This window comes from Streptomyces sp. MGP-BFMKR1 (assembly GCF_057766585.1).
This window is the reverse complement of the sequence record NZ_CM173408.1, coordinates 2,065,001-2,987,746: the sequence shown is the minus strand read 5'-3', so window position 1 is coordinate 2,987,746 and position 922,746 is coordinate 2,065,001. Positions and strand designations below refer to the sequence as shown.

The 922,746-nt window shown below is 73.1% G+C and carries 674 protein-coding genes, 8 tRNA genes, 19 pseudogenes and 3 riboswitches (2 of these 704 only partly in view); of the genes and pseudogenes, 433 read left to right on the top strand and 268 right to left on the bottom strand.

The window, feature by feature from the left end; genetic code table 11:
* The 3 genes from AC3CHW_RS11105 to AC3CHW_RS11095 form a co-directional block, all read left to right on the top strand.
* Window positions 1-1,151, top strand: the 3' portion of a protein-coding gene (locus tag AC3CHW_RS11105; RefSeq protein ID WP_488470324.1) for an RNA polymerase sigma factor. The gene continues 88 nt to the left of window position 1, outside the view; only the last 1,151 of its 1,239 coding nucleotides appear in the window; its start codon lies beyond the left edge, outside the window; it ends in the stop codon at window positions 1,149-1,151.
* 229 nt (window positions 1,152-1,380) lie between these two features.
* Window positions 1,381-1,785: a DUF8189 domain-containing protein gene (locus AC3CHW_RS11100; RefSeq protein ID WP_398611683.1), complete on the top strand. Its 405-nt coding sequence runs from the start codon at window positions 1,381-1,383 to the stop codon at window positions 1,783-1,785.
* A gap of 240 nt (window positions 1,786-2,025) precedes the next feature.
* Complete coding sequence (locus AC3CHW_RS11095) at window positions 2,026-2,532, top strand: carboxymuconolactone decarboxylase family protein (protein WP_488470323.1); 507 nt, start codon at window positions 2,026-2,028, stop codon at window positions 2,530-2,532.
* Between the two features lie 293 nt (window positions 2,533-2,825).
* Here AC3CHW_RS11095 and ispG (AC3CHW_RS11090) read toward each other — a convergent pair whose 3' ends face one another.
* Both ispG (AC3CHW_RS11090) and dxs read right to left on the bottom strand, forming a co-directional pair.
* Window positions 2,826-3,983: a flavodoxin-dependent (E)-4-hydroxy-3-methylbut-2-enyl-diphosphate synthase gene (ispG, locus tag AC3CHW_RS11090; protein ID WP_488470322.1), complete on the bottom strand. Its 1,158-nt coding sequence runs from the start codon at window positions 3,981-3,983 to the stop codon at window positions 2,826-2,828.
* The gene (gene dxs / locus AC3CHW_RS11085; RefSeq protein WP_488470321.1) at window positions 3,980-5,899 is read right to left on the bottom strand and encodes a 1-deoxy-D-xylulose-5-phosphate synthase; all 1,920 of its coding nucleotides are present in this window, start codon (window positions 5,897-5,899) and stop codon (window positions 3,980-3,982) included. Before dxs ends, ispG (AC3CHW_RS11090) begins: the two co-directional genes overlap by 4 nt.
* Window positions 5,900-6,250: 351 nt before the next feature.
* Between dxs and AC3CHW_RS11080 the strand changes: the two genes are divergently transcribed.
* From AC3CHW_RS11080 to AC3CHW_RS11055, 6 genes are all read left to right on the top strand, one after another.
* Complete coding sequence (locus tag AC3CHW_RS11080; protein WP_459249618.1) at window positions 6,251-7,204, top strand: UbiA family prenyltransferase; 954 nt, start codon at window positions 6,251-6,253, stop codon at window positions 7,202-7,204.
* Between the two features lie 269 nt (window positions 7,205-7,473).
* Window positions 7,474-8,469 (top strand): 4-hydroxy-3-methylbut-2-enyl diphosphate reductase, encoded by a 996-nt coding sequence (locus AC3CHW_RS11075; RefSeq protein ID WP_359321895.1) that lies wholly within the window; start codon window positions 7,474-7,476, stop codon window positions 8,467-8,469.
* A 66-nt stretch (window positions 8,470-8,535) separates the two neighbouring features.
* Entirely contained in the window at window positions 8,536-9,618 is a 1,083-nt protein-coding gene (locus AC3CHW_RS11070; protein WP_398609398.1) for a polyprenyl synthetase family protein, read from the top strand.
* Window positions 9,619-9,727: 109 nt separating this feature from the next.
* Window positions 9,728-10,294, top strand: a complete 567-nt coding sequence (locus AC3CHW_RS11065) for a dienelactone hydrolase family protein (protein ID WP_398609397.1) — start codon at window positions 9,728-9,730, stop codon at window positions 10,292-10,294.
* 229 nt (window positions 10,295-10,523) lie between these two features.
* Window positions 10,524-11,276: a GntR family transcriptional regulator gene (locus AC3CHW_RS11060; RefSeq protein ID WP_176163851.1), complete on the top strand. Its 753-nt coding sequence runs from the start codon at window positions 10,524-10,526 to the stop codon at window positions 11,274-11,276.
* A gap of 317 nt (window positions 11,277-11,593) precedes the next feature.
* Entirely contained in the window at window positions 11,594-11,785 is a 192-nt protein-coding gene (locus tag AC3CHW_RS11055; RefSeq protein WP_176163852.1) for an SPOR domain-containing protein, read from the top strand.
* A gap of 335 nt (window positions 11,786-12,120) precedes the next feature.
* On the opposite strand, the gene AC3CHW_RS11050 is transcribed toward AC3CHW_RS11055, so the two are convergent.
* Window positions 12,121-13,548 carry an MATE family efflux transporter gene (locus AC3CHW_RS11050; RefSeq protein ID WP_488470320.1) on the bottom strand — a complete coding sequence of 476 codons (1,428 nt, stop codon included), beginning with the start codon at window positions 13,546-13,548 and terminating at the stop codon, window positions 12,121-12,123.
* Between the two features lie 107 nt (window positions 13,549-13,655).
* Here AC3CHW_RS11050 and AC3CHW_RS11045 point away from each other — a divergent pair, with 107 nt between their 5' ends.
* The 4 genes from AC3CHW_RS11045 to AC3CHW_RS11030 all read left to right on the top strand — a co-directional run bounded on the left by AC3CHW_RS11045 (window position 13,656) and on the right by AC3CHW_RS11030 (window position 19,003).
* On the top strand, window positions 13,656-14,180 hold the full coding sequence (locus AC3CHW_RS11045) for a PadR family transcriptional regulator (RefSeq protein WP_488471019.1): 525 nt from the start codon (window positions 13,656-13,658) through the stop codon (window positions 14,178-14,180).
* Between the two features lie 75 nt (window positions 14,181-14,255).
* Window positions 14,256-14,660, top strand: coding sequence for an NUDIX hydrolase (locus AC3CHW_RS11040; protein ID WP_187059813.1), 405 nt, complete (start codon window positions 14,256-14,258; stop codon window positions 14,658-14,660).
* Window positions 14,661-14,904: 244 nt separating this feature from the next.
* Entirely contained in the window at window positions 14,905-15,345 is a 441-nt protein-coding gene (locus tag AC3CHW_RS11035; RefSeq protein ID WP_398609395.1) for an ATP-binding protein, read from the top strand.
* Between the two features lie 478 nt (window positions 15,346-15,823).
* Window positions 15,824-19,003, top strand: coding sequence for a SpoIIE family protein phosphatase (locus AC3CHW_RS11030; protein WP_488471018.1), 3,180 nt, complete (start codon window positions 15,824-15,826; stop codon window positions 19,001-19,003).
* A gap of 233 nt (window positions 19,004-19,236) precedes the next feature.
* Here AC3CHW_RS11030 and AC3CHW_RS11025 read toward each other — a convergent pair whose 3' ends face one another.
* The 4 genes from AC3CHW_RS11025 to AC3CHW_RS11010 all read right to left on the bottom strand — a co-directional run bounded on the left by AC3CHW_RS11025 (window position 19,237) and on the right by AC3CHW_RS11010 (window position 23,825).
* Window positions 19,237-20,004: a succinate dehydrogenase/fumarate reductase iron-sulfur subunit gene (locus AC3CHW_RS11025; protein WP_488470319.1), complete on the bottom strand. Its 768-nt coding sequence runs from the start codon at window positions 20,002-20,004 to the stop codon at window positions 19,237-19,239.
* Entirely contained in the window at window positions 20,001-22,088 is a 2,088-nt protein-coding gene (locus AC3CHW_RS11020; protein ID WP_488470318.1) for a fumarate reductase/succinate dehydrogenase flavoprotein subunit, read from the bottom strand. Before AC3CHW_RS11020 ends, AC3CHW_RS11025 begins: the two co-directional genes overlap by 4 nt.
* 99 nt (window positions 22,089-22,187) lie before the next feature.
* The gene (locus tag AC3CHW_RS11015) at window positions 22,188-23,015 is read right to left on the bottom strand and encodes a hypothetical protein (RefSeq protein WP_488470317.1); all 828 of its coding nucleotides are present in this window, start codon (window positions 23,013-23,015) and stop codon (window positions 22,188-22,190) included.
* Window positions 23,016-23,540: 525 nt separating this feature from the next.
* The gene (locus tag AC3CHW_RS11010) at window positions 23,541-23,825 is read right to left on the bottom strand and encodes a hypothetical protein (protein ID WP_398609391.1); all 285 of its coding nucleotides are present in this window, start codon (window positions 23,823-23,825) and stop codon (window positions 23,541-23,543) included.
* Window positions 23,826-24,173: 348 nt separating this feature from the next.
* Between AC3CHW_RS11010 and AC3CHW_RS11005 the strand changes: the two genes are divergently transcribed.
* The 7 genes and pseudogenes from AC3CHW_RS11005 to AC3CHW_RS10975 all read left to right on the top strand — a co-directional run bounded on the left by AC3CHW_RS11005 (window position 24,174) and on the right by AC3CHW_RS10975 (window position 35,972).
* Window positions 24,174-26,849, top strand: coding sequence for an ABC transporter substrate-binding protein (locus tag AC3CHW_RS11005; RefSeq protein ID WP_488470316.1), 2,676 nt, complete (start codon window positions 24,174-24,176; stop codon window positions 26,847-26,849).
* A 279-nt stretch (window positions 26,850-27,128) separates the two neighbouring features.
* Window positions 27,129-29,033: a translational GTPase TypA gene (gene typA / locus AC3CHW_RS11000; RefSeq protein WP_398609389.1), complete on the top strand. Its 1,905-nt coding sequence runs from the start codon at window positions 27,129-27,131 to the stop codon at window positions 29,031-29,033.
* Window positions 29,034-30,069: 1,036 nt separating this feature from the next.
* Window positions 30,070-31,701: a peptide ABC transporter substrate-binding protein gene (locus tag AC3CHW_RS10995; RefSeq protein WP_398609388.1), complete on the top strand. Its 1,632-nt coding sequence runs from the start codon at window positions 30,070-30,072 to the stop codon at window positions 31,699-31,701.
* A 116-nt stretch (window positions 31,702-31,817) separates the two neighbouring features.
* The gene (locus AC3CHW_RS10990) at window positions 31,818-32,744 is read left to right on the top strand and encodes an ABC transporter permease (protein WP_187063731.1); all 927 of its coding nucleotides are present in this window, start codon (window positions 31,818-31,820) and stop codon (window positions 32,742-32,744) included.
* Window positions 32,737-33,744, top strand: coding sequence for an ABC transporter permease (locus AC3CHW_RS10985; RefSeq protein ID WP_187063730.1), 1,008 nt, complete (start codon window positions 32,737-32,739; stop codon window positions 33,742-33,744). The genes AC3CHW_RS10990 and AC3CHW_RS10985 overlap by 8 nt, the downstream gene beginning before the upstream one ends.
* 11 nt (window positions 33,745-33,755) lie before the next feature.
* Window positions 33,756-34,813, top strand: a pseudogene (locus AC3CHW_RS10980) (ABC transporter ATP-binding protein).
* The gene (locus AC3CHW_RS10975) at window positions 34,806-35,972 is read left to right on the top strand and encodes an ABC transporter ATP-binding protein (RefSeq protein WP_398609386.1); all 1,167 of its coding nucleotides are present in this window, start codon (window positions 34,806-34,808) and stop codon (window positions 35,970-35,972) included. The pseudogene AC3CHW_RS10980 and the gene AC3CHW_RS10975 overlap by 8 nt, the downstream one beginning before the upstream one ends.
* A gap of 208 nt (window positions 35,973-36,180) precedes the next feature.
* Here the strand turns inward: AC3CHW_RS10975 and AC3CHW_RS10970 are convergent, their stop codons facing one another.
* From AC3CHW_RS10970 to AC3CHW_RS10950, 5 genes are all read right to left on the bottom strand, one after another.
* Window positions 36,181-36,492 carry a hypothetical protein gene (locus AC3CHW_RS10970; protein ID WP_488470315.1) on the bottom strand — a complete coding sequence of 104 codons (312 nt, stop codon included), beginning with the start codon at window positions 36,490-36,492 and terminating at the stop codon, window positions 36,181-36,183.
* A 97-nt stretch (window positions 36,493-36,589) separates the two neighbouring features.
* Window positions 36,590-37,678 (bottom strand): hypothetical protein, encoded by a 1,089-nt coding sequence (locus AC3CHW_RS10965; RefSeq protein WP_488470314.1) that lies wholly within the window; start codon window positions 37,676-37,678, stop codon window positions 36,590-36,592.
* Window positions 37,679-37,755: 77 nt separating this feature from the next.
* Window positions 37,756-38,586 (bottom strand): DUF1206 domain-containing protein, encoded by an 831-nt coding sequence (locus AC3CHW_RS10960; protein ID WP_488470313.1) that lies wholly within the window; start codon window positions 38,584-38,586, stop codon window positions 37,756-37,758.
* A 128-nt stretch (window positions 38,587-38,714) separates the two neighbouring features.
* A complete protein-coding gene (locus AC3CHW_RS10955) occupies window positions 38,715-38,954 on the bottom strand; it encodes a hypothetical protein (protein ID WP_398609383.1) in 240 nt (79 codons plus the stop codon).
* Window positions 38,951-39,343, bottom strand: coding sequence for an ATP-binding protein (locus AC3CHW_RS10950; protein WP_398609382.1), 393 nt, complete (start codon window positions 39,341-39,343; stop codon window positions 38,951-38,953). The genes AC3CHW_RS10955 and AC3CHW_RS10950 overlap by 4 nt, the downstream gene beginning before the upstream one ends.
* 108 nt (window positions 39,344-39,451) lie before the next feature.
* Between AC3CHW_RS10950 and AC3CHW_RS10945 the strand changes: the two genes are divergently transcribed.
* From AC3CHW_RS10945 to AC3CHW_RS10935, 3 genes are read left to right on the top strand one after another with little or no spacing between them, the layout of a single operon-like run.
* Window positions 39,452-40,336 carry a helix-turn-helix domain-containing protein gene (locus AC3CHW_RS10945; protein WP_468064346.1) on the top strand — a complete coding sequence of 295 codons (885 nt, stop codon included), beginning with the start codon at window positions 39,452-39,454 and terminating at the stop codon, window positions 40,334-40,336.
* Between the two features lie 10 nt (window positions 40,337-40,346).
* A complete protein-coding gene (locus AC3CHW_RS10940) occupies window positions 40,347-40,547 on the top strand; it encodes a DUF397 domain-containing protein (protein ID WP_488470312.1) in 201 nt (66 codons plus the stop codon).
* A 58-nt stretch (window positions 40,548-40,605) separates the two neighbouring features.
* Complete coding sequence (locus AC3CHW_RS10935; RefSeq protein ID WP_488470311.1) at window positions 40,606-40,806, top strand: DUF397 domain-containing protein; 201 nt, start codon at window positions 40,606-40,608, stop codon at window positions 40,804-40,806.
* A 31-nt stretch (window positions 40,807-40,837) separates the two neighbouring features.
* Here AC3CHW_RS10935 and AC3CHW_RS10930 read toward each other — a convergent pair whose 3' ends face one another.
* Window positions 40,838-41,674 carry an SDR family NAD(P)-dependent oxidoreductase gene (locus tag AC3CHW_RS10930; protein WP_488470310.1) on the bottom strand — a complete coding sequence of 279 codons (837 nt, stop codon included), beginning with the start codon at window positions 41,672-41,674 and terminating at the stop codon, window positions 40,838-40,840.
* 210 nt (window positions 41,675-41,884) lie between these two features.
* Between AC3CHW_RS10930 and AC3CHW_RS10925 the strand changes: the two genes are divergently transcribed.
* The gene (locus tag AC3CHW_RS10925; protein ID WP_488470309.1) at window positions 41,885-42,529 is read left to right on the top strand and encodes a TetR/AcrR family transcriptional regulator; all 645 of its coding nucleotides are present in this window, start codon (window positions 41,885-41,887) and stop codon (window positions 42,527-42,529) included.
* Between the two features lie 79 nt (window positions 42,530-42,608).
* Here AC3CHW_RS10925 and AC3CHW_RS10920 read toward each other — a convergent pair whose 3' ends face one another.
* From AC3CHW_RS10920 to AC3CHW_RS10910, 3 genes are all read right to left on the bottom strand, one after another.
* The gene (locus AC3CHW_RS10920) at window positions 42,609-43,178 is read right to left on the bottom strand and encodes a GNAT family N-acetyltransferase (protein ID WP_488470308.1); all 570 of its coding nucleotides are present in this window, start codon (window positions 43,176-43,178) and stop codon (window positions 42,609-42,611) included.
* A 200-nt stretch (window positions 43,179-43,378) separates the two neighbouring features.
* A complete protein-coding gene (locus AC3CHW_RS10915) occupies window positions 43,379-43,948 on the bottom strand; it encodes a GNAT family N-acetyltransferase (RefSeq protein ID WP_488470307.1) in 570 nt (189 codons plus the stop codon).
* Between the two features lie 230 nt (window positions 43,949-44,178).
* Complete coding sequence (locus AC3CHW_RS10910) at window positions 44,179-44,916, bottom strand: DUF6082 family protein (RefSeq protein WP_488470306.1); 738 nt, start codon at window positions 44,914-44,916, stop codon at window positions 44,179-44,181.
* Window positions 44,917-45,152: 236 nt separating this feature from the next.
* Between AC3CHW_RS10910 and AC3CHW_RS10905 the strand changes: the two genes are divergently transcribed.
* The 4 genes from AC3CHW_RS10905 to AC3CHW_RS10890 all read left to right on the top strand — a co-directional run bounded on the left by AC3CHW_RS10905 (window position 45,153) and on the right by AC3CHW_RS10890 (window position 47,012).
* Window positions 45,153-45,536: a VOC family protein gene (locus tag AC3CHW_RS10905; protein ID WP_488470305.1), complete on the top strand. Its 384-nt coding sequence runs from the start codon at window positions 45,153-45,155 to the stop codon at window positions 45,534-45,536.
* A gap of 135 nt (window positions 45,537-45,671) precedes the next feature.
* Entirely contained in the window at window positions 45,672-45,935 is a 264-nt protein-coding gene (locus AC3CHW_RS10900; RefSeq protein ID WP_488470304.1) for a hypothetical protein, read from the top strand.
* Window positions 45,916-46,434, top strand: coding sequence for a DUF6879 family protein (locus tag AC3CHW_RS10895; protein WP_488470303.1), 519 nt, complete (start codon window positions 45,916-45,918; stop codon window positions 46,432-46,434). Before AC3CHW_RS10900 ends, AC3CHW_RS10895 begins: the two co-directional genes overlap by 20 nt.
* Before the next feature lie 386 nt (window positions 46,435-46,820).
* Window positions 46,821-47,012 carry a hypothetical protein gene (locus AC3CHW_RS10890; RefSeq protein WP_488470302.1) on the top strand — a complete coding sequence of 64 codons (192 nt, stop codon included), beginning with the start codon at window positions 46,821-46,823 and terminating at the stop codon, window positions 47,010-47,012.
* Window positions 47,013-47,108: 96 nt separating this feature from the next.
* Here AC3CHW_RS10890 and AC3CHW_RS10885 read toward each other — a convergent pair whose 3' ends face one another.
* Both AC3CHW_RS10885 and AC3CHW_RS10880 read right to left on the bottom strand, forming a co-directional pair.
* Window positions 47,109-47,378, bottom strand: coding sequence for a DUF5133 domain-containing protein (locus tag AC3CHW_RS10885; RefSeq protein ID WP_187063733.1), 270 nt, complete (start codon window positions 47,376-47,378; stop codon window positions 47,109-47,111).
* Window positions 47,379-47,634: 256 nt separating this feature from the next.
* Window positions 47,635-49,914, bottom strand: coding sequence for a catalase (locus tag AC3CHW_RS10880; RefSeq protein ID WP_398609416.1), 2,280 nt, complete (start codon window positions 49,912-49,914; stop codon window positions 47,635-47,637).
* A gap of 747 nt (window positions 49,915-50,661) precedes the next feature.
* Here AC3CHW_RS10880 and AC3CHW_RS10875 point away from each other — a divergent pair.
* A complete protein-coding gene (locus AC3CHW_RS10875; protein WP_488470301.1) occupies window positions 50,662-51,534 on the top strand; it encodes an alpha/beta fold hydrolase in 873 nt (290 codons plus the stop codon).
* Between the two features lie 149 nt (window positions 51,535-51,683).
* Here AC3CHW_RS10875 and AC3CHW_RS10870 read toward each other — a convergent pair whose 3' ends face one another.
* Window positions 51,684-52,874: a Cmx/CmrA family chloramphenicol efflux MFS transporter gene (locus AC3CHW_RS10870; RefSeq protein ID WP_488470300.1), complete on the bottom strand. Its 1,191-nt coding sequence runs from the start codon at window positions 52,872-52,874 to the stop codon at window positions 51,684-51,686.
* Window positions 52,875-53,552: 678 nt separating this feature from the next.
* Here AC3CHW_RS10870 and AC3CHW_RS10865 point away from each other — a divergent pair.
* The 5 genes from AC3CHW_RS10865 (at window position 53,553) to AC3CHW_RS10845 (ending at window position 59,511) form a co-directional block, all read left to right on the top strand.
* The gene (locus AC3CHW_RS10865) at window positions 53,553-55,190 is read left to right on the top strand and encodes a peptide ABC transporter substrate-binding protein (RefSeq protein ID WP_488470299.1); all 1,638 of its coding nucleotides are present in this window, start codon (window positions 53,553-53,555) and stop codon (window positions 55,188-55,190) included.
* Window positions 55,191-55,300: 110 nt separating this feature from the next.
* Window positions 55,301-56,224 carry an ABC transporter permease gene (locus tag AC3CHW_RS10860; RefSeq protein ID WP_398609368.1) on the top strand — a complete coding sequence of 308 codons (924 nt, stop codon included), beginning with the start codon at window positions 55,301-55,303 and terminating at the stop codon, window positions 56,222-56,224.
* A complete protein-coding gene (locus tag AC3CHW_RS10855) occupies window positions 56,217-57,227 on the top strand; it encodes an ABC transporter permease (RefSeq protein WP_387600583.1) in 1,011 nt (336 codons plus the stop codon). The genes AC3CHW_RS10860 and AC3CHW_RS10855 overlap by 8 nt, the downstream gene beginning before the upstream one ends.
* A 12-nt stretch (window positions 57,228-57,239) precedes the next feature.
* The gene (locus tag AC3CHW_RS10850) at window positions 57,240-58,325 is read left to right on the top strand and encodes an ABC transporter ATP-binding protein (RefSeq protein ID WP_488470298.1); all 1,086 of its coding nucleotides are present in this window, start codon (window positions 57,240-57,242) and stop codon (window positions 58,323-58,325) included.
* Complete coding sequence (locus tag AC3CHW_RS10845) at window positions 58,315-59,511, top strand: ABC transporter ATP-binding protein (protein ID WP_488470297.1); 1,197 nt, start codon at window positions 58,315-58,317, stop codon at window positions 59,509-59,511. Before AC3CHW_RS10850 ends, AC3CHW_RS10845 begins: the two co-directional genes overlap by 11 nt.
* Before the next feature lie 61 nt (window positions 59,512-59,572).
* Here the strand turns inward: AC3CHW_RS10845 and AC3CHW_RS10840 are convergent, their stop codons facing one another.
* Together AC3CHW_RS10840 and AC3CHW_RS10835 are read right to left on the bottom strand one after the other, a co-directional pair.
* The gene (locus AC3CHW_RS10840) at window positions 59,573-60,748 is read right to left on the bottom strand and encodes a methyltransferase domain-containing protein (protein ID WP_488470296.1); all 1,176 of its coding nucleotides are present in this window, start codon (window positions 60,746-60,748) and stop codon (window positions 59,573-59,575) included.
* The gene (locus tag AC3CHW_RS10835; RefSeq protein ID WP_488470295.1) at window positions 60,745-60,891 is read right to left on the bottom strand and encodes a hypothetical protein; all 147 of its coding nucleotides are present in this window, start codon (window positions 60,889-60,891) and stop codon (window positions 60,745-60,747) included. The genes AC3CHW_RS10840 and AC3CHW_RS10835 overlap by 4 nt, the downstream gene beginning before the upstream one ends.
* A gap of 164 nt (window positions 60,892-61,055) precedes the next feature.
* On the opposite strand from AC3CHW_RS10835, the gene AC3CHW_RS10830 reads away from it, so the two are divergent.
* From AC3CHW_RS10830 to AC3CHW_RS10820, 3 genes are all read left to right on the top strand, one after another.
* Complete coding sequence (locus tag AC3CHW_RS10830) at window positions 61,056-61,631, top strand: hypothetical protein (protein WP_488470294.1); 576 nt, start codon at window positions 61,056-61,058, stop codon at window positions 61,629-61,631.
* A 127-nt stretch (window positions 61,632-61,758) separates the two neighbouring features.
* Window positions 61,759-62,730, top strand: a complete 972-nt coding sequence (locus tag AC3CHW_RS10825) for a helix-turn-helix domain-containing protein (RefSeq protein WP_488470293.1) — start codon at window positions 61,759-61,761, stop codon at window positions 62,728-62,730.
* Between the two features lie 83 nt (window positions 62,731-62,813).
* Window positions 62,814-63,767, top strand: a complete 954-nt coding sequence (locus AC3CHW_RS10820) for a LysR family transcriptional regulator (RefSeq protein ID WP_398609360.1) — start codon at window positions 62,814-62,816, stop codon at window positions 63,765-63,767.
* A 60-nt stretch (window positions 63,768-63,827) separates the two neighbouring features.
* On the opposite strand, the gene AC3CHW_RS10815 is transcribed toward AC3CHW_RS10820, so the two are convergent.
* Both AC3CHW_RS10815 and AC3CHW_RS10810 read right to left on the bottom strand, forming a co-directional pair.
* A complete protein-coding gene (locus AC3CHW_RS10815; RefSeq protein WP_488470292.1) occupies window positions 63,828-64,334 on the bottom strand; it encodes a hypothetical protein in 507 nt (168 codons plus the stop codon).
* Between the two features lie 181 nt (window positions 64,335-64,515).
* Window positions 64,516-64,764: a hypothetical protein gene (locus AC3CHW_RS10810; RefSeq protein ID WP_488470291.1), complete on the bottom strand. Its 249-nt coding sequence runs from the start codon at window positions 64,762-64,764 to the stop codon at window positions 64,516-64,518.
* 122 nt (window positions 64,765-64,886) lie between these two features.
* On the opposite strand from AC3CHW_RS10810, the gene AC3CHW_RS10805 reads away from it, so the two are divergent.
* From AC3CHW_RS10805 to AC3CHW_RS10795, 3 genes are all read left to right on the top strand, one after another.
* Window positions 64,887-65,726, top strand: a complete 840-nt coding sequence (locus AC3CHW_RS10805; protein WP_488470290.1) for a helix-turn-helix domain-containing protein — start codon at window positions 64,887-64,889, stop codon at window positions 65,724-65,726.
* A complete protein-coding gene (locus AC3CHW_RS10800) occupies window positions 65,716-65,925 on the top strand; it encodes a DUF397 domain-containing protein (RefSeq protein WP_488470289.1) in 210 nt (69 codons plus the stop codon). Before AC3CHW_RS10805 ends, AC3CHW_RS10800 begins: the two co-directional genes overlap by 11 nt.
* Window positions 65,926-66,201: 276 nt before the next feature.
* Window positions 66,202-66,402, top strand: coding sequence for a DUF397 domain-containing protein (locus AC3CHW_RS10795; RefSeq protein WP_488470288.1), 201 nt, complete (start codon window positions 66,202-66,204; stop codon window positions 66,400-66,402).
* 186 nt (window positions 66,403-66,588) lie between these two features.
* Here AC3CHW_RS10795 and AC3CHW_RS10790 read toward each other — a convergent pair whose 3' ends face one another.
* Complete coding sequence (locus AC3CHW_RS10790; RefSeq protein WP_488470287.1) at window positions 66,589-67,998, bottom strand: hypothetical protein; 1,410 nt, start codon at window positions 67,996-67,998, stop codon at window positions 66,589-66,591.
* Between the two features lie 349 nt (window positions 67,999-68,347).
* A pseudogene (locus AC3CHW_RS10785) lies at window positions 68,348-68,638 on the bottom strand (ATP-grasp peptide maturase system methyltransferase); the annotation flags it as partial.
* A 148-nt stretch (window positions 68,639-68,786) separates the two neighbouring features.
* Between AC3CHW_RS10785 and AC3CHW_RS10780 the strand changes: the two are divergent.
* From AC3CHW_RS10780 to AC3CHW_RS10770, 3 genes are all read left to right on the top strand, one after another.
* Window positions 68,787-69,248, top strand: coding sequence for a hypothetical protein (locus tag AC3CHW_RS10780; protein WP_488470286.1), 462 nt, complete (start codon window positions 68,787-68,789; stop codon window positions 69,246-69,248).
* A gap of 10 nt (window positions 69,249-69,258) precedes the next feature.
* Window positions 69,259-71,121, top strand: coding sequence for an alpha/beta hydrolase (locus tag AC3CHW_RS10775; RefSeq protein ID WP_488470285.1), 1,863 nt, complete (start codon window positions 69,259-69,261; stop codon window positions 71,119-71,121).
* Window positions 71,122-71,414: 293 nt separating this feature from the next.
* Window positions 71,415-71,678, top strand: a complete 264-nt coding sequence (locus AC3CHW_RS10770; protein ID WP_488470284.1) for a hypothetical protein — start codon at window positions 71,415-71,417, stop codon at window positions 71,676-71,678.
* A 112-nt stretch (window positions 71,679-71,790) separates the two neighbouring features.
* Here AC3CHW_RS10770 and tgmC read toward each other — a convergent pair whose 3' ends face one another.
* The 6 genes from tgmC to AC3CHW_RS10740 form a co-directional block, all read right to left on the bottom strand.
* Window positions 71,791-72,933 carry an ATP-grasp peptide maturase system methyltransferase gene (gene tgmC, locus AC3CHW_RS10765; RefSeq protein ID WP_488470283.1) on the bottom strand — a complete coding sequence of 381 codons (1,143 nt, stop codon included), beginning with the start codon at window positions 72,931-72,933 and terminating at the stop codon, window positions 71,791-71,793.
* 114 nt (window positions 72,934-73,047) lie between these two features.
* Window positions 73,048-74,280: an ABC transporter ATP-binding protein gene (locus AC3CHW_RS10760; RefSeq protein WP_488470282.1), complete on the bottom strand. Its 1,233-nt coding sequence runs from the start codon at window positions 74,278-74,280 to the stop codon at window positions 73,048-73,050.
* Window positions 74,277-75,512 carry an ABC transporter ATP-binding protein gene (locus tag AC3CHW_RS10755; RefSeq protein ID WP_488470281.1) on the bottom strand — a complete coding sequence of 412 codons (1,236 nt, stop codon included), beginning with the start codon at window positions 75,510-75,512 and terminating at the stop codon, window positions 74,277-74,279. The genes AC3CHW_RS10760 and AC3CHW_RS10755 overlap by 4 nt, the downstream gene beginning before the upstream one ends.
* 13 nt (window positions 75,513-75,525) lie before the next feature.
* On the bottom strand, window positions 75,526-76,503 hold the full coding sequence (locus AC3CHW_RS10750; protein ID WP_488470280.1) for an ABC transporter permease: 978 nt from the start codon (window positions 76,501-76,503) through the stop codon (window positions 75,526-75,528).
* Between the two features lie 128 nt (window positions 76,504-76,631).
* Window positions 76,632-78,419: an ABC transporter substrate-binding protein gene (locus AC3CHW_RS10745; protein WP_488470279.1), complete on the bottom strand. Its 1,788-nt coding sequence runs from the start codon at window positions 78,417-78,419 to the stop codon at window positions 76,632-76,634.
* A gap of 161 nt (window positions 78,420-78,580) precedes the next feature.
* Window positions 78,581-79,642 carry an ABC transporter permease gene (locus tag AC3CHW_RS10740; protein ID WP_488470278.1) on the bottom strand — a complete coding sequence of 354 codons (1,062 nt, stop codon included), beginning with the start codon at window positions 79,640-79,642 and terminating at the stop codon, window positions 78,581-78,583.
* 473 nt (window positions 79,643-80,115) lie between these two features.
* Between AC3CHW_RS10740 and AC3CHW_RS10735 the strand changes: the two genes are divergently transcribed.
* On the top strand, window positions 80,116-81,393 hold the full coding sequence (locus tag AC3CHW_RS10735) for a hypothetical protein (protein WP_488470277.1): 1,278 nt from the start codon (window positions 80,116-80,118) through the stop codon (window positions 81,391-81,393).
* Window positions 81,394-81,464: 71 nt separating this feature from the next.
* On the opposite strand, the gene AC3CHW_RS10730 is transcribed toward AC3CHW_RS10735, so the two are convergent.
* Window positions 81,465-83,723, bottom strand: coding sequence for a prolyl oligopeptidase family serine peptidase (locus AC3CHW_RS10730; protein WP_488470276.1), 2,259 nt, complete (start codon window positions 83,721-83,723; stop codon window positions 81,465-81,467).
* Window positions 83,724-84,366: 643 nt separating this feature from the next.
* Here AC3CHW_RS10730 and AC3CHW_RS10725 point away from each other — a divergent pair.
* The 4 genes from AC3CHW_RS10725 to AC3CHW_RS10710 all read left to right on the top strand — a co-directional run bounded on the left by AC3CHW_RS10725 (window position 84,367) and on the right by AC3CHW_RS10710 (window position 89,630).
* A complete protein-coding gene (locus tag AC3CHW_RS10725) occupies window positions 84,367-84,561 on the top strand; it encodes a hypothetical protein (protein ID WP_176163905.1) in 195 nt (64 codons plus the stop codon).
* Between the two features lie 294 nt (window positions 84,562-84,855).
* Complete coding sequence (mshB, locus tag AC3CHW_RS10720) at window positions 84,856-85,815, top strand: N-acetyl-1-D-myo-inositol-2-amino-2-deoxy-alpha-D-glucopyranoside deacetylase (protein WP_488470275.1); 960 nt, start codon at window positions 84,856-84,858, stop codon at window positions 85,813-85,815.
* A 299-nt stretch (window positions 85,816-86,114) separates the two neighbouring features.
* Complete coding sequence (locus tag AC3CHW_RS10715; protein ID WP_176166385.1) at window positions 86,115-86,483, top strand: DUF6113 family protein; 369 nt, start codon at window positions 86,115-86,117, stop codon at window positions 86,481-86,483.
* A 198-nt stretch (window positions 86,484-86,681) separates the two neighbouring features.
* On the top strand, window positions 86,682-89,630 hold the full coding sequence (locus tag AC3CHW_RS10710; RefSeq protein WP_488470274.1) for a peptidoglycan binding domain-containing protein: 2,949 nt from the start codon (window positions 86,682-86,684) through the stop codon (window positions 89,628-89,630).
* A 149-nt stretch (window positions 89,631-89,779) separates the two neighbouring features.
* Here AC3CHW_RS10710 and AC3CHW_RS10705 read toward each other — a convergent pair whose 3' ends face one another.
* Together AC3CHW_RS10705 and AC3CHW_RS10700 are read right to left on the bottom strand one after the other, a co-directional pair.
* Window positions 89,780-90,610, bottom strand: coding sequence for a transglutaminase family protein (locus AC3CHW_RS10705; protein WP_488470273.1), 831 nt, complete (start codon window positions 90,608-90,610; stop codon window positions 89,780-89,782).
* A gap of 29 nt (window positions 90,611-90,639) precedes the next feature.
* Complete coding sequence (locus tag AC3CHW_RS10700) at window positions 90,640-91,770, bottom strand: GNAT family N-acetyltransferase (RefSeq protein ID WP_488470272.1); 1,131 nt, start codon at window positions 91,768-91,770, stop codon at window positions 90,640-90,642.
* A 144-nt stretch (window positions 91,771-91,914) separates the two neighbouring features.
* Between AC3CHW_RS10700 and fdxA the strand changes: the two genes are divergently transcribed.
* On the top strand, window positions 91,915-92,241 hold the full coding sequence (gene fdxA / locus AC3CHW_RS10695) for a ferredoxin (protein WP_176163910.1): 327 nt from the start codon (window positions 91,915-91,917) through the stop codon (window positions 92,239-92,241).
* Window positions 92,242-92,504: 263 nt separating this feature from the next.
* A complete protein-coding gene (gene dapC, locus AC3CHW_RS10690; RefSeq protein ID WP_488470271.1) occupies window positions 92,505-93,626 on the top strand; it encodes a succinyldiaminopimelate transaminase in 1,122 nt (373 codons plus the stop codon).
* A 209-nt stretch (window positions 93,627-93,835) separates the two neighbouring features.
* Here the strand turns inward: dapC and AC3CHW_RS10685 are convergent, their stop codons facing one another.
* Window positions 93,836-94,243 carry an ATP-binding protein gene (locus tag AC3CHW_RS10685; RefSeq protein WP_488470270.1) on the bottom strand — a complete coding sequence of 136 codons (408 nt, stop codon included), beginning with the start codon at window positions 94,241-94,243 and terminating at the stop codon, window positions 93,836-93,838.
* Window positions 94,244-94,707: 464 nt separating this feature from the next.
* Window positions 94,708-95,793 carry a VldE C-terminal domain-containing protein gene (locus AC3CHW_RS10680; protein ID WP_398609338.1) on the bottom strand — a complete coding sequence of 362 codons (1,086 nt, stop codon included), beginning with the start codon at window positions 95,791-95,793 and terminating at the stop codon, window positions 94,708-94,710.
* A gap of 178 nt (window positions 95,794-95,971) precedes the next feature.
* Between AC3CHW_RS10680 and dapE the strand changes: the two genes are divergently transcribed.
* Together dapE and AC3CHW_RS10670 are read left to right on the top strand one after the other, a co-directional pair.
* Window positions 95,972-97,060 (top strand): succinyl-diaminopimelate desuccinylase, encoded by a 1,089-nt coding sequence (dapE, locus tag AC3CHW_RS10675; protein ID WP_187062103.1) that lies wholly within the window; start codon window positions 95,972-95,974, stop codon window positions 97,058-97,060.
* A gap of 214 nt (window positions 97,061-97,274) precedes the next feature.
* Entirely contained in the window at window positions 97,275-98,063 is a 789-nt protein-coding gene (locus AC3CHW_RS10670; RefSeq protein WP_398609337.1) for an LOG family protein, read from the top strand.
* Between the two features lie 93 nt (window positions 98,064-98,156).
* Here AC3CHW_RS10670 and folP read toward each other — a convergent pair whose 3' ends face one another.
* Window positions 98,157-99,017: a dihydropteroate synthase gene (gene folP / locus AC3CHW_RS10665; RefSeq protein WP_398609336.1), complete on the bottom strand. Its 861-nt coding sequence runs from the start codon at window positions 99,015-99,017 to the stop codon at window positions 98,157-98,159.
* Window positions 99,018-99,139: 122 nt separating this feature from the next.
* Here folP and AC3CHW_RS10660 point away from each other — a divergent pair, with 122 nt between their 5' ends.
* On the top strand, window positions 99,140-99,820 hold the full coding sequence (locus AC3CHW_RS10660; RefSeq protein WP_488470269.1) for a DivIVA domain-containing protein: 681 nt from the start codon (window positions 99,140-99,142) through the stop codon (window positions 99,818-99,820).
* A complete protein-coding gene (locus tag AC3CHW_RS10655) occupies window positions 99,817-100,434 on the top strand; it encodes a DNA-3-methyladenine glycosylase I (RefSeq protein ID WP_387600494.1) in 618 nt (205 codons plus the stop codon). Before AC3CHW_RS10660 ends, AC3CHW_RS10655 begins: the two co-directional genes overlap by 4 nt.
* A 171-nt stretch (window positions 100,435-100,605) precedes the next feature.
* On the opposite strand, the gene chcB is transcribed toward AC3CHW_RS10655, so the two are convergent.
* Window positions 100,606-101,406: a 2-cyclohexenylcarbonyl CoA isomerase gene (gene chcB / locus AC3CHW_RS10650; RefSeq protein ID WP_488470268.1), complete on the bottom strand. Its 801-nt coding sequence runs from the start codon at window positions 101,404-101,406 to the stop codon at window positions 100,606-100,608.
* Window positions 101,407-101,976: 570 nt separating this feature from the next.
* Here chcB and AC3CHW_RS10645 point away from each other — a divergent pair.
* A complete protein-coding gene (locus AC3CHW_RS10645) occupies window positions 101,977-102,144 on the top strand; it encodes a DUF3117 domain-containing protein (RefSeq protein ID WP_003966491.1) in 168 nt (55 codons plus the stop codon).
* Window positions 102,145-102,749: 605 nt separating this feature from the next.
* Here AC3CHW_RS10645 and AC3CHW_RS10640 read toward each other — a convergent pair.
* Complete coding sequence (locus AC3CHW_RS10640; protein WP_176163919.1) at window positions 102,750-103,424, bottom strand: O-methyltransferase; 675 nt, start codon at window positions 103,422-103,424, stop codon at window positions 102,750-102,752.
* A gap of 141 nt (window positions 103,425-103,565) precedes the next feature.
* Between AC3CHW_RS10640 and sigE the strand changes: the two genes are divergently transcribed.
* From sigE to AC3CHW_RS10615, 5 genes are all read left to right on the top strand, one after another.
* Entirely contained in the window at window positions 103,566-104,342 is a 777-nt protein-coding gene (gene sigE, locus AC3CHW_RS10635; RefSeq protein ID WP_176166386.1) for an RNA polymerase sigma factor SigE, read from the top strand.
* Entirely contained in the window at window positions 104,339-105,262 is a 924-nt protein-coding gene (locus AC3CHW_RS10630; RefSeq protein WP_488470267.1) for an anti-sigma factor family protein, read from the top strand. Before sigE ends, AC3CHW_RS10630 begins: the two co-directional genes overlap by 4 nt.
* A gap of 208 nt (window positions 105,263-105,470) precedes the next feature.
* A complete protein-coding gene (locus tag AC3CHW_RS10625) occupies window positions 105,471-107,633 on the top strand; it encodes a S1C family serine protease (RefSeq protein WP_488470266.1) in 2,163 nt (720 codons plus the stop codon).
* 348 nt (window positions 107,634-107,981) lie between these two features.
* Window positions 107,982-108,419 (top strand): sec-independent translocase, encoded by a 438-nt coding sequence (locus AC3CHW_RS10620; RefSeq protein WP_488470265.1) that lies wholly within the window; start codon window positions 107,982-107,984, stop codon window positions 108,417-108,419.
* Window positions 108,420-108,524: 105 nt separating this feature from the next.
* A complete protein-coding gene (locus tag AC3CHW_RS10615) occupies window positions 108,525-109,223 on the top strand; it encodes a hypothetical protein (protein WP_187060807.1) in 699 nt (232 codons plus the stop codon).
* Between the two features lie 354 nt (window positions 109,224-109,577).
* Here AC3CHW_RS10615 and AC3CHW_RS10610 read toward each other — a convergent pair whose 3' ends face one another.
* The 3 genes and pseudogenes from AC3CHW_RS10610 to AC3CHW_RS10600 form a co-directional block, all read right to left on the bottom strand.
* Window positions 109,578-110,744 carry an Mrp/NBP35 family ATP-binding protein gene (locus tag AC3CHW_RS10610; protein ID WP_398609329.1) on the bottom strand — a complete coding sequence of 389 codons (1,167 nt, stop codon included), beginning with the start codon at window positions 110,742-110,744 and terminating at the stop codon, window positions 109,578-109,580.
* A gap of 343 nt (window positions 110,745-111,087) precedes the next feature.
* A pseudogene (locus tag AC3CHW_RS10605) lies at window positions 111,088-111,603 on the bottom strand (DUF1003 domain-containing protein); the annotation flags it as partial.
* Window positions 111,593-112,906 (bottom strand): magnesium transporter MgtE N-terminal domain-containing protein, encoded by a 1,314-nt coding sequence (locus AC3CHW_RS10600; protein ID WP_398609328.1) that lies wholly within the window; start codon window positions 112,904-112,906, stop codon window positions 111,593-111,595. The gene AC3CHW_RS10600 and the pseudogene AC3CHW_RS10605, both read right to left, overlap by 11 nt.
* A gap of 334 nt (window positions 112,907-113,240) precedes the next feature.
* Between AC3CHW_RS10600 and AC3CHW_RS10595 the strand changes: the two genes are divergently transcribed.
* The gene (locus tag AC3CHW_RS10595) at window positions 113,241-114,026 is read left to right on the top strand and encodes a hypothetical protein (protein WP_398609327.1); all 786 of its coding nucleotides are present in this window, start codon (window positions 113,241-113,243) and stop codon (window positions 114,024-114,026) included.
* Between the two features lie 135 nt (window positions 114,027-114,161).
* Window positions 114,162-114,998, top strand: a complete 837-nt coding sequence (locus AC3CHW_RS10590; RefSeq protein ID WP_488470264.1) for an SDR family NAD(P)-dependent oxidoreductase — start codon at window positions 114,162-114,164, stop codon at window positions 114,996-114,998.
* Window positions 114,999-115,062: 64 nt separating this feature from the next.
* Here AC3CHW_RS10590 and AC3CHW_RS10585 read toward each other — a convergent pair whose 3' ends face one another.
* Window positions 115,063-115,683 carry a hypothetical protein gene (locus AC3CHW_RS10585; RefSeq protein ID WP_187087038.1) on the bottom strand — a complete coding sequence of 207 codons (621 nt, stop codon included), beginning with the start codon at window positions 115,681-115,683 and terminating at the stop codon, window positions 115,063-115,065.
* Window positions 115,684-115,898: 215 nt separating this feature from the next.
* Here AC3CHW_RS10585 and AC3CHW_RS10580 point away from each other — a divergent pair, with 215 nt between their 5' ends.
* Window positions 115,899-116,849, top strand: a complete 951-nt coding sequence (locus AC3CHW_RS10580; protein WP_398609324.1) for a DMT family transporter — start codon at window positions 115,899-115,901, stop codon at window positions 116,847-116,849.
* 131 nt (window positions 116,850-116,980) lie between these two features.
* Here the strand turns inward: AC3CHW_RS10580 and AC3CHW_RS10575 are convergent, their stop codons facing one another.
* Window positions 116,981-118,105 carry a magnesium and cobalt transport protein CorA gene (locus AC3CHW_RS10575; protein ID WP_176163931.1) on the bottom strand — a complete coding sequence of 375 codons (1,125 nt, stop codon included), beginning with the start codon at window positions 118,103-118,105 and terminating at the stop codon, window positions 116,981-116,983.
* A gap of 486 nt (window positions 118,106-118,591) precedes the next feature.
* Between AC3CHW_RS10575 and AC3CHW_RS10570 the strand changes: the two genes are divergently transcribed.
* Window positions 118,592-119,203, top strand: a complete 612-nt coding sequence (locus AC3CHW_RS10570; protein ID WP_187060951.1) for a suppressor of fused domain protein — start codon at window positions 118,592-118,594, stop codon at window positions 119,201-119,203.
* A 140-nt stretch (window positions 119,204-119,343) separates the two neighbouring features.
* On the opposite strand, the gene AC3CHW_RS10565 is transcribed toward AC3CHW_RS10570, so the two are convergent.
* A complete protein-coding gene (locus AC3CHW_RS10565) occupies window positions 119,344-120,669 on the bottom strand; it encodes an MFS transporter (RefSeq protein ID WP_488470263.1) in 1,326 nt (441 codons plus the stop codon).
* A gap of 164 nt (window positions 120,670-120,833) precedes the next feature.
* Between AC3CHW_RS10565 and AC3CHW_RS10560 the strand changes: the two genes are divergently transcribed.
* The 3 genes from AC3CHW_RS10560 (at window position 120,834) to AC3CHW_RS10550 (ending at window position 123,597) form a co-directional block, all read left to right on the top strand.
* On the top strand, window positions 120,834-121,472 hold the full coding sequence (locus tag AC3CHW_RS10560; RefSeq protein WP_488470262.1) for a DUF6758 family protein: 639 nt from the start codon (window positions 120,834-120,836) through the stop codon (window positions 121,470-121,472).
* 256 nt (window positions 121,473-121,728) lie between these two features.
* Entirely contained in the window at window positions 121,729-122,622 is an 894-nt protein-coding gene (locus tag AC3CHW_RS10555; RefSeq protein ID WP_187060948.1) for a PHP domain-containing protein, read from the top strand.
* Between the two features lie 369 nt (window positions 122,623-122,991).
* Complete coding sequence (locus AC3CHW_RS10550) at window positions 122,992-123,597, top strand: MarC family protein (protein WP_176163935.1); 606 nt, start codon at window positions 122,992-122,994, stop codon at window positions 123,595-123,597.
* Between the two features lie 283 nt (window positions 123,598-123,880).
* Here AC3CHW_RS10550 and AC3CHW_RS10545 read toward each other — a convergent pair whose 3' ends face one another.
* The gene (locus AC3CHW_RS10545) at window positions 123,881-124,033 is read right to left on the bottom strand and encodes a hypothetical protein (protein WP_176163936.1); all 153 of its coding nucleotides are present in this window, start codon (window positions 124,031-124,033) and stop codon (window positions 123,881-123,883) included.
* A gap of 198 nt (window positions 124,034-124,231) precedes the next feature.
* Here AC3CHW_RS10545 and AC3CHW_RS10540 point away from each other — a divergent pair, with 198 nt between their 5' ends.
* Window positions 124,232-125,158 (top strand): NYN domain-containing protein, encoded by a 927-nt coding sequence (locus AC3CHW_RS10540; RefSeq protein ID WP_398609322.1) that lies wholly within the window; start codon window positions 124,232-124,234, stop codon window positions 125,156-125,158.
* Between the two features lie 89 nt (window positions 125,159-125,247).
* On the opposite strand, the gene AC3CHW_RS10535 is transcribed toward AC3CHW_RS10540, so the two are convergent.
* From AC3CHW_RS10535 to AC3CHW_RS10525, 3 genes are all read right to left on the bottom strand, one after another.
* Window positions 125,248-126,285 (bottom strand): alcohol dehydrogenase catalytic domain-containing protein, encoded by a 1,038-nt coding sequence (locus tag AC3CHW_RS10535; RefSeq protein ID WP_488470261.1) that lies wholly within the window; start codon window positions 126,283-126,285, stop codon window positions 125,248-125,250.
* 188 nt (window positions 126,286-126,473) lie between these two features.
* A complete protein-coding gene (locus tag AC3CHW_RS10530; RefSeq protein ID WP_398609320.1) occupies window positions 126,474-127,394 on the bottom strand; it encodes an alpha/beta fold hydrolase in 921 nt (306 codons plus the stop codon).
* 239 nt (window positions 127,395-127,633) lie between these two features.
* Window positions 127,634-129,352 (bottom strand): DEAD/DEAH box helicase, encoded by a 1,719-nt coding sequence (locus AC3CHW_RS10525; protein ID WP_488470260.1) that lies wholly within the window; start codon window positions 129,350-129,352, stop codon window positions 127,634-127,636.
* Between the two features lie 483 nt (window positions 129,353-129,835).
* Between AC3CHW_RS10525 and AC3CHW_RS10520 the strand changes: the two genes are divergently transcribed.
* Window positions 129,836-130,582 (top strand): ferritin-like fold-containing protein, encoded by a 747-nt coding sequence (locus tag AC3CHW_RS10520; RefSeq protein ID WP_398609318.1) that lies wholly within the window; start codon window positions 129,836-129,838, stop codon window positions 130,580-130,582.
* Between the two features lie 112 nt (window positions 130,583-130,694).
* Here the strand turns inward: AC3CHW_RS10520 and AC3CHW_RS10515 are convergent, their stop codons facing one another.
* The 4 genes from AC3CHW_RS10515 to AC3CHW_RS10500 form a co-directional block, all read right to left on the bottom strand.
* A complete protein-coding gene (locus AC3CHW_RS10515) occupies window positions 130,695-130,964 on the bottom strand; it encodes a hypothetical protein (RefSeq protein WP_398609317.1) in 270 nt (89 codons plus the stop codon).
* 175 nt (window positions 130,965-131,139) lie between these two features.
* Window positions 131,140-131,367 (bottom strand): DUF3107 domain-containing protein, encoded by a 228-nt coding sequence (locus AC3CHW_RS10510; protein ID WP_187060744.1) that lies wholly within the window; start codon window positions 131,365-131,367, stop codon window positions 131,140-131,142.
* Between the two features lie 263 nt (window positions 131,368-131,630).
* The gene (locus tag AC3CHW_RS10505) at window positions 131,631-132,284 is read right to left on the bottom strand and encodes a TetR/AcrR family transcriptional regulator (protein WP_176163944.1); all 654 of its coding nucleotides are present in this window, start codon (window positions 132,282-132,284) and stop codon (window positions 131,631-131,633) included.
* 137 nt (window positions 132,285-132,421) lie between these two features.
* Window positions 132,422-132,688, bottom strand: a complete 267-nt coding sequence (locus AC3CHW_RS10500; RefSeq protein WP_187060741.1) for a hypothetical protein — start codon at window positions 132,686-132,688, stop codon at window positions 132,422-132,424.
* 305 nt (window positions 132,689-132,993) lie between these two features.
* Between AC3CHW_RS10500 and AC3CHW_RS10495 the strand changes: the two genes are divergently transcribed.
* The 13 genes and pseudogenes from AC3CHW_RS10495 to AC3CHW_RS10435 all read left to right on the top strand — a co-directional run bounded on the left by AC3CHW_RS10495 (window position 132,994) and on the right by AC3CHW_RS10435 (window position 153,216).
* On the top strand, window positions 132,994-134,064 hold the full coding sequence (locus AC3CHW_RS10495; RefSeq protein ID WP_488470259.1) for an alpha/beta fold hydrolase: 1,071 nt from the start codon (window positions 132,994-132,996) through the stop codon (window positions 134,062-134,064).
* The gene (locus tag AC3CHW_RS10490; RefSeq protein ID WP_488470258.1) at window positions 134,057-135,688 is read left to right on the top strand and encodes a DUF3152 domain-containing protein; all 1,632 of its coding nucleotides are present in this window, start codon (window positions 134,057-134,059) and stop codon (window positions 135,686-135,688) included. The genes AC3CHW_RS10495 and AC3CHW_RS10490 overlap by 8 nt, the downstream gene beginning before the upstream one ends.
* A gap of 379 nt (window positions 135,689-136,067) precedes the next feature.
* On the top strand, window positions 136,068-136,187 hold the full coding sequence (locus tag AC3CHW_RS10485) for an Ms4533A family Cys-rich leader peptide (protein WP_372454648.1): 120 nt from the start codon (window positions 136,068-136,070) through the stop codon (window positions 136,185-136,187).
* 173 nt (window positions 136,188-136,360) lie between these two features.
* Window positions 136,361-138,082 carry an ABC transporter substrate-binding protein gene (locus AC3CHW_RS10480; protein ID WP_398609314.1) on the top strand — a complete coding sequence of 574 codons (1,722 nt, stop codon included), beginning with the start codon at window positions 136,361-136,363 and terminating at the stop codon, window positions 138,080-138,082.
* Window positions 138,083-138,140: 58 nt separating this feature from the next.
* The gene (locus AC3CHW_RS10475; protein WP_488470257.1) at window positions 138,141-139,253 is read left to right on the top strand and encodes an ABC transporter permease; all 1,113 of its coding nucleotides are present in this window, start codon (window positions 138,141-138,143) and stop codon (window positions 139,251-139,253) included.
* Window positions 139,250-140,239 carry an ABC transporter permease gene (locus AC3CHW_RS10470; protein ID WP_398609312.1) on the top strand — a complete coding sequence of 330 codons (990 nt, stop codon included), beginning with the start codon at window positions 139,250-139,252 and terminating at the stop codon, window positions 140,237-140,239. Before AC3CHW_RS10475 ends, AC3CHW_RS10470 begins: the two co-directional genes overlap by 4 nt.
* Window positions 140,236-142,251, top strand: a complete 2,016-nt coding sequence (locus AC3CHW_RS10465) for a dipeptide ABC transporter ATP-binding protein (protein WP_488470256.1) — start codon at window positions 140,236-140,238, stop codon at window positions 142,249-142,251. The genes AC3CHW_RS10470 and AC3CHW_RS10465 overlap by 4 nt, the downstream gene beginning before the upstream one ends.
* A gap of 152 nt (window positions 142,252-142,403) precedes the next feature.
* A complete protein-coding gene (locus AC3CHW_RS10460) occupies window positions 142,404-145,139 on the top strand; it encodes a DUF3492 domain-containing protein (protein ID WP_488470255.1) in 2,736 nt (911 codons plus the stop codon).
* Between the two features lie 449 nt (window positions 145,140-145,588).
* Window positions 145,589-145,879: pseudogene (locus AC3CHW_RS10455) on the top strand (hypothetical protein); the annotation flags it as partial.
* Window positions 145,880-147,603: 1,724 nt separating this feature from the next.
* A complete protein-coding gene (locus tag AC3CHW_RS10450) occupies window positions 147,604-148,668 on the top strand; it encodes an SDR family oxidoreductase (RefSeq protein ID WP_187062923.1) in 1,065 nt (354 codons plus the stop codon).
* Window positions 148,656-149,405, top strand: a complete 750-nt coding sequence (locus AC3CHW_RS10445; protein ID WP_398609308.1) for a spherulation-specific family 4 protein — start codon at window positions 148,656-148,658, stop codon at window positions 149,403-149,405. The genes AC3CHW_RS10450 and AC3CHW_RS10445 overlap by 13 nt, the downstream gene beginning before the upstream one ends.
* A 61-nt stretch (window positions 149,406-149,466) precedes the next feature.
* Entirely contained in the window at window positions 149,467-150,645 is a 1,179-nt protein-coding gene (moeZ, locus tag AC3CHW_RS10440; protein WP_176163952.1) for an adenylyltransferase/sulfurtransferase MoeZ, read from the top strand.
* Window positions 150,646-150,993: 348 nt separating this feature from the next.
* Window positions 150,994-153,216 carry a HelD family protein gene (locus AC3CHW_RS10435; protein ID WP_488471017.1) on the top strand — a complete coding sequence of 741 codons (2,223 nt, stop codon included), beginning with the start codon at window positions 150,994-150,996 and terminating at the stop codon, window positions 153,214-153,216.
* Here AC3CHW_RS10435 and AC3CHW_RS10430 read toward each other — a convergent pair.
* From AC3CHW_RS10430 to AC3CHW_RS10420, 3 genes are all read right to left on the bottom strand, one after another.
* Entirely contained in the window at window positions 153,213-154,817 is a 1,605-nt protein-coding gene (locus tag AC3CHW_RS10430) for an alpha/beta hydrolase (RefSeq protein WP_488470254.1), read from the bottom strand. The two genes, AC3CHW_RS10435 and AC3CHW_RS10430, sit on opposite strands and share 4 nt — an antisense overlap.
* Before the next feature lie 69 nt (window positions 154,818-154,886).
* The gene (locus tag AC3CHW_RS10425; protein ID WP_488470253.1) at window positions 154,887-156,419 is read right to left on the bottom strand and encodes an alpha/beta hydrolase; all 1,533 of its coding nucleotides are present in this window, start codon (window positions 156,417-156,419) and stop codon (window positions 154,887-154,889) included.
* Window positions 156,420-156,749: 330 nt separating this feature from the next.
* Complete coding sequence (locus AC3CHW_RS10420) at window positions 156,750-157,310, bottom strand: TetR/AcrR family transcriptional regulator (protein WP_488470252.1); 561 nt, start codon at window positions 157,308-157,310, stop codon at window positions 156,750-156,752.
* Window positions 157,311-157,412: 102 nt separating this feature from the next.
* Here AC3CHW_RS10420 and AC3CHW_RS10415 point away from each other — a divergent pair, with 102 nt between their 5' ends.
* Window positions 157,413-158,321, top strand: coding sequence for an NmrA family NAD(P)-binding protein (locus tag AC3CHW_RS10415; protein ID WP_488470251.1), 909 nt, complete (start codon window positions 157,413-157,415; stop codon window positions 158,319-158,321).
* Between the two features lie 55 nt (window positions 158,322-158,376).
* Here AC3CHW_RS10415 and AC3CHW_RS10410 read toward each other — a convergent pair whose 3' ends face one another.
* Window positions 158,377-161,196, bottom strand: a complete 2,820-nt coding sequence (locus AC3CHW_RS10410; protein ID WP_488470250.1) for a lysylphosphatidylglycerol synthase transmembrane domain-containing protein — start codon at window positions 161,194-161,196, stop codon at window positions 158,377-158,379.
* Between the two features lie 191 nt (window positions 161,197-161,387).
* Between AC3CHW_RS10410 and AC3CHW_RS10405 the strand changes: the two genes are divergently transcribed.
* The 5 genes from AC3CHW_RS10405 to nudC all read left to right on the top strand — a co-directional run bounded on the left by AC3CHW_RS10405 (window position 161,388) and on the right by nudC (window position 173,470).
* The gene (locus AC3CHW_RS10405; RefSeq protein WP_488470249.1) at window positions 161,388-161,897 is read left to right on the top strand and encodes an MGMT family protein; all 510 of its coding nucleotides are present in this window, start codon (window positions 161,388-161,390) and stop codon (window positions 161,895-161,897) included.
* Between the two features lie 773 nt (window positions 161,898-162,670).
* On the top strand, window positions 162,671-166,417 hold the full coding sequence (locus AC3CHW_RS10400) for an ATP-dependent helicase (RefSeq protein ID WP_488470248.1): 3,747 nt from the start codon (window positions 162,671-162,673) through the stop codon (window positions 166,415-166,417).
* Between the two features lie 350 nt (window positions 166,418-166,767).
* A complete protein-coding gene (locus AC3CHW_RS10395) occupies window positions 166,768-170,709 on the top strand; it encodes an ATP-dependent helicase (protein ID WP_488470247.1) in 3,942 nt (1,313 codons plus the stop codon).
* Between the two features lie 164 nt (window positions 170,710-170,873).
* Complete coding sequence (locus AC3CHW_RS10390) at window positions 170,874-172,283, top strand: dipeptidase (RefSeq protein WP_488470246.1); 1,410 nt, start codon at window positions 170,874-170,876, stop codon at window positions 172,281-172,283.
* Between the two features lie 254 nt (window positions 172,284-172,537).
* Window positions 172,538-173,470, top strand: coding sequence for an NAD(+) diphosphatase (gene nudC / locus AC3CHW_RS10385; RefSeq protein ID WP_459250232.1), 933 nt, complete (start codon window positions 172,538-172,540; stop codon window positions 173,468-173,470).
* A 159-nt stretch (window positions 173,471-173,629) separates the two neighbouring features.
* On the opposite strand, the gene AC3CHW_RS10380 is transcribed toward nudC, so the two are convergent.
* Entirely contained in the window at window positions 173,630-173,872 is a 243-nt protein-coding gene (locus tag AC3CHW_RS10380; RefSeq protein WP_176163963.1) for a mycoredoxin, read from the bottom strand.
* A gap of 407 nt (window positions 173,873-174,279) precedes the next feature.
* Here AC3CHW_RS10380 and AC3CHW_RS10375 point away from each other — a divergent pair, with 407 nt between their 5' ends.
* From AC3CHW_RS10375 to AC3CHW_RS10360, 4 genes are all read left to right on the top strand, one after another.
* A complete protein-coding gene (locus tag AC3CHW_RS10375; protein ID WP_398609412.1) occupies window positions 174,280-176,427 on the top strand; it encodes an ATP-dependent DNA helicase UvrD2 in 2,148 nt (715 codons plus the stop codon).
* A gap of 145 nt (window positions 176,428-176,572) precedes the next feature.
* Entirely contained in the window at window positions 176,573-176,905 is a 333-nt protein-coding gene (locus tag AC3CHW_RS10370) for a hypothetical protein (RefSeq protein WP_488470245.1), read from the top strand.
* A gap of 143 nt (window positions 176,906-177,048) precedes the next feature.
* Window positions 177,049-177,417 carry a WhiB family transcriptional regulator gene (locus AC3CHW_RS10365; RefSeq protein WP_176163965.1) on the top strand — a complete coding sequence of 123 codons (369 nt, stop codon included), beginning with the start codon at window positions 177,049-177,051 and terminating at the stop codon, window positions 177,415-177,417.
* Complete coding sequence (locus AC3CHW_RS10360; RefSeq protein ID WP_187062641.1) at window positions 177,414-177,734, top strand: hypothetical protein; 321 nt, start codon at window positions 177,414-177,416, stop codon at window positions 177,732-177,734. The genes AC3CHW_RS10365 and AC3CHW_RS10360 overlap by 4 nt, the downstream gene beginning before the upstream one ends.
* Window positions 177,735-178,622: 888 nt before the next feature.
* Here the strand turns inward: AC3CHW_RS10360 and AC3CHW_RS10355 are convergent.
* Together AC3CHW_RS10355 and AC3CHW_RS10350 are read right to left on the bottom strand one after the other, a co-directional pair.
* Window positions 178,623-180,053 (bottom strand): ABC1 kinase family protein, encoded by a 1,431-nt coding sequence (locus AC3CHW_RS10355; protein WP_398609299.1) that lies wholly within the window; start codon window positions 180,051-180,053, stop codon window positions 178,623-178,625.
* A gap of 74 nt (window positions 180,054-180,127) precedes the next feature.
* The gene (locus tag AC3CHW_RS10350) at window positions 180,128-181,291 is read right to left on the bottom strand and encodes a TOMM precursor leader peptide-binding protein (RefSeq protein ID WP_488470244.1); all 1,164 of its coding nucleotides are present in this window, start codon (window positions 181,289-181,291) and stop codon (window positions 180,128-180,130) included.
* A 411-nt stretch (window positions 181,292-181,702) separates the two neighbouring features.
* Between AC3CHW_RS10350 and AC3CHW_RS10345 the strand changes: the two genes are divergently transcribed.
* From AC3CHW_RS10345 to AC3CHW_RS10330, 4 genes are all read left to right on the top strand, one after another.
* Entirely contained in the window at window positions 181,703-182,380 is a 678-nt protein-coding gene (locus tag AC3CHW_RS10345; RefSeq protein WP_398609297.1) for a M48 metallopeptidase family protein, read from the top strand.
* Between the two features lie 409 nt (window positions 182,381-182,789).
* Entirely contained in the window at window positions 182,790-184,544 is a 1,755-nt protein-coding gene (locus AC3CHW_RS10340) for a TerD family protein (protein ID WP_488470243.1), read from the top strand.
* Window positions 184,545-184,555: 11 nt separating this feature from the next.
* Window positions 184,556-185,239, top strand: coding sequence for an AIM24 family protein (locus AC3CHW_RS10335; RefSeq protein WP_381162336.1), 684 nt, complete (start codon window positions 184,556-184,558; stop codon window positions 185,237-185,239).
* Between the two features lie 13 nt (window positions 185,240-185,252).
* Entirely contained in the window at window positions 185,253-186,017 is a 765-nt protein-coding gene (locus tag AC3CHW_RS10330) for an AIM24 family protein (protein ID WP_488470242.1), read from the top strand.
* A gap of 223 nt (window positions 186,018-186,240) precedes the next feature.
* Here the strand turns inward: AC3CHW_RS10330 and AC3CHW_RS10325 are convergent, their stop codons facing one another.
* Both AC3CHW_RS10325 and AC3CHW_RS10320 read right to left on the bottom strand, forming a co-directional pair.
* Window positions 186,241-186,780 carry an NUDIX hydrolase gene (locus tag AC3CHW_RS10325; protein WP_488470241.1) on the bottom strand — a complete coding sequence of 180 codons (540 nt, stop codon included), beginning with the start codon at window positions 186,778-186,780 and terminating at the stop codon, window positions 186,241-186,243.
* A complete protein-coding gene (locus tag AC3CHW_RS10320; RefSeq protein ID WP_488470240.1) occupies window positions 186,777-188,261 on the bottom strand; it encodes a zinc-dependent metalloprotease in 1,485 nt (494 codons plus the stop codon). The genes AC3CHW_RS10325 and AC3CHW_RS10320 overlap by 4 nt, the downstream gene beginning before the upstream one ends.
* A 191-nt stretch (window positions 188,262-188,452) precedes the next feature.
* Between AC3CHW_RS10320 and AC3CHW_RS10315 the strand changes: the two genes are divergently transcribed.
* The 4 genes from AC3CHW_RS10315 (at window position 188,453) to AC3CHW_RS10300 (ending at window position 191,840) form a co-directional block, all read left to right on the top strand.
* The gene (locus AC3CHW_RS10315; RefSeq protein ID WP_176163974.1) at window positions 188,453-189,595 is read left to right on the top strand and encodes an SDR family oxidoreductase; all 1,143 of its coding nucleotides are present in this window, start codon (window positions 188,453-188,455) and stop codon (window positions 189,593-189,595) included.
* A gap of 91 nt (window positions 189,596-189,686) precedes the next feature.
* Window positions 189,687-190,163, top strand: coding sequence for a molybdenum cofactor biosynthesis protein MoaE (locus AC3CHW_RS10310; protein ID WP_398609292.1), 477 nt, complete (start codon window positions 189,687-189,689; stop codon window positions 190,161-190,163).
* Window positions 190,164-190,339: 176 nt separating this feature from the next.
* Window positions 190,340-190,510: a hypothetical protein gene (locus tag AC3CHW_RS10305; protein WP_176163976.1), complete on the top strand. Its 171-nt coding sequence runs from the start codon at window positions 190,340-190,342 to the stop codon at window positions 190,508-190,510.
* Window positions 190,511-190,733: 223 nt separating this feature from the next.
* Window positions 190,734-191,840 carry a YlbL family protein gene (locus AC3CHW_RS10300; protein ID WP_488470239.1) on the top strand — a complete coding sequence of 369 codons (1,107 nt, stop codon included), beginning with the start codon at window positions 190,734-190,736 and terminating at the stop codon, window positions 191,838-191,840.
* A 178-nt stretch (window positions 191,841-192,018) separates the two neighbouring features.
* Here the strand turns inward: AC3CHW_RS10300 and AC3CHW_RS10295 are convergent, their stop codons facing one another.
* Entirely contained in the window at window positions 192,019-192,585 is a 567-nt protein-coding gene (locus AC3CHW_RS10295; protein ID WP_176163978.1) for a PPA1309 family protein, read from the bottom strand.
* A 144-nt stretch (window positions 192,586-192,729) separates the two neighbouring features.
* Between AC3CHW_RS10295 and AC3CHW_RS10290 the strand changes: the two genes are divergently transcribed.
* The 5 genes and pseudogenes from AC3CHW_RS10290 to AC3CHW_RS10270 all read left to right on the top strand — a co-directional run.
* Entirely contained in the window at window positions 192,730-195,747 is a 3,018-nt protein-coding gene (locus AC3CHW_RS10290; protein WP_488471016.1) for a UPF0182 family membrane protein, read from the top strand.
* Between the two features lie 41 nt (window positions 195,748-195,788).
* Window positions 195,789-195,862, top strand: a tRNA-Met gene (locus AC3CHW_RS10285).
* Between the two features lie 299 nt (window positions 195,863-196,161).
* Window positions 196,162-198,063: a tetratricopeptide repeat protein gene (locus AC3CHW_RS10280; protein ID WP_488470238.1), complete on the top strand. Its 1,902-nt coding sequence runs from the start codon at window positions 196,162-196,164 to the stop codon at window positions 198,061-198,063.
* A 155-nt stretch (window positions 198,064-198,218) separates the two neighbouring features.
* Window positions 198,219-198,292, top strand: a tRNA-Met gene (locus tag AC3CHW_RS10275).
* Window positions 198,293-198,311: 19 nt separating this feature from the next.
* Window positions 198,312-198,449 (top strand): annotated as a pseudogene (locus tag AC3CHW_RS10270) (Rieske 2Fe-2S domain-containing protein); the annotation flags it as partial.
* Window positions 198,450-198,677: 228 nt separating this feature from the next.
* Here AC3CHW_RS10270 and AC3CHW_RS10265 read toward each other — a convergent pair.
* The gene (locus AC3CHW_RS10265; protein WP_176163981.1) at window positions 198,678-199,094 is read right to left on the bottom strand and encodes a Fur family transcriptional regulator; all 417 of its coding nucleotides are present in this window, start codon (window positions 199,092-199,094) and stop codon (window positions 198,678-198,680) included.
* A gap of 157 nt (window positions 199,095-199,251) precedes the next feature.
* Between AC3CHW_RS10265 and AC3CHW_RS10260 the strand changes: the two genes are divergently transcribed.
* Window positions 199,252-200,727: a catalase gene (locus AC3CHW_RS10260; protein ID WP_459250245.1), complete on the top strand. Its 1,476-nt coding sequence runs from the start codon at window positions 199,252-199,254 to the stop codon at window positions 200,725-200,727.
* Window positions 200,728-200,983: 256 nt separating this feature from the next.
* Here AC3CHW_RS10260 and AC3CHW_RS10255 read toward each other — a convergent pair whose 3' ends face one another.
* Both AC3CHW_RS10255 and hisN read right to left on the bottom strand, forming a co-directional pair.
* Entirely contained in the window at window positions 200,984-201,391 is a 408-nt protein-coding gene (locus tag AC3CHW_RS10255; protein ID WP_398609288.1) for a CBS domain-containing protein, read from the bottom strand.
* Between the two features lie 194 nt (window positions 201,392-201,585).
* Entirely contained in the window at window positions 201,586-202,377 is a 792-nt protein-coding gene (gene hisN / locus AC3CHW_RS10250; RefSeq protein WP_398609287.1) for a histidinol-phosphatase, read from the bottom strand.
* 126 nt (window positions 202,378-202,503) lie between these two features.
* Here hisN and AC3CHW_RS10245 point away from each other — a divergent pair, with 126 nt between their 5' ends.
* Entirely contained in the window at window positions 202,504-203,349 is an 846-nt protein-coding gene (locus tag AC3CHW_RS10245) for a TetR/AcrR family transcriptional regulator (protein ID WP_488470237.1), read from the top strand.
* Between the two features lie 119 nt (window positions 203,350-203,468).
* Here the strand turns inward: AC3CHW_RS10245 and AC3CHW_RS10240 are convergent, their stop codons facing one another.
* The 4 genes from AC3CHW_RS10240 to AC3CHW_RS10225 form a co-directional block, all read right to left on the bottom strand.
* Window positions 203,469-203,792 carry a DMT family transporter gene (locus AC3CHW_RS10240; RefSeq protein WP_176163986.1) on the bottom strand — a complete coding sequence of 108 codons (324 nt, stop codon included), beginning with the start codon at window positions 203,790-203,792 and terminating at the stop codon, window positions 203,469-203,471.
* Window positions 203,793-204,021: 229 nt separating this feature from the next.
* Window positions 204,022-205,029: a ribosome small subunit-dependent GTPase A gene (gene rsgA / locus AC3CHW_RS10235; RefSeq protein ID WP_488470236.1), complete on the bottom strand. Its 1,008-nt coding sequence runs from the start codon at window positions 205,027-205,029 to the stop codon at window positions 204,022-204,024.
* 10 nt (window positions 205,030-205,039) lie between these two features.
* On the bottom strand, window positions 205,040-206,440 hold the full coding sequence (gene aroA, locus AC3CHW_RS10230; RefSeq protein ID WP_488470235.1) for a 3-phosphoshikimate 1-carboxyvinyltransferase: 1,401 nt from the start codon (window positions 206,438-206,440) through the stop codon (window positions 205,040-205,042).
* Between the two features lie 102 nt (window positions 206,441-206,542).
* A complete protein-coding gene (locus AC3CHW_RS10225) occupies window positions 206,543-207,256 on the bottom strand; it encodes a M50 family metallopeptidase (RefSeq protein WP_488470234.1) in 714 nt (237 codons plus the stop codon).
* A gap of 452 nt (window positions 207,257-207,708) precedes the next feature.
* Here AC3CHW_RS10225 and AC3CHW_RS10220 point away from each other — a divergent pair, with 452 nt between their 5' ends.
* From AC3CHW_RS10220 to def, 8 genes and pseudogenes are all read left to right on the top strand, one after another.
* Window positions 207,709-208,530: an SOS response-associated peptidase gene (locus AC3CHW_RS10220; protein WP_398609282.1), complete on the top strand. Its 822-nt coding sequence runs from the start codon at window positions 207,709-207,711 to the stop codon at window positions 208,528-208,530.
* Window positions 208,531-208,672: 142 nt separating this feature from the next.
* Window positions 208,673-209,344, top strand: coding sequence for an alpha/beta hydrolase family protein (locus AC3CHW_RS10215; RefSeq protein WP_488470233.1), 672 nt, complete (start codon window positions 208,673-208,675; stop codon window positions 209,342-209,344).
* Between the two features lie 255 nt (window positions 209,345-209,599).
* Window positions 209,600-210,385, top strand: coding sequence for a sigma-70 family RNA polymerase sigma factor (locus tag AC3CHW_RS10210; protein ID WP_398609280.1), 786 nt, complete (start codon window positions 209,600-209,602; stop codon window positions 210,383-210,385).
* Window positions 210,382-210,678 (top strand): annotated as a pseudogene (gene rsrA / locus AC3CHW_RS10205) (mycothiol system anti-sigma-R factor); the annotation flags it as partial. The gene AC3CHW_RS10210 and the pseudogene rsrA, both read left to right, overlap by 4 nt.
* Window positions 210,679-211,395: 717 nt before the next feature.
* The gene (locus AC3CHW_RS10200; protein WP_488470232.1) at window positions 211,396-213,399 is read left to right on the top strand and encodes an HD-GYP domain-containing protein; all 2,004 of its coding nucleotides are present in this window, start codon (window positions 211,396-211,398) and stop codon (window positions 213,397-213,399) included.
* Window positions 213,386-214,903 carry an HD-GYP domain-containing protein gene (locus AC3CHW_RS10195; protein ID WP_488470231.1) on the top strand — a complete coding sequence of 506 codons (1,518 nt, stop codon included), beginning with the start codon at window positions 213,386-213,388 and terminating at the stop codon, window positions 214,901-214,903. The genes AC3CHW_RS10200 and AC3CHW_RS10195 overlap by 14 nt, the downstream gene beginning before the upstream one ends.
* A 328-nt stretch (window positions 214,904-215,231) precedes the next feature.
* A complete protein-coding gene (locus AC3CHW_RS10190; RefSeq protein ID WP_176163993.1) occupies window positions 215,232-216,230 on the top strand; it encodes a tetratricopeptide repeat protein in 999 nt (332 codons plus the stop codon).
* Between the two features lie 158 nt (window positions 216,231-216,388).
* Window positions 216,389-217,045, top strand: a complete 657-nt coding sequence (gene def, locus AC3CHW_RS10185) for a peptide deformylase (RefSeq protein WP_398609277.1) — start codon at window positions 216,389-216,391, stop codon at window positions 217,043-217,045.
* A 162-nt stretch (window positions 217,046-217,207) separates the two neighbouring features.
* Here def and AC3CHW_RS10180 read toward each other — a convergent pair whose 3' ends face one another.
* From AC3CHW_RS10180 to AC3CHW_RS10160, 5 genes are all read right to left on the bottom strand, one after another.
* Window positions 217,208-217,687 (bottom strand): hypothetical protein, encoded by a 480-nt coding sequence (locus AC3CHW_RS10180; RefSeq protein WP_488470230.1) that lies wholly within the window; start codon window positions 217,685-217,687, stop codon window positions 217,208-217,210.
* A 188-nt stretch (window positions 217,688-217,875) separates the two neighbouring features.
* Window positions 217,876-218,832 (bottom strand): ribonucleotide-diphosphate reductase subunit beta, encoded by a 957-nt coding sequence (locus tag AC3CHW_RS10175; RefSeq protein WP_232544660.1) that lies wholly within the window; start codon window positions 218,830-218,832, stop codon window positions 217,876-217,878.
* 110 nt (window positions 218,833-218,942) lie between these two features.
* Window positions 218,943-221,426, bottom strand: a complete 2,484-nt coding sequence (locus AC3CHW_RS10170) for a ribonucleoside-diphosphate reductase subunit alpha (RefSeq protein ID WP_488470229.1) — start codon at window positions 221,424-221,426, stop codon at window positions 218,943-218,945.
* A gap of 157 nt (window positions 221,427-221,583) precedes the next feature.
* A riboswitch (cobalamin riboswitch) is annotated at window positions 221,584-221,705 on the bottom strand.
* A 534-nt stretch (window positions 221,706-222,239) separates the two neighbouring features.
* Complete coding sequence (locus AC3CHW_RS10165) at window positions 222,240-222,452, bottom strand: YbdD/YjiX family protein (protein ID WP_488470228.1); 213 nt, start codon at window positions 222,450-222,452, stop codon at window positions 222,240-222,242.
* A 254-nt stretch (window positions 222,453-222,706) separates the two neighbouring features.
* Window positions 222,707-224,893, bottom strand: a complete 2,187-nt coding sequence (locus tag AC3CHW_RS10160) for a carbon starvation CstA family protein (protein ID WP_488470227.1) — start codon at window positions 224,891-224,893, stop codon at window positions 222,707-222,709.
* Window positions 224,894-225,836: 943 nt separating this feature from the next.
* On the opposite strand from AC3CHW_RS10160, the gene AC3CHW_RS10155 reads away from it, so the two are divergent.
* Window positions 225,837-226,631: a PIG-L deacetylase family protein gene (locus tag AC3CHW_RS10155; protein WP_488470226.1), complete on the top strand. Its 795-nt coding sequence runs from the start codon at window positions 225,837-225,839 to the stop codon at window positions 226,629-226,631.
* A gap of 112 nt (window positions 226,632-226,743) precedes the next feature.
* Here the strand turns inward: AC3CHW_RS10155 and AC3CHW_RS10150 are convergent, their stop codons facing one another.
* Window positions 226,744-227,538 carry a GntR family transcriptional regulator gene (locus tag AC3CHW_RS10150; RefSeq protein WP_488470225.1) on the bottom strand — a complete coding sequence of 265 codons (795 nt, stop codon included), beginning with the start codon at window positions 227,536-227,538 and terminating at the stop codon, window positions 226,744-226,746.
* Window positions 227,539-227,820: 282 nt separating this feature from the next.
* Between AC3CHW_RS10150 and AC3CHW_RS10145 the strand changes: the two genes are divergently transcribed.
* The 4 genes from AC3CHW_RS10145 (at window position 227,821) to AC3CHW_RS10130 (ending at window position 232,600) form a co-directional block, all read left to right on the top strand.
* Entirely contained in the window at window positions 227,821-229,092 is a 1,272-nt protein-coding gene (locus AC3CHW_RS10145; RefSeq protein ID WP_398612371.1) for an extracellular solute-binding protein, read from the top strand.
* A gap of 92 nt (window positions 229,093-229,184) precedes the next feature.
* The gene (locus AC3CHW_RS10140; RefSeq protein ID WP_398609269.1) at window positions 229,185-230,174 is read left to right on the top strand and encodes a carbohydrate ABC transporter permease; all 990 of its coding nucleotides are present in this window, start codon (window positions 229,185-229,187) and stop codon (window positions 230,172-230,174) included.
* A complete protein-coding gene (locus tag AC3CHW_RS10135) occupies window positions 230,171-231,001 on the top strand; it encodes a carbohydrate ABC transporter permease (RefSeq protein WP_387600274.1) in 831 nt (276 codons plus the stop codon). Before AC3CHW_RS10140 ends, AC3CHW_RS10135 begins: the two co-directional genes overlap by 4 nt.
* A gap of 39 nt (window positions 231,002-231,040) precedes the next feature.
* The gene (locus AC3CHW_RS10130; RefSeq protein WP_488470224.1) at window positions 231,041-232,600 is read left to right on the top strand and encodes a glycoside hydrolase family 3 protein; all 1,560 of its coding nucleotides are present in this window, start codon (window positions 231,041-231,043) and stop codon (window positions 232,598-232,600) included.
* Between the two features lie 976 nt (window positions 232,601-233,576).
* On the opposite strand, the gene AC3CHW_RS10125 is transcribed toward AC3CHW_RS10130, so the two are convergent.
* Complete coding sequence (locus tag AC3CHW_RS10125; protein ID WP_398609409.1) at window positions 233,577-234,332, bottom strand: SDR family oxidoreductase; 756 nt, start codon at window positions 234,330-234,332, stop codon at window positions 233,577-233,579.
* A gap of 80 nt (window positions 234,333-234,412) precedes the next feature.
* Here AC3CHW_RS10125 and AC3CHW_RS10120 point away from each other — a divergent pair, with 80 nt between their 5' ends.
* Window positions 234,413-235,057 carry a TetR/AcrR family transcriptional regulator gene (locus AC3CHW_RS10120; RefSeq protein ID WP_488470223.1) on the top strand — a complete coding sequence of 215 codons (645 nt, stop codon included), beginning with the start codon at window positions 234,413-234,415 and terminating at the stop codon, window positions 235,055-235,057.
* A 372-nt stretch (window positions 235,058-235,429) separates the two neighbouring features.
* The gene (locus AC3CHW_RS10115) at window positions 235,430-236,899 is read left to right on the top strand and encodes a sensor histidine kinase (protein ID WP_398609266.1); all 1,470 of its coding nucleotides are present in this window, start codon (window positions 235,430-235,432) and stop codon (window positions 236,897-236,899) included.
* Between the two features lie 711 nt (window positions 236,900-237,610).
* Here AC3CHW_RS10115 and AC3CHW_RS10110 read toward each other — a convergent pair.
* The gene (locus tag AC3CHW_RS10110; RefSeq protein WP_003953983.1) at window positions 237,611-237,868 is read right to left on the bottom strand and encodes a WhiB family transcriptional regulator; all 258 of its coding nucleotides are present in this window, start codon (window positions 237,866-237,868) and stop codon (window positions 237,611-237,613) included.
* Window positions 237,869-238,184: 316 nt separating this feature from the next.
* Window positions 238,185-239,153: a diacylglycerol/lipid kinase family protein gene (locus AC3CHW_RS10105; RefSeq protein ID WP_387600263.1), complete on the bottom strand. Its 969-nt coding sequence runs from the start codon at window positions 239,151-239,153 to the stop codon at window positions 238,185-238,187.
* Between the two features lie 128 nt (window positions 239,154-239,281).
* Between AC3CHW_RS10105 and AC3CHW_RS10100 the strand changes: the two genes are divergently transcribed.
* Window positions 239,282-239,920: a hypothetical protein gene (locus tag AC3CHW_RS10100; RefSeq protein ID WP_488470222.1), complete on the top strand. Its 639-nt coding sequence runs from the start codon at window positions 239,282-239,284 to the stop codon at window positions 239,918-239,920.
* A gap of 117 nt (window positions 239,921-240,037) precedes the next feature.
* Here the strand turns inward: AC3CHW_RS10100 and AC3CHW_RS10095 are convergent, their stop codons facing one another.
* The 4 genes from AC3CHW_RS10095 to AC3CHW_RS10080 form a co-directional block, all read right to left on the bottom strand.
* Entirely contained in the window at window positions 240,038-240,919 is an 882-nt protein-coding gene (locus AC3CHW_RS10095; RefSeq protein ID WP_176166399.1) for an RNA polymerase sigma factor SigF, read from the bottom strand.
* Window positions 240,920-240,959: 40 nt separating this feature from the next.
* Complete coding sequence (locus tag AC3CHW_RS10090; protein ID WP_176164006.1) at window positions 240,960-241,373, bottom strand: ATP-binding protein; 414 nt, start codon at window positions 241,371-241,373, stop codon at window positions 240,960-240,962.
* A gap of 337 nt (window positions 241,374-241,710) precedes the next feature.
* A complete protein-coding gene (locus AC3CHW_RS10085; protein WP_488470221.1) occupies window positions 241,711-242,232 on the bottom strand; it encodes a GNAT family N-acetyltransferase in 522 nt (173 codons plus the stop codon).
* A gap of 113 nt (window positions 242,233-242,345) precedes the next feature.
* Window positions 242,346-242,606, bottom strand: a complete 261-nt coding sequence (locus AC3CHW_RS10080) for a UBP-type zinc finger domain-containing protein (RefSeq protein WP_187089232.1) — start codon at window positions 242,604-242,606, stop codon at window positions 242,346-242,348.
* A gap of 333 nt (window positions 242,607-242,939) precedes the next feature.
* Here AC3CHW_RS10080 and AC3CHW_RS10075 point away from each other — a divergent pair, with 333 nt between their 5' ends.
* A complete protein-coding gene (locus tag AC3CHW_RS10075; RefSeq protein WP_488470220.1) occupies window positions 242,940-244,541 on the top strand; it encodes a Na+/H+ antiporter in 1,602 nt (533 codons plus the stop codon).
* Between the two features lie 29 nt (window positions 244,542-244,570).
* On the opposite strand, the gene AC3CHW_RS10070 is transcribed toward AC3CHW_RS10075, so the two are convergent.
* Together AC3CHW_RS10070 and AC3CHW_RS10065 are read right to left on the bottom strand one after the other, a co-directional pair.
* Window positions 244,571-245,626: a 1-aminocyclopropane-1-carboxylate deaminase/D-cysteine desulfhydrase gene (locus AC3CHW_RS10070; RefSeq protein ID WP_488471015.1), complete on the bottom strand. Its 1,056-nt coding sequence runs from the start codon at window positions 245,624-245,626 to the stop codon at window positions 244,571-244,573.
* 285 nt (window positions 245,627-245,911) lie between these two features.
* Window positions 245,912-246,502 (bottom strand): N-acetylmuramoyl-L-alanine amidase, encoded by a 591-nt coding sequence (locus tag AC3CHW_RS10065; RefSeq protein ID WP_398609261.1) that lies wholly within the window; start codon window positions 246,500-246,502, stop codon window positions 245,912-245,914.
* A 347-nt stretch (window positions 246,503-246,849) separates the two neighbouring features.
* On the opposite strand from AC3CHW_RS10065, the gene AC3CHW_RS10060 reads away from it, so the two are divergent.
* Window positions 246,850-247,761, top strand: a complete 912-nt coding sequence (locus tag AC3CHW_RS10060; protein ID WP_381162263.1) for a glutaminase — start codon at window positions 246,850-246,852, stop codon at window positions 247,759-247,761.
* A gap of 201 nt (window positions 247,762-247,962) precedes the next feature.
* Here AC3CHW_RS10060 and AC3CHW_RS10055 read toward each other — a convergent pair whose 3' ends face one another.
* From AC3CHW_RS10055 to AC3CHW_RS10045, 3 genes are all read right to left on the bottom strand, one after another.
* Window positions 247,963-248,901: a beta-ketoacyl-ACP synthase III gene (locus AC3CHW_RS10055; RefSeq protein ID WP_187087750.1), complete on the bottom strand. Its 939-nt coding sequence runs from the start codon at window positions 248,899-248,901 to the stop codon at window positions 247,963-247,965.
* A 267-nt stretch (window positions 248,902-249,168) separates the two neighbouring features.
* Window positions 249,169-249,465, bottom strand: coding sequence for a hypothetical protein (locus AC3CHW_RS10050; protein WP_398609260.1), 297 nt, complete (start codon window positions 249,463-249,465; stop codon window positions 249,169-249,171).
* A gap of 247 nt (window positions 249,466-249,712) precedes the next feature.
* The gene (locus AC3CHW_RS10045; protein ID WP_488470219.1) at window positions 249,713-250,981 is read right to left on the bottom strand and encodes a magnesium and cobalt transport protein CorA; all 1,269 of its coding nucleotides are present in this window, start codon (window positions 250,979-250,981) and stop codon (window positions 249,713-249,715) included.
* 360 nt (window positions 250,982-251,341) lie between these two features.
* Between AC3CHW_RS10045 and AC3CHW_RS10040 the strand changes: the two genes are divergently transcribed.
* Window positions 251,342-251,710 carry a hypothetical protein gene (locus AC3CHW_RS10040; protein ID WP_488470218.1) on the top strand — a complete coding sequence of 123 codons (369 nt, stop codon included), beginning with the start codon at window positions 251,342-251,344 and terminating at the stop codon, window positions 251,708-251,710.
* Between the two features lie 209 nt (window positions 251,711-251,919).
* A complete protein-coding gene (locus AC3CHW_RS10035; protein WP_488470217.1) occupies window positions 251,920-252,387 on the top strand; it encodes a hypothetical protein in 468 nt (155 codons plus the stop codon).
* 125 nt (window positions 252,388-252,512) lie between these two features.
* Here AC3CHW_RS10035 and sodN read toward each other — a convergent pair whose 3' ends face one another.
* A complete protein-coding gene (gene sodN, locus AC3CHW_RS10030; protein ID WP_176164017.1) occupies window positions 252,513-252,908 on the bottom strand; it encodes a superoxide dismutase, Ni in 396 nt (131 codons plus the stop codon).
* Between the two features lie 143 nt (window positions 252,909-253,051).
* On the opposite strand from sodN, the pseudogene sodX reads away from it, so the two are divergent.
* A pseudogene (gene sodX, locus AC3CHW_RS10025) lies at window positions 253,052-253,375 on the top strand (nickel-type superoxide dismutase maturation protease); the annotation flags it as partial.
* A gap of 44 nt (window positions 253,376-253,419) precedes the next feature.
* Here sodX and AC3CHW_RS10020 read toward each other — a convergent pair.
* The gene (locus tag AC3CHW_RS10020; protein ID WP_332840269.1) at window positions 253,420-254,112 is read right to left on the bottom strand and encodes a CGNR zinc finger domain-containing protein; all 693 of its coding nucleotides are present in this window, start codon (window positions 254,110-254,112) and stop codon (window positions 253,420-253,422) included.
* A gap of 98 nt (window positions 254,113-254,210) precedes the next feature.
* Here AC3CHW_RS10020 and AC3CHW_RS10015 point away from each other — a divergent pair, with 98 nt between their 5' ends.
* Window positions 254,211-254,996 carry a class I SAM-dependent methyltransferase gene (locus AC3CHW_RS10015; protein ID WP_187087737.1) on the top strand — a complete coding sequence of 262 codons (786 nt, stop codon included), beginning with the start codon at window positions 254,211-254,213 and terminating at the stop codon, window positions 254,994-254,996.
* 271 nt (window positions 254,997-255,267) lie between these two features.
* Here AC3CHW_RS10015 and AC3CHW_RS10010 read toward each other — a convergent pair whose 3' ends face one another.
* The 3 genes from AC3CHW_RS10010 to AC3CHW_RS10000 are packed head-to-tail and all read right to left on the bottom strand — an operon-like array spanning window position 255,268 to window position 257,970.
* On the bottom strand, window positions 255,268-256,020 hold the full coding sequence (locus tag AC3CHW_RS10010) for an amino acid ABC transporter ATP-binding protein (protein WP_398609407.1): 753 nt from the start codon (window positions 256,018-256,020) through the stop codon (window positions 255,268-255,270).
* Between the two features lie 5 nt (window positions 256,021-256,025).
* Window positions 256,026-256,973 (bottom strand): amino acid ABC transporter permease, encoded by a 948-nt coding sequence (locus AC3CHW_RS10005; RefSeq protein WP_187063605.1) that lies wholly within the window; start codon window positions 256,971-256,973, stop codon window positions 256,026-256,028.
* A 40-nt stretch (window positions 256,974-257,013) separates the two neighbouring features.
* Complete coding sequence (locus tag AC3CHW_RS10000; RefSeq protein WP_488470216.1) at window positions 257,014-257,970, bottom strand: ABC transporter substrate-binding protein; 957 nt, start codon at window positions 257,968-257,970, stop codon at window positions 257,014-257,016.
* 527 nt (window positions 257,971-258,497) lie between these two features.
* Here AC3CHW_RS10000 and AC3CHW_RS09995 point away from each other — a divergent pair.
* Both AC3CHW_RS09995 and AC3CHW_RS09990 read left to right on the top strand, forming a co-directional pair.
* Window positions 258,498-259,706, top strand: a complete 1,209-nt coding sequence (locus tag AC3CHW_RS09995; RefSeq protein WP_398609246.1) for an NAD(P)-dependent malic enzyme — start codon at window positions 258,498-258,500, stop codon at window positions 259,704-259,706.
* Window positions 259,707-260,030: 324 nt separating this feature from the next.
* Entirely contained in the window at window positions 260,031-260,993 is a 963-nt protein-coding gene (locus AC3CHW_RS09990) for a zinc-binding dehydrogenase (RefSeq protein ID WP_488470215.1), read from the top strand.
* 228 nt (window positions 260,994-261,221) lie between these two features.
* Here the strand turns inward: AC3CHW_RS09990 and AC3CHW_RS09985 are convergent, their stop codons facing one another.
* Together AC3CHW_RS09985 and AC3CHW_RS09980 are read right to left on the bottom strand one after the other, a co-directional pair.
* A complete protein-coding gene (locus tag AC3CHW_RS09985; protein WP_488470214.1) occupies window positions 261,222-262,355 on the bottom strand; it encodes a hypothetical protein in 1,134 nt (377 codons plus the stop codon).
* Window positions 262,356-262,872: 517 nt separating this feature from the next.
* A complete protein-coding gene (locus tag AC3CHW_RS09980; protein WP_488470213.1) occupies window positions 262,873-263,583 on the bottom strand; it encodes a CGNR zinc finger domain-containing protein in 711 nt (236 codons plus the stop codon).
* Between the two features lie 266 nt (window positions 263,584-263,849).
* Between AC3CHW_RS09980 and AC3CHW_RS09975 the strand changes: the two genes are divergently transcribed.
* On the top strand, window positions 263,850-265,307 hold the full coding sequence (locus AC3CHW_RS09975) for an MFS transporter (RefSeq protein ID WP_488470212.1): 1,458 nt from the start codon (window positions 263,850-263,852) through the stop codon (window positions 265,305-265,307).
* 180 nt (window positions 265,308-265,487) lie between these two features.
* Complete coding sequence (locus AC3CHW_RS09970; RefSeq protein WP_488470211.1) at window positions 265,488-265,985, top strand: hypothetical protein; 498 nt, start codon at window positions 265,488-265,490, stop codon at window positions 265,983-265,985.
* A 42-nt stretch (window positions 265,986-266,027) separates the two neighbouring features.
* Here the strand turns inward: AC3CHW_RS09970 and AC3CHW_RS09965 are convergent, their stop codons facing one another.
* The 4 genes from AC3CHW_RS09965 to AC3CHW_RS09950 all read right to left on the bottom strand — a co-directional run bounded on the left by AC3CHW_RS09965 (window position 266,028) and on the right by AC3CHW_RS09950 (window position 270,090).
* On the bottom strand, window positions 266,028-266,741 hold the full coding sequence (locus AC3CHW_RS09965; protein ID WP_488470210.1) for an antibiotic biosynthesis monooxygenase family protein: 714 nt from the start codon (window positions 266,739-266,741) through the stop codon (window positions 266,028-266,030).
* 171 nt (window positions 266,742-266,912) lie between these two features.
* Window positions 266,913-267,626 (bottom strand): antibiotic biosynthesis monooxygenase, encoded by a 714-nt coding sequence (locus AC3CHW_RS09960; RefSeq protein ID WP_488470209.1) that lies wholly within the window; start codon window positions 267,624-267,626, stop codon window positions 266,913-266,915.
* A 209-nt stretch (window positions 267,627-267,835) separates the two neighbouring features.
* Window positions 267,836-269,104, bottom strand: coding sequence for a PadR family transcriptional regulator (locus AC3CHW_RS09955; protein ID WP_488470208.1), 1,269 nt, complete (start codon window positions 269,102-269,104; stop codon window positions 267,836-267,838).
* A complete protein-coding gene (locus tag AC3CHW_RS09950; protein WP_488470207.1) occupies window positions 269,104-270,090 on the bottom strand; it encodes a DUF4097 family beta strand repeat-containing protein in 987 nt (328 codons plus the stop codon). The genes AC3CHW_RS09955 and AC3CHW_RS09950 overlap by 1 nt, the downstream gene beginning before the upstream one ends.
* Window positions 270,091-270,482: 392 nt before the next feature.
* On the opposite strand from AC3CHW_RS09950, the gene AC3CHW_RS09945 reads away from it, so the two are divergent.
* From AC3CHW_RS09945 to AC3CHW_RS09935, 3 genes are all read left to right on the top strand, one after another.
* Window positions 270,483-273,536 (top strand): AMP-binding protein, encoded by a 3,054-nt coding sequence (locus AC3CHW_RS09945; protein ID WP_488470206.1) that lies wholly within the window; start codon window positions 270,483-270,485, stop codon window positions 273,534-273,536.
* A 91-nt stretch (window positions 273,537-273,627) separates the two neighbouring features.
* On the top strand, window positions 273,628-274,563 hold the full coding sequence (locus AC3CHW_RS09940; RefSeq protein WP_488470205.1) for an NAD-dependent epimerase/dehydratase family protein: 936 nt from the start codon (window positions 273,628-273,630) through the stop codon (window positions 274,561-274,563).
* A 194-nt stretch (window positions 274,564-274,757) separates the two neighbouring features.
* Complete coding sequence (locus AC3CHW_RS09935) at window positions 274,758-275,156, top strand: nuclear transport factor 2 family protein (protein ID WP_187061235.1); 399 nt, start codon at window positions 274,758-274,760, stop codon at window positions 275,154-275,156.
* A gap of 150 nt (window positions 275,157-275,306) precedes the next feature.
* On the opposite strand, the gene AC3CHW_RS09930 is transcribed toward AC3CHW_RS09935, so the two are convergent.
* Complete coding sequence (locus AC3CHW_RS09930; RefSeq protein ID WP_488470204.1) at window positions 275,307-275,927, bottom strand: malonic semialdehyde reductase; 621 nt, start codon at window positions 275,925-275,927, stop codon at window positions 275,307-275,309.
* Between the two features lie 327 nt (window positions 275,928-276,254).
* On the opposite strand from AC3CHW_RS09930, the gene AC3CHW_RS09925 reads away from it, so the two are divergent.
* Both AC3CHW_RS09925 and AC3CHW_RS09920 read left to right on the top strand, forming a co-directional pair.
* A complete protein-coding gene (locus tag AC3CHW_RS09925) occupies window positions 276,255-277,013 on the top strand; it encodes a TetR/AcrR family transcriptional regulator (RefSeq protein WP_488470203.1) in 759 nt (252 codons plus the stop codon).
* Between the two features lie 137 nt (window positions 277,014-277,150).
* Entirely contained in the window at window positions 277,151-278,215 is a 1,065-nt protein-coding gene (locus AC3CHW_RS09920) for a hypothetical protein (protein ID WP_488470202.1), read from the top strand.
* Between the two features lie 139 nt (window positions 278,216-278,354).
* On the opposite strand, the gene AC3CHW_RS09915 is transcribed toward AC3CHW_RS09920, so the two are convergent.
* Together AC3CHW_RS09915 and AC3CHW_RS09910 are read right to left on the bottom strand one after the other, a co-directional pair.
* A complete protein-coding gene (locus AC3CHW_RS09915) occupies window positions 278,355-279,293 on the bottom strand; it encodes a serine hydrolase (protein ID WP_187061231.1) in 939 nt (312 codons plus the stop codon).
* Between the two features lie 273 nt (window positions 279,294-279,566).
* Window positions 279,567-279,746: a DUF6104 family protein gene (locus tag AC3CHW_RS09910; RefSeq protein ID WP_176164035.1), complete on the bottom strand. Its 180-nt coding sequence runs from the start codon at window positions 279,744-279,746 to the stop codon at window positions 279,567-279,569.
* A gap of 427 nt (window positions 279,747-280,173) precedes the next feature.
* Between AC3CHW_RS09910 and AC3CHW_RS09905 the strand changes: the two genes are divergently transcribed.
* The 10 genes from AC3CHW_RS09905 to AC3CHW_RS09860 all read left to right on the top strand — a co-directional run bounded on the left by AC3CHW_RS09905 (window position 280,174) and on the right by AC3CHW_RS09860 (window position 295,798).
* On the top strand, window positions 280,174-280,533 hold the full coding sequence (locus AC3CHW_RS09905; RefSeq protein ID WP_222624649.1) for a CU044_2847 family protein: 360 nt from the start codon (window positions 280,174-280,176) through the stop codon (window positions 280,531-280,533).
* 5 nt (window positions 280,534-280,538) lie between these two features.
* Complete coding sequence (locus AC3CHW_RS09900; RefSeq protein ID WP_488470201.1) at window positions 280,539-282,701, top strand: VMAP-C domain-containing protein; 2,163 nt, start codon at window positions 280,539-280,541, stop codon at window positions 282,699-282,701.
* A 213-nt stretch (window positions 282,702-282,914) separates the two neighbouring features.
* Entirely contained in the window at window positions 282,915-283,919 is a 1,005-nt protein-coding gene (locus tag AC3CHW_RS09895) for an AAA family ATPase (RefSeq protein WP_222624650.1), read from the top strand.
* 4 nt (window positions 283,920-283,923) lie between these two features.
* Window positions 283,924-287,292, top strand: a complete 3,369-nt coding sequence (locus AC3CHW_RS09890) for an SAV_2336 N-terminal domain-related protein (protein ID WP_488470200.1) — start codon at window positions 283,924-283,926, stop codon at window positions 287,290-287,292.
* 86 nt (window positions 287,293-287,378) lie between these two features.
* Window positions 287,379-287,615 carry an FxSxx-COOH cyclophane-containing RiPP peptide gene (fxsA, locus tag AC3CHW_RS09885; RefSeq protein ID WP_488470199.1) on the top strand — a complete coding sequence of 79 codons (237 nt, stop codon included), beginning with the start codon at window positions 287,379-287,381 and terminating at the stop codon, window positions 287,613-287,615.
* A 579-nt stretch (window positions 287,616-288,194) separates the two neighbouring features.
* Window positions 288,195-289,451: an FxsB family cyclophane-forming radical SAM/SPASM peptide maturase gene (locus tag AC3CHW_RS09880; protein WP_488470198.1), complete on the top strand. Its 1,257-nt coding sequence runs from the start codon at window positions 288,195-288,197 to the stop codon at window positions 289,449-289,451.
* On the top strand, window positions 289,448-290,977 hold the full coding sequence (locus AC3CHW_RS09875) for an aKG-HExxH-type peptide beta-hydroxylase (protein WP_488470197.1): 1,530 nt from the start codon (window positions 289,448-289,450) through the stop codon (window positions 290,975-290,977). The genes AC3CHW_RS09880 and AC3CHW_RS09875 overlap by 4 nt, the downstream gene beginning before the upstream one ends.
* A 111-nt stretch (window positions 290,978-291,088) precedes the next feature.
* A complete protein-coding gene (fxsT, locus tag AC3CHW_RS09870; RefSeq protein ID WP_398609225.1) occupies window positions 291,089-294,088 on the top strand; it encodes an FxSxx-COOH system tetratricopeptide repeat protein in 3,000 nt (999 codons plus the stop codon).
* A gap of 250 nt (window positions 294,089-294,338) precedes the next feature.
* Complete coding sequence (locus AC3CHW_RS09865) at window positions 294,339-294,890, top strand: cysteine hydrolase family protein (protein ID WP_488470196.1); 552 nt, start codon at window positions 294,339-294,341, stop codon at window positions 294,888-294,890.
* Window positions 294,887-295,798 (top strand): GlxA family transcriptional regulator, encoded by a 912-nt coding sequence (locus AC3CHW_RS09860; RefSeq protein ID WP_488470195.1) that lies wholly within the window; start codon window positions 294,887-294,889, stop codon window positions 295,796-295,798. The genes AC3CHW_RS09865 and AC3CHW_RS09860 overlap by 4 nt, the downstream gene beginning before the upstream one ends.
* Window positions 295,799-296,013: 215 nt before the next feature.
* On the opposite strand, the gene AC3CHW_RS09855 is transcribed toward AC3CHW_RS09860, so the two are convergent.
* A complete protein-coding gene (locus AC3CHW_RS09855) occupies window positions 296,014-299,862 on the bottom strand; it encodes a multifunctional oxoglutarate decarboxylase/oxoglutarate dehydrogenase thiamine pyrophosphate-binding subunit/dihydrolipoyllysine-residue succinyltransferase subunit (RefSeq protein ID WP_488470194.1) in 3,849 nt (1,282 codons plus the stop codon).
* Window positions 299,863-300,101: 239 nt separating this feature from the next.
* Window positions 300,102-301,283 carry a HAMP domain-containing sensor histidine kinase gene (locus tag AC3CHW_RS09850; RefSeq protein ID WP_398609406.1) on the bottom strand — a complete coding sequence of 394 codons (1,182 nt, stop codon included), beginning with the start codon at window positions 301,281-301,283 and terminating at the stop codon, window positions 300,102-300,104.
* Between the two features lie 249 nt (window positions 301,284-301,532).
* On the opposite strand from AC3CHW_RS09850, the gene AC3CHW_RS09845 reads away from it, so the two are divergent.
* The gene (locus AC3CHW_RS09845) at window positions 301,533-301,937 is read left to right on the top strand and encodes a hypothetical protein (RefSeq protein WP_488470193.1); all 405 of its coding nucleotides are present in this window, start codon (window positions 301,533-301,535) and stop codon (window positions 301,935-301,937) included.
* A 1,514-nt stretch (window positions 301,938-303,451) separates the two neighbouring features.
* Here the strand turns inward: AC3CHW_RS09845 and AC3CHW_RS09840 are convergent.
* The 4 genes and pseudogenes from AC3CHW_RS09840 to AC3CHW_RS09825 all read right to left on the bottom strand — a co-directional run.
* Window positions 303,452-304,201, bottom strand: a complete 750-nt coding sequence (locus AC3CHW_RS09840) for a response regulator transcription factor (protein WP_176164046.1) — start codon at window positions 304,199-304,201, stop codon at window positions 303,452-303,454.
* A 108-nt stretch (window positions 304,202-304,309) separates the two neighbouring features.
* Window positions 304,310-304,585 (bottom strand): annotated as a pseudogene (locus AC3CHW_RS09835) (spermidine synthase); the annotation flags it as partial.
* Between the two features lie 198 nt (window positions 304,586-304,783).
* Window positions 304,784-304,987: pseudogene (locus AC3CHW_RS09830) on the bottom strand (spermidine synthase); the annotation flags it as partial.
* A 363-nt stretch (window positions 304,988-305,350) separates the two neighbouring features.
* Window positions 305,351-305,581, bottom strand: a pseudogene (locus tag AC3CHW_RS09825) (hypothetical protein); the annotation flags it as partial.
* Window positions 305,582-306,888: 1,307 nt separating this feature from the next.
* Between AC3CHW_RS09825 and AC3CHW_RS09820 the strand changes: the two are divergent.
* The gene (locus AC3CHW_RS09820) at window positions 306,889-307,506 is read left to right on the top strand and encodes a rhomboid-like protein (protein ID WP_488471014.1); all 618 of its coding nucleotides are present in this window, start codon (window positions 306,889-306,891) and stop codon (window positions 307,504-307,506) included.
* 128 nt (window positions 307,507-307,634) lie between these two features.
* Here AC3CHW_RS09820 and AC3CHW_RS09815 read toward each other — a convergent pair whose 3' ends face one another.
* Window positions 307,635-308,309 carry a winged helix-turn-helix transcriptional regulator gene (locus tag AC3CHW_RS09815; RefSeq protein ID WP_187086365.1) on the bottom strand — a complete coding sequence of 225 codons (675 nt, stop codon included), beginning with the start codon at window positions 308,307-308,309 and terminating at the stop codon, window positions 307,635-307,637.
* Window positions 308,310-308,480: 171 nt separating this feature from the next.
* On the opposite strand from AC3CHW_RS09815, the gene AC3CHW_RS09810 reads away from it, so the two are divergent.
* Complete coding sequence (locus tag AC3CHW_RS09810) at window positions 308,481-308,870, top strand: VOC family protein (protein WP_187060898.1); 390 nt, start codon at window positions 308,481-308,483, stop codon at window positions 308,868-308,870.
* Window positions 308,871-309,151: 281 nt separating this feature from the next.
* On the opposite strand, the gene AC3CHW_RS09805 is transcribed toward AC3CHW_RS09810, so the two are convergent.
* The 3 genes from AC3CHW_RS09805 to AC3CHW_RS09795 all read right to left on the bottom strand — a co-directional run bounded on the left by AC3CHW_RS09805 (window position 309,152) and on the right by AC3CHW_RS09795 (window position 313,412).
* Complete coding sequence (locus AC3CHW_RS09805) at window positions 309,152-309,832, bottom strand: response regulator (protein WP_398609219.1); 681 nt, start codon at window positions 309,830-309,832, stop codon at window positions 309,152-309,154.
* Window positions 309,829-311,082: a sensor histidine kinase gene (locus AC3CHW_RS09800; protein ID WP_398609218.1), complete on the bottom strand. Its 1,254-nt coding sequence runs from the start codon at window positions 311,080-311,082 to the stop codon at window positions 309,829-309,831. Before AC3CHW_RS09800 ends, AC3CHW_RS09805 begins: the two co-directional genes overlap by 4 nt.
* 107 nt (window positions 311,083-311,189) lie before the next feature.
* Window positions 311,190-313,412, bottom strand: coding sequence for an MMPL family transporter (locus tag AC3CHW_RS09795; RefSeq protein WP_488470192.1), 2,223 nt, complete (start codon window positions 313,410-313,412; stop codon window positions 311,190-311,192).
* Between the two features lie 663 nt (window positions 313,413-314,075).
* Between AC3CHW_RS09795 and lon the strand changes: the two genes are divergently transcribed.
* Window positions 314,076-316,529 (top strand): endopeptidase La, encoded by a 2,454-nt coding sequence (lon, locus tag AC3CHW_RS09790; RefSeq protein ID WP_488470191.1) that lies wholly within the window; start codon window positions 314,076-314,078, stop codon window positions 316,527-316,529.
* Between the two features lie 439 nt (window positions 316,530-316,968).
* Entirely contained in the window at window positions 316,969-317,565 is a 597-nt protein-coding gene (locus AC3CHW_RS09785) for an NAD(P)H-dependent oxidoreductase (protein ID WP_232544289.1), read from the top strand.
* Between the two features lie 146 nt (window positions 317,566-317,711).
* Here AC3CHW_RS09785 and AC3CHW_RS09780 read toward each other — a convergent pair whose 3' ends face one another.
* A complete protein-coding gene (locus AC3CHW_RS09780; protein ID WP_488470190.1) occupies window positions 317,712-318,611 on the bottom strand; it encodes a M56 family metallopeptidase in 900 nt (299 codons plus the stop codon).
* Window positions 318,608-319,012 carry a BlaI/MecI/CopY family transcriptional regulator gene (locus tag AC3CHW_RS09775; protein ID WP_488470189.1) on the bottom strand — a complete coding sequence of 135 codons (405 nt, stop codon included), beginning with the start codon at window positions 319,010-319,012 and terminating at the stop codon, window positions 318,608-318,610. Before AC3CHW_RS09775 ends, AC3CHW_RS09780 begins: the two co-directional genes overlap by 4 nt.
* 176 nt (window positions 319,013-319,188) lie before the next feature.
* Between AC3CHW_RS09775 and AC3CHW_RS09770 the strand changes: the two genes are divergently transcribed.
* Window positions 319,189-321,303, top strand: coding sequence for an MMPL family transporter (locus AC3CHW_RS09770; RefSeq protein WP_488470188.1), 2,115 nt, complete (start codon window positions 319,189-319,191; stop codon window positions 321,301-321,303).
* A 76-nt stretch (window positions 321,304-321,379) separates the two neighbouring features.
* Here AC3CHW_RS09770 and AC3CHW_RS09765 read toward each other — a convergent pair whose 3' ends face one another.
* Entirely contained in the window at window positions 321,380-321,964 is a 585-nt protein-coding gene (locus AC3CHW_RS09765; protein ID WP_217196178.1) for a TetR/AcrR family transcriptional regulator, read from the bottom strand.
* 368 nt (window positions 321,965-322,332) lie between these two features.
* Complete coding sequence (locus tag AC3CHW_RS09760; protein ID WP_488470187.1) at window positions 322,333-323,175, bottom strand: lysozyme; 843 nt, start codon at window positions 323,173-323,175, stop codon at window positions 322,333-322,335.
* A 209-nt stretch (window positions 323,176-323,384) separates the two neighbouring features.
* Between AC3CHW_RS09760 and AC3CHW_RS09755 the strand changes: the two genes are divergently transcribed.
* Window positions 323,385-323,933, top strand: a complete 549-nt coding sequence (locus AC3CHW_RS09755) for a MarR family winged helix-turn-helix transcriptional regulator (RefSeq protein ID WP_488470186.1) — start codon at window positions 323,385-323,387, stop codon at window positions 323,931-323,933.
* A gap of 237 nt (window positions 323,934-324,170) precedes the next feature.
* Here AC3CHW_RS09755 and AC3CHW_RS09750 read toward each other — a convergent pair whose 3' ends face one another.
* Window positions 324,171-325,016 (bottom strand): hypothetical protein, encoded by an 846-nt coding sequence (locus AC3CHW_RS09750; protein ID WP_459249047.1) that lies wholly within the window; start codon window positions 325,014-325,016, stop codon window positions 324,171-324,173.
* Window positions 325,017-325,533: 517 nt separating this feature from the next.
* Here AC3CHW_RS09750 and AC3CHW_RS09745 point away from each other — a divergent pair.
* From AC3CHW_RS09745 to AC3CHW_RS09725, 5 genes are all read left to right on the top strand, one after another.
* The gene (locus tag AC3CHW_RS09745) at window positions 325,534-329,262 is read left to right on the top strand and encodes a sensor histidine kinase (RefSeq protein ID WP_488470185.1); all 3,729 of its coding nucleotides are present in this window, start codon (window positions 325,534-325,536) and stop codon (window positions 329,260-329,262) included.
* Window positions 329,263-329,267: 5 nt separating this feature from the next.
* Window positions 329,268-329,801: a roadblock/LC7 domain-containing protein gene (locus AC3CHW_RS09740; protein ID WP_398609404.1), complete on the top strand. Its 534-nt coding sequence runs from the start codon at window positions 329,268-329,270 to the stop codon at window positions 329,799-329,801.
* Window positions 329,798-330,187: a DUF742 domain-containing protein gene (locus AC3CHW_RS09735; protein WP_381162171.1), complete on the top strand. Its 390-nt coding sequence runs from the start codon at window positions 329,798-329,800 to the stop codon at window positions 330,185-330,187. The genes AC3CHW_RS09740 and AC3CHW_RS09735 overlap by 4 nt, the downstream gene beginning before the upstream one ends.
* Window positions 330,188-330,452: 265 nt before the next feature.
* Window positions 330,453-331,058 (top strand): GTP-binding protein, encoded by a 606-nt coding sequence (locus AC3CHW_RS09730; protein ID WP_398609403.1) that lies wholly within the window; start codon window positions 330,453-330,455, stop codon window positions 331,056-331,058.
* A 197-nt stretch (window positions 331,059-331,255) separates the two neighbouring features.
* Window positions 331,256-332,527: a styrene monooxygenase/indole monooxygenase family protein gene (locus tag AC3CHW_RS09725; protein ID WP_488470184.1), complete on the top strand. Its 1,272-nt coding sequence runs from the start codon at window positions 331,256-331,258 to the stop codon at window positions 332,525-332,527.
* 37 nt (window positions 332,528-332,564) lie between these two features.
* Here the strand turns inward: AC3CHW_RS09725 and AC3CHW_RS09720 are convergent, their stop codons facing one another.
* From AC3CHW_RS09720 to AC3CHW_RS09700, 5 genes and pseudogenes are all read right to left on the bottom strand, one after another.
* Window positions 332,565-333,500 (bottom strand): coiled-coil domain-containing protein, encoded by a 936-nt coding sequence (locus tag AC3CHW_RS09720; protein WP_488470183.1) that lies wholly within the window; start codon window positions 333,498-333,500, stop codon window positions 332,565-332,567.
* 295 nt (window positions 333,501-333,795) lie between these two features.
* Window positions 333,796-334,815: pseudogene (locus tag AC3CHW_RS09715) on the bottom strand (chitinase); the annotation flags it as partial.
* Between the two features lie 522 nt (window positions 334,816-335,337).
* The gene (locus AC3CHW_RS09710; RefSeq protein ID WP_187060167.1) at window positions 335,338-335,607 is read right to left on the bottom strand and encodes a hypothetical protein; all 270 of its coding nucleotides are present in this window, start codon (window positions 335,605-335,607) and stop codon (window positions 335,338-335,340) included.
* A 95-nt stretch (window positions 335,608-335,702) separates the two neighbouring features.
* Complete coding sequence (locus AC3CHW_RS09705; protein WP_398609205.1) at window positions 335,703-336,458, bottom strand: TetR/AcrR family transcriptional regulator; 756 nt, start codon at window positions 336,456-336,458, stop codon at window positions 335,703-335,705.
* A 122-nt stretch (window positions 336,459-336,580) separates the two neighbouring features.
* Entirely contained in the window at window positions 336,581-337,513 is a 933-nt protein-coding gene (locus tag AC3CHW_RS09700) for an AurF N-oxygenase family protein (RefSeq protein WP_187060165.1), read from the bottom strand.
* A gap of 357 nt (window positions 337,514-337,870) precedes the next feature.
* Here AC3CHW_RS09700 and AC3CHW_RS09695 point away from each other — a divergent pair, with 357 nt between their 5' ends.
* Entirely contained in the window at window positions 337,871-338,350 is a 480-nt protein-coding gene (locus AC3CHW_RS09695) for a DinB family protein (RefSeq protein ID WP_488471013.1), read from the top strand.
* A 95-nt stretch (window positions 338,351-338,445) separates the two neighbouring features.
* On the opposite strand, the gene AC3CHW_RS09690 is transcribed toward AC3CHW_RS09695, so the two are convergent.
* Window positions 338,446-339,228, bottom strand: coding sequence for an SDR family NAD(P)-dependent oxidoreductase (locus AC3CHW_RS09690; protein WP_398609204.1), 783 nt, complete (start codon window positions 339,226-339,228; stop codon window positions 338,446-338,448).
* A gap of 388 nt (window positions 339,229-339,616) precedes the next feature.
* Between AC3CHW_RS09690 and AC3CHW_RS09685 the strand changes: the two genes are divergently transcribed.
* From AC3CHW_RS09685 to AC3CHW_RS09655, 7 genes are all read left to right on the top strand, one after another.
* A complete protein-coding gene (locus tag AC3CHW_RS09685; RefSeq protein WP_488470182.1) occupies window positions 339,617-340,612 on the top strand; it encodes a phosphotransferase in 996 nt (331 codons plus the stop codon).
* Between the two features lie 255 nt (window positions 340,613-340,867).
* A complete protein-coding gene (locus AC3CHW_RS09680) occupies window positions 340,868-341,968 on the top strand; it encodes a Rieske 2Fe-2S domain-containing protein (protein WP_488470181.1) in 1,101 nt (366 codons plus the stop codon).
* Window positions 341,969-342,080: 112 nt separating this feature from the next.
* A complete protein-coding gene (locus AC3CHW_RS09675; protein ID WP_488470180.1) occupies window positions 342,081-343,142 on the top strand; it encodes a Rieske 2Fe-2S domain-containing protein in 1,062 nt (353 codons plus the stop codon).
* Window positions 343,143-343,235: 93 nt separating this feature from the next.
* Entirely contained in the window at window positions 343,236-343,745 is a 510-nt protein-coding gene (locus AC3CHW_RS09670; RefSeq protein ID WP_488470179.1) for a GNAT family N-acetyltransferase, read from the top strand.
* 193 nt (window positions 343,746-343,938) lie between these two features.
* Window positions 343,939-344,610, top strand: coding sequence for a TetR-like C-terminal domain-containing protein (locus tag AC3CHW_RS09665; RefSeq protein ID WP_398609199.1), 672 nt, complete (start codon window positions 343,939-343,941; stop codon window positions 344,608-344,610).
* Between the two features lie 256 nt (window positions 344,611-344,866).
* The gene (locus tag AC3CHW_RS09660) at window positions 344,867-345,490 is read left to right on the top strand and encodes a TetR-like C-terminal domain-containing protein (RefSeq protein WP_176164073.1); all 624 of its coding nucleotides are present in this window, start codon (window positions 344,867-344,869) and stop codon (window positions 345,488-345,490) included.
* Between the two features lie 406 nt (window positions 345,491-345,896).
* Entirely contained in the window at window positions 345,897-348,146 is a 2,250-nt protein-coding gene (locus AC3CHW_RS09655) for a winged helix-turn-helix domain-containing protein (protein WP_488470178.1), read from the top strand.
* Between the two features lie 242 nt (window positions 348,147-348,388).
* Here AC3CHW_RS09655 and AC3CHW_RS09650 read toward each other — a convergent pair whose 3' ends face one another.
* The 3 genes from AC3CHW_RS09650 to AC3CHW_RS09640 form a co-directional block, all read right to left on the bottom strand.
* Window positions 348,389-349,489, bottom strand: a complete 1,101-nt coding sequence (locus AC3CHW_RS09650; RefSeq protein ID WP_232109764.1) for a polyprenyl synthetase family protein — start codon at window positions 349,487-349,489, stop codon at window positions 348,389-348,391.
* 616 nt (window positions 349,490-350,105) lie between these two features.
* Complete coding sequence (locus AC3CHW_RS09645) at window positions 350,106-351,569, bottom strand: nitrosuccinate lyase (RefSeq protein WP_488470177.1); 1,464 nt, start codon at window positions 351,567-351,569, stop codon at window positions 350,106-350,108.
* Window positions 351,566-353,830: an FAD/NAD(P)-binding protein gene (locus AC3CHW_RS09640; protein WP_488470176.1), complete on the bottom strand. Its 2,265-nt coding sequence runs from the start codon at window positions 353,828-353,830 to the stop codon at window positions 351,566-351,568. Before AC3CHW_RS09640 ends, AC3CHW_RS09645 begins: the two co-directional genes overlap by 4 nt.
* Before the next feature lie 292 nt (window positions 353,831-354,122).
* On the opposite strand from AC3CHW_RS09640, the gene AC3CHW_RS09635 reads away from it, so the two are divergent.
* On the top strand, window positions 354,123-355,742 hold the full coding sequence (locus tag AC3CHW_RS09635) for an AMP-binding protein (RefSeq protein WP_488470175.1): 1,620 nt from the start codon (window positions 354,123-354,125) through the stop codon (window positions 355,740-355,742).
* Window positions 355,743-355,994: 252 nt separating this feature from the next.
* Complete coding sequence (locus AC3CHW_RS09630) at window positions 355,995-357,335, top strand: protoporphyrinogen/coproporphyrinogen oxidase (RefSeq protein WP_398608452.1); 1,341 nt, start codon at window positions 355,995-355,997, stop codon at window positions 357,333-357,335.
* A 125-nt stretch (window positions 357,336-357,460) separates the two neighbouring features.
* On the opposite strand, the gene AC3CHW_RS09625 is transcribed toward AC3CHW_RS09630, so the two are convergent.
* A complete protein-coding gene (locus tag AC3CHW_RS09625; RefSeq protein WP_488470174.1) occupies window positions 357,461-358,309 on the bottom strand; it encodes an NmrA family NAD(P)-binding protein in 849 nt (282 codons plus the stop codon).
* A gap of 166 nt (window positions 358,310-358,475) precedes the next feature.
* Here AC3CHW_RS09625 and AC3CHW_RS09620 point away from each other — a divergent pair, with 166 nt between their 5' ends.
* On the top strand, window positions 358,476-360,521 hold the full coding sequence (locus AC3CHW_RS09620; protein WP_488470173.1) for an acyl-CoA dehydrogenase family protein: 2,046 nt from the start codon (window positions 358,476-358,478) through the stop codon (window positions 360,519-360,521).
* A gap of 233 nt (window positions 360,522-360,754) precedes the next feature.
* On the opposite strand, the gene AC3CHW_RS09615 is transcribed toward AC3CHW_RS09620, so the two are convergent.
* The 3 genes from AC3CHW_RS09615 to AC3CHW_RS09605 all read right to left on the bottom strand — a co-directional run bounded on the left by AC3CHW_RS09615 (window position 360,755) and on the right by AC3CHW_RS09605 (window position 365,809).
* Entirely contained in the window at window positions 360,755-363,025 is a 2,271-nt protein-coding gene (locus AC3CHW_RS09615; protein ID WP_488470172.1) for an MMPL family transporter, read from the bottom strand.
* Between the two features lie 549 nt (window positions 363,026-363,574).
* Complete coding sequence (locus AC3CHW_RS09610; RefSeq protein ID WP_398608456.1) at window positions 363,575-364,522, bottom strand: UbiA family prenyltransferase; 948 nt, start codon at window positions 364,520-364,522, stop codon at window positions 363,575-363,577.
* Window positions 364,523-364,978: 456 nt separating this feature from the next.
* Window positions 364,979-365,809: a class I SAM-dependent methyltransferase gene (locus AC3CHW_RS09605; protein WP_232109762.1), complete on the bottom strand. Its 831-nt coding sequence runs from the start codon at window positions 365,807-365,809 to the stop codon at window positions 364,979-364,981.
* Window positions 365,810-366,038: 229 nt separating this feature from the next.
* Between AC3CHW_RS09605 and AC3CHW_RS09600 the strand changes: the two genes are divergently transcribed.
* Genes AC3CHW_RS09600 through AC3CHW_RS09570 form a run of 7 tightly spaced genes read left to right on the top strand, consistent with a single transcriptional unit; the run spans window position 366,039 to window position 373,916 of the window.
* On the top strand, window positions 366,039-367,172 hold the full coding sequence (locus tag AC3CHW_RS09600) for a Gfo/Idh/MocA family oxidoreductase (RefSeq protein ID WP_488470171.1): 1,134 nt from the start codon (window positions 366,039-366,041) through the stop codon (window positions 367,170-367,172).
* Entirely contained in the window at window positions 367,162-368,055 is an 894-nt protein-coding gene (locus AC3CHW_RS09595) for a sugar phosphate isomerase/epimerase family protein (RefSeq protein ID WP_187061959.1), read from the top strand. The genes AC3CHW_RS09600 and AC3CHW_RS09595 overlap by 11 nt, the downstream gene beginning before the upstream one ends.
* A complete protein-coding gene (locus AC3CHW_RS09590; protein ID WP_488470170.1) occupies window positions 368,052-369,497 on the top strand; it encodes a M20/M25/M40 family metallo-hydrolase in 1,446 nt (481 codons plus the stop codon). Before AC3CHW_RS09595 ends, AC3CHW_RS09590 begins: the two co-directional genes overlap by 4 nt.
* Window positions 369,498-369,513: 16 nt before the next feature.
* The gene (locus AC3CHW_RS09585) at window positions 369,514-370,650 is read left to right on the top strand and encodes an Ldh family oxidoreductase (protein WP_488470169.1); all 1,137 of its coding nucleotides are present in this window, start codon (window positions 369,514-369,516) and stop codon (window positions 370,648-370,650) included.
* Window positions 370,647-371,609, top strand: a complete 963-nt coding sequence (locus AC3CHW_RS09580; RefSeq protein ID WP_488470168.1) for a Gfo/Idh/MocA family protein — start codon at window positions 370,647-370,649, stop codon at window positions 371,607-371,609. The genes AC3CHW_RS09585 and AC3CHW_RS09580 overlap by 4 nt, the downstream gene beginning before the upstream one ends.
* Entirely contained in the window at window positions 371,606-372,013 is a 408-nt protein-coding gene (locus AC3CHW_RS09575) for a DUF6917 domain-containing protein (protein ID WP_176164086.1), read from the top strand. The genes AC3CHW_RS09580 and AC3CHW_RS09575 overlap by 4 nt, the downstream gene beginning before the upstream one ends.
* On the top strand, window positions 371,997-373,916 hold the full coding sequence (locus AC3CHW_RS09570) for a 1-deoxy-D-xylulose-5-phosphate synthase N-terminal domain-containing protein (RefSeq protein WP_488470167.1): 1,920 nt from the start codon (window positions 371,997-371,999) through the stop codon (window positions 373,914-373,916). The genes AC3CHW_RS09575 and AC3CHW_RS09570 overlap by 17 nt, the downstream gene beginning before the upstream one ends.
* A gap of 85 nt (window positions 373,917-374,001) precedes the next feature.
* Here the strand turns inward: AC3CHW_RS09570 and AC3CHW_RS09565 are convergent, their stop codons facing one another.
* Window positions 374,002-375,288 carry an erythromycin esterase family protein gene (locus tag AC3CHW_RS09565; RefSeq protein ID WP_488470166.1) on the bottom strand — a complete coding sequence of 429 codons (1,287 nt, stop codon included), beginning with the start codon at window positions 375,286-375,288 and terminating at the stop codon, window positions 374,002-374,004.
* Between the two features lie 481 nt (window positions 375,289-375,769).
* Between AC3CHW_RS09565 and AC3CHW_RS09560 the strand changes: the two genes are divergently transcribed.
* The 5 genes from AC3CHW_RS09560 to AC3CHW_RS09540 all read left to right on the top strand — a co-directional run bounded on the left by AC3CHW_RS09560 (window position 375,770) and on the right by AC3CHW_RS09540 (window position 382,464).
* A complete protein-coding gene (locus AC3CHW_RS09560; protein WP_398608463.1) occupies window positions 375,770-376,960 on the top strand; it encodes a DegT/DnrJ/EryC1/StrS family aminotransferase in 1,191 nt (396 codons plus the stop codon).
* Between the two features lies 1 nt (window position 376,961).
* On the top strand, window positions 376,962-378,080 hold the full coding sequence (locus AC3CHW_RS09555; protein WP_398608464.1) for a DegT/DnrJ/EryC1/StrS family aminotransferase: 1,119 nt from the start codon (window positions 376,962-376,964) through the stop codon (window positions 378,078-378,080).
* Window positions 378,081-378,090: 10 nt separating this feature from the next.
* Window positions 378,091-379,353 carry a nucleotide sugar dehydrogenase gene (locus AC3CHW_RS09550; RefSeq protein ID WP_398608465.1) on the top strand — a complete coding sequence of 421 codons (1,263 nt, stop codon included), beginning with the start codon at window positions 378,091-378,093 and terminating at the stop codon, window positions 379,351-379,353.
* Window positions 379,350-381,305 carry a 2-oxoacid:acceptor oxidoreductase subunit alpha gene (locus tag AC3CHW_RS09545; RefSeq protein WP_488470165.1) on the top strand — a complete coding sequence of 652 codons (1,956 nt, stop codon included), beginning with the start codon at window positions 379,350-379,352 and terminating at the stop codon, window positions 381,303-381,305. The genes AC3CHW_RS09550 and AC3CHW_RS09545 overlap by 4 nt, the downstream gene beginning before the upstream one ends.
* Window positions 381,306-381,447: 142 nt before the next feature.
* Window positions 381,448-382,464 carry a 2-oxoacid:ferredoxin oxidoreductase subunit beta gene (locus tag AC3CHW_RS09540; RefSeq protein ID WP_232109820.1) on the top strand — a complete coding sequence of 339 codons (1,017 nt, stop codon included), beginning with the start codon at window positions 381,448-381,450 and terminating at the stop codon, window positions 382,462-382,464.
* A 224-nt stretch (window positions 382,465-382,688) separates the two neighbouring features.
* On the opposite strand, the gene AC3CHW_RS09535 is transcribed toward AC3CHW_RS09540, so the two are convergent.
* The 3 genes from AC3CHW_RS09535 to AC3CHW_RS09525 form a co-directional block, all read right to left on the bottom strand.
* Complete coding sequence (locus tag AC3CHW_RS09535) at window positions 382,689-383,609, bottom strand: AfsR/SARP family transcriptional regulator (protein ID WP_398608938.1); 921 nt, start codon at window positions 383,607-383,609, stop codon at window positions 382,689-382,691.
* 668 nt (window positions 383,610-384,277) lie between these two features.
* Window positions 384,278-384,949: a hemerythrin domain-containing protein gene (locus tag AC3CHW_RS09530; protein ID WP_176164090.1), complete on the bottom strand. Its 672-nt coding sequence runs from the start codon at window positions 384,947-384,949 to the stop codon at window positions 384,278-384,280.
* Window positions 384,950-385,399: 450 nt separating this feature from the next.
* A complete protein-coding gene (locus AC3CHW_RS09525) occupies window positions 385,400-386,308 on the bottom strand; it encodes a LysR family transcriptional regulator (protein ID WP_488470164.1) in 909 nt (302 codons plus the stop codon).
* 174 nt (window positions 386,309-386,482) lie between these two features.
* Here AC3CHW_RS09525 and AC3CHW_RS09520 point away from each other — a divergent pair, with 174 nt between their 5' ends.
* On the top strand, window positions 386,483-387,760 hold the full coding sequence (locus AC3CHW_RS09520; protein ID WP_488470163.1) for an MFS transporter: 1,278 nt from the start codon (window positions 386,483-386,485) through the stop codon (window positions 387,758-387,760).
* Between the two features lie 150 nt (window positions 387,761-387,910).
* Here AC3CHW_RS09520 and AC3CHW_RS09515 read toward each other — a convergent pair whose 3' ends face one another.
* From AC3CHW_RS09515 to AC3CHW_RS09505, 3 genes are all read right to left on the bottom strand, one after another.
* The gene (locus AC3CHW_RS09515; RefSeq protein ID WP_488470162.1) at window positions 387,911-388,822 is read right to left on the bottom strand and encodes a polysaccharide lyase family protein; all 912 of its coding nucleotides are present in this window, start codon (window positions 388,820-388,822) and stop codon (window positions 387,911-387,913) included.
* 2 nt (window positions 388,823-388,824) lie between these two features.
* A complete protein-coding gene (locus AC3CHW_RS09510; RefSeq protein ID WP_488470161.1) occupies window positions 388,825-390,390 on the bottom strand; it encodes an alkaline phosphatase D family protein in 1,566 nt (521 codons plus the stop codon).
* A 196-nt stretch (window positions 390,391-390,586) separates the two neighbouring features.
* Window positions 390,587-391,423 (bottom strand): arylamine N-acetyltransferase family protein, encoded by an 837-nt coding sequence (locus AC3CHW_RS09505; protein ID WP_488470160.1) that lies wholly within the window; start codon window positions 391,421-391,423, stop codon window positions 390,587-390,589.
* A gap of 641 nt (window positions 391,424-392,064) precedes the next feature.
* On the opposite strand from AC3CHW_RS09505, the gene AC3CHW_RS09500 reads away from it, so the two are divergent.
* The 10 genes from AC3CHW_RS09500 (at window position 392,065) to AC3CHW_RS09455 (ending at window position 457,233) form a co-directional block, all read left to right on the top strand.
* On the top strand, window positions 392,065-394,926 hold the full coding sequence (locus AC3CHW_RS09500; RefSeq protein WP_488470159.1) for a helix-turn-helix transcriptional regulator: 2,862 nt from the start codon (window positions 392,065-392,067) through the stop codon (window positions 394,924-394,926).
* Window positions 394,927-395,521: 595 nt separating this feature from the next.
* On the top strand, window positions 395,522-395,923 hold the full coding sequence (locus tag AC3CHW_RS09495) for a nuclear transport factor 2 family protein (protein WP_398608930.1): 402 nt from the start codon (window positions 395,522-395,524) through the stop codon (window positions 395,921-395,923).
* 322 nt (window positions 395,924-396,245) lie between these two features.
* The gene (locus tag AC3CHW_RS09490; protein ID WP_488470158.1) at window positions 396,246-399,722 is read left to right on the top strand and encodes a type I polyketide synthase; all 3,477 of its coding nucleotides are present in this window, start codon (window positions 396,246-396,248) and stop codon (window positions 399,720-399,722) included.
* A 42-nt stretch (window positions 399,723-399,764) separates the two neighbouring features.
* Window positions 399,765-415,886, top strand: coding sequence for a type I polyketide synthase (locus AC3CHW_RS09485; RefSeq protein WP_488471012.1), 16,122 nt, complete (start codon window positions 399,765-399,767; stop codon window positions 415,884-415,886).
* Window positions 415,883-422,533, top strand: a complete 6,651-nt coding sequence (locus AC3CHW_RS09480; protein WP_488470157.1) for a type I polyketide synthase — start codon at window positions 415,883-415,885, stop codon at window positions 422,531-422,533. The genes AC3CHW_RS09485 and AC3CHW_RS09480 overlap by 4 nt, the downstream gene beginning before the upstream one ends.
* Before the next feature lie 36 nt (window positions 422,534-422,569).
* Complete coding sequence (locus AC3CHW_RS09475; RefSeq protein WP_488470156.1) at window positions 422,570-432,604, top strand: type I polyketide synthase; 10,035 nt, start codon at window positions 422,570-422,572, stop codon at window positions 432,602-432,604.
* A gap of 72 nt (window positions 432,605-432,676) precedes the next feature.
* Window positions 432,677-437,848 (top strand): type I polyketide synthase, encoded by a 5,172-nt coding sequence (locus tag AC3CHW_RS09470; RefSeq protein WP_488470155.1) that lies wholly within the window; start codon window positions 432,677-432,679, stop codon window positions 437,846-437,848.
* Window positions 437,849-438,189: 341 nt separating this feature from the next.
* On the top strand, window positions 438,190-449,529 hold the full coding sequence (locus tag AC3CHW_RS09465; protein WP_488470154.1) for a type I polyketide synthase: 11,340 nt from the start codon (window positions 438,190-438,192) through the stop codon (window positions 449,527-449,529).
* A gap of 25 nt (window positions 449,530-449,554) precedes the next feature.
* Entirely contained in the window at window positions 449,555-456,937 is a 7,383-nt protein-coding gene (locus AC3CHW_RS09460; protein WP_488470153.1) for a type I polyketide synthase, read from the top strand.
* A gap of 53 nt (window positions 456,938-456,990) precedes the next feature.
* Window positions 456,991-457,233, top strand: a complete 243-nt coding sequence (locus tag AC3CHW_RS09455; protein WP_254393902.1) for a DUF5988 family protein — start codon at window positions 456,991-456,993, stop codon at window positions 457,231-457,233.
* A gap of 66 nt (window positions 457,234-457,299) precedes the next feature.
* Here the strand turns inward: AC3CHW_RS09455 and AC3CHW_RS09450 are convergent, their stop codons facing one another.
* A complete protein-coding gene (locus AC3CHW_RS09450; protein WP_488470152.1) occupies window positions 457,300-458,175 on the bottom strand; it encodes a phosphotransferase family protein in 876 nt (291 codons plus the stop codon).
* 198 nt (window positions 458,176-458,373) lie between these two features.
* A complete protein-coding gene (locus AC3CHW_RS09445; protein WP_488470151.1) occupies window positions 458,374-460,614 on the bottom strand; it encodes an MMPL family transporter in 2,241 nt (746 codons plus the stop codon).
* Between the two features lie 112 nt (window positions 460,615-460,726).
* Here AC3CHW_RS09445 and AC3CHW_RS09440 point away from each other — a divergent pair, with 112 nt between their 5' ends.
* Window positions 460,727-461,434 carry a TetR family transcriptional regulator gene (locus AC3CHW_RS09440; RefSeq protein WP_488470150.1) on the top strand — a complete coding sequence of 236 codons (708 nt, stop codon included), beginning with the start codon at window positions 460,727-460,729 and terminating at the stop codon, window positions 461,432-461,434.
* 276 nt (window positions 461,435-461,710) lie between these two features.
* Here AC3CHW_RS09440 and AC3CHW_RS09435 read toward each other — a convergent pair whose 3' ends face one another.
* The gene (locus tag AC3CHW_RS09435; protein WP_488470149.1) at window positions 461,711-462,919 is read right to left on the bottom strand and encodes a serine hydrolase domain-containing protein; all 1,209 of its coding nucleotides are present in this window, start codon (window positions 462,917-462,919) and stop codon (window positions 461,711-461,713) included.
* A gap of 110 nt (window positions 462,920-463,029) precedes the next feature.
* Here AC3CHW_RS09435 and AC3CHW_RS09430 point away from each other — a divergent pair, with 110 nt between their 5' ends.
* Entirely contained in the window at window positions 463,030-463,311 is a 282-nt protein-coding gene (locus AC3CHW_RS09430; RefSeq protein ID WP_488470148.1) for a DUF6087 family protein, read from the top strand.
* A 346-nt stretch (window positions 463,312-463,657) separates the two neighbouring features.
* On the opposite strand, the gene AC3CHW_RS09425 is transcribed toward AC3CHW_RS09430, so the two are convergent.
* Together AC3CHW_RS09425 and AC3CHW_RS09420 are read right to left on the bottom strand one after the other, a co-directional pair.
* Window positions 463,658-463,993 (bottom strand): EthD domain-containing protein, encoded by a 336-nt coding sequence (locus AC3CHW_RS09425; RefSeq protein WP_488470147.1) that lies wholly within the window; start codon window positions 463,991-463,993, stop codon window positions 463,658-463,660.
* Window positions 463,994-464,166: 173 nt separating this feature from the next.
* Window positions 464,167-465,165, bottom strand: a complete 999-nt coding sequence (locus AC3CHW_RS09420) for an ArsR/SmtB family transcription factor (RefSeq protein WP_488470146.1) — start codon at window positions 465,163-465,165, stop codon at window positions 464,167-464,169.
* 67 nt (window positions 465,166-465,232) lie between these two features.
* Here AC3CHW_RS09420 and AC3CHW_RS09415 point away from each other — a divergent pair, with 67 nt between their 5' ends.
* Window positions 465,233-466,141 carry an aldo/keto reductase gene (locus AC3CHW_RS09415; RefSeq protein WP_488470145.1) on the top strand — a complete coding sequence of 303 codons (909 nt, stop codon included), beginning with the start codon at window positions 465,233-465,235 and terminating at the stop codon, window positions 466,139-466,141.
* A 36-nt stretch (window positions 466,142-466,177) separates the two neighbouring features.
* Here the strand turns inward: AC3CHW_RS09415 and AC3CHW_RS09410 are convergent, their stop codons facing one another.
* Complete coding sequence (locus AC3CHW_RS09410; RefSeq protein ID WP_488470144.1) at window positions 466,178-466,378, bottom strand: DUF397 domain-containing protein; 201 nt, start codon at window positions 466,376-466,378, stop codon at window positions 466,178-466,180.
* A 114-nt stretch (window positions 466,379-466,492) separates the two neighbouring features.
* Window positions 466,493-466,804: a winged helix-turn-helix transcriptional regulator gene (locus AC3CHW_RS09405; protein WP_488470143.1), complete on the bottom strand. Its 312-nt coding sequence runs from the start codon at window positions 466,802-466,804 to the stop codon at window positions 466,493-466,495.
* Window positions 466,805-467,045: 241 nt separating this feature from the next.
* On the opposite strand from AC3CHW_RS09405, the gene AC3CHW_RS09400 reads away from it, so the two are divergent.
* A complete protein-coding gene (locus AC3CHW_RS09400) occupies window positions 467,046-467,825 on the top strand; it encodes an MBL fold metallo-hydrolase (protein ID WP_488470142.1) in 780 nt (259 codons plus the stop codon).
* Between the two features lie 88 nt (window positions 467,826-467,913).
* On the opposite strand, the gene AC3CHW_RS09395 is transcribed toward AC3CHW_RS09400, so the two are convergent.
* The 3 genes from AC3CHW_RS09395 to AC3CHW_RS09385 form a co-directional block, all read right to left on the bottom strand.
* Window positions 467,914-468,090, bottom strand: coding sequence for a DUF397 domain-containing protein (locus AC3CHW_RS09395; RefSeq protein WP_488470141.1), 177 nt, complete (start codon window positions 468,088-468,090; stop codon window positions 467,914-467,916).
* A 170-nt stretch (window positions 468,091-468,260) separates the two neighbouring features.
* Window positions 468,261-468,470, bottom strand: coding sequence for a DUF397 domain-containing protein (locus tag AC3CHW_RS09390; protein ID WP_398608913.1), 210 nt, complete (start codon window positions 468,468-468,470; stop codon window positions 468,261-468,263).
* Window positions 468,467-469,312, bottom strand: a complete 846-nt coding sequence (locus AC3CHW_RS09385; RefSeq protein WP_488470140.1) for a helix-turn-helix domain-containing protein — start codon at window positions 469,310-469,312, stop codon at window positions 468,467-468,469. Before AC3CHW_RS09385 ends, AC3CHW_RS09390 begins: the two co-directional genes overlap by 4 nt.
* Window positions 469,313-469,513: 201 nt before the next feature.
* Here AC3CHW_RS09385 and AC3CHW_RS09380 point away from each other — a divergent pair, with 201 nt between their 5' ends.
* Genes AC3CHW_RS09380 through AC3CHW_RS09370 form a run of 3 tightly spaced genes read left to right on the top strand, consistent with a single transcriptional unit; the run spans window position 469,514 to window position 470,534 of the window.
* Window positions 469,514-469,756: a hypothetical protein gene (locus AC3CHW_RS09380; protein ID WP_488470139.1), complete on the top strand. Its 243-nt coding sequence runs from the start codon at window positions 469,514-469,516 to the stop codon at window positions 469,754-469,756.
* Window positions 469,753-470,061 (top strand): hypothetical protein, encoded by a 309-nt coding sequence (locus AC3CHW_RS09375; RefSeq protein WP_488470138.1) that lies wholly within the window; start codon window positions 469,753-469,755, stop codon window positions 470,059-470,061. Before AC3CHW_RS09380 ends, AC3CHW_RS09375 begins: the two co-directional genes overlap by 4 nt.
* Window positions 470,058-470,534, top strand: coding sequence for a hypothetical protein (locus AC3CHW_RS09370; protein ID WP_488470137.1), 477 nt, complete (start codon window positions 470,058-470,060; stop codon window positions 470,532-470,534). Before AC3CHW_RS09375 ends, AC3CHW_RS09370 begins: the two co-directional genes overlap by 4 nt.
* A 64-nt stretch (window positions 470,535-470,598) precedes the next feature.
* Here AC3CHW_RS09370 and AC3CHW_RS09365 read toward each other — a convergent pair whose 3' ends face one another.
* The 4 genes from AC3CHW_RS09365 to AC3CHW_RS09350 form a co-directional block, all read right to left on the bottom strand.
* The gene (locus tag AC3CHW_RS09365) at window positions 470,599-471,666 is read right to left on the bottom strand and encodes a tetratricopeptide repeat protein (RefSeq protein WP_488470136.1); all 1,068 of its coding nucleotides are present in this window, start codon (window positions 471,664-471,666) and stop codon (window positions 470,599-470,601) included.
* Complete coding sequence (locus AC3CHW_RS09360; protein ID WP_488470135.1) at window positions 471,663-473,132, bottom strand: ATP-binding protein; 1,470 nt, start codon at window positions 473,130-473,132, stop codon at window positions 471,663-471,665. The genes AC3CHW_RS09365 and AC3CHW_RS09360 overlap by 4 nt, the downstream gene beginning before the upstream one ends.
* A gap of 152 nt (window positions 473,133-473,284) precedes the next feature.
* Window positions 473,285-474,124, bottom strand: a complete 840-nt coding sequence (locus AC3CHW_RS09355) for an SDR family NAD(P)-dependent oxidoreductase (RefSeq protein WP_488470134.1) — start codon at window positions 474,122-474,124, stop codon at window positions 473,285-473,287.
* Between the two features lie 34 nt (window positions 474,125-474,158).
* Window positions 474,159-475,661 carry an MFS transporter gene (locus tag AC3CHW_RS09350; protein ID WP_488470133.1) on the bottom strand — a complete coding sequence of 501 codons (1,503 nt, stop codon included), beginning with the start codon at window positions 475,659-475,661 and terminating at the stop codon, window positions 474,159-474,161.
* 296 nt (window positions 475,662-475,957) lie between these two features.
* On the opposite strand from AC3CHW_RS09350, the gene AC3CHW_RS09345 reads away from it, so the two are divergent.
* From AC3CHW_RS09345 to AC3CHW_RS09335, 3 genes are all read left to right on the top strand, one after another.
* Window positions 475,958-476,467, top strand: a complete 510-nt coding sequence (locus AC3CHW_RS09345; RefSeq protein ID WP_488470132.1) for a MarR family winged helix-turn-helix transcriptional regulator — start codon at window positions 475,958-475,960, stop codon at window positions 476,465-476,467.
* A 242-nt stretch (window positions 476,468-476,709) separates the two neighbouring features.
* On the top strand, window positions 476,710-477,810 hold the full coding sequence (locus AC3CHW_RS09340; RefSeq protein ID WP_488470131.1) for a hypothetical protein: 1,101 nt from the start codon (window positions 476,710-476,712) through the stop codon (window positions 477,808-477,810).
* Window positions 477,811-477,951: 141 nt separating this feature from the next.
* Window positions 477,952-479,817 carry a DNA/RNA helicase domain-containing protein gene (locus AC3CHW_RS09335; protein WP_488470130.1) on the top strand — a complete coding sequence of 622 codons (1,866 nt, stop codon included), beginning with the start codon at window positions 477,952-477,954 and terminating at the stop codon, window positions 479,815-479,817.
* A 116-nt stretch (window positions 479,818-479,933) separates the two neighbouring features.
* On the opposite strand, the gene AC3CHW_RS09330 is transcribed toward AC3CHW_RS09335, so the two are convergent.
* The 3 genes from AC3CHW_RS09330 to AC3CHW_RS09320 form a co-directional block, all read right to left on the bottom strand.
* Window positions 479,934-481,814 carry a DNA/RNA helicase domain-containing protein gene (locus AC3CHW_RS09330; RefSeq protein ID WP_488470129.1) on the bottom strand — a complete coding sequence of 627 codons (1,881 nt, stop codon included), beginning with the start codon at window positions 481,812-481,814 and terminating at the stop codon, window positions 479,934-479,936.
* A gap of 838 nt (window positions 481,815-482,652) precedes the next feature.
* Window positions 482,653-483,591, bottom strand: a complete 939-nt coding sequence (locus AC3CHW_RS09325) for a DUF3800 domain-containing protein (RefSeq protein ID WP_488470128.1) — start codon at window positions 483,589-483,591, stop codon at window positions 482,653-482,655.
* Between the two features lie 464 nt (window positions 483,592-484,055).
* Window positions 484,056-484,127, bottom strand: a tRNA-Arg gene (locus AC3CHW_RS09320).
* A gap of 301 nt (window positions 484,128-484,428) precedes the next feature.
* On the opposite strand from AC3CHW_RS09320, the gene AC3CHW_RS09315 reads away from it, so the two are divergent.
* The 25 genes from AC3CHW_RS09315 (at window position 484,429) to AC3CHW_RS09195 (ending at window position 511,780) form a co-directional block, all read left to right on the top strand.
* Complete coding sequence (locus tag AC3CHW_RS09315; RefSeq protein ID WP_387594384.1) at window positions 484,429-484,899, top strand: response regulator; 471 nt, start codon at window positions 484,429-484,431, stop codon at window positions 484,897-484,899.
* A gap of 216 nt (window positions 484,900-485,115) precedes the next feature.
* Window positions 485,116-486,285, top strand: coding sequence for an ArgS-related anticodon-binding protein NrtL (gene nrtL / locus AC3CHW_RS09310; RefSeq protein WP_488470127.1), 1,170 nt, complete (start codon window positions 485,116-485,118; stop codon window positions 486,283-486,285).
* 33 nt (window positions 486,286-486,318) lie between these two features.
* The gene (lysA, locus tag AC3CHW_RS09305; RefSeq protein ID WP_488470126.1) at window positions 486,319-487,710 is read left to right on the top strand and encodes a diaminopimelate decarboxylase; all 1,392 of its coding nucleotides are present in this window, start codon (window positions 486,319-486,321) and stop codon (window positions 487,708-487,710) included.
* A gap of 160 nt (window positions 487,711-487,870) precedes the next feature.
* Window positions 487,871-489,163: a homoserine dehydrogenase gene (locus tag AC3CHW_RS09300; protein WP_176164135.1), complete on the top strand. Its 1,293-nt coding sequence runs from the start codon at window positions 487,871-487,873 to the stop codon at window positions 489,161-489,163.
* 8 nt (window positions 489,164-489,171) lie between these two features.
* Window positions 489,172-490,275, top strand: coding sequence for a threonine synthase (gene thrC, locus AC3CHW_RS09295; protein WP_398608893.1), 1,104 nt, complete (start codon window positions 489,172-489,174; stop codon window positions 490,273-490,275).
* Window positions 490,276-490,653: 378 nt separating this feature from the next.
* Window positions 490,654-491,568 carry a homoserine kinase gene (thrB, locus tag AC3CHW_RS09290; RefSeq protein ID WP_176164137.1) on the top strand — a complete coding sequence of 305 codons (915 nt, stop codon included), beginning with the start codon at window positions 490,654-490,656 and terminating at the stop codon, window positions 491,566-491,568.
* Window positions 491,569-491,975: 407 nt separating this feature from the next.
* Complete coding sequence (rho, locus tag AC3CHW_RS09285) at window positions 491,976-494,084, top strand: transcription termination factor Rho (protein ID WP_488470125.1); 2,109 nt, start codon at window positions 491,976-491,978, stop codon at window positions 494,082-494,084.
* A gap of 502 nt (window positions 494,085-494,586) precedes the next feature.
* A complete protein-coding gene (locus AC3CHW_RS09280; protein WP_488470124.1) occupies window positions 494,587-495,798 on the top strand; it encodes an LCP family protein in 1,212 nt (403 codons plus the stop codon).
* A 290-nt stretch (window positions 495,799-496,088) separates the two neighbouring features.
* Entirely contained in the window at window positions 496,089-496,313 is a 225-nt protein-coding gene (rpmE, locus tag AC3CHW_RS09275) for a 50S ribosomal protein L31 (protein WP_176164140.1), read from the top strand.
* Window positions 496,314-496,466: 153 nt separating this feature from the next.
* Window positions 496,467-497,546 (top strand): peptide chain release factor 1, encoded by a 1,080-nt coding sequence (gene prfA, locus AC3CHW_RS09270; protein WP_176164141.1) that lies wholly within the window; start codon window positions 496,467-496,469, stop codon window positions 497,544-497,546.
* An 8-nt stretch (window positions 497,547-497,554) separates the two neighbouring features.
* Window positions 497,555-498,436 (top strand): peptide chain release factor N(5)-glutamine methyltransferase, encoded by an 882-nt coding sequence (gene prmC / locus AC3CHW_RS09265; protein WP_277319909.1) that lies wholly within the window; start codon window positions 497,555-497,557, stop codon window positions 498,434-498,436.
* Window positions 498,437-498,531: 95 nt separating this feature from the next.
* Complete coding sequence (locus tag AC3CHW_RS09260) at window positions 498,532-499,179, top strand: L-threonylcarbamoyladenylate synthase (RefSeq protein ID WP_187063128.1); 648 nt, start codon at window positions 498,532-498,534, stop codon at window positions 499,177-499,179.
* Entirely contained in the window at window positions 499,176-499,853 is a 678-nt protein-coding gene (locus tag AC3CHW_RS09255) for an arsenate reductase/protein-tyrosine-phosphatase family protein (protein WP_387594401.1), read from the top strand. The genes AC3CHW_RS09260 and AC3CHW_RS09255 overlap by 4 nt, the downstream gene beginning before the upstream one ends.
* A gap of 349 nt (window positions 499,854-500,202) precedes the next feature.
* On the top strand, window positions 500,203-501,504 hold the full coding sequence (locus AC3CHW_RS09250) for a serine hydroxymethyltransferase (protein ID WP_488470123.1): 1,302 nt from the start codon (window positions 500,203-500,205) through the stop codon (window positions 501,502-501,504).
* Window positions 501,505-501,599: 95 nt separating this feature from the next.
* Window positions 501,600-502,946: an MraY family glycosyltransferase gene (locus tag AC3CHW_RS09245; protein WP_488470122.1), complete on the top strand. Its 1,347-nt coding sequence runs from the start codon at window positions 501,600-501,602 to the stop codon at window positions 502,944-502,946.
* A gap of 383 nt (window positions 502,947-503,329) precedes the next feature.
* The gene (locus AC3CHW_RS09240) at window positions 503,330-503,767 is read left to right on the top strand and encodes a Cg1360 family ATP-synthase-associated protein (protein ID WP_187063125.1); all 438 of its coding nucleotides are present in this window, start codon (window positions 503,330-503,332) and stop codon (window positions 503,765-503,767) included.
* 279 nt (window positions 503,768-504,046) lie between these two features.
* Window positions 504,047-504,847, top strand: a complete 801-nt coding sequence (gene atpB, locus AC3CHW_RS09235) for a F0F1 ATP synthase subunit A (protein ID WP_187063133.1) — start codon at window positions 504,047-504,049, stop codon at window positions 504,845-504,847.
* A gap of 76 nt (window positions 504,848-504,923) precedes the next feature.
* On the top strand, window positions 504,924-505,172 hold the full coding sequence (locus AC3CHW_RS09230) for an ATP synthase subunit c family protein (RefSeq protein WP_176164149.1): 249 nt from the start codon (window positions 504,924-504,926) through the stop codon (window positions 505,170-505,172).
* 41 nt (window positions 505,173-505,213) lie between these two features.
* Complete coding sequence (locus AC3CHW_RS09225; RefSeq protein WP_176164150.1) at window positions 505,214-505,768, top strand: F0F1 ATP synthase subunit B; 555 nt, start codon at window positions 505,214-505,216, stop codon at window positions 505,766-505,768.
* Complete coding sequence (locus AC3CHW_RS09220) at window positions 505,765-506,589, top strand: F0F1 ATP synthase subunit delta (protein ID WP_398608888.1); 825 nt, start codon at window positions 505,765-505,767, stop codon at window positions 506,587-506,589. Before AC3CHW_RS09225 ends, AC3CHW_RS09220 begins: the two co-directional genes overlap by 4 nt.
* Window positions 506,590-506,711: 122 nt before the next feature.
* The gene (gene atpA, locus AC3CHW_RS09215; RefSeq protein WP_176164152.1) at window positions 506,712-508,283 is read left to right on the top strand and encodes a F0F1 ATP synthase subunit alpha; all 1,572 of its coding nucleotides are present in this window, start codon (window positions 506,712-506,714) and stop codon (window positions 508,281-508,283) included.
* Between the two features lie 2 nt (window positions 508,284-508,285).
* Window positions 508,286-509,212 carry a F0F1 ATP synthase subunit gamma gene (locus AC3CHW_RS09210; protein ID WP_488470121.1) on the top strand — a complete coding sequence of 309 codons (927 nt, stop codon included), beginning with the start codon at window positions 508,286-508,288 and terminating at the stop codon, window positions 509,210-509,212.
* Window position 509,213: 1 nt separating this feature from the next.
* Entirely contained in the window at window positions 509,214-510,668 is a 1,455-nt protein-coding gene (gene atpD, locus AC3CHW_RS09205; RefSeq protein WP_359325141.1) for a F0F1 ATP synthase subunit beta, read from the top strand.
* Window positions 510,669-510,777: 109 nt separating this feature from the next.
* On the top strand, window positions 510,778-511,155 hold the full coding sequence (locus AC3CHW_RS09200; protein ID WP_176164156.1) for a F0F1 ATP synthase subunit epsilon: 378 nt from the start codon (window positions 510,778-510,780) through the stop codon (window positions 511,153-511,155).
* Between the two features lie 118 nt (window positions 511,156-511,273).
* On the top strand, window positions 511,274-511,780 hold the full coding sequence (locus AC3CHW_RS09195; RefSeq protein ID WP_187063118.1) for a DUF2550 domain-containing protein: 507 nt from the start codon (window positions 511,274-511,276) through the stop codon (window positions 511,778-511,780).
* A 103-nt stretch (window positions 511,781-511,883) separates the two neighbouring features.
* Here AC3CHW_RS09195 and AC3CHW_RS09190 read toward each other — a convergent pair whose 3' ends face one another.
* The 4 genes from AC3CHW_RS09190 to AC3CHW_RS09175 all read right to left on the bottom strand — a co-directional run bounded on the left by AC3CHW_RS09190 (window position 511,884) and on the right by AC3CHW_RS09175 (window position 517,183).
* Entirely contained in the window at window positions 511,884-512,573 is a 690-nt protein-coding gene (locus AC3CHW_RS09190; RefSeq protein ID WP_488470120.1) for a haloacid dehalogenase type II, read from the bottom strand.
* 249 nt (window positions 512,574-512,822) lie between these two features.
* The gene (locus AC3CHW_RS09185; protein ID WP_187086425.1) at window positions 512,823-514,673 is read right to left on the bottom strand and encodes a glycosyl hydrolase family 18 protein; all 1,851 of its coding nucleotides are present in this window, start codon (window positions 514,671-514,673) and stop codon (window positions 512,823-512,825) included.
* Window positions 514,674-514,865: 192 nt separating this feature from the next.
* Window positions 514,866-515,525 carry a response regulator gene (locus AC3CHW_RS09180; protein ID WP_488471011.1) on the bottom strand — a complete coding sequence of 220 codons (660 nt, stop codon included), beginning with the start codon at window positions 515,523-515,525 and terminating at the stop codon, window positions 514,866-514,868.
* A 239-nt stretch (window positions 515,526-515,764) separates the two neighbouring features.
* Window positions 515,765-517,183, bottom strand: a complete 1,419-nt coding sequence (locus AC3CHW_RS09175) for a sensor histidine kinase (protein ID WP_488470119.1) — start codon at window positions 517,181-517,183, stop codon at window positions 515,765-515,767.
* A gap of 195 nt (window positions 517,184-517,378) precedes the next feature.
* Here AC3CHW_RS09175 and AC3CHW_RS09170 point away from each other — a divergent pair, with 195 nt between their 5' ends.
* Window positions 517,379-518,038: a hypothetical protein gene (locus AC3CHW_RS09170; RefSeq protein ID WP_488470118.1), complete on the top strand. Its 660-nt coding sequence runs from the start codon at window positions 517,379-517,381 to the stop codon at window positions 518,036-518,038.
* A 118-nt stretch (window positions 518,039-518,156) separates the two neighbouring features.
* Here AC3CHW_RS09170 and AC3CHW_RS09165 read toward each other — a convergent pair whose 3' ends face one another.
* The 3 genes from AC3CHW_RS09165 to AC3CHW_RS09155 all read right to left on the bottom strand — a co-directional run bounded on the left by AC3CHW_RS09165 (window position 518,157) and on the right by AC3CHW_RS09155 (window position 520,643).
* Entirely contained in the window at window positions 518,157-518,744 is a 588-nt protein-coding gene (locus AC3CHW_RS09165; protein WP_176164164.1) for a cob(I)yrinic acid a,c-diamide adenosyltransferase, read from the bottom strand.
* Window positions 518,745-518,764: 20 nt separating this feature from the next.
* Window positions 518,765-519,535 (bottom strand): ABC transporter permease, encoded by a 771-nt coding sequence (locus tag AC3CHW_RS09160; protein ID WP_488470117.1) that lies wholly within the window; start codon window positions 519,533-519,535, stop codon window positions 518,765-518,767.
* Window positions 519,536-519,824: 289 nt separating this feature from the next.
* On the bottom strand, window positions 519,825-520,643 hold the full coding sequence (locus AC3CHW_RS09155; protein ID WP_488470116.1) for an ABC transporter ATP-binding protein: 819 nt from the start codon (window positions 520,641-520,643) through the stop codon (window positions 519,825-519,827).
* Between the two features lie 80 nt (window positions 520,644-520,723).
* Here AC3CHW_RS09155 and AC3CHW_RS09150 point away from each other — a divergent pair, with 80 nt between their 5' ends.
* The 4 genes from AC3CHW_RS09150 (at window position 520,724) to AC3CHW_RS09135 (ending at window position 525,986) form a co-directional block, all read left to right on the top strand.
* Entirely contained in the window at window positions 520,724-521,365 is a 642-nt protein-coding gene (locus AC3CHW_RS09150) for a TetR/AcrR family transcriptional regulator (RefSeq protein WP_187062124.1), read from the top strand.
* A 148-nt stretch (window positions 521,366-521,513) separates the two neighbouring features.
* Complete coding sequence (locus AC3CHW_RS09145) at window positions 521,514-522,365, top strand: 3-hydroxyacyl-CoA dehydrogenase family protein (protein ID WP_488470115.1); 852 nt, start codon at window positions 521,514-521,516, stop codon at window positions 522,363-522,365.
* Between the two features lie 272 nt (window positions 522,366-522,637).
* Window positions 522,638-522,961, top strand: a complete 324-nt coding sequence (locus AC3CHW_RS09140; protein ID WP_488470114.1) for an STAS domain-containing protein — start codon at window positions 522,638-522,640, stop codon at window positions 522,959-522,961.
* A 271-nt stretch (window positions 522,962-523,232) separates the two neighbouring features.
* Window positions 523,233-525,986: an ATP-binding protein gene (locus AC3CHW_RS09135; protein ID WP_488470113.1), complete on the top strand. Its 2,754-nt coding sequence runs from the start codon at window positions 523,233-523,235 to the stop codon at window positions 525,984-525,986.
* A 103-nt stretch (window positions 525,987-526,089) separates the two neighbouring features.
* On the opposite strand, the gene nucS is transcribed toward AC3CHW_RS09135, so the two are convergent.
* Complete coding sequence (gene nucS, locus AC3CHW_RS09130) at window positions 526,090-526,752, bottom strand: endonuclease NucS (protein WP_359325112.1); 663 nt, start codon at window positions 526,750-526,752, stop codon at window positions 526,090-526,092.
* Between the two features lie 211 nt (window positions 526,753-526,963).
* On the opposite strand from nucS, the gene AC3CHW_RS09125 reads away from it, so the two are divergent.
* Window positions 526,964-527,356 (top strand): SCO5389 family protein, encoded by a 393-nt coding sequence (locus AC3CHW_RS09125; protein ID WP_176164175.1) that lies wholly within the window; start codon window positions 526,964-526,966, stop codon window positions 527,354-527,356.
* A gap of 85 nt (window positions 527,357-527,441) precedes the next feature.
* Here the strand turns inward: AC3CHW_RS09125 and AC3CHW_RS09120 are convergent, their stop codons facing one another.
* Window positions 527,442-528,476 carry an LLM class flavin-dependent oxidoreductase gene (locus AC3CHW_RS09120; RefSeq protein WP_176164176.1) on the bottom strand — a complete coding sequence of 345 codons (1,035 nt, stop codon included), beginning with the start codon at window positions 528,474-528,476 and terminating at the stop codon, window positions 527,442-527,444.
* 209 nt (window positions 528,477-528,685) lie between these two features.
* On the opposite strand from AC3CHW_RS09120, the gene AC3CHW_RS09115 reads away from it, so the two are divergent.
* Complete coding sequence (locus AC3CHW_RS09115; protein ID WP_488470112.1) at window positions 528,686-529,003, top strand: ATP/GTP-binding protein; 318 nt, start codon at window positions 528,686-528,688, stop codon at window positions 529,001-529,003.
* A gap of 57 nt (window positions 529,004-529,060) precedes the next feature.
* Here the strand turns inward: AC3CHW_RS09115 and AC3CHW_RS09110 are convergent, their stop codons facing one another.
* From AC3CHW_RS09110 to mce, 7 genes and pseudogenes are all read right to left on the bottom strand, one after another.
* Entirely contained in the window at window positions 529,061-530,002 is a 942-nt protein-coding gene (locus AC3CHW_RS09110) for a DUF2705 family protein (protein WP_488470111.1), read from the bottom strand.
* Window positions 529,999-531,309: an ABC transporter ATP-binding protein gene (locus AC3CHW_RS09105; RefSeq protein WP_398608876.1), complete on the bottom strand. Its 1,311-nt coding sequence runs from the start codon at window positions 531,307-531,309 to the stop codon at window positions 529,999-530,001. The genes AC3CHW_RS09110 and AC3CHW_RS09105 overlap by 4 nt, the downstream gene beginning before the upstream one ends.
* A 297-nt stretch (window positions 531,310-531,606) precedes the next feature.
* Window positions 531,607-532,383, bottom strand: coding sequence for an ABC transporter permease (locus AC3CHW_RS09100; protein WP_176166425.1), 777 nt, complete (start codon window positions 532,381-532,383; stop codon window positions 531,607-531,609).
* 224 nt (window positions 532,384-532,607) lie between these two features.
* Window positions 532,608-533,621, bottom strand: a pseudogene (locus AC3CHW_RS09095) (ATP-binding cassette domain-containing protein); the annotation flags it as partial.
* Window positions 533,622-533,903: 282 nt separating this feature from the next.
* On the bottom strand, window positions 533,904-534,839 hold the full coding sequence (locus AC3CHW_RS09090; RefSeq protein ID WP_187062182.1) for a coiled-coil domain-containing protein: 936 nt from the start codon (window positions 534,837-534,839) through the stop codon (window positions 533,904-533,906).
* A gap of 115 nt (window positions 534,840-534,954) precedes the next feature.
* Window positions 534,955-538,989, bottom strand: a complete 4,035-nt coding sequence (gene scy, locus AC3CHW_RS09085; protein ID WP_488470110.1) for a polarized growth protein Scy — start codon at window positions 538,987-538,989, stop codon at window positions 534,955-534,957.
* Window positions 538,990-539,166: 177 nt separating this feature from the next.
* Entirely contained in the window at window positions 539,167-539,607 is a 441-nt protein-coding gene (mce, locus tag AC3CHW_RS09080; protein WP_176164185.1) for a methylmalonyl-CoA epimerase, read from the bottom strand.
* Window positions 539,608-539,748: 141 nt separating this feature from the next.
* On the opposite strand from mce, the gene AC3CHW_RS09075 reads away from it, so the two are divergent.
* Complete coding sequence (locus AC3CHW_RS09075) at window positions 539,749-540,951, top strand: acetyl-CoA C-acetyltransferase (protein WP_176164186.1); 1,203 nt, start codon at window positions 539,749-539,751, stop codon at window positions 540,949-540,951.
* A 91-nt stretch (window positions 540,952-541,042) separates the two neighbouring features.
* Window positions 541,043-542,002, top strand: a complete 960-nt coding sequence (gene meaB, locus AC3CHW_RS09070) for a methylmalonyl Co-A mutase-associated GTPase MeaB (RefSeq protein ID WP_488470109.1) — start codon at window positions 541,043-541,045, stop codon at window positions 542,000-542,002.
* A gap of 307 nt (window positions 542,003-542,309) precedes the next feature.
* Here meaB and AC3CHW_RS09065 read toward each other — a convergent pair whose 3' ends face one another.
* The gene (locus AC3CHW_RS09065; protein WP_488470108.1) at window positions 542,310-543,191 is read right to left on the bottom strand and encodes a PepSY domain-containing protein; all 882 of its coding nucleotides are present in this window, start codon (window positions 543,189-543,191) and stop codon (window positions 542,310-542,312) included.
* A gap of 122 nt (window positions 543,192-543,313) precedes the next feature.
* Here AC3CHW_RS09065 and AC3CHW_RS09060 point away from each other — a divergent pair, with 122 nt between their 5' ends.
* The 4 genes and pseudogenes from AC3CHW_RS09060 to AC3CHW_RS09045 all read left to right on the top strand — a co-directional run bounded on the left by AC3CHW_RS09060 (window position 543,314) and on the right by AC3CHW_RS09045 (window position 546,703).
* Entirely contained in the window at window positions 543,314-543,976 is a 663-nt protein-coding gene (locus AC3CHW_RS09060) for a response regulator transcription factor (protein WP_381162610.1), read from the top strand.
* Window positions 543,977-544,733: 757 nt separating this feature from the next.
* Window positions 544,734-545,132, top strand: a pseudogene (locus AC3CHW_RS09055) (histidine kinase dimerization/phospho-acceptor domain-containing protein); the annotation flags it as partial.
* A gap of 21 nt (window positions 545,133-545,153) precedes the next feature.
* On the top strand, window positions 545,154-545,651 hold the full coding sequence (locus AC3CHW_RS09050) for a sensor histidine kinase (protein WP_488471010.1): 498 nt from the start codon (window positions 545,154-545,156) through the stop codon (window positions 545,649-545,651).
* A gap of 197 nt (window positions 545,652-545,848) precedes the next feature.
* Window positions 545,849-546,703 (top strand): nucleotidyltransferase domain-containing protein, encoded by an 855-nt coding sequence (locus tag AC3CHW_RS09045; RefSeq protein WP_488470107.1) that lies wholly within the window; start codon window positions 545,849-545,851, stop codon window positions 546,701-546,703.
* Window positions 546,704-546,752: 49 nt separating this feature from the next.
* Here the strand turns inward: AC3CHW_RS09045 and AC3CHW_RS09040 are convergent, their stop codons facing one another.
* From AC3CHW_RS09040 to AC3CHW_RS09025, 4 genes are all read right to left on the bottom strand, one after another.
* The gene (locus AC3CHW_RS09040; protein ID WP_176164191.1) at window positions 546,753-547,229 is read right to left on the bottom strand and encodes a MarR family winged helix-turn-helix transcriptional regulator; all 477 of its coding nucleotides are present in this window, start codon (window positions 547,227-547,229) and stop codon (window positions 546,753-546,755) included.
* A gap of 90 nt (window positions 547,230-547,319) precedes the next feature.
* Window positions 547,320-548,018: an AIM24 family protein gene (locus AC3CHW_RS09035; protein WP_381162606.1), complete on the bottom strand. Its 699-nt coding sequence runs from the start codon at window positions 548,016-548,018 to the stop codon at window positions 547,320-547,322.
* Window positions 548,015-548,665 carry an AIM24 family protein gene (locus AC3CHW_RS09030; protein ID WP_488470106.1) on the bottom strand — a complete coding sequence of 217 codons (651 nt, stop codon included), beginning with the start codon at window positions 548,663-548,665 and terminating at the stop codon, window positions 548,015-548,017. The genes AC3CHW_RS09035 and AC3CHW_RS09030 overlap by 4 nt, the downstream gene beginning before the upstream one ends.
* Window positions 548,665-549,303: an AIM24 family protein gene (locus AC3CHW_RS09025; RefSeq protein WP_398608871.1), complete on the bottom strand. Its 639-nt coding sequence runs from the start codon at window positions 549,301-549,303 to the stop codon at window positions 548,665-548,667. Before AC3CHW_RS09025 ends, AC3CHW_RS09030 begins: the two co-directional genes overlap by 1 nt.
* A 186-nt stretch (window positions 549,304-549,489) precedes the next feature.
* On the opposite strand from AC3CHW_RS09025, the gene AC3CHW_RS09020 reads away from it, so the two are divergent.
* From AC3CHW_RS09020 to icmA, 6 genes and pseudogenes are all read left to right on the top strand, one after another.
* A complete protein-coding gene (locus tag AC3CHW_RS09020; RefSeq protein WP_176164194.1) occupies window positions 549,490-549,834 on the top strand; it encodes a DUF3817 domain-containing protein in 345 nt (114 codons plus the stop codon).
* Window positions 549,831-550,127, top strand: coding sequence for an MTH1187 family thiamine-binding protein (locus AC3CHW_RS09015; protein ID WP_488470105.1), 297 nt, complete (start codon window positions 549,831-549,833; stop codon window positions 550,125-550,127). The genes AC3CHW_RS09020 and AC3CHW_RS09015 overlap by 4 nt, the downstream gene beginning before the upstream one ends.
* A 90-nt stretch (window positions 550,128-550,217) precedes the next feature.
* Entirely contained in the window at window positions 550,218-551,474 is a 1,257-nt protein-coding gene (locus tag AC3CHW_RS09010) for an alpha/beta hydrolase family protein (RefSeq protein ID WP_488470104.1), read from the top strand.
* Between the two features lie 139 nt (window positions 551,475-551,613).
* Window positions 551,614-552,120, top strand: a pseudogene (locus tag AC3CHW_RS09005) (MarR family winged helix-turn-helix transcriptional regulator); the annotation flags it as partial.
* A 214-nt stretch (window positions 552,121-552,334) separates the two neighbouring features.
* A complete protein-coding gene (locus AC3CHW_RS09000; protein WP_176164198.1) occupies window positions 552,335-552,667 on the top strand; it encodes a DUF3817 domain-containing protein in 333 nt (110 codons plus the stop codon).
* Window positions 552,668-552,901: 234 nt separating this feature from the next.
* A complete protein-coding gene (gene icmA, locus AC3CHW_RS08995; protein ID WP_176164199.1) occupies window positions 552,902-554,602 on the top strand; it encodes a coenzyme B12-dependent isobutyryl-CoA mutase large subunit in 1,701 nt (566 codons plus the stop codon).
* A gap of 96 nt (window positions 554,603-554,698) precedes the next feature.
* On the opposite strand, the gene AC3CHW_RS08990 is transcribed toward icmA, so the two are convergent.
* From AC3CHW_RS08990 to AC3CHW_RS08980, 3 genes are all read right to left on the bottom strand, one after another.
* Window positions 554,699-555,967 (bottom strand): alpha/beta fold hydrolase, encoded by a 1,269-nt coding sequence (locus tag AC3CHW_RS08990; protein WP_488470103.1) that lies wholly within the window; start codon window positions 555,965-555,967, stop codon window positions 554,699-554,701.
* Between the two features lie 117 nt (window positions 555,968-556,084).
* Window positions 556,085-557,410 carry an alpha/beta hydrolase gene (locus AC3CHW_RS08985; RefSeq protein WP_488470102.1) on the bottom strand — a complete coding sequence of 442 codons (1,326 nt, stop codon included), beginning with the start codon at window positions 557,408-557,410 and terminating at the stop codon, window positions 556,085-556,087.
* 58 nt (window positions 557,411-557,468) lie between these two features.
* Window positions 557,469-558,200, bottom strand: coding sequence for a TetR/AcrR family transcriptional regulator (locus tag AC3CHW_RS08980; protein ID WP_488470101.1), 732 nt, complete (start codon window positions 558,198-558,200; stop codon window positions 557,469-557,471).
* A 318-nt stretch (window positions 558,201-558,518) separates the two neighbouring features.
* Between AC3CHW_RS08980 and AC3CHW_RS08975 the strand changes: the two genes are divergently transcribed.
* The 4 genes from AC3CHW_RS08975 to AC3CHW_RS08960 all read left to right on the top strand — a co-directional run bounded on the left by AC3CHW_RS08975 (window position 558,519) and on the right by AC3CHW_RS08960 (window position 562,944).
* Window positions 558,519-559,484, top strand: a complete 966-nt coding sequence (locus tag AC3CHW_RS08975; RefSeq protein ID WP_488470100.1) for a tetratricopeptide repeat protein — start codon at window positions 558,519-558,521, stop codon at window positions 559,482-559,484.
* Between the two features lie 592 nt (window positions 559,485-560,076).
* Window positions 560,077-560,697: a DUF6230 family protein gene (locus AC3CHW_RS08970; protein ID WP_187062418.1), complete on the top strand. Its 621-nt coding sequence runs from the start codon at window positions 560,077-560,079 to the stop codon at window positions 560,695-560,697.
* A 128-nt stretch (window positions 560,698-560,825) separates the two neighbouring features.
* On the top strand, window positions 560,826-561,359 hold the full coding sequence (locus AC3CHW_RS08965; protein WP_176166427.1) for a DUF6114 domain-containing protein: 534 nt from the start codon (window positions 560,826-560,828) through the stop codon (window positions 561,357-561,359).
* Between the two features lie 91 nt (window positions 561,360-561,450).
* Complete coding sequence (locus AC3CHW_RS08960; RefSeq protein WP_488470099.1) at window positions 561,451-562,944, top strand: hypothetical protein; 1,494 nt, start codon at window positions 561,451-561,453, stop codon at window positions 562,942-562,944.
* Window positions 562,945-563,109: 165 nt separating this feature from the next.
* Here AC3CHW_RS08960 and pyk read toward each other — a convergent pair whose 3' ends face one another.
* Genes pyk through pta form a run of 3 tightly spaced genes read right to left on the bottom strand, consistent with a single transcriptional unit; the run spans window position 563,110 to window position 567,870 of the window.
* Window positions 563,110-564,531, bottom strand: coding sequence for a pyruvate kinase (pyk, locus tag AC3CHW_RS08955; protein ID WP_459248100.1), 1,422 nt, complete (start codon window positions 564,529-564,531; stop codon window positions 563,110-563,112).
* 49 nt (window positions 564,532-564,580) lie between these two features.
* The gene (locus AC3CHW_RS08950; RefSeq protein WP_459248101.1) at window positions 564,581-565,762 is read right to left on the bottom strand and encodes an acetate kinase; all 1,182 of its coding nucleotides are present in this window, start codon (window positions 565,760-565,762) and stop codon (window positions 564,581-564,583) included.
* Window positions 565,759-567,870: a phosphate acetyltransferase gene (gene pta / locus AC3CHW_RS08945; protein WP_176164208.1), complete on the bottom strand. Its 2,112-nt coding sequence runs from the start codon at window positions 567,868-567,870 to the stop codon at window positions 565,759-565,761. The genes AC3CHW_RS08950 and pta overlap by 4 nt, the downstream gene beginning before the upstream one ends.
* Window positions 567,871-568,266: 396 nt before the next feature.
* Between pta and AC3CHW_RS08940 the strand changes: the two genes are divergently transcribed.
* Window positions 568,267-569,292 (top strand): ATP-dependent 6-phosphofructokinase, encoded by a 1,026-nt coding sequence (locus AC3CHW_RS08940; RefSeq protein WP_176164209.1) that lies wholly within the window; start codon window positions 568,267-568,269, stop codon window positions 569,290-569,292.
* A gap of 333 nt (window positions 569,293-569,625) precedes the next feature.
* On the opposite strand, the gene AC3CHW_RS08935 is transcribed toward AC3CHW_RS08940, so the two are convergent.
* Window positions 569,626-570,432 carry a S1 family peptidase gene (locus AC3CHW_RS08935; protein ID WP_187086552.1) on the bottom strand — a complete coding sequence of 269 codons (807 nt, stop codon included), beginning with the start codon at window positions 570,430-570,432 and terminating at the stop codon, window positions 569,626-569,628.
* Window positions 570,433-570,852: 420 nt separating this feature from the next.
* Here AC3CHW_RS08935 and AC3CHW_RS08930 point away from each other — a divergent pair, with 420 nt between their 5' ends.
* The 3 genes from AC3CHW_RS08930 (at window position 570,853) to AC3CHW_RS08920 (ending at window position 573,236) form a co-directional block, all read left to right on the top strand.
* On the top strand, window positions 570,853-571,341 hold the full coding sequence (locus AC3CHW_RS08930; protein WP_488470098.1) for a MarR family winged helix-turn-helix transcriptional regulator: 489 nt from the start codon (window positions 570,853-570,855) through the stop codon (window positions 571,339-571,341).
* A complete protein-coding gene (locus AC3CHW_RS08925; protein ID WP_488470097.1) occupies window positions 571,338-572,636 on the top strand; it encodes an MFS transporter in 1,299 nt (432 codons plus the stop codon). The genes AC3CHW_RS08930 and AC3CHW_RS08925 overlap by 4 nt, the downstream gene beginning before the upstream one ends.
* A 258-nt stretch (window positions 572,637-572,894) precedes the next feature.
* Window positions 572,895-573,236 carry a hypothetical protein gene (locus tag AC3CHW_RS08920; protein WP_488470096.1) on the top strand — a complete coding sequence of 114 codons (342 nt, stop codon included), beginning with the start codon at window positions 572,895-572,897 and terminating at the stop codon, window positions 573,234-573,236.
* A gap of 26 nt (window positions 573,237-573,262) precedes the next feature.
* Here AC3CHW_RS08920 and AC3CHW_RS08915 read toward each other — a convergent pair whose 3' ends face one another.
* Window positions 573,263-573,904 (bottom strand): GNAT family N-acetyltransferase, encoded by a 642-nt coding sequence (locus AC3CHW_RS08915; protein ID WP_488470095.1) that lies wholly within the window; start codon window positions 573,902-573,904, stop codon window positions 573,263-573,265.
* 230 nt (window positions 573,905-574,134) lie between these two features.
* Window positions 574,135-574,950 (bottom strand): NmrA family NAD(P)-binding protein, encoded by an 816-nt coding sequence (locus tag AC3CHW_RS08910; RefSeq protein WP_488470094.1) that lies wholly within the window; start codon window positions 574,948-574,950, stop codon window positions 574,135-574,137.
* Window positions 574,951-575,110: 160 nt separating this feature from the next.
* Between AC3CHW_RS08910 and AC3CHW_RS08905 the strand changes: the two genes are divergently transcribed.
* Entirely contained in the window at window positions 575,111-575,470 is a 360-nt protein-coding gene (locus tag AC3CHW_RS08905; protein ID WP_488470093.1) for a DUF6204 family protein, read from the top strand.
* Between the two features lie 93 nt (window positions 575,471-575,563).
* Here AC3CHW_RS08905 and AC3CHW_RS08900 read toward each other — a convergent pair whose 3' ends face one another.
* From AC3CHW_RS08900 to AC3CHW_RS08875, 6 genes are all read right to left on the bottom strand, one after another.
* Window positions 575,564-576,496, bottom strand: a complete 933-nt coding sequence (locus AC3CHW_RS08900; protein WP_488470092.1) for a carbohydrate ABC transporter permease — start codon at window positions 576,494-576,496, stop codon at window positions 575,564-575,566.
* Window positions 576,493-577,413, bottom strand: a complete 921-nt coding sequence (locus AC3CHW_RS08895; protein ID WP_488470091.1) for a carbohydrate ABC transporter permease — start codon at window positions 577,411-577,413, stop codon at window positions 576,493-576,495. Before AC3CHW_RS08895 ends, AC3CHW_RS08900 begins: the two co-directional genes overlap by 4 nt.
* Window positions 577,410-578,771 (bottom strand): extracellular solute-binding protein, encoded by a 1,362-nt coding sequence (locus AC3CHW_RS08890; RefSeq protein WP_488470090.1) that lies wholly within the window; start codon window positions 578,769-578,771, stop codon window positions 577,410-577,412. Before AC3CHW_RS08890 ends, AC3CHW_RS08895 begins: the two co-directional genes overlap by 4 nt.
* Before the next feature lie 226 nt (window positions 578,772-578,997).
* Window positions 578,998-580,311, bottom strand: a complete 1,314-nt coding sequence (locus AC3CHW_RS08885) for a family 8 glycosyl hydrolase (RefSeq protein WP_488471009.1) — start codon at window positions 580,309-580,311, stop codon at window positions 578,998-579,000.
* Between the two features lie 268 nt (window positions 580,312-580,579).
* Window positions 580,580-581,296, bottom strand: a complete 717-nt coding sequence (locus tag AC3CHW_RS08880; protein ID WP_398608947.1) for a response regulator — start codon at window positions 581,294-581,296, stop codon at window positions 580,580-580,582.
* 5 nt (window positions 581,297-581,301) lie between these two features.
* Window positions 581,302-583,209: a sensor histidine kinase gene (locus AC3CHW_RS08875; protein ID WP_488470089.1), complete on the bottom strand. Its 1,908-nt coding sequence runs from the start codon at window positions 583,207-583,209 to the stop codon at window positions 581,302-581,304.
* 394 nt (window positions 583,210-583,603) lie between these two features.
* On the opposite strand from AC3CHW_RS08875, the gene AC3CHW_RS08870 reads away from it, so the two are divergent.
* Entirely contained in the window at window positions 583,604-584,971 is a 1,368-nt protein-coding gene (locus AC3CHW_RS08870; RefSeq protein WP_488471008.1) for a cation:dicarboxylate symporter family transporter, read from the top strand.
* Window positions 584,972-585,238: 267 nt separating this feature from the next.
* On the opposite strand, the gene glgB is transcribed toward AC3CHW_RS08870, so the two are convergent.
* The 5 genes from glgB to AC3CHW_RS08845 form a co-directional block, all read right to left on the bottom strand.
* Complete coding sequence (glgB, locus tag AC3CHW_RS08865) at window positions 585,239-587,476, bottom strand: 1,4-alpha-glucan branching enzyme (RefSeq protein WP_488471007.1); 2,238 nt, start codon at window positions 587,474-587,476, stop codon at window positions 585,239-585,241.
* Window positions 587,477-587,717: 241 nt separating this feature from the next.
* A complete protein-coding gene (locus AC3CHW_RS08860) occupies window positions 587,718-589,616 on the bottom strand; it encodes a maltokinase N-terminal cap-like domain-containing protein (RefSeq protein ID WP_488470088.1) in 1,899 nt (632 codons plus the stop codon).
* Window positions 589,617-590,014: 398 nt separating this feature from the next.
* Complete coding sequence (treS, locus tag AC3CHW_RS08855; protein WP_176164221.1) at window positions 590,015-591,763, bottom strand: maltose alpha-D-glucosyltransferase; 1,749 nt, start codon at window positions 591,761-591,763, stop codon at window positions 590,015-590,017.
* Window positions 591,760-593,853, bottom strand: coding sequence for an alpha-1,4-glucan--maltose-1-phosphate maltosyltransferase (locus tag AC3CHW_RS08850; RefSeq protein WP_488470087.1), 2,094 nt, complete (start codon window positions 593,851-593,853; stop codon window positions 591,760-591,762). The genes treS and AC3CHW_RS08850 overlap by 4 nt, the downstream gene beginning before the upstream one ends.
* Window positions 593,854-594,041: 188 nt before the next feature.
* A complete protein-coding gene (locus tag AC3CHW_RS08845; protein ID WP_488470086.1) occupies window positions 594,042-594,440 on the bottom strand; it encodes a winged helix-turn-helix transcriptional regulator in 399 nt (132 codons plus the stop codon).
* Between the two features lie 182 nt (window positions 594,441-594,622).
* Here AC3CHW_RS08845 and AC3CHW_RS08840 point away from each other — a divergent pair, with 182 nt between their 5' ends.
* Window positions 594,623-595,348 (top strand): alpha/beta hydrolase, encoded by a 726-nt coding sequence (locus tag AC3CHW_RS08840; protein WP_398608849.1) that lies wholly within the window; start codon window positions 594,623-594,625, stop codon window positions 595,346-595,348.
* A 53-nt stretch (window positions 595,349-595,401) separates the two neighbouring features.
* Here the strand turns inward: AC3CHW_RS08840 and AC3CHW_RS08835 are convergent, their stop codons facing one another.
* The gene (locus AC3CHW_RS08835) at window positions 595,402-596,124 is read right to left on the bottom strand and encodes a GbsR/MarR family transcriptional regulator (protein WP_488470085.1); all 723 of its coding nucleotides are present in this window, start codon (window positions 596,122-596,124) and stop codon (window positions 595,402-595,404) included.
* Between the two features lie 200 nt (window positions 596,125-596,324).
* On the opposite strand from AC3CHW_RS08835, the gene AC3CHW_RS08830 reads away from it, so the two are divergent.
* Window positions 596,325-597,461, top strand: a complete 1,137-nt coding sequence (locus AC3CHW_RS08830; protein WP_488470084.1) for a serine hydrolase domain-containing protein — start codon at window positions 596,325-596,327, stop codon at window positions 597,459-597,461.
* Window positions 597,462-597,519: 58 nt separating this feature from the next.
* On the opposite strand, the gene AC3CHW_RS08825 is transcribed toward AC3CHW_RS08830, so the two are convergent.
* Entirely contained in the window at window positions 597,520-598,515 is a 996-nt protein-coding gene (locus AC3CHW_RS08825; RefSeq protein ID WP_488470083.1) for a helix-turn-helix domain-containing protein, read from the bottom strand.
* 237 nt (window positions 598,516-598,752) lie between these two features.
* Between AC3CHW_RS08825 and glgP the strand changes: the two genes are divergently transcribed.
* Entirely contained in the window at window positions 598,753-601,524 is a 2,772-nt protein-coding gene (gene glgP, locus AC3CHW_RS08820; protein WP_488470082.1) for an alpha-glucan family phosphorylase, read from the top strand.
* A gap of 120 nt (window positions 601,525-601,644) precedes the next feature.
* On the opposite strand, the gene AC3CHW_RS08815 is transcribed toward glgP, so the two are convergent.
* On the bottom strand, window positions 601,645-603,300 hold the full coding sequence (locus AC3CHW_RS08815; RefSeq protein WP_488470081.1) for a M4 family metallopeptidase: 1,656 nt from the start codon (window positions 603,298-603,300) through the stop codon (window positions 601,645-601,647).
* Between the two features lie 297 nt (window positions 603,301-603,597).
* Window positions 603,598-605,892, bottom strand: a complete 2,295-nt coding sequence (locus tag AC3CHW_RS08810) for a M4 family metallopeptidase (RefSeq protein ID WP_488470080.1) — start codon at window positions 605,890-605,892, stop codon at window positions 603,598-603,600.
* Between the two features lie 747 nt (window positions 605,893-606,639).
* Here AC3CHW_RS08810 and AC3CHW_RS08805 point away from each other — a divergent pair.
* Window positions 606,640-607,170, top strand: coding sequence for a DinB family protein (locus AC3CHW_RS08805; protein WP_459248119.1), 531 nt, complete (start codon window positions 606,640-606,642; stop codon window positions 607,168-607,170).
* A 291-nt stretch (window positions 607,171-607,461) separates the two neighbouring features.
* Here AC3CHW_RS08805 and AC3CHW_RS08800 read toward each other — a convergent pair whose 3' ends face one another.
* Together AC3CHW_RS08800 and AC3CHW_RS08795 are read right to left on the bottom strand one after the other, a co-directional pair.
* On the bottom strand, window positions 607,462-608,208 hold the full coding sequence (locus AC3CHW_RS08800) for a DUF4232 domain-containing protein (RefSeq protein ID WP_488470079.1): 747 nt from the start codon (window positions 608,206-608,208) through the stop codon (window positions 607,462-607,464).
* A gap of 189 nt (window positions 608,209-608,397) precedes the next feature.
* Entirely contained in the window at window positions 608,398-609,012 is a 615-nt protein-coding gene (locus tag AC3CHW_RS08795; protein ID WP_488470078.1) for a TetR/AcrR family transcriptional regulator, read from the bottom strand.
* A 190-nt stretch (window positions 609,013-609,202) separates the two neighbouring features.
* Here AC3CHW_RS08795 and AC3CHW_RS08790 point away from each other — a divergent pair, with 190 nt between their 5' ends.
* Window positions 609,203-610,246, top strand: coding sequence for an oxidoreductase (locus tag AC3CHW_RS08790; protein WP_488470077.1), 1,044 nt, complete (start codon window positions 609,203-609,205; stop codon window positions 610,244-610,246).
* 50 nt (window positions 610,247-610,296) lie between these two features.
* Here the strand turns inward: AC3CHW_RS08790 and AC3CHW_RS08785 are convergent, their stop codons facing one another.
* From AC3CHW_RS08785 to AC3CHW_RS08775, 3 genes are all read right to left on the bottom strand, one after another.
* Entirely contained in the window at window positions 610,297-613,017 is a 2,721-nt protein-coding gene (locus tag AC3CHW_RS08785; RefSeq protein WP_488470076.1) for an AfsR/SARP family transcriptional regulator, read from the bottom strand.
* Window positions 613,018-613,109: 92 nt separating this feature from the next.
* On the bottom strand, window positions 613,110-615,131 hold the full coding sequence (locus AC3CHW_RS08780; RefSeq protein WP_488470075.1) for an ABC transporter ATP-binding protein: 2,022 nt from the start codon (window positions 615,129-615,131) through the stop codon (window positions 613,110-613,112).
* A complete protein-coding gene (locus AC3CHW_RS08775) occupies window positions 615,128-617,071 on the bottom strand; it encodes an ABC transporter ATP-binding protein (protein WP_488470074.1) in 1,944 nt (647 codons plus the stop codon). Before AC3CHW_RS08775 ends, AC3CHW_RS08780 begins: the two co-directional genes overlap by 4 nt.
* Window positions 617,072-617,569: 498 nt before the next feature.
* Here AC3CHW_RS08775 and AC3CHW_RS08770 point away from each other — a divergent pair, with 498 nt between their 5' ends.
* From AC3CHW_RS08770 to AC3CHW_RS08745, 6 genes are all read left to right on the top strand, one after another.
* Window positions 617,570-617,791, top strand: a complete 222-nt coding sequence (locus AC3CHW_RS08770; RefSeq protein ID WP_381162524.1) for a hypothetical protein — start codon at window positions 617,570-617,572, stop codon at window positions 617,789-617,791.
* 944 nt (window positions 617,792-618,735) lie between these two features.
* Complete coding sequence (locus tag AC3CHW_RS08765; protein WP_488471006.1) at window positions 618,736-619,914, top strand: L,D-transpeptidase; 1,179 nt, start codon at window positions 618,736-618,738, stop codon at window positions 619,912-619,914.
* 105 nt (window positions 619,915-620,019) lie between these two features.
* Window positions 620,020-620,793, top strand: a complete 774-nt coding sequence (locus AC3CHW_RS08760; protein ID WP_176164235.1) for an enoyl-CoA hydratase/isomerase family protein — start codon at window positions 620,020-620,022, stop codon at window positions 620,791-620,793.
* Between the two features lie 280 nt (window positions 620,794-621,073).
* Window positions 621,074-621,577: an ATP-binding protein gene (locus AC3CHW_RS08755; RefSeq protein WP_176164236.1), complete on the top strand. Its 504-nt coding sequence runs from the start codon at window positions 621,074-621,076 to the stop codon at window positions 621,575-621,577.
* Between the two features lie 623 nt (window positions 621,578-622,200).
* Window positions 622,201-622,824 (top strand): N-acetylmuramoyl-L-alanine amidase, encoded by a 624-nt coding sequence (locus AC3CHW_RS08750; RefSeq protein WP_187064483.1) that lies wholly within the window; start codon window positions 622,201-622,203, stop codon window positions 622,822-622,824.
* Between the two features lie 85 nt (window positions 622,825-622,909).
* Window positions 622,910-623,122: an EF-hand domain-containing protein gene (locus AC3CHW_RS08745; RefSeq protein WP_176164238.1), complete on the top strand. Its 213-nt coding sequence runs from the start codon at window positions 622,910-622,912 to the stop codon at window positions 623,120-623,122.
* Window positions 623,123-623,260: 138 nt separating this feature from the next.
* Here AC3CHW_RS08745 and AC3CHW_RS08740 read toward each other — a convergent pair whose 3' ends face one another.
* The 4 genes from AC3CHW_RS08740 to AC3CHW_RS08725 form a co-directional block, all read right to left on the bottom strand.
* A complete protein-coding gene (locus tag AC3CHW_RS08740) occupies window positions 623,261-623,569 on the bottom strand; it encodes a hypothetical protein (protein WP_176164239.1) in 309 nt (102 codons plus the stop codon).
* Window positions 623,570-623,713: 144 nt separating this feature from the next.
* The gene (locus AC3CHW_RS08735) at window positions 623,714-624,268 is read right to left on the bottom strand and encodes a glycoside hydrolase family 25 protein (RefSeq protein ID WP_488470073.1); all 555 of its coding nucleotides are present in this window, start codon (window positions 624,266-624,268) and stop codon (window positions 623,714-623,716) included.
* A 145-nt stretch (window positions 624,269-624,413) separates the two neighbouring features.
* Window positions 624,414-625,334 carry a LysR family transcriptional regulator gene (locus tag AC3CHW_RS08730; RefSeq protein ID WP_488470072.1) on the bottom strand — a complete coding sequence of 307 codons (921 nt, stop codon included), beginning with the start codon at window positions 625,332-625,334 and terminating at the stop codon, window positions 624,414-624,416.
* Window positions 625,315-626,343 carry a LysR family transcriptional regulator gene (locus AC3CHW_RS08725; RefSeq protein ID WP_488470071.1) on the bottom strand — a complete coding sequence of 343 codons (1,029 nt, stop codon included), beginning with the start codon at window positions 626,341-626,343 and terminating at the stop codon, window positions 625,315-625,317. The genes AC3CHW_RS08730 and AC3CHW_RS08725 overlap by 20 nt, the downstream gene beginning before the upstream one ends.
* A 357-nt stretch (window positions 626,344-626,700) precedes the next feature.
* Here AC3CHW_RS08725 and AC3CHW_RS08720 point away from each other — a divergent pair, with 357 nt between their 5' ends.
* From AC3CHW_RS08720 to AC3CHW_RS08690, 7 genes are all read left to right on the top strand, one after another.
* Window positions 626,701-627,411 carry a tRNA-dependent cyclodipeptide synthase gene (locus tag AC3CHW_RS08720; protein ID WP_176164243.1) on the top strand — a complete coding sequence of 237 codons (711 nt, stop codon included), beginning with the start codon at window positions 626,701-626,703 and terminating at the stop codon, window positions 627,409-627,411.
* Entirely contained in the window at window positions 627,411-628,757 is a 1,347-nt protein-coding gene (locus AC3CHW_RS08715) for a purine-cytosine permease family protein (protein ID WP_187061317.1), read from the top strand. The genes AC3CHW_RS08720 and AC3CHW_RS08715 overlap by 1 nt, the downstream gene beginning before the upstream one ends.
* 1 nt (window position 628,758) lies before the next feature.
* On the top strand, window positions 628,759-629,112 hold the full coding sequence (locus AC3CHW_RS08710) for a rhodanese-like domain-containing protein (RefSeq protein ID WP_176164245.1): 354 nt from the start codon (window positions 628,759-628,761) through the stop codon (window positions 629,110-629,112).
* A gap of 210 nt (window positions 629,113-629,322) precedes the next feature.
* On the top strand, window positions 629,323-629,763 hold the full coding sequence (locus AC3CHW_RS08705) for a thioredoxin family protein (protein WP_176164246.1): 441 nt from the start codon (window positions 629,323-629,325) through the stop codon (window positions 629,761-629,763).
* A 279-nt stretch (window positions 629,764-630,042) separates the two neighbouring features.
* Window positions 630,043-631,338 carry a S8 family peptidase gene (locus AC3CHW_RS08700; protein WP_488470070.1) on the top strand — a complete coding sequence of 432 codons (1,296 nt, stop codon included), beginning with the start codon at window positions 630,043-630,045 and terminating at the stop codon, window positions 631,336-631,338.
* Window positions 631,338-632,354: a thioredoxin-disulfide reductase gene (gene trxB / locus AC3CHW_RS08695; protein ID WP_488470069.1), complete on the top strand. Its 1,017-nt coding sequence runs from the start codon at window positions 631,338-631,340 to the stop codon at window positions 632,352-632,354. The genes AC3CHW_RS08700 and trxB overlap by 1 nt, the downstream gene beginning before the upstream one ends.
* Window positions 632,355-632,712: 358 nt before the next feature.
* The gene (locus AC3CHW_RS08690; RefSeq protein ID WP_488470068.1) at window positions 632,713-633,876 is read left to right on the top strand and encodes a LysR family transcriptional regulator; all 1,164 of its coding nucleotides are present in this window, start codon (window positions 632,713-632,715) and stop codon (window positions 633,874-633,876) included.
* Here AC3CHW_RS08690 and AC3CHW_RS08685 read toward each other — a convergent pair.
* The 3 genes from AC3CHW_RS08685 to AC3CHW_RS08675 all read right to left on the bottom strand — a co-directional run bounded on the left by AC3CHW_RS08685 (window position 633,798) and on the right by AC3CHW_RS08675 (window position 637,596).
* Window positions 633,798-634,787 (bottom strand): LysR family transcriptional regulator, encoded by a 990-nt coding sequence (locus AC3CHW_RS08685; RefSeq protein ID WP_381166407.1) that lies wholly within the window; start codon window positions 634,785-634,787, stop codon window positions 633,798-633,800. The two genes, AC3CHW_RS08690 and AC3CHW_RS08685, sit on opposite strands and share 79 nt — an antisense overlap.
* Window positions 634,788-634,914: 127 nt before the next feature.
* Window positions 634,915-636,939, bottom strand: a complete 2,025-nt coding sequence (locus AC3CHW_RS08680; protein WP_488470067.1) for a sugar-binding protein — start codon at window positions 636,937-636,939, stop codon at window positions 634,915-634,917.
* 156 nt (window positions 636,940-637,095) lie between these two features.
* The gene (locus tag AC3CHW_RS08675; RefSeq protein WP_488470066.1) at window positions 637,096-637,596 is read right to left on the bottom strand and encodes a cytidine/deoxycytidylate deaminase family protein; all 501 of its coding nucleotides are present in this window, start codon (window positions 637,594-637,596) and stop codon (window positions 637,096-637,098) included.
* 350 nt (window positions 637,597-637,946) lie between these two features.
* Between AC3CHW_RS08675 and AC3CHW_RS08670 the strand changes: the two genes are divergently transcribed.
* On the top strand, window positions 637,947-638,456 hold the full coding sequence (locus AC3CHW_RS08670) for a hypothetical protein (protein WP_488470065.1): 510 nt from the start codon (window positions 637,947-637,949) through the stop codon (window positions 638,454-638,456).
* 225 nt (window positions 638,457-638,681) lie between these two features.
* Here AC3CHW_RS08670 and AC3CHW_RS08665 read toward each other — a convergent pair whose 3' ends face one another.
* From AC3CHW_RS08665 to AC3CHW_RS08650, 4 genes are all read right to left on the bottom strand, one after another.
* Complete coding sequence (locus AC3CHW_RS08665) at window positions 638,682-639,605, bottom strand: aromatic prenyltransferase (protein ID WP_459248134.1); 924 nt, start codon at window positions 639,603-639,605, stop codon at window positions 638,682-638,684.
* Between the two features lie 100 nt (window positions 639,606-639,705).
* The gene (locus AC3CHW_RS08660; RefSeq protein WP_459248135.1) at window positions 639,706-640,644 is read right to left on the bottom strand and encodes a TauD/TfdA dioxygenase family protein; all 939 of its coding nucleotides are present in this window, start codon (window positions 640,642-640,644) and stop codon (window positions 639,706-639,708) included.
* A 1,601-nt stretch (window positions 640,645-642,245) separates the two neighbouring features.
* Window positions 642,246-643,505 carry an MFS transporter gene (locus tag AC3CHW_RS08655; RefSeq protein WP_488470064.1) on the bottom strand — a complete coding sequence of 420 codons (1,260 nt, stop codon included), beginning with the start codon at window positions 643,503-643,505 and terminating at the stop codon, window positions 642,246-642,248.
* Window positions 643,506-643,725: 220 nt separating this feature from the next.
* Window positions 643,726-644,331 (bottom strand): SDR family oxidoreductase, encoded by a 606-nt coding sequence (locus AC3CHW_RS08650; RefSeq protein WP_488470063.1) that lies wholly within the window; start codon window positions 644,329-644,331, stop codon window positions 643,726-643,728.
* A gap of 328 nt (window positions 644,332-644,659) precedes the next feature.
* Here AC3CHW_RS08650 and AC3CHW_RS08645 point away from each other — a divergent pair, with 328 nt between their 5' ends.
* Window positions 644,660-648,094 (top strand): AfsR/SARP family transcriptional regulator, encoded by a 3,435-nt coding sequence (locus AC3CHW_RS08645; protein ID WP_488470062.1) that lies wholly within the window; start codon window positions 644,660-644,662, stop codon window positions 648,092-648,094.
* A 4-nt stretch (window positions 648,095-648,098) separates the two neighbouring features.
* Here the strand turns inward: AC3CHW_RS08645 and AC3CHW_RS08640 are convergent, their stop codons facing one another.
* Together AC3CHW_RS08640 and AC3CHW_RS08635 are read right to left on the bottom strand one after the other, a co-directional pair.
* The gene (locus AC3CHW_RS08640; protein ID WP_488470061.1) at window positions 648,099-649,433 is read right to left on the bottom strand and encodes an RNA polymerase sigma factor; all 1,335 of its coding nucleotides are present in this window, start codon (window positions 649,431-649,433) and stop codon (window positions 648,099-648,101) included.
* Window positions 649,434-649,503: 70 nt separating this feature from the next.
* Window positions 649,504-649,875, bottom strand: a complete 372-nt coding sequence (locus tag AC3CHW_RS08635) for a YciI family protein (protein WP_176164258.1) — start codon at window positions 649,873-649,875, stop codon at window positions 649,504-649,506.
* Between the two features lie 217 nt (window positions 649,876-650,092).
* Between AC3CHW_RS08635 and AC3CHW_RS08630 the strand changes: the two genes are divergently transcribed.
* The gene (locus tag AC3CHW_RS08630) at window positions 650,093-650,596 is read left to right on the top strand and encodes a hypothetical protein (RefSeq protein ID WP_488470060.1); all 504 of its coding nucleotides are present in this window, start codon (window positions 650,093-650,095) and stop codon (window positions 650,594-650,596) included.
* Between the two features lie 36 nt (window positions 650,597-650,632).
* On the opposite strand, the gene AC3CHW_RS08625 is transcribed toward AC3CHW_RS08630, so the two are convergent.
* From AC3CHW_RS08625 to gcvT, 5 genes are all read right to left on the bottom strand, one after another.
* A complete protein-coding gene (locus tag AC3CHW_RS08625) occupies window positions 650,633-650,926 on the bottom strand; it encodes a PIN domain-containing protein (RefSeq protein WP_488471005.1) in 294 nt (97 codons plus the stop codon).
* A gap of 231 nt (window positions 650,927-651,157) precedes the next feature.
* Window positions 651,158-652,555: an L-serine ammonia-lyase gene (locus AC3CHW_RS08620; protein ID WP_488470059.1), complete on the bottom strand. Its 1,398-nt coding sequence runs from the start codon at window positions 652,553-652,555 to the stop codon at window positions 651,158-651,160.
* A 351-nt stretch (window positions 652,556-652,906) separates the two neighbouring features.
* Window positions 652,907-654,166: a serine hydroxymethyltransferase gene (gene glyA, locus AC3CHW_RS08615; RefSeq protein WP_176166440.1), complete on the bottom strand. Its 1,260-nt coding sequence runs from the start codon at window positions 654,164-654,166 to the stop codon at window positions 652,907-652,909.
* A 47-nt stretch (window positions 654,167-654,213) separates the two neighbouring features.
* On the bottom strand, window positions 654,214-654,591 hold the full coding sequence (gene gcvH / locus AC3CHW_RS08610; protein WP_176164260.1) for a glycine cleavage system protein GcvH: 378 nt from the start codon (window positions 654,589-654,591) through the stop codon (window positions 654,214-654,216).
* A gap of 154 nt (window positions 654,592-654,745) precedes the next feature.
* Window positions 654,746-655,882 carry a glycine cleavage system aminomethyltransferase GcvT gene (gene gcvT / locus AC3CHW_RS08605; protein ID WP_488470058.1) on the bottom strand — a complete coding sequence of 379 codons (1,137 nt, stop codon included), beginning with the start codon at window positions 655,880-655,882 and terminating at the stop codon, window positions 654,746-654,748.
* Window positions 655,883-656,033: 151 nt separating this feature from the next.
* A riboswitch (glycine riboswitch) is annotated at window positions 656,034-656,149 on the bottom strand.
* A gap of 324 nt (window positions 656,150-656,473) precedes the next feature.
* Between gcvT and AC3CHW_RS08600 the strand changes: the two genes are divergently transcribed.
* The 15 genes and pseudogenes from AC3CHW_RS08600 (at window position 656,474) to AC3CHW_RS08530 (ending at window position 679,893) form a co-directional block, all read left to right on the top strand.
* Window positions 656,474-657,454, top strand: a complete 981-nt coding sequence (locus AC3CHW_RS08600; RefSeq protein ID WP_488470057.1) for an AAA family ATPase — start codon at window positions 656,474-656,476, stop codon at window positions 657,452-657,454.
* Between the two features lie 390 nt (window positions 657,455-657,844).
* Entirely contained in the window at window positions 657,845-658,636 is a 792-nt protein-coding gene (locus tag AC3CHW_RS08595; RefSeq protein ID WP_459248143.1) for an enhanced serine sensitivity protein SseB, read from the top strand.
* 175 nt (window positions 658,637-658,811) lie between these two features.
* Window positions 658,812-659,579, top strand: a complete 768-nt coding sequence (locus tag AC3CHW_RS08590) for an enhanced serine sensitivity protein SseB C-terminal domain-containing protein (RefSeq protein ID WP_488471004.1) — start codon at window positions 658,812-658,814, stop codon at window positions 659,577-659,579.
* 863 nt (window positions 659,580-660,442) lie between these two features.
* A complete protein-coding gene (locus AC3CHW_RS08585; RefSeq protein ID WP_398608812.1) occupies window positions 660,443-661,450 on the top strand; it encodes an ABC transporter permease in 1,008 nt (335 codons plus the stop codon).
* Window positions 661,451-661,539: 89 nt separating this feature from the next.
* On the top strand, window positions 661,540-663,309 hold the full coding sequence (locus AC3CHW_RS08580; RefSeq protein WP_398608811.1) for an ABC transporter substrate-binding protein: 1,770 nt from the start codon (window positions 661,540-661,542) through the stop codon (window positions 663,307-663,309).
* Window positions 663,310-663,462: 153 nt separating this feature from the next.
* The gene (locus tag AC3CHW_RS08575) at window positions 663,463-664,461 is read left to right on the top strand and encodes an ABC transporter permease (protein WP_398608810.1); all 999 of its coding nucleotides are present in this window, start codon (window positions 663,463-663,465) and stop codon (window positions 664,459-664,461) included.
* On the top strand, window positions 664,458-665,642 hold the full coding sequence (locus tag AC3CHW_RS08570) for an ABC transporter ATP-binding protein (RefSeq protein WP_488470056.1): 1,185 nt from the start codon (window positions 664,458-664,460) through the stop codon (window positions 665,640-665,642). Before AC3CHW_RS08575 ends, AC3CHW_RS08570 begins: the two co-directional genes overlap by 4 nt.
* 11 nt (window positions 665,643-665,653) lie before the next feature.
* The gene (locus tag AC3CHW_RS08565) at window positions 665,654-667,000 is read left to right on the top strand and encodes an ABC transporter ATP-binding protein (RefSeq protein WP_488470055.1); all 1,347 of its coding nucleotides are present in this window, start codon (window positions 665,654-665,656) and stop codon (window positions 666,998-667,000) included.
* Window positions 667,001-667,211: 211 nt separating this feature from the next.
* Window positions 667,212-667,880 carry a trimeric intracellular cation channel family protein gene (locus AC3CHW_RS08560; RefSeq protein WP_398608807.1) on the top strand — a complete coding sequence of 223 codons (669 nt, stop codon included), beginning with the start codon at window positions 667,212-667,214 and terminating at the stop codon, window positions 667,878-667,880.
* Between the two features lie 359 nt (window positions 667,881-668,239).
* Window positions 668,240-669,133, top strand: a complete 894-nt coding sequence (locus AC3CHW_RS08555) for a thioesterase family protein (RefSeq protein WP_488470054.1) — start codon at window positions 668,240-668,242, stop codon at window positions 669,131-669,133.
* A 219-nt stretch (window positions 669,134-669,352) separates the two neighbouring features.
* The gene (locus AC3CHW_RS08550; RefSeq protein ID WP_488470053.1) at window positions 669,353-669,868 is read left to right on the top strand and encodes a CU044_2847 family protein; all 516 of its coding nucleotides are present in this window, start codon (window positions 669,353-669,355) and stop codon (window positions 669,866-669,868) included.
* A 15-nt stretch (window positions 669,869-669,883) separates the two neighbouring features.
* A complete protein-coding gene (locus tag AC3CHW_RS08545; RefSeq protein WP_488470052.1) occupies window positions 669,884-672,097 on the top strand; it encodes a VMAP-C domain-containing protein in 2,214 nt (737 codons plus the stop codon).
* A gap of 496 nt (window positions 672,098-672,593) precedes the next feature.
* Window positions 672,594-673,561 (top strand): annotated as a pseudogene (locus AC3CHW_RS08540) (AAA family ATPase).
* The gene (locus AC3CHW_RS08535) at window positions 673,558-679,152 is read left to right on the top strand and encodes an AfsR/SARP family transcriptional regulator (protein ID WP_488470051.1); all 5,595 of its coding nucleotides are present in this window, start codon (window positions 673,558-673,560) and stop codon (window positions 679,150-679,152) included. The pseudogene AC3CHW_RS08540 and the gene AC3CHW_RS08535 overlap by 4 nt, the downstream one beginning before the upstream one ends.
* A 129-nt stretch (window positions 679,153-679,281) precedes the next feature.
* Window positions 679,282-679,893: a hypothetical protein gene (locus tag AC3CHW_RS08530; RefSeq protein ID WP_459248150.1), complete on the top strand. Its 612-nt coding sequence runs from the start codon at window positions 679,282-679,284 to the stop codon at window positions 679,891-679,893.
* Window positions 679,894-680,075: 182 nt separating this feature from the next.
* On the opposite strand, the gene AC3CHW_RS08525 is transcribed toward AC3CHW_RS08530, so the two are convergent.
* Window positions 680,076-680,951, bottom strand: coding sequence for an alpha/beta fold hydrolase (locus AC3CHW_RS08525; protein WP_488470050.1), 876 nt, complete (start codon window positions 680,949-680,951; stop codon window positions 680,076-680,078).
* 261 nt (window positions 680,952-681,212) lie between these two features.
* On the opposite strand from AC3CHW_RS08525, the gene AC3CHW_RS08520 reads away from it, so the two are divergent.
* The 7 genes from AC3CHW_RS08520 to AC3CHW_RS08490 all read left to right on the top strand — a co-directional run bounded on the left by AC3CHW_RS08520 (window position 681,213) and on the right by AC3CHW_RS08490 (window position 691,367).
* On the top strand, window positions 681,213-682,382 hold the full coding sequence (locus AC3CHW_RS08520; RefSeq protein WP_488470049.1) for a cysteine desulfurase family protein: 1,170 nt from the start codon (window positions 681,213-681,215) through the stop codon (window positions 682,380-682,382).
* 236 nt (window positions 682,383-682,618) lie between these two features.
* Window positions 682,619-683,794 carry a tRNA 2-thiouridine(34) synthase MnmA gene (gene mnmA, locus AC3CHW_RS08515; protein ID WP_398608800.1) on the top strand — a complete coding sequence of 392 codons (1,176 nt, stop codon included), beginning with the start codon at window positions 682,619-682,621 and terminating at the stop codon, window positions 683,792-683,794.
* 216 nt (window positions 683,795-684,010) lie between these two features.
* Window positions 684,011-684,553: an LOG family protein gene (locus tag AC3CHW_RS08510; RefSeq protein ID WP_277319783.1), complete on the top strand. Its 543-nt coding sequence runs from the start codon at window positions 684,011-684,013 to the stop codon at window positions 684,551-684,553.
* Window positions 684,554-684,626: 73 nt separating this feature from the next.
* On the top strand, window positions 684,627-685,316 hold the full coding sequence (locus tag AC3CHW_RS08505; protein WP_398608799.1) for an SDR family oxidoreductase: 690 nt from the start codon (window positions 684,627-684,629) through the stop codon (window positions 685,314-685,316).
* A 359-nt stretch (window positions 685,317-685,675) separates the two neighbouring features.
* The gene (locus tag AC3CHW_RS08500) at window positions 685,676-686,677 is read left to right on the top strand and encodes a methionine synthase (protein WP_488471003.1); all 1,002 of its coding nucleotides are present in this window, start codon (window positions 685,676-685,678) and stop codon (window positions 686,675-686,677) included.
* Between the two features lie 136 nt (window positions 686,678-686,813).
* Window positions 686,814-689,012, top strand: a complete 2,199-nt coding sequence (gene ligA / locus AC3CHW_RS08495) for an NAD-dependent DNA ligase LigA (protein WP_488471002.1) — start codon at window positions 686,814-686,816, stop codon at window positions 689,010-689,012.
* Between the two features lie 195 nt (window positions 689,013-689,207).
* Window positions 689,208-691,367, top strand: a complete 2,160-nt coding sequence (locus tag AC3CHW_RS08490; RefSeq protein WP_398608798.1) for a putative bifunctional diguanylate cyclase/phosphodiesterase — start codon at window positions 689,208-689,210, stop codon at window positions 691,365-691,367.
* Window positions 691,368-691,564: 197 nt separating this feature from the next.
* Here AC3CHW_RS08490 and AC3CHW_RS08485 read toward each other — a convergent pair whose 3' ends face one another.
* Window positions 691,565-691,942: a VOC family protein gene (locus tag AC3CHW_RS08485; protein ID WP_398608797.1), complete on the bottom strand. Its 378-nt coding sequence runs from the start codon at window positions 691,940-691,942 to the stop codon at window positions 691,565-691,567.
* 685 nt (window positions 691,943-692,627) lie between these two features.
* Here AC3CHW_RS08485 and gatC point away from each other — a divergent pair.
* The 4 genes from gatC to gatB all read left to right on the top strand — a co-directional run bounded on the left by gatC (window position 692,628) and on the right by gatB (window position 696,302).
* Complete coding sequence (gene gatC / locus AC3CHW_RS08480) at window positions 692,628-692,924, top strand: Asp-tRNA(Asn)/Glu-tRNA(Gln) amidotransferase subunit GatC (RefSeq protein ID WP_176164282.1); 297 nt, start codon at window positions 692,628-692,630, stop codon at window positions 692,922-692,924.
* A 5-nt stretch (window positions 692,925-692,929) separates the two neighbouring features.
* A complete protein-coding gene (gene gatA / locus AC3CHW_RS08475; protein WP_398608796.1) occupies window positions 692,930-694,432 on the top strand; it encodes an Asp-tRNA(Asn)/Glu-tRNA(Gln) amidotransferase subunit GatA in 1,503 nt (500 codons plus the stop codon).
* A gap of 103 nt (window positions 694,433-694,535) precedes the next feature.
* A complete protein-coding gene (locus tag AC3CHW_RS08470; RefSeq protein ID WP_187060757.1) occupies window positions 694,536-694,778 on the top strand; it encodes a hypothetical protein in 243 nt (80 codons plus the stop codon).
* A gap of 15 nt (window positions 694,779-694,793) precedes the next feature.
* A complete protein-coding gene (gene gatB / locus AC3CHW_RS08465) occupies window positions 694,794-696,302 on the top strand; it encodes an Asp-tRNA(Asn)/Glu-tRNA(Gln) amidotransferase subunit GatB (RefSeq protein ID WP_176164284.1) in 1,509 nt (502 codons plus the stop codon).
* Window positions 696,303-696,573: 271 nt separating this feature from the next.
* On the opposite strand, the gene AC3CHW_RS08460 is transcribed toward gatB, so the two are convergent.
* Window positions 696,574-697,872, bottom strand: a complete 1,299-nt coding sequence (locus AC3CHW_RS08460) for a hypothetical protein (RefSeq protein ID WP_488470048.1) — start codon at window positions 697,870-697,872, stop codon at window positions 696,574-696,576.
* Between the two features lie 601 nt (window positions 697,873-698,473).
* Between AC3CHW_RS08460 and AC3CHW_RS08455 the strand changes: the two genes are divergently transcribed.
* A complete protein-coding gene (locus AC3CHW_RS08455) occupies window positions 698,474-698,950 on the top strand; it encodes a MerR family transcriptional regulator (RefSeq protein WP_488470047.1) in 477 nt (158 codons plus the stop codon).
* The gene (locus AC3CHW_RS08450; RefSeq protein ID WP_488470046.1) at window positions 698,950-700,188 is read left to right on the top strand and encodes an MFS transporter; all 1,239 of its coding nucleotides are present in this window, start codon (window positions 698,950-698,952) and stop codon (window positions 700,186-700,188) included. The genes AC3CHW_RS08455 and AC3CHW_RS08450 overlap by 1 nt, the downstream gene beginning before the upstream one ends.
* A gap of 217 nt (window positions 700,189-700,405) precedes the next feature.
* Here the strand turns inward: AC3CHW_RS08450 and AC3CHW_RS08445 are convergent, their stop codons facing one another.
* Window positions 700,406-701,122, bottom strand: coding sequence for an SDR family NAD(P)-dependent oxidoreductase (locus tag AC3CHW_RS08445; protein ID WP_488470045.1), 717 nt, complete (start codon window positions 701,120-701,122; stop codon window positions 700,406-700,408).
* Window positions 701,123-701,579: 457 nt separating this feature from the next.
* Here AC3CHW_RS08445 and AC3CHW_RS08440 point away from each other — a divergent pair, with 457 nt between their 5' ends.
* From AC3CHW_RS08440 to AC3CHW_RS08420, 5 genes are all read left to right on the top strand, one after another.
* Window positions 701,580-703,817, top strand: coding sequence for a phosphocholine-specific phospholipase C (locus tag AC3CHW_RS08440; protein WP_488470044.1), 2,238 nt, complete (start codon window positions 701,580-701,582; stop codon window positions 703,815-703,817).
* Window positions 703,818-704,080: 263 nt separating this feature from the next.
* Window positions 704,081-706,444, top strand: a complete 2,364-nt coding sequence (locus tag AC3CHW_RS08435; protein WP_488471001.1) for an MMPL family transporter — start codon at window positions 704,081-704,083, stop codon at window positions 706,442-706,444.
* A 487-nt stretch (window positions 706,445-706,931) separates the two neighbouring features.
* Window positions 706,932-707,996: an HD domain-containing protein gene (locus AC3CHW_RS08430; protein WP_488470043.1), complete on the top strand. Its 1,065-nt coding sequence runs from the start codon at window positions 706,932-706,934 to the stop codon at window positions 707,994-707,996.
* 431 nt (window positions 707,997-708,427) lie between these two features.
* Complete coding sequence (locus AC3CHW_RS08425) at window positions 708,428-708,613, top strand: hypothetical protein (protein ID WP_398608788.1); 186 nt, start codon at window positions 708,428-708,430, stop codon at window positions 708,611-708,613.
* Window positions 708,614-709,155: 542 nt separating this feature from the next.
* Window positions 709,156-712,443: a helix-turn-helix transcriptional regulator gene (locus AC3CHW_RS08420; RefSeq protein WP_488470042.1), complete on the top strand. Its 3,288-nt coding sequence runs from the start codon at window positions 709,156-709,158 to the stop codon at window positions 712,441-712,443.
* A gap of 51 nt (window positions 712,444-712,494) precedes the next feature.
* Here AC3CHW_RS08420 and AC3CHW_RS08415 read toward each other — a convergent pair whose 3' ends face one another.
* A complete protein-coding gene (locus AC3CHW_RS08415; RefSeq protein ID WP_488470041.1) occupies window positions 712,495-713,682 on the bottom strand; it encodes a PQQ-dependent sugar dehydrogenase in 1,188 nt (395 codons plus the stop codon).
* Between the two features lie 221 nt (window positions 713,683-713,903).
* On the opposite strand from AC3CHW_RS08415, the gene AC3CHW_RS08410 reads away from it, so the two are divergent.
* Window positions 713,904-714,362: a hypothetical protein gene (locus tag AC3CHW_RS08410; protein ID WP_488470040.1), complete on the top strand. Its 459-nt coding sequence runs from the start codon at window positions 713,904-713,906 to the stop codon at window positions 714,360-714,362.
* Between the two features lie 216 nt (window positions 714,363-714,578).
* Here AC3CHW_RS08410 and AC3CHW_RS08405 read toward each other — a convergent pair whose 3' ends face one another.
* A complete protein-coding gene (locus AC3CHW_RS08405; protein ID WP_398608785.1) occupies window positions 714,579-715,598 on the bottom strand; it encodes an aldo/keto reductase in 1,020 nt (339 codons plus the stop codon).
* Window positions 715,599-715,671: 73 nt separating this feature from the next.
* Here AC3CHW_RS08405 and AC3CHW_RS08400 point away from each other — a divergent pair, with 73 nt between their 5' ends.
* The 10 genes from AC3CHW_RS08400 to AC3CHW_RS08355 all read left to right on the top strand — a co-directional run bounded on the left by AC3CHW_RS08400 (window position 715,672) and on the right by AC3CHW_RS08355 (window position 731,214).
* Window positions 715,672-716,634, top strand: a complete 963-nt coding sequence (locus AC3CHW_RS08400; protein ID WP_398608784.1) for a 2-hydroxyacid dehydrogenase — start codon at window positions 715,672-715,674, stop codon at window positions 716,632-716,634.
* Between the two features lie 314 nt (window positions 716,635-716,948).
* The gene (locus tag AC3CHW_RS08395; protein WP_488470039.1) at window positions 716,949-719,903 is read left to right on the top strand and encodes a putative bifunctional diguanylate cyclase/phosphodiesterase; all 2,955 of its coding nucleotides are present in this window, start codon (window positions 716,949-716,951) and stop codon (window positions 719,901-719,903) included.
* A 203-nt stretch (window positions 719,904-720,106) separates the two neighbouring features.
* Entirely contained in the window at window positions 720,107-721,969 is a 1,863-nt protein-coding gene (locus AC3CHW_RS08390) for an acetolactate synthase large subunit (RefSeq protein WP_398608782.1), read from the top strand.
* Between the two features lie 37 nt (window positions 721,970-722,006).
* Window positions 722,007-722,531, top strand: coding sequence for an acetolactate synthase small subunit (ilvN, locus tag AC3CHW_RS08385; protein ID WP_176164298.1), 525 nt, complete (start codon window positions 722,007-722,009; stop codon window positions 722,529-722,531).
* A gap of 233 nt (window positions 722,532-722,764) precedes the next feature.
* Window positions 722,765-723,763, top strand: a complete 999-nt coding sequence (gene ilvC, locus AC3CHW_RS08380; RefSeq protein ID WP_176164299.1) for a ketol-acid reductoisomerase — start codon at window positions 722,765-722,767, stop codon at window positions 723,761-723,763.
* A gap of 437 nt (window positions 723,764-724,200) precedes the next feature.
* Window positions 724,201-725,805 (top strand): phosphoglycerate dehydrogenase, encoded by a 1,605-nt coding sequence (serA, locus tag AC3CHW_RS08375; RefSeq protein ID WP_176164300.1) that lies wholly within the window; start codon window positions 724,201-724,203, stop codon window positions 725,803-725,805.
* A 385-nt stretch (window positions 725,806-726,190) separates the two neighbouring features.
* Window positions 726,191-726,895 carry a TetR/AcrR family transcriptional regulator gene (locus AC3CHW_RS08370; RefSeq protein WP_488470038.1) on the top strand — a complete coding sequence of 235 codons (705 nt, stop codon included), beginning with the start codon at window positions 726,191-726,193 and terminating at the stop codon, window positions 726,893-726,895.
* Window positions 726,896-726,935: 40 nt separating this feature from the next.
* Window positions 726,936-728,507, top strand: a complete 1,572-nt coding sequence (locus AC3CHW_RS08365; protein WP_488470037.1) for an MFS transporter — start codon at window positions 726,936-726,938, stop codon at window positions 728,505-728,507.
* Between the two features lie 415 nt (window positions 728,508-728,922).
* Window positions 728,923-729,849, top strand: a complete 927-nt coding sequence (locus AC3CHW_RS08360; protein ID WP_488470036.1) for an SAM-dependent methyltransferase — start codon at window positions 728,923-728,925, stop codon at window positions 729,847-729,849.
* Between the two features lie 120 nt (window positions 729,850-729,969).
* Window positions 729,970-731,214: a serine hydrolase domain-containing protein gene (locus AC3CHW_RS08355; RefSeq protein ID WP_488470035.1), complete on the top strand. Its 1,245-nt coding sequence runs from the start codon at window positions 729,970-729,972 to the stop codon at window positions 731,212-731,214.
* Between the two features lie 217 nt (window positions 731,215-731,431).
* Here AC3CHW_RS08355 and AC3CHW_RS08350 read toward each other — a convergent pair whose 3' ends face one another.
* Entirely contained in the window at window positions 731,432-732,904 is a 1,473-nt protein-coding gene (locus AC3CHW_RS08350) for a PucR family transcriptional regulator (RefSeq protein WP_488470034.1), read from the bottom strand.
* Window positions 732,905-733,957: 1,053 nt separating this feature from the next.
* Between AC3CHW_RS08350 and AC3CHW_RS08345 the strand changes: the two genes are divergently transcribed.
* From AC3CHW_RS08345 to AC3CHW_RS08335, 3 genes are all read left to right on the top strand, one after another.
* A complete protein-coding gene (locus tag AC3CHW_RS08345; protein ID WP_187063759.1) occupies window positions 733,958-734,884 on the top strand; it encodes a proline dehydrogenase family protein in 927 nt (308 codons plus the stop codon).
* A gap of 366 nt (window positions 734,885-735,250) precedes the next feature.
* Window positions 735,251-736,882: an L-glutamate gamma-semialdehyde dehydrogenase gene (pruA, locus tag AC3CHW_RS08340; RefSeq protein WP_398608776.1), complete on the top strand. Its 1,632-nt coding sequence runs from the start codon at window positions 735,251-735,253 to the stop codon at window positions 736,880-736,882.
* 543 nt (window positions 736,883-737,425) lie between these two features.
* Complete coding sequence (locus AC3CHW_RS08335) at window positions 737,426-737,554, top strand: hypothetical protein (RefSeq protein WP_261905843.1); 129 nt, start codon at window positions 737,426-737,428, stop codon at window positions 737,552-737,554.
* Window positions 737,555-737,706: 152 nt separating this feature from the next.
* On the opposite strand, the gene AC3CHW_RS08330 is transcribed toward AC3CHW_RS08335, so the two are convergent.
* A complete protein-coding gene (locus AC3CHW_RS08330; RefSeq protein WP_488470033.1) occupies window positions 737,707-739,371 on the bottom strand; it encodes a purple acid phosphatase family protein in 1,665 nt (554 codons plus the stop codon).
* 139 nt (window positions 739,372-739,510) lie between these two features.
* On the opposite strand from AC3CHW_RS08330, the gene AC3CHW_RS08325 reads away from it, so the two are divergent.
* From AC3CHW_RS08325 to cimA, 3 genes are all read left to right on the top strand, one after another.
* Entirely contained in the window at window positions 739,511-740,551 is a 1,041-nt protein-coding gene (locus AC3CHW_RS08325; protein ID WP_187063756.1) for a 3-isopropylmalate dehydrogenase, read from the top strand.
* A 639-nt stretch (window positions 740,552-741,190) separates the two neighbouring features.
* A complete protein-coding gene (locus AC3CHW_RS08320; protein ID WP_187060304.1) occupies window positions 741,191-742,288 on the top strand; it encodes a branched-chain amino acid aminotransferase in 1,098 nt (365 codons plus the stop codon).
* Between the two features lie 750 nt (window positions 742,289-743,038).
* Window positions 743,039-744,637 carry a citramalate synthase gene (gene cimA, locus AC3CHW_RS08315; protein WP_488470032.1) on the top strand — a complete coding sequence of 533 codons (1,599 nt, stop codon included), beginning with the start codon at window positions 743,039-743,041 and terminating at the stop codon, window positions 744,635-744,637.
* 237 nt (window positions 744,638-744,874) lie between these two features.
* On the opposite strand, the gene AC3CHW_RS08310 is transcribed toward cimA, so the two are convergent.
* Entirely contained in the window at window positions 744,875-745,525 is a 651-nt protein-coding gene (locus AC3CHW_RS08310) for a YceI family protein (RefSeq protein ID WP_488470031.1), read from the bottom strand.
* Between the two features lie 545 nt (window positions 745,526-746,070).
* On the opposite strand from AC3CHW_RS08310, the gene AC3CHW_RS08305 reads away from it, so the two are divergent.
* The 3 genes from AC3CHW_RS08305 to AC3CHW_RS08295 all read left to right on the top strand — a co-directional run bounded on the left by AC3CHW_RS08305 (window position 746,071) and on the right by AC3CHW_RS08295 (window position 748,707).
* The gene (locus AC3CHW_RS08305; RefSeq protein ID WP_187062365.1) at window positions 746,071-746,601 is read left to right on the top strand and encodes a hypothetical protein; all 531 of its coding nucleotides are present in this window, start codon (window positions 746,071-746,073) and stop codon (window positions 746,599-746,601) included.
* Between the two features lie 263 nt (window positions 746,602-746,864).
* Window positions 746,865-748,448 (top strand): acyl-CoA carboxylase subunit beta, encoded by a 1,584-nt coding sequence (locus AC3CHW_RS08300; protein ID WP_488470030.1) that lies wholly within the window; start codon window positions 746,865-746,867, stop codon window positions 748,446-748,448.
* 28 nt (window positions 748,449-748,476) lie between these two features.
* A complete protein-coding gene (locus tag AC3CHW_RS08295) occupies window positions 748,477-748,707 on the top strand; it encodes an acyl-CoA carboxylase subunit epsilon (protein ID WP_176164312.1) in 231 nt (76 codons plus the stop codon).
* A gap of 169 nt (window positions 748,708-748,876) precedes the next feature.
* On the opposite strand, the gene AC3CHW_RS08290 is transcribed toward AC3CHW_RS08295, so the two are convergent.
* The 8 genes from AC3CHW_RS08290 to AC3CHW_RS08255 all read right to left on the bottom strand — a co-directional run bounded on the left by AC3CHW_RS08290 (window position 748,877) and on the right by AC3CHW_RS08255 (window position 760,253).
* The gene (locus tag AC3CHW_RS08290; protein ID WP_176164313.1) at window positions 748,877-749,455 is read right to left on the bottom strand and encodes a GTP-binding protein; all 579 of its coding nucleotides are present in this window, start codon (window positions 749,453-749,455) and stop codon (window positions 748,877-748,879) included.
* A complete protein-coding gene (locus tag AC3CHW_RS08285; protein ID WP_459250761.1) occupies window positions 749,436-750,281 on the bottom strand; it encodes a DUF742 domain-containing protein in 846 nt (281 codons plus the stop codon). Before AC3CHW_RS08285 ends, AC3CHW_RS08290 begins: the two co-directional genes overlap by 20 nt.
* 81 nt (window positions 750,282-750,362) lie before the next feature.
* Complete coding sequence (locus AC3CHW_RS08280; protein WP_176164315.1) at window positions 750,363-750,785, bottom strand: roadblock/LC7 domain-containing protein; 423 nt, start codon at window positions 750,783-750,785, stop codon at window positions 750,363-750,365.
* Window position 750,786: 1 nt separating this feature from the next.
* Entirely contained in the window at window positions 750,787-754,176 is a 3,390-nt protein-coding gene (locus AC3CHW_RS08275) for a sensor histidine kinase (RefSeq protein ID WP_488470029.1), read from the bottom strand.
* 324 nt (window positions 754,177-754,500) lie between these two features.
* On the bottom strand, window positions 754,501-755,079 hold the full coding sequence (locus AC3CHW_RS08270; protein WP_176164317.1) for a GTP-binding protein: 579 nt from the start codon (window positions 755,077-755,079) through the stop codon (window positions 754,501-754,503).
* A complete protein-coding gene (locus tag AC3CHW_RS08265) occupies window positions 755,060-755,467 on the bottom strand; it encodes a DUF742 domain-containing protein (RefSeq protein WP_176164318.1) in 408 nt (135 codons plus the stop codon). The genes AC3CHW_RS08270 and AC3CHW_RS08265 overlap by 20 nt, the downstream gene beginning before the upstream one ends.
* A 97-nt stretch (window positions 755,468-755,564) precedes the next feature.
* The gene (locus AC3CHW_RS08260) at window positions 755,565-755,978 is read right to left on the bottom strand and encodes a roadblock/LC7 domain-containing protein (RefSeq protein WP_176166450.1); all 414 of its coding nucleotides are present in this window, start codon (window positions 755,976-755,978) and stop codon (window positions 755,565-755,567) included.
* Window positions 755,979-756,371: 393 nt separating this feature from the next.
* Complete coding sequence (locus AC3CHW_RS08255; RefSeq protein ID WP_488470028.1) at window positions 756,372-760,253, bottom strand: sensor histidine kinase; 3,882 nt, start codon at window positions 760,251-760,253, stop codon at window positions 756,372-756,374.
* Between the two features lie 532 nt (window positions 760,254-760,785).
* Between AC3CHW_RS08255 and AC3CHW_RS08250 the strand changes: the two genes are divergently transcribed.
* The 8 genes from AC3CHW_RS08250 (at window position 760,786) to AC3CHW_RS08215 (ending at window position 765,238) form a co-directional block, all read left to right on the top strand.
* Window positions 760,786-760,965, top strand: coding sequence for a hypothetical protein (locus tag AC3CHW_RS08250; protein WP_488470027.1), 180 nt, complete (start codon window positions 760,786-760,788; stop codon window positions 760,963-760,965).
* Window positions 760,966-761,828: 863 nt separating this feature from the next.
* Window positions 761,829-762,611: a fumarylacetoacetate hydrolase family protein gene (locus AC3CHW_RS08245; RefSeq protein ID WP_488470026.1), complete on the top strand. Its 783-nt coding sequence runs from the start codon at window positions 761,829-761,831 to the stop codon at window positions 762,609-762,611.
* Window positions 762,604-764,070 (top strand): glutamate--tRNA ligase, encoded by a 1,467-nt coding sequence (gene gltX, locus AC3CHW_RS08240; RefSeq protein ID WP_488470025.1) that lies wholly within the window; start codon window positions 762,604-762,606, stop codon window positions 764,068-764,070. The genes AC3CHW_RS08245 and gltX overlap by 8 nt, the downstream gene beginning before the upstream one ends.
* A gap of 676 nt (window positions 764,071-764,746) precedes the next feature.
* Window positions 764,747-764,818: transfer RNA gene (locus AC3CHW_RS08235), tRNA-Gln, on the top strand.
* 41 nt (window positions 764,819-764,859) lie between these two features.
* Window positions 764,860-764,932 (top strand) — tRNA-Glu (locus AC3CHW_RS08230).
* 62 nt (window positions 764,933-764,994) lie between these two features.
* Window positions 764,995-765,067 (top strand) — tRNA-Glu (locus tag AC3CHW_RS08225).
* A gap of 13 nt (window positions 765,068-765,080) precedes the next feature.
* Window positions 765,081-765,152, top strand: a tRNA-Gln gene (locus tag AC3CHW_RS08220).
* Between the two features lie 13 nt (window positions 765,153-765,165).
* Window positions 765,166-765,238: transfer RNA gene (locus AC3CHW_RS08215), tRNA-Glu, on the top strand.
* A 502-nt stretch (window positions 765,239-765,740) separates the two neighbouring features.
* Here AC3CHW_RS08215 and ndgR read toward each other — a convergent pair.
* Complete coding sequence (gene ndgR, locus AC3CHW_RS08210; protein WP_176164323.1) at window positions 765,741-766,457, bottom strand: IclR family transcriptional regulator NdgR; 717 nt, start codon at window positions 766,455-766,457, stop codon at window positions 765,741-765,743.
* Between the two features lie 146 nt (window positions 766,458-766,603).
* On the opposite strand from ndgR, the gene leuC reads away from it, so the two are divergent.
* The 4 genes from leuC (at window position 766,604) to AC3CHW_RS08190 (ending at window position 769,818) form a co-directional block, all read left to right on the top strand.
* Complete coding sequence (gene leuC, locus AC3CHW_RS08205; RefSeq protein ID WP_459250764.1) at window positions 766,604-768,028, top strand: 3-isopropylmalate dehydratase large subunit; 1,425 nt, start codon at window positions 766,604-766,606, stop codon at window positions 768,026-768,028.
* 6 nt (window positions 768,029-768,034) lie between these two features.
* Window positions 768,035-768,628: a 3-isopropylmalate dehydratase small subunit gene (leuD, locus tag AC3CHW_RS08200; protein ID WP_398608763.1), complete on the top strand. Its 594-nt coding sequence runs from the start codon at window positions 768,035-768,037 to the stop codon at window positions 768,626-768,628.
* A gap of 126 nt (window positions 768,629-768,754) precedes the next feature.
* Window positions 768,755-769,000: an SCO5555 family protein gene (locus AC3CHW_RS08195; protein WP_176164326.1), complete on the top strand. Its 246-nt coding sequence runs from the start codon at window positions 768,755-768,757 to the stop codon at window positions 768,998-769,000.
* Window positions 769,001-769,125: 125 nt separating this feature from the next.
* Window positions 769,126-769,818: an HU family DNA-binding protein gene (locus AC3CHW_RS08190; RefSeq protein WP_459250765.1), complete on the top strand. Its 693-nt coding sequence runs from the start codon at window positions 769,126-769,128 to the stop codon at window positions 769,816-769,818.
* Window positions 769,819-770,278: 460 nt separating this feature from the next.
* On the opposite strand, the gene AC3CHW_RS08185 is transcribed toward AC3CHW_RS08190, so the two are convergent.
* Together AC3CHW_RS08185 and cofC are read right to left on the bottom strand one after the other, a co-directional pair.
* Window positions 770,279-770,482, bottom strand: a complete 204-nt coding sequence (locus AC3CHW_RS08185; protein ID WP_187060093.1) for a hypothetical protein — start codon at window positions 770,480-770,482, stop codon at window positions 770,279-770,281.
* Between the two features lie 285 nt (window positions 770,483-770,767).
* Window positions 770,768-771,448: a 2-phospho-L-lactate guanylyltransferase gene (gene cofC / locus AC3CHW_RS08180; RefSeq protein ID WP_488471000.1), complete on the bottom strand. Its 681-nt coding sequence runs from the start codon at window positions 771,446-771,448 to the stop codon at window positions 770,768-770,770.
* 179 nt (window positions 771,449-771,627) lie between these two features.
* Here cofC and AC3CHW_RS08175 point away from each other — a divergent pair, with 179 nt between their 5' ends.
* From AC3CHW_RS08175 to AC3CHW_RS08165, 3 genes are all read left to right on the top strand, one after another.
* Entirely contained in the window at window positions 771,628-772,485 is an 858-nt protein-coding gene (locus AC3CHW_RS08175; protein ID WP_187060092.1) for a lysophospholipid acyltransferase family protein, read from the top strand.
* A complete protein-coding gene (locus AC3CHW_RS08170; RefSeq protein WP_398608759.1) occupies window positions 772,482-773,483 on the top strand; it encodes an NAD(P)H-dependent glycerol-3-phosphate dehydrogenase in 1,002 nt (333 codons plus the stop codon). Before AC3CHW_RS08175 ends, AC3CHW_RS08170 begins: the two co-directional genes overlap by 4 nt.
* 648 nt (window positions 773,484-774,131) lie before the next feature.
* Window positions 774,132-775,322, top strand: a complete 1,191-nt coding sequence (locus AC3CHW_RS08165; RefSeq protein WP_488470024.1) for a D-alanine--D-alanine ligase family protein — start codon at window positions 774,132-774,134, stop codon at window positions 775,320-775,322.
* A 705-nt stretch (window positions 775,323-776,027) separates the two neighbouring features.
* On the opposite strand, the gene AC3CHW_RS08160 is transcribed toward AC3CHW_RS08165, so the two are convergent.
* The gene (locus AC3CHW_RS08160; protein WP_398612214.1) at window positions 776,028-776,516 is read right to left on the bottom strand and encodes a DUF3515 domain-containing protein; all 489 of its coding nucleotides are present in this window, start codon (window positions 776,514-776,516) and stop codon (window positions 776,028-776,030) included.
* A gap of 20 nt (window positions 776,517-776,536) precedes the next feature.
* On the bottom strand, window positions 776,537-776,770 hold the full coding sequence (locus tag AC3CHW_RS08155; protein WP_176164332.1) for an Lrp/AsnC family transcriptional regulator: 234 nt from the start codon (window positions 776,768-776,770) through the stop codon (window positions 776,537-776,539).
* A 161-nt stretch (window positions 776,771-776,931) separates the two neighbouring features.
* Between AC3CHW_RS08155 and AC3CHW_RS08150 the strand changes: the two genes are divergently transcribed.
* A complete protein-coding gene (locus tag AC3CHW_RS08150) occupies window positions 776,932-777,906 on the top strand; it encodes a thiamine-phosphate kinase (protein WP_176164333.1) in 975 nt (324 codons plus the stop codon).
* A gap of 505 nt (window positions 777,907-778,411) precedes the next feature.
* Window positions 778,412-779,236: a bifunctional hydroxymethylpyrimidine kinase/phosphomethylpyrimidine kinase gene (gene thiD / locus AC3CHW_RS08145; protein ID WP_488470023.1), complete on the top strand. Its 825-nt coding sequence runs from the start codon at window positions 778,412-778,414 to the stop codon at window positions 779,234-779,236.
* A gap of 413 nt (window positions 779,237-779,649) precedes the next feature.
* On the opposite strand, the gene rpmB is transcribed toward thiD, so the two are convergent.
* On the bottom strand, window positions 779,650-779,835 hold the full coding sequence (rpmB, locus tag AC3CHW_RS08140) for a 50S ribosomal protein L28 (protein ID WP_014628431.1): 186 nt from the start codon (window positions 779,833-779,835) through the stop codon (window positions 779,650-779,652).
* Between the two features lie 245 nt (window positions 779,836-780,080).
* On the opposite strand from rpmB, the gene AC3CHW_RS08135 reads away from it, so the two are divergent.
* The 13 genes from AC3CHW_RS08135 to AC3CHW_RS08075 all read left to right on the top strand — a co-directional run bounded on the left by AC3CHW_RS08135 (window position 780,081) and on the right by AC3CHW_RS08075 (window position 798,337).
* The gene (locus AC3CHW_RS08135; protein ID WP_488470022.1) at window positions 780,081-782,186 is read left to right on the top strand and encodes a DAK2 domain-containing protein; all 2,106 of its coding nucleotides are present in this window, start codon (window positions 780,081-780,083) and stop codon (window positions 782,184-782,186) included.
* A 351-nt stretch (window positions 782,187-782,537) separates the two neighbouring features.
* On the top strand, window positions 782,538-784,835 hold the full coding sequence (gene recG, locus AC3CHW_RS08130) for an ATP-dependent DNA helicase RecG (RefSeq protein WP_488470021.1): 2,298 nt from the start codon (window positions 782,538-782,540) through the stop codon (window positions 784,833-784,835).
* 580 nt (window positions 784,836-785,415) lie between these two features.
* On the top strand, window positions 785,416-786,018 hold the full coding sequence (rsmD, locus tag AC3CHW_RS08125; protein WP_488470020.1) for a 16S rRNA (guanine(966)-N(2))-methyltransferase RsmD: 603 nt from the start codon (window positions 785,416-785,418) through the stop codon (window positions 786,016-786,018).
* The gene (gene coaD / locus AC3CHW_RS08120; RefSeq protein WP_187063303.1) at window positions 786,015-786,524 is read left to right on the top strand and encodes a pantetheine-phosphate adenylyltransferase; all 510 of its coding nucleotides are present in this window, start codon (window positions 786,015-786,017) and stop codon (window positions 786,522-786,524) included. The genes rsmD and coaD overlap by 4 nt, the downstream gene beginning before the upstream one ends.
* 98 nt (window positions 786,525-786,622) lie before the next feature.
* Complete coding sequence (locus AC3CHW_RS08115) at window positions 786,623-787,825, top strand: DivIVA domain-containing protein (protein ID WP_488470999.1); 1,203 nt, start codon at window positions 786,623-786,625, stop codon at window positions 787,823-787,825.
* Window positions 787,826-788,495: 670 nt separating this feature from the next.
* Window positions 788,496-789,089 carry a YceD family protein gene (locus tag AC3CHW_RS08110; RefSeq protein ID WP_232110265.1) on the top strand — a complete coding sequence of 198 codons (594 nt, stop codon included), beginning with the start codon at window positions 788,496-788,498 and terminating at the stop codon, window positions 789,087-789,089.
* 2 nt (window positions 789,090-789,091) lie between these two features.
* Complete coding sequence (rpmF, locus tag AC3CHW_RS08105; RefSeq protein WP_065965136.1) at window positions 789,092-789,265, top strand: 50S ribosomal protein L32; 174 nt, start codon at window positions 789,092-789,094, stop codon at window positions 789,263-789,265.
* Between the two features lie 19 nt (window positions 789,266-789,284).
* On the top strand, window positions 789,285-790,178 hold the full coding sequence (gene rnc / locus AC3CHW_RS08100; protein ID WP_488470019.1) for a ribonuclease III: 894 nt from the start codon (window positions 789,285-789,287) through the stop codon (window positions 790,176-790,178).
* Between the two features lie 192 nt (window positions 790,179-790,370).
* Window positions 790,371-791,459, top strand: a complete 1,089-nt coding sequence (gene mutM, locus AC3CHW_RS08095) for a bifunctional DNA-formamidopyrimidine glycosylase/DNA-(apurinic or apyrimidinic site) lyase (RefSeq protein WP_488470018.1) — start codon at window positions 790,371-790,373, stop codon at window positions 791,457-791,459.
* A gap of 357 nt (window positions 791,460-791,816) precedes the next feature.
* Window positions 791,817-792,098, top strand: coding sequence for an acylphosphatase (locus tag AC3CHW_RS08090; RefSeq protein WP_176164341.1), 282 nt, complete (start codon window positions 791,817-791,819; stop codon window positions 792,096-792,098).
* 360 nt (window positions 792,099-792,458) lie between these two features.
* On the top strand, window positions 792,459-792,665 hold the full coding sequence (locus AC3CHW_RS08085; RefSeq protein ID WP_176164342.1) for a hypothetical protein: 207 nt from the start codon (window positions 792,459-792,461) through the stop codon (window positions 792,663-792,665).
* Between the two features lie 241 nt (window positions 792,666-792,906).
* Window positions 792,907-796,677, top strand: a complete 3,771-nt coding sequence (locus AC3CHW_RS08080) for an AAA family ATPase (protein ID WP_488470017.1) — start codon at window positions 792,907-792,909, stop codon at window positions 796,675-796,677.
* 232 nt (window positions 796,678-796,909) lie between these two features.
* The gene (locus AC3CHW_RS08075) at window positions 796,910-798,337 is read left to right on the top strand and encodes a sugar porter family MFS transporter (RefSeq protein WP_488470016.1); all 1,428 of its coding nucleotides are present in this window, start codon (window positions 796,910-796,912) and stop codon (window positions 798,335-798,337) included.
* Between the two features lie 80 nt (window positions 798,338-798,417).
* Here AC3CHW_RS08075 and AC3CHW_RS08070 read toward each other — a convergent pair whose 3' ends face one another.
* Together AC3CHW_RS08070 and AC3CHW_RS08065 are read right to left on the bottom strand one after the other, a co-directional pair.
* Window positions 798,418-799,449 carry an LLM class flavin-dependent oxidoreductase gene (locus AC3CHW_RS08070; RefSeq protein WP_488470015.1) on the bottom strand — a complete coding sequence of 344 codons (1,032 nt, stop codon included), beginning with the start codon at window positions 799,447-799,449 and terminating at the stop codon, window positions 798,418-798,420.
* Between the two features lie 82 nt (window positions 799,450-799,531).
* Complete coding sequence (locus tag AC3CHW_RS08065) at window positions 799,532-801,046, bottom strand: purine-cytosine permease family protein (RefSeq protein WP_217198550.1); 1,515 nt, start codon at window positions 801,044-801,046, stop codon at window positions 799,532-799,534.
* Window positions 801,047-801,235: 189 nt separating this feature from the next.
* On the opposite strand from AC3CHW_RS08065, the gene ftsY reads away from it, so the two are divergent.
* A complete protein-coding gene (gene ftsY, locus AC3CHW_RS08060; RefSeq protein WP_398612204.1) occupies window positions 801,236-802,450 on the top strand; it encodes a signal recognition particle-docking protein FtsY in 1,215 nt (404 codons plus the stop codon).
* 675 nt (window positions 802,451-803,125) lie between these two features.
* Here the strand turns inward: ftsY and AC3CHW_RS08055 are convergent.
* On the bottom strand, window positions 803,126-803,794 hold the full coding sequence (locus tag AC3CHW_RS08055) for a bifunctional DNA primase/polymerase (RefSeq protein ID WP_488470014.1): 669 nt from the start codon (window positions 803,792-803,794) through the stop codon (window positions 803,126-803,128).
* Between the two features lie 570 nt (window positions 803,795-804,364).
* On the opposite strand from AC3CHW_RS08055, the gene nsdA reads away from it, so the two are divergent.
* From nsdA to AC3CHW_RS07940, 23 genes and pseudogenes are all read left to right on the top strand, one after another.
* A complete protein-coding gene (gene nsdA / locus AC3CHW_RS08050) occupies window positions 804,365-805,864 on the top strand; it encodes a transcriptional repressor NsdA (protein ID WP_488470013.1) in 1,500 nt (499 codons plus the stop codon).
* A 768-nt stretch (window positions 805,865-806,632) separates the two neighbouring features.
* Window positions 806,633-807,937, top strand: coding sequence for an ammonium transporter (locus tag AC3CHW_RS08045; RefSeq protein ID WP_488470012.1), 1,305 nt, complete (start codon window positions 806,633-806,635; stop codon window positions 807,935-807,937).
* Entirely contained in the window at window positions 807,934-808,272 is a 339-nt protein-coding gene (locus AC3CHW_RS08040) for a P-II family nitrogen regulator (protein WP_488470011.1), read from the top strand. The genes AC3CHW_RS08045 and AC3CHW_RS08040 overlap by 4 nt, the downstream gene beginning before the upstream one ends.
* A gap of 867 nt (window positions 808,273-809,139) precedes the next feature.
* On the top strand, window positions 809,140-811,758 hold the full coding sequence (locus tag AC3CHW_RS08035) for a [protein-PII] uridylyltransferase (RefSeq protein ID WP_488470998.1): 2,619 nt from the start codon (window positions 809,140-809,142) through the stop codon (window positions 811,756-811,758).
* 580 nt (window positions 811,759-812,338) lie between these two features.
* Window positions 812,339-813,916: a signal recognition particle protein gene (gene ffh / locus AC3CHW_RS08030; protein ID WP_381164397.1), complete on the top strand. Its 1,578-nt coding sequence runs from the start codon at window positions 812,339-812,341 to the stop codon at window positions 813,914-813,916.
* 307 nt (window positions 813,917-814,223) lie between these two features.
* A complete protein-coding gene (proS, locus tag AC3CHW_RS08025) occupies window positions 814,224-815,636 on the top strand; it encodes a proline--tRNA ligase (protein ID WP_398612053.1) in 1,413 nt (470 codons plus the stop codon).
* Between the two features lie 401 nt (window positions 815,637-816,037).
* Complete coding sequence (locus tag AC3CHW_RS08020) at window positions 816,038-816,628, top strand: hypothetical protein (protein ID WP_176164354.1); 591 nt, start codon at window positions 816,038-816,040, stop codon at window positions 816,626-816,628.
* Window positions 816,629-816,782: 154 nt separating this feature from the next.
* Complete coding sequence (rpsP, locus tag AC3CHW_RS08015) at window positions 816,783-817,226, top strand: 30S ribosomal protein S16 (RefSeq protein WP_176164355.1); 444 nt, start codon at window positions 816,783-816,785, stop codon at window positions 817,224-817,226.
* A 2-nt stretch (window positions 817,227-817,228) separates the two neighbouring features.
* Complete coding sequence (locus AC3CHW_RS08010) at window positions 817,229-817,468, top strand: RNA-binding protein (protein WP_176164356.1); 240 nt, start codon at window positions 817,229-817,231, stop codon at window positions 817,466-817,468.
* A gap of 289 nt (window positions 817,469-817,757) precedes the next feature.
* Window positions 817,758-818,303 carry a ribosome maturation factor RimM gene (gene rimM / locus AC3CHW_RS08005; protein ID WP_381164400.1) on the top strand — a complete coding sequence of 182 codons (546 nt, stop codon included), beginning with the start codon at window positions 817,758-817,760 and terminating at the stop codon, window positions 818,301-818,303.
* The gene (trmD, locus tag AC3CHW_RS08000) at window positions 818,303-819,124 is read left to right on the top strand and encodes a tRNA (guanosine(37)-N1)-methyltransferase TrmD (protein ID WP_488470010.1); all 822 of its coding nucleotides are present in this window, start codon (window positions 818,303-818,305) and stop codon (window positions 819,122-819,124) included. The genes rimM and trmD overlap by 1 nt, the downstream gene beginning before the upstream one ends.
* Before the next feature lie 132 nt (window positions 819,125-819,256).
* On the top strand, window positions 819,257-819,604 hold the full coding sequence (rplS, locus tag AC3CHW_RS07995) for a 50S ribosomal protein L19 (RefSeq protein ID WP_176164359.1): 348 nt from the start codon (window positions 819,257-819,259) through the stop codon (window positions 819,602-819,604).
* A gap of 51 nt (window positions 819,605-819,655) precedes the next feature.
* Window positions 819,656-820,441, top strand: a complete 786-nt coding sequence (gene lepB / locus AC3CHW_RS07990) for a signal peptidase I (RefSeq protein WP_488470009.1) — start codon at window positions 819,656-819,658, stop codon at window positions 820,439-820,441.
* 589 nt (window positions 820,442-821,030) lie between these two features.
* A complete protein-coding gene (gene lepB, locus AC3CHW_RS07985) occupies window positions 821,031-822,056 on the top strand; it encodes a signal peptidase I (protein ID WP_488470997.1) in 1,026 nt (341 codons plus the stop codon).
* Entirely contained in the window at window positions 821,986-823,095 is a 1,110-nt protein-coding gene (gene lepB, locus AC3CHW_RS07980; RefSeq protein WP_488470008.1) for a signal peptidase I, read from the top strand. Before lepB (AC3CHW_RS07985) ends, lepB (AC3CHW_RS07980) begins: the two co-directional genes overlap by 71 nt.
* Before the next feature lie 162 nt (window positions 823,096-823,257).
* A pseudogene (lepB, locus tag AC3CHW_RS07975) lies at window positions 823,258-823,992 on the top strand (signal peptidase I); the annotation flags it as partial.
* Window positions 823,993-824,212: 220 nt separating this feature from the next.
* Window positions 824,213-824,728, top strand: coding sequence for an NUDIX hydrolase (locus AC3CHW_RS07970; protein WP_398612058.1), 516 nt, complete (start codon window positions 824,213-824,215; stop codon window positions 824,726-824,728).
* A gap of 39 nt (window positions 824,729-824,767) precedes the next feature.
* The gene (locus AC3CHW_RS07965; RefSeq protein ID WP_176164363.1) at window positions 824,768-825,094 is read left to right on the top strand and encodes a DUF2469 domain-containing protein; all 327 of its coding nucleotides are present in this window, start codon (window positions 824,768-824,770) and stop codon (window positions 825,092-825,094) included.
* A 281-nt stretch (window positions 825,095-825,375) separates the two neighbouring features.
* Window positions 825,376-825,732 (top strand): annotated as a pseudogene (locus AC3CHW_RS07960) (YraN family protein); the annotation flags it as partial.
* Window positions 825,732-827,351 carry a YifB family Mg chelatase-like AAA ATPase gene (locus AC3CHW_RS07955; protein WP_488470007.1) on the top strand — a complete coding sequence of 540 codons (1,620 nt, stop codon included), beginning with the start codon at window positions 825,732-825,734 and terminating at the stop codon, window positions 827,349-827,351. The pseudogene AC3CHW_RS07960 and the gene AC3CHW_RS07955, both read left to right, overlap by 1 nt.
* The gene (gene dprA / locus AC3CHW_RS07950; RefSeq protein ID WP_488470006.1) at window positions 827,351-828,580 is read left to right on the top strand and encodes a DNA-processing protein DprA; all 1,230 of its coding nucleotides are present in this window, start codon (window positions 827,351-827,353) and stop codon (window positions 828,578-828,580) included. Before AC3CHW_RS07955 ends, dprA begins: the two co-directional genes overlap by 1 nt.
* 242 nt (window positions 828,581-828,822) lie before the next feature.
* On the top strand, window positions 828,823-829,659 hold the full coding sequence (whiG, locus tag AC3CHW_RS07945) for an RNA polymerase sigma factor WhiG (protein ID WP_187062482.1): 837 nt from the start codon (window positions 828,823-828,825) through the stop codon (window positions 829,657-829,659).
* Between the two features lie 74 nt (window positions 829,660-829,733).
* Window positions 829,734-830,291: a TetR/AcrR family transcriptional regulator gene (locus AC3CHW_RS07940; protein ID WP_176166462.1), complete on the top strand. Its 558-nt coding sequence runs from the start codon at window positions 829,734-829,736 to the stop codon at window positions 830,289-830,291.
* Between the two features lie 269 nt (window positions 830,292-830,560).
* Here AC3CHW_RS07940 and AC3CHW_RS07935 read toward each other — a convergent pair.
* Window positions 830,561-831,304: pseudogene (locus AC3CHW_RS07935) on the bottom strand (M23 family metallopeptidase); the annotation flags it as partial.
* 659 nt (window positions 831,305-831,963) lie between these two features.
* Between AC3CHW_RS07935 and rpsB the strand changes: the two are divergent.
* The 9 genes from rpsB (at window position 831,964) to AC3CHW_RS07890 (ending at window position 843,089) form a co-directional block, all read left to right on the top strand.
* Window positions 831,964-832,863 (top strand): 30S ribosomal protein S2, encoded by a 900-nt coding sequence (rpsB, locus tag AC3CHW_RS07930; RefSeq protein ID WP_459250670.1) that lies wholly within the window; start codon window positions 831,964-831,966, stop codon window positions 832,861-832,863.
* Between the two features lie 154 nt (window positions 832,864-833,017).
* Entirely contained in the window at window positions 833,018-833,854 is an 837-nt protein-coding gene (gene tsf / locus AC3CHW_RS07925) for a translation elongation factor Ts (protein ID WP_176164386.1), read from the top strand.
* 190 nt (window positions 833,855-834,044) lie between these two features.
* The gene (gene pyrH / locus AC3CHW_RS07920) at window positions 834,045-834,809 is read left to right on the top strand and encodes a UMP kinase (RefSeq protein WP_398612062.1); all 765 of its coding nucleotides are present in this window, start codon (window positions 834,045-834,047) and stop codon (window positions 834,807-834,809) included.
* Window positions 834,810-834,979: 170 nt separating this feature from the next.
* The gene (frr, locus tag AC3CHW_RS07915) at window positions 834,980-835,537 is read left to right on the top strand and encodes a ribosome recycling factor (protein ID WP_176164388.1); all 558 of its coding nucleotides are present in this window, start codon (window positions 834,980-834,982) and stop codon (window positions 835,535-835,537) included.
* Window positions 835,537-836,700: a phosphatidate cytidylyltransferase gene (locus AC3CHW_RS07910; RefSeq protein WP_398612063.1), complete on the top strand. Its 1,164-nt coding sequence runs from the start codon at window positions 835,537-835,539 to the stop codon at window positions 836,698-836,700. The genes frr and AC3CHW_RS07910 overlap by 1 nt, the downstream gene beginning before the upstream one ends.
* Window positions 836,701-837,385: 685 nt before the next feature.
* Entirely contained in the window at window positions 837,386-838,492 is a 1,107-nt protein-coding gene (gene rlmN / locus AC3CHW_RS07905) for a dual-specificity RNA methyltransferase RlmN (protein ID WP_398612064.1), read from the top strand.
* A gap of 239 nt (window positions 838,493-838,731) precedes the next feature.
* Window positions 838,732-838,840, top strand: a riboswitch (TPP riboswitch).
* Window positions 838,837-839,913, top strand: coding sequence for a thiamine ABC transporter substrate-binding protein (locus AC3CHW_RS07900; protein ID WP_488470005.1), 1,077 nt, complete (start codon window positions 838,837-838,839; stop codon window positions 839,911-839,913). (Overlaps the previous riboswitch by 4 nt.)
* Before the next feature lie 221 nt (window positions 839,914-840,134).
* A complete protein-coding gene (locus tag AC3CHW_RS07895; protein WP_488470996.1) occupies window positions 840,135-841,775 on the top strand; it encodes an ABC transporter permease in 1,641 nt (546 codons plus the stop codon).
* Window positions 841,776-842,060: 285 nt separating this feature from the next.
* Window positions 842,061-843,089, top strand: coding sequence for an ABC transporter ATP-binding protein (locus tag AC3CHW_RS07890; RefSeq protein ID WP_488470004.1), 1,029 nt, complete (start codon window positions 842,061-842,063; stop codon window positions 843,087-843,089).
* Between the two features lie 310 nt (window positions 843,090-843,399).
* On the opposite strand, the gene AC3CHW_RS07885 is transcribed toward AC3CHW_RS07890, so the two are convergent.
* The 4 genes from AC3CHW_RS07885 to AC3CHW_RS07870 all read right to left on the bottom strand — a co-directional run bounded on the left by AC3CHW_RS07885 (window position 843,400) and on the right by AC3CHW_RS07870 (window position 848,140).
* Complete coding sequence (locus AC3CHW_RS07885; RefSeq protein ID WP_488470003.1) at window positions 843,400-844,500, bottom strand: hypothetical protein; 1,101 nt, start codon at window positions 844,498-844,500, stop codon at window positions 843,400-843,402.
* Between the two features lie 308 nt (window positions 844,501-844,808).
* Window positions 844,809-845,537, bottom strand: coding sequence for an ABC transporter ATP-binding protein (locus AC3CHW_RS07880; RefSeq protein WP_187060884.1), 729 nt, complete (start codon window positions 845,535-845,537; stop codon window positions 844,809-844,811).
* A 729-nt stretch (window positions 845,538-846,266) separates the two neighbouring features.
* Complete coding sequence (locus AC3CHW_RS07875; protein WP_488470995.1) at window positions 846,267-847,673, bottom strand: aspartate aminotransferase family protein; 1,407 nt, start codon at window positions 847,671-847,673, stop codon at window positions 846,267-846,269.
* Window positions 847,658-848,140, bottom strand: coding sequence for an Lrp/AsnC family transcriptional regulator (locus AC3CHW_RS07870; protein WP_372455956.1), 483 nt, complete (start codon window positions 848,138-848,140; stop codon window positions 847,658-847,660). The genes AC3CHW_RS07875 and AC3CHW_RS07870 overlap by 16 nt, the downstream gene beginning before the upstream one ends.
* A gap of 170 nt (window positions 848,141-848,310) precedes the next feature.
* On the opposite strand from AC3CHW_RS07870, the gene AC3CHW_RS07865 reads away from it, so the two are divergent.
* Window positions 848,311-849,765, top strand: a complete 1,455-nt coding sequence (locus AC3CHW_RS07865; protein ID WP_187060046.1) for a gamma-aminobutyraldehyde dehydrogenase — start codon at window positions 848,311-848,313, stop codon at window positions 849,763-849,765.
* 867 nt (window positions 849,766-850,632) lie between these two features.
* Here the strand turns inward: AC3CHW_RS07865 and AC3CHW_RS07860 are convergent.
* Window positions 850,633-851,361, bottom strand: a complete 729-nt coding sequence (locus AC3CHW_RS07860) for a glycerophosphodiester phosphodiesterase (protein ID WP_488470002.1) — start codon at window positions 851,359-851,361, stop codon at window positions 850,633-850,635.
* Window positions 851,362-851,684: 323 nt separating this feature from the next.
* Window positions 851,685-852,710, bottom strand: a complete 1,026-nt coding sequence (locus AC3CHW_RS07855) for an adenosine deaminase (protein WP_488470001.1) — start codon at window positions 852,708-852,710, stop codon at window positions 851,685-851,687.
* 634 nt (window positions 852,711-853,344) lie between these two features.
* Between AC3CHW_RS07855 and AC3CHW_RS07850 the strand changes: the two genes are divergently transcribed.
* Window positions 853,345-853,692 carry a DUF4190 domain-containing protein gene (locus AC3CHW_RS07850; protein WP_488470000.1) on the top strand — a complete coding sequence of 116 codons (348 nt, stop codon included), beginning with the start codon at window positions 853,345-853,347 and terminating at the stop codon, window positions 853,690-853,692.
* A gap of 239 nt (window positions 853,693-853,931) precedes the next feature.
* Here the strand turns inward: AC3CHW_RS07850 and ybiA are convergent, their stop codons facing one another.
* Window positions 853,932-854,522 (bottom strand): riboflavin biosynthesis intermediates N-glycosidase, encoded by a 591-nt coding sequence (gene ybiA / locus AC3CHW_RS07845; protein ID WP_488469999.1) that lies wholly within the window; start codon window positions 854,520-854,522, stop codon window positions 853,932-853,934.
* Window positions 854,523-855,037: 515 nt separating this feature from the next.
* Between ybiA and AC3CHW_RS07840 the strand changes: the two genes are divergently transcribed.
* Entirely contained in the window at window positions 855,038-855,508 is a 471-nt protein-coding gene (locus tag AC3CHW_RS07840; RefSeq protein WP_488469998.1) for a hypothetical protein, read from the top strand.
* On the opposite strand, the gene AC3CHW_RS07835 is transcribed toward AC3CHW_RS07840, so the two are convergent.
* Both AC3CHW_RS07835 and gabT read right to left on the bottom strand, forming a co-directional pair.
* Window positions 855,423-856,226 (bottom strand): phosphatase PAP2 family protein, encoded by an 804-nt coding sequence (locus AC3CHW_RS07835; protein WP_488469997.1) that lies wholly within the window; start codon window positions 856,224-856,226, stop codon window positions 855,423-855,425. The genes AC3CHW_RS07840 and AC3CHW_RS07835 overlap by 86 nt on opposite strands.
* 691 nt (window positions 856,227-856,917) lie before the next feature.
* Window positions 856,918-858,267 (bottom strand): 4-aminobutyrate--2-oxoglutarate transaminase, encoded by a 1,350-nt coding sequence (gabT, locus tag AC3CHW_RS07830; protein ID WP_488469996.1) that lies wholly within the window; start codon window positions 858,265-858,267, stop codon window positions 856,918-856,920.
* A gap of 1,327 nt (window positions 858,268-859,594) precedes the next feature.
* Between gabT and AC3CHW_RS07825 the strand changes: the two genes are divergently transcribed.
* From AC3CHW_RS07825 to AC3CHW_RS07780, 10 genes are all read left to right on the top strand, one after another.
* Window positions 859,595-861,487: a type IV secretory system conjugative DNA transfer family protein gene (locus AC3CHW_RS07825; protein WP_488469995.1), complete on the top strand. Its 1,893-nt coding sequence runs from the start codon at window positions 859,595-859,597 to the stop codon at window positions 861,485-861,487.
* 183 nt (window positions 861,488-861,670) lie between these two features.
* Window positions 861,671-863,554, top strand: a complete 1,884-nt coding sequence (locus AC3CHW_RS07820) for a PucR family transcriptional regulator (protein ID WP_488469994.1) — start codon at window positions 861,671-861,673, stop codon at window positions 863,552-863,554.
* 781 nt (window positions 863,555-864,335) lie between these two features.
* The gene (locus AC3CHW_RS07815) at window positions 864,336-865,796 is read left to right on the top strand and encodes an aldehyde dehydrogenase family protein (protein WP_488469993.1); all 1,461 of its coding nucleotides are present in this window, start codon (window positions 864,336-864,338) and stop codon (window positions 865,794-865,796) included.
* Window positions 865,797-866,461: 665 nt separating this feature from the next.
* The gene (locus AC3CHW_RS07810; protein WP_488469992.1) at window positions 866,462-868,423 is read left to right on the top strand and encodes an acyl-CoA dehydrogenase family protein; all 1,962 of its coding nucleotides are present in this window, start codon (window positions 866,462-866,464) and stop codon (window positions 868,421-868,423) included.
* A gap of 550 nt (window positions 868,424-868,973) precedes the next feature.
* Window positions 868,974-870,263 carry a 1-deoxy-D-xylulose-5-phosphate reductoisomerase gene (gene dxr / locus AC3CHW_RS07805; RefSeq protein WP_398612078.1) on the top strand — a complete coding sequence of 430 codons (1,290 nt, stop codon included), beginning with the start codon at window positions 868,974-868,976 and terminating at the stop codon, window positions 870,261-870,263.
* Window positions 870,260-871,561, top strand: coding sequence for a M50 family metallopeptidase (locus AC3CHW_RS07800; RefSeq protein WP_459250856.1), 1,302 nt, complete (start codon window positions 870,260-870,262; stop codon window positions 871,559-871,561). Before dxr ends, AC3CHW_RS07800 begins: the two co-directional genes overlap by 4 nt.
* A gap of 685 nt (window positions 871,562-872,246) precedes the next feature.
* Window positions 872,247-873,401 (top strand): flavodoxin-dependent (E)-4-hydroxy-3-methylbut-2-enyl-diphosphate synthase, encoded by a 1,155-nt coding sequence (ispG, locus tag AC3CHW_RS07795; RefSeq protein ID WP_466298153.1) that lies wholly within the window; start codon window positions 872,247-872,249, stop codon window positions 873,399-873,401.
* Between the two features lie 119 nt (window positions 873,402-873,520).
* Window positions 873,521-874,366, top strand: a complete 846-nt coding sequence (locus tag AC3CHW_RS07790; protein ID WP_398612328.1) for a GNAT family N-acetyltransferase — start codon at window positions 873,521-873,523, stop codon at window positions 874,364-874,366.
* 32 nt (window positions 874,367-874,398) lie between these two features.
* On the top strand, window positions 874,399-874,968 hold the full coding sequence (locus AC3CHW_RS07785) for a GNAT family N-acetyltransferase (protein WP_459251163.1): 570 nt from the start codon (window positions 874,399-874,401) through the stop codon (window positions 874,966-874,968).
* A gap of 351 nt (window positions 874,969-875,319) precedes the next feature.
* The gene (locus tag AC3CHW_RS07780) at window positions 875,320-877,032 is read left to right on the top strand and encodes a proline--tRNA ligase (protein ID WP_488469991.1); all 1,713 of its coding nucleotides are present in this window, start codon (window positions 875,320-875,322) and stop codon (window positions 877,030-877,032) included.
* A gap of 168 nt (window positions 877,033-877,200) precedes the next feature.
* Here the strand turns inward: AC3CHW_RS07780 and AC3CHW_RS07775 are convergent, their stop codons facing one another.
* The 3 genes from AC3CHW_RS07775 to AC3CHW_RS07765 all read right to left on the bottom strand — a co-directional run bounded on the left by AC3CHW_RS07775 (window position 877,201) and on the right by AC3CHW_RS07765 (window position 880,009).
* Window positions 877,201-878,151 (bottom strand): aminoglycoside phosphotransferase family protein, encoded by a 951-nt coding sequence (locus AC3CHW_RS07775; protein WP_488469990.1) that lies wholly within the window; start codon window positions 878,149-878,151, stop codon window positions 877,201-877,203.
* 430 nt (window positions 878,152-878,581) lie between these two features.
* Window positions 878,582-879,145, bottom strand: a complete 564-nt coding sequence (locus tag AC3CHW_RS07770) for a ferritin-like domain-containing protein (protein ID WP_488469989.1) — start codon at window positions 879,143-879,145, stop codon at window positions 878,582-878,584.
* Between the two features lie 303 nt (window positions 879,146-879,448).
* Window positions 879,449-880,009, bottom strand: coding sequence for a hypothetical protein (locus AC3CHW_RS07765; protein ID WP_488469988.1), 561 nt, complete (start codon window positions 880,007-880,009; stop codon window positions 879,449-879,451).
* A 207-nt stretch (window positions 880,010-880,216) separates the two neighbouring features.
* On the opposite strand from AC3CHW_RS07765, the gene rimP reads away from it, so the two are divergent.
* From rimP to AC3CHW_RS07725, 8 genes are all read left to right on the top strand, one after another.
* Complete coding sequence (rimP, locus tag AC3CHW_RS07760) at window positions 880,217-880,732, top strand: ribosome maturation factor RimP (RefSeq protein ID WP_187059889.1); 516 nt, start codon at window positions 880,217-880,219, stop codon at window positions 880,730-880,732.
* 2 nt (window positions 880,733-880,734) lie between these two features.
* Window positions 880,735-881,739, top strand: a complete 1,005-nt coding sequence (nusA, locus tag AC3CHW_RS07755) for a transcription termination factor NusA (RefSeq protein WP_176164419.1) — start codon at window positions 880,735-880,737, stop codon at window positions 881,737-881,739.
* 911 nt (window positions 881,740-882,650) lie between these two features.
* A complete protein-coding gene (locus AC3CHW_RS07750; RefSeq protein WP_387604835.1) occupies window positions 882,651-882,929 on the top strand; it encodes a YlxR family protein in 279 nt (92 codons plus the stop codon).
* Window positions 882,930-883,082: 153 nt separating this feature from the next.
* On the top strand, window positions 883,083-886,199 hold the full coding sequence (gene infB / locus AC3CHW_RS07745) for a translation initiation factor IF-2 (protein ID WP_488469987.1): 3,117 nt from the start codon (window positions 883,083-883,085) through the stop codon (window positions 886,197-886,199).
* Window positions 886,200-886,373: 174 nt separating this feature from the next.
* Window positions 886,374-886,667 carry a DUF503 domain-containing protein gene (locus AC3CHW_RS07740; RefSeq protein WP_176164422.1) on the top strand — a complete coding sequence of 98 codons (294 nt, stop codon included), beginning with the start codon at window positions 886,374-886,376 and terminating at the stop codon, window positions 886,665-886,667.
* A gap of 152 nt (window positions 886,668-886,819) precedes the next feature.
* A complete protein-coding gene (gene rbfA, locus AC3CHW_RS07735) occupies window positions 886,820-887,293 on the top strand; it encodes a 30S ribosome-binding factor RbfA (RefSeq protein ID WP_398612163.1) in 474 nt (157 codons plus the stop codon).
* Window positions 887,290-888,192, top strand: coding sequence for a tRNA pseudouridine(55) synthase TruB (truB, locus tag AC3CHW_RS07730; protein WP_488469986.1), 903 nt, complete (start codon window positions 887,290-887,292; stop codon window positions 888,190-888,192). The genes rbfA and truB overlap by 4 nt, the downstream gene beginning before the upstream one ends.
* Window positions 888,193-888,793: 601 nt before the next feature.
* Window positions 888,794-889,771 (top strand): bifunctional riboflavin kinase/FAD synthetase, encoded by a 978-nt coding sequence (locus tag AC3CHW_RS07725; RefSeq protein WP_488469985.1) that lies wholly within the window; start codon window positions 888,794-888,796, stop codon window positions 889,769-889,771.
* A 271-nt stretch (window positions 889,772-890,042) separates the two neighbouring features.
* Here AC3CHW_RS07725 and AC3CHW_RS07720 read toward each other — a convergent pair whose 3' ends face one another.
* Complete coding sequence (locus AC3CHW_RS07720) at window positions 890,043-893,135, bottom strand: nucleotide-binding protein (RefSeq protein ID WP_488470994.1); 3,093 nt, start codon at window positions 893,133-893,135, stop codon at window positions 890,043-890,045.
* A gap of 286 nt (window positions 893,136-893,421) precedes the next feature.
* Between AC3CHW_RS07720 and AC3CHW_RS07715 the strand changes: the two genes are divergently transcribed.
* Window positions 893,422-893,562 (top strand): hypothetical protein, encoded by a 141-nt coding sequence (locus AC3CHW_RS07715; RefSeq protein ID WP_449658150.1) that lies wholly within the window; start codon window positions 893,422-893,424, stop codon window positions 893,560-893,562.
* A 23-nt stretch (window positions 893,563-893,585) separates the two neighbouring features.
* Here the strand turns inward: AC3CHW_RS07715 and AC3CHW_RS07710 are convergent.
* The 3 genes and pseudogenes from AC3CHW_RS07710 to eccE all read right to left on the bottom strand — a co-directional run.
* A pseudogene (locus AC3CHW_RS07710) lies at window positions 893,586-893,747 on the bottom strand (hypothetical protein); the annotation flags it as partial.
* A 237-nt stretch (window positions 893,748-893,984) separates the two neighbouring features.
* Complete coding sequence (locus tag AC3CHW_RS07705) at window positions 893,985-894,797, bottom strand: hypothetical protein (RefSeq protein WP_488470993.1); 813 nt, start codon at window positions 894,795-894,797, stop codon at window positions 893,985-893,987.
* Between the two features lie 317 nt (window positions 894,798-895,114).
* Window positions 895,115-896,440, bottom strand: a complete 1,326-nt coding sequence (eccE, locus tag AC3CHW_RS07700; protein WP_488469984.1) for a type VII secretion protein EccE — start codon at window positions 896,438-896,440, stop codon at window positions 895,115-895,117.
* 475 nt (window positions 896,441-896,915) lie between these two features.
* On the opposite strand from eccE, the gene eccB reads away from it, so the two are divergent.
* From eccB to AC3CHW_RS07665, 7 genes are all read left to right on the top strand, one after another.
* Window positions 896,916-898,490, top strand: coding sequence for a type VII secretion protein EccB (gene eccB / locus AC3CHW_RS07695; protein ID WP_488469983.1), 1,575 nt, complete (start codon window positions 896,916-896,918; stop codon window positions 898,488-898,490).
* 272 nt (window positions 898,491-898,762) lie between these two features.
* Window positions 898,763-900,070, top strand: a complete 1,308-nt coding sequence (gene mycP / locus AC3CHW_RS07690) for a type VII secretion-associated serine protease mycosin (RefSeq protein ID WP_488469982.1) — start codon at window positions 898,763-898,765, stop codon at window positions 900,068-900,070.
* A gap of 563 nt (window positions 900,071-900,633) precedes the next feature.
* Window positions 900,634-902,076 carry an outer membrane protein assembly factor BamB family protein gene (locus AC3CHW_RS07685; protein WP_488469981.1) on the top strand — a complete coding sequence of 481 codons (1,443 nt, stop codon included), beginning with the start codon at window positions 900,634-900,636 and terminating at the stop codon, window positions 902,074-902,076.
* Window positions 902,077-902,417: 341 nt separating this feature from the next.
* Window positions 902,418-902,903 (top strand): DUF2563 family protein, encoded by a 486-nt coding sequence (locus AC3CHW_RS07680; RefSeq protein ID WP_488469980.1) that lies wholly within the window; start codon window positions 902,418-902,420, stop codon window positions 902,901-902,903.
* A gap of 1,689 nt (window positions 902,904-904,592) precedes the next feature.
* Window positions 904,593-905,717 (top strand): S8 family serine peptidase, encoded by a 1,125-nt coding sequence (locus tag AC3CHW_RS07675; protein WP_488469979.1) that lies wholly within the window; start codon window positions 904,593-904,595, stop codon window positions 905,715-905,717.
* A 45-nt stretch (window positions 905,718-905,762) separates the two neighbouring features.
* On the top strand, window positions 905,763-906,104 hold the full coding sequence (locus AC3CHW_RS07670) for a WXG100 family type VII secretion target (protein ID WP_176164433.1): 342 nt from the start codon (window positions 905,763-905,765) through the stop codon (window positions 906,102-906,104).
* A 37-nt stretch (window positions 906,105-906,141) separates the two neighbouring features.
* Window positions 906,142-906,429, top strand: coding sequence for a WXG100 family type VII secretion target (locus AC3CHW_RS07665; RefSeq protein WP_176164434.1), 288 nt, complete (start codon window positions 906,142-906,144; stop codon window positions 906,427-906,429).
* A gap of 281 nt (window positions 906,430-906,710) precedes the next feature.
* On the opposite strand, the gene eccCa is transcribed toward AC3CHW_RS07665, so the two are convergent.
* Window positions 906,711-910,691 (bottom strand): type VII secretion protein EccCa, encoded by a 3,981-nt coding sequence (gene eccCa / locus AC3CHW_RS07660; RefSeq protein ID WP_488469978.1) that lies wholly within the window; start codon window positions 910,689-910,691, stop codon window positions 906,711-906,713.
* A 175-nt stretch (window positions 910,692-910,866) separates the two neighbouring features.
* Between eccCa and eccD the strand changes: the two genes are divergently transcribed.
* The 6 genes from eccD to AC3CHW_RS07630 all read left to right on the top strand — a co-directional run bounded on the left by eccD (window position 910,867) and on the right by AC3CHW_RS07630 (window position 918,975).
* Window positions 910,867-912,336, top strand: coding sequence for a type VII secretion integral membrane protein EccD (eccD, locus tag AC3CHW_RS07655; protein ID WP_488469977.1), 1,470 nt, complete (start codon window positions 910,867-910,869; stop codon window positions 912,334-912,336).
* A 573-nt stretch (window positions 912,337-912,909) separates the two neighbouring features.
* Window positions 912,910-913,197: a 30S ribosomal protein S15 gene (gene rpsO / locus AC3CHW_RS07650; RefSeq protein WP_176164437.1), complete on the top strand. Its 288-nt coding sequence runs from the start codon at window positions 912,910-912,912 to the stop codon at window positions 913,195-913,197.
* 682 nt (window positions 913,198-913,879) lie between these two features.
* Entirely contained in the window at window positions 913,880-916,096 is a 2,217-nt protein-coding gene (locus tag AC3CHW_RS07645) for a polyribonucleotide nucleotidyltransferase (RefSeq protein WP_217199431.1), read from the top strand.
* Window positions 916,096-917,499 (top strand): M16 family metallopeptidase, encoded by a 1,404-nt coding sequence (locus AC3CHW_RS07640; protein ID WP_187064001.1) that lies wholly within the window; start codon window positions 916,096-916,098, stop codon window positions 917,497-917,499. The genes AC3CHW_RS07645 and AC3CHW_RS07640 overlap by 1 nt, the downstream gene beginning before the upstream one ends.
* Before the next feature lie 265 nt (window positions 917,500-917,764).
* Entirely contained in the window at window positions 917,765-918,517 is a 753-nt protein-coding gene (gene dapB, locus AC3CHW_RS07635; RefSeq protein ID WP_488469976.1) for a 4-hydroxy-tetrahydrodipicolinate reductase, read from the top strand.
* 5 nt (window positions 918,518-918,522) lie between these two features.
* Entirely contained in the window at window positions 918,523-918,975 is a 453-nt protein-coding gene (locus AC3CHW_RS07630) for a tetratricopeptide repeat protein (RefSeq protein WP_176164441.1), read from the top strand.
* A 167-nt stretch (window positions 918,976-919,142) separates the two neighbouring features.
* Here AC3CHW_RS07630 and AC3CHW_RS07625 read toward each other — a convergent pair whose 3' ends face one another.
* Entirely contained in the window at window positions 919,143-919,703 is a 561-nt protein-coding gene (locus AC3CHW_RS07625) for a hypothetical protein (RefSeq protein WP_398612175.1), read from the bottom strand.
* A gap of 52 nt (window positions 919,704-919,755) precedes the next feature.
* Window positions 919,756-919,998 (bottom strand): hypothetical protein, encoded by a 243-nt coding sequence (locus tag AC3CHW_RS07620; protein ID WP_176164443.1) that lies wholly within the window; start codon window positions 919,996-919,998, stop codon window positions 919,756-919,758.
* A gap of 259 nt (window positions 919,999-920,257) precedes the next feature.
* On the opposite strand from AC3CHW_RS07620, the gene thyX reads away from it, so the two are divergent.
* From thyX to AC3CHW_RS07605, 3 genes are all read left to right on the top strand, one after another.
* On the top strand, window positions 920,258-921,019 hold the full coding sequence (gene thyX, locus AC3CHW_RS07615) for an FAD-dependent thymidylate synthase (RefSeq protein ID WP_398612176.1): 762 nt from the start codon (window positions 920,258-920,260) through the stop codon (window positions 921,017-921,019).
* Between the two features lie 286 nt (window positions 921,020-921,305).
* A complete protein-coding gene (gene dapA / locus AC3CHW_RS07610; RefSeq protein WP_187086954.1) occupies window positions 921,306-922,205 on the top strand; it encodes a 4-hydroxy-tetrahydrodipicolinate synthase in 900 nt (299 codons plus the stop codon).
* A 124-nt stretch (window positions 922,206-922,329) separates the two neighbouring features.
* Window positions 922,330-922,746 carry the 5' end (the start) of a ribonuclease J gene (locus AC3CHW_RS07605; protein WP_398612177.1) on the top strand. Its footprint extends 1,269 nt past the window's final position, so only the first 417 of its 1,686 coding nucleotides appear in the window; its start codon is at window positions 922,330-922,332; its stop codon lies off the right edge, out of view.

The following is a 922,746-nucleotide window of genomic DNA, read 5'->3' as shown; positions in this document are numbered from 1 at the left end:
ACTGTGAGGACGCGGTGCAGGAGGCGGTCATCGCCGCCGCCGTGCAGTGGCCGACCGAGGGCGTGCCGGACAACCCCCGCGGCTGGCTGGTGACGGTCGCCTCCCGCCGGCTCATCGACCGGATACGCAGCGACCACGCCCGCCGTGAACGGGAGGCCGCGCTGGCCAACGAGGTCGCGCCCGCCGAGCCGCCGGACACCGACGACACGCTGGTCCTGTTGTTCCTGTGCTGCCATCCGACGCTGACCCCCGCCTCCCAGACGGCGCTGACCCTGCGCGCGGTCGGCGGCCTGACCACCGCCGAGATCGCCCGCGCGTTCCTGGTGCCGGAGGCCACGATGGGGGCCAGGATCAGCCGGGCCAAGCAGCGGATCAGGGCGGCCGGCAGCTCGTTCGCCCTGCCGCGCGGTGCGGAGCTTCGGGAGCGGCTGCGGGTCGTCCTGCACGTTCTGTACCTGATCTTCAACGAGGGGTACACCGCCTCCTCCGGCAGCAGGCTCCACCGCCCCGACCTCGCGCACGAGGCGATCCGGCTGACCCGGATGGCGCACGCGCGGCTACCCGAGGACGGCGAGGTGACCGGGCTGCTCGCGCTGATGCTGCTGACCCACGCCCGCCGCGACGCCCGCACCACGGCGGCCGGCGACCTGGTGCCGCTGGACGAGCAGGACCGTACGGTGTGGGACCGCGCGCTGATCGACGAGGGCACCGCACTGGTCAAGGCGGCGCTGGCCGGTCCGGCGCTTGGCCCGTACGCGTTGCAGGCCGCCATCGCCGCCACGCACGCCGACGCGGCCACGGCCAAGGAGACCGACTGGGCACAGGTGCACGCCCTCTACCTGATCCTGGAACGCGTCGCGCCCAACCCGATGGTCACCCTCAACCGGGCGATCGCGCTCGCCGAGACCGAGGGCCCGGCGGCCGGCCTGTCCCTGCTCGCCACCCTGGACGGCGACGACCGGATGGCCGGGCACCACCGACTGCTCTCCGTACGGGCCCACCTGCTGGAGCGGACCGGCGACACGGCCGGCGCGTACGCGCACTACCGACGCGCCGCGAAGGCCACCGCCAGCCTCGCCGAACAGCGCTACCTGGAGCTTCGGGCCAGCCGGGTGAGGCCGCCGAGGGGGCATCGGGATGAGGTGTCGTGAAGGGGCGTCAGGCTGCGGGCGCGCCGTCGCGACGTGCCGGACCGTTCAGGCCCGCCACCGGGGGCCGGCCGTGCTCCCCGCTCCGGCAGCGTCGCGTTAGCAAAGCGTGAGCGCTCGCTGGCAGCCTCGGCGTGCAAGGGGGCCGGCCCTCGGGAGGGGCCGGCCGATGCTCGCGTACGGGTGCGCCTCCGGTGGTGCGCCGGCGCACCACCGGAGGAAGCGAACAGGTATGAAGCTCAGGAGAACGAAGGCCGTACTCGTCACCGCTGCGGCCGTGGCCGGCCTGGCCGTGGCGGCGTCGCCCGCGCAGGCGGACGTGTGCAACGTGGGCGGTGGCCGCGTCATCTGCGAGTACGGCGTCGCCAAGTACACCTTCGACAACGGGGTCAAGCAGGAGTTCGCGATCGGCACGGACTACGCCGTGTGGACGCGCTGGACCGACACCTCCGGCAAGTGGAACTCCTGGTCCTCCATGGGCGGGGCCGCCCGCAGCGGGGTCGAGATCTGCCGCCTGCCGCACGACACGTTCTTCATCTCGGTCACCGGCACCGACGGCAAGCTGTGGGAGCGCGTGCGCTACAGCTACCCGGCGGGTGACTGGTCCGGGTGGGAGCGCGGCTCCGGCTGCAACTGACCCACACGCCGGCGCACGCCGGACGAAGCACCGCAAGGGCGCGCGCGGCCGGACCCCCGGCCGCGCGCGCCCGCGTGCCATCACGCCCTGATGGTCGCCGCGCCGACCACCGGTACCGGCGAGGTGGTCAGCACCCCGGTCAGACTGCTCCGTCAAAAAATCCGCGCCAGGCTGTCACACGCGGCTGTCGCGATCCGTCAGGTCGGTGAAGGCAACAAGCCAGCACCGAAGGAGACGACGATGAACGCACGCTTGATCACGGCAGAGGTTCCGATGGCCCCGCGGATGACCGAGGACCCCTCGGAGCTGGTCCCCGAGCTGGCGGAGGTGTCGGCGGCGCTGTTCAAGGTCGTCGGCAACGGCTCGGTCCCGCGCTCCACGATCAGCCTGGTGCATCTCCGCGCGGGTCAGATCGTGGGCAGCAGCTATCTGACCGTTCTGCACACGGGTTTCCTGCGCAAGGCGGGGGTGTCGGAGGAGCGGATCACGTCGGTGGCGTCCTGGCAGGACTCGCCGTACTTCTCCGCCGCCGAGCGGGCCGCGCTGGCCCTCGTGGAGGCCGTGCTCCGGCCGGCCGCGGCGGGCGAGCGGGTCCCGGACGAGCTGTACGCGCAGGTGGCCGAGTACTACGAGCCCAAGGCGCTGGCCACCCTGATGTTCGCGATCGGCCAGGTCAGCTTCTTCATCTCGGTCGCGCTGGTCGCCAAGCCGGTCCCCGGCCGGTCCTTCACCGACCCCTGGAAGTGAGGCCACCCGGGCGGGGCCCGAGCCGGGGCCCGAGCCGGGCACGGCTCGGGCCGGGCTCGGCCCCGCCCGCTCCGTACGCGAGGCCATGGGCCTACCGGAGGTTGTGCACGTCCGCGAGGTCATGGGCGTACGCGAGGCCATGGGCGTACGCGTACGCGCGGCCGTACGCGCCCACGACCGCCGGCGCGCCCCCGCCCACCGCACGGGCTCGGCCCCGCCCACCGCACGGGGCCGCCCCCGCACACGCGAAGGGCGGTCACGCCGCAGCGTGACCGCCCCTCCGCCCGGGGCGCTTAGCCCGCCACGCTGATCTGCGGTTCGCCGGAGGCGACGCCGGCCTTCTCCATCTCTTCGGCGATCTTCATGGCCTCGTCGATCAGGGTCTCCACGATCTTCGACTCCGGCACGGTCTTGATGACCTCACCCTTCACGAAGATCTGCCCCTTCCCGTTCCCCGAAGCCACACCCAGATCCGCCTCACGCGCCTCACCAGGACCATTGACCACACACCCCATCACCGCCACCCGCAGCGGCACCTCCATCCCCTCAAGCCCAGCCGTCACCTCATCAGCCAGCTTGTACACATCCACCTGCGCCCGCCCACACGACGGACACGACACGATCTCCAACCGACGCGGCTTCAAGTTCAACGACTCCAGAATCTGGAGACCGACCTTGACCTCCTCCGCCGGCGGCGCCGACAACGACACCCGGATCGTGTCCCCGATCCCCTCCGCCAACAACGCACCAAACGCCACAGCCGACTTGATCGTCCCCTGGAACGCCGGACCCGCCTCCGTCACACCCAGATGCAACGGATAGTCACACCGCGCCGCCAACTGGCGGTAGGCGTTGACCATCACCACCGGGTCGTTGTGCTTCACCGAGATCTTGATGTCCCGAAACCCGTGCTCCTCGAACAACGAGCACTCCCACAACGCCGACTCCACCAACGCCTCCGGCGTGGCCTTGCCGTACTTCGCCAACAACCGCTTGTCCAACGACCCCGCGTTGACCCCGATCCGAATCGGCACCCCCGCATCCGAGGCCGCCTTCGCGATCTCCTTCACCTTGTCATCGAACTGCCGGATGTTCCCCGGATTCACCCGCACCGCCGCACACCCGGCATCAATCGCCGCGAACACGTACTTCGGCTGGAAGTGAATATCAGCGATCACCGGGATCTGCGACTTCTTCGCGATCGCCGGCAACGCCTCCGCGTCATCCTGCGACGGACACGCCACCCGCACGATCTGGCAACCCGACGCCGTCAACTCCGCGATCTGCTGCAACGTCGCGTTCACATCCGCGGTCAACGTCGTCGTCATCGACTGCACGGACACCGGGGCATCACCCCCGACAGGCACCGAGCCCACCTGGATCTGGCGGCTCACCCTACGGTCAGCAAGCTTGGTCGGAACGGACGGCAGGCCAAGGGATACAGCGGTCATGAGACATCCTGAAGATGGTGGGCGCCGGCCGCGGCCAGCGATTCGTGGACTGTCTGGGCGATGTTGTCGGCGGTCAGGCCGGCCTCGTCCAGCAACTCGTTCCTACTGCCATGCTCGAAGAACTTCTGGGTCAGGGCGAACTCGCGTACCGGGGTCGTCACCCGGGCGTCGCGGAGGGCTTGGGTGATGGCGGAGCCGACGCCGCCGACGCGGCCGTTGTCCTCCACCGTGGCCACCAGCTCGTGCTCGGCCGCCAACCCCACCAACGCCGAGTTCACCGGCTTCACCCACCGCGGGTCGACCACCGTCACCCCCACCCCACGCTCCGCCAACAACGCCGCCGCCTCCAACGACACCTGGGCCATCGCCCCCACCGACACCAACAACACCCGCGACACACCCCGCGCCCGCGTCAGCACATCCAACCCACCCACCGACGCCACCGGCTCGATGTCCGCACCCACCGCACCCTTGGGATAACGCACCACCGTCGGCGCGTCCTCCACCTCCACCGCCTCCCGCAACAACGCCCGCAACCGCGCCCCGTCCCGCGGCGCCGCCACCCGCAACCCCGGCACCACCTGCAAGATCGACATGTCCCACATGCCGTTGTGCGACGGCCCGTCGTTGCCCGTCGCACCCGCGCGGTCCAACGCGAACGTCACCCCACACCCATGCAGGGCGACGTCCATCAGCACCTGGTCGAAGGCCCGGTTCAGGAACGTCGCGTAGACGGCCACCACCGGGTGCACCCCGCCAAGGGCCAGCCCGGCGGCCGACGTCACCGCGTGCTGCTCCGCGATCCCGACGTCGAAGACCCGCTTCGGGTACGCCTTGGCGAACGCCTCCAGCCCCACCGGTTGCAGCATCGCGGCCGTGATGCCGACGATGTCCTCCCGCTCACCACCGAGCCTGACCATCTCCTCCGAGAACACCGACGTCCACGAAGGACCGGACGGCTTCTTCTTGGCGGAGACCGCGCCGATGGCGTGGAACTGGTCCAGCTCGTGCTGTTCGGCCGGGGCGTGGCCCTTGCCCTTCTGGGTGATGCAGTGCACGATCACCGGTCCGCCGAAGGTGCGGGCCCGGCGCAGCGCCGACTCGACCTGCGCGGTGTCGTGGCCGTCGACCGGGCCGACGTACTTGAGGCCGAGATCCTCGAAGAGGCCCTGCGGGGCGACGACGTCCTTGAGGCCCTTCTTGGCTCCGTGCAGGGTGTCGAGCAGCGGGCCGCCGATGACGGGCGTGCCGCGCAGCCGGTCCTTGCCCCACTCCAGGAAGCGCTCGTAACCCTGGGTGGTGCGCAGCGTCGTCAGGTGCTCGGCGAGGCCGCCGCGGGTGGGCGCGTAGGAGCGGCCGTTGTCGTTGACGACGATGACCAGCGGCAGGTCCTTGGTGGCGGAGATGTTGTTGAGCGCCTCCCAGGCCATGCCGCCGGTGAGCGCCCCGTCCCCGATGATCGCGACCACGTGCCGGTCGGTCAGCCCGCGCAGTTGGTGCGCCTTGGCGAAGCCGTCCGCGTAGGAGAGGGCGGTCGAGGCGTGCGAGTTCTCGATGATGTCGTGGTCGGACTCCTCCTGCGAGGGGTAGCCGGAGAGGCCGCCGCGGCTGCGCAGTCGCTCGAAGTCCTTGCGGCCGGTGAGCAGTTTGTGCACGTACGCCTGGTGGCCGGTGTCCCAGAGCAGCCGGTCGCGGGGCGAGTCGAAGACCCGGTGCAGGGCGATGGTCAGCTCGACCACGCCCAGGTTGGGCCCGAGGTGGCCGCCGGTCCTGGACACGGCCTCCACCAGGAACTCCCTGATCTCGCTGGCCAGGGCGGGCAGCTGGTGCGCGGCGAGGCCGCGGACGTCCGCGGGGCCGCTGATCCGGTCGAGGAGCGGCGTGCCGCTTGCCCCGGTCTGCGAGCGAGAACTCAAAATGCACCTCCATTACTGGCGCGTGGGCGACGCTGCCCGCGCGAAATTCCGTGGAACGGCGACCACGGTCAGGGAGTTCGTCGAGGCTGAGGAGGAGAGGGTACGGTGAGACCCTGGTGCGGCGCCCACGCTACGGCCGGCGGGGGACGTATGCGTATGGCAATTGATTGCCTGTGGCGCCACTCAGCGCGCACTGAATTGCTATGGCCAGCAGGTTCCTGTACTTCCTAGCGTGACAATCCCTTGGAATCTGGACGAGCGGCCGTGGCCGCGACGGAACCCAGAAGGTGCGCGCCGCCAGGTCGGCCATGGGAGAGAGCCCCCGCATCTTCGAACGGGGGGACACTTCTGATGGCGGTAGACACCACTAATCCGGTACGGCGGAGCGGGCGTTTTAACGCCTACGTCAAACTGGGTAAGTTCGCTTTTTTCGACTATGACCTGTGCGTGCTGATCGTCTGGTGCGCGCTGCCGGGCCCGCTGCTGTGGGAGGCGTCGACGGGGGCGACCCTGCTGTTCTTCCTCATAGGCCAGGTGGCGATCTTCGCCGCGACGGTCACCTTCGACGACCTGACCGGGCTGCGCGACGGCAGCGACGCCGAGAACTACACGCCCGAGACCGGGCAACTCCGTGACCTGGCCCGCAAGCCCCTGCTGTCCGGCGCCCTCACGGTGCGCCAGGCCCAGGTCTTCGGCTGGGGCTCGGTCCTGGTGGGCGCCGCCTGCTGGGCCGCCGCGGCGGCGGTCGCGCCGCACAAGCCCGGGTGGCTCCTGGTGCTGCTGCTGGTGGTCGCCGCCAGCGCGGTGCAGTACTCGTACGGCCTCAAGCTCAGCTACCGCGGCGGCCAGGAGGTGCTGATGATCGGCACCACCGGCATGGTGGTGCTGATGCCCTACGCGCTGCTGACCGGTGAGGTCAGTGGGTTGATCGTGTTGGAGACCATTCTGTTCGGCGCGTGGGCGCTCCAGGTCGCCGCGTACTCGAACATGAACGACCTGGAGGGGGACCGCAAGGTCGGCCGGGTCAACGTGGCCACCATGACCAGCGCGGCCGGCTACCACGCCTTCCTCGTCGCGGTCGCCTCGATCGGTCTGGTCTCCACGGTCGTGGCCATCGCCGTGGACGCCGTGCCCGTGTGGTTCCTGTTGCTGCTCGCGCCGGTCTTCGTGCTGCGCGGGGCGCAGTTGCGCGCCGGCGTGGTGCGCGGCAACCCGCTGGCTGCCCGCATGCTGGGCATTCAGATCCACCGGCTGGGCGCGGTGCTGCTATGTGTAGGCAATCTGCTGTACGTCCACGCGGGCTGAACCGCGCGGCGCGCGGCGGAGTGCTCGCGCCGTCGGCGCGCGGGCCGGGCCCAGGACGGGGCCGGCCCGCGCGCCGACGCACCCCGCCGTGGGGGCGCGGCGGCCGTGTGGTCGGCGTTCACAAAGGCCGCCTGACCTGCGCGGCAATTGTTCGTGACAGGAGTCTGCTATATCGCTCACACACGTCGGAGACCAAGAATTGAGAGCGTCAGGCTTTTCAAGTCGTGCGCTACCCGTTCGATGTCCTCGATGCCTGCAGGGAGCAGTCGATGCCTTCGGTAAGTGACACCACGCTCACATCCCCGCAGCAGCGGCGGAAGCGAATCATCATGGCCGAGCCGCGAGGATTCTGCGCCGGCGTGGAACGCGCGATCGGCATGGTGGAGAAGGCCCTGGAACTGTATGGGGCCCCCGTTTACGTACGTAAGCAGATCGTGCACAACCAGCATGTCGTAAGTGAACTCGAGAAGCAGGGCGCGATTTTCGTCGATTCCGAAGACGAGGTTCCGGAAGGCTCGATCTGTGTGTTTTCCGCGCACGGCGTGTCGCCGGCGGTCCGCGGAAACGCGGTCGACCGTGAACTCAAGGTGATCGACGCGACCTGCCCGCTGGTGTCCAAGGTCCACCAGGCGGCCATCCGCTCGTCGGGCGCCGGCAACAAGATCCTGCTGATCGGCCACGCCAACCACGAGGAGGTCGAGGGCACGGTCGGCGAGGCGCCCGAGGACACGATCGTGGTGGAGACCGTGGAGGACGCGCGGCGCCTGGAGTTCGAGCCCGGCACCAACCTGTCCTACCTCACCCAGACCACGCTCTCGCTGGACGAGACCAAGGACATCATCGACGAGCTGACCCGCCGCTTCCCCGACATCAAGGGCCCCGGCAGCGACGACATCTGCTACGCGAGCCAGAACCGGCAGAACGCGGTCAAGGACATCGCGGCCCAGTCCGACCTGGTCCTCGTCGTCGGCTCCGACAACTCCAGCAACTCGGTGCGCATGGTCGAGGTCGCCATCCGCCAGGGCACCCGGTCCTACCTGGTCAACGACGTCTCCAAGCTGGACGAGCGGTGGCTTGAGGGCGTGGAATCCGTGGGCGTCACCGCCGGGGCCAGCGCCCCCGAGGTGCTGGTGCAGGAACTGGTGACACGCCTGACGGAGTTGGGCTACGGGGACATCGGCAGCGTGACCACGACCACCGAGGACGTGGTGTTCTCGATCCCCGGCAGTCTGTTCGCACACGCCGGCACCAAGCCCGCGCGGTAGGACGCCGCCAGGTCGCCGTACCGCCCGACGAACCCACCCCGTTCGCCCCGTTAGCAGGGAGACGCCGTGACCGGAACCGTGTCGAAGACCCCCGTGGCCACGGCCGATGACCCGACCGCAGAGCGCGCCGAACTGGGGCGGCTGCTGGGCGGGGTGCAGGGCCGGCTGGAGGACCTGCTCGCCGCCGAGCGCCGCGAGTGGCACGCCGCCAACCCCGACTCGGTCGCCCTGGTGGACGCCATCGCCGAGGTGGTCTTCAGCGGCGGCAAGCGGCTGCGGCCCGCCTTCTGCGCGGCCGGCTACCTGGCCGCCGGCGGCGACCCGGCCGCGCCCGAGGTCGTGGACGTGGCCGCGGCCCTGGAGGCGCTGCACACCTTCGCGCTGCTGCACGACGACGTGATGGACGCGTCCGAGCTGCGTCGCAACAAGCCCACCGCGCACGTGGCCCATGCCGAACTGCACCGGCGCGAGGGCTGGCGCGGCGAGCCGCGGCGCTACGGCGAGGGCGTCGCCGTGCTCGCCGGCGACCTGGCCCTGACGTACGCCAACCGGCTCGCGGCCGGGGCGCCACCGCGGGTGCGCGGCGTGTGGGGCGAGCTGTGCACGGAGCTGATGGCGGGGCAGTACCTGGACATCAGGGCAGCGGCCCGGTTCAGCCCCGACCCCGAACTGGCCCGCCACATCGCCCTGTTCAAGTCCGGCCGGTACACCATCTCGCGACCCCTGTCCCTCGGCGGGTTGCTCGCCGGTGGCAGCGAGGGGACGCTGGCCGCGTTCGAGGAGTACGGCCTCGCGGTTGGCGAGGCGTTCCAGTTCCGCGACGACCTGCTGGACGCCTTCGGCGACACCGACGCCACCGGCAAGCCCAGCCAACTCGACTTCCGCCAGCACAAGATGACGCTGCTGATGTCCTTCGCGCTGCGCGACGAGCCCGCGGTCAGCGACCTGGTCGGCGACGACCTGGCGGGCACCGACCCGGACGAGCTGTACGCGACGCTGGTCGCGACGGGCATCCGGGACCGGGTCGAGGCCGTCATCGAGGAACGCGTCAAGGTGGCCTGCGAGGCGGTACGGGCCGCGGACATCAGCCCGGAGTGGGCGGCGGAACTGTCCACCATGGCCCACCAGGCCGCCTACCGCGACCACTGAGGTCGCCGAGGCCCGAGGCCACCGAGATCGCTGAGGTCGCTTGAGCCCGACCCCCGGCTCCGACCCCCGGGCCCCGTCCCCAGCCCCCGATCGCGGAGCATGATGTCCCATGGCCACCATCGCGCTGTTCCACTCCGTGCTCGGTCTACGCCCCGTCGAACTCGGCGCCGCCGAGCGGCTTCGCCGGGCCGGGCACGAGGTCGTCGCGCCGGACCTGTACGCCGGCGCGGTGGCCACCACCCTCGACGAGGGGTTCGGGCTGCTCGACCGGGTCGGCTGGGACGCGGTGGTCGAGCGGGCGCGGCGGGCCCTGGTGGGGCTGCCGGAGGAGACGGTGCTGGCCGGCGTGTCCATGGGCACCGGCGTCGTCGGCGACCTCTGGCCCGAGCGCCCCGCCACGGCGGGCGTGCTGCTTCTGCACGCCGCCGCCGAGCTGCCCGCCGCCGCCCGCCCCGGGCTGCGGGCGCAGTTGCACGCCGCGGACCCGGACGCGTTCGCGCCGCCGGAGCGCGTGACGGCCCTGCGCCACGCGGCGCACGCGGCCGGCGTCGCGCTGGAGGTCTTCCGCTACCCGGGCGCCGGCCACTTCTACACCGACCCCGACCTCCCCGACCACGACCCCGAGGCGACCGAGCTGACCTGGCGCCGGGTGCTGGACTTCCTCGCGTCGCTGTAGCGGGCGGCGAACGGGGAGGGCGGCAGGGCGGTGAGCGGCCGGGCCGGGCCGCGCGTACGGAGGGCGCCCCGAGCCCGTAACTAGCGGAAACGCACGGGAATAGTCCATTCCTGACCAGCAATGCATCACATCGGGTGATTCGCAGCCCAAAGGTTGCCCGTGTTCTCGCACGGTTGCCAAGCTGATGCGGTCCGTTAACCCGCTGGGACCTGTTGAATCTGGAGGGGCCGTGGCCTTTGGCGAGCAGCCCGCTTATCTCCGCGTGGCCGGTGAGCTCCGGCAGAAGATCGTCACCGGTGATCTGCCGCCGCGCACCCGCCTGCCCTCGCAGGCCCGCATCCGCGAGGAGTACGGGGTCTCCGACACGGTCGCCCTGGAGGCGCGCAAGGTGCTGATGGCCGAGGGCCTGGTCGAGGGCCGCTCCGGCTCCGGCACGTACGTCCGTGAGCGCCCCGTTCCGCGCCGCCTGATCCGCACCGGGTACCGCACGGTGGCCGACTGCACACCCTTCCGCCAGGAGCAGGCCGACGAGACCGTGCCCGGCACCTGGGACGCGAGCAGCATGCAGGAGGAGGCCACCTCGGACATCGCCGCCCGGCTGCTCATCGAGCCCGGCGAGCGCGTGATGCGCACGCGCTACGTGTTCCGCGCCTTCAACGAGCCCGCCATGCTCTCCACGTCCTGGGAGCCGCTGTCCATCACGGGCCGCACACCGGTGCTGCTGCCCGAGGAGGGCCCGCTGGCCGGGCGCGGCGTGGTGGACCGGATGGCGGCCATCGACCTGGTGGTGGACAACGTCGTGGAGGAGGTCTCCGCGCGCCCCGGCCTCGCCGAGGAGACGCACGCCCTCGGCGGCGTCCCCGGCCACGCGGTTCTGGTCATCTCGCGTACGTACTACGCGGGGGGCCGGCCCGTCGAGACCGCCGACGTGGTGACCTCCGCCGACCGTTACCGCGTCGCCTACCACCTGCCGGTCCGCTGACCGGCCGTCCGCCCCGACACCCGCCGCCCCCGCGCCCCGGCACCGCCCACCACCGTCCCACCCCGCCGGCACGGCCCCGGGCCCCGCTCGCTATCGCATCGGATGTGCCGATGTGTGCCGGCTGGTCCGGGGCCGTTCGCCGCGCCCGCGCGCCCGTGGCGCGGGCTCGGGGTGGCCGGATGCGTACCTCTTGGTGAGAACCCGTATCCGCTGCGTAAGGGTCGGGCGTAGGCTCGGGCATATGCGGATCGTGGTTTCCCAGAACGAATGTCGAGGGCGTACGCCGGGGGATGACCGGCCGAGCGAGGGGGTGCGGGATGACTGACAGCGGCCCCGAGCCGACGCTGCCGTGGTTGGTCGTCCGCCAGGACGACAACGGCAACCGCTACCGCGTCGGGCGGTACGCCACCAAGACGGAGGCCGAGCAGGTGGCCGACCGCCTCCACGCGCGCGGCGCCTGCCAGCTCTACGTGGTCGAGCGCTCCACCGCGCCACGACGCACCGCCTGACCCACCCCGCACACCCGGTTCCACGGCACACCCCGTTCCACGGCACATCCCCCCGTACCGCGCGACTCCCCGAGCGCGCAGGCCAGTAACGGGACCTCACCCTCACCCTCACCCCACGCCTCACCGAGCCGCCGCCCCCTGCCGGCGACCGGGCAACCCGGCACCTCCGCGACCGGGCGACCCCGGCGACCTGGGCCCACCGGTCGCGCCGGCGCGACCCGAGGCCGGCTGCGCGCCGCGAAGCGCGGCCGGCGGGTGGGTGCGCCGCGCGACCCAGCCATCGCGGACCATCGGACCGAGCGGAGCGGGTCGGCGACGTGGGGCCGATCCGGGGGTCAGGGCGTGGTTCGCCCGTCGGGCGTGCTGTCCTCGGCCACCGTGGCGGGGGTTTTCGGACGTCTACGGCGACGGCGCGCGAACGCCGGGCGTTCCGTACGCCGATATCTCCCGGCGACGGCCACGCACTGCACTGCCATGGACGCCGCCATGGCGCAACAGACCCCGGGCAACCCAGCCCCCGACAGGCCGTACGCGAGCCCCAGTTGGAGCGTCACCCCGACGGCGGTGACGCGCGCGAGCGCGGAGCTGCCGCCGCTGCCTTCGAAGACGCCACCCAGCGCGATGTAGCAGGCCAGCAGCGTGAGGTAGGGGCCGAGCCAACGTAGACAGAGCGCTCCCGCCGCGGCGACCACGCCCTCGGCGCCGAACGCCCGCATGATCCAGGGGGCGGCGACGAGCAGTGTCAACGAGGCCGCCGCTCCCAACGCCCCGGCCAGCAGCAGCGCCTGCCGCCCGATGGCCCGGCGCTCGTCGAGGCCCGCCCCGAGCAGGCGGGCGGTGTGAATGGCGGCGCTCTGGCGCACCGCGTAGAACGCCATGGTCGCGACGTACGTCGCCTTGGTGGCGATCCCGTACCCGGCGGCCTCGGCGACGCCGAGCCGGGCGACGACGGCCACGAGGGCCAACGCGCCCGTCATCCGCAGGACGAAGTCGACGGACATGGGCAGCCCGACCGCAGCCGTTCGGCGGGCGTCGCGACCAAGGGAACGAGCCCGGCGCCGTAGTGACCCGGCGCCGTGGGTGGGCGTCCCTCTCCCGTGCGCGTCGGCTGCCCACCGGAGCGTGCCGCTGCGGCGCAGGACAACGCAGCCGCAGATGAGCGCCGCTGTGCGGCCGAGCACCGTGGCGATCGCGGCCCCCCGCACCCCGAGGTCGCAGCCGAGGATGAACCAGGGGTCCAGCGCGAGGATCAGCCCGTTCGCGAGCAGTGCGAGCCGCATCGGGGTGCGGGTGTCGCCGGTGCCTTTGAGGATGCCGTCGACGACGTTGGTCGCGAAGAACACCGCGATGCCGGGCAGCGCGATCGAGAAGTAGTCGGTGGCGAGGGCCAACGCGTCACTGTCGGCACCGCCGAGCACCAGTTGGGCGAGCGGCTCGCGGCACAGGTATCCGCCAGCGGCGACGACCGGCGTGATGAGTGCCCACAGGGCCCAGCCGCCGCGTACCGCGGCACGCAGCCCCGCGGGATCGCCCGCCCCGCTGGCGCGGGCGACCAGCACGGTCGTGCCCGATCCGGCGGCGAGGGCCACCCCGAGCAGCAGGTTCTCGACGTTGGTCGCGACGGCCACCGCGGCGACGGCCGCCCCGCCCAGTCGCGCCACCCAGACCATGTTGATGATCCCGGCCACGACGCCCGAAAGGAGTTCGCAGTAGATCGGATACGCCACTGACACCAGCGTGCGCCGGTGTTCGGCTGCCTTCATCGCCGCCCCTCTTTTCGCTGTACCTCGAATCGAGGTACAGCGAAAAGAGTTAGCATGCTCCTTCGAGGCGTGCAAGGTTCGGATGGGTGCGGGAAGGGGTGCGGCGCGTGCTGGAGCTGTCGATGTTGGGGTTCCTCTACGAAGAACCCCTGCACGGGTACGAGCTGAAGGCCCGCATCCGTGGCCTCAGCGGCCACCTGCGCCCGGTCAGCGACGGAGCGCTCTACCCGGCCATCGCCCGACTGGTGAAGGCGGGGCTGGTCGAGCAACGTACGGAGCCCGGCAGCGGCGCCGCGCCGCGCCGCATCCTGTCCCTCACCGAAGCGGGACGGGCGGAACTGCGGGCCCGGCTCCGGCATCCCAAGGACGTCGACATCACCGATGGCCAGCGCTTCTTCACGCTGCTCGCGTTCCTGCGCCACCTTCCGGATCGGGCGGAGCAGGTCGCGGTCCTCCGTCGCCGGCAGGACTTCCTCGATACCCCGGCGAGCTTCTTCTACCGCGACGGTGAGCCGGTGAGTGCCGAGGACGCGCCGGACCTCTTCCGTCAGGGCATGCTCCGCGTCGCCCGCGCCACCAGCGAGGCCGAGCGGGCGTGGCTGGCCGAGGCGATCGCGTCCCTGACGGACTGAGCGCGGCCCGCCCCCGCCCCCGCTCGTTAGGGTCCAGGCTGACGCGGGACGGATGCCGATGGCGGAGGCGCAGTGATGGCGGCGGAACTGATCGACACGGTGGCGTGGGTGCGGGTGGAGGGCGGCAGGATTCTCTGTGCCCGGCCCCGGGGCAAGGACGTCTTCTACATCCCCGGTGGCAAGCGGGAGGGGGCGGAGAGCGACCTGGAGACCCTGCTGCGGGAGATCGAGGAAGAGTTGACCGTGGTGCTGGACGCGGCCAGCGCGCGGCACGTGGCCACGTACGAGGCCGAGGCGTCCGGGGTGCCGGGCGGTGCCGTGGTGCGGATGAGCTGCTACACGGCGGAGTACCGGGGGACGTTGTCGGCGAGCAGCGAGATCGCGGAGCTGGCCTGGTTCTCGTACGCGCACCGTCCGCTGGTTCCGCCGGTCGACCAACTTCTCTTCGACGATCTCCGGGCCGGCGGCGAGTTGACGTAGGGCCGCGCCCGACTCGGGCCCCCCGCCTTAGCCGGGTCTCGGCCGGGCGCCGGCCGGGCCTCGCCGTACGGGTTCGGGCGCCCGGGCGGTCACCTCTGGAGCAACCCGCCGGGGCGGGCCCCGGTAGGCCGAATGTGGCACCGTGCTGCCGCTCGGACGATAGGCCTACCCGAATATCGGGTATGTGCTGATTAACCCCGTCTAACGTGGACAATTCGATGGGGCTCGTCGGCGTTCAGGGGAAGTGGTGGGCGTGAACGACAGCGCAGGAGCCGTGGCGTCCACGCCCGGCTTCGCCGAGTGGAGCTTTCCCGCGGCGCCCGACTCCGTGCGCCAGGCCCGGGAGCTGGTGCGGGACGCGCTGGCGGACTGGGGCCTGAAGGCGATGAGCGATGTGACGGTCTTGCTGGTCAGCGAGCTGGTCACCAACTCGCTGCGGTACGCGAGCGGCCCGATCGGCGTGCGCATGTACTTCCGGCCGCTGCCCGACGCCGGCGGGCGGGCGCTGTTGGTTGAGGTGTCGGACCCGGTGGAGGACCCGCCTCGGGAGCGCGCCGCCGCTCCCGAGGACGAGGGCGGGCGCGGGCTCCAGTTGGTGGCCTGCGCGTCCCGGCGCTGGGGGACGCGGCGGGGCACGGTGGGCAAGACCGTCTGGTTCGAACTCACCATCGCCGCCGCCGAGTGAGCCCACCGGAAGCGGGCCGAAGAGGGCCGGCGCGTCAAGACCGGGGGCATGGGCGCTGGAGTAACGCGTGGGGCGCGTGCGCCGGGAGATGAGCCCACCGGGCTGGCCTCGCCCCTGAACTGTCTGGTTAGAGTCGGGCTTGCCTGGTGAGGAGTCAGGCAGCAGCGGTCTGCGAAAGCGGCCTGGCCTGCCGCGATGAGCGGCCGGCGAGACCCTTCGCGGCGACGGGGGCCTGGCCGACACGCCATGGCCCCTCGGGGGCTGATGTGGGTCCGATGGGGGGCCGCTGAAGCCCGAACGGGTTCGTGCTGGACCCGGGGGCGGCTTGTCGAGCGTTCGCGATCGCCACGTCGCACGAGAGTGCGTCGAGACCGTGCTGTGATCGTGAAGGCCGTGCAGGGATTGGCTGGAGTGCTGGATACTCGGCCTTCTGGGCCGGTCCTAGCACCTGAGCCGGAGGAGACGGGCAGTGAGCGACATGCCAGCGGGAGCGGGGACGCCCGACGGGACGGAGACCGCGCCGATGTCGGCACCGATGTGGCAGGGCAGTCCGCCGGGCTCCATCTACGACTACGTCCAGGTGGCCTCCTTCTCGCTGGGCCCGGACGGGCGCGTGGACCAGTGGAGCGAGCGCGCGGCCGAACTCCTCGGCGTGCCGGCGCACGAGGCGATAGGCCGCGACCCGGTGGAGGTCTTCGTCCCGCACGAGCTGCGCGAGCAGGGCCACCGCAAGGTCGCCGAGCTGCTCGACGGCCGGGAGTGGACCGGCCTCGTACCGTACCTGCGCCCCAAGCCCGCCCCCGCCGACCAGCACACCAGCACCCCTCCCGGCACCGCCCCGACCGCTCAGCGAACCCCCACCACCCCGCCGGACGGCCCGGCCCCCGCGCCCGGCGGCCCCGGCTCCGGCGGCCCGATATCCGACGCCCCGGCCCCGGCCCCGGCCCCGCACGCCGCCCCCGAGCCGCGTTCCGCCCCCGGCCCGTACGGCGCCCCCGAGGCGCCCCCCGTGCCCGGCCAGCGCGGTGCGGGCGGCGCCGACGAGTGCCCGGACCCGCCCGTGGCGCGCGGCGCGGGCCGCACCTGGGTGGGCGGCCGTGACCCGCGCGACGAGCTCGGCGACGGGCCGTACGGGCTCGCTGAGATCTATCTGATGCCCACCCGGAACGACATGGGCGAGCGCTCCGCGCTGTGCATCGCGGTGGACGTCAGCGCGCTGCGCCAGATCGAGACCGACCTCGCGGCCTCGCAGGCCGTTTTCGGTCAATCTCCGCTGGGCTTCTTCTTCGCGGACAAGAATTTGCGCCTGATGCGGGTCAACGAGTGCTTCGCCCGCGCGTTCGGCCGCCCCGTCGACTGGCACCGCGGGCGCACCCCGTACGACTTCCTGCCGCGCGCCGAGGCCGACCGGTTCAGCGCCTCGCTGCGCCGGGTGATCGAGACCGGGACGCCGGTCACCGGGATGCAGATCGTCGGCTCGCGGTACGGCGAGACCGAGCGACACCGCTGGCAGGTCTCGTTCTACCGGCTGCACGGCGGCTCCGGGCGGCCGATCGGCGTCGCCGGGCTGGTCATCGACATCACCGGGCGGCGCCGCGCCGAGCAGGAGGCCGCCGGCGTGCGGCGCAACCTCGCCCTGCTGAACGAGGCCGGGGCCCGCATCGGGACCTCGCTCGACCTGGAGACCACCGCCCGCGAACTCCTGGCCGTCGCCGTGCCGCAGTTCTGCGACCTGGCCTCGGTCGACCTCTACCAGGGCCTGCTCGCCGGCGACGAGGCGGTCCCGGAGCTGCGGGCCGCCACCCGCCCCTCAAGGCCGGGGCGCGGGCGGACCGGCGAGCCGGCCAAGGGCAGCGCGCCACTGCGCCGGGTCGCCTTCGCCAGCGCCGTCTCCGACGGCCCGGTGGCGCTCTCCGGCTACCCGGAGGCCGAGCCCGACGACCTGGCGGGCCCCATCGGCCTCGGCATACCCGGCGCCGCGAGCCACGCCGGCGCGCCCGGCCCGGCCGGCTCGGGCGGCGCCACCTCCTTCGGCGACCGGGCGCGGCGCGCGGCGGGCCGGCGGCCGGTGCAGGTCGGCGAGGCGCACCGGTACCCGCCGCACTCGCCCTGCGCCACCGCCCTGAGCACCGGGCAGGTACGCGTCATCCCCGGCCGGGACAGCGGCGCCGACCCGGACGCCGGTCCCGAACTCGGGGCGGTCGTCCAGTCCACGCTCGCGGTGCCGATGGTGGCCCGGGACACCGTGGTGGGCCTGGTCCAGTTCTCCCGCGCCAAGGGCAGCGAGCCGTTTGGCGAGCGCGACACCGCGCTCGCCGTCGAACTCGCCGCCCGCGCCGCCGTCTGCATCGACAACGCCCGCCTCTACCGCCGCGAGCACGAGCGCGCGCTGATCCTCCAGCGCAGCCTGCTGCCGCCGGGCGACCCGGAGGCGGCCGGGCTCGACATCGCCTGCCGCTACCTGCCCGGCAGCGAGGCCACCGAGGTGGGCGGCGACTGGTACGACGTCATAGAGCTGCCCGGGCACCGCACCGCGCTGGTCGTCGGCGACGTGATGGGGCGCGGCCTGCGCGCGGCCGTTGCCATGGGCGAACTGCGCACCGCCGTGCGCACGCTGGCCATGCTCGACCTGGAGCCGGCCGAGGTGATGACCGCCCTGGACGAGATCGCGCACGGCCTCGGCGCGCCCGGCACCACCCGCGCCTCCACCCGCACGGCGGGCCGCCAGGGCCCGGCCCGTGGTGGCAGGTCGGCCGGGGCCCGTGGCGTGGCCGGCGACTCCGACCTGTCCGAGATCTACCTCGCGACCTGCGTGTACGCCGTCTACGACCCGGTCACCCGGCGCTGCACCATCGCGAACGCCGGGCACCTGCCGCCGGTCCTCGTCCCGCAGGGCGGTCAGCCGCGACTGGTGGAGCTGCCGCCGGGGATGCCGCTCGGCGTGGGCGGCGAACCCTTCGAGGAGATGGAGTTCGAGCTGCCGGACGGGGCACTGCTCGCGCTGTACACGGACGGGCTCGTCGAGTCGCGGGACCACTCCCTGGACGTGGGCATCGAGGCGCTGCGCGCCGCGCTGACCGACCCGCCCGTCGCCGCGGACGACGCCAGCCCGCTGGAGGGCATCTGCGACCACGTCCTGAACGCCCTCGACACGCACCACGGCGAGGACGACACGGCCCTGCTGATGGCGCGGATGCAGGGGTTGCCCGCGCACGCGGTCGGCGACTGGCGGCTGCCGCGCGAGCCGCGGTCGGTGGGTCGGGCCCGCGAACTGGCCTGTCAGCAGTTGCGCGAGTGGGGCCTTGAGGCCCTGGTGGACACGACCGAGCTGCTGGTCAGCGAGCTGGTGACGAACGCCCTGCGGTACGGCGAGCTGGGCGTGCCGCCGGCGAAGCAGGGCGGCGAGATACGCGTGCGGCTGCTGCTCGACCGGGGCCTGGTGTGCGAGGTGTGGGACGGCGGCCTGGTGCAGCCGCGCCGCCGCCGGGCCCGCGACACGGACGAGGGCGGGCGCGGCCTGCAGTTGGTCGGGCTGCTCAGCGCGGCCTGGGGCAGCCGGCGCACGCCCCGTGGCAAGACCGTCTGGTTCGAACTGGCCCTGCCGAGCGGCGAGACGAGCGCCGTGGACCCCACCGAGGCCCTGCTGAGCATGTACTGAGGCCGCGCCACGCGGCCATGTCGGCCCGTACGGGCGGGAGTTGGGCGCTCGTACGAGCGGGAGTTCAGCGCTCGTACGGGCGCGGGCCGAGCCGTCGTGTCGGTGGGTTGAGCGCTCGTACGGGCACGAGTCGAGCGGTCGTACGGCATGGGCGGTGGCCCCCGTCGGGCTCGGGGCGGATTCCGGCGCGGCCCGGCGCACGGCGCGGGGGGCGGCCCCGCGCCGTGTCCGGGTCACTGCCCGCGGCGCCTGATCTTGTTGCCCAGCCACACCAGCGGGTCGTACTTGCGGTCCACCGCGCGCTCCTTCAGCGGGATCAGCGCGTTGTCGGTGATCCGGATGCCCTCCGGGCACACCTCGGTGCAGCACTTGGTGATGTTGCAGTAGCCGAGGCCGTGTTCCTCCTGGGCGGTGCGCTTGCGGTCGATGCCGGCCTCGTCGGCGGCGTCCAGCGGGTGCATGTCGAGTTCGGCGACGCGCATCAGGAAGCGCGGCCCGGCGAACGCGGCCTTGTTCTCCTCGAAGTCCCGCACCACGTGACACGTGTCCTGGCACAGGAAGCACTCGATGCACTTGCGGAACTCCTGCGAGCGCTCCACGTCCCGCTGGGCCATCCGGTACTCGCCGGGACCCAGCTCGGCCGGTGGCACGAACGCGGGGATCTCGCGGGCCTTGGCGTAGTTGAACGAGACGTCCGTGACCAGGTCCCGCATCACCGGGAACGCCCGCATCGGCGTCACCGTGATGGTCTCGCTCTCCTCGAAGACCGACATCCGCGTCATGCACAGCAGCCGTGGCCGGCCGTTGATCTCGGCGCTGCACGAGCCGCACTTGCCGGCCTTGCAGTTCCAGCGCACCGCCAGGTCGGGGGCCTGGGTGGCCTGGAGCCGGTGGATGATGTCGAGCACCACCTCGCCCTCGTTGACCTCGACGGTGAAGTCGCGCAGCCCGCCGCCCTCGGCGTCGCCGCGCCACACCTTGAAGTGCGCCTGGTAGCTCACCGGCTCAGCTCCTCATCCGTCAGATACTTCACCAGTTCGTCCCTCTCGAAGAGCTGGAGCAGGTCCGGCCTGATCGGCGGCGTCGCCGCGCGGGCCAGCGCGATCTGCCCGGACTGGTCGCTGACCAGGCCGCCGAGCCCGGGCTCGGCGACGGGCTCGACCCCGGTGGCCGCGCCACCCGCGAGGCCCGCGTCACCCGCGCCACCCGCGAGGCCCGCGCCCACCGGCCCGTTCGCCGCGCCGCCCACCGGCTGTGCCGCCTGCGCTTCCTCGGTCGCCAGCCGGCACTGGAGGTTGACCGTGCGCCAGGCCCGGTCCATCGCGGGATGGTCGTCGCGGGTGTGCCCGCCACGGCTCTCCGTACGCTCCAGCGCCGCCCGCGCGACGCACTCGCTGACCAGCAGCATGTTGCGCAGGTCGAGCGCCAGGTGCCAGCCCGGGTTGAACTGCCGGTGCCCCTCGACGCCGGCCCGCCTGGCCCGCGCCCGCAGCCCGGCCAGCCGGTGCAGCGCCTCGGCCATCTCCTCGTGCCGCCGGATGATGCCCACCAGGTCGTTCATCGCCTGCTGGAGTTCCTGGTGCAGCGTGTACGGGTTCTCCACCGGCCCGCCGGTCGGGCTCGCGCTCGCCTCCTCGGCGCTGAACGGGCGTAGCGCCTCCGCCTCGGCCGCCGCGGCGTCGGCCGCCGCGACCACCGGCCGGTCGGCGCCGACGTCGGCGGCGTGGCGCGCCGCGTACAGGCCGGCCCTACGGCCGAAGACCAGCAGGTCGGAGAGCGAGTTGCCGCCCAGCCGGTTGGAGCCGTGCATGCCGCCGGCGACCTCGCCCGCGGCGAACAGGCCCGGCACGCCGGTGGCCGCCGCCGTGTCCGGGTCCACCTCGACGCCGCCCATGACGTAGTGGCAGGTCGGGCCGACCTCCATCGGCTCGGCCGTGATGTCCACGTCCGCCAGCTCCTTGAACTGGTGGTGCATGGACGGCAGCCGCCGCTTGATGGTCTCGGCCGGCATCCGGGTGGACACGTCGAGGAAGACGCCGCCGTGCGGGGAGCCGCGGCCGGCCTTCACCTCGGCGTTGATGGCGCGGGCCACCTCGTCGCGGGGCAGCAGCTCGGGCGGGCGGCGGTTGTTGTCCGGGTCCTCGTACCAGCGGTCGCCCTCCTCCTCGGTGAGGGCGTACTTGTCCTTGAAGACCTCCGGGATGTAGTCGAACATGAACCGCTTGCCCTCGCTGTTGCGTAGCACCCCGCCGTCGCCCCGCACCGACTCGGTGACCAGGATGCCCTTGACCGACGGCGGCCAGACCATGCCCGTCGGGTGGAACTGCACGAACTCCATGTTGATCAGCGGGGCGCCGGCCAGCAGCGCCAGCGCGTGCCCGTCGCCGGTGTACTCCCAGGAGTTGGAGGTCACCTTGAAGGACTTGCCGATGCCGCCGGTGGCCAGCACCACCGACGGCGCCTCGATGACGAAGAAGCGGCCCGACTCGCGCTCGTAGCCGAAGACGCCGGCCACCCGCGCCCCGGCCCCGCCCGCGGGCCCCGCCTCCTTGAGCACGCGGGTGACGGTGCACTCCTGGAACACCTTGAGCCGCGCCTCGTGGTCGCCGAACTCCCGCTCGTCCTCCTGTTGCAGCGAGACGATCTTCTGCTGGAGGGTGCGGATCAGTTCGAGCCCGGTGCGGTCGCCGACGTGGGCCAGGCGCGGGTACTCGTGGCCGCCGAAGTTGCGCTGCGAGATCCGGCCGTCGGCCGTACGGTCGAACAGCGCGCCCCAGGTCTCCAACTCCCAGACCCGGTCGGGGGCCTCGCGCGCGTGCAGCTCGGCCATCCGCCAGTGGTTCAGGAACTTCCCGCCGCGCATCGTGTCGCGGAAGTGCACCTGCCAGTTGTCGCCCTCGTTGACGTTGCCCATGCTGGCCGCGATGCCGCCCTCGGCCATCACCGTGTGGGCCTTGCCGAACAGGGACTTGCAGATGACGGCCGTGCGCATGCCCTGCTCGCGCGCCGCGATGGCGGCCCGGAGCCCCGCCCCGCCCGCGCCGACCACGACGACGTCCCACGCCTGCCGCTCGACTTGCGTCATGTCTCTTGTTTCCCTCTCGCAGCCTTGGAGTTGCCCGGGCCCCGGGGGCGGCTCGCCGCCCGCGCCGCGGGCGCGTTGTCACCGCTCCCGTGGGCGGTGTCAGAAGATGGTCGGGTCGTCGAAGGCTCCGATCGCCAGCAGGTACACGTACAGGTCCGCGAGCGCCACGCTGATCAGCGAGTACCAGGCGAGCCTGGCGTGCCGGGCGTTGAGCTTGCCGACCCAGCCCCACAGCCGGTAGCGCACCGGGTGCTTGGAGAAGTGCTTGAGCCGCCCGCCGACGATGTGCCGGCAGGAGTGGCAGGAGAGCGTGTACATCCACAGCAGTACGGCGTTGGCCGCGAAGACGACCGTGCCGAGGCCCATGTGGCCCCACTCGTAGTGCTCGTCGCGGAAGGTGAGCACGGTGTCGTACGTCAGGATGCTGGCGACGAGCAGCGCGGCGTAGAAGAAGTACCGGTGGATGTTCTGCATGATCAGCGGGAAGCGGGTCTCACCGGTGTACTTCTGCCGGGGCTCGGGCACCGCGCACGCCGGGGGCGAGGCCCAGAAGCCGCGGTAGTACGCCTTGCGGTAGTAGTAGCAGGTCAGCCGGAAGCCCAGCGGCAGGATCAGGATCAGGATCGAGGGGGACAGGCCCCACCAGGTGCCGAACAGGGCCCAGTTGGGGCCGTCGCGCATCGGCTCGCAGTTCTCGGCCAGGCACGGCGAGTAGAACGGCGAGACGTAGGGCGCGTCGTAGTAGTCGGCGTTGGAGAACGCCCGCCAGGTCGAGTAGACGACGAAGGCGAGCAGTCCGGCCGCGGTCGCGGCGGGCGGCAGCCACCAGCGGTCGGTGCGCAGGTGGCGTTCCGGGATGGCGGCGCGCAGCGTGCCGTGCACGCCGCGCGCTCCCGTCCGGACGTGGGGGTCGGTGCCTGTGGCCAAGGGAGACTCCGCGGTGGCGTGGTAGCGGCTCGGATCTGCGGGCGGATGGGCGGATGGGCGGATGAGTGGATGGGCGGGGTGGCGGACGGGTGGGGCGGTGAGCGGTGTGGTGCGGGTGCCATGCGGCGGGGTGCGCGGTGCGGGTGTGGCGTGGTGCGGTGCGGGCCGGCGCGGCGGGTGGGTGCGGCGCCCGGGCGGCCGGCGGCGTACGGGCGGCGCGCGGGTGCGTGAGCGCGGGCCGGCGCGCGGACCGGGCGTGCGCGCGGGGGTGCGGCTGGTGGTGCGGGGTGGGACGTGGTGCGGTGGGCGTCGGCCGGGCCGTACGGCCCTGACCCGCGGCGACCGGCCGGTCGCGGGGCGCCGGCGCACCGCACGCGCCGGGCGGACGCCGGGCCCGCCGTACGCCCCGGCGTGGTGCCGCTCCGAGGGCGCCCGGCCGGGGGAGTGGCGCGGCCCGGGCGGCCACGCGCCGTGCGGCGCGCGCCGGCGCCCGGGCCCCGGCTAGCCCACGGTGGAGCGGCTTCACTAGGGGGCGCGGCCCTCCCGGGAGCCGAGGCCCTCGTCCTCGGCGTCCGCCCACAGCGTGCGGTCGTAGGGGGTGTCGGGGATGGGCACCCGCTCCGTCCGGACCGTTTCCGAGGGGGACGCCGCGCGCAACAGCGCGACGCTCTCGCGGAGATGGTCCGCGTCGGTACGCACCCTGCGGACGTCCAGACTGTCGGACCCGACCTGTTTCTCCAGGCGCCCGACGGAGCGGACCAGGTCGTCGAGACTTCGCTGAACGGCCGTCAAATCGTCGTGCACGGACATGACTTGTCCTCACTTCCGCGGTTGCGGACGGCGACACTCATGCGACAGCGAGTGTCGCGCGCCGCGCCCGCTGTTGGGAAGAGATCTGCCGGGATTCTGGGCGCACACCGGTCATATCGCGCCCCTCCCGCCTCAAGACTAGACCCGCGCGCGGGCCTGATTCGGCACCGCTAGGCCGTCCGGGTGGCGTGCCTTCGCGACCACGACGCCGCTGGTCAGAATGGGCTAGGCCGGCCGGGTGGCGTTGAGTTGTGACCCGCCGTGTCGGCGTGGCGTGCCCCGTGTCGTCGCCTTCAGTGAGTGATCAGTCCATCCGATAAGCGGCGAAGTCACCCGGAGGTACCAGCCATGCCCGTCGACGGCGTCACGAGGGGCCCGGCGACCCGTACCCGCCGCTGCGCCGCGCTGTTCGCGGCCGGAGTGCTGTTGCCGCTTCCGCTGCTGGCCGGGTGTGGTTCCGGGGGCGAGGACGCGGCGGCGGCGCCGGTCTCGCACGACGTCGCCGACGCCGCCCGCGCCGAGTTGTCCGGGCGCGGCACCGTGCGCTGGGCCGTGGACGCCAGGCCCGCCACCCTCAACGCCTTCCACGCGAAGGCCGACGCCGGCACCGACCGGGTGGCCGGCGCGGTGCTGCCCATGCTGTTCACCCTCGACGCGCGGGGCCGCGCCGTCCGCAACCCCGACTACCTGGAGTCGGCCGAGGTCGCCGACCGCGAGCCGCGACAGGTGGTGCGCTACCGGCTCAACCCCGAGGCCGCCTGGAGCGACGGCCGGGCGCTGGGCGTGGCCGACTTCCGGGCCCAGTGGCGGGCCCTGCGCGGCAAGGACCGGGCGTACTGGACGGCCCGCAACGCCGGTTACGAACGCATCGAGCGCATCGCGCCGGGCCGCGAACCCGGCGAGGTGGAGGTCACGTTCCGCCGCCCGTACGCGGACTGGCGGGCCCTGTTCACGCCGCTGTACCCGAAGAGCGTGATGGGCGACCCGAAGGCGTTCAACGAGGGCGCCAGCCACCAACTCCCCGCCAGCGCGGGCCCGTTCATGCCGGCCCGACAGGACGCGGACCGCTCCGAGCAGGACGAGCGGGACGAGCAGGCCGACCAGGACAGGCCGACCGACCAGGACGAGCGGGCCGACCAAGACGAGCAGGACAAGCAGGCCGACCAGGGCCAACGGGACGACCAGGACCAGCGGGCCGAGCAGGCCGAGCGTGGGTCGGGCACGTCGGGCACGTCGGGCGACGAGGCGGGCGCGGACGAAGGCGACGAGGCGGCCGAGGCGCGGGGCGCGGAGCGGGGCCCGCGTGACGGGCGGCGCGAGGGCCGGGGCCGGCACGGGCGCGCGGCGGATGCCGAGGCCCCGCTGACGCTGGTGCGCAACCCGCGCTGGTGGGGCGATCCCGCTCGGCTCGACAAGCTGGTGCTGACACCGGTGCCGCGCGCCGAGCGGGCCGCCGCGCTGGCCTCCGGCCGGCTCGACGTGGCCGAGGTGGACGCCGCCACCGCCGACCGCGTCGCGGCGGCGGGCGGCACCGGCGAGGCGTCCGGAGTGGTGGGCGCCGAGCGACCGGCCGGCGGGGCGCCGGCCGGGGCCGGCCCGAACGTGGCCGGCGGCACGACGCCCGAGCTCGGGGCCGGGCGGGCGGCCATGGTCAGCGCGGCCGGCGCGCTGCGCTCCTGGGTGATCGAGTACGGCCCGCGGCGGGAGCGCGCCGCCGCCGTACGGGCGGTGGCCGACGAGCGCGCGGCGGCGGCCCGGCGCGCGGCCGAGACCAGGGCGCTCGGCGCGTTCACCGTCCGCAGGTCCCTCGCACCCGCCTACACCCAGCTCGCCCTGAACGGCACGGCCGGGCCGCTCGCCGACGAGCGGGTGCGCCGGGCCGTCGCCCGGGCCATCGACCGCCAGGAGCTGACCGACGCGGTCTTCGAACCGCTCGGCCTGTCGGCGAAGCCGCTCGGCAGCCACCTGACCATGGCGGGCCAGCACGGATACCGGGACAACAGCGGCGCCCTCGGCGGCCGGGACGCCGCCGCGGCCCGCTCGCTGCTCGCCGACGCGGGCTGGCAACAGGGCGACGGCCCCCTGCCACGCCAGTCGGCGGACGCCAAGCGGGACGCCGACGAGAACGGGGAGGCGGACCCGGGCACCGGCACCGGCACCGACGCCCGCCCGAACACCGGCGTGCGCACCGGCGCACCGGCCGACATCGACGCCGACGCGGACTCCGACGCCGCGACCGACACGGACCCGGCCGCCGACACCCCCGCCCTCGACGCCGACGCCGACGCGGCGGAGCAGGCGGGTGCCGCGGGCGCGGCCGGCACGGTGGCCCGCGCCCCGGGCCGGGACCAGCCGGAACGCGACCGCCCGCAGGGCCGGGGCCCGGCGGGCGACGGAGGCGACCGGCGGGGCGCCGACCGGGCCGGGGACGCCGGGCCCCGGGCGCTGCCCGGTGGCGCGCCGGTGCGGGTCAAGGACGGCCGGCCGCTGCTGCTCCGGTTCGTGCTGCCCAGCGGCCCGGGGACCGAGCAGGTACGCGAGGTCGGGAAGCGCGTCGTGGCGATGCTCGGGAAGATCGGCATCCAGACCGACGTCGTACGCGTCCCCGACGACCAGTACTTCCGTACCTACGTCGCCAAGGGCGACTTCGACCTGGCCCTCTACTCCTGGCCGGCCACGGCCTTCCCGGCCACCGACGCCCGCCCGATCTTCGCCAAGCCGCGCCCGGCGGCCGACGGCTCGCTGCTGGTGGAGCAGAACTACACCCGGGTCGGCACCCACCAGATCGACCAGCTCTTCGAGCAGGCGTCCACCGAGCTGGACGAGTCCGCGGCGCGCAAGCTGCTCCAGCGGGCCGACGCCCGTATCTGGGCCGCCGCCGGCTCCCTGCCCCTCTTCCAGCGCCCGCAACTGATCGCGGCCCGCTCCAGCCTGGCCAACGTGGGCGCCTTCGGCCTGGCCACCCCGCGCTACCAGGACATCGGCTACGCGAAGTCCGAGGACGCCAAGGCGGAGCGGCGGTAGACCAGCGGCCGCGGTGGACGAGCGGCCCCGGCAGGGCGCCCGGGGCCCAGGCGGGGCCCGCCCGCACGCGAAGGATGGGGAAAGGGCAGGTAAAGCCGGGGTTGGTGGAGCGGCCCTGAGCTGGGAACCACCGGTGTCGGGCGGGGGTGGGGGCCGGGCTGGGGCGGCCGTTGCCGCCCTTGCCCCGTACCATGGGGTAAGGCCGAGGCTTTAGGTTTGCCCGGCAGCGCGCGTACCGGACCGTACGTCGCGATCCACAATTCCGGGAGAAGCGCCGCAGTGCCCACGCGCCACGATATTCGTAACGTAGCCATCGTCGCCCACGTCGACCACGGCAAGACGACCCTCGTCGACGCCATGCTCAAGCAGGCGGGTGCCTTCGCGGCGCACGCGGCCGAGAAGCTTGACGACCGGATGATGGACTCCAACGACCTGGAGCGTGAGAAGGGCATCACGATCCTGGCGAAGAACACCGCCGTCAAGTACCACCCCAAGGACGGTGGTGACCCGATCACCATCAACATCATCGACACCCCTGGCCACGCCGACTTCGGTGGCGAGGTCGAGCGCGGTCTGTCGATGGTGGACGCGGTCGTGCTCCTGGTGGACGCCTCCGAGGGTCCGCTGCCGCAGACCCGCTTCGTGCTTCGCAAGGCGCTCGCGGCCCGGATGCCGGTCATCCTGTGCATCAACAAGACCGACCGCCCCGACGCGCGCATCGACGAGGTCGTCAACGAGACGTACGACCTCTTCCTGGACCTGGACGCCGACGAGGAGCAGATCGAGTTCCCGATCGTCTACGCCTGCGCCCGCGACGGCGTCGCCTCGCTGACCAAGCCGGAGGACGGCACCGTCCCGACCGACAGCGAGAACCTGGAGCCGTTCTTCACCACGCTCCTGTCGCACGTGCCGGCCCCCGAGTACGAGGAGGGCGGCTCGCTCCAGGCGCACGTGACCAACCTGGACGCGGACAACTTCCTCGGCCGCATCGCGCTGCTCCGCGTCGAGCAGGGCGAGCTGAAGAAGGGCCAGACCGTCGCGTGGATCAAGCGCGACGGCACGGTGTCCAGCGTGCGCATCAGCGAGCTGATGATGACCGAGGCGCTGACCCGCAAGCCGGCCGAGAAGGCGGGCCCGGGCGACATCTGCGCCGTCGCCGGTATCCCGGACATCATGATCGGCGAGACGCTGGCCGACCCGGAGAACCCGGTGGCGCTGCCGCTGATCACCGTGGACGAGCCCGCGATCTCCATGACGATCGGCACCAACACCTCGCCGCTGGTCGGCCGGGGTGGCACCGGCAAGGGCGCGGAGGCCAAGGCCGCCGTCAAGGACCGCAAGGTCACCGCCCGCCAGGTCAAGGACCGGCTGGACCGCGAGCTGATCGGTAACGTCTCGCTGCGCGTGCTCGACACCGAGCGCCCGGACGCGTGGGAGGTGCAGGGCCGCGGCGAGCTGGCGCTGGCCATCCTGGTCGAGACGATGCGCCGGGAGGGCTTCGAGCTGACCATCGGCAAGCCGCAGGTGGTCACCAAGGAGATCGACGGCAAGCTGCACGAGCCGATCGAGCGCATCACCATCGACGTGCCCGAGGAGCACATGGGCGCGGTCACCCAGCTCATGGGCACCCGCAAGGGCCGGATGGACAACATGTCCAACCACGGCTCTGGCTGGGTGCGGATGGAGTTCATCGTCCCCTCGCGTGGCCTGATCGGGTTCCGTACGGAGTTCCTGACCAACACCCGTGGCACGGGCATCGCGCACTCCATCCACGAGGGCCACGAGCCGTGGTTCGGCGAGCTGGTCACCCGTAACAACGGCTCCCTGGTCGCCGACCGCGCGGGCTCGGTCACCGCGTTCGCGATGACCAACCTCCAGGAGCGCGGCGTGCTGTTCACCGAGCCCGGCACCGAGGTGTACGAGGGCATGATCGTCGGCGAGAACTCGCGCTCCGACGACATGGACGTGAACATCACCAAGGAGAAGAAGCTCACCAACATGCGCTCGGCCTCGGCCGACTCCTTCGAGGCGATCGTCCCGCCGCGCAAGCTCTCGCTTGAGCAGTCCCTCGAGTTCTGCCGCGACGACGAGTGCGTCGAGGTGACGCCGGAGGCGGTCCGCATCCGCAAGGTCGTCCTCGACCAGAAGGAGCGCGGCCGGGCGGCCTCGCGCGCCAAGCGCTGAGCACCGCGCGCCAAGCGCCGAGCACCACTCCCCGCGCGCGGGCCTCGCCGCCCGCGCGCCGGGTGAGGTTCCCGGGCGACGGCCCCGGCACGGATCGCTCCGTGCCGGGGCCGTCGCCGTATCCGGCGCCGGCGCGCCCGGCCCCCGGCGGCAGGGCCTCGTCCGGCGCCCCAGGGCCCGCCACGGCGCCCGCTGGGCCAGGCACGGCGCCCGCTGGGCCAGGCACGGTCACACCGGACAGACCCGCCGCCACCGGGACGTACGCGGGCGAGCAGGCGGTACGCGGCGAGCCGGGCGCCCGGCGAGATCGGGCCACCGGGTCGAAGAGGGCCGGCCTGGTGCGCCATCACGTTGCGTCAGCGCGCGGGTGGCCTGGCGGCGCGCGCCGGCTCGCGGAGCAGGCGCGGGGGCGCCGACCGGACCCCCGGTGCTCACCGTCGCGCGGGCGCGAGGCAGAATCTTGGCCTGTTCTTCGAACCGCCCCGCATCGACGGGGGGTTGACGCGGCGCCGGCGTACGTCTTGACTCACGGCTCCGCGTACGTCGCCGCGCACGTCACCGCCGAGTGCGGTGCGTGACCGCGCCACCGGCCGCGCCGGGTCGCGCCCTCACGCTGCGTCGCGCGCCGGGCGCGCGGAGTCCGCTCCGCCGCCGCCGGCCACCCGATCTGAGGGTGGGACAGGGCGAGGCCAGTCAACAAGTTTTCCCTCAACGGGCGTTCGGATATCGGTGAAGCCGTTCCGGATGTTGTATTAACAGTCCGTTTCGGGGGTGTCTGTCTGTGATGCCTTTGTCCGGATTTCGGTACTCCGTCCTCGGGCGATGTGACCAAAGCGAGACCCTTTAAGTGTGGTTTACGGGCCAGGCGTGCTCAATCATGGGGTCCATTGAGCTCGGGTCAATGGGTCACGCGCTGTGGGGAGCGCCGACCTACGAGCACACTCGGGGTGCCGGGTCTTATGTCGCTGTCAGGGGTGTCAGCGCGTATCCGGTGCCCTCTCTCGTAGTGACAGTGGACTCCTGAGGAGGCAATCCCATGCGCGGTGCCAGTAGCGCCAAGTGGGTCGCGATGGCGGCGGTCGTGGCGCTGGCCGCGACGGCTTGCGGCGGCGGCAACAGTGACAGCGACAGCGGCAACGACGGCCCGGTCGACAAGAGTGGCAAGGTCGTCTTCGACAACGGTGAGCCGCAGAAGCCGCTGCAGCCGGCGAACACGATGGAGTCGTACGGCAGCGCCGTCATCCGGTCGCTGTTCCAGGGCCTCGTTGACTACGAGCCGGGCACCGGCAAGATCGTCAAGGAGAACGCCGAGTCCGTCACCACGAAGGACAGCAAGCTCTGGACGATCAAGCTCAAGAAGGGCTGGAAGTTCCACAACGGCGAGGCGGTCACGTCGAAGTCGTACGTGGACGCCTGGAACTGGGCCGCTGCCACGAAGAACAACCAGCAGAACAGCTCCTGGTTCGCCGACATCAAGGGCTACGAGGACGTCCACCCGGAGAAGGGTGACGCCAAGACCGACAAGATGTCGGGCCTGAAGGTCGTCGACGACACCACCTTCACCATCGAGCTGGTCTCGCCGGTCCCGTACTTCGAGTACAAGCTGGGCTACGAGGTCTTCTCGCCGCTCCCCTCGGGCTTCTTCCAGGACCCCAAGGGCTACGGCCAGAAGCCGGTCGGCAACGGCCCGTACAAGTTCGTGAAGTGGGATCACAACAAGCAGATCGAGGTCGAGACGTACCCTGAGTACCAGGGTTCGAACAAGGCCAAGAACGGCGGCGTGATCTTCAAGAACTACTCGCAGCCCGAGGCGGCCTACAAGGACCTCGTCTCCGACAACGTCGACGTGATCCGCCAGGTCCCGCCGAACGACCTGCCGAACTACAAGAGCGACCTCGGCAACCGCGCGATCGACCAGGACTACTCGGCGATCCAGACGATCAACCCGGCGTTCTACAACACGCAGTTCAAGGACATCGACGTCAAGGTCGTCCAGGGCCTGTCGATGGCGATCGACCGCGAGACGATCACCAAGACGGTGCTCCAGGGCACCCGCGTCCCCGCCACCGGCTGGGTCGCCAAGGGCGTGCTCGGCTACCAGGCCGACGCCTGTGGCGAGTTCTGCAAGTTCGACCCCGCCAAGGCCAAGGACCTGATCAAGCAGGGCGGTGGCGTCCCGAAGAACGCCATCAAGATCCAGTACAACGCCGACGGCGGCCACAAGGAGTGGGTCGACGCGGTGTGCGGCTCGATCCGCAAGTCCGTGGGCGTCGAGTGCGTGGGTGACTCCAAGGCCGACTTCCAGGCCGACCTGGAGGCCCGCGACAACAAGCAGGTCAAGTCGATGTACCGGTCCGGCTGGGTGCTGGACTACCCGTTCAACGGCAACTTCCTCCGGGACCTGTACGGCACCGGCGTCGCCGGCAACAAGGGCGCCTTCTCGGACAAGAAGTTCGATGACCTGGTGAAGAAGGCGGACAACGCCAAGACGCTGGAGGAGTCGGCCAAGGAGTACAACCTGGCCGAGCAGCAGCTCAAGAACACCTTCCCGGCCATCCCGCTCTGGTACTACAAGGTCAACGCTGGTTACTCGAAGAACGTTTCGAACGTGAAGTTCAACCAGAAGGGCGACCCGATCCTCACCGACATCACGGTGAAGCAGAAGTAGTCGTCGGACGTTGATGCCGAGGGGCGCCCCGAACCGGGCGCCCCTCGGGCCACGGGGGCAGCCGGTTCCTTACCTGGAGCGCGGCTGCCTTCGGCCGACCCCAGAACGGAGGCACGATGGGGCGATACGTCGCGCGGCGACTGCTCCAGATGATCCCGGTCTTCATCGGGACAACCTTTCTCATCTTCGTCATGGTGCGTACCCTGCCCGGCGACCCCATCCGGGCGCTGTGGGGTGACAAGGCGCCAGACCCCACCCAGCTCGCCGCGCTCCGTCATGAGTACGGGCTCGACGACCCGCTGTGGCAGCAGTACCTGGACTACATGAAGGGCCTGTTCCAGGCGGACTTCGGCAAGACCGTCGGCGGACGGCCGGTCTCCGAGATCCTGACGGACGCCTTCCCGGTCACCATCCGGCTCGCCATCATCGCGCTCCTCTTCGAGATGATCCTCGGCCTCGTCCTCGGTGTCTTCGCCGGCATGAAGCGGGGCAAGATCGTGGACCGCGGCGTGCTGATCCTCACCCTGCTGGTCATCTCGATCCCGGTCTTCGTTCTGGCCTATATCTTCCAGACGGTGTTCGGCACGGAACTGGGGTGGACCACACCAACGGTCCAGGACTCCATGAACATGCAGGAGTTGGTGCTACCAGGCATCGTGCTCGGCTCCCTCTCGCTGGCCTACGTGGCGCGGTTGACGCGTACCACCGTCGCGGAGAACCTGCGGGCCGACTACATGCGCACCGCGCTCGCCAAGGGCCTGCCCAAGCGGCGCATCGTCGTCAACCACCTGCTGCGCAACTCGCTGATCCCCGTCGTCACCTTCCTCGGCACCGACCTGGGCGCGCTGATGGGCGGCGCCATCGTCACCGAGGGCATCTTCAACGTCCAGGGCGTGGGCGGCGCTCTGTACCAGGGGCTGGTCCGACGCGAGGGAAGCACCGTGGTGGGCATCGTGACCTGCCTGGTCTTCGTCTACCTCGCCATGTCCCTGATCATCGACCTGCTGTACGCGGTCCTGGACCCGAGGATTCGCTATGCCTGAGATCTACGACAATCCGCAGTCCGGCCCCGGGACCCGCGCCGGCAACGCGGCGGTCGCCGCAGATCGAGGCGCGACCCCGACCAGCCCGAAGGCACCGGCCGCCGGCCCGTCGCTCGAGGACAAGGTGCGCGAGGAGAAGGCCCGCAGCCTGTGGGGCGACGCCTGGCGCGACCTGCGGCGCAACCCGTACTTCATCATCTCCAGCTTCCTCGTGGTGCTGCTGGTCTTCATCGCGCTCTTCCCGGGCTGGTTCACCAGCGCCGACCCGCGCGACGCGGACCTGACCAACCACTTCCTCAAGAAGCCGGAGCTGGGCAGCTTCTTCACGGCGGACTGGTTCGGCTACGACAACCAGGGCCGCAGCATCTACGCCCGGGTCATCTACGGCACCCGCGCCTCCATCCAGGTCGGCGTCGGCGTCACGGTCATCGTGACCATCGTCGGCGGCCTGATGGGCATGCTCGCCGGCTACTTCGGCGGCTGGCTGGACGCCCTGCTCTCGCGCATCACCGACGTGTTCTTCGGCATCCCGTTCCTGCTCGGCGCGCTCGTCGTGCTGAACGCGTTCACCGACCGCTCGGTGCCCGTCGTCATCGGCGCGCTGGCCTTCCTCGGCTGGACGCAGATAGCCCGCGTCATGCGTGGCTCGGTCATCACGACCAAGCAGGCGGACTACGTGGTGGCGGCCAAGGCACTGGGTGCCGGCACCAGCCGCATCCTGATCAAGCACATCCTGCCGAACGCCATGGCACCGGTGATCGTTGTCGCGACCATCGCGCTCGGCGGCTACATCTCGGCCGAGGCCACCCTGTCCTACCTGGGCATGGGACTCGCGGAGCCGACGGTTTCCTGGGGCATCGACATCTCGTCCGCGTCCAAGGTGGTGCGGAACAACCCGCACGCCCTGTTCTTCCCGGCCGGCATGCTGACCCTGACCGTCTTCGCGTTCATCATGCTCGGCGACGCGGTGCGCGACGCCCTCGACCCCAAGCTGCGCTGAGGGAGGCGTACGTGACCACTATGGACAAGACCGCGAGCGCCCCCAGTCGGCGCATCGAAGACGACGGCACCACCCCGCTCCTCGAAGTCCGGGACCTGCACGTCGAGTTCAAGACCCGGGACAGCCTGGTCAAGGCCGTCAACGGGGTGAACTACAGCGTCCGCGCCGGCGAGACGCTGGCCGTGCTCGGCGAGTCCGGGTCCGGCAAGTCCGTGACGGCCCAGGCCGTCATGGGCATCCTCGACATGCCGCCGGGCCGTATCCCGCAGGGCGAGATCCGGTTCCGTGGCGAGGACATGCTGACCATGTCCAACGAGGAGCGCCGGCAGATCCGCGGCCGCAAGATCGCGATGATCTTCCAGGACGCGCTGTCCTCGCTGAACCCGGTGCTCTCCGTGGGCTACCAGCTCGGCGAGATGTTCCGGGTGCACCAGGGGATGTCCCGCAAGGCCGCCAAGGCCAAGTCCATCGAGCTGATGGACCGGGTCCGCATCCCCGCCGCCAAGGACCGGGTGAACGACTACCCGCACCAGTTCTCCGGCGGTATGCGCCAGCGCATCATGATCGCCATGGCGATGGCGCTGGAGCCCGACCTGATCATCGCGGACGAGCCGACCACCGCGCTCGACGTGACCGTGCAGGCCCAGGTCATGGACCTGCTCGCGGAGTTGCAGGCCGAGTACAACATGGGCCTCATCCTGATCACCCACGACCTCGGCGTGGTCGCCGACGTCGCGGACAAGATCGCGGTGATGTACGCGGGCCGCATCGTGGAGACCGCGCCCGTGCACGAGCTGTACAAGCGCCCCGCGCACCCGTACACCCGTGGCCTGCTCGACTCGATCCCGCGCCTGGACCAGAAGGGCCAGGAGCTGTACGCGATCAAGGGCCTGCCGCCCAACCTGACGCGGATTCCCCGGGCTGCGCGTTCAACCCGCGCTGCCCCAAGGCGCAGGACATCTGCCGCAGCGAGGTGCCGATCCTGCACCCCGTGACCGAGCGGGACGGCACCGACCTGCCGGGCCGCGGCAGCGCGTGCCACTTCTGGAAGGAGACGATCCATGGCTGACCCCACCAAGAAGGACGAGGCGGCCGACCAGAAGGGCGCGCCCCGGGACACCACCCCGAACGTGACCGAGGTGGACGTGGTCGAGGCCGCGTCCGTCGAGGAGGTGGAGGCCGTACTCGACGCACCCGTCGAGCGCGGCGAGCCGATCCTCCAGGTGCGCAACCTGGTCAAGCACTTCCCGCTGACCCAGGGCATCCTCTTCAAGCGCCAGATCGGCGCGGTCAAGGCCGTGGACGGCATCTCGTTCGACCTCTACCAGGGCGAGACGCTGGGCATCGTCGGCGAGTCCGGCTGTGGCAAGTCCACGGTCGCCAAGCTGCTGATGACGCTGGAGCAGGCGACCGCGGGCGAGGTCTTCTACAAGGGCCAGGACATCACCAAGCTGTCCGGGCGCGCGCTGAAGGCCGTACGCCGCAACATCCAGATGGTCTTCCAGGACCCCTACACGTCGCTGAACCCGCGCATGACGGTCGGCGACATCATCGGGGAGCCCTTCGAGATCCACCCGGAGGTCGCGCCCAAGGGCGACCGGCGCCGCAAGGTGCAGGACCTGCTCGACGTGGTGGGCCTGAACCCGGAGTACATCAACCGGTACCCGCACCAGTTCTCCGGCGGTCAGCGCCAGCGCATCGGCATCGCCCGCGGCCTCGCGCTCAACCCGGAGATCATCATCTGCGACGAGCCGGTCTCGGCGCTGGACGTGTCGGTGCAGGCGCAGGTCATCAACCTGATGGAGAAGCTCCAGGACGAGTTCAACCTGTCCTACATCTTCATCGCGCACGACCTGTCCATCGTCCGGCACATCTCCGACCGGGTCGGCGTGATGTACCTGGGCAAGATGGCCGAGATCGGCACGGACGAGGAGATCTACGACCACCCGACGCACCCCTACACCCAGGCGCTGCTGTCGGCGGTCCCCGTCCCCGACCCGGAGGCCCGCGACGGCCGCGAGCGGATCATCCTCTCCGGAGACGTCCCCTCGCCGGCCAACCCGCCCTCCGGCTGCCGCTTCCGCACCCGCTGCTGGAAGGCGGAGGACAAGTGCGCCAAGGAGGTGCCGCTGCTCGCGATCCCGGAACGGTTCGTCGGCCAGAACACCCCCGCGGCACACGAGTCGGCGTGCCACTTCGCGGAGGAGAAGGACGTCGTCCACGCGTGACGCTCGCCGCTGAGGCGAGGGTGGGTTCTCTCGCCGCTGCGGCGAGGGCTCCACGGGCTGTTCCTGACGAGAGCGCCCGGACCGGAATGCCGGCCCGGGCGCTCTCGGGTTTTTCGGGGTCAGGAACCCCGGTGGGGTCACGAGCCGGCGGTGGCCAGCCTGCCCACCACGTGCTCCGCGTCCGGCGGGTACTCCCACGTCCAGTCACTCACGCGGCAACCTCGCGGTACGCCTGGTCGAGCAGTACGCCGATCCGCGCCGAGGCTCGACGGGCATCCTCGACGTTGTCCGCCGCGGCCACCGCGTGCTCCAACTCATCGAGCCGTCGTGCGCGCTCCGGGTAGCGCCGGAGGGCTACGAAGACCGCCCAGCGACGCAGGAACGTGTGCATCGGCACGGTGCTGTCGGTCTGCACCGCTTCCTGCCACGCGTCGTGGAACTCCGCCTCGAAGCGCACCGACGCCCCCAGATCCAGGGTGCGAACGGCCACCCTGAGCGCCTGCTCCGTGAGCGGAGGCATCGGAATCAGCGGCTCGTCATCGCCAGGGGCTCTATGGGCTGAGTGCTCATCGTGCTGTTCCTCCGCGTGTCCTCCGTCGTGCCGTACGCAGCTCGTCTCACCTCCCCGCCGAACCGCCGCGTGCCCACCGCGCCGCCCGGACCGTGCCCTCCTGGATTTCCTGTTGAGGCAAGGTGAGGCCCAAGGAGGTCTCCAGGGCATGGAAGTAGAGCTCGAATTCGTTGGTCAGCTCGGGGTGGTCCAGTTCGGCGCGGCGTAGGGCCTGGTTGAGAAAGTCGAGTGGACCACCCCGGTGGTAGGGGGCGCGGCCCCGGTCGTACCAGATGAGCTCCCCCACACCTCCGTCGTCAACGTGCTGGCCATCGCACATGTAGGTGAGGGTGTAGATGGCCTTTGCGGAGGTCGCGCTCAGATCCACGGTCTCGGTGACCCCGAGGCGGGCGAGGTCGGCGAGGTCGAAGGGGAAGCCGGGTGCCGTCTCGTGGTACAGGAGGAACGCCCAGTCGCCCGCCTGCCCGAAGCAGTAGCTCTCCCAGGCGATCTCCCAGGCCATATCCCGAGCAATATCCCAGTGGTCGTGGCTGGTGCCGTCCATGCTGTGCAGGTCCGCCAGGCGCGTGCCGTTCGCGACCTGTTCCGGGTCAGCCCCGTGGAGTACGGCGATCTCCTCGGCGCTGATGCCCTCGCCGCGGAAGAAGGCGAGGTGGGTGTAGGGCTCCTGCTCGCGCCAGCCGGCGGCGATCCAAGCCAGGCCCTGCCACGGGTCGCGCCCGCACGGCGGGGGCACCTGCGTGTCGTCCGGGCCCCCGCTGCGGTACCTGCGCCCCCACGCCGGGCTGATCCGGTCCATCAGCTCCGCCTGCCCGGTGACGAGGTTGGCGACCGGACCCTGGCCGGGGGAGTGCGCCACGATGTGGTCGGCGAGCTGGCGGACGGCCTCCTCCGCGACGAAGTACAGCACGTCGTCAAGGTCGCGGGCGAGAAAGGTCTGGTGGTAAGGGCCGTCATAGCCACACACGGTGCCATCTCCGGGCAAGACGAGGAAAAGGCCATCGCGCGTGGCCACCCGCTGTTCGTACTGCTCGGGCATCGTGCCGATGGGCGGGAACATGGCGGCGTCGAGCAGGTCAGAACCCGCGGTCAACTGGCCCCAGGACCGCCTGAGTAAGTCCTCTGTGATCTGCATGGGCGCCAGTATGCGGCGGGGCACTGACAGTGCGGGTCCTCGGCCGCCCCGTCCGGCTCAAGGGGTGTGGACGCCCCTCACACCCGTCGCCACCGCGCAAGCGCCAGCGAGAAGACGCCGAACAGCACCAGGCCCACGGCGATCGCCGCGAGCAGCCACGGGCCGGCCGGGGTGTCGGCGAAGCTGCGCAGGGTGTCGTCCATCCCCTTGGCCTGGCTCGCGTCGTAGTCGAGCGCGGCCTGTACGGCGAAGACGCCGGCCACGGCGAACAGCGCGCCGCGCGCCACCCCGCCGACCACGCCCAGGACGTCGATCACCTTCCGGGTGCGCCGCGACATCTGGGCGTGCTTGAGGTGCTTGTGGAACGAGCGGCGCGCGGCCTGGACGACGATCCAGACGCCGGCACCCGCGATCACGAGCCCGGCGATGCCCACCAGCCACTGTCCGGCCGGCCAGCCCAGGGCGTCGGCCGTCACGTCGCGGGACTTCTTGTCGCTGGAACCGCTGCCCTGGTCCTTGATGGCGAAGGAGATCATGGAGTACGCCATGAACCCGTAGAACACGGCGCGCGCGGCGGACATCGCCCGCTTACGGGCCTTGCGGCCGTCCGGCCCGGCCGCGCCGAACAGTGCCTCCGACAGCCGCCACAGGGCCAGCCCCGCGATGCCGATGCCGACGGCCCAGATCAGGAAGGCGCCGAAGGGCTGTCTGCCCAGCTCGCGTAGCGCGCCCCCGTTGTCGGCCTGTTCGCCGCTACCGAAGGCGAGCCGCAGCGCGAGCAGCCCGACCAGGACGTAGAGCACGCCACGGGCGGCCAGCCCCCAGCGCGCGGCGGCGTCCATGGCCGAACTGTTCGCCGCCTTGCGGGCCGCGCCTCGGCCACCTCGTACCGCAGCCATCGTTCCCATGCCGCACCTCCAGGGCCTCGTGAATCGGGGGAGAACCCTTCCCGGATGCCCCGGAGTGGGGCTGGCTAACGGCAGGCTCGGGCCGCCCGGGCCCGTGGGGCTGGCTCGGGCGGCCCGCGCCGGTCACGTCACCGGCCGACGACCTCCCGATGCGCCGCGTCCAGCAACACGCCGACCTGCACCGCGGCCCATCTGGCGTTCTCGACGCAGTCGGCCTCGGCGAAGACCTGTCGCAGGTGCTCCAGCCGCCGCGCCCGCTCCGGATCGCTGACCAGCGTGGCGTAGATCGCGCGACGGTAGGTGTCCAGCCAGTCCGGGTCGCCGTCGTAGACGCGGGACACCCGCTGGGTGGGGCCGCCGGGGTTCATCCGCTGTGCGGGGGCTTGAGCGAGAACCAGACGGCCTTGCCGCCGTCGTGCCGCTCCACGCCCCAGTCGTCGGAGCCCGCCTCCACGATGGCCAGCCCGCGCCCGCACTCGTCACCGACCGCCGCCGCGCGCGGCACGGGCAGCCTGGCCCCCGTGTCCCAGACGGTCAGCCGGAAGTCACCCGGCTGCCAGTCCATGCTGACGAACGCGTCGGCGTGCGCGTTGCGGTACGCGTTGGTCACCAGCTCCGAGGCGAGCAACTCGGCTTTGTCGGTCAGCGAGTTGAGCCCCCCGGCCCGCAGCACGCTGCGCACCGTGGCCCGTACGACGCCGACCGCTCGCGGATCGTGGGGGATGAACAGGCCGTAGGACCAGGGTTGTTCAGGCATGCGCATATGGCAGCCTCCAGTTGAGTGCCTGCTGTGACTGGCGCCATACTCAAGGTAGCGAGTAGCGTGACATGTGTACAACCCGACTGAGCGATCGAGGTGGAAATCGTGGGACTCAGGAGCAACCCCAGCTATCGGCAACGCCGGTTCGGGGCGGAGGTCCGTAAGCTCCGTGAGCGTGCAGGTCTGTCGGTCACGGAAGCGGCTGAGCTGGTGGGTACTCGCCAGTCGCATTTGAGTAACGCGGAAGCTGGGCGGACTAGCTTGTCGCAGGAACGGCTCCGTCGACTTGCTGACACCGTGACAGGGATAGGTGACACGTATATTGAGGCGCTGGTCGAGTTGGACCAGGGTGCGGGCGGAGGGTGGTGGGACTCCTACCGGAACCGCGTCCGATCGTCGCTTCTGGACATCGCCGACTTGGAGTCCAGAGCTGAGCGCCTGCTGATCTACGAGCCCATGTTCATTCCGGTGCATCTCCAGACGGCGGCGTACGCCACGGCGGGCTTCAGGGGAGGCTACGCCCGCGTCTCGCCGCAGGAGCAGGACCTTGATATTGAGTTCCGTATGCGGCGTCGGCAGGTGATGGAGAGCGGTACGCCTGCACACTTCCACGCGGTCATCCACGAGGCTGCGCTTCACGCGACCTTCGGTGATCGCTCGATCATGAGAGAGCAGTTGGCCTTCCTGATCGAAGGCTCACGGCGCCCCAACGTGACGATTCAAATCCTGCCGTTCGATGGCCCAGTGGCTTTCGGTACAGGCTTCACTCTTGCTGTGCCTGCAGAGGCCGAGCTGAGCACGGTTGTCGTTGGGCACGTCGAGAAGTCGCTGTACCTAGGAGATAGTGACTCGCTTTCCAGGTACAACCAGTGGTTCGCTAGCCTGAGCGACAGAGCGCTGCCTCCCGTGGACGCATCGGTGCAGCCGGAGGCACACCGCGTGAAGGACTCGCTGGGGCTGATCCAGCGAATCTTGTACTCCTTGCTTTAGGAAGGCATGGATGAATCAGTTGCGTTGGCGCAAGTCGAGCTTCAGCGAGCCGGGCTCGGACACATGCGTAGAGATAGCCAGCAGTTCCACCAGCGCCCCGCGCCTGCGCGAAAGCGCCGACCCCGCCACGGTGATCACCACCACCGGCCCGGCGCTCCGCGCGCTGCTCGCGTCGGTCAAGGCTGGCCAACTGGACGGCTTGGCAGGCTGAGAAGCGGGCGCAGGTCGGCGTCACCTCTCACGTTGCGCATCGGCCAGGGAAGGCAAATATGTCGTCGCTTGCATGGCGGAAGTCCAGCTTCAGTGAGCCAGGGTCCGATAACTGCGTCGAGCTAGCCACTGACCCCGTCGGCGCCCCGCACCTGCGCGAAAGCACCGACCCCGCCACGGTGATCACCACCACCCGCCCCGCGCTCCGCGCGCTGCTCGCGTCGGTGAAGGCCGGCCGCCTCGACGGCGTACAGGGCTGACGGCCACGCGCGACCCGCGGGTCCCGCGCGGCTAACCCGCCCCGATCAACTCGCGCGTCACCTCGTGCAGGCGCGCCGCCGCCGCCTCGTCGAACGCGCGGCCCGTCACGGCGAGTCGGCGCTTCCTCTGGTACGCCGAGAACGCGTCGGCCGGCGGCTCGTCCAGGAGGTGGGTCATCGGGGCGACGGCTTTCGGGACCGACGTGGCCAGCACGGCGAACGTCGCCCTGGTCAGGGCGCGCCACGGCGGGGGGAGGTGGTGCGGCATGCCGGTCGACACCACGCCGGGGTGGTAGCCGACGTAGCGGATCGGGGTGTCGGGGTAGCGGGACGGGTACGCCGCGCCGAGTAGGTCGTTGGCGCGGAACGCCTGCAACGTGGCCTTGAAACCGCCGTAGCGGCGCTCCAGTTGGAGGTCGTCCCAGCGCAGGCGGCCCAGGGGGACGCCGGGTGTGCCGACGTTCAGGATGACCGGACGCGGCGCGGCCTCCAGTGCTGTGCGCAGGCCGTGACTGAGCACGTAGCGACTGAGGTAACCGAGCGCGAAGGCGTGCTCGAAGCCCTCGGGGGTGACGGAGCGGGGGCCGAAGAGCCGGTACCGCTGCGCGCAGAGGACGAGCTGGTCCACCGTGGGGCTCGTGGACTGGATGCGGGTGACGAGTTCCCTGGTGGCGGCCACCGAGGTCAGGTCGGCCTGGAGGAAGGTGGCGCGGTCGGCCGCCGACTCGGCCGCCGCCTCCGCGAGGAGGGCCGCGCCCTTGGCTGGCGTGCTGCCCACGGCGATGACCCGTGCTCCGTGGCGTAGGTAGTGCAGTGCGAGCCCCTTACCGAGCCCGTCCGTTCCCCCGGTGATGACCACCGTCCGCATCGCGGTTCCCCTTCCCCTGGCCTGTGGTGCCCCGTCGACCGTGCGTGCGGCGTGCGGCATGCGGTGTGCGTCGTACGGCATGCGCGGGTGCCGTGTGGCGCGGCTCGTGGACACTATGCGGATAGCTCGTATCCGCTTCGTCGGGACCGTACCACGAAGCGGATATGCTCTATCCAGTTGATGGGGTGTGCGCCGGCGGAGGGATGGCTCATGGGTGGTCGTGGTCGGGACAGTGGTGGCGGGGCGGCGGCGGCCGGGGCGCGTCCGTTGCGGCGGGACGCCGAGCTGAACCGGCAGCGCATCGTGCGGGCCGGACGCGAGGTCTTCGCCGTGCGGGGGTTGCAGGCAACGCTCAACGACGTGGCGCACCACGCGGGGCTCGGGGTCGGCACGGTCTATCGGAAGTTCGCCGACAAGCGGGCGCTCGCGGAGGCCGTGTTCGCCGAGGAGTTGGCCGAGATCGCGGCCTGGGCGCGGGACGCGCTGGTCGAGGAGGAGGCGTTTGACGCCCTGGCCGACTTTCTGGCCCGGGCCCTGGAGCGGGCCGCGCACAACAGGGGGCTGCGCGAGTTGATGCGGCAGGGCGCCCTGGAGGACTCCGGCCTCGACCGGGTCCGGGCGGAGATCGGTCAGCACTGCGAGGCGCTACTGGCGCGGGCGGGGGCGCGGGGCGCGCTGCGCGAGGGCGTCACGGGGGCGGACCTCGCGCCGATCGCCGCGATGATCGACGCCGTCATGGCGTTGCCGGGGGAGCGCCCGTCCGACCTGTGGCGGCGCTACCTGGCCATCGTGCTGGACGGGCTCCGCGCCCATCCGGGCCAGGCGCCGCTGCCGGGGGCGGGCGACGGCGGCTGACGCCTCAAGGTGTGAACAGGTCTGCGGTCGGCGGGGGTTGGGAGGCGTGGGGTCGATCCGACGCGTCGGCGGTGTCGGTTCAGCCGCGCGTCCGCGCGGCGCGGCGCTCGCGCCATTCGGGGGCGAGCACCGACCACACCTCGACGTCGCGGCGGCCACCGCCGCGCGCGAAGCTGCCCCGCAACACCCCGTCGCGCACGAAGCCGAGCCGCTGCGCGGCCTTGAGGCTGGCCGCGTTGGCGGCGTCCGCCTGCCATTCGACGCGGTGGATGCCGCGTACGTCCACCGCCCAGTCGATGAGGACGGTGATGGCGCGGGTGACCAGGCCACGCCCGGTGGCGGTCTCCTCCAGCCAGCAGCCCACCTCGCAGGTGCCCTCCCGCGCGTCGAAGACGCGGAACAGGACGCCGCCGACCAGCGTGCCGTCCAGCCATATCCCGTAGATGCGACCGCCGTCGGCCGCCGTCTTGTCGGCGTACGACTGGAGGAAGGCGCGGGCCGAGTCCGGGTCGGCGGCGGCGTCGGCGAGGCCGATGTAGCGGCCGATGAACTCGCGGGAGCGGTCGATGTGGGTGAAGTACTCCTCGGCGTGCCACGGTTCCAGCGGGCGCAGCTCCGCGCCGTCGTCCCCCAGCGATTTCGCGAACATCGCGCCCCCTGCCGTATCGACCGTGCTGTGTTGTGGCGTCCTGCCAACCAGCGGCCCGCCCGCCCGGCGGACCACCGGTCAGCGTCTCGCGCGAACCCGATGTGGATCAAGCGAAATACGGGTGCGCGGGCGCGTACCCCGCCGGCCCCGGCCCCGGCTCGGCCCGTGGCCGGCGGCTCGCGGGGCGGCGGGGTCAGGGCTCAGCGGCGCGTCAGCGTGTCGCGGTGCTCGCGCCATTCCGGGGCGAGCACCGACCACACCTCCATGTCCAGGCGCTCGCCGCGGTGCGGGAAGCTGCCGCGAAGTACCCCTTCGCGCGTCATGCCCAGCCGCTTGGCCACGGCGATGCTGGCCGTGTTGGGGGTGGCCGCCTGCCACTCGACGCGGTGGATGCCGCGCTCGTCCACGGCCCAGTCGATGAGGTGCCGCATGGCACGGGTGATCAGACCGCGCCCGACGGCCGCCTCCTCCAGCCAGCAGCCGACCTCGCAGGTGCCCATCTTCGCGTCAAGGGCGACGAAGAGGACGCCGCCGACCAGCGTGCCCTGCGACCAGATGCCGAAGAAGCCCCCGTGGCCGGCCGCCGCGTTGTCCGCGCGCGCCTGGAGGAACGTGCGCGCCGTCTCCACGTCGGTGGCCCGGTCGGGCATGGGGACGTAGCGGGTGACGTACTCGCGGCACCGTTCCATGTGCGCGAAGTACTCCTCCGCGTTCCACGGTTCCAGCGGGCGCAGCTCCGCGCCGTCGTCCCCCAGTGATATCGCGAACATCGCTCTCCTTCACCGCGCACGCGACTGCCCGCGTACGCCTCCCCCGGGTAGCTCACCCACCCACTGACCAGCGCTTACCGTCTCCCATGCGGTGCGCTGAGACAAGTGGGAATCTGTCGGGGGCGGCTCCGGGGCGGTTCCGGGATGGCTCAGGGGTGGCTCCGGGGTGGCTCCGGGATGGTCGGCGTGCCAGGCGGGCCGTGGTCGTCGCCCCCGTGGCCCGCCGGCGTTCAGCGTCGGCTGCGACCGCGCAGGATCGATCCCAGCGCCAGGCCCGTACCCAGGCCGACCAGGGTGCCGATCGCCGCCTGCCATGCGGAGGGCGTTCCGGCGGGAGGCACGTCCGGTGGGTCCGGGGGAGCGGGGGAGCGTACGGGAGGCCCGGAGGCGACAGCGCGGGCGTGTTCCTCGCCCACGATGACCAGGAAGCGGCGACCGACGCGGCTCCCGGACGCACTGGCGGCCCACGAGGCGTGGGCCCTTTCCCAGTAGTGTCGCCCCGCCTCTCCGGTGAACATCCCGGCCAGCATGTCGCGCAGCAGCGGTTCGGGGATGGTCCCGACCTCGTAACCCATCCACGCGTAGTTCATCATCAGGTCGGCGTAGACATGGCGCTTGCGCTGGTGAACCTCGGCGATGTCCGTGTCACCCCAGACAGGCTGGTAGAGCGCCATGTCGTCAAGCTCCAGGCGGGCCAGCTCCAGGTAGTACCCGCGGATTCCGTGGATCTGCTCGGCCCTGGCCTGCCGGTTCTGCGTGATCAGCGAGGCGGCGACGCCGGCCAACGCGAGCGCCGAGACGACGGCCGACGTGAACCCGTACGCGGCGCCGACCTGGCTCAGCCTGTTCCAGTCGGTGTCCCTGGCGTCGGAGACACCCTCCAGCACGAACGGCGACAGCAGGAGCGCCGCGAGCACGGCCGCCGTGGCGGCGACCCATGCCAGACCCCTGGCGGTCCGGCGAGCCACCGAGGGTGGGTTCGCCGGACGATGACGAGCAGCTATCAGGTGAACGCACCCCCCACGCGCGCCCGCCCCCTCGGCGGGCTGAACCAGGGCGCAGCCTACGTGCAGCCGCCGAGTCGGTGTGCGTGGCCCTGACCACCGGTAGGGAGCGGGCGGACGCGAGTCGACGGGGTGGGTGAACGACTGGTCCGTCGTATTCCGGTGGCGGCCCCCGGTGCCCCTCGGACAGGATCGCGCACATGATCTCGACGGTAACGACCATTTCGATCGACTGCGCGGACGCCTACCAACTGGCCCGCTTCTGGAGTGATGTGACCGGTAACCCGCTCGACCCCGAAGACCAACCGGGTGAGGACGAGGCTGAGATCATGTTGCCCGGCGGACCGGCCTTGCATTTCAACGAGGTGCCGGAGCCGAAGTCAGTGAAGAACAGAGTCCACCTGTGCCTACGCCCGGACACCTCGCGGGACGCGGAGGTCGAACGGCTTCGAGGGCTGGGCGCCTCCCTGGTCGCCGATCGCCGCAAGCCCGACGGCTGGGGCTGGGTCGTTCTCGCCGATCCGGAAGGCAACGAGTTCTGTGTATTGCTAGCCGAATCCGAGCGGGCGGCATTGTCCTCGTAACCCCAGCCCGGTCGCCACGGGTACGTCCGTCGCCGGGCAGACCGCGAGATAGTCGACCTCGCCGCGCCGCACGCGCTCCAAGTGCCCATCTCTTACAAGCAAGCGCAATCGGATCGATGGCGGAAGAGGGTAGACATGAAGCTACGGTTCCTCGGCATCATCCCGAACACGCCCGTTGACGAGTCGCCCACCCTCTGGCTGGATGAGGAAACGGGAGACTTGCTGATCCAGTCCTACCGAGCCACCGAGGAAGAGGTGAAGGCGTGCCAGGAGATCGGCTCTATCCCCGGACACAGCACGGACGTCCCGGAGAACGAGACGATCATCAGGCTGCCTGCCGTGATGCTGAAGTTCATCCCCCGACTGGAGGACGGCGACGGTGAAGCACCCCGTACGTGAGGGGATCTCCAGGGCCCGTAAGTCCGCCGTTCACCTGGAGATGCGTGACAGCTACACCCCAGCCGACCCGGAGTTCGCTCGCTGGCGTGCTGGCCACCGGTACGACGGGGACCCGGCGAGACTGCCGGACTGGTGGGGAACATGGCGTGACGTGGTGGAGGAGGCGACGGCGCGCGGGGTCGTCATGCGGCGAGCCCGCATCGTCTCGGAACCGGTCACGGAATACATCAGGTATGAGCACGACATAACGTTCGCCAATGTCGCGGCGGGGGAGCTGGTCCGCTGGCTACCCCGGCGGAAGGCCGCCGACATTCCGTTGCCCGGCACCGACCTGTGGATGTTCGACGGCGAGTCGGTGCTGTTCACGTACTTCTCCGGCGTCGGGGAAGTCGTGGACCGGGAGTGGCGGACGGAGCCGGAGGTCGTACGACTGGTCTCGTCCGCCTTCGAGTTGGTGTGGGATCGGGCCACGCCGCACGAGGAGTACAAGCCGGTCTAACGCACCATGCCCCAGTCAGCGTCGTCAAGTGTTCAGCAAGCCCGGCAACTCCTTGCCGATCGCCCCAGCCCAGCGAAGTGGCCATGTACGCCGAGACGTTCGCCGAGCTGGCGGGCCATGCTGTCTACGGGGCTCGGGTGCGGGTACTGATCGCCTCCGCCATGGACTCACTCGGATGACAGCGCCGCAATCACTCGCAATCGGCTGGGAGTCGCGCGCCGAGCACCCCTAACGTCGTCAACAGGAAGGCCCCGCCCCGGCGGTGGAGCCCTGGACAGGTCGAGCGCCGGAGCGGGGGACCCGCCACAGGGAAGCCCCTGTGGCCCGACGGGCCATGCCATCGACGGTACGGCGGCGTGGTCGCTGGCGAAAGAGGAGGTTGGTGGATGAGCGGTGCGACCGTCGAGACGTACGAGAACCGCACACCCGATGCGGAAGGGTGGCGCGGGGTCCCCTTCCGGCACCCCAGGGACCTGGGGGCCGTCGCCCAGGGCGACGGGGGCAAGCACGACGGCGGGCCCATGCCGCCTGAGGCTCCCCGGGAGCCGCAGCCGGGCGGGGGCGACGAGGACGCGTAGCCCCCTGCCCAAGCACGCCCCGTGAGCCGATGAAACAACCCAGCGCCCGCGTGCCGTGGCACGCGGGCGCTGGGGTTACCGAGGGTGCGGCGGCCGTTACACGCCGCCCGGGACCGGCTGTGCCGGTTCCGCGTCGCCGTCGCTGGCGAGCAGGGAGTCGTCCTGCACGCGGGCGCCGGGGAGCTGGTAGCGGGCGGTGATCAGCGCGGTGTCCACGTCGCGGGTGCCGGTCGAGACACACAGCGTGTAGGCCACATCGTCCATGCGCTGTCGGGCTGCCTCGTCTCCAGCCTCCGCGTGGAGGGTGCGCAGTGCCTCGTACTGCTCGACGAGCCGTTGCAGGACCGCGGGGTGGGCCATCAACACGTGCGTCTCCTTTCGCTTGGGGACGATCGACGTCCGCTCCTCGGGTACCCGGGGCACCCACGGCGTACTCCTTTCGATATCGCGGCCCAACGATCTCGTGTCGGGAGTGGCACCGGCTGCCGGGAACGGCACAACGCGACGCGGCACGGCACGGCGCGACACGGCACGGCGCGACACGGCACGGCGCGGCACGGCACAGCAAGGCACGGGGCCCGGGCCGGGTCGGCCGCGGGCCCCGTGTCGTGGGCGGAGGGGATCAGATCGCGGGGGCGAACCGCTCCCAGACCCGGTGGTTGCGCAGCAACTCCGTGAGGCGGTCGAGGGCGGCGTCGCCGGACTCGGCCACGATGACGCCCGGCGCGTCGGCCGGGATGCCGGCCGCGGCCAGCACCGTGTCGGCGTCGGCCCAGCCGCCGATCGCCTTCCCGTGCCGGTACGCCTCGGAGAGCATCAGCAGCACCCGCGGGTCGGTCGCGGCGGCGGCGCGCGCCGACTCGTCGCCGGCCTTGGCGTCCCGCGCCCCGTACGCGTCCGCGCCCGGGCCGGGCACGCCGGCCAGCAGGAGGGCGTCGAACTCGATGGAGCGGGCGGTGGCGAACGAGCGCTGGATGGTGATCGGGTCGGCGTCCGGGCCGAGCTGGCCGCCCGACGGCGCCACGACCAGCGGCACCATGCCCGCGTCCAGCACCGCCTGGCGTACCGCGCGCACCCCGTCCAGGTCGCCGCCGCCACCCGTGACGATGCCGATGATCCGGCCGTCCAGCGGCCAGCTCTGGCCCAGTTGGGACAGGGCCGGGCTCGGCCGGACCGGGGTGGGTTCCACGGTGGGCTCGGGCACCGGCAGGCCGAGGCCGGTGGCGACCTGTTCGCACAGCTCCGGGTCGATGTTGGCCAGCACCTTGAGCTGCCGTTCCTTGACCGCGTTCTCGTAGCACTTGCCCAGTTCGAAGGTGTACGCGGCAATGATGTGCTCGCGCTCCACGTCCGTCATGCTCTGCCAGAACAGCCTCGGCTGGCTGAAGTGGTCCTCGAAGGTGGCCGGCGATTCCCGTACCTTGCGGGCCGCCGGTACCTCGACCGGCACCTCGACGTACGCGCCGGTGTCCGCGCCGGCCAGGAACGGGCAGCCGCCGTCGAGCGAGTTGGGCCGGTACGGGGCGACGCCTCGGTGCACCGCGTCCTGGTGGAAGCCGTCCCGCAGCATGTCGTTGACCGGCGCGTGCGTGCGGTTGATCGGGATCTGACCGAAGTTGGGGCCGGCGAGCCGGGTGATCTGGGTGTCCAGGTACGAGAACAGTCGCCCGGCGAGCAGCGGGTCGTCCGTGATGTCGATGCCGGGCACCAGGTGCCCGGGGTGGAAGGCGACCTGTTCGGTCTCGGCGAAGAAGTTGGTCGGGTTGGCGTTCAGCGTCAGCAGCCCGATCGGCTGCACGGGCGCGATCTCCTCCGGGACGATCTTGGTCGGGTCGAGCAGGTCGATGCCCTCGTACATCTGCTCCGGAGTGTCGGGGAAGGTCTGGATGCCCAGTTCCCACTGCGGGTACGCGCCCGCCTCGATCGCGTCGGCGAGGTCGCGGCGGTGGAAGTCGGGGTCGACGCCGTTCGCGATCTGCGCCTCCTCCCAGACCATGGAGTGGACGCCCAGCTTCGGCTTCCAGTGGAACTTGACCAGCGTCGTCTTCCCCTCGGCGTTGACCAGCCGGAAGGTGTGGACGCCGAACCCCTCCATCATGCGGTAGGAGCGCGGGATGCCACGGTCGGACATGTTCCACAGGGCGTGGAAAGTGGCCTCGGTGTGCAGCGAGACGAAGTCCCAGAACGTGTCGTGCGCGCTCTGCGCCTGCGGGATCTCCCGGTCCGGGTGCGGCTTGCCGGCGTGGATGATGTCGGGGAACTTGATCGCGTCCTGGATGAAGAACACCGGGATGTTGTTGCCGACCAGGTCCCACACACCCTCGGTGGTGTAGAACTTCGTGGCGAAGCCGCGGGTGTCGCGCACGGTGTCGGCCGAGCCGCGCGAGCCCAGCACGGTGGAGAAGCGCACGAACACCGGCGTCGCCACGTCCTTGGCCAGGAACGCGGCCTTGGTCACCTGGCTGGCCGTGCCGTAGCCGTGGAAGACGCCGTGCGCCGCCGCGCCACGCGCGTGCACCACGCGCTCCGGGATGCGCTCGTGGTCGAAGTGGGTGATCTTCTCGCGCAGGTGGTGGTCCTGGAGCAGCACCGGGCCGCGCGGGCCGGCCTTCAGCGACTTGTCCGTCTCGTACAGCCGCGTGCCCTGCGCGGTCGTCAGGTACGAACCGGCCTGCGCCATGTCCCCGGGGTCGGCGCCGGTCGGCTGCCCGGTGGGGGAGACGGTGGCGGGGGAGCCCTGGTCGGGCTTGGGCGGCAGCGGGTCGCGGGGCTCGGTCGGCTCGTCGACCGGCGGCGTCTCGGGCCCCGGCTTGCCCGGGATGCCGTCGGCCGGGCCGGGGACGTCGCGCAGCGCGTCGGCCAGCTTCTCGGCCGCTGCCTTGATCGGATTGGACTTGCCCATCATTCCTCCGTGCCTGGGGGACGGTGTCGTGCGGTACCGAGAGCGGCAACGTCACAGCCTTGACCGTGGGGACCGGTCGACAAACGAGAGCGCCCGGCGAGTTCAGCCAGGCGGCGCGCGCCCGGACGAGCGTGTGGCCCCCGCCGGCTGCGGGAGCGCGGACCCGACGCGGGCCCGGCGCTCTCGCCCGGTGGTGTGCCCGAGCCCGACTGGCGGGTGCGTCGCGGTGGACGCGCCGGAGCCGGACAGGGCCGTGGCGTGGCCGGTCGGTGGGTGGTCGCGGGCGCCGGACCGGGCGGGCGCCGGATGCGTGCGGAGTCACCCGACCGGCAGCGCGGTGGACCCGCGCGGCGGTCGGGGGTGGGAGCGAGGTCGAAGCGGAACACGGCGGCCCGGGTACCCGGCCGCACGCGAACCACGCGTGCAGCGGTGAGACGAACCCGGGCCGAGCGGGTGGGCGGGCCCCGTTTCCCGCCGGCAGGTGACGGCCTCGGTGGCCTCCGGCGTCGCGCCGCGACGAGGCGGGTGTGTCCACGGCGCCGTCGGGGGCAGGAGGGAGGCTGTGTCGGTCCAGCACCCGCCGACGAGGAGGCCGGCCCAGGCTGTCGGTGGTCCCGGTAGTCCCGGTGATCCCGGTGATCCCGGTGATCCCGGTGGCCCCGATGGTCCCGGTGGTCCCCGTGGCGGGGTCGCTTCCGGCCGACAGCGGCGGCGAACGGTGGGGCAACGAGGGCGGAGGTGTGAGCCTTGTTCGAGGACTTCGAGGCCAGGCGGATCCGGGTCGGCGAAGCGTCGATCTTCGTGCGGTACGGCGGCCAGGGGCCGCCGGTGGTACTGCTGCACGGCCACCCACGGACCTCCGCGACCTGGCACCGGGTCGCCCCGCTCCTCGTCCAGGCCGGCTTCACCGTGGTCTGCCCCGACCTCCGGGGTTATGGCCGGTCCACCGGCCCGGCGCCCACCCCGGACCACACCGGGTATTCCAAGCGGGCCGTCGCCGGTGACGTGGTCGAGGTGATGCGCTCCCTGGGCCACACCCGGTTCGCGCTCGCCGGACACGACCGCGGGGGCGCTGTCGCGCTGCGCCTCGCGCTCGACCATCCCGACACGGTCTCGCGGGTGGCGCTGATCGACTGTCTTCCCGTCAGCGAGCACCTGTCCCGCATCACGGCCGAGTTCGCCACGCAGTGGTGGCACTGGTTCTTCTTCGCCCAGCCGGACATCCCCGAGCGGGTCATCAACGCCGACCCGGACCGCTGGTACCACGGCGATCCGCACAGCATGGGCCAGGAGAACCACGACGAGTGGCGCGCGGCCACGCGGAACCCCGACGTGGTGCGGGCCATGCTGGAGGACTACCGGGCCGGCCTCACCGTCGACCGGCGACACGAGGAGGAGGACCGCGCCGCCGGGAGGCGCATCCGGTGCCCGGCACTGGCCCTGTGGTCGCTGCGGGACGACCTGGAGGACCTGTACGGGGACCCGTTGCGGATCTGGAGGCAATGGGCACCGGACGTACGGGGCCACGGCATCGACTCCGGGCACCACGTGGCCGAGGAGGCGCCGTGGGCCCTCGCCTCCTCCCTCACGGACTTCCTCGCCGCGCCGCCCGAGCGGTGAACCAGCCCCCGGGCCGCCCCCGGCCCGTTCTCCGGGAACGCGGACGCATCCGGTGACTGACGGCGGCGTGGTCGGCCGGCGGCGACGCGCAGCACATCGCGCCGGCCCACGGGCGGCCGTCCCGACCGGGGACGACCGCCTCCTCGGGCTCACGCGGTCGGCGCCGGTGCCTCCTCACCGCGCTCGCCCGCCGAGCGGCGGCTTACGGCCGTGGCCACGCCGGCCACGGCGAACGCGAGGGTGACGAGCAGGGCGCTGACCCACAGGGGCGCGCGGTAGCCGGCGCCCGCGCCGATGGCCAGGGCGCCGGCCGCGGGGCCGACCGCGGCGCCCACGTTGAACGCGGCCGTGGCGAAGCTGCCCCCGAGGGTGGGGGCCGCGCCCGCCGCGTACAGCGCCCGCGCGATCAGCGTGGAGCCGACGGCGAACGACAGCGTGCCCTGGACCAGCACGAACGTGACGGTGGCCACCGCGTTGCCGGCCGTCAGCGCGAACGTGGCCCAGCCGACGAGCAGCGCCGCGCCACCGGCCAGCAGGAGCGGCACCGGGTGGCTGTCGGCCACCCGGCCGCTGAGGGTCACGCCGAGGAACGAGCCCACGCCGAACAGCGCGAGCAGCACCGGCAACCACCCCTCGCCGAGGCCGGTGACCTCGGTGGCCACCGAGGCGAGGTAGGTCAGCGCGCAGAACGTCGCCCCGTTGACCAACGCGCCGAGCAGCAGGAGGACGGAGAGCCGCGGCGCGCGCAGGGCACGCAGTTCCCGGCGCGCGCTGACCGGGCCCGCCGCCGCGCCCGCCGTCGCGGGCACGGCCCGCACGATGGCGAACACGGCCGGCGCCGAGACCGCGGCCACGGCCCAGAACGCGGCCCGCCAGCCCCAGAGTTGGCCGAGCAGCGCGCCGCCGGGCACGCCCGCGACGCAGGCCACGGTGACCCCGCCGAGCAGCACGGAGGTGGCGCGGGCCTTGGCGTTCGGCGGGGCCAGGCTGGTCGCGGTGGCCAGCGCCACCGCGAGGAAGCCGGCGTTGGCCAGCGCCGCGAGCACCCGGGTGCCGAGCAGCACCGGGAAGCTCGTGGTCACGGCGCCGATCACGTGCAGGACCAGGAACGCGCTCAGGAACACCAACAGCGCGCGCCGGCGCGACCAGCGCATGCTGGCCAGCGCCATCAACGGCGCGCCGATCATCATTCCCACGGCGAACGCCGAGGTCAGCGCCCCCGCGGTGGAGACGGACACGTCGAGGTCACGGGCGATGTCCGGCAACAGGCCGGACAACATGAACTCAGAGGTTCCCTGGGCGAATACCGCGAGGCCCAGCATGTAGAGCGAAAAGGGCACGGCGAGACTCCGAAGCATCGATCGGATCGGAGCCGTCGGAAGGCCGGTGCCGGTGGCGGCGGCGGTCGGCGGCACGGCGGCGGGCCGCGGCGCCGCCACGGCAGGGCGCGAGCGCATCGGCTCGACGACCCGACCGGGAGGCGCGCGGCTACCGCGCGAACGACCCACCGCCGTGGGCACCGGACGTGCCGACGGCTGGGGTGAGGGGAAACAGCCCGTAACGCGGTGATCCGATGGCGTGCCGTGCGCGACGCCGCGTACGAGGAGGCAGCCCGCTACGGCGAGCGCGGCCCGGCCTCGCACGCGCGGGGCGGGTGACGCGTCCACCACGGCCGACGGAGCCCGGGCCCGGTCAGGGCGGGGCTACGGTGCGGCAACGCGGGAAGCCACCGGATGACCGGTGGCTAGCGTCTGGACGCCTCGGGGCTGGACATGGTGCCGCAGCGTAACGGGACGGCGGTCGCGCCGTCCACGCGTTTACGTGGCCGCCCCGCGCGGCAGCGCACCCCGCACCCCGACCTCCGCGCGGCAGCGCACTCCCACTCCGCCCCCCCCGCGCGGCAGCGCACCCCCACCCGGCCCAGTCCGCGACCCGGATAGCCGCGCTCGGCGTGCGGGGCAAGATCGCGCGGGGTGATATCGGGTCCTAAGTGTGCTTCGGGACCTTGAGGAGGCTCCATGCGCGGAGTCAGGCGCGCCAAGTGGGCCGTCTGTGGGCTGGCCGCCGCGATGGTGGCCGCCGGCTGTGGCGGCGGAGGCGGGGACAGCGGCGGCGGAGGCGGCGACGGGACGGGCACCGTGCGGTCCTCGTGGGGGGACCCGCAGAACCCGCTGGAGCCCGCGAACACCAACGAGGTGCAGGGCGGCAAGGTCCTGGACATGATCTTCCGCGGGCTCAAGCGGTACGACCCGAAGACCGGCAAGGCCCAGGACATGCTGGCCCAGAAGATCGAGACCAGGGACTCGCAGAACTACACCGTCACCATCAAGAAGGGGTGGACCTTCCAGAACGGCGAGAAGGTCACCGCCAAGTCCTTCGTGGACGCCTGGAACTACGGCGCGCTGCTCGACAACAAGCAGAAGAACGCCTACTTCTTCGAGTACATCAAGGGGTACGACAAGGTCCACCCCACCTCGGGCAAGGCCAGCGCCAAGACGCTGTCCGGGCTCCGGGTGAAGAACGACACCACCTTCACCGTCCAGCTCACCCAGAAGTTCTCGACCTGGCCCGAGACGCTGGGTTACGCCGCGTTCGCGCCGCTGCCCCGGGCCTTCTTCGAGAACCACGACGCCTGGGTGAGCAAGCCCGTCGGCAACGGCCCGTACCGCGTGGACTCGTACAAGAAGGGCACGTCCATGCGGCTCAAGAAGTGGGAGAAGTACGGCGGGCCGGACAAGGCCCAGAACGGGGGCGTGGAGCTGCGGGTCTACACCGACGTCGGCACCGCGTACACCGACCTGCAGGGCGGCAACCTCGACCTGGCCGACGACATCCCCGCCGCGCAGCTCAAGAACGTGAAGCAGGACCTGGGCGACCGGTACATCAACCAGCCGGCCGGCATCATCCAGACCCTCACCTTCCCGATGTACGACAAGCGGTGGAACACGGCGGACTCCGAGAAGGTGCGGCGCGGCCTGTCGATGGCCATCGACCGCGAGCAGATCACCGAGCGGATCTTCGAGAAGACCCGCACCCCGGCCACCGACTGGACCTCACCGGTGCTCGGCGCCGACGGCGGCTACAAGGCGGGGCTGTGCGGTGACGCGTGCGAGTACGACCCGAAGAAGGCCAAGCAGCTCATCGAGGAGGGCGGCGGCCTGCCCGGCGGCAAGATGACGATCACGTACAACGCCGACACCGGCTCCCACAAGGACTGGGTGGACGCGGTGTGCAACAGCATCAACAACGCGCTGGACAAGGAGAACGCCTGCGTCGGCGCCTCCATCGGCACCTTCGCCGACTTCCGCAACAAGATCACCGACCGGCAGATGCGCGGCCCGTTCCGCGCCGGCTGGCAGATGGACTACCCGCTGATCCAGAACTTCCTGCAGCCGATGTTCTACACCAACGCCTCGTCCAACGACGGCGGGTACAGCAGCGACGAGTTCGACGGCCTGGTGGACCGGGCCAACGCCGAGTCGGACAGCGCCAAGGCCGTCAGCCTCTTCCAGGACGCCGAGAAGGTGCTGGCCAGGGACATGCCCGGCATCCCGCTCTGGTACCAGAACGGCAACGCGGGCTACTCGGACCGGCTCAGCGACGTACGCCTGAACGCGTTCAGCGTGCCGGTCTACAACGAGATCAAGGTCGGCTAGCGCCCGGCTCGGCGCGCCCACGCCCCGGCCGGAGCGCCCGGGCCCGCGCGCCGGGCCGCCGCCCGCCCGGCCCCCGGCCCCACCCGCCGCACCAACCCCCCGGAGCCCCCATGGGACGCTATGTGATCCGGCGGCTGCTCCAGATGATCCCGGTGTTCATCGGCAGCACGTTCCTGATCTTCTTCATGGTGTACGCGCTCGGCGACCCGGTGGCCGCGCTCTTCGGCGACCGGGCGCCCGACCCCGCCACCGCCGCGCAGATCCGCAAGGACCTCTACCTCGATGAACCGCTGTGGAAGCAGTACCTGCACTACATGGGGCAGATCTTCCAGGGTGACTTCGGCACCGCCTTCAACGGCCAGCCCGTCACCGAACTCATGGCGGACGCCTGGCCGGTGACGGTGCGCCTGACGCTGGTGGCCATCGCCTTCGAGATCCTCATCGGCATCACCCTCGGCGTCCTCAGCGGCCTGCGCCGCGGCCGGGCCATCGACACCACCGTGCTGCTGCTGAGCCTCATCGTCATCTCCATCCCGACGTTCGTCAGCGGCTACGTCCTCCAGTACCTGTGCGGCATCAAGTGGAACACCGTCAGCCCCACCGTCTCGCCCGACGCCCCACTGAACGAACTCCTGCTGCCCGGCGTCGTCGTCGGCCTGGTCTCGCTCGCCTACGTCACCCGCCTGACCCGCACCTCGATCGCCGAGAACGTGCGCGCCGACTACGTGCGCACCGCCCTGGCCAAGGGCCTGCCACGGCGCCGCATCATCACCCGGCACCTGCTGCGCAACTCGCTGATCCCGGTGGTCACCTTCATCGGCACCGACATCGGCGGCCTGATGGGCGGCGCCCTGGTCACCGAGCGGATCTTCAACATCCACGGCGTCGGCTACCAGCTCTACCAGGGCGTCCTGCGGCAGAACTCGCCCACCGTCGTCGGCTTCGTCACCGTCCTCGTGCTGGTCTTCCTGGTCGCCAACCTGCTCGTCGACCTCCTCTACGCCGTGCTCGACCCGAGGATTCGCTATGCCTGAACCCCCGCACGGGCCGGGCCAGGGCCCCGCCCACGGCCTGCCGCCCGACCCGCACACCGCCGTCGCCCCCACCGGCGGACCCGCCCTCGACCTGGCCAGCAGCGAGGCCCAGACCCTGGAGGGCGGACAGCCACCGGGCGGGCCAGGACCCGAGGCCCGGGTGGGCAGCCTGTGGTCGGACGCCTGGCGCGACCTGCGGCGCAACCCGGTCTTCATCATCTCCGCGCTGATCATCCTGTTCCTGATCGTCATCGCGATCTGGCCCTCGCTCATCGCCAGCGGCAGCCCGTACAAGGCCGACCTGGCCAAGGCCCAGGAGGGCGCCGAGCCGGGGCACCCGTTCGGCTACGACGTGCAGGGCCGCGACCTGTACACCCGGGTCGTCTACGGGGCCCGCGCCTCCATCGTCGTCGGCGTGTGCGCCACCGCCGGCGCGGCCCTGCTCGGCAGCCTGCTCGGCGGGCTCGCCGGGTTCTTCGGCGGCTGGGGGGACGCGGTGCTCTCCCGGGTCGCCGACATCTTCTTCGGCATCCCGATCGTCCTCGGCGGCCTGGTCTTCCTGTCCGTGATCACCAGCGGCTCGGTGTGGCCGGTGGTCGGCTTCATCGTGCTGCTCGGCTGGCCCCAGATCTCCCGCATCGCGCGCGGCTCGGTCGTCACCGTCAAGCAGAACGACTACGTCCAGGCCGCCCGGGCGCTCGGCGCCAGCAACGGGCGGCTGCTGCTGCGCCACATCGCGCCCAACGCGGTGGCCCCGGTCATCGTCGTGGCCACCATCGCGCTCGGCACCTACATCTCCCTGGAGGCCACGCTCTCCTACCTCGGCGTGGGCCTCAAACCCCCCACCGTCTCCTGGGGGATCGACATCTCGGCCGCCTCCACGCACATCCGCAACGCCCCGCACATGCTGCTGTGGCCGGCCGGCGCGCTCAGCATCACCGTGCTGGCCTTCATCATGCTCGGCGACGCGGTGCGCGACGCCCTCGACCCCAAGCTGCGCTGAGGAGCCCCGCAGGTGACCGTCGTCAACGAGCCCAGCCCCAGGACCGCCACCGAAGCACCCGCCGAACCCCTGCTCGACGTACGCGACCTACACGTCGAGTTCCGGCTGCGGGACGGCGTCTCGCAGGCCGTCAACGGCGTCAGCTACGCCGTCCGGGCCGGCGAGACGCTCGCTGTGCTCGGCGAGTCGGGCTCGGGCAAGTCGGTCACGGCCCAGGCCATCATGGGCATCCTCGACTCGCCGCCCGGCTACGTCACCGCCGGCCAGGTCCGCTTCCAGGGTCGCGACCTGCTCGCCCTCGGCCGCGAGGAGCGGCGCAGGGTGCGCGGCGCGCAGATGGCGATGATCTTCCAGGACGCGCTGTCCGCGCTCAACCCGGTCGTCTCGGTCGGCGCCCAACTCGGCGAGATGTTCGAGGTGCACCGGGGCCTGTCCCGCAAGGCGGCCCGCCAGCGCGCGATCGAGCTGATGGACCGGGTACGCATCCCGGCCGCCGCGCAGCGCGTGGGCGACTACCCGCACCAGTTCTCCGGCGGCATGCGCCAACGCATCATGATCGCCATGGCGATGGCCCTCGAACCCGCCCTGATCATCGCGGACGAGCCCACCACCGCGCTCGACGTGACCGTGCAGGCCCAGGTCATGGAGTTGCTCGCGGAACTGCGCCGCGAACTGGACATGGGCCTGATCCTCATCACCCACGACCTGGGCGTGGTCGCCGACGTCGCCGACACCATCGCGGTGATGTACGCCGGCCGCATCGTGGAGAACGCGCCCGTCCACGACCTCTACCGCGCCCCGGCCCACCCGTACACCCGCGGCCTGCTCGACTCCATCCCGCGCCTGGACCAGAAGGGTCAGGAGCTGTACGCCATCAAGGGCCTGCCACCCAACCTCATGCACATCCCACCCGGCTGCCCCTTCCACCCGCGCTGCCCGCGCGCGCGGGACGTGTGCCGCGTGGACCGCCCACCGCTGTACGAGGTGGCCGACCCGGGCAGCGCGACCGACGCGGATGGCGCCGGCGCGGGCACCGTCGGCGGGGGCGGCCGGACCAGCGCGTGCCACTTCTGGGAGGAGACGTTGAATGACGAGTGAGCCGATCCTGGAGGTACGCGACCTCGTCAAGCACTACCCGCTCACCCAGGGCATCGTCATCAAGCGGCAGATCGGCGCGGTCAAGGCGGTCGACGGGGTCAGCTTCGACCTCGCCCCCGGCGAGACGCTGGGCATCGTCGGCGAGTCGGGCTGCGGCAAGTCCACCGTCGCCAAACTCCTGGTCCACCTCGAACGCCCCACCCGGGGCAGGATCTTCTACCGCGGCGAGGACATCAGCCGCCTGTCGGGCCGCGCCCTGAAGGCCGTACGCCGCAACATCCAGATGGTCTTCCAGGACCCGTACACCTCGCTCAACCCGCGCATGACGGTCGGCGACATCATCGGCGAGCCGTACGACATCCACCCCGAGGTCGCGCCCAAGGGCGAACGCCGGCGCAAGGTCCAGGAGTTGCTGGACGTCGTCGGCCTCAACCCGGAGTACATCAACCGCTACCCGCACCAGTTCTCCGGCGGCCAGCGCCAGCGCATCGGCATCGCCCGCGGCCTCGCCCTGCGCCCGGAGATCATCGTCGCCGACGAACCCGTCTCGGCCCTCGACGTCTCGGTCCAGGCCCAGGTCGTCAACCTGCTGGAGAAGCTCCAGGCGGAGTTCGACCTCAGCTACGTCTTCATCGCGCACGACCTGTCGGTGGTCCGGCACATCTCCGACCGGGTCGCGGTGATGTACCTCGGCCGACTGGTCGAGGTCGGCACCGAGACCGAGATCTACGACCACCCCACCCACCCGTACACCCAGGCCCTGCTCTCCGCCGTCCCCGTCCCCAACCCCGAGGCCCGCGAACACCGCACCCGCATCCTGCTCACCGGCGAGGTCCCGTCCCCGGCCAACCCACCCTCCGGCTGCCGCTTCCGCACCCGCTGCTGGAAGGCCCGGGAACGCTGCGCCCTGGAAGTCCCCCTGCTCGCCGTCCCCGCCGAGTTCCGCGACCTCCCAGGCCCGGTGGCCCACGACTCGGCCTGCCACTTCGCGGAGGAACGCGACGTGATCCCGAGCGCGGGGCCCACGCGGCCGGCGGGGTCGGGGGAGCCGGGTGAGCCGGGTGAGCCGGGTGAGCCGGCCGGGCCGGGCGGGTCGGGTGACTCGGGCGAGGTGCCCGGGCCGCAGCCGCCCGAGCCGGGGGCGGGGACGGGGGAGGCGCCACCCGAGCGGGGGGCGGGGGCGTAGCTTCGGCCGCCTGGGTGCGGGCGCCGGGACCGGAGGCGGGGCGACCTCGGCGCCTTTGGACTCACACGGGCCAGGAGCGGTCCGGGGCGTCCAGCCAGGCGGCCTGCCCGTCCGCCGTGACGGTCAGCCCGAACCGCTCGTGCCCCGGCCCGCCCTCGCCCTCCCACCACCGGTAGGCGGCCTCGACCTCGTCCCAGAGCCGGCGCGGCCCCGACTGCCAGACCCGGGCGCTGGCACCGTCCCGGAACAGCACGCACGCCCACGAGCGATCGTCGAGCCCGTAGAACCACACCGGCCGCGACCCGTCCCGCCGCTCCGCGACGACGTGATGACAGCGCGGCACCCTCAGCCCGACGGCGAACCGCTGCGGCGCGAACCGCTCCCCGAGCAACGCGTCCTCCGTCAACTCCGTGGCCGAGGCGTCCCGTTCCTCCGGTCCGCCCGTCACGTAGTCGCCGTGCACGACGGGCGCCAGCCGCTGGGCCCGGAGCTTCATGAACTCCACGGGCCCGGTGAAGAACCCCGCCGCGCTCCGCCCGTCCCGCGCGACCGTGAGGCGGGCGATCCCGTCACCGTTGCCGTAGTCGGTCCCCCAGGGGAGGACGACCAGCCCGCCCGGCCGGGTCTGCCGCACCCATGCGAACGGGACCCGCCGCACCCCGGCGGTGACGATGACCCGGTCGTACGGCGCGCCCTCGCGATGCCCCTCGTAGCCGTCCCCGTGCACCACCCGCACCCCCGCCCCGAACCGTTCCAGGGCGCCCCGCGCCCGCGCGGCCACCGCGCCGTCCACCTCCACGCTGACGACGTTCCCCGCGCCGGCCCGGTGCGCGAGCAGCGCCGCGTTCCACCCGGTCCCGGTGCCGACCTCCAACACCCGGTCGCCCGGGCGTACGTCCAGGTCCGCCAGCATCCGGAAGACCACGCTCGGCATCGACGCCGACGACGTGGACACCCGCCCGGGCTCCCGGCCGCTGTGCGCCCCGTCGTCCCACTGGGTGACCACGGGCACGTCCGCGTCCGCGTACGCCTGCCAGGCATCCGGATCGTCCGCCCGGGAGACGGCCACGCTGGTGCCCGCCGCCATGTCGAAGGGCCACATCACCTCGGGTAGAAACGCCGCCCGGGGCACGGCCGCGAAGGCGGGAGCCCAGTCCGGGGCAAGGACACCCGCCGCGGCCAGGCGGCGTCCGAGTTCGGCGTGGCCGGAACGCTCGCGATGGGTGTGCGCGGTCACGGCGTGTCCGCCGCCTTCTTGGGGGGATTGGGGACGCCGGGCCCGCCGTCCGGCGTGGGCGGGGCGGGCGGACCGGGCCACGGCTGCCCCGGCAGACCGTCGCCTCCGTCGCCGCCACCGTTGTGTGAGGTGCTGTGGTCCATGGCCAACTCCTCGCGTGAGTCCTGCGGTTCGGCTGTCGGCGGGACAGCGGCCGTGTGACCGAGCATGTCAGTCGACGGGCTGGTAGCAGGGCACCTTGTGCTGCCGGAACCCAGGAACGGGCTCGGTGACGCGCTGTCGGTGGCTGCTCCTACTGTGGTGCCCCATGGGGAACTACTTTCAGACCGTCGTCGACCTCGACGCCACGCACGCGGACGCCCACACCCTGGCGGCCAGCGGACTCGACTGGCTGGTCAGGGAGGGGATAGTCCGGGCCGAGCTGACCGACTGTGTGCTCGGGGCGCCGTTGGGGCATGCGCCCGGCCCCTCCTGGGCCAAGGCGGTCGCCCAGGAGGACTGGGAGCCCAGCGACGGACTCCGGATCGAGACCAGCCGCACGGTCTTCAACTGCGGTCAGGGCGAACCCAGGTTCGCGGTGTGCCCTCACTGTGCCGGGCGGGCGGATTTCTCCACCGACCGGCTGGAGGAGATCGAGGGCGCGTGGGAACCCTTCGGTGAGGCCATCAGCGACTGGAGCGACACAGGCAGCGCGGCAGTCGCCTGCCCGCGTTGCCAACGCCCCGCTGACCTGACCGCGTGGACCTGGTCGGACGGCTACTTCGCCTTCGGGTATCTCGGTTTCGAGTTCTGGGACTGGCCCGACTTCAACCCCGGGTTCCTCGAAGGGCTCTCCCGCGCGCTCGGGGGACATCGCACGGTTCTCGTGGAAGGCAAACTCTGAGGGAGCCGGAGTTCGTACGTCCTCCCCTCCTCCCCCTCCTCCCGCTCAACGGGCCGTACGCCACGCGGCAGTTGAACAACGGTGACTACGCTTGGACCACCGGTCACCCTCCCCATGATGAGGCACGATGCGTGACGACTTCGCTGATCTCGCCCGCCGCCTTCTCCACGACAACGGCTACTCGATAAAGGCCGCCGCCCGCGCCACCCACTACGACCCGTCCTATCTGTCCCGCGTCCTCGGCGGGAAGCAGCGGCCGTCGCGCAAGCTCGCCGAAGCGCTGGACGATCTCCTGTCGACCGGTGGGGCGCTGGCGGACACGTTGCTGGACCCTGACGGCGACTCCCGGGCGTCTCGCGGCCTGGCGAACCCCTCGCGGCTGGACGCCGGGACGGTGGAGGCGCTGGCCGGGGTGCTCGCCGCCTACCGACGGCTTGACGACGCGATGCGCCCCGAGTCGATCATCCCGGCAACCCTGGTGCGGATACGGGTGGTCACCCGCACGCTCAAGGGCGCCCGGGGCCCGCACCGCGACCGGCTCACGGCAGTGGCGTCGGAGTTCGTCCAGTTCGGCGGGTGGGTGCTCGCCCAGGACCGGCAGGACGCCCGCGCGATCAGGTTCCTCACCACGGCGGTGGAGTTGGCGGACGAGATCGGAGACGGGACCCTGGCCGCGCAAGCCCTCAACTTCAGGGGCTACCTGGCCCGCCAGCAAGGCCGGCCCGACGGTGTCGCCCGCTGGTACGCCGCCGCGGCACACACGCCGGGCGCCCACCCCGCCCAGCGGCTCGGTGACATGTTGCAGGCCGCCGCCGGAATGGCGGAGCTGGGTGAGCGCGACGACGCCCTGCGGATGGTCGAGAACGCGGAACGGCTGACGGATGCCGCAGCCGCCCTCCCCCCACCGGCAACGGCCTACTGGCTCACCCCGGAGTTCAACCGCCTCAACATGGGCCTCGCGCATCTGGGGCTGGGCCGTCACGCGGACGCGGTGGACCACATCACGGCAGGGCTCGCCGGGCTGCCTCCGGAGCTGCGGGACGCGCCCTGGACGTGGGAACACCGGGAGGCGTTACGGCGCGCCCTGGCTGCCTGCTGAGCGGGCCTGGCCGGCGACTTGGAACGGCCGGGCGCCTCCGGTCACGCACCCGGGTTCGTCTGGCGATTCAGTAGTTTTCCCCCATGACCGCAGACGACGACAGGGACCTCCCTCTCCAGCGCACGGTGAAAGGGGCATCGGACCCGAGCGTCCATCAACTCCGGCTGTTCCTGGTGCTGGCGGAGGAACTGCACTTCGGCCGCGCCGCCGCCAGGCTCTTCATGTCGCAGCCGGCGTTCAGCAAGCAGATCCGCGCGCTGGAGGAGCGGTTGGGGCTCCAGTTGGTCGACCGCACCAGTCGGGTCGTGGACCTGACCTCGTCCGGGCGGGCCCTGTTGCCCGAGGCGCGGGCCGTGGCGGAGGCCATGGCAAGCCTGCGGCAGGTGGCGCGGTCGCGGTCGCGGGAGACAGCCGGGCGGGTCGTCATCGGTACGGTCAGCGCCGAGCCCGCCATGCCGCACACCAACGCCATCCTCGACGAACTCCACAAGCGCCACCCCGAACTCGTCATCGAGATGCGCAGCCTCAACTTCATCAACCAGTACCAGGCGCTTTCCTGCGGCGACGTGGACGTGGCCTTTCTCCGCCCGCCCGCGCCCGATCACATCCAGAGCCTGCACCTGATGGAGGAGCCCCGGGTCGTCTGCCTCCCGGCCAACGACCCGCTGGCCGCCGAGGACACCCTCACCCTCGCGCACCTCTCGGACCGCACCATGGTGACCATGTCGCCGGAATCACCGCAGGTCTGGCGCGACTTCTGGACCGCCAGCCCGCGCCCCGACAACGTGCCCGTGAAGTACGGGCCGCTCACCTTCGACGTCGAGGGTGTGCTGCACGCCATCGCCCGTGGGCAGGCGATCGGCTTCCTGCCCGCCTCCGCCCGCGACTTCTATCCGCGCCCGGGCGTCGTCTACCGCGACGTGGTGGACCTGTCGCCGTGCAGCATGGCCCTCACCTGGTTCGCCGCGAACCGCGACCGCCCCATCGTGAGCGAGATCCGACAGATCGCCCGGACCGTCCTGCGCAGCCAGAACTGAGCCCTTCCCCCAGGTCGGGCTCGTGTGGCCGCCCCTGCCGTCCGGGCGTACGGCCGCCGCTCACCGCGCGCCGCCGGTGCCCTGGTGGCTCCCACGGGCGGCGGGTAGCCCCTGCCACAGCACGGCGGGCCGTACGTCCAGCAGGAGCGTACGCAGCGCGTGGACCAGCGCCACGCGGCCCAGCTCGCCCACGGGCGTCCACACCAGTTCGTGGGCGCCCTCGCAGTCACACGAGGGGATGGCGTCGGCGGCCAGACGGCCACCGTCGAGCACCAGGCCGAGCTGTTCGAGGGAGCCGGGCTCGGCGGGCTGTTGGTCCACGGCGAGCAGCCGGAGCGGCGGGGGCGGGAGCGTGAGGCCCAGCGCGCCGGCGACCCGCTCGGCGGCGTGCTGCACCGACTCCCCGGGCCGGAGTACGACCCCGGGCGGCCCCGCCTCGTCACCCCGCGCGACCTGGAGGACGCGCGGCCACAACTGATCCTCCTCGCGCGGGTTGGAGGTGTCGGCGGGACACCAGACGAGCAGGTGCACCCACGTCTGCCGAGGCGTCAGAAGCGCGTCGATCACACCGCACCACCCGGGTGCCGTGGGGGAGCGTGACGCTCCCTGACGTGCTGGTCGAGTTCGGCACTCGCCTGCACGTACGCGTCGTCGTCACGGCGAGCGCGGGCGCGCTGTCGACGCACCATGAGTTCACGGCAGACCTGGCAACGGGATGCTTGGCGCGGGCGCCAGTCGCGGGGACGGATCACGGGGTCACCTCCGGGAGCAGGGGCGCCGCTTGCGCGTGCTGGGGAGCCGCCTCCACGCGGCGGGGCACCGCCCCGGCGCGGTGGAGCGGGCAGCGGCACGGGGGCCAGGCGGCGGTGGCGGCGTACGCGAAGTCGTCCCGGACGACGGCGTCGGAGTCGACGGTGACGACAGACGGCGGACCGTCGGGGGCGGACTCTTCCCCGCCGCGCGCTCGGTAGACCCGCAAGGTCATCTTGTGTTCCAAGGTCGAATTCCCTGTAGAGCTGGCGATCACCGGTTGTGATCGATTGCCTACACGGTTGCCCGTATCTTGAGCTGATGCGAGGAGGTTGGGCTCTCCAAGGGGCGTTGTAGAGAGGGGTTCGCGTGAGCTCAGCGATGGTGGCGGCGGCCGATGAGGGGCTATCTCCGCAGGAGTTCTACGGTAGGGAGTTGGCTCGACGTCGCGAGGCGAAAGGGCTCACGCAGGAGAAGCTGGCGGGCCGCCTCCTCATCTCGCCGCAGATGGTCGCCCATTGGGAGGCAGGGCGACGACGCCCGCGAGCGGTTGATGCGCGGCGCCTGGATGAGGTGCTGGGAACTGACGGACTCTTCTTCCGCATGCGTCGCGATCTGGTTGAGGCGCGTTTCGCGGACCACTTCAACGCGGCGGCCGAGCTGGAAGCCGAAGCCAGCGTTATCAGGCTCCACGGTGTGACGCTAGTGCCCGGGCTGCTCCAAACGCCGAAGTACGCCCGTGCAGTGTTTCGTGCAGGACGTGCCAACCCCGACGATCAGGAGATCGAACAACTCGTGGACGAACGGATAAAGCGTGCCAACCTGATCAGTGGGGCAGATGGGCCGGTGGTATGGGCCATCCTGGATGAGGCCGTGATCCGTCGACGAGTCGGGGGCGGAGCAGTTATGGCGGAACAGCTCCGGCATGTCTCGGGCTTAGGGCGACGCGGACGCGTACGGGTTCACGTGCTCCCCTTCGACCGAGGCGCGCACGCATTGCTCGAAAGCATGGTGGTTCTCATGGACTTCCCAGATGACCCCGGTGTCGCGTACGTCGAAGGTCTACGGACGGGACGGTTGCTGGACGAGCCGGCCATGGTCGATGACTGTCAGGCCGCATATGCTCTGGCCTTGGGGGATGCCCTATCGGCAGAAGAGTCTCTCGTCATGCTTGAGCGAGTAGCGGAGGAGTTCAGCGATGAAGGATGAAGACCTGCGCGTGGTGAGTTGGCGGAAGTCCAGTTACAGCGGTGCGAGCAACGGTGACTGCGTTGAGGTCGGCACCGGCGTGCCGAACGCCGTCCCAGTCCGTGACAGTAAGGACCCGTACGGCCCGGCTCTGGCCTTCGAGCCGGCGGCGTGGGACGCGTTCGTCGCGGGCGTCAAGGCTGGCGACTTCGGCGCGTAATCGGAGATGTGCTCGCTGCCGCTCGACGGGGGAGCCCCTGGCCGGAAGGTCGGGGGGCTCTTCTGCTGTTGGCACAAGGCCCGGTGGCGTGCCCTTCGGTCCACCGTCGTTGCGAAGGGCTTCATGGCGTGAATGCGGGTCGGCTGCTCGGGGATACACCTTCGTAGAGCTGAATGGTGTCGGAATGACATCGCCCGTGTGACCTGATCAAGGTTCTGCCCGGCTCGCCCGTCACCGGAGGTGAGCTGACCACTTAACCCTTCGAGGTGGCGACACATGACCGAGAACTGGATCAAGTCCAGCTACAGCGCATCGAACGGCGGCGAATGCATCGAGTGGGCCCCCGCGCACGCGGCCACAACCGGCGTCGTCCCCGTACGCGACAGCAAGGACCCGCAGGGCCCGGCCCTGGCCTTCGAGCCGGCCGCGTGGAGCGCCTTCGTGGCGGGCGTGAAGGTGGGCGACTTCGGCGCGTAGCCCGTTACCCGCCGACACCCGAAGAACCCCCAACCAGACGGTTGGGGGTTCTTCCATGACCAGGCCGGTGGAATGGCCGTCACGCCGTACGAGGTTGGCTGCTCGCTGAGACCACCCCGGCCCTCAGGCCGCCGCGGGGCCCGTTCCCAGCCGCCGGTCCGCCGGTCCGCCGGTCCGCCGGTCTCGTCAGGGCGTAGCGGTCTTGGTCAGGACGACCGGGTAGCCGATGCGTCCGGTGCCGTCCGAGGGCGGGCGGTGTCCCAGCACGTCGATGGTCTTGCCTGAGGCCAGTACGTCAAAGCCGTTCAGCGGCGGCGCGGCGGCGTCGGCCAGGCCGAGCGAGGTCCAGCGGGTGCCCGCGGCGTTGCCCTGCACCACGTCGGTCCGCTCCTCGCCCACGACGACCACGAACACCGGCGCGTCCCCGTTGACGGTGACCGCGGACACCGGCGCTGTGCCGGCCGGCAGCGGCTTGCGGGTCCAGGTGCCGTTCGCGTACCGCAGGGCGAAACCGCCCCGGGTGCCGTCCGCCGCCTTGGTCGTACCGCCGGCCCACACCACGCCGCCCGGGCCGGGCGCGAGCGCGTCGAACTGGGCCTGTACGTCGCCGAGGTCCGGCACCCGCACCTCGCTCCAGCTCTTGCCGTCGAAGTGCAGGAGGAGCGGCCGGGTGCCCGCGTCGCCGTACACCGAGCCCGCCGCCCACACGTCGTTGGCGGCCAGCGCGGTCACCGTGACCAGGTGCCAGCCGTCCCGGTCACCGCCGATGGCGGGCAGCTTCGCCGCGGTCCAGCGGGTGCCGTTCCAGTGGCTGAGCAGGCCCACGTTCCTGCTGTCGTTCGAGTCGCTGGTGGGAACCTGGACCCAGCCCGTCGCCCAGGCGTCGGTCGCGGTGCGCGCGTCGACGGCCAGGAAGCCCGCACCGATCGTGTCCTTCGGTACCGGGGCCACCGAGTTCTTCCACGCCCGGCCGTTCCAGCTCTGGTTGACCACGCCGCCGGACGGCTCGTGGTAGTCGCCGACCAGCACCGCACTGCGGCTGGACGAGGCGTCCACGTCGTTCCACCGCTCGTTGTACCCGTTCGGCCCGGGTATGGTCGCCCGCTCCTTCCACCCGGTGCCCTTGCGGTCGTCGCGCTCCCACAGCGTGGGTACGAAGGCGAAGTTGTCCCCGTACCAGTCGAAGCGCATCCCCGACGCCCACGTGACGTGCGCGTCCACGCGCGTCAGGCGGATGCCCGTGGCATCCGGCTCGGCCACCGTTCTCTCCTGCCAGCCGGCGACGCGCGACGCCGGGCCGGCGGACGGGTGGGCGGGGGCGGCGTGCGGGGTCCCGGCGGGGCGGCCGGCGCGCCCGGGCTCGAACGCGTGGTGGCCGGTCGCGGTGCGGCTGATCGGGCCGGCGCCGAGCGTGGCCGACGGGTGGGCAAGCCCTTCCTGGGCCGCCGCCCGGCCCTCGGCCGAGCCCCCGCCCGGGGAGGCCGCGACCGCTGGTGCCGCGGTGGCCGTGACTGCTGTGACGGCCAGGGCCGCGCTGACGACCAGGCCGGCCCGCAATCGGCCGGCGGCACCAGAATCCGTGCTGAGCAAACTCACCGTACGTCCTCTCGACGAGCATCTCGCCCGGGCTGCCCGCCACACCGCACACGGCGCGACCCGGTCGAAGGGGCCCGGCGGCCCCTCACTCCTTTCCATGGCTGCGCAGCGGTCGGAGTTCCCGATTCCGCCGCCTGATCTGCATCAAATGCGGTAGCACACCGTCCAGTTATGGTGGTGAGGCGGGGTGAGCACCGCGCCTGACGGTGGCGAGGGTTGTCGAATTACGCCGTGACCAACGTCCCCGGCTGTTCGGCCATTTCGCGGGCGGGATTCCGGGGCGCCGTCGTGGCGGGCGCCTGCGTACCGCCTGTGGGGGTTGCCAGGGGTGGCCCGGGCCGGGAGCGCGTCACATCGGCAGGTCCCACCCGGGGCCGGCTTCGGTGCCGAGCCACACCCGCTGACCGGCGGGCGAGATCGTGATGCCGAACCCTTCTTGGTGCGGTTCGCCGGCGGCCTGCCACTGCTGTACGGCCCGCTCGACCTGGTCCCACAGGCGGACGGGGCCGCGCTGCACGACGGTCCAGCCGCCGTCGGGGCTGGGAGCTGTCCGGGCCTGTGAGCCGGTGGACACGTCCCAGAGGATCTTTTGCGTGCCCGTCCCCAGGCGTTCGGCGGAGGGTGCCGCGAGCTGCGCGACCCGACGAACGGGACACCGAGGCCGCTCCGTTGACGCCAGGGCGCTCGCGGCGGTGTCTGAGTATGACTACTCATGCACACCGCGCGGGCAACCTCCGTAGAGTGATCGCTATCGCGTAAGTGGCCACCGAGGGGCGGGGAACACACGGGTGAGTACGTTTGACGAGGAGTGGGCCAGCATCCGGCGGGGGCCGTCGGCGGGTGCGGCGGATATGCGACTGGCCAGTGCCGAGGCGTCGGACGAGTGGAGCGGCGGTGGCCAGGACGGCGTGAAGTCGGACCGCGCTGCCTGGAACGCGGCAGGCGGCAGCGTCGGGGCTCTGCGGTCCAACGTCGCGAAGGCCCTGACGGCGCTGGAGCACGGACAAGGCGGCGCGCAGCGCTCCGGCGCGCACGGCGTGGCAAGCGCACAGGCCCAGCACGAGGCATACGTCTCCTGGCAGCGGTACCTCAAGGCCGTGGGCGAGCGTTGCGAGGCTGTGCAGAGCCAGCTGAAGAAGGCGGGTGCCGTCCAGCACGCGAACGACCGTGCCACGCGAGGCGCGTTCGATGGCATGAATGACCAGTACGTGGACACCCCGACCGTGGGCGGCCAGGGTCGGGGGCGGTGAGCCGCGCGCCATGGACTTCGCGACACTCAAGACTCTGCGCCCCGCCGACTTCGAGGACGCGGCGGACGGCTACCGGGCTAGCCGCGACATGGCCAGCACGGCTAAGGACACCCTGAACGGCCAGGTCCCGGGCGGAATGCGGACCGCGCTGCGCGGTGAAGCCGTCGAAGCGGCCGTGAAGCAACTCCAGAAACTCTCCGAGAGCTTTCACTATGTGCAGGTCGAATGCGGGCTGATGGTCACGTCTCTGACCACGCTCGCAGGCGAGCTGCGTGCTGCGCAGAAGAAGCTGGCTGCGGCTCTGGAGGCGGCTAGGGCCGGTGGCTGCTCGGTCAACCCCGACGGCTCGGTGCGCTACCCACCGGGCGGCGACAAGGTGGACGCCGAGATTCCGGCGGGCGGCACGGTGCGCGGCAGCGCGTCGGCCCAGGGTTCTTCGGCGCCGATCGACCTCGCAGACGACACGAACGACACCGCCAGCGCCCTGCGTGACCAGGCGGCGAACCAGCACCCGAACCCGTACTACGGCCGCGCGCAGGAGTACGCGGACCGTATCGCCCAAGCGGTCGCCGATGCCACCGAGGCCGACGAGCGGTGGGCCCCACAGATCAGGCGTCTCAAGGCCGATGACGACCTGCACGTCTCGCATGCGGACTGGGCCGATGCCGGACGGGATAGAGAAGGCGCCCAGGGGGCGGCCACGGAATACGTCCAGGGGATCGACGCCCCGCCCAAGAACGGGGACCCGGAGGGAAACGCCGAGTGGTGGAAGGGGCTTTCGCGCGATGAGAAAGCGGCCTATGTCGCCCTGAACCCCGCCAGCGTAGGAGCCTTGGACGGCCTCCCCGCCGAGGTCCGTGACGAGGCCAACCGGGCGGTGTTGGTCGAAACGCGGGGCCGATACGAGACGGAGTTGCAGGCGATTCCAGCCCGGCCGGCCGGGGGTGACGAGCGGAAGGACTGGGACGACAAGCACGAGAAGCGGTACGAGCACCTCAAGGGACGACTGGACGGTATGGCGACAATCCAGAGTCGATTCGACCGGGTTGGCCAGGACGGGTTACCCGAGGCGTACCTGCTCGGTTTCGACGCGGAGGCCAACAAGGACGGCCGGGTCATCATCGCGAACGGAAATCCGGACACGGCCGATCACACAGCCATCTACGTACCGGGTACGAAGACCGACCTGGAAAGCATCGAGGACGAGACCTCGAAGGGGGAGGCGCTCTGGCGGGAGAGCTCCAGTCTGGCTCCGAGCCAGTCCGTTTCCACCATCACCTGGTTCGACTACGATGCGCCGCGGACGGCGAAGCCCTTCGTTGAAGGGGACATTTTGCCCGAAGCCCAGTCCGATGACTACGCGAGGCGGGGCGCGCCTCAACTGCGAAGCTTTCTCGATGGCAGTGAAGCGGCTCACCGGATCGCCACCGGCGAAAGCGCGCACGCGACTCTCATCGGGCACAGCTACGGCAGCACTCTCATCGGTGACACGGCGAAGCACACCAGTGAGTACCGACCCTTCTCCATCAGCGATCCGCTACCGGTCGATGACGTCGTGGCCGTTGGCAGCCCGGGTATGCAGGCCAGGCACGCGGCCGACCTCGGCTTCGAGTTCGGGCACATGTGGGCCATGGGAGGCGGGGGCGACGACAAGTGGGTGCGTGAGGGCGGTAGATATGCGGGTCTCGGCGGTGACGGCGTCATTCCCACCGACCCCGAATTCGGGGCCAACATCATGGAGAGTGATGCCGAGGGGCACGGAGAATTCTGGGACGAGGAGGACGGCGTGGCTTCGCTGAGTCTCAGGAACCAGGCGAACGTGATTGTCGGAAGGTACGGGGACGTCGCGTTGAAGCGGGAAGCAAGTTGGTGAACTGGCGTCGTCGCGAGGGTGCCCGGTGGGGAGTTGGCCTCTGTCTGGCGCTCTTGTTGGTCACGGGATGCTCCCACGCGCGAGATAAGGCGAGTGATGTGGACTACCAACCGAGAGATCGACGGAGCGCGGAAGTGGAGGGCGAGGTCGGTTCCCTATCCAGTGAACTCCTCGATGTCCTCCGGGTCAGGGGGAAGGTCACGAAGCCCGGACCCATGGCGAGCCCGTGTCGGGTGGAGGGAGGCGGGGCCGACTCGTATCGGAGCGTTCGGCATCCCTGGTCGCTCTACGGCGTGGACAACAAGGTCCTGGAACGAGCCATGCGCGATCTCGCGGACGGGCTTCCGAAGCGTGGATGGAAGATCGTCAAGCAGGGAACCGACTCCAGCCGGAACCGCAATCTGGAGATCCTCGCCGTACACCTCGAAAGTCGTACCCAGGCGGAGATCACCTGGCGCAAGGGTCTGGACGGTCACGAGCCCCTGATTTCCTTCGCGGTCTACTCCCGCTGTTTCCGCGACCCTGATTTCTCCGCCACACCCACCTCCGACGGCTGAGCGAGGTGACTCTGCTAGGGCAGCCGGGTGGCGGCTCCGGTCCGGCGGCGTCGCCGGGGACGGTCGTAACCTGTGCTTGTTGACGTTGCCGTGGGCCCGGGTCGGGAGCGCGTCACATCGGCAGGTCCCACCCGGGGCCGGCCTCGGTGCCGAGCCACACCCGCTGACCGACGGGCGAGATCGTGATGCCGAACCCTTCTTGGTGCGGTTCGCCGGCGGCCTGCCACTGCCGTACGGCCCGCTCGACCTGGTCCCACAGGCGGACGGGGCCGCGCTGCACGACGGTCCAGCCGCCGCCGGGGCTGGGAGCTGTCCGGGCCTGTGAGCCGGTGGACACGTCCCAGAGGATCTGTTGCGTGCCCGTCCCCAGGCGTTCGGCGGAGGGTGCCGCGAGCTGCGCGACCCAGCCACCGGTCCAGCCATCGAGCTTCGTCGGGTCGATCTCGCTCGGGCGCTCGTCTCCCGGCAGCAGCGCCAGCGCCGGTCGGGGCGGGCGGTCGTGCGGCCGGGCGATCATGAAGCTGGTGTAGCCGGGCAGGAACCGACCGGTTGCCTCCCCGGGGCCGGTCACATCCAGCAAGGCGAGGGCGTTGGCGAGACTCCAACCAGAGAGAGTGACGAGGATCTTCCCGCTCGGCCGGACCTGGTGCAGCCACGGCAGCGGAACGTACCGGACCGAACACGTGGCGATCAGTCGGTCGTACGGGCCTCCGTCCGGATCGCCGCGCAGCCCGTCACCGATGATCAGCCGTGGCGCGAAGCCGGCCGCTTTGAGCGCCACAGCGGCGGCACCGCCGACCACAGGGTCGTATTCGATGCTGGTGATATTGGCGTCCCCGAGGTGGTGCGCGCCGAGAGCGGTCGAGTATCCGGTGCCGGTGCCGATCTCCAACACCCGGTGACCGGCTTCGACGCCGAGCTGTTGCCACATGCGCAGCACCAGAGACGGCAGGGTGGACGAGGAGGAGGGGGAGCCGGTCGCGGTCCCCTCCGCCACATCGTTGGGCCGGGTCCGCCCGTCCAGTTGGGTGATCAGCGTCGCGTCGGAGTAGATCCCCTCCAGCCACCCGGGATCGCCCTCGCGGACAGGCCGATAGCTGGTCGGTACGGTGCCCGGCATCGGCCTGAAGTAGGCCCCCGCGAACAACTCACGCGGCACCGCCCTGACGGCGCTCCGCCACTCGGGGTCCGTGAGGGCGCCCGTCTCGGTGAGGCTGTCCGCCAACGTCTCGCGGAGCTGGGTCGAAGTGCTCACGTACCGGGGCCTTTCGCTAGCCGTGCGGTTGACGGTGAGGTTGAACGCACCGTAGAGCGAACGACCTTCCGCACGGCAGGTGCGGGTCGGGCGGGCGATGGCGACAGAATTTCCTCACCCCTCCACACCACGAGCCTTCGCCACATCCCCACCCCGCAACGCCGGGTCCAGGATCACCTCCTCGCCGCGCTCGGTCGTCGGGTCCTCCGGGAAGTGGCAGGCCGTGAGGTGGCCCGGCCGGTTGCCCGGGATGTGGGTCAGGGGTGGTTCCTCCGACGCGCAGCGGTCGCGCGCCTTCCAGCAGCGGGTGCGGAAGCGGCAGCCCGATGGCGGGCGGATGGGTGAGGGGACGTCGCCGGCGAGGCGGATGCGTCCGCCGCCTGCGGGGCGGGCCGGGCGGGCAGAGCCGTGCGAGGGGTCGTCGGCGGGGGAGTCCGCCGCCGGTCGGCTCTCCGCGAGGAACCCCGTCGCCGGTCCGCTCTCCGCGAGGAACTCCGTCGCGTCCGGGACCGCCGACAGCAGGGCGTGGGTGTACGGGTGGCGGGGGTGGGCGTAGATGGACTCGCGGTCGCCCACCTCGACGATCTTGCCGAGGTACATCACCGCCACCCGCTGCGAGAAGTGCCGGACCACCGCCAGGTCGTGGGCAATGAAGACGAAGGCGATGCCGAGTTCGGCGCGCAGGCGCTGGAGCAGGTTGATGACCTGGGCCTGGATGGAGACGTCGAGGGCGGAGACGGGCTCGTCGGCGACGATGAGGCGGGGATTGAGGGCGAGGGCGCGGGCCACGCCGATGCGTTGGCGTTGGCCGCCGGAGAACTCGTGCGGGAAGCGGTTGTAGTGCTCGGGGCTGAGGCCCACCGTCTCCAGGAGTTCGCGCACCCGGGCCTCCCGGCCGCCGGGTGGGCGGATGCGGTTGATCTCCATCGGGCCGGAGATGATCGCGCCGACCGTCTGGCGGGGGTTGAGGGACGAGTACGGGTCCTGGAAGATCATCTGGATCTCGGAGCGGATCGGGGCGAGGGCCTTGCGGTCGGCGTGCGTGATGTCCTGGCCTCGGTAGCTGATGCGGCCGGCCGTCGGTTCGAGCAGGCGGGTCAGCAGCCGTCCGGTGGTGGACTTGCCGCACCCCGACTCGCCGACCAGGCCGAAGCTCTCGCCCGCGTGCACCGCCAGGTCGACGCCGTCCACCGCCTGCACGGCGCCGACCTTCCGCTGGAACGGGAAGCCGCCCATGATCGGGAAGTGCTTGGTCAGCCGCTCGGCCACGAGCAGCGGTTCCCCGGGCGCGGGCTCGTTCCCCGCGCTCTGCTCCACGGTCCACCCCGTGGCCGTGTCCCGCGTCATCGGTCCCCTCCCTGGCCCGGGACGCCACCCGGCTCCTTGTTGACCGGGCCTCCGCCGGCCGGATCGTCCGCAGGCGCCGGACCGTTCGTAGGCGCCGGATCGTCCGTAGGCGCCGGACCGTCGTCCGTACGTGTCGCCCCCGCCGGGCCGGCGCCCGCGGTCCCGCCGCCACCTCGCCGGACGGCGCCCGGCCCACCCCGCCGCACGGCGCCCGCGCGCTCCGCGCCCAGGTGGCACGCGGCCCCGCGCCCCGCCGGCAGCGCCGGGCGCTCCGTCGCGCAGCGGTCGCCGCCCACCACGGCGGCGTATGCGCAGCGCGGGTGGAAGGGGCAGCCGGAGGGTGGGGCGAGCAGGCTGGGTGGGGCGCCGGGGATGGGGGTCAGTGGGGCGTCCACGGAACCGGCCAGGGTGGGCATGGAGTCCAACAGGCCCCACGTGTACGGGTGTTGGGGCGCGGACAGGACCTCGCGTACGGTTCCGCGTTCCACCGCGCGGCCCGCGTACATCACCAGCAGGTCGTCGGCCGCGTTGGCCACCACGCCCAGGTCGTGGGTGATCAGGATGATCGCCGAGCCGAACTCCTGCTGGAGGTCGCCGAGCAGGTCGAGGATCTGGGCCTGGACGGTGACGTCGAGGGCGGTGGTCGGCTCGTCGGCGATCAGGAGGTCGGGGTCGCAGATCAGCGCCATGGCGATCATCGCGCGCTGGCGCATGCCGCCGGAGAACTGGTGCGGGTAGTCGTCCACGCGCCGCCGCGCGTGCGGGATGCCGACCTTGGCCAGCATCTCGATGGCGCGCTGCCGCGCCGCTCGCTTGGTGGCGCCGGTGTGCTTGCGGTACGGCTCGGCGATCTGCCGGCCGACCGTGTAGTACGGGGAGAGCGCGGTCAGCGGGTCCTGGAAGATCATCGCCATCTTGTTGCCGCGCAGGCGTTCCAGCGCGCGTTCGCCGGCGCCGGTCAACTCCTGGCCGTCCAGCAGGATCTGGCCCTCCACGGTGGTGGTGCGCGGGTCGTGCAGGCCGAGCACGGTGAGGTTGGTGACGGACTTGCCCGAGCCGGACTCGCCGACGATGCCGAGCGTGCGGCCCCGCTCCAGGTCGAAGGAGAGCCCGTCCACGGCCCTGACGGTGCCGTCCTCGGTAGCGAAGCGCACCCGGAGGTCGCGTACGGACAGGTAGCCGCCGGCCGCGCCCGGCGCGGGCGCCGGCGCGCCGTGGGTGGCGGTGGTCATCTGCTCAGCCCTCCTAGGCGAGGCGCACGCGCGGGTCGATGACGGCGTACAGGGCGTCCACGACGATGGTGAACACGACGATCGCCGCCGAGCTGATCAGCATCACGCCCATCAGCATGGGCAGGTCCGTGAGGCGGACCGAGTCCACCGCCAGCCGGCCGACGCCGTGCAGCGTGAACGTGTACTCGGTGATCATGGCGCCGCCGAGCAGCGAGCCCAGGTCCATGCCGAAGATGGTCACGATGGGCGCGATCGCCCCGCGCCAGGCGTACCGGAAGAAGACCGTGCGCCCGGACAGGCCCTTGGCGCGGGCGGTGCGCACGTGGTCCTCGTGTAACTGCTCGACCAACTGCGAGCGGGTCATCCGGCTGTAGTTGGCCATGAAGATCAGCGAAAGCACCAGCCAGGGCAGCAGCATGCCGCTGAACCACCTGGCGGGATTCTCGGTGATCGGGTGGTACGCCGGCTGCTCCACGATCGACAGCCCGCTGACGAACCAGGCCAGGCACAGCACGCCCACGAAGTAGACCTGGAGGGACTGGCCGAGCAGCGAGAGCGAGCTGAAGAACTTGTCGACCCAGGTGCCGCGCCGCCACGCGGCGATCATGCCGAGTCCCACGCCCGCCACCAGGAAGACCACGGCCGCGCCGAGCGCCAGCGAGAGCGTGGTGGGGAAGCGGTCCACGATGGTAGGCCACACCGGCTCCTGGTTGACGAAGGAGTAGCCGAAGCACGGCGCGTCGCAGTGCCCGACGGGGAAGTCCCGGCCCGCGACGATGCCGACCATGAACTCCCCGTACTGGACGGGGATCGGCTTGTCGAGGCCGAGGTTCTCGTTGATGAGGGCGAGGGACGCCGGGTCGCAGTTCTTCCCGCAGGCCAGCCTGGCGGGGTCGGCGGGCAGCGCGAAGAAGAGGAAGAACGTGATCGCGCTGATCAGGACGAGGATCACGACCGCGCCGAGGGAGCGGCGGATGAGGAATCTCAGCATGGCATCGCGGGTCTCCGGGTCGGGGGCGCGGGCCCCGGGCGTGCGCGGTCAGTACACGGTCACGTTGCCCGCTCGCGGTGGACGGCCGACGCTGCGCGAGTGCGGCCGTCCCCCGCGCGCGGGGGCCGTCACTTCACGAACACGGCCGTCGGGTCGACCGCGCCGTACGGCTCGTGGAACTTGACCCCGCCGATACCCGAACCCCACAGCGTGAACAGCCGGTTGTAGAAGACCGGGACCTGCGGGATCTCCTCGGTCAGCACGCGTTCGGCCAGCTTGACCCACTCGGGGGCGGCCTTGTTCAGGTCCTCGATCCGCTCGATCCGCTCGATCTCCTTGTTGATCGTGGGGGAGTTGAGGTGGGAGTAGTTGGGCGAGCTGTCGTAGACGTTCTTGCCGCTGTAGACCGGCGGGACGACCGTCGAGCCCGAGGGCCAGTCGGCGCTCCACGAGGACCGGTACAGGTCGTAGGTGTTGTTCACCCTGCCGATCTGCGTGTAGTACGTGCCGCGGTCCAGCTCCTTCTTCTCCACCGTGAAGCCGGCCGCCTCCAGGGCCCGTTCCACGACGACCGACGCGTCCTGCGCGGGCTTGTCGTTGCCGTACGCGTAGACGATTCGGTAGCCCTCCTCGCCCGCCTCCTTCAGCAACTCCTTCGCCTTCTTGATGTTGCCGCCGGGGTACTTCCGCTTCTGGAACGGGTCGAAGTCGCGGTTGTGGCCCTTGAGGGTGGGCCCGACCAGCGATCCGGCGATCTCGCCGGCCTTGGGCCCGCCGTACTGCTGGAGGTACTGGCCGCCCGGGAACGCCCAGGCCAGCGCCTCGCGGACCTTCTTGTTCTTCACCCGGCTGGTGTTGATGCTGACGACGTCCACGTACGGCTGGGTGCGGGTCAGCGAGCGCGCCATCGCCTCCCGGTCCTTCAACACGGTGGAGATCTGCGCCGGGTCCACCGCGTTGTTCCAGGTCATGGCCCGCTTGTCGGCGCCCTGGTCGGCGAGGAGGCGGCGCGTGGAGTCCATCCACTGGTGGCCGAAGGACACCTCGAAGCGGTCCACGTACTGGTGCCGGATCGGGTCGGTCTTCGGGTCCCAGTGCTCGTTGCGTACGAACGTGATGCCCTTGCCCGGCTTGAAGTCGGCGACCTTGTACGGGCCCGAGGCGACCGGCGCCTTGTTGTACCCCTCCTTCTTGTCCTTGCCCGGCGGCACCGCGCCGATGTTCGGCATGGCCACCGCGAACGGCACCTCGGCGCGCGGCTGGTCGAAGTGGAAGACGATGGTCTTGTCGTCCGGCGTGTCGAGCACCGACGCCGGCAGGTGGTCCCCGCCGTACGGGCCGTCCGGCAGCGCCTCGCGGAAGGTCTGCCCCTCGCCCGAGAGCCACTGCTGGAGGTAGAGGGGCCCGTTGGTCTGGTACTTCGCGTACAGCCGCTCGATGGAGTGCCGCACGTCCCGCGAGGTGATGGGCGTGCCGTCCTCGAACTTCAGCCCGTCCTTGAGCGTGTACGTCCAGGTCCGGCCGCCGTCCGACGACCTGCCGATGTCGGTCGCGAGGTCGCCGACCAGCTTCGTCTTCCCCGTCTTGTCGTCCACCTGGTAGTTGGTCAGCGTCCGGTTGTAGACGGTCTGCATGATCAACTCGTCGGTGACGTAGATCTGCCCGGGGTCCAGGTACTCGTACGCGTCACGTTGCAGGACCCGTACCGTGCCGCCCTTCTTCGCGCCGGGCACCTCCTTCGCGGGGCCGGTGGAGTCGGCCGCGCTGCCCAGGGTGATGCCGTGGGCCTCCATCGTCGGCTCCGTCGAGCGGTCGCTGCCGGACCCGCCGCCCTCGCTGCACGCCGTGAGCACCAGGACCCCGGTGGCCAGCGCGATCGCGCGGGTTCTGACTTTCGATGTGCGGTTGACCGTCATGGCTGTGCATCCACCTGCCTCGTCGGACGAACACTGCTGCGCACTGTCTGCCTGGTGTTGCCTGGTACCGCCGGTCACCGTCGGGCGCTGGCTGGCACCGCCGGGCTACGGGGCCGAGCGGGCCGGTCCGCGGCTTCCTCGGCGTCGCTCCGGCGGCCGGCTCATCGGGTGGTCTTCGGGTCCATGGCGTCCCGGACGGAGTCCCCGAGCAGGTTGAAGGCCACGACGAAGACCACCATCGCGACGCCGGGGAAGAACATGTAGGTGATGTCGCCCTCGTAGAACTCGGCCCCCTTGGCGAACATCCGGCCCCAGTCCGGGGTCGGCTCCACGACCCCGACGCCGAGGAAGGAGAGGCCGGCCTCGGCGGTCACGAACATGGGGAGCATCAGCGTGGACTGCACCAGGATCGGCGTGCCCAGATTGGGCAACAACTCCCTGCGGATGATCCGCCACGGGGACGCCCCGGTGACCCGGGCCGCCTCGATGAACTCCCGCTCCCGCAGCGAGAGCACCTGCCCGCGCAGCAGCCGGGCCAACTGCATCCAGCCGAGCAACCACAACACCAGGACCAGCGCCGTCACCCGTAAATAGGTGGGAGTTTCCTTCTCGGGGCTCACGAAAAGCGCGGTGACCACCGGCATGAAGGCCACGAAGAACAACTGCTGCGGAAAGGAGAGCAGCAGATCGATGAGCCGGCCCAGGAAGTAGTCGGTGCGCCCGCCGAGATATCCGGCGGCCACTCCGATGACGATGCCGGTGATCGTGGAGAGCACGGTGGCGGCGAGACCGATGAGCAACGAGGTGCGAATGCCGTAGACGAGCTGCATCAGCACGTCGCGGCCGAGTTTCGGTTCAATTCCGAACCAGAACTCGCCATCGATCCCACCGTTGGGTTTCATCGGATAGCCGCTGACCGGGTCGAGGAGTTCCGGCCGGTCCAGGCCGTAGGTGGTGTACGCGTCCTTTCCGTACAGCCACGAGATCACCGGCGCCAACAGCGCGACGGCGAAGAAGAACAACACCACCAGGGCGGCGACCACGCCCGCCCGGTCGCGCCGGAAGCGGCGCCACATCAACTGCCGGGGCGAGCGGCCGACCAACTCCGCGGCCACCAGCGGCTCGCTCGGACCGCTCGCTTTCGTCACCCGTCCCGGGCCCGGCGGCACGCCGCCTGCGGCGGGTTCGGCCCCTGCGGCAGCGGCCTGGAATGGACTCGTCATCGCGTAGCGCCCCCGCACTTCTCACTGGGTGTGCCGTGCTCGTGGACTCCCCGCGGACGCCACCACGCGCCGCCGGATGAGCGGGACTGTCGCAATGAATTCCCAGCTCGGTCAAGGGGGCGTGGAACGGATACCGCGCGGGTGCGACCTTCTTGAGCGAAGGTTGTGCAGATTGAGGTGGGCGCGTGCTTGACAGGCCGCGCGGAAAGGCGACAGACGCCCCTAAAATCTCTTTAAACCCGTTGATTATCGGGCCGTTTCGCCGCCAGTACGCGCCATCGCACGCGATCACGGCGAAATGGGAGCGCATCACCGCCAGGAGCGTACGGCCACGGAAAGCGGGAGATCCCGGGGCCGGCGACGATTTTTCTGACCTCGTCGCCGCCGGCGCACTTGACCGCGCGCACGCTGGGTAGACCTGTCGTGCCGGGCGGTGTCGCTGCCCGAGCGGGGCAGTCAGGGGGGCGGCCAACGTGAGCGAGCAACAGACCATCGGGCGTGAGGTACGGATCTTCGGCGCGCTGTACTGCGCCGCGTTCGCGGCCATCTCGCTGGCCTGGATCATCCGGGACCTGAACGACGTCGACACACCGTCCTCGGTGTGGTGGTCCTGGGTGGGCCTGGCGGGTGATCCGTACGACAGCGGCCTGGTCGTCTCCTCCTACTACGACCTGGTCCTGCTCGTGCTCTACGTCGCGACCGGCCTGATCGTCATGCGCTCCGCGGTCGCCGGCAGTGCCCTGGTCGCCGTCGCGGTGACCACCATCGCGCTGCGGTTGCCCAGCCTGTGGAACCTGCACGCCGACTGGATGGACGGCATGTCCAGCGGCATGGCCACCCGCGCTCAACTCACCTGCTGGTCTGCGGTGTTGCTCAGCGCGGCGGTGCTGATGGCGGTCGCCGCAGCGCGCTCCGCGGCCCGGCAGCGACCCCCGGCGAACGACCAGCAGCGGTACGGTGCGGCCCCGCCCGCGCGGCTCACCGAGCCCACGCCCGGCGGGGCGGGGGCGGCCTTCGCCTTTCTGGGCGGCATCGGCCTGGTGCTGATCTCCTGGCAGTTCTACTTCGCCCAGGAGCGGGGCTGGGAGGTCTACAAGCGGCAACTCACCGGGGAGCGCTACCTGCTGACGCTCCTCGGCCAACCCGGCGCCTGGGTCGCCTGGTTCGTCGCGCTCCTCGCGGTCGTGGCCGGCGCCCTCGCGCTGCGCCAGACCCCGTACGTCCGGCCGCTCGGCATGGTCGCCGCCCTCCTGGTGGTCGCCTACTCGGCCAGCGACGTGTCGGCCATCCTCAAGCTCGAACTCTTCGACCACATGGACGACCTGCCCACCAGCGGCAAGCTGTTCGTGTGGTCGTCCTTCGTACAGATCGTCGCCGGCCTGGTGGCCATCCTCGCGCTCGCTCCGCGAGGACCCGAGCACGTCACGGGCCCGCCGCCCGGCTGGGGCCCCCAGCCCACACCGGGCTACGGCGGCGACGGCTACGCCACCCCCGACGGCTACGGCCCGGGCCCCACACCCCGCAACTACCCGCCGGCCGGCGGCTACCAGGGCGGCGGCTACCAGGACGGCTATCCGGGCGGCCAGCAGGGCGGCGGCTATCAGGGTGGCTACCAGGGCGGTTACCAGGGTGACCAACAAGGGGGCTACCAGGGCGGTTACGGCGCCCCGCCCCCGCCTCCGGCGAGCCCGCCGCCCCTGCCTCCGCCCCCGGCGGGTCCACCGCCCGCGAATCCGCCCGGCTCCTGGTAGGCGGGCGGCCCGACTGATCGCGCGGCGGGCGCGCGCCGCCCGCGCGGTGGCTCGGGCGGCGCGCCAGGCGGCTAGGCCGCGCCGCCCGCCGCGCCGTCCGCCGCGTCGGCTTCGCCGCCGGGCAGCCCCAGCGAGCGGCGCAGGAAGTCCACCTGGAGCAGCAGCAGGTTCTCCGCCACCTGTTCCTGCGGCGTCATGTGGGTGACCCCGGACAGCGGCACCACCTCGTGCGGGCGGCCGGCCGCGAGCAGGGCGGAGGACAGTCGCAGCGTGTGGGCCACCACCACGTTGTCGTCCGCGAGGCCGTGGATGATCATCATCGGGCGGGCCGGCTCCGCCGCCTCGACCAGGCCCTCGTCGGTGACCAGCGAGTTGCGCGCGTACACCGCGGGCTGCTCGTCCGGGTGGCCCAGGTAGCGCTCCGTGTAGTGCGTGTCGTACAGCCGCTGGTCGGTGACCGGAGCGCCGACGATCGCCGCGTGGAAGACGTCCGGGCGGCGCAGCCCGGCCAGGCCGGCGAGCAGTCCGCCGTACGACCAGCCACGGATGGCGACCCGCCCGAGGTCGAGCGGGAACCGGTCGGCGAGCCCGTGCAGCGCGTCCACCTGGTCCTGCAACGTCACCGCCGCCACCTCGTGCCGGATCGCCTTCTCCCAGCCGGGGGAGCGGCCCGGGGTGCCCCGGCCGTCCGCCACGATCACCGCGAAGCCCTGGTCGGCGAACCACTGCGAGGTCAGGTACGCGTTGTGCGCCGCGAGCACCCGCTGCCCGTGCGGCCCGCCGTACGGGTCCATCAGGACCGGCAGCGGGCCGTCCCCGGTCGCGTACCCGGTGGGCAGCAGCACGGCGCAGGGGATGTTCCGCTCGCCGGCGAAGACCAGGCGCGGGGCGGCGGTCAGCACCGGGCGTTCCGCGTGGCTGGCGATCTCGGTCAGGCGCTCCCAGTCGGCCGGCGCCCGCTCGTCGTCGGCCCGTACGACCGCGACCCGCACGCCCGGTTCGGCCAGCCCCAGCGAGGGCAGCACCAGCACGTCGCCGCCGCGCACCGCGGAGGTCACGGCGGGGTCGGGGGAGAGCGCGATCGGCTCGCAGCCGCCGGGCACGTTGGGCAGCGGGCCGGCGCCGCCGGGCCCGTCGCCGCCGGCGCGGAACCAGGCCCGGTAGACGCCGATCTCGCCGGGCACCCGCGGCAGGCCGGCGCCCTCGCCGGGCGCGGCGGAGAACAGCACGTCCCGTTCGCCGATCCCGAGCACCGCCCTGACGTGCAGGGAGTCCGAGGTGAGCCGCTGGTCACCGACCATCAGCACGCGCGCGCCGGCCTCGTCGGCGATCCGTACCAACTGCCCGTCCGGGGTCCAGGCGGGCACCCCGGGGAAGAGGTCGAGCCACGCGTCGTCCTCGTCCGCGTGCACGGTGCGCGTCTCGCCGGTGGCGGTGTCGACCGTCAGGTAGCGCTGGGTGCGCTGGTCGCGCGCCTGCACCAGGAGCAGCGGCGGGCCGTCGGCCGACCAGTGCACCCGGGCCAGGTACGGGAACCGCCCGTGGTCCCAGGTCACCTCGGTGCGCGTGCCGTCCAGGCCGATCAGGGCGAGCGTCACGACGGCGTTGGGAGTGCCGGCCGCCGGGTAGGCCACCTCGGTCGGCTCCCGGTCCGGGTTGGCCGGGTCGGCGATCCACCAGCGCCGCACGGGCGACTCGTCCACCCGCGCGACCAGCAGCGCGTCGCTGTTCGGCGACCACCAGAAGCCGCGCGAGCGGTCCATCTCCTCGGCCGCGATGAACTCCGCGAGGCCGTACGTGACGTCCCGGCCCTCCGGCTCGGCCAGCGCCCGGTCGGCCTCGCCGTCGCTGCCGATCACGTACAGCGCGCCGCCCGCCGCGTAGGCCACGTGCCGCCCGTCGGGGGACGGACGCGGGTCCACCACCGGCCCGTGCCCGGCGGCCGGCGACAACTCCCGCGTGGTGCCCGCGCGCAACTCGGCGACGAAGAGTCGGCCCGACAGGGCGAAGGCCGCCAACTCGACGGCCCCGTCGGTCGCGTAGCCGACGACGCCGGCCGCGCCCTCGCGGCTGCGCTCGCGCCGCGCCCGCTCCTCGGCCGACAACTCCTCGCCGGCGCCGCCGAGCAGCGCGGCCGGATCGGCGGCCGGGTACTCCCGTCCCTGCGCCACGTCCAGCACCCAGAGCAGGTTCGCCCGGTCGGTGCCGTGCCGCGAGCGCAGGAAGACGACGCGTGCGCCGTCCGGCGACACGCTGAACGCGCGCGGCGCCCCGAGGGTGAAGCGCTGCGTCCGCGCGTGCTGTCGAGGAAACGAGAGGTGTCCGGTCATGGGGCCGAGCCTACGGGCCACCCCCGCGCCGGGGCGGCCCGCTGCCCGGGGTCGCGTCCGAATGCCGGGTGGGCGACGGGGAGCGGCCGTCGCGCGCCGGAGTACGCCGGGGTCTCACCCCACCGTGTAGGGGTGCGGGCGGGTCGGCCGGGCCGCGGCGCGCCGAGGTGGTGCGATGGGGCGCGTGGACGGGGTGGCGGGCGGCTCGGTGCGGGGCCGTTCCCGTCCGATGGCTGGACGGCACCGGTGAGGTGGCACATGCGAACAAGCATGCGCCCCTGTCATGCCCCCACACACCGTGATGTGCGGGTCGGTGGAAAGTTATGATCCCGACCGCATGGTGGGTAGGACTCAAGTTGGTCCGCGGGCCCCGGTGTTGTGGGGACCCGTGGTGCCGGGTGGCCCGCGGCGGTGGTGTTGGCCGTGGGGAGCGTGGAGCGGTGGTGGCGTGGATGAACGGGTGGGGAGCGGGGTAGCTCCTGGTGCGGTGCAGCGCACGGAGCGTAGGAGGGGCGGGCGTTCGCCGGGTCGCGCGCGGGGTAACGCGGGGCGCGGCGGAGGTTCGGCCGCGAGGTCCTTGTCGGGAAACACTAGGGAACGGCGGCCAGTAGTCGTCGACGGATGAATCTGGAGGTGAGCCGCCGTGGTGCTGTCAGTTTCGGCGGTGCTGCTGCTCGGCGTCATCACGGTCCTGCTGGTCAAGAAGAACGGCCTCAAAGCGGGACACGCCGTGGTCTGCGTGATGCTGGGCTTCTATCTCGCCGGCTCGTCCATGGCGCCCACGATCGACGAACTCGGCACCAGCGTCGCCGACGTCATCGGCGACATCAGGTTCTAGCCGCGGGTTCCAGCGGATTCTCACCGTCAGGGCCGACCGCCCTCGTACGCGCCCTGACCGGGCCACCGCTCCGGCGGAGCCACCCCGCTCCGGCGGAGCACCGGTCGCTCGGGTCCCACCGTCCCGCGCGGCATCGCGTCCCGCGCGGCATCGCGGTCCGGGTGCCGCTCGGAGCGGGCTCGGCGCAGCCGCGCGCCGTCGCGCGCTCGGGCGCGGGCCGGGGGCGGACATCGGGGCGCGTCCCCGGGGGCCGCCGGGGGCCCGTGCCGGGAGGCGGACTCGTAGGCTGTTCCCATGACCGTCCTTCCCGCTCGTCGTCTGCTCCTGGTGCACGCGCACCCGGACGACGAGTCGATCAACAACGGCGCCACGATGGCCGCGTACGCGTCCGCTGGCGCGCACGTGACGCTGGTGACCTGCACCCTCGGCGAGGAGGGCGAGGTCATCCCCGCCGACCTGGCCCACCTCGCCGCCGACCCGGCCTCCGTCGACGCGCGGGACCCCAGACCCGCCAGCGCGCTCGGCGCCCACCGGGCGGGCGAGCTGACCGCGGCGATGGCCGCGCTCGGGGTCAGCGACCACCGACTGCTCGGCGGCGCCGGCCGGTACCGCGACTCGGGAATGATGGGCATGCCGCACAACCGGCTCCCCGGAGCGTTCTGGCAGGCCGACACGGACGAGGCGGCAGCCCACCTGGTCGAGGTCGTCCGCGAGGTCAGGCCGCAGGTGCTCGTCACCTACGACCCGCACGGCGGCTACGGCCACCCCGACCACATCAAGGCGCACCGGGTGGCGATGCGCGCCGCGGAGCTGGCCGCGGAGCGCGGGTACCGCCGCGACCTGGGCGATCCGCACGAGATCGGCAAGATCTACTGGAACTGCGTCCCCCGCTCGGTGGCCGAACTGGGCCTGCTGCGCGCGCACAAGCTGGCCGACACGCCGGGCGGCGCCCCGTTCGCCGGCACCGCCGCGCTGGCCGACCTGCCGGGCGTGGTCGAGGACGACGAGGTGACGACGGTGATCGACGGATCGGCCCACGCGGCGGCCAAGGCGGCGGCGATGCGGGCCCACGCCACGCAGATCACCGTGCGCGGCGACTTCTTCGCCCTCTCGAACGACCTCGGCCAGCCGCTGCTGACCACGGAGTTCTACCGCCTCGTCCAGGGACGACGCGGCCCGGGCCGCGCCGTCGCGGACGGCGACACCGCGTGGCCGGGCCGCGAGGACGACCTGTTCGCGGGGGTGGCCACATGAGCGCGGGCGCGGGAGCGAGCGCGGGCAAGGGCGCGAGCGTGGCGAAGGGCGCGGCCAAGGGCTCGACCAACCCAACCAAGGGGACGGCCAAGGGCGCGGCCAAGGGAACAGCCAAGGGCGGCAGCCCGGCCAGGGGAACGTCTCAGGGCGCGGCCAAGGGGTCGGCGAACGGGACCGGTGCGGGCGGTGGCGCCGGTCGTACGCCCGCGCGCAGCGCTGTCCGGGCGGGCGCGGGCTCCGGCGCGGGGGCGGGCGTCGGGGGCGGGGCGAGCGGTGGCGGCGCCTGGCTGGCCAAGCCGCTGCGCCCGCTGCGGATCGCGGCGTACGCCCTGCTGGTCGTCGTCGGCGCGGTCGTCGGCATCGCCGGCGCGCTGGTCCAATCGGCGTGGTTCCCGGGCGGGTTGCTGCTGGCCCTGCTCGGTCTCGCGGCGCTTTGCTACGGCGGTCTGTACGCCACCCGGGCACGCGCCGGCGCGTGGTCGCCCGCCGGTGGTTGGCTGATGGTGGTGCTGTTCCTGACCGCGACCCGGCCCGAGGGTGACTTCGTGTTCGGGTCGGGCGTCGGCTCGTATCTCTTCCTGCTGGGTGGGATGTTCGCGGGTGTGATGTGTGCCACGGTGCCGAAGGTTCCGCAACCGCCGGCCTCGGCGACCCGACTTGGGAAATGACGTCACCTTTTGGGTGTGACGTACAGATGACGCTGGGCGCGCCGCCGCGAACCCGCTGGAGTGGGGAAACGGCGGCCGACAGGTGTCGGTCGGCCGTGCCCAGTATGGTGGTGCGCGCCGCCGAGCCTCCCCTGGCCTACGGCATGGGGAACCCCAGCGCGAGATGGGGGGCGGCGGAGCTAACTGGGAGAACCTGCTTTGAGCCGTGAATCTGACAGTTCGTCCTCCGGGCCCCAGGGGCGCGGCGACGCCGCGTACCCCTCGGGTACCCCGCCGTACGGATCGCGCCAGTATCCGTCGCCGCACCCGACCCAGGAGGCCCCGTACGACAACGCCGACGCGGACGGCCCCCGGCCGCCGCGCGCGCCCGAGGAGCCGAAGACCGAGACGACGCTGACCACCCGCATCCGGATCAACATCCCGGGTTCGCGGCCGATCCCCCCGGTCGTGGTGCGGAAGCCGGTCGGCGACGACGACTCGGCGGGCTCCGGCAGCGGCTCCGCTTCCGGCGCGGCGCGCGAGTCCGATCGCGGTGGGCAGCGCCCGGGCGGCGCGAAGGCCGGCGGATCGGGCGGCGCGCGCCCCGGCGGCCAGGCGCGCGGCGCCGGTCGCCCCGGCGGTTCCGCTCCCGGCTCCGGTTCGGCTCCCTCCCCGGCGTCTCCCGGCTCCCCCGCGTCGCCCGTGGGCCCGACCGGCGGCACCGCCTCCGGCTCCGGCTCCCTCGCCGGCCCGGGCGACCCGGCCCCGGGTGAGGGCGAGCGCAGGACGAGCGAGCGGACCAGCGACTGGTTCGCCCCCAGGAAGCCCAAGAACTCGCAGGCCGGGGCCTCGCCCCCGGCGCCGGCCGCGCCGAGCGCCCCGACGCCGGAGACCACCCAGGAGACCACGCAGCCCTTCCCCGCCTTCGGCGCGGACGGCCTGCCGGGCGACGGCGCGTACGACGACGGGTACGCGGGGCACACCGGCCCGAAGGACCCCGCCGGCCAGGGCGGCTACCCGGACCAGGCCGCCCCCGGCGGGCACGCCGACTTCGCGGGGTCCGACCCGTTCGGCGCGGGCGGGCCCGGCCCGGGCGGCGGGCAGCCGTACTACCCGGACTACGCCGACGGCCAGCACGGCGCGGGCCCCGGCGGTCCCGGCGGCGGGCAGGGCGACCCGCTCACCGACCCGCTGCCGGACCCCCTCACCGACCCGCTGCCCGATCCGCTCACCGACCCGCTGGGCACCTTCCCCGGCTCCGAGCCCGAGCCCGGTGGCGTCGACGGCGCTGACGCGGGCCCCCTGCGGCCTCGCGACCGCAGCGACCTCCCGTACGACGACTGGCCGGTGCGCACCGACACGCCGGCGGACGGCTTCGCCAGCCCCTGGCTCGGCGGCCAGGACGCCGCTGACCAGGCCGGCCCCGCCGGCGTGACCGGTGGGCCCACCACCGGCGACATGCCCGTCTCGCCGCCCGACTTCGCGTCCGGGCCCGGCCCGTCCACGGGTGTGGCACCCGGCCCCGACGCGCCGGGAGCGTCCTTCGACGCGCCGCCCGGCGCCCCGGGCGGCGACGCCCTCGGCCCCTTCGACGGGCCCGGCCGCTACGACGAGTCCGGCCGCTACGACGGCTTCGGCACGCCAGGCGGACCGCCCGGCCCGCCCCCGGCCGGTGGCGGCCCCTTCGACGCGCCCGGCACGCTGGGGAGCGGCCCCGGCGGACCTGCCGGGCCCGGCTTCGACACGCCCGGCGGACCGTTCGACGGCCCGGGCGGTTCCGGCGGGCCGAGCCAGCACGACGTCGAGCGGCCCGCGGCGGGTGGCGCGGCCGGCGACACGACCCGCCTCACGCCGCAGCAGCCCCGCACGAAGGCGAAGAAGGCACCGGCCGCGCCCACCACGGGCGCCGGCGCGCCCCCCGGCCCGGGCGCCGGCGCGTCCGGCGGCCTGGGCGCGACCACGCGCGGCGGGCAGGCCGCGAACCGGCTGCCCGGCGAGCCCGAGCTGACCGAGAGCGAGCGCGAGGCCAAGGCGGCGCTGGACGCGCTCGCCGCGGGCAAGCGCCCGAGCGGCCCGCCGGTCTCCGGGAACACGGTGGTCAGCGGCGTGCCCGCGACGGCGCCCGGCGGCGCGAGCGAGCCGCCCGCGAGCCAGGAGCCCCCGAAGCCGCCCGCCCCGGCTCCCGCCCCCAGCGGCGGCGGGAGCAAGCCCAAGAAGAAGGGCCGGTCCAAGCTGGTCATGGCGGGCGTGGGCATCGTCGGCGTGGTGTGCGTGGCGTACGGGGCGGGGCTGGTGCTCGGCCACGCGGACGTGCCCAACGGGACCACCGTGCTCGGCATCGACATCGGCGGGACCTCGAAGGAGGAGGCGGTCGAGAAGCTGGACACCCAGCTCGGCAACCGCACCACCGCGCCGATGAAGGTCTCCGTTGACGGCGAGCAACTGGAGCTCAAGCCGTCCGTCGCGGGCCTGTCGATCGACACCGAGGCCACCGTGCGGGACACCGCCGGCCGCGACTACAACCCGGTCACCGTCATCGGTTCGCTCTTCGGCGGCACCCGGGAGGCGGAGGCCAAGGTCAAGGTCGACGAGGAGAAGCTGCGGGACGCCCTCGGGCGGCTCGCGGGCGAGGGCTCGGGTTCGGCGCGCGAGGGCACCATCACCTTCGAGCCCGGCCGGGCGGTGCCGGTCTACGGCAAGGCCGGCAAGGGCCTCGACGCCGACAAGTCGGTGGACGCGGTGGCCCAGGCGTACCGGGAGCGGGCCGAGTCCGGCGAGAACCGGGCGGTGGCGCTGCCGAGCACGACCAGGCAGCCCAAGGTCTCCAACGCCGAGGTCGACCGCAAGATGAAGACGTTCGCCGAGCCCGCGATGTCGGGCCTGATCACCGTTCAGGCGGGCGGCCAGGAGATCCAGTTCGGCCCGGACCGCTCGCTGCCGCAGATCCTGTCCATGCGGGTGGTCGACGGCAAGCTGGTCGAGCACTACGACCTGGACGCCATAAAGCAGCTCTACGGCAGCACCTTCGACGGCGTGCTGGTCGAGCGGGGTGACGGTTCCAAGACCCCGGTCAGCCCGACGGACGTGGCGGGCGCCATGGGTCGGGCGCTCACCGGCAAGACGGTGACCGAGCGCACGGTGGCCATCCCGAACACGACCCTGGGCTGACGCGCCGTCTCCTGACGCGCCGGCCCAGTCGACGGGGCCCCGGGCCGGTTGCCCGGGGCCCCGTCGACGTGTGCGCGGCGTCGCTGACCGAGCCGCTGGGGCCGCTGGGCGGGCCGCGTCGGGCCGCCGGCCGGGGCGGGGCGGGGCCGCTAGTTGAGCAGGGCCCGGGCCGCGCGGGCCTGGCGGCGTACCGTCTCGGCGGAGCTGGGCTCCATGGCCGCGACGACGTCCGCGTACCGCTCCATCTCCGCGGCCCCGCCCCGGAAGTCGCCGCGCTGGACCAGGAGCTGGCCCCGTTCGTAACGCAGTCGCGCCGGATGGCTCGGCAGCAGCAGGGACAGCTCGACCGCCCAGAGCTGGACGTCGGTGCGCTCGGGGCGGGCGGCGGCCCAGGCGCGGATGTTGTTCAGCACCCGCAGGACGATCTCCAGCGGCTCGGCCGGGGCGAGCAGCGCGGGCGACAGCGGCGCACCCGTGGCGCCCGCCACCAGCAGCCCCGCGTCCTCGTCCGTCAGCGGTCGGCCGCCGTCGAACGGGTCCACCAGCGCGTGCGCCCCGGCCGGGTCGCCGAACCCGACCACGAAGTGGCCCGGCAGGGCGACCCCGTACACCGGCGCACCCGCCCGCCTGGCCACCTCAAGCCAGACCACGGACAGCAGGATGGGCAGCCCCCGGCGGCGGCGCAGCACCTCGTGCAGGAGCGAGGAGTCCAGGCGCCGGTAGTCGGCCGGGGTGCCGTGGAAGCCGCACTCCTCGCCCAGCAGGGCGGCGGTGGCGCTGGCCCACGCCTGCGGGCCGCCCGGCGCGAAGGGCAGCAGCCCGGCCAGCCGGTCCAGCTCGATCTGGGCCGCGTCCACGCCCGCCTCGCCCAGCTCCGCGTCGGCCTCCGTGCCCACCAGGAGGCACAGCAGCGCGAGGTCGGGACGCTCCTCGCGCGCCGCTTCGGCGAATCGTCGCCGTCGGTCCGTGGTGTCGTACATACGTGCCTCGTACCCTGCCGCGTACCCGCTCAGCGGGCGTCGTCCCGTGGGGCGCGGAAGTAGTGGTAGGGGTGGTGTGGGCGGAAGCCGAGCCCGTCGTAGAGCGCGTGGGCGCGCGCGTTGTCCGTCTCGACCTGGAGGTAGGCCGCCGAGGCGCCCTCGGCCAGCGCCGTGCGGGACAGGGCGGCCATCACGGCGGTGGCCAGGCCCCGGCGCCGGTACGCCGGCGCCACCTCGACCGCGGCGAACCCGGCCCAGCGCCCGTCCACCACGCACCGCCCGATCGCCGCGGCCTCCTGACCGGCCCAGACGGTGGCGAACCACACCGAGGGGCCGCCCGAGAGCACCGCGAGGCTCTCCGGCGCGGGCGTCCCGAACCGCTGGTAGCGGGCCAGCCAGGCGTCGCTGAGCGTGCGCGACAGCTCGCCCCGCAACTCCGGCGCGCTCGACCCGCTCTCGACCTGGTGGCCCGGCGTGTCGCCGCCCGGGAACGGCGCCGGGTCCCGGTCGGCCAGCGGTGCCAGGGCCGAGGTCCACACCTCGGCCGTGCCCTCGTTCGTCCAGCCGCGCCGGGCCAGCTCGGTCACCAGCGCGTCCTGCTCGGCCGTGGCGCCCTCGCTGACGTGGATGTACGCGGGGAGTCCGCGCTCGGCGTACCATGCCCGCACCCGGCGCAACGCCTCGTCGAGCGGCAGCCCGGGGTCGCTCAGCGGGAACACGGAGTTGGCGCGCCGGGTGAAGCCACCGGCCGCGCGCAGCTCCCAGCCCGAGCCCGAGGCCAGCCCCGCGTCGGGGTCGGCGCCGGCGGGCGCCAGCCGGGCCCGCTCGGCCGGGGGCCAGGAGCGGGCGGCGATCCGGTCGATCTCCAAGGCGTCGGCGGCCGGGCCGCGCCGGCGGGCGGGCGGTGCACCGGGGCGGGCGCCGGGCAGGGACGGGATGACCTTGCCCGCCACGAGCGTGTTTTCCGCGATGCGGACAACCTCGCCGGTCTTGCGCGTGATCCGCACCACACCCCCAGTCCAGGATGCAAGGACCCCTACCGTGTCAGTGAACTTCTGAGGCCCACCCCCCGGATCGTTCAGGCGCCGCACCGACACGCGTTTTCCCACGTCAGCGGGGGAAATTCGGACTTCAAGTCGTCCGCCCGTGGTGAACTCCACAGCTCTGTCCGCCCCTCATGTTCGTCTCCTGCCCCGGAACGGAGATACTAGGTGTGGGCATCGACGACGCCGCGCTCCCGCGCGCCACGCGGCGGGGCCACACAAACACCGGTCCCGCCAGCCCTACCGAGGAGGAACGACAGCGTGACCTACGTCATCGCGGAGCCTTGTGTTGACCTGAAGGACAAGGCCTGCATCGAGGAATGCCCCGTCGACTGCATTTACGAGGGCTCGCGGTCCTTGTACATCCATCCTGACGAATGCGTCGACTGCGGTGCGTGTGAGCCGGTCTGCCCGGTCGAGGCCATCTTCTACGAGGATGACACTCCCGAGGAGTGGAAGGACTACTACAAGGCGAACGTGGAGTTCTTCGACGAGCTCGGCTCGCCCGGTGGGGCCTCGAAGCTCGGCCTGATCGAGCGGGACCACCCCTTCATCGCAGCGCTCCCGCCGCAGAGCCACGACGAGTGATCCGCGGCCGGACGAGTGACCGCTGACCTCGTCCGGTCCCGCCAGGCTCCGCGCGACGAGCGCGGTCTCGGTCCCGTACGGCCCTCCCCGCCCCCGTGGCGCGCGCGACGGGCCGCACGGGGCCGAGACGTTTTCCGGGCCGCCGCGCACGGCCCGGCCGTAGGGACCGCGTGACCGGCGCGGTCCGCGCCACGGACGCGGCCCGCGACAGCGCGTCACACAGGCACCACAGACATCACAGGCACCACAGGAAACGAGGCACCGTGTCCCCCGTCACCGACCGCCTTCCCGTCTTCCCCTGGGACCGGCTCGAGCCGTACAAGGCCACCGCGACCAGCCACCCGGACGGCATCGTGGACCTCTCGGTCGGTACCCCGGTGGACCCGGTCCCCGCCGCGATCCAGCGCGCCCTGACCGACGCGGCCGACAGCCCCGGCTACCCCACCGTGTGGGGGACCGTCGCGCTCCGCGACGCCATCGCCGGCTGGGTCGAGCGCCGGCTCGGCGCCCGCGAGGTGGCCCACGCGCAGGTGCTGCCGGTCGTCGGGTCGAAGGAACTGGTGGCCGCCCTGCCGACGCAGCTCGGGCTCGGCCCCGGCGACCGGGTCGCCTTCCCCCGCCTGGCCTACCCGACGTACGAGGTCGGCGCGCGGCTCGCGCGGGCCGAACCCGTCGCGTACGACGAGGACCTCTTCGCCGACGACGCCAAGCTGGCCGCGTTCGACCCGGCCGGGCTGAGGCTGCTGTGGCTGAACTCGCCGTCCAACCCGACCGGCCGCGTCATGAGCGCCGACGAGCTGCGCCGGGCCGTCGCGTGGGCCAGGCGGCACGGGGTGCTGCTGGTCAGCGACGAGTGCTACCTGGAGCTCGGCTGGGACGCCGAGCCGGTCTCGGTGCTGCGCGAGGACGTGTGCGGCGGCTCCTTCGACGGCCTCGTCGCCGTCCACTCGCTCTCCAAGCGCTCCAACCTGGCTGGCTACCGCGCGGCCTTCCTCGCCGGCGACGCGGCCGTGCTCGGCGAACTCCTCGTGATCCGCAAGCACAGCGGGCTGATGACGCCCGCGCCGGTGCAGGCGGCCACCGTCGTGGCGCTGGGCGACGACACGCACGTCGCCGAGCAGCGGGAGCGGTACGCCCGCCGGCGCGCGGCGCTGCGCGGCGCGCTGGAGGCGTACGGCTTCCGCATCGAGCACAGCGAGGCGTCGCTCTACCTGTGGGCCACGCGCGACGAGCCGTGCTGGGAGACCGTGGGCGACCTGGCCGGGCGCGGCATCCTGGTGGCCCCGGGTGACTTCTACGGGCCGGCGGGGGAGCGCTTCGTACGGGTCGCCGTGACGGCGACGGACGAGCGGGTCGCGGCGGCGGTCGCCCGCCTCAAGGACTGACGCCCGCCGGTCAGCACGGAACGCCGGGGCCGGGCCCTGGCGAGCCCCGCCGAGAACCACCGGCGCCCGGCGCCGCGCCGATGTACGGGCACGTGAAACGGGCCCGGCGAGCGCTCCACCAGGGAGGCGCTCGCCGGGCCCGTCGCCCGCGCCGGGAGCCGTCGCGGGCCCCGCCATAAGAGGGGCGCCCGCGACGGCGGCGCGTGGTGTCAGCCGATCGGCAGGTCGGTGCCGGTGAGGTTGTCGGGCGAGAACCCACCGTCCAGCAGACCGCCCATGGGCGACGGACCGCTCTGCTGGTACGGGGCCTGGGGGAGCGCCTTGCTCGCGAGCTGTTGCGCCTCCTCGGCCGGCCGGACCGCCTTCTTGCCGAGCGGGCCCACGACCCTGCCCGCCGCGGGCCCGGCCTTCTCGACGAGTCCGCCGCCGACCTCGCCCGCGGTTCGCGTGGTCTCCCGCGAGACGTCGTCCACCGCCTGGCCCAGCGGGGGGCCGGTCATTTCGTTCGGGGACGGCGCGGGGGCCGCCTGCGCCACCCCGGCGCCGACCAGGGGAGCCGCGCCCGCGGCGACCAACAGCGCGGCCCGGGCGATCCGACGCTTTAGGGGGAGGGACATAGTGCTCCTTCGACGGTGTCATGCGAAAACGTCTGGTGCGCGACATCGGAATGTGCGACGCCTGATGTGGATGTCCAGCGCGTGGACGTAGTGACTACCGCGTGAGGACTCGGAAAGTTGCGGTTCCGCAAGGTAATGAATTGTTAATGTGTCGCATTATCGCGCCAGTTGGAGCACGCCAATTACCGGTGCCCCACCCGCAAAGGCCCCACGGCACGTGCCGACGGGCTTCGTGATGCCCGGCCCCGACGCGGGAGGGCTCCGCGTGACGGCGTACCGGGGTCGGGCGGTGAGTGGCGCCAAGGGGCGGTCGTCGCCGAACGGGAGGGTGGGCGCGCGGTCCTCCGTGGGCGTCCGGCGCGCCGCGCCCGCCCGGGCCCTCGGAGGGAACGGTCGCTGAGCGGGGGGGGCGAGAGCGGGGAGCGGCTCGCGAAGGATCGTCGAAATCACCGCGCGGGCCGGATTCACCGGGCGAGTTCGATGCGTACCTCCGTCCGGGAATTCCCCGCGACCGAATCCCCGGAATGGGCGCCCTTTCGGGAAACCGTTCGCCAACCCTTTTCCGACGCGCTCGCCGACCATTCCCGGCCGTCGAAGGAGATGCGCGCGATGCGCAGTTCGCCGGCGTGCGCCAGCGCCCAGTGCGCCAACTCCCAGCCGCGCTGCCGCGGATCGCCGCCCGGCGCCGTCGCCCGCACCGGGACGCGTACCTCAAAACCGCCCGCGTCCCCCTCGTCCGTGCCCGGCCGCGCGCTCGGTCCCGGCGGGCCCGCCGCGCCCTCGGCCGGCGTGGGGGAGGCACCGCCGTCGGCCGACTCCTCGCGGGCGGCGCCGGTGTCCGGCTCGCCGATGCCGCCCAGCTCGGTGGCGGCGTTCCCGCCGCGCCGCGCCTCGTCGCCGCCGCCCGGCCCGCCCACCACCGGCCCGAACTCCCGCGCGACCAGCGCCCGCAGCCGACGCGGGTCGCCGGGCTCCCCGTCGTCCGGCAGCGCCGGGCAGCGGAAGGAGGCCGCGAGGTGGCCGGTCAGCGACGCGGTCAGCAGCCGGGCCTTCGCCTCGTGCTTCGCGTACGCCTGCGGGAAGCCGCTGAACTGCACGCGCTGCGCCGCGACGGTCAGCGGCAGCCGCGAGTAGCCGGGCACCTTCACCAGGTCGTCGAAGAACTTGCCCGACGCGTAGACCGGGTCGAGGATCTGCCGCGTGGTGCCCCAGCCCTGCGAGGGGCGCTGCTGGAAGAGGCCCAGCGAATCGCGGTCGCCGCGGCGGATGTTGTGCAGCCCCGACTCCTGCATGGCGGTGGCGAGCGCGATGGTCACCGCCCGGTCGGGCAGACCGCGCGACGCGGCGACGGCCGCGATGGTGGCCGCGTGGCGCGACTGCTCCGGATCGAGTTCGAGCCGCTGGCCGTCGGCCCGTACGACGCAGCGGGGTGGGCCGCCGCCACCGGTCAGCACGTGCGCCGTCGCGTACCCGACCAGCGCGAGGAGGACCGCGCACGCCACCCCGGCGCGCGCCCGCCGGGCGCGGTTGCGGAGGAAGGGGAGGGACACGCGTCACACCGTACTGGAGTGCGTGCGCCCGCCACGGGAGGGGCCACGGGCCCGGCAGACCGCCGGCCGCTCCCCGTTTCCCCCTGTCGCGCACGGGCGCGCGCACGCGAGCGGGGGCCGGATCGCGGGGCATGGGCGCGCTGGGCCGGCCGGCGCGGCACCCCGTAGGGTCACACTCATGGAGCATGAGCACCCCGTACTTGACCTGTCCGTGGACGCCGCCGAGCTGACCGCCCGCCTCGTCGACTTCGCCTCGGTGAGCGGCGAGGAGAAGCCGCTGGCCGACGCCATCGAGCGCGCGCTGCGCGACCTGCCGCACCTGCGGGTGGACCGGGACGGGAACGCCATGGTCGCGCGGACCGACCTCGGCCGCGCCGAGCGCGTCGTGCTCGCCGGCCACATCGACACCGTGCCGATCGCCGACAACGTGCCCTCGCGCCTGACCGAGACCGCCGACGGCGAGAAGCTGCTCTGGGGCTGCGGCAGCTCCGACATGAAGTCGGGCGTGGCCGTGCAGTTGCGGATCGCGGCCACGGTGCCCGAGCCCAACCGCGACCTGACGTTCGTCTTCTACGACAACGAGGAGGTCGCCGCCGAGCTGAACGGCCTGCGGCGGCTGGCCGAGCGGCACCGGGACTGGCTGGCGGGCGACTTCGCGGTGCTGCTCGAAGGCACCGAGGGCCAGGTCGAGGGCGGTTGCCAGGGCACGCTGCGGGTGCGCGTCGAGACGACCGGCAGGCGCGCCCACTCGGCGCGGAGCTGGCTCGGCGACAATGCCATCCACCACGCGGCGCCGATCCTGGACCGGCTGTCCCGGTACGAGCCGCGCAGCGTGGCCATCGACGGACTCACCTACCGCGAGGGCCTGAACGCGGTACGGATCGAGGGCGGCCACGCCGGCAACGTGATCCCCGACGCGTGCGCCGTGACCGTCAACTTCCGCTTCGCCCCGGACCGCTCGGAGGAGGAGGCCCTCGCGCACGTGCGCGAGGTCTTCGACGGGTACGACGTGGTCCTCACCGACAGCTCGCCCGGCGCGCTGCCGGGCCTGGAGCACCCGGCCGCCGCCGCGTTCGTCGCCGCGGTCGGCGCCGAGGTCGGCCCCAAGTACGGCTGGACCGACGTCGCCCGCTTCTCCGCGCTCGGGGTGCCCGCGGTCAACTACGGCCCGGGCGACCCGAAGCTGGCCCACACCCGCGAGGAGCACGTTTCGGTCAGCGCCATCCTGCGCGCCGAGGAGCGGCTGCGCGCCTGGCTGACCGCCTGAGCCGGCCGTTCGACCCGCGCCACCGGCGTGCCGACCGGGGCGCGGGTGGCCGCGTGGTTGGCCTGAACACGCGGTGGCTGGTGCCCGTCCCGTACGCGTACCGCTGGCCTTGCTCGTGTGAAACCCCGCTGGTCGGCCGTGCCGGAGGCATACGCTGAAGCGCACAGGTCCTCCCCCCGCCCCGCGGGGGGAGGTGCACGCGAAGGGAGCGCATATGGCCAATGCCGAGGACGGGCGTACGCCTGCCGAGACCGGACGTACGCCGGGGGAGCAGGCCCCGCAGCGGGAGCAGCGACTTGGGCCAGTGGTGCGCCGCCGGGGCCAGATGCAGTCGGGTACGACGGACCAACACCTCCTCGACACCCACGGCGGCAGCGGCTGGGTGCACGAGGACCCGTTCCGAGTGCTGCGCATCCAGTCGGAGTTCGTGGAGGGCTTCGGTGCCCTGGCCGAACTCGGCCCGGCGGTCAGCGTGTTCGGTTCGGCGCGCACGTCCCCGGACTCGCCCGAGTACGAGTCGGGGGTGCGGATCGGGCGGGCGCTCGTGGACGCGGGCTTCGCGGTGATCACCGGCGGCGGCCCCGGCGCGATGGAGGCCGCGAACCGGGGGGCGTACGAGGCCGGTGGCGTCTCGGTCGGACTCGGCATCGAGCTGCCGTTTGAGCAGGGCCTGAACCGTTACGTCGACATCGGGGTGAACTTCCGGTACTTCTTCGTCCGCAAGACGATGTTCGTGAAGTACGCGCAGGGCTTCGTGGTGCTGCCGGGCGGGCTCGGCACGCTGGACGAGCTGTTCGAGGCGCTCACCCTGGTCCAGACCCGCAAGGTGACCCGCTTCCCGATCGTCCTGTTCGGCTCCGCCTACTGGGAGGGGCTGGTGGACTGGATGAAGAACACGCTGATCGCCCAGGGCAAGGCGTCCCCCAGGGACCTGGACCTGTTCCACGTCTCGGACGACGTGGACGAGGCGGTCGCGCTGGTCAGCAAGGAGACGGGCGTCTGAGCGCCCGCTGACCGCCCCTGCCGGCGGCTCCGCGCCCCGGGCGGGCGGCGAGCCGCGCGGCGGGGCGCGGAGCCGGTCGCGGCGGGCGGCTCGTCAGGCCAGGCCGCGACGGGCCACGGCCGGGGCCCGGTGGCCCGCGATGGTGGCCACCATGTCCAGCACCTGCCGGGTCTCGGCCACCTCGTGCACCCGGTAGACCCGCGCGCCGAGCCAGGCCGAGACGGCCGTGGTGGCCAGGGTGCCGATGACCCGCTCCCTGACCGGCTTGTCGAGCGTCTCGCCGACGAAGTCCTTGTTGGAGAGCGAGACGAGCACCGGCCAGCCGGTCGCGGTCATCTCGTCCAGCCGGCGGGTGGCCTCCAGCGAGTGCCGGGTGTTCTTGCCGAAGTCGTGCCCGGGGTCGATCAGGATGGCGTCGCGGCGCACGCCGAGCGCTGCGGCGCGCTCGGCGAGGCCGAGCGTGACCCGCAGGATGTCGGCCATCACGTCGTCGTAGGCGATCCGGTGCGGCCGGGTCCTGGGCTCGGCGCCGCCGGCGTGCGTGCACACCAGGCCCACGTCGTACCGGGCGGCGACCTCGGCCAGCTTCGGGTCGACGCCGCCCCACGCGTCGTTGAGCAGGTCGGCGCCGGCCTCGCAGACCGCCTCGCCCACCTCGTGCCGCCAGGTGTCGACGCTGATCACCACGTCGGGGTGGCGCCGGCGCACCTCGGCGACGAACCCGACCGTGCGCCGCACCTCCTCCGCCGCGCTCACCTCCTCGCCGGGGCCCGCCTTGACCCCACCGATGTCGATGATGGCGGCCCCCTCCGACACCGCCTGCTCGACACGGTCCAGCGCGGGCTCGTCCCGGAAGGTCGCCCCCTGGTCGTAGAAGGAGTCCGGCGTACGGTTCACGATCGCCATGATCACCGACTCGTGCGTGTCGAACTGGCGCCGTCCCAGCCGCAACATTGCCTCACTCCCTCGTCCGTGGTCCGGCAGCGACCCTAACCGCTGCGGCGTACGGAGACGGTGTCAGTGGGGCATGGCACGATCGAGGCTGTTGAATCGCGGATGCACCTCGGGGAGTCGTCGTGTTCTGGTTCTTGCTCATCGCGCTCGTCGCGGTCGTCGGGGCGGTGACGCTCGTCGTGGTCGGCGGTGGCGACGGCGCCGCGCTGCCCGAGGCCCAGCCGGATCGGCTCCTCGACCCGCTGCCCGAAGACCGGCCGGTGGACCGCGCGGACATCGATGCGCTGCGGCTGCCGCTGGCCCTGCGGGGATACCGGATGGCGGAGGTGGACGACGCCCTCGGCCGGCTCGGCGCCGAACTCGCCGAGCGGGACGCCCGGATCGCCGAGTTGGAGGCCGTCGTCGCCGGCACCGAGGCCGGGGCGTACGGGGGCCCCGGGCTGATAGGCGACCTGGGCGCCGCGCGCGCCGGCGAAGCCCCCGGGCCGGGCGCCGGCGGCGCCAGCGTGGTGGCCGGTGGCGCCAGCGTGGTGGCCGGCGGAGGCAGCGGCGCGGGGAGTGCGCCGCCCGCTCCCGCCGAGAGCGCGCCGGCCGTGGCGGACCGGGCCGACCCTGCGGGGGACGCTGCCGCGCCCGAGGGGGACGTTGCCGCGCCCGCCGGGGGCGACGAGCCCGACGGGGGAGCCGAGCCCGAGGAGGAAGCCGAGTCCGCCGCGGGCGACGGTGGCGAGCCCGGGCGTCGGGCGGCCGAGCCCGGGTCTGGCCGCGCGGGCCGGGGCGAGGAAGAGGAGGAGCGGTCGTGAGCGAGACGGAGACCTCGGTGGGGGCCGAGGCGGGGCCCGACGGCCTGCTGCGGTGTGCGTGGGGACTCCAGGCGGAGTCGATGGCGGACTACCGCGCCTACCACGACCACGAGTGGGGCCGCCCGGTGCACGGGGACGACGCGCTCTACGAGCGGCTGAGCCTGGAAGCCTTCCAGTCCGGCCTGTCGTGGATCACCGTCCTGCGCCGGCGCGAGGGCTTCCGGGCGGCGTTCGCGGGCTTCCGGATCAAGGCGGTGGCGCAGTTCACGGACGAGGACGTGCGGCGGCTCCTCGCCGACCCCGGCATCATCCGCAACCGATCCAAGATCACGGCGGTCATCCACAACGCCACGGTCGCCGCCGAACTGGCCGAGGGCGAACTGGACGAGCTGATCTGGTCGTACGCGCCGGACCACGCCGACCGCCCGGCGCCGCGCACCGCGCAGGAGGTGCCCCCGATAACGCCGGAGTCCACCGCCCTCGCCCGCGACCTGAAGAAGCGCGGCTTCCGCTTCGTCGGCCCGACCACGGCCTACGCCCTCATGCAGGCGTGCGGCCTGGTCAACGACCACCTGGCCGACTGCCACGTGCGGCGGGCCGGCCAGGGCGGTTAGCACACCGCGCCCGCCCCACGGGCCGCTTGGGGCGGACGCGGGACGGGCGCGGTGTGTCGCCGGGCGCGGGGCGCGCCGTGCTCAGCGGGGGCCGTGCTCAGGGCGCCGCCGCGCTCCGGGCGTGTGCGGGGCCCGGGCAGCCACGGGGGCGTGGGCGGCGCGAGCGCGGGGTCAGCGGCCCAGGAAGGTCGGCTTCTCCTTCTTCACGAAGGCGTCCACGGCGATCCGGTGGTCCTCCGACGCGCCCGCCCTGGCCTGGAGTTCGTCCTCCTTGGCCAGCGTGTCGAGCAGCCCGTGGCCGGCCGCGTAGGCGAGTGACTCCTTGATCGCGGCGTAGGCGACGGTGGGTCCTTCGGCGAGCCGGCGGGCGATCTTCGTGGCCTCGGCGGCGAGTTCGGCGGCCGGGACCACCGTGTTGGCGATGCCGAGGCCGGCGGCCTCCTCGGCCTTGACGGAGCGGGGGAAGAGCATGAGTTCGGCCGCCCTGCCGTGGCCGATGAGCCGGGGCAGCGTCCAGGAGACGCCCGAGTCCGCGCTGAGGGCGACCCCGGCGAAGGAGGTGTTGAAGGAGGCGGTGTCGGCGACGACGCGGTAGTCCGCGGCGAAGGCGAAGCCCGCGCCGGCGCCCGCCGCGACGCCGTTGACCCCGGCGACGACCGGCTTCGGCATCTCGGCGATGGCCGCGACGATGGGGTTGTAGTGCTCCTTGACGGTGTCCATGGTGGCGCCCGAGGCGCGCACCGTGTCGTCGTGCAGCCGCTCGATGTGCTCCTTGAGGTCCTGTCCGACGCAGAAGGCGCGCCCGCTGCCGGTCAGCAGCACGGCGCGTACGGCCGGGTCGTCCGCGGCCTGCCGAAGGGTGTCGCGCAGCGCCACCTTCAGCTCGGTGTTGAGCGCGTTCATGGCGTCGGGACGGTTGAGGGTGATCGTCGCGAGTCCCTCGGTCACGTCGTAGAGCACGGTGTCGGCCATGGGTGGGTCCCCTCCGTATGGGTCCGTGGGTCCGTCGCGCCCGCGGTCCGCGGGCCCGCGGGACGTGCGGGCGGCGTCGTCCGGGGCCACGGTGCGCCGCGCCGCGGCCCGCCCCGGTCGGGGACGCCGCGCGGGGACCACGGTGCCACGCGGCGGGGTGCCGTACGGCCCGCGCGGCCCGTACGGAGCCGCCACGGCCGGCCACGACCACCGCCGCGGCCCGGCCGCGGACCGCCGCGTTCCGATCAGCCCGTGGATATGCCGGCCGGTCCGGGCGCGGAGGTCGGTGTACGCTCCCGCGGTCCGCGATCAGCATGCCGGAGATCCGCGCGCCCGTCATGTGACCTGCGTCAAAGAACCGACCTACCGTTCGGGCCGAGCCGTCGTGCGGGATCGCGGCCCGATCGCCGAATTGAGTGGTTTTGGGGGAGTCGGGTGTGGAGGCGATGACCGCCGCCGTTGGTCATCGGGTCATGGCATGCGGGATAATGGCGGGGAAGCAATGTGTTCGATGCCGGTGACGCCTAGGTTGTCGGCTGCGATGAGCTGGTTTCAGGAAGGGGAACGAGCATGGCGGCCATGAAGCCGCGGACGGGCGACGGCCCGCTCGAGGTGACCAAGGAGGGGCGGGGCATCGTCATGCGCGTTCCGCTCGAAGGCGGCGGTCGACTCGTCGTCGAGCTGACACCGGACGAGGCCGACGCGCTGGGCGACGCACTGAAGAAGGTCGTCGGCTAGCAGCGGGCCACAGGAATCATGCGCACTGCCCCGGTCACTGGTGAGAACCAGGAGCCGGGGCAGCGGCGTTCCCGCCGCCTGCCGGGGCCCACTCCCCGCCTCGGCCCACGCCGGCCCCGGCCCATGCCGGCTCCGACCCGCCCCGACCCGCGCCCGGCCCCGACCCACGCCCGCCCCGAGCCCGTCGCGCCGCGCTCACGCCCGCCGCGTCCGACCCCGCCCGCCGCCGGGACCGCGCCGGGTCGCGGGACCGGTACGCGCCGCCTTCCGCTTTCCCTGCCCCAGGCCGCCGTCCGCGCCCGTTCCGGGCCCGCCGCGACGCCGGAGGGCCGCCACGCGGCGTGACCTTCGTCTCTGCCGGCGAGGCGGGGGATTCGCGTGGCTTGAGCGGATTCGAGCCGGCCGCTCCGGCCGCTGTCACCGTGCCCCGATGGCTGATTGCGCGGCCCGGAAGTTCCGGCACCGGGGCGCTTCCGCGCCATTCGCGGCGCGGGGAGCGAGCGGAGCGCCGGCACGGTTTCGCGCGGCGTACGGGCAGGCGCGCGCCCCGTGGCGGTCGGCATGGGAAGGCGCGGAGAGAGCCCCCTATAGAGGGGGGTGACCGGTCAGCCGCGCTTGACCGCGCACAGCAGGCCGTCGCCCACCGGGAGCAGGGACGGCTGGAGCACCGTCGACTCGCGCACGGCGCGCAGCAGCTCGCGCAGCCGCAGCACCTCCGTCGGCTGGGCGGCCGACTCCACCGTGCGGCCGTCGGCGAACACGCCCTCGAAGCAGACCAGCCCGCCGGGGCGCAGCAGGCGCAACGATTCGGCGAGGTAGTCGAGGCACTCGGCGCGATCCGCGTCACAGAAGACGAGGTCGTACCCGCCGTCGGCGAGCCGGGGCAGCACGTCGAGCGCGCGGCCGGGGATGAAGCGGGCCCGGTTCCCGGCGAAGCCCGCCGCGCGGAACGCCTGCCGGGCGAACTGCTGCCGCTCGGGCTCCAGGTCCACCGTCGTCAGGACGCCGTCGGGCCGCATGCCGTGCAGGAGGTGGATGCCGGAGACGCCGGTGCCGGTGCCGATCTCGGCCACGGCCTTGGCGTCGGCGGTGGCGGCGAGCAGGCGCAGCGCGGCGCCCGTGCCCGAGGACACCGAACGCAGCCCCGCCTCCCGGGCCCGCTCACGAGCCCAGCGCAGCGCTGTGTCGTCGATGTGCTCGACGCCGTACGCCTCGGCGAACGCCCAGCTCGTCTGCCGGTTGCCGGTAATGGCCCTCTCCTGTCCCCGTAGTTGACGCAACGGTGACTGTATCCGCTGCGCTCGGGAACCCGCAGATGGGACCGGGCGTTGAAAGGGGGCGGACAGACCGCGCGAGCACCGAGCGATCAAGTCCAAATGCAGGTCAATATTGCTTATCCGGAGCTAACGGGCGAGGTGGATATGGTAGGGGCTCTACTGGAGACCACCAGAGCCGACAGGGGAGGTGCGGCTGCGACCGGTGGCCGAAGAGTGCTGCGGCGCTTTCGCGGGCCGACGGACGAGCCGAAATCCGTGACAAACACTGCTGACCGTTTCCGCACTACCGAATCCGCAGCTACCGCGACTTTCGCCACCGATGCGGATTCGCAGGCGTGGACCCCTCCCACCTGGGAGGAGATCGTCAGCACCCACAGCGCACGGGTCTATCGCCTCGCTTACCGTCTCACTGGTAACCAGCACGACGCCGAAGACCTGACCCAGGAAGTGTTCGTCCGGGTTTTCCGTTCCCTGTCGACGTACACGCCGGGCACCTTCGAGGGCTGGCTGCACCGCATTACGACCAATCTCTTCCTGGACATGGTCCGCCGCCGGCAGCGCATCCGCTTCGACGCGCTCGGCGACGACGCGGCCGAGCGGCTCCCCAGCCGCGAGCCGTCCCCGCAGCAGCACTTCAACGACACCCACTTCGACGCCGACGTCCAGCAGGCGCTGGACACCCTCGCGCCGGAGTTCCGGGCCGCCGTGGTGCTCTGCGACATCGAGGGCCTTTCGTACGAGGAGATCGCCGCGACGCTCGGCGTGAAGCTCGGCACGGTGCGCAGCCGCATTCACCGCGGCCGGTCGCACCTGCGCAAGGCCCTCCAGCACCGCTCCCCATCGGCCCGCGCCGAGCAGCGCGCGGTCGCCTCGGTGTCCCCGGCCGCGCCGGGGCTCAGCGGGGAGGTAGGGATCGCGTGACCGGATCAGGCGGTCAGTCCCCCGCCGAGCAGCACCTCGGCGACCGCCTCGCGGCTCTGGTCGACGGCGAGTTGGGACATGATGCGCGCGAGCGGGTGCTCGCGCACCTGGCGACGTGTCCTCGCTGCAAGGCAGAGGCTGACGAACAGCGACGACTGAAGAACGTGTTCGCCCAGGCGGCGCCGCCCCCTCCGTCGGAGGGGTTCCTCGCGCGGCTCCAGAACCTGCCCGCTGGCGCGCTCACCGGCGACGACGAGCGTTCCCCGCTCGACGGCCCGGCGCGCGACCGGGACCCTTTTGACCTGCGCGAGGAAACGTTCGCGTTCCTGCCAGCGGGCGCCTCGGCCCCCCGTGAGCGCGGCTTCCGGATACACGAGGTGGACCGCGCGCTGCCCCGCAGCAGGCGGTTCGCCTTCGCCGCGGCCGGCGCCGTGTCGCTGGCCGCCGTCGCGCTCGGTGGCGCGCTGCCCCTGGACGCCGCGGTGGATTCGCCCGGTGGCCGGGGGGAGGGCAACGGCACCGCGACCACGCCACTGCGTACGGACGGCGGGGACCGCACCTGGGCCGGGGCGCAGGAGAACGCCCGCCGGTCGATGGGGTTCTTCTCGGTCAGCGGTGAGCGCTCGGCGCAGCTCGACCCGCGGACCGGCATGCCGCTCACGCAGCCACCCACCGCGACCACCCACCCCGGCGTGCGACCGCGCTCGCACGAGGCGCCGTTGCACTCGATGGGCAGCGCGCTGCCGCCGCTGCTCCACCCGGTGCTGTCGGTGGCGGCCCGGTCGCCGGGCGGCCAGCCCGAGGCGCGCGAGCGGCAGGCGGCCCCGGCGCCCACCCAGATGGACGTCCCCTCGCACCCGGCCAGCCAGCCGACGCCGCTGACCGGCGCCGGGGCGGACCTGGGCGGCAGCCCCCGCTGACCGCCGACGAGGACGGGCGCGAGAGCACGACGCGCCGCGGGTCGGTCCCGCCGGTCGGGGCCGACCCGCGGCGCGGCCTGACCGGCCCACTGCGCGGGTTCGGGCAGACCTGATTGAATCGCCAGTGGGTCGCGCCGAGCGGGTGTGGTGAAGCACGCCCGCCGGGAGCGCGGCCCGCGCCGGACCGCGGGCGAACTGTGGGGAGAGCATGAACGACGGGAAGACCCCGAGGCCGAAGCCGAAGTGGTGGAGCCGTCCGCACATGGGCTTCGCGGGACAGCCGCACGCGGCGGACCAAGCGCCACACGCGGCGGACGAGGCCACGCCCGAGCAGCCCGCGGACCAGGCCCCGCCGCGTACCGAGGCGGCCGACGCCGCCGTGGGGCCTGACGCGGCCGGCCCCGAGGCGGCCGACGCGCGGGACGCCACGGCCGGCGCCGCGCCCGCGGCGCCCGACGCCCCGGGCACCGACTTCGTGCTGGCCAAGGCGGCGCCGAGCGACGCCCCCCGACCGGCGGACCAGACCCCTGAGCCGGACGTACGCCCAGCGTCCGCGACCTCCGACGGCGCCGCCACCGGCGACGCGGCCACGGACGGTACCCCTGCTGGCGACGCGGCCGTTGCCGGCGACGCGACCTCCGACGGCCCTGGCGGCCGGGGCGGTGACGCGATGTCGGACGGTCCTGCCGGTTCTAGCGGTGACGCCGTCCCCGGTGGCGCTGACGCTGGTGCCGCGGCCTCCGGTGCCGCGACGGCCGGGGACGCCGTGGAAGGCGCCGGCGTACGCCCGGCGGAAGCGTCGGCCACCGGGGGCGCCGAGCCCGCCGCCGGGGCGGCGGACGAGGGCGCGTCGGCGGAGCGGCCCCGGCCCCGGCACGAGCCCGATCCGTACAGCACGCCGCCCTACGGCGAGCCGGGCCCGTGGGCTCCGGCGCCGCCCGTGCAGCACCCGGTGGCCACGCCGGCGCACGGCACCCACGTACCCCCGCACCACGCGAACCCGCCGCACCCCGGGATGACGCCCGCGCACGGCACCACGATGCCGGCGCACCCGACGCCCGGCCCCCAGCCGTACCCCGCGCACCAGCACCCCCAGCCCGCTGCCGGGCAGCCGGCCCCGTCGCAGGCGCCGGGGGTGTACGCCGCGCAGGCCGGGCGCGAGAACCAGCCCGGCGCGCAGTGGCAGCACTACGACCCGTGGCGCGCGCCGGTGGCCGGCGCCGGGCAGCCCGGTCCGGCGCGCGCGGCGCGGCGGCGCGGCCCGCTGGTGGTCGGCGCGCTGGTGCTCGCGCTGCTGGCCGGTGGCATCGGCGGGGGCATCGGGGTCTACCTGGAGCGGGAGACCGGCGACACCGAGCAGATCCACCTGCCGCAGGCGCCGTCCGACACCCAGCAGGCCAGGGACCCGGACAGCATCGCGGGCATCGCGGCCCGGGCGTTGCCCAGCGTGGTGACCATCCACGTCAAGGGCGCCGGCGAGCGGGGCACGGGGACCGGCTTCGTGCTCGACAAGCGCGGCAACATCCTGACCAACAACCACGTCGTGGAGCCGGCCGACCAGGGCGACTCGGACGCGGCCATATCGGTGACGTTCAACGGCGGCCAGACCGCGCGGGCCAAGATCGTCGGTCGGGACGCCGGGTACGACCTGGCGGTCATTCGCGTCCAGGGCGTCACCGGGCTCAAGCCGCTGGCCCTTGGCAACTCCGACTCCGTGCGGGTCGGCGACCCGGTGGTGGCCATCGGCGCCCCGTACGACCTGGCGGGCACGGTCACCTCCGGGATCATCAGCGCCAAGGGGCGCCCGATCACGGCGGGCGGCGAGAAGGTCGACGGCAGCGACATCTCGTACGTGGACGCGTTGCAGACCGACGCGCCGATCAACCCCGGCAACTCCGGTGGTCCGCTGGTGAACGCCGACGCGCAGGTGATCGGCATCAACAGCGTGATCCGCGCCGCGAACGACGGTGGGCTCGGCGGCGGTCAGGGCGGCAGCATCGGCCTGGGCTTCGCGATCCCGATCAACCAGGGCAAGCGGGTCGCGGAGGAGCTGATCAACACCGGCAAGGCGACGCACCCGGTGATCGGCGTCACGCTCGACATGAAGTTCCGGGGCGAGGGCGCCCGGGTCGCCGAGTCCGGCAGCGACGGTCCCGCGGTGACCGAGGGCGGGCCCGGCGACAAGGCGGGCATCCGGTCGGGCGACGTGATCACCAAGGTGGACGGCGTGCCGGTGCAGAGCGGCCAGGAACTGATCGTCAAGATCCGCAGCCACCGCCCCGGCGACCGGCTGAAGCTGACCCTGGAGCGGGACGGCGACGAGCGCACCGTCGAACTGGAACTGGGCTCCGCGAGCGACATGGACCGCTGACCGACGGGGCGACTCCCCGCGCCGCGCGGTGGCGGGTGTGGCGTCTGTGACAGCGCGGTGGCGACAGAGGCGGGGTTGTGCGCCGGACGTCACCCGGAGTTTGCTGTGCGGGAGAAGAACGGCCCGGCGGCGCACGGCGTGCGCCGGGGGCGCCGGGGCGGTGATTCCGGGGTCGCGGGGCGGCGGGAGGCGGGGAGCGCGCCGCGCGAGGGGCCGGTTCGGCCGGCTTCGGCGGTGCGCGGCGCGTGGTCTGATGTTGGTCTGGCCGTCTCCCGTACCACACCGTGAGGCAGGTACCGTGTTGGATGGCCTGGACCGTTGGCCACGGACGCATCAAGGAGCTGCAAGGTGTTCTTCGACATAGGACCCCTAGAGCTGATCGCTCTCATCATCCTTGCGGTGCTCATCTTCGGCCCGGACAAGCTGCCCAAGGTGATCCAGGATGCCGCCCGTTTCATCCGTAAGGTCCGGGAGTTCTCGGACAGCGCGAAGGAAGACATCCGGACAGAGTTGGGTCCGGACTTCAAGGACTTCGAGTTCGAGGACCTGAATCCCAAGACGTTCGCGCGCAAGCACCTGCTCGACAAGGACGAGCTCGGCCTGAAGGAGATCCGCAACGGATTCGACTTCAGCAAGGAGATGGCCGAGGTCGGCGACGTGACGCAGGCGCGCGACACCACTGGCGGAGTCGACTCCGCCCCCTCCTCCAGCGGCTCCGACCTGCTGCGCAAGCGCGACAAGCCGGAGCGCGACGACCGGCCACCCTTCGACTCGGACGCCACCTGATCCCATTCGGGCCGACCTGTATGGCTATCCTCCCTGTGTCCAGGTGAGGTCGCCTGAAGGGGGGCGGGCCGCCACGACGTAGGGCAACGAGGAGGCTCCGCGCAGATGGAGACGACGAGTCGGGCAGACGTGCAGGACGCGGCGGCGACTCCGGGCGTGCCCGGGGAGGACGTCGCGGCGGCCGGGCAGGGCATGCCGGCAGCGGTGCGCAGGACGGTCGACGGCTACCTCATGGCCGCCTTCCCCTGGTACGGCCTCGACGAGGCGTTCGCCGGGCCCCGCTGGTTGATGCAGGTGGGCGCGGCGGCCGACGGCACCGTGGAGCACGGCGCGACCGGGCACGGCGAGGAGCCCTCGCTGAAGGTGGAGACCACCGCGGAGAGCCGGGCCAAGCAGCGCTTCGCCGTCGTCGTGACGGTGGCCAGCCGTCCGGTGCGGCGCAGCGCCGACGGCACCGGGATGTTGGAGGCGACCTCCGTGTCGTCGGCCGCCTGGCTGGCGGGCTCCGGGTTGCTCTCGTGCACCTGGCCGTCCCAGATGGAGCGGGCGCTGCGGCAGGACTGGCTCGACCAGCAGACCGCGATCGCCTGGGAGCTGGCGGACGACCTCGGCGGCTCCGCGTGGTCGCAGCTCACGCTGCCCGTGGACGGCGTGCCGACCGACTTCCACTACCGCGAGTCCGAGTACGGCTGGGTCCTCGCCGGCTCGGCCCGCGAGGGCGTCCACGTCGGCGCGTACGGGCGCGGGATGAGCGCCTACGGGCTCGGGTTCTCCGTGGTCAAGGACATCACGACGTACGCGTAGGGCCCTCGCCCCGGCCACGGGAACGCGGTCATCACGCCCGGCTCCGACGTGGTTCCGTGCCGGCCCGCTGCCGCCCCGCCCCGACACGCCGGTACCGGACGCGGCTCCGCGCGCGCCGAGGGCGCGGACTCGGGCAGGGCTGGGCCGGGCGGACTGGACGGGCTGCGTGAGCCCGGCCGCGCCGGCCGGCGGTGGCTACGTGCCCGTGGGAATCGCTCCGGCACACGGCGTACGGCGCCTACGCGTTCCGAGGGAACGGCTGGCCCGTCGTCGGTGTGATCCGGGGGCGGGCGGGGCCGGACGCGGCGGCTGCTCCGGGGCGGGGTGCGCCCGGGGCAGCCGCCCCCGTACGAACTAGAACTTGTTGCGCGGGGTGATGCCCAGCGACAGGCCGGCCAGGCCGCGCTGGCGGCCACCGAGCTTGCCCGCGATGGAGCGCAGCGCGGCGCCCGCCGGGGACTCGGGGTCGGTCAGGACGACGGGCTTGCCCTCGTCGCCGCCCTCGCGCAGCCGCACGTCGATGGGGATGGCGCCGAGCACCGGCACCGTCGCGCCGGTCGTGCGGGTCAGGCCGTCGGCGACGGTCTGACCGCCGCCCGTGCCGAAGACGTCGACCATCTCGTCGCAGTGCGGGCACGGCAGCCCGGACATGTTCTCGACCACGCCGACGATCTTCTGGTGGGTCTGCACGGCGATGGACCCGGCGCGCTCGGCGACCTCGGCCGCGGCCTGCTGCGGCGTCGTGACCACCAGGATCTCCGCGTTGGGCACCAACTGGGCCACCGAGATGGCGATGTCGCCGGTGCCCGGCGGCAGGTCGAGCAGCAGCACGTCCAGGTCGCCCCAGAAGACGTCCGCGAGGAACTGCTGGAGTGCTCGGTGCAGCATCGGCCCGCGCCATACCACCGGGGCGTTGCCCGGCGTGAACATGCCGATGGAGATGACCTTCACGCCGTGCGCCGACGGCGGCATGATCATGTTCTCGACCTGGGTCGGCCGGCCGGAGGCGCCGAGCATGCGGGGCACCGAGTGGCCGTAGATGTCCGCGTCCACGACGCCGACCTTCAGGCCGTCAGCGGCCATCGCCGCCGCCAGGTTGACCGTCACGGACGACTTGCCGACGCCGCCCTTGCCGGAGGCCACCGCGTACACCCGGGTCAGCGAGCCCGGCTTGGCGAACGGCACCTCGCGCTCGGTCTGTCCGCCGCGCAGCGAGCTGGCCAGCTCCTTGCGCTGTTCGTCGCTCATCACGTCCAGCTCGACGCTGACGTCGGTCACGCCGGGAACCCGGGCCACCGCCTCGCGCACCGAACTGGTGATGGTGTCCCGCATCGGGCAGCCGGCGACCGTGAGATAGACCGCGACCGCCACCGCCCCGTCCGGGGCGATCTCCACCGATTTGACCATCCCGAGTTCGGTGATCGGGCGGTGGATCTCCGGGTCGTTCACCGTCGCGAGCGCGTCGCGGACCGCCTCTTCGGCGGGAGCGGCGCCGTGCGGGCCGGTCGTTTCGGTAGCCATGCCCCGATGGTACGGCGCGCGCCCGGTGCGCGGGAAAGCCTGTGGACGGTCGCTTTCCTCACGCCCGCGGGCGTCGTCTGCCGGGAATAGCCGGGCTGCCCCGCGGATGTCCCGCCCGAGCGCCCGGCGCCGGCTCAGCCCCCGGGGGTCCGCTTCAGCCCCGTGGGCCGGCTCAGCGCCCGGCGCCGCCGGGCCCCCGTGGCCCGCCCGACTCGCGCGGTGGGCCCTCGCGCGGCGGCCTGCCCCGGCCGCGGGCCGCGCCGCCCCGGGGTGCCTGCTCGTGGGTCGCGTCGGCGGCGTTCGGGCCGTGCTCGGTGGCCCGTTCGTCGGCCCGGGCGTGCTCGCGGTGGCCGCCGTGCCGCTGCGCCGGGTGGTCCGCGGTGGCGGTGCGCTGCCGTTCCAGCTCCCGCACCAGGTCCTCGAACTCCGAGCGGATCCAGTCCCGGGTCGCCACCTCGCCGAGGCCCAGCCGCAGCGCGGCGATCTCCCGGGTCAGGTACTCGGTGTCGGCGATGCTGCGTTCGTTCTGCTTGCGGTCCTGTTCGAGGTTGACCCGGTCCCGGTCGTCCTGCCGGTTCTGCGCGAGCAGGATCAGCGGGGCCGCGTACGACGCCTGGAGGGAGAGCGCGAGGGTCAGGAAGATGAAGGGGTAGTTGTCGAAGCGCAGGTCGGCCGGGGCGCTGGTATTCCACACCACCCACAGCACGATGACCACCGACATCCAGACGATGAACCGGCCGGTGCCCAGGAAGCGCGCCGTGCGCTCGGAGACGCGGCCGAACGCCTCCGGGTCCCAGCGCGGCAGCAGGCTGCGCCGTGGCTCGCGGGGTTGGTCCAGGCGGATGCGCTCACCGGCCATCGGCCACCTCCGGCAGGTCGGGGACGCTCGCGCCGTGCAGTTCGCGCTCGCGCCAGTCGTCGGGCAGCAGGTGGTCGAGGACGTCGTCCACGGTCACCGCGCCGAGCAGCGCCCCGCTGGCGTCCACGACGGGCGCGGCGACCATGTTGTACGCGGCGAGGTAGCTGGTCACCTCCGGCAGCCCGGTGTCCGGCGGCAGCGGGTTCAGGTCGCTGTCCACGAGCGAGCTGACCAGCGTGAACGGCGGGTCCCGCAGCAGCCGCTGGAAGTGCACCGTGCCCAGGTACTTGCCGGTGGGCGTCTCGTCCGGCGCCCGGCACACGTACACCTGCGCGGCCAGCGCGGGGGACAGGTCCGGGTTGCGGACCCGGGCCAGCGCGTCGGCCACCGTCGCGTCCGGCAGCAGCACGATCGGTTCGGTGGTCATGAGCCCGCCCGCCGTGCGCTCCTCGTACGACAGCAGCCGGCGCATGTCCGCGGCGTCCCGTGGGCGCATCAGCGTGAGCAGCCGCTCCTTGTCGTCCTCGGGAAGCTCGGAGAGCAGGTCGGCGGCGTCGTCGGGGTCCATCGCCTCCAGCACGTCGGCCGCGCGCTCCTCCTGGAGCTTGCCCAGGATCTCCACCTTGTCGTCGTCGGGCAGCTCCTCCAGGACGTCCGCGAGCCGGTCGTCGTCGAGCGCGGCGGCCACCTCGGCCCGCCGCTTGGCCGTCAGGTGGTGCAGCACGCTGGCCAGGTCGGCGGGGCGCAACTGCTCGAAGGTGGCCAGCAGGCTCTCGGCGCCCTGCCCCGGCTCCTCCAGCGAGAAGCCCGTCACCGCCGACCACTCGACGGTCAGCGCCTCCCCGGACCGCCGGCCGCCCCCGGGCCACCTGTCGCGCAGCGTGGGGGCCTTGCCGCGTCGTACGAAGACCTTGTCGATCTCCCAGTCGCGGCGCGCCGGCAACTGGGCCACGGCCACGTCGAGGACGGTCACCTCCTCGCCGGTCTCCACCAGCGTGACCCTGCGGTCGAGCAGTTCGCCGAGGACCAGGGTCTCGGTGGGGCGCTGCTCGAAGCGGCGCATGTTGACCACGCCCGTGGTGATCACCTGGCCCGACTCCACGCCGGTGACCCGGGTCATCGGCAGGAAGATCCGGCGCCGGCTGACCACCTCGACGACCAGGCCGAGGACGCGCGGCGGCCGGCCGCTCAACCCCAGCATCGCCACCAGGTCCCGCACCCGGCCCACCGGGTCCCCGTTCGGGTCGAACACGGCGACACCGGCCAGGTGCGAGACGAACACGCGCGGGGCTGCCGCTCCCATGCCACGCGCCTCCTTTCACGGACGGACCCGAGGTGGCCGTCACCTGTCGACGGCGCGGGGTCCGGCCTCCTCGGGTACCTCTGTATACCTCCTTGTATCCAGGAATCCACGAATATCAGTTGATAGCCCGTAGCGCCTTACGCGGTGGCCCGGGCGGGCCCGGGCGATCGCGGTCGATATCTGATATGTGACGGAACTTCCGTTTCGCTCTGGCGTGCGGCACTTCGAGCGACCGGGTTCCCGAAAGCCCCACCTTCCCTCACGGTGCGCTGTCATCGTGCTCACACGGCACCGGTACGCTGCCCGTGCACCGGCATCAGGAGGCAGAGCGGACGTGCGCACCTGGAAGACGGCTCTCGCTGCGGCGACCTGCGCGGGACTGGCCGTCGCGACGCTCGCCGGCTGCGGCGGCGACGGCGAGAAGAAGGACCCCGACGCGGGCACCAACGGCGTCGGCAAGCTTCCCGCCGACAAGATCGAGGCCAGGGCACGCCAGGCCGCCGAGCGCGCCGGCGCGGTCCACCTGACCGGCAACGTCGTCAGCAAGGGCCGTACGTACACCCTCGACATGCGACTCAAGGGCGACGGCGGCACCGGCCAGGTCTCCACCAAGGGCAGCACCTTCCAACTGCTGCGCATCGACAAGGAGCTCTACCTCAAGGCCGGCGCCGACTTCTGGGTCCACGAGCAGGGCGGCGACGCGACCCCCACGGCCGGCTCCGGCAAGGACGGCGGCTCGGCGGCGGACCGGGCGGCGGCCAGGAAGCTGGACGGCAAGTACGTGAAGGTCCCGGCCGGCGACCCCGCGTACGAGCAGCTCAGCGGCTTCACCGACAAGGCCATGCTGCTCGACGGGCTGCTCGGGCTGCACGGCGAGATCACCAGCGGCGAGCGGGCCAACGTGGCCGGCGTGCCCACCATCCGGGTCACCGGCGACCGGGGCAACGGCGGCACGCTGGACGTCTCGCTGCGCGGCACCCCCTACCCGCTGCGCCTCCAGCGCGCGGGCGGCGCGGGCGTCATCCAGCTCGCCGACTGGAACAAGGACTTCCCCCTCACCGCGCCCGCGAAGGGCGAACTGGTCGACTACGGCCAGCAGTTGCCGCAGAGCGACGGCTGACCGCACGCGGCACCCGACGGGCGGCGACTGTGGCCAACTCTCGTCCGTCCGCGCACCCGGTGTGCGGTCTTTTAGGGGTTCGTCAGGTCGGCGGCGCCCTGGTTGGGAGTGGCCGATTTACATAGCCTTGCCACCATGAACACCACAGCCACCGCACCCATCACGTCCACCACCTCCGCCACGACCGCCCCGCTGCGCCGGGAGCAGAAGCCCGCGGACCTGCTGGCCGACAAGGTCGCGTTAGTCATCGGCGCGGGCCGCGGCATCGGCGCCGCCGCGGCACGCCTGTTCGCCCGCGAGGGCGCCCACGTCCTGCTCGCGTCCCGGGCGCAGCACGAACTCAAGACGGTGACCGAGGACATCAGATCCGCCGGCGGCATCGCCGAGTACACGCCATGCGACCTGGCCGACGGCGACAGCGTGCACACCGCCGTGGAACGCGCCGTCGAGCTGTACGGCCGGCTCGACGTGGCCTTCAACAACGGCGCCACAGGCGCCCCGCCCGGCCCACTGGACCAGGTGCCCGTGGCCGAACTCGACCGCGTCTACGCCGTCAACCTCAAGGGCACCTGGCAGGCCATGGCCGCCGAGGTCGCCGCGATCCGGGCCACCTCGGGATCGGGCGCCATCGTCAACACCTCCAGCGTCGGCAGCCTGATGGGCAACCCCGAACTGGCCGCCTACGCCGCGATGAAGCGGGCCGTCAACAGCCTCACCGAATCCGCCGCCATCACCTACGGCCCCGAGGGCATCCGCGTCAACGCCATCGCCCCGGGCACCACGCTGACCGAGATGATGTACGACTGGGACGTCGCGTCCCCCGGCACCATCGAACGCCTCAACGCCCAGACCCCGCTGCGCCGCGCGGCCGACCCCGTCGAGATCGCCGAGGCCGCCGCCTGGCTGCTCAGCGACCGCTCCTCGTACGTGACCGGGACGGTGCTCCGGGTCGACGGCGGCCTACGTTCCTGACCCCGACCTCGACCCCGGCTCCGACCCTGACCTCGACCCGACCGCGCCCGCGGGGGCGCACCGCTCAGCGCGGGTTCTCGCGGGCGCTCTTGCGGGCGCGGCGGCGCAGCAACCTGGGCAGCGCCTCGGGCATCGGCTTGCGGGTGGTGGCCGGGGTGGGCGCCGGGGTCGCGGCCAGCGCGCCGTCCGGCAGCGCGGCCAGCGGGGCCGGGGCCGGCTCCAGGCGCAGCACCCGGCACTCGCGCGCCCAGCGCTCGACGACCCGCGCCGAGTCCGGGGCGTTGAGCCGCTTCGGCTTGAGCTCGGCCACGGCGGCCTCCCACGCCTCGCTGCGCGGCGCGAGCTCCACCACCCGGGCCGTCCAGCCCACCAGGCGCCCGCCCTTGTCCTTGCTCCGTACCGTCACCGCCGCGGTGCCGCCGTCGGCCAGCCCGAGGCCGTCCAGCGGCTGCTCCATGAGCCCCATGCCGCGCGACGGGGCGCCGTCGCGCGCGTCGGCGGAGCCGGCGTCGGGGCCGCGCGAGCCGACGAGCGTGGCGGCGCCCTCGTGCCACACGTGCCACAGCGCGCGCGGCGCGCTCCGGGTGGCACCGGCGTCGCCCAGCACCCAGATCAGGCCGGACTTCTTCGTCGCCTCTTCGATCAGCGCCCGATCCGTGAGGGCCTGCTCCACGCTGTGCGTCATGAACCCAGCTTATGGGGTGCCCACGGCGGTGCCAGCGGGCCGTACGCCCGCCGTACGCCGCCTGCCCGGCCCCCACCAGGGCTTCCGTACCGCGCCCGGCCACCCTCCGGACCCACGCGCCGCACGGGCCGGGCCACGGGGCGCGGGCCGGAACCGGTCGCACGCGCGAGGCGGTGCCAGTACCGTCCCACCCCGGCACGCCTTACTCTGTGGCCGTGCGCCTTCGATCGGCCAAACCAGGCGGCCTCGCCCCGCGCTCCGCGACCGGTGCCGCCGCCGGCACGGGCGGCGGACCGGTGTCGCTGGACCTCACCCTGCTCGGCGTCGCCATCGCCGGCATCTCGCTGTCGGCCCCGCTCATCGCGGCGACCGCGGCCCCCGCGCTGGCCGTCGCGCTGTGGCGGAACGTGCTGGCCGTGGGCGTGCTGACGCCGGTCGCGCTGCTGCGCCACCGCGCCGAGCTGCGCGCGACGGGCGCGCGCGAGGTGGGCCTGTCGGCCGCCGCGGGCGTGCTGCTGGCCCTGCACTTCGGGCTCTGGCTGCCGAGCCTGCACATGACGTCGGTCTCCTCCTCGATCGCCCTGGCCACCACCACGCCGATCTGGACCACCGTGCTGCTCCGGCTGCGCGGCCACCGCTCGTCGGGCCTGGTGTGGGCCGGCATCACGGTCGCCTTCCTCGGCGTGCTCCTGCTCACCGGCGTGGACCTCTCGCTGTCGCCGCGCGCCCTCGCGGGCGACGCCCTGGCCCTGGCCGGCGGCATGGCAGGCGCCGGCTACATGCTGGTCGGCTCCGAGGTCCGGCGGACGGTGAGCACCACCGCGTACACCTGCGTCTGTTACGCCACCGCCGCCGCCGCGCTCCTGGTGGTGTGCCTCATCGCCGGCGTGCGGCTCGGCGGCTACAGCGGGGAGACCTGGCTGAAGCTGGCCGTGTTGACGCTGACCGCCCAGTTGCTCGGCCACTCGCTGTTGAACCGCGTGGTGCAGGGCCTGGGCCCGGCCGTCACCTCGACCGGCATCCTCCTGGAGACGCCGGGCGCGGCGCTGATCGCGGCCCTGTGGCTCGGCCAGCACCCGCCGGCCGCCGCCTACCCCGCGCTCGGCATCATCCTGCTCGGCCTGGCCCTGGTCGTCCTGGACGGCCGCGGCAGACGCGGCGGCTGAGCCCGGCCGGCCCACCGCCGAGGTCCGCGTGGGCCGGCCCGCCGGAGCGAGCCGGCGGGGCGGTGGCCCGGGCCGACCCACCCTCTCGCCGGCCGGCCCGCGCGGGCCCCGGGCCGGCCGGTACGCGACGGCTACAGCCAGCCGTTGCGCTTGAAGCCGCGGTGGATGGTGAAACAGATGCCGGCGATGAGGGTGAGCACCGCCGGGTAGCCGTACTTCCAGCGCAGCTCCGGCATGTGGTCGAAGTTCATGCCGTACACGCCGCAGATCATCGTGGGCACGGCGATGATGGCCGCCCACGCGGTGATCTTGCGCATGTCCTCGTTCTGCGCGACGGTCGCCTGCGCCAGGTTGGCCTGCAGGATCGAGTTGAGCAGGTCGTCGAAGGAGAGCACCTGCTCGTTGACCCGGGCCAGGTGGTCGGCCACGTCCCGGAAGTACTTCTGGATGTCCGGGTCCACCAGCCGCATCGGGCGCTCGCTCAGCAACTGCATCGGCCGCAGCAGCGGTGAGACGGCCCGCTTGAACTCCAGCACCTCGCGCTTGAGCTGGTAGATCCGGCCGGCGTCGCCTCCGCGCGCGGAGGCACGACCGCCCTTGGTGGCGCCGTTCGTGGCGGAGAAGACGTCGATCTCCACCTCGTCGATGTCGTCCTGCACGGCGTCGGCCACCGCGATGTACCCGTCCACCACCTGGTCGGCGATGGCGTGCAGCACCGCCGACGGGCCCTTGGCCAGCAGGTCGGGGTCGTCCTGGAGGCGGTGGCGCAGGGCGCGCAGCGAGCCCTGGCCGCCGTGTCGGACGGTGACGATGAAGTCCCGGCCGGTGAAGCACATCACCTCACCGGTCTCGACGATCTCGCTGGTGGCGGTGAGTTCCGCGTGCTCGACGTAGTGGATGGTCTTGAAGACGGTGAACAACGTGTCGTCGTACCGCTCCAGCTTGGGCCGCTGGTGGGCGTGGACGGCGTCCTCGACGGCCAGCGGGTGCAGCCCGAACTCCTGCGCGATGCCGGAGAATTCGCGCTCGGTGGGCTCGTGCAGCCCGATCCAGGCGAAGCCGCCGTCGGCGCGCACCCGGGCCATCGCCTCGGTCGGACTGACGTGGTCGCTGACCCGCCGGCCGTCGCGGTAGACGCCGCAGTCCACGACGGCGCTGGTGACGGACGGATCGCGGGTGGCGTCGTACTCGTTTACGGAATGCCCTCGCCGAAGGGCGGGGCGGACGGCTGCGCGCAGGTCACGAATCATCGACATACGGACTCCTCAGCGGGCCGGTCGTCAGCGGCAGAGCGCGGGGCGCAGCGCGATCCGGAAGGTGGACGTACGGTGCGTCATCGAGCCGTACGTCCGCAAAGCGGATGGCACTCCATGAGCTGGGCGCTGACGTGTTCCACGGGTGGCGGAACACGGAAAGACGGAATGAAGCGGTAGGGCATGCTCTTCCGTGCGAAAGGCGCGGGCGCGAAAGACTCCTCAACTTCCTTGCCGGCGCGGGGTTTCACCCCGTGGCAGCCGGGTACGGAAGGCAGCAGATCACCGAGAGAAGGGGCGCGTCCCGAGCGAGAGGACGGGAGAACAGTCGGTACTGCACGGTCGACTAGGATCCACCGCAGCCCCACCTCCTCCGGCCGGTCCCCCGTAGGGGACGACGTAAGTCCCTGATCAGGCGCCAAGGCTACCAGGGGTGCATGGCCCCGGCGTGCCGCTTTGCCGCTTCGATACGGGTTCTATGCTCGCCGCATGGCGAATGTTCTTGAGCTGGTAGAAGCCCGGTTGCGGATGGCGCTGGGCGAGCCGGACGCCCGCGCCGCCATCACCTTCGTCGGCACCGACCGCATCGAGGTGCTGCGCTTCACGGGTGACGCCGCCGGCGACCGTGGCGGGGCCGACGTCGTGCGCTACGCCACCCTCGGCATGTCGGCCCAGCCCATGGCGGACCCCGCGGACCCGCTCGCCGACCCGGTGCGCGGGCCCCGCGCCGAGCTGCTGCTCACCGTGCGGGCGCGGCGGGCCGACACCGACAAGGCGCTTCGCCCGCTGGCCGTACTGGCCGCGTCGCCGCAGGTCGAGGGCGTGATCGTGGCGCCGGGCGGCTCGCTGGAGGTGGGGGAGCCGCTGTGGCCGGGGGCGCCGTTCAGCTCCGTCCTGGTGGCCGAGCCCGGCGGCCTGGTGGAGGACCTGGAGCTGCCGGCGCCCATGGACCCGGTGCGCTTCCTGCCGCTGTTGCCGATGACGGCGAACGAGGCGGCGTGGAAGCGGGTGCACGGCGCGGGCGCCCTGGAGGCCCGCTGGCTGGCGCGCGGCACCGACCTGCGCGACCCGCTGCGCCGCTCGGTCTCGCTGGAGGACTGACGGCGGGTCAACTTCCCCGTACCGGCAGCGCCGTCGCCCCGGCGCGGGGCGCGCGATGGTGAGCAAGCACACGCCGGGCGTCGGCGCGGCGGCCGGCCCGCAGGGCCCAACGGGAGCCCCGGCGAAGCTCGGTTGGAGTGTTACTCGGCCGCCGGCGCCGGGTGCGGCGGCTGCTCGGCGAACACGCCGACGCCGTCCCGCGTCGCGTGCGCCGGTTCGAGCTCCTCTGCGCGCAGCGTGAGGGCCGAGCGGCGGGCCGCCACGATGCCGGCGCCGACCAGGGCCGCCGCGGCGGCGACCACGAACGGCGTGTGCGGGTCGCTCCACTCCTCGATCTTGGGCGCCAGGTAGGGCGCCGCCGCGGCGGCGAACCAGCGGACGAAGTTGTAACCCGCGCTGGCCACCGGGCGTGGCGCGTCCGACACGCCGAGCGCGAGTTCCGTGTAGACCGTGTTGTTGACGCCGATGAACGCGCCCGACGCGATGGTGCAGACGACGGCGGTGGTGTGATCGCCGTAGCCGAGCACCACCAGGTCGGCACCCATCAGCACCAGCGAGGCCGCGAGCACCCGCAGCGAGCCGTACCGCTCCTGGAGCCGGGGCGCGACCAGCACCGAGAAGACGGCGAGCAGCGCGCCCCAGGCGAAGAACACCGCGCCCGAGCGGTACGGCGACATGTCCAGCACGAACGGCGTGAAGGCCAGCACGGTGAAGAACGCGTAGTTGTAGAAGAAGGCCGAGGCGGCGGCCGAGGCGAGCCCGCCGTGCCCGAGCGCCCGCAAGGGGTCGAGCAGCGCTGTCTTGCGGGCCGGCACGGGCTGTTCGCGCAGGAAGACGCTGATGGCCAGGAAGCCGACCGCCATCAACACGGCGGTGCCGAAGAACGGGTAGCGCCACTTCATGTCGCCGAGGACCGCGCCGAGCAGCGGCCCGCACGCCATGCCGAGCCCGAGCGCCGACTCGTACAGCAGGATCGCCGTCGCGCTGCCGCTGGCCTGCTTCCCGTCCGCGCCGCGCGGGCCCACGGGGTGCGCCGCGCCCACGATGACGGCGAGCGCCGTGGAGACGAAGAGCGCGTTGCCCAGGCCCCAGCCGGCGCGGAAGCCGACGAGTTGGTCCACCGAGGTCGCGGTGCCCGAGAGCGCCGCGAAGACGACCACCAGCGCGAGCCCGACGAGCAGCGTCCTGCGGCCCCCGATGCGGCTGGAGACGTAGCCGGTGACCAGCATCGCCACGGCGGTGATCAGGAAGTACGAGGTGAACAGCAGGGACACCTGGCTCGGCGAGGCGTTCAGGCCGCCCGCGATCGACGGCAGGATCGGATCGACCAGGCCGATGCCCATGAAGGCCACGACCGAGGCGCCGGCGGTGGCCCAGACCGCCATCGGCTGGCGCAGGACGCCCCGGCCCCGGCCGCTGCCGGCGTCGAAGGGGTCCTCGTCGGCGTCGTCACGCGCGCTGTGCATGCCCTTCTCCTTGGGTCTCGCGTCGAACAGGGATCGTTGGTAATTACACATATTAAGTTAGCCGTGCTAACTAGTGCAAGCTGCACCTAGTTTTCCCTGATGAGTCGCGCCGGACGGGTGATCGTCCTTGACGCGGCGGCGAGGGGGGAGGACCGTTGACGACTATGAGGGGCGAACCCAGTTGCCCGAAGTGCGGTGGCCGGGTGCGGGCGCCCGGTCTGTTCGCCGACTCCTGGCAGTGCGGTGTGCACGGAACCGTGCACCCCCTCCAGCCGGTCGTGCCGCCGAGCGTCGAGGCGCTCGCCGTCGTGGTCAACCGCGCCCAGGTGCCGGTCTGGATGCCGTGGCCGCTGCCGGTCGGCTGGCTGTTCACCGGCGTCGTCTCCGCCGGCGACGACCGCAGCGGCGGCCGGGCCACCGCCGTGGCCTGCTCGGGCCCGGGCCCACTGGGCGGCGCGGGCGAGATGCTGCTGGTCGCGGAGGAACTCGGGGTCGGCCTCGGCGCCCGGTACGCGGGGATCGACGGCCTCGACCCGGGCCCCCTGATGTGCGTCGACAAACCCCCGCACACCAAGGTGCACGCCGCCGGCCGGCCCACCCCGCTGTGGCACGTGAGCGGCACGCCCGACGACCGCGCCGTCTTCGCCGGCGAGGCCCGCGGCCTGTGGCTGTGGGTGGTCGTCTGGCCCGAGCAGGCCGGCGTGCTGCTCTACGACGAGTTCGTCCTCACCGACCTGCGGGACGCCGGCGCCGAGGTGGACCTGCTGCCGTGCGGCGCGCTGTCGCCGCGCCTGCTGTCCTGAACGAGCCCTCCGGAACGCTCGGCCGGGGCCCGACGGGAAGCGCCTGGCGCGCCCTGGGCCCCTGTGACGGGGAGCCGACAGCGCGTCGGCCCCGAGGGCGTGGCGGGTGCGCGGCCCGTACGCGTCGTGCGCCCGTGGGGCGGGCCGCGGGCGCGAATGCTCGTCTCGTACGACTGTGTGGGCGGAGGCGCCGCTATGCCCCGGTACAGTGAAGACGTCCCCGTCGTCCCCCCGAGACCGCCCTGGAGTCCGCGTCGTGCGCATCGACCTGCACACCCACTCCACCGCGTCCGACGGCACGGACACCCCCGCTGAGCTGGTACGCAACGCCGCGGCCAGCGGTCTTGACGTCGTCGCGCTGACCGACCACGACACCGTGGCCGGGTACGCCGAGGCGCGACAGGCGCTGCCGGCCGGGCTCACCCTGGTCACCGGCGCCGAACTCTCCTGCCGGCTGCGGCTGCCCGGGCCCGCCGCGGACGGCGGCGACGCGCCCGACAGCGTCAGCCTGCACCTGCTGGCCTACCTCTTCGACCCGCACGAGCCCGAGCTGGCCCGCGAGCGCGAGCTGGTCCGCGACGACCGGGTGCCGCGCGCCCGAGCCATGGTGGACAAGCTGCGCGCCCTCGGTGCGCCCGTGACCTGGGAGCAGGTCGCCCGGATCGCCGGCGACGGCGCGGTCGGCCGGCCGCACGTGGCCGCGGCCATGGTCGAGCTGGGCATCGTGCCCAGCGTCTCCGACGCCTTCACCCCGCAGTGGCTCGCCAACGACGGGCGGGCGTACGTCGAGAAGCACGAGCTGGACCCCTTCGACGCGATCCGCCTGGTCAAGGCCGCCGGCGGGGTCACCGTCTGCGCCCATCCGCTGGCGCTCAAGCGGGGCCAGTGCGTGCCCGAGAGCGCGATAGCCGAGCTGGCATCGGCGGGCCTGGACGGCATCGAGGTCGACCACATGGACCACGACGAGCCGACCCGGGCCCAGTTGCGCGGCCTCGCCGCCGACCTCGGGCTGCTCGCCACCGGCTCCAGCGACTACCACGGCAGCCGCAAGACCTGTCGCCTCGGCGAGTACACCACCGACCCGGAGGTCTACGGCGAGATCATCCGCCGTGCGACCGGCGCCTTCCCGGTGCCGGGCACCGGTGGCTGAGCCCGTCCGCGCCCCGTAGCCGCCGCTCGGCACCCGCGCTTCGGCCGGGTGCGTCCCCGCCTTCCCGGCCGGCCCAGGCCGCCGCACGCCCCCTGACGCGCCTCCCGCGCCACGTCACGCCCCCGCTCGACCGCGTGCGGTCCGGTGCGCGCCGTGGAGCCGGGTGCGGTCGCGTCCGCCGGCGTGTGCGGGGCCGCGCCCCCGCCGGCGGCGCGCTACGGCCGCCGCCGGGCGCCTCTTCCGCCGCTCCCCGCCCCCACTTCCTCCCTGCGCTCGTCCCCCTGCCGTTCGCTTCGTCCGGCCCCCTGTCCCATCCGCTCCGCCCCCTGGCCTGTCCCAGGCCCCGGCTCTCTCCTCGCAAGGCACATCGTGTTCGACTTCGCCCTCTTCGGCTCCCTCTTCCTCACCCTCTTCGTCATCATGGACCCCCCTGGCATCACGCCGATCTTCCTCGGGCTGACCTCCGGGCGCCCCCTGAAGGTGCAGCGCAAGATGGCGTGGCAGGCGGCGACCGTGGCGTTCAGCGTCATCACCCTCTTCGGCATCTGCGGCCAGCAGATCCTGGACTACCTGCACGTGTCGGTGCCGGCGCTGATGGTCGCGGGCGGGCTGCTCCTGCTGCTCATCGCCCTCGACCTGCTGACCGGCAAGTCCGAGGAGCCGACCCAGACCAAGGACGTCAACGTGGCGCTCGTGCCGCTGGGCATGCCGCTGCTCGCCGGGCCGGGCGCGATCGTCTCGGTGATCCTGGCGGTGCAGCACGCCGACGGGTTCGGCGGCCAGCTCTCGGTGTGGTCCGCGATCGTGGCCATGCACGTGGTGCTCTGGCTGGTCATGCGCTATTCGCTGCTGATCATCCGGGTCATCAAGGACGGCGGCGTGGTGCTGGTGACCCGGCTGGCCGGAATGATGCTCTCGGCCATCGCCGTCCAGCAGATCGCGAACGGGATCACCCAGTTCATCCAGGCGGCCTGACGCCCACGGCCCGCCGCCGTACCGCCGCGCCCCGATCCCGTGTCCCCGGGGTCGGGGCGCGGTCGTCGTTCGGACGGGGGTTCGCAGGGGCCGAGCGCCCGCCCCGCGCCTCGATGCGCGGGCGTACGCGCCGGGGGAGCGCAGGCACGCGCCGGATGCGGGGGAGTGGCGGGGGAGCCGTGTGTGACGGCTGGCGTACGACGACGCGAGGCGCCCCCGTACCGTGTGGTGGTACGGGGGCGCCTCGGGTATGGGCTGCGTCGTCGCGCGGCGACCGGTCGTGTTACCGGGCGGCGGAGTCGGCTGGACGGATGTAGATGCGCTGGCCGACAGAGGCGGCCTGCTGCACGATCCGGTTGACGGAGGCGGCGTCCACGACAGTGCTCTCCACGGCGGTGCCGTCGATGTCGTCAAGGCGCATGATCTCGAAGCGCAAGGCTTCTCCCTTCGTCTGATCCTCCTGAGGAGAACTGTGAGTAGTCGAACGCCTCGCCACCCTGCGAGGCGTTCTATGGGAACAACGAGTTGCCCCGAGCAAACATTCCCTACGCTAAGGAAATTTTTCGACATGCTAATTACTGGCACGTAACAGGAGTGGTTGTGTTTGCTGCGTCATGGCCCGGAAGGGGCCGCCATGCATGACGTCGAGCCCCCGGGCGGGGCCGACCTGGCTGCGATCGCCGCGGGGATCGAGCGCACCAACGAACTGCTCCAGCGGGTGCTGGCCGAGGTCGCCACGACACCCTCCACCCACGCGATCTTCGTGGACGCCGGGTACGTGTACGCGGCGGCCGGCCGGCTGGTCACCGGCACCGAGGACCGCAGGGCCTTCGAGCTGGACACCGAGGGGCTGATCGAGGCGTACATCGACCGGGCCCGCACGATCTTCCCGGACAGCCGGCTGCTGCGGGTGTACTGGTACGACGGGGCGCGCCGGCGCATCCACACCACCGAGCAGCAGCGCATCGCCGAGCTGCCCGACGTCAAGGTCAGGCTCGGCAACCTCAACGCCAACAACCAGCAGAAGGGCGTCGACTCGCTGATCCGCACCGACCTGGAGTCCCTCGCCCGACACCGGGCGATCGGCGACGCCGTGCTCGTCGGCGGCGACGAGGACCTGGTCTCGGCGGTGGAGGCGGCCCAGGGCTACGGGGCGCGCGTCCACCTGTGGGGCATCGAGGCGGCCACCGGCCGCAACCAGGCCGAACCGCTGCTCTGGGAGGTCGACAGCCAGCGCACCTTCGACCTGGAGTTCTGCAAGCCGTACGTGATGCGTCGGGCCGTGGTCACGGACCTTACCGGCGAGGCGGGGCCCGGCCACCTGCCCAGCCGCGAGGACGTGCGCTTCGTCGGGGCGCAGGTGGCCGCGCAGTGGCTGGCCAGCCGTGGCCGGGGCGCCCTCGCCGACCTGCTGCCCGGCCACCCCTACCTGCCGGGCGCGGTCGACCAGGAACTGCTCATCGAGGCCGAGGCGCTGCTCCAGCTCTCGCTGCGGGCCCATGCCGACCTGCGCCGGGCGGTACGGGACGGGTTCTGGGACCACCTCCAGGCGCAGTACTGACCCGCTGGACGGGCGCCGCGCGTGCGGCGCCCGTCGCCGCGCGCGGTGGGCACGGCGGGCCGCCGCGCGCCGGCGCCCGCGCCGGTGGCTCACAGGGTGATCATGACCTTCAGCGCCTCGCGCCGATCCATCGCCCGGTACCCCTCGGGGGTCTCCTCAAGCGACAGGGTGCGGTCGAAGACGCGGCCGGGGTCGACCGTGCCGTCCAGCACGCCCGGCAGCAGCGCGTCGATGTAGGCGCGCACCGGCGCCGGCCCGCCGGTCAGCGTGACGTTCGCGCCGAACAGGCTGCCGAAGCCGATCGGCGCCTGCTCGTACTGCGGCACGCCGACCCGGCTGATCACGCCGCCGGCGCGCACGGCGCCGACGGCCATCTCGTACGCCGGCAGGTGTCCGACGGCCTCCAGGACGGCGCGCGTCCCGTGGCCGCCGGTCAGCTCGCGGACCGTGGCGATGCCCTCCTCGCCGCGCTCGGGGACGACGTCGGTGGCGCCGAAGAGGCGGCCGATGTCGGTGCGGTCCTTGTGGCGGCCCATCAGGATGATCCGCTCCGCGCCGAGTTGTCTGGCCGACAGGACGGCGAGCAGGCCGACCGCGCCGTCGCCGATCACCGTGACCGCGTCGCCGGGGCGCACGCCGGCCTGCTTGGCGGCGTGGTAGCCGGTGCCGTACACGTCGGCGAGGGTGAGCAGCGACGAGAGCAGCGCGTCGTCCGCGTCGGCCGGCAGCCTCACCAGCGTGCCCTGGGCCTGCGGGACGCGCACGGCCTCGGCCTGGGCGCCGCCCATGCCGTCCGCGCTGTACCAGCCGCCGTTCGGGCAGGCGGTGTGCAGGCCGGCGCGGCAGTACGCGCAGGTGTTGTCGGCGAAGAAGAACGGGGAGACCACCAGGTCGCCGCGGCGGAAGCCGGAGACCTCGGAGCCGAGTTCCTCGACGACGCCGATGAACTCGTGACCCATCGCCCGGGGCGCCTCGTCGGTGGTCATGGAGTGGTAGGGGTGCAGGTCGGTGCCGCACACGCAGGAGCGCAGGATGCGCACGACCGCGTCGGTCGGCTGCTCGATCACCGGGTCCGGCGCGTCCAGGACACGCAGGTCTCCGGCCTCGTACATGAACGCTGCCCGCATCGGGACCTCTCGCTTTCTACCGGGTCATCGGGGACGACGAGTCCTGTAACCCCGCGGTACACGGAGCGTCATGAAGCGTGACCTGCCGGGACCGCCGTCCGCAACCGTCGCGGTCAGGCCCTGGTGGCGACGGATTTCCGCTGGTCAGAGTGGGAATATTGGCGGATTGGCAGTCGGGGCGCGGGCGCTCAGGGCGCGGGCGTGCGCGGGTTCGGACGGGCGGCGCCCGGCGCGCGGTCGCCGGGGCGCGGGCCCGCCGCGCGCCAGAAGGCGATCAGGGCGCGGGCCGTCTCGGCCGGCCGGTCCACCGCGGGGGAGTGCTCCGCGCCGGCGATCACGGTGCGGTGGGCGCCGAGCCTGGCCGCCATCGCGTCCATCCGCGGCACGGGCCAGACGTGGTCGACGGCACCGGACAGCACGTGCATCGGCAACGCCACCTCGGCCAGCTCCGCCACGCGGTCCTCCTCGGTCATCAACTGCCGTGCGGTGCACGTCAGTTGCTCCCGGCACGTGGCCAGCCAGCGGCGCTGGAGGAACTCCCGTACGACCGGCGGCTCGCTCGCGTCGGCGGCCTCCGGCGGGTCGAGCTGCCGCATCGCCCGCCACACCTCGGGCATCTCCCACGCCGCCAGCGCCTCGGTCAGCAGTCGCAACCTGGCCTGCTGGCTCTCGGCCACCGCGCCGGGGCCCGCGCTCATCAGCGTGAGCGAGGCGAACGCGGCCGGTTCGCGCAGCACCGCGGAGCGGGCGATGAGGCCGCCCAGCGAGTGTCCGAGCAGGTGTACGGGGCGGCCGTCGCCGACCGCCGCGGCCTGCGCGAGGACGTCCCGGACCAACTCCGCGCGCGCGTACGCCGACTCGTCGGCCGGGCCGTCGCTCTCGTGCTGCCCGCGGCCGTCCACGGCCACCACCCGGAACCCGGCCTCGCTCAGCGGCGCGAGCAGCGTGATGAAGTCCTCCTTGCTGCCGGTGAAGCCCGGCAACAGCAGCGCGGTCCCGACCGTGGCCCCCTCGGGGAGCGCGTCGTGCACGGCGAAGGCGCCCCGCTCGGTGGAGAGGGCGTACGCCTGGGCGCGTGGCGGGAGGTCGAGGTGGGGCGGCCTGCTCATGCGGTCGAGGCTAACCCGAGGCGGCGACGTCGGCCGGCCGGCAACGGGCTCGTCGCCAGGCGTTCGACCCGCCGCGGGCGCCCCGGCGCCCGCCGTTCCCCGCGCGCCCGGGGCGCGGCGCCGGGGCGGGACGGCCGGCCGGGCGTGGGTGGGCGCGCGGGCAGCGCGAAGGCCGAGGGCCCGAGACGCTGGATGCGTCGTCGGGCCCTCGGCCTCGGTGCCGTGCTGGGCGGCGCGGGTCAGCTCTCCTGAGTGGCCTCGGAGCCGGCCGCGGCGCGGCTGCGGGTACGGCGGCGGCGCGGCTTGGCCGGGGCCTCGCCGGCCTCGGCGCCACCCGCCTCGTGCGCGCCGGCCTCGCCGGTGGCGACCGCGGCGGTACGGGTCGCGGCGGTCTTACGTGCCGGGCGCGACCGCTTCGCCGGGGCGCTGGCCTCGGCGTCAGCGGCGCTGGCGGGCGCGCCGGCCTCGGACGCGACGTCCGTCACCGGCTTGGCCTCGGCGGCCCCGGAGCGGGTACGCCGGCGGCGGCGCGGCTGGCGCGCGACGCCCGGCTCGGCGGTGGCGGCGGTGCCGTCGGCCGCGTCCAGCGCGTCACTGGCCTTGGCCGTGGTCGTGGCCTCGGTGGTGGTCGTCGTGGCGTCGGCCGTGCCGTCCAGGTCCTGACCGCCACGGGTGCGCCGGCGCTGGCGCGGCGGGCGGGTGCGCGCCGGGCGCTCGCGCTCCACCGGGGCGGCGGCGGGCTTGCGACCCCGCGCGGCCCGGCCGCCGGTCTCGCCGAGGTCCTCGACCTCCTCGGCGGCAAGGCCGGCCCTGGTGCGCTCGGCTCGCGGCAGTATGCCCTTGGTACCGGCCGGGATGGACAGCAGCTCGTAGAGGTGCTCCGAGGTGGAGTACGTCTCCTCGGGCTCGTCGAACGGCAGGTCGAGCGCCTTGTTGATCAGCTTCCAGCGGGGGATGTCGTCCCAGTCCACCAGGGTGATCGCGATGCCCGAGTTGCCCGCGCGGCCGGTGCGGCCGATGCGGTGCAGGTAGGTCTTCTCGTCCTCGGGGGACTGGTAGTTGATGACGTGGGTCACGCCCTCGACGTCGATGCCGCGGGCCGCGACGTCGGTGCAGACCAGGACGTCGACCTTGCCGTTGCGGAAGGCGCGCAGCGCCTGCTCGCGCGCGCCCTGGCCGAGGTCGCCGTGGACGGCGCCGGAGGCGAAGCCCCGGCGCGCGAGCTGGTCGGCGATGTCGGCGGCGGTGCGCTTGGTACGGCAGAAGATCATCGCCAGGCCGCGGCCGTCGGCCTGCAGGATGCGCGAGACCAGCTCCGGCTTGTCCATGGAGTGGGCGCGGAAGACGTGCTGGGTGATGTTGGCGACGGTCTGGCCCGCGTCGTCCGGCGAGGTGGCGCTGATGTGCGTGGGCTGCGACATGTAACGGCGCGCGAGCGAGATGACCGCGCCCGGCATGGTCGCCGAGAACAGCATGGTCTGCCGGCGTGCCGGCAGGAACTGGATGATCTTCTCCACGTCGGGCAGGAAGCCCAGGTCCAGCATCTCGTCGGCCTCGTCGAGGACCAGGCCGCGGATCTTGGAGAGATCCAGCTTCTTCTGGCCCGCGAGGTCGAGCAGGCGGCCCGGGGTGCCGACGATCACGTCGACGCCCTTCCTGAGCGCCTCGACCTGGGGCTCGTAGGCCCGGCCGCCGTAGATCGACAGGACGCGCACGTTCCGTACCTTGCCGGCGGTCAGCAGGTCGTTGGTGACCTGCTGGCACAGCTCGCGGGTGGGGACGACCACGAGCGCCTGCGGGGCGTCGGAGAGCTGGTCGGGCGTGGCCCGGCCGGCCTCGACGTCGGCGGGCACGGTGACCCGCTCCAACAGGGGGAGACCGAAGCCGAGCGTCTTGCCGGTGCCGGTCTTGGCCTGGCCGATGACGTCGGAGCCGCTGAGGGCCACCGGGAGCGTCATCTCCTGGATGGGGAAGGGGGACGTGATGCCGACGGCCTCAAGGGCCTCGGCGGTCTCGGGGAGAATCCCGAGTTCTCTAAACGTAGACAGGATGCTTGCCTCTTCTGTGAGACGCGGCGCGAGGCGGCGAAGGGGGTCGTACCGCACCGGGTACTTGGCCGACCGGGGACGGGCCGGATGGCGCGGGACCACTGCCTCCGCTCAGGCGCGCACACCGCGAGCGGTTCCCTCTCGCCGTACGTATGTCTCATACGCGCCGCGTGGAGGGCGGTCGATTTGGAGCCGATCGGGCCACCGACCGGGCATCCGCATGCGTGGAACGACCCGCCGATAATGGGCGGGCTCCTTACCACTGTACCCCGGATACGGCGCTCCATCCGGAGGCTTGTTTGAGTGCGACGATGAACACACTCGGGACCGCCCGGGACCGCCGGGGCTGACCAGGGGCTTCCGCGTGCCCCCAGGCGGACTATTGTGCGCGTCATGGAGACGCCCAACGCCGCTGACAGCACGCCCGACGACGCCCCCGAGAACACCGGAATCGCCGCCCAGGACTGGGCGCAGGCGTCCGCTGAGCCGCAGTACCGGGCCGCGGTCATCGACCTGCTCGGCGCCCTCGCCTACGGCGAGCTGGCCGCCTTCGAACGGCTCGCGGAGGACGCCAAGCTCGCGCCGACCATCGACGACAAGGCGGAGCTGGCGAAGATGGCGTCGGCCGAGTTCCACCACTTCGAGCGGTTGCGGAACCGGATCTCGGCGATCGAGGCGGAGCCGAACGAGGCCATGGAGCCCTTCGCCGCCGCGCTGGACGAGTTCCACCGCCAGACGGCGCCCTCGGACTGGCTCGAGGGCCTGGTCAAGGCGTACGTCGGCGACTCGATCGCCAGCGACTTCTACCGCGAGGTGGCCACCCGCCTCGACACCGACACCCGCGACCTGGTGCTCCAGGTGTTGGACGACACCGGGCACGCCTCCTTCGCGGTGGAGAAGGTGCGCGCCGCCATCAAGGCCGACCCGCGGGTCGGCGGGCGGCTGGCGCTGTGGGCGCGGCGGCTGATGGGCGAGGCGCTCTCGCAGGCGCAGCGGGTGGTCGCCGACCGGGACGCGCTGTCCACGATGCTGGTGGGCGGCGTGGCCGACGGCTTCGACCTGGCCGAGGTCGGCCGGATGTTCTCGCGGATCACCGAGGCGCACACCAAGCGGATGGCCGCGCTCGGCCTCTCCGCCTGAGGCGGCCCGACCGCACGCGGCGGCGCGCCCCGGCCGTGGGGCCGGGGCGCGCGACGTGGGTGTCGGGTCGGGGCGGCGGGCTGGCCCGTCGGGCTCTGGCGCCGCCGGCTCCTCAGGCCGCCGCGGAGCGGTGCAGCCGCCTGCGGGGGCGGCGGACGAGGAGCGACAGCAGGGCGACGGCCATGATCAGTGAGGTCGTCAGGGTCGCCGTGGGGTGACCGTCGCCGAGCACCGAGTGTCCGAGCAGGGCGCCGAACAGCGCGGCGCCGGGACCGGTGGACAGGACCAGCGGGGTCGCCGGCAGTTGTCGCGGCAACCAGCGGAGCGCCGCGACGGCGACGGCGAGGCCGATCAGTACCGAACCGAGCGCTTCCAGGATCATGTGCTTTTCCTCCCGCGCGTGCCGTAGAGCAGTCGCAAATCGGTCCTAGCCGTACTACCCTGCGCGCGCCGGCGACAATCTTTGTCGACACATCGACGGCGGGGTCGGTGGACTGATCCACCGACCCCGCCGTCGTCTGCCGCGGCCCGAAGGCCGGAAGAGCAGAGCCCGAGTCTCAGAGCGCGCTGAAACCGACCTTGCGGGTCGACTGCTCACCGATCTCCACGTAGGCGAGCCGGTCGGCCGGAACCAGGACCTTGCGGCCGTGCTCGTCCACCAGGCTCAGCAACTGCGCCTTGCCACCGAGCGCGTCCGCAACGGCGCGCTCCACCTCCTCGGCAGACTGCTCGCTCTCCAAGACGATCTCGCGAGGCGCGTGCTGCACGCCGATCTTGACCTCCACGGCCATGTCCCTCCGACGGTCCGGGTTACCCCTGGCCACCGGCCAGGGGAGGTGCGCGGTTCCCGCGCCGTACGGACACATTAGCCGCAACGCGCGGCGGGTCCGGGGGTCCGTGGACGATCACCGTCGCGCGCGGGCGCGCGGGCGGCCCGGCGCGTGCGCGACGCCCGCCCGGCCGCCGGTGACGGCGGGCCGGGCGGGCGTCTGGCGCGACGGTGAGGCAGGCCCACCGGCCGGGCCGGCGGGCCCGCGGGACGGTGGGGCTAGTCCGCTTCCGGGCCCTGGCCGTCCGCGCCGTGCAGCGGGAAGCCCGCGATGCCCCGCCAGGCCAGCGAGGTCACGAGCTGCACCGCGGTGTCGCGCGGGATGTCGCTCTCGCTGGAGAGCCAGTAGCGCGCGACGACCTGCGAGACGCCGCCGAGCGCGACGGCCAGCAGCATGGACTGCTCGGACGGCAGCCCGGTGTCCTCGGCGATCACCTCGGAGATCGCCTCGGCGCACTGGAGCGAGACCCGGTCCACGCGCTCGCGCACCGCGGGCTCGTTGGTCAGGTCGGACTCGAAGACGAGGCGGAAGGCGCCGCCCTCGGCCTCGACGTAGGCGAAGTACGCGTCCATCGTCGCCGTGACGCGCAGCTTGTTGTCGGTCGTCGAGGCCAGCGCGGTGCGCACCGCCTGCAGCAGCGCCTCACAGTGCTGGTCCAGCAGGGCCAGGTAGAGGTCGAGCTTGCCAGGGAAGTGCTGGTAGAGCACCGGCTTGCTGACCCCGGCGCGCTCGGCGATGTCGTCCATCGCCGCGGCGTGGTAGCCCTGCGCGACGAAGACCTCCTGGGCGGCGCCCAGGAGCTGATGACGTCGGGCTCGGCGCGGCAGGCGCGTGCCTCGTGGGCGCGCCTCGGTCTGCTCGATGGCTGTCACGCCGCCTCCCAGGTGGGTCGTTCCGTGCACGGTGTTCACCGCGCCCGCCATCGTACTTTTGGGTAACCGAGGCGCGCGCGGCCCGTGCGGAGAATTTCACGGACCGGGCACCGGGGGAAGCCGACAAAAGGGATGGATCATCGGTAGTCCTCTTCGTCGGTCTCCACGATCCGGTGCTGCTCGGCGACGTCGGCGGGGTTCGCCGTCGTCGGGTCGAGGTCGATGGGCTGCTCGTCCCGGTCGGGTGCGAGGGCGGCGCGCTGCTCCGCGCTGTCCGCCTCGGGTGCCTCGACGCTGCGGTCGCCGTCGGTGTCCGTGGTGGGCTCCTCGTCGGGAAAGTGCTCCGGATCGGTGGGATCGATGGGCTCGGTCAGATCGGTCGGATCAATGGGCTCGATGGGCATATGGCTCCCCTTTCCAGGGCGAGCGCCCTCTATACGAGCCTACGAGGGGTCGCTGCCGCGCGCTATGCGCCGCGACCGCGCACGCGGCCCGGCGCACTCCCACGGCGAAGCTCCCGGATCGCGGCGCCCGCACGGGGTGCGGAGCGGTACGGGAGGGGCGTGCGGGACGGGTCAGGCGGATGGGGCCGGAGAAGGAGATAGGCCGGAGTAAGGGGAAGTAAGGGAAATGGCGGATGACGCGGTCGTTCGTACCCGTGATGGCGAACACACGAACGTGCCACGTGATCGTCTCGTAACATTGCTCCATGTCTTCCACCGACTCGCCAAGGCCGTGCAGTGTGCCCGCGTCGGTGCCGGGCGAGCCGGCCCGTGCCGGAGAGCGGCTGCGCGAGGTGCGGCTGGCCGGGTACACGCTGGCGGTGCGCTCCCGGGCGCCCGACCGCGCGGACCTGCCGCCGGCCCTGTTCGTGCACGGCCTCGGCGGCTCCTCCGACAACTGGTCGCTGCTGATGGCCCAGTTGACGGACCTGGTGGACGGCGAGGCCGTGGACCTGCCCGGGTTCGGCTTCTCGCCGCCACCCGAGGACGGCGCGTACTCGCTGGCGAGCCACGCCCGGGCCGTGGTCCGCCTCATCGAGGCGGGCGGGCGCGGTCCGGTGCACCTGTTCGGCAACTCGATGGGCGGCGCGGTCGTCACCCGGGTCGCCGCCGCGCGGCCCGACCTGGTGCGCACGGTCACCCTCGTCTCGCCCGCGCTGCCCGAGGTGCCGCCGCAGCGCACGGCGCTGCCCACCGCGCTGCTCGCGGTGCCGGGCGTCACCCGCCTCTTCCGCCGCCTGACCAGGGACTGGACGGCCGAGCGGCGCACCCACGAGCTGTTGGCGCTGTGTTACGGCGATCCCACGCGGGTGGACCCGCAACACCTGGCCGCCGCCGTCGCCGAGTTCGAGCGGCGGCTGGCCCTGCCGTACTTCTGGGACGTGCTGGCGCGCTCCGCGCGGGGCGTGGTCGACTCGTACACCCTGGGTGGCCAGCACTCGCTGTGGCGGCAGGCGGAGCGGGTACTCGCGCCGACGCTGCTGGTGTACGGCATGCGGGACCAGCTCATCTCGCTGCGGATGGCCCGGCGCGCGCAGGCCGCCTTCCGGGACGCCCGGCTGCTGACCCTCCTCGACGCGGGGCACGTCGCGATGATGGAGTACCCCGAAACGGTGGCGCGAGCCTTCCGTGAACTGCTGAACGACCTCGAACTGCGCGCAAAGGTGGAGCCCGTGGAGTCTGACGAAGCCGAGGGTGCCCCGGGCCGGCGCCCGGCGCGGCCCACCGGGCCCGCCGCGGAGCAGGGCGCGAGCAGGGGCGCTGCGGCGCGTGGGTAGGCACAGCGCACGCGGCCCGCGCCCCCGCGACGGGCGCTCCGGCGGCAGCGGCACCGGCGAACCCGGCCCGCGCCCGGCCGCGCCCGGGGGGTACGGAGAGACGTTCCCGCGGGCCGCCGTGGCCCCCGCGACCGGCGAGGGCGCGCCGCGCAGCGCGCCGGCCCCCGCGGACACCCCGGCGCACGGCGTCCCGTACGTCGACGGCACGCCGGCCCACGGCACCCCGTTCGGCGACGGCACCCCGGCCCGTGGCGTGCCGCGCGTCGGCGCTCCTGGCCCGCAGGGCCCGGGCCAGCCGGCCGCCACCCCGCCGCACGGCACCCCGCAGCACGAGGGTGCCCCGGTCGGCGGTGGTCCCGGTGGCCATCCCGAGCAGCGCGAGCCCGGTGGCGGCTGGGGCGCGCTGGGCGGCTCTGCTCGGCGGCGGGCCGGGCGCGGCGCTGACGGTCGGAGCGCGGCCGGTCGCGGGGCGGCCGGCGCCGACCCGGCGGGCACGGGGCGCGCGCCGGTGCGCGGCGGCATTCCCGGGCCGCGCCGGGAGTACCTGGAGGCGTTCGACGGGCCCGGCGCCGGCGAGGCCGGTGACGCGGGAGCGGCGCGGCGCCGGCGCGGTCCGGCCGCGGCCGTGCCCTCGGCCAGACAGGCCGTGCCTCCGGCCGGGGACGGCCAGGAGGCGGGCGCGCCGGCCCGCGCACGAGACGACGAGGCGAGTACGGAGCCGGCCGCCGGCGGTTCGGCGGGCCGTGGCGACGACACGGGGCGGCCCGGCCGTGGACGGGCCGGGCGCGCCGCGCCGCCGGCCGGTGGCAAGGGCCGCACGTTCACCGGGATCGCCGCCGCGGCGGTGACCACCGTGCTCGCGGTGGTGGTGGCCGGCCAGGTGACCGCCGACTCGCAGGACAGCGACGCGACCCAGCCCAGCGGCGCCACGGAGCGCGCCGAGAGCGGCGAGGCGTCACGCTCGGACGGGCGCCCCACGCCGGCCCCGCCGCCGCCCCCGCCCTCGTACGAGGAGAAGTTGGCGACCAAGTACCCGTTGGACCCGAAGCTGAAGGGGCCCGGCAAGTTCACCACCGTGCCGGGGCGTGACAAGGCGCCGGGCCGGGGTGAGGTGGTGCGCTACCGGGTGGACGTGGAGGGCGAACTGCCGCTGGACGCCGAGCTGTTCGCGAAGGCCGTACACAAGACGCTGAACGACGAGCGCAGTTGGGGCCGAGGTGGTCAGCGCACCTTCGAGCGGGTCTCCTCCGGGTCGGCGCGCTTCGTGATCAGCCTGGCCAGCCCCGGGACGACGGCCACCTGGTGCGCCAAGTCCGGCCTGGACATCACACAGGACAACGTCTCGTGTGACTCGGCGGCCACCGAACGCATCATGATCAACGCCTACCGGTGGGCCCAGGGCGCGAAGACGTTCCGCGACGACCAGACGACGATCTACCGGCAGATGCTCATCAACCACGAGGTGGGGCACCGGCTCGGCCGGGACCACGAGGGCTGCCCGAGCGACGGGGCGCTGGCGCCGGTGATGATGCAGCAGACCAAGCTGCTGCACACGGGCGACGCCACCTGTCGGGTGAACGCCTGGCCGTATCCGGACGGCGCGAAGGACGAGCGCGGCCGGTAGGGGGGCGCGGCGCTCGCCGCGCGGAGGCGCCGTGCCCGGGGCGTCGCGGAGGCGCCGTGCCCGGGGCGCTACGGGGGAGGCGGCGGATCATGCTTCCGGCCGCCGAACCGGGCCGGCCAACCGGCCGCCGAACCGGGCCGGCGGGTCGCGCCGCGAGCGCTCGGCGTGGCGCGGCGGAACGGCCTCCGTCGGCCGTGCCCGGCGTCGGGGAAGCCGCCGCCACGCCCGTCACCAGGGGTTTCGCTCGCCGACGCGTCGCGTTGCGCGGGAGGTGGGGCGGCGTTGGCCGGGCGGGTGAGCGTCCCGTATGGCGATACTCATCGTCTCCTTATATGAGACATCTTTGCCAGGGGGCGAAAAATCGTTCAGTCTTCTGCGCATGTCGCGTCGTCCTGCCATCGAGATCGCCAGCTTCGAGCTGGCGCTCATTGGCGTGACCGGACACGCCGTCGCCGACATCCACTGTCGCCAGGGCCAGCGTCACCTGACCTCCGCCTGACGCGGACTCAGGACCGGCCCGCCCCGCCCGCGCACCGCATCGCGCGTCTCACGGCCTCACCGCCGTCTCCCTCATTCCGCATCCGCCCGGTGGCGGTCCTGCCCGTCGACTGACGGGCCTGCCTCCGCCCGCCGCGCACCGGATGCCTCCTGCTGCGAAAGGCGTACTTCGTCATGCGTCAACTGCCCCTCATATCCCGCCGCGTGGCCGCGGCGGCCGTCAGCGTCGTTCTGCTCGGCGGCGTGGCCGCCTGCGGACCCGAGGACAGTGACAGCAAGGGCGCGGGGGGCGGGAGCGACGCGCCACGGAAGGGCGGCACGCTCACCATCCTCAACTCCCAGCCGCAGTCGGACTTCGACCCGGCCCGGCTCTACACCTCGGGCGGCGGCAACATCCCCGGGCTCGTCTTCCGCACCCTGACCACCCGCAACCGCGAGGACGGCGCGGCCGGCGCCAAGGTCGTGCCCGACCTGGCCACCGACACCGGCAGGCCGAGCAAGAACGCCACCGTGTGGACGTACACGCTCAAGGACGACCTCACGTACGAGGACGGCAGCAAGATCACCACGGCGGACATCAAGTACGGCATCGAGCGCTCGTTCGCGGCCGAGCTGTCCGGCGGCGCGCCCTACCTGCGCGACTGGCTGATCGGCGGCGACACCTACCAGGGCCCGTACAAGGACAAGAAGGGGCTCGACTCGATCGAGACGCCCGACGAGAAGACCATCGTCTTCCACCTGCGCAAGCCCGAGGGCGACTTCCCGTTCGTGGCGACGCAGACCCAGTTCGCGCCGGTGCCGCGGGACAAGGACAAGGGCACCGCGTACGAGAACCACCCGATCTCCTCCGGCCCGTACAAGGTCGTCAAGAACGTCGGCGACGGCGAGCGGATGACGCTGGAGCGCAACCCGCACTGGTCGGAGAAGACCGACGCGGAGCGGCACGCCTACCCGGACAGGGTGGAGATCACGGCCGGGCTCGACTCGGCCGTCATCAACCAGCGGCTGTCCACCGGCTCCGGGGCCGACGCCGCCGCGGTGACCACCGACACCAACCTGGGCCCGGCCGAGCTGGCGCAGGTCAGCGGCGACAAGGAACTGGCGGGCCGGGTCGGCACCGGGCACTTCGGGTACACCAACTACCTGGCGTTCAACCCGAAGGTCAAGCCGTTCGACAACCCCAAGGTGCGACAGGCCATCAGCCACGCCATCAACCGCACCAGCGTGGTCAACGCCGCGGGCGGCTCCTCGCTCGCCGAGCCGGCCACCACCTTCCTGCCCGAGCGCGAGTTCTTCGGCCACACCCCCTACGACCACTTCCCCGCGGGCGCCACCGGCGACCCGGCCAAGGCGAGGAAGCTGCTGGCCGAGGCGGGTTACGAGGACGGGCTGACGATCACCCTCACCCACTCCACCGTCAAGGACTTCGCGACCAGCCCCGAGGTGGCCACCGCCGTACAGGAGGGGCTGAAGAAGGCCGGCATCACGGTCAAGCTCCAGGGCCTGGAGGACAACGACTACAGCGAGAAGACCAAGAGCGTGAAGGACGCGCCCGGCTTCTTCCTCTCCGCCTGGGGCGCCGACTGGCCCGCCGGCGGCCCGTTCCTGGCGCCGATCTACGACGGCCGCCAGATCGTCAGGGACGGCTCCAACTACAACCACGCGCAGCTCGACGACAAGGCCGTCAACGCCGAGATCGACGCCATCAACAAGCTGACCGACCTGAAGGCCGCGGCCAAGCGGTGGGGCGCGCTGGACAAGAAGATCGGCGAGCAGGCGCTGTCCGTGCCGCTGTTCCACCCGGTCTACAAGCGGCTCTACGGCAAGGACGTCAAGAACATCGTGATCAGCGACTGGACCGGCGTGCTCGACGTCTCGCAGGTCGCGGTCCGGTGATCCGGGTGCGCACGACCATCGCCTGGGCCGCGCCCCGCGCGGCCCGCGAGGAGACCCCGTGACCAGCGAGGTGTTGGCCACGACCCAGGCGGGGGCCCCGGCCCCCGCCTCGGGGGCCCGCCAGGTGTGGCGGCGGCTGCGGGCGCGCAAGGCCGCCGTGGTGGCCGGCGCCGGGCTGACCCTGCTCGTCCTGCTCGCCCTGGCCGCGCCGCTGCTGTCGGCGCTCACCGGCCAGGACCCCAACACGTACCACGACGACCTGGTGGACTCGGCCCGTGGCGGCGTGCCCACCGGCACCTGGGGCGGCATCAGCGCCGAACACTGGCTCGGCGTCGAGCCGGGCACCGGGCGCGACCTGTTCATCCGCCTCGTCCACGGGGCCCGTATCTCGCTCGTGGTGGCCGTCGGCGCCACCCTGCTCCAGGTGCTGATCGGTGTGATCGTCGGCATCGCGGCCGGGTTCGGCAGCCGGTTCGTGGACGGGCTGCTCAGCCACGTCAGCGACGTGTTCATCGCGCTGCCCATGCTGGCGTTCGTGATCGCGCTGACGGCCGTGGTGCCCGCGGACTTCCCGCGCCCGCTGCTGCTCGTCCTGGTCATCGCGCTGTTCGGCTGGGCCGGCACGGCCCGCGTGGTGCGGGCCCAGACACTGTCGCTCAAGAAGCTCGACTTCGTCGCCGCGGCGCGGCTCGGCGGCTCGGGGCCCTTCCGGGTCGCCCGCCGCGAACTGCTGCCCTCGCTCGCCGCGCCCGTCATCACCTACTCGGCGATCCTGCTGCCGAGCAACATCGTGGCCGAGGCCGCGCTGTCCTTCCTCGGCGTCGGCATCCGGCCGCCCACGCCGTCCTGGGGGCAGATGCTCTCGACGGCGACGACCTGGTTCCGGGCCGACCCGGCCTACGTGCTGCTCCCGGCCGGCCTGCTGTTCCTCACCGTGCTCGCGTTCACGGTGCTCGGCGACGCCCTGCGGGTGGCGCTCGACCCGCGCGAGGCGTCCCGGCTCGGCGTCGGCAGGCGGCGTACCCGTAAAGCCGACAACGCCGACAACGCTGACAAGGCCGGCAAGACTGACAAGGCCGACGGGACGAGCGGGTCCGGCCAGGTCAGCGGGGCCGGCGCCGCCGGCACGCCTGACGCGGCCAGCACGACCCAGAAGGGAGGCCCGGCATGATCCCGTATCTGCTGCGCCGGGTGGCCGGCGCCGTCCTGGTGCTGTTCGTGCTGTCGATCGTCGTGTACGCGATGTTCTACGCCGTGCCCGGCGACCCGGCCAAGCTGGCCTGCGGCCCGCGCTGCAACCCGGAGCAACTGGCCCAGGTCCGCGACCAACTCCGCCTCGACGACCCGCTTCCGGTGCGCTACTGGCACTTCCTCCAGGGCCTCTTCGTCGGGCAGGACTTCTCCACCGGCACCGCGGTCCTGCACTGCGACGCCCCCTGCTTCGGCCTCTCGTACCAGAACGACCAGCAGGTCACCGAGCTGATCTCGCAGCGGCTGCCCGTCACCGCGTCGCTGGCCCTGGGCGCCATGGTGCTGTGGCTGCTCCTCGGCGTCGGCACCGGGCTGCTCTCGGCGCTGCGCCGGGGCGGGATCACCGAGCGGCTGCTGACCTGGTTCACGCTGGCCGGGACGGCGACGCCGGTGTTCATCATCGGGCTGCTGCTGCTCATGGTCTTCTGCGCCCAACTGCGCTGGCTGCCCTTCCCGTCGTACGTGCCGCTGACCGAGAACCCCGAGCAGTGGGCGTGGAACATGCTGCTGCCATGGACCGCGCTCGCGCTCATCGAGTCGGCCAAGTACGCGCGGCTGACCCGCAGCTCCCTGCTGGAGACGCTGGCCGACGACCACATCCGCACCTTCCGCGCCTACGGGGTCTCCGAGCGCGCCATCGTGGGGCGGCACGCCCTGCGCGGGGCGCTGCCACCGGTGATCGCGCTGACCGCGCTCGACCTCGGGTCGCTGTTCGGCAGCGCGATGCTCACCGAGACGCTCTTCGGACTGCCGGGGCTCGGCCAGTTGCTGGTGCACTCGGTGCGGACCATCGACCTGCCGGTCGTGGTCGCCGTCGTGCTGGTCACCGGCGCGGCCGTGGTCATCGCCAACATCGTCGCCGACCTTCTCTATGCGGCAACCGATCGGAGGGTGACCCTGACATGAGCGCACAACGGTGGGAATCGGACGGTGTCACGACCGAGCGGAACGCGATCGCGGTCGGGCGCGGGCCCGGGTCCGGGCCCGGGCCCGGGCAGAACGCGACCGAGGCCGCGACCGGGCCCGAGCAGGCGCCGGCGCCGGAGCCGTTGGTGCGGGTCGAGAACCTCAGCGTCGGCTTCCCGGCGGCGGACGGCGGCGCCGCGGCCTCCGGTCCCGGCGCCGGGACGGCGCCCGTACGGGCCGTGGACGGGCTGTCCTTCACGCTGGAGCCGGGCGCCGCGCTCGGCATCGTCGGGGAGTCCGGATCGGGCAAGAGCACCGTGGCGTTCGCCCTGCTCGACCTGCACCGCGGCACCGGCGCCCAGGTCAGCGGCGTCGTACGGGTCGCGGGGCGGGACGTGCTCACGGCCGACGACGCCACGCTGCGCCGGATACGCGGCGGGGTGGCGGCCATGGTCTTCCAGGACCCGCTGTCCTCGCTCGACCCGTACCTGGCGATCGGCGACCAGATCGCCGAGGTGTACCGGGTGCACCACCGGGGCGCGTCCCGGCGCGCGGCACGCGCCCGCGCCGTCGAGGTGCTCGACCGCGTCGGCATCCCGGACGCGGCGCGCCGCTCCCGGTCCCGGCCGCACGAGTTCAGCGGCGGCATGCGGCAGCGCGCGCTGATCGCCATGGCGCTCTCGTGCGAGCCGCGCCTGCTGATCGCCGACGAGCCCACCACGGCGCTCGACGTCACCGTGCAGGCCCAGATCCTCGCGCTGCTGGCCGAACTGCGGGCCGAGACGGGCATGGGCCTGCTCCTGGTCACGCACGACCTCGGGGTCGCCGCCTCCAGCGTGGACGACCTGCTGGTCATGCGCGCGGGCCGGGCGGTCGAGCGCGGCCCGGTCCACGCGGTGCTCAGCGCCCCGCGCGAGCCGTACACCCGCGCCCTGCTGGCGGCGGTGCCACGCGTCGAGCAGGCGCGCGGCGACCGGGCCCCGGCTCTGGTTCCCGCGCCGGCGGAGAGCCGGAGCGAGGAGGGGACCACCGCCGAGACGGCGCCCGAGCCCGCCGCCGGAGCCGCCGCCGAGGCCGCCCCCGCTGGCGAGCCGAAGGCCGCGGCGTCGGACACTGCGGGCACGGTCCTCGCTGGCCCCGCGCCGACCACGGCCGCCGCCGCGGACCGGGAGGCGAGCGGAGCGGCGGAGCCCGAACTGCTGTTGGAGGTGGACGGGCTGCGCCGGGAGTTCGGCAAGCGGCGGGCCCGCACGGTAGCGGTGGACGACGTATCGCTGACGCTGCGCGCCGGCGAGACGCTGGGCGTCGTCGGCGAGTCCGGCAGCGGCAAGACGACCCTGGGCCGGATGATCGTCCGCCTCCTGGAGCCGTCCGGCGGTTCGCTGCGCTACCGGGGCCGCGAGATCGGCGGGCTGCGCGAGCGCCAACTGCGGCCGTTCCGCAGCGAGTTGCAGATGGTCTTCCAGGACCCGGTGGCGTCCCTGAACCCGCGCCGCAGCATCGGCGAGTCCATCGCCGACCCGCTGCGCGCCGCGGGGAGGCTGACCGGGCCGGAGATCGTCGCGCGGGTGCGCGGGCTGCTGGAACGGGTCGGCCTCGACCCCGACTGGTACCACCGCTACCCGCACGAGTTCAGCGGCGGCCAGCGGCAACGGGTCGGCATCGCGCGGGCGCTGGCGCCGGAGCCCCGGCTCATCGTCTGTGACGAGCCGGTCTCCGCGCTCGACGTCACGACGCAGGCCCAGATCGTGCGGCTGCTCGGCGACCTGCAGCGCGAGCTGGGCCTCGCGCTGATCTTCATCGCCCACGACCTGGCCGTCGTACGACAGGTCAGCGACCGGGTCGCCGTCATGCGCGGTGGCCGGATCGTCGAGGAGGGCGAGACGGACGCCGTGTACGACGATCCGCACCACCCCTACACCCGCTCCCTGCTGGCGGCGGTGCCCCTGCTGGCAGGGGCCGAGCGGCCGGTGGAGGCCGTGGCGAGCGAGCGGGTGGAGGCCGTCGTATAGCGCCTCGCAACGCCGACAGGCCGTAAAAGTTACGGCTGTTCACCCCTTCTGGTGGCGCGACGGACAACCGTCCGTCGCGCCGCCCCGCCCCGCGCATAGCGTGCTGCCGCTGCCTCACGGCGGCTGCCTACCAGGGAGATCGGGGTGCGAACGTGCGCGTGGGACTGCTGACCGAAGGTGGTTATCCGTACGCGAACGGTGCGGAACGGCGGTGGTGTGACCGGCTCGTGCGCGAGCTGGCCCAGCACGAGTTCGAGGTCTGCGTGCTCAGCCGTAGCGCCGGCCAGGAGTCCGCCGGCTGGCTGCCGCTGCCGAGCCAGGTGCGCCGGGTGCGCACCGCGCCGCTGTGGGGCGAGCCTCCGTACGCGTCGATGCCGGGCCCCGCGCGCCCCTACCGACGCCGGGAGCGCGCGCTGTTCGCCCAGCACTTCGAGCGCCTCGCGCGGGCCATCAGCGCGGCGGCCATCGAATCGCCGGCCGTCGACATGCCGAGCGTCGACATGCCGGGCGGCGGGGCGTCGGGCGTCGGGGCGGACGCCTTAACGCGTGGCGCGGGCGGCGGCGCCCGTACGCAGGCGGGTACGCAGCCCGGTGCGGAGGCCGGGGCGAGCGCCGATCCGGAGACCGACGCGGGCGGGGGCGTGCGGGCCGGGTCGGCGGGGTCGGTGCGGGGTCGTGCGGGGGCGGCGCGCCGCGCGCGTCAGGCGGACCGTTTCGCCACTGTGGGGCACGACGCCCCACGTCCGACCGGGTCCGACGCGCCGCCCGAGCGCCCCGGCGGGTACGCCGTCCCCTCCCACACCTTCGCCGACGGCCTCTACGGGTTGGCCGAGCTGGCCCGGGAGCGCGGCGGGTTGGCCTCGGCGATCCGCTCCGACGCGGCGGCCCGGCTGTTGGAGGCCGCCTGTCGCGCGCCGGGCGCCACGGGCGACGCGCACCGCGCGAGCGTCGCCGACCTGCTCACCGTCCTGCGCTACCTGGAGCGCGCGCTGCGCCCGCTCTCGCTCGACTGGTACGGGGCCGAGCGCGGCCCCGACCCGGCCGGGGGCCAGCGGTCGGGGCGCGGCCTGGCCGGCGTGGACCTGTGCCACGCCACGTCGGGCGGCCTCGCCGCGCTGCCGGGGCTGTTGGCCAAGCGCTTCTTCGGCACGCCGTTGTTGGTCACCGAGCACGGCTCGCGACTGCGCGAGCACTACCTCACCCCCCTTGTCCCCGACCCGACCGACCCGGTGTCGCCGCCGGGCCACGCCTCCCACTCCGCGCCGGTGCGCGCCCTGATCGCCTCCTTCCACCGCCAGTTGACCGCCGAGGTCTACGCGCGGGCCGACCTCGTCACGGCCGGCGGCGCGCACACCCGGCGCTGGCAGGAGCGCTGCGGCGCCGACCCGGCGCGGGTGCGGACGGTCTACCCGGGTCTGGACGCGCGCCGGTTCGCCGCCGTGGGCGACGACGGCGCGGGCGGCGCCTGTGCGGCCGACGCCGACGACGGCCGCACGCTGCTGTGGGTCGGCCGCGTCGAGCCCACGCGGGACCTGATCGGCCTGCTGCACGCGTTCGCCGAGGTGCGCCGCGAGGAGCCCGGCGCCCGGCTGCGGATCGTGGACACCGGACCGTACGCCCCCGGCGCGCCGGGCGCCCTCGCCACCTGCCCGCCCGACACGGCCCACCTCGACGCCGCCGCACCGCTGGCCCTGGCGTACGGGCGAGCGGCCTGCGACGCGGCGGCGCACGGGCCGCTCGGCTACGAGGGGTTGGCGTGCGGACCGGTGACCTGCGGACCGGTGACCTGCGGATCGCCGGGGTACGGGGTGCCGGCGTACGGGGTGGTCGCGGCGGCCCCGCCGGGGCGGGGTGACGCGGCGCCCGTGAGCTGCGCCGCCGTGGTGGCGCGCGGCGGAGGCTGCGCGACGGCCGGGCGGAACGGCCTCGGATGTGCGGCGGCGGCCGGCGGCGGTGCGGTGCGGGAGCGCCGGGAGGGCGTGTCGCGCCGCGCCTGGCGCCGCGCGGCGCGCGCCGGTGCGCGCCACGGCGCCGGCGGGTGCGCCCGGCGCGCCGTCGTGGTGCCGTGGTCCGGCGTTCCCGGGGCCGGCTCTGACGGTCGCGGGCCGTGGTCCGGGACCGACGGTCACGGGCCCCGGACCGGCGCCGGGCCGCTCGGTGCGGCGGCCTACCGGGCGCAGCTCGCCGCGCTCGCCGCGCAACTCTTCCCCGACGAGGCGCCGCACGCGCACGCGGCGGGGCGGAGCCCGGTCACCTTCGAGACGCTGGGCGACTGGGACGCGCCGAACCTGCCGGAGACGTACGCCGCCGCCAGCGTCGTCGTGCGGTCGAGCCTGGCCGACGGGGACCCGGTCGGGCTGATCGAGGCGATGCTCCGCGGGCGGGCCACGGTGTCGACGGACGTCGGCGCGGTGGCCGAGGTGGTGGGGGACACCGGGCTGCTGGTGCCGCCGCGCAACCCGCGCGCGCTGGCGGCGGCGTGTCTGACGCTGCTGCGCGACGGCGTGCGCCGGGAGCGTCTCGGCGCCGCGGCCCGGTCCCGGGCGCTGGAACTCTTCGACGCCGAGCACAACGCCGCGGCGTTCCGCGGCCTCTACCTGGAGCTGATGTCGCACGCCCCGGTGCGCCGCGCCGACGCGGAAGTGAGCGCCGACGGCGGCCCGTTGCCGTTCGCCCACCCAGCGGAGGCACACGTGCCGGGCCGCTGGACGGCGCCGGACCACGCGGGTCGCGCGCCGGCGCGCGAGGCAGCGGGCCGCGCCGCGCCGGGCTGGGCGAGGCGACCCGACGCCGCCCCGCCGCTGACGGCGTGCGCGGGCGCGCCCCGTACCGAGGTGGCTGAGGCGCCGCGGGGCCGATCGAGAAAGCGAAAGGGGGCCGAGGCATGACGCCGCCCGAGCGGGCCCCCGACACCCCACCCCCGCCCCCGGCCAGCGCCGCCACCGGCCCGACGCCCGCCGCCCCGACCGCGCCCGAGCGCGACCCGCGCCCCCCGCACAGCGCCGGTCCCGCCCCGCTGGCCGGCGTTACGGAACCTCGCGCGACGGCCGAGACCACGCGGGTGGCGCGCGCCCCCGGCAGGCGAGGCGGGCCGGCCGATGCGGAACCGTCCGCATCCGCGCCCCGCCACCCGGCCCCCCTCGGCTCACGGCCCCACCCCGCCGACCCGACCGACGATGGCCCGCCCGTCTCGATGACGCCCACCCCGTCGGCGGCTGCCTCGACTCCGGCTGCCCCCACGGCCGTTGGTCGTGCGGAGGCCGCCTCGTCGGATGGCGCGCCGTCCGACGAGACGCCGTGGATCGAGGCGCCGTCAGACGAAGCGCCGTCGGACGAGTTGCCGTCGGACGACGAGGGACCCGCCCCCACGCGGTCGGCCGGCGCTGGCTCGTCGGGCCCGGGTGCCGGGCGGGCGCGGCCGGGGGAGCGGCGGCGCGGGAGGTACGTCGATCCGGTGCGGCAGTTGCTGCACCAGCACCGCGAGCTGTGCGAGCGGGCCGTCGACCCGTGGGAGATCGCCGCGGGGCTCGAGGCGCGCGGGGTCGGCGACCGCTCCGCCGCGCGCTACCGGCACCGCGACGTGTTCTCGCTGGCCGAGGAGTTGTACGCCAGAACGCCACGCGCCGGCGCACTGGCGGACGACACGGCACCACGGTCGGCCGCCGGGGCCGACCACTCCGGCGCACCCGCCGCCAGCCCGTACGGCCCCGCCACCCCGCCCGTCGCCTCGGCGTACCCGCACCCGTACCCGTACCCCGCCCCCCACGCGGATGAGTACGCCCCGTACTCGTACGCACCCGACGCGTACCCCGCGTACGCCTACCCCCCGTACGCGTACGCCCCGTTCGAGCACACCCCGTGCGGGCACACCGCACCCGAAGCCCCGCCGTACGGCTCGCCGGCGCGACCCCCTGCCGGTGCCCCGTTCGCCTGTTCCCGCGCGAGCACCCCGCGCGCGGGCGGTGCGGCGTGCGACGGTGCGCCGGGGCGTGGCGCGGCGCGCTGGGAGTCGGCTTCGGCCTCCGCGCGCCGGTCTCGTCGCCTGCCGTGGCGGTGGGGGCTCGGGCCGGTGTGGTGGTGCTGGCTGTTCGGTTTCCTGCTGGGTGGGAACTGGCTGCTCACCGAGGCGCTGGCGGGCGCGCTCGGTGCCGGCTGGCGCACCGGGCAGCCGCCGTACCCGAGCCTCCCGGGCCTCGGCGGGTGGCCCGACCCGCACGGCTGGTTCGATCGCCAGGGGTGGCCCGACGTCCACGCGTGGCGGGAGTCCGACGGCTGGCGACGGGTCGCGCCCGGCGCGGTGGGCGTGGCGGCGCTCATCGGCGCGTGGCCGCCCGCCGCCTGGTGCGCGCGGTGGTTCGCCGCGCGCGCCCGCCGTGCGCTGTGGACGAGCCGGGAGTTGGCGGCGTTCGCGACGGAGGCGCGCAGGGCGTTCGCGGGTGCGCTGGCGCTGTTCGGGTGCGCGCTCGGCGCGCTGCTCGCCGCCGCCTGGTGCGCCCTGTCGTGGCACGGGTTCGGACCGCGACCCGGCTTCGGGCCCGGGGCCGCGCTCGCCACCGGCGCGCTCGGCCTGCTGCTGTTCGTCGCGCGCCTGCTGGCCGCGCACGGGTTCCGCCGCGCCGCGCGCCGCGGGCTCGCGCTGGCCTGCGGGATCGAGGCGGCGGCGGTGGCCGTCGCGCTGGCCGCCGAAGCGCCCCGGTGCGCGGGGCTGGCCCGACTGGTCGAGCGCCTGGTCGCGGTCGGCGGGCCCGCGGCCGTGACCACGCTCGCCTGCGCCACCGGCGCGCTGGTGCTGGGCGCCTACGCGCTCGGCGCGCTCGCCCGCCCCTGGGCGCACGCCACCGACGCCCACCCGCCGGCCGGCGCGCGCCCGCGCGCGTACGACACGGGTCCGGCCACCCGGGGCGGTCACCCCGCCGCCCCCGACACCGGCGCGCACCGCACCCCGGTGCGGGACGCCACGTCCACGCGTACGGCGACCGACGGCACCCGCCGTCGCGGCGCGGTGCCACGGGAGATCGGCGCGGGCAGCCCCGCGCCGTGCGAGGGCTGGGCGCGGCGATCCCGTGGCCCGGCCGTGTCCCCGTAGGGCGCACCGCCGCCGGCACCGCGTGCGCCGCGCAAGCCGGCGCACGACCCACGACCTCTGCCGCCGCACCTCCCGGTCCACTGGGCCGGGGCGGCGCAACCCTCACAAGGAGCAAGCGAGATGACCAACCATTCCGTCGACCGCCCCGCCCGCCGTGCGGCCGGGACGCCCGGGGCCGCCCGGCTCGCCGGGGCAGCCCGTCACCAGTGCCGTCGCGCCGCCGGCGCCCCGCTCGTCAGCGGCACCGCGGAACGGGGGCGTGGCTGATGCGCGTTCTTCTGCTCGGCTCCAGTGGTTACATCGGGCGCTACGTCGCCGACCATCTGCTCGCCGACCCGGCGGTGCAGCTCACCGAGCTCGGCCGGGGCGACGCCGCCGACGTCCGGTTCGACCTGTCCACCGGCAGCCCCGGGGCGCTGACCCGGTTCCTGGACGCCGTCCACCCCGGCGTGGTGATCAACTGCGCGGGCACCACCCGTGGCGGAGCCAGGGAGCTGACCCGGCACAACACGGTGGCGGTCGCCACCATCTGCGAGTCGCTGCGGCGCAGCGGCTGCGGCGCCCGCCTGGTGCAGCTCGGCTGCTCCGCGGAGTACGGGCCCTCGCAGCCCGGCTCGTCCACCGCGGAGGACGCCATCCCGCGCCCGGGCGGCCCGTACGGGGTGAGCAAGCTGGCCGCGACGGAGCTGGTCCTCGGCTCCGGGCTCGACGCCATCGTGCTGCGCGTGTTCTCGCCGGTCGGGCCCGGCACCCCGCCCGGCTCGCCGCTCGGTCGGCTCGCCGACACCATGCGGCGCGCGATGCAGGCGGGCGACAACGAGCTGAAGTTCCCCGGGCTCGGCGCGCAGCGCGATTTCGTCGACGTACGGGACGTGGCGCGGGCCGTCCACGCGGCATCGTTGTCGGCCGCCCAGGGCGTGGTGAACATCGGCACCGGCCGGGCCGTGCGGATGCGGGACGCCGCCGCCGTGCTGGCCCGGGTGGCGGGCTTCGGTGGCGCGCTGCACGACATGGAGGGCGGATCGCACCCGCTGCGCTCCGTGCCGCACCCCGCCCAGCCCCCCGGCCTGGCGCACGCCGGCGGACACGGGCTGCCGCTCGGCGCCGGGCACGGCCCGGCGGGCGGGTCAGGCCACGGACCCGGGCACGGCCGGGGCGAGCACGGGCCCGACCACCCGACGGGGCCGGTCGGGCACGTGTACCCGGACGGTTGCGGCAGTTGGCAGCAGGCGGACGTGCGCACCGCACGCGACCGGCTGGGCTGGCGGACGCGGATCGGCCTGGAGGAATCCCTGGCCGACATCTGGATGGAGGCGGCATGCCGTATGTGACCTCCACCGGTACCCGGCGCACGGGTGCGGTGGCGGGCCGGCTCGGCTTCGGGGTGCCCGGCTGCGCGCACCCGCTGGTGGCGCCGGCCGAGTGGGCCGAACTGGCGCGCCCTTACACCCCGTTGCACTGGGCGGTGCTCAACGTGGCGCGCGGCCCCGGCGCCCGCCCCGATCCGCACTGCCTGGCGGCGGCGGTCCGGCTGCACGAGGCGCGCGGCCGGGTGCTCGGCCACCTCGACGTGCGGTTCGGCACCCGCCCGTTCGGCGAACTGCTCTCGGACGCGCACCGCTTCCTGGAGTGGTACCAGGTGGACGGCTTCTACCTCGACCGATGTCCCACCGAGCGGCCGGGCCTCGCCGAGGTGCGCCGGATCGCGACCACCCTGCGCGCCCTGCGCGCGCCGGCGTACCTGGTGTTCGCGCACGGCGCGCACCCGCATCCGAGCTACGTGGAGAGCGCCGACCAGTTGGTGACCTTCTCCGGGCAGTGGGCCGACTACCGGTGGTCGCAGGCCGCCGCGTGGACGGCCGACTACCCGCCCGAGCGGTTCTGCCACCTGGTGCACGGCGTGCCCCGCACGCATCTGGACGAGGCGCTGCGCATCGCGCGCTGGCAGGGAGCGGGCACGATCTACTTCACCGACCGGCAGGGCCACGGCCAGGCCGACGCGTGGGAGACGCTGCCCGGCTACTGGGACGAAATCGTCTCGCGCATCGGACCAGGTGTCACGGAATGAGACAGCGCGTGGCAGTGTTACCAGAAGAACAACGCTGCTCCCATCAACTACGGAGTTCCCCGTGTCGCTGCCACCCCTGGTCGAGCCGGCTGCCGAGCTCACCGTGGACGAGGTCCGCAGGTACTCGCGTCACCTGATCATTCCCGATGTGGGAATGGACGGGCAGAAGCGACTGAAGAACGCCAAGGTGCTCTGTGTGGGCGCGGGCGGCCTCGGCTCGCCCGCCCTGATGTACATGGCGGCTGCCGGCGTCGGCACGCTCGGCATCGTGGAGTTCGACGAGGTCGACGAGTCGAACCTGCAGCGCCAGATCATCCACAGCCAGGCCGACATCGGCCGCTCCAAGGCGGAGTCCGCGCGCGACACCGTCCTCGGCATCAACCCGTACGTGAACGTCGTGCTGCACGAGGACCGCCTTGAGGCGGAGAACGTGATGGAGATCTTCTCCCAGTACGACCTGATCGTGGACGGCACGGACAACTTCGCCACGCGTTACCTGGTCAACGACGCGTGCGTGCTGTTGAACAAGCCGTACGTGTGGGGTTCGATCTACCGCTTCGACGGCCAGGCGTCCGTGTTCTGGAGCGAGCACGGCCCGTGCTACCGCTGCCTGTACCCGGAGCCCCCGCCGCCGGGCATGGTGCCCTCCTGCGCCGAGGGCGGCGTGCTCGGGGTGCTGTGCGCCTCGATCGGCTCCATCCAGGTCAACGAGGCCATCAAGCTGCTCGCCGGCATCGGTGAGCCGCTGGTCGGCCGCCTGATGATCTACGACGCCCTGGAGATGACCTACCGCCAGGTCAAGGTCCGCAAGGACCCCGACTGCGCGGTCTGCGGTCCGAACGCGACGGTCACCGAGCTGATCGACTACGAGGCGTTCTGCGGCGTGGTCTCGGAGGAGGCCCAGGAGGCGGCGCAGGGTTCGACCATCACGCCCAAGCAGCTCAAGCAGTGGATCGACGACGGCGAGGGCATCGAGATCATCGACGTCCGCGAGCCGAACGAGTACGAGATCGTCTCCATCCCCGGCGCCCGGCTGATCCCGAAGAACGAGTTCCTGATGGGCGACGCCCTGCAGGGCCTTCCGCAGGACAAGAAGATCGTCTTGCACTGCAAGACGGGCGTCCGGTCGGCCGAGGTGCTCGCCGTGCTCAAGTCCGCGGGCTTCGCGGACGCGGTGCACGTGGGCGGCGGCGTGATCGGCTGGGTCCACCAGATCGAGCCGGAGAAGCCGGTCTACTGACCGCCACGGCGCGCCCCGCGACCCGCGGTGGCTGCGCCGCGCGGCCAGGAGCACGAGCGCAGGGGCCGGGTCCACCGTCAGTCAGCGGTGGCCCCGGCCCCGCGCGTGCCCGGCCACGGGCCGCGCCGCCCGTTGCCCGCGCCGGCCGCCGCCCGCGCCGCCCACGTACCGCCACCGCCGCCGCGTGTCAGGCGGCGCATGCGAAAAGAGATAAGCCCTGGATGAATTGACATCCGGGGCTTATCTCTGCGTATATTTGATCCTTCGTGTCTTCGTTGGAAGAAAACACGGAATCAAGTCATCTGCGGGAAGCTTAACGCGTCGGGAGTGGAATTGTCAACCGAGGAAATGCGGCAGGAACAGCAATTCATCACCGGCCTCTATGCCCGGCTCGATCAGCTCAGGGAGCAGGCCGAGGAGGCGATGCGGGCCGCGCTCGTGCAGGTGGGGAACGGTTTCCAGGCCAGGCTTGAGCGGGATGTGCAGGTGGCGGAGCAGGCCGGGCTGCTCAGTGCGATCAATGCGGGGGAGAACGGGCTCTGTTTCGGTCGCCTTGACTTCCGGGACGGCCAGAGTCATCACATCGGGCGCATCGGAATTCGCCGGGACGACGCGTCCCGTACGCCCCTGGTAATCGACTGGCGGGCGGATGTCGCGCGGCCCTTCTATCTGGCCACCGGGCATTCCCCGATGGGCCTGCGGCGCCGGCGGCACATCAGCACCGAGGGGCGCACCGTCACCGCGCTGCACGACGAGCTGATGGACCTGGCGGACCCGACCCGTACCGGCCACGAGGGCACCGACGCCGACGAGGTGCTGTTGGCCGCGCTGGACGCGGCGCGCACCGGGCGGATGCACGACATCGTCCGCACCATCCAGGCCGAGCAGGACCGCATCATCCGGGCGCCGCACCAGGGCGTCCTGGTCGTCGAGGGCGGCCCCGGCACCGGCAAGACCGTCGTCGCGCTGCACCGGGCGGCGTACCTGCTGTACGAGCACCGCGAGCTGCTGGCCCGCCGCGCCGTGCTGATCGTCGGGCCGAACCCGGCCTTCCTCAGCTACATCGGCGACGTGTTGCCCTCGCTCGGCGAGACCGGCGTGCTGCTGGCCACCCTGGGCGAACTCTTCCCAGGCGTGCGCGCCACCGGCACCGACAGCCCGGCCGCCGCCGAGGTCAAGGGGCGGGCCACGATGGCCGACGTGCTGGCCAAGGCGTTGCGGGAGCGGCAGACCGTGCCGGAGCGGGCCCGGGAGATCGACCACGAGGGGTACGGGACGCTCCAGTTGGACCGGGCCATGGCCGAGGACGCGCGCTGGCGGGCCCGCGAGAGCGGACTGCCGCACAACCTGGCCCGGCCCACCTTCGCCTTCCACGTCATCGACGCGCTCACCGCGCAACTGGCCGAGCGGATCGGCGCCGACCCGTTCGGCGGGCCCAACCTGCTCGGGCCCGACGACCTGGCGCAGATGGGCAAGGAGATCGCGACGAGCCACGAGGTGCACGCGGCCATCGACGAGCTGTGGCCGCGGCTCACCCCGCAGGAGTTCGTCGCCGACTTCCTGGCCGAGCCGACCCACCTGGACGAGACCTCGGCCGCGCTGATCCGACGCGCGGGCGGGGCCTGGACCGAGGCCGACGTGCCCCTGCTGGACGAGGCGGCCGAACTGCTCGGCGAGGACGACAGCGCGGCCCGCGTCGCGGCCGAGGCCGCGCGCCAGGAGCGGATCGCGTACGCGCAGGGCGTGTTGGAGCTGTCGGCGGGCTCGGAGACGTACGAGTTCGAGGACGAGGAGTCCGAGGTGCTCGCGGCGCACGACATCATCGACGCCGAGCGGATGGCCGAGCGGCACGAGGAGGCCGACCACCGCAGCGCGGCCGAGCGCGCGGCGGCCGACCGGACCTGGGCGTTCGGCCACATCGTCGTGGACGAGGCGCAGGAGTTGTCGGCGATGGCCTGGCGGCTGCTGATGCGGCGGGTGCCGACGCGTTCCATGACGCTGGTCGGCGACCCGGCCCAGACCGCGGACGCCGCGGGGCTCGGCTCCTGGGAGCGCATCCTCACGCCGTACGTGGGCGACCGCTGGGAGCACGTGCGGCTGGGCGTCAACTACCGCACGCCCGCCGAGATCATGGAGGTGGCCGCCGCGTTCCTGCGGGCGCACGACCCCGCGTTCCGGGCGCCGGGCTCGGTGCGCTCCACCGGGGTGCGGCCCTGGGCGCTGCGCGCCGAGCCGGCGGAGCTGGCCGTGGCCGTCGCGCGCCAGGCGGCGGTGGCCCGGGACGGCGGCCGGGTCGCGGTGATCGCCCCGGCCGAGCTGCACGCCGGGCTGCTCGCGGAGCTGCCGGACGTGGGCCACGGGCCCACGCCCGACCTGACCCGCGAGGTGGTGCTGCTCGGCCCGCGGCAGGCCAAGGGCCTGGAGTTCGACACGGTCCTCGTCGTGGAGCCGGCCGGGTACCCGGTCAGCGACCTCTACGTGGCGCTGACCCGCGCCACCCAGCGCCTCGGGGTGCTGCACACGGGCGAACTGCCCGCGGCGCTGGGTGGGCTGGCGGCGGTCGGGAGCTAGCCGCAGGTGGTGCCGCTCGGCGGCACGGTGCCGTCGATGAGGTAGTCGTTCACGGCGCGCACCGTGCAGTCGTCGCCGCTGTTGTACGCCCCGTGGCCCTCGCCGCGGTACGTCAGCTCGACGCCGACGCCCTCGCCGAGTTCGCGGGCCATGGTGCGCGCGCCCTCGTACGGCGTCGCCGGGTCGCCGGTGGTGCCGATGACCAGGATCGGGGCCGCGCCCGGGGCGCTGACCTCGGGGTGTTCGCGCAGCCCCGGCACCGGCCAGTCGGTGCAGCCGAGCATGCCCCAGGCCATGAACTCGCCGAAGATCGGGGAGACCTCACGGAAGGCCGGCAGCTCGGCGCGTACCTGCTCCGGGGTGAAGCGCTGGCGGGTGTCCCGGCAGGTGATGGCGGAGTTGGCGGGCTGGCCGTTGTCGTAGCGGCCACTGTCGTCGCGGCCCGCCATGGAGTCGGCCAGCGCCAGCAGTATCGTGCCCCGCTCCGTCTCGATGGCCTCCTGGAGGCCGAGCGAGAGGTACTTCCAGCTCTCCTCGCTGTACAGCGCGGTGGCGATGCCGCCGAGGGCCTGGCTCTCGGTGAGCACGCGGTCGCCGTCGTCGGTCGGCAGCGGCTCCTCGTCCAACGCCCCGAGCAGCGCCGCGATCAGCTCGCGCCCCTCGGCCGGGTCGTCGCCCACCGGGCACTTCGCGCCCTTGCCGGCGCAGTCCTTCAGGTAGTTGTCCAGGGCGCGTTGGAAGCCCCGCGCGTGGGCGAGCGCACCTCCCCTGGTGTCGCTGGTCGGGTCGACGACCGCGTCGAGCACGGCCCGGCCGACGTTCTTCGGGAACAGGTGGGCGTAGGTGCCGCCGAGTTCGGTGCCGTAGGAGATGCCGAAGTAGTGCAGCTTGCGGTCGCGCAGCACCTGCCGCATCAGGTCCAGGTCGCGGGCGGCGTTCTCGGTGTCCACGTGCGCCAGCACCTTGCCCGACGCGCGCTGACAGGCCGCCGCGTACGCGCGCGAGTCGGCCAGGCCCCGCTCCAGCTCCGCGGCGTCGTCGGGCGTGCCGTCCACCTCGGCCGACGCGTCCCGCTCCGCGTCGTTGGTGCAGGTGACGCCGGCGCTCTCGCCGACCCCGCGCGGGTCGAAGCTCACCAGGTCGTAGCGCTCGCCCAGGCGCGCGTAGTCCTCGGCGAAGTCGGGCAGGGTGGCGACCCCGGAGCCGCCGGGGCCGCCGAAGTTGAAGACGAGCGAGCCGATGCGCCGGTCGGCCTCGGTGGCCGGCTTGCGGATGAGGGCGAGGTCGATGGTCTCGCCCCGCGGCTTGGCGTAGTCCAGCGGGGCCCTGAGCGTGCCGCACTGCCAGGCGTCGCCGGGTTTCTCGCCCCCGCCCTGGAGCACCGTCGGCGCCGCGCACGCCTCCCACTTCACCTGCTGCCCGGTGAGGTGTTCCGGCAGGTCGGGGTCGACCGGTACGCGGGGCAACGGCGTGGCGGTGGGGGACTCGCGCCGGTCACCGCTCGCCCCCTCGTCACCGCCCCCGCACCCGGCCACCGTGGCGCCCACCACGATCATGAGAGCGGCTGAGGTCAGGGCCGTGCTCCGTATATGGCGTGACATGGAAAGCGATCCTAAGCGCCCCTCCACGCGCCGCTGACGTCCCCGTGCCGCCACGCCGTCCCCCGCACCTCACGAGCACGTCGTCCCGCTGGCCGGCACCGTCCCCGCCAGCAGGTACGCGTCCACGGTCCGCCGCACGCACCGGTTGCCACCGCCGTACGCGCCGTGCCCCTCGCCCTGGTACGTCACCTCGACGCCCACGCCCGGGCCCAGCGCGCGGGCCATCCGCCGGGCCCCCTCGTACGGCGTCGCCGGGTCGCCGGTGGTGCCGACGACCAGGATCGGGGCGGCACCGGGGGCGCGCACGTCCGGGGTGCGCCAGGCGCCGGCCGTGGGCCAGTGCCGGCACTGGAGCAGGCCCCAGGCCAGGTACTCCCCGAAGACCGGGGACGCCCTGCGGAACTCCGGCAGCCGCGCCCGCACGTCCGCCGCCGTGTAGCGCTGTCGGTAGTCGGCGCAGGTGATGGCGGTCAGGGCGGACTGCAGGGTGCTGTAGTGGCCCTGTTCACCGCGCCCGTTCATCAGGTCGCCGAGGGCGAGCAGCACCTTGCCGTCCCCGTCGGCCGCGTCGCGCAACCCCTGCGTGAGGTACTCCCAGAAGTCCTTGGTGTACAGCGCCTGCGCGATGCCGTCGCTGGCCAGCGACTGGGTCAGCGACCGGCCGCCGGCGCCGGGCAGCGCCTTCCGGTCGAGCCGCCGGAGCAGCGCGGTGATCTCCTCGCCGGTCAGGCAGTCGTCCGCGTCGGCGGGGCAGGCGCGCAGGTAGTTCTCCAACGCCCGCTGGAACCCCCTGGCCTGCCCCAGGGCGCCGCGCACCGGGTCCTGGCCCGGGTCCACGACGGCGTCGAACACGGCCCGGCCGACCCGGCGCGGGTACAGGTGGGCGTAGACGCCGCCGAGTTCGGTGCCGTACGAGACGCCGAAGTAGTGCAGCCTGGCGTCGCCGAGCACGCGCCGCATCAGGTCGAGGTCGCGGGCCGCGTTGACGGTGCCGACGTGCGCGAGCACCTTCCCGGAGCGCTTCTGGCAGCCCGCGGCGTACTCGCGCTTGCGGGCGTCGAGGGCGCGGGTCTCGCGGGCGTCGTCCGGGGTGGTGTCGGCGGCGTGGTACGCGTCCAGGTCCTCGTCGCTCAGGCAGCGCACCCCGCTGCTGCGGCCGACCCCGCGCGGGTCGAAGCTGACCAGGTCGTAGCGGGTGCGCAGGTCGCGGTAGTCGTCGGCGAAGGCCGGCAGGCCGTTGACGCCGGAGCCGCCGGGGCCGCCGAAGTTGTAGATCAGCGAGCCGATCCGGCGCGCGCGGTCGGTGGCCGGGGCGCGGATGAGGGCGATGTCGATGGTCTCGCCGCGCGGCTTGGCGTGGTCCAGCGGCGCGCGCAGCGTGGCGCACTCCCAGGGCGGGCCAGGGGCCGGGGTGCCCGCGCCCTCCTCGCCCTCGTCCGGCTCCGGGCACCGCCCCCAGGTGAGCTTCTGCCGCGCCAGGGACGTCGGCCGCGCGTCGCCCCCGTCGTCCCCGCAGCCGGCGAGAGCCCCGCTGACCAGGAGCAGGGCCAGGGCCAGGGGCCAGGCCGACCGGCCGTGGCCCGACCAGCTCACCGGGCTCACCGGGCTTACCCGGCCCGTCCGCCCCGCCTGACCCTGTCGCTCCGCACGCTCCGCCCGGCCCGCGAGCCGGCCGCCGCGCCGGTGCCGCGCCGTCGCGGGCGCCGGCCGCGCGGCCCCGGCGGGTGCGCTGCGGGGGCCCGGTCGGGTCGCTCGGGGCATGGCCGTCCTCTCGCGTGGGCGCACCGGGCGGCGGTGCGGCTGTTGCCCATCGTCCGCACTGGCGCCGGCCGCTGCCCGCACAGCGCGCCGGACGGGTGAGCGGGGTGGCGGGGCGAGCGGACGGGGCGCCCCGGCGGCCGGGGCGCGGGGCCGAGCGCGGCGGGCCCGGCGTCAGCGCGCGGGGCTGACCCCGGCCACCACGAGGTCGAGCAGCCGCCGCGCCTCGGCGACCGGGTCGGGGTGGTGTTCGGTGGCCAGGGCGATGCCCGTGACGAGCGTGAGCAGGTCGGCCGCCGTCACGTCCGCCGCCAGGGCGCCGGCCGCGACGGCCCGCCGCACCAGCGGCTCGACCGCCGTGGCGAGCTTGGCCGAGCAGTCCTCCACCTGCTCCGGGCCGGTCAGCCCGTCCTGGACCAGCGCGTCGGCCAGGCCCCGGGCGGAGGCCGCGTACGTCGTGAGCGCGCTCAGCCACTCAAGCAGCGCGGCCCGCGCGTCGGCCGCCTCGGCCAGCTCCGCTGCCCGGGCCCCCAGGGCCGCGATCCGCTCGCCGAACACGGCCTCCAACAGCGCGCGCCGGCCGGGGAAGTGCCGGCGCACGGTGGCCGAGCCGACCCCCGCGATGCGCGCGATCCGCTCCAGGGAGGCGTCGGCGCCGTGCGCGGCGACCTCCTGCTCGGCCACGGCGAGGATCCGCGCGTAGTTGCGCCGGGCGTCCGCGCGCTGGCCGGTCATGGCGTCATCTCCGAGATTGCTAAGTGGTGGGGCCCTCCGTATCGTACCGAAGCATAAATGGCGGGCCCCGCCATTTAACTGTTGCCCTTACCGAGGAGCGTCATGTCCGCTGATCCCACCCCCGTCCTGGTCACCGGCACCACGGGCCGACAGGGCGGCGCCACCGCCCGCGCCCTGCTGGCCGCCGGCGTCCCCGTCCGAGCGCTGGTCCGCGACCCCGCGAGCGAGCGGGCGCGGGCCGTCCGGGCGCTCGGCGCCGAACTCGTCACCGGCGACCTCGGCGACCGCGACTCGGTGGCCAGGGCAGCCGAGGGAGCCCGCGCCGTCTTCTCCGTCCAACTGCCCGACCTGGCCGGGCGCGGCTTCGCCGGCGAGGTGGAGCACGCGGTCAACCTGATCGAGGGCGCGCGGGCCGCGGGCGTGCCGCAGTTCGTGCACACCTCCGTCTCCGGGGCCGGCCAGCACGCCGCCTGGCTGGCGGGCCGCTGGGCCTGGATGGAGCCCTACTACTCGGCCAAGGCCGGCATCCAGGACCGGGTGCGCGCGGCGGGCTTCGCGCACTGGACGCTCGTCAAGCCCTGCTTCTTCATGGAGAACCTGCTCCCGGCCGCGGGGATGCTCTTCCCCCACGGGGCCGAGGGCGGCCTCGTGACCCTGCTGCGGCCCGCGACCCGGGTGGCCCTGGTCGCGGTCGCGGACATCGGCGCGGCAGCCGCCGCGGCCGTGGCCGCGCCGGAACGGTTCGCCGGGGTCGAACTGGAGCTGGCCAGCGACCGGCGCACGATGGCGGAGATCGCCCGGGTCCTCTCCCGGCGCCTCGGCGTCGAGTTGGCGGCGCCCGACATGACCGAGGAGGAGGCGACCGGGGCCGGGATGCCCGACACCGGGTTCGGACAGGCCATCCTCAACGACCACCCGCAGCCCGCGCGCCCGGAGTTCGCCCGGGCACTGGGCATCCCCCTGACCACCCTCGACGCGTGGGCGCACGAGCACCTGCGCCCCGCGGCCTGACGCGCGCGGCCACGCCCCCGGCCGGCGGCGTGCGCGGCCGGGGGCACGCCGTCGCCTACAGGGCTTCCTTGCGGGTCAGGTAGGAGAAGGAGAGCCAGCCGGGGAGGACCGGCAGCCAGAAGGTCATCAGCCGGAACAGCAGGACCGCGGGGGCCGCCGTGTCGTACGGGAGGCCGGCGAAGGTCAGGCCGGCGATGAGCGCCGCCTCGACCGCGCCGACGCCGCCGGGGGTGGGCGCCGCGGAGCCCAGGGCGTTGCCGGCGAGGAAGACGACGGCGATGCTCGCGTAGCTGAGGTCGCCGTCGAACGCCCGGATCGAGGAGTCCAGGCACATCACGAACGCGGCCGTGAGCAGCAGCATCCCGCCGACGCCGGCGAACAGCTTCTGCGGGCGCTGGAGCAGGTCCAGCATGCGCGGGACGACCCCGGCGAACAGCGACCGCACCCGCGTGGAGACGAACCTGCGCAGCGCCGGAACGGCCGTCACCACCAGCGCGAGCACCGCCGCCGTCAGCAGCCCGGCGATGACCGTACGGGACGGCGAGAGGGTCGGGGTGCGCTCGGTGCCGGTGATGTAGCCGAAGGTGCCGAGCAGGATCACGTGGCTGGCGAGGCCGAAGAGCTGCGAGGCGCCGACGCTGGCGACCGCCTGCCCGGGGCGCACCCCGGCGCGTTGCAGGAAGCGCGTGTTCAGGGCCACGCCGCCGACGGCCGCCGGGGCGACCAGCTTCGCGAACGACGCCGCGACCTGCGCCAACACGGTGCGCCCGAACGGCACCTTCTCCGGCACGAAGCCGAGCAGGCTGATCGCCGCGCAGACGTAGGTCAGGCCGGAGAAGAACAGGGCGATCGCCACCCACGCCCAGTTCGCCTCGCCGACCACCTGGCCCAGCTTGATGTGGGTGAACTGGGAGAGCAGGAAGTACGCGGCGAAGGCGCCCGCGCAGAAGCTGACCAGGGTGCGCGGCTTGATGCGTTCCAGCCGGACCGGCTCTATCGGCGCCTGCGGGCGCACCAGTAGCACCTGCTGCCGGATCTGCGAGAGCAGGTCCTCCTCGCGGGCCTCTTCGAGCGCCTCGTCGATGGCGCGCTTCTCGGCCTGCTTCTCGGCGTGCTTCTCCGCCTTGAGCGCCTTGCGCGCCCTGCGGTCCAGCGGCTGGGCGTCGACCTGCTCCCGGAGCGCGGCGGCCTCCGCCTCGCGCGCCTCCTTCTCGGTGCGGGCCGCGGCGAGTACGGCCTCGCGCTCGCGGTTGGCTCGCTCGCGCCCGAGGTGGCGCAGGGTGGCCCGGGTGACGCGGTTGAGGGCCAGCGGCTGGAGCAGCGGCAGGCTGTCGGCGACGGCGTCCGGGCCGATGACGTCGACCGCGGCGGCCACCGACCGCTCGGCGCCGACCCGCAGCGCGAGGGTGGTGAGCAACTGCGCGATGTCCATCCGCAGCACCACGTCGCCGGCGGCGATCTCGCCGCCGCGCAGGTCGGAGACGATCACCCGGCCGGAACGATCCACCAGGATGGCGTCGCCCTCCAGCCTGCGGTGCGCGATCCGCCGCGACTGGAGCGCCCGCACCTGGCGCCAGGCGCCCTCCAGCAGCTCGTCGGTGATCCGCTCGTCGGGCAGCGCGTTGAGGGTCCGGCCCCCGGTGTGCTCGTAGACCAGCATCACCGCGTCGGGCCCGAGTTCGGAGGTGGCGATGAGCTTGGGCGCGTTGGCCCCGGCGGCGATGGCCGCGTACGCGAGCAGCGCCTCCTGTTCGAGGGCCTGGCGCAGCGACTGGAGGCCGCGGCGCTGGGTGATGGAGCGCAGCGCGAGCCGTTGCCAGGTGCGGTAGAAGAAGCCCTGGGCCTGTTGTTCGCGGTCCACGACGGTGACGTCGAGCGGTGGGCCGTCCTCCAGGGTGACCAGGTAGCGGCGGCCCCGGTCGGTGTTGGACGGCTGCTCGCCGCTGGCGCCCTCGTCCCAGCGCAGCGCGCTGACCGGGCTGAACCCGACCCGGCGCAGGCCGAGCAGCAGGTGCTGCCCGGTGGGCCGCACGTTGGGCGAGCCGACCGCGTACAGCGTCCCGTACGCGACGGTCCAGCCGATCAGGACCGTGACCAGGATGGAGAAGGGCGTCGTGTAGCGGCCGACGAGGACGGCGAAGGCGTCGAGGAACAGCACCACCCACATGGCCACGCGCCAGCGCGGCCGGCGGGCCATGCCGACGGCCGTCATGTACGCGATGACGGGGGCGAGGTAGCCGTGCACGGGGTCGGAGAACGCGCCGCCCGGGGACTGCTGCGTCAGCGTCTCGCGCACCGAGTCGGGGGCCGAGCGGGCCACCCACAGGTCGGTGGCCAGCGACACGCCGTGGGCGAGTACGGCGGCGAGCACGCCGTCGGCGATCCGCAGCCCGTCGCGTTTGATCAGCCGCTCCATGGCGAAGGCCACGGGGAGGATGAGCACGGCGACGCTCGACGCCAGGCCGGCGAACTCGATCAGCAGGTCGGGCGCCTGCCGGGCGCCCTTGCCGATGTCCTTCTCCAGGCCCGCGGTGGTGCCGTGGGCGAAGGCGGCGGCGGCCAGCACGAGCGCGATGCCGAGCACCCCGAGCACCAGCTTGACCAGGTCGGAGGGGCGGTGCACGCGGGCGGGCAGCAGCGGTTCGTCGCCGGACACCTGGTCCGCGTGCCGGTCGCCGTCCTCGCAGCGGTGCGCGCCGGCGGGCGCCGCCGCGTCGGGGGCGGACTGGTCGGGGTGGGCGCCTTCGGCGGCGGCGGACGCCCCCGTGGAGCGCTCGCGGTCGGGGTTCTCGGCCGTGTCGGCGTCGTCGGAGTCGTCGGGGCGAGGCAGCGCGGCGGGGGCGCTGTCCTCTTCCGGAGGCTGCGCACCCTGCATCTCAGTCGTCTCTTCTTGATCTCGTATCACCTGTCACCGCCCGGAAGATGGTGGCATGGCCGCTGGGCCGGGGACGGCATCAGGGGGTACTTCGAGGTCGCGAGATACGGATCGTACGCCCCGTAGCACGACCGTGCACAGTGCGTGATACCGGGGGTCGGCTGTCGGTGGGGTGCGGCAGGATGAGGCGGATGAGCCGCGAGAGCGAGGAACGAACCGAACCGGACGAGCTCCCCGACTACGCCGAACGGGTGTTGGCGGTCGCGGAGCGGATCCCGCCCGGCCGGGTGATGACCTACGGCGACGTCGCCGAGTGGCTGGCCGAGGAGCTGGACCCGCAGGCGCCGCCGGTGCCCGGTGGCGGCGGCCGTGGCGTGGGCGGCCCGCGCCAGGTCGGCCGCGTGATGGCGCTGTACGGGTCGGCGGTGCCGTGGTGGCGCGTGGTGCGCGCGGACGGCGCGCTGCTGCCGGGCCACGAGCGGCGCGCGCTGGCGCAGTACCGGGCGGAGGGCACGCCGCTGCGCGAGGCGGCGCGCGCCAGGCCCGCCCCCGACGCCGAGCAGCCCGACGGGCCGGGCGCGGCCCGTCGCGGCGCTGGTCGGGGCCGCGGAGCGGCGCGCTCCGGTGGCGCGCTGCCCCGCCTCGACATGCGCCGGGCCCGCTGGGACGGCAATCCGCCATCCTCCGGCGACCAGGCGTGAGAACTCCGGGGCGAGGCCGGCGCCACCCACGGCGCGCGGCGTGCGCCGCCACCGGCCCGGGGCATCGGGCGGCGTGCCCGTACGCGGCATCGTGGGCGAGTCCGTGACAAGGGCCCGCAAGCCCGGCACCGGTGCGCCCGGCCCGCCCCGCCCGAGCGGCGCCGCGAGCGCGCGCGGGGCAGCCGCGCCCGCGACCGCGACCGTGCGCGTTCCCGTGACGGCGGAGCTCGCGGTGGTGTCGGTTGCGTCACGTTCGTCACTTCCGTCACCCGCGGGCGCGGCCCGTGGCGCGGGCCCGGCGGTCGGCGCGGCGGGCCCGGGGGCCCGGCCGGCGGCGCGCGGTGTGGCCCGGTCAGCCGCCCCGCGTCGGGCCGACGGGCGGCGCGTGACCGGCGGGTCAGGCGTCCCGCGCGTGACGGGCGGGTGGACGCCGGGAGGCCGCGGGGCGAGGTCGCGCCGCACGCCGGGCGCTGCGCCCCGCGCGGGCACTGGCGTAGCGTCTGGGGCGGCCCTCACCACCCGGCCCCCGCCCGACGCGCCCCGGCCAGCACGCGGCGTGCCCCGACCGGGGCCGGGCGCGGTCGGGCCGGGGCCCGGCCCACCCGGGCGGCGACCCGACCCGGCATGACCCCATCCGTCGTACGGCCGCAAGGCACCCAGCACAACCACCAGGACCGGCGATCCACGTGAGCTCCTCCTCCTCGTCCCATCCCCGGCGCGGGCCGGCGTCGCCAGCGCGACGCTCGTCCCCGGGGCCGCGGTCGGGGTCGCCCATGGACTCACCCGCCCCGCACCCCGCCCACGAGGCGCCGGCGCCCCCCGCCGCGACCCGGTCGGCCGGCGCGGCGCCCGGGGCGCCCGCCGCCACCGCGACCCGCGGGTACGCGCCGTACGCCCCCGGACCGTTCGAGCCGCCCGGCGCGTCCAGCCCCGGCGGCTACCGACTGGTGCGGACGCCGCCCGGGGCGGCCACCCCTCCTGTGCTGGACGCCCGGCAGCGCGCCGTGGTTGACCACGCGGGCGGGCCGTTGCTCGTGCTGGCGGGGCCCGGTACCGGGAAGACGACCACGCTCGTGGAGGCCGTGGCCGCCCGCGTACGCCGGGGCACCGACCCGGAGCGCATCCTCGTGCTGACCTTCAGCCGGAAGGCGGCGGTGGCCCTGCGCGACCGCCTCGCCGTGCGCGTGGGCGGCGTGGCGGTGCCGTGGGCGACGACCTTCCACTCGTTCTGTTACGCGCTGGTCCGCGCCCACCAGGACGCCGACCTGTTCGCCGACCCGCTGCGCCTGCTGTCCGGCCCCGAGCAGGACGTGGTGGTGCGCGACCTGCTGGCCGGCCAGGCCGAGCTGGAGGGCGCGGGCCGGGCCGCGGTGCGCTGGCCCGACGAGCTGCGCGCCTGCCTGACCACCCGCGGCTTCGCCGACGAGGTGCGGGCGGTGCTGGCCCGCAGCCGCGAACTGGGCCTGGGGCCCAAGGCCCTCGGCGCGTTCGCCGCCCGCACCGGCCGGCCCGACTGGGGCGCCGCCGCCGACTTCCTCGCCGAGTACCTGGACGTCCTCGACGCGCAGGGCGTGCTCGACTACGCGGAACTGGTGCACCGCGCCGTGCTGCTGGCCGAGCGGCCCGAGGTGGCGACCGAACTGGCGGGCACCTACGACGCGATCTACGTGGACGAGTACCAGGACACGGACGTCGCCCAGGTGCGGCTGCTGCGCGCGCTGGCCGGCGGCGTGGTCGCCCGCGGCCACGCCGCCCGGGGCGGTGTGCGGGGCGGACCGCGCGGTGGCGAGAGGGGCGGTGCGCCGCGCCGCGCCGGGGAGAACGCGGCGAAGGGCACGGCGGGCGGCACCGCGCTGGTCGTGTTCGGCGACCCCGACCAGTCGATCTACGCCTTCCGCGGTGCGGACGTCGGCGGCATCCTCGACTTCCCGGCCACCTTCCCGCGCCCCGACGGGCGGCCCGCCGACGTCGCCGTGCTCGCCACCTGCCACCAGACGCGCGAGCGACTGCTGGCCGCGACCAGGGCGCTGGCCGCCCGGATGCCGCTGTCCCGGCTGCCGGCCGCCGTCGCCCGCGCCCACCGGGGGCTGACGGCCGCCAGGGACGGCGGCCGGGTGGAGGCGTACACCTACCCCACCGCCAACGCCGAGCTGGACAACGTCGCCGACATCCTGCGCCGCGCGCACCTGGAGGACGGGGTGCCGTGGAGCGAGATGGCCGTGCTCGTGCGCGCCGGCGCGCGGGGGCTGCCGGGCGTGCGGCGCGCGCTGACCACCGCCGGGGTGCCGGTGGAGGTCGACGGCGACGACATCCCGCTGCGCACCGAACCGGCCGTCGCGCCGCTGCTCACCGCGTTGCGCGCGGCGGCGACGGCGGTCCTGGCCCAGCGCCCCGGCCAGGGCCCGCACCTGCCGCGCCAACGCCCGGCGCCCGCACAGGCGCCCGCACCGGCGCCGGAGCCGGTGTCCGAGCCGGGCGAGGCCCGTTCGGGTGGGGAGCCGACGCCCCCCGCGCGCACCGGCGCCGCCCCCGAAGCCGACCCCGACTCCGAGTCCGACCCCGACCCCGACCCCGAGTCCGAGGCCCCGGAGACAACCCCCGGCACCGGCTGGCTCTCCGTGGAGACCGCGCTCACGCTGCTCGGCTCGCCGCTGGGCGGCATGGACGCGGCCGACCTGCGCCGCCTCGGCCGGGCGCTGCGCGACGAGGAACGGGCCGCGGGGCGCGCCGTGCCCCGCCCGTCCGACGTGCTGATCGCCGAGGCGCTGGCCGAGCCGGAGCGCCTCGTGGCGCACGACCCGGCGTACGCGCGGGGCGCGCAGCGGCTCGGTCTGCTGCTGCGCAAGGCGCGCGAGCTGCTCGCCGGCGGCGGCACCGCGGAGGAGGCGCTGTGGTGCCTGTGGGACGGCACGCCGTGGCCGCAGCGCCTGGAGCGCGCCGCCTGGCGCGGCGGGGCCGCGGGGCGCAACGCGGACCGGGACCTGGACGCGGTGTGCGCCCTGTTCGAGACGGCCGCGCGCGCGGAGGAGCGCACCGGCGGCCGGGGCGCGCTCAACTTCCTCGAAGAGCTGGACGCCCAGGACATCGCCGCCGACACCCTGACCCGCCGCGCGGTGCGCCCCGACGCCGTGCGGCTGCTGACCGCGCACCGCTCCAAGGGCCTGCGGTGGCGCCTGGTGGTCGTCGCGGGCGTACAGGAGGGCCTGTGGCCCGACCTGCGGCGCCGGGGTTCGCTCCTGGAGGCGGACCGGATCGGCCGGGACGGCATCGCCGAGCCGATGCCGCCGGGCGCGCTGCTGGCCGAGGAGCGGCGGCTGTTCTACGTGGCCGCGACGCGGGCCAGCGAGCGGCTGGTGGTGACCGCCGTGCGGGCCCCCGCCGACGACGGTGACCAGCCGTCGCGGTTCCTGACCGAGCTGGGCGTGGAGCCGGTGGACGTGCTGCACCGCCCGCGCCGCCCGCTGTCGGTGTCCGCGCTCGTCGCGGAGTTGCGCGCCACGACCGTCGATCCGACCGCGTCCGAGGCGCTGCGGGACGCCGCCGCCCAGCGGCTGGCCCGGCTCGCGGCGCTGCGCGACGAGGAGGGCCACCCGCTGGTGCCCGCGGCGCACCCGTACCGCTGGTGGGGCTTGGAGGAGCGCACGCGCGCCGAGGTGCCGCTGCGCGACCGGGACGCGCCGGTGACCCTGTCGGGCAGCGCGCTCGACCAGTTGGTCAACACCTGTTCCCTCCAGTGGTTCCTGGGTCGGGAGGTGAAGGCGGAGCCGCCGTCCACCGCGGCGCAGGGCTTCGGCAACGTCGTGCACGTACTCGCGGACGAGGTGGCCTCCGGCCGCACCCCAGCCGACCTCGCGGTGCTGATGGAACGGCTCGACTCGGTGTGGGACGCGCTCGCCTTCGACGCCCCGTGGAAGTCGCGGCAGGAGAAGGAGAACGCGCGCGCCGCGCTGGAACGCTTCCTGCGCTGGCACGTGATGGAGCGCGGCGGGCGCACCGTCGTCGGCAGCGAGCACGCCTTCGACGTGACCCTCGACGTGGCGGCGTACCAGGTACGCATCCGCGGCTCCATGGACCGGGTGGAGACGGACGCGGAGGGCCGCGCGTACGTGGTGGACTTCAAGACCGGCAAGCAGACCGTCACCCGCGACGCCGTGGCCCACCACCCGCAGCTCGCCGTCTACCAGCTCGCGGTGCGCGCGGGCGCGGTGGACGACCTGTTCGACGGCGCCCGCCCGGAGCCCGGCGGCGCGGAACTGGTCCAGTTGCGCCAGGCCGCGCCCCGCAAGGAGGGCGGCGACGCGCTGCCGAAGGTGCAGGCACAGGAGTCGCTCCCGGCGCCGGCCGCGCCGACCGACCCGGCGGGCGACGGCGCCGGGGACTGGGTGGGCGAACTGCTCGCCACGGCGGCGGGCCGCGTCCTCGACGAACGCTTCGCCCCGACCACCGGCGAGCACTGCAACCGCTGCGCCTTCCGCGCCTCCTGCGGCGCCCGCCCGGAGGGCCGCCACGTGGTCGAGTGACCGCGCGACGGTACGCCCTGGCGCGCGGCCCCCGGGGGGTGGGTGCGGCCCTGGTTCGGCGCGGGCGTGCGTCTCCTCGGCGCGGGCGGGCGCTCTGGTTCGGCGCGGGCGTACGGCTCTGGCCCTGGCCCGGGCACTGAGGGTGGTTCTGGTCACTCCGGCGGCGCCCGGGCGCGCGGCGCGGGGGTCGGTGCGCCGGGGTGAGGGTGGGGCGCGGCAGGCCGCCCGAGCGCTGGGCGGGGGCGCGCTCGTGGGGCCGGCCGATGCGGGGGCGGAGCGGGGCGGCGGCCGGTTCCGCGCGGGGTGCGCGACGGCGGGGTCTGTCAGTGCGGGGCATTAGCCTCACTGGGGTGTCAGCACACCTCACCGACCCCGAGCAGCTCAAGGAGTTGCTCGGCATCCCGTTCACTCCGGAGCAGTTGGCCTGTATCACCGCGCCGCTGGCTCCCCAGGTGATCGTGGCCGGTGCCGGGTCCGGCAAGACGACGGTGATGGCCGCGCGCGTGGTCTGGCTGGTCGGCACCGGCCAGGTCGCGCCGGAGCAGGTGCTGGGGCTGACCTTCACCAACAAGGCGGCCGGCGAGCTGGCCGAGCGGGTGCGCAGGGCGCTGCTGCGGGCCGGCGTCGGCGAGCCGGGCGGCGCCGGGGGAGCCCCGGCCGGGCCCGTGAGTCAGGCCGGCGCGGAGGACGAGGTTCCGGGTGAGCCGCGGATCTCCACGTACCACGCGTTCGCGGGGCAGTTGCTGAAGGACCACGGGTTGCGGATCGGGGTCGAGCCCGGCGCGCGGCTGCTCGCCGACGCCACCCGGTTCCAGCTCGCCGCCCGCGTGCTGCGCACCGCGCCCGGCCCCTATCCGGCGCTCACCCGCTCCTTCGCCGACCTGGTGACCGACCTGCTCGCGCTGGACGGCGAACTGGCCGAGCACCTGGTCCCGGTCGAGCGACTTCGGGAGTACGACACGGAGCTGCTCGCCGCCCTCGACGCCGTCAAGCTCAGCAACGACGACCTGCGCAAGGTGCCCGACGCGGCCCGGGCCCGGCTCGAACTGCTCGACCTCGTCGGCCGCTACCGCGCCGAGAAGCGCCGCCTCGACCTGCTCGACTTCGGCGACCAGATCGCCCTGTCGGCGACCCTGGCGCGCCACCACCCGGAGGTCGGCCGGGCGCTGCGCGCGGAGTTCGCCGTCGTCCTCCTCGACGAGTACCAGGACACGTCGGTGGCCCAGCGGCTCCTGCTGTCGAGCCTGTTCGGCGCGGGCGAGCAGGCGCCGCCCGGTGAGCGGGCGCCGGGTGAGCGGACGTCGCCGGGCGACGGCACGCCGGGCGCGGGGGGAGTCGGCGAGGGCGTGGGGCACGCCGTGACCGCCGTGGGCGACCCCTGCCAGGCGATCTACGGCTGGCGCGGCGCCTCCGTGGCCAACCTGGACGACTTCCCTGAGCACTTCCCCCGCGCGGCCACCCGCCCCGCACACGCGGACGGCCCGTCTTCGCCCATCAACGCTCCCGCCCCCGTCACCGAACCCGCCGCCGTACGGGGCGGCCCGGCCGAGCGGTTCGCGCTCAGCGAGAACCGACGCAGCGGCGGCCGGCTGCTCGCGCTCGCCAACCGGCTGGCCGCGCCGTTGCGCGCCCGGCACGCGGGCGTGGAGGCGCTGCGCCCGGCGCCCGGCGCCGAGCGCGACGGGCTGGTGCGCTGCGCGCTGTTGCCCACGCACGCCGACGAGATGGCCTGGCTCGCGGACTCCATAGCCCACCTGGTGCGTACGGGCACCGAACCGGGGGAGATCGCGGTGCTGTGCCGTACGGCCGTGGACTTCGCCGAGATCCAGTCCGCGCTGGTGAGCCGGGACGTGCCGGTCGAGGTGGTGGGCCTGTCCGGGCTGCTGCACCTGCCCGAGGTCGCCGACCTGGTCGCCGTGTGCGAGGTGCTCCAGGACCCGACGGCCAACGCGGCCCTGGTGCGGCTGCTCACCGGCCCGCGCTGGCGCATCGGGGCGCGCGACCTGGCGCTGCTCGGCCGCCGCGCGCGCGCTCTCGTACGGCGCGACCACGAGAGCCCGGACCAGGACGCCGACCGCCGGCTGGCCGAGGCCGTCGAGGGCGTGGACCCGGCCGAGGCCATCTCGCTGGCCGACGCCCTCGACACCTTCGTCCTCGACACCCCGGCCACGGCCCACCCCGACCAGGGCCACGACCACCATCAGGGCCACGGCCACGACGATGCCCGAACCCAGGACCCGGGCCACACCCAGGACCCGGGTCACAGCCAGGACCCGGGCCCGGACCGGGCGCCGGCCGACGCGGCGCACGACCTGCCGTTCTCGCCGCAGGCCCGCGTCCGCTTCGCCCGGCTCGCCACCGAACTGCGCGAGCTGCGCCGCTCCCTCGGCGACCCGCTCATGGACGTGCTGCACCGCATCCTCGCGGTGACCGGCCTTGAGGTGGAGCTGTCCGCGTCGCCGCACGCGCTGGCCGCCCGGCGCCGCGAGACGCTCGGCAACTTCCTGGACGTCGCCGCCGGGTTCGCCACCCGCCAGGGCGGCGCGTCCGCGCTGGAGGGCGAGCCCACGCTGCTGGCGTTCCTCGGCTTCCTCCGCACGGCGGCCCAGTACGAGAAGGGCCTGGACAACGCGCTCCCGGGCGGCGAGAACACCGTGAAGGTGCTCACCGCGCACAAGTCCAAGGGGCTGGAGTGGGACGTGGTCGCGGTGCCGGGCCTGGTGACGAAGACGTTCCCGAGCGAGCAGTCCCGCGAGTCCTGGACGGCCAGTGCCAGGGTGCTGCCGCACGCGCTGCGCGGCGACGCCGACACCCTGCCCACGGTGGGGAGCTGGGACGCCAGGGGGCTGAACGCGTTCAAGGCCGCGATGAAGGAGCACCAGCGCACCGAGGAACTGCGCCTCGGCTACGTGACCTTCACCCGCCCCCGCTCCCTGCTGCTCGGCTCCGGCCACTGGTGGGGCCCGTCGCAGAAGAAGCCGCGCGGCCCGTCCGCCTTCCTGGAGGCGCTGCGGGAGCACTGCGAGGCGGGCGACGGCGAGATCGAGTCCTGGGCGCCCGCGCCGGAGCCGGGCGAGGAGAACCCGGCGCTGCGCGACCCGGACCCGGACCACGACCAGGACCCGACGGCGCGCGCCGACCGGACCTGGCCGCTGCCGCTCGACCCGACGGCGCTGGCCCGCCGCCGCCGCGCGGCCGACGCCGTCCGCGCCCACCTCGTACGACAGGCCGCCCCGACGCACGCTGAGGCGGCCCCCGGCCCCGCCCCGGAGGCCCCGTCCGGCCACGACGCGCGGCACCCCGCCGCCCAGGCCCCGGCGCCGGGCCGGGGCGCGGACGCGCCGGCCGCCCCCGCCGATCCGTACGACGCCGATCCGTATGACGCCGACCCGTACGACAACACAGCCGCCGGCCGGCCCGGGGAGCCGGTGGGCGAGCGGCTGTCGCCAGAGGAGGCCCGGCTCGCCGCGTCCTGGGACCGGGACCTCGACGCGCTCGCCGGTGAACTGCGCCGGGCCCGCGCGACCGTGCGCGACGTGCTGGTCCCCAGCGCGCTGAGCGCCACCCAACTGCTCCGGCTCGCCGCCGACCCGGACGGCTTCGCCCGCGAGCTGGCCCGCCCCATGCCGCGCCCGCCCCGGCGCGCGGCGCGCCGGGGCACCCGCTTCCACGCCTGGGTCGAGTCGCGGTTCGAGGCCCTGCCGCTGCCCCTGCTCGGCCCGGACGACCTGCCGGGCGCGGACGAGTACGGCGAACCGGACGACGACGGGGGAGACCTGGAGGCGCTCAAGGAGGCGTTCAACCGCACCCCGTACGCCCGGCGCACGCCGTACCGCGTCGAGGCGCCGTTCCAGCTCACGCTCGCCGGCCGAGTGGTCCGCGGCCGGATCGACGCGGTCTACCGCTACCGCGCCCCCGCCGCCCCACGGACCGGCACCGACGCCACCCCCGAGCCGGTCGCGCCCGACGAGCCCCCGCGCGACGAGCCCCCGCACGACGAGCCCGCTCGCGACGAGGCACCGCACGACGCGGCAGCGCACCCGTACACGTACGAGATCGTCGACTGGAAGACGAACCGGGCGCAGGACGCCGACCCGCTCCAGCTCGCCGTCTACCGGCTGGCCTGGGCCGAACAGCACGGCCTGCCGCTGTCCGCCGTCACGGCCACCTTCCTCTACGTCCGCACCGGCGACATCGTCCGGCCGCACCCGCTCCCCGGCCGGGCCGAGATCGAACGCGTCCTGCTCGGCGACGAGCCCACCCCGCCCCGCGGCCCGCGCCCCGACGCGTGACCGCCGGTCACGGCCGGCACGCGCGGAGCCACCGGCCGCCGGGAGCGAGCCACCGGGGGACGAAACGGGGCGGAAACGGGCGGGCGCGGAGGGTGAGCAGGGCCGCGCGCGGGGGCCCGGAACCGTGGCGAGACGGGTCGTCCGGGGCGGATAGGCTCGTCATCATGAGCACCACCCCGGACGACGCTGTCCGCGCCTATGTCGAAGCCCACCGTGCCGCGTTCCTCGACGACCTCGCCGCATGGCTGCGCATCCCCTCCGTATCGGCCGACCCCGGCCGCGCCGGCGACGTCCGGCGCAGCGCCCAGTGGCTGGTGGACAAGCTGCTGGCCACGGGTTTCGTGACGGCGGAGGTCTGGGAGACCGAGGGCGCTCCCGCCGTCTTCGCCGAGTGGCCGTCCGGGGACCCCGAGGCGCCCACCGTGCTGGTCTACGGCCACCACGACGTCCAGCCCGCCGCGCTGGAGGACGGCTGGCACAGCGAGCCGTTCGAGCCGCGGTTCCACGACGGCAAGCTGTACGCGCGGGGCGCGGCCGACGACAAGGGTCAGGTGCTCTTCCACACGCTCGGCGTCCGCGCGCACCTCGCCGCGACCGGCCGCACCGCGCCCGCCGTCAACCTCAAGCTGCTCATCGAGGGCGAGGAGGAGTCCGGGTCGCCGCACTTCCCCGACCTCATCCGCTCCCGCGCCGACCGGCTGCGCTGCGACGCGGTGATCGTCTCCGACACCGGCATGTGGTCCGCCGACACCCCGACGGTCTGCACCGGGATGCGCGGCCTGGCCGACTGCCAGATCGATCTGTACGGGCCTGACCAGGACATCCACTCCGGTTCCTTCGGCGGCGCCGTGCCCAACCCGGCCATGGAGGCCGCCCGGCTCGCCGCGGGGCTGCACGACGCGGACCTGCGGGTGGCGATCCCCGGCTTCTACGACGGAGTGGTGGAGCTGACCGACCGCGAGCGTGAACTCTTCGCCGAGCTGCCGTTCGACGAGGCGCGGTGGCTGCGCACGGCGCACTCGCACGCCACCCTCGGCGAGACCGGTTTCACCACCCTGGAACGCGTCTGGGCCCGGCCGACCGCCGAGGTCAACGGCATCGGCGGCGGCTACCAGGGGCCGGGCGGCAAGACCATCGTCCCCGCCAGCGCCCAGCTCAAGCTGTCCTTCCGGCTGGTGGAGGGGCAGGACGCGGAGAAGATCCAGCAGGCGGTGCGGGAGTGGGTGGCGAAGCGGCTGCCCGCCGGCATCCGGCACGAGATCACCTTCTGGGGCGCGACCCGCCCCTGCCTGACCCCGCTCGACCACCCGGCGCTGCGCTCGGTCGTACGGGCCATGGGCCGCGCCTTCGACAAGCCCGTGCGCTTCACCCGCGAGGGCGGCTCGGGCCCGGCGGCCGACCTGCGCGACGTGCTGGGCGCGCCCGTGCTGTTCCTGGGCATCTCGGTGCCGTCCGACGGCTGGCACGCCCCGAACGAGAAGGTCGAACTCGACCTCCTGATGAAGGGCGTCGAGAGCGCCGCGTACCTCTGGGCCGACCTCGCCGAACACTGGAAGGTGCCGGTGGCCGGGTAGCGGGCCGGCGCCCGGTCGCACGGGGCGCGGGGCCCGGCGGGGCCGGGGGCGCCGCCCGGCGCGCGGGGCCACGGCACGCGCGCGGGCCGCGCGGCCGGGCCGGGACCGGGGCCCGGCCAGGGCCGGGCGCGCGGCCGGTGTGGGCCGGGGCCGGGGCGGCCCGGGCCGCGCGCGCCCGCCGCGCCAGAACGTTTCGCCGAGCCGGGAAGAGAGCACAGCCATGAACCGTTCACATAGGGGGAGTTGGAAGTAACGTGACCACCTGGACCGAACGAACCAACGGCCACTCGATCCCGCTCACGACCCCGAGCGGCGTGGACCGCGCGGCCCACCACCGGCTGGACGAGGCGTGGCTGGCCGCCGCCTGGAGCCACCCCACCACCCGTGTCTTCGTGGTCTCCGGTGGCCAGGCCCTGGTGGACGACACCCCCGACGGCCGCACGGAGCTGGTGATGACCCCGGCCTTCGAGGCCCCCGTCACCGAGACCCACCGCTACTTCCTGGGCACCGACGCCGACGGCGTGCGCTACTTCGCGCTCCAGAAGGACGCCCTGCCCGGCCGCATCGACCAGTCGGCGCGCCCGGCCGGGCTGCGCGAGGCGGGCGCGCTCCTCTCCGAGCGGGACGCGGGTCTTCTGGTGCACGCCGTCGCGCTGGAGAACTGGCAGCGGCTGCACCGCTTCTGTTCGCGCTGCGGCGAGCGGACCGTCATCGCCGCGGCCGGCCACATCCGCCGCTGCCCGGCCTGCGGCGCCGAGCACTACCCGCGCACCGACCCCGCGGTGATCATGCTGGTCACCGACGACCAGGACCGCGCGCTCCTCGGCCGCCAGGTGCACTGGCCCGAGGGCCGCTTCTCCACGCTGGCCGGCTTCGTCGAACCGGGCGAGTCCATCGAGCAGGCCGTCGTCCGCGAGGTGGCGGAGGAGGTCGGCGTCACGGTCGGCGACGTCGAGTACGTCGGCAGCCAGCCCTGGCCCTTCCCGTCCAGCCTGATGCTCGGCTTCATGGCCCGCGCCACCACCTCACAGATCCAGGTGGACGGCGAGGAGATCCACGAGGCCCGCTGGTTCTCCCGCGACGAGCTGCGCGCGGCCTACGAGTCGGGCGAGATGCTCCCGCCGTACGGCATCTCCATCGCCGGCCGCCTGATCGAACTCTGGTACGGCAAGCCGCTCACCCCCTGACCTGCTGCTGACCGGCCGCTCCGGCCGGCCGTTCCGGCCGGCCCGGGCCTCTTCCGCCGCGCTGAACGCAGATCGCCGGGGCACCCCCGTGGGGGCACCCCGGCGATCCGGGCACGCGCGCCGGCACTCCGTCGAACCGGGCCGGCTACGAGCGCGCTATCAGGCGCCGATCTTCTGCTTCACCTGCGCCAACGAGGGGTTGGCGAGGGCCGAGCCGTCCGGGAACAGCACGGTCGGAACGAGCTGGTTGCCGTTGTTCACCTGCTCGACGAACTTCGCCGACTCCGGGTCTTGCTCGATGTTGATCTCGGTGTACGCAATTCCCTCGCGGTCCATCTGGCCCTTCAAACGGCGGCAGTAGCCGCACCAGGAGGTGCTGTACATCGTCACGGTGCCCGACATCGGTCCTCGCGCTCCTTCGGCTTGGCGTCGCGTGATTACGGTCGTACAACGCGCACTCACCCTCCGCCATTCCCGCCCGCCCGACCCGCCTCGCCCCGCTGCCGCCCCGGCCGCCGGCAGCGCCTGCCCGCCGCTGGTGGGGCTCTGTGGGGACCGGGGGAACTCGGGAGAACTCGGGGGCACTCGGGCGCGCACCGACCGGCACGGCGCGCTCACCGACCGCCTCGCGGTGCCCGCGCCGCCATCATCGGTTCATACGACCGCAACCCTCGGGCTGTGGACAACCGGGACGACCCCGTCCCCACACCTGGCAGCATGGCGGGGTGACAGCAAGCAACGCACCCCTCGCTTCCGGCGGCGGACAGCCCACCGCGCTCTTCCCGAGCGCCCCGGACTCCGCCGACGCGGTGCTCGACGGCCTGGACGCCGAGCAGCGCGAGGTCGCCATGGCCCTGCACGGCCCGGTGTGCGTCCTCGCGGGCGCGGGCACGGGCAAGACCCGCGCGATCACCCACCGGATCGCGTACGGGGTGCGTGCGGGCATCCTCCAGCCCGCCAGCGTCCTCGCCGTGACCTTCACCAACCGCGCGGCGGGCGAGATGCGCGGCCGGCTGCGCCAGCTCGGCGCGGGCGGCGTGCAGGCGCGCACGTTCCACTCGGCGGCGCTGCGCCAGCTCCACTACTTCTGGCCGAAGGCGATCGGCGGCGAGATGCCCCGGCTGGTGGAGCGCAAGGCCCAGCTCGTTGCCGAGGCCGGCGCGCGCTGCTCCATCCGCCTCGACCGCAACGAGCTGCGGGACGTCACCAGCGAGATCGAGTGGTCCAAGGTCACCCAGACCGTCCCCGAGGAGTACCCGGCCGCCATCGCCAAGTCCCCGCGCGAGGCCCCCCGCGACCCGGCCGAGACCAGCCGGATCTACGCGATGTACGAGCAGCTCAAGCGGGACCGCGGAGTGATCGACTTCGAGGACGTGCTGCTGCTCACCGTCGGCGTCCTCCAGGACCGGCTCGACATCGCCGATCAGGTGCGCGGCCAGTACCAACACTTCGTGGTGGACGAGTACCAGGACGTGAGCCCGCTCCAGCAGCGCCTGCTCGACCTGTGGCTCGGCGACCGGGACAGCCTGTGCGTCGTCGGCGACGCCAGCCAGACGATCTACTCCTTCACCGGCGCCACCCCCGACCACCTGCTCCACTTCCGCACCCGCCACCCGACGGCCACCGTCGTCAAGCTGGTCCGCGACTACCGCTCCACGCCCCAGGTCGTCCACCTGGCCAACGGCCTGCTCGCCAGCGCGCGCGGGCGCGCCGCCGAGCACCGCCTGGAGTTGATCTCCCAGCGCGACCCGGGCCCCGAGCCGGGCTACGCGGAGTACGCGGACGAGCCCGCCGAGGCCGAGGGCACCGCCCGCCGCATCAGCGAACTCCTCGACGCGGGCGTCCCCGCCAGCGAGATCGCCGTGCTCTACCGCATCAACGCCCAGTCCGAGGTCTACGAGCAGGCGCTCGCCGACCAGGGCATCGCCTACCAGTTGCGCGGCGCCGAGCGGTTCTTCGAGCGCGCCGAGGTGCGCGAGGCGGGGCTGCTCCTGCGGGGCGCGGCCCGCGCGGGCGGCGCCGCGCCGGGCCTGGAGGACGCCGACATAGCCTCCCAGGTGCGCGCCGTGCTGGGCACCCGAGGCTGGGCGCCACAGCCCCCGGCGGGCTCGGGCGCGGTCCGGGACCGCTGGGAGTCGCTGGCGGCCCTGGTGCGGCTCGCGGAGGAGTTCGTACGGGCCCGGCCCCAGGCGACCCTGCGCGACTTCGTGGTCGAGCTGGACGAGCGGGCCGCCGCCCAGCACGCCCCCACCGTCGAGGGCGTGACCTTGGCCTCACTGCACGCCGCCAAGGGCCTGGAGTGGGACGCGGTGTTCCTGGTGGGGCTCACCGAGGGCATGATGCCGATCAACCACGCCCGGAGCGACGAGCAGATCGAGGAGGAGCGCCGCCTGCTGTACGTGGGCGTCACCCGGGCCCGCCGCCACCTCACCCTCTCCTGGGCGCTGTCCCGCTCGCCCGGGGGCCGCCCGTCCCGCCGGCCCAGCCGCTTCCTGGACGGCCTGCGCCCCGGCTCCGGCAGCGCCGCCCCGCGCCGCTCGGCGGCCCAGGGCACCGCTGCCGCCGGCAGCGTGGAGCGGGGCGCCAGCCCGCGCCGCCGGCCACGGGGCCCGGTGCGCTGCCGGGTGTGCGGTCGGTCACTGACGGACCCGGGCGAGATGAAACTGATGCGGTGCGAGGACTGCCCCTCCGAGCTTGACGAGGGGCTCTACGACCGGCTCATCGAGTGGCGGGCCGAGCAGGCGGCCCAACTGGGCCAGCCCGCGTTCTGCGTCTTCACCGACAAGACCCTGCTCGCCATCGCCGAGGCGGTCCCCGACTCCGAGGCCCAGCTCTCCGCCATCCCCGGAGTCGTGGCGCGTAAGCTCCGTAAGTACGGCTCTGACGTGCTCGCACTCTGCGCCGGAGAGGATCTCGTGGGCCGGGACGAGCCCGAGAAAAACTCGTCGAAAAAATAGTTTGCGCGTGCGGAGGGCGTACCCATAGCCTTCCGAACACGGAGACAGCGGGCCTTCCGAGATCCGATGGATTCGTGTTGTACTGACCTTCCTGGGCTGGTCCTGCCGGACGAGCCCCGAGACGCCGAGAGGAGGCGAAGACCAAATGATCATTTCGATTGCCACCACCAAATTGACCGATCGCTCGGTCGTCGCCGCCTGCCCGCTCGGCTTCTCCCTGCAGGGCACCGGTGTGTCCGTCGGCGTGCCCAGCCTCGGCCTGGCCAGCTTTGGCACCTCCGCCGTGCGCATGGACTCCCTGGCGACCCTCCCAGTTCGGGAGCTCGGTATCGAGCGACCGATCCAGGCACCCGCAGTGGCAGCAGTGGCGCAGGCCGAGACCTACGCCATGGCAGCGGCTAATGGTGCCGAAAACCAGACGAAGCACCACCAGATGTGGGCCTCTCGCGGGCTTGAACCCTGGAGTGATCCAACCTGATCGGCGATCAGGTCGGCACCTTCCAGGGCCGCGAAACCCACACCGGGTTTCGCGGCCCTTTTGATTTGCCCTCCTGGCCGCCCAGGGGGGAGACGCAGAGCCCGGCCACCAGCCGGGCCAACACAGACGAGGAAGTCACCACCGTGCAACTCAAGGCGCACACCCCGTCCGTCGCGACCGACCTGATCCCCCCGCCAGACCCCTCGGAGGACTCCTTGACCCCGGCCCCGCTCACCGCTCTGACCGAGTTGGATGACGCCATCGAGAGCCTCGGTGAAGCCGTGCCCTGTCGTTCGTACGACCCGGAGGTCTTCTTCGCCGAGTCGCCCGCCGACGTCGAGTACGCCAAGTCGCTGTGCCAGACCTGCCCGCTGCGTGAGGCGTGCCTCGCCGGGGCGAAGGACCGGCGCGAGCCCTGGGGCGTCTGGGGTGGCGAGCTCTTCGTGCAGGGCGTTGTCGTAGCTCGGAAGCGGCCCCGTGGCCGCCCGCGCAAGAACCCGGTCGTGGCATGAACACCCCGGGAACCATCGACCGCCCCGCGACGCACGACCCCAAGAAGCAGGACCCGACGATGCCAACCACCGACGAACCCACCCTGGTTCACCCCCCGCGCCACACCACCGACGCGCCCGAGGCGCGACAGAACAGGACCCGCGAAATGCAACTCATCCCAGAAGCCTTGGCTCGTGCCCATATGCACGAGCGCCTGCACGAGGCCGAGTCCGAACGCAGGGCCGTGCGCCTTGCCACCGCCCGCCGCATGCAGCGTCGGGCCGAGCGCGCGTCGCTGCGCGCCCGCCGTGCCCTGGCCATGGCGGTCATGAACTGAAGGGCTGTCGGCCGGTGAACGGTCGGTAGTCCGAGGCGATCGACCGTGGCCTCGGCCGGAGGGAGAACCCTCCGACGCCGCACCACGACCGAGGACGAGCGATCGCCCACCCGCAACAACAACGAATAGTGCCGAATTTCTGGGGGCGGGTCCGAGAGGACCCGCCCCCAGCGCGTTTCCCACTCGGCTCATCAGGGGGCGCGTTGGTCCCGCCACTCGCCACGGGCGGAGTTATCGTCAGCGAGTGGACCAGACGTCACGTGAACCGATGCCTCCCGACGGCGAATCCGTCCGCTGCGCCCACTGCGGCGCCGTCGCTTCCGGCACGCCCATGACCTGGAGTTGCTCCGTCGAGAACGGCGTGCGCCATTACTTCTGCGAAGCATGTGCCCGCGAGAACATCAGAGCCATCGAGGGGCGACTCGACTCGGCTTGGTGGTAGCCCGGATCGCCCCGAAGCCCACCGAGGCACCTCGGAGTGCCGCGGGGTGGCGCGGAACGGCGCGGGGTTCAGCGGGCTGAGAGTCGTCGGAGTGCTGCCCCGGTGGCTCGACAGGGTCGCGGGACCCGGCCGGGGCGGCGGCGAGGCCGGGGCCGTCCAGCCGGAGCCGTTCGGCTCGCGGTGTGCGAAGGCGAAGGGCTGGCGGGAGCGGGGGCGTTGGGTTTCGGCGCGGGCCGCGCTGTCCCGTCACGCTCGGGCGTCGGGGCCGTGGTCTTCCGCGCCAGGGTCGGTGAGGCGGCGCGTGGCTGAGGCGGCGCATGGCTGAGGTAGCGCCTGGCTGAGCGGGCGTGGCCGAGGCGGGCGTGGCCGAGGCAGCGCCTGGCCGAGGCGGTCAGGTGGTCGGCCGTCCGGCCCGGGGCGGGGGCCCGGGCCTGAGCCTGGGCCGGTCAGGCCGAGGTCTCCTCCGCGACATCGTGCTCCAGCGCTGCCGGGGCGTCCTCGGGTGCCGGGGCCGCCAACTCGTCCGTGGCTGCCTCGTCCGCGACCGCGAACCCGGGCACCCACGCCTCGATCTCGTCCCGCATCCGCACCGTGGCGCCGAGCTGGGACAGCACCCCGATGGTGCTCATGCTCACACGGTGGATCAGCAGGTAGGAGGGCGGCAGGTTGAGCTGTCGGCCCAGGTCGTAGGCGGGCGAGCGGCGGTCGGCCAGGGTGGTCGCCTGGCCCCGTATCCACTCCCGGGTGAACGTGAACTCCTCCTGCTGGGCCGGCTCGATGATCGGGAGCAGGTAGTCCATGAGCGCCTCCGAGTCGAGCTGGAGGTCCGGCTTGATGAACCCCTGCTCTCGCAGCAACTCCTGGACCTCGTCGCCCTCGCCGTCCAGCAGCATCCGCAGCGTGACGCCGATGTGCGGCGGCAGGCCGTCGGGCAGCCGGTCCACCGTGCCGAAGTCCATGACGCCCAGCTTCCACAGCTCCGGCGGCCCGTCCTCCGCGTCCCCCACGACCAGGCGGAAGTTGCCCGGGTGCGGGTCGGCGTGGAGCAGTCCGGTGCGCGCGACGCCCGAGAACAGGAACAGGGTCAGCAGTTGACCCGCCCGGTCGCGCTGCTCCCGCGTGCCGTTCGCGATCACCTCGGAGAGCGGTATGCCCTCCATCCACTCGGTGACCAGCACCTGGTCGGACTGGTGGACCACGCCGGGGACGGTGAAGTCCGGGTCGCCCTCGAACTCCTCCGCGTAGGTCCGCTGGGCCTGCGCCTCCAGCTCGTAGTCCAACTCCTCGGACACCCGGTCGCGCAACTCGGCGATCAGCGGCTTGACCTCGATGCCCGGCACCAGGGGGCCGAGCAGCCGGGAGAGGCGGCCGAGTTGGGTGAGGTCGGAGAGCAGCGCCTCGCCCGCGCCCGGGTACTGCACCTTGACCGCGACGGAGCGCCCGTCGTGCCAGGTGGCCCGGTGCACCTGGCCGATGGAGGCAGCCGCGGCCGGCTTGTCGTCGAACTCCAGGAACAGGTCGCGCCAGTCGTCCCCGAGGCGGCTCGCCAGCGCCGCGTGCACCGAGCGGGTGGGCATCGGGGGCGCGGCTTCCTGGAGCTTCGTCAGCGCGGCCCGATAGGGCTTGGCGATCTCCTCGGGAAGCGCGGACTCGAAGACCGACATCGCCTGTCCGAGCTTCATGGCGCCGCCCTTGAGCTCACCGAGCACCTTGAACAACTGCTCGGCCGTGCGCTGTTGCAGCTCCCGTGCGACGATCTCCGCCGGCCGGCCACCGATGCGCTTGCCAAGGCCCCAGGTGGCCCGGCCTGCGAAACCCAGTGGTAGTGCGGCCAGCTTGGCGGTGCGGGTGACCGCCTTGCGGGGTAGATCAGACATGCGCCCCTCCAACTCCAACTGAGTTCCCCCGGGGCGGACCCCGGGCCCCCGTCGTCCACCCAGCGGACGCCGGTCTACCCGGACATTGTCGCCTGCGACCCTTCACTGTTCGATGAATATTCCGCAACCGAAGCGGTCATCGTGGCGCATGCGCAGTCCGGGTGCGGCGCGATGGGCCGCAGGTCCCAGGCTAGTCCCGGCAGTGTGAGCTCCAACCGGGCCCCCACGCTGGGCGGCGCCCCACCGTCGAGGAAGGCCAGGGCCTGCGCCGCCGCCAGCCCGGCCACCGTGGTCGCCAGCGCCGCGTCGCAGGCCGGGGCGGGCGCCCGGCGGCCCGACTGCCACTGGGCCAACAGCCGAGGCCAGCCGGGCTCCCGCTCCGCGCGCCGGATGGCCATGCACGCCGCGCAGCAGGTCGCGCCCGGCACCACGAGGGGGCCCACCACTCCCGTGCCCTCCAGGACCCCGGCGTACAGATGCGGGGTCCCCGTGGTGATCAGCGGCTCGGCGGTGTCCGGCTCCGGGGCGTACACCGCCAGGCCGTCGCGCGGGGCCAGCACCACCAGGCTCAGGCCACGGGGCTCGGCCGGGGCGCGCGGCGAGCGGCGCGCGACGGCCGCGCTCCGCACCAGGCGGCGGGCCGCGGCGTCCCGGCGCTCCCCGACCTGATCCGGCGCGGTCCCCGCCGGCAGCACATCCCACGGCTCGACGCAGCCGCCGTCCTGCACGTCCACCTGTCCGACGCCGGCGGCCGACAGCAAGGCCGCCACCGCCGCCCCGACGCGGCCGGCACCTCGGACCTGGACACGCGCGGCGCGCCTGGCTCCCAGCAGCCGCAGCCCGGCGTCCGGCTCCGGGTGTCGTACCGACAGGGCCGCGAGGTCGGCCCGCAGGCGCTCCATCGCCCCCGGGTCGTCCCGGACGAGGGCGGCCGGGCCCGCGCTCGCCCACGGGTCGTCGATCACCCCGGCCGCGACGAGGCGGGCCACGACGGCGTCGGCCCTCCCCTCCGGCAGGCCCATCGCCCGCGCCTCCTGGCGCAGCAGGGGCAGCCCCCGGGTGCCGTCGAGCAGGCCGATGAAGCTGGTGGTCGCCGTGTCCAGGGGGCCGACCACCACGGCATGCGAACGCGTGATCCCGAGTTGCACGGTGTCCCGGCTGCGCCAGGCCCGGCGCAGCGCCGGCTTGAGCCGCGGATGGGAGGGGAGCGGCGCCGCCTCACTGGTCGGCGTTGTCATGTCGGAGGGCGACCAGCCGGTGCCCCCTCGCGCCGGCCGGCCCGACCGTGGACCCGGCGGCGGGGCCGTGGACGGAGCCGCCTTCGGCGCGCTCCTCCTCCGGGGCGGCTGTCCCGGAGGAGGAGCGGGTCGCGAGGCGGCGGCGCGGGGCGGAGTCGGGTGTGTGGAGCGCATGGTGGTCCCCCTCTTTCCTGGTCTTCGGGCGGGGCGCGGTGGGCGTCCGGGCGTCTTGTCGTGTGATCGCCGTGGTGATCTCCGTGGGCCCAGCATGGACACTTCGTACGGTGGCCGCCGGAAGTTATCCACAGGGGGCCGCGATAGTCGTACAAGCTGCTCGGACGGGCGGGTGGTTCGATCGCCATCCGCGTGCGGGGCGGGACTTCGCGTACCGCTACCGGGTAACGTCGAGGCGTGCCCGCCGACCCATCCCCTCGCTTTTCTTCGAGAGCCCGCCCGGGTGAGGGTTCCTCCAGCGCGAGCTGGGGGAGTGCCGCCGGGGAAACCCCGTTGCAGAGCGTTCCCAGAGCCAAGCGCCTCCCTCCCGGCCCCCAGCGACGCGACCCGCAGACGAGCGCCGTCGAGATCAGGCGGAGCAGCCGGCGGCGCCGGACGGTCTCCGCCTATCGCGAGGGCGACCGCACCATCGTGTTGCTGCCGGCCCGCATGTCGGAGGCGGAGGAGCAGCGCTGGGTGGGCGTGATGCTCGACAAGCTCGCCGCGCAGGAGAGCAAGCGGATGCTGGGCGACGCCGACCTGGCGGCCCGCGCGGAACTCCTCTCCGAGCAGTACCTGGCGGGGCGGGCCACGCCGAACACGGTGCGCTGGGTCACCAACCAGAACACCCGCTGGGGCTCCTGCACCCCCGCCGAGGGCAGCATCCGGCTCTCGCACCGGTTGCAGGGCATGCCGGAGTACGTCCTCGACTACGTGCTGTTGCACGAGCTGGCCCACCTCCTGGTGCCCGGCCACGGGCCCTCGTTCTGGCGGCTCCTCGACGCCTATCCCCGTACGGAGCGGGCGCGGGGTTACCTGGAGGGCGTCGTGGCGGCGGGGCGGTTGCCGCACCTGCCCGAAGCACGCAGCGAGTAGCGCGCCCCCGCCGTCCATCGCGCGCTCTTCACTTCCACCCCGGCCCCGCGACTTCCACCCCGGCCCCGTGGCGGGGTTCCCGCCGCTCGCTCGGTGCCGGAGCGCGTTCCGCCGGCCCGGCCAGGCCGTGTCGACGCACCCCCGGAGCACGCCGGTGCCGGCTGGGTGGAACCACCGGGCCCGGGGGGCTCGTCTCTCGGGTCACTGTCGCCGGACACGGGCGTCGCCGCTCCGTTCGCGGGGGCTTTCTCCCTGGTTTTCGGGGGATGTCCCCGAGGTCGTGGGGCGCGCGACGGGGAGGCCGCGCCCCAGCGGGCCCGGTCGCCCCGGTATCCCCCGTCCGTGTCGTCAGCGGTTAGCCTGACGCGCAACGCACACACGGTTTCGGGATGGGGGACGGTCGTTACGTATGGCCAGGGAATTCCAGCGCGGCCACAAGGCCAAGATCAGCGATCTGACGGCGGGGAGGGACCTGTACGTCGGCGTGCAGATCGCCGGACCCGGGCTCTCCTTCGACATCAGTTGCTTCGGCCTCGACGGCGATGAGCGACTCTCCGACGACCGTTACTTCATCTTCTTCAACCAGCCCAAGTCGCCCGAGGAGGCGATCCAGCAGCTCGGCCCGCAGGCCGGGGACACCGAGTCCTTCCGGGTGACGCTCGACAGCATTCCGCCGCGGATCCAGAAGCTCTCGTTCACCGCGACCATCGACGGCGCCGGCCAGATGTCGCAGGTCGGGCCCGGTTACATCCGCATCGTCGCCGGTGGGGAAGAGGTGGCGCGGTACGCGTTCACCGGCGCGGAGTTCAGCACCGAGCGGGCGGTGATGCTCGGCGACTTCTATCTCAAGGACGTCTGGCGGTTCGCCGCCGTCGGCCAGGGCTTCGACGGCGGGCTCGAAGCGCTGCTCAAGAACTTCGGCGGCGAGGTCGCCGAGGAGGAGCCCGCCCCGGCACCCGCGCCGGCGCAAGGCGCCACCCCCGGCTTCGCGCCCCCCGGCGGCCAGGCCGCCCCCGCCGCGCCCACACCCGCCCCCGCGCCCAGCTTCGGCGCCCCCGCCGCCAGCCCGCCGCAGGCTCCCGTGCCCCCGGCGCCCCAGCCGCAGGCCCCCGCCCCGCAGCCGTCGGCCCCCGCGCAGCCGCAGGCGCCGATGCACTCGGCCCCGACCATGGTCGCGCCCCTCGCGCCCCCCGGCGGCGCCGTGCCACCCCCGAGCCAGCCCGGCCCGCCGCCGGGCTACCCCGGCCAGCCGGCGCCGTACGGCGCGCCCGGCGGTGGCCAGCCCGCGCCCGGACAGTTCGCGCCGGGCCAGCCCGCGCCGCCGCAGGCCCCGTACGGTCAGCCGCAGGGCCAACCGGCGCCCTTCCCCGGCCAGCCAGGACCCGGCCAGCCCGGCGTCCAGGGCTACCCGGGGCAGCCCGCGCCCGCTCCGTACGGTCAGCCGCAGCCGGGTCAGCCGCAGGGTTACCCGGGACAGGGCGGCGCGCCCGGTGCTCCGACGGGCGCCGGCGTGCAGGCCGCGCTCGCCAAGTACCGCGAGGCGCCGACCGGTCAGCGGTGGACGCCGCAGAACCCGCGCCTGGTCAGGGTCGACCTCGGCGTCGGCGGGCAGCCCGTGCTCGCCAAGCAGGGCACGATGGTGCTGTACCAGGGCAAGGTCGACTTCAGCTACAAGGGCGCCGGGTTCCGGGGTCGCGTCGTCGGCAACGCGACCGGCCAGGAGATGCAGCTCATGCGCTGCACGGGGCAGGGGCAGGTGTTCTTCGCGGAGAACGCGGCCGAGGTGCACCCCATCGAGCTGCAGGGCGACGCGATCTGCGTCTCCGCCGAGAACGTGCTCGCCTTCGACGAGTCGCTCCAGCATGAGGTCCGCCGCATCGAGGGGCACGGCATCCCCGGCGGCGCCCTGTTCACCATGCAGTTCCAGGGCACCGGGACCGTGATCGTCAAGACCCAGGGCACGCCCGTGGTGCTGCCCGTGACGCCCACGACGTTCGCCGACAGCAACGCCATCGTCGCCTGGTCGGCCGCCGCGCAGGTGATCATCTCCAGCCAGGTGCGGCTGCGCCGCAACGCCTTCCCCGGCCACAGCGGGGAGGCCGTGAACCTCCAGTTCCGGGGCGCGCCCGGCAACTTCATCGTCGTCCAGCCCTACGAGGTCTGAGGGAGCCCGTCATGAACCAGCAACTACTCGCGGGCTACGCCCCGACCCCCGTCACCGCGCGGATGGAGAACCACGGCAACAGCATGCTCAAGGTCGCCATGCAGAGCGGCCAGGACCTGTTCGCCCGCACCGGCTCGATGGTGGCCTACGAGGGCTTCGTCCAGTACGAGCCGAACCCGCCCGCCGTACGCCAGATGGCCTCCCAGTGGCTCACCGGCGAGGGCGCGCCCCTGATGAAGTGCAGCGGCGACGGGTTGCTCTACCTCGCCGACTACGGCGCGGACGTCGTCTGCGTCAACCTGGCCGGCGACTCGCTCTCGGTCAACGGCACCAACCTGCTCGCCTTCGACGCGCACCTCCAGTGGGGGGTGCAGCGCGTCAAGGGCATGGCCAAGTTCGCCGGTCAGGGCCTGTTCAACGTCGGCATCTCGGGCACCGGTTGGGTCGCCCTGACCTCGCGTGGCACGCCGATCGTGGTGGACTGCGGGCGTGGCGAGGACGAGACGTACGTCGACCCGGACGCCCTGGTCGCCTGGTCGACCAACCTCAAGATGAAGGGGAAGCGCAGCTTCAAGGCTTCCTCGATGATCGGCCGGGGCAGCGGCGAGGCGTACCAGCTCGGCTTCTCCGGCCAGGGCTTCGTCGTGGTCCAGCCCAGCGAGGACAGCACTGACCGGCTCCGGGCGCGGGGCTGAGGGGGAAGAACACATGCAGAGTCCGCTCTTCGGCCACACCGAGACCCAGTCGCAGGACCGCTACGCGATGCAGAACCCGCAACTGCTGCGGGTCTCCCTGACCGGCCACGACGACGTCCTCGCCCGCAAGGGGGCGATGGTCGCCTACCAGGGGCTCATCGAGTTCGACGGCGAGTACCAGACGCAGGGCCAGCGTCGCGCGCGCGCCCAGACCGGCGAGGGCCTGGACCTGATGCGCTGCTCGGGACAGGGCGTCGTCTACTTCGCGAACCTCGCGCAGTACGTGCACGTCGTGGACGTCGACCACGAGGGGCTCACGGTGGACAGCGCGTACGTCCTCGCGCTCGACTCCGGGCTGCACTGGGAGACCATCGCGGTGGACGGCCAGTTCGGCGTCTCCGGCTCGGGCAAGTACAACCTCAACATCTCGGGCCAGGGCAAGGTCGCGCTGATGACCTCGGGGCAGCCGCTGGTGCTCCAGGTGACGCCGGACAAGTACGTCAACGCCGACGCCGACGCCATCGTGGCCTGGTCCAGTTCGCTGCGCGTCCAGATGCAGGCCCAGACCCACTCGTCGGGCGTGTGGCGGCGCCGGGGCAACACCGGCGAGGGCTGGGAACTCAGCTTCCTCGGCCAGGGGTACGCCCTCGTCCAGCCCAGCGAACTGCTGCCGCCGCAGAACGCGGTGGTGGGGCAGGGCGCCGCGGCCCAGTTCGGCATGGGGCAGCAGGGCGCCCGAGGTCAGAACCAGGGCAACGTCTGGACGAACAACCGCTGACCCCGCGCGCCCCCGAGGCGAGCCGGCCCGGCCACGGCGCCGCCGGCTCGCCTCGTCCTCTGCCCAGGGGCCGCGGGCGTCGTGTCACTGCTGGTCGCGCGTCAGCGCGGGCAGCGGGCGCGCGACCGGCCGGGTCAGCCCCTCGCGCGCGCCGCGGCCCCGTCGCCCGGCGTACGGCCGCGCCCCGGCCCGTGCCGTCGGGCCCCGGGGCGCGCGCCGTCGCTCACAGCAGCGCGCGGGTGCGCTCCACCAGGCGTACCACCGAGTCGTCGGCCACCGCGGCCACCTGGTCGTAGTCGAACCAGCGCACGTCGAGGGACTCCTCGCTCACCATGACCCGCGCGTCGGCGGGCGCGAGCGCCGCGTACTGCACGTCCAGGTGCCAGGCGCAGGGCGTGTGGTGCTTGTCCAGGCGCACCGGGCCGCCCGGCAGCAGCGTCAGCCCGGCGATGCCGGACTCCTCGGTCGCCTCGCGCAGGGCCGCCTCCGCGAGGGTGGCGTCCCGTGGCTCGCAGTGGCCGCCCATCTGGAGCCACATCCGCAGCTTGCGGTGGAGCGTGAGCAGCACCCGCCCCCGGGGCGGGTCGATGACCAGCGCACTGGCCGTCAGATGCCCGTCCCGGCACGCCTTCCACATCCCGTCCGGGTGCGCGGCCAGGTGCTCCGCGTACGCCGTCCGCAGCCGCTCCTGCTCCCCGTCGGGCGCCGGCCACTCGCGCAGCGCGCGGGTGGCCGCCGCGTGCAGCGTCGTCGACGCCGTCACCGGTCGCGCTCGCCGCCGCCGTCGCCCTCGTCGCCCCGCTCGCCCTCACGGTCGCCGTCCCGCTGGTCGGCGGCCGTGTCGCCGGGGGACGCGTCGCCCTTGCTGAGGTTCGGGCCGCTCGCCGCCTCGCCGAGCATCTTGTCCAGCTCGGAGAAGTCGAGCTGCTCGCGGTGGACGAACCCGTCCGGGTCGTCCAGGTCGGCGGCGGTGGGCAGCATGTCCGGGTGCTCCCACAGCGCGTCCCGGCCGTCCAGGCCGCGGGCGTCGGTGAGCGAGGCCCACAGCCGGGCCGCGTCCCGCAGCCGCCGGGGCCGCAGCTCCAGGCCGATCAGCGTGGCGAAGGTCTGCTCGGCGGGCCCACCGCTGGCGCGGCGGCGGCGCAGCGTCTCGCGCAGCGCGTCGGCGGACGGCAGGTGGGGCGCCGCCGCGGCGTGCACGACCGCGTCCACCCAGCCCTCGACCAGCGCCAACGCGGTCTCGAGCCGGGCCAGTGCCGCCTTCTGCTCCGGGGTGTCCTCGGGCTGGAACATGCCCTGCTGGAGCGCTTCCTGAAGCTGCTCGGGGTGGGTCGGGTCGAGCTGTCCGACCGCGTCCTCCAGCTTGGCGGTGTCCACCTTGATGCCGCGCGCGTACCCCTCGACGGCGCCGAACAGGTGCGAGCGCAGCCACGGCACGTGGGCGAAGAGACGCTGGTGGGCCGCCTCGCGCAGCGCCAGGTACAGGCGCACCTCCTCCTGCCGCACGCCGAGCCCCGCGCCGAACGCCTCGACGTTCGTCGGCAGCAGCGCCGCCTTGCCCGCGGGCCCGAGCGGCAGCCCGATGTCGGTGGAACCGACGACCTCGCCGGCGAGCACGCCGAGGGCCTGCCCGATCTGGGTGCCGAACATCGCGCCGCCCATGGAGCGCATCATGCCGAGCAGCGGCCCAGCCATGGCCTGCATCTCCTCCGGCAGGACGTTGCCCATCGCCGAGCCGACCTGCTCGGCGACCGGGTCCACCAGGTCCTTCCAGACCGGCAGGGTCGCCTCGATCCACTCGGCCCGGCTCCAGGCCACCGCCGACGCGGCCCCCGACGGCAGGGAGGTCACGCCGTCCAGCCACAGGTCCGCCAGGCGCACGGCCTCCTCGACCGCCGCCCGCTCCTTGGGCCCGACGCTCACGTCCTTGCTCTGGCCCTCGCCCTGACCGGCCGCGCCGCCCTGCGCCACGGTCTGCCGGGCGATGTCCTTGGCCATGTCCCAGTTCACCGGGCCACCCTCGTACGAGAGCATCTGGCCGAGCTGCTGGAAGGCGGCGCCCAGGTCGTTCGGGTTCAGCGAACCGAACATCGCGGCGAACGGGTTGTCCGCGCCGCTGCCCCCGCCGAAGCCGAACGGATTCGCGGGTCCCGGGCCACCGCCCTGGCTGTCCTTCTTCTTGCCGTCGTCGCCGTCCTCCGGCTCCTCCGGCGGAAGGCCAAATCCAAATGGGGTGTCACTCACGGGTTTCCTCGGCTCGTAGGGCCATCGGCTCGGGGCCGACAGCGACTGCCCGACAACACCACCAGCGTAGACACCCAGCCGCTATCAGGGCTCGGTGCTTCGCCGACCGGATGCCTGCGGCAGGATGGACAGCGCCTGGTACGTACGCGTCAGTTCTCTTACGTACAGAAGACAACCGCTGGAGCCGCCCGGTGAGTTCCCCAGATCCGACCGTTCGCGCAGCGCGAAACGATCCGCCCCCCGAGCATTCGGCCCGCCAGGAGCCGCCCTCCGCGCCCCTGCGGCGCCCCGTCGTGGCCGTCACGGGCGCCGCGTCGGGCGTCGGCGCGCTGCTGACCCGCAGGCTCACCGAGTCCGACGAGGTCAAGCGGGTGCTGGCCATCGACGAACGCCGGGGCGAGGTCGGCGAGGCACGCTGGCACGTCCTCGACGTGCGCGATCCCATCATCGCCGACAAACTGCGCGGCGCCGACGTCGTCGTGCACCTCGCCACCGACCTGGACCTGGAGACCGACGCCGAGGCCAGAACGGCGTACAACGTGCGCGGCACCCAGACCGTGCTGACCGCGGCGGCGGCGGCCGGGGTGCGCCGCGTGGTGCTGTGCACCTCCGCCATGGTCTACGGCGCGCTGCCCGACAACGACGTACCCCTCTCGGAGGACGCCGAGCTCCGCGCCACGGCCGAGGCCACCGGCGTCGGCGACCTGCTGGAGATCGAACAGCTCGCCAAGCGCGCGCCCCGCGCGCACCCCGGCCTCAACGTCACCGTCGTACGCCCCGCGCTGCTGGTCGGCGGCACCGACACCGCCCTCACCCGCTACTTCGAGTCGCCCCGGCTGCTCGTGGTCGCCGGATCGCGCCCCACCTGGCAGTTCTGCCACGTCGATGACCTGGTCAGCGCCCTGGAGTACGCGGTGCTTGAAAAGGCCGAGGGCGAGCTGGCCGTCGGCTGCGACGGCTGGCTGGAACAGGAGGAGGTCGAGGAGCTGACCGGCATCCGACGCATGGAGCTGCCGTCGGCGGTGGCCCTCGGCGCCGCGTCCCGGCTGCACCGGCTCGGCCTCACCCCGTCCCCGGCGGGCGACCTCGCGTACACCATGCACCCCTGGGTGGTCAGCGGCAGCCGGCTGCACGACGCCGGCTGGCGGCCCCGGTGGACCAACGAGGAGGTGCTGGCCGAACTCCTCGAGGAGGTCGCGGGGCGGCGCACGGTGGCCGGCCGCAGGCTGGGCCGCAAGGACGCGACGACGCTCGGCGCCGCCGGCGCCACGGTCGCCCTGGTGGGCACCGCCGCGCTGGTACGCCGCGCGCGCAAGGCCCGCCGACGCCTCTAGCGACGGGGGCGCGGCGGCGCGCCGGCTCCGCGCGGGTCGGCCGGGGTGAGGGGCCCGGGTCGACGTCGCGGCCGGCGCGGGGTGGGGCACGATGGGCGCCATGGCACACACGGACGCATCACAGGCGGGGGAGCGCGCGGCGGTCGACCCCATCAGGCTGCTGGCCATCCGGGAGACGCCGCTCTCGGTGGACGAGGTCTTCGCCGCGGTCGGCGACGCCTCGGCGGGCGGCACGGCGCTCTTCGTCGGCACCGTACGCGACCACGACGGGCCGGGCGACGCGCAGGTCACCGGCCTCGGGTACGCGGCCCACCCCAGCGCCGCGGCGGAGCTGCGGCGGGTGGCGGAGAAGGTCGTCGCCGACTTCCCGGTCCGCGCGCTGGCCGCCGTGCACCGTGTCGGCGACCTCGCGGTCGGCGACCTGGCCGTGGTGGTCGCCGTCTCCTGCCCGCACCGCGCGGAGGCGTTCGCCGCCTGCCGCCGGCTGATCGACGACCTCAAGGCCGAGGTCCCGATCTGGAAGCACCAGACGTTCGGCGACGGTACGGAGGAATGGGTCGGCGTCTGAGGCATCCTTCCGGGCCCGGGGCGCGTCTTGGGGGGTGAAGGCGCTCCAGGGGCGCGGACGAGGCACGAAGGCTCGTGCGGTTGCGTAACCCGACCCCTGCCGTGAGCGTTGTCCTGGCAGACGATTAATCTGCTCATCTGCCAGTTGCGGGTGTGTAAGGGGATTGGAATTCCGCTGTGGGTGTCCTCGTGTGGTTGATCATTCCGCTCATCGCCACTGGCGCTGCCGTCGTCTACACCACCTGGGCCGCCCGTGACCGCAAGGCCGGGGACGCCGCCGAGGTCGCGGGGTACGAGCGGTTCCGCGAAGCGATGCAGCGCTCCCATTCCGGTTCCGGCTCCGCCTGACCCGGCCACTCGGCTGGCCCACCGTTCGCGATCGTGATCGCACGGTCGCGCACCGGCCCGCCACCGGGCGCGGGGTGACCGACCCCGCGCCCACCTGGGCGCCACGCCACCGCGAAGCCGCCGAGACCCGCCCGCCTCCCGCACCGCCAGCGACCCCCCGTACGGGCCTGTCGGCGGGCGGGCCCGGAGGTGAACTCACAGGCCCGTCCCGTACTGTCGTTCCATGCCACGCCGCACCGCCACGCTGCTCGCCTCGCTCCTGACGCTCATCGCGTTGCTCTGCGCGGGAGTGCTGATACCCGTGCCCTACGCGGAGATGAGCCCTGGCCTGACGGTCAACACGCTCGGGAAGCACGAGGGCGAGACGGTGCTGCAGATCGACGGCGAGAAGACCTATCCCACCAGTGGTCACCTGAACATGACCACGGTGCAGGTCACCAACTCGGAGTACAAGATGAACCTCTTCGAGTCGATGTACGGCTGGCTCTCGCACGACCGGCTGGTGGTGCCGCGCAAGATGCTCTACCCGGACGACAAGTCCGCGGACGAGGTCAACCAGGAGAACGCCGAGGAGTTCAGCCAGTCCCAGGAGGCCGCCAAGGTCGCCGCGTTGCGCCAGTTGAAGAAGCGCAAGCTGCTGGACGTCAAGCTCGGCTCGCACATCGTGGTGGGCAGCGTCGTCAAGGGCGGCCCGGCCGAGGGCAACCTGCACGCCGGCGACGCGATCAAGGCGGTGGACGGCAAGGCGGTGCACAACCCGTCCGACGTGGCCAAGCTCGTCAGCCAGCACAAGCCGGGCGAGAAGACGGTCTTCACGGTGATCCCCGCGCAGCGGGTGGCGGCGGCCGAGAAGCAGGGCAAGGAGCCCAAGGGCGCCAAGAACGTCACCCTCGCCACGATGAAGGCCCCCCAGGAGGAGCGGGCGATCATCGGCATCGAGGCGGCCGTCGACTACACGTTCCCCTTCGACATCGACATCAGGGTCGAACACGTCGGCGGGCCCAGCGCCGGGCTGATGTTCTCGCTCGGCATCATCGACAAGCTGACCCCCGGCGACCTGAACGGCGGCGAGTTCGTCGCGGGCACCGGGACCATCGACGAGACGGGCAAGGTCGGCCCCATCGGCGGCATCGCGATGAAGACCGTCGGCGCGCGGAACAAGGGCGCGACGTACTTCCTGACCCCGGAAGCCAACTGCGCCACCGCCTCCCGGGACATTCCGGACGGGCTCACCCTCATCAAGGTGGGCGACCTGGACGACGCGATGGACGCGCTGCACAAGATCCGCGAGAAGAAGACGGACCAACTGCCGAGCTGCCCCAAAAACTGACCGTCGGTCCGCGCCCGACCGGACCGCCCCACGGGCCGCGCCCCACCGCCCCGCTGACCGACGCCGCCCGACCGGCCCCGCCCGACCGGCCGTCGCCGCGGCGGAGCCCGAGCCCCGTCCGGCCGGGTGACAGCCGTACGGGGCTATTCGATCGCTCGCCGCCGGGCGTGCCCGGCCGTCAGTCCTCGAACGTGGCGGCCAACGCCTCCGCGAGCCCGGGCACCAGGTCGGCCCCGGTCAGCACCTCGGTCGGGGAGTCCTTCTCCCGCAGCCGCAACGCCGACTCGCGCGCGCCGTCCCGCAGCACCGCGACCGTCATGCGGACCTCCTGGCGGCCGGGCTGCTTCGCGACCCAGCTCGCCAACTGCCGCTCGTCCAGCCCCTCCGGCACGCTGGTCTCGGACGTCGCCGGCAGCATCAGCCGCTCCACGACCAGGGCGCAGCCGGCCACGGCGTCGGGCCAGGCGATGGTGGCCAGGAACTCGTCCAGCGCGGCGCCCGCCGGCAGCTCGTCCTGCTCAATGGGGGTCAGGGAGCCGGCAGGGCCGTCGGCTTCGAGGCCGAGCTGCGCGGCGAGCTGCGGCTCGTCGGCGCGCAGTCGGGCCGTGTCGACCAGGGCGAACAGCCGGGCCGGCTGGTCCCAGCCGAGGCCGGCCGCGTACTCGTCGAGCTCCAGTACGGCACGGGTGAGCGGGCTCGCGGCCATGGGGGGCGCGGGCGTGGAATCCGGGGGAAGGTTGGACATGGTCAATATCGTGCCTTGAACGGACCCCAAAACGGGAACTGAGTAAAGCCTGAGTAAGTTGCATCAGTGGGCCCTAGTATCTCGGGGCCGCTTCACCCAGCTTCATCGACACCGAACTTCGAGGTGCGCACCTTGGCTTTCCAGATGCCGGACCGCGGCGGAGGCCCGACCGGGCCACGGATCAGAGTCGGCCGACCGTCCCGGCGGGTCCGGACCCTGCTCATGACGCTGGGCGTCCTGGCCGTGTTGGCCATGGGCTTCGTCATGTTCGCGGGGTTCTGGACGGACTGGCTGTGGTATCGCTCGGTGCACTACTCGTCCGTCTTCAGGACGACGCTGGTGACCAAGATCGGCCTCTTCCTCGTCTTCGGGCTGCTCATGGCCGTGGCCGTTGGGGTGAACATCTGGCTGGCCCACCGGCTGCGCCCGCCGCTGAGCGCGATGTCGCTGGAGCAGCAGTCCCTCGACCGGTACCGGATGGGCATCGACCCGTACAAGAAGTGGCTGCTGATCGGCGTCACGGCGCTGGTCGGCCTGATCTCCGGGGCCTCCGCATCGGGCCAGTGGCGCACCTGGCTGCTGTGGGTCAACGGGGTGTCGTTCGGCCAGAAGGACGCGCAGTTCCACAAGGACGTGTCGTTCTACGCGTTCGACCTGCCCTGGTACCGCTTCCTGCTGAGCTTCGGGTTCGCGGCCACCGTCCTCTCGCTGATCGCCGCCACGCTGGTGCACTACCTGTACGGCGGGCTGCGCATCACCAGCCCCGGCGCGCGCGCCACGGCGGCGGCCACCGGCCACCTGTCGGTGCTGCTCGGCATCTTCGTCGCGCTCAAGGCCGTCGCGTACTGGCTGGACCGGTACGGCCTGGCGGTGAAGTCGAGCGACCTGAAGGAGACCGGTAACTGGACCGGTCTGAAGTACGTCGACGCCAACGCGTACCTGCCGGCGAAGACCATCCTGTTCTGCATCGCGGTGATCTGCGCGTTGCTGTTCTTCGCAACGCTGTGGCGGCGCACCTGGCAGCTCCCGGTGATCGGCTTCGGCCTGATGGTGCTCTCGGCCATCCTGATCGGCGGGCTCTACCCGGCGATCGTGCAGAAGTTCCAGGTCCAGCCGAACGAGCAGGCCAAGGAAGCGCCGTACATCAAGAAGAACATCGAGGCCACGCGCAAGGCGTACGGCATCGACAACACGGACGTGAAGGACTACCAGGGCGAGAGCAGCAAGGACCCGAAGACGCTGCGCGCCAAGGTGGACTCCACGGCCAGCCTGCGCCTGCTCGACCCGAACGTGGTCTCGCCCACCGTCCAGCAGCTCCAGCAGGTCCGCGGCTACTACCAGTTCCCGCAGACCCTGGACGTGGACCGGTACAAGACCAAGGACGGCCAGGACCAGGACACCGTCATCGGTCTGCGCGAGATCAACACCAAGGGCATCCCCGAGCGCAACTGGATCAACGACCACTTCAAGTACACCCACGGCTACGGCGCCGTGACGGCCAAGGGCACCGACACCACCAAGACCGGCGCCCCGGCGTTCATGGAGCGCAACCTCCCGTCGGAGGGCCAGTTCGGCGACTACGAACAGCGCATCTACTACGGCGAGAAGACGACGCAGTACTCGATCGTGGGCGGCCCGCAGGAGGAGCTGGACTACTCCGGCGACAAGGGCGAGGAGAAGACGACCACGTACAAGGGCGACAGTGGCGTCAAGCTCTCCAACCCGCTCAGCCGGGCGGCGTACGCGGTCTCCTTCAACGAGCCGCAGATCCTCTACTCGGGGGCCATCGGCGAGGGCTCGCGCATCCTGTACAACCGCACGCCGAAGGAGCGGGTCGAGGCCGTCGCCCCGTGGCTGACGATCGACGGCGACGCCTACCCGGCGATCATCAAGGGCCGCATCCAGTGGATCGTGGACGCGTACACCACGACCAACGGCTATCCGTACGCGTCGCGCACCACCCTCGGTGACACGACGGAGGACTCGCTGACCGACGGCCAGCGCGAGGTCGTCGCGCAGGAGAACAAGGTCAACTACATCCGCAACTCGGTCAAGGCCACGGTCGACGCGTACGACGGGTCCGTGAAGCTGTACGAGTGGGACACCGAGGACCCGGTCCTCAAGACGTGGCGCAAGGCGTTCCCGGGCACGGTCAAGGACCGCGACCAGATCAGCAAGGACCTGATGGACCACCTGCGGTACCCGCAGGACCTGTTCAAGGTGCAGCGCCAGTTGCTGACCCGCTACCACGTCGAGGACCCGGAGCAGTTCTACAGCGGCAGTGAGGTCTGGCAGGTTCCCGACGACCCGACCAACAAGGTCAACTCGGTGCCGCCGTACTACCTCAGCATGCAGATGCCGGATCAGAAGGAGAAGAAGTTCTCCCTGACCACCACGTTCACGCCGAACGACCGGGACAACCTGAGCGCGTTCATGGCGGTCGACGCCGACGCCCAGAGCGAGGGCTACGGCAAGATCAGAATCCTGAAGCTGCGACCGAACAACCCGGTCTCCGGACCACAACAGGTGCAGAGCAAGTTCAACTCCGATCCGAAGATCGCCGAGAGCATCAGACTCCTCAAGGGCGGCGACTCGACGGTCGAGTACGGCAACCTGCTGACGGTCCCGCTCGACGACGGCCTGTTGTACGTGGAGCCGGTCTACGTCCGGGGCGCGGGGACGAACTATCCGCTGCTCAAGAAGGTCCTGGTGACCTACGGCGACCAGACGGCCTTCGAGGACTCGCTGGACAAGGCGCTCGACGTCGTCTTCGGCGAACAGAAGCCCACCGATCCGACGAAGCCACCGGGCGACGGCCAGGAACCTGACGAGCCATCGGGCGACCCGACGGTGCGCGAGGCCCTGAAGGACGCGCAGGACGCCATCACCGCGGGCCAGGAAGCGCTCCAGAAGGAGCCCCAGGACTGGGAGGCGTTCGGCAAGGCCCAGAAGGACCTGAAGGACGCGCTGGACCGGGCCGCCAAGGCGGAGAAGGACGCGGCGGACAAGGCCAAGGGCGACGGCAAGGGCGACGGGAAGAACGACGGCGCCAAGGACGGAGCCGACGGCGACAAGGGCGGCGGGGCCGAGCAGGCGTCCGCCGACACCGGAGGCCAGCCAGCCGACAAGCCGGAGCGGACGCCGGACAGAGCAGACGGGTGAAGGAGCCCACCCCGCGTCGTGATACCTTAAGGGAACACCGACGCGGGGTGGAGCAGCTCGGTAGCTCGCTGGGCTCATAACCCAGAGGTCGCAGGTTCAAATCCTGTCCCCGCTACTTGAAAGACAAGGCCCGAATCCTGATCAGGGATTCGGGCCTTGTCGTGTCTACGGCCCGCTCTGCCCGGCCGTACGGCCCGCCCCGGCGTACGACACACCTGCCAGGGCAGGTGTGTCGCACGGTCTCCACGTGGCGGGACGAGCGACACGACGAGCGGCGCGACGCGCCGAGGACAGCGCGCGGAACTGGCTCCAACTGCGGTTTCAGAAGTCGTTCTGTCGGGAAGTCGACAAAACGTCGAATTGACCTCGCCCCTGCGGTATACCAGGTGTACGCCGGTTGTGGGTGGTGCAACGATGGAACGCATGGGGGACAGGGCAAGGTTGTTGGAGAAGGAGCGGCTTGTGCCGGCGCCCGACGACGGGCGCGCCGAAAGCATGCCGGGACTCGCGCTGGACGGCGCGGGCGAAGTGGACGCCGTCACCGCGGACATCGCGGGCAGCGCGTACGGCGCCGACGTCGAATTCGAGACAGTGCACCGCCGGGCCGCCGAGGCCGGGGACCCGGCCGCCATGAGCGTCCTCGGTGCCCTGCTGCTGCGCCGCGGCGACCTCGACCGGGCCGAACCACACCTCCGTGCCGCCAGCGTCGCCGGCGACCGCGCCGCCGCCAACAACCTGGGCGTCCTCCTGCACCAGCGCGGCTACGCCGACGAGGCGGCCGGCTGGTGGCGGACCGCCGCCGTCGCCGGCTCGGCCGCCGCCGCCCACGCCCTCGGCCGGCACCACCGCGAGCGCGGCGACGAGCCGGCCGCCGAGTACTGGCTGCGGCAGTCCGCCGAGTCGGGACACGCGCTCGGCGCGTACGCCCTGGCCGACCTGCTTGAGCACCGCAGCGACGTGGGCGCCGAGCGATGGTTTCGCGCCGCCGCCGAGCACGGCCACCGCGAGGCCGCGTACCGACTCGCGCAGATCCTGCACAGACGCGAGCGCGAGCAGCACCACCCCGACGGCCGGGGTAAGAGCGCGCGGGCCGACGGCGAGCAGAGCGAGGCCGAGCGCTGGTACCGGCAGGCCGCCGCGCGCGGGCACCGGCGCGCGGCGCTGCACCTCGGCACGCTGCTTGAGGAGCGCGGTGAGACGAAGGAGGCCGGCCGCTGGTACCTGATGTCGGCCGAGGACGGCGAGCCGCGGGCCGCCTGCGCGCTCGCGTTCCTGCTGCGCGACGCCGGCGACCTGGACAGCGCGGCCGTGTGGTGGCACCGGGCCGCCCAGGACGGCGACGGCAACGCGGCCAACGCGCTGGGCGCGCTCCACGCCGACCGGGGCGAGCCGCAGACCGCGGAGCGCTGGTACCGCGCGGCGCTGGACGCGGGCGACATCAACGGCGCGTACAACCTCGGCCTGCTCTGCGCCAGCCAGGGGCGCACCGCGCAGGCCGAGCAGTGGTACCGGCGCGCGGCGTACGCGGGACACCGCGAGGCCGCGAACGCGCTGGCCGTGCTGCTGCTCCAGCGCTCGGACGCGGCCGGGGCCGAGCCGTGGTTCTCCAAGGCCGCCGAGGCCGGCAGCGTGGACGCCGCGTTCAACCTCGGCATCCTGCACGCGGGGCGGGGCGCGGAGCGCACGGCGCACGAGTGGTACGTACGCGCCGCCGCCGGTGGGCACACCGAGGCCGCCCTCCAGGTGGCGATCGTGCTGCTGCGCGAGGGCGACGAGGAGGCGGCCGAAAAGCATCTGCGCTGCGCGGCCGAGGGCGGCAGCGCCGAGGCCGCCTTCCGGCTCGGCGCGCTCCTCGACCGGCCGGCCGTCGTCGACCCGAGCGCGAGCCTCGGGAACGGTACGGACAGCGAGCCGGAGCGGCCGGAGTGCGAGGAGTGGTACGAGCGGGCGGCCCGCCAGGGCCACCGTCGCGCACAGGTTCGAGTTGGCATGCTCGCGTCCGCTCGCGGGGACGTGGTGAAGGCCGCGCACTGGTACCGCACCGCCGCCAAGGCCGGCAGCCGCAACGGCGCCTTCAACCTGGGCCTGCTCCTGGCCCGCGAGGGCAGCGAGCCGGAGGCGGCGCTGTGGTGGACCCGGGCCGCCAACGCCGGCCACGGCCGCGCCGCGCTGCGGCTCGCGCTGCTCGCGGCCCGGCGCGGGGCGCTGACCGAGGGCCAGCGCTGGTGCGCCCGCGCGGTCGAGCTGGGGCCCGCCCAGGTCGCGGAGCGCGCGGCCCGGCTCGCGGACGCGCTCCAGCAGGAGCAGACCGCGTAGGCACGCGCTCCGCGCACGCCGCCGGCGGGCGTCGGGCCCCGCCGCACGCCGGGCCTGGCGCGCGGCGGAGGCGGTGGGAAGGCGGGGCGGCGAGGGGCGGCGGGACCGCGATTTGCCCTGGTCGTCGGGGTGGGGTTACAGTAAGTACACAACGACGCGGGGTGGAGCAGCTCGGTAGCTCGCTGGGCTCATAACCCAGAGGTCGCAGGTTCAAATCCTGTCCCCGCTACTCGCAAGACGAGGCCCGAATCCTGATCAGGGATTCGGGCCTTCGTCGTTTACGCCCGTACTGCCCGCACCTCGGGGCGCACCCGGGGCACGGCGGGACGGTGCGCGGGGAGAACCTCGTCTGTCCCTGCCACCACTTCCGGTTCGACCCGGAGGGCGCCTGCGTCCGGACCGGATACGGCACCGCGCCGCCCAGGGCACGGCCGGGTCGAATTGAGCACCGGAGACCGACGGACTGGTCTTCGTCTGGCGGCACGCTCGGGGGCTGCCGCCGGGTCGGGAATCACCAGGTTCCGCCGCTGGGCCCACCAGTTCTCCAGCGAGCCGCTGTGATGAACGCGGCCGGGCGTGGCCGGCGCGGCGCGCGCGAACGGCGGCCGGTCGGGTCAGGCGTCCGTGCAGGAGGGGCAGGTGCCTCGGTAGGTGACTTCCACGCCGGTGACCGTGAAGCCGAAGCGCTCCACCACCGGCAGGTCGCTGAGCGGATCGCCGGCGGGGCGCACGTCGCGGATGGTGCCGCAGCGGCTGCACACCAGGTGGTGGTGGTCGTGGTGGGCGTTGGGGTCGTACCGCTTGGCGCGGCCGTCCGTGCTCACCTCCAGGATCTCGCCAAGGGACACCAGCTCGCCGAGGGTGTTGTAGACGGTCGCCCGGGAGATCTCGGGCAGGCGCTCCGATGCGCGGGCGTGCACCTCGTCGGCGGTGTAGTGCACATGGTCCCCGTCGAGCACCTCGGCCACGACGCGACGCTGGGCGGTGAGTCGCCAGCCGCGCCCCCGGAGTCGTTCTAGCAGGTCACTCATGCCATTCACCTATCAGTCAGATAGGAACCAGAGTAGCAGTGTGCGTCCATGAACAGACTTTGTACGTCTCTCCACTTCTTCTTGACTTAGACAAAGTCCAATGTAGGATCGGTTACGGCTCAGGCCAAGGGACAGGACGAATACGCAGGAGGCGCACGTGACGGTTCAGGGCGAGACGGCTCAGTCGGCGGGGCCGCTGACCACGGAGGCCGGCGCACCGGTCGCCGACAACCAGAACAGCGAGACCGCGGGCGTCGGCGGCCCGGTGCTGGTGCAGGACCAGTTGCTGCTGGAGAAGCTGGCGCACTTCAACCGGGAGCGCATTCCGGAGCGTGTGGTGCACGCCCGGGGGGCCGGCGCGTACGGCACCTTCACGGTGACCGCGGACGTGACCCGGTACACCCGCGCGAAGTTCCTCTCCGAGGTCGGCAAGCAGACCGAGACCTTCCTGCGCTTCTCCACCGTGGCCGGCAACCTGGGCGCGCCGGACGCGGTCCGGGACCCGCGCGGCTTCGCGCTGAAGTTCTACACCGAAGAGGGCAACTACGACCTCGTCGGCAACAACACCCCGGTGTTCTTCATCAGGGACGCCATCAAGTTCCCCGACTTCATCCACACCCAGAAGCGCGACCCGTACACCGGCTCGCAGGAGCCGGACAACGTCTTCGACTTCTGGGGGCTGTCGCCCGAGTCCACGCACCAGGTGACGTGGCTCTTCGGCGACCGTGGCATCCCGGCCTCGTACCGCCACATGGACGGCTTCGGCTCGCACACCTTCCAGTGGAACAACGAGGCGGGCGAGGTCTTCTGGGTCAAGTACCACTTCAAGACCGACCAGGGCATCAAGAACCTGACGGCCGAGGAGGCCGCGGTGCTCGCCGGTAAGGACCCCGACAGCCACCAGCGGGACCTGCGGGAGGCCATCGAGCGCGGCGAGTTCCCGAGCTGGACCGTGTACGTGCAGATCATGCCCGCGGCCGAGGCGGCGACCTACCGCTTCAACCCGTTCGACCTGACCAAGGTCTGGCCGCACGCGGACTACCCGCTGGTCGAGTTCGGCAAGCTGGAGCTCAACCGCAACCCGGAGAACATCTTCGCCGAGGTCGAGCAGTCGATCTTCTCGCCGGCGCACTTCGTGCCCGGTATCGGCCCGTCCCCGGACAAGATGCTCCAGGGCCGCCTGTTCGGCTACGGCGACGCGCACCGCTACCGGGTGGGCATCAACGCCGACAACCTGCCGGTCAACCGGCCGCACGCCACCGAGGCGCGCACGTACAGCCGTGACGGCTTCGCCTACGACGGGCGGCACGGCGGCTCGAAGAACTACGAGCCCAACAGCTTCGGCGGGCCGGCCCAGACCAACGTCCCGCTGTGGCAGCCGATCGCGGTCAGCGGCCTCACGGGCGAGGAGGCCACGCCCTCGCACGCCGAGGACAACGACTTCGTGCAGGCCGGCAACCTCTACCGGCTGATGACCGAGGACGAGAAGGAGCGCCTGATCGCCAACCTGGCGGGCGCCCTCTCCGGGGTGTCGCGCGAGGACATCATCGAGCGCGCCATCGCCAACTTCCGCAAGGCGGACGCGGACTACGGCAAGCGGCTGGAGGCCGCGGTCCAGGCCCTCCGCGGCTGAGCCGTCCGCGCGGCGGGCCCGCCGCCCCACCCCCGTGGGCGGTGGTCCCCCGCGCGGGCGACTGAACAGTCGCTTGCCGTAACAACCGAAGAGGCCGGACGCCATGGGGCTCCGGCCTCTTCGCGTACCCGGACCTCCCCGCGTACTCGGACTTCCCGGCGTACCTCTACGCGTACCCGGCCGCGTCGCCGGTCGTGGGTGGGGGAGCGGCGTCGGCGTCGGGCCACGGCGTGTGGGCGGCGCGGGCCGCGTGGGGTCAGCCGGCGAGCGCGCTGGTGGCCTCCTCGGCGCGGGACCAACAGCGGATGATGTCGCGGACGGAGACGAGCCCGACCGGTTCGCGCTCGTCGAGCACGATCAGATGGCGGAAGCCGCCGTGCGTCATGGCCTGGGCGGCCTCGGTCAGGGTCCAGCCGGGGGCGGCGAAGACCACGTCGGTCGTGGTGTGCGCGTGGGCGGTCTCGCGGTCGGGGTCCTGGCCGGCGCCGACCGAGACGAGGATGTCGCGCTCGGTGAGGATGCCGAGCCCGCTGGTGTCGGTGTCGAGCACGACGGCGGCGCCGACGCGGCGGGCCGCCATCAACTGGGCGGCCTGACGGAGGGTGTGGGCGGGGCCGATGGTGAGGACCACCGTGGTCATGGCGTCGCGGACGAGCGTGGGCATGGAGCCACCTCCTAGGGGCCCGCTCGGCCGAGGGCACGGGAGGGTGCAACGAGAAGGGCTTCACAAGCGCACAAGCGGGCGGATTCTCATGTTCACATGAGGTGGCGGGCGCGACAAGGGATCGGGCGGGAGCACATGGAGCGCCCGGGCGGGCGCGGGGGAAGCGTCCGCGAGCAGCGGGTGGCGCGCGGGGGCTACTGGAGGTGCTTGAGGAGTTCGTCGTGGAGCAGGCCGTTGGAGGCGGCGGCGTCGCCGCTGTGCGGGCCGGGCTTGCCGTCGAGGCCGGTGAACCGGCCGCCCGCCTCCTGCACGATGACCGCGTTGGCGGCCATGTCCCACAGGGACAGCTCCGGCTCGGCGCACAGGTCGATCGCGCCCTCGGCCACCATCATGTACGGCCAGAAGTCGCCGTAGCCGCGGGTGCGCCAGCAGGCGCGGGTCAGGTCGAGGAAGCCGTTCAGCTTGCCGCGCTCCTCCCAGCCACCGAGCGACGCGTACCCGAACGAGGCGTCGGAGAGGGTGTTCACCTTCGACACCGAGATCCGGGAGGCCGACGAGAGGTTGCGACCGGTGTACGCGCCGAGCCCCTCGGCCGCCCACCAGCGGCGCCCGAGCGCGGGGGCCGACACCATGCCGACCACCGGTCGGTCGCCGCCCTCGCCGCGCTCCATCAGCGCGATCAGGGTGGCCCACACCGGCACCCCGCGCACGTAGTTCTTCGTGCCGTCGATGGGGTCGATGACCCAGCGGCGCGGGCCCGAGCCCTCGCTGCCGAACTCCTCGCCGAGCACCGCGTCGCGCGGCCGGGCGCGTTGGAGCGAGGAGCGGATCAGCTCCTCGGCGGCCTTGTCGGCCTCGCTGACGGGCGTCATATCGGGTTTGGTCTCGACCTTGAGGTCCAGAGCCTTGAACCGCTCCATGGTCGCGGAGTCGGCCGCGTCCGCCAGCACCTGTGCGAGCCGCAGATCATCGTGGTAGTCGGGCATGCTCGCACACTACCTTGGCGAAGCGGGACGATTCGGCGCTCGCGGGGGCTATTGACAGCGTCTGTCGGTGCGTCAATTCTGTGCCGCACGGCAGCCGGATGAGCTGTCCGAGCCTGGGAGGCAAGGGTGCCTACAGCGCGTGAAGCCTTACTGAACGCGGCGTTCCGCGCCGTGGGGCGCCGGCCGTGGGGCACGGTGCGCATGGTGGACGTGGCCGCCGCGGCCGGGGTGTCCCGGCAGACCCTCTACAACGAGTTCGGCAACAAGGACGGCCTGGCCAGGGCCCTGGTACGGCGTGAGACCGAGGCGTACCTACGGGGCGTGGAACAGGCGTTGGCGCCCGGCGAGGACGCGCGCGACCCCGCCGACCGGCTGGCCGCCGCCGCGGCGTGGACCGTACGGGTGGCCCGGGGCAACGCGCTGGTGCGCGCGGCGCTGACCGGCTGCTGGAACGACCGGCTGCCGGCCGCCGCCTTCGGGCCCCGCGCGCTGCCCGCCCAACGACACCCGATCGGCGCTGCCACGGTGGAGCAGTCGGGCGAGCCGGCACCGCCGGGCCCACTGAGCCAGCCGGGTCAGCCGGGTCAACGGGGGCGGTCACGCCCCTCGGGGCTGTCGGGCCAGGCGGGCCACTGGGGGCTGCCGGGGCGAGAGATGACGGGTAGTGGGTGGGGCGGCGAGGGCGCGTGGGCGGGAGGTGGCGCGCGGGCCGGCGCGCCGGGGCTCGGCGAGGCGCTGCCCAGCCCCGGTGAGCTGATGCGCCAGGTCGGCGACCGTTGCCTGGCGGCCCTGTGCGCCGACCGGCCCGCCCTCGCGACGGCGGAGTTGACCTGGGCGTGCGAGGCCGCGGCGCGACTGGCCATCTCGTACGTCAGCGTCCCCGGAGCGCCCGACGAGGCGGCGGCGCTGGTCCGGCGGGTGCTGGCGCCGCGCTGGGCGGCGGGCCAGCAGGCCGGGCCCGCCCGGCACTGAACCGCGCTCGTGAGCGACGCACTACCACCGGGGCGAGGGGCGCGCTCCAGGTGGGGCGTGGTGCGCCGGGCTCCCGTGGTGCGTACGGCGCGCCCCGGCGGGCTGCGGTGCGCCGCGTCTCAGTGCGCCGAGCCGGAGAGCTGGAGGCCGATGACGCCCACGATGACCAGCGAGATCGACACGATCTTGAGGGTGGAGACCAGGTCGCCCAGGAAGACCATGCCGTAGATGGCGGTGCCTGCCGCGCCGATCCCGGTCCACACCGCGTACGCCGGGCCCACGTCCAGTTTCTTGAGCGCGAGCGTGAGCAGGCCGAAGCTGCCGAGCGCGAAGACGCAGAAGGCGATGGTCGGCCACAGCCGGGTGAAGCCGTGCGAGAGCTTGAGGCAGACGGCGAAGCCGGTTTCCAGGAGACCGGCGACCACGACGAGCAGCCACGCCATCAGATTGCCTCCCGTGTTCGGCCTGCGTGCGATTATGCATCTACCTCGGAGATCAACGGGCAAACGTCGCGCCCGTGTTCCCGGCCGTTCCCGGCACGGATTTCGGACCTCGCCAGCCCCGCCGACCTGGTCAGCACTCGCCGGCGTGCCCGCCCCGCTCCCACCGGCGTGACCCCCGCGCCCGCCGGCCGTGGCCCCCGCACCCGCAGGCCGTGGCCTCCGCGTCCGCTCAGTCGCCCTCGCGCCGCTCGCGGGTGGCGAGCAGTCGGCGCAGCGAGTAGAGCCGGTCCGCGTCGGCGTGGCCGTCCGCGACCCAGGCGTCCAGCGCGCAGTCCGGCTCGTCGTGGCCGCACGCGCGCGGGCAGTTCTCCGTACCGGCCGCGAGGTCGGGGAAGGCGTGGATGACGCGGGACGGGTCCACGTGGTGCAGCCCGAAGGAGCGCACGCCCGGGGTGTCGATCACCCAGCCGCTGCCGGTCGGCAGCGGCAGCGCGAGCGCGGAGGTGGTGGTGTGCCGTCCCCGCCCGGTCACCGCGTTGACGTGCCCCACCGCCCGCTTGCGCTCCGGGACCAGCGCGTTGACCAGCGTCGTCTTGCCGACCCCGGAGTGCCCGACGAACGCGGTGACCCGCCCCGTGAGGTACTCCCTGACCCGGTCGGCGGCGGCCCCGTCGGTCAACTCGTCGCGGTTGGTCACCACGTGCGGCACGTCGAGCAGCTCGTAGGTGGCCAGCAGCGTCTCGGCCGGCGCCAGGTCCGACTTGGTGAGCACGAGCAGCGGTTCCAGGCCCGCGTCGAAGGCGGCCACCAGGCAGCGGTCGATGAGCCGGGGCCGGGGCTCGGGGTCGGCCAGCGCGGTCACGATGGCGAGCTGGTCGGCGTTGGCGACCACCACGCGCTCGTACGGATCGTCGTCGTCGGCCGTCCTGCGCAGTACGGAACTGCGCGGCTCGACCCGCACGATGCGGGCCAGGGTGTCCTTGGCGCCGGACAGGTCACCGACCACGGCCACCTGGTCGCCGACCACGACGCCCTTGCGGCCGAGTTCGCGGGCCTTCATGGCGTGGATGGTGCGGCCGTCGACCAGGCAGGTGATCCGGCCCCGGTCCACGGTGAGGACGAAGCCCGGCGCGGCGTCCTCGTGCTTGGGCCGGATGCTGGAGCGGGGGCGGCTGCCCCGGCGGCCCGGACGGACGCGTACGTCGTCCTCGTCGGTGTGCTTTCCGTAGCGGCGCATCGTCGCGGCCTCAGCCTCTCGGCATCGGGGCCGCCCCGGGTGTGGCTTCGAGCATCCCCGTCCACAGACCGGGGAAATCGGGCAGGGTCTTGGCGGTGGTGGCCACGTTCTCCACCTGGACGCCGTCGACGGTCAGGCCCAGCACGGCAGCGGCGGTGGCCAGCCGGTGGTCCTCGTAGGTGTGGAAGATGCCGCCGTGCAGCGGGCGCGGGCGGATGCGCAGCCCGTCCGCCGTCTCGGTGACGTCGCCACCGAGGTCGTTCAGCTCCTTGGCCAGCGCCGCGAGCCGGTCGGTCTCGTGCAGCCGCAGGTGGGCGATGCCCCGCAGCACCGACTCCGAGTCGGCGAGCGCGGCGACCGCGGCGATCACCGGGCTCAGCTCGCCCACCTCGTGCAGGTCGACGTCGATGCCGCGGACGCGACCGGTGCCGGTGAAGGTCAGCGCGGTGCCGTCGGCGGTGGTGACCAGCTCGCAGGAGCCGCCCATCTCGGTGAAGATCTCGCGCAGCGCGTCACCGGGCTGGGTGGTGTGCTCGGGCCAGTCGGGGATGGTCACCCGGCCGCCGGTGACCAGCGCGGCGGCCAGGAAGGGGGCCGCGTTGGACAGGTCGGGCTCGACCACCAGGTCGCGGCCGAGCAGCGCGCTCGGCGCCACCCGCCACACGTCGGGCTCGCCGCCCGCCTCCGGGGTGTCCACGGCCGCGCCCGCGCTGCGCAGCATGTCCACGGTCATCCGGATGTGTGGCATGGAGGGCAGCGTGGAGCCGATGTGCCGCACCTCGACGCCCTGGTTGAAACGCGCGCCGGAGAGCAGCAGCGCGCTGACGAACTGCGAGGACGAGGAGGCGTCGATGCGGACCGGGCCGCCGTCGATGCTGCCGTTGCCGTGCACGGTCAGCGGGAGCGCGCCGCGCCCGTCGTCGTCGATGCGGGCGCCGAGGGCGCGCAGCGCGTCGATCACGCCGTGCAGCGGGCGCTCGTGGGAGCGGGCGTCACCGTCGAAGCGGACCGGCCCGTCGGCGAGCGCGGCGACCGGCGGCAGGAAGCGCATGACCGTACCGGCGTTGCCCACGTCCACGGTGGCCGGGCCGTGCAGCCCCGCGGGGATGACCCGCCACGCCTCGCCGGTGGCGGGGGCGCCGGGCTCGCCCGGGGCGGCGGAGTTCGACGCGATGGTCTCCTCGATGCCGACGCCCATGGCGCGCAGCGCCTCGGCCATCAGCAGGGTGTCGCGGGAGCGCAGCGGGCGGCGCAGCCACCCGGGCTCGGCGGCGAGTGCGGCGAGGACCAGGCCGCGGTTGGTGACGGACTTGGAACCGGGCACGGTGACGGTCGCGTCGACCGCTCCGTGCGCGAGCGGAGCGGGCCAAAGCGCGAGGGCGTCATCCGGGGATGTCTCAGTGCCGGTCATGAGCCTTACTTTAGTGGCTCCGCCGAACGACGATTCTCGATCAAAAACGGTGAAACCCCTCCGTAACACGGCACTGATAGGAGGGGCCGACGTCAAGGTCGTTCACAGGTCGAGCAGCCAGCGCCCGCCGCCGATCAGCGAGCACAGCGAGACGGCGTGGAAGAGGAACATCCACAGCGCCGCCGGCACGTTCGTGAGGCGGGCGAGCTGGTCCGGGTCGGAGTCCCCGGCCTGCCCGAACCGGCGCTTGCGCTGCAACTCGAACGGCGGCCTGACCCCGCCGAGCAGCAGGAACCACACCACCCCGTACGCGAACGCCGCCTGCACCTCCGGCTCCGTCAGCCAGGACACGAGCAGGAAGGTCGCGCCGGTGACCACCACCGACAGCGCCCCGTACGCGTTGCGGATCATCACCAGCATGGCCACCAGGAGCGCCGTCGCGCCCCACAGCAGCGCCGTGATGTGGCCGGCGGCGAGCAGCCAGGCGCCGCCGAGGCCGAGCAGCGACGGGGCGGTGTAGCCGGCCGCCGCGGTCAGGATCATGCCGAGACCGGTCGGCTTGCCGCGCGAGACGGTCAGCCCCGAGGTGTCGGAGTGCAGCCGTATGCCGTCCAGGCGACGCCCGCTGAGCAGCGCCACGACCCCGTGCCCGCCCTCGTGGGCGATGGTGATGGCGTTGCGGGCCAGCCGCCAGGTCAGGCGCGAGGTGACGACGGCGAGCGCGATCAGGCCGGTGATCGCCACCAGCCACTGTGAGGGGTCGGGTTGGGTGCCGAAGACGCGGTCCCACAGCTCGGTTGCGCTGGTGCTGTCCATGCGGGGGCGACTCCTTGGTCCCGATCGGCGCTGTTCGGCGCTGGGTGGTTCTCGTCGGTGCTGGGTGGTGCCGGGTGATGCTGGTGTGGTGCCGGGTGTGCTGGGTGGTGCTGGTGGACAGGGGGTGCTGCTGGTCGGGCTGGGGCGGGGAGCGAGCACTGCCCGTACGGCGGTACGCGGTGGGTCGGTGGTGGCTGACCTGGCCGGCGGCCGGGCCGGGGCCCGGCCGCGGTGGTGCCGCAGTCTGGCACCTCCGGGCAGACGGTAGGAAAAACGCGGGCGCGCCGGCCCCGGTTCCGTCGGCGCCCCGGCCGGAATGCGGGGGTTGCTCCGGGATCGGGGCGAGCCCGCCCCGGGCGGTGGCCGGCCCCACCATCCCTCGGCGCACCGAACGGGGGCCGGGTGCGGCAGCATGGATGGAGCAACGGTGCGGTCGGAGGGGTTGTCACGAGATGTGCGGACGGTACGCGGCGAGCCGGAAACCAGAGGACCTGGCCAACCTGTTCGACGTGGGCAAGTGGGAGCCGACCGAGGCGCTGGCCCCGGACTGGAACGTGGCGCCCACCAAGAACGTCTACGCCGTCCTGGAGCGGCCCCTCAAGCAGTCCGCCGACCGCACGCCGGTTCGCCAGCTCCGACCGCTGCGCTGGGGGCTCGTGCCCTCCTGGGCGAAGTCGCCGGAGGGGGCCGCGAAGATGATCAACGCGCGCGCCGAGACCGTGCACGAGAAGCCCTCGTTCCGCCGCGCCTTCGAGGCGCGCCGCTGCCTGGTGCCGGCGGACGGCTACTACGAGTGGGTGACCAGCGCCGACGAGCGGCAACTGGAGGAGCGGGGCCGCAAGAAGCGGACGCGCAAGCAGCCCTACTTCGTCACGCCGGCCGACGGCTCGGTGATGGCGCTGGCCGGCCTCTACGAGTTCTGGCGGGACCGCACGCTGCCCGACGACCACCCGCAGGCGTGGTGGGCGACGTGCACCGTGATCACGACCGAGGCGGAGACGACGCCGCTGGCGGGCCGGGAGGCGGGTACGGACGGGCCGGCCTCGCTCGCGGAGATCCACCCGCGCATGCCGCTCATGCTGACCCCGGACCGCTGGGCGGCCTGGCTCGATCCGGCCCGCACCGACGAGGAGTCCCTGCGCGCGCTGCTCGCGCCGCCGCCGGGCGGGCTGCTGCGCGCCTACCCGGTCACCACGGACGTGAGCAACGTCCGCAACAACGGCCCGGAGCTGCTGAAGGAACTCCCGGCACCGGAGGAGGAGACGCTGTTCTAGCGTCGCCTGTCGCCTGTCGCCTGTCGCTTGTCGCCTGCCGCCCGAGGGGCCCGTCGCCCGCGAGGCGCCCCGCCCGGGCCGGATCGGGTGCCCGTCGGCGGGTGGCGTAGGGCCGCGGTGGGGCCCGGGGCAGGATGGGCGGATGCGGACGACAGCGAACGGGACGGGCGGGGCCGGCCCCGCCCCCCAGACCGAGACCGTGCCGACCCCCGCTGGTGACGCGCGGATCACCTGGCACCGGGCGCCGGACGCCCGCGCCGTGCTGGCCCTCGGGCACGGGGCGGGCGGCGGCATCGAGGCGCGCGACCTCGCGGCGCTGGCCGCGACCCTGCCGCCGCGCGGCGTGAGCGTCGCCCTGGTGGAGCAGCCCTGGCGGGTCGCGGGGAAGAAGGTCGCCCCCGCGCCGAAGACGCTGGACGTCGGCTGGCGGGCGGTGTGGCCGGCGCTGACCGGGCCCGGGCTGCCGGTGGTCGCCGGCGGGCGCAGCGCCGGGGCCCGGGTGGCCTGCCGTACGGGGCGGGAGCTGGGCGCCCGGGCCGTGCTCGCCCTCTCGTTCCCGCTGCACCCGCCCGGCAAGCCGGCGTCGTCCCGGGCCGCCGAACTGCTGGAGGCGGGGCTGCCCACGCTCGTGGTGCAGGGGGGACGCGACCCGTTCGGCCGACCCGAGGAGTTCCCCGACGGCACGGAGATCGTGGAGGTTCCGGAGGCCGATCACGGCTTCGCCGTTCCGAAGAAGGCGGCCCGTACGCAGGAGGAGACGCTGACGCTGCTCACGGATGCCGTAGCGAAGTGGCTGGATCGGATCGCTCACTGAGTCGGGGAATGCGAACCGCCGTGCGGATGTTGTGCCCGACGTAAGGATCGAAACGTAGCGGCATCAGCACGAGGAATGGGAGTTTCCCGCATGGGTTCGCTTGCTTGCCCGTCCCGTCCGCAGACCGCCGACCTGGCGTGGTCGCAGCTTCGGGTCGACCAGTCGACGCTGGCTGGAGCGGCGGGCGGACCGGATCGTCGTCTATTCTCCGATTCAAGCGGGTCCGCATCCGGTCTCGCTACGGTGTTGGAGGAGGTGGGTCCGGTCACTGGGACGGACGCGGGGACCGACGGCACGACGCAGGGCTCGACCGGCGCGGGGCAGCAGGAGGCCGCCGCCCAGGTCAGCCACGCTGAGAACGAGACCGCCCAGGCCGAAGCGGCCGGGAGCGGGAGCGAGACCGCGGCCGAGCGGAACGCCCGTTTCGAGCGGGATGCCCTCACCTTCCTTGACCAGATGTATTCGGCCGCGCTGCGGATGACGCGTAACCCGGCCGACGCCGAGGACCTGGTGCAGGAGACCTACGCCAAGGCGTACGCGTCCTTCCACCAGTTCCGCGAGGGCACCAACCTCAAGGCGTGGCTGTACCGCATCCTCACCAACACGTTCATCAACTCCTACCGCAAGAAGCAGCGCGAACCGCAGCGCAGTGCCGCCGAGGAGATCGAGGACTGGCAGCTCGCGCGCGCCGAGTCGCACATGTCGACCGGCCTGCGCTCCGCCGAGTCCCAGGCCCTCGACCACCTGCCGGACTCCGACGTGAAGTCGGCTCTGCAGGCGATCCCCGAGGAATTCCGCATCGCGGTGTATCTCGCCGACGTTGAGGGCTTTGCCTACAAGGAGATCGCGGACATCATGGGTACACCCATCGGTACGGTGATGTCTCGACTGCACCGTGGGCGCCGCCAACTGCGCGGTCTGCTGGAGGACTACGCCCGTGGTCGCGGGCTGGTGCCGGCGGGCGCGGGGGCTGTGTCGAGTGGGGTCTCCCCGGCATCGTCAGGGGAAGAGTCGCACGATCGGAAAGGCTCGGGCTCATGAGCTGCGGTGACCCGCGAGAGACGGACTGCTCTGAGGTCCTCGACCACCTGTATGAGTTTCTCGACCACGAGATGCCCGACGGTGACTGCGCCAAGTTCGAGGTGCACATCGACGCGTGCTCGCCGTGTCTGGAGAAGTACGGCCTGGAGCAGGCGGTGAAGAAGCTCGTCAAGCGCTGCTGCGGCCAGGACGACGTACCGGCCGACCTCCGCTCCAAGGTGATGGGCCGGATCGAGTTGATAAGGGCCGGCGAGACCGTGCCCGACCAGGCGTTGCTGGAGACCGACCCGAGCCGGCCGCTGCACCGCGTCAGTGGCCCCGAGGTCGCCGGCCGTGAGCCGGGTTCCGCGGACTCCGCGTCGGCCGTCGGCTCCGCCCCGGCCGCCGACTCCACGCCGGTCACGGGCGCGGCCTCGGCCGCCGCGTCGACCCAGGCCGCCGCGGCGCAGCCGCTGCAGGCCGCGCCGAGCAGCGGTTCGGTCGATCGCGGTGGCCCGGAGAGCGCCACCCGCGACTGACGCACCCGGGCGCGGCCCGGTCCAGGGCCGCATCGCCCGGCGTTTCGATCCCTTTCACACGTCCGCCCCGTACGCCGTCGGCATGCCCATGCCCTCGGTGCACGGGGCGGACGTACGCGTGCCGACGGCCGACCGCCAGCTTCGTCCCGGGGCCGGGCCCGCAGGCGCTCAGGCCAACTGCCCTGTTTTGCAAAGGTGTTGGCGGACCAGGGCGCGTCGGGGTGGCGGGGCCGATGACGCGCTGGTGCGAGCCGGTGGAGACGCGTCGGCGCTCGGTGGGGCCCGCGGCGGGATGGCATCCGAGTGGGTGTCGAACGCGTGGGCGGGCATCGGGCCGTGCGCCACCGCCGCGCCATCTGACTGTCACCCGAAGGTGTGTATCTGTTCCCGCCGGGCGACTGATTCCACCTGAGTGGACGTTTTTCCCACGCGGTCGTCCTATTCTCCCCAACCTGACGTCGAAGCCCGTGCGACTGGGGGGAGGAGGGGACCGTGCGGACGCTCCCGCAAACCGCGCGCCTCTACATCGTCGGTGCCGTGTGCGCGGCGGCCTTCTGTGCCGCTCCGGCCCTGGTCACCGCCCCGTCCGTGGCGCTGGGCGCCGACATCGCGGAGCCGTTCACGGGTCCCGGCGGCGTCGGGGCCGACGCCTGGTTCCCGATGGCGCTGCTGGCGCTCGGGTACGCGGGCTGTCGGGCCGCGCTCCGCCGCTCCCCGCACGGCACCACCGCCCCGGCGAGCCGCCCGCCCTTCGACTGGTGCAGCCCCGCGCTCCTGGCCGGGGCCTTTTTGTTGCCGCCCGCCGCCGCGGCGCTCGTCCCCGTCCCCGGCGCCCTCGTCGGCCGGGCCGCGCCCGCCGAACCGGGCGGCGGGCCGGCCACCGCCAGCCGTGGCTGGCGCGCCGCCCGGCTCGCGCTCGCCACGTACGGGAGCGCCGCGGCCTTCGCCGCGCTCGGCGGCCCGGCCGCCCTCGCCGCCGCCGACCTGCCGCGCGCCCTCCTGCCCGCGACCGGGGCGGCCCTCGCGTACGGGCTGCTCCAGGCGGGCCTTGACCGTGGGGCGCGGGCCGCTGTCGGTGGCCGCGGCGCGGGGTGGGGGCGCCCGCGCGACCTGTGCGGCTCCTGCGCCCCGTACGCCGTGCACGGGCTGGTGGGGCTGGTGATGGCGCTGCTGTGGGACAGCCCCTACGGGCCGCCGGCCGCGCTCCTCGTACTGGTGCCGGTCTCCGTCGCCGGCTGGGCCTTCGGTCCCCGGGCGCCCGAGCGCGCTACGCACCACGCGGCCGTGCGCGCCCTGGTGCAGGCCGTCGACCTCAAGGACCGCTACACGCGCGGGCACGGCGAACGCGTGGGCGCGGCCTCGGTGTTGATCGCCCGCGAGCTGGGAATGGCGGCGGAGCGCCTTGAGGTGCTACGGGTGGCCGGGGTGCTGCACGACGTCGGCAAACTGGGCGTGCCGACCCGACTGCTGCGCAAGAACGGCCCGTTGACCCCGCAGGAACGGTGCGTCATCGAGCTGCACCCGGAGCACGGGGACGCGATGGTGCGCGACATCGCGTGCCTGGCGGAGGCCCGGTCGGCGATCCTGCACCACCACGAACGGCTGGACGGCAGCGGATACCCACACGGCCTCGCCGGGCGCGACATCCCCGAGGTGGCCCGGGTGGTGGCGGTGGCCGACGCCTTCGACGCCATGACCTCGACCCGCAGCTACCGCCGCGCGCGCCCGGTGTCCGTGGCCGTGGAGGAGCTCCGGCGCTGCGCCGGCTCGCAGTTCGACCCCCGTATGGTGCGCGCCCTCGCCCGCGCGCTGGACCGGCACGGTTGGCAGCCCGAGGCCGTCGCCCCGGAAGTGGCCGGGGCGAGCGGGGCGGACGGCGCGCACGCCGCCGCCGGAACGGGCGAGTGTGACGGGGCGACGGGAGCGGCGTGCGCCGTGCCGGACGCGGCCCCGGCGCGCGACGCGGTCCCCGTGCGCGGTGCCGCGTCCGAGGTCGCGCCCGACGCCGCGAGCGCCGGCGCTCGCGAGGGAGCGGGCGACGGCGGCAACGCGCGGGCGGCGGCGGACGACCGGGACGGTGCCGGCGCGTCGCTCGACGTCGATGCGTCACACGACCGCGCGAGCGCGGGTGCGAGCGCGGGTGCGGCCTACCCGGGTGCCGCGTACGGCGGTGCGTACGCCAGTGCCTACGGCGCCGCGCACCACGCCGAGTGTGACGCGGAGGACGCCGCCGAGCGAGCCTGGCCCGGGCGCGAACTGGGCGCCGAATCGAGCGAGTTATGGCCGACGGACGCGGAGCGGGAGGCGTTCCCCGGGGTGGCCGATGAGCGGAGCGGGCCGGCGGCGGGCGGGGGCGCGGCCCCCGGTCCGGCGGGCGCGCGCGGCGTTCCCGAGCTGTCCGGCGATCTCTCGTTCCCGCGCGCCGGCGCCCTGCGGTCGGTGGCCGCCCCCGTGCACGCGGCGCGCCGAGCCCCGCGAACCGATGGCCAGGGCTGACGCGTCCGCGCCGGACCAGCCGGCGCGCCACACCGCGCCGGGCGCGGCCGACGGGCGCGGGGAGCGAGGGTCACGACACGAGCGGCGCCCGGCGCACACGGCCGAGCCCCAACACCCCGGTGGCGCCCCCGCCACCGTCCCCGCGTCCGCTCCGGTCTCCACCCCCGTCCTCGTCTTCGCCGCCTACGGCGCCGCCCTCGCGCTCTCCGTCGCGGCGCTTTGCCTGACGGCCCGGCGCGGCGTGGAGGCACCGGGTACGGCGCTCGCCTTCGGCGCGCTGATCGCCGTCGGGGAGGCGGTCCGCTGCCGGGTCGCGCCGGCCCGGTGTCGGGAGCCGGCCCCGTTGGCGACGACCGGCGCGCTCGGCTACGTGGCGCTCGGGGAGGTGGCGGGCGCGGGCGGTGAAGTGGCCCAGGTGACCGGGCCGTTCGGATGGGCGCAGGCCGTCGCGGTCGTCGTCGCCGCCAGCCTGGCCGGCCTCGTGCCGCCCGTCGCGCTCGGCCAGTCGGCCCACCCGGAGCGCGTCGCGCGCCGGGTGCTCGCGGTCGCCTGCGCTGCCCTGGGCTGTCAATTCCTGGACGCCGGAACGCCGTTGGGCTTGACTACGGGCGTCGAGTCGCTCGTCGTGCCCTGCCTGCTCGCGCTCTTCGGGCTCGCCCTGCTGAGCGAGGCGGCGCTGGCCGCGCTGTTCGCGTGGGCGCGCGGCGGCGGTCCGTACGCGGACCTGCTGGGTGCGGAGTTGCGGGCCCGGCGCGTGGTGGGGGCGGCGGTGTGCGCCGCGGCGGTGGTGCTGGCGCTCGCGGTGGCCACGGCGGGGGAGTGGGCGCTGCCGCTCTGCGGTGTGCCGTTGCTGCTCGCGCAGTTGGCGGTGCGCCGGCGCGCGGCGGGGCGTGAGGCCGACCGGCAGACCGTCGCCTCGCTGGCCCGCGCCACGGAGATCGCCGGCTACACGCCGCCCGGCCACGCGCGGCGGGTGGCCCGGCTCGGCCGGGCGGTCGGCCGGGAGTTGGGCCTCTCCGGCCGCGCGCTCGCCGTCATCGAGGACGCGGCACTCCTGCACGACGTGGGCCAACTCTCCCTGGTCGACCCGTACCCGGCCGGCGCCACCGAGCCGCTGCCCGCATCGGAGGCGCGGCGCATAGCCCGACTCGGGGGCGCCGTCGTGCGCCAGACGGGCATGCCCGCCGAGGTCGCCGACGCGGTCGAACGGCAGGCCGCCCCGTACCGCGAACAGCCGCTGCCGGCGCGCGTCATCCGGGTGGTCAACGCGTACGCGGATCTCACGGGTGATCCTGGCGCGCCCTCGCGCCGGGAGCCGACCGGGGTGTGCGGCACAGGGGAGCGCGCCGGCGGGCGCGCGGGGCGCGATGGGGGCGAGGGTCGCGCGGCGGCGGGTGGGTCGCCGTGGGCGCTGGGGCGGCTGTGGGAGGGAACGGAGCGGGAGTACGACCCGGAGGTGGTGGCCGCGCTGGCCCGGGTGGTGCGCCGCGACGCCGACGCCTGATACCGCCCTGCGAAACTCACCTTCCGCGAAACGGATGCGCTCCGAGAGGTGGCCCGCCGAATGGCGTGGTGGCCGCTCATCTGGCAGGCCCTTGTCACAACCCGTGGGTAATGAGCGGGGCCCGGAATGGGCATGGTTGGATGCGGAGAAGGGGGTGTCGCGGCCCAGGCCAGCGGCAAGGAGAGCAGTAGCGCACAGGCTGCTCCGACGCAATCGCAGGGGCCGGGCTGAGATGTCCGTGAAGATGTGGCAGGTTGTCGTCAGGGAGGGCGACGCCGCCCGCAAGGGCACCGGCGCGGAATGACGCAGCAATCGGCAGGCGGGAATCGTGAGGATCTTCGGCAAGGTGCGGCGCCGGCCATCCGCCTCCTGGCGGCAGGCCACCGACCGCGCGTTCACGCTCATCGGCGACGGCCGGTACGAGGACGCGGGCGCGCTGCTGACGCGCGCCGTCGATCTGGAGCCCTGGCTCTCCGAGTCCTGGTTCAACCTGGCCCTGCTGCACAAGTTCCGGCACGACTGGGAGCAGGCGCGCGCCGCCGGGCTGCGCGCCGTCGCGCTCCTCGACCGGGACTCCGGGGCCCCCGACTGGTGGAACGTGGGCATCGCGGCCACCGCGCTCCAGGACTGGCCGCTGGCCCGCCGGGCCTGGCAGGCGTACGGCCTCAAGACGCGCGGTGACCAGGCGGCCACCTCGGGTCCCGGCAGCGCCCCGGTGGACATGGACCTGGGCAGCGCGGCGGTGCGGCTCTCGCCCGAGGGCGAGGCCGAGGTCGTGTGGGGCCGCCGCCTCGACCCGGCCCGGATCGAGGTGCTGAGCATCCCGCTGCCGTCCTCGGGCCGGCGCTGGGGCGAGGTCGTGCTGCACGACGGGGTCCCGCACGGGGAGCGCACCACCGCCGCCGGCCCGTCCTACCCCGTCTTCGACGAGATCGAGCTGTGGGCGCCCTCACCCGTCCCGACCTGGGTCGTCCTGATCGAGGCGGCCCGCGAGGCCGACCGGGACGCCCTGGAGCGGCTGGCGGCGGACGCCGGCTTCGCGGCCGAGGACTGGTCGTCGTCGGTGCGGCTGCTGTGCCGCTCCTGCTCCGAGAGCCGGATGCCGAGCGACGAGGGCGACGGCGAGCACCTGGACCCGCACGACCACAGCGAACCCGGCCACCCCGGCCCGCTCGGGCACCGCACGGCGGGCTCCGGCTCGCTGTGGGTCCCGGAGCGCGAGTGCGGCATCGCGGCCCCGGCCGGCCTGGTGCGCGGCCTGCTCGACGGCTGGGTCGCGGACAGCCCGGACACCCGCGAATGGCGGGACCTGGAAGAGGTCTGCTGAACCCAGGCGGCCCACGGCGGCCGGCCGGCGGCCCGCGCGGCGCGGGTGCCCGGGGCCCCGTGGTGGCCCGGACCGGGCGAGCGCGGGCCGGGGGCCCGGCGATGCCCGTACCCTGTAGGGCGACGAAGCAGGGATTCCAGGAAGGCTTACGGCGGACCATGGCGCAGCAAGAGACCGACCAGCAGGTGAACGAGGGGTCCTCACTGCCGGAGGGGGAGGACGGGTTCGTCATCGACACCCAGGACTGCGCGGAGCGGGAGCAGGCGCACCGCGAGCGCGGCACGGCCCGCCCGATCACCGTCGTGGGCAATCCGGTGCTGCACAAGGAATGCCAGGACGTCACCGCCTTCGACGACGAGCTGGCCGCGCTGATCGACGACATGTTCGCCAGCCAGCGGGCGGCCGAGGGCGTCGGCCTGGCCGCCAACCAGATCGGCGTGGACCGCAAGGTCTTCGTCTACGACTGCATGGACGACGAGGGCGTACGGCACGTCGGCGTCGTCTGCAACCCGGTCCTGATCGAGCTGCCCGCCGAGCGCCGCAACCTGGACGACTCCAACGAGGGCTGCCTCTCGGTGCCCACCGCGTACGCCTCGCTGGCCCGCCCTGACTACGCCGAGGTGCGCGGCCAGGACGCCCAGGGCAAGCCGATCAAGGTGCGGGGCACGGGCTACTTCGCGCGCTGCCTCCAGCACGAGACGGACCACCTGTACGGCTACCTGTACATCGACCGGCTCTCCAAGCGGGACCGCAAGGACGCCCTGCGCCAGATGGAGGAGGGCACGCCGCGCTACGAGACGGTGCCCAACGCCTGAGTCGCCCCCTTGCGGGTGCTGCCAACGGGCCGCCGTCGACCGGAACGCCGGTCGGCGGCGGCCCGTTGGCCTGCGGGGCCGGGCCGCCTCGTCCTGCGGCGCCGGGCCGCCGTGGACGGTAGCCACCCCGGCTGTCGGCGCGGTGAGTCGAGTCGGCGGTGATCAGCGCGGGCGGCGGAACCAGTCGCCGGTGGTGCGCTGGGACAGCAGGACCACGACGATGATCGCGAGGATGGCCGTCGGGCCGGTGGGCTGCTCCCGCATGGAGCCGAGGCCGGTGGCGATGGCGACCGACGCGACGACGATCGCGGTGACCCGCGTCGCGTGCTCGCCTGTACCGAACCGGAAGGCGCAGCCCGCCCCGACGAACCAGAACAACCCGGTCCCGATCGCCTGGCCCGCCGACCGGGAGCCATCGGCGAGGCCCGTCACGACGGCGAGGAACAGGAAGAACCCGGCCCCCACGAACAACAGCACCTGGGCGGTCCGTACGACCCCGGGCATCTGGTGCGCCGCGGACGGGGCACCAGACCCCGGCGGGAACTGGGGCAGCGGGTAGCCGTGCGGCGGGGCCGGGTGCGACCCGGGGGTGGGGCCGGGGCCCGGGACAGGGGACTGGCCGGGAGGCTGGGAACCATGCATGGGCCACACGCTAGCGAGGCGTCACGTCCCCGTGGGCCCACTCGGCCCGTCCCGCCCTGGCAGGACGGTGCCTGGCAGCAACGTGACGCGCCGCGCGGGGCGCGCCCCGAAGAGGTGCGCGCCCCGCGCGGTAGGCGGCCCCGGCGCCGGTGTCGGAACCGGCGCCGGGAGCCGGTCGCGAGCCGTGCCTAGAACTCGTCGTCGAAGGAGACCGAGCCCTCCACGGCGACCTGGTAGGCCGAGGCCCGCCGCTCGAAGAAGTTCGTCAGCTCCTGGACGTTCTGCAACTCCATGAAGGAGAAGGGGTTCTCCGTGCCGTACCGGACCGGCAGACCGAGCCGCAGCAGCCGCTGGTCGGCGACGCACTCCAGGTAGGCGCGCATCGACTCGGTGTTCATGCCGGGCAGCCCCTCGCCGCACAGGTCGCGCGCGAACTGCAGCTCGGCCTCGACGGCCTCCTCCAGCATCGCCGTGACCTCGCGGCCCATCTCCTCGTCGAAGAGGTCGGGCTCCTCCGCGCGGACCGTGTCCACGACCGAGAACGCGAACTCCATGTGCATGGACTCGTCGCGGAAGACCCAGTTGGTGCCGGTCGCCAGGCCGTGCAGCAGGCCGCGGGAGCGGAACCAGTACACGTAGGCGAACGCCCCGTAGAAGAAGAGGCCCTCGATGCAGGCGGCGAAGCAGATCAGGTTGAGCAGGAAGCGGCGCCGGTCGGCCTTGGACTCCAACCGGTCGAGCTTCTCCACCTCGTTGATCCACTTGAAGCAGAACTGCGCCTTCTCGCGGATGGAGGGGATGTTCTCCACGGCGTCGAACGCCGCGGCGCGGTCGTCCGGGTCGGGCAGGTAGGTGTCGAGCAGCGTCAGGTAGAACTGGACGTGCACGGCCTCCTCGAACAACTGCCGCGACAGGTACAGCCGCGCCTCGGGCGAGTTGATGTGCTTGTACAGCGTCAGCACGAGGTTGTTGGCCACGATGGAGTCGCCCGTGGCGAAGAACGCGACCAGGCGGCCGATCATGTGCTGCTCGCCCGGCGAGAGCTTGGCCAGGTCGGCGACGTCGGAGTGGAGGTCCACCTCCTCGACGGTCCAGGTGTTCTTGATCGCGTCGCGGTAGCGGTCGTAGAACTCGGGGTAGCGCATCGGCCGCAGGGTCAGCTCGAAGCCCGGGTCGAGCAGGTTCTTGCGCACCGTGACCGCCTCGCCGGTGGCGTGGGTGGTGTCGATGGTGGCCGGAGGGGTGGCCGGGCTGGTCACTGGCATGCCTCGCAGGATTCGGGGTTTTCGAGGGAGCAGGCGACCGCGTCGGCTTCGACGGGCGTCTGCTGGGCGGGTACGGGGACGCTGGCCGTCGCCTCGCCGCCGCGCGCGGAGTGCGCGATCCGGGTGGCCGGGCGCGAGCGCAGGTAGTACGTGGTCTTGATGCCGCGCTTCCAGGCGTACGCGTACATCGAGCTGAGCTTGCCGATGGTGGGCTGGGCCATGAAGAGGTTGAGCGACTGGCTCTGGTCCAGGTACGGGGTGCGGTCGGCGGCCATGTCGATCAGGGCGCGCTGCGGGACCTCCCAGGCGGTGCGGTACAGGTCGCGCACCTCCTGCGGGACCCAGCCGAAGTCCTGGATCGACCCGTTGGCCTCGCGCAGCGCGTCGCGGGACTGCGCGTCCCACACCCCGAGCTTCTTCAGGTCCTCCACCAGGTAGGCGTTGACCTGGAGGAACTCGCCGCTGAGCGTCTCGCGCTTGAACAGGTTGGAGACCTGCGGCTCGATGCACTCGTACACGCCCGCGATGGAGGCGATCGTCGCGGTCGGCGCGATGGCCAGCAGCAGCGAGTTGCGCATGCCGGTCCTGGCGATCCGCGCGCGCAGCGCCTCCCAGCGCGCGGGCCAGTGCGCGGTGGCGGTCGGGTAGTGGTCCGGGTGCAGCACGCCGCGCGCGGTGCGGGTGGCGGCCCAGGCCGGGTGCGGGCCGGCGGGGGTCTGCGCGTCGGAGCCGGCCCGGGGGCGCTCGGCGAGGTCGGCGGATGCCTCGTAGGCCGCGAGCATGATCCGCTCGGCGAGCCGCGTGGACAGCTCCCTGGCCCGCGGCGAGTCGAAGGGCAGCCGCAGTTGGAAGAAGACGTCCTGCAGGCCCATCACGCCGAGGCCCACCGGGCGCCAGCGGGAGTTGGAGGCGCCGGCCTGCTCGGTCGGGTAGAAGTTGATGTCCACCACGCGGTCCAGGAAGGTGACCGCGACGTGCACCGTCTGGTCCAGTTTCGCCCAGTCGACGGCGTCGAGCGGGTCGGCGACGGAGGCCAGGTCCACGTCCGTGCGCAGGTGTGCGGCGAGGTTGACCGAGCCGAGGTTGCAGACCGCGGTCTCGCCGTCGTTCGTGACCTCGAGGATCTCGGTGCACAGGTTGGACGAGTGGATCACCGCGCCGGGCTCGGCGGTCTGGTTGGCGGTGCGGTTGGCGGCGTCCTTGAACGTCATCCAGCCGTTGCCGGTCTGCGCGAGGGTGCGCATCATCCGCGCGTACAGCGTCCGGGCGGGCACCGTCTTGCTGGCCTTGCCCGCGGCCTCGGCGGCGCGGTAGGCGGCGTCGAACTCATCGCCCCACAGGTCCACCAGGTCCGGCGCGTCGGCGGGGGAGAACAGCGACCAGTCCTCGTCGGCCTCGACCCGGCGCATGAACTCGTCCGGGATCCAGTGCGCGAGGTTGAGGTTGTGCGTGCGCCGCGCCTCCTCGCCGGTGTTGTCCCGCAGTTCGAGGAACTCCTCGATGTCCGCGTGCCAGGTCTCCAGGTAGACGCAGGCCGCGCCCTTGCGCCGGCCGCCCTGGTTGACGGCGGCGACCGAGGCGTCGAGCGTGCGCAGGAACGGCACGATGCCGTTGGAGTGCCCGTTGGTGCCGCGGATCAGCGAACCCCGGGAGCGGATGCGCGAGTACGACAGGCCGATGCCGCCCGCGTGCTTCGACAGCCGCGCGACCTGGTGGTACCGGTCGTAGATCGAGTCCAGCTCGTCCAGCGGCGAGTCCAGCAGGTAGCAGGAGGACATCTGCGGGTGCCGGGTGCCGGAGTTGAAGAGCGTGGGGGAGCTGGGCAGGTACGCCAGCGAGCTGGTGAGCCGGTACAGCTCGCTGACGTCGGCCAGCGCCCGCGCGGAGCCCTCCTCGGCCAGGCCGCAGGCGACCCGCAGCAGGAAGTGCTGCGGGGTCTCGACGACCTGCCGGGTGATCGGGTGCCGCAGCAGGTAGCGGCTGTGCAGCGTACGCAGGCCGAAGTAGCCGAAGCGGTCGTCGGCCCGGCCCACGCCGTGCCCGGCTCCCGCCGCGTTGGTCTCCTCCACCAGCGCGTCCAGGGCCGCGGCGTGGGTGCGGACGAAGTCCGCCGTCGCGTCCGCGATCAGCCCCTCGCGGTGGCCGACGGCGACCGAGGCGGAGAAGGACACCGCGCCCTGCCCGGCGGCCTCCTCCGCGATGGCCCGGGTCAGCAGCCGCGCGGCGAGCCGCGAGTACTGCGGCTCCTCGGCGATCAGACCGGCCGCCGCCTCGGTCGCGAGCGACCGCAACTCCGCCTCGTCCGAACCTGGATGGCGTCCGCGCAGCGCGGCGGCGGCCACCTTTCCCGGGTCGGTGGCGGGCAGGTCGGCGGTGAGGTCGGTCAGTACGCGCAACAGCGCGGTGCCGGCTCCTTCGACCGCTGACTCTGAGACGGACTCACGTGAAACGGGGTCCGCTGGCGCGATGGTCACGGGTGGCTCTCCCTCGCTCGGCAGGGGGCCGCGCGGGAGGGACGGAAGGCGCGCACGGGCGGGCCACGACCTGTGGTCGGGCATGCCACGCGGCGTCCACCGGCCCAACCCACGGGGCCCGGACGTATGCGACGCCCGGGGCCGGCAAGCGTGTCCGGCCATGGGCGCGCTGTCGGCAGGTCCTCGGACTCACGGCGCGCAAAACGGCACACGTACACCGTTGCGGGACAGTTCCGGATTCGCACCGGATTCCCCTGCGGCGACAGCGAGCACGAGCATACATCTTGTGTCGGCGATGGCGTGTGCCCCCACATCTTGTGTCGCGGCGCGGTGAATCCCGTACGGATGTGCTAACCGATCCAGGGGTCTGAGTGCCCGTCGGGCCCGTCATGAAGGGCCCGAACGGTTCGACCGCGGCCCCGTCGATTGGTGGCTTGCCACAGTCCCCGGCGTGTTGGCGGCCCACTCGGCGCGGAGCGGGACGCGGCGCGCGCCGGTCACCGTCGGCGCGGACATCACTGGCCGAAGAGGGGGGAATGGGATGCGGCCCGCGCGGCGCGCGCGGCGGCGGTGGGGACGTGACAGGGCGACAGCCCGCACCGCCGAAGCCGAAGCCGAAGCCGAAGCCGAAGTCGACGCCGAAGTCGACGCCGACGCCGTTCATGGCGCGCGGCGGCGTGCGCCGGGCGCGGGACAGGGCGCGGCGAGCGCGGGGGGAGGCGCGGCGGCGCCCCGCGCGCCACGCGGGGTGCGTGGCTCGCGGGGCGCGGGGGCGGTCGGCCGGCGGGCGTCTGGTGTGCGGGCGGGGCGGCGTCAGCAGCAGCGGAAGCCGTTGCGGGGGTCCGCCTCGCGCTCGTCCATCCGTCGCCGCTCGAACTCGGCGCGACTGGCCGGCTCGGTGCCGGGGTGCTGCCGGCGGGTGTGCGCGACGTACCGGTCGTACGTCCCCTCGCCGGTGAACTCGCGTACGTACCAGCGCACTCGGCGGCCCCAGTGCGCGGCCCGGCGCGCGGCGGTGTTGGTCATCGCGATCGGCTCCTTGTCGGGTGCGGACGCTGGCGGGTGGTGCCCGCGGGGTGCGCGGGCCCGGCCCCCTGCCCATGGTGCGGCCTCGCGCGGCCGTGGGGCAGGGGGGCGGGCCAGCGGCTTCGGTGGAGCACCGGGTGGCGTGTGCGGTGCCCGCGCGGCGGGGCCAGCGGGGTGGTGCGTGGCGCGGGCGACATCCGCGCGGCGGGCCGGGCGCCGGGGCGGCGCCGGTTTCGCCCGCCGCGCGGACGCGGTCAGGCGGAGGGGTCGCCCTGGGTGACGCGTTCGGGCCGGCCGGCCGCCGCGGCGGCCTCGGCCAGCTCCCGCTTCTCCTCGGGGGTGGCCACGAGTCCGGCCGGCGCGACGATCCGCGACTCGACGTACGGCGTCTCGTGCAGCCGGGCGGCCTCCGGGTCGCGGATGGCCCGGACGCAGGTGCGGGCCGCGTCCGCGATGACGACGATCACGAGGACGGCGAGCAGCGCGGAGAGCACCCCGTCCACGGTCGAGTTGGTGACGACCGTGTGCATCTCGTCCATGTTCTTGGCGGGCGGGAGCACCTTGTCCGCGTCGATGGCGTCCTGGTAGCGGTCGCGCTGGCTGAAGAAGCCCACCCGCGGATCGCCCGAGAAGATCTTCTGCCAGCTCGCGGTCAGCGTCACCACCACGTCCCAGACCAGCGGGACGGCCGTCACCCAGGCCCACTTGAGCCGCCCGGACTTCACCAGGAGCGTGGTGCACACCGCGAGCGCGACGGCGGCCAGCAACTGGTTGGCGATGCCGAAGATCGGGAAGAGCTGGTTGACGCCGCCCAGCGGGTCGTGCACGCCGACCCACAGGAAGTACCCCCACAGGGCGACCACGATGGCGCTGCAGATCCAGATGCCGGGCTTCCAGCCCACGTCGCGGAACGGCTTGTAGACGTTGCCCAGCATGTCCTGGAGCATGAACCGGCCGACGCGGGTGCCCGCGTCCAGGGCGGTGAGGATGAACAACGCCTCAAACATGATCGCGAAGTGGTACCAGAACGCCCGCATGCTGTCGCCGCCGATCACGTCGGAGAAGATCTCCGATACGCCCACGGCCAGTGTGGGAGCGCCCCCGGTGCGCGAGAGCAGCGAACTCTCCTCCACGGCCTTGGCCGCCGCGGCGAGTTGTTCGGGCGAGATGGAGTAGCCGAGCCCGGCGACCGCCTCCGACGCGGACTGGACGGTGTCCCCGACCACGCCCGCCGGCGCGTTCATCGCGAAGAACAGGCCCGGGTCGATGATGGACGCGGCCACCATCGCCATGACGGCCACGAACGACTCCATCAGCATGGCGCCGTAGCCGATCATCCGTACCTGCGTCTCCTTCTCGATCATCTTCGGCGTGGTGCCGGAGGCGATGAGCGCGTGGAAGCCGGAGAGCGCGCCGCAGGCGATGGTGATGAACACGAAGGGGAACAGCGACCCGGCGAAGACCGGTCCGTCGCCGCGGCCCGCGAAGTCGGTGACGGCGTCCATCTTGAGGGTGGGCAGCGTGAAGACGACCCCGACGGCCAGCAGCCCGATGGTGCCGATCTTCATGAAGGTCGACAGGTAGTCGCGCGGCGCCAGCAGCATCCACACCGGCAGCACGGAGGCGATGAACCCGTACGCCACCATCCACAGCACCAGCGTGCTGTGGTCCAGCGTGAAGGTGTCGGCCCAGGAAGACTCGGCCACCCAGTTGCCGCCCACGATGGACAGCAGCAGCAGAACGAGGCCGATGAGCGAGACCTCGGTGACCCGGCCGGGCCGCAGCACGCGCAGGTAGAAGCCCATGCCGAGGGCGATCGGGATGGTCATCGCGATGGAGAAGGTGCCCCAGGGGGACTCGGCCAGCGCGTTGACGACGATCAGCGCCAACACCGCGAGCAGGATGATCATGATGATGAACACCGAGAGCAGCGCTGCGGCGCCGCCGATCGGGCCGATCTCCTCGCGCGCCATCTGGCCGAGCGACTTGCCGTCTCGCCGGGTGGAGAAGAAGAGCGTCACCATGTCCTGCACGGCGCCCGCGAAGATCACGCCGACGACGATCCATATGGTGCCCGGCAGATAGCCCATCTGCGCGGCCAACACCGGGCCGACCAGCGGCCCCGCGCCCGCGATGGCCGCGAAGTGGTGGCCGAGCAGCACGCGGCGGTCGGTCGGGTGGAAGTCGACGCCGTCGTTGCGCCGCTCGGCCGGAGTGGCCCGCGTCTTGTCGGCGCGCAGCACCCTGGTGACGATGAAACGCGAGTAGAAGCGGTACGCGATGGCGTACGAGCCCAGCGCCGCCGCCACCATCCAGGCGGCGGAGACCTCCTCGCCCCGGGAGAGGGCGAGCATGGCCCAGCCGAGGGCGCCGACGAGGGCGACGGCGGTCCAGACGAGGACGGTGCGCGGGGAGATGTTCCGTGGGCTGGGAGTGCTCACCGGGCACACCCTCCGTCGATCCGGGCCGGTGCCACAGCGGCACAGCTCGCCGCGACAGCCCAGGTCAGAGGCCGACGAGGGGAATGCGCGGGCGCGGTGCGCCCGGCTGACTCCTCGTCTGGTGTGGTCTGGACCAATTGCCCGAGGGCTCGTACGATCGCCTTCATCTGGTTCAACTCCGCTTCCCCACGCCTGCGATGGGACCTGAACGTGCTCGACATCGTGGTGGTACTGCGGGCCCAGGGCGTGCCTCGTGGCGTCCATCACGTCCACAACCGGAACGCGAAGACGCCCCTCGCCCTCGCCGACACCGGGTCATCCTTCCCTTCGACCTCACACGTCACGCGCGTACCAGCCCTGGCAGCGCGGGCCCGGCTCGCGCCTCATCTGGAACCCGCCGATCCGTCCGCTCCGTTCGTCGATCTGGCCGGTGGACCGCTCGATGGGCCGCCCCTCGGCGCCACCCACGCCGGGCGGCAGGCGGAAATCCTCGCGCGGGTGACCAGGGGAAGGGAAGCCTCCGCCGGTCACGACTCCCGGGCCGGCACCCCGCGCCCCCGCGCCCGACGCCCCGCGCCGGCCACCCCACGAGACCGCGCGAGACCTGGCCGAAAAGCGGCGGCCACGGCCGCGCGGCCTTGCCCCGCCTGGGCGACGCGTGCCAGCCGCGCCGGCTTACCAGCCACCAGCGCGGCCGGAATCCGCGCGGAACGGCCCGACCGCGTTTGACCAAGGCTTTGCCAGGTCCGACGCCCCACCCCGCGCCGCCGACCCCCTGATCAGCGCCACGCCGCACACACCACCCGGGGCCGCACCGGTCCACAGGGTGGACCCGCCGTTCCACCGCCACGACGCGTGGCGTATCACGGTGTCCAGCACCGCGGCGCGGCCCACCAAAGCCGCCGCCCGCGGCGCGCTCCCCTTGAGAAAGGACCGCACGTCCATGACCGAGACGACCCCGTCCGCAGCGACGCCCACCACCACCCAACCCGGCACGCCACCGTGGGGAACCGTCGTCATCTCGCCACACTTCGACGACGCCGTGCTGTCGCTGGCGGCCGTGCTCCCCAGGCTGCGCGGCCCGGTCGCCGTCGTCACCGCCTACGGCGGGGCACCGGAACCCGGGGCAGCCGTCTCCGAATGGGACGAGATGTGCGGCTTCACCACGCCCCACGAGGCCCACGCGGCCCGCGTGGTCGAGGACGCCCAGGCCCTCGGCCTGCTCGGGGTGGCCCAGATCGCGCTGCCGCACCCCGACGGCCCGTACGGCAACCCCGACCAACTCGGCCACCTCGACCAGTGGTTGCGCGAACTGCCCGCCGACACCGAGGTGCTCGCCCCGATGGGCACCCGCCAGGAGCACCACGCCCTGGTCCGCGAACAGGTGCTGCTGACCCGCGCCCAGCAGGGCGCGCCGCCGCCGCTGATCTACGCCGACCTGCCGTACACCGGCCACACCCCGGGCTGGCACACCGACGGGGCCGAGCAGGCGCTCGCGGCCGACGCCGAACGCGGGGAGTCCTACCGGAGCCTGGCGGAGCGCTTCCGGCTGACCCCGCGCTGGGAGGTGCGCCTCGACGACGCGGAGTGGGCCAGCAAGCGCCTGGCCGTGCAGTGCTACGGCTCGCAGCTCGCCCCGCTCGGCGCGCTCGGCCACGGCCTGTTCCTGCACCGTACGGGGCCGCTGCGCACCGAGCGGGTGTGGGCCCTGGAACCGCACGCGGCGCCCGCCGCGTAGGTGGGGGCGCGCGGTGGCGGGCCGGCGGCCGGGCACACGACGGGCGCCCCGACGCGGGGCGCCCGCCTCGCCCACGCGCCCGGGCCCGGCGAGCGGGCCCGGGCGGGGTGGGTCAGTCCGTCGGGCGGCGCAGGCGGGCGACGAACTTGTACCGGTCGCCGCGGTAGACCGAGCGCACCCACTCCACCGGCTCGCCGTTGGCGTCCAGCGAGTGCCGGGAGAGCATCAGCATCGGCAGCCCGACGTCCGTGCCGAGCAACCCCGCCTCGCGCGGGGTGGCCAGCGAGGTCTCGATGGTCTCCTCGGCCTCGGCCAGGCGGACGTCGTAGACCTCGGCCAGCGCCGTGTACAGCGACGCGTACTTGACCAGGCTGCGGCGCAGCGCCGGGAAGCGCTTGGCGGACAGGTGCGTCGTCTCGATGGCCATCGGCTCGCCGCTGGCCAGCCGCAGCCGCTCGATGCGCAGCACCCGGCCGCCGGTGGTGATGTCCAGCAGCCCGGCGAGCCGGTCGTCGGCCGTGACGTAGCCGATGTCCAGGAGTTGGGACGTGGGTTCCAGTCCCTGGGCCTTCATGTCCTCGGTGTAGGAGGTCAGTTGCAGCGCCTGGGAGACCTTGGGCTTGGCGACGAAGGTGCCCTTGCCCTGGATGCGCTCGAGCCGCCCCTCGACGACCAGCTCCTGCAACGCCTGGCGCACCGTCGTACGGGAGGTGTCGAACTCGGCGGCCAAGGTGCGCTCGGGAGGGACCGGCGTGCCCGGGGGCATGGTTTCGGTCATTTCCAGCAAGTGGCGCTTGAGTCGGTAATACTTGGGGACGCGCGCGGTGCGCGTGCCGCTCGCAGCCGTTCCGTTCCCGTTGCCCAGTGCGCCGCCGGCGCTCTGGGCGGTGCCCCCGTCGCTCCCCATGGCGTGACGCCCCGACTCCGATCCTGTTGCCGTCACCGGCTCCTCCGTTACTTCGGCTGGAGGTACGGGGGGTCTCCCCGGACAACGCAGCGCGGCTCACATCGTGGCATGGGTGGGCCCCGGGGCACCCTCATCAACGTGCTGGCGGGCCCCAGGTGTCGGTCCGATAACGGACCTGACAGCGACTCTTATACACCCTTGACACCCCTAAAGGTCTAGGCCAAGCTGCGGGAACTGGTCTAAACCATTAAAGACCAATTCCGGTTCTTTGAGGAGAGTGCTGTGAAGCGTGGGCTCATAGCGGCGACGGGTGTCGCGGCCATGTTGGTGAGCGTCGCGGCCTGTGGGTCTGACAGCGACGACAACAAAGGCTCCGGCAAAGACGGCTGGAAGGGTGAGACCCTGACCGTCTGGGCCATGGACGGTTCCACGCCTGACGGGTGGACCAAAGATGTGACGGCTGCCTTCGAAAAGAAGACCGGAGCCAAGCTGAAGTTTGAAGTTCAGCAGTGGAACGGAATTCAGCAGAAGATAACCACGGCACTCTCTGAGTCGAATCCGCCGGACGTCATCGAGCTCGGCAACACGCAGACGCCGGCCTACGCACACACCGGTGGCCTGGCCGACCTGTCCGACCTCAAGAAGGAGATCGGCGCCGACTGGACGGAGAACATCAACAAGTCCTCCGTCTACGAGGACAAGCAGTACGCGGCCCCGTGGTTCGCGGTCAGCCGCGTCGTCCTCTACAACAAGAAGATCTGGGACGAAGCCGGCATCAAGGAACTGCCGAAGACGCGTACCGAGTTCTTCAAGGCGCTCGACACCATCGACAAGAAGACCGACGCCGAGCCCATCTACATGCCCGGCCAGAACTGGTACTTCTTCGACGGCCTCACCATTGGCACCGGTGCCGAGCTGGTAAAGAAGGACGGCGACAAGTACGTCTCCAACCTCTCCGACCCCAAGGTCGGCAAGGCCATGGACATCTACAAGCAGTACGCCGCCTTCAGCGAGGCCCCCAAGGACAAGGACGAGGCCACTCCGCAGCAGGCCGAGGTCTTCGCCGAGGGCAAGACCGGCGCCTTCATCGGCATGGGCTGGGAAGCCGCCACCGCCATCAAGGCCAACCCGAAGATTGAAAAGGACATCGGCTACTTCACCGTCCCGGGTGAGACGGCGGACAAGCCCGAGGGCGTCTTCCTCGGCGGTTCCAACCTCGCCGTGGCCGAGGGCAGCGACAAGCAGGAACTGGCGAAGGAATTCCTGAAGATCGCGCTTTCCGACAAGTTCGAGGGCCAGCTCGCCAAGGAAGGCGGCGTGATCCCGAACAAGCAGTCGCTGCAGAGCCAGCTCAAGGGCAACAAGGCCGCCGAGGCCATGGCGCCGGCGACCGTGGGTGGCACCACCCCGCTGATCCCCGAATGGGCCGCGGTCGAGAACACCCCGAACCCGATCAAGACCTACATGACCGCCGTTCTCAACGGCAAGTCGCATGAGGAAGCCGCCAAGTCGGTCGAGGGTGAGCTCAACAAGCGGCTGAGCCAGGACCTCTAGCCGCAGGCTCACACGCGCACGCTGCCGGGGGTTGGGAGATGCCACCCCCGGCAGCGCACCGACCACGTCCGGCCCAGGAAGAGAAGACGAGCATGTCTGTGCAGACCGAACGTGCGAAGACGGCACCGGGAACTGCCGTCCGCAAGAGCGGAGGACCGCCCAAGGGCGGACCACACGCGAAACGGAAGGGGATCAGCGGCAATCTCCTGCCGTACGTGCTGCTTCTCCCCGCGCTAGCCACGACCCTGGTGTTCCTCGGCTGGCCGATGGTCAAGAACGCCACGCTGTCCCTGCAGAACATCAACCGACGACAGTTGATCCGCCGGCTCACCGAGTGGACCGGGTTCGACAACTACGAAGCGACCCTCAAGAGCGAAGAGTTCTGGCGCGTCGTCGGTCGCTCGATCGTCTTCACCGGCGTCAACGTCATCCTGATCATGGTGATCAGCACCCTCGTCGGCCTGCTGCTCGCCCGGCTCGGCAAGAAGATGCGGCTGACGCTCCAGATCGGCCTGGTGCTCGCGTGGGCCATGCCCATCATCGCCGCCACCACCGTGTACCAGTGGCTGTTCGCCCAGCGCTTCGGCGTCGTGAACTGGGTCCTGGACAAGCTGGGCTGGCACTCCATGGCCGACTACAACTGGATCGGCTCCCAGTTCTCCGCCTTCTTCGTCATCACCCTGCTGATCGTCTGGCAGTCCATACCCTTCGTGGCCCTGAGCCTGTACGCCGCGACCACCACCATCCCGAACGAGCTGTACGAGGCCGCGTCCCTCGACGGCGCCGGCGCCTGGAAGAGCTTCACCACGGTGACCTTCCCGTTCATCAAGCCGTTCCTCTTCGCCACGACCTTCCTCGAGGTCATCTGGGTCTTCAAGGCACTGCCCCAGATCTTCGCGCTCAGCGAGGGCGGACCCGACCGGCTCACCGAGACCCTCCCGGTCTACGCCTTCGTCGAGGGCGTCGGAAACCAGCACTACGGCATGGGTGCCGCCATCTCGCTGCTCACCATCCTGGTGCTGCTGGGCCTCACGTCGTACTACCTCCGCATTGTCTTGAAGCAAGAGAGGGACGAGCTGTGAAGCGTTCACGCCTCGGCCGCATCTGGCCCAACGCGACGGCGATCGTCCTGTTCATCGGGTTCGTCTTCCCCGTGTACTGGATGTTCAACACGGCCCTGAAGCCGACCGGCGACATCCTCAGCGAGGACCCGGTCTGGTTCCCGTCCTCGTTGACGTTCGAACACTTCGAGACAGCGGTCAACGCGGACAACTTCTGGACGCTGGTACGTAACTCCCTCACCGTCACGCTGCTGGCCGTGGGCCTGTCGCTGCTGGTCGCGCTGGGCGCCTCGTTCGCCATCGCCCGCATGCGGTTCAAGGGCCGCCGGGGCGTCATCCTGGTCTTCATGATCGCCCAGATGGCCCCCTGGGAGGTCATGGTCATCGCGATCTACATGCTGGTGCGCGATGCTGACATGCTCAACAGCCTGATCCCCCTCACCCTCTTCTACACGGTCATGGTGCTACCCCTGACCATCCTGACGCTGCGGAACTACATCGCGGCGGTGCCCAAGGAACTGGAGGAGTCCGCCATGGTCGACGGCTGCTCCCGCGTCCAGGCGTTCCGCAAGGTGATCTTCCCGCTGCTCGCCCCCGGGCTGATGGCCACCTCCCTCTTCGGCTTCATCACCGCCTGGAACGAGTTCCCGATGGTGCTGATCCTCAACAAGGAGGACCAGGCCCAGACGCTGCCCGTGTGGCTCTACAGCTTCCAGAGCACCTTCGGCAACGACTGGGGCGCCACCATGGCCGCCGCCTCCCTGTTCGCCCTCCCGATCCTGATCCTCTTCCTCTTCCTGCAGCGCCGGGCCGTCGGCGGCCTGACCTCCGGCGCCGTCAAGGGATAACGGGACAACGCGCCTTAACCGCAAGGGACACACCGCACGATGAGCACCACCTCCGCCTCCGCCCGCACCGACTCCCTGAGCCGCGACGCCCTCGCCGTCCTCCAGCCAGGCTTCCGGGGCACCACCACCGCCCCCGACTGGCTGCTCCGCAGGATCGACGAGGGGCTCGCGTCCGTCGCCCTGTTCGGCCGCAACATCGAGCGGCCCGAACAGGTCGCCGCGCTCACCGGGCAACTGCGGGCGGAACGCGGAGACCTCCTGGTAGCCATCGACGAGGAGGGCGGCGACGTCACCCGCCTCGAGGTGAACGAGGGCTCCTCCTTCCCCGGCAACCTGGCCCTCGGCGCCGTGGACGACCCGGACCTCACCCGGGCCGTCGCCCAGGAGATCGGCCGCCGCCTCGCCGAGGTCGGCGTCAACCTCGACTGGGCGCCGTCCGCCGACGTCAACGCCAACCCCGACAACCCGGTCATCGGCGTCCGCTCCTTCGGCGCCGACCCGAAGCTGGTCGCCCGGCACACCGCCGCCTACGTCGAAGGCATGCAGGCGGCCGGCGTGGCCACCAGCGTCAAGCACTTCCCCGGGCACGGCGACACCGCCGTGGACTCCCACCACGACCTCCCGCGCATCGACGCCGACCTGAACGTCCTGGCCGACCGCGACCTGGTGCCCTTCCGGGCCGCCGTGGCCGCCGGCACCAAGGCCGTCATGAGCGCCCACATCCTGGTGCCCGCGTTGGACCCGAACCGGCCCGCCACCCTCAGCCCGGAGGCGCTGCACGGACTGCTGCGCCGCCCCGTGGCCGACGGCGGCTTCGGCTTCGACGGGCTGATCATCAGCGACGCCATCGAGATGAAGGCCATCTCCGCCGCGTACGGCGTGGAACGCGGCACCGTACTGGCCCTCGCCGCCGGAGTGGACGCCATCTGCGTCGGCGGCGGGCTGGCCGACGAGGAGACCGTGCGACGCCTGCGCGACGCCCTCGTCCAGGCCGTCCGCGCCGGCGAGCTGAAGGAGGAGCGGCTCGCCGACGCGGCGGCTCGGGTCCGCGCCCTGGCCGACTGGGCCCGCCTGGACACCCGGGGCGCGGGATCGGCCGAGGGCTCGGCCCCGTCCGTAGCCGCCGCCCCCGAGGTGGGGCTCGCCGCCGCCCGCCGCGCGGTCCGCGTGACCGCCGGCCCGCGCGCCACCGCCCCCCTCACGCGGCCCGCCTACGTCGCCGCCTTCACCCCGATGGCGAGCATCGCGGTCGGCGACGACACCCCGTGGGGCGTCGCGGCCGAACTGGCCCGCCTCCTCCCCGGCACCGAGACCGAGGCCCTCAACAACGCGCGGGTCACCGAGCACGGCGTACCCGACACCATCGCGCAGGTGTGCGCGAAAGCGGGGGAGCGCCCCATCGTCGCGGTCGTACGCGACGTCCACCGCCACACCTGGATGACCGAGGCCCTCGCCGCCCTGGTCGCCGCGCGACCCGACACGATCGTGGTCGAGATGGGCGTCCCCCAGGCCGCCCCCGTCGGCGCCCTCCACATCGCCACCCACGGCGCCGCCCGCGTCTGCGGCCGGGCCGCCGCCGAGGTCATCACGGGGGGATAGCGGTGGGGGTGGGACGAGGGGTGGGGGCTCTCCCCCCCTCCCCCTCGCCCACCCTCCCCGCCCCCTGCGGCCCCGACAGCCCGCCTGGCTCAGCCCAGCCGGGCCGGGCCGGGCCGCCCTGGGGCAGTCCCAGCCGGGCCGGGCCGCCCTGGCTCCCGCCACGGCGGCCCGCGGCGCCGCTCCGCCACCTTGGTGGCCCCGGCCCCTCAACCTCGACCCCGGGATCCGGAGTCCGGGGCCATCGGCCGGCTCACCGTGCAAGACCCGCTGGCCAAGCCGGCCCCCGTGCAGGCCGGCCCCCGTGCAGACCGGCCCATCTGCGTGCCGGCAGAGCCTCCGGCGAGTGCGCCCACCGCTCACCGCCCAACCGCCGGTTTACGTTCCCGTTCCACGCCCGACTGCCGGAACAGCCCCTCCACGGGTACGCCTGCCTGGGCCGTCCCCGAAAGCGGGCCGCCCCTGAAAGCGGTCTCCGCTGTGGGCCCCACGCAAGCGCAGTCGCAGCCGCACCGCACCCGCAGACGGCAGCCGGCACTCGGCAACGGCAATCGCACGGCCCCCGGCACCCCGCCAGCGTCGAACGAGCGCGCGGCCAGGGCGAACCCCACGACGAGGCACAGCGTCCTCACGCCTCGCCGTCACGCCCGGCCCTCACGCCCCCCACGCTGCACGCCCCGTACCACCAGCACGCCGGCCCCGTGCCTCCTCGGTGACGCACGCGTCAGTGAACTGGTGCGCCGCCCCGACCCGCGGCCCACCCAGAGCACGTGAAGCCCGGGCGCGCACTCGCCCAGTCGGATCGCGCGAGCACCACCAGACCGTGCGGGCGCCACCAGACCACCCAGCGAGCGCCGCCACACCACGCCAGCGACCACGCGGCGCAGGCACCACCAGGCCACCCACCCAGACACCGCGTCACCCCGTAGGCGACACCGGACCGTAGGGGAGCGCCGCATCGGGGGCCGAGGCGTGTGGGCTACAGCAGGGCACCTCCCGTCGCGTCGATCCACTGGCCGGTCACCCAGCGGCTGTCGGAGGAGGCGAGGAAGGCGACGATGTCGGCCACGTCGTCGCCCTTCGCCACCCGGTTGAACGGGGACTGCGCGGCGACGGCCTTCCACGTCTCGGCATCGCCGCGCAGCCAGGCCGCGTTCATGTCGGTGTCGACCACACCCGGCGCCACCGCGTTCACCGTTATCCCACGCGGGCCCAGCTCCTTGGCCAGGGTCAGGGTCAGCACGTCGATGGCGCCCTTGGTCATCGAGTAGGAGATCAGCTCGGGTGTCGCGGCGCCGCGCGTCAGCCCCGTGGAGATGTTGACGATCCGCCCCCCGTCCCGCAGGCGCGGGAGACCCAGTTGGGTGATGAAGAACGGTGCCTTGGCGTTGACCGCGAAGACGTGGTCGAACGATTCGGGTGTCACGGCGGCGATCGGCTTGCCGGCCTCGACGATCCCCGCGTTGTTCACCAGGATGTCGAGGCCGTCCGCCTGCTCGTCGAAGGCGGCCCACAGGGCCTGCGCGTCTCCCGGCACGCCCAGCTCGGCCCGCAGCGCGAACGCCTGTCCGCCCGCCCCCTCGATGGCCGTCACCGTCTCCTTGGCCGCCTCGTCATTGCTCCCGTAGTGCACCGCGACCCTGGCGCCGTCCCGCGCCAGTCGCTCGGCGATCTCCCGCCCGATGCCTCGACTGCCGCCGGTGACCAGCGCCGTCTTGCCCTTGAGCGCGCCCATGGTCACGCCCCCCTTTTTCTTTAGGAGTCGATACATAAAGACCGTAGCACATTATCTAGTGGGCGCTATAGAATGGCGGCATGGCTACCACGAACGAGGGATCTGAGGGGACGGTGAGGCGGGGGAGGCCCCGCTCCTTCGACCGGGACGCGGCGCTGCGGGCCGCGACCATGGAGTTCTGGGACCGCGGCTTCGAGGCGGTCTCCATCGCCGACCTGACGCGGGCGATGGGCGTCAAGGCGCCGAGTCTCTACGCGGCCTTCGGGGACAAGAAGACGCTCTTCGAGGAGGCCATCGAGTCCTATGTGCGCGAGTTCGGCGGCTTCATCGACCGCGCCCTGGAGGAGGAGCCGACCGCGCGCCGCGCCGTGGCGCGCATGTTGCACGAGGCCGCGTCCTGGCAGACGTTGCCGGGGTATCCGCGCGGGTGCATGCTGATCAGCGCCGCGACCAACTGCACCCCGCAGTCCAACGAGATCGCCCAGGGCCTGGTCGAGCGTCGGAACGACGGGATCGCGGCGGTCGAGCGGCGGATCGCCGCCGACATCGAGGCCGGCATACTGCCGAGCGGCACCGACGCGCACGCCCTCGCCGTCTACTGCACGGTCGTGCTGCACGGCATGGCCCAGCAGGCCAGGGACGGCGTCGACCGGGCGACGCTGGAGACCGTGGCCCACACGGCGATGGCGGCCTGGCCGGCGGAGACGGGCGACATACCCGGCTGAGCGTCGGCGCGGACCGGCGCGGGCGGACGGGACGCGGCGAAGCCCGCGGACGTCGCGTAGGGGAGTGAAGAGGCGGGTCAGCGCGCCCGCGAGACAGGCCGGCGGCCTCGGAGAAGACCCGCGGGCCGCGGCGCCAGGGCGGGACCCTCAACCCGCCCGGCACCGCAGCCCGGAGTTGCATCGGCCGGTTCGGCCGACCTGAGGCTTCGGCGCGGTCAGGGCAGAGAGCGCCGTGAGCCTCGGTCCACTCTCCTGTGCGGGGAGAGTGGAGGTCGTGTACGGCCCATTGTGGACTAGACCATTCTCCGCTGTCTACGGCTGTGCGCGGACTGGCTCGTGGGAGGGCCCGGGTAGGCTCGCCGGGTGCCCTCCATGAACGATCTCGTACGCCAGCACACCGCTCTGGACGACTCCGACCTCGAGTGGCTCCACCTGCTGGTTTCGGAGTGGCAACTGCTCTCCGACCTGTCCTTCGCCGACCTCGTGCTCTGGGTGCCCACCCGGGACGGGACGCGGTACGTCTCGGTCGCCCAGATGCGGCCCAACACCGGGCCGACCTCGTACCAGGACGACATGGTGGGACACCTCGTCCCGCGCGGACGCCGGCCGATGCTGGACGCCGCGCTCGACGAGGGGCGGATCGTGCGCGAGGGGGACCCGGAGTGGCGCGAGGAGGTACCGGTGCGGGTGGAGTCGATCCCGGTCCGCCGCGACGGCCGGGTGCTCGGCGTCATCGCCCGCAACACCAACCTGCTCACCGTGCGGACCCCGAGCCGGCTGGAGCTCACGTACCTGCAGAGCGCCTCCGACCTCGCCCAGATGATCGCCGCCGGCGCCTTCCCGTTCCCCGGCCAGCAGGTGGACATGGACGCCTCGCCGCGCGCGGGAGACGGGCTGATCCGGCTCGACGCGGAGGGCCTCGTGCAGTACGCGAGCCCCAACGCCCTCTCCGCCTACCACCGGCTCGGCCTCGCCGCCGACCTGGTCGGGCACCACCTCGGCCGCACCACCGCCGAACTCGCCCCCGCCCGTGGCCCGGTGGACGAGGCGCTGGTCAAGTTGGCGAGCGGCTGGGCACCGCGCGAGTTCGAGGTGGAGGGCGACGAGGGCGTCATCCAGGTGCGAGCCATCCCGCTCAAGCCCAAGGGCTCCCACATCGGCTCGCTCGTGCTGCTGCGCGACGTCACCGAACTGCGGCGCAGGGAGCGGGAGCTGATCACCAAGGACGCCACGATCCGCGAGATCCACCACCGGGTGAAGAACAACCTGCAGACCGTGGCCGCCCTGCTGCGCCTCCAAGCCCGGCGGATGGACTCGGAACAGGGGCGCGAAGCGCTCAACGAGGCGGTGCGCAGGGTGGGTTCGATCGCGATCGTGCACGAGACGCTGTCGCAGAACCTGGACGAGCGCGTCGAGTTCGACGAGATCGCCGACCGGGTGCTGGCGATGGTCGCGGAGATCGCGCCCGGCACCGTCGCCGGCCGGCGCACCGGACGGTTCGGCATCCTCGACGCCGAGGTCGCCACGCCCCTCGCGATGGTCCTCACCGAGGTGCTGCAGAACGCCCTTGAGCACGGCTTCGGCCCGGGCGAGCACGGCACGGTCGAGGTCGGCGCGGTCCGCGGCGGCACCCGGACCGAAGGCCGCCTGCTGGTCACCGTGCAGGACGACGGGCGCGGCCTGCCCGAGGGCTTCGACCCCCGCGAGGCGGGGAACCTCGGCCTCCAGATCGTACGGACCCTGGTGGAAGGGGAGTTGGGCGGCACCTTCACCATGGTCCCGGCCCCCACGGGCGGCGCCCGGGTCGTCCTCGACCTGCCGGTGCGCGCGGAGAAGAACTGACGCCAGCGGCGCTGGGCACCGGGGGCCGGCCCCCGTCCACGCCTCGGCTCGCCTGGTACCGCGGCCGGCGGGAGGCCGACCCGTGCCGCGCGCCTCGAACGCGCGCGGCACGCCTCGGCAACGGTGTTCGCGGGCATGAGCGGCGCACGCGCGGCCGAATGGTGTTCGTGTGGCCTATGGATGTACGCGGGAGCGAGAGCGACACGCGAAGTTGACGACGCGTCAGGCAAAGTCGCCCATTCGTTATGGGCGGCGGCGCCGCGCGGGGCCCCGGATGGCCGATCGGCGGGTGCGCGCGGCGGTCGCCCGCCGGGTTCGCGTGCGGACGCACCGCCGATCGATATCGGACCGTTGCCTACGCCAACGCCGTCCTAACCGTGCGCGGGCCGTCGCGCGGCGCCGCTGTCCGGACATCACGTCAGCGGTACGACGGTCGCCACGTGCTCCGGCGTACGGAATCTGACCCCGCATCCGGCGGTTCGCGCGGTGTGGCGCGCCGCGCGGCGGCGGCGGAGGGCACGCGCGGCGGGCCCGTGGGGCAGGGTGAGTGCGCACAGCACTGAGCCCCGGACCCATCTGGTCCGGGGCTCAAAGCTCACGTTGCTGTGGGGGCACCGCCCTTGGCACCTCCCGGTCCTGGGACCGGGGGCGGAGCCTGGCAGAGCATCGGGGGTACTGCGCGCTGCGGCTCGGGGGCCGAGGGGCTGCGGGTCAGGCGCTGGCGTTGCGCGCCCGGTTGCGAGCGGCGCGGCGCTTCATCGCGCGGCGCTCGTCCTCGCTGAGGCCACCCCAGACGCCGGAGTCCTGGCCGGACTCCAGCGCCCACTGCAGGCACTGCTCCATGACGGGGCAGCGACGGCAGACGGCCTTGGCTTCCTCGATCTGCAGCAGCGCAGGACCGGTGTTGCCGATGGGGAAGAACAGCTCGGGGTCTTCCTCGCGGCAAACGGCGTTGTGACGCCAGTCCATGGCTGCTCCATCTCCTCGTATTGCGGGTTCATTGCTTGTGAATGTGAACGCTTTCACGAATCCCCCCGCAACGGAAGGGCCGCCGCCCAGTTGCCCGGTGCGGACCTGAAGTCATAAGGAGGGGGATTCGGGCTCTCAAGGGGGCCTGGTGCGGCCGTCCCGATCGCCATGAAGAGACTCGCAAACCTCGGCGGCGGATACAACCCCTTCCGGAAAGTTTTTTTTGAATCCACGGTGTCGCCTCAGTCACAGCCGTACTTCCACAGGGTGGAAGCCAGGCTAAACGTTCGAGTGGAAGGAGTTTTGGCCCTGCCACTCACACAATCACACGCAGTGCATGCCGTACGCCTGTGAACGTCACGCTCGTACGCAGTCCCAGGTGGTCACCGTCCATCTGGAGGGGGAGCGGCGCCTGTGATTGCAAGGTGAAGTCGGCGAGGTCGTGCAGTGACACCGCGTGCTTGCCGTGCGGTCCGCGCTCGGGCGTTGACGTCAGCAGGTGGGTCGCGTAACGCGTCACCGCCGGGGTCGTCAGCTTGGTCAGTCCGAGCACGTCGAGGCCGGTGTCGAAGGACGCCTTGGGCGACGCGTAGATCGGGCGGTTGCCGAAGAAGGTCCACGGTGAGGTGTTGCAGACTATCGACAGTGCCAGGTCGGTGATGGGGTCCTCGCCCGGCCGTTCGATCGTGATGGTGCCCTGCCGGCGGTGTGGCTCGCCGAAGAACTGCCGCAGCGCCTGCCGCACGTACAGCGCGTGGGTCGAGCGTTTGCCGCGCTCGCGTTGCTGCTCGACCCGGCCGATGACCCCGGCGTCGAACCCGAAGCCCGCGCAGAAGGTGAACCAGCGCGCCGGCACGGCCTCGTCCGCGGTGCCGGGGGTGCCGGCCGCGAGACCGAGGCCCACCGTGCGTTCGCTGCCTTCGCGGAGCGCGGCGAGCAGGGCGCCGGTCGCCTCCACGACGTGGTTGGGCAGGCCCAGCGCCCGCGCGAAGACGTTGGTGGAGCCGCCCGGGACCACGGCCAGCCGCGGCAGGTCGCTCGGCGCAGGCCCGTGGTGCAGCAACCCGTTGACCACCTCGTTGACCGTGCCGTCGCCGCCGAGGGCCACCACCACGTCGTACGTGCCGCTCTCGGCCGCCCGGCGGGCCAGATCGCGGGCGTGCCCCCGGTACTCCGTGTTCGCGACCTCCAGCTTGAGGTCGCTGGCGAGTGCGTGGATCAGCACATCACGGGTGCGGGCACTGGTGGTGGTTGCTGCCGGGTTGACCACGAGGAGCGCGCGCATGCGATGCAGACTACCTACCTGCTCATACCGCCCCCACCCCCTGGGTGTGGTTGCACGGCCGCGGGCCGGCACGGGCCGGCCCCCGGCGGCCCCGTGGTGGGAGGTCGCCGACGCACTACCCTGCTGGGGTGAGCAGCAAGCAGAACCGCCGCCCCGCGCAGCGCGGCAGGAAGCCCGCGGCAGCGGCCGGGAAGACGCGACCGGCCAAGAAGGCCGCCGCGAGCCAGGCCGCGCCCCAGCCGGCCGCGCAGGACGAGTCCTCGGTCACACCCGCCCGGGCCGGCGACCCGGCGGGCGGGCGTGCGGCGGGGCAAGGCGGGGAGCCGGGCGCATCGGCCGCGCAGGGGGCGTCGGCCGCGCCGCAGGCGCCGTCCGGGCCGCGACCGGCCCGGCTCACCGGCGCCGCGGTCATCACCGCAGCCGAGGGCGCGCTGCTCGCCGCGTACGGGGTCTACCTGATGGTGATGGGCCTGGCCGGCGATCCGGACAGCCCGAAGCAGACGGAGATCCTCGCGGTGGTCTTCTTCGCGCTGGCGGCGCTGCCGCTGGTGGCCGCGCGCGGGCTGTGGCTGCGCAGGCGCTGGAGTCGGGGGCCGGCGATGATCACGCAGATCATGGCGTTGCCCGTGGCCTGGACGCTGATCAACTCAGGTGGCGCGCTGATCGCGGGCGGGATCGCCATCGGCGTGGTGGCCCTCGCGGCCCTCGTGCTGCTCGTCAACCCCACGGCGACCGAGGCGCTCGGCATCGGGCCACGGGACGCGTGACGAACCGCCTGGCCGCACGTCACCGCCGGACACCGCTGGCGCGCCCGTCAGTGGCGCGCGGGCCGCGGCTCCGGCGTCCCTGCTGGGCAGGGCCGCCGGTCGCCGGACGCGGCGCGTCTACTCCTCGACGAGCAGCTTCTCCCGAAGCTGGGCGAGGGTGCGCGCGAGGAGTCGGGAGACGTGCATCTGGGAGATGCCGACCTCCTGGGCGATCTGCGACTGGGTCATGTTGCCGAAGAAGCGCAGCAGCAGGATCTTCTTCTCGCGCGGCGGCAGGTCCTCAAGCAGCGGCTTGAGGGACTCCCGGTACTCCACGCCCTCCAGGGCCTCGTCCTCGGCGCCGAGGGTGTCGGCCACGGCGGGGGACTCGTCGTCCGTGTCGGGGACGTCGAGCGAGAGGGTGCTGTAGGCGTTGGCGGACTCCAACCCCTCCAGGACCTCCTCCTCCGAGATGCCGAGGTGCTCGGCCAGCTCGTGCACGGTGGGGGCGCGGCCGTGTCGCTGGGACAGCTCCGCGGTCGCCGTGGTCAGGGCCAGCCGCAGCTCCTGGAGCCGCCGCGGCACGCGCACGGCCCAGCCCTTGTCACGGAAGTGGCGCTTGATCTCGCCGACGACCGTGGGCGTCGCGTACGTGGAGAACTCCACGCCACGGTCGGGGTCGAACCGGTCGACCGACTTGATCAGTCCGATGGTGGCGACCTGGGTGAGGTCGTCGAGGGGCTCCCCGCGGTTGCGGAAGCGGCGCGCGAGGTGCTCTACCAAGGGGAGGTGCATGCGCACGAGGCTGTTGCGGAGTTCGGCACGCTCAGGAGAACCGTCGGGGAGCTCGCGCAGCTCTATGAACATCGCTCGCGCGCCGCTTCGGTCCTGTGGATCGTGGGTCCGCTGCTCGTGCTGGTGCTGATCCATGTGGTCCGCCCGCTCTGGTCCGTCGCCGGTCGGCTCCGGGTCCGCGGGATGCGGCCCGTCCGGCTGCTGCGGGATGGCCGGGGCGCGCACCCCCCGCGATGATGCAGTACTCACGGAGCCCCCCTTTCCGTTACGGCTGCCCGGGCCCGGCGCCGCGCTTCTTGTGCAGGCTGATGCTGACCGTCCGGTCCTCGGCGACCGTCGAGTCGACCTCGCCGGCCAGCGCGGAGAGCACCGTCCAGGCGAAGGTGTCGCGCTCGGGAGCGCGGCCGTCGGTGGTGGGCGCTGAGACGGTCACCCGTAGCGCGTCGCCGACCAATCGGAAAACACAACTGAGGACGCTGCCGGGAACCGCTTGTTGCAGGAGGATCGCGCACGCTTCGTCTACGGCGATGCGCAGGTCCTCGATCTCGTCGAGGGTGAAGTCCAAACGGGCCGCTAGGCCGGCTGTGGCCGTACGCAGCACCGACAGGTAGGCACCCTCAGCGGGCAACCGGACTTCCACGAAGTCCTGGGTCCCGGGCTCGCCTGCGATCTGGGACACCCTCACCTCCAAGGTGACACAAGCTGGTTGAGCTGATATGAACGCCGGCCGTCAGCCCTTATGGTGGAGGGGGACGATCCGGCGCGGCACACGGTTCGCCTGCGACGCTATCGCGATCTGTGGCCTCGTGTCGCCCGGACGGAGCATGGCTCGCCCAGGGTGAGTACGGGGCCAGAGGCACGCGACTGTCACTCATGGTAAGCATATGAGTACGCACAGTGGCTAGGGGTTGGCGGCCTCAAATCGAAAGAGATGGCGTCGCGTTGCTCACCCCGCCCGCCGTCCGCGCCGGGCCTCAACGGCATCGTGCCTGGTCAGCGCGGGGTGGCGGGAGAGGTCAGCCGTTCTTCTCGGCGAACGCCGCGAGCTCCCGCAGCGGGGCGCCGGTCAGTCGTCGCACCGTCCACTCGTCCATCGCCTTCGCGCCGATGGACTCGTAGAACGCGATCGACGGCGCGTTCCAGTCGAGGACCGACCATTCGCAGCGCTCGTATCCGCGCTCCACGCAGATCCGCGCCAGCTCGGCCAGCAGCGCCTTGCCGTGGCCGCCACCGCGCGCCTCCGGGCGGACGTACAGGTCCTCCAGGTAGACGCCGTGGGTGCCGGTCCAGGTGGAGAAGTTGCGGAACCACAGGGCGAAGCCGACCGGCTCGCTCGCGCCGGGGCCCGCCGCGCCGGCCGCCGGCTCGGTGGGCTGCTCGGCTATCAGCCCGAAGACCGCCGGATGCGCGCCGAACAGCGCGTCGTGAAGCTGCTCCTCGGTGGCCTTGGCCGCGTCCGGCTCGCGCTCGTACTCCGCGAGCTCGCGGATCATCGCGTGGATCACGGGGACGTCGGCGGGCGTTGCAGGTCGGATCATGCGGCCAAAGGTAGCGGGAGCCTCTGACAGTCGGCGGGTCGGGCCAGGTCACGGGCCGGCCGGGGGTGCGTCGTGCGGTGCCTCGTGGGGGCCGTTCGGGGCGGGCGAGGGGTTCAGACGAGGGTCTGGTCGACGAAGCACCAGCGCCAGTCCTCGTTCGGTTCGAAGGAGCGCATGACGGGGTGGCCAGTGGCCGCGTGGTGGGCCGACGCGTGCCTGCGCGGGGAGGAATCGCAACAGCCGACGTGGCCGCAGGTCAGGCAGAGTCGCAGGTGGACGGGGTGGGTGCCGGCCGCGACGCACTCCGGGCAGGTCTCGCTCTGCGCGGCGGGCTCGGGGTGCGGCAGCTCGGTGACGTGGGCGCATTCGCTCATGGTGGCCAGATTAGGTCGCTTCGTCGGGTGAGGGCGGGCGGCGGCGTGGCCGGGCGGCGTGGGGCGCCGGGCGTGCGCGGTCGCCGGCGGTGCGGCGGTACACGCCCCGACCAGCCGGTGGTCGGGCGGCCGGGGGCGGTGACGGCGCCGGGGCGGGAACCCCGCGGGCGCCGGCAGGTGTGGCGTGGGCGTGGCCGGGGTGGCTGGAAAGGGGCGGAGTGTTCGCGGCTGTTCGGGCGCGCGGGGCGGGTGCAGCCGCGTGACGTGGGGGATGCATGGGCCGTCAGAGCCGTGCGGGACGTACGGGTCGCGAGATGGGAGGGGCCTGGGCCGATGGACGTCGTTCCCCTGTTGATGCTGATCGCGGGCAGCGCGGCGATCGCCGGCGCGGCGCGGCGCACCTCCGTGCCGGGGCCGCTGCTGCTGGTCGCGGCCGGACTGGTGGCCTCGTACGTGCCCGGCGTGCCCGCGTACGTGCTCGATCCGCACGTCGTGCTGCCGCTGCTGCTGCCGCCCCTGCTGCACACGGCCGCGCTGGACAGCTCCTACCTGGACCTGCGCGCCAACGCGCGGTCGGTCGCGCTGCTCTCGGTCGGCTACGTGCTGTTCGCGACGCTGGCCGTCGGCTGGATCGCCTACCTCGTGGTGCCGGACCTGCCGCTGACCTCGGCGCTGGTGCTCGGCGCGGTGATCGCGCCGCCGGACGCGGTGGCCGCGACCGCCATCGCGCGCAAGGCGGGGTTGCCCTCCCGGATCACGACGATCCTGCAGGGCGAGTCGCTGGTCAATGACGCGACCGCGATCACGGCGTACAAGGTCGCGCTGGCCGCAGCGGTCGGCACGGGCGCCACGTGGGGCTCGGGCCTGCGGGAGTTCCTGGTCGCCGCGGTGGGCGGGGTCGGCGTCGGGGTGGTGCTGATGGTGCCGCTGCACTGGCTGCGTACCCGGCTCACCGAGCCGCTGTTGCAGAACACGCTCTCGCTGCTCATCCCGTTCGTGGCGTACGCGGTCGCCGAGCAGGTCGAGGCGTCGGGGGTGCTGGCCGTGGTGGTCGTGGCGCTGCACCTGGGGCACCAGCTCTGGCAGGTGGACTTCGCGACCAGGTTGCAGGAGCGCGCGGTGTGGGCGATGGTCTCCTTCGTCCTGGAGTCGGCGGTCTTCGCGCTGATCGGGCTGCAACTACCGGTCGTGCTGCGGGGGCTCGACGGGTACGGGGCCGGCGAGCTGCTCTGGTACGCCCTGGCGGTGTTCCTGGCCGTGGTGGTGGTGCGCTACCTCTGGGTCTTCCCGGCCACCTTCGTGCCCCGCCTGCTCTCGGCGCGGATCAGGCGGCGCGAGCCCGACGTGAACTGGACCGCGCCGACCATCGTGGGCTGGGCCGGGATGCGCGGCGTCGTGTCGCTGGCCATCGCGTTCTCCATCCCCACCGCCGCGCACGGCGGGGACCACTTCCCGGCCCGTGACCTCGTACTGCTGCTCACCTTCAGCACGGTGATCGCCACCCTGGTCGTACAGGGGCTGACGCTCCCGGCACTGATCCGCGCGCTGCGGCTGCCCGGGCGCGACGTACAGGCCGAGACGCTGGCCGAGGCGCAGGCGCAGAGCGCGGCGTCCCAGGCGGCCGAGGAGCGGCTGGCGGAGTTGCTGGCCGACGAGCGCAACCAGTTGCCGCAGCCGCTGGCCGACCGGCTGCGCACGGTCGTGGAACGGCGCCGCAACGCCGTCTGGGAGCGGCTCGGCACGGTGAGCGAAGCGACGGGCGAGTCGGCGGACGAGACCTACCGGCGGCTCTCGCGCGAGGTCATCGAGACGGAGCGGAAGGTGTTCGTGCGGCTGCGGGACGAGCGGCGCATCGACGACGAGATGCTGCGGACGCTGCTGCGCCGGTTGGACCTGGAGGAGGCGGCTGCCTACCGCGAGGGGGAGGGCGAGTAGCACCGCCCCGGGCACGGGGGGGCGTCGGTCTACGGCGCGGGGGCCGGGCCCGTGATGACCGCGGTGACGGTGCTGCCGCCGGCGATGGCGCCCGCTTCGACCAGGGAGGTCAGGCCGTAGAGCAGCTTGGCGACGTAGACGCGGTCCAGAACCAGGCCGTGTCGGTCGGCGAAGTCCGCGGCGAACGCGTCGAGTTCCGGCGTCGTCCGCGCGTACCCGCCGCAGTGGAACCGGCCGTCCAGCTCCCAGTCGCCGACCCGGGCGCCGAACGCCTCGGTCTGGAGCGCGAGGATCTCCGCCGCCAGGAAGTCGCCCCTGAGCACGGGAAACCCGATGGCCCGCGGACGTGGCCCGGAGCCGGCGGCCCGTTCGGTGGCGCGGTCGGTGGCGCTGTCGGCGGCGCGCTCGGCGGCCTGCTCGGTGGTCTGGTCGGTGGCCTGCTCGACCGGGGGATCGACCGTGGGGCCGGTCGCGGGATCGGCCGGCGGGGGGTGGTCGGCGAGACCGGCGGCGAGGCCGGCCAGGGTGCCGCCGGTGCCGCAGGCGACGCCGACGACGTGCGGGCCGTCGGCCGGGTCGAGGGCCGCGCGCAGCTCGCGGCCGAGCGTCCGGCAGCCGGTGGCGGCCAGGGCGTTGCTGCCGCCCTCGGGTATGACGTAGCAGTCGCCGAACCGCGCGCGCAGGGCCTCGCGCACCTCGGGCTCGGCCTTGCGCCGGTAGGCGGACCGGGTGAGGAAGTGCAGGCGCATGCCGTCGGCGACGCACCGCGCGAGGACCGGGTTGAGCGGCCGGTCGGCCAGCTCGTCGCCGCGTACGACGCCGATGGTGGCCAGGCCCAGGAGGCGGCCGGCGGCGGCCGTCGCGCGCAGGTGGTTGGAGTAGGCGCCGCCGAACGTCAGCAGGGGGCGCGGGCCGGTCGCGGCGGCGGCGCGCAGGTTCAGCTCCAGCTTGCGCCACTTGTTGCCGGGCAGGTCCGGGTGGATCAGGTCGTCCCGCTTGAGCAGCAGACGCACGCCACGGCGGGCGAACCGCGCGTCGGCCACGGCCTGGAGCGGCGACGGCAGCGCGGGCCGCAGCGCGTCGATCCGCGCACCGGCACGGTCGGCGGCGGGGCGCGAGCCAGGGGCGTGGTCGGGGTGCGGGGGCGGCTGGGGCCGGCCGGAGGCGTTGCTCACCGTCCCATTGTCGGTCGGGCCCGGCCCGGCCCGCTGCCAGGCGTCCGGGTGGCCCGCCGCCGCGCGTCCGGCCGGTCCGTGGCGGGGGCACCGGGGTCCGTGGCGGGGGCCGCCGTGGCGGGGCCGCCGGGGCGGGGTGCTCGGGTGGGCACAGCGCCGGGGTGGTGGGGGCGCGGCGGTGCTGTGCCCGGTGCGCTACTTCAGTCGTTCCCCGACGCGTTCCCGCATCTCGTCCATGGTGAAGCCCTTGGGGTCCACCTTGCCGGGCTGCCATTCGAGGTGGCCGATGACCGATCGCTCGGTCCATCCGTGCTGGCGGCACACGGCCGCGGCGGCGCGCTCGATGGCCTCCAGTTGCGCCGCAGGCCAGGGGTCCTCGCCGTCGCCCAGGTTCTCGCACTCGAAGCCGTAGAAGTGGCGGTTGCCGTCGGTGTTGCTCTCGTTGTCGGGCGGGAGGCGCTTCTCGGCGATCACGGCCCGCAGGACGTCGTCGTCGCCGGACCCCGCGTGGTTGGCGCGGCCGTAGCCGACCAGGTGCACCGTGCCGTCCTTGGTGATCACGCCGTGGCACAGCGGGCCGGGCAGGCTCGGATGGCCGTCGCGGCACAGGTCGACCGTCTCCTCGGCCCCCGAGGTGACGGTGTGGTGGATCATGACGCCGTGCACCGGGCCCCAGGGGCCCTTGTGGTCGCGGTTGTGGTGTTCCCAGTCGCCGACTTCCCTGACCCGTAGGCCCTCGTCGCGCAGCGCGTTGATGAAGTCCCGCGCGGACATGGGTGGGGACATGGCCGCCTCCGTTCGGTGCGCGGCGGTCGCCGATCGCGAACCGCCTCTATGACCTGCTTGTACCGGAACGTTCGGCGTCGGACTAGCCGTTCGGAGGCAGTGCGAACCGTTTTGGCCGCCGGGCCCGGTGCGCGGTGGGCTCCGGCCCAGGTGGGCGGGGTGCTGTCCGTTGGCGGATGGGTGGATCGGGGGGCGTGTGCCCCAGGGGCGTACGCCGGTGTGGTGGGTGGTGCCACGCAGTGCATGATGGCGCCGACGTCCCGCGGCGAGCCCGCCCGGGGCGCGCCCGCACCGCGGTGCCACCGCGAGCACGGACACGACAGTACGCACGACAGCACGGGGGGCACGTGGACTACCAGGGAGCGTTGGAAGTGGTGGCCGCCGCGGTCCGGTCGCAGGTGGGCCAGGGGCAGGTGGCGCAGTACATACCGGCCCTCGCCGCAGTCGACGCCGGGCAGTTCGGGATGGCGGTCGCCGACATGAACGGCGACGTCTACGGGGTGGGGGACTGGGAGGAACCGTTCTCCGTCCAGTCCATCTCCAAGACCTTCAGCCTGGCGCTGGTCCTGGCGCGGGACGGCGAGGCGATCTGGCAGCGGGTCGGCAGGGAGCCGTCCGGCAACGCGTTCAACTCGCTGGTGCAGCTCGAATACGAGAACGGCGTGCCGCGCAACCCGTTCATCAACGCCGGGGCGCTGGTCGTCACCGACCGGTTGCAGACCCTCACCGACGACGCGAGCACCACGCTCCTGGACTTCCTGCGGGCCGAGAGCGACAACCCGGACCTGGCCTTCGACCCGGCCGTCGCGCTCTCCGAAACCGAGCACGGCGACCGCAACGCCGCCCTGGCGCACTTCATGGCCAGCTACGGCAACCTGGAGAATCCCGTGCCCACGGTGTTGCAGCACTACTTCTGGCAGTGCTCGATCCGGATGAGCTGCCGTGACCTCGCACTGGCCGGCGGTTTCCTGGCCCGCCACGGGCTGCGCGCCGACGGCGGCAGGCTGCTGTCGCGGCGCGAGGCCAAGCAGGTCAACGCGGTCATGCTGACCTGCGGCACCTACGACGCGGCGGGCAACTTCGCCTACCGGGTCGGGCTACCGGGCAAGAGCGGCGTCGGGGGCGGCATCGTCGCGGTCATCCCCGGGCGGTGCACGCTGTGCGTGTGGAGTCCCGGCCTGGACGAGCGCGGCAACTCGGTGGCCGGGGTCGCCGCCCTCGACCACTTCACCACGCTCACGGGCTGGTCGGTGTTCTGAGCCCGCGCGCCCCGCGCGCTCACCCGCTGGCCCGGGCGCTGAGCCCGCACCCCCAGAGCTCAGCCTCTGTCCCGTACGGCGAGCCCGCGCCCCGCGCCCCGCGCGCTGACGCGGGCCCCGCGCCGGCCGGCGGCCCGGCCCGGGCCCGGACCTCAGCGGGGACGGGTCGGCCCGGTCAGGCCCCGTGGCCGGGGCCCGGCGTCAGGGGCAGGCGATGACCTGGCCGGCGTACGAGAGGTTGCCGCCGAAGCCGAACAGCAGCGTCGGCGCGCCCGGTGGGATCTCGCGGCGCTCGACCAGCTTGGACAGGGCCAGCGGGATGCTGGCCGCCGAGGTGTTGCCGGAGTCCACGACGTCCCGGGCGATCACGGCGTTGACGGCGCCGAGCTTGCGCGCCACCGGCTCGATGATCCGCAGGTTCGCCTGGTGGAGCACCACGGCCCCGAGGTCCTCGGGCTCGATGCCGGCCCGCTGGCAGGCGGCCCTGGCCAGCGGCGGCAGTTGCGTGGTGGCCCAGCGGTAGACGCTCTGGCCCTCCTGGGAGAACCGGGTGGGGCTGCCCTCGATCCGTACGGCGTCGCTCATCCGTGGCATCGAGCCCCACAGCACCGGGCCGATGCCCGGTTCCTCGGAGGCCACGACCACGGCGGCGCCCGCGCCGTCCCCGACGAGCACGCACGTCGAGCGGTCGGTCCAGTCGGCGACCGACGTGAACGCCTCGGCCCCGATGACCAGCGCCTTCGTCGCGGATCCGGCGCGCAGCGCGTGATCGGCGGTGGCCAGGGCGTGGGTGAAGCCGGCGCACACGACGTTGATGTCCATCAGGGCCGGCGAGCCGAGCCCGAGCCGGGCGGCGACCCGGGCGGCCGTGTTGGGGCTGCGGCCTTCCGCCGTGCAGGTGGCGACCAGCACCAGGTCGATCTCGGCGGGCGCGAGGCCGCTGCTCGCCAGTGCCTTGGCCGCCGCCTGTGCCGCCATCATGTCGACGCTCTCGTCGGGGCCGATGATGTGGCGGGTCCGGATGCCGACCCTGCTGCGAATCCACTCGTCGCTGGTGTCCACCATCCTCGCCAGGTCGTCGTTGGTGAGCACCCTGGTGGGCTGGTAATGGCCGAGGGCCAGTACGCGTGAGCCGGACATGCGGACGCGCCCCTTTCTCCGAGCTGGCGGCGGGACGCAGGGGGACGTCAGTGGCGTCGTCCCACCGTTGCAGTGCCTACCAGTCTGCGGGCCGCGTGCCGAGGCGTAGGCGTGCGATCCGCCAATGTTCCGGGGCGAGATATGGAGTCTTCGGCAGTCATGAATGGTGGTGCGTGCCCTTTGGATGTGGTGCCGCGTTCGGCCAGATGTCTCTCGACCGTCGGTGAGTCGTCCCCCTGAGCCTGGCGTGGCGGGGGTGACGGCCGACTACGGCGCGCTCGCGGCCCGGGAGGAAGCGGCGCCGACGGGCCCGCCGGAGGGGGCCACCCGATGGGGCGCCCCGCGGTGGCCGCCCGCGTGCGTGCCGCCGCCCGAGGCGGTGGGCGCGTCGCCGGTGTGTACGTCGGTGTGTGCGCCGGTGCGGTCGTCGGTCGGCAGGTGACGGCCCGTGCCGGCGGGCGGGGCGGCGGTGGCGGTGAGGGCGATGGTGCCGGAGAGCCCGGCCAGCGCCGCCAGGGTGACGGCGGCGGGGCCGAGCCGCCCGATGCGGCGGTGTAAGGCCATCGGTGGTTCTCTCGTCTCGCGTGGGGCGCGGCTGGGGCGGGGTGGCACTGCGGGCGCCTGCCGAGCGGGGCGCGGACGGCGGCACGGTGCCGTACGGGCCGTCGCGGCACGGCGTTCCTCGTACGCATGTTCAGGGCCGCCGGTGGACGCGGGGTGGCGCGGGCGTGGCCGGAGGTGAACGGTCTGGGGCCCGGCGGGGTCCGGGATCAGGCCCGGCGGCTCGGCCCCGTGGCCGGGGTCGCGCGGGTCAGAGCCAGCCGCTGCGGCGGAAGGCGCGGTGCAGCAGGAGGCAGAGGGCGACGAGGGAGGCCAGCGCGGTCGGGTAGCCGAAGCTCCAGCCGAGCTCCGGCATGTGGTCGAAGTTCATGCCGTACAGGCCGCAGACCATGGTGGGTACGGCGATGATCGCCACCCAGGCGCTGATCCGGCGCAGGTCCTCGTTCTGCGCGACGGTCACCTGGGCGAGGCCGGCCTGCAGGATCGAGTTCAGCAGGTCGTCGAACGAGGTGACCTGCTCCGCCACGCGCGTCAGCCGGTCGGCCACGTGTCGCAGGTACGCCCGTACGTCCTCGTCGACGAGCCGGGACGGCTGGGTGGCCAGGGCGTGCAGCGGGCGTTCGAGCGGGGCCACGGCGCGCTTGAGTTCCAGGAGTTCGCGCTTGAGTTGGTAGATCCGCTCCACTTCATCGGTGCGGCGGGTGTGGCTGGTGCGGCCGGTGTGTCCGGGCCGGGCGGAGCGAACGGAGCGGTCAAAGCCGTCGGACGGGGCGGAGCTGACGGACGGGTCGGAGCGGTCGGCGCGGCCGAAGCGGCGCGGCGCGCGGCCCTGCGGCGCCGGCGCGAACACCTCGCTCTCCACGGCGTCGATGTCGTCCTGGACGGCGTCCGTGACGGCGAGGTAGTCGTCCACCACGTGGTCGGCGATCGCGTACAGCACGGCGGCAGGACCGTGGGTCAGCAGCTCGGCCCGCGCCTCCAGCTCCTCGCGGACCGGGCCGAGCGAGCCGTGTCCGCCGTGCCGGATGGTGATGACGAAGTCGGGCCCGACGAAGGCCATGATCTCGCCGGTCTCCACGATCTCGCTGGTCGCGGTGGACCGGTCGTTCCCCACGTACCGCACCGTCTTGAACACGGCGAACAGCGTGTCCGCCGCGTACCGTTCCACCTTCGGGCGCTGGTGGGCCTGGAGGGCGTTGGCCACGGCCAACGGGTGCAGCCCGAACAACTCCGCGACGTCCGCGAACTCCTCGTACGCCGGCTCGTGCAGCCCGATCCAGACGAACCCGGGTGGCCGACTCCGCCCGCCCGCGCCCTGCGCGGGGACGGTGGGCCGGCCCTCGCGGACCCGCCGGATGGCGTCGGCGGCGGGGAGGTCGCCCTGCTGGCGCTGGCCGTCGCGGTAGACCGCGCAGTTGACCACGGCGCTGCCCAGCGGCGAGCGGGCCGGATGACTGAGGTCGACGCCGCGCGGGCGCCGCCGCCCGATGCGGACCGCGGTCCGAAGGGTGCGGATCATCGACACGGCGGCTCCTGCGAGGTGAGGGAGCGCTCAGTATGCCGGGTGCCGGTTGCCACGGGGCGGCGCGGCGGCGCCCGGGCGGCTCCGTGCGGCGCCCCGCCACGCCCGGGCGACGTGGTGACCGACACCCGGCGGGCGCGCGGCGGGCGACCTCCCGGTGGCCACCAGATGGCCGGCGGGCAGCCGCCTCCCGCGCGCCGGTCCGCTCCCCGGGACGAATCGGGCGGAGCCCAACAGGCCGCTCTCGCCCCCTTGTCGAAGCGGCCGAGCATCGGAAAGATCACCCCGAAGAGCGGCGGCGCACGCCGACGTCGTCGCCCGCCACCGCATCGTCGGCTTCCCGGAGAGGGCCCCGCCATGAGCGAGCTATCAGCGGCTGACGGCAGCAGCGTCCACCTGCCCGCCCCCGAGGTGGACGACGTGGTCGACGGAGCCCTCGCGGCGACGGACGCGCCGTACGGGGCGACGGTCAGGGTCGCGCCGTACGCGGGCATGGCCAAGGGCGACGTCATCACGGTCACCTTCGGCGACCTCTACACGGACGTCTCGCCCGTCTCCACCTCCTGGGTCGGCCGCGAGATGGCCTTCGTCGTCCCCACCGAGGTGCTCGCGGCGGCGAAGACGGCGGTGGCCGTCGCCTACTCGGTGGAGCGCAGCGGCGGCGGGTCGCTCGGCTCGGAGACGACGACGATCACGGTGGTGCCGCGGCGGGCGGAGGAGGACTGACGGGGGAGGGCTCGTGGTCCGCCGGCTTCGGCGACGGACTGTCCTCCTCGTCGCGGTCGCGCGGTGCGGTCAGGGGTGGTACGGGCCGGGTGACGACCTCGGCCAGCGGCATGGTCTTCTGGACAGCCCGCCCCTCGCCCGCTGTGTGGCACGGCGACCGCCGTCGCGGTCGACGACCGCGCCGGTGGAGCGCCGGCCGAAGGGAACTCGTGATCTTCCTCGTACCGGTGGTGCTGCTCGCCGCATGCGCCGTGGTCGTCTTCCTCGTACTCCAGTGTCTTCGCGCCGCTCTGCCGGGCGGCGGACGCTGGACCGGCTGGCGGCGCGCCGCTGCCGCCGCCGCCTTCGCCTGTGCCGCGACGGCCACGGCCGCCTACGCGCTGGGGGCCGTGAACCTCATGCTGACCGTCTCGGTGGCACAGGACGGCGGGGCCGACTCCGCCCCGTTCCCCTATAACCACCCGTGCCGGGCCCAGTTGACGGGGGCGGTGGACTACGAGGTCCAGTTCCACACCCTGCGCACGGTGTGTGTCCTGGCCGACGGGGAGCGCAGGGCGGTGCGTGACGTACCGCGGGCGGTGCGGACGGTGGCGGCGACGTCGGCGGTCAGCGCCGGCGCGCTGGCGGGGGCGGTGTGGGCGACGGGGCGCACGCGCGCGCCCGCGACCGGTCGCTGAACGACCGCACCCGGCCCACCCCCCGTCACGGATGACAGCGGGCGAACCGGGTGCGAGGAAGAGCCGTGGGCGGGCGCCTGGTGGGGGGCTCGCCGAAAAGAGGCTGAAAGAAGCCGGCGGGCGGCTCAGGCCTTCTTGGTCTCCCAGAAGATCTTGTCCACCTGGGCGATGTAGTCCAGGGCCTTCTGACCCGTGGCCGGGTCGGTGGAGCCCTTGGCCGCGCTCAGGGCCTTGAGGGTGTCGTTGATGAGCTGGTGCAGCTCCGGGTACTTCTCGAAGTGCGGGGGCTTGAAGTAGTCGCTCCACAGCACGGAGATGTGGTGCTTGGCCAGCTCCGCGCGCTGCTCCTTGATGATGGTGGCGCGGGCGCGGAAGTGCTCGTCCTCGTTGGCCTGGTACTTCTCCTGGACTGCCTTGACCGACTCGGCCTCGATGCGGGCCTGGGCCGGGTCGTACACGCCGCAGGGAAGGTCGCAGTGGGCGCTGACCTTTACCTTGGGGGCGAACAGGCGGGAAAGCATAGAGCTGTCCTTCCTCGTGATCGTCTTCTCAGGTGCGAGATTACTCCGTGAGGGAAGGCTTTTCTCGGGTGGCCCGGGGGGCTTAGGACAAAAGTCCGGTGTCGGACCGGGACTGATGGAGCGACGGACCGGGAGGTGCCGTGATGCCGGAGCGGACGCAGGAGCGTGGCCGCGAGCGTGGGCAGGGGGAAGACGGCGAGCGCCACGGGCTGCTGCGGATCGGTCTCGCCGAGGTGTACAACCCGTCGATGGTGCCCACGCTGCGCCCGGGTGACCAGCTCGTCGTGCAGTACGGGGCGGGCGTGCGGGTCGGCGACGTGGTCGTGCTGCGCCACCCGTTCGCGCAGGACCTGCTGATCGTCAAGCGCGTCGTGGGGCGACGGCCCGGTGGTTGGTGGGTCGAGGGGGACAACCCGTACGTCCACAACGACAGTCGCGAGTTCGGCGCCGTCCCGGACGAGCTGGTGGTGGCGCGGGCGCTGGCCCGGCTGCGTCCGCCGCCGGGGGCCGGTCAGCGCTCGGTGGCGGGGCTGCTGTCGTGGGCAGCCTCGGCGGTGCGGCCGGTGGGCTCGGGGCGGGGGCCGCTCGGCCGGCTGGCAGGCCGCTCCGGCCGCTCCGGCCGCTCCGGGCGCCCGGAGCGCTCGCTCTCCAGGCGCTTGCGGGCCCGGTAGGCGGCGACGTTCGCGCGCGTGGCGCAGCGGTCGGAGCAGTAGCGTCGCGAACGGTTCGTCGACGTGTCGAGGTAGGCGTTGCGGCACGGCGACGCCTCGCAGATGCCGAGCCGGTCGGCGCCCAGCTCCGTGAGGTGGAACGCGAGCCCCATGGAGGCGGTGGCCGCGTAGCTGGCGCCCGCGTTGGCGGCGTAGTCCGCGATGTGCATGTGCCACTTGGGCCGGCCGTCCTCGTCCCGTACCTCGTGCCCCGAGATCTGCGGGCTCACCGGGAACTCAAGCAGCAGCGCGTTGAGCAGGTCGACGGCCAGCACCTCGTCGCCTCGGTCGGCCGCCTCGAAGACGGCGCGCAGTCGTCCCCGCACCCCGCGCAGCCGGGTCACGTCGGCCTCGGTGGCCCGCCGCGCGACCTGCTGGCTCGGGCCGAACAGGTCCCGTACGGCCTCGACCGAGGTGAGCCCGTCGGTGCCGCGCTCGGGCTCCTCGCTGTTGACGAGCTGGACGGCGAGATCCGAGTAATAGGCCAGTTCCACTTGTAGTCCTTACGGAGGCGGTCTATGGTCGTCGGTGCAGTGGGGTAATGACTGCTGTGGCTATCAGGGTATTACGTAGAGGTCATGGGAGGGTCGCGATGACGGAGACGATCACGGCTGCGGGCGCTGACTGGCGAGCCTGGCAGGCCAGTTGGGACCGGCAGCAGGAGTGGTACATGCCGGACCGCGAGGAGCGGTTCCGGGCCATGCTCGACATGGTCGAGGCGACGGTCGGCCCGGCGCCGCGCGTGCTCGACCTGGCCTGCGGCACCGGCAGCATCAGCGACCGCGTGCTGGCCCGCTTCCCCGAGGCCACCAGCACCGGCGTCGACCTCGACCCGGCGCTGCTGACCATCGCGCGCGGGTACTTCGCGGACGAGCGCCGCGTCGAGTTCGTCACCGCCGACCTGCGGGACCCCGAGTGGCGGAGCAGGCTGCCGCACGCCTCGTACGACGCGGTGCTCACCGCGACCGCGCTGCACTGGCTGAACAGCGACGCGCTGAGCACGCTGTACGGGCAGGTCGCGGAGCTGGTGCGGGAGGGCGGGGTGTTCATGAACGCCGACCATATGCCCGTCCCGTCCACGCCCCGGATCAATGCCGCCGAGCGCCGGTTCCGCAAGGCGCGGCAGGAGCGCGAGCGGGCCGAGGGCGTGCAGGACTGGGCCGACTGGTGGCGGGCGGTCGCCGCCGACGAGGTGCTGGGCGGGCCCGCGGCCGAGCGGTTCAAGATCTTCAACAACCCCACCGAGGTCAGCAACGACCACGACGGCAACGACGAGTCGGTGGACTGGCACGTGGCGGCGCTGCGCGCGGCCGGGTTCGACGAGGCCCGCCCGGTGTGGTGCTCGGCCACCGACGCCCTGGTGCTCGGCCTCAAGTAGGCCCGGAGACTCCGGTGATTTCGGCGCCCGCCGCGCCGGCGGCGCGGCGGGTGGCCGGCCGCCCCGGAGCCGGGGACGCCGCGCGGCGGGCGGGCGTGCGACGGGTGGGCGTGCGGGAGCGGCACGGGCCGCGTGGGCCCGTGCCGCCGTCTCGTCCGTCTCCTCATCCGCACGCGGCGCCGCCCCGCCCCGGCCGCCGGCCGGGCACCGGGCGCCGGGCTCCGGGAGGCCGGTAACCGGGTCGGGCGCCGGCCGCTCACAGCACCTTCGCTCACAGCACCTTGGACAGGAACGACTTCGTGCGCTCGTGCTGCGGGTTGGTCAGCACCTCGCGCGGGTGACCGGTCTCGACCACCGCGCCGTCGTCCATGAAGACCAGCGCGTCGCCGACCTCGCGGGCGAAGCCCATCTCGTGGGTGACGACGATCATCGTCATGCCGGACTCGGCGAGGTCGCGCATCACGTCGAGCACGTCGCCCACCAGCTCCGGGTCGAGCGCGGAGGTCGGCTCGTCGAAGAGCATCAGCTTGGGCTCCATGGCCAGCGCCCGGGCGATGGCCACCCGCTGCTGCTGCCCGCCGGAGAGCTGGGCCGGGTAGTTGCCCGCCTTGTCGGCCAGGCCCACCCGGTCGAGCAGCCTCAGCGCGCGCTCCCGCGCGACCGCCCTGGACTCCCGCTTGACCTGGACCGGCGCCTCCATGACGTTCTCCACCGCGGTCATGTGCGGGAAGAGGTTGAAGCGCTGGAAGACCATGCCGATGTCGCGGCGCTGCGCGGCGACCTCGCGGTCGCGCAGCTCGTAGAGCTTGTTGCCCTGCTGCCGGTAGCCGACCAGGTCGCCGTCGACGTACAGCCGCCCGGCGTTGATCTTCTCCAGGTGGTTGATGCAACGCAGGAACGTGGACTTGCCGGAACCCGAGGGGCCGATGAGGCAGAACACCTCGCGCGGGGCGACCTCCAGGTCGATGCCCTTGAGTACCTCGACGGGCCCGAAGGACTTGTGCACGCCCTCGGCCTTGACCATGGCGGTCACGCGCCGCCACCCCCCTTCGTACCGCGGGTGCTCAGCGAGCCCACGTTGGCCTTGACCTTCTGCCACGGCGTGGGCGGCAGTTGACGCAGCGAGCCGCGGGCGAACCGCCGCTCCAGGTAGAACTGGCCGACGCTCAGCACGCTGGTGACCACCAGGTACCAGATCGCCGCCAGGAAGAGCATCTCGACCGTGCCGCCCGAGGTCTGGCCGACGTTGGTGGCCGCCTGGAGCAGGTCGTAGTACTGCACCGCGATCACCAGTGAGGTGGTCTTGAGCAGGTTGATGAACTCGTTGCCGGTCGGCGGCACGATCACCCGCATCGCCTGCGGCAGCACCACCCGGCGCAGCGTCTTGGCCTGGCTCATGCCCAACGCGTGCGACGCCTCGGTCTGCCCCTCGTCCACCGACTGGATGCCGGCCCGGCAGATCTCCGCCATGTAGGCGGCCTCGTTGAGGCCGAGGCCGAGCAGCGCCGCCAGGAACGGCGTCATGAAGTCCGCCCACTCGTCCTGGTAGATGGGTCCGAGGTTGATGTACTCGAAGACCAGGCCGAGGTTGAACCACAGGAGGAGCTGGACGTAGACCGGGGTACCGCGGAAGAACCAGATGTAGGCCCAGGCGATGGACGCGGTGACCGGGTTCTTCGACAGCCGCATCACGGCGAGCACGACGCCGAGGGCCACGCCGAGCGCCATCGCGACGATCGTGAGCCAGATCGTGTTGCGGACGCCCTTGAGGATGTCCTTGTCGAAGAAGTAGTCGGGGACGGCGCCCCAGTTCACCTTGCCTTGCGCGAAGGCGTTGACGAGCAGGCCGAGCAGGCCGAGCGCGATCACCGCCGAGATCCAGCGGCCGTAGTGCCGGACCGGGATGGCCTTGATCGCCTCGGGGGCAGGAGCCGGGGTGCCCGAGGGCCCCGTCACCTTGTCGATGTCAACAGTCACAGGTGCTGCCTTTCAGCATGAACCGTCACGAACGGGGCGGTCAGGAGCCGCCGTTGATCTTCGCCTCGGTGACGGCGCCGGCCTCGACGCCCCACTTCTTGAGGACCTTCTCGTACGCGCCGTTCTTGATGATCTCGTCGAAGGCGGCCTTGAGGGCGTCCCGGAGCTGGGTGTTGTCCTTGCTGATCGCCACGCCGTACGGGGCGGCCTCGACCTGCTCGCCGACGATCTCGAAGTCGTCGCCGCCGCCCGAGGTCTGCACGGCGTACGCGGCGACCGGGAAGTCGCTCGCGGCGGCGTCGGCGCCGCCGGCCCGCAGGCGGGTCTGGGCCTGCACGTCGTTGTCGAACGCCTCGATGGCGATCTTCCCCCTGCCCTTGTCCTCGCACGTCTTGGCCTGGTCCTTGGCCAGGTCGTGGGAGACGGTGCCGCGCTGCACGACGATCTTCTTGCCGCACAGGTCGTCCCAGGTCTCGATGGACTGGTTCTTGCCCTTACGCGTGTAGATCGAGACGCCGGCCTGGAAGTAGTCGACGAAGTCGACGCCCTCGCTGACCTTCTTGCCCTTTTCGGGGTCGATGCCCTCCTGGCGCTCCTTGGTGTCGGTCATGGCCGACATGGCGATGTCGTACCGCTTGGAGCGCAGACCGGTGAGGAGGGTGTCGAAGGTGCCGTTGGCGAACTGGAAGCGGACGCCCAACTCCTTGCCGAGCGCGTCGGCGAGGTCGGGGTCGATGCCGACGGTCCGTCCGCTCTTCTTGAATTCCACCGGCGGGAAGGCGATATCCGACCCGACCTTGATCACGCCCGCATTCTGGACATTTTTTGGCAGCTTGTTGAAGAGGCCCTTTCCGGAAGCGGAGCCGTCCACCTTGTCCCGCTGATCGCCGCAGCCGGACAGCAGAAGGGCGCCGGTGACCGCGAAGGCGGCGACGGCGACCGACCTGGGTGTCCGAGGGGTGGCCATGCCCGGCCGACGAGAGCGGCTGGCGGTCATACTGGTTCCTCCTGCGGATGAGGGAAGCGCCGACGGGGCCTGCACACACCTTCGGGTGTCGCGGCCGTGTGTGATTGGGGCATCTTGCCATCCGGGCCAGCGCATATGGGGGGCCGGCGAGGTCAAAATCGGATAACGGGCAGCTCACGCGGTGCGGTGCCCGAACGACGTCGGACATGACGTCTCGGCGGCGCACCGGGAAACGCCCGGGTGACGGAATGGCTACCGACGCGTGGCCGCGGTGTCGCGGTACATGGATATTCGGTAGCGATTGACCTGCTTTCGGTGTTAACGCGCGGTTGCCGCGCTGCACCGCGACGGAACTCACTCGTTCGGGAGTGCGCTTCTCCGGTAGAAAAGACGGTTACACCCCTCACCCGGGGCTCAGGGCACGTGTGCGGCGTGCCCGGCGTTCGTCCACCTCCGCCGCGGTTATCCGCGGGGCGGAAGGCGGACGCGGTGCCCGCCCGCTCCGCAACACAGGGGGCGGCTACCCTCACCAGATATACGACAAAGGGGTCAAGAAAGTGGCAGCGGAGATCGTGAATCCTCGCAGCGACAGCGACGGTACGACGGACGAAGAACTCTTCGACCCGGCCTTCGCGTTGCACCGGGGCGGCAAGATGGCCGTCCAGGCGACCGTGCCGATGCGCGACCGGGACGACCTGTCCCTCGCGTACACGCCCGGTGTCGCCAAGGTGTGCAGCGCGATCGCCGAACAGCCCGAGCTCGTCCACGACTACACCTGGAAGTCCCAGGTGGTGGCCGTGGTGACGGACGGCAGCGCGGTGCTCGGACTTGGCGACATCGGCCCGGAGGCGTCCCTCCCGGTCATGGAGGGCAAGGCCATCCTCTTCAAGCAGTTCGGCGGCGTCGACGCGGTGCCGATCGCGCTCGACTGCCGGGACGTCGACGAGATCGTCGACACCGTCGCCCGGCTCGCGCCCTCCTTCGGCGGCATCAACCTGGAGGACATCTCCGCGCCGCGGTGCTTCGAGATCGAGCGCCGGCTGCAGGAGCGCGTCGACATCCCCATCTTCCACGACGACCAGCACGGCACCGCCGTCGTCACGCTGGCCGCGCTGCGCAACGCCGCGCAGCTCACCGGCCGGCCGATCGGCGGGCTGCGGGCCGTCATCTCGGGCGCGGGCGCCGCCGGCGTCGCCATCGCCAAGATCCTCGTCGAGGCCGGCATCGGCGACGTCGCCGTCTGCGACCGCAAGGGCATCGTCTCGGCCGAGCGCACCGACCTCACCGACGTCAAGCGCGACCTGGCCGGCTTCACCAACAAGGCGGGCCTGACCGGCACCCTTGAGCAGGCGCTGGACGGCGCGGACGTCTTCATCGGCGTCTCGGGCGGCACGGTCCCCGAGTCCGCGGTGGCGACGATGGCCAAGGACGCGATGATCTTCGCGATGGCCAACCCGAACCCGGAGATCCACCCCGACGTGGCGCACAAGTACGCCGCGGTCGTGGCCACGGGCCGCAGCGACTTCCCGAACCAGATCAACAACGTCCTGGCCTTCCCCGGCATCTTCGCCGGCGCCCTCCAGGTCCGGGCCTCCCGGATCACCGAGGGCATGAAGCTGGCGGCGGCCGAGGCACTGGCCGCCGTGGTCGCCGACGAGTTGAGCGCCGACCGCGTGATCCCCTCACCCTTCGACGAGCGGGTCGCCCCCGCCGTCACCGCGGCCGTGGCCGCCGCCGCGCGGGCGGAGGGCGTCGCCCGCCGCTAGGCGCGGCGCGCGCGAGCCGTACGCGGACCGCGGGGCGGGCCCACTCCCTGGCCGGGGGTGGGCCCGCCCTCGTACGTGAGGGCGTACGCCGGGGCGCGCCGCTCGGTGGCGCGGGGGCCGACGCCGCGGCGCGCGTACCGGGCGGTCGCGGGGCGCCGGGCAGCGCGGGGGGGCGCGGCCCCGCGTGGCCGGGGGAGGCGGGCCGGCGCGGCGTTGGCCCAGGCCAACCCGGCGTGGGCGGGTGTGGGCCGTGCGAGGGGTGGGGGCAGCGTCACACCGTCGCCCGGTTCCGTTCGGGCCCGGCGCGCGCCTAGGGTCGGGGGCATGTTCGCTGCCTACGCCGCTCGCATCGACCCTGACCAGCCGCTGTCCGGACTGGAGTTGGGGGACCGCCCCGAGCCCGCCGACCGGGCTGGCTGGACCACCGTCAGCGTCAAGGCCGCGTCGCTGAACCACCACGACCTGTGGTCGCTGCGCGGCGTGGGGCTCGGCGAGGAGAGCCTGCCGATGATCCTCGGCTGTGACGCGGCCGGCATCGACGCCGAGGGCAACGAGGTCGTGCTGCACTCGGTCATCGGCCAGAGCGGACACGGCGTCGGCGCGGACGAGCCCCGCTCCATCCTCACCGAGCGCTACCAGGGCACCTTCGCCGAGCGCGTCGCCGTGCCGGAGTGGAACGTGCTGCGCAAGCCGAAGGAACTCTCCTTCGAGGAGGCCGCCTGCCTGCCGACGGCGTGGCTCACCGCGTACCGCATGTTGTTCACCAACGCCGGCGTGCGCCCCGGCGACTCCGTGTTGGTGCAGGGTGCCGGCGGGGGCGTGGCGACCGCGGCGATCGTGCTGGCGAAGGCCGCCGGGCTGCGGGTGTACGCGACGAGCCGGGACGAGGCCAAGCGCGCGCGGGCGATGGAGCTGGGGGCGGTGGCGGCCGTCGAGCCGGGCGCCCGGCTGCCGCAGCGGGTGGACGCGGTGATCGAGACGGTGGGCGCGGCGACCTGGTCGCACTCGGTCAAGTCCCTGCGGCCGGGCGGCACCCTGGTCATCTCCGGCGCCACCTCGGGCCCGAGCCCGAAGACCGCGGAGCTGAACCGCATCTTCTTCCTGGAGCTGAAGGTGGTCGGCTCGACCATGGGCACCAAGGACGAGTTGGAAGGGTTGCTGAACTTCTGCGCGGCCACCGGCGTGCGCCCGGTGATCGACACCGTGCTCCCGCTGGACCGGGCCCGCGAGGGCTTCGCGAAGATGGCGGAGGGCGACCTGTTCGGCAAGGTCGTCCTGACGGTGTGACGTGCGTGACGTGACATGACGTGTCGGGGTGCCGGGGTGCCGGGGTGTCGCGTCGTGGGCGTGTCGGCGTGACATGACCTGACGCCCGGGGCCCCTGCCCGCCGCCGCGCGCGGCATCGTACGGAGCCTGGTGCGGCCTTCTCCGGAGCGCCCGTACGGGCCGGCCGGGGCGGGGGAGTGGGGGCCGCCCGAGCGGTGCGCGGCCCCGGGGCCACCCGTGTCCTGTTCTCAGAGCGTCAGCGCGTACGCCTGCCAGCGGCTGGTGATGCGCGCCCCGAGCAGTTCCGCGGCGCGGCGCAGCGGCGGGTCGGCTATCTCCCGGATGTCGAGGTCGGCCGTGTCCGCGCTGACGGTGCGCAGGTGGGCTATCAGCCCGGCGATGCCGGCGGCGAGTTCGGTCGGCGGCGTGTCGAGCGGCGCGGCGACCTCCAGCAGGGCCCGGCCGTCGACGAGGTCGGCGGCGAGTTGGGCGGTGAGCGAGCCGTCGGCGCCGAGCAGGTCGAGTACGTGGCCCTGCGGCGCGCGGTGCGCCAGGTACGCGTCGACGCCGGCGGCGTCCCAGGGTGGCTCGGGCACCGCGTGATCGCCGGGACAGGACCGCGCCGCCGCCGTGCCGGCCTCGTCGCACTCCGGGAGGGCGTCGACGAGGTCGCGGGGGGCCCCGCCGGCCCGGCGGTCGTGCTGGGCGTGCACGGTGTTGTACAGGCGGACGTAACGCTCGACGGCCGGGTGCGGGCCCGGCGGAAAGGGGCGCGGGGTCTCGCGCAGGAGGACCGGCGGCAGGCCGGGCGGTGGGGCCCACGCCTTGAGGTCGGGCACCGTCCAGTGCCGGCCCAGCTCTCCGTCGACGCGGGCCCCCAGCGCGTCGGCGGCGCGCCCGACGGGGCTGGTGTCGGGGCCGCTCCAGTTGATGGTGGCGAAGCCCAACTCCTTGGCGTGGGCCGCGGCGTGCCGCAACAGCAGCGTCAACAGCTCGACCTCACAGGGGGGTTCCGGGGTGTCCTCGCGCGTAGCGTGGCGCCCGGTGGGTGGCCGTCTGCGCACTCCGGTGGCCAGGGTGTGGTCGAAGACGACCGCTGCCGACTCGCCCGGTGGCTGCAACAGCCTTCCCCAGCCCAGGAGTTCGCGTCCGCTCCGGACGATCACGACGCCCCGGCAGGCGAACGTGTCGGCCCGGGCCGAGTCCGCCCGCGCGATCGCCGGTGGGGACTCCGCCTCGGCCGGTCGTCGCGCCGTCGTGGAGGCCGGTGGCCACTCCTCGCTGCGGTGCGGGTCCACGAGGTCGGCCAGCTCCTGCGCGAGCAACTCGTCGGCGCCGGCGGCGGAGTCGAATTCCACCGTGATGGCGGCGGGCAAGGACATACGGTTCCCTCTTCCGCGTCGTGCGCGCCGCACGATGCGGCACGGCCAGTAGACCTCCCAGTACATCTCACGGGCGACGCGTGCACGACCCGCCCAGGGCGGAGATACGCCTCCTCCGTAAGGGGGGCGTAGTCAGCCCTGCGGAGCGCACGGCGGGTCCCGCGGCGGGCGGAGGGCGAACCGGCCGCCCGGGGTACGCGCGTGCCGGCCCGGCCGGGCCCACCGGACGCCGTCCCTCCACGGGGTGCCGGGCCCGGGCCGGCGCCGGTCGGCCGGGGTCCGGCCGTGTCGCTCGGTCGCCCGTAACCGCAGGTCAGCCGTCGGGCGCGGGGCCACGGCCGGGGCCGTCGTCGGTCGTGGGGTGGGTCCGCGGTGGTGGCGGGGCGGGGCGCGGGCGGTTAAGCGAAGGAGGTTGTGAAAGAGGCGCGGCCGGCCACGTCATGTACCTACTCCGCGGGGAGTATGGCGCGGGCCGACGCGGCGAGGTGAGTGGCCGTCACATTCGGCTGAGTCGCGGTCAGTTCGGGCGTGTCGTGGGCGCGGGGGCGACGGCGCGCTTGGCGGCGAAGCGGCGGGCCTTGTTGCGGTTGCCGCAGACGCGCATGGAACACCAGCGTCGGCTGCGGTTCTTCGACACGTCCCAGAACACCCACGCGCACTCGTGCTCCGCGCAGCGCTTGAGGCGCGCGGCGTCGCCGGCGAGCACCAACTCGCTCCAGGCGACGGCCACGCCGGCCAACCCCCGCCGGACCGGCGGCAGCCCGGGAGCGGGAACCAGCACCAGGCCCGCGCCGCCGACCGGCGCCGCCTCCGGTGTGGCGGGCCCGGCGCCCGCGCCGTCCGTGGCGTCGAGGCCGGCGCCCCGCGCTGGCTCGGCGCCCTCCGTCGGCCCGGCGTCGGCGGGCGCGGCGGGCTGGTTGGCCGGGGGCGCCCCGCCCACGGTGGCGAGCAGGGGCAGCTCGCGCAGGGCCGAGTCCGCTTCGGCGAGCAGCGCGGCGGCGGGCTGGTCGCCCACCGGTACGCCGAGCCGTTCGCGCAGCCCGCCGCGCAGCCGCAGGGCGAGCGCGAGGTCGTCGGCGTCGGCCCGGTGCGGGCGGGCCAGCAGGTGCTGCCCGACCAGCCAGTCGGTGAGCTGCTCCGGGGTGCTCAGACCGTCGGTGCCGAGCTCCACGTCGACCGTGTTCGCGAACGCCTCCACGAGCCGGGCCGTCGCCGGTTCCTCGTACACGTGCCACCTCCCTCGTGCGCCACCCGCGCGCCGCCACCCGTCGCGCCCCGTTGCCTGTCTCGCCCAACCCTCGCCCGCCAAGGCTAACCGGTCAAGCGCTTGACCGGTTGACGGCGCTCATGGGTCGTGCCAGGCTCCCCTCATTAACCAGTCAAAGGCGATAGCCGGTTACGCCGGGGCTGCTGGGCCCTCGGCATGTCCCCGGCGGCCTACCGGCCCGCCGGCACGCCGCCGGCGAGGGAAACGTGATGAAGGGGGACGGCTCGATGAGTGCTGACGCCGCGACCGTGAGCGGGGACGCCGCGACGGCGTCCGCGTCCGCGACTGCCGCTGGGCCACGGGCGGCCGAGGCGGCCGAGGCCGCGCGGCCTCGCTCGCGGAACACCGCGGTGCTGCTGGTCTTCACCGCGATCACCAACCTGGCGGACGGGGTCACGAAGATCGCGCTGCCGCTGATGGCGGCCCACCTCACCACGTCACCGGCGCGAATCTCGCTCGTCTCGCTCACCCTGACGGCGCCGTGGCTGCTGGTGGCGCTGCACGTCGGGGTGCTGGTCGACCGGGCCGACCGCCGCCGGCTGCTGTGGCTGGCGGACGGCATGCGGATGCTGGCCGTCGGTGGGCTGCTGCTGGCCCTCGCGGCGGGCGGCATCACGCTCTGGGGGCTGGCGCTGGCCGGCCTGGTGCTCGGGGTCGCCGAGGTGATCGCGCTGACCTCGGCGGCGGCCCTGATACCGGCCGTGGTGCCGCGCCCGGCGCGCGAGCGCGCCAACGCGCTGATCACCGGCACGGAGACGGTCGCCAACGAGTTCTGCGGCCCCTTCGTGGGCGGCCTGCTCGTCGCTGCGGGCACCGGCGTGGCGCTCGGCGCCACCTGGGTCACCTACCTCGCGGCCAGCCTGGTCCTGCTGCTGCTCACCGGCCGCTTCCGGGCCGCGCGGGACGCGCCCGGGGCGGCCGCGCACGCCGGCGCGCCCACCCCCGGCGCGCCCACCCCCGGCGCGTCCGCCCCCGGCGCGCCCACCCCCGGCGCGCCCACGCCCGGCGCCTCCAACGCCACCGTCCCGACGGCCGAGCCGCTGGACGGCGACGCCCGGCCCCAGGCGCCGGCCGCCGCCGCGCACGCGCAGATCGCCGAGGGGCTGCGACACCTGTGGGGCCAGCGCCTGTTGCGCACCATGGCGCTGATCCTCACCGTGCTGTGCGCGAGTTGGGGCGCCTGGCTGGCGCTGATGCCGCTGGTCGCGACGCGCACCATGGGCCTGTCGGCCGACGAGTACGGCATCGTGCTGAGCGCGCTCGGCGTGGGCGGGCTCACCGGGGCGGTGGCCGCGACCTGGGTGAACCGGCTGCTCGGCCGCCGCTGGGCGATGTTCGCCGACCTGCTCGGCACCCTCGCGATGATGGCCGTACCCGCTCTCACCACGCAGTTGTGGGCCGTCGCCCTCTCCGCGTTCGTCGGCGGGATGGGGGGCACGCTGTGGACCGTCAACGCCCGTCTCATCGCGCAGAACCTGGTGCCCGAGGCGATGATGGGCCGCTACAGCGGCGTGGCCAGGCTGCTGAGCTGGGGCGCGCTGCCGGTGGGGGCCGGGTTGATGGGCGTGCTCGCCGAGTGGTGCGGCGTGCGGTGGGCGTTCCTCGTCTTCGCCGCGACCGTCGCGGCCACCGTCCCGGTGTTCCTGCGCGTGGTCACCTCGGACGCGCTGCGCGCGGCGGAGTGAGTGGTCCGGCCCGGTTCGCCGCCCGCCGCGCGCCGGGGCGCGCGCGTCGGGTGACCGGCCACCGGCCCGGCGGCGGCGCCGTCCGGCGCCGTCGGCGTGTTCGCCGACTCTCGCCGGGCATGGGGGCCGCGGGTACGGTACGTAGGGGGGTGCGCGGTGTTGAGCGAGTCACGGAGATGGGTGAGGCGTACGTCGCCGGACGCGGAGCGGCCAACTCACGCCAGGCCGGCGGAGCGTGGCGGCGTGCGGGGGCTGCTGTCCGCGATCGGGCTGCTGCTCGCCGTCGTCTGCGTCGTCGGCCTCTTCGTCGGGCGGCAGGCCCAGCAACTGGCCACCGGCGAGGACGCCACCGTGCGGGCGGTCGCGCGCTGCGCGGAGGGCGGCGGCCCCGGCACGGAGCCCGCGCACTGCGAGGGGGAGTGGCAGTTCGCCGACGGGCGCACCAGCATGGGCGACATCCAGGGCCCGGAGGTGGCCAAGGGTGACACGGTGTTCGCCGGCCGGGGCTGGGCGTACGCCTCGCGGACCCGGCTGAGCCTCCAGGTGTGGATTCCGGTGGGGCTGTGCACGGCGTGCGTCGGCGTGGCCGGGACCTTCTGGGTCGTGTATCGGCGCGACCAGCGGGCCGCCGTCCTCATGAAGCCGGCCCCGGTGCCCGGCGGCATGGCCCGCTCCTGACGGCCCGCTCCGCGCCGACGCCAGCGCGCGGCGCGCGGTGCCTCACGGCGCCGGTACGTTCACCACGCCCCGGTACGGGAGGTAGGTCGTGGAGCCGAGCGGGCGGACGCCGGGCAGCGACTCGACGATCTCGGCCAGCCCCCGCAGCGTGCTGCCCTGCGTGAAGGCGTGCCAGGCGTCGAGCGTCGTCCACTCCGCGTAGTTCAGCACTCCGGTGCCGTCGGTGCTGAGGTGGAAGTGAGCGGCGACGAGGCCGGGCACGGGGTGCTCGCGCAGGCCGGCGATCACCTCGTCAGCCAAGCGGCGCTGGGCATCGGGCCCGTCGGTCTCGAACTCCCCGGTGACGACGGCGCCGACCTCCTCGGCGGGCCCGGTGTCCTGGCCGGCGCTGTCCGTGGTCGGGGCGTGGTAGCTGTCGTGGAGTCGGTAGCGGGTGAGGCCGGGGCGTTCGATGCCGGGCAGTTCTTCGTCGATGGCGCGGACCAGGGCTGGGCGTTGGGTGCGGACGAAGGTGTGGTGGTCTGCGTCGTTGGTCCATTGCGCGTAGTTGAGGACGTGTCCGCCGTCGGTGCTGAGGAAGGTGGTCAGGGTCAGCATCGCGTCGGGGCGGCCCAGTTGCTGCCAGGAGTCCACTACGGAGTCGGCGGCTGGCCGCTGGTGGGCGGGGTCGCTGACTACCCAGCGGCTGGTCAGGATGGTTCCCGCGTCGGGGCGGGTGACGTCGGGGAGGGTCACGGGGTGGGACGGCGTAGCCATGGCGTGCTCCTTGACGAGTAGCGCGACGCGGGCCCGTCGATCGCCCGCACCGCCGACTCTGGTACCTGAACCCTGGTTCAGGTCAACGCCGTCCCGCCCGCCGGCATATCGGGCCGCCGCACCTCGTCCAACCCGCTCGGGCACGGGGCCTGGCGTGCGGCGCGCGGTGTTTCACGGCGCGGGTACGTTCACCACGCCGCGGTACGGGAGGTACGGCGTGGGCCCGAGCGGCCGGACGCCGGGGAGCGCGGCGACGGTCTTGGCCAGCGCCTGCGACGTGCTGCCCTGGGTGAACGCGCGCCAGGCGTCCAGCGTCGTCCACTCCGCGTAGTTCAGCACCTCGGTGCCGTCGGTGCTGAGGTGGAAGTGGGCCGCGAGGAGGCCGGGCACCGGGTGTTCGCGCAGGCCGGCGATCACCTCGTCGGCGAGGCGGCGCTGGGCGTCCGGCCCGTCCGTCTCGAACCCCACCGTCACGACGGCGCCGACCTCCTCGGCGGGCCCGGTGTCCTGGCCGGCGCTGTCCGTGGCCGGGGCGCGGTAGCTGTCGTGGAGTCGGTAGCGGGTGAGGCCGGGGCGTTCGATGCCCGGCAACTCCGCGTGGACGGCGCGGACCAGGGCCGGGCGTTGGGTGCGGACGAAGGTGTGGTGGTCTTCGTCGTTGGTCCACTGCGCGTAGTTGAGGACGTGTCCGCCGTCGGTGCTGAGGAACGTCGTCAACGTCAGCATCGCGTCGGGGCGGTCCAACCGCTCCCAGGAGTCCACCACGGAGTCGGCGGCTGGCCGCTGGTGTGCGGGGTCGCTCACCACCCAGCGGCTGGCCAGGATGGTTCCCGCGTCGGGGCGGGCGATGTCGGGAAGGGTGGCGAGGTGGGACGGGGAAACCATGGTGTGCTCCTTGGTGAGTCGTACGGCGCGGGCCCGTCGATCGCCCGCGTCCCCGACTCTGGTACTTCAACCTTGGTTGAAGTCAACGCCGCCCCGAGGCCCCGCCGCCCGGCCACCTCCCCGTCCCGCCACGCGGCCCCCGGCTACCGTGTCACCGCCGGGCCCACGACCGCACGCTCCCCGGCGCTCGGTCGCGGGCCCGGCCGCCCTCACCGCGTGGGGCGGGCGCGCAGTACGCCGTCCACGCGGGCCGCGGCGTGCGCCAACTGGGCGCGTACGGCGGCGAGTTGGCCGGCCGTGACGCCGTGGTCGCGGGCGGCGTCACGGACGCCGTCGCGGAACCGGTCGAGCAGCCGCTCCAGGTCCCGGGCCGGGTCGGTGGAGTCGGCGTCGTCGGCCACGGCCCAGTCGGGCAGCGGCCCCACCGCGGCGCCGGCGGCCCCGGCGTCGCCAGCCCCGGTACCGGTCGCCCCGGCACCGGCCGTCGCGGCCGTGGCCTTGTCGGCCGCCCCGTACGGGTCGGGCGCGCGCTCGGCCGTGGGGTCGGCGTCGGTGCGGGCGTCGGCGCGGGCCTGGTCGGCGGCCTGCTGGAACGGGTCCGGGGTGGCCGGCCCGGGGCCGGCCTGGCCCATGCGGGTCATGGCCCGGGTGACCTCGGACAGGCCCTCGCGCAGCGCGCCCTGCCAGTCCCCGGCCCGTAGGTGCGCCTGGGTCTGCTCCTGCACCCGGTGGGCGATCCGCTCGACCTCCTCGCGCGCGAAGTCCCGGGCGTCCTTGGCCTCCCTGCGGGCGCGCTGGGCGTCCTGCTTGGCCCGGCGGCTCTCCTCCTTGGCCCGGCGCGCCTGTTCCTTCCACTCCTCCTTGGCCCGCCGCAACTCCTCCTTCGCCTGCCGCCATGCCTCCGGATCGGCCCACGGGCCGCTCTCCCACGGGGCCCCGCCGCCCTTGCCGCCGGCCGCGCGCCCCGCCTCGCCGGCCGCGCCCGCCGGGCGGCCCCGGCCACCCGGACCGTGCGGGGCCTCCCGCCCGGTTCGCTGGTCGTCGCGGTGTCCCGGCCCGCCGTCGGCCGCGGAGGGCGCTCCGCCCGTCGCCCGGGCCTGGCTGGCGGCCTCGCGCATCTGGCGGCGCAGGTCGCTGGCGGAGCCCCGTACGTCCTCGCGGATCTCGGCGGCCAACTCCGCCACCGACTCGCGGATCTCCAGCTCCAGGTCGGCCAGTTCGCCGCCGCGGTCGGAGAGTTCGGCGCGGCCGGCGTCGGTGAGCGAGTAGACCTTGCGCCCGCCCTCGGTGGCGTGCGTGACCAGGCCCTCGGCCTCCAGCTTGGCCAGTCGCGGGTAGACGGTGCCGGCGGACGGCGCGTACAGGCCGTGGAAGCGCTCTTCGAGCAGCCGAATGACCTCGTAGCCGTGGCGCGGCGCCTCGTCCAACAACTTGAGCAGGTACAGGCGCAGGCGGCCGTGGGCGAAGACGGGGGGCATCAGAGGACCTTCTTGTCGGACGGGCTAGCCTGGGGAGGGTCGGTGGGTTCGTGGTGCCGGGGTACGGCCGGCTCGGGCGGGCCGTCCGGGCCCGGGGGCGCCGTGGGCCCGCCGGGGGGCGCGCCCTCCTCCGTCGAGGGGCGGCGCAGGACGGCGATGGCGCCCGAGATGCTGGTGGCCTTCAGTCGCCCGCACACCGTGCCCAGCGTCCCCGTGATCTTGCCGCCGGTGCCACCGGGACAGGCCCACGCGCCCCACGGCCCGCTCCAGGGGCTGCCGTCCACCGTGAGGTCGTCGAAGGCGTTGGAGAGTTGGCCGCTGGTGGTCTGGGCGTCCACGGCCACGTTCGCCGGGTCCGGCAGGCGGATGGCGATCCCGCCGGAGACGGTGTTCAGGTGCAGGTCGGCGGGGGTGGCCGTGGGGGCGATGTCCAGCACCATGTTCCCGCTGATCGAGTCGGCCTTGACGGCCGGGCTGGTGCCGTCGATGACGGTGAGCTCGCCCGACACGGAGTTGAAGCGCAGCCGCCCGCCGAGGGACTGCGCCTCCACGCTGCCCGACACGGTGTCGGCCCGCACCTCGCCGGTGAGCCCTACCAGGGTGCTGTCGCCCGAGATGCCCCGCACCTCGGTGCGCCCGCTGAGCCCGGAGACGACGGCCGCCGCGTGCACCGTGCCCACCTCGGCCCGGGTCTCGGTGGGCACGGTCAGGGTGATGTGCGCCGTGCGCTGCCAGCCCTTGCGGTCCAGCAGCTTGAGGAAGCCCTGCCAGGGCAGGTCCTCGTACGCGATGCTCAGCACGCCGTTGTGCAGGCTGACCGCCAGCGGTGGGCCCTCGATCTCGGAGAGGTGCAGGCTGGCGGGGCCGGTGTCGGTGCCGACGACGTTGACGGTGCCGCCGACGACGCGCACGTGGAGCGCGGTGACCGGCGCGTCGAACGTGAGCTTGCGTGGCGCGCTGAGCGACCACTCGGACCGGTCTGACATGTGGGGCCTCCCCAGCTGGAGCATGGACGCAACATATCGCGTCTACTGCCAACACGATATATCGCGGATAAGGGAAGTCAAGCGCCACCACGGCGCGGGCACGGCGCGGCACGGCGCGGCACGGCGTGGCGTGGCACGCGTGGCACGGCGTCTTGCGCGGCGGCTGGGGGCCGGCTCACCCCGAGGTGGGGTCCCGCTCGGTGGGGGATGAGGGGGCGGTGTGGGCGCGGGGAGAGCCGTGTCCGACGGATGGCTCACGAATCTTCGCCACTGCTACGTTCTTCTCCCCATGTGGCGGCCCGCGTAGGAGAGGTGACGGGCTGTCACGAACTGTCTCTTGAAGCGGCGCAGTACCCCTGCGGTGGCAGGGGAGTTCCGGAGGGGAGCCGGAGATGAACCGGAGCGAGGGATCGGTGGGATCGACGGAGGTCCCACCGCGCGCGGTCGTGACACCCGACGCGGCGACGGAGCCCGAATCCGTCGCCCAACTGCTGCGGAAGGCAGCGCGGAGCCACCCCGATGCCGGCATGCGTTACCTCCCAGACGATCCGATGGGAGAGAGTGCCTTTCAGCCGTATCCGTTCCTGCTCGCCGCCGCCGAGCGGCTCGCGGCCGGCCTCGCCCGTCGCGGTCTGACCCCGGGCGACCCGGTGGGGCTGCTGCTCGACCGGCCACGGGACGTGATCCCGGCCTTCTGGGGCTGCGTGCTCGGCGGGTTCGTGCCCTGCCCGCTGCCGCCCCTGCCCGACGACGCGGACCGCGCCCGGGAACACCTCGCCCACCTCGGCGAACTCCTCGACGGCCCGCTGCTGCTGACCACCGAGCCGGTGGCCGGCGCGGCGCCACGGGACGCCCGGGTGCGGATGGTCCCCATCGGCCAGCTCCACGCCGAGGCCGAGGCCGAGACCGAGGCCGAGCCGGGGCCCGCGCGGGACGCCGCCGCGCCGCCGGCCGTCACCCCCGTCGCCCCCGACGGCCTCGCGCTGCTCGTGCTCACCTCGGGCTCCACCGGGCGGCCCAAGGCGGTGCGCCTCACCCACGCCAACCTGCTGGCCTCGATGGCGGCCAAGGCCGAGCGGCAGCGGCTGACCGGCGCCGACCGCACCCTGAACTGGATCGCGTTCGACCACGTGGCCGCGCTGCTTGAGGCGCATCTGCTGCCGCTCGCGGTGGGCGCCGAGCAGTTCCACGTGTCGAGCGCGCGCGTGCTCGGCGACCCGATGGAGTTCCTCCGGCTGATCTCCCGCCACCGCGTCACGATGACCTTCACGCCGAACTTCCTCCTCGGGCTACTCAACGCGGCCGACGCGCCCGCGGTCGGTGTGCCCACAACCAGCGCAGCCGACGCGCCCGCGGCCGGTGCCAGTGCGGTCGGTGAGCACGCCGCCAGCCGGGGTGCGGCCGGCCAGGCGCGGGTCGGGACCGAGACCGAGGCCGCGACCGGGGCGTACGAACCCGGCGGCGAGCGGCTCGACCTGCGTTCGCTGCGGCACATCGTCAGCGGCGGCGAGGCCAACGTGCGGGCCACCGGAGAGGCGTTCCTCGCCCGCTACGCCCCGTACGGGCTGCGCGGCGACGCCCTGTGGCCCGCCTTCGGCATGACCGAGACCTGCGCCGGCAGCGTCTACTCGCGTGGCTTCCCGCAGGTGGACGCGGGCCGCGAGTTCGCCTCGCTCGGGCAGCCCGTGCGCGGGCTGCGCATCCGCGTCGCCGACGCCCGGGGGCGCGTGTGCCCGGCCGGTGAGGTGGGCGAGCTGCAACTCCGCGGGCCGATGATCACCGACGGCTACCACCGCGACCCGGCCGCCACGGCCCGCGCGCACACCCCCGACGGCTGGTTCCGCAGCGGCGACCTGGGCCGGATCGACGGGCTCGGCGACGACGCGCCCAGCCAACTCGTGGGCGGCGAGGTGGGGACGGGGCACCTCGTCCTGGTGGGCCGGGCCAAGGACAGCGTCATCGTCAACGGCGTCAACTACTTCAGCCCCGACATCGAGGCGGCCGTCGAGCGCCTGGACGGCGTCGCCACCGGCCACGTGGCGGCCTTCCCCACCCGCCAACCAGGGCACGACACCGAGCAGTTGGTGGTGGCCCTGCGTCCGGAGCCGGCCGCGGCGAGCGGGGCCGCGCTGCACCGGCTGCTGACCACCGTGCGCGCCACCGTCGTGGCGCACTGGGGCTTCCGGCCGGCCCACGTGCTGCCGCTGCCCGCGTCCGCGTTTCCGAGGACCAGCCTCGGCAAGACGCTGCGGCAGCGGATGCGCGAGCGGCTGGAGGCGGGGGCGTACGACGCGGTGATCGCCGAGGTCGCCGCGGAGTCCGAGCACCACCTCGGCGGCCACGTCGCGCCCGAGGGGGCGACCGAGCGGGCGCTCGCCGACATCTACGCCGAACTCTTCGAGCGCGAGCCGGCCCGCGTCAGCGCCACCGCCAGCTTCTTCGACCTCGGCGGCACCTCGCTCGACATCCTCCGGCTCCGCCGCCTGGTCGCGACCCGACTCGCGGTCGCCGAGCTGCCGGTGATCACCGTGTTGACCGCCCCCACGGTGCGCCAACTCGCCGCGCGGCTGGATGCCGGCCCGCCCGCGGCGACCGGCCCGGCCGCGTACGACCCGGTGGTGCCGTTGCAGACCGGCGGCGACAAGACCCCGCTGTTCTGCGTGCACCCGGGCGTCGGCGAGGTGCTGGTCTTCGTCAACCTCGCCCGCTACTTCGCCGGCGACCGACCCTTCTTCGCGCTGCGGGCGCGGGGCTTCAACGCGGGGGAGCGGCCGTTCGGCAGCTTCGCGGAGATGGTCGAGACGTACGTGCGCGCCATCCGCGCCCGGCAGCCGCGCGGCCCGTACGCCATCGCCGGCTACTCGTACGGCGGGGCCGTGGCCTTCGAGATCGCCAAGAGGCTGGAGGCGCTGGGGGAGCGGGTGGGCTTCGTGGGCAGCCTCAACCTGCCGCCGCACATCAAGTACCGGATGGACGAGCTGGACTTCGTGGAGACCGCCACCAACCTGGCCCTCTTCCTCGACCTCGTCGACCGGCGACGCGCGCTCGAACTCCCCGCCGAGCTGCGCGCCCTGCCCGCCGACGAGCGCCTGGCCCGCCTGCTGGACCTCGCCCCGCCGCGCCGGCTGCGCGACCTCGACCTCGACCTGCCGAAGTTCACCGCGTGGGCGCGCCTGGCCAGCGGCCTGACCGCGCTCGGCCGCGCGTACCGGCCGAGCGGGACGGCGCGGTCCATGACGGTCTTCTACGCCGTACCGCTGCGTGGCACCAAGGAGGACTGGTTGGCGCGCGAGCTACGCCGCTGGGACGAGCACACCCGCTCGCAGAATCGTTACATCGAGGTGCCCGGCGAGCACTACACGATGCTCGGCCCGCGCCACGTCGCCACCTTCCAGGCCATCCTGCGCCGCGAACTCGACCGCGCGCTCGGCGAGGGGAGCCCGTGAGACGGCCGCGCCCCCGCGCGTGCCCCGGCGGCCCCGACCCGGGGCCGTGGCCGGTCGCGCACGACAACCCGAAACAACCCGAGGAGAACCGGTGGAAGGCAAGAAGATCCTGGTCACAGGCGGTACCGGGCAGGTGGCACGGCCGGTGGCCGAGGCGCTGGCCGAGCGCAACGAGGTGTGGTGCCTGGGCCGCTTCGGCACCCCGGGCGTGGCGCGCGCCCTCGCCGAGCGCTCCATCACCACCCGGTACTGGGACATGAACGACACCTCGCCGGCGGCCCTCGACGGCCTGCCCACGGACTTCACCCACGTGCTGCACAGCGCCGTGCGGCGCGGCGAGGACGGCGACTTCGACGCGGCCGTGACCGCCAACGCCGTCTCCACCGGCCGCCTCATGGCGCACTGCGCGAGCGCCGAGGCGTTCCTGTACGTCTCCACGGGCGCCCTGTACGCGCGGCAGACCCTCGACCACGCCTACCGCGAGAGCGACCCGCTGGGCGGCGTCGCCGACTGGCTGCCCGCCTACCCCGTGGCCAAGATCGCCGCCGAGGGCGCCGCGCGCGCCTTCGCGCGGGTCCTCGGCCTGCCGACGACCATCGCGCGGCTCAACATCGCGTACGGCCCCGGGGGTTACGGCGGCGTCCCGATGCTCTACTTCCGGCGCATGCTTGCCGGCGAGCCCATCGCGGTGCCCCTCCAGGGCCAGAACTGGTGCTCCCCGCTGTACACCGACGACCTGGTCCGCCAGGTGCCGCTGCTGTGGGAGGTGGCCACCACCGGTGCCACGGTCGTCAACTGGGGCGGCGACGAACGGGTCGGCATCACCGACTGCCTGCGCTACCTGGAGGAGTTGACCGGCGTCGCCCCGCGCCTGGTCCCCAGCGAGGTCACCCGCGAGACGTACGCCTTCGACCCGACGGTGCGGCGCCGCCTCATCGGCGACTGCGTGGTCGGCTGGCGCGAGGGCCTGCGCCGCACGCTGGCGGCGCACCACCCGGAGCGGCTGCTGGCCGACACGGGCGCGTAGGGGCGCGCCCGGCCGGCGGACGCGCCACGGCGACCGAGCCGACGCGACATGAGCCGACGCGACACGAGCTGGCACCACACGGCAGCACGCGACGCGACACGTGGCGGCACGCGAAGCGACACGCCACGCGGCGGCACGAGCGGCACGCACCATCATCGCGACACAACCGACCCACATCATCGAGGAGTTCACCGGTGACGTCCCAGAACATCCAGGCGATCCGCGCGGCGTACGCGGGCTTCGCCAGCCGTGACATCGAGGCCGTGCTCGCGGTCATGCGGCCCGACGTGGAGTGGGTCCACCCCGACGGGATGGCCGACTACGGGCTCGGCGGCACGAAGCGGGGGCACGCGGGCATCCGGGAGTTCCTGGCCCGGGTGCCCGCCGTGCTGGGCGGGATGCGGCTCGACCCACGGGAGTTCGTCGAGGCCGGGGACCGGGTGGTCGTCTTCGGTACCCGCGAGGTCACCTCGCGCCGGGGCACCACGGCCGAGTTGGACTTCGTGCACTCGTGGACGATGCGCGACGGCAGGGCGGCCCGGATGGAGGACATCTTCGACACGGTGGCCTTCCACCGCCTGATCGAGAGCTGAGCCGGGCGCCGTGGCGGCCGGGCGAACCGGCCGCCACGGCGCCCCGCCGCGCACGACCCCGGACGGTCGCCCCCCTGGACGGTCACCACCCCTGGACGGTCACCGCCCGGCGCACGCGGGCCGAGCCGGCGTGCGCCGGGGCGCGTCTCCTCAGACGGAGCGCACGACCTCCTCGTACCCGAGCCGGGGGAGCCGGTCCCGCCAGGCGTCGGGGCCCGGGCGGCCGATGTTGACCACGAGCAGCGCCTGGTGCCGGCCGTCGGGGAAGAACTCCGCGGTGACGCCCTCCGGGTCGAAGCCCGACATGGGACCCGCGGCCAGCCCGGCGGCCCGCACGCCGAGGATGAAGTAGCCGATCTGCAGGCCCGCGTTGAAGCGCGCGGAGGCGGCCCGGACGGCCGGGTCGGCGAAGATCTTCTGCGGGTTGTCCATGGTCGGCACCAGGCGGGGCAGCTCCTCGTGGAAGTCGAGGTCGGCCGCGAGCACCGCCACCAGCGGCGCCGTGGAGGTCTTCGCCTGGTTGCCGCGGGCCATGTGCGGCACCAGCCGCTCGCGCGCCTCGGCCGAGCGGACCAGGACCACGCGCAGCGGCTGCTGGTTCATCGAGGTCGGTCCGTACTTGACCAACTCGTAGATAGCGGCGACCTGTTCGTCGGTGACCGGCTCGTCCGTGAAGGTGTTCGCGGTGCGAGCGGCCCGGAACAACTGGTCCTGGGCCTCCTGGCCGAGCGTGAGATGCGTGCTGGCGTCGCTGTGTACCGGTGCGGTCATGAAGGCGTCTCCTGACGGTGGCGGACGGGAGAGGAGGAGTCGGGGAGCGGGAAGGAAGCCAGCGGGCGCCCCGGGGACGTTCGGAAGACCGGCACGCATTTCATGGACTGCGCTGTCTAGTTCGCGCTCGGAGTGAAGGCTAGAGTCGGCGGTCACACGAGGGCAAGGCCGGTCACGCACGGTGGGCGCGTGCGCGTTCGGGGGCCGCGGTCGCTGTACGGCCGGGGCGCGCGGGCGTGCGCCCCGGGCGGTCGCGTGGCGGGCTCCGGTACGCGACGACGTACGGGCGGGGGCCGAGGGTGCCCGCCCGGACGGGGGAGGACGGGCGTGAGTGGGCAACGGGTGCACGGGCCGCGCGAGGGGCGCCGAGGCGGCGCGGTCGGCCGGCCGGCAGGGCGACTGGCGGCCAAGCGGGAGGCCATTCTCCAGGCGGCGGTGGCGATCTTCCTGCGCGAGGGGTACGACCGCGCGAGCGTGGACGCCATCGCGGAGGAGGCGGGCGTCTCCAAGCAGACCATCTACAACCACTTCGGCGGCAAGGAGCGCCTGTTCCTCGCGGCGGTCGAGGGCGAGCGCAACCGCGTGGCCACGCGGTTCGCGTCCCCGCCACCGACCGCGCCCGCCGGGGTGCGAGCCGGGGCCGAGCCGCCGGGTGGGTCGCCCGGCGGCGAGGGACCGCCGCCCGCGCCGGCGGCCGGGGGCGCGCGGCCCGCGCCGGGGGACGCCCGCGCCGCGCTCGCCTCCTACGGCCGGCAGGTGCTGGCCGTGCTGCTCGAAGAGCGGGCCTCCGCGCTGCGCCGGCTGATCATCGCCGAGGCCGGGCGCTACCCGTCGCTGCGGCCGGCCTGCGCGCACGGCGAGCCGGAGTCGCTCGTCACCGCGGGCGCCGACCTGCTGCGGCGGCGCACCGAGACCGGCGAACTGGCCGTCCCCGACCCGACCGGGGCCGCGCGACAACTGGTGGCCCTGCTGGTGCAGCGCGGGCTGCACGCCTCGACGTACGGGACCCAGCCGCTGGCCGAGGAGGAGGCGGCGGCGCTGTGCGACGAGGCGGCGGAGCTGTTCGTGCGGGCCTATCGGGCGTAACGCGTGCGGGCATATCGGGCTTGACTCGGGGGGCCGGGGCATAAGAGGGGGAGCCTGTTCGGGGAGGACTCCGCCTGTTTCGGGGTACATGCGGACGAGTGGCCTGTTTCCGGATGAACCCTCATAGCGTGGTGAACATGCCTGATGCCTCTCCCTCCCGCCCCGGCGCACCGCGGCCCCGGCCCGTCAGCGGCGCGCTGCTGCTGTGTCGGGCCGACCCGGACGACGTACGCCCGTCGGCCAGCCTGCTGCCTACGCCGCTGCTGCTCGCCCCGGCCGGCGCGGGCTGGAGCGTACTGCTGCCCGCGGAGCCCGACGGACCGACCGTCGAACCGGGCGCGGCGACGGCCGGCCCGGCCCCGGCGCGGGCCCGGCCCCGGGTGGGGCCCGGGGTCGCCGCGCTCAGCCGGGCGGGGCGGGGCGTGGTCTCCGCGGCCAGTTCCGGGGCGGTGGCCCGGGCCACCGGGCGCGGCGGGGTGGAGCGGCGGCCGGTGGTCGCGGACTCCACCGACCTCGCCGACCTGGCCCGTACGGTCGCCGCCGGCGAGCCCTGGCCGGTGCTCGGGGTGTGGTGGGGCGCCGAGGGGGCCGGGTTCACGGTCGCGTCCGGCTTCCGGCGCCCGCTGACCTTCGTCTGGCCGGCGGACGGCGCCCCGACCGGCGACGCCGAGGCCGCCCGCGCCCTGGTCTCCCGGCTCGGCCTCGACCCGGTCCTCGACGGCGCGGCCATGGACGAGCTGACCGGGGCGGCGCCGGCGCACCACGGCCCGAGCCCCGCGCCGGCCGACGCGGCGCACGCCGACCCGGACGAGGAACCTGTCGCGGCGGCCACGCGGCGGCTGATCGGGCTCGTCGCGGTGGTCTCCCGGGCGGGCCTACGGCTGCCGCCCGGGCTCACCCCCGGGGCGCCCGAACCTGAACTGCGCGCCGCCGCGCAGGCCGCCCCCGGCGCCGAGACCCTGGTCTGGCGCGGCTGGCGAGACGCCGTACGGGCCGAACTGGACAACCTGGACGCCGGGTCCCGTGGGTCCTGGCCGCGCGGCCCACGGGCCCGGGCGGTGTGCGCGGCCCAACTCGCCGTCGGCCTCCCGCTCGCGGCCTGGGGCCTGCGCCGTGGCCGACCGGGCTGGGCGCTGCTGGGCGCGCTGCTGACGGCGGACGGCGCGGCCGGCCTGGCGCGGGGCGGCCCGCGCGACGGGTGACGCCGCGCGGGCCCGCGCCGGCCGGATCACGCCGGCCGCGTCACGCCGACCGCGTCATGCCGACCGCGTCATGCCGACCGTCCCGCCCCGACCGGGCTGGCGCCGGCCCGGTCGGGGCGGGACGGGCTGCCGGCGCCGGTCAGCGCGGCACCAGCGGGATGGTCTCCTGCGGGGTCAGGGTCGGCGCGTACCGCGCGCCCGCCGTGCTCGGGCGCAGGTCCTTGTGGACGGCCCTGGCCACCGCCTGAATGGTGTTCACGCCGTCCTGCATGGTGCGGTTGTCGTGGCTGAGCACGGTGATCGTGTAGTCCTTGCCGCCCTTGCTGAACGCGCCGATGCTGTGCACCCGCCAGCCGTGCGTGGCGCGGGAGAGCCAGCCGTTCTTCACGTGGATCTTGGTGCCGCTCGGCGCGCCCGCGGGGGTGCCCCAGCGCTGCGCGGCGACCACCTGGTTCATCAGCTTGCGGACGTAGGACCGTGAAGCGTCGGTGAGCACCGTGTTCTTGGTCATGACCAGGTGCAGCAGCCGCTGCTCGTCGCGCGCCGTGATCTGGGTGAGCCCCCAGTAGCCGCCGCTGCCCGGCACCGTCTTGGTCATGCCGGCCGCGCGCAGGAAGTTCTTCACCCGGGTGACGCCGAGTTGCTTCCACAACGCCGTGGTGGCGTCGTTGTCCGACTTGGTGATCATGGCGGTGGCGAGCTTGGTCTCGCGCTGGGTGAGCGAACGCCTGGACTTCTGGGCGTCCCACAGGAGGGTGCCGAGCACGGTCACCTTCACCACGCTGGCCGAGTCGTACTTCTGGTCGGCGCGCAGCGTGCACACCGTGCCCGTGCTCGGGTCGCTCAACGCCACCGCGGCCGTCGTGCGCCGGCCCTTCAGCGCCGCGTCGACGTCCTTGGCCAGCTTGGCCGCGAGCCCCGCCTTCTTCGAGGTGCACACGGTCTTCGGCGCCGCCGCGGCGGCCGACCCGGCGCCGGTGGCCGGTGGTACGAGCACGCCCGCGGCCAGCGCCGCCGCGAGGGCGCCCAGGGCCGGAACGGACGTGCGGGACGTACGGCGTATTCGGTCGTGCGGCATGGTGGTCCCCCCACTGGCAGCGGCGCGCTGGGCGCCGCCCACGGCGTCTCATCGGCGCACCGGCGTGCGCCCCGCATCCAAGACGGGCCGAGGGGGTCGAAAGGTTGTGCGGGAGATGTTCGAATTTCGTGACGGGTGTGACCGCCGTGGCGGTGGAGCGCGCCGTGTGGGGCGTGGGGGCGTACGCCGGGCGCCGCCCGGGACACGTACGCCGCGCCTCGCTAGCCGCCTCGCCCCCGCGGGCGTCGCCCGCCCGCGCCGGCGGGCCGGGGGCTACTCGTCGTCCTCGTCGTCCAGTCGGGCCAACCAGGTCGCCAGCCGCTCCACCGGGATCTCGAAGTCCGGGTTGAGGTCGACGAACTCGCGCAGCCGCTCGGCGAGCCACTCGAAGGTGACCTCCTCCTCGCCGCGCCGCTTCTCCAGTTCCTCGATGCCGCGGTCGGTGAAGTACAAGGCGTGCTCCGCAAGAGACGAGAGGGGGCGATGGGACCCGGCCGCCCCGCTGGTACGGGTCCGACCGTCGCCCTCCAGGATAGGCGCTGCCCCGCACCGCCCCCGGGCCCCGCCCCCGCCCCGGGCCTCCCGCCCCGCCCTCGCCCCCACCGAGCTCCCGGCCCGCCCGGCACCGCGCGTGCCGGCCCGCGCCCCGCCCCGGCCGCCCGGTCGCGGTGACCGACCCCGGCCACCCGCCCCGGCTGCCCCGCCCCCGCGCCCCGGGGCTTCCCGTCCCCACTCGGCCCCCGCTCCGTCCCCGCGCCCGGCTTGCGCCGGCGCCCGTCGGAGTCGGGCCCGCCCCCCGTCCGGATGCCGTGCGTCCGGCCCCTCGCGCCGCACCCACCAGGCGGCTAGCCTTTTCCAACGGCTGGGGAGCGGGGGCGACATGAGCGACGACATCACCCGTGTCGAACTACCGGATGGCACACCGGTATGGGCGCGCATTTCAGGCGCGGAGGAGCTCACGGGGGGCGCACGGGGAAGTTATGCGGACACCGGGATCGCCGATCGGGTGTTGGCGCGGATGGAGAGCCTGGACGCGCTGATCACCGGCGTCTCGCGGTCGCTCGCCGACGCGCTGCGCGAGGCGCGGCCCGACCAGGTCACGGTGTCCTTCGGTATCGAACTCACCGGCCGCGCCGGCAAGGTCGTGGGGCTGCTCGCGGACGGCGAGGCCAAGGGGGCGATCACCGTGTCCCTGACCTGGGAGGGCGGGCCGCCGGCCGACCTCGGCTCGGGCGGGTGAGGAGGGTGAGCACCGGGGGCGCACACGACGCCGACGTGGACCCCTTCGAGACCCTGGCCCCCCTCATCGCCGCGGCGACGGTACGCATCCACGCGCCGGGCCCCGGGTATGCCCCGGACGGGCCCGCTCCGCGGCCCTGGGGCAGCGGCTTCTTCATCGCCCCGAACTGGGTGCTCACCTGCGCCCACGTGGCCATGCGCGGAAGGGGAGGCGGGCGCGAGGTGGGGCTGAGCTTCGGCGGGCGCACCGTGCCCGGCGTCGTCGAGTGGGCGCAGCCGGAGACGAACCCGGCCGGCGGCCTGTGGCCCGCGCCCGACCTGGCCCTGATCCGCATGCTGGAGCCGGCGCCACACGGCTGCGTCTGGCTCTCCGAGCGGACCGCGAAGGTCTTCACCCGTAAGGAAGTCGCCTTCTTCGGCTGCACCGAGGAGGACGGCGAGATCGAGGACATCAGCGGGCGCTGCACCATCAGGGGCGAGCTGGGCACCGACGGCCGGCTCAAGCTCGGCAACGAGGACGAGATCCCCGAGGGCTGCTCCGGCGGCCCGCTGGTGGACCTCGACCGGGGCGAGGTCATCGGCGTGCTCAAGGCCCGGCGCGGCAACGGCCGGGACGGTGGCCTGGCGATCTCCGTCGTCCAACTGCGCCGACTGCCGTCCCCGGCCGGGCCGGTGCTCGACGAGCGCCACGACCTCTACCAGCGCGTGATGCACGCGCACGACCGCTACCACGCGGACCAACACCGCAACGACCACGTCGGCCGCGCCACCTGGACCGACGGCCTCAGCGAACTGCGGGCCACCGCGAGCCGCGCGCTCACCCCGGGACAGCGGGCCGAACTCCTCGGCCTGATCGCCGAGTTGCCGCCCCCGGTGAGCGCCCGCAGCCTGGACGAGCTGGTGACCGGCCTGCGCGGGCAGTCCTACGAGGGGCGGCTGCCCGCGCCGCGCGGCTGGCGCGACGGCCTCGGCCTCCTGTACGACCTGCGGCAGGGCCGCAACGAACTGGAGGCCCTGCTGCGCTACGCGGTGCACGTGGCGACCGCCGACCGGCCCTACCCCGCGGCGCCCGGCACCGAGCGCGCGCTGGGCGACTGGGCGGCTCGGGCCGCCGCCGACGCCGAGTTGCCGCGCGCCTTCCGCAACGCGCTCAGCGGCGAGCGGGCCGCGCGGCTGCGGCTGCGCCGGGACGCGGCGTCCGCCGAGGTCACCCACTCCCGGCCGGGCCCGCACGCCTTCGACACGCTGGGCGCGCGCCCGCGCGAGGTGGCCGCGGTCGGCCGGGCGCCGGTGACCTCGGAGACCGTCGCGCGTTCGCACACCCTGTTGGAGATCATCCCGCGCGGCTGGGAGCGCGGCAGCTACGACTGGCGGGTGTGTGTGGCGCGCCCGTCGGGGGAACTCGTCTCGGTGGACGAGGACTTCGGCATCCGGGGCCTGGACGCGCCGCCCGAGCGGCTGCGCGCGGCGCTGGCCGAGTCCTTTCGGCGCGGCGACGAGCCGAGCCGCCCGGTGACGCTGCAAGTCGCCCTGCCGTACGCGCTGTTGGGCTTCCCCGTGGACCAGTGGCGGGTGCCGCCGTTGGAGGACCGGCCGCTGGGGAGCGTGCGACCCGTCGTGGTGCGCTGCGCCGACCGCGAGCCGGCGGGCCCGGTGGGCATGGACAGGGGCGCCGGGCCGTACGACGCGGAGGTGGGGGGTGAGGCCGGTGAGGTGAGCACGCCGCGCCAGTCCCGGTGGAAGCGGGCGCACGTGGGGCCCATGCGCCCCTTCGTGCTCGACTGCGACGGCGGGCGGCCCGAGCCGGTGCCCACCGTCGCCGAGCTGCTGGCCTGGGACAGCTTCCTGCTCCCGGTGCTGTGCCGGTCCGCCGACCCGGGCGCCGATCCGGGCGCCCTACGCCAGGTGATGGACGGCGGGCACGACGTGGTGCTGTGGCGACGCGAACCGGTGGGCCGGGACGGGGTGTGCGCGGACTTCCACCGGGGCGCGACCGGCACGGTCGCCCACGCGGGGCAGGCCGACCGACTGCCCAGCACCGTCTGGCACCTGCGCGCCGACCTGGAGGACGGCGTCCCCGAGGCGTACTGGGCCGAGGGCGTCGCCCTCCTGTACGACGACCCCACGCGCCCGCTGCCGGGAACCGACCAACCGCTGGAGGCACCGTGACGACCGGCCGCACCCCGCCTTGGGCGTCCCCGCCACGCTCGACGCGTTTGAGCGATACCGTCGAGTCGAGGTCGGCGCTCCCGCCATCGACAACCGAGCGACGAGGAGCAAGCTGTGACTGTGCCTGACAGCAATCCGGACCCCGGCCCCGACGCCGCCGAGCCGCCCGAGGCCGGTGGCGGCGGTGGTGGCCGCGGCGCCCCGAGCGAGTGGCTGATCTACCGGGGCACCGGGGAGCCACACCCCGGCATCTCCGCGCTGCCCAAACCACCGCCCTGGCGCGACTTCGACGGCGCCCCGCTGGTCGAGCCGGGCCCCGGCACCGACAGCGCCTCCACCCGCAGACTCGGCGCCTACCGCCACATGGCCGCCCTGCACCGGCCCAGCGGCGAGGAGTTGGAGATCATCAACGCGGCGCTGTACCTGCGCCGCCCCCTCCTGGTCACCGGCAGCCCCGGCACCGGCAAGTCCACCCTCGCCCACGCCGTCGCGTACGAACTGGGCCTGGGCCGCGTGCTGCGCTGGCCCATCGTCAGCCGCAGCACGCTGGTGGACGACGGGCTCTACCGGTACGACGCCATCGCCCGCCTCCAGGACACCCAGATCGCCGCCAGCAGCCGCGCGGCCGGCACCGGACCGGTCAGCGTGCCCGGCGGCATCGGCAGCTACATCCGGCTCGGCCCGCTCGGCACCGCGCTGCTACCCACCGCCGGGCCGCGCGTGCTGCTCGTCGACGAGCTGGACAAGAGCGACATCGACCTCCCCAACGACCTGCTGAACGTCCTGGAAGAGGGCGAGTTCGAGATACCGGAACTCCAGCGGCTGGCCGAGCGCGAGCCCGAGGTGGACGTGCTCACCGACGACGGCGCCAAGGTCACCATCAGGGACGGCCGGGTGCGCTGCCGGGCCTTCCCGTTCGTCGTCCTCACCAGCAACGGCGAGCGTGACTTCCCCGCCCCGCTGCTGCGCCGCTGCATCCACCTCGAACTCGGCCAGCCCGACCACGAACGCCTGGCCACCGTCGTGCGCGCGCACCTGGGCGAGGAGTTGGCGCGCGTCGGCGACGACCTCGTGCTCCGCTTCCTGGAGCGCTCGCGCAGCGAACTCCTGGCCACCGACCAACTCCTGAACGCCATCTACCTCACGCACCACGCCGCCCCACCCACCCGCAACCGGCTCGCCGACATGCTCATCCAACGCCTCGACCGGCCCAGGTGATGTCATGCAGGACTCGGCCCCGCGGCCCCGCCGCGCCGCAGCAAGCCCGCTCGCGGACCTCATCGAGGTGCTGCGCGGCGCCGGCCTGGACCCGGCGCACGGCGAACTAGCCGACGCGCTCTGGCTCGCCCGCTACGCGCGGCCGGGCCAAGGGCCCCAGTCCACCATCACACACGCCGCCGACCCCCTGACCAGGCCCCTCGCGGCCGACGCCGACCGCGCGGCCCGGACCGGCGGCCCCGACCCCGCGGGCCCCGCCCCCGCCGAGACGCCGACGTCCGAGGCGGGCCACCCCGAACCCGGCCGGGCCGACCCGCGCCCCAGCCGCATCCACCTCTACCCGGACAGCACGCCCCGGCCCGGCGGGCCGCGGCCGACCGGCGCCAAGCCCCCGACCGGCGGCGTACCCATCGGCGTGCCCGAGGCCGCGGCCCTGCCCCGGCCCCTGGAGCTCCAGCGCGCCCTGCGCCCCCTCCAGCGCTACCGCGCCGCCGCGCCCCCGCTGCGCCGCACCCTGGACGAGGCGGCCACGGCCGACCACAGCGCCCGCGCCGGCGGCCTGGTGCTGCCCGTGTTCCGCCCCGTACTGCGCGGCGACGCCTCGCTCCAACTCCTCATGGACGCCTCGTCGTCCATGTACGTGTGGCAGCGCCTGCTGCGCGAACTGCAACAGGTTTTCGGCCAGTTGGGCGCCTTCCGGGACGTCGCGGTGCAGTACCTGCACGACGGTCCCGACGGCACGCCCGCCGTCAGCCGCCACTTCGACCCGGGAGCGGCCCCGCTGCGCTCCGCCGACCAGCTCACCGACCCGACCGGGCGCCTGGTCACCGTCCTGGTCAGCGACTGCGCGGGCCCGCTGTGGCGCAGCGGCGCCGCCCACCGACTGGCGTACCGGCTGCTGCGGCACGCCCCGGTCGCGGTCCTGCAACCCCTGCCCCAGCGCCTGTGGGCCCGCACCCGGCTGCCCGCCTCCTTCGGCGCCCTGGTCCGTGGCCAGGGCCCGACGTCCTCGGCGCCGCTGCACTTCGTCCCCGACGCCGGAGCCGCCGGCTACGGACTGGGCCGCGAGGAGCAGCGGCGCGCGGGCGCCGCGCCGGTGCCCGTGTTGCCCCCGGCGCCGGCCGCCCTCGGCGCCTGGGCCCGGCTGCTGACCGGCACCGGGGCCGGCCCCGTGGAGGCCGCCGTCGGCTGGGTGCGGGCCGACCAGGTGGCCGCCGCGCCGGCCAGGCCGCGCGGGCCGCTGTCGCCGACCCAACTCGTCAGTCGGTTCCGCGCCACCGCGTCGCCCGGCGCCGGCCAACTCGCCGTCTACCTGGCCGCCGCCCCGCTGTTCCTGCCCGTCATGCAACTCGTCCAGCGCACGATGCTGCCGGACTCCGGCCCCGCCGAACTCTCCGAGGTGCTGCTCGGCGGGCTGCTGCGGCGCCGCGAACGGGAGCCGGGCGGCGACGGCCGCTGGTACGAGTTCGCCGACGGCGTGCACGACGAACTCCTCGCCTCCCTCGGCCGCGACGAGGCGCTGCTCGTGCTCAAACACTGCTCGGAATACGTCGAGCAGCGGTTCGGCAAGGGCGGGCCCAACTTCCCCGCCCTCGCCATCGCCCAACTCTCCGTCGACGGGCAGGCGCCGGGGGCCGCGCCCGCCACCCCCGACGACGCGGACGGGGCGGGCCCGGCCCGGCCGGCGCAGCCCTTCGCCGAGGTCGCGGCCCGCGTCCTGGAGCGCTTCATGCCGGACACCCCGGCCCAGGGCGTCTCGCTCGCCCGCGAGGAGGCCCCCCGCTCGCTCGCGGTGCGCCGGGCGGCGCTGCTCATCGAGCGCTTCGAGGCCGACGGCCTGGTGCAGAGCCTGGTGGACGCCGTCCAGTTGCTGCGCCGCGCCGCCGCCCAACAGCGCGCCCTCGCCCAGGGCATCGACCCCGAGCTGTGGAGCGACCTCGCACAGGACCTGCTGCGCCTGTGGCGGCTGCGCGGCGGCGCCGACCTGCTGCGCGAGGCCCAGGACGCCGCGCAGACCGCCGCCTCCTACCCGGGCTCGGTGCGCGCCCGCACGGTGCTGGCCCGGGTGCTGCACGCCGCCGCCAGCGACCGCGGCGCGGCCGGCGACCCACGGGCGGCGCTCGACCTGTTGCGCCGCGCGGACCGCGAGTTCACCGCGGTGTGCGCCACGGTCGGGCTCGCCCCCGGCGAGGCGCTCGCGGTCACCCTGGACCGGGTGCGGGTTCTGGAGGAGCAGTGGCAACTGGGCGGCGACAGCGGGCTCCTTGAGGAGAGCGTCGGCATGCTGGAGGCGTTCGCCGACGCGTGGCCGGCGAGCCTGCCGCAGCCCAGTGGGCTCTCCCTGGCGCGCGGCCGGGCGCTGCTGCGGCTGGCCGGCGCGGCCCCCGACCGCGAGCGCGCCCGCACCTACGCCCGGCAGGCCGCGACCTCGCTGGACCTCGGGCGCGCCGGGCTGGAAGCCGAGGGCGCGCCGGCCGAGGTGCGCGCCCGGGCCGCGCTCGACGTGGTGGACGCGCTGCTGGTCGCGGAGGACGGACCGGAGCAGGCCGCCGCGCTGGTGGCCGAGGCGCTGGCCTTGGCGCCGGACCGGCCGCTGCGCGCGGAGGTCCTGGCCCGCGACGCGCGGCTGTGCGTGCGGCGGTACGAGGCGGCCGGCGCCGGGCGCGGCGACGTCGCCGAACTGGACGCGGCGGCCGAGCGGTTCGCCGAGGCCAGCCGGCTGCTCACCCGCGACCGCGCCGGCTACAGCGACCTGATCGCCGAGTGGGGCACGGTGCTCATCGAGCGCGCCGAGCGGCCCGGCGGCGACGCCTACGTCTTCGAGGCGGTGCGGGTGCTCCGGGACTGCCGCATGGAGACCCCGGCCGGCGATCCCCGGTTGCCGGAGCGGCTGATGATGCTCGGGCGGGCCCTGGCCATCCGCTACCGCGAGGCCGAGGACCTGGTGGACCTGCGCGAGGCGGAGCACCTGTTCGGGCTCGCCGCGCACGGCGCCGAGGATCCGCTGCTGCGCGCCCGCTGCTGGCTCCAGTTGGGCGAGGCCCACCGCAGCACCTACCGGCACACCCGGCGCGCGGAGCGGCTCGACCAGGCGGCCGACGCGTACCGGCGGGCCGCGGAGGCCGCGAGCGCGGCCGGCCCGGGCCAGGGCCCGGCCGGCGCGGAGGGCGCCCCCGTCAACCCCGAGGCGGCCCGGCTGGCGGCCACGGCGCACCACTGGCGCGGCGTCGTCTACGAGACGGGCCAGCGCCCCCGGGCCGCGCGCACCGCGTACGAGTCGGCCCTCGCGCAGTGGCGCGCGCTCCCGGACGGTGGCGGCGCGCTGGGCCGGCGCACGGCCGAGCGCCTGGCGGACCTCGCCCGCGGCCGATAGCAACCCCTGCCGTAGACGCGGGTGTTTCCAGCACCACCCGTCGGGGAATGCCCGGTGGGCCGTGACGCGGGGAGGGTGAGGCTGACATGAGCCGGGACAGCGCTGCACACGAGGGAACCGCACAGCACACGGACCAGGCGGACCGGGCCGGGGCCGGGGTCGGGGCCGAGGGATCGGCGGGGCCGCTGCCGGACGTTCTCGGCCTCGATCTGGCGACGCTGCGCACGCTGGAGCATCCCGTCCTCGACGAGGTGCTCGGCGACCTGCGCGACCGGGTGGCCCAACCCCGCGAAATGCTGTGGGCGTTCAACAGCGCCTGCTGATGAGCCTGCTGACGCGCCTACTGATCTACGCCGCGACGGGGGCGCCCGGCCGGCGCACTCGCCCGGCGATCCCGAGCGCCGGCGCGCTTTCCGCGCCCGGGCGCACCGGACCGCGACCGGCGCCCGAGCCGGACCCGGCCGCGCTCCGTGGCGCCGCCGCGTGCCCCGGCGTACGCCTGTGACCAGCCGCGTTCGTCGCGCGGCGCCGCCCGGCCGCCCCCGGGCATGCTTTCGGCCCGGCCGCGCGGGGTAGTGGACAAAGGGGTGTCGCCGGGGGCGGCGCCCACCGCGCGCGGGCCAACGGGCGGCGTGCGCGGCCGAGTCGGAGCGCCGTCCAGGCGGCGCCGGTGGGGCCGGGGACGGCCGCGGGGCTGGCGCGGCGTGCGCGCGGCGCACCGCGGCGCGGGCCGTGCTCGGTGGGTGTGTGGGGTGTGGTCGGTGCGCGGTCGAGGTGGCGGTGGGGTGGCGCCGGAGCGCCCAGCGGGACGGTGAGGGGGATGAGGAGCAGTGCAGGGAGCGGCGGGGGAGCGGCGGCCCGTATCGACCGCGGCCACGGCCCCACACCCAGCGGCCACCCCCGTGCCCGCTCCGCGCGCCCCCGCCCCGCGCGCCCCCGCCCAGCCCCCCGCCACCGACCGGTCCCCGGCCCCCGACGCCCGCGCCGGGCCCGCTGCCGCCGGGGCGCTGCGGGTCCCCTTCCGGCAGTTCATCCTCAAGGTCAACGGCCGGTGCAACCTCAACTGCCGCTACTGCTACCTGTACGCGGGCCCGGACAGCGGCTGGCGCCACCGACCGGCCGGTGCCAGCGACGCCGTGCGCGCGCGAACCGCCCACCGCATCGCCGAGCACGCCAGCGCGCACGACCTGAGCGAGATCTCCCTCGTCCTGCACGGCGGTGAGCCGCTGCTCGCCGGGGCCGACGCGCTGGCCGCCACCGTCGAGCGGGTGCGCGCGGCCGTGCCCGCGAACTGCGCGGTGCACGCCGTCATCCAGACCAACGGCACCCTGCTCACCGAGGCCGGCCTGCGCACCCTGCGCGCCGCCGGCGTCCGTGTCGGCGTGAGCCTGGACGGCGGCCTGGAGCGGCACAACCGGGAGCGGGTCGACCACGCCGGCCGCCCGTCCTGGACGGCCGCGACCCGCGGCCTGCGCCTGCTGGCCGGGCACCCGGACGCGTACGCCGGCGTGCTGTGCGTCGTGGACGTGGCCGGCGACCCGGCCGAGGTGTACGCGTCGCTGCTCGCCTTCGACCCGCCGATGCTGGACTTCCTGCTCCCGCACGGCAACTGGAGCGCCCCACCGCCCGGACTGACCGCCGCCGGCCTGGGCCGCGCCCCTTCGTCCGCCGCCCGCGCGGCCCCGTACGGGCAGTGGCTGGGTGCCGTCTTCGACCAGTGGTGGCGCGCGGACCGGCGTCGGGTGCGGGTGCGGCTGTTCGAGGAGTGCCTGGCGCTGCTGCTCGGACTGCCAGCCGCGACCGAGTCGCTCGGCCTCCAGCCGTTCGCGGCGGCGGTGGTGGAGACCGACGGCACCATCGAGCAGAGCGACGCGCTGAAGTCCGCGTACGAGGGCGCCGCCGCCACCGGCCTCGACGTCTTCCGGCACTCCTTCGACGACGCCCTGGCCCACCCCGGCGTCGCCGCCCGACAGGCCGGCACCGCCGCGCTCGCCGCCGACTGCCTGCGCTGCCCCGTGGTGCGGGTCTGCGGCGGCGGCCACTACGCGCACCGGTACGACGCCGGCGCCGGCTTCCGTCACCCGTCCGTGTACTGCGCGGACCTGCGTCACCTCATCGAGCACATCGCGGGCCGCGTCACCGAGGCGGCGAGCGCGTGAACGAGCCGGTCCCCGCGTGGATGCTCCGCGAACTCGGCCGGGCCGACGGCGGAGCCCGGACCCTGGGCACCCTCATCGACGGCCAACACGCCCGCCGGCTCCTGCTGTTGCGGCTGCTCCTGGACGCCGTGCGCACGGCGCCGGCCGCCGTGCTCCCGCCCGCCGCCGCCGCGCTCGCCCACGAGCACTGGACGCTCCTCGAAGACGTCGACCGCGCGGCCCCCGAAGCGGCCCGCGCGGCCCTGTACTACCCGCTGGCCGGCCCCTGGGCCGAGCGCTGCGTACGCGGCCTGACCGGGCCGCCACCGCCGTCGTCGTCGCCCGAGCCGCAGCCGCCGCCACCGGCGGGCGCCGGCCGCCCCGGGCAGCCGGCCGTCGCCGCCGACCTCGCCCACCTCGGGGGGTTCGCCGTGGCCGCGGCGGCGCGCGGCGGCCGTACCTTCCGTACCCGCCTGGCCGTGCGGGCGGGCCAGGTCACGCTGCCCGCGCTCGGCGCCCTGCGGGTGCGCCCCGCCGCCCCGAGCGCCGCCCCGCCCCGCGACGCGCCCCCGGCCGCCGGCCGCCGTGGCACGCCCGCACCGCACGCCGCCCGCCCCGGCCCGTACGCCGCCGCCGGGAACACCGTGTGGGTCCAGGGCACGGACGGCGTGCTGACCGTGTCCGGAGCCGGCATCACGCCGGCCGTGCTGCGGCCCGACGGGCACGGCGGGTGGCGCTCGGACGACCCGCGCTGGCGGCCGGTGCACGCGCTGGCGGACGGCCCCGTACGCATACTCCTCGACGACGCCGACCCCTACCGCGCGGTGGACGACGAGGCCCGGCAGCACGGCCTGTTCGCCTTCGGCACGCTCACCGCTGGCCAGCGCGAGCGGTGGCGCGCGACCTGGCGCGCCGCGCTGCCCCTGCTGACCCTGGCCGGGCAGCGCCCCCTCGTGGACGCCGGCCTGTTGAGCTGCGTCATCCCCATGACCCGGCCGCCCGGTGCCGCCCGGCGCGCCGAGGGCGCCGCGCACTCCAGCGGCACCCGCCGCGAGGCGTTCGGCGCCGTGCTGGCCAGCGCGCCCAGCGGGCCCGCCACCCTGGCCGCCACGCTGGTGCACGAACTCCACCACGCCAAGCTGTCCGCGGTCAGCGACCTCACCCCGCTGCACACCGCCGGCTCCCCGCGCCGCTACTGGGCCCCCTGGCGACCCGACGCCCGCCCCTTCGACGGCCTGTTGCAGGGGGCGTACGCCCATCTGGCGCTGGCCGACTACTGGCAGCGGGTGGCGCTCGCCCCGGTCGACGCGGAACTGCGCGACCTGGCCTGGGCCGAGCACGCGCGCTGCCGCGAGCAGGTGGGGGCGATCCTGCCCACCCTGTCGGGCTCGCGCCAACTCACCTCGGCTGGCAGGGTGTTACTGGCAGAGCTGGTCGCGCTGCACACGAGGATGAAGGGCACGCCCCCGCCGGCGAGGTACCTGGCGCGTGCGGCGGCCTACGTGGAAACGGCCCGTCTCACCTGGCGGAGGCAGCACACACGATGAACTGCCCAGGGGTGAAACGCGGGTGTATGTTCCCCACACAGTGGCTGACGGGTCATCGGATGACCCGTGCGCTGTTCACATCGCATGGAGCAACACGAGGGAGACGGTCGGATGGCCGTAGTGCGCAAGTCCCCTGCTGCCGCCGAGCGGCAGCCCGTCACCATCAGCTACGCCGGCTTCAACCGCGCCTGGGCCGCCTGGATCGGTGACCGGCTCGAACGCCACGGCCACCGGGTGGCCTTCCAACGCTGGGACCCGCCGGTCGAGACGCCGCTCGAGGACGCGCTGCGCGACCTGCTGCTCGCCGAGGGGCGCGTCCTGCTCCTGCTGAGCGACTGGTACTTCCAACTCGGCCCGCGCACCCACGACCAGTGGAACCAGGCGCTGCGCGCCGTCGTCGCGCCCAACACCGACCGGTTCGCGGCCGTCACCGTCACCGACGCCGCCATGCCCACCGCGACCGCGGCCCTCAACGTCACCGAACTCGGCGTCGCCGGTCCCCGCGAGGCCGAGCGCAGGCTCCTGGCCCGCCTCGGCACCCCGTACAGCGCGGCCCCCGCCACCGCCGCCGAGCCCACGGGCCCTCGCTTCCCCCGCGACCAACCGCGCGTCTGGGGCGGCGTGCCGCGCCGCAACATCCGCTTCACCGGTCGCGAGGGCGCGCTGAGCGAGATCTACCACCAGCTCAACGGCGCCGAGGCCAGCGCCGCGGTGGTCACGCTGCTCGGCATGTCCGGCGTCGGCAAGACCCAGACCGCCGCCGAGTACGTGTACCGCTTCGGCTCCGAGTACGACATGGTCTGGTGGGTCCCCGCCGACCAGCGCGGCACGCTGCGCCAACGGCTGGCCGAACTCGCCCCCGCGCTCGGCCTGAGCGCCGGCCCCGAGTACGGCGAGCGGCTGCGCGCCGTGCACGACGCGCTGCGCCGCGGCACCCCCCACAGCCGCTGGCTGCTCGTCCTCGACGGCGCCGACGACCCCGAGACCGTCGCCGACCTGCTGCCCAGCGGCCCCGGCCACGTGTTGATCACCTCGCAGAACCGGGACTGGGACGAGCACAACACCTCGCTGGTCGAGATCCCCGTCTACGACCGCGAGGAGAGCGTGGCCTTCGTCCGCCGCCGCGCGCGACGCATCTCCGCCCACGAGGCCGACCTGCTCTCCGACGCGCTGGGCGACCTGCCGCTCGCCCTCGACCAGACCGCCGGCTCGCTCAACGACTCGACCATGCCGGTCGAGGAGTACATCGAACTGCTGCGCGACGGCGCCGACATCGAGGTGGGCCTCAAGGTCGCGGCCGACTTCCCCATGACGTACTACACGGCCTTCTCGATACTGCTCAACCGGCTGCGGGAGTCCGTGCCCGAGGCGGTCGACCTGCTGCGGCTGTGCTCCTTCTTCGCCCCGGGCCCGGTCCCGCTCGGGCTGCTGCGCGAGCTGCCGGCGCGCGACCTGCCCGAGCAGTTGCGCGGCCTGATGGACGACCCGCTGCGCTGGACGTCCTCGATCAGCAAGCTCGTGCAGTACTCGGTGGTGCGCACCGAGAACCCCGAGGACGGCACCGACGAGCCCACCGCCGGCACCGAGGTGCTGCACCTGCACCGCATGGTCCACCAGACCGTGCGGGCCGGCATGCCCGAGGAGGACCGCGCCGAGTACTCCCGGGTCGCCCGCCGGGCGCTGGCCAACTCCGACCCGGGCCGTCCCACCGACACCCGGCTGTGGCCCCGGTACGCGGAACTCGTCCCGCACCTGGAGGCGTCCGGCTCCTACGTCAGCACCCACGGCGCCGTGCAGCGCCTGGTCCTCAACTGCCTGCGCTACCTCTTCCTCAGCGGCGAGTACCGCACCGGGCTCCAGATCGCCGAGCGAGTCACCCCGAAGTGGCACGAGCTGCTCGGCCCCACCCACCCGCGCGTCTGGGACCTCGCCTACCACCACGTCAACCTGCTGCGCTCGGTCGGCCGGTACGCCGAGGCCGAGCAGCTCGACCGGGCCGCCGCCGACCACCTGCGCGCCGAGCGCGGCGAACACGACCTCGACCTGCTGCGCGCGGTCACCGGGCTCGCCGCCGACCTGCGCGCCCTCGCCCGCTACGACGAGGCGCTCGACCTCCAGCAGTCGGTGCTGCGCGAGTACACCGAACTCGTCGGCGAACAGGACTCGCGCACGCTGGGCGCGCTGAACAACCTCGCCGTCTCCTACCGCGTCCTCGGCCGGTACACGGAGGCCCTGGAGATGGACCGGCGCGCCCTGGAGGCCCGCCGCGAGCACCTGCGCCCCCGGCACAACTGGACCCTGTTCTCCGAGATCAACTACGCCTGGGACCTGCGCCTGCTCGGCCGCTACGAGGAGGCCATCTCCATCCAGGAGCCGAGCGTCGAAGTGCACCGGGACGTGATGGGGCCCGACAACCCGCAGACGCTGCGCGCCGAACACAACCTGGCGATGTGCCTGTACCGACAGGGGGACCGCACCCGCGGCATCACCCTGCTCGGCGACGTGTTGGAGCGCTGCGAGCGGGTGCTGGGCGACACCGACCCGCTCACGCTGATGGCCGCCTCCAGCTACGGCTGCATGCAGCGCGAGCACGGCGACCTGGACCTGGCCCGGGGGCTGGGGGAGCGGGTGCTCGGCCGCTACCGCGAGATGCTCGGCCCCCGCCACCCGTACGCCGTCGGCAGCTCCGTCAACCACGCGCTGGTGCTGCGCGCGGCGGGGGAGCGCCAGCCGTCGGCGATGCTGATCGAGGAGGCGCTGGCCACCATGACCGCCGCGGTCGGCGAGCGGCACCCGTGGACGCTGGGCATCGCCCTCAACGCCACCGCGACCCGCAACCTGATGGGCGACCCGGAGGGCGCCGCCGAGCTGAGCCGCAGGACCAGCCACCTGGCCGCCGAGGTGCTGGGTCCCCAGCACCCGCTGGCGCTCTCCTGCCAGGTGGCGCTCGCGGCCGACCTGCGCGTGATGCGCGACCGGCAGCAGGCCGAGAAGGTGGAGGAGGCGGCGCTGAGCGCGCTCTCCGACACCCTCGGCTCCCAGCACGTGCACACCATCTCGGCCCGCTCCCGGGCCAGGCCGTTCTGGGACTTCGAGAACCACGCGCACTAGCCACGCCCGCTCGACCCGACCGTCCTGAACCGACCCGGACCGTCCCGGACCGACCCCGGGCCACCCGCCGCCCCGCCCACCGACGCCGTGGTCGGTGGGCGTGGCGGCGGCCCGTGCCGCCGTCACTGTCGCCAGCCCGTGTCGCTGACACCGTCGCCGGCCCGGCCAGTGATGGGCTGACCAGATCGGTCCGCCGCCAGCCTGGATCGGGCCTGTCGGCGGCCCGTACGCGCTGGCCACCATGGGTGACATGAAGCGAGCACTCATCGTCATCGATGTCCAGGAATCCTTCCGCGCCCTCCCCTCGTGGGAGCAGATCGGCAACCCGAAGATCGCCGAGCAGGTCAACCGACTGGTCCGCCTCGCCCGCGCGGGCGGCGACCTCGTGGTGTGGGTGCTGCACACGGCGCCCGGCAGCGACACCCCCTTCGACCCCGACTCGGGACACGTCCGGTTCCTCGCGGAGCTGGACGAGCCGGCCCCCGACGAGCCCGTGCTGCGCAAGACGGTGCACAACGCCTTCACCACCACCAACCTCCAGCACCTGCTGACCCGCGCGGGCGTGGGCGAGGTGTGGGTGTGCGGCATCCGCACCGAACAGTGCGTGGAGACCACCACCCGGCTCGCCAGCGACCTGGGGTACGCGGCCGTCCTCGTCACCGACGCCACCACCACCAACCCGCTCGGCGGCCTCAGCGTCCAGGAGATCATCGAGCGCACCGAGGTGGCCCTGCGCGACCGGTTCGCCCGCATCGCCACGGTGGCGGAGCTGGCCGCCGAACAGGGATCATCGACCGGGTGAGCCACGTCGTCTTCGTCCTGCTGCCCCAGGTCCACCTGCTCGATGTCGCCGGCCCGGCCCAGGTCTTCGGCACGGCGGTGAGCTGCGGGCAGCCCTACCGGCTCAGTTACGTGGCCGAGCACGAAGACGTCCCCAGCGCCCAGGGGTTGCCGCTGACCGCCCGGACCCGGTGGCCGACGCTGGGCCCGAGCGACCTCGTCGTCGTCCCCGGCTGGCAGACGACCACGCTGTGCGCGGGCCCGGGCCCCGGCCCCGCGCTCCTGGAGCGGATGCGCGCGCACCACGCCGCCGGCGGCACCGTCGCCAGCGTGTGCGCCGGGGCGGAGGCGCTGGGCCAGGCCGGCCTCCTGGACGGCCGCCGCTGCACCACCCACCACGCGCACCAGGACGAGCTGGCCGCCCGCTACCCGCGGGCCACCGTCGTCCGCGACGTGCTGTTCACCTCCGACGACCGGGTGGTGACCTCGGCGGGCATCGCCAGCGGCATCGACCTGGCGCTGCACCTGCTCTCCGTACGACACGGCCCGGCGCTGGCCGCCCGGGTCGCGCGCGGCATGGTCGTCTACGCCCGCCGCAACGGCCACGAGCCGCAGACCAGCGCCATGCTGCGACACCGCGCGCACCTGGACGACACCGTCCACCGCGTCCAGGACCTCATCGACGCCCGCTTCACCGAGCCCCTGACGCTCGCCCGGCTGGCCGACCACGCCGGCGTCAGCCAGCGCACCCTGACCCGGCTGTTCGGCCGCGCCACCGGCGGCCTGACCCCGCTGCGCTACCAGCAGACGCTGCGCCGGGAGCGCGCCGCGCACCTGATCAGCCACGGCGCGACGGTCGAGGCCGCCGCGCGGGACGTGGGCTTCGAGGACGCCCGCATGCTCCGCCGGCTACGCGCCCGCGCCACCTGACGCCCGAGCCGGAGCCGCCCGCCCTGGTGGCCGGCGCCCCCGTGCCCTGCTTTGAGCCTCGCCGCGCCCCCGGACCTGCCCCCTCGGAGCCTCCTCCCGGCACGCGCGAAGGCCCGGCCCCGTTCGGAAACGGGGGCCGGGCCCTTGCTTCGTACCGCTCCAACGGTCCGTGCGGCCGGCTCACGCCTTCGGCGGGCGCCGGCCGCACGCCGCCGCTAGAGGTCGAACACCTCGTTGACCAGCGCCTGCTGCTCGGCCTGGTGCCGCTTGTTGGAGCCGACGGCCGGGGACGAGGAGTGCGGCCGGGAGACCCGGCGCAGTCGCTCGGCCGGCGGCAGGTCGGCGCCCACGCCCAGGTCCAGGTGGTCGATCAGGTTCAGCGCGATGAACGGCCAGGCGCCCTGGTTGCCGGGCTCCTCCTGCGCCCAGACGTACTGCTGCACGCCCGGGTACTTGGCCATCTCGGCCTGGAGCTCCTTGCCGGGCAGCGGGTACAGCCGCTCGATACGGACCAGCGCCGTGTCGTTCGCGCCCCGCTTGTCCCGCTCGGCGGCCAGGTCGTAGTAGACCTTGCCGGAGCAGAAGACGACCTTGCGCACGTTCGCCGCGTTGGCCTCGGCCACCGGGTCGCCGATCACCGGGCGGAAGCCGCCGGTGGTGAACTCCTCCGTCTTGGAGGCCGCCGCCTTCAGCCGCAGCAGCATCTTCGGCGTGAAGATGATCAGCGGCTTGTGGTGCGGGTTGTGCACCTGCCAGCGCAGCAGGTGGAAGTAGTTCGACGGCAGCGTCGGCATGGCGACGGTCATGTTGTTCTGCGCGCACAGTTGCAGGAAGCGCTCGGGGCGGGCCGATGAGTGGTCCGGGCCCTGGCCCTCGTAGCCGTGCGGCAGCAGCAGCGTGACGCCGGAGGTCTGGCCCCACTTCTGCTCGGAGGAGGAGATGAACTCGTCCACGACGGTCTGCGCGCCGTTGACGAAGTCACCGAACTGCGCCTCCCACATGACCAGCGACTCCGGCCGGGCCAGCGAGTAGCCGTACTCGAAGCCCATCGCCGCGTACTCGCTCAGCAGCGAGTCGTAGACGTTGTACCGGGCCTGGTCCTCCGAGAGGTAGAGCAGCGGGGTGTAGTCCTCGCCGGTCTCCCGGTCCACCAGCACCGCGTGCCGCTGGCCGAACGTGCCGCGCCGCGAGTCCTGGCCGGCCAGCCGCACCGGCGTGCCCTCCATCAGCAGCGAGCCGATGGCCAGGGTCTCGCCCATGCCCCAGTCGATCGTGTCGTCCTCGATCATCGCCATCCGGCGCTGGAGCTGCGGCAGCAGCCGCGGGTGGACCGTGACCCGGTCGGGCACGTTGACCTGCGACTCGGCGATCCGCTTGATGACCTCCCGGGAGACCGCGGTCTCCACGTGCACCGGGAACTCGGGCTGCGGCTGCGGCACCTCCGCCGGGGCGGGCGCCGACGTGGCGTCCCGGACCTCGGTGAAGACCTTCTCCAGCTGGCCCTGGAAGTCCTGCAGCGCCTGCTCGGCCTCCTCCAGCGTGATGTCGCCCCGGCCGATCAGCGACTCGGTGTAGAGCTTGCGGACCGAGCGCTTCTTGTCGATCAGGTCGTACATCAGCGGCTGGGTGAAACCGGGGTTGTCGGTCTCGTTGTGGCCGCGGCGGCGGTAGCAGATGAGGTCGATGACCACGTCCTTGTTGAACGCCTGGCGGAACTCGAAGGCCAGCCGCGCGACGCGGACCACGGCCTCCGGGTCGTCGCCGTTCACGTGGAAGATCGGCGCCTCGATCATGCGGGCCACGTCGGTGGCGTACATCGAGGAGCGGGACGCGGCCGGGGCGGCGGTGAAGCCGACCTGGTTGTTGATGACGATGTGCACGGTGCCGCCGGTGCGGTAGCCGCGCAGCTGCGACATGTTCAGCGTCTCCGCGACGACGCCCTGGCCCGCGAAGGCCGCGTCGCCGTGCAGCGCCACCGGCAGCACGGTGAAGTCCGTGCCGCCCTTGCCGATGATGTCCTGCTTGGCGCGCGCGACACCCTCGACGACCGGGTCCACCGCCTCCAGGTGGGAGGGGTTGGCCGTCAGCGAGACCTGGATCTGCTCGCCGTCCAGGCCCGTGAAGGTGCCCTCGGCGCCCAGGTGGTACTTCACGTCGCCGGAGCCGTGCATCGACTTCGGGTCGAGGTTGCCCTCGAACTCCCGGAAGATCTGCGCGTACGACTTGCCGACGATGTTGGCCAGCACGTTCAGCCGGCCGCGGTGGGCCATGCCGATGACGACCTCGTCCAGGCGCGACTCGGCGGCCGAGTCGATCACGGCGTCGAGCAGCGGGATGACGGACTCGCCGCCCTCCAGCGAGAACCGCTTCTGGCCGACGTACTTGGTCTGCAGGAACGTCTCGAACGCCTCGGCCGCGTTCAGGCGGCGCAGGATGCGCAGCTGCTCCTCGCGCTCCGGCTTGGAGTGCGGGCGCTCCACCCGGTCCTGGATCCACTTGCGCTGCTTCGGGTCCTGGATGTGCATGAACTCGATGCCGGTGGTGCGGCAGTACGAGTCACGCAGCACGCCGAGGATGTCGCGCAGCTTCATCATCGACTTGCCGGAGAAGCCGCCGACCGCGAACTCGCGCTCCAGGTCCCACAGCGTGAGCCCGTGCTCGGTGATGTCCAGGTCGGGGTGCTTGCGCTGGCGGTACTCCAGCGGGTCGGTGTCGGCCATGACGTGGCCGCGGACCCGGTAGGAGTGGATCAGCTCGAAGACGCGGGCGGCCTTGGTGACATCGTCGTCGTGCGAGGCGTCGATGTCCCGCAGCCAACGGATCGGCTCGTACGGGATGCGCAGCGACTTGAAGATGTCGTCGAAGAACTCGTTCTCGCCCAGCAGCAACTGGTTCATCACGCGCAGGAACTCGCCGGAGGCGGCGCCCTGGATCACGCGGTGGTCGTAGGTGCTGGTCAGCGTCATGACCTTGGCGACACCGAGGCGGTTCAGGGTGTCCTGCGAGGTGCCCTGGAACTCCGCCGGGTAGTCCATCGCGCCGACGCCGATGATCAGGCCCTGGCCGGGCATGAGCCGCGGCACCGAGTGCACGGTGCCGATGCCGCCCGGGTTGGTCAGCGACGCGGTGACTCCGGTGAAGTCCTCCATCGTCAGCTTGTTGTCCCGGGCCCGGCGGACGATGTCCTCGTACGCCTGCCAGAACTCGAAGAAGTTGAGCGTCTCGGCCTTCTTGATCGCCGCGACGACGAGCTGCCGGTCACCGTTGGGCTTGACCAGGTCGATGGCGAGGCCGAGGTTGATGTGCTCCGGCTTGACCAGGGTCGGCTTGCCGTCCTTCTCCGTGAAGGAGTAGTTCATCGACGGCATGGCCTTCAGCGCCTGCACCATGGCGTAGCCGATCAGGTGCGTGAAGGACACCTTGCCGCCGCGGGCGCGCTTGAGGTGGTTGTTGATGACGATGCGGTTGTCGAACAGCAGCTTCACCGGCACCGCGCGCACGGACGTGGCCGTCGGCAGCTCAAGCGAGGCGTTCATGTTCTTCGCGACCGCGGCCGACGGGCCGCGCAACGTCACCAGCTCCGGCCCGGCGCTCGGCGTCTCCTGCTTCGCGGCGGCCTTGGGGGCCGGCCGGTCGGCGGGGGTGGCCTTGGCGGGCGCGGCCTTGGCGGCCGGTGCCTCCTTGGCGGGCGCGGGTTGCGCCGGCGCGGGTGGCGCTGTGGCGGGCGCCGGGGCGCTGGCCGCGGGTGGCGCGGCGGCCTTGGGGGCGCTCGCGGGCGCCTGCGGCGCGGCCGGGGCGGAAGCGTTCGGTGCGGCCCCGGTTCCCGGGCCCGGCGGAGCTGCTACTCCCCCCGCCGCTGCCGGGGCCGACGCCCCGTCCTTGCCCGGCTTGTAGTCGGCGAAGAAGTCCCACCAGGCTCGGTCTACCGAGTTCGGGTCCTGGAGGTACTGCTGGTAGATCTCGTCGACGAGCCACTCATTGGGTCCGAACTCGGCGGGCGGGGTCTTCCCCTGCCCGTCGGGGTCGGTCGAGATGCTCGAAGTGTTGGGGGACTGTGGCGACACGGCGGCAACCGCCCTCTTCCGCTTCCTAAGGTGGTGGACAGCGGAAATAAAGGCTACGCCTGTTGGGACGTTTGGTGCAGGCCGCACGGGCTATGCGTCGCGTACATCACATTGATCGACGGGTTTCGAGGCATGGCTTGGCGGGAAACACACGGGGTTCCCCGCATGACACCCGTACCGGGCAAGGGCGCGCCGCGCCCGCACTCGGTCGAATGCGTGCTTCCGTCACCGACCATACGTCAACGTGCCTCCCGCACGTTGCCCGGAAGAGTGACCTGGATACGGCATCCCCGGGGGGATTCGGCCACTCCGATCCGACCTCCGTGGAGATCCACGGCCCAGCGCGCGATGGCGAGGCCGAGCCCGGTGCCGCCATCGCTGCCGGGACCCTTGTGCTCGGGTCCGCCCCGGTTGAAACGCTCGAAGACGCGGTGCCGCTCGGCCTCGGGAATCCCGGGCCCCTCGTCCAGCACCTCCAGCACCAGGCTCTGCGGCATCTCGTCGCCGCGCGCCCGCACCGTGACCCGGCCGCGCCGCGGGCTGTGCTTGATCGCGTTGTCGATCAGGTTGGCCACCACCTGGTGCAGCCGCTCGGTGTCCGCCGTCGCGGTGAGGTCGAGGGGCGAGACGTCCAGGTGCAGGTGCACGTCCCCGCGCGCGTGTACCCCGGACGAGCCGGCCGTCGCGGCGCGCGCCCCGCTGGCCATGCTGGCCTCCTTGAGGATGCCCGCCAGATACGGCCACACCTCGAAGGAGCGCGCGTGCAGCGGCACCACGCCGTTGTCCAGGCGCGACAGGTCGAGCAACTGCTCCACGAGCCGGCCCAGCCGCTCCGTCTGCTTGAGCGCCGTACGCATCGTCTCCGGATCGGCGTCCGAAACCCCGTCCACCACGTTCTCCAGCACCGCGCGCAACGCCGCGATCGGCGTGCGCAACTCGTGCGAGACGTTGGCGACCAGTTCCTTACGGTGCCTGTCGACGGCCTCCAGGTCGGCGGCCATACGGTTGAACGACGCCGCGAGGGCACCGAACTCGTCCCGCCGGCCGGCCGCCCGCACCCGCCGCGTGTAGTTCCCGTGCGCCATCGCCTGGGTGACCTCGGTCATCTCGTCCAGCGGCGCGGTCAGGCCGTGCGCCACGAACTGGGTGACCAGGAGCGAGGCGATGATCGAGAAGATCGTGATGATCCGCAGCTCGGTCTCCGACCGCACCGCCACGAACACCAGCAGCGTCGTGATGATCACCGAGACGATCACCAACGCACCCAGCGCGGCCTTCACCGAACGGTACGGATCGAGCGGGCGCAGCGCCTCCCACAACCAGCTCACCGCCGCCGCGACCCGCTTGCGGGCACGCGGGGACCGCCACCCCCGCCCCGCCCGCTCCACCGACTCCGTCACCCACCGCCCCCGCACCGGCATCCGCCACCCTCGCACTGGCATCCGCCACCCTCGCTCGTCCACGCGTCGCTCCCGCCGTTCCGTACGTCGCTCCCTACGCCACTCCTGCCACTCCCCCCACCGCTCCCGCGCCGACCGCTCCCGCGCCGACCGCTCCCGCGCCGACCGCTCCCGCGCCGACTGCCCCCGCGTCGACCGCCCCTCGCCCCCGCCGACGCCCGCCCGGCCCGCTCCCGGGGCCCTCACGGGTGCCTCAGGTGGCGTGCGGGGGTGGTGGCTCTGGTGGGGGAGGTGTTCCGCAGGGGAGCGGTGTCTCTCGTGAAGGTGGTGTCCCTGGTGGGGGCGGTGCGCCTTGTGGGGGTGGTGTCGCTGGTGAGGGTGGCATCTCTCGCGGGGGTGGGGCGCCTCGTGGAGGTGGTGCCTCTCATGGGGGCGGCATCTCTCGCGGGGGCTGGGGAGGGTGAAGCGGGTTTCGGGGGAGGGGTGGGTGCTGCGAAGGCAGGAGGTGCCTTGGGGGTCGCGGGTGGTGTGGGCGGCGTGGGCGTTGTGGCCTCCGGGGGTATGGGGCGCGCCGTGCGTGCTGGGGTACGGGCGTGGTCGCTGGTCGCGGGCATGGGGATGGTGGCCGACACCGGGCTCGCCAGGGGAGCCGAGTACGCGGAGCTCGCTGGGTGAGCCGAGCGGGCCGGGAGAGTCGGGTGTGCTGTGCGGCCCGGTGCCGACACCGCGCGTGCGGGGCTGGTCGTGGGGGCCGCGCCCTGTTGTCTGAGTCCCGCGCTCGCCGGGTTCGCCAGGGGCGCGGTGTATGCGGTGTACGCGGCGTCCGCCATGGGCCCCGGGCTCGTCGCACCTGCCGTGCGTGTCACGCCTGCCCCGTTCGCCGGACGCGGCGCGCCCCGCTGCTCGGGCGCACCCTTCGCGCGTGTCGCGGGCCGAGAACCTGTTGCCGTCATCGCGCGCACCCGTACCCCCGACCGACGGGCCGCGCCCGAACTGCGGCACGAGCGCCGCGCGAGAGCTGACGGCTGGATGTCGGCCCTCGATGCCGACGAGCCCAGGACGTCCCCAGCATCCGCAGACGAACAGCCACCGGTCACTCCCTGCCGCGCGCACCCCGCGCCGGCCCCCAGCGCCGCCCCTACCCGGCCCCGCTCGGCGCTGGCCTCGCGGACGACGGTGAGCGGACAGGCCGCCGGCACTGGGCAGCCCCCGGAACCGAACACGACACCAGCCGTGCCGCCCCCGCCCCCGCTCCCGGTACGCGCCGCCACACCGGCGGTGATCACCGCCCGGACAGTTCGAGCAGTGAGACGAACGACACACGCACCCGGGGCGACGTCCGCCGAGTCACGCCAGGCCGACCGCGCGGCAGAACGCCCCACACACGAAGCCCCGGCGGCCAACCCGGCCAACCACGCGCCGCCGCCCACGCCCCAGGCGACGTACTCGCCCACCCCTTCGCGCCGGACGCCAGCGGCGATGAAGGTCGGCGAGGCGCTGGCTGGCGAGGCCGCGGCGTCGGGCCTCGCCGCAGCGCCCGCGGCGAGGCTGGCCGAAGCGACCGTTTGCCGGACCGATCCGGTCAGAACAGTTCGGCCCCTCGCGGTGCTCCCCGAACCGGTGCATGGATGGGCGGCCGAGCGGATGACATTCATGTGGTGCCTGATCCCGTTCGCTGGTCAGCCCGCATGGTGCGGGGGAGTGCGCATGGTCATCGGCACGGGCGCGGCCAACCCCGTGGCCGGCCCAACCAGTCGTCCAGCCGGAGGCGATCGACCGGCCAGAGCCGAACCCCTGGCCAAAGACATCCGCCCGTACGGACACCGCAGCGACAACCGCCCCGATGCCGTAGGCCCCCGCGCCACGGACGACCGACCCGGCAGAGAGAGCCGATCCGACGGGAACGGCCGGTCCGACAGGGGCAACCGCACCGCTCGCGACCGCCGGCCCGACGACGCCGACCGGCCTGACGGAGCCGACCGACCGGACAGCGCCAACCGGCCAGGTGCGGATGGCCGACCATGGCCGGATACGGGCGGCCTGCCGGGCAAGGGCGACGGGCCGTGCAGGACCGGTCGGCCGCGACCCGGCAGGAGTGCCCGAATCGATAACGGCGACCCGGCGCGCGGACGGCGCCAGGCGCGCGGCGCGCGCTGCCGGGTTCACCAAGCCGACCCGGCGCTCACCACTCATGCGGCCGGCGTCTCCAGGGCGTACCCGACGCCGTGCACCGTACGGATACGCTCCGCGCCGATCTTGCGCCGCAACGCCTTGATGTGGCTGTCCACCGTGCGAGTGCCCGACGCATCGGCCCAGTCCCACACCTCGGCCAACAACTGCTCTCGTGAGAGGACCGCGCGGGGCGTGTTCGCCAGGCAGACCAACAGGTCGAACTCCGTCGGCGTGAGATGCACGTCCGAACCCCGCACCCGCACCCGCCGCTGCGCGTGATCGATCTCCAACTCGCCGAGCCGCAGGATGCCCGTACGGGGCGTGTGCGCGGCGAGCGCCGCCCGTTCCACCCGACGCAGCAGCACGTGAACCCGTGCCGCCAGTTCGCGCATCGAGAACGGCTTCGTCATGTAGTCGTCGGCACCGACCCCGAGGCCCACCAGCATGTCGGTCTCGTCGTCGCGCGCGGTCAGCATGAGCACCGGCACCGGTCGCTGTGCCTGGACCCGACGACACACCTCAAGTCCGTCGAACCCCGGCAGCATCACATCGAGCACCAGCAGATCGGGCTGCCACGCCTCGGCCGTGTCCACGGCGGCCGGCCCGTCCCCGGCCGTACGCACCTGAAATCCCTCGGCTCGGAGCCGAGCCGCTATGGCGTCGACGATCGTGGGATCGTCCTCTACGACGAGCACCCGGCGCTGCGCCCCATTGGCCCCGTTGGCAGCTGCCGCTGTGCCGCCCAGGCCGTTGTGTGTCTGCTCCATCTGCCCGCCCCTGCGTTGTCCCTTGCCTGGCGCGCCGGGGTTGGTCATCCCTGGCTACCCAGGCAGCATTCGCTGGCAAGCAGCGTAAACGCAGTGTGCTTGGCTCGGCTACGCACCGCGAATCGCGAGGTGAACCACGTCGGGGACGCCTCGGGCAACCGTGATCTCTTCCGTCCGTACAGACGTGAAACCGGCATTCCGCAACGCCTCCTCAAACGCTGTCGACGGCTGCGCGGACCAGATCGCGAGCACTCCGCCGGGGTTGAGCCGCTCCCGGCAGGCCGCGAGCCCCGCGGGAGAGTACAGACCGCCGTTGTCCTCGGTCACCGTCCAGTCCGGGCCATTGTCGATATCCAGACACAGCGCGTCGTACCTTTGCCCTGCGTTCCTCCGCCCTGAGTCCCTCCGCCCTGCGCCCCTCTGCCTTGCGTCGCAGGTGCGGGAATCGTTCGCCGCTATCGCCTCCCCGACGCCCGTGGGCGCGGGTGGTTCCTCACTCCGCGAGGCGAAACCGTGCTCGTCGGCGTCGGGCTGGCCGCTCGGTGCGGCGACGCGGTCGGCATCGTCGTGGTCCGGCCCGCGCAGGTAGGCCACCAGGTCCGTGTGCAGGATCTCGGTCCGGGGGTCGGCAAGAGCGGGCCCGGTGAGTTCGGCGAGCGGCCCGCGCAGGTGCCAGTCGATGACCGCCTGCTCCCGCTCGGCGACGACGATGCGCCCCCATCGCGGCTCCGCCACCGCCTCGACCAGTGAGAACCCGACCCCCAGCCCGCCGATCAGCACCGCGGGCCGAAAATCCACGCCCTGAGAGCTTCGCCGCACGGACGAGGTGCTCGCCGCGCGACCGCCGTCCAGGCCACTGTCGGAACCACCGTCTCCCGTGGGCCGCCTTCCGGAATCGGGTCGGCTGGCATCTTCGGTGCCGCTCGTACCAGGCGCCGCCGAACCGTCGACCGAGTCGCCACCCCACGTCCCGCTGTGCATCGGGCACCGCGTCTCCGCGCCCCGCACAGACGCCAACTCATCGCTCGCCTCCGGCACGGACGACGTGGTGGCCGGAGACGGCGCGCCGGTCGCGGTTGAGACGGCACTGGCCTCGTCAACGGAGTCCGAGCCAGGGCCAGAGCCGGAACCCGAGTTCGCACCCCCCGTGAGGGCGTTCAGCGCGGCACGAATCAGCAACCGCTCGGACCGACCATCGGAGGTGTCCATCAGGAAGCAGCCGTTGGCGATGATCTCCCACACCGCTTCCGCGCCCTGCCCGCGCCGCCGCAGCACCACCTCCCCGTAGGGGCCCTCGCGACGCTCGACGGTCACCGGCCGGTCATCGGTGTCATACGGCACAGACTGGTACGGCGCGGACTCGAACGGCGCGGCGGACATGGCGCTGACCTCCGAAGGTGTTGCGGCACAAGGCAGACGGGCGGAACCGGGCCATTTTCGCCACCGCCGGGCGAGGCGGTCCAACGCGATAGGAATGCGTAGCCGGACCAACGCGGCGCGTGCCCGTAAGCCTGCCACCCAGTGGGCGATGAAAAAGCGGGCGATGAAAATGAGCCCCACCGGGTTGTCTACAGTGGTGATCATCACACTCCTTTCCTGGGGCATGTGGTTCCCGTATCGCAGAGGGTGGAGCCTTGCGGCGCGTGGCCGCACCATCCGTGAGAGAGGCTTCAAGGGCGGTGACCTGGTCGAAGACACCCGCTGAGCCGGCCGGCGACGCACCGCGCGGCACCGCTTGGCTCCCTACCGCCTGGCCTCGCCTCACCTGGTCTCGGTCTGCCTGGTCTCGCCTCACCCGGTCCCATTCAGCCTGGTCCCGCTCCGTCAGTCCCCGCACGGCCTGGGGCCGGGCGATCGCTTCTCCGAACCCCACGCCCGATCACCTCCTTCTCCCGTACGGCGACACCTGCGACGAGCCCCGGTCGGGCCGCTCCGCGCGCCACATCCCCACACCCGCCACCGCCGCCCCAGCCCGCGACGCACGCGCGCCCCACGCGCTCACGTCCGATGCGTCCGCATCCCACCCGCGCCCGTCTGGCCCGCCCCCGTCTGACGCACCCACGTCCCACGTGCCTACGTCCCACGCGGCCACCCCTCGCGGGCACGCCTCCCACGCGCTCGCCGTCGACGTGCCCGGCCCGGCCTCCTCATCCGGACCGATGGACCCGGCGCCCGTGGCCACCGGCTCGGAGGGCCCGGCCGGCTCATTCGACTCGCCTCTCCCTGCTCGACCTGCCACGCCACGGCCCCCTGCCGCGTGGGCCGCTGCGACCGCCAGACCCGAGACCTCGCGCTTCCTCGCTCCCCGACCCCGGGCCGACGCCGCCCGGCCCGCGGTCGAGCGGCCCACCACTCGCCTTGTGGCCGCGAGGCCCACTCACCGCGAGCCCGCCACATCCCTCGTCGCCCTGGAGCCCACCGCCTCGTGCCTCGCCGCGTCGGATGCGATCGCCCCTCACACTGCGCCGTTCGAGAACGTGAGCGCCACGCCGCAGGCGGCGACGGTGCCGACGGCGAACACACCCCGCCTCCCTGCGGCCTCGCGCCGCACCGTGCCCGACGCGGTACGGAACGGGCCATGCTCTTGCCCAGAGTCGGCGACGCGGCCCGGACGTCGGCGGACGACCCCGGGCACTGGACGGTCCCGAGCCCTCGCCTGGCGTGTCAGGCGAGAGTGGGGTGCGCGGCTGGCATCCGCCCTGCCGACGCCCGCCCGTACACCCTTCACGTTCTGCTACGCCGTCGTGCTGCTGGCCACGGGCCTGTTCATCCTGTGGGGCGATCCGGGAGCGGTGCACGGTGCGCTGGAGGGCTCCAGTTCCGATGCCTCGAACCTGGCGCATCGGCCGCTGTTTGCGCTGGTCACCAGTGGTATCTGGGTAGCGGGCGGACTCACGTCGCCGTCCATCGCACTCTTCCCTTTCGTGTTGGGCGCGCTAGAGCGCCGGGTGGGCGCTTGGCGCACGGCCGCGGTGTTCGCGCTCGGGCATGTGCTGGCCACGCTGTTCACGGAGTTGCCGGTCGCCGCGGCCGTGGCTTCCGGTCACCTACCGCCCAGCTCTCTTGACCGGCTCGACTACGGGATCAGTTATGGGCTGTTGGCGAGTCTGGCGGCGCTGGCTGGCCTCCTCGTGCGAGGGGTTCGGTGGGCGATTCTGGTGAGCCTGGGGGCGGTGCTCGCGTTGGATCTGATCGAGCTCGCTGACCCCCTCACGAACTGGGGCCACGTGCTCGCCGTGCTCATTGGGCTGGCCTGCTGGTTGCCGTTGCGTAGTCGATCTACGCCGCACCCAGGGCAGCGCTGACGCAGGTGGGGTGACCGTGACCCGGCCAGAACAGTGGTGATGGTGAGGTAGCGCTGACGGCCCGCCGGGTGGTTGATGAAGCAGGCGGGTGGAGCCGTGGCCGGCGTACGGCTCCACCGGCGGGAGCGCTACTCCTGAACGGGTTGGGCTGCGGGCTCGGGGAGTGAGAAAAGGGAGAGGAAGCGTTCGACCGCGGTCAGGTCACCTTCTATGGCCAGGTCGCTCGCATGCGTCGCCTCCGTCATGTCACGCCCCCCGTATATGACGGAGGCCAGCGCGTCAGGGGGCCCCTCTATCGTCGCGTCGGGCGCCGACGTCGTACCTCTGTCGATCTCGAACACGCCGTCCGCGACCCTGGCATGGAAGCTGTGCTGGCCCAAGTGCAGTTCGTACACCGCTTGGACGCCGCTGGCCGCTTCGGGGTCGAAGTTCGTCCTGAGAGAGAGGACGAACGAGGTCGGGCTGATGCTCGCGTCGCGCTGATGAGCGGGAGAACGGGCGCCCCAGCGGCCGAGGGCGCGAATGATCGGCTCCAGCTCAAGGCCCCACTCGGTGAGCTCGTACACCCGGGCGTTGGCCGGTGGCGGGAGCGTGCGGCGGTACACGACACCCGCCTCCTCCAACTCGTCGAGCCGGTGCGAGAGGACGTTGGTGCTGATGCCGGGCAGGTCGGCGCGCAGGTCGCCGTATCGCTTGGGTCCCAGGAGGAGTTCGCGCACCACCAGGAGGGCCCAGCGCTCTCCAACGAGATCGAGGGCATGCGCCGTGCCGCATGCGTCGTGGTAACTCCGCTTCGTGGCCATGACGTCATCCTACGCGAGCAACTCCTGAAAAGAAAGTACCCACTTGTTTTTTAGGAGTAAGGCTTGCTATGTTGTCTCCACGGCCCCTGGAGCGGCTGCGGGGATGCCGAGGTGCGACACGGCGCCTGGCCGGCGTGGTCAGGGTCGTCATCGATCAGAGGAGTCACCGCGATGCGTATGGCCTTCATCAACCTGCCGGTCAGTGACGTCAAGCGATCCGTCGAGTTCTTCGGCCAGTTGGGGTTCGAGTTCAACGCCGAGTTCTCCGACGAGAAGACGTCCTGCATGATCGTCGAGCAGAACATCTTCGTCATGCTCCTCGAAGAGGACCGCTTCAAGGACTTCATCAACGGCGACATCGCCGACGCCAAGAGGACCACCGAGGTCATCACCTGTCTGTCCGCGGAGTCCAAGGAGGAAGTGGACGACACGGTCGCTCGGGCCATAGCGGCTGGCGGCAAGCCGTGGAAGCCGGCGCTCCAGGAGGGGCCGATGTACGGGGGCAGCTTCCAGGACCTGGACGGCCATGTCTGGGAGCTGATGTACGCCGCGCAGGCGTGACCCTCCGAGCAAGCCCGCAGGGGTGACGGCACGGTGCGGGTGCGCGATCCCGGTTGGTATGGCCGGCGTGCGACTGGCGCGTGTCAACCGGCTCCGCGAAAGCCCGACTGCCGTTGTCTGGCGCCGGCGCGCTACGGGGGTGCGGGCCGAAGCGGCAGGGACGCGCCGCGAGCGACAGTCGGTATTCCTCCCGGGCAGGGACGCTCAGGCCGCCGAGCGCCGTGCCCTCGGGCCCGCCACCGCCCTGCCCACGGGCGTGTTGAGAGCGGACGCCGCGAGCGTCAGGAGCGGGGTGGCGCGGGGCGTACGAGGCCGTTCTGGTAGGCGATGACGACGAGTTGAGCACGGTCACGCGCGCCGAGTTTGGTCATGGCGCGTTGGATGTGGGTGCGGACGGTCAGCACGCTCAAGAAGAGTTCCTGGGCGATCTGGTCGTTGGATTTGCCGTGGGCCGCCAGGACGGTGACTTCTTGTTCGCGGGGGGTGAGGTCGGCGAGGCGTTCGGCCGGGGCGAGGGGAGGACCGGAGGTGGGAAGGGTGAGGAAGCGGGTGATCAGGGCCTGGGTGGCTCCTGGCGACAGGAGGGCTTCGCCGGCGGCGACGGTGCGGATGCCGTTCAGTAGCGCGTCCGTGGTGACGTACTTGCCGAGGAAGCCGCTGGCGCCGACGCGCAGCGCCTGGGCGACGTACTCCTCGGTCTCGAACATGGTCAGGATCAGGACGCGGGTGCTGGCGAGGTCGGGGTCCTCGCAGATGGTGGCGGTGGCGGCGAGGCCGTCGGCGCCGGGCATACGGATATCCATGAGGACGATGTCGGGCCGGTGCGAGCGGGCGAGTTCCACCGCTTGATGGCCGTCGGCGGCCTCGCCGACGACCTCCATGTCGTCGCAGGAGTCGATCAGGAGCCGGAAGGTGCCGCGCAGCAGGGCCTGGTCGTCAGCGAGCAGCACGCGGATGGTCAACGGGTTTCCTCGTGTCGTGGTCCGGCTGGGGCGTCCGGCGGAGGGTCCGCCGGGGCTTTCGCCAGGGTGCGGGGCTGGAAGGGGAGAGTGGCGGCGACTTCGAAGCCGCCTTCGGGGCGGGGGCCGGCGCACAGGTCGCCGCCGACGGAGTGGGCGCGTTCGCGCATGCCCATCAGCCCGTACCCGCCGCCGGGCACCGGTGGGACGGCCCCACCGTTGGCTGTGCCGTCGTTGGTGACGGTGATGAGTAGGCGTGCGTCCTCGTAGCGGAGCCGCACCCGGGCCGCGTGGTCGGACGCGTGTTTCGTGGCGTTGGTCAGGGCTTCCTGGATGATCCGGTAGGCGGTCAGGTCCACCCCCGGGGACAGGGGTTGAGCCTCCCCCTCGGTGCTGACCGTGACCGACAGGCCGGCCGATTCGCAGCCGGCGACCAGAGCGGGGAGGCGGTCCAGGCCCGGGGTGGGCTCCAGCGGATCGGTGTCCGGGTCGGCGGTCTGACGTAGGACGCCCACCGTGGCGCGTAGTTCCAGGAGAGCGGAGGAGGTGGTTCCGACCAGGTCGGTCAGGATGCCCCGGGTCTGTTCCGGGTGGGTGTCGGCGAGGTGGGCGGCGGTGCCGGCCTGGGCGTGGGCGACGGCCATGTGGTGGGCGACGGCGTCGTGGAGTTCGCGGGCGATGCGCATGCGTTCCTCGGTGACGCGGAGTCGGGCCTCCTCTTCGCGGGTGCGTTCGGCGTGGGCGGCGCGGGCCTTGACGGACTCGAGGTAGGCGCGACGGAAGCGGCTGCTGCCGCCCAGGGACACCGGCAGCAGCAGCCACAGCACCGTACCCACGGTCCTGAGGATGAAGTCATCACCGAGCGGGGCGGCGGCGAGCGAGGTGGCGACCAGCACGGCCATGGTCGCCGAGCCGTAGAGGGCGGTGGTCCGCGAATCGGTGAGCGCGGCGAGCCAGTACAGGGCGGTCATGACGGGGGCCAGCAGCAAGGGACTTGGCAGGTAGCCCAGGGCCGTCAGCACGGCCGCCGCCGTGGCGGTGACCGCGAGGGTGGCGCGCGGGCGGCTGCGGCAGGCAAGGACGGCCGCGCTGGAGACGACGAGAATCCAGGCGGGCCACAGGGCGTTTGGAGGTGAGGACTCGGAGGTGCTGATCTGGGCCCCGAAGAGGGTGCACACGCACAACGCCACCGCCGTCACCACGTCGGCGGCCCGGGCGTGGCGTTCCGCGTACCGTTCAAGGAGGTTGATCATCGTGGTCTCCGTAAGGGACGTGCCGTGGTCCATGGTCGCTGATGACGACGACGGGCGCGCGGACCGCCCGAGGCAGCGCGCTCGGGCGGTCTCGCGGGCGGAGTTGGTCACACGCGTGCTTCGACCGACCCGTCCGGGTGTGGGCCCGGGCTGTCGGGCCGCGCATCGCCGAGCCCCTCGCCCTCCACGTCGACGCGGGGCAGCAGGCGGCCCAGCCACGTTGGCAGCCACCAGGCCCGGTCGCCGAGCAGGGCCAGGACGGCGGGCACGATCGCCATGCGGACCACGAAGGCGTCGAAGAGCACCGCGGCGGCCAGGCTGAACCCGAGCATCTTGATCAGCGACCCGTCCTCCCCGATGAACCCCGAGAAGACCGCGATCATGATCAGCGCGGCGGCCGTCACCACCCGGGCGCTGTGCTGGAACCCGGACACGACCGCCTGACCGGCGGTCTCCCCACGGGTGTACGCCTCCCGCACGCGAGAGACCAGGAAGACCTCGTAATCCATGGCCAGCCCGAAGACGATACCCATCATGAAGATCGGCATCAGGCTCATGATCGGTCCGGTCTGCTCCACTCCGAAGAGGTCCGCGGCATGACCCTCCTGGAAGACCAGTACCAGCACGCCCAGCGCCGCCAGCACCGAGAGGACGAAGCCCAGGGCCGCCTTGACCGGTACCAGCACGGATCGGAAGATCACCAGCAGCAGGACCACCGCCAGACCGCCCACCACGACCAGGTACGGCACCAGCGCGGACTGCACCTTCGCCGCGATGTCGATGTTCAGCGCGGTCGTGCCGGTGACCTCGAACGTCGCCGACGCCTGCTCCTCCACCGCTGGCCGGTCGTGGCGGATCGTCTCCACCAGGTCCTTGGTCTTCTCGTCCGTGGGGCTGGTCGACGGCGTGGCCCGGAAGACGGCGGTGTCGTCGGCCTCGTTGAAGCCGGCCTGCGAGACCGACACGATGCCGTCCGTATCGCTGATCCGGTCGCTGATGGTGCGCACCGCGGCCTGCGGGTCGGCCGCCTCCCTCGCGTCCACGACGATGGTGAGCGGGCCGTTGAAGCCCGGACCGAAGCCCTCGGCGAGCGCGTCGTAGGCCCGCCGTTCGGTGGTGGCCGTGGACTTGGCCTCGTCACCCGGCATGCCCAGTTGCAGCGACGTCATCGGCACGGCCAGCGCGCCCAGGCCCGCCACGCCGAGGACCAGTACCGCTACCGGGCGGCGCAGTACGAAACGGGCCCAGCGCGCGCCCAGGTTGCCGCGCCCGCCCGCGCCACGGTCACGGGGGGTGGTGGTGCCGGCCTTGCGTACCCCGCGCGACAGCACCGCGTTCGGCCAGAAGCCGAGCAGCGCCGGAACGACCGTCAGGGCCACCAGCACGGCGACCGTGACCGCCCCCGCGGCGGCCAGGCCCATCTTCGTGAGCGTGGGAATGCCGACGACCGACAGGCCCGCCAGCGCGATCACCACGGTGACCCCGGCGAACACGACCGCCGATCCGGCGGTACCCACCGCCACCCCGGCCGCCTCCTGCGGCGCCAGGCCGCGCCCGCGCTCCTCCCGGTAGCGGGACACCACGAACAGGGCGTAGTCGATGCCCACCGCCAGGCCCAGCATCATCCCGAGGGTGAGCGTGTCCGCCGAGAGCCCCAACGGGCCCGCCAGCAGCACGATTCCGAACAGGCTCACCGCGACGCCCACGACCGCGGTCAGCAGCGGCAGCCCGGCGGCAGCCAACGATCCGAAGGTGAACAGCAGCACGACCGCCGCCGCCGCGAGGCCCACGATCTCCGCGGTTCCGCCGGGCTCGCCGCCGCTGTCCATCGCCGACCCGCCGGTCTCCACCGTCAGGCCCGCCGCCCGCGCCTGGTCCGCCGCCTTGTCCACCGCGGTTCGGCTGGCGTCGGTGACCTTGGAGGGCTCCACCTTGTAGGTGACGGTCGCATACGCGGTCGCACCGTCCTCGCTGACCGCCTCCGACGCGAACGGGTCCTCGACGTCGGCCACCTGCGGGCCGCCGCCCAGCGAGCCCACCGCGTTCTCGACGGCCCTCCGCGTGTCACCCGCGGTCACCTTCTGCCCGTCCGGGGCGACGAAGACGACCTGGGCGGTGGCGCCGTCCGCGGCGGTTCCGGGAAACCGCTCCTCCATGAGATCGAACGCCTTCTGCGATTCGATCCCCGGCATCGAGAACTCCTCGTCCGAGGGTCCCGACGCCCCCGCGGCGCCCACCACTACCGCCACCAGCACGCCCAGCCATATCAGGACGACCCTGCCGCGTCGCCGAAAGGCGCCGCGTCCGAGCCGGTACAGAAAAGTCGCCACGTCAGGGTCTCCCTATCCACAAGCGATGACCTCTCAAGGCTCGTGGGGGAGGGCCCGCCCCGTCGTCATGCCGCTACGGACACCGCGGCCTACTGAAACCACACGACCATCTACTGAAAACGCAGTAGGTGTCCGGGGCGCCACCGTTCCGAGCCACCCGCCACCGCCCGCGCCAGCGCGTACCGACCACCGCTGTCCCGGAGGGCGTATCAGCCCCACCGGGGACCCACGCTCGGCCACGAACCGTACACAGCGCCCAGCCGCCCAGCCCGCGTCACGTGTGGCGTCCCGCCCCTCCACACGGACCAATCCACACGGACCAACGATCCGACGATCCGGCGATCCGGCGGGCCGACGACGCGGCCAGGCCGACCGCCGGACACCACCTCGCCACAGCCCGTCCCGGATTCCCGCCGGCACCGGTCACGCCAGCCAGCACACCCCCGTCCGCAGCCCCCACCACACCGCCCAGCGAAAACGCCTGCTCAACGCGGGACCAGGTGCGGAGTAAAGCCGCCGGCCGAGTGGTTTCTCCCCACAGAGCACCCGGCAACAGAGCCGCCGCGGCGTCTGATCGCTCACAGCGAACACAGGTGAGGGAACACGAGGAGCCTCATATGCATTGAGTGTGTGTAGCTCAACTTGCCTGCCGAAGGGGAGATCATGGCTTCGCTGTCTACACCGCTCACCCTGCCTGTGCTGCCGCTCGACGACGAGGTGGTGCTGCCCGGCATGGTGGTGCCGCTCGATCTGACGGACACGGACGTACGGGCCGCCGTGGAAGCGGCCCAAGCCGCCGCGAGGTCCAGCGGGAGCGGCACCGGAAGCGCGGGCAAGCCGCAGGTGCTGCTCGTGCCGAGGATCGAGGGAACGTACGCGGGGGTGGGCACGCTCGGCACCGTCGAGCAGGTGGGCCGCCTCTCGGACGGCGACCCCGGCGCGCTCATCCGTGGCGTGCACCGGGTGCGCGTCGGCGCCGGCACCACCGGGCCCGGGGCGGCGCTGTGGATCGAGGGCACCCCGGTCGAGGAGACCGGCCCGGACGCCACCGAGATCTCGCCAGGCTCGCAGGCCGAGCTGATGAAGGAGTACAAGGCGCTGGCCACGAGCTGGCTGCGCAAGCGCGGCGCCTGGCAGGTCGTGGACCGGGTGCAGCAGATCGACGACGTCGCGCAGCTCGCCGACAACTCCGGCTACTTCCCGTTCCTCACCGTCGCCCAGCGCCTGGAACTCCTGGAGACCCTCGACCCCGTGGCGCGCCTCAAGCTCGCCATGGGTTGGCTCCGGGAGCACCTGGCCGAGCAGGACGTGGCCGAGTCCATCGCCAAGGACGTACAGGACGGCGTCGACAAGCAGCAGCGCGAGTTCCTGCTGCGCCGTCAGTTGGAGGCCGTCCGCAAGGAACTCGCCGAGCTCGACGGTGGCAGCGAGGACGAGTCCGGGGACTACCGGACCCGCATCGAGGCCGCTGACCTGCCGGAGAAGGTGCGTGAGGCGGCGCTCAAGGAGGTCGACAAGCTGGAGCGGGCTTCCGACCAGAGCCCCGAGAGTGGCTGGATCAGGACCTGGCTGGACACCGTTCTCGAACTGCCGTGGAACCACCGGACCGAGGACGCGTACGACATCAGGGGCGCCAAGGAGGTGCTGGACGCCGACCACGCCGGACTGGCGGACGTGAAGGAGCGCATCACCGAGTACCTCGCGGTGCGCAAGCGGCGCGCGGACCGTGGCCTGGGTGTCGTGGGCGGCCGTCGAGGCGGCGCCGTACTCGCGCTTGTCGGTCCTCCCGGCGTCGGCAAGACCTCGCTCGGCGAGTCGGTGGCCCGTGCCATGGGGCGCGAGTTCGTGCGGGTCGCGCTCGGCGGCGTGCGGGACGAGGCCGAGATCCGCGGCCACCGGCGCACCTACGTGGGCGCCCTGCCGGGCCGGATCGTACGGGCCGTCAAGGAGGCCGGTTCGATGAACCCGGTGATCCTGCTGGACGAGATCGACAAGGTCGGCTCCGACTTCCGGGGCGACCCTGCCGCCGCCCTCCTCGAGGTGCTCGACCCGGCGCAGAACCACACCTTCCGGGACCACTACCTGGAGGTCGAACTGGACCTGTCCGACGTGGTGTTCCTGGCCACCGCCAACGTGCTCGAAGCCATCCCCGAGGCGCTGCTCGACCGGATGGACGTGGTGCGACTGGACGGCTACACGGAGGACGAGAAGGTCACCATCGCCCGCGACCACCTGCTGCCGCGCCAGTTGGAGCGGGCGGGCCTCGAACCGGGCGAGGTCACGCTGGAGGACGCGGCGCTGCGCAAGCTGGCGGGCGAGTACACGCGTGAGGCGGGCGTCCGCAACCTGGAGCGGTCCGTGGCACGGCTGCTGCGCAAGGTCGCGGCCCAGCACGCGCTCGGCGAGCGGGAGCTGCCCTTCACCATCGGCCCGGACGAGCTGCGACCGCTCATCGGCCGACCGCACCACACCCCCGAGGCCGCCCAGGACCCGGCCGAGCGGCGCACCGCCGTCCCCGGCGTGGTCACCGGACTGGCCGTCACCGGCGCCGGCGGCGACGTGCTCTACGTCGAGGCGTCGCTGGCCGACCCCGAGACGGGCGGCGCGGGGCTCACGTTGACGGGGCAGCTCGGCGACGTCATGAAGGAGTCCGCGCAGATCGCGCTCTCCTTCCTGCGCTCGCACGGGGCCGAACTGGAACTGCCGGTCGCGGACCTCAAGGAGCGCGGCGTCCACCTGCACGTCCCCGCCGGGGCGGTGCCCAAGGACGGGCCGAGCGCGGGCATCACGATGACCACCGCCCTCGCCTCGCTGCTCTCGGGCCGCCAGGTGCGCCCGGACGTGGCGATGACCGGCGAGGTGTCGCTGACCGGGCGGGTGCTGCCGATCGGCGGGGTCAAGCAGAAGCTGCTGGCCGCCCACCGCGCGGGGATCACGACCGTGGTCATCCCCAAGCGGAACGAGCCCGACCTGGACGACGTCCCGGCCGAGGTGCTCGACCGACTGGACGTGCACGCCGTGTCGGACGTGCGCCAGGTACTGGAGCTGGCGCTGAGCCCCGCCACGGACGCGGACCTGGTGGCCGGCGCGGACAGCCGGACGCAGGTCGCCGCGTGAGCTGACCCGGGCCGCGCCCGAGCGGCGATGCCGAGGCCGGCGTTCCCCCTTCACCTGTGGTGGAGCGGGGAGCGCCGGCCTCGGCGCGTCAGCCCCAGGAGTCCGCGCGTTACGGGCCGCGATGAGGCGTCCGCGGGGTCAACGACTCGGGGGCGTACGAGGGGGTCATGGGCGCGTGCGCAAGGCCCCTGACCTTCGACAACGCGAAACGCCGGGGAGGTTGAACGGCCACGCGCTCCGGTACGCCGGGTGCGTGTGACAGCCACTCAACTCGAAAGGGTGAACGAGTCGTTGGCTCTCTCGGTGACCTTGACAGGCAGACAGGTCTGTCTGTTAATTTTGGAGTGTCAGACAGACCTGTCTGTTCGCTAATGAACTCGCCCGTGCGGCCTCGCCGCACGCACCGGTCGTACGCATCGCCTCCGAACAGGAGACTTCCGTGGCATCCGAGCCCCGCACCCTGGTTGTCCTCGCTCATCCGCAGTTGGCCACCTCGCGCGTCAACACGGCCCTCGTCGATGCCGCCAGGAGCGTTGCCGGCGTCACGGTCCACGACCTGTACGCCACGTACCCCGACGGGCGCATCGACATCGCGCGCGAGCAGGGCCTGCTCCGGGCGCACGACCGGATCGTGCTCCAGTTCCCCTTCTACTGGTACGCGGCGACCCCGTTGCTCAAGCAGTGGCTCGACGAGGTCTTCGTCTACGGGTTCGCCTACGGCACCGATGGCTCCGCCCTGCACGGCAAGACGCTGCGGGTGGCGACCACCGTGGGCGGCCCCAGCGACGCCTACGGGCCCGGCGGGGCGAACCGCTTCTCCGTCTCCGACCTGCTGCGCCCCTTCGACGTCACGGCAGGGGTGACCGGCATGCGGTACGAGGAGCCGTTCGTCGCCTACGGGACGCGCCGGATGGACGAGTCGGGGCTGACGGCCCAGCAGGACGCCTACCGGGCCGTCCTGCGGACCAGCAGTGGTACGTCCGAGACCGCGCGAATAGCGCCGGCAGCCGCCGAGGAGTCGAGTCTGGCCGCCTGAGCGCACGGCGACACCCGCGCGGTGTCGCCATCCCCGCCTGGGTCCCGGCACGGCGTCCTCGCCGTGCCAGGTTCTTTCGCGTCGCGGGCCGGTGGGCCACGCTTCTGTGTTCCCCCCCGGAACGCCCGAGCGCCCGACGCCCTGATCTAAATCGGCAGCACGAACAGGCTGAGGGGCGTCGCCAGCAGGGTGGCGGCGAGAGTGAACACGGCGAGGCTCCTGGCCGCCGAGTGCGCTGGTTCGGGGGCCCGAAGCCGTGCGGTACGGGCGGCGAGCCCGGTGTCGGCGGCGGCGAATCCGCCCAAGGGGGTGGCGAGTTGGCCGGAGTCGCGGGAGAAGCGGGCCAGTGCGTCAGCGAGGTCGTGGCGTGAGCGGGTGCGGCAGCAGGTGTCGTCGGCCAACATCTCCAGGAGTAGACGTACGGCACCGATCGCCTCGCTCAGCGTTGTGCTACGCGGCGTGAGCCGCCGCCACGCCAGGAGCGGCAGCAGGAACAGGTCGTGACGCTGGCGCAGGTGGGCCTGCTCATGCGCAACGACGGCTCGCACGTGTGCGGGCTGCAGCATGCCCAGAGCGCCTGTGCTGATCACGATGGAGCTGTCCCGGCCGGGCAGGCAGTAGGCCGCAGCGGCGGGGTGGTCGAGGATCGCGACGCCGGGCAGTGCGGGGTCGGCGCGGGCGATCAGGCGTAGCAGGTCCCGGTGCTTGCGGCGTGCCCGGGCTGTGGTCGCGCAGGTCATGATCAGGGTGATGAGGCGCGCTGCGATGAGGAGTCCGCCAAGGGTGGCGGCGAGCCGCCCCACGAGATCGGTTCCGGCCGGGTCGGTGACGAGACGCGCGAGGCCGGGCAGGAGACCCTGGTTGGCCGGTGCGAAGAGGGCGGAGAACAGGAGCCCGATCAGGGAGAGTTCGAGTGTGAGACCGATCGCCTGCCACAGGGCGAGGGCGGTGCGGGGCATGCGCTGCACCCAGTGGGCGCGGGCCAGCGGACGCACGGCCGCGACGCAGCAGACGATCAGGACGGCGAAGTGCAGCAGGTGACTCATGCTCGGTGCCGGCCCTGGCCGGCTTCTCCGCTCTGGTCGCCTTCGTCCGCATCGTCCGCGGTGGCGAGCGCCGAACGCAGCGCGTCGGCCTCCGACCCGGACATCGAGTGGGCGAAGTGGACGAGGACGGCTTCTCGATCGGTGGCCCGCCCCAGTGCGTCGATCATGAGGCTGCTGACGTAGGACTCGCGGCTTGCGGCTGGGGCGTAACGCCAGGAACGGCCCACACGCTCGCGGCGGGCGAGCCCTTTGCGAGTGAGCCGGTCGAGGACGGTGATGACCGTGGTGTGCGCGAGCTTCTCCTCGGCCAGGGTGGCCAGCACCTCCTTGGCCGTGCGGGGATCCTGGGCTTCCCACAGGGCGTCCATGACGGCGCGTTCCAGTTCGCCCGAGCGGCGCATGTGGGTCCCTTCCGGCCTGGCCGCGGTGGCCCCGCCACGTGGCAGGCCGCGGGTCGCGGGTGGTGCGTGGCGCCTCATTCTACCGGACGTAGAACATCCCTCGCGGAGCCTGCTACGGTGCTCCGGCACGTTGTTCTACGTGACGTAGAACAGAGATGGATGGGTCGTGACATGACATGTTGAGCCGCCTCGCCCGCGCCTGCCACCGGCACCGCTGGGCCACCCTCATCACCTGGGTACTGGCCTCCCTGGTCCTGGTCAGTGCCGGCGGCATGGCGAAGCCCGCGTTCGACGCGGAGTACGCCCTGCCGGACACCGATTCCCAAAGCGCGTACTCCCTCCTGGAGAAGCACTTCCCCGAACAGGCCACCGGCCGGGGCGAGGTCGTACTGCACGCCCCCGGGGGTCTGACCAACCCCCAGACGCGGGCGGACGTGGGCAAGGTGCTTGCGGCGGCCCGGCAGGCGGGCGCCGTGAAGAGCGTCATCCCCCACGACGACACCCGTCGGGGCGGACGCGTCAACGCCGACGCCACCACCGGAGTCGCGGTGCTGGTCTTCGCCGCGCCACGCACCGAGGTGCCGAAGGCCGACGCCAAGAACATCAAGCAGCGCCTGACGGCGATGAGCACCGACAGACTCCAGGTGGAGCTGTCGGGCTCGATGTTCGCCCCGGTGCCCGGCACCGGTGTGAGCGAGACCGTGGGCCTGGCCGCCGCCGTCGCGATCCTCTTGCTGCTCTTCGGTTCGCTGGCCCTGGCCGGGCTGCCGATCGTGGTCGCGCTGACCGGCCTCTTCACCAGCATGGGCCTGGTCATGCTGCTCTCGAAGGTCATGACCGTGCCCAACTTCAGCATGTCCGTGGCCGTCATGATCGTTCTGGGTGTGGGCGTGGACTACGCCCTCTTCATCGCCACCCGCTACCGCTCCGCACGCCAGGAGGGGCAGCCTCCCGCTGAGGCCGTGGCCACAGCGGCGGCGACCTCCGGGCGAGCCGTACTGTTCGCCGGCACGACGGTGATCGTGTCCCTGGGCGGCATGCTGTTCATGGGCATCCCCTTCATCTACGGCCTCGCCGCGAGCTGCGCGCTCGGCGTGCTCGCCACCCTCGCCCTCGGCCTCACCCTCGTGCCGGCGCTGCTCGGCCTGTGCGATCGGTGGCTCACGCGACCCGGCCGCCTGGAGCGGCGCACGACCCGCACGACGCGGTCGCCCTCCAGCCTGACCACCCGGCACGCCGGCAAGATCGCCTGCGTCGGAGTCGTCGCCCTGCTCGTGCTGTGTTCCCCCGCCCTGTCGATGCGCCTGGGCGCGGCGGACGCCAAGAACGCCGCCACCTCGGAGACCACGCGACGTGCCTACGACCTCAAGCGGCAGGCGTTCGGCGCCGGTTCGACCGCCCCGCTGTCGGTCGTCGCCGACCTGCGCGGTACCGACCCCGGCACCCTGGGCGCCCTGACGGATCGGCTGCGCCGCACCTCCGGAGTGGACCGGGTCGCCCCGCCCGCCGTGAGCCGCGACGGCAAGGCCGCCCTCGTCACCGTCACCCCGCAGACCGCGGCCCAGGACGAGGCCACGCCACGCCTCGTACGCACCCTGCGCACAGAGGTGCTCCCGAGATCCACCGCCGGCACGCGACTGCGCCTGCACGTCGGCGGGCTGACGGCCACGTCCGTCGATCTCACCGAGCGCATGGCCGACAAGCTCCTCGTCTTCGTCCTGGCCGTGGTCGTGATCTCGCTGATCCTGCTCGCGACGATGTTCCGCTCCCTGCTCGTCCCCCTCCAGGCGATCGCTCTGACACTGCTCGCGCTCGGAGCCTCGTACGGACTCCTCACGGCCGTCTTCCAGTGGGGTTGGGGCGCCGGTCTGGTCGGCGCGGGAAGCACCGGCCCGCTGGAGAGCTACATGCCGATGACCCTGATGGCGCTGTTGTTCGGCCTGAGCATGGACTACCAGGTGTTCGTCCTCTCCCGCGTCCGAGAGGCGTACGACGGCGGACGCGATGCCCGCGAAGCCGTCGCCGAGGGCCTGCGCTCCTCGGGGAGGGTCGTCCTCGCCGCGGCTTTGATCATGGCGGCGGTCTTCGGGGCCTTCACCCTCTCGCCCGACCGCATCATGAAGCAGTTCGGCCTGGGCCTGGCCACCGCCGTCCTGATCGAGACGTTCCTGGTCCTTGTGGTCACCCCGGTTCTCCTGACCAGACTGGGCGACCGAGCCTGGTCACCCCTCGGCCGGCACATACGCCACGCGCGCGACACGACGGCGCGCCGCCCCGGCGCCGTCCACTGACGGGCCCACCGCCACCCGCCCGCGCTGCCCGATTGAGGTCATCGCGGTGGGGCGAGGAGCTGGCCGAGAAGGGTCCTCACGCCATGGCGGGGTCCGGGCAGGCCACGGAGATGAGGGTGCGGGCCGCCGCGCGCGCGGCCTCCGTGAACTCCGGCGTCGGCTCCAGGGCCGCGGCCGACATGACGCCGTCTATCAACACGCTGAGCTGCTGGGCCAACAGGACCGGGTCGTCGGCGCCCGCGGCGACGGTGAGTTCCCTCAGCCAGGCGCGCACGGCTTGCTTGTGTTCGACGCTGGTGGCGTGCGGGGCGGTGCCGGGCTCCGTCTCGCTCGCGGTGTTGATGAAGGCGCAGCCGCGGAACCCGTCGCAGATGGTCGCGGTGCGCAGCGCGTCGAACAGCCCGAGTATCTGCTCGCGGGGGTCGGAACCGGCGTTGGTCGCGGCCTCCCGCAGGGCGCCGCGCCAGAGCCCGTCGGCGCCGTGGAGATACGCGATGACGAGATCGTCCTTGGAGCGGAAGTGAGAGTAGAGAGTCGCCTTGGCGACGCCGGATTCGGCAATGATGCGGTCCACGCCGACGCCACGCACGCCGTGGGCGTTGAACAACTCCGTCGCGGTATCCAGAATCCGACTCCGAGCGGGAGACCGCTTGTCAGCCATGCGTCACGCTCCAAGAGGTGGGTGCCTGGTTCGGGCGCCGGCTCGGTGCCGCGTCAGGTGCGCGCCCGGAGCCTACGCCAACGCTCTTCAGGATACAGACAGACCTGTCCGTATGGCTGTAGTGGAGCCCACCGACATGGGGTCGAAGAGAGCGCGGGGAGCCGAGGGAGTCGAGGCGGGGGGCGCGGAGACGGGTGCGGCCCCTCTCGCGGAGGGCGAGAGGGGCCGCACGGTGTCGGGACCGCGGCGCACTCACGAACACCGGGAGAGGGCGTTCGAAAGTGATCTCACGCAATCACGGAAGAACGATGCGACGGGAGTCGCATTGCAGCGTCCCGTACATGTCGCCGGTATGTCGGCGAGACCGGTCAGCCGTTGGCAAGTGCCTTGAGGCGGTCGTACGCGCCGTTGAAGCGATTGTGATCGCCAACGATCGGCCCCGAGGAGGTGTACTGCCACATGGTGTGGAAGCCCCATCCAGCAGGAAGTTCGCCCACCGACGAGCCATAACGCGGAACCCACAGGGGATTGGTGTTGCCGAAGCCCGCGTAATTGCCCGTGCAGGTCTTCCACCAACTGGTGGACGTGTAGATGACGGCGTCGCGACCCGTGCGTGCCTTGTAGGTGTTGAAGAAGTCCCGCACCCAGTTGACCATCGCGCTCTGGCTCAGCCCGTAACACGTGGCGCCATACGGGTTGTATTCCAGGTCGAGGGCGCCCGGAAGCGTCTTGCCGTCGCGCGACCAGCCCCCGCCATTGCTGGCGAAGTAGTTCGCCTGCTGGGCACCGCTGGAGACGTTGGGCAGCGCGAAGTGGTAGGCACCACGGATCATGCCAACGTTGTACGAGCCGTTGTACTGCTGGGCGAAGTCCGGGTTCTCGTACGTCATGCCCTCGGTGGCCTTGACGTACGCCCAGCGCACTCCGCTGTTCCACAGCGAGGACCAGTTGACGCTGCCCTGATGGCTACTGACGTCGACGCCCTCGACGGAGGCGGCGCGCGAGGAGGGGGGCTGATTGTCGGGGTTGCCGCCCTCCCGTTCCAGGATGGTGGAGCCCATCCAGTCCTTTTCCGGGTGGGGAATGGGCTGGTCGTCAGCGGAAGCCGCGCCGGGCAGCGTCAACGCCAACGTCATGGCGAGGAACGTTGCGAGAAACCCGACCACTGCGGTGAGAGAGCGGCGGGGGGAACCGGGTCTGTGCGTGGGCATGGGTATGCCTCCGATGGCCTCGGTGGGGGACATGCGACATGGCTTTGTAATGACCATGTCATGTCTCCACTCTACGGGCGTAGATGGGGGAATGGGAAGAGGTCCCGGGTGGAGTCGCGGTGTATTCCTGCAAAATACTGGCGGAGCTGCGGCAACGCGTCGCGGCGCGACGAGACTTTCACGTGCTGAAAAGCCGGAGAGGCGCTGACGTGCACAACACCGGGGTCGGGGGAGCTGGCGACGGCGAGGGTCGAGCGGGGGTCGACGGCGCCTTTCTGGCTCTTGAGCGTGAGTTGTCGGTCTTTCTCCGGCGGGCTCGCGCGAACCTGGGCGAGATGGCGCGAGAGGTGCATCCCGACCTGGAACCCGCCGCGTACGGGCTGTTGGCCCGGTTGGGTGAGGCGGGGCAGATGCGGGCCACGGACCTGGCCGCGTACTTCGGCGTCGGCAAGGCGACCATGAGCCGCCAACTGCGCGCGCTGGAGCGGCTCGGGCTCATCGGGCGGGCCCCCGACCCGGACGACGGGCGGGCGTGGTTGGTCCATCTGACGGAGGAGGGGAGGGCCAGGTTCACCCGGGTGCGCGGCGGCCTGCGCGCCCGCTATGCCCAGCGCCTGGAGGGCTGGGACCGCGCGGAGGTGGCCGAGCTGGCCCGGCTGCTGCACCGCCTCAACGCCGGCCACGAGACGGAGCCGCCCGCGCCGGGACTGGAGCCGCCCACGGAGTCGGGCCACGAGTCCACCACGTCCGAGCGGTAGTCAAAGGGCTGCTCGGCCGGGCGCGCGCGGCGTGCGACCGGGCCGGCGTGCGCCGTTCGCCGCCGACCCCCGCCGCTCCCGTCGCCCCGAGGGCCCGGCCCACTCCGCGACGGAGTCCAGACCCTCCGGCCCGCCCTCACGGACCAACGGCCTCCGCCCGCCCTCACGGGTCGACGGTCTCCACGCCGCCTCCGAGCTCGCCCGGTGGGGCTCGGCGGGGGACCGTGGGGCGCCCGGTCACAGCTCGGCGTAGATCGCCGTCGCGTCGTCGTGGAGCTTGCCGCGGGGGAAGGTGACGCCGTCCGGGTCGGCGTCCTCCGCGGCCCGTACCCGGTCGAGCAGGGCCTGCGTGCCCTCCTTGCGAAGCAGGGCGAAGCTCTCCGTCCAGTCGCCCTCGCGGAAGATCTCGACCCAGCGCGTGGCCCCGTCGCTGAGCGCCGCGAGGGCCCGGACCGCGGTGCGCGGGGTGGTGCCGGTGACGGCCCGGCGGGCGACGTCGGGGTCGGCGGCGGCGGTGAAGAAGCCGCCCTCGGCGTTGCGCAGGGCCTCCACGGCCCGCCCGTACTCGGCGCCCGCCGCGCGACGCTCGGCCGAGCCGTGCGGGAGCGCCCGGGCGGCGGCGCGAAGGGCGCGCACGCTGTGCGGCAGCTCGTCGAGCCGGGAGTCGAGCACCGGCGTCACCGTGCCGTCGGGCGCCTCGATCAGCAGGGAGGAGTCGGAGAGCACCAGATGCTCCACGCGGTCGGCGTCCCAGCGGACGACGACCACGGTTGCCTGGGGCGTACGAACATGAGAAAGGTCACACGTGTCGCGATGGGCGTCGGCGGTGCGGGTAATCGCCGCCGCCAGGCAGTCGGCGAGGGGCATATCCCGCCGCGAACCGGACAGTTCGAGCAGGGCGCCGCCGAGTCGGGCGGTGAACCAGGGGACTGAGTGGCTACACCCATACGGGTCCGGCGGTGGTGTGACGCCGTCGAGGAGCACCAGCGCTCCACCCTGCCCGGACGCTGGGAGAGCTATGGACGCGTAGTCCTCGTTGGGGCGTTGGGGATCCCCGGGAACGGTGGCCAGGTCGAGACGCATGGCGCAAGTCTGCCGGACCGTCACCCGCTCCCACCGAGAGGCGAAAGAGGTTCGGATGTTGGCCCATACCAAGGGCCTCTCGCGGGTTTCGGTGAGGTTAATTCGCGCGGAACCGGCCCCCGAAGGGCTGCGGGCGGGCATCCTGTCAGGACACCGTGGTGTTTTCCACTTGGGCGAGTCAGCGCGCGTGTGCGGACCGTGGTGCAAGTTGATGGCCAACTTCCGATTGATGTTCACTCGTTCGAGTGGCCGGGCTGTCGATGCGTGCCCGCCGCACGGCGGTACTGGAAAGGTCGGTTTCCGTACCAGGAGTGGGTACGAGCGTGAGGTCACACGGTCGAGCGCACGGTCCCAGAGCAACTGCGGAGCTGTCGTCACCTCCTGGAACCACGGCGGGTCGGGCGAGAGAAGAATGTGGGCACCGGTGCGGAAGAGACGGCTTCGGGGCAGCAAGGGCAGTCCAGGCGAGCGCAATCCTGTGCCGGAGCATCGGGCACGGGTGCGCAACCGACTCGTCGTGTCCGTGACCGTGGTCGCCGCCGCGGTGATCGCGGCCGGAGCCCCCGTCCTCATCACGGCGACCGATGACCTCCAGGACGCCCAGCGCCGCGTCGATCGCGCCGAGGCCGCCGTGGCGGCCGTCTCCCTCGCCCACTCACTGGCCGACGAACGCGACGCGATGACGGAGCACGTGGCGACCGGGCGCTCCGCCGCCCTCGGCGGGGGCGCGACGAAGGCCGTGCGCGCCCGGGTGGACCGGCGGATCGGGGAGCTGCGCGACAGCGCGAGCGACGCCTCCGTGACGTTCGCCGACGCCACCAAGCGGCTCGGCGAGCTGCCGAAGGTCCGGCAGCGGGCGCGGTCGGGGCCCGGTTCGGCTGTCGAGACCTTCGACGCGTACACCGGCGCGGTGCGGGCCCTGCACCGCGCCGCCGGCGTGGCCGAACCCAACTCCCTCGGCCCGCTCGGCCGCGCCGTGGAACAGGCGTCCGGCAGCCGGGCGCTGTTGCTCGGGGCCCTGGCCTCCGGCGGGCGCCAACCGGATCTCACCGCCGCGGCGCAGCGCACCCGACTGCGCGAGGAGGCGGCGCTCGCCGACTTCGCCCAGCTCGCTCCGAAACCCGCCCGCGAGCGCGCGGAGCGCGCCGCCACCGGCCGCGACGTCACCGCTGCCGAGCGCTATCTCGCCCAGCTCACCGACGCCCCCCGCCTGACCGCCGCCGACCTCGCGCTCGACCGGGAGCGGGTCGACGCGGCGCTCACCGCCCGTATCGACCGGCTGCGTGGCGTCGAGACCGCGCTGGCCGCCGACGGACTGACGCGCGCGGAGCGCACGCGCGACGACGAGATCACCGCGCTGGAGCTGCGGGCCGCGTTGCTGCTCGGGTGCCTGCTGCTCGCGATCGCCGTGAGCGTGCGCACGACCCGTTCGGTGACGCGTCCGCTCGTCGCGCTGCGCGCTGGAGCCCGGCGGCTGGTCGAGGACCCGACCGGCGCGGAACCGGTGGCCCTCGGGCGTCGGGACGCGGCCCGTGGGGACGAGTTCGCCGGGCTCGTACAGTCCGTCAACCAGCTTCACGAGAACCTGGGCAGCCAGCGCGCCCGGGTCGCCAAGCTCGCCGCCGAGCGCGGGCACCTGATCGAGGAGCGCCAGCACCTCGCGGCGCAGATCGCCGAGATCCGGCAGGAGTGCGAGGAACTGCGCCGGCTCAAGGACGAGGTGCAGGCCCGGCTCGACGGCCTCCGCGAGCGGGTGCACAGCAGCTTCGTCAACCTGGCCCTGCGCACCCTGGGGCTGGTGGAGCGGCAGTTGACCGTCATCGAGACGATGGAGGAGAGCGAGCAGGACCCGGAGCGGCTCGACACCCTCTTCACGCTCGACCACCTCGCTACCGGGATACGCCGGTACAGCGAGAACCTGCTCGTCATCGCGGGTTCCGAGCGCCAGTCCAACCACCCGGGGCCGGTGCCGCTGTTGGACGTGCTGCGCGCCGCGATCAGCGAGGTGGAGCGGTACCAGCGCATCCGTATCCAGGCGCTGCCGCCGCAGGCGCAGGTCGCCGGGTTCGCGGCCGACAGCATCAGCCACCTGATCGCGGAGCTGCTGGAGAACGCCACCGTGTTCTCCCCGCCCGGCACCGAGGTGCACGTCTCCGGCTGGTTGATGGAGAGCGGCGAGGTGATGCTCTCCGTGCAGGACGAGGGCATCAGCATGACGCCGGAGCGCTTCGACGAGCTGAACGCCCGGCTCGCCGACCCCGTCCCGGACTACTGCCAGGGCCCGCAGCCGGAGGACCCGTTGGGGCTCGGGCTGTACGTGGTCACCCGGCTCGCGGCCCGGCACGGGGTGCGGGTGCAGTTGCGCGAGCAGAAGCAGGGCGGGGTCACCGCGGTCGTCGTGCTGCCGCGGCAGATCCTTCCGCAGCCGCTGCCAGCGGCGGGAAGCGTGCGTTCGGTGGCCCTGCGCACGGACCCCACCGGCATCGCCGGTGACGCACCGGCGCAGCTCGGCGAGGCGACACCGAACAGTGCGCCCGTGCCGCACACCACACCCGTGCCGAACGCCGCGCCCGTGCCGGCGAGTCAGGCGCCCGGGTCCGAGGCCGCCGCTCTGGAGCAGCCCGACGCGTACGATCCGGCCGCCTCCCGCACGGCCCACGACCCGGTCTCGCACGACTCCGTCGCGTACGAGCCCGCCGCGTACGGCTCGGCCGCGCACGGTTCGGCGGCGCACGACGGCGGGGCGCGCGCCGCCGGCGGTGACCCGGGCGCCGAGCACGCGCCCCCCGCCGCGCAGGCGGCTCCCGCTCCCCATGTCGCCCCCACCGCCCCCGGAGACGAGGACGCCGTGCCCCGGGGAGCGACCTTCTCGGGCGCCGGGACCGCCACGCGCGTGTCCGGCGTCGCCTCCGCGCCCGATGTCGCACCCGGTGGCGATGACCCGTCGGTGGCGGACCAGCCGACGGGGCGGCGGCGCGCGCGGCGCACGCACCCCGAGCCGCACGCCCCGCTCGGTGGCCGCGAACACCCCGAGCAGTACCGACCCGGCGAGGCCCGGCCCATGCCGTGGACGGGCGAGCCGTGGGGGACCGGCCCCGACGAGGCGGAGCCGCTGGACGGCGAGCCGCTGGTGCCGGGGCCGCGCGAGGGCCAGCAGGCGACCCCGAGCCCGCGCCCTGACGGGGCGCCCGCCGGCGGTCGCGGGGACGCCGAACCGTCCGACCCGTGGCCGGAGACGCCGCTGCGGGCCAGGGCGCGGAGCGCCGCGGGCGGTCCCGCCCCGGCCGACGCGGGGGCCGGGGCCTCGGCAGGGACGGGCGCCGCGTCGCGGACCGGCGTCCACGCCGCGCCCGCGGCGCACCGTGACCCGCTGGTGGCCGCGGCCGAGCGGGCCATCGAACGCTCGGCGCGCCAGGAACCCGACGCCAGACCCGAGGCCCCGCCGGAGCCCGCGCGGACCCTGTGGACCCCGCCCGCCCCGCGTTCGGCGGACCCGCGTCCGGCGAGCCCGGACGTATGCGGCCCGCTCGACACCACGGAGCCTCCAGGCGGCGCCCCGCTGCCGGACGAGGCGTACGCCGACGCCGCCCGCGCCGACGGGCTCCGCACCGACAAGGGGCTCCCCAAGCGGACTCCGCGGGTGGTGGCGCCGCGCAAGCCCCTGGCGGGTGAGCGGCGCAAGGTCGACGCGGAGGCGTTGCGGCGGCGGCTCGGGGGGTTCCAGCAGGGCGCGCGGGACGGCCGCCGGGACGCCGAGGCGGAGATCGCGGAGCGCGTGGCCGCGCAGCGCGGCCCCGCGCCGTGGGACCAGCGGGGCGACCGGCCGCGACCCGACCGGGCGCAGGAACCGTCCCCCGCCCCGCACCCCGAGGGACCGCCGGCGCTCGACCAGCCGGCCCGCGCCTCCACGCCGCACACCCCCGCACCCCACATCCCCACACCGGGACCCGGTAGCCACGCCCCCGCGCCGGGGCATGGAAGCGGACCCGGGCAGAGCCGGTGCGCACAACCCGGCCAGGGCCAGGGCCACGTCGAGGGCCGGGGCCAGGGGCAGTCCGACCAACCCACGTACGACCAGGAGCAGCATCATCAATCGCCGTACGACCAGGAGCGGCCTGACCAGCCGCCGACCGGTCGGCAGCCAGAGGATCGACAGCCGCGACAGCGGCACGCACGACAACGGCACACGCAACACCAAGCGGGGGCGCTGGACGAGGGTGAAACTGTCGAGGAGGCACGCAGTTGACCGCAATGTTCCGGGGGGCGCCCCCCGAGACGCCGACCGAGGCTCCGGCCAGGCCGCACGCGTACGGGCTGAGCAACGAGGCCCGCAACCTGCACTGGTTGCTGACCAATCTGGTGGAGGAAGTGCCCGGGGTCATGTCGGTGGCCGTGGTCTCCTCCGACGGCCTGTTGTTGCTCTCCTCCGATCCGGAGGAGACCGCTGCGGCGGCCAGGCCGGCCAAGCCGGCGCAGGGGCAGGACGGGCCGAAGGGTTCGAGCGCCGACCTGGCCACCATCGTCTCCGGGCTCGGCAGCCTCACGCTGGGTGCGGCGCAGCTCATGGACGGTGGGAGCGTCAAGCAGACGATGGTCGCGATGGACCAGGGCAGCCTGTTCGTGATGTCGATCAGCGACGGCTCGCTGTTGGGCGTGCACGCGACGCCCGACTGCGACATGACCGTGGTGGCCTACCACATGGCCCTGTTCGTCGGCCGGGCCGGACACGTGCTCACGCCGGAACTGCGCAGCGAGCTGCGCAAGTCGGTGGAGTCGGCGCGATGAGCGCGACCTCCCAGTTGCCGAGACGGCGACCGTCGCGCGTGCGCCCGTACAGCCTGACGGGCGGGCGGACGCGGTGTGGGCACGTGTTGCTGGTGGAGACGTTCGTGGCCGCGTTGGAGGCGCCCGAGGAACGGCGGGAGCTGACCTCCGGCGGCCTGAACAGCCGGGTGTTGCCGGAGATCAGGGCCATCGTCGCGCTGTGTCGCCGGATGCGTTCGGTGGCGGAGGTGGCCGCGCTCCTGAAGATGCCGCTCGGCGTCGTGCGGGTGTTGCTCAGCGACCTCGCCGACCAGGGAAGGATTCGCGTCTACGGCGCCGGGCGGGAGCCTGGGCAGCCGGACCGCGCGCTGCTGGAAAGGGTGCTCGGTGGACTCCGCAGGCTCTGAAACGGTGACGGCGATACCCGCCGTCGCGGATCCGCCGTCGGACCGGGCCCCGACGAGCGACCCCGCCGCCGACCTGCCCGCCACAGGTCTCCCCGCCGCCGCGGACGGCCCCGCTCCCGGCCCCGTCGTCGGCAGCGTGGCGCCGGTTGGCGCGCGGGCCCTGGTCGGCCCCGACGACGGCACACAGGAGAGCATCGACGGCAGCATCGACATCGTGGGGCACGCCGGCGTGGTCGGCCTCGACGAGCGCGCGGCGGCCGACGAGGTGGCCAGGCTGCTCGCCGCCGAGGAGGGCCTGCAGGATTGGCAGTTCGACCGCACCCGCGCGCCCACGGCGACGAAGATCGTGGTGGCCGGCGGGTTCGGGGTGGGCAAGACGACGTTCGTCGGCTCGGTCTCGGAGATCACCCCGCTCCAGACCGAGGCGCTGATGACGCAGGCCAGCGTGGACGTGGACGACATCGAGGCCACTCCGCACAAGACCACGACCACCGTCGCGATGGACTTCGGGCGCCTCACCCTCGCGTCCGACCTGGTCCTCTACCTGTTCGGAACGCCGGGCCAGCAGCGGTTCTGGTTCATGTGGGACGACCTGGTGCGGGGCGCGATCGGCGCGATCGTCCTGGTCGACACCCGCCGCCTGGAGGACTCCTGGCCCGCCCTCGACTACTTCGAGAGCGGCGGGCTGCCCTACGTCGTGGCCGTCAACCACTTCGAGGGGACCGAGGAGTACACCGCCGACGACGTGCGCGACGCGCTGTCCGTGCCGCCGCACGTGCCCATCGTGATCATGGACGCGCGGCGGCGGGACACGGTGGTGGAGACGCTGCTCGCGCTGGTCGGCTACGCGCTGGACCGCACGCCGGAGTGACGTGGCCCCGCGCGAGCGGGCACGGCCGATCCGGCCCCGCCGCCTCCCGCGCCCTGTGCCGCCGCGTGGGAATCCCTCCCTTTTTGTTGTTGTACGTGTCGTCGACTCGGCGATCCGCGCTCGCCCGCCCGTCGGCTCACGCCGGGGGCGGGGCGGGCGGCGGGGCGTCGGGTCGCGCTGTGTGAGAGAGAGCTGTCATGCGGAAGATCCTCATCGTCGGTGCCGGCCAGTCCGGCCTGCAACTCGCCCTCGGCCTGCAGTCCCACGGGTACGAGGTCACCCTGATGTCCAACCGCACGGCTGACGAGATACGCACCGGGCGGGTGATGTCCACGCAGTGCATGTTCCACACGGCCCTGCAGCACGAGCGCGATCTGCGGCTGAACTTCTGGGAGGACCAGGCGCCGCGCATCGAGGGGCTCGGGGTGTCGGTCGCGGGGCCGCCCGACGAGTCGACCGGCTCCTCCACCCGGCTGATCGACTGGGTCGGCAGGCTGGACGGCATCGCCCAGTCCGTTGACCAGCGGGTGAAGATGGCCGGCTGGATGGAGACGTTCGCGGAGCGCGGCGGCCAGCTCGTGGTGCACGGCGCGGCCGTCTCGGACCTCGACTACTTCTCCCGCGCCTACGACCTGGTGATGGTCGCCGCGGGCAAGGGCGAGCTGGTCTCGATGTTCGGCCGGGACGCCAGTCGCTCGCCGTACGAGACCCCGCAGCGGGCGCTGTCCGTCGCGTACGTGCACGGCATGGGCCCGCGCCCCGAGCACCCCGAGTTCGACGCGGTGCGCTGCAACGTGGTGCCCGGCGTCGGCGAACTGTTCGTGATGCCGACGCTGACGCTCTCGGGCCGCGCCGACATCCTCTTCTGGGAGGGCATCCCCGGCGGTCCGCTCGACGCCTTCCAGGGGATCAAGGACCCGAACGAGCACCTGGCCCTGACGCTGGAGCTGCTGAAGCGGTTCACGCCGTGGGAGTACGCGCGCTCCACCGCCGTCGAGCTGACGGACGCGCGCGGCACGCTCGCCGGCCGGTACGCGCCGACCGTGCGGCAGCCGGTGGGGCACCTGCCGTCGGGCGGCGTGGTGCTCGGCGTCGCCGACGTCGTGGTCGCGAACGACCCGATCACCGGCCAGGGCTCCAACTCCGCGAGCAAGTGCGCCGCCTCCTACCTCGCCTCCATCCTGGAGCGCGGCGACGAGCCGTTCGACGCCGCGTGGATGCGGGCGACGTTCGACCGGTACTGGCAGACGGCGCAGTACGTCACCAAGTGGACCAACGCCATGCTGGCCCCGCCGCCGGAGCACGTGCTGAACCTGTTCGGCGCGGCGGGCGGCCTCCAGCCGGTCGCCGACCGCTTCGCGAACGGCTTCAACGACCCCGAGGACTTCGAGCACTACTTCTACGACCCGGACCTGGCCGCCGCCTACCTCGCGCGGGTCGGCGAGGCGGCGCCCGAGGTGCCGGCGTAGCGAGCGGGCCGCGCCCGGCCCCGGCGCCTCGCGCGGGCTATCGGCCGCGCGGGCGGTTCGCGGCGGGCGGCGTGCCGGGCGCGGCGCCGGCCGCCGGCCCGGCCGGTTCCGCCGGCCGCGCGGCGGCGCGGGGCGGGGCCGCCGGCGGGGTGCTCGCGGGGCCCCGGCCGTCCGTGGCCGGAGCGCCCCCGGCGGCAGCGGGGTCGCGCGCCGCTGCGGTGCCGGGGGCGCCGTATGCGCCGTACGTCTCAAGCCGCTGGAGCGCGGCGAGTTGGTCGGCGGTCAGGGACGCCAGGAGGCGTTCGACGGTGGCGAGTCGGGCGCGCACGAGGTCGCGCTGGCGCTTGTGCCGGTCGGCCAGTGTCTGCCTGCGGTCCAGCGCCCGGCGGGCGCGGGTGGCGTAGTAGTCCGTGGTGATCTCGGCGTCGGCGAGCCGGGCCGCGACGGCGGCCGTGCGGCCGGCCGCACGGCGCAGCTCGTGCTCCTCGTCCAGCACCCGGCCCGGGTTGTCGCTGAGCAGCAGCCGGACGGCCGGCGAGAAGCCGAGGCTGTACCGGTACTGCTGTCGGGCCAGCCGCCCGGCGCTCTCGCGGGCGGCGGCGAGCCCGGTGCGGGCCTCGGCGAGCCGCGCCATCAGCCGCTGGGTGGTGCGCCGTTGGCGGTTGAGCTGGCGCTCGATGGCCCGGTAGCGCGCGCTGGCCTCGTCGGTCGCCCGGTAGTGCGTCTTGAGCTGGGCCAGCAGCACGCTGACCGGTACGCCCCCGGGCGCGGCCGTGCGTGCCGGCGCGCGCTGGGGGCCGCGGGGGCCGGCGAGGGAGCCCGGCGCGCGCGGGGGTTCGGTGGCGCGGTCGGGCCCGTGGTGGGGCGCGGGAGGCGGGGGTGGCGCGCCGACGGCGTCCGGCGCGGGCAGCGCGAGCCCGGCGCTCGCGGCCAGCGCGAGGGCGCACGCGCCCCGTACGTGGCGTTGCGGCACGACTCACCTCCACGGCCTCGACGGTCCCGGGCGCGGTGGCCCGGTCATCGGATCGTGACACGGTTAGTCGTATAAACCGGATATTTGCGAGGGGTGGGTCCGCCCGGTCACCTGCTCGGCGTACCGGGCGCGCCTGTGCGGCGGGCCGGCGGGTGCGGGCCCGGCCGGGGGCCGCGCCGGCGACGCGGTGGGGGCCGTCGTCGGCGGCGCGGCCGGGGCGAGGCGCCTGGTGGGTGGCGCGGCGGTCGGCGTCCCGCCGCTCACCGGCGCCGGGGTGTCTCGCCCCGCGGGCTGGCTAGCGGCGCCCGTAGTAGGCGTCGAAGTTCTTCGAGAACTCCCGCTGGTTGAAGTTGTCCCAGTTGATGGACCAGGTCATCAGGCCGCGCAGGGCGGGCCAGGTGCCGTGGGTCTGGTAGCTGCCGCAGTCCGTCTTCCTGGTGAGGCAGTTCAGGGCCTTGGTGACCTCGCCGGGCGCGGTGTGCCCGTTGCCCGCGTGGGTGCTCGCCGGCATGCCGATGGCGACCTGGGAGGGCTTGAGCGCGGGGAAGACGTTGTTCTTGTTGCCGGCCACGGGGAAGCCGGTGAGCAGCATGTCCGTCATCGCGATGTGGAAGTCGGCGCCGCCCATGAAGTGGTACTGGTTGTCCAGGCCCATGATCGGGCCCGAGTTGTAGTCCTGTACGTGCAGCAGCGTCAGGTCGTCCCGCAGCGCGTGGATGACCGGCAGGTACGCCCCGGCGCGCGGGTCCTGGCCGCCCCAGGGGCCGGAGCCGTAGAACTGGTAGCCGAGCTGCACGAAGAACGTCTCCGGCGCCATGGTGAGCGTGAAGTCCGGCCCGTACTTGGCCTTCAGGGTCTTGACCGCCGAGATCAGGTTCACGATGGCGGGGGTCTTCGGGTTCTTGAAGTCGGTGTCGCCGGTGTTCAGCGACAGCGAGTGGCCCTCGAAGTCGATGTCGAGGCCGTCGAGTCCGTAGCGGTCGATGATGGCGCCCACCGAGGAGACGAACTTGTCGCGGGCGCCGGTCGACTCCAGGCGGACCTGGCCGTTCTGGCCGCCGATGGAGATGAGCACCTTCTTGCCGGCAGCCTGCTTCGCCTTGATGGCGGCCTTGAACTCGTCCTCGGTCTCGACGTTCGGGCACTCGCTCTTCGGGCAGAGGCTGAACCGGATGTCGCCGGAGGTGGTGGAGGTCGGCTCGCCGAAGGCCAGGTCGATGATGTCCCAACTGTCGGGGACGTCGGCCATCCGCGTGTAGCCGGAGCCGTTGGCGAAGCTGGCGTGCAGGTAGCCGACCAGGGCGTGTTCCGGGAGCGCGGTCGGCGCGGGGGCGGGCGCGGGCGCCGGTGCCGGCCGCGCCGTGGCGGCTGGGGCGGGGGCGGCCGTCGCCGGGGCCGGGAGGGTGAGCGCGGTGGCGGCGACGGCGCTCGCCGCGGCGAGCAGTACGCCGAGCGATCTCCCGCGGCTGCGCGGACGGGGACGGGGGTGCGAGCGCATGGGGGCTCCTTGGGGGCTTCGACAGCGGTACGGGTGGGGCGTACGGGGTCGAGGCGGAGAGGCGCTTCCGTGGGGTGGGGGACGGCCAGGGAGGCGCGGAAGCGGCTCTCTCCGCGCAAGCAGCAAACAAGGACTAGACCAGAAGTGTCAATGGTCCGGACCAAAACTGAAGCGCGGGTGCGGCCCCCGGACCCGCTGGTCCCGGGGCGTGCGGCCGGGCCACCGCGCCGTCAGACAGCCGCCCGCACCGCCGCGTGGACGGTGCGGGCGGCGGCGGCGGCGGTGCGGGCGGCCGGCGGGCCGTGCCGGGGGCGCGGCGGCCTTCGGTGGCGCGGCGGGTCAGCGGTTCGGGCGGGACCAGGGCCATTTGAGGCCCTCGCGCGGCCTGCCCTCCGGGGCGTACTCGTACTGCCAGCCACGGGGCACGCCGAGGCGGCGGGAGAGGGCGACGGGGACGCGGACGTAGACGTACACCGTCGGCGGGGTGCCGTCGTCGTTGGGGACCGGCACCTCGTACGTCTTGGGCGGCTGCCCGGTCGCGCCGGTCAGCACCGGCAGTACGCGACCGTCCAGCGGCCCGCCGACGAAGGGCGTCTCTACGCTTCTCACGCTCCCCAGTGTCACATCGATGACGCCGCCCGCAGCCGTGGCGGTGTGCTGGCCGCAGGCGCTCGCGGGCTGCCGGCGTGGGGTGGGCGCCCTGGTCAGAGCAGGTGCGCGGCGTCGTCGACCAGGGGCAGGATGCGGCGGGTCAGATCGGCGACGGCGCCCTCCGAACCCTCCAGCGCGAGGGTCGCCCGCGCCACCCGCGCGGTCTCCTCGTCGCGCGCGGCGGTCGCCGTCAGCAGCGCCACGAAGTGGTCCACCAGCCAGGTGCGCAGCTCGTCCAGCGGCGGCTGCTTCCCCTCGTCCAGCCAGATCAGCGACGCCGCCTCCACCGCGGTGATCCACACCCGCACCATCATCCGCAGTCGCGGGCCGGGTTCGGGCGTGCCGAGGTGGATGAGGATCTGCTCGGCGGCGGCGCGGCGCACGCCGTCCACGATGGCGTTGGTCCGGGAGGTCTCGGCGACGCTGCCGCCCTGGAGCAGCGCGGAGAACCCCGCGTCGTGCTCGTCCACGAAGGCGAGGTAGCGGGTCAGGACCCGGCTCAGCCGCTGGGTGGGTGGCCCGGTCTGCGGCTCGGTGAAGCAGTCCCGCAACTGCTCGGCCGCGCTGCCGATGGCCGCCTCGTACAACTGCTGCTTGCCGCCGGGGAAGTAGCGGTAGACCAGGGGCCGGGAGGCGCCGGCCGCCGCCGCGACGTCGTCCAACGAGACGTCCTCCGGCGGGCGGTGGGCGAAGAGTCCGAGCGCCGCGGCGAGCAGTTCGGCGCGGCGCTCCTCGACGCTGAGCCTGCGGTAGGCGCCACGGGGCGCGGGCCGGGTCGTGGCCGCGGGGGCACTCCCGCCGCTGGTCATGAAGGGCTGCCTCTCATACGAGCAGCCTATCCGGCGGGTGCGGCGATGGGTCGGGACCCACGGGAGGCCCCGCGACCGGCCACCCGCGCGAGGTGGCCGGCGCCCCGCCGGCGGGGGCGGCGTCAGGCCAGCAGCCCGCTGCTCTGCCACAGCTTGCGGCCCACGCCGCGCAGCACGCCGATGTCGTCCAGGAAGTCCGTCAGCCGCTTCGCGCCGGTCTGCATCACCTCGCGGCGGTGGCCGCTGGCCTTGACCTGGGCCACGGCCTCCCGGCGGTCGAGCCCGACGTCCGAGTAGACCTTCGGGTTGATGAAGGCGACGGAGAAGATGCGGGCGAACTCGCCGGAGACCAGCCGGGTGTACTCGGCCTCCCAGCGCGGCGCGGTCACCATCTGGCGGCGCAGCTCCTCGCGCGCGTAGCGCACGTGGCGGGCCTCCTCCACGACGTGGATGCGGGTGACGCCGCGCACCAGCGGCTGGATGCGCTCGTCCGGGAAGGTGAGCCGCTGCATCCAGTCGAGTATCTCCTCGCCCAGCAGGGTGGCGGTGAACGAACCCGGCGTGGTGGAGATGGTCTTGAAGAGGCGGCCGAGGTTGTGGTGCAGCCGCGTGACCGGGTACGCGGGGACGTCGGACTTCTGGATGAGCCGCGCGAACATCATCGAGTGACGGCACTCGTCGGCGATCTCGGTCAGCGCGTACCGCACGTGCGCGCTGGTGGTCGGGCGGTCGTAGATGTGCCGGATCAGGAGCTGCATCAGGATGATCTCGAACCAGATGCCGAGCGAGGCCAGGGCCGCGGACTCGTGGCGGGAGAGCTGTATTCGCTGCTCCTCCGACATCCGCTGCCACATCGGGGTGTCGTAGAGCGAGACCAGCTCCGGCGGCCAGAACCACTTGCCCTCCTCGAAGGGCGCGTCCCAGTCCAACTCCTTGTCCGGGTCGAAGGAGTGCTTGGCGGAGGAGTCGAGGAGGCGCTCGGCCACCTGCTCGCGGTCCTTGAGCAGTCCGAGGGCGTCCCGGAGCATCTCGATCTCGTTCATCGTCGCAGTCATGGCTGAGGACACCTCGCTGATGGGTTACCCGCGGTCACGCTCTTATGAGACTGCGTGTCAGCAAGGCAGTCAATCCCTTGGGCGCAACTTGTTGACCGTGCGGTAACAACTGGGCGGGGCCCACCTTCGCGCAGGTCCGGGTTCCGCGACTCGGGGGCGTCACGCCCGGTGGGGGAGCCGGCGGCGGCCTCGCGTACGCTCCCCGCGTGCTGGCCGCCCGCCCGTGGCCGGGCCGAGCGCCCCGGCGTCCGCGAGCGCTCGGGCCAGCCGTACCCGAGCCCCTCGCCCCGCCGGAGTGCCGCCGTGACCAGTGACCCCCTCGTCCCACCCGACTGGAGCCAGCGGACCGACCCGCCGATGACCGGGGGCGAGCGCGAGACGCTCCGCGCCTACCTCGACTTCCACCGCGCCACGCTCGCCATGAAGTGCGCGGGTCTGACCGAGGAGGAGTTGCGCGAGCGCTCCATGCCGCCGTCCACGCTGTCCCTGCTCGGCCTGGTACGTCACATGGCCGAGGTGGAGCGCACCTGGTTCCGCCGGGTGATGGCCGGCGAGGACGTCCCGCTCGTCTGGTCCGCCGACGGCGACTACCAGGAGGCGTACGACGCGCGCTCGGCCTCCGCGCCGGAGGCGTTCGCCGCGTGGCGCGCCGAGGTCGAGCACGCTCGGCGCGTCGAGCGGGCGGCCCCGTCCCTGGAGGTGACCGGCCACCAACCCCGCTGGGGCACGGACGTGTCGCTGCGCCTGGTCATGCTGCACCTGATCCACGAGTACGCCCGGCACAACGGGCACGCCGACTTCCTGCGCGAGGGCGTCGACGGCACCGTGGGGGCCTGACGCCCGCGCCCCGCCACCACCGCGACCGCCGCGACCCGGCGGGACCGGGTCGCGGCGGCGGTGGGGCGGGGCGCGGCGGCAGGCGGGGGCGACTGTCAGACGGCCTTGACCAGCCCGTCGTCCACCCGGACGTCGGCCCCGGCGACGCTGGCCGCCTGACCGGAGAGCAGGAAGGCGACGAGCGAGCCGATGTGGGCCGGCTCCGCGATGTGCCCGGTCGTCAGCCCGAAGCGCTGCGGCAGGTGGGCCACCAACTCGTCCTGCGGGACGCCGAACGCGGCGGCCAGGATGGCCGCCGGGCCGTCCGGGTCGGACCAGCGCTCGATGTTGATCGGACCGGGCGAGACGGTCAGGGCCCGCACGCCCTGCGGCCCGAACTCCTCGTTCAGCGCCTTGGTCAGCGCGTTCAGCGCCGCCTTGGCCGCCCCGTAGTCCACCGTCGTGGCCGCCGGGACGCGGGCCGCCGTCGAGGAGATGTTGACGATGACGCCGCCCTGGCGCAGCAGGTGCGGCAGGGCGGCCCGGGTGACGCGCACGGCGCTGGTGAAGTTGAGGTCCATCGTCCGTCGCCATTCGGCGTCGTCCAGAGCGAGGAACCCGCCCGAGTTGTAGGTGTCCTTGCCACCCACGTTGTTGACGAGGAAGTCGAGGCCGTCGAGCGTGTCCGCGGCCTCCGCGACCAGGTCGCGCGGCCCGTCGGGCGCGGTGACGTCGCACGCGATCGGCACGGCGCCGGATTCCTTCAGCGCGGGCGTGAGGGTGCGCGCGCAGCCGGCCACGCGCACGCCCTCCGCCAGCAGGGCCTTGGCGATGGCGAGACCGGTGCCGCGGCTGGCGCCGGTGACGAGAGCCTTCTTACCGGTGAGGTGGAGGTCCATAGCTTCTGGTGCACTTCCTCCGAAGTAGCCCGTGAGGGGTCTCGCGGGGTGAACAGTGGCGAAACGCACGTAAGTTACCCATGCTGGTCGGATGTCAAAGCGCGTCGCGCCTCCCGTACGCAGCGCGGACCCGCCCCGTGCACCGGCGCGCACCCACACGCGCTCCCGCACTGCCCACGCGCCGTTCCCGCCGCCCCCGCCGCCACCCTCGCCACCGCCTGGACGCCGTCACCGAACCCGACCGCCCCGGGCCGTCCGCGCGCCGCCGTCCACGCGCCGCCGTCGGCCCGCGCGCGGTGCCGGCTGAGGCGCGTCGGGGCGTACGGGAGGGCGCTCGGCTGGCGGAACTGGCGTGCGCGGGGGAGGGTGGCGCCACTACGGTCGCGGCATGCAGGACCGACCCGATCTCGATGAGCGCGTACTCCGACAGGCCGTGGACGCGTGGGAGTTGGGCGACGCGCGCCTCACCTACGCGCCCGTCGGCTTCGGCGACTACCACTGGATCGCCGAGACCGGCGCCGGCCGCCGCGCCTTCGTCACCGTCGCCGACCTCACGCACAAGGACCAGGGGGGCGGCGACACGGATGCCGCCTTCGCCGGGTTGCGCGCGGCGATGGAGACGGCCGTCGCGCTGCGCGCCCAGCCGGGGCGCGACTTCGTCGTGGCCCCGCTGACCACCCGGGACGGCGTCGCCATCCGACGCCTCGGCCCCCGGTTCGCGGTCAGCGTCTTCCCGTACGAGAGCGGCGAGGCGGGGGCGTTCGGGCAGGAGTTGTCGGAGGCCGAGCGCGGTGCGCTGCTCGACCTGCTGGCGACCCTGCACCGCAGCGCGGTACCCGAACCCCTCGCCGGGCTCTCGCCCCAGTCGTCCACGAGCGACGTGCTGCGGCGGGCGCTGGCGGAGTGCGGGCGCCCGTGGCGCGGCGGCCCGTTCGCCGAGCCGGCGCGGGAGGTGGTGGCCGACGCCGCCGCCGCGCTGCGCGAGTGGCTGGCCGCCTACGACGAGTTGGTGGCCGAGGTGGCCGGGCGGGGCGCGCGGCGCGTGGTCACCCACGGCGAGCCGCACCCGGGCAACGTGCTGCGGCGCGCCGGCGCGGGCCACGCGGGCGACCGGCCGCTGCTCGTGGACTGGGACACGGTGCGGCTCGCCCACCCCGAGCGCGACCTGTGGCTGGTGGCCACCGGCCCCGCCGACCTGGACCGGTACGCGCGGGCCAGCGGGCACACCCCGGACCCCGCCGCGCTGGCCCTGTACGCGCTGCGCTGGGACCTGCGGGACGTGACCGAGTACCTGACCTGGTTCCGCGGGCCGCACGAGCGCACGTCGGACACCGAGGCCGGCTGGTCAGGTCTGCGCGAGACGGTGGCGCGGCTGACGCGCTGACCTACCCCGCGCGGACGACCGCCACCCGCCGCGCGCTCCCCTCACCACCCCCACGCCCGTCACTGTCCTCCCCCGGGGGAGTGGCGTGCCGCGCCGCCCCGCCGTGGGCCCGCTCCGCGTGCCCCCTACGTGCCCCCGCCCGCTCCGGTCCCACCGGTTGCCGCGAGCGCCCGGTCGGGAAGGGCTGCAACAGGCCGCGGGCGGGGCAGTGACGCACCGTCGACGAGCCGGGTCGGCAGCGCGGAAAGGGGCGGCATGCGGGTCAGGAAGACGGGTTGGTACGACCGGGGCGAGGCGGGCCTGCCACCCTCGATGGCGCGACTCAGCCCCAGGGGGCCCTACGCGGACGGCTGGTTCCCCTTGGCCGCCAGCGGCGAGTTGCGGCGGGGGCAGGTGCTGACCCGACGCCTGATGGACGAGGACGTCGTGCTCTACCGGTCGGCCAGCGGGAGGGTCCGCGCGACGCGGGCGCACTGCCCGCACATGGGCGCTCACCTCGGCTACGGCGGCACCGTCCGCGGCGAGAACATCGTCTGCCCGTTCCACCACTTCCAGTTCGGTCCGGACGGGACGTGCGTGCGCACCGGCTACGGCACGCCGCCGCCCGCCAAGGCCCGGCTGGCCACCCTGGACTGCCGCGAGGTCGAGGGCCTGGTGTTCGTGTGGCGGCACGCGCTGGGCAAGCCGCCGCAGTGGGAACTCGACGTCCGCTCGGGCGCGGGGTTCTCCCGCCCGTACCCCACGGTCCGGGCGCTGGTGGAGTATCCGCAGGACGTCATCGAGAACATCGTGGACTACGGACACTTCGTGCCGATCCACGGCATCCGGCACGAGGTGGTCGAGGAGCCCTGGTTCGACGGCCACCGGATGGGCACCACGTACCGCTTCCACCCGGCCAAGGGCGCCGACGCCGCACGGGTGTCCTCCGTCGCGCCCCAGGTCAAGGTGGTCGTGCAGGGCATCGGCGTCGGGTACACGGAGATCGAGGTGGCCCAACTCGGCCTCCAGATGCGCACCCGGTTCGCCGCCACGCCCGTGGACGCGGCCCATGTCGATCTGCGCATGACCACCAGCGCCCGCTGCGCCCGGCTCGGCCCGCGCGGCGCGGCCGGACTGCCGGCCGAACTCGCCGCCAGGGCTCTGACCTGGCTGTTCTGGTTCGACACGCGCAAGGACTTCCCGATCTGGGAGCACCGCAGGTACGCCCAGCAGCCGCGGCTGGCCAAGGGGGACGGTCCGGTCGTCAAGTTCCGGCGCTGGTCGGAGCAGTTCTACAGCGCCGAGGGGAGCGCCGACGCGCGGGCGGGGGCGGCCGACGCCGCCGACCCGCCGGCCGCCGAGGGGCCCACCGCATAGCGCGCGCGGCGCGGAGCGCGGCCGAGGCGTCCGGGCCGCCACCACACCACGCCGCCAGCGAGCGGCACGGCACGACGCAGACGCAGACGACGAGCGTGACAAGGGGTGCACCATGAGCAGGTGGAAACGGCGCGAGCGGGAGCCGCGGGACACGGCCCGCGCGTCCTCGCCGAACGAACAACCCGGACTCCCGTACCCGGACGGCTGGTTCGCCGTGGCCACCAGCGGTGAGGTGCGCCCCGGCACGGTGCTCACCCGACGGCTCAAGGGCGAGGACGTGGTCCTCTACCGCACCACGAGCGGTCGGCTGAGGGTGGTGCGGCCGTTCTGCCCGCATCTGGGGGCCCACCTGGGCCACGGCGGAACGGTACGCGGCGACCACCTCGTCTGCCCCTTCCACCAGTTCCAGTTCGACCCGGAGGGGACCTGCGTCAAGACGGCCTACGGCACCCCGCCGCCCAAGGCCCGGCTGGCCACCCTGGACTTCCGCGAGGTCGACGACCTCGTCTTCGTCTGGTCCCACGCCGAGGGGAAGGCGCCCCAGTGGGAGGTCGAGGGCATCATGGGGGCGGGGTTCCGCACGCCGCGGTGCACCCGGTTCCCGCTGGCGGCCCACCCGCAGGACGTCGCCGAGAACTTCGTCGACTTCGGGCACTTCGGCACGCTGCACAAGGTCAGCATGGCCCCGCTGGGAGACCAGGAGATCGACGGGCACCTGATGCGGTTCCAGTACCAGATCCGCCCCGGTGGCGAGCGCGCGGGCGCCAAGCGGTACGCGACCCTGCCCGCGATCCACGTGACGCTGGAGGGGATCGGCAGCGTCCGGGTGGAGGCCGACGCCATGAAGTTCGGCTTCGAACTGCGGGCCCGGATGTCCGTCACGCCCGTGGAGGCCGACCGGAGCGACATGCGGGTCTCCGTCGCCCTGCGGCCGACGGGCTCCGGCCGCCGGCCGCTCGCCTCGCTGCTGGCCGCCGTGGCACCGTACGTCTTCGCCCCGGCCGCCGCCGTGGACATCCGCCGCGACGCCGCCATCTGGGCCCACAGCAGGTACCAGGACCAGCCGCGGCTCGCGCAGGGGGACGGCCCGATCATGCCGTTCCGGCGCTGGGCCCGGCAGTTCTACGGCGACCCGGAGCAGGCCCCGGAGCAGGCCCCGGCGCGGGCCGGCTGACGGGCCAGGGTGCGGGCCCGGCTCGGCGTGCGCGGGAGCCGGGCGCGCGAAACGCGCTTTCCCGGCCCCCACCCGTCGCCGCAGAATGGGCGCATGATCAACAGGTTGGCGCGCCGGGACGAGCTACCGGTGCTACGGGACATCGAGCGGGCGGCGGGGGAGTGCTTCCGGGCGATCGGCATGCCGGAGATCGCCGACGACGAACCGCCCTCGCTCCCCGAGCTCACCCACTACCAGCGGGCCGGCCGCTGCTGGGTCGTCGCGGACGACGGGGACTGGCCGGTCGCGTACGGGCTGACCGACCCCGTGGACGGGCGGTTGCACATCGAGCAGGTCTCGGTGCACCCGGACGCGGCCCGGCGGGGCGTCGGCCGCGGCCTCATCGACCACCTCGCCGAGCGCGCCGAGGCCGAGGGGCTGCCCGGGGTGACGCTCACGACCTTCGCGGACGTGCCGTGGAACGCCCCGTACTACGCGCGGCGCTGCGGGTTCCGGGTGCTGGCCGACGCCGAGGTGACGCCCGGGTTGCGGGAGATCCGGCGCCGGGAGGCGGAGCTCGGTCTGGACCGCTGGCCCCGGGTGTGCATGCTGCGCGAGCGCTGACCGCCCGGCGCCGGGCGGGCCGATCCGGGCCCGTGGGAGCCGCGGCGGCGGGGTCGGCCGGGCGTGCGGTCGGTTTACGTCCGGTCCGTGGAACTGATCGTATGGTCGATCGTTGCTATCCTCGGGGGGCTAAGCGTGGCTGTGGTGCGGACGTTCCACGGCGGTGAAGCCCTCACGGGGAGCGTGTAGGCCAGTGGACAAAGACGGTATGACGGTCGGCGTGACGGGCCGGGGGCCCGATCCGCGCGCGGAACGGAGCCGGGCCGCGGCGCTCGCCGCTGCCCAGGAACTACTGATCGAAGAGGGCTGGGCGGCGGTCACCCATGTTGCCGTCGCGGCCCGTAGCGGCGTCGGCCGCACCACCCTCTACCGGCACTGGCCCGACTCGGCGATGCTCATCCGCCAGTTGCTCGCCCAGTTGTTCCAGATCGACCACTCCTCCCGCACGGGCGACCTGCGCGAGGACCTGATCTGCGAGCTGCGGGCCTTCCAACTCCTGCTGGAGAACCCGACCGGCGACCGCGCGCTGCGCGTGATCATCGACCAGGCGTCGATCGACGCGGAGTACGCCGAGGTCCTTGAGCAGTGCCGGCACAAGGGTGCCGAAGTGCTGACGGCGATCATCGAGCACGGCCGCGAGCAGGGCGACCTGCCGGCGCGGCTCGGCACGGAGGAGGCCATCGGGCTGCTGCTCGGGCCCATGTTCTTCCGCCGGCTGGTCGCCAACAGCGGCTTCGAGCGCGACTACGTGACCGAGCTGGTCGACGGCTTCCTGCGGGCGTACGCGGTGGAGGTGCCGCCGGAGTCGCAGCGCGAGCTGACCCCCGAGCGGCGGGCCGAGCCCGTGGCGGGCGCCGCGTACTGATCCGCGAGCGGCGGTGGGCCGACCCCGGGAAGAACCGGGCTCGGCCGCCCCGCGTCGTCTCCGCGCGGGGCGGTCCGCCGGTGGCACGGGGCCGTCGCGCGGTGCGTCTCCCCGGTCGCGCTCAGCGCTCAATTCGCGCCGCGATAGGGGTTTGACCAGGCCCAAAAAGCCCTCGTGAGGGCCGGCGAGGTAGGCGCCCAGTAGGGGTCTGGTGCAAACTGCTCCACATTAGTCAGTTCAGCGTGGAGCGTGATGCATGGCGAAGACGGACGGCGCGGCGGTCGGTGTGACGCACCGGGGGCCCGATCCGCGTGCGGAGCGCAGCCGGGCCGCGGCGCTCACGGCGGCGCAGCAACTGCTGATCGAGGACGGTTGGGCCGCGGTGACGCACGTCGCCGTGGCGGCGCGCAGCGGAGTCGGCCGGACGACGCTTTACCGGCACTGGCCGGAGTCGGCCATGTTGATCCGCGACGTACTCGCCCGCTCCTTCGAGGTCGAACATTGCGCACCGACGGGCGACTTGCGGGCCGATTTGATCTCTGAATTGCAGGCGTTTCGCAGCATGCTGCTCGATTCTGTGGCCGAGCGTGCGCTGCGAGTGATGATCGAACGGGCCGCCGCCGACCGGGCCAGCGCCATCATCCTGGAAGATTGCCACCGCAAAGGTACGGAACTCATACGGGAAATTGTCGAGGCGGCGAAGGTTCGGGGCGAGCTGTCGCCGGACCTGCCCACGGACGCCGCGATCGACAAGCTGGCCGGCCCGATGCTCTTCAAGAGGCTGTTTTTCAACGGAACGTTCGATGACGGCTATGTAACCGATCTCGCGGACCGCTTCCTCGCCACCTACGCGCTTCCGCAGGTCCGGGGCACGGACTGACCTCGCGCGCCCGGGTCCGGGCGCGACGCACAAGCAAAGCCCGCTATGCTCGACGGCCAGATGTTTCAGTGAGACTCCAGCGGCGCTCTATTCGTGCCGCAGACCCTGGTGAAGTCTGCTCTATGAAACATCTTGTACCGCGCACGGGGGAGAGCGAACGGAGGCGCTCATCGGGGGGTCTGGCGAGCCCAGTGTCACAGGACTGATGAGTGTGCTCGTGTTGCTGCCCTTGGCCGGAGGCGACGTGGCCTGAAGTCATGGCGGGAGTGATTTCGTGAACCAGCTCATGGATAGCGGTGTCTGCGAGGCAATTCCCATATTGTCCGTAACGAACCGTGAGAAAATGCACCAACCCCGTTCTGCCCGTTTATTCGGAAGGGAAGGGGAAATCGCCGAACTCTGCGGAATGCTGCACGATCCCGGAATCCGGCTACTGACCATCACCGGACCCGCCGGCGTGGGGAAGAGCGCACTGGCGAACGCCGTGCTCGCCACGTCGGTGCCCTATGCCGCCGACGGCATCATCAAGGCCGACCTCGCGTCGACGGGCAGCCGCACCATCGCCTGGCGGCAGGTGGCGGCGGCGCTCGGCATCGGCGGCGACGCGGCGGCGCTCGCCCTCCCGGAGCTGGTCGGCTCCGAGATCGGCGATCGCGAGCTGCTGCTCGTCCTGGACAACTGCGACCTCGTGGCACCGCTGCTGTCCACCGACATAGCGGCGCTGCTGCGCGGTTGCCCGGCGCTACGCGTATTGCTGACCAGTCGCATCTCCCTTGAGGTGTACGCCGAGCACCTGTTCCCCGTGGCGCCTTTCCCCGTGGGCTCCGGTGGGCAGACTCCGTACAGCTCGGTGGCGGTGCAACTGTTCATCGACCGGGTGCGGGCGCATTACCGCAGCGACGTGTTGCACGGCGGCGAACTGCACAACATCGCCGAGATCTGCGAACTCCTCGACGGCGTGCCGCTGGCCATCGAGGTGACCGCGCGGGCTGTGGGCACGCTCAGCCCACGGGCGCTGCTCGAACAACTGCGGCGCGGCGCCCACCCGTACAACAGCCGCCTCCTCGACGTGCCGACCCGTCACCAGTCGGTACCCGGGGCGCTGTCCTGGGGCGACCAGGCGCTCTCCGCCGAGGAGCGGGCGCTGCTCCAGCGGCTCGCGGTGTGCGAGACCTCCATCGACCTGCCCACCGCGCAGCGACTGGGCAACCTGTCGCTGATGCAGGCGGCGCGCAGGTTGGATTCGCTGGTGCACAAGAGCCTGTTGGTGAGCGCGAAGCGGGAGGGGGGCGAGCCGGAGTTCCGGATGCTCACCGCGACCCGTAACTACTACCGCAAGCGGCTCGCGCAGGACCCCGAGGAACAGGCCGAGGCGCGGAACCGGCACGCCGAGCACTACGCGAAGTTCGCCGTCGCCGCCGAACGCGGGCTGCGCATCGCGGAGGAGCGGGCCCACTGGCTCGCGCTCGCGCAGACCCGGCTGGCCGACATCCGCACCGCGATCCGGCGGCTCCAGGCCAAGGGGGAGCACGCCACCGCGGTCCGTACCCTGCTCGCCCTCGAAGAGGCGTGGGTCGTGCACAACGTGCTCCGTGAGTCCGCGGGGATACTGTCCCGCTCCGTCACCGCCCTGGAGGCGGCCGACGTACGGGACGCGCGGGACGCGGCGCTGCTGGCCGACGCGTTGGAGACGGCGGGTCGGTGGGCGATGGCGGGCGAGGAGTTGCCGTGCGCCCGGGCGTTGCTGACCCGGGCCGCCGAGCTCTACCGCGGCACGGGGGACCCCGGTGGGCGGGCCCGCGTGGCCACGCTCCAGGGGGAGCTGCTGCGGCGCGCGGGGGACGCGGAGGCGGCCGAGCGGCAGGCCGAGTTCGCCGTGGCCGAGCTGGACGCGATCGGCGACGTCAGGAACGCGGCCACCGCACGGCGGTTGCTGTCCCTGGTACGCGCCGGGAGCGGCAAGCCGGACGCGGAGGCCCCGCTGGTGCGGGCCCTGGAGGAGTTGCGGTCCCTGGAGGAGCCGTACGCCCGGGCCGTCGCGCTGATCCACCTGGCCCGGGTGCGGCTGGCCACCGGCCGGTCGGCGGAGGCGTACACCACGGTCCGCGAGGCCATGGAGATCCTCACCCGGTACGTCGGCGGCCCGGCCGATGTGGTGCTCGCGCTGGAGACAGCGGCTCGCTCGGCGCCGAGCGGAGGCGGCACGGAGCGAGCGCACGTCCTACGGTTGTTGGGGCTGGCCAAGGCACTGCGGGAGCAGCACGAGCTGCCGCCGAGCGTGGACGGGGCCGCGTTGCGGTCGCTGGCCGACCAGTTGCGGGAGGCCACGGGGGACGCGGCCGACGGTGACAGCGGTCGGACCGCCACCGCGGTGGACACGCCCACGCTCTACTCGGCGCTGGCCACCGCGCTGTCGGCACCGGTACCCAAGCCCGTCGCGGGCCCGGGGACCGACGCCAGGCTGGCCGGGCTCACCCCCCGGCAGCACCAGATCGCGGAGCTGGTCGCCGAGGGCATGACCAACCGCCAGATCGCCCGCTCGCTCGAACTGTCGGAGTGGACGGTCGTCAACCATCTGCGCCAGGTGATGAACAAGCTGGAGTGCCCCTCCCGCGTGCACGTCACCCGCATCGTGCAGCAGACGGCCGCGGGATAGCACCACGCACCACCCTGCCGGGCCCGGCGCACCCGACGGTGCCGGGCCCGGCTCTTTTGTCTGCCCCCGAATGACCCTGACCAGCTCTGCCTGACCCCGACTGACCCGGGCCGGTCCTGCCTGACTCCGATCAGCTCTGCCTGACCCCGACCGGTCCTGGCCGGCCGCGACTGGCCCTGACGGGCCGCCTTGTCCCGCCCGCCCCGCGCGCACCCGGCGCACGGGGCGGAGCCGGGACCGGCTCACTTCTCCCGGTACGCCGCCGCCCGCGCCATCGCGTGCAGCTCGGCGGCCCACTCGGCCGGGAGCGCCGCGCTCACCGCGTCGTTGGCGACCTTCAGCCGCTCCTCGATGACCGACTCGACGCGGTCCTTCATACCCGTCTTCAGGAGCAGCGCGTGCAACTCCTCGGGGTCCGTGTTCGGCAGGTCGTCGCCGACCAGGGCCTTGACCTCGGGCTCGTCCTGGAGGGCGAAGGACATCAGCAGCGTCATCTTGTGCTGCTTGAAGTCGAGACGGGCCGGCTTGCCCGTGATGTCCGTGTCGCCGAACGCGTCCAGCAGGTCGTCGCGCAACTGGAACGCCTCGCCGAGCGCGAGCCCGTACTCCTCGAACGGGGTCAGCAGCTCGGGCGAGCCGCCGGCCAGCATCGCGCCCACCGCCAGCGGCCGGTAGACGGTGTAGCGGCCGGACTTGAACAGCGCTATCCAGCGGGCCAGCGGGATGTCCGGCTGGAACCTGGCGGCGGCCCGCACGTCGAGGAACTGCCCCACCATCAGCTCCGTCGACAGCTCGCCCCATACCGAGCGCGCGGCCGGCGGGCAGTGGGCGAGCAGCCGCTCGGCGTAGACGATGGCGAGGTTGCCGGCGAGCATCGCCACGCTCTGCCCGTAGTGCCGGGCGTCGCCGTGCCAGTCGCGCTCGCGGTGCAGCGTGGCGTGCAGCACGTGCGCGGTGGGCCCGCCGCGCCGCAGCTCCGACTCGTCCAGCACGTCGTCGTGGAGCAGCGCCGAGGTGTGCATCAACTCCAACGCGGCGGCGGCGTCCACGGCCACCTCGGACTCGGGGTCGCCGCCGGCGGCGAGGTAGGCCGCGATACAGAACGCCGGCCGCAGCCGCTTGCCGCCGCTGGCGACCATGGCGCCGACGCAGTCCACCAGCTCCAGCGCGTCCGGGTTCTGCTCGCTCCAGTACGCCCGCTCCTGCGCGAGCAGCGCCGCCAGCCGCTCCTCGACCCGGGCCAGCATGCGGTCGCGCAGCTCCCGTGGTGTGCCCTGACTGGCTGGTGTGCCCCGACTGGCGTCGGTGTTGGCCACGGTGGTCGTCGCCTCGATGGATGTCACAACAAGCTCCCCGGCATGGAGGAAGACAGAGTCCTCGGTGGTGGTCGTGCGGGTGTCGGCGCCGTGGCCGACGGTGTCGCGCTGTCGCGTCCGGCTCACCCGGGTCGCGGCCTGGCGCGTCGACGGTGTTCTGGGTGATCTGGGCGTGCTAGGCGGTCTGGCGGTTCGGCAAGGATCTCAGGTGGCTGCCCGGTGGCGGTGTCTGCTCCGTGGCGGGCGGGAGCCAGGGTGGGGCGCCGGGGGCGCGTCTGGGGCGGGGCACGGCGGTGGCCCCGTCGCCCGGGCCGTGCGGGATGCGGACCCGGGCCGGCCGGGGCGTTTGCCGCGCGGAGCGGCCCGGTACGGCGCCGCCCGGGCCCGTCCCGGCGGCCGGGCCGGCCGGGGCGTGCGGGCGGTGCGTACGAGCCTGTGCGCGCTGCGAGCGCCCGGCGTGCGCGGTGGTGCGGTCGCGGTCGTCTCCGTGGTCGCTGGGAGCGGCGGTGAGGTCGGGCAGCGCGGCACGGTGCCGCGCACCGGCGGCGGCCGGTCGGCCGCCCGGGCAGCGCGACGTGGCCGCCGCGGCGCGCCAACGCGCCGGCGCCACGGTCGCCTTCGCCTGCCCATCCCAGCTCATGGGTCAATCCTGCGGTTCTGGGCTGCTGGGGGCCATGACAACGTCCTGCCAGCGGCCGGGGCGCGGCCTGGTCAGCGCGCGGTCCACCAGCGCGCCGGCGGCGCCGGTGTAGTGCGTCGGCTCGACCAGGTCGGCCAGGCGCGCGGCCGACAGGAGCCGGGTCACCTCGGGCAGTTCGCCGAGCACGGCCTCCAGGGTGCGTCCGGAGGCCGCCGCGTCGGCGGACGCCCGGCTGAGCACCTGCCGGGCGACGGCCTTGCCGAGCAACGGCGCCAGCGCCGCCGCGATCCGCTCGGAGACGAGCTGGCCGCCGGTCAGGTCGAGGTTGGCGCGCATCCGCTCGGGGGCGACGGACAGGTTCTCGGCCAGCTCCACGGCGTGCGCCGCCGCGCCGCCCGTCAGCCGTAGGCAGGCGCGCAGCGGCTCCCACTCGGCGTGCCAGCCGCCGGCCGACCGCTCGTCCTCGACGGCCATCGCGCCGGTCACCGTGGCCGCGAGCTGCGGCACCTGGAGCGCGGCGGAGCGGATCACGGTGGCCAGCACCGGGTTGCGCTTGTGCGGCATCGCCGACGAGGCGCCGCGCCCGGCGACCGCGCCCTCGTGCACCTCGCCGACCTCGGTCCGGGTCAGCGACTGCACGTCCACGGCGATCTTGCCGAGCGCGCCCGAGGTGAAGGCGAGCGCGGCGGCCAGATCGGCCATCGGGGTGCGCAGCGCGTGCCAGGGCAGCACCGGTTGGGCCAGCCCGGTCTCGGCGGCGAAGGCGGCGGTCAGCTCGTACGCGTACGAGGCCACGCCCGGCGAGCCGTGCCCGTGCCCGGCGTACTCCAGGTAGCCGGCCAGTGTGCCGGCCGCGCCGCCGAGTTGGACCGGGAGCTGTTCGCGCACCCGGCGCAGCCGCCCCGCCGCGTCGAGCACGAGCCACATCCAGCCGGCGGCCTTGAGCCCGAAGGTGGTGGGCACGGCGTGCAGGGTCAGGGTGCGGCCGGCCATAGCCGTGTCCCGGTGCCGCTCGGCGAGGCCGGCCAGCGCCTCGGCGGTCCGGTCGAGGTCGGGGATGACCAGGCCCAGGGCCCGGTCGGCGACCAGCATCGCGCCGGTGTCGAAGATGTCCTGGCTGGTCGAGCCCCGGTGGACGTACTCGGCCGCCGCCGCGTCCCGCGCGGCGACCACCGAGGTGAACTCCCGCACGAGGCCGACCACCGGGTTCGCCGCCTCGCGGGCGCTTCGGGCCAGCGCGAACAGGTCCAGGTGCGCGGCCCGCGCCGCGTCGCTGATGGCCCGGGCCGCCGTGGCCGGCACCGTGCCGAGCCGGGCCTGCGCCCGGGCCAGCGCGGCCTCCGCGTCCAGCATCGCCTGGAGCCAGGCGTGGTCGGCCACGGCCGCCTCCACGGGCGTGCCGGCGCGCACCGGCGAGAGCAGCCCCGCGTCGGCGAACTCGTCACCGCGCGTCCCTCCCGTGCTCACCGGTCGGCCGCCGTTGCCGCGAGCGCCGGGGCCGGCGCGTCCGGCGCGCGGGTCGGGTCGTCACCGAGCACGGCCCGCGCGATGGCGTCCGAGTCGCTGAGGATCACCGAGCCCACGCCGGGCCGGATGCCGGCCGCGGTCACCCAGTGCACGGCCTCGGTGGGCACGCCGTACGCGAACCGCCGCAGGTGCGGCGCGCCGTGCGCGTCCAGCAGCCGGTAGGGGCGCTCGGTGACGGCCAGCCCGCCGGTCTCGTACGCCGTGCCGTCCGTGGCCGGCAGCCGGTACGGGGCGCACTGGCCGGTGGCGAGCAGGTGGCGCAGCAGCGGATCGGCCGTGCGGCGCAGGTCGATCTCCGGCAGCCGGGCCTCGATCAGCACGCGGGCGCTGACCCGCGAGCCGGGCACGGCCGGCGACTCGGCGACGAACGCGCCAGCTTCGGCGTCGGCCACGATCCGCAGGGCGGGCCCGGCGACGCGCAGCGTGCCCGCCTCGATCAGCGCCAGCAGCTCCTCGATGCGCCGGGCGGGCGGGCCGATCGACAGGTAGGCGTTGAGCGGGGTGTACCAGCGGTCCAGGTCGGCGCGGTAGGAATCGCCGCTCAGCCCGCCGTGGTCGACCGCGAGCCGCAGCTCGTTGCGCAGGTCGCGCAGGACGTCGAGGGCGGCCTTGAGCGGGCCGCTGACGTTGCCCGCGCGGGCGGCCTCCAGGTCGCTCCGCAACTGGTCGAGCAGCCAGTCCCGGAAGTCGTCCGGGCCACTGAACTCGCGCTCCGCGTAGGGCTGCTCGATGGCCGACCAGTCCCACCACTCGGCCGCTGGGATGTCGAACGCGGTCAGCAACTCCGCGTCGGCGGCGCTGATCGGCGGATGGGCGGAGGCGGGGTCGGCCGGGTCCGCCGAGTGGCTCGCGGCGGCGGACGCGCCACGGGCGACGTCGGGGTGGGGGGTATCGGTGTCGGTGTCGGCGGCGTCGGGGCGGGCGGTGTCGTACGCCGGCGCCGCGCCGTCCGCCGCGTGCGCGAGGTAGCGCTCCCGGAACGCGGCGACCCGCTCCGCCTCGCCGCGCGCGGTCAGCAACGCGCAGTAGTAGACGGTCTCCACCTCGCGGGCCACCAGCGGCCACAGTGCCTCGCGGAAGGCGAGCCCGGGGGTGCCGGCCGCCTGCGCGCGCAGCTTGGCTATCAGCTCCGGGGTGAGCAGGAACGGCTCGTGGCGGCCCTCGACGCCCTTCTCGTTCTCGCCCCGCGCGTGGTACGGCATGCCTCGGCGCGAGCCGGCGTACAACCGAGGCTCCCGGCCCGACGGCAGGTAGACCAGGCGGCCCGCGCGGCGCTCGTACCGGCCGCCGCGGCCCTGCGTCAACAGGGCCATGTGGTCGAAGAAGTTGAGCCCCAGCCCGCGCAACAGCACGGTGTCGCCGGGTGCGATACCCGAGAGGTCGGCGTCGGCCGGGTTGGCCGGCGGTACGTACACCAGGCCGTGCCCGGCGGCGAAGTCGGCCAGCCGCGCCTGCGCCGGCGACGGTTCGACGGGGAGGTGGCCCTGGGCCAGCACGACCGCGTCCAACCCTTCGAGCCGGCCGCCGTCCTCCAGCGTCACGGTCTGGGTGCCCGCCGCCCCGTCGTCCAACGCCACGGCCCGCCCGGCGTGCACGCGGACGGTGACCCGCGCGGGGGCGCCGGCGACGACGCGCCCGAAGGCCCAGGCGAGGTAGCTGCCGTACAGCGCGCGGGTCGGATAGGTGTCCGGGCCCAGTGCGGCGGCCTCGGCCAGGGTGGCGGCGTCGCAGGGCGGGTCGCCAGGGCCCGGGAGGCCGTAGGCGTCGGACGCCACCGTTCGCGGGACCCGCGGGTGCGCCTCAGCGGACGTGCCGGGCGGCTGCCGGGTGGCGCTGGCGGGTGCCTCGTGCGCCCGTCGTGCGCCCGGTTGTGGGGGCACGCCCCCGGAGGGCGCCGCGTTCCGCGCGCCGAGCGCGCGGGCCCATTCGTAGAGGCTGGGGCCCGGGGCCAGCGGGCCCGCCATGTCCACGCTGTCGTCGGTGAAGACGGTCACCTGGCAGGCCACGGTATTCATCAGCAGGTGCCGGGACTGGTCGGTCCGCCATACCTGCCCGGGGCCCGGTACGTGCGGATCGACCACGTGCACGGTCAGCGCCCCGAGTGCCGGAAAACGCCGGGCATTGGCACAGAGCCGTTCCAGGACGGAGAGACCGCGTGGGCCCACCCCGATGATGCAGACATCGAGGCGCGTGCTGGCCATGCCGCTCTCCATTCCCTGTACGACGTGTCGCCGAGCGGATCGGCCCGTCCTGAGCGAACTGGCCCCCGAGTCTTGGGGAAAGTACTCGCGCACGGTAGCGGCTAGTTCTTGCTATCTGACATGGTGGAGCTTGCCATGCGGCTTGCTATGGCCATTCGTGCAGGTCGGAGCCTACTTTGTGACAACTTCTAGCCTTCATAACCCCGGGCGACCAGCGCCTGCACGCACGCTGCGCGGCCACCCGCGCGGCCCGTCGTGAAGGTAATCCCGTTCCTAGGTGGGGAGAGCTGGAATGTCCTATCGGAAACACCCGCTGAACATCGCTGAGCTGTTTGAATGGCACGCGCAGGCCAAGCAGCAGACCGTCGCTTACCTGGACCGGCCCTTTGACATAGCCCCCGATCAGGGCACGCGTTTTGACGCCGGACAACTCGCCCACACGGTGCGGGACTTCTCCGCCCGGCTTTATGCCGCGGGGGCCCGCGCGGGCGATCGGGTGGCCATTGTCAAAGACAATCACCTGGACATGACGCTGGCCGCCGCGGCGGCGGCGCGCTTCGGGGCGATACCCGCGACGATCGCCGGGGCCAACACCCCGGAGAACCACCGCGCGATGATCGCCAAGCTGAAGCCCTCGGTCCTGGTGGTCTCGCCCACCGCGCTGGCCGCCGCCGCCCGGGCGGGCATCGAACTGAGCGACCCGGGCACCAAGGTGATCGTCCTCGGCGAACTGGGCGACGGCGCCCCCAAGGACGCGCTGACGCTGAGCGACCTCGACGGCGCCGACGCCCCGCCGACCCGGCTGCGCGCCCCGCACGAGTCCATGCTGATCATGCACAGCTCCGGCACCACCGGCGTGCCCAAGCTCGTCGTCCACTCCGGCAACTCGCTGCTCGGCGGCGTGGCCCGGATGGAGCGCATCCGCTTCCCCGTCCTGGCCAGCAAGCACCGCGACGTGGCCGCCACCTCCGTCTCGTTCGCGCACGGCCGGATCGTGTCCTGGGTGATGGGGCAGTTCGTGCTCGCCCCGAAGAAGATCGTGATCATCTCCCAGCACGACCCCGAGGTCGCCGAGCGGATGATCGAGGAGCACCGGCCCACCTCCCTGGAGGCGTGCCCGAACATCTTCCAGCGCTGGGAGGAGTTGGCCTACCAGCGGCCGGAGATCTTCCGTCAGGTGCGGCTGTTCGTCGGCACCTTCGACGCCATCCACCCGCGCACGGTGCGCACCTTCCTGAACGTCTCCAAGCGGCGCTTCCCGGTGTGGCTCCAGGGCTGGGGCCAGAGCGAGGTCGGCCCGGTCTGCTTCACGCTCTTCACCCGGGGCCGGATGAAGAACATCTCCGACGACGCGTCGGTCACCAGCGACATCGGCTGGCCCTCGCCCGGCTTCAACAAGGTCAAGGTCGTCGACATCGAGACCGGCCGCAAGGTCGCCAAGGGCGAGCCCGGGCTGATGATGGTCTCCACCAAGGCCCAGTGCCTGGACTACGTCGGCGAGAGCGACCGGCACGCGGAGAAGGTCGACGGCCAGTGGTGGAACACCGGAGACGTCGGCGAGATGGACGCGCTCGGCCGCCTCAAGCTGGTCGACCGCGAGGTGGACATCATCCCCGGCACCAGCGGCATCGAGCTGGAGAGCATCCTGCTCGACCGGCTGCCCCGCGCCTCCGACGTGACCGTGCTCGGCGTGCCGGGCGAACTGCCCGTGCCCGTGCTGTCCATGGTGGACGACAAGCTCGACCCGCAGGAGTGGGCCGCCGCGACCGCCGGGCTGCCCCCGATGGCCGAGCCGAAGCTCGTGCCCTGGGACGAGGTGCCGCGCACCGCGACCTGGAAGGTGCGCCGGCTCGACCTGCGCGAGCAGGTGCTGGGCAGCAAGGAGGCCATCGGCTCCGGCCGCTGGACCTGACGGGACCTCCCGTCCGGCGCGGGGCCAGACCCCGCGCCGGACGCCGCCACCGGCCCGCTCGCGGCCGGCCGGCGGGGGACGGGCGGCGCGGCCACCGTGGCCGCGCGGCGACGCCCGGCAGCAGACGACGAACCACCGAGGAACCACCATCCGACGGGACCGGCCCGCGCGAGCACGCGGGCGGCACGACGCCGCCCGCACCGCGCACCCGGGGCCGGGCACCCGCGGGAGCAACGCGTATGAGGAGCAGGAGTGGCTGACATCGACATAGCGGTGATCGGCGCCGGCATCGCCGGCCTGACCACCGCGTACCGGTTGACACAAGAGGGCCACCGGGTGGAGGTGTTCGAGTCCGAGGACGCGCCCGGTGGGCGGATGCGCTCCAGCCGCGTCGACGGCTACACCACCGACCGTGGCGCGGAGACGATCTCCCCGTACGGCTACCCGGCCACCTGGGAGTTCATCCGGGAACTCGGCCTGGACCGGGGCAACCAGATCCACCAGATCGAGCACCCGGTCGGCCTGTGGGACCAGGGCCGCAACCACCCGTGGGTGGGGCACCCCAAGGGCATGGTCCTCGGCGCGGGCATGTCCGTCAGCGGGCGCGTCCAGTCCTTCCGCTCGATGCTGGGCGGCATGCGTCGCTCGGGCCAGGTCGACCCGGAATGGCCGGAGAACTCCAAGTACGGGAACATGACGCTGGCCGAGTTCGGCGCCCGGTACGGCCAGGAGATGGTCGAGCGCAGCCTCGCCCCGATCGCGCACACCGCCTTCGGCTGGCAGCCCGAGGTCAGCGCGGTGGCGCCGCTGCTGGCCATCATGCAGGGCACCAAGGGCATCTTCCGCTGGCAGACCTACCGCGACGGCCAGGACACCATGGCCCGCACGCTGGCCAGCCGGGTCAAGGTGCACCTGTCGCGCTCGGTGGAGCGCGTGGTGCGCGAGGGCGAGGAGGTGCGCGTCCACTTCGCCGACGGCACCGACCTGACGGCGCGCGCCGCGGTCCTCACCCAGCCGTCGCCGGAGATCCCCTCGGTCCACCCCGGACTCCCGGACGACGAGCGGCCGTTCATCGAGGCGTCCACCTTCACCACCATGATGCGCGTCGCGGTCCGCCTCGACCGCCCGCTGGAGCCGCGCCGCGACCCGAGCAACCCGCGCTCGTACGCGGTCGTCCTCGGCCCGAACGAGAACTCGCTCTTCTCCGGCTGCACCATCGAGCACAACAAGTGCCCCGACCGGGTGCCGGCCGGCCGCGGCCTGGTCACCCTGCTGATCTCGCCGCGCCGCGTGCACGAGGTGTACGACCTGCCGGACGAGGAGGTGCTGGAGCGGGCGTTGGACGAGAGCACCCACTTCATCGACGGCCTGCGCTCGGCGTACGTCGGACACCACATCGTCCGCTGGCCCAACGGTCTGCCCGCCGCCCCGCCGGCCGCGCTCCGGCTGCGGGGCCGCTTCGTCCGCCGCTCGCCGCGGCCCATCGAGTACGCGGGCGACTGGCTCTACCTGCGCCCGAGCAGCGAGGCGGCCATCGCCTCGTCGAAGCTCGCGGTGGACCGGGTGCACGCCTGGCTCTCGGGCCAGCGCTGACCCACGGGCGGGCCGCCCCCCCCGGCGGCCCGCCCTCCCGCGTGCGGCTCGACCGACAGGCCCCGCCCGCCGGCCCCGCGCGGCCAGCGGTCGGGGCCTTCGGCTCACCATCGCCTGCTCATGGTTTAGCGGAAGGCGTCCGCGTGGTCGGTGACCCACTCGCGGAAGGTCAGCGCGGGGCGCCCGAGCAGCCGCTGCACCGTGTCGGTGACCCGCTCCGGCGTGTCCACGAAGGACTTCCAGGCCCGCAGCCGGCCCGCCACGAACTCCGCGTTCCCCCACGCCGCGGCGAACTCCTCCTGGGCCACCTCCGCCGACATCTCCTCCCAGCGCACCTCCCGCCCGATCACCTCGCCGATGATCCGCACCTGCTCGACATGGGTGAGCGCGGCCGGCCCGGTGAGCAGGTGGGCCACCCCGTCGTGCCGCCGCCGCTCGGCCCCGTCGGCGGTGAGCGCCCGCACGGCGACCTCGGCGATGTCCCGCTCGTGGATGAGCGATCTGGCGGCCCGCCCGTACGGGTAGCGCACCGTGCCCCGCCGTATCTGGTCCGCCCAGCGCAGCGTGTTGGCCGCGAAGTCGATGGCCCGCAGGAAGGTCCAGGTGACCCCGGACCGCCTGAGCTGGCGCTCGATGGCCTGGTGGTACGACGTGGGCTCCTCGCCGTCCGCGAGGTCGGCCACGTCCGTCGAGAGGTAGACCACCTGCCGGGCCTGGTCGGTGATCACCTCAAGCACCCGTGGGTCCACCGGCAGCCCTGGCCACATCAGGTACACCCGCTCCACCCCGCGCACCGCCGCCGCCAGCGAGTCCGGGTCGCCCAGGTTCCCCCGCACCGCCTCCACCCCACCCGGCAGCCCCGCCGCCCCCGGGTCCCGCACCAGCGCCCGTACGTCCACGTCCGCCCGCGCCAGCCCGGCGACGATGTGCCTGCCTACCGTGCCGGTCGCCCCGGTCACCAGGATCTTGGTCATACGAGGACCGTAGAACCTGAACCACGGTTCAACTCAAGGGCCGCAGGGGCGGCTCCGACGTACGGGTGGGGGAGGGCCCGCCGGAGGGCGGTGGTGTGGCGACCGGCCCGGTGGCGTTGATCACATACAGCGGTGCGGGCATCACCTGCGGTCAATGACTAGGGGCATGACCACACACCCCGCTGCCGCTGTCGACCCACAGCCGCTCGCCCCGCCCACGGACACCCCGCACGACCCGGCGGCCCCGTCGGCGACGACCACCGAACTGACCCGACTGTTCTACGGCCCCGACCGCGACCGGGTTCACCGGCCCTGGCGGACGCTGGCCGCCGACCCCGACATGCAACGGCGCACCGATGCCGCGATACCCGACCAGTTAGCCGATTCCTACCGCAGGTTACGCCGCGTCGGCGCGGCCACCGACCCCACCGCGGTGGCCACCGACCCGTACCACCTGACGGCCCTGCACGAGTGGCTGGCCCCGGCCGACGGCGCGCTCGCGGTGCTGGCCGGCATCCACTACAACCTCTTCCTCGGCAGCCTCCACGACCACGACCAGCACCCCGACCGCCCGTTGGACGACTTCCTCCGGATGCGCCGCGTCGGCACCTTCCTCTGCACCGAACTGGCCCACGGCAACGACGCCGCCGCCCTGGAGACGGTCGCCGCCTACGACCCGGCCCAGCGCACCTTCACCCTGCACACGCCCCACCCGGGGGCGCGCAAGTTCATGCCCAACACCGGTTCCGTCGGCGGGGCCAAGTCCGGCCTGGTCGCGGCGCGGCTGCTGGTCGAGGGCCGGGACCAGGGCGTCTTCCTGTTCCTGGTCCCGCTCACCGACGCCGCCGGCCCGCTGCCCGGGGTCACGGTCCAGCCCCTGCCGCTACGCCCCGGCAGCCCGGTGGACCACTGCCTCACCTCGTTCGACTCCGTCGTACTGCCGCACTCGGCGCTGCTGACCGGCGAGCACGGGCGGCTGGCCGACGACGCCGCCTTCGCCAGCGCGTTCGGCAGCAGACGCAAGCGGTTCCTGGCCGCCATCGGCCGGGTGGGGGTGGGCAAGCTGTGCATGGCGGCCAGCGCGGTCGGTGGCGCCCGCACCGCGCTGGCCACCGCCGTCCGCTACGCCCACCACCGCCACGTCACCGGCGCGCGCCCCGGCGACCGCACCCCGCTGTGGGCGTACCGCACGCACCACGGGCCGCTGCTCGAAGGTCTGGCCACCCTGTACGCGATGACCGCGCTGCACCGGGCCACCCTGACCCGCTGGGTCGACCGCACCCCGGCCGACGCCGACGCGGCCGAGCGCCAGGTGGCCATCGCCAAGGGGTGGATCACCTGGCGGGCCCGGGACCTGATGATCGAGAGCCGTGAGCGCTGCGGCGCTCAGGGCCTGCTCCCGGTCAACGGGTTGGTGGCCCTGCTCGGCGACGTGGAGGGCGCCATCACCGCCGAGGGCGACAACCTCGCACTGTGGGCCAAGGCCGGCGCCGAACTGCTGTTGGCCGAACCGTCCGCGCCGGCGACTCCCGTGGACGGCCACCCGGCGACCCCGGACGGGGCCGGCCGGCCCGACGGGGAGGTGCCCGTGGGTTCCCTGACCGACCCGGCGGCCCGACAGGCCCTGTTGGCCTCGGTCGTACGGCTGCACCTGGCCCGGGCCCGCGCCCGGTTGCGTACCTCCCCGGCCGGCGACCGCCTGCGGCGGTGGAACGCCGTCGCCCCGGACGCGCTGGCCGCCGTGACGGCGCGGGCCGAGCACGACGCGGCGGCGGCCCTGCTGGACTGGGTGGCCGCGGCCGAAGCGCCACGGGCCCGCGATCTCCTGCTCGACCTGCACCGACTGTTCACCCTGCGGCGGATCGGCCAGCACAGCGCCCTGCTCGTCGCCTCCGGCGAACTGACCGCCGACCAGGCCGGCGATCTGGTCGCCCTGCCGGAGCAGTCGATCGACCGGCTGGCCGACCACGGGCCGACCCTGGTCGCGGCCTTCGACCTGCCGGAGTCGTTCCTCGCCCACCGCCCCATCACCAGCGCCCACTACCCGCACCGCCTCTTCGCCCACATCCGGGAGATGACCACGGCCTGGCGGCCCACCGGGCCCCCCGACACCGCCGTACCCGCGCCGCCCACGGCACCGTCGCCCCCGCTCGCCGTGCCCGAGGCGACCACGGCGGCGGGGGCGGGGGAGCACTCCGGCGGGACCCGCTAGCGCGATCCCGGCGTGGCCCGCCAGGACGGGCGGGCCACGCGGGGCGCGCGGTCGGCCGGACGGGCCACGCCGGATGTGCGGTCGCCGGGCCGGGTGCGGCTCCGGTCGGGTGCGGGGTCGGTCGGGCGCTGAGGCGCCCGTGACGTGGCAGAGCCCCGCGCGCCGGGCGAACGGCGGGCGGGGCTCTGCTGGGAAGCCGCGCGTCCACGGGGGTCGGTCGCGCGGCGGGTCTGTTAGACGCGGTCCACGGTGCGCTCCGGTGTGACGTCGCCGCCGCCGCTGCCGCTGCTCGCGCCGGGCGCCGCCGGCGCGGGCTCGCCGCCCTCGCTGATGCCGAACCGGTCGTGCAGCTTGCGCATCGGGCCCGGGGCCCACCAGCTCTTGGTACCGAGCAGACGCATCGACGCGGGGAGCAGGATGCCGCGGATCAGCGTGGCGTCCAGCAGGATCGCGAGCGGCACGCCGAGGCCCATGGCCTTCATGTAGCTGATGCCGGAGGTCAGCATGACGATGAAGACCAGCGACAGGATGATCGCCGCGTAGGTGACGACCTTGCCGACGCGCTCCAGGCCGGTGGCGACGGCGAGTTCGTTGTCGCCCGTGCGGTCGTACTCCTCCTTGACGCGGGAGAGGATGAACACCGCGTAGTCCATCGAGAGGCCGAAGCCCAGGGTGCCGACGAGGACGGGGACCGTCCAGTTGATGGCGCCGGTGTTGATGAAGTCGCCGACGAGCCACTGCAGGTGGCCGTCCTGGAAGACGAAGACCAGCGAGCCGAAGGTGGCGCTCAGGCTCAGCACACTCAGCAGCATCGCCATCAGCGGGAGCAACAGGCTGCCGGTGAGCAGGAAGAGCAGGATGTAGGTGCCGATCGCCATGATGCCGAGGGCGAGCGGCAGGTTGTCGGCGAAGACGTCGAAGGTGTCCACGGAGATGGCCGGGTGGCCGCCGACCTTGACCGGGAACGGGGCCTTGGCGTCCCGGATGTCGCGGACGATGTCCTCGCCCTTGGGGGAGAGGCCGTCCACGGCGGGCACCACGCTGAGGTACGTGGCCGAGTCCGTGCCGTACTGCTGCGAGAACCGGGTGGCCGGGGCGACTTCCTTGCCGCCGGCGTAGCTGCCGGTGAGGGCGTCCACGCGGGCGACGTTGGGCAGCGCGGAGAGCTGCGTGGCGTAGGCGGCGATGTCGCTCGTGCGGTCGGCCGTCTTGCCGATGTCCACGGCGACGACCTGCATGGCCTGCGCCTCGCGGTTGTTGAAGTCCTCGCGGACCGTCTGGGCGACCTCGGCCGACTGGGCCGACTTGGGCAGGATCTGCTCGTCCGGCAGGCGCAGGTTCAGGTCGCGGACGGGGGAGCCGAGCAGCGCCATCAGGGCGAGCACCGCGACCACCAGGGGCACGGGCTTGCGCATCACGAACAGGGCCAGCCGGTGCCAGCCGCCCTCGTGCGACGCGGTCACCGGGCGCGGCTTGCGGCGGATCAGGCGCAGCTTGTCGATGCGGGGGCCGGCCCAGGCCAGCAGCGCGGGCACGATGACCAGCGTGGCGAGCGCCGCCATCAGCGCGGTGGCCGCGCCGCCGATGGCGATCGACTGGAACATGCCGAACGGCATGACCATCAGCGCCATACAGGCGATGGCCAGCGTCACGGCGGAGAAGATGACCGTGCGGCCCACCTGGCGCATGGTGGCGCGGATGGCGGGCTCGGTGTCCTGGCCGCGCTGGAGTTCCTCGCGGTAGCGCGTGATGAACAGCAGGCTGTAGTCGATCGCGAGGCCGAGGCCGAGCAGCGTGGTGACGTTGGTCAGCAGGTTGTTGGCGTCGAACCCGAAGGTGATCAGGTACAGCAGCCCGAAGACGAGGAGCATGGTCGCCAGGGCGACGGCCAGTGGGAGGGCCGCCGCGACGAGCGAGCCGAAGATGACCACCAGCACGATCAGGACCAGCGGGAAGACCAGGGTCTCCGCGGTGGCGGCGTCCTTGGCGGACTGGTCGACGTTCTCGAAGTTCATCAGGGCGATGCCGCCCAGTTCGACGTCGAGCCCCTCGACCTTGCCCGAGTACTCCTTCTTGAGGTCCTGCACCCGGTCGTTGACCTCGTCGAAGTCGCCGAGGATGCGACCGCTGACGAGCGCCTGCTTGCCCGACTCGCCCTTGAGGGAGGGGGCCCGGTCCATGGACCAGTACGAGGCGACGTTCGCCACGTGCTCGTGGTCCTGGAGGCCCTTCGTCAGTTTCAGGCCAGCGGCGGTCACCGCGGGGTCGTCGACGCCGCGCGGGTCGCTCACCACGATGGAGAGGTTGGGGGTGCCCTGCTTGAACTCCTTCTCCAGGAGTTCCTCGGTCTCGTGCGATTCGGTGTCGGTGTTCTCGTAACCACCCATCGTCAGCCGGTCCGTCAGACCCATCGATGCACCACCGACGGCGAGCGCGATGATCAGCACGGCCAACAGCACTTTCTTTGGCCTGGGGAGGATCAGACTCGCTAGTCTGTCGAGCATTTTCGGAATCTCCTGACGGGCGGCGCGAGAGAGGGGAGCACCGTGCGAGGACTTGTGGAACAAATTGCACTAGACCTATGGAACAGTCTGCACCTCTCGCTGGCTCCGGTGCAAGTCGTTCCATAGATCGCCGGGTCACTTCCCGGGCACGGTGGGGACCAGCCCGGCTTGGTGATCCGGACATCAGTGGCATGTCCGGTTCGAGGCTCGGCGCTGGTCGCCGAACACCCTCCCCCACGTGGCCAGTTCCATGCCTGACCCACTGCCGAATGTCACCGGAACGTGATCCACATCGTGCCGGCCGGTCACCCCGCGGCCTCCCGTACGGGCGTTGACCGCGACGGCGGGGCCCGCCGCGCGACCGGCCGTACGGCCGACCGGGCCTGACGGGGCCACAGCCGGTGGACGTCGACACGGGACGCGAGAGGGGCGGCCACGGGCGGGGCGCGGGTCGGGCGGCGACCGCCCCGCCTCCGCGGGGGAGGCGGGGCGGTCGTGACGCTCACAGGCGCTGGGCGCGGCCCGCTTCCGGGCGGTGCCGCGCGCGGGTCACACGTGCAGTTCCAGCACGTTCGCCAGCAGCAGCACCGGGACGCCCCAGCGGTGCAGCTTGATGCCGAGCATGCGGGCCTGGAGCAGGTTGCCCTGGCCGACGCCCGAGCGGGCCTGGGAGACCCGCATCGCCCACAGCGGCACCATCAGCGCCACGAACCACACCGGCACGGCGCCCACGGCGATGGCCACCGCCACCGCGAGCGGCTCCAGCAGGTGTGCCCCGACGATGATCTTCCGGTAGGTCGAGGCGGTGGTGAGGGTGGCGAGGTTGCGCCGGCCGGCCAGCCGGTCGCCCTCCACGTCGTTCATGTTGGAGTAGATGGAGACCAGCAGGCTCCACAGGCCGAACAGCGCCGACTCCAGGATGACCAGGCCCGTCGCCTCGCCGGTGAGCAGCACGTAGGGGATCAGGATGGCCAGGCCCGGGCTGACCAGGATGATCTCCTGGCCGAAGTTGTAGCTGATCTTCAGGCCGTACGAGTACTGCACGTTCGAGACCAGCACCGCCACCATCAGGAGCCCGACCCACAGCGAGTTCTCCGGCGCGATGACGAAGACCAGGGACCACATCACCGCGCCCCAGGCCATCGCCCCCCAGCCGAACAGCTCGGCCTGCCGCACCGTCAGCGCACCGCTCAGCAGCGGCTTGCGGGACAGGTCGCGCAGCGCGCCGGACTCCGGCGAGTAGTTCCGCGCGTCGCTGCCGTCCCGGATGCCGGTGACGTCGTCCAGCGCGACGGTGGCGGCGACCACCCCGACGTAGCCGGCTATGTAGAGCAGGATCACGGCGAAGGTCGTGCCGTCCCACGTCAGCGCACCGGGCAGCGCGGCCCACACGATGAAGGCGCTCAGGTAGTAGTCGTAGAACGAGAGCTTGCCGAGCTTGACGAACGCGCTCAAGCGGTCCTTGGCGACCGGCGATGCGGCGGTGTTCAGCGACATACGGTTGCTGCCTTCTGTGATGGTTTCTTCGCGTTGTGGTGGGTGTGTCTTCCCGGTGTGCTCGGAGCGTGCGGGGCACGCCGGCGGGAATCGGTGCCTGTCAGCGGCGCGGGACGTCGGTCGGCGCGGGTGGGGCGCCGCGATGCCCCGCCCCGGGCCTGTCGTCCGACAGTCCTACGAGTGGTGCGGAGTCTTACCGAGCCGGACGGGTCCTACGGGCCCGACCGGGAACGCGCTGGGGCGCACGCGGTGGTGCGGAGGCGGAGCGCGGCGTGCGCCCCGGACCGGCGCGCGGTGGGCACGGCAAGGTGCCGTGGCGCGCCGACGGTGGTGTGCCGCCCGCGCGGTGCGCGGTCGCGGCGCCGTGGCCACGCACCGCACGGGTACGCGCCGGGCCCCGGCGCCGCGCGGTGGCGCGCTCGCGCCCGCCACCGGCGCCTCACCCGGCCGTGCGTCCTACCTGGGCTTGCGGCCGAAGCTGGAGATGAGCACCTGGGTCAGCCAGTGGTGGGCCGGGTCGCCCATCTCGGCCAGCGCCTCGTCCACCCGCTCCGCCGACACCTCGCCCTCGGCGACGATGCGCGGCTTCATGAACTCCAGCCACAACTGGTAGTGCCGGGCCTGGAAGGAGCCGCCCCGCACCATGACGGCCCGGCCCTCGGCCGACACCTCCTCCAGCTCGGTGGCCAGCATCGCCTCGAGGTCGAAGTGGCCGCCGCGCGGCTCGTGGCCCGAGCGGCGCATCAGCCCGTATCCGGCCGCCCGCACGTCCTGGAGGAAGTCCTCCGAGGTGGCGCTGCGGAACAGCGGCAGCGAGTCGGTGTCCTCAAGGAACAGCCAGCCGCCCGGCTTGAGCGCCCGGACCATGTTGGCCACCGCGGCCGGGCGGTCCTCCAGGTGCTGGACCACCATCCGCGAGTGCACGAGGTCGAAGGACTCGGCCGGCAGCTCCTCGGTACGGATGTCGATCCGGGCCACCTCCACGTGCGGCGCCCGCAGCGCTTCGAGCCGCCCCGTCTCCAGGTCGGCGGCGAGCACCCGCCCGGTGGGCCCGACCCGCTCGCCGAGCCAGCCGGCGATGGACCCGGAACCGGCGCCCACCTCCAGGGCGTGCCAGCCGGGGGCCACGCCGAGCCGCTCCAGGCGCTCGATGGTGCCCGGGTCCCAGATGGCCTCGTTGGCGCGCAGCCGCTCCGTCTCCTGGTCCCAGGTGGGGTCGAAGACGTACTCCTTGGAGTCCTTAGACTCCTGAGACGCCTGGGATTCCTGGGACGCCTGGTCGGTCACGCTCATATCGTTCTTCGCCCTCCGTGGACCTCGTATCCTCCGTGGACCTCGTTCCGCTGCCGCCCACGCCCAGCTTGTGTGGGGCTCAGGCTAGGAAGCCGGGCAAGTCCCTGCCATGGCAAGAGAGTGCGGGCCAAGGGGTAATCCAGGCAGTTATCTGCTAAGGACCCGCAGGTCACGCCTCGCGTACGGTGGTCGCCCCGCTACGCGCATCCATGAGGAGTTCGCGGTGCTGCACACACTGCTCGTCGGGCTGGGACGGTCAGGACGAGAGCTGCATCTGCCGGTGCTCCGCCGTCTGCGACAGGACGCCGGTGCCGGCTGTGACAACGCTGGCTGTGACAACGCGTCCACCGTCTTCGCCGCCGCCCCGCCGCTCGGCTTCGACCTGGCGCCCCTGCCGGCCGGCCAGGCGACGCCCGGACTGGTCACCGTGGACACGCTCGCCGAGGCGCGCGCCCGGCTCGACCCCAGGACCACCGTCGTCCACCTGTGCACGCCCCCGGGACACCGCGCCGAGGTGCTGCGCGACCTCGCCGAGCTGGGCTTCACCCGGTTCCTGGTCGAGAAGCCGCTCGGGGTCGACGGCGAAGCCGTCGCCGAGACCCGCGCCGTGCGGGACGCGTACGGCCTGCGGCTCGCCGTCGTCGCGCCCTGGTTGCACAGCACGCTGACCGCGCGGCTGAGCGAGACCGTGCGCTCCGGGCGGCTCGGCGCGCTGCGCCGCATCACCGTGCGCCAGCACAAGCCCCGGCTGCGCCGCTCGCTGTCCACCCCGAGCCACCCCACCGCCTTCGACGTGGAGCTGCCGCACTCGGTCGGCGTCGCCCTGCGGCTGGCCGGCGGCGGTACCGTCACCGACGCCGCCTGGTCCGACGCCACCTGCGGCGACCGCGTCGTGCCCCGGATGGGCACCGCCGAACTGACGTTGGCGCACGACGCGGGCGCCACCACGCGTATCGTCTCCGACCTGGTCTCCCCGGTGCGCGAGCGCAGCATGGTGCTCGACTTCGACGCGGGCCGGGCGATCGGCCACTACCCGGTCAGCGGCGAGGACAACTTCGCCCATCTGCGGGTGACCCCCATCGGGCTGCCCGAGGAGTACGAGGTCTTCCAGGACGACGCCCTGGACGCCTGCATCCTCGACACCTACCGGGGGTTCGCCGCGCACACCGACTTCACGGCCGACTTCGAGCTCCAGGCCCAGGTCGTGCGGCTCCTGGAGAGCGCCAAGCAACACGCCGCCGCGGCCGAACCCGGCGCCGCGCCGACCGCGGCCGGCCCGGCGGCGGCGCACGAACGCCCGGCCGCGGCCGGGGAGCAGGTCACGTCCACGAAGAACGGGAGCATCCATGTCGGTTGACGCCACCGGGACCAGCGCGGGCACCGCGTTGCCGCCGGGGATCGCGCTGTGCGGGATCGGCGACGAGGCGGGCGCCTCGCTCGACGAACAGATCAGCGCGCTCACCACGCTCGGTTGGGGCCACATCGAGCTGCGCAACGTGGACGGCACCGCGGTGGCCGACCTGGACGAGGCCGCCTTCGAGCGCCTGGTCGACCGGTTGGCCGCCGCCGACCTCGCGGTGACCTGCGTGGACTCCCGGATCGCCAACTGGGGCCGGCCCATCACCGCCGACTTCGACGCCGACCTGCGGGAACTCGACGCCCTCGGCGAGCGCTGCCACCGCCTGGGCACCCGCTACGTGCGCGTCATGTCCTACCCCAACGACGGGCTCTCCGAGGCCGACTGGCGGCAGGAGGTGCTCACCCGGATGGGCAAGCTCGCCGCCCGCGCCGAGGAGGCCGGCCTCGTCCTGCTGCACGAGAACTGCGCCGGCTGGGCCGGCACCGAGGCCGCCCGCATGCGCGAGCTGCTGACCGAGGTCGACAGCCCCGCGCTGCGCCTGCTCTTCGACGTCGGCAACGGCGTGGCCTACGACTACGAGGCGTACGACCTGCTGCCGACGATCGCCCCGTACGTCGAGCACGTGCACATCAAGGACGCCGTCGGCACCCCGGAGGACGCCAGCTACCTGCTGCCGGGCGACGGGCGCTGCCGCGTCGAGGACTCGCTGCGCTACCTCCTCGACCAGGGCTACACCGGCGTGTGGTCCATCGAGCCGCACATCAACGTCCGCCCGCACGAGTCGCTGGCCACCGAGGGCAAGGACGGCGTGGACGCGTTCGTGGAGTACGGCCGGGCCCTGGAGCGGATGGTCGCACGGCTCGCGGGGGAGCGCGCGTGACCGACGCCCCGGCGCGGGACCCGCTCACCGAACGCCCCACCGCACCCGCCACCGAACGCGCCGGCGAGACCCCTGACAGCGTCACCCTGTCGGTGGCCGAGCGCGAACTGCTGCTGCGCCTGATCGGGCTGCCCACCGCCGGCCCGCTGGAGGTGGGCCGGGACGGACCGCGCCCCGAGCTGTGGGCGGCCCAGCGCGCGTACGCCGATGCCGCGGCCGAACACGGCTTCACCGTCGTGCACCACGCCGCCGCCGACCCGGCCGTGCTCGAACTCGACGGCGTGCCCGTCACCGTGCGGGAGGCCGCGGCGGCCATGCCCGACTTCCTGGAGTGCCAGCCCAGCATGGTGCTGCGACTGGGACCCGAGCTGCCGGCCGAGCGGACCGTGATGTTCAACGTCCACCTGGACACCGTCGCGGGCTTCGAGCCGCCCCGCTACGCCGACGGCCGCTTCCACGGCCGCGGCGCCATCGACGCCAAGGGCCCGGCCGTCGCCCTGCTCGCCGGGTTGCGCGCGGCCCGCGCCGCGGTGCCCGCGCTCGGCGAGCGCGTCGGCGTGCTCATCCAGCTCGTCGCCGGCGAGGAGGGCGGCGCCATGGGCGTCTTCGGCACCCGCCCGCTGGTCGCGGCCGGCTACACCGGGCGGCTCAACGTCTTCTGCGAGCCCACCCGCCAGCTCCTGCTGCCGCGCTCGACGGCGGCGGCCACCGCCCGCATATCCGTCGCGGGCCAGGACTCCATCGACGACCGGCCAGGCGGCGGCCACAACGCCACCGTCCTCCTCGGTCACCTCGCCCAGCACCTGGCCCGGCACCTGCCCGGGCGGGTGGCCGGCGGCCGGGTCTGCGTCGCGGGCCTGCACACCGGCACCCTGCACAACAAGGTGTACGGCAGCGGCCACCTGCTGCTCAACCTCGCCTACCCGACCACGGAGGCCGGGCTCGCCCTGCAACAGGCGCTCGAAGACGAACTGCGCGCCGCTCTCGCCAGCTTCACCGAGACCTTCGCCGACCTGCCCGACTTCGCCCTCACCGCCCGCGAGGCGGCCCAGGTCACCCGGCTCGACTGGCTCAAGCGCGGCCTGCCCGCGCTGGCCAGCTCCGACCCGTGGGCCGAACGCCTGCTCACCGAGGGCGCCGGACTGCGCTACGCGCCGGCCGACGCCGACGCGTTCACCTGCGACGCCATCTGGACGCACGACGTACCCGGCGCGTACACCGTCGTCTACGGGCCCGGCGACCTCGACGCCAACGGCGCGCACGCGGACGGCGAACACGCCGACCTCGCGGACCTGGAGTCCTTCGCCACCGGCGTCCGCGCGCTGCTCACCTCCTTCGCCCGGGCCAGCGAGGCCGGCCAGCCGCCCGCCCCGGTCGCCACCACGCCCGACCAGCCCGCGGGCGCCACCACCCCCGCCGGCAGCACCAGCCGCACCGCCTAGCCAGGAACGGAAGGTCATGACACCTGCGTCGCCCCAAGGAGCCGAGGAGAGCGCACCGCGCGTCCCGTACGAGGACCTGGTCGGCTTCGCCGCCGACGTCTTCGCCGCCCGCGGCGTGCCCACCGGCCGCGCCCGCACCGCCGCCGAGGCCCTGGTCTACGGGGACCTGGCCGGCATGCGCTCCCACGGCCTCACCAACCTGACCCGGCTCTACCTGCCGCTCTTCGACGACAAGCGGGTCGAGCCCGACGCCGAGCCCGAGGTGCTCGCCGACAAGGGCGCCTCCGTGCTCCTGGACGGCAAGAAGGGCCTCGGCCTGTGGCTGGCCAGCGAGGCGATCGACCTGGCCGCCGAGCGGGCCGCCGAGTACGGCATCGGCCTGGTCTCGGTGCGCGACGCCACCCACTTCGGCTGCGCCGGGCACCACACGCTGCGCGCCGCCGAGCGCGACATGGTCGGCATCCTGGCCTCCAACTGCGGCGGCCAGCGCATCGCCAGGCCGCCGGGCGGCAAGGTCGCCATGCTCGGCACCAACCCCATGAGCATCGCGTCGCCGGCCGGCCCCGACCTGCCCCCGTACTGCCTGGACATGTCCACCACGGCCGTGCCCACCGGCAAGATCCGCCAGGCGGCGCGCGCGGGCCAGTCCATACCCGAGGGCTGGCTCACCGACGCGCAGGGCCAGCCGGTCACCGACCCGCACGCGCTCGACCGCGGCGACGGCTTCCCGACCTGGCTCGGCGGGCGCCCGGAGACCGGCGCGTACAAGGGGTACGGCCTGGCCCTGCTGGTCGAGGTGTTGGCCGCGCTCGTCCCCGGCGCCGGGCTCGGCCCCGCGCCCGAGGCGTACGAGGGCAGCGGCGGCCCCTCGGGGCGCGACGACGACATCGGCATCCTGGCCATCGTGGTCGCGCCGGGCGCGCTGCGCCCGGTGGAGGGCTTCCTCTCCCAGGCGGGCGGCCTCTTCCAGTCCCTGCTCGACTGCCCGCCGATCGACCCGGCCCAGCCCGTGAGCTACCCCGGCGCCCGCGAGGCCGCCACCGCCGCCGAGGCCCGGTCCGGCGGCGTACCGATCACGCCCGCGCTCCACGAGGAACTGCGCGAGGTCGCCGAGCGATGGGGCCTTGAGGTCCCGGTTGGAGTGGACGCATGAGTGGCGCGCTGCGCGTGGGAATCGTCGGACTCGGCGTCATCTCGCGCTTCTACGTGAAGGCGTTCGACGAGCTGCCCGACGTGGAGCTGGCGGCCGTGTGCGACCTGCGGGCCGACGCGCTGGCCCCGTTCGAGGGGAAGGTGCCCACCTTCGCCGACTACCGGGAGATGATCGCCGCCGGTGGCCTGGACGCCGTCGTGGTCAACGTGCCCAACGACGTACACGCCCTGGTCTGCGGCGACCTCGTCGCCGCCGGGCTGCCGGTGTGCGTGGAGAAGCCGCTGGCCACCCGGGTCGAGGACGGCCGCGAACTGGTCCGCGCGGCCCGCGAGAAGGGCGTGGTCCTCTTCACCTCCTTCCACCGCCGCTACAACGACAACGTCCTGGACCTCATCGCCCGCGTCCCGGCCGGCGCCGAACTCCGGCACGTGACCGTGCGCTACCTGGAGATGATCGAGGAGCACGCCGGCGACGACCACTGGTACCTGGACCCGGAGCGCTGCGGCGGCGGATGCGTGGCCGACAACGGGCCCAACGCCTTCGACACCGTCCGGCAGATCGTCGGCGAGGTCACGGTCACCGACTCCAAGGTCGTACGGGACGCGCAGGGCACCGACCGGCAGGCCACCGTCGAACTGCGCGCCGAATCCGGCGCCACGGCACGGGTGCTGCTCGACTGGGCCTACCCGGGCGAGACCAAGGACGTCGAACTCACCCTGGCCGACGGCACCGTGCTCGTCGCCGACATGCTCGGCGGCCACGACGGCTTCAAGACCTCGCTGTGGCACGAGTACGTGGGCGTGCTGCGCGACTTCGCCTCCGCCGTGCGCGCGGGCGAGGACCGCGGCCACGGCGGCCTGGCCGCCCTGGAACTGGTGGCCGACGTCTACCGGCGCGAGGCCGAGGCGGCCGGCGCCGGCGGCACCGCTGGCCAGCACGCCGGGGGAGGCGCCCGATGAACCCCGCGGAAGACGGCGCCAAGCGCCCCGTGACCGGCGAACTGGTCAAGATCCTCACGCACAAGCGGGACGACCGGGGCATGGAGCTGACCGAGTTCGCCAGCCGCTGCGTGCGCCGCGAGGAGGTGCACGAACTGGTCACCACCGACCACGACGACACCAGCACCGGCGCCGTCATCGACCGGGTCGGCTTCCTCGGCTTCGTGGAGCTGGCCCGTGGCGGCGTCATCGACCGGGGCGACGAGGTGCGCATCAACGGCCACCTGGTCGGCACCGTGCTCGGCTTCGACTCCTGCCACTACCCGAACCACTACAACATCCTGATCAACGTCGACAAGACGGCGTCGGGGCCGGATCTCGGGCTACAGCCCGAGATGGAGGTGCGCTTTGACCCTGCGCCCTGACGGGCCGCGTCCGGCCGTGGCACCGCTGCTCGACACCCTCTCCGGCCCCGACACCCTGCGGGCCGTCCCCGCGTCCCGGCTCCCCGGGCTGGCCGCGGAGATCAGGGAGTTCATCGGGCGGGCGGTGCCGCGCCAGGCCGGGCACCTCGGGCCCGATCTGGGCGTGGTGGAGCTGACGCTCGCACTACACCGGGTCTTCGACTCGCCCCGCGACCGCCTGGTGTGGGACACCGGCCGCCAGGCGTACGTCCACGAACTGCTCACCGGCCGCCGGGACTTCACCCGGCGCCGCCGCCGCTCCGAACCGACCTGGTACGCGGCCCCGCACGGGGCCGTGGAGAACGCGCGCACGGCCACCGCCCTCTCCTACGCGGACGGCTTCGCCAAGGCGCACCAACTGCTCGGCCTGCACGACCGGCACGTGGTCGCGGTGGTCGACTGGGACGCGCTGGCCTGCGGCATGGCCTGGGAGGCGCTGAACAACCTGGCCGCCAGCCGCGACCTGCCGCTGGTGATCGTCATCCACGAGGCCATCCCGACCGCCGCGCCCGCCGCCGACGGGCTCACCGACCGCCGGCTGCTGCTGCGCCCCGCCCCCGACCGGGTCGCGCCCGACCGCCTCGCGGAGCCGGCCGGCGACGCCCTGCCGGGCAGCGCCGCCGGCGCCGGTGGCGGCATCACGCTGGTCCAGGCGCCGCCGGAGCGGGCCCAGGCCACGGAGCGGCCCCGGCCGACGCCCCGTAGCCTCTTCGACGACCTGGGCTTCGGCTACTTCGGCCCGCTGGACGGTCAGGACACGGTGGCGTTAGAGGTGGCGTTACGCCGGGCCAAGGCGCTCGGCGGGCCCGCCGTCGTGCACTGCGTCACCCGTGGCGACCCGGACCCCGGGCCCGCCGCCCAGCCCCCCGGCACCGTCCGCGGCCCCCGGCCGGCCGAACCGGCCGCCGGTCCTTCGTGGACGTCGGTGTTCTCGGAGGAGATGGTCAGGCTCGGTGGTGAGCGGGAGGACATCGTCGGCGTCACGGCGGCGATGGCGCGACCGGTGGGGTTGGAGGCGTTCGCCAAGGCGTATCCGAAGCGGGTCTTCGATGTGGGGATCGCGGAGCAGCACGCGGTGACGTCGGCCGCGGGGCTGGCCCTTGGCGGGGTGCATCCGGTGGTGGCGGTGTACGCGACGTTCCTGAACCGGGCCTTCGACCAGGTGCTGATGGACGTGGCCCTGCATGGGTGTGGGGTGACGTTCGCGTTGGATCGCGCGGGTGCGACGGGCAACGACGGGCCGTCGCACAACGGCATGTGGGACATGTCGATTTTGCAGGTGGTGCCGGGGTTGCGGGTGGCGGCGCCGCGGGATGGTGCGCGGTTGCGGGCGTTGTTGCGGGAGGCGGTGGAGGTGGAGGACGCGCCGACGGTGGTGCGTTATCCCAAGGGTGCGGTGGGTGCGGACATCGAGCCGGTGGCGTCGGTGGGTGGGTTGGATGTGCTGACGCGGGCGCGGGGTGTGTCGCGGGTGTTGTTGGTGTCGGTGGGGGCGATGGCCCAGGTGTCGTTGGAGGCGGCGGCGTTGTTGGCGGAGCGTGGGGTGGGGGTGACGGTGGTCGACCCGCGGTGGGTGAAGCCGGTGAACTCGGCGTTGGTGGGGTTGGCGGCCGAGCACGAGCTGGTGGCCACGGTGGAGGACAACGGCCGCGTCGGCGGCGTCGGCTCCGCCATCACCCAAGCCCTCCGCGACGCGGGAGTGACCACGCCCCTCCGCGACTTCGGCCTGTTACAACGCTTCTGCGAGCACGGCAGCCGCGACGAGGTGCTGGCCGAGGCCGGCCTGACCGCCCACTGCATCGCGGAGACCGTCGAAGACGTGCTGACCCCGGACGACCAGCCGTCCCTGCGCGGCGCCTCCTGACCAACCCCGACCCCTGACCAGCCCAGCTCCTGACCCCCGGCCCGTGCGAGGGGATGCCCGGCCACGCCACGGGCGGCGGCGGCGGTCAGCCGGCCGCCTCCGGCGTGGCCGGGCCGAGCGGGCGGGCCGGCGTCACGCGCCGCCGGTGGACGAGGACGTCGAACCACTCGGCCAGCGAGCCGCCCGTCATGTGGTGGTCCGGGTCGCGCCGTGGGTCGTGGCGCGGGCCGACGAGCCGCGTCGTGACGTCCCGGGCCAGCCACTCGGCGACCCGCCGTGGCGCCCGCTGGCGCAGGTCGAGGAGGAAGTCGCCCGCCCCCGCGCCGTCGAGGACCGACTCCACCAGCGGTGGCACGGGAGCGGGCACCCGGTGGTGCGGCGCCCCGGTGTACGGGGCCAGTTCGCCGGCGCCGAAGGTGAGGCCGATCGACAGGTACCGGTCCCCGAGGTCCGCGTGGAGGTGGCCGCCGGCGTTCGGGGAGAGCCCCGGCGGGTGAGGCGGGAAGCTGACGACGCGTCCGGGCGCCCTGGCCGTGTGCGAGCTGGAGGACCAGAACAGCACCCGGTGCCCGGTGTGCCGGTGCCACCACAGCACGTTCTCGGCGAACGACCGCTCGTAGTGGGCCATGTTGTGCGGGTCCAGCGGGTCGTGGCCGTGGTCGTGGAGCGCGTGGTACTGGACGATCAGCCGCGCCTGGTAGCGCGCCCAGGCGTGACCCTCGTGCCCCGGCGCCGCCGCCACCAGGTCGTGGGCCGCCCGCGCGTGCTCCCGCCAGGGCCGCCGGTCGGGCAGGGCCTGGTAGCGGCGGGTGTGGTCGGGGACCGCGCCGGGCGGGCGGAGTTCGGCGTAGTGGGAGGCCAGCTCCGCCAGCCGCTCGGGCGCGGCCCGGCGCACGTACGCGGTCACCGCGTCGTACGCCGCCGCCCCCGTCTCCCGTGGGCTGACCCCGACGACGCGCGGCGCGGCCTCCGGCCGGGCCCGGCGCAGGGCACGCAGCCAGCGGAGGAGGCCGAGCGTCTCCCCGGTACGGGAGAACGGCTCGGCGGCCCGGAGCAGCGCCGCGACGTCCCCGGCGCCGGTGCGTACGTACGCGTCGAGCGCGGCGCCGAGCGCCGCGTCCTGGTCCAGGGCGAGCACCCGGAAGTCGGCCTCGGCGAACAGCAGCCGGGCGATGCGCGCCTGGAGGGCGAGGAGTTCGCGCGCGCCCCGGGTACCGGCGCCGAACCCCGCCACGGCCGTCCGCTCACCGACCATGGCGAGCAGCGGTCGCAGGTCGTCCAGGGGCGCCAACGGGTCCGCCGTGCGCAGGGGATGCGCCGCGCCCCTGATCCACTCGCCCACCACTGCCCGGTCCGTCGCTGAGATCGTCATGCGGCCACCCTCGGGCCTCAAGCGCGGTTGAGGTCAAGCTCCGCTTGGCGCGCGGGCCGCCCGCCGGCCCGGCCGACGGATTCCGCCTCTGCCGCGCGCCCGCGCGCGTGCCGTGCGGCGACACGCGCGGGATTACGCCATGCTGGGCGCACGACCAGCGGCGCCGGCCCGGTCGGTCCCGGTGGGTGGACCGCGGGAGTGGGACATCCGACACGGGGTGTACAGGACGGCGTGTGGAAGCTTGAATACGGAGTGAAGCCGCGCGTGCACGCCAGGTGTGGGCGGCGCGCGCGAGGGGTCGCACCGGGACGGGGAAGCCCCTGGTGACTGGCAAGATCTTGCCGTATCGCCGGCCTGGGCACCTGTGTATGACAGGTTTGCCGACGGGGCGCCCAGCTCGGGCCGGCTGGCCAGGAATGACTGCTACCGGCAAGTTCTTGTCCGTAGCGACGTCACAGAACCGCTCCATAGCGTCACTCCCATGGTGTCCACGCTTACCGATGCTCCCGCCGCGCCGGTTCCGTTCTTCACTCAGGCGGAGTCCTTCAAGGAGCTATGGCCGCTCATCACCCGACATACGGATGATGTGTTCGACCGGGGCAAGTTCTCCCACGGCCGCAAGGTGGCGGAGCTTGAGCGGGCCATCGCCGACTACACAGGTGCCCGACGGGCCATCGCCGTCAACAGCGGCACCGACGCCCTGGTGATCCTGCTCCGCGCCGCCGGCATCGAGCCCGGCGACGAGGTCATCGTCCCGGCCTTCTCCTTCTTCGCCTCGGCCTCGGCCGTCAGCCTCGCCGGCGCCACGCCGGTGTTCGCGGACATCACCAACGACGGTGACTACGGGATGGACGCCGCCTCGGTCGAGGAGCTGATCACCGAGCGGACCAAGGCCATCATGCCGGCCCACCTCTTCCATCAACTGGTTGACCTGACAGCGCTGTCAGACGTCGCCCGCCGGCACGACGTCATGCTCCTCGAAGACAGCGCCGAGGCGATCGGCATGCGCTGGGACGGCACCCACGCCGGGCTCATCGGCCGCGGCGGCGTGCTCTCCTTCTTCCCGACCAAGACGCTCGGCGCCCTCGGCGACGCCGGCATGATCCTCACCAACGACGAGGAGCTGGCCGAGCAGGCGGCCGTGCTGCGCCACCACGGTCGGATGGGCAAGACCATCGACCACATCGCCGGCATCTCCAACCTCTCCGGCGTCTCCGGCACCAACAGCAAGATGGACGACGTGCAGGCGGCCATCCTGCTCGCCAAGATGACCCGCCTGGAACGCGACATCGCCCGCCGCGCCGAACTGGCGGCGGCCTACTCCGAGCGGCTGCGCGACGCCGACGGCGTGCTCGCCGTGCCGCGCGTCCTGCCGCGCTCCGTGGAAAGTGAGCCGGTCTTCTACGTCTACCAGGTGGAGGTCGAGGCCCGGGACGAGCTGGTGGCCCACCTCACGGCCCGCGGCATCGGCACCGAGACGTACTACCCGCGCCCGCTGCACACCCAGCCCTGCTTCGCCGGCACGGACGTCGGGCTGCGCCCCGGCAGCCTGCCCAACGCCGAGGCGGCCTGCGAGCGGACGCTGGCGCTGCCGCTGTACCCGGACCTGACCGAGGCGCAGTTGGAGACGGTCTGCGCCGCCATCTCGGACTTCTACGCCGGAAGGCGATGACATGGCCACCATTCCCTTCTTCCCCCCGGACCTCTTCGAGACGGACCGGCAGGCGTTCAAGGACCTGCTCTTCGAGGTGGGCACGGACGCCGAGCAGAAGTTCATCCTCGGCCGGCGCACCGCCGAGCTGGAGGAGGAACTGCGCCGCACGACCGAGGCGGAGCACGTCATCGCCTGCTCCAGCGGCACCGGCGGCCTCAACCTCGCCGTGCAGGCCCTGGACATCGGGCCCGGCGACGAGGTCATCGTGCCCGCGTTCTGCTGCCAGCCGGTGGCCAGCTCGGTCGCCAACTTCGGCGCCACGCCCGTCTTCGCGGACGTCGACCCGCACACGATGGTGATCGACCCGGACTCCGTCGAGGCGCTCATCACGAGCCGGACGCGCGCGGTGATGCCCGCCCACGTCTTCTCGATCATGGCCGACATGCCCCGCATCAACAAGATCGCCCACGACCGGGGCCTGAAGGTCATCGAGGACGCGGCGGTGGCCCAGGGCGCGGTGCTCGACGGCGTGCCGTCCGGCCGCTGGGGCGACCTCGGCGTCTTCTCCTTCTTCCAGGTCAAGGCGTTCGGCACGGCCGGCGAGGGCGGCGCGGTGCTCACCGACGACCCGGAGCTGGGCCGCACCGTACGGATGCTGCGCAACCACGGGCAGGACGGCATCACCCGCTTCCTGCACCACAAGATCGGCCAGAACAGCCGGTTCGACGAGATCATCGCGGCCTTCCAGCTCCACCGGCACGCCGGCTTCGAGGACCGCCTGGAGCGCCGGGCCCGCATCGCCGACTACTACACGGAGCGCTTCGAGCCGCTGGCCGGCCGGGGCGTGCTCGCGCCGCCGGCGGGGCGCAACGGCCGCTGCTACTACGTCTACTCGCTGCTCGTGGAGCGGCGCGCGGACCTGCGCGCCTGGCTGAGCGAGAAGGACATCGGCACGCACGTCTACTACCCGGTGCCGCTGCCCCTCCAGCCCGCGTTCGCGCGGTTCGCGCCCGAGGGCGTCCAGTGGCCCGGCGCGCAGCGCGCCAGCGACCAGAACCTGGCCATCCCCATCTGGCCCCACCTCTCCGACAGTCAGGTGGAATACATCGCCGACTCGGTCTGTGAATTCTTCGACTAGGGAGCGTCCTTTGACCACGAAACTGGTCGTAGTGGGGCAGGGGTACGTCGGCCTGCCGTTGGCCGTGGCCGCGGCCGAGCACGGATACCAGGTCGTCGGCTACGACACCGACGAGTCCCGCGTGAAGAAGCTGGCCGTGGGCGACTCGTTCGTCGGGGACGTCACCTCGCGGCGCCTGGGCGCCGTCATCGACCGGGGCACCTACCGGGCGAGCATCGACACCGAGGACCTGGACGCCTTCGACATCGCGGTCATCACCGTTCCCACCCCGCTGCACGAGGGCGTGCCGGACCTGTCCTACATCGAGGCGGCGGGCAGGGCGCTGGCCGCCCGGCTGCGGCCGGGCGCCACCGTCATCCTGGAGTCGACCAGCTACCCGGGCACCACCGAGGAGGTGCTCGCGCCGATCCTGCGCGACGGCTCGGGACTGGAGCCCGGCGCGGACTTCCACCTCGGGTACAGCCCCGAGCGCATCGACCCCGGTAACCCGGAGTGGACCTTCGAGACCACGCCCAAGGTCGTCTCGGGCATCGACGCGGCCTCGCTGGAGCGGGTGCGGGCCTTCTACGCGGACATCGTGCACGAGGTGGTGTTGGCGAAGGCCCCGCGCGTCGCCGAGCTGGCGAAGGTCATGGAGAACACCTTCCGGCACGTCAACATCGCGCTGGTCAACGAGTTGGCCACGCACGCCGAGGGCATCGGCGTCGACGTGTGGGACGCCCTGGAGGTCGCCGCGACCAAGCCGTTCGGCTTCATGCGCTTCACTCCGGGCCCCGGCGTCGGCGGCCACTGCCTGCCGGTGGACCCGCTGTACCTGTCGTGGAAGGTCGAGCGCGCGTCCAGCAAGCGGTTCCGCCTGGTGGAGCTGGCCGACGAGCTGAACAACGCCATGCCGGAGTACGTCGTCCGCAAGCTGACCCGCGGCCTGGACCGGCGGCACCAGACGGTGACCGGCGCGCGCATCCTGATGCTCGGCCTGGCCTACAAGCCGGGCACCGGCGACATCCGCGAGTCGCCCGCGCTGCCCATCGCCAAGCTGCTGATCGAGGCCGGCGCCACGGTGCGCTTCGCCGACCCGCACGTCACCGAGGAGCCCGGCATACCCGGGCTCACGCAGGTGAAGCCGGACCCGGAGGAGGTCTCCCGGGCGCACGCCGTCCTGATCGTCACCGACCACGACGAGTTCGACTACGAGGCCATCGCCGCATCGGCCCGCTACATATTCGACTGCCGACACCGTCTGCCGCTCTCGAAGGACATCGAGTCGCTATGAGCCCGGCCGCCCCAGGTCACCCCGCGCCCGCCCCCGCCACCGAGCCCACCGCGGAGCCCATCGTGGGCGCGGCACCGTCCACCGCCGGATCGCCGCCCGAGAAGGCGACCGAGACCCTGCACCGAGTCATTATCCGTTTTGCGGGTGATTCGGGTGATGGTATGCAGTTGACGGGTGATCGGTTTACTTCGGAGACGGCGTCGTTTGGGAATGACTTGTCGACGTTGCCGAATTTCCCGGCGGAGATTCGGTCGCCGGCTGGGACGTTGCCGGGTGTGTCATCGTTCCAGTTGCATTTCGCGGATCATGACATTCTGACGCCGGGGGATGCTCCGGATGTGTTGGTCGCGATGAATCCGGCGGCGTTGAAGGCGAACGTGGGGGATCTGCCGGCGGGTGCGGTGTTGATCGTGAACACGGATGAGTTCACGAAGCGTCCGATGGCGAAGGTGGGGTATGCGACCAGTCCGTTGGAGGACGGGTCGCTGGAAGCGTTCCAGGTGCATGGGGTGCCGTTGACGACGTTGACGGTCGAGGCGCTGAAGGAGTTCGGTCTCAGTCGTAAGGAGGCTGAGCGGAGTAAGAACATGTTCGCGCTTGGCCTGTTGTCGTGGATGTATCACCGTCCGACGGAGGGTACTGAGGCGTATTTGCGGAAGAAGTTCGCGAAGAAGCCGCAGTTGGCGCAGGCGAACGTGACCGCGTTCCGGGCGGGGTGGAACTTCGGGGAGACCACGGAGGACTTCGCGGTCTCCTATGAGGTGGCTCCGGCCTCGTCCGCGTTCACCGCGGGGGTGTATCGCAACATCTCGGGGAACCTGGCGTTGGCCTACGGTCTGGTCGCCGCGTCCGTGCAGGCGGAGTTGCCCCTGTTCCTGGGCTCTTACCCGATCACTCCGGCGTCGGATATTTTGCACGAGCTGTCGCGGCACAAGAATTTCGGGGTGCGTTCGTTCCAGGCTGAGGATGAGATCGCGGGGATCGGGGCGGCGTTGGGGGCGGCCTTTGGTGGGTCGTTGGCGGTGACGACGACCTCGGGGCCTGGGGTGGCGCTCAAGTCGGAGACGATCGGGTTGGCGGTCTCGCTGGAACTTCCCCTGGTGGTGGTGGATATTCAGCGGGGTGGGCCCTCGACGGGGTTGCCGACCAAGACGGAGCAGGCGGACTTGTTGCAGGCCATGTATGGCCGTAACGGTGAGGCTCCGGTACCGATCGTGGCGCCGTCGACGCCGGCGGACTGTTTTGATGCGGCGTTGGAGGCGGCGCGGATCGCGTTGGTGTATCGCACGCCGGTGTTCCTGCTCTCGGATGGGTATTTGGCCAATGGTTCGGAGCCGTGGCGGGTGCCGGATGTGGCGGGGTTGCCGGATTTGCGGGTGCGGTTCGCCTCAGAACCCAATCATGAGTTGGCGGATGGGTCGCGGGTGTTTTGGCCCTACAAGCGGGACGCGGTGACGTTGGCGCGGCCGTGGGCGGTGCCGGGCACGGCGGGGTTGGAGCACCGGATCGGCGGGATTGAGAAGCAGGATGGCAGTGGGAACATCTCCTACGATCCGGCTAATCACGAGCTGATGGTCCACACCCGTCAGGCCAAGATCGATGGTATTGCGGTCGAGGACGTACGGGTGGATGACCCGGGTGGGGCGCGGGTGTTGGTGTTGGGGTGGGGCTCGACGTATGGGCCGATCGCTGCGGCGGTGCGGCGGTTGCGGGGCGAGGGTGTGGCGTTGGCGCAGGCCCACTTGCGGCATCTCAATCCCTTCCCGGCGAATCTGGGCGAGGTGCTTGCCTCGTATGAGCGGGTGGTGATCCCGGAGATGAATCTGGGACAGCTCGCGACGTTGATCCGCGCGAAGTACGCGATCGATGCCCGGTCCCACACCCAGGTCAACGGAATGCCGTTCAAGGCCGAGGAGTTGGCCAACGCGTTGAAGGAGGCCATCAATGCCTAACCCCACCACACCCACCAGTGCTACCACGCCCGGTGCTGCCGCGTCCGCTACTGCCACCACGCCTGCCGTTTCTCCTGCTGGTTCGCAGGGTGGGGGGCGGGGGTTGTTGTCGTTGGTGCCGCGGGCTGAGGGTAAGCAGTCGATGAAGGACTTCAAGTCCGATCAGGAAGTGCGGTGGTGTCCGGGGTGTGGGGACTACGCGGTGTTGGCGGCCGTGCAGGGCTTCATGCCGGAGTTGGGCCTGGCGCGGGAGAACATCGTGTTCGTGTCCGGGATCGGGTGTTCCAGCCGTTTCCCGTACTACATGAACACCTACGGCATGCACTCCATCCACGGGCGGGCGCCGGCGATCGCGACGGGGTTGGCGACCTCACGACGGGACCTGTCGGTCTGGGTGGTCACCGGTGATGGGGACGCGCTCTCGATCGGCGGGAACCACCTCATCCACGCGTTGCGACGCAACGTGAACCTGAAGATCCTGTTGTTCAACAACCGGATCTACGGGCTGACCAAGGGCCAGTACTCCCCGACCTCGGAGGTCGGGAAGATCACGAAGTCGACCCCGATGGGTTCCCTGGACGCCCCCTTCAACCCGCTCTCACTCGCGTTGGGCGCCGAGGCTTCGTTCGTGGCGCGGACGGTGGACTCAGACCGCCAGCACCTGACGAGCGTGTTGCGGGCGGCGGCAGCCCATCCGGGCACGGCGTTGGTGGAGATCTACCAGAACTGCAACATCTTCAACGACGGCGCCTTCGAGGTCCTAAAAGACAAGGACCGCGCGCTGGAGGCCGTGATCCGACTGGAGCACGGCCAGCCGATCCGCTTCGGCGCACCCGCCGAAGACGGACTGGGCTCCAAGGGCGTGGTCCGCGACCAGGCCAGTGGAGACCTGCGGGTGGTGGACGTGCGGGAGGAAGGCACGGACGGGGTGTTGGTTCACGACGCCCGGGCCGCGTCCCCGACCACCGCGTTCGCGCTGACCCGACTCGCGGACGCCGACACCCTCCACCACACCCCCATCGGCGTGTTGCGGAGCGTGGAACGCCCGGTCTACGACACGTTGATGAGCGACCAACTCGACCAGGCCATCGAGGCCCAGGGCAAGGGCGACCTCGCCACCCTCCTCGCCGGCAACGACACCTGGACCGTCACCCACTGAACCCAGCACACACCGCCGTCGGTCTGGCCGCTCAACTCGCCCGGCCGTCACGGCGGTGGCCTGTCCGGCGTGCTGCCCGATGAGAGGGACACCGGGCAGCGGTGCGCGTGAGCTGGAGCGTACGCGCGCTCGGTGGGAACGCGCGTAACACCCGTACGACCCGGACGGGCCGAGGGAGAGTTCGGACCATCCGCCGCGTGTGCGGAAACGATTACGCCACGGAGTTACTTGCCGTGCGCGTGCGCGTGCACCGATGCGGGATGGGAGGTGTGAAGGGCGGGCGAGGGCTGGCTGGGCAGGGTGGGCGACGACGAGTAGCGCGCGAGGTCGAGCGCCAGGACGGAGTCGGTGCCCGCGGGGCTGTCGATGACCGGGTCGCAGGCCAGCACCGCCTGGTGCAGATTGCGCATCCGCGGCGACGGTTCCAGGCCGAGTTCGTCGTGCAGCACCTGGCGCAAACGCTTCACGACTTCGAGGGACTGCGCGCGCCGCCCTGAGCGGTAGAGGGCCAGCATGAGCTGCGCGTGCAGGTTCTCGTGCGTGGGGTACTTGGTGACCAACGCGCTGAGTTCGCCGAGGAGTTCGTGGTGCCGGCCTAGTCGCAGGTCCGCGTCGATGCGCTGTTCGTGGACGCTGATCCGGTCCTCTTCCAGGCCCACCAGGTGGGCTCGGAGCACCGGACCCGCCTGGACGTCGGAGAGCGCGGAACCCTGCCACATGGTCAGCGCACGGGTCAGGAGCGCGGACGCGGCGTGGTCGTCGCGGTGCAGTTGGGCGCGGCCTTCGCGCACCAGCGACGTGAAGATATTGACGTCGAGTTCATCGTTGCGGACCGCGAGCAAATAGCCGCCATCGCGGGTCTCCAGAACGCGACGCGCAGCTTGTAAACTGCCGATGCGCGGGACTCTGCGCAGTGTGCGCCGCAGTTGGAGGATATAGGACTGCAGGGTGGACAGCGCCGTGTTGGGTGGCGACGTTTCCCACAGTTCATCTATGCAGGTGCTGGTGGAAACGACCTGATTGGCGTTGAGGAGCAGCAGGGCCAGAAGCTGCCGTTGCTTTGGTGCGGTTGGGGTATAAGAACGCCCCTGCTCGTTCATGCGAAGCGGGCCCAATATGGCAAATTCCATGACGTTCTCGTTCACCTTCCAGAAGAGTGTGACGAGAGGCTCGATGAGAGGGACGCGTGGAGAGGCCACGCAGGCAAGACGCCATGACAGCACCGGGATTCGCCTTGCCGCTGGTCCCCGTGTGGGCCGCTCCGCTGGGGGACGGGCGTCCGTCGCTGTTCCGTCGTGCCTGTTTCCGTATGGCCTTGCTGCGTCGCCTGTTCATCCCCCCGTGGCTGAAAGTCGAGCAAATCTGGAGCCAGCAGGCAGTCTATGTCACCTCAAGTCGGTCGTTCAACAGTTCACCAGTGAGTCGATAGTTCCGCATGATGGGGCGCCTTCGGTCTTCGAACGATCCAGATAGTAACCCGCTTTGAGCCGAGCACCTATGGTCCTTCCAGCTCTGCGGCGGATGGTCATCCCACTGCCTAATTCGCCCGACCGCCGACCACCTTGGCCCGCTGGTCTAGGCCAGATGCGGAGTTGATCAGCGTACCCGGTCGATGGTGGTGGTGTGCGGGGCGATCCGCAATGCCGTGAGACGCGAGAACCCCCGGCGCCGGAGGGGGCGTCGGGGGTTCTGCTTGTATTCAAGAGGTGAACGGAGCGGGGCGCTAACCCCCTTATGCGTGACGGGAGTTGTGCGGCGCGTGACCCGCGGAACGGCGTGGCCGATTCGCGCGTCCCCGTCTCGCGGGTTCGCCTTACGCGGCGCTGGTCAGCTCCCAGTGCGGGACGCGCTCGTAACGCGGCTGCCACACGGTGCGGCACAGGAAGCGCAGCGGCGGCGAGAGCAGGTCCAGGATCTGGCTCCGGGTGCTGTCCGGCGCGCCGTCGAGCAGCCAGGGGAAGAAGGATGGGGCGCCCTTATAGCCGACCTGGCGGCGCTGTTCGTCGCAGTAGGCACGCCATTCCTGCTGGCTGAGCACGCTTTGCAGGAGCGGAATCGCCTCCGCCTCCTCGTGGTCGAGGTGGCGCAGGAGCGAGGTGGAGAAGTCCTCGGCGTACTCGCGCAGTCGAAAGCGGCGGTCGTGCGAGAGGGCCGCGTCGATCTTCCTGATCAGCGGGTCCATCTCGGCGTTCTCGGCCTCCATGGACTCCAGGAGTTCCAGCTCCCGGGGCCGGCCGGCCAGTCGCGCGCGCAGCGCGGGCCACAACACCGAGTCCTTGGCGGAGCGCTGCATCGCCATATGCCGCTTGAATGTCTGCCAGCCCGCGCGAATGGACGCGCCGTCGCGCACGTCTTCGCTGTAGGAGGCAGACATCAGCAGGGCCGCGTCGCGCCGGAAGGCATTGTGTACCGCGTACGTTAGCGTCAGATCGGGCCGGCACTGGTCGCGAGTTCCCGCTATGGCGCTCAAGAGCTGCCTCCTCATGGTGAGAAGTCTGGTGCAGGTTGCTCCGAATCTTTGGAACAGTGTGCACCCCAAATACCTCCGGTGCAAGTTGTTCCATACCGCGGAATGGGCGGTTGATCGGCGAACTAATTCGGCGGGTCTCCGGAATTCCGGCAATTCGGACCGTGAAGGCGGTCGGCCGCGCCTTGCCATAATCGCGCCACGTCGCCGTGCGGGTACAGCGCGTATCTCAACTGGACCCCTCATCGCGTGAATTGGCCGGCCGCCGACCGCCACCGGTCGCCGCCGTGCCGCCGCGCGCGCCGCCCCGCGACGGTACGGCGGTTTCACGCCGCGCGCCGGTGGCCGGGACCGGACGGGGCGGCTGGACGTCATCCGGCCAACCCCTCACGGGCCGGTCTCGGGGCGGGCGGACCCCGGGGGCGCCCCGAGGCGGTACGTACGTGCCGAGACGCTACGTCCGCGACGCTACGCGCCGACGGGGGTGACGAGTTGGTCGGTCATGAGCTGGCTCAGGGCGCGGTGTCGGGCGCTCTCCCGCGAGTGCGGCCAGATCAGCGCGAGCGCCGACGGCGGCAGGTCGGTGACCGGGACGAAGGCGACGTCGCGACGGTTCTGGTGGGTGGCGGTGGGGGCGCAGAGCAGCATGGTGCCGAGTCCGGCCGCCACGGCGGTCAGCCCCTCCTGGAGGGTGCGTACCTGAGGGCCCGGCGCGACGGGCCGCCCGCTCGGGGTGGTGGTCGGGGCCATGAACTCCCGCCAGTAGCGGGGGGCCGGGCCGCGCAGGCCGATCAGGCGGCAGTCGGCCAGCTCCTCCGCGCCGAGCGTGGCACGCCCGGCCAGCGGGTGGCCCAGCGGGACGGCGAGCAACTGCGGCTGTCGCGAGAAGACGGACCCGATCACGAGGTCGGGCTCGGCCACCGGCAGGCAGACGATCGCGGCGTCCACGTCGCCGCGCCGCACGGCGCCGAACGGGTCGGCCAGCGGTATCTCCACCGGCGCCACCTCACAGTGCGGGTGGCGCTCGCGGAAGGCGCTGAGCGCCCCCATCACGCGCTCGTCGGCCGAGCCGAGGAAGCCCACCCGCAGCGTGCCCTCAAGGCCGCCCCGGGCGCTGGCGCGGGCCCGCTCCACCGTGGCGCGCAGCGCCTCGTAGGTGGGCCGCAGCTCGGACAGGAAGCCCTCGCCGAGCGGGGTGAGGGACACCCGGCGGCTGGTGCGCTCCAACAGGCGCCCCCCGATCCGCCGTTCCAGGGCGCCGAGCAACTGACTGACCCGGCTCTGCGAGACGTACAGCCGCTCGGCGGCCCGGCCGAAGTGCAGCTCCTCGCTCAGCACCAGGAAGCACTCCAGCTCCCGGATCTCCACGCCGCTCATGCCAAGCCCTCCTCGCGCGGGCCCGTGCCGCCCGTCCTCCCGTCCGTGCGCGGCGCGCCCGGCGCCGGCCCGCACCGCGAGCCGGTGCCCGCGGGCCCGTCGATGAGCCTGGCTCATTCAAGGATGAGGGGTTCGGCGTTGTTCCCGGTCGATGCCCGGGCCAAGGCTTGAGCCATGTCCGAGAACCGCAAGCCCGCGCCCGCGACGGGCGCAGCCCCCTCCCCGGCCGCCCCCGAATCCGCGCCCACGACGCCCGCCACAAGCGCCGCCACCGGCCCGACCACCCCAGGCCCCGGGGCGCGGGAGTGGCTGGCCGTGCTGTCGGTGGCGGTCGGCATCTTCGCCGTGGTGACCACCGAGTTGCTGCCGGTCGGCCTGCTGACCTCGATCGGCTCGTCGCTGGACGTCAGCGACGGCACGGCGGGGCTGGCGATGACGCTGCCGGGGCTGGTGGCCGCCGTCGCCGCGCCGCTGCTCGCCGTGTTCGTCGGGAGGCTGGACCGCAAACGGGTGCTGATCGCCCTGATGGCGCTGCTCGCCGGGGCGAACCTGGTCTCCGCCCTCGCGACCAGCTTTCCCGTACTGCTCACCGCGCGGGTGCTGGTGGGCCTGAGCATCGGCGGCGTGTGGGCCATCGCCGCGGGGCTCGCGGTGCGGCTGGTGCCGGCGCGGGCCGTCGCCACCGCCACCTCGGTGATCTTCGGCGGGATCGCGGTGGCCTCGGTGCTCGGCGTGCCGGCCGGCACGCTCATCGGCGACCTGGCCACCTGGCGGGCCGCGTTCTGGGTGATGGGCGCGCTGGCGCTGGCGGTGCTGGTGGCGATGGCCGTACTGCTGCCGCCGCTGCCGGCGACGCGGTCGGTCCGGCCGCGTGAGCTGCCCGCGCTGCTGCGCGAGCCCACCCTGCGGATCGGCCTCGTCGCCACGGCGCTGCTTGTCACCGGGCACTTCGCCGCGTACACCTACGTGCGCCCGGTCCTGGAGGAGGTGTCCGGCGTCGGCTCGGGACTGGTCAGCACGCTGCTGCTGGTGTACGGGGTGGCCGGCGTCGCCGGGAACTTCCTGGCCGGCGCGCGCGCCCAGCGCGATCCGCGTGGTGCGCTGATGACCCTCTCGGCGCTGTTGGCCACCGCCGTCGTGCTGATCGCGCTCGTCGGCGCGTCCACGCCCGGCGCGGCGGTGCTGCTCGTGGTGTGGGGGCTGGCGTACGGGGGCGTCTCCGTCAGCGCGCAGGCGTGGATGCTGCGGGCCGCTCCGCAGGCGCGCGAGGTGGGGTCGGCGTTGTTCGTGTCGGTGTTCAACCTGGCGATCTCGCTGGGCGCGCTGCTCGGCGGGCGGGCCGCCGACGGGGTGGCCCTGTCCAGCGTGTTGTGGTGCGGCGGCGCGCTCGCCGCGCTGGCCCTGGCGAACCTGTGGGTGTTCGGCCGGCGCGTGATGCCCCGGCGGGCGTAGCGCCGGGCACGGCGGCCCGGCGCCCCGTCGCCCCGTCGCCCGGCGCGGCGCCCCTGAGTGTCGGGGCTGACGAGAGCGCGGCACCGGCCCGGGTGTGGCGAGCCCGGGCCGGTGAGCCGGTGCGCGGAGGGGCCGGGGTCCGGCCGGCGCTCACTGGGCGGCGAAGACCCCCAGCGCGTCGTACGCGATCCAGGAGCCGCTGGTCTTGCGCAGCCGCAGCACGTTCTCGCCGGCCGTGAACAGGTCGGCGGCCAGCGGGAACTCGTAGTACGAGGGCTTGAGCGCGCTGCCCACGCGGGTGGCGTCGCCCTCGAGCGAGCCACGGGTGGCGCCGCCCTGGAACTGGAGGGTGCGCACCGGGCGGCCGTTGAGGGTGACCTCGGCGGCGCCGGCGGCGGTCGCGTGCGCGTCGATCAGCCACAGGGCGCAGGCCAGGTCGGCCTTCGGGGCGGCGGCCAGGTCGAAGCGGAGCGTGAAGGTGTGCTCCTTGCGCCCGCCCCACGCGTCGCTCGGCCCCGGGTGGAGGTAGCTCCAGTCGCGGCCCGGCGTGGAGGTGCCGTACCGGTAGTCGACGCCGGCCGGGAAGGCGGTGCGGTAGCGCGCGCTCTGGTCCGGCGACAGGGCGAACTCCAGGCCCTTGTGGTCGAAGTCACCGACCCGCGCCACCGCTCGGCCGGCGGCGACGGAGCGCGCGTTGACGGCCGACACGGGGCGCGCCGGCCGGGTGCGGGCGCCGGAGGAGACGACGGCGACGACGGTGTAGTGCCGCTTCCGCGGCTCGGGGCCCACCCGGTGGGTCAGGTGCGGGTAGAGGGTGCGTCCGAGCAGCGTCGCCGAGTGGGCGAGGTCGCCGCCCCGGTCGGCGCGCTCGGAGACGTACACCTCGTAGTGGTCCACGAGTTGCCCGCGCCGCGGGCGGTAGGAGTGCCAGGTCAGTTCGACGGTGGCGAGCCCGCCGGTGGCGGTGAGGCCGGAGACGGCGCCCGGGGTGTGGTCCCAGCGCCCGCGCCCCGCGCGGGTGGCGCTGGCGGCGGTCGTGGCCGGGTCGGTCGTGTCGGTCATGGTCAGCTCACCTTCTGCATGCCGGGGCGGCCGTGCTCGACGCGGAAGCGGTCGAGGGAGAAGCCGGCCGCCTGGTTGTCGGCGCGGACGTAGGGGACGGCGCGGTACTCGGCGGTGATCGCGCCCGCGTCGGCGTGGCCCAGGACGTAGCCGCGGCGGCCGTCGTAGAACGACATCCAGGGGTGCTGCATCCAGTCCTTGGCGTAGTTGTCGCTCGGCGCGCCGTCACCGTCGGAGGCGATCGAGGTGCCGAGGAACTCGCTGCTCACGACGGCGGAGTCGGGGTCGGCGAAGTCGGCGAGCAGGTCGCCGGCGATGGAGCGGTGGCAGTCGCCGGTGAAGACGACGGAGGGCGCGACGCCCCGCTCGCCGAGCACGTCGAGCAGCCGCTGCCGGGCGGCCGGGTAGCCGTCCCACTGGTCGACGCGGTTCTCGGTCACCTTGACCATGCCGACCTGCTGGAGCAGCAGGTTCCAGCGGGTGTCGGCGGTGCGCAGGCCGCGGTAGAGCCACTGTTCCTGCGCGGCCCCGAGCATGGAGCGGCCGGGCGCGTACTGCTCCTCGGTGTTCGCCGGCTTGGGGTCGCGGTACTGGCGGCCGTCGAGCACGTGCAGCGTGGCGAGCCCGCCGTAGCGCAGCCGGCGGTGCAGGCGCGCGTCCGGGCCCTGCGCCAGCGCGAGCGGCGGCAGCGGGCAGTTCTCGTAGTACGCGCGGTAGGCCACCGCCCGGCGGAGGAGGAAGTCCTCCTCGCTCAGGCCGTAGTACGACTTCTCGTCGGCGTAGTCGTTCTGCACCTCGTGGTCGTCCGGGGTGAGTATCCAGGGCGCCGCCGCGTGCGCCGCCTGGAGGTCCGGGTCGGTCTTGAACAGGGAGTAGCGCACCCGGTAGTCGGCGAGGGTGTTGGTCTCCAGCTCGTGCCGGGGGCCGGGCGCCGGGGCGGCGCGCCACATGTTGGCGGCGGTGATGCCGTACTCGTAGACGTAGTCGCCGAGGAAGAAGACCACGTCGGGGTCGCGGGCCACCAGGCCGCGGTAGGCGGAGAAGTGGCCGTGGTACCACGCCTGGCAGGAGGCGGTGGCGAAGCTGAACGCGGCGCGCGAGTGGGCGCCCGGCGCGGTGCGGAACCGGCCGACGGGGCTGGTGTGGCCCTGGGCCTGGAACCGGTAGAAGTACTGGCGCCCCGGGCGCAGGCCGCGCACCTGCGGGTGCACGGAGTGGCCCAGCTCGGGCAGGGCCAGCGCGGTGCCGGCGCGTACGACGCGGCGGAACCGCTCGTCCTCGGCGACCTGCCAGCGCACGTCGTAGCCCGCGCGGGCCATGCCGCCGTGCCCGTCGTCGGCCAACGGCCGCGGCGCCAGCCGGGTCCACAGCACGATGCCGTCGGAGGCCGGCTCGCCGCTGGCCACGCCGAGCCGGAACGGGTCGTCGCGCAGCCGCGGAGCGCCCCCCGCCGCCTCGGCCTGGCCGGCCAGCCCGGCACCGGCGAGCAGCGCGCCGACGCCGACGCCGGCCGCTTGCAGGAACAGGCGCCGATCCAGGCCGTTGGACGAAGGGGGTGCAGCACTCATGTGTCTCTCCCAGGCGGGGGTGCGGGATCCGGGGAGAGCGTGGGCGCGTGGGGTGGCCGGCGCGCGGCGGACAGGCGAAGACGCGTCGGACGGAAGGGAGACGTTTGGGCCCGTACCGCTGCCGTCACCGAGGGTGTGTGCCCGGCTCCGGGCTCCGTCCGCTCCCGTGGTCGGTCGCCGAGCCGGGCGGAACGGCTCAGCCGGGCAGTTCCGTGCCCGCCGGCAGTTCGATGCCGAAGTCGGTGGCCAGGGTGCGCAGTACCTCCGCGTTGTCGCGCAACGCGCGCTCGTGCACGGTGCCGTCGCCGTGCGTGCGCACGAGTTGCCGGTCGAAGAGCGCCAGATGGGAATCGACGCCGGGGCGTTGCGCGAAGAACCGGTGCCGGAACGGGGAGCGCGGGTAGGTGGCCACGAACCAGTTGGCGACCTCGAAGTCGGGGCCTTCGAAGGGTTCCTCGGTGAACTCGTAGAGATCGTTCCAGCCGCCCCCGTTCGGCGCCAGTTGCAGCACCCACAGGTCCTGGCGCCCCGCGTGCGGCTCGTGCACCAGACGCACCCGCCACGCGCCGCGCTCCACGGCGGTGTCGGCCACCAGCGGAACGGCCTCCAACAACCCCGTGGTGCCGAATCCGACATCGGCGAGATAAGGCGTTTCCGCATCCGGTACGCGTACCATGAGCGCCATATGCGTACGCGGTCTTGTCGGGGTTTCCCCGCGTACGCTCGCCCGTACCCGGGTGGCGAGGTAGGTCACCTCGAACCCGAAGGCGCGCAGCGCCGCCGCGAGCAGTGTGTTGTGTTCGTAGCAGTAGCCGCCGCGGGCCGAGCGGACGAGTTTGCGCTCCAGGTCGGGCAGGGCCAGTGAGGGCGCCGAACCGCTCACCGCCTCGGTGTTCTCAAAGGGGATGTGGAGCACGTGCGCGCGGTGCAATGAGCGCAACGTCCGGGCGTTCGCCACGCGTTCACCCGACCACTGAATCCGCGCCAGATAGGCGGTGAGATCCAGTTCACTCGTGCCGTGGGTGGCGGGCATGGACAACTCCTCGGGTAGGGGCCGTGAAATCCCGGCGCTGACGTCATTGACGCTAGTTCGACCAGCTCGCGTCGGCGTCGGGCCGGCGGGGGACCCGGCCTACTCCGCGGGGCTTAGGGCCGGACGCGTACCCGCCCCTCCGTCAGCCGGCGGAGGCGACGCTGCGTACGGAAAGCGGACGGCCCGCCGGGCCCCGCACGGCTTTCCGCGTTACGCGGTGTAACTCCACGTCTGGCGGGGGTGATGGGGGTGGCGCTTATTCCCTCGCGAAGGCGACAAAGAACGACCCTTCGGAAGTCTCGGTCAGACGGGCTTAATACTTCGCCCGCTGTGCCGCGTGGGTTACGATGGCCGTGTCGGATCAGTAATGCGCAGCGCCGCCACGACCCTGCCGGGCGTATGGTAATGCGCGGGACAACGGGGGATTTGACGGTTTTGCTCCAACGCTACGCCTATTTTTCGTGGCCGCAGTTCGATTCGCATTCGGCGAATTTCGTGCCAGCGCGCCGGTGTTGCATCCTGCGCGCGGCTGGCAAGTGACTCCTGACTTCCCCTATCTAGTTTTCGAAAAGCAGTTGAAGCGGGATATTCATATCTGCGGAGCGGCCATCTCTTTGTGAAAGGGTGGAGGGAGCACCGTAATGCGGCTTGAGCGCGGTCCTTTTGTTGAGCGGCATGGCGAATCCGAGGCAATCGATACGGCGATCAAGAACTGTCACGCCGGGGACGGGCAGCTCCTGATATTTGAGGGCGCCCTGGGCCTCGGCAAAACGGCCCTGCTCAACGAGGCCAAGAAGCGGGCCCTGGACGCGGGTTTCGTGCTGCTGTTCGCGCGCGGGAGCGACTTCGAGGCCGGTTTCCCGTACGGCATCGTGCGGCAGCTCTTCGAACCCTGGCTGGCCGCCGCCAGCCAGGAGGAGCGGGACGCGGTGCTCTCGGGGCCCGCGCGCCTGGCGGCTCCCCTCTTCGAGTACGGCAGCGGCGGCGTCGCCACCGGCGCCGGGCCCGAGCAGCGGCAGGCTGTGCTGCACGGGCTGTACTGGATGTGCGTCCACCTCGCCCGCCGCGCGCCGTTGTTGCTGCTCCTGGACGACCTGCACTGGGCCGACGTCTCCTCGCTCCAGTTCCTGCACTACATGGAGGGCCGCCTGGAGGGGCACGCTATCGTGGTGTGCGCGGCCACCGAGTCGGTGGACGGCGGCCAGCGCGCCGACATCAACCAGGCGTTGCTGTCCTCCACCTCGGCTCACCTGATGCCGGTGAGCGCGCTCAGCGAGGAGGGCGTACGGGCCTTCGTCTCCGGCACGTTGGCGGTGCCGGGGCCCGACGACGCGTTCGTCCGCGCCTGTTACACGGCCACCGGCGGTAACCCGTTCTTCCTGCGCGAACTCCTCGCCGCCGCCGGGGCCGGCGCGCTCGGCGACCCTCGGTCCATCGCCCGCACCGGGCCGCGCAACATCGCCCGCGTCGTGCTGCGCCGGCTCCAGCAACTGCCCGAGCCACTGGCCGAGCACGCCACCCGGCTCGCCCGCGCACTGGCCGTGCTCGACTCGCCCGGCGAGCCCGCCGCGCCGCACGCGGCCCACGTCGCCCAGGTCGCCGAACTCGACGCGGCCGAGGCCGCCGACGCCATCAGCACGCTGATGGACCTCGGCATCGTGCACGACCAGGCCCCGCTGCGCTTCGCCCAACCCATCGTGCGCACCGCCATCTACGAGCACCTGCCGCTGCCCTACCGGCACCGGGCGCACGCCCGCGCGGCCAAGGCCCTGCACGCGGCCGGCGCCCCCAGCTCCCAGGTCGTCCCGCTGCTGCTGCCGCTGCCGCCGTCCGGCGACGCCTGGACCGCCGGCGTCATCGCCGCGGCCGGGCGCGAGGCCCTGGCGGCGGGCGACCCGGCCGCCGCCGCGCCGCTGCTGCGCCGCGCGCTCAACGAGCCGGCGCCCACCGGCGCGCTGCCCGCGCTCCTCGCCCAGCTCGGCGGCGCCGAACTGCGGCTGCGCGACCCGGAGGCGCTGGGCCACCTCGGGGAGGCGCTGGAGCTGACGGACGACCCGGTGAGCCGGGCCGGCATCGTTGTCGACATGAGTGCCGCGCTGATCGCCGCGGCGCGTTACGAGGACGCCTTAGCCCTGCTCCAGCAGGTGCACAACGAGGTGCGGGGCCTGGACCGGGACGTGGAGCTGCGGCTCCATTCGGAGATCGTCAAGGTCGCCCAACTCACCCCGCGTACCCGCCCCCTGGCCATGCGCGAGCTGAGCCGCCTCGACCGCACCGTGGTCGGCGAGGCCGGGGCGACCGCCGCGCTGGTCGGCGCCCAGCAGACGTTCGAGGCGTTGATCAGCGGCGGCACCGCCGACGCGGTGGTGGCCAGCGGCGAACGGGCGCTGTTGCAGGGCCCGCTGATCGACCCGCCGGACGGCGGCGCGCAGGCGGGCTGGCTGATCGCGCTGGCCTTCGCCTGCTGCGACCGGCTCCTGGAGGCCGACCGGCTGTTGGAGGACGCGCTACGCGAGTCCGAGGAGCGGGGCATGCACCTGGCCACCGTGGACCTGCGGGCCCTGCACGCCTGGGTGCGGTTCCAGCGCGGCATGCTGGCCGAGGCGGAGACGGACGGCTCGCTGGCGCTCGGGTCCACGGACGAGGCCGGGGTGCCGCCGATGGGCATGCCGTTCGCGGCCGGCGCGCTCATCGACGCGCTGGTGGCCCAGGGGCAGACCCGGATCGCCATGCGCGTCATCGACCGGTGCGGCCTCGGCGCCGACATCTCCCGCCAACCGCCCTACCTCCCGCTGGTCATGGCCCGTGGCCGGCTGCGGATCGCGCAGGGCGAGACCGAGGCGGGCGTCGGCGACCTGCTGCGGGCCGCCGACGCGCTGCGCGACTGGGGCACCGACTGCCCGGCGCTGAGCCCGGCGGCCGAGGCCGCCGCCGCGCTGGCCCGCATCGGCCGCACCGAGGAGGCGCGGCGGCTGGCGGCCGACTGCCTGGCCGCCGCGCGCCGCTTCGGCACCCCGCGCACCGTCGCCGGCGCCCTCGTCGCCAGCGGCCTGGCCACGGGCGGCCGGGCCGGGCTGCGGCAGTTGGAGGAGGCGGTGACCCTGTTGCAGGACAGCCCCGCGCTGTTGGAGCGCTGCCTGGCCCTGGTCGAGTGCGGTGCCGCGCTGCGCGAACACGAACAGACCGACCAGGCCAGGGCGCTGCTGCGGAAGGCCGCGGAGATCGCCGACGCCACCGGGGCGGCGGCGCTCGGCAAGCGGGTGCGGATGGAGCTGGCGGCCATGGGCGTACGGGCCCGGGTGCCCACCCGCACCGGGGTGTCGGGGCTGACCCCCAGGGAGCGTTCGGTCTCCGTCCTCGCGGCCGAGGGCAAGCGCAACCAGGAGATCGCGCACATGCTCTTCGTCACGGTCAAGACGGTCGAGTGGCACCTGGGGCAGGCGTACCGCAAGCTCGGCATCGCCTCCCGGGGGGAGTTGCGGGACGCCCTGGCCAGGGTGTGAGGGTCGCAAAGGCTGGGGTTGCTGCTGGGGCGTTACCCGAGGTTCTCCGGGGTGGTTGGCCCGCAGAATCGCTGCATGGCCCCCGCCCGAGTCGGGGGCCGTGCCGCACGCGCGCCCACGCGCCACGGCGCCCGGTCCACGCCGCCCGCGAGCGGCGCACGGGCGGTGCCCCCCTTCGCGCCGCGCCCCGTGTCGGTCCCCGGGCCCCGGAAGGGTGCGCGGCCGGCACGGCGAGCGCCCCGGGGCACCCCCGGGGCGCGAGGCCGGGCCGGCCCACCGCGGCGCCGTGCACGGGGCACGGGGCGCCGAGCCGGAACACGGGGCACGGGGCGCCGTCACCAGAACGGGGCGCCGCGCGCGCCGCTGTCCGCGGCGCGGTGACGCACGCCCCGCTCCCGGCGCGGCCCCGGGCGGCCGGGGCGCGGCGCGCGCCCTCACCGGTCGCCGCGTCGGCTCGCGGGTCCCAGCGGTCCCCAGGGCCCGGGGCCGGTTCCGGTTCCGGCACGCGGGTCCGCCGTGCGGCGAGGACCGCGCGCGCGTCGCACCCACCACACCCACCGCGGCACACCCACCGCACCACACCAGGAGGAACCTCATGGCTGACGAGACCGAGCGCAAGCGGCTGGTGCTCGACTACTTCGAGCGGGTCAACGCCGGCGACGTGGACGGCATCTGCAAGATGTTCGCCCCGCGGGCCAGGGTCGAGGACCCGGTCGGCACCGGCCCCGTGGTGGGCGAGGAGGCCATCCGCGCCTACTTCCAGCGCGTGGTCGAGGAGTTCGGCACCCAGGACACCCCGGGCACGCTCACCGGATCGCAGGACGACCAGCACGTCGCGGTCGGCCTGCGGGCCACCATCCGCAACCCGCAGGACCCCGCCGGCGGCCGGCTCGCGGTCAACGTGACCTCGGTGTTCCGGTTCGACGCCAGCGGGCTCATCGAGGAGATGCGCGCCTACTGGGGGGCGACCGACGTGGCGCCCGTCGACGGGGCCTGACCCCAGAAGTCCACGCCGTGGCCGTGATGCTGGGGTGGATGCTGGGGGCGCGCCCCAGGGTTTCGCGCCCACACCTCACCCCAGAATCATGCCCATGGGTCGGTCAAGGCCATGCATGGATCGTCGTACGGACTGATCAATTTTGCGTATGGCTCGGCCAATGAAAGGCAAAAACACCAACCTTCCGCGCAACTGGCGCACGTAGCCGTGGGCCGGCCGGAAGGGAGTCGCACGCGGCAGTGGCGGCGGTGACGGCGGCCACGACAGGGCCGCCGTCCCGTGGCCGGCGCGCGACCAGGTACTTCGTCATCGGGGGATTCGCATGAGGACGTACGAGAACGTCGCGCCCATCGCCGTGGTGGGCATGGCCTGCCGGCTACCCGGCGCCGCCGGGCCCGGCGCGTTCTGGGACCTCCTGGGCGCGGGGCGCGACGCGGTCGGCCCGGCGCCGGCGGGGCGCTGGGCGCACCAGGGCGGTGACGCGGCCGGCCACCCGGAGCGGGCCGGCTACCTGGAGCGCGTCGACACCTTCGACGCGGAGTTCTTCGGCATCTCGCCCCGCGAGGCCGCCGCCATGGACCCGCACCAGCGCCTCATGCTCGAACTGTGCTGGGAGGCCACCGAGCACTCCCGTACCCACCCCGACGGCCTGCGCGCCGGCCGCACCGGCGTGTTCACCGCCGCCATGTGGGACGAGTACGCCCACCTCACCCTGCGCCACGGGACGGCGGACCCGTACGCCTTCGCCGGCGCCCAGCGGGGCGTTCTCGCCGGCCGCGTCTCGTACGCCATGGGGCTGACCGGGCCCAGCCTCAACGTCGACGCCGGCCAGTCCTCGTCGCTGGTGGCCGTCCACCTGGCGTGCGAGAGCCTGCGGCGCGGCGAGACCACCGCCGCGCTGGTCGGCGGCGTGAACCTGATCGTGGCGCCCGGGACCACCGCGGGCGCGCGGGCCATGGGCGCGCTGTCGGCCGACGGCCACTGCCGCCCCTTCGACGCCGGCGCCGACGGTTACGTACGGGGCGAGGGCGGCGCCGTCGTGGTGCTCAAGCCGCTGGCCGCGGCGCGCGCCGACGGCGACGTGGTGCACGGCCTGCTGCTCGGCAGCGCGGTCAACAACGACGGCGGCGGCGACAGCCTGACCGCGCCGCGCCGCGCCGCCCAGGAGGAGGTGCTGCGGCTGGCCCACGAGCGGGCCGGCACCGACCCGGCGCGGGTGCAGTACGTCGAACTGCACGGCACCGGCACGGCCGTCGGCGACCCGGTCGAGGCGTCCGCGCTCGGCGCGGTCTACGGCGCCGGCCGCCCGGCGGGCGACCCGCTGCGGGTCGGCTCGGCCAAGAGCAACGTCGGCCACCTGGAGGCGGCGGCCGGCCTCGTCGGGCTGATCAAGACGGTGCTCAGCCTCCACCACCGCGAGCTGCCCCCCAGCCCGCACTTCACCCGGGAGCACCCCGACATCCCGCTGGCCCGCCTGGGCCTGCGCGTACAGGCCGAGCGCGGCCCCTGGCCGCACCCCGAGCGGCCGTTGCTGGCCGGCGTCAGCGCGTTCGGCATGGGCGGCACCAACTGCCACGTGGTCCTCGCCCAGCCGCCCGGCGCGGAGTCCGAACACGGCGCCGAGGACGGGGCCGAGGACGGCGCCGCGCGGGGGACGGCCGACGCGGTGGGCGAGACGGGCGCGGCGGCGGTGGCGGACCCCGGCGCCCGCGCCGACGGCCCCGTGCCCTGGGTGCTGACCGCCCGTGGCGGCGCGGCGCTGCGCGCGCAGGCCGAGCGGCTGCGCGCGCACGTCGCGGCCCACCCAGCGGACGACCACCGGGACATCGGGCACGCGCTGGCCACCACCCGCACCGCCTTCGAGCACCGCGCCGTCCTCGTCGGTACGGACCGGGACGCCCTCGTGGCCGGCCTCACGGCGCTCGCCGCCGGCGAGCGCGACGCCGGCCTGGTACGGGGCGTGGCGCGCGACACCGAGCGGCCCGTGCTCGTCTTCCCCGGGCAGGGCGCGCAGTGGGTGGGCATGGCACGGGAGTTGCTGGCCACCTCGCCGGTGTTCGCGGAGCGGATGGCCCGCTGCGGCGCGGCCCTGGCGCCGCACGTCGACTGGGACTTCGCGGCGGCCGTGAACGGCCCGCTGGACCGCGTCGACGTGGTGCAGCCGCTGCTGTGGGCGGTGACCGTGTCGCTGGCGGAGCTGTGGCGCTCGTACGGCGTGGAGCCCGCCGCCGTGGTCGGCCACTCCCAGGGGGAGATCGCGGCGGCCGTCGTCGCGGGCGCCCTCACGCTGGAGGACGGGGCGCGCGTGGTGGCCCTGCGGTCCAGGCTGATCGGCGCGCACCTGTCGGGCCACGGCGGCATGCTCGCCGTCGAGCTGCCCCGCGCGCAGGCGCGGGCGCGTGTCGCCCCGTACGCGGACCGGGCCGCGGTGACCGTCGTCAACGGGCCGCTGTCCAGCGTGGTGGGCGGTGAGGTGGCCGCGCTCGACGCGCTCGCCGCCGGCTGCGCGAAGGACGGCGTCCGCACCAAGCGGCTGCCGATGGACTACGCCTCGCACGGGCCCGGCGTCGCCGCCATCGGCGACGAACTCCTCGCCGGCCTCGCGGACCTCGCCCCGCGCGCTCCCCGGGTGCCGTTCTACTCCACCGTCGAGGGCCGGGTACGGCCGGACACGGAGCCGCTGGACGCCGCGTACTGGCTGCGCAACGAGCGCGAGGTCGTCGACTTCGAGCGGATCACCCGGCGGTTGCTCGCCGACGGGCACACCGTCTTCATCGAGGTGAGCAGCCATCCCGTACTGATCATGGGCATCGAGGAGACGGCCGAGGCGGTCGCCGAGGAGACGGCCAAGGCGGCGGGGCGCGCCGGAGCGGGCGGCGCGGGTCGGGTCGCGGTCGTCGGGTCGCTGCGCCGCGACGAGGGCGGGCCAGAGCGCTTCCTGCGCTCGGTGGCCGCCGCGTTCGCCGCCGGCGTCCCCGTGGACTGGAGCCCGGCCTTCCCCGGCGCCCGCCCCGTGGACCTGCCCACCTACGCCTTCCAACGCACCTCCCACTGGGCCACGCCCGCCACCGGCCACCCGGCCGACGCGGACCGGTCCGCCGCCGCGCACGAGGCCCCGCACGGGGTCGACGGCGCCGCGCCGGACACGGAGCACGGGGCCGCCGACCCCGCCGCACGGGGCACGGGGCACGGAGCGCCAGCGGCGCCCGCGCCACACGGGGCGCCGGGTGACGACCGGCAGCCGGGGCAACCGGACCCGCCGCTCGCCCGGTTGGCCGCCGCGCCCGCCCCCGAGCGCGAGGCCGCGCTGCTCGACCTCGTACGCGAGCACGCGGCGGCCGTGCTCGGCCACGGCACGGCCGGCGACATCGAGCCGGACAAGTCGTTCCGCGACGCCGGGCTGACCTCGATGTCCGCGGTGGAGTTCCGGGACGTCCTCGGCGAGGCCACCGGGCTGCGCCTGCCCAGCACGGTCCTGTACCGGCACCCCACGCCGCAGGAGCTGGCCCGCCAACTGCACACCGACCTCTTTCCCCACCAGGCGCCGTCCGCCGCCTCCGAACTCCCCGCCCTGTGGGCGGACGTGGAGAGCCTGGAGCGCCGCCTCGCCGCCGGCGCGATCGGCGACGCCGACCGCGCCCGGGTCTCGGAGCGACTCCGCAACCTGCTGTGGAAGATCGACGCGACCGGCCCGAGCGACGGGGAGCCCGCCGCGGCTCCCGCCGTGGGTGACGGACTCGCGTCCGCGTCCGACGACGAGATGTTCGCGCTCATCAACAAGGAACTCGGAATCGGCTGAACAGCCCGTTCCGCCCGATCCTCCGCCCTTGCCGCCACCCTCATTCTTCGCGCCGGGAGCCCAACCTCCATGACCTCCAACGAAGACAAGCTCCGCGACTACCTCAAGCTCGTCACCGCCGACCTGCGCCAGACCAAGCAGCGCCTGCAGGGCATCGAGGGCCGCGACCACGAGCCGATCGCCATCGTCGGGATGGCCTGTCGCTTCCCCGGCGGCATCGCGTCGCCCGAGGACCTGTGGAAGCTGGTCGCCGACGGCGGGGACGCGATCCAGCCGCTGCCCGCCGACCGGGACTGGGACCTGGAGGCGCTCTACGACCCGGACATGGGCGGCCCGGGCACCAGCTACGTGCGCGCGGGCGGGTTCCTCAGCGGCGCGGGCGAGTTCGACGCGGAGTTCTTCGGCATCTCGCCGCGCGAGGCGTTGGCCATGGATCCGCAGCAGCGGCTGCTCCTGGAGACCTCCTGGGAGGCGTTCGAGCGGGCCGGGATCAACCCGGCGTCCCTGCGCGGCGCGGACACCGGCGTCTTCGTCGGCGCGATCCCGCAGGACTACGCGCCGCGCGTGGGCGACCCGGAGGCGGCCGACCTGGAGGGCTACCTCATGGTCGGCACCACCACCAGCGTCATGTCCGGGCGGGTGGCCTACACGCTCGGCCTTGAGGGCCCGGCCGTCACCGTGGACACCGCCTGCTCCTCGTCCCTTGTCGCCCTGCACCTGGCCGTGCGGTCGCTGCGCCGTGGCGAGTGCTCCATGGCCCTGGCCGGCGGCGTCACCGTGATGGCCAGCCCCAACTGGGTCGTCGACCTCAGTCGGCAGCGCGGCCTGGCGGCCGACGGCCGCAGCAAGGCGTTCTCCGCCGACGCGGACGGGTTCGGCGTCGGCGAGGGCGTGGCCGTCCTCGTCGTGGAGCGGCTTTCCGACGCGCGGAGGAACGGGCACCGGGTGCTCGCGGTGGTGCGTGGTTCGGCGGTCAACCAGGACGGCGCCAGCAACGGCCTCACCGCCCCCAACGACCTCGCGCAGGAGCGCGTCATCCGGCAGGCGCTGGCCGACGCCCGGCTTGAGGCCCGCGACGTGGACGCCGTCGAGGCGCACGGCACCGGCACCCGGCTCGGCGACCCCATCGAGACGCACGCCCTGATGGCCACCTACGGCCAGCGGCAGCCGGGCGCGGAACCGGTCTGGCTCGGCTCGCTGAAGTCCAACATCGGGCACGCGCAGGCGGCGGCCGGTGTGGCTGGTGTGATCAAGACGGTGATGTCGCTGCGGGCGGGTGTGTTGCCCCGGACGTTGCACGCGGAACAGGCGTCGCCGCACATCGACTGGTCGGCGGGTGCGGTGTCGTTGCTGACCCAGGCGCGGCCGTGGCCGGAGAAGGCGGAGCCGTGGCGGGCTGGTGTCTCCTCGTTCGGGATCAGCGGCACCAACGCGCACGTGATCCTGGAGCAGGCCCCCGAGCCCGAGCCGGCGGACTCCGAACCCACGCCGCACGAAGCCACGGAGCGCGACGAAGCCACGGAGCGCGACGAAGCCACGGAGCGCGACGGGGCCACGGAGCACGGGGACAGCGGCGTCGGCACCACCGCCGGCGCGGTGCCCTGGGTGGTCTCCGGCAGCAACCCGGACGCGCTGCGCGCGCAGGCGCTGCGGCTGCACGCCTTCCTCACCGAGCGCCCCGAATGGGCGCCCCGGGACGTGGCCGCCTCGCTGGTTCGCACCCGGGCCGAGCTGGACCAGCGGGCCGTGGTCGTCGCGGCCGACCGGCAGGCGCTCCTCGACGGCCTGGCCGCGGCCGGCCACGGCCAGGCGTCGCCCGTCGTCGCCACCGGCGCCGCCCGCAAGGGCGTGCGGACGGTCTTCGTCTTCCCGGGGCAGGGCGCCCAGTGGGCCGGCATGGCCCGTGAACTCTGGGAGTCCTCGCCGGTCTTCGCGGAGTCGATGGAGCGCTGCGCGCGGGCGCTCGCCCCGCACACCGACTGGTCGCTGCGCGCGGTCGTCCGTGGCGAGGCCGGCGCCCCCGGGCTCGACCGCGTCGACGTGGTGCAGCCGGTGTCGTGGGCGGTGATGGTCTCCCTCGCGGCGCTGTGGCGCGCGTACGGCGTGCGGCCGTCGGCCGTGGTCGGCCACTCGCAGGGTGAGATCGCCGCCGCCGTGGTGGCCGGGGCGCTGTCCCACGAGGACGGGGCACGCGTCGTCGCGCTCCGTTCGAAGGTGATCGGTGAGCGCCTCGCCGGGCAGGGCGGCATGGTCTCGCTGGGCCTGCCCCGTGCCCAGGCTGAGGAGCGCATCGCCCCGTACGCGGGCCGGGTGGCCGTGGCCGCGGTCAACGGGGCCTCGTCCACGGTGGTGGCTGGCGAACCCGCCGCGCTGTACGAGTTGGTGGCCGGGTGCGAGGCCGACGACGTACGGGCCAAGCGCATCCCGGTGGACTACGCCTCGCACTCGCCGCAGGTGGACTCGATCCGTGACGAGTTGCTGGCCGCCCTGGCGGGGCTCGCGCCGCGCTCCGCGACGGTGCCGTTCTACTCGACCGTGGCCGCCGAACCGGTGGACACGGCCGGGCTCGACGCCGCGTACTGGGTGCGCAACCTGCGCCAGACCGTCGAGTTCGAGCAGGTCACCCGGCGCCTGCTGGCCGACGGGCACGGCCTGTTCATCGAGTGCAGCGCGCACCCGGTGCTCGCGATGGCGCTCGGCGAGACCGCTGAGGACGCCGGCGCCGACGCGGTGGCCGTCGGGTCGCTGCGCCGCGACGAGGGCGGGCCCGACCGGTTCCTGCTGTCGGCGGCCGAGGCGTACGCGGCGGGCGCGGGCATCGACTGGTCCGCGCTGCTGGGTGACGCGCGCACCGTGGAGCTGCCCACCTACGCCTTCCAGCGCCGCCGCTACTGGCTGCGGCGCTCGCCGGGTCGCGGCGACGCGGCGGCCATCGGGCTCGCCGCGGCCGGGCACCCGCTGCTCGGCGCGGCGGTCAGCCTGGCCGACGGCGGCGGCGCGCTGCTCACCGGCCGGATCGCGCTCTCCAGCCACCCGTGGCTGGCCGACCACGCCGTCGCGGGCACGGTGCTGCTGCCGGGCACGGCCTTCGTCGAACTCGCCGTACGGGCGGGCGACGAGGTGGGCTGCGGCCGGATCGAGGAACTGACCCTGGAGGCCCCGCTGCCGCTGCCCACGCGCGGCGGCGTGCAGGTCCAGGTGGTGGTCGGCGACGCGGACGGCGACGGCCACCGCCCGCTGCACCTGTACGCGCGGCCGGAGCCCGCGACCACGCCGCACGGCGCCGCGCGCGCCCACGGCGAGACTGACGGTGCCGACGGGGCGGACGGCGCCGACGGGGCGTGGACCCGGCACGCCACCGGTGTGCTGGCGCCGCTGGCCCCCGGCGCGGGCCAGGAACTCGCCACCTGGCCGCCGCCGGGCGCCGAACCGGTGGCCCTGGACGCGACGTACGCCGGGCTCGCCGGGCTCGGCTACGCCTACGGCCCGGCCTTCCAGGGGCTGCGCGCCGCCTGGCGGCGGGGCACGGACCTGTACGCCGAGGTGGAGTTGGAGTCCGCCGACGGGGCCGACCAGTTCGGGCTGCACCCGGCGCTCCTCGACGCCGCCGTGCACACCGCGCTGCTCGACGCCATCGGCGCCCCGGACCAGCCGGTGCGGCTGCCGTTCGCCTGGAGCGGGGTGACGTTGCACGCCACCGGCGCCGCGACGGCGCGGGTACGGATGACGGCCACCGGCCCGAACACGGTGGCCCTGCACCTCGCCGACGCCGCGGGCGCCCCGGTGGCCACCGTCGAGTCGCTGACGCTGCGCCCCGTCGCCCCCGAGGCGCTGGGGGGCCCGCCGGCGGCCGGGCAGGACGCGCTGTACCGGGTGGCCTGGACGCCGCTGCCGGCCGGCGAGGCCGTGGCCACCGGCGCGGGGGAGACGCGGGCCCCGGACGGGCTCGTGGTGCTGGGCGCGGACGCCCCCGACCTGGCGGCCGTCGCCGCCAGGCCCGCGCCGGACGGCGCGCCGGGCGAGGCGCCGTCCGCCGTGGTGGCCGTGCTGCGCTCCGGCGACGAGCTGCGCGCCGCGCTCGACGAGGCCCTTGGCCTGATCCGGGCCTGGCTCGCCGACGAGCGGTTCGCCGACTCCCGGCTGGCCCTGGTCACCCGCGCCGGCAACGCCGCCCACGCGGCGGTGTGGGGCCTGGTGCGCTCCGCGCAGACGGAGCACCCCGGGCGGTTCGTGCTCATCGAGGCGGACGAGGACTGGTTCGCCGGGGACGCGACCGCGACCGGGCTGGCGGCCACCGCCGCCACGGGCCCGGTGCGCGCCGCGCTGGCCGCCGCGCTCGCCACCGGCGAGCCCCAACTCGCCGTACGGGGCGACACGTTCGCCGTGCCCCGGTTGGTCCGGGTCAGCTCCGCGCCCGCCCCGGCGGCCCGGCCGCTGGACCCCGAGGGCACCGTGCTGATCACCGGTGGCACCGGCACGCTCGGCGCGCTGTTCGCCCGCCACCTGGTCGCCGAGCACGGCGTCCGCCACCTGCTGCTGACCAGCCGTCGTGGCCCGGACGCCGCCGGCGCGGCCGAACTCGTGGCCGAGCTGGCCGAACGGGGCGCCACGGCCACCGTGGTGGCCTGCGACGTGGCCGACCGGGACGCGCTGGCCGCGCTGCTGGCCGGCGTGCCCGCCGCGCACCCGCTGACCGCCGTGCTGCACACCGCCGGCGTGCTGGACGACGGCATCGTCGCGGCCCTGAGCGAGGAGCGACTGGAGAACGTGCTGCGCCCCAAGGCGGACGCCGCGCTGCACCTGCACGAGCTGACGGCGGGGCTCGACCTGGCCGCGTTCGTGCTGTTCTCCTCCGTCGCCGGCGTCCTCGGCACCGCGGGTCAGGCCAACTACGCCGCCGCCAACGCCTACCTGGACGCGCTCGCCGCCCGCCGCCGCGCGGCCGGCCTCGCCGCGACCTCGCTCGCCTGGGGCTTCTGGGCCGAGGCCAGCGGCATGACGGGGCACCTGGACGGCGGCGACGTGCGCCGCCTGGCCCGTACCGGCGTCGGCCAGCTCTCCTCCGCCGACGGGCTCGCCCTCTTCGACGCCGCCCTCGCGCTCTCCGCCGAGCCCGCCGACCCCGCCGGAGCCGACGCCGAGGACACCGGCGCCGGCAGCGCGCTCCTGGTCCCCGCCCGCCTCGCCCCGCGCGAACTCCTGGCGGCCGGTCACGACGTGCCGGCGCTGCTGCGCGGCCTGGTGCGGGTGCCGCAGCGGCGGGCCGCGCGCAACGCCGCGAGCGGTGCGGTCGCCGGTTCGGCCGGTGGTTCGGCGCTCGCCGGCCGGTTGGCCGGGCTCTCCGAGGGGGACGCGCAGCGGCTTCTGACGGACCTGGTGCGCGAGCACGCGGGCGCCGTCCTCGGCCACGTGTCGGCCGGCGCGATCAGCGTCTCCCGCTCCTTCCGCGAGCACGGCTTCGACTCGCTGGCCGCCGTCGAACTGCGCAACAGGCTCGGCGCCGCCAGCGGCGTCAAGCTGCCCGCCACCGTCGTCTTCGACTACCCGACCCCCGCCGAGCTGGCCCGCTTCCTGCGCGGCAAGCTCGACGGCGACGCGGGCCGCGCCCGAGCCTCCGAGCGCGCCGAGACGGCGTCGGCCGCCGCCTCCGACGAGCCGATCGCCATCGTCGCCATGGCCTGCCGCTACCCCGGTGACATCCGCTCGCCCGAGGACCTGTGGCGCCTGGTCACCGAGGGCACCGACGCCATCGCCGGCTTCCCCGCCGACCGTGGCTGGGACGTGGCGAGCCTGGTCGACCCGGAGGGCCAGCGCGCGGGCACCACGTACGTCGGCGAGGGCGGGTTCCTCTACGACGCGGCCGAGTTCGACGCGGCGTTCTTCGGCATCTCGCCGCGCGAGGCGCTTGCCATGGACCCGCAGCAGCGCCTGCTCCTGGAGACCTCCTGGGAGGTCTTCGAGCGCGCCGGCATCGACCCGGCCACGCTGCGCGGCAGCCGCACGGGCGTCTTCGCCGGCGTGATGTACCACGACTACGCCAGCCGCGTCGCGCGCTACCCGGAGGGCGTCGAGGGCTATCTGACCACCGGCACCGCGGGCAGCGTCGTCACCGGCCGGCTCGCCTACACCTACGGGCTCGAAGGCCCGGCCGTCACCGTGGACACCGCGTGTTCCTCGTCGCTGGTCGCGCTGCACCTGGCGGTCGAGTCGCTGCGCCGGGGCGAGTGTGAACTGGCGCTCGCCGGCGGCGTCACGGTGCTGTCCACGCCGAGCGTGTTCACCGAGTTCAGCCGGCAGCAGGGCCTTGCGGCCGACGGTCGGTGCAAGTCGTTCGCCGCTGCGGCCGACGGCACCGGGTGGTCCGAGGGCGTGGGCGTGTTGCTCGTGGAGCGGCTTTCCGACGCGCGGAAGAACGGGCACCAGGTGCTGGCGGTGGTACGGGGCTCGGCCGTGAACCAGGACGGGGCCAGCAACGGCCTCACCGCGCCCAACGGACCCTCGCAGGAGCGCGTCATCCGGCAGGCGTTGGCCAACGCCGGGGTCTCCGCCGCCGACGTGGACGCCGTCGAGGCGCACGGCACCGGTACGACCCTGGGCGACCCGATCGAGGCCCACGCGCTGCTCGCCACGTACGGGCAGCAGCGGGCGGGGGACGAGCCGCTGTGGCTGGGCTCGTTCAAGTCCAACATCGGCCACTCCCAGGCTGCGGCCGGTGTCGGCGGCGTCATCAAGATGGTGATGGCGATGCGCGACGGCACGCTGCCCAAGACGCTGCACGTGGACGAGCCGTCGCCGCACATCGACTGGTCGGCCGGCGCCGTCGAACTGCTCACCGAGGCGCGCCCCTGGCCCGCTCCGGACCGCCCGCGCCGGGCCGCCGTCTCCTCCTTCGGCGTGAGCGGCACCAACGCCCACGTGGTGCTCGAACAGGCCGCCCCGCCCGCCCCGTCCGCCGTGGACCGGCCCGCCGTGGCCCCGTCCGAGGCCGCGGGCGAGCGGCCGGTGCCGTGGCTGGTGTCGGCCAGGACGCCCGAGGCGCTGCGCGCCCAGGCCGCGCGCCTGCGCCAGTTCGTCGAGGCCGACCCGGCGCTCAGCCCCGCCGACGTCGGCTGGTCCCTGGCCACCACCCGCTGGGGACTCGAACACCGCGCCGCCGTCATCGGCCACGACCGGGCCGCGCTCGTCCGGGGTCTCGCCGCCCTGGAGCGCGACACCCTCGACGGGGCCGCCGCCGAACCCGGCACGGCCACCGTCGTCCGTGGCCAGGCCGCCGAGGACGCCCCGCGCCCCGTCTTCGTCTTCCCGGGCCAGGGCGCCCAGTGGGTGGGCATGGCGCGGAAGTTGATGGCCTCGGCCCCGGTGTTCGCGGAGTCGATGGCACGGTGTGGCGAGGCGTTGGCCCCGTTCATCGACTGGGACTTCGCCGCCGAGCTGGACGGTTCGCTGGAGCGGGTGGACGTCGTCCAGCCCGTCTCGTGGGCGGTGATGGTCTCCCTCGCCGAGCTGTGGCGCTCGTACGGCGTGGAGCCGGCAGCCGTGGTCGGCCACTCGCAGGGTGAGATCGCGGCGGCCGTCGTCGCCGGTGGGCTGACGTTGGAGGACGGGGCGCGCGTGGTGGCGCTGCGGTCCCGGGTGATCCGCCAGGAGTTGGCGGGCAAGGGCGGGATGGTCTCGCTCGGGCTGCCGCGCGCCGAGGCCGAGGCCCGCGTCGCGGCGTACGGCGAGCGGGTCACCGTCGCCGTGGTCAACGGCCCGTCGGCCACGGTGGTGGCGGGCGAGCCGGCGGCGTTGGACGAGCTGGTGGCGGCGTGCGAGGCCGATGACGTACGGGTCAAGCGCGTCCCCGTGGACTACGCCTCGCACACGCCGCAGGTCGAGTCGGTCCGGGACGAGTTGCTGCGCGTCCTGGACGGCGTGGCGCCGCGCTCGGCCGAGGTGCCGTTCTACTCGACCGTGAACGGGGCGCCGCTGGACACGGCCGGGCTCGACGCCGCGTACTGGGTGCGCAACCTGAGCCGGAGCGTCGAGTTCGAGCGCACCACGGGCGTGCTCATCGCGGACGGGCACCGCCTGTTCGTGGAGTGCAGCGCGCACCCGGTGCTGACCATGGCCGTCGGCGAGACCGCCGAGCGCGCCGGCGCCGACGGCGCCGAGGTCGTGGCCGTCGGCTCGCTGCGGCGCGGCGAGGGCGGCCCGGGCCGGTTCCTGGCCTCGCTCGCCGAGGCCCAGGTGGCCGGCGCGACGATCGACTGGGCCCCGGCGTTCCCGGGCGCCCGCGTGGTGGACCTGCCCACCTACGCCTTCCAGCGCGAGCGCTACTGGCTCCAGGACGCCGCGCCGGACGCGGACGAGAGGGACGGGGCGGCCGGGGCGGCCGGCGACGAGGTGGAGGCGGCGTTCTGGGCCGCCGTCGAGCGCGAGGACCTGGCGGAGCTGACGGCGACGCTCGGCGTGGCCGGCGACGGCGACGAGTTGGGCGCGGTGCTGCCCGCCCTGTCCTCGTGGCGGCGGCAGCGCCGCGAGCGCTCCGTCATCGACTCCTGGCGGTACCGCATCGACTGGCAGCCGGTGTCCGGCACCGCCGTGCCCGTCCTGTCCGGTACCTGGCTGCTCGTGGTCCCGGCCGCGTACGCCGACACCGAGCTGACCGAGTCGCTGACCCGCTTCCTGACCGAACGCGGCGCCCGCGTCGCCCCGTTGACCGTGACCAGCGCCGACGCCGAGCCCGAGCGGCTGACGGAGCGGGTGCGCGCGCTGCTGGCCGAGCACCCGGCGCCCGGCGGTGTGCTGTCCCTGTGGGCCTTCGACGAGAGCCCGCACGCCACCTACCCGTCGCTGCCGAACGGCGTCGCCGGCACGCTCGCGCTGCTCCAGGCGCTCGGCACGCTGGACCTGGCGGCCCCGGTGTGGTGCCTGACGCAGGGCGGCGTGTCCACCGGGCCCGCCGACGCACCGGCCAGCCTGGCGCAGTCCCAGATCTGGGGCCTCGGCCGGGTCGCGGCCCTTGAGTACCCGCGCCGCTGGGGCGGCCTGGTGGACCTGCCCACGCCCCCCGACACGCCACCGGCGACCCCCGGGCAGGCCGCCCCGTCGCGGGCCGGGTCCGCGCGGCCCGTACCCGTGCCGGCCGTGGACGAGCGGACGCTGCGCAGGCTGGCCGGCATCCTGGCGGACCCCGCCGGCGAGGACCAGCTCGCGCTGCGCGCCACCGGCACCCTCGCCCGCCGCATGGTGCGCGCCCCGCTCGGCGCCGCGCGACCCACCCGTACCTGGCGCCCCGACGCCGGCACCGTGCTCATCACCGGCGGCACCGGCGCGCTCGGCGCGTGCTTCGCCCGCTGGCTGGCCCGTAACGGGGCCAAGGACCTGGTGCTCACCAGCCGCCGTGGCCGGCAGGCGCCCGGCGCGGCCGAGTTGGAGGCCGAGCTGGCCGAGCTGGGCGCGCGCGGCACCGTCGTCGGCTGCGACATCGCCGACCGGGACGCGGTCGCCGCCCTCATCGAGCGGCTCAGGGCCGAGGGCCGGCCGATCCGCTCCGTCATGCACGCCGCCGTCGTCGCCGACCTCAGCCCCATCGAGTCGGCCAGCCCCGCGCACTTCCACGACGTGTACGCGGCCAAGGTCGGTGGCTCCGAGCACCTGCACGAGCTGCTCGCCGGCGAGGACCTGGACGCGTTCGTGTTCTTCTCCTCCATCGCCGGCTTCTGGGGCAGCGGCGACCACGCCGCGTACGCCGCCGCCAACGCCCACCAGGACGCGCTCGCCGAGCAGCGGCGCGCCCAGGGGCTGCCCGCCACCTCGGTGGCCTGGGGCATCTGGGACGCCTTCCACGACTGGGACGAGCGCGCGGCCGAGCAGCGCAAGGAGCTGAGCGACCGGGTCGGCGCCCAGGGCCTGCCGATGCTGGAGCCGGACACGGCCTGCGACGCGCTGCGGCAGGCGCTGGAGCACGACGAGACGTTCGTCGCCATCGCGGACATCGACTGGGAACGCTTCACCACCATCTTCACCTCCTACCGGCCCAGCAGGCTGCTCGGCGAGATCCCGGAGGCGCGCCGCCAGTTGGAGGCCGCCGCGCGGGAGACGGGCGACGCCGACACCTCGGCGCTGCACCGCAAGCTGGCGGAGCTGGGCGAGGACGAGCGGGTCGCGGAGCTGGCCGAGGTGGTGCGCGCGCAGGCCGCGGCCGTGCTCGGGCACGCGTCGGGGGCGCGCATCGAACCCGGCCGCGCCTTCCGCGACATCGGCTTCGACTCGCTCACCGCCGTGGACCTGCGCAACCGGCTGAACGCGGCCACCGGGCTGCGGCTGCCCGCCACCGTGATCTTCGACTACCCGTCGCCGCTCGACCTGGCCGGCTACCTGGCCACCCGGCTGTTCGCCGACGAGGCCGCCGAGGCGCCGGCCGCCGCGCCCACCGCGACCGCGCCGGCCCCCGTGCCCGCCGCGGCCTCCGCCGCCGACGACGACCCGGTCGTCATCGTCTCGATGGCCTGCCGCTACCCGGGCGGCGCCAACTCGCCCGAGGAGTTGTGGCGGTTGGTGAGCGACGAGGTGGACGCCATCTCGGGCTTCCCCACCGACCGGGGCTGGGACCTGGCCAACCTGTACGACCCGGACCCCGCGCGGGAGGGCACCGTCTACGCCCGCGAGGGCGGGTTCCTGTACGAGGCCGCCGAGTTCGACGCCGGCTTCTTCGGCGTGTCGCCGCGTGAGGCGCGCGCCATGGACCCGCAGCAGCGGCTGATGCTGGAGACCGCGTGGGAGGCCATGGAGCGGGCGGGCATCGACCCGCACGCCCTCAAGGGCTCCATGACCGGCACGTTCGTCGGCGCCAACCCGTCCGACTACCGGGCCGGCGTGGGCCGCGTCCCCGACGGCTACGAGGGCCACCTGCTGACCGGCAACCACAACAGCGTCGTCTCCGGTCGTGTCGCCTACACCTTCGGTCTTGAGGGCCCGGCCGTCACCGTGGACACCGCCTGCTCCTCCTCGCTGGTGGCGCTGCACCTGGCAGCGGCGGCGGTGCGGAACGGCGAGTGCGCCATGGCCCTGGCGGGCGGCGTCACCGTGATGTCGACGCCGCAGCCGCTGATCGGCTTCAGCCGCCAGCGCGGCCTGGCCCGCGACGGCCGCTGCCGGGCGTTCGCCGCCGACGCGGCCGGCATCGGGATGTCCGAGGGCGCCGGCATGGTCCTCGTCGAGCGGCTCTCCGACGCCCGCCGCAACGGCCACCCCGTGCTCGCCGTCATCCGTGGCTCCGCCACCAACCAGGACGGCGCCAGCAACGGCCTCAGCGCCCCCAACGGCCCGTCCCAGGAGCGCGTCATCCGGCAGGCGCTGGCCAACGCGGGTCTCGCGGCCCGCGACGTGGACGCGGTGGAGGCGCACGGCACGGGCACCACCCTGGGTGACCCGATCGAGGCGCAGGCGCTGCTCGCCACGTACGGGCAGCAGCGGTCGGGCGACGAGCCGCTGTGGCTGAGTTCGCTCAAGTCGAACATCGGGCACACCCAGGCCGCGGCCGGCATCGCCGGCGTCATCAAGACGGTCCTCGCCCTGCGCGAGGGCGTGCTGCCCAGGACGTTGCACGCGGACGAGCCCAGCCCCGAGGTGGACTGGGACGCGGGCGCCGTACGCCTGCTCAACCAGGCCCGCCCGTGGCCACGGACCGGCGCCCCGCGCCGGGCCGCCGTCTCCGCCTTCGGCATCAGCGGCACCAACGCGCACCTGATCCTCGAAGAGGCGGCACCCGAGACGGCCCCCGTACGGCCGGAAGCCGAGGCGCCGACCGGCACGGAGCCGGCCGCCACCCCGGAGCCCGGCGGGCAGGCCCTGGGCGAGCTCGTCCCGTGGGTGCTCTCGGCGCGTAGCCCCCGGGCGCTGCGCGGGCAGGCGGAGCGGTTGCGCGACTTCGTCGCGGCCCACCCCGACCTCGCGGACGCCGACATCGCCGCGTCCCTGGTGCGCGGTCGCGCCACCTTCGACCACCGCGCGGTGGTGCTCGGCGCGACCCGCGCGGAGCTGACCGCCGCGCTGACCGACCTCGCCACCGGCACGGCGTCCCCCGCCGCGCTCACCGGACAGGCCACCACGGGCCGCACCGCCGTCGCCTTCGGCGGCCAGGGCAGCCAGCGGCTCGGCATGGGGCGCGCGCTGCACGCCGCCTTCCCCGCCTTCGCCGCCGCCTGGGACGCGGTCGCCGCCGAACTGGACGGGGCGCTGCCGCGCCCGCTCGGCGACGTGGTCTGGGGCGAGGACGCGGCCGAGCTGGAGCGCACCGAGTACGCGCAGCCGGCACTGTTCGCCCTGGAGGTGGCGCTGTTCCGGCTGCTGGAGTCCTGGGGCGTGGTGCCCGACCACGTGATCGGCCACTCGGTCGGCGAGATCGCGGCGGCGCACGTGGCCGGCGTGCTCTCACTCGCCGACGCGTGCCGACTGGTCGCGGCCCGGGGCCGCCTGATGCAGGCGCTGCCCACCGGCGGCGCGATGCTGGCCGTCCGGGCGACCGAGGCCGAGGCCGCCGAGGCGCTGGCCGACCACGCCGAACAGGCGAGCGTCGCCGCCGTCAACGGCCCCACGTCGGTGGTGATCTCCGGCGCCGAGGCGGCGCTCGACGCGGTCGCGGAGCACTTCCGGGCCGCCGGCCGGCGGGTCAGGCGGCTGCGGGTCAGCCACGCCTTCCACTCGCCGCTCATGGAGCCGATGGTGGCGGACTTCCGCGCCGCCCTGGCCGAGCTGTCGTACGCCGCGCCCACCCTCGGCGTGGTCACGACGGGCGGCCGGAGCGACGGCGACTGGAGCGACCCGGAGTACTGGGTGCGGCACGTCCGCGAGCCCGTGCGCTTCGCGGACGCGGTGCGGGAGTTGGCGGACCTCGGCGTGGCGCGCGTCCTGGAGGTCGGCGCGGACGGCACGCTCACGGCCCTGGCGCAGGAGTGCCTGGCCGACGCGTCCGACGTGGCCCTGGTGCCCACGCTGCGCAAGGACCGGCCCGAACCGCACGCCGCCGCGGCGGCCCTGGCCCACCTGCACGCGTACGGGGCGGCCGTGCCGTGGACCCGGCTGCTGCCCGCGGGCGACGCCGTGTCCCTGCCCACGTACGCCTTCCAGCGCGAGCACTACTGGCTGCGCTCGGCCGCCGGCGGCCGGGCGGACCTCGCCGCGGCCGGCATCGCGGCGGCCGACCACCCGCTGCTCGGCGCGGCCGTGCCGCTCGCCGACGGGCGGGGCCTGGTGTGCACGGGCAGCCTGTCACTGGCCAGCCACCCCTGGCTGGCCGACCACGCGGTGGGTGGCACGGTGCTGCTGCCCGGCACGGCCTTCGTGGAGCTGGCGCTGCGCGCCGGCGACGAGGTCGGCTGCGGCCAGCTCGACGAACTGACCCTGCACGAGCCCCTGCCGCTGCCCGCCGACGCGACGGTGCGCACGCAGGTCGTGGTCGAGGAGCCGGACGGGGCGGGCACGCGGCCCGTACGCGTCTACTCCCGCCCCGCCGACGCCGCCGACGCGCCCTGGACCTGCCACGCGACCGGCGCCCTCACCCCGGCCGACGCCGCCGGCCAGGACGCGGGCTTCCGCGCCGACCAGGACGGCACCCCGGCGGCCTGGCCGCCGCCCGGCGCCGACGTGGTGGACGTCTCCGGGTTCTACGCCTGGCTCGCCGACGCCGGCTACGACTACGGGCCCGCCTTCCAGGGCCTGCGCGCCGCCTGGCGGCGCGGCACCGAGGTCTACGCCGAGGTCACCCTCCCCGAGGACGCCGACGGCGCCCCGGGCGGCTACGGCCTGCACCCCGCGCTCCTCGACGCCGCGCTGCACAGCGCCCTGCTCGGCTTGCTCGACGGCGGCTCGGACCAGGTGCGACTGCCGTTCGCCTGGAGCGGCGTGCGGCTGCACGCGCCGGGCGCCAGCACGGTGCGGGTACGGCTCGCGCCGGGCGCGGGCGACACGCTCGCCGTGGAGCTGGCCGACGGCGCCGGCCGCCCGGTCGCCTCGGTGGCGGCGCTGGCCACCCGGCCCGTGTCCGTGGCCCAGCTCAGCGCGGCGCGCGGCGGCGCGGGCGACGCGCTCTACCGGGTCGAGTGGGCCCGTACGAGCGCCCTGCCCGGCGCCGTGCCCGCCAAGCAGTGGGCCGTCCTCGGCGCCGACGACCTGGGCCTGACCCGGGCCCTGACCGAGGCCGGCGTCGACCCGTGCGGCTACGCCGACCTGGCCGCCCTGCGGGCGACCGTCGCGGACGGCGGCGCCGTGCCGGACACGGTCGTGCTGGGCGTGACGGGCGAACGGGCCCTGGCCGAGGCGGAGCACGGGGCACGGGGCGCGAACGCGACGCAGCCCGCGCCGAACGGGGCACGGGGCGCGGACGGCGCGCCGCGGGCCGCCGCCGCGCACCGGTTGACCGCCCGGGTCCTGGCCGACGCGCAGGCGTGGCTGGCCGACGACAACTGGGCCGACTCGCGCCTGGTCCTGGTCACCTCGGGCGCCGTCGCGGCCGGCGTCGAGCACCCCGCCGACCTGGCGGCGGCCCCGCTGTGGGGCCTGCTGCGCGCGGCGCAGACCGAGCACCCGGGCCGGTTCGCCCTGGTGGACCTGGACGACAGCGCTGCCTCCCGGGCCGCGCTGCCCGCGGCCGTCGGCTGCGGCGAGCCCCAACTCGCCCTGCGCGACGGCCAGGTCCTCACCCCGCGCCTGACCCGGCACCCGGCGGCGCCCCAGGCACGGGAGGCCACCGCCACGGCGGACGCGGCCACGGGGCCCGACGGGGCCGCGCCGAGGCGGCTCGACCCGAACGGCACGGTGCTCGTCACCGGCGGCACCGGCACCCTCGGCGCCCTGGTCGCCCGGCACCTGGTGGCCGCGCACGGTGTGCGCCACCTCGCCCTGGTCAGCCGGCGCGGCCCGGCCGCCGACGGGGCCATGGAGCTGGCCGCTGAGCTGCGCGAGGCAGGCGCCGACGTCGCCCTGATCGCCTGCGACACCGCCGACGGCGGGGCGCTGGCCACGGTGCTGGACAGCATCCCGGCCCAGCACCCGCTGACCGCCGTGATCCACACCGCGGGCGTCATCGAGGACGGCGTCCTCACCTCGCTCTCCGCCGACCAACTCGCCCGCGTACTGCGCCCGAAGGCGGACGCGGCCGAGCACCTGCACCGGCTCACGGCGGGCTCCGGGTTGGCCGCGTTCGTGGTCTTCTCCTCGGTCAGCGGCCTCATCGGCGGCGCCGGGCAGGCCAACTACGCGGCGGCCAACACCTTCCTGGACGCCCTCGCCCACCACCGTCGCGCCACCGGCGAGCACGCCGTCTCACTGGCCTGGGGCCTGTGGGAGCAGGCCAGCGGCATGACCGGCGGCCTGGGCCGTGGCGACCTGGCACGGGGCAGCCGGGCCGGCGTCGTGGCCATGCCCACCGACCAGAGCCTGGCTCTCCTTGACGCGGCCCTGGCCACCGACGAGGCGCTGCTCGCGCCCGTACGGCTGGACCTGGCCGGGCTGCGGTCGCGGGCCGCGACGGAGCCGGTGCCACCGCTGCTGCGCGGCCTGGTGCGGGCGCCCGCCCGGCGCGACGCCCAGCCGGGCGGCGCGAGCGGCGGCGCGGCCGGCGCGGCCGAGCCGTGGTCGCGGCGGATCGCCCGGACCCCGGCCGACGAGCGCGAGCAACTCCTGCTCGACCTGGTGCGCGAGCACGTGGCCACCGTCCTCGGGCACGGCACGCCGCGCGCCGTCGAGGCCGACACCGGCTTCCTGGAGCAGGGCCTGGACTCGCTGATGGCGGTCGAACTGCGCAACCGGCTCACCGCCGAACTCGGCCTGCGGCTGCCGGCCACGCTCGTCTTCGACTACCCGACGCCGACCGCCCTGGCCCGGTACACCCTCGCCGAGCTGGCCCCGGACGGCGCCGCCACCCCGACCGGCGGCCTGCCCGAGGGGATCGCCGAGGACCAGGTGCGGCGGGCGCTGGCCACCATCCCGCTGGAGCGGCTGAGCGAACTCGGCGTCGTGGACGACCTGCTCCGGCTCGCCGGCCTCGCCGAGCACGGCACCGCGCCCGCCACCGGCGCGGACAGTGCCGGCGCCGCCGTCGAGTCCGACGACGCGGCGGGCGACATCGACGACATGGACGTGGAGGCCCTCCTCCGCAAGGCCCAGGAGAACGAACTGTGAGTAACAAGACGTCCACGGACGAACTCGTCGGTGCCCTGCGCAGCTCGCTCAAGGAGGTCGAGCGGCTGCGCCGCGAGAAGGCGGAGGCCGCCGCGCGCGCCACCGAGCCCATCGCGATCGTCGGCATGGCCTGCCGCTACCCGGGCGGCGTGCGCGGCCCGGAGGACCTGTGGGACCTCGTCGCCGGCGGCACCGACGCCGTGTCGGCCTTCCCCACCGACCGTGGCTGGGACCTGGAGAAGCTGTTCGACCAGGACCCGGACGCCAGCGGCAAGAGCTACGTCAACGAGGGCGGCTTCCTGGACGGGGCCGACCAGTTCGACGCCGGCTTCTTCGGCATCTCGCCGCGCGAGGCCCTGGCCATGGACCCGCAGCAGCGAGTGCTCCTGGAGACCGCGTGGGAGGCCGTCGAGCGCGGCGGCATCGACCCCACGACGCTGGCCGGCACCCCAACCGGCGTCTACGCCGGGATCATGTACCACGACTACGGGGCGGCCATCGGCGAAGTGCCCCGGGACGTCGAGGGGTTCGTCGGCATCGGCAACGCGGGCAGCGTGCTCTCCGGCCGCATCGCCTACACCCTCGGCCTCGAAGGCCCGGCCGTGACGCTGGACACCGCCTGCTCCTCGTCGCTGGTGGCCGTGCACCTCGCGGCCCAGTCGCTGCGCCGTGGCGAGTGCTCGCTGGCGCTCGCGGGCGGCGTGACGGTGCTCGCGACGCCCGAGGTGTACGTCGAGTTCAGCCGCCAGCGCGGGCTGTCGCACGACGGGCGGTGCAAGTCCTTCGCCGCGGCGGCCGACGGCACCGGCTGGTCCGAGGGCTCGGGCATGCTGCTCCTGGAGCGGCTCTCCGACGCGCGGCGCAACGGCCGCCGCGTGCTGGCCGTCATCCGTGGCACCGCCGTCAACCAGGACGGCGCCTCCAGCGGCCTGACCGCCCCCAACGGCCCGGCGCAACAGCGCGTCATCCGCCAGGCCCTGGCGGACGCCGGGCTCGCGGCGGCGGACGTGGACGCCGTGGAGGCGCACGGCACGGGCACCACCCTCGGCGACCCGATCGAGGCACAGGCCCTGCTGGCCACGTACGGCAGGGACCGCGCCCCCGAGCGCCCGCTGTGGCTCGGTTCGCTCAAGTCCAACATCGGGCACGCGCAGGCCGCGGCCGGCGTCGGCGGCGTCATCAAGATGGTGCAGGCGATGCGGCACGGGCTGCTGCCCAAGACGCTGCACGTCGACGAGCCGACCCCGAAGGTGGACTGGGCCCAGGGCGGCCTGGAACTGCTCACCGAGGCGCGCGAGTGGCCGCACACCGGCGCGCCGCGCCGGGCCGCCGTCTCCTCGTTCGGCGTCAGCGGCACCAACACCCACGTGATCATCGAGGCCCCCACGGAGGCGGACGCCCAGCCGGGCAGCACGGCGCCGGCCAGCGCTGAACCGGGCACGGAGCCGGGCACGGAGCGCGCGCCCGGCGCGGCCGGTGGCGCGCCGTCCCCCGTCGTCCCGTGGGTCATCTCGGCGCGTAGCCCGCGGGCGCTGCGCGGCCAGGCGGAGCGGCTGCGCGAGTTCGCCGCGGCCCGCCCCGACCTCGCGGACGTCGACATCGCCGCCTCGCTGCTGCACACCCGCACCCGCTTCGACCACCGCGCCGTCGTCGTCGCCGGTGACCGCACGGGACTGCTCGACGCCCTGGCGGCGCTCGCCGCCGACACCGAGGCCCCCGGCGCCGTGCGCGGCGCCGTTCGAGCCGGCGGCGCCCGCCGCACCGCGCTGCTGTTCGGTGGGCAGGGCAGCCAGCGCCTGGGCATGGGGCGTGAATTGTACGCGGCGTTCCCGGTGTTCGCCGAGGCGTGGGACGCGGTGGTGGCGGAGTTGGACGGGGTGCTGCCGCGTCCGTTGGGCGAGGTGGTGTGGGGCGGGGACGCTGCGGTGTTGGAGCGTACCGAGTACGCCCAGCCGGCCCTGTTCGCCTTCGAGGTGGCGCTGTTCCGACTGGTGGAGTCGTGGGGCGTGGCCCCGGAGTGCGTCGCCGGCCACTCGGTCGGCGAGATCGCGGCGGCGCATGTGGCCGGGGTGCTGTCCTTGGCCGACGCGTGCGAACTGGTGGCCGCGCGTGGTCGGTTGATGCAGGCGTTGCCGGCTGGTGGGGCGATGTTGGCGGTTCAGGCGTCCGAGGCGGAGGTGGCGGAGGCGCTGGCCGATCACGCCGACGAGGTGAGCGTGGCGGCGGTCAACGGGCCGTCGTCGGTGGTGGTCTCGGGCGCGGAGGCGGCGGTCGCGGAGCTGGAGGAGCGGTTCCGGGCCCTGGGCCGACGGGTGAAGCGGCTGCGCGTGAGTCACGCGTTCCACTCGCCGTTGATGGCGCCGATGGTGGCGGACTTCCGCGCGGTGGTCTCCGGGCTGGCCTTCGGCAAGCCGGAGCTTGGCGTGGTGACCACCGGTGGTCGGGTCGACGGTGACTGGAGCGATCCGGAGTACTGGGTGCGGCATGTCAGCGAGCCCGTACGCTTCCACGACGCCGTACGCCGACTCGTCGCCGACGATCTGGACTTCCTCCTTGAGGTGGGAGCCGACGGGACGCTGACGGCCCTGGCCCAGGAGTGCCTGGACGAGGCCGAGGACGGCGCGCCGGTGCGCTGCGCGGCCCTCCTACACCGGGAGCGACCCGAGGCGCAGTGCGCCGTGGAGGCCCTGGGCCGGGCCCACGTCAACGGCGTACGGGTGCGGTGGGACGCGCTCGTCGGGCCGGCGCGCACCGTCGAGCTGCCCACCTACGCCTTCCAGCACGAGCGCTACTGGCTGCCGTCGGCCGGCGCGCCGGCCGACACCACGGCACTGGGCCAGGGCTCGGCCGAGCACCCGCTGCTGGGCGCCACGGTCGAACTCGCCGACGGCGGCGGGGTGTTGCTGACGGGGCGGATCTCGCTGCACACGCACGGCTGGCTGGCCGGCCACGCGGTGGGCGGCGCGGTGTTGCTGCCCGGCACGGCCTTCGTGGAGCTGGCCGTCCGCGCCGGCGACGAGGTGGGCTGCGGTCGCGTCGAGGAGTTGACGCTCCAGGCCCCGCTCGTGCTGCCGGAACACGGCGGCGTGCGGATCCAGGTCGCCGTCGGCGAGCCGACGGACGACGGGGCGCGCTCCGTACGGATCTACTCCCGCGCCGACGGGGCGGGCGCCGACGCCCCGTGGACCTGCCACGCCAGCGGCACGCTGACCGCCGCTCCCGCCACGGGCGCCGCCGCGTTCGACCTCGCCGCGTGGCCGCCGCCCGGCGCGGAGCCGGTGGACCTGACGGGCTTCTACGACCGGTTGGCGACCATCGGCTCGACGTACGAGCCGCCGTTCCAGGGGCTGCGGGCCGCCTGGCGGCGGGGCGACGAGGTGTTCGCGGAGGTCGCCCTGCCGGACGGCGGCGGCGACGAGCCCGAGCGCTTCGGGCTGCACCCGGCGCTGCTCGACTCCGCCCTGCACGGGGCGCTGGTCGACACGCTGGACGGGCCCGGCGCGACGCTGCGGCTGCCGTTCGCCTGGTCGGGCGTCGAGCTGTACGCCTCCGGGGCCGGCGCCGCGCGGGTGCGGCTGACGCCCGTGGGCGAGGGCGCGCTCGGCGTGGAGCTGGCGGACGCCGCCGGTGCGCCGCTGGCCGCCGTCCGAACGCTGGCCACCCGCCCCGTCACCCCCGAGCAACTGCGGGCCGCCGCGCCCGACACCACCCGGGACGCCCTGTTCCGCGTGGAGTGGGTCCCGGCGCCCTTCGACCCGCCCGCCCCCGGCGCGGTCCGGGTGGCCCCGCTGGGCGACGGCGCGGGCGACGGGGCGCGCGGCGCGCTCGCCGCGCTGGCCGGGCTCGGCGACGACCTGCCCGACGTGGCGCTCTGGCGGGCGCCGGACTCCGAGGACGTACGGGCCCAGGTGACCGGGGCCCTGGAGCTGGTGCGGGCCTGGCTGGCCGACGAGCGGCTGGCCGCCGTCCGGCTCGCCTTCGTGGTCCGCGCCGACCACCTCGCCCACGCCGCCGTCGCGGGCCTGGTCCGCTCCGTACAGTCCGAGCATCCGGACCGCTTCCTCCTGGTCGAGCTGGAGCCGCTGCCCGACGGGGCCACGGGGCACGGGGCGACGGAGCAAGGAGCCACGGAGCGCGGGGCGGCGGGGCACGGGGCCGAGGCCGACGGGGCGCGCGGCGCCGCCGCGGCGGACGCGCTCGAACCCGCCCTGCCCGAGGCCGCGCTCAGCGGCGCCGAGCCGCACGTGCGGGTGCGTGGCGGCGAGGTGTGGGTGCCCCGGCTGGCCCGGGCCGGCGCTGACGGGCGGCTCACCCCGCCCGCCGACGGGCCCTGGCACCTCGACTTCACGGCGGCCGGCACCCTGGAGAACCTGGCCCTGCTGCCGCGCCCCGAGGTGGCCGAACCGCTCGCGCCCGGACAGGTACGGATCGCCGTGCGCGCCGCCGGCATGAACTTCCGGGACGCGCTGATCGCGCTCGGCATGTACCCGGGCGAGGCCACGCCCTTCCTCGGCGACGAGGCGGCCGGCGTCGTGCTCGCCGTGGGCGACGGCGTACGCGACGTCGCGCCCGGCGACCGGGTGCTGGGCATCGTGCCGCGCGCTTTCGGCCCGCAGGCCGTCACCGACCACCGCCTGTTGGCCCCGCTGCCCGCCGGCTGGTCGTACGAGCAGGGGGCCACCGTGCCGGTGGTGTTCCTGACGGCGTGGATGGGGCTGGTGGACCTGGCCGGGATCGGCCCGGGTGACGCCGTGCTCGTCCACGCGGCGGCCGGTGGTGTGGGCATGGCGGCGGTGCAGTTGGCGAAGTTGCGCGGGGCCGAGGTGTTCGCGACGGCGAGTGAGCCCAAGTGGGAGGTGTTGCGCGGGCTCGGGGTGGCCGATGACCACCTCGCGTCCTCGCGTTCGTTGGAGTTCCGGGACCGGTTCCTGGCCGCGACCGGGGGTCGTGGCGTGGATGTGGTGTTGAACTCGTTGGCGGGGGAGTACGTGGACGCCTCGTTGGCGTTGCTGCCGCGTGGTGGGCACTTCCTGGAGATGGGCAAGACCGACATCCGCGAGTCCGCCGATGTCGCCGCCGGGCACCCTGGCGTGCGCTACCAGACGTTCGACGTCATCGAGGCCGGCCCGGACCGCCTGGGTGCCATGCTCACCGAGGTCGTGGGCCTGCTGGCGCACGGCGAGCTGTCGCCGCTGCCGGTGCGCTCGTGGGACGTGCGCCGCGCGCCGGAGGCGTTCCGCTTCGTCAGCCAGGCCAAGCACGTCGGCAAGGTCGCGCTGACCATGCCCCGTCGCTGGGACGAGCCCGGCACGGTGCTGCTCACCGGCGCCACCGGCGGCCTGGGCCGCCTGGTCGCCCGGCACCTGGCGACGGAACACGGCGTACGGCACCTGCTGCTGACCAGCCGGCGCGGTCCGGCCGCCGACGGGGCGGACGAACTGCTCGCCGAACTGCGTACGGCTGGCGCGGAGCCCGAGTTGGTGGCCTGTGACGCGGCCGACCGGGACGCGCTGGCCGCCGTCATCGACGCGATCCCGGCCGACCGGCCGCTGACCGCCGTCGTGCACGTGGCCGGCGTGGTGGACGACGCGCTGGCCGCCTCGCTCACGGACGAGCAGGTGGAGCGCGTGTTGCGGCCCAAGGTGGACGCGGCCCGTAACCTGCACGAGCTGACCGCGGGCCACGACCTGGCCGCGTTCGTCCTCTTCTCCTCCGCCTCCGGCCTCTTCGGCACCCCCGGGCAGGCCAACTACGCGGCGGCCAACGCCTACCTGGACGCGCTCGCCCGGCACCGCGGGAACGACCTGGGGCTGCCCGCCGCCTCGTTGGCCTGGGGCCTGTGGGACCAGGCCAGCGCCATGACCGAGCACCTGGACCAGGCCGACCTGGCCCGCGTCGGGCGCTCCGGGGCGCTGGCCCTCGCACCGGCCGACGGCCTGCGGCTGTTCGACGCGGCGCTCGCCGCCGACGAGCCGCTGCTGGTGCCGATCCGGCTCGACCTGGCGGGCCTGGCCTCGCGGGCGGCCGGCGGCGGTGACGTACCGCCGCTGCTGCGCGGCCTGGTGCGCGCCCCGGCCCGCCGGAGCGCGGCCGGCGCCGCCGCCGAGCAGGCGAACGGCGCGGGCGCCCTGCTGCGGAAGCTGTCCGGCGCGCCGCGCGCCGAGCGCGAACGGCTGCTGCTGGACCTGGTCCGCACGCACGCCGCGACCGTGCTCGGGCACGCCTCGGCGCAGGCCGTGGAGCCCGAACGGGCCTTCCGCGACGTGGGCTTCGACTCCCTGACAGCCGTCGAACTGCGCAACCGGATCGGCGCCGCCACCGGGCTGCGGCTGCCAGCCGCCGTGGTCTTCGACCACCCCACGCCGCTCGCGCTCGCCGGCCACCTGGCCGGGCAGCTCGGCGAGGCCACCACGGTGTCCACCCGGGACGCGCTGGGCGAGCTGGACAAGGCGGAGGCCATCCTCGCTGCCCTCGCCGCCGAGGAGACGCTGCGCGGCGAGGTCACCGCCCGCCTGCACACGCTGCTCGCCCGCTGGGGCGGTCAGGGTGGCGGCGAGCCCGACGACGGGCCGGACGGCGCCAGCGTGCGGGAGGCCAGCGACGACGAACTCTTCGACCTGCTCGACAACGAACTCGAAACCCCCTGAAGCCGTTTCGGATACTCGGATAGGTGTGACAACCCGGTGAACAACGAAGACAAACTCCGCGATTATCTGAAGCGAGCCACCACCGACCTCCGCACCGCCCGTCGCCGCATCGCGGAGATGGAGCAGCGCGACCAGGAGCCCATCGCGATCGTCGGCATGGCCTGCCGCTACCCGGGCGGCGTGCGCTCGCCCGAGGACATGTGGCACCTGATCACCGACGTCGCCGAGCCGGGCGACCGGGCCGTACGGGGCGGCGACGGGGCCGTACGGAGCGAGGACGGGGCCACGGGGGGCGACGCGGGCGCGACGGCGATCACGCCGTTCCCCGAGGACCGGGGTTGGGACACCGACGCCCTGTACGACCCGGAGCTGTCCACGCCGGGCACCAGCTACGTGCGCGAGGGCGGGTTCCTGCACGACGCGGCCGAGTTCGACGCGGAGTTCTTCGGCATCTCACCGCGCGAGGCCCTTGCCATGGACCCGCAGCAGCGGTTGCTCCTGGAGACGTCCTGGGAGGTGCTGGAGCGGGCCGGGATCGACCCGTCGTCGGTGGCGGGCAGCGACGGCGGCGTCTTCATGGGCGCCGGCCACCCCGGGTACGGCGTCTTCGGCCGCACCGCGCCGGAGATCATCGAGGGCTACGGGATGACCGGCAAGGCCGCGAGCGTCATCTCGGGCCGGGTCTCGTACACCCTCGGCCTTGAGGGCCCGGCCGTCACCGTGGACACCGCGTGTTCCTCGTCGCTGGTGGCCCTGCACCTGGCCGTGCAGGCGCTGCGCAAGGGCGAGTGCTCGTTCGCCCTCGCGGGCGGCGTGACGGTGATGCCCACGCCGGAGCTGTTCGTCGAGTTCAGCCGGCAGCGCGGCCTGGCGGCCGACGGTCGGTGCAAGTCGTTCGCCGCTGCGGCCGACGGCACCGGGTGGTCCGAGGGCGTGGGCGTGCTGCTCGTGGAGCGGCTGTCCGACGCGCGCAGGAACGGTCACCAGGTGCTGGCGGTGGTACGGGGCTCGGCCGTGAACCAGGACGGGGCCAGCAACGGCCTCACCGCGCCCAACGGGCCCTCGCAGGAGCGCGTCATCCGGCAGGCGTTGGCCGACGCGCGGCTCGGCGTCGGTGACGTGGACGCCGTGGAGGCGCACGGCACCGGCACCCGGCTCGGCGACCCCATCGAGGCGCACGCCCTGCTCGCCACGTACGGGCAGCGCGCGCCCGGCGCCGACCCGCTCCGACTCGGCTCCCTCAAGTCCAACATCGGGCACACCCAGGCCGCGGCCGGCGTCGGCGGCGTCATCAAGATGGTGCTGGCCATGCGGCACGCGCTGCTGCCGAAGACGCTGCACGTGGACGCGCCGACGCCGCACGTGGACTGGACGTCGGGCGCCGTCGAACTCCTCACCGAGGCCCGCGACTGGCCCCGGTCCGATGCCCCGCGCCGGGCCGCCGTCTCCTCGTTCGGCGTCAGCGGCACCAACGCCCACGTCATCCTCGAGGAGCCGCCGTCGTCCGGTGCCCCGGCAGAGGCCGGCGCCACCACCCCGGACGCCGCCGAAGCGACCACCCCGGGCCGGACCACCACGCCCGCCACCACGCCGGCCACCGGGCCCGTACCGTGGCCCGTCTCCGGCAAGAACCCGGTCGCGCTCCGCGCGCAGGCGGGCCGGCTCCGCGCCTACCTCACCGACCGCCCCGAGGTCGACGCCCGCGACGTCGCCCTCTCCCTGGCGACCACGCGCGCCGACCTGGAACACCGCGCCGTGGTGGTCGCGGACGACCGCGCCGCGCTCCTCGACGGCCTCACCGCCCTCGCCCAGGGCCGCCCCGCCCCCCACGTCACCACCGGCGAAACCACCGGCGGCGCCCGCAACCAGGTCTTCGTCTTCCCGGGGCAGGGGGCGCAGTGGGTGGGGATGGCGCGGGAGTTGATGGCCTCGGCCCCGGTGTTCGCGGAGTCGATGGCACGGTGTGGTGAGGCCCTTGCGCCGTTCATCGACTGGGACTTCGCGGCTGAGGTGGATGGTTCGCTGGAGCGGGTGGATGTGGTGCAGCCCGTCTCGTGGGCGGTGATGGTCTCCCTCGCTGAGCTGTGGCGCTCGTACGGGGTGGAGCCGGCAGCGGTGGTGGGTCACTCGCAGGGTGAGATCGCTGCGGCGGTGGTCGCCGGTGCGTTGTCGCTGGAGGACGGGGCGCGGGTCGTCGCGCTCCGTTCCAAGGTGATCGGCGAGCGGCTTGCGGGCAAGGGCGGGATGGTCTCGCTGGGCTTGTCCCGCTCCGAGGCGGAGGAGCGGATCGCCCCGTACGGTGCGCGCATCGCGGTCGCGGCGGTGAACGGTGCGGCTTCTACGGTCGTCGCCGGCGAGCCCGCCGCGCTGGACGAGCTGATCGCCGGCTGCGAGGCCGATGAGGTGCGGGCCAAGCGCATCCCCGTGGACTACGCCTCGCATACCCCGCAGGTCGAGTCGATCCGGGACGAGTTGCTGCGGGTGCTGGACGGCGTGGCGCCGCGCTCGGCCGAGGTGCCGTTCTACTCCACGGTGGAGGCCGAACCCGTGGACACGGCGGGGCTCGACGCCGCGTACTGGGTGCGGAACCTGCGCCAGGAGGTGCGGTTCGGGTCGGCTGTGGAGCGGTTGATCGCGGATGGCTTCGGGGTGTTCGTGGAGTGTGCGGCGCATCCGGTGTTGTCGATGAGCGTTCAGGAGACGGCGGGTGCGGACGCGTCGGTGACCACCGTGGGGTCGTTGCGGCGTGATGACGGTGGGCTGGAGCGGTACGTGGCCTCGCTGGCCGAGGCGCACGTGGCGGGCGTACGGGTGGACTGGACGCCGCTGCTGGCCGGGGCCCGCGCCGTCGAGCTGCCGACGTACGCCTTCCAGCGTGAGCGGTACTGGCTCGACGCGACCGACGCCGAGGCCACGGCGAACGCGGCGGCGCTGCCCCGGGACGAGGTGGAGGAGCGGTTCTGGGCGGCCGTCGAGCGTGAGGACCTGGAGGAGTTGGCGGCGACGCTGGGCGTCGAGAGCGGGCCCGACGGGCTCGGTTCGGTACTGCCGGCCCTCGCCACCTGGCGGCGGCAGCGCCGCGAGCGCTCCGTCATCGACTCCTGGCGCTACCGCGTCACCTGGCAGCCCCTCGCCACTCCGGACGCGCCCGTCCTGTCCGGCACCTGGCTGCTGGTGCTCCCGGCCGCCGGCACCGGCGACGCGCCGGCCGAGCCCGCGCCGGGAGCAGCCGACGCGGCGTACGCCTGGCCCGAGGGGTCGCGCGGCGGCTGGGCCACCGGCGCCGCGCACGCCCTGGAGCGGGCCGGGGCGCGCGCCGTCACGCTGACCGTTGACCCGGCGACCACCGACCGCGCCGCGCTCGCCGACGCCCTCCGGGCCGCCTGCGCGGACGTCACCGACCTGGCCGGAGTCCTCGCGCTGACCGCCGTGGACGAGCGCCCGCTGCCCGGCCACACCGCCCTCACCCGAGGCCACGCCGCCACCCTGCGCCTCGTACAGGCCCTCGGCGACGGCGGGTTCGACGCGCCCCTGTGGTGCGCCACCGAGTCCGCGATGGCCACCGACGAGCGGGAGCGTGTACGGGGCGCGGCCCAGGCTCAGGTCTGGGGCCTCGGTCGGGTGGTCGCCCTGGAGCAGTCCCGTACCTGGGGCGGCCTCGTCGACCTGCCCGCCGCCGTGGACGAGCGCGCCCAGACCGCGCTGGCCGCCTGCCTGACCGGCATCGACGGCGAGGACCAACTGGCCGTCCGCCCGGGCGGCGTGCGGGCGCGCCGACTCGTACGCGCCGCCGCGTCTGCCCCGGAGCGCACCGAGGCGGGCTGGGCCCCGCGCGGCACCACCCTCGTGACCGGCGGCACCGGCGCGCTCGGCGCGCACGTCGCCCGCTGGCTCGCCCGCAACGGGGCCGAGCACCTGCTCCTCGTCAGCCGACGGGGCGCCGACGCGCCCGGCGCCGCCGAACTGGAGCGCGAGCTGACCGGGCTCGGCGCCCGCGTCACCCTCGCGGCCTGCGACATCGCCGAGCGGGACGAACTGGCCGCGCTGCTGGCCCACGTGCCCGCCGAGCACCCGCTGACCTCCGTCGTACACACCGCCGCCGTCCTGGACGACGGCATGGTCGACGGGCTCACCGACGCGCGCGTGGAGCGCGTACTGCGGGTCAAGGCGCGCGGCGCGGAGAACCTGCACGAGCTGACCCGCGACCTCGACCTGTCGGCGTTCGTCCTCTTCTCGTCCTTCACCGCCGTCCTCGGCACCCCCGGCCTGGGCAACTACGCCCCGGGCAACGCCCACCTGGACGCGCTCGCCGAGGTGCGCCGCGCCCAGGGCCTGCCCGCGACCGCCGTCGCCTGGGGCACCTGGGCCGGCTCCGGCATGGCCGAGGGCGAGGTGGGGGAGCGGGCGCGCCGGCACGGCGTGTTCGCCATGGACCCGGAGGCGGCCACCACCGCGCTCCAGGGGGCCCTGGACGGTGGCGAGACCAACGCCGTCGTCATCGACATGCGCTGGGACCGGTTCGCCGTCGTCTTCACCACGGAGCGGCCCAGCCGCCTCCTGGAGGGCGTGCCGGAGGCTCGCGCCGCGCTCGCCGCCCTCGCGTCGGCGGCCACCGCCCCGGCGGCCGAGGCCGACGGGGCGCCCGGCGGGCTCGCCGCCCGCGTCGCCGCCCTGCCCCGGGCCGACGCCGAGCGTGAGCTGACCGACCTGGTCCGGGCCGACGCCGCCGCCGTACTCGGCCACGGCACGCCCGCCGCCGTCGAACCCGGCCGCGCCTTCCGGCAGATCGGCTTCGACTCGCTGACCGCCGTCGAATTGCGCAACCGCCTGATCACCCGCACCGGCCTCAAGCTGCCCGCCACGCTGGTCTTCGACTACCCGAACCCGGCCGCGCTCGCCGCGCACCTCGCCGCCGAACTCGCCGGCGAGCAGGCCCCCGGCGCGCTCCCGGCCCCCGGCGCCCGCGCCGGCTCCGGCACCGGCGGCACCGATGACGATCCGATCGCCATCGTCGGCATGGCCTGCCGCTTCCCCGGCGGCATCAGCTCGCCCGACGACCTGTGGGACCTGGTCGCCGCCGGCGGCGACGCCATCTCGCCGCTGCCCGGCGGGCGCGGCTGGGACGTGGAGGGCCTGTACGACCCGAACCCGGAGGCACCCGGCAGGACGTACGTGCGCGAGGGCGGGTTCCTGCACGAAGCCGCCGAGTTCGACGCGGAGTTCTTCGGCATCTCGCCCCGCGAGGCGCTGGCCATGGACCCGCAGCAGCGGCTGCTCCTGGAGACCTCCTGGGAGGCGCTGGAGCGCGCGGGCATCGACCCCGACACCCTGCGCGGCACCCACACCGGGGTGTTCACCGGCCTGACCCACTACGCGTACGGCGACGGAGCGGGCGACGGCGCCGAGGGCTACCGGATGACCGGCAACACCGCCAGCGTCGCCTCCGGTCGCATCGCCTACACGCTCGGCCTCGAAGGCCCCGCCGTCACCCTGGACACGGCCTGCTCGTCGTCCCTGGTGGCGCTGCACCTGGCCGCGCAGGCGCTGCGCAACGGCGAGTGCGCTCTCGCGCTCGCCGGCGGTGTCACGGTCATGTCGACGCCCGCGGCGTTCACCGAGTTCAGCCGGCAGCGCGGGCTGTCGGCCGACGGCCGCTGCCGGGCGTTCGCCGCCGACGCGGACGGCTTCGGGCTCGCCGAGGGCGTGGGCGTGCTCCTCGTCGAGCGGCTCTCGGACGCCCGCCGCAACGGCCACCGGGTACTCGCGGTCGTCCGTGGCTCGGCCATCAACCAGGACGGCGCCAGCAACGGCCTCACCGCCCCCAACGGCCCCTCGCAACAGCGCGTCATCCGCCAGGCGTTGGCCAACGCGGGCCTGGACGCCCACGAGGTCGACGCGGTGGAGGCACACGGCACCGGCACCACGCTCGGCGACCCGATCGAGGCCCAGGCCCTGCTCGCGACGTACGGGCGTGGCCGGGACGCGGACCAGCCGCTGTGGCTCGGCTCGGTGAAGTCCAACATCGGGCACGCGCAGGCCGCCGCCGGAGCGGCCGGAGTGATCAAGATGGTGCAGGCGCTACGGCACGGGCTGCTGCCCAAGACGCTGCACGTCGCGCAGGCGACGCCCGAGGTGGACTGGTCCACCGGCGCCGTCGCCCTGCTCACCGACCACACCGACTGGCCGGCCACCGACCGCCCGCGCCGCGCCGCCGTCTCCTCCTTCGGCCTGAGCGGCACCAACGCCCACGTCGTACTGGAGCAGGCCCCGGACGCGCCCGCCGCGCCCGCCCCGGCGCTGGCGCCGGCGCCCGAGGGGACGCCGCTGCCCTGGTTGCTGTCCGCCAAGAGCCCCGCAGCCCTGCGCGGCCAGGCCGAGCGCCTCCACGAGGCGCTGGCGGCCCGCCCCGACCTGGCCGCCGCCGACGTGGCCCACTCGCTCGCCACGGAGCGGGCCCACTTCGCGCACCGCGCCGCCGTCATCGGCACCGACCGGGCCACCCTCACCGCCGCCCTGACCGCCCTCGCCCACCAGCAGCCCGCCCCCTACCTCGTACAGGGCCAGGCCACCGCCCACGGCAAGACCACCTTCGTCTTCCCGGGGCAGGGCGCGCAGTGGGTAGGTATGGCGCGGAAGTTGATGGCCTCGGCTCCGGTGTTCGCGGAGTCGATGGCGCGGTGCGGTGAGGCGTTGGCCCCGTTCGTTGACTGGGACTTCGCGGCTGAGGTGGATGGTTCGCTGGAGCGGGTGGATGTGGTGCAGCCCGTCTCGTGGGCGGTGATGGTCTCGCTGGCGGAGTTGTGGCGTTCGTACGGGGTGGAGCCGGCCGCTGTGGTGGGTCACTCGCAGGGTGAGATCGCTGCGGCCGTGGTGGCCGGGGCGCTGTCGTACGAGGACGGCGCGCGCGTGGTGGCGCTCCGTTCCAAGGTGATCGGCGAGCGTCTTGCCGGCAAGGGCGGGATGGTTTCGCTGGGGTTGCCGCGTGCGGAGGCGGAGGAGCGGATCGCCTCGTACGGTGCGCGGATCGCGGTCGCGGCGGTGAACGGTGCGGCTTCTACGGTCGTCGCCGGTGAGCCCGCCGCCCTCGATGAGCTGATCGCTGGCTGTGAGGCGGACGAGGTGCGGGCCAAGCGCATCCCCGTGGACTATGCCTCGCACACCCCGCAGGTCGAGTCGATCCGGGACGAGTTGCTGCGGGTGCTGGACGGCGTGGCACCGCGTACCGCCGAGATCCCGCTGTACTCGACGGTGGAGGCGGAGCCGGTGGACACGGCGGGGTTGGACGCCGCGTACTGGGTGCGGAACCTGCGGCAGGAGGTGCGGTTCGGGCCGGCTGTGGAGCGGTTGATCGCGGATGGTTTCGGGGTGTTCGTGGAGTGCGCGGCGCATCCGGTGTTGTCGATGAGCGTTCAGGAGACGGCGGGTGCGGACGCGGCGGTGACCACCGTGGGCTCGCTGCGGCGTGATGACGGTGGGCTGGAGCGGTACGTGGCCTCGCTGGCCGAGGCGCACGTGGCGGGCGTACGGGTGGACTGGACGCCGTTGCTGGCCGGGGCGCGGTCGGTGGAGTTGCCGACGTACGCCTTCCAGCGTCGTCACTACTGGCTGGAGAGCCAGGTCGCGGACGGGGCGGCGACCGGTGCGCCGCAGGACGCGGTGGAGGAGCGGTTCTGGGCGGCCGTCGAGCGCGAGGACCTGGTGGAGCTGACGGCGACGCTGGGCGCGGACGGGGGCCAGGAGGAGTTGGGCGCGGTGTTGCCCGCGCTGTCGGCGTGGCGGCGGCAGCGCCGTGAGCGCTCCGTCATCGACTCCTGGCGCTACCGGGCCGCCTGGCGGCAGCAGACCGAACTGGCGAAGCTCCCGGCCACGCTGGCGGGCACCTGGCTCGTGGTGTTGCCCGCCCCGTACGCCGCCGACCCGCTGGCGGCCGGGGTGCTGCGCGCCATGGGCGAGCGGGGGGCGGAGCCGCTGCGGCTGGTGGTGGACGCCGCCGACGCGCAGCGCGAGAAGCTCGCCGCGCGGATCGCCGAGGCCGCCGGGGACGCCGCCGAACTGGCCGGCGTGGTCTCCCTGTGGGCGCTGGACGAGGCCCCGCACCCGGAGCACGCGGGCACCTCGGCGGGCGCCGTCGGCACGCTCGCCCTGCTCCAGGCACTGGGCGACCTGACCACGGGGTGCGGCGCCACCCACGGAGCCAGCGACGGAGCGACCGACGGCGCCCCCGACGGGGCGGTTGACGGTGCCGGCGGCGGCGCGGCGGACGGGGCCGGCCGGGCCGGTGGGCTCGGGGCCGGCGCGCGGCTGTGGTGCGTGACCCGGGGCGCGGTCGCCGCGACCGCGACCGACCGCTCCGTGAGCGCGCTCCAGGCACAGGTGTGGGGCCTCGGCCGGGTCGCCGCGCTGGAGCAGCCCCGACTGTGGGGCGGACTCGTCGACCTGCCCGCGGCGGCCGACGACGCGACAGCGACGGGCCACACGGCGGCCGACGGCGCGACGGCTGACGGTACGGCGGCCGGGGACGCGGCGGTGGACGAGAAGACGCTGCGGCTGCTGTGCGCGGTGCTGGCCGGCGACGGTGCCGGCGAGGACCAGCTCGCGCTGCGCGCCGCCGGCCCGCTCGCGCGCCGCATGGTGCGTGCGCCGCTGGCCGACCGGAGCGCCCCGCGCGCCTGGCAGCCGCGCGGCACCGTGCTCGTCACCGGCGGCACCGGTGGCATCGGTGGCCACCTGGCGCGCTGGCTGGCCGACCGTGGCGCCGAGCACCTGGTGCTGACCAGCCGCAAGGGCCGGGACGCGGTGGGCGCCGCCGAGTTGGAGGCCGACCTGCGGGGGCGCGGCGCGCGGGTGACCATCGCCGCTTGTGACGTGTCCGACCGGGACGCGCTGGCCGCCCTCGTGGACGGGCTGGCGCGCGACGGCAGTCCCGTACGCGCCGTCGTACACATCGCGGCCCACATCGAGCTGGGCACCATCGCGGAGACGACCGCCGAGCGGTACGCGGAGGTGTGCCGGGCCAAGACGCTCGGCGCCGACCACCTGGACGCCCTGTTCGCCACGGACACGCTGGACGCGTTCGTGCTGTTCTCCTCGATCGCCGGGTTCTGGGGCAGCGGCGAGCACGGCGCGTACGCGGCGGCCAACGCCCACCTCGACGCGCTCGCCGAGGACCGCAGGGCGCGCGGCCTGCCCGGCACGGCCGTCTCCTGGGGCATCTGGGACGCGGCCAACGACTGGGACGAGCGCAACACGGAGCTGCGCACCCTGAAGAACGAACGCTCCAGCCGGCACGGCCTGCCGCTGCTCGACAAGGACCTGGCGTTCACCGCGTTGCGACAGGTGCTCGACCACGACGAGACGTTCGTGGCCGTCGCCGACGTGGAGTGGGACCGGTTCGTGCCGCTGTTCACCATGGCCAGGCCCAGCCGCCTCATCGACGAGGTGCCCGAGGCGCGCCGGGTGCTGGCCGCCGCCGAGTCGGCGGACGGCGCGGACGGCGCGGCCGACGCCGACGCGACGCCGCTGCTCGCCGGCCTCGCCGGCAGGAGCCGTGGCGAACAGGACCACGCGCTCCAGGAGTTGGTGCGTACTCAGGCCGCGGCCGTGCTCGGGCACGCGGACGGCGGTGCGGCCATCGATGCCCACCGCGCCTTCCGCGAGCTGGGCTTCGACTCGCTCACCGCCGTCGAACTGCGCAACCGGCTCGGCGCGGCCACCGGGTTGAAGCTGCCCGCCACGCTCGTCTTCGACTTCCCCACGCCGCTCGCGTTGGCCCGCAGGCTGCGCGCCGAGCTGCTGCCGGAGGCCGCGGACGGCGACGGGGCCGCGCGCCCCGTCCTCGGCGAGCTGGACCGGCTTGAGGAGACCCTGACCGGTCTCGCCGCCGACGGCGCCACCCACGACACGATCGCCAAGCGGCTCCAGGACCTGCTGTGGAAGTGGACCGAGGCCGCGCCCGGCGCCACCGCGCGGCCGGCACCGGCGGCCGTCCCCGACCACGAGGCCACGCACGTCGCATCGGCCACCGCCGACGAGATGTTCGCCCTGATCGACCGGGAGCTCGGTACGACCTGATTCCGAAACGCCGGATTCCGGAACGCCCCCCACCGTCAGGCCCGACATCGACCTCCCCGGGAGAAACCCACCATGCCCAGCCACGAGCCCACGCCCACCCCGCCCCAGCCGGCCGCCGACACCCAGCCCGCCGCCGACACCCCACAGGCCGCGCCCGCACCGGGCGGCGCGCCCCGGTCGGCCGTGCCCGGCGGAGACACCGAACAGAAGCTCCTCGACTACCTCAAGCGCGTCACCACCGAACTCCAGCAGACCCAGAGCCGGCTGCGCAGCGTCGAGTCGCGCAGCCAGGAGCCGATCGCCATCGTCTCGATGGCCTGCCGCTTCCCCGGCGGGGTGCGCTCCCCGGAGGAGCTGTGGCAGTTGCTCACCGACGGCGGCGACGCCATCTCCGGCCTGCCCACCAACCGTGGGTGGGACCTGGCCACCCTCTACGACGCCGACCCGGACCGGGAGGGCACCAGCTACGTCACCGAGGGCGGGTTCCTGGAGGACGCCGACCGGTTCGACGCCGGCCTCTTCGGCATCTCGCCCCGCGAGGCGTTGGCCATGGACCCGCAGCAGCGGCTGGTGCTCGAACTGACCTGGGAGGCGCTGGAGCGGGCCGGGATCGACCCGCTGTCGCTGCGCGGCGCGGGCGTGGGCACCTTCATCGGCGCCAACCCGCTCGACTACCGCTCCGGCATCGAGCAGGTCCCCGACGGCTTCGAGGGCCACCTGCTGACCGGTGCCGCCGCCAGCGTCGTCTCCGGCCGCGTCGCCTACAGCTTCGGCTTCGAGGGCCCAGCCATCACCCTGGACACCGCCTGCTCGTCCTCGCTTGTCGCGCTGCACCTGGCGGTGCGGGCGCTGCGTGACGGGGAGTGCGAACTGGCCGTCGCCGGCGGCGTCGCGGTGATGTCCACGCCCGCCGAGTTCGTCGGCTTCAGCCGGCAGCGCGGCCTGGCCGCCGACGGCCGGTGCAAGGCGTTCGGCGCCGGCGCCGACGGCATGGGCCTCGGCGAGGGCGTCGGCCTGCTGCTCGTGGAGCGCCTGTCGGACGCCGTGCGCAACGGACACCAGGTGCTCGCGGTGGTACGGGGCTCCGCCGTGAACCAGGACGGCGCCAGCAACGGCCTCACCGCCCCCAGCGGCCCCTCCCAGCAGCGGGTCATCGAGGCGGCCCTGGCCGACGCCCGGCTGTCGGCCGCGCACGTCGACGCCGTCGAGACGCACGGCACCGGCACCACGCTCGGCGACCCGATTGAGGCGCAGGCCCTGCTCGCGACGTACGGGCGTAGCCGGGACGGTGACGAGCCGCTGTGGATCGGCTCGCTCAAGTCCAACATCGGGCACGCGCAGGCCGCCGCCGGCGTCGGCGGCGTCATCAAGTCGGTGCTCGCGCTGCGCGCCGGTGTGCTCCCCGCGACGCTGCACGCCGACGAGCCGACGCCCGAGGTCGACTGGTCGGCGGGCGCCGTGTCGTTGCTGTCCACCGCCCGGCCGTGGCCGGAGACCGGCCGCCCGCGCCGCGCCGGCGTCTCCGCCTTCGGCATGGGCGGCACCAACGCCCACGTGATCGTGGAACAGGCAGACACTGAACACGCTGCACACGCTGCACACGCCGCGCACGCCGAGCCCGAGCACGCCGAGCCCGCGCCGGCCGACGACGCCGGCGCGCGGGGCACGGAGCACGGGGCGCTGCCGTGGGTGGTGGCCGGCAAGACGGAGCGGGCGCTGACCGCCCAGGCGGCGCGGCTCCGCGACCACCTGGAGCGCCACCCGGAGCTGCGCCCGCTGGACGTGGCGGGCACCCTGGTCGGCGGCCGGGCCGCCCTGGAACACCGCGCCGTCGTCGTCGGAGCGGACCGTACGGAACTCCTCGCCGGCCTCGACCAGCTCGCCCGAGGCACCGACGGCGCCGGCGGCCCCGACGGCGCCCACGTCGTTCGCGGCACCGTCACCCCCGCCGCCGACCGCCCCGTCTTCGTCTTCCCGGGGCAGGGTGCCCAGTGGGTGGGGATGGCGCGGAAGTTGACGGCGTCGGCTCCGGTGTTCGCGGAGTCGATGGCGCGGTGTGGTGAGGCGTTGGCCCCGTTCATCGACTGGGACTTCGCGGCCGAGCTGGACGGTTCGCTGGAGCGCGTGGACGTCGTGCAGCCGATCTCGTGGGCGGTGATGGTCTCGCTTGCCGAGCTGTGGCGTGCGTACGGCGTGGAGCCGGCTGCCGTGGTCGGTCACTCGCAGGGTGAGATCGCGGCGGCGGTCGTCGCCGGGGCGCTGTCGTACGAGGACGGGGCGCGGGTCGTCGCGCTCCGTTCGAAGGTGATCGGCGAGCGGCTCGCCGGCAAGGGCGGGATGGTCTCGCTCGGGCTGCCGCGCGCGGCGGCCGAGGAGCGGATCGCCGGGTACGGGGAGCGGATCACCGTCGCCGCCGTCAACGGGCCGTCGGCCACGGTGGTGGCGGGCGAACCCGCCGCGCTGGACGAGCTGATCGCCGGCTGCGAGGCCGACGAGGTGCGGGCCAAGCGCATCCCGGTGGACTACGCCTCGCACACGCCGCAGGTCGAGTCGATCCGCGACGAGTTGCTGCGGGTCCTGGACGGCGTGGCGCCGCGCTCGGCCGAGGTGCCGTTCTACTCCACGGTCGAGGCCGAACCCGTGGACACGGCGGGGCTCGACGCCGCGTACTGGGTGCGCAACCTACGGCAGAGCGTCGAGTTCGAGCGCACCACGGGGGCCCTGCTCGACCACGGGTACGGCGTCTTCGTCGAGTGCAGCGCGCACCCGGTGCTGACCATGGCCATCGGCGAGACCGCCGAGCACGCCGGGGCAGCCGACGGCCCGGCCGCCGAGATCGTCGCCGTCGGCTCGCTGCGCCGCGACGAGGGCGGGCAGCGCCGCTTCCTCGCCTCGCTCGCCGAGGCGTACGCCGGCGGCGTGGCCGTCACCTGGGCGCCGCTGCTCGCCGGCGCCCGCACCGTGGAGCTACCGACGTACGCCTTCCAGCACCAGCGGTACTGGATCGAGTCCGACGGCGACGTACGACCCGAGGCCGCGCGCCGCGACCCCGCCGAGGCCGCGTTCTGGGACGCCGTGGACGACGCGGACCTGGCCCGGCTGACCGAGACCCTCCAGGTCGACCCGGAGCAGCCGCTGCGCTCCGTGCTGCCCGCGCTGTCCGCCTGGCGGCGGCGCAACCAGGAACGGTCCGAGGTGGACTCCTGGCGCTACACCATCGCCTGGCACCCGGTCCCCGACGCCCCGGCCCCCGCGCTGCGCGGCGGTTGGCTGGCCGTCGTGCCCACGGAGCGCGCCGACGACCCCGCTGTACGGGGCACGCTGGCCGCCCTGGAGCGGCACGGGGCCGACGTCGTACGCCTCGACGTGGAGGCCGCCGACGCGGACCGGGCCAAGCTGACCGCCCGGCTCGGCGAGGTCGTCGGCGACGGCGCCGGCCTGACCGGCGTGCTGTCGCTGTGGCCGCTGGACGACGCCTCGCCGCACCCCGACCACGCCGCCCTGTCCGCCGGCGTGATGGGCTCCCTCGCGCTGCTCCAGGCCATCGGCGACGCGGGGTTGGCCGCGCCGCTGTGGTGCGTGACCCGGGGCGGCGTCGCCGTGGACGACGCCGACCCGCGCCCCAGCCGCGTCCAGGCCCAGGTGTGGGGCCTCGGCCGGGTCGCCGCGCTGGAGCAGGCCGCGCGCTGGGGCGGCCTCGTCGACCTGCCGGCCGACGCCGACGAGCGGGCGCTGAACCGCCTCGTGGCGGTCCTCGGCGGGCTCGACGGCGAGGACCAGGTGGCCGTGCGCCGCACCGGCATGCTCGCCCGCCGCATGGTGCGCGACCTCCTCGGCGGCGGCGAACCGGTGCGCGACTGGCAACCCCGCGACACCGTGCTGATCACCGGCGGGACCGGCGCGCTCGGCACCCTGCTGGCCCGCTGGTGCGCCCAGCAGGGGGCCGCGCACCTGGTCCTCACCAGCCGCCGCGGGCTCGACGCGCCCGGCGCCGCCGAACTGGAGCGGGAGCTGACCGCGCTCGGCGCCAGGGTCACCATCGCCGCCTGCGACATCGCCAACTACGACGAACTCGCCGACCTGGTACGCCGCGTGGAGGCCGAAGGGCCGCCGATCCGCGCGGTCGTGCACACCGCCGCCCACATCGACCTGGGCCCGCTGGACGAGGCCAGGCCCGCCGACTTCGCCGACGCGTTCGCGGCCAAGGTCGAGGGCGCCGAACACCTGGACCGCCTCTTCGACCAGGACACCCTGGACGCGTTCGTGCTTTACTCCTCGATCGCCGCGTTCTGGGGCAGCGGCTACCACGGCGCGTACGCGGCGGCCAACGCCCACCTGGACGCCATGGCCTACCAGCGGCGCGCCCGTGGCCTCGCCGCCACCTCGATGGCCTGGGGCGTGTGGCGGCCGGTGGACATCAAGGAGAGCTACGCCGCCGAGCGGATGGCCATCAGCGAGCGCGCCCAGGCGCAGGGCCTGCCGTTCCTCGAACCCGACCTGGGCATCGCGGCGCTCAAGCAGTCCCTGGACAACGACGACACGTTCATCGCCCTGGCCAACATCGACTGGGAGCAGTTCGTCGCCCTGTTCACCATGGCCCGCCCCACCCGGTTGCTGGACGCGCTGCCGGAGGCGACCCGCGTCATGCGGCAGTTGCGCGAGGCGGCCGAGGCGGAACCGGCCGGCACCACCGCGGCGGCGGCCGAACTGCGCCAGCGCCTGGCGCCGCTGCCCGACGAGGAGCGCGGGCGCATCCTGCTCGACCTGGTCCGCACGCACGCCGCGGCCGTACTCGGCCACCCCACCACCGACGAGGTCAAGCCCGGACACCCGTTCCGCGACCTGGGCTTCGACTCGCTCACCTCGGTGGAACTGCGCAACCGGCTGGGCCGGGCCACCGGGTTGAAGCTGCCGGCGACCCTGGCCTTCGACCACCCCACGCCGCAGGCCCTGGTGGGGCTGTTGCGGGCCGAACTCCTCCAGGAGAGCGCCACCACCGCGGAGTCCGTGCACACCGACATCGACCGGATGGCCGCGGCCCTCACCGACCTCGACGTGGACGACCTGGGCCGCGAGGCCATCACCGAACGGCTGCGGGCCCTGCTCGCCCAGTGGACCGGCAGCCAGGTCCAGGTCACCGGCGGCGACGAGACCGAGGCCGGCGAATCCGTCGCCGACCGACTGGAGACGGCATCCGACGACGAAATGTTCGCCTTCATCCGCGACGAATTGGGACGCGCATGAGAAGTGCCGCGGAATAACCCGCCCCGCACCACCAACCGGTCCTTTCCAGCACCGCCCCGCCCGGGGCGCGCCCCGCACCAAGCGGCGCGCCCCGTGGCGGGCCCCGTACGGCATCCCCGCGGGCCCGACGGCCCCGGGCCGCTGGCCAGCGCCCCGTAACGGCGCCGGCCCGCACCGACCAGCACGCGAGCAGCGCCGCGCCACAGCACCGCGCGGCGCCCGCCGAACGACAGCAGGCAGCGCGCCGGTTCGAGAAAAGCACGGGGAAATCCGAGGGGCAGCGGAAAGGGCGGGACACCTCGACTTACCCACTTTCATGAACAATTCCGTAGGGGAACCCAGTGGCCAGTAAAGAAGAGACGCTCCGCGACTACCTCAAGTGGGTAACGACCGATCTGCACGAGACCAGGCAGCGCCTGCGCAGCGTGGAGGAGGCCGCCGGCGAGCCCATCGCCATCGTCGGCATGGCCTGCCGCTTCCCCGGCGGCGTGGCCTCGCCCGAGGACCTGTGGCAGATGGTCGACGAGGGCGCCGACGCCGTCTCGGGGTTCCCCACGGACCGCGGCTGGGACCTGGAGGAGCTGTACGACCCGGACCCGGACGCGCCCGGCAAGAGCTACGTCAAGGACGGCGGGTTCCTCTACGAGGCCGCCGAGTTCGACCCGGACGTGTTCGGCATCTCGCCCCGCGAGGCCGTCGCGATGGACCCGCAGCAGCGGCTGCTCCTGGAGACCACCTGGGAGGTCTTCGAGCGCAGCGGCATCGACCCGGGCAGCGTGCGCGGCAGCCGTATCGGCACGTTCATCGGCTCCAACCGCCCCGACTACTTCACCGACATCGCCAGCGCCCCCGAGGGCCTGGAGGGGCACCTGCTGACCGGCTCCAACGCGAGCGTCGTCTCCGGCCGCATCGCCTACACCTTCGGCCTGGAGGGCCCGGCCGTCACCCTGGACACCGCCTGCTCGTCCTCGCTGGTCGCGCTGCACCTGGCCTGCACCGCGCTGCGACAGGGCGACTGCTCGATGGCACTGGCCGGCGGCGTCGCCGTGCTCTCCAGCCCCGGCGGCTTCGTCGCCTTCAGCCGGCAGCGCGGCATGTCCCGCGACGGCCGCTGCAAGGCGTTCGGCGCCGGCGCCGACGGCCTCGGCCTGGCCGAGGGCGTCGGCGTCCTCCTGGTCGAGCGGCTCTCGGACGCGCGGAAGAACGGGCACCAGGTGCTCGCGGTGGTGCGCGGTTCGGCCGTCAACCAGGACGGCGCCAGCAACGGGCTGAGCGCCCCGAGCGGCCCCGCGCAGGAGCGCGTCATCCGGCAGGCGCTCATCAACGCCAAGCTGAACGCCGGCCAGGTGGACGCCGTGGAGGCGCACGGCACGGGCACGCCACTCGGCGACCCGATCGAGGCGCAGGCCCTGCTCGCCACGTACGGCCAGGGCCGCCCCGCCGACCGCCCGCTGTGGCTCGGCTCGTTCAAGTCCAACATCGGGCACGCGCAGGCGGCGGCCGGTGTGGCTGGTGTGATCAAGACCGTCATGTCGTTGCGAGAAGGCGTGCTGCCGCGGACGTTGCATGCGGAGGAGGCGTCGCCGCACATCGACTGGTCGGCGGGTGCGGTGTCGTTGTTGACCCAGGCGCGGCCGTGGCCGGAGAAGGCGGAGCCGTGGCGGGCTGGTGTCTCCTCGTTCGGGATCAGTGGCACCAACGCGCACGTGATCCTGGAGCAGGCCCCCGAGCCGGAGTCCGAGGCCGGAGCTGAGTCCGGGGCGGCCGACGCTGGCTCCGCACCGCAGGTGCCCGTCACACAGGGCGCCGCCCCGTCCGACGCTGGCGTGCTGCCGTGGGTCGTCGCGGGCAAGAGTCCCGCCGCGCTGCGCGCGCAGGCGCTGCGGCTGCACGCCTTCCTCACCGAGCGCCCCGAGTGGGCGCCCCGTGACGTGGCCGCCTCGCTGGTCCGCACCCGGGCCGCACTGGAGCACCGCGCCGTCGTCGTCGGAGCCGACCGTACGGAGCTGCTGGCCGGGCTGGCCGCCGTCGCCCGCGAGGAGGCCACCCCGACGGCCGCCGTCGGGGTGGCCCAGCAGGGCGGCAAGGCCGTCTTCGTCTTCCCGGGGCAGGGCGCCCAGTGGGTGGGGATGGCGCGGGAGTTGATGGCCTCGGCTCCGGTGTTCGCGGAGTCGATGGGGCGGTGTGGTGAGGCGTTGGCCCCGTTCATCGACTGGGACTTCGCGGCCGAGCTGGACGGTTCGCTGGAGCGGGTTGACGTGGTGCAGCCGCTGTCGTGGGCGGTGATGGTCTCGCTGGCGGAGTTGTGGCGTGCGTACGGCGTGGAGCCGGCAGCGGTGGTGGGTCACTCGCAGGGTGAGATCGCTGCGGCGGTCGTCGCCGGGGCGCTGTCGTACGAGGACGGGGCGCGGGTCGTCGCGCTCCGTTCGAAGGTGATCGGCGAACGCCTCGCCGGCAAGGGCGGCATGGTCTCGCTCGGCCTGCCGCGCGCCGAGGCCGAGGCCCGCATCGCCCCGTACGCCGGCCGGGTCACCGTCGCCGCGGTCAACGGGGCCTCGTCCACGGTGGTGGCCGGCGAACCCGCCGCGCTGGACGAGTTGGTGGCCGGGTGCGAGGCCGACGACGTACGCGCCAAGCGCATCCCCGTGGACTACGCCTCGCACTCGCCGCAGGTGGACTCCGTCCGCGACGAGTTGCTGCGCGTCCTGGACGGCGTCGCGCCGCGCCCGGCCGCCGTGCCGTTCTACTCCACGGTGGACGGGGCGCTGCTCGACACGGCCGGGCTCGACGCCGCGTACTGGGTGCGCAACCTGCGCCAGACCGTCGAGTTCCAGCAGGTCATCGCGGACCTGATCGACCTGGGGCACCGCACGTTCATCGAGTCCAGCTCGCACCCGGTGCTCGCGATGGCGGTCGGCGAGACCGCCGAGCAGGCGGGGGTGGCGGAGGTGGCCGCCGTCGGGTCGCTGCGCCGCGACGAGGGCGGGTTGGACCGCTTCGTACGCTCGCTCGCCGAGGCGTACGCGCGCGGCGTCGCCGTGGACTGGTCGCCGCTGCTCGCCGGCGCGCGCACGGTGGAGTTGCCCACGTACGCCTTCCAGCGCGACCGGTACTGGCTGGAGGCGCGCGACGCGGTGGCCACCGGCGGTGGGCGGGACGCGCACGAGGACCGGTTCTGGGACGCCGTCGAGCGCGAGGACCTGGCCGACCTGACGGACGCGCTGGCCGTCGGCGCCGACCAGCCGCTGGCGGACGTGCTGCCGGCGCTGTCCGCCTGGCGGCGCCGGGAGCGCGAGCGCTCGGTGCTCGACTCCTGGCGCTACCGGCTCGACTGGCAGCCGCTGCCCACCCCGGCCACCGGCACACTGCCCGGCACCTGGCTGCTGCTCGCCCCGGAACTGCCCGGCGCGGGCGACGACGGAGCGGCCGACGACGGAGCGGCCGACGACGGGGCGAACGGAGCGGATGGTGCGGACGGGGCGGCCTGGCTGGCCGCGTCCGCCCGGGCGCTGACCGGCGCCGGCGCGCACGTCCTGCGGGTCCGCGTGGACCCGCGGGCCCCCCGCGCGGAGTTGGCCGGCACCCTGCGCACCGTCCTGGCCGACGCCGGACACGGAGCCGGTGCCGGACACGGGGCCGACGCTGGACACGGAGCCGACGCGGAGCAGGCGGCCACCACGGGGCACGGGACCGTCGCCGGCGTGCTCTCCCTGCTGGCCCTGGACACCACCCCGCACGCCGCGCACCCCGAACTCACCGCAGGCACCCTCGGCACCCTGGCCCTGCTCCAGGCGATGGGCGACGTCGGCCTGGACGCCCCGCTGTGGTGCGCCACCCGGGGCGCCGTCTCCACCGGCGAGGCCGACCCCGTCACGCACCCCGCCAGCGCCCCCGTCTGGGGCGTCGGCCGGGTGGCCGCGCTGGAGTACCCGCAGCGCTGGGGCGGCGTCGTGGACCTGCCCGCCGACGCCGGCGAGCGGGCCCAACGCGCCCTGGCCGCCGCGCTGGCCGGCGGCGCGGGCGAGGACCAGGTCGCGGTGCGCCCGGCCGGCCTGTTCGCCGCCCGCCTGGTGCGCGCGGGCGGTGCCGACCGCCCCGTGACCGGCGCCTGGCGCCCGGGCCCCGGCACCGTCCTCATCACCGGCGGCACCGGCGCGCTCGGCGCGCACGTCGCCCGCTGGCTGGCCCGCGCCGGCGCCCAGCACCTGCTGCTCACCAGCCGTCGGGGCCCGGACGCGCCCGGCGCCGCCGCACTGGAGCGGGAACTGACCGCGCTCGGCGCGGCCGTCACTCTCGCCGCGTGCGACGCCGCCGACCGCGACGCGCTCGCCGCCACCCTCGACGCCCTCCCCGCCGACCGGCCCCTGACGGCCGTCTTCCACGCGGCCGGCGTCCTCGACGACACCATCGTGGACTCCCTCACGCCCGAGCGCGTCGCCGGCGTCGTACGCCCCAAGGCCACCGCCGCCCGCCACCTGCACGAGCTGACCGCCGGGCACGACCTGACGGCTTTCGTGCTGTTCTCCTCGTTCGCCAGCGTCTTCCCGAGCATCGGGCAGGCCAACTACGCGGCGGCCAACACCTACCTGGACGCCCTCGCCGCCCACCGGCGGGCCCAGGGCCTGCCGGCGACCTCCGTGATGTGGGGCTCGTGGGGCGGCGGCGGGCTCGCCGACGGCGAGGTGGGGGAGCGGCTGCGCGCCGACGGCGTGCCGCCCATGGACCCCGAACGCGCCGTCGCCTCCCTGGAGCGCGCCATCGCCTCGGGCGACACCGTCCTCGGCGTCGTGGACATCGACTGGGCCACCATCGCCCCCAACGCCACCGCCGTGCGCCCCTACCCGCTGATCACCGGCGTCCCCGAGGCCCGCGCCGCCATCGAGGCCGCCGCGGCCCCGTCGGCCGGTGGCCCGTCCGCCGCCGGGGGCGCGACGGAGCTGGCCCAGCGCCTGGCCCCGCTCCCGGCGGCCGACCAGGACCGCGAACTGCTCACCCTGGTCCGTACGCACGCCGGCGCCGCGCTCGGCCACCCCGACCCGCAGGGCGTCGACCCGGACCGGGCGTTCAAGGACCTCGGCGTGGACTCGCTGATCGCCGTGGACCTGCGCAACCGACTGAACACCGCGACCGGGCTCAAGCTGCCCGCCACCCTGGTCTTCGACCACCCCACCCCGCAGGCCCTCGCCCGCCACCTGCGCGGCGCCCTCGTCGGCACCCCGGCCCCCGCCGACGCGGCCCCCGCCGCGCGCGCCACGGCCGCCGCGTCCGACGAGCCCATCGCCATCGTCGGCATGGCCTGCCGGATGCCCGGCGGGGTGCGCTCGCCCGAGGAGCTGTGGGAGTTGCTCGCGACCGGCGGCGACGCCATCGCCGGCTTCCCCACCGACCGTGGCTGGGACGTGGAGGGGATGTACGACCCGGACCCGGACGCCGCCGGCAAGACGTACGTCCGCGAGGGCGGGTTCCTGTACGACGCGGCCGAGTTCGACGCGGCCTTCTTCGGCATCTCGCCGCGCGAGGCCCTGGCCATGGACCCGCAGCAGCGGCTGCTCCTGGAGACCTCCTGGGAGGCCCTGGAGCGCGCCGGCATCGCCCCGGCCAGCCTGGAGTCCACGCCCACCGGCGTGTTCGTCGGCGCCGGCCACCGCGGCTACGTCACCGGCCTCCAGGACCTGCCCGAGGGCGCCGAGGGCTACCTCATGACGGGCAACGCCTCCAGCGTGCTCTCCGGCCGCATCTCGTACACCTTCGGCTTCGAGGGCCCGGCCGTCACCGTCGACACCGCCTGCTCGTCCTCGCTGGTCGCCCTGCACATGGCCGTGCAGGCGCTGCGTAGCGGCGAGTGCACCATGGCCCTGGCGGGCGGCGTCGCCGTGATGCCGGGCGCCGAGGTCTTCGTCGAGTTCAGCCGCCAGCGCGGGCTCGCCCCCGACGGCCGCTGCAAGGCGTTCGCGGCGGGCGCCGACGGCACCGGCTGGTCCGAGGGCGTGGGCGTACTCCTCGTGGAGCGGCTGTCCGACGCGCGGAAGAACGGCCACCAGGTCCTCGCCGTCGTCCGAGGCTCGGCCATCAACCAGGACGGCGCCAGCAACGGCCTCACCGCCCCCAACGGCCCGTCCCAGCGACGCGTCATCGAGGCCGCCCTCGCCAACGCCGGGCTGAGCGCGGCCGACGTGGACGCCGTCGAGGCGCACGGCACCGGCACCCCGCTGGGCGACCCCATCGAGGCGCAGGCCCTGCTCGCCACGTACGGCAAGGAGCGCGGCGCCGACCAGCCGCTGTGGCTCGGCTCCGTCAAGTCCAACCTCGGGCACACCCAGGCCGCGGCCGGCGTCGCCGGCATCATCAAGATGGTGCTGGCGATGCGCGCGGGCACGCTGCCCAAGACGCTGCACGTGGACGAGCCGACGGCCGAGGTCGACTGGGCGTCGGGCGCCGTGGCGCTGCTCACCGAGGACCGCCCGTGGGAGAGCGCGCCCGGCTCCGTGCGCCGCGCCGCCGTCTCCTCGTTCGGCGTCAGCGGCACCAACGCCCACGTGATCATCGAGCAGGCCCCGCCGGCCGAGGCCCCCACGGCCCCCGAGCCCGCCCGGGCCCCGGCGCCCCTGCCGGTGACGCCGTGGCCGCTGTCGGCCCGTGGCACGGCGGCGCTGCGCGCCCAGGCCGCGCGCCTGCTGGCCCACCTGGAGGCGAACCCCGAACTGCCGCTGGCGGCCGTCGGCGCCTCGTTGGCCGCCTCCCGCGCGGACCTCAGCCACCGCGCCGTGGCGCTGGGCGAGACCCGCGCCGAACTCCTCGCCGCCCTCGCCCACCTCGCCGACGACACCCCCACCCCCGACGCCGTCACCGGCCAGGCGACCGCCGGCCGTACTGCCCTGCTGTTCGGTGGGCAGGGGAGCCAGCGCCTGGGTATGGGGCGCGACCTGCACGCCGCGTTCCCGGTGTTCGCCGAGGCGTGGGACGCCGTCGCCGCCGAGTTGGACGGTGCGCTGCCGCGTCCGTTGGGCGAGGTGGTGTGGGGCGATGACCCGGCGGTGTTGGAGCGTACCGAGTACGCCCAGCCGGCCCTGTTCGCCCTTGAGGTGGCCCTGTTCCGACTCCTGGAGTCCTGGGGCGTCAGGCCGGCCCAGGTCGCCGGCCACTCGGTCGGCGAGATCGCGGCGGCCCACGTTGCCGGGGTGTTGTCGTTGGTCGACGCGTGCCAACTGGTCTTCTCTCGCGGTCGGTTGATGCAGGCGTTGCCGGCTGGTGGGGCGATGTTGGCGGTTCAGGCGTCCGAGGCGGAGGTCGCCGAGGCGCTGGCCGATCACGCCAACCAGGTGAGCGTCGCGGCGGCCAACGGGCCGTCGTCGGTGGTGGTCTCGGGCGCGGAGGCGGCGGTCGCGGAGCTGGAGGAGCGGTTCCGGGGGCTGGGGCGTCGGGTGAAGCGGTTGCGGGTGAGCCATGCGTTCCACTCGCCGTTGATGGCGCCGATGGTGGACGAGTTCCGTGCGGTGGTCTCCGGGCTCGCCTTCGGCAAGCCGGAGCTTGGCGTGGTGACCACCGGTGGTCGGGTCGACGGTGACTGGAGCGATCCGGAGTACTGGGTACGGCACGTCAGCGAGCCCGTACGGTTCCACGACGCCGTACGCCAACTCCACGCCGACGGAGCCACCGTCCTCCTTGAGGTCGGCGCCGACGGGACGCTGACCGGCATGGCCCAGGAGTGCCTGGCCGACGCGTCCGACGCGACGCTGGTGCCGCTGCTGCGCAAGGACAAGGCCGAGCCGCGCACCGCCGTCGAGGCGTTGGCCCGCGCGCACGCGAACGGCGTCGCCGTGGACTGGTCGGCGCTCTTCCCGGCCGCCGCGACCGTGGACCTGCCCACGTACGCCTTCCAGCGCGAGCACTACTGGCTGCGCCCCTCCGCCAGCCGGGGCGACGCCACCGCCATCGGGCTCGCCTCGCCTCAGCACCCGCTGCTCGGCGCGGCCGTCCCGCTCGCCGACGGCGGTGGCGTGCTGCTCACCGGTCGGCTCTCCACGCACACCCACCCCTGGCTCGCGGACCACCGCGTGGCCGGCGCGGTGCTGCTGCCCGGCACGGCCTTCGTGGAGCTGGCCATCCGCGCCGGCGACGAGGTCGGCTGCGGGCGCGTCGAGGAGTTGACCCTCCAGGCGCCCCTGTTGCTGCCCGCGCGGGGCGGCGTGCAGCTCCAGGTCACCGTCGGCGAGCCCACCGAGTCCGGCGCCCGCCCCGTGCGGATCCACTCCCGCCCCGACGGCCCCGACGGCGCCGACGGCGCCGAGGGCGAGTGGTCCTGCCACGCGGTCGGCGAACTGTCCCCGGCCGAGTCCGCCACCCCGCACGCGCTGACCGCCTGGCCCCCGCAGGACGCCGAGCCGGTCGACCTGACCGACTTCTACGCTCGGCTCGCCGAGGCAGGCTCGCTCTACGGCCCCGCCTTCCAGGGCCTGCGGGCCGCGTGGCGGCGGGGCGAGGAGGTGTTCGCCGAGGTCGCGCTCGACGCGGCGGACGAGGCGGCCGGCTTCGGGCTGCACCCGGCCGTCCTGGACGCCGCGCTGCACCCGATCGGCCTGGGCGGACTGCTGCGCACCAGCGGCCAGTCGGTGTTGCCGTTCGCGTGGAGCGGCGTCGAGCTGTACGCGGCGGGCGCCGCGACGGTGCGGGTACGGCTCACGCCGTCCGGGGCCGACGCCGTGAGCGTGACCGTCGCGGACGCCACCGGCGCCCCGGTGGCCACCGTCGACTCGCTCGTGCTGCGCCCCGTGTCGGCGGGCGCGCTGCGCGAGGCGCACGCCGAGGTGCGCGACGCGCTGTTCCGCGTGGACTGGGTGCCGGCGCCGGAGACCGGGCCCGCGCGCGAACTGGGCCGGGTCGCCATCCTCGGCCAGGACGCGCCGAGCCTCGCCGAACTGCCCGCCGACCTGCCCGACGTGGTGGTCGCGCAGGTGCCGCCCACCGAGGACGCACGGGCCGCCGTGACCGGCACCCTCGACCTGGTGCGCGGTTGGCTGGCCGACGACCGGTTCGCCGACGCCACGCTGGCCGTCGTCACCCGGCACGGCCTGCTCGCGCACGCCGCGGCGGCCGGCCTGGTCCGCTCCGCCCAGTCGGAGAACCCGGGCCGCCTGCTGCTCGTCGAGGTGGCCGAGGAGTCGGACGCCGAGGGCACGGCCCAACAGGTCGCGGCCGACGCCGCCGCCCCGTCCCTCGACGGCGACCCCGCCGCGCTCGCCCCGCTGCCGGCCGCCGGCCTCGCCGCGGCGCTGGCCTGCGGCGAACCCCACACGCGGGTCCAGGGCGACGCGGTGCTCGTGCCCCGCCTCGCCCGCGCCACCGGCGACGGCGCGCTGCTGCCCCCGGCCGACGGCCCCTGGCACCTGGCCGTACGGGGCGGCTCCGGCACCCTGGACGACCTGGAACTGGCCGCCAACCCGGACGCGAGCCGGCCGCTGGCGGCCGGCGAGGTACGCGTCGCCGTACGGGCCACCGGGCTCAACTTCCGCGACGTGCTCATCGCGCTCGGCATGTACCCGGGCGACGCCCCGCCGCTCGGCAACGAGGGCTCCGGCATCGTCCTGGAGACCGGCCCCGACGTCACCGGGTTCGCCCCCGGCGACCGCGTCCTCGGCCTGCTGCCCGACGCCATGGGCCCGTACGCCGTCACCGACCAGCGCCTGCTTGCCCCGCTGCCCGCCGGCTGGTCCTACGAACAGGCCGCCTCGGTCCCCGTGGTGTTCCTGACGGCGTGGATGGGGCTGGTGGACCTGGCCGGCGTCGGCCCGGGCGATGCCGTACTCGTCCACGCGGCGGCCGGTGGCGTGGGCATGGCGGCGGTGCAGTTGGCCAAGCTGCGCGGGGCCGAGGTGTTCGCGACGGCGAGTGAGCCCAAGTGGGACGTACTGCGCGGACTTGGTGTGGCCGATGACCACATCGCGTCCTCGCGTTCGCTGGAGTTCCGGGACCGGTTCCTGGCCGCGACCGGGGGTCGTGGTGTGGACGTGGTGCTGAACTCGCTGGCGGGGGAGTACGTGGACGCCTCGCTGGCCCTCCTCCCGCGCGGTGGGCACTTCCTGGAGATGGGCAAGACCGACATCCGCGAACCCGCCGACGTCGCCGCCCGACACGAGGGCGTCACGTACAACGCCTTCGACCTGATCACCAGCGGCCCGGACCGGATCGGCGCCATGCTCACCGAGGTCGTGGGCCTGCTGGCACGCGGCGAGCTGACCCCGCTGCCGGTGCGCTCCTGGGATGTGCGCCGCGCGCCGGAGGCGTTCCGGCACGTCAGCCAGGCCAAGCACGTCGGCAAGGTGGTCCTCACCGTCCCGGCCGCCTGGGACCGCGCCGGCACGGTGCTGGTCACCGGCGCCACCGGCACCCTCGGCGGCCTGGTCGCCCGACACCTGGCCACCGAGCACGGCGTACGGCACCTGCTGCTGACCAGCCGGCGTGGCCCGGCCGCCGACGGGGCGGACGAACTGCTCGCCGAGTTGCGCAAGGCGGGCGCGGAGCCGGAGTTGGTGGCCTGTGACGCGGCCGACCGGGACGCGCTGGCCGCGACCCTCGCGGCCGTTCCGGCGGACCGTCCGCTGACGGCGGTGGTGCACGTCGCCGGCGTCGTGGACGACGGCGTCATCGGCTCGCTCACGGACGAGCAGGTCGAGCGGGTGCTGCGGCCCAAGGTGGACGCGGCCCGTAACCTGCACGAGCTGACCGCGGGCCACGACCTGGCCGCGTTCGTCCTCTTCTCCTCCATGGGCGGCGTGCTCGGCGGCGCCGGCCAGGGCAACTACGCGGCGGCCAACTCCTACCTGGACGCCCTCGCCGCGCGCCGCAGGGAGCACGGGCTGCCCGCGCTCTCGCTGGCCTGGGGCCTGTGGGAGGAGGCCAGCGGCATGACCGGCAAGCTGGGCCGCGAGGATCTGGCCCGGGTCAGCCGCTCCGGCGTCCAGGCGCTCAGCAACGAACAGGGCCTCGCGCTGTTCGACGCGGCCCTGGGCGCGGACGCCGCGATGCTGCTGCCGGCCAGGTTCAACCTCGGCATGTGGCGCGCCAAGGCCGCCACCGAGGAGGTGCCGGCGCTGCTCCGTGGCCTGGTCCGCGCCCCGCAGCGGCGGGCCGCGAGCGCGGCCGTCGACACCTCGGGCGCCGCCGCGCTGGCCCAGCGACTGGCCCGCGCCCCGCGCGCCGAGCGCGAACGCGTCCTGCTCGACCTCGTACGCACCCACGCGGCCACCGTCCTCGGCCACTCCCACGCCCAGGGCATCGAGGCCGAACGGCCTTTCCGGGACGTGGGGTTCGACTCGCTCACCGCCGTCGAACTGCGCAACCGGCTCGGCGCGGCCACCGGCCTCAAGCTGGCCGCGGCCGTGGTCTTCGACCACCCGACGCCGCTCGTGCTCGCCACCCACCTGGCGGACGAACTCGCCACCGGCGACGAGACCGCGCCCGGCGCGGGCGCCGACGGCGACCCGCAGGAGGCCGCGTTCCGCCAGGCGCTGGCCGCCCTGCCCCTGTCCACGCTCCGCGACGCGGGCGTCATGGACACCCTGCTGCGCATCACCGGCCTCGACCACGGCTCCGCCGATGGCGACGAGAAGGCCGACGCCGCGTCCATCGCGGCCATGGACGTCGGCGACCTCGTCCAGATGGCGCTGCGCAAGAACGAATCCTGAAGCGACCCCGGAGCTGAGTGCGTACATGACCACCCAACGATCCGCCACCTCAACGGAAACCATCGTCGAAGCGCTCCGGGCCTCGGTCACCGAGGCCGAACGGCTGCGCCAGCACAACGAGGAACTCCTCGCCGCCCAGCGCGAGCCGATCGCCATCGTCGGCATGGCCTGCCGCTTCCCCGGCGGCGTTGCCACCCCCGAGGACCTGTGGCAACTCGTCGTGGACGGCGCCGACGCGCTGTCCCCGCTGCCCACCGACCGTGGCTGGGACCTGGCCGCGCTGACCGACCCCGAGCTGTCCACGCACGGCACGAGCTACGTCAGCGACGGCGGCTTCGTCCACGACGCCACCGAGTTCGACGCGGCGTTCTTCGGCATCTCGCCCCGCGAGGCGCTGGCCATGGACCCGCAGCAGCGACTGCTCCTGGAGACCGCCTGGGAGACCCTGGAGCGGTCCGGCATCAGGCCCGAGACCCTGCGCGGCAGCAAGACCGGCGTCTACGTCGGCGCCGGCGCCCCCGCCTACGGCACCGACCTGGACGAACTCCCCGAGGACGTACAGGGCTACACCCTCACCGGCACCGCCACCAGCGTCGTCTCGGGCCGCGTCGCCTACACCCTGGGCCTTGAGGGCCCCGCCGTCACCGTGGACACCGCCTGCTCGTCCTCGCTGGTCGCCCTGCACCTGGCGGCACAGGCGCTGCGCCGGGGCGAGTGCACCCTGGCCCTCGCGGGCGGCGCGACGATCATGTCGAGCCCCGGCGTGTTCCAGGAGTTCAGCCGGCAGCGCGGGCTCGCCCCCGACGGCCGCTGCAAGGCGTTCGCGGCCAGCGCCGACGGCACCGGCTGGTCCGAGGGCGTCGGCGTGCTGCTCGTGGAGCGCCTGTCGGACGCCGTACGCAACGGACACCAGGTCCTGGCCGTCCTGCGCGGCTCCGCCGTCAACCAGGACGGCGCCAGCAACGGCCTCACCGCCCCCAACGGCCCGTCCCAGCGCCGCGTCATCCGCCAGGCCCTGGACGACGCCCGGCTCGGCGTGCACGAGGTGGACGCCGTCGAGGCGCACGGCACCGGCACCCGGCTCGGCGACCCCATCGAGGCGGAGGCGCTGCTCGCCACGTACGGCAGGCGCACCCCGGAGCAGACGCCGCACCCGCTGTGGCTCGGCTCCATCAAGTCCAACCTCGGCCACGCGCAGGCGGCGGCCGGTATCGGCGGCGTCATCAAGATGGTGATGGCCCTGCGCGGCGGCCTGCTGCCCAAGACGCTGCACGTGGACGAGCCGTCGCCGCACATCGACTGGTCCGCCGGCGCCGTCGAACTCCTCACCGAGGCCCGCCCCTGGCCCGAGACGGGGCGCCCGCGCCGGGCCGCCGTCTCCTCGTTCGGCATGAGCGGCACCAACGCCCACCTCATCCTGGAACAGGCCCCGGAGCCGGCACCACGGAGCACGGGGCACGGGGCGGCGGCCACGGGGCACGGAGCACGGGGCACGGAGCCGGCCGAGCGGGGCACGGAGCACGGGGCGGCGGGCCTCGCCGGGGCGCTGCCCTGGCTCCTGTCCGCGAAGAGCCCCGCCGCGCTGCGCGACCAGGCCACCCGGCTGCTCGACCACGCGCGCCGCAACCCGACCCAGACCGCCGCCGACCTCGCCCTCTCCCTCGCCACCACCCGCACCGCCCACCCGCACCGCGCGGCGCTCGTCGGCGCCGACCGGGACAACCTGCTGCACCACCTCACCCTCCTCGCCGAGGGCGCCGAGTCACCCCACCTCATCCGCGGCACCGCCGACGGCACGGCCCGCCCCGTCTTCGTCTTCCCGGGGCAGGGTGCCCAGTGGGTGGGTATGGCGCGGGAGTTGATGGCCTCGGCTCCGGTGTTCGCGGAGTCGATGGCGCGGTGCGGTGAGGCCCTTGCGCCGTTCATCGACTGGGACTTCGCGGCCGAGGTGGATGGTTCGCTGGAGCGGGTGGATGTGGTCCAGCCCGTCTCGTGGGCGGTGATGGTCTCCCTCGCCGAGTTGTGGCGTTCGTACGGGGTGGAGCCGGCCGCTGTGGTGGGTCACTCGCAGGGTGAGATCGCTGCGGCCGTCGTCGCGGGCGCGCTGTCGTACGAGGACGGGGCGCGGGTCGTGGCGCTGCGCTCGAAGGTGATCGGCCAGCGGCTCGCGGGCGAGGGCGGCATGGTCTCGCTCGGCCTGCCGCGCTCCGATGCGGAGGAGCGGATCGCCCCGTACGGTGCGCGGATCACGGTCGCGGCGGTGAACGGCGCGGCTTCTACGGTCGTCGCCGGTGAGCCCGCCGCCCTCGATGAGTTGATCGCTGGTTGTGAGGCGGACGAGGTGCGGGCCAAGCGCATCCCCGTGGACTACGCCTCGCATACCCCGCAGGTCGAGTCGATCCGGGACGAGCTGTTGCGTGTCCTGGACGGCGTGGCGCCGCGCACCGCCGACATCCCGCTGTACTCCACCGTCGAGGCGGAGCCGGTGGACACCGCCGGGCTCGACGCGGCGTACTGGGTGCGCAACCTGCGGCAGGAGGTGCGGTTCGGGCCGGCCGTGGAGCGGTTGATCGCGGACGGCTTCGGCTTCTTCGTGGAGTGCGCGGCGCACCCCGTGCTGTCGATGAGCATTCAGGAGACGGCGGGCGCGGACGCGCCGGTGACCACCGTCGGGTCGCTGCGGCGCGACGACGGCGGAGCGCGGCGGTTCCTGACCTCGCTGGCCGAGGCGCACGTGGCCGGGGCGCGGATCGACTGGGCGCCGCAGTTCCCCGGGGCCCGCACCGTCGACCTGCCGACGTACGCCTTCCAGCGCGAGCGGTACTGGCTGGAGGCGCCGCCCGCCGACCACGGGGCCCAGCGTCCCGGCGGCGCGGCGGCAAGCGGCGCCGACGAGCGGTTCTGGTCCGCCGTCGAGAACGCCGACCTCGACGGGCTCGCCGCCGAACTCGGCGTCTCCGGCGAACCCCTCAAGGCGCTGGTGCCCGCCCTGGCCGACTGGCGGCGTGGCCAGCGCGAGCAGGACACCATCGACTCCTGGCGGTACGTGACCAGTTGGCGCCCGGTCACCCACCCGGCCGGCGCGCTGACCGGCACCTGGCTGCTGGTCGTGCCCGCCGCCCACGCGAGCGACCCGTGGGCCGACGCCGCCACCGCCGCCCTCACCGAGCGCGGCGCCGGCCTCGTACGCCTCGACGTCGACCCCGACACCGACGGCGCTGACCGGGCCGCCCTGGCCGCCGTGGTGCGCCGGGCCGCCGACGGCGCGGGCGAGCTGGCCGGCGTGCTGTCGCTGCTGCCGTTGGACGAGTCGGCGCACGCCCGTTACCCCGCCACCCCGCGCGGCTTCGCCGCCACGCAGACGCTGCTCCAGGCGCTCGGCGACGCTGCCATCACGGCGCCGCTGTGGTGCGCGACCCGTGGCGCCGTGTCCACCGGTCCCTCCGACCCGCTCACCAGCCCGCTCCAGGCCCAGGTCTGGGGCCTGGGCCGGGTCGCGGCCGAGGAGGTGCCCGAGCGTTGGGGCGGCCTCGTCGACCTGCCCCAGGCGGCGGACCGGCGCTCCCGTGGCCGGCTCGCCGACGTGCTCGCCGGGCTCGACGGCGAGGACCAGGTGGCCGTGCGCCCCGCCGGCGTCTTCGCCAACCGCCTGGTGCGCGCCCCGTGGAACGAGCCGGCGCGGGACCCCGCCTGGGCGCCCCGCGGCACCGTGCTGATCACCGGCGGCACCGGTGCGCTCGGCGGCCACGTCGCCCGCTGGCTGGCCCACAACGGGGCCGAGCACCTGCTGCTCGTCAGCCGCCGCGGGCCCGCCGCCCCCGGCGCGGACGCCCTCGCGGGCGAACTCCGCGCCGCGGGCGCCGAGGTGACCGTCGCCGCGTGCGACATCACCGACCGCGCCGAACTGGCCGCGCTGCTCGCCGCCATCCCCGCCGACCGCCCGCTGGGCGCCGTCGTACACACCGCCGCCGTCCTGGACGACGCGGTGCTCGACTCGCTCACCCTCGACCAGCTCGACCGGGTGCTGCGGGTCAAGGTGCGCGGCGCGGAGAACCTGCACGAGCTGACCCGGGACGCGGACCTGTCGGCGTTCGTGCTGTTCTCGTCGTTCGCCGGCACGTTCGGCGTGCCGGGGCAGGGCAACTACGCGCCCGGCAACGCCTACCTCGACGCCCTGGCCCGGCACCGCCGCGCCCAGGGCCGCCCCGCCACCGCCATCGCCTGGGGCCACTGGGCCGGCGGCGGCATCGCCTCCGGCGAGGCCGAGGCGCAGTTGCGCCGCCGGGGCGGTTCCGAGATCGAGCCGGACCTTGCGCTGCGCGCGCTGCGCCAGGTCCTCGACCACGACGAGACGTGCGTGGCGATGGCCCTCATCGAATGGGAGGAGATCGCCGAGCGCGGTGGCGGCTTCGACGCCCGCCCCCGCCCCCAGTTGCGCGACCTCGCCGACCTCAGGGAACTGCTGAGCGCCGCCAAGTCCGGTCCCGCCACCGGCCCCGCGCACGGCGCGGCGGCCGACGGCGAGCGCGGCGCGTTCGCCCAGACACTGGCCGCCGCCCCCGCCTCCGACCGCGACCGGGTCGCGCTCGACCTCGTACGCGGCCACGTCGCCGCCGTCCTCGGGCACGCCAGCCCGGACGGCGTCGAGCCCGGCAAACCGTTCCGCGACCTCGGCTTCGACTCGCTGACCTCGGTGGAGCTGCGTAACCGCATCGGCACCGCCACCGGGCTCACGCTGCCCGCCACCGTCGTCTTCGACCACCCGACCCCCACCGCGCTCGCCCGCGAGCTACGCGAACAACTCGTCGGCCACCTCACCGACGCCCCCGACCCCACCGAGCCGGCAACGGCGCTCCAGAAACGCACCGTTGAGGAGGTCGCCGCACCGGACGACGACCCGATCGTCATCGTCGGCATGGCCTGCCGGGCGCCCGGGGGAGTGGAGACCCCCGAGCAGCTCTGGCAGTTGCTCGCCGACGAGCGCGACGCCGTCGGCCCGCTGCCCACCGACCGTGGTTGGGACGTGGCGGCCCTGGAGGGCGCCGGCGTGGACGTGCCCGGCATGCGGTACGTGCGCGAGGGCGGCTTCCTCGCCGAAGCGGCCTCGTTCGACGCGGAGTTCTTCGGCATCAGCGAGCCGGAGGCCATCGCCATGGACCCGCAGCACCGGCTGCTCCTGGAGATGTCCTGGGAGGCGTTCGAGCGCGCCGGGCTTTCCCCGCACACGCTGCGCGGCAGCCGGGTCGGCGTGTTCGCCGGCACCTTCTCGCAGGGCTACTGGACCGGCCTGCAACAGGTGCCCGACGAGGCGCGCTCCTTCCTCAGCGGCGGCATCTCGCCCGCCGTCGCCACCGGCCGCATCGCCTACACCTTCGGCTTCGAGGGCCCCGTCCTGACCGTCGACACCGGCTGCTCGTCCTCCTCGGTCGCGCTGCACCTGGCCGCCCAGGCGGTACGCCAGGGCGAGTGCGTCATGGCCCTGGCCGGCGGCGCCTCGGTGCTGGCCAACCCCGCCGTCTCGCCCGACATGGGCGTCGGCGCGGCCCCCGACGGCCGCTGCAAGTCCTTCTCGGCCGCCGCCGACGGCACCGGCTGGGGCGAGGGCGCGGGCATGCTGCTCGTCGAGAAGCTGTCCACGGCCCGGGCCAGCGGCCACCGGGTGCTCGCCGTCATCCGTGGCTCCGCCGTCAACCACAACGGCGTCAGCAACGGCCTCGGCGCGCCCAACGGCTCCTCCCAGCAGCGCGTCATCCGCCAGGCCCTGGCGGACGCCGGGCTCACCGCCCACCAGGTGGACGCCGTCGAGGGCCACGGCACCGGCACGCCGCTCGGCGACCCGATCGAGGCCCAGGCATTGCTGACCACCTACGGCGAGGGCCGCGACCCGGAGCAGCCGCTGTGGCTGGGCTCGTACAAGTCCAACACCGGCCACCCGCAGGCCGCATCCGGCGTGCTCGGCCTGATCAAGACCGTGCTGGCCATGCGGCACGGCGTGCTGCCCAGGTCGCTGCACTCGGAGGAGCCGTCGCCGCACATCGACCAGTCGTCGGGCACGGTGCGGCTGCTGACCGAGACGGTGCCGTGGCCGGAGACGGGGCGCCCGCGCCGCGCCGGCGTCTCCTCGTTCGGCGCCAGCGGCACCAAGGTGCACATCATCGTGGAGGAACCCCCGGCTGAACCTGTCGAATTCGTCGAACCCGTCGTACCCGCCACCGCGTCCCAGCCGGCCGCCTCGGCCCCCGGCGTGCTGGCCTTCCCGCTCTCCGCCCGCTCCGCGCCCGCCCTGCGGGCCCAGGCCGAGCGGCTGCGGGCCCACCTCGCCGACGAACCCGAGCTGACGCCCACGGACGTCGGCTGGTCGCTGGCCGCGTCCCGCGCCGTCTTCGAGCACCGCGCCGTGGTCCTCGCCGACGACCGGCCGGGCCTGCTGGCCGGCCTCGCGCGGCTGGTGGCCGACGGCACGCCGCGGGACGGTTCCGGCACCGTCATCCGGGGCGTCGCGGCGGCCACCGAGAGCACCGCCGTGTTCGGCTTCCCCGCCCTGCCGCCCGGCACGGGCGCCGGCCTGCCCGGCGTACGCGAGCTGTACGACGCCTACCCGGCCTTCGCCGACGCCCTCGACGCCGTCTGCGCCCACCTGGACACCCGGCTTGAGCACGCGGCGCGGGACTGGGCGCTGCGCACTGACACCAGCGCGTGGCCGCCCTCGCCCACCACGGCGCACGCGGCCTCCTTCGCCGTCGGCTGCGCGCTGTTCACGCTGCTCCAGGGCTGGGGCGTGCCGCCGGCCTCGGTCATCGGGGCGGGCCCGGGCGCCCTGGCCGCCGCGTACGCCGCCGAGGTGCTGCGTTCCGAGGACGCGGTCGAACTCCTGCTTGCCCTGGCCCGTACCGACGACGCCCCGGACGCCAGCGAGGCCGGTACCGCCGCCACCGACGACACGGCCGCGCTCCGCGCCACGCTGGACGGCCTGGAGCTGCGCTCGCCCACCATCCCGCTGCTGTCCGCCACCACCGGCGAGCCGGTCGCCCCGGACGTGCTCCGCACCCCGGAGCACTGGGAGCGCAACTGGGCCGCCAAGGAGTTGGCCGCGCCCTCCCGCCCGGCCGGCGGCTCGCTCCTGCTCGGCCCCGCGCCCGACGGCCTGGCCGCCGGCTGGACGACGGGCGCCACAGGCGTCGCGGACGGCGTGTGGCCGGCCAGCGCCCTGGACGCGACCGGCAGCCGGGCCGGGCTGCTGTCCGCGCTGGCCCACCTGCACGCCGCCGGGGTGCCGGTGGACTGGCGACAGTCCTACGCGGGGCTCGGCGGGCGCCTGGTGGAGTTGCCCACCTACCCGTTCCAGCGCGGCAGTTACTGGCTCCGCCTGCCCGTCGAGGCCCTGGTGGCCGGCGCCGCGTCCGCCTAGCCGCCGCCCCCCACACCCCTCACACCCACCCACGAAAGGACAAGGGAGCGCCCATGGCCACGACCACGACCATGACCACGACGACGACCACCACACCGAACGCGCTGCTGCGCGGCGGCCCCGTGCACCTGGCGGACGAGGCCCGCACCCGGCACGTCGACGAACGGCAGTCGCACCTGAAGCTCTCCATGGGCAACTGCTACGAGCACTTCCGCGCCACCCAGGAGACCGTCTCGCAGCACGGAGCGGTGCTGCGCGTCTTCGACTGGGAGGGCCGCACCTACGTCGCGGAGTGATCCCCGCGCTCCGCACGGTGCGGTAACACGGGGCGGGCTCGCGAGCGCGGGCCCGCCCCGCCCGCGTCAGCGGTAGCCGGCGAGCCCGTCGGCCAACTCCTCCGCGTCACCGTCCTGGTGCGCGGCCAGGGCCTGTTGCAGGGCGAACGTGCCCCGGATCGCGTCGATACGGGCGTCCCACTCCGGCCGCGTCCAGCCGCCGTACGCGCGTACCCGCCCCGCGAACTCCGGCCCGTAGCTGGCGTCGATGGCCGCGAGGTCCTCGGCCGGGTCGCCGATGACGACCTCGTCCCAGTCCACCACGCCGCTCAGCCGGGGCAGCCCGTCATCGGCGCGGGTCCACAGCACGTTCTCGGCCCCCAGGTCGCCGTGCACCACCGCGTCGGCGCGGTGCGGCAGGCCGTCGAGCGCGGCCAGTTCCCGCTCCGCCCGGCGCCGTCCCGCCTCCGACATGAGGCCGTACAACTCCGCGCGCCCCCGCTCCGCGAACCGCCGCCACCGGTCCTCCTCGGCCGCCGGCACCGCCGCGCGCACCGCCGCGTCCGCGCCGGCCTCGGCCAGCCTGGTCAGCAGCGCCGCGTACTGCTCCGCCACGGCGTCGGCCACGGCCCGCGCCACCCCCGGCCCCACCACCTCAGCCGCGTCCAACGGCGCCCCGGGCACCCGGCTCAGCACCAGGAACCCCGGCCCGTCGGGGCCCGGCTCGCCCGCGAGCAGCGGCACGGGCGTACGGAAGCCGAGGTCGAGCCCGGCCAACGTGCCCAGCACGGCCGCCCGCTCGGGTAGCCGGGCCGCCGCCGCGTCGCTGCGCGGCAGGCACACGACGCGCTCCGCGCCGACCACCACCCGGTGGAACTGCCCCTCGTGGACGACGAGGTCGCCCGGCTCGTCGGCGGGCAGCAACCGTCCCAACAGGCGACGGTGCGCGGCAAGAACATCCATCAGGCTGCATCCTCACGTGCGGTACGGGTGCGCCGGCGCTGCCCGCACACGCCCCCGGGCGGCCGGCCCGCCGCCATCGTTCCGTACCCCCGCGCTCCCCGCGCGCGGATTACGCCGCCGCCCGCCGTCGCCCGCCAGCCCCGCCGCCCGCGCCCGCGCCCCGCCCGCCGCTCCGTACCGATGGGCGGGGCGCACCCGTCACCTCCCGACCGGGGCCCGCTCGCCCCCGGACCCGCCGGGGCCACCGTCACCGCCGCCACCAGAGGCGACCGCCGCGGCGTCCTCCTTCCGACGCCCCGGGCGCCACCAGGCCGCGTCGCCCAGCAACCCCATCACGGCTGGCACCAGCACCATCCGGATCAGCGTCGCGTCGATGACGACGGCGGTGGCCAGGCCAATGCCGATGATCTTGATGAGGGTCTCCGGCACCGAGACGAAGCTCAGGAACACGCAGGCCATGATGATGGCGGCGGCCGTGATCACGCCCGCCGTGGAGGAGAGGCCGGCGATGACGGCGCGGCGCGGGTCGCCCGTCTTCTCGTACGACTCGCGGATGGCCGAGAGCAGGAACACCTCGTAGTCCATCGACAGGCCGAACAACACGGCGAACAGCAGCATCGGCACCGCCGACATGATCGGCACGGTCTTGTCCACGCCGACCAGGTCCAGGCCCCAACCCCACTGGAACATCGCGGTGATGACGCCGAAGGACACCCCGATGGACAGCAGCGTCATCACGGCCGCCTTGAGCGCGACCACCGGCGCCCGGAACATGCCGACCAGCAGCAGCGTGCCGGCGCCCACCACCGCGAGCACCACCCACGGCAGTCGCTCGCCGACCACGTCGGCCATGTCGATCTGAAGCGCCGTGGAGCCGCCCACCAGCGCCCGGCCCCCGGAGTCGGCCAGCGCCTCCGGGGCGAGGTCGTCGCGGATGCGGTGGACGAGGTCGCTGACCTCCTTGTCCTGCGGCGCGTGCCGGGGGACCACGGTCACCAGCGAGGCCGCCCCGTCGTCGCTGCGCTCGGGCTCCGTCACCCGCGCGACCTCGGGGTCCCGCTTCAGCTCGGCGGCCAGCGCCTCGGCGCCGCCCCGCTCGGCGTCGGTGACGGTGATGACCAGCGGCGCGTTCCACCCGGGCCCGAAGTTGTCGGCGATGTGGTCGTACGCCTGCCGCTGGGTCAGGTCGGGCGGCTGGATGCCGTCGTCCGGGTTGCCGAGCCGCAGCGACAGCAGGGGAGCGGTGAGCGCGATGAGCACGGCCGTGGCGCCGCAGGCGTACACCAGTCGGTGCCGGTGCACGTGGTCGCCCCAGCGCGCGGCGCGCGAGTCGGTCGGCGGCGCGGCGACCCCGTGCGCGTCGAGCGTGAGGTCCGCGCCCCCGCCCTGCCCCTCGGACCCGCCGTCGCCGTCGGCGGTAGCGGCGCCCGCCGTCTTGCCGCGTCCCCGCCCCGTACGCCGCAACTTCGGCAGCGGCAGCGCGTTGACCCGGTGCCCGAGCAGGCCGAGCAGCGCGGGCAGCAGGGTCAGCGCGGCGACCATCATCACGCCGACCGTGATCGCGCCCGCGATGCCCATGGCACCGACGAACGGGATGCCGGCGAAGCTCAGCCCGAGGATGGCCACGACCACGGTGCCGCCCGCGAAGACGACGGCGTGCCCCGCGACGGCCGAGGCGTGCCCGGCCGCGTCGGCGGGCGCGTCGCCCGCGGCGAGCTGGGCCCGGAACCGGCTCAGGATGAACAGCGCGTAGTCGATGCCCGCGCCGAGCCCCAGCATCACGGCGATGATCGGCGCCGAGGTCGGGATGTCGATGACGGCGCCGACCAGCAGTACGAGCGCCGTGCCGGCCACGATGCCGATGGCGGCGACGACGAGCGGCAGGCCGGCCGCGACCAGCGAGCCGAAGGCGATGATGAGCACGATCAACGCGGCGCCGACGCCGACGAGTTCGGCCGCGCTGGTGGTGGGCTCGGTGCCCAGGTCGATGACCATGCCGCGGAACTCGACGTCGAGCCCGGCCGCCCGGGCCCCCTCGGCGGCCTCGTCAAGCCGCTCGTAGTGCGACTTGTCCAGGTCGCCCAGTTCCTGGTCGTAGCTGACGGTCGTGGTGGCGGCCCTGCCGTTCGGGCTCGGCAGCGGCTGGTCCACCTTGCTGACGTCGGGCTGCTTCTCGATGTCGGCCAGCATCCGCCGCACGGCGGCGGAGCGCTCGGGATCGTCCAGCGTGCCGTCCGGCGCCCGCCACACGATCTGCGAGTCCACGGCGCCGAAGGCGGGGAAGTGGTCCCGCGCGGTGTCCGTGGCCTCCTGCGACTCCACGCCCGGCACCCGGAAGTCGTTCACGAAGGTGCCGCCCGCCGCCTGCCCGACGACGAGCAGGGCGACCGCCGCGACCAACCAGGCACCGATCGTGCGCCAGGGGCGGACAGCACACATTCGACCAAGGGAATGTAGTAAGCGCTCCATGTTTTGATAAAAGCTCAGTCAGAGAAAAACTGCAAGGCATGCAAAAATGCATGTGCTGCCGAAAGTTGGGTAGGCTGTGCGCATGATCGAGACGACGGCTGTCCCGCCGGAGCCCATGGGGCTCCGCGAGCGCAAGAAGCTGCGCACGCGGCGCGCGCTGATAGAGGCGGCCGTGCGCCTGGTGGCGGAACAGGGGTACGAGGAGACGACGGTGGCCCAGATCGCCGCGTCGGCCGACGTCTCGACCCGCACCTTTTTCAGCTACTTCCCCGGCAAGGACGACGTCCTCTTCGCCGACAGCCAGCAGCGCGTCGACGCCCTGGTGCGCGCGGTCGCCGACCGCCGCCCCCAAGAGACCGTTGCCCACCTGCTGCTGCGCGCCCTGGAGGGCTCCGTCGTCTCACCCGACGCCGCGGCCGACCTCACCGGCGAGGTGCCCTCGCTGCGCGTACGGCTCATCCTCTCGTCCCCCGCGCTCCAGGCCCGCGCGCTGCACTGGCTCTTCGAGGCCCAACGCCAGCTCACCGGCGCCCTGTTGGAGGCGTACGGCGACGAGCTGACCGAGCCGGAGGCGGCGGCAGCGGTGGGCGCCCTCGTCGGTGCCCTGGTGAACACGGCCCTGATCTGCCTGGCCCGCGACGCCTCCGCCGACGAACTCCGCCTCGCCCTCAGCCGCGCCGCTCGGGTGGCCATCGCCGGCCTCGCCAGCGTGGGCCCCAGGCCGGGCACGGGTGCGGGCGCGGGTACGGGCACGGACGCGCCCGCCCGCGAGGAGGCGGACGAGACCTGACCACCGCGCCGGCCACCTTCCCCCCGGGGCGGCCGGCGCCGGTCGCCCGCCGTGGCGACCGCACCGACAGGGCGGGGCCCCAAGAGCTTCCCCCGTGGCCAGGGGCCCCGCCCGCCCCCACACCTCACCGCCACGCGACTCTCTGACGGGGCGCGGCGGTTGTACGCAAGGGCCACGTGCCCCGCGCCGAGCGAACAGCCCGACCGGGGCCCGCGCCCTACGAACGCGTCACGAACGACCCACGGTCGATCCGCGAACAACCCACGAAACCCGCCGTCACTTCCGCATCGTCTGCCCCGGGGCGCAGAACTCGGCCTCGAAGACCCGCTCGTACGGGGCGCCGTCGGCCAGCCAGTCGCCGTTGATCTGGAACGTCAGCGAGTGCGCGCCGTCGCGCGTCGTGGCGGAACTGGTCAACGAGCCCCAGACGATGCCGTCGTGGCCCCAGACCGTCTCGCCACAAGACAGGTCGCGCGCGATGAGCCCGAGCCCGTACCGGAAGTGCTGACCGGTCTCCACGGTCGTGAACATCTCCTTCGTTTGCTGCTTCGGCAGCAGCCTGCCCCGGGTGAGGGCGCGGAAGTACGTGTTCAGGTCCGCGCCGGTGCTGATCATCTCGCCGGTCGCGCCGGACCAGGTGGGGCTGTACTCGGTGGCGTCGTGGATCTCCGGTCCCGGGTTCGGCGCGTAGAGCTTGGAGTACCCGACGGAGTGCGGAGTGGGCAGCGTGGTCCGCGTGCCGGGGAACGAGGTGTGCCGCAGGCCGAGCGGCTTGATGATCCGCTGCTCGGCCTGGTGCGCGTAACTGTCGCCGGTCACCGCCTCGATGACCATGCCGGCGAGCACGTAGTTGGTGTTGGAGTAGTGCCAGCCGTCGCCCGGCGTGAAGTACGGCGGGTACTTCAGGGCCATGGCCACGATCTCCTCGGGCTTCTTCACGTCGAACCGGTGCGTGAAGAAGCCGGGCCCGTTCATGGTCTGCTGCCACTCCGGCGTCTCCACGCTGTCGTGGATGCCGCTGGTGTGGTTGAGCATCTGCCGCACGCTGATCCGGCTGGCGTCGTACCCGTCGCCCCTGACCACGCCGGGCAGCCACTTCTCGACCGAGTCGTCGAGGTCGATCTCGCCCTCGGCCTCCAACTGGAGCAGCACGGTGGCCATGAACGTCTTGGTGATGCTGCCGGCCCGGAAGTGGTCGGCCGCGCTCCGCTCGCGCCCCGTCTCGGTGTCGGCGTACCCCGCCGACCCGAACCACCGCTTCCCGTCCGCCGTCTTCGTCGTCGCGGCCACGCCGGGCATCCCGGCCTCCACCAGCCCGTCCAACGCGTCCTGCGTGGCCTGATGCGCGGCGGCTCGCGCCGGCGCCCGCTCCCCGCTTCCGACGGCGAACGCCCCGGGCGACCCCGCCACCGCCACCGCGCCCACGGCCGCCGCCGCGGTCACCCCGGCCAGCACCCGCCGAACCCGCACGGAAGAACCGAACATGGTGCCCCTCCCCTTGCCCTTAGGTAAGCCTTCGTTGGGCACTCTAAGCGATCATGAGAACACGCCGCCGTGTGCGGGACCACCATCGCGGCTCTGAGACCATCGAGCGCATGGGCAAGCACCGCCGACCCGGCCCCCCGAACCAGCCCTCGCGCGCCGCCTCACCCGCAGACGCCAACGATCCGCTCGCCGCGTACCAGAAACGGCGCCGGGCCCCCATGGACGTCTACCGCCGCCACCGCCCGCTGCACGCCGGAGCCAGCCACCTCCACCCCGACGAGCCCAGGGCCCTGGAGGCGTGGGACGGCTTCGCCTATGTCCCCGCAGGAATCGCCGAGAACCTCCGCGCCGCGCAGGCGTGGGCGAACGAGCGCCCACATCTCAGCGTGTAGGGCGGTGGTCAGGCTTCGAAGTCGCCGTCCTCACACGCGTTTACGAACGCGGTCCAACCGGGGCCCACTCGCTGCGACTCCCGCCGTTGACGCCGCACGAGGACCGGCACAACGACCGGCACCCCAAAGGGGCGGGCCGGCCCCGGTGCGGGATGGGGGGCGTGCTTCCTCCACGACTGCTGTGGCGCGATCCCCGCCCCATCCCTCGGCTCAACAAGCAGGAGCCGGTGACCCAGATACGCAGCTGACCTGGGTCCGGGCGGACGGCGACGACGACGCTGTCTAGGCGTGGTCCGGTAGAGGGCTGGGCAGTTGCGTTCGTATGTCCGCCCGTCGGACCGGCCCGTCAGATGACCTCCTTCTCCTCGGTGACCATCACGGCCACTGAGCCCATGTCGATGAAGCGTGCCTCGTCGGGGTTGACCAGCGTCCGGTAGTTGTCGGAGGCGAAGAAGGCGTCGTGGTCCTCCCAGTCCTCGAACCAGATCTCCGTCAGGCCGTCATAGGCCCGAGGCGGGTAGTTCTCGGCGGGGACCGGGTGCGATACGGCGTATCTGCGCACGTAGCGCTCAGCCTCCGGGATGGAGGTGAACAGCGGTGCGTGCCGGTTGCGGTGGTGGTCGACGAAACGCTCGTACGACATGCCCTCGGCACGGTTGATCATGAAGATGAGCTTCAGCATGGCGTCAACCTAAACACTCACATCGATGTCAGGGGCAAGTGAAGCAGGGGCATGGGCGGAGTTCGGCAGGCGGATCGGTGAATGGGCCGCACGCCGCGCCCACACCCACCACAACGAGACCGTCTCGTCCTGAGCGAGCCGGGGCGGTCCACCAGTGGCGGGTCGACACGAGGTCAGGCGGAGGCGGCCTGGAGGAGGGCTTCGGCCGCGGCGGTGCGGGCGTAGAGGACGGAGCGGCCGGCTCGGTGAGCACTGACCAGGCCCGCGTCGCGTAGCGCGGTGAGGCACTGGGACACCCCGGCGGGGGAGAGTCCGGTGCGGTGGGCGAGCTGGGTGGTGGAGTCCGGGATCTCCAACTCGGTCAGGAGCAGGGTCCGGGAGCGGCCCAGTACGGCGGAGAGGGCGTCGGTCCGGGTGACGGAGCGCGGTTCCCACAGTGTGCCGACACCGCGTGCTGGATAGGCGAGTTGAGGCGGGTCCGGCAGTGTCGTTCGGGTGCGCGGTCCCGGCCCGGTGAAGACCGAGGGGATCAGCAGCAGTCCCGTTCCCGCTGTCGTGCGGGTCAGAGGCTGCTTTCGCCGGGTCATCCGCAGCGCGGTGCCGTCCCAGCTCAGCGACGTGTGCAGGCCGTTGAGGAGGTGGCCGGTGCCGTGTTCGGCGGCCAGGCGGGCCCGGTAGCGGATGTCCGCGTCCAGTACTGCCCGGACGCGTGCCCAGTAGGGGGCGAGTGCCAGCTCCCAGTACGTTTCGAGCTCCTCCGCGACCCTGGGCAGGAGGCCCCGCGGGTCGTTGCGTAGGGCTCGCAGCCGGGGGCCGAGGCCGCCCTCGTGGCGGGCCAGGTGGTCGAGGTCCTGGCGTACCCGGTCGGCGGGCGATGCCCGGATCGCGTTCCACTCCGCCGCCGGAGTGGGAGCCAGCCCGGTGGGGTCCGGGTTGAGGAAGTCGGGGACGTAGCCGCCCGTGGGTGGGATCAGCTCGCGGAGCCAGCCCCGGTCCAGCCCGGAGGCCAACAGGCGCGGGCGTACCTGGTCGGCCCAGGGCCGGTGGACCGGATGCGTGGCGCCGGCCCTCAGCAGCCGGAAGCTGGGAGCGACCTCCCACATCGGTGAGACGGCGAACCGCACCTGCGCCAGATCGCTCGTCGAGAACGCCAGCTCGGCCAGGACAACCACCCCTCAACGGATTCAGGCATACGTGAATCAGTGGCGGGTCACCCTACCGTGGGCAGATCATCACGCCATGACCTCACAGACGACCACCGCGGCGGCATCGGGCACCTGGAAGCTCGGCGACCTGACGGTCAACCGGATCGGGTTCGGCGCGATGCGCCTGCCACAGCACGGTGAGGCGTTCGCCGCCGACGCCGTCCCGCGCGACCGCGACCAGGCGATGGGTGTGCTGCGCCGCGCCGTCGAGCTCGGCGTGAACCACATCGACACCGCCGCGTTCTACTTCTCGCCGCTCCGCTCCGCCAACGAACTGATCAACCGCGCCCTGGCCCCCTACCGGGACGACCTCGTCATCGCCACCAAGGTCGGCCCCGGCCGCGACCCTTCCGGCCAGTGGCTGCCGCATGCCACCCCCGAGCAACTGCGCGGCCAGGTCGAGGAGAACCTGCGCCAGCTCGGCCGCGACCACCTCGACGTGGTGAACCTGCGCATCGTCGGCACCGATTCCCTCGCCGAACGCTTCGGCGCACTCGCCGAACTGCGCCAGGCCGGACTCATCCGTCACCTCGGCCTGTCCAACGTCCACCCCCACCACCTCGCCGAGGCTCAGGGCATCGCGCCGGTGGTCTGCGTCCAGAACATGTACGGCATCGGCGCGTCGTCCGAGCAGCGGGAGTTTCTGCGCGTCTGCGGTGAACAAGGCATCGCGTTCGTGCCGTTCTACTCGATCGCCGGCACCGGACGCGCCGCCGGCGCGACCACTGACCACGACCCGGAGGTGCACGCCATCGCCCGCGCTCGCGGCGTGAGCACAGCCCAGATCCGCCTGGCGTGGACCCTGCACCAGGGCCCCCACGTCCTGGCCATCCCCGGCACCGGCGACCCCGACCACCTCACCCAGAACGTGGCCACCGGCTCCCTGCGCCTGTCACCGGAAGAACTCGCCACCCTTGACTCCGTCCACCACGAGGCAGCCTGATCAATCCCCGCGGGGTGCACGGGGCAGGCCGACCGCTTAGGCGTCGAAGTCACCGTTCTTCACGCCCGTGACGAACGCGGTCCAGGCGGCGGTGTCGAAGGTGAGGGTGGGGCCGTGGGGGTCCTTGCTGTCGCGGACGGGGACGGTGCCGGTTGTGGGTGTGGTGATGGGGGCCCACTCGATGCATTCGCCACCGTTGGTCGAGCTGTACGAGGACTTGATCCACTTATGGGTCATGGGTCGCAACCTTCCAGATCGGCGCCGTGAACTTGTGTGCGCTATCGGGCTGTTGGGCTTACAGGTTCCGCGCCCGTCCAGTCGAGACCAGGCCGTGTCCGACGGGTCTGGTGATCAGTTAAGGGCATCCCGTCCCGTCCCGTCCTGTCGCGCCGTGCCCCACTCCCACATGCTCCGCACCACTGGCTCCAGCGCCCGGCCCTGGCTGGTCAGAACGTAGCGGACGCGGGGAGGCCAGCCCGGGGTGCGGTGACGTTCGATGACGCCCGCACTGGTCAACTGGGCCAGCCGGTCCGAGAGGACCTTGTCCGAGAGGGCGGGCAGGGCGGCGGACAGTTCGGAGTATGTGGCCTGACCGCGGCGTAGGAACTCGCGGACTACGAGCGGCGTCCACCGGCCACCTAGCGCGGCGAGGGTGATGTCCACAGGGCATCGCGGTTCGTGGCCCGGCGGAACGAGGGCGCTGTCCGGACAGTCCGCCAGCGGGCCGTTCCGATCACCCGCCGGCGTGTGTCCAACCGTTTGGTGAGTCACGAAGGCCCCTCCTAACGTCCGTCGAGAACACCCCGCCAGCTTGCCTCCAGGGGGCCTTGTGCGTATCCACCATCTCAACTGCGGTTCGCTCCGGAAGATTCCACCACTCGGCGCGGAACTGACGGCCGGCGCCGTGAACCGCGAACGGGCCGTTGCCTGCCATTGCCTGCTCATAGAGACCGACTCGGACGGGCTGATCCTGGTCGACACCGGCCTCGGCACCGCCGACCTACAGCACCCTGACCGGTCGCTGGGCGCGGACTGGGTCGCCTACGCCCAGCCCGCGCTGAACCCCGAGGAGAGCGCGCTGCGCCAGGTCGTCCGCCTCGGGTACGCGCCCCAGGACGTGCAGCACATCGTGCTCACCCACCTCCATCGCGACCACACGGGAGGACTGCCGGACTTCCCCGACGCACGGGTGCATCTGCACCCCGACGAGTACTGGGCCGTCACCGACCCCGCGGCAGCGCACCACCGGCACACCCTCGACCGCTTCATGCCGACACACCGGGCGCACCACCCACTGCTCACACCCGCATCGGTGGACAAGAGCACAGAGTGGTTCGGCTTTCCAGGCGCGGCGCGGCCGCAGGGGCTGACATGCGAACTGCTGCTGGTGCCGCTGCCCGGCCACTCGGCGGGACACGCGGGCGTCGCCGTGCGCGACGGCGACGGACGATGGCTGCTGCATGCGGGCGACGCGTACATGTATCACGGCGAGCTCGATTACACCCCGCCTCTTACCCACCCCGTTCTCCAGCCGGTCCAGCAGGGATCGCAGACCGATGCCGCAGCTCGCGTCGTGACCCTCGAACGGCTGCGCGGCCTCCGCCGCGATCACGCGGATGAGGTCACCGTTTTCAGCGCACACGATCCCTGGGAGTTTGCCCGCCTCGCCGCCCTCACGGGCTAGAACCGTGGGCAGTCCTCATCGGGTCCATAGCCGGATCGCGGCGAGGCTCCGCCGCGCGTGGGGGATCAGGCGTCGAAGTCGCCGTTCTTCACGCTCGTGACGAAGCGGTCCAGGCGGCGGTGTCGAAGGTGAGGGTGGGGCCGTGGGGGTCTTTGCTGTCGCGGACGGGGACGGTGCCGGTTGTGGGGGCTGTGCTGGGGGCCCACTCGATGCATTCGCCGCCGTTGGGCGAGCTGTAGCTGGACTTGATCCACGTCTCGGTCATTGCTTACAACCCTTCGGCCTTGGGTGCCTCAACCCTGTTGTAAGGCCGCTCGGTTGGTCCAGAGTGCCGACTCGGCCAGTACGCCTGATGGCCCCCACGTCATCCACCTTCGGCATGGCAAAGCCCCCGACCATCGCTCTACGGTCGAGGGCTCCGTCGTACGTGGGGGATCAGGCGTCGAAGTCGCCGGTCTTCACGCTCGCCACGAACGCGGTCCAAGCGGCGGCGTCGAAGGCGAGGGCCGGACCATGCGGGTCCTTGCTGTCGCGGACCGGGACGGTGCTCGGCATACCGAATCCGACCTCCACGCAGTCACCGCCGTTGGGGCTGCTGTGGCTGGATTTGCGCCAGCGGACGGGCCATGTGCTTGTGTTGCTCATCGCTTCGTCAGTCCTTCCAGATATGCGCCGATGCGGTCGGCCGACTCCTCCGGCGACAGGGCGTAGCTCCTCAGCAGATCATAGGCGCGGGCGCCCTCATCCACCTCGGCTGGGTCGAGCGCGGTTCGTCCCCGAGAGAAGCCGTCCACGTGCAGTACGTCGTGCGGCGGCTTCTTCCCATCTTGCTGATCAAAGCCGCTCAGTAGCGTGAACGGGCCTGCCAACCCCGGATGAGCGGTCACCTCTTCCGGGACCACCTGGATTACACACCGCGGATGCTGCCCGGCGGACAGCAGACGCTCAAGCTGGCTGCACATCATGGCCGGTCCGCCGATCCTGCGACGAAGTACTTGTTCGTCCAGGATGAACCACGTGTGCGGTGGCTCGTCGCGGTCGAACAGGGCTTGACGCGTCAGCCGGGCAGCTACGAGGTCATCCAGATTATCCGGTCGCCACGATGCGAGCGTGACCCTTGCGTACTCCTCCGTCTGCAGCAGCCCTGGCACGATCTGGCTCTGGAATGAGCGGATTGATTTCGCCTCTCGTTCCAGTTCGACAATCGGCAGGAACCAGGACGGGTACGCGTACGCGAGGACCAGCGGCGACAACTCCTCGAAGAAGTCGATGCCGAACGTCGCGTCGAGATCGCGAGCCAGGTCAGGCGCGAGCACTCGCTTCGCGTTCTCCACGTAGCTGATCATGGCGCCGGTGGTGTGCGCCTTCGTGGCCAACTCGGTCTGTGACCAGCCTCGTTCGGTGCGGAGCTTGCGAAGCTGTCTACCGAGGAACCCCGCCAGCGATGCCGGCGCCCCGTTGTCCGTCTCCATGACCAACGTTGCCACTCCCTCTTCCCTCTGCCCGCTTTAACACTTGCGGTTTTAAGGCGCGACTGCTAGCGGGTCCGCTCCACCGGGCCGATGCTGTGAGTGCCTGGTCACGTTGCGCGACCGGGCTACTCCCTTACCTAGGCGATGTCCCGATGAAGGGTCAAGTCTTGGCCAAGGGAGGGAAGTTACGAGCCACCCTCGTGGGGAGACCAGGCCATGGAACACCTGATGACGCTGCGCGTGTACCGGCGACGCCCCGGCGAGGTCGGCCCGCCCGATCCGGGCTCCGCCGTCGTCAGCGTGACCGCTGTCGACAGCGAGCGGGTGTGGCGGGACGACTACCTCTGGGCCGCGACCTCGGCCTGGCCCCCGTGCCGGTGCCCGATGCACCGCCGCCAGCACACGTCCGCACCCGCGCCCGCAGCCGCATCCGCGAACATCGCCGGGGGCGCCGTATGACGTCGGAAGGCACTCACCGGGTCATCGTTCGCGGCGTCGCCCTGCGGTTCTTCCTGTACGTGGACGGCGGGTGGGTGCCGGCCACCGACACCGAGTTCCACGCCGCCTACGAACAGTCGATGTTCGACCCCGTCGCCCTCCGGTACGACGTGCTGTGCCCCAACCGGCGGCGCGTGGAGTACAACACCGTCGAGGGTTGGTTCTGGTCGGACGGAAGCGCGGCGTCCGGGCTGATCACCTTTGACGACCGCAGCCCCGGCGAGTGCGCCGGGCTGGCGGGGATCGAGGGGGTCCGGGTCGCATGACAGGCCGCCAGGTGTGGGTGTTCCTGCTGGTCCACTGCCCCGCCGACACCCGTAACCCGCTCGACTCCGCCCGCCTGTGGCCGCGCGTGCTCCAGGTGGTCAGGGACGGCGTGCCGTACCCGCCGGGCGTCGTCCTGCGCCCCGGGGAGTCGATCCAGCGCGCCGCCGAACGCACCGGCGCCGCCCTCGGCATCGCGCTGCCCCCGCCACCGCTCCGCCTCCTCGCCGTGGACCAGCAACCCGCCACCGCGGCCGGTCAGGCCGAAGAGTTGGCCCTCTTCGTGGACGGCGGGCGCGTGGCCGCCGACGCCTTCGCCGCTCCACCCTGCGCGCGGCACGGCGTCACCTGGACGCCCGTCGAGGACCTCGGCCGGGTGGCCCTGGTGCACGCCCTCCGTACGCGACTCCTTGCCGTCGAACCCGCCGTACTGGTGGAGGGCATGCCCCTCGCGCGCGAGGGGCGGGATGGCTAGCGGCGTCCGGCCACCCGAAGCGGGCCAGCCTCCCGCAGCCCCGCCCGGCCAGCGCGGCGGCTCCTCACTTCGCCTTCTTCCGGTCGAACCAGATCGTGGCGGCCGTCGGCGCGAGGCCCACCCAGAACAACATCTGCGGCACCGTACGCTCCGTCCACGGCACCTCCGCGATCAGCAACCCGCACAGCAGCGCCAGCGCCGCCTGCGCGAGGACGATCCGGGACCAGGTGCCGCGCCGCAACACGGAGCGCACGTTGAGCTGCACGCCGGCGCGCAACCGCCGGTAGCGCCGGAAGGCCCCGAACGCCCAGATGGCCGCCATCACCACCAGCACCCACAGCCGGGTACCGATCGGCACCGGCAACTCCGGCGCCTCGCCCTCCTCCGGGAACAGGTTGACCATCGCGCCCGCGCACACCAGACAGATCAGCGCGAGCCACCGGGTGCCGCGCAGCAACCGGTACGTTGCCTGGTCGAGCCCGCGGGTCAGTGAGTACGAGGTGGGCGCGGTCGCCAGTGCGCCGGCGTACATCTCGGCGGCGTCGGCCGCCCGTACGCCGGGGGCCTTCGCCGCCTTCACCGTCTGGTACTCCAGAGCGAACGCGTTCGTCGGGTCGATCTGCAGGATCTGTCGCTCGATCTGGTCCATCCAGGCCGTGTCCTGCGCGACGCCGGCGAGCTTCCACAGCGTCATGTACGCGCCGACCTCCTCGGGCCCCCGCCGCACCGCCTCCCTGGCCAGGTCAACGGCCTCCTGCCAGGTCTCCTGGCGCGGCGGGAGGAACAGCAGCTCGGCCAGCAGCGAGTAGGCGGCGAAGTACTCGGAGTTGAGGCCGATCGCCGCCCGCGCCGCCTGCTGTGCCTCCTCCCACCGGTGCAGGCTGCGCAGCACGTACGCCCGCAGCAGCATCGCGTTGTAGTCCTCGGGGGCGATGGCCAGCGCCTCGTCCGTCGCCCGCAGCGCCTCCGCGTGGTCCTTCGTGAGCTGGTGGCATCGGCCGAGCCGGGTCCAGGCCCGTACGTCGGTGGGGTCCTCAGCGAGCCGTCGCGCCAGCAACGCCTTGGCGTCGTCGTACCGATCGAGTTCGATGAGGGCGCCGGCCTGTGCCGTCAACGGATGCTCGGTCGTCACAGCTTGCGCTTCCGCTTCAGGTAGGCGACCAGGTCGTCGTACGTCCCGCCCTCATTGGCGTACATCGCCACGTTGCGCGCCGTCGCGAACCACGGCTCCGTCGAGGGCGCCACGGCCTTGGCCGCGCGCAGCAGGTCCGCCATGTTGATCAGGCGCACGGTGCCGGTACGGGCCGAGTCGAGCAGCGCGTGCTCGGCCGCCGCCTCGCACACGTGGGCCAGGTCGGCTCCGGACAGGCCGTCCGTGATCTTGACGAGCTTGCCCAGGTCGACGGACTCGATGGGCCGGTCCTTGAGGTGGTAGCGCAGGATGGCCTCGCGCGCCGGCGCGTCGGGCGGCAGCACGAGGAGCGTACGGTCCAGGCGCCCGGGCCGGCGCAGCGCGATGTCCACGTCCCAGGGCACGTTGGTGGCGGCGAGCACGAACACGCCCTCGTTCGCGGTGGCGTCCACCCCGTCCAACTCGGTCAGCAACTGGTTGACCGTGTTCCGCATCCCGGAGTGCTGCGTACGGCTCCGCTTGCCGCCGAGCGCGTCCAACTCGTCCAGGAACACCACGCACGGCGCCTGCCGGCGCGCCGTCTGGAAGATCTCGTGCATGTTGCGCTCGGAGTTGCCGATCCACATGTCCAGCACGTCGTTGACCGAGACCGACAGGAAGTTGGCCCCCAGCTCCCCGGCGACGGCCCGCGCGATGAACGTCTTGCCGCACCCGGGCGGCCCGTACAACAACAGCCCGCCGCGCAGGCTCTTCCCGTACAGCTTGCGCAGCTCCGGGTTGCGCAACGGGGCCAGGAACGCGGCCTCAAGCCGCTCCTTCACGTCCTGCATCCCGCCGACGTCGGCCAGCCGCACCGTCCCGGGCGCGGCCACCTCCCACGCGTCGGCGTCGCCCGGGTCCCCGCTGCCGTCCACGGTCAGCGGCGCCTCCACGAAGCGCGGCGGTACGACGTCGCCGACCTCGTTCTCGGCCGCCTGCCAGTCGAACCCGCCGCGCGGGGCGCGCGGGCCGGCGGTATCGGTGTTCGCGGCCTGAACCGTGTCCGGGGTGGGGCTTGCGCCGGCGGTCGTGCCCGAGCCCGTGGCGGGGTGCGCGCCGGTGGTGGGGCTCGCGCCCGCGCCCGCGTGCGTACCCGCTTCCGTGGCGGACCACTGCGCCCCCTGGGCCGGCCCGGCACCGGTCCCGGCCGGTGCCTGTGCCGGGGCCGTAGTGGCGACCTGCGGCGGAGCGGGTGACGGAGCGGGCGCCTGGGCGGCGGGCGGCGGAGCGATGGCGCGGGCCATGAGTTCGCGCGCCTGCGCGTGATCCGGCGCGTGTTGCAAGGCCACGGCGACCTCGGCCACGGCACCGGCCGCCTGCCCGGCTTCGAGCAACAACTCGGCGAGGTGCAGCCGCAGCGCGACATCACCGGGCGTGGCCTGCACGGCCGCGCGCATGCTCTGTATCAGGGGAGTGTCCTCGGACATGAGCCCTACTCTACGTAGGCACCCGCAGCGGTCCGCAGTCGCCCGCCCCACCGCCCGGTACGCCGCCGGCCCACCGCCCCGTACGCCGCCGGGTGACGACTCCGTACGCCACTTCCACCGCCCCCGGAGCCCTCGCCGCCCCTCCTCTCCCGCTACCCGGGCAGCATGGCGCGCCGCCCCGGCGCGGCGGAGGACTGCATGGTCATGCCGCCGTCCACGACCAGGAGTTGACCGGTCAGATAGCGGGACTCGTCGGAGGCGAGGAACACCATGGTGTGTCCGATGTCCTCCGGAGCGCCCAGGTACGGCAGCGCGTTGCCCCGCTTCAGGGAGTCGATGACGTCCACGGGCAGGTTCTGCTCAAGGGCGGGGGTCATGACGGCGCCCGGAGCGATCGCGTTGCAGCGCACGTTGTGCGGCCCGTACTGGACGGCGATCGACTTCGTGATGCTGACCACCGCCGCCTTCACGGCGCCGTACGAGGTCTGCAACACGTCGCCCACCAGCGCCGCCACCGAGGCGGTGTTGATGATGGAGCCGCCGCCGGCGCGGATCATGTGCGGCACGGCGTACCGCGCTCCCCACAGCGTGCTGCGCACGTTACGGTCAACGGCGCGACCGAACTCGTCCATGTCCATGCGCAACAGGTCCAGATCCTTGCGCGGATCGGTCCCGCCGACGTGGTTGCAGAGCACGTGCAGCGCCCCGAACTCGCCGACGGCCGCGTCCACCATGGCGGCGACGGAGCCCTCGTCGGTCACGTCCACGGTGACCGGCAACGCCCGCCCACCCGCCGCCGCCACGAGTTCCGCCGTCTCCCGCGCACCGCGCCCGTCGTAGTCGGCGACCACGACCCGGGCCCCCTGCCGGCTCATCAACACGGCGGCGGCCCGCCCGATCCCGCTCCCCGCCCCGGTGACGACCGCGACCTTGCCGGCCAACCGGCCCTCGCCGGTGGGGTTCTCGTTGTCCTTGTCCTTGAGATGTTCCATGACGCGTAACGATCCTTCTCTCGTACGGGGCGGGTCAGCGGGTCTCGGTAGGGGTGGTGTTCGGGGCGCTCGGGAGGTCGGCCGGGGCCGAACCCGGAGCCTGCGGGGCGGTGGCGGTGGCGGTGGCGCCAGTGGCACCGGTGGCGCGGACGGCGCGCGGGATGGCCAGGGTGAGCAGCAGCCCGACCGCCGCGGCGACCATGGCGACGGCGTACGTGACCCGGAACCCGTCCTCGGTCGGCACCTCGACCGGCCCGAGGCGCAGCGTCATGTTCGCCAGGATCGCGGCCATCACCGCACTGGAGGTGGAGGTGCCGATCGAGCGCATGAGCGCGTTGACCCCGTTGGCCGACGCCGTCTCGGTCACCGGCACGGCGTCCATGATCAGCGCGGGCATCGCGGCGTACGCGATGCCGACACCGCCACTGACGATCACCGCCGTCACGACGATCTGCCACACCTCGGCCATCAGGAAGAGCCCCACCGCGTACCCGAGGCCGATGACGGCCACGCCGATCAGCAGCGAGGTACGGGCCCCGTGCCGGGCGGTGATCCGGGTGGAGACCGGCGACAGGGCCATCATCACCAGCCCACCGGGCGCCAGCGCGAGCCCCGCCATGAGCGTGGACTGCCCGAGCCCGTACCCCGTGGCCTCCGGCGACTGGAGCAACTGCGGCAGGGTCAGCGACATCGCGTACATGGCGAAGCCGACCAGGATCGAGGCCAGGTTGGTGAACAACACGGGCCGACGCACGGTGACCCGCAGATCCACCAACGGCTGCGCCACCCGCACCTCGTACGCCGCCCACAACACCAGCACCACGACGCCACCCGCGAACAACCCGAGCGTGCTACCGCTCGTCCACCCCCAGTCGCCCCCCTTGGTCACCGGCAGCAACAGCAGCACCAACCCTGCCGCGAGCCCGATCGCCCCCACGGTGTCGAACCGCTCGGCCGCCCGACTCGGCGGCGCCGGCAACAGCGCGACCACCAGCGCGAGGCACGCCGCCCCCAGCCCCGCGGCCAGCCAGAACAACACGTGCCAGTCGGCGTTCTCGACGAGGGCGGCGGACAGCGGCAGCCCGATGGCCCCGCCGACCCCCAGGCTGGCACTGACCAACGCCACGGCCCCGCCGACCCGCTCCGCGGGCAGCACGTCCCGCAACATGCTGATGCCCACCGGAATCACCCCGGTGGCCAGCCCCTGCAACACCCGCCCGACGATCACCGGTATCAGCGCGTCGGACACGGCACACAACACGGAGCCCGCGACCAGCGAGACGAGACTGCCGACGAGCACCTTGCGCTTGCCGTACATGTCACCAAGCCGCCCCGCGATCGGCGTGACCACGGCCGCCGCGAGCAACGTGGCGGTGATCACCCAGGACGCGTCGGACGGCTCGGCGTCCAGGAGGCGCGGGAGCTGCGGAATGATCGGCACGACGAGCGTCTGCATGAGCGACACGACGACACCGCTCAACGCGATCACGCCCGTCACGACGCCCGGCCCCACCGTACGGGGAGAGGTGGCTGACAACGTTGGAACTCCTTGCACGGAGGGGCGCCGCCCTGGGCGCGCTGATGGGTGGGAGAGGGGTTCTCGGTTACGGGTTCGGCCACGGAGCCGGGCCCGCGCATCGAGTCCGAGCCACGGCCGCCGGACACACACACGACAGGCCCGCCCGGTACCGCACACGCAACCGTCAATATGCACAGTACACACGATGTGCATAATGCACAACGATGGTCAATGGCGCCCCCGAAACCGTGAGCCCATCAGCGATGATGAGGTGAGCGCACCGAACCGGGACGAAACAGAGGGCAACCGAGGTCATGAGCGACCAAGAGCAACGGCTGAGCGACCTGGAGCGGGAGATGACCCTGCTCTCCCGCCACTTCATCGCCTCACGCGGCCCCCGCACCGGCCAGAGCCTGGACCGCTCCGCCTACGTCCTCCTGACCCGCCTCGAAGCCGGCGACCCGCTCACCCTCAAGGAACTGGCGCAGACCTTCCACGTCGACGTCTCCACCATCAACCGCCAGGTCAGCGCCATGCTCAAAAACGGCCTGGTCGAACGCATCCCCGACCCCGCCGGCGGCATGGCCCGCAAATTCCGCCCCACCCCCCTGGGCCTCGAACGCCTGGAGGCCGACCGCGCCATCAGCCGCGCCGGCACCACCCGCCTCATCGAGGTCACGGGCTGGTCGGAAGCGAGAACCGAGCAGTTCGTCAGCCTCCTCATCGAGTTCAACCAGAGCATCGAACGGATGGAGGGGCTGACGTGGTCGCGCGGGGGGTCGGCGAATGAGTCGGGGGAGGAGGGGGTGGTGGGGGAGGGGTGAGGGGCGGGCTGCGGACAGGTCCTGGCGGTGCGGTCGGGCGGCCGTGTGGAGGGGGGCGGGTGACGTAGGTGGGCGTTCGCGTCGGCCGTAAGGTGAGGGTTGATTAGGCGGTTCGACGGGCTTCCCCTGTGGGGACACGCCCCTTCCGCGCGAGTTGTCGCGTGTCGGGGGGCGTTGTGTATCTGGTGTGCCTGTCAGCCGCTGAAACGTACGAACTGCACGCGCGGGGGACCCTGAGGTCCGTGTTGGCTGAGGCCGAGAAGACGCTGGGGCGCAGGCCGGCGAGTAGCGGTGAGAAAGATGCCTGGGCTCGCAGTCTGCCCGTCATCGCCGGGGACCTCGTGGAAATGGGGCTCGGAGCGGTAGACCTCATGGTCGAATGCGCGTTGCCCGGTGTGCAGGGGGAAGCGGACGTCATCCTGGCCGGCCGACACCCGGACACCGGTGATCACTCCTACGTCGTCACCGAATTGAAGCAGTGGCAACGAGTGACGGCCGCCCCAGGCGACGACCGTCGCTTCATCGTCGCCAACATGATCGGCAGCAAGAAGCATCACCCTGCCGAACAAACAGCCAGGATGTGCCGAGCCCTCCTGGCTTCCCATGACCTCTTCTCCGAGCCCCACGACCGCTTGGTGGGCATGGCCTATCTCCACAACGCCGCTGATCACCAGGTGACGGACTTGCTGGCGGCGCCACGCAACAGGTTGGCCTACGTGTTCACTCGCGATTCTCGCGGCGCGCTGAAGAGGTTCCTGCGCCGCAGACTGGGGACGTCACCTGGACGCGAGTCCGCCGAGCTGCTGGCCGACAGCACGCTTTTCGGTAAGTACGTGGCGGACCAGGCACGTGGCCAAAACCGGGTTCACCCGGAATTTCGTATCAGGAACGACTGGGACGGAGCGACGCACTGGGTGACCACCGTGCTACGCGCGACGTTCACGGCAGACCGGAAGTCGGTAGTGCTGGTGACGGGCTTGTCGCGACTCGAGGCGTCGCAACTGGCCATTACGAACGCGGAGTTACTCCGTCGCGCCGGGTACCGGGCCCGGATCCTCACGCCGGAGGATGCGCATGAGCCGCCTCGGTGCGACATGTTGTTGTGCGGGGAAGCAGTGCTTGAGCAGGCGTTGAGCCGCGCGAAAGAGCGCGCCGGGCGCGAGGCGTTGGGTTCATACGTGCGGCGCTTGTTCGCCGCCGCGCAGGTGCCTGTTTTCATCCTGTCGACTGGCCTTCCCGGAGTGGATCGGGAACCGGATGCGTTCGCCGCCGTACTGCGGGAAGCGGCAGCCAATGCGGGGCTGACGCTGCGCACGATGCCGTTGGACAGCGACTTCCACTGAGTTGCCCCCGCATCCGGTGGTGAGAGGTGCTTACTAGGGCAAACGCCCGTTCGGTAAAGTTCGGGCGTTACGTGCCGCATCCGACGGGCTTCCGACGAGGACACGCCCCCCGCGCGACGACTCTGTCTTCCTGGGGGACCTGTGGCCTTCAAGCAAACCTCCGCCCGAAAGCTGCTCGCCGAATCCGCTTTCGGGCAGCGCCCCTATGTCAACGAACTGAGTGACAGGTACCGGATGACGTACCAGCAGCCTCCCTCCGCCGCAGAGGTCAATTCCTGGGGACATAGCCTGGATGCGCTGGCCCGCGTGCTCGTCACGGCCGGCCTCGGAGATGTAGAGATGCTGGTCGAATTCGCGCTGCCGATGTGCAGCCTCCGCGCCGACGTGGTGCTCGCGGGGCGAGACCCGAAAACAGGTGATCCGGCCTATGTAGTGGTTGAACTCAAACAGTGGAGTAGGGCACGGCTGATCCCGGGCTCCGACGAACTCTGCGAGGTCATCGGCCTGCCCCGGCGAGCCACGCTGCACCCGATCGCCCAGGTGACCCGGTACTGCGAGTACCTCAGAAACTATGCCCTGGTGCTCGAAGGGCATGGGGAACGCGTCACCGGAGTGGCCTACCTGCACAACGCCGAGAGCGAAGGGATCGCGGAACTCCTCACCACACCGGGTGCCGGCAACAGGTTGTTCACCCGAACCACCGAGGACGACTTCGTCCGGTTCCTGCGGGAAACCATCTGTTTCGACGACAGCAACCAGGTCGGTGAGGAACTGCTCGCGAGCCGCTTCGCTCCGAGCGAGGCGCTGATGAAGGTCGCTGCCGACGAAGTGCTCCACCGTAGCCATTTCACGCTCATCGGTGAGCAGCACACGGCCTTCTCCCTCGTGATGCGCACCCTCAGAATGGCCCATGAGCGACCCTCCGGCACCAAGGAGTTGGTGGTCGTCGCCGGCGGCCCGGGGTCGGGTAAGAGCGTGATCGCCCTTTCCCTGATGGGAAGCCTGTTGCGTGACGGTTATCCGGTGGCGCACGCCACGGGCTCGAGGAGTTTCACCCAGACCCTGAAACAACGGATTTCGAACAACGACAGGGACAGCGGCAGCCTGTTCACGTACTTCAACAGCTTCACCGGCGACAGGTCCAGCGGACTCGACGTCCTCATACTTGACGAGGCGCACCGCCTGCGTGAGACCTCCAACGGAGCACCGCTCGGCAGCAAGTGGGGGGTCAGGCGGCAGATCGACGAACTGATAGACGCCGCTCTGGTCCCGGTCTTCCTGCTCGACCAGCACCAGGTGGTGCGACCCGGCGAGACGGGCTCCCTCCAGATGATCGAGGAAGTGGCGGCCAAGCGCGGACTCACGGTGCGACACGTCGACCTCGACGGCCAGTTCCGCGCCGGCGGCAGCCGTGCCTACGAAACATGGGTGCTGCGCCTGTTGAACATCGAGCCCGGTGGCCCCCTCGAGTGGGAGGGGGACGAGGGTCGCTACGCCGTACACCTCGCCGAAAGCCCCGAGGAACTCGAGGACTTCCTGCGCCAAAAGCGTTCGAGCGGCGAGGACGGACGTATCACGGCGGGATTCTGCTGGCCGTGGAGCGACCCGAACAAGGACGGTTCGCTGGTGAACGACGTGAAGATCGGTTCCTGGGAGCGCCCCTGGAACATCAAGGGCTCGAGCGGAGTGGGTGGTCTGCCCTCATCGGACCTGTGGGCGACAGATCCAGCGGGTTTCGGGCAGGTCGGCTGCATTTACACCGCCCAGGGCTTCGAGTACGACTGGAGCGGCGTCATCATCGGCGACGACCTGGTGTGGCGAGACCAGGGTTGGCAGTCGGTTCCTTCAGCCAGCGAGGACAAGGTTCTCGACAACGCGCCCCCGCACGAATTCCACCGACTGATCCGCAACACCTACAAAGTGCTCCTCACCCGAGGAATGAAGGGCACCGTGCTGTATTCGACCGACCCGGCCACACGGGAGTTCCTCCGCGCCCTCATCCCCTGAGCACACGGGAAATGGCGCACCGTGCCCGCCCCGCCGGGCGCGGGCTCGCGGCCCGGTGCTCCCACCGGGCCACACTCCATGACCAGCCAGCGTCTCCTACCAGGGAGCGAGCGCCGCTACGCCGTCACCGGTGACGCCGATCGAGTAACCAGTTCTCGGAGCTTCTCCTGCGTCTCCGCGTCGGTCGAGTACAGAATGGTCCCGACCATGCCGCGCGTCAGCAGCACCTTGTACGTGTTGCGAACGAGCCTTTCCACATCCTCATCCGAAACGGTCCGCTTGAACACCGGGTCCTTGGAGGCGGCGCGGCGCGCCTCCCAACGGTCGGTTCGCCACACCAGGTCGGGCCCGAGGATCACCCCGCTCCAGTCGTACTCGAAGCCCTGAGCGGTGTAGACGCACCCCACCTGGCCGAACCCGGCCGGGTCCGTGGCCCACAGCGCCGACGGAGGAGCGCCCATCACCGAGCGGTCACCCTTGAGGTTCCAGGGACGCTGCCAGTCACCGATCACCACGTCGGCGGGCAGTTCCTGGCCGGGCTTGGCGTCCGACCACTTCCAGCAGTAACCGGCCGACATGCGTGCTCCGTACCCTTGCGCCCGCTTCGTCTGCAGGAACTCCTCCATGGCCGCTGGCGAGTCGGCGACCTCCAGCTCCATGCGTCCGTCCGGCTCCCACTCCTCGGGGCCGCCCCCCTCGATCCCGAGGAGTCGCACCACCCATCGCAGGTAGGCGTCACTGCCACCGCACCGGTACTGGCTGTCCAGCGATACGACGCGGCACGTCAAGCCCATGGCGGCCGCGGCGGCCTCGATCTCCGCGACGGTCCCCATCTCCCCAGGTCGTACGACCTGGTGTTGGTCGAGCAGGAAGACCGGCACGCGAGCCACGTCGATCAGTTCCCTGACCTGCGGCTTGCCCGTACGGTGCTCGGCACGCGTGTAGCGGTTGGCGGACGTCTCGCGGATACGGTGCGCCTCGTCGCAGAGCAGGACGTCGATGGTGTTGGGCTCGGCGGTCATGAAGCTGTTGAAGTACTTGAACAGATCCTGGACCTCACGCTTCCGCGCGCCAGCGACCTTACGCATCGTCTTGGTGAAGGACTGCGACCCCGTGGCGTGCAGCGCCGAGACGCCCCGCCGGTACATCTCACCCAGCACGGAGAGCGCGATGACACTCTTGCCCGTGCCCGGCCCCCCCGTCACCACCAGCACCTGCTTGTGATGGGACCGGTGCGCGTCCCGCACTGCGCGGAGCACGAGTTCGTACGCGACCTGTTGCTCGTCCAGCAGCACGAACTGCTCGCGGTCTCGCACCTCCTCGGCGGCTACCGCCATCAACTGCTTCGACGGTTGGATCTTGCCTGCCAGGAAGACATCGGCGGCCTCGGCACCCGATTCGGGGGCGAGCCTCGATCTCAGGAACGCGAGGAACTTACCCCGCCGCTCAGCGGTGAACATGCGAACACGTTCGTCCGTTTCGGCCGCGTCCAACCCGGCCACCCCGAAGTCGGTGGCGTTGTGGAGAAAAGCGACCCCGCACATGCGCTTCGGGTGGTTGGCCAGTGCTCCGTTGAACGACACCAGGTAGTCGCAGTACCTGCGGACCTGCTCGATCGGATTCAAAACGGGCCGTGAATAGGCATCCACCCGACACAGCACGAGGTCGTCATCCTCGTCGGGATGCGCCTCGCTCCACTGCTTGAGTTCCACGACCACATAGGAGGGTTCGCCGGTCCTCGGATGAACCCCCGCGAGCACGACGTCGGCACGCTTGCTGGTCAGCGGCAGGCCGTATTCGACGAGCATTTCCACCTGACCCAGCCCCGCGTCGAGCAGTGCGCTGGTGAGCGCCGGGAGGCTGCGGTTCCACGACCGGACCTCGGACTCGCCGGGACGGTAGCCGTGGCGGTGCACGAACTGCTCGATCAGATGCAACTCGAGTGAGCCCTCGAGAAGTCGGGCGGCGACCGAAGACACGGAATCACGAATGAGCAAGGCGAACCCCCAGGCAACGCATGCGACTGGAGCGGGTGGGGGCGTGTCCCTCAAGCCGCTGGACATATCGCCAGTGGGGAAGGGAAGCCCGGCGGGCCGCTTGATGAAGGGACAACCACTCTAACTGCGCACGAGCGGTCAGTTTCTGCACAGACCGAGGGGGCCTCGCGGCCCCCTCGCCCTGCAGGTTGTACTGGTAAAGGCTTGGCACGCGACCGGGTCAAGACATGAGCGGCCGAGGCGTGTTCGCCGCTCGGTAGACGCTCGGACGCATGCCAAGGTGGTCGTCGCGCATGTGCGGAACTCGCTTATCCCGGCCGAGGAGTTGGCGAGTAAGGCGCGAGGCGAGGAGCAGGGACGAGTGGTTCTCCCGAGACGCCCAGGGCTCGGGCATCGGAAAGGAAAACGTTTCTGCGTGGTGCTGCCCCTAGCCGGCGATGATCACCGTGACAACAACTAAAGAGTGGGCGGCGTGTGAGGTGTCAGTTCGGCGAGAGGCCGCGCCACGTGCGACGGGCTCGCGGTGGAGGACCTTGGCGGCAGATGGCCAGCGGTGCGCGCTCGCGAGGCGCAAGGGAAAAACGAAGGCACGGAGGCCCTCCATTTCGAGGTGGGGGACTTTCCCGGTGGGAGTCCGTCGTGATCGAAATTGTTCGGACGAGACCCTACGACTCGGACCGAGGATGAGCAAGAAGCTTCACCTCTGATCGTATAGAGCGGCAGTGACACCACAAACCGCACAGCCGTGATTGCTCGCCAACCGTCTCTCGCCCTGCGCAGCCGGAGACGAACCCGTGCGAACCGTGCGGGCTGCGGCGGACTCATTCCATCCGCCCCGTCACGGGGCGGGCGCCGCCGACTCCGGGAACGAGGCCACGGTGGCCAGATCGCGGGTCGACGCGTGCCGTTGGATGTCGTGAAGCGACTGCCCCACCGCATGCGGGGCTGGCTCGAACAGCCTGCGGGCCGACTGCTGCCCCCGAGCGTCCGACACCACGATGCCGCCGGTCCACTTCCCCTGGCCGTCCTGGTAGCGGTACTGAAGCTTCCCGAGCCGCGGACAGTGTCGCTCTCGTACCTCGGCGAATCGAGGATCACAGTGCACGTTGCCGACCAGGTCCGCGGCGTACGTGGCGGCAGCCGCGGGCGCCAGGATCGCGGACACCAGAAGGTCGGCGATCTGCAGGCCAAGGTGGGTGTTGCTGTGTCCGAAGACGGGGGACTCGGGAAGGTGCGGTAGCTGATCACCGTCTTTGCTGAACTTGCGTGCGGTGATGCCGTGCACACTGCCTGCGTTGTCCGACGGGTTCCGGCTGTCGAGTACGACGATGCCGCTGGCCGCCCGTTCAGCGAGGTAGTTCTCAAAGCTCGTGCACAGCACGCCGACTGAAGACGCGTACAGGGCTTCTTCGTCATAGACGACGCTATTCTGCTTCACCCAGATGCGAGCCAACACCGTGCAGCGGTGTTGCTCGAGCAGGTTGAGCAGGTGGTCGAGGAAGCCGTGCGCCGCACGACGCTGCTTGCGACCGGTGCGGCGGAAGGACTTACGGAGGGTCTCGCCCTTGACCTCGTGGTGCACGACGTCCCGCAAGGTGGGCCGAGTGCGCAGCTCCGGTCGGAACCGCTTCTTCAACTCGATGAAGTTCGAGGCGAGCGCCGTAAGGCGCTCCTCCGGGACAGTGAACCCGCCGATGACCATCACGGGAACCGAGTCGGGCACCTCAGGGTTGAGAACCTGAGCGGTGCCCGACTCATCGACGTAGCACAGATACAAGAACGAGCCCCCAAGCACAGAAACAGCTATGGCCGACCCCGAAAACCCGGGCGACGGCCATAGGAGGTGCCACGCCGACAGGGTCGGTCGCAGCGAGGTGTTCGTACTGTTGCGTAGCGTAAGCGAGGCTGGTTGATCAGACAACACCACGGCTCGTGCCCGTCCGTATCCGCCCGGTTGCCGAGCGACGGCGCCTCGACGGGGCAGAGTCTCCACGACACGTCAGCGGGACCACATGGCGGCGAAGGGCCGTCGGGGATGCCTCTACCCCTCCGGCTTCCACCCCGTCCGGCTTCCGTCCCGGCGCGTGGCTCCCTCACGGGACTGCGACACCGACGTGGCGAGACCACCGCCTGACGGAGCAGCCCGCTGCCGGCCAACCCATCAACGCAAAGACCCCGTCGCCAGCGTTTCCGCTGGCGACGGGGTCTTCGTCACACTTGCACAGCTACAGTTACACACTGTGCCCCCGGCAGGATTCGAACCTGCGCACACGGCTCCGGAGGCCGTTGCTCTATCCCCTGAGCTACGGGGGCGTGTCCGCCGTCTTGCGTGGCGACGGAGAGAACACTACCAGCTCATGAGGGGTGGCCATGAACGCCTTTCGTGCGCCCTCCGCAGGGCCCCACGGACGGTGGGGGAGGGGAGCGAGCCGGCGCTCCGAGCGCAGGGTCCGGAGGGCCGCGGAGGGTGCGCCGGGGGGAAGTGGAACGAGGGGCCCGCGCTTGTAGCGCATTCGTCGCGGATCGTGGGGAGCCTCGCTGAAAGGTCCCCCGCACGTGGCGGAAGTGGGCAAAACCCGGACGCAGTCGGAGTCGCACGCCTAGGCTTCGAGTTGTGCCTGGCGTGTCCGGCCGGGTCCTTGTTGTCGACGACAACAAGGTCATCCGGCAGCTAATCAGGGTCAACCTTGAGCTAGAGGGGTTCGAGGTCGTGACCGCGGCTGATGGTGTCGAGTGCCTGGAGATCGTGCATCGCGTAAGGCCCGACGTGGTCACCCTCGACGTGGTGATGCCCCGTCTCAACGGGTTGCTCACCGCTGCTCGACTGCGGGATGACGTGCGTACTCGACACCTTCCCCTCGCCATCGTCAGCGCTTGCACGCAGTCGGATGTCGACAGCGGGCAGTCTGCCGGTGTTGATGCGTTCCTCGCGAAACCCTTCGAGCCCGCCGAGCTGGTGCGGCTCGTACGACAACTCGTGCGACAGGCCGCCGGTCATGAGGCGGGGGAGGAAGGTGACGACGACGGCGGCCCCGGATCTGGGCCGTCTGAAGGTCTTGAGCCCGTCGTTCGGCCCGGTGGTTGAACCGTTACTGCCCCAGCCGTCGGGTTGCGTGACCGTGACGGTGTGCGGCGGCTGCCGTGCGCGGAGCGCGGCTGAACGTGTCCGTGATCACTTGAACCCCTGCCGCCTCACCTGTGTAGTACCGCTCGCCGAGCAGGCCGCCCCCGGCCCCGATGGCGAAGGCGCGTCGGGAAACCCGTTCGCTAAGCCTCCCCCCTTCTCCCATACGCTTGCCCCGTGACCCCCGCACAGCTCTCTCGCACCGTGGTGCACGTCGTGCGTTCCGCCGTTCAGGCTGGTGAGCTGTCCCTGCCGGATAACGCCCTCGCGGCGCTGGTCGCCGAGGCCGGGGGAGCCGACGGTGGCGCGCGGCGGGGGATCGTACGGGTGCCGCCCCGGCCCGGTTGTGGGGACTTCGCCTCGCATGTCGCCCTGCGGCTCGCCGCCGCCTCCGGGCTGGCGCCCCGGGACGTCGCGGAGGTGTTGCGGCGCCGGCTGGCCGAGCAGCCCGGGATCGAGCGGGTCGAGGTCGCCGGGCCCGGCTTCGTGAACATCACCGTGGCCGCCGGGGCGCACGCCGGGCTCGTACGGGAGGTGCTCGCGCAGGGAGCGGCGTACGGGCAGGGCGACGGGCTCGTCGGGACGAGGCTGCGGCTGCGGTACCAGGACGGGCCGCGGGGCGCGCTGTTCGCCGAGGTCATCGCGCGGTTGGTCACCGCGTGTGGGGGCGAGGTCGATGTGCTGCCCAGCGGCGGAGGGGCCGCCTCCCTCGCCGCCACTTCCACCCCCGCCAGCGGCGCCGGGCCCTCCACCGAGACCGTCCTCCTCTCCGTGCGCGAGCCGGGGAGCACGCTGGACCAGCTCGTGGAGTCGCTGGGGCGGGACGGTGCGCGGTGGGCATTGCTGAGCGCCGCCGCGCATGACGCTCCGCACTGCGATCCGAGCGAGGTGCTGGCGCAGCGGGAGAGCAACCCGTTGTTCCGCGTGCGGTACGCCCACGCGCGGGTCCGCGCGCTGCTGCGCAACGGCCGCGACCTGGGCGTCGAGCCCGACCCCGACGGTCCCTTCGACCCCGACGGTCCCGCCGACGCCAACGCCGACGCCGCTACCCATGCCGTCGACGACCCGGCCGCCCGCGCCCGTGGGGCCCTGCTCGCCCTGCTGGCCGACTATCCGCGGGTGGTCGAGGCCGCCGCGCGGCGGCATGCTCCGGATCGGTTGGCGCGGGAGCTGACGGCCGTCGCCGACGCCTTCTTCCGCTTCCACGACGGCTGCGCCCCGCTGCCGCGCGGCGAGGAGAAACCCTCGGCCGCGCACCGCGCCCGGCTGGCCACCGCCGAAGCCGCCGGAACGGTGCTGGCAAACGGCCTGAACCTGCTCGGCATCTCCGCTCCCGCCCACCTCTGAGCCGACTGAGTCGCTGTAGGAGACCTGAGAACCATGAGTCGATCCGCTCACCCCGCCGGGCCCCGGCACGCCGACGTGCTGCCCGAGGGCCACTACTTCGCGCCGCCCGCCGACCTCAACGCCCTCGACCCCAAGGTGTGGGCCCGCACGGTGACCCGTACCGACACCGGCGCGGTCAGCGTGGGTGGGCTCGATGTGCGGGCGCTCGCCGAGGAGTTCGGCACGCCGGCGTACGTCCTGGACGAGAGCGACTTCCGGGCCCGCTGCCGGGCCTGGCACCAGGCGTTCGGGGGCGAGGCCGACGTGTTCTACGCGGGCAAGGCGTTCCTCTCCCGGGCCGTCGTGCGGTGGCTGCACGAGGAGGGGCTCAACCTCGACGTGTGTTCCGCCGGCGAGCTGGCCACGGCGCTGGCCGCGGGGATGCCCGCCGAGCGCATCGCGCTGCACGGCAACAACAAGTCCACCGAGGAGATCCGGCGGGCCGTCGAGGCGGGCGTCGGGCGGATCGTGCTGGACTCGTTCCAGGAGATCGTGCGCGTCGCGCACATCGCCGAGCGGCTCGGCAAGCGCCAGCGCGTGCAGATCCGGGTCACCGTCGGCGTCGAGGCGCACACCCACGAGTTCATCGCGACCGCGCACGAGGACCAGAAGTTCGGCATCGCGCTGGCCGGCGGCCAGGCGGCCGAGGCGGTGCGTCGGGCGCTCAAGCTGGACGGCCTCGAGCTGATCGGCATCCACTCGCACATCGGCTCGCAGATCTTCGACATGGCCGGTTTCGAGGTCTCCGCGCGCCGCGTCGTGCAACTGCTCGCCGACATCCGCGACGAGCACGGCGTCGAGCTGCCCGAGATCGACCTCGGCGGCGGCCTCGGCATCGCGTACACCTCGGACGACGACCCGCGCGAGCCGCACGAGATCGCGGCCTCGCTGACCAGCATCGTCACGCGCGAGTGCCAGGCCGCGGGGCTCGCGGTGCCGCGGATCTCGGTCGAGCCGGGGCGGGCCATCGTGGGGCCGACGGCGTTCACGCTGTACGAGGTCGGCACGGTCAAGGTGCTGGAGGGCCTGCGTACGTATGTCAGCGTCGACGGCGGCATGTCGGACAACATCCGTACGGCGCTCTACGACGCCGAGTACTCGGTTTCGCTCGTTTCGCGCGCTTCCGACGCTGAGCCGATGTTGGTCCGGGTGGTCGGCAAGCACTGTGAGTCCGGCGACATCGTCGTACGTGACGCGTTCCTGCCCGCCGACGTCGCGCCCGGCGATCTGATCGCGGTGCCCGCCACCGGCGCCTACTGCCGCTCGATGGCCAGCAACTACAACCACGCGCTGCGGCCCCCGGTGGTCGCCGTGAACGACGGGGCGGCCCGGGTCATCGTGCGGCGGGAGACCGAGGAGGACCTGATGAGGCTCGACGTCGGGTGACAATTGAGGGGCGGCAGCGGGTCAGCCCCGTGCGCGGAAGCGCGGTATGCCGACAGACGAAATAGACATCTCGGATACTGGACGGGTGACGGGAACTCCCGTCCAGTGAGTGAGACTGGTGCCGACGTATGTGCGGTAAAAGCAGAGGAAACGAGGTCGGATGATGCGTACGCGTCCGTTGAAGGTGGCGCTGCTGGGCTGCGGTGTGGTCGGCTCAGAGGTGGCGCGCATCATGACGACGCACGCGGACGACCTCACGGCGCGCATCGGGGCCCCGGTGGAGTTGGCCGGCATTGCGGTGCGCCGCCCGGGCCGGGTGCGCGCCGGCGTGCCCGCCGAGCTGATCACCACCGACGCGACGGCGCTGGTCAAACGCGGTGACATCGATGTGGTCATCGAGGTCATCGGCGGCATCGAGCCGGCCCGCACCCTCATCACCACCGCCTTCGAGCACGGCGCCAGCGTCGTGTCGGCCAACAAGGCGCTGCTCGCCGAGGACGGAGCCGCGCTGCACGCCGCGGCCGAGGAGCGGGGCGCCGACCTCTACTACGAGGCGGCCGTCGCCGGCGCCATCCCGCTGGTCCGCCCGCTGCGCGAGTCGCTGGCCGGGGACACCGTGAACCGGGTGCTCGGCATCGTCAACGGCACCACCAACTTCATCCTCGACAAGATGGACACGAGCGGCGCCGGGTATTCCGAGGCGCTCGACGAGGCCACCGCGCTCGGCTACGCGGAGGCCGACCCGACGGCCGACGTCGAGGGATTCGACGCCGCCGCCAAGGCCGCGATCCTGGCCGGTATCGCCTTCCACACCCGGGTACGCCTGGATGACGTGCACCGCGAGGGCCTCACCGAGGTGACGGCCGCGGACATCGCGTCCGCGAAGCGGATGGGGTGCACCGTGAAGCTGCTCGCGATCTGCGAGCGGGCCGGCGACGGCCGCTCGGTCACCGCGCGGGTGCACCCGGCGATGATCCCGCTCAGCCACCCGCTGGCCTCCGTCCGCGAGGCGTACAACGCGGTCTTCGTGGAGGCCGAGGCCGCGGGACAGTTGATGTTCTACGGGCCCGGGGCCGGCGGCGCGCCCACCGCGTCGGCGGTCCTCGGCGACCTGGTCGCCGCCTGTCGCAACCGACTGGCCGACACCACGGGCCCCGGCGAGTCCGCGTACACGCGGCTTCCCGTCAGCCCCATGGGCGAGGTGGTCACGCGCTACCACATCAGTCTCGACGTCGCCGACAAGCCGGGTGTCCTCGCTCAGGTCGCCCAGGTCTTCGCCGAGCACGGCGTCTCCATCGACACCGTCCGCCAGCAGGGCAAGGACGGTGAGGCGTCACTGGTCGTGGTGACGCACCGGGCGCCGGACGCGGCGCTTTCGGCCACCGTGGAGACGCTTCGGCAGCTCGACACGGTACGCGGCGTCGCGAGCATCATGCGGGTTGAAGGGGAGTAACGAAAGCAATGTCCGCAAACATCAGCGCTCGGCAGGGCACCCATCAGTGGCGCGGGGTCATCGAGGAGTACCGGGACCGGCTCCCGGTCGGCGAGCACACGCCGGTGGTGACACTGCGCGAGGGCGGCACGCCGCTGGTCCCCGCGCAGGTGCTCTCCGAGCGCACCGGGTGTGAGGTTCATCTCAAGGTCGAGGGTGCGAACCCGACCGGGTCCTTCAAGGACCGCGGCATGACGATGGCCATCACCCAGGCCAAGGAGGCCGGCGCCAAGGCCGTCATCTGCGCCTCCACGGGCAACACCTCCGCCTCGGCCGCGGCGTACGCGGTGCGCGCCGGGATGGTGTGCGCTGTCCTGGTGCCGCAGGGCAAGATCGCGCTCGGCAAGATGGGCCAGGCCCTGGTGCACGGCTCGCGCATCCTGCAGGTGGACGGCAACTTCGACGACTGCCTCACGCTGGCGCGCGAACTGTCCGAGAAGTACCCGGTGGCACTGGTGAATTCGGTCAATCCGGCGCGTATCGAGGGCCAGAAGACCGCCGCGTTCGAGGTGGTCGACGCGCTCGGGGACGCCCCCGACATCCACGTGCTGCCGGTCGGCAACGCGGGCAACATCACCGCGTACTGGAAGGGCTACCAGGAGTACGCCGCCGCGTCCCCGCAGGGTCACGCGGCCGTCTCCTCCCGTACGCCGCGCATGTGGGGCTTCCAGGCGTCCGGCTCGGCGCCGATCGTGCGGGGTGAGCCGGTCAAGGACCCGCACACCATCGCCACCGCGATCCGCATCGGGAACCCGGCCTCCTGGGAGCAGGCCGAGCGGGCCCGCGACCAGTCGGGCGGCTTCATCGACGAGGTGACCGACCGTCAAATCCTGGCCGCCTACCGGCTGCTGGCCGCGCAGGAGGGCGTCTTCGTGGAGCCCGCGTCGGCCGCCAGCGTGGCCGGGCTGCTCAAGGCCGCCGAGCAGGGCAAGGTCGATCCGGGGCAGCGCATCGTCTGCACGGTCACCGGCAACGGCCTCAAGGACCCGGACTGGGCGGTGGCGGGCGCGCCGCAGCCGGTCACCGTGGCGGTGGACGCGGACGCCGCGGCCGGCAGCCTCGGGCTGGCCTGACGCCTGGCCGGAACCTGGCGTAACCTTGGGTAAGCGGTGGCCGCGGGCTGGGCGACGGTCTTGCGGAATACCCGTTAATTCCCTTGGTTTTATCCCGCTGGACAGTGATAAGCGGGGATAACGGAGCACGGGACGGCTCACGACACGCATCGTGCGCCTCCCGTGCGCCCTATGTCGCCACAGAACCTTCCTTCGATAGGCTGTACTGAATCCGCCCCGTCGCAGAGCACCCGCCGCTGAGCAATCGGCTCGGTGCGGCATTGCCGAAACGGCCCTCGCGGTGTTCCGTACTTCTTCGATAAACCGCAGCCCGCACACCGCAGCCCGCACACACTTGTCGTCACACATCCGCAGTCACACAAGGAGAGTCATCGAGCGATGGCCGGTCCAGCGTTCCGTGCCGCCGCCGTCCGGGTGCGCACCCCTGCCACCAGCGCCAATCTCGGCCCCGGCTTCGACGCCCTCGGCCTGGCCCTGGGTCTGTACGACGACGTGGTCGTCCGGGTCGCCGACGCCGGGCTGCACATCGACATCGCGGGGGAGGGCGCGGAGACCGTGCCGCGCGACGAGAACCACCTGCTCGTACGCTCCCTGCGGGCCGCGTTCGACCTGCTCGGCGGCCAGCCCCGGGGCCTGGAGCTGGTGTGCGCCAACCGCATTCCGCACGGCCGCGGGCTCGGCTCGTCCGCCGCGGCGATCTGCGCGGGCATCGTGGCCGCGCGCGCGGTGACGATAGGCGGCGCCGAGCGGCTCGGCGACGAGGCCCTCCTTGAGCTCGCGACCGAGCTCGAAGGCCACCCGGACAACGTCGCGGCCTGCCTGTACGGCGGTTTCACGCTGTCGTGGATGGACGGCGGCGTAGCGCGGGCCATCCGCATGACGCCGGCGGATTCCATCGTTCCGGTGGTCTTCGTGCCCGCTCGCGCCGTATCGACGGAAACCGCCCGCGGGCTGCTGCCGCGCACCGTCCCGCACGTGGACGCCGCGGCCAACGCGGGACGCGCCGCGCTGCTGGTCGAGGCGCTGACCAGGCGCCCCGAGCTGCTGCTGACCGCGACCGAGGACCGGCTGCACCAGGAGTACCGCGCGCCGGCCATGCCGGAGAGCGTGACCCTGGTCAACCGGTTGCGCGCCGACGGCGTCCCCGCGGTCATCTCCGGTGCGGGCCCCACGGTGCTCGCACTGGCCGAGAGCGGTGCGGCCGACAAGGTCGCACGCCTGGCGGGCGAGGGGTGGGCGGCCAACCGGCTGGCCCTCGACGCGGGGGGTGCGAGCGTCCTGCCGCTCGCCTGACACACGGGGCCGGGGGGCCACCCCGGGCCTGGCTGAAATGCGATTGCCGGACTTGGAGAGGGGGAATGTTTGTTGGAGCCGGTAGTGTTAACCTCAAGTCTGCACCTGCAGCCTTTTGGACTGTTGCAAAGGCGCAGTGCTCACCGTCCCCATTCGGGACCACCCTTCTTCCGGGAGCCTCCCCAACTGCCTGAGCAGCCTGCCTGAGCAGTTTTGAGCACGCTCCGGAATCGGCGTGGCGGATCTGAGTGATACGTCTCTACCGTGCGCCGGACCCAGCACCGATCTTTCCGCCGTCCTGGCGGACCACCGCCCCGGCCCAGTCCACGTGGTACGGACCACAGCCGGACAGCACAACCGGTCGCCGAGCCAGACAGGCCGACGCCCGCTCCAGGGAAGGACCCTTCGTGAGCGACACCACCGATCTGATGGGCGTGAACGCCTCCGGCAACACCGACAACTCCGTCGGCAATGCCGCCGCGCCCGCCACGGACGCTCCCGCCGCGCCTGCCACCGGTGCCACTGCTAGTGCCCCCCGGCGGCGCCGTTCCGGTACCGGCCTTGACGCCATGGTCCTGGCGGAGCTCCAGCAGCTCGCCTCCAGCCTCGGCATCAAGGGCACCGCGCGGATGCGGAAGAGCCAGTTGATCGAGGTCATCAAGGAGAAGCAGGCCAGTTCCGGTGCCGCCAAGAGCACCGAGACCACGCCCGCCGCCGAGGCGCCGGCCAAGCCGAAGCGCCGCACGACCTCCAAGGCCCGTACGGGCGAGGGAGCCGACAAGCAGCCCGAGAAGGCGGCCGAGCAGGCCCCCGCTCAGCAGCAGATCGACATCCCCGGCCAGCCGGTCAGCGACGAGGCCCCGGTCAGCGAGCGCCGCCGGCGCCGCGCCACCTCCCAGGCGGGCAGCCCGGACGGCGCCGAGCAGGCCGCTGACACGCAGCCCGACGGCCAGGCCCAGGGCAAGTCCGACGCCAAGCAGGACACCCGCTCCGAAGCCAAGGGCGAGGCGGGCCACGCCGACGGCGGCGACGGCAAGCCCGCCAAGGGCGAGCGAGGCGACCGTGGCGAGCGCGGCCAGAAGGGCGACCGTCGGGAGCGCGGCAACCAGCGCGACCGCGGCGAGCGCGGTGACCGTGGCGAACGCGGTGACCGTGGCGAGCGCGGCGAGCGCGAGGGCCGGCGCGGCAAGAACGACGACGGCGGCCAGGGTGGCCGCCAGCAGCGCGAGGGCCGTGGCCAGAGCCAGCAGCGCGCTGACGACGACGGCGAGGACTTCGAGGGCGGCCGGCGCGGTCGGCGCGGGCGCTACCGCGACCGGCGCGGGCGCCGCGGTCGCGAGGACTTCGGCAACGAGCCGCAGGTCGCCGAGGACGACGTACTGATCCCGGTCGCGGGCATCCTGGACATCCTCGACAACTACGCGTTCATCCGTACCTCCGGCTACCTGCCGGGCCCGAACGACGTGTACGTCTCGCTGGCCCAGGTCCGTAAGAACGGCCTGCGCAAGGGCGACCACGTCACCGGCGCCGTGCGGCAGCCGCGCGAGGGCGAGCGGCGCGAGAAGTTCAACGCGCTGGTGCGGCTCGACTCGGTCAACGGCATGGCGCCCGAGACCGGCCGCGGCCGTCCCGAGTTCGGCAAGCTCACCCCGCTGTACCCGCAGGACCGGCTGCGCCTCGAGACCGAGTCCGGCGCGCTGACCACGCGGATCATCGACCTGGTGACGCCGATCGGCAAGGGCCAGCGTGGCCTGATCGTGGCCCCGCCGAAGACCGGCAAGACCATGATCATGCAGGCGATCGCCAACGCGATCACGCACAACAGCCCCGAGTGCCACCTCATGGTCGTCCTCGTGGACGAGCGGCCCGAAGAGGTCACCGACATGCAGCGGTCGGTCAAGGGCGAGGTCATCTCCTCGACCTTCGACCGCCCGGCCGAGGACCACACCACCGTCGCCGAGCTGGCCATCGAGCGGGCGAAGCGGCTGGTGGAGCTGGGGCACGACGTCGTGGTGCTGCTCGACTCCATCACGCGTCTGGGCCGTGCCTACAACCTCGCGGCGCCGGCCTCCGGGCGCATCCTGTCCGGTGGTGTGGACTCCACCGCGCTCTACCCGCCGAAGAAGTTCTTCGGCGCCGCGCGGAACATCGAGGACGGCGGCTCGCTGACCATCCTGGCCACCGCGCTGGTCGACACCGGCTCGCGCATGGACGAGGTGATCTTCGAGGAGTTCAAGGGCACCGGCAACATGGAGCTCAAGCTCGACCGCAAGCTCTCCGACAAGCGGATCTTCCCGGCGGTGGACGTGGACGCGTCCTCCACGCGTAAGGAGGAGATCCTGCTCGGCAGCGAGGAGCTGGCGATCGTCTGGAAGCTGCGCCGGGTGCTGCACGCGCTGGACTCGCAGCAGGCCATCGAGCTGCTGTTGGACAAGATGAAGCAGACCAAGTCCAACGCCGAGTTCCTCATGCAGATCGCCAAGACCACGCCCGCACCGGGCAACGGCAACGACTGACGCTCCACCCAGTCGTCCACCGCGCGCCGCTCACGCGGCGCGACCGGGCGCCCCAGCCCTCCCGCCGGCCAGCCGGCACCGGAGAGCGGCGCCCACGGGCTTCGGGCCCCTTGCGTACCGCACGCGGTACGGAAGGGGCCCTTCCGCGTGCCGGGCGCACGCCGGCGGCGCCGCGTACGCCGTCGGGCACGGGATATCGCCACACCACGTCACCGGGCGTCAAACATCGGTGACCGGGTCGATTCGCCGATCCGCTGAGACGTGGAGCACAGCGATTCCCGGCCATCCGGCGGGCAACCGTCGCGCTGAGGCTCACGAAACAGCAGGTGAACGGGGTCCTGGCCGGCGTGGAAGCGGGCTCGGGAGCCGAACGACGGCCGAAATTCCCGAGGGCGACGCTATGCAACCCTGGCGCCCGAGCCCTCGTCTGACTAGTCACGACGGGGCGCGCCAGAAGCATGGCGGGCAGGGGGTAGCGGAACCACCGAGGACTGAGGAGCCCATGGCGGACGAGAGCAACAGCGTGTCGGCGGGTCGGCGCCGCCATGGCCGAAAGGCCACCGGTCGACGCCGCAAGGCGCCGAGCAAGCGACGCCGGGCCCTGGTGGCCACCGCGTGGGTCGCCGCGGCCCTCGTGCTGTTCGGCGGTGGGACGCTCGGATACCTCTACTACAAGCTCAACGGCAACCTGACGGGCGTCGACATCAACGCCGCCCTGGGCACCGAACGCCCCGAGGACGTCGACAACGGCTCGATGGACATCCTCGTCCTCGGCTCGGACTCGCGGGCCGGCAAGAACGACAAGTACGGCAAGGACGAGGGCGGCGCCCGCTCCGACACCGCGATGATCGTGCACGTCCACGAGGGCCGGAAGAAGGCCAGCGTCGTCAGCATCCCGCGCGACACCCTCATCGAGCGGCCCTCGTGCACCAAGGACGGCGAGGAGACGCCGGCGGCGAAGCGGGTGATGTTCAACACCGCGTACGAGGTCGGCGGCCCGGCGTGTGCCGTCAAGACGGTCGAGTCGATCACCAGCATCCGCATGGACCACTACCTCGAGGTCGACTTCTCCGGCTTCAAGGACCTCATAGACCGGCTCGGCGGCGTGGACATCACCACCACCAAGCCCATCAAGGACAAGAAGAGCCACCTCGACCTGGAGCCGGGCGACCACACCCTGGACGGCGAACAGTCGCTCGGCCTGGTCCGCACCCGGCACGGCGTCGGCGACGGCACGGACCTGGGGCGGATCGCGCTCCAGCAGGCGTTCGTCAAGGCCCTGATCGACCAGATCAAGGACGTCAACGTCTTCGGCAACCCGAAGAAGCTCTACGACCTGGCCGACACCTCCACCAAGGCGCTGACCACCGACTCCGAGCTGGCCTCGGTCGACAAGCTGCTGGGCTTCTCCCGCGGCCTCAAGGGCATCGACTCCAAGCACATGACGATGGTGACGCTGCCCGTGGTCTACGACACGATCGACATCAACCGCGTGGTGCCGCTGACCGAGCAGGCGAACCAGGTGTGGCAGGCGCTGCTGGCCGACAAGCCGATCCCCAAGTCGGCGACGAAGGGCTCGGTCGGCGACCCGCCGGACGCGGGCAAGGTCGTCGGCGGCGACAAGGGCGACGCCGATCCGGGCGACGGCTCCGCCGAGCCGCGCTCCAGCGCGACGCCGACCCCGTCGCTGACCAGGGCCATCGCCCAGGGCTGAGCACGAGGGACAGCGGTCGGCCCACCCCCGCCGGCCCACCCCGCGCGGCCCCCACGGGCCCTCCCCGGCCCCGCTCCGTACGCCTCCGCAACCCGCTCGCGGGGGCTTGTCCGTGCCCGCGCGGGGTGGGCGGAATACCTGGCGGGTCGGTCTCGTTTTGGGAGATACGGCCAGTGCTGGCAGACTGGTCCGTCGGCTCCGGTTCACGTCAGGCAGCCCTCCCTCCGACCCGCCCATCGGGTCGAAGGGGCCCAGCGACCCGGTGCCCTCCCGAAAACTAGGAGATTCCCTTGAAGCGCGACATCCACCCCGAGTACGTCGAGACCCAGGTGAGCTGCACCTGTGGCGCGTCGTTCACCACTCGCAGCACCATGACCGGTGGCAGCATCCGTGCTGACATCTGCTCCGAGTGCCACCCGTTCTACACGGGCAAGCAGAAGATCCTCGACACGGGTGGCCGCGTGGCCCGCTTCGAGGCCCGCTTCGGCAAGAACGCCGGGTCCGCCAAGAAGTAGCGACCCAACCGGCGCCGGTTCCCGGCCGCCCCGACCGGGGTGGCCGAGGACCGGCGTTCTGTCGTAGCGGCCACCTCGCTACCCAGCCCGCGCCCGCCGGCGCCCGGCCTGCCCCACCCCCACCCAGCACCCCTTGCGGAGAAACGAGTCCCGATGTTCGAGGCGGTCGAGGAACTGATCGGCGAACACGCCGACCTCGAGAAGCGGCTCGCCGACCCCGCGGTCCACGGCGACCAGCGGGAAGCGATGCGGCTGAACAAGCGGTACGCGGAGCTGACCCCGATCATCGCCACGTACCGCGACTGGAAGCGCGCCGGCGACGACATCGAGGCCGCCCGCGAACTGGCCGCCGACGACCCGGACTTCGCCGACGAGGTCAAGGAGCAGGAGCAGCTCCGCGAGCGGCTCACCGAGAAGCTGCGACTGCTGCTCGTGCCCCGCGACCCGAGCGACGACAAGGACGTCATCCTGGAGGTCAAGGCGGGCGAGGGCGGCGAGGAGTCCGCGCTGTTCGCCGGCGACCTGCTGCGCATGTACCTGCGCTACGCCGAGCGCGTCGGCTGGAAGACCGAGATCATCGAGGCCAACGAGTCCGACCTCGGCGGCTACAAGGACGTCCAGGTGGCCGTCAAGACCAAGGGCGGCGGCGGTGCCACCGAGCCCGGCCAGGGCGTGTGGGCGCGACTGAAGTACGAGGGCGGGGTGCACCGCGTGCAGCGCGTGCCCGCCACCGAGTCGCAGGGCCGCATCCACACCTCGGCCGCCGGCGTGCTCGTCACCCCCGAGGCCGAGGAGGTCGAGGTCGAGATCGGGCCGAACGACCTGCGCATCGACGTGTACCGCTCGTCCGGCCCCGGCGGCCAGTCCGTCAACACCACCGACTCCGCGGTGCGCATCACCCACCTGCCCACCGGCATCGTGGTCTCGTGCCAGAACGAGAAGAGCCAGCTCCAGAACAAGGAGCAGGCACTGCGTATCCTGCGCTCACGGCTTCTGGCCGCGGCGCAGGAGGAAGCCGAGCGCGAGGCGTCCGACGCGCGCCGCAGCCAGGTCCGTACGGTGGACCGGTCCGAGCGCATCCGCACGTACAACTTCCCGGAAAACCGGATCTCCGACCACCGTGTCGGCTTCAAGGCGTACAACTTGGACCAGGTGCTCGACGGCGAACTGGACGCGGTCATCCAGGCGTGTGTCGACGCCGACTCCGCGGCCAAGCTGGCCGCCGCCCAGTAGGAGGGCCCGTGCAGCAGTCACCCGGGGGGCGCCCCCCGAATCCGCGGTCCGTGCTGCTCGCTGAGGTGGCGCAGGCCACCCAGCGACTGGCCGACGCGGGTGTGCCATCGCCGCGCTTCGACGCGGAGGAACTCGCCGCGTTCGTGCACGGCGTCAAGCGGGGCGAGCTGCACGCCGTCGCCGACGCGGACTTCGACGCCCGGTACTGGGAGGCCGTCGCCCGCCGCGAGGCGCGCGAGCCGCTCCAGCACATCACCGGGCGCGCCTTCTTCCGCTACCTCGAACTCCACGTGGGGCCCGGCGTGTTCGTGCCCCGGCCGGAGACCGAGTCGGTGGTCGGCTGGGCCATAGACGCGGTCCGTGCCATGGACGTCGTCGAGCCGCTCATCGTCGACCTGTGCACGGGCTCCGGGGCCATCGCCCTCGCCCTCGCCCAGGAGGTGCCGCGCTCCCGCGTGCACGCCGTGGAGCTGGACGAGGGCGCGCTCCAGTGGGCCCGCAAGAACGTCGAGGGCTCCCGCGTCGTCCTGCACCACGGGGACGCCCTCACCGCGCTCCCCGAACTCGACGGCCAGGTCGACCTGGTGATCAGCAACCCGCCGTACGTCCCGCTCACCGAGTGGGAGTACGTCGCCCCCGAGGCCCGCGACCACGACCCCTCGCTCGCGCTGTTCTCCGGCGAGGACGGCCTTGACACCATCCGCGGCATCGAGCGCACCGCACACCGGCTGCTGCGCCCGGGCGGCGTCGTCGTCGTGGAGCACGCCGACACCCAGGGCGGCCAGGTGCCGTGGATCTTCACCGAGGAGCGGGGGTGGGCGGACGCCGCGGACCACCCCGACCTGAACAACCGTCCCCGATTCGCCACGGCGCGCCGGGCCATGCCATGACGGGTGTCATGGCGAGCGAGTGCCCGCGCAGCGCAGCCGCGGCGCGCCGCGCGAGGGCGCGGCAGACATTGGTCCGTTACGAGGAGGTCCGTTAAATGGCTCGGCGATACGACTGCGGTGACGCGACCGACCGCAAGACCGGCCTGCGCGAGGCCGCGTCCGCGATCCGCCGCGGTGAACTGGTCGTGCTGCCCACCGACACCGTGTACGGGGTCGGGGCCGACGCCTTCAGCGCGGAGGCCGTGGCCGATCTGCTGGCGGCCAAGGGCCGCGGGCGCGGCATGCCCTCACCCGTCCTCGTGGGGTCCCCGAACACGCTGCACGGCCTGGTCACGGACTTCTCCGAGCAGGCGTGGGAACTGGTGGACGCGTTCTGGCCGGGCGCGCTCACGCTGGTGGCCCGCCACCAGCCGTCGCTGACCTGGGACCTGGGGGAGACCCGGGGCACGGTCGCGGTGCGGATGCCGCTGCACCCGGTGGCGATCGAGCTGCTGACCGAGTTCGGGCCGATGGCCGTCTCCAGCGCCAACCTGACCGGTCACCCCTCGCCGCAGGACTGCGACGCGGCCCAGGACATGCTCGGCGACTCCATCTCGGTCTACCTCGACGCCGGGCCGACGCCGGCCGCCGTGCCGTCCTCCATCGTGGACGTGACCGGCAAGGTGCCGGTGCTGCTGCGCGCGGGCGCCCTCAGCGCTGACCAACTGCGCGAGGTCGTGCCCGATCTTGAGGTGGCCAATTGACGTCCCCCCACGGGCGTGGCATAGCGGACGGTGACCTCCCCCGCGACGGTGGCCAGGGCCACGGCGCGGGCGCCTTTCGCATCCTCCACGTCAGCACCGGCAACGTGTGCCGCTCGCCCATCACCGAGCGGCTGAACCGGCACGCCCTGGCGCACCGGCTCGGCGACCCGTACATCGGCGGCCTCGTCGTGGAGAGCGCGGGCACCTGGGGCCACGAGGGCGCGCCGATGGAGGCGCACGCCGCCACCGTGCTGGCCGACTTCGGCGCGGACCCGGACGGCTTCCTCGGCCGCGAACTCCTCGACGAGCACGTCATCCGCGCCGACCTGGTCCTGACCGCCACCCGCGACCACCGGGCCCAGGTCATCTCCATGGGGCACTCAGCCGGCCTGCGCACCTTCACGCTCAAGGAGTTCACCCGGCTGGTGCGAGCCATAGACCCCGCGACGCTGCCCGACCCCGAGCAGGCCGGCGGCGTGGTCGAGCGCGCCCGCGCCCTGGTGCGGGCCGCCGCCGCGCTGCGCGGCTGGCTGCTGGCCCCGAACGAGGAGGCGGACGAGGTGCACGACCCGTACGGGGCGCCCATCACGTTCTTCCGCAGCATCGGCGACGAGATCAACCAGGCCCTCGACCCGGTGGTCACGGCCCTGACCGGGGTGCCGGCCCCCGCCTAGCCCGCGCCCAGGGCGACCCGCCGTCCGGGCCCGCCCGTCCGGGCCGCGCCGCTCGGGCCGACACCGCTCGGGCCGCGGGCATGGCCGCCCCCGCCGGCGGCCCCGCGCCGCCGCGCGGGGGTGTGCGGGCGCGTGCCGCCGCGCGAGCGCCGGCCGGGACAACCGGGGCACCCCTCGCCCCGTACGGGCGATACGGCAGCGCACAGCGGCCCGGGCGCCCACCGCCCGCGGGGCGCGCGCCGGTCCGCTCCCGTGGCGGCGAACCACCCCGGGCGGCGCACACACCGGGCAGTCGCGGCACGGCGGCCCTACATTGGGCCTTACGCCCCTCTCGCCCGGAAGGTTCGCCATGCCGGTCAGCGCCACGTCCTTGCCACAGACCCCCTGGGGAAACGACCTCGACGCGCTGCGCCGGGTCGATCCGGAGATCGCCGGGGTGCTGCTCGGCGAGGTCGAGCGGCAGTCCGACGGGCTGCAACTCATCGCGGCCGAGAACTTCACCTCCCGCGCCGTGCTGGCCGCGCTCGGCTCGCCGCTGGCCAACAAGTACGCCGAGGGCTACCCCGGCGCCCGCCACCACGGCGGCTGCGAGCTGGTGGACCTCGCCGAGCGGATCGCCATCGACCGGGCCAAGGCGCTGTTCGGCGCCGAGCACGCCAACGTCCAGCCGCACTCCGGGTCCTCCGCCGTACTGGCCGCGTACGCCGCGCTGCTGCGCCCGGGCGACACGGTCCTGGCGATGGGCCTGCCGCACGGCGGGCACCTCACGCACGGCTCGTCGGCGAACTTCTCCGGCCGCTGGTTCGACTTCGTCGGCTACGGACTGGATCGCGCCACCGGCCTCATCGACTACGACCAGGTCCGCGCCCTGGCCCTGGCCCACCGTCCCAAGGCCATCGTCTGCGGCTCGATCTCCTACCCCCGGCACCCGGACTACGCCGCCTTCCGGGAGATCGCCGACGAGACGGGTGCCTACCTCATCGCCGACGCGGCCCACCCCATCGGCCTGGTGGCCGGCGGCGCGGCGCCCAATCCGGTGCCGTACGCGGATGTGGTCTGCGCCACCACCCACAAGGTGTTGCGCGGGCCGCGCGGTGGCTTGATCTTGTGCAACGCCGCGCTGGCCGAACGCATCGACCGGGCGGTCTTCCCGTTCACCCAGGGCGGCGCGCAGATGCACACCGTGGCCGCCAAGGCGGTCGCCTTCGCGGAGGCCGCGACGGCCGACTTCGTCGCGTACGCGCACCGCGTCGTCGACAACGCGCGCGTGCTGGCCTGGGCGCTGGACGGCCTCGGGCTCGGCCTGCTGACCGGGGGCACCGACACCCATCTGATCAGCGCCGACGTCACGGGTCTCGGCCTCGACGGGCGCACCGCGCGCGGCCGGCTCGCCGCCGCCGGCATCGTGCTCGACACCTGCGCGCTGCCCCAGCCCGGGCAGGCGGCCGGGTACGTGAAGGGCCTGCGGCTGGGCACCGCCGCGGTCACCACGCAGGGCATGGCGGAGGCCGAGATGGAGCGGGTCGGGGAGCTGATCGGGGCGGCCCTGCGGGAGGACGGGGCGGTCCGCGCGGAGGTCGCGGAACTGGCCGGGAGCTTTCCCCCCTACCCGGCCGCGACCGAACCCCGGATCGGCGACGGGAACCACTGACGCCCGCCGTGCGTCTGTCTTGAAGTTCACAGAACAAGGTCGGACGCGCATAGGGTGTGGGGCTGTGATGGCCAGCGAAACCTCTGGGGCAGCCCGTGCGTGAATACCTGCTGACGCTGTGTGTCACGGCTGCGGTCACCTATCTGCTCACCGGCCCGGTGCGGAAGTTCGCCATCGCGGCCGGGGCGATGCCCGAGATCCGCGCCCGGGACGTACACCGCGAACCCACCCCGCGACTTGGCGGGATCGCGATGTTCGGCGGGCTGTGCGCGGGTCTGCTCGTCGCCGCGCACCTGACCAACCTCAAGAGCGTCTACGAGATCTCCAACGAGCCGCGCGCGCTGCTCTCGGGCGCCGGGCTGATCTGGCTGCTGGGCGTGCTGGACGACAAGTGGGGCGTGGACGCGCTGGTCAAGCTGGGCGGCCAGATGATCGCCGCCGGCGTGATGGTCCTCCAGGGCCTGACCATCCTGTGGATTCCGGTGCCCGGCGTCGGCACCGTCTCGCTCACCCCCATGCAGGGCACGCTGCTGACGGTGGCGCTCGTGGTCATCACCATCAACGCCGTCAACTTCGTCGACGGACTCGACGGCCTGGCATCCGGCATGGTCTGCATCGCGGCCACGGCGTTCTTCATGTACGCCTACCGGATGTGGTTCGGCTACGGCGTGGAGGCCGCGGCCCCGGCGACGCTGTTCGCGGTGATCCTGATGGGCATGTGCCTCGGGTTCCTGCCGCACAACATGCACCCGGCGCGCATCTTCATGGGCGACTCGGGCTCGATGCTGATCGGCCTGGTCATGGCCGCGGGCGCGATCTCGATCACCGGCCAGGTCGACCCGGACCTGCTCAACTCGTCGGCGGGCTCGGAGCGGGCCGCGGTGCACGCGATGGTGCCGGTCTACATCCCGCTGCTGCTGCCGCTGACGGTGATCGCGGTGCCCATCGCCGACCTGGTGCTGGCCATCGTGCGACGCACCTGGAACGGCCAGTCGCCGTTCGCCGCCGACCGCGGGCACCTGCACCACCGGCTCCTGGAGATCGGCCACTCGCACAGCCGCGCGGTGCTCATCATGTACTTCTGGTCCGCGCTGATCGCCTTCGGCGCCGTGGCCTACTCGGTCAACTCCGCGAGCGTGTGGGTGGTCCTGGCGATCGCCGCGCTGAGCGGTGTCGGCCTGGTGCTCCTGCTGCTGCCGCGGTTCACGCCGCACGCGCCGCGCTGGGCGGAGAGCCTGTTCCCGCCCCGCTACCGGCGCGGCCGGCGCCGTGGCGCGCACGCCGTGAACCAGGCCCCGGAGGGCGACCCCGCGGCCCGGTCGGAGGCCGGGGACGACGGGGGCGAGGAGCGGGAGCCGGTGCCCAGCGGGTTCCACGGCGCGACCGCCGTCGGCGACCGTTCGCGGCTGCCGCAGCGGCGCAAGATCAGCACGCACCGCTGATCCGGAGCCGCGCGCTCCGGGGGCCGCGTGGGTGCCCGCGCGGTACGGAATGCGAGGATGCGCACGGCATGGTGTGGGTGCCCCGCGTGGGTCCGCCCGCATCGTGCCTGGTGACCCGGGGTGTCGCTCACATACCAGACTTGCTCGCTGACGTCAGTTGGACGTGACGTAAGTAACTCTTTCGTGTGACGGCCGGCACACTTTGTAGGTAAAGACCTCATCAAATAGTTTGTGATACCGTTCACGAAACCCGGTGCACAGATCCCATGCGGAGATCTCAAGGACCCCAGTGCGAAGGTCCTTTGGGTCCCAGGTCATCCCTTGCCCCGGGCTACGCTCGTCCATGACGACGCCCGCCCTCTCGCCCAGCCGGAGCTGCCGCCATGCAGTCGAATGACGCCCGAATCCTCCTCCATACCGCCGCACCCACCGCTGCCGTCGGCGCCCTCGCCGTGGCGGCCAGCGCCGTGTTCGCGGGCGGCAAGGGGGCGATCGGTGCTGTCTTCGGCGTCGTGCTGGTGATTCTGCTCATGGGAATGGGACTGGGTGTCCTGCAGTGGGTCGCCAAATCCCTTCCGCTGCTCTTTCAGGGCATTGGACTCGTGTTGTACGTGGTCCAGCTTCTGCTGATGGTGGTCTTTGTCGCCGTCTTCAAGAACGCCACGTTCTTCAATCCCCGGGCGTTCGCCATCACGTTGGTCGTCGCCACCGTCGTGTGGATCGGCGCCCAGGCTCGCGCGCACATGAAAGCCAAGATCTTCTACGTCGATCCGGCGGCCCCCGAGGCCCCGAAGTCAGAGACCGCAGGGTCCACGACGTGACACGTAGGGGCGGAATAAATGTCCGCGCGAGCGCCTGCTATCGTCCGGTGCCATCTGCGGCACAGCTGGCGCCGGCGGCTGAACTCCCGTATCTCCCGGGACGCAACCAGCGGCCATCGCGGCAGGTGCCAGCGATCCGCCCCGGCCCAGCGCCGACCAGCTGCCCCCTAATCCGTAAGACCAGTCCAGTGCCGTTCCGTGGCTCCGTGCCGCGCCGACACAACGAGGTTGCCGTACCCATGCGCCACGCTGAAGGAGCTCGCGGTGAGTTCTGACCAGATGCTCGCCTTCGAGACCGATTGCCACATCTTTGAGAAGGACGGGTGCGGCTTCCCGGCCCCAGGGCTTCACTCGTTCACCTTCGACCCGATCTTCACCGTCGGCAGCTTTGAGTTCAACAAGCCGATGCTGTTGGCGCTGCTCGGAACGGTAGCCATCGTCTGGTTCTTCTGGGCGGCCTTCGGAAAGGCCAAGGTCGTCCCGGGCAAGCTGCAGATGATTGGCGAGGCGGGATACGACTTCGTCCGCAAGGGCATCGTCTACGAGACCCTCGGCAAGAAGGAGGGCGAGAAGTACGTCCCCCTGATGGTCTCGCTGTTCTTCTTCGTATGGATCATGAACCTTTGGTCGATCGTCCCGGTGGCCCAGTTCCCGGTGACCTCGATCATCGCCTTCCCCGCCGCGCTGGCGCTCATCGTGTACGTGCTGTGGATGTACCTCACCTTCAGCAAGCACGGCTTCGTCGGCGGCATGAAGAACATCACCGGCTACGACAAGTCCCTTGGCGGGGTCCTGCCGCTGGTCATGTTCCTGGAGTTCATGTCCAACGTCCTCGTGCGGCCGTTCACGCACGCGGTCCGGCTCTTCGCGAACATGTTCGCCGGTCACCTGCTGCTGCTGATGTTCACGATCGCCAGCTGGTACCTGCTGAACGGGATCGGCATCGCCTACGCGGGCGTCTCGTTCGTGCTGACCATCGTGATGACCGCCTTCGAGCTCTTCATCCAGGCCGTCCAGGCGTACGTCTTCGTGCTGCTGGCCGCCACCTATGTGCAGGGCGCTCTCGCCGAGCACCACTGAGCACCCGCCTCCCCCAGTCCAATAGACGTCCGGTGGCCAACCCCCACCGGTCCGTGAAAGAGAAGGAAGAACCGGCATGTCCGCTCTCCAGACCATTGCTGCTGGTGTCGAACTCAAGGGCAACCTCGGCTCGATCGGTTACGGCCTCGCGGCCATCGGCCCCGGCGTCGGCGTCGGCATCATCTTCGGTAACGGCACCCAGGCCCTCGCCCGTCAGCCCGAGGCTGCCGGCCTGATCCGCGCCAACCAGATCCTCGGCTTCGCCTTCTGTGAGGCGCTCGCCCTGATCGGTCTGGTCATGCCGTTCGTCTACCCGACCAGCTGATCACGGCGTAAAGCCCAGTCGATTCGACGAAAGGCACTGATGTGAACGCCCTGGTACAGATGGCGTCCGAGGAGGCCGAGAACCCCCTCGTCCCGCCGATCCCAGAGCTCGTCATCGGCCTGATCGCCTTCGCAATCGTCTTCCTCTTCCTCGCCAAGAAGCTCCTCCCGAACATCAACAAGGTTCTGGAAGAGCGCCGGGCGTCGATCGAAGGCGGCATGGAGAAGGCCGAGGCCACCCAGGCCGAGGCGCAGCAGGTTCTCGATGACTACCGGGCCCAGCTCGCTGACGCCCGCCACGAGGCCGCGCGCCTGCGCCAGGAGGCGCAGGAGCAGGGCGCCGCGCTCATCGCCGAGATGCGCGCGGAAGGCCAGCGGCAGCGTGAGGACATCATCGCCGCCGGTCACGCCCAGATCGAGGCCGACCGCAAGCAGGCCGCGCTCTCGCTGCGCCAGGACGTGGGCAAGCTCGCCACCGAACTGGCCGGCAAGCTCGTGGGCGAGGCCCTTGAGGACAACGCCCGGCAGAGCCGCACCATCGACCGCTTCCTCGACGGACTCGAGGACAGCGCGACGAAGGCCGAGGCCACGCGATGAACGGAGCGAGCCGCGAGGCGCTGGCCTCCGCACGCGAGCGACTCGACGCGCTGACGGACAACACGTCCGTCGACGCGGCGAAGCTCGCCGAGGAGCTGGCCGCCGTCACCACGCTGCTCGACCGCGAGGTGTCACTGCGCCGGGCACTGACCGACCCGGCGCAGTCCGGCGAGGCCAAGGCCGACCTGGTGCGCCGGCTCGTCGGCGGCCAGCTCGGCGGCGAGTCCCTGGACCTGGTCTCCGGCATGGTCCGCTCCCGCTGGTCGCGCTCGCGTGACCTGGTGGACGCGATCGAGGAGCTGGCGGCCAGCGCCGACCTCATCGCCGCGCAGCGCGCCGGCGCGCTCGACGACGTGGAGGACGAGGTGTTCCGGTTCGGCCGGATCGTCTCCTCCTCCGCCGAACTGCGGGCCGCGCTGACCGCGAAGGCCGCTCACCAGGGCGCCAGGGCGGCTCAGGCCGAACTGCTGCGCTCGCTGCTCGGCGGTCGGGCCAACCCCGTCACCGAGCGGCTGGTGATCCGTCTTGTCACCCAGCCTCGGGGACGTAGCCTGGAAGCGGGTCTTGAAGCCCTCTCCAAGCTGGCCGCGGACCGTCGCAGCCGCGTGGTCGCCGTCGTCACCTCCGCGGTGCCGCTCTCTGACCAGCAGAAGCAGCGCCTGAGCGGTGCGCTCGCCCGGATCTACGGGCGTGCGGTGCACCTCAACCTCGACGTGGACCCGAGCGTCCTCGGCGGGGTGACGGTGCGCATCGGCGACGAGGTGATCAACGGCAGCATCGCGGACCGTCTCGACGAGGCGGCCCGTCGGATGGCCGGCTGATCAGCCACCAACTCAACAAGCATTGCTAGCGGCCCGAGTTGGGCCGACTGATGTCCTCTGGGGGGTAGCCCCCAGACCCCCCAGAAAAACTTCGGGCCCAACAAGGAGAGCAGGGAACCCAGATGGCGGAGCTCACGATCCGGCCGGAGGAGATCCGGGACGCACTGGAGAACTTTGTCCAGGCGTACACGCCGGACGCGGCCTCGCGCGAGGAGGTCGGTACGGTCAGCGTTGCCGGCGACGGCATCGCAAAGGTCGAGGGGCTGCCCTCGGCCATGGCGAACGAGCTGCTGAAGTTCGAGGACGGCACCCTTGGTCTCGCCCTCAACCTCGAGGAGCGCGAGATCGGCGCGGTCGTCCTCGGCGAGTTCAACGGCATTGAAGAGGGCCAGCCGGTCACGCGTACCGGCGAGGTCCTCTCGGTAGCCGTCGGCGAGGGCTACCTGGGTCGCGTCGTCGACCCGCTCGGCAACCCGATCGACGGCCTCGGCGAGATCGAGACCGAAAGCCGTCGCGCCCTGGAGCTGCAGGCTCCCGGCGTCATGGTGCGTAAGTCGGTGCACGAGCCGATGCAGACCGGCCTCAAGGCCGTCGACGCGATGACCCCGATCGGCCGCGGCCAGCGCCAGCTCATCATCGGTGACCGCCAGACCGGCAAGACCGCCCTGGCCGTCGACACGATCATCAACCAGCGGGACAACTGGCGCACCGGCGACCCCAAGAAGCAGGTCCGCTGCATCTACGTCGCCATCGGCCAGAAGGGCTCCACCATCGCCGGCGTGCGCGGCGCGCTGGAGGAGGCGGGCGCGCTGGAGTACACGACGATCGTCGCGGCTCCGGCCTCGGACCCGGCGGGCTTCAAGTACCTCGCCCCGTACACCGGCTCGGCCATCGGCCAGCACTGGATGTACCAGGGCAAGCACGTCCTGATCGTCTTCGACGACCTCTCGAAGCAGGCCGACGCCTACCGCGCCGTGTCCCTGCTGCTGCGTCGCCCGCCGGGCCGCGAGGCCTACCCGGGTGACGTCTTCTACCTGCACTCGCGGCTCCTGGAGCGTTGCGCCAAGCTCTCGGACGAGCTGGGTGCCGGCTCGATGACGGGTCTGCCGATCGTCGAGACGAAGGCCAACGACGTGTCGGCGTTCATCCCGACCAACGTCATCTCCATCACCGACGGCCAGTGCTTCTTGGAGTCCGACCTGTTCAACGCGGGCCAGCGGCCGGCGCTGAACGTCGGTATCTCGGTCTCCCGAGTCGGTGGCTCGGCCCAGCACAAGGCCATGCGCCAGGTCTCGGGTCGCCTCCGCGTGGACCTCGCCCAGTTCCGCGAGCTGGAGGCGTTCGCCGCCTTCGGTTCCGACCTGGACGCGGCCTCGAAGGCGTCGCTGGAGCGCGGTAAGCGCATGGTCGAGCTGCTCAAGCAGGGCCAGTACGCGCCGTACTCCACCGAGGACCAGGTCGTCTCGATCTGGGCCGGTACCTCCGGCAAGATGGACGACGTGCCGGTCGCGGACATCCGTCGCTTCGAGCGCGAGCTGCTTGACTACCTGCACCGGGAGCACAAGGACCTGCTGACGTCGATCCGCGAGGGCGGCAAGATGTCGGACGACACGCTCCAGGCGGTTGCCGAGGCCATCGCCTCCTTCAAGCGGCAGTTCGAGACCTCGGACGGCAAGCTGCTGGGTGAGGGCTGAGCATGGGCGCCCAGGTACGGGTATACAAGCGCCGCATCAAGTCCGTCACCGCCACCAAGAAGATCACCAAGGCGATGGAGATGATCTCCGCGTCACGGATCGTGAAGGCACAGCGTCAGGTCGACGCCTCCACGCCGTACGCGAACGAGCTCACCCGCGCCGTGACGGCGGTTGCCACCGGTTCCAACACCCGGCACCCGCTGACCACCGAGGTGGAGCGCCCGACGCGGGCCGCCGTGCTGCTCATCACGAGCGACCGCGGTCTGGCCGGCGGCTACTCCTCCAACGCCATCAAGGCGGCCGAGCAGCTCACCGAGCGGCTCACCGCCGAGGGCAAGGAGGTGCTGCCGTACATCGTCGGTCGCAAGGGTGTGGCCTACTACAGCTTCCGTGGCCGTGCGGTCACGAAGTCGTGGACGGGCTTCACGGACAACCCGACGTACGCGGACGCCAAGACGGTCGCGGGCCCGCTGATCGAGGCCGTGACCACCGAGACGGCCGAGGGCGGTGTCGATGAGCTGCACATCATCTTCACCGAGTTCGTGTCGATGATGACGCAGACGCCGGTCGACGTCCGGCTGCTGCCGCTGAGCATCGACGAGGCCACCGAGCACGCGGAGAAGGCGGGCGCCGGCAAGGACCAGATCCTGCCGCTGTTCGACTTCGAGCCGTCGGCCGAAGAGGTTCTCGACGCGCTGCTGCCGCGGTACGTCGAGAGCCGGATCTACAACGCGCTGCTCCAGTCGGCCGCCTCCAAGCACGCCGCCACGCGCCGTGCGATGAAGTCGGCGACCGACAACGCGGAAGAACTCATCAAGTCGCTCACGCGGCTTGCCAATGCGGCCCGCCAGGCCGACATCACCCAGGAAATCAGCGAGATCGTCGGTGGCGCGAGCGCCCTGGCCGACGCGACCGCGGGGAGTGACTGATATGACCACCACTGTTGAGCCGACCGCTCCTGCCGGCGTGGCCACTGGCCGCGTCGCGCGGGTCATCGGCCCGGTCGTCGACGTGGAGTTCCCCGTCGACGCGATGCCGGAGATCTACAACGCGCTGACCGTCGAGGTCGCCGACCCGGCCGAGGACGGCAAGCTCAAGACGCTGACCCTCGAGGTCGCCCAGCACCTGGGTGAGGGCGTCATCCGCGCCATCTCGATGCAGCCGACCGACGGCCTGGTCCGTCAGGCCGCGGTGACCAACACCGGCAACGGCATCACGGTGCCCGTCGGTGACATCACCAAGGGCAAGGTGTTCAACACCCTCGGCCAGATCCTCAACGAGCCCGAGGCCGAGAAGGACGTCACCGAGCGCTGGCCCATCCACCGCAAGGCGCCGGACTTCGACCAGCTCGAGTCGAAGACCGAGATGTTCGAGACCGGCCTGAAGGTCGTCGACCTGCTGACCCCGTACGTCAAGGGCGGCAAGATCGGTCTGTTCGGCGGCGCCGGCGTCGGCAAGACCGTCCTCATCCAGGAAATGATCATGCGTGTGGCCAAGCTGCACGAGGGCGTTTCCGTGTTCGCCGGTGTCGGCGAGCGCACCCGTGAGGGCAACGACCTCATCGACGAGATGACCGACTCGGGCGTGCTGGACAAGACCGCGCTGGTCTTCGGCCAGATGGACGAGCCCCCGGGCACCCGTCTGCGCGTCGCGCTGGCCGGCCTCACCATGGCCGAGTACTTCCGCGACGTCCAGAAGCAGGACGTGCTGTTCTTCATCGACAACATCTTCCGCTTCACGCAGGCCGGCTCCGAGGTCTCCACGCTGCTCGGCCGCATGCCCTCCGCGGTGGGTTACCAGCCGAACCTGGCGGACGAGATGGGCCTCCTCCAGGAGCGCATCACCTCGACCCGTGGTCACTCCATCACCTCGATGCAGGCGATCTACGTCCCCGCCGACGACCTCACCGACCCGGCCCCGGCGACCACCTTCGCGCACCTCGACGCGACGACGGTGCTCTCCCGGCCGATCTCGGAGAAGGGCATCTACCCGGCGGTGGACCCGCTGGACTCGACGTCCCGCATCCTGGACCCGCGGTACATCTCGCAGGAGCACTACGACTGCGCCTCCCGCGTCAAGGGGATCCTGCAGAAGTACAAGGACCTGCAGGACATCATCGCGATCCTCGGCATCGACGAGCTCGGCGAGGAGGACAAGCTCACCGTCCACCGCGCCCGTCGTATCGAGCGCTTCCTGTCGCAGAACACCCACGCGGCGAAGCAGTTCACCGGTCTCGACGGCTCGGACGTCTCGCTGGACGAGTCGATCAGCGCGTTCAACTCGATCGCCGACGGTGAGTTCGACCACTTCCCCGAGCAGGCGTTCTTCATGTGCGGTGGCCTGGACGACCTCAAGGCCAAGGCCAAGGAGCTCGGCGTCGCCTGACGCCTGACGTAGTGGGAGGGACGGGTGTGGTCCCGTCCCTCCCGCCACGCCCACTAGAATTCGACCCAACATCCGGCGCACCCGCCGGGTGGAGACCCGAGGAGCCACGTTGGCTGCTGAGCTGCACGTCGAGCTGGTCGCTGCGGACCGGAGTGTCTGGTCCGGCGCGGCCACCTTGGTCATCGCGCGCACCACATCGGGTGACATCGGCGTCATGCCCGGCCACCAGCCGCTGCTCGGTGTGCTGGAGTCGGGCCCGGTGACCATTCGTACGAGCGACGGCGGGACGGTGATCGCCGCGGTGCACGGCGGGTTCATCTCGTTCGCCGACGACAAGCTGTCGGTGCTCGCGGAGATCGCGGAGCTGTCTGACGAGATTGATGTACAGCGTGCCGAGCGGGCGCTGGAGCGTGCCAAGTCGGAGGCGGACGACGCCGCCGAGCGGCGCGCCGAGGTCCGACTGCGCGCGGTGGCGGGCGCGCACTGAGCCAGCCACAGATACGTACGATCCTCAGCCGCGGGCACCGCTGGACCTCGATCCAGCGGCCCGCGGCTGAGGCGATGCAGGTGCGGGATTTCTGGATGACGCGAGGAGGTCGGTGAAGATGGTCCTCGCTCTGCTTGTCAGCGGCGCGGTCGTCGTACTCGTGCTGCTGGGGCTCTTCGTCTTCGGGCTGCGGAGACGACTGATCCAGCGATCCGGCGGAACGTTCGACTGCAGCCTGCGCTGGGATGTGCCGCCGCGAGCGGACACCGCCGCCGCCGTGGCCGGCGCCGACGGCGCCCAGGTACCGCGCACCGACGCGGGGGAGCCAAGCGGCAAGGGCTGGGTGTACGGGGTCGCGCGCTACAGCGGCGACCGGGTGGAGTGGTTCCGCGTCTTCTCGTACGCGCCCCGCCCGCGCCGACTGCTCGAACGCTCGGCCATCGAGGTCATCGCCCGCCGCACCCCGCAGGGCGAGGAAGAGCTCGCCCTCCTCTCCGACGCCGTGGTCCTGGCCTGCCGCCACCGGGGCACCCGCCTCGAACTCGCGATGAGCGAAGACGCCCTCACCGGCTTCCTGGCCTGGCTCGAAGCAGCCCCCCCGGGCCAACGCGTCAATGTGGCTTAGATAGAGGACCCGCGTTGGTTGGGGGTACCTCCCAGCGGTAGCTGGGGGAGCGTCAATGTGGCGCAGATAAAAGGTGCCGCTCCCCCTGACGGTGGCTTCCCCCTCACCCAGCGGTGAGTTGGTCGGCCAGGTCGGTCAGGTTCTCGGCGTGCAGGTCGAAGGTGTCCGTGGGGGTGGGTGGGTCGCCGACGGGGCGGGCCACGTAGGCGGTGCGGAGGCCGACGGCCTGGGCCGCGCGGAGGTCCCAGGCGTGGGCGGCCACCATCAGGAGGCGCTCCGGCGGCCGTCCCGCGACGGTGGTGGCCAGCTCGTAGACCGCGGGGTCCGGCTTGTACGTACGGGCGTCCTCGGCGGACAGGGCCTGGTGCCAGCGCAGCCCGGCGTGGGCGTTGATGCCCAGCAGCGCCGTACGACTCGCGTTGGAGAGGCCGATCAGCGGGAACCGTTCGGCGAGCCGGGCGAGTCCGGTGACCGTGTCGGGCCAGGGCGGGAGGTCGCGGGCCGAGTGGGCCAGGGCGGCGATGGCGGCCGGGTCGGTGACGCCCGCGGCGTCGGCGACGAGGTGGGCGGCTTCCTGGTCGAGGGCGTCACTGGGCGCGTAGGGGCGCGCGCCGTCGACCATGCGGCGCTGTTCGCGTTCGATGTGGTGCTGCCACAGGGTCAGAAGCCGTTCGATCTCGGCGTCGTCCCGCGTGGGGGCGAGGCGGCGCAGGCCGGCCCGGAGGCCGCGGGGTTCGTCGACGAGCGTGCCGAGTACGTCGAAGACGAGCGCGTCGATCTGGGGCTGCGACATGTGCGGGTTTCTCCCGGGCGAGGCAGGGGCGAGCGGCTGTGGTGGCAACGCCTCGGCCCCGGCGGTGATTCCCGGGCCGGGCGGCTCGTGCGGGCCCGCATGGCCCGGGCATGGCGGAGGACCGGGAAGGCGGCGGGCGGTGCCTGCCTTCCCGGTCCGGTTCGTGCTGGACCCACGCTGTGGTGCTCACCGGCCCGGCGGGGCCGGCCGACGGGCGGGGCCGCGCTCTCGCGGCCCCGCGTCGTGCGACTAGCGCAGGCCGCTGTTGATGGCCGACATCAGTTCGCCGTTGGCGGTGTCACCGCTGAACTCCCAGAAGAACGAGCCGCCGAGCTTCTGGTCCTTCACGTACGACATCTTCCCGGTGATCGTGGCCGGGGTGTCGTAGCTCCACCACTGGGTGCCGCAGTGGGCGTACGCGGTGCCGCCCACGGTGCCGTTGGCGGGGCAGCGGTCCTTGAGGTCCTTGTAGTCCTCGATGCCCGCCTCGTACTTGCCCGGGCCGGCGCCGGTGGCGGTGCCGCCCGGCTCCTTCTGGGTGACGCCGGTCCAGCCGCGGCCGTAGAAGCCGATGCCGAGCAGCAGCTTCTTCGCCGGGATGCCCTTGCCCTTGAGCTTCTGAATGGCCGCGTCGGAGTTGAAGCCCTCCTTCGGGATGCCCGGGTAGGAGGTGAGCGGGGAGTGCGGGGCCGTCGGGCCCTTCGCGTCCCAGGCGCCGAAGAAGTCGTACGTCATGACGTTGTACCAGTCGGCGTACTGGGCGGCGCCGGCGTAGTCCGCGACGTCGAGCTTGCCGCCGTTGGAGCCGTCAGCGGAGATCGCGGCGGTGACCAGGTTGTTGGCGCCGAACTTGTCCCGCATCGCCTTCATCATGGCGGTCATGGAGTTCGGGCCGCTGGTGTCGCAGGTCAGGCCGCAGGCGTTCGGGTACTCCCAGTCCAGGTCGATGCCGTCGAAGACATCGGCCCAACGCGGGTCCTCGACCAGCTTGTAGCAGGAGTCGGCGAAGGCGGCCGGGTTCTTGACCGCGTCACCGAAGCCGCCGGACCAGGTCCAACCACCGAACGACCACAGCACCTTGATGTTCGGGTACTTGGCCTTCAGCTTGCGGAGCTGGTTGAAGTTGCCGCGCAGCGGCTGGTCCCACGTGTCGGCCTTGCCGTCGACGCTCTGGTCGGCGGTGTACGCCTTCTCGTAGTCGGCGTAGCCGTCACCGATGGTGCACTTGCCGCCCTGGACGTTGCCGAAGGCGTAGTTGATGTGCGTGATCTTCTCGGCGGAGCCCGAGGTCACCAGGTTCTTGACGTGGTAGTTGCGCTGGTAGACGCCCCAGTTGGTGAAGTAACCCAGCTTCACGGCGTCGCCGACCGGCGGCTCGCCGCCGTCGCCACCGGTGGTACGCACGGTGCGCGCGCCGCTCGCCGCGCCGAGCTGGTCGGCGGTGTCGCGGGCCTTGACGGTGTACGAGTAGTCCGTACCGGCGGTCAGGCCGGAGTCGGTGTAGCTGGTGCCGGTGACGGTGGCGATCGTGGTGCCGCCGCGCAGGACGTCGTAGTTCTTGACGCCCTTGTCGTCGGTGGCGGCGGTCCAGCTCAGCTTCACCGAGGTGTTGGTGATCTCGCTGGCGGAGGGGATGCCAGGAGCGCTCGGCGGGGTGTCGCCGGGCTGCGTGCTGCCGTCACAGGAGCCGCCGTTGAGCTTACAGCCGGTCGGCGCGCCGCCGCCGGTGCCGTTGAAGCCGAAGGTGACGCTGGCGCCGGGCGCCAGGGTGCCGTTCCAGCTCAGGTTCTTGGCGGTGTAGTGGTTGCCGGAGCCGGTGATGGTGGCGTCCCAGCCGGAGCCGACGGTGGTGCCGGAGGGGACGTCCCACTCGACGGTCCAACTGTTCAGCGTGGTGTCGCCGGTGTTCTTGACGGTCCAGCGGCCCTCGTAGCCGCTGCCCCAGTCGGCCGCCTTCACGTAGGTGGCGGTGGCGGACTCGGCGGCCTGGGCGGGAGAGGCCAGGCCGACGAGCGCGGCGAAGGGGAGTGCGAGCGCGACGAGCGCCGCAGTGGTTCTGTGCCGGGTATGCCGGATGCGTCTGACGATTCCTGATCTCACTGCAGGGGCTCCTGGATACTCGGGTCCGGATGGGGGGTCGTCCGGATATCGGGCTGAGATCTTCGCGAAACGTGCGCCGCCCGGTAAGCCGTCATTGTCATGACACGCTCACCAAAGATGTGAAGGGAGCGTAAGGAGGTCTGGACCACTGGGTCAATAGGTCTGGACCAAAGTGAGATTGAGGGATTCCGGTTACGGCCGTCGCGGGGGAGCGCTCACGCCCCACTCCTGCGCCAGTACCGCGGCCTGCACCCGGCTGCGCAGCTCCAGTTTGGCCAGCAGCCGGCTCACGTGCGTCTTCACCGTAGCCTCCGCCATCGTCAGGCGGGTAGCGATCTCCGCGTTCGACAACCCCTCGCCGAGCGCGCCCAGCACCTCGCGCTCCCGTGGGGTCAGCGTGTCCAGGAGGGCGGTGTCGGGCCCGCTCGCCAGCCCGGGCGGCTGCACCCGGCCGAACTCGCGGATCAGCCGGCGGGTCACCGACGGAGCGATCAGCCCCTCGCCGCGGGCCACCGTGCGTACCGCCGCCAGGAGTTCGGTCGCCTCGCTGTCCTTGAGGAGGAAGCCCGCCGCGCCCGCGCGCAGCGCGCCGAACACGTACTCGTCCAGGTCGAAGGTGGTCAGTACGAGCACGTCGGCCAGGCCGTCGGCGACGATCTGACCGGTGGCCGACACGCCGTCCAGGCGCGGCATCTGCACGTCCATCAGGACCACGTCGGGGCGCAACTCGCGGGCCAGCGCCACGGCCTGCTCGCCGTCGGCCGCCTCGCCGACGACCCGGAGGTCGGGCGCGGACCGCAGGATCAGCACCAGGCCGGCGCGTACGGAGGTCTGGTCCTCTGCCACCAGCACCCGGACGGGCGCGGCGGCAGCCGCGTCGGCATCCGCGGCGGTCGCCGCTCCGGTGCTCGCGGCGGTCGTCGGGTGCGTGCTCGTGGCGGTCGTCGCTCCGGTGCCTGCGGCGGCGCCGGCGTCGGAGTCCGAGCCGGCGGTGGACCCCGGGGTGCCCGTCGGGGCTGGCCGGCCGGTCGCCTCCGTGGGGTCCGTCGGGTGCGTCGGCGCCGTCGTGGCGCGTGCGTCGCTGGGGTGGGTCATGGGCGTGTCTCCTCGTCCACCGGCAGTACGGCCCGTACTCGCCAGATCCTGTCCCGGCCGGCCGTCTCCGGGCCCGCCTCGAACTCGCCGCCGAGCAGCGTCGCGCGCTCGCGCATGCCGACCAACCCGGCGCCGGAGCCCGGCGCGCGGGGGCCGTCGCGGTCGCCGAGCGGGCTGACCACCTCGACGCGCAGCGCCCCGTCCTCCGCGCGGCCCAGCCGCACGCGCACCTGCCCGGGACCGGCGTGCTTGAGCGCGTTCGTCAGCGCCTCCTGCACGATGCGGTACGCGGCCAGCTCGACCGGCGCGGGCAGGGCGTGCGCGTCCGCGCCGGCGGCTGGCGCGGCGTCCGGCCCGGCGTTCGGGGCGAGGCTCGGGGCGGCGCTCGACCCGGTGCGCTCGGCGGCGGTCGCAGGGAGGTCGGCGGCCGAAGGTGGACCGGCGGCCGGAGGGGGCCCGGCTGCGGGAGGGAGGTCGGCGGTCGTGGGGCGGGCCGCGTCGGGGTCGGCGGCGCGCGCCTGGTCGGGTCGCGTCGGGGCCGCCCCGCGTTCGTCGTGGAGCGCGAACGACAGGCCGTTGTCCGCGCCGATCCGCTCGGCCCGGGTGAGCAGCGCCGACAGGCCGTCGAGGGTGGGTACGGCGGTGGGTTCCGCGTCGCCGCTGGCGTCGCGCAGCAGTCCGATCAGCCGACGCATTTCGGCCAGGCCCTGCACGCTGTTCTCGCGGATCACGCCGAGCGCCTCGTGGGTCGCCTTCGGGTCGCCGAGCGAGAGGGCGGCCGTGGAGTGGATGGCGATGGCCGACAGGTGGCCGGCGACCATGTCGTGCAGCTCGCGGGCCATCCGGGCGCGCTCGGCGGCGACGGCCTCCCGGCGGTCGAGCTCGGCGAGGAGCGCGGTGCGCTCGGCTTCGAGGCGGGCCGCCTGGGCGGCCTCGCGGTGCGTGCGGATGATCGCGCCGGTCCACGCGGGGACGATGGTGATCATCGCGGTGGCGAAGCCGAGCAGCAGGGCGGCCGAGTCCTGGAAGCCGACGAGGGTGCCGACCGTGATCAGCGCCGTGATCAGGTAGCAGTCGCGCGGGATACGGCGGGCCGCCTGTGGCGAGCCGTACAGCACGGCCGCGTACACCAGGTCCGAGAACATCAGCACCGTGGTCACCAGCGTGCCGCTGAGGATGTCGAGCGCGAGGGCGCAGGTGGCGATGGTGAGGCCGAGCTGCGGGGCCGTACGCCGCAGCAACTCGGCCCCGGACATCACGAACAGCGCCACCAGCGACAGCCAGCCCGGCAGCCCGAAGGCGGCGGGGCTGTTGTGCAGGTCGAGCGCGTAGAGCAGGAGCCCGCTGAGCAGCCCGCCGACGCCGAACAGCACGTCGTGCTCGTGCGGGCGGAACGGGGACCGGCTGCGGGGCATGTCTCCATCACAACACGCAGGTCACCGGCCCGGCGTCCGCTGACGGTCGCGGGTGCGGCCGGGGCGGGTACATCGAAGGATGCAGCGCCCTCTCGTCAGCGGCGACGACGCGCGCGGCCCGGCGCGCGGGGAGCCTGGAGGAGTGGCCCGGGAACACGTCGCCGGGCCCCCGAGCTGGAACAGGAGGTCGCTGCCGTGATCGTCACGATGATCGTCGTCGCCGAGGTCGGCTTCTGGGTGCTGCTGGTCGGCGGCCTGAGCGTGCGCTACCTGCTGCGGCGACCGCGCGCCGGGGCCGCGATCCTGATGTGCGAGCCGGTGCTCGAACTCGCGCTGCTCGTCGCCACCGTGATCGACCTGCGCGACGGCGCCACCGCGAGTACCAGGCACGGCCTGGCCGCCATGTACATCGGCTTCTCCGTCGCCTACGGCCACTACACGATGGCCTGGGCCGACCGGCACTTCGCCTACCGCTTCGCGGGCGGGCCGAAGCCGGCCAAGCCGCCGAAGTACGGGATGGCGCGGGCCGCGCACGAGTGGAAGATGTGGCTGCGTACGGCGCTGGGCGCGGGCATCGCGGCCGGGCTGCTCCAACTGGCCGTCTGGTTCGTCGACGACCCGGACCGCACGGCGTCCCTGCGCGACATGCAGGCGCCGATGGGCATGGTGGTCGGCATCTGGCTGCTGGTCGCGCTGTCGTACACGCTGTGGCCGAAAAAGGACCCCGCGGGTCCCGCCGGCAACGCCTTCGGAGGTCCCGCCGGCGGCGGTCACGGTGTCGACGCCGAGTCCGGTGTCGAGCGGCGCCCCGCCTGGCAGCAGGCGGTCGAGCGTGTGACGCACCGCGACCGCTGAGCGGCCGGCCGCCCGGCAGCCGTCAGCCGCCCCGCCCCGTACGGCCCCTCTCGCCCGCCCCGCCCCACGGCCCACCCCGGGCCCGTGGGGCGGGCGCGGCGCCGTGGGGCCGGGGCCGTCAGCGTTCGCCGCCGGGGACCCAGAGCACGTCGCCGGTCTCCTTGTTCGCGGTGCGGGCCAGGATGAACAGCAGGTCGGAGAGGCGGTTGAGGTACGTCGCGGTGAGCGGGTTCATGCTGCCGCCCTCCTCGGCGACGCCGTGCTCTTCGAGCGCCGCCCAGGTGGAGCGCTCCGCGCGCCGCACCACCGTGCACGCCTGGTGCAGCAGCGCGGCGCCCGGCGTGCCGCCCGGCAGGATGAAGCTGCGCAGCTTGTCGAGGTCCGCCAGGAAGGTGTCGCAGTCCGCCTCCAACTGGTCGATGTAGGACTGCTCGACCCGCAGCGGCGGGAACTCGGGGTTCTCCACGACCGGCGTGCACAGGTCGGCCCCCACGTCGAAGAGGTCGTTCTGGACGCGTACGAGTACGCGTACCAACTCGGCGGGGAGCGAGCCGAGGGCGATGGCCACGCCGATGGCGGCGTTGGCCTCGTTGGCGTCGGCGTAGGCCGCGATGCGGACGTCGGTCTTGGCGGTGCGGCTCATGTCGCCGAGCGCGGTCGTGCCCTTGTCACCGGTGCGGGTGTAGATGCGCGTCAGATTGACCATGGGGCGAGCCTAACCACCGGTCACGCGCCGGCGGAGGTGAACACCCGGGTGCCGATGGTCACGGCGACGACCGAGAGGGCGGCGCCCACCAGCGTCCCGTAGAGCAGGTGCGCGCTGGCGAAGTCGCCGACGAAGGCCGCCCGCACCGCGTCCACCAGATAGCGGAACGGTATGAGGTGGGAGAGCACGTCCAGCCAGCCCGGGGCCAGCGTCATCGGCAGCATCAGCCCGGACAGCAGCATGGACGGCATGGTCAGCGCGTTGATGGTGGGCCCGAACTCCTGCGGCGTGTTGACCTTGAGGGCCAGCGCGTACGACAGCGAGGCCAGCGACACGGTGAGCAGGGCGACGAACGCCAGGCCGATCAGCACGCCGCCGACCGGCGCGCGCAGCCCCATCACCAGCGCGGCGAGCACCAGCAGCACGGCCTGGAAGACGAACACGGCCGCGTCCCGCAGCACCCGGCCGAGCAGCAGCGCGAGCCGGCTCACCGGCGTCACCCGCATCCGCTCCAGCACGCCGCCCTGCTTCTCGATGAGCACCGCGAAGCCGGCGAACGAGGCGCCGAAAAGGCCGAGTTGGAGCAGTAGCCCGGGTACGAGCACCTGCCAGGAGTCGCCCTTGGAGCCCAGCGGCAGGTCGGTGAGCAGCGGGCCGAAGAAGAGCAGGTAGAGCAGCGGCATCAGGATGCCGAAGAGCATCTGGAACCGGGACCTCAGGGTCTGTCGGGCGTACCGGCTGAAGATCAGCGCGGTGTCCGAGCACAGGGCGGACAGGGCGGCGGTGGCCATGGTGGGCACTCCTCGTCGGTGGTGCGGCCCGGGCGCGCTCGGCGGCGCGCCGGGGCGCGGGTGCGCGCACGCGTGAGCGGCGGTGGCGGGCACGCGGGGCGGCGGTGGTGGTGCGGGGTCGGTGCCTGGCCGCGCCGGACGGGTCAGGCGGGCGAGCCAGGCAGGCCGGGCGTGCCAGGCAGGTCAGACAGGTCAGCCAGGCGGGCCGGGCGAGCCGGGCAGGTCAGGAGACCGGGCAGGTCAGGAGACCGGACAGGTCAGGAGACAGGCAGGTCAGGAGACAGGCAGGTCAGGCCGCGGTGGGGGCCGATGCGGTGGGGCCGAGGGGGCCGCCGGGTTCGGCGGACGGGTCGGGGGCGATGCCGTGCCCGGTGATGGCCAGGAAGGTGTCCTGGAGCGTGGCGTCGGGCGAGCCCGTGTGGCGCTGCCTGAGGTCGCGCGGGGTGCCGTCGGCCACCACCACGCCACGGTCCACGATCACCAGCCGGTCGGCGAGCGCGTCGGCCTCGTCCAGGTAGTGCGTGGTGAGGACGACGGTGGTGCCGTGTTCCGTGCGCACCCGGCGCACCAGCTCCCACAGGTCGGCGCGGCTGCCGGGGTCGAGGCCGGTCGTCGGCTCGTCCAGGAAGAGCACCGCCGGCCGGTGGGTGAGGCCCATCGCGATGTCCAGGCGCCGCCGCTGCCCGCCGGAGAGGGCGCCGGCCTTGCGGTCGAGCAGGTCGGCGAGGCCCAGGTCGGCGGCCAACTCGGCGGCCCGCGCGACCGCTTCGGCCCGGGGCAGCCGGTAGAGCCGGCCTTGGGTGACCAGCTCCTCGCGGACCGTCAGGTTCGGGTCGACGCCACCCGACTGGGCGACGTAACCGCTCTCGCGCCGTACCCCGGCCGGGTCGCGGACCAGGTCGCAGCCGGCGACCGTGGCGGCGCCGCCGGTGGGCGGCAGGAGCGTGGTGAGCATGCGCAGCGTGGTGGTCTTGCCCGCGCCGTTGGGGCCGAGGAGGCCGACGACCTCGCCGGGCCTCACGGTCAGGTCGATGCCCCGCACGGCCGCCACGGGGCCCTGGGGGGTGGTGAACGTCCGGGCGAGGCCGACCGTGCTGATGATTGCCATGCCCACAGAAAAACAGAGTCTCTTAAATTTTGCAATCACTCCAAGTTTGGTGAACATCCAGCCAGGCTTACGATGGGGGCATGGCAGAGGGACTCAGGGAGCGGAAGAAGCGGCAGACGCGGCAGCACATCTCGGACGTGGCCACCGGGCTCTTCCTGGAGCGCGGCTTCGACGCGGTGACCATCGCGGAGATCGCCGACGCGGCGGACGTGTCGGTCAACACCGTCTACAACTACTTCCCGGCCAAGGAGGACCTGTTCTTCGACCGCAGCGCGGGCGTGGTGGACCGGCTGCCGCGCTACGTGCGCGGTCGCGAGGTGGGGGAGTCGGCCGCGCGCAGCGTGCTGCGGCAGTTCACCGCCGAGGTGGAGGCCGTCTCGCCCACCGTCGGGCTGTTCGCCGGCTACGACCGGTTCATGCGGGTCATCCAGGGCGCCCACGCCCTCAAGGCGCGCCTGTGGTACCTCCAGCAGGAGGTGGTCGAGCAGGTGGAGAACGTCTTGCGCGAGGAGACCGGCGCCGCCGCCGACGACCCGCTGCCGACGCTGGTGGGCGGTCAGCTCGCCTGGGTGCAGGGCACTCTGATGGGCTTCGTCGGCCGCCAGATGATGGCCGGCCGCGAGGTCGCCGAGGTCTCGCGCGAGGCGCTCGTCCTGCTGGACGAGATGGAGGACCTGCTGAGCGAGCGCGTCCTCAACTACGCGGTGCGCCCCGCTCCGTGACCGCCGGCGGTGTGAGGTCCGTCATGTGAGACGTGACGCGCATCTCTTCCCCTGCCCCCGGGGCCCTGACGCCCGCTAAGGTCCGCCTCAAAGCCGAAAAACCAGTGTGGTGGGGGCGCCGTGGCCCCCGGCAGGTAAGGGAGACGCAGTGGCCAAGAAGCTCGCCGTCATCGGGGCCGGACTGATGGGGTCCGGTATCGCTCAGGTCTCGGCCCAGGCGGGCTGGGACGTCGCCCTGCGCGACGTGACGGACGCCGCTCTGGCACGCGGCAAGGACGGCATCGAGGCGTCGTACGCGAAGTTCGTCTCCAAGGGCAAGCTCACGGCCGAGGACGCCGAGCAGGCGCTGGCGCGCATCACCACCACCACCGACCTGGACGCCGCCGCCGACGCGGACATCGTGGTCGAGGCCGTCTTCGAGAAGATCGAGGTCAAGCGCGAGATCTTCGCGACCCTCGACGGCCTGGTGGGGGACGAGACGATCCTCGCCTCCAACACCTCCGCCATCCCGATCACCAAGATCGCGTCGGCGACCTCGCGCCCGGAGCGGGTCGTGGGCACCCACTTCTTCTCCCCGGTCCCGCTGATGGCGCTGTGCGAACTCGTACGCGGCTACAAGACCAGCGACGAAACCCTCGCCGCGGCCCGCGAGTTCGCCGAGGGCATCGGCAAGACCTGCGTGGTCGTCAACCGCGACGTGGCCGGCTTCGTCACCACCCGCCTCATCTCGGCGCTCGTCGTCGAGGCGGCCAAGCTGTACGAGTCCGGCGTGGCCAGCGCCGAGGACATCGACATCGCCTGCAAGCTCGGCTTCGGCCACGCGATGGGACCGCTGGCCACCGCCGACCTCACCGGCGTGGACATCCTGCTGCACGCCACCGACAACATCTACACCGAGTCGCAGGACGAGAAGTTCGCCCCGCCGGAGATCATGCGCCGCATGGTCGACGCGGGCGACATCGGCCGCAAGAGCGGCCGGGGCTTCTACCCGCACGACTGACCCGCCGCCGGCCCGCGCGCCGGTCCCGACGCGCTGTGCGAGGTGTCGAACCGTGCGCGGGCGGGCAGTTGGCCCTCCACGTACACGGGCGCCGCGCCCCCGGGAAGCGGCGCCCGCCGTGCCATGACAACCACAGACAGGCCCGCACCCCATGGGCCTACTCCATGGGGTGAATTCGGTATCGGTTCGCTTACGGGCGGCAACTTTGCCGTATGAGAGGCAGTCAGTTGTGTAGATATACGACCACAACGACGCACCATCGGGGAGCGCATATGCACATCAAGGGCGACCACGCCGAGCTGGTCGTCGGGGGCCGACTCGACATCCGCAGCGCGGCGGACGCCCGTACGGCCTTCCACACCGCCGTGGACGGCGGTGGTGGAGACCTCGTGCTCGACCTCTCCGGACTCGACGCCTGGGACGCCACCGGGCTCGGCGTCATCATGGGCGCCCACCGCAGGGCCGGCCGCGTCGGCCGACGCCTGGTGCTGCGCGGCGTGCCACCCCAGATGCAGCGCCTCCTGGTCGCCACCCGACTGCACCGCATCCTGGCCATCGAAGGCGGCCTGGAAGTCGACTCCCTGCCCCGGGTGTGAGGCCGCGGGGCCCGCGTCGCCATCCCGGCGCGGCCGGGCTCCGGGTCCAGGCCCCGCCTCGGGCCGCGGCGGTGAGCGGCCGTGCGCGCCGGCTCGCCCGCCGGGGCGGCGCGGCACCGGTGGGTCAGCGATACTGGGCACAGGTCCACGTTCGGCGAGCGCCGCTGACCATGCCAGGTGGACACCGGACGGCCGCGCCGGCCGCCCGAATCCGGCACGCCGCGGACCAGCCCGCTGACCACACGGCACGCAGCTCTGGGGGGCTTTCACCATGGACCCGACGCACCGCGGGCCGCACGAGCACGGCCACGACGCTTCGGACGACGCCGCCGGCGGCTCGCGGCGCACGCCACACCGCGGCCCGCAGCCGCCCGCCATCGGCCCCCACGACCGCGACCGGGGTGGGGCGTCGTCGACGCCGTCGCCCGGCATCGCCCGCACCGCCCAGCTCACCTGCGGCGACTACCTCCTGACCGTCAACCCCATCGACGGCAGCGAGATCGAGCAGTGCCCACCGGGCAGCCCGCACCGATCGGCCGCGCCGCGCCGCCACACCCGCGAGGAGCGCGCCGAACTCCGCCGCGCCCAGACCGTCGCGCGCTCCACCGTGACCGCCGGACCGGGCGCCATCGCCGCCGGCACCGCCCACCGCGAGCTGCCGCTGCTGGACCGCGAGGAGGAACGGGACCGGCTGATACGGCTGTTGACCCGCGGTCGCTCCGTACGGCTGACCGCCCCGTCGGGCGCCGGACGCAGCGCGCTGCTCGACGCGGTCGCCGACGGCTGCGGCAACCTCGCCCCGGACGGCGTGATCCGCCTCTCCGGCTACCACCGCACCCCCACCGACCTGCTGCACGCCCTGTGCGCCGCCGTCTTCCGGATGCCCACGCACCGCCCGGACCGGGCCGAGCTGGTGGAGCTGGCGCGGGACATCGGGGCCGTCGTCATCGTGGACGACATCGAGTTCGACGGGCCGACGCTCGACGACTTCCTCGACGCCACGCCCGAGTGCGCCTTCCTGATAGCGGCCACGCCGGAGGTCTCGGCCCCGTCCCCGGGCGCCTACCTGGAGGAGGTCGCGCTCGGCGGCATCAGCCGGACCGCCTGCATGGAGTTGCTGGGTCGTCTCGTGCGCCGGCCGCCCACCGACGAGGAGGCGGCCTGGGCGGCGGACCTGTGGTTCGAGTCCGAGGGGCTGCCGCTGCGGTTCGTACAGGCCGCGGCGCTGCTGCGGGGCCGCGACCAGGCGGCGGGCCGGACCACCGAGCCGGCGGCCGACCCGACCGCCGAGCCGGCGCCGGGCACCGCGGGAACGGACGGGGGCGCGGACGCCGCCCCGGACGCCGTCCCCGACATCGACGCGGACCCTGCCGATACCGCCGACGCCGCCCCGCCGCGCGTCCCCACCCTCACCGAGGGCGTGGCCCCGGCGGCGTTGCTGGCCGACCTGGTCAGCGCGCCGGCCCGGGAGACCCTGCAGTACGCGCTGGCCCTGGGCGGGGAGTGCCCGCACCCGTCCCACCTGCCCGCGCTGATCGGCGACCCGGGGGCCGACGCCGCCATCGCCGAACTCATCGGCTGCGGCCTCGTCACCCCCGCCGGCGACCACTACCGGCTGGTCACCGGCGTCGCCGCGCAGCTCACGGCGGCCGGCTTCGCCGACGACCCGACGGCCCGCGCCCTCACCGTGGCCCAGCACTACGCCTGGTGGGCCGGCCACCCCTCGGTGGCCGCCAGCCGCGCGACGGAGGAGGCCGACGCCATCCTCGGCGCGCTCGGCGCGCTGGTCGCCGCCCGCGCCGGCGCCCGGGGCCCGGCTCAGGCGCCGTCGGCGGCCGGGGACGGTGGCGGGGCCCGCGTGGGGCAGCTCAGCGCGGCCGTGCTGCTGGCGCGGACGGCGGCCCCGGCGTTCGCGGCCGGGCTCGGCTGGGGCGCCTGGGAGCGCTGTCTGCGGTACGGCCAGGAGGCCGCCAGGCTCGCCGGCGAGGTGGCCGAGGAGGCGTACTTCCACCACGAGTTGGGCGTCCTCGCCCTGTGCACGGGCCAACTGGACCGGGCTCGCGCCGAGCTTGAGGCGTCCATCTCGCTGCGCGGGGTGCTCGCCGACCGGCGCGGGGCCGTCGCGGGCCGCCGGGCCCTGGCCCTGGTCGTGGACCGCACCGGGATCTCGGCGCCGGGCGGATTGGACACCCTCGGCGAACTCACGGGGGGCGAGGGCGGCGCCGACGCGCCGGCCGAGGGCGCCGCGCCGGGCGGTGGCGCGAGCCCGACCGACACGACCGTGATCGTCCCGCGCCAGGACGCGACCGACACGCTGCCGGGCCCGGCGGTGGTGCCAGCCGCCGGCGGCGGCGCCGGCACGGGCGGCACGCGCGGCGGCTGGCGGGCCTCGGTACGGAAGCTGCCCCTGCTGATCGGGGCGCGCCGGAACGCGGCGGCCGTCGGCGCCGGCGTGCTCCTGGTCGCCGTCCTCGGCACGGTCGTCACGCTCGGCGCCACCTCGGGCGGCGACGGGTCGCCGGAGCGCGTCACGCCACGGCACAGCACGCCCCTGCGCGGCGAGGGGGACGAGGAACGCGCCGCCGACGAGCCGCGCCGCGACACCGGCCCGGGCGCCACCGGCCCCGGCGCGACCACCGGCCCTGGCACCTCGGGGGCGCCGAACCCGTCGGCCTCCACCGGCGCCGGCCAGTCGCCGAGCACCCAGCCCTCCGACGGCGGCCCGACCACGGGCGGGCCGTCACCGACGGACGACCCCACGGAGGGCACGCCCACCGGCCCGTCGACCCGGCCCACCAACCCGCCCGCCACCAGGCCGACGGACCCGCCGACGCGCCCCACCAGCCCGCCGACCACCAGGCCGACGGACCCGCCGACCGAGCCGACGAACCCGCCCACCACCAGGCCGACGGATCCGCCGAGCACGGCCCCCACCACGGTGGACCCGCCGCAGTCCCCGACCCAGATCACCAGCGACCCCGGCTCGCCGTCCCCGGCCACCGACGCGACCAACCCGCGGGTCTGACCAGCGGGGGAGCGGGTCGCGGGCCCGCGCGCGAGCGGCCCGGCGCGCGTGGTGCGCCGGGCCGCTCGGGCGGTACGGGAGGCGGAGCCGGTCCGCGGGGTGCCTAGAACAGGCGCAGCTTGTCGTCCTCGATGCCGCGCAGCGCGTTGTAGTCGAGGATGACGCAGCCGATGCCGCGGTCGGTGGCGAGCACGCGGGCCTGCGGCCGGATCTCCTGGGCCGCGAAGATGCCCTTGACCGGGGCCAGGTGCGGGTCGCGGTTGAGGAGTTCGAGGTAGCGGGTGAGCTGCTCGACGCCGTCGATCTCGCCGCGCCGCTTGATCTCCACGGCGACCGTGCCGCCGTCGCCGTCCCGGCACAGGATGTCCACGGGCCCGATGGCGGTGGGGTATTCGCGCCGAATCAGGGTGTAGCCGCTGCCGAGGGTTTCGATGCGGTCGGCCAGCAGCTCCTGGATGTGCGCCTCGACCCCGTCCTTGATCAGCCCCGGGTCCACGCCCAGCTCGTGCGAGGAGTCGTGCACCACCTCCTCCATGGTGATGATGAGCTTCTCGCCCCCCTTGTTCACCACGGTCCACACGTTGTCCTCGCCCTCCTTGAGGGTGCAGGGCGGAGACATCCAGTTGAGGGGTTTGTAGGCCCGGTCATCCGCGTGGATGGACACGCTGCCGTCGGCCTTGACCAGGATCAGCCGGAGCGCGGAGGGGAGGTGAGCAGTGAGCCGGCCCGCGTAGTCAACGGAGCAGCGGGCAATGACGAGACGCATGGTCGGCAACGCTACTCGACGCCGCCCCGTCCACGCGATTCGTCCCCGACCGGCCCCTTCCCCGTTGGCTGGTAGTGAGTGCAACGTCCTGGTGCGGGCACGGTGGCCCGAACTACCGTTGAAGCAGGGGGTCGCCGCACGAGTACGCTGCGTCGCGGCTCCCGCCCCTCATCCGCCAGGCCCCGACTCCGGGGTCACGAGAGGAGAACCCATGTCGCTCGACGTCTCACCGGCCCTGCTCGAACAGGCCGAGCGAGGCGAGGTCGACGAAGCGGAATTCGTCGACTGCGTCCGGACCTCCCTGCCGTACGCCTGGGAGATGGTCAGCTCTTTGGTGGCCCAGCTCAAGGTGGACGGCGGTGAGTTCGCCGACAACCAGGTGCCGCCGCCGGACGAGCAGGCGCGTGGGCAACTGCTGCGCGCACTCGCCAGCGACGCGATACGCGGCTCGCTGGAGCGGCACTTCGGGGTTCGGCTGGCGTTCCAGAACTGCCACCGGGTCGCGGTCTTCCCGCTCGACCCGTCCGCCGACGACCGCCTCGCCCGCTTCACCTCCATCCGGGGACAGCTCCTGAACCAGTCCCCGGAGCTGCGCGACTGCTGACGCGCTGTCGCAGCCGCCCCGCAGGCGCACGGTGCTCGACCGGTGCGGGGCGGCGATCCCCCTCTCCTCACCGCGCGGCGGGCCGTCAGCTACAGCGCGGCAGCACCTCCTCGCCGAGGCGCCGCACGTTCTCCTCCGTGCCGGTCAACTCGCCACAGCCCTCGACCAGGAAGGCGAACCGCTCGATGCCGGTGCGCTCGGCGCTGGCCGCGAGCAGGTCCGCGCACAGCGCGGGCGGGCCCACCGGGTGCAGCGAGCACAGCAGCTCCGTGTAGGCCCGCGGGTCGCGCATGGCCCGCCGTCGCCCGTCCACCGTCACGTACGCCCCAAGGCCCCGCCGCAGCCAGCCGGGCATCGCCTTGAGCAGCGACTCCGCCGCGTCCTCGCGGGTGTCGGCGATCTGCATCACGCCGGTGGAGACGTGCGGGGCCGCCGCGACGGCCTCCGGCGGGTGACCGGCGGCGAGCGCCGTCGCGCGCCACAGCGCGACCATCTCCGCCTTCTCGTCGTCCCCGCAGTGCATCCCGAGCAGCATGGGCAACCCCCGCTCGGCGGCCAGCCGGACGCCGCGCGGCGACACGCACGCGACGACCACCGGAGGCCCGTCCGCGGGCACGCCGTCCAGGAACTCGTCCGCCCGCGGTACGACGGGCACCTCCCGGAAGGCGTACCGCTCGCCGGCCGCGCCGACGGACGGCTCCCGCAACCAGCGCAGCAGCAGGTCCAGCGATTCGGGGAAGCCCTCCTCGTACGCCCCCAGGCCGGTCCCGAACACCTCCAGGTCGACCCAGGGCCCGCCGCGCCCCACGCCCAGCGTGAACCGGCCACCGGTGGTGAGGTGGAGCAGCGCCGCCTGCTCACCCAGCGCGACCGGATGGGTCGTGGACAGGACGCTCACCGCGGTGCCGACGCCGATCCGGCGGGTGCGCCCGAGCACCAGCGCGGCGAGGGTGGTGGCGGACGGACAGACGCCGTACGGAATGAAGTGGTGCTCGGCCAGCCAGACCGCGTCGAGCCCCGACTCCTCCGCGACCTCGGCGGTCCGCACCGCCCTGTGAAGTGCTTCCCCCTGTCCCTGGCCCGGGAACTGTCCGGCCAGGACGAATGCTCCAACGCGCATCGCTCTGCCTCCTCTTGCAGCCTCGCGACCGACGCGGCCCCCCGCTGGCATTAACGCCTGTCACGTGCCAAGGGCACGGCTTGGCAAGAAGTTTTCATGATGATCAGGAGATGTGGCGATGTGCTGACTGTCGCCGGCTCCCGCGACGGTGACGACAACCCTTACGCTGGTAACGGTCCGTAGTCCCCGCCGAAACCACGAGGTGCCCCGTGTCCCCTCGCCGAAACCGCCCCCGAGGCGGCGAGAAATCAGCAGAGCACTCCCCCTGGATGTCCACGGGCGGGGAGCGGACGGAGAGTTGGCAGGGGGAGGAGTGGCTGGTGCGGTCGGTGGTGGGTAGCGCCGCCGGCAAGTACTACCGCTGCCCCGGCTGCGACCAGGAGATCCCGCCCGGCGTCGGCCACCTCGTCGCCTGGCAGAGCTACGCGGGCATGGACGACCGACGGCACTGGCACCGGGGCTGCTGGAACGCGCGAGACCGCCGGAGCGCGAAGCTCCAGCGGTCTCGTAACGCGCCGCGCTACTGACGCGCGCGGCGACCGCCCGAGCGGCCGGGGCCGGGGCGCCGGGGCCCGGGCGGGGCGTCAGACGTCCCGCTTCTCCAGCACGCTGAACGCGGCGGCCAGGGCCGCGCCCGTGACGACCAGGATGATCAGCAGCGGGTCCCAGCCGGAGGGCCCGGAGTCCACCACCGTGTTGCTGAACATGATGCCGAGCTGGCTGGGCACCGAGTACTCGAACAGCGCCTCGCGCACGTCCTCCAGCGCGTCGCCGCGCATGAACAGCGCCAGCACCAGCGGCAGCAGCACCACGCCGATCATGATGGTGATCGCGCCCGCGGAGTGCCGCAGCATCGAGCCGACGCTCAGCGCGAGCAGCCCGAGCAGCGCCACGTACAGGCTGACGCCCACCGTCGCCTTGAACCAGGCCGAGCCGCCGGTCTCTCCCGCGCCCGGGTTGTCGCTCAGCATGCTGTCGCCGATGAAGCCGACGACGGCCGTGCAGGCGAGCGTCACCACGAAGGTCAGGGCGAAGAAGACGATCGCCTTGGCCGCCAGCACCCGGCTACGGCTCGGGCACGCGGTCAGGGTGGTGCGGATCATGCCGGTGCTGTACTCCGACGACACGGCCAGCACGCCGAGCGTGATCACGCACAGCACACCGAGCAGCATCCCGAAGAAGCCGAAGGCCAGCGGGGACTCGCCCTCCAGGTCCGTGTCGCCGCTGGCGATGCCGACCGCGGTCAGCAGCCCGATGCCGACCACGAGCGCCACCATCACGGTGAGCGTCCACATCGTCGAGCGCACCGACTTGATCTTGGTCCACTCGGAGGCGAGCGCGTGCCCGATGTGGGTGGGCCGGATCGGGATCGGCGAGGTGTAGCCGGCGTGCGCGAAACCACCGCCCGGCGCCTGCGGCTGGCCCTGCTGCGGCTGCGGCGCCTGGAGCGTCTGGACCTGCTGGTGGGGGGCCGGCTGCTGCTGCGGGGCGGCGGGGGCCGGGTGCGGCTGCTGAGGGGTGGTCATCGGGCGTCCTCGCTGTCGCGCTCGTTCGGTTCGGCGGGGGTGGCGGGGGTGGCGGGCGGCTGCGCCGCGGGGGCGGCCTGCTGGTCCGGCAGGGCTCGCAACTGCGTGGTGCGCGGCGAGGCGGCGGCCGGCGCGGGCCCGGCCTGCGGCGGCAGCGGCTGGCCGGCGGACGGCGCGGCGGCGGGCGGCTGCGCCGCGTACGGCGGCTGGCCAGGGGCGTACGGATGGGGCTGACCCGGCGCGTGCGCGTGGGGCTGGCCCGGCGCGTACGGGTTCGGCTGGCCCGGGGCCATGCCGGGGGCCTGCGGCGCGGGCTGGCCCCAGCCCTGCGGGGCGCCGGGCGGCAGCGGCTGGCCAGGCGCGACGGCCTGGAACCCGGCGCGCGGGTCGTGCGTCGAGCGGTAGTCCACGGCGCCCTGCGTCATACGCATGTACGCCTCCTCCAGCGACGCCCGGTGCGGCGCCAGCTCCCACAGCCGGATGTCGGCCGCGTGCGCGAGGTCGCTGATGCGCGGCAGGCCGAGACCGGTGACGCGCAGCGCGCCGTCCTGCTCGGGCTGCACCTGCCCGCCCGCCTCGGTGAGCGTGGCCACCAGCTTCTCGCGCTGCTGCGGGTCGGTGTCCGGCGTGCGCACCCGGGCGAAGTCGGCGGAGTTGGCCGATATGAAGTCGGTGACGCTCATGTCGGCGAGCAACTGGCCACGGCCGATGACGATCAGATGGTCAGCGGTGAGCGCCATCTCGCTCATCAGGTGGCTGGAGACGAAGACCGTACGGCCCTCGGCGGCGAGCTGCTTCATCAGGTTGCGCACCCACAGGATGCCCTCCGGGTCGAGGCCGTTGACCGGCTCGTCGAAGAGCAGCACCTGCGGGTCGCCGAGCAGCGCCGCCGCGATGCCCAGGCGCTGGCCCATGCCGAGCGAGAAGCCCTTGGACCGCTTCTTGGCCACGTCCTGGAGGCCGACCACGCCGAGCACCTCGTCCACCCGGCGGGCCGGGATACCGGAGAGCTGGGCCAGGCTCAGCAGGTGCTGGCGCGCGCTGCGGCCACCGTGCACGGCCTTGGCGTCGAGGAGCGCGCCGACCTGGCGGGGCGCGTTCGGCAGCCGGCGGAACGGATAACCGCCCACCGTCACCTGACCCGAGGTCGGCGTGTCCAGGCCCAGGATCATGCGCATGGTCGTGGACTTGCCCGAGCCGTTGGGGCCCAGGAAGCCGGTGACGGCCCCCGGCCGCACCCGGAAGGTCAGGTTGTGCACGGCCGTCTTGGCGCCGTAGCGCTTTGTCAGGCCGACTGCCTCGATCAAATCTCCGCCCTCGCCGTCGTCGGGGCGTCAGCCACCTGCCGGCTCGCCCCCGTGAGGGTTAGGAGGATAACCGGGAGCTGGCGGTTCCCTTCGAGCCGCGATTGACACGCTTTCCGGGCGACCCGTGCCGAAACGTCCGGCCGCGTCCGCCTGGGCCGGCCTTTTCTCCCGCGTCGTCGTCGTCCGCCCGCCCGTCGTCGGTGGTCGCGCGCCGTGAGCCTACGCCGCCCGCCGTGAGCCGACGCCGGGGGCGCCGGAGCCGGAGTGCCGACGCCGGAACCGGGGGGGCGGCGTCGCTCAGGCGTCCCGCTTCTTCAGCGCCAGCGCGCCGCCGATCAGCGCCACGGCGACCCAGGCGGCCATGATCGCGAGCCCGCCCCACGGCCCGTACGGGGCGTCGTCGTCGGTCCGTACCACCTGCATGATCCGCGAACCGGCCTGGTCGGGCAGGTACCGCCCGACCTTCTCGGTGGCCGGCACGTTGCCCAGGATGTTGGAGATCAGAAAGAAGAACGGCATCAGGATGCCGAGCGAGACCATCGGGCTGCGCAGCATCGCGGTGACGCCCATGGCGAACATGGTGATGAGGGTCATGTACAGCGCGCTGCCGATCATCGCCCGCAGCACGCCCGAGTCACCGATGGACGCCTTGTGCTCGCCGAGCATGGCCTGGCCCGCGTAGAAGCTGGCGAAGCTGATCACCAGGCCGGCCACGAGGGCCAGCAGCGTGGCGACGGTGATCTTGCTCGCCAGGAACGTCATGCGCTGCGGCACGGCCGCCAGCGAGGTGCGGATCATGCCGGTGCTGTACTCGTTGGAGACCACGAGCACGCCGAAGACGATCAGCGCGAGCTGGCCGAGGCCGATGCCGGCGAAGCTGATCAGCGTCGGATCGAACTCGAGCTTCTCGCGCGGCGACATGTCGCCGTACTCCTTCTTGCTCAGCGCGCTGAGCAGCATGCTCAGCGCCACCGTGACCACCAGCGCCAGCGCGAGGGTCCACCCGGTGGACTGCACCGACCTGATCTTGGTCCATTCGGACCTGAGTACCTGCGTCGCGACCGCCATCGTCAGGAGCCCTTCTTCCGCTGCCAGTCGGCTCCCCAGCCGCCCTGCTGCCCCGGCTGCCCAGCCTGTCCCGGCTGGCCCGCCTGCCCGGACCCGCCCGGCTGTCCCTGCTGCCCGGACCCGCCCTGCTGTCCCGGCGGTGGCCCCTGGGGCGGATAAGCCCGCGGCGGCTGGGCCTGCGGCGGATACCCACCGCCGCCCGGCGGCACCGCACCCGGCGGCATGGCACCCGGGGCCGCACCCGGCGGCACGGCACCCGGCGGCACCGCGCCCGGGGCCGCGCCCGGCGCGGCCCCGCCGTACGGCGCGCCCGCGGCCAGCGGGTGCGCGCCCGCCGGGCCCGCGTGCGCGTGGTACTCCACCGACTCGGCCGTGAGCTGCATGAACGCCTCTTCGAGCGACGCCTGCTGGGGGCTCAGCTCGTGCAGCACCACCTGGTGCCGCGCGGCCAGCTCGCCGAGCTGCGCCGCGTTCGCCCCGTCCACCTCAAGCGCCCCGTCGGGGGCGACCACGGCCGTGTGCCCCGCCGAGGCCAGCGCCTCGCGCATCCGCTCGTGGTCGGGCGTGCGCACCCGCACGTACGAGCGCGAGTTCTGCGCGATGAACTCCGCCATCGAGGTGTCCGCCATCAACCTGCCCTGCCCGATGACCACCAAGTGGTCGGCGGTCAGGGCCATCTCGCTCATCAGGTGGCTGGAGACGAACACCGTACGACCCTGGCCGGCCAGGTTCTTCATCAGGTGGCGGATCCAGTGGATGCCCTCGGGGTCGAGCCCGTTGACCGGCTCGTCGAACATCAGGATCTCGGGGTCGCCCAGCAGGGCCCCCGCGACGCCGAGCCGCTGGCCCATGCCGAGCGAGAAGCCCTTGGAGCGCTTCTTCGCGACCGAGGAGAGGCCGACGGTGTCCAGCACCTCGCTGACCCGGCTCGTCGGGATGCCGTTGCTCTGCGCCAGACACAGCAGGTGGTTGTACGCGCTGCGCCCGCCGTGCATGGCCTTCGCGTCGAGCAGCGCGCCGATGTGCTTGAGCGGATCGCGCAACTGCCGGTAGTGCTTGCCGTCGATGCGGACGTCCCCGGCCGTCGGGTTGTCCAGGTCGAGCATCATGCGCATGGTCGTGGACTTGCCGGCACCGTTGGGGCCCAGGAAGCCGGTGACCATCCCGGGGCGCACGGTGAACGTCAACCGGTCCACGGCGAGCTTGTCGCCGTAGCGTTTCGTCAACCCCACAAGCTCGATCATGCAGGCCACGCTAAGGGCCGTGAGGCGTACACGCCACCCCACGGCAAGCAGCGCCGCACACCATTTTCCGCGGTGTGCGGCGCTGTTCACGCAAGGGTGCGGACGCACCGCTCGCCGGTCACCTGTCGGCTACCGACCGACCCACGGGCCCGTGGCCCGAGAGCCACGATCACCCGCGGTCGCGGCCACCCACGTCCCCACCGGACGGTGACCGCCGACGAACCACTCGCCGCCGGGACGGGCCCGGCCGCGGCTCGTGAGACGCCGCGGCCCGGCCGGAGGTCAGCGGCTCTGCTGCGCGGGAACGCCGCGCTGCGCCGAGTCGTCCTCGGGGGCGCCGGCGGCGGCCACGGCCGCGCCGGTGAGCGTGGCCAGCATCTCGCGGACGTTGGTGAGCTGCGCGTTGATGCTGTCGCGGCGGTTGGTGAGGGCCGCGAGCTCGCGCTCGGACTCGCTGCGCACGCGGTCGGCCTTGGCGTTGGCGTCGGCCACGATGTCCTCGGCCTGGCGCTGCGCGGTCTCCACGGTCTGCCGGGCCCGCCGCTCCGCGTCCGTGCGCAGCTTCTCCGCCTCCAGGCGGAGCTGCTCGGCGCGGTGCTCGATCTCCGCGAGCCGCTTCTCCGCCTTCGCCTGACGCGAGGCCAGGTCGCGCTCGGACTGCTCGCGGCGCTTGGCGAGGTTGGTCTCGAAGTCGGCGGCGGCCTGCGCGGCCTTGGCGCGGGTCTCCTCGAAGAGGGAGTCCGCCTCCTCACGCTTGGACTGCGCGTCCTTCTGCGCCTCGCTGCGCAGCGTGCTCGCCTCGGACTTCGCCTTCTCGACGATCCGCGCGCCGTCGTCCTCGGCCTTCGCCTTGCGCTCGGCCGCGAAGGTCTCCGCGTCGTTGCGCACCTGCTGCGCGGCGGACTCGGCCAGCTCGCGGTGCTGCTCGGCGGCCCGGCGGGCCTCCTCGCGCAGGTCCTTCGCCTCCTCCTCGGCGAGGCGAAGGATCTTCTCCACGCGCGCGCCGAGACCCGCGTACGACGGCTCGGAGTCGTTGACCTGAGCCTGCGCGTTCTGCGTTTCGAGGTGGAGCTCCTCGATGCGCTTCTCCAGGGAGGTGATGCGTGCCAGGGCGCTGTCTCGGTCGGCGACGAGCTTGCTGATGCGGTCGTCCACCTGACCGCGGTCGTATCCACGCCGCACGAGCTCGAAGCCGAAGGGGGAGGAAGTGTCGCTCATGGGGTTCCTGTCGAAAGAAGACCGGTGAGGTGATAGGGAGAATCCTAGGGGTGCGGACGGCGTGTCTTCGAGTCATTGCCCGTTTGATCTGGAGAATGACCCCTCATTTGAGTGGCTAGCCGTCAGACTGCTTGCCACTTGAACGAGTTGCGCCCGCGCCCGCCACTGTTTTCGCGCCCCCGTTGTCCTTGCCACTCCCACTGCCCGACGTCGGTGCCTCGAAGGATTCGAGGGCTTCCAACACGTCCTGGACGCGGGAAATCTCCGCGTTGATGTCTTTGCGGCGGCGCACGAGCAACTCGAGTTCCCGCTTGCCGTCATCGATCATTTTCTTCGCCTCGTCGGCCGCCTCCGCGCGCACCCGTTCGGCGTCGCGATCTGCCGCGGTCTTCTTCGCCTCGGCCTCGCGGATCAACCCGTCGGCCTTCTTCACCGCGGCGATCCGAACCTTACTCGCCTCGCTGTTCGCGTCCGACAACAGTTGCTTGACCTTCTTCTCGGCCTGCGCGAGTTGTTCCTCGGCGGCCTTGACGAGCTTGTCCGCCCGCTCGCCCGCGGACTTGAGCGCCTCGGAGGACTCCCGGCGGGCCCGGTCGTGGAGCTTCTCGACCTCACCCTCGACCCGGGTGCGCAACTCCTCCGCCCGCTCCCTTATGGCCGTCGCGTCCCCGCGCGCCTCGGTCAGCATCGTGTTGGCGTCCGTACGCGCCTTCTCCACCCGCTGGCTACCCTCGGCGGTGGCCTCGGCGACGATCCGCTCGGCCTCCTTGCGGGCCGCGCCCACCATGGTGTCGGCCTGCTCCTCGGCCGCCGTCGCCGCCCGCAGCGCCTCCTCCTGGGCCCCGGCGATGAGTTGGTCCGCCTGCTCGGCCGCCTCGGCGCGGCGCTTGGCCGCCGCCGCGCGGGCCGCGTCCACCGTACGCTCCGCCTCGACCTGGGCCTTGGCGAGCAGCCGGTCGGACTCCTCCTGCGCCTGCGACTTGATCTTCTCCGCGGCGACCCGGGTCCGGGTGGCGTGCTCCTGCGCCGAGGTGACCGTCGCCGCCGCCTCGGCCCGCAGCTTGTCGGCCTCCTTGGCCGCCCCCGCCACCAGCCGGTCCGCCTGCGCGGCGGCCTCCGTCCGGCGCTGGCCCGCGGCCTTGCGCACCTCGTCCAGCGTACGGTCGGCCTCCTGCCGGGCGGCGGCCGTGACCTCCGCCGCCTCCGCGCGCGCCTGCTTGGCCTCGGCCGCCACCTCGGCCCGCAGCCGCTCGGCCTCCTTGGTGGCGTCGGCGACGAGCTTCTCGGCCTCCTTCGTCGCCTCGGCGATGAGCCGGTCGGCTTGCTGCGCGGCGTCCGAGCGCAACCGGTTGGCGTCCGTACGGGCCTCGGCGCGCGACCGCGCGGCGTCCTGCTCGGCCGCCGCCAGCGCGTCCGCGGCCTCCGTGCGCAGCCGCTGACCCTTGGCGGTCGCGTCGGCCACCATCCGCTCGGCCTCGGACGTGGCCTTGGCGACCAGCGCGTCGGCCTGCTGGGCCGCGGTGCTCCGCAGCCGGTCGGCCTCCTCGCGGGCGTCGGCCCGCATCCGCTCCGACTCGCCGATGGCCTCCGTGACCGTGCGCTCCGCCAGCGCCTTGGCGGCCTCGGACTCCTCGCGTGCCTCCCGGCGCACCCGCGCCGCGTCGCTGGAGGCCCGCTCCCGCTCCGCGTACGCGTCGGCGCGCACCCGGTCCGCCTCGCCCTGCGCCTCGGTACGGGTCCGCTCGGCCGCGTGCTCGGCCGCCGAACGCAGCCCCGCGACCTCCGCCTCGGTCTGCTCCTGAAGCCCCGCGACGGCGTCCCGTACCTGCTGCGCGGTCTGCTCGGCCGTGGAGACCAGCTCGCTCGCCCGCTGCTCGGCCTCGTCGCCGAGCCGCTGCGCCTCGGCCTGCGCCTCCGCCACCCGCTTACGGGCCGAGGCCAGCAACTCCTCGCTCTGCTCCTGGGCCCGCGCGCGCTCGCGCTCGGCCTCGCCACGGGCGTCGGCGAGCAGCTCCTCGGCCTCCCGGCGCCGCCGGGCCGCCTCCTCCTGGGCGGCGGCCAGCGCCTCGGCCGCCTCGCTGGCCAACCGCTCGGCGGCGGCCTTGGCCTCCGCGCGCACCCGGTCGGCCTTCTCCTGCGCCTCGCCGCGCAGCCGCTCGGCCTCCGTCGCGGCCTCGCTCCGCAGCCGGACCGCGACCGCCTCGCCCTCCGCGCGGGCGTTGGACGCGTCCGCGGTGGCCTCGTCGCGCAGCCGCTGGGCCGCGGCCTCGGCCTGCTCCTGGAGGGCCCGCAGCCGCTCGGCCGACTCGGCCCGCAGCCGCTCGGTCTCCTCGGTCGTCTCCCGGCGCAGCCGCTCCGCCTCGGCCCGCGCCTCGCGCAGCGCCTCCTCGGCGGCGGCCACCCGCTGCTCGGCCTCGCCGTGCAGCCGCGCCCACTCCGCCTCGGCCTCCGCGCGCCGCTCGGCGGTGGTGCGCTCCGCCTCCTCGCGCAGCCGCTGGGCCGCCTCGGCCGCCTCCGACCTGATCTTGCCGGCGCCCTCCTCGGCGGCGGCCACCAGGTCCTCGGCCTCGCCACGAGCGCGCTCCAACGCCTCCTCGGACTGCTTGCGCAGCGCCGTGGCCCGCTCGATGGCCTCCGTGCGCACCCGCTCGCCCTCGGCGCTCGCGCTGGCCCGGCTCTCGGCGGCGTCCGCCTTGGCCTTGGTGAGCAGCTCCTCGGCGGTCTTGGCCGCCTCCTCGATCTGCTGGAGCGCGTCCCGGCGGGCCTCGCCACGGATCTTCTCGCCCTCGGCGACCGCGTCGGCCCGCAACTGCTCGGCCTCGCCGCGCAGCCGCCTGGCCTCCTCCTGGAGTTCGACGGTCTTGGCGCGGTACTCCTTGGTGTCGTCCTTGGCCGCGCCCTTGAGCTGCTCGGCCGTGTCGTGCGCGGCCTCGCGCAGTTGGTCGGCCTCGCGCTCGGCCTCGGTCCTGATCCGCTCGGCCTCCGCGGCGGCGGCCTTGGTGGCGGCCTTGGCGTCCTCGGCGGCCTTGCTGAGCATCTCCTCGGCGGTGCGGGCCGCCTTGGCCAACTGGGCCGCGGCGTCCTCGGCCGCCTCGGCGCGCGCCTTCTCCTGCGCCTCGGCGACCAACCGCTCCGCCGTGGCGCGGGCGTCGTCCCGAAGCTGCTCGGCCTCGGCCCGCAGCGCCTCGGCCTCCTTGGTGGCCTCGCCGACCAGCCGGGCGATCTCCGCCTTCGCCGTACGGGTGCGCTGCTCGTTGTCCGACTCGGCGGCCGAAAGCCGCGCCGCCGCCGCCTCCTTGGCCTCGGACAGCAGCTTCTCGGCCTCGCTGCGCGCCTCGCGCAGCGTCGCGTCGGCCTCCTGCATGCGCTGCTCGGCGCCGCGGGTCAGCTCGGTGGCCTGCCGGCGGGCCTGCTCGGCCTCGGTGGTGGTGCTCGTGCGGAGCTGCTCGGCGTGGTCGGTGGCCTCCTGGGCCTGCGTGGACGCCGCGGTCAGCAGCCGCTCGGCGTCGGTGCGGGCCCGGCGCAGGATCGCTTCGGCTTCCGAGCGGGCGCTCTCCGCCTCCGCGTTCAGCCGCTCCCTGGCCTGCTCCGCCAGTCGCTGGGCCTCGGCGCGCGCGGCGGCGAGCGCCTGGTCGGCCTCGGCCCGCGACTCGTCGAGCAGCCGCCTGGCCTGGGCCTCGGTACGGGCGCGCAGTTGCTCGGCCCAGGCCACGTTCTCGTTGACGTGCGACTCGACCGTGGCGCGCCGCTCCGCCAACTCCTCGTCGAGGCGCTGGCGGCGGGCGACGGCCTCGGCGTGCAACTCGGCCTCAAGGCGCGACTGGCGCTCGGCCTGCTCCTGGAGCAGCCGCTGGGTCTGCGCGCGCACGTCGCGCAGCTCCCGCTCGGCGTCCGCGCGGAGCTGGTCGGCCTGCGCCTGGGCGTTCCGCAGGAGCTGCTCGGCCTGGTAGCCCAGGTCGGCGCTGTCGTACGCGGGACGGGACGCGATGGTGCGGCGCGCCTCGTGCAGCTTGGCGCGCAGGACTTCGACCTGGTAGCCGAGGTCGTCGGCGTGCTGGACGGCCTTCTCTCGCTCGGTCTTCAGCCGTTCCATCTCGGCTTCGAACTGCGAAAGGTGATCGTCAGGCTCGTAGCGGTCGTAGCCCCGCACTGCGCGGTCCCATCCGTCCCCTGGTCGCGTCGGTGGCCTGCCCCGCCCCGGGTCCCGGGTGGTGCACAGGGCTGGCCCTTCCGAAGAAATGGTGTCAGATCATCGGCGTAGCATGGGCCGAGCCCCCAACCCGCGCCCCGGCCGAGCTTGCACTCTACCGGCCTGGGGAGGGGTGAGTCAGTGTTCGGTCTGCTCGGGGGAGGCGGAGGTCACCAGTTCCGTCAGCACACCGTGGCAGTCCTTGGGGTGCAGGAAGGTGATCCGCGAGTCCATCGAGCCGCGTCGCGGCTGCTCGTACAGGACGCGCACGCCCTTGTCGCGGATGTCCGCGGCGTCCGCGTCCACGTCGGCGGTGCCGAACGCGATGTGGTGCACGCCCTCGCCGTTCTTGGCCAGCCACTTGCCGACCGCGGAGTCCTCGCGGGTGGGTTCGAGGAGCTGGAGGTAGGAGGCGCCGCCGTCGGACGTCTCGTTGATCTTGAGCATGGCCTCGCGTACCCCCTGCTCCTCGTTGACCTCGGAGTGGAACACCTCGAAGCCGTACGTGGCACGGTAGAACTCGACGGTCTTGTCGAGGTCGAAGCAGGCGATCCCGATGTGGTCGATTCTCGTCAGCATTCCCCCAGTGCACCGCCGGCACGGTCGATTACGCAACGTGCGCGCGATCACATCCTCGCGCCGATGACCTGTCGCGTACCGCTCAGTACATTGACGGATAACCCTCGTTAACATCCCTGACGCTTCCGAAGGGGCCGCACCATGACTGGAACGACCGGCACTACCTCTGTGATCGTCGCAGGCGCTCGCACGCCCATGGGCCGCCTCCTCGGCTCGCTGCGCACCTTCTCCGGAGCCGACCTGGGCGGCTTCGCCATCAAGGCCGCGCTCGACCGCGCCGGCATCGGCGGTGACCAGGTGCAATACGTGATCATGGGCCAGGTGCTGCAGGCCGGCGCCGGGCAGATCCCGGCCCGCCAGGCGGCCGTCAAGGCCGGCATCCCGATGAGCGTGCCCGCGCTCACCGTCAACAAGGTCTGCCTCTCCGGGCTCGACGCGATCGCGCTCGCCGACCAGCTCATCCGCGCCGGCGAGTTCGACATCATCGTCGCCGGCGGCCAGGAGTCGATGACCAACGCCCCGCACCTGCTGCCGAAGTCCCGCGAGGGATTCAAGTACGGCGCCGTTCAGATGCTGGACGCCATGGCGCACGACGGGCTCACCGACCCCTTCGACGACATCGCGATGGGCGCCTCCACCGAGCACCACAACACGCGCCTGGGCATCGGCCGCCCCGAGCAGGACGAGATCGCCGCCCGCTCCCACCAGCGGGCCGCCGCCGCGCAGAAGAACGGCCTGTTCGAGGCCGAGATCACGCCGGTGGAGATCCCGCAGCGCAAGGGCGAGCCGGTGGTCTTCAGCCAGGACGAGGGCATCCGCGCGGACACCACCGTCGAGGGCCTGGCCAAGCTGCGCCCGGCGTTCGACAAGTCCGGCACCATCACCGCCGGCAGCTCCTCGCAGATCTCCGACGGGGCCGCGGCCGTCGTCGTGATGAGCCGCGCCAAGGCCGAGGAACTGGGCCTGGAGTGGATCGCCGAGATCGGCGCCCACGGCAACGTCGCGGGGCCGGACAACTCGCTCCAGTCGCAGCCCTCGAACGCCATCAACCACGCCCTGGGCAAGGAGGGCCTCACCGTCTCCGACCTCGACCTGATCGAGATCAACGAGGCGTTCGCCTCCGTCGCCTTCCAGTCAATGAAGGACCTCGGCGTTTCGGCGGAAAAGGTGAACGTCAACGGTGGCGCGATCGCCCTCGGCCACCCGATCGGCATGTCCGGCGCCCGCCTGGTGCTGCACCTGGCCCTCGAACTCAAGCGGCGCGGTGGCGGCGTGGGCGCGGCGGCGCTGTGTGGCGGCGGCGGCCAGGGTGACGCCCTGATCGTGCGGGTGCCCAGGAAGTAGCGGGCGCCCCCGCTCGCACCCGCTCCGCCGGCCCGGCCCGTACCAGCGCGCCGGCAGCCCGGTCCGTACACGCGACAAGGAGAACGGCACGATGGTGGACGTCCCCGACCTGGTGGAACAGGCGAGGCAGGGCAGGCCGCGCGCGGTGGCCCGGCTGATCTCGCTGGTGGAGGGGGCGTCCCCGCAACTGCGCGCGGTGATGGCGGCGCTCGCCCCGCTGACCGGGAACGCCTACGTCGTGGGCCTGACCGGCTCGCCCGGCGTCGGCAAGTCCACCTCGACCTCGGCGCTGATCACCGCGTACCGGAAGATCGGCAAGCGGGTCGGCGTGTTGGCCGTCGACCCGTCGTCGCCGTTCTCCGGCGGCGCGCTGCTCGGCGACCGGGTGCGGATGAGCGACCACGCCTCCGACCCCGGCGTCTACATCCGCTCCATGGCCACCCGCGGCCACCTCGGCGGCCTGGCCTGGTCGGCGCCGCAGGCGATCCGGGTGCTGGACGCCGCGGGCTGCGAGGTGATCCTCGTGGAGACCGTGGGCGTCGGCCAGTCGGAGGTGGAGATCGCCTCGCAGGCCGACACCAGCGTGGTGCTCCTGGCGCCCGGCATGGGCGACGGCATCCAGGCGGCGAAGGCCGGCATCCTGGAGATCGGCGACGTGTACGTGGTCAACAAGGCCGACCGCGAGGGCGCCGACGCCACCGTGCGCGAGCTGAACCACATGCTCGGCCTGGGCGAGGCGCGCGCGGCCGGCGACTGGCGGCCCCCCATCGTGAAGACGGTGGCGGCCCGCGCCGAGGGCGTGGACGAGGTCGTGGAGGCGCTGGAGAAGCACCGCGCGTGGATGGAGGAGCGCGGCATCCTCGCCGAGCGCAGGAGCCGGCGCGCGGCCCGCGAGGTCGAGACGATCGCGGTCACGGCGTTGCGCGAGCGGATCGGCGACCTGCGCGGCGACCGCCGGCTGAGCGCCCTGGCCGACCGCATCGTGCGCGGCGAACTGGACCCGTACGCCGCGGCGGACGAACTGATCGCGGGCCTGACGCAGGGGGGCTGACGCGGGGGCTGGCGTGAGGGGCGTCCGTAGGGTCGCTGGACGGCCGCTGCGCGGCTGCCGTACGGGCCGTCGCGGGGGCTCGCCGAGGCCGTCGCGGGGTGGCGGACACCCCGCGCGGCCCCCTCTTGAAGCGCACGCTCGCACGGGGGGCGTACGCCCGCACGAGAGCGCCGGCCCAGGACCCCGCCCCGGGGGTACGGGCGGGGTCCTGGGGGTTCTGAAGGGCCATCACGAGTGGCCCGCTGGAGCGAAGTTGCCGGCGCGGGCGGGGCGTGCGCCGGGCGGCGTCGCGCCCGTGGGACGACCGTCAGGCGTCGGAGTCGTCAGGACCATCCGAGTCGTCGGAGCCATCCGAGCCGTCGCGGTCGTCGGCGTCGGCGGCGTCGTCAGGGTCGTCCGCGTTGTCAGCGTCGTCGTCCGCCTGCCAGGTGGCCTTGCCGGACGCCAGGTCCACGGCCAGCTCGCGCTCGTCGTCACCGTCGCCCTTGGCCAGGACGTCCACCTCCCAGGACGGCCGTGGGCCGTCGCCGAGCTCCACCGAGGTCACCGTGCCGGGCGCGGTCCGCAGCGCGCCGCGCGCCGCGTCGGCCGCGGAGACCTTCGCCCCGCGCAGCGCCTCCCGCGACACGGTCGAGTGGTCCTCGTCGTCGCGCCCCTGGTGCGTGACCTTGCCACTGTCGCCGTCCAGCGTCAGCTCGTACCAGTGGCCGTCCGAGCCGAGGATGTCCACGTCCCACAGCGCGCGGGCGCCGTCGTCCGCGTCGAGCTCGGCCGCGACCACGGTGCCGGGCCTGGCCTTGAGCGCGGCGTCCACGGCCTCCTGCGCGGTGACCTTCGCCCCGCGCAGCGCCCGCCCCTCGGCGACGTCCTCCCGGTCGTCGGCGCCGTCGCTGTCGTCGTCGGCATCGCTCGCGGCGCCGTCGTCACCCGCGTCCCGGCCACCCTGGTCACCCCGGTCGTCTCGGTCATCGCTGTCGTCCCGCGCGTCCCGGTCGTCCCGCGCGTCGTCGGTGCCGTCCTGGGCCCGGTCCGCGTCGTCCCGGTCCGCGTCGTCGCGGTCCGTGGCGTGGGCCCGGGTCGGGCTGGCGGGCGCGTCGTCGCCGTCGTGGGCCAGGGCCACCGCCGACGCGGTGCCGCCGCCGATGAGGACCGCCGCCGCGGCGGTGGCGATGGCGAGGTTGCGCTTCATGAGGGTTCCTCCCGGATGGTGCTCGGCCGGTCGTTGACGTCTCCCACCTTCGCGCGGCGATGCTGAACGCAGGCTGAAGGCGGCTGAAGGCGTCTTCAGGTTCCGTTTGCGAGGCTGTGCGCATGCGCCTGTTGATCGTGGAGGACGAGAAGCGGCTCGCCCTGTCCCTGGCCCGTGGGCTGACCGCGGAGGGCTTCGCCGTGGACGTGGTGCACGACGGGACCAGCGGGCTGCACCGGGCCGGCGAGGGCACGTACGACCTGGTCGTGCTGGACATCATGCTGCCGGGCATGAACGGCTACGCGGTCTGCGCGGCGCTGCGCGCCGCCGGCAACGAGGTGCCGATCCTCATGCTGACCGCCAAGGACGGCGAGTACGACGAGGCCGAGGGCCTGGACACCGGCGCCGACGACTACCTGACCAAGCCGTTCTCGTACGTCGTGCTGCTCGCCCGGGTGCGCGCGCTGTTGCGCCGGCGCGGCGCCGGCGCGGCCCCGGTGCTGCGGGTGGGGGAGTTGGCGGTGGACCGCGCCGCGTACCGGGTGCGGCGCGCGGACGTCGAGATCGCGCTGACCGCCCGGGAGTTCGCGGTCCTCGAACAACTGGCCGTCCGCGCGGGCGAGGTGGTCTCCAAGGCGGACATCCTGGAGCACGTGTGGGACTTCGCGTACGAGGGCGACCCGAACATCGTGGAGGTCTACGTCAGCGCGCTGCGCCGCAAGCTGGGCCCCGGGCTGATCGAGACCGTGCGCGGCGCCGGCTACCGGCTGGTGGACCGTGGCTAGGGGCGTGCGCGGGGCGCTCGGGTCGGTCCGGGCGCGGGCGACCATCGGCGCCAGCGTGGTGGTCGCCCTGGCCCTCGTGCTGGCCGGGATCGTCGTGCTCGGCGTGCTCCGGGACAACCTGCGGGAGCAGACCACCCTCCAGGCGGACGTGCGGGCCCGGGAGGTCGCGGCCCGGCTGGCGGCCGGCGCCCGCCTCGAACTGGACGACGACCCGCCGGTGCAGGTGGTGGACGAGGACGGGCGGGTACGGGCCGTGAGCGAGGACCTCACGCGCATCACCGGCACCGGCCACGCCGGCGTGCGCGCCGTCGCCCCGCCCGAGCGCCCGGCCCCGTCCCCCACCGCCCGGCCCACCCCCGGCCGCACCCCGGAGCGCGACGACGACCCCGACGAGCGGGACGGCCAGGACGAGCGGGAGGTCCCGGAGCAGGGGGAGGGCCGCGCGGACCCCGACGAGGACGCCGATCCGGAGGACGACGCCGCCCGGGAGGCCGCCGACGAGGCCGCCGAGGACGCCGCGGAGGAGGCGGCCGAGGCCATCGAGCGCGGCGAGAGCCCGCACCAGGCGCTGCCCGGGCAGGGCGAGATCCACGACGGGGCCACCCACCACGAGGGGTCGGCCACGGTGGACGGGGAGCGGCGGGAGTACCGGTTCGCCGCCGTTCGCGTGACCACCCCGCTGGACGAGTCCCTGACCGTCTACGCCGGCGCCCCGCTGGCCACGGAGCGGGACGCGGTGGGCACCGTGCGCCGCGCGATGCTGATCGGACTCCCGGCGCTGCTCGCCGTCGTCGCGGCCGTGACCTGGCTGGTCACCCGGCGCGCGCTGCGCCCGGTGGAGGGCATCCGGCGCGAGATGGCGGCCATCACCGCCAGCGCCGACCTGTCCCGACGGGTGCCCGAGCCGCAGGCCAGGGACGAGGTGGCGCGCCTGGCGGTGACCACCAACGAGACGCTGGCCGCGCTGGAGGGCTCGGTCGAGCGGCAGCGCCGCTTCGTCGCGGACGCCTCGCACGAACTGCGCAGCCCGATCGCCAGCCTGCGCACCCAGCTCGAGGTGGGCGTGGCCCACCCGGAACTGCTGGACCCCGAGGGCGCGGTCGCCGACGTGGTGCGGCTCCAGCACCTGGCGGCCGACCTGCTGCTGTTGGCCCGCCTGGACGCGGGGGAGCGGCCGGTGCGCGGCCGGGTGGCGCTGGCGGAGCTGGTGCGCGCGGAGGTGGCGCGGCGGGTGGGCGACGGGGTCGCCGTACGCGCCGACGAGCTGGCCGACATCGACGTCAGCGGCTCGCGCGGGCAACTGGCCCGGGTCCTGGGCAACCTGCTGGACAACGCCCAGCGGCACGCGGAGCACGCGGTCGAGGTGTCGGTGCGGAGGGAGCGCGACGCCCGGGGCGCGTGGGCCGTGCTGGCCGTCGCCGACGACGGGGCCGGCGTGCCGGAGGCCGAGCGGGAGCGGATCTTCGAGCGCTTCGTACGGCTCGACGACGCGCGCAGCCGCGACGACGGCGGCGCCGGGCTCGGCCTGGCCATCGCGCGCGACGTGGTGGCGCGGCACGGCGGCACCCTGACGGTGCGCGAGGCCGCGGCGGGCGGCGCCTGCTTCGAGGTGCGGCTGCCCGGCGCGGCCCCGGCCGGGACACCGGGCGCGCGGGGGGCCGGGGCCGAGGGCTGAGCGGCGGGCCGGTAGCCTCTGCGCCGTGTAGTGACGGTTGAGACGCCTCGATGCCCCGGCGCCGTACGAGCCCTGCTCCGGCGCCCGCTCGACGTGTCCGCGCTGCCGCGAGGAGCGCCCGCCCCTCCGCGCCCCCTCGCGCCCTCGCCCCTCCGCCCGCCTCCGCGCCCGTCGGCGCCCTCGACGATCGGACGACCATGACCGACGCCCCGCTCCCCGACCACGACGCCCCTGACAGCCACACCCCCGACCACGAAGCCCGTGACCACGGCACCCCCGACCACCACGCCCCCGGCCTCGACGCCACCGACCGGGCCTTCCTCGACCACGTCGCCGACCGGCTCGCGGCCCTGCCGGCCGTGCGGGCCGTCACCCTGGGCGGCTCGCGCGCCGACGGCTCGCACACCCCGGACAGCGACTGGGACCTGGCCGTGTACTACCGCGGCGGCTTCGACCCGGCCGACCTGCGCGCCGTCGGCTGGCCCGGCGAGGTCTCGGGGATCGGCGACTGGGGCGGCGGCGTCTTCAACGGTGGCGCCTGGCTCACCGTGGACGGGCGCCGCGTGGACGTCCACTACCGGGACCTGGACGCCGTCGAGCACGAGGTGGCCGAGGCCCGCCAGGGGCGGTTCCGCTGGGAGCCGCTGATGTTCCACCTCGCGGGCGTCCCCAGCTATCTGGTGGTCGCCGAACTCGCCCACAACCGGGTGCTGCGCGGCACCCTGCCCCGCCCCGCCTACCCGGCGGCGCTCCGCGCGGCGGCCCCGCCCGTCTGGCGCGAGCGGGCGACCCACACGCTGGCGTACGCCGACGCCGCGCACGCCCGGCGGGGACAGCTCACCGAGGTGGCCGGGGCGCTGGCGACCGCCGCCGCGTACACCGCGCACGCCGTGCTCGCCGGCCGGGGCGAGTGGATCACCAACGAGAAGCGGCTGCTCCAGCGGGCGGGGCTGCGGCCCGTCGACGCGCTGGTGGCCGGGGTGCGCCCGGAGCCGGCGGCGCTGAGCCGGGCGATCGGTCAGGCGCGGGAGCTGTTCGAGGCGGCCCGTTGAGCGAGGTCCCGTCGGGCGCGTGGCTGCCCGACGGGACCGATCGCAAGTCCTAGCCGATCTTGCGTCGGGTGCGCAGGTGCTCCGCGACGGGCGCGAGGGAGCCGTAGAGCGCGTCGATCCCGCTGGCACCGAGCAGGTCGATGAAGTGCTGCCGCACCGAGGCGACGTGGTGCGGGGCGACCTCGCGCATCGTCTCCCAGCCGCGGTCGGTGAGGACCGCGTACAGCCCGCGCCGGTCCGACTCGCAGTTCTCGCGGCGGACCAGGCCCGCGTTCTCCATCCTGGTGATCTGGTGGGAGAGGCGGCTCTTGGACTGGAGGGTCGCGGCGGCGAGGTCGCTCATCCGCATCCGGTGGTCCTCGGACTCCGAGAGGTTCACCAGGATCTCGTAGTCGTTGTTCGTCAGGCCGAACGGTTGCAGGTCCCGTTCGAGCTGGTGCATGAGCAGACGGCTGACGTCCAGGTGGGCGCGCCAGGCGCGCTGTTCCTCGTCGTTGAGCCAGTTGGTGCCGGTCTCGGTCTCCATGTGATTGATTCTACCTAAAGAAGTTGAATTCTGAACCAATGGATGTATGCGGCTGCTTGAGGTCACGCGTTCGACGTTACACTCCGCAGGCTACCGATCACGAACCGGTACCCCCGCCTGGTCGGGGGAGGCGCCGGTGGCGATCTCGGCCATGAGTTGCTCCGTTGACTGCAGGAGCACGGTGCCCGCTCCCACGAACTCAAACTGGTGCTCCTCGCCGGAGGTTCCGCCGAATCCGGTATGCGCCCGCACGCCACCGAGGAAGCCCCGCAGGTACTGGTGGTCGTAGTGGTGACAGGGCGAGGGACAGTCGGCCCAGCCCACCAGGGCCTGCGGGTCGACGCGCAGCGGCGGCTCCATGAAGACCACGGGCCCGTTGGACGCCGCGACGAACGTGCCGGTGCCGATCAGCGTCAGGAAACCGGGCACGATCGACTGCTTCAGCGACAGGGACGGCTGGAAGGCGAGCAGGTTGCCGGAGCGGATCGTCAGGTTTCCGTCGTCGAGGTCGTACGAGTTGACGTCGAAGGCCCGGTCCGCGAGGACCATCTTCCCGCGCCCCTCGGCCACCACCCAGTCGGCGGCGTGCAGGGGGGAGTGGAAGCTGCGGGCGATGAGCCGGTCGAGCCGGCCGAGGCCCACGCCGTGGAAGTCGATGTCGCCGTAGTACGCGATCATCTTGCCCCGCTGGAGGAACCACTGGCCGTCGAGCGCCACGCTGAAGGCGTACGCGTTGACGTTGTCGCTGGCCGGCAGCGAGTGCGCGTCGAAGACGACAGGGCTGGTCAAAGCTTCTCCTCGGACGCCTGGACGTACACCGTGCCGGTGCCTGACAGGGCGAGCTGGAACCCCTCGCCCGAACCGCGGCCGACCAGCTCGCGCCAGCCGATCGCGGTGGTGAGCTTGTTGCGGACCTTGCCGCGGTGGGCGACGTACGCCTGCGGGTCCACGTGGACCTCGCGGCCCGGGATGATCGGCAGCTCGATGACGCCACCGTGCGCCATCACCGCCACCGAACCGTGCCCCTCCAGGGTCGTGGTGAACAGGCCCTGCCCGGAGACCTGGCCGCGCACCATGCCCATCACGCCGCCCTGCGAGCCCATGAACATCGTGCCCTGGCGCAGCGTGCCGTCGAAGGCGAGCAGCCGGTCCGCCTCCACGTACAGCGTGTCCCCGCTCAGGTCGACCACCTGCACGTAATGGCCGCCGTGCCCGAACAGCACCGTGCCGTTGCCCTCCACCGTCATCAGCGGCGTTGCCTCGTTCGCCACCCGGCGCCCGATCATCGACATCACGCCGCCCTGGCCGCCGGTGATGCTCGGCGTGAACGCGACCTCGCCCCGGTAGGCGAGCATCGCCCCGCGCTGGCTGAACATCGTCTGCCCGGGCGTGATCGCGGCCTCCACGATCCGCGAGTTGACCATCGTGAACGGCATCAGACCTCACCGCCGACCGTGTCGCGCTCGCTGGGCTGTACGTACACCAGGCCCTCGCCCTCGAAGCGGATCTGGAACGCCTCCCCGGAACCCTCGCCTATCAACGTCCGGAAGTTGACGCCCGACTGGAAGTGCTGCTGGAGGCGGCCGGTGTGCGCGACGTAGGCGCCCGGGTCCACCCGCAGCGGGTACTCCGGCGTCACGCGCAGCACGACCGCCTCGCCGGCCGAGACGAGCGCGGCCTGCCCGCTGCCCTCGACGGTCGTGGTGAACAGGCCGTTGCCCTGGGAGGCGCCGCGCAGCCCGGTGAACGTGGTGCCGGTACGCAGGGCGCCGTCCGCGCACAGCAGGTTGCTCGCCTCGACGTACAGCTTCTCGCCGTGCAGCGTGACCAGGTTGATCTCGCTGGCCCGGTCGGCGAAGTAGCAGGTGCCGTGTCCCTTGACCTCCATGACCTCCATCTGTTCGCCGGTGAGCCGCCGGGTGACCATCCCCCGCAGACCCTCCCCGCCGCCGGTCTTCTTCTTGAAGGTCATCTCGCCGTCGTACGCCACCATCGAGCCCTTCTTGGCCTTGACGGTGTCACCGGTCAGGTCGACGGCGAGGACCTTGCTCCCGTGGAGCCGAAAGTGAGCCACACAGGGGACGCTATCGCTCGCGACCGGCACCGCACAGGTCCCACCGGGCCGCCGGTCGCCCGCTGGTGGGCGCGGTGCGGCCCGGACCCCGGGGCAGTGATCGTCCGGGTAACTGTCACAATGGCAGGGCTTGTGAAGGCGGGCACAAGGGGTGCCCGTCCCGCCCTCGTGACTGAAGGTGCCCCCGTGGACATCAAGACCGCCTCCGCCCTGCGCCGGCTCCGCCTGGTCTCCGCGCCGGAGGCCATCTCCTTCCTGCTCCTGCTCGTGTGCTCGGTCCTCAAGCGCACCACCGACTTCAACGCGGTGCCGGTGATGGGCGCGGTGCACGGCATCCTGTTCGTGCTGTACGTGATCTTCTGGGCCGACGCCTGGAACCGGACCAAGTGGCCGGTGGGCACCGCCGCCCTGTACTTCGTGCTCTCCGTGCTGCCCACCGGCGGCTTCTTCGCCGAGCGCAAGCTCAAGCGCGAGGCCGAGGCCGGGGTCATCGCGGCCCGGGCGCGCAAGGAAGGGATCGTGAACGCGTGATCGTCGCCTTCTCCGTCACCCCGCTCGGCGTCGGCGCGGACGTCGGTGAGTACGTCGCCGACGCCGTGCGGGTGGTGCGCGAATCCGGTCTGCCGAACCACACCGACGCGATGTTCACCTCCGTCGAGGGGGAGTGGGACGAGGTCATGGACGTCGTCCGACGGGCCGTCGCGGCGGTCGAGGCCCGCGCCCCGCGCGTCAGCCTGGTACTCAAGGCCGACCTCCGGCCCGGCGTCGTGGACGGGCTCACCTCCAAGGTGGAGACCGTCGAGCGACACCTGACCCAGGGCTGACGACACGGCCCGGCCTGGCCTCAGGTCGTACGGGAACGTCGGACCCTGGTATGACGTAAGGGCGCCCCTACCTGACCTAGTGTCACGGTCATGAAGAAGATCACCCGCGGTCTGGCGACCGCGATCGTGACCATGGCCATCGCCGTGCCGGCCACCCTGACCGGCACGGCCTCGGCCGACCAGCGGACCTCCGGCGCGCCGGCCGTCGACCGGGCCGCCCCGTTCGCCGAGGTCGCGCCCGGAGCCCACGCCACCGGCGACGCCAAGCACCAGAAGAAGGGCGTCCGCCTCGCGCTCCCGCGGCCCACGGGCAGGTACGCCGTCGGCCGCGACACCCTCCACCTCGTGGACGAGCACCGCAAGGACCCCTGGGTCCCGACCGCCGACCGCGAGCTGATGACCTCGGTCTACTACCCGGCCAAGCCCGGCACCGGCAGCCGGGCCGGCTACGGGACCTATGCCGAGGCCAAGGCCGTGCTCGACGCCCAGCCGGACATCGGCAAGCTCGTCACGCCCCGCGAACTCAGCTCCACCCGCACCAACGGCCGCGAGGACGCCCGCCCGCTGCGCGCCGGCGGCCCCTATCCGCTGGTGGTGCTCTCGCCCGGGTACACCATGCAGCGCTCCTCGCTCACCGTGCTGGCCGAGGAGCTGGCCAGCCGTGGTTACGTGGTGGCCACCGTGGACCACGCGTACGAGTCGGGCGGCTCCAGCTTCCCCGGCGGGCGGCTGCTCGACTGTGTCTCCTGTGACCTGGTGAACCCGCCCGAGGAGGTGCACCTGGTCTCCGACGGCCGGGCCAAGGACGTCTCCTTCCTGCTGGACGAGCTGTCCGGGCCGAAGGCCAGTTGGCGGCACGCCGATCTGATCGACGACCGACGCATCGGCATGGCCGGCCACTCCATCGGCGGCGCGGGCACCGCGGCGGCGATGGCCACCGACCCGCGGGTGCGGGCCGGGGTCAACCTGGACGGCACCCTCTTCACGCCGATTCCCGACAAGGGCCTGGACGGGCGGCCGTTCATGCTGGTCGGCAGCGACCCGAAGCTGACGCCGCCGAACCCGGAGGACACCACCTGGGAGGACGGCTGGAAGCGCCTGGACGGCTGGAAGCGCTGGCTGACCGTCACCGACGCCGGCCACCTCAGCTTCACCGACTGGCCCGTCCTGGCCCAGCAGTTCGGCTACCAGGACCCGATGGCCCCGCTGTCCGGGACCCGCTCCCAGCAGATCACCCGGGCCTACGTGGGCGCCTTCTTCGAGCAGCACCTGCGCGGCGTGCCGCAGCCGCTGCTCGACGGACAGAGCCCGGCCCACCCGGAGGTGGTCTTCGAGCGCAAGGGCTGACGCCGCCCGGCGGGGCCCCGCCCCGCCACGGCCCGGTCCACGCGCGGCGCTCCGCCCCGCCGGCCGACGGGGCGGGGTGCGGCGCCCGAAGTCTGAGACGGGGCTGACCGCCATATGACCGGCCGGTAGGGTCGGTGGCGTGGCAAAACCGCTCAGTCTCGCCTTCGATCCCATCGCCCGGGCCGACGAACTCTGGCAGGAGCGCTGGGGCTCCACGCCGTCGATGGCCGCCATCACCTCGATCATGCGCGCCCAGCAGATCCTGCTGGGCCAGGTCGACGCGGTGGTCAAGCCGTACGGCCTGACCTTCGCGCGCTACGAGGCGCTGGTGCTGCTCACCTTCAGCCAGGCCGGTGAGCTGCCCATGTCGAAGATCGGCGAGCGGCTGATGGTCCACCCGACCTCGGTCACCAACACGGTGGACCGGCTGGTGAAGTCGGGCCTGGTGGCCAAGCGCCCGAACCCGAACGACGGTCGGGGGACCCTGGCCTCGATCACCGACAAGGGGCGCGAGGTGGTGGAGGCGGCCACCAAGGACCTGATGGACATGGAGTTCGGGCTCGGGGCCTACGACGCGCGGCAGTGCGCGGAGATCTTCGCCCTGCTGCGGCCGCTGCGCGTGGCGTCCGGCGACTTCGCCGCCGAGGCCGCCGGGCCCCCCGCGACCGACACCACCCACGAGGCCGACACCGCCCCCGCGACCGCCCCCGATGCCGCCCCCGCGACCGGCCCCGACGCTGCCCTCGCGACCGCACCCGACACCGCCCACCACGGCACCGCTCGCACGCCGCGCTGAACCGCCGCGCCCCCGACCCGGCCCGGCCAAGATCCGTCCGGTACGGGCGGTTACGCTCGATCTCATGAAGCGAAGCGTGTTGACCCGCTACCGGGTGATGGCCTACATCACCGCCGTGATGCTGCTGGTGCTCTGCACCTCCATGATCTTCAAGTACGGCTTCGACAAGGGCGCCGACGCGACCCTGGTCATCTCGCAGATCCACGGCGTGCTGTTCATCATCTACCTGATCTTCGCCTTCGACCTGGGGCAGAAGGCCAGGTGGCCGTTTGGCCGGCTGCTGTGGGTGCTGGTGTCCGGCACGATCCCGACGGCCGCGTTCTTCGTCGAGCGCAAGGTCGCCCAGGACGTCGAGCCGCTGATCGAGGCCCCGGAGGCGGAGCCCGCCCAGGCGTGAGGCCCGGCGCCGGCGGTGGCGGGCGCCGGCGCGCCCGGCCGCAGCGCTCGCCGCTTCTCCCCGCCGTCCCGGTCGCCGTCTCACTGGCTGACCCTCGGGAAAACCGTCCACCCGCCTGTGAAACCGCCGCCACCTGGGCCGATGCCCTCCTCGGCGCCCGCTGTGGGGCGCCGAACGGCGGCGTGACGCAGTTCGCCATCGACAATTACTAGGACGTCCAAGTAAATTTGTGGCATGGACGCCGAAGGCATTGAGGAGGGCCGCCGTCGCTGGCAGGCCCGGTTCGACGCGGCACGCAAGCGCGACGCCGACTTCACCACGCTCTCCGGAGACCCCGTCGAGCCGGTGTACGGCCCGGCGCCAGGCGACACCGTCGAGGGTTTCGAACGCATCGGCTGGCCCGGTGAGTTCCCCTTCACCCGTGGCCTGCACCCCACCGGCTACCGGGGCCGGACCTGGACCATCCGCCAGTTCGCCGGCTTCGGCAACGCCGAGCAGACCAACGAGCGCTACAAGATGATCCTGGACGCGGGCGGTGGCGGCCTCTCCGTCGCCTTCGACATGCCGACCCTGATGGGCCGCGACTCCGACGACGAGCGCTCGCTCGGCGAGGTCGGGCACTGTGGCGTGGCCATCGACTCGGCCGCCGACATGGAGATCCTGTTCAAGGACATCCCGCTCGGCGACGTGACCACCTCGATGACGATCAGCGGGCCCGCCGTGCCCGTGTTCTGCATGTACCTGGTCGCCGCCGAGCGCCAGGGTGTCGATCCGCGCGTGCTCAACGGCACCCTGCAGACCGACATCTTCAAGGAGTACATCGCCCAGAAGGAGTGGCTGTTCCAGCCGGAGCCGCACCTGCGGCTCATCGGCGACCTGATGGAGCACTGCGCCCAGCACATCCCGGCGTACAAGCCGCTCTCCGTCTCCGGCTACCACATCCGTGAGGCCGGGGCCACGGCCGCGCAGGAGCTGGCCTACACGCTGGCCGACGGCTTCGGGTACGTGGAGCTGGGGCTCTCGCGCGGCCTGGACGTCAACACCTTCGCGCCGGGGCTGTCCTTCTTCTTCGACGCGCACCTGGACTTCTTCGAGGAGATCGCCAAGTTCCGGGCGGCCCGCCGCATCTGGGCGCGCTGGATGCGCGACGTGTACGGCGCCACCTCCGAGAAGGCGCAGTGGCTGCGCTTCCACACCCAGACCGCCGGCGTCTCGCTGACCGCGCAGCAGCCGTACAACAACGTGGTGCGCACGGCCGTCGAGGCCCTGTCCGCCGTGCTCGGTGGCACCAACTCGCTGCACACCAACGCGCTGGACGAGACCCTGGCGCTGCCCAGCGAGCAGGCCGCCGAGATCGCGCTGCGCACCCAGCAGGTGCTGATGGAGGAGACCGGCGTCGCCAACGTGGCCGACCCGCTGGGCGGCTCCTGGTACGTCGAGGCGCTGACCGACCGGATCGAGGCCGACGCCGAGAAGATCTTCGAGCAGATCAAGGAGCGGGGCCGGCGCGCGGTGCCCGACGGGCAGCACCCGATCGGGCCGATCACCTCCGGCATCCTGCGCGGCATCGAGGACGGCTGGTTCACCGGCGAGATCGCCGAGTCCGCCTTCCAGTACCAGCAGTCCCTGGAGAAGGGCGAGAAGCGCGTCGTCGGCGTCAACTGCCACCACGGCTCGGTCACCGGCGACCTGGAGATCCTGCGGGTCAGCCACGAGGTCGAGCGCGAGCAGGTGCGGGTGCTCGGCGGGCGCAAGGCCGAGCGTGACGAGGCCGTGGTCAGCGCCTCGCTCGACGCGATGCTCGCCGCCGCGCGGGACGGCTCCAACATGATCGAGCCGATGCTCGCCGCCGTCCGCGCCGAGGCCACCCTGGGCGAGATCTGCGGCGTGCTCCGCGAGGAGTGGGGCGGCTGGACGGAGCCCGTCGGCTTCTGACCGGCGGCCCACCGACAGCGGGACCGGAGGCGGTCCGCACACCCGACGGGGTGCGCGGGCCGCCTCCGGCGTGTCCCGGGCCGGCGCCCCGGCGGCTCAGCCCAGGCGCGCGTACCAGTTCGCGTTCTGCCCGATCGCCCGCAGGTAGGTGTCGCCGTGGTCGCGGTCGCCGTGGTGGGTCACCTTCGCCCGCACCCCGTGCTCGGCCAGCGACCTGACGCAGGAGGTGGTGTTGCCGATGGGCACGTCACGGTCCCCGGTGGAGGTGTGCAGCCGCACCGGCGCGGTGGGGGCCCAGTCGCAGACGCCGTCGTTGCGCTCGATGACCTCGGCGAGCTTGCCGGTCGGGTGCTTGAGCCGCTCGGTCCACTCGTCGGTGAGCAGCGCCCTGATGTTCGGCGCCAGCCCCCTGGCGATCTCCTCCTCCGTGTGGTCGTTGTCGAACAGCGCCTCCACGGTGGAGGCGTAGGGCTCGCGGTAGACCTCGCGCGGGTCGTCGTAGAGGTGGTGCAGCCGGTTCTGGGCGGTGAGGAAGTACGAGAGGTAGTAGACGGCCGAGCTGTCGTCGATGCGGCCGTCGAAGATCGCGGGCAGCTCCTGCCCCGCGATGTCGTACGGGCCGGCCACCGGGGCCAGCGAGCGCACCCGCAGGTGTCGGTCGACGCCCCGGCTCAGCTCGCGGCCCACCGCCATGGCGACCTGGCCGCCCTGCGAGAAGCCGGTCACGTGGACGTCGCGGGTGAGCGTGCGGCCGTGCTGGGCGGCGGCCTGGCGCGCGGCCCGCAGCGCGTCGACGGAGGCCGAGACGGAGGAGGCCGTGTCCACGTACGGGTGGGTGCCGGGCCCGGTGCCAAGCCCCAGGTAGTCGGGGGCGACGGTGGCCCGTCCGCCCGCGCTGTACAGCCACGCGGCCAGCGTGGAGAAGTCGTCGCCGGTGGACGGGGCGCCGCCCCGGTAGGCCATGGTGCCGTGGTGCTCGGCCACCGTGGACAGCCGTTTGCCGCCGCCGTCGGGGAGGGCGAACAGCGCGGACGCGGTGGTGGGCTCGCCGGTCGGGGTGATGGTCGCGTAGGTGAGGCGGTACGTCGAGACGCCGTGGCGCACCGTGGACGCGTCGGTGCCGTTGGCCTCGACGACCCGGGCGATCTCCTCCCGGGACACCTGCTGGAGCGGGGTCACCGACAGCAGGGTGCCGCGCGCCCGGTCGCCGTGCGCCTGCCCGGCGCGGGTCGTGTCGGGCCGGTCGGCGGTCGCCGACGGCGGGGCGGCCAGCGCCGGGGCCGCGCACACGGCGGCGAGCACGGTGGCGGCGACGGCGGTCAGCCCGAGGGCGGGGCGGGAGGTGCGGCTGCTGCGTAAGGTCATGATCAGATCGTTGACCACCGAGCGCCGCGTCACCATCGGGCTAACCCCCGTGTCGGTTGGGGGTTTCCCACCGACGGGTGGTGGTGTGTGCCCCAGCCGGACGTGCGCGCCGGGGCGTTACCCCTGCCGGGCGAGCCAGCGGGCGTTGTCGGAGAGCGCGCCGAGGTAGCTGCGCAGGTGGTCCACGTCGCCGTGCTGGACGACCTCCGGGTGGGCGCCGCGCCGACGCAGCTCGCTCGCGCAGGAGGCGGTGTTGCCGGTCGGCACGTCGCGGTCGCCGGCGGCGGTGTGCAGCCGTACGGGCACCCGGGGCCGCCACTCGCAGACGCCGTCGACGCGCGCGATGACCTCGGCGAGCGCGCCGGTGGGGTGCTGGAGCCGCGCGGCCCACTCCTCGGTGAGCAGGGCGTCGACGGTGGCCGGCAGGTCGCGCGCGACGTCCTCGTCGCTGTGCTCGCCGTCGAACAGCGTCTCCATCCGGTCCGCGTACGGCTGGCGGAAGACCTCGCGCGGGTCGTCGTAGAGGTGGTGCAGCCGGTTCTGGGCGGTCAGGAAGTACGCGAGGTAGTAGACGGCCGAGCCGTCGGCGACGCGGCCGTCGAAGATCGCGGGCAGCTCCTGCCCCGCGATGTCGTAGGGGCCGCTGACGGGCGTCAGCGTGCGCAGCCGCAGGTGCCGGTCGGCGCCGTGGGCGAGGGCGCGGCCGAGGCCCATGGCGACCTGCCCGCCCTGCGAGAAGCCGGTGACGTGCACCTCGCCGGTGAGCGCGCGGCCGAGGCGGGCGGTGGCGGTGCGGGCGGCGCGCAGCGCGTCCAGCGAGGCGGAGACGGAGGAGGCGGTGTCCATGTACGGGTGGGTGCCGGGGCTGGTGCCCAGGCCCAGGTAGTCGGGGGCCACGGTGGCCCGGCCGCTGGCCGCGTACAGGTAGGCGCCGAGCCGGGTGACGTTGTCGCCGACGGAGGGCGCCTCGTCGCGGTGCGAGACGGTGCCGTGCAACTCGGCCACGGTGGACAGCGCGTGGCCGCCGCCGTCGGGGAGGGTGAGCAGGGCGGACGCGGTGGTGGGCTCGCCGGTGGGGGTGATGGTCGCGTACGCGAACCGGTAGGTGGCGATGGCGTGGCGTACGGAGGAGGCGTCCACGCCGTGCTCGGCGACGGCGCGGGCGACCTCGTCCCGGGACAGGCGCGACAGCGGGGTGACCGAGCGCAGGGCGCCACGGCCGTGCTGGACGTGGGTGCTCACGCCCGCGTCGGTGGTGGCCTGGCTGGCCGCGAGCGGGGTCGCTGTCGGGGCCGGGGGAGCGGGGCGCGGTGGGGGAGGGCTGGCCAGCGCGGGCGCGGCGCAGGCGGCGACGAGCAGGGCGGCGGCGACCGTGGTCGCGCCGCGGCGGGGTCTGTGCCCCGGTGCGGCGGCCGGGGGCGGTACGGGACGGTGTCGGGTCATGCCGGGAGCGTGCCCCGTCCCGCCGCCGCGGCATACGCGTCATCCGGCCGTTCGGCGGTCAGCCGGGCGGTGCCGCGGCCGGGTCGCGGGGCGGGTCCGTCGCGGCGGGCGCGGGCGGCGAGGGGTTCGCGGTGGGGGCGCCGTTCGCGACGGCGGTGGCGCCGAGGGTGGCCTGGACGCCGCTGACCACCAGGGTGCTGAAGGTGGCGGCCCACTCGGCGTCCACCGGTTCGGCGCTGACCAGCGCCCGGTGCACGACCGTGCCGGCGATCAGGTCGAAGATCAGGTCGGCCTGGCTGGCGGCCACCGACGGGTCGGCGTCGTAGGGGAGTTCGCCCCTGGCCTGGGCGCGCTCGCGGCCGAGCAGGACCAGCCGCTTCTGCCGCTCCACGATGGCCGACCGGATGCGGTCGCGCAGCGCCTCGTCCCTGGTGGACTCGGCGACCACGGCCATCAGGGCCGTCTTGGTCTCCGGGCGCTCCAGGAGCGCGGCGAACTGGAGGACCACGCCCTCGACGTCGGCGTGCAGGCTGCCCCGGTCGGGCAGCTCCAGGTGTTCGTCGAACAGGTCCGCCACCGCGTCCACAACCAGCTCGCTCTTGCCCGCCCAGCGGCGGTAGAGGGTGGTCTTCGCGACCTTGGCGCGGGCCGCGACGTCGCTCATCGTGAGCTTCCCCCAGCCCAGCTCGACCAGCGCGGCGCGGGTCGCGTCGAGGATCGCCCGGTTGGCCTCCGTGCTGCGAGGCCGACCGGTACGGCCGGTGCGGCGGCGGTGCGTGGGACACGGCATGCGGGCGACCTTACCCCCGGGTAACCAGTGTGGAGTGGAGCGTCGTGAGCGAGATCACGAACCGTATCGTTCGAGCGCCTTGTCGGCGGCTGGGGGCTGACAGTTACGCTACGACTCGTAGCGAAAGAGTGGCAGCCACGCCAAACACTGCGTGCGGCGCCCGGGTGGGGACCCGGTGCTCGCACCCGGGGTCCCTCGGGGCCTCATCGCTGGGTCCGCTCCCTCGCTCCGCACGCCGGCGGAGCGTCGACGGGGGCCCGGTGCGCGCATGACGCGAAGTGTTTTCCGATCGCCGCGCGGAGGGGGGAGGATGTACTCATGCAGCCACGGAATTTGCCCATGGGAGTAGTCGACCTCGCCGCTGTGAAGGCGGCCGGGGAGGCCAAGCAGAAGGCGGAGCAGGCACGGGCCCAGCGGTCGGCCCAGGGGGGCGCGGCCCCCGGCTCCGTACGACTGGTGATCGATGTCGACGAGGCGGGCTTCCAGCAGGAGATCCTCCAACGCTCCACCGAGGTCCCCGTCGTCATCGACTTCTGGGCCGACTGGTGCGGGCCGTGCAAGCAGCTCAGCCCGATCCTGGAGCGGCTCACGCAGGAGTACGCGGGCCGGTTCGTCCTCGCGAAGATCGACGTCGAGGCCAACCAGGCGCTGTTCCAGCAGTTCGGCGTGCAGAGCATTCCGGCCGTTTTCGCCGTCGTCGCCGGTCAGCCGGTGCCGCTGTTCCAGGGCGCGGCCCCCGAGGCGCAGATCCGGCAGGTGCTCGACCAGCTCATCCAGGCCGCCGAGCAGCAGTTCGGCATCGTCGGCGCGCCGGTGGACCCGGACGCGATCGCGGACGCCCCCGAGGCCGCCGAGCAGCCCCCCGGCCCGCACGACGCGGCGCTCACGGCCGCACACCAGGCCCTGGACGCGGGCGACTTGGGCGGCGCCGAGCGCGCGTACCAGAACGTGCTGGCCGACGACCCGGGCAACGCGGAGGCCAGGCTGGGCCTCGCGCAGGCCCAGTTGCTGGGGCGGGTGCAGGGCCTGGACGCGCAGCAGGTGCGCAAGGACGCGGCGGACCGCCCGGCCGACGTGGACGCGCAACTCGCGGCGGCCGACCTCGACCTGGTCGGCGGGCACGTGGAGGACGCCTTCGGGCGGCTGGTGGACCTCGTCAGGCGGACGGTGGGTGACGACCGGGAGCGTGCCCGACTGCGGTTGCTTGAGCTTTTCGAGGTGATCGGCGCCGACGACCCGCGGGTCGTCACCGCGCGTGGCGCGCTCGCTCGCGTACTGTTCTGACGCCGTTCTTTCACACCGTCGACACACACTGATCCAAACGAAGCAGCGGTCGCGCTTTACCAAAACTTGGTAATCGCGGCCGCTGTTACTCGTAGTAAGAGAACGTCGACTATATGTCTGGTTTTTAACGGCTTATCCGTTACTTTCCGGCGCCCGCCCGGCGACCCTGTGTGTGCGGCCGATATCGGCCAGCGCCGCTTCGGTTATCCGGGCGTTACTCGCAAGTAATGAACCCCTTGTGTCGAAGCCGTGGATGGACCACGATCGGCCAAGCTCGGTCCATTCCAACGCCGCGGCAGCCAGCCGGGGATGAGGGTTCGTGGGTCCCCACCGAGCGGGCCGGCGGCAGTCGAGCCGGTCTGAGGACAGGGGGGTCTCTGCCCACGTGGCAGGGCCTGTCCGGCAAGGCCGCGCGCCCAGCGCGGCAGTGGTTGTCGCTCGGGGGTGATCGCCGGTGATCCGGGTGCACCCTGCCCGGCGCGGGCGCTCTCCTTCCCGAGGACGTAGCACTTCTCCCATCTCAGATCAGGGTCGCCGTGATCACGGCGGAGGGCTCGGATCTGGAGATGTACGTCCGAGAAGGAGGAAAGTCATGGAGTCCCTGGCTCGTGGCGGGACCAGATGGAAGCGGTTCGCCGTCGTCATGGTGCCCAGCGTCGCTGCGACGGCCGCCATCGGTGTGGCCCTCTCACAGGGGGCGCTGGCGGCATCGTTCAGCGTCTCCGGCCAGCAGTTCAAGGTCACCGCTGGCGAACTCGACGGCAAGGGGTTCGTCCAGTACGGCGCGATCGACGCACAGCACGGGGGCAAGAAGGTCCCCGTCGCGGTGTCGGCCTTCGACAGCGCCACGATCAAGAACCTGTGCCAGTCCGTCGTCGTTCCGGTCCCGCTCTTCGGCGACGTGTCGCTGAAGCTGTCGGCTGGTACGAAGGCGGGCAAGCCGGTCGAGGCGAAGAACCTGTACATCGACCTCGACCAGTTGAACGCCGATGCCACGTTCACCGACATCAACATCGGCGTGGCGGCGGGCGACACGAAGTACGGCCCTGGGATCAAGAAGGGCGACCAGGCGGACCCCGGTTCGTTCGCCCAGGAGGCCGACAGGGCGCAGTTGAAGGATGTCAAGCAGACCGCCTGGGCGACCAGCGCGGGCACCTTCAAGCTCTCGGGCCTGTCCATGAACGTGAAAAAGGGCAAGCACGAGTGCTACTGAGGCACTGAGGCGGGTGGGGGGCATGGCCCCTCACCCCCGTGCCCACGCAGTGAACATCCGCGATCGACGATGCGATCGCCAGCCCCAGGGAGCTGTTTTCGATGAGTGCCGAGTCGCCGGGGGTTTCGATGGGCGCCGAGTCGCCCGGGGCGCGTGACCGGGTCCGCCAGTGGCGGACGACGTTCCGTGTGTGGCGCTGGCAGCGCCCGTTCTGGGCGGGGCTGCTGACGCTGCTCGGCGGACTGCCCATCGCGTACTTCCCGTACGCCAACCTCACCATGGGTCAGTTGACCATCCGGATGTCCACCACCGCCGGTTCCGGTTCGCTGATCATCGGCGTCCTGCTGGTGGTCCTCGGCCTGACCATGTGGTTCCAGTCCGCCACGCGGGTCTTCGCGGGGGTCGCCGCGATCCTCCTCGGCCTGGTCTCCCTGGTGATCTCCAACTTCGGCGGCTTCCTGCTGGGCTTCCTGCTGGCGCTGTTCGGCGGCGCACTGGGCGTCTCGTGGGCGCCCGGCGAGGTGCTCGCCGCGAAATCGACGAAGGACGCGCAGGCCGTTGGGCCCGAGCCGGACGAGGGCGTGGACGACGCCCGGGAGGCGGCGGACGCCGGGACCGCGACGGACCAGGAATCCAGGAATGGGAGGCACCGTGCGGGGTGAACAGGGGCCGCCGGAAGGCGAGACCCGCCGGGAGGGCGAGACTCGCCGCCGGGCCAGAACGGGGCCGCGGCACGCCGCCCCGAGGAAATCGATGCTGAACCGGCTGCAGATGCCCGCGGGCAAGGCCATCGCCTTGGCCGCGATGCCGACGGCCGTGCTGATGGGCATGGGGCTCACGCCGCAGCTCGCCCAGGCCGAGACCCAGGCCAAGGACCGCTTCAAGCCCGGCCCCTGCGTGACCCAGTCGGACCAGCAGGACGGCGAGGACGAGCGGGACGGCAAGGACAAGCGGGACCCGCGGCAGGACGCCAAGCAGCGGGACCAGCGGGACGAGAAGCAGGACGACAAGCCGAACGGTGGGGACAACGAGCCGACCACGCCCGGGAGTTCGACCTCGCCGGGCGGGGAGGCGGCCGACGACCGCGAGCCCGCGCCGGGCGCCACCTCCGACGCGCGACCCGAGAGCGACCAGGCCACCCAGGCGCCCCCGAAGCCGTCCTCCACGACGGACGACCCGAAGTCCGGGTCCGATGAGGCCGGGGACACCACGGCCCCCGAGGACGCGGCCAAGCAGCCCAGCACCACCCCGAGCCCGTCCCAGACCGAGCCGAGGAACCCGCTCGACCCGCTGGGCCTGGGCGACAAGATCAAGGACCTGCTCGACGGCGACAAGGGCGACGAGCCGGCCACCCCGGCGCCCACCGACGACGCGCCCCGACCGGGCGCGGACACGGGCACGGACACGGACGCGAACAAGGACGCGAACAAGGACGCGGACAAGGGCGACACCGACGGGGCCGCAACGGACGTACCGGCGGGCAAGAGTGACGCTCCGTCAGGTGACGGCGCGGGCGACGCCGACGACGCCGCGACCGAGAAGAAGGCCGCGGAGCTCAGGGAGCGGATCGAGAAGGCGCAGCGGGAGGCCGCCGAGAAGGCCGAGCGGAAGCGGGCGAACGCGACCGAGGAGGCCGAGGGGGCCACCGAGGACGCGGACAAGGGAGAAGAGTCCAAGGGGGCCAAGGGGGCCGAGGGGGCCGAGGACGACGCCGACCCGACCGCGAAGCCGACCCTGCCGTCGGCCGACGACCCGCAGCCCTACCCGTGCCCCGTCAAGGACGAGGAGGCGCTGCGCAACGCCACGTTGGAGGAGGGCGTCCCGCTGCTGCCCGAGGATCCGTGGATCCTGGAGAGCAGCCTGCTCGCCCTGCACGGCCTCAAGTACGACGGCATCGTCAAGGTGAAGACGTACAGCGGCCGGGAGAAGGCGGTCCTGAAGTTCACCGCCAGCTCCATCGACATCCGCGACCTGCGGCAGACCGTGGTCGGCCCCGGCGGCACGAAGACGCACGTTGACGCGCGTAAAGGCAGCAACTCGACGATGCGCGACGGCACCGTGACGATGTACACGGAGGAGCTGAAGGGCAAGCTGCTCGGCCTCATCCCGGTCACCTTCAGCCCCGACGCGCCACCGCCGTTGACCCTTCCCGAACTGTTCTTCACCGATGTGCGGGTGACCCAGGCGGGCCAGCTCGGTGGGACGCTCACCGTGCCCGGCATGCACCTGTACCAGACGGAGGGCTGACCGGCGCTCGGCCGGGGCCGACGGGTGGGACGCCCGCCGGGTCCGCGCCGCCGCTCGCCCGGCGGTCCCACGACGGGGCCGCCCCCGGACCACCGGGAGCCGCACAAGGCCGTGGGCCGCGTCGCCACCACAGTGGCGGCGCGGCCCACGGTCGTCGCGTGTGGGTCAGGAGGAGCCCAGGTGGTGGACGCGCACCATGTTGGTGGTGCCGGGCACGCCGGGCGGGGAGCCGGCCGTGATGATCATGGTGTCGCCCTCGTTGTAGCGGCCCAGCTTGAGCAGCTCCGCGTCGACGAGGTCCACCATGGCGTCGGTGTTGGCCACGTGCGGGACCACGAACGTCTCCACGCCCCAGCTCAGCGTCAGCACGTTGCGGGTCAGGGTGTCGGTGGTGAAGGCCAGGATCGGCTGCTGGGCCCGGTAGCGGGAGAGCCGGCGGGCCGTGTCACCGGACTTGGTGAAGGCCACCAGCGACTTGGCGCCGAGGAAGTCGGCGATCTCGGCGGCGGCGCGGGCCACCGAACCACCCTGCGTGCGCGGCTTCTTGCCCGGCACCAGCGGCTGCAGGCCGCGCGAGAGCAACTCCTCCTCGGCGGCGGTGACGATGCGCGACATCGTCTTGACCGTCTCCAGCGGGTACGCGCCGACCGAGGACTCGGCCGAGAGCATCACCGCGTCCGCGCCGTCCAGGATCGCGTTGGCGACGTCGGACGCCTCGGCGCGGGTCGGCCGGGAGTTGGTGATCATCGACTCCATCATCTGGGTCGCCACGATCACCGGCTTGGCGTTGCGGCGGCACATCTCGATGAGCCGCTTCTGCACCATCGGGACCTGCTCCAGCGGGTACTCCACCGCCAGGTCGCCGCGGGCCACCATGACCGCGTCGAAGGCCGCGACGACCTCCTCCATGTTGGCCACCGCCTGCGGCTTCTCCACCTTGGCGATCACCGGCACGCGCCGGCCGACCTCGTCCATCACCCGGTGCACGTCGCGCACGTCGGCCGCGTCCCGCACGAAGGACAGCGCGACCATGTCGCAGCCCAGCTCCAGCGCGAACTTCAGGTCGTCGACGTCCTTCTCGGACAGCGCGGGCACGTTGACGGCCACGCCGGGCAGGTTGATGCCCTTGTGGTCGGAGATCACGCCGCCCTCGATGACGATGGAGCGCACCCGCGGCCCGTCCACCTCGACCACCTGGAGGGCGACGTTGCCGTCGTTGATGAGGATCGACTCGCCCTTGGAGACGTCCCCGGGCAGGCCCTTGTACGTGGTGCCGCAGATGGTCCGGTCGCCCGCGACGTCCTCGGTGGTGATGGTGAACTCGTCACCGCGCACCAGCTCCACCGGCCCGTCGGCGAAGGTCTCCAGGCGGATCTTGGGGCCCTGGAGGTCGGCGAGGACGCCCACCGCGCGGCCGGTCTCCTCGGACGCTTTGCGGAGCCGGTGGTACCGCTCCTCGTGCTCCGAGTGGGACCCGTGGCTCATGTTGAAGCGGGCCACGTTCATCCCGGACTCGATCAGCGACTTGAGCTGGTCGTAGGAGTCGACGGCGGGACCCAGGGTGCAGACGATTTTGGAACGGCGCATGAGGCAGATCCTATCCGTTTTGTTTCGGGGCGGAATTTATCGGGCTGGTCTACCGCTCTGACGTGCCGGAGCGCTCCGCGCTCACCAGCCGGTACGTCTGCGTGGCGATCTCCAGTTCCTCGTCGGTCGGTACCACGGCGACGGCCACCGCGCTGCGCTCGGTCGAGATCAGCCGCCCGCCGCTGCCGCGCAGCGCGTTGCGGACCGTGTCCACCTCGATGCCGAGCCCGCCGAGCCCGCGCAGCGTCGCCTCGCGGACGGCGGCCGAGTTCTCGCCGACGCCGGCGGTGAAGGCGAGCGCGTCCACCCGGCCGAGTACCGCGGTGTACGCGCCCACATACTTGCGCAGCCGGTGGACGTAGACGTCGAAGGCGAGCTGCGCGTCCGCGTCGCCCTCGCCCATCCGGCGGCCGATCTCGCGCATGTCGTTGTCGCCGCACAGCCCGATCAGGCCGCTGTGCTTGTTGAGCAGGGCGTCGATCTCGTCCACGGACATGCCGCCGACCCGCGCCAGGTGGAAGATGGCCGCGGGGTCCAGGTCGCCCGACCGGGTGCCCATGACCAGCCCCTCCAGTGGCGTGAGCCCCATCGAGGTCTCCACGCACACGCCGCCGGCCACCGCCGAGGCGCTGGCCCCGTTGCCCAGGTGCAGCACGATCGTGTTGAGGTCGGCGACGTCCTTGCCGAGCAGGTCGGCCACGGCCCGCGAGACGTAGGCGTGCGAGGTGCCGTGGAAGCCGTAGCGGCGCACCCCGTACCGGTCGGCGGTGTCCACGTCGATCGCGTACCGGGCCGCGTACTCCGGCATCGTGGCGTGGAAGGCGGTGTCGAAGACGGCGACCTGCGGCAGGTCGGGGCGCAGGGTGCGGGCCACCTTGATGCCGGTCACGTTGGCCGGGTTGTGCAGCGGGGCCAGCGGGACCAGCTTCTCGATCTCGGCGAGCACGTCGTCGGTGATCAGCGTCGGCTCGGTGAAGCGGGTGCCGCCGTGCACCACCCGGTGCCCCACGGCGGCCAGCGCGGGCGAGTCCAGGCCGAGCCCCTGGGCGGACAGTTCGCCGGAGACCCGGTCGAGCGCGGCCGTGTGGTCGGGCACCTCGCCCTCGCCGACGCGTTCCACGATGCCCGCGGCCAGCCGGCCGCCGTCGGTCATGTCGAGGAGCTGGTACTTGACCGAGGAGGAGCCGGAGTTGAGGACCAGCACTCGGGTCTGGTCGGGGGAGTGGTTCACGCGTTGGGTGCTTTCTCTGCGGGCGCCGCCGGGGCGCCGGGTCGGGCCTGGGCCTGGATGGCGGTGATGGCGACGGTGTTGACGATGTCCTGCACGAGGGCGCCGCGCGACAGGTCGTTGACCGGCTTGCGCAGCCCCTGCAGGACCGGGCCGACGGCGACGGCGCCGGCCGAGCGCTGGACGGCCTTGTAGGTGTTGTTGCCCGTGTTCAGGTCGGGGAAGATCAGCACGGTGGCCTGCCCGGCGACCTGGGAATCGGGCAGCTTGGTGGCGGCCACGGCGGCGTCCACGGCCGCGTCGTACTGGATCGGCCCCTCCACCGGCAGGTCGGGCCGCCGCTCGCGGACCAGCTCGGTGGCCCTGCGGACCTTGTCCACGTCCGCGCCCGAGCCGGAGGTGCCGGTGGAGTACGACAACATGGCGATCTTGGGCGCGACGCCGAACTTGGCGGCGGTGGCCGCCGACTGGATGGCGATGTCCGCGAGCTGTTCGGCGTTCGGGTCGGGGTTGACCGCGCAGTCGCCGTAGACCAGCACCCGGTCGGCCAGGCACATGAAGAACACGGACGAGACGATCTGCGCCCCGGGCGCCGTCTTGATCACCTCGAAGGCGGGCCGGATGGTGGCCGCCGTCGAGTGCACCGCGCCCGAGACCATGCCGTCGGCCAGGCCCTCCTGCACCATCAGCGTGCCGAAGTAGGACACGTCGGCCACGATGTCGTACGCCAGCTCGTACGAGACGCCCTTGTGCGCCCGCAGCTTCGCGTACAGCTCCGCGAACCGCTCGCGCAGCGGCGAGGTGTGCGGGTCGGTGATCTGCGCGCCGCTCAGGTCGATGCCCAGGTCGGTGGCGCGCTTGCGGACCGCGTCCTCGTCGCCGAGCAGCGTCAGGTCGCACACGTCGCGGCGCAGCAGCACGTCGGCGGCGCGCAGCACGCGCTCCTCGGTGCCCTCGGGCAGCACGACGCGGCGCCGCCGGGAGCGCGAGCGCTCAAGGAGTTCGTGCTCGAACATCATCGGCGTGACCCGGCTGGAGCGGGCCACCGAGATCCGGTCGGTCAGCTCGGCGGTGTCCACGTGCCGCTCGAACAGGCCGAGCGCGGTCTCCGCCTTGCGCGGGACGGTCGCGCTCAGCTTGCCCTCCAGGGCGAAGAGTTCGGCCGCCGTCGGGAAGCTGCCGCCGGGTACGGAGATGACCGGCGTGCCGGGGGCGAGGCGCGAGGCGAGGGCCAGGATGTCGGGCCCCGGGCGGGCGTCCAGCGTCAGCAACACGCCCGCGATGGGCGGGGAGCCCGCGGTGTGCGCGGCCAGCGCGCCGATGATCAGGTCCGCGCGGTCGCCCGGCGTGACCACCAGGGCCCCTTCGGTCAGCGCGGGCAGGAAGGTGGGCAGCATGGCGCCGCCGAAGACGAAGTCGCGCACGTCGCGGGCGAGCCCCGAGTCGTCGCCGAGCAGCACCTCGGCGCCGAGCGCGTGCACCACCTGGCGCACGGTGGGCGCCGAGAGCGAGCCGTCCTCGGGCAGCGCGTAGCAGGGCACGGGCAACTGCTCGGCCAGCGGTCCGGCGATCTCCGCCCGGTCGGCCGGGTCGGTCCGGTTGACCACCAGGGCCACCACGTCGCAACCGTGCGCCTGGTAGGCGCGGTAGGCGTTGCGGGCCTCGGAGCGCACCGACTCGGCGCTCTGGTCCTGCCCGCCGACCACGGTGATGACGGCGGCGCCGAACTCGTTGGCCAGCCGCGCGTTCAGGTGCAGTTCGTCCGGGAGGCTGGTGGCCGCGTAGTCGCTGCCGAGCACGAGCACGTACTCGTAGTCCCTGGCCACCGCGTGGAAGCGGGTGACCAGCTCGGCGACCAGTTCGTCGGTGCCCCGCTCGGCCTGCAGGGTCGCGGCCTCGTCGTAGCCGATGCCGTACACCGACTCCGACGGCTGGGTGAGCCGGTAGCGGGCGCGCAGCAGCTCGTAGAGCCGGTCGGGCCCGTCGTGCATCAGGGGTCGGAAGACGCCCACCCGGTCCACGTGGCGGGTCAGGAGCTCCATCACTCCCAGCTCCACGACCTGGCGGCCGTCGCCGCGGTCGATCCCGGTCACATACACGCTGCGCGTCACGCGTGCTCTCCGATCCTTCGGCTGCGTCGGCTCTTGCTCGGCCGGTGCTACTCGGCTGGTCCGCGGTGTGGCCCACACCGCGCGGGGTCGGCCGCTCCCCGCCGTCCAGGGTGCCGCGACCAGGTCCCGGCTGCGACCCTGGCCGGGGCCCGGCACCACCGTCGATCGCCTGCCCCGAAACGGGCGTCGTGCTCCCCGTTCGCATAGAACAAAGAAGCACCCGAATCACCCGCACGGGCCGGCCACTGCCTCTTGACACTACCCGGGCCCGTGGGTATAGCGCATGACCCGTGGGGTGCGCGGGAGCTTCGGGCCCGTGAAACAATCGGACGAGCTCATATGTACCTCCCTCGGCCTCGGCCCACGGGGAACCCCAGGAGCAGGAGAAAGACCAGGATGCGCATCGGAGTGCTCACCGCCGGGGGCGACTGCCCCGGTCTCAACGCCGTGATCCGGTCGGTCGTGCACCGCGCCGTCGCCGGACACGACGACGAGGTCATCGGCTTCGAGGACGGCTTCAAGGGACTCCTCGACGGCCGGTTCAGGCCGCTCGACCTCGACGCCGTCAGCGGCATCCTCGCCCGCGGCGGGACCATCCTCGGCTCGGCCCGCCTGGAGCGCGCCCGGCTGCGCGAAGCCGCCGAGAACTGCGAGGAGCTGGCCCGCTCGTACGGCATCGACGCGCTCATCCCGATCGGCGGCGAGGGCACGCTGACCGCGGCCCGGATGCTCGCGGACGCGGGCATGCCCGTCGTCGGCGTGCCGAAGACCATCGACAACGACATCTCGGCCACCGACCGCACCTTCGGCTTCGACACGGCCGTCGGCGTGGCCACCGAGGCGATCGACCGGCTGAAGACCACCGCCGAGTCGCACCAGCGGGTCATGGTCGTGGAGGTCATGGGCCGGCACGCGGGCTGGATCGCCCTGGAGTCCGGCATGGCCGGCGGCGCGCACGGCATCTGCCTGCCGGAGCGCCCGTTCGACGTCGCCGACCTGGTGAAGATGGTCGAGGAGCGGTTCGCGCGGGGCAAGAAGTTCGCCGTGATCTGCGTCGCCGAGGGCGCGCACCCCGCCGCGGGCTCGATGGACTACCAGAAGGGCGAGATCGACCAGTACGGCCACGAGCGCTTCGCGGGCATCGGCAACCGGCTGGCGGCCGAGCTGGAGAACCGCCTCGGCAAGGAGGCCCGCCCGGTCATCCTCGGCCACGTGCAGCGCGGCGGTACGCCCACCGCGTACGACCGCGTCCTGGCCACCCGCTTCGGCTGGCACGCGGTGGAGGCGGCGCACCGCGGCGACTTCGGCATGATGACGGCGCTGCGCGGCACGGAGGTGACGCTGGTGCCGCTGGCCGAGGCGGTCACCGAGCTGAAGCGGGTGCCGGCGGACCGGATGGACGAGGCGGAGTCGGTCTTCTGACCACCGGCTCGGCCCCCGGCCCCACCCACCGCCGGACCGGCTGACCGGTCGCGGTGGCGGCGGCGAGGGGCGGCGGCCGGCTCGCGCGGATTCCCACCGAACGCGCGGCTTCGGCCGCCGCCCGTACCGGCCGAGCGGGCGCGACCCCGCCGCGACCGCCCGGCCCGCCCGGGCCCGGCATCCCCGACTGGCTACCGGAACCCGTCATCCGCCCCGGGCTGGCGCCGGCCCGGCTGGCCCTGCCGGCGCGGGCCGCGCGGGGCGGGCCGGCCCCCGCGCCGGCCAGCGGGGACGCGGCTCGGCTGCGGGGGCCGTCTGGGAGCGGAGCGGTGCCTAGCTGGTGCGGAGGCCGCCCGTCTGCTGGGCGATCCACTGCTGGTGGGCGGTCACGTCGGTGTAGACGGTGGCGTCACCGGTGCCACAGATCTGGTTGTTCACGCCCGCCCGGCTGGTCGCGCCGGCCAGCCGCCAGGCGCCACCCTCCTTCACCAGGGCCGGGCCGCCGGAGTCGCCGTAACAGGCGGTGCCGGACCGGCTGCCGTAGACGCACAGTTCGACGGAGCTGTTGAAGTTGGTGGTGCACATGCGGTCCGGGTTGATGCGCGTGTTGAGCTCCTTCAGACCGCGCGGCGCGGGCCCGCAGCCGGGTGAGCCGCACGTCTGACCCCAGCCGAGCAGGCGGGTGGCGGTGCCCTCGACGGGCGAGGTGCTGGCGATGCTGATCGGCTGGTTGGCCACCGGCTGGCTCAGCCGCAGCAGCGCGATGTCGTACGGGCCGACCTGCCCGTACCGGGGGTGGCGGATGATCTGCGAGACCGAGGCGACCGTGCCGCCGCTGAGGTGGTCCGACGAGCCGATGCGTATCCGGAAGCTGCCCGGTTGCTGGCCGGCCACGCAGTGCGCGGCGGTGACCATCCACCCGCTCTTGATGAGCGAGGCGCCGCAGCCGTGCCGGCCGTTGACCTGCATGGAGCCCATGAACGAGTACGCCTCGCTGGCCGGGCCGCCGCCGACGATCCTCGTGCTGGGCGCGGTGGGTTCTGGCGTGGCGTCCGCGGCGTTGGCGCTCTGCGCGGACAGGACGGCTGCGGCGATCAGCGCGGGGGCGAGCGCGGCGCGCAGCAGGGTGCGGAGTCTCATGGCGTGCTGTCCTCCAAAGACGGTGGGGGGAGCGCTGGGAGGAGGAGTCCGTTCCGACCGGCCCAGACGCGCGAGCCGGCCCTCCCAGGCCGGGGCCAAGCCCGGCCGCCACTCACTGTGGGACACCAAGCCACTTCCGTAACAATCCCAACGTTGCATACGGCCTGCCTATGGGCCCGCCCCGCCGCACCCGTGGCCGGCGTCGTCCCGTAGCGCCCAACGGGTGGGGTGCGTCAGGGCGTTGGGGCTGGGGAGGGGCGGGGCGCGGCTCGCGTTGAGGGCCGTCAGTCCCGGTGGGTGGGGTGCCTTCCCGGCGCGGGAACGGTGTCGCGGCCGTCGGGCGCGGCCGACGCTCCCGCCGTCGGTGGTCGCTGTCCGAGCGGGCGGCCTGAGTTGTCACAGCGCTGTTATATTAGCGCTGTGACATCTTCCGACCCCACCGCCGTACCCGATCCCTGGCACGCGCTGCGCGAGCTGTTGGCCGCCATGGACGCCGAGATTGAGCAGGTCTACGTCGAGCGCGGCATCGAGGGGGTGCGGCCCCGGTTCGCGTATCCGCTGATCCGGCTCGCCCACACCGGGCCGCTGACCATTCGGGAACTGGCGCGTTCCCTGGACCGCTCGCACTCGGCGGTCAGTCAGACCGTCGCCGCCCTGCGCAGGGGGGGGCTGGTGACCTCTGAGCCGGGGCCCGACGCCCGTACCCGGCGGATCGACCTGACCGAGCGCGGCCGGTCGCTGGTGCCGTTCCTGGAGGCGGAGTGGCGCGCGACCCACGCGACGGTCGCGGAGTTGGACAGCGAGGTGCCGTACGCGATGACCGCCGTGGTCGAGGAGGTGCGGCGGGCGTTGGAGCGGCGGTCGATGCGGCAGCGGGTCCTCCACCATCTCGTCGAGCCACCCCGGTGAGTCGGAGGGTTCGCGTCCGGCTGCTCGACACCCGACCGCTGCGGAGCGGTCGGTCGTTCCGTGCCCTGTGGATCGGCACCTCGGTCTCGCAACTCGGCGGACAGATGGCCAGCGTGGCGGTGCTGGCCCAGGTCTGGGACCTGACCGGCAGCCCCGTGGCCACCGGCGCCATCGGACTCGCCACCGGCCTGCCGCTGGTGCTGTTCGGGCTGCTCGGCGGCGTGTTGGCCGACACCGTCGACCGCCGCGCGGTGGTGCGCGCCACCACCGTGGGCCAACTGCTGGCCGCCGCCGGGTTGTGCGCCCAGGCCCTGGCCGGCAACCGGAGCGTGGTGCTGCTGCTCGTCCTGGTCGCCGTGGGCGCGAGCTGCGGCGCGCTCGGCGCGCCCGCCCGGCGCGCGTTCCCGGTCCGGCTGCTGCCGGCCGACCAGGTCGCGGCCGGCCTCGCGCTGACCAACGTCTCCTTCCAGGTGGCGATGTTGGCCGGGCCCGCGCTGGCCGGGCTGGTCATCGCCCGCTGGGACGTCGCCGCCGCGTACGCCGCCCAGGCCCTGGCCATGGCGGTCGCGGCGCTCGCGGCGCGCCACCTGCCCGTCACCCGGCCCGAGGGCGCCGACGCGGCCGGCGGCAGGCCGCGGGCGAAGCGCGGTGGGTGGCGGGTCGTGCTGCGGCGCCCGCCGCTGTGGGGCGCGCTGGCCACCGACCTGTCCGCGACGCTGCTCGCCATGCCCGTCGCGCTCTTCCCGCTGGTCAACGAGGCACGCTTCGGGGGCGACCCGCGGACCCTCGGGCTGTTCCTCTCGGCCGTCGCGGTCGGGGGTATCGCCGCCGGTCTGCTCTCCGGCACGGTGACGCGCTGGCGCCGCGCCGGCCTGGTGCAGTTGTCCGCGGCCGGCCTCTGGGGCCTGGCGCTGGCCTGTTTCGGCCTGGCGGGGCCGCTGTGGCTGGCGCTCGGCTGCCTGGCGGTGGCGGGCGCGGCCGACACCGTGTCCGTCGTCACCCGTGGCGCCCTGATCCAGCGCGAGACCCCGGACGCGTACCGGGGGCGGGTCTCGTCGGTGGAACACGTCATCGGCGTCGCGGGCCCCGAACTCGGCAACTTCCGCGCCGGCCTGGTGGCGTCGGTCAGCTCCGCCCCCTGCTCCCTGGTCATCGGCGGGGTGTCCGCCGCGCTGGCGGTCGCCGCCGTGTCCCTGGCTAACGCCCCCCTGCGCGCCTACCGCACGCCACCCGCCGCCGAGCGGCAGGCCGCTCCCGAGCCCGGCGCCGCGGCGTCCGCCGGTGCGGTGAACTGACGCCCCGCCAGCCTCGACCTCGCGGACGTCGTCGTCGGCGGCCGGCCGATCGGTCCGCCGGGCGCCCCCGTGGCACGGTCCACCGTGACGCGCGAACTCCCCCACCAGCACCGCGAGTACCCGTCCGTGCTCCGGCACGCGCCCGCGTAGCAGCCGCGTGCCACGGGTTCCCGGACTTCCGCATCCGGGCCCGTAGCGCTGGCACCCGGGCGCCCGGTTTCGCGTCCTCCTTCCTGGACAACGCGGCCGAGGAGAATCATGAGCGCACGATCGAGCTGGTGCAACACCCATCGGGGCCCCACCGAGCGGGCCATCGCGGTGGCGGTGATCGAGGTCAACTCCGGCCCCGGCGGCACCGTGTGGTCGTGCCCCGACTGCGTGGCGCGGTACGGCATCGTCCCGCTCGACGAGCAGTCACCCGACCACCCGGCCTCCCGCATCCAGTACCGCATGGCACGGCCCCCGCGCGCCACGGCCGACGGCGCGGGCGGGGCTGACGGTTCGGCTACGGGCGCGGTCGGCGCGGGCGGGGCTGACGGTGCCGACGGTGCTGTCGCTGTCGACGGTACGGGCGGGGCGCCGCGCCGGCCGGGGGGCTGACCGGGCGCGGGGGCCCGCGGGCGGCGTCACGGGTTCCAGACCATCGTCCGCTGGTGCAGCCGGCCGCCCTGGTAGCGGAGGCCCGGCACCGGCGGGGTGGGCCCGTGCGGGACGCAACCCACGCGGGTGAAGAAGCGCACCGCGCGGGCGTTCTCGACCATCGTCTGGAGGTGGCAACCGGGCGAGCCGGCCGCCCGGAGCCGCGCGAACCAGTGCCGCATCAGCTCGTCGGCGGCGCCCGTGCCGCGCGCCTCGCGCGCCACGTTGAGGTGCAGGTGCGCCGGCCACCGGGGATCGACCAGCTCGCCCGCCGTGGCGGACCGGCCGGCCTTCGCCCGCGCCAGGTCCACCAGGCTGCGGGCGAAGAACGCCACGGGCCCGGGCCGCAACAGCAACCGGTGCGCGCGGACGGCCCGCGCCAGGCGCTCGTCCTCGCTCGGGAACGCCGCCCCGTCCAGGCACCCCACCAGGTAGCCGACCAGGACCCCGGACCGCTCGGCGACGAAGCACGACGCGGGCTCGTGGTCCAGGTACGGGGTCAGGTAGACGGCGGCCTCCGACGCGGCGTGCCCCCACAGCGAGGCGGTGGGCGAACCCTCGCCCGCGCGGACGAAGAGCTCGCCCAGCCCCGCGCGGTCGGTCTCCGCGAAAGCCCGAACCGTGATCACGAGTGCCCCCGTACGCGTCGCCGACATGGCGCGAGCTGCGGTGGCGCGAACTCGCGCCCCCGAGCGTGCGGGTGAGCACCCCGGCTCGGCAAGTGCCGGCAAGTGCCGGCCCGCGCCGGTGCGTTCGCGGGGCCGGGCCGGTGGCGCGGCGGGAGCCCAGCGGCGGGTGGCTCGCGCCCGGGCGCCGGGCGCCGGCGCGCGCCACCCGCCTCGCGGGCGCGGCGCGCCGGTCAGCGGAAGCGGTCAGCGCGCTCGGCCGCCCAGTCGGCGAAGCTCCGCGCGGGGCGGCCGGTGACCTCCCGGACCGTCGGCACCACCGTGTACCCCTCGGGCGGCGGGTCGCGGTGCCACTCCGCCAGCATGTCGACGGCCTCCGGCGACGCCCCCGACTCCCGCCACCGCTCGCGCGCCTGCTCCTCGGTCAGTTCGACGTAGCGCAGTTCACGCCCGAGCGCCGCGCCCAGCACCGCGACCTTCCGTGGGACGGTCAGCGCCTCGGGGCCGCTGAGGACGTAGCGCCGGCCGGCGTGGCCGTCCTCGGTGAGCGCGTGCGCGGCCACCGCCGCGACGTCGCCCTCGTGGACCGAGGCGTTGCGCGCCCGCGCGAACGGCTCGCGCACCACGCCCTCGGTACGGATGGAGTCCGCCCAGGTCAGCGCGTTGGACATGAACTCGCCCGGCTGGATGAAGGTCCAGGGCGTGGGGCCGGCCTGAAGCGCCCGCTCCACGCTGCCCTCGGAACCGCTCCACAGCACCGTGACCCGCCGCGCCCCGGACCGCTCCACCAGCTTGGCGAGTTCGGGCCCGGTGGTCAGCGCCCCCTGGTCGGCGTCGTACGTCATGAGGTGCACCGCGCTCAGGCCCTCGAACGCCGCGTCCAGGGTTCCGGGCGCGGCGAGGTCGCCGCCCACCACCTCGACGCCGGCCGGCAGCGCGGCCCGCCCGGGGTCGCGGCTCAGCGCCCGTACCCGGTGTCCCCGCTCGATGAGTTGCTCGACCACCGCGCGGCCCACGTTGCCGGTCGCTCCGGTCACCAGAATCGTCATGGTTGCTCACTGCCCCTTCGGGAGGTCCGCCCGGCCCCGCCACACGGCGCGGGCCGACCCGCCGTGGAGAGCGGGTTCGGTGAACGTAGAACTTCACCTAAGGTTCAAGTCAAGGCGAATCCCGGTGGAGCGGCGCCGGCCCACTGGTTAGGCTCGCGCGATGACCACTCGAACCTTCCGCATCATGGTCCGTGGAGTCTTCGACGGGCTCAGCGACGAGCAGCGGGCCGAGCTGTTGGCGCGGGCCGCGGAGCACGACGTCCTGCGGGCGTCGTTCACCGCCGAGGGCCACCTCAGCTACGACCTGGCCGCGCGGTCCGCGTTCACCTTCCGCTTCGCGGACACCGGCGAGGCCGAGGAGGACATCCTGGCGGCGACCGAGCGCGCCGAGGAGCGCGCGCGGGCCTGGCTCGACCAGCGCGGCTACGGCTACCGCAACCTCAGGACGCAGGCCGAGGACCTCTCCCAGGCGCCGCTGGGCAAGCGGCAGCGCCGGGCCGCCGCCCGACGGGGCGCCTGACCCGACACCGACGCGACACCGCACACCACTGCCCGGCACCGCCCGGCACCGCCCGGCACCGCCCCGGCGGGGCGGTGCGCGCCCGGTCCGGGCCTACCCCTTGACCGCCCCGCCGAGCGCGAACCCGCCGCCGAGGCGGCGCGCGATCAGCACGTACAGCAGGATCACCGGCGTCGAGTACAGCAGCGAGAACGCGGCCAACTGGCCGTAGACGACGGAGTCGCGGCTGCCGAAGAAGGTGAACAGGGTGACGGAGGCCGGGAGTTGGTCGGGGGTGAGCAGCAGCATGAAGGGGACGAAGAAGTTCCCCCACATCATGATGAAGCTGTAGATCGTCACGACCGTCAGGCCCGGGCCCATCAGCGGCAGGATGATCCGCGCCAGCGCCTGGTACCAGGAGGCGCCGTCCGTCCAGGCGGCCTCCTCCAGGGCGATGGGCACGCCGTCCATGAAGTTCTTCATCAGCCAGATGGCGAACGGGAGTTGGGTGGCGGCCAGGAAGAGCGCCGTGCCGAGGAGGCTGTCGATCAGCTCGACCTGCACGTACAGGCCGTAGACCGGGACCATGATCGCGGTGACCGGCAGGCAGGTGGTGAACAGCACGGTCAGCAGGTACGGGCGGACCAGCCGGGAGCGGTAGCGGGAGAGCGGGTAGGCGGCCAGCGCCGCGCACACCACCGTCAGCAGCGTGGCCCCGCCGCACAGCAGCAGGCTGTTGAGCATCGGGCGGAAGGTGACCTCCTCGTTCCACACCGCCTCGAAGTTCTCCGTCGTCGCGGGCGAGGGCGCCCCGACCCGCAGGTCGGCCTCCGCGTCGACGGAGGCGAGCAGCAGCCACACCAGGGGCAGCGCGAACAGCGCGGCGACGGCGAGCAGCACGAGGTCGACGCCGGCGCGCCGGCGCGTCCGGCGCCGTTCGGTCGGGGTGCGGCGGGCCGCGCGGGGTGACGGGGCGCGGGGCGCGGCCACCTGACCGGCGGCGGGCGCGGACGGGGCGGGCGGGCTGGGCGTCGTCACGGTGCTCATACCTCCGTACGGAGCAGGCGCAGGTAGACGGCGGCGAACAGGGCCCCGATGAGCAGCAGCAGAAGGGCGACGGCCGTGCCGTAGCCGATGAGGGCCTTCAGGAACGCCTGGTCGTACATGAACACCGGCAGCGTCTGGCTGCGGTTGCCGGGGCCGCCGCGCGTCATGGCCCAGATCAGGCCGAAGACCGAGAGCGTCTGCAGCGTGTTGAGCATGAGGTTGGTGCCGATGGAGCGGCGGATCATCGGCAGCGTGATGTGCCACAGGCGTCGCCAGCCGCCGGCCCCGTCCACCTCGGCGGCCTCGGTGATCTCGCGGGGGATCTCGGCGAGGGCGGCGGAGTAGATGAGCATCGAGAACGCCGTGCCGCGCCACACGTTGGCCAGCGACACGGCGATGATGGGCGCGCTGTACAGCCAGTCCTGGGAGGGCAGGTGGGCCCAGTCGAGCACGGCGTTCAGGGTGCCCTCGTCGCGGAAGAACGCGTACAGCAGGAAGCCGGCGACGATCTCCGGGACCACCCAGGCCGCGATGGTCAGCGAGCCGACCAGCGTGCGCACCGGCCCGGACGCGCGCCGCATCAGCAGGGCGAGGCCGAGGCCGAGCGTGTTCTGGCCGACCAGCGAGGACAGCACGGTGAAGACGAGGGTGAGGACGACGGCGTTGCGGAAGTCGTCGTCCTCGAAGGCGTGTTGGAAGTTGTCCAGGCCCACGAAGCTCGTCGAGGACGAGCCGGTCAACTGCATGTCGGTGAAGGCGATGGCGACGCAGTAGACGATGGGCCCGCCGAGGAAGAGCAGCAGCAGGGCGGTGGCCGGGGTGAGCGGCAGCCAGCGCAGTGGGCGGCGCCGCCGGCCGCGGGTGGGTGGCTGGCCCGGCTTGGGGGCGGGGGGCCGCGGGGCGAGGGTGGTGGTCATCGGTCGCGGTTCACCACCTTGCCGTCGGTGATCGAGTCCAGCTCCTCGTCGTAGTCCCTGGCCGCCGCGGCGGGCGAGGTGTCGCTGGTGGTGACGGCCTCCATCGCCTCGCCGATGGCCGAGGAGACCCGCGGGTAGACCGGGAGCGCGGGCCGGTAGTGGGTGTGCCGGACCAGGCCGGTGAAGAACTCGATCCCGGGCATCGAGGTGCGGTAGCGGCGGTCGGACGCGACGTCGGCGCGTACGGCGATCTGCGCGTCCCGCAGCGACCACTCGACCGCGTTCGGCTGGCTCTGGAGCGTCTCGACGAGCTTCCACGCCAGGTCGGGCTTCTGGGACTTGGCGGGGATCGCCCAGGTCCAGCCGCCGGACATGCTGACCTTGCCGGGTGGCTGGCCGTACTGGGTGGGCATCGGGGCCCGGCCCAGCTCCTTCGACCACGCGGGCCAGGGGCGGCCACCGGTCCTGATCCAGAACTGGCCCATCCAGGAGCCGTCCAGGGCGATGGCGACCTTCCGCTCCGGGAGGAGTTCGGTGGCCACCCGGGTGGGGACGTTGGGGTCCACCGCGTCCGAGGGGTGCGGGCCAAGCCCCTCGCCGTAGACCGTGTCGAGGAAGGTCAGCGCGTCCTCGAACCCCTGGCCGCCGGCGACCCACTTCCTGGCCGCCGGGTCGTAGAGGGGGTCGGCGCCGGTGCCGTAGAGCAGCATCTCGAAGCCCTGCATCACCGACGCCTCGCCCGGGCCCTTGCCGGTGTAGACGTTGAGCGGGGTGACGCCGGGGAGCCTCTTCTTCAGCGTGCGGGCCGTGCTCAGCAGCTCGTCCCAGCTCCGGGGCTGCCAGTCGGTGGGCAGCCCGGCCTTGGCGAACAGCTTCTTGTTGAACCACAGGGCCCGGGTGTCGGTGCCCATCGGCACCCCGTACGTCCTGCCGTCCTCGGCCCGGGCGGCGGTCCTGGCCCGCGGGAGGAACTGGTCCCAGTCGCGCCAGCGTTCCAGGTAGCGGTCGAGGGGGCGTAAGTAGCCGCTGGCGACGTCGGAGTTGATGATGAACGTGTCCTCGTACACCACGTCGGGCGTGGTCTTCGCCGAGCGCATCATCTGCTGGACCTTCACCCAGTAGTCGGGCTGCGCCGCCTGGATGGGGATGAGCTTGACCTTCTTGCCCGGGTGGGCGCGCTCGAACTCGTCCTTGACCCGCGACAGGTAGGCGTCCATGTGCCGGACCTTGTTGTCCGTGTTGCGCAGGTAGACGATCTTGAGGGTGTTGGGGTCGGTGCCGAACGCGCCACAGCCGGTGAGCGAGGTGGCCGCGACGGCGAGGGTGGCAGCGAGGATGAGCGGGGCGGTGGGGCGCACGGGCACGGCCTCCTTGGGCACAGCGCACCGCGGCGCGCAGGAGGCGCCGACGGGACGCGGCTGTGACTGCCCGGTGACCGTACGATCAACTCCGAGCGTCGGTCAATGACTCCGACCTCCCCTCATGCCCTGGACCACCGGTACGGCGCAGTGCGGCGCGCCGCCCGGGCACGCGAGCGGCCCGGCACCGCGGGGGGTGCCGGGCCGTGGGAGCGCGGACGGGACGTCAGGGGGTCCAGAAGTTGTGCGTGACGACCAGCATCGACTGGAGCTGGATGCTGGCGGAGAAGTAGTCGTCGGAGCCGGGCGCGGTGGCGACCATCTTCTTCCACAGCGCGTCGAGCCACGCCTGGCCGTCGGCGTCGTTCATCGCCGCGACCGCGAACGGCGCGAAGAACGCGGCGTCGTTGCCGTCGCCGTACGCCGTGCCGTTCAGCCGGTAGCCGTTGACCAGCTTGGACGCGTTGCCGCCGGCCTTCGACCTGGACCAGGAACTGAGCTTGAGCGCCGCCTTCTTGGAGGCCGCGTCGCCGGTCTGCGCGGCGTCGGTGCCAAGGCGCCACGGGTCGCGGCAGGCGTTCCAGTGGTAGTCCCCGTCGTGCGGGTCCTCGAGTACCTGCTCGGCCGGGGGCCGTGGCGTGGAGGTGGTGTTCTCCACGAAGTCCGGCAGCAGCCCGGTCTTGGCCGCGTGCTTGGCCTGGAGGTCGGCGGTGACCTGCTGCGTCTTGTTCCGCACCGCGTCCCAGGTGCCGTCGCCGGTCGCCTTCCTGAACGCCTTGAAGTGGCCCGGCATCCAGTCCGAGGTGCGGGAGACCTGGTCGTAGTCGCCGGACGACCAGTCGCCGAGTTTGGTCAGCCTGGTGCCGCTGTGCACCTCGCTCTTCTTGATGGCGTTGATCCGCTTGACGGCCAGCGCCTTGTAGTCGTACGTGCCGGAGCTGCCCCACTGCCGGTCGGCGAGCAGCAGCCCGTAGGCGATGTCCAGGTCGCCGTCGGTCGCCGAGTCCGAGCCGTTGACGCTCTTACAGCTCGCGTTCTGCTCGGCGGCGTGCAGGTCCTTGTTGATCGACGAGGGGTGGTCGAGGACGTACTTCAGGATGCCGTCGAAGATCTTCCGCGCGTCGGCGTCGGCCCCGGCCATGGTCGCGGTGATGACCATGCCGTAGCCCTGCGCCTCGCCGACGTAGTCGTGGTCGGCGTCGGGCGAGTACACCTGGTACCAGCCGTTGCCGCAGTTCTGCTTGATGAAGTTGGCCTTCCACTTCTGGTAGAAGGCCAGCACCTTGGCATCGTTGTCCTTCTGGCTGCCGGAGGGCTTGAGGGCGCCGTCCGCGTACGAGAAGGAGTGACTGCCGAACGGGATGGCGGCGGCGGCCCGAGCGCGCGGGCCGTCGGCGACAGAGGCCGCCGAGGGGGCGGCGGCCGGGGCGGGGGCGGCGTCCGCGGCCTGACTGCCGGGCACGCCGGCGAGCCAGAATCCGCCGCCACCGGCGAGGGCGGCGACGGTCAGCAGGGCGAGCGATCTACGGTTCCTCACCATTGCCACGTCATGCCTCCATCCTGGGACGGGAGTTGGGGAGGCGAACGCTAGCGAGCGGGCGCGGGGCGCCACAAGACGATGGTTAGGAAAGCTTCCTGTTTACCTCCCGGCCCGGCCACGTGCGCTCTCGTGTGCTCACCGGCCGCAGGTGGGGGAAACGGAACGTCAGGCGCCGGGCGCGGCGGCCTTGCCCCGTCGCCCCGGGCCCGGCTCCGCCGCCGGCCCTGGCGGAATGCCGCCGTCGCCGGGTGGCGGGGTGCCGACGCCGTCACGGGGCGGCGGGGGAGACCCAGCGGTAGGAGAGTTCGGGGCGGCCGACGGCCCCGTACTGCGGGGTGCGCGCCGCGCGACCGGTGTCCACCAGGTGCTCCAGATAGCGCCGGGCGGTGATCCGCGAGATGCCGAGTGCCTCCGCCGTGGCGTTGGCCGAGATGCCGGCGCTGGCCGCGCGCAGCACCTCGGTGACCGACTGGAGGGTCGCCAGCGTGAGGCCCTTGGGCAGCTCGGCCGGCGCCTGCGGCGCGCGCAGCGCCGCGAGCGCCCGGTCCACCTCGGCCTGGCCGCTGGCCTCGCCCACGGTCACCGTCGCCCGGAACGCCGCGTACCGGGTCAGCCGCTCCCGCAGGGTGGCGAACGTGAACGGCTTCAGCACGTACTGGACCACCCCGAGCGAGACGCCCTCCCGCACGACGGCCAGGTCGCGCGCCGAGGTCACCGCGATGACGTCCACGCCGTGCCCGGTCGCCCGCAGCGTGCGCAGCAGCCGCAGCCCGTGCCCGTCGGGCAGGTAGAGGTCGAGCAGCAGCAGGTCCACGGCGGTGCGCTCCAGCGCGCGGCGCGCCTGCGCGGCGGAGTGCACGGTGCCCACGACGGTGAAGCCGGGCACCCGGCCGACGTAGAGGGCGTGCGCGTCCGCCGCCAGGGCGTCGTCCTCCACGACGAGCACGCGGATCGGCCCGTCGGCCGGCGCGGGGCCGTTCTCCATGGCGCTCACGAGGCCCCGCCACGGGGCTCGTCACCGGCCGTGTCACCGGCCGCGGCCCGGGCCGCGCCGGGACCGTCGGCAGTGGGCCCGTCGGCGGTGCGCCCGTCGGTGGTGGGCCCGTCCGTGCCGGGCGCGGGGTCGGCGGGCCGGGGCTCGGCGTCGCCGGGGGCCTCGTCCGTGCGGCGCAGGGGCAGCCGGACCGTGAACTCGGCGCCACCCCGCGGGGAGCGACCCAGCGTGATGGTGCCGCCGTTGCGGTGCACCGTCTGGCGCACGATGGCCAGGCCGAGCCCGTGGCCGGGCACGGCCTTGGTGCTCCAACCCCGCTGGAAGATCTCCTCGGCCGCGCCCGGGCCCACGCCGGGGCCGTTGTCCCCGACCCGCAGCGTCAGCTCGTCGTCCCACGCCCGCACCGTCACCGTGACCCGCCCCCGTCGCCCGTCCACGGGCGCCCCGGAGCGGCGGCCGGGGCCCGAGCCGCCCCGCGCGGACGGGGCGGTCTGGCCGCCCGCCGCGTCGATGGCGTTGTCCACCAGGTTGCCCAGGATGGTCACCAGGTCCCGGGCCGGCAGGCTGGCCGGCAGCAGCCCGTCGTCGATGTGGCTGTCGGGCGTCAGCTCGAAGTCCACCGCGTGCTCGCTGGCCTGGGCCGCCTTGCCGAGCAGCAGCGCGGCGAGCACCGGCTCGGCCACCGCGCCCACCACCTGGTCGGTGAGCGCCTGGGCGAGTCGCAGCTCCGCGGTGGCGAACTCGACGGCCTCGTCGGCCCGGCCGAGTTCGATGAGGGAGACCACGGCGTGCAGCCGGTTGGCCGCCTCGTGGGCCTGCGAGCGCAGCGCCTCGGCGAAGCCGCGTACCGAGTCCAGTTCGCCGGAGAGGGCCTGGAGTTCGGTGTGGTCGCGCAGGGTCACCACGGAGCCGCGCCGGCCGTTGCTGCTCACCGGCGCGGTGTTGACGATCAGGACCCGGTCGGCGGTCAGATGCAGCTCGTCCACCCGGGGCCTGGGGTCGAGCAGCGCGGCGGTCAGCGGCGGGGGCAGGCCGAGTTCGCCCACGTGCCGGCCGACGGGCGGCGCGCCGCGCCGGCCGCCGCGCGTGTCGAGGGCGGGGGCGGCCTCGGAGCGGCCGGTCGTGGCGGCGGCGTCGGGGCGGGGCAGGCCGAGGAGTTCGCGCCCGCCGTCGTTGATGAGCGCGATCCGGCGCTGCCCGTCGAGCATCACCAGGCCCTCCCGCACCGCTTGCAGCGTGGCCTGGTGGTAGTCGTGCATCTGGCTCAGCTCGTTCGCGTTCATGCCGTGCGTGTGCCGGCGCAGCCGCGCGTTGATGACGTAGGTACCGAGCCCGCCGAGCACCAGCGCGGCCAGCGCCACGCCGGTGAGGGCGAGCACCTGGCGCCGCTCCTGCTCGGTGATCTCCTTGATCGTGATCCCGGCGCTGACCAGCGCGACCACCGGCCCCGGACCGTCCGTGCCGCCGCCCGCGCGCACCGGGGCCACGACGCGCACGGAGGGGCCCAGGGTGCCGGTGTACGTCTCGGAGAACACCTCGCCGCGCAGCGCGGGCCCGGTGTGGCCGAGGAACTTCTCGCCGATCCGGCCGGGTTCGGGGTGCGTCCAGCGGACGCCGCGCGGGTTCATGATCGTGACGAACGCGACGCCGGAGTCCAGCCGCACCCGCTCCGCGTACGGCTGGAGCACCGCCGTCGGGTCGGGCGAGCGGGCGGCCTCGACGACGGCGGGGGAGTTGGCGATGGTGGTGGCCGCGGTCAACGCCTGGCGCCGCGCGGCCTCCTGTGCCTCGCCCTTGGCCGTGACGTAGGTGAAGACGGCGCACCCGGCGACCACGGCGGCGACCAGCACGACCTGCATGGCGAAGAGCTGGCCAGCGAGGCTGCGAGGACGGGGGATGCGCATCGGCTCAGTGTGCACGCTGTCCCTGGCGTGAACGTAATGTACGTAAGGGTGACCGCCGTCACAGCCTGGTGCATAGTCGCCGGGACATCCCGCACGCGAGCCGCGCGTACCCCATGGCGCGGCCGGGCCGGATGCCCTCAGCAGCGGTGGCTGGGCCGTACCCACGCATCTCTCAGCCCTGCCGAGCAGCAATGCACGACCGAAGGAGGCAGCCGTGGCTGCGCAGACCTCGCCGTCGGAGCCGGGAGACACGCCCCCCGACTCCGGCTCGACATCACGACGGGCGGGACAGGCGACCGGGGAAGGCCCCGGGACGACGCCGGGAACGAAGGCGTCGGGACCGAGGACACCGGGGCCGGCGAAGCGGGACAAGACCCACTATCTCTACCTTTTCGTGATCGTGGCCGTGCTCCTCGGCATCACGCTGGGCTTCGCGGCGCCCGACTTCGCCGTGGAACTCAAGCCGATCGGCACCGGCTTCGTGAACCTGATCAAGATGATGATCTCGCCGATCATCTTCTGCACGATCGTGCTCGGCGTGGGATCGGTCCGCAAGGCCGCCAAGGTCGGCGCGGTCGGCGGCCTCGCGCTCGGCTACTTCCTGCTGATGTCCACCGTGGCCCTCGCCATCGGCCTGCTGGTCGGCAACATCCTGGAGCCCGGCAGCGGGCTGCACCTGACCAGCGAGGCGGCCAAGGCGGGCCAGGGCGAGGCCGAGGGCGCCAGCGAGTCGACCGAGGAGTTCCTGCTCGGCATCATCCCGACGAGCATGCTGTCCGCCTTCACCGAGGGCGAGGTGCTCCAGACCCTGCTGATCGCCCTGCTGGTCGGCTTCGCCCTGCAGGCCATGGGCAAGGCGGGCGAGCCCGTCCTGCGCGGCATCGGCCACGTGCAGCGGCTCGTCTTCCGGGTGCTCGCGATGATCATGTGGGCGGCCCCGGTGGGCGCCTTCGGCGCCATCGCGGCGGTGATCGGCGAGACCGGCACCGACGCGCTGCGCTCGCTGGCGGTCATCATGGTCGGCTTCTACGTCACCTGCCTGATCTTCGTGGTCGTCGTGCTCGGTACGATCCTGCGCCTGGTGGCGGGCGTGAACCTGTTCCTGCTGCTGAAGTACCTGGCGCGGGAGTTCCTGCTGATCCTGTCCACCTCCTCGTCCGAGTCGGCGCTGCCGCGGCTGATCGCGAAGATGGAGCACGCCGGCGTCAGCAAGCCGGTGGTCGGCATCACCGTCCCCACCGGCTACTCCTTCAACCTCGACGGCACCGCCATCTACCTGACGATGGCCTCGCTGTTCATCGCCGAGGCGATGGGCGACCCGCTCTCCGTCGGACAGCAGATCTCGCTGCTGCTGTTCATGATCGTGGCGTCCAAGGGGGCCGCGGGCGTCACCGGGGCCGGCCTCGCGACGCTCGCCGGTGGCCTCCAGTCGCACCGGCCGGAGCTGGTGGACGGCGTCGGGTTGATCGTCGGCATCGACCGCTTCATGAGCGAGGCGCGGGCGCTGACGAACTTCGCCGGGAACGCGGTGGCCACCGTGCTCGTCGGCACCTGGACCAAGGAGATCGACCGGGACCGGATGCGCGAGGTGCTGCACGGGCGGCTCCCGTTCGACGAGCGCACGCTGCTCAACGACGGCCACGGCCACGGGCCCGACGACGAGCCAGCCGACGGGCCCGCCGAGCGGGTCGCCCTGGCCAAGCAGGCCGCCGCCGGGTCGGCCGCCGCCGACGCGGACGGCAAGGAGGCGGCCAAGGTCTGAGGCCCGCCGGGCCGGTCGCCAGGAGCCTGGCCGCCCGACCGGAGATCCCCACGGTCACCGGTCGGACTGGGACGCCCGCTGGCGGGGCAGGCGTACACCAGGAGGCCATTTCGCGGGGCGAGACCTCACCCCATCTCGCCCCACCCGCCGCCCCGTCCCGCTCCTCCGGGACGGGGCGGCGCTTTTGCCGGTACGGGGCGGCGCTCTGCCGGGGGTACGGGGCGCGCCACCGGCGGCGCGCCCCGTACCCCCGGTGGCCGCGTGGCGCTACGCCGGCCGCAGCCAGATCGTCGACAGCGGGGGCAGCACCGGCACGACGGACGCCGGCCGGCCGTGCCAGCCGTACGGCTCGGCCTTGAGCGGGTCCGGGTTGCCGACGCCGCTGCCGCCGTACCGCTCCGCGTCCGTGTTCAGCACCTCGACCCAGGCCGGCACCTCGTCCGATACGCCGATCCGGTACTCGTGCCGCACCACCGGCGACATGTTGCTGACGCACACCAGCGGCGTGCCGTCCGCCGCGTGCCGGGAGAAGGCGAACACGTTGTCCTGCGCCGCGTCCCCGTCGATCCAGGCGAACCCCTCCGGCGCGCTGTCCCGCTGCCACAGCGCGGGCGTGGCCGCGTAGACCGTGTTGAGGTCGCGCACCAGGTCCCGTACGCCGCGGTGGTCGGGCTCGGCCTCGTACGACGGGTCGAGCAGCCACCAGTCGGGCCCGTGCTCCTGCGACCACTCCGCTCCCTGCGCGAACTCCTGCCCCATGAAAAGGAGTTGCTTGCCCGGGTGGGCCCACATGAAGCCCAGGTAGGCGCGGTGGTTGGCGCGCTGCTGCCACCAGTCGCCCGGCATCTTGGAGACCAGCGCGCGCTTGCCGTGCACCACCTCGTCGTGCGAGATGGGCAGCACGTAGTTCTCCGAGTACGCGTACACCATCGAGAACGTCATCTCGTGGTGGTGGTACCTGCGGTGCACCGGGTCGTGCGCCACGTACCCCAGCGAGTCGTGCATCCAGCCCATGTTCCACTTCAGCCCGAACCCGAGCCCGCCGAAGCCGCCGGGGCCCACGTGGTGGGTCGCCCGCGTCACGCCGTCCCAGGCGGTGGACTCCTCGGCGATGGTCACCACGCCCGGGCAACGGCGGTAGACCGTGGCGTTCATCTCCTGGAGGAACGCCACCGCGTCCAGGTCCTCCCGGCCGCCGTACGCGTTCGGCGACCAGGCGCCCGAGTCCCGCGAGTAGTCGAGGTAGAGCATCGAGGCCACGGCGTCCACCCGCAACCCGTCGACGTGGAACTCCTCGCACCAGTACACCGCGTTGGCCACCAGGAAGTTGCGCACCTCGCGCCGCCCGTAGTCGAAGACCAGCGTCCCCCAGTCGGGGTGCGCCGCCCGCGCCGGGTCGCCGTGCTCGTACAGCGGCCGGCCGTCGAACTCCGCGAGCGCCCAGTCGTCGCGCGGGAAGTGCGCCGGCACCCAGTCCACCAGCACCCCGATGCCGGCCCGGTGCAGCGCGTCCACCAGGTGCTTGAAGTCGTCCGGGGTGCCGAGCCTGGCCGTGGGCGCGTAGAAGCCGGTCACCTGGTAGCCCCACGAGCCGCCGAAGGGGTGCTCGGCGACCGGCATGAACTCCACGTGCGTGAACCCGAGGTCCCTGACGTACGCGGGCAGTTGTTCGGCCAGCTCCCGGTAGCCGAGCCCGGGGCGCCACGAGGGGAGGTGCACCTCGTAGACCGAGAACGGCGACTCGGTCACCTCCCGCCCGGCCCGGCCCGCCAGCCACGCCTGGTCGTGCCAGCGGTGGTGCGAGGCGTGCACGATCGACGCCGTGGCGGGCGGGCACTCGGTGCGCCGCGCCATCGGATCGGCGCGCACCGTGTGCGAGCCGTCGGGCCGGGCGATGTCGAACTTGTACAGCGCCCCCTCGCCGACGCCCGGCAGGAACAGCTCCCACACCCCGCTGGCCCCCAGCGACCGCATCGGGAACGCGGTCCCGTCCCAGCAGCAGAAGTCCCCGACCACCCGCACGCCGAGCGCGTTCGGCGCCCACACCGTGAACCGGGTCCCGGTCACCCCCTGGTGGACCATCGGCCACGCGCCCAGCGCCTGCCACAGTCGCTCGTGCCGCCCCTCGCCGATCAGGTGCAGGTCCAACTCGCCGAGCGCGGGCAGGAAGCGGTACGGGTCGTGCACCTCACGCCCGCCACCCCCGCCACCCCCACCGTCCTCGCCAGTCCCCGCGTCGCCGTCCGTGTCGTACGAGACGAGCAGCCGGTACTCCGGGATCTCGCGCAGCGGCAGCACGCCCGAGAACAGGCCGTCCCCCTCGGAGCGCAGCGGCGCCCGCAGCCCCGGGGCGACCACCGCGACCGAGCGGGCGAAGGGCCGCAGCACCCGGAACCGCACCCCGGCCGGCTCCGGGTGCGCCCCGAGCAGCGCGTGCGGGTCGTGGTGCGTGCCGTCCAACAGCCGCCGCCGCTCGTCCCCCGCGAGCGGCGCGGCGGCCAGCACCACGCCGCGCGCCGCCTCGTCCCGCGCCGTGGCCGGGCCCGGGCCCGGCCCCGGTCGCCCGTGCGGAGCGGCGGGCGGCGTCTTCGGGTGGGGCAGCGGCTGCGTGGGGGGCGGTGGCTGCCCCAGCACCCGGGCCGGGGGCCGGTCGCGGGGGCCGTCGGGGCGCGCGGACGGGGGCTCGGGGGACGGGCGTGCGGTCACGTGGGGGCCTCCAAAGCTGAGGGGACGTCCGGGACCCGGCTCATGCCGTGTCCCGCGCGGCTGGCCCGGCGAGGCGCCGGATCGCGGACAGGGGGACGGGAAGCCAGTCCGGCCGGTGCCTGGCCTCGTAGAGCACTTCGTAGACGGCCTTGTCGGTCTCGTACGCGCGCAGCAACTCCGGTTCCGCGCGCGGGTCGTGGCCGCAGGCGGCGGCGTACCCGGCGCAGTACGCGGCCCGGGACCGGCGCGCCCACTCCCGTGGCTCGCGCGGCCCGGCGGCGCTCTCCGGGCCGCCGTGCGCGCCGCCGGCGCCTACCGCCGCCGCGTAGTCGAACGACCGGAGCATGCCGGCGATGTCGCGGACCACGGGTTGCAGGCGGCGCCGCTCGGCCAGCGGGCTCGCGGGCTCGCCCTCGAAGTCGATCAGGCTCCACCGGCCGTCCCGTGTGCTGCGCAGCGCCTGCCCGAGGTGCAGGTCGCCGTGGATGCGCTGGGCCGGCCAGGCGCGCCCGCTGTCGCCGAGCGCGGCCAGGTCGGCGTAGGCGCCGCGCAGCGCCCGGCGGAAGGGCCGGAGCGCGGGGACCGCGCCCGCCGCCGCGTCCAGCCGGCGCGACATGGCGGCCGTGAGGTGCTCGATCTGCGGGGGGCCGATCTCGGCGGTCGGCAGCGAGCGCGCCAGCGCGAGGTGCACCTCGGCGGTGGCCTGCCCCAGCGCGTGCGCGGCGGCGGTGAAGTCGGCGCCGTGCGCCAACTGGTCCAGGGCGTACTGCCAGCCGTCGGCGCAGTCCGCGAGGTAGGGCTGGAGCAGCCCGAGCGTCGCCGGGGCGCCCGCCCCGGCCGCCTCGAACCACGCGGTGGGCGGCGGCACCCGGCGGCAGCCGGTCCGGGTGAGGGCGAGCGCCACCTCCAGGTCGGGGTTGATGCCCGGCGCGATCCTGCGGAAGACCTTGAGGATGTACGCGTCGCCGTACACCACCGAGGAGTTGGACTGCTCGGCGGTCAGCGGGCGGGGCGTCAGGCCGGCCTCGATGGTGGCGCCCGGGGCGCGGCGGAAGCGCAGCGGCCCGAGCGTGCCGGGCAGCCGCAGGCGTTCGAGGAGCAGGGCGGCCTGGCGCGGGTCGGCGAGCGCCTCGTAGAGCAGGGCCCCGGTCAGCGGCCCGGTGGCCGGCCGGCCGATGAGGGCGTGCGCCAGCCGTGGCGGCGCCGCCGCCTCCCGCGCCACGGCCGGTTCGTCCGCCCCGTCGGCGGCGGCTGTCGTAGCGGCGTGCGCGGCGGCGGGCCCGGGCTCGGCCCGCGCGGCCCGGTTCGCCGGCGGAGGCCCGGCGCCGTGCGGGTTCGGCGGCAGGACGCCGAGCAGCAGTTGGTAGCAGTCGGCCGGCTCGGGGGCGCCTCGCCGGCGCGCCCGGGACGCGGAGGATGGTTTCGCCAACGCCGCGCGTTCCGCGCGTTCCGCCCCGGCCGTGGCCCGGTCGGCGCGCCCCGCCGCCCCGTCGCCTGGGTCCGCGTCAGCGTCCGCGTTCGCGTCGCCGCCCGGGGCGCCGTCCGCCCCGTCGCCGGCGTCAACCTCGGCCTCCTCGTCCGGGTCCTGGTGGGCCCGTACCAGCAGGTGCAGCAGGCCCGCAGCCCCGTCGCGCGCCGTGCACGGGAGCAACTCCGTCGCCGAGACCAGGGTGAAGCCGCTGATCGGGCGGCCCTTGCCGGCGAACCAGCGCTGCCGTGGCAGCCACTCGGTCAGCAGCGGCGCGAGCGAGGCGAGCAGCCCGTCATCGGCGCCGCCGCCGGCGGCGGCCGGCGTCGCCGCGACCTGGCCAGCGCCGCCGGTACGCGGGCCGTCCCCGCGCGGGCCGGCGGCCCGCCCCGTGGGGCGAGGCGGCGCGGCGCTCGCCGTCGCCGGCGAGGGGGTGGGGGGTGACCCCCGGGACATGGAGGAGTCCGACATGACGTCGCGTCCTTTCCCCGGGGCACACGACAGATAGGACGAAGTGTCCCGGATTGCTCCAATTTCTGGGCGGCGACGCGCTGTGGACGTACCTCGGGGAGCCGCCCGGGCGCGACGGTGCGGGATGGCGGTGCGGGGTGGCGGTGCGGGAACGCGCGGGGCGCTGGCGCCGGGCTGCGGGCGCGCGCGGTGTCGTACGCGGGGGAGAGCCCGTCCGTGGGGGCGCGGGGGCCGGACGCCGGAGGGGGGGTGGGCGCCGGGCGCGGGCCCGGGGGAGCGAGCCCGCCGGGCGCGGCGAGGAGGGGCCCGCGCGTAGGGGGAGAGGGGCCCGTACGTGGGGGGAGTACGCGCGACGTCGGTCCGGCGTCACGGGCGGGGCGCCGGACCGACGGTGTCGCTCAGCCCACCGCCACCTGGTCGAGGGAGCCGTGGGCGTCCGCGCGGTCGGCGCCGTCGGCGGGCCGCAGCCGGAACCAGTAGAAGCCGTGGCCGGCCAGCGTGAGCAGGTAGGGCAGCTCACCGATGGCGGGGAAGCGCACGCCGCCGATCAGCTCGACCGGATGGCGGCCGTTGAACGCCTGGAGGTCCAGCTCCGTCGGCTGCGGGAACCGCGAGAAGTTGTTCACGCACAGCACCAGGTCGTCGCCGTACTCGCGCAGGAACGCCAGGACGGCCGGGTTGCTCGACGGGAGTTCGGTGAAGGACCCGAGCCCGAAGGCCGGGTTCTGCTTGCGGATCTCGATCATCCGCCGGGTCCAGTGCAGCAGCGAGGACGGGCTGCTCATGGCCGCCTCGACGTTGGTCACCTGGTAGCCGTAGACCGGGTCCATGATCGTGGGCAGGAACAGCCGCCCCGGGTCGCACGAGGAGAAGCCCGCGTTGCGGTCCGGGGTCCACTGCATCGGCGTGCGCACGGCGTCCCGGTCGCCCAGCCAGATGTTGTCGCCCATGCCGATCTCGTCGCCGTAGTAGAGGATCGGCGACCCCGGCAGGGCCAGCAGCAGGGCGGTGAACAGCTCGATCTGGTTGCGATCGTTGTCGAGCAGCGGGGCGAGTCGGCGCCGGATGCCGATGTTGGCCCGCATCCGCGGGTCCTTGGCGTACTCCGCGTACATGTAGTCACGTTCCTCGTCCGTGACCATCTCCAGCGTCAGTTCGTCGTGGTTGCGCAGGAAGATGCCCCACTGACAGCCGGAGGGGATGGCCGGCGTCTTGGCGAGGATCTCCGAGACCGGGTAGCGGGACTCGCGGCGCACCGCCATGAAGATGCGCGGCATCACCGGGAAGTGGAACGCCATGTGACACTCGTCGCCGCCGCGCTGGAAGTCGCCGAAGTAGTCCACGACGTCCTCCGGCCACTGGTTGGCCTCGGCCAGCAGCACCGTGTCCGGGTAGTGCGCGTCGATCTCCGCCCGCACCCGCTTGAGCAGCTCGTGCGTGCGCGGCAGGTTCTCGCAGTTGGTGCCCTCCTCGGCGTACAGGTACGGCACCGCGTCCAGGCGGAAGCCGTCGATGCCCAGGTCGAGCCAGAACCGCAGGGCCGCGATCACCTCCTCCTGCACGGCGGGGTTCTCGAAGTTGAGGTCGGGCTGGTGCGAGAAGAAGCGGTGCCAGTAGTACTGCTTGCGCACCGGGTCGAAGGTCCAGTTGGACGCCTCGGTGTCCACGAAGATGATGCGCGCGTCCGGGTACCGCTTGTCGTCGTCGGCCCAGACGTAGAAGTCGCCGTAGGGCCCGTTCGGGTCCTTGCGAGACTGTTGGAACCACTCGTGCTGGTCGCTGGTGTGGTTCATCACGAAGTCGATGATCACGCGCATGCCGCGCTGGTGGGCGGCGTCCACGAACTCGACGAAGTCGGCCAGGTCCCCGAAGTCGGGGAGCACGGCGGTGTAGTCGGACACGTCGTAGCCGCCGTCGCGCAGCGGCGAGGCGAAGAACGGCGGCAGCCACAGGCAGTCGACACCCAGCCACTGCAGGTAGTCGAGCTTGGCGGTGAGGCCCTTGAGGTCGCCGATGCCGTCCCCGTTGCTGTCCTGGAAGGAGCGGACCAGTACCTCGTAGAACACGGCCCGTTTGAACCAGTCCGGGTGGCGGTCCCCGGCGGGCGTGTCCTCGAAGGTGTCCTGGACGGGCTCGTTGACGATCATGGTGTGGGTGACCCTCCGATCGGTGAGGACGGTCGCAGCGAGAACACGTGCGCGGGCGCGATGCCGCTGCCCGGCTCTAGGCGCACGTAGTTGTCGCTGCCCCAGTGGTAGGTGGTGCCGGTGAGCTCGTCGCGCACCGACAGGGACTCATGCCAGTCGAGGCCGAGTTCTGGCATGTCCAACGACACCGTGGCCTCGTGGGTGTGGTGGGGGTCGAGGTTGACCACCGTCAGCACGCAGTCCCCGCCCGCGCCGCGCGCGCCCGCCGCGTCCGCCCGCCGTCGCCCCTCGTCGCCCGGCCGCACCCCGGGCCGACGCGGCGCCGGCGGCTCGGACCTGCGTTCGGGCACTCGCTTGGAGTAGGCGATCACGGCGTCGTTGTCGGTGCGGTGGAAGCGCAGGTTACGGAGCTGCCGCAGGGCCGGATGGTGCCGGCGCAGCCGGTTGAGCGTGGTGATCAGCGGGGTGATGGTGGCCCCGGCCCGCTCGGCGCCGGCCCAGTCACGCGGGCGCAGTTCGTACTTCTCCGAGTGCAGGTACTCCTCGCTGCCCGGGCGTAGCGCCGTGCCCTCGCACAGCTCGTACCCGGCGTACATGCCCCAGGACGGCGAGAGCGTCGCCGCGAGGACGGCGCGGATCTCGAACGCGGACCGGCCGCCCTCCTGGAGGTAGGCGGGCAGGATGTCGGGGGTGTTGACGAAGAAGTTGGGCCGCATGCAGGCGGCGGCGTCCCCGGTCAGCTCGGTGAGGTAGTCGGTCAGCTCCCGCTTGGTGGTGCGCCAGGTGAAGTACGTGTACGACTGCTGGAAGCCGACCGCCGCCAGGGTGCGCATCATCGCCGGCCGGGTGAACGCCTCGGCGAGGAAGACGACCCCGGGGTCGGTGCGGTTGATGTCGGAGATCACCTTCTCCCAGAAGACCACCGGCTTGGTGTGCGGGTTGTCCACCCGGAAGATCCGCACCCCGCGCGCCATCCAGCAGCGCAGCACCCGCAGCGTCTCGCGGACGATGCCGGGGAAGTCCGCGTCGAAGGCGATGGGGTAGATGTCCTGGTACTTCTTCGGCGGGTTCTCCGCGTACGCGATCGACCCGTCCGCGCGGTGGTGGAACCACTGCGGGTGGCTGGTCACCCACGGGTGGTCGGGCGAGCACTGGAGCGCGAAGTCGAGGGCCACCTCAAGGCGCAGCTCGCGCGCCTTGGCGACGAAGTGGTCGAAGTCCTCCAGGGTGCCCAGGTCCGGATGGATCGCGTCGTGCCCGCCGTCCGCGGAGCCGATCGCCCACGGCGAGCCCACGTCGTGCGGGCCGGCGGTCAGCGCGTTGTCGGGACCCTTGCGGAACGAGGTGCCGATGGGGTGGATCGGTGGCAGGTACACCACGTCGAAGCCCATCGCGGCGATGGCCGGCAGCCGCTCGGCGGCGGTGCGCAGGGTGCCGCTGACGGGCGGCGCCCCGTCCGCCAGCACGGCGCCCTCGGAGCGCGGGAACATCTCGTACCAGGAACCGAACAGCGCGCGCTCCCGCTCCACCTGGAGCGGCGCCGCGCGCGAGGTGGTCACCAGCTCGCGCAGCGGGTGCCCGTCCAGCGCGGCGACCACCTCGGGCGCGAGCGCGGCGGCCAGCCGGTCCGCCACCGGGCGGCCCTCGTCGAGCAGCGCGTCGACCGCGCTGAGCACGGCCTCCCGGCCGGCGTTCTTGGGCACGTCGGCGGCGGCGCGCTCGTGCAGGTGCGCACCCTCGGTGAGCACCAACTCGGCGTCGATGCCGGCCGGCACCTTGACCCTGGCGTGCGAGCGCCAGGTGCCGATCGGGTCGCTCCACGCCTCGATGGTGAAGGTCCAGCGGCCCTCGCGGTCGGGGGTGACGTCCGCGCCCCAGCGGTCCGTGCCGGGCTCCAGCTCGCGCATCGGCGTCCACGGACCGCAGCGCCCGGCCGGGTCGCGCAGCACCACGTTGGCCCCGACCGCGTCGTGCCCCTCGCGGAAGACAGTGGCGCTGACCTGGAACGTCTCGCCCACCACCGCCTTCGCCGGGCGCCTGCCGCAGTCAACGAGCGGGCGGATGTCCAACACGGGGATACGGCCGATCATGGGATCACCTAACGGCGTCGCTGGCGTGCGGGGCATTGGTTCTTTCTACCGGGTGGGCACGCCGTTCCCGGGGCACGCGCGGGGCCGCCGTGCGCCGCGTTCACTCGGCTGGCCGGACGCGACGGGCCCCGCCGCCAGGCTGCCGCCGGCGCCGTGGTGGTGACTGTCCGTCGCCGTGGTCGAGGTGGCTACGGCGCCTTCGGGGTGTCCGCGCGGGCGTCGTACGCGGCGCGGGCCTCGTCGATCCGGGACAGGTGCGCGACGCTCCACTCCAGCAGCGGCGCCGTGGCCTCGCGCAGGGTGCCGCCCATCTCGGTGAGCTCGTAACTGACGTGTGGCGGCATCACGTTGTGGACGGTGCGGGTCAGGATCCCGTCGCGCTCCAGGCTGCGCAGCTTCACGGTGAGCACGCGCTGGCTGATCCCGTCGATGGCCCGCTTGAGTTCGGTGAAGCGGCGCGGCCCGTCCCTGAGCTGGCGTACGACCAGCAGCGACCACTTGTCCCCGACGATGTCGAGCACCACCCGGGTGCGGCACGCGTCGTCGGGCCCGGTCGCCGGCGGCTGGTCGTCTGGCGTCGTGTCCACGGTTACCTCCAGAGAACCGAGGCACCTCGATGTGCCTTATTGCCCGTGGCGCACCCCGTGCACCAGCATGTTTCCCGGTACTCGAACAGTACCGAGGCACGAAAGGTAACCACCAGGACCGCGAGCCGGCGGCCTGGACGTGGCCGTGCCCCGCTCCCCGTACGACGAAGGGTTGACCTGCCATGTCCACATTCCTGTTGGTGCACGGTGCCTGGCACAGCGGACGGTGCTGGGAGCGGGTGGTGCCGCTCCTTGAGGCCGCCGGGCACCGGGTGCTCGCGCCGTCCCTGACCGGCTACGGCGACAGGGCGCACCTGGCCGGCCCCGAGGTGGGGCTCGACACGCACGTCGACGACGTGGTCGATCTGATCGACGAGCAGGGCCTGGCCGACGTCGTACTCGTCGGCCACAGCTACGCGGGGCTGGTGGTCTCCGCCGTCGTCAACCGGATACCCGAGCGCGTCGCGCACCTGGTCTACCTCGACGCGATGGTCCCCGAGGACGGCGAGTCCGCCGTCGACGTCCTGCCCGTGACCCGGCACCTGATCGAGGCCGCCGAGCGGTCCGAGAGCGGCTGGCGGGTGCCGCCACCGCCCGAACAGCCCGCCCCCCTCGGCCTGTTCGGCGTCACGGACCCGGCGGACGTGGCCTGGCTGCGCGCCATGCTCTCCGACCAGCCGGTGCGCTGCCTGCGACAGCCGGTGCGCCTGGACAACCCGGCTGCCCGCGCGGTGCCGCGCACGCACATCCACAACGTCGGCGCCACGCCGGAGGGCATCACCCGCCGCCCCGTCCCGCCGGTCCAACCCAACGGCACCCCGGCCCGGGTCTGGACGCTGCCGACCGGCCACGACTGCATGATCACCATGCCGGACGAACTCAGCGCGCTGCTCCTCAAGCTCGCCTGACCCGCGCCGCCGGGCGGCCCGTCCGCGAACCCCCGCCCCGGCGTGGGCGGTGGCTACTCCTCGGCCCGGCGGACGAGGAAGACCTGGCGCCAGTGCTCGGCCGAGCGCACGAGATCCTCGCTGACGTGGTGGAGGAACTGGCTCAGGTTGTCTAGGCGGGCGCCGGCCGGGGTGGCGGGGTCGAGTGCCTGGGCGTGGCGCGCGGACGCGGCGGCGATCTCGGCGTCGATGCGCGTGCTGGCCATCACGGCCCGGAACCACACGTCGTCACCGATGGCGTAGCGCTCGGCGCGGCGGTGGGGATCGCGTTGCCGCTGGATGACCCCCATCGTCTCCAGGACGCCGACGGCCTTGGAGACGGCGGCGGGGCTGACCCGCAGGCGGCGCACGAGTTCGGCCGAGGAGAGGCTGCCGCTGTCGGTGGTGAGGAGCGCGGCCAGGACCCTGGCCGCCATCGGCCGCATCCCGGTCCGTACGAACAGTTCCGTGGTGCGCGCGGTCACCTCCGCCACGACCCGGGGGTCGCGGCCACCGAGCTCGGCGCCGCCCGGGGCCGGGCTCGTCACGGTGGCCGGGGCCCGGCGCGTCCTGCGCTGGCTGGCCTGGTGCGCCTGGTCGGCGTGGTAGCCGGTGGGCCCGCCGTTGCGCATCACCTCACGCGTGACGGTCGAGGTCGACCGCCCGAGCCGACGGGCGACGGCGGCGTACGTGAGTCCGTCACGCAGTCCTGCGGCGATCTCCCGCCGGTCCTGGCGGGTGAGTCTCTCTCCGGGCATCGGTGTCCTCGTCGGTCGGCGGAGACACGAGCGTAATGCAACGAGGTCGTTGCATTAAGAGACAGGGTGCGTGCAACGATTTCACGGCTCTGAGCTGCTAGTTCGCTGTTAAGAGGGCTCGTCGTTGATTGACGAGTTCGTGTACGCAACGTAATTTTCACCGCGTCGTGAAGATCCTCAACGGGGCGGGAGCAGCGAACATGAGCGACATCGAGGTGCAGCGGGCGTTGGACTGGGCGGTGGCCGAGGCGGGTGTACCCGGCATCGTCGCCGACGTCAGGGACGGCGACCGGAGGTGGTTCGGCGCCGCCGGCGTGGCCGACCTGCGGACGGGCGCCCCGCGCCGACCGGGCGAGTACGCGCACACCGGCAGCGGCGGCAAGGCGTTCATCGCCACCGTGCTGCTGGCGCTGGCGGCCGAGTCCAGGCTGAGCATCGACGACCCGGTCAACGCGTGGCTGCCTGGCGTGCTCGACCACAACGGCTACGACGGCGACAAGATCACCATCAGGCACCTGCTCAGCAACACCAGCGGCCTGTTCTCCACCGGCATGGCACCGGAGTTGACCAGCCGGTACGCCACCCGGGCCGCGTTCGCGGAGCACCGCTTCGACGCGTTCACCACCGAGCAACTGCTCGCCATGACGGTGTCACAGCCGCCGGTCGGCGCCCCCGGTGAGCGCTTCGCGTACTCCAACGGAGGTTTCTACGTCGCCGAGGCCCTCATCGAGAAGGTCACCGGCAACAGTCTGGCCGAGGAGATCGAACGCCGCGTCATCCAGCCGCTCGGCCTGACCGACACCTCCGTACGCTCCGCCCACGACGCGCGGTACCCCGATCCGCATCCGCGGGCCTACTCCACGCTGTTCTACAAGGACGGCACCGACCCGGCCGCGGTCACCCCGGAGAACTGGGAGTCGGTGATGGAGGAACCCGGGCTCGACCCCCTCGACGTGACCGAGTACAACACCTCGTGGGCGCCCGCCAACGTCGTCTCCACCACCGGCGACATGATCAGGTTCGTCGGCGCACTGGCCGGCGGCACCCTGCTGCCGCCGGAGCAGCACCGCGCGATGTGGACCACGGTCTCCACCGAGGGGGGCAACTGGACGCCGCACACCCGGTACGGCCTCGGCGTGTTCGAGTTCGACCGGGCGGTCACGGGCGGCCTGACGCTGCGCGGCGTGGGCGGCAGCTTCTGGGGATGCCTCTTCTACACGGTGGCCACCGCCGACGGCGAGCACACCCTCTCCCTCCAGACCAACACCGAGTGGAAGAGCTGGGACGTCCTCTTCCGGGTCATCGACGCGGAGTTCGGCGTCCGCCTCAGCGGATGAGCGGGCCGCCCGCGAACGGTGTCCCCCGCGCCCGCCGTGACGGGCGGGCGCGGCGCGGCTAGCGCGCGGGGCGACCTCCGCCTCGGGCCGGAGCCGGGCCCGGCACCCGGTCCGCCGACGACGCGCCCGCTGCCGACGACGCGCCCGACGTCGACGACGCGCCCGACGTCGACGACGCGCCCGCTGCCGGCGACGCGCTCGGCGCGGTCGCCACGGACCCGGCCAGCAGCCGCAGGCCCGCGTCCGAGGCCGAGTCCGGCTCCGCGCTGAAGGCCAGCACGCCCTGCCCACCGGAGTCGGGCAGCCGCAACATCTGGAACGCCAGCTCCAGCGGCCCCACCAGCGGATGGTGGAACACCTTCACGCCGCTGGTGCAGCCCCGCACCGGGTGCCGCGACCACAGCGCGGCGAACTCGGGGCTCTTCATGGTCAACTCGCCGATCAGTTCGGCCAGTTGGCGATCGTCGGGGTGCTCGCCGGCGGCCAGGCGCAGCGAGGAGACCGCGCGCCGCGCCTCGAACTCCCAGTCCGGGTACAGCTCGCGCACGTGCGGGTCGAGGAAGAGTAGCCGCTGCGTGTTCGGGCGCTCGGCGGGCCGCTCCGGCGCCCCCGCGTCCAGGTGCCCGGCGAGCAGCGCGTGCCCCAGTGGGTTCCAGGCCAGCACGTCGTACCGCGCGTCCAGCACGAGCGCCGGCACCGCGCCCATCGCCGCGATGAGCTGACGGGTGGCGGGGCGGGCCGTGGCGGGGCGCGCGGCGGGGCGGCGCGCGGCGCGCCCGGGGCGGGCCAGGTTGCGCAGGTGCGCGTGCTCGTCCGGGGTCAGGCGCAGCGCGCGGGCGAGCGCGTCCAGGACGCCGTCCGACGCGTTGCCGCTCTGGCCCTGTTCCAGCCGCGTGTAGTACGCCACGCTCACGCCCGCGAGCTGCGCCAGCTCCTCGCGGCGCAACCCCGGCACCCGGCGCTGGCCCCCGTAGGAGACCAGCCCGACGTCGGCGGGCTGGAGCCGGGCGCGGCGGCTGCGCAGGAAGTTTCCCAACTCGGCTGGTGTGTCCATGCGCCCCAGTCTCCGTCAGCGCCGCCCTCGCTGCCTGCCCCTGCCAGTGGCAGGCAGCGGCGGGCCGGGCTTCCGCACACGCCGAACGGGCGCACGCCCCCGTGGGCGCCCCCGCGCGGGGTGGGGTCACCCGTTCAGGCAGTCGCAGAACGGATAAATAGCGTGGCTGCCTACAGACACGCAGAAATTTGGCGGATATGGGCGAATCGGCCGGGTGGCCGCCGCTACCGTCGGAGCGTGAAGGCCATTCGTCGTTTCAGCGTGCGCCCCGTCCTCCCGGACTCCCTCAGACCGCTCAGCGACCTCGCGCGCAACGTGCGCTGGTCCTGGCACCCCGAGACCCGCGAGCTGTTCCAGGCACTGGACCCGGACGGCTGGCGGGCCGCGGGCGGCGACCCGGTGCGGCTCCTCGGCTCGGTCCCGGCCGACCGGCTGGCCCGCCTCGCCGCCGACCCCGAGTTCGTACGCCGCCTCGCCGCCGCCGCCGACGAGCTGCGCGCCTACCTGACCGGACCCCGCTGGTACCAACAGCAGGTCGAGCGGCGGTCGGCCGACGGCGGGACCGCCCAGGGCGAGACCGCCGGCGGCGGCGACCCCGCGCCGGGCGCGCTGCCGCGGGCCATCGCGTACTTCTCGCCCGAGTTCGGCATCACCGCCGCCCTGCCCCAGTACTCCGGCGGCCTCGGCATCCTCGCCGGCGACCACCTCAAGTCCGCCAGCGACCTCGGCGTGCCGCTGATCGGCGTCGGGCTGCTCTACCGGCACGGCTACTTCCGGCAGACCCTCTCCCGCGACGGCTGGCAGCAGGAGCACTACCCCGTGCTCGACCCGAACGAGCTGCCGCTCACGCTGCTGCGCGAGGTGGACGGCCGCCCCACGCACATCACCCTCGCGCTGCCGGGCGGGCGCTCGCTGCGCGCGCACGTCTGGCAGGCCAGCGTGGGCCGGGTGCCGCTGCTGCTGCTCGACTCCGACGTGGAGGAGAACGCGCAGCGCGAGCGGGACGTCACCGACCGGCTCTACGGCGGCGGCAGCGAACACCGGCTGCTCCAGGAGATGCTGCTCGGCATCGGCGGGGTGCGCGCCGTGCGCGCGTACTGCGCGCGCACCGGACACGCCGCGCCCGAGGTCTTCCACACCAACGAGGGGCACGCCGGCTTCCTCGGCCTGGAGCGCATCCGCGAACTCATCGCCGGCGGCGCCGACTTCGACACCGCCCTGGAGTCCGTGCGCGCCGGCACCGTCTTCACCACCCACACCCCCGTGCCCGCCGGCATCGACCGCTTCGACCGCGAGCTGATCGCCCGCCACATCGGCGACGGCGGCGAACTGACCGAGCTGCCCGTCGAGCGCGTCCTGGCGCTCGGCCAGGAGACCTACCCCGGCGGCGAGGACGGCCTGTTCAACATGGCCGTGATGGGGCTGCGGCTGGCCCAGCGCGCCAACGGCGTCTCCACGCTGCACGGCCAGGTCAGCCGCGAGATGTTCGCCGGCCTGTGGCCCGGGTTCGACGCCACCGAGGTGCCCATCACCGCCATCACCAACGGCGTGCACGCCCCGACCTGGGTCGCGCCCGAGGTGGCCGGGCTCGGCGCGCGGGTGGCCGAGCGCACCGCGACCGACCCCGGCGCCCGACCGGCGGACGCGACGGCGCACACCTCCGACGCGGACCTGTGGGCGCTGCGCCGCACGCTGCGCGAGCGCCTCGTCGTCGAGGTGCGCGAACGCCTCGCCGCCTCCTGGCGGCAGCGCGGCGCCGACCGCGCCGAACTCGGCTGGATCGACGGCGTCCTCGACCCGGACGTGCTCACCATCGGCTTCGCCCGCCGCGTCCCGGCGTACAAGCGGCTCACCCTGATGCTGCACGACCGGGACCGGCTCACGGAACTGCTGCTGCACCCCGAGCGGCCGGTGCAGATCGTCGTCGCGGGCAAGGCGCACCCGGCCGACGACGGCGGCAAGCGCCTGATCCAGGAGCTGGTCCGGTTCGCCGACGACCCGCGGGTGCGGCACCGTCTTGTCTTCCTGCCCGACTATGGCATGGCCATGGCCCAGCGCCTGTACCCCGGCTGCGACGTCTGGCTCAACAACCCGCTGCGCCCACTGGAGGCGTGCGGCACCTCCGGCATGAAGGCCGCCCTCAACGGCTGCCTCAACCTGTCGGTACGGGACGGCTGGTGGGACGAGTGGTACGACCCGGACTTCGGCTGGGCCATCCCCACCGCCGACGCCTCGGCCGCCGTCGGCGAGTCCGCCGAGGCCGACCAGGACCGCCGCGACGCGCTGGAGGCCGCGGCCCTCTACGACCTGCTGGCCCACCAGATCACCCCCCGCTTCTACGAGCGCGGCGCCAGCGGCCTGCCCGACCACTGGCTCGCCATGGTGCGCCGCACCCTCACGACGCTGGGCCCCAAGGTCCTGGCGGGGCGGATGGTGCGCGAGTACGTGGAGAAGCTGTACGTGCCGGCCGCCCGGGCCCACCGCGCGACCAGCGGAGTGGCCGCCCGGGAACTCGCCCAGTGGAAGGCCCGGGTGCGGGCGGCCTGGCCGAGCGTCGCGGTGGACCACGTCAAGGCCGAGAGCGAGCCACCCGAGGCGACCGCCCCCGGCGCGCCGCCCGGGCCCGCCCCGGAGGAGGTCGACGCCGGGGCGCCGAACGAGGGGGAGTGCGCCACCGTCGAGCTGGGCACCACGCTGACGCTGCGGGTCAGGGTCTCGCTCGGCGACCTGACGCCGGACGACGTCGAGGTGCAGGCCCTGGCCGGCCCGGTGGACGAGGCCGACCGGATCGGCGCCGCCCGCGCCGTCCCGCTCAAGCCGGTCGGCGGGCCGAGCCTGGAGGGGCACTGGTCGTACGCGGGCCCGCTCGCCCTCGACCGCTCGGGACCCTACGGGTACACCGTCCGCATCCTGCCCTGTCACGAACTCCTGGCCAGCAGGGCCGAGTTGGGCCTGGTGGCGGCGCCGACGGAGCGCACCGGCGAGGAGGCCGGGCTGCTGATGCGCTGAGCCGCCGGCGCGCGGTCGAACGGAGGCGACGTGCGGCGGGCCCGGGGAGGTGATCCCCGGGCCCGCCGTGCGCGCGGGTGCGGTGCCCTGCCGGGCCCGCCGCCTCGCGTGCCGGGTGCGTTACTTGACGCCGACGCCGGCCCAGGCCGCGTCCACGCCCTTGACCTCGGCGCTGTCCGCGCCGTACAGGTCGGTCGCCGCCTTGAGGGTGGCCTCGCGCGCGGCGGCGTAGTCGGTGTTGGAGGTCATGTAGGTGGTCAGGGCCTTGAACCAGATCTTCTCGGCCTTGTCCCGGCCGATGCCCTCGACCTTGGAGCCGTCGACGGTCGGGCTGTCGTACGTGACGCCGTTGATCTCCTTGGCGCCGCTGCCCTCGGAGGCCAGGTAGAACCAGTGGTTGGCGATGCCGGACGAGTAGTGGACGTCCACGTCGCCGGCGTTCTCGTCCCAGTTGTCGAGCGAGCTGCCGTCCTTGGAGGGCTTGTCCATGTACCGCAGCGGGCTGCCGTCGCCGCGGATGTCGATCTCCTCGCCGATGAGGTAGTCGCCGACGTCCTCGCCGTTCTTGGCGTTGAACTCGACGGCCGTGGCGAAGATGTCGGAGGTGGCCTCGTTCAGGCCGCCGGACTCGCCGCTGTAGGTGAGGTTGGCGGTGGCCGAGGTGACGCCGTGGGTCATCTCGTGGGCCGCGACGTCGATCGAGGTCAGCGGGTGGGTGTTGCCCTCGCCGTCACCGTAGGTCATGCAGAAGCAGGAGTCCTGCCAGAACGCGTTGGAGTAGTTCTGGCCGTAGTGCACGTTGGACGTGGCGCCCTGGCCGTCGCCCTTGATGCCGTCGCGGCCGTGCACGGACTTGTAGTAGTCCCAGGTCAGGGCGGCGCCGTAGTGCGCGTCGACGGCGGCGGTCTGGGCGTCCTCCGGCTTGCCGGTGCCCCACTTGTCGTCGTCGTCGGTGAACGCCTCGCCCTGGCTGCCCTGCCCGTTCTTCAGGTTCAGCGTCTTGTGGCCGCCGCGCTCGCCGTCGGTCAGCGTGTAGCCGCTGCCCTCCTTGGCGGTGCCCAGCTCGACCTCGCCGCTGTACTGGCTGGAGCCGGTGCCGTTCTTGACGCCCTGGAAGGTGAAGAGTTCCTTGCCGGTGTTGGCGTCGGTGATGACGTGCAGCTCGTTGGGCGTGCCGTCGGCCTGCAGGCCGCCGATGACCGCCTCGTAGGCCAGGGTCGGCTTGCCGTCGGCGGCCCAGATCACCTTGCGGGGCGCCCTGTCGGCCTTGGCCAGCTTGGCGTCGTCGGCCCGCGCGGCCTTGATCGCGGCCCGCTCGGCGGTGGACGGGGCCAGCTTCGCCTTGGTGGAGGCGACCTTGATGGTGGCCTTCGTCGCCTTGGTGACGCCCTTGAGCTTGCCGCCCTTGGTCTCGTGCGTGATGAGGTCGCCGCCGAGCACCGGCAGGCCGGCGAAGGTGCGCTCGTAGCGGGTGTGCGTGGTGCCGTCACCGTCCTTGACGACGTCCTTGACGACCAGCTTCTCCTGGGCGCCCAGGCCCAGCGTGCTGGCGGTCCTGGCGGTGGTGTCGTTCGCCTCGCGCAGCAGCTCGGCGCGGTGCGAGGGGCTCAGCTTGGCGGGGGTGGCCGAGGCCGCCGTGTCGGCGGCGTCGGCGGCGCCGGCCGTGCCGGTGGTCAGGCCCGTGGCCAGCAGCGCGGCGGCTGCGGCGACCGCGCCGGCGGCGGCGGCCGTACGGCGGGTGCGGGTGGATCGGGGTATGCCGGAAGACGTGCTCACGCGAACTCCTTCTTGCCGTGGGGGGTCGGACCGGGCGGCGAGAGAACCGTCCGGTCTCACAAGAGGTGCGGGTGTGAAGCGCGTGGGCAGACTGTCACACGAGACGCGAACATGTCATCGGGTCATCGCTCTGGCGTCGATATTTTGTTCGTTGTTGGTGCGATGAACTCCGGATAACGGACGAAGCGGGAGAAGTGAGAGGCGCCGCCTGGGGGAACGTGCTCTCCCCAGGCGGCGCCTGTCGAGGGGCCCGCGTCACCGCCGGTCACGGGACGGGGGCTGGCGTGCCGCGGTCCGTCAGAAGGTCAGCTTCCAACTGTTGATGTAGCCGCGGTCGGTGGAGTAGATGTCCTGCACCTTGAGGTTCCAGGTGCCGCTGGCCGCCACGCCGCTGGTGTCCACGGTGTACGTCTCGTTCACGTTGTCCGCCGAGTCGTACGCGCTGGAGTTCTTCAGCCGGTAGGTCTTGCCGCCCGGCGCCACCAGGTCGACCACCAGGTCACCGCGGTAGGGGTGCACGATGTCCACGCTGACCTTGAGGGCCGCGCTGCCGTTGCCGCTCCGGTTGACGGTGATCGGCGAGTTGACCGCGTCGTAGCCGTCCGGGATCTGCACGTCGTTGGTGTTCTCGTAGACGCCGCCGTCCGCGTCGTTCACGGTCCACTTGAACGCCGCGGTCCCGGTCTTGCCGGCCGCGTCCGTGACCGTGACGGTCACCTGGCTGGTGCCCACGGTGGTCGGCGTGCCGGAGATCAGGCCGCTGGCCGCGTCGATGGTCAGGCCGGCGGGCAGCCCGGTGGCGGCGTAGCGCAGCGCCCCGGTGTTGCTGCTGGTCGCCTTGATCTGCAGGCTCGCGGCCTGGTTGACGACGCTGGTCTGGTCACCGGGGGCGGTGACGCTCACGCCGCCCGGCGTGGGAACCCGCTGCCCGACGTTGACCGCGGCCCAGGCGTTGGCGACACCCGCGTACTCGACGCTGTTCGTGCCGAACAGCTCGCCGGCCGCCCACAGCGTCGCGTCCCGGGCGCCCTTGTAGTCCGTGTTGGACTGCATCCGCTGCGACAGCGCCTTGAACCACACCTTCTCGGCGTTGACCCGGCCGATGGGCGTCACCGGCTGGTTGTCGTAGGTCGGGCTGTCGTGCGGGATGCCGTTGATGACCTTGGCGCCGCTGCCCTCGGAGGCCAGGTAGAACCAGTGGTTGGCCACGCCGGACGAGTAGTGGACGTCGATGCTGCCGATGCCCGCGTACCAGTTGTCCTTGGACCGGCTGTCCTTGGACGGCTTGTCCATGTACCGCAGCGGCGTGCCGTTGCCGTTGATGTCGATCTCTTCGCCGACCCAGTAGTCGCCCTTGTCGTTGGGGTTGTCGGCGTGGAACTCCACGGCCGCGGCGAAGATGTCGGAGGTGGCCTCGTTCAGGCCGCCGGACTCGCCGCTGTAGACCAGCCGGGCGGTGTTGGCGGTGACGCCGTGCGTCATCTCGTGCGCGGCCACGTCGATCGAGGTCAGCGGGTGGGTGTTGCCCGAGCCGTCGCCGTACGTCATGCAGAAGCAGGAGTCCTGCCAGAAGGCGTTGACGTAGTTGTTGCCGTAGTGGACGCGTGAGTACGCCCCGACGCCGTCGCCCTTGATGCCCGACCTGCCGTGCACGGACTTGTAGTAGTCCCAGGTCAGGGCCGCGCCGTAGTGCGCGTCGACGGCCGCGGTCTGGGTGTGGCTGCCGGTCCCGTCGCCCCACACGTCGTCGGCGTCGGTGAACAGCGTGCCCTGCCCCGAGGTGCCCCGGTTGAGGTTGTACGTCCTGTGGTTGCCGCGCTGGGTGTCGGTCAGGTTGTACGAGCCCGAGCTGCCCGCGGTGCCCAGCGGCACCTCGCCGCTGTACTGGCTCTTGCCCGTGCCGTTGTGCACTCCCTGGTACTCGTAGAGCTTCTTGCCCGTGGTGGCGTCGGTGATGACGTGCAGCTCGTTGGGCGTGCCGTCCGCCTGTACGCCGCCGACGACCGTCTCGTACGCCAGCACCGGCTTGCCCGTCGCGGCCCAGACCACCTTCCGCGGGGCCTTGCTGGCCTCCGCCTTCCGGGTGTCGTCGGCCCGCGCCAACCGCTCGGCGGACTCCTCGGCCACGGCCGGCCGCACCTTGGCGGTGGTCGAGGCCACCCGCACCGAGGACTTGGTGGCCTTGGCGACCGACTCGAAGGCGCCGGCCTTCGTCTCCTGCACCACGAGGTCGCCGCCGAGCACCGGCAGGCCGGCGAAGGTGCGCTCGTAGCGGGTGTGCGTGGTGCCGTCCGCGTCCTTGGACACGTCCTTGACGACCAGCTTCTCCTGCGCGCCGAGCCGCAGCGTCCTGGCGGTCTCGGCCTTGGTGGCGTCGGCGTCGCGCAGCAGCTCGGCCCGCTCGGCGGGGGAGAGCCTGACGGGCATCGCGCCGCGGTTGGCCACGCTGGACATGGGGGCCGAGGCGTCGGGGGCGGTGGCGCCGTCGGTGTCGGCGGTGGCGCTGACGGCCTGCACGCCGACGGCGAGCATGGCGGCTACCGCGACGAACGCGCCGGTGGCGGCCGTTCGTCGATGGGGGGTGCGTCTCACGCGGAACTCCTTCTACTGCCGCCGCGGTGGCGGCGGCCCAGGGTGACCGGGCGGCTGGGTGGTCGCCCGGGCAGAGCGAAGCGAGCTGGACAGCGCGTGGGGGGACGGTGCGACACGGGGGGCCGGGCGCGCTGGCACGGCGCTCTTGGCGCCGCCCGGGGAGCGGTGACGTGGGCGGGGCGCGGTGGCGACGTACGACTGCGGGGACAGCGCGTGGCCCGATGTGCCGGACACGTGAGGAGCGACCGACGCGCGGCGAGGTGCCGTGGGGGAGCCGCGTGGCGGACGAGGGGAAGAGTGCCACCGTAATGATGTACATGTCAGGGGGCCGTCGAAAAGTTGTCCAAAAACCGTCCGTTGACGAAACGGTGACGTCCGTATAGCGGATGCCGTGGCCGTCCGGGCCCCCGCCCGGTGGCCCGCCGCCGCGTCCCGGCGCGCCCCGCGCCCCGGCGCGACGGGGCGGCGCCCGCCCGCCGCGCACCGCGCCGGGCACGCCGTCACCTGGGGCCGCCGGGCCGACGCCGGGCCCGCGCGGCGCGGTGGCGGCGGCAGCGCCGGGGCGGGCGCCGGCGGGCTCACAGCCGTTGCACCGACGCCCGCCACGGGCAAGCCGGGCGCGCACCCCAGGCCACGCCCCAGCACCCAGGCCACGCCCGACCACCCGCGCCACCCGGGCCACGCCGCGCACCGCGAACCGGGCGAAGTGACCCTCCGCGGCCGGGACGGTTTCCGTACGATCATGAGATGACGAACCCCGCTGACGCACTCGACGAACCGCCCAAGTTCCTCACCGATCAGCGCGCGCTCCTCGACGGCTACCTCGACGCCTACCGCGACGCGCTGCACCGCAAGCTGGACGGCCTCAGCGAGCGGGAACTGCGCACCAGCCGGCTGCCCTCCGGCTGGACGCCGCTGCAACTGGTCAAGCACCTGACCCACGTCGAACTGCGCTGGCTGGTCTGGGGCTTCTGCGGCACGACGATGACCGAGGGGCGCGCCTGGGGGGACCGCGGGCCACACGACCGCTGGCACGTCGCCGACGACGAGAGCCCGGCCGACGTGCTGGCCGAGCACCGCCGCCAGTGGGCGCGCTCGCGCGAGATCGCCGCCGGCGTGCCGGCCGAGCGCCGCGCGAGCCTCGGTGGCCGGTTCTCGACGGAGGAGGAGGCGCCGACGCTCGGTTGGATCCTCTTCCACCTCCTCCAGGAGTACGCCCGCCACCTCGGCCACCTCGACGTGGCCCGCGAGTTGGCGGACGGCCGCACGGGCGAGTGAGCGCGCCGGGGCACACCGACGGCGGAGGCTGAAACAACACAGCGGCGGGGTGTGAGCCGGCCGCATCCGACTCACACCCCGCCGTCCACGGCGGCCCGATCCCGATGGTCCCCAGCCCACTGCTGGCCGGTCACGGTCCGCCGCCTACCCCGCGCACCGCCGCTCCCGCGCGCTGGCCGCGCCGCCGGTTTCGGGGGTACCGGTTCGACGCGGAACGCGCGGCGCGTGGCGGCCGGCGCCGTGATGGGCGGGGTCACCCCCGCTCACCACCGGCGCCCGCGCGGGGCGCGCTTAGAAGTCGTACGGCTTGGCGGTGTTCCAGTTCGTCACGTCCGCGCTGGACCAGGTGAACTTCGAGACCGCGCCCTTGCTGGTGAAGGCGTTCAGCTCGACGGCCGGGCCGGTGTCGCCACCCTGGTCGCGCAGCGCGAGGGACAGCTCCGTGGAGGTGCGCTTCTTCTTGCCGTCGGCGAAGAGGTTGACGGCCGAGTAGACCTTGGCACCGGGCTTCAGGGTGATGCGGGCGGTGCCGCCGGGGGCGTCCTTCTTCGAGTGCGGCAGCACGTTCACCGTGTCGCCGAGCATGACGGAGGGGGACGCGGTGACCCAGCAGGACGTGGAGTCGGCGTTCATCGCCGTCACCAGCAGGTGCTCACCGAGCTGCTTGGGGAACCGGTGCAGCACGTCGTACGAGATCTCGTCGCCCGAGCACTGCCGGACACTGGTGCTCGTGGCCCGCGGCGCGGGCTTCTTCTTGGCGACCGCGACGGTCTTCTTGGCGCTGGTCACGGTCTTCTTGGCGCTCGCCACGGTGACCTGCTGGCCGGTGGCCGACGGCGCGTGGCCCTCGCTCGCGATGACCTGGCCGGCCGCCTGCTCCACGCTTCCGGTGCTGGTGTACGGCGCGGCGTGGGCCACGGTGCCGGTGTGGGTCCGGGTGCCGCTGTCGGTGGCCGAGTTGGCGTAGGCGGTGAAGCCGAGGGCGAGGGCGGTGGTGGCTCCGGCGACGGCGGCGATGCGGATGCGAGAGGTGCGCATGACGGGGGTCCCCCTGTTGTGCTGGTTCGGATTCAGCGGTGGTCATCTCCGCTGTTGACACCACTGTGTCGGGGGCCGCTGCCGCTTCGCTTACGCACGGCTGTCGTCTCGCTGACGTGCTGCTTCAGGCGGGAAACGGGTCGGCTAACGCCCCCGGGCGGCGGTCTTCGGCTCGCACGCGCCCGGCGCTCACACCGCCGGCAGCGCGCGGGCGCGCGCGGCGGCCAGCGCGACCTGGGCGGCCCGGTCCGCGGTGCCCTCGTCGACCGGCTCGCCCGTGCACACCAGCCGGAAGTAGATCGGCGCGGCGAGGGTCTTGAGGAGTTCGGCGGGGTCGGTCTCCGCGGGGAGTTCACCGCGCTCCACGGCGCGGGTGACCACGGGCTCAGCCCGTCGGAACCGGTCGTCGAAGAGCGCGCGCTTGACGTCGGCGAGCTGCGGGAGGCGGGCGGCCTCCGCGAGCACGGTGGTAATCAGGGCCCGCCCCGCCGGCGTGCTCACGCTGGCGACGAGCGCCCGGGCCAGCGCGCGCAGGTCGCCGGCCACCGTCCCGGTGTCGGGAATCGGGATATCGGTGGCGAAGTGGCTGGTCAGCGCGTCGGCGACCAGGGTGGGAGCGTCTTTCCAGTTCCGGTAGATCGTCGTCTTGTGCACGCCGGCCCGCTGGGCCACGCCCTCGACGGTCAGCCCCGCGTACCCGGTCGTCGCGAGTTCGGTGAGCGTCGCCGGCAGCACGGCGGCGCGCATCCTGCTGCCGCGTCCGACGGCGGGGGCGCGCCCGGTGGGCGTGGCGGCAGACTCCATTGCAACTCCCTGTTGCGTTGATGACGGGCGGTGCGGCAGGATCAGGCTATCGCAACTTTGAGTTGCAATGCGGCCGTGCCGTGCCTGTCACGCCGTGCTGTGCCGTGCCGTGCGCCGCCGCGTCATGTTGCCCTGCTCTGCCGCGCTGTCGTCGCGCGACCGCCCTCCCTACTTCGCGAATCGAGGTCCCATGTCCCGCCATTCCCCGTCAAGAGCCCGCACCGCGCCGCGCGACCACCCGGCCCACCCGCCGACCGCCGCCTCACGCGCCCGCCGCCACCCGGACGCGCGCCCCACCCGGGCGCCGAGCCCGCTCCCCGACCAGAGGGGCCGACTGGCCGTGGTCACCGGCGCCAACAGCGGCATCGGCTACGTCACCGCCCGCGAACTCGCCCGGAGCGGGGCCCACACCGTGCTGGCCTGCCGCGACCCCGAGCGGGGGCGCGCCGCGGTGGAGCGACTGCGCGCCGAGGTCCCCGGCGCCCGCGCCGAACTACGCGTGCTCGACCTCGCTGACCTGGCGTCCGTACGCGACTTCGGCACGGCCTGGCCCCACGACCGGGTCGACCTCCTGGTCAACAACGCCGGCGTGGCCATGGTGCCGCTCTCCCGGACCGCCGACGGCTTCGAGTCCCAGTTCGGCATCAACCACCTCGGCACGTTCGCGCTCACCGGCCTCCTCCTGCCGTACCTGCTCGCGGCCGCCGACCCGCGCGTGGTCACGGTCAGCAGCGAGGGCCAGCGCTTCGCCCGCTTCGACATGACCAACCTCAACGCCGAGCGCCACTACCGAGCGGCCTTCGCCTACGTGCAGTCGAAGCGGGCCAACCTCTACTTCGCCAAGGAGCTCCAACGCAGGGCCGACGCCTGCGGGCTGCGGCTGCGCAGCATCGCGGTCGCCCCCGGACTCACCCGCTCAAACGTCCTCACCGGCGGCGCCCACCACACCCGGGGACGGGCCTACCGGCTCCTGGTCCGGTTGCTCGTGCGCGCCGCCTTCCGCCCCACGCCAGCGGGCGCCATGACCTCCCTCTACGCCGCCACCGCCCACCACGTGCCCGGCGGCGGCTACGTGGTGCCCGACGGCGTCCTCCAACTCCGCGGCCAGCCCGTCCTGCGCACCCGGGAACGCGCCCTCCAGGACACCGCCACGGCCCACCGGCTGTGGGCCCGCTCGGAACGGCTCACCGGCGTGCGGTACCCCTGGCCCACCGAGCCGCCGCGCGCGGACTGACCGCGCCGGGGCCCGCCTCACCGCCGGCCTCGCCTCACCGCCGCCCCGTCTCACGACCGGCAGCGCCGCCGGGCCGCCTCGTACCGTGCCCGCACCCCCGCGTCCGCCGACACCCGCAGCAGCACGCCGAGCGCCCGCACCGCGCCGTCGTCGTAACCGCACGTCTCCGCCTCGCGCGCCGCGTCCTCCAGGCGCCGTACGCCCTGGTCCCGCTCTCCCAGGTCGAGCAGCGCCTCGCCGGCGGCCGAGAGCAGCAGCACCCGGGAGGCCACCGAGATGTCCGGCTGCCCCGCCAGGCCCAGCGCCGCCAGCGCCGTCTCCAGGGCCTCCCGTGGGCGCTGGGCGTCCAGTTGGTGCCGGGCCAGGTGGTACATAGCCAGCCGCTCGGTGTGCCGGTCGCCGACGGCGCGGGCCAACTCCGCGGCCCGTACGCACCCCTGTTCCGCCTCGTCGAGGCTGCCCAGCGCCGCCTGCGCCAGCGACAGGTTGACCAGCGCGGTCGCCTCCGCGCGCCGGTCACCGACCCGGCGGGCCAGGTCCGGCGCGGCCTCCAGGTGCGCCACCGCCTCCCGTGGCCGGCCCTCCTCGATCAGCACCCACCCAAGGAGCGCCAACACCCGGGACTCGCCGCGCGGCTCGGCGTCGGCCCGCGCCGCCGCCAGGGCCAGGCCAAGCAGCGGGGCCCAACTGTCCCGCACCCGCCACACCATCAGCGGCCACAGGCCGAGCACGATCCGCCAGGCCCGCCCGTGCCAGCCGGCCGCGTGCGCCGCGCCGGCGAGCAGCGCCAGGTCCTCGCGCTCGGCCGCGTACCAGGCCATGGCCTGATCGCGGCCGGCGAACGCCCGGATCGCCGGCGGCTGGCGGAAGTCAACCGGCAGCGCGAAGCACTCCTCCTCGCCCGGCTCGGCCGCCCCGGCCGCGGCCAGGGCGGTGGCCACGCACTGGTCGAGCACCCGCACCAGGGCCTCGGGATCCGCGTCGAGCCCGCGCGCGTACAGCCGCACCAGGTCGTGCAGCGTCCAACGGTTCGGCGCCGTCCGGATGACGAGGTGGGCTGCGGCGAGCTGGTCCATGGCGGCCTCGGCCGTCTCCGGGTCCGTGCCGGCCAGCGCCGCCACCGCGTACCGGTCCACATGGGTGCCGGGGTAGCGGCCGAGGTGCGCGAAGTGGTGCGCCACGCCGTCGGGCAGCCCGCGCACGGTGAGCCGCAGCGCCGCCCGCACCCCCGTGTCCTCCACGTCCAACAGGTGCAACCGGCGCGACTCGTCCGACAGTTCGGCGCTCATCGCCTCCAGCGACCACCCCGGCTGGTCCGCCAGGCGCGCCGCCGCCACCCGCAGCGCCAGCGGCAGCCCCCCACACAGTTCGGCCAGCCGCCGGGCCGCCGCCTCCTCGGCCGCCACCCGCTCGGGCCCGAGCACCGCGGCCAGCAGCGCCGTACTGTCCGCCGGCTCCAGCACGTCCACCGGGACGGGGCGGGCCGCGTCGGAGGCGATCAGGCCGTGCAACCGGTTCCGGCTGGTGACCACCGTCACGCAGCGCGCGCCGCCCGGCAGCAACTCCCTGGCCTGCGCCGAGTCGCGCGCGTTGTCCAGCACCACCAGGAGCTGGCGGTCAGCGGTCAGGCAGCGGAACAGCGCCGACGCGGCCTGCGCCGACTCGGGCACCTGCCGCGGCGCGACCTGCAACGCCAACAGGAACTCCCGCAACACCTCCAGGTGCGCCGGCTCGCGGGTGTCGCTGAAGCCGCGCAGGTCGGCGTAGAGCAGCCCGTCCGGGAACCCGGCGCGGTTGCGGTGCGCCCACCGCACCACCAGCGCCGTCTTGCCCACCCCGGCCGGCCCGGTGACCAGGCACAGCGGGGCCGTGCCGACGGTGGCCCGGGACAGCGCGGCCAACTCGGCCGCGCGCCCGTGGAACCCGCGCGGCATGCGCGGCAACAGGTCCACCGTGCCGGGCAGCGGCGCCCCCGGCGACGCACTGGGCAACCGTGGCGCACCCGCGCCGGGGCCGGGCGGCGCCTCGTCCCCCTCGCCGCGCAGCGCCACCGCGTACGCGTCCGCCAGCTCCGGCCCCGGGTCCACGCCCAACTCGTCGGCGAGCAGCCGCCGGGTGCGGTGGTACCAGTCGAGCGCCTCCGAGCGCCGTCCCGCCCGCTGGAGCGCCGTCATCAGCGCGGCCGACAGCGACTCGCGCAGCGGATGGGCCGCGGCCTCCGCGCGCAGCACGGCGGCGGCCCGGGCGTGCTCGCCGAGCCGCGCGTACGCCGCGGCCAGCAGCTCGACGGAGGTCAGCCGCCGCTCCTCCAGCGCCTCGGCCGCGGCCACCACCGTGGGGCTCGGGTACGCGCCGGTCAGCGCCGGCCCCTGCCACAGCGACAGCGCCTCCTCGTACAGCGCCACCGCGTCGGCGCTGGCCCGCTGGCTGCCGGCGAGCGTCACCAACTCCTCGAAGCGGTGCGCGTCCAGGAGGCTCTCCGGCATCCGCAGCACGTACGCCGCGCCCTGGGTGGCCAGCTCGACCCCGAACGCCCGGGCGTCCGCCTCGGCGAGCAGCGCCCGCAGCCGCGACACGTGGCCCTGGATGACGGTACGGGCGCGCAGCGGCGGCTCGTCGTCCCACAGGGTGACCATCAGGTGCTCCACCGTCACCGGCCGGTTCGGCCGCAGCAGCAGGGCGGTGAGCAGGCTGCGCCGCTTCGCCGGGCCGACCGACAACTCGCCGGCCTCGGTAGCCACGGAAACCGCTCCGAGCAGCCGGAACTCCACTGACGCAACCTCCTGAAGAGATGAGTCAGATTACCTCCAGGAGGCGGTGCCCCAGCGCGCCCGACCCCCGACCGGGGCGGGCGGCGCCCGGCCTAGACCAGGCTGTCCCGCCACGCCTGGTGCAGGTCGGCGAAGCGGCCCCGGCCGGCGATCAGCTCCGACGGCGGGCCGTCCTCGACGATGCGGCCCCCGGCCATCACCAGCACCCGGTCGGCGATCTCCACCGTGGACAGCCGGTGCGCGATGACGACGGCCGTACGACCCCGCAGCACCGTGTCCATCGCCCGCTGCACGGCCCGCTCGCCCGGGATGTCGAGCGAGGAGGTCGCCTCGTCCAGGATGAGCACGCCGGGGTCGGCGAGCAGCGCCCGGGCGAAGGCCACGAGTTGCCGCTGACCGGCCGATATTCGCCCGCCCCGCTTGCGGACATCCGTGTCGTACCCGTCCGGCAGCGCGGCGATGAAGTCGTGCGCGCCGATGGCCTTGGCGGCCCGCTCGATGTCCTCCCGGGTGGCGTCCGGCCGGCCGATGGCGATGTTGTCGGCCACGGTGCCGGAGAACAGGAACGCCTCCTGTGTGACCATCACCACCCCCCGGCGCAGGTCGGACGTGGCCAGCTCGCGCAGGTCCACGCCGTCGAGCAGGACACGCCCGTTGTCGCGCTCGCCGGCCGGCACCGGCGGCGGGTCGTAGAACCGGGCCAGCAGCTTGGCCAGCGTCGACTTGCCGGCACCGGTCGCCCCGACCACCGCGACCGTCTGCCCGGCGGGCAGCGTCAGGTCGAAACGCGGCAGCACCTCGCCGCCCGTGCGGTACGCGAACCGCACCCCGTCGAAGACGACCTCCCGGCCGGGCCGCCCGGCCGGCCGCTCCGGCAGCGGCTTGGGGTCCGCCGCCTCGGGCACCGACGGGCGCTGGGCCAGCAACCCGGCGATCTTGTCCAGCGAGGCGGCGGCGGACTGGTAGGCGTTGAGGAACATCCCGAGCCGGTCGATCGGGTCGTAGAGCCGGCGTAGATAGAGCGCCGCCGCCGCCAACACGCCCAGCTCAAGGCCGCCCGAGGCCACCCGGTAGGCGCCCCACGTCACGATCGCGGCCACCGCGAAGTTCGCCACCAGGCGCGAGCCGACCACGTACCGGGCCATCTCCAGCATGGCGGTGCCGTTGACCCGCTCGTGGCTCGCGTTGAGCTTGCCGAAGTCCCGCTCGTTCGCCCGCTCGCGGCGGAACGCCTGCACCGGGCGGATGCCGTTCATCGTCTCGGTGAACTTGACGATGAACGCCGCCGTCGCCGTCGAGCGCTCGGCGTACACGCGCCGGGAGCGCCGCTGGAACAGCCGCACGAGCAGGATCAGCGGGGCGAACGAGGCGATGGCCGCGGCGCCCAGGCCCCAGTCCAGGTAGAGCAGGAGGAAGGAGATGTAGATGACGGAGAGGAAGACACCGAGCAGCTCCTCCAGACCCTCGGTGAGCAGCTCGCGCAGCGACTCGACGTCGGAGGTGGAGCGGGCGATCAGCCGACCCGAGGTGTAGCGCTCGTGGAAGTCCACGCTCAGCGCCTGCCCGTGCCGGAAGATCCGGCCCCGCAGGTCGAGCAGCACGCCCTGGCTCACGTAGGCCGACACGCGCACGAACGCGTACTGCAACAGGCCGGCCAGCAGCGCGCTGCCCAGGTACGCCACGGCCACGGCGATCAGCGGCCCGTTGTCGTCGGAGCGGAAGGCGGGCACGGCGGTGTCGATCGCGTACGCGACCAGCAGCGGGCCGGCCTGCACGGTGGCCTGCTGGAGCAGGATCAGCACGGCCGCCAGCCACACATGGCGACGCAGCGGCGCGAGCAGGGTGCGCAGCAGCGTGCGCGAGGCGCCCTTGGGGGTGGGCAGGTCGTCCCGGTCGAACGGGTCCCCGGCGCCGGGTGTGCTCGGGCCCGCACCGTCGCCGCTGCCGCCGTCACCTCCCGTACCGCCGCCTCCCGTACCGCCGTCGCCGCCGGTGCCCCGGCCGCTCCCGCCGCCCGGTCCGGACGGCCCGTCGCCCTGCCCGGGGCCGTCACCGGGACCGCTGCCGTCGGTGTGACCGCTGGCGACGGGCTCGCTGGAGACGCTCGTGGTCATGACTGGTCGCTCCCCTCGCCGGACATCAGTGCCGCGTACTCGGCGTTCGTACGCAGCAGTTCGTGGTGGGTGCCCACGGCGCTGACGCGGCCGTGGGACAGCAGGGCGACCCGGTCGGCGAGCAGCACCGTGGAGGGGCGGTGCGCGACGACCAGGGCGGTGGTCTTGGCGAGAACCTGTCGCAGCGCCGCCTCCACCAGCGCCTCGGTGTGCACATCCAGCGCGGAGAGCGGGTCGTCCAGGATCAGGAAGCGCGGGTTGCCGACGACGGCGCGGGCCAGCGCGAGCCGCTGCCGCTGGCCGCCCGACAGGCTGAGCCCCTGCTCGCCGACCTGCGTGTCGACGCCCCGGGGCAGCGCGTGGACGAACCCCGCCTGCGCCACCTCCAGAGCCCGCTCCAACTCGCGCGGCCCGGCGTCGGCCGCCCCCATCAGCACGTTCTCGCCGGCCGTCGCCGAGAACAGCGTCGGCTCCTCGAACGCCACGGCGACCAGGGCGCGCAACTCGCTCCGGGACAGGGTGGTGATGTCCACGCCGTCCACGGTGATGCGGCCCTCGGTGTGCTCCAGGAGCCGGGGCACCAGCGCGGTCAGCGTCGTCTTGCCGCTGCCGGTCGTCCCGACCAGGGCCATCGTCTCGCCGGACCGGATGTGCAGGTTGACGCCGCGCAGCAGCGGCGGGGAGTCGGGGGGCGCGTCGGGGTACCGGAAGGAGACGTCCACGAACCGCAGCCCGTCATGGGCGGGGTCCGCCCGCCCGGAGTGGTCAGCCGACGCCGACGCGGGCGTCGCGCCCGTCGCGGCGGCGGGCGCCGCGGGCGGGCCCGCGGCCACCGGATCGCGCGGCGCCGTCCCGGCGGCCTCCGACGGGGCGTCCGCGGGGGAGGCGTCGGCCTCCGGCGCGTCCATCACCTCGAAGTAGCGGTCCGTCGCCGTCGCCGTGTCGTTGCTCACCGCGATCAGGAAGCCGATCGACTCCACCGGCCAGCGCAGCGCGAGGGCGATGGACAGGAACGCCACCAGGGTGCCCGCCGAGAGGTCACCGTCGGCGACCTGCACCGTGCCGAGCACCAGGGCCGCGCCGAGCGCCAGCTCGGGCAGCGTCATGATCAGCGCCCACAGGCTGGCCAGCAGGCTGCCCTTGCGCAGCTCCGTCTCCCGCAGCCGCATCCCCAGCGCGCGGAACGCCCGCGCCTGGCCCCGGTGTTGCCCGAAGCCCTTGACGATGCGGATGCCGAGGACGCTCTCCTCCACGAGCGTGGTCAGGTCGCCGATCTGGTCCTGGGCCTTGCGCGCCGCCAGCGAGTACCGCTTCTCGAAGTACGAGCACAGGATCATCATCGGCACCGCGGGCACCATCAGGACCAGCCCGAGGTGCCAGTCCTGCGCCAGCAGGATGGCGAACCCGATCAGGATCGTGGCGCCGTTGACCACCAGGAAGGTGAGCGGGAAGGCCAGGAACAGGCGCACGAGCTGCAGGTCGGTGGTGGCCCGCGACAGGAGCTGACCCGAGGCCCAGCGGTCGTGGAAGGAGACCGGCAGCCGCTGCAGGTGCCGGTACAGGTCGGCCCGCATCGCCGCCTCCACCGAGGCCAGCGGCCGGGCCACCAACCAGCGCCGAATGCCGAACAGCGCGGCCTCGGCCACGCCGATCACGAGCAGCAGCGCGCCGCCGAGCCACGCGCCGCTCGGGTCCCGGTCGGCCACCGGCCCGTCCACGATCCACTTCAGCGTGATCGGGATGACCAGGCTCATACAGGAGGCGACGATCGCCACCAGCGCCGCGCTGATCAGACGCCCACGGATCGGCCGTACGTACGGCCACAGCCGCAGCAACGAGCGCACGGTCGACCGACCCTTCGCCGGTCCCGCGTCCTCGCGGGCGCCCCCCGGGGAGGGCGACTCCCGCTCCGTCGTCGTCGCTTCACCTGTCGCAGCCATCAGGGGCGAGACTACGGTTCACCACTGACATCGCTCACTGGATTTTTTGGCCTACATCGCCGGACCCGCGCCCCGCGCACCCCCGTGACCTCGTACGACACCCCACGCCGCGGTCAGGGAGCATCCGCCGGCACCCCATCCGCCCCGAGGCGCGACGGGCGCACCGCGAACGGCGGGACGCCCCGCCGGCGCCGCCGGCGCGCAACCCCCCGCGCGGCGCGCCCGCCCCGAGCCGTGGGCGACCGGGCCGCGCGCCGACGAGCCGCCCGCGCGACGGACGAAGGGAGCGCGCGCCGCCGACGGGGCCGAGCGGGGCCGACCGCCGACGCCGGGGGCACCCAGCGTCGGCGTACCGTCACGGTCAGCAGCGCGCGGGCCCCGGGGCAGTGGTACGAACCGCCAAGATCTGCGTGTCGAACGCGGAAATGGGGGGCCGCCGCCCGGTTCCGTGCCGCCGACCCCTGCGAACGGGGCGCGCGGAGGCGCATACTGAGGTTAATGACAAAGCCTGCTGCTCCGAAGCGTCGTTTGCCTACCAGCCCCTTCAAAGCCCCGGTCGTCCCCGGGCCCAAGCACTTCGCCGTGGGTGACCAGGTCACCCACGACATGTACGGCCTCGGCCGGGTCATCGGCGTCGAGGAGGGAATCGCCGTGCTCGTGGACTTCGGTCCGGCGCAGATGCGGATCCTGAGCCCGTACGCCAAGATGACCAAGCTGTAGCACCGCCGTGCCCGCTCGCGGCACGCCAGGCCCCGCAGGGGGCCTGTAACCCATAGGGAGACCTCTCATCGAACCGACGCCGCTGTTCTCCGCTCCGGAAGGGCAGCCCCGCCGTTCCGCCACAGCATCGCCGTCTCCAGCGACCAACCCCTTCCAGGCCGCGGACTTCGGGGAAGACGACACCGCCCCGGACGAGGACGCGCAGCGACCCGCCGCCGGCCCGCGCGCCGCGCGTTCCACCGCCGCCTAGCTCGGCACGAGCGACGGCGGCGGCGCCCGCCGGGCGCTGGCCGCCCCCGTCGCCGAACTCGACTGACGCGGCCGGCACTCACCGAGTGCCGGCCGAAAGCGCGCCGAGCGAACGCCCCGGCCGCATCCCAACCCGCGGGGCGAGGGCGTACCCGAGCACCCTCGCCCGGCCCCGGTGACCACCGGCCCCGGCGACCGGCTCGGCCCGCGTTCGCGCGCCGTGCTCCCCTGCCGCACCCGGGTGCCGCCTCCCCACGCGTCCCCGCCCCGCCGGCCGGCCCCTTCCGTAGCGGGTCCGTCGGGAGTGGGTCGTCCCCGCGCGTGCGGAGACGAACGCCCGTGACCTCGCTCACGCGACGGGCCGGCCGCTACCCGCGGCCGGCCCGTCGCGCTGTGTTGACGCCGCCGGAACCCCGTCCCCCCGTACGCCGGTTGGCCTGCCCGCCGCGCGGCGCGCGAGCGCCGTGACCGTTGGTGGACCGGCGGCTCGCCATGCTGGCCGGGGCCCGCGTTCCCCGTCTGACTTGGAACGGAACGGTGACATTCGCAGTCAGTCCACTTTCCATACGTTGTGGTTATCTATCGCCATGCGTGCAGGTGTTCGCACGATGGGGGAGCCGCGGGGCGCGGCCGTTTGAGGGGAGACGACCGTGGTGAACGTGCGGGGCATAGCCGGGGCGCGACGGCGCCGGGGGTTGCTCGGGGTGCTGCTGGGGACGACGGTGCTGCTGGTGTCCGCGTGCGGTGGCGGTGACTCGGGTGACGACGGTGACAAGGGCCAGGACAAGGGCGGCGACAACAAGGCGTCGCGGGCCGTGGTCTCCATCGCCCCGCGCGACGGCGCCGTCGACGTCGGTACCAGCGGCGTCCTGAAGGTCACCGCCGACAAGGGCAAGCTCAGCTCGGTCAAGGTGGCGGACAGCAAGGGCAACGTTGTCGCTGGCAAGATCACCGACAACGGGGCGAGCTGGCGGCCGACCGGCCACCTGGGCGCCTCCACCAAGTACACGGTGGACGCCGTCGCCAAGGACGGCGAGGGCCGCGAGTCGGCCAAGCACGCGACGTTCACCACGCTGGTCCCCAAGGACACCTTCGTCGGCCACTTCACCCCCGAGAACGGGGACACGGTCGGCGTCGGCATGCCGGTCTCGCTCAACTTCAGCCGCGCGATCACCAACCGGGCGGCCGTGGAGCGCGCCATCAGCGTCACCGCGCAGCCGGCCGTGCCGATCGAGGGCCACTGGTTCGGCAACCAGCGCCTCGACTTCCGCCCCGAGAAGTACTGGGCCGCGGGCACCAGGGTCACGCTCAACCTGCGGCTCGACGGCGTCGAGGGCACCCGCGGGGTCTACGGCACGCAGGCCAAGACCGTGAAGTTCACGGTGGGGCGCAGCCAGGTCAGCACCGTGGACGCGAAGACCAAGCAGATGACGGTCGAGCGGGACGGCAAGGTCATCAAGACCCTCCCGATCACCGCCGGAGCGCCGGGCACCGAGACGTACAACGGCACGATGGTGGTCAGCGAGAAGCACACCGTGACCCGGATGAACGGCGAGACGGTCGGTTTCGGGGGCGAGTACGACATCAAGGACGTGCCGCACGCGATGCGCCTGTCGACCTCGGGCACCTTCATCCACGGCAACTACTGGTCCGGCCGGCCGACCTTCGGTTCGGTCAACGCGAGCCACGGCTGCATCGGCCTCTTCGACCAGCGCGGCGGCGGTGACAGCTCCACGCCGGGCGCCTGGTTCTTCCGTAACTCGCAGGTCGGCGACGTGGTCGTGGTCAAGAACTCGCAGGACGAGACCATCAAGCCCGACAACGGCTTCAGCGGCTGGAACATGCCCTGGTCGGAGTGGACCGCCAAGCAGTGAGCGCCCGTGGCCCCGTGCTCGGCCGCGGGGCCCGGCCGGCCACCCGGCTGTGATCTGCGCCGGGTGGCCTCCCGTCGCCCTGTTAGCGGGCGCTAACCTGCGCTCATGACTGAGACTGTGCACCTTGAGGTCGCCGACGGCGTCGGCGTCATCCGCCTGGACCGCCCGCCGATGAACGCGCTGGACGTCGCCCTGCAGGACCGGCTGGGCGAGCTCGCCGCCGAGGTCTCCGGCCGCGCGGACGTGCGCTCGGTCGTCCTGTGGGGCGGCGAGAAGGTGTTCGCCGCGGGGGCGGACATCAAGGAGATGCAGGTCATGGACCACGCCGCGATGGTGGCGCGGGCCCGCGGCCTGCAGGACGCGTTCACGGCCGTGGCCCGCATCCCCAAGCCCGTGGTGGCCGCCGTGACCGGGTACGCGCTCGGCGGCGGCTGTGAGCTCGCGCTCTGCGCCGACTACCGCATCGCCGCCGACAACGCCAAGCTGGGCCAGCCCGAGATCCTGCTCGGCGTGATCCCCGGCGCGGGCGGCACCCAGCGGCTGCCGCGCCTGATCGGCCCGTCCAAGGCCAAGGACCTGATCTTCACCGGCCGCATGGTGAAGGCCGACGAGGCGCTGTCCCTCGGCCTCGTCGACCGGGTCGTGCCCGCCGACGAGGTCTACGCGCAGGCGCACGCCTGGGCGGCGCGGCTCGCGCAGGGTCCGGCGATCGCGCTGCGCGCGGCCAAGGAGTCGGTGGACGCCGGCCTGGAGACCGACATCGACACCGGCCTGACCATCGAGCGCGGCTGGTTCGCCGGGCTGTTCGCGACCGAGGACCGGGAGATCGGCATGCGCAGCTTCGTGGAGGAGGGTCCGGGCAAGGCCAAGTTCCGCTGATCCCGGGCGAGTTGTCCACGGGGCCCGCCGACGGCGGGCCCCGTGCCCCGTGTGGGCGAATCATGGGCGTGCGAGCGCGTGTGGCCGCGCTGGCGCGCACGCGCCGTCGCACGCAACGTCATCACCTGCATGCGTGACGTCACGGCAGGTCAGGTGCGCAATCGAACGGTTGTACGTGCCTTTGGCATATGTCGTGGCGGAGTTGTGTGGCGTTGCGTACGGGCGCGCCGAATCCCACGGTTCCGCCCCGAGGCGCCCGCTCGGCGGCCATGATGGGGGCATGGCGGGCTTGGAGGGAATGGACCAGTCGCGCCGGGAAGCCGAATCCGCTCCCGCGCGCTGGGTGACGACCATTGACGATGAACTCGCCACGAAGGCGCTCGACCTCTATGGCAACCCCGCCGCGGCGGAGGTGCGGCTGCTCTCCCGCCCCGAGTCGGCCGCCGCCGCCCGCCGGCTGACGCAGAACGTGGTGCTCCGTCAGTGGGGCCTCGGCCCCCAGATGGCCGAGCACGCGGTGCTCCTCGTCTCCGAACTCGTCGGCAACGCCGTGCGGCACACCGGCGCCCGCGCCTTCGGGCTGCGCCTGCTGCGCCGGCGCGGCTGGATCAGGGTCGAGGTCCGCGACCCCTCGCGCGGGCTGCCGTGTCTGATGCCGGTGCACGAGCTGGACGTCAGCGGGCGCGGCCTCTTCCTCGTGGACAAGCTCTCCGACCGCTGGGGCGTGGACCTGCTGCCGTGCGGCAAGACGACGTGGTTCGAGATGCGCGCGCCCGAGCGGTGACCCCACCTCGGCGGCGGACCGGGCGGCAGCGGCGCGGCCTCGGACGGCGGCGAGGAGGTCCCGCGGCGAAGAGGCCCCCGCAGCGAAGAGGCCCCCGCCGCGTCCTGGGACGGGCGGGGGCCTCTTCGTATCGCTGTCGCCACGGCGCGAGGGGGTGTGGCCGTGGCGTTGCTCGACGACCTGGCCCGGGTCAATGGGGGTCGCTGCTTCGACTATCGCAGACAGGGTGCGAGGCTTTCAAAGCGGCATGAGGGGTGTAGGCGCACAAATGCGACATTTTAGATGTCAAATTAAGGTGAACTGCGCCACGTGCCTTGTAAGCAGCGGGTGAATGTCAAAAATATGTAAGGAATACATGCGACCCTCAGATGCTTTCAAGGGTCTGGACAAGGCGTCGGGAACTTTCTTTGCCGGCCGTACGTCGGCTGTGCGGCCGGTCGTCTTGGCAGCGTCCCCGCGACCCTTCACGATGTGGGGAAGTGTCATGTCCCTGCCTTCCGTTGCACGTCATTCCCCCGCACCGCGCGCGTGGTCCGCCCCACGCACGGACGCGCGCACCGCACGCCCCGGCGGCCGAACCCGCGCCGACGGTGCCCCACCGAACCACGGACTCGGGAGACCCCATGGAAGACCACGCCCCCCACGCCTCCCGCCGCAACGTGTTGCGCGGCGCCCTGCTCGGTGCCACCGCCCTCGGGCTGGTGAGCGCCGCCGCCCCGCTGGCCGCGGCCAGACCGGACTGGCGGGCCGGTGACGTCGACTACCCGGGGGCCCGCTGGGCGCCCGCGAGCGGCGAGAACTTCACCGCCTCCAACCGGCCCGACGCGTATCCGATCGACTTCGTCGTGATCCACGTGACGCAGGAGACGTTCAAGGACACCATCGACATCTTCCAGAACCCCGCGAAGCAGGTCTCGGCGCACTACGTGGTGCGTTCGGCGGACGGCCTCGTCGGGCAGTGCGTGCGGGAGCGGGACATCGGCTGGCACGCGGGGAACTGGAACTACAACACGCGCAGCGTCGGCATCGAGCACGAGGGCTGGGTGGACAAGCCCGAGTACTTCACCGACGCGCTCTACCGGTCATCGGCCGCGCTGACCGCCTCGCTCTGCGACCGATACGGGCTGCCGGTGGACCGTCAGCACATCATCGGACACAACGAGGTGCCCGGCGCGACGCACACCGACCCGGGCCGGCACTGGGACTGGGCGCGCTACCTCAGGCTGGTCAAGGCGTCGCTGCGCTGAGGAGTGCCGGTTGGCTACGGCGCCACGCCGAGGGGTCGCTAATGTGTGCTGGTCAAAAGCAACCACACGAAAAGGGGCGGCCCAGGTGGCGGACATCGAGGCGGCGCGCACGGCGTTTGAGCGGTACGACCTGGACAAGGACGGATACATCTCCGCGTCCGAGTACAAGAGCGTGATGGCCCAACTGGGGGACCCGTTCGTCACGGAGTCCGTCGCGGAGGCCATCATCAAGTCGGCCGACGGCAACCAGGACGGCAAGCTCTCCTTCGACGAGTTCTGGGCGATCCAGAACCGCTGACGGCCTGTCGAACTGCCCGGAGCCCCCGTGGACCGGCGCCCCGCGCGTCGCTCCCGGGGGCTTCCGGCGTCCTGGGCCCGACGCGCCCGCGCCACCTCGCGGGGGAGCGCGGCGCGGTCGGGCCCGGCGCGGTGGGGCTCAGCGCCCGCCGCGCCGTTGCGCGCTGGCGCGCCGGCGTCGGTCGTTGCACAGCAGGCAGCGGCCCCAACCCGGCGGCAGCGGGTCGTCCTTGTCCCCGTACAGCGGGTCCGTGGCGCCGCGCGGGTGCTCCGCGCAGCCCGTGCTGCCGTGCCCGGCCCCGAGCGCGCCGGCCGCGGCCAGCGCGCGCCGCAGCGCGTCCGTGAGCTGGTCGGTCTCCAGGGCGGACGGCTCCGATCCCAGCGAGAAGGCGATGTCCGAAGCCGTGGTGAGCGCGCTCTGGAGCTCGCGTACATCTGCGTAACTCATACGGGGAGCCTAAGCGCTCCCTCTGACAACGCCCGCGGACACCGCCCGTGACCTGGCCGTTCGCCGTGGCTGGCCGGCTCGCGGGCCGCCGGATCACCGGATCACCGGGCTGTCAGGCCGCCGGGACGGTGGGCGAGGTCGGGGCTAGGAGGTGGCCCAGTCGCGCAGGGCCGCCTCGCTCCCGAAGTCGGCCACGTTCTTGTCCAGCGGCCGGTCGGTGTACTGGTGGATGCGCCACCTGGCCTTGATGCGGGGCTTCCCGGCCGTCACGTAGTCGGCTATCCACAGGCCGTCGCCCGCGTACGAGGTGGTGTCGTGGTTGAGCCAGAACGTGCGGTTGCAGTACAGCAGCACCCGGTGGCCCGGGCGCAGCCGCTTGACCTCGCGGATGAACCTGTCCTTCTCGGCGTTGCTGGCGTGCGTGCCCTTGCTGGTGTTCTCCCAGTCGACGGCGAGCAGGTCGTCCTTCCTGGACGCGCACTTCTCGACGAAGTACTCGGCCTGGGCGGTGAGGTTGCCCGGCCACAGGAAGTGGTAGAAGCCGACGACGCAGCCGGCGTTGCGGGCGCGGCTGGCCTGCGCCGACTGCTTGGGGTTGATGTAGGAGCGGCCCTCGGTCGCCTTGACGAAGACGAACGAGAGCCCCTCGGTGCTGAAATCGCTCGACTGGTGCGAGCTGACGTCGATTCCGCGCAGCATCGTGCTGCCTCCCGAGGTGATGGGGGGATAGGAGGTGGGGCGTGGGGGGGAAAGTGGGGGGTGGCTTGTTCTTCTTGTTCCCGGTAACGGACGGTACGGAACCGCTCACGGACGTCCAATGGTGGCGGTTGCCCGGCGGGCGCGGTCAGCGAGTGGGAGCCGGCGGATACGCGCGGCGCGCCCGCTCCGCCAGTTGGCGCCCGTGCGCGGCCAGTTTGCCCCCGCGCGCCCAGGCCAGCAGGAGCGTGTAGCGCGCCGCGTCGTCGTCCAGCGGCAGGAAGACCACGCCGGGCAGCGGCGCGGGGACCGGGAAGGCGGGCACCGCCGCGCTGGCGGCGCGCACCATCGCCGCGGCCACGGCCCCGTCGGTGGCGCGGGACAGGCGCAGGTCGACGCCGCTGTGCCCGACGGCGCCCAGCAGCCGGCGGCGCAGCGTGCCGTGGTGCGAGTCGACCAGGACGCACGTGTGGGGCGCGAGGTCGCGCAGGGTCACCGAGCGCCGGTCGGCGAGCGGGTGTCCCTCGCCGAGGCCGACAAGCAGCCTCTCGTGGGCGATGACGGCGCTCTCGACGTCGGCGGGCGGCGGCCCGTCCAGGCAGGGGAAGTGCCGTACGAGGGCGAGTTCCACCTTCTGGGCGCGCAGCAGGTCCAGGAGGGCGGCGCTGGACTCCTCGGTGCGCACGTCGAGCGGGGCGCCGGGCAGCAGCGCGTACAGGGCGCTCACGAGGGCGGGCAGCGCGGGGTGGCCGACGGCGCCGACGCGCACCGTGTCGGCCGGGCCGCCCGGGCCCGGCCAGGGGGTGGCGCGCTCGGCCGCGGCGTCCAGCAGCCAGTCGACCAGCGGGAGCAGCGTGTCGGCGCCGCCGAGCACGAGCCGCCCCGCCGCGGTGGGCGTCGTCCCGCGCGGGCCGCGGCAGAACAGCGTGACCCCGGCGCTGCGTTCGATGCGCTGGAGCCTGCGGCTGACGCTCGCCTGGTGGGTGCCGAGGGCGCGGGCCGCGCCGGCCAGGCTGCCCGCGGTGGCGATGGCGCGCAGGACGCGCAGGTCATGGATTTCCAGCGTCATGACCAACAGACGTGCCGGGGCGGCCTGAGGATGTGCGGGGCGCGGCGATCGGGGCGTGGTGGCCGATCGGTGTGGTGGGCACGGTGGCGCCGCGGCCACTGGCGCCGCGCTCGCGCACCAACTCGTCGTGCGCCACGGCCAGGAGACGTGCGAGCGGCGGCAGCAGGACGGCCGCCGGGTTGCCGGGCAGCGTGGCGAGCCAGTGCCGCATGCGCGAGGGCAGGTCGATGACCCGGCGGTGGACGGTGCCCGGCGCGACCGGGCGGATCTGCTGGGTGAGGGCCACGCAGCCCTGGTGCCGGATGACGTCGCAGCGCGGGCCCGACACCGGCACGTCGTAGCTGATCCGCGGCTCGAAGCCGAAGGGGCCGCACAGCCTGCGCAGCGCCTCCTGGCAGCCGTCCGGGCCGAGTACGGAGATCCACTCCTCGGAGGCGAGGTCGGCCATGCGCAGCGCCGGGACGCGGGCCAGCGGGTGGTCCTCGGCCAGCGCGAGGAAGACGGCGGTCTCGGCCACCGGGGCCAGCACGAGCCCGTCGGTGGCGGGCTGTTCGACCTCGGTGCTCATGCTGAACAGCCCGATGTCCACCTCGCCCGCGCGCAGCAGGGCGTTCAGCTCGGACGAGGAGTCGACGGTCACGATGCGCAGTTGTCCCTCGGGGCGCAGTTGCCACAGGCAGTTGAGCAGCGCCTCGGACAGCGGGCCCGCGTCCCAGCCGACGCGCAGCGTGCGCCGCTGGTGTTGTCGGTGGGCGTGGAGTTGGGCGTCGAGTTCGTCGAAGCGCCGGACGATGGTCTCGGCGTGGCCGAGCACGCTCTCGCCGAGCGGGGTGAGCCGGACGCCGTAGGTGTCGCGTTGGAACAGGGCGCCGCCGAGCAGGCTCTCCAGACGGCGGACCTGTCGGCTGAGTGCGGGCTGTGGCAATCCGAGTTCTGCCGCCGCTTTGTTGAGGCTGCCCGCGGTCGCTACGGCACAGAGATTGCGCAAATGGCGAAGCTGCAACTCCATGGCCACGAAGATATGCCGCGCGAGTCCTGAACGCCAGAGTCAGGAAGGGCAATTCGTGAACGCCGGACTTTCCTCTGTCGCGGCCTTCCCCGGCGCGCCGTGGAGCGGGTGTTTGTGCCGTTTGCCCGCCGGTCGCGCTCCGACCTGTGGCCCCATTGCGGTTTTTGGTCCGTACCTTTTTGCGCTACGCGCGCAGCATTTTATCGACGCGTCGAGGTATGCGCGCAGGGCATAGCCCGCTGACACTACCCGGGCATTCGGTGAAGCGTGAAGATCCTGCTGGCGGTCTCATCCCGGAACGGCCCCACCGTGGCCGTGCGCGGAGCAGGTCATACGAGTCGTTGGCGAGGTCGAGACATGTTCAACTCTGAACCACTTACCGAGCGGTGTGGCGCCCTGCTGCCGACCGTCTCGCACGTGTGTATCGGAGTCAGCCCCTTCAATAGCTATTTCAACACGGAGCGGCTGACGGCACTGGCGAAATGGGCGTTAACTCGGTTCGAACAGTGCCATTTCTTCATCCCGGACGCGGTCGCCGCGTACACCCTGGAGGCCCTCGGCTACTCCCCGGGCCGGGCCCGGCACAAGGCCAGCCGGCAGGGCCAGTACGCGCACAACAAGGTGGCCGCGGCGCTGCGCGCGCTCGACGTGCCGGAGCCGGAGCGGCTGATCCTGGGCATGGCGCGGCTGGCGGAACACCCGCGCTACCGCGAACTGGTCGAGGAGGCGGGCACGCTCTTCGAGCGGGACGCCGCGTTCCGGGCGGCCTGCCTGGAGGCCACGCACTGGGTGCTCGACCGCAAGCTGCCGCCCGGGGACACGCCCACCGACGAGCAGTCGCTGCTCGCCGTGCGCTACTTCATCGCCGAACTCCCGCTGTTCGCCGACTCCGGCGGAATCTGCGGCGCCGGGCCCTCGCTGTTCGTCTACCACCAGCGGGTCGCGTTCCTGGAGAAGTTCTACGCCGGAGAACTGCCCTGGCGGCCCGCCCCGGGACAGGGTTTCCTCGTCGTACGGGAAAAGGACGACAACACGCCGGACCTCTCCCTTATCGGAGTGGGCGGCTGATGGCCGCCGAAGCGGACCGGCTCGACGATTACGCGCTGACCCGCGTGCCGGACGAGGCCCGGCATTCCTGGATATCCGTCGCGGTCCAGCGATTCGGTCAGGTCTCCTCTTTCCAACAGTTTCTGGTGGGCGCCGTCCTCGGTTTCGGAATGGACTTCACCGACGCCGTCATCGCCATCACCGTCGGCTCGGTCCTGCTGGAGATCATCACGATCCTGCTCGGCATAGCCGGCGTACGCGAGGGATTGTCGGTCTCGCTGCTCGCCCGCTGGTCCGGATTCGGGCGCAAGGGCTCGGCACTGGTGGGCCTGTTGATCGCGTTGAGCCTCGCCGGTTGGTTCGGCGTGCAGAACGGGGTCTTCGCCCAGGGAATGCACGATCTCGCCGGCGGAACTCCGGAATGGGTGTGGGCGCTGATCGGCGGCGCGGTCATCACGGCGATCACGGTGTACGGATTCACCGTGATGGCCTGGACGGCCTACCTGACCGTGCCCGCCTTCCTCGTCCTGGCCGGCTACTCCATCGTCGACGCGCTCTCCGAGCACTCCGTCGGCGACCTCATGACCTCCGCGCCGGCCGGGCCCGCCATGTCGCTCGCGGAGGGCACCACGTTGGTCTCCGGCGCCTTCATCCTGGGCGCGCTCATGACGCCGGACATGACGCGGTTCAACCGGCGCCCCTCGGACGTCGTCAAGCAGACGCTGATCAGCGTGACGCTGGGGGAGTACCTGATCGGGCTCACCGCGGTGCTCCTCGCGCACGCCGCCAGGACCTCGGACATCGTCGGCATCATCACCTCGTCCTCCGGTGTCCTCGGCACGCTCGTGCTGGCCACCGCGATCCTGAAGATCAACGACTGGAACCTCTACTCGTCCTCGCTCGGCCTGGTGAACTCCATCGACGTGCTGTGCGGCCGACGGGTCAGCAGACGCGCGGTCACGCTCGTCATCGGGGCCGCCGGCACCGCCCTGTCCGCCGTCGGCATCGTGGACAACTTCACCGACTTCCTGGAAACCATCGGCGTCCTGGCACCGCCGGTGGCCGGCGTCATCATCGCCGAGTACTTCGTCGTGCGCCGCTTCCGCGCCGAACTCGACCGGGCCCGCGAGAGCGGAACGCTGCCCGCCGGCGGGGCCGACTGGATGCCGCTCTCCCTGGTGTGCTGGGCGGCCGGCGCCCTGGTCGGCGAATACCTGGAGAGCGGAATTCCCGCCGTCAACGCGGTCGTCACCGCACTGCTTCTGTACTCCGTCGTCGGAAAGCTCACCGCGCCCCGGCGCACGCCCCCCGTTGACCATTCCCCGCCGCCGCTGGCCGAGGTCAACACGACACAATCCGGAGGTTGATGTGCTGCCACTGATCACAAGGGAACAGCTCCGCAAGGAAATCGCGGCCAATGCGGTCGTTGTGATCGACACGATGCCCGCCGACTACTACGCGCGCGAACACCTGCCCGGCGCGGTCAACATCCCCGGATTCCCCTACGAGGAAGCCGCCCGATTCACCGAGGAACTCGCGCCGCGACTGCTCCCGGACCCCGGCGTACCGCTGGTCGTCTACTGCGCGAACGTGCCCTGCCGCAACAGCGAACTCGTGGGGGCCCGGCTCGTGGAGCTCGGCTACGCGAACGTGCGCAAGTACCGGGAGGGAATCGAGGACTGGGTCAGCGGCGAACTGCCGACGGAATCGGCCGCCGCCTGACCCCGCGCCCCGCGGCAGCGCGGCCAACGCGGCAGCGCGAGGGCGCCGCACCGCACCGACGCCCTCGCCACGGCCGCGCCGCGCCGCGACCGCACCATCCGCGATCGCGACACCGCGGGGCGGCACGACGGGCGCCGCCGGCGCACCCCCAGGCCCGGCCCGCCCGGCTCACACGGCACATCACCGCACCACAACGAGAGGACGAACCCCATGCTCCGTAAGTCAACCGTCATCGCGACGGCCGTGGCCGCGCTCCTGATGGGGGCCGCGCTGCCGGCCGCCGCGTCCCCGGCCCCGCACGGCGCCGCCCGGCAGGTCACGGCGGAGCCCTCCGTCGTCGACGTGACGGCCGCCAACTACGAGCAGGTCATGCGGATGTCCGCCACCCGCCCGGTGGTGCTCAACTTCACCGCGTCCTGGTGCCACTGGTGCCAGAAGATGAAGCCCTACCTCCAGCAGTACAACACCGCGGACAACGGTTCCTGGGTGTGGGCCCGGGTGGACGCGGACGCCAACCGCGCGATCCTGCAGAAGTACGGCGTGCGGGGCCTCCCCACGCTGATCAACGTCCAGAACGGACAGGAGGCCGGCAGCCGCATGGTCGGCTACGACGGGCCGCAGGCCCTGCGCACCTGGCTGAACAACCTGTAACGGCGCCACGTGCCGGGCCGCCCCGCCGCGCGCGCCGGCGGCCCGGCACCCCGCGCGCACAACCCGGACGCTTCCCCCACCCCATGGCCTGAGACCGCCACTCCAGGCCCGACCGGGCCCGCGCCGTGCCGCACGGCCCGGCCCCTGACCGGTCCGGGCCCGCCCGCGCCCCCACGCGGGCGGGCCCGGGCCCACGACCGGGGCCCGGCGCCCGCCCCGACCGGCGCCGGGCCCCGTTCCCCAACCCCCCAAAGCCCCCCGCGCGACGAGAGGTTCACCATGACGAAGAAGACGCTCCCGCGTTCGGCGGTGATGGCAGCCGCCGCCTGTGCCCTGGTGCTGCCGCTGATCGGGCCGGCGCCCGCCGCCGGCGCCGACACGCCCGCGCGCGCCGGTGACACCGGCGTGTACGTAGTGCACCTCCTGCGCACCGACGCGACACCGGAGGCGGTCCGCGCGGCGGCCGAGCGGCTCGTCGCCGACGCCGGCGGTCAACTGCGCCGCACGTACCACGCCGCGCTCCAGGGCTTCTCGGTCACCCTGACCGAGGCCCAGGTGGGCGCGTACCTCAAGGACACCCGCGTCGGCTCGGTCACCCGCGACCGCGCCTACCGCGTCGCCGGCGCCCTCGACACCCGCCCGCACCGCGGCCGGGTCGCGCCCTGGGGCCTGGACCGCATGGACCAGCGCGACCTGCCGCTGGACGGCACGTACACCGCCCCCAACAGCGCGCCGAACGTGCCCGTGTACGTCGTGGACACCGGCGTGCGCGGCAGCCACGAGGAGTTGCGCGGCCGGGTCACCGCCGCCTACGACGCGATCCGGGACCGCGCCGGCGGATGGGCCACCGACTGCCACGGCCACGGCACCGCCACCGCGTCGCTCGTCGCGGGCGCGCGCACCGGAGTGGCGAAGCAGGCCCGGATCGCGTCCGTGCGCGCGCTGGGCTGCGACGGCACGGGGCGCCTGGAACACCTGGTCTCGGCCGTCGACTGGATCAGCGCGCACGCCCCCAAGCCCGCGCTGGCCAGCCTCGGCTTCTCCGGCGAACCCGGCTCCGTACTCGACCTCCAGCTCTACGAGATGGCGGACCAGGGCATCGCCTACACCGCGCCCGCCGGCAACGGCGACGCGGACGGCCAGCCCATCGACGCCTGCGACGCGACGCCGGGCCGCCAGACCACCGCGCTCACGGTCTCCGCGACGGACCAGGCCGACCGCCGCATGGCCGCCGCCAACACCGGCTCCTGCGTGCACCTCTTCGCGCCGGGCGCCGGCATACCCGTCGCCAGCGGCCTCGGCGACCGGTACTACACCCGGCTCAGCGGCACCTCGGCCAGCGCGGCCCAGGTCGCCGGCGTCGCGGCCACCTACCTCCACGACCACCCCGACACCTCGGCCACCGACCTCGACGCCGCGCTGGCCCGCGCGGCGACCCCGGACCGCGTCCAGGACCCGGGCGCCGACACCCGGAACCTGCTGGCCTACGTCGGACCCACCGACGCCGCGACCGGCCGCGGCCCCGCGCCCGCCGACCGCGCCGGCGCGGCCGAGACCCGGACGGGGCAGCGGTGATGGGCGGCCCCGTGCGGGACACGATCGTCATCGGCTCGGGCCCGGCCGGCTACACCGCCGCCCTCTACACCGCGCGCGCCAGCCTGCGACCACTGGTCTTCTGCGGCGCGCTCTACGTCGGCGGCGCCCTGATGACCACCACCGAGGTGGAGAACTACCCCGGCTTCCCGGCGGGCGTCCAGGGCCCCGACCTGATGGCCGACATGCGCGCCCAGGCCGCGCGGTTCGGGGCCGAACTCGTGGACCGGGAGGTGGCCTCCGTCGACCTCGCCGGCCCCGTCAAGGAGGTCACCGACGACCGGGGCGCCACCCACCGCGCCCGCACCGTGATCGTCGCCACCGGCTCCGGCTACCGCAAGCTCGGCCTGCCGCGCGAGGAACAGCTCGCGGGCCGGGGCGTGTCCTGGTGCGCGACCTGCGACGGGTTCTTCTTCAAGGGGCAGGACCTCGCGGTGGTCGGCGGCGGCGACACCGCCCTCGAGGAGGCCACCTTCCTCTCCCGCTACGCCCGCTCCGTCACGGTCGTGCACCGCCGGCAGACGCTGCGCGCGTCCAAGGTGATGCAGGCCAGGGCGTTCGCCGACGACAAGATCAGCTTCGCGTACGACAGCGAGGTGGTCGCCCTGCACGGCGACGCGCGGCTGAGCGGCGTGACCCTGCGCGACCGGCCCACCGGCGCCACCCGACCGCTCGCGGTGACCGGTCTCTTCATCGCGATCGGCCACGATCCGCGCAGCGACCTGTTCGCCGGCCAACTCGACCGCGACGCGGCCGGCTACCTGCGCGTCCTGGCGCCCTCCACGCAGACCAACGTGCCCGGCGTCTTCGCCGCCGGCGACGTGGTCGACCACACCTACCGGCAGGCCATCACCGCGGCCGGCACCGGCTGCGCCGCGGCCCTGGACGCCGAGCGCTACCTGGCGTCGTTGGCGGACGTGCGGCGCGCGGGCGAGGAGGCGCGGGCGGCCCGAGCGGACCAGGAGGCCCCCGCCGTGCCACAGCGGGCGGTCTCCTAGCGTCGGCGCCGCGACGAGGGCGCCCCGGGCCCCGGCCTCGAACACGGGGCCGGGGCCCGGGTGCGCTGGTACGGGGCCGCACCCGTCTCCCGCGCGGGCGCGCGGGGGACGGGTGCGGGCGCCGCACGCGGACGAGGGCGCCGTACGCGGACGTGGGCCCGGTATGCCGACGTGGCCCCGTACGCCGGCGGGGTCCCGTACGCCGGCGCGCACCCCGTGCACCGACGCCGCCCCGTGCCCGGAACGGGGAGCGGGTGGCGCGTGGTGGGCCGGCGGTGGGCCGGCGCTGACCCGGGGTGTGTGACGGTCGCCGTCGAGAGTCTGGGCTTCGGGAATCCGGTCGGTCATACTCTGCCGAATGGACCTGGAGGTGCGACACCTGCGGTTCGTCGCGGCGATCGAGGCGGCGGGCAGCGTCACCAAGGCGGCGGCGAACCTGGGCGTGTCGCAGCCGGCGCTGACGGCACAGGTGCGGCGGATCGAGAGCGCCGTCGGCGGCACCCTCTTCGACCGCGGCCGGCACGGCGCGCGGCCCACGCCGCTCGGCGACGTACTGCTGCCGCACGTGCGCGACGTGCTCGGCGCGCTGGAGGAACTCGACCGCGCCGTACGCCACTTCCGCAACCGCGCCGGCTCGCGCACGCTGCGGCTCGCCGTCCGCCAGACGCCGCTGGCCGCCCGCCTCGGCGACGTCGTCGGCGAGGTGTGTCCCGACGACGTGGTGGACCTGGCGGTGGTGGACCGGCAGGCGACGGTGCTCGCCGCGCTCGCCGACGGCACCGTCGACCTGGCCCTGCACGTGGACTTCCCCGGCCGGGAGCCCGTCCTGCCGGCCGGCATCGAGCGTACGGTCGTCGGCCCCGAACCCATGTTTGTCATGCTCGCGACTGATCACCCGTTGGCCGGCCGGGACGAGGTGGAACTGTCCGAACTCGCCGGCTCCACCTGGCTGCTCGCGGTCAACGGCGACGACGAGTTCGACCGCCACCTGGCCAACCAGTGCGAGCTGGCCGGCATCGGACCCATCACCGTGCGGGCGTACGAGCCGCTGGTCATCAGCCAGTTGCTGCGCCGTGGCGACCCCGTCGCCGTGCCCGCGCAGGCCCTGGACACCGGCCTGCCGCTGATCGGCACGGTGCTCTCGGTCCGCGGGGCCCCGGTGCGGGTGCGCCACGTCCTGCTGTGGTCGAAGGACGGCCCGATCGACGCCGCCGTGGCCGGCCGCGTCCGCGACGGCCTCGCCGCCGCCTACCGCTCCATGGTCGGCCCCATGGGCCGCGTCCCCGGCTGGTGGGACCGGAACCCGGGCTGGCTCGGCTCGCCCGAGTCCGCCCCGCCACCCGACGCGGCCCCGGGGCCGGCCCCCGACCCGCCACCGGCGGCGGACCACCGCGCGTCGCCCCCGGCCGCCGGGCCCGCCTGCGTGGGTCACCCGCCCGTGCCCTACGCCCCCGGCGCGTACTCCGCCACCATCCGCGGGGGCGTCGTCCCCCACTCCGGATGGCGCTCCAGCCACGCCTGATACACCGGCGTCCGCTCGACGATCTCGTGCTGCGCCCGCACCAGCTCCCGCCATACCCCCTCGACCAGGGACCTGCGCAGCGGCCCGTCGGCGTGCCAGAACAGACTGGTGCGCTGCCACAGCGGGGAGCCGCGCAGCGGCACCAGGGTCAGCCCCGTGCGCGGCCGGTTGCCCGGCATCATGGGCAGCACCGCCTGGGCGAGTTCGGCGAGCTGGAACGCCGAGGTGTAGTCGGCCTGCCGGACGCACGGCGTGAACCCGGCCTCCCGGCAGCACTGCTCCAGGTGGCGCACGCCCTCGCTGCGCGGGCCGTCGGCCACGCACCAGGTCTCCCCGGCCAACTCGGCCAACTCGATCTCCACCTCGCCGGCCAGCCGGTGCCCACTGGCCACGGCGACGAACAACGGCTCGACGGAGACCACCGCGCACTCGATGCCCGTCCCCGCGGGCGCCCGAGGCCCCGGGTTGCCCGCGATCAGAGCCGCCTCGACGCGCCGGTCGGCCAACAGGGCGAGCTGCACCGCCGGATCGGGCCCCGTGCGCGCCTCGACCTCGGTGCCGAGCACCTGCGGCGCCAGCACCGTCAGATGCGCCACCAACAGACCCGGGGTGCAGCCGAACCGCACCGACGACGGCAGGGTGCCCGCCTGGTGCCGGGCGGTGGCGGCGGCCAGCCGGTCCATCGCGGTGAGCACCGTGCCCGCGTGCGCGGCGAGCAACTCGCCGAGCGGGGTCGGCACCGCGCCGTGCGCGTCGCGACGGAACAGGGGCGCGCCCGTGATCCGTTCGGCGCGCCGCAGGGCCTCGGTCACCGACGGCTGGGTCATGCCCAGTTCGGCCGCCGCGGCCGTCAGGGTCCCGTGGTCCGCGATGGCCCGCACCACCCGCAAGTGCCGGAACTCCAGTTCCATGGGCGGACTCTATGCAACGGGGCATCGTTACGGAAGTTCACGGTCCGCACGGAGTCACGCCACGTCCCGTCCCCCGTCCGGCCTCCCGGGGCGGTCCCCGCCGGCTCGGCGATGACCGCCCCGGGGTTCAGCGCGGCACGCGCGGGCCGGCGGCGAGCGGGACGCCGGTGCGCAGGCTCTGCAGGACGGACGGCAGCGAGTCGCGGCTGCGCGCGGCCTCCAGCGGAATGACCGGCTCGCGTGCCGGCTGCCCACCGGGCGGCGCGTACCCGGCCAGCCGCGCCGCGCCCCATACGTACGGGTCCGCCTGCGCGCTGCCGTACGCCGACCAGGCCAGCCGGCTCTGGCCGGTCCTGTCCGTCGTGTCGGAGTCGTAGACCAGCACGTTGGTCGTCAGGGCCGCGGGGTCGACGGCGGCGGGCAGCAGGCGCAGCGGGACCTTCACCTCGACGGTGTAGCCGGTGTACGGCCCCTGGCTGACCCGGGCCGCCCACTCCATCCCGGGGGCCGTCGTCGCGGCCGGGCCCTGGTGCTGGTCGGCGTCCCGGGCCGCGCACGCGCCGCCGTCGGCGGTGAAGGGCAGCACCGCGGCCTTGAAGGTGGTCGCGGTGTCGTCGGAGGCCCCCCGCGGATCGAGCGCGAACTCCACCGCGTCGGTACGCCAGTGCCGCTTGCAGTCGCTCGCCTCCAGCGCGGCGCCCCGTACGTCGTCGGCGACCCGCACCGTGGCGTACAGGTCGTCCCCGTGCCGTACGAACCGGGCCGTCGCCGCGCAGTCCGTGGGCGAGCACCGCTCGCCCTGCCAGTGCGTGAGCGGCAACTCCTCGCCGGCCCCGTACTCGCCGGGTCCGGCGGCGCCGTCCACGGTGGGAGGGGTGGCAACGGCCGGGACGGTGGTGCTCGGGGCGGCCGGGTAGGCCGGCTGTGCCCCGTTGGCCAGCCACGGCATGCCGACCCGCTCCGTCCAGGCGCGGAACTCGGCGAACACCGGGCGCGGGTCCCGCTGCGGGCGCACCGGCGCGCGCACCGGCTCGCCGTCCTCGGCCAGAACCGAGAACCAGTCGCAGCCCAGCTTCTCGCGCGGGGTGGTGATCTTCTCGGGCAGTGCGCCGAAACCCTGCGAGACGTACTCGCGCGCGGCCGTGCGCTCCTGCTGCGCCCAGGTGGTGCGGTGCCGGGAGGACCACGCGCCCTCCCACACCCCCTGCTGCGGCAGCCCCGTCGCCGGGTCGCGCACCTCGGCCGTGGCGCAGCCGGGCCCGGTGGGCCCCCGCAGCCGCCAGTTCTGCGCGAGCAGCCGCGACGGCTGCCAGGGGCGGTACCCCTCGCGGGTGATCTGGTCCGGGAAGGCCGTGGGGTCGCCGGCGCGTTGGAACGCCTCGACGGCCAGCCGGCCGGCGAGTTGGTGGGCGCCGTGCTGGTCGAAGGGGCGCGGGTCCATCGTCACGATGGTCCGCGGGGTGGTGGCGCGCACCAGCCGTACGAGCCGCTCCAACGTGTCCGCCGCGCGGGGCGGCCCGTCCCAGACGCGGGCGGTGAGCGGCGCCGAGAGGGTGTACCAGAAGTCGGGCTTGTCCAGGTAGAACACGTCGCGCAGGCCCGCGTGGCGCACCGCGTCGCGCTCCTCGCGCTCCCGCAGCAGCCCGAGCGGGGCGCCCTCCTGCGGCCCGGTGGCGTTGCCGCCGCCCTCGCCACGGGTGATGGTCACGACGCCGGTGGACAGCCCGTCCCGTTCCCGCCACTGCCCGAAGGTGGACAGCGACGCGTGCTCGTCGTCCGGGTGGGCCCCGATGAACAGCACGTCGTGGTGGGCCCGACCGGAGCGGCCCCGCTCCGTGTCCTGTCCCGTGTCCTGCTCCGTGTGCCGTCCCGTGCCCGGTGCCGCGGCCGGCCCCGTGCGGGGCTCCGTGCCGGCCGTGCCGCCGGCCGCCGTGCCACCGGTCGCCGGGTGCGCGGCGTCCGGGCCCGCGGCCGTCGCGGGCGCTGAGCCCAGCACGCAGGTCGCGACGAGGCCCAGCGCGACGACGGCCAGCGCGCCCCGTGTCCCGTGCCGGCGCGGCCGGCCGGGGCGGCGTGGCGCGGGCCGGGTGGTGCCGGCAGCCGTGGGGGGCGGTTCCTGGCGTGGTACGGGGGCGGCTACGTCAGACGGCACGAGGCGACTCCTTCACCCAGCTCGACTCAACGGTCCATCTCTGCCCAGGAGCGGGGGCATCCCGAACGCCCCTGATCGAGTCTGGTCACCCCAGCCCCTTCCCGTCCCCTTCCCGTCCGCTTCTCGTCCGCCCGTCCACCCGGCCGCGCGGTCCGTTCAGCCGAGCAGATGCAGGTTGGGCGCCATCGCGGCTGGCCCGTACTCGGACAGCTCCAGGACCGTGACACCTGCCGCCGCCAGCGGCCCCGCCCGGTCCGCCCCGTCCGGCGCGGGCGTGCGCCGGGCCGTGACCACGCGCGCGATGCCGGCCGCCGTGAGGAGTCGCGCGCACGACCGAGGCCGGGAGGTCCGGTGGGAGCAGGGCTCCAGGGAGACGTAGAGCGTGGCCGTCGCCACCCGTGGATCGTCCGCGTCGAGCTTGCCCAACGCGCCCTCCTCGGCGTGGTCGTACGGGTCCAACTCCCGCGCGTACCCGCGCGCCAGCTCCGTGCCGTCGGCGGCGACGATGACCGCCCCGACGCTGTACGCCGTCGCCGAGCGCGGACTCGCCCGCGCCAGTCGGCAGGCGAGCGCGAGCCAGGCCCGGTCCGCGGTGGTGACGGCGCCGCCGGGCCCCGGGGCGCCGAAGGCGTGTGAGGACGCGCCGCTGCTCGTCATGGGCCCTCCGGTTGGGATCACTCAGGGCGTGCCTGGGGAGGACGCCAGCACCGATCCGCCGTGCCTCCAGCGACCGCATGCGACGGGAGGGGCCGCCCGGGTGGCGGCCACGATCGAGCATACGGGCCACCCCCCGCTCTCTCACCGGCAACGGCACGAGATTGAGGGGGAGTTCACGGGGCGCGATCCGGTCGAGCGGGGGAGGCCGAGGGCGGCCGGCCGCCCGGGGCGGGCGTGCGGGCCGCGACGCCGGCGACGCGGCGTGACGGGGCGGCGGGCGGCGGCGTGCCGCCCAGTACGGTGGTCGGCACGCCGCTGACGTGCGGTTCCACGGGGGAGAGGGGCGGACGATGCCGGGGTGGGTGCCGCTGACGACGCTTGTCGTGGCCCTGACGTTGGGCACCTGCCTGTGCGCGTCGATCAGCACGCGTGCGAGGGTCGGGTCGTTGTGGACGCGCCACGCGCGGTGGTGGGGCGACGGAGCGCTGCTGTGCGCGCTGCTCGCCAGTCTCGCGTACGGCTACGGCATCTGCGAGGCCACCGCCATCGACAGCGACGCCCGCGTGGTGTGTGCGGCGGAACGCTCCTCCAGCGGCGTGCCCGAGGGCGCGTCGGTGCTCTCGCGCGAGGTCACGCCGTTCCCGCTGCGGGCCGAGTGCCGTTGGACCGACGGCACGTTCGACGCGGTGCCGGGCTGGGTCAACCCGAGCCTGTACGCCTCCCTCGCCGGCGCCGCCCTGTGCGCCGGCACCGTGCTGGCCCGCCATGAGCTGGCGCGGTACCGGGCGGTGCGCGCCGCGCGGGCGGCGGAGACGGCGGCGGAGGCAGCGGGGGAGACGGAGAGGGCGGATACGGGATGAGTGGTGCGGGCCCGCGCCCGTTCTGGCGCGCCGTCACCCGGAGGCGGCGGCCGGACGTTTCGCGCGCCCCCCGTACGCCCCGGAGCGCAGACTGCCGCTCCTCGGACGCGAGTGAGCCGCCCCCGTCCGGCTGACGGGGGCGGCTCCGCACACATGGCACGACACGACACGACACGCTCGGCCAGGCGGGGCGAAGGCGCTGTCCGCTCCCTGTGGCCCGAGGGGTCAGCGACTGAGGTCGCAGCCCATTTCGGTGGTCAGGAAGTAGTTCGCGTCCTTCGCATAGCTCTTCTCCAACTTGGTGTAGAAGCCCGCCTTGCCGAACGACCAGGCGACGTTCCGCTGCGGATCAGCGTTGAGCGTCGGCGCCTGGTCGTCGAACTCGGCCAGCGTCCCCGGCAGTGCGGGCAGCAAATCGGACCCGTCACCGGTCGGGGCGTTCAGGCTGTACAGCGCCCAGCGGTGCAATTCGGGGCTGCGCCAACTGAACGTCATGCCCAGGCATCCCGTCCTGGCCAGGGAGCCCATCATCTTGCCGTAGTCCGGCGTATCGGCGAGCGATCCGCTGGTCTCGTCCACGAGCTTGCGCAGCCATTCCGCGTTCCTGCACTCGGGCTCGATGACGGGATAGAGGTTCATCGTCTCACCGTGGAAGTCGGAGGCGACGAAGAACGCCCTGCGCAGCCCGTGCCGGGCGAAGAACTCGGCGTGTGCGGGAACCGATTCGGGTATAGCCGAGAGCGCGAAAAGGTCCTCGATCGGTCGCACTCCCGTGAACGTCCACACCTTCGCCAGACCGCGCCCCGCTTCGAAATCCAGTCCAGCCTGCGTGGCATTGCTAAACGTGTCGAGCACCTCGCGCTGAAGCCGGTCGATCGGTTCGGTGCCATGCCGCAGCAGGTCGTTTCGACGCGCGATGTCGGCCAGATCGTTTTCCCACTTGTAGAAGAAACGGTAGTAGAGACCGTCTCCCGGCTTGGTCGTGGTCTTCGTCTGGACGACGGAACGGTCAATTTCCTTCGCGAACACGTCGAGACTCTTGCGCACCATGGCGCCGTCGAACGGAACGGACCTCTTGTCGGCCAGGTTCTGGAGGTCCGTGTAGAACTGCCCGGGTTCGTACGAGACGTCGTCAAAGATTTCGATCATGATTCCCCCGTTATGCAAGTGCGGAAGTGCAGAAGTGCAGAAATGCAAAGGTGCCTGGGCGCGGAAGTGCGACCGTGTTGGCGCTAACTCACTCGTCGGATCAGAGGATCTGAATGCGCTGCAGATGGCGCGTGGAGTCACCGCGGAAAGCGTTGCGACCGTGCAGCAACGCGTGGTTGTCCACGATCACGATATCGTTGTCGCGCCATTCGTGCGCATAGCAGACAGCCGGGTCGTGCAGGCGCGTGCTGAGGTCTTCCAGGGCCGCCTTGCCCTGGTCGGCCGGAACGCCCTTCACGTCGAGGAAGAGCGGGTTCAGATACCGCTCGGGGTCGAGCGGCTCGGCATAGCGAATCGTGCGCTCGCCACTCGCCGGGTGCTCGCCGAGGAGCGGCGTGGTGACCAGGCCGCCGTAGTGCTCGACCTTGTCCGTCCGGTAGGTGATCTCCATCTTCTCCCAGAGCGCGATGTCCTCGGGGCTCGCCTCCCGCAGGACCCTGGCCGTGTCGGAGAAGACGGTCTCGCCGCCACCGCCGGCGGGCGGCGCCGTGATGCACTGGAAGAGGAAGAACCGCGGCACGGCGGAGGCGAACGCACCGTCCCAGTGGAAGGGCACATCGCCCTTGGCGAAGAGGTAGTTCTGCGGCTCGTCCCTGATTTCGAGGTCGAGCACCGGGCCGAAATCCCATTCCAGGATCTTGCCCCACTCGCGGCAGTACTCGACGAGCTCCTCCTTCGGGAGCATCTCCAAGCCGCGCAACACGACGACCCGGTGCTTCCGCGTCAGTTCGTCGAGCTCCGCGACCGGAAGGGACCGCAGGTCCGCGCCGCTCTCGTGCTTGTTGAGGACAATCCCGAACGGTTGCAGTTCGGTTGCTTCGTCCATGACACCGCTGTGCGACACATCAACACCTTTTCTGCTGGGGTTCGGAATGTGCGAGGCGGCCGGGGCGGCGAGGCTGCCGCGGAACTCCGCGCCCAGGCGCCCGGTGACGAGCCGTGAACTCGTCGGGTCCTGGGGGCTGGTGATCGAGGGCAATCCCGTGGTCCGCCGTCAGCCGCTGACCGTGCGTGCGAACGGGGCGAAGGTCGGTCCCGGCGCCGCGTGAAGCACGACGCTGGAGGGGCGGGCGATGTGATACCGGCGTGCGTTTCCCGGAAGAGGGCCGACCCTAGGCGACGGGGCGCCGGACGATCTCGTACGCCGTCGTCGGGCTGTGCGGGAGTCGACTCTCGTGCTTGCCATGTCGGTGCACAGAAACATCCTCCGTGGGATTTCCATGGATTCCGTGGAACGCCGTGCGAGCGACCGGTCGGTGCTTACTCGCCGGCGAACTGCTCTCAGCGATGCCACTCAATCCGGGAATGGGGATGATCGATCGTCGTTGCGCTGCATGCCAGATAAGCCTTCCCCCCGACCCTGGGCGGTTCGTCGATCCGCCAACGTGCCCATGCATCAGACGTCGTCCACGCGTCCCGCATGTCAATGACCCTGCCGTGAGAATTCCCGGCACGTCACCGAATACGTGACCGCTTAAGCAGATTATCATGCGGATGCCCGACCGAAGGGGACATATCGACCCGATGGCGAAGCTTCACAATCGAACTGATCGCCACCGGCTTGACATATCGGCTGCCGTACGTGCGCCGGATACTTATAGCGAGACCCGCGAGGGCCGCGAACGGGAGCCGGTAGCGCCCGGCTCACCCGACCGCCACGACCCCGCACCGTCGGGCTGACGTGCCATGGAGGCCGCGCCGCCGGCGAGGTGCACGGGGCGGGGCGGGCGCGGTCGGTGATCGTCTCCGCGGTCGGAATGCGCCCCGGGGCACGGGCCGCGGCGTGCCGGGAGTCGGGGTGCGCCCGCCCGCGCCGGGGCGAACTGTGGTCCACATGGTGAGCAAAGCCGCTTGCCGCGCGTGAACAATGCGGGGCCGGCACCCCCGTATGCCATGAACGGACGCTCGCTTTCCGCGACGGCGCGCACCCGGACGCGGGCGAGCCTCAACCCCCGGGGGATGCCGGTCGGCCCGCCTTTCACCTGCGGTGGCCGCCCGAACGCGAACTCCCGGGCGCGTTCGTCCGGGCCATCGAACTCGCGGCCCCCGGGATTCGGGGCCGGCCATCCGGAGTCCCACTTGGGCAAGTGGCGCGCCAATGGCGGCGGCCCGCTCGCGAAAGGGCTGCCGAGATGCTTTTGGGAAATGCCATTTCATAGGCCCCAGCGCATTTTCCGTGCCCTTTCGAGATGGTCGGCACGGCGGATATCTGGCGCTGGCCTCTGGTGTCGTGGTCTCGGCTGTCGCGGTCTCGGCGCGGAGTGCTTTTCGCGGAGAGTGGGGGAGGGGGAACGGAATGGGGGAATTGCCTGAGTGGAGTGGGCGGAATGCGGCACGCCGTTGCTCGGCGTCGGATGGGTCGCGGCTCGGCCGGGGGTGAGTGCGTCAGGAGGCCGGCCCGGGGCGCCCCCCGCGTCGCCCCACAAGGCCCGCCAACCCCGCCCGGCTCGGGGCCGGATGGCGAGACGCGGCCGGCCCCGGCCCCGTTCGCACGGGACCGGGGGGCCGGGGGCGCGGCGGGAGCGCGGGGCGTCCGGGACCGATGAACACGGCGGCCGGTCGCGTCGCCGCGTCGTCGTATCAGCCCATGGGCCGGCTGCCCGGGAAGCCGTGCCGGCGGGCGGCGAGCACGACCGCGAGCACCGGCGCGAGGAGCAGCAGGACGGCCCACGGGAACGAGTCGCTGCCGAGCCCGCCGAGCAGGACGCCACCGAGTACGCCGCCGCCCGCCATGGCGCCGTTCCACAGGGTGACGAGCATGGCCTGCGCGGCGTCGGCGGCCTCCCCACCCGCGTCGGCGGCGGCGGTCTGCAACAGGGTGGGCACCCCGCCCCAGCCCAGGCCCCACAGGACGGCGGCGACGTAGACGAGGGCGGCGTGGTCGGAGAGGACGGCCAGCAGCGCGGCGGCGACCGCGACCAGCAGGGTGCTGGCGATGGTCAGGGCGCGCAGCCGGTGGTGGATCTGCGCGCCGACGACCCAGATGCTGGCCAGCGAGGCGACGCCGAAGACGAGGAGCACCAGCTCGGCGCTGTCGCCCAGGCCCAGGTCGTCGAGGTACGGAGCGATGTACGCGTACAGGATGGTGTGGGCCAGGACGAAGACGAGCGTGACGAACAGGACCGGGGCCACGCCCGGGACGCGCAGTGCCCGCAGCATCCTCGGCCGCTCGCCGCGCCCCTGCCCGGGGTGGTCCGGCACCGCCGCGACGATCCACAGCAGCAGCACCACCGTCAGCGCCGTCATGGCGAGGAACGCCACCCGCCAGTCGGTCACCTTGCCGAGGAACGTGCCGGCGGGCACGCCGAGCGAGAGCGCGAGCGGGATGCCCGCCATGGCGATGGCGATCGCCTTGCCCTGGAGGTGGGCGGGCGCCATGCGCCGCGCGTACCCCGCGAGCAACGCCCAGGCCAGACCGGCCGCGACGCCGGCGACGAAGCGCGCCGCCATCGTCAGCCCGTAGTGGGACGACACGGCGGTGACGGTGTTGGCCAGGGCGAAGCCGCCCATGGCGGCCAGCAGCAGCCGCTTGCGGCGCCAGCCGGCTGTGGCCGCGGTCAGCGGGATGGCGGTCAGGGCGGTGCCGATCGCGTAGATGGTCACCGTCTGCCCGGTCGCGGACTCGCTGACCCGGAGGTCGTGGCTCATCGCGGGCAACAGACCCGCCGGGAGCGTCTCGGTGAGGCTGGTGATGAAGACGGCGGTGGCCAGCGCGAGCAGGGCGAGCAGCGGAAGCCGCTGCCGTTCCTGCCCGTCGCCCCGTGGGGGGCCGTCTCCGGCGTCGGCGTCGGCGTCGGTGCCGACGGGGGAACCGAGCGAGGTGTCTGATGCGGTGCTCATGCGAGGAACTCCGGTTCTGGTGGGATGCGTGGCCGGGCCGCGCGGGGCCCGCGGCCAGGGCTGTGTGTCTGGGGGTTGGTGTGGGTGGCGGGTGGTGGGGCGTGGGTTGCGCGCGGCGTACGGAGCACGGGGCACGGGGCCGTGGGGTACGCGGCGTACGGAGCACGGGGCACGGAGCGCGAAGTGCCGGGCACGGGGCCGTGGGGCGGCGGCGCGTGGGTCACGCGTGGCCGAGGCCGCCGTCGACGGGGAGCCGCGCGCCCGTGGTGAAGGTCGCCTCCGTCGCCAGGAAGAGCGCGGCGCGGGCCACCTCCTCGGCGGCGCCGAGCCGACCCAGCGGCGGGAGGGGTACGGCGGCGCCGTTCGGCGCCGCGATACAGCTCGCGGCCACCGCGTTGACGCGGATGCCACGGCCGACCAGCTCGGCGGCGAGCGCGTGCGCGGCGTCGGGCAGCGCGGCGGCGGAACACGGGGCGGTGGGGGACGGGGCAACGGGGCGCGGAACGGTGGTGGCTGGGGCGGGCACGGTGAGCACCGCCGCGCCGCCGTCCCGCAGGTACGGGGCCAGGGAACGTACGGCCGCCACGGTGTCGGCGAACACCAGGTCCACGCCGCCGCCGGCGCGGGCGAGTCGGGCGTCGACCGCGCCGGGGGCCACCACCTGGGCGGCGGGGCCCAACTCGCGGCGGAGCCGGGCGTGCTCCTGTGGCGTACCGGCCGACAGCAGGACCCGGGCGCCGCCCTCCACGAGGCGCTTGGCGATGGCCAGTCCGATGTCGCTCGCCGCTCCGACGATCACGGCCTCGGTCCCCGCGTACCTGGTCATGTGCGCCACTCCCGTCCCGCACCCGTCGTCCGCGCCGGGTGTGCGGTGTGGCCCGGCGAGAAGGACTGTGCACGGGGCCGCTTCGGAAAACCTTCGGATCGGCTGCGGCCCACCCCCACGAGCCGCTGCCCGCTCGCTCCGTGCCCCGTGCCCCGTCCCTCCGGCGAGGGCCGCCCCGTGCCCCGTGCCCCGTGGCTACGAGATGGCCCCGTGCCCCGTTCCCACGAGACGGCCCCGTACCGCACGCGCGGCGTCACCCCGTACCGCCGCCCCGTCCGCCCCGTACCGCTCAGACCCGCTGCTCAGACGCGGCTATACAGTGACGCGCATGCGGTTTGGGGTGCTGGGGCCACTGGTGGTGTGGGACGAGGCGGGGCAGGCGGTCACGGTCCCCGAGGTGAAGGTCCGGGCGCTGCTCGCGGATCTGCTCGCGCACGACGGGGGTCCGGTGGCGACGGATCGCCTCATCGACGACCTGTGGGGCGACCAGCCGCCGAGCAGGCCGGCGGGCGCCCTACAGTCCCGGGTCTCCCAGTTGCGCCGGGTCATCGGCCGGGACCGGGTGGTGCGGCAGCCGCCGGGTTACGGGCTGCGGCTGCGTGGCCCCGAGGGCCCCGACGGTTCGGCCGGCGCCGCCGACGAGGTGGACGCCGCCCGGTTCGAGGCCCTGGTCGCCGAGGCGCGTCAGGTGCGTGAACCCGGGGCGCGGGCCGCGCGGTTCGCCGAGGCGCTCGCCCTGTGGCGAGGACCCGCCTACGCGGACTTCGCCGACGAGGAGTTCGTACGGCCCGCCGCGCAGCGCCTCACGGAGCAGCGGCTGTCCGCGTGGGAGGAGCAGGCGCAGGCGCGGCTGGCCGCGGGGGACCACGCGGCCGTCGCCGACGAGCTGACCGACCTCGTGGGGCGGCACCCGCTGCGCGAGCGCTTGCGCGCCCTCCAGATGCGGGCCCTGTACGGGGCGGGGCGGCAGAGCGAGGTGCTCGCCTCGTACGAGGAGTTGCGGGCCCGCCTCGCGGAGGAGTTGGGGGTCGACCCGAGCCCCGAACTGAGCGAGCTGCACGAGGCGGTGCTCCGGCAGGACGCGCGCCTCCTCCCCGTGCCGTCACCACCGGGCCCCGCCGCCCCGTCCGCCCCGCCGCCAGCGGGCTCCGCCGCCCCGCAACCCGCGCCCGCGCCGTACCAGCGCCAACCGCCCCGCCCGGCCGAAAGCTCGGCCGAGGGCTCGCCCGCCGAGGTGGTCGAGCCGCCCCTCGTGGGCCCCGGAGCGCGGCTGCCCGCGCCCCTGACCTCCCTGATCGGCCGCCGGCGGGACCTCGCCGAGGTCGGACGACTCCTCGACTCCGCGCGCCTGGTGACGCTCACCGGGCCGGGCGGAGTGGGCAAGACGCGGCTGGCCGTGGCCGCGGCGGAGGAGGCGGCGGGCGACGCCGAGCGGTTCCCCGACGGCGTCTGGCTCGTCGAGTTCGCCGGCCTGCGCGCCGCGACCGTCGAGGACCTGGCCCAGGCGGTCGCCACCGCCGTCGGCATCCGGGACGATGCCGCGCTGGCGCCGCGCGGCCCCCGCGCCCCCGCCCCGCCGCGCCGTCTCGCCGCCGCCCTGCGCGACCGCCGCGCCCTGCTCGTCCTGGACAACTGCGAACACGTCGTGGACGCCGCCGCCGAACTCGTGACCCTCCTCCTGCACACCGCGCCCGGCCTGCGCGTGCTGGCCACCAGCCAGGAACCGCTGGGCCGCACCGGCGAGTCCGTGTTCCTGGTCGAGCCGCTGCCGACCGCCGACGCCGTGCGACTCTTCCGGGAGCGCGCCGCCGCCCGCGCCCCCGGCTTCCCGGCCGACCCGGGCCCGGCCGACCCCGACGACCGGGAGGCCGTCGAGGAGATCTGCCGACGCCTGGACGGCCTCCCGCTCGCGTTGGAGCTGGCGGCCACGCGCGTGCGCGCGCTGGGCGTACGGGAGTTGGCCGACCGGCTCGGCGACCGGTTCCGCGTCCTGACCTCTGGTCAGCGCGGGGCGCCCGCCCGCCAGCAGACGCTGCGGGCGGTGATCGACTGGAGCTGGGAACTGCTCAGCGCGCCCGAGCGGATCGTGCTGCGCCGGCTGGCCGCGTTCGGCGGCGGCTGCGACCTGCCGGCCGCCGAGGCGGTCTGCGCGGGGGACGGGGTCGCCCACGACGACGTGCTCGACCTGGTGACACGGCTGGTCGACCGGTCCCTGGTGGCCGTCGTGGACGCGCCGACCGGACGACGCTACCGGCTCCTGGAGTCGGTCGCCGCGTACGCGCGCGAGCGGCTGGCCGACATGGCGGACCTCGACGCCGTACGCGAACGCCACCTGCGCCACTACCGCGCGCTCGCCGAACGCGCCGCGCCCCTTCTGCACGGCGCCGAGCAGCGGACGTGGTTGGCCCGCCTGGACGCCGACGCCGACAACCTGCGCCGGGCGCTGGACGAGGCGACGGGGCCCGCCGCCGCGCCGGACGCGGCCGACGACGCCGCGCGGTTGGCCGCGTCCCTGGCCTGGTGGTGGCTGCTCCGGGGCCGGCTCACCGAGGGCCGGCGCGGCCTGCGGGCCGCCCGCGCCGCCCGCCCCGTGGGGGCCGCCGGGGCCGACCCCGTGGCGGCCGAACTCACCCTGCTGCACGCCGCGTTCGCGTTGCTCACGGGCGACCGCGCGGTGGCCGTCGAAGGGTCCGCCGCCGAGGCGATCCCGGACCCCGCGCGCCGCGCCCGCGCCCTGTGGTTGTGCGCGTACGGCCTGTTCAGCGCGGGCGCCACCGCCGAAAGCGACGAGCTGAACGCCCACACCCTCGCCCTGTGCACCGCCACGGGGGACCGGTGGGGCACGGCCGCCGCCCTCGCGCTGCGGGCGATGCTCGCCCTGGTCCGCGGCGACCTGGCCGCGCTCGGTCGCGACGGGCTGCGCGGCGCCGAACTCTTCCGCGAACTCGGCGACCGGTGGGGAGAGTTGCAGACCGTCACGCCCCTGGCGGCGCTGGCCGAGATCAGGGGCGCGTACGAGGAAGCGGCGCGCCGCCAGCACGAGGGGCTGCGCATGGCGCGGGAACTGGGGCTCGCGGCGGAGGTCTCCGCCCGGCTCTCCGGCCTCGGCCGCCTCGCGCTGCTGGCCCGCGACTGGGACCGGGCCCGCGACCTGCATGAACGGGCCCGGCGCGGCGCCGCCGAACAGGGCTACACGTACGGCGTCATCCACTCCGAGATGGGCCTGGCACTCGGCGCGCGCCGCGCGCACGACCTGGACGCCGCCGAGGCGCACCTGCGGCACATCGGCGACGGCTACGCGGCGGTCTCGTCGCCGGCCGGCGACCACCTGCGCCTGGCCGAGCTGGGCTTCGTCGCGGAACTGCGCGGTGACGCGGCCCTGGCCGCCACGTACCACCTGCGCGGCCTGGACATCGCCCGTTCCCTGGACGAGCCGCGCGCCCTCGCCCTCTCCCTGGAGGGCCTCGCGGGCGCGCTCGCCCGCTCCGCCGACGAGCCCGCCGCCACCAGCGCGGCCCTGCTGCTCGGCGCGGCCGACGCGGCCCGGCGCTCCGTGGGCGCCCCGTTGCCGCCCGCCGAGCGCGCCGACGTCGACCGGGGCACGGCGGCGGCCCGCGCCATCCTGGGCGCTCCCGCGTTCGCGGCGGCGTTCGCCCGTGGCGCCGAGCTGACCACCACCGACGCGGCCCGGCACGCCCGCGCGGCGGCCGACCGGCTACGGGGCGGGGGCGAGCGCGCCGCGCCCGACAGCCGAGAGCGCTAGCCGGTCACCCGCCGTCGGCCTTGCCGAGCAGGTAGCGGCGTTCGACCTCGTTGTCGGTGAGGTCCGCGGCCTCGCGGTACAGGGTGGCGGCGCGGGCGGCGTCGCCGGACAGATGGGTCAGGTGGGCGCGGACGGCGCGTTCGCGCTGCCGGGTGAGGGTGTGGCGGTCCAGGCCGTGGCGCCGGTTGAGGTCGTCGAGGAGGGCGAGCCCGCGGACAGGGCCGAAGGCTTGGGCGACGGCGACCACGCGGCTGAGCCGGACCGGGGCGCTCGGGGCGAGGCGTTCCCACCACAGGTAGAGCATCGCGATCTGTGGCCAGTCGGTCCGCTCGGAGGAGGGGGCCGCCGCGTGCAGGGCCGCGATGGCCGCCTGGAGCTGGTAGGGGCCCGCCGCGTGGCGGCCCCAGACGCCGTCGATCAGCGCGGTTCCCTCGCGGATCAGGTCGCGGTTCCACCGCGTACGGTCCTGCTCGTCCAGCGGTACGAGCCCGCCGTCCGCGCCGGTGCGGGCGGCCCGCCGGGACTCGATGAGCAGCATGAGCGCCAGCAGCCCGCTCGCCTCGGCGTCCTCGGGCGCGGCGGCGTGCAGCATGCGGGCCAGCCGGATCGCCTCGCTGGTGAGGTCGAGTCGGGTGAGGGCGGTTCCGGCGGTGGCGGTGTAACCCTCGTTGAAGACCAGGTAGAGCACCCGCATGACGGCGGCCATCCGGCTCTCGCGGTCGGCGCCGGTCGGCGGGGTGAAGCGGGCACCGGCGCGGGCCAGCCGCTGTTTGGCGCGGCTGATCCGGGTGCCCATGGTGGCCTCGGACGTGCCGTGGGCGTGCGCGATCTCGGCGGTCGTCAGCCCGCCGACGGCGCGCAGGGTGAGCGCGACCTGGGAGGCGGGCGCCAACTCGGGGTGACAGCACAGCAGGAGCAGGGTGAGGCTGTCGTCCGTCGCGGGCACGGGCTCCGAGGTACGGGAGGCGAGTTCGGCCAGGCTGACGTCCCGTTCGCGCCGCTGCCTGGCCTGTTCGGAGCGGAGCAGGTCCACCATGCGCCGGTAGCCGACGCGGATCAGCCAGCCGCGCGGCTGGGTGGGAACACCCTCGGCCGTCCAGGCCGCGTGCGCGGCGAGCAGCGCCTCCTGCACGGCGTCCTCGGCGATGTCGAAGCGGCCGAAGCGTCGCGTCAGCGCGCCGAGCACGTGCGGCGCCTCGGTGCGCAGCAGGTGCTCGACCTCCCTGACGTCACCGGCCCCGCCGGCCCCGCCACTCGGACCCGCCCCGTCGCTCCCGTCGGCCCTGCTGGTCCCGTCGGCCTTGCTGGTCCCGTCGGCCCCCTCGAAGACCTCGTTCATCGCCCACCCCGGTGGGCCGCCCCCACCCGGTCGTACGGGCGGGGGCGGGGGTGGCGGCATGGCCAGGTGGTCACGGTGCGAAGTCCTCGCCCATGACCGGCCGGATCTCGATCGGCTCGCCCAACGCCCGTACGATCCGGGCGGCGATCTCCGTGGCCCGCTCCCGGTCGGCGACGTCGATGACGGCGAAGCTGGCCAGCACCTCCTTCAGCTCGGCGAACGGCCCGTCCGTCGCCACCACACCCTCGGGCGTGGGGCGCACCGTCGTGCTGACCGCCGGGTGGCCCAGCCCCTCGGTACTGACCAGTTCGCCGGAGGCGATCAGCTCCTTCTCGAACTCCTGGTACACCGCGAAGGCGGCCAGCGCCTCCTCGGTCGGAGCGTCGGCGGTCGCCGCGTCCCACGCGTCGGCCGGTGTGTAACCCAACAACAGGTACTTCACGGGGCACTCCCTGGTCTCGGTTCGACGATGTTAGGTCCGGTCGCCCGGGTGCTGAGGGCGACCGCGACGGGCCGGCTCGGCCCCCGCCCGCAACCTCGTAGCCGTGGACCCACCTTCGACACCCGCGCCGTGTGACGTGGATCACGTCATGAGTCTGTCGAGAACCCGACTCCGGCCACGAGGTAGCGGGTGAGTAACCACCAAGAGGGAGAGCCCGATGACCAAGACCGTCACGACCACGACCGAGACCACCGACGCCACCGCCGTCACGACCACGACCGAGACCACCCCCGCGAACCAGCCGCCCGCCGAGCCGACCGCCGAACTCCGCGCCCTCGCGCCGCTGGTCGGCACCTGGAAGGTGACCGGCGGAGTGGAGGGAACCGTCCGCTACGAGTGGCTGGCCGGCGGGTTCTTCCTCGTCCAGCACGTGGACCTGGTCCAGTTCGGCGAGCCGGTCACCGGCATGGAGGTCATCGGCAACCTCCGCCCCTACGGCGAGCCGACCGGCGCGGACGTGGCCTCCCGCTACTACGACTCGCAGGGCAACACCTTCGACTACGTCTACGAATTCACCGGCGACCAGCTCACCATCTGGGCCGGCGCCAAGGGCAGCCCCGCCTACTTCCGGGGCACCTTCACCGCCGACGGCACCACCATGACCGGCGACTGGGTCTACCCCGGCGGGGGCGGCTACACCTCGACCATGACCCGGATCTGACAAGGTCTCCCACGCACCTTCCGTGGCCCGGCAGGGTCAGACCTTGACGACGCGGACGTCGGGGCGGCACAGCACGCGGAGATCCTCGGGATCCGACGTGAGTACGGTCACGGGAGCGGGCGCGGCGAGTGCGGTGGCGGCCACGATGGCGTCGAGTGCGTACGTATGGCCGTGCAGGCCGGCAGCGGCGAGGAGCTTGCTGGCGTGGCGGGCGATGGCTTCGGTGGGCGGGACGATGTTCACGCGGGAGACGGCGTAGTCGAAGCGGGCCTGGTTGACCTTGGGGTCGCGGGCTTCGACCAGCGTGACGGAGCTGGTGATCACGCGGATGTCCTCCTCCTCGGCCGCGACCGGTCACCGGCAGAACCGTTCCCCACGGCGCCCGGGAAAGGGCTGACGCCGAGCAGGTACGGCGAACCCCGGGTCGTCCGCCGAGCCACGAAGGGCTTCCGGGGTCTGTCACACCTGCCCGGGGCCGCTTCAGAGACCGTGCGAACAGAGAAGGCCCCGACCGCGGGGAAAGGTGCACACCGCCGGTCGGGGCCTACCCCCTCAGCACTCTCAGCACTCGATGACGTTCACCGCGAGCCCGCCCCGCGCCGTCTCCTTGTACTTGACCTTCATGTCCGCGCCCGTCTCCTTCATGGTCTTGATGACCTTGTCGAGCGAGACGTGGTGGCGGCCGTCGCCGCGCAGCGACATGCGGGCGGCGGTGACGGCCTTGACCGAGGCCATGCCGTTGCGCTCGATGCACGGGATCTGCACCAGGCCGCCGACCGGGTCGCAGGTCAGGCCGAGGTTGTGCTCCATGCCGATCTCGGCCGCGTTCTCCACCTGCTCCGTGGAGCCGCCGAGCACCTCGGCCAGGCCGCCGGCCGCCATCGAGCAGGCCGAGCCCACCTCGCCCTGGCAGCCGACCTCGGCGCCGGAGATGGACGCGTTCTCCTTGAACAGCATGCCGATCGCGCCGGCCGCGAGCAGGAAGCGGACGATGCCGTCCTCCTGCTCGCTCTCCGTCGAGTCCTTGGCCACGAAGTTGACGTAGTAGTGCAGGACGGCGGGGATGATGCCGGCCGCGCCGTTGGTCGGGGCGGTCACCACGCGGCCACCGGCCGCGTTCTCCTCGTTGACCGCCATCGCGTACAGCGTGACCCACTCCATCGCGTGCGCGGCCGGGTCGCCCTCGGCGCGCAGCGCGCGGGCGGCCGTCGCGGCCCGGCGGCGGACCTTGAGGCCGCCGGGCAGGATGCCCTCGCGGGCCATGCCGCGCGCCACGCACGCCTGCATCACCCGCCAGATCTCCAGCAGGCCCGCGCGGATCTCCTCCTCGGTGCGCCACGCCTTCTCGTTCTCCAGCATGAGACCCGAGATGGACAGGCCCGTCTCCCGGGAGAGCCGCAGCAACTCGTCGCCGGTCCGGAAGGGGTGCGTGAGCACCGTGTCGTCCAGCTTGATCCGGTCCTCGCCGACCGCGTCCTCGTCCACGACGAAGCCGCCGCCGACCGAGTAGTACGTCTTCTCCAGGAGCGGCACCCCCTCCGCGTCGTATGCGAAGAGCGTCATGCCGTTGGCGTGGTAGGGCAGCGAGCGGCGGCGGTGCAGGATCAGCTCGTTCGGCTCGTCGAAGTCGATCTCGTGGTCGGTGCCGATCTCCGCGCCGAGCAGCCGCAGCCGCTTCGTCTGGCGGATGCGCTGGACCTCCTCGTCGGCGCGCTCCACGTCCACGGTCTTCGGCGAGTAGCCCTCGAGTCCGAGCAGCACCGCCTTGGGCGTGCCGTGGCCGTGTCCGGTGGCGCCCAGCGAGCCGAAGAGTTCGGCCCGTACGGCGGTGGTGTGGGCCAGCAGGCCCTCGTTCTTCAGTCGGCGCACGAACATGCGGGCGGCGCGCATCGGGCCGACGGTGTGGGAGCTGGAGGGACCGATGCCGATGGAGAAGAGATCGAATACGGAGATGGCCACGGTGGCTGACCCCTTTGTCTGCTCGGTGTGGGCGGTTCGGAGTGCGAAGGGAGAGAGGCTGGCGGTGCGGGCCGGGGTTGCGCGCCCATGGGGCTTGGGAGTGAGGGGCCCGGGGCGGCGTTGGGGGGTGGGTACGGGAGAGGGGGAGCCGCCGGCCCCGGGTGGGGCGGGCGGGGTGGCTGCCGCGGTGCGGCGCCGGATGCGGTTGTCGTGAGGTACGGGCCGGGCGGGCCGGCGGGTGGTGCGCCCGGCCACGCCCGGACGGTGATCGACCCCCGCCCGGGCGCGGGACGGGGCACCGGCCCACTACCAGTGTGCGCGGTGCCCCGGGAAAGGCGCCCAGCCGAGGGGTTACAGCGTGGAGTACAGCGGGTGCTTCGCGGCCAGCGCGCTCACCCGACCGCGCAGCGCCTCGGCGTCGTAGACCGGCTTGAGCGCCTGCGCGATGACGTCGGCGACCTCGCGGAAGTCCTCGGTCGTGAAGCCGCGGGTGGCCAGCGCCGGGGTGCCGATCCGCAGGCCCGAGGTGACCATCGGGGGGCGCGGGTCGTTCGGGATGGCGTTGCGGTTGACGGTGATGCCGACCTCGTGCAGCCGGTCCTCCGCCTGCTGGCCGTCCAGCTCGGAGTTGCGCAGGTCCACCAGGACCAGGTGCACGTCCGTGCCGCCGGACAGCACGGCCACGCCCGCCTCGGCCACATCGGCCTGGGACAGCCGCTCGGCCAGGATGCGCGAGCCCTCAAGCGTGCGCTGCTGGCGCTCCTTGAACTCCTCCGAGGCCGCCATCTTGAAGGCGACGGCCTTCGCCGCGATCACGTGCTCCAGCGGACCACCCTGCTGACCGGGGAAGACCGCCGAGTTGATCTTCTTGGCGAGTTCGGCCGTGGACAGGATCACGCCGCCGCGCGGGCCGCCGAGCGTCTTGTGCGTGGTGGTGGTCACCACGTGCGCGTGCGGCACCGGCGAGGGGTGCAGACCCGCGGCGACCAGGCCGGCGAAGTGCGCCATGTCCACCATCAGGTACGCGCCGACCTCGTCGGCCACCCGGCGGAAGGCCGCGAAGTCGAGCTGGCGCGGGTACGCGGACCAGCCGGCCACGATCAGCTTCGGGCGGTGCTCCTTGGCCAGCCGCTGGACCTCGTCCATGTCGACCTGACCGGTCTGCTCGTCCACGTGGTAGGCGACCACGTTGTAGAGCTTGCCGGAGAAGTTGATCTTCATGCCGTGGGTCAGGTGCCCGCCGTGCGCGAGGTTCAGGCCCATGATCGTGTCGCCGGGCTTGAGCAGCGCGAACATCGCGGCGGCGTTGGCCTGGGCGCCCGAGTGCGGCTGCACGTTGGCCGCCTCGGCGCCGAACAGCGCCTTGATGCGGTCGATGGCGATCTGCTCGATGACGTCCACGTGCTCGCAGCCGCCGTAGTAGCGGCGGCCCGGGTAGCCCTCGGCGTACTTGTTGGTGAGGACCGAGCCCTGGGCCTCCAGGACGGCGACCGGAGCGAAGTTCTCCGACGCGATCATCTCCAGGGTGGACTGCTGGCGGTGGAGCTCGGCGTCGACGGCGGCGGCGACGTCCGGGTCGAACTCGTGGAGGGAACTGTTGAAAGGCGACATCGGCATCCCGATCAGATCAGAGTCGTCAGGGTCACGTGGAAGATTGCTCAGCTTTCGGTGAAGGCCGTGTACTCGTCGGCGGAGAGCAGGTCGTCCGGCTCGTCCGAGATCTTCACCTTGAACAGCCAGCCGCCCTCGAAGGGGGCCGTGTTCACCAGCGACGGGTCGTCCACGACGTCCTGGTTGACCTCGGTGATCTCACCGGTTACCGGCGCGTACAGGTCGCTGACCGACTTGGTCGACTCCAGCTCACCGCAGGGTTCGCCCGCGGTGACCTCGGCGCCGACCTCCGGGAGCTGGACGAAGACGACATCGCCGAGCGCGCCCGCGGCGTGCTCGGTGATGCCGACCGTCGACACGCCGTCCGCGGCGGCCGACAGCCACTCGTGCTCCTTGCTGTAGCGAAGCTGCTGGGGGTTGCTCATGACCTGATTCTCCTGTACGCGATGGCGTGGTCGTGCAAGGGGGCGGGAAAACGATGGAACGGACAAACGCCGCCGAGGTTCCGAACGGGAACCAAACGGACGCCTCGGTCGGGTGGGACCGGAGCGGCGGCTGGCGCTCGTGCTGGTGGAGCGGCTAGCGCTCGCGCTTGTAGAAGGGGAGCGCGACGACCTCGTACGGCTCGTGCGTCCCGCGGATGTCCACGGCCACGCCCTCGGTGCCCGGAGCGGCGTGCTCCGCGTCCACGTAGGCCATGGCGATCGGCTTGCCGAGGGTGGGCGACGGGGCGCCGGAGGTCACCTCGCCGATCACCGTGCCGTCGGCGGCCACGACGGAGAACCCGGCGCGCGGCACCCGACGGCCCGTGGCGACCAGTCCGACCAGCTTGCGCGGCGGGGCCTCGGCGGCCCGCTTGGCCGCCCCCTCCAGCGGCTCGCGGCCGACGAAGCGGCCCCCGTTGGTCGTCTTCTCGAACTTCACCACGCGGCCGAGCCCGGCGTCGAAGGGCGTGGTCGCGGTGGTCAGCTCGTTGCCGTACAGCGGCATGCCCGCCTCAAGGCGCAGCGTGTCGCGGCAGGAGAGCCCGCAGGGGATCAGCCCGACCGGGGCGCCTGCCTCGGTCAGCGCCTGCCACAGGGTCTCGGCGTCGCCCGGGGCGACGAACAGCTCGAAGCCGTCCTCGCCGGTGTACCCGGTACGGGCGATCAGCGCCTGCACGCCGGCGACGGTGCCGGGCAGGCCCGCGTAGTACTTGAGCCCGTCCAGGTCGGCGTCGGTCAGCGACTTCAGGATGCCGGAGGACTCGGGGCCCTGGACGGCCAGCAGCGCGTAGTCGTCGCGGTCGTCCCGGACGGCGGTGTCGAAGCCGGCGGCGCGCTCGGTCAGCGCGTCGAGCACGGTCTGCGCGTTGGAGGCGTTGGCGACCACCAGGTACGTCTGGTCGGCCAGCCGGTAGACGATCAGGTCGTCCAGGATGCCGCCGTCGGCGTCGCAGATCATGGTGTAGCGGGCGCGGCCGACGGCCACCGACGACAGGTTGCCGACGAGGGCGAAGTCGAGCGCCTCGGCGGCCTGCGGGCCGGTCAGCGTGATCTCGCCCATGTGGGAGAGGTCGAACAGGCCGGCGCGGGTGCGGACGGCGAGGTGCTCCTCGCGCTCACTGCCGTACCGCAGCGGCATGTCCCAGCCCGCGAAGTCGGTCATGGTGGCGCCGAGCGCGCGATGGGTCGCGTCGAGTGCGGTGCGGCGCGGAGAATCGGGCAGGCTGCTCATCGGTGCGGGCTCCCAAGGGGTGGGCAGGGCTGGCGAAGACATCCTCCCCATCTGTCATCGGAACCTGAGAGGTTCGCCTTGACCCCCCGCGGAGCGGGGCAGGCTTGCACCTTGGGTGGAGCCGCGCGAACGGCTCGCTTTTCAGATCTGCCTCATCCACGCGGTATCGGGGCCTGAGAGATTCAAGGGAGGACTTGCTCCTTCGGCGCCCCGGGCGGCTGATCGAGAGGATCATCGCTGGTCCGGGAACTCTCCCGCATGGATTCGAGCGGCCAGTATGCAGTTGCGCGCACATCATGACACGGACAGGCGAGCGATGGACCCCCGGTCCGGCACCCAAATCTCCGGTGGGGCGTATTACCTCTTCTTTACACTCGGTGGACACGGACCGTGGTGACCGCCGCCGTCAGCTCGGGGAGGACGATCACGTTGCAGGGTCAGGGCACGCAGGCGGGACAGTCAGGAACACCTCAAGTGACCGCGCCAGCCGCTCCACCCACGCCAGCCGCTGCACCCACGCCACCTGCGCCACCTGCGCCGCCCACGCCACCCGCGCCGGCCAGGCAGCGGGCGCGGACGGCGGGGGAGTTGGTGCGGCCGGGCCGCGGCCCCCGGGTCCGCGACCTGCGCGCGGGCGGGCGGGTCCACGCCCAGCCGGCGGACCGGGCCCGCACGCGGCTGGGCGCGACGCCGACGGAATTATCCGACCGTCTCGCGAGGGAGCACCTCTCCGCCGACCACTCCACCGCCGAGCACCTCTCGGCCGACCATCCGGGCGACGCACGGCGCGCCGGGGACCCGCCCGGTGAGGAGCCCGCCAGTAGCCCCACGCCCCCGGAGCCCGCCGGCGACCCGGCCTCGCGCGCGTCCGACGGCCGTGGCCACCTCCCGCAGGCACGCGCCGGCGGCGCCCCACCGCGACCGGCGGCCCCGGCCGTCCCGCCGGCCCCGTCAGCACCGCCCACGGCGGTCGCCGAACCGGCGGTCGCGGCACCGGCGGTCGCGGCGCCGGCCAGGGTGCGCGAGCTGCGCTACGTCGCCGGCGACCTGGTCGTCGTCTCCGGGCTGCCGGGCAGCGGCAAGAGCACCCTGATCCGTCGCGTGGTGCCGACCCGTGACGCGCAGGGCCGGCCGGTGCGGCGGGTCGACTCGCAGGACGCCAGGGACCGCTGGGAACGCCGGATGCCACCGTGGCTGGCCTACCCCGCCTACCGGCCGCTGGTGCGCCTGGCGCACTACGCGGGGTTGCGCCGGGCTGTGCGCTCCGGCGACAGCGTCGTCGTCCACGACTGCGGCACCATGCCGTGGGTACGCCGCTGGCTGGCCCGCAGCGCACGCCGGCGCGGCGTCGCCCTCCACCTGGTCCTGCTCGACGTGCCGCCGCGCCTGGCCCTGGCCGGGCAGGCGGCGCGGGGCCGCGGGGTCTCCCCGTACGCGTTCGGCCGCCACCGCGCCGCGGTCGGCCGGCTGCGCGCGGAGGCGCTCGCGGGGACCCCGCCGCCCGGGTGCGCCTCGGCGGTCCTGCTGGACCGCGCGGCGGCCGGGGCGCTGGCCGACATCGGGTTCGACTAGACCCGGCTGCGGCTGCGGCTGCGGCTGCGACTGCGGCTGCGACCACGCCCGCACCCGCGACGGCGCCCGCACCCGCGACGGCGCCCGCGCCCGCGCCCGCGTGGTGAGTGCGGCGCGCGTGCGGGCCGCCGCCGGGTGTGCCCGTACGCGGCGGCGCCCCGTACGCCCGCACCGGGTGATCGGCGCGGAGCGCGGCAGAACGAGCGGTGCCCGGCGTGCCCCGGCGCTTGCCCCCGTGGTGCTCACCCGTCGCACGGGCTCCGTGCGCCGGCGGTCGCGGGCGCGCCGGGCCGTGGGGCGTGCGCCCGGCGGGCAGTGGCCCGCGGGAGCGGGCGTGGGCGCAGCCGTTAGGGTGCGTAGGCAGGTCGGACGAGACGGTGGTTGGACGAGATGAGCATCCCTGAGCGATACGAAACCTCCCCGGCTGTCGGCGGTTTCCCGTGCAACGAGCTCGAAGAGGTGCTGGCCGCCTCGCTCGCGCTGGGACCGGACGGACAACAGCAGGCGGGAGCGGGCGCCCGCGTCGTCGAGGTACTCGGGCGCAGCCTGATATGGGTGCCGCTGCCGCGCGGCGGTGGCCCGGACAGCACCGAGTTGGACCTCGCCACCATCGAGCTGGACGGCGCCGCGTTCACCCCGGTCTTCAGCTCCGAGGCGCAGTTCCACGCGCTCGTCGGCGGCCAGATGTCCTTCACCGTCGCCCCCGCCGTCGAGTTCGCCCGCGGGCTGCCCCCGCAGGTGGGCATCGTCGTGAACCCGGGCGGCGCGGTCGGCGTCCCGCTCCCGACGCCCGCCGTCGCCGAACTGTGCCGCGCCGGGCGCACGCCCCTGGAGGGGGCCGCGTCGGGCGGCCGGGTGCTGCTCTACGAGCCCGACTGGCAGGACGAGCCGGTCGACTTCCTGGCCGCGGCCGGCATCGAGTTCACCGCGACGCCCGGCGTGCGGACCGCGCGCCGGGCCCTGGCCAGCGTCGAGGGGCAGCCCCCGGCCCTGTTCGTCGGCGTCGAGGTGGACCGGCCCGACCCGCAGGCGCGCGCCCTGGTCCTGGACGCGCTCGGCCGGGCGCTCGGCGCGGTTCCGGTGGCCTGGCCGGTGCAGCTCGTGCTGCTGGACATCGCCCAGGACCCGGTGGCGGACTGGATGCTGGGGCGGGTGCGACCGTTCTTCGACCGGGACGTGTGACGTCGTGCGGGAGCTGTCGAGGGGGACTCGTAAGCTGGTTGGATGACCGGGCGGGGCGTGCGACGACGCCCCGGACATCGGCCGACAGAAGGGGCGTAACCAGGTGAGCGCGGGCGCGGACAGGGGGGTGCGCAGCGACTCGTATCTCGGCGGTGGCGGGCGAGGCGGGGCGGGTGTGCCCGCCGGGCAGGTCGAGGAGGCGCTGGGGCAGGTCTCCCCGGGGCGCTTCGACGCGTACGAGCGCCTCCTGCACGCCCTCGTCGAGGGCCAGGTGTGGATGCTCCTGTGGCACGGCCAGCCGGGATCGCCCGATGCCCAGTACGGAAACATGGACATCGACGGCCTCGGCTACGCGCCGTGCGTCACCTCCGCGCACGAGCTGGCCGCCAGCGGCTGGCACCGCTCCCACGAGGTGGTCACCGGCCGGCAGGTCGCCGCCGCGCTCTTCCCCGAACGCTGGGGCCTGTGGCTCAACCCGCACGCCCCCGGCGGCGGCGTCGGCGTTCCCTGGGCCGACCTGCGGCGCGTCGCGGGCGGCCTGGACCGACTGCCCGCGGGGCCGCTGCGGCTCAGCGAACCCACGGTGGAGATGCACCAGTTCTACGCCCTGCTCGGACAGCACGCGCACCGCACGCCCGCGGTGCGCTCGCTGCGCCGCGCCTGGGTGCAGCCCGCGCTGGGCAGCCCGTACCTGGCCATCGGCCTTGAGCTGTACGACACGAGTCAACAGGCCGTGGAATCCGTACGGTTGATGATGCGTCAGGCCATCGGTGTGGTGCCCGACGGGCTGCCGGTCTCCACGGTCGCGATGGCCGACGCGTACGACCCGGTGGCGATGTGGATGCAGGCCAACAGCCGCCCCTTCTTCGTCCGCGACCTCTACGGGGCCGCGCCCGCGCCCACGGCCGGATACGGCTACCCGCCGCAGCCCCAGCCGTACTGAGCGCACCCGGCCACCACCGCCCGTAGCCCCCACCCGCACCCGTAGCCCCCGTTTCGGGGCTCGCGACGGGCGCCGCCGGACCGAACCCGGGCCGCCCCTTTCCCCGCTGGCGCGCCGGCGCCGCCCGCCTGAGACGCGGCGTTCACCCGATATGTCGCGCCGCCCGCCCGGTACCCCACCGCGTCCCACCGCGTCCTGCCGCGTCCCCTCGCCCTCCCCGCGCTGCCCCGCCGGGCCCCGCCCGCTACCCCGACGCACACCGCGTGGTGCCCCGCCGTTGCCCGCGACTTCTCGCGGGGACGCGCCATGATGGCGGAAAGGCGCCAATCTCGGCCGGTGCGTCCGGCGCGCTCCAGGGAGTTTGTCCCTCCGCCGGGCGCGGGCGGCCAGCGCTGGCCGCAACCCCTGTTCGTGGGTGGGTAATCGGCCGACTCCGCCCCGCTCATCCGGCTCCACTGTTCGGATAACGGAACCTTCCTGGCCACATCACAGTTGCGCATCCATTACCGATGAGGTCTGGCGGGTGATCGCGGCAGCGTTGAAGACTCCCGCTCCAAGGGACGTGTGGCGCGTCACACGACCCGAACGGGTGACGCGCCGCGGGTGAACTTCCCGGTCCGTCCGCACTCTTCGCGCCGAGCCCGTGTCAACGTTCTCGCGCGATGGCCTGACTCAGGGTCGCGAGGGCGGATCTCGCTTCGTAGCTCTCGCACCATCAGCGGTACCCACACGCCAAGTTCAGCCCATTTGCACCAGCTCAGCAGCTTTTGCTCTATCGGCTTTCGCTTCAACTGATGTGAACCTGCCGCTACTGCGGCGGTCGTGGGCCGGTCACCATCCGGCCGAGAGGGGTCCCCACCACGATGACGGCACCACTGCACGACACGAGCGCGGCCGAGACCGCGGCTGTCGACGTCGCGGCCAACGCCCCGGCCAAGGAGATCGCGGGCCGTTCGCCCGCCCAGATCGCCTGGGTGCGACTGAAACGGGACAAGCTGGCGTTCGTCGGCGGCAGCATCGTGCTGTTCCTGATCCTCGTGGCGATCTTCGCCCCGCTGATCGTGAGCTGGTTCGGCCATCCGCCCAACGAGTTCCACGACGGCCCGGAGACGATCGACGCCTACGGCGGTGGCCAACCGGTGGGCGACTGGGGCGGCATAAGCAAGGACTTCCTGTTCGGCGTCGAACCGACCAACGGCCGCGACACCTTCAGCCGGGTGGTCTACGGCACCCGCATCTCGCTGATCGTGGCCTTCCTCTCGGCGATATTCGCCGTCCTGCTCGGCACCGTCTTCGGCATCATCGCCGGCTACTTCGGCGGCGTCGTCGACGCGATCATCAGCCGCACCATGGACCTGCTGCTCGCCTTCCCGCAGCTCCTGTTCATCCTGGCGCTGGTCTCGGTGGTGCCCAGCGAGCTGTGGGGGCTGAGCGGTTCGGGCGTCCGCATGGGCGTGTTGGTCGTGGTGATCGGCTTCTTCGGCTGGCCCTACGTGGGACGCATCGTGCGCGGCCAGACGCTGTCGCTGCGCGAGCGCGAGTACGTGGAGGCGGCGCAGAGCCTCGGCGCCGGCCGCCGCTACATCCTGTTCCGGGAACTGCTGCCCAACCTGGTCGCGCCGATCACGGTCTACATGACCCTGATGATCCCGACCAACATCCTCACCGAGGCCGCGCTGAGCTTCCTGGGCGCGGGCGTCAAGCCGCCCACCGCCTCGTGGGGGCAGATGCTGTCAACGGCGGTGCGCACGTACGAGATCGCGCCCCTGTTCCTGATCTTCCCCGGGCTGGCCATCTTCGTGACCGTGCTGGCCTTCAACCTCCTGGGGGACGGCGTCCGAGACGCCCTCGACCCCAAGGGGAACCGCTGACCCCAACACCCCAGCAGGCCCATGCCGTTCCATCGGCAGTCCCACCACGCTAGCCAAAGAAACGTCACCACCACGGAGGTTGCGAGATCGTGACAACCCATCGCACATCGAAGCGCAGACTGGTCGCGGGGTCGGCCGTCGTCGTCGCGGCTCTGTTGACCACCGCCGGCTGTGGGGGCGGTGGCAAGAAGAGCGAGGGCAGTGGCCCGGGCTTCAACGCCGCCCAGAACAAGATCGCCAACCCGTCGGACAAGAAGGGCGGCACCCTCAAGTTCATCGGGACCCAGGACGCCGACTCCTGGGACCCGCAGCGCGGCTACTACGGCTTCGTCTGGGACTACGCCCGCTACTACACCCGCCAGTTGATCACCTACAAGCCGGCCCCTGGCGAGCAGAGCAAGGAACTCGTGCCGGACATGGCCACCGCCAAGGCCAAGATCAGCGAGGGCGGCAAGCGGTACGAGTACACCCTGCGGCCCGACCTGACCTGGCAGGACGGCAAGCCGATCACGTCCAAGGACATCAAGTACGGCATCGAGCGGATCTGGGCCCAGGACGTGCTGTCCGGCGGCCCGATCTACCTCAAGGACACGCTCGACCCCAAGGGCGAGTACAAGGGCCCGTACAAGGACAAGCACCCGGAGAAGCTGGGCCTGAAGGCCATCGAGACGCCGGACGACAAGACCATCATCTTCAAGTTGCCCAAGCCCAACAGCGACTTCGAGCAGATGCTGGCCATGCCCGCCGCGTCCCCGGCCCGCCAGGACAAGGACACCGGCTCGCGCTACGGCCAGAAGCCGTTCTCCTCGGGCCCGTACCAGTGGGTCTCGTACGAGCCCAAGAAGTCCATGGTGCTGACCCGCAACCCCCACTGGAAGAAGTCCTCGGACCCCGTCCGCAAGGCCCTTCCGGACAAGATCACCCTGACCCTCATCACCAACTCCGATGAGATGGACAAGCGCCTCATCAAGGGCGACTACGACATCGACCTGAACGCGACGGGCATCGGCCAGGCCGGCCGCGTGGAGGCCCTGCGCAAGCACAAGGGCAACCTCGACAACCCGATGACCGGGTTCATCCGGTACGCGGTCTTCCCGCAGACGGTCAAGCCGTTCGACAAGATCGAGTGCCGCAAGGCCGTCATCTACGGCGCCGACAAGCAGTCGCTGCAGACCGCCCGCGGTGGCCCGCAGGCCGGTGGCGACATCGCCACCAACATGCTGCCGCCGGTCGTCAAGGGTTCGGACCCGAAGTACGACCCGTACGGCGCGCTGGAGAACGGCGGCGCCCCGAACACCGCCAAGGCCAAGGAAGCCCTGAAGAAGTGCGGTCACCCGAACGGCTTCAAGACCACCATCGCGGTGCGTAACAACAAGCCGGTCGAGGTCGCCACCGCCGAGTCGCTCCAGGCGTCGCTGAAGAAGATCGGCATCCAGGCCGAGATCGAGCAGTACGACGGCTCGATGACCACCGGCATCATCGGCAACCCGGAGTACGTCAAGAAGCACAACTTCGGGATCATCATCATGGGCTGGGGCCCGGACTTCCCGACCGGCCAGGGCTTCTCGCAGCCGCTCGTCCACAGCAAGTACATCCTGGACAACGGCAACAACAACTACAGCATGCTCAACGACCCCGAGATCGACGCCAAGTTCACGCAGGCGCAGTCCGAGCTGGACGAGGACAAGGCGGCGAAGATCTACGCCGAGATGAACAAGCTGGTCTCGGAGCACGCCGTCTACCTGCCGTTCGTGTTCGAGAAGAACGTCATCTGGCGCAGCAGCCGGCTCACCAACGTCTACACGGCCGACTCCTTCAACGGCCGCTACGACTACCAGGCGCTGGGCGTCGTCAAGTGATCGCCACCACCCGTATCCGTAGGTCTGGCGTGAGGCCAGCCGCATCCCGGCGCACCCGCCGCTAGGCACGAAGGGCAGGTGATGGCCGCGTTCCGCGGCGGGGAACCACCGGACGAACTCCGGTAGTTCCCCGCCGCGGCCGGGCCGAAAGCAGTGCTCGCATACCTCATCCGGCGGCTGTTCGCCGTCGTCCTGACACTGATGGTCGTCATCCTGGTGACCTTCGGCATCTTCTTCATCATCCCGAAGTGGACCGGCGTCGACCCGGCGACGATGTACGTCGGCAAGCAGTCCGACGCGCAGGCCATCGAGGCCATCCGTCAGAAGCTCGGGCTTGACGACCCGATCGTGGTGCAGTTCTGGGACTTCCTGCGCGGCCTGTTCATGGGGCGTGACTACACCAGCGGCGCCGACACCGTGCACTGCTCGGCTCCCTGCTTCGGGTACTCCTTCCGCAACGAGCAGCCCATCTGGCCGGTCCTGACCGACCGACTGCCGGTCACCCTCGGCCTCGCCGGCGGCGCGGCCCTGCTCTGGGTCATCGGCGGCGTGGCCACCGGCATCGTCTCGGCGCTCAAGCGCGGCACGATCTGGGACCGCACGGCCATGACCGTCGCCCTGGCGGGCGTCTCGCTCCCCATCTACTTCACCGGCGTCGTCTCGCTGGCGATCTTCTCGTACCAGCTCGACTGGGTGAGCAACGAGTACACCGAGTTCGGCACCGATCCCGCGCTGTGGTTCAGCGGCATGATCCTGCCCTGGGTCACGCTCGCCTTCCTGTACGCGGCGATGTACGCCAGGCTCACCCGCGCCACCATGCTCGAAGTGCTCGGCGAGGACTACATCCGCACCGCGCGCGCCAAGGGACTGCGCGAGCCGGTCGTCATCGGCAAGCACGCGATGCGCTCCACGATGACGCCGGTGCTCACCATCCTCGGCATGGACCTGGGCGCGCTGGTCGGCGGGGCCATCCTCACCGAGACCACGTTCAGCCTCCCGGGCCTCGGCCAGGCGGCGGTGGCGGCCATCGGCGAACGCGACCTGCCGGTCATCCTGGGGGTCACGCTGCTCACGGCGGGCGCCGTCGTCGTCGCCAACCTCATCGTGGACCTCTTGTACGCCGTGATCGACCCCCGAGTGAGGCTCTCATGACGACGGAATCCACCCCCGGGGCCGGGGGCGCGGTCAGCAAGGCCGACGGCGGGCCCAGCGCCGGGGCGGTCAGCAAGACGAGCCGCCGGCCCGCGCGGCGGGCCGGCGCCGTGGGCGAGCCGACGACCGCCGGCACCCCGGACACGGACGTCTTCCTGGACGTGCGCGACCTCAAGGTGCACTTCCCGACCGACGACGGCCTGGTCAAGTCCGTCGACGGGCTCTCGTTCCAGTTGGAGCGCGGCAAGACGCTGGGCATCGTCGGCGAGTCGGGCTCGGGCAAGTCGGTCACCTCGCTCGGCATCATGGGGCTGCACACCGTCGGCCAGTACGGCCGGGGCAAGGCGCGGATCTCCGGCGAGATCTGGTTCGACGGCACCGACCTGCTGGCCGCCCACCCGGACGAGGTGCGGCGGCTGCGGGGCCGCGAGATGGCGATGATCTTCCAGGACCCGCTGTCCGCGATGCACCCGTACTTCACCGTCGGCGCGCAGATCGTGGAGGCGTACCGGGTCCACCACAAGGTCGACAAGAAGAAGGCGCGGCGGCGCGCGGTCGAACTGTTGGACCGGGTCGGCATACCGCAGCCCGACCGCCGGGTGGACGACTACCCGCACCAGTTCTCCGGCGGCATGCGGCAGCGCGCCATGATCGCGATGGCGCTCGCCAACAACCCCGAACTGCTCATTGCCGACGAGCCCACCACCGCCCTGGACGTCACCGTGCAGGCGCAGATCCTCGACCTGATCCGGGACCTGCAGACGGAGTTCGGCTCCGCCGTCATCATCATCACCCACGACCTGGGCGTCGTCGCCGAACTGGCCGACGACATCCTGGTCATGTACGGCGGCCGGTGCGTGGAGCGCGGCCCGGCCGAGAAGGTCTTCTACGAGCCGCAACATCCCTACACCTGGGGCCTGTTGGGCTCGATGCCGCGCATCGACCGGGACCAGACCGACCGGCTGATCCCCGTCCACGGTTCGCCGCCCAGCCTGATCAACGTGCCGCAGGGGTGCGCCTTCAACCCCCGTTGCCCGTACGCGGACGTGCCGGCCGACAACCGCACCCGCACCGAGCGGCCGGAGCTGCGGGAGGTCGGCAGCCGTCACTTCTCCGCGTGCCACATGACGCAGGAGGAGCGGACGCGGATCTGGACCGAAGAGATTGCGCCCAAGCTGTGAAGGACCAAGCTGTGTCGGAGAACAACGTGACGTTGCAGAAGCAGCGGCCAGCCGCGGGCGAGACCCTGCTCAAGGTGACCGGCCTGGTCAAGCACTTCCCGATCACCAAGGGGCTGCTGCGCCGACAGGTCGGCGCGGTCCAGGCCGTGGACGGGCTGAGCTTCGACGTGAGGTCGGGCGAGACGCTGGGCGTGGTCGGCGAGTCCGGTTGCGGCAAGTCCACCATGGGGCGGCTGATCACCCGCCTCCTCGAACCCACCGGCGGCACGGTGGAGTTCGAGGGCCGGGACATCACCCACCTGAACGTCGCCGGCATGCGCCCGCTGCGCCGCGACGTCCAGATGATCTTCCAGGACCCGTACTCGTCGCTGAACCCGCGGCACACGGTCGGCACCATCGTCAGCGCCCCCTTCAAGCTCCAGCGCATCACCCCCGAGGGCGGCGTCAAGGCGGAGGTGCAGCGCCTCCTCGGCCGCGTCGGCCTGAACCCCGAGCACTACAACCGCTACCCGCACGAGTTCTCCGGCGGCCAGCGCCAGCGCATCGGCATCGCCCGCGCGCTGGCCCTGAACCCGAAGCTGGTCGTCGCGGACGAGCCGGTCTCGGCCCTCGACGTGTCGATCCAGGCCCAGGTGGTCAACCTGCTGGACGACCTCCAGGAGGAGCTGGGCCTGACGTACGTGATCATCGCGCACGACCTGTCGGTCATCCGGCACGTCTCGGACCGGATCGCGGTGATGTACCTCGGCAAGATCGTCGAGCTGACTGACCGGAAATCGCTGTACGAGCGGCCGATGCACCCGTACACCCGGGCGCTGCTCTCGGCGGTCCCGGTGCCCGACCCGAGGCGCCGCGGCAAGCGCGACCGCATCCTGCTCCGGGGCGACGTGCCCTCGCCCATCGCCCCGCCCAGCGGCTGCCGGTTCCACACCCGGTGCTGGAAGGCCACGGTGGTGTGCACGGTGGAGGAGCCGCCGCTGCTCGCGCTGAAGACGGGCCACCAGGTGGCGTGCCACCACCCCGAGAACCACGAGGACCTCAAGCCGGGCGACGCCGCGCTGGCCGAGGACGCGGCAGACGGCGGCAAGGTCGTCCGCACGCAGGCACCGAGCGCGGCGCCGGCGGCGCAGTCGACCACGACGGCGGCGGAGTCGACCAGGACGGCGGAGAAGACGGCGGAGAAGGCGCCCGCGAAGGCCGCGAAGACGGCGACGGCCGAGGTGGCGACGCCTGGCTCTGCCCCGGAGGGGGCCGCTGAGGAGGCGCCCGCGACGTCCTCGGGCGAGGCAGCGGGGAAGGCGCCGACGGAGCCGGCGAAGAAGCCGGTGCGGAAGGAGCCCGGGGCCGCCGAGGGCTGACCTCGGGCGCGCGGTGACGGATATCACGGTCGGGGCGGCGGGCGCGGACGGCGCGGTGGCCGTGGCCGCGGACGGGGGCGATGTGGGCACGTCCGACGCCCAGGAACGGGCCCCGCGGCCGGGCCGCGCGCGGGGCCGGGGCGAGCCGGTGGCGACCCCGGGCCCCGTTGATCAGATCGGGCATCCCGGACCCGCGGGGTAAAAATAGCGGGTGCTCACCGATCTGTTCACGCCATCCGTGCTGCGCTCCTTGGACCTCGCCGGGATCTTCGTCTTCGCGATCTCGGGCGCGCTCCTCGCCGTACGCAAGAACTTCGACGTCTTCGGCATAGCCGTGCTCGCCGAGGTCACCGCGCTGGGCGGCGGGCTGATCCGCGACCTGATCATCGGGGCCGTGCCACCCGCTGCCTTCACCGACTTCGGCTACTTCGTGACCCCGCTGATAGCCGCCAGCCTGGTGTTCTTCCTCCACCCCGAGGTGGAGCGGATCAACGGGGCGGTCGGCATATTCGACGCGGCGGGCCTCGGCCTGTTCTGCGTGGCCGGCACGACCAAGGCGTACGAGTACGGGCTGAGCCTGACCGCCTCGGTGACGCTGGGCGTCGCCACGGCGGCGGGCGGCGGCGTACTGCGCGACGTGCTGGCCAATGAGGTGCCCTCGCTGCTGCGCTGGGACCGCGAGATCTACGCCGTACCGGCCCTGGTCGGCTCCTCCGTGGTGGCCCTGCTGGTGCACTTCGACGCGCTGAGCGGCGGCACGAGCGCGCTCGCCGCCCTGCTGGCCTTCGCCCTCCGGCTGTGCGCGATGCGCTTCGGCTGGCGCGCCCCCCGCGCCTGGAACCGCCGCAGCACGGCCCGCGAGGAGACGGAGGGCACCTGACACCCACCCCGACGCGCGCCGGCCCCCGCCCTGTGCGTGGCGGAGGGCGCGTGTGTGGTGGAGGGCGCGCGCGGCGTCTGTGGGGCGACGGTGGCGTACGGGCCACGGGGCACGGGGCACGAGGCGGGGCCACGGAGCCCGGAGCGCGGGGCGGAGCTACGGAGCACGGAGCACGGGGCCGGAGCTACGGAGCACGGGGCGGAGCCACGGAGTACGGAGCACGGGGCACGGAGCCGGGGCACGGGGTGCGAGGCGGGGCCACGGGGCACGGGGCCGCGGTGCGCAGGGTCGGGGGAGGAGGGCGAACCGGGCCGGGGGGAACCTACCCGTCGGTAATCTTGCCGTGTACGGTGCTTTCCATGGCACAGGCAACCATCGGTAACAGCGAGTTCGACCGGGACACGACGGTGACCCGCCGCGCCCCCGGGACGGGCTCCGCCGCCGAATCCGGCGCTCCTTCCGCCGCGGTCACCGCGACCTTCGACGCCGACCTCTCCGCGCGCTGGAGCATCCTCAAGGCGCTGAACGGCGGCTACCTGCTCGCCGTGCTCGGCCGCGCCCTCGGCGACACCCTGCCGCACCCGGACCCGTTCTCGATCACGGCGCACTACCTGACCGCCTCGCAGCCGGGCCCCGCCGTGATCCGCACCGAGACGGTGCGTGCCGGCCGCACCCTCTCCACCGGTCAGGCGTCTCTCGTCCAGTTCGACGACGACGGGGCCGAGGTGGAGCGCATCCGCGTGCTGGCCACCTACGGGCACCTGGACGCGCTGCCCAACGACGTGCGCACCGCCGCCACGCCGCCGGCCATGCCCCCGTACGAAGACTGCCTGGGCGCGGACGACGCCCCGGACGGTGAGGTGCCGCTCAACGACAGCTCCGAGATAGTGGACCGGTTCGACATGCGTCTCGACCCGGCGACCGCGGGCTGGGCGATCGGCCAGCCCAGCGGGGTCGGCGACATGCGGGCCTGGTTCGGGCTCGCCGACGGCAGGGACCCCGATCCGCTGTCACTGCTGCTGGCCGTGGACGCGCTGCCGCCCACGGCGTTCGACCTCGGGCTGAGCGGCTGGGTGCCCACGGTGGAGCTGACCGCGCACGTCCGCCGCCGCCCCGCCCCCGGCCGGCTGCGCGTCGCCATCACCACTCGCAACCTGGCCGGCGGCTTCCTAGAGGAGGACGTCCAGGTCTGGGACAGCGCGGACCAACTCGTCGCGCAGGCCCGCCAACTGGCCCGGGTGAAGCTGGGCTAGCGGCGGCCGTGCTCCGCACGGGGCGACCGCGCCCCGGGGTGGGGCTGTGAGTCCCGATCGGCTGATGGGCGTTCACCTTCCTTCACGCCGGCGGAAGTTGGGGCTGGTGAGGCGTGTGAGGCGTGGTGGTTCGGCTGGGTGCGCGCGGCGGGCGCGGGGACGCGGAACGAGGCGTTCGTACGCTCCCGGCGCCCGGCTCCGCGTGCCACACTGATCGCCATGGGGGACCTTGCACTGACATTTGACGACGGCACCGTTGCCTGGCTGCGCCTCACTCCGGTCGCCGACGGGGCGCGCCCAGCGCCCGTCGGCGCGGCGGGGCCGAGCGGCGGCGGGGCGCCGGGTTCCGCTGGCGGTTCCGACGGGGGTGACCACGGCGACGGCGGTGCCGGTGACCGTGGCGGCCCGCCCGACGACCCGTACGGCCAGTCGCCCGGCCCTGACCTCGAACTGCCCACGGGGTTCGGCGGGGCCCGCGCGGTCAGCGTCGACGGCAGGACAGCGCGCGCCCTGTCCGCGGGCGGGCAGGCGCTGGCGAACGCGCTGCGCCCGCTGAGCGGGGTGTTGGAGAGCATCCACACCTCCCTCGCGGACTCGCCGCGCCGCCCGGACGAGGTGACGGTGCAGTTCGGCGTCACCCTCGGCACCGACCTCAGCCTCGGTGTCTTCACCGGCAAGGGAGAGGCCAACTTCTCGGTCTCCGCCACCTGGAACCTCGGCTCGACGTCCGCGTAAGGCAGCGTGATCGACATGCACGCTGACGTGGAGGACGCCGCGCTGCACGCCGCGTTCGTCTCGGTCCTCGGCGGCTCCGGGCCGGTCGGCGCCGGCGTGTTGGTCGCCGACGACCTGGTGCTGACCTGCGCACACGTCGTCAACAGCGCGCTGGGCCGGGACCAGTTCGACCAGGCGGCCCCGCCCCGTGACGCCCTGCTGCGGCTGGCCTTTCCGCTGGTGGACCGGGAGCGCGAGGTGAGCGCCCGGGTGGAGCCCGCAAGGTGGCGGCCCCCGCGCGCGGACGCCATCGGCTGCGCGCCGGTGGTATCCGGGCAGCTCGCGCACCACGGCGACCTCGCGGTGCTCCGGCTGGAGGGAAGCGCCCCGCCGGGCGCCGAGCCGGCGCCGTTCCAGCTCCACGACTGCGAGCGCGAGGTCGTCGCGCTGTGGGCCAGCGGGAACCCGGTGACGACGATCCGGGCCAGGCCGCGCGTGGTGGCCGCCCCGTGGGTCGCGCTGGACGTCGTCGGCGGGGTCGGCGTGAGCGCCGGGTACAGCGGCGGCCCGCTGTGGGACCGCGCGCGCCAGGCGGTGGTCGGGCTCGTGGTGGCCGTCCACGAGGACGCGCAGGCCGCCCGGGCGCGCGCCGGCGCCGGCGGGCACCAGGACCGGTCGCCGGCCGTCGTGTACGGCATCAGCCTGCCGGCGATCGAGTCGGAGCTGCCCCGCATGCCACCGCTGCGGGTGCCCGCCGCCCGGCGCGGCGTGCAGCAACTCCTGGCCGCGCTGGAGGGCGTGCTCACCACGGAGGCGTCGGTGGCGCAGTGCGAGCGGCGGCTCTCCGAGCGGTTCGGCTTCCCCGCGCGCGACCTCGGCACCGATCACGCGCGCCTGGTACGGCTGGCCGTGGGCAGCCGGCGCGGCGTGCCCGAACTCCTCGAAGCCGCCCGCACCACCCTCGCGCAGCACCCCGCACCCGACGGCGGCGCGGCCGGAACGCCCGGGGAGCCCTGGGAGCGGCTGCGCAGGGCCGCGCGCATCGTGAGCCCCAGCGAGTGCCTGACCCTCGACCAACGGCGCGACCTGGCCGGGCTGCTCGCGCGCTGCCGCCAGGCGACGCCGGACGCCCTGCTCGCCGCCGTACTGCCCTACGACGCGGAGCCGCGGGCGCTGTCCGGACTGGCCGACGTCATCGACGTGTTGGAGGCGTACGAGCCGACGGACCGCCAGCCCGTGCCGCCACTGTTGCGGGCGGTCGTCCTGGTGGCGGGCGCGGAGCGGCAGACCGCGGACCAGCTCACCGAGGACCTCCAGGCGTGGGCGGAGCGGGTCGCGCGCCGCATGGGCGTGCCGTGGGCCGCGGTGTGCCAGTTCCAGGCGGACGCGGCGGACCGCCGCGCGGCGGCGCGGGCACCGTCCGCCCCGCCGCCGCCCGTGGACGGGGCGGGCGGCGTGGCCGGGCGGCTGGGGCGGGCCGTGCCCCGGGTCCAAATCGAGCTGTTGCCCACCGGCGGCAGCACACTCTTCACGTACCAGATATGGGCCTGGGACGCCGGTGCGCAGCCCAGGCTCGTCGTGGTGCAGGACCGCGACGCCGCCAGCACTCGGGTGGTCGAGGACATCCGACGGGTGCTGCGCACCGAGGTGCGCGAGGACCCCGAGACGGCGCTCGTGGAGTTCTTCGTCGCGCCCGAGTGGCTGGGGCTCGCCATCGACACGTGGGAGTCCGACGAGGGTGACGAGGGTGGCGCGTTCGTACCGGGGCTGACCCGACGCCTGGTCGTGCGCACCACGACCAGGACGCGGGAGTGCTACGCGGGGTGGAAGCGCCGCACGGCCGCCCTGGCCAGCGCAGGCCGCCTGGTCTTCGGCGAGAAGTACGCCGACCACAAGGTGGCACGGGCCAACCTGGAGGTACGCCCGGACGTGGGCACCGTCGTGCTGTGCTGCGACCCGGCGCGGCACGGCCAGTTGCTGCGGCAGTGCGTACAGGCCGGCGTGCACACGGTGCTCTGGCACCGTACGGACCACGGGGAGCAGGTCGGCCTCGACCTCTCCGGCATGCTGGAGGGCACCGAACCGCGCGGGGTGCCCGAGGCGGTGCGGTTGGAGCGGGCCAAGGCGATGGCCGAGCCCGGCATCCCGACGCACCGGGGCGGCCAACTGTCGCTGCTCCACGATCCGCCCGACCACCGGCCCCCGCCGCTCGCCCCGGAACCCTGGGTCCTCGCGGAGCCGGCGTCATGACCGGTCGCCGCCAGCCCCCGGCGCACACCCCTGGCCGGCCGCCCGCCGCGCGCTGCCGCGCCGCCCGGGCCCCGTCCGCCGCCCGGGCCCCGTCCGCCCGCCGCGCCCGCCCGGCGCACGGCCGCGCGGTTCCGCGCCGACCAAGGGGCACCAGGCCCTGGCTCCGGTCTCTGCCGACGCCCACGCCCACGCCGATCAAGGAGAGCACGCCGTGGCCCCACCAGCCGGATCGGGCAGCGCCCAGAGCGAGCCGGGCGCAGGTCGTCCGCACGAGGTGAACGAGCCGAACGGGGCGAGCGAGGCGAACGAGCCGACGGAGCCCAATCGGCCGTCCGTGGGGGCCGGCTCCCCGGGCGACGGGGCGGCGGGGGACGGGGCGGCGGGGGCGCCGGGCGAGGCGTGGTGGGCCTTCCGGGGCCCGGCGGCGCTGCCGGAGCCGCCGCCCTGGCGCCGGTTCGCCACCAGCCGGAACGCCGGCTCGACTCCGCCGTACCTGATGGGCCGTGACGAGATCGCCATCGTCAACGCCGCCCTGCATCTGCACCGCCCGCTGCTGGTCACCGGGCGGCCCGGCACCGGCAAGTCCGAACTCGCCCACGCCATAGCCCGCGAGCTGGGGCTCGGCCCGGTGCTGCGCTGGTCCGTGAACAGCCGCGCCACCCTGGCGGACGCCCTCTACCGGTACGACGCGGTCGGCAGGCTGCGCGAGGCGTCGCTGCGCCGCGAGCGCGCGATGGGGGCCGCCGCCGCACGCGGCAGCATTCGCGGCGGTGCCGGCCCGCGCGGCAAGGGCACCGGCGCCCGCGCGCTCCGCAGCGCGCGGGGCAGCGCGCACGGAGCCCTGCACGCCGGCCGCCGGGCCTCGGGCTACCGGGCCGCGGCCCCGGAACCGGACATCGGCCAGTACCTGCGCCTCGGCCCGCTCGGCACGGCGCTGGCCGCCGCGCACCGGCCGCGCGTGCTGCTCATCGACGAACTCGACAAGGCCGACATCGACCTGCCCAACGACCTGCTGGTGGTCCTGGAGGAGGGCGAGTTCGAGATCCCCGAACTGGCGCGGCTGCCCGAGCAGCAGCGCGATGTGGACGTGTTGGTCAGCGGGGGACGGGAGCGGGCCAGGGTGCGGCGCGGTGTCGTCGCCTGTACGCACTTCCCCGTCGTGGTGATGACCAGCAACGGGGAGCGCGACTTTCCCCCGCGTTCCTGCGCCGCTGCGTCCGCCTCGACCTGCCCGACCCGGACGCCGACCGCCTGCGCGACATCGTCCGCGGCAGCCTGGGCGAGGCGGCGCTGGCGAAGGCGGAGGACCTCATCGACGCGTTCTTGCGCCGCTCCGCCACCGAGACCCTGGCCACCGACCAGCTCCTGGCCGCGGTCCATCTGCGCCTCGCGGGCGCCGACATGAGCCGGGACCAGCTCCTCGCGGCCGTCATGCACCGGCTCGACGAGACGTTACCGACGTGATCGACCGGCTGCGGCAGGCGCTCGTCGGCGTGGGGTACGAACCCGGCGCCGACGAGCTGCTCGACGTGCTGTGGCTGGCCCAGGTGATCGCGGACGCCGAGCGGAACGACGCGCGCCGGGCCGCGCCCGACCCCGCCCCACCGGCCGGGCCCCCACCGCCCGGCTCCGTCCCCGGCTCCGCTCCGTGCGACTCTGCTCCGTCCGACCGTTCCGCCCCGTCCGGCCCGTCCGTCGGCCCAGTCCTCGCGGCCGACGCCGCGGAGCCGCGGCCGGGCGACGTCCCCGGGGACGGCCGCGACGGCGGCCCTGGCGGCGCTCCCGCCGATGCCCCCGCCGGCGCCCCCGAGGGGCCCGCGCGCGGCGTACCGGCCGAGCGGGCCGTGGCCCCGGGGCCCGACGGAGCGGGCGCACGGGGCGCCGCCGCCCCGCTGCCCGGGCCCGGCGAGCCGGTCGCGCCGCCGACCGGCGCCCCGCCGTCGGCGCCGGACGCGACCGGGGCCGGCCCCGCCGCCCCGTCCGGCGGGGCCGGGAAGCGACCGCCACGGCGCGCCCTGTACAGCCACGGCAGCGCGGGCGGCGACGGGGCCGGACGGGGCGCGCGGGGGAGCAGGGTGCCGGGCGGGCGGGTGCTGCCCGAGGCACAGCGGCTGGCGCGGGCGCTGCGCCCGCTGACCCGCTACCACGACCACCCGCAGCGCACGGTCACCGACGTCGAGGCCACGGTGCGGCTCACCGCCGAGACGGGGCTGTTCGACCTGGTGACCACCGCGGTCCCCGAACGCGCCCTGACGGCCGTGCTCTGGGTCGACCGGTCGCCCTCCATGCGGGTGTGGCATCCGATCGCCGCCGAGGTACGCGCGGTGCTGCGGCGCAGCGGCGCCTTTCGGTCCGTACGACAGCAGCGGTTCGACCCGGCACGGGCCGGGGCCCGGGGACGGCGCGCCCCGTCCATGGCCGACGGGCCCGGCGCCGTCGTACTCATCCTCACCGACGGCGTGCACCCGGCCTGGCGCGATCCGCGCACCCTGCGCGCCCTCCTCGCGCAGCACCGGTGGGGCCCCGTGGCCGTGTTGCACGCGCTGCCGCGCCGGCTGTGGCGGGGCAGCGGCCTCGACGCCCAGCCGCGGCTGCTCACCGCGGCGGCGCCGCTCAGTCCGGCGCACCGGCTCGGCGTGGCCGACCCGCTCACCGGCGAGCGTGACCCGACCGCCGAACACCACGTGGCGCTCCCGGTGTTGCGGCTGGCACCGGCCGCGCTGGCCCCGTGGGTCGCCCTCCAGACCCGGCCGGGCACCCCGCGCCACGTTGAGACGGTGCTAGTGCCGACGGAGCGGGCGCCGGGCACGGCGGCGCGCCGGGCCGCGTCCGCCGGCCCGCCACCGGTCGCGCCGGGGCTGGCGGCGCCGGAGGCGGGGAGGCCGGGCCCGGCTTCTCCGGACGAGGTCCCGCTCGGCCTGTCGGCGTACCCGGGGACGTTGGTCGCGCCGGAGGCGGGTGCGGTCCTCGCGCCGGATGCCGGTGGCGGGTTGGTCGTGCCGGGGCGGGCCGTGACGCCCGGGGCCTCGTCGCGCGGGCGCACGTCACGCGAGGCGTCGTCAGGGGGCGGGCCCGGCTCCGGGGCGGTGGGGCTGTCCGCGGAGGAGCGGATCGAGAGGTTTCGGAGCACGTTCTCGCCGGAGGCGTACCGGCTGGCGGTCCGGCTCTCCGCGGTCCGCCCGCTGACCACGCCCGTGATGCACCTGGTCAGGTCCGCCGTGCTGCCCGAGGCGACCGCCGCCCAGGTGGCGGAGGTGCAACTCGGCGGCCTCCTCACCCAGGTCACCCCGGCCTCGCCGGCCGCCGCGCGGGTGCCGGAGATCGAGGCGCTGACCCGACGGCTGGCCCCGGCCGACGCCGCCCAGCCCGTGTACGACTTCGCCGACGGGGTGCGCGAACTCCTCTTCAGCGCCCTGGGCGTCGAGCGCTCCATCGAGATCGTCGAGGCGGTGGGCCGCGCCCTGGCCCCGTACCTGGGCAGCCTGCCCGACTTCCCCGCCCTGATGGCCGACCCGGAGGGCCTGTTGCGCCTCCAGGGCACCGCCCGGGCGTTCGCCGTCCTGGTGGGCCCGGTTTGTGAACGGCTCGGCCTCCCGGGCGGCGTGCCCGGCGCCTCGCCCCACGCCGGGGGCGCCGCCGGGGCCGACGTGCCCGTGCTCAGCGCGCACCGTTCCCCCGTGCCCCCGCCCGTTGAACCCCCGCTCCTCGTGGCCGGGGGAGCACCGTCGGACGCGGCGGAGCGGGAGGCGCGCGACGCGAGCCCCGCCGACCCGCCCGCCCCAGCCCCGACCGCCCCCGAAGCCGACCGGGACCGGCCCCCGGTCGGGCCTCGGGCGCAGCCCGACGGGGCGGACTCCGAGCCGCTGCCGGACGGGGCGGACGAGCCGTCGGACGGGGCGGACTCCGGGCTGCCGGACGGGGAGGACGCCGCCGGGCCGCTGCCGGACGCGGCGGACCAGCCGCCACCGCCGCTCACGGAGCCGGTACGGGCCGACCAGTTGCGCTTCGAACTGCTCGGCCCCGTGCGCGCCTGGCGCGACGAGGTCGAGGTGTCGCCCCGTTGGCCCCGTCAGCAGTCGCTGCTGTGCCTGTTGCTGCTCCGTAAGGGGCGCCCGGTCACCGTGCACGAGGCCGCGACGGCGCTCTGGGGCGTCCAACAGCCGGCGCAGCCACCGGCCGTGATCCACAGCTACGTGGCCCAGCTCCGCCGCACCGTGGGGGCGGAGGTCCTGCGCGGCGCCGGCCGGGACGGCTACGTACTGGACGGTGACGTACGCACCGACGTCGGCGAGTTCCAGCGCCGGGAGGCGGCGGTGGACGAGGCGCTGCGGCGCGGGGACCGGCGCGCGGCGCGCGCCCTGCTCGGCGAGGTGCTGGAGCGGTGGCGGGGCGACCGGGAGCCGCTGGCGCAGGTGCCGGGCCCGTTCGCCGCCGCCGAGCGCGCGCGGCTCGCCGAGTGGCGGCTCGAACTCCAGGAACGCGCGCTGGGCCTGGACCTCGCGCTGGGCCACGTCGACCAGGCCGTTCCCCAACTCGCCGCCCTGGTCGCGCGGCACCCGCTGCGCGAGCCGCTGTACCACCTGCTGATGACGGCGCTGCACCGCACGGGGCGCACGGCCGAGGCCATCGCCACCTACCGGAACTGTCACCGGCTGCTCGCCGACGAACTCGGCATGGAGCCCACGACCGAGGTACAGGACCTGTACGAGCGCATCCTGCGCGGCGCCCACGTGCCCGCGCCCGACCCCCGCGCGCCCAGCGGCCCGGGGTCCCGCGTCACCGTCCGACTCCCGCCGCCACCGGCCCACTTCGTCGGCCGCGAGGCGGACCTCGCCGAGCTGCGGAGCGCGCTGCGCGGGACCGGGCCCACGGCGCCGGTCTGCGGTGTCGGCGGGCTGGGCGGCATCGGCAAGACGACGCTCGCCCTGGCTGCCGCGCACGAACTCGCCCCCGTCTTCCCGGACGGGCGGCTCTTCGTGGACCTGCACGGCGGCGAACGCGGCAGGCCCGCCATCGGCCGCGTACTGGAGGCCCTGCTGCTCGCCCTGGGCGCCGCGCCGGACGACATCCCGTTCGGCACGCAGGCGCGCCGTGCGCGCTATCAGGCGATGTTGGAAGGGCGGCGGGTGCTCGTGGTCATCGACCGGGCGCACGGCTGGGCGCAGGCGGCGCCGCTGCTGCCGGACGCCCCCGGCTGCGCCGCCATCGTCACCAGCCGCCGTACGCACGCCGCGCCGGAGCGGGTGCCGTGGATCGCGCTGCGCGAGTTCAGCCAGCGCGAGGGGCTGGACTTCCTGGCGCGCGTGCTCGGGCGCGCGCGGGTGGTCCAGGACGCCAACGGGGCGCACCGGTTGTTCCGGTACTGCGGGGGGTTGCCGCTGGCCCTGCGCATCGCCGGCGAACTGGTGCGCCGGCAGCACCAGCGCTTCCCCTGGCCCCTGACCCGGCTGGCCGACCGACTCGCGGCCCCCGCGCACCGGCTGACCGGGCTACGCGTCGGCGACCTCTCGGTCGCCGCCGGCTTCGAGCAGACCTTCCGCCGGCTGAACACGGAGCGACAGCGCGCCTTCTGCCTGCTGTCCGTGCTCGACCACGAGGAGGTCAGCCGGTTCAGCTCGGCGGCGCTCCTCGACCGTACGCAACTCGTGGCCGAGGACCTGCTGGACGCGCTGGCCTCCGCGTCCCTGCTGCACCGCGAGGACCGCGACCGGTACCGCTTCAACGCCCTGGCCCTGCTCTACGCCCAGCAGGAGCTGGCCAAGCACGGCTTCGGCGCGGCGGACACGCCGAGCAAGCACCTGGCGCAGCGCGCGAGCGACGCCGCCGTGCTGCGCCTGGCCGACCGCTACCTGGTCGCCGGCGCCGCCACGCTCCGCCACCTCGACCCGGGCGACACCCTGCCCCGGCACCTGGCCTCCCACGACGCCCGGCTCGACCGGGCCGCGGCGCGCCACGTCGAACCCCCGGCACGGTGGCTGCGCGACGAGGCGCCCCGACTGCTGCGCGTGCTGCGCCGCGCGACGCAGCCCGGCCGCGTCTCGGCGGCCCTGCTCCAACGCCTGGCCGACCTGGCGCTGGCCGCCCGGGCGCTCGCCGACGACGAGGCGTACGCCCGGCACTTCACCGAGAGCGTCGAGGCCCTCTCCCTGCCGGCCAGCGGAACCCGTACGCAGGCCGTGCGGCAGCGCGCGCTGGCGGCGCTGGCCCACGCGCACAACAGGGCGGGCCGCTTCCCCGCGGCGGAGCGCGCGGCGGCGCAGGCGATGCACCAGTACGCGAACGCCGCGGGCCCGCCCGACCTCGTCGTCCAGGCGCTGGCCCCGCACGAGCGGGCCGCCGCCGTGTACAGCCTGGGCCGCCTGGCCGAGGCCGAGAAGCTTCTGGAACTGGCCGAGCGGGCCTACGAGAGCGACGACAACCTGGCCGGCCTGGCACGGGTATGGGCCGACCGGTCGCGCGTCCTCCTCTCGCGCGGCCGGCCGGACCAGGCGCGCGAACTCGCCGAGCACTCCCTGGACGTCGCGGAGCGGGCCGGCCGCGCCCCCTCCGGCGCACCTGCCCCGGCGGCCGGCACGCCCGCGTCGGGGCCGGGCCTCGCGGTCGCGCACGCCTCCTACGCCCTGGGCTGCGCGCTGACCGCCATCGGGCGCCCCTCGGACGCGCTGCCGGCGCTCCAGCGGGCGCTGGACCTCTTCGCGGGCGCCGGCCGGTACGTCGCCGAGGCCAGCACCCGCGCCAGGGCGGCCGAGGCGCGGCTCGCCATCGGGGACGCCAGCATGGCGGTCGAGCTGGCCAACCAGGCCGTCGCCACCTTCGACCGGCACGGCGGCGACTGGCGCCGCGCGGACGCCCTGGTGATCCTCGGCCGGGCCATGCTGCGCCAGGGCCGGTCCAGTGGCGCCATGACCTGCTGGATGCAGGCGTTCGACGTCTACCACACGCTGGGCGCCCGCGAGGCGGACACGGTCGCCGACCTACTGGCCGACCTGCCGGCGGACGGCGCGCAGGACGGCGCCGGGGACCGGGCGTCGCGCCGGCGCGGGAGCGCGCGGTAGGCGCGCGGCATGACGGGACGGGGAGCACCGTTAGGCCCGCGCGCAGCGGGCCGCGAGCCGACCCGAGGAACGGACGACCACCGAGGCCGGGAGAGCGGGCCACCCGAGAACGGAAACCGAGAGGACACCATGAGGAACGCGTTCCGACGCGGCGGCCACGGGGCCGCCGCCGTCGCCCTGGCCGCCGCGCTGACGGCGGGAGCGGCAGGTACGGCGGGCGCCGCCGACGCCGACCGGACGCCGCGCCACGGCGCGCCGGACGGCGCGCGGACCGCCGGCCTCCAGGGCCCCGTCGTCACGCACCCGGAGTCGAGGCCCTACGAGTACCCGGCGGGCGAGGTCTGCCCGTTCCGGGCCCGCGCCGAGTTCCCGGTCAGCGACCTGCGGCTGCGCACCTGGACCGACGACGCCGGGCGCCCCGTGTTCGCCGTCGAGGACGGACCGCTGGTGCTGCGCGCGACCAACCTGGACACCGGAAAGACGGTGGAGCGCGAGGTCTCGGGAACGGCGACCATCACCTACCCCGCCTACCCCCGCTCCGACGTCTACGTCATGAGCGGCGACAACTGGGCGACGGGCTTCCACGCGCACGACCAGCCGGCCGGCAGGTGGCTCGTCAGCCGCGGCTACATGTCGGTGCGCATCAGCCCGGCCGACGAGGGGACGGCGGGCACGGCGAAGAAGCTGCTGGCGCTGTACGGACCGTACGAGGACCTCTGCACGACCCTCGCCACCCCGTAGGCCCGCCCCGTACGCTGCCTCGTCGCCCCGTCGCCCCGTCGCCCCGTCGCCCCGTCGCCCCGTCGCCCCGTCGCCCCGTCGCCCCGTCGCCCCGTCGCCCCGTCGCGGGCCGGGGGCTCGGCGGGCCGGGGGCTCGGTGGGCCGGGCTCGCGGGGTGCGGGGGCGCGGGCGAGGGGGAGAGGTCAGGCGTCCTGGTCGCGGAGGAACCCGGTGAGCGCGGTGGTCAGCTCGGCGGGGGCGTCCTCCTGGACCAGGTGGCCCGCGCCCTCGATGAGCCGAAGGCGCGCCCCGGGGACGAGCGCGGCCAGTTCGTGCCCCTTGGCGACCGGAATCCACGCGTCGTCGGCGCCCCAACACACCAGCACCGGCAACCGCAGCTCGCCGTACCGGCCCTGGATCTCGTCGGTGAACCGCTGGTCGTTCTGGGCGATCTGCCGGTAGAAGGCGGGCTGTCCCGCCGCGCCGCACCACGGGGCGACCAGGCGGTCCAGGACGTCCGGACGCAGCCCCGGCGCGCTGGCGGAGGCGACGTACTCGCGGACCATCGCCCGGTGCAGAGCAGGCGGCAACTGCTCGAAGACCGCGGTGTTTTCGCCCAGGAGCCGGTACGTGGGCGTGCCCCACGGCGCCAGCGCCACGGCGTCCACGAGCGCCAGCGCCCGGTAGGCGGCGCCGTGCAGCAGATGGGCGCGGAGCGCGACACAGCCGCCGAAGTCGTGCGCGACGACGTACGGGGCGGGGGACGGGGCGGCGGCGCCGGCCGCGTCACGCTCGCCGCCGGCCAGGCCCCAGTGCGTCAGCAACTCCGTGAACACGGCCGCCTGCGCCGCCAGGGACACGTCCTGCCCCGCGCGCTGCTCGGACGCGCCGTACCCCGGCATGTCCCAGACCAGCACCCGGTACCGGTCGGCCAGGGCGCGTGCCACCCCGCGCCAGACGTACGAGGAGAACGGCGTGCCGTGCAGCAGTACGACCGGCGGCGCGTCGGGGTCGCCCAGCTCCGCCCACCGCACGGCGCCGGAGGACGAGTGGAAGGTGCGGTCCAGGTCCCATGTCATGACCGTAATGCTAGACACTCCTGACACCGGGTGTCGAGATCAACGCGGCGCCGGCGTGGCCGGTCACCCCCCGCGCCGCCGGCCGCGCGAGCGACCACGTGTGCGCTCCGGGGCGCGGGCGGCGCATCTGAGGAGATGCGCCGTCGCCCGGCCTCACCTGGAGCGACTTCGCGTGCCGTCGGACGCGCCCGCGCGGGCCGGAACCGTGCGCCCCCACGCGCCTCTCGTGCGCGTCGCCCCGGCTCGTAGAATCGACGCATCATGGCCTACCTCGACCACGCCGCCACCACTCCGATGCTCCCGGAGGCGGTGCGGGCGATGACCGACCAGCTCGCCGTCACCGGCAACGCCTCCTCCCTCCACGCCGCGGGACGGCGCGCGCGCCGCACCGTGGAGGAGTCCCGCGAGTCGCTCGCCGCCGCGCTGGGCGCCCGCCCCAGCGAGGTGGTGTTCACCGCGGGCGGCACCGAGGCCGACAACCTCGCCGTCAAGGGCCTCTACTGGGCCCGCCGCGCCGCCGACCCGGCCCGCACCCGGCTGCTCGCCAGCCCCGTCGAGCACCACGCCGTGCTCGACGCGGTGGACTGGCTCGCCACGCACGAGGGCGCGCGCGTGGAGTGGCTGCCGGTCGACGCGTACGGCAGGGTCAGCCCGGACGCGCTGCGCGAGGCCATCGCCCGCGACCCCTCGGACGTGGCGCTGGCCACCGTGATGTGGGCCAACAACGAGATCGGCACGATCATGCCGGTCGCCGAACTGGCCGCGGTGGCGCGCGAGTTCGACGTTCCGTTGCACGCGGACGCGGTGCAGGCGTTCGGCCAGGTCGAGGTGGACTTCGCGGCCTCCGGCCTCGCCGCGATGACGGTCACCGGCCACAAGATCGGCGGTCCGTACGGGATCGGGGCGCTGCTCCTCGGCCGTTCGTACGCTCCCGTGCCGCTGCTGCACGGCGGCGGCCAGGAGCGGCACGTGCGCTCGGGCACGCTGGACGTGCCCGCCATAGCCTCGTTCGCGGTGGCCGGCGAGCTGGCCGCCGCGCGCCGCGAGGAGTTCGCGCACGAGATCGGCGGGCTGCGGGACGCGCTCGTCGCGGCGGTCACGGAGGCCGTCCCGGACGCGGTGCTGGGCGGCGACCCGGACCCGGCGGGCCGACTGCCCGCCAACGCGCACTTCTCCTTCCCCGGGTGCGAGGGCGACTCCCTGTTGCTGCTGCTGGACGCGCAGGGCATCGAGTGCTCGACGGGCTCCGCCTGCACCGCGGGCGTCGCGCAGCCCAGCCACGTGGTCCTCGCCACCGGCTCGCCCCCGGAACTGGCCCGCGGCACGCTGCGGTTCTCCCTCGGGCACACCTCCACGAAGGCGGACGTGGAAGCGGTGGCGGCGGCCATCGGCCCCGCGGTCGCCCGCGCCCGCACGGCCGGGCTCAGCTAGCGACGGCGCGCCCCGACCCGGCATCCTGCCCCGTCGCCCCGTCGCCCCGTCGCCCCGTCGCCCCGTCGCCCCGTCGCCCCGTCGCCCCGTCGCCCCGTCGCCCCGTCGCCCCGTCGCCCCGTCGCCCCGCTACGGGGCGGTGCGGGGCGGGTGTGGGGCGGGTGTGGGGGTCCGGGGCGCGGTGGGGCCGAATCGCGGCGACGTACCGGCTGGCGCACCCGTACCCTGGAACGGCTATGACTGACTTCCCGGGCGCCCCCGATCCTTCCGCTCCGCGCGATGGCCGTCGCCTCCGTGTGCTCGCCGCGATGTCCGGCGGCGTCGACTCCGCCGTCGCCGCCGCGCGGGCCGCCGAGGCCGGGCACGAGGTGACCGGCGTGCACCTCGCGCTCTCCGCCAACCCGCAGTCGTTCCGCACCGGTGCGCGCGGCTGTTGCACCATCGAGGACTCGCGCGACGCGCGCCGCGCCGCCGACGTCATCGGCATCCCCTTCTACGTCTGGGACCTGGCCGAGCGGTTCCGGGAGGACGTGGTCGAGGACTTCGTCGCCGAGTACGCGGCGGGCCGTACGCCCAACCCCTGCCTGCGCTGCAACGAGAAGATCAAGTTCGCGGCGTTGCTCGACAAGGCGCTCGCGCTCGGCTTCGACGCCGTGTGCACGGGCCACTACGCCACCGTCGTCACCCGCGACGACGGCTCCCGCGAGCTGCACCGCGCCTCCGACCTCGCGAAGGACCAGAGCTACGTGCTCGGCGTCCTCGACGACCGGCAGCTCGCGCACGCGATGTTCCCCCTCGGCGACACCCTCACCACCAAGGACGAGATCCGCGCGGAGGCGGAGCGGCGCGGCCTCGCCGTCGCGAAGAAGCCCGACAGCCACGACATCTGCTTCATCGCCGACGGCGACACGCAGGGCTTCCTGGCCAAGCGGCTCGGCACGGCCGAGGGCGACATCGTGGACGAGGACGGTACGAAGCTGGGCACGCACGAGGGCGCGTACGGCTTCACCATCGGCCAGCGCAAGGGCCTGCGCCTCGGCGTCCCGGCCGCCGACGGCAAGCCGCGCTACGTGCTCGACATCTCCCCGGTGAACAACACCGTCACGGTGGGACCGGCCGGCGCCCTCGACATCGCCGCGCTCAGCGCGATCAAGCCCCGCTGGTGCGGCACCCCGCCGACCGGCCCCGGCACGTACACGGCCCAGCTCCGCGCGCACGGCAGCGAAACGCCGGTCGCGGCGGAGTTGGTGGGCGACGTGCTGGAGGTCCGGTTCGACGCGCCGGTACGGGGCGTGGCGCCGGGCCAGGCGATCGTGCTGTACGACGGCACGCGGGTGGTGGGCTCGGCGACGATCGCCCACACGGAGCGCGCGACACCGGCGGCCACGGCGACCGCCGGCCCAGCGGCCTGAGCGGCCGTCCCCGAGGCCCGTTGCCCCGCCCCGTACCCCAGGCTCTTCCGGAGCCCCGTCCCCTCGCCCCGTACCGGCCGCACGGCGCGGCGTACGGGGCGGCTGCCGGACCCGACCGGGCCCGGCTGAACCCGCCCGCACCCGCCGGTCGGGCGGGGTGAACGGTCGGCCGGGCTTCGAACGCTGGCGCGGACGGGCTCTCGTACAGTGGCGGGCATGAACATCTGCGTCTTCTGCTCCGCCGCCGACCTCGACGAGCGCTATGTCACACCGGCCCGCGAGTTCGCCGAGTTGCTCGGCAAGGGCGGGCACACGCTGGTGTGGGGCGGCTCGGAGGCCGGCCTGATGAAGGTCATGGCCGACGGGGTGCAGGAGCACGGCGGGCGGCTGGTCGGCGTCTCGGTGGAGTTCCTCCGCGACAAGGCGCGGCAGAACGCCGACGAGATGCTGATCACCAGGGACCTGGCCGAGCGCAAGGCGCAGCTCCTCGCGCGCGCCGACGCGATCGTGATCATGGTGGGCGGCACCGGCACGCTGGACGAGGCGACCGAGATCCTGGAGCTCAAGAAGCACGGCCTGCACACCAAGCCGGTGGTGCTGCTCAACGCGGCCGGCTTCTACGACGGCCTCAAGCGGCAGCTCCAGCGGATGGAGCAGGAGGGCTTTCTGCCGATCCCGCTCACCGATCTCGTCTTCTTCGCCGAGGACGGGGTGGGCGCACTGGCCTATCTGGAGGAGCAGGCGGGCGTCCAGCCGTAGCCCGCGCCCCGCGCCGACCGGCCCCGTCCCCCGGCCGCCCCGGTCACCCGGCAACCGTCGTTAGGATCGCCGCATGGGTACGCATCTGATCACCGGAGCAGGCTCGGGCATCGGCACCGTCGTCGCGGAGCGACTGTGCGCACGCGGCGACGAGCTGTGGTTGCTGGCGCGCGACGCCGGGCGGGCGAAGCAGTTGGCGGAGCGGTACCCCGGGGCCAACACGCTCGTCGGCGACCTGGCGGAGCCCGAGCGACTGTCCTGGGCGCTCAGCCACCAGCAGGTGCCGGACCGCCTCGACTCGCTGCTGCACATCGCCGGCGTCGTGGAACTCGGCGACGTCGGTGACCTCACCCCCAAGGCGTGGAACCAGCAACTCGCCGCCAACCTGGTCTCGCCGGCCGAACTCACCCGCCTGCTGCTGCCCCAGCTCCGGCTGGCGAAGGGGCACGTGGTGTTCGTGAACTCGGGCGCGGGGCTGCGGGCCAACGCCCAGTGGAGCGCGTACGCGGCCAGCAAGCACGGCCTCAAGGCGCTGGCCGACGCGCTGCGCTGGGAGGAGAGCGGCAACGGCATCCGGGTCACCACCGTCTACCCGGGGCGCACCGCCACGCCCATGCAGGTCAAGGTGCACCAGCAGGAGGGCAGGGAGTACGACCCGGAGCGCTGGATGACCCCGGAGTCGGTGGCCACCACCCTGCTCACCGCCCTGGACCTGCCGCGCGACGCGGAGATCACCGACCTGTCGGTCCGCCCGCGCGCCTGACCCCACCCGGGCCCGCGCGCCTGACCTCACCCGGGCCCGGGCGCCGTGGCCCCGTGCCCGCTGGCGCCCCGCCCCCGGGACGGGCCCCGTCGCTGACCAGCCCGCCCCGTCGCTGCCCCCGCCCCGTGGCCCCGTGCACCGTCGCGTCGTCGCGCCGTACGGGCGCGTGGCTCCGTACGGGCCCCGTGGCTCCGTGCCCCGTGCCCCGTGGGGCGCGGGGTCGCCGGGGCGCGCCCCGGGAGGGGAGGGTGCGCGGAGCCGGGCGGTGGTCACGGCGGGCGCCGTGGCGGTACGGGGGCGACGGCGCCGCGCCCCGCGCCTCGTACGCTTCCTGCGTGAGTGTGAGCGAGAACGACGAGATGGGCTGGGGCGCGGGCGCCGCGACCGGCATCGGCTCCATGCCGGGCGAGGACGCCCGGGAGGCCGCCAGGACCGTGACCGGTTCGCTGGAGCGGCTCCCGTACCTGCCGGAGCTGCCGGCGAGGGGCCCCGGCGCGGACATGATCGGGCGCACCGCCGGGATGCTCGTGGAGCTGTACGCGCGCGTGGAGCCCAGCGGCTGGCGGATCGGCGACCACCCCGGCCGTGACACCCGGCGCGCGCGGTCCTGGCTCGGCGAGGACCTGGACGCGCTGGAGGAGTACACCCAGGGGTACACCGGAACGCTCAAGGTGTCCGCCGTCGGGCCCTGGACGCTGGCCGCGGCGCTGGAGCTGCGCGGCGGCGAGGCCATGCTCAGCGACCCCGGCGCCTGCCGGGACCTGGTCGGATCGCTGGCCGAGGGGTTGCGCGCGCACCTGGCCGACGTGCGGCGCCGGGTGCCGGGCGCCCGCGTGGTGCTCCAGCTCGACGAGCCCTCGCTGCGCGCCGTCCTCGAGGGCCGGGTCCGCTCCGCCAGCGGCTACCGCACCCACCCCGCCGTCGACCGGGTGGTGGTCGAGGGCGCGCTGCGCGAGATGTGCGCGCTGCACGACGGGCCCGTGGTCGTGCACTGCTGCGCGCCCGGCGTCCCGTTCGGGCTGCTGCACCGTTCCGGGGTGGCGGGCGTCTCCTTCGACTTCTCACTCGTCACGGAGCGTGAGGAGGAAGCGATCGGCGAGGCGGTCGAGGGTGGCCTCACGCTGTTCGCCGGTGTGCTGCCGGGCACGGACCCGCAATCGGGGCCATTGTCAGACCCTGCGGGTAGCGTCATGGGTGTCAGGACGCTGTGGCGCAGGTTGGGGCTGTCGCCGGGGACCCTCGCGGAGTCCGTGGTGGTCACCCCCTCCTGCGGGCTCGCGGGTGCCTCGGCGAGGTACGCGCGCGCCGCGCTGGACCACTGCGTCCGGGCGGCGACATCGCTCGTGGACAACCCTGAGTGATGGCGCCCGCCCCGCGGCGTGGTGTCCGCGAGGCGGTTGACGGATGAGGTAACGGGAGGTCGAGACGGTGGCTGGCGAAACGGTGTCCGGAGGCGAGAGCGCGTCCGAGGGCGCGGCGGACGAGGAGCGCTCGGCGCTGCCCGCCGAGGCGCGGTCCGAGGTGCCGTCCGAGGCCCGGGAGCGGCATCAGCGCCTGGCCGAGGAGGTCGAGGAGCACCGCTTCCGGTACTACGTGAAGGACGCGCCGGTCGTCAGCGACGCGGAGTTCGACACACTGCTGCGCGCGCTGGAGGCGTTGGAGACCGAGCACCCGCAGTTGCGCACGCCCGACTCGCCGACCCAGAAGGTGGCGGGGTCGTACGAGACGGAGTTCACCGAGGTCGAGCACCGCGAGCGGATGCTCAGCCTGGACAACGCCTTCGACGAGGAGGAGTTGGCCGCCTGGACCGACCGGATCGCCAAGGACCTCGGCGAGGCCGCCTCGTACCACTTCCTGTGCGAGCTGAAGGTGGACGGCCTCGCGGTCAACCTCACCTACGAGCACGGCCGGCTGACCCGCGCCGCCACCCGCGGCGACGGCCGCACGGGCGAGGACATCACGCCCAACGTGCGCACCATCGCGGAGATCCCCGACCGGCTGGTCGGCGAGGGCGTGCCCGCCCTGGTCGAGGTGCGGGGCGAGGTCTTCATCCCGATGGAGCGGTTCGAGGAGCTCAACGCCGGCTTGGTGGAGGCCGGCAAGCCGCCGTTCGCCAACCCGCGGAACGCTGCGGCCGGGTCGCTGCGGCAGAAGGACCCCAAGGTCACCGCCAGCCGCCCGCTGCACATGGTGGTGCACGGCATCGGCGCCCGCGAGGGCTTCGACATCGACTGTCAGTCCCATGCGTACGCGCTGCTCCGCGAATGGGGCCTGCCGACCTCACGCCACATCGAGGTGGTCGATACACCAGATGGCGTACGGGCCTTCATCGCCCGGTTCGGTGACCCCAGGCGGCGCCACTCGGTGGAGCACGAGATCGACGGCGTGGTCGTCAAGCTGGACGAGATTCCGCTCCAGGGGCGGCTGGGCTCCACCTCGCGGGCGCCGCGCTGGGCGATCGCCTGGAAGTACCCGCCGGAGGAGGTCAACACCAAGCTGGTGGACATCCGGGTCGGCGTCGGCCGCACCGGCCGGGTGACGCCCTACGCGGTGGTCGAGCCCGTGACGGTGGCCGGCTCCGAGGTGGAGTTCGCGACGCTGCACAACCAGGAGGTCGTCAAGGCCAAGGGCGTCCTCATCGGCGACACCGTGGTGCTCCGCAAGGCGGGCGACGTCATCCCGGAGATCCTCGGCCCGGTGGCCGACCTGCGGGACGGCAGCGAGCGGGAGTTCGTCATGCCCGCCGAGTGCCCGGACTGCGGCACCGCCCTCCAGCCGATGAAGGAGGGCGACATCGACCTGCGCTGCCCCAACGCCCGGTACTGCCCCGCGCAGATCCGCGAGCGCGTCTTCTACCTCGCCGGCCGCAAGAGCCTGGACATCGAGCACCTGGGGTACGTGGCCGCCGCCGCGCTGACCCAGCCGCTCGAACCCGAGGAGCCGCCGCTGCGCAACGAGGGCGACCTGTTCGACCTCGACATCGACGCCCTGCTCCCCATCCGCTCGCACGTCCTCGACCCGGACAGCGGCCTGCCCAAGCGCGACCCGGAGACCGGCGAGGAGAAGACCGTCACCTTCTTCGCCAACCAGAAGGGCGAGCCGAAGAAGAACGCCCTGGCCATGCTGGAGAACATCCAGGCCGCCAAGGAACGGCCGCTGGCCCGCATCATCACCGGCCTGTCGATCCGGCACGTCGGCCCGGTGGCCGCCGAGGCGCTGGCCCGCGAGTTCCGCTCGCTGGACCGCATCGCGGAGGCCAGCGAGGAGGAGTTGGCGGCGGTCGAGGGGGTGGGCGGCATCATCGCCGCGTCGGTGAAGCAGTGGTTCGCCGAGGAGTGGCACCGCGAGATCGTCGAGAAATGGCGGGCCGCGGGGGTGCGCTTCGAGGAGGAGGCCGGCGAGGATGAGGGTCCCAGACCACTCGCCGGGCTCACCGTCGTCGTCACCGGAACGCTCCAGTCGTACACGCGGGACGGCGCGAAGGAGGCTCTGCAGAACCAGGGAGCGAAGGTGACCGGGTCGGTTTCCAAGAAGACGCATTTCGTGGTCGTCGGTGACAACCCCGGCTCCAAGTACGACAAGGCCGTGCAGGCGAAGGTGCCCGTACTGGACGATCAGGGTCTGGGCGTGCTGTTGGAACAGGGACCCGATGCCGCCCGGGAGGTTGCGCTCACGCCACCTGACGGGTCGGAATAGTTCACAGACGCTCTGGGGGTGGCCCGGCCGTGGCCGGCGGGCATCACTCTTATAGCGCATATCGGATGGTTACGGAGAGCGCGGGCGCATTCGGGCAACCGCTGTCGATCGCTGCTCCCCGTAGCCTAGTGCGGCCTACTGTTGAGATGTGCGCCTGCCGTGGCGCGGGCACCGCCGGCTGTGAGAGGGACGGGTATGAAACCGACCGACAGCGCCGCCCCAGTGTCGCGGTTGTGCCGGAACGCTCTCCCCGGTTTACCGGTCGTGGTCGTCGCGCTGGCCGCCGTCGCCCTGGGCGTGGGCGTCTTCCGCGTGCTGCGGACCGACACCGCGCTCTTCCCGAGCGGCACCGTCGGCTGGTCGCTGGCCGTGCTGACCGGGGCGATCGTCGGCCACCTGGTGGCCCTCGGCCGTGACCGCTGGTGGGGCGGCACCGGCTCCGGCGCCGCCCTCACCCTGGCCGCCCTGCTGCTGTACGGCTGGCTGCCCGCCGTCGTCATCAGCCTGGCCGTGGTCGTGCTGGTCGGCGCGGCCCGCCGACACCGCTGGCGCCAGGCCCTGTTGCACGGCGCCGTGGACATCCTCGGCATCGGCGCCGCGGGCCTGGCCCTCGCCGCACTCGGCACCATCCCCTCGGTGGAGCACCCCTGGCAGCCCGACGCCTGGAACCTGTACGTCATCCCGCCCATCGCCCTGGTCGCCTTCTCCTACCTGCTGGTGACCCGGGCCCTGCTCTGGTACACGATGGCGCCGCGCGGCGGCGGCCTGCGCACCGTCGTGCGCACCGCCATCGTCCGCCAGGCACTGGTCGGCATCGCCCTGCTGGGCATCGCCCCGCTCATCGTCGTCGTCGGCGTGCACACCCCGATGCTGCTCCCGCTGTTCGCGGTGCCGCTGATAGCCCTCGACTCCACGCTGTGGATCGCCCGGGTCCGCGCCGAGGAGCAACTCCGCGACCCGCTGACCGGGCTGCCCAACCGTCAGTGGCTGCTGGAGCGCACCTGGTCGGCGCTGGACGAGGCCGAGCGGGCCGGCACCCGCTCGGCCCTCGTCCTCATCGACCTCGACCGGTTCCGCTCCGTCAACGACACCCTCGGTCACCTCGCCGGCGACCGGCTGCTGTTGCAGATCGCCGAGCGGCTGCGGCTGGCGCTGCCGCGCGGCGCCGAGGTGGCCCGGCTCGGCGGCGACGAGTTCGCCGTACTGCTGCCCACCGCCGACTCCCTGACCAGCGCTCAGCGCGCCGCCCGCTCGCTCATCGCCGCCCTCGGCTCGCCGCTCGACCTCGACGGGCTCACGCTGGTCCTGGAGGCCAGCGCCGGGGTCGCCGTCTTCCCCGACCACGCCATCGACGCCGAGGGCCTGTTGCGCCGGGCTGACGTCGCCATGTACCAGGCCAAGCGGGACCGCAGCGGCACCGAGGTCTACGAGGCGCGCCGGGACGGCAACACGCCCGACCGGCTCGGCCTCCTCGGCGACCTGCGCCGCGCCCTGGACGCGGGCGACGTGGAACTGCACTACCAGCCCAAGGTCGGCTTCGACGGACACGTCGCCGGCCTCGAGGCGCTGGTGCGCTGGGTGCACCCGGACCGGGGCAAGGTGCCGCCGGACGAGTTCATCGCCATGGCCGAGAGCTCGGGCCTGATGCCCAAGCTGACGGAGTACGTGTTGGAGACGGCGCTCGGCCAGGTCGCCCAGTGGCGCGCCGCCGGCCTCGACGTGCCGGTCGCCGTGAACGTCTCGCCGCGCGACGTGCACACCCCCGGCTTCGCGGGCGCGGTCGCCGCGCGCCTGGCCCGGCACGGGGTACCGCCCGGCGCGCTGCAACTGGAGATAACCGAGCACGTCCTGCTGGAGGACCCGCAGCGGGCCGCCGACACGATGGCGGGCCTGACCGGGCACGGCGTCAAGATGTCGCTGGACGACTTCGGCACCGGCTACTCCTCGCTGGTGCACCTGCGTCGCCTGCCGGTGAGCGAGCTGAAGATCGACCGGTCGTTCGTGGCCCGCCTGGTCGTGGACAACGAGGACGCGGAGATCGTCCGTTGCACCCTCGACCTCGCGCACTCGCTGGGGCTGCTGGTCGTCGCGGAGGGCGTGGAGGACGACGAGACCTGGGAGCGGCTGCGCGATCTGGGCTGCGACGCGGTGCAGGGCTGGCTCGTCGCCGCGGCGATGCCGCCCGAGGAGACGACGGCCTGGCTCAAGCTCCGCGGCAAGAGCGGCTGGCACCGGGAGATCGAGCGCGGCCAGGCCCTCCAAGCGTCGGCGGAACCCTCGGTGCCGGCGGCGTCGACCGAACAGAAGACCCCGGCCGCGTCGGTGGGCAAGGAGGCGGACCAGCCGGTGACATAGCCCCCGCATCGGCCGGCTGCCGCAACGTTTTGCCTGAGGTAGCGGGCCTGCCGCAAGCCGCCGACGGGGCGCCCCCGGACCGTGCCGGACTGGGCCTGGCGGGCTCGTAACGGCCCGGGCCGGGCAGGCAGGCTCAGCCGAGCTGAGCCGTGCCGAGTCGGCCACGGGGAGGGGGCGGAGGCGAGCGGGCGGAGCGGTTACGGGCGGATGATCCGCTGGACCAGCTCCGGGACCCACTCGACGTACTCCACCTCGGCCCCGTCGGCGTGGCGTGCGTAGAGGAAGCGGCCGGTCGGCCCCGCGGCCAGGGGCGTGGTGAGAGTGGCGCCCGAGGCCGTGAGCGTGGCCTGGCACGCGTCGAGGTCGTCGACGACGACGGTGGCGGAGGCGTGCGCGTACTTGGCCCGCTCCTCGGCCGGCCCGGCGATGACGAGGAAGTCGCCGATGGCCGCCAGCTCGACGGCCTCGAACCCCAGCCGCAGATCGGGCTCGGCCCCCGTCAACTCGCGCAGCAGCGGCAGCGCGCCGTCGAGGCTGTCGGTCCACAGGCGGGCGTACGTCTTGAGGATGGTCATGGGACTCCCAGCGGTTCAGCCGCGGTGGCGCGTGCGGGGGCAGGGGCGGTGGCCGTCGGCTCCGGCCGACGCCTCGCACACCGTAGGGACGGAGGGCCCTGACGTGGAAGAACGCACTTTCTGGTGACCAGGGCACCAGAAGGGAACCGCGCGAGCGCGGCCCGGCGACGAAACCCCGTCCACCGACGTCCCCCGTCCACCGACGACGCCCCGCCCCCTGGTTCCGGACCGCCGCCCAGGGTCGCCGCCCCAGCCCCGGACCGTCACCTCGCCCCGAGGCTCGCCCCGCCCGGACGATCGCCGCCCCGTGCTTGCCCCCTTGCCCCGCCCGTACGGTCGCCCGGCCCCGTACCCCCGCCCCAGCCCCGGACCGCCGCCCCGCCCGTACGGTCGCCCCGCCCCACGACCGCTCCACACGCCCCCACGACCGCTCCACCGCGCCGTCCGCGGTCCCGCTCGTGGCCGCGGGCGTGGTGGCCCGATGCGGGGTGGTGGGTGGCTGTGCGGGGGGCCGTCGGAAAGCCCTTCGTCGGGTGCTGTCCGTGGCGCATAGGATTGGGCGCGCGTCACGACCCGGCGCACGGGCCGGCTCCGGTCACACGGCGCCCGGGTCCACGCTCAGGAACCCAGCCCGTTCACCCAGAATCCAGCCCGAACCCAAGCCAAGAACCCAGAGGATCGCTGCATGCCTGGCATCACGCGCGAGGAGGTCGCCCACCTCGCTCGGCTGTCGCGTCTTGAGCTGAAGGACGAAGAGCTCGACCACTTCGCCGAACAGCTCGACGTGATCATCGGCGCGGTCGCCCGCGTTTCCGATGTCGCCACCGAGGACGTCCCCCCGACCTCCCACCCGCTGCCGCTGACCAACGTCATGCGGCCGGACGAGGTCCGCCCGTCGCTGACCCCGCAGGAGGCGCTGTCCGGCGCCCCGGCTCAGGAGCAGCAGCGTTTCAAGGTTCCGCAGATTCTGGGGGAGGAGTGACCACCGTGCCGGGTACCACCGACCTGACCAAGCTCACGGCGGCCGAGACCGCCGCCCGGATCGCCTCCGGCGAGGTGACCGCGGTCGAGGTGACCGAGGCCCACCTCGACCGGATCGCCGCTGTCGACGAGAAGGTGCACGCCTTCCTGCACGTCGACCGCGAGGGCGCGCTCGCGCAGGCCCGCGCCGTGGACGACAAGCGCGCCCGTGGCGAGAAGCTGGGCCCCCTCGCGGGCGTCCCGCTGGCGCTGAAGGACATCTTCACCACCAAGGGCGTGCCGACCACCGTCGGTTCCAAGATCCTCGAGGGGTGGATCCCGCCGTACGACGCGACACTCACCCAGCGGCTGAAGGCCGCCGACGTCGTCATCCTCGGCAAGACCAACATGGACGAGTTCGCCATGGGCTCCTCCACCGAGAACAGCGCGTACGGGCCGACCGGCAACCCGTGGGACCTGACCCGCATCCCGGGTGGCTCCGGCGGCGGTTCGTCGGCCGCGCTCGCCTCGTACCAGGCCCCGCTGGCGATCGGCACGGACACCGGCGGTTCGATCCGCCAGCCCGCCGCCGTGACCGGCACGGTGGGCGTCAAGCCGACCTACGGCGCCGTCTCGCGCTACGGCATGGTCGCCTTCTCCTCCTCGCTCGACCAGGGCGGGCCCTGCGCCCGTACCGTCCTCGACGCGGCGCTGCTGCACGAGGCCATCGCCGGGCACGACCCGCTCGACTCCACCTCGATCGACGCGCCGGTGCCGTCGGTGGTGGCGGCGGCGCGCGAGGGCGACGTGGCGGGCCTGCGCATCGGCGTCGTCAAGGAGTTCAGCGGCGAGGGCTACCAGGCCGGCGTGATGCAGCGGTTCAACGAGTCCGTCGAGCTGCTGCGCGAGCTGGGGGCCGAGGTCGTCGAGGTCTCCTGCCCGTCCTTCGACCGGGCGCTGGCCGCGTACTACCTGATCGCGCCGTCCGAGTGCTCCTCCAACCTGGCCCGCTTCGACGCCATGCGTTACGGGCTGCGCGTCGGCGACGACGGTACCCGTTCGGCCGAGGACGTCACCGCGCTGACCCGCGAGGCGGGCTTCGGCGACGAGGTCAAGCGGCGGATCATGCTCGGCACGTACGCCCTGTCCTCCGGGTACTACGACGCGTACTACGGCTCCGCGCAGAAGGTCCGCACGCTCATCACGCGCGACTTCGAGCGGGCCTTCGCGTCGGTGGACGTGCTGATCTCGCCGACCACGCCGACGACGGCCTTCCCGATCGGTGAGCGCGCGGACGACCCGCTGGCGATGTACCTTGCCGACCTGTGCACCATCCCCTCCAACCTGGCGGGGAACGCGGCGATGTCGCTGCCGTGCGGACTGGCCCCCGAGGACGGGCTGCCGGTGGGCCTGCAGATCATCGCCCCCGCCATGGCTGACGACCGGCTGTACCGGGTAGGCGCCGCGGTCGAGGCGGCGTTCGTCGACCGCTGGGGCCACCACCTGCTGGAGGAGGCACCGGCCCTGTGAGCGCCGTCTGTACGAGCGTCACGCGTACGGCCGCCGGGTCGCACCCGACGACGACATCCGCCCCGCGGCACCGTGCGGGTAAGGAAGCGAAGAGGAGCAGCCTGTGAGTGGCAAGCTTGAGAAGGCCAAGGGGTTCAGGAAGTCGAAGCCCGGCCTCTACCTTTCCATCGGCACCTCCCTGTTTGGCGTAGTGAGCGTCATCAAGCAGGGCAAGAAGGCCCGCTACGAGAACGACACGTTGCAACTCCTGGACGCCGCGGTGTCCGCCGCGGCCATCGCCACGGGTGTCGCTCTGCTCTTCCGTGAGCTCAAGCGGCTCGGCGACGACGACGTTCTGCTGGGCTGAGAGGGTTAGTTTTCCGTGACCGTCACTGAACTGGTGTCGTACGAGGACGCGCTGGCCACCTACGAGCCCGTCATGGGGCTTGAGGTGCACGTGGAACTCGGCACCAAGACCAAGATGTTCTGCGGGTGCTCGACCGCCCTGGGCGCCGAGCCGAACTCGCAGACCTGTCCCACCTGTCTCGGCATGCCCGGCTCGCTGCCGGTGGTCAACGCCGTCGGCGTCGAGTCCGCCGTCAAGATCGGCCTCGCGTTGCACTGCGAGATCGCCGAGTGGTGCCGTTTCGCCCGGAAGAACTACTTCTATCCGGACATGCCGAAGAACTTTCAGACCTCGCAGTACGACGAGCCCATCGCCTTCAACGGCTACCTGGACGTCCAACTGGAGGACGGGGAGGTCTTCCGGGTCGAGATCGAGCGCGCCCACATGGAGGAGGACACCGGCAAGTCCACCCACGTGGGGGGCGCCACCGGTCGCATCCACGGCGCCTCGCACTCCCTCCTGGACTACAACCGCGCCGGCATCCCGCTCATCGAGATCGTCACCAAGCCGATCGTCGGGGCGGGGGAGCGCGCGCCGGAGGTCGCCAAGGCGTACGTCGCCGAGCTGCGCGAGCTGATCAAGGCGCTCGGCGTCTCCGAGGCCCGCATGGAGATGGGCCAGATGCGCTGCGACGTCAACCTCTCGCTGCGCCCGAAGGGTGCCGAGAAGTTCGGCACGCGCTCGGAGACGAAGAACGTCAACTCGCTGCGCTCCGTCGAGCGCGCCGCGCGCTTCGAGATCCAGCGGCACGCGGCCGTGCTCGGCGCGGGCGGCACGATCCTCCAGGAGACCCGGCACTTCCACGAGGAGGACGGCTCCACCACCTCCGGCCGGATCAAGGAGGAGGCCGAGGACTACCGGTACTTCCCCGAGCCCGACCTGGTGCCGGTGGCGCCGTCCCGGGAGTGGGTCGAGGAGCTGCGCGCGGGGCTGCCGGAGCTGCCGCGGGTGCGGCGCAACCGGCTGCGCGAGGAGTGGGGCATCTCCGAGCACGAGATGCAGTCGGTCCTCAACGCGGGCGTCATCGACCTGATCACCGCCACCATCGAGGCGGGCGCCGACGCGGCGTCGGCCCGCAAGTGGTGGATGGGTGAGCTGGCCCGGCGCGCCAACGAGGAGGGCATCGACCCCACCGCGCTGCCCATCACCCCGGCCCAGGTCGCGCGGGTCGCGGCGCTGGTCGCCGAGGGGGCGCTCAACGACAAGCTGGCCCGCCAGGTCATCGAGGGCGTCCTCGCGGGCGAGGGCGACCCGGACGCGGTGGTCGACAAGCGCGGCCTGAAGGTCGTCTCGGACGAGGGCGCGCTCGGCACCGCCGTGGACGAGGCCATCGCCGGCAACCCGGCCATCGCGGACAAGATCCGCGGCGGCAAGGTGGCCGCTGCGGGCGCGCTGGTCGGCGCGGTCATGAAGGCCACCCGCGGCCAGGCCGACGCGGCCCGGGTGCGCGAGCTGATCCTGGAGCGGCTCGGCGTCACCGAGTAGGTATCGGCGCGAGCGGCGCGGCCTTGGGCCGCGCGGCCCGAGGTGACGACGGCGGCGGGTCCCCGGTGGGGGCCCGCCGCCGACGCGTGTGCGGGCTGGCCGGCGCGCGGCCGGGCCGGCGGGGCGGTGGGGCCGGCGGGGCGGTCGGCGAGCGGGCCGCCGGGCGGGGCCGGGTCGGCGCGCGGCGCGCGCGTCCGGCCCCGGGCGCCGGCGCCCGCCCCGCCACGCCCTGGCGCCTGCCCCGCCGCGTCCCGGCGCCCGCTCGCTCGGGTTACGTCGTGCCGATCACGATCGCCAGCGGGCCGTTCTTCTCCGTCGGTTCGTCGGGCGCGCTGATCAGCTTCTGGCCCAGGTACAGGTGTCCACGCGCGTAGCGCACCTGCCCACCGGCCTCGAAGGACGCCTCGGTGTCCCGGCCGGCCGCGCCGGCGCGCAGCACCCGCGTCTTGGCGTGGGTGCGCGGATCGACACGCCACACGGCACCACCGGCGCCGCCCAACGTCGTCTCCTGGTACGCGAGCACCGCGCCTTTCTCGTCCAGGCCCAGGACGCGCAGGTTGGCGTCCGTGGAGCCGGGTGTGCGGCCGGCCTCCCTGCCGGTGGCCAGGTCGAGGGCGACGATCTCGTTCATCGTCGCCGCGTCCACGTTCTGCTCCGTGCCGAGGAAGACCGCGTCGCGCTCCTTGCTGACCGCCAGTTCCGTGCAGCTCTCCACCACCGAGGGCTGGCAGTCCAGGGTGTACGTGTCGTCACCCACCTCGATCGCGCCGCGCCTGGTACCCCGGGCGGCGCTGTCGTCGACGGCCACCAGGTCGGTGACGCCCGTGGACCGCTTCTTCTCGTCCTCGACGGCGATGACGAGCGGGTCGGTCGAGACCACGTGCAGGTACTCGATGCCAGCCGGCAGCTCGTACGTCGACGTCGCCTTCCGCGTCTTCGGATCGACGCTCTGCACGTCGACGGCGGGGCTTGAGACGTCACCGCAGTGCCGCACCGCGACGAGCCGGGCGCCGCCGCCGTAGCCGACGTCGCGGCACTCCGCGTCCTCCTCCGGCTTCCACAGCGGTGTGCCGTCCACCGACCAGGCCGCGCCGCCGTCGGAGCTGCCGGCCGCGATGGTGCCGCCGCCCATGGTCACCTCGTCGAACATCACCCGCGACCCGTACTCGTTGGTGACCTCGTGCTGCCAACGCAGCTCGCCCTTGCGGAGATCGAGCAGCCCGACCTGGGTGCACACCGGGTTGTCAGCGTCCGCGTCGCGAAACAACACCGGTGTGAGGCCGTCGGCGCTGATATGCGGAGTTGTCCAGCAAATCTCGCCGCCGAGGGGTATTTCCCATTGCGCCGAACCGCCGCCGAGTGGATATCCGGTGACCTTCTCGACGCCCGCCTTCACGAAATTACGGTCGGTCGTCCACATGCCCTCCACGTTGATCGGGTCTTTTCCCACCTTCGGCGTCGGAATCTCGTGGAGAACGCGGGCCTCGGGCGGCTCCTTCTTGCCCGATCCGCCAGACGAGTCGTCGCCCGAGGTGACGAGCCAGGCGCCGCCGGCCAGTGCGATGGCCACCACGACCACCACGGCGACCACTGCCGGGGTGCGCGCCGGGGTGCGGTTCCCGCGCCGGCGCCGGTCGCCGCGCCGTGCGGACGGGCCCGTTCCCGGCCCCGTCCCCAGCCCCGTGGCAGGGCCGCCGGCGGGCGGAACGCCGGGGCCGGCCGGCCCACCCGGGCCGCCGGGCGCCGGCTGTCCGAAGGGCGCGTCGTCACCGGAAGAGGGCGGCGGCGCGCCGCCACCCGCGGCCACCGACGGCCCGCCGCCTGGCGGCGGTGGCGGCGGGGACGGGTAGCCGTAGCCGCCCGGGGGTGGCTGGTGTGGCGGCGGGCCCGGAGGCCGGGGAGGGGGCTGGGTCATGGGAATTCCTCATTGCGGACGCCGGCGAGCCGTTCACGTTCCCCCGCGCTCCGGGACTGAAATCCCCCGGAAAAGAAGCGAATCGGAAATGGCGCCCGTTATTCATCGATCAACTGGCAGTGCAATTGCGGGAGTTATTTCTATCACTCGGTACGGAAGAGGCTTAGGCGACCCGATGCGAGCGCCACGCGGGGAAGCGGCGGGGCGCCCCCCGGGGTTGACCCTGACGCTAACGACAACCTTTTAGCGTCCACGCATGGTGAAGGAGACGGAGATGCGCATCGGGGAACTGGCCCAGCGGACCGGAGTCACCCCCCGCGCGCTGTGCTACTACGAACAACAGGGCCTGCTCGCCCCCGAGCGGGCCGCCAACGGGTACCGCGAGTACGGCGCGCTGGACGGCGTACGGGCCGCGAACATCCGGGAGTTGCTGAGCGCCGGACTGACCGTCGAGGACATCCGGCCGGCCCTGGAACAGGGCTGCCTCGACGTGCCGCTGCGGGAGCGCGCCGGGTGCGCCGACGCGTTGCGTACGGCCACCGACCGGCTCGCGGCCCTGGACGAACGCATCGCGGCCCTGCACGGCCTGCGCGACCGGCTGGCCCACCACATCGACGGAGTCCGCTCCGCCGCCGAGCCGCCCCGGCCGACCGCGCTGGCCGCCGGCTCCGCCCGCTCCGTGCGGGCCGGGGAGGCCGGGCAGGCCGCGTCGGTGTCCGAGGGGCGGCCCTGATGGTCGACACCACGGCGCGGGCCGGCCAGTCGTCCACCGGCGCGCCGATCAGCCGCGTCCTCCCCCTGGCGCTGGCCACCTTCGCAGCCGGCACCGACGACATGGTCATCGCCGGCGTACTCCCGGACATCGCCGCCGACCTGCGTGTCAGCGAGGCGAACGCGGGACAGCTCGTCACCGCGTTCGCCCTCACCTACGGCATCGGCACGCCCGTCGTCGCCGTGCTCACCGCGCGGTACTCGCGGCGCGGCGTACTCCTCGGCGGGCTCGGCGCGTTCGTCGCGCTCAACCTGCTGGCCTCCCTGGCGCCGTCGTACGGGGCGCTGCTGGCGCTGCGCGTGCTCGCGGCCGTGGCCGCCGCCGCCATCACGCCCGCGGCCCTGGCCATGGCCGCGACCATGGCCCCCGACCACCGGCGCGGCAGGTACCTCGGCCTGGTCATCGGCGGCCTCACCGTCTCGCTGGTGGCGGGTGTGCCACTGGGCACCTGGATCGGCGGCGGCCATGGTTGGCGGGCGACGATGCTCTTCGTCGCGGGGCTCGGCGCGCTCGCGTGGTGCGGGGCGCTGGCCGTGCCCCGCGCGCCCGCGACGGGCGCCGACACGGGGCCGGACGGCGCGGCGGCGGAGGCCGCGACGGAGAGGGGAGCGGGGCTGCGCGGGCGACTGGCCCCGCTGCGGCAGCGGCCCGTGCTCGGCGTGCTGCTCATGATCGTGGTCGCCGCGTCCGGCGGCATGATGCAGATGACCTACGTCTTCCCGGTGCTCCGCGCCGCCGGACACGGCATCGGCCACGACGACGTGGCCCTCACCATCACGCTGATGGGATGCGCGGGCGCCGTCGCCGCCTGGCTCGGCGGGCGCGGGGCCGACCAGTGGGGCCCGCGCCCGACGGTGGTGGCCGCCGAACTCGGCCACGGCGCCGCGCTGGTGGCCGTCGCCGTCCTGGCCTGGGTCGGCGACATGCCGTACGCCGCGCTCGCCGCGGCCATGATGCTGGTCGCCCTCTTCGCGTGGTCGCTCACCCCACCGCTCCAGATGCTGCTGCTCTCCCTGGCGCCGGGGGCCGGCATGGAGGTGCTGGCGTTGCAGACCAGCGCCCTGTTCCTCGGGGCGTCGCTGGGTGGCGTGCTCGGCGGGCTGCTGTTGGCGCACGGGTCCGCGGCGGCGATACCGCTCGCGGGCGGCCTGTTGCAGTTCGCCGGCCTCGCGCTGCTGCCACGGCGACGGGGTGCCTGACGGGGCGGTGACGGGGTGCCTTGACGGGGTGGCGCGGGGCCTGGCCGAGCGCCGGACGGGGCGGGCGCGGGCTGCCCCGTCCGCTCCGTGCCCCGTGCTTCGTGCCCCGTGCTCCGTGCTCCGTGCTCCATCGGGACGGTGCCGGAGGGTGGAGCGCGGCCCGAGGCGTGGCGTCGCCGCGTTCCGGCCAGGGCCGCGTCGGGGCGGCGGCGTCCCGTCAGCCGTCCGTACGCCCGCTGAACAGGACGTCGTGCTCCCACTCCGCGCGTGGCTGGGCGTGCAGGCGCCAGTAGTGCTCGGCGATGGCGTCCGGATCGAAGGCCGTGCCCGGCGCGACCGGACCGTCCACGGTGATCGCCGCCACGTGCACGCCGGCGGGCCCGTACTCCTGGTCCAGCAGCGAGACCAGCGCGCGGACGCCGGCCTTGCCGAGGGAGAGGCTGACGTACCGCGGTACCGGCCGTGGCATGCCGCTCGTGACGAGGAACGTGCCGCTGCCGCGCCGCGCCATCGTCGGCGCCACGTGTGCGGCGGCGGTGTGCGCGCCCACCACGTTGACCGCCCAGGCGTCGAGGTGGCCCTGCGCGCTGAGTTCGCCGACGCGGTCCGGGCGGACGATCGCCGCGTTGTAGACCACGACGTCGGGCGGTCCGAACCGGTCGGCCGCAGCGTCGAGCGCGGCCCGCAGCGCCGCCTCGTCGGTGACGTCCGCGGTCAACGCGGCCACCCGCGCGCCGGGCTCCGTTCCCGTTCCCGTTCCCGTGCCCGTGCCCGTCTCGGACGAGCCGCCGGTGGCATCGAGCGCCCGCGCCACCTCGTCCACCGTCCGCCGGGTCCGCGCGACGAGCGCGACCGGCATCCCCGCCCGCGCGAACCGCCGCGCGACGGCCTGACCGATCCCCGGCCCCGCCCCGATGACGACCGCTCCGGACATGGCTCGACTCCCTTCCTCAAGATCACGTACGGCCTGAGGCTAGGGGTTGCCATGGATGTGAAGGTCAAGCGGTCGCCCCCGGACCGGGCACGGAGCACGGGGCACGGAGCGCGAGGCCACGGGGCACGGAGCTCGACGCACGGAGCACGGAGCACGGAGCACGGAGCACGGAGCACGGAGCACGGAGCACGGAGCACGGGGCCTGACGTACGGAGCACGGGGCACGGAGCACGGGGCACGGAGCCCGACGTACGGAGCACGGGGCACGGCGCACGGGGCCCCGCCCCGACGCCGACGGGGCGTCAGCCGCACGGCCGCGCGGGATCGGCGCCGGGCCTCGTTCATCAATGCGCCACTTTGGTACCTATCGTGTGCCATGCGGCTGCAGTACGGTCCCCACCACACGTAACCAATGGTGTGCGACCGAACCATTAGCTGCCGACCAGGAGGAAAGAGCGTGGCATCGGAGATATCTCGCAGGCGGGCACTGGCACTTGGGACGGGCGGGGCGGGGCTCGTCGCGGCGGGCTCGCTGCTGCCGCCCTCGCTCCAGCAGGCGCTGGCCCACCAGGCGACCGAGCGGGGCCACGAGCGGCACCACGGCGGGGGGCTGCGCGACATCCGGCACGTCGTGGTGCTGATGCAGGAGAACCGATCCTTCGACCACTACTTCGGCATGCTGCGCGGCGTACGGGGCTTCGGTGACCGCAACGCCATCGAACTTCCTCGCGGTGGGAGCGTCTTCGAGCAGCCCGGCCCGCTCGGCGTCGGCACCGTGCTGCCGTTCGGCGTCCGCGCCGCCGCCGCGGCGCAGCAGAAGGAGCTCCAGTACATCGGGGACCTCGACCACAGTTGGCAGGGTGGCGCGAAGGCGTGGCGGGACGGCTGGATGGACCGCTGGGTCACCGCGAAGACCGCCGCGACGATGGCGTACTACGACCGGTCCGACATCCCGCTGCACTACGAACTGGCCGACACGTTCACCGTCTGCGACGCGTACCACTCCTCCATCCACTCCTCGACCAGCCCCAACCGCAACCACCTCGTGAGCGGCTGGACGGGCTTCGAGCCCGGCGGGGCGCGCGCGGTGGGCAATGACGCGTACTCCGAGGACAAGCACCCCGGTTACGCCTGGCCCACCTACGCCGAGCGGCTGGAGAAGGCCGGCCACTCCTGGCAGGTCTACCAGGAGTGGGACAACTTCACCGACAACAACCTGGAGTTCTACGCGAGCTTCAAGGCCGTCGCGCGGAAGGCGCTGGCCAGGGTCGAGGGCGTGCGGAACATGACCGCCTTCTACGACCGGCTCGCCGCCGCCGACGCGGCCGGCCGCAAGCAGCTCACGGATCTCCTCGAAGCGGGCGTGCGCGACCTGAGCGCGGGCGAGCGCAGCCTGTTCGAGCGGGCGCTGCGGCGCGGCGAGCCGGGCACGACGGCCACCGCGTTCGCCGCCGACGTCGCCGCCGGGACCCTGCCGAAGGTGTCCTACATCGTGCCGTCCGCCGCCGACTCCGAGCACCCGGGAGCCTCCTCCCCGGTCGCCAGCGCCACCCTCGTCTACAAGGTGCTCGACGCGCTCGGCAAGAACCCCGACGTGTGGCGGCACACCGCGCTCTTCCTCACCTACGACGAGAACGACGGCTTCTACGACCACGTGCCGCCGCCGGTGCCGCCTGCGGGAACGGACACCGAGTTCTGGCAGGGCAAGCCGACCGGCCTCGGTATCCGGGTGCCGATGGTGGTGATCTCGCCGTGGACGGTGGGCGGCTACGCCTGCTCGGAGGTGTTCGACCACACCTCCATCGTCCGGTTCATGGAGCGCTGGCTGGGCGTCCGTGAGCCCAACATCAGCGCGTGGCGCCGCACCGTCTGCGGCGACCTCACGTCCGCGTTCGACTTCTCGCGCCGCCGCCGGTTGCCCGAGGTGGAGCAGCCGGGCGCGATCCCGCCCTTCGACGGGCGCTGGCGGCCCAAGCCGCCGACCGACCAGCGGCTGCCCAAGCAGGAGCCGGGCACCCGGCCGGCCCGCCCGCTGCCGTACGGGCCGGACGCGGACGGCCGCCTGGACGCGGACGCGGCCGTCTTCCGGCTCGCGCTGCGCAACACCGGCCGCGCCAGCGCGCACCTGGCGCTGTACCCGTACGCCGACGAGTACGCCACGCCCCAGCACCGCGACCTGCCCGGCGCCGGACGCCACCAGCACGGGGTGGACAGGGCAGCCGCCGCGTACACGGAGCACGGGGCCGCGGAGCACGAGGCGCTGGCCGCCGGGCACGGCCGGGGACGGGGCCGGCACGAGCGGGGCGAGGCGTGGAACGTGCCGGTCAAGAACGGCGCGTACCGCTTCACCCTCACCGGGCCGGGCGGCTTCCGCCGCGAGTTCGCCGGCACCGCCCGCGGCGCCGCGGCGCGGGTCGCGGTCCGCACCCGGATCGACGAGCGCCGGCGCGAACTGCACCTGTCCCTGGAGAACGCCGGCGACGCCCCGCTGACCTTCACCCTCAAGCCGCTGGCCTACTCCGACGCCGCGCCGCGCACCGTCACCCTCGCCCCGGGCCGCACGCGCACCCTGCCGTTTTCGACGCGCGGCGCGCACGGCTGGTACGACCTGGCGCTCACCGTCGCGGAGGACGAGACCTTCCGCCGCCGTCTGATGGGGCACATCGAGAACGGGGCGGAGTCCGTGACGGGCTGAGGCCGGGTCGCGCCTCAGTCCCCGCGGCGAAAACGCCAGAGATCCCGTCAAGGTCACGGTTAACGGTCACCGTGGCCCAGTTGTGGGGTAACCCACAAAGCGGTCAAAGGATCTCCGCGGGCTGTCAGAGTGCTGCGCGGGACCCGCCGCTCCTTCGTCGGCAGGCGGCGGGCCCCGTGCCCACCCGTTCCCCGCGCACGCTGCCCAGCTCCGGCACCCACCGGTGGTGGGCGGTGCACAATCCGGAAGCGACCCAGCACTCCATGGCCGCACTCGCCCGGTGGTGCCTCAGGCGCCGCCTCGTCGTCATCGTGCTGTGGCTGGCCGTCCTCGCGGGCGCGGCCTCGGCCGCCGCCGTGGCGGGTTCCGCGTACTCCAACGACTACGACGTGCCGGGCACCGAGTCAGCGCGGGCCGCCGCGCTGGCGGCCAAGGCGTTCCCGGACCAGGCGGGCGACGGCGACCGCGTCGTCTGGCACACCGACCCGGGCCGCGAACCGGTCCGCTCCGCCACCGTCGAGGCCCGGATGACCGGCGTCCTCGACCGGATCGCCGACCTGCCCGGGGTGGCCGCCGTCGGCAGCCCGTACGCCGGGCCCGACGGAGCGCGCCAGATCAGCCCCGACGGGCACACCGCGTACGCGACCGTCACCTTCGAGCGGCCCGCCGACGACCTGCCGGCGAGCCAGCCGCGCGCCGTCGTGGACGCCGCGAAGGCCGCTGCGGGCGACGGGCTTCAGGTCGAGGCCGGGGGCAGCGCCATCGCGCTCACCGAGAAGCCCGACACGCACCTCAGCGAGTTGATCGGCATCGCCGTCGCCGCGGTCGTGCTCTTCGTCGCGTTCGGCTCGCTCGCCGCCAGCCTGCTGCCGATCATCACGGCCGTGGTGGCCGTGGGCACCGCCACGCTGGGCATCACCCTGCTCGGCCACGCCATGACCGTCGCCGACTTCGCGCCGATGCTCGGCATGCTCATCGGCCTCGGCGTGGGCATCGACTACGCGCTGTTCATCGTCACCCGACACCGCCAGGGGCTCAGGGCCGGACTGTCGGTGCCCGAGGCCGCCGAGCGCGCCGTGGCCACCACCGGGCGCGCCGTGGTCTTCGCCGGCGGCACCGTCTGCGTCGCCCTGCTCGGCATGCTCATCCTGCGCCTGAGCTTCCTGAACGGCGTGGCCATCGCCGCCTCGCTCACCGTCGTGCTGACCGTCGCCGCCTCCGTCACGCTGCTGCCCGCGCTGCTCGGAACCATCGGGCTACGGGCCCTCAGCCGCCGCGAACGGCGCCGGCTCGCCGCTGGCGTCCACCCGTCCGAGGCGCCCACGGGGCTCGCCGCCCGCTGGTCCGGGTTCGTCGAGCGCCACCCCCGGCTGCTCGGCGGTCTCGCCGCGGCCGTCATGCTCGTCCTGGCCCTGCCGACCCTCTCGCTCCACCTGGGCACCTCCGACCAGGGCAACAACCCCGTCGGATCGACCACGCGCCAGGCGTACGACCTCCTCGCCGGCGACGGCGCGAACGGCGACGACGCGGGCAGCCCCGACGCGGACGGCGGCGGCGCGGACGGCGGCGGCGCTGGCGCGACCGGCGGCGGCTCGAACGGGGCCGCCGGGGAAGCGGCGGCCGGAAGCGGCTTCGGGCCCGGCGTCAACGGGCCCCTGACGCTGGTCGCCCACCTCGACGGTGCGGCCGACCGGGTCGCCCTGAGCCGCCTGGAGGACGCCCTCCGGGACACCGAGGGCATCGCCTCCGTCCAGGGCCCCGCGTCCGCCGACGCGACCGCCCCCAGCAGCGGTGACACCAGCGTGATCACCGTCATCCCGGAGACCGCCCCGCAGTCCGAGCGGACCAGCGAACTGGTCGACCGACTCCGCACCGAGGTGATCCCGGCCGCCGAACGCGGCACCTCGCTGGAGGTTTACGTCGGCGGCCTCACCGCAAGCTACGACGACTTCGCCGAGGTCATCGTCGGCAAGCTGCCGCTGTTCGTGGGCGTCGTGGTCGGCCTCGGCTGCCTGCTCCTACTGCTGGCCTTCCGCAGCGTCGGCATACCCGTCAAGGCGGCGATCATGAACATCGCCGCCGTCGCCTCCTCCTTCGGCGTCATCGTCGCCGTCTTCCAGTGGGGCTGGGGCAGCGAGTTCCTGGGCCTGGGCCGGGCGGGACCGATCGAACCCTTCCTACCCGTGATCATGATCTCCGTACTGTTCGGCCTGTCGATGGACTACCAGGTGTTCCTGGTCAGCCGGATGTACGAGGAGTGGCGAGAAACCGGCGACAACCGCCGCGCCGTGCGCGTCGGACTGGCCGAGACCAGCCGGGTCATCAACTCGGCCGCCGTGATCATGATCGCCGTCTTCGCCGCCTTCGTCCTCAGCGGTGACCGCATCATCGCCATGTTCGGCATCGGCCTGGCCGTCGCCGTCGCCCTGGACGCCTTCGTGCTCCGTACGCTCCTGGTCCCGGCCCTGATGCACCTGCTGGGCGGCGCCAACTGGTGGCTCCCCGGCTGGCTCGACCGCTGGCTGCCCCGGCTCAGCATCGAGCCACCGGAGCGCGCGGAAGCGCCGGGGCGTGTGGAGGAGTTGGCGCAGCGCGCGAAGGCACCGGAGCACGCGGGCGCGCCGTAGTACGCGATGGCACCGGGGCGGCGTGCGGAGGCGCCGGGTGGCGTTCGGGGGGCCGGGCGGCGTTCGGGGGGCGTCGGTACGGGCTGACGGGTGCGTGCGGGCCGAGTGTTCGGATGGGCCGAGTGTTCGTGTGGGCCGAGGCGCCCGCGCCGTGCGGTGCCGTACGGCGCCGCACCGTCGGTGCTCGGGGACGTGCCGCGGTTCGCGGCGGCGGGTGTCGCACGGACGGGGCACGGAGCACGGAGCGGTGATCCTGCTCGGGGGCACGGGGCACGGGGCACGGGGCACGGGGCACGGGGCGGCGGCGGTGCGGCGCACGGGGCACGGGGCACGGGGCGTGGCCCGGCGACCCGCCGACCGCATCGCGTGACTGGTGAGACGAGTGCGGTGGGTGCGGTCGGTGTGCGGGGCACGCGGGCGGGCGGCGGAGCGTACGACGGGGCGCGGGGCGTCGAACGACGGTCGCCGACCACCCTAGGGTTGGCCCGTGCAGAGCCCCATGGACGACAGCGCGCCCCCGGGCCACCAGGCCCGGGCCCCCAAGCACACCGCGGCGCGGCCCACTCCGACCAACGTCGTGGGCCTGTCCCCGACGTTCACCGACCCGCTGTGGCGGATACCGGTCCGCCTGCGCCCCGTGGAAGTGGCCCTGCTGCGCACCGCGCCGCTACGGCGCCTGCACTTCGTCGCCCACGGCGGAGCCTCGACGCTCAGCACCCTCCAGTCGTACACCCGGCTGGAACACAGCCTCGGAGTACTCGCGCTGGTCGCGCACTTCCGCCCGGACGACGCGCCGCTCCGGGTCGCCGCGCTCGTGCACGACATCGGACACCTGCCGCTGAGTCACACCTTCGAGGGCATCGAAGGGCTCGATCATCACGCGATCGGCTTGCGGTTGCTGCGGGCCGACCCGGTCCGCCGCGTGCTGGCGAGCCACGGGGTGTGCGCCGACGCGGTCGCCGCCGCGCTCGCCGGAGAACCGCCGTCACCGCTCAGCAACCGCACCGGTCTGCTGCACCTCGACCATCTCGACTCGTACGTGCGCAGCGGTCGGGCCGCCGGGCGGCTCAAGACCGACCCCGCCGTGATGCTGTGCCGGATCGACCTCCGCGACTCCGTGGTCTCCACCGACCGCGAGACCGCCGCCACCCTCGTCGACCTGATCACCGCGGAGGCACGGCTGCACACCTCCTGGGACAACGTGGGCCCGACGTCGGTGGTCCGGCGCCTGGCCCGACAACTGCTCGACGCCACCCCCCTCACCCCCGACGAACTGGCCCGACTCACCGACCCGCAACTCTGGTCGGCGCTCGACGCGTGCGCCAGCACGCGGGCGGAGAGCGCCATGGTCCGGTACGAGCCGCACCGGCTGGAGGTCAGGGCCGGACACGCCCCCGACGAGCAGCACGGCTGGGACTTCTCGCTCCGCAAGACCTACCGCTCCGCGCCGCTGGTGGCCGGCCAGCGCATCGAGGCGGCGGCACCCGAACTGGCCGCGGAGTTGGCCGCCCTGGGCGCGCTGCCCACCACGTTCCGCGTCTGGTGGAGCTGAGCGAGCGCCGGCCCGTCGACGGCCCGCAACCGCTCGCCCCCCACGCCCCACGCCCCACGCCCTGACAGTCGCCCAGCGCGCCGCCTCCGCCTCACGCACGGCGCACCGTGCCCCGCCTCCGCCTCACGCTCCGTGCCCCGTGCCCCGTGCAGGATCACCGCTCCGTGCTCCGTGGCCCGGCCCCGTGCCCCGGCTAAGCCGTCCCCACCTCACTAAGCCGCCCCGCTAAGGCACCTCACCGTGCCCCCGGGCCCCGTCAGCCCCGCGGGGCCGGGAGACCTAAGGCCCCGGGACACGCGGAAATCAGGCACTCGCCCGATGTGGCCGACCCCTCTGAGTCGCGAAGGTGGAGGCACGACGAAGGCAGGCCGGAGCGGGGCTCACCAAGCCCCCGCCGCCCCTGCCGGACCACCACCCACCAGGAGAGCCCGATGTTCCACTACGAACTGCACCAGCTCCGCCAGCGCGACCTGGTCCATGAGGCCAGCAGCGACCGCCGTGCCCGCGAGGCCACCGGCCGCTTCGTCGCCCGCCGTTCTGCCGGCGACGAAGCGGAGGGGCGGGTGAGGCCGCCCAGAGGCCGCCGCGCGGTCCCACCGCGCCGCGCCACCGCCTGACGGGGCTCACTGACCCGACGCTCGCCCCGTCGCCCCGTACGGAGCCACCTCACCCCACGGCTCCGTACGGGGCACCCCCTTTCCCCGCCCCGTGCCACCGTGCCCCCCGGCAGGATCACCGCTCCGTGCCCCGTGCCCCGTGCCCCGTACGAGGCGTGCCCCGCGCCCCGCGCCCCGTACGAGGGGTACCGCCCAGCGCTCCGTGCCCCGTGCGGGGGCCCGCGCCCCCGCTCCGTCACCACCCGCGCCCCACGCCGCAAGGACGGCGCCCCGCGCCCCGATCGCCCCGCACCGTCATCGGAGTTCTGGCCATGTCCACCCCCGAGTCCGTTCCCGCGCCCCCCGGCAAGGGCGGACCCTCGCCCCGTCCTGGGTCTCGCCCCGGGCCCCGTACCGTCCCCCGGGCCGCGCTGCGCGACGTGCCGCCCCGTACGACGGAAGCCGGCACGGCGCCCCGGCCCGGCGCCGTCGCGTTCGGCGGAGCCGACGGCGCGTCGCACGTCGGCGACGGATTTCCCGCTGCGTTGTCGGACGTCTGTGCGATGCTCGGCTCTGTGAGTACCACGTCCGTCAGCCCGGTCTTCGTCGGCCGCACCGAGGAGCTGGGCGCGCTCTCCGACGCGCTCGGCCGCGCCGCCGCGCAGCAGCCCCAGGCGTTGCTGCTCGGCGGCGAGGCCGGCGTGGGCAAGACGCGGCTGGCCGAGGAGTTCCTGATCGCGGCCCGCGCGGCCGGCGCCCTCACGGCGCTGGGCGGGTGTGTGGAGATCGGCGTGGACGGCCTGCCGTTCGCGCCGATCTCCACCGTGCTGCGCGCGCTGCGCCGGCAGTTGGGGGAGGAGCTGGACCGCGCCGCCGCGGGCCAGGAGGGCGAGCTGGCCCGGCTGCTGCCCGAACTGGGGGAGACCGCGCCGGAGTCGCGGGACGAGGACGGCCGGGCCCGGCTGTTCGAGCTGACGGCGCGCCTCCTTGAGCGGCTCGCCACCGAGCGCACGCTGGTGCTCGTCATCGAGGACCTGCACTGGGCGGACCGCTCCACCCGCGAGCTGCTCGGCTACCTCTTCCGCTCCGTGCAGCGCGCGCGACTGGTCATCCTCGCCACGTACCGTTCCGACGACATCCACCGTCGCCACCCGCTGCGCCCCTTCATCGCCGAGATCGACCGCATGCGCACCGTGCGCCGCATCGAGCTGGCGCGCTTCAACCGCGCCGAGGTGCACGCGCAGATAGCGGGCATCTACGGCACCGAGCCCGACCGGCAGTTGGTGGACCGGGTCTTCGAGCGGACCGACGGCAACGCCTTCTTCGTCGAGGAGATCGCCCACAGCATCACCGACGGAGCCCAGTGCGGGCTCAGCGAGTCGCTGCGCGACCTGCTGCTGGTGCGGGTCGAGGCGCTGCCCGACGACGCCGAGCGGGTGGTGCGGATCGTGGCGGAGGGTGGCTCACGCGTGGAGCACGCGCTGCTCGCGGCCATCGCCAGGCTCGGCGAGGACGAGTTGATCGAGGCGCTTCGCGCCGCCGTCGGCTCCAACATCCTGCTCCCGACGGACGACGACAACGGCTACCGCTTCCGGCACGCCCTGGTCCGCGAGGCCGTCACCGACGACCTGCTGCCGAGCGAGCGCGCCCGGCTCAACCGGCAGTACGCGACGGCCCTGGAGGCCGACCCCGGGCTCGTACGGGAGGACGAGTACGAGGCGCGGCTGGCCAGCTACTGGTACTACGCGCACGACCCGGCCAAGGCGCTGCCCGCCGTGCTCGCCGCCTCCGTCAAGGCCCGCCGCCGGCACGCCTACGCTGAGCAACTGGGCCTTCTGGAGCGGGCCATGGAGCTGTGGGAGGACGTGCCGTCGGAGGTCAGGACGGCGCAGCGGCCGATGGACAAGGCGGGCGCCTATCCGGCCTGCGCCGTGCGGGAGGACGGCGCGCTGCGCCACCTGGACCTGCTCGCGGAGGTGGTCGTGGCCGCCCACCTGTCCGGGCAGCGCGAGCGGGCGCTGGCCATCACCAAGCGCGCGCTGCGCACGGTGGACGAGGCGCGGGACCCGCTGCGGGCCGCCTGGTTCTGGACCCAGCGCTCCAAGATCATGGAGGGGCTGGCGCGGGGCGACGGCTGGGCCGAGCTGAGCCGGGCCCAGGAACTGGTGCGCGGCCTGCCGCCGTCGGTGGTACACGCGGACGTGCTCGCCGCGGCGGCCGGCTGGCTCGCGGTGCACGAGCCGGGGCCGGACAGCTACACCGCCGCGGAGCGCGCCGTGGAGTTGGCCCGCCTCGTCGGCGCGGACGAGTTGGAACTGCACGCGCGGGTGACGCGCGGCAACCTCATGATCGACTCCGGTGACGTGGACGGCGGCCTGGCCGAGATGGCCGACGCCGCGGCCCGCGCCGTCGACGGCGGGTACATCAGCGTGATAGCCCGCTGCCACGTCAACCTCTCGTCGGCCCTGGAGGGCGTCGGCCGGTCGGCCGAGGCGGTCGAGGTCGCGCGCGAGGGCGTACGGACGGCGCAGCGCTTCGGGCTCGTGGACACCAAGGGCTGGACGTACGGGAACATGGCCGAGTCGCTGATCTCGCTGGGCCGTTGGGACGAGGCGCTGGAGGCCACGCGGAAGACGGAGCGGTTCGGCCAGGGCAGCAAGCCGCGTGGCGCCGCCGCGAGCCGGCGCGCACAGCTCGCGCTCCTGCGCGGCGAGTGGGCCGTGGCCCAGGAGCAGCACCTCGCCTCCCGCGAGTTCTACGGCACCCACGACCCGCAGCCGCAGTACACCATCACGCTCGCCCGGCACGCCCTGACGCTGGCCGCGCTCCACGGTGACATCCTCCGGGCCCGCGCCCTCCTGGCCGAGGCGCTGGACTTCGGCATCCCGGTCGGTACCCAGCGGTACGCCTGGCAGTTGTTGTTCGCCGCCGCCACCGCGGAGGCCGAGGCGCGCGGCCTGCCCGTCGCCGAGGCGGGCCGGGCCGAGGCGCTGGACCGCGTCCGCACGGCCGCGAAGCGGCTCGCCCAGCCCGTACCGATCTGGCGGGCGTACGGCCTGATGGTGGCCGCCGAACTGCTGCGCGCCGAGGACCGCGACACGCCCGCGCACTGGAGCGAGGTCGCCGCCGCCCTGGCCCCGCTGGACCGCCCGTACGAACTGGCCCAGGTCCGCTACCGCTGGGCCGCGGCCCGCCTCGCCGCGGGCGACGCCCCACCGGCGACCGCCGCGCACCCCGCGGCAGTGGTGCCGATGCCCTCGGCTTCGACGGCCCCCGCCGTCACCGCCCCGGGCGCCGATCACGCCGCCGAACCCGCCGTCGTCGGCTCCGCGCGCGAGCACGCCGCGTCCCTGCTGGCGCGGGCGTACGACACGGCGGACCGACTGGCCGCCCAGCCGTTGCGCGAGGCGATCACCCTCCTGGCGGCGCGCGCCCGGCTTCCGCTGCCGTCCACGGGCGCCGGTCGACCCCGCTCCGTCGGCGCGCCGGCCGGCACCGGTACCCGGCGGGCGGTCACCGCGGGCCACCCGGGACCCGAGCCGACCGACGGGGCCCACCTCGCACACGGCGCCCCGGAGCCCGCCGCGCGTACCGACGCGGGCCCGGCCACCGGCGCCCACGCCGAAGACCCGGCCGACGCCTTCCGGCTGACCCGGCGCGAGCGCGACGTGCTCCGTCTGGTGGCCGTCGGCCGGAGCAACCGGCAGATAGCCGAGGAGCTGTTCATCTCCCCGAAGACGGCCAGCGTCCACGTCTCCAACATCCTGTCCAAGCTGGAGGTCTCGGGCCGCGGCGAGGCGGCGGCCATGGCCCACCGGCTGCGCCTGGTGACCCCGGCGAATACGGCGTAGCCGCCTCCCGCGCCGACGGCGTACGCGCCGCGCCGGGGCCGGCGGGGCGCGTCAGCTCACCTTCAACCGGAGGATGCGGTCGTCCTGACCCTTCGGGTCGCCCCGCCCGTCCGTGTTGCTCGTGGTCAGCAGCAGGGTGCCGTCGTCCGACGCCTGAACGGTGCGCAGCCGCCCGTACTTCCCGACGAAGAACTCCTGCGGCTCCGCCACCGGCCGGGTGCCGTCCAGCGGAACGCGCCACAGGCGCTCGCCGCCGAGCGCCGCCATCCACACGGAGCCGTTCACGACGGCGATGCCGCTGGGCGACGCCTCACTGGTCTTCCACTGCTCCACCGGGTCCACGAAACCCTGCTCCGCGGCCTCGCCGTCCTTGCCCCTGCCCTCGACCTCGGGCCAGCCGTAGTTGCCGTCCGGCTTGATCAGGTTGAGCTCGTCCCAGGTGTCCTGGCCGAACTCCGCGGCCCACAGCCGCTTCTGCTTGTCCCAGGCCAGCCCCTGCACGTTGCGGTGACCGTACGAGTAGACGACCGAGTCGGGGGACGGGTTGTCCTCCGCCGGCTCCCCGTCCGGCGTCATCCGCAGGATCTTGCCGCCGAGCGACTCCTTGTCCTGGGCCAGCCCGCGGTCCCCGCTCTCGCCCGTGCCCACGTACAGCATCTTGTCCGGGCCGAACGCGATCCGCCCGCCGTTGTGGATGGTGCCCTTGGGGATGCCCTTGAGGATGGTGTCGGGCGCGCCCAACTGCTGCCCCGCGGGGCGCCTCTCGTCGTAGATCATGCGCGCGACACGGTTGTCCGACTCGGTCGTGAAGTACGCGTACAGCATGCGGTCCGCGCCGAAGGTGGGCGACACGGCGATCCCGAGGAGCCCGCCCTCCCCGCCGGGCGAGGCACCGGGCACCGAACCGAGCTCGGTCCGCTTGCCGTCGTCGCCCCCGATCCGCACCACCTTGCCCTCATCGCGCAGGGCCACCAGCAGATCGCCGTCGGGCAACTCGACGACGCCCCACGGCGCGCTCAACTTCTGCGCCACGGTGGCCACCACCTTCGCGGTGCCCTTCTTGGGCGGCGCGGAGTGCGAAGGACTCGCCGACGGCCCGTCACTGCCCTTTGTGGCCGACGACGACGGAGTGCCCGGAGTCCGCCCCAGGAGCGGGCCGTCACCGCCGTCGTCCGAGCAACCGGACACGAACAGCAGCGTGGCCGCGGCGAATGCGGCGGTAACACCGGTACGTCGCACGATGGTTTCCTTCCACTGAGCACGAGCAACTGGCCCGGGCGGCCCTGGCCCAGACGGCGAGTGAGGTCGGGACGCGACCCTGGTTCCTTATACACCGTGCCCTGCTCACCACCGCTGCCACACGGACTGGCGGGATGCCGGAGGGTCACCTCCTGCCGCCTGGCCTGGTGTGCGTACGACGGCTCGCGGGAGTATCCACTCTTCGAGAGAGGAGAAATCACGTGCACATTGAGCAGCTTCGCCAGCAAGAGGTGAGAAGGCTGCTGGGTATCTCCTACACCTCGAACGACGATCCCGCGGAAAAGGCGCTTGAGGCCGTGGAGCTGGTCACAGAGAGCGGTTCCATGGTTTTCACCTCGGGAACAGACTGGTCTCTGCGGATCGAGCAGGGTAGCTGGCCAGAACTACCGACGTGGTGCTATCCACCTCCGTGCTGGTCCTTCTCGGACATCGTCACCTCAAGCGCGAAACTGGGGAGAGTACGCGAGGTGCTGCCCTTGCTCAATCGATACTCCGAGCTCACCGGAGCCCGCCTGTCCTTCGACGGCGGGGTTGCTCTGTCCGTGCACGCGGGTGAGCAGTTCACCATGGAGGTCGCGGAGGGCTTGCCGGGTGGCACTCCAGCCAAGAACGCGTTCAATCCGCCAGGAACCAGGCACGCTCGGCACCAAGCGAGGTAAGGGGCCATGGACGGAGCAGGAGTGCGGACGCTCGCCGGTCTCGTGCGCTGCGAAGCAGCCCATGAGCCATCCGACAGGGGGAAAGCAGCCAGACGGCGAAACCGCCTCCTGTCCCCCCACACCAGCGAACCCGGCCAGGCCGCTCCACGCACCCGCCCACCACCGCGCACCCGACCCACCCCCGCCGTCCGGCGCAACGCCCAGCCCCACGACCGCTCAGTCCCACGACCCCCGCGCCGGCGGCAGCGCGGCGATCTCCGCCAGGTCCTGCTCGGTCAGGCGCAGCCGCTCCGCGTCCGCGTTCTCCGTGGCCCAACGTTCCTTCTTGGTGCCGGGGATCGGCACGATGTGCCGCCCCCGGGTGAGCAGCCACGCCAGCGCCACCTGGGCCGCCGTGGCTCCGTGGCGTTCCGCCACCCGGCGCAGGCCCACGACGATCGGCTGGTTGGCGGCCATCATCTCGCCCGTGAAGCGCGGGTGGCGGGCGCGTACGTCCTCCGGTTCGAAGCCCTGACCGGGCGTCAGCGTGCCGCTGAGGTAGCCGTTGCCCAGCGGCATCGCGGCGAGCACGCCGACGCCACGCGAGGCGCACCACGGCACGAGCGTGTCCAGGGCCTCCGGCGACCACACCGACAGCTCGGCCTGTACACAGCTCACCGGGAACACCTGCTGGACCCGTTCGAGCTGGCGGATGGTCGCGTCGTGCAGTCGCGCCGGGGCCGTTGCCCCGGCGCGTGCTCCGGCGCGTCGCAGTTGACCGCGCGCTCCTACGGCGCACAGCCCCAGCGCCCGCACCTTGCCGGCCGCGACGAGTTCCGCCATGGCGCCCCAGGTCTCCTCGATGGGCACCTCGGGGTCGGCCCGGTGGAGCTGGTAGAGGTCGATCCGGTCCGTCTGGAGCCGGCGCAGCGAGGCGTCGCAGGCCCGCTTGACGTAACCGGGGCGCCCGTTGGCGACGACGTGTTGTTCCCCGACGAGCAGTCCGCACTTGGTCGAGACGAAGGCTTCGGCGCGCCGCTCCTTGAGCACCCGTCCGACGAGCAGCTCATTGGTGAAGGGGCCGTACATGTCGGCGGTGTCCAGCAGGCTGACGCCGCGGTCGAGCGCGGCGTGCACGGTGCGCAACGAGCTCTCGCCGCTCTGCTGCGAGCTGGTGTACGCCCAGTTCATGGGCATGCACCCGAGCCCGATGGCGCCCACCGACAGCGCCCCCGCACCGATTGTCCTGCGCTCCACCTGCCCGCACCCCTCCCGTGCCGGCCCCCAACGTAACGTCTGCGCGTCGGTGCCTTTCGCATAGCCTCCTGTCATGCCTGCATATGACAGTGAAACGGTGCGCCCCGTGGTGTGGCTGCCCCTCCCGGCCGAGGACATCGACGACCTGCCGGAGGGCTTGGAGTACGCCTTCTGGGACGCGGGGGACGAGTACCCGACGGACCCGGCCCGCTGCGTCTTCTACTGCGTCCCGTACATGAAGGGCGCGGAGCCCTCCGTACGGCCGCTCGCCCAGATGTCCCGGGTGCGGGTCGTGCAGACGCTCACCGCGGGTATCGACCACATGGAGTCAGGGCTGGCCTCGTTGCCGCCCGGCGCCCAGTTGTGCAACGCGCGCGGTGTCCACGACGCGAGCACCGCCGAGCTCGCGCTGACGCTCACGCTGGCTGCGCTGCGTGACATCCCGGGGTTCGTACGGGCCCAGGACGCGGAGCGCTGGAGCACTGCGTTCCGGCCAGCGCTCGCCGACCGTTCTGTGCTGATTGTCGGGTACGGCGCGATCGGTTCGGCGATCGAAGACCGGCTCACGCCCTTCGAGTGTGCGCGGGTGACGCGCGTCGCGCGCTCCGCCCGCGAGACCGAGCGCGGCCCCGTGCATCCACTCGCGGCGCTGCCCGAGCTGTTGCCCGACGCGGATGTGGTGATCCTGGCGCTGCCGCTCACCGAGGCGACTCGTTCCCTGGTCAGCACCGGTTTCCTGGGGCGGATGAAGGACGGGGCGCTGCTGGTGAACGTCGCCCGCGGCGCGATCGTGGACACCAAGGCCCTGCTCGCCGAGTTGGAGACGGGCCGGCTGCGGGCCGCGCTCGACGTCACCGACCCGGAACCACTGCCGCCGGGCCACGCGTTGTGGCACGCTCCAGGGGTCCTCATCACTCCGCACGTGGGCGGCCCGTCATCTGCCTTTCTGCCGCGTGCCCGGCGGTATCTGCGGGATCAACTGCATCGGTTCGTAGCCGGTGATCCCCTGCACAACGTGGTCGTGACGGCTGGCTGAAACGCGGCCAAGCAGTACCCGGAATGCACACTTCCGGCACACTGCGAAATCACGTGATTGCTCAAAGTGTTGACGACCCCCTCCCCGGTTACGCTGTGTAGATGACCTATGTCCCTGAGTGACTAATCTGGTGTATCGTCCGGAACGGGGACCCACGCCACGAAACGCACGGCGTGCGTGACGGACCGGAACCGAGGGGGGCGACGGGCGATGTACGGCCAATGGATGAACAACCCGACGCGGCTCACGCGTCGATCACTACACAGCCTGGCGAACCGCAGCGCGGCGATTCGCGAGCTGACGGCGGTGCCGTCGTGAGCGCCTGGGCGGCGGTGCTCGCCCGCCCGGGGGCGGCGGACGGTGGCGCCGGGATGGTGCACCAACTACTGCTGACCCTCGTGTGCGCCGGCTACGCGGCGGGGTCGGTCCTGGGCTGGGGATCGCGCGAACTGGCTACGATCATGGGCGACTTCGGACTCTGCGCCGCGGCGCTGGCCGCCGCGGTCTCGTGCTTCGTCTACGCGCGCTCATGCTCCGGCCCCTCCCGGCCGGCGTGGTACATGTTCGCCGCCTCCTCGCTGATGGCGGGCCTGGGCAACGGCGTATGGGGATGGTACGAGGTGGTGCGGGGGCAGCCGGTGCCCCCGGTGTCGCTCGCCGACTTCTGCTTCCTGCTGTTCGCGCCGCCCGCCATCGTGGGACTGCTGGTGCTCGCCAAGCGCCCGGTCAACCGCGCCGGGTGGCTGTGCCTGAGCCTCGACTCCTGGCTCATCGCCGGCTCGCTGCTGACCCTCTCGTGGAGCCTGGCGCTGGCGCACACGGCCAGCTTCGACGGCGAGAGCGTCGCGCGCACCGCCCTCTCGCTGGCCTATCCGCTGCTGGACATCGCGCTGGTCAGCGTCGTACTCGCGGTCCACTTCCGGCGCTCGTCGGCCAACCGCTCCGCGGTCAACACCGCCATCGGCGCCCTCGCGCTGACCGTCCTGTGTGACGCGCTGTTCACCTCGCCACTGCTGCGGCAGCAGTACAACTCGGGCCAACCGCTGGACGCGGGCTGGTTCGCGGGCTCGCTGCTGCTGGCCTACGCGCCGTGGGCGTCGGCCCGCTCCAACGCGGAGTGGGAGCGCCCGCGCCGGCCGCAGCCCGCCGGGCGCCCCATCGCCAACTCGCTGACCGCCCTGACGCCCTACCTGGCCGCCAGCGTCTGCGTACTGGGGATCATCTACAACGTGCTCAACGGCCGGGCCGTGGACCAGGTCGTGCTCTTCACGGGCTGCACCGTCGTCCTCGCCCTGGTGGTACGGCAGGCCATCATGCTGATGGACAACATCACCCTGACCCAGGAGCTGGCGCAGAAGGAGAACCACTTCCGCTCCCTGGTGCAGGGGTCGAGCGACGTCATCATGATCGCCGCGCCCACCGGCGTACTGCGCTACGTGAGCCCGGCGGCCTCCGGCGTCTACGGCCGCGACGCCGAGGAGCTGACCGGCTCCGAGCTGGCGTCGCTCATCCACCCCGAGGACCTGGGCTCGGTCGTGCACGAGGTGCGCAGGTTCCTGGCCGCGGCTCCCAGCCAGGAGCCCACCACCCGCATCGAGTGCCGGTTCCGCTCCGGCAACGGCGACTGGCTGAACGTCGAGTCCACGATCAACCGGCACCACGGCGGGCTGATCCTCAACAGCCGCGACGTCACCGAGCGCGTCCGGCTCCAGGCCCAGCTCCAGCACAACGCCGAGCACGACCCGCTCACCGACCTGCCCAACCGCGCCCTGTTCACCCACCGGGTGCGACAGGCGCTCGGCGGCAGGCGGCGCACCGACCCGGGCACCGCGGTGCTCTACATCGACCTCGACGGCTTCAAGGCGGTCAACGACACCGTCGGCCACCAGGCGGGCGACGAACTGCTCGTGCAGGCCGCCCGCCGCCTCCAGGAGTCCGTGCGCGCCGGCGACGTCGCCGCCCGGCTCGGCGGCGACGAGTTCGCCGCGCTCATCATGGGCGACGGCGGCCCCGACCAGGCCGCCCACGAGTACCGCGTGCACGACATCGCGGAGCGGCTGCGCATCGCCCTGTCCCGCCCGTACCGCGTGCAGGGCACGGAGGTGCGGGTGGCCGCCAGCATCGGCGTCGCCTTCGCCGAGCCCGGCATCAGCCCGGGCGACCTGATGCGCAACGCCGACCTCGCGATGTACCGGGCGAAGTCCGCCGGCAAGAACCGGGTCGAGCTGTACGCGCCGCAGATGCAGGCGGACGTGGCCCGCCGGGCCGAGATGGCGACGCGGCTGCGCACCGCGCTCAAGGACGGCGAGTTCGTGCTGCTGCACCAGCCCATCGTCGACGTCAACAACGGGCGCGTCACCGCCGTCTCCGCGCAGCCGCGCTGGCGCTCCGCGCAGGGCATCCTGTTCACGCCGGCCGAGTTCCTCCGCGTCACGGGCACCGGCCACAGCGACGGGCGAGGCGGTGGCGAGGACGCCGCGCGCAGCGCCGAGCTGAGCCGCTGGACGCTGGAGGAGGCCATTCGGCAGGCGGCCCGCCGGCGTCGCGCCGGGCACGGCGTCGCGGTCTCGGTGCGCCTGCCCGCGAGCCAGTTGGCGGACAAGGCCATTCCGCCCAAGACGGTGGAAAGCCTGCTCGCCGAGCACGGCCTCCCGTCCGGCAGCTTGATCATCGAATTGTCCGAAAGTGACTCCCGCAAGCCGCTGGAGGACCTGGAGCACCGGCTGATGGCGCTGCGCCGGTTGGGCGTACGCATCGCGCTGGACGGGTTCGGCAGCGGGTACGCCGCGATCAACGCCCTGCGCAAGCTCCCCATCGACCTGGTCAAGCTCGATCAGAGCCTGGTCGAGGGCGTGCTGGAGTCGGCCAGGCTCTACAAGATCACCGCCGGCCTGCTGCGGATCGCCAGCGACCTGGGCACCCAGGTGATGGCCGAGGGCGTCGACCTCCCCGAGCAACTGGCCGCCCTGCGGGCCATGGGCTGTACGCACGCCCAGGGCACGGTCTTCTGCGGCCCGCTGGACGAGCACCGGCTGCGCCGCGCGCTCACCGTGGGCGACTACCCGCTGCCGCGCCCGGAGCCGCGTCTCACGGCCCGCTCCGGCGTCCTCGCCGAGGTCCGCCCGCCCGAGCAGCGGTCCGAACCGCCGGCGCTCGTGGGCGGCGCCATGCCGGTGCGGTACAGCGGATCGCACGGGACGCGGCGCCACGAGTCGCTGGCGCATACGCCGTTGCGTTCAAATAATGAGACGCCCGTCCCACCCACTTGACACTCCCTAGGCGACGGGGGGAGGGTCAGAGCCATGCGCACCCGAATTCTCGTACTTGGACAGCGCGTCGGCTGAGCAGGGCCACAAAGGCCCTGCGGACCTCCTCCCGACGCGCTCCCCTCGATTGCCTCACGGCACGAGGGGTTTTTTGTTGCACTGACGCACTTTCCACCCCCGCACCACCCCTCATCTTCGAGAAGAGAATGCCGATGACCGAGCAGGCCACCGGGGCTCCCCACCCCCAGCCGCGGGCCCGAAACGGACAGCAGTCCGTCACCCCTGAGGACGTCACGGGCGCGCAGTCCCTCATTCGTTCGCTTGAGGAGGTCGGAGCAGACGTAGTCTTCGGAATTCCCGGCGGGGCGATTCTGCCCGCGTACGACCCCATGATGGATTCATCGCGGGTCCGGCACGTGCTGGTGCGTCACGAACAGGGCGCGGGACATGCCGCGACGGGATATGCGCAGGCGACCGGAAAGGTCGGGGTGTGCATGGCGACCTCCGGCCCCGGAGCGACCAATCTGGTGACCCCGATCGCCGACGCGCACATGGATTCCGTGCCGCTGGTCGCCATCACGGGACAGGTGGCCTCGAAGGCCATTGGTACCGACGCCTTTCAGGAGGCGGATATCTGCGGCATCACCATGCCGATCACCAAGCACAACTGGTTGGTGACGGACGCGGACGATATCCCGCGGACCATCGCGGAGGCGTTCCACGTGGCCTCGACGGGCCGCCCGGGCCCGGTCCTGGTGGACATCGCGAAGGACGCGTTGCAGGCGCGGACGCGGTTCTCCTGGCCGCCGCAGACGGACCTGCCCGGGTACCGGCCGGTGACCAAGCCGCACGCCAAGCAGATCCGGGAGGCCGCGCGGCTGATCACGCAGGCGAGGCGACCGGTGCTGTACGTGGGCGGCGGCGTCCTCAAGGCGCGGGCCAGCGCCGAGTTGCGGGTGCTGGCGGAGCTGACCGGGGCGCCGGTGACCACCACGCTGATGGCGCTCGGCGCCTTCCCGGACGGCCACCCGCAGCACCTGGGGATGCCCGGGATGCACGGCACGGTGGCCGCGGTGACGGCCCTGCAGAAGGCGGATCTCATCGTCGCGCTCGGCGCCCGGTTCGACGACCGGGTGACGGGGCGGCTGGATTCCTTCGCGCCGCTGGCGAAGGTGGTGCACGCGGATATCGACCCGGCCGAGATCGGAAAGAACCGCCTGGCCGACGTGCCGATCGTGGGAGACGCGCGGGAGGTGATTTCCGACCTGGTGACCGCGGTGCGCGCCGAGCACGCGGCCGAGGGCCGGGTCAGCGATCTGGCCGCGTGGTGGGCGGATCTGGACCGGTGGCGCAAGACGTATCCACTCGGCTATGACCTGCCGTCGGACGGGAGTCTGTCGCCGCAGCAGGTGATTGAGCGCATTGGGCAGTTGGCGCCGCAGGGCACCGTTTTCGCGGCGGGTGTCGGGCAGCACCAGATGTGGGCCTCGCATTTCATCCAGTACGAGGAGCCGGCGACCTGGCTGAACTCGGGCGGGGCCGGCACGATGGGATACGCGGTGCCGGCGGCCATGGGCGCGAAGGCCGGTCGGCCGGAGCGTACGGTGTGGGCGATCGACGGTGACGGTTGTTTCCAGATGACCAACCAGGAACTGGTCACCTGTGCGCTGAACGACATTCCCATCAAGGTCGCCATCATCAACAACGGCGCCCTGGGCATGGTCCGGCAATGGCAGACCCTGTTCTACAACCAGCGCTATTCCAACACGGTGCTGCATTCCGGCCCCGGCGAAGGCGGAGACGAGGGAAAGCCGACCGGAACCCGCGTGCCGGACTTCGTGAAACTGGCCGAGGCCATGGGGTGCGTGGGACTGCGCTGCGACGACCCGGCTCAGCTCGACGCCGTCATCGAGAAGGCCAACGCGATCAACGACCGCCCCGTGGTGGTGGACTTCATCGTCCACGAGGACGCCATGGTCTGGCCGATGGTCGCGGCGGGGACCTCCAACGACGAGGTCATGGCCGCCCGCGGGGTCCGTCCCGACTTCGGCGACAACGAAGACGACTGAGCACCAGGCCGAGCGCAAGCCGAGAAGAGAGAGACCCATGTCCAAGCACACGCTCTCCGTTCTGGTGGAGAACACCCCCGGCATCCTCGCCCGGATCGCCGCGCTGTTCTCGCGCCGCGGGTTCAACATCGACTCCCTCGCCGTGGGCGTCACCGAGCACCCCGACATCTCCCGCATCACCATCGTGGTCAACGTCGAGGAACTGCCCCTGGAGCAGGTCACCAAGCAGCTCAACAAGCTCGTCAACGTGCTGAAGATCGTGGAGCTGGAGGACAGTTCGGCCATCCACCGCGAACTCGTTCTGGTGAAGGTCAGGGCCGACAACGAGACGCGCTCGCAGGTGGTGGAGATCGTCCAGCTCTTCCGGGCCAAGACCGTGGACGTCTCCCCGGAGGCCGTCACCATCGAGGCCACCGGCGGCAGCGACAAGCTGGAGGCCATGCTCAAGATGCTGGAACCCTTCGGCATCAAGGAGCTGGTGCAGTCCGGCACCATCGCCATCGGGCGGGGCGCGCGCTCCATCACGGACCGGAGCCTGCGCGCCCTCGACCGCTCCGCGTAACGGGCCACCGCGCCCGCCCCGTACCCCGGGGACGGCACGGTGCCACCCGCCGCCACCGCGCTCCGCGTACCACCGCGCACGCGCCCCGAGTCCGCGCGCCAGGCCGGCCGCGTCCGCCCCACCCCGGCGGATTCCGGCCGGCCCGCGGGACCGGATAGCGAGACCCCCAACCCTTCCCCCGCCCAGCCGTCATACGGTGGGTCGCACCACCCAGAAGCTAGGAGATACCCGAAGTGGCCGAGCTGTTCTACGACGCCGACGCAGACCTGTCCATCATCCAGGGCCGCAAGGTCGCGGTCCTCGGTTACGGCAGCCAGGGTCACGCCCACGCGCTGTCCCTGCGCGACTCGGGCGTCGACGTCCGGGTCGGCCTGCACGAGGGCTCGAAGTCCCGGGCCAAGGCGGCGGAGCAGGGCCTGCGCGTGGTGACCCCCGCCGAGGCCGCCGCCGAGGCCGACGTGATCATGATGCTGGTGCCCGACCCGATCCAGGCCACGGTCTACGAGGAGTCGGTCAAGGACCACCTCAAGGAGGGCGACGCGCTCTTCTTCGGCCACGGCCTGAACATCCGGTACGGCTTCATCAAGCCCCCGGCCGGCGTCGACGTCGCCATGGTCGCCCCGAAGGGCCCGGGCCACCTGGTGCGCCGCCAGTACGAGGAGGGTCGCGGCGTGCCGTGCATCGCGGCCGTCGAGCAGGACGCCACCGGCAAGGGCTTCGCCCTGGCCCTGTCGTACGCCAAGGCCATCGGCGGCACGCGGGCCGGCGTCATCAAGACGACCTTCACCGAGGAGACCGAGACGGACCTCTTCGGCGAGCAGGCCGTGCTCTGCGGTGGCGCGAGCGCGCTGGTCAAGGCGGGCTTCGAGACCCTGGTCGAGGCCGGCTACCAGCCGGAGATCGCCTACTTCGAGTGCCTGCACGAGCTGAAGCTCATCGTGGACCTGATGTACGAGGGCGGCCTGGAGAAGATGCGCTGGTCGGTCTCGGAGACGGCCGAGTGGGGCGACTACGTCACCGGCCCGCGCATCGTCAACGACGCCACCAAGGCCGAGATGAAGAAGGTCCTCGGCGAGATCCAGGACGGCTCCTTCGCCAAGAACTGGATGGCCGAGTACCACGCGGGCCTGCCGAAGTACAACGAGTACAAGAAGGCCGACCAGGACCACCTCCTGGAGACCACGGGCAAGGAGCTGCGCAAGCTCATGAGCTGGGTCGACGACAACGAGTAAGCGCGCCACCGGCGCGGGCGTGGGCGCGCGGTGCCGGGAGACACCCCGGCGCCGCGCGCCCGCGCCACGTCCGCCCCGCCAGCCGGCCACCGCGCGCCGCGGCCCCGGCGCGCGGCGGGGGCGGGCGGCCCGGCCTGGCCACGTCGCGCCGGGCCCCACGTCGCCCCAGGTCACGAGCGTGACCGGGGCCGCAGAGGGGGCGCCGGCCCGCGGCCGGGCGGCGGATGTGAGCCGCCCTTGACGACGTTGTCCAGAGGGCCCGCTCAGAACCGGGCGATGTTGCGCGACGGCGCGAGACGCGGGCCCGTACGCCACTACACTGCTTCCACAAGCGCGTCAGGCTCACAGCGTCGTGCGTCTTCCACGCGGCTGACCCCTTCACCGCCTTCGGCCGTCGGGACGGCCGTCCGCAAAGGACTAGTGAGGACTGAGACCACGTGAGCACTGCCAAGCCCAGCAAACCTGTCGTACTCATCGCTGAAGAACTCTCGCCCGCCACCGTCGACGCCCTCGGCCCCGACTTCGAGATTCGGCACTGCAACGGTGCGGACCGGGCCGAGCTGCTCCCCGCCGTCGCCGACGTGGACGCCATCCTCGTACGCAGTGCCACCAAGGTGGACGCCGAGGCGATCGCCGCCGCCCGCAGGCTCAAGGTCGTCGCCCGTGCCGGCGTGGGCCTGGACAACGTCGACGTCGCCGCCGCCACCAAGGCGGGCGTGATGGTCGTGAACGCGCCGACCTCCAACATCGTCACCGCCGCGGAGCTGGCGTGCGGCCTGATCGTCGCGACCGCGCGCAACATCCCGCAGGCCAACACCGCCCTGAAGAACGGCGAGTGGAAGCGGAGCAAGTACACCGGCGTCGAGCTGAGCGAGAAGACGCTCGGCGTGGTCGGCCTCGGTCGCATCGGCGTGCTGGTCGCGCAGCGGATGTCCGCCTTCGGCATGAAGATCGTCGCCTACGACCCCTACGTACAGCCCGCGCGAGCGGCGCAGATGGGGGTCAAGCTGCTGTCGCTGGACGAGTTGCTCACCGTCTCCGACTTCATCACCGTGCACCTGCCGAAGACCCCCGAGACGCTGGGGCTGATCGGCGACGAGGCGCTGCACAAGGTCAAGCCCGAGGTGCGCATCGTCAACGCGGCGCGCGGCGGCATCGTCGACGAGGCGGCGCTGGCCTCGGCGCTGAAGGAGGGCCGGGTAGCGGGCGCGGGCCTCGACGTGTACGCCACCGAGCCGTGCACGGACTCGCCGCTCTTCGAGTTCGACCAGGTCGTGGCGACCCCGCACCTGGGGGCCTCGACGGGTGAGGCGCAGGAGAAGGCGGGCATCGCGGTCGCCAAGTCGGTGCGCCTCGCGCTCGCCGGCGAGCTGGTTCCGGACGCGGTCAACGTGCAGGGCGGTGTGATCGCCGAGGACGTGCGTCCGGCGCTGCCGCTGGCCGAGAAGCTCGGCCGGATCTTCACCGCGCTGGCGGGCGAGGTCGCGGTCCGTCTCGACGTGGAGGTCTACGGCGAGATCACCCAGCACGACGTGAAGGTGCTCGAACTCTCCGCGCTCAAGGGCGTGTTCGAGGACGTCGTGGCGGAGACCGTCTCGTACGTCAACGCGCCGCTGTTCGCGCAGGAGCGCGGGGTCGAGGTGCGGCTGACGACGAGCTCCGAGTCGCCGGACCACCGCAACGTGGTGACCGTGCGCGGCACCCTCTCGGACGGTCAGGAGGTGTCCATCTCGGGCACGCTGGCCGGCCCCAAGCACCAGCAGAAGATCGTCGCGGTGGGCGAGCACGACATCGACCTCGCGCTCGCCGACCACATGGCGGTCCTGCGCTACAGCGACCGCCCCGGCGTGGTCGGCACCCTGGGCCGGGTCCTCGGCGAGGCCGGGATCAACATCGCGGGCATGCAGGTCTCCCGGTCGACGGCGGGCGGCGAGGCGCTCGTCGCGCTGACCGTGGACGACAGCATTCCGGCGACCGTGATGGGCGAGATCGCCGTGGAGATCGGCGCGACGTCGGCCCGCGCGGTCAACCTCACGGACTGACGGCGGGACTCCCCGCGGGGCCGCACGGCGCGAGCCGGGACCCGCGGGCGTCCGCGACACAGGCGGCCGGCGAGCGCGCGCCGACGGGGCTCGGCCCCGGTCGCGGCGCGCGGTGTCCGCGCCGGTCGACGGGCTCGTACGGGCTGGTCAGTGGGGGTGTACGCGTATACCGGGAAGCCGGGCCCGCACCGCGATGACGGTGCGGGCCCGGTTTTTTTCTCTCACTTACTCAACAGGTGATGAATTTATGCGCGGCAAGCCCTACGCTGATGGAAGTGGAGAAAAACCATCCATCTACGGGATGTGTGTGCCCTGCTGCCCCGCGTAGGCGAACGCCCTCCGCGCCGCGCCCGCCGCCACCGCCCGGCCCACCGAGGAGGAACCCGTGACCCCCGACCGCGCTCCCACCGCCGGCACGGAGCCGCCGCGCATGCGGGCCGACGCGCGGCGCAACCGCGAGCAGATCCTGCGCGCGGCCCGAGAGATCTTCGCCGCCCAGGGCCCGGACGCGCCGCTGGACGAGATCGCCCGCCGCGCGGGCGTCGGCGTCGCCACCCTCTACCGGCGCTTCCCCGACCGCACCGACCTGATCCGCGGCGTGGCCATCGACGTGCTCACGGCCCTCGGCGAAGCCGCACTGGCCGCGCGCGACGCCGAGGTCGAGCCCTTTGAGGCGCTGCGCACCTTCATGCACGCGGCGCTCGACCTCAAACTGGGCTCCGTCATGCCCGCGCTCATCGGGCGGCTGGAGGTCGACGACGTACTCGACGGCGTACGGCAGGACGCCGCCGACCCGGTACAGGAACTGGTCACCCAGGCCCAGGCGGCCGGCACGCTCCGCCCCGACGTGCGCTTCGGCGACCTGCCCCTGATGCTCATGCGCATCTCCCGACCCCTGGCCGGCGGACAACTCGCCGAAGACGGCGACCTGGCCCACCGCCAACTGGAGATCTACCTCGACGGCCTCCGCGCCCCGGGCACCTGCGACCAGCGGGCCACGCTCCCCGGGCCCGCCGTCGACCTCGGCTGGTTCAAGCGGATCAGAACACGACTGATCGGCCACCAGCCCCCGTCACGCCCACGGGCCTGACCCACACACCGCACCGCTCGCTCCTGAGAGAGGCACCACCATGTCCGTCAGCGACCGCAGGCCAGGCGGCTCCTTCCCGGAGCCCGAGCCGGCGCCCGGCGCGGCCCGGGGAACCACGGCCGCGCCCACCGACCAGCCCCCGACGGGCGCCCACCCACGACGCTGGCTCGCCCTGCTCTTCATCGGCATGGCCCAGTTGATGATCGTGCTCGACATCACGATCGTGAACATCGCCCTGCCCTCCGCGCAGCGCGACCTCGCCATCTCGGCGGGCGACCGGCAGTGGGTCATCACGGCCTACACCCTCGCCTTCGGCAGCCTGCTCCTCTTCGGCGGGCGCATAGCCGACTACACGGGGCGCCGACGCGCCTTCGTCATCGGCCTGTTGGGGTTCGCCGGCGCGTCGGCGCTCGGCGGCGCGGCGGAGAACCTCGGCATGCTGCTCGCCGCCCGCGCCCTCCAGGGCGTCTTCGCCGCACTGCTCGCCCCGTCCGCGCTCTCGCTCCTGGCCGTCATGTTCACGGAAGCGAAGGAACGCGCCAAGGCGTTCGGCGTCTTCGGCGCCATCGCCGCGGGCGGCGGGGCCCTCGGCCTCGTGCTCGGCGGCCTGCTCACCGAGTACCTCGACTGGCGCTGGTGCCTGTACGTGAACGTGCCGATCGCCGTCGCCGCCGTCTTCGGCTGGTACGCGCTGCCCGCCGACACCCGCACCGGCGGCGGCCGGGCCCGCTTCGACATCCCCGGCGTGCTGCTGGCCGTCAGCGGCCTGGTGGCCGTGGTGTACGGCTGCAGCGAGGCGGAGGCGGACGGTTGGGGCTCCGGCCGCGTCCTCGGCCTGCTCGCCGCGGGCGTCCTGCTCCTCGCCGTCTTCGTCGTGGTGGAGCGGCGGGTCAGCACGCCGCTGCTGCCGCTGCGCGTGGTCCTCGACCGGACCCGCGGCGGCGCCTACCTGGCGGTGGGCCTGGCGATGGTCGGCATGTTCGCGATGTTCCTGTTCCTCACCTACTACCTGCAGACCGTCAAGGACTACTCGGCGGTCGTCACCGGAGTGGCCTTCCTGCCGCTGACCGCGGGCGTGCTGCTCGGCGCGGGCGGCATCGCCACGCGACTGCTGCCCAAAGTCCCGCCACGGGCGTTGGTGGCACCGGGGCTGCTGCTCGCCGCGGCGGGCGCGGCCTGGCTGATCCCGCTGGAGCCGGACAGTTCGTACGCGGCGGGGGTACTCCCCGCGGAACTGCTGGTCGGCATGGGCATGGGCCTGGTGATGGCCCCGGCGATGAACTACGCCACGCACGGCGTGCGCCCCGAGGACACCGGCATCGCCTCCGCCTCGGTCACCACGGCCCAGCAGATCGGCGGCTCGATCGGCACCGCCCTGCTCAACACGATCGCCGCCAGCACCACGTCCGACTACCTCAGCGCGCACCGGCCGCCCACCCCGGACGTCGCCAGGCAGGCCCTGACGGAGGGGTTCTCGGACGCGTTCGTCGCGGCCTCGCTGATCCTCGTCGCGGCGGCGGCCGTGGTCGGCGCCCTGATGAACACCCCGCGCCCGAGCCGCGATGCCAACGCCCGAACCGATGCCCAACCCATGGCACCGCACCTGGGCTGACGAGACCGCCGGCGGCCCCCCGGGGCGGGGACCACCGGCGCACCCCGCGCCCCCGGCGCCCGTGGGGACGGGGACCTGGGGCGCGGGCCACCGCCCCGTCCGGCGGGGCGGGCGCCGCGCGGGGCGGCGATCCTGCCTGGGGGCACGGGGCACGGGGCACGGGGCACGGGGCACGGGGCACGGGGCGGCGGTCCTGGCACGGAGCACGGGGCGCGGGGCAGTCGTCGCCCGACGGGACGCGGGGCCGCGCGGGACGGTCCGCCAGAACAGCACACGGTCAGCACGCATCCAGCCGACACGTACGCCGCCGGCACGGCGCCGGCCGCCACCGCGGCACCCAGCCGGCACGCCGACGCCAACTCGCGGTCGCGAACTCGCCGACGCGACCTCACGGACAAACGGAAAGAGGATTGCCATGACGCAAGCAGATGAGCGGGCCGAAGGGTTGACCGGGCTCGCGGAGACCTCCCTGGGCGTCGCGTTCCTGCGCGACCTGGAGCACCGGCGCGCGGACCGGTTGTTCGCGGACCCGTTCGCGCGGCTGTTCCTCGACGCCGCCGGAGACGTCGGCGCCTCCTGGACCAACGTGCCCTCCGGGCCGGCGGGGCCGTCGGGGCCCGGTTTCATCGACCTGATGGCCGACCAGGTGGCCGTGCGCACCGTGGCGCTGGACACCGCGCTGCTGGAGGCCGCGGCGGCGGGGCGTACGCAGGTGGTGCTGCTCGCCTGTGGGATGGACGCGCGCGCCTACCGCCTGGACTGGCCCGCGGGCACCCGCGTGTTCCAGGTGGACTTCGCAGCCGTGCTGGACTTCCGCACCCGGGCGCTGCGCGCGGCGGGGGCGAGTCCGCGCTGCGAGGTGGTCGACGTCGCCACCGACCTGCGGGAGGACTGGGGCGCGGCGCTCCGCGCGGCGGGGTTCGATCCCACGGCGCGTACCGCGTGGCTGGCCGAGGGCCTGGTGTACGGGCTGCCGTCGGTGGCCGCCGACGGGCTGCTCGACGCGATCAGCGCGCTCTCGGCGCCCGGCAGCACGCTGGCCCTCGACCACGGCGAGGACGGGGAGTTGTTGCGGGCGGCGCGCACCGCTGTCTCGCCCGACTTCACCGACCTGTGGCAGGGCGGCCCCCGCACGGAACTCGACGTGTGGTTCCGTCGCGGTGGTTGGGCGCCGCTGATCCGCGACATCGGACTGGTCGCGGTGGAGTACGGCCGCCCCACGCCGAAGGCGTTCGACCCGCGGCGGGCGGGCACCGGTCGCGGGTGGCTGATCCAGGCCATGCGCCAGCCGCTCCCCGCAGGTGATGTCCCGCAGGGGTTGGCGGGCGCCAGCGCCCCGTAACCCTGACCGCACCCCGATCCGTACGGGCGGGGGCAACACGGGCCCACCGGCTTTCGGTCCTCCCGGGCGACGGGCGTGACGCATCCGGCGTGACGCCCCTCGCGAAGGGACGCGTGACCCATGACACGTAGGCAACCGCGACGCGGGGCCGGGGCCCTGGCCGTGGCCGGGGCGCTGACGGCCGTGGCCGCCTTACCGGCCACGGCGACCGGCAACCCCGCCCACGCGGCGGGCTCCGCCGCGCACACCGGTGAACGGAGCCGCCCGCACGCCGCAACCGCTCGGGCGCTTGACGCGGTCGTCGCCGACGGCACCCCGGGCGTGGTGGCGCGGGTCGACGACGCCGACGGGGCGTGGCGGCGGTCGGTCGGGGTCGCCGACCGCGACACGGGGCGGCCACGGCTCGCCCGGGACAGGTTCCGGGTGGGGAGCGTGACCAAGCCGTTCACGGCGACGGTGCTGCTGCAACTCGCCGCCGAGGGGCGGCTCTCCCTCGACGACACGGTGCACACGTGGCTGCCCGGCCTGGTGCGGAACGCGCATTACGACGGCAGGCGGATCACCCTCCGCCAGTTGCTCAACCACACCAGCGGCATCTTCAACTACAACAACGATCCGGGCTTTTTGGCCAGGTTCACCGGGCAGGGTTTCCTCCAGCACCGGTACGACGGGGCCACGCCGCACGAGCTGGTGGCCATCGGGCTGGCCCAACCGCCGGTGTTCGCGCCGGGGGAGGGCTGGTCCTACTCCGACACCAACTACATCCTGGCCGGCCTCGTCATCGAGAAGGTCACCGGCCACGACTACGAGGCCGAGGTCGAGAACCGGATCATCAAGCCGCTCAAACTGACGTCCACCACGCTGCCGAGGTCATCGCCCACCCTGCCGGCCCCACACGGCCGGCACTACTCGCGGCTGTACGAGGAGGACCCGGCGGCCCCGGTGCACGACGTCACCGAGTTCAACCCGACGGTCGCCTGGGCGGCGGGAACGGTCATCTCCACGCCGCGCGACCTGAACACCTTCACCCGCGCGCTGTTGCGGGGGCGACTGCTGCCCGCCGCGCAGCTCGCCGAGATGCTCCAGGGGGTCCCCGTACCGCCCGACGGCGGCGAGACCCCACGGGCGGCGCCCCGCCGGCCCACGAACGGGGCGTCCCAGGCCACGTACGGGCTGGGCATCCGGTCGTTCACCCTCTCCTGCGGCGTCGAGGTGTGGGGCCACGGCGGACAGGTACCGGGCTCGCTCACCCGCACCGCGGCCACCCGCGACGGCGAGCACGTCCTGACGATGAACAGGAACGCCGACTACGGGGCGCAGGAGGGGGAGGACGCCACGCTGGAGGCCGAGTTCTGCCGGCGCTGAACCGCGCTTCGGGCCGCCCCGTTCCCCCCTGCACCGTCCGCCGGCCCCGTCCCGGCCCCGCCCCGTCCGCCGGCCCCGTCGCCGCCTGGCCCCAGCCGTGGCGGCAGGGACGGGGCGGCGCCGTCGGGCGCCCGTACGCCGCTGGCCGCACACGGGGCGTGGGACGGCCCGACGCACGCCGCCGGGTGGTCCGACGCACGCTGGCCGGGCGGCGGCCCTACGCGCGCGCCAGACGTGCCTTCTTCAGCGCCATGTGCAGCAGCAGCCGGTCCTCGCCGGCGTCGAGGTCGAGACCGGTCAACTGCTCCACGCGGGAGAGCCGGTAGTAGAGCGTCTGGCGGTGGATGCCGAGGGCCTGCGCGGTGCGGCCCGCCTGGCCCGCCCGGTCAAGGAACTCCTCTGCGGTCCGGGCCAGCTCTGCGTGGCCCAGCTCGAGGAGCGGGCGCACGGCCGGGTCCGGGTCGGTGGCCGGCAACCCGGTCAGCAGCCGGTACGGGCCCACGTCCGCCCAGTTGACGACGGGCCCGAAGCGTTCGTCGGCGCGCGCCGCGCGCGCGGCGGCCAGCGCCTCGCGCCAGGCGGCCGGCAGTTCGCCGAGTTCGCGGCGTACGTCGCTCACGCCCGCCGCGGCGCCCCGTACACCGTGCGCCGGGGCGGCGGGCACGGCGCCGCCGCCCCGGCCGGCCGCGCCCCGCGCGGTGCGCCCCGTGCCCCGTGCCCCGTGCTCCGTCCCGGACGGCGCCCCGCCGCCGGACGGTGCCACGGGGCCGGACGGCGCGGGGCCCGCCCCGTGCTCCGTGCTCCGTGCCCCGTCCGCCGACCCCCGCCCGCCGGCGTCGGCCGTGCCGGAGCGCGGCTCCGGCTCGGCGCCGGCCGCGCGCGGCGAACGCAGCAGTTGCTCCGCCGTCGCGTGCGCCGGGTCGAGCGACGCGCCCGAACGCAGCCGAACCAGCGCGGCCAGGCTCGTCCTCGGCGCGTGCGGTGCGCCCGTCGACGCCCCGCCGGCGCCCGATCCAGCCGCCCGGGGCCGACCGGCGATGGCGCAGACGGCGGCGAGCCCCGACAGGTTGGGCAGGGGGCCGGCCTCCGCGGGGTTCTCGGTGTCCCAGGGGGTGACGGCGACGACGGCGAGCGGGCCTCGCGCCGTTCCACGGAGCGCGTCGCGCAGCGCCGCCTCGGCCTCGTCCCGCCCCGCGGGCGGCCCCACCAGGAGGGCCCGGAGCAACTCCCCGAGCTCCGCTCCGCTGCGCGCCTCGGCCGCCAGCAGGGCGCCGATGCGGGCCGTCGTCTCCATGGCCTGGGCGAGCCGCGGGTCGGTCTGGGCGCCGGGGCGTCCGAGCTCCAGGTCGGCGAGGTGGCCGTCGTCGAGCAGCCACACGTAGCCGTGCACGACGCCCCGGTGCCGTACGGGCAGGCAGATGCGCCCCATGAAGACCCCGGCCGCGGGGTCGGGCGGGATGCGCAACGGGGCCTGCGCGCGTGCGATGCCGAAACCCTCGAACCACGCCCGGACCGCCGCCGTCGAACGGCGCTGGAGGATGGACCGGGTCCGGACCGGGTCCATGGCCAGGTCGTCGTCGCTGTCGTGCACCCCGAACGCGATCAGCCCGAAGTCCCGGTCCTCCAGGGTCGCGGGGGCGCCCAGGGTCGCCGAGATCTCATCCACGAGTTGCTGGTAGTCGCCGCGCATCCGCCGCGTGGCCCCCTTCGAGGTGGCTGGCTTTCGAGGTGTCTGGATGAACCCCCGGGCCTCTCGGGCGGGTACGCCGCCCGGGGAGCGCGCGGGGGAGGTGGTGGGTGGGGGAGCGGGGTACGACGGCTCCGGTCGCCGTGCCCTCCGGCTCCCGGTCGCGTCAGCCGCGCTCGGCTGGTCGTGCGGTCGCGATGTTCACGCGGCGCTCCGGCACCGCGCGTGCTTCAGGTGTTCCACGCGCTCCCCGTTTTTCATGCTTCCGTGCTCCGTGCTCCGTGTGGCCCGTGCTCTGCGTTCCGCGTACTCCGCACTCCTTGCCCGTCCTGCCCCGCGTGTGCCCTGCTCTCGGTGCCCCGTGCCCCGTGCCCCGTGCCCCGTGCCCCGTGCCCCGTGCCCCGTGCCCCGTGCCCCGTGCCCCGTGCCCCGTGCCCCGTGCCCCGTGCCCCGTGCCCCGTGCCCCGTGCCCCGTGCCCCGTGCCCCGTGCCCCGTGCCGGTGCGCGGCGCCGCTCCGTGGCGCGTCCGCACGCCGCGCCCCGCCCGCCGCAGCCAGCGCCGCCCGCCCGCCGCAGCCGGCGCCGCCCGCCCGCCGCAGCCGGCGCCGCCCGTCCGTCCGCGCGACGGCCTCGCCGGTACGCGTCGCGGCACGGCACCGCGCGCCGGGTGGGGCCGGCTCCGTGCGCGTCCTCCGGCGTACGAGCACGGCCCGTACCCGCCCGCGGTACCGCACGCCGCCAAGCGCCGGCGAGGCGCCGACTCGGCAAGGGCGCCGACCCGGCGGGGCCCCGGCCGGCCGAGGTTAGGCCCCCGGCGTACGGCCCGGCGGGTGTCCGGCGCGCTCCCCAGTGCGCACGCCCGGCGCGTACGGCAGCGCATCGCCGGAACCATTGTCATACATCTGTCTGAGATCCTGGCCACCAACGCGTGACAGGTGTCGATGGTCGCGCGCCGGCGCGCTCCATAGGTTTCACAGTGGCTCACCTTGCCGTCGTGGCCCTGGCCGCCCGGCGCCATCAGCCTTGACAAGAACCATCGCAACGTGGAGGTGCCCCGTGCTGGGTCCCGTGCTGCTCGCCGCGTCACGCAGCGACGCCATCCGCCGTATCGTCTCGGCCGCGCCGGTCACCCGCCCCATGGTGGACCGTTTCGTCGCGGGCGAGCTGCTGGAGCCGACCATGTCGGTGATCCGGGGCCTGACCGAGCGCGGTCTCGATGTGACCATGGACTTCCTCGGTGAGGACATCACCGACCCGGCCGAGGCGCTGCGCAACCGCGATGCCTACCTGGCGCTGACCGAGGAGCTGGCCCCGCTCGGCCTCGGTGCCCGCACGGAGATGTCGGTCAAGCTCTCCGCCTTCGGTCAGGCGCTGCCCGGCGGCCACGACCTCGCCCTGGCGAACGTCACGCCCGTCGTGGAGGCCGCGGCCGAGGCCGGCATGAACGTGGCCCTGGACATGGAGGACCACACCACCACCGACTCCACGCTGGCGATCCTCAGCGAGCTGCGGAAGAAGTACCCGTCGACCGGCGCCGTGGTGCAGTCGTACCTGTTCCGCACCGAGGAGGACTGCCACGCGCTGGCCACCGAGGGCTCGCGGGTGCGCCTGGTGAAGGGCGCCTACAAGGAGCCCTCCGACGTCGCCTTCCAGGACAAGCGCGAGGTCGACAAGGCGTACGTGCGCTGCCTGAAGATCCTCATGGCCGGCGACGGCTACCCGATGATCGGCTCCCACGACCCGCGCCTGGTCGCCATCGCGCAGGAACTGGGCCGGCGCTACGGCCGCAAGCTGGACGAGTACGAGTTCCAGATGCTGTTCGGCATCCGCGTCGCCGAGCAGGAGCGCCTCCTGGCCGAGGGCCACCGGATGCGCATCTACGTGCCCTACGGCACGGACTGGTACGGCTACTTCATGCGCCGTCTCGCCGAGCGCCCCGCCAACATGACCTTCTTCCTGCGCTCGCTGGTCAGCCGCGGCTGACCGCCCCACCGGCGCGCTGCGGCGGCCCCGTGGCCGCCGGGCCCGCCCCGTGCGCCGGGCGAACCGGTCCGTGGGCATCCCCACACGCACGCCGCCCCGTTCGGCGGCCGACAAGAGTAAGACTGGCAGGGGGCGCCCTGCGACCGGCGAACGCCGGCACCCCCGGCGCCCCCACCGAACCGCCCGGCGCAGGCCAGCGCGGAGCGGAGCGCGGACGGCACCGGAGGGGCCGCCGTACGGGGCCGAGCCGGCGCCGTGGCGGAAGCTCGACGGCCCCGCGGCCTGGTGGCCCCCGTGCCGCCGCCCTTACGTTCCGTACGCAGAACGTTTTCGTACGCAGACCCGACGATCGAAGGAGACACGGCCATGGACGCTGTGACCCAGGTCCCCGCGCCGGTGAACGAGCCGGTGCACACCTACGCACCCGGCACTCCCGAGCGCGCCCGTCTTGAGATCAAGCTCAAGGAGCTTGCCGAGAACCCCATCGACCTGCCGATGACCATCGGTGGCGAGAAGCGGATGGGCGGCGGCGACCGCTTCGACGTCGTACAGCCGCACAACCACGCCGCCAAGCTCGGCACCTACGGGAACGCCACCACCCAGGACGCCCAGGACGCGGTGGACGCCGCGCTGGCCGCCGCCCCCGCGTGGCGCGCCCTGGCCTTCGACGACCGCGCCGCGATCATCCTCAAGGCCGCCGAGCTGCTCTCCGGCCCCTGGCGCGAGACGCTGGCCGCCTCCACCATGCTGGGCCAGTCCAAGACCGCCCAGCAGGCGGAGATCGACACCCCCTGTGAGCTGGTCGACTTCTGGCGCTTCAACGTGCACTTCGCGCGCCAGATCATGGCGGAGCAGCCGATGGCCAACGCCCCGGGCGTGTGGAACCGCAGCGACCACCGGCCGCTCGAGGGCTTCGTCTACGCCATCACCCCCTTCAACTTCACCGCCATCGCCGGCAACCTGCCGACCGCCCCGGCGCTGATGGGCAACACGGTCGTGTGGAAGCCGTCCCCGACCCAGACCCACGCCGCCGTGCTGCTGATGCAGCTCCTGGAGGAGGCCGGGCTGCCGAAGGGCGTCATCAACCTGGTGACCGGCGACGGCATCGCCGTCTCCGAGGTGGCCCTGAACCACCCCGACCTGGCGGGCATCCACTTCACCGGCTCGACCAAGACCTTCCAGTACCTGTGGAAGACGGTCGGCAACAACATCGAGAAGTACAAGACCTACCCGCGTCTGGTCGGCGAGACCGGCGGCAAGGACTTCATCGTCGCCCACCCGTCCGCCGACCCGGCGGTCCTCAAGACGGCGATGACCCGTGGCGCCTTCGAGTTCCAGGGCCAGAAGTGCTCCGCCGCCTCGCGCGCCTACGTGCCGCGCTCGCTGTGGGAGAACGGCCTCAAGGAGGAGTTCGCCGCCGAGGTGAACGCCCTGACCATGGGCGACGTCACCGACCTGTCGAACTTCATGTCGGCCGTCATCGACGAGCGGTCCTTCGCGAAGAACAAGGCCGCCATCGACCGTGCCAAGGCCGACCCGACGATCGAGGTCGTCGCCGGCGGCACGTACGACGACAGCGTGGGCTACTTCGTCCGTCCGACGGTGCTCGTCTCGACCGACCCCGAGAACGAGATCTTCAAGGACGAGTACTTCGGCCCCATCCTCGGCGTCTTCGTCTACGACGACGAGAAGTACGACGAGATGCTCACCCAGATGGAGTCCGCCTCGGCGTACGGCCTGACCGGCTGCGTCATCGCGCAGGACCGCGCCGCTGCCGCCGCCACCTGTGAGGCGTTGCGCTTCGCGGCGGGCAACTTCTACATCAACGACAAGCCGACCGGTGCCGTCGTCGGTCAGCAGCCGTTCGGCGGCGGTCGTGCCTCCGGCACGAACGACAAGGCCGGCGCCAAGCAGAACCTGATGCGCTGGACCTCCACCCGCTCCATCAAGGAGACCCTGGTCCCGCCGACCGACTACCGCTACCCGCACATGGGCTGATCAGCCCCACACGCCGACCGGTCCGACCCGGTCGGTCCGGTCCGGCGCGCGCCACGCGTGCGCGCCACCAGCTTCCGCCCCCGTCTGGTCCCCCAACCGGCCGGGGGCGGAGGTGTACCCGGCGCCAGCGCCCGTCGCCCCCGGGCGCGCCCCGTACGCGGCGGCCCCGCCCCGCCCGTCTCGCGCATGCCGCGCGGCCCGCGCGTCCGGCCCGCTCATCCGGAGCGCGCTTCCCGCGGGTGGCGTAGCGCACCGTCCGCGCGTCGGACGGGGGCCTGGGTGTCCACCAGACGGGACGCCCAGGGCAGGTGCCAGCGGAGCCTTGGTAGTGCCGCCGTCTCAGATAGTAGGAAGTCCGAGTAATGGGGCAGACAGCTCCGCTTCGCTGGCTTACGTTTGTGGAAGCCGAACGTCTCGCTCCATCGAGCGACGGCGGATGAGCCGGCTGCGTCGCGCAGGTGACCCCTGCCGTATCCAGGCTCCCGCCCTTCCGGCGATTCCATTCCCCTTCGGGTTCTGGCATTGGCATTGGAGACGTGCATCATGGCCGACACCGTTCGCAGGATCAGGCACGCTGCCCGCCGCGACGACGACACCGACCGCAAGAACGCCGCCGCCGCGCTCCAGCGCGCGCTCGACCGCCGCGACAACGGCGGCTCCACCGGTCACTGACACCGCCTCACTCCCCGGACACACGCCCCGGGCCCCGCCACCCGGACCACCGGTCCTCCCCGGGGGCACGGGGCACGGGGCGGGCGTCGCGGGCCCGCCCCGTCGCCCCGTCGGCGCTCATCCGGCGGCGACGGCGCGGCGCGGCGGGGTGGTTACGCGCGACCGTGCCGCCGCGAGCGCGTGATCTCGAAGTGGTCCACGCGCTCGCCGCTCTCCGCCAGGGTGGTCACCCGCATCCGGGGTCGTGCGCCGGCGCTCACGCTGACCGCGACGAAGGAGAAGCCCGTGAAGCGCACGCGGGACCACTCCACGTCCTCCTCGCTCTTTTCCGGCTTCTCGGCCTTCTCCGCGCCCTTGACCCAGTGGTACGTCCGCACGTGGTCGCGGTCCCTGACGTGCCCCTCGTAGCTGTCCGGCACCGGGAAGCTGTAGAGCGCCTTGCCCGCGCCGCCCGCCGTGACGTACACGATGCCGTCGCGCGCCGGGTCCACGCTCTCGCCGATCGGTACCTCCTTGGCCACCGCGCCGCCGCGCAGCGCGTCGGTGCGCTCGTAGACGTGGTTGTGGCCGTTGATGACCAGGTCCACCTGGTGCTTCTCGAACAGCGGCACCCACGCGTCGCGCACGCCGCCGTCCGAGGCGTGCGCGCTGGTGGTCGAGTAGGCGCAGTGGTGGAAGAAGACCACGACGAAGTCGATGCCAGGGCTCCGGCGCAGCTCGCCGAGGCGCCGGTCGAGCCAGGCCGTCTGGCGCCCGCCCGTGTAGCCGAGGTTGGCGGTGATCTCGTACGAGACGTCGTTGGCGTCGAGGGCGACCACGCCCACGTTGCCGTAGGTGAAGGAGTACACGCCGGGGGCCTCGCGCGGATCGGGGCCGTTGTCCGGCAGCGTCCAGCGCGCGAGTTGGCCGCCGTAGCCGTTGGGGCTGTACCACGCCTCCATGTCGTGGTTGCCGGTGGTCACCATCCACGGCACCCGCGCGGCGACCGATTCGGTCTGCGCGAGGAACTGGTCCCACACCCGCGCGTCGTAGACGTCCGACTCCTCGCCGTGCCCCGTGGTGTCCGCGTAGCACAGGTCGCCGGCGTGCAGGTGGAACGACGGGTTCTGGCCGAGGATCAACTGGTCGTTGGCGAGCGCGTCGTAGCTGACGCCCTGGTCGCCGAAGGCGGTGAAGACGAACTCCTCGGGCCGCGCGGGCGCCGTCCGGAAGCTGCCGATCGTCGCAAGGCGGCTCGGGTCGGTCGGGTCGAAGCCGTCGTGGCCCACGCCGTAGTAGTACGTCGTGCCGGGGCGCAGCCCGTCCAGCGCGGCGTGCAGGTAGAACTGCCGCACCGTGGGCAGCTTGTCGGACAGCGCCGGCGTGTGCAGGTCGCGGACCTCCGCCTCGATCTTCCGGCTCAACCGCCAGGGCTCGACCCCGATCCGTACGTACGGCCGCCGCACGGCGAACGGGACCTGCCACGAGATCCGCATCTGGGTCTTCGGGTCGGCGCCGAAGGCCAGGTGGCGACCGAACGGGGCGACGAACGAGCCGTCAACGCGCTCCGTGGCGGGGGCGTGCGCGGCGGGGGCGTGCGCGGCGGCGACGGGGCGCGGGTCGGCGTTGGCGGAGCCGGCGAGCAAGCCGGCTCCGGCGACCGTCCCCACGGTCGCCGCGCCGGTGCGCAGGGCGCCGCGCCGCGACAGCTTGGCGCGCAGGTAGGCGTGTTGTTCCGGCATGGACATCCGGCGGGCCAGCTCATCGGGGATGCCGACCCGGGGGAGATCGGCGGAACCAGGGGAGTGGGGGCCCGGCTGGCGGGAATGAGCGGTCATGCCAGGAAAGCTCCCAGCCGTGATCAACTCCGTGCTGTATTACCGCCGTATCTGGAGTGAACGCCACTTGTCTGGCGAGCGCCCGTCCGAACTATGGACACGACGTGTCAACGAATGGGACGAAGAGTAGGGTCCTCGCATGTCTCGCAGCATTCGCCTCGCAGTGATCCCCGGTGACGGAATCGGCCAGGAAGTGGTGGCCCAGGGCCTCAAAGTGCTCTCGGCGGTGCTCCCGCAGGACGTGAAGCTGGAGACCCGGGAGTACGACCTCGGCGCGCGGCGCTGGCACGCGACCGGAGAAACCCTGCCCGACGCGGAACTTGAGAGCCTCAAGGACCACGACGCGATCCTGCTCGGGGCGATCGGTGACCCCTCCGTGCCCTCCGGCGTCCTGGAGCGCGGCCTGCTGCTCAAGCTGCGGTTCGCCTTCGACCACTACGTCAACCTCCGCCCCTCCAAGCTCTTCCCGAACACCCCGACGCCGCTCGCCGGCCGCCCCGAGATCGACTTCGTCGTGGTCCGCGAGGGCACCGAGGGCCCGTACACCGGCAACGGCGGCAGCCTGCGCACCGGCACGCCCGCCGAGGTCGCCACCGAGGTGAGCGTCAACACCGCGTACGGCGTGGAGCGCGTGGTGCGCGACGCGTACGAGCGGGCCAACGCCCGCCCCCGCAAGAAGCTGACGCTCGTGCACAAGAACAACGTCCTGGTCTACGCAGGCCACCTGTGGAAGAACATCTTCGACCGGGTCGGCCAGGAGTACCCGGACGTCACCACCGACTACCTGCACGTGGACGCGGCGACGATCTTCTTCGTCACGCAGCCGGAGCGCTTCGACGTCATCGTCACCGACAACCTCTTCGGCGACATCGTCACCGACCTGGCCGCCGCCGTCACCGGTGGCATCGGGCTGGCCGCCAGCGGCAACATCAACCCCACCGGCGCCTTCCCGTCCATGTTCGAACCGGTCCACGGCTCGGCCCCCGACATCGCCGGCACCGGCAAGGCCGACCCGACCGCCACGGTGCTCTCCGTCGCGCTGCTGCTGCGACACCTGGGGTACGAGGCGGAGGCGGCCCGTGTCGAGACCGCGGTCACCGAGGACCTGGCCGCCCGCGACGGTGTGACCCGGACCACGGACGAGATCGGCGACGCGCTCGCCATCCGCGTCACGGCCTGACGCGTGCGCCGCGTGCCCGGCGTGTGACGAACACGACGCGCTGACCGGTCATACGGACCGCTGCCTCGGGGCCCCGTGCTGACGCGCGGGGCCCCGAGGCGTCCCCGCGTGGATCCGCACCGCCCACACCACCGTCGACTCCCGTACGGGGCGCCGCGCGCCATCGATCCTCCCTGGGGGCACGGGGCACGGGGCACGGGGCACGGGGCACGGGGCACGGGGCACGGGGCACGGGGCACGGGGCGGCGCTCGTGCGGGGCGCGGGACGCCGGGGGCAAGGGGAATCGTGGTCCGTGCGCCGCGGGTCGGGGCGGTCGAGGCGCGGCCTGGGCTCCGTGGGCGGGCGGAGGCGGGGCCCGGCCCGAAGCGGACGGTCGTTCGCTTCCAGGGCGGTGGCCGCGGGCGCGAACGATGATGGGAGCCTTCTCACCGTCGCTGTGCTTCCGCGCGGCGGGGTGCGACCATCGAGGTCAGGCCCGCGCGCGCCGAGGTGCGGCCTTGTGTTCCCTGGACGGTTGCGCACGAGCGATAATCGAACGTGGGGCCGCAACACAAGGCGAATCTTGGACGTTATAGCCGACTGACAGGGACGGAAGTGAGCGCGGTCCGCCGAACCCACCTGGTGAAGGACACGTACTCATGACGACGACCACGATCGAGCTCAAGCCCTCCTCGCATCCGCTGCCGGCCGCGGAGCGCGAGAAGATTCTGGCCAGCCCCGGGTTCGGCCGCCACTTCACCGACCACATGGTGACCATCAAGTGGACCGAGGGCCGCGGTTGGCACGAGGCCCAGCTCGTTCCGTACGCGCCGCTGTCGATCGACCCGGCCAACATGACGCTGCACTACGCGCAGACCATCTTCGAGGGCCTCAAGGCGTACCGGCAGCCCGACGGCACCGTCGCCACCTTCCGCCCCGACGCCAACGCCGCCCGTTTCCAGGCGTCCGCCCGCCGGCTGGCCATGCCCGAGCTGCCGGTCGAGACCTTCATCGCCGCCTGCGACGCCCTGGTCACCCAGGACAAGGCATGGGTGCCGGCCAGCGGTGAACAGTCGCTGTACCTGCGGCCATTCATGATCGCCACCGAGGTCGGCCTCGGCGTGCGCCCGGCCAACGAGTACCTGTTCGTGGTCATCGCGTCCCCCGCCGGCGCCTACTTCCCCAGCGGCGTGAAGCCGGTCTCGGTGTGGCTGTCCGAGGAGTACGTCCGCGCGGCCCCCGGCGGCACCGGTGCCGCCAAGGCCGGCGGCAACTACGCCGCGTCCCTCGTCGCCCAGGCGCAGGCCGCCGAGAAGGGCTGCGACCAGGTGGTCTGGCTGGACGCCATCGAGCGCCGCTGGATCGAGGAGATGGGCGGCATGAACTTGTACTTCGTCTACCGCTCGGGCGACGCGGTGCGCATCGTCACCCCGGAACTGTCCGGCTCCCTGCTGCCCGGCATCACCCGCGCCTCGCTCCTCAGAATCGCCGAGGACCTGGGGTACGAGTTCGAGGAGGGTCGCATCTCCGTCGACGACTGGAAGAACGGCAACGCCGACGGCTCGCTGACCGAGGTCTTCGCCTGCGGCACCGCCGCCGTCATCACCCCCGTCGGCTCCGTGAAGTCCGCCCGCGCGGACTGGACGGTGGGCGACGGCCAGCCCGGTGAGATCACCATGAAGCTGCGCACCGCGCTGCTGGACATCCAGACGGGCGCCGCGCCCGACACCCACCACTGGATGCACCCGCTGGGCTGATCAACACCGGTCAACACCGGTCAACACCAATCGACACCGGTCACCACCGACCGCCGACGGGCCCGCCCGACGTCGCCGCCACCGCGCGCGTGGGCGGGCCCTCGCGCGCCCACCACGGCCTCGCGCCACGCAGGGGGAGGTGCCAAGCGCCCGCGCCCGGTGCTCCGTTGGGGACCCGCGCTCGCGCCCCGTGGGGGCCAGTGCCCCGTCCTCCGTTGCGGGCCCGCGCTCCGTGCCCCGTGCTCCGTGCTCCGTGGGGGCCGGCGCCCCGTGCGCCGTGCTGCCCCGTTGTGGTTTAGCGCCCCGTGCCCCGGTGCGGGCCCGCGCCCTGCGCCCCGTCGGGGCGCGCGCTCCGTCCCCCGTCCGAGTGGTCGCGCTCCGTGGTCCCGTACGCCGTCGCCCGGTCGGACCGGACCACGTCGGCGGGAGCGGCGCGCGGCGGCCGGCCGGGGGCTCCCGCATCGTGAGACGGGCGGGTGTCGCACCGGGGCGTGTGGCACACTCCTGCCGTGCTCTCGTTCGCCATGATTATTGGCAGCAGGCGCGCCGGTCCGCAGTGACCGCCCCGTACGAACCGAGTACGGCGCGGACACCGTCGTCCCAGACCCGCGCGCAGACCTCTCGCACCCGCGAGGGGTTTTTTCGTTTCCTGGACCATCTGCCCCAGGGGACGGAGCGCACGGGAGCATAGTGGGGGCGGTGGAACCGGTCATTCCGGTAGACCGAGATCCCGACAGGAGCCAGATCAGCATGACGGACGCACTCGACGACAACTTCCACGTGTTCGACACCACGCTGCGCGACGGAGCGCAGCGCGAGGGCATCAACCTCACCGTCGCGGACAAGCTGACGATCGCCCGGCACCTGGACGCGTTCGGCGTGGGGTTCATCGAAGGCGGCTGGCCCGGCGCCAACCCCCGGGACACGGAGTTCTTCGCCCGCGCCCGCGCCGAGATCGACTTCCAGCACGCCCAACTCGTCGCGTTCGGCGCGACGCGCCGGGCCGGGACGCGGGCCCAGGACGACCCGCAGGTGCGGGCGCTGCTCGACTCGGGGGCGCCGGTCATCACGCTCGTCGCCAAGTCCCACGACCGACACGTGGAGCTCGCGCTGCGGACCACGCTGGAGGAGAACCTGGAGATGGTGCGCGACACCGTCTCCTACCTCCGCTCCCAGGGCCGGCGGGTGTTCGTCGACTGCGAGCACTTCTTCGACGGTTACCGGGGCAATCCCGACTACGCCAAGCAGGTCGTCAGAGCCGCGCACGAGGCGGGCGCCGACGTGGTCGTGCTGTGCGACACCAACGGCGGCATGCTGCCCGCCCAGGTGCAGGCGGTCGTCGCCACGGTGCTCGCCGACACCGGTGCGCGCCTGGGCATCCACGCCCAGGACGACACGGGGTGCGCCGTCGCCAACACCCTGGCCGCCGTGGACGCGGGCGCCACCCACGTGCAGTGCACGGCCAACGGCTACGGCGAACGGGTCGGCAACGCCAACCTGTTCCCGGTCGTCGCCGCCCTTGAGCTGAAGTACGCCAAGACGGTGCTGCCCGCGGGGGCGCTCGCCGAGATGACGCGGGTCTCCCACGCCATCGCGGAGGTCGTCAACCTCACGCCCTCCACCCACCAGCCCTACGTCGGCGTCTCGGCCTTCGCCCACAAGGCCGGCCTGCACGCCTCGGCGATCAAGGTGGACCCGGACCTGTACCAGCACATCGACCCGGAGCGGGTCGGCAACACCATGCGCATGCTGGTCTCCGACATGGCGGGCCGCGCGTCCATCGAGCTCAAGGGCAAGGAGCTCGGCATCGACATCAGCGACGACCGCGCGCTGGTCGCCCGGGTCGTGGAGCGGGTCAAGGAACGGGAGTTGGAGGGCTACACGTACGAGGCGGCCGACGCCTCCTTCGAGTTGCTGCTCCGGGCCGAGGCGGAGGGCCGGGCGCGCCGGTACTTCCGGGTCGAGTCCTGGCGCGGCATCGTCGAGACCCGCCCGGACGGCACGCACGCCAACGAGGCGACGGTGAAGCTGTGGGCCAAGGGCGAGCGCATCGTGGCGACGGCGGAGGGCAACGGCCCCGTCAACGCCCTGGACCGGGCGCTCCGGGTGGGCCTGGAGCGGATCTACCCGCACCTCGCCGGCCTGGAGTTGGTCGACTACAAGGTCCGCATCCTGGAAGGCCGGCACGGCACCGAGTCCACCACCCGGGTCCTGGTCTCCACCAGCGACGGCCGGGGCGAATGGGCCACGGTGGGCGTCGGCGACAACGTGATCGCCGCCTCCTGGGAGGCGCTGGAGGACGCGTACACCTACGGCCTGCTGCGCGCGGGCGTCGAACCGCAGGAGTAGGCGGCGCGCGGCGGGGCGGCCCCGAAGCGGGGGAGCGCCGGCCGGCCGGACGGGGCGGCGCGCGCCGCCCCGTCCGCCCGGCCCCGCCGCCCCGTGCCAACCGCCCCGTCCCGCCGGGCTCACCGCCCCGTGCCGACCAGGCCCCGGTACGCGTGGGGTGCGGGGTACGCCCCAACGCACCGCGGCCCCGGCCGGCCCACGGGGGAGGGCTCGGACGGGGCCGCGGAGTTCGGGGGGTCAGGCCGTGGGGGCGGCCTTGACGGCGGAGATGTCGAAGGTGAGCTTCACCTTGTCGCTGACCATGACGCCGCCGGTCTCCAGGGCGGCGTTCCAGGTCAGGCCCCAGTCGGAGCGCAGGATGGTGGCGCTGCCCTCGAAGCCGACGCGCTCGGCCCCGTAGACGTCGGTCGCCGCACCGTTGAAGTCGAGGTCGATGCTGACCGGCCGGGTGACGTCCTTGATGGTCAGGTCGCCGGTGACGTGGAAGCTCTCGTCGTCGGTCTGCTCGATGCCGGTGCTGCGGAAGGTCATCAGCGGGAAGCGCTCGGCGTCGAAGAAGTCCTCGCCGAGCAGGTGCGCGTCGCGGTCCTTGATGCCGGTGTCGACGCTGGCGATCCGGACGTCGATGGCGGCGCTGGAGCGGGCCGGGTCGGCGCCGTCGAGCCGCAGGGTGCCCTCGTGGTCGATGAACGAGCCCCGCACGTTGGTGACCATCGCGTGGCGCACCGTGAAGCCGATGTTGCTGTGCGCCGGGTCGATCGTGTACTCACCCGTGAGCCCCGCGAGGGCCGGGTTCGCCTGGGGCGCCGCGGCGTCGACGACGGCGGTGCCAGTGGCGGCGGCAGCGGCCGGGGCGGTGGTGTTGCGCTTGCGGTTGAACAGAGCCATGGCTCCTCCTCGGGGCGTTGTTGTTCAAGCTTCAACGAAATTCATCGTAGGGGCATTCCGTTCAATTTTCAACCTTCTCGTTTCGGGGCCGCCCCGCGCCGTGCTCGCACGCGGTGCCCCGTGCCTCCGTGCCTCCGTGCTCCGTGCCTCCGTGCCTCCGTGCCTCCGTGCCTCCGTGCTCCGTGCTCCGTGCCTCCGTGCTCCGTGCTCCGTGCTCCGTGCTCCGTGCCTCCGCGCCCCGTGCCTCCGTGCTCCGTGCTCCGTGCCTCCGCGCCCCGTGCCTCCGTGCTCCGTGCTCCGTGCCTCCGCGCCCCGCGCCCCGTGGCCCCCTGCCTCAGGCAGGGCCCCCGCTCCCCGCCCCATGCCCGGCCCCGCCCCATGTCCGGTTCGGTCCCGCCCCGTACCCGCCCCGCCCCCTACCCGTGGTGCTCCGTTCATGCCGGACCTCTGGCGGACGCGCGTAGAACTCGGGCATCATCCTGGGGCTCCACCTGCACAGCAGACCCGCCCCACCGTCCGGTCCGTCCTCAGCAGGAGGTTCCCCCATGGATCACGCGCTGTCCGGCAGTCGCCGCCCGCGCCGCGTCGTTCGGTCCCTACTCACCGCCCTCGCGCTGGCGCTCGGCGCCCTGTTCGCGCCCGGTGTCGGCGTCGTCGGTGGCGCCACCGAGGCGCACGCGGTCACCAAGCTGAGCCACGCGCAGGCCACCGCGATGTTCCGGGACGCCGGCATCACCTGGTCGTCCTCCGGCGGCTGCTCCGACCGCAACCAGCCGAACTGCACGTCGTTCACGCAGCTCAACCTCAGCTCCGCGCAGGGCGCCCAGACGCTCAAGCAGGCCAGTCGGTGCGCGTTGAACATCACCGGCGGCACCGAGACCGGGCACGCCAGTGGCACGTACAGCCACTGGAACGGCTACAAGCTCGACTTCAGCCTCTCCACCTGCCTGTCGAACTACATCACCGGCACGTTCGCGTCCATCGGCGGATCGAAGTGGAAGTCGGCTTCCGGCAACATCTACTACCGGGAGAGCAACCACTGGGACGTGACCTACTACAACTGCGGCGGCTGCTGACCCCGCCCACCCCCTACCGCGCCGGCCCCGCCATCCGCCCCGTCGAGGCGGCCGGCGGGGCCGGTCGAACGTGCGTCGCTGTGGAGGCGGCACGAGGGCGGCCCCTATGCTTTGTGGGGTATACACAGGGGAAAATGGGGGTTAGCGGCCCGACAATGCGGGAAGGGTGCCGCGCAGTTCTGTCGCCTGTGACACGAAAACGTGCACGACGTTGTAGGGAAACGACATGAGGTTCCCAGCCCTGGGGAACGTACCGTCTTGGCATGACCAATCTCGAAGGTGCGCCCGTAGCGGCGAGTGACGTCCGTGGGCGCGTCGCCGAGCTGCACGCCATTCGCGAGCAAGCTCGGCGCGGCCCGAGCGAGCGGGCGACCGAGGCGCAGAAGGCCAAGGGCAAGCTGACGGCCCGGGAGCGGATCGACCTCCTGCTCGACGAGGGCTCCTTCAACGAGGTCGAACCCCTGCGGCGGCACCGCGCGGTCGGCTTCGGCCTGGAGACCAAGAAGCCCTACACCGACGGCGTCATCACCGGTTGGGGCACGGTGCACGGCCGCACCGTCTTCGTCTACGCGCACGACTTCCGGATCTTCGGTGGCGCGCTCGGCGAGGCCCACGCCACCAAGATCCACAAGATCATGGACATGGCCATCGCGGCCGGCGCCCCGCTGGTGTCCCTCAACGACGGTGCCGGGGCCCGCATCCAGGAGGGCGTCTCGGCGCTCGCCGGGTACGGCGGCATCTTCCAGCGCAACACCCGCGCCTCCGGCGTCATCCCGCAGATCTCCGTCATGCTCGGCCCCTGCGCCGGCGGCGCCGCGTACAGCCCCGCGCTGACCGACTTCGTGTTCATGGTCCGCGAGACCTCGCAGATGTTCATCACGGGCCCCGACGTCGTCCAGGCGGTGACCGGCGAGAAGGTCTCCCAGAACGGGCTCGGCGGCGCCGACGTGCACGCGGAGACCTCGGGCGTGGCTCACTTCGCCTACGACGACGAGGAGACCTGCCTCGAAGAGGTGCGCTACCTCCTCTCCCTGCTGCCGCAGAACAACCGGGAGAACCCGCCCGTCGCCGAGGCGGCCGACCCCGCCGACCGGCGCGGCGAGGCGCTGCTCGACCTGGTGCCCGCCGACGGCAACCGGCCGTACGACATGCGCAAGGTCATCGAGGAGATCGTCGACGACGGCGAGTACCTGGAGGTCCACGAGCGCTGGGCGACCAACATCATCTGCGCGCTCACCCGGCTCGACGGCGCCGTCGTCGGCATCATCGCCAACCAGCCGCAGTCGCTGGCCGGCGTGCTCGACATCGAGGCGTCGGAGAAGTCCGCGCGCTTCATCCAGATGTGCGACGCCTTCAACATCCCGCTGATCACCCTGCTCGACGTCCCCGGCTTCCTGCCCGGCGTGGACCAGGAGCACGGCGGCATCATCCGGCACGGCGCCAAGATGCTGTACGCGTACTGCAACGCCACCGTGCCGCGGATCTCGGTGATCCTGCGCAAGGCGTACGGCGGCGCCTACATCGTCATGGACTCCCAGTCCATCGGGGCCGACCTCACCTACGCCTGGCCGACCAACGAGATCGCCGTCATGGGCGCCGAGGGCGCGGCCAACGTCATCTTCCGCAAGCAGATCGCCAGCGCGGACGACCCGGAGGCCATGCGCGCCCGCATGGTCAAGGAGTACAAGTCCGAGCTGATGCACCCGTACTACGCCGCCGAGCGGGGCCTGGTCGACGACGTGATCGACCCGGCCGACACCCGCGAGGTGCTGATCCGATCCCTGGCGATGCTGCGCAACAAGCACGCCGACCTGCCGTCCCGCAAGCACGGCAACCCACCGCAGTGACCGCCGCAGTAATGGAGACGAAGAGCCTGTGAGCACCGCAACCGAGCCCACCGCACACACGTCGACCGACACCGTTGTCCGGGTGGAGCGGGGCCACGCCGACGCGGAGGAGCTGGCCGCCGTCACCGCGGTCCTGCTCGCCCGCGCCGCCGCCACGCAGCACCTCACGGCGCCGCCCGCGCCCCGCCGCTCGACCGCCGGCTGGCGCCGCCTGGAGCGCACGCCCGGTTTCCGGGCGCCGCACAGCTGGCAGGGCTGACCGGCCCGCCGGACAGCGACCAGCACGAAGCCCCCGTTGCTCCTCGGAGCGGCGGGGGCTTTTTCGGGTCGCGCGCGGGCCGGCGGTTCGCGGTCGGGGTGCGCGGCCGGCCGGCGGCCGGGGGAGGGGCGCCGCACTGCGGCCCGTCCCCGCCCCGGCCTGCGTCGGGCTAGCGGAGGCGGGCCATCAGCGCGTGCTCGACCAGGGTGATCAGCGCGCTCTTCGCCTCGTTGCGGTGCCGGGCGTCGGTGACGATGATCGGCGCGTCCGGGCCGATCTGGAGCGCCTCGCGCACCTCGTCGGGGGTGTACGGCTGGTGCCCGTCGAAGCCGTTGAGGGCGATGACGAACGGCAGGCCGGAGTTCTCGAAGTAGTCGACGGCCGGGAAACAGTCGGCCAGTCGGCGCGTGTCGACCAGCACCACGGCGCCGATCGCGCCGCGTACGAGGTCGTCCCACATGAACCAGAAACGGTCCTGCCCGGGCGTGCCGAACAGGTACAGGATCAGGTCCTGGTCGAGCGTGATGCGGCCGAAGTCCATGGCCACCGTGGTGGTGGTCTTGTCCGGCGCGTGCGTGAGGTCGTCGATCCCCGCCGATGCGGAGGTCATCACGGCCTCGGTGCGTAGCGGATTGATCTCCGAGACCGCGCCGACGAACGTGGTCTTGCCCACGCCGAAGCCGCCCGCCACCACGATCTTCGCGGAGGTGGTGGAGCGGGCTGCACCGCTAGAGCTTGCGAAGTCCACTGAGCACCCTTTCGAGCAGTGTCACGTCAGGCTGACCGCCGGCGGTTTCGTCGCCGCCGGGCTGATGGATGGCGACGAGCCCCGCCTCGGCCAGGTCGGCGACGAGGATGCGGGAGACGCCAAGGGGGATGGAGAGGAGTGCGGAGATCTCGGCGACCGACTTGATCTCCCGGCACAGGTGGCAGATCCGCTGGTGCTCGGGGAGTTGGCCCTGGAGCTGGGACGGATCGGCGGTGGTGCTCACCAGCGCCTCGATGGCGAGCTGGTAGCGCGGACGCGTGCGGCCACCGGTCATCGCGTACGGGCGCACCAAGGGGTTGTGCGCGCTACCGGCGGGCGCCGGCTCCGGCTCGTGCCGCTGCGGCGGCACCGGTTCGATGCGCGGGCTGTGCGGATGGCGCGGCCCGGCGGGCGGTTCGTAGCCCGGCTGGGGCTGCGGCTGTCGTTGCGGCTGCGCGTGGCGGCCCGGCTGCTGGTGCGGCTGGCCGTAACCCTGCTCGTACGGCTGCTGGTACGGCTGTTGCGGATAGGACTGCTGTTGCGGGTCGGCGTGCCACGAGCCACCCGGCCGCCGCGCGCCGTACTGGCCCTGACCGGGCTGACTCTGGCCCTGGCCCTGACCCGGCTGGCCCTGGCCGTACTGGCCCGGGCCCGGCTGGCTCTGCTGGGGGTGCGGCTGCTCGGCCGCGCCCGGCTGGCGCTGGGCCGTGGGCCGGACCCGACGGCTGGGCGCGGAGGGGAAGTTGAACCGGTTCAGCGGCGCCTGGCCCTGGGGGTCAGGCTGCTGCCCTTCGCCGTACGAATAGCCGCTCGGGGGCGTTGCCACGGTTCCTCCTCCAACTCGCCTGTCTGCCGGTCGCGCCACCGCACCTTATGGCGCGGTGGCGCGAAACGCACTGTTTGTTTGCTAGTTGAGAAGGCTCCCTTGCAGTTCCGCGCGGAGATCCGGAGTGAGAACACCGCCGGTGCGGTCGACGAGGAGGGCCATTTCGTAGCCGACGAGACCGATGTCGCACTCGGGGTGAGCGAGTACGGCCAGCGAGGACCCGTCGGAGATGGACATGATGAAGAGGAAGCCGCGCTCCATCTCGACCACGGTCTGGTTCACGGCGCCGCCCTCGAAGATGCGGGAGGCGCCGGAGGTCAGCGAGGTCAGACCGGAGGCTACGGCCGCCAGTTGGTCGGCCCGGTCACGGGGGAACCCTTCGGACATCGCCAGAAGGAGTCCGTCGGCGGAGACCACCACCGTGTGGGACACCCCTGGGGTGTTGTCCACGAAGTTGGTGATCAACCAGTTCAGGTTCTGCGCCGCCTGGCTCATCGGGCTCACACTAACGCTCCTGATCGTAGGTGCTGCCGGGGCCGAAGCCCTGTTGGTCATGCTGGTGGTGCGTGCTGTTGTCGGCGCCCGCGTTGCGCCCCTGTTGGACCCCGCGCCGCAGATTACTCAACCTGCCGCGGATGTCCTCCGGGGACCGCGAAATCTGTGGTCCGCCCTGCTGGCTCTCCTCGGCGGTGCCCTCTACCAGATTGGCCTTGGGGACGCGCCTCGGCAGCCCGGACGGAGTCACTCCGCCTGCCTTCGGCTCACGTAGCTGCTCGGCACGGTGCCAGCGCTCGTCGTTGGCCGACTGCCAGCCGGAGTCCGCCTGCTGCGGCGTGTGCTGCTGCTCCGGCTCCGCCTGCTCCTCGGGTCCTGGGTGTGCTGACTCGGTGTGGTCCGCCGCCGCGTCCGCGACGTCGGTCCCGTCCGAAGCCCGCCACTGCTTGCCACGGCGCGGGAGGCCCGCCTCGGTGACCGAGTCGATGCCGCTGGGCGATGGGCCCGGACGGTGGAACTCTACGCGCTCCGGGCCGTCTTCCGCAGCGCTCGGGAAGGGTTCCGTTTGCGCTCCGTGCGGGTCGGCGACGGGCGCCTGGTACGCGTCGGACGCGGCCCACTCACCCTGGTGGCCCCGCGCGTCGTGCGGGACGTAGGGCTGCTGCCCGGTCTCGGACTGATCCGCGTAGTCACCTTCCGGATACGCACCGTCGCGAGAGCCGTCGGACAGGTAGCCACCGTGCTGCGGCAGCCCGTCCGGCGTCGGCGCGGTCCCCGCGTCCGGGAGCGGGGACTGGCCGGTGTGCTCGTGCTCCGGCGGCCCCGGGTACGGGGCCGCCGGCGCCGCCGCATGCCCGGCGTCGTCCGGGTAGCCGGTCGCGGTCGCCCCGCCCGGCGCGGACGCGTAGCCGGCGTCGTACCCACCGCCCGGCCCGGCGTCGTAGCCGGCGCCCGGCACCGCGTCGTACCCCCCGGCGCCGTCGTCACCGGTGGGGAAGCCGGCGCCCCGCTCGGCCCCGTAGGGCTGCTGGCCAGGCGCCGCCTGGCCGCCGCCGTACTCGCTCCCGTACTCACCGCCGAAGCCCCCGCCCGGGGCGCTCTGGTACGGAGCGGCCTGCTGGCCCTCGTACACGGCGCCCTGCTGGCCCTCGTACGTCGGGTGGCCGGCGTCGTCGAAGCCCAGCTCCGCGGCCGTGCGCGGGGCGTTCGGCTGCTGCGGCGACGGGGACGCGGGCTGCTCGGGGACGATCGGCGAGACGGCGAAGTCCTCCTGGGGCGCGTCGTCGCCACCACCGCCGTGCGTGATCGGCTCGGGCAGCATGACCAGCGACGTGGTGCCGGCCTGCTCGCCGGCGGGGCGCAACTGCACCCGGATGCCGTGCCGGTTGGCCAGCCGGCCGACCACGAACAGGCCCATGCGCTGGGAGACCGCCACGTCGACGGTGGGCGGGTGGGCCAGCCGGTGGTTGATGTCCGCGAAGTCCTCGGCGGTCAGGCCGATGCCCTTGTCGTGGATCTCGATCATGACCCGGCCGTCGGGCAGCCGGGTCGCGGTCACCCGCACCTTGGACTGCGGCGAGGAGAACGTGGTGGCGTTCTCCAGCAGCTCGGCCAGCAGGTGCACCAGGTCCGTGACGGCGTTGCCGTGGATCTCGCTGTCCGGGACGCCGGCCAGCTCGATCCGCTCGTAGCTCTCCACCTCGGACGAGGCGGCGCGGAGCACGTCCACCAGCGGCACCGGCTGGTTCCAGCGCCGGCCCGGCTCCTCGCCCGCGAGGACGAGGAGGTTCTCGCCGTTGCGGCGCATGCGGGTGGCCAGGTGGTCCATCCGGAACAGGTTCTCGAGCTGGTCCGGGTCGGCCTCGTTGTTCTCCAGCGTGCTGATCAGCGTGAGCTGGCGCTCGATGAGGCCCTGGTTGCGGCGCGAGAGGTTGGTGAAGATCGCGTTGACGTTGCCGCGCAGCAGCGCCTGCTCGGCGGCGAGGCGCACCGCCTCCTGGTGCACGTGGTCGAAGGCGCGGGCGACCTCGCCGATCTCGTCCCGGGTGGTGATCGGAATGGGGGTCACGCGCGTGTCGGTGCGCCCCGGCTCCGTACGCGAGAGCTGGTCGACCAGCTCGGGCAGCCGCTGCTCGGCGACCTCCAGCGCGGCGTTGCGCAACTGGCGCATGCTCCGGCTCATCGAGCGGGCCATCAGGCCGGCCACGATGAACGCGGCCAGCAGCGCCACCAGCACGATCGCGGAGTTGACGAAGGTGTCCCGGCGGGCGTCGGACGAGATCTGCGCCGCCTCGTCCACGGCCTTGTCGGCCAGGCTCTCCTCGATCGTGCGGTAGGCGTCGAACGTGGCCGTCGAGGCGTCGAACCAGGCGGCGGCGGTGATGCCCTGGTCGCGCAGCTCGGACGGCTTCGCGCCGGAGCCGATGGCCTTGGCCATGGTGTCCGTCGACGGCGGCGGCGTGAACTTCTCGCCACGGCCCTCGGCGCGCTCCCGCGCGTCGGCCACCTTCTTCTTCCCGCTCTCCTCGGCCTCCCGCAGGAGCCGCTTGAGGTGCGCGGTGTCCGCGTCCATGCCGCCGGACTCGAACTCGAGGAGCGCGATCCGCTCCAGGTAGGCGTACGAGGAGAAGGCGGTGAGCTGCGCGAGGCGGTCCGCCTCGCTGGGGCCCGGCTTGGTCAGCAGGTGCGCGCCGATCGAGCGCTGCAACGATTCGGCGGCCTTGGCCAGGGAGATCGCGTAGACCGTACGGCCGTAGGAGGTGATGTTGCCGGTGCCGAGGCCGAGTTCGTTGGAGAACTCCATCAGCGGGTGCTGGACGGTGACGTACCCCTCCTCGGTCTGCACCCCCGGCAGCCGCGAGCTGAAGGCGTTCTGGCGCAGCGAGGTCAGCCGCGGCTCCACGGCGCGGAACGCCTTGAGCCGGCGCTCCAGCCCGGCGTCGTCCGGCATGTCGCGCGCGAAGCGGTCGAACTCCTTGGCCGCCGCGTCGGTCGTCCGCCGGGCCTGCCGCATCTCGTCGGTCTCGCGGCCCTCAAGGAGCGGCACCGTGGACACGTCCCGCTCGTTGATCAGCGCCTGGCCGTACGTGGCCGCGGCGCGCACCAGCCCGGCCGTGCGCTCGGCGTCCTGCGCCTCCTGCCACGTGTCCACGGACGAGGCGACGCGGAAGCCGCCGAAGACCAGGGCCACCAGGACCGGGATGAGCAGGATCGCGTTCAGCCGGACCGGGACCCGCCAGTTGCGCGGGGACCAGGGGCCGCCCTGGGGCGGCGGGGCATCAGGTGCCGCGTCGGGCGATGCCACCGTGCGCGATGGCGGCGTGAAGTTGCCCCGCGCCTGACCCTGTGGGGTCCGTGGCTGGGGCGACCCCGTCGCGGGCGCCGTTGTGCTTCGCCTCACTAACCAACAACCTTCCGGCGTCGGCACTTGATGTTGTGCCGTTCTCTGCTGAGCCCTTACCGCTCAGTTCAGCGAATTCCAGCACGTGAGGCAGGCGCATTCCAAACAGTGCCGCTACCGGATGGAGGACTGTCGGCCACGGAGATAAAACGGGCGTTAAGGGCGACCGACGGCAAAATTCGGAAGAATCGAGTGCGCTCCGGAGTTGAGTGGGTGCACTGCGTAGTGGGCACGCGGTAATTGCCTGTCGAAACGTTATGAATTTGCGGGCTAGCCGTGGCAAACGACACAACGGTGCGTACGACAACTACCCAGTAGCTCACGCTACTTGAGGCGGGCCATCAGCGCGTGCTCGACCAGGGTGATGAGCGCGCTCTTGGTCTCCCCACGGTGTCGGGCGTCGGTGACGATGATCGGCGTGTCCGGGCCGATCTGGAGCGCCTCGCGCACCTCGTCGGGGGAGTAGGGCTGGTGCCCGTTGAAGCCGTTGAGGGCGATGACGAACGGCAGACCGGAGTTCTCGAAGTAGTCGACGGCCGGGAAACAGTCGGCCAGCCGGCGGGTGTCCACCAGCACGATCGCGCCGATCGCGCCCTTGACCAGGTCGTCCCACATGAACCAGAAACGGTCCTGCCCGGGCGTGCCGAACAGGTACAGGATCAGGTCGTCGTCCAGCGTGATGCGGCCGAAGTCCATCGCCACGGTCGTCGTGGTCTTGTCCTGAACGTGGCTCAGGTCGTCGATCCCCGCCGACGCGGAGGTCATCACGGCCTCGGTGCGCAGCGGATTGATCTCCGAGACCGCGCCGACGAACGTGGTCTTGCCCACGCCGAAGCCGCCCGCCACCACGATCTTCGCGGAGGTGGTGGAGCGGGCCGCGCCGCTAGAGCTTGCGGAGTCCACTGAGCACCCTTTCGAGCAGAGTCACGTCAGGCGTGCCGCCCGCCTCGGAGCTGCCGGGCTGGTGGATCGCCACCATGCCGGCCTCGGCCAGGTCGGCGACGAGGATGCGAGCGACGCCGAGGGGTATCGCGAGCAGCGCGGAGACCTCCGCGACCGACTTGACCTCACGGCACAGGTGGCAGATCCGCTGGTGCTCGGGGAGCAGCCCCTGCAGGTGCGCGGGGTCTGCCGTCGTGCTCACCAGTGCCTCGATGGCGAGCTGGTAGCGCGGCCGGGTGCGACCCCCGGTCATGGCGTACGGGCGCACCAGCGGCTGGTCACCTTCGACCCCGTACGGCGCGTGATGGGAGGCGCCGTACGGGCCGGTCGAGGCAGCGGGCGGGTTCATGGTTCCTCCGGTCGGGACAGCAAGCTGGTAGTGGTGCCGTCGGTCGGTGCCGGTGGGGGGCCTGGCGGTGAAGCGAAGGACGGACGGTGATCGGGGGTCAGTTGAGCAGACTTCCCTGCAATTCCGCACGCAGGTCAGGGGTCAGGACGTTACCCGTACGGTCGACGAGAAGCGCCATCTCATAACCGACGAGACCAATGTCGCACTCGGGGTGCGCGAGCACCGCGAGCGAGGACCCGTCGGAAATCGACATGATGAAAAGGAAACCGCGCTCCATCTCGACCACGGTCTGGTTCACGGCGCCGCCCTCGAAGATGCGGGAGGCACCGGACGTCAGCGAGGTCAGACCGGAGGCCACGGCCGCCAACTGGTCGGCCCTGTCCCGGGGGAACCCCTCGGACATCGCCAGAAGCAGGCCGTCGGCGGAGACCACCACCGTGTGCGACACCCCCGGGGTGTTGTCCACGAAGTTGGTGATCAACCAGTTCAGATTCTGCGCCGCCTGGCTCATCGGACTCAACTAACGCTCCTGCTGGTGAAGGGGACCGCGACCGCGAGACTCAAGGCCGACCGTCCGTTCCGGCCTGACGGCCCTGCTGGATACCACGACGAAGGTTGGTCAGTCGCCCGCGCACGTCGTCGGGCGCGCGGGAGACCTGGGGGCCGCCGCGCCGCTGGGCGGGCTGCTCCTCGGCGGTGCCGTCGACGAGGTTGGCACGCGGTACGCGACGGGGCAGCCCGGACGAGGTCACCCCGCCCGCCGCCGGCTCACGGACCTGCTCGGCCCGCCGCCAGCGCTCGTCGTTGGGGGAGGAGCGCCAGGCCGCGTTCCCGGCCGCGCCGGCGGCCTGCGCGTCCGCGCCGTCCGCCGCCTGGGGCCGCTGCCCCGTGGTCCGCGCGGGGATCAGGCCCTGCTGGCCCGGCTCGCGCCGCGGCAGCGGGGGCGCGGCCGATCGCGCCGACTCGCCCTCGCCGCCGGGGGCGGCGCCGTGCGGGGCCGCGGGGTGCGGCGCCGGCTCGGCGGGCACGGGGCCCTGCGCGCTGTGGAACCAGCGCGACTCGATCGTGTCGAAGATCGGGGTGCCACCGTTGTCGAAGCCCTGCGGAAGCGGCAGTTCGCCGGTGAGGTGGTCGTCCTCGGGCGCCGGCGCCGGCTCGGCGTGCGCGCTCTGGCCGAGTCCCACGCCCGGGCCGCCCTGCGGCAGGTACGCCCCGCCACGCCCGGGCGGCGAGCCGTTGAAGTCGGGCCGCTGGAACTGGGTGGTGTCCCCCGAGCCGTCCTGCCCATGCTCCGGACGCGAGTACTCACCGGTGTCCGCACGCCCCGGCTGCGGGTAGCCGCCGGTGTCGGTGGGACGCGGGTACTCGCCCGTGTCGGTGGGCAGCGCGTACTCGCCGGTGTCGCCGGCCGGCCGCGGGTACTCACCCGTCTCCCCCGACCGCCCGCGTACGCGTCGGGCCGCGCGTACTCGCCCGTGTCGGTGTGCCGCGGGTACGCCCCGGTCTCGCCCGGCGCCGGGTAGCCACCGGTCTCCTCCGAGGTGCCCTGGGCGTACGCGTCCGGGTACGCGCCGGCGCCTTCGGGCCGGGCGTAGCCGCCGGTGTCCGTGGGGCGCGGGTACTCGCCGGTGTCGCCCGGGCCGCCCGCGGGCAGGGCGTACTGGCCGGTGTCCGCGACACCGGAGGGCTGGGACGGCAACGCGTACTGGCCGGTGTCGCCCGGGCCGGCCTGTTGCGGGTAGCCGCCGGTGTCGGGAAGCGGGTAGCCGCCGGTGTCCGCGGTGTTCGGCCGCGCGTACTCGCCGGTGTCGCCCGCCCCGCGCGGGGCGCTGGGGACGGCGAACTCGCCCGTGTCGCCGGGGCCGCCGGCGGCACCGCGCGGGAACGGCGGCGTGGTGTCGATCTCCGCGTGGTCACGTGCCGCGTCGCGGTCGGTGGGCCAGTCGTCCGCCGCGGCGGCGCGCCGGGCGCCCCAGTTGGCGCCGGGCGCCTGCGGCCCGCCGTCCCGGGCCGGCGCCTCGGCGGACTCGGAGGCCACGGAGCCGGTCAGCTCGGGGGCGGGGCCGCGCTGCGGGAGCTGCGGGCGCGCCCCACGCTCGCCGGAGCGACCCGCGCCCGCGGGGGCGCCGGTCGGCGGGGCGACGGTGGGCTCGTTGTCCGGTGCGTCCTGGCCGCCGCGCGTGGGCAGCGCCGGGCGGTTCGCGTCCGGGCCCTGCCCCTGGTCGGCGCCGGCCGCGCTGCGCGCGCCGGCCCGGCTGCCGCCGAAGAAGTCACCGGTGGCTGCGGGGACGTTTCCGCCACCGCTGGCCCGGTTGCCACTACCGCCGCTGCCGAAGAAGTCGCCGCCACCGGCGCCCGCCCCGGCCGCCCCGTTGCCGGGCACCGAGGCGCCGACGGGGCGGGTGGGCAGCCCGCTGCGCGTGGCGCCGCCCCGCGCGGGCTGACCGGCGGTGCCGCTGGGCGGCACCGGGCCGCTCGGGCTCGGCTTCGTGCGCTGCGGGGTCGAGCCGCCGCCCGCGAGTTCGGCCCGCGGTCCCGAGCCCGGCACCTGGCGGCGCGTGCCCGTACCGGCGGTCGCGGGGCCGGCCGAGCCGTTGCCACCGGGGCCGGCCGCCTTGCCCAGCGCGGGGGTGCCCCCGGCCGGCGTGCTGGACTGCCCGGGGGCGCCGGTTGAACCGGGCGCGCCGGGCGTGCCCGGAGCGGGCTTCTTGCCGCTGCCTTGGGCTACGTCGACCGGCAGCATGACCAGCGCGGTCGTACCGCCGGAGTCCGACGGCCGGAGCTGGATGCGGATGCCGTGCCGCAGCGACAGGCGACCGACCACGAACAGACCCATCCGGCGCGAGACCGACACGTCCACGGTCGGCGGGCTGGCCAGCCGCTCGTTGATCGCCGCCAGGTCCTCGGGGGAGAGCCCGATGCCGGTGTCGTGGATCTCCACGAGCACCCGGCCGTCCGGCAGCGCGTGCCCGGTGACCTTGACCTTGGTCTGCGGCGACGAGAAGGACGTCGCGTTCTCCAACAGCTCGGCCAGCAGGTGCACGAGGTCGTTGACGACCCGGCCCGCGACCTCGGTGCCCGGAACGGAGCTGAGCTCGATCCGCTCGTACTGCTCCACCTCGGACGCTGCCGCGCGGAGCACGTCCACCAGCGGCACGGGGCGGGTCCACCGGCGCCCCGGCTCCTCACCCGCGAGGACGAGCAGGTTCTCACCGTTACGGCGCATACGCGTCGCGAGGTGGTCCAGCTTGAACAGCGAGGAGAGCTGGTCCGGGTCCGCCTCGCGGGACTCCAGCTCGGAGATGAGCGAGAGTTGCCGCTGGATCAGGCCCTGGCTGCGGCGCGAGAGGTTGGTGAACATCGCGTTGACGTTGCCTCGCAGCAGCGCCTGCTCGGCGGCGAGTCGGACCGCCTCGCGGTGCACGTCGTCGAAGGCCGCGGCCACCTTGCCGATCTCGTCCCGGCTGTGCACACCGACCGACTCGACGGAGGTGTCCACATCCTGCGGGTCGTGCTCGGACAGCTCCTTGACCAGCTCGGGCAGTCGCTGCTGGGCGACGTCCTGCGCGGTGTCCTGGAGCCGGCGCAGCGAACGCACCATGGAGCGGGAGACGACGAACGCGCCCACCAGCGAGATGCCGAGGACGAGCAGGATCAGCGCACCGTTGATGAAGGCGTCCTGCTTGGCCTCGGAGCGCAGCTCGCGGGCCTTCTGCTCCATCTCCGTCAGCAGCGTCTGCTCGATCTTGGACATCGCCACGAGCTTGATGCTGTCCTGGTCGTACCAGTCCATGTAGGTGCGCTTGGCGGACGCCAGGCTCTCCGGGTCGCGCACCATGCGCAGCGCGTACTTGTTGGCCGCGTTGATGTCGCTGTTGTCGCCGGTGAGCGGGTCGAGCAGCTCCGGCGTGTCACCGCTGCGGATCTCCAGGAACCGGCGGAGCGCCTGGTCTTCCTTCTCCAGCGCCGTGGAGGTGTACCGGCTGTCGATCGCCGAGAGCTTGGGCTTGTTCGGGTGCGCCAGGGCCGCGCTGATGGAGGCGCGCTGGATGGACGCGTACTCCTTGGCCGACGAGAACGTGGCGAGGGCGCGCGTCTTGTTGATCATCGCGCGGTTGCTGGTCGCCTGCGCCATGTCCTGGGAGAGCGAGAGCAGCGAGGTGATCAGCTCGTTGTATCCGAGGATCGTCTGCGAGGTGTAGTCGCGGTCCTTGTACGCCTGCTTGCGGATCTCGTGGATCTTGTTGAGCTGCTTCTTGATGTCGATCACCGTGGACTGCACGCCGGTGATCGCCGGGTCGACCGGGTCCAGGTCGTCCGTGGCGTCGGCGAACGCGACGAGTGCCTGGTCGGTCGCCTGACGGGGCGCGACCACCTGGTCGTCCCGGTCGTCGCCGGCGCCGGCCAGCGGCCCGGCCGACTGGTCGCGCTCCTCCTGGAGCGCGTTGGCGAGCTCGGTCGCCTGCTGCGTCATCTCGGTGAGCAGCTTCATCTGGTCGAGCTGCTCGATGTTGTCCATCGAGTTCTGGATACGCAGGGCGCCCAGCGTGGTGGCGGCCACCACGGGGAGGGCGAGCAGCGACACGAGTCGGGTGCTGATCTTCCAGTTACGCAGGGCTATTCGCGGCCCGGGCCCCGTGGGGGCCTTCACCTTCGGCCGCTCGCCGGATGACTCTTCCCCGCTGGGCGCGGTCGGCCGCGTACTGACATCCGCGCCGCGGTCGCTACCACCGCGCGGCTCGGGGTCCGCCGCGGCGTTGCCATCCTTCTTGAAACGTCCCTGCACTAGCGTCGCAACCTCTGGACCAGGCGTCCCACCGTGCGTACGGCGAAACGGTGTGAGTCGTGAGTGACCGGCGCGCTCGACCCTTCCTTGTTGCGGAGCGAGGCCGCCGCCGCTCGGCGCCCCGTCTGCGCCCGCTGCGCGCCAGGTGAATCCTGTCGGCGGTCCGTGGAATTCCAGCACAGTGCCGGATGCTCCAACAAGAGCCGTGGGTCACGGTGTGGATGCGGTGACGGTACGTGGCAATAAAGTGACCGCATGTGGAAAACAATGGCCGTGATACCGGACTTTTATGCACGTTCCGCTCGGGAGTGGTAGGTGTCCGGGTCGCGATGATCAAGAGCGGAACGTCCGCATAGGCCGGCAATGCCGGATTCCGCCTGGGGTGATAGGTGCGCACGATGTGGCATTTGTCCGCCTCTTCGTGAGAGAACTCACATGCTGGGCGTGACTGGGCTCGCGGATTTCGGGGGAAGCGCGCGTTTAGCCTGACGCTTTACACCGTCCGCGAAAACGACAAGACGAGGCAGATCCAGTGAAGACGACGATGATGTTCCGCAACATAGCCAACCCGCGGCGCACCACTCTCGCCCACCTCAAGGATGCCGAAGAACTCCAGACCGCGCCCGTGGAAGAGCAGCAGACCACCTCGGTCGAGCTGCCCGCCCAGACGGCGAACCCCCGTCGCACGATTCTCACCGAAGCACCCGAGTAGCGGCCACCTCCCTCGTGGGCGGCGCCCCACGGCCCCCTCGGAGCCCGCCGCCCCCGTCCGCCCCACCTCGTCGCGCCCCCCGGCGCACGGTCGCGAGCCCCGCGCGCGAGCGGCTCACTCTCCCTGCCGCTCCAGCGCCCCACCCGCCCCACGGACCCGCCCCGCGCCGAGCACTCCCCACCCCGGCCCCGCCCCCGGCTGGCGACGCACGCCCCGTATCGGCGCGCACCGCCCACGCCACCGGCAGGGCTGGGGTTTTTCGCGTTTCCCGTCGCCTGCCCCCTGTTTCCGCGGCCTGCCGTTGCCCTGCCCCGTTCGGCGCGGCGCTCCGGGGCGCGGGCGGGGCTCTGCGTTGCGGCTCCGTGCTCCGCACCGGGGGCCCGTGCCCCGCCCCGTGCTCCGTGCTCCGTGCTCCGTGCTGAGGGGCGCGAGTCCCGCGCTGCGGGAGGGGGCTGGGCCCCGTGCCGCGTGCCCCGTGCTCCGTGCGGGAGAGGAACTGGGCCCGTGTCCGCTCCGTGCCCCGTGCCCCGTACGTGACCCCGAGCCGCGCCCCGCGCCCCGTGCTCCGTACTGAGGGGCGCGAGCCCCGCGCCCCGTGTGGGAGGGGGCTGGGCCCCGTGCCCCGTGCCTCGTGCTCCGTACGGGAGAGGAACTGGGCCCGTGCCCGCTCCGTGCCCCGCGCCCCGTACGTGACCCCGAGCCGCGCCCCGTGTGAGAGAGGTGCCGCGCCCCGTACCGCTACCTGGTGCACCGGGGCGGTGCCGTGCGGTGACGGGCCGGGAGCGCGGCGGTGTCGAAAACGGGGCGATAGCCTGGAGCGTCAGACCTCAGCCAATGATCAGTAGTGAAGGGCAGCACTTCCCGTGCGCATCGCCAGATTCTCCATCGACGGCAACGTCGCGTTCGGAGTCGTGGAGGAGGCCGCCGCCCCTGACGGCGGCCCCGTCCTCGACATCATCAAGGGACACCCCTTCGCCGAATTCGAGCGCTCGGGCCAGAAGATCCCGCTGGACAAGGTGCGCCTGCTGCCCCCGGTGCTTCCCAACAAGGTCGTGGCGATCGGTCGCAACTACGCGGAGCACGCCAGGGAACTCGGCCACGAGGTCCCCGACGTTCCGGTCGCCTTCTTCAAGCCGTCCACCTCGGTGGTCGGCCCCGGCGACGCCATCGCCTACCCCTCCTTCTCGCAGGAGGTCCACCACGAGGCCGAGCTGGCCGTCGTGATCGGCAGGATGTGCCGGGAGGTCCCGCGCGAGCGGGCCAGGGACGTCATCCTCGGCTACACCTGCGCCAACGACGTCACCGCGCGCGACGTACAGCGCCGCGAGCAGCAGTGGGCGCGGGCCAAGGGGTTCGACACCTCGTGCCCGCTGGGGCCGTGGGTGGAGACCGACGTCGAGCCCAGCGACCTCGCGATCATGTGCACCGTCAACGGTGAGCAGCGGCAACTCGGCCGTACCAGCGAGATGGTCCGCTCCGTCGAGGACCTGATCGTGCACATCACCGAGGCCATGACGCTGCTCCCGGGCGACGTCATCCTCACGGGCACTCCGGCTGGGGTCGGCCCGCTCAACGTCGGCGACGAAGTCGCCGTCACCATCGAAGGCATCGGCACTCTCACCAACAAGGTGATCAAGCGTGGCTAGCGCATCTCCCGTACGCGTCCGTTTCTGTCCCTCGCCCACCGGCAACCCCCACGTGGGCCTGGTCCGCACCGCCCTGTTCAACTGGGCGTTCGCCCGTCACCACGGCGGCACCCTGGTCTTCCGCATCGAGGACACCGACGCGGCCCGCGACTCCGAGGAGAGCTACGAGCAGCTCCTGGACTCGATGCGCTGGCTCGGCTTCGACTGGGACGAGGGCCCCGAGATCGGCGGCCCGCACGCCCCGTACCGGCAGTCGCAGCGCATGGACATCTACGCGGACGTCGCCCGCAAGCTCCAGGAAGGCGGCTTCGCGTACGAGTGCTTCTGCACCACCGAGGAGCTCGACGCCCGCCGTGACGCGGCCCGCAAGGCCGGCAAGCCCTCCGGGTACGACGGGAAGTGCCGCGACCTCTCGGCCGAGCAGATCGCCGCGTACCGCGCCGAGGGGCGCACCCCGATCGTCCGGTTCCGGATGCCCGACACCCCGATCACCTTCACCGACCTGGTGCGCGGCGAGCTGACGTTCACCCCGGAGAACGTGCCGGACTTCGGCATCGTGCGCGCCAACGGAGCCCCGCTCTACACCCTCGTCAACCCGGTCGACGACGCGCTGATGGAGATCACGCACGTGCTCCGTGGCGAGGACCTGCTCTCCTCGACCCCGCGCCAGATCGCGCTGTACGGGGCGCTCGCCCAGATCGGCGTGGGCAACGGCACCGTGCCGGCCTTCGGCCACCTCCCGTACGTCATGGGCGAGGGCAACAAGAAGCTGTCCAAGCGCGACCCGCAGGCGTCCCTCAACCTCTACCGCGAGCGCGGCTTCCTTCCCGAGGGACTGCTCAACTACCTGTCCCTGCTGGGCTGGTCGCTCTCCGAGGACCGGGACATCTTCTCCGTCGAGGAGATGGTCGCCGCCTTCGATCTGGGCGACGTCAACGCCAACCCGGCGCGGTTCGACCTCAAGAAGTGCGAGGCCATCAACGCCACCCACCTGCGTGCCCTGGCGCCCGACGAGTTCGCGCGCCGCCTGGTGCCCTTCCTCTTCCCGGGACGGGGCCCCAGCGACGCCGAGCTCGAACTGCTCGCCAAGGCCGCTCCGCTCACCCAGGAGCGCATGGTGGTGCTCGGCGAGGCGGTCGGCATGCTCGGCTTCCTGTTTGTGAAGCCGGAGCACTTCCGGGTGGACGAGACCGACGCGGCCAAGGTGCTCACCGAGGACGCCAAGCCGGTCCTTGAGGCCAGCATCAGGGCGCTGGAGGAGTTGGCCGACTTCACGCCCGAGCCCATCCAGGCCACGCTCCGCGAGGCGCTAGTGGACGGGCTCGGCATCAAGCCGAAGTTCGCCTTCACGCCGCTGCGGGTCGCGGTCACCGGCCGTCGGGTCTCGCCGCCGCTGTTCGAGTCGATGGAACTGCTCGGCCGCGAGGAGACGCTGCGCCGACTGCGGGCCGCGCTGTAGGAGCGACAACGGTGCGCCCCGACGGGGCCGACCACGGCTGGCGCCGTCCCACGGTGTGGGGCGGCGCCAGCCGTTTGTTCCGCCGTTCCGCCACCGGCCACCGCCCCGTTACGGCTACGTCGCTGCTCCGTGCGGGGCTGTGTGGTGGGGGAGGCCCTTGTCGTCTTGTCGTCTGCCGCCTCGCTGTCTCGCTGCCTCGCTGTCTCGCTGCCTCGCCGCCTCGCCGCCTCGCCGCCTCGCCGCCTCGCCGCCTCGCCGTCCGGCTCCGTGGGCCGACGCGTCCGTCGGCTCGTGGGCGGGCTGGCGGAAGCCGGGCGTGGTCGGGCGTGGGCGGGCGTGCGTGGGGCCTGGGCCGGGCGCGGGCGGGCGTCTGCGTGGCGCGGGGCCGGCGCTGCGTGCGTCGCGGTGTGTACGGTGCCTTCGGGGCGGGCGATGGCGTACGCCGCGCGCCGCGCGGCGCTGACGGGGATCTGCCGTGCGCGGGCCGACCGGGCCCGTGTGCAGGGCGTGAGCCCACCTGGGGCGGCCGTTGAGCCGCTCACACGAGCGGTATCCGTTTTGGTGCGCCGCCTCCCGTCGGGTAATGTTCTTCCTGCGCCGCCCGCCAGGGGCCGGGAAGCTCCAGCGGAAAGCGCAGATCCAAACAAAAATCCCCAGCAGGGGGTTTGAGTTTTGGTGGGCTATGGTGTAATTGGCAGCACGACTGATTCTGGTTCAGTTAGTCTAGGTTCGAGTCCTGGTAGCCCAGCAAGAGATTCCTCATCCGATCTCTTGGATATGCAGTGACAAGCCCCCGTTGTGTAGCGGCCTAGCACGCTGCCCTCTCAAGGCAGTAGCGCCGGTTCGAATCCGGTCGGGGGTACTGATCCTGACTCCGTCACCATCCGGAAAAACCCCGGAGGCGACGACGAATGGATCGCTAGGGCCCCCGTTGTGTAGCGGCCTAGCACGCCGCCCTCTCAAGGCGGTAGCGCCGGTTCGAATCCGGTCGGGGGTACTGGTCTATACCATGGGCTATGGTGTAATTGGCAGCACGAGTGATTCTGGTTCATTTAGTCTAGGTTCGAGTCCTGGTAGCCCAGCGCAGTACATCAGGCCCCCGTTGTGTAGCGGCCTAGCACGCCGCCCTCTCAAGGCGGTAGCGCCGGTTCGAATCCGGTCGGGGGTACAGAGGAAAAAACGAGATGGCCTCCCGCGTGACGCGGGGGGCCATCTCGCGTTATGCGCTGTCGCGTTATCGCTTGGCCGGTACGGGCCCCTGCGCCTCGCCGCGCCGCGTGGGAACCAGCGCGACGTGACCACGTGTTGCCTGACGGTGCCCCCTGGCGTGGCTCGGAACCGTGCGCGGCGCAGCGGTACTTGCTCCGTGGGCCGTGAGGGACGGAGCGCGGACCCGTTGCTGCTCCGCGGCCAGGCGTGCGGCAACGGAGCGTGCGCGCGGGCCGGCAGAGGCCCGCCCCTTGAGGTCAACGGAGCGCCGCGTACGACGCCCGTCGCGGCACCATCTCGCCGGAGCACGGAGCACGGAGCACGGAGCACGGAGCGGCGATCCTCGCCGGGGCACGGGGCACGGGGCACGGGGCACGGAGCACGGAGCACGGAGCGGCGTCCGTGCGGGGCGCGGTGGCGTGCTGGGGCCGGGGCGTCGGGGGCGTGGTGCCGGGGTTGTGTCAGCCCGTGCGGCGCAGGGCCTCGGAGAGGCGGAGCGCGGCGTCTATGACCGCCTGGGCGTGCATGCGGCCCGGGTGGCGGGTCAGGCGCTCGATGGGGCCCGAGACGGAAACCGCGGCGACGACGCGGTTGGAGGGGCCCCGTACCGGCGCGGAGACGGAGGCCACGCCAGGCTCGCGCTCGCCGATCGACTGGGCCCAGCCCCGGCGCCGTACGCCTGACAGGGCCGTCGCCGTGAAGCGCGCCCCCTGCAGGCCACGGTGCAGTCGCTCCGGCTCCTCCCAGGCCATCAGGATCTGCGCCGCCGAACCGGCCTTCATCGGCAACGTCGAGCCGACGGGCACCGTGTCCCGCAGTCCGGACAGCCGTTCCGCCGCGGCGACGCAGATACGCATGTCGCCCTGGCGCCGGTAGAGCTGGGCGCTCTCGCCGGTCACGTCGCGCAGGTGGGTGAGGACCGGGCCGGCCGTGGCCAGCAGTCGGTCCTCGCCGGCCGCCGCCGCGAGTTCGGCCAGCCGGGGGCCGAGGATGAACCGGCCCTGCATGTCGCGCGCCACCATGCGGTGGTGCTCCAGTGCCACCGCGAGACGGTGCGCCGTCGGGCGCGCGAGGCCGGTCGCTGAGACCAGGCTTGCCAGGGTGGCCGGGCCGGCCTCCAGCGCGCTCAGCACCAGAGCAGCCTTGTCGAGTACGCCCACGCCGCTAGAGTTGTCCATGCAACGATACTCGCGTCTCACAGTATGAAACGCAAGTTCAAATTCTCACGGCAGCCGCCACGCTGGAGGTGGCGCCGGGCACTCATGGCGGCGCTCCCGCGAACAACACGAGTTGGTCGGCAGCGACGCCGGCCGGAGGGACAGCGATGGGACGGACACTGGCGGAGAAGGTCTGGGACGATCACGTCGTCCGGCGCGCCGAGGGCGAGCCCGACTTGCTCTTCATCGATCTGCACCTGCTGCACGAGGTGACCAGCCCGCAGGCGTTCGACGGGCTCCGCAAGGCGGGGCGGCGGGTGCGGCGTACCGACCTCACCATCGCGACCGAGGACCACAACACCCCCACCCTCGACATCGACAAGCCCATCGCGGACCCCGTCTCGCGCGTCCAACTGGAGACGCTGCGCAAGAACTGCGCGGAGTTCGGCGTCCGCCTGCACCCGCTGGGCGACGTCGAGCAGGGCGTGGTGCACGTCGTGGGGCCGCAGTTGGGGCTGACCCAGCCGGGCACCACGGTGGTGTGCGGCGACAGCCACACCTCCACGCACGGGGCGTTCGGCGCCCTCGCGTTCGGGATCGGCACCTCGCAGGTGGAGCACGTGCTGGCCACCCAGACGCTGCCGCTGGCTCCGTTCAAGACGATGGCCATCACCGTCGAGGGCGAACTGCCCGAGGACGTCACCGCGAAGGACCTGATCCTGGCGGTCATCGCGAAGATCGGCACCGGTGGCGGCCAGGGTTACGTCATCGAGTACCGCGGTGAGGCCATCGAGAAGCTGTCGATGGAAGCGCGGATGACCGTGTGCAACATGTCCATCGAGGCCGGCGCGCGGGCCGGGATGATCGCCCCCGACGAGACCACCTTCGCTTACCTCGAGGGTCGCGACCACGCGCCCCGTGGCGAGCAGTGGGATGAGGCGGTGGCGTACTGGCGCACCCTGCGCACCGACGACGACGCCACCTTCGACCGCGAGGTGGTCATCGACGCGACGACGCTGGCCCCGTTCGTCACCTGGGGCACCAATCCGGGGCAGGGTGCCCCGTTGTCGTCGTCCGTGCCCGACCCCGCCTCGTACGCGGACGTCAGCGAGCGGCAGGCGGCCGAAAAGGCCCTGGAGTACATGGGGTTGACGGCAGGTCAGGCGCTGCGCGACATCCGCGTGGACACCGTGTTCGTCGGGTCGTGCACCAACGGCCGGATCGAGGACCTGCGCTCGGCCGCCGCCGTGCTGGAGGGGCGCCAGGTCGCCGAAGGCGTCCGGATGCTCGTGGTTCCGGGTTCGGTACGGGTGGCCCTGCAGGCGGTGCAGGAGGGCCTGGACAAGGTCTTCACCGCGGCCGGGGCCGAATGGCGGCACGCGGGGTGCTCGATGTGCCTGGGCATGAACCCCGACCAACTCGCTCCCGGCGAGCGTTCCGCCTCCACCTCCAACCGCAACTTCGAGGGGCGTCAGGGGAAGGGCGGGCGCACGCACCTGGTCTCACCCCAGGTCGCCGCCGCCACCGCCGTGCGCGGCAGCCTCGCCTCGCCCGCCGACCTCGCTCCGTCAACCGCTCCCGTGGGGGTCTGATCAGACATGGAAGCATTCACCACGCACACCGGGCGCGCCGTTCCGCTGCGCCGCAGCAACGTCGACACCGACCAGATCATCCCGGCACACTGGCTGAAGAAGGTCACTCGCGACGGCTTCGAGGACGGCCTCTTCGAGGCGTGGCGCAAGAACCCGGACTTCGTGCTGAACCGGCCCGAGCGCGCCGGCGCGAGCGTGCTCCTCGCCGGCCCGGACTTCGGTACCGGCTCCTCGCGCGAGCACGCGGTCTGGGCCTTGCAGAACTACGGCTTCAAGACGGTCATCTCCTCGCGGTTCGCCGACATCTTCCGGGGGAACTCGCTCAAGAACGGTCTGCTGACGGTGGTCTTGCCGCAGGAGACGGTGGAGCGACTGTGGGAACTGACCGAGGCGGACCCGGAAACCACGGTCACCGTGGACCTCGTGGCGCGTCAGGTGCGAGCGGGGAGCGTAACGGCCGAATTTGAGCTTGACGAGAACGCTCGTTGGCGACTGCTTGAGGGGCTGGACGACATCAGTCTGACCCTGCGCCAAGAGGCGGAAATCGCTGCGTACGAGGCCGCCCGACCGGCCTTCAAACCCCATACGGTGCAGGTCTAAGGCACCCCGGTGCTCCGTGTACGGGGCACGTTTGGCACGATGCGTCGTCGGTCTCCGGACCGGCGACGCATCGGTGTGTTGGGGCCCCGTGAGGCGACAACTCGCCGTAGATGGCACAATCAACGTATGGAACGCGACACCCAACTCCAGCTTTACGGGATTGTCGCCGACCGTCTCAAGGAAGCGCATGCGAGGGTGCGCACACTGCAAGTCCCGGAGGGCGTACGGATGGCGCTGTCCCGGAAGCTGCTGGTCATCACGGCAGCGGCGAAGCACGATCTGGCAGACGCGGCGCGGCGTCTGGACCGGTTGATGAACGACCTCGACGAGGGCCGTTTCCCCGAAGATCTCGACAGCGACGGAACTCCGTGACGGTCGAGTTCGTTGCGGCACAAGGGTGATTAGCCCGTTTCGTGTTTGATTTGCGGTATATATCTGCCTAACGTGCGAAAAAGCTTGAACAGATTCGTTCCAGCAATGTCTCCGAAGGGGAAGACGTGAACAAGGCGCAGCTCGTGGAAGCCATTGCCGACAAGCTCGGCGGACGCCAGAACGCCGCGGATGCGGTGGATGCAGTACTGGACGCCATCGTCCGCGCGGTCGTGGGCGGTGACCGGGTTTCGGTCACCGGTTTCGGCTCGTTCGAGAAGGTTGACCGCCCCGCGCGGTACGCCCGTAACCCGCAGACCGGTGAGCGGGTCCGGGTCAAGAAGACCTCGGTGCCGCGCTTCCGCGCGGGTCAGGGCTTCAAGGACCTGGTGAGCGGCTCGAAGAAGCTCCCGAAGAACGACGTGGCCGTGAAGAAGGCCCCCAAGGGCAGCCTCTCGGGCGGTTCTTCCACGCGGACGACGGCCAAGGCCGCGGCGAAGAAGGCCACCGCCAAGAAGGCTTCGACGGCGAAGAAGGCCGCGACGAAGAAGGCGACGCCGGCGAAGAAGACCACGGCCACCACCGCCAAGAAGGCGGCGACGGCGAAGAAGACCACGGCCACCACCGCCAAGAAGGCGGCGACGGCTAAGAAGGCCACCGCGGTCAAGGCGACGCCGGCGAAGAAGACGACGGCCACCGCCAAGAAGACCAGCGCGAAGAAGACGGCGCCGGCGAAGAAGGCGACGGCCACGAAGGCTCCCGCGCGCAAGACCACGGCGCGCAAGACCACGGCCAAGAAGGCCACCGCGAGGAAGAAGTAGCCGCGGCGGCCACCACCGTCTCGCGCAGCACCTCGCCGGGCCGGACTCCCTCAGGGGAGCCCGGCCCGCGGCGCGTTCGGAACACCCCCCACGCACCCCCGCCCCCGCGACGCCGAGACCCCCGCCCCGTCCCGCCCCGTTCCGCCCCGACTCCGGCGCTGCACGGGTCATGGTCGTTGGGCGCCGTCCGCGTTGGGGCCGCTGCCCGGTGCGGCGTTCGTAGCCGGAGTCGGGCACCGTCCCGCCGGAGCACGGAGCACGGAGCACGGAGCACGGAGCACGGGGCACGGGGCACGGGGCACGGGGCACGGGGCGGCGGCGTCGCGGCCATAGGGCGGCGACTTCGCGGCGGTGCGGGGCGCTGGACGCGTGTGTGTGGCCAGAAGTCGGGGGCAGGGCGCGCCGCGGGCTCTTCGGGCGAGAGCGGGCCGCGAGCAGGCCCGTAGGGCTGTCGAGCGGCCTAGAACGTCTGAAGCGTCACCAGGGTCACGCGGCGGGCCTCGCCCTCGCCCTCGACGTCGATCCGCACTCGTTGGCCGGGCCGCAACAGTCGTAGCCCGCCAGCGTCGAAGGCCGCCGCGTCGAAGTCCAGCGGAGTTCCGTCGTCGAGCAGCACGCTGCCCGCGCGGGTGTCGGGGTCGTACGTGTACGCGGTCGCCTGCATACGCAGCAGCGTAGCCCGCGCCAGGCGTTGCCCTGCGCGGGCCGGCCTGGCGCTCCGTTGCCGCGTGCCCAAGGGCGCGCCGCCCCGTGCTCCGTGCGCCGTGTCCACCAGTCGCGGCTCCGTGCCCCGTGCGCCAGGCCCCGTGCGGGATGCGTCGCTCCGTGCTCCGTCGCCCACGGGGCCAGCCGCGCCATGGCCTGGCGCGCGGACAGGCGTGGCGCGGGGGCGCACGGAACGGGGGAGGGCGGCGGCGCGTGCCGAGGCGGGGGGAGAGGCGAGGCGGGATCAGCCGTGGGGCGTGGGGGAGCCGGAGGGCGGGGCGCTGGACGCTGTGGGCGGCGTTCCGTTGGCGGCGAGGAGAGCGGTCGTGTACGGGCCCACTCCCAGGTCCAGCGCGGCCCGCAGGTCGCGCCCCGTGTCCACGTCCTGGCGCACGCTCGGCACGTCGAGCAGCGGAATGTCCTGCGCCCCGGTGGCGCGGTGCCGAGCGCGGGAGGCGCCACCGAAAGCCGGATTGAGTTCCCATTTCGGGGCCGCGGTCAACAATGTGGTGCCGATTCCCGCGGCATCCGCGAGAAAAGCCCGTGGGAAATCCGCGGCGGCGGTCAGAACTCGGTGGAGTTCCGCGGACCGGAGAGCCGGTAGATCGGCGTTGAGCGCGGCGACGGCCGCGTCGGGACGCCGCGCGCGCACCATGGCGGCGCCGTGGGCCAGTGCGGCGTTCAGGCCGGTGCCGGGCGTGTCCGGCACGCTCGTTGCGCCGAGCGCCGACAATTCGGCCGCCGCGAGCGGGTCGTCCGTGACAACCACCACATCCCGTACTCCGGGACACGCCAGCGCCGCGCTCACCGTGTCCTGTGCGAAAGCGAGCGCGAGCCCAGGTCGTAGGTCGTCGGACGCGGCGTCGGCCAGCCGGCTCTTCGCGCGGGACAGCGGTTTCAGCGGCACTACCAAGCTCCAGCTCACTCCCGCTTCCCTCGCTTCGTCTCTGCGCACACGCATCATTCTTGCCTGCTGCCGAAGCCGCCTGAGACCGGCGGGGTTACGGTGTCCTCGACAGACCAGATACCTGGGGCGACACTTGTGCGGCTGCCCGGGTGGCAGCAAGCCAGCAGGTCAGCAGGGACCAAGAGGAGGACGTCCGAGTGCCCCGCCACAGAATCGGCTTCTGGTACCGCCTGGCAGCGGTCCTCGCGAAACCGCCGCTCGTGATTCTGTTCAAACGGGACTGGCGTGGAATGGAGAACATTCCAGCCCACGGCGGATTCATCACGGCGATCAACCACAACTCGTATCTCGATCCGCTGGCGTACGCGCACTTCCAGTACAACACCGGCCGCGTGCCGCGATTCCTCGCGAAGTCCGCCCTCTTCAAGGTGCCCGTTATCGGCCGGATGTTCCACGGACTCCAGTTGATTCCGGTCTACCGGGAGTCCACGGATGCCGCCAACGCCTTCCGTGCGGCCGTCAGCGCGATCGACAAGGGCGAATGCGTCGCCTTCTACCCCGAGGGCACGCTCACTCGCGATCCGGATCAGTGGCCGATGCGGGCCAAGACCGGCGCAGCCCGTGTCGCGCTGCTCACCAAGGCCCCGGTCATTCCCGTCGCGCAATGGGGCGCCAATGCGGTGCTCCCCCCGTACGCGGGGGCAAAGCGGCTGCGGCTGTTCCCCCGTAAGACCTTCAAGGTCGTGGCCGGGCCCCCGGTCGACCTGTCCGCGTACTACGGCCAGGAACCGACGGCCGAGGTGCTGCGCGCCGCCACCGATACGATCATGGCCGCCGTGACCGAACTCCTCGCCGACGTGCGCCAGGAACCCGTGCCGGCGGGGCGGGCCGAACAGCCGAAGGGTGGCGCGGCCGAAGGTCTCGGCTCCGCCGACCCTACGGACCACGAGGCCGACGGTACGGGGCGCGAGGCCGGCCGCACCAAGCACGAGGCCGACCGGACGGATCGCGGCAGCGGCCGGACGGAGCACGAGAACGAGGGGAATGCCACGTGACGCGCTGTGCCGTCTTCGGCGCCGGATCGTGGGGCACCGCCTTCGCGATGGTGCTGGCCGATGCCGGGTGTGAGGTGACCCTGTGGGCGCGCCGTCCGGAGGTGGTGGAAGCCATCAACACGGGGCACGGCAACCCGGACTACCTGCCGGGCGCCACGCTCCCCGACACGGTGCGGGCCACCACGGAGCCCGCGGTGGCGGCACGGGGCGCCGAGTTCGCGGTGCTGACCGTGCCGTCGCAGACGCTGCGCGCCAACCTCGCCGCATGGGCCCCGTTGCTGCCGGCCGACGCGGTGCTGGTCAACCTGATGAAGGGCGTCGAACTCGGCACCGCCAAGCGGATGAGCGAGGTCATCGAGGAGGTGGCGGGGGTCGGCCCGGAGCGGGTCGCCGTGCTCACGGGGCCCAACCTCGCCAAGGAGATCGCCGCCCGACAGCCGGCCGCCGCCGTCGTCGCGTGCAGCGACGAGGCCGTGGCCCAGCGGTTGCAGGCGGCCTGCCACACGTCGTACTTCCGGCCGTACACCAACACCGACGTCGTCGGCTGCGAACTGGGCGGAGCGGTGAAGAACGTCATCGCCCTCGCGGTGGGCATCGCCGACGGCATGGGCCTCGGCGACAACGCCAAGGCATCGTTGATCACGCGCGGGCTGGCCGAGACCACCCGGCTCGGGCTCGCGATGGGCGCCGACGCGCACACGTTCGCGGGGCTCGCGGGCATGGGCGACCTCGTCGCCACCTGCTCGTCCCCGCTCTCCCGCAACCACACCTTCGGCACCAACCTCGGACGGGGCATGACCCTGGCCGAGACCATCGCGGTGACGAAACAGACGGCGGAGGGCGTCAAGTCCTGCGAGTCCGTCCTCGACCTGGCGCAGCGCCACCGGGTAGACATGCCGATCACGGAGACGGTGGTGAGCATCGTGCACGGCGGGAAGCCGCCTCTCGTGGCGCTCAAGGAACTGATGTCGCGCTCCGCCAAGCCGGAGCGCCACTGAACACGCTGGGGCCGGCTCGCTCTGGTGGAACGTGACCGGTCGACGCCCGCTTCGGGGCCCCGTGGCACATGCCACGGGGCCCCGAAGCGCGTAGGCCGGCGTCCGCCGGTGCCGCGGAGTGCGGGGGTGCCGGAGGTCGGGGGTGGTGCCGGGGTGCGCCACGGAGCGCGCGTGAGGGCGCCCGTTGCGGAGGGGCGCAGTAACGCAGCGGCGTAGTGGCCTGTGGTGGTTCTCGGTTGCCCAGGCCGTGCACGCCGCGCGGCCCCGAACGGCGGGTGCTGCGCTCCGGTTCCACCGCGCCCCGCTCGGCACCGGCAGCGGCCTCGCACGCCGCGCCGTTCCTCCGACGCGGGAACGGCGCCCGCGCCGGCACCGTTTCGTGGCGTACCTCGGTGGCGTACCTCGGTGGCGTACCTCGGTGGCGTACCTCGGTGGCGTACCTCGGTGGCGTACCTCGGTGGCGTACGAGGCGTGGGGTGGGGGTCGTTGGCCCGGGTTGGGCGGGGGCGCCAGGCGGCGGGTGGGCGGGTGGTGGGCCGGCCGGCTGGACGGTCGCGCGCGGGGCTCCGTGGCCGTGCGACGGGGCGGGCCGCGGACACCGGCTGGCGAGACCTGACCGCGGGCGGGTCGCAGGGTAATCTCAATCCGATGAGCAGCGAGTCCACTTCCCCAAGCCCCGTGCCCGCCGCCGGCCCCGGAACCGACGGTCGGAAGCCGCGCGTCGCCGTCGTGTTCGGCGGGCGTAGCTCCGAGCACGCCATCTCCGTCGTCACCGCCGGCGCCGTGCTGTCGGCCATCGACCGTACGAAGTACGAGGTGCTGCCGATCGGCATCACCACCGAGGGGCGTTGGGCGCTCACCGCCGACGCGCCCGAACGGATGGCGATCAGCGACGGCACGCTGCCCAACGTCGACCAGCTCTCGGAAACCCCGGAGGGCGGCGTGGTGTTGCCGGTCGACCCGGGCAGCCGCGAGGTGGTCTACAGCGAGCCCGGCTCGGTACCCAAGGCGCTGGGCGACGTGGACGTGGTCTTCCCCGTGCTGCACGGCCCGTACGGCGAGGACGGCACCCTGCAGGGTCTGCTGGAACTCTCCGGCGTGCCGTACGTGGGGGCCGGCGTGCTCGCCTCCGCCGTCGGCATGGACAAGGAGTACATGAAGCGCGTCTTCGACTCCTTCGGGCTGCCGATCGGGCCCTACGAGGTCATCCGGGCCCGCGACTGGAAGCTCGGTCCGGAGAACGACCGGGGCGCGGTGGCGCGCAAGAAGATTGTGGACTTCGCCGCCGAGAACGGCCTGCCGATCTTCGTGAAGCCGGCTCGCGCCGGCTCCTCCATGGGCATCAGCAAGGTGGACGACCTGGCGGACCTCGACGCGGCCGTCGAGGAGGCCAGGCGGCACGATCCGAAGATCGTGGTGGAGGCGCTGCTGCGCGGGCGCGAGATCGAGTGCGGCGTGCTGGAGTACGAGGACGGCCCGCGGGCCAGCGTGCCGGCGGAGATCCCACCGGTGACGGCCCACGACTTCTACGACTTCGAGGCGAAGTACATCGACTCGGCGTCCGGCATCGTGCCCGCGCCGCTCACCGCCGAGGAGACGGCGCGCGTTCAGGAGATGGCGATCGCCGCGTTCGACGCCACCGGCAGCGAGGGCCTGGCGCGGGTGGACTTCTTCCTCCTCGACAGCGGCGAGTTGGTGATCAACGAGATCAACACCATGCCCGGGTTCACGCCGATCTCGATGTACCCGCGCATGTGGCAGGAGAGCGGCGTCACCTACCCCGAACTGGTGGATCGCCTCATCCAGGCCGCCCTCAACCGCCCGACGGGCCTGCGCTAGACGTCGCACGCCCTGTCCGGCGCTGCCCGGCGCCCACGTCGCCGTTACTGCGTTGCTCGCCCGTCGCTGGGCCGTACGCGAGCCCACCGGAGCGGCGTACGGGGCGCCCCGTACGTACGGCACGGGGCGGGCGACCGGCGGCGTACGGCACTGGCCCCCTCTCGCAGCGCGGAACCGAAGCACGGAGCAGCGATCCTCCCTGGGGGCACGGGGCACGGGGCACGGGGCACGGGGCACGGGGCACGGGGCACGGGGCACGGGGCACGGGGCACGGGGCACGGGGCACGGGGCGGGGGAGTGGGGGCTGGTGTCCGGTGCGGGGGTCGGTCTGCGCCGCCCCGTATCGACCATGCCCGTCTTCGGCGCGCGGAGCCGCCGTCCCGCCGCTGTCCGACTGGCCCACGGGGCCTGATCCGTACGTCCATGGCCCGGCCGCGCGCCGTGCGGGCACCGTTCGGCGTCGTCGGTCCGTACGGAGGGGCAGCGGTGCGATGGGTGGTGCGAGCGGTGCCGGGGCGCCGCGTCACGAGCCAGAACGCCGGGCGCTGAGGGTCAGCGTCGTGCGCTCCGCCGTGCGGAACGGTGCGCGACCGTCCGCCCGCACCGTTCCGCCAGGCGCGCGCTCCGTGCCTCGCCCTTCGGCCCCCGCCGGGCTCCGTACCGCGCCCCGCCGCGATCCGCGTGTGAGAGTCGCGGCGGGGCGGGTCAGATGCCGGCCGGGATGGTCTTCTTGACCGCGTCCGCCAGATCGGTGAGGGGGTTGATCTCGGGGGCGTACGTCGACGGAACCGTGACTTCCACGTACGCCTTGCGCAGGGTGGTGGTGAAGCGGTAGCCGTCCGGCTGCTTCTCCAGCAACCAGCCGACTCCGTTGACGTCCACGGAGTCGGCCAGGGGGTTGTAATGTTCACTGCCGGGCGTGAGCACATCGGGGCGCGGTACGCCGCACCGTAGTTGCACGGCGGGCTTGCCCCAGACGGCGGTGAATTCCGACGCGGGCTCGGTCTCGCGCTGGTCGAGCCCATCCACCTTCGTGGGCAGTTCCTTGTGGAGAGCCTTGCAGAACGTGACGGCCCGCGCCGACGGAGTGGGAACCGCGGGAGCTGCGGGTTCGTCGCTGTCAGAGCAGCCCACGGCGGACAAGAGCAGGATGGCGATGGGCAGGCGGTGCCAACGGCGCGGTGCAAAACTCACCGGGCCGAGGATACGGGGAGCTACAGATGGACGACCGGGCAGGTGAGGGTACGGGTGATGCCGTCCACTTGCTGGACCTTGGCGACCACCATGTGGCCGAGCTCATCCACCGTCTCGGCCTGGGCGCGCACGATCACGTCGTACGGCCCCGTCACGTCCTCGGCCTGGATGACTCCCGGGATCTTGGCGATGACGTCGGCAACGGTCGACGCTTTGCCGACCTCAGTTTGGATCAGGATGTACGCCTGTACCACGGAACCTCCAGGGCGGCGACGAGGATCATGTGGGAAGAAGGGACGCCACGGTACCGCGTCGCCGAGCGACGCGGGGAGACCCGCGCGACGTACGCGGCGTGGCGCCTGCCGGAGCGGACAGCGGAGCACAGGGCGGAAGATCAGTGCAAAGGGGCGATGGGATGAAGGGCACCGTGGGCGAGTTGGGAGAGTTCGGGCTGATCAGGGAGCTGACTTCCCGACTCACCAGCACCCCGGCGGTCCGCCTGGGGCCGGGGGATGACGCCGCGGTGGTCGCAGCGCCCGACCGACGGGTCGTGGCCAGCACCGACGTACTGCTCGAAGGGCGGCACTTCCGCCGCGACTGGTCCACGGCGTACGACGTCGGCCGCAAGGCGGCGGCGCAGAACCTCGCGGACATCGCCGCCATGGGGGCCGTGCCCACCGCGCTGCTGCTCGGCCTCGTCGTCCCCGCGGACCTCCCCGCGACGTGGGCCAACGAGTTGATGGACGGTCTGCGCGACGAGTGCCAGGTCGCGGGCGCCGCGGTGGTCGGGGGCGACGTGGTGCGCGGCGAGACGATCACCGTGGCCATCACGGCCCTGGGTGACCTGCGCAACCACGAACCGGTAACCCGCGCCGGGGCACGGCCGGGTGACGTCGTCGCCGTCACGGGCTGGCTGGGTTGGTCGGCGGCCGGCCACGCCGTGCTCTCGCGCGGCTTCCGCTCGCCCCGTGCCTTCGTCGAGGCGCACCGTCGCCCCGAACCCCCGTACCACGCCGGCCCGGCCGCGGCGGGGCTCGGGGCCACGGCGATGACGGACGTCAGCGACGGCCTGGTCGCCGACCTCGGACACATCGCCGAGGCCAGCAAGGTCCGTATCGACCTGAGTTCCGCGTCGATAGACATTCCCTCGCAGATGTCGGACATCGGCCAGGCGGTTGGCGTAGACCCGCTGCAATGGGTGCTCAACGGCGGCGAGGACCACGCGATCGTCGCGACCTTCCCCTCCGACGTGAAGCTGCCCGCGCGCTGGAAGGTGATCGGCGAGGTCCGTAACCCGTCGGCGCTGCCCCAGGTGACGGTGGACGGGGCGCCGTGGGCCAAGGCCGGCTGGGACCACTTCAGCGACATCGAGGAATCGGCAGGAAGCTGAAGCCGAGGCCAAGCAGGCTGGGCGAGGTCCCATGGGGCCCCGCCAACCGGGCTTCCCGAGCACGCTGTCGGCCGCCGGCGGGGCCGGCTCAACTCGCGCCCGAAGCCGGCACTGGGCCTGGCGCCGTAAACCGGGTGCGGGGCGCCGTTCCGGGTGTGCGGTGCCGTGTCGGCGCGGGTCGGGTATGCGCGGGCGGCCCTTGCCCGCGCGGGGCGGCTCCGTCCGCCGCCCCGTCACGCCGGTGCGGTACCTCCGTGGCGTACTCCGCACGTCGGCAGGCGGCATGTTGGCGCGACGCGACGCCGGTACGTCGCGATGCCCCATCCCGTCACTCCGATTCGCCGCCCCGTCCTGCCGCCCCGTCTTGCCGGTGCGAATTGGCGTCTGGAGCGGGGAGGGGGCAGCTCGGTTCAGCGTGGCCTGAACTACCTGGTCGAGCGGGTTGAGCCAACGAGCCGTGAGGGGGCCGAGAGGCCCGCGAGTGGCGCGGCGTAAATTCGATGGCATGACCACTGACACCCCGGGTGCTGGCCCCGTCCCCACCGCCGTCCCGCCCCGTGTCCTGACCGTCGCCGGGTCCGACTCAGGCGGCGGGGCGGGCATTCAGGCCGATCTCAAGGCGATGCTGGCTCTCGGCACGCACGGCATGAGCGTGCTCACCGCGGTCACGGCGCAGAACTCCCTGGGCGTACAGGGGGCGTGGGAGCTCCCGTTGGAGGCGATCCGGGCCCAGTTCCGCTCCGTCGTCGATGACATCGGCGTCCAGGCCGTGAAGACGGGCATGCTCGCCTCACCCGCGATCGTGGAGACCGTCGCGAGCCTGCTCGCGGACCTCAACACGTCCGTCATCGTGGACCCCGTCGGCGTCTCCAAGCACGGTGACGCCCTCCTGGCCGCGGACGCGCTCGACGCCGTACGCACCAAGCTGCTCCCGGTCGCGACGGTTGCCACACCCAACCTGGACGAGGTCGCGCAACTCACCGGCGTACGCGTGACCACCGAGGCCGACATGCCGCGCGCCGCCGCGGCCATCCTGGAGTTCGGGCCCCGCTGGGCCCTGGTGAAGGGCGGCCACCTCCGGGGGGATGCGGTGGACCTGCTGACGGACGGGGCGGAGGAACACTGGCTCCGCTCCCCGCGCCACGACAACCGCCACACCCACGGCACGGGCTGCACCCTCGCCAGCGCCATCGCCGCCCACCTGGCCCACGGCATGCCGGTGCCGGAGGCCGTCGCGGCGGCCAAGGAGTACGTCACGGGGGCGATCGAGGCCGGCTTCCCGCTGGGCGCCGGCATCGGCCCGGTCGACCACGCCTGGCGCTGGCGCTGAGCCGTCGCCCCCCTTGTGCCTCGGCGCGAGCGAACAGGCGGTGCGGCAGCCGGCTGCGTGCCGCCGCATCCGCGCGAGTCGAGCGCGCCACGGGGCGGCGAACATCCTGGCACGGAGCACGGAGCACGGAGCACGGAGCACGGAGCACGGAGCACGGAGCACGGAGCACGGAGCGGCGGCTCCATTGGACGCGGAGCACGGAGCGGTGATCCTGCCCGGGGGCACGGGGCACGGGGCACGGGGCACGGGGCACGGGGCGGCGGCTCTGGCCGGAGTGCCCGTACACGAGCAGGCGACGGAGCCCGTGAGGCGGGGCTCGGGGCGCCCATAGGCAGGGTGATGCAACAAAAAAGCCGGCCCGCACGAATGCGGGCCGGCTTTGGCAACCGGCTGGCTGCGCTACGACGGGAACGTCAGCGCGCGACCTTGCCGGCCTTGATGCACGAGGTGCAGACGTTGAGCCGCTTCGGCGTCCGACCGACCACAGCGCGCACCGTCTGAATGTTGGGGTTCCAACGACGGCGAGTGCGGCGGTGCGAGTGCGAAATGTTGTTGCCGAAGCCCGGCCCCTTGCCGCAGACGTCGCAGTTGGCAGCCACGGGTCACTCCAAAGACTTCAGATGCACTTACGGTGAGTTCCCGGTTCGTCGAATCAATAGCTGATCGGCATCACCGGGGGGATTTGGCCCGACCTGATCGGGCAACCGGAGCAGCATACAACGACCGCTCCCGTACAACGAAACTACCATGGCTACCTCGGCCCCCGCCCCAGACGATCTCCGCGAAGCGCGACTACCCTGCGGGCATCCGCGCTGCCACCCAGCACCGTCCAAGGAGGCCATAGGTGCCGCACACGTTCGACGCCGAGGCGGTACGTACGTGGTGCGGGCTGGCACTGGAGGCGTTGGGGCGCGCCCGCGAGGGGATCGACGCCATCAACGTCTATCCGGTCGCGGACGGTGACACCGGCACCAACCTCTACCTGACCGTCGAGTCCGCCGCGCACGCCGTCGGGGCCGCCTTCAACGGCCACGCGGCCACCGGTACCGCGTCCAGGCCGAGCCTGGGCGACGCGATAGGAGCCATGGCGCACGGGGCGCTGATCGGCGCGCACGGTAACTCCGGCACCATCCTGGCCCAGATGCTGCGCGGGATGGCGGACGTACTCGCCGAGCAGCACGAGGCGGGTGATGCGGCGAGTGAGGCGCGAGACGCGGGTGACGTGCGCCACGCCGGTGGCGCTGTCCTGTCGCGCGCGCTGCTCCGCGCGGCCGATTCCGCCCGGAACGCGGTTGCCCGCCCCGTGGAGGGCACGGTCCTGACGGTCGCTGCCTCGGCGGCAGCGGCAGCGGCCCGAGCGGCGGGTGTCCCACCCACGGGGCACGGGGCGTCGGCGCCGCGCGGGTCCGAAACGGGGCACGGGGCCGCGACGGGGCAGGGAGCCCGCGCGGGGCAGGGGGCCGCGGCGGGGCACGGTGCGGAGCGGGCCGCGGCGTACGGGGCGGCTACGGCGAGCGAGGACGGCGCGGTTCCGGGGGCGCGGGGCACCCCCGCGACGCGGTCTCCCGCCGCGCCCGTCGGCGCCGTGGCACGGGCCGCCTACGAGGGCGCCTGCGCCGCTCTGGAGGCGACCACCGGCCAGCTCGACGTACTCGCGCGGGCCGGCGTCGTGGACGCGGGCGGCTACGGCCTGGTCACCGTCCTCGGCGCCCTGGCCGAATCGCTGACCGGCGAACGCACCACGGCGCCGACCAGCCCGCTTCGGGCGGTCCCCGGCAGCCACGCCCTCGGTCCCGGCCGCCCCGACGCCGAACCCCGCGAACGGCGCCGCCCCGCCGCCCCACCGGGCTCCCTGCCCCCGGCTGAACGGAGCGCCGACGCCGACGCTCCGTACGATGCCGCCACCTCGGAGCGCGCGCCCGCCGACGGAGGGCACTCGGGCCAGCCCGCGGGATGCGACGGCGAGCCGATCACGGGCCCCGCCTACGAGGTGATCTACCTCCTGGAGGCCGACGACACCGCCGTGGCCCGACTCCGTGGGCGCCTGGACGCGCTGGGCGACTCCCTCGTGATCGTGGGCGGCGACGGGCTGTGGAACGTGCACGTGCACGTCGATGACGCGGGAGCCGCCGTGGAAGCCGGCATCCAGGCGGGGCGTCCGTACCGGCTCCGCATCACGCACTTCGGTGCCGCGGCCGAGCGCCGGCTGAAGCGGGAGGCCCCGCCCGGGGAACCCAAGCGCACTGACGGGGCACGGGGCACGGGGCACGGGGCACGGGGCGAACGCGCCGCGCGCTCCGTGGTCCTGGTCGTTCCGGGCGACGGACTCGCCGCCCTGTGTGCCGAAGCGGGCGCGACCGTGGTCACCGCGCGCCCCGGGGAGCCGCCCGCCAGCGGCGAACTGGTCGACGCCATTCGGCGAGCGCACGCACACGAGGTCGTCCTGCTGCCCAACGACGCCGAACTGCGCCACACCGCCGCTGCGGCTGCCGCGCAGATGCGCACGGAAGGGGTGCGCGTCGCGCTCATCCCGACCCGCTCCGTCGTCCAGGGCATCGCCGCGCTCGCCGTTCACGAGGAGGACCGCGGGTTCGACGAGGACGTGGTGGCGATGACCTCGGCCGCGGGCGCGACCCGCTACGCCGAACTGGCCGTGGCCGAACGCCAGTCATGGACCATGGCCGGGGTGTGCCAGGCGGGTGACGTGCTGGGCCTGATCGACGGCGACGTGGTCGTCATCGGGGCCGACCTGCTCGCCACGGCGCGCACGGTGCTCGACCGCATGCTGGCGGCCGGCGGCGAGATGGTCACCCTGGTGCTGGGAGCCGGCGTGCCGAACAGCCTCGCCGAACGGCTGGAGGAACACGTACGGGAACGGCACCTGGCGGTGGACACGGTCAACTACCGCGGCGAGCAGCCGTCGGCCCCGCTGCTCATCGGCATCGAATAACCGTCGGGCCGTCCGCGTCCCGAGCTGGCAACGAGGCGACTGACGTGGCCCCGTACCGCTCACGCGTGAGCCGTGCGGAGCCACGAGGCGACCGCACCCTGCCGGCGTCCCGCCGCCCCCCAACGGGCCGATCATGCCGCCGGAGCACGGAGCACGGAGCACGGAGCACGGAGCACGGAGCACGGAGCACGGGGCACAGGGCACGGGGCACGGGGCCGAGGGGTGGCCGTCCCCCTGGGGCGACCATCGGCGCGACAGTCGGCGGGGAGACCCGGGCGGGGCCGCCGCGCGGGGGGTGCGACGGGCCGGTGGTGGGGAGTGTCGCGCGCGCTGTCAGTGGTGTGGTGTGCAATGGATCGCGTGCCCGCGCTCGATGAACCCCTGAAGAAGATCGTTGGCGGCAACACCGCGAAGGTGATGGCCGCCCACCTCGACCTGCATACCGTCGGGGACCTGTTGCACCACTACCCGCGCCGGTACGCGGAGCGGGGCGAGCTGACTCGGCTCGCCGACCTGCCGTTGGACGAGCACGTCACGGTGGTCGCGCGGGTGGCCAAGGCGACGAAGAAGACGTTCAACCACGGCAAGGGCGTGCGGCTCGAAGTGGTGGTGACCGACGGTAGCGGGGCGCTGACGCTGGTGTTCTTCGGCCGGAGCGTCTTCCACCACGAGAAGGCGCTGCTACCGGGCCGCAGCGGAATGTTCGCCGGCAAGGTCTCGGTGTTCAACCGCACCCGGCAGCTCTCCCACCCCGACTACGAGCTACTGGACCAGGACCACGAGGGCGACGCGGCAGGCGCGGTGGACGCCTTCGCGAACCAGTTGTTGCCGCTGTACCCCGCCTGCAAGCAACTCGCGTCCTGGCAGCTCGCCAAGTCCGTCGACATGCTCCTCGACACCATGGAGGCGACGGGTTGGGAGGGCGTGGTCGATCCGCTGCCCCCCGCCCTGCGCGAGGGCCGCGGCTTCGAGACGCTGCCTGAGGCCCTGCTGAAGATCCACCGGCCGCGCACGAAGGCCGACATCGCGGCGGCCCGCGACCGGCTCAAGTGGGACGAGGCGTTCGTGCTCCAGGTGGCCCTGGCGCGCCGTCGGCGCGCCGAAGCCCAGCTCCCCGCCGTGCCCCGTGCCCGGCGCCAGGACGGACTGCTGGACGCCTTCGACGCCAAGCTGCCGTTCACGCTCACCGAGGGCCAGCGGCGGGTGTCCGCCGAGATCCTGCGCGACCTGGCGGCCGAGCACCCCATGCACCGGCTGCTCCAGGGCGAGGTCGGCAGCGGCAAGACGTTGGTGGCGCTGCGCGCCATGCTCACCGTGGTGGACGCGGGAGGTCAGGCCGCGATGCTCGCGCCGACCGAGGTGCTGGCCCAGCAGCACCATCGCTCCGTCGTCGAGATGATGGGCGACTTGGCTGAGGGCGGCCTGCTCGGCGGATCGGAGAACGGCACCAAGGTGGTGCTGCTCACCGGCTCCATGGGAGCCGCGGCCCGCCGCCAGGCGCTGCTCGACCTGGTGACCGGCGAGGCCGGCCTCGTGATCGGCACCCACGCCCTCATCGAGGACAAGGTGCAGTTCCACGACCTTGGGTTGGTGGTGGTCGACGAACAGCACCGGTTCGGCGTGGAGCAACGTGACGCGCTACGGGCCAAGGCCGACCGCCCCCCGCACCTCCTGGTCATGACGGCCACGCCCATCCCGCGCACCGTTGCCATGACCGTCTTCGGCGACCTGGAGACCTCGGTCCTGGACCAACTCCCCGCGGGTCGCTCGCCCATCGCCAGCCACGTGGTCCCGGCCAAGGACAAGCCGCACTTCCTCTCCCGCACCTGGGAGCGCGTACGGGAAGAGGTGGAGTCCGGGCACCAGGCGTACGTGGTCTGCCCCCGCATCGGCGACGAGGAGGACGCCCCCAAGGAGCGCAAGGGCGCGAAGTCGGGGCAGCGCGGGGCCGGGAGCGCGGCGGACCCCGCCGTGGAGTACGACGTGGGCGGCGCGGAGGGGACGACGGAGGGCGCTGACGGGGCGGGGGAGCGTCGGCCCCCGCTGGCGGTGCTCGACGTCGCCGAGCAGCTCACCAAGGGCGCGCTCAAGGGGCTGCGCATCGAGGCGCTGCACGGGCGCATGCACCCCGATGACAAGGACGCGCTGATGCGCCGGTTCTCCGCCGGCGAGGTGGACGTGTTGGTGGCCACCACCGTGATCGAGGTCGGCGTCAACGTGCCCAACGCCACAGCCATGGTGATCATGGATGCGGACCGGTTCGGCGTATCTCAGTTGCACCAGTTGCGGGGCCGCGTCGGCCGTGGCTCCGCCCCGGGCCTGTGCCTGCTGGTCACCGACATGCCGGAGGCCAGCCCGGCGCGGGCCCGGCTGGGCGCCGTCGCGGCGACGCTGGACGGCTTCGAGCTGTCCCGCATCGACCTGGAGCAGCGGCGCGAGGGCGACGTGTTGGGACAGGCCCAGTCGGGCGTCCGCTCCAGCCTGCGCATGCTCACCGTCATCGACGACGAGGAGATCATCGCCGCCGCCCGCGCGGAGGCCGTGGCGACCGTCACGGCCGACCCGGAGTTGGAGCGGCTGCCGGCGCTGCGTACCGCGCTCGACGCCCTCCTGGACGCCGAGCGCGAGCAGTACCTCGACAAGGGCTAACCGTCCCGAGCAGCCCACTCGCCGGCCGCACGCCACTTACGTCCGGCATGCCGGTCCCGTTTACCCAGCACCCACCCTCCAACGAGGCTCGGCACCCGCCAGCACGCCATCCCCCGACCCCCGAACCGCGGCCAGCGCCGCCCACCGTCCCCCGCGCCACGGCACCATCCCGCCGGAGCACGGAGCACGGAGCACGGAGCACGGAGCACGGAGCACGGAGCACGGAGCACGGAGCACGGAGCACGGAGCACGGAGCACGGAGCACGGAGCACGGAGCACGGAGCACGGAGCACGGAGCACGGAGCGGCGATCCTCACCGGGGGCACGGGGCACGGGGCACGGGGCACGGGGCACGGGGCACGGGGCACGGGGCACGGGGCACGGGGCACGGGGCACGGGGCCGTGCGGCCCTGAGGGGGCTGCGGCGAGCTCCCGCCCCGCTGAAGTCGCTCCGGCCCCGCCGGGCACGGGCCCCGCCGGGTGCGGTCCCCGAGTCGTCCGTTGGCTGACGCCATATCGTGGGGGAGCGGCGGCCGATCACGGCCACCGTTCTCCACCACCACGAAGGGCCGACCAACAGATGACCCGCGTGATCGCCGGAGCTGCCGGCGGGCGCCGTCTCGCCGTACCCCCGGGCACCGGTACTCGACCGACCTCGGACCGGGCGCGCGAGGGCCTGTTCTCCACCTGGGAGTCGCTGCTCGGCTCGCTGGCCGGGGGACGGGTCCTCGACCTGTACGCGGGCTCGGGCGCCGTCGGCCTGGAGGCGCTCTCCCGTGGCGCGGAACACGCCCTCCTGGTGGAGGCCGACCCCCGCGCCGCCCGGGTGGTCCGCGAGAACGTACGCACCCTGGGCCTGCCCGGTGCCGAGGTGCGGGCGGGCAAGGCGGCACAGGTCATCGCCGGCCCCGGGCCGGAGCAGCCGTACGACGTGGTGTTCCTCGACCCGCCGTACGCCGTCACCGACGACGAGCTGCGGGAGATCCTGCTCACACTCTCCGGCAATGGCTGGCTCGCGGCACAGGCGCTGGTCACCGTGGAGCGGAGCACCAGGGGCGGCGAGTTCCGGTGGCCGACTGGTTTCGAGGGGCTACGGGCTCGTCGCTACGGGGAGGGCACGCTTTGGTACGGTCGCGCCGCTTCACGCAGCACCGCCACGACGACACACCACAGCGCGTCATGACCGCACTGGAGAGCGAGGAACCACTCTTGCGCCGCGCCGTCTGTCCGGGGTCCTTCGACCCCGTCACCAATGGACACCTCGACATCATCGCCCGCGCCTCGAAGCTGTACGACGTCGTGCACGTCGCCGTGATGATCAACAAGTCAAAGCAGGGGCTCTTCACCGTCGACGAGCGCATCGACCTCCTGCGCGAGACGACGGCCGAGTACGGGAACGTCGAGGTCGAGGCGTTCCACGGGCTCCTCGTCGACTTCTGCAAGCAGCGCGACATCCCCGCCATCGTCAAGGGCCTGCGCGCCGTCAGCGACTTCGACTACGAGTTGCAGATGGCCCAGATGAACAACGGCCTGTCCGGCGTGGAAACACTGTTCGTGCCCACCAACCCCACCTACAGCTTCCTCTCCTCCAGCCTGGTCAAGGAGGTCGCGGCCTGGGGCGGCGACGTCTCCCACCTGGTGCCGCCGCTCGTGCTCCGGCGCCTGACGGAGCGGCTCGCCGAGCGCTAGCGGGCTGACGGTTTGTCAGGAGGTGTCGGGCGGGAGCCCACTGCCCGTACAGTCGGTCCCGTCCCGACCCTTCGGCCTAGAGAGTGCGAGCACCCAAGGTGGACGTGCAGAAGAAGCTCGACGAGATCGTCGGCACCGTCGGCAGCGCGAAGTCCATGCCCATGTCGGCCTCCTGCGTGGTGAACCGGGCCGAGCTGCTCGCCAAGCTCGAAGAGCTGCGGATGGCGCTGCCCGGCTCCCTCGCGCAGGCCCAGGAGGTGATCGGCGACCGGGACCAGATGGTCGCGGCTGCCCGGCAGGAGGCCCAGCGCATCATCGAGTCGGCGCACTCCCACCGCGGCTCGCTGATCTCCCAGACCGAGGTGGCCCGCCAGTCGCAGGAGGAGGCCGACCGCATCCTCGCCGAGGCACGCCGCGAGGCGGAGGAGATCCGCGCCGAAGCCGACGACTACGTCGACAGCAAGCTGGCCAACTTCGAGGTCGTCCTCACCAAGACCATCGGCTCCGTCGACCGGGGCCGCGAGAAGCTCCTCGGACGCGGCCCGGGTGCGTACGGCGACGACGAGAACGGCCAGTACGACCAGGCTCCCGAACGCAGCGCGGACCCGGAGACGCTGCGCCACCGCGCGGACGAGTACGTGGACGCCAAGCTGGGCGCCGTGGCCGCCGTGCTCGCCAAGACCCTGGAAGCGGTCGGCCGGGGCAGGCAGAAGCTGCTCGGTACGGAAGAGGACGAGCTGGGCGCGCACATGGCCGCGCAGGACGCCGCGGGCGCCGCCGGCCTCAGCACCAGCGACGACGACTACCTGGCCGACCTCGCCACCAGCCAGCACGTCGCCGACCCACGCGTCCCCGCGCCGGCCCCCGCTCACGCGCCGGCCCCGGTCCACCAGCCACCCATGCCCGCTCAGCAGCCGATGCTTCCCCAGCAACCGCCCGCCCCGCCCGAGGCCCCGGCCCAGCCCGAGTACGCGGACTACTACGCCCAGGCCGGCTACCAACAGGACGCCTACGGCTACCAGCAGCAGTACGCCCAGCAGGACCCGTACGCGGCGCAGCCGACGCACGACTACCAGCAGCCGGTCGCCGCCGCGCCCCAGCCCGCCGGCGACTACGGCTGGCAACAACCCCAGCACGGCTACGACCCGCACACCGGATACGCGGAGCCCCAGCCGCTCGACGGTCACCAGCCACCGCAGCCGCCCCGCGCGGCCGGCACCCCGGCGCTGGACGAGACCAGCCTCTTCGACACCAGCATGATCAACCTGGACCAGCTCCGCCAGTACGAACAGGGCCGCTGAGCCACACCGCCGCCGGGCTGCGGCGCCCCAAGGCTCCGCACCCCGCGCGGCCGGCGAAAGCGCCGCGCGACGCCCCTGCACGCCGTGCCCCCTATCCCGTGTTCCCCAAGGGCGTCGCCGCCCCGTGCCCCATGCCCCGTGCCCCGTGCCCCGTGCCCCGTGCGAGATTCAGCGCTCCGTGCGCGCGCTCCCGCAAACCGCGCGTCGCTCCTAGGCTCCGCGCGGCGCTCCGTGCGCTACGGCGAGCCAGCCGGGCCCCGAGCCCGTACGCCGGAGCACGTACGAGGCGCCCCTGCGCGCTCACGTTGCGCCCCGGAGCGCACGCGAACCTCGGAGTGAGCTCCGGGGCGCAGTGCCAGGTGCCCGGCGCAGAGCAACCGGCACCGGGGCGTACGCCGGTGGCGCGCGTGTGATCCTCGGCACCGCCGTGCGGGGCGGCGCGTGTGCCGTGCGGCGTCGACGTACGGTGACCTCGGGGGAGCGGCAGGGTCGATTGGTGCGGATTGGGTCTACGGCGACCCGTCCAGTATCCTGGCTCTTCGGCCGCACGTATATCCGCGATTCCGGCTGCCCACTTCGTCTCGTAGCAGTGCTGCGAGGAGGGACGCCCGTGCCGCAGCGTAGAAAGCAGGAAGCCCTGAACGCCCGTCTTGACCACCGTTCCCCCCTCGTGTTCGACACACGGGAGCTGGGGCGGAGTCCTGGTGCGCTCAAGCGGCTTTCGCGCTCGATCGAGGCCCCGGGTGATCTCGGGATCGAGATGATCGGGGTGCGCAAGGGTGCGACCGTGGAGCTCGACCTCCGACTGGAGTCGGTCATGGAGGGAGTGCTCGTTACGGGCACCGCCCGTGCACCGCTCACAGGGGAGTGCGTAAGGTGTCTGGAGCCGCTCGGGCGTGAGCTCGAAGCGGAATTCCAGGAGATGTACTCCTACCCTGACGCCGACGACCGGAGCCGCACAGCGGATACCGGCGACGACGCCGAGGAGGAGGACACACTCTTCCTCGAGGACGACTTGTTCGACCTTGAGCCCGTGCTGCGGGACGCGGTGGTGCTCTCACTGCCGTTGCAGCCGGTGTGCCAGGAGGACTGCCCTGGTCTGTGCCCCGAATGCGGAGTACGGCTGGCGGACGACCCGGACCACCATCACCAAGAAGCCGTCGACATCCGTTGGGCGGCACTGCAGGGACTCGCTGAGACCGTCCAGGACGGCGAGAAGGACAACACCCCTCGCGCTAGCGGGGATGACCCACAGGAGAAGTAGCCGTGGCTGTTCCGAAGCGGAAGATGTCGCGCAGCAACACGCGCCACCGCCGGTCGCAGTGGAAGGCTGCGGTCCCCACCCTGGTGGCGTGCGAGCGCTGCCACGAGCCGAAGCTGCAGCACATCGCGTGCCCGAGCTGCGGCACCTACAACCGCCGCCAGGTCCTCGAGGTCTGATCGGCGGGTGACAGGCTTCATGTCAGACGCCAAGACGCCGCTCCGCAAGCGCGGGGAAGAAACAACGGCGACGGCAGACACGGCCTCGTCTCATACCGTTCTGGAAGGGCGGCTCGGGTATCACCTTGAGTCCGCCCTTCTAGTGCGTGCGCTCACGCATCGCTCCTTCGCGTACGAGAACGGCGGGTTGCCCACCAACGAGCGGCTGGAGTTCCTCGGGGACTCCGTGCTCGGCCTGGTGGTCACCGACACGCTGTACCGCATCCACCCCGACCTGCCCGAGGGCCAACTGGCCAAGCTGCGGGCCGCGGTGGTCAACTCGCGCGCGCTCGCCGAGGTGGGCCGCGGCCTGGACCTCGGCGCGTTCATCCGGCTCGGCCGGGGCGAAGAGGGCACGGGCGGCAGGGACAAGGCATCGATCCTCGCCGACACCCTGGAGGCGGTGATCGGCGCGGTCTACCTCGACAAGGGCCTCGACGCCGCCGCCGAACTGGTGCATCGGCTCTTCGACCCGCTGATCGAGCGTTCGTCGAACCTCGGCGCGGGCCTGGACTGGAAGACCAGCCTGCAGGAGCTGACGGCCACCGAGGGACTCGGCGTGCCCGAGTACCTGGTCTCCGAGACGGGCCCCGACCACGAGAAGGTCTTCACGGCTGCTGCTCGCGTCGGTGGTGTCGCGTACGGCACCGGCACCGGCCGCAGCAAGAAGGAAGCCGAGCAACAGGCGGCCGAGGCCGCCTGGCGGGCGATCCGTGCGGCGGCCGACGAGGCCGCCGCCACCGCCGCCGTGGAGGAGGCGTCCACCGACGGCTCCGGGGCGGACGGTGCGACCTCGGACGGGGCGGCCCTCGACGGCGCCGCCGCCGCTTCGGCACCCGGCTCCGCCGGGAAGGCTGAACCGACCGCACGGTGACCAGGCGCGGTACGCCGCCGCCGAGCGCCGTACCGCACGCGTCCAACTGTGTTCGACGGGCCCACCGGTTCACCGCCGGTGGGCCCGTCGCGTACGCCCCGTCGGCCGCGCGCCTTCGCTCCCCGTGCCGCGTGGTACGGCCCGACCATTCCCCGACCCGTGTGACGGGTCCCGACCTCCGCGGAGGAACACGTGCCGGAACTGCCCGAGGTCGAGGTCGTCCGCCGCGGCCTGGAGCGTTGGGTCACCGGGCGCGTCATCGCCGAGGTGCAGGTCCTGCATCCCCGTGCGATCCGCCGCCACCTGGCGGGCCCGGCCGACTTCGCCGACCAACTGATCGGGCACCACTTCGCCGCGGCCTGTCGGCGCGGCAAGTACCTCTGGTTGCCGTTGGACGCGGTGGGCGCCGACGCCACGGCACCCCCGGAGCACCCCGTACGGGCTAACGCGGGACTCGCCGACGGGGCGACGGGGCACGGGGCGACGGGAGACGGAGCGCTGCCGACGGAGCACGGGGCACGGGGCACGGGGCACGGAGCGCCGGGCCCTGCGGACGGAGCCGTCGACGGTGCGACGGGGGGCGAGGCCACGGGTCGGTCCGTCCTCGGCCACCTCGGCATGAGCGGCCAACTGCTCGTCCAGCCGGAAACCGCCGCGGACGAGAAGCACCTGCGCATCCGGGTCCGGTTCGCCGACGCGGCGGGGACCGAACTGCGCTTCGTCGACCAGCGCACCTTCGGTGGCCTCTCCCTGCACGACCAGTTGCCCGGGGCTCCCGACGGGCTGCCGGACGTCATCGGCCACATCGCCCGCGACCCACTGGACCCGGCCATCGACGAGGCGGCGTTCTACGCGGCCCTGCGCCGGCGCCGCACCACCATCAAGCGGGCGCTCCTGGACCAGTCGCTGATCAGCGGCGTGGGCAACATCTACGCGGACGAGGCGCTGTGGCGCGCCCGACTGCACTTCGACCGCCCCACGGCGAGCCTCACCCGCCCCCGGGCCTTCGAACTGCTCGGCCACGTCCGCGACGTCATGCGGGCGGCCCTGGCCGTGGGCGGCACGAGCTTCGACAGCCTGTACGTGAACGTCAACGGCGAGTCCGGCTACTTCGAGCGCTCACTGGACGCGTACGGGCGCGAGGACGAGCCGTGCCGTCGCTGCGGCGCGCCGATGCGCCGCAGCCCGTGGATGAACCGTTCCAGCTACTTCTGCCCGCGCTGCCAGCGCCCGCCCCGCGCCGTGGCACCCCGAACGGCAGGCAGCGGCCCGACCACCTAGCGCACCGTGGCCACCCGCCCCCGCTCCGTCCGCGTTCGCTCTCGGCCCCACTCGCACGCTGCGGCTGCGGAGCGGCGGCGCGCTGCGCCGTAGCGACAGGCGGAGCCCCCGGCGTGCTCCGCGAGCGCGGCCCCCGCGTCGGTCCGCGCGGCTGGTGACAGCGGGTACGGGGTACGGGGCCGCGACCGCTGCCCCGTGGGGCGCACTCGCGGTGGTGTCGCGCCGTACGGGGGCGCGGGCGCCCGCTCGTACGGAGCCGTGCTCCCGGTGGGTCGGCCGGCGCGGTGCCCGCGACCCGTGTGGGCCATCGGGAGGGCCCGGGTGATGGCGGCGGGGTGGGGCGGCTAGCGTGCCCGTATGAACGAGAACGCGCGCCTCACCGCCTGGGTGCGGGGCCGGGTGCAGGGTGTGGGGTTCCGCTGGTTCACGCGGGCCAACGCCCTGCGCATCGGCACGCTGGTCGGCTTCGCCTCGAACCTGGACGACGGCCGGGTCCAGGTGGTGGCCGAAGGGCCGAGAGCCGGCTGCGAGGAACTGTTGGAGTGGCTCCGCACAGGCGACACGCCCGGGCGGGTCGACGGAGTGACTGAGATTTGGGACACCCCGCGAGGCGGTTACGAAACCTTCGAAATTCGCTGACGGGAGCGTCAGCGCGGGGCTATGCCCCGCGTGCCCCGGGATGTGCGCCGGGGAGAAACGGCCTGGTGGTTGCCAATACGGCGCGTCCGTGGAAGGCTGCGGAGCTAAGGATGATCTCCACGCCCCGATGGGTCGCGAGACGAAGCCGCGCCGCACCGTCTACTGCCGCGCCCGCTCGCCTGCCCTGTCGATACGGGGTGTGATCGTGTTGACCGTCAAACTTTTTGGTGAGACGCTGGAAACCCCGCGCACCTTAACTGTTTGGCATTGAAGTCGGTAGTGATGGCAGACACCGCGGGTGCGAATCCCTCACGACCCACACCGCTCCGGTCGGTCACTCATTGTGGAGGACCATCCATCATGGCAAAGGCGCTTCTCGGTTACGTCGGCGGTTCCGACCCCCGAGTCCTCGCCGAGATGCGACGGCTTCAGCAGCGCGTACAGGACCTGGAATCCGAGCTCATCCGGATGCAGGCCGAAAATGACGCGCTGTCCGCCGCCGCTCAGCACAGCGACTCGCTGCTCGACAGCATCGACGTATCCCAGGCGGAGCCTGCGCTTGCCTGACCCGTGGTTCCTCAGGGGACCTGTCGGGCAAGCATCGCCACCCGCTTGAGAATCTGCAAGGGACGCTTCGGCGTCCCTTCGTCGTTTCGCTCCGTTGTTTCTCGTCCAGTCATTCGAGTTTTCCCTACCGTCTGATGTGCCCTTCACCTTCGCCGGCGAAACCGAAAAAGCCGCCGCGGCGCGCCTGGGCGCGCGCTGCGAACGGCTGCCCCTCGGCGCGTGAGCGGTAAAGTCCGACGGCGTGCACCTCAAGAGCCTGACCCTGCGAGGTTTCAAGTCCTTCGCTTCCGCCACGACGCTGCGCTTCGAGCCCGGCATCACCTGCGTCGTGGGTCCCAACGGGTCCGGTAAGTCCAACGTCGTCGATGCCCTGTCGTGGGTCATGGGCGAGCAGGGCGCCAAGTCGCTGCGCGGCGGCAAGATGGAGGACGTCATCTTCGCCGGCACCACCGGCCGCCCGCCGCTCGGCCGCGCCGAGGTCTCCCTCACCATCGACAACGCCGACGGCGCGCTGCCCATCGACTACGCCGAGGTCACCATCACGCGGATCATGTTCCGCAACGGCGGCAGCGAGTACCAGATCAACGGCGACACCTGCCGGCTGCTCGACATCCAGGAACTGCTCTCCGACTCCGGCATCGGCCGTGAGATGCACGTGATCGTCGGCCAGGGCCAGCTCGACTCCGTACTGCACGCCGACCCGATGGGGCGCAGGGCGTTCATCGAGGAGGCGGCCGGCGTCCTCAAGCACCGCAAGCGCAAGGAGAAGGCGGTCAGGAAGCTGGACGCGATGCAGGCCAACCTGGCCCGCGTACAGGACCTGACCGACGAGTTGCGCCGGCAGCTCAAGCCACTGGGGCGGCAGGCGGCCGTCGCGCGGCGGGCCGCCGTCATCCAGGCCGACCTGCGGGACGCGCGGCTGCGCCTGCTCGCCGACGACCTGGTGACGCTGCGCGAGGCGCTGCGGGCCGAGGTCGCGGACGAGGCGGCGCTCAAGGAGCGCAAGGAGGCAGCGGAGGCCGCGTTGCGCACCGCGCAGCGGCGCGAGGCCGCGTTGGAGGAGCAGGTACGGGGGCTCTCGCCGCGCCTGGTGCGGGCCCAGCAGACCTGGCACGAGCTGTCGCAGCTCGCCGAGCGGGTGCGGGGCACCATCGGACTGGCCGACGCGCGGGTCAAGAGCGCTGCCTCGGCCCCGGTGGACGAGCGACGGGGCCGTGACCCGGAGGAGATGGAGCGCGAGGCCCAGCGCATCCGGGAGCAGGAGGCCGAGCTGGAAGCCGCCCTGGAGGCGGTCAGTCGCGCCCTGGACGACACGGTGGCCCACCGCGCGGAACTGGAGCGCGAACTCGCCCAGGAGGAGCGCAGGCTCAGAGACGCGGCCCGCGCGTACGCCGACCGTCGCGAGGGGCTGGCCAGGCTGCACGGCCAGGTGAACGCGGCCCGCAGCCGCGCCTCATCGGCGCAGGCCGAGATCGACCGGCTGACCCGCTCCCGGGACGAGGCACGCGAGCGGGCGGTGGCCGCGCAGGAGGAGTACGAGCAGCTCAAGGCCGAGGTCGACGGGCTCGACGAGGGCGACGCGGAGCTGGCCGACCGACACGAGGAGGCCAAGCGGGCCCTGGCCGACGCGGAAGCCGGGCTCAGCGCGGCCCGTGAGGCGGCGACGGCGGCCGAGCGCAAGCGCGCGGCGACGGCGGCGCGGCACGAGGCGCTGGCCCTGGGGCTGCGCCGCAAGGACGGCACGGGGGCGCTCCTCGGCGCGGGCGACCAGCTCGGCGGGCTGCTCGGCCCCGTCGCGGAGCTGCTCACCGTCGCCCCCGGCTACGAGGTACCACTCGCCGCGGCCCTGGGCGCCGCGGCAGACGCCGTCGCCGTCACCGACCCCGCCACAGCGGCCAACGCCCTGCGACTGCTGCGCAAGCAGGACGCGGGGCGGGCGGCGCTGTTGCTGGGCGCCGGCACGGGCGCCCCGGAGCGCGCGGCAAGCGCCCCGGAGCGTACGGAAGGGAGCGCGGACGCGCCTCTGGGCGCCGGCGCGGTCGCGGACGGCCGCGCGGTCGGCGCGGAGGCCGGGGCTGCCGCTGGAGAGGTCAGCGGGGCCGGCGGAGCCAACGGGGCAGACCGGGGCGCCGGGAGCACCGAGGCGGGCGGCGGCGCCGGGGGAGCGGACGGCGAGGGGCTGGGCGGGCTGGGCATGCCGCTGTGGGCCGCGGATCTGGTGCACGGGCCAGCCGAACTGCTTCCGGCGGTGCGCCGGCTGCTACGCGACGTGGTCGTCGTCACCGCCCTGGAGGACGCCGAGGACCTGGTGGCCTCGCGGCCCGAGGTGATGGCGGTGACCGCCGAAGGAGACCTGTTGGGCGGGCACTTCGCCCAGGGAGGGTCGGCCGGCGCGCCCAGCCTCCTTGAGGTGCAGGCCCAGGTGGACGAGGCGGCGGCGCAGCTCACGGAGCTGGCCGTGCAGTGCGATGAGCTCGCCGACGCCCAGCGGACCGCGCAGCAGCGGCGTACCGAGGCGGCGGCGCTGGTGGAGGAGTTGGCCAGCCGGCGCAGCGCCGCCGACCGGGAGAAGTCGCGTGTCGCGCAGTCGTTGGGCCGGCTCGGCGGCCAGGCACGGGGCGCCGCGGGCGAGGCGGAGCGCATGACGGCCGCCGCCGCCAAGGCCGAGGAGGCGCTCGTGCGGGCGACCGAGGAGGTGGCGGAGCTGGCCGAGCGGCTGCGCGTGGCGGAGGAGGAGTCGCCGTTCGGCGAGGACGGGGCGGACGAGCCCGACACCGCCGTACGCGACCGGCTCGCCGCCGACGGGGCCAACGCCCGGCAGACGGAGATGGAGGCCAGGCTCCAGGTCCGTACGCACGAGGAGCGGGTCAAGGGGCTGGCCGGCCGGGCGGACGCGCTGGATCGCGGGGCGCGGGCGGAGCGGGAGGCGCGGGCGCGGGCCGAGCAGCGCCGCGCCCGGCTGCGGCACGAGGCGGCCGTCGGCGCCGCGGTGGCCGCCGGCGCGCGGCAACTGCTGGCGCACGTCGAGGTCTCGTTGCGGCGCGCCGATCAGGAGCGGCGGTCGGCCGAGACGGCGAAGACGGAGCGCGAGGCCGAGTTGGTCGCGGAGCGGGAACGGGGCCGCGGCCTGGCCGCCGAACTGGACAAGCTCACGCATTCGGTGCACAAGGGCGAGGTTCTCGGCGCGGAGAAGCGGCTACGGATCGAGCAGTTGGAAACGAAGGCGCTGGAGGAACTCGGCGTGGAGCCGGCCGGCCTCGTCGCCGAGTACGGCCCCGACCAGTTGGTGCCCCCGTCGCCGCCCGCCGAGGGCGAGGGACTGCCGCAGGACCCGGAGCACCCGCGCAACCAGCCGGTGCCCTTCGTACGGGCCCAGCAGGAGAAGCGGCTGCGGGCCGCCGAGCGCGCGTACCAGCAGTTGGGCAAGGTGAACCCGCTGGCGCTCGAGGAGTACGCCGCGCTGGAGGAGCGGCACAAGTTCCTGACGGAGCAGCTTGAGGACCTGAAGAAGACCCGGGCCGACCTGCTCCAGGTGATCAAGGACGTGGACGAGCGCGTCGAGCAGGTGTTCACGGAGGCGTTCCGGGACACGGCGCGTGAGTTCGAGGGCGTCTTCTCGCGCCTCTTCCCGGGCGGCGAGGGACGGTTGATCCTCACCGACCCCGAGAACATGCTGACCACCGGCCTGGACGTGGAGGCCCGGCCGCCGGGCAAGAAGGTCAAGCGGCTGTCGTTGCTGTCCGGTGGCGAGCGCTCGCTGACCGCCGTGGCCCTGCTGGTGTCGATCTTCAAGGCGCGCCCGAGCCCGTTCTACGTGATGGATGAGGTCGAGGCGGCGCTGGACGACACCAACCTGCAGCGCCTGATCCGAATCATGGAGGAGTTGCAGGAGAGCTCGCAGCTCATCGTGATCACGCACCAGAAGCGCACGATGGAGGTCGCCGACGCGCTGTACGGCGTGTCCATGCAGGGCGACGGGGTGTCGAAGGTCATCAGCCAGCGGCTGCGCTGACCGGCCCCCGCCCAGCCCGCGCGGACCGCGCGCATGGAGATCAACACTTGAAGCCTTCGCCAGGCGTGGGGTGGAACTCATCGTGATGCGGGGGTATTGACTTCGAAACTTGAAGGCATAGTCTCTGCAACGTTGCTTTTGCCTTCAAGTGGTGGCTCGCGTTGGGTCGTGTCCCACTGGGAGTGCCAGCCCCCCCACGCCCGGCAGTGCGGCCGGGCCTCAGGAGTACACGTTGACCAGCACCGCGCAGCCGCCGGCGCCGGAAGGCCGTAAGGCCATGCCCGAGCACCTCGGCCACGTCATCTTCATCACCGCGGCAGCCGCCATGGGCGGCTTCCTCTTCGGCTACGACAGCTCGGTCATCAACGGTGCGGTCGAAGCGATCCGCGGCCGGTTCGACATCGGCTCGGAAGCCCTGGCGCAGGTGATCGCGGCGGCCCTCATCGGCTGCGCCATCGGCGCGACGACGGCCGGGCGCATCGCCGACCGGATCGGCCGCATCCGCTGCATGCAGATCGCCGCCGTACTGTTCACGATCAGCGCGATCGGCTCCGCCGTGCCGTTCGCGCTGTGGGACCTGGCCATGTGGCGCGTCCTGGGCGGCGTCGCCATCGGCATGGCCTCGGTGATCGGCCCCGCCTACATCGCCGAGGTCTCACCGCCCGCCTACCGGGGCCGGTTGGCCTCCTTCCAGCAGGCGGCGATCGTCATCGGCATCGCCGTCTCGCAGCTCGTCAACTGGGGCATCCTCAACCTCGCGGGCGGCGACCAGCGCGGCACCGTCGCGGGCCTTGAGGCATGGCAGTGGATGCTCGGCGTCATGGTCGTGCCCGCCGTGCTCTACGGCCTGCTCTCGCTGGTCATCCCCGAATCGCCCCGGTTCCTGATCTCCGTGGGCCGGTACGACCAGGCCCGTGCGGTGCTCGCCGAGGTCGAGGGCAAGGACGTCGACATCGACCGGCGCATCGACGAGATCCAGGAAGCCATGCGCCGCGAGCACCGGTCCACCTTCCGGGACCTGATGGGCGGCCGGGCCGGACTGCTGCCGATCGTGTGGATCGGCATCGGCCTCTCGGTCTTCCAGCAGCTCGTCGGCATCAACGTGATCTTCTACTACTCGTCGTCGCTGTGGCAGTCCGTGGGCATCGACCCGAGCAGCTCGTTCTTCTACAGCTTCACCACGTCGATCATCAACATCATCGGCACCGTCATCGCGATGAGCTTCGTCGACCGGATTGGCCGCAAACCGCTGGCGCTCATCGGATCGGCCGGCATGGCCGCCTCCCTCGCCGTCGCCGCCTGGGCGTTCTCGGCCAAGACCGGTACCGGCGAGGACATCAGGATGCCCGACACCCAGGGCACCGTCGCGCTCGTCGCCGCGCACTCCTTCGTGCTCTTCTTCGCCCTGTCCTGGGGCGTGGTGGTCTGGGTGCTGCTCGGCGAGATGTTCCCCAACCGGATTCGCGCCGCGGCGCTCGGCGTCGCCGCCTCCGCCCAGTGGGTGGCCAACTGGGCGATCACCGTCAGCTTCCCGACGCTGTCGGACTGGAACCTCTCCGGCGCCTACGTGATGTACACGATCTTCGCCGTGCTCTCGATCCCGTTCATCCTCAAATGGGTGCCGGAGACCAAGGGCAAGGCGCTGGAGGAGATGGGCTGACCGCCCCATGGCCCCGGCGCCACGGGCGACAGCCCCGGCGCGCGGGCCGAAGCCGCCGCCCCGGCACCGCCCCGGCACCGTCACGGTGCCGGGGCGGCGCCGATCTTGGGCAGTACGGCGCTCGCGAACAGGTGCAGGGAACTCCACCCCTCCTCCACCGGGATGCCGCCACACAGCGGGTGCAGGACCAGCCGCCCGCCGTCGCCGAGGCTCCCCGCCAGCTCCACGCACTCGTCCGGCGTCACGACCCGATAGCGCCCCTGCCGGCGTAGCGCGTCCACGTCGCTCACCGGAGGATGCGCCCCGGAGCGCGCGGGGGGCGCCTGCCACGAGGCGTGCACCCGCGCCTCGTGCAACAGGTGCTGCCCGTACGTCGCCCAGGTGCGGTCCGGGTCCTCGGACAGGTGCAGCAACGGCGTACGGGCCGCCGGCATCACGCAGCGCCCCGCCGTGCCGTACTCCGCGCACCGCGCCCGGTAGTACGCCGCCAGCCGCGGCTGGTGCGCGTTCAGGAACATCGGCAGCCCGAGCCGCGCCGCGCGCCGCGCCGCCGGCCGGGAGCCGCCCCCGACGTACAGCGGCGGATGCGGCTGCGTGTACGGGCGCGGGGTGACCCGAACGGTGCGGCCCCGGTAGCCGAACGGCTCGCCCGTCCAGGCCGCGAGCAGCGTCTCCAGCGCCTCGTCCTGGAGCTTGCCGCGCCAGCGCCAGTCCTTGCCGTGCGCCCCGTACTCCGCGCGCCGCGAACCGAGCCCCGCGACCGTGACCAGCCTGCCGCCGCTCAGCAGGTCGAGCACGGCGATGTCCTCGGCGAGCCGCAGCGGGTCGTACAACGGGGCCAGCAGCGCGGCGACGGTGACCGAGATCTGCCGGGTGGCGCCGAAGACGGTGCCGGCGAAGGTGAGCGGGGAGGGCAGCCACCCGTTGACCGCACCGTGGTGCTCCTCGGTCTGGATGGTGCCGATGCCGCGGTCGTCGGCGAAGGCGGCCATGTCGATGGCCGCGCGGTAGCGCCGGGAGAGGGACTCGGGGGTGGCCGTCGGGTCCACGAGGTTGAACCGTACGGCGGTGCTGGGCGCCGTCGGCGGGCCGGTGGGCAGGGCAGCGGACATGAGAATCCCCTTCGCCGTGGACGGTCCGAGGACGGCGAAGGGGACGGTAGCCCGGTGGTGCGGCCAGGTGGTAGGGCGCGGATCAGCCGACGGGGTTCAACTTCTGGCCATCGCCCGTGGCCCCGTGGGGGGCGGCGCCGGCGCCCTCGCGGGGGCGCGGGAGCAGCGCGAAGCTCACCGCGGCGATCAGGATCGTGGCGGCCCATCCCAGGCCGTTACGGCCGATCCAGCTCGTCGCCAGCGGGCCGGTGAACCAGTCGACCTTGGTGAAGCACAACCCGGCCGTCAGGGCCAGCCCCCAGGCGACCATGGCCTGCCAGCAGAAGCCGCCCACGTACCAGTACCGACTGCTGCGACCGGTGTCCATCAGCCCCCGCGCGTCGTAGCGCACCGCCAGCGCGCGGCGGCGGAACATGTCCACCGCGTACACGCCGATCCAGGCCGAGAAGGAGACGGCGAGGAGGGTGAGGAAGGTGATGAACGAGCCGTAGAAGCTCTTGGCGACCAGCATCAGCAACAGGCCGCCGACCAGGCTGATGACCGCGTTGACGGAGACCGCGAGGGCGCGCGGCAGCTTGACGCCCATGGTCTGCGCGGTGAAGCCGGCCGAGTACATCGACAGGCTGTTGATCAGTAGCATCCCGACCAGCGCGGTGATCAGGTACGGCACCGCGAGCCAGGTGGGCAGCACGTCGCCGAGGAAGGACACCGGGTCGGCGGCGGAGGCGAGATCCGGCGTGGCGACGGCCATGACGGCGCCCATGAGGACCATGGGCACGAACACCAGGGCCGCGCCGGAGACCGTGGCGCCGACGATCTTCCGACCCGACGCCGCGTGCGGCAGGTAGCGCGTGAAGTCCGGCCCCGTCGGCACCCAACTGATGCCGCCCGCCGCGATGGTGCCGATGCCCGCGATCACCATGGCGGTGCTCCCGGTCGGACGGTCGAAGACGGAGCCCCAGTCGGTGTCGACGACCAGGTAGCCGAGGACGAGGACGCTGAAGGCGCCGAAGACATAGGTCGACCACCGGTTGCACACGTTCAGCACGGCTCGACCCATGCCGCTCACCAGGAACGTGGTGGCCACGAAGCCGACCAGCGTGACGACGACCAGCAGGTTGTTCTGTCGGACGCCGAACAGCAGGTCGAGGATGGTCAGCAGGGCGTACGCGCCCGTGACCGCGTTGATCGTCTCCCAGCCGAAGCGGGCCACCCACAGCACGGCGCCGGGGAAGTAGTTGCCCCGAACGCCGAACGTCGCGCGCGAGAGCATGGCGCCCGGAGCGCCGCCCCACTTGCCCGACACCGACAACACGCCCACCATCCCGAACGAGACGGTGGCGGCGCACCCGGCGACCAGCAGCACCTGCCAGAGGCTGAGCCGGTTGAAGACCACCAGCCCGGCGCCCATCGTGAGCAACAGCACGCTGATGTTGGCGGCCACCCAGGTGGGGAACAGCTCGCGCACCCGGCCGTGGCGCTCGTGGGCGGGGACGGGTTCGATGCCGCGGGTCTCGACGGCCCTCGCGGCCGTGGTCGTGGCGGAGTCGGCCGTCGTGGCGTGGGGGGTGGTGAACGCGGTGGACGTCTGGTCCATGGATGGGGGCTCCGTGCGTGCAAGCGGCGGCGGTGACGGGCCGCCGGAAGGGACGCGGGGGACTCTACGCGCGTTGCATCGTCCCATACCATCGTACTTTGCTCCAACTTTGAGACCTAAGTGGCTTTGGTCCTCGCCACCAACTGATGGCGCCGTGATTCAGGACGCGTGGCCGATACTGGGGTCGTTATGGAAATCGTCATCCTTGCTGTAGTCATCGCTGTGGTCGCGCTCGCCGCGATCAGCGGGCTCGTCGTCAGCAGCCGCAAGAAGAAGCGGCTGCCCCCGGCCCCGCCGAGCAGCCCGTCCGTCACCGCGCCGCCCGCCGAGCCACACGTCGGCGAGGAAGCCGAGACCCCACGCGAAGAGCCCCGTCGCACCATCGAGGAGGTGGACCTGCCGGGGGCCACCGCGACGGAACCCGAAGCGCCGGCGGCGCCACCCGCACCCGAGATCGAGGTACCGGAGCCCAGCGCGGGCCGTCTGGTACGCCTGCGCGCCCGCCTCTCGCGCTCGCAGAACAGCCTCGGCAAGGGGCTGCTGACCCTGCTCTCCCGCGAACACCTCGACGAGGACACGTGGGAGGAGATCGAGGACACCCTGCTGACCGCGGACGTCGGCGTGGCGCCCACCCAGGAACTGGTGGAGCGGCTGCGCGAGCGCGTCAAGGTGCTCGGCACCCGCACCCCCGACGAACTGCGCGCCCTGCTCCGTGCCGAGCTGCTACAGCTCGTGGGCACCGACAGCGACCGCACCGTGCACACCGAGAGCGGCGTGACCGCCGACGGTCAGGAGAAGCCCGGCGTGGTGCTCGTCGTCGGCGTGAACGGCACCGGCAAGACCACCACCACCGGCAAGCTCGCCCGGGTGCTTGTCGCCGACGGCAAGTCCGTGGTGCTCGGCGCCGCCGACACCTTCCGCGCCGCCGCCGCCGACCAGCTCCAGACCTGGGGCGAACGGGTCGGCGCCCGCACCGTGCGCGGCCCGGAGGGCGGCGACCCCGCGTCCGTCGCCTTCGACGCGGTGAAGGAGGGCGTGGCCGAAGGGGCCGACGTCGTGCTCATCGACACCGCCGGCCGGCTGCACACCAAGACCGGCCTGATGGACGAGCTGGGCAAGGTCAAGCGCGTGGTGGAGAAGCACGGCGCGGTCGACGAGGTGCTCCTCGTCCTCGACGCCACCACCGGCCAGAACGGGCTCATCCAGGCCCGGGTGTTCGCGGAGGTCGTGGACATCACCGGCATCGTGCTGACCAAGCTCGACGGCACGGCCAAGGGCGGCATCGTCGTCGCGGTGCAGCGCGAACTCGGCGTCCCGGTCAAGCTCGTGGGCCTGGGCGAGGGCGCGGACGACCTGGCCCCCTTCGAGCCGGAGGCGTTCGTGGACGCGCTGATCGGCGACTGAGCCCGCGACGAGGAACGCACGACCACGACCGAGGCGACAACCACCCAGGGCCGCCCCGCATCCCGCGGGGCGGCCCTCGCGCGTGGGTGTCGTTTCGTGCTTCGTCGCCCCGTACTCCGTGCGTCACGCTCTGCCGCCCCGTGCCCCGCGCCCCGTGCTCCAGGCAGGACCACTGCTCCGTGCCCCGTGCTCCAGGCAGGGCCATTGCTCCGTGCTCCGTGCATGCCCCGTGCTCCGTGCTCCGTGCTCCGTGCCTGTGGTCCGTGGGGGAGGGGGCGCGCATGCCGGAGCCGCCCGCGGGGCTGGCTGCCGGCGGCCCTGGCTGCCTCGGCGCCTCGTGGGGCGTGGCCGGTCGGGTGACGGGGCCGCATCAGGGGAGGGGTGCGCGGCTGGGCCAAGGGCAGCCGCGCTGGAGCGAGCCGGGGTCAGGGGAACTGTCACGGGTCAGGCGCCCGTGCGCCACGGAGCGCGCGTGGGAGCGCCCGCCTACTTCGCGGGCGCCCGCTGCGCGCTCCGAGGCGCGTGCCGCGCGCCGACGTCGGGTGAGCGCGAACGGCCTGCTGGTTGAGGAGCGGCGGCGACGAGTCGTACGGGGCCGCGGCGCGGCGGAGCCGTGGCGGAGTGGGGCGGCGCGCCCGGCGCGCGACCTGTCGACGTACGGTGCGGACCTTCGGCTCAGGTTCCTGAGCGGTGGCAGACGTAGGCCAGGGTGCCGAGGAGCAGGCGCGCGTGCGGCGGGCTGTCGGCGGTGTCCAGGGTGGGTGGGCGCAGCCAGCGGACCGGGCCGAGGCCGCCGCGGTCGGATGGCGGGGCCGTGACGTGCTCGCCGTGGCCGAGGCAGCGCAGGCCGAGGTCGGCGTCGTCCCAGCCCATGCGGTAGAGCAGGTGCGGGAGTTCGGCCGCGGCTCCGGGGGCGACGAAGAACTGCGCGTGTCCTTCGGGTGTGACGGCCACTGGGCCGAGCGGTAAGCCCATGCGTTCCAGTCGTACCAGCGCGTGGCGCCCCGCCGCCTCACCCACCTCGAGGACGTCGAAGGCGCGACCGACGGGGAGGAGCATCGCGGCTCCCGGCGTACCCGACCAGATCGCCGCGGCCTCGTCGAGCGTGGAGCCCGCCGGGACCAGTTGCGTTCCGGCCAGTGGATGGGCTCCGGGGGCGGCGCAGTCGATCGCCCCGCACGAGCACTCACGCACCCCGCCGGCACCCCGCACGGCCCGGGCTCCGGGCCTCACGTCCCACCCCCACAGCCCGGTGTACTCCGCCACCGTCGTGCTTTCGCTCGCACGGCCGCGGCGCCGTGAGGCCGACCGGATGTCTCGGATGCCGCCGATCGTGAAGCCCATGCTCCCTCCAACGGGTTGCGCTCTTGATGGTTACGAGTTGGAGTTCCGCCGAAACCCTCGGTGGCTGCCGATGGCGAGGCGGCGTGCTGCCGCGTACGGGGTGGTGTGTTGTCAAACGCATGCCCTGTGGCGCACCACTGCGCCTTGTGAGGGCGACCTGTGACAAGTGAATCGTGGTGGGCGACAGGGGAGTTCATTCGAAGGGGTGGCGAATGGTGGCGTTTCCCGGAAGCGCCTCGCTGGAGCAGTGATCGTAGGATTACCGTCGGTACACGCAAGCCGGAACCGCGCTTGTCACCTGGTTGAGTCGACCGCATGTCGTGACGCGTCAAGTTCGCTGGTAAGCGGCCGTGTTGGCGGAAGCCGCGCGGTCACGCGACCGGCCTCGACCGCGACGATGCCCGCCCCTTACGCCGCCCCCTGCGCCGATGGCTCGGAGCGGAGTGTGATACGGAGGGCGCTGAGCGAAGGTGAACGCCGAGGGCTGGCGCGGATGGCGAAGGCCCGGCGACGATGGTGCGGTCGCGGCTGAGCGAACGATGACGTGACTCTCGAAGTGGGGGCGTTCCAGTGGGCGGCAACTGCGGAAGCGCTGAGAAGCGACCCAACGAGCAACTGGGCTCGTGGTTTCTCCGCAGTGGCTGGTCAAAGGGCGAACTCGCCCGACAGGTGAACCGCAGGGCGCGCCACATCGGCGCACACCACATCAGTACCGACACCTCACGGGTGCGCCGCTGGCTCGACGGCGAGCAACCGCGCGAACCGATTCCGCGCATCCTGTCCGAACTGCTCTCCGAGCGCTTCGGGTGCGTGGTGAGCGTGGAGGACCTGGGGCTGAGGGTGCACCACCAGGCCCCCTCCGTCTCCGGCGTCGACCTGCCCTGGACGGGGCCCCAAACGGTCGCGCTGATCAGCGAGTTCTCACGCAGCGACCTGATGCTGGCCCGGCGCGGGTTCCTCGGTACGTCGCTCACCCTCGCGGCCGGGCCGGCGCTCGTGGAGCCCATGCAACGGTGGTTGGTGCCCGCTCCCATGGGCGCGACGGGCGCGGTGGCCAGCGGAGGGCCGCGGCCGGACCGGACGCACCGGGTGCGACTGTCGGAGCCGGAGCTGGACATGCTGGAGTCCACCACGCGGATGTTCCGCCAGTGGGACGCCCAGTGCGGCGGCGGACTGCGCCGCAAGGCGGTCGTGGGACAACTGCACGAGGTCACCGACCTCATGCAGGAGCCGCAGTCGCCCCCCATCGCCAGGCGCCTGTTCGGAGCCGCCGCGGAACTCGCGGAGCTGGCGGGCTGGATGAGCTACGACATCGGCCTGCAACCCACCGCCCAGAAGTACTTCGTCCTCGCGCTCCACGCCGCCCGGGAGTCCGGCGACCGCGCGCTCGGGGCGTACGTGCTGTCCAGCATGAGCCGTCAGATGATCCACCTGGGGCGCCCGGAGGACGCGTTGGAGCTGATCCATCTCGCGCAGTACGGGGGGCGGGAGTCGGCCACGGCGCGGGTGCAGGCGATGTTGCACTCGCTGGAGGCGCGCGCGTACGCGAACATGGGCCTGCCCAACAAGTGCCATCGCGCCGTGAAGATGGCGGAGGACACCTTCGCCGACTGCGGCCCCGGCGATGCCGACCCGGACTGGATTCGCTTCTTCTCCGAGGCCGAGCTGTACGCGGAGAACGCGCACTCCTACCGCGACCTCGCCTACGTCGCCGGTCGCAGCCCCACGTACGCGCACCTGGCGCAGCCCCTGATGCTCAGGGCCGTCGAACTGTTCGGCCGGGAAGTCAGCCAGGGCAACCCCGACTACCAGCGCTCCTACGCGCTCAACCTGATCGGCATGGCCACCGTCCACCTGCTCCAGCGCGAGCCGGAGCAGTGCACCGTGCTCGCCGACCGCGCCTTACACGCGGCCCAGAAGGTGCGTTCCGAGCGGGTCAACAACCGCTTGCGCAAGACGGTCGACAACGCCGTACGGGAGTACGGACACCTCGCCGAGGTCGCCTGCCTCGCCAACGAACTCACCCGCCTCCTGCCGGACCCGATGGAGGCCGCACAAGCGGCAGTCTGACGCGGTCCGCCCCCGGAATCCGACCGCGGTGGCCCCCTCGCACGACCGACTCGGCTCCCCTATGCCAGTCGGCGAGGTGGCGCCGCGGTCGGTCTCATGAGGCCCTCTCTCGCGAACGGGTGGTTCCCGAGGTTCGGGCTGGGCTCGCGGCGCGTGGGCTCACGGCGCGGCCGTACGGGTCCGTGCTGCCTCCACGCGTCGTACCGCTTCGCCACGCACGGGCCGTCCGCGGCACCATCTCGCCGGAGCACGGAGCACGGAGCACGGAGCACGGAGCACGGAGCACGGAGCACGGAGCACGGAGCACGGAGCACGGAGCACGGAGCACGGAGCACGGAGCACGGAGCACGGAGCACGGAGCACGGAGCACGGAGCACGGAGCGGTGGCTTTGGTGTGGCTACGGCGTGCGGTGCGGTGATCATCGCCGGGGGCACGGGGCACGGGGCACGGGGCACGGGGCACGGGGCACGGGGCACGGGGCACGGGGCACGGGGCACGGGGCACGGGGCACGGGGCCGCGCGGGTGCTTGGGGCGGGGTGTGGGCGGGGGCACGGCGTAACGGGGCGGGCTGGGCCGGCTGGCGGCGTCGGCTCCTGGAGTTCATTCGTGCGTAACACCGCCGCGCCCTTCGTCACCCCGGCGAAACACCGTGCGGCCCTGGCCGAAACGGCGCTGCGCCAACCTCGTGGCTACATCGGACCGCTCAGCCGGTTCCGCTCGAATCCGCCTTGCCCGCAGGGGCAGCCGCGACGAGGAGACGTCGACATTGAACGGCGCAGATACCGCATTCGTCCTGATCAGTGCCGCACTCGTGATGGTGATGACACCCGGCCTCGCCTTCTTCTACGGCGGCATGGTGCGAGTCAAGAGCGCCCTCAACATGCTCATGATGTCGTTCATCTCGCTGGGCATCGTGAGCGTGCTGTGGGTGCTGTACGGCTACTCGCTGGCCTTCGGTGACGACGTGGGGGCGGGGCTGCTCGGCAACCTCGACCACGTCGGCCTCAGGGGCGTGGACGCCAGTACGCTCACGGGCGGCGACGAGGGCATCCCCGTCTTCGCCTTCGCCGTGTTCCAGCTCATGTTCGCGGCGCTGACGCCCGCGTTGATGAGCGGTGCGTTGGCCGATCGGGTGAAGTTCAGCGCCTGGGCCCTGTTCGTCACCCTGTGGGTGAGCCTCGTCTACTTCCCGGTCGCGCACTGGGTGTGGCAGGCGGACGGCTGGCTGTTCCGGCTGGAGGTCATCGACTTCGCCGGCGGCACGGCCGTACACATCAACGCCGGCATCGGGGCGCTCGCGGCGGTGCTCGTCGTCGGCAAGCGGATCGGGTTCAGGCGGGACCCCATGCGCCCGCACAGCCTGCCCCTGGTCATGCTGGGCGTGGCGCTGTTGTGGTTCGGCTGGTTCGGCTTCAACGCGGGCTCCGCGCTCGCCGCGAACGGCACCGCCGCCACCATGGCCCTGAACACGCAGGCCGCCACCGGCGCCGCGATGCTCGGCTGGCTGGCGTACGAGCGAGTCCGGCACGGTGCGTTCACCACGCTGGGCGCCGCCTCCGGCGCCGTCGCCGGGCTGGTGGCCATCACCCCGGCGGGTGCGCACGTGGACGCGATGGGCGCGCTGCTCATCGGCGTCGTGGCGGGCGCCGTCTGCTCCTGGGCGGTGAGCCTCAAGTACAAGCTGGGCATCGACGACTCGCTCGACGTGGTCGGAGTGCACCTCGCGGGCGGGCTCGTCGGCACGCTCCTGGTCGGGGTGCTGGCCAACGACGGCGTCGGCGGGCTCGGGCAGTTGGGCAAGCAGGCGACGGGCGCGTTCGCCGTGCTCGGGTTCTCCTTCGTCGCCTCGTGGCTGCTGGCCAAGCTGGTGGACGCTCTCCTCGGCTTCCGCGCCGCCGAGGACGACGAAGTCGGCGGCGTCGACCAGGCGTTCCACGCGGAGACGGCCTACGACCTCGGCTCCGTCGGAGCCGTGAGCACCGGCCGCGCCACGGGACCCGCGGGCCCCGACAGACACCAGCCCGACGTCGCCACGGTGCGGCAGTCGGGGAACGCGAAGGTGGACGCGTGAAGCTCATCACGGCCGTCGTCAAGCCGCACCGGCTGGACGAGATCAAGGAAGCGCTCCAGGCGTTCGGCGTCCAGGGTCTGACGGTGACGGAAGCCAGCGGGTACGGGCGCCAGCGCGGGCACACCGAGGTCTACCGGGGCGCCGAGTACACCGTGGACCTGGTGCCGAAGGTCCGCATCGAGATCCTGGTAGAGGACGCGGAGGCGGCCGGGCTGATCGACGTCATCGTGCAGGCCGCCCGTACCGGAAAGATCGGCGACGGCAAGGTGTGGACCGTCCCCGTGGAGACGGTGGTCCGCGTACGCACCGGCGAACGCGGCCCGGACGCCCTGTAGCCCCCGCGCGCACGGGGCGCCGCCCTCGGAGGTCGGGGCCTTCGCGAGCGGCGCCAGGGGACACCAGGCCACCGCCTCAGCACACCGGCTCGCCAACGACCCGGCAGCGGCCGACAACTGGCTGCTCGGGGAGGACCGTCCCGCCTCCCGTCGCACGAAACGGAGCCCGAGTTGACCGACGACATCACGCAACAGGTCACGGGGCGGACGGCGCCAGCCGATTCCGGCCACCACGGCTACGCGGCGGCCCGACTCCACCTCCTCCAGGAGCAGGGCCCACCAGGCCAGCCGCGCCGAGCGAGGCTGGCCGACCTCACGGACGGCTGGTTGACCTCCCTGCTCGCTCGGGCCACCCAGGCAGCGGGGCTCGGCCACGGCGGGGCCGGTGACCGCCCTGGGCAGCGGCGGACGGAGCACGGGGCACGGGGCACGGGGCCGGGGGATACGGAGCACGGCGCCTGGAGCACGCAGCGATCGGGCGCACTGGACCCCGGGGCCGAGCACTCCGTCGCGCCGGACGTACCAGGCGGCCGTGACCCGCAGTCGCGTGGGCCTCTCGGGGCCAGCGCCGCCCCGGGCACGGACGACGACACGCGAGGAGCGGGCCGCGAGGCCGGCAGCGCCTCCCAGGAGCACGGGGCGGGACGGTACGGCGTCGGTGGGCAGGGAGGCCGGCACGTTACGGAGCACGGAGCGGGAGGCACGGGGCGGACCAGGCCACCCACGGGGCACGGTGCGCGGGGCGCGGGGCTCGACATCTCCATCGCCGAGCAACCCGGACGCCGGGGCCCCGCCGCCACGCCTCCCGAGACCGCCGGAACCCTCGCGGCCTCGCCGCCGGCCGCACCGCCGTACGGCTGGCCGACGGTGGCCGTGCGCGGCGTGTCGCTCGTCGCGGTAGGAGGCTACGGACGCGGCGAACTCTCCCCGCGCAGCGACCTGGACGTGCTGCTGTTGCACGACGGCTCCGCCGACGCGGCGGCCCTCGCCACCCTCGCCGACCAGATCTGGTACCCGATCTGGGACCTGAGCCTCGCCCTCGACCACTCGGTGCGTACGGTCACTGAGGCGCGCGAGGCGGCAGCGGGCGACCTCAAGGCCCACCTCGGCCTGCTCGACGCACGGCACCTCGCGGGCGATGCGGAGCTGACGGCGCGGCTGCGCTCCGCCAGCCTCGCCGACTGGCGCGCCAGCGCGCGGCAACGGCTGCCGGAACTCCATGAGTTGTGTCAGGAGCGGGCGCGGCGCCACGGCGAGCTGCGGTTCCTGCTGGAGCCGAACCTCAAGGAGGCCCGCGGCGGTCTACGCGACGTCACGGCCCTGCGAGCCGTCGCCGCGTCCTGGCTCGCGGACGCGCCCCGCGCGGGACTCGAACAGGCGCACAACCGGCTGCTCGACGTACGAGACGCGCTGCACCTCGTCACCGGTCGGGCCACCGAGCGGCTGGCGCTGCAGGAGCAGCACGAAGTAGCCGCGCACCTCGGGCTGTTGGACGCCGACACACTCCTGCGTGAGGTGTACGAGGCGGCGCGGACGATCTCGTACGCCGCCGACGCCACCTGGCGCGAGGTCCACCGCGTGCTGCGGGTCGGCAGGCCGCGCTCAGGACGGCGCGGGCCGCTCCGTGGCGGCGGCGCGGAGCATGCCGGCACGGAACATGCCGGGACGGAGCACGCCGGGACGGGGCACGGAGCGCACGCGGTGGGGCGCGGAGCCCGCTCGGTCGACGGCGCGCGCACCCCGCTCGCCGAGGGCGTGGTCGAGCACGAGGGAGAAGCCGTACTGGCCCGCGCGGCCCGCCCCGATCGCGACCCCGTGCTGCCCCTACGGGCCGCGGCGGCAGCGGCCCAGGCGGGGTTGTGCCTGTCCGTGCACACGGTGCGCCGGCTGGCCGACGCCGCGCCGCTCCCCACGCCGTGGCCCGCGGCGGCGCGCGAACAGCTGATCACCTTGCTCGGTGCGGGCGACGCCCTGGTGCCGGTGTGGGAGGCGCTGGAGGCCGAGGGGTTGATCAGCCGGTTGCTGCCCGACTGGGAGCGGGTACGGTGCCGCCCGCAACGCAACCCCGTGCACCGTTGGACGGTCGACCGCCACCTGATCGAGACCGCGGCCCGCGCCAGTGCGCTGTGCCGCCGTGTCGGCCGCCCTGACCTGCTGTTGCTCGCAGCGCTCCTGCACGACATCGGCAAGGGCTGGCCCGGCGACCACTCCGTGGCGGGGGAGACCATCGCCCACGACATGGCCACGCGTATCGGCCTCGACGCGCCCGACGCCGCCGTCCTGGCCACACTCGTACGCCACCATCTGCTGCTCGTCGACACGGCTACCCGCCGCGACCTCGACGACCCCGCCACCGTACGGCTCGTCGCGCGGGCCGTCGGCAGCCCGAGCACCCTGGAACTGCTGCACGCGCTCACGGAGGCCGACGCCCTCGCCACGGGACCCGCCGCATGGAGCGCCTGGCGGGCGTCGCTGGTGGCCGAGCTGGCCAGGCGCGTCGCCGAACTCAGGGGCGAGCCCCCGGTGGCGCACGCCGCAATCCAGGCGCCCACCGCCGAGCAGGAGCGACTCGCGACCGAAACGTGGCGTACCGGCGAACCGGCGCTCGTCCTGCACCCCCGTTCGGAGCCGTACGCGATGGTCACGGGGCGCCACGTCGCCACCGGAGCGGGTGTCTCCGGTGCCGGCCCCGTGCCCGCGGCGGAGAGACCGGTCGCGCAGCAGGAGCCCGTGGGCGTCGAACTCCTCATGGCCGCACCCGACCGGCCCGGAACACTGGCCACGGCTGCCGGCGTGCTGGCCCTCCACGGCCTGACGGTGCGCTCCGCCGACCTGCGCACCGTGACGCTCCCCGCCGCCCTCGCCGACGGCCCGCCAGAGTGGGGAGACCGACTGATGGCGGGTGGGCGGGGTCCGGCACCCGCGTCCCCTACCAAGGCGACGCCAACGGCGCACCGACCACCCCCCACGTCAACGACCGTGAACCCGCACCGCCCCGACCGTCACAAGCGCGCCGGAGCGGAAGGCGATGCCGAGCCGGGCGCGAAGCCACGGTCGCCCGCCGTGCTGCTGCTGACCTGGCGCGTCGCCGCCGCCTACGGAACCCTGCCCCACGCCACTCGGCTACGTCACGATCTGAGCCGCGCCCTGAACGGTGCACTGGACGTCGCCGCCAGGCTGACGGAGCGCGAGCAGGCGCACCCGCCCCGCCGCGGCGCCCCCGCGGCTCCGCCGCGCGTCACCGTTGCGCCCGATGGCTCGCAGTACGCCACGGTGCTCGAAGTGCGCGCCCAGGACGCGCCCGGCCTGCTGCACCGCATCGGTCGCGCGCTGGAGGACGCGGGAGTCGTCGTGCGCAGCGCGCACATCAGCACGCTGGGCGCCCACGCAGTGGACGCCTTCTACGTCACCGATCCCACCGGCACCCCGCTCCCGGAGGAGCGGGCCGTGGCGCTGGCGCGAGCGCTCGAGCGCGCCTTGTCCTGAGCCTGGCTCGGACGTGGCGGCCACCCGACGCTCTGGCCGCCCGCGGCACCATCTCGCCGGAGCACGGAGCACGGAGCACGGAGCACGGAGCACGGAGCACGGAGCACGGAGCACGGAGCACGGAGCACGGAGCACGGAGCAGCGGCTTTGTTGTGGCTACGGCGCGCGATGCGGTGATCATCGCCGGGGCACGGGGCACGGGGCACGGGGCACGGGGCACGGGGCACGGGGCACGGGGCCGCGGGGCAGGGGGCACGGGGCCGCGGGTGCTGGGTGGTGACGCGGGGCGGGCTGGGCCGCGTGGTGCGGTGGGCCCAGCGCCCTCACCCAGTGCGGGTCGACGTTCGCGCGGTGGATGAGGCACTGTGGGCACGGCGACCCACCTGGACAACGTCGCCGACGCGTTCCGGCGCCGTCGCACGGCCAGTCGGCTCGGGCGCCGTACGCGGGGCTCGGGGCACTGCCCTCACCGGCGCCGGAAAGGGGGCCACGGGCAGCGGGGCAGACCAGGCCGGACCGGGCGGATACCCTTGGGGGTCAACCGCCGAATCGACTTCGACAAGAAGGACTCGCGACCGCCGTGTTCGATACCCTCTCCGACCGCCTCGCAGCGACGTTCAAGAACCTCCGGGGCAAGGGGCGCCTGTCCGAGGCGGACATCGACGCCACGGCGCGCGAAATCCGTATCGCCCTCCTTGAGGCGGACGTCGCCCTCCCCGTGGTCCGGGCGTTCATCAAGCAGGTCAAGGAGCGCGCGCTCGGTGCCGAGGTCTCCCAGGCGCTGAACCCCGCCCAGCAGGTCATCAAGATCGTTAACGAGGAGCTGGTCGGCATCCTCGGTGGCGAGACCCGCCGCCTGCGGTTCGCCAAGACCCCGCCCACCGTCATCATGTTGGCCGGCCTCCAGGGCGCCGGTAAGACCACACTCGCCGGCAAGCTCGGCCGGTGGCTGCGCACGCAGGGGCACACGCCGCTGCTCGTGGCCTGTGACCTTCAGCGCCCCAACGCCGTCAACCAGCTCTCGGTCGTCGCCGAGCGCGCCGGGGTCGCGATCTACGCGCCCGAGCCGGGCAACGGTGTGGGTGACCCGGTCCGGGTCGCCGAGGACTCCATCGCCTTCGCCAAGTCCAAGCAGTACGACGTGGTGATCGTCGACACGGCGGGACGCCTCGGTATCGACCAGGAGCTGATGCAGCAGGCGGCGGACATCCGCGACGCCGTGCGGCCGGACGAGGTGCTGTTCGTCGTCGACGCGATGATCGGCCAGGACGCGGTGAACACCGCGGAGGCGTTCCGGGACGGCGTCGGGTTCGACGGCGTCGTGCTCTCCAAGCTTGACGGTGACGCCCGTGGTGGTGCCGCGCTGTCCATCGCGCACGTCACCGGCCGGCAGATCATGTTCGCGTCGAACGGCGAGAAGCTCGACGACTTCGACGCCTTCCACCCGGACCGCATGGCCTCGCGCATCCTCGGCATGGGCGACATGCTGAGCCTGATCGAGAAGGCCGAGCAGACCTTCAGCCAGGCCGAGGCCGAGAAGATGGCGGCCAAGCTGGCGAAGGGCCCCAAGGAGTTCACGCTCGACGACTTCCTGGCGCAGATGGAGCAGGTCCGCAAGATGGGCTCCATCTCGAAGCTGCTCGGCATGTTGCCGGGCATGGGGCAGATCAAGGACCAGATCAACAACCTGGACGAGAAGGACGTCGACCGTACCGCCGCGATCATCAAGTCGATGACCCCGGCCGAACGGCAGGAGCCGACGATCATCAACGGCTCGCGCCGTGCCCGTATCGCACGCGGTTCCGGTGTCGACGTCAGCGCGGTCAAGAACCTCGTCGAGCGCTTCTTCGAGGCGCGCAAGATGATGTCGAAGATGGCCCAGGGCGGCGGCATGCCGGGGATGCCCGGCATGCCTGGGATGCCGGGCATGGGGGGTGGCTCGCGCAAGAAGGGCAAGCCCCAGAAGAAGGCCAAGGGCAAGCAGCGCAGTGGTAACCCCATGAAGCGCAAGGCCGAGGAGCAGGCCGCGGCGGAGCGCCGCGCCGCGGGCCCCGGCGCCCAACAGGGCGACGCGTTCGGGCTGCCGGGCGCGGGCAAGGACGCGAGTTCGTTCGAGCTGCCCAAGGAGTTCCGCGACATGCTCCCGCCGCAGCAGTAACGGCTGTTACGCGGCTCCGCCGCTCGCGCCGTGGCCCCGTACTGGTACGGAGCCACGGCGCCGTCGTATCCGGCGCGCACCGCACCCGCTGCCCGCCCCCTCGCGGCCCGCTGCCCCCACGGCTCGCGCGCACGCGGCAGACTCGCGTGCCCCGTGCCCCGTGCCCCGTGCCCCGTGCCCCGTGCCCCGTGCCCCGTGCCCCGTGCCCCGGTGAGGGTCACCGCTCCGTGCCCCGTACCCCGCTACGTCGCGAGGGTCCAGGGGCGCGATTCACGTTCTGCGGGGCTCGCCCCGTACGATCTGGGCCATGGCAAAGGCTCCCGTACTCACGCCCCAGGCGGACGATTTCCCGCGCTGGTACCAGGATCTGATCAACAAGGCCGAACTGGCCGACAACGGCCCGGTGCGCGGCACCATGGTCATCCGACCGTACGGGTACGGGCTCTGGGAGCGGATGCAGCGGGAGCTGGACGACCGGATCAAGGAGGCGGGCGCCGCCAACGCGTACTTCCCCCTGTTCATCCCGCAGTCGTACCTGACCCGCGAGGCCGAGCACGTCGAGGGCTTCGCGCCGGAGCTGGCGGTCGTCACGCACGGTGGCGGCAAGGAGCTGGAAGAGCCGGTCGTGGTGCGCCCCACGTCCGAGACGATCATCAACGAGTACTTCTCGAAGTGGGTGCAGAGCTACCGGGACCTGCCGCTGCTGATCAACCAGTGGGCCAACGTGGTTCGCTGGGAGATGCGCCCGCGGGTGTTCCTGCGCACCTCCGAGTTCCTCTGGCAGGAGGGGCACACGGCGCACGCCACGTACGAGGACGCGCGGGAGTACGCCGCGCGCATCCACCGCGAGGTGTACGCCGACTTCATGGTGAACGTCCTGGGCATCGATGTCGTGCTCGGGCGCAAGACCGCGAAGGAACGGTTCGCGGGCGCGATCAACACCCTCACCCTCGAGGGCATGATGGGCGACGGCAAGGCGTTGCAGCTCGGCACCAGCCACGAGCTCGGCCAGAACTTCGCCAAGGCGTTCAACACCCAGTACCTCTCGGCCGACGGCGGCCGGGAGCTGGTGTGGCAGACCTCGTGGGGCGTCTCGACCCGGATGGTCGGCGGGCTGATCATGTCGCACGGTGATGACAGCGGCCTGCGGGTGCCGCCGCGGCTCGCGCCCGTACAGGCCGTGGTGTTGGCGATCAAGGGCGAGGAGTCCGTCGCCGCCGTGCGGGCCCTGGGCGACAAGCTGAAGGCCGCCGGCATCCGCGTGCAGGTCGACGACCGGGTGGACGTCCCGTTCGGCCGTCGCGCCGTGGACTGGGAGCTCAAGGGCGTACCGGTGCGGATCGAGATCGGCCCGCGCGACCTGGAGAACGGCACCGCCATGCTCGCCCGGCGCATCCCCGGGGGCAAGGAGCCGGTCCGCGCGGAGACCCTGCCCGAGACCCTGCCGGCGATCCTCGAAGAGGACCAGGCACTGCTGCTCCAGCAGTCCCGTGAGCGCCGGGAGAGCCGTACGACGGAGGTGACCACGCTCGACGAGGCCGCGCAGGCCGCGACGGCGGGCGGCTGGGCGCGCATCCCATGGGCGAAGCTCGGCCCCGAGGGCGAGGCCAAACTGGCTGAACAGGCTGTGTCCGTACGGTGTTTGATCGCCGAGGATGGTGCGGTGCCGGACGCGGACGACGCTCCCGGTACGGTCGCCATCGTCGCCCGCTCGTACTGAGGCGGGCCCCTCGGCGAGGGGTGACCGTTCGGCGCGGATTCGACGTCCGGGTTCCAGCCGTGCCGCACGCACGGCGCGGCTGGACGACGTCATGGCCCGGAGCGACGGGGCGGCACGCGGAGCCGTGCCGGCCATGGTGCACGGCGCGCGGTGCGGGGCGGTACACGGAGCGCCGCCGGCGTGCGGTGCGGGCGCGCGGCGCCCGCCCGAAGCGAGGTTCCTGCCCGGACGCTGGGGCGTACGCACCGGTACGTACCAGCTTGACGCGCGCCGTGCCGCTCCTCCGCAGATCTGCGCACCCGCCCTCGTCAGGAGGCATCAGCGTGAACCGACTGGTACGTGCAAATTATTTGGGATGCCCGGAATCGGAACACCCAGCCGCCACCGCTCGTTGTCACGACGTGAGCACGACACCACCTGTTCTCGCCGCGGAGCTGGCGCTGGCGTGGGCCGACATTCAACGGCACCACCCCGAGCTGCCGGATCTCGCCGCGCCCGAATCCTTGATCGGAGAGTCGTCGTCAGCCTGTGGCCACGAGCTCTCATTCGAACGGCTGCTGCACGAGGCCGTGCACGGGATCGCCGCAGCCCGCGGTATCCGTGACACGTCGCGCGCCGGTCGCTACCACAACCGCCGATTCCTGGCGATCGCCGAGGAGTTGGGCCTCGACCACGCCGAGGAGCCGCATCCCAGCAGCGGCTTCTCGCTGGTGACCTTGAACCCAGAAGCGAGAAAGCGCTACCGCCCGACCATCGAGCGGCTGCAGCGCGCCCTGAAGGCGCACACCGTGGCGACCGCCTCCGACACCACGCGGAGCTTCCGCGGCCCCGCCGCGCGGCACGGGTCCTCGGGCGGCGGCGTGCGCGTCAAGGCGGTGTGTGACTGTGGACGCAACGTGAGAGTCGTCCCATCGGTCCTGGCCCAGGCCCCGATCATGTGCGGCGGATGCGGGAAGCCCTTCCGTATCCCCGAGGTGGTCGCGGTCGGCTGACCGGTCGCGGTGTGGCACAATAGCGAGCTGTACTCGACAGTCGAACAGGACCCCTCTCTCCTCCGGCTGACGCGTCCATCGGGCACTCGGGTACCGCAACCCCACGCGGCACATCGAGTGCTCAACCACGTCAAGACCAGGAGACACCACTCCCGTGGCAGTCAAGATCAAGCTGAAGCGCCTGGGCAAGATCCGCGCGCCTCACTACCGCATCATCGTCGCCGACTCCCGTACCCGCCGTGACGGCCGGGCCATCGAGGAGATCGGCCTGTACCACCCGGTGCAGAACCCCTCACGCATCGAGGTCGACTCGGAGCGCGTGCAGTACTGGCTGAGCGTCGGCGCCCAGCCGACCGAGCCGGTCGCGGCCATCCTCAAGGTCACCGGTGACTGGCAGAAGTTCAAGGGCCTGCCGGCTCCGGAGCCGATGAAGGTCGCCGAGCCGAAGGCCGACAAGAGCGCGCTGTTCGAGGCCGCGGCCAAGGACGCCGGTGACGAGCCGAAGGGTGAGGCGATCACCCCGAAGGCGAAGAAGGCCGACAAGAAGTCGGACGAGGCGGCCCCGGCTGCTGAATCCACCGAGTCGACCGAGGCCTGAGGATGCTCGAGGAAGCCCTCGAGCACCTGGTCAAGGGCATCGTCGACAACCCTGACGACGTGCAGGTCGCCTCGCGCGTCCTGCGCCGCGGGCGCGTTCTGGAGGTTCGGGTACACCCCGACGACCTCGGCAAGGTGATCGGTCGCAACGGCCGCACCGCACGGGCACTGCGCACGGTCGTGGGTGCCATCGGCGGCCGAGGTATCCGGGTCGATCTCGTCGACGTGGACCAGGTTCGCTGAAGAGCGAGTGAGCACCGGCACGGGCCGGGGACGGCTGAACTGTCGTCCCCGGCCCGTGCCGCGTTCGGCACTACGGTGAAGGTATGGCCAGCCCCGCCCGACGCCCCGTGTCCCGCGCGCCGTGTGTCCGCTCCGTGCCCCGTGCGGCCGGCCCCGTCCGGTGCTCCGTGTCGCGGGGCGTGCGGCCGGGGACCCGTCCCGTACGCGCCCCGTGGCGCCGTCCCGCCTCCGTTCCGTTCGATTCACCCACCCCGCGTGGCCCACGCGGCGGCAGAGAAGGAAACGCACAGTGCAGTTGGTAGTCGCGCGCGTCGGCCGCGCCCACGGCATCAAGGGCGAGGTCACGGTCGAGGTACGGACCGACGAGCCGGAACTGCGGCTCGCACCGGGCTCCGTGCTGGCGACGGAGCCCGCCTCGGCGGGGCCGCTGACGATCGAAACCGGTCGCGTCCACAGCGGGCGCCTGCTGCTGCGCTTCGCCGGCGTCAGCGACCGTACCGGGGCCGAGGCGCTCCGTAACGTCCTGCTGATCGCCGAGGTGGATCCCGAGGACGTCCCCGAGGACCCCGAGGAGTTCTACGACCACCAGCTCATCGACCTGGACGTGGTGACCGTGGACGGGACCCTGGTGGGGCGCATCGCGGAGATCTCCCACCTGCCCTACCAGGATCTGCTCATCGTGCGGCGTCCCGACGGGGGCGAGGTCATGGTGCCGTTCGTCACCGAGATCGTCCCCGAGATCGACCTCACGGAGCAGCGGGCGATCATCGACCCGCCGCCGGGACTGCTGGACGACGGGGCGGCCGAGGTGGCACGGGGCGGGGACGACGCCTGATGCGGCTCGACGTCATCACGATCTTTCCGGAGTACCTGGAGCCGCTCAACGTGTCGCTGGTCGGCAAGGCGCGCGCCCGTGGCCAGCTCGACGTGCGCGTACACGACCTGCGGGAGTGGACGCACGACCGGCACAACACGGTCGACGACACCCCGTACGGCGGCGGCCCGGGCATGGTGATGAAGCCCGAGCCGTGGGGCGAGGCGCTCGACGCCGTACTCGACTCGGGTGCGGAGCGGGACGGGGCCGGCCCCGCCCTGGTCGTACCGACGCCCAGCGGGCGGCCCTTCACCCAGGCGCTGGCGATGGAGCTCTCCGAGCGGCCGTGGCTGGTTTTCGCGCCGGCCCGCTACGAAGGCATCGACCGTCGCGTCATCGACGAGTACGGGCAGCGCCTTGACGTGTACGAGGTCTCCATCGGCGACTACGTGCTCGCCGGCGGCGAGGCGGCCGTCCTGGTGATCACCGAGGCGGTCGCCCGGCTGCTGCCCGGCGTGCTCGGCAACGCCGAGTCACACCGCGACGACTCCTTCGCCCCCGGGGCCATGGCCGACCTGTTGGAGGGCCCCGTCTACACCAAGCCGCCGGAGTGGCGTGGCCGCACCATCCCCGACGTGCTGGTCAGCGGGCACCACGGGAAGATCGCCCGGTGGCGTAGGGACGAGGCGTTCCGGCGCACCGCGAGCAACCGCCCCGACCTGATCGAACGGTGCGACCCCGCGTCGTTCGACAAGGGCGACCGCGCGATTCTGGCCGCCCTGGGCTGGCAGCAGCGGGCAGATGGCCGATTTGGGCCGCCGGGGGCGGCCGTGGAAGAATAGGCCGCTGTTGTCCGCCTAGCGCGCGCCCCTGCCACAGGGGGAACGACGCCCGCCCGGCGGATCGACAACACTCATCGATCATTCCGAAATCCCGTTGATGACCTGTGGCATCAGCGAAGAAAGCAGACGGTCATGCACCTTCTCGACAACGTCGACGCCGCGTCGCTGCGCAGCGACGTCCCGGCCTTCCGCCCCGGCGACACGGTCAACGTCCACGTCCGCGTCATCGAGGGCAACCGCTCTCGTGTGCAGCAGTTTAAGGGCGTTGTCATCCGCCGCCAGGGCTCCGGCGTGCGGGAGACCTTCACCGTCCGCAAGGTCAGCTTCAGCGTCGGCGTCGAGCGCACCTTCCCGGTTCACACCCCGATCGTCGAGAAGATCGAACTCGTGACCCGCGGTGACGTCCGCCGTGCGAAGCTGTACTACCTCCGTGACCTCCGCGGCAAGGCCGCGAAGATCAAGGAGAAGCGCGACAACTGAGCCGAGGGCGTGCCGGGCGGTCACAGCATGGCCGGATAGGCTCTGGGCCCGATGGACACCGACGCACAGATCTCGGAGCGCGACCGCTCTCCCGACCCCGAACCGGGTCCGGAGCAGCGGTCGCGCTCTTCGCGTTTCCCGTGGCTGACCGGCGGCGGCCCCTGGCGCCGGACGGGGCTGCTGGCCGCGGCGTGCGTGACGTGTGTCCTGCTGCTGAGCGCCTTCCTGGTGCAGCCCTTCCTCATCCCCAGCACCTCGATGGAGAACACCCTCAAGGTCGGGGACCGGGTGCTGGTGAACAAGCTGGCGTACCGTTTCGGTGATACGCCGCGGCGCGGCGACGTCGTGGTCTTCGACGGCACCGGCTCCTTCGCGGAGGAGTACCCACCGGAGAACCCCGTGACGTCGCTGCTGCGCTCGGCGGCTTCGGCGGTCGGCCTGGCCGAACCCGCCGAGACCGATTACGTCAAGCGCGTGGTGGGCGTCGGAGGCGACCGGGTCACCTGCTGCGACAAGCGGGGGAGGATCAAGGTGAACGGTCAGGCGGTGGACGAGGACTACCTGTACCCCGGAGACGCCCCGTCCCGCGTGCCCTTCGACGTCGTGGTGCCCGAAGGCAAGCTGTGGGTGATGGGCGACCACCGCAGCGCCTCGCGCGACTCCCGGGACCGCCTCGGCGCGCCGGGAGGCGGCTTCGTGCCCGTGGAGAAGGTCATCGGGCGGGCCGACTGGATCGGCTGGCCGCTGAACCGCGTTCGTTCCCTGCACCGCCCCGACGCCTTCGCCCAGGTGCCGGAGCCCGGCGGGACGCCGGCCTCGGGCCGGCGCCATGGGTAACCGCGGACGGCCGCGTTCCGGCCCCCACCCCCCGGAGCCGCCGCACGAAGCGGTACCGCCCGGCGGCCCCACCGGCGCCCCGTCCACGGGGCACGGAGCACGGGGCCACGGAGCGCGGGGCCACGAAGCGGAAGGTTACGGAGCGGAGCCCGCCCAGGGCACGGGGCCCGGGGCGCCCGCCGGCGCGGCCTCCGGCCAGAACCCAGGAGCCGGCCCTACGAGGCCCCGGCGCGACGCCTGGAGCCCCGAGCGCGGAGCAGCCGGCGCGGGGCCACACGGGGCTGCCCCAAAGGGTGCGCCCACCGCCCCGCCCGTGGCCCCGCACCAGGCGCGCGGTCGCCCACCCGAGGCGGCGGCGCCGGGCGGCTACGGAGCGCCCACCCCGCCCTACGGAGCACCCGCCCACCCGCCGCCCACGGCCCCCGGGCAGTACGGCTCGCACGCGACACCGACCCGGCACGCGCCCGCCCCGTCGGGGCCCCGGGGCGTAGGGGCACCGCCGCGCACCGCGCGGCCGGCCGTCGCGGTTGACGACACGACGGATCTCGGCACGGGGCCTGGCGCGGGCCCCGTAGCGCTCGACGGCGAGCTGACGGAGCCCGCGACGGCGTACGAGGGTGACACGGAGCGACCGTCGCCGCGCCAGTCGGGCGGTCGGGCCGAGCGACGCAAGGCGGCCCGCCGCGTCAGACGCAGGCGGCGTCGCTCGACGCTGCGCGAGATACCGCTCCTCGTCGCGGTGGCGCTGCTCATCGCGTTGGTGCTGAAGACCTTCCTGGTACAGGCGTTCGTGATCCCCTCCGGTTCCATGGAACAGACCATCAAGATCGGCGACCGGGTGCTCGTGGACAAGCTCACGCCCTGGTTCGGCGCCAAGCCCGAGCGCGGCGACGTCGTGGTCTTCAAGGACCCCGGAGGATGGCTGGAAAACGAGCACAAGCCCAGTGACGACGCCCCCGTGGGTATCAAGCAGGCCAAGCAGTTCCTGACGTTCATCGGACTACTGCCATCGGCTGACGAACAGGACCTGATCAAACGCGTCGTGGCCGTCGGCGGTGACACGGTGCGCTGTTGTGACAAGGACGGCCGGATCACTGTCAACGGCACCCCCATCGACGAGCCGTACGTCCATCCGGACAATGCGCCGTCGAAGCTGAAGTTCACGGTGCGGGTGCCCCCGGGGCGTATCTTCGTCATGGGCGACCACCGGTCGAACTCGGCCGACTCGCGCTACCACCTCGACGACGAGGGGCGTGGCACGATCTCCGAGGACCTGGTTGTCGGGAAGGCCGTGGTCATCGCCTGGCCGATCGGCCACTGGCGGCGGCTGGAGGAGCCGGAAACCTTCGCCTCCGTAGGCGACGCGAGTGACGCTCCGTCCCAGGCGGGCGGGGCTCCGCATAGTGTGTCTTCCGGCTCTGTGCTTTCTCCGGAAGCGCAGGGATTGACCCATCTCCCGACCCTTGCGGAACTCCCGCTCGTTATGGGGTTGGTGGGCCTGCGTCGAACCTGGGGCAGGCGGCAGCGCGGCAAGAGGAGTGGATGTGGGGGATTTGGCGGTCGGCGCACGATCCGGACACGAAGAGCCCGAGAGGCGCCCCGAGCACCCCGGTGAGTCACCCGTGAACGGGGCGTCCGAGGCCGAGACCCCGTACGACGCGGGTCGGGGCGACGGTCTCGGTGGGTCCGGCCAGGAGGCCCGGCAGCACCGCGACGGTGCGGGGCCGGACGGCGACGACGTCGCCCGCCCGCGCGGCGCCCAGGGCACCGAGCCGGAGGACGCCGTGGCCGAGCCGGGCGCCCCCGGAGGGCCCGCCGACGGCCAGGCCAGCACCGCGGCCACCGAGCCCAGCGAGGAGGAGCAGCGCGCGCGGGCCCGGCGGGCGAAGCACCGTTCCTTCTGGAAGGAGCTACCGCTCCTCGTTGGTATCGCGCTGCTGCTCGCACTGCTGATCAAGACGTTCCTGGTGCAGGCGTTCTCCATTCCCTCCGACTCCATGCAGAACACTCTGCAGCGCGGCGACCGGGTGCTGGTCGACAAGCTCACGCCGTGGTTCGGCTCGGAGCCCGAGCGCGGCGAGGTCGTCGTCTTCCACGATCCGGGCGGCTGGCTGGACGAGGCGCCGCAGTCCGACTCGGGGCCGATCGCCGAAGGCATGCAGAAGGTCCTCAGCTTCATCGGCCTGATGCCGTCGGCGGAGGAGAAAGACCTGATCAAGCGCGTGATCGCGGTCGGTGGCGACACGGTCGAGTGCAAGAACGACGGCCCGGTCAAGGTCAACGGCAAGGCACTGGACGAGCCGTACATCTTCCCTGGTGACACTCCGTGCGGTGACAAGGAGTTCGGCCCGATCCACGTGCCCGAGGGCCGGATCTGGGTCATGGGCGACCACCGTCAGGACTCCCTCGACTCCCGCTACCACCAGAACCTGGACAACGGCACCGTGTCGAACGACGAGGTCGTGGGCCGGGCGATCGTCAAGGCGTGGCCGATCAACCGCTGGGGCACGCTGCCGGTTCCGGACACCTTCGACCAGCCGGGGCTGAGCGCGGCGGCGTCGATGACGCCGACGATCGCCGGGTTCGCCGGCGCCCTGCCCCTGGTGTTGTGGCGCAGGCGGCGGCTGATCAAGAAGGCGGAAGCGAAGAGCTGACGGCGCCCATACCGCCGGGTAAGGTGCGGACCCGTGCTGGCTTGAGTGCCGGCTCCGGCCCGCCGCGCGCACGGAGCCGCTGCGGAGTCCGCACGGGGCATCCGGCGCGATCGGGGCACGGGGCGGCTCGTACGGAGCGCCGGCGGGTGACAGGGGAGTGGAATGGGCGGACCGCGACGGACGAGCGACGGCCACAGCCGTCGCGGCAGCGTGGTGTCGGGGCTGGCGGTGGCACTCGGCTGCGTGCTCTTCCTCGGCGGCTTCGCCTGGGGCGCCGTGCTGTACGAGCCGTACGCCGTGCCCACCGACTCCATGGCGCCGACCATCGCCAGGGACGATCGGGTCCTCGCCGAGCGCGTTGACGGCGACGACGTGCACCGGGGGGACGTCGTCGTCTTCCGCGACCAGGTGTGGAGCGACCTGCCGATGGTCAAGCGCGTGGTCGGGGTCGGCGGCGACAAGGTCGCCTGCTGCGACAAGCAGGGGCGCCTCACGGTCAACGGCAAGGCCATCGACGAGCCGTACCTGGAGCGCCAGGGCCCAGCCTCGCCGACCGTGTTCTCCGCGACGGTGCCCCGGGACCAGCTCTTCCTGCTCGGCGACAACCGGGACACCTCGGTCGACTCGCGAGGCCACCTGGCAGACGGCGACCAGGGCGCCGTACCGCGGACCGCCGTCCAAGCGCGGGTGGAAGCGGCGGTCTGGCCCCTGGGCTCCCTGGGGATGTTGGAGCAGGCGTCTGGCTTCGACGAACTGCCGGGCGGGGTCTCGCAGCGCGGGCCGCTGAGCCTGATCACCGGCATGGTGGTGGCCGGCGCCGTACTCATTCTCGGCGGGGCCGCCTACGGCCCGATCGCGAACCGTAGGGGCGGCAAGGGCAAGCCACGTAGCGGCGCCACACGGGGCACGGAGCACGGGGCACGGAGCGGCGCCCCGCGCGGCACCGGGGCCGCGCCGCCCACCCAGCGGACGCCCCCCGGACGCGGGGCGGGCACGAGGGCCAGCGGCGCGGAGCACGGAGCGGCGGCGCCGGGCGCGCAGACTCCGGGAAACAGCTCCGCGCAGGCCGACGGTGCGGGCCGGCCCGGACGGGGCGGGGAAGGAACGGCGAAGAACGGTGGCTGACGACATACGGGAGGGCTCGGCCGGGCCCGAACTGCGCAAGGTCGCGAGGGTGATCCTGCTGGGCCCCGACGACCGCATCCTGCTGATGCACGGATACGAGCCACACGATCCGTCGTCCACCTGGTGGTTCACCCCCGGTGGCGGCGTCGAGGCGGGGGAGACCCGCGAGCAGGCGGCGCTGCGGGAACTGGCCGAGGAGACGGGGATCACCGACGTACGACTGGGACCGGTGATCTGGCAGCGGGTGTGCTCCTTCCCGTTCGACGGGCGCCGATGGGACCAGGACGAGTGGTACTACCTGGCCAGGACGGAGCAGACGCGGACCCGAACCGCCGGTCAGACCGACCTGGAGCGGCGCAGCGTCGCCGGGCTTCGATGGTGGACCGCCGAAGAACTGTTCGCCACTCGTGAGACGGTGTACCCGACCAGGCTCGCCGAACTGCTGCGTACGTTGCTCGACGAGGGCCCCCCTACCGCGCCGGTGGTCCTGGAGACGGAGCGTGTCTGACGCACAATGGGGGGACGCACGGCTGAAGGGGAACATGCCATGAGCGCCGAGGACCTCGAAAAGTACGAGACCGAGATGGAGCTGAAGCTCTACCGGGAGTACCGCGACGTCGTCGGTCTGTTCAAATACGTGATCGAGACCGAGCGGCGCTTCTACCTCACCAACGACTACGAGATGCAGGTGCACTCGGTCCAGGGCGAGGTCTTCTTCGAGGTCTCCATGGCGGACGCGTGGGTCTGGGACATGTACCGGCCGGCGCGCTTCGTCAAACAGGTGCGGGTGCTGACGTTCAAGGACGTGAACATCGAGGAGCTCAACAAGAGCGACCTGGACCTCACCTCGGGCGAATCCGGTTTCAATAACTGACCGCTGCCCGGTCGACCCAGTGAGCGAAGGTTTCTTCACTCGCATGGGTGAGCGAGTTTTCCCCAGCACCCCGGCCATCCACCAAGATCCAAAAGTTCGCGACCCCTCCGGCACCGTCAGTGCCGGAGGTACTACTCATGCCGCGAACATCCCGGAAACGATCCCCCGCCCACCCCGCCCCCAGCGAGGCCGGCGCGCCACGCCCCAGCTCCGCCCCGTCCGCGCCACCGCGCCCGACGCCCGGGGCCTGTCCCCCCACCGCTGATCGACCCCGCCCCTCGTCGGCCCGCCGCGCCCTCGGCGCCTACGGCGAGAACCTGGCGGTGAGGCGACTGGTGGCAGCCGGGATGCTCGTCCTGGCGCGCAACTGGCGCTGCCGCGAGGGCGAGATCGACATCGTGGCCCTGGACGGCGACGCGCTGGTCATCTGCGAGGTGAAGACCCGCAGAGCCAGCGCGTACGAGGACCCGATGGCCGCCATCGGCCAGGCCAAGGCCGAGCGCCTGCGCCGGCTCGCCGCCCGTTGGCTGGAGCGGTACGGCGGGCCGCCGGCCGGCGGGGTGCGCATCGACGTGGTGGGCGTGCGGTTGCCGGACCGTGGCGCGCCGGCCGTCGAGCACGTGCGGGGGGTGTCCTGATGGGCTTCGCTCGCACGTGCTCGGTGGCGCTCGTCGGCGTCGAGGGGGTCGTGGTCGAGGTGCAGGCGGATCTGGAGCCGGGCGTAGCGGCGTTCACGCTCGTGGGGCTGCCGGACAAGAGCCTGTCCGAGAGCCGGGACCGGGTTCGGGCGGCCGTCGTGAACTCGGGCGCCGAGTGGCCGCAGAAGAAGCTCACGGTAGGGCTGAGCCCCGCCTCCGTTCCCAAGGCCGGCAGCGGATTCGACCTCGCGGTGGCCTGCGCCGTCCTCGCCGCGGCCGATTTCATCGATCCGCGGGAGATCGCCGACCTGATGATGATCGGCGAACTGGGGCTGGACGGACGGGTGCGACCGGTGCGTGGCGTGCTGCCGGCCGTGCTCGCCGCCGCCGACGCGGGGTACCGACAGGTCGTCGTCCCGGAGCAGACCGCAGCCGAGGCGATGCTGGTGCCGGGCGTCTCCGTGCTGGGCGTGCGCAGCCTGCGGCAGTTGGTGGCCATCCTGACCGACGCGCCGGTGCCCGAGGAGGCGGAGGAGCCGGACCAGGGGCGGCCCGACCCCATGCTGGCGGGCCTCGTGCTGCCGGGCGCCGGCGCGGGTACGGGCACGGTCGGCCGCGCCGGGCCCGCCCGGCGGCTCGACATGGCCGACGTGGCAGGTCAGCAGGGTGCCCGCAAGGCACTGGAGGTGGCGGCGGCCGGCGGCCACCACATTTACCTGAAGGGCCCTCCAGGTGCGGGCAAGACGATGCTGGCGGAGCGGCTGCCGGGGTTGTTGCCGCCGCTCACGCGAGACGAGGCGCTCGAGGTCACCGCGGTGCACTCCGTGGCAGGCGTCCTCCCGCCGGGCAAGCCACTCCTGGACGTACCGCCGTACTGCGCTCCGCACCACTCCGCGACGATGGCCTCACTGGTGGGCGGAGGCACCGGCATCCCTCGACCGGGTGCTGTCTCGCTGGCCCACAACGGGGTCCTTTTTCTGGATGAAGCCGCCGAGTTCAGCGGGCGCGCCTTGGAGGCGCTGCGGCAGCCGCTGGAGTCGGGACACGTGGTGGTGGCCAGGTCGGCCGGGGTGATGCGGATGCCGGCCCGGTTCCTGCTGTTGCTGGCCGCCAACCCGTGCCCCTGCGGGCGGCACGGGCAGCCTGGGGACGGGTGCGCGTGTTCGCCCGCCCTCATCCGCCGCTACCAGGCCAGGCTGTCGGGCCCACTCCTCGACCGGGTGGACCTGCGTGTCCGAGTGGGACCGGTGAGCCGGGCGGAGCTGGCTGGCGAGCTGGGTCGGGCGGAGAACACCGCGGTGGTGGCGGCCCGCGTACGTGAGGCCAGGGAGCGGGCCGGCGCGCGCTATGCCGGAACGCCCTGGACGGTGAACGGCGCGGTCCCCGGGTACGAACTGCGCACACGCTGGCCGCTGGCCCCCGGAGCGCTGCGCGAGGCGGAGCGCGACATGGAACGGGGCGTGCTCACGGCACGCGGGCTGGACCGGGTGTTGCGCGTCGCCTGGACCGTGGCAGACCTGGCCGGCCACGACCGGCCGACGCGGGATGACGTCGCACAGGCCCTGCAGTTGCGCACCGGCGTCAACCGCGGCGTGCCCCAGCCGATGGGACGCGCGTGATGGCCCCGGGCCCGGCCGCCGCGGAGGGCGGCGCCCCGAGCCAGCGCCCCGAGCCCGCCACGGGGGGCGCCGCCAGGCAGCGGGTCGACGACGATGTGCGGCTGGCCCGAGCCGCGCTGACCCGGCTGACGGAACCGGGGGACGAGGTCGTGGGCCGATGGCTGCGCGAGCTCGGCCCCGTAGCGCTGCGACGCGCGCTGACCGGTGACGACGCACCACCGCCGGGGGCGAGTGACCGACGCCTTGCCGGCTGCGCGCTCCGTGCCGCCCGGCTCGACCCGGCCGGCGACCTGGCCGCCATGGAGGCGCTCGGCGGGCGCTTCGTCTGCCCGGAGGACGCGGAGTGGCCGAGTCAGCTCGACGACCTCGAAGACGCCCGACCCGTGGGGCTGTGGGTGCGCGGGGCGGCGTCGCTGCGGATGTGGGCGCTGCGGTCGGTGGCCGTGGTCGGCGCGCGGGCCTGCACGGACTACGGGGCGCACGTGGCGACCACGCTGGGCGCCGGGCTCGCCGAACGGGGCTGGGTGGTGACGTCCGGGGCGGCCTACGGGGTGGACGGAGCGGTCCACCGGGGCGCCCTCAGCGCGAACGGGGCGACCATCGCCGTGCTCGCCTCCGGGGCGAACGTTCCCTACCCACGTGGCCACACGGAGCTGATCGACAGGGTGGCGGAGCAGGGCCTCGTGTTGGCGGAGCTGCCCCCGGGCAGCCACCCCACGCGTAGCCGGTTCGTGTTGCGCAACCGGGTCATCGCGGCCCTCACCCGCGGCACGGTCGTCGTCGAGGCCCAGTACCGCAGCGGGTCCCTGGTCACCGCCCGGTGGGCGCAGCGGCTGGGACGGTGCGCGATGGGCGTGCCCGGCCCCGTGACCAGCGCACTCTCCGCCGGCGTGCACGAGTTGTTGCGCGGGGAGGCGCTGCTGGTGAGCGACGCCGACGAAGTGGTCGAGCTGGTCGGCAGCATCGGGGACCTCGCGCCAAGCCGACAAGGCCCCGTCGTGGGGCGGGACCTGCTGGAGGCCGCAGCCGCCCAGGTGCTGGAAGCGCTGCCCGCCCGCGGCACGAGTGACACCCGGGCAGTGGCCCGGGACGCGGGGATGAGCCACGACGAAACGTTGACCAGGCTCTACGAATTGCTCTCCCTCGGTTTCGTCCAACGAACCGGTGAGCGTTGGGAGTTGGCCCGCCCGGAACAACAGGGGAAAAGCTCGCGGCGAGGCGGTTCTTGATTTGCGGCAATTGGGTGAAAGGGTGTGGGAGATGACCGTATACGCCGTTGTAGAGCCGGCATTGCGGTCGCCGTCCGCGCTGGCGACCGTAACTCCGGGGTGCGGAGAACGGAACGAATCTGCGCATCGCATAGCCCCTGTCGCTCGCACACTGCGACGTATCAGTCACGCTACGCTCACAAGGATTCCGACGCGGGCACACGTCCTGACCCACGTCACGGCAGAACGGCTCAAGGCGACGCATGCCCCAGCACACCTCCGGGTCTGAACGCGCGACGGTGCCGCCCGCTGCCCGCGGCGCTGTCCGGCCACCCGCGCCCTCATCCCTCGAAGAACTGTGGCGCTCCTACAAGGCCACCGGGGACGAGAGGCTGCGGGAACAGTTGATCCTGCACTACTCGCCGCTGGTGAAGTACGTGGCTGGCCGCGTCAGCGTGGGGCTGCCGGCCAACGTCGAGCAGGCGGACTTCGTGTCGTCCGGAGTCTTCGGCCTCATCGACGCCATCGAGAAGTTCGACCCCGAGCGGGCCATCAAGTTCGAGACCTACGCCATCACCCGCATCCGCGGTGCCATGATCGACGAACTGCGGGCCCTGGACTGGATTCCCCGCTCGGTACGACAGAAGGCCCGGGCGGTGGAGCGCGCGTACGCCACGCTGGAGGCCGCCCTGCGCCGCACGCCCTCGGAAGTGGAGGTCGCCGCCGAGATGGGGATCGGCCTCGAAGAACTGCATGGCGTTTTCAGCCAGTTGTCCCTGGCCAACGTGGTGGCTCTGGAGGAGTTGCTGCACGTCGGGGGAGAGGGCAGCGATCGACTCACCCTCGGCGACACGCTGGAGGACCAGGCCGCTGACGACCCCGTGGAGGTCGCCGAGGACCGAGAGCTACGACGACTGCTCGCGCGCGCCATCAACACCCTGCCGGAGCGGGAGAAGACCGTGGTGACGCTCTACTACTACGAGGGCCTCACACTGGCTGAAATTGGGCAGGTACTCGGCGTCACGGAGGGCCGTGTCAGTCAGATTCACACGAAGTCCGTGCTCCAGTTGCGTGCGAAACTGGCCGACGTCGGGCGCTGAATCGTCCCTCCTCCGTCGTGGTGCGTGGCGCACGTACGTAAAGTGGAGGAGTGCCCAGGATTCGAGCGGCCTCGGTGGCCGAGCACCGGACGATGCAGCGCGGCGCCCTGCTGGACGCCGCCCGTACCTTGCTGTCTGAAGGCGGTACCGACGCGCTGACGTTCCCCGCCCTCGCGGAGCGGACGGGGCTCGCCAGGTCGTCGGTCTATGAGTATTTCCGGTCGCGGGCCGCCGTGGTCGAAGAGCTGTGTGCCGTGGACTTCCCCGTGTGGGCGGCCGAGGTCGAGGCCGCCATGGAGCGAGCCGACACCGCCGAGGCCAAGATCGAGGCGTACGTCCGACAACAGTTGGCGCTGGTGGGCGACCGACGCCACCGGGCCGTGGTGGCGATCTCCGCGGGGGAGCTGGACGCGGGGGCGCGGGAGAAGATCCGGGCCGCGCACGGTGGGCTGATCGCCATGGTGGTCGAGGCGCTGGGCGCGCTCGGTCACGAGGAGCCCAGGCTGACCGCGATGCTGTTGCAGGGCGTGGTCGACGCGGCCGTCCGACGCATCGAACTGGGCGCCGCGGAGGACCCCGGACGTATCACGGACGCCGCCGTTGCCACGGCCTTGCGCGGAGTGTGCGGCTGAGCCGCCGCTCGACGCCCCAGGCGTAGCCGCGCCCAGGCGGCCACGGCGGTCACGACCAGAACATGCGCCCATTCCGCCGGCACCATGGCCGCGGCGCGAGGACGGCTGCGCCGTGGTTTCGGTGGGGCGACGGGGCGGGTGTTGTGGCAGAACCGACGAGCGCGGGTTCCTCCGCTCTCTTCGCGCTGGACACGCGGGCAAGCGCAACGGGCCAGGCCCCGCGTCGAGCCGTACCGGATCGGTTGGTGCCGGTGTGGGCCGGCCTGCTCCGGGGACTGGAAAGTCTGTGGGTGGCCCGAGGCGGCCCGAGCCCTGGGGGCGGCCGGAGCCGCCGGGACGCCGATCGTGGGCAGTAGCCGAGAGGGGCCGCCGCGCAGCATGGTGGGCGGCATCAGCGACAGCGGGTCCAGATAGTGATCTCCGCGGCGCAGTCCCCAGTGCAGGCACCCGGGCTGGCAGTGGAACGGCCCGTCCTCCATCACGCCCACCACCTGCCCCGCCGCCACCACGTCGCCCTTGGCCACCAGGGCCCGCACCGGCTCGTACGTCGTGCGCAACGGTGGGCTGCCGCTGTCGGACACCGCGATGGCGAGCACTCCTCGCCCGGCGACCCGGCCCGCGAACGTCACGCGACCCGATGCGGCAGCCCGCACCGGCTGCCCGGCGCGTGCCGCGAGGTCCACCCCGCGGTGCCCGGCGGCCCACGGCTCGGGAGGCGGCTCCCAGCCGCGGAGCACCGTGGGTCGCAGCGCCCCCACAGCTCCGTCCACCGGCCAGGCACGGTCCGCTACGGGGCGGGGCTGTCGGGCCGTCGGGGGCCGTAAGGGAGCGGACGGGGCCGGCTTCGCAGCGCGCGGCGACGTACCCAGGAGTGGGACCGGCGGGAGGAAGGGGCCGGTCGCAGCGCCGAGGCGCCCGGTGGGTGTTTCCGAGGCGCTGGCCGGCGACGGGGCTTGGCGCGGGGCGGCCGACGGGGCGGGGGGCACGTGGGCCGGGGTGGTGGGAAGCCGGATGGTGGCAGGCGAATCCGGGTCGTCCAACGCAGGTGCGCGCTCACCGGTGCGGGCCTGTGCGGCGACTCGTACTCGCGAGGGGGCCGAAGCGGCGTTCTCCGTGTCGGGCCAGTCGCCTCGCTCGCTCGCGCGGGCGTCTGCGTACAGCGCCACGGCACAGGCCGTGAGGGCGAGGCCGATCGCGGTCGCGCCCGCCGCGAGCCAGCGGACCAAGGGAGCACCCCGCGCGCCGACTCCGCTTGTGCGTGGCGGCGACGGAGAGCGCCTCGGGGCGGCGATCACTCGGCCGGGGCGCAACCGGCGCCATGCGCGTCGGACCGTGCTCAGGGCTTGGCGGGGTTTGGGTGTGTAAGACATGCGACGACCGTGCCGTAAATCACCGGTCTGCGGGGATCATGACGACCTTCGGTGGATTACTCACGGGTTGTGGATAACGCCGTCACCCGCCGGCGCACCGGTCCCGTACACTTCACATGGCGATCCGGGCGACCGGGTCGACTTCGCACGCCCCGCCATCGGCGCATCAGTCCCTCTCGGGCAGCCCGGTGGCCGCGTCCCTCGGTCTTCGGAAGGTCTCCTTCCGTGGCAGGCGCGTTCGGGGTGTCAGGCGCGACGGCCGCCCGGCCGCCGCGGTAACCGAGTATCCAAGGAGTACGGCCATGGCCGTCGTCACGATGCGGGAGCTGCTGGAGAGCGGCGTCCACTTCGGTCACCAGACCCGCCGTTGGAACCCGAAGATGAAGCGCTTCATCTTCACCGAGCGCAACGGCATCTACATCATCGACCTGCTCCAGTCGCTGTCGTACATCGACCGCGCCTACGAGTTCGTCAAGGAGACCGTCGCGCACGGCGGCTCCATCATGTTCGTCGGCACGAAGAAGCAGGCGCAGGAGGCCATCGCCGAGCAGGCGACCCGCGTCGGCATGCCCTACGTCAACCAGCGCTGGCTGGGCGGCATGCTCACCAACTTCTCGACCGTCTACAAGCGCCTCCAGCGCCTCAAGGAGCTTGAGCTCATCGACTTCGAGGATGTGGCCGCCTCCGGCCTCACCAAGAAGGAGCTCCTGGTCCTCTCGCGCGAGAAGGCCAAGCTGGAGAAGACCCTCGGTGGTATCCGCGAGATGCAGAAGGTGCCGAGCGCCGTCTGGATCGTGGACACCAAGAAGGAGCACATCGCCGTCGGCGAGGCGCGCAAGCTCCGCATCCCGGTCGTCGCGATCCTCGACACCAACTGCGACCCCGACGAGGTCGACTACAAGATCCCCGGCAACGACGACGCGATCCGCTCCGTCACGCTGCTCACCCGCGTCATCGCCGACGCCGTCGCCGAGGGCCTCATCGCCCGCTCCGGTGCGGCCACCGGCGACGTGAAGGCCGACAAGGCGGCTGGCGAGCCGCTCGCCGAGTGGGAGCGCGACCTGCTCGAGGGCGACACGGCCAAGAAGGCCGAAGAGGCCGAGAAGCCTGCCGAGGCCGCTGCCGCCGAGGTTGCCGCCCCCGAGGCCGCTGCCGCTGAGGCCGCCCCCGAGGCTCCGGCTGCGGACGCCGAGCAGGCCTGACGAACGCCGTGACGGATCGGTCCCACTCCGCTCCGTCGCAGCGTCACGGTTGGTGACGGCGGGGCGTTGCGCGACGCGACGCCCCGCCGTCCACCCGTAAGATCACAGATCTTTCGAGACCTTTCGAGACCTTTCGAGAAGAGATTCACAGACCATGGCGAACTTCACCGCCGCTGACGTCAAGAAGCTCCGCGAGCTCACCGGCGCCGGCATGATGGACTGCAAGAAGGCGTTGGACGAGGCCGAGGGCAGCGTCGACAAGGCCGTCGAGATCCTGCGCGTCAAGGGCCAGAAGGGCGTGGCCAAGCGCGAGAGCCGCAACGCCACCAACGGCGCCGTCGTCTCGCTGATCGCCGACGACAAGAGCTCCGGCGTCCTGGTCGAGCTCAAGTGCGAGACGGACTTCGTCGCCAAGGGTGACAAGTTCGTCGCCGTGGCCGACACGATCGCCGCGCACGTCGCCAAGACCGCTCCGGCCGACATCGCCGCGCTGCTCGCCTCCGAGATCGAGGCCGGCAAGACCGTGCAGGCGTACGTGGACGAGGCCAACGCCACGCTCGGCGAGAAGATCGTCCTCGACCGGTTCGCCCAGTTCTCCGGGGGCTACGTCGCGGCGTACATGCACCGCACCAGCCCGGACCTGCCGCCCCAGGTGGGCGTGCTCGTCGAGCTGGACCAGGAGAACGCCGAGGTCGCCAAGGACGTCGCGCAGCACATCGCCGCGTTCTCGCCGAAGTTCCTCACCCGCGAGGAGATCTCGGCCGAGACCGTCGAGAACGAGCGTCGCGTCGCCGAGGCGACCGCGCGCGAGGAGGGCAAGCCCGAGGCCGCCCTGCCGAAGATCGTCGAGGGCCGCGTCACCGGCTTCTTCAAGGAGAACGTGCTGCTCGACCAGCCGTTCGCCAAGGACAACAAGAAGTCCGTCAAGAAGATCCTGGACGAGGCCGGCGTCTCGCTCAAGCGCTTCGCCCGCTTCCGCGTCGGCGTCTGAGTCGTTCCCGGAATTCAGCCCGGCTCAGGACTGAAGCAGGGCAGCGAATGACCAGCGGCCCCGATAGGGTCGTACGCAGCCAGCCGTCCACCGGTTGGCCGCAGATGTGACGAGGAGGCCATTGCCGTAGAGGTCGATCAAGGACCATCCCGGCAGTGGCCTCCTTCGTATGTGCACGAGGAGATCTCCCATGAATCTGGACGACCAGGCCGACCCGAAAACTGACGGTGCCAAGCGCCGCCGGTTCCTGCTGAAGCTGTCCGGCGAGGCATTCGCCGGTGGCGGCGGACTCGGCGTCGATCCAGACGTCGTGCACAAGATCGCCCGCGAGGTGGCCGCCGTCGTCCGTGACGGTGCCGAGATCGCCATCGTCATCGGCGGCGGCAACTTCTTCCGCGGAGCCGAACTACAGCAGCGCGGCATGGACCGCGCCCGCTCGGACTACATGGGCATGCTCGGAACCGTCATGAACTGCCTCGCTCTCCAGGACTTCCTGGAGAAGGAGGGCATCGACTCCCGAGTCCAGACCGCCATCACCATGGGGCAGGTGGCGGAGCCGTACATCCCGCTCCGTGCGGTGCGACACCTGGAGAAGGGGCGCGTCGTGATCTTCGGCGCCGGCATGGGCATGCCGTACTTCTCCACCGACACCACCGCGGCCCAGCGCGCCCTGGAGATCGACGCCGAGGCGCTGTTGATGGGCAAGAACGGCGTGGACGGGGTCTACGACTCGGACCCCAAGCGCAACCCGGACGCGGTCAAGTTCGACGCGCTGGGCTACGCCGAGGTCATCACCCAGGACCTCAAGGTCGCCGATGCCACGGCGATCACGCTGTGCCGCGACAACAGCCTGCCGATCCTCGTCTTCGAGCTGCTCGCCGAGGGCAACATCGCGCGCGCGGTGAAGGGTGAGAAGATCGGCACGCTCGTCAGCGGCCAGGGTGACCGGAACTGACGGTCCGTACCGCCTTCGCAGGGTCGCCCGTGATGCCATACGGGCGGCAACTCCCGGCCGTCGGAAGTGCTCGGCGCGGGGATGGACAACGGCCTGCCGGTCGGACACCGTGCAGGAGAAGACGCACGCAGGGGCGAGGCTCTGCTTACTGATAACACCAGGAGCAAGTGGTGATCGAAGAGATCCTCCTCGAGGCCGAGGAGAAGATGGAGAAGGCCGTCGTGGTCGCCAAGGAGGACTTCGCCGCGATCCGCACCGGCCGTGCGCACCCGGCGATGTTCAACAAGATCGTGGCGGACTACTACGGGGCGCTGACGCCGATCAACCAGTTGGCGTCGTTCTCGGTGCCGGAGCCGCGGATGGCGGTTGTCACGCCGTTCGACAAGAGCGCGCTGCGCAACATCGAGCAGGCCATCCGCGACTCGGACCTGGGCGTCAACCCGAGCAACGACGGAAGCATCATCCGGGTGGTGTTCCCCCAGCTCACGGAGGACCGCCGCAAGGAGTACATCAAGGTCGCCAAGACCAAGGCCGAGGACGCCAAGATCTCCATCCGCAGCGTTCGCCGCAAGGCCAAGGAGACCATCGACAAGCTCGTCAAGGACGGCGAGACGGGTGAGGACGAGGGGCGCCGCGCGGAGAAGGAGCTCGACGACACCACCGCGAAGTACGTCGCGCAGGTGGACGAGCTGCTCAAGCACAAGGAAGCCGAGCTGCTCGAGGTCTGATGAACGACTCATCCTGGGGGGCTCCGCCCCGTACCGGCTACCGGGGCTCGACCGACCAGGGATCGGCTCCCTCGCTTCGTGGGGCAATGCCTTCGACATCGGCGGGTCCCCTGCGCGCGGCGGAGCATGCGGCGCAGACTCGGCCCATGCCCATCGTGCCCGACAGAGGCGGAGACCAGGACGACCAGGGGGCCGCTCGGTTGAGTGGCCCCCTGTTCCGCGACGAGCAGGAACCGCCAGCCCCGTCGCCCCAGCCCGGCTCGGAGCCCGCTCACGAGTCCGCACGGGGCGACGCGGGCACGACGCCCAGGGAGCACCCGGCCGTGCCATCCGCGCCGCAGAAGAAGCGGGCAGGGCGTGACCTGCGCGCCGCGATAGGGGTCGGCCTCGGGCTGGGCGCCATCATCGTCGTCTCGCTCTTCGTGCAGAAGGTCCTCTTCGTCGGCGTCATAACGGTCGCCGTCGTCGTCGGCCTGTGGGAGCTGACCTCGCGGCTCGCCGAGCGCAAGGAGATCCGCGCACCGCTCGTACCGCTGGCGGTGGGCGGCGCGGCCATGGTCGTGTCCGGGTACCTGCGTGGCGCACAGGGTGCCTGGATCGCCATGGCGCTCACGGCGCTCGCGGTGCTCCTGTGGCGGATGACGGAGCCGCCGGACAACTACCTCCGGGACGTCACGGCGGGCGTCTTCGCGGCGTTCTACGTGCCGTTCCTCGCGACGTTCGTCGCCCTCATGCTCGCCGCGGACGACGACGGGCCGCAGCGGGTTCTCACGTTCCTGATCCTGACCGTGGTCAGCGACACCGGGGCGTACGCCGTGGGCTGGAAGTTCGGCAGGCACAAGCTCGCCCCGCGCATCAGCCCCGGCAAGACGCGTGAGGGACTGCTGGGCGCCGTGGCCTTCGCCATGGTGGCAGGCGCGCTGTGCATGCACTTCCTGATCGAGGACGGTGCCTGGTGGCAGGGGCTCATCCTCGGCCTCGCCGTTGCCGTCAGCGCCACCCTGGGTGACCTGGGCGAGTCCATGATCAAGCGGGACCTCGGGATCAAGGACATGGGAACGCTGCTGCCGGGACACGGCGGGATCATGGACCGTCTCGACTCGCTGCTTCCGACGGCGCCCGTGGCCTGGCTGCTGCTGGTGATGTTCGTCGGCGCGGGCTGAGAAGCCCACGGCCGACAACGAGCCGCCCGCCCACGAGCACCGTGGGCGCGGCGGCTCGTGGTGTGTGAGGGGGCGCGCAGGCGACGTCCGGCGCTTTCTCGGGGGCGGGGTACGGGGCGCTGGGCCGCGGTTTCTCCGATGGAGCGGGGGGAGGTGGCTGCGTGCGCGATGCGTGGTGCGCGGGTGTGGTGTGGCGGGTTGCTGGGGTGTGCGTGGGGCTGCCTGGTGGGGGGATGGTGCGTGGCGCGGAGCCGGGGCACGGGGCGTGGGGCATGGAGCGACGGCATCGGCGGGGCGCTGGGGCGGCGCGGTTCGAGCGGTGGGCGGAGCACGGGGCACGGAGCACGGTGCGCGGTGCACGGAGCGCGTCACCTGGCGCGAGGTCGCTGGTGCGGCCGAGGGGTACGGACGCAGTGGCGGAACGACACGGTGGACGGAGCGTGCGGCCGGTCGGGGCACCGATGCGTCTCTGTCGTGTGGGCGCGGTTGCCGGCGGAGCGTCGTCGCTTGCGCAGTGGTCTGCCGTGGATGAGCTGACGGGGCGGCGCGCGGAGCGCCGCCAGGCGTCGATGGCTGCGGCGCCGGATGTCGCGAAAGCCGCCTTGAGCTGCGGTTTCGCTTGCCCCGGGGGCGCCGTGCGCGGACGGTGAGGTCTTGCCCGTATGTCTGCGACACTAGATGAACCATGCCTGCACCCGGAGAACTCACTTTCGTCGCGCCGCGCGGAGCCAAGAAGCCGCCGCGGCACCTTGCCGACCTCACCCCTGCCGAGCGCCGTGAGGCCGTGGCAGCGATCGGTGAGAAGCCCTTCCGTGCTGGACAGATCTCCCGGCACTACTTCGCTCGGTACACGCACGACCCGGCGAACTGGACGGACATCCCCGCGACCGCACGCGAGAAGCTGGCCGCGGAACTACTGCCTGACCTGATGAACGTCGTCAGGCACATCAGTTGTGACGGCGACACCACACGCAAGACGCTGTGGCGCCTGCACGACGGGACCCTGGTCGAGTCGGTGCTGATGCGCTACCCGGACCGGGTCACGATGTGTATCTCGTCGCAGGCCGGCTGCGGCATGAACTGCCCCTTCTGCGCCACGGGCCAGGCGGGGTTGGACCGCAACCTCTCCACCGCGGAGATCGTGCACCAGATCGTCGACGGCATGCGTGCTCTGCGTGACGGCGAGGTGCCGGGTGGCCCCGCGCGGTTGTCGAACATCGTTTTCATGGGCATGGGCGAGCCGCTCGCCAACTACAAGCGGGTTGTCGGCGCCATCCGACGGCTGACCGACCCGGAGCCGGACGGACTGGGTATTTCCCAGCGCGGCATCACCGTCTCCACGGTGGGCCTAGTGCCAGCGATGCTGCGGTTCGCCGACGAGGGCTTGAAGTGCCGCCTGGCCGTGTCGCTGCACGCGCCGGACGACGAGCTGCGCGACACCCTGGTGCCGGTCAACACCCGCTGGAAGGTCCGCGAGGTCCTGGACGCCGCGTGGGAGTACGCGGAGAAGTCCGGTCGCCGGGTGTCCATCGAGTACGCCCTCATCAAGGACATCAACGACCAGGCCTGGCGGGCCGATCTGCTGGGCAAGCTGCTGCGCGGACGCCGGGTGCACGTCAACCTCATTCCGCTCAACCCCACGCCCGGATCGAAGTGGACCGCGTCGCGCCCCGAGGACGAGCGCGCGTTCGTCGCGGGGCTTGAGGCGCATGGTGTGCCCGTGACCGTTCGGGATACTCGGGGCCAAGAGATCGACGGTGCGTGCGGGCAGTTGGCGGCCTCCGAGCGCTAACGGGGTGCGGGGAGCGCGTCGCGTCGAGCCCGCTTCCGTACGTGCCGGTGTTCCGCGGTGCGTCATGGTTGGCGTGCCCCGTGCCCCGTGCCCCGTGCCCCGCTGGGCCGTGAGCCGACGTTCCGCGCCGTGGCCGTGGCCCGTGAGGTGGGACGGTGCGCGTGGCGCGGGGCCGGCGCGATCTTGGGCGGGCGAGGCGCTGATACTGTGCCGCGATACCGTTGAGTCGAACAAACGCACATTTCCGACAGGGGAGCGCTACGCGCTGAGAGTGCGGCACCGCAGGGGCCGCAGACCCTCGGACCTGATCCGGGTCATACCGGCGTAGGGAGTCAGACGCACTGATGAACAGCTACCTTCGGCGTGCCGTGGGCACGGCCCTGCTCGGCACACTGGGTGCCACGACACTCGCAGCGTGCGGCGAGTCCGACAACGGAGCGGACTCCAAGACGGTCACGGTCGTCTCGCACGACTCCTTCGTGGTCTCGAAGTCGGTGCTTGACGAGTTCACCAAGCAGACCGGCTACAAGGTCAAGGTCGCGCGCGGTGCGGACGCCGGAGCGGCGGTGAACCAGGCCATCCTGTCGAAGGGGAACCCGCAGGGCGACGTCTTCTTCGGTATCGACAACACGCTGCTCTCCCGCGCGCTCGACGAGGGCGTCTTCGCCCCGTACCGCGCCAAGGACCTGGACCAGGTGCCGGCGGAGCTGCAACTGGATGCCGCGAAGCACCGCGTCACCCCGGTGGACACCGGCGATATCTGCGTCAACTACGACCGGAAGTACTTCGCGGACAAGAAGCTCGCGCCGCCGCAGACCTTCGACGACCTGGTCAAGCCGCAGTACAAGAACCTCCTGGTCACCGAGAACGCTGCCACCTCGTCGCCCGGGTTGGGCTTCCTGCTTGGAACGGTCGGCGCGTACGGGGACGACGGCTGGCAGGACTACTGGAAGAAGCTGAAGGACAACGGGGTCGAGGTCGTGGACGGCTGGGAACAGGCGTACAACGACCGGTTCTCGGGCTCCGGCGGCGGTTCGGGCAAGGGCGACAAGCCCCTCGTCGTCTCGTACGCCTCCAGTCCGTCGGCCGAGGTGGTCGGCGTCAAGCCGCAGCCCAAGGAGGGCCCGACGGGTGTGGCCACCGGCACCTGCTTCCGGCAGATCGAGTTCGCCGGGTTGCTCGACGGCGCGAAGAACAGCAAGGGCGGCAAGGCCCTGCTGGACTTCATGTTGAGCAAGACCTTCCAGGAGGACGTACCGGTCAAGATGTACGTCAACCCGGTGCGGCGGGATGCGAAGCTGCCGGAGATCTTCACCAAGTACGGCGAGCGGATCACCAAGCCGGCCACCGTCGCACCGGAGAAGATCACCGAGAACCGCGAGCAGTGGATCAAGTCGTGGACTTCGCTCGTCGTGAAGTGAGCGACCATTCGCGCCCCGACGCGGCGCACGGGGCGGAATCGCCGAGTGCCGGGCCCGACGGGGCGCAGGCACGGGGCACGGGGCACGGAGCCAGCGCCCCGGCGGCCCAGAGTGCGCAGCGCCTCGTACGGCACGGGGCGGGCGGAGACGGAGCACGGGGCACGGGGCGCGGCCGGCGGGCGCCGAGGGGTTGGCGTGTCGTGGGACTGCGCCTGGGCCTGATGGCCGTGCCGCTCGGGTTCTTCGCGCTGTTCTTCGGCTACCCGGTCGCCGCGATCACCGCCCGCGGGCTCCACGCCGACGGTGGCTGGCAGTTCGCTCGCATCGGTGAGGTGCTCGGCGATCCCGACGTGCTGAACGTGCTGTGGTTCACCGTGTGGCAGGCAGCCGCCTCAACGGGGCTGACCCTGGCCCTCGCGTTGCCCGGCGCCTACGTGTTCGCGCGCCTCGACTTCCCGGGCAAGCAGGTGCTGCGGGCCGTCGTGACGGTGCCCTTCGTGCTGCCCACCGTGGTCGCGGGATCGGCCTTCCTCGCGCTGCTGGGACGAGGTGGCCTTCTCGACGAACTGTGGGGCGTTCGACTGGACACCACGGTCTGGGCAATTCTGCTCGCCCATGTCTTCTTCAACTACGCCGTGGTGGTCCGCACCGTCGGCGGGCTGTGGGCGCAGCTCGACCCGCGGCAGGAGGAGGCGGCACGTGTTCTGGGAGCCGGTCGGTTCGCCGCCTGGCGCCGGGTGACGCTACCCGCTCTCGGTCCCGCCGTGGCCGGCGCGGCGCTCATGGTCTTCCTCTTCACCTTCACGTCCTTCGGCGCTGTCCAGATTCTCGGCGGGCCGCGCTACGCAACGTTGGAAGTGGAGATCTATCGACAAACGGCACAGCTTCTGGACCTGCCGACCGCCGCCGTGCTCACGCTCACCCAGTTCGCCGCGGTCGCCTCGCTGCTGGCCGTACACGCGTGGACGGTGCGGCGACGGGAGAGCGCGCTGCGGCTGGTGGACGCCTCGCACACGGCCCACCGACCGCGAGGAGCCGGACAGTGGGCACTCCTGGCTGGTGTGCTCACCGTGATCGCGCTGCTGATCCTGCTGCCGCTGGCGGTGCTGGTGGAGCGGTCATTCTCCGGCCCCGACGGCTACGGGTTCGCCTTCTACGAGGTGCTGGCCTCGGCGGAGGAGAGCGGCGGGACCTTCATCGTGGCCCCGTTGGACGCCTTGTGGAACTCGCTTCAGTACGCGGCGGTCGCGACCGTCATCGCCCTCGTCGTCGGCGGGCTGGCCGCCGCCGCGCTCACCGTGAGGGGGCCGCGCGGTGAGGGGCCCACGCGTACGGGGCGGCTGGTACGGGGTTTCGACGCGTTGCTGATGCTGCCCCTCGGCACCTCGGCCGTCACGGTGGGGTTCGGGTTCCTGATCACCTTGGATGAGCCGCCGCTGGACTTGCGGGCCTCGTGGTTCCTGGTGCCCCTGGCGCAGGCCCTGGTCGGGGTGCCGTTCGTCGTCCGCACGATGCTGCCGGTGCTCCGTGCGGTGGATGACCGGCTGCGCGAGGCAGCGACCGTACTGGGGGCGTCACCGCTCCGTGCGTGGCGGGAGGTCGACCTTCCCCTGGTCCGGCGGGCCTTGATGATCGCAGCGGGTTTCGCGTTCGCCGTGTCGCTTGGCGAGTTCGGGGCGACCGTATTCATCGCCCGACCCGACAACCCCACCCTGCCGGTGGCCGTCGCCCGTTTCCTGGGGCGTGCAGGAGAGCTCAACTACGGGCAAGCCATGGCCTTGAGCACCATCTTGATGGTGGTCTGCGCGGCTGCGCTGTTGGCGCTTGAGCGGCTCCGTACCAACCGTTCGGGAGAGTTCTAGATGACGTTGCCGAGCAAGAGGCAGGCCGAGAACAGCGGGGGAGGACAGCCTGACAGGCCGGCACCGGGCGATGCCGCGCCTGGCGGCACGGAGCGGGCCGGCGCGGCGGAGCGGCCGTCCCGCACGGGGCGGTGGCGCGGGGACGGGGCGCGGAGCGACGGAGCACGGGGCGCCGGGGCGTCAGGCGACGGGGCACGGGGCACGGGGCACGGAGCACGGGGCACCGTCGAGGGCGCGCGCGGTGCCCAGGGTGCGCGGGGGCAACAGGGCGAGCCCGGTGAGAGCTTGCTGCGGTTGGATGGCGTCACGGTGCGCTTCCGCGATCGCGTCGCGCTGGACGCGGTGAGCCTCGACGTCACCGAGCGGCAGACCGTCTGCGTGCTGGGGCCCAGTGGTAGCGGCAAATCCACCCTGTTGCGGGTGGTAGCCGGCCTCCAGGCTGCGGATGCCGGGCAGGTCTGGCTGGCAGGCCGAGACCAGGCCGGGGTGCCTGCGCACCGTAGGGGCGTCGGCCTCATGTTCCAGGACCACCAGTTGTTCCCTCAACGCGACGTGGCGGGCAACGTGGCCTTCGGCCTGCGGATGAGGAGGGCCGGGCGCGGAGAGGCTGACCGTACCGTGGCCGAACTCCTCGATCTGGTGGGCCTTCCGGGCGCGCAGCGACGGGCCATCGCCGCACTGTCCGGGGGTGAACAGCAGCGCGTGGCGCTGGCACGTGCGCTCGCCCCCCGTCCGAAGCTGTTGATGCTGGACGAGCCGCTGGGCCAGCTCGACCGGAGCCTGCGCGAACGACTCGTGGTCGAACTGCGTCAGATGTTCCGCCAACTAGGTATGACGGTGCTGGCGGTCACCCACGACCAGGGCGAGGCGTTCGCCCTCGCCGACCGGGTGGTGGTCATGCGGGACGGGCGGATCGCTCAGGTAGGCACGCCGCTGGAGGTCTGGCAGCGTCCCGCTTCTGAGTTCGTGGCGCGCTTCCTCGGCTTCGACAACGTTGTTGACGCCACCGTGCAGGGTGCGTCCGCCATCACGCCCTGGGGCGAGGTACCCGTACCAGTCGGCACCTCGACTGGTCCGTGCCAACTGTTGGTTCGCCCCACGGGTGTGCGGCTGACCAGCGCGGACGACGGCCTCCCCTGCGTGGTGCGGGCGCGTACGTTCCGGGGCGGCCTGGGCGTCTCCCTGCTTCTGCAACCCGAGCGGGGCCCGACGCTGGAGGCAGCGTGTTCGCTGCGGGAGGCGCCAGCAGAGGGGGACCAGGTGCGTGTCGCGTTCTTGGCCGAGGACGTGGTGATGCTTGGTGGTACGGAGTAGAGCGCGGGGCGATTCCGGGCTGGCCTTCGCCATCGAGGTGACGACACTTCCCTGCGTGGTGCGTGGTGCACGGAGGGCCGGGCGGGCGTTGAGCGGTGCGTTGCGGGGCGCACGCGGCGGCCTGGTTGCTGAGTCACCGGGAGGGAGCGGCGATCCTGCCTGGGGGCACGGGGCACGGGGCACGGGGCACGGGGCACGGGGCACGGGGCACGGGGCACGGGGCGGAGTCGCAGCGAGCCGTGACAGGGTGTGGGCGCCGGGTCGGGGCGCGGAGCGTGGTGCGCTTTCGATGTGGTGGGGGCGTCGGGTTTCACGTGGCCAGCGGCATTGCCGCAAGCTCGGCAACCAGCCAACTGAGGACGCCGAGGACCGTGACGACTGCTGTGACGCGAAGCGTCGCAGCGTTGCGCAGCACGGAGCGGGGGGCGCCGATGCGGATCAGGGCGTCGGTGGAGGCGATGCGTGCGTTCTTGCTCTCCAGTACGGCCATCAGCGCCGTCGCGGTGGCGCACCCCATCACCAGGGCAGCGCCGAGCCCCGTGAGCGGGCCGAACGGGCGGTCGTGGGTCAGATCGGGCACCGCGTCGTAGAGGCGTACAGCGACGTAGGTACTGCTGGCGACCGCGCAGAGCGCGCCCAACGGACGACCGAGCCGGTTCGACTCTTCCTGCAACCCGCGCCCGGCCAGCAGTCGCATGGCGCCCGGCCGTCCCAGGGCGAGCAGCCTGCCGCAGAGACGGACGAGCCCGGGGCCCACCAGCACGAGCCCCGCGGTGGCCAGCACCCACGTCGCGAGGACCGCGATGGCGCCGCCGCTGAGATGACCGGGTGTGGGCAGCAGGTCCCGCGTGTCGGTCGCGTCGCGGCTGACGTAAGCCTCAAGTGCCAGCCCCACGGAGATCAGTGCGATCCCCCACGGCAGTCCCGATGCCTCGCTGGGACTCGGGGGCGGCGCGATGTGCACTACGTGAGGGGCACGCTGACTGGTCGCCTGCACCAGTTCGGGCGAGAGCGGGGGAGCGGTCGACGGAGCGCCGGTGTCGGCTCCGTGATGCGCGGGGACGCCTCGGTCGGACTGGCCGAGAGGCGCGGCCATCGAGGCCAACGGCGACGTGGCGGTGCGAGTTGTGTGTGACGTTTCGTTCGTGGCGAGCGCAGCAGCGACCGGCTGCGATGCGAGCGCCGGCCGCGCGCTCCGGGGCGTCCACGCACGGCGCGCGTCCGTCGTACGAGGCGTGCGCAGGCTGAACGCGCTGGCCGCTGCGGCGGCGAGGGGCGCTACCGACAGGAGGGTGAGCACGGCACCGACGGGGAGCCGGTGACCCACGGCGAACGCGTCGATGATGGGGTCGTCGAGGGGCGAGCCGACGATGCTGCCACGGAGGGAGAGGAAGGCGACCAGCGCGAGCACACTACCGGCGAAACAGATCAGGGCCGTGGACGCCGCCGTCAGGAGGGCGTGCTTGTACGGTCCGTAGCCAGCGCCGGCCAAGCCCGGAGCGGGGTGGAGGATCGCGTCAACGCGCCCTACGGCGCTGGCCAGTTGGACGGTCGTGGCAAGCGGGGCGACGCACCACAGCAGTCGGGCAAGGGCGTCAGACCTGTCGTCGGGGTGCCCCAGGGCGTACCCGAGGGAGCACAGCAGCAGAAATCCGGCTCCTGCCGATGCGATAGCCACCAGCGACCGCCGGACGTGTGTCAGCGGCCCCGCGCCGAGGACTAGACGGAGACTGAGCACGCCGCACTGCCCTCCGCGTGATGGGCGGGGACGGAGCCGCTCCGGCGGCCGTCGATGAGTGAGACGGAGCGGTCGACCAGGGCGTCGGCCTCGGTGCCGTGGCCGGTGAGCACTACGGTGATGCCGTGCGAACGGGCTGCCGTGGTGATGGTGCGGAGCACCTGTTCCCGGTCGGGGCCGTGCAGCGGAGCCGTGGGTTCGTCGGCGAAGAGGATGTCGGGCGCCGCGGCGAGCGCCCTGGCGACGGCCACGCGCTGTCGCTGGGCCTGCAGAAGCGTGGCAGGTCGACTCCGGGCACAGTCACCGATGTCGAGTCGGTCCAGCCATTCGTGCGCCGCGTGCTTGGCGCTCTTACGGCGCGTGCCACGGAGCAGCAGGGGGAGCGCGGCGTTCTCCCAGGCGTTGAGCTCGGGTACGAGGCACGGTTCGGGGCCGATCCATCCGAAGCGTTCGCAACGCAGTCGCTCGCGCGCGAGCGTTGACATGGTGTGGATGGGCGAGCTGTTGAACCACACCTCACCGCTGTCGGGCAGGAGCTGGCCGGACAGACAGCGAAGCAAGGTGGTCTTGCCGGAGCCGCGAGGCCCGGACACAGCGAGTATCTCACCCTCCTGGACGCCCAGGGACACGCCCGTCAGCGCGGGCGAGCCGCCGTACGCGTAGGTGAGGGCACGCGCCCACAGCACATCGTTGTCGGGCGGAGCCACCATGGCAGTACCTCGGTTGCTGACGATTGTCCGCGTTCCCCTGACTGGGTGAACGAAGACAAAGGCGATCGGTCACTGGAACGGTAGGGACTCGCGCGGGGAACGGCGCCCAGGCGCGGCGCTGAAAGCGCGCTATTCCTCCGATCAGCCGTCAAATCAGCCGTACGCCCGAGCGCCCGCACCCGGGCGAGGGGGAACGAACGCGCGCACGCGGCTCACTGGCCAGTGGTGGCCCTCAGCCGAGGCTGCGAGTGGACGGGCGCGTGCTGGGGCGTGGTGGAGTGGATCGGCAGCCTCGGCGGGGGCGGACGGGGCGGGCATGGCCGAGCCGGCGGGCTGGCCGGCCGGCGCTCGTTACCGAGATGGTGTTGCCGAGCGGTTGCACGTCCCGTCGCGGCGACGATCATGCCGCCGGAGCACGGAGCACGGAGCACGGAGCACGGAGCACGGAGCACGGAGCACGGAGCACGGAGCACGGAGCACGGAGCACGGAGCACGGAGCACGGAGCACGGAGCACGGAGCACGGAGCACGGGGTGGCTTGCCGCACCGTGGCACTCTGGGGCGCGCTGCCACGCCCGTCAGCCGTCGTGGGCCAGTGACGGCGGGCGCACGCACCTGCGTCCCGTCGGCCCGGTCCAGCCAGGCCCGATCACGCCCGCTCGCCCACCGCCCCGTGCCTCGCGCCGCCCGCTCGGTCCCGCCCCGGGCCGTCCGTCGTACGCCGCAGCGGTCAGATCTTCTGCCACGCCTCCGTCAGTACGCTCCGCACGATCTGCTCGATCTCGTCGAACGTGGCCTGGTCGGCGATGAGGGGCGGCGAGAGCTGGATGACGGGGTCGCCCCGGTCGTCGGCGCGGCAGTAGAGGCCGTTCTCGTACAGCTTCTTGGAGACGAAGCCGTACAGGAGTAGCTCGCACTCCTCGTCGGTGAACGACTCCTTGGTCGCCTTGTCCTTGACGAGTTCGATGCCGTAGAAGAAGCCGTTTCCGCGCACGTCGCCGACGATCGGGAGGTCGTTGAGGCGGGAGAGGGTGGTGTGGAAGGCGCTCTCGTTGTCGAGTACGTGCTGGTTGAGGCCCTCGCGCTCGAAGATGTCGAGGTTGGCGAGGGCGACGGCGGCCGAGACGGGGTGACCGCCGAAGGTGTAACCGTGCAGGAAGGTGTTGTCGGCCTTGTAGAAGGGTTCGGCGATCCGGTCGGAGACGATCGCGGCGCCTATGGGCGAGTAGCCGGAGGTCATGCCCTTGGCGCAGGTGATGATGTCCGGCACGTAACCGAACTTGTCGCACCCGAACATCGTGCCGAGGCGACCGAAGGCGCAGATGACCTCGTCGGAGACGAGTAGCACGCCGTACTGGTCGCAGATCTCCCGAACCCGCTGGAAGTAGCCGGGCGGCGGTGGGAAGCAGCCGCCGGCGTTCTGCACGGGCTCCAGGAAGACGGCGGCGACCGTCTCCGGGCCCTCGAAGAGGATCTCCTGCTCGATCTGGTCGGCGGCCCAGCGGCCGAACGCCTGCGGGTCGTCACCGTGCAGCGGCGCGCGGTAGATGTTGGTGTTGGGCACCTTGTGCGCGCCGGGTACCAGGGGCTCGTACGGGGCCTTGAGGGCGGGCAGTCCCGTGATGGACAGGGCGCCCTGGGGCGTGCCGTGGTAGGCGACGGCGCGGGAGATGACCTTGTACTTGGTGTGGTTACCGGTCAGCTTGTGATACTGCTTCGCCAGCTTCCACGCCGTCTCGACCGCCTCGCCGCCGCCGGTGGTGAAGAAGACCTTGTTGAGGTCGCCGGGGGCGTAGTGCGCGAGCCGCTCGGCGAGTTCGATCGCCTTCGGGTGGGCGTAACTCCACACGGGGAAGAACGCGAGCTCCTGCGCCTGCTTGCGCGCGGCCTCGGCGAGTTCCGCCCTGCCGTGTCCTGCCTGCACCACGAAGAGTCCGGCCAGGCCGTCGAGGTAGCGCTTGCCCTGGTCGTCGTAGATGTAGGCGCCTTCGCCGCGCACGATGGTGGGCACGGGGGCGTTCTCGTACGACGCCATGCGGGTGAAGTGCATCCACAAGTGGTCGTAAGCGGTCTTGGAGTGACGTGCGTTGGCGGTTTCTGTGCCGGCGTCGGCGCTCATGGCTATCTCGTTCCCCAGGTGTAGGTCTGCTTCCGGAGCTTGAGGTAGACGAAGCTCTCGGTGGAGCGCACGCCGGGCAGCGTGCGAATCCGCTTGTTGATCATTTCCAGGAGGTGGTCGTCGTCCTCGCAGACGATTTCGACGAGGAGGTCGAAGGAACCGGCGGTGACGACGACGTACTCCACCTCGTCCATGGCCGTCAGGGCGTCGGCCACCGGATCGACGTCACCTTCGACGTTGACGCCGACCATGGCTTGGCGTCGGAAGCCGACGGTCAGTGGGTCGGTGACGGCGACGATCTGCATGACGTTCTGGTCGAGCAGCTTCTGGACGCGCTGTCGGACGGCCGCCTCGGACAGCCCCACGGCCTTGCCGATCGCGGCGTACGGGCGACGCCCGTCTTCCTGGAGTTGCTCGATGATCGCCAAGGAGACGGCGTCGATCGAGGGCGAACTGCGCTTGTCAGGTGTGGCCACGTGCCTCACTGTGCACGAGGACTCGACCGTGTCGCAACCCAAGTTCGCCGGAATTCGTTGTTTGGGTTCGATGAGTGTGCTGATTCCGCAGCTTTCGGCGAGTGGGTATGTCGAAAGCGTCACCCGAGAGGCTAGGGTGGGTGTCTCACCTATCGGACACCAGGCAGGGAGGGGTGGCTGTGACCACCGAGCTGCGTCGTTTGCGCAACTACATCGACGGGGAGTTCCAGGACGCCGCTGACGGGCGGACCACCGAGGTGGTCAACCCGGTCACCGGGGAGGCGTACGCCACCGCTCCGCTGTCTGGCGCGGCGGACGTGGACGCCGCGATGGCGGCCGCTGAGGCCGCTTTCCCGGCGTGGCGGGACGTGGTGCCGGCCGAACGGCAGAAGCTCCTCCTCAAGATCGCCGACGCGTTCGAGGAGCGCGCGGAGGAACTCATCGCGGCTGAGTCGGAGAACACCGGCAAGCCGCTCGGCCTCACGCGGACCGAGGAGATCCCGCCGATGGTCGACCAGATCCGCTTCTTCGCCGGGGCGGCCCGCATGCTGGAGGGGCGCTCGGCGGGCGAGTACATGGAGGGGCTGACGTCCTTCATCCGCCGCGAGCCGATCGGTGTCTGTGCGCAGGTCGCGCCGTGGAACTACCCGATGATGATGGGCGTCTGGAAGTTCGCCCCCGCCCTCGCGGCGGGCAACACGGTCGTCCTGAAGCCCTCGGACACCACGCCGGCGTCGACCGTTCTGATGGCCGAGATCATCGGTGGCGTACTGGCGGATCTCGGCCACCCCAAGGGCGTTTTCAACGTCGTGTGCGGTGACCGCGACACGGGCCGCCGCATGGTCGAGCACCCGGTCCCCGCCATGGTCTCCATCACCGGTTCCGTGCGCGCGGGCATGCAGGTCGCCGAGAGCGCGTCCAAGGACATCAAGCGGGTCCACCTGGAGCTCGGCGGCAAGGCCCCCGTCGTCGTCTTCGAGGACACCGACATGGCCAAGGCCGTCGAGGACATCTCGACGGCGGGTTTCTTCAACGCGGGCCAGGACTGTACTGCCGCGACCCGCGTGCTGGTGCACGAGTCCATCCACGACGAGTTCGTCGCGGCTCTGGCCAAGGCTGCCGCCGAAATCAAGACAGGCGCGCCGGACGACGAGGACGTGCTCTACGGCCCGCTGAACAACGCCAACCAGCTCGCCCAGGTTTCCGGCTTCATCGACCGGCTCCCGGCCCACGCGAAGGTGGAGACGGGCGGCCAGCGCGTCGGCGACAAGGGGTACTTCTACGCCCCCACCGTCGTGTCCGGCCTGAAGCAGGACGACGAGATCATCCAGAACGAGGTCTTCGGCCCCGTCATCACCGTCCAGTCCTTCACCGATGAGGAACAGGCCATCAACTACGCCAACGGCGTCGAGTACGCCCTGGCGTCGTCCGTCTGGACGAAGGACCACGCGCGCGCCATGCGGCTGTCCAAGGCGCTGGAGTTCGGCTGCGTGTGGATCAACACGCACATCCCGCTCGTGGCGGAGATGCCCCACGGCGGCTTCAAGAAGTCGGGCTACGGCAAGGACCTGTCCGCGTACGGCTTCGACGACTACACGCGCGTGAAGCACGTCATGACGTCGCTGGACGGCTGAACAACGGCACGCTATGCGCCGCCGGTGCGTCTTCGTTCGGTGTCCGTGGCGCGGAGTGGAGTCGCGTGGCCTTTCGGTGACCGGCGGGCTGGATGCCGCTGTGAGTGCGTACTGGCGACGGCGGCTGGCCGGTTGGATGCTGGTGGGTGCGTGCGCGTTGCCGGCGGGCGTGGCTCAGTGACGCGGTGCGGGGCGCGAACACGGTGCCGTGTGCGTGGCTGCGTCGCGGCTCGAGGTGGGGCGTTGCGGTGCGTGTCGGAGGCGGGTCGGTCTCGTACGGAGTGCCGTACGGGGCCGGCCCACCGTGCTGTGTGGGGTGCGGCAGCCGGGCGGAGCGGGGGCGCTGCGGGAGGTGGGCGCGCAGTGCTGGGGTGTTAGGGCGCGGTGGGGCTGAGGGGTTTGCGGCGGGGGAGCGGTGCGAACGGTGCTGGAGGGCGAGCGGCGGCGCCGGCCGACTGCCTGGTCACCTGGGAGCGGGGCGTCTGACGAGGCCGGAGCTTCATGCACGGAGCACGGAGCACGGAGCACGGAGCACGGAGCGGCGGCCTTGTCGCGGCTACGGCGCGCGGTGCGGTGATCCTCGCCGGGGGCACGGGGCACGGGGCACGGGGCACGGGGCACGGGGCACGGGGCACGGGGCACGGGGGCTGTCCCTGCGACGGTGTACGGCGGGCGGTTTTCGGTGAGGCGAGGTTGTTGTACGGAGCCACAGGGGACCCGTAGAGATGGGGGCGAGCTGCGGTGCCGTAGGCAGGGCTGGGGCCGCGCGTAAGTCCCCTCCGTATCGACGGCGCCGGCCTGCCGTCAGCCAGCGGCGCGTGCGAGGCCGCATGTATCACGGTCCGCCGGCGCCATCGATGACGGACGTCATCGGCCGTCGGGTGCTCCTTGTCCGACCAGGGCGCGCAGTGTGCTGATGCGGTTGGTGGTGATGCCGTCCACGCCTGCGCGGAGCAAGCGCCGCATCGTGCGCTTGGTGTCCGCTGTCCAGGCGGACACCAGGATGCCGTCGGCGTGCGCTCGCTCCACCAAGGCGGGGGACACGATGCCGAAACGGTAGTTCAGCCACCGCGGGCGTAGCTCTGCCACCAGATCGGGGCGCGGCGGGGCGAGCGTCGTCCACGTGAAGGCGATCTCCGCGTCGGGTTCCGCGCGTCGCACGGCGCGCAGCGCGGCCAGGTTGCCGCAGTAGTACACGTGCTCCAACGCGCCGGCCTCGCGCACCGTGGCAAGTGTCGCGGGCACGGCTGAGGCAGCGGGCAGATCGATCATGGCGCGCACCGTGCGCGTGCCCTTGGCCAACTCCCCGAGGGCGTCCCGCAGGGTCGGCACCCCATCCCCCGTGATGGCCCCCACCTCGTCCGCCGTGAGGCTCGCGAGCGGGCGATCGTGTCCCCACAGCCGCTTGAGGGACGCATCGTGTAGCAGGACGGGCACGTTGTCGCGCGTGATTCGTACGTCGATCTCCACTGCGTCGGCGCCCGCACGCATCGCGGAGCGGATCGAGGCCAGAGTGTTCTCGCGCTGCTCGTACGGATCGCCGCGATGGGCTACGGCGGTGACGTTGCTGACGCGTGGTGCGGTTCTGGTGAACATGCGCTCCATTGTTGCCGCGGTGCCTTCCCTCCGCTCCGTTGCGGCCCCGTGCCCCGTGCCCCGCGCCCCGTGCCAGAGGGGCTGCTGGGGCGTCGTCGCCCGCCCTGCTCGACGGTCCGTGTGAGGCACGGAGCGGTTGTCGAGCCGGGATCGCACGATGCCAGGGCACGGAGCGGGCAACCGGCCCCGGCCCCGTGCGGGGGCGGAGCATCCAGTACGGAGCCGGGGCGCCCGGAGGCATGGAGCACGAGGCACGGGGCGTGCCGAGAGGTGGGGCACGGGGCACTCAATACGGCGTGCCGCCCGTGCCCCACACGTACGAACTACCCGGCCACTGCCTCCGCCGTGTACGCGTCGATCTCCGCCGTGAGCTTGGCCTTGCCCGCGGCATCGAGGAACGACGCGGTCACGGCGTTCTTCGCCAGCGCGGCCACGCCCGTGGCGTCGAGGTCCAGCAGGCGCGCCGCCACGGCGTACTCGTTGTTGAGGTCCGTGCCGAACATGGGCGGGTCGTCGGTGTTGACGGTCACGAGAACACCCGCCGCGACCATGTCCCTGATCGGGTGTTCCTCCAGCGTCGTCACCGCCCGTGTGGCGATGTTGGAGGTGGGGCAGACCTCAAGCGGGATCTGGTGCTCCGCCAGGAACTGGAGCAGCTTCGGGTCCTGTGTGCTGGAGGTGCCGTGGCCGATGCGCTCGGCGCGGAGCTCGGTGAGGGCGTCCCAGATGGTCTGCGGCCCCGTGGTTTCACCCGCGTGCGGCACACTGTGCAGCCCGGCCGCGATGGCCCGGTCGAAGTAGGGCTTGAACTGGGGCCGCGGTACGCCGATCTCCGGGCCCCCCAGGCCGAAGCTGAGCAGGCCGTCGGGCTGGAGGTCCAGCGCCATGCGCGTGGTCTCCTCCGCGGCCTCCAGGCCGGCCTCACCGGGGATGTCGAAGCACCAACGGAGCGAGACGCCGAGCTCCGTCTCGGCTCCCTTGCGCGCGTCCTCGATCGCCTCCACGAACGCCGCATCGGCTATGCCGCGCCGGATGGAACTGAACGGGGTGACGGTCAGCTCCGCGTACCGGATGTTCTGCCGAGCCATGTCCCGGGCGATTTCGTACGTCAGCAGCCGTACGTCCTCCGCGTCCCGGATCAGGTCGACGACGGAGAGGTAGACCTCGACGAAGTGCGCGAAGTCCCGGAAGGTGAAGAAGTCGACAAGCGCCGCCGGGTCCTGGGGGACCTTGGAGTCGGGGTGTCGGGCGGCGAGTTCGGCGACGATGCGGGGAGAGGCGGAGCCCACGTGGTGCACGTGGAGCTCGGCTTTCGGTAGCCCAGCGATGAAGGCGGTGATATCGGACAACAAGACCTCCTGGGGGCGGGGCCCGGGAAGGGGCACGCTTGGATCATCGTAGAACCGGGGCGTAGGCCCCGTAGCAACAGGCCGCGGCACGAGCAGATGCCCTTGGGGGAGCGACATGTCCGATGAGCACGAGCAGCCAACACCCGCCACGTCATCTGGTGGCCCCCCGGAGGCAGTGCCTTCTGCCGCGCCCAGCTCCGAGCCGCAGAGCCAGGTCTCCCCGGCGACCGGACAGCCGCGATCGTCGGGGCCGGGCGAAGTCGCGGCCATGCCGCCGGGGGCGAACGGCGCGGCGGGCTCCTCGGCTCCGCCCCAGGCTGTGCCGCCCGCGGGGGCGCCGGGACCTGGCGTGCACGGGCCCGTTGGCGCGTATCACCCGGCAGGGTGGCCGTCGCATGGTGCGGCGGGTTCGAGCACCGTCCCTCCGCCCCCCATGGCCCCGACAGGGCCGGGGACGCCGAGCGCCTACGCGCACGGCGCCGCCCCGTATGGTCCGGGCGGCCAGGTCCCGAGCGGCTACGGGCAGGGGTCGTACGCACCCGGCCCGAGCTATCCCGGCTACGGGGCGGGCCACGCGCATGCGGGGCAGGCGTATGCGCACCCAGTGCCGTACGGAGTGGGATGGTCCCATGATGTGTGGCGGCCGGACAACGCGCAGGGCACCGCCGCACTGGTGCTGGGAATCGTCGGGCTCGTGTTGTTCTTCAGCATCGTCTTCGGCATCGTCCTGGGCGCGCTGGCGATCATCTTCGGCGCACTCGGGCGGGGTAAGGCGCGGCGCGGTGAGGCGAACAACGGTGGCGCCGCGCTGGCCGGCATCATCATCGGGATCGTCGCCTGTGCCGCGAGCGTGGCCATGATCTTCGTCTACGCCGTGACCGGTGTCGACGAGGACGGCGAGGGCGAGCGCGACGAGCCGTATGGCAGCACGGCGCTGGTGCGGTCCCAGGTGCTGGCGGAAGGTTCGGTGGCAGGGGCGTAGCGGGCTCAGCCTGAGGTCCCTTCTGCCCGGCGAAGCCGGCGCTTGGGCGTCGGCGTGCGGGAGGGGCGAGGCGTCTGTCTCCCATGCCGGCGCGGGCTCGTACAGAGTCAGGCCCCGTGCCCCGTGCCCCGTGCCCCGTGCCCCGTGCCACGGACGCACCGCGCCGCGGACGCACCGCGCCCGGGGTTTCTGGGAGGAAGCGCCCCGTCCTCGTGCAGGCGGTGGCCGTCTGGCTGTGACTACGCCAGCCGGCGGCGGGCCTCCATCAGAGCGAAGCCGAGGAGGTTCTGCCCCTCCCACTGTCGTGGCACGGCGGCACGCTCGTCGTCCGCGCTCAGCCCGATGCCCCAGATGCGGTCCACGGGGCTGGCCTCGACGAGCACGCGTACTCCCGTGCTCAGCAAGTAGTCGCGCATCTCCGGGTGCTGCCCGAACTTCTCGACGCTGCCTCGCACCACGAGCTCGAAGCGCCGCTCCCGCCACACCGCATCGTCGAACCCGCGCACGGAGCGGCCGATCTCCTTGGCCTGGCCAGGGTGCGAAGCGGCGATGGCCCGACGCTCCGCTTCGGCGTCGCCGAACAGTCGGGCCTTGCCTGCCATCATCCAGTGCTCAGCCGTCGCGTAGGTGACCCGATCCACGACGAACGGGGACGGAAACCACTGGCTGAAGCACTCGGCGCCCACGGAGCCGGCCCGGCGCGGCTGGTGCCCCCAGAAGTAGACGTACGTGAACCGCTCGCCCCGCGCCGCGCGGTCCACCAGTTCCGCCACACTCGTCGGTTCGCCGTGCCCATGCGTGCCGTCCGAGTCGATCTCTGCCTGCTCCATGGAAGGGATTGTGTCAGCCGCGCAGGCAGGGGCGGTCAGCGGCGATCGATCCTCTTGAGCGACGGAAGTGCGTCTTTACTCGGGCAGGGAAACCGCGAGGCGCGATGGCGCAAGGCGAGCAGGTGGGACTGGGGGCGTGGATCCCTGCACATGGCCGGGGCCTGGCGATACCGCGACGACCGACGTGCGAAGCACGGAACGGAGCGGCGATCCTGCCTGGGGGCACGGGGCACGGGGCACGGGGCACGGGGCACGGGGCACGGGGCACGGGGCACGGGGCACGGGGCACGAGGCACGAGGCACGGGGCACGGGGCAAGCGGCGCGGCGCTCCGTACCGCTCGCGTGGCGACGAGAAGCCCTCCACGAGAGCCCGCCAAGCCCAGGGGCGGCCCGCCCGGGGTGAGAGTGGTGCGTCTCACTACCAGCTGGTAGCAGTAATTGAGTAAGGAACGGCCACAGCCCCCCTCTCCTCTCTGACACGCACGACCATGCGATACGAGAGGGGCCAGAGAGTATGAGTGGTACGGGGGCGACGGACGCGGTGCGGTGGCTGGCGGCGGCAGCGCCTGACGCGGGAGCTTGCCTCGCGGAGTGGGGGCGCAACCCGTTGGGAGTGGCGCTGCTCCCTGCTGGGCGGTTGTGGGACGTTCTCCTCATGCCGGGGGAGCTCGGCGGCAGGACGTACGACGTGCTGCGCCGTTACGTGGGGCCGGTCGGCCCCGTGCTGGGCGATCTCAACGCCTCGCGGGTCGGGTTCTTCGTGCCGCCCGGTACCGCCGCGGGGTGGGTAGCCACCGGCGTACGGGGCGCGGGGTGCGGCAGTTGGGTCGTGGTGCCCTACCCCGGAAGGGCAGCGGGCGGAGTGCGGTGGATCAGCCCGCCGGATGGCTCCGGCACGCTCATCGATCCGGTGGCGCTGGAGTTGGCGATGCACGAGGCGGCTGCGGGCCACGAGCCGGAGCCGGGGCAGGGGCAGGGCGATTGACGGTGAGCGCCCGCCCTACTGACCAGGCGACGCAGCTCAGTAGGAGCACGGACAGGCACCAACTGCCCAGTACGTCCAGGGGCCAGTGGTAGCCCCGTCGCGCCAAGCCCAGACCGACACCTACGTTCAGGCACGCCAGAGCGGCCATGCCCCACCACCAGGCGGCACGGGGCATGGTGCGCACGGTGGGGGCGACTGTCGTCGGGGGTGCCTCGGGCGCAACCGTCGGCGCTTCCGATGGCGCCTGCGGGCGCGCGATGGCCCAGGTGAAGGCGATCAGCAGGAGCACCGCCCCGTAGCCGACGGCGGCGGTGGCGGCGTGGCCGGAGGGGTAGTAGCCGTTCCCGGATGCGATCGGAGCGCCGTTTGGGCCAGGCCGTCCGAGCCATGCCTTCAACGGGGCGACGAGCGCGGGTACGGCGCCCAGTGCGAGCGCCGCCGTCAGGGGCGGCAGCCACCACAGACGGAGCCGTACGCGGTAGCCGCGCCACGCCGCGACCGACACCGCCGCTGCCAGCGCCGGCAGGACGGCGACGACACCGCCGAGATCCGCGCCGAACTCGGCCAGGACGGCGACGAAGGTCGAAGCCGAATACCCGGACGGCACGGCCCCGTGCTGCGCGATGTCGTGGCTCAGCCGCTCGTCGAGTGCACGCAGGGGGCCGTGGGCGGCCACCTGCCAGGTGATGAGGACGAGAAGCGACACCGCGCCGCCCACGACGACGAGGAAGGCGCGACGAGGAAGGGGCAGCCCCGGAACAAGGGGGGTGGTCCCGGGGCCGCCGGAGCGACCGAGGCGCCGCGCGCCCCGGGGGGTGTGGGGCGGGCGGCCATCCGATCGGTGAGGAGATCCAGAGCCAGAGACTCCGGTGGTGCGCGCCATGGCGCGGCCGGAACGGGGCTGGGGATGCACCGGCCCGGCGTCGCTCACAGTCTCCTGCGAGCGGGGTGTTTCTCTCATCTGCGGGAACCGTACGTCAGGCCCGACGTGGCGGATAGCTGGATCACTTGCTCGACATTGCCCTCGCACATCTTCTTCACGAGGTGTGCCTGTCCGTCCGCGGTGTGCTGTCCGCCCATCCCCGCGCGCTCCGTTCCCGCCCCGTAGCCGCTCTCTGTGGCCTCCATTGTCGCCGCTCGTCGCCCGCTTCCCGGGCCGGTGGGTGCTACGCGGCGTGTGGCGTACGAGCCCATGCGAGGCGTGCGGCCGTACTCCTCGGTCGCACCGGACGCGGACACGCGTACGGGGGGGCGATACGGGCGGGGTTGGACGGGGCGCTTTGACGGGTGGCAGTAGACGGGGTGCGGTGCGGGCCCCGTAACCGCCCCGTCCTGCCTCACCCGGGGCTCCGTACGGCGACGGGGCGGGGGGCAGGACGGGGCGACGGGGCGGGCCCTTGCTGCCGGGGTCAGAGCTGGGCGAAAGACTCTTCCAGGATGTCGAGGCCCTCGTTGAGCAGGTCCTCGCCGATCACCAGCGGCGGCAGGAAGCGCAGCACGTTGCCGTACGTGCCACAGGTGAGTACGACCAGACCGGCAGCGTGGCAGGCCTTGGCCAGGGCGCCGGTAGCGCTCGGGTTCGGGTCCTTGGAGCCCGGCTGTACCAGCTCGATCGCGATCATCGCGCCGCGGCCACGGATGTCGCCGATGATCTCGAACTTCTCCTGCATGGCGCCCAGGCGGCCCTTCATGACCTCCTCGATGCGCTTTGCCTTCGCGTTCAGGTCGAGTTCGCGCATGGTCTCGATCGAACCCAGGGCTGCCGCACAGGCCACCGGGTTGCCGCCGTACGTACCACCGAGGCCACCGCTGTGCGCGGCGTCCATGATCTCGGCGCGGCCGGTCACGGCGGCGAGCGGCAGGCCGCCGGCGATGCCCTTGGCGGTGGTGATCAGGTCGGGCACGATGCCCTCGTCCTCGCAGGCGAACCACTGACCGGTGCGGCAGAAGCCGGACTGGATCTCGTCCGCGACGAAGACGATGCCGTTGTTCTTGGCGAACTCGACGATCTTCGGCAGAAAGCCCTTGGCCGGCTCGATGAAGCCACCTTCGCCGAGCACCGGCTCGATGACGATGGCAGCGACGTTCTCGGCCCCCACCTGCTTGCTGATCATGTCGATGGCCTGCGCGGCGGCCTCTTCCGCACAGTTCTCCGCGCCGGTCAGCCAGCGGTAGGGGTAGGCGACCGGGACCCGGTAGACCTCGGGCGCGAAGGGACCGAAGGAGTGCTTGTAGGGCATGTTCTTGGCGGTGAGCGCCATGGTGAGGTTGGTGCGCCCGTGGTAGCCGTGGTCGAAGACGACGACGGCCTGGCGCTTGGTGTAGGCGCGGGCGATCTTCACCGCGTTCTCGACGGCCTCGGCACCGGAGTTGAACAGCGCGGACTTCTTCGCGTGGTCACCGGGAGTGAGCTTGGCCAGCTCCTCACAGACGGCGATGTAGCCCTCGTAGGGCGTCACCATGAAACAGGTGTGGGTGAAGTCGGCGAGTTGCGCCGAGGCTCGACGTACGACCGCTTCGGCACTGGAACCGACCGAGGTCACGGCGATACCGGAGCCGAAATCGATCAGGGAGTTGCCATCCACGTCCTCGATGACGCCACCACCCGCACGGGCGGCGAAGACAGGCAGCACGCTGCCGACGCCTGCGGCGACCGCCGCACCCTTGCGAGCCAGCAGCTCCTGGGACTTCGGGCCGGGGATGGCGGTGACGAGGCGGCGCTCCTGGGGGAGGGCGGGGCCTCCGGACAGTTCGATCATGTGGGGCTCCAGGGGGTACGCAGGGAATGACAGCGGCTTTACTTCGCAGGCTAGGCGCGCCGTCACGGCCCGGGCATGTTCCGTTCGGGAGAAGTGCGCGTGTTGCGTTGTCCGCGGCGGACATAGCGCGAGGCTCGGACATAGCGGAGCGAACAACGCACCCCCGCACGCGGCAGCGGAACTCCCGGCGCCGGGACACTAGATTGAGCGGCGAGACGGTTGAAGGGTCTCGCATGGCGCTGACTCGGTGCGGACTCAAGACCGAGCTGGCGCACGTGGTGCCGATGGGCCGTGTCGGGGCTCTTGGGACCGGCACGCATCGGTGGGCGACGTGGGGGTGGTGTGGGATATGGGGCATGAGGTCCCGGCGTGCGAGCCGGTAGTCACAGCGCGTCGGGGCGGTACGGAGCGAGTACGGGGCGGCAGCGCCCTGTATCAGCGTCGTCCAGCGCAGCGTCCCGTGAGTGTGCTGAGGCGTCGCGGAATCTGGCGCCGTGGCTCGCCAGCATTCGCCGCGTCCAGCGCGCTGAGCCGCACGGCAGGCCGGGCACGCGGCTGGAGCGGTGGCGCGACGGGGCGTGTGGGTCGGTGTCGCAGCGCCGAGGAGCGGGATGCTGAGTCGATGCGGCTGGAGTGGCGAGGCGGTGAAGGGGCCCGACGGCGCACCGTTGGCGGGCGCCGGATCGCCGCGCGGTGACGTGCCGCGAGTGTGGTCCGTGCGGCGCCGCGGGTAATTGAGTGTGGGTAGTCGGCAGGTCAGGCCAGGGGGCAAGGAAAGCGGATGGATACCGAGGGCACCTACGACGCACGCGGCGCGCGGCGGGAGCCCGTGCCGCCCCCGACCGATCGGCAACAGCCGCCCCGTCCGTCCGCTGACTCGGTGAGGGGGGCGGGCGGCCAGGGCGCGCCGCTATGGCCTCCGTCGTCGACTGGGTCTGCCGGCGGTCCCACGGTGCCGCCCGCCCTGTTCCCGTCCCAACCTCCTGGGCCTCCACACTCGCCAGGGGCACCGCGACAGCAGGGTGTGCCCCAACGCGCCGTTGAGGTACCCGCCCCGCCCACGACGCCTCCGCCGACTGCGGCCGGCCCGACGCCCGGGGGGCTGCCGCCCGCCGGTGGCCAGCCGTACCTGACCGGCCCGCCGAACGTGGCTCCGGCGCCAGCGGCCCCGCCCGTGCCAGTTGGCCCGCCTGGGGCACCGCCGGCACAGCATCCGTTCCTGGAGTGGCTCCGTACCCCGCGGCGACTCGCGGAGCCAGGCATCTGGGCGTTCGGATACCGCCCCAAGCCTCCGGAGGAGCCGGATCGGATTCCTACCCCGCGGTTGGTGGGCGGGGCTGTGGTGGCGGCCCTGTGCGCCTGGCTGCTGTGGTCGATGCTGTATGACGGCTTCCTCGGCAGCTACTGGTACTGGCCGATGTACCTGTTGACTCCTGACTCGTGGTACGAGGCGGGAGGCGGTCGGATGGGGCCTGGCTGGTGGTCTGTGTATCTCTACGAAGGGATCGTTTTCTGCGCGATCCTGGTGCTTTTCGGCCGCGTAGGCCACTGGCCCGAACTCCTGCGCCGCCTCTTCGCCCCGTTGCTCCGCGCCATGGAGGAGCACAACGCCGACCCCTCTCGCCCCCCAGCCACCCCCGAAGCCGACCCGGCCGAGTGGCCCGAACTGCGGCAGACCGGAGCGAGGGATGCCGCCGATCGGCTGGCGCACGATGCCCGCGCGGGGCTGATGAACGACGTGGACCACGCCCGGATCACGCAGGCGTGGACCTCCGTACGCGCCCAGCCCTCCCGATTGACGGCCTTCACCGACACCGTGTTGCGCCACGGGGCCGCCGCGTGCGTGCACCCCTCCGGGGCGCGGGACCTCCCCGTACGGATCGCCCGCCACGACCTGGCCGTTGGCCAGGTGCGGTTGGGCACCGCCGCCGACGACCCCCGTAACCCGTACCAGCACCGCGGCGTCGGCCTGGCCGTCGACCCCGGGGTGCTCGGGACGTCCCTACTGGCGGTCGGGCCGCCCGGGGCCGGGAAGACGGCGCGACTGGTGGGCCCCGTCGTGGAGGCGTTGTGTTTGCAGGCGCTCGCCGGCCAGGCCGCGGTCGTGGTGGTCGGGGCCGCGGGTGCCGGCCTGGGGCCGGACGAGGCGTTCGACGTCGTGGTGAAGATCGGGCGGTCGGACTCGGCGTACGACCTGGATTTGTACGGCGGGGCCACTGACGCGGACGAGGCGGGCGGCATGTTGGCCGAAGCGCTGCTCGGCGACCTGACCCTCACGCTGCCCGGCGGGGAGAGCCAGCGCGCCAGCACCGCCATCGCGCAGCTCCTGGGCCCCTTCCGAGCGGCGCACGGCCGTTTCCCGTCCGTTCCCGAGCTGCGCGAGCTCCTGGAGGGCGCTCCGTCGGCCTGGCTCGCGCTCCGTAAGGTGCTCGAAGCCACCGGGCAGCAGGCGCATGCCCGCGAACTCGACGCCAGGGAGCGCCAGGCCGCCCGGCCCGGCGACATCGGCACCGTGCTCGCCGAGCGACTCGCGCTCCTCGACCGCCCCGCCTTCGCGCACTTCTTCAAGACCGACGGAGCCAGCCGGCCCTTCTCGTTGCGCGCCCTGGAGCATCCGGTGCGGGTGCGCATCGACCTGCCGGAACGGGGCTACGCCGAAGCCTCGCGGCTGCTCGCGCGCCTCGTCCTGGCGCAGTTCGCCGAAAGCGCCGTCAGCCGCGCCGACCGGTCACTGTTCGCCTGCCTCGTGCTCGATGACGCCTCCCACACCGTCACGCCCGAGGCCCTGCGCGCCCTCCAGCGGCTGCGCTCGGTCAACGCCGGCGCGGTCCTCACCCTTCGTACCCTCGACGACGTGCCGCAGGCTCTGCGCAGCGCCCTGCTCGGCGCGGTGGGCTGCCGCATGGCGTACGCCGGGCTGACGACGTGGGACGGGGCGCACTTCGCCGAGGTGTGGGGCAAGGAGTGGGTGGAGACGCGCGATGTCACCGACCGGCAGATCATCTCGGACGAGCCCCTGACCAAGGTGCTGCACTTCATCCGCCGGGTCGCGACGGGCAAGGCCGCGACCGCACAGTCGGTGACCGTACGGACGGTGGAGCGGGAGCGCTGGTCGGCGTCGGAGCTCGCGCACGCGGTACCGCCCGGGCACGCCGTGCTGTCGCTGACATCCGTACGTGGCCACAGCGCCCCACCCGTGTTGGTCAACCTGAACGGTTGACCACCGACCCCTGATGTGAGTGGACGGGCAAGGGCGCGGGCCCCTGCCCGCCCTCCCCTACCGCACACGGGATACCTGCGCTTTCCTCCATTGAGGCAGAATCGGAAGGAGCCGTTCGTACGAGACGGCGCACTCTTCGCATCCCGTCGAAGCGAAGCCGCCCGAAGCCGCAACGAAGGTGCCATGCCTCCCACGCTCGCCTCACTCGTCCACCACTCCACCCTGAAGCTGACCGTGCTCGCGGGTGAGGGGCGGCTGGACACGCCCGTGCGGTGGGCGCATGTCAGCGAGCTCCCCGACCCCGTGCCGTACCTGGACGGTGGCGAACTGCTGCTGATCACCGCGATGAAGCTGGACGCCGAGGACTCCGAGGCGATGCGCCGCTACGTCCGGCGGCTGGTCGACGCGGGCGTCGTCGGCCTCGGCTTCGCGATCGGCGTCAACTACGAGCAGGCCCCGGCGGCCCTGGTGCGGGCCGCCAGCGAGGCCGGGCTGCCGCTGCTCGGGGTTCCGCGCCGTACCCCGTTCATCGCGATCAGCAAGGTCGTCTCGGCCGCCATCGCCGCCGACCAGTACCGCGCCGTGACCGCTGGCTTCGAGGCCCAGCGCGAGCTGACCCGCGCCGCCATCGGCGCCGAGGGTCCCACGGCGCTGCTGGCCAGACTCGCCGCCCACCTCAACGGCTGGGCAGCCCTCTACGACGCCTCCGGCGCGCTTATCGGCTCCGCGCCCGACTGGGCGGCCCGCCGTGCGGCCAGGCTCACCGGCGACGTCGAGCGGCTCCGCGAGCGAGCCGCCCCCGCGAGCGCCGTCGTCGGGGGCGGCGGAGCGGACGGGGACGAGGAGGAGGTGGCCGACCGGGTGGAGCTCCAGACGCTGGGCATCGGCCGGCGCACACGGGGCGTCCTCGCCGTCGGCACGGGGGCGCCGCTGGGCACCGCGGAACGCTACGCCGTCCACTCCGCCGTCGCCCTGCTGACCCTCACCACGGAGCGCTCCCGAGCGCTCCGTGAGGCCGAACAACGGCTCGGGGCGGCGCTGCTCCGCATGCTCCTCGCGGGCGAGCCCGACCACGCGCGGGCCGTGGCCGGCCAGCTCTACGGCGAACTGCTCGACGCCCCGTTCCGCATGCTCGTCGCCGAGGGGCCGACCACCACGTCGCTCGCTGCCCCGTCGGCGCCCCACGGGGCCGACACGGCGGCCCCGTCCCCCACTCCGCCCCCCTCCGCCGCCGCCCCTTCCACGAGGCAAGCTCATGCCGCGCAGACCGCGGAACCCGGCACCGCGCAGGAGGCTCACGGGCCGCCGCACGGTGCGGCGGCGTCGAGCACTCCATCGACCGTGGACGACCCCTCGAACGGGGCGGCGCCCCCGGCGCCGCCGCTCAGTTCCGCCACGTCCCTCTCCGGCGGCGCCTCGGCCACGACGACCGCCGATCCACTCGGTTCGCTCGTGGACACCATCGAGGCGGCGACCGCACGCACCGGGGAGGCCGTACTCATCGTTCCGGACGGGGCGCGCTTGATCGTGCTCGCCACCGATGGGGGAGCGGCGGTCAGGGCGTGCGCGGAGCACGCCGAAGCGGCCGAGGCACGCCGGGGCGGTACGGCGCGCCCCCGCGCCCGGGGCAGCGCGCCCGCGGACGACGGACTCGTCATCGGCCTTTCCGCCCCCGCCGGCCCCACGGCAGCGGCCACCGCCTACCGCCAGGCCGAGCAGGCCCTCTCCGTGGCACGCCGCCGCGGTCGCGTACTGGTCGAACACGAACAGGTCGCCGCCGGTTCGGTGCTGCCGCTCCTCGCCGACGACGCCGTACGGGCCTTCGCAGACGGCCTGCTCCGTGCGCTGTACGACCACGACGCAACGGGCCGGGGCGACCTCGTGGCGAGCCTCCGCGCGTGGCTCTCCCGGCACGGCCAGTGGGACGCCGCGGCTGCCGAACTTCGGGTCCATCGCCACACCCTGCGCTACCGCATGCGACGAGTCGAGGAAATTCTCGGCCGCTCGCTCGACGACCCCGACGTCCGCATGGAGCTCTGGCTGGCCCTGAAGGCCACCGGCATGTAGCCGCGCACACGGGTCGCTGCGCGGCTGACTCGGGGCCGGCCCACCAAGGACCGCGAGGGCGCTTACGGAGCCGGAGCTGGCATGCCCGTACGACAGACGTCGCGCCGAGAAGCGCGTTCTCGGACAGACCGCCTTCGTTATGGCCGTGTCCACGCGACACCTTCACGCGTTGCTCCGTGCTCCGTGCTCCGTGCTCCGTGCTCCGTGCTCCGTGCCCCGTGCTCCGTGCCCCGTGTCGGAGGCGGGGGCGGGGGCGGCGCCCCGTGCTCCGTGTCAGGTGGTCGTCCGTCGCCCCGTCTGTCACGCGAACCGCCACCCCGTCCTCCCGCTCAGAAAGACCGCCCCGAGTCTCCACAAGCCCGCCGCCCTACGCGTCCACGCGCCACCCTCGGCAGCCCGATGCGCACCGTCACCACGCGCAGGCCGCCCCGGGCCGCCTTCGCCGACGGAGCGCGAAGATAAGCCCATGGGCCACCACGCAGCGATCCGCACGCGCCAATCCGGCACGACGAGGGCGGGCAGTGCTACGGGTCGGACAAACGCCGTACGCACGAATCGCCCCTACGGTGTGGACAGAGCGTGTGTCAGCACTCCGGTACGTGGTCCGCCTGCCCAGGACGCAGGCGATACGGGCCGAACTGCGCCGTTCGGCCCGGGCATGGCCGAGCGACGCAGGGGGGCAGTCGGCGATGGTCGCCCCGTTCCGCAGCCGACCGTCCAGCACTCGTTCTGCGACCACGAACCGCACCACCTCCACCAATCAGAAGGGCCGGGATTCGCTGTGTCAGTCACTCAAGAATCTGCCACCCACGCTTTCTGGCTCGCTGGCCGCGCGGCGACCGGCGAGGACACCTTCGACGTCACGTCCCCCTGGGACAACCGGCTCGTCGGCACCGTGAGCATTCCCACCGAGGCCCAGGTCGAGGAGGCCGTGGCCGCCTCCGTGGCGGTGCAGGACGAGTTCGCGGCCACCCCCGCGCACGTACGGGCCGCCGCCCTCGACCACGTGACGAAGCGCCTCACCGAGCGCACCGAGGAGATCGCCCAACTCATCTCCGCCGAGAACGGCAAGCCCATGAAGTGGGCCCGCGGCGAGGTCGGCCGAGCGATCTCCGTGTTCCGCTTCGCGACGGAGGAAGCCCGTCGGTTCAACGGCGGGGAGGCCCAGCGCCTGGACACCGACGCCGGCGGGGTCGGGCGGCTGGCGCTCACGCGTCGCTTCCCGCGCGGCACCGTGCTGGGCATCGCCCCGTTCAACTTCCCGCTGAACCTTTGCGCGCACAAGGTCGCCCCGGCGATCGCCGTCGGAACGCCGATCATCCTGAAGCCCGCGCCCGCCACTCCGCTGTCGGCGTTGCTGCTCGGGGAGCTGCTGGCCGAGACCGACCTGCCGGCGGGTTCCTGGTCGGTGCTGCCGGTGCCCAACGACCGCATGCCCGCGCTGGTGCAGGACGAGCGGCTTCCGGTCATCTCCTTCACCGGCTCTGACAAGGTCGGCTACGCGATCATGGAGTCGGTGCCCCGCAAGCACTGCACCCTGGAGCTCGGGGGCAACGGGGCGGCCGTCGTGCTCCCGGACTTCGCCTCCGAGGCGGACCTCGACTGGGCCGCGACCCGCATCGCGACCTTCTCCAACTACCAGGGCGGTCAGTCCTGCATCTCCGTCCAGCGTGTGATCGCGGACGCGTCGCTGTACGAGCGGCTCGTCCCCAAGGTCGTGGCCGCCGTCGAGGCACAGGTCACCGGCGACCCCTCGGACGAGGCCACCGAGGTCGGCCCACTGGTCAGCGAGGAAGCCGCGAAGCGCGTCGAGTCGTGGGTCGAGGAGGCCGTACGGGGCGGGGCGACGCTGCTCGCCGGGGGCAAGCGCGACGGAGCCTCCTACGCCCCGACCGTCCTCGCCGACGTCCCCGCCGACGCCACCCTCGCCCGCGAGGAGATCTTCGGCCCCGTCCTGACACTCCACAAGGTCGACGGCGAGGACGCGGCCTTCCAGGCCGTCAACGACTCCAAGTACGGCCTGCAGGCGGGTGTCTTCACGCACGACACCCGAGCCGCCTTCCGCGCGCACCGCGCGCTTGAGGTCGGCGGCGTCATCATCGGCGACGTTCCTTCCTACCGGGCCGACCAGATGCCGTACGGCGGCGCCAAGCAGTCCGGTGTCGGACGCGAAGGCGTCCGCTTCGCCATGGACGACTACACCTACGAGCGCGTCATGGTGTTCACCGGCATCGACCTGTAGGGCGATCCGGCGGTTCGGCACGGAGCCGACGGCGGGCGCGGCATCGAGGAACTGGCGCCGAAGTAACCGTGGCGGCGCGGGCGACGGCTGGAGCGAAGCACCACGCTCCAGCCGTCGCTCCGTTCGGGGCTCCGCGCGCGACGAGGCACGGTACGCGTCCGGGCTCCTGCCTACACCGGCGCCACCCCCTGCCGCGCCCCGCACCCGTGTCGCATCCGGCTCCCGCCCGTTGGCCCCGTGCCCCGTGCCCCGTGCCCCGTGCCCCGTGCCCCGTGCCCCGTGCCCCGTGCCCCGTGCCCCGTGCCCCGTGCCCCGTGCCCGGGGCAGGGCGGGGCCGCCGCCCCATGCCCGCCGCGCTCTCCGACGCGGCGGGCCGCGCCCCGCGACGTGGCCCCGCCGAGGCCCCGCCCCTCGCACCGCAACGCCCCTGTCCCGCGGTGCCCTCGCCACCCCGCTGTCTCTCCGCTACTCCCCGCCGCTCCGGTGCTCGCCGTTACGCCGTACGTCGGGCTGAGGTGCGCTGCCTGATACGGGGCGCTGAGATCGGGTACACGCCGACCAGCAGAACGGGCCGGCGGATACCGGCTGCGGGGCAGCCATCCGGGCCCCGCGCCGATGGTCGCTCCGCCCGCTCCGACCCCACGAAGCGGCGAGGTGAGTTCCCGATGACCGCTCCATCCGCAACGCCCCCGCCGACACCCCCGACACCGCCGTCCGTGTCCGAACGCGAAGCGCGCCAGGTCGCGGAAGCCGCCCGGGAAGCGACATGGCGCAAGCCGAGCTTCGCCAAGGAACTGTTCCTCGGCCGCTTCCGGCTCGATCTCATCCACCCGTACCCAGCGCTCTCGACCGAGAGCGTCCAGCGCGGCGAGGAGTTCCTCGCCAAGCTCCGGACGTTCTGCGAGACGAAGATCGACAGCGCTCGGATCGAGCGCGAGGCGCGCATCCCCGACGAGACGATCAACGGTCTGAAGGAACTCGGCGCCCTCGGCATGAAGATCGGCACCGAGTACGGCGGGCTCGGTCTCAGTCAGGTCCACTACAACCGGGCGCTGGCGCTCGTCAGCTCCGTCAGTCCCGCCATCGCGGCGCTGCTCTCCGCGCACCAGTCCATCGGGGTGCCGCAGCCGCTGAAGATGTTCGGCACGCAGGAGCAACGCGACGCCTTCCTGCCGCGGTGCGCCCGTACCGACATCTCGGCGTTCCTGCTGACCGAGCCCGACGTCGGATCCGACCCGGCGCGACTGGCGACCACCGCGGTGCCGGACGGCGAGGACTACGTACTGGACGGCGTCAAGCTGTGGACGACCAACGGCGTCATCGCCGACCTCCTCGTCGTGATGGCCCGTGTGCCGGAGGGCGACGGCCACAAGGGCGGCATCACCGCCTTCGTCGTCGAGGCCGCGGCCGACGGGGTCACCGTCGAGAACCGGAACGCCTTCATGGGGCTGCGCGGCATCGAGAACGGCGTCACGCGGTTCCACCGCGTGCGCGTGCCGGCCCGGCACCGTATCGGGCCCGAGGGCGCCGGCCTGAAGATCGCCCTCACCACTCTCAACACGGGCCGCCTGTCGCTGCCCGCCATGTGCGTCGGCACGGGGAAGTGGTGCCTGAAGATCGCCCGGGAGTGGTCGGCCGCGCGGGAGCAGTGGGGCAAGCCGATCGGCCGGCACGAGGCCGTGGGATCGAAGATCGCCTTCATCGCCGCGACGACGTTCGCCCTGGAGGCCGTTGTCGACTTGTCGTCCCACATGGCCGACGAGGACCGCAACGACATCCGCATCGAGGCCGCGCTCGCCAAGCTGTACGGCTCGGAGATGGGCTGGCTGATGGCCGACGAACTGATGCAGCTTCGCGGCGGTCGCGGGTACGAGACCGCGGCCTCGCTCGCCGCGCGGGGCGAACGCGCGGTGCCCGCCGAACAGGTCCTGCGGGACCTGCGGATCAACCGGATCTTCGAGGGCTCCACGGAGATCATGCGCCTCCTCATCGCCCGCGAGGCCGTCGACGCACACCTGTCGGTGGCGGGCGACCTGATCGCCCCGGACACGCCGCTCCGTGACAAGGCCAGGGCAGGCGCGAAGGCGGGCGGCTTCTACGCCCGTTGGCTGCCCCGACTCGTGACGGGGGCGGGCCAGCTTCCGCGCTCGTACGCGCAGTTCCACCCGCCCGGCCACCGGGACCTCGCCTCACACCTGCGCTACGTGGAGCGCTGTGCGCGCAAACTGGCCCGCTCCACCTTCTACGGCATGTCGCGCTGGCAGGGCCGACTGGAGACGAAACAGGGCTTCCTCGGACGCATCGTCGACATCGGCGCCGAGCTGTTCGCGATGAGCGCTGCGTGCGTACGGGCCGAGCGGCTACGGCTGGACGGGGCGCACGGTGCCGAGGCGTACCGGCTCGCCGACGCCTTCTGCCAGCAATCCCGCGTGCGTGTCGAGGAGTTGTTCGGGCGCTTGTGGAGCAACACCGACGCCCTGGACCGCACGGTGGCCTCAGACGTACTCGGCGGCTCCTACACCTGGGTGGAGGAAGGCATCCTCGACCCCAGCGGCGAGGGCCCCTGGATCGCCGACGCGACACCAGGGCCCGCCCGCGTACCCACCGTCCACCGCCCCGTCCGCTGACGAGCCACCCCGCCGCCCGCCCTGCCCCGCGCAGGCCGACTGCACCGCGCTACGCCGCACAGCAGTACGCCGTACCCCGGCGCCGCCCGGCACACGCGGCCGAACGGGGCCACCACGAAGAAGTGCAGCCCGCCCCACGGAGTCGCGTACGCAGCGCCGGGCCGGCCATTCCGCCCGCCCCCATGCGCCGTGCCGCTTCGCCACACACAGACCACCCGCGGCACCATCCGGCCGGAGCACGGAGCACGGAGCACGGAGCACGGAGCACGGAGCACGGAGCACGGAGCACGGAGCACGGAGCGATGATCCCCTCCGGGGGCACGGGGCACGGGGCACGGGGCACGGGGCACGGAGCCCCGCCCCACCGGCACCGCTGGGCCCGTCACCGGGCCCCAGCACCGCACGGCGCGCGCGGTCCCGCGAGGCGGTCCCGAGGAGGCCGACCCGCTCCGCGCCGCAGCGGCCCCCGGTTCGCCCCGACCCCGCTATGGCAGAGTCCTACTAGGGGTGCGCCCCCCAAATCCCGCGGTGGAGCGGCCACAATGGGGGGATGACGGACTCCCTCGCCTCGCCGCACCAGCCCTTCGCCGCTGCCATCGACGCCTCCGCAGCCCCGGAGGCCCCGCGCACCATCGTGATTCTCGGCTCAACGGGTTCGATCGGAACCCAGGCCATCGACGTGGTGCTGCGCAATCCCGACCGGTTCCAGGTCACGGGGCTGTCCGCTGCCGGTGGGCGGGTGGAGCTGCTCGCGGAGCAGGCGCACCAGTTGCGGGTCCGTACGGTCGCCGTCGCGCGGCAGGACGTCGTGCCCGCGCTCCGTGAGGCGCTGCGGGCGCGGTACGGAGCCGAGCCGCTGCCCGAGATCCTCGCGGGGCCCGACGCGGCCACCGAGCTCGCGGGCAGCGAGTGCCACTCCGTACTCAACGGCATCACCGGTTCGATCGGGCTCGCCCCGACGCTGGCCGCCCTGGAGGCCGGCAGCGTGCTCATCCTCGCGAACAAGGAGTCCTTGATCGTCGGCGGGCCGTTGGTCAAGGCCGTGGCCAAGCCGGGCCAGATCGTCCCGGTCGACTCGGAGCACTCGGCGCTCTTCCAGGCCCTGATGGGCGGCACCCCGGCCGAGGTGCGCAAGCTGGTCGTCACGGCCAGCGGCGGCCCCTTCCGCGGGCGCAGCCGGGAGGAACTGACCGCCGTCACGCCCCGCCAGGCGCTCGCCCACCCCACCTGGGACATGGGCCCGGTCGTCACCATCAACTCGGCGACCCTGGTCAACAAGGGCCTTGAGGTCATCGAGGCGCACCTGCTGTTCGACATCCCCTTCGACCGCATCGAGGTCGTCGTCCACCCGCAGTCGTACGTGCACTCCATGGTCGAGTTCACCGATGGTTCGACACTCGCCCAGGTCAGCCCGCCCGACATGCGCATGCCGATCGCGCTCGGCCTGGGATGGCCGGACCGGGTGCCGGACGCCGCGCCGGGCTGCGACTGGACGAAGGCGTCGACGTGGGAGTTCTTCCCGCTCGACACGGAGGCGTTCCCCTCCGTTGCCCTGGCGCGCCACGTGGGCGACCTGGGCGGCACCGCGCCCGCCGTGTTCAACGCGGCGAACGAGGAATGCGTGGACGCGTTCCTGGCCGAGCGACTGCCCTTCACCGGGATCGTGGACACGGTGGCCGCCGTGGTCTCCGAAGGACTGGCCTCAGGCGCCGTGAAAAAGCGCCATGATGGAACCTCGCTGTCGGTGACTGACGTCCTCGAAGCGGAGACATGGGCGCGCGCCCGCGCCCGGGAACTGGCCGCACGGGCGGCGAAGGCAACATCGGAGGTACGCGCATGACGACCTGGATGACGATTCTTGGGATAATCGTCTTCGTCGTCGGCCTGCTCTTCTCCATCGCCTGGCACGAGCTGGGACACCTCTCGACCGCCAAGCTGTTCGGCATCCGGGTACCGGAGTACATGGTCGGTTTCGGGCCGACGATCTTCTCGCGCAAGAAGGGCGAGACGGAGTACGGCATCAAGGCCATCCCGCTCGGCGGCTACATCCGCATGATCGGCATGTTCCCGCCCGGCGACGACGGCAAGGTCACGGCGCGCTCCACCTCGCCGTGGCGGAGCATGGTCGAGGACGCCAGGTCGGCCGCGTACGAGGAGCTCCAGCCGGGCGACGAGAAGCGGTTGTTCTACACGCGCAAGCCGTGGAAGCGCGTGATCGTCATGTTCGCCGGGCCGTTCATGAACCTGGTACTCGCCGTGGTGATCTTCATCGGTGTGATGATGACCTTCGGCGTCAACACCCAGACCACCACCGTCGGCTCCGTCTCCGAGTGCGTGATCCCCGCCTCGGCCAACACGGACACGTGTCCGAAGGGCGCCAAGGACTCCCCGGCCAAGGCGGCGGGACTCGAGCCCGGCGACAAGATCGTGGCGTTCAACGGTCAGCCGACACCCGACTGGCAGACGCTCCAGCGTGACATCCGCGACACCACGGGGCCCGCCACCATCACCGTGGAGCGGGACGGGGCACACAAGACGCTGCAGGCCGACCTCATCAAGAACAAGGTCGCCAAGTCGGACGGTGACGGCGGCTACGTGAGGGACGAGTACGTCACCGCGGGCTTCCTCGGCTTCGCGCCCGCCACGGGCGTCGTCCAGCAGTCCTTCGGCGAGTCCGTCGAGCGCATGGGCGACATGGTGGAATCCGGCGTCGAGTCGCTGGTGGCGCTGCCGTCCAAGATCCCCGACCTGTGGAACGCCGCCTTCGGCGACGCCGAGCGCGAGCCCGACTCGCCGATGGGCGTGGTGGGCGCCGCACGCGTCGGCGGCGAGGTGTTCAACCTCGACATTCCGCCGGAGCAACAGGTCGCCACGATGCTGTTCCTGGTGGCGGGCTTCAACCTCTCGCTGTTCCTGTTCAACATGCTGCCGCTGCTGCCACTGGACGGCGGACACATCGCGGGCGCGCTGTGGGAGTCCGTACGGCGCAAGACGGCGCGCGTCTTCCGCCGCCCCGACCCGGGCCCCTTCGACGTCGCCAAGCTCATGCCGGTCGCGTACGTCGTCGCCGGAATCTTCATCTGCTTCACCCTGCTGGTCCTCATCGCCGACGTGGTGAACCCCGTACGCATCACCTGACGCCGCTCGGGGCGGCGCCAGCGAGACGCGCCGCCCCGCGCGCGGGTACGTCACCAGGCCGTCACCGGTGCCCCGCGTGCTGAGCTTCTGGCCCAGCCGAATGCCGGCTCCGTAGGCCGCTGCGGGACGGAGGCCGGCCGCGGGCTCCGTCGCGACCGTTGGGATCGCTGGAACGGGGCCACGATGGCGTGACGACGACCCAGGGCAACCGCGCCGCCGCCTGCTCCGTACGACGTGACATGCGTCCCACATCGCCGACTCGGTCGCTCACCGTAACGACTCGCGTGCGTGTGGTAATGAGGCGAGTTTGGCGTAGCGCGCCACGATCTCTGGCGGCACGACGGTTCGGTACGGAGCTGCGCAACCACGCCGCCACGGGGCGCGCTGTTCGCTCCTGCCGCGTGCGGAGGCGCCCCTGGGGCTGGCCTACGGGGCGGCGAGCGTGCGGGAACGGGGGCCGCCGGCCGTCGGCGCCGTGGCGGGTGGTGCGGAGCGTTGATCTTTCGGCTGGCTGACGTACGTGCCACGAAGGAGCGAAGTTCTGGCATGGCGTATTCGTCCGCCTATCACCGATCGTGTGAGGTTAGAGGCTGGGTGCGCTGTGTCCGTGTCGGGTGCCGTAATCTCGAAGACCGGAGCCCGCCGATCTCGGGACCTCGTTACACACCTTGGGGTTGCTCGCCAGATGACTGCGATTTCGCTTGGAATGCCGTCCGTTCCGACCAAGCTTGCTGACCGTAGGGTGAGCCGCCAGATTCAGGTGGGCTCGGTGCCTGTCGGGGGTGATGCCCCGGTGTCCGTGCAGTCGATGACGACGACGTTGACCGCGGATGTGAACGCGACGTTGCAGCAGATCGCGGAGTTGACGGCGTCGGGTTGCCAGATCGTGCGGGTGGCGTGTCCGTCGCAGGATGACGCGGAGGCGTTGCCGGCGATCGCGAAGAAGTCGCAGATCCCGGTGATCGCTGATATTCACTTCCAGCCGAAGTACGTGTTCGCGGCGATCGATGCCGGGTGTGCGGCGGTGCGGGTGAATCCGGGGAACATCCGGCAGTTCGATGACAAGGTGAAGGAGATCGCGAAGGCGGCCTCGGATGCGGGGGTGCCGATTCGGATCGGGGTCAACGCGGGGTCGTTGGACAAGCGGTTGTTGGCGAAGTACGGCAAGGCCACGCCGGAGGCGTTGGTGGAGTCGGCGTTGTGGGAGTGCTCGTTGTTCGAGGAGCACGGGTTTCGGGACATCAAGATCTCGGTGAAGCACAACGATCCGGTGGTGATGGTCAACGCCTACCGCTTGTTGGCGGCGCGGTGTGACTATCCGTTGCATCTGGGTGTGACGGAGGCGGGTCCGGCGTTCCAGGGGACGATCAAGTCGGCTGTGGCGTTTGGTGCGTTGTTGGCGGAGGGGATCGGGGACACGATTCGGGTGTCGTTGTCGGCGCCGCCGGCGGAGGAGGTCAAGGTCGGTCTTCAGATTCTGGAGTCGTTGAACTTGAAGCCGCGTCGGTTGGAGATCGTGTCGTGTCCGTCGTGTGGGCGGGCGCAGGTGGATGTGTACAAGCTGGCTGATGAGGTGACGGCTGGGCTTGAGGGGATGGAGGTGCCGCTGCGGGTGGCGGTGATGGGGTGTGTGGTCAATGGTCCTGGTGAGGCGCGTGAGGCGGATCTGGGTGTGGCTTCGGGGAATGGGAAGGGGCAGATCTTCGTGAAGGGTGAGGTCATCAAGACCGTGCCGGAGTCGAAGATCGTGGAGACCCTGATCGACGAGGCCATGAAGATCGCCGAAGAGATGGAGAAGGCCGGCGTCGCCTCCGGCGAACCCGAGGTGTCCGTCAGCTGACGTTGGCCGGTCGTTGCCTCGTTCACGGTTGCGGGGGTGCGGCGCGGGGGAGCGAGGTACAGTGCGGAAACCGAGTCCCCTGTGGCCCGCAGGCCCGCAACCACGAGGCATACCGACACGTGCTGACGACGACCACCACCAGGGTCCTTGAGCCGGGTGAGCTCGATGCGGCGCTCGCCGTCCTCGACCGTGACCCGGTGGCCAATGCCTTCGTTGCCGCACGGGTCCAGACGGCAGGTCTGGACCCGTGGCGGCTCGGCGGCGAGATGTGGGGTTGGTACGCCGACGGACGGCTGGAATCGCTGTGCTACGCCGGGGCCAACCTCGTTCCCATCTGCGCCACCCCCGACGCCGTGCGCGCCTTCGCCGACCGCGCGCGCCGCTCCGGGCGCCGCTGCTCCTCGATCGTCGGGCCCGCCGAGCCCACCGCTGACCTCTGGTCCCTGCTGGAACCGAGCTGGGGCCCGGCTCGCGAGGTGCGCAGCCACCAGCCGCTGATGATCACCACGTCGATGCCGACGAACGTCACCCCCGACCCGTTGGTGCGCCGTGTCCGCAAGGACGAGATGGACGTGATCATGCCCGCCTGTGTGGCCATGTTCACCGAGGAGGTCGGCGTCTCGCCGCTGGCGGGCGACGGCGGCCTGCTCTACCAGGCGCGCGTCGCGGAGCTCGTCGGTTCCGGCCGCTCCTTCGCCCGCGTCGAAGACGGGCAGGTCATCTTCAAGGCCGAGGTCGGCGCCGTCACCCCGCACGCCTGCCAGATCCAGGGCGTCTGGGTCGCCCCCGAGTACCGGGGCCGCGGCCTCTCCGAGACCGGCATGGCCGCCGTACTGAGCTACGCCCTGCGCGAGGTGGCCCCGGTCGTCAGCCTGTACGTCAACGACTACAACGCGGCGGCCCGAGCCGCGTACCGGCGCGTCGGCTTCCGCGAGGTCGGCGCGTTCATGAGCGTCCTGTTCTGACTCCGTCTGGGCCGGCCAGTAGTGTGCCGCTCATGTCGCACCCCGCCGCGGGCCCGCCCCCAGCTCCCCGAGACGTCACCGTCGGGCCACTCGACCTCGCGGCTCGCGTGGACGACGCACTCGCAGTCCAGGCCCTCGCCTTCGGGCTGTCGGACGACGAGATCGGAGTGCGGCGCCACATCGTCCTCCGACACCTCGCGACCCCGGGCGCGCGTGCCCTCGGGGCCACCACCGAGACCGGCCGCCTGGTCGGCTTCGTTTACGGCCTGCCGAACCACCGTTCCTACTGGTGGTCCACGATCGTCGCCCCGTACCTCCGAACCGAGGGCCACGAGGACTGGCTGGACGACTCCTTCGTCATCACCGAACTCCACGTCCATCCGGCCCACCAGAAGCACGGCATCGGCCGGGCACTGATCACCATGCTGACCGACGCGGCCGTCCAGCCCCGCAGCATCCTCTCCGCGATCGACGCGGAGACCCCGGCCCGCGGCCTCTACCGCGACCTGGGCTACCGCGACCTGGCCCGCCCCGTGCACTTCCCGAGCGCGCGGAGCCCGTACGTCGTGATGGGAGCGCACCTGCCGCTGCGGCGGCGGTAGCGCCCGCCGAGGACGCGCGGAGCGTGCCAGACCCCACCGCCGAGCGCTCCGGGGTGGGCGGGGGAGCGCATAGCGCGAACATCGGGCGCGAACCGAGGCCAACACAGACCCCGGGGCGCGGTGTACGGAGCACGGAGCGGCGATCCTGCCTGGGGGCAGGGGGCAGGGGGCAGGGGGCAGGGGGCAGGGGGCACGGGGCACGGGGCACGGGGCACCACCCCCCCGGCACGGGGCCGGGGCCACGGGGGGGCGATGACCCCGACCGGGGGCTCGGGGCGGCGGCTCGTTTCCTCGGTGTGACCCGCGGCGGCTAACCTCTCGCTCACCGCACCTCGCACGCAGGAGATCCCCATGGCCCATGCCGTCAACGTCCAGCGCATGTCCACGATGCTGCTCAAGACACTGCGCGACGACCCGGCTGACGCCGAGACCGCCAGCCACAAGCTGCTCGTCCGCGCCGGGTACGTCCGCCGCACGGCGGCGGGAATCTGGAGCTGGCTGCCGCTCGGCAAGCGCGTGCTGGACAACGTTTCGCGCATCGTGCGCGAGGAGATGGACGCGATCGGCGCGCAGGAGGTGCTGCTGCCCGCGCTGCTGCCGCGGGAGGCGTACGAGACGAGTGGGCGCTGGGACGAGTACGGCGACCTGCTCTTCAGGCTCAAGGACCGCAAGGGCGCCGACTACCTCCTCGGCCCCACCCACGAGGAGATCTTCACCCTCACCGTCAAGGACCAGTGCACGTCGTACAAGGACCTGCCGGTGATCGTCTACCAGATCCAGACGAAGTACCGGGACGAGGCCAGGCCGCGCTCGGGCGTGCTGCGGGGGCGCGAGTTCCAGATGAAGGACTCGTACTCCTTCGACGTCACGGACGAGGGTCTGGCCGAGTCGTACCGGCTGCACCGTGACGCGTACACCCGCATCTTCGAGCGCCTGGGCCTGGACTACCGGATCGTGTCGGCGGTCTCCGGGGCGATGGGCGGTTCGGCGTCGGAGGAGTTCCTGGCGCCGGCGGCGGCCGGTGAGGACACGTTCGTGGACTGCCCCGCCTGCGACTACGCGGCCAACACGGAGGCCGTCACCTTCGCGGCACCGTCGGCCGGAGACGGGGCGGCGCACGGCCCCGTCGAGGAGTTGGACACGCCCGACACGCCCACCATCGAGACCCTGGCCCTGCACCTCGGGGTGTCCGCCTCCGCGACGCTCAAGAACCTGTTGGTCAAGGTGGACGGCGAGATCGTCGCCGTCGGAGTGCCGGGCGACCGCGAGGTGGACCTCGGCAAGCTGGGCGAGCACCTGGCCCCGGCGACCGTCGAACTGGTCACGGCCGAGGACTTCACCGACCGGCCCGACCTGGTGCGCGGGTACGTCGGCCCGCAGGGCATGGCGGGCAAGGCGTTCCGCTACATCGCCGACCCGCGGGTCGCCCCGGGCACGGCTTGGATCACCGGCGCCAACAAGGCCGACACCCACGCTCGGAACGTCGTCTGCGGCCGGGACTTCGAGGTGGACGAGTACCTGGACGTGGTCGTCGTCGAGCCGGGCGACCCGTGCCCCGCCTGCGGCGCCGGCATCACACTCGACCGCGCCATCGAGATCGGCCACATCTTCCAGCTCGGACGCAAGTACGCCGACGCCTTCGAACTGGACGTGCTCGGCCAGCAGGGCAAGCCGGTGCGGGTCACCATGGGGTCGTACGGCATCGGCGTCTCGCGCGCCGTGGCGGCGCTCGCGGAGCAGACCCACGACGGGGCGGGGCTGTGCTGGCCGCGCGAGGTGGCGCCGGCTGACGTGCACATCGTCGCGGCGGGCAAGGCCCTGCAGAACGAACTCGCGCTCGAACTCGCCGAGCGACTGGGCGGCGCTGGCGTACGGGTGCTCGTTGACGACCGGGCCGGGGTGTCGCCCGGCGTGAAGTTCACGGACGCAGAGCTCATCGGCGTGCCGACCATCCTGGTCGTCGGGCGCGGGGCGGCGAACGGCGTGGTCGAGTTGAAGGACCGGCGGTCGGGCGAGCGTGAGGAGCTTGCCATCGACGAGGCGGTAGCCCGCCTCACCGCGTAACGGCGCCGAACGGCCCGCCGCCCGCGGGGCTCCCCGCCCCGCGCCGGCTGGCCCGCCCCGTGCGCTCTGTCTCGCTCGGCCCCGTGCTCCGTCGTGCCCCGTGCTCCGTACCCGCAGCGGGCACGGAGCACGGGGCACGGAGCGGTGGAGGTACGGAGCGGGAGGCTGCTACAGCCAACCCGCGAACTCCAGCAACAGCTCCCCTTCGTCGCGCTCGCCCCGGGACAGACGCCGTACGCCGGCGGCTACGGAGCGGAACAGCGCCCAGCCGCGCAGGCGGTCCCGGTCCAGCTCCAGCGAGTCGGCGAGCTTGTTGACGCGTCGGCGGGCGGCGTTGGAGGCGCCGGGGAGTGCGATCAGGGTGTCGAGACGGTCCCGAGCCAGCCAGGCCAGGTCGTACGCGCGCTCTCCGACCACCGGTTCGGGCGCGATCGCGAGCCACGGGGCCCGATCGCCGGCGAGTACCTTGCCCTGCCGGTAGGCGCCGTGCAGCAGCAGCGTCTCGGACGAAGTGGCGACGAGTTCGGCGTGCACCGCGAGGGCTTCGTCGATCAGTGGCCCGACGTCGGCCGCCCAGGGCTGGTCGCGTGCTGCGCGTAGCGCCGCGGCCTGGTCGGCCGTGTGGTCGGAGACGGACGGGAACGCATGCCCCGTCGGCGGCGGCACCCACAAGCGCCGAACCGTTTCGGCCGCCTCCAGCATGGACTTCGGCTCCGGGAGGGAGCGCAGACTCACCTCGCCGTGCAGCCGTTCGAGCAGCAGAGCGCCCTCGGGGCACTCGCTCCGCAGGACCCGCACGGCGCCGGAGCCGCCCCAGTGGGTGAGTGCGGCGCCCTCGCGCTCCACGCGCTCCGTGTTCGCGCCGAGTTTCAGCACGGCCGGGGACCCGTCGGCCTGGTGCACCAGCACCAGCAGGCTCCCGCGGCCACCCGGTGCCCAGACCCGTTCGACGGTCAGCTTCCAGCGGTCGAGCAGGCCCTCGACGCGCTCGGGCACGGTCGCCAGCCAGGCCCGGCCCGCCGCGCCGTGTTCGGCCTGAACAGCGCGGACCAGGCGTTGCGGCGGTTCCACCGGAACCCCCGTGGGCTCCGAATCGCCCTCGTGCGGTGCTGTTGCCATTCCCGAGCTGTCCCTTTCCGTTACCTGGCGGTACCGCGTGACGAGTACCTGGCGGTGCCGCGTACGAGGGCGCCCCGCCGACCCAGTGCGCCCCGCGACCACGCGGCGACAGTCTGCCCCGCTACGCGGACCGCGCCGTGCACGCGCACCCCACGGACACTCCTGCTCCCGCTCACCGCCGACTAGCCTGCCCCGTGCCCCGTGCCCCGTGCCCCGTGCCCCGTGCCCCGTGCCCCGTGCCCCGTGCCCCGTGCCCCGTGCCCCGTGCCCCGTGCGGGGCGGCGGGGCCGTGGTCCGATGGCGGGCGCGGAGCCGGCGTGCTCCGTGTTCCAGCGGGGCGGGGACGGTCGCTCCGTGCGCCGCGACAGAATGCCCTCACGCGTCCTGGGCCTCGTCGCTCCCACCCGGCCGGAGGCTGCTGAATGGTGCCTCACAACGCGTCGGCTACGTCGCTCGCGGCGGTTGAGGGGGCGCCGCCGGCGGTCCGCTCGGTGAGCCCAGGGAAGGTTACGCTGCTGCCGCGCCAGCGCACCGCCCGCACCGCTGCCTCGCGCAGTGCGGCGGCGGCTTCCCGGCGCGCCCCGCCTTCGGCGGCCCGGACCAGGTCGGCGTAGACGGAGCAGAGTCGGGCTTCGATCTCGCCCGCGAGCCGGGCTGCCGCGGCGGCATCCGGTACGGGGAAGGGCAGGGCGTAGGCAGCCGCGGAACTGACGGGCTCGCCCTTGAGGGATCGCACCTCGCGCTCCAGGGCGTCCCGGCGTGCCCGGTGCGCGGTCAGGCCCTCGCGTGCCTCGGGCAGCCGCTGGTCCTCGATGCGACCACCGACCACGCCGTACCCGTAGACGGCAGCGTGCTCGGCCGCCAGGGCCGCCTGCGTAGCCCGCAGCGTGGGCTCCGCCGGCGCGTCGTGCCCCCGTTCGCGCGCGCTGCCTTCGGCGGCCTTGGCGCTGTCGACGCCTCCGGCCTCCGCCGTACGCTGCCGGGCCCTTCTCATATGGGCGACCTTTCTGCCATGTCCCGTCCGCTGCGCGGTTCGTCTGGTCCCTGCCTTGCGGTGCAGCACGTCAGCCCGTCATCGTCGGGTGCCCCGTGCCCCGTGCCCCGTGCCCCGTGCCCCGTGCCCCGTGCCCCGTGCCCCGTGCCCCGTGCGCGCCGTGGCCACCCGGGCGGTCTCGCACGCCCCACGCCTCACGCCTCGCGCTCACGCGCCCCGCCCCGCGCTCCGTGGCGCACGTACGGTGCGGGCGAGGGACTGGCCGCCCCGGCCCCACCCGACGAGGCGCGCCGCTCCGAGGGCTCATGTGCGGCTCTCCGCCAGCAGGTAGGCGTGAGCCGCGCCGCTGGCGGCTACGGAGGCGAGGAGCCGGGCGAGTTCGGGTGAGGCGGTGGCGAGAGCCGTCGTGCGCGCGTCCGCCGTCCGGCGCTCCGCCGTGGCCAGTGCGGTCAGCGCCTTGCGGGCGTCCCGGGGCACCTCGACGGTGCGGCGCGGGCCGCTGCCTTCGTGAGTGGCCGAGGGAGACGCGGAAGCCGACGGCGGGGGCGAGCCGAACGCCTCGGCGTGTCGAGCCACTTCGCTACGGAGCGGGCGGAGCCGGTTGGCCAGGGCGGGGTGTGTCGCGATGGTCGCGTCGTAGTGGGCGAGCAGGGTGAGCGAACCCCGGGCCGCCTCGCTGCGCACGCGTTCGTCGGCCGAGGCGCGTCCGTCCGAGTCGGCCCCGTCGCCGGCGCTGTCGGTGCAGCCGGTCAGCAACGCCCCGACGCCGGCGGCTCCGACCGAGCCGCCGGCGAGAGCGAGCAGGCTGCGTCTGCGCGGCCCCGTGGGGCCTGACGCTGTTCTCGTGAGCGGCACGTTCCTCATCCCCTGCTCGTGATCACCGCAGGCGAGCGTACCCATCACACGCGTCGGAGTGGCGCTGCCCCCGCCGCGGGCCGCCCCGTACGGCCCGTGCCACGAGGACGGGGCGCGACGCGACTGCCGAATCGTCAGCCCGTCGCCGGAACAGCTAGGCTTTGGTCTGACACGCGACGTTCCCACAACAGCACACGCGGCCGAGGAGTCACCCGGATGAGCACCACCCAGAGCGAGAGGCTGCGCGGACTGCTGACACCGCTTGTCAGCGCGCGGGACCTGGATCTGGAAGAGATCGAGGTGACCCCGGCCGGGAAGCGGCGCGTGCTCCGTATCGTGGTGGACTCCGACGACGGCGTGCAGTTGGACGCGTGTGCGGAGTTGAGCCGAGCGGTCTCGCAGACCCTCGATGAAACGGACGTCATGGGCGGCGCACCGTACGTCCTTGAGGTCACCTCGCCCGGTGCCGACCGGCCGTTGACCGAGCCGCGCCACTACCGCCGCGCCACAGGCCGCCTCATGAAGGCACAGCTCGTCGAGGGCGGGGAGCTGCTCGCCCGGATCGTCGCGGTTGACGACGACGGACTCGACCTGGAGGTCCCGGGTGTGAAGGGTCGCAAGCCCACGGAGCGCCGTCTTGCCTTCAGCGAGATCTCCAAGGCACGAGTGGAGATCGAGTTCAATCGCAAGGCCAGTGAGAAGCAGAACGACGAGAGCCAAGAGGAGGCGTAGCCGTGGACATCGACATGAGTGCCCTGCGGGGTCTGGTGCGGGAGAAGGAGATTTCGTTCGACCTGCTGGTCGAGGCGATCGAGGCGGCCCTCCTCATCGCGTACCACCGCACCGAGGGCAGCCGCCGGCAGGCGCGCGTTGAGCTGGATCGACAGACCGGTCACGTGACGGTGTGGGCGAAGGAGGACGCCGCCGACCTGGAAGACGCCCAGGAGGGCGCCGAGCCCCAGGAGTTCGACGACACGCCCTCCGGGTTCGGCCGGATCGCCGCGACGACCGCCAAGCAGGTCATCCTGCAGCGCCTGCGGGACGCCGAGGAAGAGGTGACCTTCGGCGAGTACGCGGGGCGCGAGGGCGATGTCGTCGCGGGCATCGTCCAGCAGGGCAAGGACCCCAAGAACGTCCTGGTGGACATCGGCAAGCTGGAGGCCATCCTGCCGGTGCAGGAGCAGGTCCCCGGCGAGGAGTACACCCACGGCACCCGCCTGCGCACCTACGTCGTTCGGGTGGCCAAGGGCGTGCGCGGCCCGTCGGTCACGCTCTCGCGGACCCACCCCAACCTGGTGCGCAAACTCTTCGCGCTGGAGGTGCCGGAGATCGCCGACGGCTCGGTGGAGATCGCGGCCATCGCGCGTGAGGCGGGGCACCGTACGAAGATCGCCGTACGCTCCACCCGCTCCGGTCTCAACGCCAAGGGCGCCTGCATCGGCCCGATGGGCGGGCGGGTGCGCAACGTCATGGCCGAGCTGCACGGCGAGAAGATCGACATCGTCGACTGGTCGGACGACCCGGCCGAACTCGTGGCCAACGCGCTGTCGCCGGCCCGGGTTAGCAAGGTGGAGGTCGTGGACCTGTCGGCGCGCTCCGCGCGCGTGACGGTGCCGGACTACCAGCTCTCGCTCGCCATCGGCAAGGAGGGCCAGAACGCTCGCCTCGCCGCGCGTCTCACGGGTTGGCGCATCGACATCCGCCCCGACACCGAGCAGCAGCCGGCCGGCCAGAACTGAGCCCCGTGCCCGCGACTGCGCGGGGTACTGAGCGCGCGGGGCCCGTACGGAGGCCGCGGGCCCGCGCGGGGGCGTACGAGCTTGTACGGGTAGCGCACGGCGCACGCCGCTCGTGTGTCATGCGCCACGGAGCGGGCCGGCTGGCGCACTGATACCGAACGCTCCGCTGCCGTGGCGGGGCCGGTGTGGAACGTAGCGCCGGTGCGTACGGCGCAGACACTGGAGGGCAAGCCCCGGAACCGAGGCCGCCAGCCAACGGCAGCGGAGCAAGTCCGGCCCCGCTCGCGGGCCCGCGAGCGAGCGCCCCTCCGGGAGTCATCCGTCACGTTCGCCGAGTGGGCCGCCTGGCGAAGCCAGTGGCCCGCAAGGTCAGCGGCCAGCGGGCGTGAGCGGGGCGGAGCGCTGGGCGGGGCGCCCCAGCGTCGCGTCACCGCGTGACGATCCTCCGCACGGGCCCCGCCAAGAGCGTGGAGCCCGAGGCCCCGGCACCTCTTGGAGCCCCGGGGCCCGCCACCCCTGAGACATGCGGCACCCGCCGCCCACCTTCCTCCGCACCGCGGCACCATCCCGCCGGAGCACGGAGCACGGAGCACGGAGCACGGAGCACGGAGCACGGAGCACGGAGCACGGAGCACGGAGCACGGAGCACGGAGCACGGAGCACGGAGCACGGAGCGGTGATCCTCGCCGGGGGCACGGGGCACGGGGCACGGGGCACGGGGCACGGGGCACGGGGCACGGGGCACGGGGCACCGGCCGTGTCTGGTGGGCGCGGGGTGTCGCACACTGTGCGGCACCGCGAACGCGGAGTCGTCGTCGAGCGGGCGATGGGCTCAGTGAAGCGGCATAACGACGACCGTTCGATCGTTGCCCTAAACGGGTGGGGTCGACGCGGGGAGGTAGACTAAAACAGTGTCTGGCCGGACGCGCGTCAGCGCATGCCCTGAACGAACCTGTGTGGGATGTCGGGAGCGTGCGGAAAAGGGCGATCTACTGCGCATCGTGATGGTCGAGGGCGACTGTGTCCCCGATCAGCGCGGTACGCTGCCCGGCCGGGGTGCGTATGTGCACCCGACACTGGTCTGTCACGACCTGGCGGTTCGCCGCCGGGCGTTTCCCAGGGCCTTCCGGGCCCAGGGCCCGCTCGACACGACCGCTTTGCGGAGCTACGTCGAGCAGGTAACACCGTAAGAGTTGGAAGAACGGCACGGGACACCGTGCGGTCAGGTACCTCGCGAGTTGGAAGTAGGTCGAGATTGCGATGAGCACTCGATGAGTACGCGATGAGTACGCCCATGAAGTAGCGACGGTCCGGCGGTGAACCCCGGACCTAAAAGGAGCGATGTGGCTAAGGTCCGGGTATACGAACTCGCTAAGGAGTTCGGCGTCGAGAGCAAGGTCGTCATGGCCAAGCTCACTGAACTCGGTGAATTCGTACGTTCAGCGTCCTCGACGATCGAGGCGCCGGTTGTGCGCAAGTTGACTGACGCTTTCCAGCAGGGCAACGGTTCCGGCCGTTCCGCTGGCAAGCCCGCGGCGCCGCGCAAGGCGTCGCCCGCCAAGCCGTCTGCGCCGTCTCCGCAGGCGGCCCGTCCCGCTGCCCCGAAGGCCCCGGCGCCCGGCCCCAAGCCGGCGTCGAGCGGTCCCGCGGGCGGCACTGGTGCGGCCCCCACGCCGGGTCCGCGCCCCACTCCGGGCCCGAAGAGCCCGGCGCCGACGCCGGCCCCGGCTCCGCGCCCCGGCCCCGCCCCGGCGGCGCCGTCCGCGCCGGCGCAGCCCGAGTTCACCGCGCCCCCCGCGGCTCCGGCCGCATCGCCCAGGCCCAGTGGCGCCAAGCCCGGCGCGACGCCGGGTCCGCGTCCCAGCGCCCGTCCCACCACGCCCGGTCAGGGCGGCGGCCAGGGTCAGGGTGGCGGGCGCTCCGGCGCGCCGCGTCCCGGCGGCCAGGGTGGCGCCCCGCGTCCGGGCGGGCGTCCCTCCGGCCCGCGTCCGGGGAACAACCCCTTCACCTCCGGCGGCAGCACCGGCATGTCCCGCCCGCAGGCGCCCCGTCCGGGTGGCCCGCGGCCCGGCCCCGGTGGTCAGAGCCAGGGTGGTCCGCGTCCGCAGGGTGGCGGCCAGGGCGGTCACGCCGGCCCGCGTCCCGGTCCGAGCGGCGCCCGTCCGAGCCCCGGCTCGATGCCCCGTCCGCAGAGCGGCCCCGGCGGCGCCCCGCGTCCCGGTGGCGGCCCTGGTGGCCCCGGCGGTAACCGTCCGAACCCCGGCATGATGCCGCAGCGTCCGGCCGCGGGTCCGCGTCCGGGCCCGGGTGGCGGCGGTCGCGGCCCCGGTGGCGCTGGTCGCCCCGGTGGTGGCGGTGGCGCTGGTCGTCCCGGTGGCGGCGGCGGTTTCGCCGGTCGTCCCGGTGGTGGCGGTGGCGGCGGTCGTCCCGGTGGCGGCGGTGGCTTCGCCGGTCGTCCCGGTGGCGGTGGCGGCGGCTTCGGTGGCCGTCCCGGCTTCGGTGGTCGTCCCGGTGGTCCGGGTGCACGTGGTGGCACGCAGGGCGCGTTCGGCCGTCCCGGTGGTCCGGCGCGTCGTGGTCGCAAGTCGAAGCGGCAGCGGCGCCAGGAGTACGAGGCCATGCAGGCCCCGTCGGTCGGCGGCGTGATGCTGCCGCGCGGCAACGGACAGACCGTCCGCCTGTCGCGTGGTGCCTCGCTCACCGACTTCGCGGAGAAGATCAACGCCAACCCGGCGTCGCTCGTCGCCGTGATGCTCAACCTCGGCGAGATGGTCACCGCGACCCAGTCGGTCTCCGACGAGACGCTTCAGCTCCTCGCCGACGAGATGAACTACAACGTCGAGATCGTCAGCCCGGAGGAGGAGGACCGCGAGCTGCTCGAGTCCTTCGACATCGAGTTCGGCGAGAACGAGGGCGGCGAGGACATGCTCGTCGCGCGTCCGCCGGTGGTGACCGTCATGGGTCACGTCGACCACGGTAAGACGCGACTGCTCGACGCGATCCGCAAGACCAACGTGGTCGCGGGCGAGGCCGGTGGCATCACCCAGCACATCGGTGCGTACCAGGTCTCGACCGAGGTCAACAACGAAGAGCGCAAGATCACCTTCATCGACACCCCGGGTCACGAGGCATTCACCGCCATGCGTGCCCGTGGTGCGAAGTCGACGGACATCGCGATCCTCGTGGTGGCCGCCAACGACGGTGTGATGCCGCAGACGATCGAGGCGCTCAACCACGCCAAGGCGGCCGACGTGCCGATCGTGGTCGCGGTGAACAAGATCGACGTCGAGGGTGCCGACCCGACCAAGGTGCGCGGTCAGCTCACCGAGTTCGGTCTGGTGGCCGAGGAGTACGGCGGCGACACCATGTTCGTCGACATCTCCGCGCGCCAGGGTCTGAACATCGACCAGCTCCTGGAGGCGGTCGTCCTCACCGCCGACGCCTCGCTCGACCTGCGCGCCAACGCGGAGCAGGACGCGCAGGGCATCGCGATCGAGGCCCACCTCGACCGCGGCCGTGGCGCCGTGGCCACCGTGCTGGTCCAGCGCGGCACGCTGCGGGTCGGCGACACGATGGTGGCGGGCGACGCGTACGGCAGGGTCCGGGCGATGCTCGACGACACCGGCGCCCAGCTCGAAGAGGCCGGCCCCTCGACCCCGGTCCTGGTGCTCGGTCTGACCAACGTGCCGGGCGCGGGCGACAACTTCCTGGTTGTCGACGAGGACCGGACGGCTCGGCAGATCGCCGAGAAGCGTGCGGCCCGCGAGCGCAACGCCGCGTTCGCCAAGCGCACCCGCCGGGTCTCCCTGGAGGACCTGGACAAGGTGCTCAAGGCCGGCGAGGTGCAGCAGCTCAACCTCATCATCAAGGGCGACGCGTCCGGTTCGGTCGAGGCCCTGGAGTCCTCGCTGCTCCAGCTCGACGTCGGCGAAGAGGTGGACCTGCGCATCCTGCACCGCGGTGTGGGTGCGGTCACCGAGACCGACATCGACCTGGCGGCGGGTTCGGACGCCATCGTCATCGGCTTCAACGTGCGGGCCGAAGGCCGCGCCACGTCGGCGGCCGAGCGCGAGGGTGTCGACGTCCGGTACTACTCGGTCATCTACCAGGTGATCGAGGAGATCGAGGCGGCCCTCAAGGGCATGCTCAAGCCGGAGTACGAAGAGGTCGAGCTCGGCACGGCGGAGATCCGCGAGGTCTTCCGCTCCTCCAAGCTCGGCAACATCGCCGGTGTCCTCATCCGCTCCGGCGAGGTCAAGCGCAACACCAAGGCACGCCTGCTGCGCGACGGCAAGGTCGTGGCGGAGAACCTCAACATCGAGGGCCTGCGCCGCTTCAAGGACGACGTCACCGAGATCCGCGAAGGGTTCGAGGGTGGTATCAACCTCGGCAACTTCAACGACATCAAGGTCGACGACGTCATCGCGACGTACGAGATGCGGGAGAAGCCGCGCGGCTGATCTCGTCTGACCCGTAACGGTCCGGGGCCGGTCGGCCGGGCCCCCTCCGCCGCTGGTGACAGCGGGGGAGGGGAAATCCCGTCGATCGGCCTCGGCCGTTGCGTGTACGGTTCTGGTGTCCCTGCCAAGCAGTGGCGGGGAGCTACCCCGAACCGGCGGGTTAACCGGACAGACATGTATGTAGGGACCTTGTCCTTCGATCTGCTCCTCGGCGACGTACGGTCGTTGAAGGAGAAGCGCTCCGTCGTCCGACCGATCGTCGCCGAGCTCTACCGCAAGTACGCGGTGAGCGTGGCGGAGGTCGGCGACCAGGACCTCTACCGCAGGGCCGAGATCGGCCTGGCGGCGGTCTCCGGGGACACGGGGCACCTCGCGGACGTGCTCGACCGGTGCGAACGCTGGGTCGCCGCTCGCCCCGAAGTGGAGCTGCTGTCAGTCCGACGGCGGTACCACGGCGACGACGACTGACCGTGCCGACGGGGCGCCGCCCGACCTCTCCGCGGCCCCGTGGCGGGCCGCGGGCGGGGCCACGGCTGGCGGTGGTCCCGCGACGGCGCGGGGCGCCACGGCGCCGCGTCCGACGACTTGATACGTGAACCGAAGAAGAGAGAAGAAGACGCATGACCGACACCGCGCGGGCACGCAAGCTGGCTGACCGCATCCGGGTCGTGGTCGCGGAGACCCTGCAGCGACGCATCAAGGACCCGCGGCTGGGCTACGTGACGATCACGGACACCCGGGTCACCGGTGACCTGCGGGAGGCGACTGTCTTCTACACGGTCTTCGGCGACGAGGAGGAGCGGACCGCGTCGGCCGCGGCGCTGGAGAGCGCCAAGGGCGTGCTGCGCTCCGAGGTGGGCCGCCAGACCGGCGTCCGTTTCACCCCCACCCTGACGTTCGTCCCGGACGCGCTGCCCGACAACGCCCGCACCATCGACGACCTGCTCGCCAAGGCGAAGGCGGCCGACGCGCAGGTACGCGAGGCGTCCGAGGGCGCCGCGTACGCCGGCGACGCCGACCCGTACCGCAAGCCGGACGAGGACGACGAGGCCACCGAGCCCGAGACCGGCAGCGAGGGCACCACACAGGCATGAAGCGCAAGGGAACCGGTCCGGACGGACTGGTGATCGTGGACAAGCCGGCCGGCTTCACCTCGCACGACGTCGTGGCCAAGCTGCGCCGCTTCGCGGGGACGCGCCGGGTCGGACACGCCGGGACGCTCGATCCCATGGCGACCGGCGTGCTGGTCATCGGCGTGGAGAAGGCGACCCGCCTCCTCGGCCACCTGGCGCTCACCGAGAAGGAGTACGCGGCGACGATCAGGCTCGGCCAGAGCACCGTCACCGACGACGCCGAGGGCGAGATCACCGCGTCCGCCAGCGTCGACGGCCTGGAGCGGGCGGCCATCGACGCCGGCGTGGCCAAGCTGACCGGCGACATCCAGCAGGTCCCGTCCAAGGTCAGCGCCATCAAGATCGACGGCAAGCGGTCGTACTCGCGGGTGCGGGAGGGCGAGGAGTTCGAGATCCCGGCCCGCCCCGTCACGGTCTCGACCTTCGACGTGCACGAGGTGCGCGAGGCGGTCGCCGCCGACGGCGCGCGCGTCGTGGACCTCGACGTCACGGTGGTGTGCTCCTCGGGCACGTACATCCGCGCGCTCGCCCGCGACCTGGGCACCGACCTCGGCACCGGGGGCCACCTCACCGCGCTGCGTCGCACCCGGGTCGGCCCCTACGGCCTGGACGGGGCGCACTCCCTGGAGGAGCTCGAGGGGTCGCTGACGGTGCTCCCGATCGCCGACGCCGCGGCGGCGGCCTTCCCCCGCTGGGACGTCAGTGCCGAACAGGCCCGCCTCCTGGGCAACGGCGTCCGCCTCAACGGCCCCGGGCTCGGCGTCGAGGGCCCCGTCGCGGTCTTCGACCCCGACGGCCGATTCCTCGCGCTCATCGAGGAACGGGACGGCAAGGCCAAGAGCCTGGCGGTCTTCGCCTAGCAGCCGCCTCGCCGCGAGGCCGTGCGGTGGCCCCGTGCCGCCGTACGCCGCCGCCACCAGGCACCCCAGCCGTCGGCCCCGTCCCGTGACGGGGTCGGCGGCTTCGCGCTGCCCGTCGACGGGAGCAGTTCTGCCTACGGGTACGTCTCCGTGCCGCGCTGTGTCTGTCTCGCGCCTGTTTCGCGGCGTCGCCGTGCGGAGGCTTCGTGGCTGAGGGCGTCTTGCATGAGTTCCGCCCGTCCTCGCCGGTCGAGGGGCTGGCGGCGCGGCACGGAGCGCAGGCGTGGAGCGGAGGCCGGGACGGAGCACGGAGCGGCGATCCTGCCCGGGGGCACGGGGCACGGGGCACGGGGCACGGGGCACGGGGCACGGGGCACGGGGCGGAATCCGAGACGGAGCACGGAGCACGGAGCGAAATCCGGATTGGGCCACGGAGCACGGGGCGCGGCGCACGGGGCACGGGGCGCTGACGAGCGGCCCGCAGTGGGGTGGGGTCGGGGCGTGCGGGGACGGGTGGGTGATGGCGGGGTCGGGACGTGGGCATGGCAGTCTTAGACCTGCGTCATTGGACAGACAAGAGTTCGGGTGAGGAGCGGGCACAGTGCAACGCTGGCGTGGCTTGGAGGACATCCCCGAGGCTGCATTCTTTGGGTCTGGGGGACGCAGCGTGGTCACCATCGGCTCGTACGACGGCGTGCACCGCGGGCACCAGTTGATCATTGGTCGGGCCGTGGCGCGGGCGCGCGAGCTCGGCGTACCCGCGGTGGTGGTGACCTTCGACCCGCACCCGAGCGAGGTCGTACGCCCCGGCAGCCACCCACCGCTGCTGGCTCCGCACCACCGGCGCGCCGAGCTGATGGCGGAGCTGGGGGTGGACGCGGTGCTGATCCTGCCGTTCACGATGGAGTTCTCGAAGCTCCCACCGAGCGAGTTCGTGGTGAAGGTGCTCGTGGACAAGTTGCGCGCGAAGGTGGTCGTGGAGGGCCCGAACTTCCGCTTCGGGCACAAGGCCGCCGGCAACGTGGAGACGCTCAAGGAACTCGGCCGCACCTACGACTACGAGGTCGAGATCGTCGACCTCTACGAACGGGGCGAGGCGGGGGGCGGCGAGCCGTTCTCGTCGACGCTGACCCGCAAGCTCGTCGCCGAGGGTGACGTGGCGGGCGCCATGGAGGTGCTGGGTCGCCCACACCGGGTGGAGGGCGTCGTCGTACGGGGCGCACAGCGCGGGCGCGAGCTGGGCTATCCCACCGCCAACCTGGAGACCCTGCCGCACACGGCCATCCCGGCCGACGGCGTCTACGCCGGCTGGCTCACGGCGAACGGGGAGGTGATGCCGGCGGCCATCTCGGTCGGCACCAACCCGCAGTTCGACGGCACGGAGCGGACGGTGGAGGCGTACGCGATCGACCGGGTGGGGCTCGACCTGTACGGGCTCCACGTGGAGGTCGACTTCCTCGCCTACCTGCGGGGGCAGGAGAAGTTCGCGACCATCGACGCGCTGTTGGAGCGCATGGCCGTCGACGTGCGGCGCGCCCGGGAACTGGTGGCCGCCCACGACGGCGCCCAGCGGTCCTGAGCCGGACAGCGTCCCGGCCAGCGGCCCGGAGCCGGACGGAGCGCCGACCCGGGGGCGGCACGAGGGACGCTCGACGACGGCAGGGTCGCGCGGCCTGAGGCGGAGCGTGCAAGCCCCGGCGCGCGGCCTGCTCCGTGGCGCCGGCGCCCGGAGCGCAACGGCACCGGGCGCCCACGAGCGGAGTCGCGCACGGCGGGGCCCGCACCGTAGCGCTCGGACATAAGGGTGTCCGGGCGGACGGTGCGGGCCCCGCCGTCGTACGGTCCGCTGCCTACTGCTGCGGCGGCGCCGGCGGCTGAGGCCAGCCGCCCTGGCCGGCGCCCTGCTGGTTGTCCTGGCCCGCCTGCTGGTGCGCGCCGGGTTGGCCGGGCAGGGGATAGCCGTACCCGTACGGAGCCTGCCCGGGCTGCCCCGGCTGCTGCCCCTGTGGAGCGGGCTGGGCGGTCTGCTGTGCCCCGTACTGGCCGGCCTGCCCCTGCGGGTCGGGCTGGGGCGGCGGGGGCTGCTGCTGCCAGCTCTGTCCCTGCTGCGGGCCCGGTTGCTGCGGGTAGCCCTGGTGCTGTGGGTACGCCGCCCCGCCGGGGCCCTGCTGCGGCTGGCCGTACGGGTCGCCGGGCTGCTGCCCGTAGCCGGGCGCCTGCTGCTGCGCCGGGTACCCCGCGGCGGGGGGAGCGCCCTGCTGGCCCGGCATCGGCGGGGCCACGTGCGGGGGCTGGGCGGCGCTGCCGTCCGTCGTCCACAGGCCCTGCTCCTGCTGGGCCCGGGTGAAGTCCTCGGCGACCAGCGCGGACAGGTTGAAGTACGCCTCACGGGTCTTGGGCCGCATCATCGTCAGATCGACCTCGGCGCCCGCCGCCAGGTGCTCGTCGAACGGCACCACGACCACGCCGCGGCAGCGCGTCTCGAAGTGCGACACGATGTCCTCGACCTTGATCATCTTTCCGGTCTCGCGGACGCCGGAGATGACGGTGATGCTGCGCGACACGAGATCGGCGTAGCCGTGCGCGGAAAGCCAGTCGAGCGTGGTGCTCGCGCTGCTCGCGCCGTCGACCGACGGCGTGGAGATGATGATGAGCTGGTGCGCGAGGTCGAGGACGCCGCGCATGGCGCTGTAGAGCAGGCCGGTGCCGGAGTCGGTGAGGATGATCGGGTACTGCTTGCCGAGCACGTCGATGACGCGGCGGTAGTCCTCGTCGTTGAAGGTCGTCGAGACCGCCGGGTCCACGTCGTTGGCGAGGATCTCCAGACCCGACGGGGCCTGCGAGGTGAACCGCCGGATGTCCATGTAGCTGTTCAGGTACGGGATGGCCGTGACCAGGTCGCGGATGGTCGCCCCGGTCTCGCGACGGACGCGGCGGCCGAGCGTGCCGGCGTCCGGGTTGGCGTCGATGGCGATGACCTTGTCCTGCCGCTCCGTGGAGAGCGTCGCGCCGAGCGCCGTGGTCGTCGTGGTCTTGCCGACGCCGCCCTTGAGGCTGATGACCGCGATCCGGTAGCAGGACAGCACCGGCGTACGGATGAGTTCCAGCTTCCGCTGCCGCTCCGCCTCTTCCTTCTTGCCACCCAACTTGAACCGCGACGCCGCCCCGCCCTGCTTCTTGGGCTTCTGCTTGGCGCGCAGCAGACGGTCGGAGGAGAGCTCGACGGCCGCGGTGTAGCCGAGCGGGGCGCCGGCCCCGTGCCCCGTGCGCGCGCGTTGGTCGGCCGGCGCGGTGGGCCACTCCCCGGAGCGCGGGTCCACGGGGCCGGCCCCGTGCGGTTGCGCGGCCCCGTGCCCCGGCGCGGGTGCCGCCTGCTGCCCCGCGTACGGGCCGGGCGCGCCGTGCTGCGCCTGCTGGCCGGGCTGCCCCTGCTCGGGAGCGGGCGAGGTGGGCTGCGGGAACCCGTACCCGGCCGGCGGCACGGCGCCCTGGCCGCCGGGCGCGGGGGCCGCGCCCGACGCCCCGGACTGCGGGAAGCCGTAGCCGCCCGGTGCCGCGCCCGGTTGAGCGGCGGCCGGGGCCGCCTGCTGCTGCTCAGCGCCGCTCGCCGCGCCTGGGGCCGGAGCCGGGGCGGCCAGCGGGTAACCGTAGCCGGACGGGGCGGCGGGGCCGGGTTGCCCGTGGGCTGCCGCCTGCGCGGGCGCGGGGGCGCTGCCGGCCTGCGGGCCCGGGGCGGCCACCTGGCCGGGTGCGCCGCTCCTCGGGTCGTGGACGGGGCCGCCTGGCGTGTGCTGCGCGGACGGTGCGTGCCCGCCGCCGGCGGCGGGCTGGGCGTCGGACGGCTGGGCGCCGGGGAACGGCGCTGCCGCGCCGGGGCCGCCGCCCTGCTGCGGGTAGCCGTAACCGCCTTGCTGCGGCACCGCGTTGGGGGCCTGGTGCTGCTGTCCGGGCGGCGGCGCGAGGCCGGGCTGGGGTTGTGCGTGCGGTGTGGGCGGCGCCCACGGACCGCTCTGCTGCGGCACCGGCGCGGCGGCGGGCGCCGCGCCCGATGCGGCGGCTCCGTCCGACGCGGCCGGTCCCTGCCCGGGGGCGTCGCCCGCGTGCGGAGCGGGTTGGCCCGCGCCCCACGGCGTACCCAGCGGCGGCGACGCGGCGGGGCCGGCGGCGCCGTGTGCCGTGGGGCCGGACTGATCGGCGGGCGGCGGCGCGGCCGGCTCGAAGTTCGGCGGCAGCGGCGGCAGGCCGGACTGCGGAGCAGCCGGCGGCCAGGCCGTCGCGGGCTGGGCGTCGGGCGCGTACGACGGTGTGGCGGGCGCCGGGACGCTCGGTGACGCGGCGTCGGACGGCGCCCCGGCGCCGGCCTGGCGCGCGGCATCCGCCCCGGCGGCGTCGGACGAGGCAGCCACGCTGTCGCTCGCCCCGCGCTCCGCCGCCTCGCGCTGCATCGCCGCGGTGGAGAACCGCATGGTGCCGGGGCCGGCGGCGCCGGGCGTGGAGCCGGCACCGGGGGCGGCTTCGGGCCGCGCGCCGGCGGACGACTCCTGCCCGCTGGGCGAGTTCGGTGCGTCAGCCGTGGGCCCGTCCGCGCGATCGGCGTTCTCGCGGGCGGCGATCTCGTCCATGTCGCGCTGGAGCGAGGCGGTGGAGAAGCGCACCGTGGAGGGGCTCTGGCCGTGCTCCGTCGCGGCGGGTCCCCCGCCCGTACCCGGCTCGCTGGTCGTCACGGCGCCGGCATCGGCCGCGCCGTCCGCCTCGCCCCGTGTGCCGCCGTGGGCGTCGGCCGACGACTCAGCGGCACCCGCGGGCGTGGCATCCGCGTCGTCCGACTGCGCGGCGTCGGTACCCGCTCCGTCGCCATCCGCGGTCGCGTCCGCCTTCGCGTCCGCGCCCGTGGCATCGCGCGCCGCGCTGCCGCCCGTGTCGGGGCCCTCCTTGTCGAGCACCGCGCCGGAAGGCGAAGCGGAAACCGAACCGGAATCCGAAGTGGAAGCGGATCCGGACGCGGCTCCGGTGCCCGATGCGCCGGTTGAACCGGTCTCATCCGCCGACGGCGGCGCCGACACGTCGACCTTCGGTGTCACCGCGGGTGGTGCCCACGAGGATTGGTACGCGTCCGGCGCGGGGAGACCCGGCACCGCCACGGGGCTCCCGGTGGGCGGTGGGGGAGTGGCGGAGTCGGAGGCCGCGTCGTGACCGCCGGCTGCCGGAGGCGTCGCGGGCGCCGACGGGATGGGCGGCCACGACGAGGCGGAAGCCGAACTCGACGGCGGAGGCGGCGGTGTGGACGAGGCGAACGCCGAGGAAGGCGACGACGAAGAGGAAGGCGAAGAGGAGGCAGCGTTCTGCGTGTACCAGGCAGGCGGGGTGTAGTCGATAGTGAACTCGCCCGTGTGCTCGGCGTCCGCGTCGGACTGATCCTCGCCCGGGTTGGTTCCGCCCGTGCGGATCTCGTCCCGATCGCTGCTCACAATGCCTCCTGCTGGTGTGGTCGAGCACCCTCGAATTTTCCGGCGGGCCGACCGTTCCCGTCGCACTACCGCTCGGCTTTCCCCCATGGGGACGCGGAGCCACCTCAATCGGGTTCTCCGCACTCCGCACCAAGACTAATCACCATGAGCGCAACAACGGCAGGCCCGCCCCCTGGCCTCGGTTCACGCGAGGAGAACCGGCGGTGTTTGTGCGGCGATCGCGGCCCCCGCGCCCCGTGCGATCCGGGCCCGGCGGCCTCGTAGCACCCGGGCCGGTTGCGCCCCGTCAGCCTCGCTGGTGCGCGGACTCGACGTCCAGGGGCGTCAGTCCACGCGGCGCGGAGTGCCCAGGAGTGCCGTTTCGATATCTGTCGCCCGTATCGTGACGTACTGCCGTGAACGCCGCGTACACCACAGAGTTACCTCGTCGGGCAGCGACGACAGCGCGTTCACATCCGCCTGCGGGAGCGCCAGCACTCGACCCACCGCACTGGCCTCATCAGGGGAAACCCGTTGAATACCCACCAGATCGGCATGCTCGAGCAGGCGCGGGGCCACCGGACTGACGTAGGGCAGCAACGTCAGGACCGACTGCCAGGGCGTCGACGTCACCCGTCCCCGTGGCGGGCGCATCCCGCAGTCGCGCACGACCAGCACGGGGCCGCGCACCGACGGCCCCTGCGGAGCCACCCGGCCCACCTCGTGCGTCACCATGCAGGGGTGACCGCCACCGGCGGCCTGCACCAGCGGGCCCCAGGACTGGGCACGCCCCGTCTCCACGGCCACCCGCAGGCCCGTGCCCGCCGCCCGCAACGCCAGGGCCTGCGCGGTCCACAACCCGCCCACGAGCACGACGTCATACGGGGCCGGGCGACTGAGCGCGAGTGTGACGGGGCGCTGCTGCTGGTCGACCCCGACCACCACGCCGTCATCGCCGATCGGCAGCGACAGCGCCGACAGTTGACTGGCCCGCAGCACATGTCGGTCGCGGCGCGGGCCGATCAGCCCGAAGCCGAACCTGGCCCGAACGCCACGCCGCACCCCGGCCGTTGCCCCGCCGCCAGGCGCGCCGCCTCCCGCTGGCGCGGGCACCGGCGGGGTGGGCCCCGGTGGCGAGGCGGGCACGCGCTGGCCCAGGGCGAGCGTGCCGGGCCCGGCGGGCGCGGGCGTAGCACGGGGGCCCGGGCCAGGGTGACCGTACGGTGCCCCGGACGCCGGGCCGGGCGCGGCCGGTGCCGGCCCGCCCTGCCCACTAACCGCCCCGGCGCCGGTGGGGGCCGGGCCGCCAGCGCCTCCCGGCGCATGCACGGGCCCGGGCGCCCCGGCGCCCCTCGAAGCGCCGGGGGCGCCGAAGGCGTTCGGGGCCACGCCCCCTGCCGCGGGCGCCCCGGGGTACGGACCGGCAGCGCCCGGCGGGTAGCCCGAGGCTCCGGGCGTGGATGGCGGTGTACTCATCAGCGGGTCCCCCCAAGCGGCAGGGTGGCCAGCACGCCGGGCACCTGCTCACGGTCCAGTCGAACCAGGCCGGCCTTGGCCTCGCGCGCCGTACGCTCCAACGCGCGCCGGGCGCCCACCAGTTCGTCGTCGCTGCGCCCCGTGATCCGTACGTGCCCACTGAGGACGACCTCCCGGCTGCCGCCCCGCGCGAGGGTCAGGCTGAACGTCGTCGCCAGCACCGGCACGGCCGTCAGCAGCGACACCAGGCGAGCCAGCGGCGTCGCGCTGGCCCCCAACTGGGGCCACCGGCCGACCCAGTACGTGGTGTGTCGGCGGTCGTCACAGCGCCAGGTACGGGAGGTCTCCACGGTGCGCCGCGCCGGCCCGCCCGACGAGCCGCCGGACGCGGCGGCGATCGGGTTGGCGCACGCGGCGGCGGCCACGGCCGCGATCAGCTCCGCCTCGGAGAGCACCTCCGCCCGGAAGCCGGCGCCTATCAGACGGCTGGCCAACTGGTCGGCGGCGCGCGACAGGCTCCGCTGCGCCCCACCCAGCCCACCGCCCCTGGCGGCGACCGCCTCCGGGCACAGCTCCGGGTCGAGCTTCAGCGCGACCCAGGTCACGCGCAGCGCGGGCGCGCCCGACTGGGCCTGCAAGGGGCCGTAGTTGCGCATGGCCGCCGCCTGCTGTGGCAGATGGGGCGCGGGAGCCGGCTGGGTGTGCTGCACGACCTGGGCTGACTCCAGCCGTATGCCGTCCACGTCCATGGCCTCGCGCAACAACTCGAGCGGCAGCGGGCGTTCGCCACCCGCCGGCCGCAGGCCGGCGTCAGCGGCCTCCACGCGTAACACGGCCGTCAGGAACGTGCCGTCCCCGATCATGCCCACGTCCCGCCGCGAACGGCCGGTGAAGGAGTACGTGCGCAGCGCCGGCTCGCATTCCAGGACCGGCGCGAGCCCGGGGTCGGTGCCCGCCGGAACGCGCGCCGCAGCCGCCCGCCGCGTGCGCTGCCGCAGCCCCCGCGCGGTCGCCAGCCACTCCGGCAGCGAACGTCGACGCCGGCGCACCACGGCGACCAGCACCAACACGGCGGCGACGGCCGCGGCGGGCACCACCAGCAGCGCGTCGACGACCCAGGCCACGAGCAGCACGGCGGCGGCGATCTCCACGAGCACGAGTTGGCGCAGCGGAAAGGCGCTGAACCCGCCCGTCCGCGCCGCCTTGCGCGGCACGGCCGTCGTCACCGCGCCCGGCCCCGCCGGCGCGCCGGGCCCCTGGCCCCGCGCTCCCGCGGTGGTCGTCCCGGCCCCCGTCGCCCCGCCCGTGACCGCTGTTCCCGTCATCGTCCCCAGCTCCGCCCTCGGCTCCGATCCCGGCCCCGGCCCGGCGCCCGACCGAGGTCACGCCCCCGGCTCCCGCCCCGTCCGTGGCTCCCACCCCGCTCGAGGCGCGTCACACGGCGGCGCCCCGTCATGTCGCTTGCGGTACCGACGCGTTGCCGAGGCGATCGGAGCGCCCGTAAGCGCCCACCGGCCATGCGCGTCATGTCGTACGCCCCCTCACGCCGCGCCACCGCAGGCTGCCGCCCCGGTCGCTCTGCCGCCCCGTGCCCCACACACCCCGCTGTCGTGCGCACACTGACCGTAGACCGTAGCGCCCCCGCGCCCAAGTCCGGGGCCCCCGACCTTGCGCGGAGTGACCCGAGCGTCACGCACCGAACGCTTACCGGCATAGTAGGGGGCCGGTCTGACAGCGGCGCCCGAACGCGGGTGCGCCGCACGGCCAGCACCGTTTCAGCCTGGGGGAGGAACTGAGGCCATGGCATCACGGCGGGACGAGCTCAACGCGTACACCTTCGCCAAGAAACGCGTGGTCGCTGCCTTCTTGCAGCCCACGCCCGCGGGCACGGAGGAGGGCGCGCCCCGTGCGCTGCGCGCCGTACTGCCCGGGGCCATCGTCGGCGCCCTGATCCTGGCCGGATTCGGCGCGTGGGGCATGTTCAAGCCCAAAGCCCCGAAGGGCTGGGACGAGCCGAAGACGAACGTCATCATCGGCAGCGACTCCACCACCCGGTACGTGGTCCTGGAGACCAACGGCAAGGCCCAACTCCACCCCGTCCTCAACCTCTCCTCGGCCAAACTCCTGCTCAATCCCGACAAGGGCAAGGTCATCAAGGTCGACGAGAAGGTGCTGGACAACGGGAAGATCCCGCACGGCCCCACCATCGGCATCCCCTACGCCCCCGACCGACTGCCCGACGCGGGCGACGCGGGCAAGGCCAAGCGCTGGGCGGTGTGCGAGCAGCCGGGCGGTCGCGGCAGCACGGTGCAGAAGGCGACGTTCGTCCTGGCCGACCGCGAGACGTCGAAGGTGGAGGGTACGGAGCGGCTGCGCGGCGGCCAGGTGATGTACGTACGGGCCCAGGACGGGGCGCGCTACCTGGTGGACGGCAAGGGCTCCAAGTACCTGATCGGCGGCCCCGACTGGCGCCAGCGTTCGAAGGACTACGGCTCCGCGTACGACAAGCTGTTGCTGCGCACCCTGGTCGGCAACAGGTCCGCCCACCCGCAGAGCGTCACCGACGACTGGCTGAAAACGCTGCGCGACGGCACCCCGATCACCTTCCCGCACCTTCCGGGCACCGTCGCCGCTGACGCGGGCATCGACGGGCTCAGCGAGGAGGAGGGGCGCGTGGGCATGGTGCTGCGGGCGAAGACCGGCACCGGGCCCCAGCACTACGTCGTGCTCCCCGGCAAGGTGCTCCCCGTCTCGGACTTCACCGCCGAACTACTCCTCAGCTCGCCCGAGACGGACCGCCTGAACCAGGCCGGACAGGCCAGGGACGTCGACGCGCAGGCGTTCTCGCCCGAGGGCGCCGAAGACGCGTTCTACGGCGACCGCGCGTGGCCACAGGCGAAGGCGGTGCAGGTCAACTCGCTCGGCGGCGAGTCAGCCCGCGACACGGTGTGCAGCGTCCTGCGCGACGTGAAGGCCAACGGCACCACGAAGCTGAGCACCTGGGCCGGCCAGGGCTTTCCCGCGACGATCGCGGAGGGCGGCAGCACCACCTACGTCACGCCGGGCACCGGGCTGCTCTACCGCGAGATCCGCGGCCACCAGTCCAGCTCCGGCTCGCTCTTCCTGGTGACCGACACGGGGCTGCGCTACGCGGTGCAGACGAACAACGACAGCAGCTCCGAGGAGAGCGTGATCGGCACGGACGGCAAACCGAAGAAGGCGGACGAGGAGAGCCAGCGCGAGGTCGACCAGGCGCGCATCCGCCTCGGCTACCGGGACGTCAAGCCGGCCCGTGTGCCCATCGAGTGGTCGTCCTTCCTGGCCAAGGGCCCCCGCCTGGACACCACCGCGGCCCGGCAGCCACAGGGAGCGTAGCCACGGCGTACGGGGCGGCGACCCTGCCCGGGAGCACGGAGCACGGAGCACGGAGCACGGAGCACGGAGCACGGAGCACGGAGCACGGAGCACGGAGCGGTGATCCTCGCCGGGGGCACGGGGCACGGGGCACGGGGCACGGGGCACGGGGCACGGGGCACGGGGCCGCGGTGGGGCGCGAGCGTCGGGGCGGGGGGCTCACGCGCCGACGGGGCGCGGCGCGTCGCGCTCCGGGGCGTAGGAACGGGAACACGGGAGAGGGACGAACGACGATGTGGACGACGCACCAGGCAACCCGGTCGGTGGCACTGTCGGCCGCCGCGCTGCTGACGAGCCTCGGCGCGGCATCTCCCGCCAGCGGGGCGACGGCCGGGGCGGGGGCACCCGCACCAGGCGGCCGGGCTCACTCGGTGGCCGACCGTGAGCCCGCTGGCCCCGCGCGGGACATCGGCCTCACTCCGAACGGCGGCGGCGAGTGCACGTACCCGATGAAGAAGCAGTTCGCCGCTCGCCCGTGGGCGCTCCAGCGCGTCGTACTCGACGAGCTGTGGCAGGAGACCAGGGGCGAGGGCGTGAAAGTCGCGGTGATCGACACCGGGGTGGACGACGCCAATCCGCAGTTGGCGCCAGCGGTTGACGACGGGAGCGGGCTCGACCTGGTGAGCAAGGGAAAGCGCAAGGACCCGACGGCGGACGCCGTGGGACACGGCACGAAGGTCGCGGGCATCATCGCCGCCCGCCCGCGACGGGGCACGGGCTTCGTCGGTCTCGCGCCGGAATCGACCATCATTCCGATCCGGCAGAACGACGAGAAGGGCACGGGCACGACGAAGACCATGGTGGTGGCCATCGAGCACGCCATCGCCGAGGGCGCCCGGGTCATCAACATCTCGCAGGATACGGCCAAGCCGCTCTCGCACCATTCCGATCTGGCGATGGCAGTGGAAAGAGCGCGGCAAAGGGACATCGTCGTCGTGGCGTCGGCGGGTAACGACGGCCTCGACAACAAGGTGAAGGAAACCTATCCGGCGGCCTACACGGGCGTGTTGGCCGTGGCGTCCTCCGACCGCAACAACGAACGCGCCCCGTTCTCCCAGCGCGGCGACTTCGTCGGCGTCGCGGCGCCGGGCGTGGACATCGTCTCGACCGTGCCCGGAAACGGTCAGTGCGTGGACAACGGCACCAGCTTCTCCGCGCCGTACGTAGCCGGCGTCGCCGCGTTGCTGCGCGCCAAATACCCGAGCTGGAAGGAGCGCGAGGTCGTCGCCTGGATCAAGCAGACCGCCAACCGGTCGATCAACGGCCGCGACAACAACGTCGGTTGGGGCGTCGTCGACCCCGTACGAGCCCTCGGCGGCAGGGTCAGCCCGATCTCGACGCCCGCGCCGGACAGGGCCCCAGGCCGGCAGAGCGCCCCGGAGCCGGCGCGGCTCACGCTCGGCGAGACGCCACAGGAGCGGCGCGAGCGACTGGCCACGTACGCGCTCGGCGCGACGGCCGTGACCGTCGCGGTCATCGCCGGTACGGCGGTCATCCTCCGCGACCGGCGTCGCCGCGCCGAACGCCGCACGGCAGGCTGACCCCCGTGCCCCGTGCCCCGTGCGCGAGCCCGCTACGGAAGTGAATAGCGAGTCCGATGATCAAGCGGCGCACTATCACCAAGATCCGTGGTCTGCTACCTCGTCAAGGCATTCTTGGCTGGTAATGGTAGAAAGAACCCCCGCTCGATTAGTCATTGCGTGACGGGCTCCGCGACCGGTTCGCTCCTTTTCGGGGGAAAGATCATCCGAATTGCGGGAGGAGGCCGACCGGTCGGCGGGTCCGCGTAAAGAGGTAGGCGCCCATGTCGCAGCCGCCACAGCCCCCAAACCAGCCACCCGGTGGCTTCGGTGCGCCGCAGGAACCGTCACCGGGCGGCTTTGGCGCACCCCAGCAACCGCACGTCCCGCCGGCCGCGCCGCATGCCCCGCCGACGCCCCCGCCGGCTCCGCCTGGTGCGCCGACGCCTCCGCCGGCATGGGGCGGCGCCGGTGCGTACGCGCAGCACCCGACGCAGCCCAACCCGTACGCCCAGCAGCCCCAGTACGGCTATCCGCCGGCGGGCCAGCCGCCCTACGGCGCGCCCGGGTCGGGTGGGCCCGGAATGCCGGGGGGCCCGGGCGGCGGTCAGGGCGGTCAGCGTAAGAAGCGCACGGCGATCATCGTCGCGGCCACGGTGGCGGTCGTACTGGCGGCGGGCGGCGGCGTGTGGGCCGTGGTGGGCGGCGACGACGGCGACAAGGAGCCCAAGGCCAAGCAGAGCACCGAGCCCAGGGAAAAGGAGTCGACGGAGCCGACCAAGGCGCCCGAGGAATCCGCGACCCCTGAGGAAGAGGAACTCGACCCGAACGAGATCCGCCAGGACGGCGAGGCGAAGGTCCTCTTCCAGGCGCCCGCCCCCAAGGTGACGCGCAGTGGCGAGGACGTGCCCGGATTCTGGGTCCTGGACGACTACGTGGTGAAGGCCGTACAGACCAAGATCGTCGCGTACGACAACAGTGGCGCGGAAAAGTGGAACATTCCGCTGCCGAAGACGGTGTGCGCCGCCCCGACCACCGCTAATGACGACGGAAAGGTCGTCGTCGCGTACGAGGGGCGCAAGAAGGACGAATGCAGTCAGCTCGCGCTCATCGACCTCAAGGCGGGAAAGAAACTCTGGGACAAGCCGGCGCCCGAGGGCGGGATGTTCGGCGGGGGATACAACAGCCTGGGCATGGCCCAGAGCGGCGACGCGGTGGGCCTGTCCTGGTTCGGCGGCTCCGCCCTGGTGAGCGTCAAGGACGGCAACCCGCTTCCGGTCCAGGAACTCACCGCAGCGTGCTCCGTCAAGGGCTGGGCGGGCGGCAAGGCCCTACTGCGCGCGTACTCCTGCAATGACGGCACCGCCAAACTGCAGAAGGTGGACCCGGCGACCGGAAAGGTCGCGTGGACGTACCCCGTGCGCAAGGGGTACGAGGTGGCGAAGATCTACTCCACCAGTCCGGTGGTCATCCACCTCGTCAACAAGGACCGGAAGTCGGGCGGCCTCATCGCCGTCAAGGAGGGCGGCAAGGAGCGTTCCGCCCTCGACCTCGGCGGACAGAATTACCAGCCGGACTGCGGCATGAGCATCTTCGGCTCGAGTATGGGTTCCTGCCAGGGCGTCGTTGCCTCGGATGACACGTTCTTCCTGCCCACCGCGTTGGGTAAGAGCAGTTCCTCCGGGCTCACCACCGAGATTCACGCCTTCGACCTCAACACCGGAAAGAAGAAATGGGAGTCGAAGACCGACGGGCGCATGATGTCCCCGTTGCGTATGGACGGTAAGAACCTGATCGCCTATCAGCAGCCCACGTACGACAAGGCCGGCACGATCGTCAGCATCTCCCCGAGCGGCGGCAAGCCGCAGAAGACGGTGCTCCAACTGCCCGCGGCGACCAGGGAGGCGGAGAACGGCTTCTACCGCACGCGCCGCGTCTTCGACGAGCGCGGCCGTTTCTACCTGGCCTCCGAGCGCCTGACCGGCGACGAGGAGAAGGAGAAGCTCATCATGGCCTTCGGTCCCTGACGAGTCCCGGGTAGCTCTGCCTGTACGAGCTGAGGGGGCGTACGCCAACTGGCGTACGCCCCCTTCCTGTTGTCTACGCGCGCGGATTCCTCCGCTGCGCCGGAGCCGGCGGCCCAAGGACCGGTCGGCCGGGGATGGGCCCCTCGTATCGACGCCACTAATCGCTCGCGCGAGGGCATTTCGGACCGCCCGTCAGGGGACGGGGTGGCTTGGCGCTACGTGGGGGTGCGCTCAACGGCCAGTAATCGTTGGCGTGGTCACATATCGCTGCGCGCGACGTCGCTCCGAGTGGTTAGAGTGGCACTCGAAGTCATCTGCGCCGTACGGGGAGGCGGAGTGAGATGGGCGAACAAGACCAGAACGGTGGCCGCGACGTAGGCGGCAGGCGAGGTGGAGCTGACCTCGCGCGCGAAGCCGAGACGCTGAGCTACTTCAAGGGGAAGATCGACAAGATCCTCCTTGACCTGGAGTCGTCTCCGGCAGCGAAGAGCAAGATCGGCGACCAGACCATCACGCGCGCGGCCTACGGAACGGGCTTCAGCGCCGCGGACGATCTCGCGAGCATGTACGACAAGGTGCACGGGCGGCTGGAGAAGTTCTCCCAGACCTTGGGGGACCAGCTGGAGGCGCTCGGCATCGCGGTGCAGATCGCGGACCGCGGCTACGACAGCATCGACGCGAAACAGGCCGCGCGGCTGCGTGAGATCCAGCGTCGTGCGCGTGAGGAGTACCCGGCGACGAAGCAGGGCCAGCCTGCCGACCAGGGAACGGGGCCGGTGGAGGCAGGGAGCGGCGAGACCGGCGGTTCCGGCTCGGACTTCAGGTAGCGGAAAGAGGGGGCATGGGGAACGGGGAGTTCGAGGGTCAGTCCCTTGAGAGCCTGCACGCGATGCTGGCGGGCTCAGATCCAGCCAAGCTGGCGAACGCGGGGAACGCGCTCAGCGACGCGGCCCCGAAGATCACAGAGGTCGGCAACTACCTACGGAGCCACGCGACGCGTGTTGAGTGGCACGGCCAAGGTGCCGACAGCTTCCGCGAGTGGTCTCACCACTTCGCCTTGGAGGTCATGCGATTAGGAGAGTTCACAGGCGCCGTCGGTAACCACATGGTCAACGCGGGACAAGCGTTGACCGAGGCAAAGGCGGCCGTTCCAAAGCCTGTTGATGCGGAGAAGGCGCACGGGGATCCGGACGCGGACAAGGCGCACATCGCTGACGGGACGACCAAGCTGCAACAGGCCATCCATCAGATGGAGCGGCTTTCTTCGTACTACCGGGCGGCCAAGGAGGACATTGCGGCTGAGCGGGAGCCGGAGTTCAAGGAGTTGCCGCTCGACGGCGCGGTTTTTGATCCCGAGGCGCCATACGGACCTGAGGCGGTCCCCGCCGGGCAGGCACCGTCCGGCATAGCGGCTGTTCACCGTCAACCTGCCTTGACGGCAGATGTGAGTGGACGCGCTGACGGTGCGGTTGCTCATGGCGTGAGGGCCGGTGAGCACTTAGGGGGGCCTGTAGAGATGAGTCTCGACGGGATGGACAAGCTGTCCCCTCCTGCACGCGACTCGCCGCCACACGTTCCCGTGCCCGTGGAGGCTTCGAAGCTTCCAGAGCAGGGTTTGCCTACCACGCCCGCTCGCATCACGCCTACCCCTGGCCTACACACGCCCAACCTGCCTGATCAGGCTGGAAAGGCTGTTCCGCGTGTGCCTTCTGACGGCCTGGTCCATCAGCAGCGTCCAGCCACTCGAGCAAAGAATCAACGGCTGTCCGATGTGCCGGGAGTTTCAGGTGGCCGCCCCCGCAACGCGAGCGATCTGCCGAGTAGCTCTCGATTGCCACGCGGGGTGGTTGTAGGAGAGGGGCGTGCGCCCTCTATGCGAGGGGCCATGCCCGGCAGTATTCCGCCTGCTGGAGGGCTCCCAACGAGTGACAATCCTGCGGCGGGACGACGGAGCTACGGCCCGCAAGCGCCTGGCTCGATCGCCCCCACGACAACGGGCGGTCCACGAGGAGGAGTTACAGGCGAGGAGCGGAGCGGGTCAGCCAGGGGTCCGCTACCTGGGGCGGCCGGTGGGATGCCAGTCGGGAACGCCGGAGGGATGAGGGGGACAGACGGCGGCAGGAATCGACAAGGACTGGCCATCGAACCGGGTGGCACGGCTGCGGCGCGGCGCATGGGCTCACCACGCAATGCGGGCTTCACGCCTGGCGGGAGTGGGCTGGTTCGAGGATCGGGTGCTACACCGGCAGCGCAACCAGGGGCCCGTCAAACACCTCGTCCCGAACGAGGTGACGAAGGTGAGGATTGGCCCTTGGCGCGCGACACCGTCCCGCCAATCGTTGAATAGCTCGTCCCATACCGAGTTACCAGGAGAATGAGCACCCATGCCGTTTCCGCTGGACTGCTGGCGACGAGGCATACTCCACGCACTCACCCTCTTAGGGCTTGTGGTTGTCTGGGTGGCGCCGCCCGCAACTGCCGACGAATTTCGGAACCGTCAGTGGCACCTTGACGCGATGAGCGCTGAAGAGTTGTGGTCAGTGAGCACGGGGCAGGGGGTTACGGTTGCCGTCGTCGATTCAGGCGTGGATCCCGTCCCTGAGTTGCGTGGGCGGGTGGTAGATGAGAAAAATTTCGCTAGCACGCCACCGCCGGGAGGTGGTGACGGACGCAGCCATGGGACGGCGATGGCTGCATTGATCGCGGGCGCTGAAAGCCCAGGCGGCGTGCAGGGCCTAGCTCCAGGGGCGAGGATCATGTCCCTCCAAACTGGCTATAGGGACTTCACAGTTGGCGGCTCGGGTGAAATCTGGGCTCGCGCCATTAGATATGCGGCAGATAATGGTGCGCGCATTATCAACCTGTCGCAGACAGCAACGGGTTCGCTTGATCGACAGATGCGAGAGCTCAAGGCTGCTGTCGACTACGCCAGAAAGAAAGGATTGCTGGTTTTCGCAGGGACAGGCAATGATGGCGCAACGAGTAACATTCCCGGATACCCCTCGACCTTCCCAGGAGTGGTGGGCGTAGGAGCGGTTGACCAGTCTGGGAAGGTGGCTAAGTTCTCCACCCACGGGCCGCAAGTGACGCTGGCGGCGCCTGGCGTGGACATTCCGGCGCGATGCAAAAGCGGCCAAGGGTTGTGCAGGAATCGTGGCACCAGCCCCGCCACCGCCCTAGCCTCCGCCTCTGCCGCCCTCATCTGGTCCAAGCACCCCACCTGGACGAACAACCAGGTCCTCCGCGTGATGATGCAGACCGCGAGTAAGCCGGAGGGGAAGGTGCCCAGTAAGTACATCGGGTACGGGATCATCCGGCCGGGGCAGGTGCTGATTGACGGCAAGGGCGATCCGGGTGATCCCGACGTCAACCCGTTGCTGCCTAAGGAAAAGGAACAGGCGAAACCCACGCACCAGCCGTCTGCTGCGCCTTCCGAATCGTCTCCGGACAGCGGAAAGGGCTCGGACTCCGAGGACGCGCAGCGCGCTGCTAAGGGAGTCGCGGCCAGCGGCGGGAGCGAGGGCGGAGGTGGGGGATCCGGTCTTCTGTGGCCGGTGCTGGGAACGGGCGCCGGCATGGCAGTCATTGGTGGGGCCGTCTTCTATCTGCGACGGCGCCAGCCTCGCTCAAGCATGCATTGACCGACCAGCACGACTCAGCGTACGAAAAACGGAGGGAAACACGTCATGGCCGGAAATCTGAAGGTAACCGAGGCCGAGCTCACGCAGCTCATCAACGACCTGGACCTGATGGAAAGCTCGCTGGAAAACAAGATCCGGTCGCTGAACGGTGTGGTGGACCGGATCGAGAGCGGTTGGAAGGGCTCGGCCGCGGGGGCGTACAACCAGCTTCAGAGTGGGGTCAACCTGCATGCCCGCAAGATTCGCGAGTTGCTGGTGCTCATCGAGCAGGCGATGAAGATGAGCCGTGACGGTTTCTCGCAGCAGGAACTGGACCAGTTGCAGAAGTTCAAGAACATGCAGGGCGGCGAGGGCGGCGGCCAGAGTCGCATTCTCGACATGGCCTGACGACCACCATTCCTTCGATCTGACCCAAGGAGAGACGATGTCCCTGCTCGTTACGTACGAGACCGTGACCACGGCCGCCAATGACGTCCGTACGACCGCGAACACGTTGAAGACCGAACTCGACGAGCTGCACCGGCGCGTGGAGCGCGTCGTCTCGACGTGGGAGGGTGACGCGCAGATCGCCTTCCACGAGACCCAGACGCAGTGGAACACCTCGGTCAACGAGCTGACCAGCACGCTGCACCAGATCGCGCGCGCCCTGGACGACGCGACGGAGGGCTACCGCGCCACGGACAAGGCCGCAGCCGCCCAGTTCCGCATCTGAGGTTCTCCCCAGCACGTACACGTCGGCCCGACGGTTCCGTGAACCGCCGGGCCGACGCACGTCACGGGCCTGTCCCGTGCACCGCCGACCAGTGCGGGGGCGGATCGACGCTCGATCCGCCCCCGCACTGCGTGTGCCCACACGCCCCACACGCCCACACGCCCACGCGTGAACGGGCGGGCCACCCACACCCCGCAACGCCCCGCGGTGCGATGGCCGACGATGACGACGGGCTCGCGCCCGCGCCCACCCGCGCGGGCGCGAGCCCGTCCCCGTACCCGTCAGTTCTCCGGCAGCCAGCCCAGTTGCACCAGGGGCGTCCCGCGGCGGCGGGAGACGAACACGCCCCGGCCCGGGGGGAGGGCCCGGGGGCGGATGTTGCCCAGGACCTCGCCCTCGCCTCGGTCGCCGGAGAGGACGACGCCCTGCGCGCCGAGCTCCTTGATGCGCTGCATGAACGGCTCGAAGGACGAGCGGGACGCGCCGGCCGAGTTGCGGGCGATGATGAAGCGGATGCCGACGTCGCGCGCGAAGGGCAGGTTCTCCGTGAGTACGGCGAGGGGGTTTCCGCTGCTGGTGGAGACGAGTTCGTAGTCGTCGATCAGGACGAACAACTGCGGGCCCGTCCACCAGCTACGGTCGCGCAACTGCTGCGGGGTCACGTCGGAGCGCGGTGCGCGGCGTTCCATCACGGTGTTGATGGCGTCCATGTGCGTCTGCAGCGCGGAGGCGACCGGCGCGTACTCCAACAGGTGCTCCGGGGAGATGGTCTCCAGCAGGGAGCGCCGGTAGTCGCCCACGACGATCTTCGCCTCGTCCGCCCCGTACCGCTCCGTGAGCTGCTTGGCCATCAGGCGGAGCAGCGCCGTCTTGCCCGATTCGCTCTCGCCGAAGATGAGGAAGAACGGGTCGGTCTCGAAGTCGACGTACACCGGCTCCAGGTTGGTCTCGTCGATGCCGATGGCGATGCCGCGCTCGGGGAACTCGAAGCCCTTGGGCAGGCGGTCGGAGGAGAGCCGGCGGGGCAGGAGGCGCACCGCGGGGGCGTGCGGGCCCGGCCAGTGCGTGCTGACGGCGCGCCCCAGGGACGCGGTGGCGTCCGAGAGGCCGTCCGGATCGCTGGCCGAGTCGACGCGCGGCTGCGCCGCCATGAAGTGCAGCTTCTCCGGTACCTGGCCGCGGCCGGGCACCCCGGCCGGCACGTTGGCGGCCACCTTGCGGTCGAACTCGGAGTCCAGCGAGTCGCCGAGCCGGAGTTCGAGGCGGCCCAGGAGCTGGTCCTTGAGGTTGGCCCGCAGCTCCATGTACCGCGAGGCGGTGATCACCACGTGGATGCCGTAGCCGAGGCCGCGGGACGCGATGTCGGTCACGACGCCCTCCAGCATCTCGTACTCCTGCTTGAACGGCCCCCAGCCGTCGATCAGCAGGAACACGTCGCCCCACGGCTGGTCGGGGAGCTGTCCGGCGGCGCGCTGGCGGCGGTAGGAGCCGATGCCGTCGATGCCGTTCGCCCGGAAGTACTCCTCGCGGCGCGCGAGCACGCCGGCGACCTCGGCGACCGTGCGCCGCACCCGCTCCGGGTCCAGGCGCGAGGCGACGCCGCCCACGTGCGGCAGGTCCGCGAGGGCGGACATGCCGCTGCCGCCGAAGTCGAGCCCGTAGAACTGCACCTCCCGCGGCGTGTGGGTGAGCGCGAACGAGGCGATCAGGGTGCGCAGCAACGTGGACTTGCCGGACTGCGGGCCGCCGACGACCAGCATGTGCCCCGCGGCGCCGGAGAAGTCGCGGTACAGCACCTCGCGGCGCTGCTCGAAGGGCTTGTCGATGAGGCCGAGCGGGGCGACGAGGCCGCCCAGGCGCGTGTACTCGGGCGCGTGCAGGCCCCGCTCGGGCGAGGTGGACAGCCGCGGCAGCAACTGGTCGAGCGACGGCGCCTCGTCCAGCGGCGGCAGCCACACCTGGTGGGCCGGCTGCCCCTGGCCCTCCAGGCGGCGCACGATCACGTCGAGCACCGTGTCGACCATCGGGTCGTCGCCCGTACGGGGCGCCGTCAGCGGGGTCTGCGGGTCCGGCAGGCCGTACGCGATGGGCACCGGCGCCGCCGTGAACAGCACGGGGCGCCGCTCGATGGGCAGCGGCCCACCGGGGGAGGCCGGCGCGCCCGTGCGGTACGCGCCGGAGACGTACGCCGCCTTGAAGCGGGTCATCTGCTCCGTGCCGAACTTCAGGTAGCCGGAGCCGGGGACGGACGGCAGGTGGTACGCGTCCGGCACGCCGAGGGCCGTGCGGGACTCGGCGGCCGAGAAGGTGCGCAGCCCGATGCGGTACGACAGGTAGGTGTCCAGGCCGCGCAGCCGGCCCTCCTCCAGGCGCTGCGACGCCAGCAGCAGGTGCACGCCGAGCGACCGGCCGATGCGGCCGATCTGGATGAACATGTCGATGAAGTCGGGCTTGGCGGTGAGGAGTTCGCTGAACTCGTCGATGACCAGGACCAACGAGGCCAGCGGCTCCAGCGGGGCGCCGGCGGTGCGCGCCTTCTCGTAGTCGTGGATGTTGGCGAAGTTGCCGGCCGAGCGCAGCAACTCCTGCCGGCGCTGGAGTTCGCCGCGGATCGAGTCGCCCATCCGGTCGACCAGGGTGAGGTCGTCCGCCAGGTTGGTGATCACCGCGGAGACGTGCGGCATGCGGGACATGCCGGTGAACGTGGCGCCGCCCTTGAAGTCGGCGAGGACGAAGTTGAGCGTCTCCGACGAGTGCGTCACCGCGAGCCCCAGCACCAGCGTGCGCAGCAGCTCCGACTTGCCGGAGCCGGTCGCGCCGACGCACAGCCCGTGCGGCCCCATGCCCTCCTGCGCGGCCTCCTTGAGGTCGAGCATCACGGGCTGGCCGTCCTCGCCCACGCCGATCGGCACCCGCAACCGCTCCGACTGGGTGCGCGGGCGCCAGGTGCGCGTGACGTCCACGGCGCCCGCGTCGCCGAGCCCGAGCAGGTCGGTGAAGTCCAGGTTGGCCAGCAGCGGTTCGTCGTCGTCCCCGCCGCCCATCCGCAGCGGCGCGAGCTGGCGGGCCAGGGCCTCGGCCGCCTCCGGCGACAGCGTGTCCGGCACGCCCTCGTACCGCACCCCGGTGCCGGAGTCCAGGGTGAGCCGGCCCGGGCGCACGTCCACCGACAGGCCGCCGCGCAACTCGTCCAGCTCGCCGGAGACCACCTCGACGATGGTGACGCCCTGCAGCCCCTCGGGCGCCGCGAACACCGAGTCCGGCGGCACCACCCCGCCGTCGAGGACGATCACCAGGTGCGGCTGGTCGAGCAGTGGCTGGCCGTCGCGGTTGAACCGGGGCCGCCCGTCGAGCCGCCCGGCGAGCAGCTCCTCCAACTCGCCGAGGTCGTCGCCGAACAGCCGCTTCGTGCCCGCCCCGTCCACCGCCTGGGGCAACTGCGCGTGCGGCAGCCACTTCGTCCAGTCCCAGCGCGGCACCGCGCCCGGCGCCGCCACCACCGCGACCAGCAGGTCCTCCGGCGAGTGCAGCGCCACCAACTGGGCCACCAGCGCCCGCGCCAGGCCGTGCGCCGAGCGCGGCTCTCCCGAGACGGTCAGGTGGTAGAAGCGGCGCAGCGAGATGGCCATCGGCAGCCCGTCCAGGGCGCCGTGCACCGCCACGAACCGCTGCATGGCGCCGGCCGACAGCGGCTCCAGCTCGTCGACCGGCGCCGTGTCGGGGGTCACCAGCGGCGTGGCGAGCTGCTGCGCGCCGAGCCCGACCCGCACCTGCCCGAAGTCCGCGTCGCTGATCCGCCGCTCCCACACCCGGCTCGCCGCGTCACCGGACGGGCGCGCGCCCGCGTCCGCCGCCAGGGACCACAACTGGTCCGGCGCGGGGTGCAGGTAGAACTGGGCGTCACGCTGGGCCCGCGCGGTGCGCCGGATCTGGCGCCGGGTCTGCGCCAGGTACTTCAGGTAGTCCCGGCGCACGTCCGCCAACTGGCCCTGGGTGCCCCGCCGATAGCGCACGATCTGCGCTATCACCATGCCCACCGTGGAGACCAGCATCAGCGCGCCCATGATCCGCATGAACGGTGCCGCGCCCGGCATGAAGAAGAACACCACGGACGACCCCATGCCGAGCATCGGCAGGAGTTGCATCAGCACGCCCTCCTGCTGCCCGCGGGGCAGCTCGGGTGGCGGTTCGAGCCGCAGCTCGTCCGACGGCACCTCGGAAGGTAACGCGCGCGGCGGACGCTTGACGACGATCTGACTCACCGGTGCACCAATCCCCGTATTACGGCGGCGACTTCGGGAAATTCCGGACAGAAGCGCCCGTAGCGCCAGCCTCTCACCTCGTATGCGTGATCCTACTGACACGCTCTGACACCAAGGTAGGTAGGGTGACCGGGCGCGCACCTGTCCAACAGACGTCAAACAGAGGGGCACTCTGGTGAGTTCGACCGCAACGACCGGCTTCTGTCGGGTCACCGTCGTTGCTCCCGACAGCCGCATCGACGTCGCGCTGCCCGACGACATCGCGGTTGCCGACGTCTACCCCGAGATCCTTCGGCTGACCGGCCAGACCCAGCCCCCGGGCGCGCCCACCGGCTACCACCTGCTGCGCCGCGACGGCACCGTCCTCGACAGCGCGCGCTCGCTCGCCGCGCAGCGCGTCCTGGACGGCGAACTGCTCAGCCTGCGCCCGTTCGCGGACTCCCTGCCGCCCACCGTCTTCGACGACGTGTCCGACGCCGTGGCCACCGCCGTGACCCGCGACCGGCACCTGTGGCGCGAGGACATGCTCCGCGGCGCCGGCCTGGTGGGCGGCGTGCTCCTGATCTTCCTGATGAGCCTCGTGCTCTGGTACGCCGACCCCGACCGACACTCCATGCACGGCCTGCCCGGCATCGTCGCCGGCGTCGCCGCGGTGCTGCTGACGGCGCTGGCGGGGGTGCGGGCCCGGGTGTACGACGACCGCCCGTCGGCCATCGCGCTGGGGCTCGGCGCCATGCCGCACCTGTTGATCGCCGGCTCCGGGATCATCGAGGCGGACCCGGGCGCGGACCCCGGGCGGTTGCAGTTCCTGCTCGGCTGCGTGTGCGTCCTGGTGGCGTCCGTCCTGCTCGTGGCGCTCACGCCGGACGGTGACGCGCCGTTCGTCGCCACCGCCTTCGCCGCGACCATCGGGACGCTCGCCACGTTCTGCGCCATCCTCGCCGACGCCAGCGCCACCGACGCCGCCGCGGTCTGCGCGCCGGTCGCGGTCGGCACCCTGGCCTTCCTGCCCGGGCTCTCCACCCGCTTCGCGCGACTGCCGATCGGCTACGCGTCGCCGTACAGCGCGGCCAACGTGGACTTCGACGCCGACCCCGACGACCCGCCGTCCCCCGACCCGATCGACGCCGAACGCATCGCGGCGCAGGCGCGGCGCGGGCACGAGATGCTGCTCGGCCTGGTCGGCGGCTGCAGCGTGGTGGTGATCGGCGCGGCGGCGGTGCTGGGCTTCTCGGACTCGGTGTGGGGCCAGATACTCGCCCTGACCACCGGCCTGGCCATGCTGCTACGGGCCAGGCTCTTCCGCTACACCTCGCAGGTCGCCTGCGTCCTCGTCGCCGGGATCGCGGCCATCGGCCTCCTCGTGCTCGGGCTCGCGCTGCACGCCCCCGACGACCTGCGTGCGGAACTGCTGGGCGGCGACCGGACCGGGATGGACGTACGCACCGTCTGGCTGGTGGGCGCCATCGCCGCCGGAGCGGCGCTGATCGTCGCGCTCGGCCTGGTCATCCCGAAGAAGGGGCTGACCCCGTTCTGGGGCCGCGTCTCGGACCTGGCGGAGGGCGCGCTGCTGCTCTCGCTGGTGCCGCTGTGCCTGGCCGTCCTCGACGTCTACTCCTCGGCACGGAGCATGACGAGCGGATAACCACCGACCGGGCGCCCCGGGGCTCCGTACGTTGAATCCCGTGCCCCGTGCTCCGTGGCCCGTGCCGCTGGCTCCGTGCCCCGCGAGACTGGCCCCGTGCCCCGTGCCCCGTGCCCCGTGCCCCGTGCCCCGTGCCCCGTGCCCCGTGCCCCGTGCCCCGTGGCGCTGGCTCCGCGCCCCGTACCCCGTGCCCCATGGCGCTGGCTCCGCGACGGTGGCTCCGTGCTCCGCGCCCCGTACGGCCGACCCCGCGCTCCGCGAGACCGGCCCCGCGCCCCGTACGGTGGCCCCGCCTCCGCGAGGCCGGCCCCGCGCCCCACGGCGTCCCGCCCCGTAAGCCCGCCCGGCCGGGGCCTCGGGCGGAGGAGCGGGGTCCCGGTACGGCCCGTGCGTCGCCCGCGGTGAGGGCTCACTCGCATGGCTGGTACGCTGTGTGACGGCCGTGTGTGTACGCGCTTCCGGAGGCTCTGGGAGCTGCGCTCAGCGGACCCCGCCTTCCGAGTCATGGAAGCTCCCCCGCGAATGAGACCGGGGGCACTCGGTGGCCAAACGAGAATCCTTGAAGGAGTATGCGTGTCGCTCGACGCCGCAACGAAGAAGCAGATCATGGCCGAGTTCGCCACCAAGGAGGGTGACACCGGCTCCCCCGAGGTTCAGGTGGCCATGCTCTCGCGTCGCATCTCGGACCTGACCGAGCACCTCAAGATGCACAAGCACGACCACCACTCCCGCCGTGGTCTGCTGCTCCTGGTCGGTCAGCGCCGCCGCCTGCTGCAGTACCTGGCGAAGAAGGACATCGCGCGCTTCCGCGTGCTCGTCGAGCGCCTCGGCATCCGCCGCGGTGCGGCGGGCGCCAAGTAACACGCCGTGGAGGGAGCGGTTCCCACACCTGGGAGCCGCTCCTTTGCCGTACGGGCACCGGGCCCCGCTCGCCAGCCGCGCACAGCGGCCGACGGAGCCCTCCGTACGACCACGGGCCCGCACCGTGCGGTGCGCGGGCCCGTGACGCGCGGCAGGCACCAGATCGCGCCCCGCGCCGATCACCTGCCGCCGGAGACCGCACCCCGTCGCCCCGATCGGGCGACAGACCCGCCGCACGGCGTTCGGCGCGCACCTCGCGCCCGCGCCGTCCGCCACACGGTCGCCCGCCCGGCCACAGCGGGCGCCGTACCCGGGCCGTCCGCAGCGTGTCGAGCGCCCGCGGACGAGCCGGACAGCACGCGGCGCGTGTGCCTCACCCGAGGCCCACGCACCCGGCCGGGCCGCGAAGTCGCGGCCCCTGGACAGACGTCTCAGCCGTCGTGGCGGCGGCTGAAGGTTTGTAGTCTGGTCCCATAACGCCATAACGAACGAGGGGGAGCGCCCTCATCCCGCCGAATCGAGGCCGCAGGCGCCGGTCCTCGGTAGTGGCTCCCGGAACTGGCAATTCCGGTGGCTTCGATCGAAGACCGGCCCGGCCGCCGGACCCAGCGGCAGACCGAGCGCTCCTCCGCCAACGTCCCCCGTCACACGGACGAGGGACGCAGACGAGGAGATTTTCCTGGTGGAGAACGAGACCCACTACGCCGAGGCCGTCATCGACAACGGCAGCTTCGGCACCCGCACCATCCGCTTCGAGACGGGCCGCCTGGCCCGCCAGGCCGCCGGCTCCGCCGTGGCCTACCTGGACGACGACACCATGGTGCTGTCGGCCACCACCGCCTCGAAGAACCCGAAGGACCAGCTCGACTTCTTCCCGCTGACGGTGGACGTCGAGGAGCGGATGTACGCAGCCGGCAAGATCCCCGGCTCCTTCTTCCGTCGTGAGGGCCGCCCCTCCGAGGACGCGATCCTCACCTGCCGCCTGATCGACCGCCCGCTGCGCCCCTCCTTCAAGAAGGGCCTGCGCAACGAGATCCAGATCGTCGAGACGATCATGGCGCTCAACCCCGACCACCTGTACGACGTGGTCGCCATCAACGCCGCCTCCTGCTCCACGCAGCTCGCGGGCCTGCCCTTCTCCGGCCCCATCGGCGGCACCCGGGTCGCGCTGATCAACGGCCAGTGGGTCGCCTTCCCGACCCACTCGGAGCTGGAGAACGCCGTCTTCGACATGGTCGTCGCCGGTCGCGTCCTGGAGGACGGCGACGTCGCGATCATGATGGTCGAGGCCGAGGCCACCGAGAAGACCATCCAGCTCGTCAAGGACGGCGCCGACGCTCCCACCGAGGAGGTCGTGGCCGCCGGTCTCGAGGCCGCCAAGCCGTTCATCAAGGCGCTCTGCCAGGCCCAGGCCGAGCTGGCCGCCAAGGCCGCGAAGCCGACCGGCGAGTTCCCGGTCTTCCTCGACTACCAGGACGACGTCCTGGAGGCGCTGACCGCCGCCGTCCGCACCGAGCTGGCCCAGGCGCTGACCATCGCCGGCAAGCAGGAGCGCGAGAGCGAGCTGGACCGCGTCAAGGCGCTCGCCGCCGAGAAGCTGCTGCCGCAGTTCGAGGGCCGCGAGAAGGAGATCTCCGCCGCGTACCGTTCGCTGACCAAGACCCTGGTCCGCGAGCGCGTCATCAAGGAGAAGAAGCGGATCGACGGCCGTGGCGTCACGGACATCCGTACGCTGGCCGCCGAGGTCGAGGCGATCCCGCGGGTGCACGGCTCGGCCCTGTTCGAGCGCGGCGAGACCCAGATCCTGGGCGTCACCACGCTGAACATGCTCCGTATGGAGCAGCAGCTCGACACGTTGTCGCCGGTGACGCGCAAGCGCTACATGCACAACTACAACTTCCCGCCGTACTCCACCGGTGAGACCGGCCGCGTGGGCTCGCCCAAGCGCCGCGAGATCGGCCACGGCGCGCTCGCCGAGCGCGCCCTGACGCCGGTGCTGCCGACGCGCGAGGAGTTCCCGTACGCCATCCGCCAGGTCTCCGAGGCGCTGGGCTCCAACGGCTCGACCTCGATGGGCTCGGTCTGTGCGTCCACGATGTCGCTGCTGAACGCCGGTGTGCCGCTCAAGGCCCCGGTCGCCGGCATCGCCATGGGCCTGATCTCGCAGGAGATCGACGGCAAGACGCACTACGTCACCCTCACCGACATCCTCGGTGCGGAGGACGCGTTCGGTGACATGGACTTCAAGGTCGCGGGCACCAAGACCTTCGTCACCGCGCTGCAGCTCGACACCAAGCTCGACGGCATCCCCGCCTCCGTGCTGGCCGCCGCGCTCAAGCAGGCCCGGGACGCCCGGCTGCATATCCTCGACGTGATGAACGAGGCGATCGACGTTCCGGACGAGATGTCCCCGAACGCGCCGCGGATCATCACCGTCAAGATCCCGGTGGACAAGATCGGTGAGGTCATCGGCCCCAAGGGCAAGATGATCAACCAGATCCAGGAGGACACCGGCGCCGACATCACGATCGAGGACGACGGCACCATCTACATCGGTGCCGCCGACGGCCCGGCCGCCGAGGCCGCGCGCGCCACGATCAACGGCATCGCCAACCCGACCATGCCGGAGGTCGGCGAGCGCTACCTGGGCACGGTCGTCAAGACCACGACCTTCGGCGCGTTCGTCTCCCTGCTCCCGGGCAAGGACGGCCTGCTGCACATCTCGCAGATCCGCAAGCTCGCCGGTGGCAAGCGCGTGGAGAACGTCGAGGACGTGCTCGCGGTGGGCGCGAAGGTGCAGGTCGAGATCGCCGAGATCGACCAGCGCGGCAAGCTCTCCCTGATCCCCGTGATCGAGGGCGAGGACGGCGACGACCAGAAGGACGAAGCCGCCCAGTGATGCCGCTTTCCCCTTCGGGCGGATCGCACCGCGCGACGGCCCGCCCCTCCAGCGAGGGGCGGGCCGTCGCCCGTACCCGGTCCACCACCAAGACGCTTCTCCAGGGCGAGAACGGCATCGGCACGGTGCGCCGCACCACCCTCCCCGGGGGGTTGCGCGTGGTCACCGAGACCCTGCCGTCCGTCAGGTCGGCCACCTTCGGGATCTGGGCCCACGTCGGCTCCCGGGACGAGACGCCGGCGCTCGGCGGTGCCACCCACTACCTGGAGCACCTGCTCTTCAAGGGCACCGAGCGGCGCAGCGCGCTGGACATCTCGGCCGCGATCGACGCGGTCGGCGGCGAGATGAACGCGTTCACGGCCAAGGAGTACACCTGCTACTACGCGCGGGTGCTCGACTCGGACCTGCCGCTGGCCATAGACGTCGTGTGCGACATGCTGACCAGCTCGCTGATCGAACCGGGGGACGTGGACGCCGAGCGCGGCGTCATCCTCGAGGAGATCGCGATGACCGAGGACGACCCGGGCGACTGCGTGCACGACCTGTTCGCGCAGACGATGTTCGGTGACACCCCGCTGGGCCGCCCCGTCCTCGGCACCGTGGACACCGTCAACGCGCTGACGGCCGACCGCATCCGCCGCTTCTACCGCAAGCACTACGACCCCACCCACCTGGTCGTCGCCGCCGCGGGCAACGTGGACCACGCCCGCGTCGTACGGCAGGTCCGGGCGGCCTTCGACCGGGCCGGGGCGCTGGAGCGGGAGGACGTGACGCCGGTGGCGCCGCGCGGCGGCAGCCGGGCGATCCGCACCGCCGGCCGCGTGGACCTGATCGGCCGCAAGACCGAGCAGGCGCACATCGTGCTCGGCATGCCCGGCATCGCCCGCACCGACGACCGCCGCTGGGCGCTCGGCGTGCTCAACACGGCGCTCGGCGGCGGCATGAGCTCGCGCCTGTTCCAGGAGGTGCGGGAGAAGCGCGGCCTGGCGTACAGCGTGTACTCGTACACCTCCGGCTTCGCCGACTGCGGACTGTTCGGGGTGTACGCGGGCTGTCGCCCGAGCCAGGTGCACGACGTGCTGCGGATCTGCCGCGACGAACTCGACGAGGTCGCCGAGAAGGGCCTGAGCGACGAGGAGCTGCGGCGGGCCATCGGCCAGCTCTCCGGCTCCACGGTGCTGGGCCTGGAGGACACCGGCGCGCTGATGAACCGCATCGGCAAGAGCGAGCTGTGCTGGGGCGACCAGATGTCGGTCGACGACATGCTGACGCGGATCGCGGCCGTCACCGCGGACGACGTGCGCGAGATCGCCCGCACGGTGCTGGGGCAGCGCCCCTCGCTGTCGGTGATCGGCCCGCTGAAGGACAAGCAGGCCAGCCGGCTGGACGAGGCGGTCGCCTGACCGCCCCGCCCCGCGCGGCCCGCGCCATCCGGTACGGGCCGCACGGGGCGGCGGGACACCCGCTCCGCGCTCCGTGGCCTCGTGTCCGGTGGCCTCGTATCCCGTGGAACGGCGCCGGCGCCCCGTGCCCCGTGCCCCGTAGGACGGTGCCGGGGCTCCAGCGGACGGCGCCCCGTGCCCCGTGCGTCGGTGCCCCGTGCGAGAGTGCCCCAGTGAGCACCCACTCCGCCCTCCCACCCGTCTAAGCGAAGGAAAGCCAGAGACCATGAGCAAGCTGCGCGTAGCCGTGATCGGAGCGGGGGGCCGTATCGGCTCCGAGGCCGTACGAGCGGTGCAGGCGGCCGACGACCTGGAGCTGGTCGCGACCCTGGGCCGCGGCGACCGCCTGGAGACGCTGACCGAGGCCGGCGCCCAGGTCGCGGTCGAGCTGACCCACCCGGACGCCGTCATGGACAACCTGGAGTTCTGCGTACGCAACGGCATCCACGGCGTCGTCGGCACCACCGGCTGGACCGACGAGCGGCTGGCCCAGCTCCGCACGTGGCTGGACGCGGCGCCCGGCACCGGGACGCTCATCGCGCCGAACTTCTCCATCGGCGCCGTGCTCACCATGCGCTTCGCCCAGCAGGCGGCCCGCTTCTTCGAGTCCGTCGAGGTCATCGAGCTGCACCACCCGAACAAGGCCGACGCCCCGTCCGGCACCGCCACCCGCACCGCGCAGCTCATCGCGGCGGCGCGGCAGGAGGCCGGCAGCGCGCCACAGCCCGACGCGACGAGCACCGCGCTGGAGGGCGCGCGCGGCGCCGACGTGGGCGGCGTACGGGTGCACTCCGTACGGTTGCGCGGACTTCTCGCCCACCAGGAGGTCCTGCTGGGTGGCGCGGGGGAGACGCTCACGCTGCGGCACGACTCGCTGCACCACAGCTCGTTCATGCCGGGCATCCTGCTCGGCGTGCGGCGCGTGGTGACGGTGCCGGGCCTGACCTTCGGGCTGGAACACTTCCTGGATCTGGACTGAGAACAGTGCGCGCAAAGATCACCTACTTCACCCTCGCCGCCGTCTTGGTCGTCTACTTCGTGCTCGTCGGCAGCCGCGGCGTGCTGCTGATCCAGCAGGGCACGCCGCTGACCATCGCGTTCGGCGTGGGCGTGCTCGTGCTGCCGCTCATCGGCGCCTGGTTCCTGTGGCAGAGCACGAAGTTCGCCCGCAACGCCGGCCGGCTGGCCAGGACGCTGGAGGCGGAGGGGGCGCTGCCGGTCGACGAGCTGGTGCGCACGCCCAGCGGTCGGATCGACCGGGACTCGGCGGACGCGATCTTCGAGCGGCGCCGCGCGGAGACGGAGGCGGCCCCGGACGACTGGCGCACCTGGTTCCGGCTGGCCATCGCCTACCACGACGCCCGGGACACCCCGCGGGCCCGCAAGGCGATGCAGCGCGCTATCAACCTGTACGACGGCCAGCCGGTACGGGGCTGACCGCCGCGGACCCGGGGGGACCGGGGCCCGGCAGCGGGCGCCCTCCGGCGGTGCCCCGTAGGCCGGCCCCACGCGCCCGCGCACGCCCGCCCACGTGGCCGCGTGCGCGGGCGCCGCTGTCGTTCGGGGGCCGTGGGTCGTCAGGGGGTCGTCAGGGGCGTGGAGCGTCAGGGACGCGGCGCGGTGTGCTCCGCCGCCCACGCCTCGACCGCGTCGGCCGCCCGGTCGAAGGCGGGCTTGCGGCCGAGGAAGTCGCTGTTGTGGTCGGTGACCAGCGCGCGCAGCACGGCGCCACGCGTGGTGGTGATCACCAGGGCCTGTCCCTGTACGGTGCGCGGCAGGCCGAGCAGCTTCACCGGCTGCTGCCTCGTGCGCACGCTGGCCACCTGCGACCAGCGCAGCGTCGAGGTGGACAGGAAGCTCGTGTGCCGCAGCCCGTGCTGGCTCACCCAGACGCCCATCCGCAGCAGCCGCAGCGCGCCGGTGATCATGACGGCGGCGATGGCGACGCACGTGACCGCGCCCGCGGCGGAGCCCGCCATCGCGATGACCATGGCCGACAGTAGGACGAACGAGGCCAGCAACAGGAACACCGCGGCCAGTCCCACCCGCCATGGGCCCGGCCGGTAGGGGCGGCGCCACTGCTCGCGGCCCTCGTGCGGCAACGGCGGCGGGCCGCCCGCGGCGTCGTCGAACTCGCGGTCGGCGGTCAGAATGGTCAAAGGCACGGGCCCGTCCTCACTCACCAGCACACTCGGCTGTGCGGGGGTGAGGCTACCGTCAGCGGCCGTCGGCCGCCTCAGCGCTGGGTATCTGACGGGTCGGGTGCGACTGCGTGTCCAGCGACGGCAGCCCGAACAGCAGCGCGCCCACGAAGCCCGCCGCGATGGTCAGCCCGATGAGCGCCCGGCCGGCTATCTGCCCCCGGGTGGACGGCTCCCTCGGTGGCGGCTCCACATTGCTGCGGAAACGGTCGGCCTCCGCCACGAAGGCGAACGGCACGGACTCTCGCCGTCGGAACATACGGACGCTCTCCTCGGGTCTCGGGCCGCGTGCGGGTCAGGCGGGAACCGGCTGGGGCAGCGGGCCAGGTGTACGGAGAACGTCTGAGCTACCCCGTACATGCCCGTTTTCGACTGCTTAGGGGAAAAAATATCAACTGCCATGCCCGGCTCCGCCATCGGGGTCCGTTTTGTCTCACAAGCCCAGGACGGGGCCTATGCGGCGGAGGGCGCGCGGGCGGGCCCGTAAGCTGGGCGCCGCCCCGAGCGATAGCAAAGCGATGCGACTGGAAGGACCCTCAGTGACCGACACCGCCGCCGAGAGCGCCACGGCGAGCTTCCGCAGTGACATGACCGTCGAGCTGGTCAAGCACAGCGCCGCCGACTCCGATGTGCTGTGGGCCGCCCGCGTCTCCACGGCGGGCGAGCAGTCCCTGGACGAGCTCACCAAGGACCCCGAGCGCTCCAAGGGCCTGATCAACTACCTGATGCGGGACCGGCACGGCAGCCCCTTCGAGCACAACTCGATGACCTTCTTCATCAGCGCCCCGATCCTGGTCTTCCGCGAGTTCATGCGGCACCGCGTCGGCTGGTCCTACAACGAGGAGTCCGGCCGCTACCGCGAGCTGCAGCCCGTCTTCTACATCCCGAACGAGTCCCGCAAGCTTGTGCAGGAGGGGCGCCCGGGCAAGTACCGGTTCGTCGAGGGCACCCAGGCGCAGCAGGAGCTGACGGGCAAGGTCATGGAGGACGCGTACGTCCACGCGTACGAGGCGTACCAGGAGATGCTGAGCGCCGGCGTCGCCCGCGAGGTGGCCCGCTCCGTGCTGCCGGTCGGCCTCTACTCCTCGATGTACGCGACGTGCAACGCCCGCTCCCTGATGCACTTCCTCGGCCTGCGCACGCAGCACGAGCAGGCGACCGTGCCGTCCTTCCCGCAGCGGGAGATCGAGATGGTGGGCGAGCTGATGGAGGCGGAGTGGGCCCGGCTGATGCCGCTCACCCACGCGGCGTTCAACGCCAACGGACGCGTCGCCCCGTAGCCCCGCGCCGCCCGCCCGGGCGTCCCGCGCTCCGTGCGTGGTGCGCGTGCCCGCCTCGCACCCTCATGAACTGTCCGGATTGCGGCATTTAAGGGACTTCATCTAGGCTGACGAATGGGCCCGGCACTGTCTGAACCCCCGAGCAGGCAGTGCCGGTGCCTTCCGCTTCGACGTCCGGTCGCGACCCGCCCGTGGCCCGATGGCGCCGCACTTCGTGCCGGTTTGTCCGACACCGATACTCCCCCGAGGGAGCGTGCAGGGGCGTGCTGCGAGTAGCGTGGTGCCCATGGCTCCGACTTCCACATCGCAGACCCCCTTCGGGCGCGTGCTGACCGCCATGGTCTCGCCGTTCACGGCTGACGGCGCGCTCGATCTCGACGGCGCCCAGCGACTTGCCGCCCACCTCGTGGACGCCGGCAACGACGGGTTGATCATCAACGGCACCACCGGCGAGTCGCCGACCACCAGCGATGCGGAGAAAGCCGACCTCGTACGGGCCGTCGTCGAGGCGGTCGGCGACCGCGCCCACATCGTGGCCGGAGCCAGCACCAACGACACCCGGCACAGCATCGAACTGGCCCGCGCCGCCGCGGCGGCCGGTGCGCACGGTCTGCTCGCCGTCACGCCGTACTACAGCAAGCCCCCGCAGGAGGGCCTGCTCCGGCACTTCACGGCCATCGCCGACGCCACCGAACTGCCCGTGATGCTCTACGACATCCCCGGCCGCAGCGGCGTCCCGATCAGCACCGAGACCATCGTCCGGCTCGCCGAGCACCCGCGCATCGTCGCCAACAAGGACGCCAAGGGCGACCTCGGCCGGGCGAGCTGGGCCATCGCCCGCTCGCGGCTGGCCTGGTACTCCGGCGACGACATGCTGAACCTCCCGCTGCTGTCCGTCGGCGCCGTCGGCTTCGTCTCCGTCGTCGGGCACCTCGTCAGCCCCGAGCTGCGCGCCCTCCTCGACGCGCACCTGACCGGCGACGTGGCCAAGGCGGCCGAGATCCACCAGAAGCTGCTCCCGGTCTTCACCGGCATGTTCCGCACCCAGGGCGTCATCACGACCAAGGCCGCGCTCGCCCTCCAGGGCCTGCCCGCCGGCCCGCTCCGGCTGCCGCTCGTCGAGCTGTCCGCCGACGAGACCGAGCAGCTCAAGCGAGATCTCGCCGCCGGCGGGGTACAGCTCTAACCACGGACTTCACAACCGAATACCGACCCATTTGCAAGTGCACGAATGACACCCGCGCCACGTGCCTCCCTGCCCGCTCCCGGCGGAACAGGGGACATGTGGCGCGCGTGGTAAGGAGAGTCTTTTGAGTCATCCGCACCCAGAACTCGGTCCGCCGCCCAAGCTCCCCAAGGGCGGCCTGCGCGTCACCCCGTTGGGCGGCCTGGGCGAGATCGGCCGCAACATGACGGTCTTCGAGTACGACGGACGGCTGCTGATCGTCGACTGCGGAGTGCTCTTCCCCGAGGAGGAGCAGCCCGGAGTTGACCTGATCCTGCCGGACTTCACGTCCATCCGGAACCGGCTCGGCGACATCGACGGCATCGTGCTCACCCACGGCCACGAGGACCACATCGGTGGCGTGCCGTACCTGCTCCGCGAGAAGCCGGACATCCCGCTCATCGGCTCCAAGCTGACGCTCGCCCTGATCGAGGCGAAGCTCCAGGAGCACCGCATCCGGCCCTACACGCTGGAGGTCACGGAGGGGCACCGCGAGCGGATC

Coding starts and splice junctions, on each gene's coding strand:
- AC3CHW_RS11100 (WP_398611683.1), top strand. CDS start 1,381: ATGAAGCTCAGGAGAACGAAGGCCGTACTCGTCACCGCTGCGGCCGTG.
- AC3CHW_RS11095 (WP_488470323.1), top strand. CDS start 2,026: ATGAACGCACGCTTGATCACGGCAGAGGTTCCGATGGCCCCGCGGATG.
- ispG (WP_488470322.1), bottom strand. CDS start 3,983: ATGACCGCTGTATCCCTTGGCCTGCCGTCCGTTCCGACCAAGCTTGCT.
- AC3CHW_RS11080 (WP_459249618.1), top strand. CDS start 6,251: ATGGCGGTAGACACCACTAATCCGGTACGGCGGAGCGGGCGTTTTAAC.
- AC3CHW_RS11075 (WP_359321895.1), top strand. CDS start 7,474: ATGCCTTCGGTAAGTGACACCACGCTCACATCCCCGCAGCAGCGGCGG.
- AC3CHW_RS11065 (WP_398609397.1), top strand. CDS start 9,728: ATGGCCACCATCGCGCTGTTCCACTCCGTGCTCGGTCTACGCCCCGTC.
- AC3CHW_RS11055 (WP_176163852.1), top strand. CDS start 11,594: ATGACTGACAGCGGCCCCGAGCCGACGCTGCCGTGGTTGGTCGTCCGC.
- AC3CHW_RS11050 (WP_488470320.1), bottom strand. CDS start 13,548: ATGAAGGCAGCCGAACACCGGCGCACGCTGGTGTCAGTGGCGTATCCG.
- AC3CHW_RS11040 (WP_187059813.1), top strand. CDS start 14,256: ATGGCGGCGGAACTGATCGACACGGTGGCGTGGGTGCGGGTGGAGGGC.
- AC3CHW_RS11030 (WP_488471018.1), top strand. CDS start 15,824: ATGCCAGCGGGAGCGGGGACGCCCGACGGGACGGAGACCGCGCCGATG.
- AC3CHW_RS11020 (WP_488470318.1), bottom strand. CDS start 22,088: ATGACGCAAGTCGAGCGGCAGGCGTGGGACGTCGTCGTGGTCGGCGCG.
- AC3CHW_RS11010 (WP_398609391.1), bottom strand. CDS start 23,825: ATGTCCGTGCACGACGATTTGACGGCCGTTCAGCGAAGTCTCGACGAC.
- AC3CHW_RS11005 (WP_488470316.1), top strand. CDS start 24,174: ATGCCCGTCGACGGCGTCACGAGGGGCCCGGCGACCCGTACCCGCCGC.
- AC3CHW_RS10995 (WP_398609388.1), top strand. CDS start 30,070: ATGCGCGGTGCCAGTAGCGCCAAGTGGGTCGCGATGGCGGCGGTCGTG.
- AC3CHW_RS10990 (WP_187063731.1), top strand. CDS start 31,818: ATGGGGCGATACGTCGCGCGGCGACTGCTCCAGATGATCCCGGTCTTC.
- AC3CHW_RS10985 (WP_187063730.1), top strand. CDS start 32,737: ATGCCTGAGATCTACGACAATCCGCAGTCCGGCCCCGGGACCCGCGCC.
- AC3CHW_RS10975 (WP_398609386.1), top strand. CDS start 34,806: ATGGCTGACCCCACCAAGAAGGACGAGGCGGCCGACCAGAAGGGCGCG.
- AC3CHW_RS10970 (WP_488470315.1), bottom strand. CDS start 36,492: ATGCCTCCGCTCACGGAGCAGGCGCTCAGGGTGGCCGTTCGCACCCTG.
- AC3CHW_RS10965 (WP_488470314.1), bottom strand. CDS start 37,678: ATGCAGATCACAGAGGACTTACTCAGGCGGTCCTGGGGCCAGTTGACC.
- AC3CHW_RS10960 (WP_488470313.1), bottom strand. CDS start 38,586: ATGGGAACGATGGCTGCGGTACGAGGTGGCCGAGGCGCGGCCCGCAAG.
- AC3CHW_RS10955 (WP_398609383.1), bottom strand. CDS start 38,954: ATGAACCCCGGCGGCCCCACCCAGCGGGTGTCCCGCGTCTACGACGGC.
- AC3CHW_RS10950 (WP_398609382.1), bottom strand. CDS start 39,343: ATGCCTGAACAACCCTGGTCCTACGGCCTGTTCATCCCCCACGATCCG.
- AC3CHW_RS10940 (WP_488470312.1), top strand. CDS start 40,347: ATGAATCAGTTGCGTTGGCGCAAGTCGAGCTTCAGCGAGCCGGGCTCG.
- AC3CHW_RS10935 (WP_488470311.1), top strand. CDS start 40,606: ATGTCGTCGCTTGCATGGCGGAAGTCCAGCTTCAGTGAGCCAGGGTCC.
- AC3CHW_RS10930 (WP_488470310.1), bottom strand. CDS start 41,674: ATGCGGACGGTGGTCATCACCGGGGGAACGGACGGGCTCGGTAAGGGG.
- AC3CHW_RS10925 (WP_488470309.1), top strand. CDS start 41,885: ATGGGTGGTCGTGGTCGGGACAGTGGTGGCGGGGCGGCGGCGGCCGGG.
- AC3CHW_RS10920 (WP_488470308.1), bottom strand. CDS start 43,178: ATGTTCGCGAAATCGCTGGGGGACGACGGCGCGGAGCTGCGCCCGCTG.
- AC3CHW_RS10915 (WP_488470307.1), bottom strand. CDS start 43,948: ATGTTCGCGATATCACTGGGGGACGACGGCGCGGAGCTGCGCCCGCTG.
- AC3CHW_RS10905 (WP_488470305.1), top strand. CDS start 45,153: ATGATCTCGACGGTAACGACCATTTCGATCGACTGCGCGGACGCCTAC.
- AC3CHW_RS10900 (WP_488470304.1), top strand. CDS start 45,672: ATGAAGCTACGGTTCCTCGGCATCATCCCGAACACGCCCGTTGACGAG.
- AC3CHW_RS10890 (WP_488470302.1), top strand. CDS start 46,821: ATGAGCGGTGCGACCGTCGAGACGTACGAGAACCGCACACCCGATGCG.
- AC3CHW_RS10880 (WP_398609416.1), bottom strand. CDS start 49,914: ATGGGCAAGTCCAATCCGATCAAGGCAGCGGCCGAGAAGCTGGCCGAC.
- AC3CHW_RS10865 (WP_488470299.1), top strand. CDS start 53,553: ATGCGCGGAGTCAGGCGCGCCAAGTGGGCCGTCTGTGGGCTGGCCGCC.
- AC3CHW_RS10860 (WP_398609368.1), top strand. CDS start 55,301: ATGGGACGCTATGTGATCCGGCGGCTGCTCCAGATGATCCCGGTGTTC.
- AC3CHW_RS10855 (WP_387600583.1), top strand. CDS start 56,217: ATGCCTGAACCCCCGCACGGGCCGGGCCAGGGCCCCGCCCACGGCCTG.
- AC3CHW_RS10845 (WP_488470297.1), top strand. CDS start 58,315: ATGACGAGTGAGCCGATCCTGGAGGTACGCGACCTCGTCAAGCACTAC.
- AC3CHW_RS10835 (WP_488470295.1), bottom strand. CDS start 60,891: ATGGACCACAGCACCTCACACAACGGTGGCGGCGACGGAGGCGACGGT.
- AC3CHW_RS10830 (WP_488470294.1), top strand. CDS start 61,056: ATGGGGAACTACTTTCAGACCGTCGTCGACCTCGACGCCACGCACGCG.
- AC3CHW_RS10825 (WP_488470293.1), top strand. CDS start 61,759: ATGCGTGACGACTTCGCTGATCTCGCCCGCCGCCTTCTCCACGACAAC.
- AC3CHW_RS10820 (WP_398609360.1), top strand. CDS start 62,814: ATGACCGCAGACGACGACAGGGACCTCCCTCTCCAGCGCACGGTGAAA.
- AC3CHW_RS10800 (WP_488470289.1), top strand. CDS start 65,716: ATGAAGGATGAAGACCTGCGCGTGGTGAGTTGGCGGAAGTCCAGTTAC.
- AC3CHW_RS10795 (WP_488470288.1), top strand. CDS start 66,202: ATGACCGAGAACTGGATCAAGTCCAGCTACAGCGCATCGAACGGCGGC.
- AC3CHW_RS10775 (WP_488470285.1), top strand. CDS start 69,259: ATGGACTTCGCGACACTCAAGACTCTGCGCCCCGCCGACTTCGAGGAC.
- AC3CHW_RS10760 (WP_488470282.1), bottom strand. CDS start 74,280: ATGACGCGGGACACGGCCACGGGGTGGACCGTGGAGCAGAGCGCGGGG.
- AC3CHW_RS10755 (WP_488470281.1), bottom strand. CDS start 75,512: ATGACCACCGCCACCCACGGCGCGCCGGCGCCCGCGCCGGGCGCGGCC.
- AC3CHW_RS10750 (WP_488470280.1), bottom strand. CDS start 76,503: ATGCTGAGATTCCTCATCCGCCGCTCCCTCGGCGCGGTCGTGATCCTC.
- AC3CHW_RS10745 (WP_488470279.1), bottom strand. CDS start 78,419: ATGACGGTCAACCGCACATCGAAAGTCAGAACCCGCGCGATCGCGCTG.
- AC3CHW_RS10740 (WP_488470278.1), bottom strand. CDS start 79,642: ATGACGAGTCCATTCCAGGCCGCTGCCGCAGGGGCCGAACCCGCCGCA.
- AC3CHW_RS10730 (WP_488470276.1), bottom strand. CDS start 83,723: ATGACCGGACACCTCTCGTTTCCTCGACAGCACGCGCGGACGCAGCGC.
- mshB (WP_488470275.1), top strand. CDS start 84,856: ATGACCGTCCTTCCCGCTCGTCGTCTGCTCCTGGTGCACGCGCACCCG.
- AC3CHW_RS10705 (WP_488470273.1), bottom strand. CDS start 90,610: ATGTACGACACCACGGACCGACGGCGACGATTCGCCGAAGCGGCGCGC.
- AC3CHW_RS10685 (WP_488470270.1), bottom strand. CDS start 94,243: ATGTCCCTCCCCCTAAAGCGTCGGATCGCCCGGGCCGCGCTGTTGGTC.
- dapE (WP_187062103.1), top strand. CDS start 95,972: ATGGAGCATGAGCACCCCGTACTTGACCTGTCCGTGGACGCCGCCGAG.
- AC3CHW_RS10670 (WP_398609337.1), top strand. CDS start 97,275: ATGGCCAATGCCGAGGACGGGCGTACGCCTGCCGAGACCGGACGTACG.
- folP (WP_398609336.1), bottom strand. CDS start 99,017: ATGTTGCGGCTGGGACGGCGCCAGTTCGACACGCACGAGTCGGTGATC.
- chcB (WP_488470268.1), bottom strand. CDS start 101,406: ATGGCCGACACCGTGCTCTACGACGTGACCGAGGGACTCGCGACGATC.
- AC3CHW_RS10645 (WP_003966491.1), top strand. CDS start 101,977: ATGGCGGCCATGAAGCCGCGGACGGGCGACGGCCCGCTCGAGGTGACC.
- sigE (WP_176166386.1), top strand. CDS start 103,566: ATGGTAGGGGCTCTACTGGAGACCACCAGAGCCGACAGGGGAGGTGCG.
- AC3CHW_RS10625 (WP_488470266.1), top strand. CDS start 105,471: ATGAACGACGGGAAGACCCCGAGGCCGAAGCCGAAGTGGTGGAGCCGT.
- AC3CHW_RS10615 (WP_187060807.1), top strand. CDS start 108,525: ATGGAGACGACGAGTCGGGCAGACGTGCAGGACGCGGCGGCGACTCCG.
- AC3CHW_RS10610 (WP_398609329.1), bottom strand. CDS start 110,744: ATGGCTACCGAAACGACCGGCCCGCACGGCGCCGCTCCCGCCGAAGAG.
- AC3CHW_RS10600 (WP_398609328.1), bottom strand. CDS start 112,906: ATGGGAGCGGCAGCCCCGCGCGTGTTCGTCTCGCACCTGGCCGGTGTC.
- AC3CHW_RS10590 (WP_488470264.1), top strand. CDS start 114,162: ATGAACACCACAGCCACCGCACCCATCACGTCCACCACCTCCGCCACG.
- AC3CHW_RS10585 (WP_187087038.1), bottom strand. CDS start 115,683: ATGACGCACAGCGTGGAGCAGGCCCTCACGGATCGGGCGCTGATCGAA.
- AC3CHW_RS10575 (WP_176163931.1), bottom strand. CDS start 118,105: ATGTCGATGATTCGTGACCTGCGCGCAGCCGTCCGCCCCGCCCTTCGG.
- AC3CHW_RS10570 (WP_187060951.1), top strand. CDS start 118,592: ATGGCGAATGTTCTTGAGCTGGTAGAAGCCCGGTTGCGGATGGCGCTG.
- AC3CHW_RS10565 (WP_488470263.1), bottom strand. CDS start 120,669: ATGCACAGCGCGCGTGACGACGCCGACGAGGACCCCTTCGACGCCGGC.
- AC3CHW_RS10560 (WP_488470262.1), top strand. CDS start 120,834: ATGAGGGGCGAACCCAGTTGCCCGAAGTGCGGTGGCCGGGTGCGGGCG.
- AC3CHW_RS10540 (WP_398609322.1), top strand. CDS start 124,232: ATGCATGACGTCGAGCCCCCGGGCGGGGCCGACCTGGCTGCGATCGCC.
- AC3CHW_RS10535 (WP_488470261.1), bottom strand. CDS start 126,285: ATGCGGGCAGCGTTCATGTACGAGGCCGGAGACCTGCGTGTCCTGGAC.
- AC3CHW_RS10530 (WP_398609320.1), bottom strand. CDS start 127,394: ATGAGCAGGCCGCCCCACCTCGACCTCCCGCCACGCGCCCAGGCGTAC.
- AC3CHW_RS10525 (WP_488470260.1), bottom strand. CDS start 129,352: ATGACGCTCCCGGTGGCCCTCAGCGGCTCCGACGTCATCGGCCAGGCC.
- AC3CHW_RS10520 (WP_398609318.1), top strand. CDS start 129,836: ATGGAGACGCCCAACGCCGCTGACAGCACGCCCGACGACGCCCCCGAG.
- AC3CHW_RS10515 (WP_398609317.1), bottom strand. CDS start 130,964: ATGATCCTGGAAGCGCTCGGTTCGGTACTGATCGGCCTCGCCGTCGCC.
- AC3CHW_RS10500 (WP_187060741.1), bottom strand. CDS start 132,688: ATGCCCATCGAGCCCATTGATCCGACCGATCTGACCGAGCCCATCGAT.
- AC3CHW_RS10495 (WP_488470259.1), top strand. CDS start 132,994: ATGTCTTCCACCGACTCGCCAAGGCCGTGCAGTGTGCCCGCGTCGGTG.
- AC3CHW_RS10485 (WP_372454648.1), top strand. CDS start 136,068: ATGTCGCGTCGTCCTGCCATCGAGATCGCCAGCTTCGAGCTGGCGCTC.
- AC3CHW_RS10480 (WP_398609314.1), top strand. CDS start 136,361: ATGCGTCAACTGCCCCTCATATCCCGCCGCGTGGCCGCGGCGGCCGTC.
- AC3CHW_RS10470 (WP_398609312.1), top strand. CDS start 139,250: ATGATCCCGTATCTGCTGCGCCGGGTGGCCGGCGCCGTCCTGGTGCTG.
- AC3CHW_RS10465 (WP_488470256.1), top strand. CDS start 140,236: ATGAGCGCACAACGGTGGGAATCGGACGGTGTCACGACCGAGCGGAAC.
- AC3CHW_RS10450 (WP_187062923.1), top strand. CDS start 147,604: ATGCGCGTTCTTCTGCTCGGCTCCAGTGGTTACATCGGGCGCTACGTC.
- AC3CHW_RS10445 (WP_398609308.1), top strand. CDS start 148,656: ATGCCGTATGTGACCTCCACCGGTACCCGGCGCACGGGTGCGGTGGCG.
- AC3CHW_RS10435 (WP_488471017.1), top strand. CDS start 150,994: ATGCGGCAGGAACAGCAATTCATCACCGGCCTCTATGCCCGGCTCGAT.
- AC3CHW_RS10430 (WP_488470254.1), bottom strand. CDS start 154,817: ATGTCACGCCATATACGGAGCACGGCCCTGACCTCAGCCGCTCTCATG.
- AC3CHW_RS10420 (WP_488470252.1), bottom strand. CDS start 157,310: ATGACCGGCCAGCGCGCGGACGCCCGGCGCAACTACGCGCGGATCCTC.
- AC3CHW_RS10415 (WP_488470251.1), top strand. CDS start 157,413: ATGTCCGCTGATCCCACCCCCGTCCTGGTCACCGGCACCACGGGCCGA.
- AC3CHW_RS10410 (WP_488470250.1), bottom strand. CDS start 161,196: ATGCAGGGTGCGCAGCCTCCGGAAGAGGACAGCGCCCCCGCCGCGCTG.
- AC3CHW_RS10405 (WP_488470249.1), top strand. CDS start 161,388: ATGAGCCGCGAGAGCGAGGAACGAACCGAACCGGACGAGCTCCCCGAC.
- AC3CHW_RS10400 (WP_488470248.1), top strand. CDS start 162,671: ATGGACTCACCCGCCCCGCACCCCGCCCACGAGGCGCCGGCGCCCCCC.
- AC3CHW_RS10390 (WP_488470246.1), top strand. CDS start 170,874: ATGAGCACCACCCCGGACGACGCTGTCCGCGCCTATGTCGAAGCCCAC.
- AC3CHW_RS10380 (WP_176163963.1), bottom strand. CDS start 173,872: ATGTCGGGCACCGTGACGATGTACAGCACCTCCTGGTGCGGCTACTGC.
- AC3CHW_RS10370 (WP_488470245.1), top strand. CDS start 176,573: ATGATCATTTCGATTGCCACCACCAAATTGACCGATCGCTCGGTCGTC.
- AC3CHW_RS10360 (WP_187062641.1), top strand. CDS start 177,414: ATGAACACCCCGGGAACCATCGACCGCCCCGCGACGCACGACCCCAAG.
- AC3CHW_RS10355 (WP_398609299.1), bottom strand. CDS start 180,053: ATGTCTGATCTACCCCGCAAGGCGGTCACCCGCACCGCCAAGCTGGCC.
- AC3CHW_RS10350 (WP_488470244.1), bottom strand. CDS start 181,291: ATGACAACGCCGACCAGTGAGGCGGCGCCGCTCCCCTCCCATCCGCGG.
- AC3CHW_RS10340 (WP_488470243.1), top strand. CDS start 182,790: ATGGCCAGGGAATTCCAGCGCGGCCACAAGGCCAAGATCAGCGATCTG.
- AC3CHW_RS10335 (WP_381162336.1), top strand. CDS start 184,556: ATGAACCAGCAACTACTCGCGGGCTACGCCCCGACCCCCGTCACCGCG.
- AC3CHW_RS10330 (WP_488470242.1), top strand. CDS start 185,253: ATGCAGAGTCCGCTCTTCGGCCACACCGAGACCCAGTCGCAGGACCGC.
- AC3CHW_RS10310 (WP_398609292.1), top strand. CDS start 189,687: ATGGGCGCCATGGCACACACGGACGCATCACAGGCGGGGGAGCGCGCG.
- AC3CHW_RS10300 (WP_488470239.1), top strand. CDS start 190,734: ATGCCACGCCGCACCGCCACGCTGCTCGCCTCGCTCCTGACGCTCATC.
- AC3CHW_RS10295 (WP_176163978.1), bottom strand. CDS start 192,585: ATGTCCAACCTTCCCCCGGATTCCACGCCCGCGCCCCCCATGGCCGCG.
- AC3CHW_RS10290 (WP_488471016.1), top strand. CDS start 192,730: ATGCCGGACCGCGGCGGAGGCCCGACCGGGCCACGGATCAGAGTCGGC.
- AC3CHW_RS10280 (WP_488470238.1), top strand. CDS start 196,162: ATGGAACGCATGGGGGACAGGGCAAGGTTGTTGGAGAAGGAGCGGCTT.
- AC3CHW_RS10265 (WP_176163981.1), bottom strand. CDS start 199,094: ATGAGTGACCTGCTAGAACGACTCCGGGGGCGCGGCTGGCGACTCACC.
- AC3CHW_RS10255 (WP_398609288.1), bottom strand. CDS start 201,391: ATGCCCACGCTCGTCCGCGACGCCATGACCACGGTGGTCCTCACCATC.
- hisN (WP_398609287.1), bottom strand. CDS start 202,377: ATGCCCGACTACCACGATGATCTGCGGCTCGCACAGGTGCTGGCGGAC.
- AC3CHW_RS10240 (WP_176163986.1), bottom strand. CDS start 203,792: ATGGCGTGGCTGCTCGTCGTGGTCGCCGGTCTCCTGGAAACCGGCTTC.
- rsgA (WP_488470236.1), bottom strand. CDS start 205,029: ATGCGCCGCTACGGAAAGCACACCGACGAGGACGACGTACGCGTCCGT.
- aroA (WP_488470235.1), bottom strand. CDS start 206,440: ATGACCGGCACTGAGACATCCCCGGATGACGCCCTCGCGCTTTGGCCC.
- AC3CHW_RS10225 (WP_488470234.1), bottom strand. CDS start 207,256: ATGGACAGCACCAGCGCAACCGAGCTGTGGGACCGCGTCTTCGGCACC.
- AC3CHW_RS10220 (WP_398609282.1), top strand. CDS start 207,709: ATGTGCGGACGGTACGCGGCGAGCCGGAAACCAGAGGACCTGGCCAAC.
- AC3CHW_RS10215 (WP_488470233.1), top strand. CDS start 208,673: ATGCGGACGACAGCGAACGGGACGGGCGGGGCCGGCCCCGCCCCCCAG.
- AC3CHW_RS10195 (WP_488470231.1), top strand. CDS start 213,386: ATGGCCAGGGCTGACGCGTCCGCGCCGGACCAGCCGGCGCGCCACACC.
- def (WP_398609277.1), top strand. CDS start 216,389: ATGGCGCAGCAAGAGACCGACCAGCAGGTGAACGAGGGGTCCTCACTG.
- AC3CHW_RS10180 (WP_488470230.1), bottom strand. CDS start 217,687: ATGCATGGTTCCCAGCCTCCCGGCCAGTCCCCTGTCCCGGGCCCCGGC.
- AC3CHW_RS10175 (WP_232544660.1), bottom strand. CDS start 218,832: ATGCGCTACCCCGAGTTCTACGACCGCTACCGCGACGCGATCAAGAAC.
- AC3CHW_RS10165 (WP_488470228.1), bottom strand. CDS start 222,452: ATGACCAACACCGCCGCGCGCCGGGCCGCGCACTGGGGCCGCCGAGTG.
- AC3CHW_RS10155 (WP_488470226.1), top strand. CDS start 225,837: ATGACCGAGACGACCCCGTCCGCAGCGACGCCCACCACCACCCAACCC.
- AC3CHW_RS10150 (WP_488470225.1), bottom strand. CDS start 227,538: ATGGGGAGCGACGGGGGCACCGCCCAGAGCGCCGGCGGCGCACTGGGC.
- AC3CHW_RS10140 (WP_398609269.1), top strand. CDS start 229,185: ATGTCTGTGCAGACCGAACGTGCGAAGACGGCACCGGGAACTGCCGTC.
- AC3CHW_RS10130 (WP_488470224.1), top strand. CDS start 231,041: ATGAGCACCACCTCCGCCTCCGCCCGCACCGACTCCCTGAGCCGCGAC.
- AC3CHW_RS10125 (WP_398609409.1), bottom strand. CDS start 234,332: ATGGGCGCGCTCAAGGGCAAGACGGCGCTGGTCACCGGCGGCAGTCGA.
- AC3CHW_RS10120 (WP_488470223.1), top strand. CDS start 234,413: ATGGCTACCACGAACGAGGGATCTGAGGGGACGGTGAGGCGGGGGAGG.
- AC3CHW_RS10115 (WP_398609266.1), top strand. CDS start 235,430: ATGAACGATCTCGTACGCCAGCACACCGCTCTGGACGACTCCGACCTC.
- AC3CHW_RS10110 (WP_003953983.1), bottom strand. CDS start 237,868: ATGGACTGGCGTCACAACGCCGTTTGCCGCGAGGAAGACCCCGAGCTG.
- AC3CHW_RS10105 (WP_387600263.1), bottom strand. CDS start 239,153: ATGCGCGCGCTCCTCGTGGTCAACCCGGCAGCAACCACCACCAGTGCC.
- AC3CHW_RS10085 (WP_488470221.1), bottom strand. CDS start 242,232: ATGATCCGACCTGCAACGCCCGCCGACGTCCCCGTGATCCACGCGATG.
- AC3CHW_RS10080 (WP_187089232.1), bottom strand. CDS start 242,606: ATGAGCGAATGCGCCCACGTCACCGAGCTGCCGCACCCCGAGCCCGCC.
- AC3CHW_RS10075 (WP_488470220.1), top strand. CDS start 242,940: ATGGACGTCGTTCCCCTGTTGATGCTGATCGCGGGCAGCGCGGCGATC.
- AC3CHW_RS10065 (WP_398609261.1), bottom strand. CDS start 246,502: ATGTCCCCACCCATGTCCGCGCGGGACTTCATCAACGCGCTGCGCGAC.
- AC3CHW_RS10055 (WP_187087750.1), bottom strand. CDS start 248,901: ATGTCCGGCTCACGCGTACTGGCCCTCGGCCATTACCAGCCCACCAGG.
- AC3CHW_RS10050 (WP_398609260.1), bottom strand. CDS start 249,465: ATGGCCTTACACCGCCGCATCGGGCGGCTCGGCCCCGCCGCCGTCACC.
- AC3CHW_RS10045 (WP_488470219.1), bottom strand. CDS start 250,981: ATGATCCGCACCCTTCGGACCGCGGTCCGCATCGGGCGGCGGCGCCCG.
- AC3CHW_RS10040 (WP_488470218.1), top strand. CDS start 251,342: ATGAGCGAGCTATCAGCGGCTGACGGCAGCAGCGTCCACCTGCCCGCC.
- sodN (WP_176164017.1), bottom strand. CDS start 252,908: ATGCTTTCCCGCCTGTTCGCCCCCAAGGTAAAGGTCAGCGCCCACTGC.
- AC3CHW_RS10015 (WP_187087737.1), top strand. CDS start 254,211: ATGACGGAGACGATCACGGCTGCGGGCGCTGACTGGCGAGCCTGGCAG.
- AC3CHW_RS10010 (WP_398609407.1), bottom strand. CDS start 256,020: ATGGTCAAGGCCGAGGGCGTGCACAAGTCCTTCGGGCCCGTCGAGGTA.
- AC3CHW_RS10000 (WP_488470216.1), bottom strand. CDS start 257,970: ATGACCGCCAGCCGCTCTCGTCGGCCGGGCATGGCCACCCCTCGGACA.
- AC3CHW_RS09990 (WP_488470215.1), top strand. CDS start 260,031: ATGTTCGCTGCCTACGCCGCTCGCATCGACCCTGACCAGCCGCTGTCC.
- AC3CHW_RS09985 (WP_488470214.1), bottom strand. CDS start 262,355: ATGTCCTTGCCCGCCGCCATCACGGTGGAATTCGACTCCGCCGCCGGC.
- AC3CHW_RS09975 (WP_488470212.1), top strand. CDS start 263,850: ATGAGTGCTGACGCCGCGACCGTGAGCGGGGACGCCGCGACGGCGTCC.
- AC3CHW_RS09965 (WP_488470210.1), bottom strand. CDS start 266,741: ATGGCTACGCCGTCCCACCCCGTGACCCTCCCCGACGTCACCCGCCCC.
- AC3CHW_RS09960 (WP_488470209.1), bottom strand. CDS start 267,626: ATGGTTTCCCCGTCCCACCTCGCCACCCTTCCCGACATCGCCCGCCCC.
- AC3CHW_RS09955 (WP_488470208.1), bottom strand. CDS start 269,104: ATGCCCCCCGTCTTCGCCCACGGCCGCCTGCGCCTGTACCTGCTCAAG.
- AC3CHW_RS09950 (WP_488470207.1), bottom strand. CDS start 270,090: ATGTCAGACCGGTCCGAGTGGTCGCTCAGCGCGCCACGCAAGCTCACG.
- AC3CHW_RS09945 (WP_488470206.1), top strand. CDS start 270,483: ATGAACCGGAGCGAGGGATCGGTGGGATCGACGGAGGTCCCACCGCGC.
- AC3CHW_RS09930 (WP_488470204.1), bottom strand. CDS start 275,927: ATGACCGCACCGGTACACAGCGACGCCAGCACGCATCTCACGCTCGGC.
- AC3CHW_RS09920 (WP_488470202.1), top strand. CDS start 277,151: ATGCCTGATGCCTCTCCCTCCCGCCCCGGCGCACCGCGGCCCCGGCCC.
- AC3CHW_RS09915 (WP_187061231.1), bottom strand. CDS start 279,293: ATGCCGCACGACCGAATACGCCGTACGTCCCGCACGTCCGTTCCGGCC.
- AC3CHW_RS09905 (WP_222624649.1), top strand. CDS start 280,174: ATGAGCGACGACATCACCCGTGTCGAACTACCGGATGGCACACCGGTA.
- AC3CHW_RS09890 (WP_488470200.1), top strand. CDS start 283,924: ATGCAGGACTCGGCCCCGCGGCCCCGCCGCGCCGCAGCAAGCCCGCTC.
- fxsA (WP_488470199.1), top strand. CDS start 287,379: ATGAGCCGGGACAGCGCTGCACACGAGGGAACCGCACAGCACACGGAC.
- fxsT (WP_398609225.1), top strand. CDS start 291,089: ATGGCCGTAGTGCGCAAGTCCCCTGCTGCCGCCGAGCGGCAGCCCGTC.
- AC3CHW_RS09865 (WP_488470196.1), top strand. CDS start 294,339: ATGAAGCGAGCACTCATCGTCATCGATGTCCAGGAATCCTTCCGCGCC.
- AC3CHW_RS09850 (WP_398609406.1), bottom strand. CDS start 301,283: ATGCCGGTGCGGGGGCGGTGGGTGACGGAGTCGGTGGAGCGGGCGGGG.
- AC3CHW_RS09840 (WP_176164046.1), bottom strand. CDS start 304,201: ATGGAGCAGACACACAACGGCCTGGGCGGCACAGCGGCAGCTGCCAAC.
- AC3CHW_RS09815 (WP_187086365.1), bottom strand. CDS start 308,309: ATGGCCACGAAGCGGAGTTACCACGACGCATGCGGCACGGCGCATGCC.
- AC3CHW_RS09810 (WP_187060898.1), top strand. CDS start 308,481: ATGCGTATGGCCTTCATCAACCTGCCGGTCAGTGACGTCAAGCGATCC.
- AC3CHW_RS09800 (WP_398609218.1), bottom strand. CDS start 311,082: ATGATCAACCTCCTTGAACGGTACGCGGAACGCCACGCCCGGGCCGCC.
- lon (WP_488470191.1), top strand. CDS start 314,076: ATGGCTTCGCTGTCTACACCGCTCACCCTGCCTGTGCTGCCGCTCGAC.
- AC3CHW_RS09780 (WP_488470190.1), bottom strand. CDS start 318,611: ATGAGTCACCTGCTGCACTTCGCCGTCCTGATCGTCTGCTGCGTCGCG.
- AC3CHW_RS09775 (WP_488470189.1), bottom strand. CDS start 319,012: ATGCGCCGCTCGGGCGAACTGGAACGCGCCGTCATGGACGCCCTGTGG.
- AC3CHW_RS09770 (WP_488470188.1), top strand. CDS start 319,189: ATGTTGAGCCGCCTCGCCCGCGCCTGCCACCGGCACCGCTGGGCCACC.
- AC3CHW_RS09765 (WP_217196178.1), bottom strand. CDS start 321,964: ATGGCTGACAAGCGGTCTCCCGCTCGGAGTCGGATTCTGGATACCGCG.
- AC3CHW_RS09760 (WP_488470187.1), bottom strand. CDS start 323,175: ATGCCCACGCACAGACCCGGTTCCCCCCGCCGCTCTCTCACCGCAGTG.
- AC3CHW_RS09750 (WP_459249047.1), bottom strand. CDS start 325,016: ATGCGTCTCGACCTGGCCACCGTTCCCGGGGATCCCCAACGCCCCAAC.
- AC3CHW_RS09740 (WP_398609404.1), top strand. CDS start 329,268: ATGTTCCGGGGGGCGCCCCCCGAGACGCCGACCGAGGCTCCGGCCAGG.
- AC3CHW_RS09735 (WP_381162171.1), top strand. CDS start 329,798: ATGAGCGCGACCTCCCAGTTGCCGAGACGGCGACCGTCGCGCGTGCGC.
- AC3CHW_RS09725 (WP_488470184.1), top strand. CDS start 331,256: ATGCGGAAGATCCTCATCGTCGGTGCCGGCCAGTCCGGCCTGCAACTC.
- AC3CHW_RS09705 (WP_398609205.1), bottom strand. CDS start 336,458: ATGACCAGCGGCGGGAGTGCCCCCGCGGCCACGACCCGGCCCGCGCCC.
- AC3CHW_RS09700 (WP_187060165.1), bottom strand. CDS start 337,513: ATGACTGCGACGATGAACGAGATCGAGATGCTCCGGGACGCCCTCGGA.
- AC3CHW_RS09695 (WP_488471013.1), top strand. CDS start 337,871: ATGACCGGGGGCGAGCGCGAGACGCTCCGCGCCTACCTCGACTTCCAC.
- AC3CHW_RS09690 (WP_398609204.1), bottom strand. CDS start 339,228: ATGGACCTCCACCTCACCGGTAAGAAGGCTCTCGTCACCGGCGCCAGC.
- AC3CHW_RS09685 (WP_488470182.1), top strand. CDS start 339,617: ATGCAGGACCGACCCGATCTCGATGAGCGCGTACTCCGACAGGCCGTG.
- AC3CHW_RS09680 (WP_488470181.1), top strand. CDS start 340,868: ATGCGGGTCAGGAAGACGGGTTGGTACGACCGGGGCGAGGCGGGCCTG.
- AC3CHW_RS09675 (WP_488470180.1), top strand. CDS start 342,081: ATGAGCAGGTGGAAACGGCGCGAGCGGGAGCCGCGGGACACGGCCCGC.
- AC3CHW_RS09670 (WP_488470179.1), top strand. CDS start 343,236: ATGATCAACAGGTTGGCGCGCCGGGACGAGCTACCGGTGCTACGGGAC.
- AC3CHW_RS09660 (WP_176164073.1), top strand. CDS start 344,867: ATGGCGAAGACGGACGGCGCGGCGGTCGGTGTGACGCACCGGGGGCCC.
- AC3CHW_RS09655 (WP_488470178.1), top strand. CDS start 345,897: ATGCTGCACGATCCCGGAATCCGGCTACTGACCATCACCGGACCCGCC.
- AC3CHW_RS09640 (WP_488470176.1), bottom strand. CDS start 353,830: ATGGCCAGCACGCGCCTCGATGTCTGCATCATCGGGGTGGGCCCACGC.
- AC3CHW_RS09635 (WP_488470175.1), top strand. CDS start 354,123: ATGTCCTATCGGAAACACCCGCTGAACATCGCTGAGCTGTTTGAATGG.
- AC3CHW_RS09625 (WP_488470174.1), bottom strand. CDS start 358,309: ATGACCAAGATCCTGGTGACCGGGGCGACCGGCACGGTAGGCAGGCAC.
- AC3CHW_RS09620 (WP_488470173.1), top strand. CDS start 358,476: ATGACCACACACCCCGCTGCCGCTGTCGACCCACAGCCGCTCGCCCCG.
- AC3CHW_RS09615 (WP_488470172.1), bottom strand. CDS start 363,025: ATGCTCGACAGACTAGCGAGTCTGATCCTCCCCAGGCCAAAGAAAGTG.
- AC3CHW_RS09610 (WP_398608456.1), bottom strand. CDS start 364,522: ATGTCGCTGAACACCGCCGCATCGCCGGTCGCCAAGGACCGCTTGAGC.
- AC3CHW_RS09595 (WP_187061959.1), top strand. CDS start 367,162: ATGTCGGTTGACGCCACCGGGACCAGCGCGGGCACCGCGTTGCCGCCG.
- AC3CHW_RS09585 (WP_488470169.1), top strand. CDS start 369,514: ATGACACCTGCGTCGCCCCAAGGAGCCGAGGAGAGCGCACCGCGCGTC.
- AC3CHW_RS09580 (WP_488470168.1), top strand. CDS start 370,647: ATGAGTGGCGCGCTGCGCGTGGGAATCGTCGGACTCGGCGTCATCTCG.
- AC3CHW_RS09575 (WP_176164086.1), top strand. CDS start 371,606: ATGAACCCCGCGGAAGACGGCGCCAAGCGCCCCGTGACCGGCGAACTG.
- AC3CHW_RS09565 (WP_488470166.1), bottom strand. CDS start 375,288: ATGACGATCTCAGCGACGGACCGGGCAGTGGTGGGCGAGTGGATCAGG.
- AC3CHW_RS09560 (WP_398608463.1), top strand. CDS start 375,770: ATGGTGTCCACGCTTACCGATGCTCCCGCCGCGCCGGTTCCGTTCTTC.
- AC3CHW_RS09555 (WP_398608464.1), top strand. CDS start 376,962: ATGGCCACCATTCCCTTCTTCCCCCCGGACCTCTTCGAGACGGACCGG.
- AC3CHW_RS09545 (WP_488470165.1), top strand. CDS start 379,350: ATGAGCCCGGCCGCCCCAGGTCACCCCGCGCCCGCCCCCGCCACCGAG.
- AC3CHW_RS09540 (WP_232109820.1), top strand. CDS start 381,448: ATGAAGGACTTCAAGTCCGATCAGGAAGTGCGGTGGTGTCCGGGGTGT.
- AC3CHW_RS09530 (WP_176164090.1), bottom strand. CDS start 384,949: ATGAGGAGGCAGCTCTTGAGCGCCATAGCGGGAACTCGCGACCAGTGC.
- AC3CHW_RS09525 (WP_488470164.1), bottom strand. CDS start 386,308: ATGAGCGGCGTGGAGATCCGGGAGCTGGAGTGCTTCCTGGTGCTGAGC.
- AC3CHW_RS09520 (WP_488470163.1), top strand. CDS start 386,483: ATGTCCGAGAACCGCAAGCCCGCGCCCGCGACGGGCGCAGCCCCCTCC.
- AC3CHW_RS09515 (WP_488470162.1), bottom strand. CDS start 388,822: ATGACCGACACGACCGACCCGGCCACGACCGCCGCCAGCGCCACCCGC.
- AC3CHW_RS09510 (WP_488470161.1), bottom strand. CDS start 390,390: ATGAGTGCTGCACCCCCTTCGTCCAACGGCCTGGATCGGCGCCTGTTC.
- AC3CHW_RS09505 (WP_488470160.1), bottom strand. CDS start 391,423: ATGCCCGCCACCCACGGCACGAGTGAACTGGATCTCACCGCCTATCTG.
- AC3CHW_RS09500 (WP_488470159.1), top strand. CDS start 392,065: ATGCGGCTTGAGCGCGGTCCTTTTGTTGAGCGGCATGGCGAATCCGAG.
- AC3CHW_RS09495 (WP_398608930.1), top strand. CDS start 395,522: ATGGCTGACGAGACCGAGCGCAAGCGGCTGGTGCTCGACTACTTCGAG.
- AC3CHW_RS09490 (WP_488470158.1), top strand. CDS start 396,246: ATGAGGACGTACGAGAACGTCGCGCCCATCGCCGTGGTGGGCATGGCC.
- AC3CHW_RS09470 (WP_488470155.1), top strand. CDS start 432,677: ATGCCCAGCCACGAGCCCACGCCCACCCCGCCCCAGCCGGCCGCCGAC.
- AC3CHW_RS09460 (WP_488470153.1), top strand. CDS start 449,555: ATGACCACCCAACGATCCGCCACCTCAACGGAAACCATCGTCGAAGCG.
- AC3CHW_RS09455 (WP_254393902.1), top strand. CDS start 456,991: ATGGCCACGACCACGACCATGACCACGACGACGACCACCACACCGAAC.
- AC3CHW_RS09450 (WP_488470152.1), bottom strand. CDS start 458,175: ATGGATGTTCTTGCCGCGCACCGTCGCCTGTTGGGACGGTTGCTGCCC.
- AC3CHW_RS09445 (WP_488470151.1), bottom strand. CDS start 460,614: ATGTGTGCTGTCCGCCCCTGGCGCACGATCGGTGCCTGGTTGGTCGCG.
- AC3CHW_RS09440 (WP_488470150.1), top strand. CDS start 460,727: ATGATCGAGACGACGGCTGTCCCGCCGGAGCCCATGGGGCTCCGCGAG.
- AC3CHW_RS09435 (WP_488470149.1), bottom strand. CDS start 462,919: ATGTTCGGTTCTTCCGTGCGGGTTCGGCGGGTGCTGGCCGGGGTGACC.
- AC3CHW_RS09430 (WP_488470148.1), top strand. CDS start 463,030: ATGGGCAAGCACCGCCGACCCGGCCCCCCGAACCAGCCCTCGCGCGCC.
- AC3CHW_RS09425 (WP_488470147.1), bottom strand. CDS start 463,993: ATGCTGAAGCTCATCTTCATGATCAACCGTGCCGAGGGCATGTCGTAC.
- AC3CHW_RS09415 (WP_488470145.1), top strand. CDS start 465,233: ATGACCTCACAGACGACCACCGCGGCGGCATCGGGCACCTGGAAGCTC.
- AC3CHW_RS09410 (WP_488470144.1), bottom strand. CDS start 466,378: ATGACCCATAAGTGGATCAAGTCCTCGTACAGCTCGACCAACGGTGGC.
- AC3CHW_RS09395 (WP_488470141.1), bottom strand. CDS start 468,090: ATGACCGAGACGTGGATCAAGTCCAGCTACAGCTCGCCCAACGGCGGC.
- AC3CHW_RS09390 (WP_398608913.1), bottom strand. CDS start 468,470: ATGAGCAACACAAGCACATGGCCCGTCCGCTGGCGCAAATCCAGCCAC.
- AC3CHW_RS09380 (WP_488470139.1), top strand. CDS start 469,514: ATGGAACACCTGATGACGCTGCGCGTGTACCGGCGACGCCCCGGCGAG.
- AC3CHW_RS09375 (WP_488470138.1), top strand. CDS start 469,753: ATGACGTCGGAAGGCACTCACCGGGTCATCGTTCGCGGCGTCGCCCTG.
- AC3CHW_RS09370 (WP_488470137.1), top strand. CDS start 470,058: ATGACAGGCCGCCAGGTGTGGGTGTTCCTGCTGGTCCACTGCCCCGCC.
- AC3CHW_RS09360 (WP_488470135.1), bottom strand. CDS start 473,132: ATGTCCGAGGACACTCCCCTGATACAGAGCATGCGCGCGGCCGTGCAG.
- AC3CHW_RS09355 (WP_488470134.1), bottom strand. CDS start 474,124: ATGGAACATCTCAAGGACAAGGACAACGAGAACCCCACCGGCGAGGGC.
- AC3CHW_RS09345 (WP_488470132.1), top strand. CDS start 475,958: ATGAGCGACCAAGAGCAACGGCTGAGCGACCTGGAGCGGGAGATGACC.
- lysA (WP_488470126.1), top strand. CDS start 486,319: ATGAGTCGATCCGCTCACCCCGCCGGGCCCCGGCACGCCGACGTGCTG.
- AC3CHW_RS09300 (WP_176164135.1), top strand. CDS start 487,871: ATGATGCGTACGCGTCCGTTGAAGGTGGCGCTGCTGGGCTGCGGTGTG.
- thrC (WP_398608893.1), top strand. CDS start 489,172: ATGTCCGCAAACATCAGCGCTCGGCAGGGCACCCATCAGTGGCGCGGG.
- thrB (WP_176164137.1), top strand. CDS start 490,654: ATGGCCGGTCCAGCGTTCCGTGCCGCCGCCGTCCGGGTGCGCACCCCT.
- AC3CHW_RS09280 (WP_488470124.1), top strand. CDS start 494,587: ATGGCGGACGAGAGCAACAGCGTGTCGGCGGGTCGGCGCCGCCATGGC.
- prfA (WP_176164141.1), top strand. CDS start 496,467: ATGTTCGAGGCGGTCGAGGAACTGATCGGCGAACACGCCGACCTCGAG.
- AC3CHW_RS09260 (WP_187063128.1), top strand. CDS start 498,532: ATGGCTCGGCGATACGACTGCGGTGACGCGACCGACCGCAAGACCGGC.
- AC3CHW_RS09250 (WP_488470123.1), top strand. CDS start 500,203: ATGCCGGTCAGCGCCACGTCCTTGCCACAGACCCCCTGGGGAAACGAC.
- AC3CHW_RS09240 (WP_187063125.1), top strand. CDS start 503,330: ATGCAGTCGAATGACGCCCGAATCCTCCTCCATACCGCCGCACCCACC.
- atpB (WP_187063133.1), top strand. CDS start 504,047: ATGCTCGCCTTCGAGACCGATTGCCACATCTTTGAGAAGGACGGGTGC.
- AC3CHW_RS09230 (WP_176164149.1), top strand. CDS start 504,924: ATGTCCGCTCTCCAGACCATTGCTGCTGGTGTCGAACTCAAGGGCAAC.
- AC3CHW_RS09220 (WP_398608888.1), top strand. CDS start 505,765: ATGAACGGAGCGAGCCGCGAGGCGCTGGCCTCCGCACGCGAGCGACTC.
- atpA (WP_176164152.1), top strand. CDS start 506,712: ATGGCGGAGCTCACGATCCGGCCGGAGGAGATCCGGGACGCACTGGAG.
- AC3CHW_RS09210 (WP_488470121.1), top strand. CDS start 508,286: ATGGGCGCCCAGGTACGGGTATACAAGCGCCGCATCAAGTCCGTCACC.
- atpD (WP_359325141.1), top strand. CDS start 509,214: ATGACCACCACTGTTGAGCCGACCGCTCCTGCCGGCGTGGCCACTGGC.
- AC3CHW_RS09195 (WP_187063118.1), top strand. CDS start 511,274: ATGGTCCTCGCTCTGCTTGTCAGCGGCGCGGTCGTCGTACTCGTGCTG.
- AC3CHW_RS09190 (WP_488470120.1), bottom strand. CDS start 512,573: ATGTCGCAGCCCCAGATCGACGCGCTCGTCTTCGACGTACTCGGCACG.
- AC3CHW_RS09175 (WP_488470119.1), bottom strand. CDS start 517,183: ATGCCCCGCAGCCGGTCCCCGTTCCGCCCGCACGAGCACGACGTGCTG.
- AC3CHW_RS09165 (WP_176164164.1), bottom strand. CDS start 518,744: ATGGTCAATCTGACGCGCATCTACACCCGCACCGGTGACAAGGGCACG.
- AC3CHW_RS09160 (WP_488470117.1), bottom strand. CDS start 519,535: ATGGCCACCGCCGCCCTGTCCGCCCTGTGCTCGGACACCGCGCTGATC.
- AC3CHW_RS09155 (WP_488470116.1), bottom strand. CDS start 520,643: ATGGCAATCATCAGCACGGTCGGCCTCGCCCGGACGTTCACCACCCCC.
- AC3CHW_RS09150 (WP_187062124.1), top strand. CDS start 520,724: ATGGCAGAGGGACTCAGGGAGCGGAAGAAGCGGCAGACGCGGCAGCAC.
- AC3CHW_RS09140 (WP_488470114.1), top strand. CDS start 522,638: ATGCACATCAAGGGCGACCACGCCGAGCTGGTCGTCGGGGGCCGACTC.
- AC3CHW_RS09135 (WP_488470113.1), top strand. CDS start 523,233: ATGGACCCGACGCACCGCGGGCCGCACGAGCACGGCCACGACGCTTCG.
- nucS (WP_359325112.1), bottom strand. CDS start 526,752: ATGCGTCTCGTCATTGCCCGCTGCTCCGTTGACTACGCGGGCCGGCTC.
- AC3CHW_RS09125 (WP_176164175.1), top strand. CDS start 526,964: ATGTCGCTCGACGTCTCACCGGCCCTGCTCGAACAGGCCGAGCGAGGC.
- AC3CHW_RS09120 (WP_176164176.1), bottom strand. CDS start 528,476: ATGCGCGTTGGAGCATTCGTCCTGGCCGGACAGTTCCCGGGCCAGGGA.
- AC3CHW_RS09110 (WP_488470111.1), bottom strand. CDS start 530,002: ATGACCACCCCTCAGCAGCCGCACCCGGCCCCCGCCGCCCCGCAGCAG.
- AC3CHW_RS09090 (WP_187062182.1), bottom strand. CDS start 534,839: ATGAGCGACACTTCCTCCCCCTTCGGCTTCGAGCTCGTGCGGCGTGGA.
- mce (WP_176164185.1), bottom strand. CDS start 539,607: ATGCTGACGAGAATCGACCACATCGGGATCGCCTGCTTCGACCTCGAC.
- AC3CHW_RS09075 (WP_176164186.1), top strand. CDS start 539,749: ATGACTGGAACGACCGGCACTACCTCTGTGATCGTCGCAGGCGCTCGC.
- meaB (WP_488470109.1), top strand. CDS start 541,043: ATGGTGGACGTCCCCGACCTGGTGGAACAGGCGAGGCAGGGCAGGCCG.
- AC3CHW_RS09065 (WP_488470108.1), bottom strand. CDS start 543,191: ATGAAGCGCAACCTCGCCATCGCCACCGCCGCGGCGGCGGTCCTCATC.
- AC3CHW_RS09060 (WP_381162610.1), top strand. CDS start 543,314: ATGCGCCTGTTGATCGTGGAGGACGAGAAGCGGCTCGCCCTGTCCCTG.
- AC3CHW_RS09045 (WP_488470107.1), top strand. CDS start 545,849: ATGACCGACGCCCCGCTCCCCGACCACGACGCCCCTGACAGCCACACC.
- AC3CHW_RS09040 (WP_176164191.1), bottom strand. CDS start 547,229: ATGGAGACCGAGACCGGCACCAACTGGCTCAACGACGAGGAACAGCGC.
- AC3CHW_RS09030 (WP_488470106.1), bottom strand. CDS start 548,665: ATGCCGTTCACGATGGTCAACTCGCGGATCGTGGAGGCCGCGATCACG.
- AC3CHW_RS09010 (WP_488470104.1), top strand. CDS start 550,218: ATGAAGAAGATCACCCGCGGTCTGGCGACCGCGATCGTGACCATGGCC.
- AC3CHW_RS09000 (WP_176164198.1), top strand. CDS start 552,335: ATGAAGCGAAGCGTGTTGACCCGCTACCGGGTGATGGCCTACATCACC.
- icmA (WP_176164199.1), top strand. CDS start 552,902: ATGGACGCCGAAGGCATTGAGGAGGGCCGCCGTCGCTGGCAGGCCCGG.
- AC3CHW_RS08990 (WP_488470103.1), bottom strand. CDS start 555,967: ATGACCTTACGCAGCAGCCGCACCTCCCGCCCCGCCCTCGGGCTGACC.
- AC3CHW_RS08985 (WP_488470102.1), bottom strand. CDS start 557,410: ATGACCCGACACCGTCCCGTACCGCCCCCGGCCGCCGCACCGGGGCAC.
- AC3CHW_RS08980 (WP_488470101.1), bottom strand. CDS start 558,200: ATGCCGTGTCCCACGCACCGCCGCCGCACCGGCCGTACCGGTCGGCCT.
- AC3CHW_RS08975 (WP_488470100.1), top strand. CDS start 558,519: ATGCAGCCACGGAATTTGCCCATGGGAGTAGTCGACCTCGCCGCTGTG.
- AC3CHW_RS08970 (WP_187062418.1), top strand. CDS start 560,077: ATGGAGTCCCTGGCTCGTGGCGGGACCAGATGGAAGCGGTTCGCCGTC.
- AC3CHW_RS08965 (WP_176166427.1), top strand. CDS start 560,826: ATGGGCGCCGAGTCGCCCGGGGCGCGTGACCGGGTCCGCCAGTGGCGG.
- AC3CHW_RS08960 (WP_488470099.1), top strand. CDS start 561,451: ATGCTGAACCGGCTGCAGATGCCCGCGGGCAAGGCCATCGCCTTGGCC.
- pyk (WP_459248100.1), bottom strand. CDS start 564,531: ATGCGCCGTTCCAAAATCGTCTGCACCCTGGGTCCCGCCGTCGACTCC.
- AC3CHW_RS08940 (WP_176164209.1), top strand. CDS start 568,267: ATGCGCATCGGAGTGCTCACCGCCGGGGGCGACTGCCCCGGTCTCAAC.
- AC3CHW_RS08935 (WP_187086552.1), bottom strand. CDS start 570,432: ATGAGACTCCGCACCCTGCTGCGCGCCGCGCTCGCCCCCGCGCTGATC.
- AC3CHW_RS08920 (WP_488470096.1), top strand. CDS start 572,895: ATGAGCGCACGATCGAGCTGGTGCAACACCCATCGGGGCCCCACCGAG.
- AC3CHW_RS08910 (WP_488470094.1), bottom strand. CDS start 574,950: ATGACGATTCTGGTGACCGGAGCGACCGGCAACGTGGGCCGCGCGGTG.
- AC3CHW_RS08905 (WP_488470093.1), top strand. CDS start 575,111: ATGACCACTCGAACCTTCCGCATCATGGTCCGTGGAGTCTTCGACGGG.
- AC3CHW_RS08900 (WP_488470092.1), bottom strand. CDS start 576,496: ATGAGCACCGTGACGACGCCCAGCCCGCCCGCCCCGTCCGCGCCCGCC.
- AC3CHW_RS08895 (WP_488470091.1), bottom strand. CDS start 577,413: ATGACCACCACCCTCGCCCCGCGGCCCCCCGCCCCCAAGCCGGGCCAG.
- AC3CHW_RS08885 (WP_488471009.1), bottom strand. CDS start 580,311: ATGGTGAGGAACCGTAGATCGCTCGCCCTGCTGACCGTCGCCGCCCTC.
- AC3CHW_RS08880 (WP_398608947.1), bottom strand. CDS start 581,296: ATGGAGAACGGCCCCGCGCCGGCCGACGGGCCGATCCGCGTGCTCGTC.
- AC3CHW_RS08875 (WP_488470089.1), bottom strand. CDS start 583,209: ATGCGCATCCCCCGTCCTCGCAGCCTCGCTGGCCAGCTCTTCGCCATG.
- AC3CHW_RS08860 (WP_488470088.1), bottom strand. CDS start 589,616: ATGTCGGACTCCTCCATGTCCCGGGGGTCACCCCCCACCCCCTCGCCG.
- treS (WP_176164221.1), bottom strand. CDS start 591,763: ATGATCGTCAACGAGCCCGTCCAGGACACCTTCGAGGACACGCCCGCC.
- AC3CHW_RS08850 (WP_488470087.1), bottom strand. CDS start 593,853: ATGATCGGCCGTATCCCCGTGTTGGACATCCGCCCGCTCGTTGACTGC.
- AC3CHW_RS08840 (WP_398608849.1), top strand. CDS start 594,623: ATGTCCACATTCCTGTTGGTGCACGGTGCCTGGCACAGCGGACGGTGC.
- AC3CHW_RS08835 (WP_488470085.1), bottom strand. CDS start 596,124: ATGCCCGGAGAGAGACTCACCCGCCAGGACCGGCGGGAGATCGCCGCA.
- AC3CHW_RS08830 (WP_488470084.1), top strand. CDS start 596,325: ATGAGCGACATCGAGGTGCAGCGGGCGTTGGACTGGGCGGTGGCCGAG.
- AC3CHW_RS08825 (WP_488470083.1), bottom strand. CDS start 598,515: ATGGACACACCAGCCGAGTTGGGAAACTTCCTGCGCAGCCGCCGCGCC.
- AC3CHW_RS08805 (WP_459248119.1), top strand. CDS start 606,640: ATGACGAACCCCGCTGACGCACTCGACGAACCGCCCAAGTTCCTCACC.
- AC3CHW_RS08800 (WP_488470079.1), bottom strand. CDS start 608,208: ATGCGCACCTCTCGCATCCGCATCGCCGCCGTCGCCGGAGCCACCACC.
- AC3CHW_RS08795 (WP_488470078.1), bottom strand. CDS start 609,012: ATGGAGTCTGCCGCCACGCCCACCGGGCGCGCCCCCGCCGTCGGACGC.
- AC3CHW_RS08790 (WP_488470077.1), top strand. CDS start 609,203: ATGTCCCGCCATTCCCCGTCAAGAGCCCGCACCGCGCCGCGCGACCAC.
- AC3CHW_RS08780 (WP_488470075.1), bottom strand. CDS start 615,131: ATGACCACGAGCGTCTCCAGCGAGCCCGTCGCCAGCGGTCACACCGAC.
- AC3CHW_RS08775 (WP_488470074.1), bottom strand. CDS start 617,071: ATGGCTGCGACAGGTGAAGCGACGACGACGGAGCGGGAGTCGCCCTCC.
- AC3CHW_RS08770 (WP_381162524.1), top strand. CDS start 617,570: ATGACAAAGCCTGCTGCTCCGAAGCGTCGTTTGCCTACCAGCCCCTTC.
- AC3CHW_RS08760 (WP_176164235.1), top strand. CDS start 620,020: ATGACTGAGACTGTGCACCTTGAGGTCGCCGACGGCGTCGGCGTCATC.
- AC3CHW_RS08755 (WP_176164236.1), top strand. CDS start 621,074: ATGGCGGGCTTGGAGGGAATGGACCAGTCGCGCCGGGAAGCCGAATCC.
- AC3CHW_RS08750 (WP_187064483.1), top strand. CDS start 622,201: ATGGAAGACCACGCCCCCCACGCCTCCCGCCGCAACGTGTTGCGCGGC.
- AC3CHW_RS08740 (WP_176164239.1), bottom strand. CDS start 623,569: ATGAGTTACGCAGATGTACGCGAGCTCCAGAGCGCGCTCACCACGGCT.
- AC3CHW_RS08735 (WP_488470073.1), bottom strand. CDS start 624,268: ATGCTGCGCGGAATCGACGTCAGCTCGCACCAGTCGAGCGATTTCAGC.
- AC3CHW_RS08730 (WP_488470072.1), bottom strand. CDS start 625,334: ATGACGCTGGAAATCCATGACCTGCGCGTCCTGCGCGCCATCGCCACC.
- AC3CHW_RS08725 (WP_488470071.1), bottom strand. CDS start 626,343: ATGGAGTTGCAGCTTCGCCATTTGCGCAATCTCTGTGCCGTAGCGACC.
- AC3CHW_RS08720 (WP_176164243.1), top strand. CDS start 626,701: ATGTTCAACTCTGAACCACTTACCGAGCGGTGTGGCGCCCTGCTGCCG.
- AC3CHW_RS08715 (WP_187061317.1), top strand. CDS start 627,411: ATGGCCGCCGAAGCGGACCGGCTCGACGATTACGCGCTGACCCGCGTG.
- AC3CHW_RS08705 (WP_176164246.1), top strand. CDS start 629,323: ATGCTCCGTAAGTCAACCGTCATCGCGACGGCCGTGGCCGCGCTCCTG.
- AC3CHW_RS08700 (WP_488470070.1), top strand. CDS start 630,043: ATGACGAAGAAGACGCTCCCGCGTTCGGCGGTGATGGCAGCCGCCGCC.
- trxB (WP_488470069.1), top strand. CDS start 631,338: ATGGGCGGCCCCGTGCGGGACACGATCGTCATCGGCTCGGGCCCGGCC.
- AC3CHW_RS08690 (WP_488470068.1), top strand. CDS start 632,713: ATGGACCTGGAGGTGCGACACCTGCGGTTCGTCGCGGCGATCGAGGCG.
- AC3CHW_RS08685 (WP_381166407.1), bottom strand. CDS start 634,787: ATGGAACTGGAGTTCCGGCACTTGCGGGTGGTGCGGGCCATCGCGGAC.
- AC3CHW_RS08675 (WP_488470066.1), bottom strand. CDS start 637,596: ATGACGAGCAGCGGCGCGTCCTCACACGCCTTCGGCGCCCCGGGGCCC.
- AC3CHW_RS08670 (WP_488470065.1), top strand. CDS start 637,947: ATGCCGGGGTGGGTGCCGCTGACGACGCTTGTCGTGGCCCTGACGTTG.
- AC3CHW_RS08665 (WP_459248134.1), bottom strand. CDS start 639,605: ATGATCGAAATCTTTGACGACGTCTCGTACGAACCCGGGCAGTTCTAC.
- AC3CHW_RS08655 (WP_488470064.1), bottom strand. CDS start 643,505: ATGAGCACCGCATCAGACACCTCGCTCGGTTCCCCCGTCGGCACCGAC.
- AC3CHW_RS08650 (WP_488470063.1), bottom strand. CDS start 644,331: ATGACCAGGTACGCGGGGACCGAGGCCGTGATCGTCGGAGCGGCGAGC.
- AC3CHW_RS08645 (WP_488470062.1), top strand. CDS start 644,660: ATGCGGTTTGGGGTGCTGGGGCCACTGGTGGTGTGGGACGAGGCGGGG.
- AC3CHW_RS08640 (WP_488470061.1), bottom strand. CDS start 649,433: ATGAACGAGGTCTTCGAGGGGGCCGACGGGACCAGCAAGGCCGACGGG.
- AC3CHW_RS08630 (WP_488470060.1), top strand. CDS start 650,093: ATGACCAAGACCGTCACGACCACGACCGAGACCACCGACGCCACCGCC.
- glyA (WP_176166440.1), bottom strand. CDS start 654,166: ATGTCGCCTTTCAACAGTTCCCTCCACGAGTTCGACCCGGACGTCGCC.
- gcvH (WP_176164260.1), bottom strand. CDS start 654,591: ATGAGCAACCCCCAGCAGCTTCGCTACAGCAAGGAGCACGAGTGGCTG.
- gcvT (WP_488470058.1), bottom strand. CDS start 655,882: ATGAGCAGCCTGCCCGATTCTCCGCGCCGCACCGCACTCGACGCGACC.
- AC3CHW_RS08595 (WP_459248143.1), top strand. CDS start 657,845: ATGAGCATCCCTGAGCGATACGAAACCTCCCCGGCTGTCGGCGGTTTC.
- AC3CHW_RS08585 (WP_398608812.1), top strand. CDS start 660,443: ATGACGGCACCACTGCACGACACGAGCGCGGCCGAGACCGCGGCTGTC.
- AC3CHW_RS08570 (WP_488470056.1), top strand. CDS start 664,458: ATGACGACGGAATCCACCCCCGGGGCCGGGGGCGCGGTCAGCAAGGCC.
- AC3CHW_RS08555 (WP_488470054.1), top strand. CDS start 668,240: ATGGCACAGGCAACCATCGGTAACAGCGAGTTCGACCGGGACACGACG.
- AC3CHW_RS08550 (WP_488470053.1), top strand. CDS start 669,353: ATGGGGGACCTTGCACTGACATTTGACGACGGCACCGTTGCCTGGCTG.
- AC3CHW_RS08545 (WP_488470052.1), top strand. CDS start 669,884: ATGCACGCTGACGTGGAGGACGCCGCGCTGCACGCCGCGTTCGTCTCG.
- AC3CHW_RS08530 (WP_459248150.1), top strand. CDS start 679,282: ATGAGGAACGCGTTCCGACGCGGCGGCCACGGGGCCGCCGCCGTCGCC.
- AC3CHW_RS08525 (WP_488470050.1), bottom strand. CDS start 680,951: ATGACATGGGACCTGGACCGCACCTTCCACTCGTCCTCCGGCGCCGTG.
- AC3CHW_RS08520 (WP_488470049.1), top strand. CDS start 681,213: ATGGCCTACCTCGACCACGCCGCCACCACTCCGATGCTCCCGGAGGCG.
- mnmA (WP_398608800.1), top strand. CDS start 682,619: ATGACTGACTTCCCGGGCGCCCCCGATCCTTCCGCTCCGCGCGATGGC.
- AC3CHW_RS08510 (WP_277319783.1), top strand. CDS start 684,011: ATGAACATCTGCGTCTTCTGCTCCGCCGCCGACCTCGACGAGCGCTAT.
- AC3CHW_RS08505 (WP_398608799.1), top strand. CDS start 684,627: ATGGGTACGCATCTGATCACCGGAGCAGGCTCGGGCATCGGCACCGTC.
- AC3CHW_RS08500 (WP_488471003.1), top strand. CDS start 685,676: ATGGGCTGGGGCGCGGGCGCCGCGACCGGCATCGGCTCCATGCCGGGC.
- AC3CHW_RS08490 (WP_398608798.1), top strand. CDS start 689,208: ATGAAACCGACCGACAGCGCCGCCCCAGTGTCGCGGTTGTGCCGGAAC.
- AC3CHW_RS08485 (WP_398608797.1), bottom strand. CDS start 691,942: ATGACCATCCTCAAGACGTACGCCCGCCTGTGGACCGACAGCCTCGAC.
- gatC (WP_176164282.1), top strand. CDS start 692,628: ATGCCTGGCATCACGCGCGAGGAGGTCGCCCACCTCGCTCGGCTGTCG.
- AC3CHW_RS08455 (WP_488470047.1), top strand. CDS start 698,474: ATGGTGAAGGAGACGGAGATGCGCATCGGGGAACTGGCCCAGCGGACC.
- AC3CHW_RS08450 (WP_488470046.1), top strand. CDS start 698,950: ATGGTCGACACCACGGCGCGGGCCGGCCAGTCGTCCACCGGCGCGCCG.
- AC3CHW_RS08445 (WP_488470045.1), bottom strand. CDS start 701,122: ATGTCCGGAGCGGTCGTCATCGGGGCGGGGCCGGGGATCGGTCAGGCC.
- AC3CHW_RS08435 (WP_488471001.1), top strand. CDS start 704,081: ATGGCCGCACTCGCCCGGTGGTGCCTCAGGCGCCGCCTCGTCGTCATC.
- AC3CHW_RS08425 (WP_398608788.1), top strand. CDS start 708,428: ATGTTCCACTACGAACTGCACCAGCTCCGCCAGCGCGACCTGGTCCAT.
- AC3CHW_RS08420 (WP_488470042.1), top strand. CDS start 709,156: ATGCTCGGCTCTGTGAGTACCACGTCCGTCAGCCCGGTCTTCGTCGGC.
- AC3CHW_RS08400 (WP_398608784.1), top strand. CDS start 715,672: ATGCCTGCATATGACAGTGAAACGGTGCGCCCCGTGGTGTGGCTGCCC.
- AC3CHW_RS08390 (WP_398608782.1), top strand. CDS start 720,107: ATGCCGATGACCGAGCAGGCCACCGGGGCTCCCCACCCCCAGCCGCGG.
- ilvN (WP_176164298.1), top strand. CDS start 722,007: ATGTCCAAGCACACGCTCTCCGTTCTGGTGGAGAACACCCCCGGCATC.
- AC3CHW_RS08365 (WP_488470037.1), top strand. CDS start 726,936: ATGTCCGTCAGCGACCGCAGGCCAGGCGGCTCCTTCCCGGAGCCCGAG.
- AC3CHW_RS08360 (WP_488470036.1), top strand. CDS start 728,923: ATGACGCAAGCAGATGAGCGGGCCGAAGGGTTGACCGGGCTCGCGGAG.
- AC3CHW_RS08355 (WP_488470035.1), top strand. CDS start 729,970: ATGACACGTAGGCAACCGCGACGCGGGGCCGGGGCCCTGGCCGTGGCC.
- AC3CHW_RS08350 (WP_488470034.1), bottom strand. CDS start 732,904: ATGCGCGGCGACTACCAGCAACTCGTGGATGAGATCTCGGCGACCCTG.
- pruA (WP_398608776.1), top strand. CDS start 735,251: ATGGACGCTGTGACCCAGGTCCCCGCGCCGGTGAACGAGCCGGTGCAC.
- AC3CHW_RS08335 (WP_261905843.1), top strand. CDS start 737,426: ATGGCCGACACCGTTCGCAGGATCAGGCACGCTGCCCGCCGCGACGAC.
- AC3CHW_RS08330 (WP_488470033.1), bottom strand. CDS start 739,371: ATGACCGCTCATTCCCGCCAGCCGGGCCCCCACTCCCCTGGTTCCGCC.
- AC3CHW_RS08325 (WP_187063756.1), top strand. CDS start 739,511: ATGTCTCGCAGCATTCGCCTCGCAGTGATCCCCGGTGACGGAATCGGC.
- AC3CHW_RS08320 (WP_187060304.1), top strand. CDS start 741,191: ATGACGACGACCACGATCGAGCTCAAGCCCTCCTCGCATCCGCTGCCG.
- cimA (WP_488470032.1), top strand. CDS start 743,039: ATGACGGACGCACTCGACGACAACTTCCACGTGTTCGACACCACGCTG.
- AC3CHW_RS08310 (WP_488470031.1), bottom strand. CDS start 745,525: ATGGCTCTGTTCAACCGCAAGCGCAACACCACCGCCCCGGCCGCTGCC.
- AC3CHW_RS08305 (WP_187062365.1), top strand. CDS start 746,071: ATGGATCACGCGCTGTCCGGCAGTCGCCGCCCGCGCCGCGTCGTTCGG.
- AC3CHW_RS08300 (WP_488470030.1), top strand. CDS start 746,865: ATGACCAATCTCGAAGGTGCGCCCGTAGCGGCGAGTGACGTCCGTGGG.
- AC3CHW_RS08265 (WP_176164318.1), bottom strand. CDS start 755,467: ATGAACCCGCCCGCTGCCTCGACCGGCCCGTACGGCGCCTCCCATCAC.
- AC3CHW_RS08260 (WP_176166450.1), bottom strand. CDS start 755,978: ATGAGCCAGGCGGCGCAGAATCTGAACTGGTTGATCACCAACTTCGTG.
- ndgR (WP_176164323.1), bottom strand. CDS start 766,457: ATGGACAACTCTAGCGGCGTGGGCGTACTCGACAAGGCTGCTCTGGTG.
- leuC (WP_459250764.1), top strand. CDS start 766,604: ATGGGACGGACACTGGCGGAGAAGGTCTGGGACGATCACGTCGTCCGG.
- leuD (WP_398608763.1), top strand. CDS start 768,035: ATGGAAGCATTCACCACGCACACCGGGCGCGCCGTTCCGCTGCGCCGC.
- AC3CHW_RS08195 (WP_176164326.1), top strand. CDS start 768,755: ATGGAACGCGACACCCAACTCCAGCTTTACGGGATTGTCGCCGACCGT.
- AC3CHW_RS08185 (WP_187060093.1), bottom strand. CDS start 770,482: ATGCAGGCGACCGCGTACACGTACGACCCCGACACCCGCGCGGGCAGC.
- AC3CHW_RS08165 (WP_488470024.1), top strand. CDS start 774,132: ATGAGCAGCGAGTCCACTTCCCCAAGCCCCGTGCCCGCCGCCGGCCCC.
- AC3CHW_RS08150 (WP_176164333.1), top strand. CDS start 776,932: ATGAAGGGCACCGTGGGCGAGTTGGGAGAGTTCGGGCTGATCAGGGAG.
- thiD (WP_488470023.1), top strand. CDS start 778,412: ATGACCACTGACACCCCGGGTGCTGGCCCCGTCCCCACCGCCGTCCCG.
- recG (WP_488470021.1), top strand. CDS start 782,538: ATGGATCGCGTGCCCGCGCTCGATGAACCCCTGAAGAAGATCGTTGGC.
- rsmD (WP_488470020.1), top strand. CDS start 785,416: ATGACCCGCGTGATCGCCGGAGCTGCCGGCGGGCGCCGTCTCGCCGTA.
- coaD (WP_187063303.1), top strand. CDS start 786,015: ATGACCGCACTGGAGAGCGAGGAACCACTCTTGCGCCGCGCCGTCTGT.
- rnc (WP_488470019.1), top strand. CDS start 789,285: ATGTCAGACGCCAAGACGCCGCTCCGCAAGCGCGGGGAAGAAACAACG.
- AC3CHW_RS08090 (WP_176164341.1), top strand. CDS start 791,817: ATGAACGAGAACGCGCGCCTCACCGCCTGGGTGCGGGGCCGGGTGCAG.
- AC3CHW_RS08085 (WP_176164342.1), top strand. CDS start 792,459: ATGGCAAAGGCGCTTCTCGGTTACGTCGGCGGTTCCGACCCCCGAGTC.
- AC3CHW_RS08070 (WP_488470015.1), bottom strand. CDS start 799,449: ATGTCCGCTGCCCTGCCCACCGGCCCGCCGACGGCGCCCAGCACCGCC.
- AC3CHW_RS08065 (WP_217198550.1), bottom strand. CDS start 801,046: ATGGACCAGACGTCCACCGCGTTCACCACCCCCCACGCCACGACGGCC.
- ftsY (WP_398612204.1), top strand. CDS start 801,236: ATGGAAATCGTCATCCTTGCTGTAGTCATCGCTGTGGTCGCGCTCGCC.
- AC3CHW_RS08055 (WP_488470014.1), bottom strand. CDS start 803,794: ATGGGCTTCACGATCGGCGGCATCCGAGACATCCGGTCGGCCTCACGG.
- proS (WP_398612053.1), top strand. CDS start 814,224: ATGGCAAAGGCTCCCGTACTCACGCCCCAGGCGGACGATTTCCCGCGC.
- AC3CHW_RS08010 (WP_176164356.1), top strand. CDS start 817,229: ATGCTCGAGGAAGCCCTCGAGCACCTGGTCAAGGGCATCGTCGACAAC.
- trmD (WP_488470010.1), top strand. CDS start 818,303: ATGCGGCTCGACGTCATCACGATCTTTCCGGAGTACCTGGAGCCGCTC.
- rplS (WP_176164359.1), top strand. CDS start 819,257: ATGCACCTTCTCGACAACGTCGACGCCGCGTCGCTGCGCAGCGACGTC.
- lepB (WP_488470009.1), top strand. CDS start 819,656: ATGGACACCGACGCACAGATCTCGGAGCGCGACCGCTCTCCCGACCCC.
- AC3CHW_RS07965 (WP_176164363.1), top strand. CDS start 824,768: ATGAGCGCCGAGGACCTCGAAAAGTACGAGACCGAGATGGAGCTGAAG.
- AC3CHW_RS07955 (WP_488470007.1), top strand. CDS start 825,732: ATGGGCTTCGCTCGCACGTGCTCGGTGGCGCTCGTCGGCGTCGAGGGG.
- dprA (WP_488470006.1), top strand. CDS start 827,351: ATGGCCCCGGGCCCGGCCGCCGCGGAGGGCGGCGCCCCGAGCCAGCGC.
- whiG (WP_187062482.1), top strand. CDS start 828,823: ATGCCCCAGCACACCTCCGGGTCTGAACGCGCGACGGTGCCGCCCGCT.
- rpsB (WP_459250670.1), top strand. CDS start 831,964: ATGGCCGTCGTCACGATGCGGGAGCTGCTGGAGAGCGGCGTCCACTTC.
- tsf (WP_176164386.1), top strand. CDS start 833,018: ATGGCGAACTTCACCGCCGCTGACGTCAAGAAGCTCCGCGAGCTCACC.
- pyrH (WP_398612062.1), top strand. CDS start 834,045: ATGAATCTGGACGACCAGGCCGACCCGAAAACTGACGGTGCCAAGCGC.
- AC3CHW_RS07910 (WP_398612063.1), top strand. CDS start 835,537: ATGAACGACTCATCCTGGGGGGCTCCGCCCCGTACCGGCTACCGGGGC.
- rlmN (WP_398612064.1), top strand. CDS start 837,386: ATGCCTGCACCCGGAGAACTCACTTTCGTCGCGCCGCGCGGAGCCAAG.
- AC3CHW_RS07900 (WP_488470005.1), top strand. CDS start 838,837: ATGAACAGCTACCTTCGGCGTGCCGTGGGCACGGCCCTGCTCGGCACA.
- AC3CHW_RS07895 (WP_488470996.1), top strand. CDS start 840,135: ATGGCCGTGCCGCTCGGGTTCTTCGCGCTGTTCTTCGGCTACCCGGTC.
- AC3CHW_RS07880 (WP_187060884.1), bottom strand. CDS start 845,537: ATGGTGGCTCCGCCCGACAACGATGTGCTGTGGGCGCGTGCCCTCACC.
- AC3CHW_RS07860 (WP_488470002.1), bottom strand. CDS start 851,361: ATGTTCACCAGAACCGCACCACGCGTCAGCAACGTCACCGCCGTAGCC.
- ybiA (WP_488469999.1), bottom strand. CDS start 854,522: ATGGAGCAGGCAGAGATCGACTCGGACGGCACGCATGGGCACGGCGAA.
- AC3CHW_RS07840 (WP_488469998.1), top strand. CDS start 855,038: ATGAGTGGTACGGGGGCGACGGACGCGGTGCGGTGGCTGGCGGCGGCA.
- gabT (WP_488469996.1), bottom strand. CDS start 858,267: ATGATCGAACTGTCCGGAGGCCCCGCCCTCCCCCAGGAGCGCCGCCTC.
- AC3CHW_RS07820 (WP_488469994.1), top strand. CDS start 861,671: ATGCCTCCCACGCTCGCCTCACTCGTCCACCACTCCACCCTGAAGCTG.
- AC3CHW_RS07810 (WP_488469992.1), top strand. CDS start 866,462: ATGACCGCTCCATCCGCAACGCCCCCGCCGACACCCCCGACACCGCCG.
- dxr (WP_398612078.1), top strand. CDS start 868,974: ATGACGGACTCCCTCGCCTCGCCGCACCAGCCCTTCGCCGCTGCCATC.
- AC3CHW_RS07800 (WP_459250856.1), top strand. CDS start 870,260: ATGACGACCTGGATGACGATTCTTGGGATAATCGTCTTCGTCGTCGGC.
- ispG (WP_466298153.1), top strand. CDS start 872,247: ATGACTGCGATTTCGCTTGGAATGCCGTCCGTTCCGACCAAGCTTGCT.
- AC3CHW_RS07785 (WP_459251163.1), top strand. CDS start 874,399: ATGTCGCACCCCGCCGCGGGCCCGCCCCCAGCTCCCCGAGACGTCACC.
- AC3CHW_RS07780 (WP_488469991.1), top strand. CDS start 875,320: ATGGCCCATGCCGTCAACGTCCAGCGCATGTCCACGATGCTGCTCAAG.
- AC3CHW_RS07775 (WP_488469990.1), bottom strand. CDS start 878,151: ATGGCAACAGCACCGCACGAGGGCGATTCGGAGCCCACGGGGGTTCCG.
- AC3CHW_RS07770 (WP_488469989.1), bottom strand. CDS start 879,145: ATGAGAAGGGCCCGGCAGCGTACGGCGGAGGCCGGAGGCGTCGACAGC.
- AC3CHW_RS07765 (WP_488469988.1), bottom strand. CDS start 880,009: ATGAGGAACGTGCCGCTCACGAGAACAGCGTCAGGCCCCACGGGGCCG.
- rimP (WP_187059889.1), top strand. CDS start 880,217: ATGAGCACCACCCAGAGCGAGAGGCTGCGCGGACTGCTGACACCGCTT.
- AC3CHW_RS07740 (WP_176164422.1), top strand. CDS start 886,374: ATGTATGTAGGGACCTTGTCCTTCGATCTGCTCCTCGGCGACGTACGG.
- rbfA (WP_398612163.1), top strand. CDS start 886,820: ATGACCGACACCGCGCGGGCACGCAAGCTGGCTGACCGCATCCGGGTC.
- truB (WP_488469986.1), top strand. CDS start 887,290: ATGAAGCGCAAGGGAACCGGTCCGGACGGACTGGTGATCGTGGACAAG.
- AC3CHW_RS07715 (WP_449658150.1), top strand. CDS start 893,422: ATGGGCGGCCACGACGAGGCGGAAGCCGAACTCGACGGCGGAGGCGGC.
- eccE (WP_488469984.1), bottom strand. CDS start 896,440: ATGACGGGAACAGCGGTCACGGGCGGGGCGACGGGGGCCGGGACGACC.
- eccB (WP_488469983.1), top strand. CDS start 896,916: ATGGCATCACGGCGGGACGAGCTCAACGCGTACACCTTCGCCAAGAAA.
- mycP (WP_488469982.1), top strand. CDS start 898,763: ATGTGGACGACGCACCAGGCAACCCGGTCGGTGGCACTGTCGGCCGCC.
- AC3CHW_RS07685 (WP_488469981.1), top strand. CDS start 900,634: ATGCCGGGGGGCCCGGGCGGCGGTCAGGGCGGTCAGCGTAAGAAGCGC.
- AC3CHW_RS07680 (WP_488469980.1), top strand. CDS start 902,418: ATGGGCGAACAAGACCAGAACGGTGGCCGCGACGTAGGCGGCAGGCGA.
- AC3CHW_RS07675 (WP_488469979.1), top strand. CDS start 904,593: ATGAGCGCTGAAGAGTTGTGGTCAGTGAGCACGGGGCAGGGGGTTACG.
- AC3CHW_RS07670 (WP_176164433.1), top strand. CDS start 905,763: ATGGCCGGAAATCTGAAGGTAACCGAGGCCGAGCTCACGCAGCTCATC.
- AC3CHW_RS07665 (WP_176164434.1), top strand. CDS start 906,142: ATGTCCCTGCTCGTTACGTACGAGACCGTGACCACGGCCGCCAATGAC.
- AC3CHW_RS07640 (WP_187064001.1), top strand. CDS start 916,096: ATGCCGCTTTCCCCTTCGGGCGGATCGCACCGCGCGACGGCCCGCCCC.
- dapB (WP_488469976.1), top strand. CDS start 917,765: ATGAGCAAGCTGCGCGTAGCCGTGATCGGAGCGGGGGGCCGTATCGGC.
- AC3CHW_RS07620 (WP_176164443.1), bottom strand. CDS start 919,998: ATGTTCCGACGGCGAGAGTCCGTGCCGTTCGCCTTCGTGGCGGAGGCC.
- thyX (WP_398612176.1), top strand. CDS start 920,258: ATGCGACTGGAAGGACCCTCAGTGACCGACACCGCCGCCGAGAGCGCC.
- dapA (WP_187086954.1), top strand. CDS start 921,306: ATGGCTCCGACTTCCACATCGCAGACCCCCTTCGGGCGCGTGCTGACC.